This window comes from Leisingera sp. CC-HEC093, assembly GCF_059429195.1.
This window is the reverse complement of the sequence record NZ_JCAIJR010000001.1, coordinates 1,697,501-2,557,500: the sequence shown is the minus strand read 5'-3', so window position 1 is coordinate 2,557,500 and position 860,000 is coordinate 1,697,501. Positions and strand designations below refer to the sequence as shown.

The following is an 860,000-nucleotide window of genomic DNA, read 5'->3' as shown; positions in this document are numbered from 1 at the left end:
GCCCTGTTCTTCCAAAACCCTGCGGGCGGCACGGAAGCATTCCAGCGCCTGGGGAACACCGCAATAGATGCCGATCACATGAATAATCGCGCGGATCTCCTCTTTGGTGACGCCGTTGTTCACGGCACCGCGACAGTGCAATTCCCATTCGTGCATCTTGCCTAAGGCGCCAATCATCGAAAGGTTCATCATCGACCGGGTCTTGGCATCGATCACATCGTCACCCCAGCCAAAGCCCCAGCACCACGCGGTCATCGCCTCCTGGAAGGGCCGGGTGAAGTCATCTGCTGCGGCCAGATTGTTTTCGACATATTCCGCGCCAAGGGTTGCCTTGCGCTGCTCCAAGCCTTTCATAAACAGGTCTTCGTCAAATGCGCTCATCTCAGCCTCTCAATTTCATGGCAATGCTCTTGGTCTGTACGTAGGTCCGCAAGGCCTCCGGGCACGTTGCACGGCCATAGCCGGAAATGCTGCAGCCACCGAAAAGAGTTCCAACCCCGTCTACGCACCATTCCGCCACGAAGACCAGGCCGACGCGGATTTGGGACGCGCTCCGGGTGACGCAGTCCTGCCCGCCCGTGACAATGCCACCGGCCAGCCTGCAATCAGTGCTGTTGGCGGTCTCGATTGTTTCCACGTCAGACTGGAACTTGAGGACGGAAAGCACGGAACCGGGTAAAAAGAATAATCGGTGCTGCTGAGGAGTCCAGATTGGCATCAGTTGGGGGGGGGCGGGCCTCACTCGCGGGCTGGATTGCACATGACATCTTTAGCATCTTCATGCGATAACACGATCCGCACCGCAATGGCGTCCGTATCAAGCTGAAAGCACCGGCCAAAGGCTGATGCAAATGACCGGTGCAGCGCTGGAGTAAGCCAGCATGCCGTTCCAGATTGCGGGCGAGGCTGCGCTGTTCGAAGTGGTGTTCACCGATACAAGAATGCGTATTCACCGCGACACTCAGTTCTGGATGCAAACGTACAACCCAGTTCGACCTGCAGCGGGCATCTTTAAATCTCCGGGCAAGATTCACCCAAGCCTTACGCTGCCGGAAGAGGATCTGGAACAAACCGAAGCCGCCTAATAAAATGGCTTCAGCGTCACTGGATTAGCTCACAAGGAAAGGAGGACCACTGGCCTGCCTTTCTTTACTTTGTCAAAAGCGTGTCAGGCCCTTGCCGCCGTCACGATGAGCTCCACGAGAAAATCCTCACGCGCCAGCTTGGCTTCGCCGCAGGCCCGCGCCGGGGCGTGACCTTCAGGCACCCAAGCATCCCAGACAGCGTTCATCTCGGCGAAATCCTTCATGTCTGCAAGCCAGATCACAGTTTGCAGAATTCGGGTCTTGTCGCTGCCGGCCTCAGCCAGCAGCGCGTCGATCTTGTCCAGGCAATCCTGGGTCTGCTGCGCGACACTGGCACCGGCGGTGCCGACCTGGCCCGCCAAGTAAATGGTATGGCCATGGGTCACGATCTGACTCATGCGCTGGCCGATGTGGCTGCGGGTGATTTCGGACATTTCGTGTTCCTTGAAACAACTTCAGAATAGGTTGCGGCGCTGCGGCTTACTGGGACAGCAGCCACTTGCCTTTGGAGGGGCAGAATTTGCGGCGGACCTGCTTGGAGGTCTGATCATCCTTGACGAAAGCCTGATGCTGCAAAACCACGCAATCGCCTTCTTTACCCGCTACTTTCACTTCACCGCGCGCACCACTGTCCGGGTTTGACCATTTGGCCCGGTTGCCATTGCCGCCTTGCGCTTGATCCAGCAGGGCCTGCTCAGCCTGGCGCATGAAGTTGGTGTCCTGCGGCGTCAGCCCGGATTTGGCCAGAATACGGCTCAGCGGGTTGGCCCCTGCGGGTACTGCAGCCAAAGCGGCCACAGCGACCGCTGCCAAAATACTGGAAAATCTCATGTTGACACTCCCACCTGAAAGGAACCGGCTTGAACACCAGTAAGGCGCAACCGTGCGGCAATGTCCATGCGGCGGATCAAGAGAACTTGCGGAAGAGCCGCGTCATGTCGAACAGCTCATCCAGACGGTCGTAGCGCTCTTTGGTCTTGTCCCAGCTCTCCTCCTGAGTGGCGGCAATCATTGCCTCCAGCAGCATCATTGTGGAGATGTTGGAATCCCAGGCCGAAGGGATTTCAACCCAGCAATTAAATGTATGCTCAGCGACCGAAGCAATTGGGCTTGCCCATTGGTCCGTTATCAGAACAATCTTCACCCCGCGTTCTGAGGCAAGCTCTGCCAGCCGCTGCAGGTTGGTTTCATAGCGCCGCACGTCGAACATCAGAAGCGTGTCGCCCTCCACCATATCCAACACGTAATGCGGCCAAGTGGCGGAAGAGGACGTCATATGGGTCACACGCTGCCGGATGGCCTGAAAGTGGGTAAAGGCATAGTCCGCCAGCGCTCTGGTGATGCGCCCGCCCACCACGTAAAGCCGCCCCTCGGTATTGGCGAGTTGATGCACCGCAACGTCGAACTGCGCGGAATCGATATTGGAGAACGTCTGCTGCAGGTTGTCGGTCACGGCCTGGGCAAATCTGTTCAGCAGGTGGCCTTCAGGCGCCTCAGAGGCCCAGTTATCGCGCCGCTTTGTTGGACCGGAGACCTTGGCCTCCAGCTCCTTCAGCAAGGCCTGGTGGAACTGCGGGTAGCCCTTGAACCCCAGCTTCTGAACCATCCGGGCCACCGTTGGCGTGGAAACCTCGGCATTGCCGGCCACGATAGTAATCGAGGCCAGCCCCGCTGCAGGGTAATTTTCCAGCAGCAAGTTGGCGAACTTTCGTTCGGATTGGGTAAGCGAGGAATAGTTCTCGCGGATTAACTCGCGAACGGTAGCGGGCGGTTTTGACAACGGCGCATTCCTGTTTTGAACAGACACTTTCTAACCCGGAACCGGCCTGAAAAGAAAGTTTCAGGAATCCCTGTCCGGAACCGATCATGAAAAGATATTGACACAAATATCTCTTCATGGAAACATTTTTCCAAATCGCAGGGAGGCGGCAAATGCACGAGAGTGATTCTCACGCTCAGGGGGATGCAGTGGAGGTGGTGAACCGCGATGGCACCAGCCCGGTCCTGCTGCTGTGCGAGCACGCCTCCAGCAATATTCCGGCCAGGTATGACGGGCTAGGTCTGCAAGAGACGGACCGGCTAAGCCACGCTGCCTGGGACCCGGGTGCACGGGCAGTGGCTCTCTATTTGTCCAAGGCGCTGGATGCTCCGCTGGTCGCCAGCACCGTGTCGAGGCTGGTCTACGACTGCAACCGCCCGCCTGAGGCTGCCAGCGCCATGCCGGAAAAGTCCGAACTGGTGGAGGTCCCCGGCAATAAGGGGCTGACAGCAGAGCAGCGGCGGGAACGTGTGAACGCGGTTTACGCACCTTTCTGCAACACCGTTTCCAACGTGATCCAAGCCCGCAAGAAAGCCGGGCTGCAAACCGTTTTGGTCACGATGCACAGTTTCACTCCAGTCTATTTCGGCGAACAGCGCGCGGTGGAGATCGGCATCCTGCACGACGATGACGCCCGCCTGGCTGACGCGATGCTAGCAGAGGCCCCTGCCCTGCCGCACCGGCGGATCGAACGCAACGAGCCTTATGGCCCGGCAGACGGCGTCACCCACTCATTAAAGATCCACGGGCTGGCCAATGGGCTGGCGAATGTGATGATCGAAATCCGAAATGACTTGGTGGCAACACCAGAACAAGAAGAGGCCATGGCAGAAGAAATGCTTACATTGCTGCGCCCAGCCCTTGCCGCGCTGGCAGCGGAGGGAGGCTTAGATGCCTAGAATAATTCGGGCTTATGTCCGGGGCATCGATGAGATGAACCGCGTTATCGGCCGCTTTGCCATGTATTTAATCTTTGCGCTCATCGGCGTACTGCTGTGGTCCTCAATCTCCAAGACTTTCTTCAACCCTTCACACTGGACGCTGGAGACCGCGCAGTTCGTGATGGTCGCCTATTACGTTCTGGGCGGCCCCTACTCCATGCAGCTCGGATCAAATGTGCGGATGGACCTGTTCTACGGGGCCTGGTCCACGAAGACCAAGGCGATGGTCGATGCTTTCACCGTGCTGTTCCTGATCACTTATCTGGTGATCCTGATGTACGGTGCCCTCAGCTCAACCGCCTATTCACTGGGCTATTTCGGGCTGGAGCCGCTGCAGTTCTTCTGGGACTTGCTGAAGACGCTGCTGAGCGAAGGCCCTGCCGCTGCAGCCGAAAAGCTCGGCTACCTGGAGCGCAGCTCCACTGCATGGCGGCCATTCCTGTGGCCCGTCAAAACCATCCTCTGCTTCGGCGTCTTCCTGATGCTGCTGCAATGCCTTGCCGAACTGTTCCGGGATATCGGACGCCTGCGCGGAGTTGAAATCTGATGTCCTACGAATGGATTGCCATCGTGATGTTTGCCGGCATGATGCTTATGCTGATGACCGGTCAGCGGGTGTTTGGCGCAATAGGCTTTGTCGGTGCAGTTGCGGGTATGCTCCTGTGGGGGACAGGCGGGGTGGAGATCCCCTTTGCCGCAGCCATGAAACTGATGAAGTGGTACCCGCTGCTGACCCTGCCGATGTTCATCTTCATGGGCTACGTTCTGTCGGAATCAAAGATCGCGGACGATCTCTACCGGATGTTCCATGTCTGGATGGGGCCGGTGAAGGGCGGACTCGCCATCGGCACCATCGGCCTGATGGTCCTTATTTCTGCGATGAATGGCCTTTCGGTAGCGGGCATGGCCATTGGCGCCACAATCGCGCTGCCGGAACTCTTGCGCCGCGGCTATGATAAGATCCTGGTGACCGGCACCATCCAGGCAGGCTCATCGCTTGGCATTCTGGTGCCGCCTTCGGTGGTGCTGGTGCTTTACGCGATGATCGCCCGCCAGCCGGTGGGGCAGCTATGGCTAGCAGGCGTGATCCCCGGCCTGCTGATGGCCACCATGTTCATTATTTACATTTATGTCCGCGCCCGCATGCAACCGGATCTTGGCCCCGCGATGCACCCGGAGGATCTGGCAGAGTATGAACAGATCACCGACCATCCGCTGCGGCTGAACTACATCGTTCTCAGTGCGCTGGTGCTGGTGCCGCTTTTGATTGAGACCGGGCTGATGGAAACCAAATCCGCCCTTGGAGTTGCGCTCGCCCTTGGACTTCTTTCCTTCCTGACCCGCAAGAACCCGATGCTCTACAAAGACGTGTTCATGAAGGAGAAGTACCGTCTGCTGTTCTCCGGCGTGCTGCCCTTGGCAATTTTTGCCGCGATGATGGTGCCCTTCGTGAACGGCTGGACCTCGCTTGTCGAAAGCTCCGCAATCGGTGCCATGACCGCCTTCATCGCCGCGGTGCTGAAGGGGCGGATGACCAAGGAGGTGTTCGAAACATCGGTGCGCTCAACGCTCGGCATCTCCTGCATGTTCATGTGGATCATCCTGGCAGCGCTGGCCTTTGGCGCGATCTTTGATGGTCTTGGCGCGGTCAAGGCGATTGAGGACCTTTTCACCTCCAAGCTGGGCCTGTCGCCATGGATGATCCTCATCCTGATGCAGCTGAGCTTCATCGTGATGGGCACCTTCCTGGATGACACCGCAATGCTGGTGATCGTGGCGCCGCTCTATGTGCCTCTGGTGGGGGCACTTGGCTTTGATCTGATCTGGTACGGCGTGCTTTACACCATCACCACCCAGATCGCCTATATGACGCCGCCGTTCGGCTACAACCTCTTTCTGATGCGTGCGATGGCACCCCCGGAAATCGGGCTGAAGGATATCTATGTCTCGATCATCCCCTTTGCCGCGGTGATGGTGCTGGCGCTGGCCTTGATCATGATGTTCCCGCAAATCGCCCTGTGGCTGCCGGAGTATGTCTATGGAAAATAAGACCAAGCTGCAGGCCCTGGGGCAGGATATTTGGATCGTCGACGGGCCAAATATCCAGTTCTACGGGATCCCTTTCGCAACCCGGATGACCGTGGTTCGTCTGGCAAACGGCGATCTGTTCCTGCACTCACCGATTCAGTACAGCGAGCAGCTGGCCAAGGAGCTGGAAGCGCTGGGACGTATCCGCCACCTAGTGTCCCCGAACTGGATTCACTACGCCTATATCGCGGAGTGGGCGCAGGCCTATCCGCAAGCCGTGGCATGGGCCTCGCCTAATGTGCGCGAACGGGCCAAAAAGCAGGGCGCGGAAATCAGTTTTGACCGCGACCTGCAGGACAGAGCAGAGCCGGAATGGGCAGACGACCTGGAACAGCTGATCGTCCACGGCAGCAAAGTGCACACAGAGGTAGTCTTCTTTCACAAGCCGTCGAAAGTGCTGGTTCTCACAGACCTGATCGAAAATATGCCCAGCAAGACTCTGCCGCTCTGGGTGCGGCCGTTAGCCTGGGCGGCAGGTATACTGGCGCCCGATGGCAAGATGCCAATCGACATTTGGTTCTCCTTTTCAGGCAACCGGGACAAGCTGCGCAAAGCCTTGTCCCAAATGCTCGGCTGGAAACCGGAAACCGTCGTGCTCGCGCATGGCGACATCCTTCGCGAGAATGCACCTCAACGGCTCCGCGAAGGCTTCAGAAACCTGGCGCCCTGCGGGCACGGGCATTGATCTAAATTCAACAGAGGAGAGGAAGACATGACAACAAGACGTAAGTTTTTGCAGTCCGCCGGTGTAGGTGCCATGGCGGCACCGCTGGCCACCCCGGCGCTGGCACAATCCACCATCAAATGGCGGATGCAAACCTATGCTGGTGCGGCACTGGGTGAACATGTGATCAAACCCGCCATCGACATGTTCAACAAGATCGCTGGCGACCGGATGCAGATTGAGCTTTTTTACGCCGATCAGCTGGTCCCCACAGGCGAGCTTTTCCGTGCTATGCAGCGCGGCACAATTGACGCGGTTCAGTCCGATGACGACTCGATGGCCTCGCCCACCGAGGTCACCGTGTTCGGCGGCTACTTCCCCTTTGCCTCCCGCTACTCGTTGGACGTGCCGGTTCTTTTCAACCAGTACGGCCTGAACGAGATCTGGGACGCAGAATACTCCAAAGTTGGCGTCAAGCACATCTCTGCCGGCGCCTGGGACCCCTGCCACTTTGCCACCAAGGACCCGATCAATTCGCTGGCGGATCTGAAAGGTAAGCGCGTCTTCACCTTCCCGACTGCAGGCCGCTTCCTGAGCCAGTTCGGCGTTGTGCCGGTCACCCTGCCTTGGGAAGACATCGAAGTCGCAGTGCAGACCGGCGAGCTGGACGGCATTGCCTGGTCCGGCATCACCGAAGACTACACCGTCGGCTGGGCTGACGTGACCGACTATTTCCTGACCAACAATATCTCAGGCGCCTGGGCGGGGTCGTTCTTTGCCAACCAGGGCCGCTGGGACGAACTGCCGGAAGACCTGCAGACCCTGTTCCGCGTTTGCTGCGACCAGTCGCATTATTACCGCCAGTGGTGGTACTGGGGCGGTGAAGCCTCCCTGCGCGTCAACGGCGACAAGATGAAGCTGACCACCATTCCCGACAGCGAATGGCAGCAGGTCGAAGACGCGGCCGTGAAATTCTGGGATGAAATCGCAGCCGAGTCTGAGACCAAGGCGAAAGTTGTGGAGATCTTCAAGAAGTATAACGCTGACATGCAGAAGGCCGGCCGCCCCTACCGCTACGGCTGAGGCACCGGTTGAAACATAGGATTTGGCCTGCACCGCAGCGGGCCAAATTCCTTCCCCAAGGAATTTGCCAAAACTTTTGAGGAAAAGTTTTGCGCGTAACAGACAAAGGGCCGCTCATGCTCTCCTTCGACACTCTTAAGGACCAGGTTGCCGATGGCACCGTTGACACCGTTCTGGTCTGCCTTGTGGACATGCAGGGCCGCCTGATGGGCAAGCGTTTCCACGCCAAACACTTCGTGAACGGCGCCTGGGAGGAAACCCATTGCTGCAACTACCTGCTGGCGACTGACCTGGCGATGGCGACGCCGGACGGCTATGCCTCGACCAGCTGGGAACGGGGTTACGGCGATTATGTAATGAAGCCGGACCTCTCCACACTGCGCCCGGTGCCGTGGCTGGAGGGCACGGTGATGGTGCTGTGCGACGTGCTGGATCACCACACCCACGAGGAAGTTTCCCACTCCCCCCGCGCGATCCTGAAGAAACAGGTGAACCGCCTGAAGGCGATGGGCTATGACGCCATGTGCGCCACCGAATTGGAGTTTTTCCTGTTCGCCAAAAGCTTTGACGAGATCCGCCGCTCCGGCTTCCGCGACCTCGAGCCGATCTCCGGCTACAACGAGGATTACAACATCCTGCAGACCACCCGCGAGGAGCATGTGATGCGCCCGATCCGCAACCATCTGTGGGATGCGGGGCTGCCGATCGAGAACTCCAAGGGTGAGGCGGAGACCGGTCAGGAAGAGCTGAACATCAAATACGCTGCGGCAATGGACACGGCGGAGTTCCACACCATCGCCAAGCACGCGATCAAGGAAATCGCGGAGCAACAGGGCCACGCGGTGACCTTCCTGCCGAAGTGGAGCCACGACAAGGTCGGCTCCTCCTCCCATGTGCATCAGTCGCTATGGCAGGACGGCAAGCCCGCGTTCTATGACGAAACGGACGAGCTGGGCATGTCCGCGCTGATGAAGAATTACATGGCCGGATTGCTGAAATACGCCCCCGACTACACCGCCTTCATGGCGCCCTATATCAACAGCTACAAACGTTTCATGAAGGGCACCTTTGCCCCCACACGCATCATCTGGTCGGTGGACAACCGCACCGCAGGCTACCGCCTGTGCGGAGACGGCACCAAGGCGATCCGCGTCGAATGCCGCATCCCGGGCTCCGACATGAACCCCTATCTGGCGATGGCGGGCATGCTGGCTGCCGGTATTGCGGGCATCGAAGAAGGACTGGAGCTGCAGGCGCCCACCAGGGGTGATGTCTACCAGGGCGACACCGGCATGATCCCGGGCACATTGCGCGATGCCGCGGCAGCGCTGAAAGGCTCGGAAATGCTGCGTGCCGCCATGGGCGATGATGTAGTGGACCACTACGTCCGCGCAGCCGAGGTGGAAATCGAGGATTTCGACCGGGTGGTCACCGACTACGAGATTGCCCGCGGCTTCGAACGAGCCTGAGGCGCGCAGCCGAATTGGGGCTCTGCCCCAAACCCCGGAGTATTTTCGGAAAGATGAAGAGGGCTTTGCCCTTTCTGAATGGAGTGAATGGCAATGGGCCAGGTATTGAAATGTATTTCACCGATCGACGGATCGGTCTTCGCGGAGCGCGAAGTGCTATCGCGCGAGGACGCCTTTGCGGCAGCAGATCGGGCGCGGGCGGCGCAAGCCGCATGGGCCGGCCGGCCGCTGCAGGAACGCATTGATCTGGTGATGGCGGGCGTGGCCGCTGTCGGCGCAATGAATGACGAGATCGTGCCGGAGCTGGCCCACATGATGGGCCGCCCGGTGCGCCATGGCGGCGAGTTCGGCGGCTTCAACGAGCGTGCGGGCCACATGGCAAAAATCGCCGAAGAGTCGCTTGCTGACATCGAGGTTGGCGAGGACGAAACCTTCAAGCGCTACATCAAGCGTATTCCGCACGGTGTGGTCTTTGTCGTGGCTCCCTGGAACTACCCCTACATGACCGCGATCAACACCGTGGCTCCGGCGCTGATTGCCGGTAATACGGTGGTGCTGAAGCACGCAACGCAGACGCTGTTGGTGGGCGAACGGATGGCGCAGGCCTTCCATTCCGCCGGCATTCCCGAGGACGTTTTCCAGAATGTGTTCCTGGACCACGGCACAACGTCGGAGCTGATTGCCAGCAAAGCCTTCAACTTCGTGAACTTCACCGGCTCAGTCGGCGGCGGCCAAGCAATGGAACGCGCAGCGGCAGGCACATTCACCGGTGTTGGCACCGAGCTCGGCGGCAAGGACCCGGGCTATGTGATGGAAGACGCCGACCTGGATGCGGCTGTGGACACGCTGATTGACGGCGCCATGTTCAACTCCGGCCAGTGCTGCTGCGGCATTGAGCGGATCTACGTGCATGAGAGCCTTTACGACGCCTTCCTGAAGAAGGCCGCGGCTATCGTGAAAGGCTACAAACTGGGCAACCCGCTGGACGCAGAGACCACCATTGGCCCGATGGCCAATGTCCGCTTTGCCAGCGAGGTCCGCGGCCAGATCGCCGAGGCGATAGAGGCCGGCGCGGTGGCCCATATTGAAACCTTTGCTGAGGATGACGGCGGCGCGTACCTCACGCCGCAAATACTGACGGGTGTCACCCACGACATGCGGGTGATGCGCGAGGAAAGCTTTGGCCCGGTTGTCGGCATCATGAAGGTCTCCTCGGATGAAGAAGCCATCCGGCTGATGAACGACAGCGATTTCGGCCTCACCGCCTCGCTGTGGACCAAGGATGTGGAGCGGGCGCAAGCCGTGGGGAACCGGATCGAGACCGGCACTGTCTTCATGAACCGCGCCGACTACCTGGATCCCGGCCTCTGCTGGACCGGCTGCAAGGACACCGGCCGCGGCGGCGGCTTGTCGGTCATCGGCTATCACAATCTGACCCGTCCGAAGTCTTATCACCTGAAAAAGGTAACCGGCTGACGGACGGCCCTGTCCGCCCCGGCGTCTCCTCCCCGGGGCGGGCTTTAGTATTAAAGGAAAACGACATGTCTCTCGTTGGAAACTGGTCCTACCCGACCGCAATCAAGTTCGGCGCAGGCCGGATCAAAGAACTGGCCGACGCCTGTGCCGCTGCCGGCATCAAGAAGCCGCTGCTGGTCACTGACAAGGGTCTGGCAGATCTGCCTGTCACCAAATCGACCCTGGACATCATGGAAGCCGCCGGCCTCGGCCGCGGCATGTTCTCGGACGTTGATCCGAACCCGAATGAGAAGAACTTGGACGCTGGTGTTGCGGCCTATAATGCGGGCGGCCATGACGGGGTGATTGCCTTTGGCGGCGGCTCCGGCCTGGACCTGGGCAAGATGGTGGCCTTCATGGCGGGCCAGACCCGGCCGGTCTGGGACTTTGAGGACATCGGCGACTGGTGGACCCGCGCCGATGCGGATGCCATCGCACCGATCATCGCGGTGCCGACCACTGCCGGCACCGGTTCAGAGGTGGGCCGCGCTTCGGTGATCACCGACAGCGCCACCCATCAAAAGAAGATCATCTTCCACCCCAAGGTGCTGCCTGCCGTGGTGATCTGCGATCCCGAGCTGACTGTCGGCATGCCCCAATTCATCACCGCGGGCACCGGGCTCGATGCCTTTGCCCATTGCGTCGAGGCCTTCTCCTCGCCCCATTACCACCCGATGTCTCAAGGCATCGCGCTCGAGGGCATGCGCCTGGTCAAGGACTACCTGCCACGTGCCTACAATGACGGCACTGATATCGAAGCCCGCGCACAGATGATGTCTGCGGCTGCTATGGGCGCGACCGCCTTCCAGAAGGGTCTTGGAGCGATTCATGCTATGAGCCACCCGGTCGGCGCGCATTTCAACACCCACCACGGCACCACCAACGCGGTCTGCATGCCCAGCGTTCTGGAGTTCAACGCGTCCGAGATTGCGGACCGCTTCAACATGGCGGCGGCGTATCTGGGCATCAAGGGCGGCTTTGACGGCTTCCGCAGCTTTGTGCAGGAGCTGAACGATTCCCTGGGCATCCCGCGCGGGCTGTCGGATCTGGGCGTCACAGAGGCAGCAATTCCCGATCTAGTCAAAGGCGCCATCATCGACCCCTCCTGCGGCGGCAACCCGATTGAGCTGACTGAGGAAAACCTAGCCCAGCTGTTCAAGGCTGCGATGTAGGCTGAAGCCGAAATGCAAACTACAGCTCTCTCCGCCATGCGGGGAGAGCATATTAGTTAGGGCACAGCGTCAGCCGCTGACGTAGACTTGGTCCTTGGGGTAATAGAATATCTTCTGATTGTGCAGCCGCCCCAGAAGAGCATGAACGCGGCGCAGGGTCTCCGCGTCTGCACTGCCCGAGGCGGGATGGGCTTCCGACAAAGCATCTCTTGTGTGCTGCAATGAGGTTTCAATCAGGTCCATGTCTTCAACAGAAAGCTCGAACATGTCATTGTACTTGGGCATCTGCACTCCTTTTCCGGGCCGACCCGCGCTGAACTGGAACCATGCCCACAGGTTGCCCCGGCGCACCTGCCAAAGCTAGGAAAATCTCCGACTGGCATGTTTACGGCGGTGACGACTGTTTCGCGGCAGCAAGCCGGGGCGGCGAATTATAGAGTCCCGCCCAAGCTGATCGCCGGCGTCAAGCAGTCGAAAACCATCCCCTCTGCCCCGCCCGTTTCCCGCGACTTCAGAATGATCTGCGCCGCGCGCTCACCGATTTCATGGCGGCAGGCATCCGTGGTCGCAAGTTGCAGCGGTAAGCCCTGCAGGATCTGCAGATTGTTGAAGCCGGCCAAGGCGACATCGCCAGGCACCGACAGGCCCGCCGCCAGGCAATGCATCAGACCGCCCACACTCATCACGTCGCTGGAATAATAGATGCAATCAAGCTCCCGGCTGCGCGCCAGCATCTGTGCCGTCAACTGGCGGCCGGTCAGGATCGAACTTTCGCCGGAATAATGCTCCAAGTCTGCAAGTGTCACGCTCTGCGCCGCCAGTCCATCCGTAAATCCGTCAAAGCGTTTGCGGGCGCGGAAATCCTGCGGCATCTTGGTGCCGATGAACCCGATCCTGCGGTAGCCGCGGGCCAGGATCTGCTCTGCCATTTCGCGGCCTGCCTGCAGATGTGATATGCCGACACAGTGGCGCACCGGATCGCCGTCCACATCCATCACCTCGACCACCGGGCAATCGGCTTGCTGCAGCATCCGGCGGGTGGCTTCGGTATGCTCCAGCCCCGCAGCGATCAGCCCTGAAGGCCGCCAGCTCAGCATTTCACGGATGACGCTTTCCTCTTCCGCCAGATCATAACCGGAAATCCCGACCACCGGCTTCAGCGGGCTGTCCTTCAAGACGGCGGAAATGCCCGAAAGCACCTCCGGGAAGACAAAGCTATTCAGCGACGGCACCACCACCGCCACCAGGTTGACCGATTGCGAGGACAAGGAGCCGGCAATCCGGTTCGGCACATATCCATGGGTGCGGGCAATTTCTTCGATCTTCGCCTTGGTTTTGGCGGACACGTCCGGGGCACCACGCAACGCGCGAGAAGCCGTCATTTCACTGACACCGGCCAGTTTGGCCACGTCTCTCAGGAGCAGTTTCTTGGTCATGCTCCCATGCTCTTGCAGATCGCGGGCAGCCGCAAGGGCAGCTCCGTAAACAGAGGGGTTGATTTTTTACACTGTTATCGATATCGGTATCGCAACCGTTATCGATACCGGCAAAATCCGGTACACCAGCCGGAGATCAGAGATGACACTGAAGATTGCAATCAACGGGTTCGGGCGGATTGGCCGCGGGGTGCTGCGGGCGCTGCTGGAAAGCGGCGAAAAGGATATTGAGGTGGTGGCCATAAACGACCTGTCGCCGCCGGAAACCTTGGTGCATCTGCTGAAATACGACAGCGTGCACGGGCGCCTGAAGACGCCGGTGTTCCTGGCCGATGACCTGATCCGCGCGGGCCATCACAGCATCCGCCTGACCGCGGTGCGCAACCCAGAGGACCTGCCCTGGCAGGATGTGGACATTGCCTATGAATGCACAGGCCTGTTTACCGCCCGCGAGGATGCTGCGCGGCATTTGAAGAACGGCTCCAAGCGGGTGCTGATCTCCGCCCCCGGCAAGGATCCCGACCGCACTGTGGTCTATGGTGTCAACCACATGGATTTGACGGCGGAGGATGTGGTTGTCTCCAACGCCTCCTGCACCACAAACTGCCTGGCGCCGCTGGCCAAGGTGCTGGATGAGTCCTTTGGTATCAAAACCGGCTACATGACCACCATCCACGCCTACACCGGCGACCAGCCGACCCATGACACCAGCCACAAAGACCTTTACCGCGCCCGTGCCGCCTCACTGTCGATGATCCCCACATCCACAGGCGCGGCACGGGCAATCTCCGAGGTGCTGCCGCATCTGAAAGGCCGACTGGAAGGCTCCGCCATCCGGGTGCCAACCGCCAATGTCTCTGTGGTGGACCTGAGCTTTGTGCCGGAACGGCCTGCCACGGTTGAGGCGATCAATGCCGCGGTCAAAACAGCTGCCGGAACCGGGCTGGAGGGCATTTTGTCCTACGAAGAAGACCCGCTGGTCTCTGTAGACTTCAACCACGACCCGCATTCCAGCTGCTTTGCCGCTGCCCAGACATCCGTCACCGCCGAGGGGCTGGTGCGGGTGGTCAGCTGGTATGACAACGAATGGGGCTTTTCCAACCGGATGGTGGACACCGGCCGCCGCATCGGCGCGGTGATGAATTCCGCCGAGGTGGCACTGGCCAGCTGACAGGATCCTCCCGCCCGTCGTCTGCCAACGGGCCTCCTCCCGTTGGATCCAGCGCCGCGCTCACGCGCGGCGCTGCTGCGATTGCCACAAGATCGCAAGGCTTCAGACAGGGCCAGGTGGCAAAAAAGCTGACTCCTGGATGCGCTAAATCAAACTCCGGGCCGTGTACGGCTGGCATGACCTGCGGAATTGCGCCAGAACAGGTGCAAGACATGACCAGAAGCAGGAGACCGGCGTGACCGTCACCCGTGAAACCGTCCTTGAGACGCTCAAATCCATCACCGACCCCGTCAGCGGCAGCGACATCGTCAGCGCAGGCATTGCCCGTGCCGTTACCGTCGAGGGCGGCACCGTCCGTTTTGTACTGGAAATCGATCCCGGCAAGTCCGAAGCCTACGGCCCGGTGCGCGACAGGGCGGACGCGGCCGTGGCGGCGCTGCCGGGGGTGGAAAAGGTGTCAGCTATGCTGACCGCCCATTCGGAGAAAGCGCCACCGGATCTTAAGCCCAAGACAGCCGCGCAGCCTCAGCAACAGGCGCCGCAGAAAGTGCCCGGTGTTGCGCGGATCCTGGCCGTGGCCTCGGGCAAGGGCGGCGTTGGAAAATCCACCGTCTCGGCCAACATCGCCTGCGCGCTGGCAATGCAGGGACGCAAGGTGGGCCTGCTGGATGCCGACGTCTATGGCCCCTCGCAGCCAAAGATGCTGGGGGTCAGCGGCCGTCCTGCCAGCCCTGACGGCAAGACCATTCTGCCCCTGCGCAATCACGGCGTCACCATGATGTCGATGGGGCTGATGACCGGCGAGGATCAGGCGGTGATCTGGCGCGGACCGATGCTGATGGGCGCGCTGCAGCAGATGCTGCTGCAGGTGCAATGGGGGGAGCTGGACGTGCTGATCGTTGATCTTCCGCCCGGCACCGGCGACGTGCAAATGACGCTGGCGCAGAAGACCCATGTGGACGGCGCCATCGTGGTCTCCACCCCGCAGGACGTGGCACTGATCGACGCGCGCAAGGGCATCGACATGTTCCGCAAGATGAACGTGCCGGTACTGGGTATGGTCGAGAACATGTCGACCCACATCTGCTCCAACTGCGGCCATGAAGAGCACGTGTTCGGCCACGGCGGTGTGGCGCAGGAGGCGCAAAAACTGGACGTGCCGCTGCTGGGCGAGGTCCCGCTGCATCTGGACGTGCGCCTGGCCGGCGACAACGGCACGCCAATCGTAGCGGCCAATCCCGGCAGCGCCCAGGCCAAGGTCTTCCTCGACATCGCCACCCAGCTTGTGGACGCGGGCGCCGCCTGACCCCCCGACAGCCCCGGGTCAAGGGCCGCAGAGAGGCGGCATGCTGCGCCGTTTGCCCTTGAGGCGGGGATGGCAGCCAACACAATGGAACCGCGCTTGAAGGGCAGAATTGCCCCTCAAGCGCTTCTCTGCAGCCCACCTGCGCCGCGCAGCGGCGCCACGCCCAACTGTGACGTGCATTCTTCAAATGCGCTGGAACAGGCGGGAGCAACCGCCTGCCGGCTCAGGAGTACCTCTCCAGGAACTCCTCCGCCCGCATGCTGTGGAAGTCCGGCAGCGCGGTCCGCAGAGTCTCATGGCCCCAGTTTCGCTAGGTCAGTTCCACAATTTGCTCTGCGACCGCCTCAGGACAGCGGCGGCGGATCACTTTGACGGTGTTGCCGCCAATGATGGTGTAAGGTGCAACACCCTTGGTCACGATCGCGCCTGACGCGACGAGAGCGCCATGCCAACAGCAACCTCGGGCTTGTCATCGCGCCATGGCCGATCCAGGTTTCATGGCCGATGCGTACCGTGTGCCTGGCCCGGGGGTAAAACCACCCCGCGTCATCCTCCGCATCTTCCCAGTAGCTTGCGGAACGGTACAAGAATTGATGCAGAGACGCTTTCTCCATCGGATGGTCCGTGGCACCGATCCGCACGAAACTAGCGATATTGACAAACTTGCCGATCTCCGGATTGGCGATATCGCAGCTTTGGCCGCAATAGCTGTAGTCCCCGAACACCGCGTACGCCACCCGGCTGCCGGCGCCGATTTTCACATAGGCACTAAAACTGCTGCCTTTGATTGTGCAATCCGGGTGGATGAATGGCGCCTCCGCCTGCAATCGAGCCAGTGGCCGTCCATTTCTTATATCCGAATCCAGGTCAGGGCAGCAGCAACGCCCCGCCCTCTGATTTCCGCGGCCTGCACTTGGCTTTGCCGCCTTCCCCCTTGATCAGGCGGCGGCGCAGCCAGCCGGAGAACCAGTCCATCAGCATCACCATCAGGATGATCAGGGTGATGTAGTAGGCCACCTCCTCCCAATCCTTCTGAGTGATGATCGCTTGGGTCAGCAACAGGCCGATGCCGCCGCCGGTGATCGCGCCGATGATGGTGGCAGACCGCGTGTTGGCTTCCAGAAAATAGAGCAGCTGGCTCAGCAGAACCGGCGTGATCTGCGGGATAACCCCGAAGCGGTAGCGCTGCACCGGCTTGGCGCCGGTAGAGGAGACTCCTTCAATCTGCTTCTGATCGACATTCTCCAGCGCCTCTGAAAATATCTTGCCAAATGTGCCGGTATCCGTGACCAGGATCGCCAGCGCACCGGTCAGCGGCCCGGGGCCAAAGGCACGCGCCAGCACCACTGTCCAGATCAGCGAGTCGACGCCGCGCGCAAAGTCGAACAGGCGGCGCATGGCAAAGCGGATACTGCGAAAAGGCATGAAGTTGCGGGTCGCTGCAAAGGCCAGCGGCAGCGCTATAAGCCCGGCCCCGATAGTCCCGAGGAAGGCCATCAGCAGAGTTTCGGCAATCGCCCAGGCCACGTCGTGATGGCGCCACATCTTGTTGGTCCAGAACTCCTGAAAGATCGCACCGGCCTCGCCGGTGGCGGCCTGCTGCAGCAGTTCCCCTGCCCCCATGCCATAATACGGGCTGTCGAGAGTAAAAAAGAAAAGCTCCCACCCCGCGAAATAGCGGAACACCTCAGCCCGGTTGCGGGTCACGGTCAGGCGGCCGGCCTCTGTTGTGACGGCGAGACGGTTTTTTGAGACATTGATCCACTCGGGCACATCGCCTGCCGGCAGCTCAGCCTGAACCCCTGCGTTGCGGCCCGGGGTGGCGCGCACCTTGCCATAGCCGGGGATCATGTATTCGATGGTTTCCGGCCCGAACCTAACAACGTGGCCATCCTCCAGATCAATCACCGTAGTTTCGCCTAGTTCTACCCAGTCCGGCGAAGTACCATCGGGATAGGCGCCCTTGCGCTCCCCTTCGATAGCCACCGAAACCTTACCGCTGCGGTTGTCTAGGGCGACATGGGTCTTGTAGCTATAGCTGTCGCCGACCAGCGTCCTGGCGTTTTCCAGGCTGGCACGCTCCCACAGCGCCGGCATGTCGAAGACAACAAACACATAAGCGAGATAGGCCAGTACCGCAGCGGGCAGGGCAAAATTCATCAGCCTCTTCTTTAGAAACAGCCTTGAGATGTCCGCCTTCAGGTCTGCCGGCGTCAATGTGGTATTAAATGTGGTCATGCCTTCGCTCCATGGGTCAGGCAGTCGCGCAGCAGGCCGGACAGCTGGTCAACGGCGACGATGGTGACAAAGAGAAGGAGGAAAATTGCAGCGGCCTCGTCGTAACGCCCCTGCCCCCACGCCATGGCGTTCTTCAGTTCATAGCCAATGCCGCCCGCACCGACAAAGCCGAGGATGGCAGATGCGCGAATGTTGACCTCAAACCGCAACAGCGCATAGCTGACGTAATTCGGACCGACCTGCGGGATCACCCCCAGCATCATTCGTTGTGCCCAAGCGGCGCCGACAGAGGTGAGGCCCTCCACCGGCTTCAGGGAGGCGTTTTCGTTCACCTCAGAGAACAGCTTGCCCAGCGCCCCGGCCGTATGGATGGCAATAGCTATCATCGCGGCCACCGGCCCGCCGCCCAGCACAAAAATCAGCACCAACGCGATGACAATCTCGGGGACTGCGCGGCAGATATCGCTGATGCGGCGAAACAGCGGTATCAGCACGGGCCAAGGCGCCATGCCGCGGGTCGCCAGCAATGACAGCAGCGTGCCGAACATTGCACCCGCAAGTGTCGAAGCGGCGGCAATGTTCAGGGTCTCCACCAGCGCCGGCAGAAACTGCACCAAATGCCCCGGCAGCTGTTCCGCCTTTTCGGCGGCTTCGGACAGGACTTCGGCAGGATAGTCGAAGATGCGGGTGAACCCGTCGGTAAAAGAGCCAGCGTTGCGGGCATCCGCGGTGCGAAAACCGGCTGCCATCAGAGCCACAAAAACCGCCAGAAGGATACCGCCATACAACCGCTTGCGCTGGGTATGGGCAGTGTACTGCTGCCGGATGTCCTCGATGCCCGGCCGGGCGGCTATCAAATCTGCCATTTGGGATCCTGGTCTTTTCGGGATGGCCGTTGCAGAGGCCATCGGGAAATTGCGGGGTTCCAAGACAAGCCCGGAACCCCGCAGAGCAAAGTTCAAAAGGTACTGGGCTGAAATTACTGGGACTTCAGTTTGCGGGCTTCGATGATCACCTCATAGGCATCGTGGCTGATCGGGTCGAAACTTTTGGCCTCACCGGCCACGACACCATAAAAGCAGTCACGGTCGATTTCGCTGAGATTGTCCATCAGCGCGGTCATCTTTGCTTTGACCTCTTCCGGCAGAGCCTTGCGCAAAACCACGGGACCTTCCGGGATCGGGGCGGATTTCCAGACCTCGACCATGTCGTTCATGTCGACGAGGCCCGCGTCCACTGCGCGGCGCAGTGCCCCCGACTGATAACCGTCTTCCCATTCGCCCAGTCCGTCGGCCCAGGTCACACCTCCATCGACATCGCCATTGGCAACCGCAACAATGGTCTGCTCATGGCCGCCGGTAAATTTCACTTCGCCGAAATAATCCCCGGACTCCATGCTGGCATTAATCTTGTTTGGGATCTCGATCGACGGGATCAGGTAGCCTGAGGTTGAGTTCGGGTCGCCGAAGCCGAAAGTCTTGCCCTTCAGGTCTTCCAACGAGGTAATGCCGCTGTCCTTGCGGGCAAAGCCGACTGAGTAATAGCCATAGCCGCCGTCAATGTTCACCTTGACCAGTACCGGCTCAACCGCTTGGGGGTCGGACAGATAGGTCTTGGCATAGCCGGACGCGCCCAGCCAAGCCATGTCGATGGTGCCGCCCAGCAGGCCCTGGATCACGCCGTTGTAGTCAGCAGGCGCAAACAGCTTGGTTTCAATACCCAGTTCTTTCTCGGTGTATTCGCGCAGGCATTCATTGTTGTTCAGACGGTCCTGCGCATTCTCACCACCCAGGATGCCGATGCGGAATTCGGTGATTTCCTCTGCCGCAACAGGGGCAGTCAGCGCGGTGGTTGCCATAACAGCAGCAATCAGTTTTTTCATCTTATGTCTCTCCGGTTGGTCTTTCCCGGGGAGCAGCCCCCGGATCGATGAAATCAGGTCAGGGGTTATTCGGCGGGAATGACGGCGCGCGTGGCGTTCATCTTTTCCAGGGTTTCAATTTCGGTTGATGTCGCGGCCTCAGAGAATTCCTCCCCGGCACCATAGATTTCGCGGGCCACGCCCGTGGTCAGCTGTTCCGGCAGCCCGTCAAACACGATGCGCCCGTCGCGCATGCCAACTACCCGGTCGCAATAGCGGCGCGCAGTATCCAGCGTGTGAAGGTTGGCAATCACAGTACGCCCGTCTTCCTCATGGATGCGGCGCAACGCCTCCATCACGGTCTGGGCGTTCATCGGGTCGAGCGAAGCAATCGGCTCATCCGCCAAAATGATCCTAGGATCCTGCATCAGCGCCCGGGCAATCGCCACCCGCTGCTGCTGGCCGCCCGACAACGCCTCGGCGCGCTTGGCTGCATGTTCGGCAATGCCCAGCCGCTCAAGAATGTCGACAGCCTTATGAATGTCCTCCATCGGATAGAGGTTGAACAGCGTTGCCATCGCATTGCGCCGGTTCAGCGTGCCATGCAGCGCGTTGGAAACCACGTCCATCCGCGGCACCAGGTTGAACTGCTGGAAAATCATCGCACAGTCGGACTGCCAGGCGCGCTTGTCCTTGCCCCTCAGACCGGTGATCTCGCGCCCCTCGAACAGGATGCGGCCGCCGCTGGCGTCCTCCAGCCGGTTCAGCATCCGCAGCAGGGTCGATTTGCCTGCGCCAGAGCGGCCGATGATGCCAATCATGCAGGGTTTGTCGATATCCAGCGTGGCGGTATCCACCGCAATCTTGCCGCCGAACCGTTTGGTCAGTTTATCAATGCGCAGCACCGGGGCGCTCCCTTCTAGTTCGGGGAACGCCTATCGGCCCTGCTCAAAGCTCATGTGTCACTGCCGTGAAAGTTTTGTAACGCGACCCATTGCAACCCGCGGAGGTTCTACCCCGTCAAACGTTGCCACCATGCAATCTGCCTCTGTGCACAGCGGGCTGGACAGTCTATACGGCCTGCGACTCCTCATTTCCCTTTTGCAAAAGGAAGCTGCCAGATGTCCTTTGACCGCAAGATCAAGATCGCACCCTCCATCCTTTCTGCCGATTTCGCCAACTTCGGCCAGGAAATCCAAGCGATCGAGGCCCAGGGCGCCGACTGGGTGCATGTGGACGTGATGGACGGGCATTTCGTGCCGAACCTCACCTTCGGCCCGCAGGCGGTGAAGGCGTTTCGCCCGCATGTGAAGACAGTGATGGACGTGCACCTGATGATCGCGCCGGTTGACCCCTACATCGACGCCTACGCTGACGCCGGCGCCGATGTGCTGACCGCCCATATCGAGGCGGGCCCGCACATCCACCGCACCTTGCAGGCAATCCGCGGGGCAGGCATGAAGGCGGGCGTCGCGCTGAACCCCGGCACCCCGGCCGAGGCCGTGGAGAACCTGCTTGACCTGACTGACCTGGTCTGCGTGATGACCGTAAACCCGGGCTTTGGCGGCCAGAAGTTCATCGACATGACCGCCAAGATCCGCCGCCTGCGCTCAATGATCGGCGACCGTCCGGTGCACATCGAGATCGACGGAGGCGTTGACCCCACCACCGCGCCGCTGGTGGCTGAGGCTGGCGCCGACGTGCTGGTCGCAGGTTCCGCCGTGTTCAAGGGCGGCTCGGTCAGCAACCCGGATGTTTACGGTGAGAACATCCGCAAGATCCGCGCCGCCACTGAAGGCACCTGGGCCTGAGCCGCAAAAACTCCCTCCAATCGCCAGGCGCATCAAAGATGCGCCGCTCTTGTTGGGCCAGGCGCCGCGCATTCCGCGCGGCGCTTTTTCGCTATGCGGCCAGCGTTTGCGCACCCAGCCTGGCACCGCCAGGCCGCGCCGTGATGGCCCTCGGCGGGCCGGAGGGGCGCCAGCCGCTTGCCTAGGCGCCTTTGTTCAGGTCGCCGAAGGTTCTGCCCTCTGCCACCAGTTGCTCCAGCAGCGGCGCGGGCTGCCAGAAGAAACCGTCCTCTGCCGCATAGTTCCGGATATCGGCCAGGATGCCTTCCAGCCCCTGCAGGTCGGCCCATTTCAGCGGACCGCCCCAGAACCGCGGGAAGCCGTAGCCGAAGAGCATCACCATATCCACGTCCAGCGGGCGCCGGGCGATCCCTTCGCCGACCACCTTCGCGGCCTCATTGACCATGGCGCACATGTAGCGGCGCAACACTTCCGCGTCGGAAAACTCTCGCGGGGAAACGCCCTGCTGTTCCTGATCCCGGGCAATCAGCTCCGCAACCTGGGGGTTCGGTACACCGCCGCGCTTGCCTGCCTCATAGACATAAAACCCCTTGCCGGTCTTCTGGCCGAAATCGCCACCCTCGCAGAGCATCTCGTAGAACCGCGGCACCCTCTCGCGCGGATCCCGCGTCGGCGCGCGGCGCTTGCGGGCGGCCCAGTTGATGTCCAGCCCCGCCAGATCCCCCATGGCAAAGGGCCCCATCGGGAAACCGAAAGTGGTCACCGCCTTGTCCACCTGATAGGGCGAAGCCCCATCCAGCACCACATATTCCGCCGCCTTGCGGTAGGCATTCATGATCCGGTTGCCAATAAACCCATCGCAGATGCCGGACCGCACCGCCACTTTCTTCAGCCGCTTGCCCAGGGCAAAGCCAGTGGCCAGAACCTCCGGCGCTGTTTTCTCCGCCACAACAACTTCCAAAAGCTTCATCACATGCGCGGGCGAGAAAAAATGCAGCCCGATCACATCCTGCGGGCGGGACGTGGCCGCAGCAATCTCGTCCACATTCAGGTAGGAAGTATTGGTCGCAAGCACCGCACCGACCTTGCAGTGGGCGTCGAGTTTGCCGAAGACCTCGCGCTTGACGTCCATGTCTTCGAACACGGCCTCAACCACCAGATCCACTTGGCCCAGCGCTGCATAATCCGTGGCCACAGTCAGCGCCTCGCCGGTCAGCTGATCATATTGCGCCTGGGTGATCTTGCCCCGCTTCAGGGCGCCTTGCAGATTGCCCTCGATCCGGCCGCGCGCTGCAGCGACACCCTCATCCGTCATTTCGATCAGCACCACAGGCAGCCCGGCCAGCAACGCTGCAGTGGCGATGCCCGCGCCCATGGTGCCGCCGCCGATTACCCCCATCGCGGCAATTTCGCGGGGTTCGACGCCTTCCAGCTCCGGCAGCTTGCTGACCGCACGCTCGGAGAAGAAGGCATGAATCAAACCCTGGCGCTGATCCGACTCCATCAGCTCAGTGAACAGCGCGCGCTCGCGCTTGAGACCCGCCTCGAAGCTTTCCGCCTCGACCGCCGCCCGCACAGCCAGCACCGCGGTAGCCGGAGACAGCTGTCCGCGGCCTTTCTTCAATGTGGCCTCATAGGCGGCATCGAAATCCACCGCTTCCGGCGCAGGCATTTCCCCGACAGCCCGGCGCAGTGCGCCCTGCTCCAGCAGTTCCCGCGCAAAGGCGAGACCAATCTCACGCGGCTCGCCCTCCTCGATACGGTCGATGATGCCCTTGTCCAGCGCCTCCGCCGCGCCGAGATGGCGGCCGGTGGTGATCATCTCCAGCGCCGCTTCGGTTCCAGCCAGCCGCGGCAGCCGCTGGGTGCCGCCCGCCCCAGGCAGGATGCCCAAGTTGACTTCCGGCAGCCCCATCTTGGCCGAGGGCACCGCAATCCGGTAATGCGAGGACAAGGCCACCTCCAGCCCGCCGCCCAGTGCCGTGCCATGCATGGCGGAGACCACGATCAGCGAAGAGGCCTCGATCCGGCTGCACAGGCCCGGCAGATAGGGCTCCTGCGGCGGTTTGCCGAATTCGCGGATATCGGCACCGGCAAAATAGGTCTTGCCCTCGCCGTAGATCAGGACCGCCTTGGCCCCTTCGCCTTCGGCGCGTTCGATCCCGGCCAGCAGGCCCTTGCGCACATCAATGCCTAGGGCGTTCACAGGCGGGTTCTGCGCCTTCAGAACGGCAATATCACCCACGCGCTCATATGCAATGGCTTCACTCATCCGGTTATCCTCTCACTTCCGCGGCGGCAGTAGCTGCGCCCGGCTCCCAACAGATTAGGCACGGCAGCCGGACCGGCGCCAAGCCCCAATGGCAGCCGTAGGGCCGCAAACCCCGCGTCACGGCGCTCACGGCCTCCGGCGGCCTGTCATGCTGGCAGTTACGTAACAGAGACCGAGGGAAATGGAAACTTTTTGAAACACTTCAACCGGCGGCACCGCGGCCAAGCATATCAGCCGGTTTTCACCACCCCGCTGGCAATCCAGCCGTCCAGAATTTCCAGAGCCTTGGTGGCAAATTCAGCGTCATTGATATGGCAGCCCAGCTCATGCAGCTCTGCGTTCTCCGGGCAGCATTCTCGCATTTCCTCGCAAAAGGCTGCCAACCCCTCCGCATTATGCAGCGGCGCGCCGGGCCGGTCCCATTCGTTGCACCCGGCCACTGGCAGCAGCACCGCCACCGGCGCCTGAGCGGAGGAAAGCTTACTGCAGATTGCCTGCGCCACTTGGCGGCGCTCATCTGCTTCCAGCATGGCAGAGGTCAAAAGCCGGTTATGGGCATGCGTTTCCCGCCCCTGAAGCTGCGCAGGCGTCTCCTGCCAGCCAACGAAATCAACTAGGTCATAACAGCCCGGCGCCACCAGCTGCGGCGTGCCGGATTTCCCTGCATTGGTCAACCGGTCCGCCCCTGCCGACAACCCGCCGAACAGGTGGTTCGACACTTCTTGCGGCGCAAAGTCCATCACTGCGGCAAAGGCACCCTCTGCCGCCAGGCTTTCAAACGCCCGCCCGCCCATGCCAGTGGCATGGAAAACGGCCACGTCGAATCCCCGGTCCTCCAAGGCCGGCTTCAGCGCCACCATGTAACGCAGCACCGTCTTGCCGAACGATGTCATGCCGATCAGCGGCCGGTCGCGCTTCGGCGGCTCCACCGCCCGCGCAGCCCCCAGCACCGCGCCAGCCGCCTGGCTGAGCGACGCCTTGCAGATCGAGTTCAGGCCATACAACCCGCCAGCCCACAGGATCATCTGCACATCCGCCGGGATCCGCTCCGGCGGCATAAGCGGTGAGAACGCGACGGTGGAGACGATGTATTTTGGCACCCCGGCCGGCAATGCCGCACACATATCCAGCGCCAGGTCGGTGCCCATGGTGCCGCCCAGCACAATCACCCCGTCAATGCGGCCCGCCCGGAATAGCTCCAGAACCTTGGCCGCCGCGCCTGCACCCATGATCTGCATGGCGATGTTCTCATCACCTGCGGCAACCGCCGCCTCGATTGAGCTGCCGCCGGCCTCGGCCACCGCATGCTTGCTGACGTCTGCAGGCTGGCTGGGATCGCCCAGCACGCTCACGTCCATCGTCAGCACCTTGCCGCCCTGCCCGCGGATCACCTCCGCCAGATACCCCAGCTCATCATCCTTGGTGTCATAGGTTCCGGCAACCAGAATGGTCTTGTCTGCCACAGGCTTTACCTCCCGTCTGTTCAGCTTCGCGGCGGCTATCGGCCTGACCCCGGCTCTTCATCTTTCTCCAAATACTCCCGCCGGAGGCCGCAGGTTTTGCCGCGCAAAACCCGCATCACAACTGGATCCATGCGGTTTTCAAGTCGGTGTATTTGTCCAGCGCGTGCAGCGATTTATCATGCCCGTTGCCGGACTGGCCGACACCGCCCAGAGGCACGGTGTTGTCCGAGCCCCCATAGGTATTCACATGCACCACCCCCGCCCGGACCCCCGCAACCATCCGGTGCGCCCGGGACAGGTTCCCAGTCCAAACTGCGGCCGCCAGGCCGAAATCGGTTCCATTGGCCAGGCTCAGTGCCTCGTCTTCGGTTTCGAATTTGGTCACTGCCAGCACCGGCCCGAATACTTCGCGCTGGAACAGCGCATGACCGCGGTCAACACGGGTGACAATTGCAGGCGACATATAGGTACCGCCTGTGCCTTCCAGAATGCGCTCCCCGCCGGTCACGACCTGCGCACCCTCGGCCCGTGCGATGTCCATAAAGGAGAGGTTGCGGCGCAGCTGCTCCTCGGAGTTCACTGCGCCGATCTGCGTATTCAAGTCCAGCGGGTCACCCACCCGCATCGCCTCCGTCTCAACCTTCAGCATTTCGACAAACTCATCATGGATCGAGGCCTCAACCAGCAGGCGGGAACCGGCGATGCAAACTTGCCCGGAGTTGCGGAAGATACCCGCAGCAGAGACCTTCGCCGCCTTGGCCAGATCAGGCGCATCCGCAAAAACGGTATTGGGCGACTTGCCGCCCAACTCAAGATAGCAGCGCTTGAGGTTGGAACGCGCCGAGGCTTCCAGCAGCTTGCGGCCCGTCGCTCCCGAGCCTGTGAAAGCCAGCACATCCACATCGTTTGACGCAGCCAGCGCAGCACCGGTTTCCGCGCCTGAGCCTGTGACCACGTTCAGAACCCCGTCAGGCAGCCCGCATTCGGAGCAGATTTCCGCCAGCCGAAGCAGGGCAAGTGAGGCGGTCTCTGCCGGCTTCAGCACCACAGAATTGCCCATCGCCAGCGCCGGCGCCAGCTTCCAGGCGCCGATCATCAGCGGAAAATTCCAGGGCACGATGGCACCCACCACGCCCACCGGCATCCGATGCACCAACCCCAGCACATCCGGCGCGGTTGGTGCGACCTCGCCCGCCACCTTGTCCAGCGCCTCTGCATAGTAGCGGAAGGTGCCCGCCGCAGATCCAGGCTCGGCTTTCAGCGCCATATTGAACTCGGTGCCGTTGTCTCGCACGCCCAATACAGCTAACTCAACTGCCTCGGCTGCGATCCTGTCCGCGATCCTGTGCAGCACCTGCTTGCGTGCGGCGGGGCTCTGCCCCGCCCAGCGGCGGTCGTCAAAGGCCCGCCGCGCCGAAGCCACAGCGTTTTCGACATCTGTTGCAGAAGCGCCCGCCAGCGTCGTCAGAACAGATCCGTCAACCGGCGAAGCAACTTCGAGTGCCTGGCCCGAACCTTCTTTCCATGATCCTTCAAGAAAGAGTTTCTGCGGCGCCACATCAAGCTTGCGAAGCTCGTCGATGCGCGATTGGTCTGCCATTCGGCCTCCTTCAGTTCCTTCCGGTCCTTCAGCATCCGCAGGATGTGGACCGCCAGAACGATGATAATGATGCAAAACAGGATGAACGCCACCGGGCGGTCAATGAAATCAAGAGGTTCCTTCACCCGCGCCATACCCGCGCGCAGCTTCACCTCCATGATGCCACCCAGCACCATGCCCAGAATGATCGGCACCGAGGGCAGCGACAGGCGTTTCAGGATATAGCCGAGGATGCCAAAGCCTGCCGCCATCACACAGTCGGTAGCGGAGTTGCGCAAGGAATAGACCCCTACAAAGCTGAGCGTCAGGATGCAGACGCCCAGAAAACGGTTGGGAATACGCACCACCTGGATGAGCGACCGGGTGGCAAACAGCAGGAACAGCAGCACCAGAACGTTCAAGACCAGCAGCGCGAGATACAGCGCGACGACAAAATCCATGTCGTTCTGGAACAGACCCGGCCCCGGCACCACGTTGTGCACGTAGAACACCGACAGCATCATCGCCGTCAGCGCCTCGCCCGGAATGCCCAGCGCCAAAAGCGGCACCATCGCAGCGGCAGGCACAGCGTTGTTGGCGGTCTCCGCCGCGATCAGCCCCTCAGAGGAGCCATTGCCGAAGTCCTGCGGCCGTTTCGAGGTCTTCTGCGCATAGGTGTAGGACATGAACTGTGCGGTGAATTCGCCGACCCCGGGGATCATCCCCATTAGAACGCCGAAAGTGGCAGAGACACCAGCCACCCGCGGATGGCGCACCAGCTCCCGCAAGCCCTGGAACATTCCGCCGCGCAGGCGGGTTATTCGGACCTTCTCATCTTCGTCAGTCAGCAGCACAAAGGCCTGCGAAATCGCAAACAGCCCCAACACCACAACAATCAGATTTATGCCGCCGCCCAGGAAATCCTGCCCGAAAGTGTAGCGTTGGGTGTATTTCACCGGCTCCAGCCCGATGGTCTGCAGAAAGATACCGAAGCAGGCCAGCGTCCCAGCTATCAGCGCCTGGCCGCGGTGGGCGACCACAACGAGGATCAGGCCCAGCAGAGCAGCCATGAAGATCTCCCGCGAGCCGAACATCGGCGCGATCTTTGCCAGCACGGGGGCAAACAGGATCAGGCAGATTACCGAAAAGATGCCGCCAAAGAAGCTGGCGGAATAGGCGAGGCTCAAGGCCCGGCGCGGCTCGCCCCGCGCGGTCATCGGATAACCGTCGTAGGTGGTCAGCGCATTGACCGCGGTGCCGGGCGTATTGATCAGAATTGCCGGGATCGCGCCGCCGTACATGGAGGAGCCATATATCCCCAAGAGCACGGTCAGCCCGACAATCGGATCCATGGAGAACGTCGCGGGCAGCAGGATCGCAATTGCCACCGCCGGACCTACGCCGGGAATGGCACCGATCAGCACGCCGCCGACCGACCCCGCCAGCAGCGCCAGCGCCACATCCCAGCGCATCAAGATGTCTATTGCAGAAAGGATCAGGTCCATAGCGCGCGCTCAGAGATAGAGGATGAAGAAGGAGCGGAGAGAACCGGGCAGATACTCATAAATGAGCGCGCCCGGGATCTTGACTGACAACAAGGCCTTGAACAGCACCACCACGGCCACGGCAAAGACAGCGCTGGTCCACAGCATGAAGGGGCTGCGGTAACCCATCCGCCAGCTCAACAGCGGCACGAACACCAGCGTCACAGGCAGGTAGCCGATGATGGGAACCAGCAGTACATAGCCCATGAACCAGCCGGCAAATTCAAACACCTGCCCCCAGCGCTTGACCTCCCACAGGTCATAGCGGCTGACCCGCCGCCAAGGCAGCCTGTACAGGTGCAGCCCGCCTAACAGCACCATGCCGCCGATGGCGGTGGCCGGCCAGAACCGGGGCTGGGCAAACAGCTTGGTCTTCTGCACCCAGGCGGTCTGCTCTGTGATCAGGACCAGCAGCAGCAGCGCCGCGCCCACCATGGCAAGGGCAAAGACGAGCTGGCCGCGCCGCGGCCCGGCAAAACGGCGTTCACGTTCCGAAGGCATCTGAGGGGTTCATTGTCCGCGCGATTGAAAAGGCACCGGGACCGTTAGCAGCCCCGGCACAGTGGGGGAGGATTACTCAGACAGCAAGCCGCCGATGCGGGCCATGGTGTCGATGTCATTGGCGACCCGGGCCGCACTGTCGCCGGCGCTCTGCCAGTAGACCAGCGCGCCGGTTTCCTTGGCGATGTTCTGGGCACGCTCGCTCATCACCGTCTTCTCGGCAACCGCAATGATCTTGTCGCGCACGTCCTGCGGGGTGTCCTTGGTCACGAAAAGCCCGTTCCACAGGGCAATGTTCAGGCTCTCATCCAACTCGCCGATGGTCGGGGCATCAGGGGCCAGGGGGATGCGCTCGTCAGTGATCGAGACCAGCACTTTGACCTGATCCAGGCAGGGCAGCACCAGCTGCAGCGTGGTATTGATCACATCCGCATCACCGGAGGCCAGCGTGTTGCAGTCCAAGGCGTCGAACGCCGCATCAGACCCCCACTCGAAGCCGGCGTTCTTGGCATAGGCCTTGGTCACCTGCGTCGGGGTCAGCACATCGCCGAAATGGCCGAGCGCCACGTCGTTTTCCTTGGCATAGGCTGCCAGCTCTTCCATCGTGCTGTAGGGCGCATCACCGGAGGCGGCGATCACAAAGGGATAGGTCAGGAAGATCCCCAGCGGATCGAACTTCTCAGGCGTCAGCGGCGGAATGTCGATCTGGTGGCCCATCACCGGCACGCCAATCACAAAGGAGCCGATGGTGTAGCCGTCGCTCGGCGCATTGGCGACCTCGATCGCGCCAGGGAACGGCCCGCCGCCGCCGCCCGGCTTGTTCACCACGGCTGCCGCGACGCCGTATTCGTTCTGGAAGTCTTCGGCGATCATCCGGGTCAGGACATCCTCCAGATCACCCGGTGGCCACGGCACGATAAAGTTCACCGGTTTCTCCGGATACTCGGCCTGCGCCGCTGCCGCGCTCAGCCCCAGCGCCGCCGCCGCGGCAGCCCCTTTCATGAGGGTTTTGAGTTTCATGGCTTTCCTCCCAGTTTTGCCATTTGGTTCATTATTTGAACCATTGGTTTGAATTTAGATTGACAGCCCGCCCCGTTATCTGTCAACAAAATTGCATCGCGGGTGCGCCTTTTTCCAAAGACACTGCCCGTCAGGATCAAGAAGGGAGCACGGGCAAGCGCATGGGAACGGTATCCAAAGCCTTGTCATTACTGACACATTTCAACCACGGCCGGACCGAGATCGGGCTCAGCGACCTCACGCGCCTGTCCGGTATGAACAAGGCAACAGTCTACCGGCTGATGAGTGAACTGCAGGAATCAGGCTATGTCGAACAGGCCGGTGCCGACCGCTCCTACCGGTTGGGCCCCCAGGTTTTGCGCCTCGCAGCGCTGCGCGAGGCGGCTGTTCCGATCCTCTCCGTCTCCCGCCGGGTGCTGCGCGACCTCAGCGATGAAACGGGCGAAACGACCCACCTGTCGCTCTTGCAGGGCAGCCAACTCAACTCGCTGTCGCACGCCTACTCCCCCCGCAATGCCACCAAGGTGATGATGGAGGACGCCGAGGTGCTGACCTTCCACGGCACCAGCTCGGGTATGGCGGTGCTGGCCTTTGCCGATCCAGTATTCACCGAGGAAGTGCTGTCCCAACCGCTTGCGGCCCGCACCCCTGCAACGATCACCGACCCGCAGGAAATCCGCACCCAATTGGCAGAGATCCGCGGCACCGGCGTTGCCCAGTCCATAGGCGGGTTTGAGGCGGACGTGCATTCCCACGCGGTCCCCGTCTTTGGCCCCGACCGCAAGGTTATCGGCGCGCTTGCTGTTGCCGCGCCGGTCTCCCGCATGAGCGCGGAACAAAAACAGCTGATCCCGGCAGCCCTGCGCCGCGCGGGCGCCACCTTAACCCATCGCATTGGCGGCTCTGCCCCCGCGGACTACCCGCAGGGCGAAACCGCCTGACCACTTCACCGGCCCGAACCGGGCCGCATCCAGGAGCTGCCCCCATGAAAGACTCCAACTTTCTCAAAGAACACAACGCCAAGTCCCTCTGGCACCCGATGGCGCATCCCGGCGACAGCCTGGCCAACCCGCCCGCCATCATCACCTCGGCCCAGGGGTTGAAGATCACCGATATCGACGGGCATGAGGTGGTCGACGCGGTCGGCGGCCTGTGGAACGTGAACCTCGGCTTTTCCTGCCAGGTGGTGAAGGAGGCAATTGCCGCGCAGCTCGATGTGCTGCCCTACTACTCCACCTTCCGCGGCACCACCAACGACCAAGTGATCCAGCTGGCCGAGGAACTGCGCAAGTTCTTTGCGCCCGACGGGCTCACCCGCGCCTTCTTCACCTCGGGCGGTTCGGATTCAGTAGAGACCGCTCTGCGGCTGGCCCGCCAGTACCACAAGATCCGCGGTGAAGAAGGGCGCACCAAATTCCTGAGCCTCAAGAAGGGCTATCACGGCACCCACATGGGCGGCGCCTCTGTCAATGGCAACGCAAACTTCCGCACCCAGTACGAACCGCTCCTGCCCGGCTGCCACCACATCCCGGCGCCCTACACCTACCGCAACCCGTTCAACGAGACTGATCCGGAACGGCTGGCCCAGCTCTGCCTGCAGGCGCTGGAGGCCGAAATCGCCTTTCAGGGCGCAGGCACAATTGCCGCCTTCATCATGGAGCCGGTCCTGGGCGCAGGCGGGGTGATCCCGCCGCACAAAAGCTTCATGCCCGGCGTGCGCGAGATTTGCACCAAACACGGCATTCTGCTGATCGCTGACGAGGTGATCACCGCTTTCGGCCGCACCGGATCCTGGAGCGGCTCGCGCCACTGGGGCGTGCAGCCCGACATGATGGCCACCGCCAAGGCGATCACCAACGGCTACTTCCCGTTCGGCGCAGTGATGATCGCGGATCATATGACAGAGACCTTCGAGAAGGACACCACCGGCAAGGCCGCCATCGGCCACGGCTACACCTACTCCGGCCACCCGGTCGGCGCGGCGGCGGCTCTGGCCTGCCTCGAAGAAACCCTGCGCCTGAACGTGCCGGAAAACGCCGCCGCCCGCGGCACGCAGATCCACCAGGGCCTGCTGGCCCTGCAGCAGAAATACGAGCTGATCGGCGATGTACGCGGCGGCCACGGGCTGATGTGCGCGCTGGAACTGGTGTCCGACCGCGCTACCAAGGCCGCAGTTGACAAGAAGGTAATCGGCAAACTGCAAGAGGCGGCCTATGAGTCCGGTGCCATGGTGCGGGTTTCCGGCCCCAACATCATTCTATCCCCGCCTCTAGTGCTGAACGAGGCAGAGGCGGACACCATCCTCTCTGCCCTCGACGCAGGTTTCGCGGCGGTGAGCTGACGCTGACAGCAGACGCACCCGCGCCCGGGCCGCCAGGACCGGGCGCCACCAGGTGCCATGGCGGGCCCGAAGCACATACTTCGGGCCCGCGCTTTCGGTGGCGCCGCTGACGCGGCGCGGTTGCGCAATACGGAAACCGGCGCAGTTATTGCAGCCGCTCCTATTGAACTGCCTGCGCGCCGCCAGAAGCCTCAGCTCTTCGGTATCTCCAAAACCAGCCCGTCCAGACCCGGATGCGCCTCGATCTGGCAGCTGAGGCGGCTGGTCTCCCGGCGCCCCTCCGCCAGGTCCAGCATGGCGTCTTCGAACCCCCCAGCCTCGCTGCACTTTGGAGCCAATTCAGGATCTATATAAACGTGGCAGGCTGCACAGGCGAGACTGCCACCGCACTCCCCCACCACACGCGGCACATCATTTGCCAGTGCAGCCTCCATCAGGCTCTGACCATAGTCCGCAGTCGCCGTGACGGCCTCGCCGCCCGGCGGCTTCCAGATTACCTGCATGCGTTTTTCCTGCAGGTGATCAGAGGAAATGGACGTAGAAATCGCGCATGCCGTCACCTTCCAGATCCCGGGTCTTACGCACTTCCTTGCGTTTCATGAAAACATGATTGGCAACCAGCTCCGACCCAACCGCCTCCGCCAGCACAGTATCCCGCTCCAGGTCGGCCACCGCCCCTTTCAGGTCCACAGCCGTGCCCTCGCGCGCATCGGTCCGGTCGAACCCGTCGCCGGTCTCCATCGGCGGCAACTGGTGGCCGCTCTCCACCCCCAGCCGCGCCGCCTGCAGCACTGCCGCCACCGCCGTATAGGGGTTGGCTGATGCATCGGCCATCCGATGCTCCAGCCGCGCCTTGGCACCGCCTTCGGAGCTGATCCGCGTAGTCACATTGCGATGGTCGCCCCCCCAGTTCTGCCAATACCCGGACAAAGAGCCCGGCTGCAGCCGCATGTAGCTGTTGGCGGTCGGCGCAATCAGACCCGCAAGCCCCTTGTGGTGATGCAGCAAGCCAGCCAGGCAGCCGCGGGCCAGATCGTTCATGTGCTCCGGCCCGCCGCGCGGACCCGATGAGAGCGCATTGCCGCCCGCTCCATCCAAAAAGGAGAAGTTGATATGCATCCCCGAGCCGCCCGCCTCGGCAATGGGTTTCGGCATGAACGTCAGGACAATGCCGTATTCCAGCGCCACTTCCCGCGCCATAAGGCGGAACAGCACGATATCATCCACCGCTGTCACCGCATCATCAAAGGTCAGCGTGTATTCGAACTGCGGGCTGTCGAATTCAGCAGTGATCATGTCGAGCGAGAAGCCCATGTCGTCCGCCATCGCCCAGATCCGGTCATTGAACCGCAGCGGGTCGGCAAACGGCCCGGTGCCATAGACAACTCCCCCCGGTGCGTCATAAGGCATCAGCCGCCCGTGGTCGTCCGCCTGCAGGGCAAAGGCCTCCAGCTCGATCCCGATCTTGGGCGTCAGCCCGTGCTTCTGCCAATCCGCGACCGCCCGCTTCAACGCCCAGCGCGGACACAACGCCAGCGGCTGGCCCGCGTCATCGTATAGATCACCCAGCACAACCTTGGTCGAAGCATGCCAGCTGTCCCGGATATCGTCATGCAGCCATTTCAGCTCCATATCCGGCAAGCCCTGCTTGACCATCGACCCGGGCGCGTCCAGCAGGTCCTTGTCGTAATGGGTGCCAAAGACCGACCGGCAGAACCGGGTGCTGCCATCACCAATCTTGGAATTCGGCAGGTACTTCCCCCGCATGATGCTGAGGTGGTCGCAGAACATCGCGCGCAGGCGGGTTTTCATGGCTCAAGCCCTTCCCAGTTGAACAGTCGTCGGCATCGTGCACCGCATCTTATTGCTTAACATATTTAGCGGTTTTCCCAGAGTCTTTCCTGCAGAAAGCCTGGCCGCTAAGCAGCCTCAACCCGCACCGGTAGCTCTTTGATACCGCCAACGAAATTCGAGCGCAGGAATTTGTGCGGCCCAGCGGCCTCAATGTGCCGGATGCGTTTTGCCAGCTCCTGAAACAGCACCGTGACCTCCAGCCGCGCCAGCCACATGCCCAGGCAGACATGCGGGCCGAACTGGCCGAACGACAGATGCCGGTTCGGGCTGCGGTGCAGATTCACGTGAAATGGATCGTCGAACTGCGCCTCGTCCCGGTTGGCCGAGACAAACCAGTAAAGCACCTTGTCGCCCTCGCGGATGGTCTTGCCATGCATTTCCACATCCCGCGTTGCGGTCCGGCGGAAGTAAAGCGCGGGCGTCGCCCAGCGGATAATCTCATCCGCTGCCGTCTCCCAGACTGCTCCGCCCTCCTGCATCTGCGCCAGCAGCTCCGGCTGATGGCACATCGCCTGGATGCCCGCTGCAATCGAATAGCGCGTGGTGTCATTGCCCGCCGCCACCAACAGACAGAAAAAGTTCCGGAACTCGGTCTCGGTGATCACCGAGCCATCCTTGGCCGGTTCCAGGATCAGGTTCAGCACTCCCGAAGTATCACCCTTGCGCGCCTTCTCCTCCATCAGCTCCTTGGCGTAGATGTACAGTTCCGCCCCCGCAGGCGAATTGAACGGCATCATCCGGAACTCATCTGTCTGCATCTTGTCCAGAACGTGGGAGGTGAAGTCCGGATCGGTATTGGCAATCAGCGCATCGCCCTTCTCGACCAGCCAGGGCAGGTCCGCCTCCGGCAGACCCACCACCCGGCCCAGCATCCGCATCGGCAGCTGGCGGGCGATTTCCTTGGTGGCATCGAACGCCCCCTTGGCCAGCGCCTGATCCAGAATATCGGCGCACAGGTCCCGGATGTCCTGCTCATACTGCGCCATGGTGGTCTTGGAGAACGCCTTCAAGAGTTTCATCCGCACCGTGGAATGCTCCGGCGGATCGGTCTCCTGAAAGGTGCGCCGCGCCAGGTATTCCTCATAGGACTGATCCTCCATCCGGATGCCGCGGGCAGAGGAAAACACCTCGGTGTTCTTGTTCATCACCGTGATGTCCTCGTAGCGGGTCACCGACCAGAAGTTCTTGCCGCCTTCGTATTCGGTCCAATGCAGCGGGTCCTCCCGACGCAGCCGCGCAAACGTGTTGTGCGGCGCACCATTGGCAAAGGCGTCATGGCTGCTCAGATCCGCATAGCCGTCGTCCGTGGGGGTCCAAACTGTCATTGCGGGCTTTCCTAACTTGCTTGCTCAATGTATATTAATAGAGATCATAAATATGTAAATGAAAATCTAGCGAGCGTTCCCATGCACTTGGCCATTCTGATGACCAACACCGATGACAGCGACTTTGCCCGGGCTCACCCCGGGGATGGCGTAAAGTTCACCGATCTGGTCCGGATGGCCCGGCCAGGGTGGCGGACCACGGTGTTCTCAGTGAAAGACGGTACCTTCCCGCAGGATCTGCTGGAATTCGACGGCGCAATGATCACTGGCAGCCCGGCCTCGGCCCGCTCCGGCGCCGCTTGGGTTGCGCAGCTGCTGGAACTGATCCGCGCTGCCCACACCCGGCAATTCCCGCTGTTTGGCGCCTGCTTCGGCCACCAGGCCATTGCACTGGCTCTCGGCGGCAGCTTGGACCGCAACCCCGACGGTTGGGTCCACGGGCTGACCCGCAACCAACTGCTCCACCGCCCGGATTGGGCCGCCCCCTTGCCGAAAGAAGTCAAACTCTACGGCTCACATTGCGAATGCGTCAGCACCCTGCCGGACGGTGCCATCCCGTTCAGCGAAAGGGATGGCATGAACACAGGCTTCACCCTGGGCCGGCACGTTTTCACCACCCAGCACCACCCGGAGATGACCCGCAATTTCATCACCGCGCTAAGCGAGGAAATGCGGAACGAACTTGGCCCGGTTGTCCATGCCCGGGCCCTGGGCAGCTTGGCGGAACAGTCCGATCAGCAAGCCTTTGCGGAATGCCTTGCCCGTTTCTTCGAACAGGCCACCCGCTAAAGCTTCATCTTTCCCATAAGACTCGCGCCCCGCTGCCCGGCAGGCGGCCCTGCCGCCGGGAGGGAAGGCACGGGGCCGTCAGGCCCCGCTCATCCCGGATTCAGCCCAGCGCGGCCAGCAAATCCATCACTGTAACCTGATCGAACTGCACATGCGCGGTCATGGCCGCTTCCGCGCCCTCCCGGTCATGGGCAAGGATCAGCGCCGCAATCTCCCGGTGCTCCTTGGCTGACTGCGCGATGACGCCGGGATAACGGTAGCGCGCCCGGTAATAGGCCATCAGCTTGCGCGCATTGGTCTTGATCATCTCGACCAGGAATGGGTTGCCGGAACCTTCCGCCACACAGGCATGAAAGCGCAGGTTCAACTGGTAATAGCCAGCCGGATCGCCGCCCCCCTTCTCCGCCGCGTGCGCTTCACAAGCGGCCACCGCCGCCTCCAGCTCCCTTGCCTGCGCCGGCGACAGCCGCCGCGCCGCCAGTGCCGCCGCCTGCCCCTCCAGCCGCGCATGCACTTCCAGGATCGCCAGGAATTCCTCCAGCGTCGGCTTGAACAGCACCGCCCCTTTGCGCGGCAGCCGCTTGATCAGCCCTATTGCTTCCAGCTGGATAAAGGCCTCCCGCACCGGGGTGCGCGACACCCCGTGGCGCTCCACCAGCTCGCTTTCCTCCAGCGGCGCGCCGGGAACCAGCCGCCCGGCCTCGATATCCTCAAGAATTGCGTTCAGAACCTGTTCCGTCTGCCCTGCCATAGCGCCGCCTTTGATGCGTTTCCGGTCAATTTATGCGCCCCTCCGCTGCTTGGCAACGCGGGCTGGGGGCGCTGCCCCCGCCCTGCGGGCTCCCCCGGAGTATTTTCGCAAAGGTGATAACGCGGAGCGGCTACTCAGGCACCGGCCCGCGGTATTTCTCCGCCAGTTCGGGCGCCGCTTCGTCCGCTTCATACACCCCCAGCAAAATCCCCTTGCGCCCTGACCTGCCGCGGCGCGCCTTGATCTGCGTATCGGACAGGGTGATCCGTTGCGACATCCTGAGCCCCCATTCCAGCAGCCTGTCATACATCAGGTCTATGACCTCCTGATGTGTATCGCCCTTGGCCAGGTCCACCAGCTCCTCCGGGTCGTTTTCCATATCAAACAGCATCGGCCGCAGGCCGCCCTCGGCGTGCATGAACTTCCAGCGCTTGTCCGTCACCATAAACAGCCGCGCGTCCTTCGGTTCCAGTCCAAGCGTTTCGCAGAGCGGCATGGTGGAATAATCGAACTCGGCAACCGCATAGTCCCGCCACTCCGGCATTTCGCCGCGCAGGAACGGCATCAGCGAGCGCCCCTCCAGGATATGCGGTGCCGGTTCACCGCCTGCCGCCTCCAGGAAGGTGGGCAGCAGGTCAATCGCCTCCACCAGTTCATCGCAGGTGGAGCCGCGGGTGGTATCAGCCTCTGCGCGCGGGTCATAGAAAATCAGCGGCACCTTGATCGACGGTTCATGAAACAGGTTCTTTTCCCCCAGCCAATGATCGCCAAGGTAATCGCCATGATCCGAAGTCACGACGATCATCGTGTCCTGCATCCGGCCGGTTTTCTCCAGCCATGAAAACAGCCGCCCCATCTGGTCATCGGCCTGTTTGATCAGCCCCATGTAAGCTGGGATCACTTTTTGCCGCACCTCATCGCGGCTGAAGGTCTTGCCGATCTGGTTGTTCATCATGCCATCAAAGACCGGGTGCGCCTCCTCGCGCTCGCTTTCCGAGCGCACCACCGGCAGAACATGCTCAGGGCCGTACATGCTGTGATAGGGTGCCGGCACGATATAGGGCCAATGCGGCTTGATGTAGCTGAGATGCGCACACCAAGGGCCCTCAGCCTGTTCGATGAACTCTATCGCCTGAGTGGTCAGCCAGGGCGTTTCACTGTCTTCTTCGGCGATGTTGGCAGGCTTGTCCGCATTGACCATGAACCAGCCGGAAGCAATGTCATCCCCCTCGACCCCGGCATTGGCAAAGTCGCTCCACGGGTTTTCTCCCGGATAGCCCTTTTCCTTCAGGTATTCATTATAGGGGCTGCGCTTGCTGTCATAAAATCCGTCCGGCCCCTCTGCCCACAGCCCGTCATCGCGCACCCAGGGGTCAAAGCCGCATTCTGACTGGCGCACGCCAATCACACTGTCCGGCGCCAGCCCCAGCCGCTGCATCCCTTCGGCATCCGCGACCATATGGGTCTTACCGATCAGGTGGCAGCTCATCCCCGCCTTGCGCAGATGGTCGCCCATGGTCCATTCGCCGATCCGCAAAGGGTAGCTGTTGAACTGCACCCCGTGGCTGGAGGGGTAGCGCCCGGTATAGCTCGACATCCGCGAAGAGCCGCAGGTCGGCGATTGCACATAGGCGCGGGTGAAGCGCACGCCCTTTTCCGCCAGCCCGTCGATGTGCGGCGTGTGCAGATGCGGGTGGCCCGCGCAGCTCAGATAGTCGAACCGCAGCTGGTCGAACATGATAAAGAGGATGTTCATCGGCGCCTCCCGCTCAGTGCTGCGACATTATTAAACAAGTGAAGCATTGTTGCGAAGGGTTATTCTTGACTGCGGCGCTTCACCGCCAGAAGTATGGCGATTATTCTGTTTCCCCCAAAGGTTCACATGAGCGGAAACCCCCACCAGAACACGATCCGTCCCGCCGCCGCAGAGGACTGCTCCAGCCTCGCGGCCCTGTCGATCGAGGTGTGGACCGGCACATACTTGCGCAACGGGATCAGTGGGCATTTTGCGGATTATGTGCTCAGCCAGTATACCCCGGCGCATTTTGCGGAGGCCTTGAAAAACCCAGCCGAGCGCCTGCTGGTCTCTCAGAACCGGGATGGCATTGATGGCTACATCCGGCTCGCGCACGGCCGCCTGAACCCGGCAGGCGGGGTGTCCCGCACCGAAATATCCACCCTCTATGTCCAGCAACGGCACCACGGGCAAGGCACCGGCCTCCGCCTGCTGCAGGCTGGGCTGCAACTGTATCAGTCAAATGGTTGGGACGCGCCCTGGCTTACCAGCAATTCGGACAATACGCGCGCAATCTCGTTTTATCTGCGAAACGGTTTTGAGCTGGCAGGCCAAACCTGTTTCAAGATCGGGCAAGCCCAGTACCCCAACGCGGTTCTGCAATACCAGGGCTGACAGAGGTCACCGGGGCCCGGGCCAGCCAATTTTACGAAAGACTTCTTCCGGTTGAGCATTTCCAGTGCACCAGCGGGACGCAGGACGACCTGACGCAGCCGCAAGAGCCGGCGAGTGAATCGCTGTGTCCGGTGGGGCCGGCTCACGCGCATCTGCTCCGATTAGTTACATATTTTTCATCCATGCAAATTTCATGTTACATTTTACTTGCTGCGAATCACCTCCCGTCGTAATACCGACCCAACGGTCGGCTTATCTTGCCGCCGCCACAGGAGACGCGAACACCCATGGATGCCTTCATCTGCGATGCCACCCGCACCCCGATCGGCCGCTACGGCGGCGCGCTGAGCCAGGTGCGTACCGATGACCTTGCCGCCCTGCCAATCGCCGCCCTGGCGGCGCGCAATCCGGACGTGGATTGGGGTGCTCTCGACGATGTGATCCTGGGCGATGCCAACCAGGCCGGCGAAAGCAACCGCAACGTGGCCCGCATGGCGGCGCTGCTGGCGGGTCTCCCGACCTCTGTGCCCGGCACTACCATCAACCGCCTTTGCGCCTCCGGCATGGATGCGGCCGGCATGGCGTCGCGCGGCATCAAGGCAGGCGACTACGACATGGCCATCGCCGGCGGCGTCGAAAGCATGTCCCGTGCACCCTTCGTGATGCCCAAGGCCACCTCCGCTTTCACCCGCGCCAATGCGGTCTATGACACCACCATCGGCTGGCGCTTCGTTAACAAGAAGATGCACGAAATGTACGGCACCGACTCGATGCCGCAGACAGCCGACAACGTGGCGCAGGACTATGGCGTTTCCCGGGAAGACCAGGACGCCTTTGCCGCCCGCAGCCAAGCACGCTGGGCTGCCGCGCATGAGGCTGGCATCTTCAATGACGAGATCACCCCGGTCTTCATCCCCCAGCGCAAGGGCGATCCGCTGGTGGTGGACACCGACGAACACCCCCGCCCCGGCACCTCGGCCGAGAAGCTGTCGGGCCTCAAGGGCGTCAATGGCCCGGACAAGAGCGTGACCGCTGGCAATGCTTCCGGCGTCAACGACGGCGCAGCGGCGATCCTGCTGGCGAATGAAGCCGCGGCCGCAAAGAACGGCCTGAAACCGATGGCCCGCATCGTCGGCATGGCCGCCGCAGGGGTTGAACCGCGCATCATGGGCATCGGCCCGGTGCCCGCCACCCGCAAGGTTTTGGCCCGCACCGGCCTGACCATCGAACAGATGGATGTGATCGAGCTGAACGAGGCGTTTGCCTCGCAAGGCCTCGCCACCCTGCGCGAACTTGGTCTTCCGGACGATGCGCCCCATGTTAATCCCAACGGCGGTGCGATTGCACTGGGCCACCCGCTCGGCATGTCCGGGGCGCGGCTGGTGCTGACCGCTGCCTACCAACTACAGCGCACTGGCGGGCGTCATGCGCTCTGCACCATGTGCGTCGGCGTCGGACAGGGCACCGCCCTGATCCTGGAACGCGTGTAAGAACACACTGAGGAGGTCCCAGACATGTATGCTCAGATGATCAAATCCGAAGCGACCCAGGACGATCCGGAACAGCTGGCCGCCTTTCAGGCGCGCATCGACGCCGGCGAGAAGATCGAGCCCAAGGACTGGATGCCCGAAGGCTACCGCAAGACGCTGATCCGCCAGATTGGCCAGCACGCCCATTCGGAAATCGTCGGCCAGCTGCCCGAGGGCAACTGGATCACCCGCGCGCCCACGCTGGAGCGCAAGGCGATCCTGCTCGCCAAGGTACAGGATGAGGCCGGCCATGGCCTCTACCTCTACTGCGCGGCGGAAACCCTGGGCGTGTCGCGCGACGAGATGACCGAGATGCTGCTCGACGGGCGCATGAAGTATTCGTCGATCTTCAACTACCCGACGCTGAACTGGGCCGACATCGGCGCGGTCGGCTGGCTGGTGGATGGTGCTGCGATCATGAATCAGGTGCCGCTGCAGCGTACCTCCTTCGGCCCCTACTCCCGCGCGATGATCCGCGTCTGCAAGGAAGAAAGCTTCCACCAGCGCCAGGGCTATGATGCCATCCGCCAGATGGCCGAGGGCACGCCTGAGCAGAAGAAGATGGCCCAGGACGCGCTGAACCGCCTGTGGTACCCGTCGCTGATGATGTTCGGACCGTCCGACAAGGACTCGGTTCATTCCGCCCAGTCGATGGCCTGGAAGATCAAGATGAACACCAACGACGAGCTGCGCCAGAAGTTCGTCGACCAGACCGTGCCGCAGGCCGAATACCTCGGCCTGACCATCCCCGATCCGGACCTGAAATGGAACGAGGAACGCGGCCACTATGACTACACCGATCCGGACTGGAGCGAGTTCTTTGACGTGATCAAAGGCAACGGCCCCTGCAACGTGGACCGCCTCGCGGCACGCAACAAGGCCTGGGATGATGGCGCCTGGGTCCGTGACGGCCTCTTGGCCCACGCCAGGAAGAAAGCCGCGCGCCAGCACGCCGCCGAGTAACCCCAAGCATTCCGGCGCCCGCTACAGCGACGGCGCCCCCTCAGCCAGGAGGATTTGAGACATGAAAAACGAATGGCCCCTCTGGGAAATCTTCATCCGCGGTCAGCACGGGATGAGCCACCGCCACGTCGGCTCGCTGCACGCGCCGGACGCTGAAATGGCGATCAAGAACGCCCGCGACGTCTATACCCGCCGCAACGAAGGCGTGTCGATCTGGGTGGTGGAGGCAAACCACATCGCCGCCTCCTCGCCCAGCGACAAGGGCCCGCTGTATGAGCCGTCCGAGTCGAAGGTCTACCGCCACCCGACCTTCTTCGACATTCCCGAAGAAGTGGGGGCCATGTAATGACCCGCGAAGACGCATTTGCCCAATTCCTGCTGCGGATGGGGGACAATACCCTGATCCTGGGGCACCGGGTCAGCGAATGGTGCGGCCACGCGCCGGTGCTGGAAGAGGACATCGCGCTGGCCAACACTGCACTGGACATGATCGGCCAGACCCAGATGTGGCTCGGCCTCGCGGCTGAGGTGCAGGGCGACGGCAAATCCGCCGACGACCTCGCCTTCCTGCGCGACGCCTGGGATTTCCGCAACGTGCTGCTGTGCGAGATGCCGAACGGCGATTTTGGCCGCACCCTGATGCGCCAGTTCCTGTTCGACGCCTGGCATTCCATCCAGCTGGGCCGACTGATGAAATCCTCGGACGAGCGCGTCGCCGCGATTGCCGAGAAGGCTTCGAAAGAAGTGGCCTATCATCTGGAGCGTTCCGCCGACACGGTGGTGGGCCTGGGCGACGGCACCGAGGAAAGCCACCGCCGGATGCAGGAGGCACTGGACTATCTCTGGCCCTATGTGGGCGAGATGTTCCAGACTGACGAGGTCGACGCCGAGATGGTGAAGGCAGGTATTGCCCCCGACCCCGCGGCCCTGCGCGAAGAGTATGACGCGCTTGTTTCCCGCATCCTGGGCGACGCGACGCTGACCATTCCGGAAAGCCGCTTTGCCCACAAGGGCGGGCGCACCGGTGCGATGCATACCGAACACCTGGGCCACCTGCTGACCCAGATGCAATGGCTGCAGCGCGCCTATCCCGGCGCCAAGTGGTAACGGAATTGAAGAAGAGTTAAGGGCAACGCCCGCCCTGCCGGGACGGGACGGACGTTGCCCGGTGTTCCGCCGGGCGGAACAGCCAATGAGGGTAACCGCATGAGCCAAGTGACAACTCAGCCAGGCATTGAGCAGATCTGGGACTGGCTCGACGCCGTGCCGGACCCGGAAATCCCGGTGATCTCGCTGGTGGACCTGGGCATCATCCGCGATGTCGCCTGGGAGGGCGGCGCTCTGGTGGTTACCGTCACCCCGACCTATTCAGGCTGTCCGGCCACGTCTGTGATCGCTATGGACATCGAAACCGCCCTGCGGGACCGCGGCATCAGGGATCTGAAACTCAAGACCCAGATCTCCCCCGCCTGGACCACCGATTGGCTGTCCGAAAAAGGCCGCGCCAAGCTGGAGGCTTACGGCATCGCCCCGCCCCAAGCCGCAGGCGGTCCGGAGAAATGCCCCAACTGCGGCAGCCCGCAAGTCACCAAGGTCAGCCAGTTCGGCTCGACCCCCTGCAAGGCCCACTGGCGCTGCCAGGACTGCCTCGAACCCTTTGATTATTTCAAGTGCATCTGAGGAGACCCTGATGGCGCGCTTTCACGACCTTGAAGTCACCGACGTCCGCAAGACCATCCGCGATGCGGTGGTTGTTACCCTCAAGCCCGCGGGTGGTGCGGCTGAGGAGTTCAATTTTACCCAGGGCCAGTACCTGACTTTCCGCCGCGACTTCGACGGCGAGGAGCTGCGCCGCAGCTACTCGATCTGCGCGGGGCGCGGCGAAGGCATCCTGCAGGTCGGTATTAAGCGCGTCGACGGCGGTGCCTTCTCCACCTGGGCCAACACCGAGCTGAAAGCCGGCGATACCCTGCAGGCGATGGCGCCGATGGGCACCTTCTTCACCCCGCTCGAAGGCACTGCCGAAAAGCACTATCTGGGCTTTGCCGGCGGCTCCGGCATCACCCCTGTGCTGTCGATCCTGAAGACCACGCTGAACGCCGAACCCAAGTCCTCCTTCACGCTGGTCTATGCCAACAAGGGCGTGAACACGATCATGTTCCGCGAGGAGCTGGAGGATCTCAAGAACCTCTACATGGGCCGTTTCAACGTGATCCATGTGCTGGAGAGCGACGCGCAGGAAATCGACCTGTTCACCGGCCTGGTGACAGAGGAGAAGTGCGCCCAGCTGTTTGAGCATTGGATTGACATCAATTCGGTCGACACCGCCTTCATCTGCGGACCGGAGCCGATGATGCTGGGTATCGCCAGCGCCCTGCGCACTGCAGGTCTTGATGACAGCCAGATCAAGTTCGAACTCTTTGCCTCCGCTCAGCCGGGCCGCGCCAAGCGCAAGGCTGCCGCAAGTGATGCAGCCAGCAGCGCCAACCAGACCAAGGCGGCCATCACATTGGACGGTGCCACCCAGACCATCGAGATGGGGAAGGACATGACCCTTCTCGATGCGGCGCTGGAAAACGCGATGGACGCACCCTATGCCTGCAAGGCCGGCGTCTGCTCCACCTGCCGCTGCAAAGTGCTGGAGGGTGAGGTCGAGATGGTCGCGAACCACGCGCTTGAAGACTACGAGGTCGAAAAAGGCTATGTGCTCTCCTGCCAGGCCTATCCGGTGACCGATAACGTCGTGGTCGATTACGACCAGTAACGCCTGCCCGTGGGAGGAAAGATCATGACTGACGAGATGAGCATCGCAAGCTATCTGGCCCAGGGAGGCGTGCTGAGCAACCCGTCCAACGTGCCGCCGCGCTACCGCGCCGAACTGATGAAGATGATGGCGACCTTTGTCGACAGCGAGCTGGCGGGTGCCGCGGGCTTTGCCGACATCATCAACGAGGGTCCCGGCATCAAGGCGCGCATCGCCGCCGCCAGGATCGTGCTTGAAAAATCCGACAGCGCCGAAAAGGTGCTGCACATCATGGGGGATTTCGGCGCCGACACAGAGCGCTATGCCGATCACCACCCCTGGACTGCCCGGCTGGAGCGGGACGCTGACATCGGCCAGACCCGCACCAAGCACGACATGCGGCTGGCCGTGTTCAACTACCCGCTGGAAGGCTGGGCCGACGCGGTGGCGATGAACCTCCTGATGGGGGCGGCCGTCACCGTGCAGCTGGAGGAACTGAGCCATGTGTCCTACCAGCCGCTTGCCGAGGCTTTCCGCGCCATCCAGCCGATTGAGGCGCATCACGCGGAACTGGCAGAAGAAGGCCTGATGGTGCTGGTGGAAGCGCGGGGTGCCGATGCTTTGCAAGAGCTGGCGGACTACTGGTGGCCGCGGGTCGCGGCAAGCTTCGGCTCTGAGACCTCGCAGAAATTCGAGGGCCTCAAATCCATGGGCCTGCGCCGCACTCCGAATGCGGAACTAAAGGCGCAATGGCAGGTCAAGGCCGCCGCAGTGCTGGCCAAGGCCGGCCTGAAACCCGGCGCCTGATATCAAGCAGACGGCTCCCGCCCAGGCACCTGCGCATCACAGATGCGCAGGCCCGCGTGGGCCGGGCACGCCCGACGGCGCGCGGGCCGGACGGCAGCCTGCAGATGGCTTCAGAGCCGCTGAAACCACACAAATTACCCGCAAGGATTGAGTAGGTCAGCGCTGCTGCCCGAATGTTTCGCGCGCGAAACAATTAGTCAATCATGCTGACCCAATAGACGCGACGTCAGTTTCCGGCCATCATCTGAACAGGCCATTGTAAGTACACGGAAAACAACCGCCGCCCGCATCGGCGCACTGGCACCGGCGGCCGATGTTAGGTCTGGACCTCTGACCTTTCTCTGCCTACCCTTGCGGCAAGCACAGGGAGGCAAAGCCATGGCTGTTGGCCGCACAATCCGGACGTTTTTCAACGGCAGCTGGCAGGAAGGCAACCCTGCGGTAATGCGCGCCGCTGACCATGCGATGTGGCTGGGGTCCTCGGTGTTTGACGGCGCGCGGTTCTTTGACGGGATGTGCCCGGACCTGGACTTGCACTGCGCCCGCACCAATGCGTCCGCCGAGGCGCTGATGATGACGCCCACACACACGGTTGAGCAGATGGTGGAGATCATCCGCGAGGGGCTGAAAGGCTTCGCGCTCGGAGCCGCGGTCTATATCCGGCCGATGTACTGGGCCGCGGATGGTGACGAAACGCTGATCGCCCCCAAGGCGGAGAGCACTGAATTCGCCGTCTGCCTGGAGGAAATCCCGATGGCGGCTCCGGATGCCTCGGCCACCCTCACCCGCACCCGCTTCCGCCGCCCGGTGCTGGAGAGCGCAGTGGTGAATGCCAAGGCCGGCTGCCTGTATCCCAACAACGCCCGGATGCTGCGGGAGGCGCGCAGCAAGGGATTCAGCAATGCGCTGGTGCTGGATGCCATGGGCAATGCCGCCGAAACCGCCACCTCCAATGTCTTCATGGTCCGCGACGGAGAAGTGTTCACCCCGATCCCCAACGGCACCTTCCTGGCCGGGATCACCCGCGCCCGCCACATCAGCAACATGCGGGCCGACGGGATCACCGTGCATGAATGCGTGCTGGGCTATCAGGATTTTGAGGAGGCCGACGAGATCTTCCTCTCCGGCAACATGAGCAAGGTAACCCCGGTCACTGCCTTTGACAGCTGCCGCTACCAGGCGGGTCCGGTCGCCAAGCGGGTGCGGGACCTCTACTGGGACTGGGCTGCCAGCCAGGCATAACACCAGCCTTGCAGTTCTTCCCGCAATTGCCCCCGCCCGCGCCGGCTGCGCGCCAAGTCTAGCGCCAGAAATACGCAGCGTTGACGCTGCTTTGGCTCTATTGCCTGATCGCCCCGCTTGCGCCATGATCCGCGGTGCAACAACGAGAGAGCGAAGATGCGCAAATTCCTTGTGGTCCTGGACGACAGCCGCGAATGCCTGAACGCCATGCGCTTTGCCGCGATGCGGGCGGCGCATACCGGCGCGGGCGTCACCATCCTGTCGGTCATTCCGCCGGATGAGTTCAACCACTGGATCGGCGTCGGCGAAGTGATGCGGGAGGAAGCGCGTGAGCGCATCCACGCCCATTTCGAGGTATTCGCCAAATGGATGCGCGACCGCCAGAACGTGGATCCGGAGCTGGTTATCCGCGAAGGCGAACCGGTGCCGGAAATCCTCGACTACATCGAGGGTGATGCGGAAATCGGTGTTCTGGTTCTGGGCGCGGGCACGGGGCGTAAAGGTCCGGGACCGCTTGTCACCCAGCTGACCAAGAATTCCGGCACGCTGCCAGTACCGATCACCATCGTGCCAGGCGATCTGTCGAAAGAGAAGCTGGAAGCGATCACCTGATCAGCAGGGCAAGAGCAATGGCAGGCAGGGTCACATTCTGGTTCGAACTCGCCTCCACCTATTCCTATCTCAGCGTGATGCGGATTGGCGGAATGGCTGCCGCGCGCGGTGTCGGCGTCACCTGGAAGCCGTTTCTGCTGGGCCCCATCTTTGCCGCCCAGGGCTGGGACACCTCCCCTTTCAACCTCTACCCGGCCAAAGGCCGCTACATGTGGCGCGACATGGAACGGACCTGCACTGCCCGCGGCCTGCCCTTTTGCCGCCCGGAAGTGTTCCCGCAGAATGGCCTGAAGGCGGCGCGGCTGGCCTTGGCCGCAGCAGAAACGGGTCGCATCGAGGCTTTGGCAAAGTCGGTGTTTCAGGCGCAATTCGGCGATGGTGCGGATATTGCAGATGAAGCAGTCTTGCGGGATTGCTTGCGCCAAAGCGGCTTGGACGCGGCACTGATGCAGCGCGCGCAGTCGCCCGAAATCAAATCGGCACTCCGGGCGCAAACCGATAAGGCCATCGCCGCGGGTATTTTCGGCGCGCCCAGCTTTATCAGCGGGGCGGACCTCTTCTGGGGAGATGACCGGCTGGAGCAGGCGCTGGAGCACGCGCAGGGCGCACCAATTTAGAATAGTTCCAAATCTTGACTTGGCGCGCCACAGGGCGCATATCGGGGGCACGCTTAACGGAGACCCGACATGTTCATTCAGACTGAATCCACGCCTAACCCGGCGACGCTGAAATTCTTGCCGGGCCAGACCGTTCTGGAGGCGGGCACCGCCGACTTCCCCAGCGCAGATGCCGCCGGCAAATCGCCGCTGGCCTCCCGCATCTTTGCGGTCGAAGGCGTGACCGGCGTGTTCTTCGGCAACGACTTCGTGACCGTCACCAAGGCCGACGCCGTCGAATGGGACCACATCAAGCCCGCCATCCTGGGTGCGGTGATGGAGCATTACCAGTCCGGCCAGCCGGTGATGGCGGACGGCTCTGCCGATCCGGCTTCGGGTCATGCCGAGCATACCGGCGAGGACGCGGAGATCGTCAACCAGATCAAGGAACTGCTGGACAGCCGGGTGCGCCCGGCGGTGGCTCAGGACGGCGGCGACATCACCTTCCACGGCTTTGACCGCGGCGTCGTTTACCTGCACATGCAGGGCGCCTGCGCCGGCTGCCCGTCCTCGACCCTGACCCTGAAGATGGGCATCGAGAACCTGCTGCGCCATTATATCCCGGAAGTCACTGAGGTGCGCCCGGTTGCCGTCTGACCGCTCGCGAAAGGACATTTGATGGCTTCCGAACCGCTGGTTCTGGGATTTGACACATCGGCCGCGCATTGCGCGGCCGCTTTGCTGCGCGGGGAAACCGTGCTGGCCTCCCGGCTGGAGGAAATGTCCCGCGGCCAGGCCGAACGGCTGATGCCGCTGCTGGAAGAGGTGCTGGCAGACGGCGGTGCCGCCTGGGCTGATCTTGCCGCGATCGGCGTTGGCGTCGGCCCAGGCAATTTCACCGGCATCCGCATTGCCGTGTCCGCCGCCCGCGGGCTGGCGCTGGGGCTGGAGGTTCCGGCCGTTGGCGTCGACGGGTTCGAGGCCCGCGCAGCCGTGGGCACCCTGCCCGCCGTGCCTGCGCCGCGCGATCAGATTTATTCCGCCCTCCCTGGCGAAGCACCGCGTCTGATGCCGCGCCAGGAGGCTGAGGACGCCGCCCGCGGTGCCGGGCTTGCGTTTGCGCCCGAGGCAAGCCCGGCAGGGATTGCCGAAGCCATTGCCCGCATCACAGCCGCCCGGTTCCGAACGGTGACTGAGCCGCCCGCGCCCCTGTACCTGCGCGCGGCGGATGCGGCCCCTTCCAGAGACGTGCCACCGGCGCTGATTGATGACTGACCCGCTGACACCGGTTGCGATGGCTGCCACCCATGCCGCGGCCTTCACCCAGTCACGGCCCTGGTCGGCGGCGGAATTTGCCGGCCTCCTGGACAGTCCGCTGGTTTTTGCCGCTGGCGATGCCCGCTGTTTCGCCCTGGTGCGGGTGATCGCGGATGAGGCCGAGCTGCTGACCATTGCTACCGGTCCTGCCCATCAGCGGCAGGGTCTGGCCCGCGCCTGCATGGCGGACTGGGAATCAGCCGCCCGCGCGCGCGGTGCTGCAGAGGTGTTTCTGGAGGTGGCCGAAGACAATGCGTCCGCGCAGGCGCTGTACCACGTCTGCGGATTCGCGGAATGCGGGCGCCGGGCGGGTTATTACCGCCGCGAAGGCGCAAAACCCGCGGACGCAATCCTGATGAGAAAAGCTTTACGCTAGGCCAGTTGCGCGGATTTCGCACCATTTGGTCAAAAAGCGGTTGACCCCCTCCCTGCCCTGCAGGCTAAATTGCCGCACCCTCTAAGGCCTGAACGGGGCCGGGCAGCGGAAAAACCCCGCTGCATCCAACAAAAATGACAGTGGGAGTTAACCTGATGACCCTGATGAAACCGCTGATGGGCGCAGCCGCGTCGCTGGCCCTGACCGCAGGCGCCGCGCTGGCGGAACCGGCGCTGATCTTCGATCTGGGCGGCAAGTTCGACAAGAGCTTCAACGAGGCCGCGCACGGCGGTGCACTGCGTTGGGCCGAAGAGACCGGCGAAAGCTACCGCGAGATCGAACTGCAGTCCGAAGCCCAGCGCGAGCAGGCCCTGCGCCGCTTTGCCGAGGCAGGCGCCAACCCGATCGTGATGGTCGGCTTTGCCTTTGCCGATGCCCTCGGCCAGGTGGCGGCCGACTACCCGGACACCAAATTCACCATCATCGACATGGTGGTTGAGGGCGACAACGTGCGCTCTGTTGTCTTCAACGAGCACGAAGGCTCCTATCTTGTCGGCATGATGGCGGCAATGGCCTCCAAGTCGAACACCGTCGGCTTCATCGGCGGCATGGACATCCCGCTGATCCGCAAATTCGCCTGCGGCTATGCACAGGGCGTCAAGGCCGCCAATGGCGACGCCACCGTGATTTCCAACATGACCGGCACCACCCCGGCGGCCTGGAACGACCCGGTCAAAGGGTCTGAGCTGACCAAGGCGCAGATCAGCCAGGGTGCTGACGTGGTCTATGCCGCGGCCGGCGGCACCGGTGTGGGCGTTCTGCAAACCGCAGCTGACGAGGGTATCCTGTCGATCGGCGTGGACAGCAACCAGAACCACCTGCATTCGGGCCAAGTGCTCACCTCGATGACCAAGAACGTCGGCAACGCCGTGTTCGAGGCCTTCTCGGACGGCGCGGACATGGAAACCGGCTTCTCTGTCATGGGCCTGTCCAACGGCGGCGTCGGCTATGCAATGGATGAGCACAACGCGGAGCTGGTCTCTGCTGAGATGCAGTCTGCTGTTGACGACGCAGCAGCCAAGATCGCTTCCGGCGAGATCAAGGTGCATGACTACATGTCCGACGACAGCTGCCCTGCGCTGAGCTTCTAAGAGAAAGCCCCGGGCCATGACGGATTCACTTCATATTCTGTTTGCGGCCTGGGGCGACACATCGCCCGAAGCCCGCGCCGAAAAGACGGTCGCGGCTATCGGGCCAGATTTCTACTATTCCGATCCCAACACTCCTGCCCCTGTCACCGGACGCAGCGCCTATCTGGACTATATCGCGCAGTTCAGCGCGATGATGCCGGGCGCCGCCGCCAGGGTCGTTGCCGTCTCTGAACACCATGGCCATGCGCGCGCCACGGTGGATTTTGAGAAGGACGGCAAACGCATGGTGCGCGGCCAGTATTTTGCCGATTTGAAAGACGGCAAGGTGGTGCGGCTGATCGGATTCACAGGCATGGGAGAGCCCGATTGACCGCCCCCGCCATCGAACTCAAAGGCATTTCCAAGGCCTTTGGCCCGGTCCAGGCAAACAAGGACATTTCCATCAGCGTCGCCCCCGGCACCATTCACGGAATCATCGGTGAAAACGGTGCGGGCAAGTCGACGCTGATGTCGATCCTCTATGGATTTTACAAGGCCGACAAAGGCGAGGTCTGGATCAAGGGCACGCGCACCGCGATCCCGGACAGCCAGGCAGCCATTGCTGCGGGCATTGGCATGGTGTTCCAGCATTTCAAGCTGGTGGAGAATTTCACCGTGCTGGAAAACATCGTCCTGGGGGCGGAGGACAGCGGCATGCTGATGCCCTCGCTGCGCCGCGCCCGCAAGGAGCTGAAGGCGCTGGAGGAGGAATACGAGCTGTTCGTGGACCCTGACGCCCGCATCGACGAGATCGGGGTCGGCATGCAACAGCGGGTGGAGATCCTTAAGGCACTTTACCGCAAGGCCGAGATCCTGATTCTGGACGAACCCACCGGCGTGCTGACCCCGTCGGAGGCCGACCAGCTGTTCCGCATTCTCGACCGCCTGCGCGCCGAAGGAAAGACCATCATCCTGATCACCCACAAGCTGCGGGAGATCATGGAATACACCGACACGGTGTCTGTCATGCGGCGCGGACAGATGACCGCCACCGTCAAGACGGCGGAAACCAGCCCGGAGCATCTGGCAGAGCTGATGGTGGGCCGCAAGGTGCTGCTGCGCGTCGACAAGGTACCCGCCCAGCCCGGTGCCCCGATCCTGGAGATCGAGAACCTGCGGGTGGTGGACAGCGCCGGTGTCGAGCGCGTCAAGGGCATCGACCTGACCGTGCGCGCTGGCGAGATCGTCGGCATTGCCGGCGTCGCCGGCAACGGCCAGTCGGAGCTTCTCGAGGTTCTGGGCGGCATGCGCCCCGGCACTGGCAGTATCAAACTGCATGGCACCGCTCTGCCGCTGCACGGCCAGGGGTCCGATGCCGCCGCACGCCGTGCCGCGCATATCGGTCATGTGCCGGAGGACCGCCAGCGCGAAGGCCTGATCATGGATTTCCACGCCTGGGAGAACGTGGCCTTCGGCTACCACCGCGACCCGGCCTATCAGAACGGCGTTCTGATGAACAACGCCGCCCTGCGTGCCGATACCGAGGCCAAGATGGAGAAATTCGACGTCCGTCCCCCCGATCCCTGGCTGGCGGCCAAAAACTTCTCTGGCGGCAACCAGCAGAAAATCGTCGTGGCGCGCGAAATTGAGCGCAACCCCGACTTGTTGCTGGTCGGCCAGCCGACCCGCGGCGTCGACATCGGCGCCATCGAATTCATTCACAAGCAAATCGTCGAACTACGCGACCAGGGCAAGGCAATCCTGCTGGTTTCGGTCGAGCTGGAAGAGATACTTTCGCTCGCCGACCGGGTTGCCGTGATGTTTGACGGTCAGATCATGGGTGAGCGCCCGGCCGATCAGACCGATGAGAAAGAACTGGGCCTCTTGATGGCCGGTGTCGCGGGGGAGGCCGCGTAAATGGACAAGATGCCGAAATGGGCCGATGTGGTCCTGATCCCAGTGATCAGTTTGATCCTGGCCGCGATCCTATCAGCCCTGGTGATCCTCGGGATCGGTGAGGACCCGGTCGCCGCGGTCAAACTGATGGTCGAGGGCGCTCTGGGCTCCACCTATGGCTGGGGCTACACGCTCTATTATGCCACCAACTTCATGTTTACCGGCCTTGCGGTGGCGATTGCCGCCCATGCCGGCCTTTTCAACATCGGCGGCGAGGGTCAGGCGATGCTGGGCGGGCTTGGCGTGGCGCTGGTCTGCCTGCTGATCCCCTGGCCGCACTGGACGCTGGCGCTGGTCTTTGCCGCACTTGGCGCTGGTATCTTCGGCGCTGCCTGGGCGGCGATCCCCGCCTACCTGCAGGCCAAGCGCGGCAGCCACATCGTGATCACCACAATCATGTTCAACTTCATCGCTGCAGCGGTGCTGAACTATGTGCTGGTCAACCTGTTGCGCCCCGTGGGGTCCATGGACCCGGCCACCGAACGCTTCCCCCAGGCCGTGCACCTGCCGTCCCTGCATGAACTGCTCGCACCGATCGGGATCGAGTTTTCGAAATCCGCACCCGCCAACGTCAGCCTGCTGGTGGCCGTCGGCGCCTGCCTGTTTGTCTGGCTGCTGATCTGGCGCACGCCGCTGGGCTATGAAATCCGCTCCCTGGGCAAATCTGAGCCGGGCGCGCGCTATGCCGGCATCTCCTCGGTCCGCACCATCATGATCGCGATGCTGATCTCCGGCGCGCTGGCCGGCATGATGGCCGTCAACAACGTGATGGGCGAGGCCGAGCGGCTGGTGCTGAATGCCACCGAAGGCGCCGGTTTCATCGGCATTGCGGTGGCGCTGATGGGCCGCAACCACCCGTTTGGCGTGTTTCTGGCGGCGATCCTGTTCGGCTTCCTTTATCAGGGCGGCGCCGAGCTGGCGCTTTGGACTTCGATCCCGCGCGAGCTGATCGTGGTGATCCAGGCCCTGGTGATCCTGTTCACCGGCGCGCTCGACCACATGGTGCGGATGCCGCTTGAAAAGATCTTTCTGGCCGTGCGGAAGGGGCAGAACTGATGGATTTTCTGACGATCATCCAGCTCTTGGATTCCACCGTCCGTCTGGCCACGCCCTTGCTGCTGGCCTGCCTGGCCGGTCTGTTCTCGGAACGCGCGGGCATTTTCGACATCGGGCTTGAGGGCAAGATGCTGATGGCTGCCTTCTTTTCCGCCGCCGTAGCGGCCGCCACCGGCAATGTCTGGCTGGGGCTGCTGGCGGGCATCGGTTCGTCGCTCTTGCTGGCGGCACTGCATGGGGTGGCCTCGATCACCTTCCGCGGCAACCAGCTGATCTCCGGCGTGGCGATCAACTTTCTGGCGGCGGGCATGACCGTGCTGATCGCCCAGGACTGGTTCCAGCAGGGCGGCCGCACCCCCTCGCTGATCGGCGGCGGACGGTTCACCCCGTTCGACCTGCCCTTTGCCGGCAGCCTGTCGGGCGTGCCGGTACTGGGTCCGATTTATTCTGAGCTGCTCTCGGGCCACTCGATCCTGGTCTACATCGCCTTTCTGGCGGTGCCTGCCACCTGGTGGGTGCTGTTCCGCACCCGCTTTGGCCTGCGCCTGCGCGCGGTGGGGGAAAACCCGGCCGCAGTCGATACCGCCGGCGTTTCGGTTGTCGGCCTGCGTTACGCGGCGGTGCTGATCTGCGGCCTTTTGTGCGGCATTGCGGGCGCCTATCTGGCCACCGCGCTGCAGGCCGGTTTCGTCAAGGACATGACCGCCGGGCGCGGCTTCATCGCCCTGGCGGCGCTGATCTTTGCCAAGTGGCGGCCTTGGCACGCGATGGGCGCCTGCCTGCTGTTCGGACTGCTGCAGGCCGTCGCACTGCGGTTCCAGAACATCGAACTGGGCGGCATCACCATCCCGGTGCAGGCAATGGACGCGCTGCCCTACGTGCTGACGGTGGTTATCCTGGCCGGTTTCGTCGGCAAGGCGATCCCGCCCCGGGCCGGCGGCGAGCCTTACGTCAAGGAGCGCTAGGTTCCTCAGCAGAAACCCTGAAACGCCCGGCACCGCGCCGGGCATTTCTTTTCCGATCCTTCGTCTTTTCCGGGTCAAGGGCCGCAAAGCGGCGGCGCGCAAGCGCCGTTCACCCTTGACGCGGCAACGGCGGATTTACACTCGATTAGGCCACTGAGGGGCAGCCCTGCCCCCTCAGTGGCCTCTCAGCAGAACCACTTCGCGCCGCGCGCAGAGCGGCGCCCGGCCCAAATCTACCAAGGCGAAGGACTCCGCCCTTCACCTGCAGGCGCGGGAGCCTCTGTCTTTAAGTCCAGTTCGCCGCCCTCTGTCGGTCCTGCCACCCGCGGTGCCGCCTGGCCTGTTGACCACGCGTGCTCAGATTGCTGTATGGTCCCATGCACGTCTTCCTTCCTATCGCCGAGGTCTCGGTCAACTTTCTGCTGCTGCTGGGCATCGGCGGCGCCGTCGGCGTGCTGTCGGGCATGTTCGGCGTCGGCGGCGGCTTTCTGATCACGCCGCTCCTGTTCCTGATCGGCATTCCGCCAGGGGTCGCGGTTGCCACCTCTGCCAACCAGGTGGTCGCCTCGTCGGTGTCCGGCCTGATGGCGCATTTCCGGCGCCGCTCGGTGGACTTGAAGATGGGCTATGTGCTGCTGGGCGGCGGTCTGATGGGCGCCGCGCTGGGAATGGCGGTCTTCAATTGGCTCAAGCGGCTCGGCCAGGTCGATCTGGCGGTGCAGCTCTGCTATGTGCTGTTCCTCGGCGTGATCGGCGCGCTGATGTTCGTCGAGAGCGTCAATGCGATCCGCAAGGCGCGGCAGGCTGGCGGTGCCCCCGCTTATAAGCGGCGCCAGCGGTCCTGGGTGCATGCCCTGCCCTACAAGATGCGGTTCAAGGCCTCCGGCCTCTATATCTCGGTGATTCCGCCAGCTCTGGTCGGGTTTGGCGTTGGCATCCTGTCTGCAATCATGGGCGTCGGCGGCGGATTCATCATGGTGCCTGCGATGATCTACATCCTCGGCATGCCGACCAAGGTGGTGATCGGCACCTCGCTGTTCCAGATCATCTTTGTCGCCGGGTTCACCACGGTGATGCACGCAACCACCAATTTCACCGTGGATGTGGTGCTGGCGCTGTTCCTGCTGATCGGCGGCGTGGCCGGTGCCCAGCTGGGCACCCTGATCGGCGCCAGGCTCAAGGCCGAGCAGCTGCGGGTGCTGCTGGCACTGCTGGTTCTGTCAGTCTCAATCAAGATTGGCTTCGAGCTGCTGCTGGAGCCGGCCGACCTGTTTTCCCTGACCGTGCAGAACCTGCCCTGACTGCGGTTCCGGCAGCACTGCTGCGATCGGCATAAGTCCAGTTTGCCACGGCAAATCAGTCCTGCACGCTGCAGAGCGGCATAGATCATTGATTTTTGATATGACTGCGGTTTAACAAAGAACATGCAGATCTACCTTCCCATAGCTGAGGTCTCAGTGAATGCCTTCCTTCTCCTGGGACTTGGGGGAATGGTGGGGGTTCTCTCAGGCATGTTCGGAGTTGGCGGCGGCTTCCTGATGACGCCGCTTCTGTTTTTCATCGGCATCCCGCCCGCAGTGGCGGTGGCCACCGAAGCGAACCAAATTGTCGCCTCTTCCTTCTCCGGCGTGCTGGCGCATTTCCGAAGGCGCACGGTCGATATCAAGATGGGGCTGGTGCTGCAGGCCGGCGGCCTGATGGGCGCGGCGCTGGGGGTTGTGGTGTTCAACTACCTCAAGGCGCTTGGCCAGGTCGATCTGCTGGTCAAGCTCTGCTACGTCGTCTTTCTGGGCGTGGTCGGCGGGCTGATGTTCATCGAAAGCCTGAACGCGATCCGCAAGTCCAAGAAGGCAGGCGGTTCCGCCCCCGCCCCGCGCCGCCAGCGCGGCTGGGTGCATGCGCTGCCGTTCAAGATGCGGTTCCGCACCTCCGGCCTTTATATCTCGGTGATCCCGCCCATTCTGGTCGGGGTTGCGGTGGGTATTCTGGCGGCGATCATGGGTGTTGGCGGCGGTTTCATCATGGTGCCTGCAATGATCTATATCCTCGGCATGCCGACCAAAGTGGTTGTCGGCACCTCGCTGTTCCAGATCATCCTGGTCACCGCCTTCACCACCATGCTGCACGCCACGACCAACTATACCGTGGACATCGTGCTGGCCGTACTGCTGCTGATCGGCGGCGTCGTTGGTGCCCAGATCGGCACCCGTATCGGTGTCTACCTCAAGGCGGAACAGCTGCGCATCCTGCTTGCGCTGATGGTCATTGCAGTCTGCGTCAAACTGGGGCTCGACCTTTTGTTGCAACCGTCCGAGCTGTTCTCGCTCGGCGAAGCGGGAGGGCATTGATCATGCGTACGCTGCTGCTCTCCGCCGTGGCCGCCGCCGCGCTGGCGCTGCTGCCGCAATCCGCGGCCCAGGCTGCCAAGGAAGAGGTCGTTCTGGGCCTCAGCCAGGACCGCGTGGCGATCACCGCCACCTTCGACGGCTCCGAGATCCTGATCTTCGGCGCGGTCAAGCGCGAGACCCCGATCCCCACCGACGAACCGCTGCAAGTGATTGTCGCGGTTTCCGGCCCGGCCCCGTCCGTCATGGTGCGGCGCAAGGAAAAGAAGCTGGGAATATGGATCAACGTAGACAGTGTGCTGGTTGATTCCGCGCCTGCTTTCTATGCGGTGGCCACCAGTGCCCCCTTTAAACAGGTGCTGAGCGATACCGAGGACCTGCGATACCGGGTGTCGATCCGCCGCGCGATCCGATCCGTTGGCGCGGCGATGCATATTCGCGGCGCACAAGCCTTTGCCGATGCGGTGATGCGCATCCGCGAGAAGAACGGCCTGTACTCCTTGCGCGAAAACACCGTGGCGGTGGATGAGCAGACCCTGTTCCGCACCGCTATCGACATGCCGGCCGACTTGACCGAGGGGGAATACCACACCAGGATCTTCCTGACACGCGGCGGCGAGGTGGTGTCGAACTATGAAACCACCATTGACGTGCGCAAAGTCGGGCTGGAGCGGTTTCTGTTCTCCCTCTCGCGCGAGCAGCCGTTCCTTTACGGACTGATGTCTCTGGCGATTGCCATCGCGGCCGGCTGGGGTGCCTCTGCCGCCTTCAGCCTGCTCCGAAACCGCTAAGAGGGGCCAGCCCTCTTGGCCTTGCTGCCAATTCACCCCGGAGTATTTGCAGCAAAGAAGAAGCCACGGTTTCTCCTTGCTGAAAGCTCCCCGTCCCGCTGCGCGCCAGCGCAGCGCCACGCCCAACGGGAGCGGCGCATCTCTGATGCGTTTGCGACGGGCGGGAGAGGCTAGCCGCGGCCGATATAGGGCATCTTGGTCGCCATCACCGTCATGAACTGCACGTTGGCCTCCAGCGGCAGATTGGCCATGTGCAGCACGGATTTCGCCGCGTCCTCCACCGCAAATGTGTGCATCGGCTCAGCATCGGGATCGGCTTCGGCATGGCGCTGGCTCAGATCCTCGACCATCGGGGTGCGGGTGTTGCCGATGTCGATCTGGCCGCAGGCGATATCAAAAGGGCGGCCGTCCAGCGACAGGCTTTTGGTGAGGCCGGTGATTGCCGCCTTAGTCGCCGCATAAGGCGCCGACTGCGGGCGCGGCACATGAGCGGCGATGGACCCGTTATTGATGATCCGCCCGCCCTGCGGCGCTTGCTGCCGCATCTGGCGGAAGGCGGCACGCGCGGCCAGATACATGCCGGTGAGGTTCACATTGACGGAGGCGAACCAGTCCTCCAGCGGGATCTCGTCAATTGTGCCCGGCGGGGTGAAGATGCCCGCGTTGTTGAACAGCACATCCAGCCGCCCCGCCGCCATCACAAAGCTGTTCACTGCATGATCCACTGCCGCGGGGTCGGTCACATCGGCGGGCAGCACATGGGCGTTCTTGCGGCCCTGCGCCACCTGTTCGAGCTTTTCTGCCCGGCGGGCGGCCAAACCGACCTGCCAGCCCTCTGCCAGAAACAGCTCCGCTACGGCGCGGCCGATGCCGGAGCTGGCACCGGTGATCAGGATGGTTTTGCTCATGCCGAGGTTTCTTCCTGTGCTTCCAGCGTCAGAGCCGCGGCCGGCACCGCCTTCAGATCGTCCACCTGCAGCGGGCCTGCAGGTTTGGCCAGCCGGTTCCTGACCACCCAGATCAGCCGATCCTGGGCGCGGGTGATCGCCACATAGGCCAGCCGCTTCCACAGGGGCTGGCCTGCCTCCACCCGGCCCATGCGGGCGGCGGCATAGATATCGGGCGCAAAAACCTGAGTGGTCCCCCATTGCGAACCCTGCGCTTTGTGGATGGTCACTGCGGCACCGTGCAGAAATGTCGCCCCCATGCGGGCGGCGTAGGGGATAAAAGGTTCTTCCTCATCCGGCTTCTCGATCTTCACGATGGAGGCGGCAGAGACCTGCGGGTCCTCTGCCCCCATCACATGCAGGCGCGAAAATCCGGGCTTGCGGCCGGAACCGAGAAAGATCACCTGGGCCCCCTTGATCAGCCCGCGGGCCTCCAGGTCCAGGCGTTTCTTGCGGTGCTTCATTGGCAGTTCGATGCCGTCGCAAATCAGCGGCTCGCCCGCGATCAGCTCATCTTCCGGCGCGCCGTAAACAGTGCGGAAAGCATTGATCAGCCGGATACGGGTGTTGTTGCGCCAGACCAGCACCGGAGAGCGCGCCATCAGGTCGACCTCAACCCGCTGGCCCCAGACCACGCGGTCGTCGCGGCGGGCCGTGTCTTCCACCATGCGTTCAAAATCCTCGAACCCCAGCTGCGGGTCGGCCAGCGCATGGGCGAGATCCAGAATCGGGTTGCCCGCTTCCTGCCGGTGGATGCGGTTCAGAACCAGCTGCCGCGGTTCCGGCAGGGTTTCGAACACCATGGAGCCGGACTGATTCACCGGCGCCAGCTGCGCCGGGTCGCCAAACAGGATAAGGTTCGGGAAAATCTCCTTCAGATCCTCAAACTGGCGGTCGTCCAGCATCGAGGCTTCATCGACAAAACCGATGTCCAAAGGTTCCTCGCGCCGTTTCCAGCCGGTTATGAAGTCGGAGCCGCGCAGGCCTGCGGCGGCCAAGGCGCCGGGAATGGACTTGTTTTTTTCATAGAACGCCGCGGCGCGGGCCAGCGCCTCCTCGGTCAGGCCTTCGATGTCGGGCCGATCGCCCTGCCCCGCCAGCCATTCGGCAATCTTCTCGAACTCCGGGTCATAGACCGGGGTGTAAAGAATACGGTGGATGGTCGTGGCCGGCACGCCGCGCAGGCGCAACACGCTGGCAGCCTTGTTGGTCGGCGCCAGGATCGCCAGGGTGCGGCGGTCCTCGCCTTTCTTGCGGCTTTCGTAATCGCCGGAGACGACCTCCACTCCCGCCTGCTCCAGCGCCTTGTAAAGCTCGGCCAGCAGCAGCGTCTTGCCCGATCCCGCCTTGCCGATCACCGCCATCACCCCGGCGTCGCCGCGGGGCGGCTGCAGCAGCCCGTCATCAAGGTCCACCCCTGCCTGGCGCAGGAGTTCGGTCACGCTGTCAAAAGCGGTTGCCTGGTCATCGGAGAATTGTACGGGCGGTGTTGTCATGGCGCGACCCTACAGCCGCAAAGCCGGCTCCGCCAGAGGAACCGGCCCCGGAAAACGCGTCTGTCAGGCTGTAAGCGCCAAGGGTTCCGCAGCATGCACCCCGCCAAAGGAGCGGTCGAACCAAAGCTGCGACAGGTCCGGTGCGATACCGGCCCTGGCCGCCACATTCTGATAGATTTCCGGCGCATATTCCCACAACCCCAGGCAAATGCGGTCCCGCCCCTCTCCTTGGGTGCCAACCACTTCCGGGCTGAAGCCCAGGCTGCGGTAGATCCGTATCATGCGGCGGTCAAAGACACCTGCAAAGTGCCGGACGCAAAAATTGCGCATGATCTCAACCCCGCCCAGGGTCAGTGCTCCGGCGACACTGCTGCCAGCCCCCTGCGACAGGCAGAAGCGGGTGCACTCCCAGATCAGCGGGCTGCAGATCGGCACGCCGCCCGCGAGGTCTAGAAACACATCGTTGATCATCACCCGCCCGGTGGTCGGCAGGAAGCGCATGGAGCCGCCATGGCTGCCGTCGGGCATTTCCCAGATTACATACAGCGGGTCCAGCGCGTCATACCGGTCGCGCTCCTCGCCCTTGCAGTCAACCTGCACCTCCCAGCCGAGCCGGGTCTTGAACTGGTCCGCCCGGTCGCGGAACATAGAATGTGCCAGAAAAGCGTGGTTGCGGAGGTCGCGGCCATAGATAAAGCGAAGCATGATTCAGTCCCCTTCTGGTTGAACATTAGGGACAGATTACGGCCAGAAAAAACAATCTCAGAGTGTATTTATGATAGCTTTCGCAACTTCTCGTTAAATTACAATTAAACCAAGCGACATCGCCCGGGCAATCGCGTGAGTGGTATTGATCGCCCCTAATTTGAAGCGGGCGCTCTCAATGTAAACGCGCAGCGTGTGTTCCGAGATCGACAGGGTTTTGGCCACCTGCGCACGGCTGTAGCCAATTGCCAGCAGGGTCAGCGCATCCACCTCCCGCGGCGACAGCGGCTGGGGCTGCTCCGGGCTGCGGTCGGGCTCGAACTCCAGCGCCTTGCGGTTAAAGTAATGCGCAATCAGGATCATGTCGCGGCTGTAGCGCTCGGTCAGCTTTTCCCAGGTCTCGTCATCACAATTGTGGCTGACGGTGAACACCGCAAACTGCCCGCTCGGCCCGCGGATCGGGATCGAATAGCCCTGGTTTCCGACCCCGTGCTCAAGCGCGTCCTTGAGAAACTCCCTGGCAGGTTTGGGCGACCAATCCAGCCGCTTCCAGTCCACCGGATGAAACCGCTGGTAGCAGCCGGCCACAACCGGATCGACCCGGACATAGGATTTCTTCTGGTAGCGTTCGACCCAGCCCTGCGGGTAGGTGCCGAAGTAGTAATGATCGCCGGCGCTGTCGACCCAATGATACATGGCGTGATCAACGCCGAAGACGGTGCAAACCTGCTCAATAATCTGCTGAAGACCGTCCAGGGTGCCGGTCGCATCAAGCGCCTCTAGAATGCGGTCCAATTCTGCTTTGCCTGCCATTTCCGTCCGCCGCCGTAACTTGCTGCTGTCAAATTGATTGCGCCATGTTTGCTGCGCTACGCATGGCATATCCTGCGGGTTACTGCAGTGCCTGTTTCCGCTAGGTCAATGGCAGTTCCGGGTTTTGGGTCATTTTCCCGTGCCGTTCTGTACCGATGGGGCAACAAAATACGAGATTGGCAGAAATAGCACCAGTTTTTTACAGCCGGAGGCATCCCTCCGTTGATTAGCGGGGCAGCTGTGGCCGATCGGCTGAATAACTTAAAATTATAAATAAAATTTCCCGCAAAACGCCTTGGCGGCTCGCGGGAAATCTTGTTTCGTTTCAGCTTTTGCGCTTATCCGCCTTCAGGCGTCGAGCACATCCTGCAGTGTGCGCAGGCCGGTTTTTGGCGCCTGCACCAGTACCGACATGTTGCCCGGCAGGTGCTCATTGCGCAGCATCTTCATGTGCGCTTCCGGCAGATCCGCCCAGGTGAAGACTTCGGACATGCAGGGGTCGAGACGGCGCTCCACCATCAGCTTGTTGGCAGCTGCGGCCTGCTTCAGGTGAGCAAAGTGGGAGCCCTGAAGGCGCTTCTGGTGCATCCACATGTAACGCACGTCGAAGGTCAGGTTATAGCCGGTGGTGCCGGCGCAGATCACAACCATGCCGCCCTTCTTGACCACGAAGGTGGACACGGGGAAGGTCGCCTCGCCCGGGTGCTCGAAGACCATATCGACGTTATTGCCCTTACCGGTGATATCCCAGATTGCCTTGCCGAACTTGCGGGCTTCCTTGAACCACTCAGCATACTCCGGGGTGTTGACTGTCGGCAGCTGGCCCCAGCAGTTGAAATCCTTGCGGTTCAGAACACCCTTGGCACCCAGTCCCATGACAAAATCGCGCTTGCTCTCGTCCGAGATCACGCCGATGGCATTGGCGCCAGCAGTGTTGATCAGCTGGATCGCATAAGAGCCAAGGCCGCCCGAGGCCCCCCAGACCAGCACGTTCTGGCCCGGCTTCAGGTCGTGCGGTTCATGGCCGAACAGCATCCGGTAGGCGGTGGCCAGCGTCAGCGTGTAGCAGGCGCTTTCTTCCCAAGTCAGATGCTTGGGGCGCGGCATCAGCTGCTGGGCCTGCACATTGGTGAACTGGGCAAAGGAGCCATCCGGGGTTTCGTAGCCCCAGATCCGCTGGCTGGGGGAATACATCGGGTCGCCGCCGTTGCACTCCTCGTCGTCGCCGTCATCCTGGTTGCAATGGATGACCACCTCGTCGCCGACTTTCCAGCGGGTCACCTTGGAACCTACGGCCCAGACGATGCCCGAGGCATCGGAGCCGGCAATGTGATACGGCGCCTTGTGACCGTCGAAGGGAGAGATCGGCTTGCCAAGCGAGGCCCAGACACCATTGTAGTTGACGCCTGCCGCCATCACCAGCACCAGCACCTCGTTGCTGTCCAGCTCTGGCACATCGACCACTTCCTGCTGCATGGCGGTGTTCGGTTCGCCATGGCGTTCCTTGCGAATGGCCCATGCGTACATTTTTTTTGGCACATAGCCCATCGGGGGGATTTCCCCCAGCTCATAGAGATCCTTCTCCGGCGCCTCGTACGACATGACGTCAGTCTGGGTATCCAATGCCATGATGGCCTCCTTTGCATCCTGTTCTTTGCCGCGGTGCAGAATCGCAGCGGTTACCTGAGGGATAGGATTGGAAAAGTAATATTGCAACCACTTTTGAGGCATTTGGGTAATTTTATGACCCTGCGGACGCAGCATCACCGTTAGCAGGTGCAGAAAAATCACCTTTTCCATCAGGCTGTCCGCTGCCCTCTGGCAGCAGGTGGCGGATCGAATTGGCATAAAACGCCAGCAGGTCCCGGCACTCCCCGGCCGCCGCTATCCGCCCTCCTGTTTCCAGGATCAGCCCGCGCTTGAGCAACTGGTTCAGGCCTGTCTCTGTGTCAAAGGACAGGCTGTCCCGCGGAATATGGACAGGCGCCAGCGGCATTGCCGAGATCAGCTCTTCCAGCCGGCGCTCGATCTCCGCCCTGCTGAGCGGCCCGTTCCGCAGCAGAACCGCGGCGATCAGCGGCACGGGAAGAACCGGGACAATGGCGCTGATCCGCTGCATCAACTCCCGCGCCAGCGGTCTGGTGATGTCCCCCTCGCGTCCGGCACCAAATCCGGCAAGGCTAAGGGGCCGGCCAAAATTCACCGCCGCATAGCCCGCACGGCGGTAGCGGCCGGTCATCCACAGCCACAGCTGCCGCAAGAGCCGCAGTGCCACCAGCCCGATCCGGGCGCGGAAGCGGCGGTCACCCGCCTTGGCGGCAGAGGTCAGGATCTTGTCTTCCAGCACCCGGTCATAGTTCAGCGCCACCGGTACAAAGACCACATCGCGCCGGCCCGGGTCGTAGCCCTCGACGATATATTTCAGCAGCCCCAGCCTAGGCGCTGCCAGAGCGCCATCGAGGCTGAGGCCCCCCTCCGGGAACATCGCCTGGGTGGAACCGCCGCGGGTGGCCAGGCGAACATAGGCCGCCAGCACCTTGCGATAGAGGTCATTGCGCGAGCGGCGGCGGATGAAATAAGCGCCCATCGCCCGGATCAGACGGCTGAGCGGCCAGACCCGCGCCCACTCCCCCACCGCGTAAGACAGCGCCGAGCGTTCCGCCGCCAGATAGGTGACCAGCACGTAATCCATGTTGGAGCGGTGGTTCATCACAAAGACCACTGTGGCATTAGGGTCGATGGCGCGTAGCGCCTCCTCGTCCTGATGGCCCAGCCGCACCCGGTAGACTGCATTGGACAGAAACCGCGCCGCCCGGATTGCCAGGCCGAAGTAGGCGAAAGCCGAAAAGCCCGGCACGATCTCCCGCGCATAGCGGCGCACCAGCTCGAATGCCACATTTTCCGGGATGCCTTCTGCCGCTGCATGATCTGCAGCGGCCTGCGCAACCTGCGGATCATGGATCAGCCTCTGAATCATGTCGTGGCGGCGGGCCAGCTTGAACGGCTCAATCGGCCGCTCCAGCCGCTGATTGAGACGCGCCACCGCGCGTTCCAGCCGCCGCCGGAAAAACCAGCGCACCGAGGGGAACAGGAAATGCGACGCAAAGGTCACCGCGGCAAAACCGACGGTAAGCACAAAAAGCCACAGCGGAAGTTCCACGGTTTGCGTCATAGTTGAACAGTTGCCCATGGCCTCCGCCTTTACAAGCGCCAAGCCATCCGGGTGTCCTGCCTAGAAAGGGAATTGCCGCAACGCAGCGAATTGACATGGGTTTAAAATTGCAGTCTACATCAATCCGACGAAATAAAATTACCGGAACACTGACTCGCGAGGCCCGACATGCCGCAGATGCAAAAAGACCGCCCCTGGCTGATCCGCACCTATGCCGGCCATTCCACGGCATCGGCATCCAACGCGCTTTACCGCGCCAACCTGGCGAAGGGGCAGACCGGCCTGTCCGTGGCCTTCGACCTGCCGACCCAGACCGGCTACGACAGCGACCATGTGCTGGCCCGCGGCGAAGTGGGCAAGGTTGGCGTGCCCGTCTGCCACCTGGGCGATATGCGGACCCTGTTTGACGAAATCCCGCTGGAACAGATGAACACCTCGATGACGATCAACGCCACGGCCCCGTGGCTGCTGGCGCTGTACATCGCGGTGGCTGAGGAACAGGGGGCGGATGTGTCCAAGCTGCAGGGCACCGTTCAAAACGACCTGATCAAGGAATACCTCTCGCGCGGCACTTATGTCTGCCCGCCCAAGCCCAGCCTCAAGATGATCGCGGATGTGGCAGAGTACTGCTACACCAACGTGCCCAAGTGGAACCCGATGAATGTCTGCTCCTACCACTTGCAGGAGGCCGGCGCGACGCCGGAGCAGGAACTGGCCTTTGCTCTCGCGACCGCGCAGGCGGTGCTGGACGAGCTGAAACCACGGATCGCGCCGGAGGACTTCCCGGCGATGGTCGGCCGCATCTCCTTCTTCGTGAACGCGGGCATCCGGTTTGTCACCGAGATGTGCAAGATGCGCGCCTTTGTCGACCTATGGGATGAGATCTGCGAGAAACGCTATGGCGTCGCTGACCCCAAATTCCGCCGCTTCCGCTATGGCGTGCAGGTGAACTCTCTGGGCCTGACCGAGCAGCAGCCGGAAAACAATGTCTACCGTATCCTGATCGAGATGCTGGCGGTAACGCTATCCAAGAAGGCCCGTGCCCGCGCGGTGCAGCTGCCGGCCTGGAACGAAGCCCTCGGCCTGCCCCGCCCCTGGGACCAGCAGTGGTCAATGCGGATGCAGCAGATCCTGGCTTATGAGACCGACCTCCTGGAATACGGCGACCTGTTCGACGGCAACCCGGCGGTCGACGCCAAGGTGGAGGAGCTGAAGGAGGGCGCCCGGGCCGAGCTTGCCAACCTGGAATCGATGGGCGGCGCTGTGGCCTCCATTGAATACATGAAGGGCCGACTGGTCGACTCCAACGCTGAACGGCTGAACCGGATCGAACAGAACGAAACCGTCGTGGTCGGCGTCAACAAATGGACCGAAGGCGAGCCGTCGCCGCTGCAGACCGAGGACGGCGGCATTATGGTGGTAGACCCGGCGGTGGAGCAGGAGCAAATCGGCCGTCTGAACACCTGGCGCGGCGAGCGTGACAACGACGCGGTGCAATCGGCACTGGCGTCCCTGCGCGCTGCCGCGCAAAGTGGTGCAAATATCATGGAACCCTCCATCGCAGCTGCCAAGGCCGGCGTCACCACCGGCGAATGGGCTGAGGAGATGCGCAAGGTCCACGGCACCTACCGCGGACCGACCGGTGTCTCGGCATCGGTGTCGAACAAGACCGAAGGGCTGGACGACCTGCGCGATGCTGTAAATGCGGTCAGCGACGTGCTGGGCCGGCGGATCAAGTTCGTGGTCGGCAAGCCGGGACTGGATGGCCATTCCAACGGTGCCGAGCAGATCGCTTTCCGCGCCCGCGACTGCGGTATGGACATCACCTATGACGGCATCCGCATGACCCCCGCCGAGCTGGTGGATGCCGCGCAAAAGGACGATGCCCATGTGGTCGGACTGTCGATCCTGTCAGGCAGCCACCTGCCGCTGGTGGAGGAAATGATGCAGCGCATGCGTGACGCCGGGCTGGATCATATTCCGGTGATCGTCGGCGGCATCATTCCGGATGAGGACGCCCAAAAGCTGAAATCAATGGGAGTCGCTCGCGTATACACTCCAAAGGATTTCGAGCTCAACTCAATTATGAGCGACATTGTCGACCTGGCAAAGCCACCTCAAATTGCATCGCTTTGACCCATAACAGGCAAATTCCCGCAAATCGCTGAAAAAGATGCTGAAACGCGTCTGGTAATTGGCTCATAAAGAATGACATACCGTTTTTCCGGTATGTCATTCTTTATATGGAGTTCCAAATGACCGTCGATCTTTCAAAAATGAGCAGAAAAGAACTACTTCAGCTGCAAACCGATGTTGCTGAGGCGCTGCGCGATGCAGAATTGCGTGAACGTCAGGAAGCATTGAAAGCAGCCGAGGAAGCGGCCGCAAAATATGGTTTTTCGCTGGATGAAATTGCCGGCGCGTCGCGCCAGACTGCCAAGAAAACCAAGGCCGCCCCGAAATACCGTAACCCGAACAACCCCGAGGAAACCTGGACCGGCCGCGGCCGCAAGCCGCATTGGGTGCATGCGGCGCTGACCGCGGGAATGGATATTTCCGACTTGGAAATCTGAAACCGCAGCGGAGCGAAGCCATGACCATTCATATCGGCGCCGCACAGGGCGACATTGCAGAAACCGTTCTGATGCCCGGCGACCCCTACCGCGCGAAATGGGCGGCCGAAACCTTTTTGCAGGACGCCCGGCTGGTCAACGAAGTGCGCGGGATGCTCGGCTATACGGGCACTTGGAACGGGCATCGTGTCACCATTCAGGGCAGCGGCATGGGCATGCCCTCGCTGTCGATCTACGTCAATGAGCTGATCCGGGACTACGGGGCAAAAACCCTGATCCGCATCGGCTCCTGCGGCGGTATGCAGGACAAGGTGAAGGTCCGCGACGTGATCCTGGCAATGACTGCCACCACCCTGAACAGCCCCTCCAGCGGCATTTTCCGCGAGCTCAACTTTGCGCCCTGCGCCGATTGGGGCCTGCTGCATGCGGCTGCGCAGGCTGCGGCCAAGCGCGGATCAGCCACCCACATCGGCGGCATCTACTCTTCGGATGTGTTCTATGACGAACGCCCCGACCTGAACGAGCAGATGGTCCGCCACGGCATCCTCGGCGTCGAGATGGAGGCAGCGGAATTATACACGCTGGCCGCCCGCCACGGCTGCCGCGCATTGGCGGTACTGACCGTGTCTGACCACCTGGGCACCGGCGAGGCCCTGCCCTCAGATCAGCGTGAACGCAGCTTTGGCGACATGGTCGAAATTGCGCTGGAAGCCGCATTCAGCTGAACGCCACAGCTCCTTAAAGAAAACGGGCAGCAGATTTTCTGCTGCCCGTTTTCTTTAAGGAGCTGCTGTTTCAGGTGACTTGGTTAAACACTTTAAAATTCCCATTTTGAAAAGTTTGAGACCATTCTATCCAGCAGCAATATTTGCTCTTGTCCTGAATATGACCTGGCTTGCCCGGCTACCCGCACCCGTGACTGCGGTCATATCCATTTGGCGGCGGGCTGTGCCAATCCCCCAGCGCGCCTTCTGGCGGGGCAAATATCTCGACCAGCAGCGGATAGCAGGCCGCCGCATCGCTTGAATGTTCTGCCGAACAATCGCCTCCCGGACAGGCGCTGAGACTGCCCAGCAAGTCGATCTCAGCAAAAAACTCCAGATAATCGTCAGGCCGCACCGGGCTGGCCTTCATGAAATACTGGCCGGTGTCGCGGGTGAAGCCGGTGCACATGAAGACATTCAGCACATCATGCACATGCGGTTCCGCCTCAGCCGGGGAAACGCCCTGATGATCCGCCAGTGCCCTAGTCAGGTTGGAGTGGCAGCAATGATGGTATTGGCTGCCCGCCAGCAGGTTGCCAGTGTAAGGGTCGCAGCGGGTGCCGATCACGTCATGCACCGAGCCGCCGAATTCATCAATGCCGTACCAGCCCAGCGTATCCGCCACCACAGTCGCCATCGGGCGCAGATGCGGAAAGCTGGTCCACATCCGTTCACCGGTGGTGATATGGGTGCCATGCAGGGCGCGGGTCTTGCCGGAATAGAACCGCTCGCTCAGGTCGTTCCTGTTCCACAGGTTCAGATCCCCCACCTGCGGCCCCTCAACTGAGGTGATGCGGAAGAAATGCCCGGCCGGCACTTCGAAACAGGCAGCGTCACGGGGCGGCACCAGCACCTCTCCGGTCTTCACCGCGCTCTCGCGTACTTGGCGGTACAGCGCCAGATCCGGCACCGGCAGGGTGTCATTGGGATAGCAGATCACCGGTTTGACAGCGCGGCGGGCCGCCGCATCGGCGGGAGCTGCGGGAGTGCTGGGCATGGACGCAAACCTTCCTGTTTGTTCGCTCCATCAAGACCGCTTCGCTGGCCCTGTGCAAGCCCTTCCCCGCACGGGCAGGGTCTCAGATCTTTCGAGCCGGGAAACAAAGCCCGGGACACGGCATTCCCGCCTGCAGCCGCAGGAGCACCGTATCAGGGGGCACTGCGCTGCGAGTTGCGGCAAATACGCGGAGGACTCTCTCCAATATCTTCAGCACCGCAATAGCTGCAGCGCCATCGCCCTTCGGATTTCACCTGCCGCCAGCGGCAGTTGCGGGTCAGATCCAGTGCGCGGTGGCGCCACAAAAAGTAGCAGAAGACGCCGGCCGCCAGGACAGCAATGAGTATCATGCGGCCTGTCTAACCCTGCCCCGCCTATCGTTCAAATGGAAACCCGGAAACGGCAGCCCCTGCTCAGGCCGCCTGATAATACTCAAACAGCTGCTCTTGGCACGGCTCCTGCGCAGGCATCACCGGTGTTTCAGGAGTGTAGTAGGCATAGGCCTGCTCCAGCGCCTCAAGTGCGGCGCGGGCGTGCCGATCACGCAGATCTTGCTGGGTTTCAAAAGATTTCATCGGGCGGTCTCCTGACTTTCGACACCATCCTCCCATGCGCTGCAGAATAGTTCCCGCCGCGGGCCTGCGCAAAGCATGATTTTGCAGGCTTGCCATGCAGCAGCTGCAAGCCCCCGCCTCAGCCTCAGCTGATCAGCATGTGCCCGGCCAGCCCCAGGGCAAATCCTGCAACCGCCCCCAGCGCAGGCGCATTGCTGCGGTTGCTGTGCGCCTTGGGCGCGATGTCCTGGAACAGCAAATAGAGAATGCCGCCGGCTGCAAAGATCATGATCGCCCCCAGCGCCGCCTCGGCCTCAGCCAGCCAGACCAGCCCGGCCAGCGCGCAGGCCGGCCCAAGCGCGGCCAGCCCGAGAAACACCAGCAGCACATGCCAGCCCGGGCTGCCGCCGCTCCAGACCTCACGGAAGGCGGCAAAGCCCTCAGGTACATTCTGCAGGAAGATCATCAGCGCCAGCAGCTTGGCGGTGGCAGCGTCCGCCACCAGCATCGCGCCTAGCGCCATTGCCTCCGGCAGGTAATCGAGCAGCATCGCCAGCAGCAGGGCACCGCTGCCACCGCGGCGCTGCAGCAGCGTATCCACCGCAAAGAACGCCGCGCCACCCGTGGAAAACAGGCCCACCGCCCAGGCCGGCGGCAGCGCCTCTGCCGCCTCCGGCACCAGCACCAGCGCGACCGCCGATGTCAGCGCCCCGCCGCCAAAAGCCGAGATTGTGTGCAAGACCCGATCGCGCAGCACCGGGTTGGTGATATGCTCGCACCAGGCTAGCAGCCCGCCCAGCGGCATTGACAGCCCGGCAAAACCGGCGAGGAGTATGGCATAAACGTGCGGTTGCATTCCGGCAGGTTAGAACCGCGGCCCTACTGCCTCAACAGCAAAAATCATACGTTGATGCAGGAGGTTGCCTGGGCCGCCTGCGCCTCTGTCACATTTGGCCCTGGCTGCACGTTGCGCAGCACAGTGGCTCCGGCGCCGTGGCCCAGGAACTCAGTAGTGATACGAACCTGGCCGGTGATCCCGGCCTCCGCGATGCAGCCCGGAACCCTGGCATCCGTCGCCGCCAACTGGCCGCCGATACGGTCGTGATCCGTCGCCGTCATGCAGCCTGACATAAGGGTCAGCACGCCCGCGGCGCATCCCAAAAGCTTCATGCCCGAATTCCATTGCCTGTCAAAAACATACCCTCCGGTTTCGCAGGAAACCGGAGGGTATGCAATTTTCATCCATTCGAGCGGCGGATCTTTGCGAACCGGTTGCGGACCTCAGACCGCGCGCTCAACCATCATCTTCTTGATATGCGCAATTGCCTTGGCCGGGTTCAGGCCCTTGGGGCAGGTCTTGGCGCAGTTCATGATGGTGTGGCAGCGGTAAAGCTTGAACGGATCTTCCAACTGATCCAAACGTTCGGGCGTGGCTTCATCGCGGCTGTCGATGATCCAGCGGTAGGCGTGCAGAAGTGCTGCCGGCCCCAGGTACCGGTCGCCGTTCCACCAGTAGGATGGGCAGGAGGTCGAGCAGCTGGCGCACATCACGCATTCATAAAGCCCGTCCAGCTTCTTGCGGTCTTCAATCGACTGCTTCCACTCTTTCGCGGGGCGGTTGGTCTTGGTTTCCAGCCAGGGCATGATTGAGGCATGCTGGGCATAAAAATGGGTCAGATCGGGGATCAGGTCCTTGACCACCGGCATATGCGGCAGCGGGTAGATCGCCACATCGCCCTTGATCTCATCCATGCCATAGATGCAGGCCAGCGTGTTGATGCCGTCGATGTTCATAGCGCAGGAGCCGCAAATCCCCTCGCGGCAGGAACGGCGGAAGGTCAGGGTCGGGTCGATCTCATTCTTGATCTTGATCAGCGCGTCCAGCACCATCGGGCCGCAGCTGTCCATGTCGACGAAATAGGTGTCGACGCGCGGGTTCTGGCCGTCATCCGGGTTCCAGCGGTAGATCTTGAACTTGCGCACATTGCTGGCGCCGTCCGGCTTGGGCCATGTCTTGCCCGTGGTGATCTTGGAGTTCTTCGGGAGGGTCAGTTGAACCATTTCGGGTTTCCTTCTGTTGCCCGGCCGGCAAGCAGCCAAGTGTCACACATTTGCTTAGAACGGCGGCAAGATTTCGGGTGCGGGTTCATGTCAGGACTTCTCCAACTCTCGGAGACTTCCCTGCAAACTTCAGTATCTCCCGGTTGACGTGCTTTGGATTTTTTTCTGTAAAGTCGCCAAAAATGGTCTCTTCATAGCGGACAGGGCGCAACCATTCATTAGCTCTGGAAAGCACAACACTGGTCAACCCGCGTTCAAAAGCCCATCGTGCCATTCTCACATCGACGAATTTTTGGCTATCGCGCATATAGTCATAGGACGGCATATCCTCGCCTCTGAAAATTGCGGCACCTGACGCGATCTGATCAACTATTACGGGGTTCTCCAGTCCTTGAAAGAATGCAAATACCTCTCTGAAATCGGCCATACGTTTTTTGTATGTCACAAGCTCAAGCAGATACTCCAGCCCCCGCTTACCGCCCTTACTACGTTTTAGGCCCTTTTTCCTTCGATCCAACCTCAAGTGGAACTCTGGCCGTTTATAAATTGAACCGTGATAAGAGGCTGCGAATCCGCGCTCTCCCAAGGCTTCAAATTTCTCGATGGTTTGGCTCACGTAGTCAGAGGGATATACGATATCATCATCGAGCATCAGCACATATTTTGCACCTGACACATCCGGATAGAACTTACCGACATCCTTGGTATCTTCTTCAGGAAGGATCTGACGAACGTTTTTCAACGCAGCGAATTCAGGAATCTCGCGATCATATTCGTTCAAAACTACATTCATCTGGTCAAACTGAGGTGCGAGGCACTTAACCGCTTGCAACAGGCTTTCACGTCTCAGCGGGTATGATGCGAGATTTCCCACAATCATTCTGCTTCACCCCTCGATATAACGGTCTATTTCATCCCGCATTCCGTGTTGAAAATAATAATACTCGTCGCCATATGGTATTGGTCGTCCCCGGCCTGACCCAACGGGAAGAAACTCAAAGAACCGTGCTTCCGCGAATTTGCGCGCCTTTTCCCTGACCTTTTTCTTCTGGAACAGCCCCAGGTTGGCCGCGATTACAAAGGGCTGCCAAGTCGCGCACAGAAACTTCCATTCTGGAGACAACTCACTGTCACGCATCTGAAGCGCGCAGAGATTACTGATGAACCCCGGCAGACGCTCCGCGCTGATCACGAAAAACGACTGCTGCAAAGGTTGCGGCGTTCCGGCCCCCGATCCAAACGCCAATCCAGTACGCATATGCTTGATGCAATGCTCGACAATGCCCGCCCCCTTAAGCAGGCAGTCCTGCTCAATGTAGACGAAATACTCACAATCCGCCGCCATCGCATATGTTGCCGATACGATCACAGATCTCATCCATCCGCTCCACATCCCGATGTGGTCGGTTGAGTGTTTTGCATTAAATGGAAGTGATACCCATTGCACACGCGCCCTCTTTTCCGGCAAGGGCTTACTAGGCGCATTCGAGTCGACCACAATAATTTCGTACGGTGAGGTATTCCTCTGAACACTCGAATACCAAACGTCAAAAAAGTCTACAGATCTAATAAATGAGTCGCCAAGCTCTTTTCGCTTTGGGTTTTCGATCCGAAAATCAGTTTCGGATGACCACCAGCCGCTTCCAATGACGTATCTCGGCCGTTTCAATTCCTGCGCACTATTAGCCATGCCTACATCCACCGCGCTTTACCCCAACCCCGAGGTAGCTTTCAGAAAGGGGCCGATCTCGTCAGTTTCGGAATGATAGTGAACATTGCTGTAAAATGGCTTGAGCGAACATTCATATATCGACTGCAGCTTCGCCGTGCGGCTTGAAAACAGATGCACCTCCCTTCCTAGAAGCGCACCCGCGATGCCCACATGCAACCGATTTGTGCAAATGACCTGCCATTCTCCCACACGATCCAGAAATCCCTCTGCATCGGTTAAATGTGTACCTTCATTGCTGATATCCAAGTTCCCTTCCGGCAACCGGAATTCAGCTTTTTCGACGTCTTCCCGAAAAAGCATTCCGACCTGCTTTGTCGCGGTTCGTGGACGCGGGTTAAGGTAGAATGCCATATCGTGGCAGAACCTAGCCTCCGGTGCTCCGGCCAGGCTTTCCAGCTTATCCCTCCGCCAAATTTTTGTGCGGGAAACGTTCATATCCGGCCGGAAGGGGAGAGATGACGGCATTATTAGGACGTTGGCAAACTGCTTAGCCGCAGTGGAAAGCTCAGCTGGACGGTTATAGAAATCCCGGAAAGCACCAGACCCTGTAATAATTGCCCTGCGCTTCGTAAAGAGTGAGTGAAGGTATGACCGGAAACTACGCTTTTTCGGATTCCTTAACTTTGAAATCGGAACTTGCTCGACCTCGACTCCAATGTCGCGCAGGAATTCAGCTTGGCCAGCATGGATCAGCGCATCTCCCCAGTTACCAGAGTTAACAATCTCAACAACTTTCCGGCCGCCCGTAAAGGCCTTAACCTCACGGGCAAGCTCTTGATAACAGACGTGATCACGCAACGTCATGTGCTTTTCCTCTCCGCAACGAACACCGAGCCCCCCGCATATGGACGGCGGCAAGCCGAAAAGGCACCCCGCATCAGAACGTCCGTGCCTTGGGCGCGATTTTTTTGAGGCTGATACCGCCTTCGGCTTCGGTGGACAGCGGGTCGGTGATGACCGGGCGGTAGGAAAGGTCAACCTTGTTGCCCTCCACGCGGGAGACGGTGTGGACGCGCCAGTTGTCGTCGTCACGGTCGGTGAAGTCCTCATGCGCGTGGGCGCCGCGGCTTTCCTTGCGGGCTTCGGCGCCAACGATGGTGGCCAGCGCGTTCGGCATCAGGTTGGTCAGCTCCAGCGTCTCCATCAGGTCGGAGTTCCAGACCAGCGAGCGGTCGGTCACTTGCAGGTCATCGAGCTTGGCCGCGATCGCGGTCATCTTCCCGACGCCTTCCGCCATGGTCTTGGAGGTTCGAAACACCGCCGCGTCGGCCTGCATGCATTTCTGCATCTCCAGCCTCAGATCCGCGGTCGAAATGGAGCCTTTGGCGTTGCGCAGGCTGTCGAACCGGTCGAACGCCTTGTCGACGGAGGCCTGGTTCAGCAACGGGTTCGCCGCGTCCGCGTCCACAACCTTGCCCGCTCGGATGGCAGAGGCGCGGCCAAAGACCACCAGGTCAATCAGCGAGTTGGATCCAAGCCGGTTGGCGCCGTGCACCGAGGCGCAGCCCGCCTCGCCCACGGCCATCAGGCCCGGCACCACGGCGGTCGGATCCTCGGCGGACGGGTTCAGCACCTCACCCCAGTAGTTCGTGGGAATGCCGCCCATATTGTAATGCACGGTAGGCAGAACCGGGATCGGCTCCTTGGTGACATCCACGCCGGCAAAGATCTTCGCGCTTTCCGAAATGCCCGGCAGCCGCTCCGCCAGCGCCTCGGCCGGCAGGTGGCTGAGGTTCAGGTGGATATGGTCGCCCTCAGCCCCCACACCGCGGCCTTCGCGGATCTCCATGGTCATCGAGCGGCTGACATAGTCGCGTGGCGCCAGGTCCTTGTACTGGGGCGCATAGCGCTCCATGAACCGTTCGCCTTCGGAGTTGGTGAGGTAGCCGCCCTCGCCCCGCGCGCCTTCGGTGATCAGGCAGCCGGAGCCGTAGATGCCGGTCGGGTGGAACTGCACAAACTCCATGTCCTGCAGCGCCAGGCCAGCACGTGCCACCATGCCGCCGCCGTCGCCGGTGCAGGTATGCGCCGAAGTGGCAGAGAAATAGGCGCGGCCATAGCCGCCGGTCGCCAGCACCACCATCTTGGCGTTGAAGACATGCATGGTGCCGTCGTCCAGCTTCCAGCACACAACACCCTGACACTGCCCGTCCTCGGACATGATCAGGTCGATGGCGAAATACTCAACGTAGAACTCGGCGTTGTTCTTCAGCGATTGGCCATACAGCGTGTGCAGGATCGCGTGGCCGGTCCGGTCGGCGGCAGCGCAGGTGCGCTGCACCGCGGGGCCTTCGCCGAACTCGGTGGTGTGGCCGCCGAAGGGGCGCTGGTAGATCTTGCCTTCTTCGGTGCGCGAGAACGGCACGCCATAATGCTCCAGCTCATAAACCGCCTTGGGCGCTTCACGGGCCAGGTATTCCATCGCGTCGGTGTCGCCCAGCCAGTCAGAGCCCTTGACGGTATCATACATATGCCACTGCCAGCTGTCCGGGCCCATATTGCCCAAGCTGGCGGCAATGCCGCCCTGCGCCGCCACGGTGTGGGAGCGGGTCGGGAACACCTTGGTCACACAGGCCGTGCGCAGCCCCTGTTCCGCCATGCCCAGCGTCGCACGGAGGCCAGCCCCGCCGGCGCCAACCACGACCACGTCATATTCATGTGTTTCGTATTCGTAAGCAGCCATTGATGAAAACCTCGGGGAGTTACAGGGCCAGACGCATCAGCGCATACACACTGGTCGCGGCCACGGCATAAGACAGGCAAGTGACCAGGATGATCGTCAGGCGGCCCTTGAAGCCGTGCACGTAGTCCTCGATCATGATCTGGGCGCCGGATTTGAAGTGCATCATGCCGACCACCAGCGTCAGGGCGGCCACGATGGCCGGGAACGGGCGGGAGTAATAGGCGGTGATCTCCTCATAGGAGCCGCCCAGGGCGCTGCCGAAGGTGAAAACAAACAGCGGCACTAGGATCAGCAGAGCGATTGAGCTCACCTGCATGGACCAGTGATGGGCGGTGCCCGATTTGGCAGCGCCCATGCCAACGGCGCGTTTGCGGTCGGTTAGATAACGCATGGCGGAACTCTCCCTTGGCTCAGACGATGACGATGGTGATGAGGGTCAGGACAACCGAACCGGCCACCACGGCCCAGCCCAGCTTCTCGGCCTGCTCAAGGTCCAGCAAATAGCCGTTGTCCCAGATCAGATGCCGGACGCCCGCCAGCGTGTGGTACCACAGGCCCAGCGCCGACAGCGTCATCACCAGATCGCCGAACCAACTGGTCAGCAGGCCGTTGGCAGTGGCAAAATAGTCAGGCGAAGTGGCGGCGGCCAGGAACCACCAGGCGATCAGCAGCGCGGAAACAATCAGCGCGTTGCCGGTGATCCGCGTCAGGATCGACGTCACGGAGGTCAGCTGCGGCCGGTAGACCTGCAAATGCGGCGAAAGCGGGCGGTTGCCCCGATTGACATCGGCCATGTTGGCTCCTTTTCAGGTTGGCTGACGACGTTTTAGCCGATTTTTACGTCGTGTCACCCGACCGAAGGGTTAAAAGCGGCAGGTTTCTGGCCTGTTGGCGCTAAAACGCCACGGCTTGTGATCACAGCAAATAATTAGTGATCACAAATGCCGCGATTGGAAATTTTTTGCAGAATCACAAGGCAATCTGCAAATCACTGCAAAGCCGCGCCGCCCCGGCGCCCCCCGGGCAGCAGCGCCGCGGTCTGCCGCGCCACCTCCCGCACCAGCTTCTTGCGGATGCGCGACGGGTAGTCTGCAAAGCTCGCGGCAGAGACCACAAAGGCCCCCTCGCCGCGGATCACGTTTTCGAAGAAATAGGCGGTCAGCTCCGGCTCGCTCTGCTCAATGGCAATGGCATTCACGGTCACATTGGCAGCCGCCAGCGCTGAATGCGCCGCCCGTGGCTCAACCCCTTCATTAGAGAACCCGTCGCCGGACACATCGACCACCCGGCGCTTGCAATGCGCCACTGCCGGAAACTGCTCCAGCGCCAGAAACAGCGCTTCCCCCACCGCAGTGGAATAATTGCGCCAGGGCCGCGGCGCCTGCTCGATCCGCTGCGCCAGCGCCTCGACATCAGCAAAACTCCGCATCTCGGTCCAGGCCAGCGTCACTTCCTGCCGCGACTGGCCGGACCATTGCAGCAGCAGCACCTGGGCGCGGGCCTTGACCAGCGCCTCAGAGACCACCCCGTCCCGCAGTCCGGCCGCCAGCCCGTCCATCTGAATACGGTATTCCTCGGCATCGACAGAGCCGGAGACATCCACCGCCAGCACCAATGCCAGATCGCAGGCCGCCGTGCGCAGCGGCCAGAGGGAGAGCATGGAGAAAACCAGAAGCTGCAAAACCCGCATGCTGCCAGCTTAAGCTGATTGCAGCATCCTGGGCTATCATTTTCGCGCGGGGAAGCTCCCCGCGCTCAGCTCAATGTACCTGCTGCGGCTGCCAAACCACAGAGGCCACGCCTTAGCGGCGCAGCGGCAAACCGTCCCGGTCGCCCATCGAACCGATAATCAGGCGGACAAAGTCAATGATTGTCCAGATCCCCAGGCCGCCAAGCGTGATCAGCATGAGGATGCCGGTGCCGATTTTGCCAAGATAGAAGCGGTGCGCGCCCAGCGATCCCAGAAAGAAGCACAGCAGCACAGCGGGAACGAACCCCTTTTCGCTAACGTCGCCGGCAACTGCATGATCCATATTTGCCATGTTGTTCTTAACCTTATTTCAGTTTGACCAATCGGCCCGATCCGTCGCGGGCCTTTTCCGCAATCAACAGATAAAAAACGATTATTGAGTGCACGATATCAACGAGCAGCACCAGGTAACCCAGCAAGGGCTGGTTGCCGGCCAGAAGAGCGACAAACAGAATGAACAGCCCTAGGTCAATCATTCCATGCACGTAATTCCGCAAGTAGAAATGATGCACGCCAAGCACACCGAACAGACCGCACAATATGACGGCTGTCCCGTAGCTGGCCGATGACTTTTCTTCGTCAATCATTAAGTTTCCACCCTGAGTAGCGCAGGCAGGTTTACCGGCGCACCCCAGGATTGCAAGACGGGAATTTCTGCGGCCCGCCTTTCTGACAGGGAGAGCGTGGGGCGTAAGCAACGGTCCCGAAAAGACCACCGCGCCAGCCCGGTCACTTCGGCATCAAGGCCCAGTAATCCAGATCCAGCAGCACATCGGGCAGGTATTTGCCGTCCTCGCCCTTCAGCTCAAACGGAGCACCGCCCTTGGTCGCCACCAGCCGCAACCGGATCGCGCCAACACCCGGCGCCGCGGTGTCGGCCTTGTCCAGAACTTCCGACCAGGCCCGCACTGTCGAACCGGACAGGCAAGGGTTCGCATGCGCGCCGCCATTCAGGCCCACAATGATCTGCGCGTTGGCCAGCCCGTTGAAGCTCAGCGTGCGCGCCATTGAGATCACGTGGCCGCCATAGATCAGCCTTGTGCCATCCGGGCGCGCGGTATTATCGAAATGCACCTTGGCGGTGTTCTGCCACAGCCGGGTCGCCATCATGTGCTCGGCTTCCTCGATGGTGACGCCGTCCACATGATCGATGGTCTCGCCCACCTCGTAGTCGCCCCAGCGGTGCGGCTCACCCGCCAAGGTAAAATCGTAATTTGAGAAATCCAGCCCCGCCGGGATCACCAGCTGCTCTGCCGGGATCACCTTGTTCAGCTCGGGGATCACCGTCTCAGGCGCCGGAGCCTCCAGGTCGCGTTTGCGCACCATCACCCAGCGCACGTATTCCATCACGCATTCATCGCGCTGGTTCAGCCCGCGGGTGCGCACATAGACTACGCCTGACTTGCCGTTCGAGTTCTGCTTGAGGCCGATCACCTCGGATTCAGAGCGCAGCGTGTCGCCGGGATAGACCGGCAGCAGCCAGCGCCCCTCGGCATAGCCGAGGTTCGCCAGCGCGTTGAGGGAGATGTCCGGCACCGTCTTGCCGAACACCACATGGAAGGCCGCCAGATCATCCAGCGGCGCCGCGGGCAGACCACAGGACCGGGCAAATTCATCCGAAGAATAAAGCGCATGGCGCGCCGGGTAGAGCGCGTGGTACAGCGCCCGCTCGCCGCCCGACACCGTGCGGGGCACCGCATGGGCAATCACCTCGCCCACGGTGTAATCTTCGAAAAACCGGCCCGGATTGGTCTTGGCCATCAGTGTTCTCCCAGTTTGGTCTCAGGGGTGTAGGTTCCGTCCGCCTCCTTCACCACCGCCTGGCCGCAGCGCATGACCCCTTTAACGGGGTCAAAGGCTTGCGTCGGACTGCCGTGCAGTTCCCAGCCCTTGTTCAGCGCATCGGTCACCTTGTGGCAGAAGGCAGAGGTGTCGTCCTCGGACAAAAATCGGTAGAGTTTCATGGCTTCCTATCCTGCAAAAGGCTTACCCGCCAAACGGCGACGGGCCGACCAGGCCATGGACGTAACCGATCACCGCCAACAGAACAATTGAGGCGGCAAGGAACATCCCGTCCTTGGCGATGGCGCCCTTGGGGCCAGGCTGCCAGCCCGGCTCGGCGCGGTTGATCACGACCTTCTCGGCGATGGACCAGGCCCACAGACCGCCGAACAGCACAAAGGACGCCGGATCCCAGTTGACCAGCAGATGCGCCAGCGCCCACAGGCCGAATCCCGTCAGCATCGGGTGGCGCATCTTGTAGAACAGCGCCCCCTTATGCGGGCCAGGGCTCATGAAATAGATCGCAACCAGCACCAACAGGTTGTTGATATGTGTCAGAAACGGCGGAACAAGCGCCAGATCGAAACTTTCGGCGGAGCGGTAGCCGATCACCATCAGCACCACGCCAGCCACAAGCACCAGCGCCACCGCGCCGCGCCCGCCATTGCCCATGGAGGCGCGTGCCTCCGGCGCCAGCCGTTTGAACAGGTGGCCGCCCCACCACAGCAAAAGTCCCAGGATCAACAGCGCCATATCAGCCCCTCTCAGATGTTAAACTGGTTAACACCTACGCAGAAAGCGCGGCGATTGCATCCGATTTCGCCAGGATCTCACGCGCCGTTACAACGTGCAGGTTCTCAACGATCTTGCCGTCGACGACGGCAACACCCTGCCCTGCGGCCTGCGCCTCTTCGAATGCAGCAATCTGGCGGCGGGCGGTCTCGGTCTCACGCTCTGTCGGGGCAAAGGCGCTATTGGCCACCTCCACCTGCGCCGGGTGGATCAGGGTCTTGCCGTCAAAACCCATGTCGCGGCCTTGCGCGCATTCTGCGGCAAGCCCTTCGACGTCCTTGAATGCGTTATAGACGCCATCGACGATCACCAGCCCCTCAGCTTTGGCAGCCAACAGGCAAAGACCCAGACCCGCCATCATCGGCATCCGGTCTGGGCGGTAGCGTGTCTGCAATTCCTTCGCCAGATCATTGGTGCCCATCACCATGCCCTGCAGCTTGGGGTGCGCTGCAATCGCCGCCGCGTTCAGCATGCCGCGCGGGGTTTCCATCATCGCCCATAGCGGGATGTCCCCGGTGATTTCCGCCAGAGCGTCGAGATCCGCCGGGGCATTCACCTTGGGCAGCAGAATCGCATCGCAGTTCATTCGGGCCGCGGCCATCGCATCGTCGCGGCCCCAGGGGGTATCCAGCCCGTTGATCCGCACAATCTTCATCCGCGCGCCATAGCCGCCGGCCACCAGCCCCTGTGCCAAGGTTGCGCGGGCATTGGTTTTTTCATCCACTGACACTGCGTCTTCCAGATCAAAGATCACCGCGTCCACCGGCAGGGTCTTGGCCTTCTCCAGCGCACGCGCGTTGGAGCCAGGGATGTACAAAACCGAGCGGTAGGGGCGCGTGCGCGGGTCCATGAAGCCTCTCCTAAAGTTATTTTGTTGCGTAAAGCGGTACAGATTCGATTGTATACTTTCAAGTGCAATTCCGCCGCAGCGCAGCGTAAGCTTTCGCGCGTTCGCAGCAAGCGTCTGATAACAGGTGTGAATTTTCACCGCACGCCCGGTTAACCACTTATCAGCACCTGAGCGGCACACTGATGGGTACCAAGGCACAGGATCACCGCCGCCCGACCAGGCCGCACCTGCTGCCCGCAGGCATGGGGCCTGCATTCCGCACCGCGTCAAACACCGGCCCGCTCAGGGACACCGGGGGCCGCCATCCGGCACCCTGCCCTGTAAGGCCGTTCCGGAAAGGGTGAAAAGAGATGAAAAAGGCACTTCTTGCATTCCCGCTTGCCCTGGCCGCATCGGCCATGGCCGCCGCCCCCGCCGCCGCGCAAAGCCGCAACTGCGCTCCGCGCGACATGGTGGTGAAACGGCTGGCGGAAAAATACGGCGAAAGCCGCCAAAGCATCGGCGTGGGCCAGCAGGGCATGGTGATGGAAACCTTCGCCTCTGCCGACACCGGCAGCTGGACCATCACCGTCACCACCGCCAACGGCATGACCTGCCTGGTGGCCTCCGGCCAATCCTATGAAGTGCTCGCAGAAGCGCTGCCAAATACAGACAGCGACGCCTGAGCAGGTCGAGCAGTTCGAGCAGTCTTTGAGGCAGGTTTCCCGACCGCTCATGCAGAGGCCGGGGACACTACGGCGGGCTATGCCTGGAAGTACAGGTCAGACCAGCCCGTCCCAAATCAGTTTGGTGCCAGTCACCGTGAGCAGAACATAGGTGAGCGCAAAGAACCAGCGCTCCGGTATCGAATGGTGCAGCTTCACACCCAGCCAGGCCCCCAGCAGGGCAAAGGGTGCCAGCACAAGGTCCAGCATCAGGGTTTCACGTGTGAACATTCCCAGCCCTGCATATGGCACCGCCTTGGCGATGTTGATGGCCCAGAAGATCAGCACCGTGCTGGCCTGGTATTCGGTCTTCCGCAACTTCAGGCTGAGGAGATAAACCGCAGCCGGCGGCCCGCCTGCGTGGCTGACGAAACTGGTAAACCCCACCGCCAGCCCGGCCAGCGCCCCCGCCCCGGTTGACAGCGGCGCACTTGCAGACGCCTGCAGCCCCAGCCGCCCGCGCAGCTGCCACAGCACAAAGCCAACGGAAACGGCGCCGATCAGAACCCGCATCGCGTCGGCATCCACTGCCGTATAGAGCCAGGCGCCGAGCGCCACGCCGGGCAAGCCGCCGCCAATCAGCAGCAGCGACGCCCGTAGATTCCAGCGCCCCCAATAGGGTTTCAGATTGGCCACGTCGATCAGCATCAGCAGCGGCAGCATCAGCGCCAGAGCGGTGCCCGGCTCCAGCACCAGCGCCAGAATCGACGCAGAGGCAAAAGCCGCGCCGGACCCGAAACCACCCTTTGACACGCCCGCAAAAACGACCGCCGGGATGGCAAAAACGAAAAACATCGCATCAAATGCTGCCATCACCTGCCCTCCGAAATGCCCAGATTACAGACGGTTTAGCGGTATCAGAACGGTATACACAAGCATACAGAACCGAATGCCGCAGCGCGGAACCCTTGCACGGCCCGGTTTTACGCCGTAGGCATCAGGAAATTTCAACCGGACCGGAGACATTTTCCAATGGCACGACCCAAAATCGCCCTCATCGGCGCAGGTCAGATCGGCGGCACCCTCGCACATCTCGCAGCCCTCAAGGAACTGGGCGACGTCGTTCTCTTCGACATCGCCGAAGGCATCCCCGAAGGCAAGGCGCTGGACATCGCTGAGTCCGGTCCTTCAGAGGGCTTTGACGCGTCGCTGAAAGGCACCCAGTCTTACGAGGACATTGCAGGCGCAGACGTCTGCATCGTCACCGCCGGCGTGCCGCGCAAGCCCGGCATGAGCCGCGATGACCTCCTGGGCATCAACCTCAAGGTGATGAAATCCGTGGGTGAAGGCATCCGCGACCACGCGCCCAACGCCTTCGTGATCTGCATCACCAACCCGCTGGACGCGATGGTCTGGGCGCTGCGTGAATTCTCCGGCCTGCCCCACAACAAGGTCTGCGGCATGGCCGGTGTGCTGGATTCGGCCCGCTTCCGCCACTTCCTGGCCGAAGAATTCGGCGTCTCCATGAAGGACGTCACCGCATTTGTGCTGGGCGGCCACGGCGACACCATGGTGCCGTCGGTGCGTTACTCCACCGTGGCAGGCATCCCGCTGCCCGATCTGGTCAAGATGGGCTGGACCACCCAGGAGCGGCTGGACGCGATCCTGCAGCGCACCCGTGACGGCGGTGCCGAGATCGTTGGCCTGCTGAAAACCGGCTCCGCGTTCTACGCGCCGGCCACCTCGGCAATCGAGATGGCCGAGGCATTCCTGAAAGACCAGAAGCGCGTGCTGCCCTGCGCCGCCTATTGCGACGGCGAACTGGGCGTCAAGGACATGTATGTGGGCGTGCCCACCGTGATCGGCGCCGGCGGCATCGAGAAGGTGGTGAACATCCAGCTGAACGAGGAAGAACAGACCATGTTCGACAACTCGGTCAACGCCGTGAAAGGCCTGGTCGAAGCCTGCAAGGGCATCGACGGCTCGCTGGCCTAAAGCCCGCAGCCATCGGAATTCAGAGAGGCCCGCTTCTGGCGGGCCTTTTCTTTTGCCTCGGCACCCGGCGGTCCAAGTGCTGACGCTTTTGGCCGCTGAAGCAGCGGCTTCAGCCTTTGGCTGCTGGCTCGAATCACCTCTATCGAACCCCTGTCAATTTGTGATCACACCCCCGAAACCCGTGATCACAAAACCTGCAAATTTTTGCCATTTCCTCGCACCGCGTCAAAAAAGCCTTTAACACTTGGCGTTATGACGGCCTATTAACAGCAGACAATTGCAGCCAGACGGGACAGTTTCAGATGAACATCCACGAATATCAGGCAAAAGCCCTCCTTCGCAGCTACGGTGCCCCGGTGTCCGACGGACGCGTGGTGCTGCGGGCAGAAGAAGCCAAAACCGCCGCCGGTGAACTCGACGGACCGCTGTGGGTCGTAAAGGCTCAGATCCACGCAGGCGGCCGCGGCAAAGGCTCCTTTAAAGAAGCGGATGCCGGCGAAAAGGGCGGCGTGCGCCTGACCAAATCGGTGGAGGAAGCGGCCGAGGAAGCCAAGAAGATGCTGGGCCGCACCCTGGTCACCCATCAGACCGGCCCGGCCGGCAAGCAGGTGAACCGCATCTACATCGAGGCAGGCTCCGGCATCCAGACCGAACTGTACCTGGCGCTGCTGGTCGACCGCCAGACCTCGCGCATCTCCTTTGTCTGCTCCACCGAGGGCGGCATGGATATCGAGGAAGTGGCCGCCGCCACCCCCGAGAAGATCCTGTCCTTTTCCGTGGACCCGGCCACCGGTTACCAAGCTTATCACGGCCGCCGCATCGCCTTTTCGCTGGGCCTTGAGGGCGCACAGATCAAGCAGTGCGTCAAGCTGATGGGCCAGCTCTACAAAGCCTTCGTCGAGAAGGACATGGAGATGCTGGAGATCAACCCGCTGATCGTCGGCGACGACGGCAGCCTCAAGGTGCTGGACGCCAAGGTCGGCTTTGACGGCAACGCGGTCTACCGCCACGCCGACGTGGCAGAGCTGCGCGACACCACCGAGGAGGACCCGAAAGAGCTGGAAGCCTCCAAGTACGACCTGAACTACATCGCGCTGGATGGCGAGATCGGCTGCATGGTGAACGGCGCGGGCCTGGCGATGGCTACCATGGACATCATCAAGCTCTACGGCGCCGAGCCTGCCAACTTCCTCGACGTCGGCGGCGGCGCCACCAAGGAAAAGGTGACCGAGGCGTTCAAGATCATCACCTCCGACCCGCAGGTCAAAGGCATCCTGGTGAACATCTTCGGCGGCATCATGCGCTGCGATGTGATCGCCGAGGGCGTGGTTGCCGCGGTCAAGGAAGTCGGCCTGAAGGTTCCGCTGGTTGTCCGCCTTGAGGGCACCAACGTCGAAAAAGGCAAGGAGATCATCAACACCTCCGGCCTCGACGTGATCGCCGCGGACGACCTGAAAGACGGCGCCGAGAAAATCGTGAAAGCGGTTAAGGGCTGAAAATCGTGATCTGGCGACGCATATCTTGTATTGCTATCTTTGCTGTTATGGCAGCATCTGCACAAGCAGAAAGCACGCCAGACAAAGTGATCGAGCACTACCTCGACCTATGCGTGGAAACGTTTCCCGAGGAAAGGCTGACCTCAGAAACCTTTGGTCGGAACGGCTTTGACGTTCCGACCAAAGGGTCCGAGTTGTGGAGCAAAAGCGTTCCAAGTGACCAAGGCTTCTCTGATCCACGCATCATCGTGAGCTTTCTAGACGAGATTACATTGTGCACGCTTTCAAACTTTCAAGTGCCCATAAAAGAGGCTCTCGAGTTGTTTCATGCAGAAGTCAAGCGAATGGATTGGATAGCTTCAGAGATGCAAACTGAAGCAGCATACCTGAAGAAATTTCTGATCGCTCTGATCGACAGAATAGTGATTGCTGAATTGCTTGACGCAAGAGGTCAAGGCACAACTTTCACCATCTATTTCGGCAAGATTTAAGAATGGGAACTCTCAACAATAAAAGCGTAGAGACCCATGGCCGCATACGGCCGGTTCAAATGGAACTCCCCGTAAAATTGCAGGAACAGATGTTGTGAAACCCGCCGTCTACCTCATAGGATTGCCACAGGCCACAGGCCGGGCCGCGCTGATGCAGCGGGAGCTGGATCAGGCCGGGCTTTCGGCCCAGCGTATCGATGCGGTGGACAGCACGACGGTCAGCCGCGAGGAGATGCTCAAGCAGTGCAGCTCCGAAGGCAACTGGGGCTATTTCCAGACCAAGGACATGGCCTGCACTCTCAGCCATGCCAAGGCCTGGGAGGCGCTGCTGGCCTCTGATGCCGATGTGGCGCTGATCCTGGAGGACGACGTTTTCCTGTCGCCCGACACTAGTGCCTGGCTGGACGATCTGTCCTGGTGGCCCGCAGATGCCGGCATCGTCAAGTTCGAGCGCTGGCGGGCCAAAAAGCTGCAGGTGGCGCTTGGCAAGGGCGGCTTCTCCCATCTGGGCCGCGAGGTGCGCCAGCTGATGTCCCGCCATTCAGGCGGCGCGGCTTACGTGATCTCGCGCCAGGCGGCGCAGCATTTCCTCGACAGCCGCCCGTTCGACATCACCCTGGACAACCTGCTGTTCAACTTCGATGCCTCAAAGCCTGCGCGCGGCATCAAGATCTATCAGGTGCAGCCGGCGCTGGCCGAACAGGGCAATGATGTGCGCGGCGAAAGAGGCATCGGCCCCAAACGCCACCGGCCCAAGGGCTGGCCGCTGATCCGCCAGAAACTCCGGCGCGGGATTTTCGAATTCCGCGGCGGCTTCCGAATACTTCCCAGTGTGGTCCTGGGGCGGGCCACCCTCGAAAAAATCCGCTTCGACGGCCGATCCCTGGCCACCCCGCAGACCCAACACACACATACCGCTTGAAGGAACCAAAACATGGCAGTCCTCATCGACGAAAACACCAAGGTCATCTGTCAGGGCTTTACCGGCTCGCAAGGCACTTTCCACTCCGAACAGGCCATCGCCTACGGCACCAAGATGGTCGGCGGCGTGACCCCCGGCAAGGGCGGCCAGACCCACCTGAACCTGCCGGTGTTCAACTCCGTGCATGAAGCCAAGGCCAAGACCGAGGCGAATGCCTCCGTGATCTACGTGCCGCCGCCGTTTGCCGCGGATTCCATCCTCGAAGCCATCGACGCCGAGATGGAAGTGATCGTCGCGATCACTGAAGGCATCCCGGTGCTCGACATGATGAAGGTGAAGCGCGCGCTGGAGAACTCCTCCTCGATCCTGATCGGCCCCAACTGCCCCGGCGTGATCACGCCCGACGCCTGCAAGATCGGCATCATGCCCGGCCACATCCACAAGCGCGGCACCGTCGGCGTTGTGTCCCGCTCCGGCACCCTGACCTATGAGGCGGTGAAGCAGACCACCGATGTGGGCCTGGGCCAGTCGACCTGCGTCGGCATCGGCGGCGACCCGATCAAGGGCACCGAGCATATCGACGTGCTGGAATGGTTCCTGGCCGATGACGAGACCGAGAGCATCATCATGATCGGCGAAATCGGCGGCTCCGCCGAGGAAGAAGCGGCGCAGTTCCTGGCCGATGAGGCCAAGAAGGGCCGCAAGAAGCCGGTTGCGGGCTTCATCGCAGGCCGCACCGCCCCTCCGGGCCGCCGCATGGGCCACGCGGGCGCGATTGTCGCCGGCGGCAAGGGCGGCGCCGAGGACAAGATCGAAGCGATGAAATCCGCAGGCATCGTGGTCGCCGAAAGCCCGGCCGGCCTGGGTGAAGCGGTGCTGAAAGCGATCGGCAAGTAAGCATGGCCTTTTGGCAAGCCATCGGACGCACATTAACAACCGCAGCCCTAACTGGCTGCGGTGCATCTATTGCTTTGGCTGCCAATGACGAAAAGCACCCGCAAACTGCTGAAACCATTTGCGCGGACCCGGCGCTTAGCCTTTCCGAGAAATCAGATCGCTTCTCTGAAAAGGGCTTCCAGGAACTTCAGCACCCATTTGACATTCAGACATGGAACACATTCGTCTGGTTATGGATTCTGCATACTTCACCCGGCGGCGATGCAAGTGAATATTCGTTACCGTTGGAGAAGTTATACGACAACCCAGACGCAGCTGACCGGATTTTAGTCAACAACAAATCGGGTTTCTCCCGTGTCAAGATGTTAGGATTAAACCGATCGCTTCCGCCTTATGAGAGAATTTTCCTGACTGAAAAAACAACCACATACGGGGAACTGATCAGCAAGTGTTTCATTACATTTGGCGATACGGCTCATATTGAAGAGCAGTTTGCCCATATGGATGAGAGGTTCAAACACTCCTTTACCTATGTTGATGGATATTGGTTTCAGGCAGAGAATGACCTTTTGCCGAAGCATAATTTGATGAACTGGGAATATGTTGTTGTCCGGCCTGAGCTCTACGTTGAATACCCGGACAATCCGCCTGAATTCAAAGGTTCGCTCACTATCCGTTACGCAATTGCGCAGGAGGAAGAAAAATGACGTCGTTTTGTTCAGCATCAACGCTAACAACAGCCTCCCGCACAAACAAACAATGCCAAACAAAAACGGGCATCATTTCTGCCGTCAAGAAAGCTGGCGCATTTGGACTGTTTCTCCTCACCGCCACTTCCGCCGCGGCCATCACTCAGCCGATGCAGGGCGTGTTGAACTTCGAGCCCGGCACCAGCATCGAGGACGCCCAATCCCGTATCGAAACCGAAATCTGCAAGGGCGCCAGTTCCGTGACCATCACCTCCGGCCCGGAACAGTCGCTCGACCCGACCAAGGAACAGGTCACGTTCCAGTGCGAACCCTGACCTGCCCACCACAAACCGCATACCGACTCTTCGGGAGCTTAAGATGACCGACCAATCGCCCAACGACCTCTTCCACGCCTCGTCCTTCATGCAGGGGCACAATGCGGAGTATCTGGAGCAGCTTTATGCCCGTTACGCCAATGACCCCAATGCGGTGGATGCCGCCTGGGCCGAGTTCTTCCGCCAGATGGGCGACGCCGAACTGGACGTGAAGGCAGAGGCCAAGGGCCCCTCCTGGGCGCGCGGCGACTGGCCGCCGGCCCCCAATGACGATCTGACCGGCGCGCTGACCGGCGAATGGCCGGCCCCGGCAGAGGCCAAGGGCGCGGGCAAGAAGATCAAGGATAAGGCCGCCGCCAAGGGCGTGGAGGTCACAGACGATCAGGTGCAGCGCGCGGTGCTGGATTCAATCCGCGCCCTGATGCTGATCCGTGCCTACCGGATCCGCGGCCACCTGGCGGCGGAACTCGATCCGCTGGGCATGCGCGCGGCCACCCCGCATCCGGAGCTGGACCCCAAGACCTACGGCTTCACCGACGGCGACATGGACCGCCCGATCTTCATCGACAACGTGCTGGGTCTGCAGGTCGCGACCATGCGCCAGATCGTCGACATCGTGAAACGCACCTATTGCGGCACCTTTGCGCTGCAGTACATGCATATTTCCAACCCCGAGCAATCCGCCTGGCTGAAGGAGCGGATCGAGGGCTACAACAAGGAAATCCGTTTCACCCGCGAGGGCCGCAAGGCGATCCTCAACAAGATGGTCGAGGCCGAGGGCTTCGAGAAATTCCTGCACGTCAAATACACCGGCACCAAACGGTTCGGCCTGGATGGCGGCGAAAGCCTGATCCCGGCGATGGAGCAGATCATCAAGCGCGGCGGCGCGCTGGGGGTGCAGGATATCGTGATCGGCATGCCGCACCGCGGCCGCCTCAACATCCTTGCCAATGTGATGCAAAAGCCCTACCGGGCGATCTTCAACGAGTTTCAGGGCGGCAGCTTCAAGCCTGAGGACGTGGATGGCTCCGGCGACGTGAAATACCACCTCGGCGCGTCCTCTGACCGGGAGTTTGACGGCAACACCGTTCACCTCAGCCTGACCGCCAACCCGTCCCACCTGGAGGCGGTGAACCCGGTGGTTCTCGGCAAGGTCCGCGCCAAGCAGGACCAGCTGGGCGACCGCGAACGCAGCCAGGTGCTGCCGATCCTGCTGCACGGCGACGCGGCCTTTGCCGGCCAGGGCGTAGTAGCGGAATGCTTTGCCCTCTCCGGCCTGCGCGGCCACAAGGCCGGCGGCACCATGCATATCGTGGTGAATAACCAGATCGGCTTCACCACCGCACCGCATTTCTCGCGCTCCTCCCCCTACCCCACGGACAACGCGCTGGTGGTTGAGGCGCCGATTTTCCATGTGAACGGCGACGACCCGGAGGCGGTGGTGCATGCCGCCAAGGTCGCCACCGAGTTCCGCCAGAAATTCCACAAGGACGTGGTCATCGACATCTTCTGCTACCGCCGCTTCGGTCACAACGAAGGCGACGAGCCGATGTTCACCAACCCCCTGATGTACAAGAAGATCAAGGGCCACAAAACCACGCTCACCCTCTACACCGACCGGCTGGTCAAGGACGGGCTGATCCCCGAGGGCGAGATTGAGGACATGAAGGCCGCCTTCCAGGCGCATCTGAACGAAGAGTTCGAGACCGGCAAGGACTACAAGCCGAACAAGGCCGACTGGCTGGACGGCCGCTGGTCCCACCTCAACAAGAAAGACGCCGACTACCAGCGCGGCAGCACCGCCATCGCGCCGGAAACCATGGCCGAAATCGGCACCGCCCTCAGCCGGGTGCCGGACGGCTTCCCGCTGCACCGCACGGTGGGCCGCTTCCTGGACGCCCGCGGCAAGATGTTCGAAGCCGGCGAAGGCTTCGATTGGGCCACCGGTGAGGCGCTGGCCTTCGGCTCGCTGATGCTGGAAGGCTACCCGGTGCGCCTGTCAGGCCAGGATGCCACCCGCGGCACCTTCTCGCAGCGCCATTCCGGCATCGTCAACCAAGAGACCGAGGAGCGCTACTACCCGCTCAACAACATCCGCGCGGGCCAGTCCCAGTACGATGTGATTGACTCGGCCCTGTCTGAATACGCAGTGCTCGGCTTTGAATACGGCTACTCGCTGGCCGAACCCAACGCACTGACCCTGTGGGAGGCCCAGTTCGGCGACTTCGCCAACGGCGCCCAGATCATGTTCGACCAGTTCATCTCTTCCGGCGAAAGCAAATGGCTCAGGATGTCGGGCCTCGTCTGCCTGCTGCCGCACGGGTTTGAGGGCCAGGGGCCGGAGCACTCCTCCGCCCGCCTGGAGCGTTTCCTGCAGATGTGCGGTCAGGACAACTGGATCGTCGCCAACTGCACCACACCGGCGAACTATTTCCACATCCTGCGCCGCCAGCTGCACCGCACCTTCCGTAAGCCGCTGATCATGATGACCCCGAAATCGCTGCTGCGCCACAAAATGGCGGTCTCAAAGGCCGAGGAATTCACCACCGGCTCCAGCTTCCACCGGGTGCTGTGGGATGATGCCCAGCACGGCAATTCCGACACCCAACTGGTGCCGGACGACAAGATCAAGCGCGTGGTGATGTGCTCGGGCAAGGTCTACTACGACCTGCTGGAGGAACGCGACGCCCGCGGCATCGACGACGTCTATCTGATGCGGGTGGAGCAGTTTTACCCGTTCCCCGCCATCTCGATGGTCAAGGAACTGGAGCGCTTCAAGCAGGCGGAAATGGTCTGGTGCCAGGAAGAACCCAAGAACCAGGGTGCCTGGACCTTCATCGAGCCCAACATCGAATGGGTGCTGAGCCGCATCGGCGCCAAGCACACCCGGCCTGTCTATGCGGGCCGCGCCACTTCGGCCTCGCCGGCAACCGGCCTGGCCAGCGAACACAAAGCCCAACAAGCAGCCCTCGTGAACGAAGCGCTGAGCATCTGAGGATAAAGAGACATGACAACCGAAGTCCGCGTACCCACCCTGGGCGAATCCGTGACCGAGGCCACCGTGGCCACCTGGTTCAAGAAACCCGGCGACGCCGTCAGTGCCGATGAAATGCTCTGCGAGCTGGAAACCGACAAGGTGACGGTCGAGGTGCCCTCGCCCGCGTCGGGCAAGCTGGCCGATATCGTTGCTGCCGAGGGCGATACCGTCGGCGTTGACGCACTGCTCGCCAACATCGCAGAAGCCGGCAGCGCCGGCCCGGAAACCGTGAAGCCCAAGGCCAACGCCCCGCAAACCGCCGAGGTCTCCGAAGGCGGCGATTCCAGCACCGACATCACCGTGCCTGCCCTGGGCGAATCCGTTTCCGAGGCCACCGTCTCCACCTGGTTCAAGAAGGTCGGCGACAGCGTTGCGCAGGACGAAATGCTGTGCGAGCTGGAAACCGACAAGGTTTCTGTCGAGGTGCCCGCCCCGGCCGCCGGCGTGCTGGCTGAGATCACCGCAGAGGAAGGCGAAACCGTGGCTGCGTCCGCCAAGCTCGGCGTGATTTCCGGCTCCGCTTCCCGCGCCGCCGCTGCACCGGCGGCCAAAGAAGCTCCAGCAGCAGCCGCAGCCCCGGCCAAGGACGTGGCCAACGCGCCGTCCGCTGAAAAAGCAATGGCAGAGGCCGGCATCGACGGAGCGCAGGTCACCGGCACCGGCCGCGACGGCCGCATCATGAAGGAAGACGTCGCCGCTGCCGTCGCCGCCGCCAAATCCGCGCCCGCCGCGGCCCCGGCACCCGCCCAGGTGCGCGGCCCGGTCACCGCCGATGACGCCGCCCGCGAAGAACGGGTGAAGATGACCCGCCTGCGCCAGACCATCGCCAAGCGCCTGAAAGACAGTCAGAACACCGCCGCCATGCTCACCACCTATAACGAGGTGGATATGACCGAGGTGATGGCCCTGCGCAATGAGTACAAGGATCTGTTCCTGAAGAAACACGGTGTGAAACTGGGCTTCATGTCCTTCTTCACCAAGGCCTGCTGCCACGCGCTGAAGGAAGTGCCGGAAGTCAACGCTGAGATCGACGGCACCGACATCGTCTACAAGAACTTTGTCCATATGGGCATCGCCGCAGGCACACCCACGGGCCTGGTTGTGCCGGTGATCCGCGATGCGGACTCCATGTCCTTTGCCGCAATCGAAAAAGCCATCGCCGAAAAAGGCGCCCGCGCCCGCGACGGCAAGCTGTCGATGGCCGAGATGCAGGGCGGCACCTTCACCATCTCCAACGGCGGCGTCTACGGCTCGCTGATGTCCTCGCCGATCCTGAACCCGCCGCAGTCCGGCATCCTTGGCATGCACAAAATCCAGGACCGCCCGATGGCGATCAACGGCCAGGTGGTGATCCGCCCGATGATGTATCTGGCGCTGAGCTATGACCACCGCATCGTCGACGGCAAAGGCGCCGTGACCTTCCTGGTCCGCGTCAAGGAAGCCCTCGAGGATCCGCGGCGTTTGCTGATGGATCTGTAAGGTCGGCACACATCGCCCCGGGCCCGAAACCGGCCCGGGGTTACAGAAACCACAAGTAATTTCCTGCCCGAGATTTAAATGAGCTATCAGCCTGAGCCAGATGCGGAACAGGAATTCCCAAAGCTATTCGCTTTCAAGCACCGGCTTGTCTCATTCAGGAAACAGCACCCGACTGCATTCTGGTTCCGTGCCTGGTTAATAGCCTCGGTCATAGTACTGCCGGGATTACTGATGTCCGGTCTCGAAGGCTTCACGAAACCCAGTCACAAAGCTCTCCTGGCGTTTTCCATTGCGGGTTGGGTCTATCCCTTTGCCCTTTGGATCAAGCAGCGCAAAGGAAAATCCCAATGACCCTCCCGCTCTGGGGCCTTGTTTGCCTTTCGATCCTCGGCCTGATCCACGTGAGCTTCGACAGCTTCCTCTTGAAGCTCTCGGTGGGCAACGCCTGGACCGCAGGCCCGCGCGACACTGCCGTCAGCCGCGGCGCGCTGGCGGGCCGGGCGCGGCGCGCCTTCACCAATCTCCTGGAAACCGCCCCGATCTTCATCAGCCTGGCGCTGGTCGCGGAACTGGCCAGCCTGCAAGGCGCCCTGATCACCGGCGGGATATACACCTATCTCGGGGGCCGCGCCCTCTACCTGCCCGCCTACCTCAGCGGCGTGCCCTATCTGCGCACCGCAATCTGGCTCATCGCCACCAGCGGCTTGGCCGCGATGCTCGCGGGGGTGCTCCTCGCATGAGCTTTCACCTTTGCAAAAATACTCCGGGGGAGGCCCGCATGGGCCGGGGGCAGCGCCCCCACTTGGAAAGTATTGCCCCCCGCCCCCCGTTAATTGAGTGGAATCAAAGCGCTCCCCGCCCCATCCGGTGCATCCTGCTTTTAATACGGACAAAGGAGTAACACCGATGGCAACCCACGTACTTTGGCAGGCCGATGTGGCCGATTTCAACGCCTGGCTGACCGTGTTCCGGCAGGACAAGCGCAACCGTCAGGCCGCGGGCATCACCGATTTGAACGTCTGGAGCGATCCGGACCGAAGGAACCACGCCGTGGCGCTGTTTGCGATCACCGACCTGAACAAGGCCCGCGCCTTCTTCGGCTCGGAAGAACTCGCCATGCACCTTGAACGCGACGGGGTCACCAATATCTCGATCAAGATGTTGACCCCCGTCTGATCCTAAGACCACTATCCCCAGATGCGTGTTCCGCCAAACGGAACCGGGGAGAACAGAGGAAAACCGACCCATGTCCCAATATGACGTCATCGTAATCGGCGCCGGCCCCGGCGGCTATGTCTGCGCCATCCGCTGCGCCCAGCTGGGACTGAAGACAGCTGTTGTCGAGGGCCGCGAGACCCTCGGCGGCACCTGCCTCAATGTGGGCTGCATCCCGTCCAAGGCGCTCTTGCACTCAACCCACCTGCTGCATGAGGCAGAGCACAACTTTGCCCATATGGGCCTCAAGGGCAAAAGCCCCTCGGTCGACTGGGACCAGATGAAGGCCTACAAGGAAGAGGTGATCGGCCAGAACACCGGCGGCATCGAATTCCTGTTCAAGAAGAACAAGATCGACTGGATCAAGGGCTGGGCCTCGATCCCCGCGGCCGGCAAGGTGCAGGTCGGTGACGAGGTGCATGAGGCCAAGAACATCGTGATCGCCTCCGGCTCGGTGCCTGCCTCCATTCCGGGTGTCGAGATCGACGAGAAAGTCGTGGTCTCCTCCACCGGCGCGCTGGAGCTGCCGAAGATCCCGAAGAAACTGGCAGTGATCGGTGCCGGCGTGATCGGACTGGAACTGGGCTCTGTCTATGCCCGTCTCGGCTCCGAGGTGACCGTGGTGGAATACATGGACGCGGTCTGCCCCGGCATGGACAAGGATGTGCAGCGCTCCTTCAAGCGGATCCTGGAAAAGCAGGGCCTCAACATCATCCTGGGCGCCGCGGTGCAGGGGGTGGAAACCTCCAAAACCAAGGCCAAGGTCAAGTACCAGCCCAAGAAAGGCGGTGATGAGGCCACGCTGGACGCCGATGTGGTGCTGGTTGCGACGGGCCGCAAGCCCTACTCCGAGGGGCTGGGGCTGGATGCGCTCGGCATCAAGATGACAGAGCGCGGCCAGATCGCCACTGACAACCACTGGGCCACCAATATCAAGGGCATCTATGCCATCGGCGACGTGATCGAAGGCCCGATGCTGGCGCACAAGGCCGAAGATGAAGGCATGGCGGTGGCCGAGGTGATCGCGGGCAAACACGGCCATGTGAACTACGGCGTCATTCCGGGCGTCGTATACACCACGCCTGAAGTCGCCACGGTCGGTGCGACCGAAGACGCGCTGAAAGCAGAGGGCAAGAAGGTCAAGGTGGGCAAGTTCATGTTCATGGGCAATGCGCGCGCCAAGGCCGTGGGCCAGGCCGAGGGCGGCTTTGTCAAGATCATCACCGACGCTGAAACCGACCGCATCCTGGGGGCCGCAATCATCGGTCCGGCGGCCGGCGACATGATCCACGAGCTGTGCGTGGCGATGGAATTCGGCGCCTCGGCGGAGGACGTGGCGCTGACCTGCCACGCGCACCCGACCTACTCCGAAGCCGTGCGCGAGGCCGCTCTGGCCTGCGGCGACGGGCCGATCCACAGCTGAGCCGCGCCGAACGGCAGTCAGTTCAGGGCAGCCCGTTGCGGCTGCCCTTTTTCTATTTGGCGCGGAAGGAAATCCGCATATGACTGGGGCAGCTTTTCAACCCGCAGGAGACACAACCATGGCCGCTTCATTGCAAGTCATCTACCCGGCTGCCGAAGGCAAGGCCTTCGACCACGCCTATTACGCAGACACCCATATGAAAATCGTGGACCAGCACATGGGTCCGCATGTGCAATCGATTGTGGTGACCAAGGGGCTGGCAGGCGGGCCGCATGTCCCGGCGCCGTTCTTTGCCATCGCCACGCTGGTCTTTGCCGATCAGGCTGCGATGGATGCAGCGATGCAGGCCGCGGGGCCTGCGCTGGATGACATCCCGAACTTCACCGATGTGCAGCCGCAGATCCTTATCGGCGAAGTGATCCGCTGATGCTCCCGCCCGGCGCCAGCCGGGCAGAATTCTTCGCAGGGAGTTTCCTCGCCTCCCCGCCGCAGCGGCGGCAAATCAGGCTTGAACCGTTGCCTGCTCAGGGTCGAACCCGGCTTCCCGCATCAGGTCGTCGGAACGGCTCTCCACCCGCGCTTCCAGCTGCGCCATGAATTCCTCGCGGGTGATCCCCGGCTGCATCGGCTCAAGGAACTCCACCACCGCCAGCCCCGGCTTGCGGTAGATGCCGGTGCGGGGCCAGAACACGCCGACATTGGTGGCGGCAGGAATGCAGGGCTGCTTCAGCCCGTCATACAGAACCGCGGTGCCGACCTTGTAGGGTTTCCTGGCCCCCGGCGCCACACGGGTGCCTTGCGAATAGATGATCAGCTGGCCGGGCTCTTTGCTCTCTTTCGCAACGTCCTTCACCATCTTGGCAATCGCCGCGCCGCGCTTGCCGCGGTTCACCGGCACGCAGCCCAGCCGCTTGGCATAAACGCCGATCACCGGCGTCCACATCAACTCGCGCTTCATGATAAACCGCGCCGAAGGCACCGCGTTGAAGATGATCAGGATATCCAGAAAGCTCTGGTGCTTGGCGGCGACGATCACTTCGCCAGAAGGCACCTGTCCACGCACCTCGGCGCGGATGCCGACCATCCAGCGGGCGGTCCACAGCGCCCAGCGGGCAAAGCTTTTGCAGGCGGTCCGGGCCCCCTTGGGAGAGGCCATCGCCCAAGGGGCAAAGACGATCCCCAGCACCAGCATCGCCAGATACATCTGCACGATGAACACCAAGGAACGCAGCCATTGGATGGGATTTTTCACGAAAGGACCCCCAGACGTTTGGTGGCCGCACGGGTGGTGGCGGCAAAGGCCACCAGCGCGCCCAGCGGCGGTATCAGAAGCGGCACCAGCCAGCCCCAGCCCTGAAAGCCCAGCCCGGTGAGGAAACCGCCCTCATCGGAGGCTTCCGGCATCAGCCAGACCCCGATCATGCCCAGCACGACGCCTGCAGCGGCTCCGGTCAGCGCCCGCAGGGTAAAGCGGCGAATGAAGGCCTGGGCGATATAGCTGTCCAGCGCCCCGACCAGCCGCAGCACCTCAATCACCTGGGCGTTGGCCGCCAGGGCCGCATTGGCGGCCAGGGTGATCATGGCGGCAGTGGCGCCGCCGATCAGCAGAATGGACACCCAGGCCAGGCGGCGCAGGGCACGGGCCGCATCCACCAGCGGCGCCCGCCAGCGGGTGTGGTCATCCAGCACCGCGCCCGGCACCTCCGCCTGCAGCCGCAGCCGCAGGCCCTGGGCGTCATAGCCCGCATCATTGCCTGTCACCTCAATCAGCTGCGGCAGCGGCAGATCGCCCACCGGCACGCCGGCACCGAACCAGGGCGCCAGCAGCGCCGCCTGTTCCTCGCCCGTCAGCGCCCGCGCGGTGGCGACGCCGGGCGTCTGGCGCAGAATTTCCAGCGCCGCCTCTGTCTGGGCCGCACGCTGCTCTGCCGGGGCGTTGATGCGCAGGGTGGCAGCGCGCGCCAGCTCCTCGGCCCATTGGTCGGCCAGCCGCCCGGACGCCATCGACAACGCCAGCGCAAAAACCGCCAGAAACGCCATGGCACCAGAGACAAACAGGGTCAGCTGGGCGGTGAAGCCGCTGGGCGGGACCACCCGGTCGGCCTGCGTGTCACCCAGGATCAGCTTGCGCAGCCTGCCTTCGCTCATAGGTCCGCCCCCGCCAGTTGCAGCTGCCGGTTGGAAATCCGCAGCACCCGTGCCTGCACCTGTTTCTTGGCGGCGCGGATCAGCGAAAGGTCATGAGTGGCAACCAGGATGGTCTTGCCCATCCGGTTCAGCTCCACCAGCAGCTGCAATAGACGCTGCGACATTTCCCAATCAACGTTGCCGGTGGGTTCATCAGCGATGATCACGTCCGGCGACAGGATCACCGAGCGCGCCAGCGCGGCCCGCTGGCGCTCGCCGCCCGACAGCTCCGGCGGCAGTGCATGGGCGCGCTCGCTGAGGCCAACCCAGTTCAGCAGCTCCTGAAGATTGGCCTCCTCATGGCTCAGCTCGCGCCCCGACACCAACAGCGGCAGCGCGATATTCTCAATCACCGGCAGGTGATCCAGGAACCGGCAGTCCTGGTGCACAACGCCAACCCGGCGGCGCAGATAGGCCATCTGATCGCGGTCCAGCCCATGCACATCCATGTTAAAAGCGCGCACTCGGCCCGCGGTTGGGTTCAAGGCGCCGTAACACAGTTTTAGAAGCGTGGTCTTGCCCGCCCCGGACGGGCCGGTCAGGAAATGGAAGGAGCCCGGCGCCAGCTGCACCGACACCGCATTCAGCAGCTCGCCGCCGCCGTAATTGTAGCCCACATTTTCCAGCTCGATCACTGCTGCCCCCTGAACGCGCGCATTTATGGCGCCCGGCTGTTTTGCCCGAAGGGGCCGGCAGTTTCAATGGGGGCTCTGTTGCCGGGAAACCCGGTGCCCGGGCACCGCCGCAAATGGCACTTTCACCGGCTGCGGCGGATGCCTATAGTTGCCTTAAAAACAACCTGCCGCCAGCAAGGCGGCGGAATGGTGCCGAGGAGAGCATGATGCGCCTGACCTGCCCGAATTGCGCGGCCCAGTACGAAGTGCCGGAGGATGTGATCCCTGCCGAAGGGCGGGACGTGCAATGCTCCAATTGCGGCCAGACATGGTTTCAGCAGGCCGCCGGCGAAGCAGAGGATGCGGCAGCGCTGGAGGCGCCCGCTGGCACCGCTCTCGAGGACAGCGCCCCCCCGGCACCAGAAGAGGCGCGCGAACGGCCGCCGGAGGCGGAAGGAAGCGCGGCTGAACCGGAGCCGGAGCCGGAGCCCGAAATCGGCACGCCGGAGAGGGTTTTGCAAGAGGCAGCACCCGCTCAGCAGGAAGCCGAGGACCCCGCCCCGCAGAACGAGGCGGAAGACGCCAGCGTGGCTCTGGACAACGCCGAAGAGAATACCCGCGCGCCGTCCGGCAGCGATGCTGATGAGGGTGGCACGGCCCCTGCCCCTGCGGCAGTCCCGCAGCGGGCGCGGGCGATGGATCCGGCGATGGCCGATATCTTGCGCGAGGAAGCCGCGCGGGAGGTTTCGCTGCGGGCCGCAGAGAGCCAAAGCCTGGAAACCCAGCCTGACCTGGGGCTGGATACCGCCGCCGCTGAGGACGAGGCTGCCCAGCGCAACCGGCAGGCCCGGGACCGGATGGCTCGGATCCGCGGCGAAGACCCGCACCAGATCGCCGCCGCCGAAAGCGGCTCGCGCAAGGAACTGCTGCCTGACATCGAAGAAATCAATTCTACCCTGCGCTCAGGCACCGCTGCCGCCCCTGCCCCGCAGGCGCCCACCTATGCCTCGAAGGTACCGCGCAAAAGCAATTTCGCCCGCGGGTTTACCCTGTCGCTGATCGCGGCCCTGCTGCTGGTCGTTGTCTATGACAACGCGGGGCTGATTGCCGAAAATCTGCCGTCAGCGGATCCTGCACTCCAAAGCTATGTCGTCTGGGTTGATCAGGCGCGGCTTTGGCTGGACGGGCAGGTGAAATCCCTGATCAGCGTGCAGTAGCACCCGCTGTTCCGCGGCCGACGGTGAACATCCAGCTGCTAGGGCGGGCCGCCGCCGGGCTTCAGAACCGGTCCAGCAGCCGCTGCAGGTAACTGCGCTCCCGCTCGCTGCGTTCGCGCTCTCCGGCGCGGCGGCGGATATCCTCCAGAAGGTCCCAGGCGCGGCGGTAAGCATTGCCTTCGCCCACCTTGCCGCCGTCATCCACGGTGCCATTGCCGCGGCCCAGCGGGTCCAGACGTTCGCCCTGTGCGGTGGCCGAAGGCTGTCCCTGGCCGTTGCGCTGCCCATCGTCACGCTGCGCCAGCGCTTCGCCCAGACTGCGCATGCCCTCGCGCAGCGCCTCCATCGCGTCGGACTGCCGGTCGATGGCTTCGGCGTTGTCGCCGCCGCGCAGTGCGTCCTCAGCCCCTTCCATGGCGCGGCCTGCGCGGTCCAGCGCCTCGCGCGCGCCATCCCCGGCTTCGCCGCCCAGATAGGGCAGCCCGTCGCGCTGCTGCTGCAGCTGCTGGCGCAGGGCCTGCTGGCGGTCAGCCAGTGAACCGCCCTGCCCCGGTTGTTCGCGGCCGTTGCCGCCCTGGCCATCCGGATTGCGGCTGTCCGCCCCGTCGCCGCCCTGGCCATCCTGGCCGCTGTCGCCGCCCTGGCCGCCCTGGTGGCTCTGGCCGCGGCCCAGCCCGCCGTCGCGGCCTTCATTGCCCTGGCTCTCACCGCTGCGGGCACCGGGGTTGAACTGTTCCTGCAGATCACGGAAAGCCTGATCCGAAAGCCCCTGCTGCTCGCGCAAGGTTTCCGCCAGCCCCTCCATCGCCTCGCGGCCCTCATTGCCCTGGCCCTGCCCCTGCTGCGAGCGGGTCATCCGCATGTTTTCCATCATTTCCTGGAACTCGCGCAGGGCCTGTTCGGCCTCGGCCATGCGGCCCTGCTCCATCAGCTCCTGAATGCGGTCCATCATGGCCTGCAGATCATCCTGGCTGAGGGTCATCATATCCTCAGGCATTTCGCCCGGATCCATCATCTCGCCATTGGCTTCTGCCTGCCGGCTCAGCTGGCGCAGGTAGTCCTGGGTCGCCTCGCGCAGCTCCTGCATCAGGCGGGCGATCTCCTGCTCGCTGGCACCGTCGCGCATCGCCTGGCTCAGCCGCTCCTGTGCCCGCTGCATCCGCTCCAGCGCGTCGCCCACGTCGCCTTCTTCCAGCTGGATCGCCAGATCCCATAGCGCGGCGGCGATCTCCTCCTGCTGCGGTTCGGGGATAGATCCCGCAACAGTGTAGCTTTCCAGCCGACGCAAAATGGTGCGCAGCCGCAGATAATCACCATAATCGCGGAACAGCCCTTCGGGCCGATGCGTCAGGGTGCGGATCACCTGCGCCACCCGCACCGAATTGGCGCGCGCCCACAACAGGTCGCGGCGCTGTTCGATCACTGCTGCTGCCAGCGGATCGAAGAACCGGCGGGTCAAGAGTTCGGCGCCAAATCCGGCGGCTGCTGACGACTGGCCTGCCTCATCCACCGCAGAAAAGGTGAAGACCACCGGCAGGTTGGCCCAGGGATGCTGGGAAAAATCCTCGATCAGCTTTTCGGTGAAGTCCTTGCGCGAGCCGGACAAGGGCAGCGGCAGGTCCAGCACCAGCGCCGCGCGCGGATCGGGGTCGGCGGCCAGCCCGTGGCGCCGTTCAACCGCCGCAAGATCCAGCGCGACCCGCACCTGCCCGGCCGCCACGCCGTAATCGTCCTGTGCCGCAAAGGCCAGGCTGGTGTAGCCGTCGTTTTCCAGTTCGGGCTGGCCCGCTACCGCCACCTTGGGCGGGATGTCGGGGATCACCTCCACCTGCCAGCTGCGCCCGCCGTTGCCCTCAATGGCAAAGCTGCCGCTGCGGGCGACTTCAAACTCTAGTGCGGTTTGCGGTGTTTCCGTTGCGCCGCCGCCTTGCCCGGAAACAGTCTCAGCCAGCTCCAGCGCGCCCGCCTCCCCGTAAAACCGCAGGGTGACGCGGCTGCCCTCGGGCAGCTGCAGCACGCCGGCGTCCTGGTCGTTCAGATAAAGCACCGGCAGCCGGGTGTAGGCTGGCGGCTCCGCCCAGCCCTCCCACGCCGGACCGTTCAGAGCAGCACCGCTGCCTGCCCCCAGATCCCGGACCGAGGCCACCTGCCAGATCGAACCGAACAGCACCGCCACCGCCAGCAGCAGCCCGGCCATATAGCGCAGGCCATAGGGGTCGGAGGATGCAATGTTGAGATCCGGGGCTGGCGCCCTGGCCTGGGCCGCCGCCGCAGCCATCCGCCGCTGATGCGCCTGCCACAGCGCGGCTGAGGCGGCATCCTCTGCCCCGATGGCCTGGGTGTCGAGCAATGCGGTGACCGGCCGGCCCGGCAAAGTTTGGTCGAGGCGTTCAAGCGCCAGAGCCCGGCCCGGCCAGCGGAACCGCCACACGCCCCGGCCCAGCGCCGCCGCGGCGGCAATCAGCACCGCCATCGCACCGGTCCAGACCAACCGCTCCGGCAGCATCTGGTGCAGCCCCAGCATCAAGGCCGCCAGCGCCGCCATCAGCACCGAGGCCAGCGGCCAGAAACTGCGCAGGGCGCGTTCCGCCACCAGTCCGGCCTGCGTCACGCGCAGCGGCCAGCACAGCTGTTTCAGGACCGGATCGGCCTGCCGGCCGGCCCGGCGGTCAGTTCGGCGAACAAAGGGCATTCGGGCCTCATCCTCAGATGGCCCGCGCCGGATCGCGTCCGGATCGCTTCAGAGCCACTCCGGGATGGTATCGCGGTTTATCATCTCTTCATAGTCCGGCCGCCGGCGAATAACCGCGAATTGATCCCCATGCACAAGCACTTCGGGGATCAGCGGGCGGGAATTGTACTCGCTCGCCATCACCGCGCCATAGGCCCCGGCGCTGCGGAAGGAGACCAGATCACCCGCAGCCAGCGGCGGCAGATCGCGCTGCTTGGCAAAGGTATCGCCTGTTTCGCACACCGGGCCGACGATGTCATAGGGCTGGCTTTCCACACCCGCTGCGGCTTCCTTGACCGGGATGATGTCGTGATGCGCCTCATACATCGCCGGGCGGATCAGGTCGTTCATCGCCGCATCGAGGATCAGGAAATCACGCCCCTCGCCCGATTTCACATAGATCACTTTCGACACCAGCTGGCCTGCGTTGCCCGCAATCAGCCGGCCTGGTTCGATTTCGATCTCGCAGCCCAAGTGGCCGAGGATCTCCTTGACCATCTGGCCGTATTCCACTGGCAAGGGCGGCGCGGAATTGGAGCGCACATATGGAATGCCGAGTCCGCCGCCCAGGTCGAGACGGCGGATGTTGTGGCCGTCGGCGCGCAAGGTTTCGGTCAGCTCCGCCACCTTTTGGTAAGCCAGCCGGAACGGCTCCAGATCGGTCAGCTGCGAACCGATATGGACATCGATCCCCACGACATCCAGCCCCGGCAGAGCAGCGGCGCGGGCATAAACCTCGCGGGCGCGGGCAATCGGGATGCCGAACTTGTTCTCGGATTTTCCAGTGGCGATCTTGGCGTGGGTCTTGGCGTCCACATCCGGATTGACCCGGATAGTAATCGGGGCTTTCACGCCCAGCTCCTCCGCCACAACGCTCATCACGTCCATCTCCGGTTCGGATTCCACGTTGAACTGGCGGATGCCGCCGGTCAAAGCTGTGCGGATTTCCTCTGCCGTCTTGCCGACACCGGAAAAGACGATCCGGTCCCCCGGCACCCCGGCCGCCTTGGCGCGCAAATATTCGCCCTGGCTGACCACATCCATGCCCGCGCCAGCCTGCGCCAGGGTCTTCAGGATCGCCTGGTTTGAGGCCGCCTTCATCGCAAAGCAGACCAGATGGTCGGTGCCGTCCAGCGCCTCGTCGAACAGACGGAAATGGCGCAAGAGGGTGGCTGTGGAATAGACATAGAACGGGGTCCCCACCGCCGCGGCGATCTCGGAGATGGGAACGTCTTCGGCACAGAGCGCGCCGTCACGGTAGAGAAAATGATCCATGCTTCCGCGTTTAGGGCAAAAGGGGCAGATGGATCAAATGATTCCGCCCCGTGCCGCACAGCTGAAACAAAGCAGCGCTCCCGCCCGCCTCAGACGCATCAAAGATGCGCCTGCGCCCGTTGGGCCCGGCGCCGCGCGGGCGCGCGGCGGGCTGCGTCTAACCCGAAAGCGTTCCGCTGCAGGCTGATGCCGGGATTGAGTATTTTGGGAAAGATGAAGCCGCCGAACCTGCGCTTTCATCTTTCCAGAAATACTCGCTGCGCAAACGCGGCCTCAAAGCGCACGGCTTCGGGTGTTGCACAGCCAGCGAACGCTGGCCTCACGTGATCTTAAGCTGCTGATGCCATGCTGCTTCCTGATCGCGGTCACCGCCGGGCCTGACACCCCCGGCACTCAGGAACAGGGCCCTTTGGCAGGGGCACGCACAGACGACGTTTCGCGTGCGGGAGACCTCTCCCGTCCCGCCTCCGCCCCTTGGCGGCGCCGCCACTCCTTAACCGCTGGCAGACAGCACATCAGATACGGCACGCACCAAAGCAAACAGCATCCGGAAGGGAGACCTGCCCTGTCCGGCCATTGCCCGTGCACGCTAGAACGAGCTGGACACCCCAACCCGGGCAGAACCGGAGACCGTCACCCCGGCTGCAGCGGGTTCATCTTTGCGCGGCGGATTTGCCGCCGGTGCGCCGGTTTCGCAGGCCGCGAGCCCGAGCAGGGCCAAAAGGGCAACCGCTGCTTTCATTGCAATATCCCTAAAGCAAAACCGCCCCGGCATTGATGCGGGGCGGCTTCAAAGTGGTTGCTCAGCTGCACCGCATCAAGGGCGCGGGGGCTAGAAGCCCAGAAAGACGCTGAGCGGCCCCTTGTGCAGGCCCACTGCGCCGCCGACGTGGACGCCGCCGCTGCCGACGCCGACCCCTGCATTCAGGGTCGGCTGCACCGGTTCGCCGTCCGCCCCGCAGGCCGACAGCACCGCCATCCCCAGCAAAGCAAAGATCATGTTGCGCATTGTCTGCCTCCTTGCCGCGGCTTGCCCTTGCGGGCTCAGCCTGCCAGCACCTCTGTCCAGCGGGCAATCTGCGCGCGCACCTGGGCGGGCGCGGTGCCGCCGTATGACATCCGCGAGTTTACCGAGTTTTCGACACCAAGCACAGAGAAGATGTCCTCTGTGATGCCTTCGTGAACGCCTTGCATGTCCGCCAGCGACAGGTCCGGCAGATCGCAGCCGCGCTTTTCGGCCATGGCAACAAGGGTGCCGGTCACGTGGTGGGCATCGCGGAACGGAACCTTCAGCACCCGCACCAGCCAGTCCGCCAGGTCGGTGGCGGTAGAGAAGCCGGAGCCAGCCGCGGCAGCCAGGCTTTCGCGGTTGCCGGTCATGTCTTTCACCATGCCTTCCATCGCCGCCAGCGCCAGCATCCAGTTATCGGCGGCGTCAAAGACCTGTTCCTTGTCTTCCTGCATGTCCTTGGAATAGGTCAGCGGCAGCCCCTTCATCACCATCATCAGCGCGGTGTTGGCGCCATAAATCCGGCCCACCTTGGCGCGGATCAGCTCAGCCGCATCCGGGTTCTTCTTCTGCGGCATAATCGACGAGCCGGTCGAGAACCGGTCGCTGAGCGTTACGAAGCGGAACTGCGCGGAGGACCAGATTACCAACTCCTCGGCAAAGCGGCTGAGATGCACGGCGCTGATCGACGCGGTGCTCAGGAATTCCAGCGCGAAGTCACGGTCGGACACCGCATCCAGCGAGTTTGCCGCCGGGCGGTCGAAGCCCAGCGCCTTCGCTGTCATCTCCCGGTCGATCGGGAAGGAAGTGCCGGCCAGCGCCGCCGCACCCAAGGGCGATTCGTTCATCCGCGCGCGGGCGTCGCGCACGCGGCTGAGGTCGCGGCCGAACATCTCGACATAGGCCATCATGTGGTGGCCCCAGGTCACCGGCTGCGCGGTCTGCAGGTGGGTGAAGCCCGGCATCACCCAATCGGCGCCGGCATCAGCCTGCGACAGAAGCGCGCGGATCAGCGCCAAGAGGCCGCTTTCTGCTGCGTCCAGCTGGTCGCGCACCCAGAGTTTGAAATCGGTCGCGACCTGGTCATTGCGGCTCCGGCCCGTGTGCAGACGGCCTGCAGGCTCGCCGATGATTTCTTTCAGGCGGGCCTCCACGTTCATGTGGATGTCTTCCAGTGCGGTGGAAAATTGGAAGGTTCCGCCCTCAATCTCTGACAAAACGGTGAGCAGCCCTTCCCGAATGGCCTCCGCATCATTATCCGTAATGACACCTGTGGCGGCGAGCATCGCCGCATGGGCCCTGGAGCCGGCAATGTCCTGCGCTGCCATCCGCTTGTCGAACCCGATCGAGGCATTGATTGCCTCCATGATCGCGTCCGGGCCAGCGGCAAAGCGGCCGCCCCACATCTGGTTCGAGGATTGATCTGTCATGGTGTGGAACCCCGGAGATAATATGCGTCTGTTTCGTCAGCTTTCCCTTTATATGGCCCTGACCTTGGGTGCAAATGCCGCCTTTGCGGCGGACCCCGCGCAGCTGGAAGGCTTGCGCGACGGCTCGATGAAGAAGCTGGTCGTGCATGCCGAGCCGCGCGACGTGTCCAACGCCGCCTTTGATCTGGCCGACAGCGCGGGCACTGCATCCCTGGGGGATTACCAGGGCAAGATTGTGCTCTTGAACTTCTGGGCCACCTGGTGCGCCCCCTGCCGCAAGGAAATGCCGCAGCTGGAAGAGCTGCAGCAGGAGTTCGGCGGCGAGGATTTCCAGGTGCTGACCATCGCCACCGGGCGCAACTCCCCCGCCGGCATCCAGAAGTTCTTTGACGAGAACGGCATCAACAGCCTGCCCCGCCACCAGGACCCGAAACAGGCGCTGGCCCGCGAGATGGCGGTGATCGGGCTGCCGATCACGGTGCTGCTGGACCGCGACGGTAAGGAGGTCGCGCGGCTTCTGGGCGATGCGGAGTGGAACTCTGACAGCGCCAAGGCGATCGTGAAGGCGATGATCGGGGCTGAGGCTGAAGGATAATTGCTCCGGCGGTCTGCGGACCCTCAAAGACCTTAGGTTCCGCAGACGGCATATCAAAGCAAATCAACAGTCCGAAACCAAATCTTCCCTGTCCTAACTTCGACCGTGCTAGGGGTCTTTGCCGATGACGGCGTCTAGTTCGTCTCCGGAAAAGCTACAGAATGCACGTGTTGATCGCCGAATATCATTTGGGTCTTTCTCTTTTCGGACTTCTTTACAGCTTCAGTGGCTTCGCTGAACAATACTAATGCCCAACTTGATTTTGCTGTTGGAAAGCTAGTCCATTCAGCGACTTCACCGCCGAATTTGCAACTGATCTTGTCAATTGCCCACCCCTCGCTGCTTACGGGAATTGCCAATGTTGCGGGCGTCTGAAAGCGAGCCCGGAACTGTTCCCCTTTGACCGAACACGCTGCCGCAACGGGTCTATGCGGACCAGACGTCATCTCTGAAGCCCGGAACTCAATTTGTTTCGTTAGTGTTCCTCTGAGCGCGGGACGTTCAGCTTTAACAAATGGAGCTGGCGCCGGCGGCTCAGGATCTGGCACCGGCGCGCAAGCCGCTAAGGCTGCTGAGGTCACTACACAGGCAGATTTGACCGTCTGTTTGAAACTGAAATATGAAAGGCTCAACAATCCATCCTTCAACTCAGGTTTGCATTTCGCATACAAAGCATCCGTCGGCATTGAATGTCCATCTCAATTCGATTTTAGCTACTCCCGGCCCAGCAGCCATAGTTCCAACGCTGCAGCTCGTCTTGGCGTGATCCCCGCTCATTTCGCACTACCTGTAAACCGAGGGACGTCCCGAAATGGCGCCCTGGCATAGGGTGGAGAGTGCAATGAAACCTGTTGTGTTACTGATCGGAAAGCTGCCGCATGTGATCGGCAATGTGGCTGAGGAGCTGGACCATCTGCCGATCCACTGGCTGGGCGCGCATGACCAGCCAGAAGTGGTGCGCCAGCTGGAGACCGAGCCGCGTATCGAATGCGTGATCATGGGCGCGGGCCTGGATGACCAGATCCGCGGCGACCTGATTGGCATCATCGCCGCGCTGCGGCCGGATGTCTGCATCCACCTCAAGGACCGCGCGTCCGGCTCCGAAGGGCTGGTGCCCTTTGTCGAGCGGGTTGTGCAGATGCAGGTTCTGGCCCGTCCGCGCGGCGCCGCCATGGCGGGATAGCGGTTGCCGGGCTTGACCCCACGCCACCTTTGACAGGCTTCCGGCGGGCCGCCAGTCTGCCCGCGGGAGGACATGATGCCGCTGGAACTGCTGCTGGCCCTGGTTGCGGGCGGAATATCCGGAATAGCCGTGCTGCTGCATCTGACCGGGCGCTCCCGGCAGCCGGTGCTGGGCACCGAAACCGCCCGCGCTGGCTGGCTGCGCCATTTCCCCGGGGACATTGTTATTGAGGTGCTGCCTGCCGCCAGCGGACGGGCGGCGCTGGTATTGACAGAAGGCGGGCCTGGCCTGCTCTGGGCCTTTGGCGCCGACACCGTGGGCCGCCATCTGGCTGGCAGCAAGATCCGCGAAGAGGCCGCCGGGCTGCGCTTTGAGTTCAGTGACTTCGCCGCCCCCGGCCTCTCCCTAGCGCTGTCCGACAGCGAACGCCGGCAGTGGCTGGCGCTGATCAACACCCCAGCGGAGGCCGCATGACCGGACAGATATCCTACCCCGACGTGACCCAGCTGGCGGTGCCGTTCTTCATCGCGGCGATCCTGGCCGAGTTCCTGTGGATCGCCTTAAAAAGGCGCGGCGGACGGTATGAGACCCGCGATGCGGTAACCTCTTTGATCATGGGCGCGGGCAGTGTGGCGGAGGCGCTCTTGCTGGGCTTCATCGCCTGGGCGCTGCTCATGTTCCTGTGGGAGCTGACGCCCGTGGACATGGGAACGTCTGTTTGGGCGGTGCTGGCCTGTTTTGTGCTGGACGACCTGCGCTATTACTGGGTGCACCGGTTCGGCCACAGGGTGCGCTGGGTCTGGGCGTCGCACGTGAATCATCACTCCAGCCAGCATTACAACCTGACCACCGCGCTCAGGCAGACCTGGACCGGCACCTTCACGTTTATGATGATCGTGAAGGCGCCGATGGTGCTGCTGGGGTTCCATCCGGCGCTGGTGCTGTTTTGCGGCGGGCTGAACCTGATCTACCAGTTCTGGATCCATACTGAGGCCGTGGGCCGTCTGCCGCGCTGGTTTGAGGCGGTGATGAACACCCCCAGCCACCACCGCGCCCACCATGGCAGGAACCCGCGTTATCTGGACTGCAACTATGCCGGCGTGTTCATCATCTGGGATAAGATGTTTGGCACCTTTGTGCCGGAACAAGACCACGACCGCCCCGATTACGGGCTGGTCCACAACATCGCCACCTTTAATCCTCTGCGGGTTGCTTTTCATGAATGGGCGGGCATTTTCAAAGACATGGCCCAGCCCGGTCTCACCTGGAAGCAGCGGCTGCTCTATGCTTTTGCGCCGCCCGGCTACAGCCACGACGGCAGCCGCGACACCTCTGCCGGGATCAAGGCCGCGCATCTGGCACGCCACCCCGAGGATGCAGGCACCCCCGGCTTCGGCGGCTGACCGCCGGCAGCGCCCGGAGGCAAATCGTTAAAATCCTCCCTTTAATCCCGCCTCAACCCTTTTGCGGCAGACTGCAGAGAGCATCATACTGCCCTCAATCTTGCCGCAATCAGGGTCCCGGAAACAGATGAACAGACGAAATGCCATGGCCGATCTTCCCGAAGGGGCCGAAAGCCCGCTGACCGCTGCGGTTGTGGGCCGCGACCGGTCGACCCTGGACATGGTCGCCGAGGCGGTGCGGCACGATCAGACAGTGCTGGCTTATCAGCCCATCATGCAGGCAATGCCGCCGCACGGTGTCGCCTTTTATGAGGGCTACATCAGGGTGCTGGACCCGACCGGCCGGGTGATCCCCGCACGCGAATTCATGCATGTCGTCGAGGACAAGGGAATCGGCCGCGAAATGGACTGCCTGGCGCTGCAGCACGGGCTGAAGGCATTGGAGAAGTATCCGCAGATCCGCCTGTCCGTGAACATGTCCGCGCGTTCCATCGGTTATCAGCGCTGGAACAAGGTGCTGGACCGCTTTCTGAAACGCGACGCCGCGCTCGGCGAACGGCTGGTGCTGGAAATCACCGAGGCCTCAGCCATGGCGGCGCCAGAGCTGGTCACCGATTTCATGGGCCGGATGCAGCAGCACGGGATCTCCTTTGCGCTCGACAACTTCGGCGCCAGCACCACCGCGATCAGGCATTTTCGCCAGTTCTTCTTTGACGCGGTCAAGATCGACGGCCAGTTCGTGCGCGGCATTCATGCGAACCACGACAACCGGGCGGTTGTCCGCGCCCTGATCGGAATTGCCAAACAGTTCGACATGTTCACCGTCGCGGAATCGGTTGAAAGCCGCGAGGACGCAGAATTCCTGGTGGAAAACGGTGTCGATTGCCTGCAGGGCTACCTGTTCGGCGCCCCCTCTGTCTCGCCGCCCTGGATTGAGGACATGAAGCAGGGCCAAAAAGCCGGCTAGGCGCCGCCCGGGCCTGCCGCGCACAGCGGCGCCAGCCCTCCGTGCGGCCCGGCTCCCTTCGCCCGGCGCCCGCATCCCCAGCGCTTACCCCCGGCCCGCAGCGCGGGCCGGCTGAGCGGGTGTCAGCGTTTGGGAAAGCCCTGCCAGCTGCAGCTTGCGGCTGGCAACACCCGTCCCGGACCCTGTCACCACGATGTTTTCCCACGGGCTCTCAGGCATCGCGTCCGGCTGCCGGCGGCGGCACCGGCTGTTTCGCCGCCCGCCCTGCCCGGCTGACGGAAATCCTGCAAGCCGCGGCGTATCTCGCGGTTGACTCTGCAGCCCCGCCTGAGACAGGCTGACAATTGCTGCAGGTGCAGCAATAGAATATGTCGGTACCCGGAAGGTCCGGGCAAGATTATTGCGCAAATCCCCACGTTGATTGCGCAGCGCTCACCGTGAGACCTGAATTGATGGCAGAGGACCAGAAATCAATGACCAATGTTGTAATCGCATCCGCCGCGCGCACCGCTGTCGGCTCCTTTGGCGGCTCGTTCGCCAACACCCCTGCCCATGATCTGGGCGCTGCGGTGCTGGAAGCCGTGGTGGAACGCGCCGGTGTGGACAAATCCGAGGTGTCCGAGACCATCCTCGGCCAGGTGCTGACCGCGGCCCAGGGCCAGAACCCGGCCCGCCAGGCGCATATCAATGCGGGCCTGCCCAAGGAAAGCGCGGCCTGGAGCATCAACCAGGTTTGCGGCTCCGGCCTGCGCGCCGTGGCTCTGGGGGCGCAGCACATCCAGCTGGGCGATGCCTCCATCGTGGCGGCCGGCGGCCAGGAGAACATGACCCTGTCCCCCCATGCCGCGCATCTGCGTGCCGGCCACAAGATGGGCGACATGAAATACATCGATACGATGATCCGCGACGGGTTGTGGGATGCCTTCAACGGCTATCACATGGGCCAGACCGCCGAAAACGTGGCCGAGCAGTGGCAGATCTCCCGCGACATGCAGGACGAATTCGCGGTTGCTTCGCAGAACAAGGCGGAAGCAGCGCAGAAAGCGGGCAAGTTTGCTGATGAGATCGCTGCCTTCACTGTCAAGCACCGCAAGGGCGAAACCGTTGTGGATCAGGACGAGTACATCCGCCACGGCGCCACCATGGAAGCAATGCAGAAGCTGCGCCCCGCCTTCACCAAGGACGGCTCGGTCACCGCCGCCAACGCATCCGGCCTCAATGACGGCGCTGCCGCCACCCTCTTGATGAGCGCCGATGAGGCCGAGCGCCGCGGCATCGAGCCGCTGGCCCGCATCGCCTCTTACGCCACTGCGGGCCTGGACCCGGCGATCATGGGCGTCGGCCCGGTCTATGCCTCGCGCAAGGCGCTGGAGAAAGCCGGCTGGTCGGTAAATGACCTGGATCTGGTTGAAGCCAACGAAGCCTTTGCCGCCCAGGCCTGCGCGGTGAACAAGGACATGGGCTGGGATCCGTCGATCGTGAACGTGAACGGCGGCGCAATTGCCATCGGCCACCCGATCGGCGCCTCCGGCTGCCGGGTGCTGAACACCCTGCTGTTCGAAATGAAACGCCGCGGCGCCAAAAAAGGCCTTGCCACCCTTTGCATCGGTGGCGGCATGGGGGTCGCTATGTGCGTCGAGCGCCCGTAACCGGCGCAAAACCGCAAAAAGTGAAGGACGCCCCCGCGGCGTCCTTTTTCTTTTACAATCCAGAGCTATAATGCAACCACAGCAAGACCTGTGCGGCGGGTGCGACAATTTTTACGCGGCACCGCAGAAATTCGTCGCGCAATATTGTTGCTCCCGCACAGCTAAAACTGTAGCAAGATTACCAAGTGACCAATACTGGAGGATTCTCGAATGGCACGTACTGCACTCGTCACCGGCGGTTCCCGCGGCATCGGCGCAGCAATTTCCCAGGCGCTGAAGGCGCAGGGCTGCAACGTCGCTGCGACCTATGCCGGCAATGACGAAGCCGCGGCAAAATTCACCGAGGAAACCGGCATCAAGACCTACAAATGGAACGTCGGCAGCTATGAGGACAGCGCTGCAGGCATTGCCAAGGTCGAAGAGGAAGTAGGCCCGATCGATATTGTTGTGGCCAATGCCGGCATCACCCGCGACGCGCCGTTCCACAAGATGACGCCGCAGCAGTGGCAGGAGGTGATCGACACCAACCTGACCGGCGTGTTCAACACCGTGCACCCGGTTTGGCCCGGCATGCGCGAGCGCAAGTTCGGCCGCGTCATCGTGATCTCCTCGATCAACGGCCAGAAGGGCCAGTTCGCACAGGTGAACTATGCCGCCACCAAGGCAGGCGACCTGGGCATCGTGAAATCGCTGGCCCAGGAAGGCGCGCGCGCAGGCATCACCGCCAACGCCGTTTGCCCGGGCTACATCGCGACCGAGATGGTCATGGCGGTGCCGGAGAAGGTGCGCGAGTCGATCATCGGCCAGATCCCGGCAGGCCGTCTGGGTGAGCCGGAAGAGATTGCCCGCTGCGTGGCCTTCCTGGCCTCCGATGACTCGGGCTTCATCAACGGCTCGACCATCTCTGCCAACGGCGCGCAGTTCTTCGTGTAAACTGTTCCGGCAGTTGAAACGGCAAGGGCCGGTCCAGATGGACCGGCCCTTTTCCTATCCCGTAAGTGCCTTTTTCAGAAACCAGAGCGCGCTCAGGCCCAGCGGGAAACCTTGGGGCGAAGGGCGGGTACCGGGCGCTTGCCGAACAGCCAGGTCCAGGCCTGTTTCAGCATCTCGCCGCGCTCAGCATGGGCGCGGGCCATCGCGGCTTTGACGGCGGCATCAGCAGAGTATTCCAGCATCTTCGGCCTCCTTTCGGATCAGTATCCTTTACCTGGACCCAATATGAGGACGTTCCGTCAAAAGCACAAACGAGACTTTGCAGAGCATCAGTTAAGGTATACTTGTGTGAAATGTCTGACCGCCTGCCCCCTCTAACCGCCTTGCGCGCCTTTGACGCCGCTGCCCGCCACATGTCCTTTGCCAAGGCGGCAGAGGAGCTGAACGTGACCCCCGCGGCGCTGTCGTTTCAGATCAAATCGCTGGAGGAGCATCTGGGCCAGCCGCTGTTCCGCCGCCTGAACCGCGCGGTGGAGCTGACGGAGGCTGGCCGGACGCTGGCGCCCGGCGCGGAAGAGGGCTTCCGCCTGCTGAGCCAGGCTTGGCAGGATACGCGGCGGCTGCAGGATGAGACCACACTGACGGTGACGGCAGGGCCTGCACTGACCGCGAAATGGCTGGCGCCACGGCTGTTCGAATTTGCCCGCAGCCACCCGGAGATCGAGCTGCGGCTGTCAGCCTCGCTCAAGGTGGTGGACCTGCGCCGCGGCGATGTGGATGTGGCGATCCGCTTTGGCGTCTCGGACGACGTGGGCCTTGCATCCTATGGCACCCGGCCCGACTGGCTGACACCGGTGATGACGCCTGAGCTGCACGAACAGTTCCCCACCCCGGAATCGCTGATGAACGCGCCGCTGATTTTCGACGACTCAATAGGCAGAGTGGCACCGGGCTGCGACTGGCCGACGTGGTTCCAGGCCGCTGGAATGGGCTTTACCCCCGGCAGCGGCACCCATTTTTCCGCCCCTGATCATGCCATTGATGCGGCCTGCGCGGGGCTGGGCGTGGCGCTGGGGCGGCGGCCGCTGATCATCAAGGACGTGCGAGAGGGACGGCTGGTGGCCCCCTTCAAGATCGCAATCCAGTCAGAGGCGCGATTCCGCTTTCTGTGCCTGCCTGAAGCCAAGGACCGGCCGCAGATTGCGGCCTTCCGCGACTGGTACTTTGCGGAGATCGAGAAAACCGCGCATATGTGGGGCGACATCAAAATTATCCCGATCCAGGATCTGCACTCCCAATGACCAAGACCCGCGCGACCGCCATTGGCTTCATCGCCGTTTTGCTGTGGGCGCTGCTGGCGCTGCTGACAGTTGGATCAGAGCCCACCCCGCCGCTGCTGTTGAACGCGCTGTGTTTTACCATCGGCGGCACCCTGGGGATGATCTGGACCGCTGCGTCGGGCAAGCTGAGGCAACTGCGCCATGTGCCGGTGCGAGTCTATATCTTCGGCACGCTGGGGCTGTTTGGCTATCACGCGCTCTATTTCTCGGCGCTGCGGCTGGCCCCGGCGGCAGAGGCCGGGCTGATCGCCTATCTGTGGCCGCTGCTGATCGTGCTGTTCTCTGGCCTTTTACCCAGCGAGCAGCTGAAAGCGGGGCATCTGATCGGGGCTGGCTTAGGATTTGCCGGGGCGGCCACCATCATTTCCGGGGGCGGTGAAGGCTTTCAGGCGCAGTATCTGCCGGGTTACGGGCTGGCGCTGCTGTGCGCGCTGACCTGGTCCGGCTATTCGGTGCTGTCGCGGCTGGTGGGCGGAGCCCCGACCAGCTCGGTTGCGGTGTTCTGCCTGGCGACCGCTGTGGCCTCGTGGGGGCTGCATTTTGCGCTGGAGGAAACCGTCTGGCCTGCAGGCACCCTGGGCTGGATCTCAACCCTGCTTCTGGGACTCGGGCCTGTCGGGCTGGCGTTTTATGTCTGGGACATCGGCGTCAAGCAGGGGGACATTCAGATGCTTGGCACCAGCTCTTATGCGGCGCCCCTGCTGTCGACGCTGATCCTGGTGCTGGCGGGCATTGCCGCGGCCTCATGGAGCCTGGCGCTGGCGGCGGCGCTGATCACCGGCGGGGCGCTGATTGCCGCCCGGGCCAGTGCAAGAAAGTAACCTTTGAAACGAAAGGAGGGCCGCCGCGCTGGCAGGCCCTCCGGTTGATTGTACCGGGCTAAGTCCCGGCGGGAACTCTTCAGACGGCTTCAGCTGTCAGGCGCGTAATCTCTTCCTTCAGCTTCAGCTTCTGCTTTTTCATTGCTGCGATCTCCAGATCGTCGGTACTGGGCGATCGTTGGGCCTGTTCCACTTCCATGCTCAGATGCTCGTGCTTCTTCTTAAGTTCGGTCAGATGCGAGCTGAGGCTCATGGTAACCCTCCTTCTTTGAGCTAGATGTGTGTACAGAAAGAGTGGAACACATGTTTCTGCGTCTGTCACGCTGCAGCCGCACTATTTTTGTCATGAAATTTTCATATCGGCTATGCGCCGCGCATTTTGCCGCAGATGAAGGAGCGTTCAGGCAGAATACGGCTGATTAGGATTCGCCAAAGGTTGAAATAGGCAGTACCCGCGCCTAACTTTGCGCAGCCGGAAAACTGCCCCTCACAGGGGCCAGGGCATGGGGGCCGCATCGCGCAGAACAGCACGGATTTCGGGCCGGTAGCTGTCCCCGTCGCGTTTATGCCGGGTCCCTTCATGCAGAATCAGCGGCGCATGCAGACGGAAGTCCGCCCGCCCGCCTTTGCGGGCGCGCAGGATCACCAGCTCCGCCGCGCGGGTCTGGCGCGGGGCCAGCGGCAGCACCTCCACTGAGCCAAGCACACCACTGCAGCCCGCCAGCATGTCCGGCAGCCGGTCGGCGCGCTGGATCATGTGCAAATAGCCCTTAGGCGCAAGACGGCGGGCGGCCGTGCCGATCCAGTCCGCCAGCGGGGTGCCCTCCCCCAATGCAACCTTGCGGCCGTCGTCGCGGGCCTGGCTGTGAGTGCCAGCCTTGTAGTAGGGCGGATTGGCGATGACGTGATCAAACTGGCGCTGCTTCAGCGCCTCCGGCAGGGCAGTAAGGTCGGCCTCATAGACGCCGATGGTCTGACCGTTGACCTGGGCGTTGCGCCGGGCAAGGTCCGCATAAGGCGCCTGCAGCTCCACCCCGGCCAGCGTCAGCCCGTGCACCCGCGCACCAAGGCACAAGAGTGCCTGTCCGGCGCCGCAGCCCAGCTCCAGCACCGCCTGCCCTGCCCGCGCAGGCACTGCCGCCGCGAGCAGTACCGGGTCCACGCCGGCGCGGTAGCCCTTGACCGGCTGCCACAGCTGCACCCTGCCGCCGAGGAAACCATTGCGGGTCAGCTCGCTGTCAGCAAAGCCAGTCATCGTCCCAGCGGAATTTCATTGTCGCGCATCACCACCAGGGCGGCGGCGTAGTCATCCTCGTGAACCATCAGACGGCGCGGGAAAATTCCGATCCCGCCTTCCAGGATGCTCATATTTACGTCCATTTGAAAGCAGTCTATATCCTCACCCTCAAGGAGTGCGGAGGCAAAGGCCATGATCGTCGGATCGGTGCTGCGCAGAAGCTCTTTCATGAGGATGGATCTAAGGGCAAGGCGTCCCCCTTGTCGAGACTTGCGAGCGGGAAAGTGATGGACCAAGTGATGACCAGGAAACCGCATGATATGCTGGCCGCAACGCTGAGCCAGGAGCTGGACGCGGTGAATGCGCTGATCCAGACCCGGATGGCCTCCAGACACGCGCCGCGCATTCCCGAAGTGACTGCGCATTTGGTAGAGGCTGGCGGCAAGCGGCTGCGGCCGATGCTGACCCTGGCCGCAGCACGGCTTTGCGGTTATGAGGGCGATCATCACCTGAAGCTGGCCGCGACAGTGGAGTTCATCCACACCGCCACCCTGCTGCATGACGATGTGGTCGATGAAAGCGCCCAGCGGCGCGGGCGGCCAACCGCAAACCTGCTCTGGGACAACAAAAGCTCAGTGCTGGTGGGCGATTACCTGTTCGCCCGCAGTTTCCAGTTGATGGTGGAGACAGAAAGCCTGCGGGTGCTGGATATCCTCGCCAATGCCTCAGCCACCATTGCCGAGGGTGAAGTGCTGCAGATGACCGCAGCGTCGAACCTGAAAACAGATGAGGAGGTCTATCTGCAAGTTGTGCGCGGCAAGACGGCGGCGCTGTTCTCCGCTGCAACCGAGGTGGGCGGGGTGATTGCCGGCGCGCCTGAAGCGCAGGTGAAGGCGCTGTTTGAGTATGGCGATGCGCTGGGGATTGCCTTTCAGATTGCCGATGACCTGCTGGATTACCAGGGCGACAGCAAGGCCACCGGCAAGAACGTCGGCGACGACTTCCGCGAGCGCAAGCTGACCCTGCCGGTAATCAAGGCGGTGGCGCAGGCAACGGATGAGGAGCGTGCCTTTTGGACCCGCACCATCGAGAAGGGCAGGCAGGAAGACGGCGACCTGGAGCAGGCGCTGGCGCTGATGGCGAAATACGGCACCTTGGAGGCCACGCGGCAGGATGCGCTGGGTTGGGCGGCCAAAGCACGGGCGGCGCTGGACGTGCTGCCCGATCACGAGATCCGCACCATGCTGAGCGATCTGGCCGATTACGTGGTGTCGCGTCTTAACTAAGCCGCGAGAGGGGGCGCTGCCCCCTCGGCCTAGCGGCCTCACCCCCGGAGTATTTTTACAAAGGTGAATGTGGGCAAGCCGGTGGCGCGCCGTGCGTAAGCGCGGCGCCGGGCCCAACGGCGGGCAAGCATCTTTGATGCGTGAGCCCGCGGGCGGGAGAGCCGTGTTTGCGGCCCGGCACGGCCGGTCAGGTCAAGGTAACCGCGGCACACCACCACTGGGGATGTTCTGCCCCGATTTCATAGGCCGCCAAATGGGCGCTCTTTTTCGTGGGATAGAGCGCAAAGCACGTGGCACCGGATCCGGACATGCGCGCGAGCAAGACCTGGCGGGTGCTGCGCAGGTCCGACAACACCCGGTCAATCACCGGAGCGAGCCTGAGCGCCGGGGCTTCCAAGTCGTTGCGCTGTTCAGCCAGCCAGGCGGCGCAGTCTTCGGCGGAAGTGAAAGAAGGGCACTCGTCCGGCATCGGAGGGTTGTCGCGGGAAGCAAGTGCTGAAAACACCGGGCCGGTGGGCACATGCACGCCAGGATTGACCAGGAGTGCGTGCAGTTTCGGCAGTTCCACCGGCTTCACCTGTTCGCCGATGCCTTGCATCCGGGAGGCACGGGCGGCCCTGCAGACCGGCACATCAGCACCAAGACTCAGCGCAAGACCTTCAGGGATGCTGCCGCCCTGCCCGGCAATCGCCCGCAGAACAGCAGATGCGTCCGATGACCCGCCGCCGATCCCAGCGCCATGGGGCAGTTGCTTGTTGAGGCTGATATGCCCGGTCCAGCCCGCGCCCTCAGCCGCCTTCCAGACCAGATTTCTGTGATCTGCCGGCACTCCTTCTGCAAACAGGCCTGAGACTTTCAGCGACAGTTCCGGTCCCGGCTCTAGCTGCAGCAGGTCGCCGGTATCGGCAAAGACCACCAGCGAATCCAGCAAGTGATAGCCACCCTGGCGGCGGCCGGTTACATGCAGGGTCAGGTTGATCTTGGCGGGTGCAAAGACCTCAGCCGCCATTGGCGACCTTCAGCGGCTGCGCGCCTTCCTCGGCCAGCACGGCGTCGAGCCCCACTTCCAGCTTGCGGCGGATGCGCTCGGGGTCAGCTTCGCCGTCAGTGTCCTCCGGGTCGATGAAGGAGAGCGCCCGCTTCCACTGGAATTCCGCTTCACGCTCCCGGCCCACCGCCCAGTAAACATCGCCAAGGTGGTCATTGACCACAGGGTCCACCGGCATCAGCTCCACCGCGCGCTCCATATGGGCGACGGCGTCGTCAAACTTGCCCATGCGGTAGAGCACCCAGCCCAAGCTGTCGACGATGAAGCCGGAATCGGGGCGTGCGGCGACGGCACGCTCGATCATGTCCAGCGCCTCGTCCAGCTTGCTGCTTTTCTCGACCAGCGAATAGCCGAGATAATTCAGCACCTGCGGCCGGTTCGGATCGAGCGCCAGGGAGGCGCGGAAGTCGGCCTCGGCCTGCTCCCACTGGTCCAGGCGTTCATGGCAGATACCGCGGGCGTAAAGCAGAAACCAGCGGCTGCCGGAATCCTCCGGCGTATTGGCGAGCGCCTTGTCATAGGCGCGGGTGGCGGCAGCGTAATCCTCCTGCTGGCGCAGCAAGTCGCCTAGGCTGATGTAAACGCTGGGCTGCGCCGGGAAGTCGCGCGCCAGTTTTTCCAGCACCTCAATAGCGGCGTCCGGTTTGGCGGCGCGGCGCAGCGCTTCGGCGCGGCCCATTTCGGCAGCGTGGTAATCCGGATGTCCGCTGGGCACCTGCTTGTAGGTGGCAACCGACAGTTCATAACGGCCCAGCTGGTCCAAGAGGCCGGCGCTGAGCAGGATGGCATCCACATGGTCCGGGCGCAGAGCGGCGGCCATACGGGCATACATCAGCACATAGTCGTTGGCGGTATCGCCGTTCAGCGCCGCACCGAGGGTGAAAAACACCTCAGCAATGCCGTCCTGCGGGCTGGGAGCGATGGTAAAGGCCAAGGTTTCGCCGGCGGCGAGCTGTTCATCCATGGCCTCAAGCCCGGGGTCGAAGCCGCTGCCGAAGGCGGCCTTGAGCGCGGCGCGGGCGTCCTCATTCCGGCCAAGCTGCGACAGGATCTGCACCCGTGCCACTGCGGCGCGGCGGCTGAGGGTGGCCAGGCGGCCGTCCTCGGCGGCAAAGAGTTCCTCTGCCCCGCCGTAGTCGCCGGCCGAGGCCAGCGCCAGGGCACGGTGGTAGAGCACGAAAGGTTTCAGGCTGCCGTCCTTGGCGAGCCGGTCAAAGGCCGTCAGCGCATTGGAGACGGAGCCCGCGCCGATATGCGCCCAGCCTTCCAGCAGGCCGTCGACCAGCGGGTGAATCGATTCCTGTTCCAGGTCCCGGTCCAGGATCGCCTGATAGTTGCGGTCCGCAGCATGGCCGCCGGCAATGACGATATTGGCCACCTGGCTGCGGGCGCCGGTATGGCGCAGCCGTTCGGCCACCGGCACCGCCAGCTCAGCCTTGCCCATCGCCAGCTGGGCAAACACCACGTTCTCCATCAGCAGCGGGTTCTGCGGGTCGCGCGCCAGCGCCTGGGTGTAATAGAGCGCCGCGGCGGCGAAGTCGCTGTCGTAGGTTGCGGCCCGTCCGGCCAGGTAGGACCCTGCCAGCCCCCCGGCCTGCACTGCGGGTGCGGCGGCGGCGGCCATCAGGGCCGCACAGGACAGGGTGCGAAGAATGGATACGGGCACTGGGGACCCCCTTACGGTTTACTGCTCGTTGCCTTCTAAGAAAGCGTAGTGCGGCGCCCGTCAACACGCAATGGGGCGGCCCAAGGACCGCCCCATAAAATCCGGCGAAAGCCCGCCGGAATCCTAACGTTCCCGTTACATGTTCGGGTAGTTCGGGCCGTCGCCGCCCTGCGGCGTGGTCCAGGTGATGTTCTGGGACGGGTCCTTGATGTCGCAGGTCTTGCAGTGGACGCAGTTCTGGAAGTTCACCACGAACTCCGGCTTGCCGTCCTTTTCGACCACCTCGTAGACGCCGGCCGGGCAATAACGCTGCGCCGGTTCCGCGAATTTCGGCAGGTTGACCGAGATCGGGGTGTCCTCGTTGCCCAGGCGCAAGTGGCAGGGCTGGCTTTCCTCGTGGTTGGTCATCGCGAAGCTGACGTTGGTCAGGCGGTCGAAGGACAGCACGCCATCGGGCTTGGGATAATCGATGGGCTTGTGCTTGGAGGCTTCCTCGGTCGCCTCGGCGTCGTTCTTGCCGTGGCCCAGGGTGCCGAAAAGGGAGAAACCCAGGAGGTTGTTGGTCCACATGTCCAGACCGCCCAGCATCAGGGATGCGGTGAGGCCCCACTTGGACCACATCGGCTTGACGTTGCGAACCATCTTGAGGTCCTTGCCGATGGCGCCGTCGCGCACGTCGGCCTCATAGGCGGACAGTTCATCGCCCGAACGCTCTGCCTTGATCGCGTCATAGGCGGCTTCAGCCGCGGCCTTGCCCGACAGCATCGCGTTGTGGTTGCCCTTGATGCGCGGCACGTTGACCATGCCCGCGGAGCAGCCCAGCAGCGCCACGCCGGGTGCGACCAGCTTCGGCATCGACTGCCAGCCGCCTTCGGTGATGGCACGGGCGCCATAGGCCACGCGCTTGCCGCCTTTCAGCAGGTCGGCCACCACCGGGTGATGCTTGAAGCGCTGGAATTCCATGTAGGGGAACAGGTGCGGGTTCTTGTAGTTCAGGTGCACCACGAAGCCGACATAAACCTGATTGTTGTCCAGGTGGTAGATGAACGAGCCGCCGCCCGCGTTGGCGCCCAGCGGCCAGCCCATGGTGTGGGTGACGGTGCCTTCCTTGTGCTTGGCCGGGTCGATCTCCCAGATCTCTTTCATGCCGACGCCGTATTTCTGCGGCTCCTTACCGTCCGACAGGCCGTATTTGGCAATCACTTCCTTGGAGAGCGAACCGCGCACGCCTTCGCCCAGAAAGACGTATTTGCCGTGCAGTTCCATGCCGGGCTCATAGGACGGGCCGGGGGTGCCATCGGGGTTCCTGCCGAATTCGCCGGCCACCACGCCCTTTACTTCGCCGTTGTCGCCATAGACCAGCTCGGAGCAAGCCATGCCAGGAAAGATCTCGACGCCCATTTCCTCGGCCTGCTCTGCCATCCAGCGGCAAACGTTGCCCATGGAGACGATGTAGTTGCCGTGGTTGTTCATCAGCGGCGGCATCGGGAAGTTGGGGATGCGGACCTTGCCGGCCTCGCCGAGCATGAAGAAGTTGTCTTCTTTGACCTCCACGTTCAGCGGCGCGCCCTTTTCCTTCCAGTCAGGGATCAGCGCATTGAGACCGCAGGGGTCCAGCACCGCACCGGACAGGATATGCGCGCCCACCTCAGAGCCTTTTTCCAGAACCACGACCTGCAGGTCGGCGTCCAGTTGCTTCAGACGGATGGCCGCAGACAGACCAGCAGGGCCGGCCCCGACGATCACCACGTCGTATTCCATCGCTTCGCGTTCAATCTCGGCCATTTGCGGCGCTCCTTGGCTTTCTTTTCGCTACCGGCCCCGCAACAGTCTGCGGGCGCAATTTTCTTTCGCGGTGCTTAGCGTTTGGCGCCCCTATGGGTCAATCCAAACTCCGCGTCAAACACCTGTAAAACAGGCAACTGAGACAAAAAGTGCGTCCATTTTCGTCACTCAAGGTGCGTTTTCCGCCGCAGTCTCTGTCTCAGGCTGGTCTCCCATCAGGTATCGGGGGAAGCTGCCTGCACGTCTATCCATCTAACTGGCTTTATGTCTGCACTCGTAGCAGCCCCGACTCTCAGCGAAGCAAACCCTGCAAATCGACATAGGCTTCGGACAAACGAGCAAGATTTGCAGCATTCACAATCCGGACGAAGGCCCACTGCCCTCCCTCCCGAACCCCGAAGATAGGGAAACTCATTCTCCCTTCTCCCTCTGCGCTAACAACAGTAAACCCGTTATCCAGAGCAACAAAGAGCGTTTCATCGCGCCCTTCGCCTGACGCGTATATTTTAGCCGCAAATTCAACGTCTTTGATCTCAACCGAATTGAACCACAGTTGTCGCGCGTACGCGAAAGTGTTTCTGAAAGTGACTGGCTGGCTGTCACGATTTGCAGCAGACACACGCACGTATTCCTTAGGCAGCATTCCCCCAAGGACAGCGCTGTTTTCGTCTTCGAATGCCTGCATAAACACGTCCAAAGCGTCCTGCAGTTTTTCCTGCTCCTGCGTAGTCAGTTCACGTGCTGTGAACCGGACGATCTGTTGCCAGAAGTCATGGCCAATCCGAACAACCGACATAGCAAGAAGCACTATGAAAATGCCCGCATAAATTTTCATCGGGCGCGATTTAAGTATCAAAGTCAAAGTATTCATTAGCTACTTTCCAAAATGCCACCTGCAATCAAGCAGGCCTTAGGTAGAAAATCTCCCCTCAAATACATGCAGAAATTGACAGCGGCAATCACACTCTCAACCGGATTAATCGCACAGAATACCACCATGCACAGAGAGGCCAGCCGGGCAAGGAACGTCAGACCTCAGGCCGGTCTCCCATCAGGTATCGGGGTCCCTGCCCCTTCTGTGCCGCCCGGTCTTCGGGGTTGTAGAGTTTGCAATTCGGAAGCGAAAGACAGCCGCAGCCTATGCAGCCGTCCAGATTGTCGCGCAGTTTGACCAGGGTTTCGATTCGCTGATCCAGGTGGCTGCGGAAGTTTTCTGAAATGCAGGCCCAGTCCTCCTTGGTCGGCGTCCGCCCTCCTGGCAGGCTGCGCAGGAAACTGCGGATTTCCGGCAGCGAAAAGCCGAACTGCTGGGCAATCATGATGAAGCTCATCCGCCGGATGTCGGCCCGGTGAAACCGCCGCTGGCCGCCTGCGTTGCGCCAGGGCTCCACCAGGCCCTGCGCCTCATAGTAGCGGATGGCGGACACGGCGAGGCCGGTGCGTTCGGCCAGATAGCCAATGGAAATGCCGGCGGATTGGGGCATGTCAAACTCCCTGAAAAAATCTCTTGAGCTAAAGTTAGGTTTAGGAATTACGGTGAGTCGTATCAACAGATTTGCTCAACCCGAAAAGGAGATTTGAGAATGAGCGCAGTTTTAGAGCACGCAAATGTCACCGTCGCCGACCCCAATGGCACGGCTGCCTGGATGGAAAAGATTCTCGGCTGGCATGTGCGCTGGGAGGGTGAGGCCAAGAACGGCGGATACACCGTGCATGTGGGCGGGGAAAACAGCTATTTGGCGCTTTACACGCCGCGCACCTCCGCCGGCAAAGCGCCGGACAGCTATGGTATCATCGGCGGGCTGAACCATCTGGCGGTGATCGTCGAGGATCTGGACGCTACGGAGGCCGCGGTGAAGGCCGCTGGCTTTACGCCGATGAACCACGGCGATTACGAGCCGGGCCGCCGGTTCTACTTCCATGACGAAAACGGCATTGAGTACGAGATGGTGCAATATGATTGATCTGCTGTGGCTGGCCGCGGGGTCCGCTGTCCCCGACCGCGGCATTTTTCCGCGCAAACCTGTGGAAAACCCGCATAATCAGCACGGTTAGGCGGAATTGCGTCCGGCGGGCCTCTGCGGCCACTTGAAATCAGGTGCCGGATTGGGTCAGGTGGTTGTCAACCGGACCGGAGGCCCCGCGGCTCATGCTGCGGGGCTCCGGTTTTCATACTGACAAGAAAAACAGCGACCTGGACCAATCACATGGAAAAGATCCCGATGACCCCCGCGGGTCACGCCGCCCTGGAAAGCGAACTGAAGAACCTGAAATCCGTCGAGCGCCCGGCCATCATCCAGGCGATTGCCGAAGCGCGTGAGCTGGGCGATCTGTCGGAAAACGCCGAATACCACTCGGCCCGCGAAAAGCAGTCCTTTATCGAAGGACGTATCAAGGAGCTGGAAGGCATCCTGTCGCTGGCCGACGTGATCAACCCGGCCAAACTGTCCGGCGCCATCAAGTTCGGCGCCAAGGTGACCGTGGTGGACGAGGACACCGACGAGGAAAAGACCTGGCAGATCGTGGGCGAGCATGAAGCCAACATCGAAGCGGGCCTTCTGAACATCAAATCGCCGATCGCGCGCGCCTTGATCGGCAAGGACGAAGGCGACAGTGTGGAAGTGCGCACGCCCGGCGGCGAGCGCGCCTATGAGATTCTCAAGATCGTCTACTCCTGATCCGAGAGGCCGAGTGGTGATGACAGGCCCTAGCAACAGTTCCGGCTCCGGTTCCCGTGCCGCAGGCAGCAGCCCGCTGCGGCGGCTTGAGGGGCCTGCGGGCAATGGGCTGGGCGGGGCCGAGATGTCCGCCATTGCCTTAGGGGCGCTGTGGCTGCTGACCGTCGTCGGCTTTTATGTCCTGGCCCCCGAGGACGCCGGCCTGGCACAATGGGCGGATCTGATCATCAGCGTGCTGGCGGTGGTGCTGCCGCTGGCGATGCTGTGGGTCGCGGCATCCGCAGCGCGCTCGGCCCGGGTGATGCGGGAGGAGAGCGAGCAGCTGCAGGCCGCCATTGACGGGCTGCGCCAAAGCTACCTGGCCCAGGCCCAGCAGCATGCGGCGGTAGCGGAGACCTCAGTCGCCAAGCGGCTTGAGGAAATCGCCGAAGCGACCCGCAAGACCGAAACCGCGCTGGCAACCTTCCACACCATCCGCCGCGCCAACCCGCTGCGCCCGGCCATCCCGGCCGAAGCGGCAGAGATGACCGCAGCTGAACAAGGCTCGTTGGCGCTGGGTACCCAAGCGGCAGACACCGTGCCGCCGCTGCCCGCAGAACAGTTCATCCGGGCGCTGAATTTTCCGGAGACCGCAGAGGACCAGGAAGGCTTTTCCGCCTTGCGCGCGGCGCTGCGCGACCGCAAGGCGGCGCAGGTGATCCAGGCGGCACAGGACGTGCTGACGCTGCTGAGCCAAGACGGTATCTACATGGACGACCTGCGCCCCGACATGGCCCGGCCCGAGGTCTGGCGCCAGTTCGGCCAGGGCGCCCGCGGCCGCGCAGTGGCGGCGCTTGGCGGCGTGCGCGACCGCACCTCCCTGGCGCTGACGGCGGCGCGGATGAAGCAGGATCCGATCTTCCGCGACGCCGCGCATCACTTCCTGCGCCGGTTCGACCAGATGTTTGCCGATTTCGAGACCGAAGCCACCGATGGTGAGATTTCCGCGCTCGGCAACACCCGCACAGCGCGCGCCTTCATGCTGCTGGGCCGGGTAGCGGGGACGTTCGACTAGAACAGAAGCGCCTTTCAGGCGCTGCCTGCGGCGCGAGTATTTTTGGCAAGATGAAAGAGCCGGGGGCCGCGCCGTGCGCAAGCGCGGCGCCTGGCCCAACGGCGGGCAAGCATCTGTGATGCGCCGGGCCGCGGGCGGGAGCGCCGCGCCTACATCGCGAAGCTGCCGTAGGGGATGAAGCGGACCGGGTCGCCGGGCTTGATATCCGCAGCACCGTCGGCAAGTTCCACCAGGCCTTCGGCCCAGCTGAGGCCGCTGATACGGCCGGAGCCTTCGGATTTGAACACCTCCGCCCTGCCGTCGCGCACCCGCGCCCGCAGGTATTCGCGGCGTCCCGGTTTCTTGCGCTTTTCAAAACCTGCCGCAACCTCAAACGCCTGCGGTTCCTGCCAGCCTGCGCCGGCCATCAGCCCCATGGCGGGGCGGGCAAAGATCAGCGTGCAAATCAGCGCCGCCACCGGGTTTCCGGGCAGCCCGAAAACCGGTGTGCCCCGCCACATGCCCAGAGCCAGCGGGCGGCCCGGTTTCAGCGCAATGCGCCATTCCTGCATCGCGCCCGCTTCGCGCAGAAGCGCCGACATGTGGTCCTCATCCCCCGCCGAGGCGCCGCCGGAGGTCAGGATCACATCTGTTTGTGCAGCGGCGCCGTCCAGATGCGTGCGAAGGGCTTCGCGGTCATCCACCGCCTTGCCCAGGTCCACCGGCACGAAACCCAGCTGGCGGATCAATGCCAGCAGCATCGGCCGGTTGGCGTCGAAGATCTGCCCCTTGCCAGCGGTCGCCCCGGCCTCGACCAGTTCGTCGCCGGTGGAAAGCACTCCCACCCGCAACGGTAGCCGAACCGTGAGTTCTGCCAGCCCCGTGGCAGAGGCAAGAGCCAGGTCGGCAGGGGTGATGACCCGGCCCGCCGGCAGGATGACCTCATCTGCGCAGACATCCTCGCCTGCTTTGCGGGTGTTGGCGCCCTGTTTCAGCGGGCCGTTGAAAGCGATCTGCGCCCCATCGGTGTTGACGTCTTCCTCCAGGATCACCGTGTCCACGCCCTCGGGCAGCGCGGCGCCGGTCAGCACCCGGATGGCGCTGCCTTCGGGCACCGCGCCGTCATAAGGGACTCCTGCCGCTGCGCGGCCCTGCACCAGCGGCAGCATATGCGGGCCTTCCGCCCGGCCGCCGGCAAACCCGTAGCCATCCACTGCTGTGTTCGGCAGCGGCGGGTTGGAGCGTTTTGCCACCGCATCCGCTGCCAGAACCCGGCCAAGCGCATCTGCCAGCGGCACCGTTTCCGCGCCGGTGACCGGACTCAGCCTGTCCCTGAGCAACGCCAGCGCATCGTCTACCGGGGTCCAATCGACGCCCGTAGGCAAGGCAAAACAGTCATTGCTGAGCGGTGGCGGTGTCAGCCCGCCCGTCGCTTCCGAAGCCAGTGCATTCAAACGGTTCTCAAACCCCGTGCCCAATATCCAGGCCTCCTCTTGTGCTTCGTCAGGCGCTGCGGCCAGCATTGCGGCAAGTTCCTCTGCCGGCAGACGGCTGAGCACCTGCGACAAAAGCCGCATCTGCACCCGGTCGCGTATTTCGCCCTCACCTGCAACAGCCATTGCGGCTTTGACTGCGGGTTCGATCAATCCTGGCCAAATTTCCGCAAACACAATTTGCGCCTTCGCAACCTTTTCGAAAGGCCAGACTGCAGCCTGGTGCCGGAGCCGCAACCGCTGCAGCACCGGCAGCCCCATCAGGGTCTGGCTGCCAACCGTCGGGTTGAAGAACAGCTGAAAACAGGAGGAAGCTGCCTTGGCCGCCAGGTCCGCACTGCGCCGTTCTGCTACGTCCGCATAGACTATCCCGGACTTGCGGAAGGGAATGTCCGGCCAGTGCCTCTGGTCCGGCTTGCCCCAAAACGGGCCGGCGCCGGGAAACTGGCGGTTCATTTCGGAGGCCACGTCAAACCGGTTGTTGCTCCCATCCTCAGTGTCTTCGATCCGCTGTTCCAGCCATTGCCACAGGGCAAAGGGACTATCCGATCCGGTGATCCGGCGGGCAAACCCGCACGGGTAGCCGAACGGAAAGTCAAACGCCGCCAGCACCCGCCGCCCTGCTGTCTGCTCCTCTGTCAGAAAGCGGCTGATCCAGGCTTCTGCCTCCTGCCGGCTGCGGCAGTAGACCTGCTGCTCCGCAATTCCGCCGCGCGCCACACCGAGCCAGATCGCGTCCTTGCTGGGGCGCTGCGGTTTGCGCTTGGCAGCGGACCAGTCGACGGCCAGCACGGTGTCAAAAGGGGTCACAGTCCCAATTCCGCCTGTATAAAGTCCGCTATGGCCGCTGTGCTGTTCAGATTGAACACCGGACGGTCCAGATCAAGCGGGGTATCGCTGGCGACAGCCCGGATGCTGGGGTCCTGCGGGGCGATCAGTTCGGTGCCAGCGTCCGCACGGAACGCCTCGATCTTGGGGTGCGGTTCGCGTTTGTAGCCCTCCACCAGCACCAGATCGACCGGGTTCAGACGGACCAGAATCTCCGCCAGCGGCGGCTCTGCCGCGCCGCGCAGTTCCTGCATGATGGCGATGCGGCCTGCGGAGGCCAGCACCACCTCAGACGCGCCGGCCTGGCGGTGGCGATAGCTATCGGTGCCCGGCTGGTCCACGTCGGTTGCGTGATGGGCGTGCTTAATGGTGGAGACGGTGAAGCCGCGGGTGAAGAACTCCGCCACCAGACGCTCCATCAGCCCGGTCTTGCCGTTGTTCTTCCAGCCGGTGACGCCGTAAATCTTCATTTCAAGAGCGCCTCTGCCTTGGCCAGATCCTCGGGCGTGTTGATGTTGAAGAACGGATCGAAGGGGTCGGCCTGAAACAGAGCCTCGCGGCCGCCGTGCCGGTCGGTCCAGAGCACCACCTTGCGCAGGCCGTCCTGCAGCGCCGCCCGCAGGTCATCGCGCAGGGCGACGGGCCAGAGGCCGAAAGCCGGGTGCCGGTTGACGCGCTTGCCGCCGCCCGACTTCAGCGCCTCGTCGCCGGTGCGCGGGGTGGTGGCAAGGACCAGCGGGTGTTCCATGCCATTTGCAGCGGCAATCAGCCGGGCCACTAAATCCTGCGGGAAAAACGGCGTGTCGGCGGCGGCGGTCACGATGGCGTCCGCCCCCTGCTCCGCCGCCCAGTCGAGGCCTGCGAGCACACCTGCCAGAGGGCCTGCAAAGCCTTCGATCGAGTCGGCAATCACCGGCAGGCCCAGATCATTGAACCGCTCCGGGTCGCCGTTGGCATTGAGGGCCAGGCCCGCGACCTGCGGCGCCAGCCGTTCCACCACGCGGGACAAGAGGCTCTGGCCGCCGACCTGCAGCCGCCCCTTGTCACCGCCGCCCATCCGGGTGGCGAGGCCGCCTGCGAGGATTACCCCCAATGGCTTCTGTACAGTCATGTCTTCTCCTGACGCGCGGAAAACACGTGTTTTCCGGGCCGGATTTTGCGTAAAATCCGGTTACCCTTCCGCGCTTTTCCTGCGATGCTTTTTCTCTTCTACCGGCGCGTCCTTGGGGTCCATGTCGCGCAGCAGCCTTTCCTCGCCCGAGAGGCAGATAAACCGCTGGCCGCGCATCCGGCCGATCAGGGTGAGGCCGACTTCGCGGGCGATCTCGACACCCCAAGCGGTGAAGCCGGAGCGCGAAGCCAGCACCGGAATGCCCATCATCGCGGTCTTGATCACCATCTCGGAGGTCAGCCGCCCGGTGGTATAAAGGATCTTGTCCGCGGCCCCGGCCTGCTCCGACAGCATCCAGCCCGCGATCTTGTCCACTGCGTTGTGGCGGCCGACGTCCTCCATATAGACCAGCGGGCGGTCCTGGCGGCAAAGCACTGTGCCGTGGATGGCGCCGGCCTCGAGGTACAGCGAGGGCGTTCGGTTGATCTTATGCGCCAGCGCATAGAGCCAGGAAGTGCGGACCTCGGCCTCGGGCAGGCGCACGTCCTCCAGCCCCTCCATCATGTCGCCGAAGACGGTGCCGACTGCGCAGCCGGAAGTGCGGGTCTTCTTTTTCAGCTTCTCCTCGTGGCTGGTTTCCACCGCGGTACGGACCACCACGGTTTCCAGGTCCTCATCATAGTCGACGCGCGTCACCTCGTCCTCGTCGCGCAGCATCCGCTGGTTCCGCAAGAAGCCAAGCGCCAAGTATTCCGGGTAGTCGCCGATGGTCATCGCGGTGACAATTTCCTGGGAATTCAGGAAGATGGTCAGCGGGCGTTCCTCGACCACTGCAATCTCGCTTGCCTCGCCGTTCTGGTCGACACCGGTGACGGCGCGCGTCAGCCGCGGGTCCGCGACACCGGGGGCAATCAGATATTCTGACGTGATATCCATACTCACCAATTGCATTCCTTCTGCGTCCGCCGTAGGGCGGGTCAAGGCAATCTAGGACGCGCAGATGGCAATCACCACCACCAAATCGGCCTTCTGGAAGGGGTTTCGCGACAGCGCGCCCTTCCTGTTCATGGCCTCGCCCTTCGGGTTTCTGTTCGGGGTGCTGGCGGCAGAGGCCGGGCTTTTCGTGCCGGAGGCCTTTGCGTTTTCGCTGGCGGTCTTTGCCGGCGCCGCACAATTCACCGCACTGCAGCTGATGCAGGAGTACGCGCCGCTGATCATCATCCTGATTTCCGCACTGGCGGTGAACCTGCGGATGGCGATGTATTCGGCTTCGCTGACGCCCTACTTGGGCGATGCGCCGATGTGGCAGCGGGCGATTGCGGCCTACTTCATCGTCGACCAGTCCTATGCGCTGTCGATTGTGCAGTTTGAGACAGAGCCGGAGATGCCGCTGAACCAGCGGGTGGCGTATTTCTTTGGCACCAATTCAATCATCACCCCGGCCTGGGTGATAGCAACTGCGCTGGGGGCGCTGGTCGGCACCCGGATTCCGGAAAGCTGGGGGGTGGATTTCGTGCTGCCGCTGGCGTTTCTGGCGATGATCGGGCCGATGCTGCGCACGCCTGCGCATGTCGCGGCGTGCTTCGTGGCCGTGGCGGCCTCACTGCCGGCGTCCGCCCTGCCTTATAATCTGGGGCTGATCGTGGCAGGCATTGCCGGCATGATCGCAGGCGCCCAGGCAGAGCTGTGGCTGGCACGGCAGCAGGCCAAGAAGGAGGCCGCGGAATGAGCAGTATTCCTGCATCGGTCCTGTGGACAGTGATCATCGGGCTGGCGGCCGGCAGCTATGCCCTGCGGTTTGCCTTCATCGGCTTCATGGGCGGGAGAGCGATCCCCGAATGGCTGATGCGGCATTTACGCTATACTGCCGTTGCGATCATCCCCGCGCTTGTGGCGCCGCTGGTGGTCTGGCCCGCACCGGCTGGCGGCGATCCCAGTCTGATGCATTTTGCTGCCGCTGCCGCCACCTTTGCGGCCGGCTATCTGACCCGCAATGTGCTGATCGGTCTTGGCACCGGCGGGCTGTCCCTGCTGCTTCTGTATCTCGCGGCCTAGCACTTTCTACCGGGTCAAGGGACGCGCGAGCGTCCGCGCCCACAGGTGCGGCTTGCCCTTGAGGCGGCGGGAAGTGCGGTACGATCGGATACGGCGTTGAGGGCAAACCTGTCCCCCCCCCCTCAAGGCCTTCTCAGCAAAATTCAGCCATGCGCAGCATGGCCCGCGCCGGGCAAGTGCCTGCCCGGCGCCTGCTGGCAATTGCGGGCGGGTGGCTTACTCGGCGGCTTTCAGTGCCGCATCGCTCTTGGTTATGCCTGCCTGCAGGTCTGCGCTGTCGTTCTCATAGTAGCGTTCCGTCACCACACCGGGCAGCTGGCCGAACTGGGCAGACAGTTTTTCAGGATAAAAGGTGCGGTCGAGGCTTTCAAAGCCGGGGATCTGCTGCAGGATTCCGATGGTGGCCTGGGCACAATAGGCACCGGGCACACGGCCATTGGTGACGGCCAGCTGATAGGCTTTCTGCGCCTGTTCCGGTGTCACCTCGACCCGCTGCACCACGACATGGAAGGTGCTGCGCGCATGGGCGCCCCGGTAGGCTTTCTCCACCGCCGGGGTGATACCGTGGAGAACGTCGTTCCGTTCCGGCACGGCAGCGGCGTAGAAGGAACCAGCGGGGTCGAAAACCACCCGCTCGGACGCGTTGATCATAAGCGACGTATGGCCGCCCCGCCCAGTGCGGTTGTTGATCATCGTGTAAAGGGTGAGCGCTGCAGGACCTGGGTGGCGGTACGCCACCCGGGCCAGGGTTTCAGCATCCGCATTGGGCTGCTGCGGCGCCGCGCAACCCGCAAGCGCCAGCATCACTGCGCCGAGGCAGAGCAGGTTGCGCATCAATTAGATCCCGGGATCAGGTTGCGAATACGGCCAGGAACAGCGCCAGAAAAACCATCGCGACGCAGAAGCGGGTCACGAAAGTCATGAAGCTCTCGAACATCTTCTCCTGAACAGTGGTATCCATGGTGCCGTGCTGATGTTCAGCCATGTGAGTTATCCCTCAAATTCACGTGCGTTTTCCCGGTGATTACCGGATTTGCCGCGCCCTGTCACCACGTCATTCAGGCGCATCTCAGGGAAATCCCGCCCGAAATCCACAGAAAACCGACGGGCACCGGCAGCTAAGGCCCGCGCGGCGAATCGTGCGGGCCATCCGGCTTCAGGCCTTTTCCAAATCCGAGGCAAGGCGGAAGCCGATGCGGTTGGCGGGCTCTTCCTGGCGGGGCTTGGGCACCGCGCGCAGCATTACGTTGAGCTGGCTCACGTGCTGCACCAGCTGGGTGCGGGAGCCGTTCGGCTCGCTGCCGTAGAAAGTGATGATATCAGGGTCGAAATATCCCATGCCTTCGATCCTGAGCACGCCGGTATTGCCGCCGGTGAACCCCATCGCGACCTCATGTTCGGCGTCCAGCTGCTGCTCAAAATTCTGGATATAGAGGATCAGCCGCTCGTAGGCCCAGCGGGCCGGGCTTTTGGCTGCGTCCGGCTTCTGCAGCTTTTCCGGCACTTTGGTGAGGCCGGCGCAGGCCTCCGGGTCGGCATGGACTTCATGCACGCAGGGCAGCACCGCCGCCTCTGCCGCCTCGGCGCTGGTGGAAATTTCGTCGCTCATGGTGCCTCCCCTTCTGCGGGGCGCGCGCGTCACCCCTTGCTCTGGTACAGCCAGGCGCCGTCGTTGCGCTTCCAGCGGTCTACCTGACCAGTATGGTACAGATGATTTACATGGGCCACAGCCTCGACCAGTGCAAGCCCGTACTCACCCTCACCGATTGTGCGCTTGAACAGCGGCGCAAAGCAATCGGCAGCGGTGCGGGGCTCGGAAAGGTGATCCATCAGCCGCTCCAGCGCGCCGTGGTGGTTGCCGATGAGCTGCTGCATCCTGAGCGGCAGGCGCGAAAACGGCAGCTTGTGGCCGCCCAGGGCGAGATGATCGGGGCGCGCCAGTTTTGCCAGCCGCTCGCAGGCCTCCAGCCATTCGCCCAGCGGGTCTGCCATGGGTTCAGTCGCATAGACGCCGATATTGGGGCTGATGGTCGACAGGATCTGGTCACCGGTGATGACCAGATTGTCGTCCCGGCTCCAGAAGGTTGCATGTTCCGGCGCGTGGCCGTTGCCGGTGTGCACATCCCAGTGACGCCCGCCCATGCGGATCACGTCGCCCTGTTTGATCCGCGTGAAACCCAGCGGCATCGGATGCACGGTATCGGCGAAATTGAAGGGCCGGTCATTGACGCGCTTGTCATAGACCTCCGGCGCCATACCCGCGCTTCGATAATAGGCCAGGGTCTCCTCCGGCCAGATCTCCTGCACGTCCAGCGTCAGCATACGGGCAAACAGCCAGGCGGTGCGGGTGGTGACCAGCTCGGCACCGTGTTCGCTTTGAAACCAGCCGGCAAGGCCGATGTGATCGGGGTGGTGATGGGTGACAACAACCCGCGTCACCGGCTTGCCCTGCAGCGGGCCGGCCATCAGGCTTTCCCAGATCCCACGGCTTTTGCGGGAGTTGAAGCCGGTGTCGATCACCGTCCAGCCGTCGCCCTCGTCCAGGGCGTAGATGTTGACATGATCAAGCTTCATCGGCAGCGGCTGGCGCATCCAGAGGACGCCCTCGGCCACCTCAATCGCTTCGCCCGGCGCGGGTGGTTCTTCCCAGGGGGTGCGGGGGGAGACGTCGGGGATATCGGTCACGGGTTCAGCCCGCCAGTTCGTCGAGGCTGAGGGCGAAGGTGCCCTCTGCTCCGGCCTGCGCATGTGCCAGCAGCGCGCTGTGCTCCGGCAACATCCGGGTGATGTAAAAGCGGGCCAGCTTCTCGCGCGCACCGCCCTTGTCCGCCATGGCAGCAGCCAGGTGGTAATGGCCGCCCAGCACCCGGGCAAAGGCGCGCAGGTAGGGCACCGAGCCCGCAAACCGGTCCTGCATATCCTGCTGGGAGACCAGCCATTCGGTTGCTTCGCGCAAGGATTCGCAGGCCTGCCAGACGGCCTCGGCCATGTTCGGATGGGTAGCACGGGCGCGCTCGGCCTGCTCCTCGATCTCGTCGATCAGCGCAGAGGCCATCTCACCGCCATCCATCATCTTGCGCGCCACCAGATCCATCGACTGAATACCGTTGGTGCCCTCGTAAATCGCTGTCACCCGCACGTCCCGGTAATACTGCGCGGCCCCCGATTCCTCGATGAAGCCCATGCCGCCATAGACCTGCACCCCGGTTTCCGAAACCCGCATGCCGGTGTCGGTGCCAAAGGCCTTGGCTATCGGTGTCAGGAAGGCCGCCCGAACGGCCCAGTCGCCGCCGCCGGTAGCAGTGTGCATGTCTATGGCACGGGCGCAGGCCATCAGGATCGCGCGCGAGGCAAACAGGTCCGCCTTCATCTCCATCAGCATCCGGCGCACGTCGGCGTGGTCGGCGATGAACCCGCTGGCAGTCTTGCCCTGTTTACGCTCCAGCGCATAGGCCAGCGCGTGCTGATAGGCGCCTTCGCCCGCGCCGACACCCTGCCCGCCCACGCCGAGGCGGGCGTTGTTCATCATGGTGAACATCGCCGCCATGCCACCGTGTTCCTGCCCGACCAGCCAGCCAGTGGCGCCGTCAAACTGCATCACGCAGGTGGGGGAGCCGTGCAGGCCCATCTTGTGTTCGAGGCTCACGACCTTGAGATCGTTCGCCTTGCCCGGATTGCCGTCCGCATCCGGCAAGTACTTCGGCACCAGGAACAGCGATATCCCCTTGGTTCCCTGCACCCCGTCGGGCAGCCGCGCCAGCACCAGGTGGCAAACATTGCCGCAAAAATCGGTGTCGCCCCAGGAAATGAAGATCTTCTGACCCGTGACGGAATAGGTGCCGTCGCCGTTGGGCTCTGCCTTGGAGCTGAGCGCGCCGACATCGGAGCCGGCCTGCGGTTCGGTCAGGTTCATGGTGCCGGACCACTCACCAGAGATCAGCTTGGGGAGGTACAGTTCCTTGATAGCGTCTGAGGCATGATGCTCCAGCGCCTCAATCTGGCCCTGGCTCAGCAGCGGGGCCAGCTGCAGCGACAGGCAGGCGCCGGCCATCATCTCATAGACCGCAACAGCGACCGTTTGCGGCAGCCCCATGCCGCCGAACTCCTCCGCCGCGCTGATGCCGACCCAGCCGCCATCGCGGATGGCCTGGTAGCCCTCGGCAAACCCGGGCGAGGTGCGCAGAACACCGTTTTCCAGATGCGCGGGATGCAGGTCGCCATTGCGCTGCAGGGGCGCCATCACCTCGTCGCACAGTTTGCCCGCCTCGCTCAGGATCGCGCTTACCGTTTCAGGCGTTGCCTCGGCAAAACGGTCTGTGGCCGGGATACTGTCGTAGCCCACTACGTGGTTCAGCAGAAATTCATACTCGGAAACGGGGGCGCGGAAGGTCATGGGCGTCCTTTGAGGGGCTTTAGCGGCATGTCGGCACGGGCAGTCTTGGCTTCCCGGCGCGGGCCTATTATTGTCTGTGGCTTGTCCGATTACCTAACCGGGCGCTTCTTTCAATCAACCAAAACGCCGCGTCACCCGGAATGCCCCAGCAGAGCACTGAAATCCTTGCCGCCACCGCAGGCGGCATTGCCCGCGCCGCGCAGCTTTTGCAGGCGGGGCGGCTGGTATCCTTCCCGACTGAGACGGTTTATGGCCTGGGCGCTGATGCCCGGCAGGGCGAAGCGGTTGCCGCGATCTACGAGGCCAAGGGGCGGCCGTCGTTCAACCCGCTGATTGCCCATGTGCATTCGGCCGAGGCCGCGCGGCGTTACGTGCATTGGAATGACGTTGCGGAACAGCTGGCAGCGGCCTTCTGGCCCGGCCCGCTGACCCTGGTGCTGCCGCTGCGGAAGGGCCACGGGATCTCGCCGCTGGTCACGGCGGGTCTGGAGACGCTGGGCGTACGGGTGCCTGCGCATCCTTCAGCGCAAGCGCTGCTGCGGGAACTGGACGGGCCGGTGGCGGCGCCGTCGGCCAACCCCTCCGGCAAGATCAGCCCTACCACGGCAGCCCATGTGCAGGCGGGGCTGGACGGCCGCATTGCCGCGATCCTGAATGACGGCGCCTGCGGCGTCGGCCTGGAATCCACCATCATCGGGGTGACAGGGCCGGACCCTATGCTGCTCCGCCCCGGCGGATTGGCGGCAGAGAAGATCGAAGCAGTTCTGGGCTGCAAGCTGGCAGAACGGGATGTGCACGACCCGCTGACCGCACCCGGCCAGCTGCTGTCCCACTATGCACCCGGCGCACCGGTGCGTCTGAACGCGGAGGCACCTGGCGAGGGCGAGCTGTACCTCGGCTTTGGACCCGGCGCCTGCAATCTGAACCTGTCCGAGCGCGGCGATCTGGCGGAGGCCGCGGCCAATCTCTTTGGCCATCTCCACCAGCTTGATGCGCTTGGAAAACCGATTGCTGTCGCCCCGGTGCCGGAGCACGGGCTGGGCGAAGCCATCAACGACCGGCTGCGCCGCGCCGCCGCGCCGCGGGATTGACCGCCGCGGCGGCCCCGCCCATTGCAGGCGGGTGCCCGGCCCAAGGGTTTTGGGAATATCTCTGAAAGGCTGAAAACACGGGAGCGGCCCCTGCGCAGCCCCGGTCCTGTATAGTCAGGCGTGGCCTGCGCTGGCCGAGAGTGTCAGCGGATCGACGCCCAGGGTCTTCAAGGCTGCTTCCCATTTGCTGTCATCTGCGACCCCAAACACCAGCCCCGGGCTGGCCTCTGCAGTCAGCCAGCCGTTCATGGCGATCTCCGATTCCAGCTGCCCGGGCCCCCAGCCGGCATAGCCCAGCAGAACCAGCAGGTCCTGAGGCCCCTCGCCGCGGGCGATGTCCTCCAGAATATCCAGCGTTGCCGTCATCGAAAAACCGCCCGGCACTTTCAAGGAACTGACATCTGATTCGTAATCCGGCGTGTGCAGCACAAAGCCGCGCTGCGTCTCCACCGGACCGCCGAACCGCACCGGCAGCACGGATGCGGCATTGCCTTCACCGCCCATGTCCAGTTGCTCCAGCAAATCCCCCAGAGCCACACCGTCCGCGGGCTTGTTGACAATCAGGCCCATCGCGCCCTCCTCGCCGTGCGAGCACAGGAAGATCACCGAATGTTCAAACCTCGGGTCGCCGATTCCGGGCATTGCTATCAAGAGCTTGCCAGTCAGATCCATGAAGTTCCGTCTTTCTGCTGCCTCCCACCACCATGACGCGCGCCCGCTTCGCGCGCAAGGGGCGCATCGGCGCAACCCCGCGCAGGCTCCGGCAAATTTGCCGCAAACACAGGGGGATGATCGGATCTTAACCGGATCGTGACTTGGCAAACCGGGCTAGCGGGCGCATTTAATCGGGCATGAGACAAATGCTGATCAAACCGGCCGCCGTCGCGGCAGCCCTGCTTGCCGCCGCAGCCGCACCCCCTGCCGTTTCCGGCAGCGTGGATGGCGATATAGTGCGGATAGAGGTTCTGGACGGCGGCATGACACCGCGCGGCACCCACATGGGTGCGCTGAAGATTACCCTTCAGCCCGGATGGAAGACCTATTGGCGCGCACCCGGCGATGCCGGCATCCCGCCCAGCTTCTCCTGGCGCGGTGCCCGCAATGTCGGCGCGCTGTCGATCACCTGGCCCTCGCCAGAGGTGTTCATGACCTCCGGCTACCGTACCATCGGGTACCATGATCAGCTGGTGCTGCCGGTGGAGATCACGCCTGAGAGCCCGGGCAAGCCGGTACGCCTGAAGGGGCGGATGCAGCTGGGGGTATGCAAGGATGTCTGCGTGCCGGCAGAGCTGAAATTCGATCATCATCTGGACAGCAGTGCAGACCGCAATCCGGCGATTGCCGCCGCGATGGCCAGCCGCCCCTGGTCGGCCAAGGAGGCCGGCGTGCGCAAGGCGTCCTGCAGCCTGCGCCCGTCCCAGTACGGAATGAAAGTGACCGCCCGCATCTCGATGCCTTCTGCCGGCGGCGAGGAGGTTGCGGTGATCGAACCGGGCAACCCCAAACTATATGCCGGTGAAACCACCACCCGCCGCGAGGGCGGGCAGCTGGTGGCTGAGACCGAATTCTTGCCAGCGGATGGCAGCGCCTATGCGATTGACCGTTCGCAGGTGCGGATCACGGTACTGGGCAAGAGCCACGCGGTTGATATTCAAGGTTGCAGCGCCGGATGAGCGCATCTGACAGCCCTGCGCGCCCGGTACTGGGCACCATTGCCGTGGTCTGCCGCCATTTTGACGGTCAGGATCAAGTGATCCTGGTACAGCGCGGCAAGGAGCCGAATGCGGGCTGGTGGGGCTTTCCCGGCGGCCATGTCGAGATGGGCGAGACCGCCCTGCAGGCCGCGGCGCGCGAGTTGATGGAAGAGACCGGCGTTACCGCACGCCCGCTGGAGTATCTCACCAACGTCGACGTTATCTCCCGCGCTGCAGCGGGCGCGGCGCAGCGGCAATATCTGCTGACCGTGGTGCTGTGCGAGCACCTGAGCGGCGAACCATGGCCTGATGATGACGCCGAACAGGCCGAATGGATACCAATCGCAGAGATTGAGGCCCGCGGCCTGCAACTGCTGGACCAGGTGGGGGACGTGGCGCGGCTGGCTCAGGCGCGCTGGCGGGTGTTGAGCCGGTAGGCGATCCCCCCCGCGGCATAGGCCAGCAGAGCCAGAACAAAGGCACCTGCAATAAAGGCAAGCAGTCCAGCCCGCACCGGCTCCATCGCCGCCAGAGCAGGAAACGCCCGCAGCGCCGGATGCAGCGCACCGGTCGCCATTGCCCAGCCCAGCGTCAAAACCAGCCAGCCCAGTTGCGCCAGCGCGGTGCCCAGAACCAGCCAGCGCAGGCGCCCCGCCCCCTGCCGCAGGGCGCGGCGCAGGGAGGTGAGCGGCCGGGACAGGTCGCGTTGCATGGCCACCAGCGCAGGCACGACCAACAGCACCAGAAACATGCCAAAGCCCAAGCCGTAGACCAGCGTGATCACCGTCGGTTTCAGGAACTGTGCTTGCTGCGAACGTTCGAACAGCAAGGGGGCGAGGCCGAGCACTGTCGTCATGGTGGTCAGCATAACCGGGCGCAGCCGGTCTGCCGCCGCGTCGATGATCGAGGGGATCAGTCCGCGGTCCTGCGCGTATTGGTCGATAGTCGTCACCAGCACGATGGAATCGTTAATGATGATCCCGGTCATTCCCAACAAGCCCACCACGGTGAACATGCTCAGCGGCACCTCCCAAACGTAGTGCCCCCATATGGTGCCGACGAGACCGAAAGGAATGATTGCCATTACCACCAGCGGCCGGGTCCAGCTGCCAAAGATCCAAGACAGCACCAGGTAGATGCCGGTGAGGCAGAGGATCAGCCCCGTGCCTGCCTCCTGCAGGAAGGTCTGCTCCTGCTCTGCCAGACCGGACAGGCGCCATTCCACCTGCCGCTCGCTGGCGACCTTGGGCAGGATCTCGTTCTGCAGCGCCTGAGTAACAGCCTCGGCGCGGGCCGGGTCGTCCTCGGAGATGTCGCCGGTTACGCTGATCACCCGGATGCCGTTCTCGCGGCGCACGGTGGAAAAACCAGTGCGTTGGGTGACCGAAACGATATCAGCCAGCGGCACATAGATGCCGCTGGGTGCCCGCATCAGGGTGCGCTCCAGGAAATCGGCGGTCAGCTCGTTTTCGGGCAGCTCCACCCGGATCGTGGCGCTGCGCGGCCCGTCGGGGTAGGTCGCGGCCTCGATCCCGTTCAGACGTGCCCTGAGCGCCTGACCCAGGCTGCCGGTGGTAAAGTTCAGCGCCTGCCCCTGCGGAGTGAGATCGAGGATCACTTCCTCTTTGTCGTAGGCCAGATTGTCCTCGACCGCAGAGACCTCGGGGAAACGCAGCAAAGCGGTTTTCAGATCCTCGGAGGCGTCTTTCAGCACCTGCACGCTGGGACCTGAGAATTGCACGTCCAGCGCATCGCCGCCCGGCCCGGACCGCCAGCTGCGGAAGGAGATCGTCTCCACCATCGGATGGCGCACCACCCGCTCTTGCAGTTCTGCCACAAAGGCAAAGCTGGAATAGGGGCGCAGATCGGCGTCGATCAGTTCGATGGAGATCCCGCCCAAAAGATCCTTGTCCTTGGCATCCACTCCGCTGAGGCCGCGGCCGGCATTGCCGCCGGTTTCCGCCATCACAAAATCCAGCGGGTTGCGGCCATAGCGCTCCTCGTACTCAGTGCCCAGCGCCTCAGTCGCCCGCTGCATTTCCTGCATCATCACCAGTGTATCGGCGCGGCTGGCGCCCTCCACCATGGCGAAATTTCCAGTGACCGAACCGCGCTCCGGCGCGTTGAAGAAGCGCCATTGCACATCGCCGTTGATGAACAGCGCCAGCTGGCTGGCCAGGATTACCAGCGCCCCGGCCAGCACCGCGTAGCGGGCGGTGACAATCTTCCCCATCAGCGGGCGGAAGGCATGGTCGCGCAGCCAGCGGAAGCCGCGGTTCACCATCCGGTTCGGCCAGTCGTACCAGTGGCGCGCCTGGGCGTGGGTCAGCGCATGGGCCAGGTGGTTGGGCAGGATCAGGAAGCATTCCACCAAGGACGCCGCCAGCACCGCGATCACGGTAAAGGGGATGTCGCGGATCAGCTCTCCGAACCGGCCGCCGACCAGGGTCAGCCCGAAGAAGGCGATGATAGTGGTAAGCGTCGCGGCAAAGACCGGCATCGCCATGCGCCGGGCAGCATTCTCCGCTGCCTGGATGGGGCTTTCGCCCAGCCGCCGGACCCGGAAATCGGCGTGTTCACCCACCACGATGGCGTCATCGACCACGATGCCAAGGGTGATGATCAGGCCGAACAGGCTGACCATGTTGATGGTGATCCCGGCGGCATACATCAGCGCCACGGCGGCGAACATCGAGGCCGGAATGCCCATTGCCACCCAAAAGGCAATGCGGGTGTTTAGGAACAGGAACAGGAGGCACAGCACCAGGCCAAGCCCCATCAGGCCATTGTCGACCAGGATATCCAAGCGGTCGGTGATGGACTGGGCCCGGGTCCGGATCAGTTCCGCCGTCACGCCCTGCGGCAGACTGGCCTGCATCTCATCCACAACCTCCTGCACCTTTGCTTGCAAGCGGATGGCGTTGCCCTGGTCGGAGCGGTCAACCCGGATCGACATCGCCGGGTTGTCATTGACGAAATAGGACCGGTTGCGGTCGACGCCCTCAACCCTGACCTGTGCCACATCGGCAATAGTCAGCACCGAGCCGTCGGCATTGGTGCGCAGGACGATGGCCTTCAGCTCATCCGGTCTGCGTTTCTCGCTGCCGGTGCGCACGCGGGCGTTGGCGCCGGCCACATCGCCCGCGGGATCGGCATCGACCTCTGCCGCGATGGCTTCTGCAATCTCGCGCATGGTGATGTCGTGAGTGATCAGCTTGGCCGTCGGCACCTCGACGATGGTTTCCGGCGCCGCCACACCGCGGATTGTGGTACGTGTGACGCCGGCTTCGAACAGCCGCACCACCAGCTCATCAGAAAAAAGACCCAGTTGCCCCGCGCCCACCGGCCCGGTGATAACCACGTCGGTCACACGGTCCCGCCAGGCACCGCGCCGCACTTCCGGCTCCTCGGCCTCATCCGGTAAGGTGGTGATACCGTCGACCGCAGTCTGCACGTCGTCGGTGGCCTGCCCCATGTCGGAGCCGGGCTCAAACTCCAGCGTCAGCGTCGCCCGCCCCTCGCGGGAGGTGGAGGATGTTTCCTCTACCCCGTCAACGGCCAGCAGCGCGGGTTCCAGCACCTGCACGATGGCGCTGTCCACGTCCTCAGGACCGGCTCCTTCCCATTCAACGGTGACTGTGACGCGTTCGACGATCACATCGGGAAAGAACTGGGCGCGCATATTGGGCATCGCCGCGGCGCCCAGTACCAGCATGATCACCAGCAGGAGGTTGGCTGCGGTGCGATGCCGGGTAAAATAGCTGAACAGCCCGCGAGCCTGACGAGGAAGCCGGCGCGCCATTGGCCTCAGCCTCCCATCCGGGTTTCAATCCGGCTGACCAGTTGTGCGGGCACTTTGACCTCGGCAAGCTGCTGCAGCATCTTCGCCTTCATCTCCGAGGGCATCCGGCTGTTGCCCTCAACCAGCGCCACCAGCCGGGCGCGGCGCTCGTCCGTGAGTTCGATCAGCTCCGGCAGAGCCTGCGCTTCTGCCCCCTGCCGCAAGGGGCGCACCTTGATGCCAGCCCCCAGCAAAGGCGTGCGCCCGGTGACAACTTCGCGGCCTTCCAGGCCGGAGCCGCGGATCAGCACATCATCGCCCTGACGGCGCACCAGCTCGACCGCCAGCGCCTCCAGCCGGTCCTCCGCGCCCAGAACCAGGACCGAACCATCGGCCCCCAGCGCAGAGGCCGGGACGCGCGCGACAGCCCGGACCTCGGACTCTGTCACATGCACGGTCACGAAGTCCCCGGGCTTGAACCCAGGTGCTGCGTCGAGGCTGGCATAGACCAGCCGTCCGGTTTGCCCGTCGCCAGCGGCGCCGCTGGCGCGGGATATCCGCCCGGTCGCGCTGAGGCCGGCCCCCGCGGCATCAAGGCTCACCCGCACTGGGGCCTTCAGCAGGTGGCCATCGCCGTCCAGCAGCCGGGCGTATTGCGCGGTGGAAACCCGGAAAGCCACCTCCAGCAGGTCTGGATCGATCAGGTCCGCAAGTTTCTCATTTGCCGAGACAAGCCGCCCCTGCACCAGGCTCACCGCTTGCAGGGTGCCGTCGAAGCCTGCGATGATGGTGGTGTCCTCCAAGTCCCGGCGCGCCTCGTCCAGCGCAATTTGCGCCCGGGCCACGCGCGTTGCTGCCTGATCCGCCCGCGCCTCCGCCTGGCTGACCGCCTGGCGGCGCGAGATCACCGTTTGGCGGGCCTGCACAGCGGCCAGTTCCGCGGTTTCCACCGTGGCTGCGGTGCCGACACCGCGTTCCTGCAAATCCACCTGCCGCTGGAACGCACGCTCGCGCAGCTGTGCCTGGTCCTGGGTCGCCTGCAGCTCGTCCTGTGCGAGGATCAGCGCCCGGCCCGCATCGCGCTCCTCGGCGCGGGCGTCCATCATGTCGGCCTCAGCGCGGTCCAGCGCCGATTGCGCATCCGCCGGGTCGATTTGCACCAGCACCTCGCCCGCCCGGACTGCGCCGCCTTCCTCAAAATCCTCAGCAAGCTGAACCACCCGGCCGCCGGCGGCTGTCCGCAATTCCAAAGTGCGGCGGCTTTCAACCCGGCCAAAGGCGGTCAGCTCCGGTGCCACTGTCTGCAGGTCCGCGGTCACCAGATTGACCGCAAACACCCGCTCTCGCACCGGCGGCGCCTTGCGTTCGGCATTGAGCTGCGCCTCGATGGCGCCGAAAATCAGCTGCCCGGCATAAAGCAGCAGAGCCGCCGTCAGCGACGCCAGGAAAAGCCCCATCAAACTCTGACGCAAAAAGCGCATGTCTCTCCCTTCTGGTGGCCGCAGCTGCCGGGGCCGCGCACGGGCAGCCAAGGCGCAAATGCCTAGGCGCGCATATGATTGACCCGCTTGGAAATATACGATTTTCCGCGCGGGTTTGCGAGCTTACACGCCGTGCACGGTTACTTCCGCCGCAGATGCTCCTCCAATCTGGGCATGATTTCCACGAAATTGCAGGGGCGGTGGCGGTAATCGAGCTGATTTGACAGGATTTCATCCCAGCCGTCCTTGCAGGCGCCGGGGCTGCCGGGCAGTGCAAACAGGTAGGTTCCGCCCGCAACGCCGCCGGTGGCCCGCGACTGCACCGCGCTGGTGCCGATCTTCTGCATCGAGACCATAGTGAAGACAGTGCCGAAAGCCTCTATCTCCTTCTCATAGACGTCGCGGTGCGCCTCTACCGTCACATCGCGGCCGGTGAGGCCAGTGCCGCCCGTGGAAATCACCACGTCAACCTTGGGATCGGCAATCCAGGCCCGCAGCTGGGCGGCAATATCGGCCCGTTCGTCAGGGATGATCTTGCGGTCGGCCAGCGTATGGCCTGCCTCCCGCAACCGGTCGACCAGCACCTGGCCGGAGCGGTCGTCCTCCATCTTACGGCTGTCCGAAACCGTCAGCACCGCGATGCGGACCGGGATGAATTCCATGCTTTCGTCGATACGGGACATCTACGCCCTCTCCATGATTGCCAGCCGCACGGCCAGCCCTGCAAAAATACCGGCCGAAACCCGGCCAAGCCAGCGCCCAATGACCGGCGAGCCTGTCAGCTGGCGCCCGGCCTGGTCTGCAAAGATCCCGACGAGGCCGTTGACGATGAACCCGCCCGCGGCCAGGATCAGCCCGAAGATCAGGAACTGCATCAGCACCGGCCCGGCCTCAGGCGACACAAATTGCGGCACGAAAGCCAGCACGAACAGGATCACCTTGGGATTGGTCAGATTGACGAGAAAGCCGGAGCGGAACGCCCGCCGGGCCGGAACCGCAGGCGCATCGGCCTGGACCGGCCCGCTGCGCAAGGCGACCCAGGCCAGGAACAAAAGATAGCCCACGCCGGCCCAGCGGATCACGTCAAAAAGCGCAGGCATGGCTGAGACCACAGCCCCCAGCCCCAACCCGGCCAGCGTCACATGCACCATGCTGCCTGCCGAGATGCCGGCACTGGCCGCCAGCGCCGCGGCGCGGCCGGAACGCAGCCCCTGTCCAAGGCAGAACATCATGTCCGCGCCCGGCGTCAGGTTCAGCGCCAGTGCCGCCGGGATGAAGGCCAGAAGGGTTACGGGATCAATCATGGTTCCACCTCGAACCAGTTCACACCGGGGCCGAGGTTTGCCACCACTGTCTTGCCGAGATGCCCGCGAAACCCCCAGCAATCATGCACATGGCCGCATAGCAACAGCTGCGGCTGGATCCGCTCTGCTGCGGCCCTAACCGAAGTGGAGCCGACAGGCTGCCCGCGGGAGGTCACATCGCCCAATCCTCTGGGCGGCGAATGGGAGATCAGGATATCCGCATGGTCGCAGGCGGCCAGCATTGTCCCTGCCTGCACCTCGCTCAGATCGCAGGACCAGCCGCCGAACGGCGTTTCCGGCACGCCATACCCCAGCCCGAAAAGGCGCAGCCCATCGACGTCCGTGCCTTCACCATGCAGCACAGTGGTGTTCGCAAATCCTGCCGCACGCAGTTCATCCGCGCTTTCACCATTGCCCGGAACCGCCACCATCGGCGCCTTCAACCCCGCGAGCATGGCCACCGCGCTGTCCAGCCCCATCCGCATGTTGCAGAAATCACCGGCGCCGATCACCAGATCCGCGCCCGCGCTTGCTGCTACGATGTCCGCAGCATGGGAGGCTGAAAGATGCAGGTCGGAGAATGCCAGAATTTTCATGGGCTACCTCAGGACAAGCTCCCCAGCCGCGCCTTCAGCTCCAAGAGGTCGGCCCAGGCCAGCCGCTTCCGCTGCGGCTGGCGCAGCAGGTAGGCGGGATGGAACATCGGAATGACCGGCTTGCCCCAAGCCTGATCCCACTGCCCGCGCAGCCGGGTGATGCCGCGTTTACCCATCACCGCCTGGCAGCTGATGTTGCCCATCAGGACAAGGATATCCGGCTCTGCCAGCGCGACATGCCGTTCCAGAAAAGGGGTCAGCATGGCAATTTCGCCAGGCAGCGGGTCGCGGTTCTGCGGCGGCCGCCAGGGCAGCACATTGGTGATATAGACACTTTCCGCGCGGCTGAGGCCGATCGCCTCCAGCATCTTGTCTAGAAGCTGCCCGGCGCGGCCCACAAACGGTTTGCCCTGCAGGTCTTCGTCGCGGCCCGGCGCCTCGCCGATGATCATCACCCGCGCGCCGGCCTGTCCGTCGGAAAACACCAGATTGCGGGCCCCGCGCTTCAGGTCGCAGTGGCTGAACCCGTCCATCGCTTCGCGCAAGGCAGGCAGCGAGGCCGCGCTCTTGGCCGCCTTCTGAGCGACTTCGGCGGGATCCACTTCCCTGGGCTTCGGCGGCGGCGCGGCGGCCGCGCCCGGTTTCGGCTTGGGGGCGGCCTGCTCAAGCGCATAGCGGTCTACGGGCGCGTCGCACAGCGCCTCGGTGGCGCCAAGCTCCGCCTGCCACTCCAACAGCGCCCGCGCGCTCCAGTAATCCAGTGCCGATTCCATGCGCCCAAGCTACTCCGCCCGGTGCCCAAGCGGAACACCTCCCCATCATCTTACTGCAAATACTCAAAATACCCAGGCACGCGTCCACGCAGCCGTTGCCCGCTCCGCGCACGCCGCCTATAAGAACCGGCAAATCAAGCGGAGCCGCCCCATATGTCCTTCGAACACCGCCACCTGCTTGGCATCGAACCGCTGAAGCCGCATGAGATCACCGCGATCCTGGATCTGGCCGACGACTATGTGGCGCTGAACCGCCGCCCTGAGAAGCATTCGGACGTGCTGGCAGGGCTTACCCAGATCAACATGTTCTTTGAGAACTCCACCCGCACCCAGGCCTCGTTTGAGCTGGCAGGCAAGCGGCTGGGCGCAGACGTTATGAACATGGCGATGCAGGCGTCCTCGATCAAAAAAGGCGAGACCCTGATCGACACCGCGATGACGCTGAATGCGATGCACCCGGACTTGCTGGTCGTGCGCCACCCGCACTCCGGCGCGGTGGACCTCCTGGCGCAAAAGGTGAACTGCGCAGTTCTGAACGCTGGCGACGGCAAGCATGAGCATCCGACCCAGGCGCTGCTGGATGCGCTGACCATCCGCCGTTCCAAGGGCCGCCTGCACAGGCTGAACATCGCGATCTGCGGCGACATCGCGCACAGCCGCGTCGCGCGGTCGAACCTGATCCTGCTGGGCAAGATGGAAAACCGCATCCGCCTGATCGGCCCGCCGACGCTGGTGCCCGGCCAGTTCGCCGAGTTCGGCGCCGAGGTTTACGACGACATGCGCGAAGGGTTGAAGGACGTGGACGTTGTCATGATGCTGCGGCTTCAGAAGGAACGCATGGACGGCGGCTTCATCCCGTCGGAGCGCGAATATTACCACCGCTACGGCCTTGACGCCGAGAAACTGGCGCTGGCCAAGCCCGACGCTATTGTTATGCACCCCGGCCCGATGAACCGCGGAGTTGAGATTGACGGAACACTCGCCGATGACATCAACCGCTCTGTCATTCAGGAGCAAGTAGAAATGGGTGTCGCGGTGCGGATGGCGGCGATGGATCTCCTGGCCCGCAACCTGCGCGCAGAGCGCCAGGAAGAAGCAGGCTGAGCCGCTTGGAGGGCGTCATTCATATCCCAGCAGGCGAGCGCGGTGTGATCCGGCTGTTTACTCTGGACATGCGGCCGGAGCAGGCAGCGTTCCTGAAGGAGCCTGGCGCGCTGGCGCAGGTGCTGGGCATTGATGCCTTGGACATGGATCAGGTGGAGATCTTCCCGGTCTCCGATTTGGAGGATATCGGCCTAACCGGCTACCTGGCCGAAGGCTGCGGCGTGCCGCGAGCGCAGGTCGATGAGGACCGGGACATGCTGCAGGCGCTGGAAGGCCACGTTCTGCTGATCCGCTCCCGCGCCTTCGACGGCGAAGAGACACGGCTGACCCCGGCGGATCAGATCGTGCTCAAAGGCACCTATGGCGAGCGGCAGACCAATTGGAGTGCGCCGCCGGTGACCGCCGAGAGCGCCAAGCCCTACTCCGCGCCCAAGCTGTCCCCGCGCGAGGCCCGCAGCAAGGCGCGCCGCATCGGTGCCGCCCTGTTTGCCATTGTCATGACCCTGATTGCCTTGGTTGTCTGGGCCTTGGTGTTCTGATGGCAACGGCTGAATTCAAGCCCGACCGCGGCGCCTATGTCCGCGCCCACGCCTGGATGGCGGCAATTGGCATGGGTGGCGCTATGGCGGTTCTGTGGTTTCTGGAAAGCCCCCACATCTGGACCGGCGCTGTGGGCGGGCTGGCCGCCATTGCCTTGCGCGGCTGGTACATGGCCAGCGAGGAACTGGCGGTGATCTGGACCCTGACCAGCGGCGCCCTGTCCGGCCCGGCCGGCCGCAGCATACCGCTTCAACAAATTGAAACTGTCCGCGCCATGGGCAGCTATGTGCAGGTGGTCACCAAGACCGGCGACAAGCACCTGATCAAATACCAGGCCGACTCGGCCGCGACCCTCAATGCAATTGAAAGAGCCAAGGCATGACCACTCTCTTCATCAACGCACGCCTGATCGATCCAGAGGCAGGCACCGACTCGCCCGGCGCAGTTCTGGTGCGGAACGGGCGGATCGCAGCGGTCGAAAAGGATGCCACCGATCCCGACCAGCTGCTGCGTGCGCATGGCATCGCACCGGATGATGTGACCGCAGTGGACTGCGGCGGCAAATGCCTGGCGCCGGGGATCGTCGATATTGGTGTCAAGATTTGCGAGCCGGGTGAGCGGCACAAGGAAAGCTTTAAGTCTGCAGGTCTTGCGGCGGCGGCAGGCGGGGTCACCACCATCGTCACCCGCCCCGACACCGCACCGGCAATCGACAGCCCGGAGACCTTGGAATTCGTGACCCGCCGCGCCCAAGCCGACACTCCGGTCAATGTGCTGCCGATGGCGGCGCTGACCAAGGGGCGCGAGGGCCGCGAGATGACAGAGATCGGCTTCCTGATGGATGCCGGCGCTGTGGCCTTTTCCGACTGCGACCATGTGGTCAGCAACACCAAGGTGTTCCAGCGGGCGCTGACCTATGCGCGATCCTGCGGCGCATTGGTCATTGCCCATCCGCAGGAGCCGGTTCTGAGCAAGGGCGCAGCTGCCACCAGTGGCAAGTTCGCAGCATTGTACGGTCTGCCTGCGGTGTCGCCAATGGCGGAACGGATGGGTCTGGACCGCGATATTGCACTTTTGGAAATGACTGGAGCGAAATACCACGCCGACCAGATCACAACGGCGCGCGCCCTGCCCGCGCTGGACCGGGCCAAGAAGAACGGGCTCGATATCACCGCAGGCACCTCTGTTCACCATCTGACGCTCAATGAGCTGGACGTGGCGGGGTACCGCAGCTTCTTCAAGGTGAAGCCGCCGTTGCGCTCCGAAGACGACCGGCTGGCGGTCGTTGAGGCGGTCCGGACCGGGCTCATTGACATCATCTCCTCGATGCACACGCCGCAGGATGAGGAAAGCAAGCGGCTGCCGTTCGAGGAAGCCGCGGCCGGCGCGGTGGCGCTGGAGACGCTGCTGCCTGCGGCGCTGCGCCTTTATCATGCCGAACTGCTGGACCTGCCGACCCTGTTCCGCGCTATGGCGCTGAACCCGGCCAGGCGGCTGGGGCTGGAGAGCGGCAGGCTGGCGGCGGGCGCGCCTGCGGATCTGGTGCTGTTCGATGCGGATGTGCCGTTTGTGCTGGACCGCTTCAAACTGCGCTCGAAGTCGCAGAACACACCCTATGACGGTCACCGGATGCAGGGCCGGATCGAAGCAACCTATGTGGCGGGTGAAGCCGTCTTCCGGAGGGACTGATGCCAGTACTGGAAAGCTCTGCGGCGGCTTTGATTCTGTGGGCTGCGATCGGCTACGGCCTCGGCTCCGTACCCTTCGGGCTGGTGGTAACCAAGGCATTCCGGCTTGGCAACCTGCGGGAAATCGGGTCGGGCAATATCGGCACCACCAACGTGCTGCGCACTGGCAGCAAAGCTGCCGCGGCACTGACGCTGTTTCTGGATGGCGGCAAGGGCGCGGCGGCGGTGCTGCTGGCCCGCTTTCTGGCTGGCGAGGACGCGGCGCAGGCAGCGGGGCTGATGGCGTTCCTCGGCCATTGTTTTCCAATCTGGCTGGGGTTCAGGGGCGGCAAGGGGGTTGCGACCTTTCTCGGCCTGATGCTGGCGCTGGCCTGGCCGGTGGGAATTGCCTGCTGCCTGACGTGGCTGGCGGCGGCTGCAGCCAGCCGGATCTCCTCACTGGGAGCACTGGTCTCCGCGGCCTCCGGTGCGGTCTGGGCCTTGCTGCTGGGATACCAGCCGGTGGCGCTGCTGGCAGTGCTTCTGGCAGCGGTGGTGTTCGCCCGCCACTCGGCCAATATCACCCGCCTGCGCGCGGGCACGGAGCCGCGGATCGGGCAAAAGTGAGCAAGGGCGGGCTGGATGCGTTTCTGGCCGCCTTTGATGCGCTGCCGTCGGGCGGCTTCACTGGCATTGCCGATGGGCGGCGTTATGCGGCGGTCCGGCAGGATATGGCTGGCGGTAAAGCACAGAAGCTTCTCGCACACGAACTGGGAGGACCGGATACATCAGCCTAAACCTCTACCGGCTTTCCACCGGCGCACGGCTGAAACCTTGCGAAATGCCCGAGGAGAAAGTGGTTCGCTTTGTGCTGGCGCTGCAGGTCACGGAATGAGCCGCTCCAGCCCGCGGCCGTTCGACCAAGTGCCGTGCAGCTCACCGCTGGGCATACGCACGTAGACCACCGGATAGGTATCACCCCAGTTTACCCAGACCACATCACCGCTGCGGGTGCCTGTCCCGGCATAGGCCTGGGTACCGACCTGCCAGTTCATCTCTATCGCACCATCTGCATCGCGAACCTGCACCGTGCCGGTATAAGCACTGCCATCAGGGTTGCGCCCCTCGGCGCGGTAGCTGCCGCTGATATTTTGGGCAGCTGCCGCCCCTGCAAGGACTGAAGCCGCCAGAAGGCCGCCCAGCACGGCGCGGCGGGGGGGTAATGCACCTGTCATTCTGTTCTCCAATTTGCCTGAGCCCACTCTGCCCGCAACCGTGCAGCCTGTCACGCGTTCTGCGCAGAATTGCACAGCCTGCTGCCGCCCCGCGCACAGTCAAATTGAGTTGTTTTGAATGTGATCATCCGGCCCTCCACATCGGTGCCGTGACCCGCAGCATACCGCGGCACACATGGTGAAACGCCGGCCGGGCAAGCATTTGGGAACGCCGCGGCCGGGATTTGAAAGGACGGGACCATGAACAAAGTAAAAGCACTGATCAGCGGTGTGGCTCTGTCGGTTGCGATGGCAACCTCGGCACTGGCGGCGGGCGTTGAGATTAACGCATCCTCCACCGGTCTGGCCATGCAGGGCTATGACCCGGTCGCATATTTCACGGACGGTGCCCCTACCAAAGGCAGCTACAAAATCACTTCCATTTACAATGACGCAACCTACCGTTTTGCCTCGGAAGAGCACAAAGCAGCCTTTGAAAAAAATCCCGAAGCCTATGTGCCGGCCTACGGCGGCTACTGCGCCTTTGGCACCGCGATGGGCTTCAAGTTCGACGGTGACCCGAACCACTGGAAGATCGTCGACAACACTCTTTACCTCAATCTGTCGCAGGACATTCAGGAGCGCTGGAAAGGCGACATTCCGGGTTTTGTGCAGAACGCCAATGCCAACTGGACCGATATTGCGGACAAAGACCCGGCGGAGCTGCAAGCGCAGTAAGGCCTAAAGCCTCCACTCAGGTGAAAACAGCCGGCGGCAGGATGAGACTTGCCGCCGGTTTTCTTTATAGAGGTGCCAGCTCTAAGCTTGGCGGCCCACAGCCTCAGCCGTGCGCTTGGTGTTGTGGTAGATGCCAAGGAACAAGTACAGCATTCCGCCCAGCATGATCACATAGAGAAGCCCGCCCATTAGTACCAACAGGGCAGGAATAGCGCCGCCTTTGAAGGGGTCGGAGTAAATCGCAACGGCACCGCCGAGCACACCGACAACCATCAGAATGACAATCAGGCCAACGAGTTTTTCGAAGGCCGAGATGAAAAAATCACGCATAGTTCAAACCTTTGCTTCAATGAACAGCAGTTCAATATCGGTGCGCAATTTTACTGGCAAGCCGCAAAGCAATCCTGATCAAACACCGCCCTGTCCAGAAAACCATCAAGCCTTTCTGCCAGGCAGCAGAGCTGAAAACCGCACGCTGTGCCAGAGCTGCAAAACAAAAAACCCAGCCCTTACCTAGCGGAAAAGCTGGGTTTTGCAGGCGCAAGGTTGCAGACTGTCAGTAGGCAAACTCGCCGTAGATACGGGAAAGATCCCCTTCCCAAGCGCCATTGTAACGCTCCAGCAGCTCGTCCGCAGGCACCTTGCCGGTTTCAAGGCTGTCCTTCAGCGCATTGAGGAAGTGGGTTTCATCCGGCACCAGCCCGCCTGCGCCGGGGCGCGCGCGCGCCTTCAAGCCGCTTTCGGAGATTGCCACCGCCTCGCGGGCAAGCTCGTGCATGCTGATGCCGTTCACCTTGGCCTGCAGCCCCTGCTCAGAGGCGGCAACGCGCAGCGCGTCGCGGGTTTCGGCATCCCAGTCCTTGACCAGATCCCAGGCCGCATTGAGCGCGCCTTGATCATAGGTGAGGCCGACCCAGAAGGCAGGCAGCGCGCAAAGGCGGCGCCAGGGGCCACCGTCGGCACCCCGCATCTCAATGAATTTCTTAACGCGGGCCTCAGGAAAGATGGTGGTCAGGTGGTCGGCCCAGTCGCTGAGTGTCGGGGTTTCACCCGGCAGCGCGGGCAGCTCGCCCTTCAGGAAATCGCGAAAGGACATGCCGAGCGCGTTGATGTACTCCCCTCTCCGGTAGACGAAATACATCGGCACATCGAGCGCATATTGCACCCAAGCCTCAAACCCGAAGCCGTTCTCGAACACAAACGGCAGCATGCCGGTGCGGTCGGCGTCCAGATCGCGCCAGACACGGGCGCGCCAGGATTTATGGCCGTTGGGCTGTCCGTCCAGAAACGGGGAATTGGCGAACAGCGCGGTTGCAACCGGCTGCAAAGCCAGCGCCACCCGCATCTTCTGCACCATGTCGGCCTCAGACGAGAAGTCCAGGTTCACCTGCACGGTGCAAGTGCGCCGCATCATGGTGGTGCCCATGGTGCCGACCTTTTGCATGTAGCCGTCCATCAGCTTGTAGCGGCCCTTAGGCATCAGCGGCATGTCTTCATGCTTCCAGACCGGGGCAGCACCCAGCCCGATGAAGCCGACACCGATCTTGTCGGCGATGTCCTTCACGTCGCGCAGGTGGGCGTTCACCTCGTCGCAAGTCTCGTGGATGGTTTCCAGCGGCGCCCCGGAGAGCTCCAATTGGCCGCCCGGTTCCAGGCTGATGTTGGCACCATCCTTGGTCAGGCCGATAAGGTTGCCGCCTTCGGTCAGCGGCGCCCAGCCGTGGCCGTCGCGCAGGCCTTCGAGAACCGCCAGGATGGAGCGTTCACCGGCATAGGGCAGCGGCTTCAGCGTGTCCTTGCAGAAGCCGAACTTCTCGTGCTCGGTGCCGATACGCCAGTCTTCCTTGGGCTTGCAGCCATCGGCAAGATATTCGGCAAGCTGTTCATGACGTTCGATCGGTCCGCCGCCGGACTGGGGAATGGACATGCCTGGCACTCCGTCCTGTTAGGTCTGTCTTGAGCGGTCAGTCGTGGGCGGAATCGCCGCCGGTGTCAATGCAGGCGCTGATGTTCCGGGCGGGTGGCGGCGCGCTCCCAGATCACGACCTGGTGAGAGCCGCGGCGGCGCAACTCTGCCAGCATCCGCTCAGTCTTGAGGCCCGGGAGGGCGGCAAAGACGTCAAACAGCGCTTCATAACCCTCAGCATTCACCGGGATCGCCAGCGGCGGCTGCCCTGGCTGTTCCAACAGCCAATGCGGTGGTTTGGAGGTGTGGTCCAGCGCCAGCCGCTCCAGCTCCGAAGCCGCCACGGCACCGCCGGTGAGCGGCCCGAAATAGGCGATCTGCCCCTCGTCCACCTGCACGACACCCGGCCCGCTGGTGCCGCGCCGGAACCGCATCCGCTGCGCGCCGATGACGGCTGCCACCAAACCAGTGGCAACCAGCGCCCAACCGGTGATCGCGGTAAAGCCTGACGCGAAAAACGCCCACTTCAGCCCTAACAGGAACATCAGCGCCGCCGCCAGGACCTCGCGCCACTGCCACAATGCCTCTCGGGCTTCGGGGCGGATGAAGCTCATCTCAATATCCTTTTGCCTTGCCGCAGGTGGGCCAGGTACACCCGGATTCTTCGGCGCCTGACCCGCATCTTCCATGGCTTGCCCGGATTTCTAGCGTACATGGTAAAGTATGTAAGCCCGATGAAGAAAATCAGCAGGGAGTTGACTTCTTCGGCGGGAACAGTGCCGTGGGCCAGGAACTGGCGCAGCTCCTGCCGGTCCAACCCGAACAGCAACGGCCGGGGAATTTCCATCTCCCGATAATCCTTTGACACCAAAAACATAGCGGATTCGCGGGTTTTCATAACTCTTCCCGCGCGGTGAATGTCTACAGCGGACAGGACACCGTCATTGCGCAGAATAAAGTTGCGCGGGGCGAAATCGGGGTGACCCGGCGCTTTCTGCACAGGCCTTCCTGCCAGCCCGCCCAGCATGTCAAGCAAAACGCTGCCCAGTTCTGCCAGCAACCCGGCGTCGCGGTGCCGAACCCGGTGTTGCAGAACCTGGTTGATCTCAGCAGCCAAATTGTCCGCGTTCAACCCGGTTTGAGCGTAGTCCCCTTGCTCCGCCCAATGCTGCCAATCGCAACAGCGCTTGATCAGCTGCCTGCGGTTGACGCCGGGATCTTCCAGCAGCTTGTCAACCGGTGTGCCGTCCTCAAAGCTCACGACCACCAGCCCAAGATGCCCGGAACTGGCCAAAAGTTCATTGAAGGAAAACGCCTGATGCGGTTCAAGCGAGGCAAGTCTGTCCAGTGCCACCCTGGTCTGACCGACAAAACCGCGCCGGCTTCTCAGGCCCCAAAACTTTTTGATGACAACAGGACGAGCCTCCCGCTCGCCCTGAAAAACAGATGCTTCGGGAGAGGTTCTTAGGGCTGAAGCCAAAAACGCCTGCTGGCGGGGCCACCTCAAGTTTGCCTGGCGCTGCACCCGCGTCATCTGCCGCTCTGCGCCTTTCGGCCGCTTTGGTGTAATAAACCGCGCGACGTCATTCATTTACCAGTCTCCCAGCGTATGCTGCCACAGGGTCATTGCGGCCACAGCAGCGGTATCTGCGCGCAGAATGCGCGGACCGAGGCTGACCACATGGGATTGCGGCAGCGCGTGCAGGCGTTTCCGTTCAGCATCAGAAAAGCCTCCTTCCGGTCCGATCAGAATGGCCCAGGGCGCGTCTCTTTGTGTCTCTGCGGCCAATTCCAGCGCATTGCCCACCTCGGCCTCGTCGCAGAACATCAGCTGCCGTTCCTGCGGCCATTGGTCCAGGCGGCGCGAAAGTTTCTGCAAATCCGCCACCTCCGGCACATAGGTGCCGCCGCATTGCTCTGCCGCCTCGACCGCATGGGCCTGCAGGCGGTCCTGGCGGATGCGTTCGGAATTGGTGAACTCCGTCTGCACCGGAAGAATGCGGGCCGCGCCCATCTCCGCAGCCTTCTCGACGATGAAATCCGTGCGCGCCTTTTTGATTGGGGCAAACATCAGCCACAGGTCCGGCGGCAGCTGCAACGGCTTCGTCTGATCCTGACAGATCAGCGTGCCGCCGCGCTTCCCAGCCTCGGCGACCTCAGCCAGCCACTCGCCGTCCGTGCCGTTGAACAGCGCTACATGGGCGCCTGCCGCCTGCCGCATTACCCCGAACAGGTAATGCGCCTGATCACGATCCAAGGGAACCGATTGCCCTGCCCCCAAAGGGTGCTCTACATACAGTCTGATTTTTGCACTCATGGGGTCCTACATATGCAAGGCCAAAAGCCAGCGCCAGAGGGTCAGGTCGCAGATGCGGTCAGGGGAAACTGGGTTGACACAAATGCTCCGGAATGGGTGCGCCCCTATCTGCGGCTGTCCCGCGCCGACCGGCCGATCGGCACATGGCTGCTGCTGATCCCCTGCTGGTGGGGGCTGGCACTGGCGATCCTGGCAGACCAGAACCCGCGCTGGGGCGACCTGTGGATTGCGGTTGGCTGTGCCGCCGGGGCCTGGCTGATGCGCGGGGCGGGCTGCACCTGGAACGATATCACCGACCGTAACTTCGACGGCCAGGTGGAACGCACCCGCTCGCGGCCCATTCCCTCGGGCCAGGTCACTGTTAAGGGCGCGCTGGCCTGGATGGGGCTGCAATGCTTGGCCGGCCTTGCGATCCTGCTGACCTTCAATCAGGCGGCCATCGCCATGGGCATCCTGTCACTTCTGCCAGTGACGGTTTATCCTTTTGCCAAACGTTTCACGTGGTGGCCGCAGGTGTTTCTGGGCCTCGCTTTCAACTGGGGCGCCATGCTGGCCTGGGTGGCGCACACCGGCTCCATGGGCTGGCCGCCGGTTCTGCTGTATCTGGCCGGCATCGCCTGGACGCTGTTTTATGACACCATCTACGCCCATCAAGACACTGAGGACGACGCGCTGATCGGGGTGAAATCCACGGCCCGGCTGTTCGGTTCTGACACTCCGGTGTGGCTTCGCCGCTTCATCGTGGCCTTTGTCAGCCTCATGGCACTGGCCGTGATTACGGCGATGCTGGACAGCGCTTCGGTGCTGGCACTGGTTCTGGCGCTGGCCGCCCCCTGGGCGATGGGCTGGCATATGACCTGGCAGCTGCGTGCCTTTGACGCGGAAAACAGCGGCAGGCTTCTGCAACTGTTCCGGCTGAACCGCGATACCGGCCTGATCCCGCTCATCTTCTTTGTGCCGGCCATGTTCGTTTGATTGAACCACAGCCCCGTGCAGGGTAAGAGCCACTAACTGACCAAGGGAAATTGCCGCCATATGCGCTTGTCTTCTCTGCTGATTCCAGGCCTGGCATTCACCGCCGCCGCAGGGCTGAGCCTTGTCACCGCCGGTTTTGCAGTCACCGCTGTGGAGCACAGCTCCGAATCCGGGGTCCGGCAGGCCCTGGACCGCGCAGGGTTTACCTGGGCCGAGGTGACAGCTGACGGGCTGCAGGTTCTGCTTGAGGGCACCGCCCCGGATGAGGCAACGCGGTTTTCGGTGATTTCGCTGGTCGGCAGCGTTGTCGACGCTGCCCGGATCATTGACGGAATGGAGGTCCCCGCCGCCGAAGGGCTGGCACCGCCGCGGTTCTCCGCAGAAATCCTGCGCAATGACAGCGGCATTTCAATCATCGGGCTGATACCGTCGGGCTCCGGACGGGCGGCAATGGTGAAACAGCTCAACGCATTGGCCGGCGAAGGCAATGTGGCGGACCTGCTGGAAACCGCCCGGTATGACAAGCCCGGCGGCTGGCAGGAGTCGCTGGACTTTGCCATCGAGGCGCTGAAGCTGCTGCCGCGTGCCAAGATTTCGGTGGAGGCTGGCGAGGTCTCCATCACCGCGATCTCAGGCAGCGAAGACGCTAAGCACCAGCTGGAAGAGCAATTGGGCAGGCTGGCACCGCCGGGGCTTCGGCTGGCTATGGACATTGCCGCACCGCGCCCGGTGATCACGCCTTTCACCCTGCGGTTTCTGCTGGATAAAGACGGTGCCCAATTCGACGCCTGTTCCGCCGAAAGCGAGGAAAGCCGCAAGCGCATCCTTGCCGCGGCCCGCAAGGCCGGGCTGGAGGGCGCCGCCGATTGCGTGATCGGCATGGGTGTGCCCTCTCCCAACTGGGTCCGCGCGGCGGAGCTGAGCATCGCCAGTGTTGGTGAACTGGGTGGGGGTTCTGTCACCATTGCCAATGCCGACATCACCCTGGTCGCAGCGGAAGGCACTGCCAGCGGCAGTTTCGATCATGTGGTGGGCGAGCTGGAAAATGCCCTGCCCCGGGTCTTTGCCCTGCATGCGGTGCTGCCTGTTCCCGAAGCCAGCGCCACCGCCGGACCGCCGGAATTCACTGCCACGCTCAGCCCTGAAGGCCAAGTGCAGCTGCGCGGCCGGCTGAGCGACATGGCACTGCGGACCGTCGCGGACAGCTATGCCAAGGCGCGTTTCGGCTCCGGCAATGTGCACACAGCCACCCGGGTTGTCGCCGATCTGCCCGCCGACTGGCCGGTGCGGGTGCTGGCCGGGCTAGAGGCGCTCTCCTATCTGCAGCGCGGCGCGGTCACCGTGACGCCGGAGAACCTGGAACTGCGCGGCATGAGCTACCGCAAGAATGCACCGTCCGAAATTGCCCGCTTTCTGGCCGCCAAGCTGGGCGAGGCAGAGACCTACGGTCTCGACATCAGTTACGAGGAACCGCCCGCCCCCGCGGACCAGCCGATCCCGCCGGAACTTTGCGAGGCACAGCTGGACAGCGCCCAGAGCGAAACCAAGATTGCCTTTGAACCCGGCTCTGCCACCATCGCCGCGGAAAGCGCCGGCACGATGGACAGGATCGCGGACATCCTGAGCAATTGCGGCCCGGTGCGGCTGGAAATCCAGGGCCACACCGACAGCCAGGGCCGCGAGACGATGAATCAGACCCTCAGCCAGTCCCGGGCGCAATCCGTGCTGAACGAGCTGCGGGCGCGCCGGGTGGTGACCTCTACCTTTGCCGCCAAGGGTTACGGCGAGAGCGAACCGATTGCCGACAACGGCACCGAAGAGGGCCGCGAGGCCAACCGCCGCATCGAATTCAAGCTGGTCCGCCCGGCAGACCAGGCAGCGGCAGAAGGCCAGGAAAACGGCGAGCTCGCCGATAGCGCAGATGACGCACAGGAGACCACAGAGTAATGAACAGGACCGAGTTCATCATCACCACCGCGATCATCCTGTTTGCGGCCTTTGCCATGGGCTGGTTTGCCAACTGGCTGGTGCACCGTTTCACCCGGGTGCGGCAAAGCGACGTGGCCGACCTCGACAGGATGAGCCAGGAGCTGCATGAGGCTGAGGAAACCCGCGACCAGGCAATCACCTATTTGCAACAGCGCGAGGCGGAGCTGACCAACCAGCTGACCCAAACCGAAGCAGAGCTGCGCGCTGCGATGGACGGCCTGCGCGAGGCCCGCCGCGAGGCCGAGGAACTGCGCAGCCATATCCCGCACTGACGCGCGGCGCGGGCCTTTTTAAGACTCCGGCGGGCCGGAAAGGCCGCAGGCCCTGCAAAGCGGCTTGTCCTTTGCGCGCAAACCTTCAAGTGAATTAGCGTTTGCCCCGGATCGGCAGGCCTGCCCAATCAGGCCTTCTTAGCGCAATGAAAACGCCGCGCAATGCGCGGCGCCCGGCCCAACAGGCGGATATCATCTATTGATGATTGAATGTCTGGCGGGAGCACCCTGCTCCGCCCAGACCTCACCAGCGCTTCAGGGCATCCTCGTCGGCGTCCTTGGCCTCGACCCAGTCCGCGTTTCCTCCCGCCAGGATTTCCTTCTTCCAGAACGGGGCGCGGGATTTCAGATAGTCCATCAGATATTCCGCCGCTTCAAAGGCATCCTTGCGGTGGCGCGCCGCAGTGGCGACCATCATGATGCGCTCGCCCGGGACCAGACGGCCATGGCGGTGGACCACCAGCGCATCGGCCAGCGACCAGCGGCTCATGGCCTCCTCCGCAATGGCGGTCAGCGCCTTTTCCGTCATGCCCGGGTAATGCTCGATCTCCATCGCCTGAAGCCCGCCTTGATCAGCATCGCGCACCACGCCGGTGAAGGTCACAACGGCGCCTGCGTTTTCAACCCCTGCAGCAAAGGCGTCGCTCTCTGCCCCCAGCTCGAACGGAGCATCCTGCACGGAAATCCGCATCGCCTCACCCCCCGGTCATCGGCGGAAAGAAGGCCACCTCGCGCACCCCATCAAGCGGCGCATCGAATTCCGAGAGCTCCTGGTCCAAAGCCACGCGCAGCGCCGACAAGTCGGCAAAGGCAGCGGCATAGCGCTCCTCGCGGGCACGCAGTTCTTCGACCAGGTCCGCGACCGTAGCGGCAGTGGTCTCCACCCGCTCGCGCGGCAGTCCGATACGTTCACGCACCCAGGCAAAATACAGAACATCCATCAGTGCGCCTCCTTCAGATGCGGCATCGCCTTTCGCAAGTAATCGAATCCGGTGATGGCAGTAAGGGCGGCGGCAATCCACAGCAGCCACAGGCCGATACGGCCAGTCCATACCATACCTTGGAATTTCCAGCGCAAACCCACTTCATCGGATACCTGCCCTGTCATGATCTGTTCGATCAGCGCCTGATCCATTCCAAAGGAGGACATCACCAGATAATGCTCAAAGATGCCTTGCGAAAACAGCGTTGCGATGGCGATCATCTGGGCGGTGGTTTTCCACTTGGCGAGTTTTGTCACCTTCAGCGTACCGGCTGTGTCACCCAGGAATTCGCGCAGGCCGGACACAAACACCTCGCGGAACAGAATCACCGTGGCGGGCAGCACCAGCCAGGGTGTCCAGTGTTCGGCGGAATAGCCCACGAGGATCATCAGCGCGATCACCACCATCGCCTTATCGGCTATCGGGTCCAGCATCGCGCCCATTTTGGTTTCCTGCTTCCAGGCGCGTGCCAGGTAGCCGTCGAACCAGTCGGTCACTGCTGCTGTCACAAACAGCAGCAATGCAAACCAGTCTGCATAAGGCCGGGTGAAGTACAAAAACATCACGGCGAGGCCGGGTGCCGCGATCAGCCGCAGCAGGGTGAGGATATTCGGCAAGGTCCACTTCATGCGGCGCACATTATCCGGCTGTTTCCCAAGTGGAAAGCGGGCTTGATCAAAATTCGGCAATCGCTGGCATTAGCAAACCGCAGCAACTGGCGGCATCCCCGCGAAGCTGCACTCCTGACGTGTGCTGCTGTTCCGGCGGACATGCCCTGCCGGAACGGCAAGCTACCCTTGCGCATGAAAGTGGTCGTAAATCCGCTCTGCCAGGGCTTCGGATATCCCATCCACTGCCTTGAGGTCGGCCAGATTGGCACGGCTTACGGCCTTGGCGCTGCCAAAATGCGCCAGCAGCGCCCGCTTGCGCGAGGCCCCGACCCCAGGCACCTCATCCAGCGGGGTTGCACTGACCGCCTTGGCGCGTTTGGCACGGTGTGTGCCGATTGCAAAGCGGTGCGCCTCGTCGCGCATTCGCTGGATGAAATAGAGCACCGGGTCATTGCGCTGCAGGGCAAAGGCGCTTTCGCCCGGACGGTAGAATTCTTCCTTGCCATGGTCGCGGTCCACGCCCTTGGCAACGCCCACCATCGGGATGTCCTGCACACCGTGCGCCTCCATGATCTCTGCCACCGCAGAGACCTGCCCGGCACCGCCGTCGATCAGCAGCAGATCAGGCCAAAGCCCCTTCTCCCTGCCGGGATCTTCCTTCAGAAGGCGTGAGAAGCGGCGGTTCAGCACTTCTTTCATCATGCCAAAGTCATCGCCCGGCACCAGATCATCGCCCCGGATGTTGAACTTGCGGTAGGCGTTTTTCAGGAAGCCCTCCGGCCCCATCACAATCATGCCGCCAACCGCATTGGTGCCCTGGATATGGGAGTTGTCGTAGACCTCGATCCGCTGCGGCGGGCCCTCCAACCCAAAGGCCTCGGCCAGTCCGCGCAGCAGTTTGGCCTGCGTTGCACTTTCCGCCATTCGGCGAGCCAGGCTTTCGCGGGCATTGCGCACAGCAAAGGCCACCAGCTCTGTCTTTTCGCCGCGCTGAGGGACCAGCAGCTCAACCTTGCGCTCTGCCTTCTCGCTCAGCGCCGCCTCCATCAGGTCGGCGTTTTCGATGGCATCGGACAGGATCAGCTGGCGGGGCGGCTCCTTGTTGCTGTAGAACTGGCCCAGGAAGGCTTCCATAATCTCTGCCGGGCTGTTGTCTGCGTCTACACGGGGATAAAAGTCCTGGTTGCCCCAGTTCTGGTTCGCACGGATGAAAAAGACCTGCACGCAGGCCTGACCGCCGTCCATATGCAGGCCGATCACATCCGCCTCTGCCACCCCGCGCGGGTTGATGCCTTGGGAGGTCTGCACCTGGGTCAGCGCCTTGATCCGGTCACGCAGCGCGGCGGCGCGCTCAAATTCCATCGCCTCGGAGGCGGCCATCATCTGCTCGGCCAGCTCCTCCTGGATCTTGGTGGAGCGGCCGGACAGGAAGCGTTCGGCATCGCGCACGCTTGCAGCATATTCCACCTCGCTGATCAGCCCCGTGCAGGGGGCAGTGCAGCGTTTGATTTGATACTGCAGGCAAGGCCGGGTGCGGGTCTCGAACATGGAATCCGAACAATTGCGCAGGAGGAATGCCTTTTGCAGCTGGTTCAAAGTCCGGTTCACCGCGCCAGCGCTGGCGAAGGGGCCAAAATAGCTGCCCTTCTGCTTGCGGGCGCCGCGGTGCTTCTTGATCTGCGGAAAGGCGTGATCCTTAGCGACCAGAATATTCGGGAAGCTTTTATCGTCGCGCAAAAGCACATTGTACTTGGGCTTCAGCTGCTTGATCAGGTTCTGTTCCAGCAGCAGTGCCTCGGTTTCCGTCCGCGTGGTCAGGAACATCATTGAAGCCGTGAGCGCGATCATCCGCTCAATCCGCGGGCTGTTTCCGGGCCTGGTGTAGTTCGACACCCGCGCCTTGAGATTGCGCGCCTTGCCCACATAGAGAACCCGGCTGTCGGCATCCAGCATCCGGTAAACGCCGGGCGATGCGTCCAGCGTTTTTACGTAATCCTGGATCACCGGATAACCGGTGCGGGCGGGCGAATCCGGAGCGGTTCCGGCATGCTGTTCAGTCATGCGCCCAGACATATGATTCCCTGCCCTTGGCTGCAACGTTTGCCTGCCTGGATCAAGAGCGGGGAAATCCACGGAAGCTGTGGATAACTACGGAGATATCTTTGGGCTATCCCGCCTTTTCTCTTATTTTGGGGCGGTTTCGGACGAATGCTTAAAATTTAGGCGCTTCTATAAGACGCTGAGTTAACAGAACATTTTATCCAACGCCTGACAAGGTTTTGAAAATAAAGGCACTTTTGTAACGCTTCCGTGACGGCGCGTGAACCAGTGCAAAACTTGCAGGGAAAGCGACAGTTTTTGCCCCTGTTGGCGTCACTCAAGACCGTCGCTGTCGGGGGTCTGCCAGGCAAGATGCTGGCCGCCGTCTACGCAGATCATCTGGCCCGTCACCGCCTTTGCCTGCAGCAAATAGGACAGCGCCGCGGTGACGTCGCCGGCATCCGCGCCGCGCTGCAAAATCGTGGCCTTGCGCTGGCGGGTGAACTGATCGGCGCTTTGCCGCGGCCCCCGCAGGGTCGGCCCTGGCCCAATAGCGTTGACGCGGATTCGCGGCGCCAGCGCCTGAGCTGCAGTCTGTGTCAGCGTCCAGAGCGCCGATTTGGCCAGTGTGTAACACATGAAATCGGGTGTCAGCTTGCGCACGCGCTGGTCGACCATGTTGACCGCCAGCCCCCAGGCGCGCGGCTCTCCGCCCGCATCCTGTTCCAGAGGCACATCTTGCTCTGCCATAGCTTGCAGCAGCACAAACGGCGTGCGCAAATTGCTATTCAGATGCCGGTCCCAGCTTTCCCGGGTGGCCGAGGCCAGCGTGTCATGCTCAAAAATCGAGGCGTTGTTGACCAGGCAGGCAACCGGGCCGCCAAGCGCCCCAGCCGCGCGGGGCAGCAGCGCCGCGGCCTCCTCCTCACTCAGAAGATCCGCCTGCAGTGCCGCAGACCGGCGGCCCATTTTTCGGATTTGCGCAGCCACATCCTCCGCCGCCTGAGCCGAGGACGCATAGTGCACAGCAACATCATAGCCTTGCGCTGCAAGCTCCAGCGCCATGGCCCGGCCCAGCCGTCTGCCCGCCCCGGTCACCAATGCCCGCATCTGCGCCTCCCTGCTGCTAGCACTGACAGAGTTAGAACAGGACGAAGAGATACGCCAGATAGAGCGTGGTCAGGACGACACCCCAGATGCGGGTGATGTCCTGCTTGAAGAAGACAAAAGGGATCAGCAGAAGCGAGGCGGCCAGCATTACCCACAAATCAAACTGCAGGAACTCCGGGTCCACGCTGATTGGACCGATGAAAGTGGCGATACCGATAATGGCCAGCAGGTTGAACATGTTGGACCCGATCACATTGCCCAGCGCCACATCCGCCTGGCGGCGCAGCGCCGCCGTCACTGTCGTTGCCAATTCCGGCAGCGAAGTTCCAATCGCCACTAGCGTCAGGCCGATAACGGTCTCGCTGACGCCGTAAAGGCGCGCAATGATGGTGGCATTATCCACGAGCAGATCAGCCCCCAGAGGCAGACCAATCAGGCCCAGCAGCAGGTAGACGCCGACACGCCAGTACGGCATGTCCGGATCGGCTTCTTCGATCTCTTCCAGGTTTGGTTCCGTGGCGCAGCCGTTGCCTTTGCCATTGCGCCGGTGGTTGCGGGCATCGCGGAAGGCCACTCCAAGCACACCAGACAGCGCTGCCAGCAGGATTAGGCCGGACCAAAGCGTGAAGGTGCCGCTGAAGGCCAGGCCAATGAACAACACCGAGGCACCCAGCATAAAAACATAGTTTCTGCGGGTGCTGCATTCACTGGTGTGCAAGGCCCGCATCAGGGCCGGTATGCCCAGCACCAGCAGGATATTGGCGGTGTTCGACCCAACGACATTGCCCAGCGCAATACCATCGGCGCCTTCTTGCACAGCGCTGATGGCAATCAGCAGTTCCGGTGCCGAGGTGCCAAAGGCGACGATGGTCAGGCTGACAATCAGCGCAGGCACCCCCAGCCGCAGGCTGAGGTTCACCGCGCCGCGCACCAGTGCGTCGCCCGCCAGCAGCAGGATAACCAGACCAAGCGCCGAGTACAGCCATGGCATCATTTGCCACGATCTCCTTTTTTACAGGCACACGGCCCCTTGCCGATCTTGAAGCGGCCGCAGGACGGGCAGCGCCTGGAATTGATTTGCTTCTGGCCGGGAAACCGCAACTTGCCGAACATCGCAAGAACAGCCATCACCACCAGAAAGATTGCAACGATCTTGAACAGCACGTCAGAGACCGAAACGCGCGTATTCGGCGCGTTCCTCAATCCCGGCCAGCGCATCCTGCGCGACCTGCATGCCAAAGCGGCTCAAGAACGGTTTCTTCAGGCCGTAGCGGCGAAAGCGGACCTTCTCGCCGTAACGTTCCTGCATCTTGGGTTTCAGATGGCCGATGCCATCGATCAGCCCCAGTTCTTCGGCCCGTCGCGCCAGCCAGATCTCACCTGTGAACAGGTTTTCATCACTGTGCAGCTTGGACCCGCGGCGTTCGGTAACATGGTCGATAAAATTGGCATGGATATCGTTCAAGACCACCTTGAGACGCTTCACGTCCTCCGGGTTCTCCGGGCGGAACGGGTCCAGCATGGATTTGCTCTCACCCGCGGTATAAACCCGCCGCTCCACCCCCTGGCGGGCCAGCAGCACGTGGGCGCCAAAACCCGCCGAGATCACCCCGACCGAACCCAGCACGGAACTGGCGTCAGCCCAGATCTCATCCGCGGCTGCAGCCAGCCAGTAACCGCCCGATGCCGCAACATCCTCGACAAAGGCATAGACCGGGATGTCCATCTCCTCGGCCAGGCGGCGGATGCGGGCACCGATCAGCGAGCTTTGAACTGGTGAGCCGCCCGGAGAGTTGATCTCCAACGCCACAGCTGCGGGTTTCCCCTTGCGGAAAGCACGCTCCAGCACCGGCGCCAGTGCAGTGTCGCTCAAGGAACCGCGGCCAGGCATTCCGATGGCACCATTCAGGCGCACCACTGCCACCAGCGGCTGTCTTTTCAGGAAAGGCAGGCGAAATCTCATGGCGCCGATGTAGAGGGCCGCCCGGGGTGAAACAAGGTGCGCCGCCTGGGGAATTGACCTGATATGCAAAAACCACACAGCCGCGGGCATATATGCAACGCTGCCTTGCACCCGGCAAATGGCTTGGATGTTCTCGCGCCCGTCAGGCCAGCAGCGTGCCGCTGCCCCATTCTGAGCGGCGGCAAGCCCTTCCGCATACCCATAGCCCTGGATCAAGCCCGGATGCGCCAACCGGTTTTGAAGATCCACCAGATCACCCCCATGCAAGCCAGCGTAAAACCGCCAATGGCGCAAAGGCTCAGCAGCACAGGCACGTCTGCCTGGCCGAAAAATGCCCAGCGGAAGCCGGAGACCAGATAGACCACCGGGTTGAACAGAGTAATCGTCTGCCAGACCGGCGGCAGCATCGAAATCGAGTAGAACGACCCGCCCAGGAACACCAGCGGCGTCACCACCAGCAATGGCACCAGCTGCAGCTGTTCGAAATTGCCCGCCCAGATGCCGATGATGAACCCCATCAAGGAGAAGCTGAGGCAGGTCAGAACCAGAAACGCTACCATCGCCAGCGGATGCTGGACTGAAAGATCCACAAACAGCGAGGCAGTGCACAGGATCACTGTGCCGATGAACAGGGATTTGGTCGCCGCCGCGCCGACAAACCCCGCCACCACTTCCAGAAAATTGATCGGTGCCGACAGGATTTCGTAGATGTTGCCGATAAACTTGGGAAAGTAGATCCCAAAGGATGCGTTCGAGATGCTCTGGGTAATGACCGACAGCATCACCAGCCCCGGCACGATGAATGCACCGTAGTCGACACCATCAACTTCTTGAATGCGGCTGCCGATGGCGCTGCCGAACACCACGAAGTAAAGCGACGTGGACAGGACAGGCGAGATGAAGCTTTGCAGAAAAGTGCGCCAGAACCGCGCCATTTCCGCCTTGTAGATGGTGGCAACTGCGGTCCAGTTCATGCTGCATCTCCTGCGGCTGCGCCATTCGAGGCCGTCCCGCCGGAGACCAGGCCCACAAAGATGTCTTCCAAGCTGGATTCCCGGGTCTGCACATCCGCCAGCATCAGCCCGGCCTGGGCCACATCGTTCAGCAAGGTGGTGATACCAGTCCGCTCAGCCCGCGCGTCATAGGTGTAAAGCAGCGCCCCACCGCCGTTGACAAGCTGCAGATTGTGCTGAACCAGCGCCGCGGGGATCGTCTCGACTGGTGCAGTCAGCTGCACCTCGAGCTGCTTCTGCCCCATCCGGGCCATCAGCTGCTCCTTTTCCTCGACCAGCAGGAGCTCACCGCCGGTGATCACACCAATCCGATCTGCAATCGCTTCCGCTTCCTCGATGTAGTGCGTTGTCAGAATGATGGTGACCCCGTCCGCCTTCAGCTCGCGGACGATCTCCCACATGTCCTTGCGCAGCTCGACGTCCACGCCGGCGGTCGGCTCATCCAGAAACAGGATGCGCGGCTCATGCGCCAGCGCCTTGGCGATCAGCACCCGCCGTTTCATGCCGCCTGACAGATCCATGATCCGGCTGTCCCGCTTTTCCCACAGCGACAGCTTGCTCAGCACCTCCTCCACCAGCGCCGGATCAGCGGGCTTACCGAACAGGCCGCGGGAGAATGTGACCGTGTCCAGCACCTTGGTGAAGGGTTCCAGCGTGATTTCCTGCGGCACCAGGCCGATCAGCGCACGAGCGTGCCGGAATTGCGAGACATTGTCGAAGCCGCCGACGCTGACACTGCCGGATGTCGCGGTGGTAATCCCGCAAATGGTGGAAATCAGCGTAGTCTTACCTGCGCCATTGGGACCGAGCAGCGCCAGTATTTCGCCTTCGTAAATATCCAGCGAGACGCCTTTCAGCGCCTGAAAACCGCCATCGTATGTTTTGCGCAGATCGCGGATCGACAGGATCGCCGCCATGATGCCTCCGGGATGGTCTCAAATCCCGGCCACCCTAGCGGCGGTTCGCCGCATCTGCCAGCCCTGCGCTGCGGTGAGGTCCGCAGAAAGACCTGTGCGCCAGCGCAGGGATCAGCTGCGGCCTGTGATCTTGCTGAACCAGCCCTGTTGCTCATCCTTGCCTTCTGCCTCCGTCGCATCGGCGTCTCCGCCAGGGTCTTGCGGCCCCAGATGCGCCTGCAGATTAGCAAAGAACTGGTCCGCCATCTTCTTGGCAAAACCATCAATGATCCGGCTGCCAAGCTGCGCTAGCTTGCCGCCGACCTTGGCCTCCACATCATAGGACAGCAGCGTGCCGCCCTCCGACGGCGCCAAAGTCACGACAGCGCCGCCTTTGGCAAAACCGGCTGCGCCGCCCTTGCCCTCCCCGGAAATCGTCAGCTTTTCGTTTTCGGCCAGGTCCGACAGTGCTACCTGCCCTTTGAACGTCGCTTTGACCGGTCCGACCTTTTGGGTGACCGTCGCGTCAAAGCCGTCTTCCGGTGTGCCGGTCACTTCCTGCGCGCCGGGCACGCAGGCCTTCAGCACCTCTGGGGACAGCAGCGCCGCATAAACAGTTGCCGGATCGGCGGCGATCTCTTTTTGGTCACTCATCTGCATGGGCCGGGCCTCCCTGGCGCTATGTTGCGGTTCCTTTCAGACCTAGCCGCCCCGCCCCGCCCTGCCAAGCCCGCGGCTGTCTAGCTGGCATGCTTAGTCCTCCTGCCGTTCAATTTTACCTTGACGTCAAGATTTAATTTCTAATATCTCGATATCGAGACAAATGGAGCAAGCTATGAAGATCATTCTTTTTGGTGCCACCGGCGACGTTGGCGGCGCAGCATTGCAGGCCGCAGTTTCCCGCGGCCATCACGTCACCGCCGTGGCACGCAATCCGCAGGCCCTGGGGGCCATCAGCCCGAACGTGACGCCGCTGGCGCTGGACCTGCTGGACCAACCGCACGCCGCGGCGGAAGCTGCCAGGGGGCACGATCTGGTGATCAGCGCCCTGCGCCCTCCGGCTGGGCGGGAGGCGGATCTGGTGCCGCTGACCCGCACTGCGCTGGCGGCTGCGCGGCGGGCAGGCGTTCCCGTGCTGGTAACAGGCGGTGCTGCAACGCTGAAACTGGCAGATGGCAGCGGCCATACAGTGCTGAGCGCACCGGGCTTCCTGCCCGATGGCGTCCGCCCGATTGCCGAGGCCTGCGCCGCGCAAGACGCGCTGCTGCATGCGGAAACAGAAGCGCAATGGACCTGCCTGCGCCCACCCGCGATGCTGTCAGAAGGGCCGCACACCGGCAGTTACCGCTTTGGCACCGACACGCTGGTCACGGATGTAATGGGCAATTCTCAGATCTCCTTTGCAGATTTTGGCGCAGCGCTGCTGGACCTGGCCGAAGCACCGCGCGGCGGCTGCCGGAAACTGACGGTTGCCTGGGGCGCTCCCGCCCCCGCCCTGGCGGCCGGCTGACGCCGGACCTTGGGCAGCGTTGGGCCGGGCAGCGCGCATTGCGCGCTGCAGCGCCGCGCTTCTGCGCGGCGCCGGCCCCAAGGCTTTGCCGGGTATCTGCGATGCACAGCAAAGACGCGGGAGCTTCCCGGTAAGCAGCCGTTTGACGCAGCCGCGAGGCAACACGCTCAGTACGCAACACGCTCAGTACGGCAGCCCAACATAATTCTCTGCCAGCGAGACCTGCGCCGCTTCCGAGGAAAACAGGTAGTCCAGTTCTGCTCTTTGCAGTCTCAGGTCTGTCTCAGATCCCTCCGGTGCGCGGTGCAGCAGGTTGGTCATCCACCAGCTGAACCGCTCCGCTTTCCAGACCCGCGCCAGCGCCTTTTCCGAGTAGGCCTCCAGCCCAGCACTATCCCCCTTCAGGTAGTGGTCCAGGAAGCCATGGTAGAGGTAGTGGATATCTGAGGCCGCCAGATTCAGCCCCTTGGCACCGGTGGGCGGCACAATATGGGCAGCGTCGCCCGCCAGGAACAGGTTGCCGTAGCGCATTGGCTCAGCAACAAAACTGCGAAGGGGCGCGATGGATTTCTCGATCGACGGGCCGGTCTGCAAGCCTGCGGCCACATCCTGCGGCAGCCTCCGTTTCAGCTCCTCCCAGAAGGCTGCATCGCTCCAATCCTCCAGGCGGTCAGTCTGCGGCACCTGGATGTAGTAACGGCTTAGAATCCGGCTGCGCAGAGAGCAAAGGGCAAAGCCGCGCTCGTGCCGGGCATAGATCAGCTCTTCTGACACCGGCGGCGTCTCTGACAGAACGCCAAGCCAGCCAAAAGGATAGACCTTCTCATACTCCTTCAGCACATCGGCGGGAATGGACTTGCGGCTGACCCCATGGAACCCATCAGCGCCGACAATGAAATCGCACTCGGCCCGCTGGGCTTCTCCATCCTGGTCCCAAGTCACGAAGGGGCGCGCATCGGTCAGCGCCTGCGGCTGTACATTCTGTGCCTCATGAATGACCAAGCCGCCCATCGCGTCCCGTGCCGCGTAGAGATCACGGGTCACCTCGGTCTGCCCATAGACCATCACCGTCTCGCCACCAGTGCGGCCAGCCAAATCGATGCGGTCCAGCCGCCCCTGATGGGCGATGTGAAACCCCTCGTGGATTTCCCCCTCGCGGTCCATGCGTCCGCCGCAGCCCGCCTCGTGCATCAGATTGACGAATCCATGCTCCAGCACGCCTGCACGGATGCGGCCCAGAACATGTGCTCGCGAGTGCTTTTCCAGCACGATTGAGCTAATCCCCTTGCGGTGCAACAGCTGCGACAACAACAGCCCCGAAGGCCCGCCTCCGATGATGACAACCTGCGTCTGATGCGTGGACATGCGCGTTCCCCTGATCGGTTGCTGAACTCGTGCACTAAGGATTATGCGCTGGCCTCAGGTTTTTGCGAATGGACCAAGCGCTCTGAAACTTATAGATTTCGTACATGCCTTCTTCTTTCCCCATCGACAGCTACAACCTGTTCGGCGAAACAGCTGAGCTGGCCGATGCGCTGCATGTAGAGACGATACGTGCCCGCTCAGAGCTTTATGACTGGGAATTGAGGCCGCACCGGCACGCCCGGTTGCATCAGCTGCTGATCCTGAGCGGCGGTACCGGTGCCGCGGAAATTGACGGAAACAAACATACGCTTGCCCCGCCGTGCCTGGTCAATGTGCCGCGCGGGGTGGTGCACGGGTTCCGCTTTGGGAAGGGCACAAGCGGCTGGGTCATTACCCTTGCCTCCGATTTCCTGGACCAGAATCTGGTACCAGGCGAAGGGGTGCGCGGCGTTCTGGATCTGCCCGCCGTTCTGCCGCTGCCGCAAGGACTTCAGGGTTTGGCGGAGCAGCTTTTCAGCGAATACGGGCGCCGGGATTTTGGCCGTGCGCAGATGCTGCGCGGACTGGTGCTGTCTGTAGCTGCAGCTGCCGCGCGTGCCATCAGCTCAGATCGGGTTGACAGTTCACGGCCTTCCGCCAGCCCGCTGTTTGCGCGCTTTGAGGCGCTGGTAGAGCGGGATTTCCGCCAGCGCCGCCCGCTGGCAGCGTATGCGAAAGAACTAGCAGTCTCCCCGACTCATCTGAACCGCATCGCCCATCAGGCGACCGGGCAGCCTGCCTCGGCGCTGGTCAACGCCCGCGTCCTGCGCGAGGCGCGGCGGCTGCTGATCTACACCAATCTGACCGCGGCGCAGATCGCCTATGAGCTGGGTTTCAATGAACCCTCCCATTTCAGCCGGTTCTTTGCCAAGGGGACCGGAATGCCGCCACGGAAATTCCGCCAGCAGCTTGCCGGAACCGCCTGACCTGCCGCAGACTGGCTCCGGCCGAACACCGCATTAAGGGGCGCACATGCTGCAGGGGATCCGCATTCTGGAGGTTGAAGGGCTGGGTCCCGGCCCCTTTGCCGCGATGACACTGGCCGACCTCGGGGCGGAGGTGATCTGTGTGCACCGGCCGTGCACCACCCGTACACCGGGCGATGCACCGGGGATGCCGGAACATTCGCTTTTGGACCGCGGGAAGCGGTCAATCACACTGGACCTAAAGGACCCAGGCGGCACCGAAACGTTCCTGAAACTTGCCAAAACCGCACATGGGCTGATCGAGGGCTTCCGCCCCGGCGTGATGGAACGGCTGGGCCTGGGACCGGAGCAATGCCATGCGGTGAACCCTGGCTTGGTTTATGGCCGGATGACCGGCTGGGGGCAGGACAGCCCGCTGGCCCATGCGGCGGGACATGACCTCAATTACATCTCGCTGTCGGGCGCGCTGTGGTATGCGTCACACCCCGGCGATGCGCCGCTGACGCCGGCCACGCTGGTGGGCGATATCGGCGGCGGCGCGATGTATCTGGTGGCGGGGATGCTGGCTGGCATCCTCAAGGCCCGGACCACAGGCGCAGGCTGTGTGGTGGATGCCGCGATCTATGACGGATCGGCCCATATGATGAACCTTTTGATGTGCATCCGGCAGGCAGGCAATTTTGGCGTCACACGTGGAGCAAGCCTGCTCGACGGGCCGCATTGGAGCCGCACTTATGCTTGCGCAGACGGCGGCTATGTTTCGGTCCAATGCCTGGAGCTGAAATTCTATGCGCTGTTCCTGGAGAAACTGGGGCTGGCGCAGGACGCAGAGTTTGCGCAGCAGTTCGACAAGGCGCGTTGGCCCGCGCTCACCGGCCGTCTTGCCGGGATCTTTGCCAGCCAGCCGCGCGATCACTGGGCGGCGCTGTTCGCGGGGTCTGATGCCTGTGTGGCCCCGGTGCTGAACCCGGAGGAAGCGCTGTCGCATGAGATGAACGCCCGGGGCACTTGGGTTGAAGACCAAGGCGTGCTGCAAGCCGCCCCTGCCCCGCGGTTTTCCGGCCAGCCTGATTGGACACCGCCGGAAATCCCGCATCGCGGCCAGCACACACAGGAAATCCTGACGGAGCTGGACCGGCAGCAGCCTTAGTCTTCTTTCTTGGCCTTCTCAGCCGCGGCTTTCATCCGCTTGAGCAGATCGCTTTTGTCCGCTTGCTTGCCAAAAGGGTTCTTCTTGGTGCCCTTGGCATTATGTTCGGCATGACGTGGTTTATTCTTGCCCATCTTGGGTGCTCCAGATTTACCGTAATCCACCGTTATGTCCTCATTCGCGGCGCGTATTGCTGCGCTGATGCCCGAAACCGCCGCCCGGCACAAGGGCCGGGCGGCGAGTAACAGGTCAGCTGCCCCTGACCGTGTCGATCATCAGCTGCACGTTGTCCGGGTTGGCGTCGGGAGTGATGCCGTGGCCCAGATTGAAGATATGCGGGCCGTTCTTGAACGCCTCAACGATGCGGCGGGTCTCATCCACCAGCTCTTGCCCGCCGGTCACCATGTGGCGGGAGGCCAGGTTGCCCTGCACGCAGCCGTCAACTTGCACATTGGCGGCGGCCCAGACCGGGTCAACGGAGTTGTCCAGCGCCACGCAGTCCACACCGGTTGCCTTGGCAAAGCCCACGTATTTCTCGCCCGCCTCGCGCGGGAAACCGATGACGGGGATGCCAGGGTGGCGCTCCTTCAGCGCCGCGGTGATCTGGCGGCAGGGTTCCAGCGCATATTTCTGGAACGCCTCGCCCTTCAGCGAGCCTGCCCAGCTGTCAAAGATCTTGACCACTTCGGCACCGGCCTCGATCTGCTTGGAGAGGTAATCAATGGTCGCCTCAGTGATCCGTGCCAGCAGCGCCTCAAACAGCGCGGTGTTTTCCTCGCGCAGGGCATGGGCCGGCCCCTGGTCCGGGGTGCCGCGGCCTGCGATCATGTAGGTCGCCACGGTCCAGGGCGCGCCGGCAAAACCGATCAGCGTGGTTTCGGACGGCAATTCACGCGACAGGATGCGAACGGTTTCATAGATCGGGTTCAGCGTCTCGTGGATATCGGAGGCCGGGCCCAGCTTGGCAAAATCCGCTTCCGTCGAGATGGTCGACAGCCGAGGGCCTTCGCCGGTCACGAACCACAGGTCTGCGCCCAGTGCCTGCGGGATCAGCAGGATGTCGGCAAACAGGATCGCCGCGTCAAAACCGTAACGGCGGATTGGCTGCAGCGTCACCTCAGCAGCAAGGTCGGAGTTGTAGCAGAGCGACAGGAAATCCCCGGCCTCAGCGCGGGTGGCGCGGTATTCCGGCAGATAGCGGCCCGCCTGGCGCATCATCCAGATCGGCGGCACATCCTGTTTTTCACCCGCCAATGCGCGCAGCAGCTTCTTTTGTCCGGCCATTGTCTTCCTCGCTCTTTTTCGCCCACATGGATCCTGCTCTGAGGTCACGCCTGAGGGGCGGAATGTCAAGAGCAGGGGCGATCTGCCGCGGTCCTGCATTTTGCGCCTTGTTCTATATCAAAGCCCGCGCGCGCGGCCCGTGGGAGATGCGCAAAAACCGGTTTCCACCTAGGCGCAAACTGATTTAAGGCTTCCTGCATGACACTGACCCTGCCCTCCCCCGCTTCGCCCCTGAAAATCGGCACCCGCGGATCGCCGCTGGCGCTGGCACAGGCGTATGAGACCCGTGAGCGTCTTGCTGCTGCCTTCGATCTGCCGTTAGAGGCGTTTGAGATCGTGGTGATCAAGACCACCGGCGACAATCAGGCGCTGATCGCGGCGGACAAGCCGCTGAAGGAACTGGGCGGCAAGGGGCTGTTCACCAAGGAGATCGAAGAGGACCTTTTGTCCGGTGCCATCGACATCGCGGTGCATTCGATGAAGGACATGCCAGTTCTGCAGCCGGAGGGTCTGGCTCTGGACACCTATCTGCCGCGCGAGGACGTGCGGGATGCGTTTATCTCCCCCGCCTTGAAGTCGCTGCACGATCTGGCAGAGGGCGCGGTGGTTGGCACCTCCTCCCTGCGCCGCCGGGCGCAGCTGCTCAATCGCCGCTCCGACCTCAATGTGGTGGAGTTCCGCGGCAATGTGCAGACCCGGCTGCGCAAGCTGTCTGAAGGCGTGGCGGAGTGCACCTTCCTGGCGATGGCAGGGCTGAACCGGCTGGCAATGGATGAGGTGCCCGCCACGGCGATTGAGACCAGCGACATGCTGCCCGCCGTGGCGCAGGGCGCGATCGGGATCGAGCGGCGCGCCGGTGACAGCCGTGCGGGCGACATGCTGGCGGCGATCCATGACCATGAGACCGGTTTGCGGCTGGCGGCGGAACGCGCCTTTCTGGCGGCCCTTGACGGCTCCTGCGAGACGCCGATTGCCGGTCTGGCGGAACTGGACGGCGCCACCCTGCGGCTGCGCGGCGAGGTGCTGCGCCCGGACGGCTCGGAGGCGATCAATGACAGCGGGACGTGCCCGGTGGAAGATGGCGCGGAGCTGGGCCGGGAGATGGCGGCCAGGCTTTTGCAACAGGCCGGCAAGGGCTTTTTCGACTGGAAAGCCTAAGCTAGGCCCCGCCCCGCGCTACGGGATATTTACGGCCAGGCGAACACTGGATCCGCTGTTCTTCTGGCTGGAAGTATCCTGGGGGTGAGCGCCCGCGGCGCGAGGGGGCAAAGCCCCCTTCTGTCCGGCTTCAAATCTGCCCGGACCACCGCAGCCAGCTTTCGGGGCTGCCGCGGAAAGTGTTGAGATCCACGTCGCCCGCCACACCCGGAACCTGGCCGGTGCCGGAATACTGCCAGAAGCTCCAGCTTTTGCCCGGGTAGACCTTCTGCGGGTGGCCCGCGACGGAGCGCAGCCAGAATTCGGTGCCGCTGAGGCGCCCGATGCCGGTGTCGCGGTAGAAATCCACTGTAGTGTAGACCATCGGGCGCTTGCCGTAGTGGCGTTCCAGGATGTCGAGGAATTTGCGTGCCTCGGCCCGCACCGTGGCGCCGTCGGGCCGCGTGCGGCAGGTGCGGGAGCGGTGGTTCCACTCCATGTCCAGCACCGGCGGCAGCGCGTTTGCGTCCTTTGGCACGTTGCGGATGAACCAGCGCGCTTGCTCTGCGGCGGGGCGGCAGAAGTAATAATAGTGATAGGCGCCGCGTTTCATGCCCGCCGCGCGGGCGCCGCGCCAGTTGTCGCGGAATTTGGCGTCGGTGTGATCCCCGCCCTCGGTCGCCTTGATGTAGGCGAAGGATACGCCGGAGCGGCGCACGTTGCGCCAATCAATATCCCCCTGGTACCGCGAGACGTCGATGCCGTGGACCGGGTAGGACCAGGGTTTGCGCCCCTCCCAGTCATGCGGGTCGCGGTCACCAAAGCGCGGATAGGTAGAAAGCCCGGCCAGCCGCCCTTTGGCGGGTTCGGTGCGGGTGACCGCCGGTGCGCCGGCGTCCCTTTCCGGCGGCCTGCCGCAACCCGCTGCCAATGCCAGTGCCAATACCCCAAGAACCAGTCTGCGCATGTGATGTGCTCCCTGCCTCGCTTTGTGAAAACCGCTCTTTATCTTTGCCTGTTGGTTTTCACCTTAGCGCAGGGTGGCGCAAAGTCGCGCCCCTGAGACCGCAGATCAGCGTAAATCCGCCGCAAGGAAAACGTGCCCCTGGGCGGCACGCTGCGATGTCAGCGGTGCGGTTGGGTCAGACCCACTTGGCCAGGGGCGGCAAGCTCATCAGCACCGCGTTGGCATCGTGGCCGGTTTCCAGCCCGAACTTGGTGCCGCGGTCGTAAACCAGGTTGTATTCCGCATAGAGGCCGCGGTGGATCAGCTGCGCGTCCTTGTCCGCCTCGTCGAAGCTCTGCGCCCGGCGCTTTTCAACAAGCGGCACAAAGGCCGGCAGAAAGGCCCGGCCGATGTCCTGGGTCATGGCGAAATCCGCCGCCCAATCGCCAGAGTTCTGATCATCCATGAAGATACCGCCCACCCCGCGGGCGCGCTTGCGGTGGGGGATGTAGAAGTATTCATCCGCCCATTCTTTCAGCCGCGGGTACTGTTCCGGTCCGTGCGGGTCCAGGTGCTGTTTCTGCACTGCGTGGAAATGCGCGGTATCCTCTGCGTATTCGATGCAAGGATTGAGGTCCGACCCGCCGCCGAACCACCAGGCATGCGGGGTCCAGAACATGCGGGTGTTCATATGCACGGCGGGCACATGCGGATTGCGCATGTGGGCGACCAGCGAGATGCCCGAAGCCCAGAACCTAGGGTCCTCCTTCATGCCGGGGATACCCTTGCGCGCTGCCATCGCGGCCTGTGCGCGTTCGCCCAGAGTGCCATAGACCTCTGAGATGTTAACGCCGACCTTCTCGAACACCCGGCCGCCGCGCATCACGCTCATCAGCCCGCCGCCTGCGTCAGATCCGTCCTCCGAGGTGCGCCTGGTTTCAGTCACTTCGAAGCGGCCCGGCTCCATGTCCGAAAACGGGCCTTTGCTGTGGCTGTCCTCCAGCCCTTCGAAGGACGCAACGATCTGATCGCGCAGTTCCCGAAACCAGGCAGCCGCCCGGGTCTTTTCTTCTTTCATTTCAGCAGTCAATGGTCTTTCCAATCAGTGCATCGGCGCGGACACCGGGTCCAGCAGGGTGCGGCCGCCATCCAGCGTCACTACCTGCCCGGTCATGAAACCGGAGGCGTCGGAGGCCAGGTACTGGGCGGTTTCCGTCAGCTCGGTAGGAGACGCGACGCGGCCCAGCGGGGTGTGCGCCTCGATATCATTGCGGAAGCTGCGGTTTTCCTTCAGCGTGTCCCGCATTGACGCGCTCATCACCGAGCCGAAGGCGATGGAATTGACCCGGATGCGGTGCGGGGCAAGCGCCACCGCCAGCGAGCGGGTCGCCTGATCCAATGCGGCAGAGGCCACAGAATAGGCCATCAGGTCCGGATGGGTGCGGCGGGCCGCGATCGAGGACAGGTTGATGATGCTGCCAAGGGGGCCGCTATCCTCGCGGTCCTCGCCCTGCTTGATCATTCGCTTGGCCACCTGCTGGGACAGGCGCACGGTTGGCAGCAGGCTTTGGTTCAAGAGCTGGTCGAGGGTGTCGTCCCGCGGATCCAGCGCATTGGTGGCGACCACCTGCCGGGCGCCGTTGACCAGGATATCGATGTCATCAAAGGCGTCGATGGTGGCTGACAGCAGGTTGGCAATGGTCAGCCGCTCGCGCAGGTCGCCAGCGAAATAGCGGATGTTGCTTTCGTCGGCCTGTTCGCCCAGTTCATCGACCAGCTGCGCCTCAACCTGGTCGGCAAACATCACATTGGCGCCGGCATCGGCAAACTGCTTGCCGATCGCAAGGCCGATGCCGCTGGCGGCACCGGTCACGATGGCAGTCTTTCCGGAAATGGAAAAGGACATGAAAAGGGTGCTCCCCTAGGGCAATCTGGACCGCACGTTAGACCGCACAGGCTGGTTTGGAAACCGCCATTGCGGTCCCTCCACGGTTACTTGCGCCCGCGTTTCGGTTTGGCCGCGTGCAGGATTTTGAAGCGGTTATCGCCACCCTCTTCGCGCACCTGGGCAAAGCGTTCCGCCAGCGCGGTTTCATAAGGCAAGTGCCGGTTCGCCACCATCCACAGGCTGCCGTTTGCCGCCAGCATAGAGGCCGCTGCCCCGATAAACGCTTGACCCAAGGACGGTTCCGCCGCGCGGCCGGTGTGGAACGGCGGGTTCATCACCACAGTGTTCACCGGGCCTGGTGCCTTCCAGCTGCGGGCATCGGCCCAATGGAAATGGGACCGCGGGTCCGCTGCATTCAGCCGGGCGCAGGCCAGCGCGGCATGGTCTGCCTCTATCAGGTGCAGCTCTTCGACGCCCTCGTGCTTCAGCACTTGCGCCGAGAGGTAGCCCCAGCCGCCGCCCAGATCGGCCACGCAGCGGCCCAGTTTCTGCGGCAATGCTGCCGCCAGCATGCGGGACGCAGGATCAATGCCGTCCGCCGAAAACACGCCGGGGGCCGTGATAAAGCCCTCGACCTGCTGCGGCCCTTCGGGCAGCCAATCGGACAGACCGGTGCCACCCTCGATCCAGAACACCTTGCCATGCGCCTTGGAAACCGGTGCCGAAGGCGCGCAGCGCTTGCGCAGGTCCTTCAGAACCGAATCAATGCCCTCGGTCTTGGCGCCGTCGATCAGCACCTGGCCGGTGGTCGCGGCAGCGGCCTGCGCCACCAGCATCCGGGCCAGCGCCTTGGCCCGCGGCAGAAAGACGACGGCGGCGGCATACCCCGCTCCGGCCTCAGGCGACGGGGTGCAGGCATAGCCCTGAGCGGTAAAGTCATCGTGGTCGGGACGGAACGGCTGGATGACCAGAACCTGTTCCTTGGGCAGCGCCGACAGGTCGTGTTCGCTGCGCGGATGGAACACGGCGATGCGGCCCTCCGACGGAACAGCAAAGCCGCCCGATTGGGCGGCCAGGGACAAGCGTACAGACATCTAAGGCCCTCTTTATTCTTCTTTTTCCATGGTGCACTGCAGCGGGTGCTGATGGCGCCGGGCGAAATCCATCACCTGGCCGACCTTGGTTTCCGCCACCTCATGGCTGAACACGCCGACCACGGCAACGCCCTTTTTGTGCACCGTCAGCATGATCTCAAACGCTTGTGCATGGGTCATGCCAAAGAAGCGCTCCAGCACCATGACCACGAATTCCATCGGTGTGTAGTCGTCATTCAGCAGCAGCACCTTGTAGCGCGGCGGGCGCTTGGTCTTGGGCCGCGTCTTGGTCAGGACGCCGGATTCCGTATCGTCGTCTGAATGATCGGTCATCATGATGTGCTGCAGCGGCATAAGCAATTTGATCCAGTGGTGCATGGAATTTCCTGTGAGGCTTATATAGCCTCTTAGCTGTTCAGGAAAAGAGACTGAGACCCGCAGATTGATACGTAATTTGACAACAATCGGCTTTGATGCCGATGATACCCTCTGGCACAATGAACGGTTCTTCCGCGTCACGCAGGAACGGTTTGCCGAATTGCTGCAGGATCACACACCTGCGGACGTAGGCCCGAACCAGCTGGAACGGCAGCTGCTGGATGCGGAAAAGCGCAACCTGGGGCGCTATGGCTACGGCGTGAAAGGGTTCACGCTGTCGATGATCGAAACCGCGATTGAGGTGACCGGCGAGCGCGTGCCCGCCGCCGTAATCAAGGAGCTGATCACGGCGGGCCAGATGATGCTGTCCTACCCGATCGAACTGCTGCCCCATGCGCGGGAGGCGGTGGAGGCAGTTGCGGACCGCTATAAGGTGGTGCTGATCACCAAGGGCGATCTGCTGGACCAGGAGCGCAAGCTGGCGCAATCCGGACTGGGAGAGCTGTTTGACGGGGTGGAGGTGGTCTCGGAAAAGACACCGGAAGTCTACATCGACATTTTCAACCGCCATGGCGACGGCCCGGACCGCGCGATGATGGTGGGCAATTCCATGCGGTCGGACGTGGTGCCGGTGATCGAAGCCGGCGGCTGGGGCACCTATGTGCCGCACGGGCTGGTCTGGGAGGTCGAGCACGCCGAGGCGCCGGAGCACAGCCCGCGCTACACGGAAATCCCCGATCTGAGCGGGCTGGCAGCGCTGGTGGGCAGTCTGGAGTAAGCGGCGCTGGACGGGATGAGCCTGCGCCGCTATCCCTTTGACAGACGTGAAGGGAGCGCTGGAAGATGCCGCATGCCGAACTGAAATTCTCCAGCGATCTGGATGTCGATGCCGAGGCCATCCTGGCCGAAATCGAAACGGTGATACTGAAGCATGATGACGGCGCCGGCGCTTGCAAGGGGCGGGCCTATCCTGCGGACCGTTTCCACCACAGCCACATCACCATCAGCGTTGCTTTGCTGAGCAAGCCGCACCGGGATGAGGCGTTTTCAAAGGCGCTGCTGGCGGATCTCGAATCCCGCATCAAGGCCCGGCTGCATCAGCCCTGCGAATTCTCTCTTGGGCTCGTCTACTCCACCCCCCTTTACGTGACCAATTTTCACGCGCCATAGCGGCAAAACAGGCCGCAAGGCCATTGCGAGCCGGAAAATCGGCTTAGAGCCCGCTGGAAAATGCAACTTTTTTCGGTAACCTTCTGTTAGCACTTGCTGCATTTAGCGACACCGCTAGGCCTCCCCACAATATGCCGGCAAAGTGGCGCGCATCGGGCTGCCAGCCTATTCCCGGGCCTGTTTATTCCTTGGCAACCTTGTGTTAGGCTTTTCGTAACAGGCAAAAACGTCAGCCGGAAAACCGGCGGCACGAGGCAAACATGGCAGTGATCACGCAGGTCAGTCCGGCGTCCAGCCGGTATTCCCGTACCCGGTTCCTATGGGCAGCCGCGGTTTTTTTCATAGCAGCAACGGTGCTGGCGCTTTCATCGCAGCGGGCCGCGGCGGCCCCCTACGCGGCGATGGTGATTGATGCGCGCACCGGTGAAGTGCTGCATTCGCGCAATGCCGATACCCGGCTCCATCCTGCCTCGCTGACCAAGATGATGACGCTCTACATCGCTTTTGAAGCTGTGCGGAATGGCGAGATCACGCTGGAAACCAAGGTCAGGATCAGCCGCAACGCTGCCGCCGAGCAGCCGTCTAAACTGGGGCTTAAGTCAGGCCAGAAGATCGCCTTCCGCTACCTGATCCGCGCCGCTGCGGTGAAGTCTGCCAATGACGCTGCAACAGCCATCGGCGAGACCCTGTCGGGATCCGAGGCTGCATTCGCCCGCCGGATGACCCGCACTGCCAAGGCGTTGGGGATGACCCGCACGACCTTCAAGAACGCGCATGGGCTGACGGCCAGCGGGCATCTGTCAACCGCCAGCGATATGACCACGCTGGGGCGGCATCTGCTGTATGATTATCCGGAATACTACAACCTGTTCTCGCGCCGCTCGACCCACGCGGGCATACGGGAGGTGCCCAATACCAACCGCCGCCTGCTGGCCGCCTACCGCGGCGCCGACGGCATCAAAACCGGTTACACCCGTGCGGCCGGCTTCAATCTGGTGGCCTCGGCCAAGCGCGGCAATGAACGGATCATCGCCACCGTATTTGGCGGCAAGTCCACAACTTCGCGCAATGCCAAGGTAGCAGAGCTGCTGGACCTCGGCTTCCGCCGGGCACCGTCACGCGCCGCGCTGCGCAAACCGCAGCGGCCCGCCTACCAAGGGGCTGGCAATGTTGTGGTTGCCGATGCGGACGACGGCGCGCCGCATGGCGTGGCCGGTAAAACCATCCGGGTCAGCGGCCAGGTGAATACCAGCCTGCGGCCCAAGAAACGCCCGGGCAGCAGCGAGTCGCCAGTGCTGGTAGCGGTGCTTGAGGAAGCGCTGCAGACGCCGCCCGCGGGGCAGGCAGCAACAGAGGCAGCCGCGCCTCAGGCAGAAACCGCACAGGCAGACACCGCCACCACGGAAGGTGAGATCGAAAACGTTCAAACCGTCAGCGCGGACGCTGCTGTTCAGAGCGATGCGCTGCGCGACAGCATCGCGGTTGCGTTGGCCGAAGCTGAGGCGGAACCGCAGCCGGCCGCCGAAGCAGCTGCCCCCGCGGTCATCGCAGCCGTGCAAAAGGTGCCGTTCACCGGATTGCGCCCAGTTGCCCGCCCGGCCAGCCTGGCAGCGGACACACCAATGCCGGAGCCGGTGGTGGTGACCCGTCTGTCCACCTCCGGCGGCCGCTACTGGGGCGTCAACGTCGGGCTCTACACCAGCCGTTACCAGGCCGAAAAAGTGCTGCTGCGCACCGCGTTGTCTGAGTTGGAAACACTGGACGGCACGTTGCGCAAGGTCGCAAAAACCCGCCGCGGTTTTGAAGCCAATTTCCTGGGCATGAGCCAGCAGCAGGCGGAACTGGCCTGCCGCCGCCTGAACGCCCGCAACGTGACCTGCAATCCGATCGGGCCCTCCTGACGGGGACACCACTAGCTGCAAGCAAAGAAGGCGCCCATGCGGCGCCTTTTTCTATGCCGGATAGCACCAGCCCGCGCCGCCGCAAGCCGCAACGCCCAGAACCAGCCAGTCAATACGCAGAAGCCGGAGCTGTTGCCCCTGCAGCGGTTCAGGGCTTGGGCTTATCGTCCCATTCGTCGCTGAGAATGCGGCGGGCATCGCCTTCGGGGTCGTCATACTGATTGCTGCGCACCGTGTAGAAGAAGGCCGCAAGTCCGACCGAGCCGAGGATCAGCGAAATCGGGATCAGATAGGCAAGGACACTCATGGATTCGGAACCGGTATTGTCAGCGCGGCCTTAGCGCAGCCGCAGCGCATTGAGGGAAACAGTTATGGAAGAGGTAGACATCGCCAGCGCCGCAATCAAGGGTGTGGCCAGCCCGGCAATCGCCAGCGGCACCGCAACCACATTGTAGAGAGTGGCAATGCGGAAGTTCTCGCGGATGCGGCGGGTGGCTTTCTGCGCCACGCCACAGGCCTCGGCAATCGGGCTGAGATCCTGGCCCAAAAGCACGATGTCAGAGGCGACCCGGGCCGCATCCAAGGCAGAGGCCGGAGAGATGGAGACATGCGCAGCCGCCAGCGCCGCGGTATCATTGAGGCCATCGCCCACCATCAGCACCTTCTTGCCCTGACCGGCCAGCAACTGCACCCGGGCGGATTTGTCCGCGGGCAGCGCCTCGGCCACCCATTTGGTGATGCCGAGCCGCTGAGCCAGATCCTCCACCGCACCGGTGGTGTCGCCGGAGATCAGCAGCACATCCTTGTTTGCGTCTTTCAAGGCCCTGACCGCTTCGGCCGCACCCGGGCGCAGAGCATCGGTGTAATGGAAGGGGCTGGCCTCCCCTGCTCCGGTATCAAGCCAGGCTGCCGTCTGGCTGCCCTGCCGGGCGCCTACCCAGGCTGCGCGGCCCAGGCGGACACGCCGGCCGCGGAACATACCTTCGGTGCCATAGCCCGGCACCTCTGCGATGTTCTGAACGCTGGCGGGTCTGGTCCCGGCCTCCCGCGCGGCGCGGGACAGCGCCACTGACAGCGGATGCGAAGAACCTTCGGCCAGCGCCAGGGCAATCGCCAGATCGGCGCGGGCATGATCGCCCAGGTTGGTGACTTCCGGCGTGCCGGCAGTCAGCGTGCCGGTCTTGTCGAACACCACGGTATCCACCTCTGCCAGCCGTTCCAGCGCGGTGGCGTGTTTGATCAGCATGCCCTTTTTGAACAGCCGGCCCGAGGCGGCGGTGGTCACGGCAGGTACCGCGAGGCCCAGTGCGCAGGGGCAGGTGATGATCAGTACCGCGGCGGCGATGTTCAGCGCGGTGCGGATGTCGAAGGTGTAGAGATACCAGCCGGCGAAGGCGAGCGCCGACAGAATATGCACGCCGGGGGCATAAAGTTTCGCAGCGCTGTCGGCCAGGGATGTGTAGCGGGAGCGGCCCGATTCCGCTATTGCGACGAGATCGGTCATGCGATGCAGGGAGGTATCCTCGCCCACTGCCGATGCACGGATGGTCAGCGGGCCGGTGAGGTTCACCTCGCCGGCGGAAACCGCCAGGCCCGGCTCCGCAAAGACCGGAAGCGTTTCCCCGGTCAGAAGCGAACGGTCGAGTTCCGATTGACCGGAAACGATTTCGCCATCCACCGGCATCCGCCCGCCGGGCCGCACCAGGATCAGGTCTCCGATTGCCAGATCGGCGACCGGCACCTCGTATTCATCACCGTCGAGCAGGCGGATGGCGCGGGGCACCTCCAGCGCCGCAAGCTCCTCGGCCGCAGAGCGCGCCACCGCGCGGGTGCGGTAATCCAGATAGCGGCCCGCCAGCAGGAAAAACGTCAGCGTCAGCGCGGCATCGAAATAGGCGTGTTCGCCGGATAGAAAGGTCTCCCACAGCGAAGTTGCCAGTGCCAGCACCAGGGCCAGCACAATCGGCACATCCATGTTGAGGCGCCTGACGCGCAGCGCGCTCCAGGCGTTGGCGAAGAATGGCTGCGCGGAGAAGATGATTGCCGGAAAGGTGATGGCGGCGGAAATCCAATGGAACATGTCGCGTGTTGCGTCCGAGGCCCCGGACCAGACCGAAATGGACAGCAGCATCACGTTCATCGAGGCAAAGAAGGCCACCGCCAGCCGCATCAGCAGGTCCCGGCCCATTTTGTCGTTCTGAGTCGCAGCCAGGGCTGCCAGATCCAGTTCATGCGCCTCGTAGCCGATGCTTTGCAGCAGCGGGATCAGATCCGCTGCGCGCATTTCCGGCTCTGCCTCGATCAGCGCCCGCTTGAGTGTCAGGTTCACCCGCGCCGAATGGATGCCGGGATGGGCGTTTAGTTCGCGCTCCACCGCCGAGATGCAGGCCTGGCAGTGAATCCCCGGCAAGGACAACGCCAGCCGGGCCTCGGCTGGCGCCTGATCAGCGCTGTCATGGGGGGCAGCGACGCAGGCGGGACAGGCGGCTAGCGAGGGACGAAGCTGCGCGGTCATGGCGGTCAGCCTTTCACGTGCAGGATCACCCGCTGGGTGAATTCTGTGCCGTCCTTGGCCCGCGCCACCATGCGGATGTTCCAGTTGCCTGGCCCCAGATCGGCCGGCGCCACATAGGCACTGCCGTCAAAGGCGAACTCCGGCTGCTGGTCATCCTGCACATGGGTCGCACGGCCCAGTGTCGCGCTCAGCTTGGCGACCTCCACCGGATTGCCATTGGCATCGGTGATCTCCAGCTTGACCTGATCGCCCTGCGAGGAGGCATAGACCGACCAGCCCAGCGCCTCCTGCGCGGAACGGCGCTGATCGAACTCCTGGCTGGCGACGTAAGAGTTTTTCACCTCCAGCCCCGGAAAGGTTTTCACCGCGTTGACGGCTAGGGCGATATTCACCCCGATAATCACCGCAAATGCGCCGCCGAACAGCATCAATGCGTGCTTGCCGGTAAATTCCCGTTCGCGCTTGGCCATGGCTCAGTTCCCCTTGCCGTTAAAGCTGGTGTCCTTGTGAGCACGTTCCCCGTTTATCAGATCCTCGACCCAGATGCGAACCGGGGTGCTGGAGGCCTGTGAGGGTGCCGCGCCTTTGGCGGAAACAATATAGACCCGCTGCAGCAACGCCGTATCGGCGGGCACATTGACCGCGTGGTACATTGTGCCCTCAAGCTGCAGCCGCAGGGTCGGATCCCCCTTGATCGACAGTTTGAACACCCGGCCTTCGCCGTGCTTGTTGCGCAGGCGCACGTCGTAGGTGTTTCGGATAGAGCCGTCCGAAAGCGTGACGTAGGTCGGGTTGCGTTCCGGCGCCACTGTCAGTTCAATGTCAGAGCGAATGAAGAGCGCAAACAGCAGCCCGACTCCAACCAGAGACCAGAGGCTGGTGTACATGATGGTGCGCGGACGCAGAATGTGTTTCCAGACGTTCTTGGGCGGCTGGCCGCCGCGCTCCAGCACTTCGTCGGACAGCGCCATATAGTCGATCAGACCGCGCGGTTTGCCAATCTTGGCCATCACGTCATCGCAGGCGTCGATACAAAGCGCGCAGGTGATGCATTCCATTTGCTGGCCGTCGCGGATGTCGATCCCCACCGGGCAGACGTTGACGCAGGCCATGCAGTCGATGCAGTCGCCCTGCCCTTCGGCCACCTGGCCCTTCTTCAGCTTGCCGCGCGGTTCGCCCCGCCATTCACGGTAGCCGACGGTCAGCGTGTCCTCGTCCATCATTGCGGCCTGGATGCGCGGCCAGGGGCAGGCGTAGATGCAGATCTGCTCGCGCGCGAAACCGCCGAACAGGAAAGTGGTCGCGGTCAGGACCAGCATTGTCGAATAGGCGATCGGGTGCGCGTTCAGCGTCACCAGGTCATAGGCCAGCGTCGGGGCATCCGCAAAATAGAACACCCAAGCGCCGCCGGTGGCGAGACCGATCAGGAACCAGGCGGTCCATTTGGTGACCCGCAGGCGGGCCTTGCGGAAGTCCATTTTCTTCTGCCGGTGCAGGCGCAGGCGGGCATTGCGGTCGCCCTCGATCCAGCGTTCCACCAAGATGAACAGGTCGGTCCAGACCGTCTGCGGGCAGGCATAGCCGCACCAGACCCGGCCCAGCGCCGAGGTGAACAGGAACAGCCCAAGCCCCGCCATGATGAGGAGGCCCGCCACGAAGTAGAATTCATGCGGCCAGATTTCGATCCAGAAGAAATAGAACCGGCGGTTTGCCAGATCCAGCAGCACCGCCTGATCCGGCAGCGACGGCCCGCGGTCCCAGCGGATCCACGGGGTCAGGTAGTAGATCCCCAGCGTCACCGCCATTATGTACCATTTCAGGTTCCTGAAGGGGCCGGACACGCGCCGCGGGAAGATTGGCTCTCTGGCGGCGTAGAGGCTGGGGGCCGGGTTGGAATCGCTCACGGACTTTCTCCGTCTTGTGGCTGTCTCGCGCCCTTGTCACAGATGCACAGTGCCAGAACTTTGACGTGGATCAAAAAGCACATCACACAATCATGTTTTGAGGCCGGTTCCGCACCGCAAGGGGCAAACCGCCACCTATGCCTGCGCTGCCGGTCCCGCCAGAGGCAAGTTGCCGCAGAAGCCGCGAAGAGCTGCCGGAAATCCGGCACGGGCATCTGCGCGGCACCGGACTGAAACAGATCTGCAGCGCGGCTCTGCGATGCCAGCCTTGGGTATTTTCTGCACCTTTAGTGAACGCCGGCTGATCCTGCGGTGCTGGTGGACCGTCCGTGCTTCCTCACCAGCACAGGAACTTTATCACCGGCAGCGGGTTGAATGGCTGTGCCAAGGGCACAATGATTTTGAACTGGCAGGAGACCAACCAATGAAACACCTCATGCTCTCAACCTCGCTGATCATTGCAGCCGCTGTGCCATCCGTTGCTGGCGCTGACACAGAAGGTTCCGGCAGCGCAGGCGCTGGTGTCCAGCTGGAAACCCCGGCAGCAGATGCAACCGCCGGCGCGGGTGCCATGGGGGAAGCAAAAGCAGAAAGCACGCCGCTTCAGCCGGCCACCGAAGCCGCTGATCAAGCCGCCGGAACCGTTGAGAGCCCGCTGAGCGCCGGCACTGCCGCTGACGGCGGTTTCTCAGCACTCCTTCCGGATGCGGACGCGCCTGCGATGGAACCGCTGGATATGAACGAGGTAACAGCTGAGGCGCTGACAGGTGCCCCGGCCTATGATGCCAAGGATGAGCATATCGGGGAGCTGTCGCAGATTATCGTGAACACCAGCGGCGGCATTGAAGCGGTGATCATCGACGTGGGCGGCTTCCTGGGTATCGGTGAAAAACCGGTTGAGCTGACTATGGGCGACATCCAGATCATGGAAGCGGAAGATGACGTGCGGGTCATTACTCATCTGACCCGCGAGCAGCTGGAGGCGCTGCCGGATTACCAGCCCTAGTCTCGGGCTCGATTTCCGGAAGCTTGACGGCGCCGCCTCTGCCGTCTGAATTCTGTGCCCCCCGGCGACCCGGGCGGGCGCTCCGGGCAAAAATCAAAGGACCGGGTTCCTGATGGAGCCCGGTCTTTTGTTACTGCAGCAATGAAACAAGGCGCTGCGCCGGTCTGCTAGACCAGGCCGGCGGCCAGCGCCGCAGCGGCGGTGCCGAGACTGCCGAGCGTCAACAGCGCTATCACCCCGTCACGGGTCAGCATCGCAATGGCTAAAAGACCGACGACCGCGCCCAGCAGCGACGAGGTGAACGGCACAATTTCCAAGAGCGGCATGACCGCGCCGCAGAGCAGGCAGACCAGGCGGATCGCGGACAGAAACGGCTGGCGGAAAAGGATGGGCAACCGCTTCTTTGAGTGCCGGTCGAGCCAGCGCACGGCGCGCCGCAATGCGGCGGCTGCTTTGCGCACCGCTCTGGCCTTGATCCTTCGCCGGCCCAGCCAGCGCGGAAGCCAGACATGCGACCGGCCAATCAGCATCTGCCCGGAGATCAGGCAAATCATGATACCGCAAGCGGAAGAGAACAGCGGAATGCCGCTGAGCGGTGTTACCACTGCCAGCGCCGGCAGGGCGAGCAGAGCCGACAGTGAACTTTGCCCGATCTCTTCTACCATCTTGCTGACGGTTATGCCGTTACGGTTACGGCGGGCAATGGCACTGGTTTCATTCAGCACATGTACGACGGGCTGTTCGACGGAGTTCATTTTGTCCCTTGGCCGGCTGCATTCCTACTGTGTGCCAACGCCCGGCACCGCGGCAGGTTCCCGCCGGCGTTCAGGGATACTCAGGCGTTTTCCGCCGAGAATACGCAGCCAGGCCGATTTACCCGACGGCACAGGAACCTTTTACAAGCACGCGCGTTCTTACCGTGCATCTCAACGAGGGGCAACAAAGGAAAGGAGCATCGATAATGACTTATCTGATCCGCACTACCGCACTTGCAGCGGCCATGGCCACAGCAGCCGCAGCAGGCCCGATGGTGTCTGAAATCGACGTGACGGCGGACCTGAGCGCCATTGAAAACTACCAGGCGGCCAATGTCTGGACGAGCCTTGAAACTGACCTTGAAACGGCTCTTGCGCAGCAGCTGATCGGCCAGATTGCCGAGGCGGGCGCCGCGGAGACTGCTGAAGTCAAAGTCGAGATCGACTCCGTCGCCTTGGCCAGCAATTTCGAGCAGGCGCTAGGTGTTGGCGAGTGGGTGCTGAAAGGCGACGTCGACATCGACATGCCCGATGCCTCCAAGGATATGCGCTATGACCTGACCGTTTCTGCGGATCAGCTGAATGCCTACTACCCCCAAGGCACCGACCCTGCGCTTGTGACCGTGGACAGCGAACTGTTCTACAGCGCTATCATCAATGCCTTTGCGGGCAATGTTGCATCGAAATTGAAATAAGGGGGCGGAAATGCGTATCTTTTTTGCAGTATTGGCCATGGCCGGTTTGACGGCGGCCTGTGAAACGGCAGAAGGTTTCGGCAGAGACGTGTCGAACCTCGGCGATGAAATCACAGAAGAATCCCAGGAAGCGCAGTAAAAAGCTGCGATGCCCGAAGAAACAATGGCCCGGCGGCAGCTCGCTCCGGGCCATTGTTTTTTGTTGGGAGCGTCTTGGAAAACCACATGGCCCGGCCGTCCACCCCAGCGGAGGCAGCGCCTGCAGCTTGCCACCGGGGGGATGCAAGTCAGACGATGTCTTCAGTCGCCCCGGGAAGAGGCTGCTGCAGATCTGACATCAACTCCGGGTCATGCCGCACCAGAAATCCGCGGCGGGCCTCAGGGCGGCGCACCTGGTTGCGCTGGATTTCCTGCTGCCACCAGGCGGCTGCGGTCTCCGGGGCCAATGCTTCCGCAGGAAGGTCCTCCTGCCACCAATGCCGTGCCAGCGCCTGCCACAATTGTGAAATCCGGTCCCGCCGGGTGATCCGCAGGGCTGCTTCGGTATCCCAGCGCATCGACCGGCCGTTCAGATTGGCCGAACCGACCATAGCAAAGTCCCGGTCCGTGATCAGTGCTTTGCTGTGCAGGTAGATAATCGGTGAGCCAGCCAGCGTCGAAAGCGTATCCCGGGCCGCCATGCGCCGCTGTACCGGGCTGGCGATGCAGGCGCGGGAGCCGAAGGCCGCGTTCACAGTCTCCAGCGCTTCCGCCTGCAGCGCCATGCCGTAGCGGGCATCAAGGTCCTGATTGCCGTCAAAGGCAACGTCTTCGGGCAAGGCAGGCAGGATCAGGATCAGCGACAAGTCCGGATTGCTCCGGGCTGCATCGGCCAGGCCGCGGGCGATAACGCTGGAGCGCAGAAATTGCGTTTCCAGGTAAATCAGGCGCTTGGCCCGTGCGAAGGCAGACAGGTGATCCTCTTCGATCTCGCGCAATACCGTTTTGGGCGACAACGACCAGAAACCGGCACGGCGCGGGACAGACAGGGTGCGGCGGATATGCTTGCCAGCAGGCGGCGTTCTGCGCTGCGCGACATCGTCCAGAAAGCTATCCAGGTGCGCCGCGGCTTCCTCGGCCTCAGGGCCGCGCAGCAGCAACTGCACGTCCGCCCATGTCTTGAACGCCAGCTGATCATGTTCCTGGGTGTCATACCGGCGGCGGTTCTGATCCAAGCCGCCGATATACAGGGTTTCACGGTCAATCACCGCGATCTTTTGGTGATGCGACACGGGGAAAAGCTGGGGTAGCCCAGTTTCCGCCGCTGAGGGCCGCATGCTGCGCGGCAGCTTCCGCAGCTTGCGCAACACAAAAGGCGAAAACGCCAGCCGCGGCAGGAGGCCAGCCTGGGCCGGGTGAAGCGCGGCGGTTACAGAGAGCCGCGCGGCAGCTTCGGGCGCGAGCCCGTCGCGAATTTCCTGAGCGTGCCTCACAGTTCTTTGCGCCGCGGCATGAAGCGGCGCGGCCATCACCGGGTCGAAGTCGCTTACCACCAGGCGGACGTTGACTCCGCGGCGCAGGGCCGCGGCAATCAGATCAGCCCAGGTTTCACCGGTTTCGCGTGCTTCAGCGCTCAGCAGTGCCGTGGACAAATCGAAGAGGCGGAAGCTCGCTGTAATTTCTTTCTTGGCCTGCAATACCGCACGTTCGAAAGCAGGCCAGGCCTGTCCGGCCGTGACCAGCACTGCAAACTCCGGGCAGCCTTGGCCTTCATGCTGCGGGTTCTGCTGCATCCTTGCCCTGTTCTTTCTGTATTTCTGCCGGCGGGACAGCTCCTGCAACGGCGGGGAAGCCCAACCGGTAGATAAAGCTGTCGCCGGTGTCCAGCGTCTTGGCGTCGCCCTCGAGCTGTGCTGCAAACGCCATTAGCAGCCGCGCGCCGATCCCGCCGCCCGGGAGATGCTCTTCCGGGGGCTGCAGCGGCCGCCCCTTGGTGTTCATGATTTCGAGTTCAAGCCAGTTTGCAGCTGTCTCGCGCAGATTGACTTCAATCATCGGGCGGCCGCCCTCGGGGATGCCCAGGTACTTGACTGCATTTGTCATCGCCTCGGATACAAGCATCGACAGCGTAACACCTTGATCCTGAGTTAACGGAACTGCCGCCAGGTTGGTCTGGATTGCCACATCCTGTGCCGCGCCAACGTTCAATGCGCCGATTTCGGCAATAAGTTCGCGGATAAGCTCCCGGCTGTCCACGGTGGTGATATCCGGGTTGGTGTTCAAGTGACGGTGGATAGTGGCCAGGCCGCGCACCCGCCGCTGCAGCTGCGACAGCATCCGCCGGGCTTCGGGGGTGTGGGCGCTGCGGGCCTGCATGTTCATGATCGAGGCCACAAGCTGCAGATTGTTTTTGACCCGGTGGTGAACCTCGCGCAGCAAAATGGTCTTTTCTTCCAGATCCAGCTCGCGGCGCCGTTCCGCCTCGCTGAGGATCGCGACCATCCGGTTGAACGACTGCTGCGCCTCTACGAATTCGCGCGGCGGGTTCTTCAGTTCCAGATTGGCGTCCTCGCGTTCCCCCAGCGCGTAACGCCGCATGGCTCTGCGCAGCGCGCTGAGTGGCCGGATCACCAGTTGCTGCAGTCCGAGGATGGCAACACATACGCCTGCCAGCCACATCAGGACGGGAAATGCCACGGTCATCAGGGAGGCCGGATTTCTGGCTGCAAGAATGGCATCCTCCACCGGCCAGCTGCCGACGACAGCCACCTGGCCCGGGAGGATTTGGGTCACCGCGAAGAAACGCTCGCTGCCGGACTGGGCGTCTTCAAAAAACGTATCGCCCAAGCGGTTCACCAGTTCCCGCCGGGGCACCGATACCGGCAGCACCTTCGCCGCTTCCAGACTAGGCAATGTGGCGGAGAGGATTTCACCCTGCGCATCCACGGTGACGAATTCTATCCCCTCGCCTCTGACCCCCTTGCCGGGTTGTACCGGCGAGACCTTGTGCGGAATTGCCAGGGTAATATACCCCAGAAGTATGCCATCGCGCTGGACCGGACTGGCCGCCATCAGATGGGAGCGCCCCTCGCTCAGGAGATCACGCTCTAAAGCGAACGACAGCTGCGACGCCTGCAGGACCTTGAGGTACAGCCGGTTTCCGGACAGATCCCGCGGCTGGCCGTCTGATGCGCAATTCACCTGGCCATTCGTTGCCACGAAGGCGGCAAAGGTGAAGGGGTTTTGGCCTTCTGTGAAGGCTTTGAGCAGCGCGCTGCAGGCAATCGCGTCGCCAGCCACCGGCAGAATGGCCGCAGCCAGCCCCTCAGTCGCCCCGCCTGCCCGCTGCAGAAGAATCCGTTCCTTTGCCGCCGCCCGTTCTGTCCGGTCCAGAAGAGCAGCATGCGACAGCCGCGTCGCCTCGTCGACCACGGCATTCGTCTGGTATAGGGCGATCAGGCCAAGCGGCAGCAGGGCAAAGGTCATCAGCACCGCGAGGCGCAGAAACAGCCCGCCTGCCAGCCCCCGCGGCATTGGAATCATGCGGCGCCTTGCTGGGCAACGATCCCAGCAGTCACACTGTCGGTCAATTCCATCTGACTGCTTTCATCCAGATCCATCAGCTCCGCCAAACGGGCGCGGGCACGGTTGACGCGGCTTTTGATCGTGCCGGTCTTCACGCCGCACATCTCTGCCGCCTCCTCATAGGAGAAGCCGCTTGCGCCGACCAGTACCAGTGCTTCGCGCTGTTCATCGTTCAGTTGCGCAAAGGCTACGTTGAAGTCCCGCATGTGCAAACGTCCGTCATGGTCTGGCTTCTGCGCCATTTTTTCAGACAGCACACCGTCTGCATCCTCAACCTCGCGTTTACGCTTGCGGCGCAGCGAATAGAAGGTGTTGCGCAAGATGGTGAACAGCCAGGCGCGCATATTCGAGCCAGGTTCGAACTTTTCGATATTGGTCCATGCCTTGACCAGGGTGTCTTGCACCAAGTCGTCCGCTGTGGCGCTGTTGCGTGTCAGGCTGACCGCGAAAGCCCGCAGAGCGCCAAGGTGATTGACCAAGTCGTCTCTTGGGTCGGACTGAATATCAGTCATCAGAGTTTGCCCCCTGCGTCTCGTCCGAAGAGACCTGCGTTTCCTGTTTTTTCAGTTGCTCAAGCAGCTCGGCAAACCGGTCCGGCACCTGTTGACTGGCGACCTCATCAAACGCCCGCTTGAGATTATCGTCGATTTCGCGGTCGGCCTGTTCATTGCGTGGCCGGGCACGTGGGGGCTGTGTCATGCAATCCATCATTTTTTTGCGCAGTTTCTGGAACCAAACGTCCCGAAGCGCGTATAGTTCCATGTATATTGCAAAAAAAAGGAATGTCGCAAAATGAGCTCTCAACCGGGAGAAAAGATCGCCAGCCAGATTGGAGCCAACCTGCCCTATCTGCGCCGGTACGCGCGGGCGCTTACGGGCAGCCAAAGCAGCGGCGACAAATATGCACTGGCTGCGCTGGAGGCGATCCTGGCCGGCGAAGCAGAATACAACAGCACCCTGTCATCCAAAGTGGCGCTGTTCCGGGTCTTCCATGCGATCTGGGCCTCCTCGGGCGGTCCCGCCGGTGAATATGAGGCGGACACCGGCCTTGCCGGCAAGGCGCAAAAGCACCTGCAGCAACTGACGCCGAATACCCGCGAAGCATTGCTTTTGCACACCATCGAAGATTTCAGCGCCGCCGAAACCGGCATCATCATGCAAGTGAGCGATGACGAGGCTTCTGAGCTGATTTCGATTGCCTATGACGAGATGTCCCGCTCGACCGCCGGCAAGATCATGATCATTGAAGACGAGGCTATCATAGCAATGGACCTGGAGGCGATTGTTACCGGGATGGGCCACAGCGTGACGGGCATTGCCCGTACCGAAGCCCGCGCGAAAGATCTTGCCGCTGAGGCGGAAGCTGATCTGATACTGTCGGACATCCAGCTGGCTGACAATTCCAGCGGCATCGATGCAGTTAACGGCATCCTATCCGAGCACGGCGACCGGCCGGTTATCTTTATTACCGCATATCCGGAACGTCTTCTGACCGGTGAAGGGCCGGAGCCTGCCTTTCTGATCTCAAAGCCCTATACCGAAGAACAGGTGCGTTCTGCAGTTAGCCAGGCGATGTTCTTCTCCTCGACTGAAACGCTGAAAGTCTGAACGCCGATCGCGTAATATCTGAAAAATCAGCCCGGGGTGTCTTGACAGCCCGGGCTTTTCTATTTTGGCAGGCAACAGCTTTGGCCTATGAGAGAGGGGCTCCGCAGGGCGTCAGTCATCCTGCCCGGCCGCGGTGATCGCAGCCCGGTCAGGCGGCCAGGCTGAGCCGTCAGGACTTTGAGATTGCCCGCAGCATCCATGCTGCTTGCTCGTGGAAAGCCGACCGCGCGGTTGCCAAATCTTCGGTCACGATATCGCGGCGGCGGCCCGCCACCTCTGCAAGCGCATGCAGCCTGTGAGCGATCCGCTCGTGACTGGCAGCCAGGTCCTGCGCCATCTCTCCCGCGCTGAGATCACCTTCCGGGTCCTCAATCCTGGAGCGGTTCAGCACCTCGTCGATCCGAGACGGAGCCAGATGACCCAATGCGCGGATACGTTCGGCCAAAAGGTCGGCCGCCGTGAACATGTTCTCATACTGCTCTTCAGTCAGCTTATGCATCGAATAGAAAGCCGGCCCTTCCACATTCCAGTGGCAGGCATGGGTTTTGAAAACCAGCCGGTAGGTATCAGCAAGCACATCCGCCAAGCCGTCGGCGATTGCGCCGGTGTCTTTCACACCGGTGTCAACTTTGTCGGGGCTTGGAACGGCGGAAAGCGCGCCAGTCATGGGAAACTCCTTTTCTGGTTCGTGATTTGGTCACTGGGAATAAACTCGCGGGGGAAACAAAAGTTCCGCGCTGGTCTGCGCGTGCCCCTTGGCAGGACAGCGATTGCACCCCGCCGCCTAGGCCATCAGGACGAGCTGCCGCGCAGAAGGTGCGCAACAAGAACTGCAGCAAACAGCAGCAGAAAGATGAAGAACAGGACTTGTGCGATTCCTGCCGAGGCCGAGGCGATGCCGCCGAACCCGAAGGTGCCGGCGACGGCTGCAACGGCCAGGAAAACGAGTGCCCAGTAAAGCATGGCGTATCCTTTCAGTTGCTTGGTTCACCGGCTCAACCCCCAACCCCGGAAAAATGTTCCATGAGTACGAGCAGCCGCGGCTGAGACGCCCCGCGGCCAGGCGCAGGCGGGCGGCATGAGGCAGCTGTTCAATTGCACCAGCTCCTGCATCCTCTGGCCGCAACCCCGGGTTACGCGAACATCAGATCAGCGGACGCAGTTCCGGGGCCTCCAGGTCGATCAGCGCGATTTCGGCCAGCGCTGGCAGGTTCCTGATTTTCAGCATGCCATCGGTCCATTCTGCAAGCTTGCTGCTGCGAAGGGTTTTCAGCATCTTGTTGGTGTGCACCAGCGACAGGCCCAGAGCATCTGCCAGATCCTGCTGGCGGTACGGCAGCGGCACCGCGTTTTTCACCTCCATGCCCACGGCCTCCAGCCGCTGATACATCCGCACCAAGGCCCAGGCGATGCGCTGCCGGGCATCACGCTGCCCCAGGGATGCAATGGTTTCACCAAGAAAATGTTCCTCGACGGCTGCAATCCAGGTCAGGTCGTATGCACGCTCCGGGTGCCCCTGAAACAGATCAAACAGGGCCGTTCTGCGGAACACGCATAAAGTCATGCTGGTGGTCGCCTCGACGGAGTGTTTCATTTCGCCCATCAACCCGGCCTGGAGACCGGCAAAGTCGCCCGGGAACAGGAAATTGATCACCTGCCGCCGCCCGTTTTCAAGGGTTTTGTAACGTGTCCCCAAACCCTTCAGAACCGTAAAGAGCTGCGGGCTGTTCGACCCCTCAAGAAGGATCGTGGTGCCTGCATCCACGACCATTTCTCCTGTTTTGAACTCTTGGGTAAAGCCGACTTCTTCGCGCGACATTGGCGTGAATATGGCCCGGTTTCGCAGCGGGCAATTCTGGCAGGCAGTGGCAGACATGACCTTCCCCCTCTTCGGCTATGTCGCAGTTTAATGCACTCGGCCCGTAAAAGTTCCAAAATATCGCGTGTAGGGGGAACTTGATCAATGGATACGCCCAGCAGTCACTGTACGCATATCTACCTTATCGCCTCCAGGAACTATCTGGTCACTTGCGATATCTGCGACGCAGTAATGGACTACGACCCGTCTGCTGAGATCAGCGTGCAGAAGGGGCATGATGACGCGCTGTCCGTTCTTGACGGCTACCAGCGTATCAGCGTGGCCTTTGTGGAGGCGGGTTCGGAACTGGTGTCCCGCCTGAAGATCGACAAGAGCGTTCAAAGCCGCGGCGGGCGGCTCGTTCTGATGGGGGGGACAGCGGAGAATGAACTGGACGCGCGGTCGCCGCGGCTGCGGTGGCCAGTGCTTGCCAGGCCGGTTTCAACCCAAATGATTCTGGCCCAACTGACTTCCCGGAGTAAAGGCGAAGGGAACCAAACCGGTTTTTCCGAGTTGGTTCCCTGACTGCTGTTTCCGGCAGCCCTTTAAAAGGAGAAAGACATGCTTGGTTGGGCACTGACGTTTCTGGTAATCGCCCTGGTCGCAGCGCTGCTCGGTTTCGGCGGCATCGCTGGCGCCTCTGCCGGGATAGCGAAGATCCTTTTTGTTATCTTCCTTATCCTGTTTGTCGTCGCAATGATCGCACGCGCGATGAAAGGCAAGCCGCCGGTCTAAAGCGGCACCTGAACCGCATTTGGCCGGCTCTTTGCCTGCGAATGCGGGCCGGATGGCGGGCTATCCGGGGGGCTGGCCGCCATCCGGCGTTTGCAGCCACCGGACGTTACTGCTTTTTGCCGCAACAGAATGCGCTCTTTGCGGTCTCCTGAGGCTTTGGGCCGCAAAGACTATCAATCCCCCGTCATGCCGCAGGCTGGCGGCGCTGGTTGAGGAAGTTGCGCAAGCGGGGCTGACCTTTGCGGGCGCCGCACAAGGGGAGGCCAGCGGCAAAAACGAGCCAGCAGCCAGCCTGTGCCGTTTGCCGGTACGCACTGGGCGGGCAGCCATCACGCAATACTAATGGCTCGTGACCAGTCCAATGCTTGCTAGTCAGCCGCCAGCCACTATGGTTGACAAAGCAAGCACCAGACGGAGACAGCCAAATGCAGGACCTTGCCCCAGTCCCTGACTTAAAACCGGACTCAGCGCAGCCTGATCTGCCCGCCAAGCCTCCTGGCCTGCATGAACGGGCGCTGCATCTGCTGGCGCGGCTGCTGCCGCTGTCCTTCTTCCGGCGCCCGCCCAAAATTATCATCATCGACGCCACCAACAGCTGCAACCTGCGCTGCCCTGTCTGCCCGGTGACTTTTGCGATGCAGCGCAAACGCGGCATGATGAAGCCCCCGGTGTTCCGCAAAATCATTGATGATTTCAAAGACCAGCCGGAAAAGCCGGCCATCTACTTCAGTTTTTCGGGTGAGCCGACCCTGCACAAGGATCTCCCTGATTTCATTGCCTATGCGCATGAAAACGGGCATGACACCTATCTTTCGACCAACGCGACCCGTCTGACCCCGGAGATGAGCGAGCGGCTTATCCGTTCGGGACTGGCGCGGGTCAACCTCTGCATGGACGGGTTTTCCAAGGAGGCGCAGGAGGTTTACCGCGTCAATTCCGACTTCGCCAAGGTCAAGGCCAGCATCGAGGAATTCCTGGCGATCAAGAAAAACCTGGGGTTCAAGACGCCTGTCACGGTGCTGCAAACGCTGCTGACCAGCTATTCCGAGCCGCAGATGGACGAGATGGAAACCTGGGCGCGCGAGGCGGGTTTCGACAGGGTGCGGTTCAAGACCTTTTCGATCGGTTCCTACACTTCTGCCGATCAGAAACGCGAGTTTGCCCATTTCCTGCCGCGCCAGAAAAAGCTCCGCCGCCACCCGCGCCATACCAGCCATGCGATGTGCACGGTGCCGCTGTTTCAGTCGGTGGTGTTCTGGAACGGGGATCTGGGCCTGTGCTGCATTGACTACGACCAGGTGATCCAATTGCCGAATGTGGAGAAGGACGGTTTCCTTGCCGCTTACCGCTCGGACGAGGCTGCCCGCGCCCGCAAGCGCGGGTTTCTCAAGCAGTTTGGCATTTGCAAAACCTGTTCTTTTTCCAACGCCGAAAACATGGGCATCCGCCGTGACCTGAAGACATAGCCACCCGGCGGCCCTTTCATCTTTCCCTAAATACTCGGGGGTGAAGGCCGCTAGGCCGAGGGGGCAAAGCCCCCTCCCCTTAGCGCTGCAGCAAAATGGGAAACCAATCCTCCCGCAGGCGCTGGCCCGGTTGCATGCCGTGGCCAGGGAACGGCGGCGAGGTGCGGCCGGGACGTTCGGCATAGCGGGCATCGTCGCCCACCAAGCGCAGCGAAAAGGCGCGGCGGCGCGATGCAGAGGTATTGCCGCGGGCGCCATGCAGGGTCTTGTAGTTAAAGGCCACGGCGTCGCCGGGCTGCATCGGGTACTCAATTACGGTCATTCCTTCTGCATCCGGGTCCGGGACAGCCATGTACTGGCCTTCATCCGGAAAGAAATCCTCTTCCGACACCCAGCGGGTCGGCAGCACTTCCTTTTCCCACTTGTGCGACCCCGCCACACAGCGCAGCGCTGCGTCTCTCACCGCGTCCAGCGGCGACCAGAAACTGATGGTCTGCTGACCTTCGACAAAGTAATAGGGTCCATCCTGGTGCCATGGGGTCGGCATCGAGGTGCCTGGCTCTTTGACCAGGACATGGTCATGGAACATTTGCACAGAGGTCGACTTCATCAAGTCCGCGGCCACTTCGGCAGCCGGCGATTCTTTGATTGCCCTCTCGAACTCGGGAATGCGGGACCAATTGCAGTAATCGTCGAAAAAGCGTCCGGTCTGGCCCGCCTTCTCGTTGTTCGACGCATATGGCCCGGGATCTTCCATATTTGCCGCCACACCTTCGCGGAGAAGCTCAACCTGGCCGGCAAACAAACCCCGGATTAGAACAACACCGTCGCGCTGAAACTGTTCGACGTGTTCAGGTGTAATGAGGGGGTGGACCATTGCTGCCTCCGCTGCTGAATGATGCAATTCTGATGCGGTATTCCTGCCGCGGCGAGGGCATAGTTTCAAATCATATCTTTCTAATATACCCTTAGATTCATGTTATATCTCACCTTGCGCCATTACGAGTATATCTGTGCCGTGGCCCGCCATGGCAGCCTGTCAGCTGCGGCTGATGCGGTGCATGTGAGCCAGCCTGCACTCTCTGCTGCTCTCAGCCGGATCGAGGACCGTCTGGGCCACCCCCTGTTCCTGCGCCGCCGTGGAGCGGCGCTGGCGATGACGCCTCAGGGCAGGCTTTTTGCTGAAAAAGCCCAGGCGCTGCTGGAGCAGGCCGCACTGCTGGAAGACCCCAAGGGAGCAAGCGCCGGGCAACAGCGGCTGGTGCTGGTCTGCTTCTCCGATCTGGCCCCATTCTTGCTGGCCCCGGCGCTAAAGGCGTTACGCGAGGCCTTTCCGGAAGTGGGAATCAGCCACAGGGCCTGCGGGTTTGAACCGCTGATAACTGCCCTGTCTGAAGGAGAAGCGGATCTGGCGATCACCTATGACCTGGGACTGGACGCATGCTTTAGCCGGGCGGAGCTGCACCGGTTGTCACCGCATGCACTGGTGCCGCCGGGCCACCCGCTAGCAATCCGCAGCAGCATATCCCTGGCTGAGTTGGCGGGACACCCGCTGGTTCTATCGCAGGAGGGGCTGTCGGTGCATCATATGCTGGGGTTGTTCAAAGCGCATAGGCTGGTGCCGCAGATTGCGCACCGGGCGGATTCGCTGGAACTTCTGCGCAGTCTGGCGGCCAATGGTGAGGGCGTAGGCATCAGCTACAGCCTGCCGCCTGGCAGGAAGAGCTATGACGGCAAAGCCTTATGCGCGGTACGGGTCACGGATGTCGGCGCTGAAGAGCCGGTGATTCTGGCCGCACACGCGGATCTGCCGAAGACTTCCGTGGCATTTCAGGCGCACGGCGTTCTGAGAGACGTGCTCAGCGCCGTCCGGTCAGACCTTTCGCAGGCGGATCACCACATCGACTGAGGCGATCTCCATACCTTCCGGTGCCTCAGGCAGCTTGTGAATCACCAATTCCTGCGCCGGTGCATCGCTGACGCGGCCCTCATCCTCCCAGAAGAAGTGAGGATGGTCATGGGTGTTGGTGTCGAAATAACTTTTGGACCCGTCAAGCGGGATCTCCTGCAGCACGCCTGCATCGCAAAAGGCGCGCAGCGTGTTGTAGACCGTAGCCAGCGAAACCGCAGCCCCATTTTTCTTAGCCGACTCGAACAGGCTTTCCGCGGTAATGTGGCGGTGTTTGCCATCGCCCACCAGCAATTCGGCAAGCGCAACCCTCTGCCGGGTGGGCCGCAGCCCGGCATCTGTCAGCCAGCGCGTGGCCACTTCTTCGCTGTTTGGCGTCATGAGCAGGTCCTGCGTCGCGTTGCTGACCGTATATATAGGAGCAACACCCAGGGTTTTTCAAATGAAATTCATTCGCAGCTGGCTGGCCCTTTCCAGTGCTTCTTTGGCACAATCAGCGGAGGAAGTGACGCGGGGTACCCTTGCAGGACCCTTTGGCCGGGTGCTACAGGGAGCCAGATATACATTCACGAACCTCAGGCAGGAGATGCGCCCGAATGGCCGATTACCCCAGCAGCTTTGACAAGGACGATTTGCTGAAATGCGCGCGGGGCGAGCTGTTCGGTCCCGGCAATGCCCAGCTGCCGGCGCCGCCGATGCTGATGATGGACCGCATCACCGAAATTTCCGGTGATGGCGGCGAACACGGCAAGGGCCATGTGATTGCTGAATTCGACATCACCCCGGACCTGTGGTTCTTTGACTGCCATTTCCCCGGCAACCCGATCATGCCCGGCTGCTTGGGCCTGGATGGCCTGTGGCAGCTGACCGGCTTCAACCTGGGCTGGCGCGGCTGGCAGGGCCGCGGTTATGCGCTGGGGGTGGGTGAAGTGAAGCTCACCGGCATGGTGCGCCCGGACCGCAAGATGCTGACGTACCGGATCAACTTCACCAAGGCCATTCAGACCCGCCGCCTGACCATGGGTGTCGCTGACGGCATCGTCGAGGCGGACGGTGACGTGATTTATCAGGTCAAGGATATGAAAGTGGCCCTGTCCGAAAGCTGATACGCTTTCCGGCAGGACAAAAGTCACAGAAACAGGAGTACGCACATGCGCCGTGTCGTCGTCACCGGTTTGGGGATTGTCTCCTCTATCGGGAACAATGCCGAAGAGGTCACCGCCTCGTTGAAGGCCGGAAAATCCGGCATCGTTGCCAGTCCGGAAATGGCCGAGCACGGCTTTCGCAGCCAAGTGGCCGGCACGCTGAAGATCGATGTGGCCGAGCATGTGGACAAGCGCACCCTGCGCTTCATGGGCCCGGGCGCGGCCTATGCCCATATCGCGATGAGCCAGGCAATTGCCGATGCGGGCCTGTCCGAGGATCATGTGGTGAATGAGCGCACCGGTCTTGTCGCGGGTTCCGGCGGCCCGTCAACCTCCGCCATGCTGACTGCGCATCAGACTGTGCTGAAGTCTGGCGCCACCAAGCGCATCGGCCCGTTTGCGGTGCCGAAATGTATGTCCTCGACCATTTCCGCGAACCTAGCGACCGCATTCAAGATCAAAGGCATCAACTACTCGATCACGTCTGCCTGCTCGACTTCGCTGCACTGCATTGGCAACGCGGCGGAGCAGATTATGATGGGTAAGCAGGACGTGATGTTCGCCGGCGGCGGCGAGGAGCTGGACTGGACCCTCAGCTGCCTGTTCGACGCCATGGGCGCAATGTCCTCCAAGCGAAACGACGAGCCGGAAAAAGCCTCGCGCGCCTTTGATCAGGACCGCGACGGTTTCGTGATCTCCGGCGGCGGCGGCATTGTCGTGCTGGAAGACCTCGAGCACGCGCTGGCCCGCGGTGCCAGGATCTATGCCGAGGTGACCGGTTTTGCTGCCACCTCTGACGGCCACGACATGGTTGCGCCGTCCGGCGAAGGCGGAGAGCGGGCAATGCGTCTGGCGCTCTCCACCCTGCCCGAAGGCCGCAAGGTGGATTACATCAATGCGCATGGCACCTCGACTCCGGTTGGCGACGTCGGCGAAGTTGAAGCCGCCCGCCGGGTGTTCGGCGAGGGCAACGTGCCGCCGATCTCTTCGACCAAGTCGATGACCGGCCACGCTCAGGGTGCTGCCGGCGCGCTAGAGGCAATCTTCTGCCTTTTGATGCTGGACAACGACTTTATCACCCCGTCGATCAATGTCGACACCCTCGCCGAAGGCATTCAGCCGGGCGAGATTGCCACCAGCCTGGTGGAGAACGCCGGCCTCGACTCAGTGATGACCAACAGCTTCGGCTTTGGCGGCACAAACGGCTCGATGGTTCTGAGCAGATACAAGGGATAAGTGAACGATGGCGGGATTGCTGACAGGCAAACGCGGCCTGATTATGGGCGTTGCCAATGACCGCTCCATCGCCTGGGGCATTGCCAAGGCCATGGCAGAGTCCGGGGCCGAACTGGCCTTTACCTACCAGGGCGAAGCTTTTGGCAAGCGGCTGGAGCCGCTGGCGCAGAGCGTCGGCTCGGATTTCATGGTCGATGTGGATGTAACCGACGATGCCTCGCTGGACGCAGCTTTTGAGGAGCTGTCAGGCCGCTGGCCTTCACTCGATTTTGTGGTCCACGCAATTGCCTATTCGGACAAGTCTGAGCTGACCGGGCGCTTCCTGGATACCAGCCGGGCGAACTTCAAGAACTCCCTGGACATCTCCGCGTATTCCTTCATCGAAATAGCGCGGCGCGCCTATCCGCTGATGAAAGACAACGGCGGCACCCTGCTGACCCTGACCTATCAGGGGTCGAACCAAGTGGTTCCGAATTACAACGTGATGGGCGTGGCCAAGGCAGCGCTTGAATCGGCTACCCGCTATCTGGCCAACGATCTGGGTCCGGAAGGCATCCGGGTGAACGCGATCTCCCCTGGCCCGATGAAGACCCTGGCCGGGGCCGCAATCGGCGGCGCGCGCAAAACCTTCAAACACACCGCCCAGAATGCACCGATGCGCGATAACGCGACGCTGGAAGCTGTCGGCGGCACCGCGGTTTACCTGGCTTCGAACGCAGGCGCCTGCACCACCGGGGAGATCATCCGGGTCGATGGCGGGTTCCACGTCCTGGGAATGCCGCAGCCGGATCACCTGTGACTACTTCCGCATAAATTCAAAGTGTTGAGGCGCCCCTGTGGCGCCTTTTCTTTTGCCTGCACTATTGCGTTCTTTATTTATGTACCGAATCGAATATTATTGGTCAGCAATGCAGTTTCAGGAAGAATCGGATGCCACTGTCAAACATCGTTCGCGCGCCGGATACCTCACTTTGCGCAGCTGCCGCAGAGATGGCCCGCATGGCCAGCGCGCCTTTCCTCTACAATCATGTGAGCCGCTCCCATGTTTTCGGCGCGCTGATGGCTCAGAAGCTGGAAATGAAGTACGATCCGGAGCTGTTCTATATCGCCGCCATGCTGCATGATCTGGGCCTGACAGAGGCCTACAAAGGTGACGACAGGTTCGAGGTGGACGCCGCGGACGCCGCCGCGCGTTTTCTTGCGGCGCGGAATGTGGAGCAATCCCGCATCGACCGGGTCTGGGACGCCATCGCGCTGCACACCACGTTTTCGATCCCGCAAAAGAAATCGCCGGAAGCGGCCCTGGTGCAAATCGGAGCCGGCATCGACGTGGGCGTGATCCCGCATGACAAGATCACTCCGGAGATGATGGAACAGGTGCTTGACGCTCACCCCCGCCTTGGCTTCAAACAGGCCATGGAACAGGCCCTGACCCGGATCTATGCGGAGAAACCAATGACAGCGATGCACAACTTTGGGGCAGATGTGGCCCGCCGGAATGTCCCGGGTTTCCACCAGCCGCATTTTTGCGACATGCTGCATGGCGCGGGTTTCACGGAATGAGCCGTGGCCGCGGGCGCCCGCGCAAGTTCGACGAGGGTGAAGTCCGGCAGGCCATCATGCGCTGCTTCTGGGCCAAGGGCTATGCCGCGACCTCACTTGACGACCTATCCAAGGCGACCGGGCTGGTACGGCCCAGTCTTTATGCGGCCTTCGGCGGCAAGCAGGATATGTTTTTGGCAGCGATGGACGATTTTGCTGCCAGAACACGAGCCTATCTGACTGACAAAGTGAGGCCCGATGCATCCCCGGACGCAGCCTTGCAGGCCGTTTTTCTGGCAATGCTGGACCTTTATCATACGGACGAAGGCGGTTGGGGTTGCCTTGTTTTTTCGACCGCAACGGCAGAGGCGCCTGCGCATCCGGGAATCCGGGACAAGCTGCAGGAACAGCTTGCCCGCAGCGATGATCAGTTCCGCCGCCTGCTGCAGCGCCATGCCCCATCGGCGGCACCGCGAAACCTGGACACGGCCGCGGCACTTGCCGCCGCCGTGCTGCACTCCATCGGCCTGCGCGCCCGTTCCGGCGTTCCCCGGCCAGCCCTTGAGGAGTTTGCCGCAAAGTCCGCCGGCAGCATCGCGTCATTTATTGAGGGTTCTTCTGGAGAACACAGTCCCGGTTGACATCAGGCAGGGTCCCCGGCCTGAGCATGCGGCCCAGCGCCGCCGCGGCGCCGGGCCCAACCGGTGAGGATGCAATCTTCAGATTGCACCGCAATTGGCGGGAGCCCCCCGCCCTCAGCTTGGTTCAGTTAGGTGACGGAAACCAGTTCGATATCAAACACCAGATCCTTGCCCGCGAGGAAATGGTTGGCGTCCAGAGTCACGGATTCATCGCTGACTTCCACGACGGTCACCGGCAGCACCTGGCCATCGGGGCTTTGCATCTGCAACTGGGTGCCAAGGTCCAGCGGGATGTCCGCGGGGATACCCTCACGCGGGATTTCTTGCCGTGCGGCGGGGTTGACCGGGCCGTAGGCCTCGGCGCAGGGGATTTCGAGGATTTTCTTGTCGCCCTCTGCCATGCCTTCAAGCCCTGCATCCATACCCGCAATCACTTGGCCTGCGCCCACGGTGAATTCCAGCGGATCCCGGCCTTCAGAGCTGTCAAAGACGGTGCCGTCTGCCAGCTTGCCTGTGTAGTGGATGCGCACTGTGTCGCCGTTCTTTACCCCGGTCATGAGACCTCCAATCGGTTGCGGGTTGATAAAGGGGAGCAGCCTATCGTCCGCAGACGTGATGTAAACCCGTATGGGTACAATTTCCTGCTTTGCCCGCTCTTTGCCTTCGTGCAACTCTCGGCACTTGGGAGGATAGAATGCCAATCAACACCTGTATCTTTGACGCCTACGGAACCTTGTTCGATGTCTCCGCGGCAGCGCGCCAGGCGGCCAGCGAACCGGAGTTTCCGCATCTGCGCGACAGCTGGTCAGAACTGGCTGTTCACTGGCGGCTGAAGCAGCTGCAATACACTTGGCTGCGCGCGATCACCAATGCCCACGCTGATTTCTGGGACGTGACGCAGGACGGGCTTGACTGGGCGATGGAAGCCGCCGGTCTGGCCGGGGATGCGGCGCTGCGCCAGCGGCTGCTGGATCTCTATTGGCAGCTGCAAGCCTACCCGGAGGTGCCGGCGATGCTGCAAGCGCTGAAGGACGCAGGCATGAATACCGCGATCCTTTCAAACGGCTCGCCCGCGATGCTGGAAGGTGCGGTGCGGTCGGCTGGGCTGCACGATGTGCTGGATGATGTACTTTCGGTCGAAAGCGCCGGCATCTTCAAACCCGACGCCCGCGTCTATGATCTGGTTGGCAAACGGTTCGCCTGCGCCAAGGAAGGCGTGCTGTTTGTCTCCTCAAACGGCTGGGATGCCGCAGGCGCTGCCGGTTACGGGTTTACCGCTGCCTGGGTCAACCGCGCTGGAGAGCCGATCGACCGCCTGCCCTGGAAACCGGCACACATCCTGACGGATTTGACTGCCATTCCCGACCTTGCCAAGGGATGAACCGCAGATGCCAATCTTTGACACTACGGACGGGCTGCGCCTGCACTACACAGATACCGGTGAAGGCCTGCCGCTTTTGTGCCTGGCGGGTCTGACCCGGGACAGCCGGGATTTCCGTTATTTTGCGCCGCATGCCACGCGGTACCGGATGATTACCCTGGATGCCCGCGGGCGCGGACAATCGGATCATGACCCGGAATTCCTGAACTACAACGTCCTGCGTGAGGCACAGGATGTGCTGGAGCTGCTGGATCATCTCCAGATCGGTCAGGCCGCCATGCTCGGCACATCGCGCGGAGGGCTGGTCGCGATGACATTGGCAGCGATGGCCAAGGACAGGCTGTCGGCGGTGATCTTGAACGACGTCGGCCCAGAGCTTCCCGCAGGCGGCATTTCCCGGATCATGGAGTATGTAGGCCGCCGCCCTGCAGCCAAATCTCATGCGCAGGCCGCGGAAACGCTGGCCGCGCTGATGGCCCGGGATTTTCCGGACGTACCCGCGGCACGCTGGCGCGAGGAAGCGGAGGCTTTCTACGATCAAATCCCGGACGGGCTTTCCCTGCGCTATGACCCGCACCTGCGCGACGCGCTGCTGGCGCAAGCCGAAGCAGGCCCGCCGCCGGACCTGTGGCCCATTTTCATGGCGCTGGACGGCTTGCACTGTGGAGTGATCCGCGGGGCAAATTCCGACATCTTAAGCGCAGGGACATTCTCAGAGATGCAACGGCGTCTGCCCGCCTTGCATGCCGTGGAAATCGCCAACCGCGGCCATGTGCCCTTTCTGGACGAGCCGGAGGCGCTCGCCCTCATCCATTCAGTTCTGGATCAGATCAAATGACCTCAATCGCCATGATTGAAGCCGCCGCAGAACGGCTGAAAGGCCAGGCCCGCGTGACCCCGCTCCTGTCCTCGCCATTCCTGGATGAGATCGCGGGGCGGCGGCTTCTGGTCAAGGCGGAATGCCTTCAGCATACCGGATCCTTCAAGTTCCGCGGCGGCTGGTCAGCAGTTTCGGCACTGCCGGAAAAAGACCGAATGCGCGGTGTGATCGCCTATTCCAGCGGCAACCATGCGCAGGGTGTGGCGGCAGCAGCCAAGGCGCATGGCGCGCCTGCAGTGATCGTGATGCCGGCAGATGCCCCGCAGCTGAAAATTCAGAACACCCGTAATCTGGGGGCTGAGGTGGTGCTCTATGACCGTGCCGGGGGCGAAAGCCGCGAAGCGGTCGGCGCACAATATGCGGAAAACCGCGGGCTGACCCTGATCAAACCCTACGATGAGCCGCTGGTGATTGCCGGTCAGGGCACCTGCGGGCTGGAGATTGCCGAGCAGGCCGCAACCGAAGGTGTCAATACTGCGGAGGTGCTGGTCAACTGTGGCGGAGGCGGGCTGTCGTCCGGTATTGCCCTAGCGCTGGAAGCCCGCGCCCCGGGTTTGAGAGTGCGGCCTGTTGAACCTGAGGGCTTCGACGACGTGACCCGGTCGCTTGTGGCAGGTGAAATCCGGCAGAACCCCAGTTTGTCCGGTTCAATCTGCGACGCCATTCTGACACCGCAGCCGGGGGATATCACCTTTCCGATCCTCAGGCGCCTGTGCGGCCCGGGGCTGGTGATTACCGGGGAACAGGCGATGCAAGCCATGGCGCTGGCCTTCTTGCGGCTGAAAATCGTGCTGGAGCCCGGAGGCGCGGCCTCGCTGGCGGCAGCCCTTTTCCACGCGGATCAGATCGAAGGCGATGCGGTGATTGCAGTCGCGACCGGCGGCAATGTGGATGCAGAGCTGTTCCGGGAGGCTCTCTCGCGTTATGCTTGAGACCTGACCGCGCGATGGTCCGTGCGGCAGCCAGGGGGGCACGTCATGACACGTTTCACCATCGCCTCGTTCAATGTCAAAAACCTGATCGGCCCGGAGCGGGAATACTACCGCTTCCAAAGCTACACGCCTGAGGAATACGCTTGGAAGGCCGACTGGATGGCCGACCAGCTGCTGACACTGAATGCGGACATTGTCGGCTTCCAGGAGATTTTCGAGGAAGCGCCGCTGCGTCAAGTGATCGCCGAAACCGACCGGCGCGGGACGCTGGCCAACGCCGCCAGCATCCCCGATCCTGCCAAACGCTATCACCGCAAGGCCATATTCCAGAAACTGGCCTATGGCTCCTACGCCGAGGCAGAGGTGGCTTTTGCTCCCAACATCAATGACACCGGCGAGCCCGGCAAGCGGCGGCCCGGGCTGGCGGTTCTCTCCCGCTTTGGCTTTCAAGGCGAACCGGAGGTGATACAGGACCTTGGCCAGCCATTGGATATCCCGATGGCGTGCCTCGGTGAGGAAGAGGACGCAGGCTTTTATACTCTGCGCCGGCTGTCGCGTCCGATTCTCAGGGTGCAGGTGCCTGTCGGTAATCAGGTGATCAGCGTGTTCAATTGCCATCTGAAGTCGAAGCTAGGTGAATTCATAAAACCACAGGGTGCGCCTTACCCGCCTGAGACGGTTCTGACGGCCTATGATGCGGCAGGCCGGGCTATGGGGTCGCTGCGTGCCGCGCTCAGGCGGATGGGCGAGGCCTGGGTGCTGCGCCGCGCGGTGCTTGACGAGCTGGAACAGGGCCGCCCGGTGATGGTTCTGGGGGATTTCAACGACGGCGAACATGCCGTCAGCAGCGAGATCATCGCTGGCGAGATGCCGTTCAAGAACTATGCCTGGATGCTGCGCCACGATGCTGAGCACGCAGGCGACCGCTACAGCGAAGCCGAGAACGCGCAAATACGTGAAGCCATTGACCGGGTAAGACTGCGCTCTGCCGAAAAGATGTTCCTGAAAAGATCCTTGCGCGATGTGGTCTATACCACCGCCTTTGGCGGCGTGCATGAAAGCATCGACCAGATCTACATGTCCCGCCACTTCGATCCGGACTGGCCAGGGGCATTGGGAAAGATGCATTATTACAGTGTCTTCAACGACCACCTGACCGATGGCAGCCACCCGGAGGCGCCGTACAACAAGCTTGCTTCGGACCACGGGCAGATCATGGCCCATATGGAACTGCACGGCTAAGCTTGGCCGATTGCTTTACCTCCCGTCCCCGGCACAGGTAGACTGCGGCGGAGAAAAAACGAGGTACCCGATGCAGATTGCAGATCTGGGCGATGTCCAGCTTCACTACCGCATTGACGGCGACGCGGGCGGCGCCCCCGTAGTGTTTGCCAATTCGCTGGGCACTGACCTGAGGGTCTGGGATGCTGTTGTGGAACGGCTGCCCGCAGGCCTGCGTATCATCCGCTATGACATGCGCGGCCATGGGCTGTCCTCTTGCCCCCCTGCCCCCTATTCGATGGGTGCGCTTGTACGGGATGCGGAGCGTCTGCTGGACCATCTGGAAGTGCGCGACTGCATGTTCGTGGGGCTCTCGATCGGCGGCATGATCGCGCAGGGGCTGGCAGTAAAGCGGCTGGACCAGGTGCGGGCGCTGGTGTTGTCGAACACAGCCGCAAAGATCGGCACCGCAGAGATATGGAAGGATCGGGTCAGGACTGTTCAAAGCAACGGCATCGAGGCGCTGGCAGATGCCGTTATGGAGCGCTGGTTTGCCCGCGGCTTCCGGTCAACACCGGAGCTGCAGCTGTGGCGCAACATGCTGGTTCAACAGTCGCGCAGTGGCTACGCAGGGTGCTGCGCGGCAATTGCGGGCACGGATTTTTATACACCCACCAGCGGGCTGCGGCTGCCGTGCCTCGGCATTGCGGGGTCCGAAGACGGCTCCACCCCGCCTGACGTGGTGCGCGAGACGGTGGACCTGATCCCAGGCAGCCAATTCCACCTGATCCGGCGCGCGGGCCACATTCCCTGTGTCGAACAGCCAGATGAATACGCTGAACGCCTGACGGCCTTTCTGAGGGAGACCGGGCACATTGGCTGAATTTCTTCTTGTTCACGGTTCCTGCCACGGCCCGTGGTGCTGGCGCGATGCGGTCCCGGCGCTGGAGACCCGCGGCCACACTGTTCGCACCATCAGCCTGCCTGGCCATGCAGACGGACGCGATCCCGCAAAGGTGACACTCTCAGAAACGGCTGAGGCGGTTGCTGCCGCTTCTGCCCCGGATACCTTGATCGTCGGGCATTCCTGGGGCGGCTTTCCCATTTCGGCAGCGGCGGAGGCGTATCCAGATCGCTTGCGCGGGCTGATTTACCTGTGCGCCTACCTGCCGGTCACCGGCATGTCCCTGATCGACATGCGCAAGGCGGGACCGCGGCAAACATTGGAAGGTGCCACTCAGAAGAACGCAGCAGGCACCGCATACAGCCTGAACCCGGAGACTGCGCCGGACCTGTTCTATCATGATTGCCCGGCTGAGGCGGTGCGCTTTGCTATGGAAAACCTCTGCCCGCAGCCGATCCTTCCGCAGGATACGCCGGTCCGCCTGAGCCAGAGGTTCGATGCCGTGACTAAGGCCTACATCCGCTGCACCGGTGACCGAGTCATTCCGCCGGAGTACCAGGCGCAGATGGCCGCCCGCCTGCCGCGTGGGCGGGCACATGACATGAACACATCCCACTCGCCCTTTTTCGCAGACCCTGAAGGTCTGGCAGAGCTGATCGGGCAGATTGCAAAGGACTTCTGATGGCAGGCTCTGTCTTTGACAGCCAAATCTATGGCGAACTCTTCGGCAGCGGCGAGGCCAGCCGCCTCTTCTCAGACAGCGCCGAATTGCGCGCCATGATGCTGGTAGAAGGCGCACTGGCCAAGGCGCAAGGCGCAGCAGGCGTGATCCCGCAGGAGAGCGCGGCTGCGATCGGGCGTGCTGTGGTCGAGATCGCAGTTGATCCGGGCGTTTTAAAACGGGCCACCGGACAGAACGGCGTGCCGGTACCCGGGTTGGTAGCCGCGTTCCGCGAAGAAATGAAAGCGCCAGAGCATGCGCAATATGTGCATTGGGGCGCGACCTCGCAGGACATCATGGACAGCGCGCTGATGCTTCGGCTGCGCCAGGCGCTGGCGCTGGTGGAGACCGATGTAAAGGCGGCTGTCCTGTCGCTTGGCAAGCTGGCCAAGGAGCATGCGGAGCTGCCGATGGCCGCCCGCACCTACGGGCAGCACGCGACCCCCACCAGTTTCGGCGCAGTGGCCGCCGCTTGGGGAATGCCGCTGATGAACCTTTTGGACGAACTGCCCGGCTTGCGGCAATCCTGCCTGCAGGTCTCCCTGTCCGGCGCGGCGGGGACGTCCGGCGCGCTGGGAGCGAAATCGGCAGAGGTGCGCGCTGCTATGGCCAAAGGGCTGGCGCTGCAGGACCCAGGGCGCAGTTGGCACACCGACCGTACCCCGGTGCTGCGCATTGCGGATTGGCTGGTCCGCATGACCTTGGCCTTTGGCAAAATCGGCGAGGACTGCACTGCGCTGGTGCAAAGCGGCATTCAGGAGATTTCGCTGAGCGGCGCCGGTGCCTCCTCCACCATGCCGCAGAAACAGAACCCGGTGACCGCCTCAGTCCTGGTAGCGTTGGCACAGCAGAGCAGCGGTTTGTTCTCTGTCCTACAGGGCGCCTCAATGCAGCAGCATCAGCGCGACGGAGCGGCCTGGTTCACCGAATGGATGTGCCTGCCGCAGATCGTTCTGGGGGCGGCGGCTGCCGCAAATACGGGCAAGGAACTGTGCGCAAGTATTGCGCCGCGCGCGGAGGCAATGGCAAAGGTGCTGTCGTCTGGGCTGGGCCTGATCCACTCCGAAGCGCTGAGCTTTGCCCTGGCTGCGCAAATGCCGCGGCCCGATGCCCAGGGGGCGGTCAAAGCCTTGTGCCAGGAGGCTCAGGCCTCGCAAACGCCGTTGCGGAGGCTGGTGGCGCGTGACTTTCCGGACCTGGATACGGATGCATTGTTTGATCCCGCCAGGCAGATGGGCCATGCGCCCTGGGAAGCGCTCCAATTCAGCAAGAAAACGGACAGCCTGCGCAATGCTTGACTGGGTTGCGCCCGGCAGCGCGCAGAGGCGTCTTCCGTGACGTTACAACGCGTCCCATCCTGCGCCTTGACGCTTGATGCAAGCCCCCCGGCGCGTCACCCTGACTGTAAACGGGGAGGAAGATCATGCAAATCATCAAAGCCGCTGTCTGCCATAATTTCGGCGCCCCGCTGGTCATAGAGGACGTGCAGCTGGCACCGCCCGGAACGGGTGAAGTCGAGGTCACGCTGGACGCGGTCGCCATCTGCCACAGCGATATTTCCTTTGCCGAAGGCGCCTGGGGCGGACATCTGCCTGCGGTTTACGGCCACGAGGCCGCCGGGGTGATCACCGGCATCGGCACGGGCGTGCAGGGTTTCAGCGCTGGCGACTCCGTTGTCGTCACATTGATCCGCAGCTGCGGCACCTGCCCATCCTGCGCAGGTGGCAGGCCAGTGATTTGCGAAACGCCCTATGACACAGTGAACGGACCGTTGAAGACGGCCAGCGGCGAACCGCTGGACCAGGCAATGGCTTGCGGCGCCTTTGCCGAGAAAGTGGTGGTGGACCAGCGTCAGATCGTGAAGGTTCCCGCAGAAATCGGCAAGGACGCGGCAGCACTGATTTCCTGCGGGGTGATCACGGGTGTCGGTGCGGCAGTCAACGCCGCCGGATTGCGTGCAGGCCAGGACGTGGTGGTCATCGGCGCAGGCGGCGTAGGCCTCAACGCCATTCAGGGCGCCCGTATTGCTGGCGCCCGCCGCATCGTCGCCGTCGACATGAACCCTGACAAACTGGAAACCGCCAAGGAGTTCGGCGCCACCCACGGGGTGCTTGCCACCGAAGACAGGCCGTGGAAAGCCGCCCATAAGGCACTTGGAGGACGCGGCGCAGATGCGGTGCTGGTGACCGTCGGAGCCATTCCCGCCTATGACCAGGCGCCGCGGTATTTAGCCCGCGGCGGCAAGGCGGTGCTGATCGGCATGCCGCATTCCGGCGCCAAGGCCGCCTACGAACCCGTTGTTCTGGCCGCAGTTGGTCAGGGATTGATCGGTTCCAAGATGGGGGATGCGGTGATCCAGCGCGACATTCCATGGATGGTAGACCTGTATCAGCAAGGCCGCCTGAAACTGGATGAACTGATCTCCGGCCGCTGGTCTCTGGAGCAGATCAACGAAGCGATTGCCGACACCAAGACCGGCAGCGCCAAGCGGAACGTGATTGTCTTCAACCGTGCCAGCACAGTGGAATAACCACGCTTAGGGAAAGCGGAGCACCTCCAACCCAGGAAGTTCCCATCACCGATTCACCTGGGCTTTGCCGCCAAGCCCGGCTCACGGCAAACGCCAGGCCACTGGTGCGGGCGGCAGCCGCCCCTGTTTTCTCCGGATGGCCAAGGCAGTTAAACCTTTCTGTAACCTGCGTCGGATCTTGCTGGGAACCCCTTCAGCTGCGTATTTGGCTACAGCCACCGGTGGCTCTCCGCCGATTCAATGGCGCATTGCAACTGCGAGGTGACTTGGATGCAGGAAGCAGGCAAGCTGCAGAAAAAACGAAACCAGGACATTGAGCAGTGCCCCCGCCAAGAAGTGACGACAGCCCGCCGGAAGCGGACATGCAGGAGAGCGCCGCCGCGGCCGCCGCATTCCTGAAAACTCTTGCGCATCAAGGTCGCCTGATGATCCTCTGCCATCTGTGCGCGGGGGAACGGTCAGTCGGAGAACTGGAAGCCCTGCTAAACACGCGCCAAGCAGCGGTAAGCCAGATGCTGGCCCGGTTGCGGGAAGAGGAATTGGTTGCAACCCGGCGGGACGGCAAGACGGTTTTCTATTCTCTCAAGGACAGCAACACGGAAGAGATGATTGCCCTGCTCTACAAGCAGTTTTGCGGTGTCAGCTGAGTTCCCGCTTCTGTGACCAACGCCTGCTGGCGGCGACCTGACAACCGTTCTGATGACAATGCAGGCAGGGACACTGGGCTAGCCGGTTATTCCTCGTCCGCCCGCACTCTTTGGGTCTGCACCCCCAGTCCCTCGATCTCCAGCCGCATCACATCGCCGGATTTCAGATACAAAGGCTCCGGCTTGGCGCCCATCCCGACCCCTGGCGGCGTTCCAGTTGCAATCACATCACCGGGGTGCAACGTCATCAGCTGGCTCAGATGCGAAATGATCTGTGCCACGGTAAACACCATCCGGCTGGTATTGCCCGTCTGGCGCCGCACACCGTTCACATCGCACGTCAGCCACAGGTTCTGCGGATCCGGCACCTCATCCCGGGTCACCAGCCAGGGGCCAAGCGGACCGAAGGTGTCGCAGCTTTTGCCCTTGGTCCATTGCCCGGTCAGCTTGGTCTGAAAATCACGCTCCGACACATCATTGATCACGCAATAGCCTGCCACATGGTTCAGCGCTTCGGCCTCTGACACGTATTTGGCTGCCGTGCCGATAACTGCACCAAGCTCGACTTCCCAGTCAGCGGCAACAGAGCCGCGAGGCAGGATAACGTCGTCCTCCGGCCCGCAGATGGACGATGCGGCCTTGAGAAAGAGGATTGGATGTTCAGGCAGCGCCATCCCCATTTCCTCAGCATGGTCGGTATAGTTCAGGCCGATACCAAGGAACTTGCCCGATTGCCCGACACAGGGGGCCAAATCCAGCTCTCCCGTCACCAACGGCAGCGCTGTTGGGTCCATGGCAGCAAGCCAGGCCAGGGTCTTATCGTTCAAGACCGCTCCGGTGATATCGGGCACATGGGCCGACAAATCCCTGACCGCGCCAGTGCTGTCCAGCATACCCGGGCGCACTTCTGTGCCCGTGCGGTACCGCAGCAGTTTCATGATGCTTTCTCCCCTTCGGATCTCTGATCAGTTGGAAACGTAGCCTGCCACCACCTGCAGCAGCTTAAATGCGGTCGAAGCGTCGTTCTCGACAACTGCCAGAAATTCTTCCTCGCCGATCCGCAGGCAGCGCAGATCGCTCGCGGCGACCATGCTGAGCGCGCGCGGCTCCTGCCGGATCAATCCTAGCTCTCCGACAAGCCGGCCCGGGCCGACCTGGGCAATCAACCGGTCCTCCGCCCCGTCCTGCGGCAGCAGAAGATCCGCCTCGCCCGACAGGATCATGTAGGCACCATCCGTAGCTTCATCGTCCTTGAGGAAAACTACATCGCCTGCCTTGGCCTCGTACCAGCGTGCGCCAAATGCCAAGAGACGCAGTTGGCGGCGGTTCAGGCCGGAAAACAGTTCAGTCTGTTCCAGCGCCCGAAGCTTGCGGGCCAGGTCCTGGCTGGCTGCGCCATCTTCCGCAGTCACAGTCTGCACCTCATCACTGACCAGCCTGCCCTGGCGCAACTCGAAAAACACGTCGAAAACGTCCGGACTCTGAAAGCCAGGCGCCAGATAGATCAGCGTCGTGTCAGGCAGAAGCTTGCGCAGGTTCTTGTGCACCGCAACGCGGGTTTCCAAGTCATAGCTCGCCATTGCGGAATCAAGGATCAGGATATCCGGACGCTTGATCGTGGCCCGGCAGAACGCCAGCGGTTCCGCAAAACTGGCCGCCAGCCCCTGCCCGCCCACGGCAATCGGCATGTCAAAGATCAGCTCCACCACCTGATCGCGCAGGCCTTCGCGCACCATTAGGTCGGAGACCAGCTTGCGCACCTCATCACCCTTGGCACCCGCAGCATCGGATATCTTGCCGAAAAGGGCGTTTTCCAAAACCGTAAGACTGGGGGTAATCGCGTCCTCCTCAAAGGGCGCGAAACCTGCGCCCAGTGCCTTCAACAGCTTATCGCCATGGCTGCGCCGGAAGCGGAGGATACGCTCTTTCATGTCATCCTCAAACGCAGGCCCGATCTGTTCTGCTGAGATGGTAAAGGGCACGATCAAAAGCTGTGCCAACTCTTCCCGGCTGAGAGCTGAAGCAATCGTTGTGCCGGAACGGTCCATTAGTGCCAGCGCGGCCTCATAGGCCCCAACATCCAGGCCCAGCTTGCGGAAAAGCGGGTGGCCGGTTCCATCCATGCCAAAGATCTGCCGCAGCATCTCCACCACATCGCGGGTCAGCGCAACAAGGCTTTCGTCGAGGCCAAGTTGCTTCAGCTGGTCAAGGAAGTCCTTTTGCTGATGCAGCATCTCACCGGTCAGGGCCTCCTGAGAAGCCGCAAACAAGAGGTTCTCGGCAACTGGGAGGGCCGGGTTGTAGCTCTCTGGGTCCAGGAAATGCACATGGACATCCAACCCCGCATTTTCGATCGCCTCCCGTACGATTGGACGCAATCTGACCAGTTGCTCAGCCAGTTCCTGATGCGCGGCCTCCTCGAACCGCTGCTCAATGCCGCGCCGGAACAGGGCAGTGTCCGAGCCGATACCCTCCACTAATTTCAGCCACCAGCCCCGCAATTCTGCTTCGCTGGAAAACCCGGCCAGTTTCGGGTCCAGCCAAGGTGCATCGAACGGGTCTGGGCTGTTTCCGGCCTGAATGGCGATTTCCAGCTGCTCCAGATCCCGCGGATCGCCCTGCGGACGTATCCGCATCGGCATCATCACGTTGTCGCCAAAGGACCCCTGAAACAGAACAGGCCGCGAGGTGGCATAGCCAACCCGCGCAGCCACAATTGCCTGGTGCATTCCGCTCAGGTCCTGCTCGGCCACGGTCACCGTGCCCGAGGACGGCAGGATTTCCCTCGTCAGAAGCTCTGCCAGCGCCCTGCGGTCCTCTTCGGACGGCGCTGCGATCCCGATCACCTGACCGGCCGGGAAAGTCGCGCTGAGCTCCTCCAGCACCAAATTGCCATCAGAGTCCCGCACCGTTACGGAGTCGAGAACCACGTCGCCGGTGAGATGCTGCAGCTCCTCCGGCTCACCGCTGAGCAGATTTTCATCCACCATCCCCTGAGGGGCAAAGCGCTCCAGGATCACATCCCAGCGCAAGCTCATGTCCTGAGTCTGGTTGTAGTAGGTCAGCAGTTCCTTCCATGGCGAGGCCAGATCCTTGTAGGCTGCCAGGGCCGCCACCAGGGCGCCAAGAGAGACCTTGCCCTGCAGCACCAGATAGCCGCCGATCGCATAGAAGAAGAAAGGGGTTAGCTGGGTAATGAAGTTGTTGAGAAACTTCATGAAGAATTTTTTCTGGTAGATCTGGAACCGGATCTCGTAAAGCCGCCCCAGCCGGGCGGTGATGATCGCCATCCGGTAACGCCAGCCGCCATTGATCCGCAGCGTCGAAGCGCCGGCGGCACTTTCCCCGATCTCCGTTGCCAGTGCCCGTACTTGCTTGATGCGTTTCTTGTTCAAGAGGTTGATCTGCCGCTGCAGCATCGGAATTAGCCAGCCCTGCAGCGGAATCAGGGCAATCGCCGCCATCCCAAACCAGAAATTCTGCAAAAACAGAAAAAACAGAATAGTCAGCATCTGTCCGGCCTGCAGCACCGGCTGGCTGACAGCGTCACCCATCAGCCCGCCCATTGGCTCTGATTCCGAAGTGACCATTGAGACCAGCTCACCCTGGCTGACCCGCTCAAAGTAGGGTTGAGGAAACCGCAGGACACGGGCAATCAGCTGGTAGCGGAAGCGGCGCAGCATCCGTTCCGCTAGCACCCCCTTCATGGTGTTGATCCGCATCTTCAGCAGGCCGTGGCACAGTACCGACAGCAAGAAAGCCCCGCAGAGGATCCATAGAAATGTCAGCTGATCGAAACTCTGCCCCAGCACAGTGATTGAAGAGCTTTTGGCACCAATTGCATCGTTGATGATCCGCTTGGGAATCTCCAGCGTCAGGTAAAGCAATGGAAACAGGCAGGCAGTAACAACCAGCAGCACCAGCTGATCGCGTTTCGAGTATTTCCAGATGAAACGGAACAGAGAGCGTTCTATGGAAATGCTCCATAAATGGCGGCCAAGGACAAGACTGTCCTTATGGGTAGCGCGGTTTAGCCGCCACAGGCAATGGGCAGAAACCTGCCCCGTCCCGTTGCGGCATCTTGCCGTCACAGCATTTGCCAGGCGGCAAAAAATCCGTAAGGTTCCAGCCAAGTATACTTTGAGGAGACTTATTGGTTTGCCGGAATACGTCGGATCCGTTCTGCTGTTGCTTTGCGCTTTGCAGGTTAAGCACTTGTTTGCCGACTTCTTCCTGCAAACGCCAAAGATGCTGTCGGGCCGCTGCGCCTATGCGCACATGGGCCGGGCCCAGCACGCCGGCGTCCATATTGCCGGTTCGGCCCTGATCTTCCTTCTGTTCGGCGCGCCGCTAATCTTCATACTGGTTCTCGCCGTGCTGGAATGGGTGGTGCATTTCCACATCGATTTCGGCAAAGCCCGCTTTTCCGAACGCAAAAAACTCAACCCGCAGCAGCCGATGTTCTGGCAGGCAATGGGGTCGGACCAGGCGCTGCACCAGCTAACCTATATTGCTATGGCCTGGGCCTGGGTTAAATACGCGGCGATGTAAGTTAAGCGCATTCGCTCCAACCTTGCTGTCAGGCGGTTCGAGCAGCCGCCGCATTCTCATGGCACCACAGGCTTGTCCCGCTTGATCGTACGCAGAACCACATTGGTCTGCGCACTGGCTACCGCAGGCAGGCGGAACAGGAAGCTTTCCAGAAACCGGTTGTATGCCTCAAGATCCGGGGCCAGCACCCGCAAGTGGTAGTCGGCCTGCCCGGTTGTGGCATAGCATTCCTGCACCAGCGGGCTGGATTCCACCGCCCGGATAAATTCCACCAGCTTGTCAGGATCATGGCGCGTCAGATGCACATGCACGATGGCCTGAAACCCCAGCCCCATGGCCGGGGCACTCACCACGGCACCGTAGCGTTCGATGATACCGGCTTCCTCAATAGCACGCACCCGGCGCCAGAGAGCAGATGGCGACATGCCGACAGCCTCTGCCAGATCGGCATTAGAGATCCGGGAATCTTCCTGCAACAGCGTCAGGATCCGGCGGTCGCGTTCGTCAATCTTCATTTTCCGGTCATTTTTTCCGCGACAAGTAAGCTTATTGGGTATCACAGCCACATATAGCTTCAAAACCAGTAAATCAGGCAAATCTTTTCAGTCTTTGTGGATTACTTTTCCGAAAACCACATATTCCGCGCAAGGATTCCGCCGCGATGACCAAGCTGAGCCACGATTTCCGCAGCTACAAGCTGGACGACCGTTACGACATGACCGACGGCCGGGTGTTCCTGACCGGCACTCAGGCACTGGCCCGGGTAATGCTGGACCAGGCCCGCCGCGACCGGGGGGCGGGCCTGAACACCGCGGGTTTCGTCTCCGGCTACCGCGGCTCGCCGCTGGGCGGGGTCGATCTGGAGTTTTGGCGTGCCAAGGAACGGATGAAGGAAAACCGCATCAAGTTCATGCCGGCCGTGAACGAAGACCTGGGTGCAACCGCCGTTCTGGGAGCCCAGCAAGCCATTCTGGACCCGTACTGCGAGGTCGAGGGCGTGTTCTCCATGTGGTATGGCAAGGGCCCGGGCGTGGACCGTTCCGGCGATGCTTTGAAACATGGCAACGCCTACGGATCATCAGCGAAGGGAGGTGTCCTGGTTGTTGCCGGGGACGACCACGGTTGCGTCAGTTCGTCGATGCCACACCAGTCGGACGTGGCCTTCATGTCCTGGTTCATGCCGGTTCTGAATCCGGCTGATGTGTCCGAATACCTTACCTTTGGCGAGTACGGCTTTGCCCTGTCCCGCTACTCAGGCACTTGGGTCGGCTTCAAGGCTGTGTCAGAAACCGTGGAAAGTGCACGCTCGGTGGAGCTGCAGCCGGACCGCAAATTCATCTACCCGGAACTGCCTGAATACCCTGGCGGGCTGCATATCCGCCGCGCCGACCTGCCCTCGCCCGAGATCGAAACCCGCATCCACGCCAAGCTGGACGCGGTTCGTGCCTTCGCTGAGGCAAACCCTATCGACAAGCGAATCTATGACATCAAGGACGCCCGCTTCGGTTTTGTCTCCACCGGCAAGGGGCATCTGGACTTGATGGAGGCCCTGCGGCTGCTGGGGCTCGACGAGGCCGCCTGCCGCCGCCTGGGCATCGACATCTACAAGGTCGGCATGGTCTGGCCGCTGGACCGCACCGATGCGCTGAAGTTCGTGAAGGGCAAGCAAGAAGTGCTGGTTGTCGAAGAAAAGCGGGGCATCATCGAAAGCCAGTTCAAAGAGAACTTCTATGACTGGCCGGGCAGCAAGCCAGAGAAGATGGTCGGCAAATACGACAGCCAGGGCGAGCCGCTGATTCCCTGGACCGGTGAGCTGAGCCCGATGTTGCTGGCGCCGATTGTGGCGGCACGGCTGGACAAGTTTTTCCCGGACGAGAACCTGCCGGCCAAAGCCGCTGCGCTGACTGCCGAGCCGCCGAAAGTGTTGAACGTGCCCGGCGCCACCCGCACGCCCTACTTCTGCTCCGGCTGTCCGCACAACACCTCTACCAAGCTGCCGGAAGGCTCCAAGGCGTTTTCCGGCATCGGCTGCCATGTGATGGCCAGCTGGATGGACCGGGAAACCGCCGGCTATGCCCAGATGGGCGGCGAAGGCGTGCCCTGGACGGTAGCCTCGCAGTTCAACGGCAATAAGCATGTATTCCAGAACCTGGGCGAAGGCACCTGGTATCACTCGGGTTCGCTGGCGATCCGCCAAGCTGTCGCGGCCGGCACCAACATCACCTACAAGATCCTTTACAACGATGCCGTGGCAATGACCGGCGGCCAGCCGGTGGACGGGCCGGTATCGGTGCATGGCATTGCCCAGACCTGCCGCGCAGAAGGTGTGCAGCGGATTGCCCTGATTTCGGACGACGCCGGTAAGTTCAGCCATGGGGATTTCCCGAGCGGTACCACCTTCCATGACCGTTCCGAACTGGACACGGTGCAGCGTGAGCTGCGCGAGATCCCCGGCGTTACGGTGCTGATCTACGAGCAAACTTGCGCGACCGAGAAGCGCCGCCGCCGCAAACGTGGCAAGATGGAGGATCCCAAGCGGTTTGCCTTCATCAACGATCTGGTCTGTGAGGGCTGCGGCGATTGCTCTGTTGAATCCAACTGCCTGAGCGTGGAACCGAAGGAAACGCCGTTCGGGCGCAAACGCAAGATCAACCTCTCTACCTGCAACAAGGACTTCTCTTGCCTGAACGGCTTCTGTCCCAGCTTTGTCACCGTTGAGGGGGCAACCCGGCGCAAGAAGAAACCCACCGGGCTGGACGCCGCCAAACTGGCAGCCAAACTGCCCGCCCCGGTGCTTCCGTCCCTGGCAGAACCGTTTGATCTGCTCGTCACCGGAGTGGGCGGCACTGGCGTTGTCACGGTCGGGGCTCTGATCACTATGGCGGCGCATCTGGAGGGCAAGGGATCAAGTGTCCTGGACTTCACCGGTTTTGCCCAGAAGTTCGGCACAGTGCTGAGTTACATCAGGCTATCCAAGTCTCCGGACACGCTGAACCAGGTGCGGATCGACCAGGGCGGTGCAGATGCGGTCATAGGCTGCGATGTTGTCGTAAGCTCGGCGCCCAAGGCATCGGTCCACTACCGCCCCGGCACCAAGGTAGTGCTGAACCAGGCGGAAATGCCCACCGGCGATTTGGTTCTGCGCCGCGATGCCGACCTGATGGCGGGGGTGCGTGAACGGACCATCGCTGAAGCTGTTGGCCCGGCCAATCTGTCGGGCTTCAACGCAAACGAGGCCGCGGAAACGATGCTCGGCGACGCGGTTCTGGCAAATGTCATGATGCTGGGCTTTGCCTGGCAAAAAGGGCTGGTGCCGGTCAGTGCCGGCGCATTGGATCAAGCGATCGAGCTGAACGGCGTTGCGATCGAAAAGAACCGCCTCGCCTTTGCAATCGGCCGCGCCATGGCAACAGACCCGAAACTGGTCGAGGACATCTACAAGGAAACTCCGGACAAGGGCGAAACGCTGGCAGAGCTGATTGAACGGCGTGCCACCTTCCTGACCGGCTATCAGGATACCGAATATGCATCGCGGTACCAGGAAACGCTGGCACGGTTCCGCGATGCCCTGCCTGCTGAGGCACAGGAGCAGTTGACCACCGCCGCAGCCCGGTCGCTGTTCAAGCTGATGGCCTATAAGGATGAGTTCGAAGTTGCGCGGCTGCTGACCAGCGAAAAATTCCGCCACCAGATTGAGGACGAATTCGAGGGTGATTTCACAGTCAACTACCACCTTGCGCCGCCGCTTCTGAGCCGTAGGAAGGATACCCGCGGCCGGCCGATGAAGCGCTCCTTTGGCCCCTGGCTGCGCCCGGCGCTGAACCTTCTGGTCAAGGCACGCCGCCTGCGCGGCACCGCCTTTAACGTCTTCGGCTACCACGAAGAAGCCCGCCTGCACCGTGATCTGCTGGCGTGGTACGAGGATGCACTCCGTACCGTTTCCCAGCGCTACAAACTGGACACGTACGGTGCCTGTCTTGAAGTTCTGCAAGCGCCTATGGAAATCCGCGGTTACGGACCTGTGCGCCTGGAGGCCGCCAGGAAGACGCGCTCAGCAGCGGACGAGGCGCTGCGCAGCCTTTAAGGCATGCCCTTGCAAACTGGCACTGGGATATCAGATATCCCAGTGCTGGCGCGTGAACTCGGTGAAGGCCTCTATCTCTTCAGCCAGCGGTTCCCGGCCTGTGAACACTTTGAGATACTCCGGCGTGACTTCCAGCCGGTGGGCGTGGCTTTCGTTCGGGTCCGCCATATCATAGCCCAGCTGCATGTAATACAATACCTTGGCGCGGGTCATGGCCTCGCGCTCAGGGTATCTGTAACGGGCAAACATCGCTGTCAGCGCCTCAACCCGCCGCCGGTCGGACCCGTCCAAAAGGCTGCGAACCTTACCTGAGCGGCGCGACCAATCACGGACGGCAAAATCCAGAGCGGTGTTAAACAAGCTGGGGTTGGTGATGCAGTGGAAAACGTTCAAAACCGCTTCGGTGATGGTTTCGGCCGGGGCCTCGGCCTGGCGCACCATACCCGCGGTGTTTGTCTGATCCCAGGTTTTCAGAAGCGCGTCCAAAAGATCCTGACGCGATTTGAAGTACCAGTAGAAAGACGACCGCGACACCTGCATACGCTCTGCCAGCGCAAGAACCTTGACCTGTTCCACCCCGTCAGAGACCAACACGTCCATCGCCACATTCAGCCAGTCTTTTCGGGTGACCTTGATATTACCGACCAGCGGCTTGGCTTCCGGGTCATCCCGGTGCAGGACAGGTTTTTGCGCCATTTGCGGCCTTTCGGAAAATTCTCGTTTCGGGACATCTTATGCGGCGGCTGCGGCGCACGCCAACCTGTCATTCCTGCCCGCCTTAAATTGCGGCAAGATCTGAGTGGCGTTAGCGACACACGGTAAGGGCCGCCTTTCACTCAGATCCAGCGAGCATCGGGCACATCGCCGCGCGCCTTTGCGCATCTTCGCAAACCGACCAACGGACGCCCCGGGGGCCGACGCATCCCAACGATCAAACGCTGGCTGTGCAGCATTTCACCCCAACGCCGCTTTCAGCGGCTTGGCCAATTTTCCTTTGCTAAGCCGGCATCTGGACAAATGGGGTTTGACTAATCGGCCCCTGGCGCGCGAAGGTGATGAAAAAAACAGGGGAAAACACAATCTCATGAGCGCCATGAACCAGCTTGGCCGGCAAATCTGAATGCGCCCTCTGCTGTCTGTCGAAAACCTCAGCATCGGTTTTGGCAAAGGAGACTCCGTTGTTAAGGACGTGAGCTTTGCCGTCAGCCCAGGGGAAACGCTCGCCCTGGTCGGGGAAAGCGGTTCGGGTAAAACTGTGTCGTGCCGGGCAATTCTGCGCATACTGCCAAAAGTGGCGCAGCTGCGGTCTGGACGCATTTTTTTGGACACCCGCGGTAAAAGGCTGGACCTGGCAACGCTGGACGAGCGCATAATGCGGGATGTGCGCGGGAACACCATCTCAATGATTTTCCAGGAACCGATGCGCTCGCTATCGCCGCTGCACCGGATCGGCAATCAGGTGTCCGAGGTGCTATGGCTGCATGGGCGCAAATCCGAGCGCGAGGCGCGCGATGTGGTTCTGGAATGCTTTGAACGGGTTGGCTTTCCAGAACCGGAGCGCACCTATCGCTCCTACCCGTTTGAATTATCCGGCGGGATGCGCCAGCGGGCAATGATCGCCATGGCGATGGTGGCCAAGCCGGACCTGCTGATTGCCGATGAACCGACAACGGCGCTGGACGTGACCACTCAGGCGCAGGTGCTGGGGCTGATGAAGGATCTTCAGCGCGAAACAGGAATGGCAATGATCCTGGTGACCCACGACCTGGGTGTGGTTGCCAATATGGCCGAGCAGGTGGTCGTAATGCACAAGGGCCGGGTCATGGAGGCCGGGCGCGCCGAACCGATGCTGCGCGCCCCGGCCCACCCGTATACCAAGGCGCTGTTCGACGCCGCTCCGGAAATCCCGGATGAGGCAGTGGTTGCGATTCCGCCTTCGCGCGAAGATCTGATTATGGAGATGAAATCTGTCTCCAAAACTTACACGCTGCGGGCCGGCAAGGGCTGGCAAGCCCCCACGCTGATCCACGCCTGCCGCGAGATCGACCTGCGGGTGACTCGCGGGGAGACACTGGCAATTGTCGGCGAAAGCGGTTCGGGCAAGACCACCGCGGCCCGCATCGCACTGGGGGCAGAACCGCCCGATCCCGGCGGCGAGGTTTTGTTCCGGCCCGAGGCCAGCCAGCCCCCGGTCACAGTCCATGATATGGATAGGGAAACGCGGACAGCCTTTCAGCGGCAGGCCCAGATGGTGTTTCAGGACCCGTACTCTTCGCTGTCGCCGCGAATGCGCATTCAGGACACGCTGATGGAACCGCTGGATATCCATCACATCGGCACCCGCGCGGAGCGCCGCGATAAGGCCGCGGAAATGTTGCGTCTGGTGGGCTTGTCGCCTGATATGCTGAAGCGTTACCCGCACGCTTTTTCCGGCGGCCAGCGGCAGCGCCTGTCGATAGCACGAGCTCTGATGCTGGACCCGGCATTGATCGTCTGCGACGAACCGACTTCAGCGCTGGATGTCTCTGTTCAGGAGCAAATCCTCCGCCTTCTCGAAGAGATCCGCGATCAGCACAACCTGTCCTATCTGTTCATCAGCCATGACCTCGCCGTGGTGGCGCGGATCGCCGATGAGGTTGCGGTAATGCGGCGCGGGCTGATTGTCGAGCAGGCACCGCCGGAAACACTATTCTATAATCCCCAGCACCCCTACACCAAGGCTCTGATTGCCGCTCAACCGGAACCAGACATTGACCGCCCCATCGATCTGAAACTGGTGGCCCAAGGCGCGGGTGCGCCGGAACGTTGGCCCGAGGCGTTCCGATTCAACGGAGTTGATGCGCCGCCCCTGGTAAATTTAAAGCACCTGGAACCCGGCCACAAGGTACGCTGCCATGCTTGATGCTATGAAGCCAATACTGGCTGCCGCTTTTTGCCTTGCCCCCTTGCCTGCGCTTGCAGAGATAACGGTGCAGGAAAGCGGGTTCTGGAAGGCCGAGGTTAAGGCAGGATACCTGCCGCCAGCTGCCAAACGCCTGCCTGAAGTGCCCCTGGTGGTCGATCTTGCCGACAAGGGCCGGGCGTTTGGCATTCAGGGCGGAACGCTGAACACCATGGTCACGCGCTCCAAGGATATCCGGCAGATGGTGGTTTATGGATATGCGCGGCTGGCAGGGTACGACGAGAGGTACCAACTCAAACCTGACATTCTACTAGGATACGACAATGAGGCGAACCGCCGGTATACGCTGAAACTGCGGCCCGGGCATCGATGGTCCAGCGGCGATCCGTTCACGTCTGACGACTTCCGGTATTGGTGGGAGGATGTTGCCAACAACGAACTGCTGAGCCCGGCCGGACCACCGGATTTTCTGCGTGTGATGGGCAAGCTGCCGCGGGTCAGCTTTCCAGACGAAACCACAGTGATTTATGAATGGGATGACCCGAACCCCAGCTTCCTGCACACGCTGGCCCAGGCCCGCCCGCCCTTTATCTACCGGCCTGCCAAGTATCTGAAGCAGTTTCACGCGGATTATGCCGACTCTGAGGCTCTGGATGAGGAAGTCGACTATGCCCGTGTCAAAAGCTGGGCTGCGCTGCACAACAAGTACGACAACATGTACAAGTTCGACAATCACGAGCTTCCGACGTTGCAACCCTGGATAAACGCCTCTCCCGGCAAGAAAATCCGCCACCAGTTCGTGCGCAACCCCTATTACCACCGGATCGACAGCCGTGGTGTCCAGTTGCCCTATATTGACACTGTCGAAATGGAGATCGTGACTGCAGGGCTGGTGGCTGCCAAGTCGAACGCAGGAGAGGCGGATCTGCAGGCCCGCGGGTTGGACTTCCGCGACATTCCAATCCTGCGCAAAGGCGAAAAGGACAACTCCGGCTACAAGACCTTCCTATGGGGCAATGGTGCCGCCTCGCAGATTGCCATTTACCCGAACCTGAACACGCAGGATCCGGTCTGGAGGAACATTCTGCGCGATGTGCGGGTGCGGCGCGCCCTGTCTCTGGCCATCAACCGCCGCGCCATCAACCGGGCGCTCTATTTCAACCTCGCAAAACCCGGCGCCATGACGGTGTTGGAGCAGAGCGAGCTGTTCAATCCAGCCCTGCGCGACGCCTGGGCACAGTTTGATCCGGAGCAGGCTAACCGGTTGCTCGACGAAGCCGGGCTGACCGAAAAGGACGGCTATGGCATCCGCTACCTGCCCGACGGTCGGCTGATGGAACTGATTGTGGAAACCGCCGGCGAACGGCAGGAAGTGGAAAACGCCCTGCAGATCATTTCTGATGACTGGCGCGATGTCGGCGTCAAGCTGATCATGCGCCCGCTTGACCGCGACATCCTGAGGAACCGTGTGTTCTCCGGCAGTACCATGGCGTCGGCCTGGTTCGGCTGGGACAATGGCTTGCCCCAGTCTTATACTTCCCCGGTGTATCTGGCCCCGACGGACCAGGTCTTTTTGTCATGGCCGAAGTGGGGTCAGTATTATCAGACCGGCGGCAATGCAGGCGAGCCGCCGGATATGGCATCGGCTCAGCAGCTGCTGACACTGTTGCAGGACTGGGACATGGCCACAACAAAGGCCGAGCGCATCGCAGCCTGGCGCGCCATGCTGGAAATCCATGCCGAGCAAGTCTATGCCATTGGCGTGGTGGCCGCCGCGCCGCAGCCGGTCGTCGTCAGCACCCGGCTGCGCAACGTGCCGAAGCAGGCCATCTGGGCCTGGGACCCTGGCGCACATTTTGGCGTCCATCGCCCGGATGAATTTTTCTTTGAGGATGGCCTGGACTGATGGAGATACTGCGATACGCTATCTATCGCTTCGGCACCATGCTGATGACGCTCCTGATGGTGTCGGTGCTGATCTTTGTCATCATCAACCTACCGCCTGGCGACTACCTTTCGAACCAGATCGCCGAACTCCAGGCGACCGGGCAGTCCGCAGGCGTTGCTAAGGCTGAATTCCTGCGCAAAGAATATGCGCTCGATAAGCCACTGTGGCAGCAGTACATGATCTGGATGGGCTTCATGCCGGGTCCGCACGGATTTTCCGGCATGATCCAGGGCAATTTCGGCTGGTCCTTTGAATTCGACAGCCCGGTGGCCGATATCGTGGGTGACAGCCTGTGGCTGACGGTGCTGGTGAACCTGGCCGCTGTGATTTTTGTCTATGCCGTCGCCCTGCCTCTGGGTGTTTTGGCCGCTGCGCGCGCCCGCACCTGGGTCGATTACACTACCGCCTTTGTTGGCTATCTGGGGCTTGCCACTCCAAACTTCCTGCTGGCGCTGATCCTGTTTTACTACGGCCACCGCTGGTTTGATCTGCCGATCGGCGGGCTGATGGCACCTGAATTCGAAGGTGTGCCGATGAACTGGGACAAGGTGAAATCCATCTTGGTACATTTGATTGTTCCAACCTTCGTGATCGGTACCGCCGGCGCCTCGGCGATGATGCAGCGGCTGCGGGCCAACATGCTGGACGAACTGGGTAAACCCTATGTGGAGACCGCCATCGCCAAAGGCATGGCCCCTGCCCGCATGCTGGCAAAGTACCCGCTGCGGGTGGCCTTCAACCCCTTTGTTGCAGACATCGGCAACCTGCTACCCTCGATGATCTCCGGCTCGGTGCTGGTATCGGTGGTGCTGGGCCTGCAGACCATCGGTCCGACCCTGCTGACAGCGCTCAAGACACAAGACATGTTCCTCTCGGGGTTCGTACTCATGTTCGTTGCCCTGCTCACTCTGATCGGCACCATGATCTCGGATGTGCTGCTGGTGCTTCTTGACCCCAGAATCCGCTATGAGGGGCGTGACGCATGACCCACCTGCCCGACGGACGCTATGTCGATGATGAACCATTTGATCCGCAGGCCTCGCTGCTGGAGTTGGAACGCAAGGACTTGGACGCCCCGAACTGGCTGCTGGTCTGGCGCAAGTTCAAGACCCACAGACTGGGCCTTGTCTCAGGCATTTTTCTTCTGGTTGCCTACGGCCTGATCCCCTTTGCCGGGTTCATCGCACCGTATGGGCCCAACCAGCGGTTTTCAGAGCATCTCTACTCGCCGCCTCAGTCGATCAAGCTGTTTCACGAAGGCGAGTTCGTCGGCCCCTTCGTCTATCCCATGACCTCCGAAGCCAACTTGGAGACTTTTCAGTGGGAGTTCAAACCGGACACCTCACGCCCGCTTGCGCTCAAATTCTTCTGTGAAGGCAGCACCTACCACCTCGCAGGTTTCATCGAGAGCAATCGGCACCTGTTCTGCGCCAGCGAGGAGGCCACGATCTTTATTTTGGGCTCCGACCGTTTGGGCCGCGATATCTTCAGCCGTGTTTCTTATGGCGCACAGCTGTCTTTGACTGTTGGCCTGATCGGTATAACGGTCTCATTTGTGCTCGGAATTTTCTTTGGCAGTGTCGCCGGCTATTTCGGCGGCCGGGTCGACTGGTTGGTGAACCGGGTGATCGAAATCCTGCGCTCGCTGCCTGAGCTGCCTTTGTGGCTCGCCCTGTCTGCCGCGGTGCCCTCAAATTGGTCGCCGGTTGCGGTATTTTTCATCATCTCGATCATCCTTGGCATTCTTGACTGGCCCGGACTGGCCCGATCCGTGCGCGCCAAGTTTCTGTCCTTGCGGGAGGAGGAATATGTCCGTGCCGCAGAAATGATGGGCGCGACGTCCGGGCGGGTGATCCGCAAGCATCTCCTGCCAAACTTCATGTCGCATTTAATTGCATCAGCCACCCTATCGATCCCGGCCATGATACTTGGGGAAACCGCACTGTCCTTCCTCGGCCTCGGCCTGCGCGCGCCTGCGGTCAGCTGGGGGGTAATGCTGAATGACGCGCAGAACCTGACATCTGTGGAGATCTACCCCTGGCTGGCCGTCCCGATGCTGCCGATTGTCATCGTTGTGCTCGCCTTCAACTTCCTTGGCGACGGGCTGCGCGACAGTCTGGATCCCTATCAGCAATGACTCTACTCGCATCCCTGCCCGCCGCGGATCAATTCCGCCTGACCGGCAGCGGACAGTGGCGCAGTGCCTTTGCTGTCACTGAACTGGCCAATGCTTCAATTGCAGCAGTCGGGCTGGAGCTGGCACGGCTGATCAAAGCGCTGAACCTCGCGTCAGCCATGCCTCACGTCACCGTGGATCAACGCCTCGCCTCGCTCTGGTTCGGTTACAGTTTCCGGCCCAAGGGCTGGGAGATTCCCAGCCTGTGGGACGAAATTGCAGGCGTCTATGAAACAATGGACGGCTGGATCCGTCTGCATACCAATTTGCCGCACCACCGCCGGGCTGCACTGCAAGTGCTTGGCTGCACCGCCACACGGAAGGCCGTGGCCGCCGCAGCAAGCCACTGGCAGGCCGATAACCTGGAACGCGAGACCGTGGCCGCTGGCGGCGTGGCTGCTGCCATGCGAAGCCGCGCAGACTGGCTGGCGCACCCGCAGGGGCGGGCGGTGGCGGCGGAACCGCTGATCCACTGGTCCGATCCGGTACCGCTCCGGCTGCGGGAGAGGCCTGAAGCGACGGCAGAGCGCCCGCTGGCTGGTTTGCGGGTGCTTGATCTGACCCGCGTTCTTGCCGGGCCGGTCTCTACTCGCACTCTGGCCGGCTTCGGTGCCAACGTGCTGCGGATCGACCCGCCAGGCTGGGATGAGCCGGGAGTGATCACCGACATCTCTCTGGGCAAGCGCATGGCCACGCTTGACTTGACCAAGGGCGAAGACCGGTTGGTCTTCGAAACCTTGCTGACCCAGGCCGATGTGCTGGTGCATGGCTATCGGCCCGGCGCACTGGACGGGCTGGGTTATGACGCAACCGCCCGGCGGCAGTTTGCGCCAAACGCCGTTGAGGTGACACTGAACGCCTATGGCTGGACCGGTCCTTGGGCCAAACGGCGCGGGTTCGACAGTCTCGTGCAGATGAGCGCTGGCATAGCAGATGCAGGCCGGGGCTGGGCCGGAGCGAATGAGCCGCACCCGCTGCCAGTTCAGGCGCTGGATCATGCAACCGGATATCTGATGGCCGCCGCGGTGCTGTCGGCATTGACGGTTGCGGTGCAAGCTAAGTCAGTGCCACGGGCCCAGCTATCCTTGGCCCGCACAGCGGAGCTGCTTGCTGGGATGGACAAGCCCGGCAAAGAACAGGGCATCACCGGGCCAGAAGACCGCGACTACTCTCCGCAGATAGAGACGAGCGGCTGGGGGCCCGGCCGCCGGCTAGCAGCACCGCTCCGTCTGAACGGTACCGCAATGCACTGGGATACGGCAGCCTCCCGCTGCGGCAGTGCCCTGGCTGCTTGGCTTGATTGACCGGAGGCAAAAACGCCGACCCGGGCCATGGCCACCGTCGGCAAGGAAGCCGGACTCAGAATAATCTACTTTAGGTAACCGGCATCTCGCCGGCCCTGTAGTTTTCAAGGCCACGCTGCACGTCAGCGCGGCGACAAGCCCAAAACCAAGCTGACCCCTCAGCGGTCGTCGCCGCCAGGCCCGCCCATGTCCTCCAGCATGTCCTCGTCAATCGCCGCCTGCACGGCCCCCAGTGCGGCCTCCTTCTGTTTCGGCGTCACCTCATCCTCATGGTCCGGAGCCAAGCGCACCGTCACTTCTCGATGGGCGAATTTGACACCTTCGCGCGCGAACAGTTCGCGGATCTCCTGGTACACACGCTTGCGGACGATCCATTGGTCACCTGGCTTGGTCATGAATTTCACCCGGATGATCATTGCGGAATCCTGCATCTCAATCACCCCCTGCGACTTCAGCGGCTGGATGAAGGTATGGCCGACAACCGGATCGTCCATCAGCTTTTGGCCCAGCTTTTTAATGAGCTTCCTGACCTTCTCTACATCGGTATCGTAGGTGACCCGCAGTGGCAGTTTCATCATCACCCAATCACGGGAGTAATTGGTCAGCACCTTGATCTCGCCAAAAGGAATGGTGTGCAGCGCACCCAAGTGATGGCGCAGTTGGAAGGAGCGGACTGATATTTTCTCCACCGTGCCTTTGACATCGCCAATGTCGATGTATTCGCCTTTGCGGAAGGCGTCATCAATCAGGAAGAAGGCGCCCGAAAAAATATCCCGCACCAGAGTCTGCGAGCCGAAGCCCACGGCAAGGCCAACCACACCGGCACCGGCAAAAAGCGGGCTGACATTGATCCCAAGCTCCAGCAGCAGGATGAGAACGATCGACACAAGCACTACCGCCAAAATCGCACCGCGGAACAGAGGCAGCAGAGTGGCCAGCCGGCTGGCCCCGCCAGCACCGCCTTCATCGCCCAGTTCGGCCTCCGGAACCTCCCCCACTTCTTCGTCAATTTTACTGTCGATCCAAATCCGGAACAGGTGATAGACGATGTAGCCGATGAACAGGATCACAGTAACATCTACCATCCGCTCGGCAGCAGTGGTCTCGAGCCAGCTGGCATCCGGGTTCCAGACTATGACCAGAGAATAAGCGCCGACAATAAACGCCAGAATGCCCGCACCCCTGCGGGCGAGGTCCTCGTATGTGCCTATCGGGTGTTTTGTCTTGGGGAGAGCAGCTTCCTCCCCCTCGTCGTCTTCCCCTTCCAAAGCAGAACCGTCAGGCAGCGCTGCCTCAGTGTCAGCGCCCGCCCTGCCTGCTTCCAGCAATGCATTTTCCGCGCCTGACGGCGCCGCTGCCGCGGTCTGGACAGCCAGACTGCGGCGGAAATACCTTTCGATCGCGTAATTGATTGCACCATAGACCACCAGGATCGTGGTCAGAACAAAGTAGCTGCCCGCCATCAGCGGGATCGACACCTCGTGCTCGAGCACCAGATCGAAGGCCAGCTTGAGCCAGCCGAAAACCATATAAACCATCAGCACCGGCGCCCAAGCCACCGCCAGAAAACGCACCAGCCATGAACAGTCATCCGGCAAGCGGCCTGCGCGGATGGCCTTGGAAATCGCCCGGCCATTGACCAGCACCATCAGCAGGTTACCCAGCGCGCCCACCAGTGCCAGCACGCCATAGACCAGCGCATAGACATTGTAGTTGAGGCCGAAATCCCCAACCCAGGTCGCAAACAGCGTCGAAGAAATGTCGTATGTTGCCAGCAAGGAGGCCCAGATATACAGCCGCTTGGCTTCCCGGTCGGAGAACACCGGGATACGGTATTGGGCTAAGAATGGCGACAGCACCATCCGCCACAGGTCAGATACTGTCCGTGCCAGAAAGTAGGCGGTGTAGATCGCAGTGACGGTAAATTCGATAGACGGATCGCCGGACGCGCCGAACACCAGATATGAAATTAACGCCGCAAAAATCATAGCGAATATTGTAGCTCCGATCCCCATCAGGAAGCGGAAAACCAGGAAAGGCATCTTTTCCTGATAACCTTCGGGAGTTTCCCGGATGCGCGCGACCACAAACCTTTTCGCAAAACGCTTGCCGTAGATTTCCACTGACAGCCAGCGTCCGATCAGCAGAAACAGCACACTCCAGCCCAGCACCTCGACATAGGTCATGATGCGTCCGTCCGGGCTGGTTTGGCGCAGGATGTATTGCATCTCGAAAACTGAATACGGCAGTGCCTCCAGCCGGCTGTTCAGCTCGGCTCGGAAAGCGGCAACCCTGGACTGGGCCTTCATCAACGCTGACGGCTGCTCCATTGCGGCCGCAGATGAAGGGTCATCCTGCCGCTCGGGTTTGGCCGGTTCATTCAGCAGCCGGCCACTGCTGTCGACAACCAGCACGCTGACACCGCTTTCTGCAGCCTGCTCAATGGCCCGAGAGATCGCCTCCGCGCCGCCAGCTTCACTTTCCTGCGCGCTGGCGTGAGCCCCCAGCCCGAAGGTCAGCAACAGGCAAAACAGAAACCGGAACAGTGATTGCAGCATGGCGGGCTATCCTTCTGGAAACTGGAGCCAAATTAAACATCTGCCGGGACGTTGCGCAAATGGCGCGCGTGCAATTTACTGTGCACAGTGCAGCAGGGCCGCATGATTGCATGCGCACGGCCTCCAAGTTATACAAACACAGATATCTGCTTTCGGGCAGAGAGCCGTGAAGCCGCGGTCTGACTGCAACCAGTCAGGACCGGACGCGGAAAAAGCAAATGTACTGACTGTGCCCCTGCCGAATGCGGATGATGGGCGCGCAAACTGAGGCAGAAGATGGCGGAGCATTTCAGCACGCGCCCGGAAACGAGCGGCAGCGCAGGCTGGCCTGTTTCTTGCGCCGCCGTTAGCCGTGTGCAGCCAGGCAAATGCCAGAACCCCAACCAGGCGACCCCATGACCGACACAGGCATCACCCACCGCACTGCGGACTCCGCCAGACGCGGTCCCCGGATCATGTTCTACAGCCACGACACGTTCGGTTTGGGACATTTGCGCCGGTCGCGGGCGCTGGCCGGGGCAATTACAGCTGACAATCCCGACGCCTCAGCGCTGATCCTTACCGGCTCTCCCGTGGCTGGCCGTTTTTCCTTCCCGTCCCGGGTTGACCATGTGCGCCTGCCCGGTGTTATCAAACGCTCGGACGGCTCTTACGCCTCGCGCACGATGGGTATGAGCATTGAAGAGACCGCTGAGCTGCGCGCGGCATTGATCCGCTCAACCGTGGAGCAATACAACCCCGACGTTTTGGTTGCGGACAAGGAACCCACTGGCTTTCGTGGCGAGCTGATGCCGGCGCTTGACCTTCTAAAATCGCGCGGGAACTGCAAGACGGTACTTGGATTGCGCGACGTGCTGGACGAGCCAGAAGTGCTGGCGGCGGAATGGGAGCGAAAGCACGCGGTTGAAGCCACCCGGGACTTCTATGATGAAATCTGGGTTTATGGCCCGAGGTCCGTGTACGATCCCACAGCCGGGCTTCCCTTCACCTCTGAGATGCAGGCCCGGATGCATTGGACCGGCTACCTGCGCCGCGACCTTGGCAAAGTGGGTGAGCCGCCTGACCAACCTTATCTGCTGGTCACGCCTGGCGGCGGCGGCGATGGCGAAATGATGGTGGACCTGGTGCTGTCCGCATATGAGGCCGACCCAGACCTCTCCCCGCGTGCAATGCTGGTCTACGGGCCTTTCCTTTCCGGCGAAACCCGCGAGGATTTCGAAGAGCGCGTGTCTCGCCTGAACGGCCGCGTTACTGCCGTTGGTTTCGAGTCGCAGATTGAAACCTTGTTTGCCGGCGCTCAGGGCGTTGTTTGCATGGGTGGCTACAACACATTTTGCGAGGTTCTGTCCTTTGACAAACCGGCAGTGATCGTGCCCCGCACTACCCCGCGGCTGGAGCAGTGGATTCGCGCCAGCCGGGCTGAAGAAATCGGCCTGACGTCCATGCTTGATGAAACCCGTGACGGGTGGACAGCTATGGCATTGGCAAAGGCAATCCGTGCTTTGGCGACCCAGCCGCCGCCCTCTGCGGCGGGCTCCGAAGGGCTGCTTGATGGGCTCGATTACGTCACCCGCCGGGTAGCGGCGCTGCTTCAAGACATTCACGCGGACGCCGCCGAATGACCTATGCCCGCCCGCCTCTGGCAGTTGTGGTCAAGGGCTGGCCGCGGCTATCTGAAACCTTCATCGCTCAGGAACTGGTAGCGTTGGAGGCTGCAGGGCATACTTTTGAAATCTGGTCATTGAGGCACCCCACTGACGTCAAACGGCATCCATTGCACGCGCAGCTTCAGGCCAAGGTGAACTATCTGCCCGAATACCTGTATCAAGAACCTGAGCGGGTTTGGCGAGCGCGTGCGCTGGTACAGCAGCTTCCCGGTTACACCGAGGCCTACCGCGTCTGGCGCGCCGACCTCTGCCGGGATCCAACCCCCAACCGCATTCGCCGTTTTGGTCAGGCCTGTGTGCTGGCCGCTGAAATGCCGGCAGAGGTGCTGGGGCTTTATGCGCATTTTCTGCACACTCCCTCCTCCGTTGCCCGCTATGCTGCGATCATGCGCGGCTTGCCATGGAGCTTTTCGGCACACGCCAAGGATATCTGGACCTCACCCGACTGGGAAATTCAGGAAAAGCTATCCGCAGACCACCACGGTGCGGCCTTCGGCGCCACCTGCACCGGGTTTGGGGCAAAACACCTCCAACAGCTGGCCGACACGCCGGAGAGAGTGGATCTGGTCTACCACGGCCTGGACCTGTCCCGTTTTCCCGCCCCGCCGGAACGGAAGCCGCGCCTCCCGCAGGATCCGGTTCAGTTCATGTCGGTTGGCCGCTTGGTCGAGAAAAAGGGCTTTGACCGGCTAATTGCGGCCTTTGCCCTCCTGCCTGCGGGTCTTGACTGGCATTGGACCCATATTGGAGGCGGCGGTCTGGGAGACCTTCTGCAAGGCATGGCCGAAGATGCGGGTATCGCCCGCTGTATCACCTGGCGCGGGGCCTGCGACCAGCCTGAAGTGATCGAGGCAATGCGGACTTCTGATCTGTTTGTGCTACCCAGCCGAGTGGCAGCGGATGGCGACCGCGACGGGCTGCCCAATGTTCTAATGGAGGCGGCATCCCAGCGTCTGCCCATCCTTTCGACACCAGTTTCAGCAATTCCGGAATTCATAACACACGACACCCATGGCCTGCTCAGCGAGGACAGCCCCGAGGCGCTGGCTGAATCTCTGCTTTTCGCGGCCCGCCATCCCCAGAGACTGGCCCGAATGGCCGAGGCTGCCCTTGCCCGCCTGCGCGCGGAGTTTGGTATGGACCCCGGGATTGCCCGCCTCTCGAAGCGGCTGACCGCAATGCTGCACGGCGGCTGATTGTTATGCCGCCGGGAACCGGAAAGCGGATTGCCTTCTACGCACCGATGAAGCCGCCGCACCACCCTGTGCCCTCCGGCGACCGCGAAATTGCCCGCAACTTGATGGGGTTGCTGCATACAAGCGGCGCCAGAGTTCAACTGGTTTCCGATCTCAAGATTTATGACAAACACGGCGACGCGGCCTTGCAAACCGATCTATATCGGGCTGCTGAAGCAGAGAGCGCCCGGCTGATCTCAGAGATGCCGGACGCGGACATTTGGGTCACCTATCACAACTACTACAAGGCCCCGGATCTGGTTGGCCCGACCGTAGCGCGCGCCCGCGGCATCCCCTATGTGCAAATCGAATCCACCCGCGCCAAGAAACGCTTGGATGGCCCTTGGGCGGAGTTCGCCGACGCCGCTCACACAGCAGCCGATTACGCGGCGGCGATATTCTATTTCACTCAGCATGATCGCTTCGCACTGGAGCGAGACCGCGCCGGCAATCAGGCCGTCGCCCACCTGCCGCCCTTCTTGCCTCTTGAGGGTTTGCCTGTTGCATCCACCCTGAACGGCCCGATGCTGACGGCAGGCATGATGCGCGCAGGCGACAAGTTTAAATCTTACAGCATCATCGCGGACACTCTTGCCCTGCTGCCCGGCAACTGGTGCCTGGACATTGCCGGCGACGGCCCGGCCCGCGCCGGGATTGAGGCGCTGATGGCGCCCTTCGGGGACAAGGTTCGTTTTCTTGGCCAGCTAGGGCGCCAGGAATTGGCCGCGGCCTACGCCAAAGCCAGCCTGTTTCTGTGGCCCGGTGTGAATGAGGCCTTTGGCATGGTCTATCTGGAAGCTCAGGCCCACGGCTTGCCGATTGCCGCTCAGGACCGCCCGGGCGTGAGAGACGTTCTGCTGCCCCGGCCGTATCCGGTGCCAGAGCAGGGCGCGCAGGGCCTTGCATCCTTTACAAATCAGTTGCTTGCAAACCAGCCGCTTCGCACCGAAACTGCCCGGGATGCCCGGGAGTTCATATCAAACAATCATCTCGCGCCTCCTGCTGCCAGGCGGTTCTGGGAAACTGTTTTGCCGCTGATGGAGCCATTCGCATGATCCGCCTTGCTCTTTTACGCCACGGACATACGGCCTGGAACCGCTCCGGCCGCATACAAGGGCGCAGCGACATTCCTTTGGACGACCAAGCCCGCAGAGAGCTCGGCGGATGCAAGCTGCCCGCAGTCTGGGCCCAAGCGGAACTCTGGTCCAGCCCGCTTGTGCGCGCTGCGGAAACTGCTGAGCTGATCGCCGGCCGCGCGCCGCGCACAGCACCCGAACTAACTGAAATGAACTGGGGAGACTGGGAAGGTTTGCACGGATTGGACCTGAAAGCAGACCCCGAAAGCGGTTTCCGCGATATCGAAGATTGGGGCTGGGACTACCGCCCGCCCGGCGGTGAGACTCCTGCAGAGGTCTGGTCCCGTATAGAACCCTGGCTGGCACGCCTGACACAGGATGCGGTCGCGGTATGCCATATCGGCATCATGCGGATGATTTTGGCCCGCGCCTATGGCTGGAACTTCAACAGTCCGGCGCCCTTCCGCATCAAACGCAACCGTCTGCTTGTTGTGGAAGTTGATGGTCCAAACTTGACCTCAAAATCGGAGCCGGTCCGGTTGCTTCGCGAGAATGCCTCATGAAGGTTATGATCGCCGTTACCCACCTGCTTGGCACTGGGCACCTGTCCCGTGCGCTTACGTTGGCGCGGAGCTTCATCGAAGCTGGTCACACTGTGCAGGTTGCATCCGGTGGTTTTCCAGCGCCGCAGCTCCACGCAGAGGGGATCAGTCTGCTGCAGTTGCTGCCTCTGCGTTCCGATGGGGTAAACTTCAGCCGGCTGCTGGCAGAGAACGGCTCCCTAGCGGATGAAGCCTATCTGGCTCGCCGCAAGTCCGCCTTGTGCAAAGCTCTTAAGCGCTTGCAACCAGACGTGCTGATCACCGAGCTCTACCCCTTTGGCCGCCGCTCCCTGCGCAAGGAGTTCCTAGCACTGTTGGAGGCAGCCCATGCGCTGCCCCGGCGACCGGTGATCCTGTCCTCCATCCGCGACATCCTCGCGCCGCCGTCCAAACCAGAGAAGGCTGAGAAAGCGGATGCAGTCATCGCCGGGTACTATGACGCGGTGCTGGTGCACTCCGACCCCGCCGCCACCCGGCTTAAGGCCAGTTGGCCGGTCTCAGAATTGCTTGCGACAAAGCTGCGCTACACCGGCTATGTCGCTCCGCCCGCCGCAGGGCCTCACCCGCATCAGGCAGGCAGCGGAGAAATCCTAGTCAGCGCAGGCGGCGGCAGCGTTGGCACACCGCTTTATCGCTGCGCTCTGGAAGCCGCCAGGCTGATGCCTGATATCCCGTGGCGGATTTTGGTCGGCGGTACGGACGCCGAGGCCCGGATTGCAGAGCTTTCTAAATCAGACTCCCCCGCGGTGCTGGAGCCTGCCCGAAAGGACTTCCGCCAGATGCTCTCGCACGCCTCCGCATCCGTCAGCATGTGCGGCTACAATACTGCACTGGACCTGTTGCAGGCGGGAACACCCTCTGTTCTGATCCCGTTTGATGCGGGAAACGAGAAGGAACAGGGGCTGCGCGCAGCCAGTCTCGCGCCCCTGAACGGTATTGAGGTGGTGAGAACTGCCGCCCTAACCCCCGAAACGCTATGCGCTGCGGTCAAAGCGGTTTTGCACGCACCGCCGCGGGTTGCAGGCGGTTTCAGGTTTGACGGCGCCGCCCGTTGTGTGGAGATTGCCGCAGAACTTGCGGGAGGACGGGGATGACGCCAGACTGGAGCGAGCTGGACAGGGAATTGACCCACTGGCAGAGGGAAAATCTGACCCTGCCGTTGTGGTGGCGGGACGACGACGCGATGTCCCAGTCTGCCGAATTGGAGCAGTTGGCAGCCCTCTCAGCAAGGCTTGACCTACCGGTGCATCTGGCCGTGATACCGCAGGGGGCAACTGCTGATCTGGCCCGCTTTACCGCTGACAATCCGCATCTGATCCCCGTTGTTCATGGCTGGGCACATCAGAACCATGCTCCCGCAGGGGAGAAAAAGGCGGAATTTGGTGCGCACCGGCCGTTGCAGGACCTTTTGGAAGACGCCGAACACGGCCTGTCCGCTTTGCAGAAGTTGTTCGGCAGCAGCCTGCGGCCGATGTTCGTGCCGCCTTGGAACCGGGTTGCACCAGAAATGCTGACCTGGCTGGCTGGCGCCGGCTTCACCGCCGTCTCAACCTTCACTCCGCGCAAGTCGGCCAAACCTGCATCCGGCCTGCTGCGCGTGAACACTCATCTGGATCCGGTCGACTGGAAGGGCTGCCGCAGCCTGCTGCCGCCGGAACAGCTAATCGCACAGGTGGCGCGGCAATTGCACGACCGCCGCCTGGGTGAAGCAGATAACGCTGAACCCTACGGGCTCCTGACCCACCACCTGGTGCATGACCAAAGAACCTGGTCCTTCATTGGCAAACTGGCCGAGCGTCTGCTGGATGGCCCAGGCGAAGCTTGGATTTATGATGAAAGGATGTCCTGAATGAGCCGCCTCGACTCCATGCTGCGCCGGCTGACTGCCCAGCGCGACGGTCTGAACTGGGCCGCGGAACAGATCAGCACGCTGGAAGGCGATGTTCTGGACATGGGGCTTGGCAATGGGCGCACCTACGACCACCTGCGCGAAATCCTGGATGCCCGCCGTATCTGGGTGATCGACCGGGTGCTGCAGTGCCACCCTTCTTGCGTGCCACCCGAGCAGGACTTCCTGCAAGGTGAAGCCAAACCAATGATTGAAAGACTAACTTCAGAAGGCCGCCGGATTGCCCTCGCCCATTACGATTTCGGGTTCGGGATTAAGGAAAAGGACGTCGCCGAGGCCGCTGCTCTCTCCCCGGCCATTGCCCAGGTTATGACTCCTGGCGGCATTATTGTGTCTGGACAACCGCTGTCAGGCTTCGAGGAACTGACCGGCCCTGCAGGCATCCCGCCGGGACGCTACATGTTCTACCGGGCTGGCTGATCCCAGACCCAGCTGCAAGAGAGCGGACGTCTGCACTGCAAGGCAGCAGACGCCTTTCGCCATTATCGGACTTTCAAGCCACCCGCACGCCGCGTGACCAGACCCCATGCAGAGCGGGTGTGCCTCCCTTGATATCAAGGCGGATCAGGGATGCGCGTTTGTCGGTTGCCAGCCGGCCCCAGCAAAGCAGCCCGACCGCATCAGCCGGGGCATGGGTCACGGTCCTAGCCCGCAAACGTGCCGGAACTACGCTGCCATCTGATATATCTGCAAACTTGCCACCCGCGACCTATGCACTGCCGGTCAGGGTCTCGCCTGGCAGCACGAACGTGGCATTGGCAAGGATCAATTCATCTGTCATCTGGGCTTAACATCTTTCGAGCGACGGAAGGCCACACCTAGGAGGCCAATGTGACATTCACGCGATACGCGATCTATTACGCCCCCCCCGCCGATGCTGCCTGGAGCCGGTTCGGCGCCAGCTGGCTGGGCTGGGACCTGGAGGAAGGTCGCAGCTTGCCCCATCCAGATATTGCGGCGCTGGATGTCGCGGCGGTCACCGCGGTACCGCGTAAATACGGGCTGCATGCAACGATGAAGCCGCCGATGCGTCTTGCCGAAGGTCAGACCCAGGCCGCGCTTGAAGCAGCCTGCGCGAAGCTGGCTGCGATGCAGAAGCCCGTTATTCTGGAAGGCTTTCACCTAGCCCGCCTCGGCCGTTTCCTGGCCTTGCGCCCCACTGGAGACGAAACCGCCCTGAACATGCTTGCTGCAACCTGCGTGAAAGAGCTCGACAGGTTCCGCGCATCCGCATCCGGAGCTGAGCTGGATCGCCGCCGGACCGTAGGGCTGACGCCACAGCAGGGCGATCACCTCACGCAATGGGGCTACCCATACGTTCTGGACCAGTTTCGCTTCCACATTACGCTCAGCGGCAAGTTGCCCAAGCCGGAAGTGCCCGTGGTTGAAGACGCGCTCTGCACGCATCTGATCCCGCTGCTTCCCGCGCCTCTGGTGATCCGGGACCTGGCATTGGCAGGAGAAGCACCCGATGGAAACTTCCACCTGATTCACCGCTACGCCCTCTCTGGCTGAAGGGCGGTCACCGCGTCTTTCACCGCCGCGCTAAGCACCCCGCTGCTAGTCAATCTCCTGAACGCAGGCCAGCCCGTCCGGCAGCGGGTTTTCGGCCTGTTCGAGACGGCGCCGGACATTATTCGCGTCCTCCCGGCCGTGGGCCGCTAGCCTTTCCGGCAAACCGTTTCGGCGGCATTCTCGATGCTCTTGAGGAAAAGCGCTCTGCAATACCCACTGCACAGCAGCAGTTCGGAGTCGATGATTACACCCGGATCGGGACCCGGATTACCGCCAAACTTGCCACGGCCGCCCAGGCGCTTCATCTCAGGAACGCCGACGGCAGCCCGATCCCGCACACAACTGGCATCAATGCGGATCCGCAGGGGTGGCCTGTTGAATTCGGCCTGACCTGGTTTGCCGGCCACAGGTTGACGCTAACGGTAGGCGGTGATTGAAGCCCCTCAAATGCGACCCCAAACGAAAGCCCCCGCCAACGGCAGGGGCTCCGGCCCGCGGTTTCAGATCAAGTCACTGCTGGGCGTTGAAGACGAACAGCGTTTCGCCATTGATCTGATAGCCGTTGATCAGCTCCTTTGCCTTGTCCGAGACCAGCCATTCCTCTAACTGCAAAGCCAAACCGTTTTTCACATGGTCATGTTTTTCCGGGTTCACAGGAATGAAGGCGTACTGGTTGAACAGCACCGGATCACCCGAAAACAGCAGAACTAGCCTTCCCTTGTTCCCGAAGTTCAACCAGCTGGCGCGGTCCGACATGATATAGGCATCCATACCCGCAGCCGTGTTCAACGCGGCGCCCATGCCCGCGCCAACGGAGCGGTACCAATCTCCAAAGCCTGCCGGGTCCAAGTCTGCGGACTTCCAGAGGCTCAGTTCCTTTTTGTGGGTGCCGCTGTCGTCCCCACGGCTGACAAAGACGGCCTCCGCCGAGGCGATCTTCTGCAACGCAGCTACTGCGTCTTCAGCACCTGCACACCCTGCAGTATCGCCCTCCGGTCCGATGAGGACAAAGTCATTGTACATGATCTCACGGCGGTGGGTGCCGTTGCCGCCTTCCAGGAATTTCTCCTCAGCCTTCTTCGAATGCACTAGGATCGCGTCTACATCGCCTGCCTCCCCCAAGCGGATCGCCTGGCCGGTGCCAACGACCAGCAACTGCACGTCCAGTCCCAGATCTTTCTTGATCTCCGGCAGCAGTATCTCTGCCAGTCCGGAATTATGAAATGAAGTGGTCACCGCCATTTTCACCTCATCCGCCAGCGCAGCGGTAGTCCAGGCTAGAGAGGCAAGAGCACCCAAAATCAAACGTTTCATTCTACAATATCTCCATTCAGAAATGCACGCGCTTGCGCGGTTTCAGGCCCGGCGAAAAACTCTGCTGCCGGGCTGAATTCGTGGATGCGGCCCTGCAGGACGAAAATTACTTCATCCGCCAACCGCCGGGCCTGTCCCATGTTATGGGTGGACATGATCAGCCGGGTGCCGCTGCCGGCGGCACGGGCCAGGATTTCCTCTATCTCGCGGGTGGCACGACCGTCCAACGCCGCACAAGGCTCATCTAGAAACAGCACCTGTGGCTCGCGCACCAGCGCGCGGGCCAGCGCCAGCTTCTGCCGCTCGCCGCCTGACAGCATGGTCGCCTGACGCTCCAGTATTTTGCCCAACCCAACCTGGGCCGCCCAATCCGCTGCCTGTAAGCGGGCCTCCCTGCGGCTCAAACCTGTCAACCGCAGCGGATAAGCGATGTTTTCGATCACCGAACGCCGCATCATCACAGGGGTCTGGAACACAAAGGCCTGATGCTTCTGCGCGTCCTCCAGCGGGCAGGCCCAGTCCAAACTGCCGTCATTCATCCGCACGATGCCATGCAGCATTTTCAGCAGCGTGGTCTTGCCCGCGCCATTCGGGCCAATGATGATCGACGTGCCCAGCCCGCCCAGCGTCAGATCAACCGGGCCGACCAGTACCTTGCCGCGGCGGCGCACCTGGGCGCCCTTGGCCACAAGCGGGAACATCTGCATCACCAGCGCCCTTCGCTCTCAGTACGGCCCAGCCAGTGGATCGTCAGATTGACCGCAATCGCCAAGGCAATCAGCACAAACCCCAGACCCAGGGCCATCGCAAAGTCACCCTTGCCGGTTTCCAGTGCAATCGCCGTGGTCAGCACCCGCGTTGCGTGGTCAATATTGCCGCCGACCACCATGATCGCCCCCACTTCGCCAATCGCGCGGCCAAAGCCTGCCAAAGCCGCGGTCAGCAGCGCCCTCCGCCCGTCCCACAAAAGTGCCTTAATGCGCTGGAACTGGGTTGCGTTCATCGAAATCAGCAGATCGTGGTAGTCACTCCACAGTTCGCGCAAGCTTTGATGCGCAACCGAGGCCACCAGCGGCACCACGATAATCACCTGCGCGATGATCATTGCCGTCGGCGTAAACAGCAGGCCAAACACGCCGAAGGGGCCGGCCCGGGAAAGGAACACATAGACAACCAGCCCGACCACAACAGGAGGCAGCCCCATCAGTGCATTCAGCACCGCGATCGTGGCCCGCCGCATCCTGAACCGGCGCACCGCTAGAAAAGCTGCCAGCGGCAGCGCGATAGAACAGGCAATGGCCAGCGCGGACAGCGTCACCCGCAGCGAGCGCAGAGTGATCTCCACCAGATCTGCGTCCAGCGTCACCAGCAGCCAAAAGGCCTGGCTCAGTCCTGCCCACAGATCATTCATCGCGTCCGTTCACTCTCCCAAGGGCCAAATACTGGCCCGGTCTAACACGGCTTTGCCCGGCTCCAAATCACAGGAGAGGACACCGGGACAGCCAAAAACGGCAATCCGGCTGGAAAATTACACTGCCAATACCCATCTGAGAAACAACGGCTTCCCCGAGATGCCGCCTGTTAGCGCCAAATCACCGCTTTTGGCTTCGTTTCCGCTCACACGCGCTTGCGCGGATGATATGAACATGAAACAACCTCCGCCCAAAGTGTCACCCCAGACGCAACCTTGAGGATACGCCATGTTCGACCTGCAATCTATGCGGGATCAGCTCGCCAACCACTATGATCTGGCCCCCAATCCGGCCCTGGCCGAACAGATGGCAGATATCTACGCCCGCATGGACCGCGTGGTAAATCCCATCGAATGGGCCACCCACGCGCCTTATGTTGCGGCGATCCTGGAGTTGAAGAAGCAGCGCAATGCGGTGATTCTGGCGCATAACTACATGACACCCGAAATTTATCACGGCATCTCGGACGTGGTCGGCGACAGCCTGCAGCTGGCGATCGAGGCCACCCGGGTCGAAGCAGACGTGATCGTGCAATGCGGTGTGCATTTCATGGCCGAAACCTCCAAGATCCTCAGCCCGGACAAAACCGTGCTGATCCCGGATATGGAGGCAGGCTGCTCGCTGGCAGAAAGCATCACTGCCGAAGGTGTCGCGGAAATGCGCCGCCGTTACCCGGGCGCGCCGGTGGTCACTTATGTGAACACCACGGCTGAGGTGAAAGCCGCATCGGACATCTGCTGCACCTCCTCCAATGCCGCGCAGATCGTCGCCGCGATGGAGGAAGACACCATCATCATGACGCCGGACCAGTATCTGGCCCAGAACATTGCCCAGCAGGTTCCTGAAAAGAACATCGTCTGGTGGGAAGGTTCCTGCATCGTGCACGAGCAGTACACCGCAAAAGACCTGCGCGAATTCCGGGAATGGAACCCGGGCACGCGGCTGATTGCCCATCCGGAATGCCCGCCGGACGTGGTGGCCGAGGCCGACTTCTCCGGCTCCACCAGCGGCATCGTAAAATATGTGACCGACGAGAAGCCGGAAAAGGCTCTGCTAATCACCGAATGCTCGATGGCCTCGAACATTGCGGACCAGCTGCCGGAAGTTGAATTTGTCGGCCCCTGCAACATGTGCCCTTACATGAAGAAGATTACCCTGGAGAAAATCCTGTGGTCGCTGCACACCATGACAGAGCCGGTCGAGGTAGACCCCGAAGTCGCCCAAAAAGCCCGTGTCGCAGTTCAGCGGATGATCGATCTTTCGCAAAAGCTGGGCGTCTGATCCGTGATCGAAACCGGCCGTATCGTCATTGCCGGAGCTGGCCTTGGCGCGCTCTACGCCGCGCTTGAGCTGTCACCGCGGCCGGTTCTTGTGATCTCTCCAGAACTGCTAGGCGAAGGCGCAAGCTCTGCCTGGGCGCAAGGTGGCGTGGCAGCAGCCATGGCCTGCCATGACACGCCGGAGGCCCACGCCGCCGACACACTGCAGGCAGGGGCCGGCACAGTCGACCCGGAGGTTGCCGCCATGGTGACCCGAGTTGCGCGTGAGCATATCATCGACCTCACCGAACTCGGCACGCCCTTCGACCGCGACGCGGACGGCAACTACGTGATGAGCCGCGAGGCCGCTCATTCCGCTGCCCGCGTGGTGCGGGTAAAGGGGGACCAGGCCGGCGATCAGATCATGCAGACTCTGATTGCAGCCGTGCGTGCCACCCCGTCCGTGCAAGTTCTGGAAAACACCCAGGCCGTGCGGCTCGAGACTGAGGGAGATACCGCAACCGGCATCTGGATCACCCGCGCCGACGCGCCGTCTGCCCCCGTGATGATCAAGACGCCGGGCGTGCTTCTGGCGGGCGGTGGCTCTGGCGGGCTTTATGCCCACACCACTAATCCGCCCCGCATCCGCGGCCAGGTGATCGGCTTCGCCGCCCGCGCTGGCGCTTGCATTGCAGATCCGGAATTCGTTCAATTCCACCCCACCGCCTTCGACATCGGAGAGGATCCGGCACCGCTGGCGACTGAAGCCCTGCGCGGTGAAGGGGCGGTGCTGATCAACGCCGCTGGTGAACGCTTCATGCTTGAGGCTCACCCGGATGCCGAACTGGCCCCGCGCGATATCGTTGCCCGCGCAATCTTTGCTGAAACGCAAGCAGGCCGCCGTCCGATGCTGGACACCCGAAAGGCTCTCGGCGCGGAAGTGCTGACCCGCTTCCCGACGGTGGCCGAAACCTGCGCCCGCGCTGGCATTAACCCGGTGCAAGAGCCAATCCCTGTGGCTGTCGCCGCCCACTACCACATGGGTGGCGTTGACGCCGGCCTGCAAGGACGCACCAGCCTCGCAAACCTCTGGGTCTGCGGCGAGGCTTCGTCGACCGGTCTGCATGGCGCCAACCGGCTGGCGTCCAACGGATTGCTTGAGGCGCTGGTCTACGCCCGCAACGCAGCGCAGGACATGTCTGTGCTGAAAATCTCCAAAGGCGCGGAAGAGGTCCGCCCAAGTTTCCCTGCCGGCGGACGGGAACTGGATCTCGCAGCAGTAAACTCCCTGCGGGAGACCATGACCGCCCATGCCGGCGTCCGCCGCACGGCCGGGGGACTTAGCCAGGCGCTTGCGGCCATTGCCCGGCTCGAAGCCGAACAAATTAATGACGAGAACTTCGTCAATATGTGCGCCACCGCAACACTGATAGCAGCAGCAGCCCTAAAACGCGAGGAAAGCCGCGGCGGCCATTTCCGCGATGACTTCCCAGAGGCTGATCCTGCAAAGGCCCACCGCACCCGCATCACCCTGGATGAGGCCCTGGCCATTCGCGCCAAGGCCGTGAAGGAACTGATATGAGCACCCAATTCGCCACCCTGCCCGACCTGATCCTGGAACCGATGGTCCGCGCTGCGCTGATGGAGGACCTGGGCCAGAACGGCGATATCACCACCCGTGCGGTGATCCCCGCTTCTACCACCTATTCCGCCCGGCTGAACGCGCGGGAGGACGGCGTAGTCTCGGGTATGCAGATCGCCCGCATAGCCTTTCACCTGGTGGATGCCGGGCTGAAGGTGGACACCCTCCTGCCGGATGGCAGCCCTTGCAAGAAGGGCGACACTCTGATGACGATCGAAGGCTCCGCCGCCTCGATCCTGTCGGGCGAACGTGTGGCGCTGAACTTTGCCGGCCGCCTGACGGGCATCGCAACGCTCACAGCAGCCTTTGCCGCGGAAACCAAGGGCACCAGCACGCGCATCACCTGTACCCGAAAGACCACCCCGGGCCTGCGCATTGCCGAAAAGCAGGCGGTGCTGCACGGCGGCGGCTACAATCACCGCTTCGGCCTGTCGGACGCGATCTTGATCAAAGACAACCACATTGCCGCTGCTGGCGGCGTGAAAGCAGTGCTAGAAGCCGCCAAGTCCAGCGTCAGCCACATGATGAAAGTCGAGATCGAGGTCGATACGCTGGACCAGCTCTCAGAAGTGATCGCCACTGGCGGTGCCGATGTAGTCCTGCTCGACAACATGGACACCCCGACGCTTATGAATGCAGTGAAGATGGCTAAGGGCCATGTAGTGACCGAAGCCTCCGGCAACATGCGGCTGGAACGCATTGCCGAAGTCGCGGCTACAGGTGTGGATTACATATCCTCAGGTGCGCTCACTCATTCTGCGCGCACGCTGGATCTTGGCCTCGATTTCTGACCGCAACAGCGCGTTTCAATTTCCCTCCCGCCGTTTGCGCGCTGCCTCCAGTTTTTCCTCACGCAGCGCTACGGGCGAAAGCATCAGCACCGTGCCACCCTCTATTTGGCGCACTGCAAAGCCGGTGCTTTGCAACCCGGCACGCAGCTCGGCCGGAAGCCCTGCACAGGCTGCAGGCTTGTTTTCACACATTACAATGTCCCGGCCTGTCAGATGCTTCAGGCGGAATTCCACGGATTGCCATTTCTGCAGATCCGATTTGCGAGCGGCCTCCAGGGAAAGGTAGGTTCCGGTGACGTAAATCGGCCCCTGGCCTACGGTCAATTCCGAAGAAATGATCCGGCTCAGCCGGTGCCATTCCGTGTAGTAGTAGTGTGTCATCCCGGCAAAAACCACATACATGGCCGTGACGATGAACAGCAGATTCCGGCTTAACCGGATCCGGCCGGCGTCACGCAGGGACAGCACAAACAGACCAAAAAAGACTGCTCCGTAGATCCAGAGAAACCCGCCTGACCGCACGGGCATGTCAATGCCGCTGCGGATTACCTGAAGGCAGATCAGCGCCACACCCACCCCGGCACCGGACAACATGTAGATCGCCCGCCATTTATCCTGCCGCAGCACTGACCAGACAGAAACGGCGAGCAGTACGCCTTGCAGCAGCGCCAAACCAGTTACGTTGTAGCCCCCCTTAAGCCCCAGGTTCACCAGGAAAGCCGCGGCCAGCTTGGCATTCTCCAGCGCGGTCGCTAGATCGGTTGCCGGATTGGGATTGCGCCATTCCGCCATCGGCACACCAAAGACACCATGTGCAGCATAGTTGAGCGAGTATATCGTCAGCATCCCAATTCCAAAACTGGTGACGAAAAGCCCAAGCAGGCCTGCCAGATCGCGTGCCGAGCGCTTGGTGTCGGCTCGTGTCAGGCACATTGCCAGAATCAAAAACGGGTAGGTCGTATAGGCCATCAAAGAGGTCGGGACAAACACCACCATCAGCCAGCGGCTCGCGCGCTCGCTCAACCGTGTGGCAAGCCAGGCGTGAAACGCGACTATTGCCAACCCGGGAATAAGGGTATTGAACCATAGCGAAATCAGCACCCACGGCAGGCACAGCCCCGCGATCAGCGCCACCATCACCTGCTGCCAGACATCAGCTTCGCGGCCAAGGGCGTTACGCACCATACACCCCAGATAAACCGCCCATAGAAGCTGATAGATAGCGAAATTGAGCCACGCAGGCGTTACTACACCGCGCAGGTGCCACAAGTAGTTAACCCACCGCCCCTCCGTCAGAGTCTTAGAGTAAAACAGTGCAGGATCTGACAGCAGTGCGGGGTAGTCGTCATGCCGCACCATCGGGTCCGGCAATTGGAAGAGCGCCGTCAGCATCAGCATTGCAAAGACGGCGGCAATCAGCCGCCACAGACGGGAATAGGGGACCGAGGCTGGAACGGCACTTCGAATGCTGGCCATGGTCATCTCCTTTTCTCCCCTGAGGGAGCGGATGGAAGCAGGGTTTCCTGCTGGACCAAGGGGACAAACATTTGCGCCATTTCACCTCCAATAACGGCTCTAGCAGGCCGTTGCGTATACCCAAACGCGGAAGACAATGTAGTTTTGTACCGGCAGCCAAACGGTGACAACGGCGCCAGAGCACCAATCCGGCCATCCAAGCGCAGGTCCTAGGCCCGCGGTAATCAGTGCCGACATGGCAAATCCGGCCGCAATCGCACAGGCAAAACGCAGTGCCTGCTCTGGCAGGCCCAGCGGACGGCGGAATGTCCACCAAGTTTGCAGCACATATTGCACCACCACGGCACACGAAAATGCCACCGCATTGGCGGCGGCGTGCGTAAGCCCCGCTGCGAGGAACACCAAATAGCCCGAGAAGTAAATACCCGCAACCAGCGTGCCGACGATGCAGAAACGGGTTATCAGTGCCCAGTCTCGCATGCTCACGAAGCTTCTTTTTGCAACACTTCAGGTTGGTCAACCGCAATACTTGCCTGCCCGGCCAGGCTGCATTGGGTTTCCTCTGACAGGAAATACATCGGCCGCTGCTTGCTCTCCATATACAGCCGCCCGATGTATTCCCCCATGATCCCCAGCGTCAGCAGTTGAATCCCTGAAAAGAAGGAAATCGCCAGCAGCATCGAGGCCCAGCCGGGTGCAGTACTGTGAAGGATCAGCGACAGGAACACGTAGACCGCCATCAGGAAAGTCACATATAGGCTCAGGAAGGCCAGCCGCGTCGCCATTTTCAGTGGCTTGGTGGAGAACCCGGTCAGCGCATCAGCCGCAAAACGCAGCATTGCCCGTAGCGGGTATTTGGTGACTCCAGCCACCCGGGCGTCACGCACATACTCCAGCCCGATTTGCTTGAAACCCGCCCAGGCGAACATACCGCGGATGAAACGCGCCCGCTCCGGCATCGCCAGCACAGCATCCAGCGAGCGCCGGCTGACCAGTCGGAAATCGCCGGTGTCCTTTGGAATGTCGACATCCGACAGTGCATTCAAAAACCGGTAGAACATAAAGGCGGTCGCCTTCTTGAAGAGGGTTTCTCCCTGCCGAACTGCCCGCCGCCCATAAATCACGTCGTAACCGCGGTCCATCATCAGCATCATATCCGGAAGAATCTCCGGCGGGTCCTGCAGATCGGCGTCCAGCATAAAGATGCGGTCACCCCGGGCAGCTTCCAGCCCAGCGGTCAGCGCCACTTGATGGCCGCGGTTGGCCGACAGGCGTATGCCCCGCACAACCGCGTGTTTTTGATGCGCGGCTTGGATCGCGGCCCAGGTATTATCGCTGGATCCGTCATCCGCCAGGATGATCTCGGCGTCTTGCGCCCATGGTTCAATGGCCTGCACCAGCCGCTCCACCAGAAGGGGGACCGTCTCTTCTTCATTGTAGCAGGGCACAACAACGGAAAGCTGCACTCTCTCGCCCTCAAGTCTGTTTCTTAACTGCTCGTTAACCATGATGCTGACCGATCCGGCACGGCCAAGGCAACTGCAGCCCGCTGAGAGCTCAGTTTGCAATCAAATGGTTAAGGTCCTGTGTGCTTTCGGTAACGCACTATGGCAAAACCAAGGCAGATGCGGACGATTTGCCGAAAATCCACCCGCACGCCGCCACGATTTACAAGACCCCCCTGGGAATCGTCTGCTGCCACTCCTTAGTCAGGACAATCTCCTTGTTGTCGCCTTCATAGGCCGTCACCTTGCGCCAGAGGTAAAAGTTCTCCCGGTCGCATGTCATCTTGTTTGCGGTATCAACCGCAACCTGCCAGCCGTCGCGCTCAAACTCAAAGGTCCAGTCGCTGGCAAAGGCTGCCGTGGCCGGATCATCTGGATGCACCTCGTAGTGCATGGAAACATGACTGCCCACGCACATGCCGTGATAGGGATCCACCGACTTACCGTAGTCATCGAAAGTATCCAGCACCAGCACGCCGCCCTCTCGCGTCCAGGTTTTGGAAGCGCCGCCCGCTGCCCGCAGCTGCTTTGACTGGAGCACCGGATAATCCCTTGGCTTACCTGGAGGCTGAGGCGTAGCCTCTTTCGTCACCTTGCGCTCGGGCAAAACCAAAGCACAGTCTTCCAAGTGGAGGGTTATTTCCGCGGCCTCGGGCGCGGGCCAGACAATCGGCCAGTAAGACGCTGACATCGCCAGCCGCAAAATATGCTCCCTTCTCAGATGATGCGCGCACTCATTAAGCTCGATTTCCGCTTCATAGCGCTTCCCAGGAACCAGTGTTTCCGGCACCTCGAACCCATTGCGGCAGGTGAGGTTCAGCGGCCGGAAGGTAATTCTCTGCGACACCCCCTCAGGCGAAACATCACAAAGCCTCGCTACCAGCTGCGCCACCGGCTTATCCACGCTGAAGGCCACCCTCACCCGTGGCCTTCCCAGCAGTTCCAGCGGCTCTTGCAGCGGCTGGGTGTCGAAACAGACCGACAGCGTATCATCAACTGCCTGATTGCCTGCAAGTTCATTGTCAAACCGCATCCCGGGGCAGAAATAGCCGGAGGCCTGGCCCACGGTGGCGGGGTTGCTAACTGCTAGCACCCCGTGCCCGGGCGCATCCGCCAGCTCCCCTTGTCTCAGATAAAGCTCTCGCTCCTGAACATTGGGCGAGGGCCACTCCGGCTCCGCCACCCAGCGGCCTTGGCGCGGTTTGTTCTGCATGGTGGGATTGAAATGCTCCTGCATGAACACGCGGTAATCCGGCAAGTCTTCTGCACCGGTTTCCTCCCCTTTCAGCCACCTGCCAAACCAGCGCAGAACCTCACCGTGAAAATCCGCCGGGTCCAGTTTGGCAATGTGGGCGTAGCGGTGCTCCCATGGGCCAATCATCGCCTTCGCAGGCACTGTGAGATTGGCGGCAAGCGCAGGCGGCGCATTCACATAGGCATCGGCCCAACCAGTGATTGCCAACACCGGCGCCTGGATTGCAGACCAGTCTTCGCAAACAGAGCCATGCTTCCAGAACGCACCGCGCTGCTGCTGCTGCAACCATTCGGCTGCCATAAAGGGCATTTCCTCAATCCGCTTGATCCAGTCTTCGCGCCAATCCGCGCGCAGTTCAGGATCTGCAGGACGCGACTGATAGGCAAACATCTGGCTGCCCCAATTGATATTATCGCTAAGCAGGCAGCCGCCCATGTAGTGGATATCATCGGCATAGCGATCCACGGTGGAGGCCACAGAAACCACGGCCTTCAGCGCCGGTGGGCGGCGGACGGCCAACTGCAGCCCGTTAAAACCGCCCCAGCTGATGCCGATCATACCGATATTGCCGTTGCACCAGCGCCTCGAAGCAATCCAGTCTAGCACCGCCTCTCCGTCGCTCAGCTCCTGCTCGGAGTACTCGTCATCAAATTCGCCTTCGCTATCGCCCGTGCCTGCAATGTCGACCCGCAAGCAAGCATAGCCTTCAGCGGCAAAAACCGAATGCGTGGTTTCATCCCGCGGCGCTGTGCCGTCGCGCTTTCGGTAGGGTAGATACTCCAAAATCGCCGGAACCGGCCCCTCTCCCTCAGGCAGCCACATCCGCGCGGCCAGTCTGCGCCCGTCCGGCAGCGGTACCCAAGTATTTTCGATAATGCTGTAAGAGCCGGGCATTGAGGGTTTCCTCTTATTTGTTGAGTGTTGCCTTGCCCCATACATCTCTCAAATCGGCCTCTGCGGAAAGTATGCGAATTTGCGCGAATGTAAGCAGATATACGCGGGTTATTAGTCAAATCACGAAGGCCTGTCTTTAAGCGGGCGGATTTCTTGGCAAACAAACAACCAGCACTGTGTCCCTCCTTAGTCCCGCAAATTCAGGATGCTTGATTGCTGTAGCTTCCCGATGAGCCCGGACTTCATCCTTGCTTTCGGCATCTAGCTCACCTTTTTACCCTCACGGAGTAAAAAGGATGAACTTTCTGTAGCCCTTTGTGCGACCTCATGTTATCGATAACGAAACCTTCACCGGCCATGTGCCAACAGGGGGAATTGAATTCCTCAGCCTCAGGCGGCACAATAGCCTGGCTCTGCGGCCCCAAGGAACAGCGATGTAAAATCAATGGTTTCCCGCGTCATTCCTGTCGACCCATTTGATCTCGTGCTGTTCGGCGCGACCGGCGACTTGGCTCGCCGCAAGATCCTGCCCGCATTGTTCCACCGGTTTCAGATCGGCCAGTTCAGTAGTGATTGCCGGATTATCGGCAGCTCGCGCAGCGAACTGACGGCAGAAGAGTTCCGCAGCCAGACCGCAGAAGCCATCCGCGACTTCGGTCAGGACGTGGAAACCACGCCCAAGGAAATCTCTGCCTTCACGGCACTTCTGGACTATGCCGCGGTGGATGCCCGCGGCGACGCCGGCTGGGATGAAATCCGCGCTAAACTGCGTGATGATGCCGTGCGTGCCTTTTATCTGTCGGTTGGTCCGTCGCTGTTCACAGACATTGCCCGCCGCCTGAGTGAAACCGGCATCGCGACACCCGACAGCCGCATCGTTCTGGAAAAGCCGTTCGGTCACGACCTCGCCTCAGCCAAGGCACTAAACGCGGCGCTGCGGGAGCACTTCGAGGAACAGCAAATCTACCGGATCGACCATTACTTGGGCAAGGAAACGGTACAGAACCTGATGGCACTGCGCTTTGCCAATTCGCTGTTCGAACCGCTCTGGAACTCCTCACACATCGACCATGTGCAGATCACTGTGGCCGAAAGCATCGGCGTAGAGGGGCGCGGCGAATACTATGACAAATCCGGGGCTATGCGGGATATGGTGCAGAACCATCTTATGCAGCTTCTTTGCCTTACCGCGATGGAGCCGCCCGCCCAATTCACCCCTAACGCGGTGCGCGACGAGAAGGTCAAGGTAATCGAGGCACTGCGCCCGGTGCCCCAGGCCAGCATTGCCCGCGGCCAGTACAGGGGCGCGACCGGCGACGGTTACCGCGATCACGCCGACAATGCCGCCAGCCGCACAGAAAGTTACATCGCGCTTAAGGTAGAGGTGGCGAATTGGCGCTGGGCTGGCACGCCGTTCTATCTGCGCACTGGTAAACGCCTGCGCGAGCGGGTGAGCGAGATCGCCGTTTACTTCCGCGACCCGCCGCACAACATTTTTGAGGGCTCGGGACCGGTGCATGGCAATGTGCTGATAATCCGCCTTCAGCCCGACGAGGGCATCACCCTGAAAACCACCATCAAGGACCCCGGCCCTGGCGGCATGCGGCTCACTGGCGCCAACCTGGACATGACCTTTGCGGATGAACTGCCGGAATCGGGGCGCCCTCAAGACGCTTATGAGCGCCTGATAATGGATGTCATCCGCGGCAACCAAACCCTGTTTATGCGCGGCGATGAGGTCGAGGCTGCCTGGGCCTGGGCCGACCCGATTATCGCCGGCTGGCTGGACGCAAGCGACACTCCGCAGCCCTATGACAGCGGCAGTTCCGGCCCCGACGATTCACTCCTGTTGATCCACCGCGACGGCCGCCGCTGGCGCAGCATCGGAGCCTAGGCTGGCCGCTCTCCCCTCCGCCCCCGCAGTTTGCAGCAAAGGCACAACATGACTCTGAATTCCACACTGGCCGCCGTCACGGAGCGTATTGTCCTCCGCAGCGAGGCGCCTCGCGCTGCCTACCTGGAACGGATGGGTGCTGCGCAGGGCAAAGGCCCGGCCCGGGCGCATCTCAGCTGCTCTGGTCAGGCCCATGCCTATGCGGCTACCGGCACAGACCAGCAAACGCTAGCCGAAGGCAGCAAGGGTCACTTGGGGATTGTCACAGCCTACAATGACATGCTGTCGGCGCATCAGCCGTTTGAGACCTATCCGGCGCTGATCCGCGATGCGGTGCGGGCGGCGGGCGGCACCGCGCAGGTGGCCGGCGGGGTGCCTGCGATGTGCGACGGCGTCACCCAGGGCGAGGCCGGCATGGAGCTGAGCCTGTTTTCCCGCGATACCATCGCCATGGCGTCAGGCATCGCGCTCAGCCACAACGTGTTCGACGCCGCGGTTTTCCTCGGCGTCTGCGACAAAATCGTACCCGGGCTGGTAATCGGCGCCCAAGCCTTTGGCCATATCCCGGCCGTGTTCCTGCCAGCAGGCCCAATGACCAGCGGCCTGGCGAATGATGAAAAGGCACAAATACGCCAGAAATTCGCCGCCGGTGAAATCACCCGCGAGGAGCTTCTGAAAGCGGAAATGGCCGCCTACCACGGCCCCGGCACCTGCACCTTTTACGGCACGGCCAACACCAACCAGATGCTGATGGAGTTCATGGGGCTGCATCTGCCGGGATCCTCTTTCGTCAATCCTGGCACGCCCCTGCGCGAGGCGCTGACGGTAGAGGGTGCCAAGCGGGCGCTGTCGCTCAGCGCACTCGGCAACAACTACACCCCGGTCTGCGACGTTCTGGACGAGAAAGCCTATGCCAATGGCATTGTCGGGCTGATGGCCACCGGCGGCTCCACCAACCTGCTGATTCACCTGATCGCCATGGCGCGGGCGGGCGGCATCATCCTTGACTGGCAAGACTTTGCAGACCTTTCAGAAGCAGTGCCGCTTTTGGCCAAAGTCTACCCCAACGGCCTGGCCGACGTGAATCATTTCCATGCGGCCGGCGGCCTTGGCTACATGATCGGCGAACTGTTGAAGGTCGGCCTTCTGCACCCGGACACCCGGACGGTCGCGGGCGAAGGCCTGGAGAATTACACACAGGAACCATTCCTGTCGGAGGACGGCCTGACCTTCCGCCCGGGCCCGGGACAAAGCCTGAATGACGCGGTTCTGCGCCCAGGTGATGCCCCGTTCCAGAAAACCGGCGGGCTGAAACGGCTGACTGGCAACCTGGGCACCGCCGTCATCAAGGTCTCAGCGGTCGCGAAAGAACATCAGGTGGTTGAGGCGCCGGCCCGGGTCTTTCATGACCAGGAAGAGGCCAAGGCCGCCTTCAAAGCAGGTGAACTGACCAGCGACGTGATTGTGGTGGTGCGCTTCCAAGGCCCCAAGGCCAACGGCATGCCGGAATTGCACAGCCTCACACCGTTCCTCGGCATCCTGCAGGGCCGCGGCCAGAAAGTGGCGCTGGTGACCGACGGGCGGATGTCCGGCGCCTCCGGCAAGATCCCGGCGGCGATCCATGTGGTGCCCGAGGCGCTCGACGGCGGCCCGATTGCCCGGATCCGGGACGGCGACCTTCTGCGGCTCGATGCAGCTCGCGGCACGCTGGAGGTCCTGACAGAAGGCGCAATGGAGCGCGAACCGGCCACTGCCGATCTCAGTGCCTATCAGCACGGTACCGGCCGTGAACTGTTTTCCCTGTTCCGCCGCTCGGTTGCCTCAGCCGATCAGGGCGCCAGCGTATTTGGAGATTGAATGATGCGGATTTCCCCTCAGGACGCCAGCCTGCGCACCTGCGAGATTTGCGCCCTGGCGCCGGTGATGCCGGTGCTGGTGGTAGAGGACACAGCCCATGCCCGCCCCCTGGCCGAGGCACTGGTGGCGGGCGGGCTGCCCGCCTTGGAAGTCACTCTGCGCACCGGCGCCGCGCTCGACGTGATCCGCGAGATGGCAGAGGTGAAGGGCGGCGTTGTCGGGGCCGGGACGCTGATCACCCCCAAGGACGCCGAGGCGGCCAAGGAGGCCGGCGCCAAGTTCGGCGTTTCGCCGGGCGCCACCGACTACCTGCTGGACGCCTGCGAATCCATCGGTCTGCCATTATTGCCAGGAGCGGCGACCGCCACCGAAGCGATGCGGCTGTTGGCGCGCGGCTACGGTATGCTGAAATTCTTCCCGGCTGAAGCCTCTGGCGGCGCCCCGGCGCTCAAGGCCATCGGCGCGCCCTTACCGCAGATCTCTTTCTGCCCGACCGGCGGTATCACCCCCGCCAATGCAGAAAGCTACCTGAGCCTGGGCAATGTAGTCTGCGCTGGCGGCAGCTGGGTCGCGCCCAAGGATCTGGTCCAGGCCGGCAACTGGCGCGCAATAGAAGACTTGGCACGGGAAGCGAGTGAATTGGGCAAAGGCTGAATTTCAAGTTTTCCAGCCTTGCAATAGACGTCCCAGCGCAGCGTCAGGAGGCACCTTCACTGCCTCCGAAGCCCAGTTCGTTCTGATAAGCAAACAGGGCCGGCAGCCCGCCGGTATGCAGCAGCAGCACCTTCTGCCCTTTGCTGATGACACCCTCAGCCAGAAGGCCCAGGAGACCGGCAAAGGTCTTAGCCGAATAAACCGGATCCAGAAGGATTCCCTCTGCGCCTGCCATGTGCTGGAGCGCCGTCCGGGACGCTGCACCTGTGCGCCCGTACCCGGGCGCCAATACCCCATCCCAAGTGAGGATGTCCGCGTTCCCAAAGGGCCTTGGGCACCCCATTAAATCGGCCAGATCTGCTGTCACCCGATCCAGACGCGTTTTTTGCTGCCGCGCATCCCGGCGGACGCAGATTCCATAGACCGGTGCGGTGATGCCCGCGCGGCGAATACCAGTTAGGAAGCCGCCGTGAGTAGCCCCGCTGCCAGAAGGCACCACGGCCGCGTCGAAGCTGCCGATTTGCGCTGCCAGCTCTGATGCGCCCAGTACGTAACCCAGCGCCCCCAATGGCGGGTGCCCCAGGCCAAGCGGAATAATATAGGGGGTTCGCCCAGCCGCGCGCAGTTCCTCCGCCCGCACCTCCAGCGCGGCGTCAGCCCCCGCCTCATCCTCGCCGTCCGGGTAGCTCATGCCTTCTGCACCCAGAATGCCGGACAAAAAGATATTGCCCGAGCTGTAGTAAAGCGGGTCCATCCCAGGTACCCGCTCTTCACGCTGGAGAATGGCCTGCATCCCGAGCTTCGAGGCGGCCGCAGCGGCGGTGCGAGCGAAATTCGATTGCACCGCACCGGTGATCAGAATGGTATCCGCCTTTTCCGCGACTGCTGCTCCCAAGTAGAATTCCAGCTGCCGGGTCTTGTTGCCGCCAAAACTGAGACCCGTCAGATCGTCCCGTTTGATCCAAAGATCGATATCCAACTGCTGTGACAACCGGTCCAGCCGTTCCAGCGGGGTGGGCTGCATCAGCAGTCTGGCACGCGGAAAGTCTGACAGGCAGTCGGTGAACGCAGTCATGCCGGTTTTCTCCATTTCAGCCAAAGTGAATGTTTTCAACTGTGTGGCCGTTGCGCGCGCCGTCAATGCCAAATGCCTCTTCCGCTGGAGCTAGGCGGCACGCCGCGGCTGGCCGTTTTGCTGCCCCGGCGGTTGCATAACCGCGCTGCGGCCCCCATCTGTCCACAATCCACCCGAACACTGAGGTCTAGCCGCATGCCAGCCAATGAACCCCTCCCTGCCCTCCGGGTCGATATTATCTCAGACGTTGTCTGTCCGTGGTGTGCGGTTGGCTACAGTCAGCTTGCCTTCGCCGCTCGCCACGCCGGGGTGGATCTGGACATTCACTGGCAGCCGTTTGAGCTGAACCCCGATATGGCCTCCGAAGGCGAGGACCTGCGGGAGCATCTGGCGGCGAAATACGGCAGCACGGCGGAGCAGTCAGCGCAGGTACGGGCGCAACTGACCGAACTGGGGGAGGCCCTGGGGTTCACCTTCCGCTTTTTTGACGGCATGCGGATCTACAATACGTTCCAGGCGCACCAGTTGATCGAATGGGCAGAGGTGCGCCGCAAGGGCCATGAGATGAAGCAGGCGCTGCTGAAAGCCTATTTCACCGAACGCAAGAATGTCTCGGATCTAGATGTGCTGGTTGAAGCCGCAGATGGCCTTGGTCTGGATGGCCCAGAAGCCCGCGCAGCGCTGGAAAGCGGCAAGCATGCTGACAGCGTGCGCCAGCGCGAGACGTTCTGGGCAAGCCAGGGCATCCGCGGCGTGCCAGCGATGGTGTTCAGCGGCCGCCATCTGGTCACCGGTGCGCAAGGTGTCGAGAATTACGCCAGTATACTTAAACAGCTCGGATATACCGGAACCACCTTCGCCTGATGTCAGCAGCCGGGCGGCGGCCGGGCGGCGTTCTCGTTCGAAGAGGTTACTACTGCGGCAAACATTGGATGATTGCTGTTTCCAGCTTGTCCACCAATTCCGCGATCTGTTCCTCGGTGATGATGAACGGCGGCGCCAGCAGGATATGGTCGCCGTTCCGGCCATCGCGGGTGCCCGCCATCGGATAGCAGATCAGCCCGGCCTGAAACGCTGCTTTCTTGATCTTGGCAGCCAGCCCAAGCGCCGGGTCGAACGGAGCCTTGGTCTCACGGTCGGTGACCAGCTCAATCCCGCGGAACAGCCCGCGGCCACGGATGTCGCCGACGTTGGAATGCTGGCCGAAACGGTCCTCCAGCGCAGCCTGCAGCTTCTCTCCCATTTCCGCACAGCGCTGCACCAGCCCCCGGTCCAGCATCGCCTTAACCACGGCAAGGCCCGCAGCGGTCGCCACCGGGTGGCCGATATAGGTGTGGCCGTGCTGGAAGAAGCCGGAGCCATTCTTGATGGCTTCATAAATCTGCCTGGTGCAAAGCATTGCGCCAATCGGCTGGTAACCCGCACCCAGCCCCTTGGCGATGCAGAGGATATCCGGCGCGACACCATCTGCCTGGCAGGCAAACAGATGCCCGGTCCGGCCCATACCGCACATCACTTCGTCCAGGATCAGCAGCACGCCGTATGTGTCGCAGATCTCGCGGATACGCTTAAAATAGCCCTCCACCGCCGGCACTGCGCCGGAGGTGGCGCCAACCACCGGTTCCGCCATGAAAGCCATAACGGTATCAGGCCCAAGGCGCAGGATCTCCGCCTCCAGCTCATTGGCAACACGCTGGCCGTAGTCATAGCTGCTCTCACCCTCGGCCCGGCCCACGTATTCATAACAGGGCGAGATGTGGGAGATGCCGATCAGCAGCGGTGCAAACTGGGTCCGGCGCCATTCATTGCCGCCCGCCGCCAGCGCGCCGAGGGTATTGCCATGGTAGCTCTGTTTACGGGCGATGATGTGGCGGCGCTGCGGCTCGCCCCGCTCCAGGTGGTACTGGCGGGCCAGCTTGATCGCCGCCTCGGTGGCCTCCGACCCGCCGGATACGAAATAGACCCGGTCGATGTCACCCGGCGCATTAGCCACCAGCAGGTCTGCCAGTTCCTCAGCCGGTTGCGAGGTCAGGAAGCCGGTGTGGGCAAAGGCCAGTTTTCCAACCTGATCCTGCACAGCCTTGATGACATCTGCATCGGAATGGCCAAGGCAAGACACCGCTGCACCGCCGGAGCCGTCGAAATAGCGCTTGCCGTCCCCGTCGATCAGATAGCAGCCGTCGCCGGAAACTGCAGTCGGCAGATCAGCCTTAGTGTGGCGGGGAAAGACGTGACTCATTATCAGCACTCCCTGAGGCTATGGCCCGCATCCCGTGCGGCCTGAACAAAAGCGGCAACCGAGGCTGCGTTGTCGGGCAGTAGCCCGCCTGCTGGTGTTTCGATGTTATTCTCAAATCCGATTCGCGCGCCCCCGCCCGCCGCAACAGCCGCCAGCAGGCAGGCAAGCTCATGCCGGCCAAAAGCGCAGACAGTCCAATTGAGGCGCAGGTCTGCGGTTTCGTCACGAAAAGGGATTAGCCCCTCAGGGCGGGCGAGAACCGGCGGGCTGTACTTGCCCAGCACGAAGATCGCGTCGCGCATGGTTTCCGGAACTACTCCGCCCTGATACCAGCGGCGCAGCTGTACGATACAGCTGGAGCCATAGAGGATGTGCTGCACTTGGGTGCCTGCTTCCTGGCACACCGCATAGGCGCGGGCGGCCAGCCCTGGATCCCGCGCCATTTCACGCACAGAGACAGAGGCCGCCACCGGGCGGAGCGCCTCCAAACAGCCAAGCTGGGCCGCTACATCATAAATCCCGGCGCTTTCGGTGGTAATCTGCACCACCATCCCTGGCGCATGCTCCCGCACCGCTTCAAGGGCTTCGGTGTAGCGGCCGGCGTCCAGTGAATGGCGCCCTTCGTCGTCACGCACGTGCAGATGCAACGCCTCGGCCCCGGCTGCAAAACAGGCGGCAGCCGTCTCCGCTGTCTTTTGCGGCGTCAGAGGCAGCGCCGGATGGTCCCTGCGTCCACGCCGGGCACCATTGGGCGCCACCATCAAACTGTAACTTGCCACTGGCGTTCTCCTGTACCGGAATCCTATCCCGGCTCGCACCCGGGCTGCCCGTGCAGTCTGCATGCGCGGCACACCCGCTCTCAATACAGAAACTCCAGAACATGTGTTCTGCCACCAATGGTCTAAGCAGGGTTGCGCCGCCGGCCGCTTCTGGACTTAGGTCAGCAGCTGATTTGGCCCTAACGAATTCCGCAAATCTGACGTTTCTGGTACATAATGCGCCTCATAGCCCGTGTAGGGTTCCGGGCAGCCTGATTCACTCTAACGCCGAAAGGACATGTCATGGACGGCACGTTCAACGAAAACGATCTTTCCCGTGTTGTCGAGGCCGACAAGGCCCACTTGTGGCACCACCTGTTCCAGCACAAAGCGCTGGAAAGCGCCGACCCGCGCATCATCGTCGAGGGCAAGGGCATGCGCGTCTGGGATCAGAACGGCAAGGAATTTCTGGATGCTGTTTCCGGCGGCGTCTGGACCGTCAACGTCGGCTATGGCCGCGAGAACATCTGCAAGGCGGTCTACGACCAGCTGATGAAGGTCTGCTATTTCGCCAACTCCGCAGGCTCCATCCCCGGCGCGCTGTTCGCCGAAAAGCTGATCTCCAAGATGCCGGGCATGACCCGCGTCTATTACACCAACTCCGGATCCGAGGCCAACGAGAAGGCCTTCAAGATGATCCGTCAGATTGCCCACAAGAAATACGGCGGCAAGAAGACCAAGATCCTGTACCGCGACCGCGACTACCACGGCTCTACACTGGCCACCATGTCGGCAGGTGGCCAGGACGAGCGCAACGCGCAGTATGGCCCGTTTGCACCGGATTTCGTCCGCGTTCCGCACTGCATGGAGTACCGCAAGCATGAATTGGGCCTGGAACATCTGTCCGGCCGCGAGTTCGGCATCGCCGCGGCCGACAAGATCGAGGAAGTGATCCTGCAAGAAGGCCCGGAAACCGTTGGCGCGCTGTGCCTAGAGCCTGTGACCGCAGGCGGCGGCGTGATCGAAGCGCCGGAAGGCTATTGGGAACGCGTGCAGGAAATCTGCAAGAAGTACGACATTCTGCTGCACATCGACGAGGTCGTCTGCGGCGTCGGCCGCACAGGCAAATGGTTCGGCTACCAGCAGTACGGCATCAAACCGGACTTCGTGACCATGGCCAAGGGTGTTGCCTCCGGCTACGCGGCGATTGCCTGCATGGTAACCACCGAAGAAGTCTTTGAGATGTTCAAGGACGACAGCGCAGACCCGCTGAACTATTTCCGCGACATCTCCACCTTCGGCGGCTGCACCGCAGGCCCCGCTGCTGCGCTGGAAAACATGCGCATCATCGAAGACGAGAACCTGCTCGACAACTGCGCCGCTATGGGTGAACGGATGCTGAACAACCTGTGCGCGCTGCAGGAGAAGCACACCGTGATCGGCGATGTGCGCGGCAAGGGCCTGTTCCTGGGCGCCGAACTGGTTCAGGACCGCGAGACCAAGGAGCCGGTGGACGAGAAACTGGCGCAACAGGTTGTCGCCGAATGCGGCGCGCAGGGCGTGATCATCGGCGTGACCAACCGCTCGCTGCCTGGCCGCAACAACACCCTGTGCTTCAGCCCGGCGCTGATCGCCACCGCGGATGACATCGACCAGATCTGCGATGCGGTCGACAAAGCTCTGACCAAAATTTTCGGCTGACACCTCTCCCTGTTGGACGACCAAACTGCGCCCCGGTTGCACCGGGGCGCTTTTTCGTTTCGCGGCAACACGGAATCTAAACCAACCGCACTCCAATGCCGCCATCAACCGCCATTGGCGCTCCAGTCACGAAGCTGGCGCGGTCTGACAGGAGAAACAACGCAGCTTGTGCTATCTCGGCCGGCGCAGCCATCCGCTTCATCGGGTGCAGCCCAGCGATAAAGCTGTGGATCTCCGGATCATCGCCAGCCATCGCAGTCCTGGTCCCACCAGGCAGCAATGCATTTACCCGTATGCCCTCCGCCGCAAGATCAGAGGCCAGTGATTGGACCAGCCCGGCCAGTCCAGCCTTTGACGCTGCATAAGCACCCATGCCTGGCATGCCGCCATTACTGACCCCGACAAAGGATCCGGTAAAGACCAGCGCCCCGCCTCCCCGCGCCTTCAGCGCCGGGACCTGTGCCTTGGCCGAGAAGAACGCACTTGTGAGGTTGGCTGCAATCACGGCGTTCCAGTTGCTGGCATCCATTTCGTCCACAGGCCCTATTTCCCCCATCACACCGGCGTTGTTGAAGGCACCGTCCAGACCTCCAAAACTCTCATGCGCAAGCGCGGTCAGAGTGAATGCGTAAGCTTCATCGGTGACATCTCCCGCAAGAAAGGCTGCCTTGCCGCCGCTTCTGGTCACTTGGGTTGCAACCCGCTGAAGCTCCCCCTCCCTTCGGGCACCCAGCACCACATTTGCTCCTTCGGCTGCAAACAGCAAAGCTGCCGCTTCGCCAATTCCGCTGCTTGCGCCGGTGATAATGACTGTCTTGTTTCTCAGCTCCATATCCATCTCCTTGTTGGCTGTGCTTACATGCCTAAGGAGCTAACCCCGGCATCGGCGACCCGATACTTGCGGCTACCTTCACCACCCCTTTGAAACCGCAAGAAACGGGTCAGCATTGGGCCGGATACGGCTCACGCGCCAGAGCGGACCGAAGTTTCCTGCTAACTGGCCCTAAGTCCAAATTGCACCGCGCTTAAGTCCACCTTAAGGTGACGCGCATGGCCATCTCCGTTGACACCTTCTTCCTGAACCCGGACGCCCAAGGCACCCTGCAGGCGCAGATCCAGGAAATGATTGCAGAGGGTATTCTGTCTGGCCGGTTCCGGGTTGGAGAAAAATTGCCTTCCTCGCGCAAACTGGCGGCCCATCTGGGCATCAGCCGGATTACCGTCACGCTGGCCTATACTGAGCTGCTGGCAAATGACTACCTGACGTCGCGTGGACGGTCAGGGTATTTTGTCTCTGAAAACGCGCCGGTGCCGCCCTCCTACACACCGCAACAGAAATCCGGCGATGCCGTTGACTGGAGCAAGATGCTGGCACGCAGCTTTACCGGCGGCGATACCCCGCGAAAACCGCAGGACTGGCGTGACTACCGCTATCCATTCATTTACGGACAGGCGGATGCCTCGCTGTTCGACCACGCCAACTGGCGCCTGTGCGCGCTGCGGGCCCTGGGGCAAAAGGACTTCTCAGCGTTAGCTAATGACTATTTCGATCAGGACGACCCGCTGTTGATCGAATACATTGCCCGGCACACGCTGCCACGGCGCGGCATCACCGCACGGCCGCAGGAGATCCTGATAACGCTGGGCGCACAAAACGCCCTTTGGATCACTTGCCAATTGCTGTTGAACCGCGGGCGCAGGGCGGCGGTTGAGGATCCCGCCTATTACACTTTGCGCGATCAGGTGATACAGACGCGCTGCCAGGTTGATTGCATTCCGGTTGATGAGCGCGGCCTGCCGCCCGGGGACATTCCCGATGACACCAACGTCATCTTCTGCACCCCCAGCCACCAAAGTCCGACCACATTCACGATGCCGATGGAGCGGCGCAAGGAGCTGCTGAGGCGCGCCAACGAGATCGACGCGGTAATTGTCGAAGACGACTACGAATTCGAGATGTCCTTTCTAGGCGCACCATCTCCTTCGCTCAAATCCTTGGATTCCGAAGGCCGGGTGATCTACGCCGGCAGCTTTTCTAAGTCTCTTTTTCCCGGTTTGCGGCTGGGCTATCTGGTCGGATCGGAGCCATTTATCCGCCAGGCCCGGGCGCTGCGCGCCAGTGTGCTGCGGCATCCGCCCGGACATGTGCAGCGGACTGTGGCCTACTTCTTGTCGCTCGGCCACTACGACGCTCAAATCCGGCGGATCGCAAAAGTCCTGCACGACCGGCGCGCGGTGATCGAGGATGCCATCCGAAGACACGGGCTGAACATTGCGGGAGTCGGCAGCTTCGGCGGCTCCGCCTTGTGGATGGAAGCACCGGAGAACGTTGACGCCACCGCGGTCGCCGAACGCCTCCGGGAGAAGAGCGTTATCATCGAACCCGGTGCGCCTTTTTTTGCCGCCGAGAACCGCAGGCAAAATTTCTACCGCCTGGGATATTCCTCCATCTCCGCTACCCGGATCGAACCAGGCCTTGCCCTGCTGGCCGAAGCGCTAAAACAGCGCTGATCAGACTTTCCAGTTCAAAGCTGGACACGCTGAGGCCATTAACCCACAGCCTGTAGTTACCTGGCCTTTGGCCTCGCGCGCCGCGACCAGCTGACACATAAGCGAAAAACTAATCTGCTGCCGCCCAAGGGAGAAGTTGGACTTATTCCAGCAGAGCAACTGGCCCTAACCCAGTCTCCTTCCGCCCCCTAAACCTGTGTCAACTCCCGGCATCCAAGCCCGGGCAGAATATGCGTCTCACTCAGGAGCAAGACCCATGAAAATGACCACCGAAGAAGCCTTTGTCAAAGTGCTTCAGATGCACGGCATCGAGCATGCCTTTGGCATCATCGGCTCTGCTATGATGCCGATTTCCGACATCTTCGAGCCGGCGGGCATCACCTTCTGGGACTGCGCCCACGAAGGCTCTGGCGGCTTCATGGCAGACGGCTACACCCGCGCCACCGGCAAGATGTCGATGATGATCGCTCAGAACGGTCCCGGCATCACCAACTTTGTTACCGCTGTGAAAACCGCGTATTGGAACCACACTCCGCTGCTGCTGGTGACCCCGCAGGCTGCGAACAAGACCATGGGCCAGGGCGGTTTTCAGGAAATGGAACAGATGCGCGCCTTCGCCGATTGCGTCTGCTACCAGGAAGAGGTCCGCGACGCCTCCCGCATGGCCGAAGTCCTGAACCGCGTTATCATGCAGGCAAAGCGCAACTCTGCTCCGGCACAGATCAACGTGCCGCGCGACTACTTTACCCAAGTCGTCGACATTGAACTGCCGAAGATCGTAGACTTCGAGCGCCCCGCTGGCGGCGCCGAGGCGCTGGATCAGGCGGCTGAGCTTCTGTCGAACGCCAAATTCCCGGTCATCCTGAATGGTGCTGGCGTCGTCATCGGCGGCGCCATCGAACAGTCCAGGGCCTTGGCTGAACGGCTCGACGCCCCGGTCTGCTGCGGTTACCAGCACAATGACGCCTTCCCGGGCTCTCACCCCCTGCACGCAGGCCCGCTCGGCTACAATGGCTCCAAGGCCGCTATGGAACTGATCTCCAAGGCAGACGTGGTTCTGGCTCTGGGCACCCGCCTGAACCCGTTCTCTACCCTTCCTGGCTATGGCATCGACTACTGGCCGGCCGACGCCAAGATTATCCAGGTCGACATCAACCCGGACCGCATTGGCCTGACCAAGAAAGTCACCGTCGGAATAGTCGGCGACGCCAAGCAGGTTGCAACCACCATTCTGGGCAAACTGGCCGATACCGCAGGCGACGAAGGCCGCGACGAGCGCAAAGCTCTGATCGCTCACACCAAGTCGGCCTGGGCGCAAGAGTTGAGTTCGATGGACCACGAGCAGGACGATCCAGGCACCACCTGGAACGAGCGCGCCCGTGCCGCCAAGCCGGACTGGCTCAGCCCTCGCAAAGCATGGCGTGCGATCCAGCAGGCACTGCCGAAAGAGGCGATCATTTCCTCCGACATCGGCAACAACTGCGCCATCGGCAACGCCTACCCGTCATTCGAGGAAGGCCGCAAATACCTGGCACCCGGCCTGTTCGGGCCCTGCGGTTATGGTCTTCCGTCGGTTGTCGGCGCCAAGATCGGCTGCCCGGACGTTCCGGTTGTCGGCTTCTCCGGTGACGGCGCCTTTGGCATTGCTGTGACCGAGCTGACCGCCATCGGCCGCGAAGAATGGCCTGCCGTAACCCAGATCGTCTTCCGCAACTACCAGTGGGGCGCCGAAAAACGGAACTCCACCCTGTGGTTCGACGACAACTTTGTCGGCACTGAGCTGGACACCCAGGTGTCTTACGCCGGCATCGCCAATGCCTGCGGCCTGAAGGGCGTAATTGCCCGCACCCAGGAGGAACTGACCACAGCCCTGGATCAGGCAATCAAGGACCAGAAAAACGGCATCACCACGCTGATCGAAGCCATGATCAACCAGGAACTGGGTGAGCCCTTCCGCCGCGACGCGATGAAGAACCCGGTTCGTGTGGCTGGCATCGACAAGGCGGACATGCGCCCGCAGCAGGTCTGAGGTGGATGCCCCTGCCCTTTGACCTCTCTACGGGCCAGGGGCTCTATCTGGCCGCCGCGTTATTCGCGGCGGCCTTGATCCGGGGCTTTTCCGGCTTCGGTTTCTCCGCCATTTTCATCATCCTAGCAGCGCTGACCACCAATCCGCTGCCGCTGATCCCGGTAGTGTTTTCCTGCGAAATCGCCATGACCGCCTTTCAGGCACGCGGCATCCGCCCGCATATCGACTGGCGCCGGGCTATTGCCCTGCTGGCAGGTGCAGCCGTTGCCACGGTTCCCGCCATCGCCATCATGGCGCGGCTGGGCGAGCAGGAGGCGCGGCTGGCGATCTCCAGCCTGATCCTGGTCTTGAGCTTGGTTCTGCTAAGCGGCTGGCAGCTGGAGCGCCCGGTGGGGCGCAATGGGAATGTGGGCGTGGGTGCCATTGCGGGCATCGCCAACAGCGCTGGCGTCGGCGGGCTGCCGGTGGCGGCCTTCCTGACCGCGCAGCCGGTGCCGCCTGCGGTGTTCCGTGCCACGATGATCGTGTTCCTGACCGGCATCGACGTGATGGCCTTGCCGGTAATGGCCGCAAACGGGCTGGTCGGGCCGCAAACCCTGACCGGCATCCTGCTGGCCTTTCCCATTCTGGGTCTCGGCATTCTCGCCGGGTCCCGTGGCTTTCGCGCAGTTTCGCAACCGCTGTTCCGCCGCGCGGTTGTGCTGATGCTGACTGCGCTTTCGCTGATCAATATCGCCAAGCTTGCAGCCTGAAGGGACCAGACATGAACAACATCCTTGTCGTCAACGCCGGGTCATCCTCGATCAAGCTCGCGGTTTTCGATCAAACGCTGAACGCGCTGCTCACGGCAGAAGCCTCCGGTATTGGCGGCACCGGTGTGCTGCGGCTGGGTCCGGACAAAGCCGCGGCCGAGCTGCCGGATCATGCCGGCGCCTTCCGCCTGCTGCTGGACCGGCTGGAGGAACAGGGGCATCCCAGTGCCAGCTTTGCCGCCGCCGGGCACCGGGTGGTGCATGGCGGCCCCCAGCTGACCCGGCCGGAAATTGTAACCCCTGCGGTGCTCGACCAGATTGATCAGTGCAGCCGCCTGGCGCCGCTCCACAACCCGCATAACACCGGCGCAATCCGCACCTTGATGGACCTGATGCCCGGCCTGCCGCAGGTCGCGTGTTTCGACACCGCGTTTCACGCCACCAACCATGAAGCCGCAGTCCGCTATGCGGTTCCCGATGACTGGCTGCACGGCGGCATCCGCCGCTACGGGTTCCACGGGCTGAGCTACGAGGCGCTGGTGCGCAACTTGCAGAAAACTGCGGACACGCCGCTCCCCCGCCGCCTGCTCGCCTGCCACCTTGGCAACGGCGCCAGCCTCTGCGCCATTGCCGAAGGCCGCAGCGTGGCCACCACCATGGGTTATTCGCCGCTGGAAGGTCTGACGATGGGAACCCGCGCAGGCAGCATCGACGCGGGGGCGGTGCTGGACCGGGCCGAACAGACCAGCATCAGCGAGGTGCGCCGCGACCTGCTGCACCGGTCGGGCCTGCTCGGCCTGTCCGGCCTCAGCCACGACATGCGGGAGCTGCAGGGCGCCGGAACCGGCGCCGCCCGCTTTGCTGTGGAGCACTTCTGTTACTGGGCAGCACGCCACGCAGGATCGATGATCGCGGCAATGGAGGGGATCGACGCCATCGCCTTTACCGGCGGGATCGGTGAAAATTCGGCCGCCATCCGCGAGGCCATTCTGAAAAATCTGGCCTGGACCGGGCTGGCAGACAGCGCTGTCCATGTCATTCCAGCGGACGAGGAACGCCAGATCGCAGTGCACACACGCGCAACGCTGCATGTGCAGTGAAATTAGTGTTTTGTTTTTCGAGTGAATTCAGGAAAAAGTTCCAAAACAGAAACTGCGGAGTAAAACTTCCGCCCGGCCCGAACCAGAGGTGCCCATGACCCATCAGCAGCCAATCCTGAACACCTCGCCCAAGGTTTCGGACGAGATCCGCAAGACCACCTGCTACATGTGCGCCTGCCGCTGCGGCATCAACGTGCACATGAAGGACGGCAAGGTTGCCTATATCGAGGGCAACCGCGACCACCCCGTGAACAAGGGCGTGCTTTGCGCCAAGGGCTCGGCGGGCATCATGCAGGTGAACGCACCTTCGCGGCTGAAGGCGCCGATGATCCGCACCGGCCCGCGCGGTTCCGGCCAGTTCAAGGAAATCTCCTGGGACGAGGCATTGGCGATTGCGGTGGGCTGGCTGGAGCCGGTCCGGCACGAAGCGCCGGAACAGCTGGCCTTCTTCACCGGCCGCGACCAAAGCCAAAGCTTCACCAGCTTCTGGGCGCAAAGCTTTGGCACTCCGAACTATGCGGCACACGGCGGTTTCTGCTCGGTCAACATGGCGACCGCGGGCATCTACACCATGGGCGGCGCTTTTTGGGAGTTCGGCCAGCCAGACTGGGACCACACCAAGCTGTTCATGCTGTTCGGCGTGGCAGAGGACCACGATTCAAACCCCATCAAGATGGGCATCGGCAAAATCAAGAAGCGCGGCGCCCGGGTGATCGGCGTCAACCCGATCCGCTCAGGCTATAACGCTGTGGCGGACGACTGGGTCGGCATCACCCCCGGCACCGACGGGCTGTTCATCCTTTCTCTGGTCCATGTGCTGATGAAGGCGGGCAAGATCGACCTCGACTATCTCAGCCGCTACACCAACGCGCCGGTGCTGGTGAACGCCAGCGAAGGGCCGGAAAAAGGCCTGTTCCTGCGAGATGATGACGGCAAGATGCTGGTGATCGACCGCACCACCGGCAAGCTGACCCCCTTCGACCAGCCCGGCGTGCGGCCTGACCTGTCGGCGGTGTACGAGAAAGACGGTGTCACCCACCGCCCGGTCTTCCACCAGATGGCCGAACGCTATCTGGCCGGTGAATACGCCCCCGAAGCCATTGCAGAAAAATGCGGTATTCCGGCCAAACGCATCCGGGCAATCGCAGGGGAACTCGCACGTGTCGCCTTTGACGAGGCGTTTGAGCTGGACGTCGAGTGGACCGACTTCCGCGGCGAGAAGCACACCAAAATGACCGGCCGCCCAGTCTCGATGCACTCGATGCGCGGGGTATCAGCGCATGCAAACGGCTTCCAGACCTGCCGCGCACTGCACGTGCTGCAGATCCTTTTGGGCACCGTCGAGGTTCCCGGCGGCTTCCGCTTCAAACCGCCCTACCCCAAGCCGGTTGAGGCGCATCCGACGCCGCACTGCAAATCCACACCCGACACCCCGCTGGACGGCCCGCATCTGGGCTTTGTCCGCGGCCCGGAGCATCTAGCCTTGAAGGAAGACGGCAGCCCGGCACGGATCGACAAGGCCTTCACCTGGGAAAACCCGATGTCGGCGCATGGTCTCATGCATATGGTGATCTCCAACGCCTATGCCGGGGATCCCTACAAGATCGACACGCTGTTCATGTACATGGCCAACATGTCGTGGAACTCCTCCATGAACACCAAGGGTGTGATGGAGATGCTGACCGGCAAGGATGAAAGCGGCGACTACAAGATCCCGCATATCATCTACTCGGATGCCTATTCCTCTGAGATGGTGGCCTTTGCCGACCTGATCCTGCCCGACACAACTTACCTGGAGCGCCACGACTGCATCTCGCTCCTGGACCGCCCGATCTGCGAGGCGGATGCGGCCGCCGATGCGATCCGCTGGCCGGTGATCGAGCCGGACCGCAACGTGCGCGGCTTCCAGACGGTGCTGATCCAGCTGGCCAACCGAATGAAGCTGCCGAATTTCACCAATGAAGACCGCACACCCAAGTGGAAGGACTACGCCGACTACATCGTCAATCACGAGCGCAAGCCGGGCATCGGTCCGCTAGCGGGCTTCCGCGGTGAAAACGGCGACAAGGAAGGAAGGGGCGAGGTGAACCCCGAGCAGCTGGATAAATATATCGAGAACGGAGGCTTCTACGTCGCCCACATCCCGGACGGCGCAGACTATTACAAACCCTGGAATGCGGCCTATCAGGACTGGGCAGTCGGCATGGGCATCTATGACAGCCCGCAGCCCTATCTGTTCCAGCTTTATGTCGAGCCGATGCGCAAATTCCAACTGGCTGCCGAAGGCCATGGCGAGCGCCAGCCGCCCGAACACCTGCGCCAGCGGGTGAAGGATGTGATGGACCCGCTGCCGATCTGGTACGAAACCGACCAGCAGGGGAACGAGGGTTTTACCGTTAACGCGCTGACCCAGCGCCCGATGGCAATGTACCATTCCTGGGGCACGCAGAACGCCTGGCTGCGACAGCTGCACGGCCGCAACCCGCTGTATGTCCCAACCAAGCTGATGCGCGAGCACGGGCTGCAGGACGGTGACTGGGCCAAAGTCACCTCGCCGCACGGCGAGATCACCGTGCCGGTGATGGAGATGGCGGCGCTCAATGACAACACCGTCTGGACCTGGAATGCCATCGGCAAGCGCAAGGGCGCCTGGGCGCTGGAAGAAGATGCGCCGGAGGCCACCAAGGGCTTCCTGCTCAACCACCTGATCCACGAGCTGCTGCCTGCGAAGGGCGATGGCATGCGGTGGGCCAACTCGGACCCGATCACCGGTCAGGCAGCCTGGTTCGACCTGAAAGTAAAAATCGAAAAGGCCGCAGTCCCCGCGGATCTGCAAGAAAGCCAGCCGGCCTTTCCGGCGCAGGAATCTCCGGTTGGCACCGGCCCGAAAGAACTGAAGTGGAAAGTAGGCAAATGACCGAGCTCCCCAACTCCACAGAGCGCAAGATGGGCTTGGTCATCGACCTGGACACCTGCGTCGGCTGCCATGCCTGCGTGATATCCTGCAAAGGCTGGAACACGGAAAACTACGGCGCGCCGCTGTCGGACCAGAACCCCTATGGCGGTGATCCATCGGGCACCTTCCTGAACCGGGTGCACTCCTATGAGGTGCAGCCCGCGGACGGCCACGCGCAGCTGGTCCATTTCCCCAAGTCTTGCTTGCACTGCGAGGACGCGCCTTGCGTCACAGTCTGCCCCACCGGCGCCAGCTACAAGCGTACCGAGGACGGCATCGTGCTGGTGAACGAGGACCACTGCATCGGCTGTGGCCTCTGCGCCTGGTCCTGCCCCTACGGCGCGCGGGAACTGGACCTGGCCGAAGGCGTGATGAAGAAATGCACCCTCTGCGTTGACCGGATCTATAATGAAAACCTGCCGGAAGTGGATCGCATCCCGTCCTGCGTGCGGACCTGCCCGGCCGGTGCGCGGCACTTTGGCGATCTGGGCGACCCGGACAGCGATGTTTCCAAACTGGTGGCAGAGCGCGGCGGCATGGATCTGATGCCGGAAATGGGCACCAAACCGGTAAACAAATACCTGCCGCCCCGTCCCAAGGACACTATCGAAGAGGAAATTGACATCCTCGCCCCGCTGCTGGCACCCGTCGCCGAAGAGCCGCAGGGCTTCATGGGCTGGTTGGACAAGGCGCTCGACAAACTTCCCGGCAACTCTTCAGGGGGGGCGAACTGATGCATCCCGCACCATCCGTCATCGTCTTCACCACCCTCTCGGGTTTGGGCTTTGGCCTGTTGTTCTTCCTCGGCCTCGGCCAACCCGCGGTGACAGGGACAGTCGCCTTCGTGTTCTACGCCATCGCCTTTGGGCTGGCCTGCGGCGGCCTATTGGCCTCCACCTTTCACCTGGGCCGCCCAGAGCGCGCTTGGCGCGCCTTGACCCAGTGGAAAACCAGCTGGCTCAGCCGCGAGGGCGTCTGCGCGGTTGGAGCGCTGATCGTGATGGGCCTCTACGCGCTTGGCGCGGTGTTCATGGACAGTCATTGGACCCTGCTGGGCTGGATCGGAGCGGCACTCAGCCTCGCCACCGTCTTCACCACCTCGATGATTTATACCCAGCTCAAGACCATCCCACGCTGGAACATGGAGCTGACGCCTGCATTGTTCCTCTCCTTCAGCCTTGCAGGCGGAGCGCTGCTGGCCGGTGCCGAGTCGCTGGCTCCCTGGCTGCTGGCCATCGCCGGTGCGGTGCAGCTGGCCTATTGGGCCAAAGGCGACAAGGCGCTGGAAAACTCCGGCACCAGTCTGGGCACCGCCACCGGCCTTGGCGACCGCGGCGCGGTCCGTGCCTTTGAACCGCCCCACACCGGCTCCAACTACCTGCTGCGCGAATTCGTGCATGTGGTAGGCCGCAGGCACGCGCAGAAGCTGCGGATGATCGCATTTGTTCTCGGCTTTGCTTTGCCGCTGCTGCTGATTCTGACCCCGGTTCAGGGCGTGGTGATCAAACATGTGTTTGCCGCCCTCGCGGTTCTGTCGCACCTGGCAGGCGTTGCCACTTCGCGCTGGCTGTTCTTTGCCCAAGCCGAACATGTAGTCGGCCTCTACTACGGCAAACGCTGACAGTGTACAGGGCGCCTATTGCGGCGCCCTGATTTTTCTTGCAGCAATTTCCGCCGGCGATGTCACAAATGGCCTGGCTGCCTCGTCCTGTTCCTGAGACCACCAGAAAGGAACAGAACCATGACACTACGCCTCGACTATTTCACCATCGCCCCTGAGCTGTTTCAGCCGATGCTGGAGCAGGAAAACCTGTTCAAGGACAGCACCCTGGAGCACAATCTGGTGGAACTGGTAAAACTGCGGGCCTCGCAGATCAACGGCTGTGCCTATTGCATTCACATGCACAGCCACGACCTGCGCGCCCATGGCGAAAGCGAGGACCGGTTGCAGCTGCTGAACGCCTGGCGCGAATCCTCTTTGTACTCGAAGCGCGAGCGGGCTGCGTTGGCCTGGTGCGAGGCGCTGACGCGCGTGGAAACAACCGGCGCGCCGGATGCGGATTACGAGGCAGTCAGCCAGCTGTTCTCCCCGCGTGAGCAGGTGGTGCTGACGCTTCTGATCAGTGCCATCAACGCCTGGAACCGTATTGCAATCGGTTTCCGCACCCCGCATCCTGCCGCGCAGGAGGCCAACGCCGCGTGACAGCCCAGATAAAAAACGACGGAACCAATGCGTTCCTGACAGCGCGGCCGCGATTGTTTGCGGCCGCCTACCGTATGCTAGGCACGGTCAGCGACGCCGAAGACATTCTGCAAGATGCATTCCTGCGCTGGCAGGCTGCGCCTCAGGCGGATGTTCAAGACCCTGCGGGTTACCTGATGCGGGTGACCACCCGGCTATGTCTGGACCAGCTGAAATCCGCCCGCGTCCGGCGTGAAACCTACCCGGGCGAATGGCTGCCGGAGCCCCTGCCGACCGAGGACGCCACCGAACAGCTGGACCACGACGTCTCAGTAGCCCTGCTGCTGGCTCTGGAAAACCTGTCGCCGCTGGAGCGCGCCGCCTTTCTGCTGCATGACATCTTCGACGGCTCTTACGGCGACATCTCCATCGCACTGAGCCGATCCCCCGAGGCCTGCCGCCAATTGGCCGCACGCGCCAGGCGCAAGGTCCAAAAACTGCGGCCACAGGCTCCGGCCAACCCGGATCAGGGGCGGGATTTGACCGAAGCCTTCTTCCGCGCATCAAGGACTGGCGACACCGCAGCGCTAACGCAGCTTCTGGCGCAGGACGTGCAGCTGATTTCGGACGGCGGCGGCAAGGCAATGGCAGCCCTTAACCCGATCTACGGGCGGGACAAGGTGCTGCGGCTGCTGGAAGGCATTGCACGCAAGTTTGGAAAATCAGCTCCGGTCCGCTGGCGTTTTTGCCAGCTGAACGGCCTGCCGGCAGTTTTGAACCTGGCTGACGATGGCATCCTGCAGGCGACGTCGTTGGAGATCGAGCACAGCAGGGTTTCAAAGATCTACGTAACCCGCAATCCGGACAAGACACGGCATCTGGCCGGCCTTCTGGATTGAAGCGGCCAGCCCCTCCTGCACCTTAGGGACGATGCCTCCCGGGTACTTTCAAACCGGAAAGAAGCAACAGGGCGGTGCTCCGGTGGAGACCGCCCTTGCCGGTTCAAACTGCAAGCGGAGGGTTACATAAGACCCGCGTGAACCATTGCAGCATCAATGGCCGCCTTGGTGCTGTCTTCCAGCGTGGTCAGCGGCGAGCGGACCTCCTCGCTGCACATGCCGAGTTTCGACAGGCCGTATTTTGCGCCTGCGAGGCCGGGCTCGATGAAAATCGCCTCATGCAAGGGCATCAGCTTGTCCTGATATTCCAGCGCCTTGGCATAATCGCCTGCCAGGGTGGCAGCCTGGAACTCTGCGCAGAGTTTCGGCGCAACGTTCGCGGTCACCGAAATACAGCCAACGCCGCCGTGGGCATTGAAGCCCAGCGCGGTTGCGTCCTCTCCGGACAGCTGCACGAAATCTTTGCCGCAGGCAGCGCGCTGCTGACTGACCCGGGCCAGATCGCCCGTGGCGTCCTTCACCCCGATGATACGCGGCAGTTTGGCCAGCTCCCCCATGGTCGCGGGCGTCATGTCGACGACCGAGCGGCCAGGGATGTTGTAGATGATGATCGGGATCTCGGCGCAGTCATGGGCGGCCTGGAAATGCTGCACCATGCCGCGCTGGGTCGGCTTGTTGTAATACGGGGTCACAACCAGCGCCGCATCGGCCCCGGCATTCGCGGCAAACTCGACAAACCGAATCATCTCGATGGTGTTGTTGGAACCAGCCCCCGCAATCACCGGTACGCGCCCCGCTGCAGCCTTGACTGTCTCTGCGATGACGAGCTCATGCTCCTCGTGAGTCAGGGTCGGGCTTTCACCGGTTGTTCCAACAGGCACCAGGCCGGCCGAACCTTCGGCAATTTGCCACTCTACCAGGCGTTTGAGCGCATCCAAATCCAGCTCGCCGTTCGTGAACGGGGTAACGAGTGCTGGCATAGAGCCGTTGAACATGGGCACGCTCCCTTTGCTGCAGGTGCAGGCGGAAATCCGCCGCAGTCAAGATCCGGAATGCCAGTGATTTGAGTTGATACCGGCACGCCAATGAGTAACGTTCAAGCCTCTATCCCCGGACCGTTGGAAAATGCAAGAGATGACACGCATCCTGGCCCTTATTCTGCTGATTGCGGCGGCTCTGCCCGAAGCGCCTGCTCACGCCCGCGACCTGAGCAGGGCACTCGATCTGATGCGAGCCGAGAAATGGGACCGGGCCGTACGCGAAGCGGGCAAGCAGCAAAGCGTGGCTCACGATATCATCGAATGGCACCGGTTGCGCGCCGGGCTGGGCTCTGCTGGAGATGTAATGGCGTTTTTGGAACGTCGCGCGGACTGGCCCGGACTGGATTACCTGCGCCGCCAGAACGAGGACGCCATTGCGGCCACTGGCCGCGAGACGATTTTGGCCTTTTATGCAAGTGATCGCCCGCAAACCGCAGAAGGCGCATTAAGCCTGGGCAAGGCTCTGATAGCTGCCGGGCGCCGCGGTGACGGCGAGGCAGAGATCGTGCTGGCCTGGCGCACCATGGCAATGGGCAGCGCCATCCAGAAACTCTATCTGCGGGACTTCGGCAAGCTGCTGAAGCCGCATCACACCGCACGGCTGGACCGGCTCCTGTGGGAGAATCATCTGGTCAGCTCCAAGCGCATGCTGCCGCTGGTGCCGGAGGAGAAACGCAAACTGGCCGAAGCCCGGATTGCCTTGCAGGATCGTGCCGCCGGCGTGGACGCAAAAATCGAGGCCGTGCCTGCCAGCCTGCAAGGGTCTGCCGGCCTCGCCTATGATCGCTTTGCCTGGCGCGACCGCAAGCGGCTGCAGGACAGCGCCATCAACATGATGATGGACCGCAGCACCAGCGCTGACAAGCTGGGTGAGCCGGGAAAATGGCTGCGCCGCCGCCGCGATCTGTCCCGGCAGCTGATGCGCGATGGCGATCACGAACGCGCCTACCAGCTTGCCGCCTATCACTTCTCCACGCCAGAGGACGGTTACGGCTATTCCGACTGTGAATGGCTGGCTGGCTACATCGCGTTGCAAAAGCTGCGTGACCCCGAACTTGCTGCGGTGCATTTTCAACGGTTTCTTTCCTCCGTCGAGACCCCGATTTCTATTGGCCGCGGCGGTTACTGGCTGGGCCGGGCCTTTGCCGCAATGGGCGAAGCCGACAAGGCGCACGAGGCCTATGCTAAGGGCGCGGAATACCAGACGTCTTTCTACGGGCTGCTGGCTGCTGAAAAACTGGGACGCCCTTTTGATCCGGCACTGGTGAAACCTGCCCCCATGCCGGACTGGCGCGAGGCGGCTTTCATGCAATCCTCAGTGACTGAAGCCGGGCTGATGCTGTTGAAAGCCGGCGATGTGGCGCTGGCAGAGCGCTTTCTTACTCATCTGGTGGAGACCCTGCCGCCGGTCCAAGCGCGCCAGCTCGGGCAGATGGCAGTGGACATGGACCAGCCGCATCTGGCTGTGATGATTTCCAAACGCGCAGCCCGCGGCGGGGTGGAGCTGGAGGGCGCCTATTATCCGCTGCATCCCGTTGCCAAGCGGCGGCTGCCGATGGCCGAAGAAATGACCCTGGCCATTGCCCGGCGGGAAAGCGAATTCGACCCCGCAGTCATTAGCCACGCCGGTGCACGCGGGCTGATGCAAGTGATGCCGGCAACTGCCAAACTGGTGGCAACGGAACTGGGCATTCTCGCCAGCCACAAAACCTCCCGCCTGACAGCAGAATGGGACTACAACGCCAAGCTGGGAGCCAATTACCTTGCTGGCCTGGCGGGCAAGTTCCGCGGCAACGTGGTGATGATGGCTGCCGGCTACAATGCCGGCCCGCACCGCCCTGTTGCCTGGATGGAGCGGTATGGCGACCCGCGGAACGGCGACCCGGACATTGTCGACTGGATTGAGCACATCCCCTTTAATGAGACCCGCAACTACGTGATGCGGGTCACCGAAAGCTTGCCGGTCTACCGGGCGCGGCTGGGTAAGGCACCGCTGCCGGTGCCGTTTTCCAAGGAACTGAAGGGCTCAACCCTTCACGCGTTCGCGCCATAGGGTGAACAGGCCAGCGGCGATGATGATGCCCGCGCCGATTGCCACATTGGTGCGGATCACTTCACCGAATAGCGCCATACCCAGCATCGCCGCCCAAATCAGGTGGAAATAGGCGAAAGGCTGCACTGCGCTGGCTTCGGCCATCTCGTAGCATTTTATCAGCAGCCAGTGTCCGGTCACCCCAGTCACACACAATAGGGCCATCCACATCCAGTCGCCTTGGCTCATCGGTTCCCAGTGCCAGATGCCGACCGAAGTCATAAAAACCATGCCGGAAACTCCGGTCCAGAAGAAGCTGGTGGCGGTGCTGTCCTTGCGCGCCGCATAGCGGGTCACCAGCCCGTATACCGCAAACATCAAAGCAGAGATAAAAGGGATCACTGCAGCCGGATCGAATACGCCCATGCCCGGCTGCAGGATGATCAGGACGCCGATCAGTCCGACGCCAATTGCCGCCCAGCGCCGCCAGCCGACGCTTTCACCCAGCACCGGACCGCTCAGCGCCGCGACCAGCAGCGGGTAGCAGATAAACACTGCCTGACTCTCGATCAGACCCAGCACGGTAAACCCATAGACTGCAACACATACTTCAGCGGCCAGAAGCACGCCGCGGAAGACTTGCAGCCACAGCTGATCCGTTTTTGCAGCGGCACGGATGCCGCCGGGTGCACGCGCGGCCAGGAACACGACAAAGGCGGCAAAAAACCAGTAGCGTACCATCACAACCATGTAAGTGTTGTAGGTTCCCGCCAGATGGCGCGAGATACCGTCCTGCAGGGCAAAGACAATGGTTGCCCCGATCATAAGCAGGATGCCCAGCGGCACGTTGTTCTGCTGCACCCGGGGCTGGGGCACGCTTTTGGGTTGGGGAACCGTGCTCATCGCAGTACCGCCCTTGTCATATGCCGCTTGCGCCCGTAGCCAGGGATGCGGGTCACTTCAAATCCTGCCGCCTCCAGCCCGCGGCGGACAAAGCCAGCCGCTGTGTAGGTCGCTGCCGAGCCGCCAGGCGCGGTATGCGCCGCCACCTGTGCCATCAGCGCCTCCTCCCACAGTTCGGGGTTCTTGGCCGGAGAGAACCCGTCCAGAAACCAGGCATCTGCCTGCCCTGTCCACTCCCGAAGCGACACCCGCGCGTCGCCCTGGATCACCTCCAGCTGCATGCTTCCCAGATCACAGGCTCCTGTGCCTTGCCACTTGGCAAGGAACCGCTCCGCCCAAGGGGCAACGGCCGGGAAAGCTTCCAGCGCCTTGGCCATATCGGCGGGCACCATCGGGAAGGCTTCGAAACTGGTGAAGCATAACGGCCCCTGCTGCCCCGCCTGTTCCCAGGCACGCCAGACCGCCAGCATATTGAGACCGGTGCCAAAGCCCAGCTCGGCAATATGAAAACCCGGAGCAAACCGCTCCGGCAGGCTGTTTCCGGCCAGAAACACATGCTCCGTCTCCGCCAGGCCGTCCTGGATCGAGAAATAGGGATCATCGAACTGATCCGACACCGGTACAGTGCCATCGCGCCAGCTGAGGCGGGCCTGCTGGTCTGCCATGCTATAATCCCCTAAGTGAGTGTCTGGAACGGCGCGACACTGGCGAAAGGATACCGAAATGGCAATGGCAGATGTAACGGTGCGCGGGGCGGGTATTTTCGGCCTGTCGATCGCCTGGCTCTGCGCCCGCCGCGGCGCGCATGTTCAGGTGGTGGACCCGTTCGGCGCAGGTGCAGGCTCCAGCGGCGGGCTGGTCGGCGCCCTGGCCCCGCATGTGCCGGAGAACTGGAATCCCAAGAAACAGTTCCAGCTTGAAAGCCTGCTGATGGCAGAAGGCTTCTGGGAAGAGGTTGAAGCCACCGGCGGTGTGTCCCCCGGCTACGGCCGCACCGGACGCCTGCAGCCCATCGGCGATGAACGCTCCCTGGCGCTCGCCCGCAGCCGCGAAATCTCCGCCCAAGAGCTGTGGAAGAATGAGGCTGAGTGGACCGTCTGCCAGGCAGACAGCCTCGGTCCCTGGGTGCCGCCGAGCGCCACCGGCTATGTCATTCACGACACCCTTAGCGCCCGCATGCATCCCCGCCGCGCCTGCGCCGCGCTGGTGTCCGCCTTGGCGGTTATGGGCGTAGAGGTGCAGCAAGACGCCGCCGATCAGGGCAAGGTGGTGCATGCCAAGGGCTACGCGGGTCTCTTGGAGCTGAACGAAGCCTTCGGCAAGACCATCGGCGGCGGCGTTAAGGGCCAGGCGGCGCTCTTGCGCTTTCACGAAGGCGAAGTGCCGCAGCTTTACGCCGATGGCCTGCACATCATCCCGCACGCGGACGGCACCCTGGCCATCGGCTCCACCAGCGAGCGGGAATTCGGCGACGGCAGAGCCACCGATGGCCAGCTTGACGACGTGATCGAGCGCGCCCGCGCGGCGGTGCCGGTGCTGCACGGGGCCGAGGTGATCGAACGCTGGGCAGGCGTGCGCCCCCGGGCCAAGTCCCGTGCCCCGGTGCTTGGTGCCTGGCCGGGCCGCGATAGCCATTACATCGCCAATGGCGGTTTCAAGATCGGCTTCGGCATGGCCCCCAAGGCAGCCCATGTGATGGCGGACCTGCTGCTGGAAGACAAGGATAGCATCCCCCAGGGGTTCCGGGTGGAGGACAACCTCTGAACTTGCCGCCTTGCCCGTCAAAGAGTTTCTTATTTGCCCTTCTCAGCGGCGCCACACGAAAGCCACCCATATGCCCGCCTCAAAGCAGCTTGGGGTACAGAAGGGTTCCGGTTCACCGCCTGGGGACTGCCGCCGCGCTCATGCACTGCCGCCCGTCCGGCCCGCGCACCCAAAGGTCCCGGCCGTTGCGGCACAAGGCGGCATCTTCGAAATGCATCAGCGGCGAGGACGCCCGGAACGAAAACTCCGCTAGCGGCCCCATCAATTCCTCCGCCAGCAGCATCAGATGCTGCGCCAGCAGCGGTCCGTGCACAACCAGTCCGTCGTACCCCTCCACATCGCGGGCGTAGTCCAGATCATAGTGGATCCGGTGCCCGTTGAAGGTCAGCGCTGAGTATCGGAACAGCAGGGTCGGGCTGAACGACGCCTCCCGCGCGTCCGTCTCGTCGGACCGCGCCTTCGGCGGCACAGGTTTCGGCGCTGCCGGATCAGGGTCCTCTCGATAGACCAGATCATGCCATTCGGTCAGGCACAGCGCGCCTTCCTGGCGGATCTCATGGCGCAATGCCACCAGTCCTAAGGGCCCGGTTCTGCCGGTTTTCCGCTCCGCCCTTTCCAGCACTGAGGTTTTTTCTGCCGTGACACCAGCCCGTAAAGGCGTGTGGAGCTGCAACCGCCCGCCAGCCCACATCCGCCGAGGCAGGCCCATGTCCGGGATCAGCCCGGCTCCGCCGACTTTGGGGTGACCGTCGCGGCCCAATTCTCCCGGCGGCAGCGGCGTCCAAAAGTAAAGCTGGTGAAAGAACGGCGGCAGGGGACTGCCTGCCGTAATCTGCGGCGTCAGGCCCAGCGCAGCCTGAAAAGCGGCGGCGCGGGCCGGGTCCATCTGATCCTTTACTCGCTGCGCAGGGGCGGAGGTTGCGTCGCTATCCATGCGGCCACCTTAACTGCGCCCTGCTCAGTGGCAAGTTCAGCGGCCGATGTCTTCCCGCAGTTTCTGCATCAGTTTGGTCAGCGTGGCCTCATACTGTTCGCTCGTCAGCCGTCCGCCCTCGTCGAATTCCTTGCTGGAACCGGCCAGATGCACCTCCGGGCCGGTAATCAGCCGCGGCTGGAAGGGCACCAGGAAGCCGCGCAGGATCATCTGCGCGCGTTCGCCCCCTGCCCGGCCTGCAGCCGCCGACATCACCGCCACCGGTTTGTCCGCCCAAGGGCTGCCTTCGGTGCGGCTGACCCAGTCGAGCGCATTCTTCAGAACGCCTGACGGCCCCTTGTTGTATTCCGGGGTGGAGATCGCCACCGCATCCGCAGCCGCGATCTGATCCGCCAGCACTTGCGCGGCAGGCGGGATCCCCTCTGCCGCTTCCGCATCGCCATCATACAGCGGCAGGTTCAGATCGGCTTCGACGACAGCGGCCGGGCCAAACACCCGTGCGGCCTCGGCCAGCAGCTTGCGATTGGTGGCCTCACGGCGCAGCGAGCCGGAAATCGTCAGCAGGATGGGGTCAGCCATGGAAGGTTCCTTCTGTTCGCGTCTGTGTTGCCCCATCATGTAAGAGGCCGCCCCCAGCATGAAACAGACATGCCCGCGCAAGCAATGTGCAGCGTTGCGTAAAACTGCTGCACCGGAACGAAAACAGCCCGCCCCCTTGCGGGACGGGCTGCAAATACTGCCGTCTTATTAGGATCAGGCGGCCTGCGGGATCACCACCACCTCGACGCGGCGGTTGCGGGCCTTGCCCTCCGGCGTCAGGTTCGAGGCCACCGGCTGCTCCTCGCCGCGGCCGATGATGCGCATGCGGTGGTACGGCACACCGCCGGATCCAATTTCGCTGGCCACTGCATTGGCGCGGCGCTCGGACAGGCCCTGGTTGTAGCCCGCATCGCCATCGCTGTCGGTGTGGCCGATCACCTGGATGGTGCTGTTGGGGTAGCGCACCAGGCTGTTTGCCACACGGCGCAAATCGCCCTGCACCGCCGGCGAGACAGCTGCACTGTCGGTGGCAAAGGTCAGGTCGTTCGGGAAGGACAGGATCAGCCGGTCGCCGGTGTTGACGATGGTGATATCGTCGTTCGAAAGGTTCTGGCGCAACTCGCGCTCCTGCGCGTCCAGCTGGTTGCCGATCACGCCGCCTGCAGCGGCACCGACCAGCGCACCGGTGGCGGCCCCCAGGCCACGGTCGGAGTCATTGGCAATCGCACCAACGCCTGCGCCGATGATACCGCCCAGAACCGCGCCCTTTTGGGTGTTGCTGCCCTGGGTGCCGATGGTTGCGGGGTCGGTACAGGCGCTCAGGCCCAGTGCTGCGGCGACAATACCAGCCGTGGTGAGTTTCATCTGCATTTTCAAATTGCCTTCTGCTTTCTATGGTCCGGACGGCGCCCGGCAGTCGGCACGAATATCGTGATGCTGCGCCGCGTTCTCAAGGCAAGGGGTTCCCGGTTCGGCGGAATACCGCGCAAAATTTGCACAAATCCGCAATTTCAGGGGGAAAAAGCGAAATTCCAGCCTTCCTGCTCCATCCAAAGCCTGCGGAGCGTCCTTGCCTCGGCAGCGAAACAGTCCTCCCGGATCTCCGCCGCCAGCATCCGGTCGGTGCGGAAATGCCGGAAACCGCCGCGCAATTCGCACCAGGCAGCCAGCATCGTGCATTCTATGTGGTAAATCAGCGCCAGCGGCCGCAGGGTCCGGCAGCTTTCTCCGTTCTCGGGACTCAGATAGGTCAGCTGCAGTTTGCGGCATTCCCGCACAGCCTGGCGCAGCAGCGCCTTGGACACGCAGCCCTGTTCCGGATCATCCAGCGGCGCCCCCCAGGGCGCCACCTGCAGCCATTCCGCTGAGGCATGCACATCACAGATCTTGCGGCTGACCCGGGCGGCGGCCTGCTGCATGGCGCCATCACCGGTACGCATTAGCATTGCCAGCCCCACGTGCAGCGCCTCCAGCTCTTCCTCGTCGAAATTAAGCGGCGGCAGGTCATAGCCCTTACGCAGCATGTAACCGATACCCGCCTCCCCCTCCACCGGCGTGCGCATTGCCTGCAGGGCGGCGATGTCCCGGTAGATCGTGCGTTTTGAGACCTCGAGCTTCTCCGCGAGGTCTTCCGCCCGCACAGGGGCCGGGGCAGAACGAAGGATCTGGATGATTTCGAACAGGCGTCCGGTACGGGGCATGGGCGGGGCTCCAGTGACAATCTGCTGCCACAATAGCAGATGCCGCTGACAACAGGTTGTCAGCAGGGATCTGATTTTTCTGTTTTCAGGAAAAGGAGAAACCTATGCTGAGTTACGACTGGATCATTTTGATCACTTTGGGCCTCGACCGCTGGGAAAGCCAGCGCCGCCCCCTGCTCCCGCATGAAATAGAGCGCGAGGAAGCGCGAAAGCGGCACGAGGTGCGCAAATCAGCCCGCCCTGCCCGTCCCGGCCTGGTTCAACGCTTGTTTAGCCGGCGGCCCGTAGCTCTGCGGCCCTCCCCTCATCCTCCCGCGCGGCCTCGAAAGCAAGCATCGCGCGTTTGACCGGCAGCCCCCAGTGGTAACCGCCCAGGGCGCCTGACTTGCGCAGGGCGCGATGGCAGGGGATCAGCCAGCTGACCGGGTTGCGCCCAACCGCGGTGCCCACCGCCCGCACGGCTTTTGGTGCGCCGATCACCTGGGCCAGCTCCGAATAAGTGGTCACATGGCCAGAGGGGATGCGCAGCAACGCCTCCCACACCTTGATCTGCAGCGGTGCGCCTATCATGTGCAACGCGGTTTCGCCCTTCTGGGCGAAGGCCGCCTCTGCCAGCGGCCGCAGGGCCATGGGATCCTCAATGAACTCTGCTTGCGGCCAGCGGGCGCGCATGTCGGCCATGGCAGGCTCTGCGCCGGTTTCCGCTGCAAAGGCCAGCCCGCAGATGCCTTTTTCCGTACCCATCACCAATGCCAGCCCAAAGGGGCTGTCGAACCAGCCCCAGAAGATCCGCAGGCCGTGCCCCTTGCGCGCATATTCCCCCGGGCTCATCGCTTCCCATCTAAGAAAAAGATCGTGCAGGCGGCCCGACCCGGACAGCCCCACCGCATGCGAGGCCTCCAGCGTGGTGAACCGGTCGCGCAGCAACGCCTTGGCATGACCCAGCCTCAGATACTGCTGGTAGCGTTTTGGAGACACCCCGACCCAAGCTGAAAACAGCCGCTGAAAATGCCCTGGGCTCATGTCCATGCGCGCCGCCAGCTGCTCCAGCGTCAAATCCTCGCCACCATCGTCGATCACCTCGATCGCCCGGCGCATGACGCCGTAGTGGTACGAATTTTCCCGCGCTTCGATTTTCATCGGCCCAACCTATTCTGACTTGCACCCAAGGTAATACGCCCGCCCCAGGCACGCGACCCGGAACTTGCGCTATTGCTCACCGCCCCGCTTTATCCGATGAAGCGCAACCTCCCGCCCCAATTTCAATTGCGCTTTAAGGATTGCTCTGTACATATGGCGCGCGATGGCAAAGCAACTCGATTATCATACGCTCCGCGAGATCTTCACGCGGTTCCAGGCAGCTGAGCCCGAACCCAAGGGTGAGCTGGAACATGTCAACGCCTACACACTAGTGGTCGCCGTGGCGCTGTCGGCGCAGGCAACCGACGCCGGTGTGAACAAGGCGACACGCGAGCTTTTCAAGATCGCCGACACCCCGCAAAAGATGTTGGACCTGGGCGAGGAACGCCTGATTGAGCATATCAAGACGATCGGCCTGTTCCGCAACAAGGCCAAAAACGTGATCAAGCTGTCGAAGATCCTGGTAGAGGATTACGGCGGCAATGTTCCGAACTCCCGCGCCGCCTTGCAATCCCTGCCGGGCGTGGGCCGCAAGACCGCCAATGTGGTCCTGAACATGTGGTGGAAACAGCCCGCCCAGGCGGTGGACACCCACATCTTCCGCGTTGGCAACCGGTCCGGAATCGCGCCGGGCAAGGATGTGGATGCAGTGGAGCGCGCGATTGAGGACAACATTCCTGCGGATTTCCAGCAGCACGCCCATCACTGGCTGATCCTGCACGGGCGCTATCACTGCAAGGCGCGCAAACCTATGTGCGGCAGCTGCATCATCCGCGACCTCTGCATGTATGAGGACAAAAACCTGTGAGCAGCAGGCTCATGTTTCCAGGGTATTTCCGCCCGATCTGCAACCCGGCGGAACCCCATTGTTCCAATTCTCAAGATACATCCGCCGGAACCGCATCCGGCGCAACACTCCCCGAGGAGGGCAGCCCATGACCAAATCCTACCAGCTCGTCGGAATCGGCAATGCCGTTGTCGATGTGATCGCCCAGTGCGACGACAGTTTCCTGGCCGAGCAAGGCATCGAAAAAGGCATCATGCAGCTCATTGAACGCGACCGGTGCGAGGATCTGTATGCAGCAATGGGAAACCGGGTCATGACGCCAGGCGGCTCAGTCGCCAACACCATCGCCGGTGCCGGTGCATTGGGGCTGGAGGCCGCCTTCATCGGCCGGGTCCGTGACGACTCGCTTGGGAAGTTCTACGCCGATGCGATGAACAATGAGGGCGTCAGCTTCGCGAACCCGCCGGCTGCGGATGGCGAGCTGCCGACCTCGCGGTCGATGATCTTTGTCTCGCCGGACGGTGAGCGTTCAATGAACACTTATCTTGGCATTTCGTCCGAATTGGGTTCCGCGGACGTGCCCCAAGATGTGGCTGGAAATGCGCAGATCATGTTCCTTGAGGGCTATTTGTTCGACAAGGACAAAGGCAAGACTGCATTTCTGGAGGCTGCCCGCAACTGCCGCGAAGGTGGCGGCAAGGCAGGCATTTCAATCTCCGACCCGTTCTGCGTTGAGCGCCACCGGGCCGGTTTCCTGAACCTGATCAGCAATGAGCTGGATTTCGTGATCGGCAACCAGGACGAAATCTGCGCCCTGTTTGAAACCGATGATCTGGAAGCGGCGATGGCCAAAACCGCCGCAATCTGCCCGCTGGTGGTCTGCACCCGCTCAGGCGACGGCGTGACCGTGCTGAACGACGGGGTGCGCATCGACGTGCCGGTCGAGACCATCGTGCCGGTCGATGCAACCGGGGCCGGCGACCAGTTCGCTGCCGGTTTCCTGTTTGGCATGGCGACAGGCCGCAGCATGGAAGTGTGCGCCCGCATGGGCTGCATCTGTGCCGGCGAAGTCATCCGGCATATCGGCCCGCGTCCTGAAACCAACGTCCGGCACCTGCTGGAAGAAGCCGGCCTGGTCTAACCCAGCCGGGCATTCCCGCCCGCCGGACCTGCACCTCGCGGTGCATTTCCGGCCGTTGGGCGCGGCGCGGCTTTGCCGCCCCGCGCAGCGTGCTTGCAGCAGGCCAGGGATTTTCCGATTCCAGCCTTAGCTGTCAGCCGACAGCTGCGCCTTGCTCAGAAGCGCCTTAAAGGCCTCGAGTTCCTGGCCGTTCATTCCGCCCAGCAGCCGCGTCTGGGTCTCGACATGCGCTGAAACGGCCCGGTCGGTCAGGGCAAATCCCTCTTCTGTCAGCCCGACCAGAAAACTGCGGCTGTCCTCCGGGTTTACCTCACGCTTGACCAGGCCGTCCGCCTCCAGCCTATCGATGCGGTTGGTCATCGTGCCGGACGCCACCATTGTCGCCTTCAGCAGATCGCCCGGCGACAGCGTGTAAGGCGCCCCGGACCGGCGCAGCGTGGCCAGCACATCGAATTTGGCCGCATTCAGCCCGAACTCCGCGAAGGTCTTATGCATCTCGCGCTGATACGCCAGATACAGCCGCGCGACCCGGCCAATGATACCCATGGCCGTTACATCCAGGTCCGGCCGCTCCTGCCCCCATTGCTGGGTGATAAAATCCACATGATCCATGCCGCCGGTTTAGAGTTTTACATCTTGACGTCAAGATAAAATTCATTATCTCGACATCAAGACAAGGAGAAACACATGCCGATCCGGACCCTTCTGCTGACCGCGCTGGCCCCTGCCATCTGGGGCAGCAGCTACATCGTTACGACGACTTTCCTGCCCGGCCACTCACCGCTGGTGGTGGCCCTGCTCAGGGCGCTGCCTGCCGGGCTGTTGCTGCTGCTGCTGGTGCGCCAGCTGCCGCCGCTCAGCTGGCTGCCGCGGCTGATGGTTCTCGGCGCGCTGAACTTCTCGCTGTTCTGGGTTCTGCTGTTCCTGTCCGCCTACCGCCTGCCGGGCGGGGTTGCCGCAACGCTTGGCGCAGTGCAGCCGCTGATCGTGGTGTTCCTGTCCGCTCTGCTGCTGCAGACGCAGATCCGCGCCGCTGCCGTTGCCGCCGCGCTTCTGAGCATGGCAGGTGTTGCCCTTCTGGTGCTGACCCCCGCCGCCAAACTGGACACGCTGGGTGTTCTGGCGGGCCTTGGCGGCGCCCTGTCGATGGCCGCTGGCGTTGTTCTGACCCGCAAGTGGCAGCCGCCGGTACCGCCCCTCACCTTCACCGCCTGGCAACTGACCGCCGGCGGGCTGCTGCTGGTGCCGGTTGCGTTCTGCGCGGTGCCAGAGATGCCGGTCTTCACTGCCGCAAATATCCTGGGCCTTGCCTACATGAGCCTCATCGGCGGCGCGCTGACCTATATCCTGTGGTTCCGCGGCCTCGCCCGGATCGACCCGTCGCAAATCTCGCTGCTCGGCGTCCTCAGCCCGCTGTCCGCCGTGATCCTGGGCTGGCTGCTGCTGGGGGAAACCCTGACGCCCAACCAGATGCTGGGCGCCACTCTCGCCTTGTTCAGCCTCTGGCTCGGCCAAGTGCGGCTGCGGCCCCGGCGCCCCGCAACCGCAGCTGAATAACCTGCATCACCGCGGCGCGGCCGGTTCACAGGCCTTGCCGCGGTGGCAATCCAGCACCTTCCGCCGCACTTCGGACGTGTCATCAAAGGCAAACCCGCCGCAGGCATTGGCCCGGACCACCAGCTCCTGCCCGCGCTGCTCCGCAAAGACCACATAGTCTGCACCGGACTTCATTCCGCCGCACCAGGGCCCAAGGCACTCCACTTCAATCACCGTGTGCACACTGACCCGGGTTGAGAAATACTTTCCGTCCAGAAGCTTACCTGAGAGTTGCGCCGGAATGCGGGCCAGCGGCGGGGTATCATTGGGATTGTCCGAATGGGGCTGCGGCAGCAGGTTTTCGTCAAATCTCAGTTCACCCGCAATGACGTTATAGACGCTGTCCGAGCTCGCGGCATGCAGGTAGGCATCCGCAGGTCCCCAGGGCAGACAGCTGAGGGCAGCTGCAGGGCCGGCAGCACTCGCCAGAATACACGCAGTCAGGGCAGCACCGGCTCTGGCGGGTCGGAACAAGGCTCGCAAATCCATCTCACAAATACTCCCGGAACTCTGCCACCACCCGCGCGTAGACCTCGCGTTTGAACGGTACGATCTTTTCCACCAGACTCTCCACCGGCTGCCAGCACCAGGCCGAGAACTCCGGATCATCAGTCTCGATATTCACTTGATCATCCGTGCCGAGAAACCGCATCAGGTACCATTTCTGCTCTTGCCCGCGGTACTTGCCACCCCAGAAGCTGGACACTACGTCATGCGGTAGGTCATAGGGCAGCCAGCCGTCGCTTTCGGCGATGATCTCCACCAGCTCCGGTGCCACACCGGTTTCTTCCTCCAGTTCGCGCAGCGCCGCGATCCGTGGCTCCTCGCCCGCGTCGATCCCGCCCTGCGGCATCTGCCAGGCGTCCTTGTATCGGTCCTTGCGCTGACCGACAAACACCGCACCCTCGGCATTGATCAGCATCACGCCGACATTGGGGCGATAGGGCAGCTTGGCAATCTCTTCCGGCGTCATCAGGCTCTCCTCGGCATGGGTTTTCCCGACCTTAGACCGCTTGCCGCCGGGGCACGCAAGGGGGTGACGCGGCGTTTGCCCGTGACAAGCAGCCCCCGCCCCCTGATCCTAGGGGCAACTGCCAGGGAGAGTTTCAAGATGACTGCGTACCCCAATCTGCTTGCCCCGCTGGATCTGGGCTTTACCACACTCAAGAACCGGGTGCTCATGGGCTCGATGCACACCGGGCTGGAGGAAACCGGCGACTGGAACCGCGTTGCTGAATTCTATGCCGCGCGCGCCCGTGGTGGTGTGGCGCTGATGGTGACCGGCGGGATCGGCCCGAACCTGGAAGGCTCGGTGCTGCCGGGCGCCTCCATGATGACCACGGCCAAGGACGTGGAAAACCACCGCGTGGTGACAAACCGGGTGCATGAGGCCGGAGGCAGGATCGCCATGCAGATCCTGCACGCGGGCCGCTATGCCTATGGCCCAAAATGCGTTGCCCCCAGCCCGGTGAAATCGCCGATCTCTCCTTTCCCGCCGCATGAACTGGACGAGGACGGTATCGAAAAGCAGATCGCCGACATCGTGAACGCCGCCCGGCTGGCGCAGGAGGCAGGCTATGACGGCGTCGAAATCATGGGGAGCGAGGGCTACTTTCTCAACCAGTTCCTGGTCACCCACACCAACAAGCGCACCGACCGCTGGGGCGGCTCCTATGAGAACCGGATGCGGCTGCCGATTGAGGTCGTGCGCCGCACCCGCGAGGCCGTAGGCCGCGATTTCATCATCATCTACCGTCTGTCGATGATCGATCTGGTGCCCAATGGCTCCACCCACGAAGAAGTCGTGCAGCTGGCACAGGAAATTGAAAAGGCCGGCGCCAGCATCCTCAACACCGGCATCGGCTGGCACGAAGCGCGCATTCCCACTATCGCCACCTCGGTTCCCCGCGCGGCCTTTGCCTGGGTCACCAAGAAGCTGATGGGCAAGGTCGGCATTCCGGTGATCACCTCGAACCGCATCAACACGCCGGAAGTGGCCGAAGAGGTGCTGTCGGATGGATGCGCCGACATGGTGTCTATGGCGCGCCCGATGCTGGCTGACGCGGATTTCGTATCCAAGGCCGCAGCCGGGCAGGCTGAGCAAATCGCCCCCTGCATCGCCTGCAACCAGGCCTGCCTGGACCACACATTCAGCGGCAAGCTGACATCCTGCCTGGTCAATCCGCGCGCCTGTCACGAGACCGAGCTGGTGATCAAACCCGCAGAGACGCCTAAGTCCGTGGCCATCGTCGGCGCTGGCCCTGCGGGCCTTGCCACCGCGCTCACCGCCGCCCAGCGCGGCCATAAGGTGACGCTGTTCGACCGCGCGGACGAAATCGGCGGCCAGCTCAACATGGCCAAGCAGGTACCGGGCAAGGAGGAATTCTGGGGCCTGGTTGATTGGTACCGGGTCATGGTGGCAGACGCCGGCATTACCCTGGAACTGGGCCGTGAGGCCGCGGCGGAGGATCTGACCGCCTTCGACGAGGTGATAATCGCCACGGGCGTCACGCCCCGCGATCCAGCTATCCCAGGCCAGGACCGCGACAACGTGCTCAGCTACATCGACGTGCTGCGCCACAAGAAACCAGTGGGCCAAAAAGTAGCCGTGATCGGCGCAGGCGGTATCGGCTTTGACGTCTCCGAATACCTGCTGGAAGAGGGGCATAGCCCGGCAACCGACCTGCCCGCCTGGATGAAGGAATGGGGCGTGGCTGACCCGGCAGAGCACCGCGCGGGGCTCGCCCCCGAGGGCCCGCAGCCCGCAGCCCCGGCCCGCCAGGTGACCCTGCTGCAGCGCAAGGCCGAACGCCATGGCAAGCGGCTGGGCAAGACCACCGGCTGGATTCACCGGGCAACGCTCAAGATGAAGGACGTGGAATTCGTCGGCGGCGTAAACTACGAGCGGATCGACGATGAAGGCCTGCATGTGAGCTTTGGCGAAGCCCGTGAAAACCCGAAGGTGATCCAGGCGGACACCATCGTGCTCTGCTCAGGCCAGGTCTCCGAACGGTCTCTGGCTGATGATCTGGCCGGGCGCGGTATCACTGCCCATGTGATCGGCGGCGCTGATGTGGCCGCGGAACTGGATGCCAAACGCGCCATCAACCAGGGCACCCGCCTCGCCGCCAGCCTCTAAAGAGACACAGGCCCTCCCGCCTGCAGTTGAAAGTTCTGACGGGCCCGGTCCGCAATTGGACCGGGTGCCGCGCTTTGCGCGGGACTTCAGCCATGCGCCGCCGCGCTGTCCGCCGGGGCCTCCGCCCGCGCTTCCATGCCATAGTCGCGGATCACACCGGCCACGCGCAGCCTGTAGTCCGCAAAGATGCCCGCCCGGCCCTTTGCCTGCGCCACGCGGTGTTCCGCCAACTGGCGCCAGCGTTGTACCGCCGCCTCGTCCCGCCAAAAGGACAGAGACAGCAGCTTGTCCGGAGCGCTCAGGCTCTGGAACCGCTCGACGGAAATAAAGCCATCCACCTGCTCCAGCAGCTCGCGCAGCTCCGCCGCGATTTCCAGATAGGCATCCTTCTGCCCCTCAGCGATCTCAACTTCAAAGATAACGGCAATCATGCGGGAGGTCTCCTATCTGCCGCCATGCGGGGCTGAGGCCAGCTTCAGCCAGGTCCGGTCTTCACGCAGTAAAAACCGTTCCTTCTGGGCAAATTCATAGTTCTCGCGCCCCAGCGGATCTGCCGCCAGCCGGCCGCGGTAGGCCTCATACTCCGCCAGGCTGTCCACGTTATAGATCCCGTATGCCAAAGTTGAGGACCCCTCATGCGGCGCGAAGTAACCGACCAGATCAGCCCCGCAGCGCGGGATCGCCTCACCCCAGTTGCGGGCATATTGTTCGAACTGCGCCTTCTTGGCGGGATCGATATGATAGCGGATGATGCAGGTCAGCATATGAGGTCCTTTGATTGTTCAGGACCTCCTGCCTAGCCTGCGTCAGCCAACGGACGCTTCGCCGTGGACCGAAGTGTCACTCCACGTTGATGGTAATCACCTCGGACACCACAGGCGATTCATGCGGCACGTGGCCGGCGTCGCCCAGCACCAGCTGAAGCGTGTGCCGTCCTGGCGCCAGCTCAATGGTGGTCTCGGTCTGACCGCCGCCGAAATGCACATGGTGTTCATCCGCAGGCAAACCATACAGCAGCTCGTCCGCACCGTCCTCACCCTCGCCGATGGCCGGCCGGTCGATCAGCAGGTGGTGATGCCCGGTTAGTTCCTTTTCTGTGCCTGCCGGGGCCACCCCCATGCCGGACAGGCCGAAGACAACAGTCACCGGTGAGCTGACGGTGTCGCCATCCTCAAGATTGACGAAGTACACCCGCGCATCAGGGTTCGACGGGGTGCGTTCCTGCGCCCCAAGCGGCGCGGTCAAGGACAAGACAGCAGCGGCGGCGGCAAGCAAAAGCTTCATAACGATTTCTCCAGCAATCTGTTCAGCTATCAGAGTAAAGCTAGGCGTTGGTCCAGCGGCAGCAATCCCTGCGGCTGCGGAACTTGCACACTTTTGCGTAACCTTCACAGAATGCCAAGACGGCGAGCCGCGTTCCGCTTGCTTGCAACAGCCCCTGGCGGCAGTGTTGTTCCCGAACCGCGAGGCGAGGGCACCAGTGGTATTTGCAGTCATCCTTATGGGTTTAACCCCCAGCTTTCTGATGGTGGCCCTTGGCGGCCTCGTGCGCGGGCGGCTCTCACCGCAAGCGTGGCAGGGCCTCGACAAGCTGAACTTCGAAGTTTTATTCCCAGCGCTGCTGTTCTTTGCCGCCAGCGGCCGCCCCATTGCCATCTCCGACTTGGGGCGCATTGGCCCCGCGGTTTGCAGCATTCTGGCCTTGGCGCTTGGTCTCGGGTTGCTGGCACGCCGGTTCGGACCGGAGAAGTTCCTCGATTTTGCCGGTGCCTGGCAAACTGCCTGGCGCTTTAATACCGCCATAGCTTTTGTCGCGCTGCCGTCGGCCGGCGCAGAGCTGACCGGTCAAATGGCCGTTGCCATAGGCATGGCGGTGCCGGTGGCCAATGTAATGGCAGTTACGGCCCTGTCCCGTGGCGGCAGCCTTTCGCTGCACGAGACTTTTGTGAAAATCGCGCTCAACCCTTTTCTACTGGCCTCAGTTGCCGGTGTCGCGGTTGGTCTGTCGGGTTACACGATCCCCGCCCCGATCCTGGCACCGGCCGAAATGCTGGCCCATGCCGCGATCCCGATTGCTTTGCTGTCGATCGGCGCCACCATGAACTGGCAGGCGCTGGCCCGGCTCGACCTGTTCAACGGCTATCTCTGCCTGGTCCGGCTGGTGCTGGTGCCGGCCATCGTGCTGGCCGCCTGCCTGCTGATGGGGACTGATTCCGGCTTTGCAGCGGTGCTGGTCCTGTTCGCGGCATTGCCCACCGCGTCCGCGGCGCATGTGCTGGCTTCGGCCTTTGGTGCAGACCGGGCACTCGCTGCCACACTTATTGCGCAATCCACACTGCTCAGCGCGGTAACCCTGCCCCTGTGGATACTCGCAATCAAGTTTGCGCTTTAAGGATTCATTAACCCCCTCGCACTGCCCGGCCCCGATTCCGGCCCGCCGTTTCCACAGTGCAAACGATCGCCGCAAAACCTCGCAATTATCCCACCTCCGCCCCGATCTTGCCCGATTTCCCAGCCACCTTCAGGGCAACAGGATATGCGAGGACGGGTGCACATGGATCGACTGATGGAAATGGAGGCCTTCGCCAATGTGGTGGACCAGGGCGGCTTCACCGATGCGGCGCGGAAGATGGGAATCTCAAAATCCGCCGTCTCCAAACATGTCTCCAGTCTGGAGACCCGCCTCGGCGCACGGCTGCTGAACCGCACCACGCGCCGCGTGTCCCCGACTGAGATCGGCCTGGCCTATTACGACCGTGCCCGCCGGGTGCTGAATGACGCAGGTGAGGCGGATGCGCTGGTCACCTCGATGCAATCGGCCCCCTCGGGCCTGTTGCGGATATCTGTTGCCACAGATTTCGGCGTCAATCACCTGTCACCGGTATTGTCGGACTTCCTGCGCGACTTCCCGGACATCACTGTCAACATGGTGCTGAACAACCGTTATGTGGAACTGATTTCCGAAGGTTTCGACATGGCGGTCCGTATCGGCGAGCTGGAGGACAGCAGCTTGCGCGCCCGCAAACTGACGGAGACCACCAAGCGGATGATCGCCTCGCCGGAGTATCTGGAGAAATTCGGCCGCCCGCAGAAGATCGACGAGCTGAACACCCACAAGCTGCTGCATTATTCCAACCAGTCCAGCGGCAATGTCTGGAAGATCACGGCGCCCTCGGGTGAAAAGCGCCAGGTGCGCACCTCCGGCTGGCTGTCCGTCAATGACGGGCAATCGCTTCTGAACGCGGCGATCTCCGGCCTCGGCATCGCCTACCTGCCCAGCTACCTGTATTCCGCCGCGATGGAGGAAGGGCTGGTCGAGGACGTGATGCCCAGCCTGCCGGTAGAAACCCAAGGCATCTATGCCGTCTATCCGCCCGGCAAGTTCACTCAGCCCAAGGTGCGGGCCTTTATCGACTTTCTGGTTGCGGCCTTTGCCGACCGCGACCCGTCCGATTGGATCACCTGAGCCGGTTCATCGGTGATCCGGAACAAGACCTCCCTCGAAGACCTGCCCCCGCACTACTCGCGGGGGCTTTTTTTTGCAGAGACTGCAGCAGTGAATAAGACTGGGCGGACAGAACAGCTCCCGCCCGTCCCGCGCCAATCACAGATTGACCCGTTCCCGTTGGGCCGGGCGCCGCTTCGCGGCGCGTGCCCGGCATCAGCAGGGGCAGGCATGTTTCACCCAAGGATGCCCGCCCAGGATCAGTTGCTGAGCAGCACCGCCTCTACCCGCCGGTTGGCCTCGCGGCCCTCAGGAAGCTGGTTGCTGGCAATCGGGGCCAAGTAACCGGCCCCGGCCACATCAATCCGGGCCTCCTCGGCACCATAGGCCCCGGCCAGCCGTTCCATCACCGATTGCGCCCGGCGTTCGGAAATGGCGGCGTTCTGCTCCTGTGAGCCAACCGTGTCGGTGTGGCCGACCAGCAGCAGCCTGTATTTCGGGTTTGCCGCCAGGAAAGCGGCAAGCTCGCGCAGGCTGGCATAGCTGCCGTCCTGAAGCCGCGTGGAACCGCTGTCAAACACCAGGTCGGTCAGCACCGCGTGGCCGCGCACCTCCAGCACCTTGGCCAATTCCACCGGCCGCTCCAGATCAGCCGCGTGCTGCACAGCAGGTTTCGCAACCATTGGCGCGCGCTCCGGCGGCTGAACGCTGATTACTTGCACATAGGCAGCACCACCCGCCCGCGACACCAAGACAGAAACCGCCGCCTCGCCCTTGGCCGCTGACAGGAAGTGATAGCGGGAGATGTCCACCATCATGTCCGGCGACGGCACCACCTCGATCCCGAAACGGAAGCCGAAACCGCCGCAGTCCCGCGCCGCGCAGTCCAGCAGCACTTTATAGCCCTGACCGGTCAGCTGCTCCCGCAAGGGCGCCAGGATCTGCAGCACTGTGCTGTTCCCTTCGACACGCCAGGTGCGGCGCGAAATCAGCCCCTCGAAACGCTTGGAGGGCACGGTGTCCTCTGCTTCGGGTCCCGTAGGCAGCTGATAAACCCCCAGCGCCGTTGCGCGCTCGGAAATGTCCGCCGCATCCGGCGGCAGAGTGATCTCCGCCGCAGCCAGCCCCCCTGGCAGCAAAGCTGCGGCAGCACATGCGATGAAGCGTCTTAGCGGCACTGGCTGTGGTATTCCGGATTGGGCACCATCGCGGTTGCGCTGGCCACCCGGTTCGACATGTTGAAGAAGCCCGCGACATTGGCAATATCCCAGATATCCCGGTCGCTGAAACCCGCATCCCGCAGGGCCTGGCGGTCCGCCTCCCCGATCTCCGCGCTGGCGGTGGTCATCTTGGCGGCAAAATCCAGCATCGCACGCTGACGCGCGTCCAGCGGTGCCACCCGGTAGTTCATCACCAGCATTTCCCCCAGCTGCGGATCCCCCGACAGCTGCCGCACCGCCGCACCATGCGCCACCAGGCAATAGAAGCAGCGGTTGATCGCAGAGACCACCACCGCGATCATCTCCCGCTCCAGCTTGCTGAGGCCGCTGTCCGCCAGCATCAGATCGTTGTACATGGCGGTAAATGCGTTGAGCTTGGCGATGTCAAAGGCATTGGCCTTGAGCACATTCGGCACGAAACCCAGTTTTTCGACACAGATATCAAAGTACTTCTGCGTCTCCGGCGGCAGCGGGTCCACCATAGGCAGGTCAAGGGCTGTGGGCTGGGTCTGGTCACTCATCGCGTTCAATCGCCTTATTGCAAAATCCGGTAGTGGTACTGTCCAACACAGTCCATGCCGAGGGAAGCATAAAGCCCGTTGGCCCCCTCGTTACGTTTCGTGCACAGCACTGCCAGTTCGCTGGCGCCGTTCTCCAGCGCCCAGAATGCCGCCTGGCGCATCATCCAGGCGGCCATGCCGGCCCGGCGCTGATGCGGCAGGATCTCCAGCGCATGCACCATCGCCACCCCGTCATGCACCGCCACGAAACCAGCACCAGCCGGTTTGTCCCTGTGGCGGGCCAGCAGCCCCGTCTTGGGCCCCTGCACCCGGCTCATCACCGCCAGCCGCTCCGGCCCGATACCGCCCTGCGCCCAGATCTCGCGCTGGATCGCCAGCGGCTCCCAAACGCAAAAGGCGGTGACGCGGGGCACTGGAATGTCCGTCAGCCGCGCCGCCGGGCAGGTCCAGAGATTGACCGGGTCCTTCACCGCATAACCGCGCGCCTCTAGCCGGGCGTCCAGTTCCGTCTCGCCGTCACGGATCATGAACAGGCAGTCCTGACCCATGGCCCGCATCGCCTCCTCAGCCGCCGCAATTTCCGCCTCTGTGGCGGCGCCAATCACCGTCGCCGCCGACACCCGGCTGCCGCCGCCCTGCCCGTCGCGCAGGGTGACAGGCCCAAGTTCGCGCAGCGACGCCGGCGGCCATGTCGCCTCGGTCACGGCAAAGTAACGGAAATCGGTGGTCACTGCTCCAGCTCCCTTGCCAATTCTGTCATCGCCGCATCAATGCGCGCGCCATCGGTGCCGCGGATCACGATATTGGCGCCGAACGCACCGTCTTTCTGAAACGGGTAGCAGCCCACCGACAGATCCTCATAAGCCTCTGCCAAAGCGCGCAGCGGAGCCGCGATTTCCCCTTCGCCGCGCTGCACGCGCAGGGTCTGCGACAGCATCGGGCGGCCGCCGGTCAGGGTCGGCATCACGCTCGCCACCATCGCCTGGAAAATCATCGGCACCCCCGCCATCACATGCACATTGCCGATGGTGAACCCCGGCGCCGCCGAAACCGGATTGTCAATCAGCACCGCACCTTCCGGTATGCGCGCCATCCGCAGCCGCGCCTCGTTCATCTCAAGGCCCTGGGTGTCGTAATGCGCCTGCAGGATCGCCCGTGCATCGTCCCGAACGTCCAGATGCGCCTCAAACGCCTTAGCGATGCAATCGGCGGTGATGTCGTCATGGGTCGGGCCGATGCCGCCGCTGGTGAACACATGGTCATAAGCGCCGGACAGCGCCCGCACCGCGGCGATGATCGCGGCCTCGTCGTCGCTCACCACCCGCACTTCCTTCAGGTCGATGCCGTGTTTGGTCAGCTCCCCCGCCAGATAGTGCATATTGGCATCCCGGGTGCGGCCCGACAGGATTTCATCCCCGATGACCAGCATGGCAGCCGTTGGATTGGCCATGATCTTCCTCCCTTGATACCTCACCCCGGCAGATATAGGCCTAAGCCCATGCGCTTTGAAACCCCTCTGATCCCCGCCGTGCTAATCCGCCGCTACAAACGCTTTCTCGCCGATTGCCTGCTGCAGGACGGGCGGGAAATCACCGCCCATTGCGCTAACCCCGGCAGCATGATGGGGCTGGCGGACCCCGGCATGAAGGTCTGGCTGGAGCCGAACGACGATCCGAGGAAAAAGCTGAAATACGGCTGGCGGCTGGTGGAACATGCGGATGGCCATTTCACCGGCGTTGACACCTCGGTGCCAAACCGCGCCCTGCGCGCAGCCCTCGAGAGCGGAGAGGTGGCGGAACTGCGGTCCTACAAAACCGTGCGGGCCGAGGTGAAATACGGCACAAACAGCCGCATCGATTTCCTGCTGCAACAGGATGGCCTGCCGGACTGCTATGTGGAGGTGAAAAGCGTGACGCTATCGCGCGAGCCCGGGCTGGCCGAATTTCCCGACAGCGTTACCGCCCGGGGCACCAAACACTTGGGAGAACTGGCGAACATGGTGGCGCAGGGCCACCGCGCCGTCATGCTCTACCTGGTGCAGCGCACCGATTGCCAACGCTTCCAGCTGGCCGCGGATATCGACCCGGCCTATGCCGGCGCCTTTGCCAGCGCCCAGGCCGCCGGGGTGGAGCGGCTGGTGCTTGGAACGCGGATCACACCGCGGGGTGTTCAGGTTGCCGGGCCGCTCGCGGCAGGCTGACGGCCCGGACCGGGCAGCGGATCAGGCCGCCTGTTCCACTTGCCCGCGTGCATCCTTTTCCTCGCCCTCCGGCTCGGCCTGGATCAGCGTGCGGGTCGGGAACGGAATGTCGACCCCGGCAGCATCCAGCGCCTCCTTCACCTTGCGCTTCATGTCGGCCTGGTACTGGAAGTAGTCCGCGGCATCGACCCAGACACGCACCAGGAAGTCGACCGAGCTGCTGTTCAGCTCATTCACCTGGATGAACGGCTCCGGATCGCTATGCGAACGGCTGTCGCCCATGATCGTGTCGCGGATCACCTTTTCGGCGGTGGCGAGGTTGGCGCCGTAACCAACGCCAAACGTCCATTCGGCCCGGCGTGTGTCAAAGGACGAGTAGTTGGTGATCGTGTTGCCCCAGACCTCGGAATTCGGGACGATGACCTTGAGGTTGGACAGGCTGGCAATCACCGTGTTGTTCAGCGTGATCTCGTGCACTGTGCCCATTTCGCCGTCCACCTCGATGAAATCGCCAAGTTTGAACGGCCGGAACAATATGATCATCACGCCGGCCGCAACATTGGACAGCGCCCCCTGCATGGCAAGGCCGATGGCCAGGCCCGCCGCACCGATGGCCGCCACAATAGATGTTGTCTTCACGCCGAAGGTGTTCAGTACAAACAGCACCGCAAAGGCCAGAATGACATAGCGCGCCAGGTTGCCCAGGAAATGAAACAACGTGTCGTCCAGTTTGGCGTGCGTATCACCCAGACGAACGATGCGGCGCTTGGCCCAGCTTGCAACGATGAACCCGGCCAGCAGGATGACAACCGCAGCAACGACATTCCCCAGCACCTGCGCCAGAAACTCAAGCGTGACAAGATCCGCCAAGGATTTTCCATCGTAGATTTCGGTCCTCATCAGGTCGCTTAAGCTGTCCATGCCGCTATGCCTTTCTGTGTTGCCGCAGTATTCCTTCAGCGGGCCTAACGCAAAGCAGCGGCAAAAGTTCCCGCCTGCGGCGCCAGCTGCCTCTGGCCCTTTCAGCCTGAACCCCTTACATAGCTACGCAAAGATACGCGATGGAGCTCCGCCTTATGAGATCGAAAGACGGCCGCACAACCAAGGACGGCATCCGCATTCATGAAGCCGGCGACTATGCCGGCATGCACAAGGCGGGGGCGCTTGCCGCGCGCATTCTGGACGATACCGCAGCACATGTGTTTCCCGGCCAGACCACCGGTGAGATCGACCGCCTCATCACCCGGATGGTCGAAGACGCTGGCGCCAAGTCCGCCACCATCGGCTACAAGGGCTATCAACACGCCAGCTGCATCTCGGTGAACCACGTTGTCTGCCACGGCATCCCCGGCGACAAGAAGCTGAAAGACGGCGATATCCTGAACATCGATGTCACCGTGATCGTCGACGGCTGGTTCGGCGACACCTCGCGCATGTTCGTGGCGGGAAAGCTCAGCCGCAAGGCAGAGCGGCTGATCCAGGTCACCCATGATTCGCTGATGGTGGGGATCGAGGCCGCGAAACCCGGCAACACCTTTGGCGATATCGGCCACGCGATCCAGACCTATGCCGAAAGCCAGCGGATGAGCGTGGTGCGCGACTTCTGCGGCCACGGCCTGGGCCAGGTCTTCCACGCGCCGCCCAACGTGCTGCACTACGGCCGCCCCGGCACTGGCCCCAAGCTGGAGGAAGGCATGTTCTTTACCATCGAACCCATGATCAACCTGGGCCGTCCAGAGACCAAGATCCTGGCCGATGAGTGGACCGCCGTCACCCGCGACAAGTCGCTGTCGGCGCAGTTCGAGCATTCGATCGGGGTCACTGCAGACGGGGCGGAGATTTTCACCCTGTCGCCGACCGGGAAGTTCCACCCGACTTACGGATAGGCAGCCAGCAAGGAAGCGGGGGCCGGCCCCCGCACCCCCGGGATATTTTCAGCCAGAAGAAGGCCGGTTTCCGTCAGGATTTTGCGTCGTCATGGCCCTCTGCCTCCTGCAGCCGCCAAAGGGCCAGAAACAAGGTTTCATCGCCCCAAGGTGTCACCGCATCCTGAATGAACAGCGGTGCCCGCACCGGTTTTGGTTTGGGCCGGGTTCCGGTGTCTGCATCTTGCGGAGGCTGCAGGAACGGTCTGCGCAGGATCTGTTCCATGCCCAAAACAGTACCACAGACGCCTCAGATCGACAAAAGCGCGGGCACTTCCGCCATATCGCTGAACACTTCCGCCCCCAGAGCGGCAAGCTTTTTGCCGCCGCCTTGCGGCGCATAGGCAAGACAGCGCATGCCCGCGCGCACGGCAGCGGTGACACCGCTGCCGCTGTCCTCAATCACCAGGCAGTCCCGGGCCTGCACGCCGAAATGGCTGGCCGCTGCCAGAAACAGCCCCGGTTCCGGCTTGGCAACACCCAGCGAAGGGGCCGAAAATACCGCGTTCGGGTGAAACCGCTGCCATAGCCCGTGCTGGCCCAGGGTGATCCGCATCTTGTCCTCGCTGCCGTTGGAGGCAACGCAGACCGAAATGCCATGTGCATCCAGCCGCGCCAGCAAGTCAGGAATACCAGGCGTCAGCGGCACGCCCAGCTTCAGCCGGGAAAACGTTTCGGTACAGATTTCATCGATCCAGTTTTCCGGCAGTTGCGCCCCCAGGCCGCGGGCCTTTTCCATTACGCCGTCCATGGTGCTGCCCATAAAATACTGCATCGACTGCCCCGTTGTCAGGGGCAACCCATAGCGGGCCAGGTTATCTGTCATCGCCTGATTCGAAGCCGGCTCGCTGTCCACCAGCACGCCGTCGCAGTCGAAAATCACCAGTTTCGGGGTCGGGAATGTCTTGGGCATGTGCGGCGGCCAATCGAGGGAATATTCCAGTCGTCCCCACAAGGCTTAGAGCGCTTTTTCCCCTGCCGCAATTCCGCCCTGCGCATAGCCGCGGCACGAAGCCGGACCGTAAAACCAAAGATGCAGGAGAGACCCCCTGCATCTTTGGTGAAAGCAATGCCGTTTTGTTCAGAACTTGCGGCGTTTCTTCTTTGCCAAGCCAACCAGCACTTCGTGACGCTTGTTTGCAGCTTCCAGGGCAGTGGTTGATCTTGCAAATGGAAATTCAAACAAATGGAGAGTGACGCTGCGCCTACGGCTGACTGTCCTCTTGGCGCCACATCAGGGCAATATGCGTATCTCCGTACTTGCGGCTGTCGTGCAATTCAAACCCGTCCGGCGCGGCCATCGGGGTGTTTTCCTCCCAGACCACCAGCGCGTCATCCGCCACCCAGCCGCCTGCCGCGGCTGTGGCCAGCGCCTTCTCTCCCAGCCCTTTGCCATAAGGCGGATCCAGAAAGATCAGATCATAGGGCGCATCCGGGTTCTGCCCCAGCTTCAGCGCGTCGCGGCGCGCGATTGTGCAACGCTCCTCTGCCCGGCAGATGGCGATGTTCTTGCGGATCAGGCCAGTGGACACCCGGCCATCATCGACGAACACCGCCTCCGCCGCACCGCGCGACAGCGCCTCCAGCCCCAGCGCGCCGGTGCCGGCAAACAGATCCAGCACCCGGGCACCAGGAATGGCGCCGGTATGCATCAGAACGTTGAACAGGCTTTCGCGCACCCGGTCTGTGGTGGGCCGCAGGTGGGCGCCCGCGTCCCCCTTGCCCACCGCGGCCAAAGCCCGGCCGCGGAAGTCTCCGGCGATGATCCTCACGCTTTCAGCAGCGGCTTCAGATCGGCAGCAGGATCGCCGGCAACCGCCTTGTCGGCGGTCTTGCCCGCATCGATCAGCCGTTTTGCCACCATATAGGCGCGCGGGTCGTTCATCGCGTCCACCGCCACCAGCTGGTCGCCCTTGTAGTACCAGAATGAGACCTGGCTGCCCTCGCCCTGGCGGGTGACGACATTGTCGTAACCGGTGTTCAGACCCGCGATCTGCAGCTTGACGTCATACTGATCCGACCAGAACCAGGGTGTTGCGATGTAATCCTTTTCCGCGCCCAGCATGTTTTGCGCCACCACCTCGGCCTGATCGATGGCATTGGGCACGCTTTCCAGACGGATCCGATTGCCCTGGAACGGGAAGGACGCGCAGTCGCCCGCCGACCAGATCGAGGCATCCGAAGTGCGCCCCTTGGCATCGACCTTGATGCCGTTGTCCAGCTCCAGCTCGGCCATCTCCGCCAGTTGCGAGGACGGCGTGATACCGACGCCGACCACGACGAAATCCACGTCCAGCACTTCGCCGCCGCTCAGCACAGCGCGTGTCACTGTGCCGCCTTCGCCTTCCAGCCGCTCCAGGCCGACACCTTCGCGGATGTCCACCCCGTGGCCAGTGTGCAGACGGCGGAAGAAATCAGAAGTCTCCGGCGCTGCAACACGCTGCAGAATGCGGTCTGCCATCTCAACCAGCGTCACCTGCACACCGCGTTTGGCGCAGACAGCTGCCGCCTCCAGCCCGATATAGCCGCCACCGACGATCAGCGCGCGCTTGCCTTCGGTCACATTGGGCGCCATTGCATCCACGTCACGCAGCCCGCGCACCACGTGAACGCCATCCAGATCGCCGCCGATCGCGGCTGGCAGCCGGCGCGGGTCAGAGCCGGTGGTCAGCGCCAGCTGATCGTAGGAGATCACCTCATCGCCCAGAGACACCGTTTTGGCCGCCGGGTCGATCGCGGTAACGCGCTGGCCCAGTTTCAGGGTGATATTGTTTTCCGCATAGAATCTCTCGGGCCGCAGGAACAGCCGCTCCAGCTCCATCTCGCCCAGCAGGTAGGCCTTGGACAAAGGCGGGCGCTGGTAGGGCAGCACCTCTTCTGCGCCGATCAGGGTGACCTCCCCGTCAAACCCGTCCTTGCGCAGCTTTGCCACCAGCGAGGATCCTGCCTGCCCCGCTCCAATCACGACGATATGGGACATATCCCCTTGCCTCCCGCAATAGTTCCCGTCACGCTTTCACCGGACCCTATATACCCGGGGCCCCAAAACGCAATCAGGAGAAAGAGGAACGTGCAATGATTTCTGTTGGAGACCAGCTGCCGGACGCGACACTGACACGGATTGGGGAGAATGGCCCTGAACAGGTGCAACTGGCAGACAAGCTGAAGGGGCGGAAAGTTGTGCTGTTCGCGGTGCCCGGCGCCTTTACCAGCACCTGCCATTCCGCCCATGTGCCCAGCTTTATCCGAACCAAGGATCAGTTCGCCGCCAAGGGGGTCGATGAAATCATCTGCCTGGCTGGCAACGATCCCTTTGTCATGTCGATCTGGGGCGACAACACCGGCGCCACCGAGGCCGGGATCACAATGCTGTCGGACGCCGAATGCACCTTTACCGAAGCCCTTGGGATGCGCCTGGACGCCCCTGCCGCGGGCCTGATCGGCCGTTCGCTGCGCTACGCGATGCTGGTGGAAGACGGCGAGGTCAAGGTTCTCAACAAAGAAGAAAACCCCGGCCAGTGCGAACTGTCAGCCGGCGAGGGCCTGCTGGACTCGATGGGCTGAACCAAAGCCCTGCTTGCGCCTGCCATACCAGGCGGGCGCAGGCGCAACTCCCTAATATTTCGTAAAAAATCAGGTCAGCAAGGCTGCCGGAATGTTTCGCGCGCGAAACATTTGGACAGTTTTGCTGACCTATCCTTCAGGCCGCTCCGATCAGTCCTGCGGCTCGCCGAACAGCCCGTCCATCTTGCGCGCCAGCTTGGCGTCCTGGGCGCTGATCCCGTCGACATCATGGGTTGTCAGAACCACCGTCACCCGGTTGTAGACGTTGCTCCACTCCGGGTGGTGGTTCCACTTTTCGGCCCAGATTGCAGCGCGGGTCATCCAGCCGAACGCATCAGCGAAATTACCGAACTTGAAGGTCTTGGTGATAGCATCGCGGCCTTCCACCATCTCCCAGCCGGTGGCAAACAGCGGCTCCAGCAGCGGGCCGCGGGTGGCGTCGGACAGTTTTTCCGTCATTCTTGTTCCTCCACATGGGCTTTGCGGAACGGGCCGTAATCGGTCAGGATTTCAATCTCTTCCTCGGTGGCGGCCCGCTCAGCCTCGAGGTAGCGTCCGACGGCCCCGGCAAACCCGGGATCGCCGATCCAGTGCAAGCTGTGTGTCTGGCACGGCATGTAGCCGCGTGCAAGCTTGTGTTCACCCTGTGCGCCGGCTTCCGCCCGGTCAAGGCCCAGGGCAATCGTCAGCTCTATGGCCTGATAGTAACACAGCTCGAAATGCAGGCAGGGGTGCTGTTCGGCGCAACCCCAGTAGCGGCCATAAAGCGTTTGCCGGCCAATGAAATTCAGCGCGCCTGCAACATAGCTCCCGTTGCGCTCCGCCAGAATCAGCGCGATGTCGTCCGCCATCGTGCGGTGCGCGATGTCAAAGAACTGCCGGGTCAGATACGGCGATCCCCATTTGCGCGCACCGGTGTCCTGATAGAACTCCCAGAAGGCATCCCAATGCTCCGGGAGCAGATCATCACCCCGGTACACACGGATGTCACCGCCAAAGCACTGCGCCTGCATCCGCTCCTTGCGGATGTTCTTGCGCTTGCGCGAGGACAGCGCCCGCATGAAGGCTTCGAAATCTGAATAGCCATCGTTCAGCCAATGGAACTGCTGGGTGGCACGGGGCATCAGCCCCATCTCCTCGCCCATCCGGGCCTCGTCCTGGCTGCAAAAGGTTACATGCAGCGACGACAGATTGTTATCCGCCGCCAGCTGCACCGCGCCCTGCAACAGCGCCGAATGGCCGATACCGTCGTACCCGGGGCGCACCAGGAACCGGCGGCCGGTGGCAGGGGTGAACGGCACTGCGATCTGCAGCTTGGGGTAATAATGCCCCCCCGCCTGCTCATACGCGTGCGCCCAATTGTGGTCAAAGATGTATTCGCCTTGGCTGTGCCCCTTGGCATAGAGCGGGGCACAGGCGATCAGGCGGCTATCCTGATAGGCGGTCAGATACTGCGGCTGCCAGCCGGTGCCTGGTCCGACTGATCCGCTGTTCTCCAATGCGCTTAGAAACCGGTAAGTGGTGAACGGATCCAGCGGGCGCCCGCCATCCGCTGCTTCCGGGCAGGCACAAGCATCCCACTCCTCTGCCGTGATCTGCGACAGCGACGCCAGCACCCGGACTTCGATTTGCGCCTGAGACATGCAATTCCTCCGCACCGCTTCAAAGATGTGGGGTGTGGTCCAGCGCGATCAAGATGTTAGCGGCGAAAGGTAGCGTTCAAATGTAACATTGGCGGCAAGAGCCCGCGCCGCGGCTTCCTCAGCTGCCGATCTGACGGTCCAGCACAGCACCGGCACGCCTGCGCTGCGCAATGCCTGCACCCGCGGCCGGGCCAGATCGCTCACCTCGTGGCTGATGAAGCTGGAACCGGTGCGTTCGAAATCCGGAATACCGCGCAGATCATCGCAAACCGCCTTGGGCAGCTCCGGCCAGTCCGACGGCTCATAGGCGCTGGTGGTGATGCCGCGGGCCGTGTCCGGCACCAGCCGCCCCAGTTCCGCCACCGAATTCGGGTTAAAGGACATCAGCGCCACCGGGCCGTTGTAGCCCTTCAGCGCCTCTGCCGTTGCCCGTTCCAGTACGCCGCCGGTAATGCCCATTTCGCCCTGCTGATCCTTTAGCTCAATCAGCAGCGGCACCTGGCCCGCCACCAGCTCCAGCACCTCCGCCAGGTCCGGGATGCCCTCGCCGTCGCCGCCCTTCAGCGGGATGGCGCCCAGCTCTGCCCGTGTCTGCGCCCTGACCGGACCAGAGCCCTCGGCGAGCCGGTCGAGGTCATAATCGTGAAAAACCATAGCGCAGCCGTCCTGGGACAGCTGCAGGTCGATCTCGATCCCATACCCCGCCGCCAAGGCCGCCCTGATGGCAGCACGGCTGTTTTCCGGACGCCCATCCGTAATGTCGTGCAGCGCACGATGGGCCAGCGGAACGGTCAGAAAGGCGGCAGGCAGAGACGGCTTCATTTGATCTGGAACACGCCGTCGATTTCAACTGCAACGCCCAGCGGCAGCGAGGGCGAGCTGACAGCAGAGCGCGCATGGCGCCCGATGCCGCCCAGCGCTTCAACCAGGAAGTCGGAGGCACCGTTCACCACCTGCGGCTGCTGGGTGAAATCAGCGGTCGAATTGACAAAGGCACCCAGTTTCACAACACGGACCAGACGCTCCAGATCACCGCCGCAGGCGGCCTTCAGCTGTGCCAGCAGCGCAATTGCGCAGCGCTTGGCAGCCGCTTGGCCCGCGTCGACATCCATGTCAGCGCCCAAAGTGCCGGTGATGAGGCCGTTTTCATCCGCCGAAATCTGGCCGGAGATGTAAACCATGTCGCCTGCGACAACATAAGGCACATAATTCGCCGCCGGTGCCGGCGCGTCGGGCAGGGCTACCCCCAGCTCTTTCAGTTTTGCTTCGATGCTCATGGCGCATTCCTCCGAGTCTTTGCTGGCCGGGACGCTACCCGCAGCAGCAGATTTCGGAAAGAGAAAATACGAAGCCTGCGCACGCCTTTCCGGCCTTCGGTCCTGCACTGTGCGCAAATCCGGTTTCCGGCAAGGGAATCGGCCCCGTCAGCTTTCGCGGAAGGCCTTGTTGAAATAATCCGCCAGCGGCTTGACCAGATAGGCCAGCGGCGAGCGGTCGGCGGTGCGGATATAGCTTTCCACCGGCATCCCCGGAATCAGCACCGTGCCTGCAGGCAGCCGGTCCTGCTCTCCCGGGTCGAGCTCGATCTCCGCCCGGTAATAAGAGACCCCGCTGCCCTCATCCTCGAACGCATCCGCCGAGACCTGGGTCACATGGCCAAACAATTCCGGGGTGCTGCGCTGATCCAGCGCCGAAAACCGCAGGGTCACTTCCTGCCCCGTGTAAAGCTGGTCGATATCCGTCGGCGCCACCTGCGCGGCAATCACCAGCGGCCGGTCTTGCGGCACCAGGTACAGCACCGGATCGGCCGGCCGGATCACCGAACGCGGGGTTTGCACCTGCAGGCCGTAGACAATGCCCGAGACCGGCGCGGTAATATCCAGACGTTCAAGCCGCTGCCGCAGCGAGCGGCGGGTCTCAGCCAGCTCCAGCTCCTGATAGCGCAGGTCGCGCAACTGCGTGATCGCCTCCTCACGCTGGCCGGTGCCAAGTTTCAGGATCTCGATTTCAATCTCTGTTATGCGGCCCTCAGCCTGCGCTTCTGCGGCCACCAGTTCCCCAAGCTGGCCATCCAGGCTGGCCTGCGTGCGGCGCAGGTTCAGCACCGTCGCCGCCTGCGCCAGACCGCGGTCCAGGAGCGACTGCTGGTTGCCCAGTTCCTCGCCGATCAGGTCCAGCTGCACTTTCAGAGAGTTCTGCTGCGCCTGGATGCCGCGGATCTGCTCTTCGATCTGCACCCGGCGCTTCTCCAGCTGCTCAATCTCGCGCGCGGTGGTTTCCCTGCGGGCCTTGAACAGGCGCCGCTGCCCCTCGACCAGATCCTTGACGTCCGGCTGGGTTTCCCCCGCGGTCAGCAATTCCGGGTCGAAAGAGATTTCTGCCGCCTCGTCCCGTTCCGCCTCCAGCCGGCCGCGCCGCGCCATCAGCTCAAACAGCTGGCCTTCGGTGATCACCAGCTGCGAGGTCAGCTCGTTCGCATCCAACCGGATCAGCGTCGCGCCTTCAGCCACCGTATCGCCCTCATCCACTAGGATTTCGTCAACGATGCCGCCGTCCAAATGCTGCACCACCTGACGGTTGCGGTCGACTTCGATCCGCCCCGTTGCGACCACCGCGCCGGAAATCGACGACATCACCGACCAGGTGCCAAAACCGCCCACCAGCACCAAGAGCGCAATCAGGCCGAGGGTCAGCTGCCGCCGTGCAGGCCAGTTGTCTTGCACCGTCATCTCACACCTCCTGTGCCAGTGGCCTGGCGGATGTTCTGATGGTTGGCGACCATTTCCTGCAACACCTTATCCTTGGGGCCAAAGGCCGTCTGGGTGCCCTTGTCGATCACCAGCAGCATGTCGCATTCCTGGATCGCCGCCGGACGGTGCGCCATGATCAGCACGGAACGGCCTTCCGCCTTGATCTGCTTGATCGCCGTGTTCAGCGCAATCGACCCTTCGTTGTCGAGGTTGGAATTCGGCTCATCCAGGATCACGATCACCGGATCGTCAAACAGCGCCCGGGCCAGCCCGACCCGCTGCATCTGGCCGCCCGACAGCCGCCCGCCGGTGGCATTGACGCGGGTGTCATAGCCTTCGGGCAGTTTCAGGATCATCTCATGCGCGGCGGCTTTGCGGGCAGAGTCCACCACTTTTTCCGCATCCGGCATCTGATTGAGCCGGGCGATGTTCTGGGCGATGGTGCCATCGAACACCTGCACCCGCTGCGGCAGATACCCGATATGGCCGCCCAGCACATCCGGCGCGTACTGGTCCAGCGTCGCACCATCCAGCCGGACAGTACCGGCCGTCGGCCGCCAAACGCCGGTCAGCGCCCGCGCCAAAGTTGACTTGCCGGACCCGGAAGGCCCGATCACCCCGATCGCCTGGCCCGGCTGAACCCGGAAATTCACATTGCGCAGCAGCGGCGTGCTGCTGCCCGGCGGCACAATGGCCAGCCCCTGCACCTCCAAGAGCGCCTTCGGTTTGGGCAGCTCTGTGCGCGCGGCTTCTTCCGGCACCTTGTCCAGCAGCTCGGCCAGGCTGTGCCAGCCCTTCAGCGCCCGCTGCACCACCACCCATTGGCCCAGCCCCAGTTCGATCGGCGCCAGCGCCCGCCCCATCAGGATGGACCCCGCAATCATCGCCCCCGGCGTCACTTCACCCTGCAGAACAAGATAAGCGCCCAGACCCAGCATTGCCGATTGCAGGAACAGCCGCAGCGTCTTGGTCAGCGTGGTGAAGCCGCCGCCGGTGTCGTTGGCCGTGACATTTTCGGTCAGCGCCTCATCGCGGGCCCGTTTCCAGCGCGCGAACGAGGCCCCGCGCATGCCCATAGACTGGATCATCTCCGCCTCATTGCGGATCTCTTCGGACATCAGACCGGCCTTGTGGCTGGTCATGTTGGCCCTTTGCACCGGCACCCGCGTGAACACTTGGTTCAGCACGGCAATCAGCACCAGTACCGCACCGCCGCCAAGCGCCAGCAGGCCGAGCCAGGGATGAAACAGCGCGATGCCTGCCAGAAACACCGGCGTCCATGGCAGGTCAAAAGCAGCTGTCAGCACCGGCGAGGCAATCAGCCTCTGCACCGCTTCCAGGTCGGAAAGACCGGTCTGCGCCACCGGGTCCTGCGCCACTGCGGATCGGCGGATTGCCGCGTCAAACACCCGTTTATCGAGGGCTGACTGAAACCGCGCCCCCACCCGCGCCATGATCCGGCCGCGGGCATAGTCCAGAATCCCCATCATGCCATAGAGAAACACCACCAGCAGCGACAGTGCCAGCAGCGTCGCCTCTGACCGGCTGCCCAGCACACGGTCATAGACCTGCATCATATACAACGGCCCGGTCAGCATCAGCAGATTGACGAAGAAACTGAAAATCCCCGTAAACCAGTACAGGCCGCGGCTCTGCTGCCGCACCTGGCGCAGTTCCTCATAGCCGTTCTTATAAAAGCTTTTATTCATTGTCAGACTGCAATAATGGTTCGTTGGCTTCAGGTCAGGGCGGGAATTTTACCAGCTGTGGCACAAGCAGGTAGAAAAATGTAATCAGACTGGAAATCGGCGTGAGAATCCATATCTGCTCTCGGACGCGCCTGATTCAGTACCAATTGGACTATTACCCGAATGCCCTTCATGTTGCGACCGTTTAAATTTGTACCCGCACTGCTGCTGGCGGTTTTCGCCGCAGGCTGCGCCACACAGGATCCGGTTGCGCGCGCTACTGGTGAGGTTTTTGATCCTTATGAAGGGACCAACCGCTCCATTCACGCCTTCAACCGCGGCGTCGACCGTATCGCATTCCGCCCGGCCTCCAAAAGCTATGTAGCGATCGTGCCGGCGCCGATGGTGACCAGCTTCTCTTATTTTGCAGAAAACCTGTCTATGCCGGGACAGATGGTCAACGCGCTGCTGCAGGGCGACCTGAAAACAGCAGGCAACGCGTTTTCGCGCTTCGTGATCAACTCAACCGTGGGCTTTGCAGGTCTCGCCGACCCGGCGAGCGAATTTAAGGTCCCCGCGGTCGATACCGATTTCGGGGAAACGCTGCACAAATGGGGCGTTGGCGAAGGTGCCTATGTGGAACTGCCCCTGCTCGGCCCGTCCACCAGCCGCGATGCGGTGGGTGTGGCCGTCGACTTTTTCACCAACCCGCTGGGATATGCCCAGCAGAATACAGCCGATAACATCACCATCTACGCCGAGATCGTGCGCCGCATGGGCGATCGTGGCAACTATTCCGACACGATCGACTCGATTCTTTACGAGAGCGCCGACAGCTACGCGCAATCGCGGCTGATCTACCTGCAGAACCGCCGGTTCGAGCTGGGGGACGGCGCCGAAATCCAGGAAATCGACCCGTTCGAACTGAACACGGAAGGATTCTAAACATGAACCGCCGCAAATTTCTGACCGGGCTTGCCGCTGGCGCTGCAGCACTGGCCGCAGTTCCCCAGGCTCTGTGGGCGCTGACCGAGAGCAGCGCCAGCACGCTGATCAACAGGCTGATCGGCGACATCAACCGGGTGATCGCATCCGGCAAGGGCGAAAGCGCGATGTTCCGCGACTTCGAGCGGATCTTCCAGCGCTACAGCGACACCTCTTACATCGCGGCCTACGCGCTTGGTGCAGACGGACGCCGGGCGTCTTCAGCCCAGAAAAAGGCCTTCTCCAAGGCGTTTCAGGGCTACATTTCGCGCAAGTACGGCAAACGCTTCCGCGAATTCATCGGCGGAAAGCTGGAGGTGACCGGCGTCAAAAGGGTGAAGAAGTGGTACGAGGTGAGCACGATTGCCTATCTCAAGGGCCAATCGCCGTTTGAAGTCACGTTCCTGGTCTCCGACCGCTCCGGCCGGGACCTGTTCTTCAACATGTTCATTGAGGGTGTGAACCTGCTGCTGACAGAACGCACCGAGATCGGCGCGATCCTGGACCGCAACAAGGGCGACATCGACGTGCTGATCGCTGAGCTGAAACGGCTGAGCTGAACCATCCGTATCCGGGTTTAGAGACAGGCTCCCTTCGGGGGGCCTTTTCTTTTGAGCCTCGCAGGCTGGTCCCAGGCGGACAACGGGCTCTCGCCCGTCGCAGCAGCATCCAGGATGCCGTGCTCCCGTTGGGGACGGCGCCCGGCCCGGCGGACCGGGCGCGCGCCCTTTGAATTCAGACCAATCAGTTGCCCAGAATATCCCGCAGGATGTTATCGACTGCGCGGCCCAGCTCCTTGCCAAGCTGCGGCCCCTGGCGGCGGCGGCGTTCGCGGCGGGTCTGCTGCGGCGGCGGCGCGATCGGTGCAGGCTCCAGCATCGGCAGCGGCTTCGGTTCCAGCCCGTCGTGCACCCGCACCATGGTCTCGCGCCAGATCTCGGCAGGCAGGCCGCCGCCGGTCACGCCGGAAAGCGGCGTGTTGTCGTCATAGCCCATCCAGACACCTGCCACGTAATCAGCGGTGAAGCCGATGAACCAGGCATCCTTGGCCGCCGACGTGGTGCCGGACTTGCCTGCAGCCTGCCAGCCCGGGATTTGCGCCCGCTGGCCGGTGCCGCCGGCAATCACCTTTTCCATCATCCAGACCAGCTGCTGCGCCGCCTCGGTGCGGATCACCCGTTCGCCGATGCCGCCGCTGGCCCCCATCAACGCCTCGTTGTCCTCGACCAGCTTCAGCTCTGTCACGCCATAAGGCGTCACCGACGAGCCGCCGTTCAGAATGCCTGCATAGGCGCCGGTCATTTCCAGCAGCGAGCTTTCGGACGCACCCAGAGCCAGCGCCGGACCGGCAGCCAGGTCGCTGTCGATGCCGAAGTCCTTGGCCACCCGGCTCACCTTGTCGCGCCCGACTGCCTCCGAAATCTTCACTGCCGGCACGTTCAGCGAATCCTTGAGCGCCCGCGCCAAAGTCACTTCGCCATAGAACTTGCGGGTGTAGTTGTCGGGGCACCACTGGCCGGAGCCGGGAATGTTCAGGCAGTATTTCGCATCCAGCACCCGGTCATAGGGCGAGTAGCCCAGCTCCAGCGCAGTCGCATAGACAAAGGGCTTGAAGGCCGACCCGGTCTGCCGTTTGGCCTGCGTCGCGCGGTTGAACACGCCCGAGACGCGGGTCTTGCGCCCGCCCACCATGGCGCGCACGGCGCCGTCTGCGCTCATCACCACAATTGCCGCCTGTGCCTTGGACCCTTCGCGGACCTTGTTCTCGAACACGTATTTCAGCGCGTCTTCCGCCGCGGCCTGCAGGCGCTGATCCATGGTGGAGCGGATCACCACATCTTCGGTGGTCTGGTCGCCCAAAAAGTCCGGGATGCTGTCCATCACCCAATCGGCGAAATAGCCGCCCGCCCGCGCCGCTGCAGCCTCGCTCAGCTCTGCCGGATTGTCCTGGTACTTCTGCATCTCCGCCGTGGTCAGGTAGCCCTGCTCCTGCATCAGCCGCAGCACGGTGGCCGCCCGGTCCTGCGAACGCTGCAGATTGTTGGTCGGCGCAAGCGTCGACGGGGCGGTCAGCAGCCCTGCCAGCATCGCGCCCTCTGCCGGGTTCAGCTGGTTAGCAGACTTGCCGAAATAGCGCTGCGCTGCGGCTTCCGCACCATATGCGCCCCCGCCCATGTAGGCGCGGTTCATATAGATCGAAAGGATTTCGTCCTTGGTGTATTTGGTTTCCATCGCCAGGGCAAAGATCGCCTCGGTCCCCTTGCGCCAGAGCGAACCCTTGCGGCAGTCGGCTTCATAGGCGCTTTCGCTCTTCCACTCAGCCGGGTCATAGACCTTGCCGAGGCACAGAAGTTTCGCCGCCTGCTGGGTGATGGTGGAACCGCCATGGCCTGACAGCGGCCCGCGGCCTTCGCTCAGGTTGATGCGCACGGCGCTGGCGATACCGCGCGGCGACAGGCCGAAGTGGCGGTGGAACCGTTTGTCCTCGGTCGCCACAATCGCGTTCTTCAGATGCGGCGAGACCGTGTCCGCCGTGACCACCCCGCCGAACTGGTCACCGCGCCAGGCAAAAACCTCTCCCTCGCGGTCCAGTATGGTGACAGAACCGCGCGCGCGGCCGTCCAGATAGGCGGAAACTTCTGGCAATCGGGCGTATTGGAAAGCCACGGCCAGCCCCACCAGCGCACAGGCGACCATGCCGACACGCCAGGCAAAGCCCCAGACCAGCCGGAAGGCAAAGGCAAACGGCGCCAGCAGCCAGCCGATAGGCCCGCGCTTTTTCGGTGCCGACCTGGCGCGCGTCTTCTTGCGGGTGAACAGCCTTCCCAGCAGTCCTGGCTTCTTTGCCTTGCGCGCGGGCTTCTTGCGCACAGGCTTCTTTGCCGCAGAGGCCTTGCCTCTGCCGCCCGCGGAGTAGCGTTTCTCTGCCACCAAAGGCTTGCGCCCGGATCCTTTTGCCATCGTCTGTTCCTGCCCGGTTTGCCCGTTGTCCGGCGACAATACCCTGCCCGCGCCAGATTGTAGAGGGGCAGAATCCGGAGCTTTCCCCCTTTGCCAGATGGCCGGTTTTTAAGCGAACCGCGCAAAAGGCGCAAAATTATTGTGCGCACGCAGAAAGACGCGCGGAAATTTGCTGGCGTTAGCTTTGCACGGACCGGGGCGGCGGCTTTGCTGCAGGTGCACAATGCATCGGCACAGGGCCGGGCAGCGCAAAACCAAAGGGATGCAGAGATGAAAATGATCATAGCCGCCATCAAGCCCTTCAAGCTGGACGAGGTCCGCGAGGCGCTGACCGGTCTTGGCGTAAGCGGGCTGATGGTCACTGAAATCAAGGGCTTTGGCGCCCAGGCGGGCCATACCGAAATCTACCGCGGCGCGGAATACGAAGTGAATTTCGTGCCGAAGCTGAAACTGGAGCTGGTGGTGCCTGCGGATCAGGCCGAGCAGGCCGTCAGCGCGATTTCCGAGACCGCCCGCACCGGCAAGATCGGCGACGGCAAGATCTTTGTTCTGGATGTGGAACAGGCCCTGCGGGTGCGCACCGGCGAAACCAATCTCGAGGCGCTGTAAGCGCGCCCGGCATGGAGGAAAGATTAATGAAGACCCTGAAACTCCCCCTTGCGGCCCTGGCACTGAGCGCACTGCCGGGCCTCGCGCTGGCACAGGAAGGCCCCGCCGCGGGCGTGAACCCCGCGACCGATACCGTGTTCATCCTGAACTCGCTCCTGTTCCTGATCGGCGGCTGCCTGGTGTTCTGGATGGCGGCGGGCTTTGCGATGCTGGAGGCCGGCCTGGTGCGGTCCAAGAACGTGACCATGCAGCTGACCAAGAACATGGCCCTGTTCTCATTGGCCGCGCTGTTCTACTGGCTGATCGGCTATAACCTGATGTACCCGCTAGGCAACTGGGCCGTCGACGGCGTCCTGTCCGGCGTCTTTGGCCCCGGCGTGCTGGAGGCGGTGGGGATCACCGCGGAAGGTGCCGATGATTACTCCTATGCCTCTACCGGGTCGGATTTCTTCTTTCAGCTGATGTTCTGCGCCGCCACTGCCTCGATCGTGTCAGGCACCCTGGCTGAGCGCATCAAGCTGTGGCCGTTCCTGATTTTCACCATCATACTGACCGCTGTGATCTACCCGTTCCAGGCCAGCTGGAAATGGGGCGGCGGCTTCCTGGAGCAGATGGGTTTCCTGGATTTCGCAGGCTCCACCGTGGTGCATTCAGTGGGCGGCTGGGCGGCGCTGACCGGCGCGCTGATCCTTGGGCCCCGTATCGGCAAGTACAAAGACGGCAAGACCATTCCGATGCCCGGCTCCAACCTTGCGCTGGCGACCCTTGGCACCTTCATCCTGTGGATGGGCTGGTTCGGCTTCAACGGCGGCTCGCAGCTGGCGATGGGCTCGATCGGCGATGTTGCCGACATCAGCCGTATCTTCGCCAACACCAATGCCGCTGCGGCCGGCGGTGCGGTGGCTGCGCTGGTGCTGACCCAGCTTCTGTTCAAGAAACCGGACCTGACCATGATCCTGAACGGCGCGCTGGCCGGCCTGGTGGCGATCACCGCTGAACCGCTGACCCCGGGCCTGGGCCTGTCCACACTGATCGGTGCCATTGGCGGCGTGATTGTCGTGTTTGCGGTGCCTATGCTGGACAAGCTGCGCATCGACGACGTGGTCGGCGCCATCCCGGTGCACCTTCTCTGCGGGATCTGGGGCACCGTTGCGGTGGTGCTGTCGAACCCCGATGCCACGCTGCTAAAGCAGCTGACCGGCATCGCCGTGGTGGGTGTGTTCACCGTTGCAGCCTCTGCCGTGGTTTGGATGGTGCTGCGCGCCACCACCGGCATCCGGGTCGAGGAAGAGGACGAGGTCAACGGCTTGGACATGGCGGAATTGGGCATGGAAGCCTATCCCGAGTTCTCGCTGAGCTGACTTTCACACCTTGAACCAAAAAAGCGCGGCGCCTGTTTCAGGCGCCGCGCTTGCGGTCCGGCGGGGCTCCCGCCAGGTGCAGGATCATCAAGAGATGATCCCTACCTGTTGGGCCGGGCGCCGCTACCGCGGCGCAGTCCAAGACTTACCCCTGAGGGACAACAATTACCTTGGGCGCCTTCTGGTCGCGGTAGTCGCGGCGGTCCTCGGCGCGGTCCAGATGATCTTCCACCACGTCCCAGACGCCGGTATCGACCGCTTCATCCCGGCGGTTTTCGCGGCGGTCGGCGCGGTTTTCCACGCGGTCAATAACCTCGCCGTTTGCAGCAAAGGCCGGGGCGGCCAGAGGCAGGGCAACCGCGGCGGACAAGATCACGGCGAGGGCGGATTTTGCGAGGGTCATTTCAGGTTTCCTAGGCTGTGTTACTGGTGACTTCCGCAAGCACAAACGCAAGGCCGTGACGCTTCCGTCGCCCAATGCCGCCTGACCTTGCGTCAAGCCCCCCCCCTGCACCGCGCCAGCGGTGCCGCGCCCAAGCCTGCAAGGGGCTTGGCACAGCCAAGGCACACAGCTAGGCGCGGGAGCCCCTCCTACCCCTTTCGCTTTCTCCAGAAACAAAAAACGCGCACCGCAAAGGGCGCGCGTTTCCAAACTCCAAAATGCCTGAAGCTCAGACGCCGGCGTCGACAATTGCCTTGGCCAGCACCGGCACGGTCTGCGCGTTGAGGCCCGCAATGTTCAGGCGGCTGTCGCCGACCATGTAGATGCCGTTGTCCACCCGCATCTTCTCAACCAGCTCCGGCGTGGTGCCCAGGAGCGAGAACATGCCGCGGTGCTGCGCGATGAAGCTGAACCGGTCAGAGCCGGTCAGGCGCTGCAGCTCGTCCGCAAGGCTTTGGCGCAGGCCCAGCATGCCGAGGCGCACCTCTTCCAGCTCTGCCGCCCAGTCGGCGCGCAAGGCTTCGTCGTTCAGGATCATGGTCACCAGCCGGGCGCCATGATCCGGCGGGAAGGAGTAGTTCTGCCGGTTCAGGAACGCCAGGGTGCCCTGGTTCAGCGCCTGCGCGCCTGCATCATTGGACACGGCCATCAACAGGCCGGTGCGCTCGCGGTAGATGCCGAAGTTCTTGGAGCAGCTGGCCGCGATCAGCGTCTCGGGGCAGCTGGAGGCCACCAGGCGCACGCCCAACGCGTCCTCTTCCAGACCATCGCCAAATCCCTGGTAAGCAATGTCGATCATCGGGATCAGGCCGCGCTCGTTCAAGAGCGCGATGACCTCTTTCCACTGCACCTCATTGAGGTTGGCGCCGGTCGGGTTGTGGCAGCAGCCGTGCAGCAGCACCACGTCGCCCTTCTGCGCGCCCTTCAGATCTTCCATCATGCCGTCGAAGTTCACGCCGCGGGTGTCGCGGTCGAAATAACGGTAGACGACGGTTTCGATGCCAACGTAGTTCAGGATTGAAACATGGTTCGGCCAGGTCGGATCCGACACGAAGACGCGCGCCTTGGGGTTGGCCATCTGGATCAGCTCAAACGCCTGGCGCACCGCGCCGGTGCCGCCGGGAGTCGCCGCCGCTGCAATGTTTTCACGTGCAACAGCATCGCCCAGGATCAGCTTGATCATCGCATCCGCATAAGCCGGATCGCCGGCCAGGCCGACATAGGACTTGCTGGTCTGCTCTTCCCACAGCTTATGCTCAGCCGCCTTGATGGCGCGCATCACCGGGGTGACGCCCTCGGCGTTCTTGTAGACACCGACACCAAGGTCGATCTTGTCCGCGCGCGGGTCGTCGCGGTACATCTGCATCAGCGCCAGGATCTTGTCGGCAGGCTGGGGTTTCAGGGTCTCGAACATCAGTTCTCTCCGGTAGCAACGGGAAGGGTCGGGAAGGCACCCCACTCCACCCAGGACCCGTCATAAAGCGAATGATCGGTCTTGCCGAGACGCTCCAGGGCGAGGCTGAGGATGGCGGCGGTAACGCCCGATCCGCAGGAAGTAATCGCAGGTTTGCTCAGGTCGACGCCGGCGGCTTCAAAGGCCGCGCGGATGCCATCGGCGTCCTTCATGGTGCCGTCTTCATTCAGCACCTGGCCAAAGGGCACATTGCGCGAGCCGGGAATGTGACCCGCGCGCAGGCCCTCGCGCGGTTCCGGCGCGTCGCCGCGGTACCGTTCGGCAGAGCGGGCGTCGATAATCTCGTGGTCGCCCAGTTTGGCGGCGGCAGAGACCTGGGTCACGTCGCGTACCATGTGGTTCTGCACCCGCACGGTCATATGCCGGTCGCGGATCACCGGCGGCAGATCCTCGACTGGTTGGCCTTCGGCCTGCCATTTCGGAAAGCCGCCGTCCAGCACTGCAACATTGGTCTGTCCCATCAGCCGGAACAGCCACCATACGCGGGCCGCCGAGAACAGCCCGGAGCCGTCATAGACCACCACCTGGTGGCCGTCGCCGACACCCATGGCGCGCAGTTTGGACATGAATTTCTCGACCGGCGGCACCATATGCGGCAGGTCGGAGCGGTTGTCGGAAATCTCTTCGATATCAAAGAACCGCGCGCCGGGGATATGGGCGGCTTCATATTCGGCCTTGGCGTCCCGCCCCTGCTGCGGCAAGTACCATGATGCATCCAGCACCCGCAAATCCGGATCCTTCAGATGGGCCGCAAGCCAATCGGTTGAAACAAGGGTTTTTGGGTCGTCGAGCATCGAAGCCTCTCCCTGTGTGCGCCTGCGCCATGCCTACAACCGCCCTGCGGGAGTCGCAAGGGAAGGCGGTGTATCGACGCAATTATCTGTCGCAAAGCTGCACTCTGCTGCAGGCAGCAGGGCGCGGTCAGCCGACCGCACGCAGGGCTGGCCGGGTGCGGGGTGCGGCCTGCGCCCCTCCGCAGGGAAACCGGCGGGCAAAGGCAAGGCCGGCGTGGATCACCTGCGGGTCCATCCGGCCCAGGGTCACGGCGGCTACGGCCTCCCGTGCGGCCGGGGTCTGGTCCCTGCGCATGTGGTGGATCATCTTCAGAAACGCCGCCTCATCCGCAGTCAGGCAGCCGCGGGTCTCAAGGCACAGGGCGTCATGGCTTTCCGGCGGCTCCGGACGCACACTCTTCTGCGCGTCTATGATCCTGAACAGGGCAAATGCCACTGCCAGGCCGTAACTCTCGCCCCAGCGTTCCGCCGCGGTGTGAAAGGCATGCTGCCAGGCCTGCGAGCCAGGCGCGCACAGGCTGGCCAGAAAGTGGCGCAGAAGCGGCAACAGCCCGGCTTCAAAGTCATCAAGACCCAAGGCGGCAAGCGGTTCCGCCGTGCCGGTTGCCATGGGGCTGCCGCCTGCCTGCTCCGCAATTTCTGCCTGAATATCCGCCATCTGATGTCATCCTTTGTGGTCCGGGGGCTGTCCTGCCGGGCCTGACTCGAATGGCGAATCTGCTGGGCTGCGCCTTTTCTTACTGAAATAGTCAATTATTGCAAGCACGCGCAAAAAAGCCGCCTGGCCAGCGGCCAAACGGCTGTCTTCACTCCAACGGCAACAAGGCCCTCAGCGTGCGTCCTTCAGCAACCGCTGCTTCTGGCGTCCCCAATCGCGCTTGGCCTGGGTTTCGCGCTTGTCGTGCAGCTTCTTGCCCTTGGCGATGCCCAGTTTGATCTTGGCGCGGCCCTTGTGGTTAAAGTAAATCACCAGCGGCACCAGGGTCATCCCCTTGCGCTGGGTCAGGTTCCACAGGTCCGCCAGTTCCTTGCGTGCCACCAGCAGCTTACGGCGGCGGCGCTCCTCATGCTTGAAGACCTTGGCTTGCGCATAGGGAGGAATATAGGAGTTCACCAGCCACAGCTCGCCCTCCTCTACTGCGGCGTAACTATCCGCAATATTGGTTCCGTTGCCGCGCAGTGCTTTGACCTCGGACCCTTCCAGCACGATGCCGCACTCGATATCGCTTTCGATCGCGTAATCGAAGCGTGCCCGCCGGTTCTCGGCGATCACTTTGTAATTCGGGTCTGATGTCTGCTTCTTCTTGGCCATGGGCGGCAGATGTAAGGCCGGGCGGCGGCGGGCGCAAGACGGGGTTCACGCTTTGCGGCTGCGCAGCAGCGTGAAAACACCACTGCCGACGATCACCGCGCTGCCGATGAGGGTCAGCATATCGGGGCGTTCGCCGAACACCAGCACCCCCAGCACCATGGCAAACACCAGCCGGGTATAGCGGAACGGCGCAATGACAGAGATCTCGCCTGCCCGCATCGCGCCTGAGAGCGCGTTATAGGCAACCACCCCGATCACCGTGGCGGCCCCAATGTTCAGCCAGGTGCGCGGGGCCGGCCAGATCGCGCCGCCGGTCCAGGCCAGCGCAATGATCCCGGCGGCCACCAGCATGGCAAACCCCAGGAACCCCAGCTGGTTGTTGCTCATGTCCTTGGGCGCCGCGCGGGTGGCCAGATCACGCCCCGCAAATCCCAGCGTGCCCGCCACCGCAAACAGCGAGGCAGATTCGAACCCGCTGAGACCCGGACGCAGGATCAGCAGCACCCCGGCAAAGCCCAGACCGATCGCCAGCCAGCGCCGCCAGCCCACCGTCTCGCCAAAGAACACCACTGCGCCGGCAGCCACCACCAGCGGCGTCGCCTGCAGGATGGCTGAGGCCGACGACAAAGGTGTCAGCGCAATCGCCAGCGTGAAACACAGCCGCCCCACGATCTCTGCCAAAGAACGCCACAGCATCGGACGCGTGCCAAAACCCGGGTGCCAGGGGGCGTGACCTTGCGCACGCGCCATCGCGGCAAAGATGGCCATGCCGCCAAGCCCGAACAGGATCAGGATCTGTCCCACCGGCAGGCTGGCAGCGGCGGATTTGATGAACATGTCCTCCAGCGCAAAGGCCGCCATGGCCAGCACCATCAGAAGGCTTCCGCGCAGCGTGTCCATCCCCGGCTCCAAATCCCGTAAACTCAATCACTTGCCCAAGTGGTAAGCAGCCTTGGGGAATTACACAAGTGAAGCATATCACTCCCGCTGCGTCAGAACCGCCTGCCGGTAATGGTGCATATTGAGGAACGCCGCGCCGGTCTCCCGGCTGCGGTAGCCATGCGGCTGATCGGCAGCAAAGCGCAGGCCCTGGCCCGGCTCCAACGCCACCCATTCGCCATCGCGCAACACCTCCAGGGAACCCTGCAGCACATAGACCTCCTCGGTCACGCCGGTGTCATGCGGCTGCGATTGGTGGCTCTGGCCGGGTTTCAGCGTCACCTGAAAGGTCTCGGCGCCCAGAAGCGGATCAAAGGGAAAGACGATCTTCACCCCGATGCTGCCGGGAAACTGCACCGTCTCATAGACGCCGGTGGCTGCGCTCACTGGCCGCGCGGCCTCGCCCAAAAGGGCCGTCAGCGGCAGGTGGAATCCCTTGGCGATCTTCCACAGCGTGGCAATCGTCGGGCTTGATTCGCCGCGCTCGATCTGCCCCAGCATCGCCTTGCTGACACCTGTGGCTTCCGCCGCTTTGCTCAGGCTAAGCCCCGCCGCCGCGCGGATTTCCCGCAGGTTCAGGGTGATGCCTTCATCGCTCATTGTCTCTGCCCGCCCAAAAAACACTTGTGCGTTATAACGCACGGATTGTAGTGTGCGCTATAACGCACGCCACCCTACCCCGCCCGGCCGCCAAGGAAAACCCGCATGCTCAAGGATCTGAAGCTTTCGCATCTCGTCTCCGGCGCAGTTGCCGTGCTGGTCGGCTACACAGGCTCGGTCGCGATCATTTTTCAGGCGATTGAGGCCGTCGGCGCCACCCAGGCCCAGGCCAACAGCTGGATGCTGGTACTGGGGCTGGGCATGGGGATTACCTGCCTGATCCTGTCGCTGATGTACCGGATGCCGATCCTGACCGCCTGGTCGACGCCGGGCGCTGCACTGCTCGCGGTCAGCCTCAATGGCGTGCCGCTGGCAGAGGCGGTGGGCGCTTTCCTCCTGTGTGCGGTGCTCTTGACCCTCACCGGCATAACCGGCTGGTTCGCCGCCCTCTCCCGTCTGATCCCGGACAGCCTCGCCAGTGCCATGCTGGCGGGCATTCTGTTCCAGTTCGGGCTGTCCGCCTTCACCTCGCTGGAGACCGACACCACGCTGGTGGCGGTGATGGGCCTGACCTTCCTGGCAGGGCGCAAGCTGTTCCCCCGTTACTGTATCCCCGCGGTGCTGGCGGCCGGCGTGGCCTGGTGTGCAGGCACCGGCGCATTCGGCAGCCTGGAGGCGCTGGACCTGACGCTGGCAGCCCCCGAGTTCGTGATGCCCGCTTTCTCGCTGCCGGTGCTGATCGGCATCGGCCTGCCGCTTTATGTCGTCACCATGTCCTCGCAGAACATGCCCGGCGTGGTGGCGCTGCGGGCCTGCGGCTACGAACCGCCAGTTTCCGCCAGCCTGACTGTCACCGGCCTGGCCTCGCTGATCCTCGCCCCCTTCGGCGGCTTTGCCTTCAATCTTGCTGCGATCACCGCCGCCATCTGCGCAGGCCCCGAAGCGGACGAAAACCCGGACACCCGCTATCTGGCAGGCGTGATGACAGGTCTGGTCTACATCCTGGTGGGGCTGGGCGGCGCGACCGTGATCAGCCTGTTCCTGATCGCCCCCAAGGCGCTGGTTGCTACCATCGCGGGCCTGGCGCTGCTGGCGACCATCGGCAACAGCCTCTCCGCCGCACTGGCAGAACCGCAGGGGCGCGAGGCCGCCTTAATCACCTTCATGACCACGGTCTCCGGCATCAGCTTTTATGGAATCGGCGCGCCGTTCTGGGCGCTGGTGCTGGGCCTTGCGGTGAATCACTGGCTGAACAGCCCCGAACCGCCCCCCGCCCGCGCCCAAGAGAAAGCCCAAGAGACATTTCACCACTGAAATCCGGCGCGATCTGCGCCAAAATTACCGAACAACCCCCTGGCCGGTTGCCTTTATTGCGCAAATCGTGTCCCTGAGGGCAAAGACTAAGGGAACCAGCCTGATGCCAAAGTACCGATCCAGAACCTCCACCCATGGCCGCAACATGGCGGGCGCGCGCGGATTGTGGCGCGCCACCGGCATGAAGGACGATGATTTCGGCAAGCCGATCATCGCCATCGTCAACTCCTTCACCCAGTTTGTGCCCGGCCACGTTCACCTCAAGGACCTGGGCCAGATGGTCGCCCGCGAGGTCGAGGCGGCCGGCGGCGTCGCCAAGGAGTTCAACACCATCGCGGTGGATGACGGCATCGCCATGGGCCATGACGGCATGCTCTACTCGCTGCCCTCGCGCGAAGTGATTGCCGACAGCGTCGAATACATGGTCAACGCACACTGTGCGGACGCCATGGTCTGCATTTCCAATTGCGACAAGATCACTCCGGGGATGCTGATGGCCGCCATGCGCCTCAACATCCCGGCGATCTTCGTGTCCGGCGGCCCGATGGAAGCGGGCAAGATCGACATCGCCGATCTGGACATGAAAAAGATCGACCTGGTGGACGCCATGGTGGCCGCGGCGGATGACAAGTTCACCGACGACCAGGTGAAGCACATCGAGGAAAACGCCTGCCCGACCTGCGGCTCCTGCTCCGGCATGTTCACCGCCAACTCGATGAACTGCCTGGCCGAGGCCCTGGGCCTGGCGCTGCCGGGCAACGGCTCGACGCTGGCGACGCATGCTGACCGCAAGGGCCTGTTCCTGGAGGCTGGGCGCAAGATCGTCGAAATCACCAAACGCCACTATCAGGATGAGGAAAAGGGCCTGCTGCCGCGCGAGATCGCCACCTTCGAGGCCTTTGAGAACGCGATGAGCCTCGACATCGCCATGGGCGGCTCCACCAACACCGTGCTGCACCTCTTGGCCATCGCCAACGAGGGCGAGGTGGATTTCAACATGTCCCACATGGACCAGTTGAGCCGCAAAGTGCCCTGCCTGTGCAAGGTCGCGCCGAACATCCACAACGTCCACATGGAAGACGTGCACCGCGCCGGCGGCATCTTCTCAATCCTCGGCGAACTCAGCCGCGCAGGCCTTTTGCACAACGACTGCCACACAGTGCATTCCTCGACCATGGGCGAGGCGATTGCCAAATGGGATATCAAAATCGCCAACAACCCGGAGGCTGAGGCGCTGTTCAAGGCGGCACCGGGCGGTGTCCGCACCACCCAGGCGTTTTCGCAAGCCAACCGCTACAAGGAGCTGGACACCGACCGCGAAGGCGGCGTGATCCGCGCCAAGGCGCACGCCTTCAGCCAGGACGGCGGATTGGCGGTGCTGTTCGGCAATATCGCGCGGGACGGCTGCATTGTGAAAACCGCGGGCGTCGATGAACACATCCTCAAGTTCACCGGCTCGGCCTACGTCTGCGAAAGCCAGGACGCGGCGGTGAACGACATCCTGACCGGCAAGGTCAAGGAAGGCGACGTGGTGGTGATCCGCTATGAGGGACCGCGCGGCGGTCCGGGGATGCAGGAAATGCTCTACCCGACCTCCTACCTCAAGTCGAAAGGCCTGGGCAAAGCCTGCGCCCTGCTGACCGACGGGCGCTTCTCCGGCGGCACGTCCGGCCTGTCGATCGGCCATGTCTCGCCCGAAGCGGCTGAAGGCGGGACCATCGGCCTGGTGCGCCAGGGCGACAAGATCGAGATCGACATCCCCAACCGCACGATCCATCTGGCGGTCTCCGACGAGGACCTGGCGGCGCGCCGCGAGGAGCAGGACGCCAAGGGCTGGAAACCGGCAGAGCCGCGCAAGCGCAAGGTCTCCAAGGCGTTGAAGGCCTATGCGCTGCTGGCCACTTCGGCGGCTAAAGGCGCCGTGCGTGCGCTGCCGGACGAGGACTAAGACAGCAAAGGTCTGGCCTTCATTTAACATCCGCCGCACTAATTGCGGCGGGTGTTTCAACTGAAAGGTAGATTTCATCGATTGCTCCAGACGCATACCATTCCAAAAAACAAGACCGAGAAGACCTAGTCCATTTCCCGCCCTGCCGAGTGGCCGAATTTTTGAGAAATTAGGTGTTTAAAAAAATCGCCTTGATGCTTGCACTGATTTATCCAGCGACAGCATCCGCCAAGCCCGAAAAGTCTCTCTGCACCTTTGGGAATGGCCGGAGCTATGCTTCTGATTTCAAAAAGTTCCTATCCAACCACGCAGTATTCGTGATGGATGCGGAAAATGGTACGGCAACTGCTTACGATTCATATGTCCAACTGATGCATCAGTCGCCAATTCCCGCGCGTTTCAAAAAGAAGGGCGACGGAAAATACCAGCTTCGCTGGAAACTCGCTGGTGTGCCGGTTGAAGTTACACGGTCCGATCGCGACGGTTCGACCCGGATATATGATAGAAAAGTCACCTTTCGTTACTCATTTCTATTTGATCCGGCCACGAAACGCGGCCTTCTCTCCGCACGAGGTGGAGGCAAAAGCTTCAAAACGACGGCTAGGATGAGCTGCGAGGAAACAAACCGGAACATTGTCTTTCAGACACTGCAACCAGCCTGACGGATTGCTTCACGCTTTGCAGAGCCCGGGAGCCGGTTACCTCTGCTGCCAGCCCGCTTTAACTTCGCCCCTTTACTCCCCCAGCTTGGCGTGCACCTCATCAAGGTCGATCTCGCCAACTGGCATCTTGTTGCCCGGGTTCTCGAAATCGTATTTGAACAGCTCGAAGTCGCGCTTGTAGATCTCGTAAACCAGATGCATCGACAGGTCGTCGAAATAATCCTCGACCGGATGCGCGCGCTTGGGGCCGTGGCCCTCGCTCTCGTTGAAGCGCGGGATCGCCGCCAGATCCACCTGATGCGGCGTCTCGATCGCGTCCAGCACTTGCTGCATCCCGTCATTAAACGCCTCGGTCCAGAAGATCCGGTTGTAGCGTCCGCCGTTCAGGATGAAGGTCGACACATGCCCCGACATCGCCGACCAGTGGATGTCGGGGTCCATCGGGCGGCGCCAGCGGATGGTGTCGCGGGCGAACAGCAAAAACCGGCGGAAGCTGGCGATCTGATCGAACTCCTGCTTGCCGTCGTCGCCGCCGACCTCGATCCCGTATTCATAGGCCAGCTTGGGCACCAGATTGCCGCGGTAGCGCTTGCCGTTGCGCTGAATGCCGCAGATCTTGTCGAAGAAAGACGACAGGATGCGGGTGTAGGGGTTGCGCACGCAAGTGAAGGCATAGGTCTGCTGGCCCTGCACGTTCCGGGTGATCGGCCCCTGGCTGTGCTCCAGCGCCCATTTGTGCAAACCGTCCCTGGCGTCGTGGATATCGCCGTCAAAAAACCGCCCGTGGTCCGAGTAATAGAGAATTTGCCCGATCGTCGAGCAGGCGCATTTCGGCACCACCCGGTAGACCACACTTTCACTTTCCGTCATCCAGGTGCCGGGAAACCCCATCTGCCGCCCTCTTCTTATCCGTCTTCGCCTGTTCCCAGCAGTAATCGCATATGTTTACCGAAACGGGAACTATCTGGTTTATTCGTGTCCCCAGCGCGCTTATCAAGGTAAACAATCAGGCAGAACAAGGCAGTCCGTCCTTCTCATGGCAAAAATCGCATATATCTTGCTGTGCCATAAAGACCCCGAGGCGATCATCCAGCAGGCAGAGCAGCTGACTGCGGCGGGCGACTGCATGGCGATCCACTTTGACGCCCGGGCGCCTGACGCGGACTACCGGACGATCCGGGAAGAACTGGCAGGCAACCCGAATGTGGCATTTGCCAATAGGCGGATCAAATGCGGCTGGGGCGAGTGGTCCCTGGTGCAGGCGACGCTGCAGGCGCTGCAGTGCGCGGTGCAGGAGTTTCCCCGCGCCACTCATTTCTACATGCTGTCGGGCGACTGCATGGCGGTGAAGACGGCTGAATACACCCACCAGTTCCTGGACCGGCACGACAAGGATTTCATTGAAAGCTTCGATTTTTTCGAAAGCGACTGGATTAAGACCGGCATGAAGGAGGACCGGCTGATCTACCGGCACTTCTTCAACGAGCGCAAGCATAAGCAGCTGTTTTACTGGAGCCATGGCCTGCAAAAGCGGCTGGGACTGCAACGGGCTATGCCGTCAGACATCCAGGTGCAGATCGGCAGCCAATGGTGGTGCCTGCGCCGCCGCACAGTGGAGTGGATCCTGGACTTCACTGCCAGGCGCCGCGACGTTGTGCGCTTTTTCCGCACCACCTGGATCCCCGATGAAACCTTCTTTCAGACCCTTGTGCGCCACCTGATCCCGGAGGCCGAGATCGAGGCCCGGACCCTCACCTTTCTGATGTTCACCGACTACGGGATGCCGGTGAATTTCTACAACGACCATTATGACCTGCTGCTCAGCCAGGATTTTCTGTTCGCCCGCAAGATCAGCCCCGGCGCCAAGGAGCTGAAGGCGCGGCTCGGGCGGCTCTACGCAGCCACCGGCGTGGACTTCCAGATCTCCAATGAGGGGCGCAGCCTGTATCAGTTCCTGTCTCAGCGCGGCCGCAACGGGCGGCGTTTCGCGCCGCGGTTCTGGGAGACCGAAAGCACCCTGGGCCGCGAGCGCGAGCTGCTGATCGTGATCTGCAAAAAATGGCATGTTGCCAAACGGCTGCTGGAACAGATCCGGCACACAACCAATATCCCGGCCATCGAATACCTGTTCAACGAAGAAGACACGCCGCTGCCGGATCTCGGCGGCATTCAGGCTGCGCTGATGAAACGCACCCGCCACCGCCGCGCGCTGGTGCGGATGCTGTTTGAATACTACGGATCAGATCAGCTGATCATCTGCCTGGACCCGGCCGACATCGATCTGATGAACGACTTCCATTCGGACCGGTCTTCCACCCGTTTTCTGCTGATCGAATGCGAGTTCAGCGAGGATTACCTGACCGGGCACGCGCACCGGGTCGGACTGGCAGGGGAGCGCACGCCGCAATTGGCGCTGGAACGGCTGCTGCCTGCCATCCGCAATGATATCCACCATGAGACAGACCGCATCCGGGACGCCGGGTTCAACCAGCTCTGCATTATGCGCGAAAGCAGCAGCCCGGAGGACAACGCCGGCCAGCTCAGCGGTTTTCTGGGCCTGTCACCGGAACAGGCCCGGCAGATTGCCGGGACCAGTTACTTGTTCGCTGACTGACCGGGGGCTTGCCCCCGGCACAGCCGGATCCGCACGTATCAGTCTTCCAGCGCCTTGATCATATCGACGCGGGTGCCGTGGCGGCCGCCTTCGAAACCGGTGCCCAGGAAGGCATCCACGATTTCCAGCGCCAGACCTTCGCCCACCACGCGGGCGCCAATCGACAGCATGTTGGCGTCATTGTGGGCGCGGATCATCTTGGCAGAAAACGTGTCGGCGCAGACACCGCAGCGGATGCCTTTCACCTTGTTTGCCGCCATCATGATGCCTTGACCGGTGCCGCACAGGACAATGCCCAGCGCGCACTCGCCAGAGGCCACCAGCTCTGCCGCGGCGGCGCCGTGCTTGGGGTAGTGAGTGCTCTCAGGGGTCTGCGGGCCGATGTCCTGCACCTCCCAGCCCTGTGCTTCGATATGGGCGGCAACGGCCTTGCGCAGCTCAATGGCGGCGTGGTCGCTGGAAAGGGCAATGCGTTTGCTGGCAGTCATGGTCTCGTGGTCCTGTGTCGCAACGGGGGGTATGGGGCTTGGCCCCGTGTTGACCAAGGGAAGGCCGCGGCGTCAATCACTTTGTTGCCGCAGGCCCGGACCGGCAGGACGGGAGGGAGGGCCCGGAACAGGCCCCCCCCAAGGATCAGATTTCCACTTCGACCCGGCCAATCGGGTTGGAACAGCAGGCCAGGATATACCCCGCCTCAATGTCCTCTTCCGAAATGCCGCCGTTGTGGACCATATGCACATCGCCTGCGGTCTTCTTGACCTTGCAGGTGCCGCAGATGCCAAAGGTGCAGCCCGACGGGATGTTGAGGCCCGAAGCCTTGGCCACCGCCAGCACCGTATCGGTCTCGGTGCAGGCGGACGTCACGCCCGACGCGGCAAAGCTGATCTCGGCGGCAGCGGTCTCTTCCGGCACCACGTCGTCCAGCTCCGGCGCATCCGCCTCGGTCTCCACCGGCGCGCCAAAGCTTTCCTGATTGTAGTTCTCCATGTCGAAGCCCAGGCCGTTCAGCATGTCGCGCACTGCCTGCATGAACGGCTCAGGGCCGCAGCAGTAGACCTCGCGCTCCAGGTAATCACCGGCAATCAGGCCCAGCATGATCTGGTTCAGCTGCCCGCGGTAGCCGGTCCAGACCTGATAGGGATCATCCTCTTCCACCACAAAGTTCAGCTTGATCCCCGGCACCCGCGACGCCATGCTTTCCAGCTGCTGGCGGGCAATAATCTCGCTGGGCCGCTTGGCGCAGTTGATAAAGCAGACGTCCGGCGACTGGCCGCGGTCGAACAGGTATTGGGTCATCGACAGGCTGGGCGTGATGCCGGAGCCTGCGGAGATGAACAGGAACTTGCCATTCGGACGCTTGGGCAGGGTGAACACGCCCGCCGGGCCCGACGCTCTGATATGCCTGCCCGGGCGCAGGTGGTCCAGCATCCAGCGGGTGCCGATGCTGTCTCCCTGCGCCTTCACCGTGACGGAGATCGACAGCGGCCGCGACGGCGAGGAGCTGATGGTGTAAGTGCGCCAGACGGTTTCGCCGGGCACCGGCAGCTCCAGTGTCAGGAACTGGCCCGGCTGGTACTTGAACCACGCGCCGGACGGCGCGCGGAAGCTGAAGGTGGCGGTATTCGGTGCTTCCGGCACGACAGAGACGCATTCCAGCATCTCGTCGTCCTTCCACGCCAGGGTCTCGTCCAGCGTTTCGAAATTGGCCTGCAGTCCCATAGCACTACTCCGCCGCGATCAGATGGCGGCCGGTCAGCGCGCGGGTCAGGTGCTCAGCATACCAGTTGGAGAACTGGATTACGCCGCTCTCCTGCACTTCCGAATAGGGGCCGGGTTCATAAGCGGGCGAGTTGATGCCGCGCTGGTTGTCCTCCACCACGATGCGGTCCTCGTCATTGGTGGCCATCCAGACCTCGGTCAGACGCTTGATGTCATAATCCTGACCCTCAACCGCATCCTTGTGCACCAGCCACTTGGTGGTGACTTCGGTCTCGGTCGGGCTGATCGGGGTCACAAGGAACACCAGCGAATGATCCGGCAGGAAGTGGTTCCAGGTTGTCGGGTAATGGAATTTCAGCAGCGTGCCCGCATCGGCGAACGGCACCCGGCCCAGCTGTTTGGCAACGGCCGCTTTGCCATCCATGGTATAGCTTTCCGCGCCCTCGTTCAGCGGCATCCGCGCCAGACGGTGCTGGCCGCGCCCGTCGATGGTGAAGGCCGACGGAATGCCCGCCGCTTCGATCCGGTCGAAATGCTTCTGCAGATGAGCCGGGGTCTCACCGCCTTCGATACCAGTGACCGAGGGGTCTTCCGGGAAAGTCCGGCACAGCGACGGGTGGTTGCCGCCGCAGTGATAGCACTCGCGGTTGTTCTCCCAGACCAGCTTCCAGTTGCCGTTCTCGATGATCGAGCTTTCATAGGCGATCTTGGCGTTGCCCAGGTCATGCGGCTCCAGATAGGGGCGGGCCACATCGGCAAAGGCATCGAAATCCGGTGCCTCATCGGCCAGACAGATATAGATCAGACCGGCCAGATCGCGGCAATGCACCGGCTTCAGCCCGTGCTTGGAGGCATCGAAATCCGGCCCCATGTCACGTGCCCACAACAGCGAGCCGTCCAGCTCATAGGTCCACTGGTGGTAGGGGCAGACCAGCTTGGGCGAATTGCCCTTCTTGGCCTTGCACACAACCGAACCGCGGTGGCGGCAGGCGTTGTGGAAGGCACGCACTTCGCCATCGGTGCCGCGCACGATGATGACGTTGTAGGACCCCACCTGATGGGTCACGTAATTGCCCGGTTTCGGCACTTCGCAGGCGGGAATGGCAAACAGCCACTCGCGGTAGAAAATCTGGCGCATGTCCAGATCCAGCACGCCCGGATCGGTATAAAACGCCTGCTCCAGGGAATAGTTTTTCTGCCGGGCCACCAGCTTGGCCAGAATTTCGCTGTCGTGAAGCATCTGCTTCTCTCCTTTGCCGCAACCCCGCGGCGTGTTGGCTTGGGTGCAGGCAGGACTGGAGAGACTGCAGGCCACGCGCCTGCAACCGCCCCGCCGCCGCCCGCGGTTGACGTTTTCCTGGCAAGGCTGGTTTCCGGACTGTCCCGGGGCCGTTAGGCGGCGGGGCCTGGCACCTTCCCGAAGGATTTCCCTCAGTGGTTTTTGCCATGCCTTGCCCGGGGTCACCGTTGCGGGGTCAGTGCCGGAGTTTCACCAGCTTCCCAATTCTCCGCCCCAAAAGGCGGCACCTTGCTGAGGCGCAAATTGCCCTAATCCCGGCCATGGGGCGGAGACAAATCCGACCCGCAAAAACCGGAAAAAGACATGCATGTTTGCTGCGCCCGAAGGGACAGGGATGTCCAGAATCTCAAACCGGCATTCGCCAGTCTGTTTGCGGCAAGCGCTTATCTTTCATGCGCTTACGCGCCGCCGGCCACCGCGAATCGATTCGCAGGCCGCAAGTCCGGCACTGGCCTCTTGGAACGCAGTGCACAATAAACTGTATATCGTATAATTAAGCGAAGCACAGGAGACACCGATGACCACCGGCCACGTATTTATTGCCACCAGCCTCGACGGTTATGTGGCCCGCCAGGACCATTCGCTGGACTGGCTATCCAAACAGCCCGCAGCCAAGGACGACGATGGCGGTTTTGCCGCCTTCATGGACAGCATCGACGGGCTGGTCATGGGAACGGGATCATTCCGCACTTTGCTGGGGTTCGGCCAATGGCCCTACGCCAAGCCGGTTGTGGTGCTCAGCCGCAGCATGACCGAACAGGACATCCCCGAGCACCTGAAGGACAAGGTGCGCCTCAGCACCGCCGCGCCCGCAGACCTCATGCAGGACTTGCAACAACAGGGCTGGACCCGCGCCTATATCGACGGCGGCCGTCTCGTGCAGTCTTTCCTGCGCCAGGGGCTGATCGCCGACCTGACCATCACAACGGTTCCGATCCTGATCGGCAGCGGCATCCCCCTGTTCGGCAGCGTGGACCGGGACATCGACCTCAAGGTGGCAAGCTCCCGCATCCTTCCTGCCGGTATGGTTCAAACCACCTTCCAGGTGGTCTGACCAATGCCCCCGCGCATGGGACGCCCACCCAAGGGCAGCCGCACCCTCAGTAAGGGCGATGTGCTGAAAAAGGCCCTGCACCTGCTCGACCAGGGCGGCAGCAAGGCTCTGACCTTCAAGGCACTGGCAGAGGCGCTTGGCGTCACCCCGATGGCAGTGGCCCATCATGCCGGCACTAGAGACGAGATGATCGCGGGCCTTGTGGCCATAGCGTTCGAAGGTTCAGACACCCCGTCAGAAGCAGCAACGCCCAAGCTGCGGCTGCGCGACCTGATGACCCGCTACTGCGCCCAGGTGACCCGCCATCCGGAACTGGCAAAGTGCATCTTGGAAAACCCCTCGCTGATCGGCCCTTCCCTGACCGGGCTGACGCAGCTCATCGAAGCGGAAATCACCGCCGCAGGCGTAACCGGCGCAGAGGCCCGCACCCTCCTGTGCCTGATCGTGGATTACACCCACGGCTTTGCCTTTGCCGCCGCCGCGGCACCGGGCGGGGCGCTTTCGGTTGACGATTTCACCCCGGCACTGAACTGGGTGCTGGACCGCATCGGATAAAAAACGCGGCCCCCTCAGGGCCCGCGCTTCAACTCAGGCCGGCACCGCCCTGCCAGCGGCCCTTCCTCACTTCGATTTCCAGGTATCCAGCCAGCGGCGGAACCGGCCCTTGCGCTCGGCGATTGCATCGCCCGCCGCATACAAACTGTCCTCGGCGCTTTCGATCATCGGGTCGATCCGCGCCCGCCGGAACCGGCGCCAGCGCACATAGACCGCCCACAAAACCGCCGCCAGCAGCACCAGGAAGATGATGGAGAACCAGTTCGTTGGCTTGTCCTCCGGTCCTGCCACCGGATTGATCGTCACCGCATTCGGGAAGATCGACAGGAACTCATTCCGCCAGCCGTAATGCAGCACCGCCACCCATTCAGGGTTCGCCTTGGTCGAGATGCTGTCATTGGCATCTGTATAAAGGTTCGCGGTGTCGAATTTGAAATAGGGCGGCCAGTTCCAGCCGGTGTCCTCGTTCCGGTAGACCATATTGCGGCCGTTTGCGCGCACCGCCTGGATGAACTGCACATCGCGGTTGATCAGCTGCGCCGACTGGTCGTCCGGCTTGGACCAGAAAATCCGGGTCCAGTCGTTCAGCTCCTGCCGTTCCTCATAGGTATTGACGATCCGCACCACGTCATACTGCGGCAGCGTGTAATGCAGGAAGGCGCCGAACAGCACCCAAAAAGTAATCAGGAAAGCCCATTTGATGAAACGCATGGGGCGCACCTCACATGAAGTTAATGACGTAGATCAGGAGCGCCAGCGCCCCCAGAGGGATAACATAGACCAAGAGGATCAACTTGCGCCGGAACGAACTGTCGTATTGTTTCAGCCCCCGCTGGATGAAGGCCGCGCGGTCGCCGGTCAACCCCTTCTCTTTCCAGCGCCGCTTAAGCTTCAGCCGCCGCACCTCGCGCGAGTACAGCGACACTGCGGCATAGACCACGGTCAGCACCACCAGGAGGATCAGGATCAGGCGGATGAAGCCGAACATCTCAACGCCCCCTCACCCGGTTCACAGCACCCCAGGGGCCAACCCGGTCAACCATCCCCTTGCGCCGGTTCCGCGGCAGCCGGGGCATCCGCCCCTCCATATCCGGCTCATGCCCGAACAGCGCCTCGCGTGCGCCGGCCTTGTCCACCGCATACTCCCGCGCCAGGAATTCAACCGCATAGGCCTTCTTGGTCTCCGGCCAGCCGCGGTACTGGCGGTAGAATTCCTCCTTGTGGCAGATGAACATCTGCCGGAAGTCATGCGGGCACAGCTCCGCCAGCAGCATGTTGACCAGATCCCGCTGGGCCGTGTCCGACGCCCGCAGGGAATAGAAATAGGCCGGATGATCTGAGCGGATCTTCGGCCACTTGCCGCCGCCCTCGGCCCAGCGCACCAGCGCTGCCAGCCCTTCGAACTCTGCCGGCAGCTCATCCGCATGGCGCGCTGCCATCCGCCGCAGGTCCGACCGCGACAGCCCGGTCAGATCCCGGCCCTTCTCCGTCAGCACCGAAACCGCCAGGAACCCCATCTTCTGCCGAAGGATCGCCGCGCCATCAACGCCGCGCGCCCGGATCACCGGCTCCGCCAGCCCGTTCAGCTCCAGGAACCTGGCAATCGCATTGCGCTCCCCCAGATCGAACACATGTTTCAGCGGCACGCCTTCGGGCTTTGCGCTGCTGGCGATCACCGCCGGATGCTCGACATCCTGAAACACGTAAAGCCCGCCGAAATGCGCAGTCCAGAAGTTCGACTGCTCAAAGACCTCATGCGCCAGGTGCACCGGATTGCGGGTCACATCGCCGGTCTTCTCTGCCGTCGCAATCATCTCGCCGATCAGATCATCATCAAACCAGGCATCCTCCCCGGTTTTAAACTGCTCCACCAGCTCCGCCAGACGGTCCGCATGGCGCAGCGTGCCGCGGGTGGTATCCGCCTCGATCCGCACCTGGCGGATATCGAACAGCCTGGCGGGCGAGGACACCTCGAACACCGAATTCACCAGTTCGCCCGCAACCGCATCCGTCGCGGTCAGCGCAAACAGCTGGCGTTCATTCACCTCGATGAACCGGCGCAGGATGTCCCGGCTGGTGGAGAATTTCACGTGAAGCAGCGGGCAGCGCTTCTGCTCGGTCGACAGCAGAATGAACTGCCGGTTCACACCCGCATGGTTCAGATAGTGATCATCCCCCAGCTCATCCCCGATCTCCGGCGAAAAACCCGAGATATCGACATGGAAATCCGTCAGAGCCGTGGTCTTGCCGGTCAGATGCTTCAGCGCGCGATTGTACCGCTCCACCAGCGCGGGCGAGGCCACATGGAAGAGATTGCCGAACATCAGGCCATGCTGGATGAGGCGTTTCATGTTAATCCCCTTCATCCCAAACAGATAATCCCATGAAGTTGACATAAGCCTCGTAGGTTTCTCTAAGGCGGTAGAAACGAACTATTTCCTTATCAGAGAGGGACAGATCCCGTTCACACTCAATCATCAGTGTAAGAAAATAAGCCATATCGTGAAGCGCATCCGGTGTCTGCGGTTTCTGCAATTTCGGATCGTCTTCAATACGCCTGAAAACTCTAGTGCCATTTCTAAACATTCCACCCATTGCTTGGATCAATTCGAGTGCTGGGATACTTGGGGAGAAATTGTGCTCAAGAAGTCTTTCCGGTGTACCTTTTTCCCCACAATACCATTTCAACACCCGAACATCTGCAGCAAAGAAAAACTTCTTTAGTTCGCTTGCAAATTTTTCGAACTTCTTCAAAGCAAGCTCATGACGGCGCTGAACTTGCTCTTCCTCAAATATCTCACCTTGAAGCCGAAGCAACTTTACTTGTTCGGCTTGAGCGATTGCCATTTCTTGAGTCGCTTGTCGCTGCTCACGCAATTCTTCGCGTTGAGCGGCTAACTCTTGGCTCTGCAACCAAACCGTTACGATAATCCAAAGAAAAGCAAGAACTCCGGCAATACCTGCAAAAGTGTCTCCAATCTCATTGGGTGGCGACATGATCAAAGCCCAACCGCGAAGTTGCCAACCACCGTCACTCGTGTACTGCGGCAGCATGGCCAACACGACTACAATCACAAGGAAGGTCTTTGTAATCGCCTTTCCCACGTCCATCGGACGGTCACTTTTCAAACCGCTTCGAATAGAGCGCCAGTGCTTCCCAGCCCAATCAATCACTCAATAACCTCCAGACAACGCTGGAAAACCTCACCGCCCGAGGCGCTTGCGGCTCGGGCAGCGCCCGTCCGTCCCCCTGGGCAGGCGCTCCGCTTCCGCCCGAGGACAGGCTCTGCCCTCATGTTGTGCGAAACACTTGCCCCAATTCCGCTTGGCACGGGATCCCAATTTATGGTGCAAGACACAATCATCGCTGAAACCTGAACAGAGCCCGGAACCCTACCGCAACCAGCACCAGCGGAACACCAATCAAGACACCGGCAACCGTTTTGCGAAGCGCAATTTCGTTGTACGGAAACTCCAGCAGATACCCCTTGGGCAGAACCGCCGAGTAAAACAGAACCGCATAGATACCCAGCAGGAGAACATAGGTAAGACAGGCACTCCCCGCCTGCTTGCCCAAGCTTCCCCAGCTCCGCTGCGCCATGCTGCCAAAGAAAACACCTGTGCCAATTGAGAGGGCGAGAACTACCCCGACATAGAGAAAACCGCCCATCAGCTTTTCCCCTCCAGATACCGCCGCTTGGCCTCTTCCTGACGGCCGAAATCGCGCACCATGTTTTCAATCGCCACCTCATCCGATTTGTCAGCATAGCGGAACTCGCTGTCGGCGTAGCGGTTGATCTCCTGCACCACCATGTCGACGGTGATCGGCACCCGCAGCTCGGCAATCATCGCGGATTTGGTTTCGTAATCCTTGAACAGGAACAGCTTCGGATTCTCCATCCATTCATCCGGCAGCTCGAAATCCATCGCGCGGACCTTGACCGCATCGGTGATATTCTTGATGGCACGGCCGGTGAACCGTTCATCCGCGGCTTGGATCGCCTTCAGATAGGTGCCCAGCTTGGCCAGATCATCCAACTCACCAATCTGGTCATGCACCCGGCCGAATACCTCCGCCAGCCCCGGCTCCTGCGGGCGGTTGTGCGCCTCGAATGAGCGCGCCACCGCCTTCTTGATCTCCTGCGCGCCATACAGATCGTGTTCGCCCTGCGGGATCGCATGGTTCTTGCCCATCAGAAGGGTCAGGATGTCGATGTAATCCTCCCGCGTCTGCGGCCCGTCCACCAGGAACCGCGCGCCCGCCCGCTGGCGCAGGGCGTCGTCCACATTCTCCGGGTAGTTGGAGAACATGCCAAAGGTGCAGTTGCCGCGCACCACGGTATTGGCGCCGGCAAAGGCCTCCATGAACACCGCCGTCACCTCCTGCTGGCCCGCGCTGGACTGCCGGTCGCCGCGTTTCCCTGCAATCTGGTCGATGTCGTCGATGGTGCCAAAGCCGATGACGCCCGGGTCGATCACGTTCTGGATAAACGATTTGGCGTTCTGCCCCGACTTGCCCTGATAGCTGTCGATATTGTCGATGCCGAAATTCTGGTAGCGGAAGGCATAGCCTGCATTCTGGCAATAATCATGGATCAGCCCGGCCATCATCTGGATCAGGGTCGTCTTGCCCGTTCCCGGCTTGCCGTCGCCCATGAAGGTGAAGATAAAGCCGCCCATCTCGGCAAACGGGTTCAGACGCCGGTCGAAATCATAGGCCATCAGCATCTTGGAGAGCCTTAAGGCCTGGTATTTGGCGATATGGTTGCCCACCACCTCATGCGGCTTCTTGAACGCCATGGTGAGCGTTGTGGACTTTGCCTTCGCTGCCGGTTCAAAGCCGCTGATGGTCAGGTCATCCGCCTCCACCCGCCAGGCAGCAGCCGTGAACGCCTCCAGCCGCGGCGCGTTCTGGGCGCGCAAGGCCGCCTTCTCCATCAGTTGCTCGGCATAACCCGCCGTGGCCGCAATCAGATGCGCATCATCGGGGGCATGCAGCGCCAGCTTCTGGTCCAGCTCCCACAGCGCCCCGTGCAGAGCCAGCGGCGCGTTATCGGTCAGCAGCTCCTCCGCCTCGCCCACCTCGGCCTGCGCCTCGCTCCCGTGCGGCGCCAGCAGGAAGGCCGCGGCATTGGCAAACACATGCGCCGCAATCAGCGCCTCCGCCGCCAGCAGCTCGGTGAACTCCCCTTTGCGCGCGCCGTCCAGCGATCCCGCCAGATTGGCGCGTTTCAGGTCGCCAAGGCCAGAAACATCCGCATAAGCCTCCCCCATCGCCAATGAGATCGCCAGCGCCCGGCGCAAGGCATGCTGCAAGGTCGCCTGCAAGGGTGAGGTCAGCGGATCATCCTCATCCGCCGCCTCGATGCGGGCAATCAGATGCACCCCATCGGGACGCGCGGTGGAGCGCGTGACCAGCCCTGGCGTAGTGGAGCGGAACCGCCGCCGCGTGCCGATCCCTGCGGACCGCTCCGGCGCCTTGCCCTCTGCCTGCGGCTTGGCAATGCGCGGGGTGTGGTCAAACCCCTCCAGCAGCGCCGCAGCCGCTGCGTAATGTTTGCGGATATCCTCTTCCCGCAGCTCCATCTGATTGCCTGAAATGCTCATCTCACCCTCTCAATCCGTACCATGCAGGCCAAAATAAGGCCCGCTCTTCTTCTGGCGAAAAATATCCCCGCCGGAGGCTCCCGCCCCAGCAACAGGCGCAGGCGTCAATACCGCAGCACCTGCCCCGCCTCGCTCACCACAAACTTCTGCACATCCCCGAACCCCGGCGGGTCCAGCTCTGCCAAAACCTGGAACGGGCGCTGCGGCAGGATGATGGCGCGCTGTGTCCGCGTTGCTCCGGTATCGGCGCCGCGCCCGCCAAAGGGATCGAGCGCAAAGATCTCCCGCTCCACAGTGCCGAACCAGCCCGAGCGCTCCTCGCGCACATCCTCGCTTTCCAGCTCCTCCAGCGTCCAGGCCAGCGCCCAGTCCTGGCCCGCGGGCGCCTCCGCCTCCTCCAGCACTTGGTGCAGCGGCCCGGACTGCTCGGTATAGGCAGAGGAATACATCGGCCCAACGTGGTAGCGGCGCAGATGCTTGGGATGGAGGTCGTCGAAATCCTCGTCAAACCCCTTGGCAATGGTCACCAGCTTCAGCCCCGCTAGCGCCTGCGCCATCAGATGCGCCTGCACCTCAGGCCAGCGGCGCTCGTCCTTGGGCAGCGCCACCTTGCCGCTGTCCTCCAGTTCCATCAGGTAGATCACCGGCAGGTTCACCTGGCTGTCATAGGCGGCCCAATGCAGCAGGAAGCGACGGCGGCGCGGGCCAAGGTTTTCCAGCCATTCGCAAACCGGATCGTTCTGGGTCCAGAACAGCTGCCCCTTCAGCAACTCCTGATAGTAGAGGCGTTGCGACAAGGCGAACTGCAGCTTTGATGGCGTTGTACGCTCCGAGATGATGGCGCGCACCATATCATCCTTCAGCTGCGTCTCACTGGCCATATTAGCCAGATGCCGCTCCGCCTGCTGGGCGTCATTGGCCATGGTCATGAGTTCCGCCGCCACCGGAAAGCCGCTGTCGCGCTTGTCCATCGCCAGGCTGCCGAAAAACCGCCCCGTGTCGCGCCCCGCCATCAGGTATTTCATGCTCAGCGCGCGGAAGGTGAAGTTGAGCCGCATCAGGTAGGCGGTCAGCACCTTCACATCGGATTTCGACAGCCGCCCCTCCGCCTGCATCGCTGCCGCCACCCGGGTGAGATGCCGGATGATGGTCTCGAACTTCTTGAAATACCGGCGCGAGGCGAAGGTATCGCTGAGGCCTGCGTGGTCGTGGGAGGGATCGGTCATGCCGGCCCCCTTTCCGGACGTGCCGCTTGCGGCGCGGACAGCGCCCGGCCGCCCCCGTCAAACCGCAGGTTTGCCTCCGGCAAAACGGTGGGCGCTACGCGCCCACCCGCGGCCGGGAGCCGTCCTCTGTTGGTCTTCAAATTCAGTGGCGACATATTGCTCCGGCTTTCCCAGTTATTTCTCGGCGCGGAAAACTCAGCCAGCCCCCTCAACGGGATTCTCACTTTGAGCTTTCTTCAAACGCGATCGCAAATGAAGTGCCGTGCCGATCATGCTACCCGCGGCGGCAGAGAATAATATGGCTTTTGAAAGCTCGGTATAAACCGCAAGCAACAACACGCATAATCCGGCGCCGCAGAGATCTAACCACCAATCACGCCAGTTTTTGGGGTTTTGAAGTAATGGAATCCGCACCTTCACCCCCCATACAGGTTCTTGTCGTGCTTCTCGACAATCGCCGCGAACCGGCGGGCAAAGCGTTCGTCGGCCTTGGCCTTCTTCTCCAGCACGTCGCGGGCGAACACCATGTTACCCTCATGCGCTTCCAGCATGTCGGCCATTTTCTGGTTGGTCGCGGTGCCGATCGCTGCCATTGCAGTCTGGGCTTCCTTGTCGGTCTGCACGCCGATCTCGTTGATCCTATGCGCCACATCCTGCTGCTGTGCGGTCTTCAGCGATTTGGTCAGCGCATCATACAGCACCACCCGCTGCTGGGTGTCCGTCTTCAGCTTATTGATCAGCACCATCTGCGTCGCCGCCTGGTTCTGCAAACTGTCGACCCAGGTCTTGCCCTTCTCGATGTACCGCTCCAGCGTCTGGGACTTCGCAAGCTTCACCTGCTCCTCCTGCACCAACGCGTTGTACTTGGCGTTGGTGTCCGCCAGCTCGGTCTCCAGCTTGGTGCGCGCGGCGGCGTCCTGCTCGACTGAGATTTTGTTCTCCAGCTCGATGATCTGCGGATCCAGCGCCACGATCTCAGCCCGCACGCCCTCCAGCTCCTGCACGGTGAACTCCCGGTCATCCAGCGTGGCGGCCAGATTGGTCTGCACCTTCTCGCGCTGGTCTTCCAGCGTCGCCAGCTGGCCCTCCAGCAGCTTCACAATCACGTCCGACTTGGCGATCAAGTCCTGCAGCTTGTCGTCGATGCTGGCCGTGCGCATCCGCTCTTGGCGCATCGAGTCCGACTTCCCCTTGGAAAAGAAGCCGACAAAGCTCTCCCAGCCTGTCTTCGACCGCATCTCGTCGAAATCTTTGGAGAATGCCGCCGTCACATCATCAAGCCCCATGATCAGCTCGGCAATATTGGCGTTCATCACGTCGGTATGCGCATGCACGTCTTCCAGCGTCGCGTTTTCAATGTCGATGCTGGCATCCTCGCCCGCTTCGATCTTGCTGCGCGCGGTCTCGATGCGTGCCGTCATCGCCTCGATCTTGGACTGCGACTCGCGCACCTTCTCCTGGCTGTCCGCCACCATTTTCTCAAATTGGGATACACTCATCGCATCCGCTCCTTCCCTGTCAAATACCTGATCCTGATATGGGAATGTAAATGGAATTTACATCCCCTGGGGCGCTGCAATTCCACCCGTTTCAGACGCACTGTTGCAGACAGGCCGCACAAAGAAAAGCCCCGGAGGACACCCCCGGGGCCGCTTCGCGGAAACAGGCCGTTTCACATGGTCTGCTGCTTGCTCAGCACCAGGAATGTCATCATGCCGAAGGGCGGAATGCTCTCTTGAACCTCGACCTGCAGCCGGTCCTCCTGCAGCACCGTTTCCAGGGCAAAATCCGAATGCCAGCCGATCACGTTGGCCAGCGGGGCCGAAAGCTTCTCCAAGGAAGCCCGGACCCCCTTGCCGCTTTTGAAATGATTGGTGACCACCAGCTTGCCGCCGGGTTTCAGCACCCGCGCAATCTCATGCATCACCTTGTCCGGGTCCGGCACCACCGACAGCACATGCATCGCGGCAACCGTGTCGAATGAATTGTCCGGGAAATCCAGCTGCCGGGCATCCATCTGCCGCAGCGCCTCGACCTGTGTCAGACCCAGCTCCTGCACCTTGGCCTTGGCCTTTTTCAGCATCTCGTGGCTGAAATCGATGCCGGTCACCTGCAGGTGCGGCGCGTAATGCTGCAGCGACAGACCGGTGCCGATCCCGACCTCCAGCACACTGCCCTCGCGGGAATTGATGTAACGGGTCGCCCTGCGGCGGCCAGAGCGCGTCACCGCGCCGAATGTCTTGTCATAAACCGGCGCCCAGCGCGCATAGGATTCTTCAACTGCCTTGATATCCAATTCGTCCCTCCCCGGACGTCTTGGGCTAGTTTTTTGGCTTTGAAACCAGCCCCCAAATCACCATAGCAACGTAAGTAAGGCATAGCACAACCAGCACCGTCCATGCATAGGTCAGTAATGCCGCAGCCATGAAGGCAAAGCCCACAAGCAGGTACTTAACATTCTCGCGCGAGATTTTAACCGCTTTCGGCGACCAGGTCGGAATGTGGCTGATCATTGCCAGCCCGACCACCACCATGGTGAGACAGATCAGCAGCTCATGCAGCACCGGTTCGCGGCTGCCATAGGCAAAGGAGGCGAACATCGGCAGCAACGCCAGCAGCGCCCCGGCGGGCGACGGGATGCCCTCGAAATAGCCTTTGCGCAGCTTCGGCGCCTCCTCCTCCGACTTGCTGCTGACATTGAACCGCGCCAGCCGCACCACGCAGCAGACCGAGAACACCAGCACCGAAATCCAGCCGATCCCGCGCATGTCCTGCAGCGCCCACAGATAGATCACCATTGGAGTCGCCACGCCGAAGTTCAGGAAATCAGCCAGCGAATCCAGCTCAGCCCCCATCTTGCTGACACTGCGCAGCGCCCGCGCCAGCCGCCCGTCCAGCCCGTCCAGCACCGCCGCCAGCAGGATCAGCATCACCGCCAGCGCGTAATTGCCGTAAACCGCAGACCGGATCGCCGACAGGCCGGCACAGATCGCTCCGATCGTCATCAGGTTCGGCATCAGCTGGATCAGCGCAAATTCCGATTTCTTCTTTTCCGGTGCTTCATACATGGCGGTGGTTCTTTCTTCCTCGCGGGGGGCGCGTGCGTGCGTCCTCTGCAAGAGGGTAACATATCGGCTGGCTATTCGGCGGGCTATGCCGTGGCGCACATATGCCCCAAGACCATTCCCGGCGCAACGCTTGTACCCGACGGCACGGAATTGTCCCTGTTCAGCCAGCAGATTAGCGGACCAGACCTTCCGGCCGCCCTGGCACCGCCCCCTGAGAAGCGCTTACGGATCATTCTCGCAGCCCGTGCCTACCCTTCATCATTTGTTAGATGCGCATGCCGATTATGCAGCTCAGTGGCATTTGCTTCAAATGAGGAAAAATAAAAGTTGCTTGAAAAACAAACACCCGTTCCGGCACAAAAATTCGGCCATGCGGGACCGCAGAAGGCGGAAGACCTCGTCCAAACCGCTAAATCCGCCCCCTTGAGTGATGGCGGCATCCGAACCGCGCAGCTGCTTTCCGAGGCTCTCAGCCTGGATCCCAGTCACCACGAAGCGCAGATCCTGCAGGAGCGCCTGCACCAGGCATTTGTGCCCCGCTGGCATTTTCCGATGCTGTCGGACACAGCCCGCAATAAGGCCTATGCCAAGGCCATCGCCGCCAAGGTGCGGCCCGGCGACGTGGTGCTTGATATCGGCTGCGGCGCCGGACTGACCGCCATGCTGGCCGCACGCGCCGGCGCGAAACACGTCTACACCTGCGAACAGCAGCCGCTGATCGCCCAGGCCGCCGCGCACGTCATCGCGGCAAACGGCCTGAGCGACCGCATCACCGTCATCCCGAAATGGTCGCATGAGATCGTCGTCGGCGCGGATATTCCGGAGCAGGCCGATGTGGTGATCTCGGAAATCGTCGATACAGTCCTGCTTGGCGAAGGTGCTCTTGCGACCCTCACCCACGCCATGTCAGCACTGGCCAAGCCGGATGCGCGTGCGATCCCGGAACGCGGAACTCTAATGGCCCAGCCGGTGGAAAGCCCCGGCCTCCTGAACCTCTGGCGCCCGCATGAGGCAGAGGGTTTCGACCTCAGCGCCTTTCACCATTTTGCCCGCGTGGCACAGCTCACCCCGAACGACTTCGAAGCTTGCAAGCTTCGCCCCTTGGGTCCGGCAACAAAGCTGTTCGAATTCGACTTCACCCGCCCAAACATCAATCCGGCGCGCACCACAGCGGATCTCGCCTGCACCGCGGCAGGCAGCATCCATGCTGTGCTTGTCAGTTTCGAAATGGACCTGGCCCCCGGCATTCAGGTGTCGAACGGATTGAATTCCGGCGGCCATTGGGGGCGGACCGCCTTTCTGCTGGACCATTCCGCAACGGCAACGGCCGGGGACCGCCTGACAGTTACCGCCCAGCACGACGCCGCCCAGCTAAGCCTGTCGGCGCACGAACTGCTGCACGCCGCAGAAGAGCCTGCCGCCGCAGCCCTGTGGATGACGCGGGGGTGGAACACGAACCGCCAATTCCTGGCCGGTCGCGGTGCCGCGGCTCCGCAAGCCCCGGTTTACCCGCCGTCAGAGACCGCGAATACCCAGCCTATTGACCAAGCCATTCACTAGGCTCAGCCCCGCAGGCGCCTGCCCGGTGCGCAGGGGGTGTACAGGGGGTGCACGCATGGCACCCCCCTGCTTTTTCGTTTTCAGCCCGCCTTCAGCCGACGACGTTGAACTCTGGCCCATAGGGGTACTTGGTGATGTTCTCGTTGCCGTCTTCGTGGATGATCAGAATGTCATGCTCACGGTATCCGCCAGCCCCCGGCTGACCGTCCGCAATGGTCAGCATCGGCTCCATCGAGATCACCATGCCCGGCTCAAGCACCGTGTCGATGTCCTCGCGCAGCTCAAGGCCCGCCTCGCGGCCATAGTAGTGGGACAGCACGCCAAACGAATGGCCGTAGCCAAAGGTGCGGTACTGCAGCAGATCCTGCTCTTCAAAGAAGGCGTTGATCTTGTGCGTGATTTCCGCGCAGCTCGCACCCGGCTGCAGCAGCGAGATACCCAGCTCATGGGCCGCCACATTGGCCTCCCAGATGCGCAGGCTCTCGGCATCCACTTCCTTAACGAACATGGTCCGCTCCAGAGCGGTGTAATAGCCTGAAATCATGGGGAAAGTGTTCAAGGACAGGATGTCGCCGCGCTGCAAGCGGCGGCCTGTCACCGGGTTGTGCGCGCCGTCGGTATTGATCCCGGACTGGAACCAGACCCAGCTGTCGCGATACTCCGCATCCGGAAAGCGCTTGGCGATCTCCAGCTCCATCGCATCACGGCCGGCCATCGCCACGTCGATTTCCCGCGCGCCCTCCTTGACCGCATCACGGATCGCAAAGCCGCCGACGTCGGCGACAGCCGCGCCGGCCCGGATCATATCCAGCTCAGCCGCGGATTTGCCCATCCGCTGGCGCATGGTCGGCTCATAAAGGTCAACCAGTTGCGACGGCTTCAGAAAGCCCTCCAGCTTGGCCTTTTGCAGCAGGGTCAGGTGGTCGCTTTCATAGCCGACCACTGCACCCTCACCGCTTACCGACTTGATTGCACGCCAGAAGTTGTCGCGTTGCCAGTCGGTATAGGTGATGTTGTCGCAGAACGAGCGGCGCCAGGGCTGGCCCGCGTCGATGCCGGCTGAGATGGTCACCGCCTCAGACGCAGTCACCACCAGCCCATAGGGGCGGCCAAAGGCGCAGTAGGTGAAGCCCGAGTAGTAGGAGATGTTGTGCATCGAGGTGAAGACCGCGGCGCTCACCCCGGTGTCAGCCATGATCTTGCGCAGGCCCCCAATCCGCGCCTCGTACTCGGAGACAGCAAATTGCAGCGGCGCCTTCTCACCATTGTGAAAACGGTACATTTCAGGACGTGCAGTCATATCAGACCCTTCCTTCTTACAAGAAAGGTCCCGGCGTTCAGGACAGTTTTGGAATGTGGGGGCTGGCATGTATTCCATGCGGCGACGCCATCGCCCGGCCCTTAAGCCGGAAGATGCGGCGGATTTCGGATTCTGGCAAGAAATATTTTGACTGCCGCAAGCAATCTTCCAAAGAGAGCCGCGCCCGCCCCGCGGCGGCGGTTCGGGCGCTGCCCGGCGGTGCAGCCAAGCGGGTTCTCACTTCACAAACGCCATACAGAGCAGGCTTTTCTACCCACCAGTTTGCGCTCAATTCACGATCAGCGCCACGAGATCACTTTCGGGATCGGCCAGCGGATCGATCACGTTGAAATGGTGCTTGCCAAAGGCAATCACATGATCCGCACCCCAGGCCTCCACCAGCCAGACCGCTTGATCCAGAAACGCCGGGCGCTCCTCGCCGCCGACCCAGACGGTGACCTCCGCCTCGTAGCGGTCCTGCATCTCAACCGGGCTTTCGGCCACGGCAGCAGCGGAATCCATCTTGAACTTCTGGTTCATCGTGGTGCGCAGCAGCGGCAGCAGATCCGCCAGCGGCGAGATCGGAATCACCGTCCTGATCCGCTCACCCACTTCTGCGGGCAGCAGCGCCCGGTCCAGCATCCGCGCCACCAGATGGCCGCCCGCGGAATGCCCCGCCAGCGCAATCGGGCCTTCCACTTCCTCCGCAACCCGCGTTACCGCGGCCGCAATCTGCCGGGTGATGTCGGCAATCCGCACGTCCGGGCACAGGTCATACGACGGCATCGCCACGGCCCAGCCGTGCGCCATCGCCCCGCGCGCCAGATGCGACCAGGAGCTTTTGTCGAAGGCCAGCCAGTAACCGCCGTGGACAAACACAAACACCCCTTTGGGCGTGCCTTCCGGCAGGAACAGGTCAAAACACTGCCGCGCGCCGTCGCCATAGGGTATGTCCAGCCGGGCGCGCTCATGCAGGCTGTTGCGGAAATCCTCCGCCGAGGCCGCCCAGCGCGGCGGGTATTTTCCGGCATCCTCGATATAGGCCCCGTTGGCATAGGCATCATCCAATTCCATGCCCAGTCTCCCCTGTTTTTTGTTCTTTGCGGCTACCAGACAGTCTGGCACAGCACATGTCAAATTGCTCGGCCCAAAAAATCTTTGCCGTGAATTTGATCAAATTCTGGACTCATGGATGTTACTGGACATATCAATGTGCAGCTGATTTCCATTCCAGCAACAAATACCGGGAGGCCCGCAATGCTCGACGCAACCACAGACCTGAAATCCCTGCTCAATGATCCCAGCCTGCTGGAAACCCGCGCCTATATCGGCGGCAAGTTTACGGATGGCGAAAGCACCTTTGACGTATCCAATCCGGCCCGCGGCGACGTGATCGCCCAGGCGGCCGATACCAGCCGCGCGCAGGTTGCGGGTGCCATCGCCCAGGCCGAAGCCGCGCAAAAGGACTGGGCCAAATGGACCGGCAAGGAACGCGCCAACGTGCTGCGCAAATGGTACGACCTGATGATGGAGAACCAGGAAGACCTGGCGGTGATCCTAACGGCTGAAATGGGCAAACCGCTGGCTGAGTCCCGGGGCGAGATCGCCTATGGCGCCTCCTTCATCGAGTTCTTTGCGGAAGAGGCCAAGCGGATTTACGGCGAAACCATCCCCGGCCACCAGCGCGACAAGCGCATCACTGTGATGAAACAGCCGATCGGCGTTGCCGCCTCGATCACGCCGTGGAACTTCCCCAACGCGATGATCACCCGCAAGGCCGGCCCGGCGCTGGCCGCCGGCTGTTCCTTCATCGCCCGCCCCGCAGCCGAAACCCCGCTGTCGGCCATTGTGCTGGCGGTTCTGGCAGACCGCGCAGGCATTCCGGCAGGCGTCTTTAACGTGGTGCCGTCCTCGCGCGCTTCCGACATCGGCAAGGAGTTCTGCGAGAACGGCGCAGTGCGCAAGCTGACCTTCACCGGCTCCACCGAAGTGGGCCGCATCCTGCTGCGCCAGGCGGCTGACACGGTGATGAAATGCTCAATGGAGCTGGGCGGCAACGCGCCCTTCATCGTGTTTGACGATGCCGACCTGGATGCCGCCGTCGAAGGCGCCATCATGTGCAAGTTCCGCAACAACGGCCAGACCTGTGTCTGCGCCAACCGGATCTATGTGCAGGCCGGTGTTTACGACGCCTTTGCGGAGAAGCTGAAGGCCGCGGTCGAGAAGATGAACGTCGGCGACGGCCTCAAGGAAGACATCCATTTCGGCCCGCTTATCAACACGGAAGCGCTGGAAAAGGTGCAGGAGCACATTGCCGATGCCAAGTCCAAGGGCGGCGAGGTGATCCTGGGCGGCAATCCGTCGGAACTGGGCGGCAGCTTCTTCCAGCCGACCATCGTCACTGGCGCGACCCAGGACATGGCCTTTGCCACCGACGAGACCTTTGGCCCGCTGGCGCCGCTGTTCAAGTTCGAGAACGAGGACGAAGTGATCGCCATGGCCAACGACACGATCTTCGGGCTGGCGTCCTATTTCTACGCCAAGGACCTCAGCCGGGTGTACAAGGTGGCCGAAGCGCTGGAATACGGGATTGTCGGCGTCAACACCGGCATCATCTCCACCGAGGTCGCACCGTTCGGCGGCGTCAAGCAATCGGGTCTGGGCCGCGAAGGCAGCCACCACGGCATCGAGGACTACCTGGAGATGAAATACATCTGCATGTCGGTCTGATCCGGTTTCAATGCCGCGCCATCGCTGCCGTTACACGGCTGATGGCGCGGTTCCAGGCGGCTTCGGATTCAAGATCCAGGTCTGCCCCCAGAACATCCCGCAATGCGGCCAGCAGCGCCCGCCTTGCCGCGTCGGTCTCCCGCGCCCCCAGATCCAGATGGGCGTGGGCCTGAAGCAGCTGGCCGCTGAGTGCTGCAAGTGCCTGCGGATCGTCCAGCTTGCGCACGCAGGCCGCAATCATGCCCATCAACATCGCCTTCTGCTTCACGAAATTGCCGCGGAACATCGCACGGGCTTCCGGCAGCCGCGTGAACAGATGCACATAAAACCGCTCCGCCAGGTCCGCCTTTCGGGCAAAGATCGCCGCCAGGTCTTTCTGGACATGCTGAATTTCCTGAGGTTGCATGAAGCCGCCTTTGCACTGCACTCATCCCCTACGACCCTGCGCCTGAATTCCTAAGATTTCATTGCCTGCCGGGCAGACCCGCCCCGCTGCATCCGCGCAATCCCGCCCACGAACAGAAAAAGCCCCCCGGCAATGCCGGGGGGCGGGTACGCGCGAACCGGGATCCGAAGGATCAGTTGACCGCTTTGGCCTCGATCTCCGGGCGGTTCGGGCGGGAGGAGGAGATTTCGATCCGGCGCGGTTTCAGCGCCTCTGGCACCTCGCGGTGCAGATCGATATGCAGCATGCCGTTTTCGTGGCTGGCACCGGTCACATGGACATGGTCGGCCAGGGTGAAACGGCGTTCGAAGGCGCGGGTGGCAATGCCGCGGTGCAGGAAGGTGCGGTCTTCGCCGTCCTCTGCCTTTTTGGCGGACACCACCAGCGCGTTTTCCTTCACCTCAACACTGAGGTCTTCGTCTGAGAAACCGGCAACCGCTATGGAGATGCGGTAGCTGTCGGCATCGGTTTTCTCGATATTGTAGGGCGGGTAGCTGGACTGGGCGGCATCGGCGCTCAGGGCGCGGTCCATCAGGCTGGCGATCTGATCAAAGCCAACGGTGGCGCGGTGCAGCGGTGCAAAGTCAAAAGTACGCATTTTCCATCCTCATTCATGAGCGATTTCACAGTGCCTTCCCCGCAGGGACAGGCTGGTTTTGCCCGGGCCCCAATCAGCGGCTGCCCGGATAATCCTGAGATAGGAAGGGAAAATGCGGCTTCAAGAGGGGTGTCAGTCGCCAACGCTGACAAATTTCGCACCACCCGCAGAACCGCCTCCGCCAACCCGGATACGCTTGATCCGCCGGTCCGGTGTCGCCACAGGGTTGCTGCGCAGCTGCGCCTTCAGCTCGGCGACCCGCTGCGGCAGTTTCATGCCGAACGCGACGTGTTTCCCCCGGTAATTGCCGCCGCCTGAAACCAGCGCCAGAATGCGTCCGCGACCATCAACCTGGGAAAACACCGGCGCCCCGGAGGACCCGAAGGTGACGTTGCAGTCGATCATCAGCACGTCCTGATGCTCTGCCATCAGGTTGCATTCGCGCTGGCGCGACAGCGCCTCGGCCCGGCCCATGCCATAAGAGGTAACAGAGATGCCGCTGCCGTAATCCCGGCCTGAGTGCAGTGCAAAGGCATTAGCCTGGCCGCTATGCACCGGCTCTGACAGCCGGATCAGCGCCACATCATGGCGGATGTTTTCGACCCCCAGCCGCTGCCGCGGGCGGTAGCCGGGATGCGCCGCGATCTGCAGTGCCTGGCGTTCGGCAATTGCAACCCCGTCGCGCAGTCCGGCGCGGAATTTGATCTGTTCAGCAGGGCGCGCCGCCCCGGCCTGATCATAAACACAATGCGCCGCGGTCAGCACCAGGTCCGGCGCAATCAGCGTGCCGGTGCAGAACCCCTGCCCGTTCAGCTCCAGCCGCCCCACGGCCTCCCAGCCCAGGAGGTCATCGCGGTCGGTCAGACGGCGCAGGCCGGTGCCCTGGGCCATTGCGCCGGCAGCATAGGCCAGGGTCGCGGCCCCCAGTATCATCGCACGCCAGATCATTGTTTCAAAAACTTGGCACCAGAGGCGCCCCGCCCTTCACCCACCTTGACCCGGCCGACACCGGGCGGCAGCCGCCCTCCGGTGGCAACGCCGGTCAGCTGCGCCTGCAGCAGGGTCAGTTCCTCCGCCAGCGCGGACCCCAGCGAAACCCGCTCACCGCTGACTTCCGCCTTGGCGGAAATAACCGAGACAATGCGCGGGGTGCCGCCCTCAAAGGAAAACACCGGCGCTCCGGAAGATCCGAAGTCCACATCGCAGGACATCACCAGCACCCCCCGCTGCCGCGCCATGACTGCGCAGACTTCCTGCAGCGAGGGCGCTTCAGAGCGGTCATGCGCATAGGAAACAACCCCGATCTTGGCGCCTTTGCGGGGACGCTCGTCGGTCTCAAAGGGGGTGACAGTGGTGTTGCGGATCGGACGCTGCAGCTGCAGCAGCGCAATGTCATTGCGCACCCGGTCGGTCGACAGCTCGCCATCATAGACATAGGACGGATGCTGCACCGCCCGGCGCACACTGCGGTAAGCCGAAGCACGCCCGTTGCGCCAGCCGGCCAGGAATTCGATGGTGGCGGGGTCGATCGGCGCCTTGGTGCGGCTGTCATAGAGGCAATGGGCCGCAGTCAGCACAAGGTCGGGGGCAATCAGCGCACCGGTGCAGAAGCCCTCACCGTTCACGTCGAGCCGCCCGACTGCCTCCCATTTCCGTCCTGCATCCAGGGTATCCATCCGCTGCAGACGGCTGTCCTGCGCCATCGCCGCGGCCGGCAGCAGCGCTGCCAGAGCCACCAGTATCCACTGCCTCACATGCGTCTCCTCTTATCCACCGGCTGGGAGATTAACTGTCTGTTCAGGCAAAATTACGGCAAGCCTGCGGATTATGCAGCCCGATTCTTTGCGGCCGGATATCAGCGCAGGACAGGAACCTCCGGAACCCGCTTGCCCGGGGCGGTCAGCGCGGGCGGCTGCGGGCCGCCAGAGGCCCAATCCAGCAGCTCCACCGTGTGCACAACCGGCAGCCCGGTGCCAGAGCCGATCTGCATCATGCAGCCGATATTCCCCGCCGCGATCAGGTCCGGTTTTTTGGCCTCCAGCGTCTTAACCTTGCGCCCCTTCAGCTCGGCAGAGATTTCCGGCTGCATCAGGTTGTAGGTGCCGGCCGATCCGCAGCACAAATGACTGTCAGCGGGTTCCACAACCTTAAAGCCCGCGCGTTTCAGCAGTGTCTTTGGATGGGTCTTGACCTGCTGCCCGTGCTGCAAGGAGCAGGCGGCGTGATAGGCGACCGTCAGCCCCCTGTCCGCGCCCTCTGGCACATCCAGCTGCATCAGCAGCTCAGACACGTCCATCGCAATCCCTGAAACCCGCGCGGCATCCGCCGCCAGCGCATCAGTGCGGAACATATACCCGTAGTCCTTGACGGTGGTGCCGCAGCCGGAGGTGTTGATGACAATCGCGTCCAGCCCCTGCCCGTCCATTTCCGCCGCCCAGGCACGTATGTTCCTGGCCGCGGCTGCGTGGCTGTCCGCCTCGCGGCCCATATGATGGGTCAGCGCCCCGCAGCAACCGGCGCCTTTGGCCACCACGACCTCACAGCCAAGCCGGGTCAGCAGCCGGATGGTGGCGTCATTGATATCGGTGTTCAGCGCCTTTTGGGCACAGCCAGTCATCAGTGCCACACGTTTTTTCCGCGGCACAGCAGCGGCAAAGCTCTGCGGATCGTCATTGCGGCTCACGGGCGGGATGGTCTTTGGCGCCATCTCAAGCATGGCCCGCAGCCGTGCGTCCGGCAGCAGGCCCTTGAACGGTTTCGCCAGCTTCGCCCCGATCAGCGCCAGCCGGAACCGGGCCGGATAAGGCAAAATCCGCGCCAGCAGCCAGCGCAGGGCCCGGTCGCTCCAGGGGCGGTCGTAGTGTTTCTCGATATAGGCGCGTGCATGGTCCACCAGATGCATGTAATGCACACCCGACGGGCAGGTGGTCATGCAGGCAAGGCAGCTGAGGCAGCGGTCGATGTGCTTCACCGTCTTTTCGTCCGGCACCCGCTCGTTTTCCAGCATGTCCTTGATCAGGTAGATCCGGCCGCGGGGGCTGTCGAGTTCATCGCCCAGCACCTGATAGGTCGGGCAGGTGGCGGTGCAGAACCCGCAGTGGACGCAAGAGCGCAGGATCTCATTGGCGCGTTTGGTGCCCGGGTCTTGCAGCTGTTTTTCGGTGAATGTGGTCTGCATGTTCTACCCCATCAGTCCCGGATTGAGGATGCCCCGCGGATCAAACTGCCGCCGCAGCCCCTCGCCGATTGCGGCCAAAGGCGCGGGCTGCGGCTGGAACACGCCCAGCCGGCTCCGGGCCTCTGCACTGGCCCGCACCAGCGTGGCATGGCCTGGCACATTGATCCGTGCGCGCAGATCCGTGCCCTCGGGCACCAGCGCCCAGATCAGCCCGCCGCCCCAGTCGAACTGCAGGGCCGCTGCTTCCAGGTGCGGCACCAGTTCCACCGCATCCGTGGGCTTCACCGAGATCCGCCAGACATCGCCACCCCGCCCGTGGAAGGCTGCGGCATCGCGGATACACTGCCACAAGCTTTCAGCATCCTCCTGCACCTCAGCCCTGGCAAAGGGCGACAGCAGCTCCACCAGCGCTGCGCTGCGGTAAGCGGCAGAGTGCCGGAACCCCTCCACCCGGATATGCACCTGATAGGTTTCCGCATCATAGGCCGCGCCGGTCACATCAAAAGGCGAGCCCAGCGCCGCCGACATTGCCCGCACCGCGCCGGGCAGGTCAACGCCGGTCAGGGTCACCGTTGCGGCGGCTTCGGCCCGCGGCAGGACCTTCAGCGACACTTCCGTCAGCACCCCCAGGGTGCCATGGGCGCCGCACATCAGCTTCACCAGGTCATAGCCGGTCACATTTTTCATCACCCGGCCGCCGTTCTTCACCGCCTGGCCGCTGCCATCCACCAGCCGCACCCCCAGAAGGTGGTCCCGCGCTGCCCCCGCCTGAATGCGGCGCGGGCCGGATATGTTTGCTGCAATGACACCGCCGATGGTTGGCTCTCCGTCCATGCCCAGCAGCCCGCGGTGGTCCATCGGCTCAAACGCCAAACGCTGGTTTTCCGCGGCCAGCAATGCCTCCACCTCCGCCACCGGGGTGCCCGCCTTGACCACCAGCGTCAGCGCGCCGGGTTCATACAGTTCAACCCCAGACAGCGCGCGCGTGCTCAGAACCTCACCCTCCACACCCAGCCCGCGGCTGCCGCCGCCCTGAATGCACAGCGGCCCGCTTGCGCCTGCAATGGCCTCGGCCAGTTCTGCTTCGCTCCCTGGTGTCATCATTTTCATCTTTCCGGAAATACTCTGGGGGTTTGGGGGCCAGCCCCCAATCATTCAGCTGCCAGTGCCGCCATCCGGCGGCTTTCGGTCACCGCCAAAGGAAACACTTTGGCCGGATTGAGCAGCCACTTCGGATCAAACACATCCTTGACCCGCAACTGCGCCTGCAGATCCGCCTCGCTGTACTGATGCAGCATCAGGTCGCGTTTCTCGATCCCCACCCCGTGCTCGCCAGTCAAACAGCCGCCTGCCTCGACGCATAGTTTCAGGATCTCGGCACCAAAAGCCTCGCAGGTTTCCAAATCACCCGGTTTGTTGGCATCGAACAGGATCAACGGATGCATATTGCCGTCGCCCGCGTGGAACACATTGGCCACATCCAGCCCGAATTCCCGGCTCATCTCACCAATGCGGCGAAGCACATAAGGCAGCGAGGACACCGGGATCGTCCCGTCCAGGCACATGTAATCGTTGATCTGCCCCATCGCGCCAAAGGCTGACTTGCGGCCCAGCCAGATACGGGCGGCCTCATCGGCATCGCCTGCCTCGCGCAGCTCCACCGGATTGTGGGAGCGGGCGATCTCCGTGATCAGCCCCAGCTGGTGTTCGATCTCGGCCTCACTGCCCTCGACCTCGATGATCAGAAGCGCCTCGCACACCGGATAGTCCGCCTTGGCAAAAGCTTCGCAGGCCTCAATGCAGGGGCGGTCCATGAATTCAATAGCCACCGGCAGCACACCCGCCTTGATGATGTCGGAAACACAAGCGCCGGCCACTTCGTTGCTGCCATAGCCGATCAAAACGGGCCGCGCGCCTTCGGGCTTGCGCAAGATACGCAAGGTGGCTTCGGTCACCACCCCCAGCTGCCCTTCGCTGCCGCAAATCACCCCCAGCAGGTCCAGCCCCCCTGCGTCCAGATGCGCGCCGCCGATTTCAACCACGGTGCCATCCATCATCACCATAGTGACGCCCAGCAGGTTGTTGGTGGTCACCCCGTATTTCAGGCAATGCGCGCCGCCGGAGTTCATCGCGATATTGCCGGCAATGGCGCAGGCGAGCTGCGAAGAGGGATCGGGCGCGTAGAAAAACTCTTCCTCCTCCACAGCGCCTGAGACGCTGAGGTTGGTGCGCCCCGCCTGCACCCGGATGATGCGGTTCTCGTAGTCCGTCTCAAGCACCTCATTCATCCGCGCTACGCCCAGGATCACGCAATCCGCAGTCGGCAGCGCCCCGCCCGCCAGCGAGGTGCCGGCACCGCGCGGCACCACCGGCACGCTTTCCTCAAAGCAGATCCGCAGCACATCGGAAACCTCCTGCGTGCTCCGCGGCAGCACCGCCAAAAGCGGCGGACACTTGTACGCAGTGAGCGCATCGCACTCATAAGCGCGGGTTTCCGCCGCGTCCTGGATCACCGCATCTGCAGGCAGCACAGCCAAAAGCCGCTCGGCAAGCCGGGCTTTGCGCGCCAGAATGGCGGGGTTCGGGGATGGCATTTCCATTTGAGCCTCCTCTTTGGTAAGATAATATTACCAATTCAATGCATCTGGCAAGTGCCGGATTGCCGCGCTAGGGTCGGGCCATGATCTGGACCACCCGCCTTGCGCAGTTTTCCCTCCTTGACCTTGCAGCGCTGACCCTGCTGATCGCAGGCTGGCTGTGGATCGGCTGGCGGATCGAGAACCCGCCTGCGGGGCGGCTCTCCGTCTCCCTGCTGATGGAGGATTTCCGGCGCGACTGGATGAAGAGGATGGTGGAACGCGACCCGCGGATCTTTGACGCCCAGCTGGCCGGCAACCTGCGGCAGGCCACTGCCTTCTTTGCCTCTGCCGCGATGATTGCCATCGGCGGCGGGCTGGCGCTGATCGGCAATACCGAGCAGCTGGCCGGCGTTGCCGAAGACCTGATCCAGGACAGCGCCCCCGCCTTTGTCTGGGAGGTCAAGATCCTGGTGCTGCTGCTGCTTCTGTCGAATGCATTTCTGAAATTTGTCTGGTCGCACCGGCTGTTCGGCTATTGCGCGGTGCTGATGGCTGCGGTGCCGAATGATCCCGCCCATGATCTCGCCTATGCCCGCGCTGCGCAAGCGGCCGAAATCAGCATCACCGCCGCGCGCAGTTTCAACCGCGGCATGCGCTCGACTTACTTCGCGCTGGCCGCGGCGGCCTGGCTGGCGGGCGCCCTGCCGCTAGGCGGGGCGGCGCTGATCACGGTTGCCGTGCTGTACCGGCGCGAGTTCGCCTCCACCTCCCGCCGGATCCTGCTGCGCATCCCGCCCGAAAGCAAAGGGGACACGGTTTCGTGACTGCATTGCCGGTTCGGCAAAGCTATGGTGCAGGCATGAAACGCTTGCTTCTGACCTGCGCGCTCAGCGCCGCGGCCCTGCCCGCCCTTGCAGATGAACCGGTGATCGAAAACGCCACCGCCCGCGCGTCTGGCGGCAGCTGGTCCTTCAGCGTCACCCTGTCCCACCCGGACACCGGATGGGAACATTACGCAGACGGCTGGCGGGTGCTGGACATGGACGGCAAAGAACTGGGATTGCGGGTGCTGGCGCACCCGCATGAGCAGGAACAGCCCTTCACCCGGTCCCTGAGCGGCGTGCAGATCCCAAAGGGCACAACCCGGGTGCAGATCCAGGCCCGCTGCCTGGTCGACGGCTGGGGGCAGGATACATACGTCCTCACCCTGCCGTGACTTCATCTTTCTGAAAATACTCGCGCCGCAGGCATGCGCCTCAAGGCGCATTCAACCCCGGTGAGACGGCTCACACCCGGTGATACGGACTGCCTGCCAGAATGGTCGCGGCGCGGTACATCTGCTCCGCCAGCATCACCCGCACCAGCATATGCGGCCAGACCATCTTACCAAAAGAGATCGAGAAATCGGCCTCTGCCCGCAGGGAGGGGTCAATCCCGTCGGCACCGCCGATGATCAGCGCCAGATCCTGGCGGCCGCTGTCGCGCCAGCCTGCCAGCTTGTCCGCGAAATCGGGGGAGGACATCACCTTGCCGCGCTCATCCAGGGTGCAGATCACCGCACCCTTGGGCAGCGCCTTGCGCAGGAGCGCAGCCTCCGCCGCCATGCCCGCATTCTTCTTGTCCTCAATCTCCACCACCCGCGCAGGCCCCAGGCCCAGCGCCCGGCCGGTCCGGTCGAACCGGGTCAGATAGTCATCGATGATGGATTTTTCCGGGCCAGAGCGCAGGCGCCCGGCCGCACAAATATGCAGACGCATGAAATTCCTGAAGCAATCCGGCCCGCACCCATCGCGCGGGCCTGCATCAAATCAGCCTTGGCTCAGCCTTCGGCCGCCGGAGCCGCCGCGGTGCCTGCGGGCATCCACATCTTCTCGAGCTGGTAGAACTCGCGCACTTCCGGACGAAAGATATGGACAATCACATCACCGGTGTCGATCAGCACCCAGTCGCCGGTATCCTTGCCTTCGACCTTACAGCTGATCCGGTACTCTTGCTTGAGCCGGTCTGTCAGCTTTTCAGCCATGGCGGCAACCTGGCGGGTGGACCGGCCGGAGGCCAGCACCATATAGTCGCCAATCGCCGTCTTACCGCGCAGGTCGATCTGCACAACATCTTCGGCTTTGTCATCGCTGAGTGAGGAGAGAATCCGCTCCAGCAGCTGTTCGCTGGTGGGCTGGGACTGGGCGGCCATCACGGCTGCCCCATTAACAGCGGCATCTGCCGCTTGAGGTACGGGTGACAGGACATAGTCCTCCTTGCAACGCGCCGCCAAGCCCCGGCGCCGGGCCTGTTAATAATGTAGCAACCGGATAGTGACTTTTCAATAAAACCCCGCCCCGGCAACGCAAGCCATGTGCTTTATCCGTCATTGCCGCCAGGTGCAACCCTGACCGGCAGCGGGTCGTTCAGCATCCGCACTTCGCGCTGCGGGAACGGGATCGAGATGTCCTGTTCCTGGAACGCATCCCACAGCGCCAGATAGACATTGCCGCGGATGTTGGTGAGGCCGCCGGTGGGATCGTCGATCCAAAACCGCAGCACATAATCGACGCTGCTGTCGCCAAAGCCAGTGATGTGGCAGACTGGTTTCTTGCTGCCGTATTGCAGCACCCGCTTGACGCCGCAGGCGGCCTCAACAGCGATCTTGCGGACCTTGTGGGGGTCATCGCCATAGCCGGTGCCAAAGGTCAGGTCCAGCCGGACGTATTTGTCGGAATGCGACCAGTTGACCACCTGAGTGGTGATCAGATCCTCGTTCGGGATCAGGTATTCCCGCCCGTCGCGGGTCACGACGGAGACATAGCGCGCGCCCAGCGCGTTGATCCAGCCAAAGGTGTCGCCCAGCGAAATCACGTCGCCCGGCTTGATCGACTTGTCCAAGAGGATGATCAGGCCCGACACAAGGTTCGACACCACCTTCTGCAAGCCGAAACCGAGGCCGACACCGATGGCACCGGACAGCACCGCCAGGCCGGTCAGGTCGATGCCGATGGCCCTGAGCCCGATAAAGAAGGCACCGCCAAAGAGCAGGATCTGCGCCAGTTTTGCCGCCAGCACCTGCATCGACGGCGAGATATCGGAATTGGCGCGGATCCGGTTTGCCGTCACTTGCGATATCACCCGCGCCAAAGTCAGCATCACGCCCAGGATCACAATCGCCTGCACCACCAGATACAGCGAGATCCTCAGATCCCCGAAATCAATGGCAACACCGTCCAGCAGATGTATCGCGTCCTCGGTGATGCCAAGAATGCGCAGAGTGATCCAGGCCCAGGCGCCGTATTTCACCAGGTTGCGCAGCAGCGGATTGCCCACCAGCCTGGTGGCAAAAGAAACAATCAGCCAGGCCAGCGACAGGTTGGCAATCACCGTCAGCAGCCGCGACCGGCTGGGCCATGTCACCTCTTGCATCACCAGAATGACGCTCCAGATCAGCAGCACGAACAGGATGCCGCGGATCCGCTTGTGCAGCACCAGCCCGGCCCGCATCCGCCAGCGCGGCCAGCCTTCCCGCGACCGCAGCCAGTCATGGAACGTGCCCTTCAGCGGCCGGGCTATCAACGTGGCCAGAACAAAGACCGCAAGCACGATACCGGCCTGATAGGCATTCCAGGGCCTGAGCAGAAGCTCAAGCCCGTCGGCCGCCAGCTCCCATAGCTGCTGGCCAAGCTCCAGCGCCTCAGCGGTGCTTTCCGCAATCGCGTCCCTGGGTGGTGTCTGCTCTTCCGGCTCCATCGCGCGCCCCTTTTTTTCGCAGTCTGCCGCCGGGCGGCGCCGGGATCAAGGAAAGAGCCTGGCTGCCAGGAAGCCCAGCCGGCTGAAAATGCGCCAGCCGGTGCACTGGGGGTGTACAGGGGGTGCCCCCCCTGTGCCGCGCAGGCTGGGCGGGCTGGCGCATTCCTTCCACCCTTAGAACGAATCTTGATTGCCGGCCCGCCGGGATGTATCTGACAGCCATGACCCTCGTATTGGCGCAAAAGATCGAACTGCAAGACCGCGCGCGGCTGCGCGAGCGGTTCTTTGGCGCCGCCCGCACGGTCCTGGCGCGCCTATAAGGCCGTTGCCCAGCCCAAAGCCAGCACACCCAATACATCACGGGAGAGGACCCATGTCCCCCAAGACACTCTATGACAAGATCTGGGATGCGCATGTCGCGCATGAAGCAGAGGACGGCACCTGCCTGCTTTATATCGACCGCCACCTGGTCCACGAAGTAACCAGCCCGCAGGCGTTCGAAGGCCTGCGCATGGCCGGCCGCAAGGTGCACGCGCCCGATAAGACCATCGCGGTACCGGACCACAACGTGCCGACCACGCTCGACCGCGCCAAAGGCATCGAGAACGAGGAAAGCCGCATCCAGGTCGAGGCGCTCGACAAAAACGCCAAGGAATTCGGCGTGCATTACTACCCGGTGGATGACGTCCGCCAGGGCATCGTGCACATTGTCGGTCCGGAACAGGGCTGGACCCTGCCCGGCATGACCGTGGTTTGCGGCGACAGCCACACCGCCACCCATGGCGCCTTCGGCGCGCTGGCGCATGGGATCGGCACCTCCGAGGTGGAGCACGTGCTGGCCACCCAGACGCTGATCCAGAAGAAGTCCAAGAACATGAAGGTGGAGATCACCGGCCAGCTGAAGCCGGGTGTGACCGCCAAGGACATCACCCTGGCTGTGATCGGCGAGACCGGCACCGCCGGCGGCACCGGCTATGTCATCGAGTATTGCGGCGAAGCGATCCGCAACCTGTCGATGGAAGGCCGAATGACCGTCTGCAACATGGCGATCGAAGGCGGCGCCCGTGCCGGCCTCATCGCACCGGACGAAACCACTTTTGAGTATGTCAAAGGCCGCCCGCACGCCCCGAAAGGCGCCCAGTGGGAAGCCGCTCTGAACTGGTGGAAAACCCTCTACACCGACGAAGGCGCCCAATTCGACAAGGTGATCACCCTCAAAGGCGAAGACATTCAGCCGGTCGTAACCTGGGGCACCTCGCCCGAGGACGTTCTGCCGATCACCGGCGTAGTTCCGAATCCCGAGGACTTCACCGGCGGTAAGGTCGAGGCGGCCCGCCGCTCGATCGAATACATGGGCCTCACCCCCGGGCAGAAGCTGACCGATATCGAGATCGACACCGTCTTCATCGGCTCCTGCACCAACGGCCGCATTGAGGACCTGCGCGCCGTGGCAGAAGTGGTCAAGGGCAAGAAGATCAAGGATGGAATGCGCGCCATGATCGTTCCGGGCTCCGGCCTGGTCCGCGCCCAGGCTGAGGAAGAAGGCCTGGCCGAGATCTTTGAGGCTGCCGGTTTCGAATGGCGGCTTGCAGGCTGCTCCATGTGCCTGGCGATGAACCCTGACCAGCTTGCCCCCGAAGAACGTTGCGCCGCAACTTCGAACCGCAACTTCGAAGGCCGCCAAGGCTACAAGGGCCGCACGCACCTGGTGTCGCCTGCCATGGCAGCCGCTGCGGCGCTGACCGGCCGGCTGACGGATGTGCGCGAGCTGATCTGAACCTGAGGGGCCGCCGATGCCATCCAGCCCTTCCCTGCCCGCAGTCGCAAGCCTGTGGATCGGTGACAGCCTGAACTGGCTGCACGAACTGTCGTTGGCCAGTTTCGTGCAGCGCGGCCACGAGGTTGTGCTGTTCCACACCGGGCCTGCGGCGCCGCCGGTTCCGGCAGGTGTCCGCACCTGCCCGGCGGCGGAAATCTGGGACCCTGCCGCGGCAGGGCATGGGGAGGCGCCGGCCTCGATGCTGTCTGATCTGTTCCGCCTCTACCTGCTGAAACAGACGGACATGATCTGGATCGACACCGATATTCTCTGCTGCCGGCCGCTGCCGGCCGCAGACTATCACATCGGCTATGAGCCGACACGGTCGATCAATGGCGCGGTGCTGCGGCTGCCGAAAAGCTCTGCAACGCTGAACCACCTGCTGGACTGGTTCGAGGACCCCGAGTTCGTGCCGCCCTGGCTCGGCCGCAAGATCCGTAAGGAGGTGGAGGCCGCGCCGCCCGGCAAGCGGCTGCTGGCAGCCTTTGAGCTGCAGCGCCCGTCGCTTGGCCCCAGGGCGCTGGATTACACGCTGAACCTGACCGGCGAGGTCGAACATGTCCGCGAACCGGAGGTGTTCTACCCGATCCGCGGCGTTCTGACCGACGTGCTGTTCAGCGGCAGCTGCCAGGAAGACGGCTGGCTGACCGAAAACACGCTGGCCGTTCATCTCTATGCATCCATGGTGCGCCGTTATCACAAGGCGCACCGGCCCGAAAAACACAGCTTCATCGCACGCCACGCGCAAGAGATCGGCTTTGATCTCAGCGGTTTGAAGCACCAGAAACAAGGAAACGAGTAATGGAAAAGTTCCAGAAACTGCAGGGCATCGCAGCCCCGATGCCGCTGGTGAACATCGACACCGACATGATCATTCCCAAGGTGTTCCTGAAGTCCATCCAGCGCACCGGCTTCGGCAAGAACCTGTTCGACGAGATGCGCTATAACCGCGACGGCACCGAGATCGAGGATTTCGTGCTGAACAAGCCGCAGTACCGCAACGCCGAGATCCTGGTGGCGGGCGACAACTTCGGCTGCGGCTCCTCGCGTGAGCACGCGCCTTGGGCCATTGCTGACTTTGGCATCAAATGCATCATTTCGACCTCATTCGCTGACATCTTCTTCAACAACAGCTTCAAGAACGGCATCCTGCCGATCGTGCTGCCGCAGGAGCAGGTCGATGTGCTGATGGCCGACGCTGAAAAGGGCGAGAACGCCCGCATGACCATTGACTTGGAAGCGCAGGAGATCACCACCTCCGATGGCGAAGTCATCACGTTCGAAGTGGACGCGTTCAAGAAGCATTGCCTGCTGAACGGCCTCGACGACATTGGCCTGACCATGGAGAAGGCCGGCTCGATCCAGTCCTTCGAGGAAAAGGCCACGCAGGAACGCCCCTGGGTCTGACCTCTGCCGGACCATTGAAACATCTGGAAACCGCCCCCGCTCTGGGGCGGTTTTTCTTTTGGGTGCCAGATTCGCGCCGCATTTCCGCCGCAATTGCACCGGCGCGGCGGCCTTGTGCATCCGGTGCGACAGCATACAGTATCTGGTATCACCACTGCCAACGCTCTCAATTTCAACCAAATCGCTGATGCAATCCGGCACCAGTCCAGCGGCGAAAGTGGGTCTGCAACTGCTGCCCCCTCTTGAGCGGAAAGCCGCCTGCCGGCCACAATGGGGCAAAAATGAGGCAGAGCACCCCGCACCGTTTCCCGGGGGGCTTCAAATCCGGACCCCGAGGTAAAAATGCCCGCGCCGGTTTGAAGGGAAAAAAACGTGTTTGCACGTATCACAGGCGCGGCGTTCCGCGGCATACTGGTGGCCATGCTGTTTGCGATGCCGACGCTGATGCTGCCGGCATCGGCCACCGAGTCGCCGGAGGTCATCCTGTTTATCGCGCTCTTGGGCTCTGCCTTGGCCTTCGTTGAATACTATTCACATTTCCCCAGCTTCGTGGAATTCCGTAATGCGCCGCCGATCAACCGGATGCGCTTTGGCGCTGCTGCCGTTAGCGTCGGCGCGCTGAGCCTGCTGGCGGCGCATCCGCTGGCGCCGACCGGGCTGACCGCGCTGGTGCAGCGCCTGGGCGGTTGGCTGGGCGGCCAGCTCGACTTTGCCTATTCGCCGGTACAGCTGACGGTACTGATGATGCCGCCGCAGGTGCCGGAGGCGGTGGTTCTGATGGTGCGCGATGCCGCAGGCCTGGCCTGTGCGGTTGCCGGAATCGCCATCTTCGTCTTTGCCCTTGTGATCCGGGTTGGCCATTGGCCAGTGGGCAGCGGAGCGTTCAATGTTTGGGTCAACCTGCCCCTGTTCGACCCCACCACCGGCGGCGACGTGGTGCAGCGGCTGCAGCGCGACGGGCGCGTCAACATCACCGCCGGTGCGCTCTTGCCCTTCGCCTTGCCTGCCGCGGTCACGCTGGCCTCCGGACTGGTGGATCCTGGCATGCTGGCAGCCCCGCATGTGCTGATCTGGGTGATCAGCGCCTGGGCGCTGGTGCCGGCTTCGATGATCATGCGCGGCATGGCGATGCTGCGCATCGCCGGGCTGATCGCACAGAAACGGCGCGCGGCCATCGCCGACCCGGACGAGGCCCTGCAGACCGCATGAGGCGGCTGGCGGCAGGTCTCCTCCTTTTCATCCTTGCCGCCGGAACGGGCTGGGCAAACACCCTCCGCGTCGCAACTTTCAACACGGAACTGTCGCGCGACGGGCCCGGATTGCTGCTGCGGGACATCACCCGGGGCAACGACCCGCAGGTGGCGGCAGTTGTGGATGTGATAGCCGCCGCGCAGCCCGACGTTCTGGCGCTGCAGGGGATCGACTGGGACTTTGAAGGCCGGGCACTGTCGGCGCTGGCCGCACGGCTGGCGGATCGGGGGCTGGACTACCCGTATCAAATCGCATTGCAGCCGAATTCCGGCCTGCCGCCGCCGTCTCCGCTGGATCTGGACGGCGACGGCAAGGCCAGCGGGCCGCGCGACAACCAGGGCTACGGCCGGTTCCGCGGCCACGGCGGCATTGCTCTGATGTCCCGGCTGCCGGTAGACCGCGATGGCATCCGGGACCTCTCCGCCCTCCTGTGGCAGGATCTGCCCGGCGCCCTGCTGCCGCAGCATCCGGACGGCAGCCCCTTTCCCTCTCCCGAAGCCCAGACTGTGCAGCGCCTCTCTGCAACCGGCCATTGGCTGGTACCGCTGCAACTACAAAGCGGCGGATATCTGAACCTCCTCACCTTCCACGCCGCCCCGCCGCTGTTCGACGGGCCGGAAGACCGCAATGGCAGACGCAACCATGATGAAATCCGCCTGTGGCAACTGCTGCTGGACGGCCGCCTGGGACCCGCGCCCAAAGGTTCCTTTGTGATCGCTGGCGACGCCAATCTCGATTCAAACCGCGGCGAGGGGCGCCGGGAAGCAATCCGCAGCCTGCTGGCAGACTCGCGCCTGCAGGACCCCCGCCCCCAGAGCGCGGAAGGCGGCACCGCCACCGTGGAGTGGCAAAGCGCCGGGCGGATGCGGGTAGACTATGTGCTGCCCTCTGCCGGGCTGACTGTTGCTGGCAGCGGCGTGGCCTGGCCGGACGGACCGGACGCCCCCGCCGCGGCTGCCAGCCGCCACAGGCTGGTCTGGGTGGATTTGCTGCTGGACTGACGCCGCCTTCACAATTTCGTTGCGCGGGCGAAGTCCCATCTTCCCCCTTTATTTCCTAGGGCCGTTATTGACCCTGCCCCACTGTCCCGCTACGCCCTTGCCAGCTGATTTTTGGAGGATCCCCATGCCCAACCCATCGATTCTGATTCTGCCCGGCGACGGGATCGGCCCCGAAGTCATGACCGAGGTGCGCAAAATCATCACCTGGTTCGGTGACAAGCGCGGCCTGCAGTTCGATGTAGACGAGGATCTTGTCGGCGGCGCGGCCTATGACAAGCACGGCAAGCCGCTGGCGGATGAGACCATGGCCAAGGCACAAGAGGTTGACGCGGTGCTGCTGGGCGCCGTTGGCGGCCCGGCCTACGATAACCTGGATTTCTCGGTGAAGCCCGAGCGCGGCCTTTTGCGCCTGCGTAAGGAAATGGACCTCTATTCCAACCTGCGCCCGGCGCAGTGCTTTGACGCACTGGCAGATTTCTCCTCGCTGAAAAAGGACATCGTCGCGGGCCTCGACATCATGATTGTGCGCGAGCTGACCTCTGGCGTTTACTTCGGCGAGCCGCGCGGCATCTTCGAAGAAGGCAACGAGCGCGTCGGCATCAACACCCAGCGCTACACCGAGAGCGAGATTGAGCGTGCCGCCCGTTCCGCGTTCGAGCTGGCGATGCGCCGGAACAAGAAGGTCTGCTCCATGGAGAAGGCCAACGTGATGGAATCCGGCATCCTGTGGCGTGAGGTGGTGACCCGCGTGGCGGCCGACTACCCCGAAGTCGAACTGAGCCATATGTACGCCGACAACGGCGCCATGCAGCTGGTGCGCGCACCCAAGCAGTTCGACGTCATCCTGACCGACAACTTGTTTGGCGATATCCTGTCCGACTGCGCTGCGATGCTGACCGGCTCGCTTGGCATGCTGCCCTCCGCCTCGCTTGGCGCGCCGATGGAAAACGGCCGCCCCAAGGCGCTTTATGAGCCGGTGCACGGATCTGCGCCGGACATCGCGGGCCAGGGCAAGGCCAACCCGATTGCCTGCATCCTGAGCTTTGCCATGGCGCTGCGCTATAGCTTCGATCAGGGTGCCGAAGCGCAACGCCTGGAAGCCGCTGTCGAGAAGGTTCTGGCTGACGGTGTACGCACAGCCGATCTGCTGGCGAGCGAAGGCGTGCAGCCGGTATCCACCAGCCAGATGGGCGACGCGGTGATCGCCGCTCTCGACGCAAGCCTCTGATTATAAGCAGCTAATCTGCGCGACCACCAAGCCCCGCCCGGTTAACGGCGCGGGGCTTTTGCGTGGATCCGCGGCCTTGGCCAGCCGCGCAAAAAGATTCCCTGAAAACCGCATCTTTCTGTGGAATCGCCCTTGTCAAACTCCGCGCCCTGAGCTATCCCGCCCCCACGGTCGGAGTGTAGCTCAGCCTGGTAGAGCACTGTCTTCGGGAGGCAGGGGTCGGAGGTTCGAATCCTCTCACTCCGACCAATAAAACAAGGCGCCTTAGGGCGTCTTTTTTATTGGCCGGCATATGTTTTCGCCACCGGTGCTGTCCGAACAGGGAGAATGTGCCGCGCATTCGGCGCCCCCCCCCGCAGTCACCCTTTCCCGTCATTGCCCGGTTCCGGCAGTTGCAGGCTAATGCCCAGATGGAACCCTTCGGGCGGATGGTCCAGAATGATCAGACGCCCCCCCATCAGCTCTGCCAATTCATGGCAGATCGACAGACCCAAACCAGAGCCGCCCTTGTGCTCGGACACGGCATTTTCAAGCTGGGTGAACCGTTCGAACGCCCGGTCCCTGTCCCTATCTGCAATACCCGGCCCCGTATCCAGAACGGTGATGCTGACAGGACAGGCCGCCGCTTCGTCGTGTTCCAGTGCCAGACAGACGCTGCCTTCTGCTGTGAACTTTACCGCATTGTCGATCAGGTTGTTCACGACCTGCGTAACCTTCGGCAGATCTATCACCAGTTCCTCCGGCAGGTCCTCTGCAGCCGCAACCCAAGTGCGCAGCGGCTTGCCATAACGGGTCGCACTGGCTTCCAAAGCTTCCTGCCACTGGGGAACAAGGGCGGCGGTCTCAACCGGCTTAGGATCGAATTCCAGCGCATCGGAATCAAGCCTCGCCGTCTCCAGAACGTTGATCAGCTGGGTCAGCAGAAGCTCCGCCGCGCGGTGCCCCACATCGGCTCGCTCGCGGGTTTTCTCCGATGCTGTTTCGTCGCTCTTGATCAGATGGAACAACCCCAGGATCACATTTAGCGGCGTGCGGATCTCGTGGCTCATCGTAGCCAGGAAGGCGGTCCGGGCCTCAACGGCAGAGTTGGCGCGCGTCACCTCCGCAGCCAGGCCGGTAATTGCCGCTGCCAGCTCTGCTTCCCGCGTCTTCAGCTCTGTCAGATCGTTATGCGCCCCCAGCATCCGCACCGGTTTGCCTGCCTCATTCCGGATTGCCAAACCACGGCAGCGCACGGTGACCATATGGCCGTCGGCATGGCGGTAGCGCACGATCTGGTCATAGGGGTGGGCCGGATCCTCCAGGTGCTTGTGGAAGTTCTCCAGCGCCAAAGCCAAATCGTCTGGATGAATCAGGTCCTGCCATTCGGAGGCAAAATGCCCCTTGGTCGCCGGATCCACTCCGAACAGGCGCCAAAGCTCCGGGCTCATCCATTCGTGTTCGGGGTTTTCCAGATCCCAGTACCAGAGACCGTCCAGCGAGCCGATCTGCAGAAAGTCGAAAATGGCATCATCGCTTTTGACCAGATCGTACAGCTCGCGTTTGAGGTAGTGCATATCCGCCCGTCCTTCCGGTCATGAAGCATCGCGGCGCCGAAACACGCCTGCCCCCAAGAAATGGCAGATATACAAATAGCGCGCCAGTTCAATCAACGGGCGACTTCTGGCAGCCCGGCTGCCCCCTCAGGCCGCTTTCATTGCAGAGCGTTTCAGCTGTTTCCAGAGCACGTCCAGCGTCTGCTTGGTGCTGCGCGGGTCCCGGTAAAGGCGGATTTCGAGGTCTGTGCCAAGCCGTTCGTCCACAATGGCAAACCGGCCAGAGGCGATTTCATGGCGGCACAGGCTCAGCGGCAGCCAGCCCATCCCGAAACCTTCCTGGATCATGGCTTTGACGCTATTGGCCAGCGCGTTCTGGTTGACGACGAACACCTTTTGCCCTGGCAGCAATTGTGTCAGCGCAAACTCCTGCACGGAGCGCAGTGCCGACACCGCGCCATAGGACAAAAGCGGCACCGCCTCCTTGCTGCTTGCCTTGAAGCCGAACTCAGCCCCGCCTTCCGGGGCGGCGCGGGACACTGGCACGTAACGATCGGTGGACAGCGTCAGGTATTCAAAATTGGCGACTTCCAGCGGTCCCAGGAAGTCCATCGACGGGTGCCAGTAGGTCAGAATCACATCGCAATAGCCCTGCTGCAGCGCGCTGACGAACTGGTCGGCGGCCCAGGAGGTGGAGTTGAGATCGGTATCTACCCCGCCCTCGCTGGCGAGCGGCGCAATCAGGGTCTTGTAGTGGGTCATGTAGAGCGACTGCGATGCGGCGAAGCGGATCACGTTTTCGCCCGCCGCGTCGATGGTCTGGCAGCGCTCGATCGTTTCTTCATAGGTGCGCAGCATGATGCGCGACTGCGACAGAAACACCTCCCCTGCCGGGGTCAATGTCAGCGGCAGCGTTTCGCGGTTGATCAGCCGCACGCCGATCTCATTCTCCAGCGCCCGTATCCGGCGCGAAAAGGCCGGCTGGCTGACATTACGTTCTTCGGCCGCGCGCGAGAAATTCTTGCACGCGACCAAAGCCTCGAAATCCTTAAGCCAGATGATATCCAACTAGCGTCCCGTCCTAGCCGGCAGCCACCGCATCCAGCCTGTCTTCCTCAACGGCGTGGCACGCTACCGTGCTGCCGTCTGGCTGGTGAATGGCTTTGGGCTTTTCACTTTTGCATCTTGTGTCCGCAAAGGCGCAGCGGCTTTGGAACGGGCAGCCTGTCGGCAGGTTGATCGGCGTCGGAATCTCGCCCTTGAGACGGATATGGTTCGGCCGGTCGTCCTTCAGCTGCGGCACCGCGGACAGCAAGGCCCGAGTATAGGGGTGTTTAGGGCTGGAGAACAATGTCCGGGTGTCCGCAACCTCGCAAACCGACCCAAGGTAAAGAACCGCAACACGGGTGCCGAAGTGCTCCACCACGCTCAGATCATGGGTGATGAACAGATAGGTGAGGCCGCGGCTTTCCTTGGCTTCCAGCATCAGGTTCAGCACCTGCGCCTGGATCGAAACGTCCAGCGCGCTGATCGGTTCATCCGCGATGATGAACTCCGGGTCCACGGTCAAGGCGCGGGCAATGGCGATCCGCTGGCGCTGGCCGCCGGAAAACTCATGCGGGTAGCGTTTGGCCCAGCTTGGATCAACACCCACCGACAGCATGACCTCAGTCACCTTGTCGCGCACCTCTGCCGCCGAGGAATTCGGGTAGTGATGACGCACCGGCTCCTCCAGCGCCTGCCGGATGGTCATGCGCGGGTTGAGCGAGGCATAGGGGTTTTGGAAGATCATCTGGATCTTCTTGCGCAAGGGCTGCATTGCGCCGCGCGACAGGTTGTCGATGCGCTTGCAATCGTAGTGGATTTCACCCGCGGTCGGTGTCAGCAGGCCAGCTACCAGGCGGGCAACAGTTGATTTGCCACAGCCAGACTCGCCTACAACGCACAGCGCCTCGCCCCGGCCAACATCCAGAGAGACGTTGTTCACCGCATGGACAGAGCGGCTTTCGCGCACCATCTTGCCTTGCTTGAATTTAAGCGTTTCCAGGAAGCCCTGATCGAGATCGAACCGTTTCTCGAGGTTCTTGATCTCCAAGAGCGGGCGGTCTGTATTCACGTCACTCATGCCCTTGCCTCCTGACGGTCTTCATCACTGTTCAGGCGCTGCACCTCGTGGCAAGCCACCTCAACCTCTCCGTAATGCACAATCTCCGGCACCCGGCTGCGGCACAGGTCGGTGGCGTATTTGCAGCGCGGATTGAAGGCGCAGCCGGTGGGGATGCTGGCCAGCCCCGGCATGTTGCCCGGGATCTGTTTCAGCCGCTGGCCCGGCACCGTCTGCTGCGGCAGCGCGTTGATCAGGCCCTGGGTATAGGGGTGCTGCGGATCGTTGATGATCTCCCGCGTGCGCCCCGCTTCGATGATCCGGCCGGCATACATCACCAGCGTGCGCTCGGTCATCTGGCTGACCACGCCCAGATCGTGGGTGATCAGGATCAGTCCCACCTGGTTGGACTGGCACAGCTCCAGCATCAGTTCCATAATGTCGGCCTGGATGGTCACATCCAGCGCAGTGGTCGGCTCATCCGCGATGATCAGCTGCGGGTCCAGCAGCAGCGCAATCGCGATGATGATCCGCTGGCGCATGCCGCCCGACAGCTCGTGCGGGTACTGTTCCAGCCGCTCTTCCGGCGACGGGATATAGACCTCGCGCAGCTTTACGATGGCGATCTGGCGCGCCTCTTCGCGGCTCAGCTTGCGGTGCGCCATCAGCGTCTCGATCATCTGCTGGCCGATGGTCAGCACCGGGTTCAGCGTCACCATCGGATCCTGAAAGATCATTGCCATCCGGTTGCCGCGCAGATTGCGCAGGAGCTTGTCGTTCATCTGAACGACATCCTCGCCGTCGAACAGAATCTGACCGCTGTCGATATAGCCCGGGCGGCTCAGCAGGTTCATCAGCGAGAACCCCGTGATCGACTTGCCGGCGCCGCTTTCGCCGACGATGCCAAGGCGCTCGCCCTTGGCCAGGTCAAAGGAAATGCCGTTGAGGGCGGTAACCGTCTGGTCGCGCATGGCAAATTTGACGGTGAGGTCGCGAACGGAAAGAAGGCTCATCGCGTTACCCCTTGTAGAGTTTCGGGTTCAGGACGTCGCGCATCCAGTCGCCCAGCAGGTTGATGACAAGGACCAGCACCACCAGCACCACGCCGGGAATGGCGGTGATCCACCAGCTGCCGGAAAAGATGTAGTCGAAGCCGGAAGAGATCAGCGAGCCCAGCGACGGCTGGCTCGGCGGCATGCCCAGCCCCAGGAAGCTGAGCGAGGCCTCGGAGATGATCGCATTGGCGACCTGCACAGTGGAGATCACGAAAATCGGCGACAGCGAGTTCGGCAGGATGTGCCGCACCATAATCCGCATTGGCCCGAAACCCAGCACCCGGGCGCTGTCGACGTATTCTTTCTTCTTCTCCGCCAGAACGGTGGCGCGGACGGTCCGGGCATACTGCGGCCATTCCGCCACCCCGATCACCGCGATCAGAAAGACGACGGCATAGCGGTTGAAGGTATCGGTTCCGAACATTGCCTGCGTAACAGCCAGGAAGATGATCGCGACCATCAGGGTGGAAAACGACAGCTGAATATCCGCGAGCCGCATCAGCAGGCTGTCAAGGCGGCCGCCGATGTAACCGGCCAGCAGGCCGATAGAAATGCCAAGGAAGGCCTGCAGCGCCACCGCGCAGATGCCGATCAGCAGCGACAGGCGGGTACCATAGAGAATGGTGGACCACAGGTCGCGGCCCTGATCGTCGGTGCCCAGCATGAACTCCGGCAGCGATCCGCTGACCCAGGCCGGCGGGTATTCCGAGTTCATGATGTCGATGGAGGCCGGATCATAGGGATCATAGGGAGCAATCACCGGCGCCAGGAAGGACGCCACTGCAATTACCAGAAAGACAATCATGCTGACCACCGCTACCGGGTTGCGGCGGAAGCTGTAGCCCATGTTGGAATTCCAGATCTTGGACCAGCGCGAGGGTTCGGATTTCGGGTTCAGCGTTTCGGTGCTCATGCGCCCATCCTCGCAATATTCACGGTCGGGTTCACCAGCCCATAGATCAGGTCGACGATGGTGTTGGTGACCACGAAGATGAAGCCGACAACAATCAGGTAGGCCACGATAAGCGGAGTGTCGACGCGGTTCACTGCTTCAAGGAACATGAAGCCCATGCCCGGCCACTGGAACACCGTCTCTGTCAGGATGGTGTAGGCCACCATGGTGCCGATCTGCACACCGCCCACAGTGATCACCGGCAAAAGCGTGTTCTTCAATGCGTGGACAAAGTAGATGCGCCACGGGTTGATGCCCTTGGCCTTGGCGTATTTCACGTATTCGGATTGCAGCACTTCCATCATCTCGGCCCGGATCAGGCGGACGAACAGCGGCAGCATGATTGAGGCCAGCGCGATCGAGGGGAGGATGATGTGCATCCAGCCGTCAGCCGTGGCAAAGTTGGTCTGCCAATATCCCCAGACCTGCACGGTGTCGCCGCGCCCGTAGGAGGGGAACCAGCCGTATTCCACCGAGAACACGAAGATCATCAGGATTGCAGTCAAGAACACCGGGATAGAGATGCCGACAATCGACAGCCCCATGATAATGCGGCTCAGAATGCTGTCCGGCTTGATCGCAGTGTAGACGCCCAGCGGCACCGAGAGGCCGACGATGATCAGCGTGGCGCCGAACACCAGCTCCAGCGTCGCAGGCAGCTTTTTCAGGATTACGTCCAGTGCTGGCTCCTTGAAGAAATAGGAGGTGCCCAGGTCGCCCTGCAGCGCATTGCCGGCAAACCGCAAGTACTGCGTCAAGAAGCTGTCATTCAGCCCCAGCTCATCGCGCAGCTGCTGGCGTACTTCTTCTGAAACCGACTGCCCGACCAGCTCGCGCAGCGGATCGCCCAGGTTGCCCTGGATGGCAAAGGCAATCAGCGAGATGACGAACATCACGGCAACCGCCTGAATTACTCGCTTCGCGAGATAGGCAAACATTGTCCTGACCTTTGTAGAGTTGGAATATGGCGCAGACACAAGCTTCCGGACGGGAAGCGGACCTGCGGCAACCTTGACGGCTGCTCGTTTTTTGAGGTCCCGGGCCGGCCGGAGGAGGCCGGCCCGGGGTTTTCAGCGCTTAGCTGCCGGTTTCGACAACCAGGTCACCGAAGTAGGGGAAGTTCAGCGCGTTCACGATCTCCGCCGCGTTCATGCCGGACTTGGCACCCCAGGCCAGGTTCTGCCAGTGCAGCGGGATAAAGGCTGCTTCTTCGTACAGGATGCCTTCCAGCTTCTGCAGCAGGTCCGCACGCTTGGCCGGATCGGTTTCCGCATTGGCCTGGTTCATCAGCTTGTCGGCTTCCTCGTTGCAGTAGTTGCCGGAGTTGTACTGGCCGTTGCCGGTTGCTTCATCCGGGCAGGCGGTCAGGAACTGGTGGAAGTTGGCGGAATCCTCAGTATCCGCGTGCCAGCCGATCATCATCATGTCCGCTGCGCGTTCATCGAAGGTCGGCCAGTATTGCGCCTTGGGCATGGTCTGCAGGTCAACCTTGATGTTGATCTGAGCCAGCATCGAAGCTACCGCCTGGGCGATCTTGTCGTCGTTCACATAACGGTTGTTCGGCGCCATCATGGTGATCGAGAAACCATCGGCATAGCCCGCTTCGGCCATCAGCGCCTTGGCTTTTTCCAGATCGAAGCGCGGCGCCAGATCTTCGGTGTAACCCAGGTAGCCGGCCGGGCTGGCCTGGCCGCCCACGGTGCCGAAGCCGCGCATGATGCGGTCAACGATGCCTGCGTTGTTCACGGCATAGTCGATTGCCTGGCGGACACGGGCGTCCTTGAAGGCCTCGACGCGGTTCTGATTCATCTGGAATGTGATGATGCGGGTGCCGGGCATGGTGATCAGGTCAACGCCTGCAGCCTCCTCCACGCGCTTCAGGTCGGTCGGCGGAACCGGCGCGATGAAGTCCACGTCACCGGACAGCAGCGCCGCGACGCGAGTCGGATCTTCCTTGATCGGGGTCAGCACGATCTTGTCGACGTTGCCTGCATCTGCATCCCAGTAGCCGTCGAAACGGTCGAACACGACACGCACGCCCTGCTCACGCTCGGAGACGATGAAGGGGCCCGTGCCGGAGACGTTGCGGGATGCAAAGCTATCGCCGTGCTTGACAATCTCGGACTTGTCTTTGCCATCGTCAGTGGTGCCGGTGTAGTATTCGCTGTCCATCGGGAAGATGTAGGTCGCGGTGTGCAGAACCAGCGGATAGGGCTCCGAGGTCTTCAGGTCGAAGGTCATATCGTCAACGACTTCAACATCTGTGAAGGGTGCGAAAATCGCCTTGAAGTCGTCGCTTTCCTTCAGCCGGTCAAAGGTCCAGTCCACGTCCTTGGCGGTCAGCGGGTTGCCGCTGTGAAAGGTGACCCCGCTGCGCAGCTTGAAGCGCATGGTAGTGCCATCGATCTGTTCCCAGCTTTCGGCCAAGCGCGGTTCGAACTGCAGGTCCTGGGTCCAGCGCACCAGCGGATCAAAGACCATGTGCGACAGCTGCAATGTGCCGCCGGACAGCTGCTCGTGCGGATCCAGCGAGACCGGGTCAGCGTCATAGGCAACGCGCACGGTGGTTTCGGCATAGGCAACCGGTGCCATCGCCACCACTGCAGCAGCCGCCAGGCTTCTGACAAATTTCGTCATTAGGCATACTCCCCTGTGATTATGGCGCAAACGCTAGCCTGCGGTGCCAGATCTGTGAAATGCCGATATCGCATAGGGTATGCAGCTTGAACATCAGAGCTATGCGCTGATGTAATATCACATATTTTTCATATACTTATCCCCTCACGCCGAGCTTCACCACCGGCCTGCCCTTGTATTGCGGTGATCAAGCACGCCCCTCGTGTGGGCTTTGGACGGCTAAGGAATCGCTTAAAAACGGGCCCTTCCCCCCAACCGACAGCGCCAACGCTGCGATTTCAGCAAACAAACAGTCCCGGCCACGGCTCAGAAGCACAGTCTCCAGGCCAAAATACCAAGAGGGAATTCTATGCTGTTCACTCCAGGCAGATTGCATGTCTCAAATGCAGCCCGTGGCACTGCGGCGGCCGTTGCACGGTTTGTTGCCGGTCAGGACCGGGCCAAGGGCTGTTCACCAAAGCCCGTTGTCTTTATAGGCCTGCCAAAGGGAATCCACACGGACATTCCTCAACCGGAACATTGCGCCTCAGGCAACATTTTCGAAGCGGGCGTCACGAAAGGGTAAATCAGTGGCAGGCATGCGATTGGCGGAAACCGAAAAGCATATCACACAAGTTGAGCGCCGCCGCCGGCGGAAAGTCTGGCGCCAACGAATTTTGATCCTGCTGTCTCCACTGCTGCTGCTGCTGTCTCCCGTCCTGTTACCGGTTTACTTCATCTGGCGCAAACGCCGCAACAAAGTGAAGTTCAAACCGGGTCCATCTCTTGGTTCGATTTCGGGTTCGCTGTCAGCGGTACCCAAGCCGCAGACCGATGCTGCCTCCGAGGCGGAAATGGATGCCACGCCCGACAGCTTTGCCCTCTGCCGGATCATCGGCAACGACCTTGTTCCGCGCCACCGGGCCGGGCAGTCCCTTGAGAACGTGAAGTTCATTCTGGAAAACGAGCCGGAGCTTGAGGGCTGCAAGAAACTTTGGCTGCTCAACCGGATCTTTGATCCGGACAACGAAGCGCAGTTGATCGCGCTGCTCGAAAGCCATGGTCAGGAGTACGAGCGCCTGCCTTTCGATCACGATACCTACATGCGCACTGGCTACGACTTCGAAACTTTTGACGCGCCGATGGCGTTTGCCGATGGCAGCATTGAAACGTTGGACGACGTACAGCGCATGCGTGCGACAGTTCAGGCATACCGGGCAAAGAACAACTATGTCATGCACAATAACGGCGCCCGCAACGCAGCGCTTGAGATGTGTATCCGCAGCGGAGATAAGTGGGCGCTGCCCTTTGACGGTAATTGCTACTTCACTCAATCGGCTTTTGATGCGTTGAAGAGCGATATCCTGAAAAACCGTGATAAGCGGTATTTCATCGTTCCGATGGCGCGGATGACAGACAATGCCGACTTGCTGGATCCGGATCACGTTCCGAACCCGGTGGAAGAGCCTCAGATTGCCTTTCGCTGTGATGCGCCGCTGCGGTTTGATGAGGCGCATCCCTACGGCCGTCGCCCAAAAGTTGAAATGCTTCTGCACTTAGGGGTCACCGGACCTTGGCAGAGTTGGCCTCTTGAAGCTTATGATACACCGCCCCGCCCGGTTCACCCCGAAGGGCATAGGGCTAGTCAGGCCGGATGGGTAGCAAGGTTGTTTTCCGGGCAAGCAAGCTTGGAAAAAGAAGGCTGGAAGAGCCTGAAGACCCGCGGGCTGGCCCGGTCGGATGCCATCCAGGCGACGCTGGATATGCTTGAGGCCCGGACGGTCACCCAGCAGCTCTCATCCGGCAGGCCGGTTTTTTTCGACGCCGGCCAGATTGAAGCGCTTGCCGGCACAGCCTCGGACCCGCTGCATACCGCGCTCACCTCTGCTGCGGAAGAGGCGCTGACACGCGGACCGTTTTCAGTCATTGACAAGCCCGCGCCAGGCCCTAGCGGCGACCCGCAGGATTATTTCCATCCGGCGCCCTACTGGTGGCCGGACCCCAGAAAGAAGGACGGGCTGCCTTACATCAAGCGCGACGGCGAACGGGTGCCCGGCACTCTGCTTTATGAAACTGAAAGCGACCGTTATGACCGGACCAGGTTGCAACGTCTGTTCGATGACACAACCGCACTGGTGCTGGCCGGACGCATCACTGGCGAGGAACGATACCTGAAGCACGCAGAACGTTTGGTGCAAACCTGGTTTGTCGACCCAGGCACGAAAATGAACCCCAATCTGACTTATGCCCAGGTATGCCTCGGCAGAAACGGCAACAAGGGTCAGACGCACGGCTTGATCGAAACTAAGGATTTCTATTTCTTCCTCGATGCACTGCGCCTACTGGACAATCCGGAGCTTGCTGACGCCGTGGAGCCTTGGTTCCAAGAATTCCATCAGTGGTTCGCAAGCAGCGAGCAAGGTGTTGGTGAACGGCAGGCCGCCAATAATCACGGCACCTGCTATGACCTGCAGGACGCTGCGCTGTCCGCCTTCCTGGGTGACGCTGCAAGTTTGCAGGAGATCAATCTGCGGGCGCAGGCCAGGCTGCTTGGCTCCATCTCGCCGGACGGGTTCCAGCCGCATGAGATGGAGCGCACGCTTACCCAGCACTATTGCGCCTTCAACCTGCAAAGCTGGGTAAACCTGTTCACACTGCTTGAAGGGGCCGGATTGCGGCCGTGGGACAGTGCTGCCGGAGACCGTCTGATTGCCGGCCTGCGCCGCACGCTCAAGGATTCCCTCGACGGCTGGAGCGCGCCGCAAATCAAACCGTTTGAGGCTGAACGCCTTGTTCCGCTTGCCGCTGCCTTGAAACGGCAAACCGGAGAGAGCATGTTACCGGAGGACACAGCACCCGCATGCTTCTTCCCGCATGACGGCATTTCCCCCTTCTGGCGCTTGGCCGAAAAAGACTGAAGCATGCATTCAGAGGAGTGCTATGAAGACGATCCTTCACATCGGCATGCCGAAAGCTGGCAGCCCAGCAAAGGCTGCATGGGCCAAGCGCGCAAACAGTTCACGAAAGCGACGCGGAAAGTAGCCTTGCAACAAGTGTCCCCCATTGGCCGCGGTGTTTGAATTGCCAAGGTCGATGCCCATATGCTGGCACTGGATAGGCGCCGCACCCCCATGCAACCGCAGGCCGGTTCCAGCGCAAGGAAGATACCGGGCAAGCAGGCGCAATCACGCCGCACAACAGGCAAGCTGACGGCAGCCCGCCCGCTGTACTTGCCCATTGAAGAGCCGGAGACTATCAAGCGAGCAAGGGTGCATCGCGGCTTGAAATCGAGCACGGCATGTCACAGCGCCAAAAAATGTAGGAATTTGCTTTGCAAAAACTGAAGAATAACTTTGCCGCAAATCTGGACGAGTCCATCCTTTGGCGTCTGATCAGGGAAAACCTTCGGTCCCAGGCCATGCCGTATATGGTTGCGATCGTTGCAATGGTCTTTGTCGCGGGCACCACCGCGGCCATAGCCTGGATAATGCGGGACGTTGTGGATTCGTTGTTCGAGGCCGAAAACTCCGCTCAGGTCATGAGTGTTTCCATCGCGGTGTTTGTCATCTTCCTGGTCAAGGGAATAGCCACCTATGTTCAGGTCGTGGCGTTGACCCGTGCCGGAAACCGGATTGTCTCGCACCAGCAGATCAAGCTCTACGACAAACTTCTGCGGCAGGGGGTCTCCTTCTTCAACTTTACGGAAAGCTCTGACCTGCTGATGAAGGTCACGCAATCGGCGCAGGCGGCCCGTACCGTGATCGAACTTATCGTGACCACCGCCGTCCGGGACACACTGTCCCTGATCGGCTTGCTGGCAGTGATGTTTTATCAGCAGCCAATGCTGTCGCTTTTCACGCTGGTAATCGGACCGCTTGCCATTTTGGGCATCAGGGCGCTTCTGCGGAAAGTCCGCCAAATCGCAGATATGGAGACGAAGTCTCTTGGCGCGATCATGCAGGTCATTCAGGAAACCTCCGCCGGGATCCGGGTCATCAAGTCGTTCGGTCTGGAGGAACGGATGGCTGAACGCATGTCGGACTCCGTGAAAGCTGTCGAAAAGCGGCGCAACAAGCTGGAACGCCTCAAGGCCGCAACCAGCCCGCTGATGGATATCCTGGCCGGATTTGCCATTGCGTCCGTCATCGGGCTGAGCGCTGCAAACCTGTTCGGCTCCGATGGATCGACTCCAGGTGAACTGATGTCATTCGTGACCGCGATGATGATGGCTTATGAACCGGCCAAACGCCTGTCCCGCGTGCGGGTTGGCCTTGAAATCGGCCTGCGCCGCGTCAGGATGTTGTTCCGGCTTCTGGACCAGCCCGAAGTTCTGGTCGAAGGTGAAAACCCGCAAAGCCTGCCCTACGGCCCTGCAAGCGTCACTTTCGAGAATGTTACCTTCGGATACCGCCGTAAGGAGCCGATCCTGAGGGATTTGTCGCTAACCTTCGAATCCGGCAAGACAACGGCACTCGTCGGCCAGTCGGGCGGTGGCAAATCCACCATTCTCAACCTGGCTTTGCGGTTGTATGATCCGCAGTCCGGCAAGGTGATGATTGGCGATCAGGACATCAAATACGCCTCTTTCGAAACCTTGCGCAAGAACATGTCCTTTGTCGGGCAGGAGACCTTCCTGTTCTCCGCTTCTATTGCCCAGAATATTCAGCTGGGCCGGGAAGGCGCGTCGCGGGAAGAGGTTATCGAAGCGGCCAGGGCTGCCAATGCCTATGACTTCATCATGAACCTTGAAAACGGCTTCGACACGATGGTGGGGGAAAACGGCGCCTTCCTGTCGGGCGGCCAGAAGCAGCGGCTGGCGATTGCGCGCGCGCTTCTGCGGGACAGCCCGATTCTGCTGCTTGATGAACCGACCAGCGCCCTCGATTCCAATTCCGAACATCTGGTTCAGGAAGCGCTGCGGCGGCTGACTGCGGGGCGGACCACCATCATCGTTGCGCACCGGCTGTCTACCATCCTTCATGCAGAGCAAATCGTCGTGATCGAGAATGGCCAGGTTACGGAAAAGGGCAGCGCGAGTCAGCTTCTTGAGAACAACGGCCCATTTAAAGCTCTGTACGATCACCAGTTCGCAAATGCCGAGAAACCGTTTGAGGCCCGCGCAGAGAATTGACGCAAAGCGAAGAACCGGACCGGGGGCCTGCCCCCCCCGGCTTTGGGCAGGCCATTTCGAAAACGAGCTTTTGGCGCCCACGGGCATGCTGCGGGGGGACGCCAGGCACCTGTCTGCGCAAGTTCGATCATCCGCCACAGGAACAGCGCCAGAGTCGGTACCGGCAGGGCGGCAATCACCCGCAGGGCGGGGCCGCCGCGGGCCATGAGATCGAGGAGAGGGGCACCAAAATCAAACGTGACCTGCCCCCCGCAAAATCCCTCACCATGAAGTAGAGTCTGCCCAACCTATGTAGGAGCAGACGAATGCGTAAGAGCCGTTTCACTGAGGCGCAAATCATCGGGATGATCAAAGAGCAGGAAGCCGGGATGCCGACAGCGGAGGTGTGCCGTCGGCACGGCCTGAGCCCGGCGACCTTTTACAAACTGAAGTCCAAATATGGCGGCATGGAGGTGTCGGAGGCCGCGCGGCTGAAGGCCCTGGAAGATGAGAACGCCAAGCTGAAGCGGCTGCTGGCGGACACGATGCTCGACAACGTGGTTTTGAAAGACCTGCTGGGAAAAAGCTGACGACACCGAAAGAGCGGCGAGAGGCAGCGCTCAATGCAATGCGGGATCATGACATCTCGCAGCGCAGGGCCTGTCGGCTTGTCGGTGTCGACCCCAAGACGGTCCGGCGCGAACGCCCGCTCGACCATCCCGAGATCCGCCAGGAGATGAAGGAGATCGCTGGCAAACGCCGCCGGTTCGGCTACCGGCGGATCGGCGTGCTGCTTGAGCGAAAAGGCATGATCATGAACCACAAAAAACTCTACCGCCTCTACCGGGAAGAAGGCCTTGCGGTGAAACGGCGGCGGGGCCGCAAGCGTGCCCGGGGCTCGCGAACGCCGATGCCCGAAGCCACACAGCCCAACCAGCGCTGGTCCCTGGATTTCCTGGCAGACAGCTTCGGCGCGTCGCGGAAGTTCCGCATCCTGGCCGTAAACGATGACTGCTGCCGGGAAAACCTGTGCCTGGCCGCGGACACCAGCATTTCGGGTGAGCGCGTTGCCCGGGAGCTGGACGCGCTCGTCCGGATCTACGGAAAACCTGTTTGCGTTGTCAGTGATAACGGCACGGAATTCACCAGCCGGGCAATCCTGAGATGGGCCGACAGGAACGGCGTGGATTGGCATTACATCGATCCCGGAAAACCGCAGCAGAATGCCTTCATCGAGTCATTCAACGGAAGCCTGCGGGACGAGCTTCTCAATGAAGAGCTGTTCGATACCCTGGACGATGCCCGCCGCAAGCTGGCGCTGTGGCGCTACGATTACAACAACGTCAGGCCGCACTCTTCGTTGGGGAACAGAACGCCAAAGCAAGCGCGGCAGGCGCTTGAGCAATTTGAGGGCTCCGCGCCTGCCGCGCTTGCCAAGCCCGAAACCGACGACTACCAAAATCAAACCCGCAGACTCTCGTCATGAGCGAGGGACCCGCGGGGGGCAGGTCACGCTCGATCAATTTCACGAGCAGGCACCCAACGCCTGTTGTTTCGAAGCAACCAGTTGAATAGAGCTCCCAGGCATTCAGTTGTAATTTTCCTTATTTCTGTGGCGCTCAGACCTCCGGCCGCGGAAAAGGCAAGAACCAAGTTCCGCAAATCACATAGTGAAGATAGCGAATGACTTCGGGAATCCCCCTGTGTGGTAGGAAGATGATGAAAGCAAGGAGCAAGACAGGATCCTCACGCAATGATGGAGGAACATTTGGAGTCTCGATGTCGGCCGCTTCTTCTTGGAGGGCGTGCCATGATCGCCGGTGCTCGAAAAACTTGCTTTGGTTGTTCCCGTTTTCACTCCTCCAAAGACAATATTCCCATTGGTTCTCAGGCAAAAAGCTATTGTGAATTAGCTTCGTCATGCCCGGCCAAATAGATTTTGCAAAAGATTTTAGGTTGCACCGAACATAGCAGTGGAAGAGCGCCTCAGCGAAGTAAGATGAACGCTTTTGCGTATCCTTCTCAACAGTTCCGCGATCAAACCCGAATGCACCGCCAAGGGCGTCACGGAGCGCGACGTCCGCAGAATGATACGGAGTGGCAATATAACCTTTCTCATCACCCATGTTGTCATTAAGTATTACCCTCAGAACATCATAGTGGCCTTGGTTTGGCAGCATTGTCGGCTCGGAAATGCGTCGATTCCAAAGGTGAGCCAAAATTTGCGGGATGGCACCTTCACCCCAGATCTGAAATTTTGTCCTGCCTTGTTCTGTCAGGATACCGATGGTCCTCTGAATATCCCCGGGCAATTCAAAACTTGGATCGAACTTGCGCGCCTCAATATTCAGGAGGCTCAAAAGCGAAACAGTCTTTAGAGCTCGAGCTCGCCAAAGGAAATGATCTGCTACAGCACCTCCACCAAGATACAAAATATTGTAGTCTCGGTCCTTCTCATCCGGCCTGGCAGCTTCAAGCTTGGTAATCTCTTCAGAGAGCTCTGACGCCAGATCCAAGCACGCACCAAAGAAGCTCTCGCGCGCCGATCGGCGAACTTTACCATCCTCCTCGGAAACGCTCTTTTCGTGCTTCACTTCAGCTGCAGTAAGAGAAGCGAACAAGACGGAAAAGATTCCAGCCACGGCGACGTGGTTTTGAGCTCGGCTATAATTTCGTGTAGCAAGAGAAGCAAACAAAGAGGCAGATATTTGCCGACGCTTGAAGTCAGCGTTGCTCAGTTTTTTGTCCTCAGATGTGATTTTCAGGATCTCATCGAGCCCTTCGGAAACTATGTCCAGCCTGGGGCTGGTGTCACCTTCCACATTGAAAAGTCGGATTAGCTTTTCGTGAATGGAGAAACCATCGGCCCAAAATGTTGACGCATGTTTGGCCGCCCAATCCAACAGCACTCCGCGCGAGATGAGATGCAGTCTGGTTTCTTCCTGAAATCCGCGGCGCTCGTAGCCCTGATTCAGATCATCAACTGCTCGCTGAACTTCCTCGTCTATCTCGCCGTTGGTCACAAGGTAACATCTATGTGCGACATCAGGAATGCCAGGAAATCTGATAGGCTGCTCAACCATTTCAGTTATCTGGGGCTGCATTTCCCTGAACTGAGAAAGCGTTAGACGTGCCCCAGGATTTCCTTTCAACTGAAAAGCACAAGGCACTCAATCTTCACCTATGGAGATTACGTCTTTGCCAAACTCAATGGGCATGTGTCGCGTCGAATGAACAACCTGGTGACCTTCACCTGCAAGCATTTGCAGAAATGCAGGCTGGTATGTTCTTTCATTGACGCTATCCAACCAATACTCGATCAGCCTCTCTTGCACGCCATTCTACCTTTTTTCTTTCGAGGAGCTTTTTTATAGCCTTCCGATCCTCGTCTTTTTCAAATTCATCAATAAGATCCTGGACATCACGCATGTCCCGAGGCGATCCAACAAAGTATTGAAGCTTTGGATTTCCATCCTCGTCAAAATTAATCGGCATCTCCTCCAGAAGGCGCAAAACCATTGGGGGCGAGAATGGCTCCCCTTTCGCTTCTATGACATTCCCTGTTTTCGCAGTGGCTTCTTGCAATACGTCGAGCATGAGTTGTTCCTTGCTGACCATCATTTCGATGCCCACTGGAGCAAAAGCATCAAAAATCTCATTTAGAGGCCCATACAAAACCGTCTGATGCTTGATCTCCGACTCTGATGAGAACGTCCGGATATTCGTTTCATCTTCCTCACCACTTTCTCGAAGCATAACTGACTTCTCACCTTCGAAAACATTGTGAGACTCAATCTCTGACATGAAAGGTGAATTCACGCTCTCGATACGTGAGATGTAGTCGATTACCACCTTCTCGAGCTCAGCTTCCAGATCTGGGTATCTTTCCTGCATGCGTGAAACCTACCTTCGTCGCCAAATTTCATTGACAGGAAGGAACGACATACCAGGCTGCCATTGTGTTTCCAAAGACAGCCCTGGGAAATTGAAATCGAACCTTCTCGCTTTGAGGTTGTGAATGTCTTTGATCCAGTAGGCAAGCCTCCAATCGACCTTTTTCGAGCCGGCCGTTCGAGTTAGTCCGACTTAGAGGACCAAGCGCCAAACTTCTCCAACGCAGCCCCCCATTCCTCCATGAGTTTCATGCGTTCGTCAAAGTAGTCACCGCGGTTATAGGCTCGTTCTGTCTTGCTTCCGACAGTATGCGCCAAAGAATACTCTTTGACCTCCCACGCCGCGTCAGTGTGCTCTTCAGCAAATTGGCGAAAGGATGTTCTGAAGCCATGAACGGTCAAACCAGAGTAAGAAGCCTGCAACAACTTTCGCATCGTGTTTTCCGACAGCATCTTGTCCTTCCCGGTCGGCGACGGGAAAATGAGACTGTTAGGACCAGTCTTGAATTTCTCAGCCCTTGTGAGCAGCTTCCTCGCTTGAGGGCTTAGCGGCACCGAGAAAGACTCTCTGGCCTTCATGTGCCCTTCTGGAATGTCCCAAACGAATTTGCATTCGTCGACCTCACCCCAACGGGCCCTTCGAACCGCGCCCGAACGAGAGGCGGTCGCGATTGTGAAGCAAAGAGCAAGTGCGCCGATCTCGTCCTTCTGTTGAAAAAACCAGAAAATATTCGCAGCTTGATCCCAGCTCGCGGCGCGAAAATGTTCTACCTTTGGCGCATCTCGCTTCCGACCTTTCATGACGTCCTGAACCGGGTTCCCGTCCCTCCTGATCTCGGCTTCAAGGGCATAATCAAACACAACTCCCATGCGTTGCCGCACCCTACGCGCCGTTTCGTGTTTCGTCTTCCAGATGGGGTTGAGAATTTCAAAAATGTCGGAACGCGAGATGAGGTGCACCGGTTTCTTGCCGATCACCGGAGACGCATAGGTGTTCAGGGTGTTGATCCATTGCTGGACATGCTTACCATTGCTGCTCCTGGGGACAATCCATTCTCGATGCACTCGCTCTGCAAGTTCATCAAATGTAATGAAGAGTTTGGTTGACGCTTCATTCTCAGCAACAGGATCCCCACCGCTGCGAGCCACTCTTCGAAGCTCGTCTGACTTCTTCCGTGCCTCATCAAGACTGACGACTGACGTCGAGCCAAGACCGAAGTCTCGACGTCTGCCCTGCACTGTTATCCTGAGCAACCAACGACTTGCGCCAGAAGGATCGACGACCAAATATAGCCCTCCCCCATCAGTATGACGTCCTGGCGCTGCTTTTTTGATCATCGACGCTTTGAGTCGTCGCTCGAAATGGCGGCCCTTGGCTTTCCCACCCTTTGAAACACCAACTTTTCCAGGAATGCTCATTTCCTACCCCACAAACCACCCCACAAATTATGCATCCAAACTGAACAGGGGAAAATTGAAAAATCAAGTATTTTCAATGCCTAGAGAGGTGTCCAGGCAAAAATAAACGCCAGAAAATGGGGCAATGGCGGAGACGAAGGGATTCGAACCCTCGAGACGGTTTCCCGCCTACTCCCTTAGCAGGGGAGCGCCTTCGACCACTCGGCCACGTCTCCGCTGACCCGTATATGTGCCGCAACCCAGAGAAACAAGGCGTTTTTTCAATTTTTTTCCGCGCCAGCAAAACAGGGAGTTTCCCCGGTTTTCAGGGAACCTTTGCGGAACTGCACGTGATTCACGTGCAAAATCCGTGCAGCCGTGTTCGCGCAATGTTCACGGCAATCGATCTAAATTTGATTCCCTCCCCTGCTCCGGTCGCAATGAGAGTCGCCAAATCACCAAACCGCATTCCAAAGGCCGCACATGGAGACGAAAGACTATCCCCTGGCGATAGTGGAAACCGCAGGCCATCGCTGCAAGCGCTTCGGCAGATAGGTACTTGCGCCTGGACCATGTAATGCACGCCTATTGCGCTTCGCTGACGCCATTGCAGCCGACAGCATCAAAGTATGCTGTACCGCCTCACCGGGCCTCCGCTTCCGGGAAGGCGACCCGGGAATGCCGCGTCTGCAGCAGTGTGCGCTTGGTACGGATGACAGAAGAACTGCCTTCCGTCGTCTTGGGAAACATCCGCAATCCCCTCTGTGCATGAAGGGCGGTGATTTGGTCGCCACGGTACAGCGGGAAGCTACCCCCGCGTTACATATCAGGGGTTACGTTCATGTTTATCGAGCTGGAGCGTTACGGACCGCCTCAATAATTTCAATGGCTTAGACAAAGCGTAACGCCGTAACGCCTGTAACGGCGGGGGAGAGTGTATACCTCTTACTCTCTCCGGCAGGATATCTCTTTCTCTCTTTATATATATAACTATTTATTTGTTACATACATAGACATACATACAAACTTCCAGTATTTTCAATAACTTAACCCCGTAACAGGCGTGTAACGCTCAGCGTAACACCGTTACATCGTTGATTTTAAATGACTTTTTTCAGAGCCACTGCCCCCGCCTGCGGTAGGAACATCGCATTTTCAAGCTCCTCGGTGTATGGCGGCCAATGAAATAAAGACAATCACCAAATGTTTTCAAAGATGTAACGGAACCTGCATGCTAATCGAGCCCTGATGCCTGTGTTGAACAGAAGGGAAAGCGCCATCTGGGGGCAATGGCCGGCTTGAAAGGCAGCCTGCCCTGGTCTTGCCGCAACAGCAGCAGGTCTCGGCGCGGGATCCTCGAAGGTTAACGGGGGCTGCGGTTCATGTCTCCCGTGACTTGTGGAGAACTGACAAATGCCTCTTTGGATTTTCGACCTCATCGCCCACATTACTCCCAAGTCTAAATTCAGGATGAAAGGTGAACCACCAGATGAACGAAAACCTTGTCCGCATCATGCGCGCGGAAAATCTTCTCCACCTGGTCTGCGAGGAAGCACTCTCTGAATACGTATGGGAGTGCGGTAGCCGTGAATCTGCCATCGCCAGGCTGTCCACCCAGTTCCTGTTTGTCGATAAAATCGTACAAGCAGACAGCGATGGTGATATGGAGGTGAACTGGGGTGTCTCGATTTCTTCAGACATTGCCGAAAATGACCAGCATTATTTGACCCGTTACAATGCCGCCGAGAGCCCTGAAGCTTTTGAGATACTCTTGGACGCAGTGCAGGATCCCGACAACCTGAGCTCGTTGGTGCAATTTGTTGCAGACGATTGGGACGATGAAGAGCACTTTCGGGTTTTCTGCGAAACCCAGACCGAAGCGGAACTCTGAAAAGCGGAATGGGAAGTAGACAGTGCCACGTTGTGAACGGTGGCTGAACCAGCGCAATACTTGGAGCCGCATCAACGCGCAACAGGTCATGGGGGAGAAAGCAGCGGTGCGAAAGCCTGCCAGGGCAGCGAATCCATGGCCTTGCTGCGGGCGGCGTACAAACTGGCGAGTTTTGGCCCGATCTGGTTCGAAGGAGAGCGGAAACATGGTCGTCGCAGCCGCGAGGTGTTTGCGCAGCTCCAGCATGCACCGAGAGTGTCCACAGAGCGAAATCAAACCCGAAACACCTGTACCACGAGCGGATAGATCCATACGAGGAGATTACACCCCGTTCCACCCACACATCGTTAAGGCCACGTAGTCTCAGCACGAAACGACGGCAAACCCAAAAGGCATAGAAAATCACGGATCGCGCAAACCGAAATCCTAAAAGCGGGCACCCGATGCTTTGTTCGTAACAATGAAAGGACTCTTGCCTCGACGCCCAGCTTCCAAAATCTGACCGAGCTTCCCGGTACGTTCCTTGCGCGGCCTCTTCTCACTCTAACTCACGCCAGGTTCCCCAGCAGCTCCAACTCACGAAACACATCCCATTGGAAGAGCGCGAAGTGAACTGCCGCTCGGTTTGTGACAGCGGTCGGCACTCTGGGAGACAGGATCCTTAGCGGGACAGCTTGGCAACCAGACAAAGCGCAGCTATATGCAGACAGTGGGCAGAAGATTCTTGATATGTCTGGCACGGCGCGTGACCATCATTCTCGTCGCACTGGCTTTCTCCTTTGCGGCGAATTTTACGTCAGCGATGGCCATGCACATGCCGCACCAGGAAAGCCTCGCGGAAGAAGCCAGTCCCTCATCACATTCCGGGTCCGGTCATTCCCTGCACCTGGCGGCTCCATCGCAAAGTCTTGACCTTGCATGCTGTGCAAACGATCAGGTTTCTTCCCGTTGCATCGGCAGCTCATGCTTCAGCTCCGACTTGCCGTCCGCGGCCATCCCGTCTGCAGCCCAGACAGCCTCCTCGCTCCACCTGAAAGCTGGTGCGGGTAATTTCGGTGTTCACCTGGAAACACCGCCGCCGGTCCGGCCTCCAAAGCACGTTTGACAAATTTCGCTTCCGGCGGAGCTCATGAGACGCGCCGGTAATTTGTCAACTATGTAGGCTGCTTCGGGAAGATCAGCCTGGAGGATATCATGCGCGGACGTTACACAGCGCTCAGCATCCTTGCCCTTGCCGCAGGAACGGTGGGCGGGGTTCTTCTGGAACGGACATATCTCAACCTCACTGAAAGCCCGACCTCGGGCGACCCGGAGATCCTGTACTGGGTTGCTCCGATGGATCCGAACTACCGGCGCGACGAGCCCGGGAAATCGCCGATGGGCATGGACCTGATCCCTGTCTATGCCGGCCATGAGCCCGCAGGTGATCCCGCTGAAGTGTCGCTCTCACCGGCCGAGGTCAACGCAATCGGTGTACGCACCGCTGTTTCACGGATGTCGGACATATCGTCGAGGATAGAGACCGTCGGCTTCGTGCGGTACGACGAGCATCGCACGAGCCATGTCCATACCCGTGCAGACGGGTGGATTGAGAAACTAAAAACCCGAGCCATCGGCGATCGCGTGCTCAAAGGCGATGTCCTGTTCGAGATGTTCTCGCCAGTGATCAGCGCGGCGACCGGAGATTTGGTCCGCGCGGTCAAGGCCGGAGACGCCAGGATCCTCGACGCCGCCCGGAACAAGCTTCTTAGCCACGGCATGTCGGAGGCTCAGATTGCGGAGATCGAAGCTAGCGGCGAGCTTGCACGGACTATCAGGATCGAAGCTCCGCAAGACGGCGTCGTGATCTCGCTTTCGGCTGCCGATGGCATGTACCTTCAGCCGGGAACGCTTGCAGTTTCACTTAGCGACTTGAAAACTGTCTGGCTGATCGTTGACGTATTCGAGCGGGACATCGCGCGGCTCAGCGAAGACATGCGCGCGGTCGCCCGCTTCGAGCATCTGGCCGGGCGCACGTTCGAAGGCGAAATCGATTATATCTATCCCGAACTCGACCCCAAAACCCGCACGCTGCCGGTTCGGCTAAAGTTCGACAACTCTGCGGGGCTTTTGCGGCCCAACATGTTTGGAACCGTCAGTCTTGTTCCGTCCCGGACACGAACAGCGCTGACCGTGCCGTCCGAGGCGGTCATCCGGACCGGTTCGGCCGAGCGCGTGATTCTGAAGACCGGTGAAGGAACCTTCAAACCGCGGCTGGTTACATCCGGCCTGCGCGACAGTTTCGGTGAGGGCGGCCGGACTGAAATCGTACAAGGGCTCGCGCCGGGTGAGGAAGTCGTCGCGTCGGCGCAGTTCCTGATTGACAGCGAAAGCGCGCTCAGCGCCGGTCTAATGCGCATGGCGCCAACAGACGAAGAGCCCGCGCACGGCGCTGGCAGGCTTGTCACGCTGGACCACGAAACCCGGCTGGCGACGATCAAGCACGGCCCCCTCGACAGCCTCGACTGGCCGGCAATGACCTCCGTTTTCCCAGTGCGGGCAGATGTGCCGCTTGATCATCTGGCCGAAGATTCCGGGATCGCTTTCACGGTTGCCCGGGGCGCGGATAACCTTCTTGCACTGATAGAGATCGGTGCCGATGACGGGATTGCCGCCACGGGGACTGGCACGATCCACGAGGTGAACCCGGACGGCACACTGACCGTGTCGCACGATCCGATTCCGGCGCTTGGCTGGCCCGAAATGGAAATGGAGTTCGAGGTGGCCGGGCTGGATCCCGAGGCGGTCGTTCTGGACAGACCAGTCGAGTTCGATCTGGCCAAGAACGACGCGGGCATGTTCAGCATTATCGCGGTCCGGGAAAAAGCTGCCACTGCGGCGCCGGCGTCCGGGAAAACCGAGATGGCGGCAGCGGCACCAATCGTCGTCAGCGGCACCATCGACGCCGTCGACCCCGCTGAACGCACGGCGACGATAAGCCATGCCCCGATGACCGAACTCGGGATGCCCGGCATGACGATGGACTTTCCCATCTCCGAGGAGCTGGAACCGGCGGCATTGGCCACTGGGACCGAGATGACCCTAACCTTTGCCCGACCCGACGGGATGACGCTGGTGCTGGCGAATGCCGAACCTGTCATCGCCCCGATGAAAGTCGCAGGCACCATCAACTCGGCGGATCCGGAGCGGGGCATGGTGAACATCACCCATGACGCCATGACCGAGATCGGGATGCCGGGAATGACCATGGATTTCGCGGTGGATGAGACCCTGGATCAGGCAACCCTGCCGATCGGCGAGAGAGTAGGCCTTCTGTTCCGCCGTAACCCCGATTTCTCGCTGACGCTGGTCGGCATCACAGCTGTGCCGGAGGTGAGCTAATGATACCCGCTATCATCCGTCTTTCCCTGGTCAACCGGTTCATGATCCTTGCGCTTGCTGTGATGATCGGAATTGCCGGGGTATGGGCGATCCGCGAAACCCCGGTGGATGCCATCCCCGACCTTTCGGACGTCCAAGTGATCATCCGCACCCCATACCCTGGGCAAGCGCCGCAGGTTGTCGAGGACCAGATCACCTACCCGCTTGCCACCGCGATGCTTGCCGTCCCTGGCGCTAGCGATGTGCGCGGCTTCTCGTTCTTCGGCGACAGCTATGTCTACATTGTCTTCGAGGACGGCACCGACCTTTACTGGGCGCGGACCCGCGTCCTGGAATACCTCGGGCAAATCGCATCCCGCCTGCCTGAAGAAGTGTCTCCGCAGCTGGGCCCCGACGCGACCGGCGTTGGCTGGATCTACCAGTACGCACTGATCGACCGGAGCGGAAACCACGATCTGGCACAGCTCCGGACCTTGCAAGATTGGTTTTTGAAGTACGAACTGCAGACCGTCGATGGCGTGTCAGAAGTCGCCACCATCGGCGGTATGGTCCGTCAGTACCAAGTCGTGGTCGACCCGGACAAGCTGCGTGCCTACGACATCACACTTCCGCAACTGCGGGGCGCCATTCAGGCAGCGAACCGGGAAACCGGCGGCAGTGTCATTGAAATGGGCGAAGCCGAGTTCATGGTGCGCTCGACCGGTTATGTCGATGAACTGGCGGATCTCGCTCGCGCACCTCTAATGGTGAACGAGCGAGGCGCGGCAGTCACACTTGGAGATGTCGCCGATATCCGCTTTGGCCCAGAGCTTCGCCGCGGCGTTGGCGAATTCGGCGGAGAAGGCGACGCCGTGGGGGGCGTCGTGATCCTGCGCTGGGGCGGCAACGCGCTTGCCACGATCAAAAACGTCGAGGAGCGGATTGAGCAGATCCGCCCGAACCTGCCTGAAGGCGTCGAGTTGGTGACTACCTACAGCCGCGCTGGCGTCATCGAGCGCGCTATTGACAACCTGCAGGACAAGCTGACCGAGGAGTTCATCGTCGTCGTGCTCGTTTGTGCGGCGTTCCTGCTGCACTTGCGCTCGGCGCTGGTGATCCTGCTGTCTCTGCCTCTCGGGATCTTCGCGGCCTTCATTGTCATGAAACTGCAGGGCGTTAATGCCAACATCATGTCTCTGGGCGGCATAGCCATTGCCATCGGCGCCATGGTGGACGCAGCGATCGTGATGATCGAGGCAATGCACCGCAGGCTGGAACGGGAAAAGCTGACCGATCAGAACCGATGGCGAATCGTCGGCGAATGCGCGTCCGAAGTGGGGCCTGCACTGTTCTATTCTCTGGCGATCATCACTGTAAGCTTCCTCCCGGTCTTCGTGCTGGAAAGCCAGGAAGGCAGGCTTTTCAAACCGCTGGCCTTTACCAAGACCTACGCTATGGCCGCGGCGGCGATCCTGTCGATTACTCTGGTTCCGGTCCTGATGGGGTACTTCGTGCGCGGGCGGATTATGCCGGAACACAAAAACCCGCTTAACCGCATGGTGATCTGGGCCTATCGCCCGTTTCTCGACGCCGCGGTTGCCTGGCCCTGGGCAACAACGCTGCTGTCGGTGGCGCTGGTCGCCTCGATGTGGTGGCCGCTTCAGCGGATAGGCACCGAATTCATGCCGGAACTCAACGAGGGCGACTTCCTCTATATGCCGTCTCTGTATCCGGGCGTGTCCATCGGCAAGGCGCGCGAGATCCTGCAGCAGACAGACCGGCTGATCGCAACGGTGCCCGAGGTGAAGACGGTCCACGGCAAGCTGGGCCGCGCCGAGTCGGCGACCGATCCCGCGCCCCTGACAATGATCGAGACAACAATCCAGTTGAAGCCGGAGTCCGAATGGCGGCCGGGAATGACGATGGAACGGATCCGCGAGGAACTCGACCGCACGGTTCAGGTGCCGGGGGTGACAAACGTTTGGATTCAGCCGATCAAGAACCGGATCGACATGCTGGCGACCGGTATCAAGACCCCTGTGGGGGTGAAGATATCGGGTGCGGATCTCTCTGTCATCGAAGGGATCGGGGTTGAAATCGAACGTGCCGTGACCGGGATCGAGGGCACGGCATCGGCCTATGCCGAACGGCCCGTGGGCGGGCGTTTCATCGAAATCGATGTCAACCGCGAAGCCGCCGCGCGTTACCTGATGAGCGTGCGTGACGTTCAGGATGTCGTGCAGACAGCGATCGGGGGCATGCAGGTCTCGGAAACGGTCGAGGGCCTCGAACGCTTCCCGATCAACCTGCGCTATCCGCAGGAATGGCGAAACAGCCCTGAACGCCTTCAGGGTCTGCCGGTTGTGACTCCCTCGGGGGCGCACATCCCCCTTGGTGCCCTTGCCGAGGTCCGCATCGTTGACGGCCCGGGCATGATCCGGTCCGAAAACGCCCGGCGCACCGGCTTCGTCTTCATCGACATCGCTGGCCGAGACCTTGGCAGCTACGTGACTGAGGCACGCGCCCGCGTCGCGGATGAGGTAGCGCTCCCGCCAGGTTACTCTATCACCTGGTCGGGCCAGTACGAATACATTCAGCGGATGCAAGAGCGGTTGACACTGGTGGCACCTGCCACACTTCTGCTCATCACGCTGATGCTGTTCCTGGCATTCAACCGCGTGATCGAGGTGGGCATCATCCTTGCCGCGCTGCCAGTGGCTCTGGCAGGCGGGGTCTGGTTCCTGTGGTACCTCAGCTTCGACATTTCAGTCGCCGTGCTGGTGGGTTTCATTGCGCTGGCCGGTGTCGCCGTCGAAACTGCGATCGTGATGCTCCTGTATCTCAACCTGGCTTGGGAAAAGAGGAAGAAACTTGCGATCTCGGAAAACCGAAGCCTGACGCCATTCGACATCGAGGAGTCCGTGTTCGAAGGGGCACTGCTGCGCGTCCGTCCCAAGGTGATGACGGTTGCGACGATTTTCGCCGGCCTGATCCCGATCATGTACGGCCACGGCACCGGATCGGAAATCATGCAGCGCATTGCGGCGCCGATGGTCGGAGGCATGGTCACGGCGACGCTGCTGACGCTCTTCGTCATCCCCGCAATCTTCGTCATCTGGAAGCGGTTGGCCTTGCGGCGCGTCAATCGTGAGATCAGCGCCCCTCCAGCAGCAGACGAAGCGGCCGTTCCGGCCGAATGAAACGCACCAAATTCTGACCCATGAGAGGAAAACCAATGAAGAACCTCACCTTCTCCAGCATTGTCCTGGCCTTCTGCGCCAGCGGTGCTTTCGCGCAAACAACCCACGGCATGGATCACTCCGGCATGCACATGAGCGAGAGCCAGATCGAGGGTGCAGTACACGCCACCGCCGTCCTCAACGCGATCAGCGAGGGTTCCGCAAATGTCAGCCACGACCCGATTCCCGAAATCGGCTGGCCCGGCATGACGATGGACCTGCCACTGCAGGCCGGCGCGCAGATCATGGGAGACGTCGCACCCGGCGACAAAGTCACCCTTATGCTGTTCAAGGGCGCTGACGGAATGTACGCAATCGGTGCCATCATGCCGAATTGACCGGCGCGGCATTGAAGCCGCGCCAGAAGCCCCGAAATTCCGGTTTCGGGGCATGAACGCCGCGCCGCTGATCCGCTGCCACAGGCAAACTCGGGGCGGGTCACTCATCAAGCGCGGCGTTCACATTTGCGGCGGCGCTGCCAGCCGTTGCAGTATTGCCCGCCACCGCCCGGGCCCGCCCCGCCCGCCATAGCGCCACGGGTCTCATCCGCTGCAGATCCAAACCGATTGCAGATTCATGATCACCGCTGCGGCACCCGTCAAAGCAAGCGTGAATATTGCGAAGAAAACCAGCGCAAGCAGGATCGGCCCGAGCTTGCCCGGCAGCTTGCATACCAAGCCGCGCAGCCATTCCCATCGCCTGGAGCACCTTTCAAGACTGCTGTCGATCACTGTTGCGTATAGGGGCAAGGCGCTGACCAGCGTCGCGTAAAGGTAAACACCGGAAATGTTCTCAAAGAAGGCGGACCGGACAAGTGTGGGCCCAACCACCTGCAACGCCTGCCAGTGATCCCCTCCGAACGAGCCGAACCAGTCAGCCGAAATGAAATATATTACTCCATGCAACAGGACGAAAATGACGACCCTTGCAGGCAGGTCGATCAGGAGGATACGGGCCTGCATGGCTGCTTCACGCTGCTTGGCGGTACTTACGGCAAAAAGAAAGAAGCTCACGTAGTTGACGGCAAATACAACAGGTACACCATTTGTCACGACCTGCCGCAGAAACCGGCTGAACGCGGGCCCACTTTCCAAAAGCAATGCCCCGAAGCCCGGCGTGAGGGCGATATAGAGCAGCAGTAGCGGAAACAGGCCTGCACAACTGACAACCAATGTGTTGCGGACAAATTTCCAGGCAGGCATATTGATGCTGAAGTATGTATTCATTGCACAGCGCATTGCCACCCATTCCGGCACGAAGCCGATGGGCGGCGCTCATAGTCCTCAAAACGTTTTGTTCTACCAGTTAGGTTATCCGTCAACATATTCAGGAAAGGGCGGGCAGAGAACGGCATTGACGAAAGCACTCATCCGCTGCGGCAGCGAAGCTGCTTCCGTCCCTGACAGCCAGTTATCATACCATCGTCATCAACTTGTACTCTTGTCAGGAAGTGCCTCCTGAGTTCTCAGCACTCTCAATCGCCTCGAGGATCGCGCAGTCCGCAAGACTTCCCTTTCCAGGGCAAGCACCAAGGAGGCGGTCAAGCGAATCCCGGATGCGGATTAAACCTTCGATTTTGGCCTGAACTTCGCCGCGCTTGGCTTTTGCCTGCGCCTGCACGTCCTTACAGCTCGCGCCGGGCGCTTCCAGAAGCGCGAGCAGGCCGGCGGTCTCTGCCAGCGAAAAGCCGAGCCGCTTGGCCCCCGCAATGAACCTGAGCCGCTGCAGCGTTCCGCCGCCATAGTCCCGCGGACCGCCAGCGGTTGGCCGCGGCGGCTGGCGGATCAACCCCTTGCGCTCATAGAAACGGATAGTTTCCACTCCGATCCCCGCCGAACGAGCGGCTTTTCCAATCGTCAGAGTTGCCATGGCAGCCTCCTCTCAGGATCAACCATTGACTCCGTACCATGATACAGAGGGTAGCATATCCGGCAAGCGGGATTTGCATGGGACCTTTCATCAAACGCTGGCTTCTTCCTGTCTTGGGTGCAGCACTGGCGCTCTGGCTGATCTTCCGGCTGTACGGGAGCCTTGACTTCGCACGCTTCCTTGACGGGCTGCGCCAGGCCAACCCGGTTTGGCTATCTGTGCTGGCGGCCACGATCCTGCTTGAACAGGTATTAAGCGGCTGGAAGTGGCGGCAAATCCTCTTTGATGTGAAACCGGTCGGTTCGTTGCCACTGACAGGTGCGCTGCTCGCTGGGTACGGCGTGAACGTGCTTGTACCGCTGGGCGTCAGCCCGCTGGTGCGGGCCTGGCTGGTCGCGCGCCTGCACGGGTTAAAAATGGCCACGGTGCTTTCGACAGCAGTCATCGCCAGGTTTCTCGACGGAGTCGTGTTCGCGCTTTTTGCCGGAGCGGTGGCTGCCGCAGGGCGCATTCCGCAGATTGAGGGGGATCTGCGCCTCGGTCTTAGCGTTGCGGGTGCCTTGAATCTGCTGCTCTTCGGCGGGCTGCTCTGGGTGCTCTTTCGTTTCCGTGACCTCTTCAACCGCGAGGAACCGCTGATCTGCCGTCTCTTCGACTGGATCACCGAACGCATGGGCGCGAGCGGTCCGGGGCTGCGGGCATCGCTAGGCGCGGGCATCGTCTGGCCAAGGGCGCGCGCGCGGCGCATCGCGGCTATCATCGCGGCCGTCGCGGGCAAGCTGGTGGCGGCGACGCATTTCCTTTGGGCGGGACTTGCGGTGGGAGTGCTCCTGAGGCCCTGGGACTACCTCTTTCTGATGGTATTCTCAGGCTTTGCCATGGTCCTCGGGCGGTTCGTGCGGATCCCGGCGGGCTTTGTGTTCGGTGCGGGCTTTGCGCTCAAGGCGCTTGGGGTTGCTGACGAGCCTGCGCTTCTGATGATCCTTTTCAGCTATATCCTCACGATTATTCTTGTGGTCGGCATCGGGCTTGTTGTGCTTTGGCAATCGGGTCTCGACATCCGCCATGCCCGTGTAAAGGCGGAGACAGGCAATGCCGGGCCATGAAGCGCAAGAAGCCGTACGCCGGCGGGGGTTCTGGCGGATTGCCGGTGCGGGCGCGGCTTTTCAGGGCGGATCCGCGGCAGTGGACAGCGCAACAGTTGTAGCCAGCCTGACCCACATGCTGACAGGCAGCGCGCTGGCCGTCGGCTATGCCAGCGCCGTGCTGCGGCTGGGATGGCTTCTGCCGCAGCTGCCGGTGGGATACCTCGCCGAACGCGCCAAGCGCAGGATGCCGTTCTATGTTTTTGGTGCTTTTGGCCGGGCTGCAGCAGCCGGAGCCATCGCGCTTCTGCTCTGGCGTGGAGCGGATTGGCCGCAAGTTGACTGGCCGCCGGAGCCGCTCGCCGCTGGCTTTCTTGCGCTCTGGACGGCCTATGCTTTTGTCAGCGGCGTCGTTGCGGTTCCGTACAACGATATCGTAGGGCGTGCGATCCCCTCCAACCGCCGCAGCCGGATGCTGGCGTGGCGGTTTTTCGGTGGCGGGCTGCTCGCCATCGCCGCCGCGGGGGCGCTGCGTCTGGCCCTCGAAGTGATGCCCCCGTTGCAGGCCTATGCGTTCATGTTTGCGCTGGGTTCGGCGCTGATGTTCCTATCCTCAGCACTGTTTGTCTCGGCCGGAGAGCCGCCTTCATCGCCCGGCAGGCGTCCCGCCGTCCGGAGCGCGGGAGCGGCTGACTTTCTGCGCGAGGGGCTGGTCACCTTCCGGCAGAACCGCGCGTTCCGCCTGTTTCTGATCTTTCACTGGCTTGGCTCCGCCACGCTGATGGCGCTGCCCTTCTACATCGTAGCTGCACGTGAAAGCGGGATCGGGCTGGCCGGGGTTGGCACGCTCCTGGCCGCGCAGACCGCAGGAGCACTGGTCTCGAACCCGCTTTGGGGCCGCATCGGCGACGGCATGGGCAAACTGCCATTATTGTGGTGCGTGACGTTCCTCCGCCTCATGGCGCCCGCCCTCATGCTTGCCCTGCTCGCCGCCGGAGCGGGAATTTTGGGCTTTGCGGCGCTTTATCTTGTCATCGGCGCAATGATGAATGGCGTGACCATCAGCTACCTGAGCTTTCTCATGGAAATCTCGCCCGATGACCGGCGTCCCGCCTATTCAGCGTGGTTCAACACCTTCGCTGCACCTGCCGCCCTCTCACCCCTGCTGGGCGCCATCCTCGCCAGCCTGATCGCCACGCCCGCGGTTTTTGCGGCGGCCATCACCGCCGCTCTTGCGCAGTTTGCGGTGCTTAAACAACTTGACCGGCTGGCCGGGGAGGCCGCACCTTGATCCCACATCCACATTGCCTCTGACCTGGCCATCCGGCGAATTAATTTATGCCGTTGGCACGCTGCAGCTCCCGCACGTACTGGGTGATGCCTTTGACGTCGCCATCGGTCAGCCCCTGCTGAGCAGGCATGCTTCCGAAATCCCAGTGATGCGCGCGCACGCCGTTGCGGACTGCGAGCAAGAAGGCGGCGTCGCCATGGTGCGAAGGTTCATAGATCTTGTGGACCAGCGGCGGCCCCATGCCGTTGCGGCCCGCGGCATTGTCACCGTGGCAGTCGGCGCAGACCGCGTCAAAGGCGCGCTTGCCGATCTTTGCGGCCTCACTCAGGTCCGGCGGCAGCTGAACCTCGGCGAGCGGGGCGCCGGGCTCCGGAACGGCGCGCTGCGCAGTTGCATCGTTGCCGCCGGCGCTGCTGTAGACGAAATAGGCCGCCGCCGCTGCCACGGCTGCGGCCGCGAGGATGGCGAGAATCTTATTCATGAGGGTCTCTTTCTTTCATAGGTGAATGAATTGCCGTGAGCCGGGTTCGGGCCATACTGATGCTGGCTGGCCTCCGCCGGTCCGGGCTCCCCGCGGGAGCCGGATGCGAAGGCGCGGATCTCTTGGTAGCGGATCCGCACATCCTCGCTTTGCTGATAGAAACGGAAAAGATCCTTTAGCGGCGAAGAAAACTCCTTGTGTGCCGACAGCATCGCCACAAGCGCGCCCAGCGAAACCCGCTCCTGCAGCACGAAATAGCCGCCCAAGGAGTAGAACAGGAACGGGGTCAGGGCGGTCAGGAAGTTGTTGATCGCCTTGGCCAGGAACTTCAGCCGGTGGATTTGCAGCCGCAGGTCCTGCAGCTGCCGGAAACTGCGCGCAACCGGCAGCGCGCCCTGCCCCGAAGCCCGCATGTCCCGGTCCAGATTCTCACCCAGCAGGCGCATCTCGCGGATCCGTTTGCGGGACACCGCATTCACCCGCCGCTGCAGCTGCGGCACGATGATCAGCTGCAGCGGAAGCACCGTCAGGGCGGCCGCCGCAAGGATCGGGTCCTGCACAAACATGAACAGAAGGATCGTCGCCAGCGTCCCGCCCTGCAGCAGCGGGACGGTCAGCAGTTCAGAGGCAAAGCCGCCGACAGGTTCAACCTCGGGTCCAAGAACCGGCATGATGGCAGGCTGGCGCTGCGCGGGCTGATCCTGCCTCCACTGGCGGTAGACAGCAAGCCGCAGCCGGCGCACGAAGCTTTCAGCCACCCGGCCCTTGCGGATGTTCAGCCAGTATTTGTTGAGCCCGTTGAGCGAAATCGCGACCAGATAGCCGCCGCAGAGCAGAAACAGCAGCGAGACCTGCGAGACCTCGAAGCTCAGGACCGGAATCGCGGCGTCTCCGCTTTCGAAGACCCGGTTCACGATCTGCTTTGGCAATTCCAGGGTCAGGTAAAGGATCGGCATCGCGCTGAGGCTGAGCAGAACTAGGACCGTCTGCTGCTTACCGGTCGTGCGCAGGATATGGCGTGGCAGTCCCGGCTCCAGACCGCCTGCCGGTAACTGGGGTGGCGTAAACGGTGCCGCCCGCCGCAGAAAACGCTGGCGCAGCAGCCAGGCGGCCTGACCTGCCAGGGTCAGCACAAGCAGCGCGGGCGCCAGCACCAGAACCAGATGCATCACCGGGTGCAGCCATCCGGGCGCGGTATCATCATACCAGAACCCGAAAGCGCCCGCGGCGTCGTGTGTGAGAGAATGCAGATCCAGCATCGCGGGAATGATTGCCTGTTGTCTGATGTTCACCAGCGGCGCCGAAAAGTAAGTGTTTTTCTGCTCCTGGGCGCTGGCTGGGACCGCTGGGGTTTGAAAAAGGCGGAGGCCGGCGGGCGGCCTCCGCCACCGGTTATTTCAGGGCGGTCAGGGTCAGTTTGCCTTTGACCCGTTCGGCGACGAATTCGATGGCGTCGCCGGCTTTCAGCTGCTCCAGCATCGTGTCATCGGCGACCCGGAACACCATGGTCATCGCCGGCATGTCCAGATCCACAAGCTCCTCATGGATGATGGTGACCTTGCCGGACTTGGGATCGACCTTCTTGACCGTTCCCGCGGTGAAGGTGCCGCCGCTGCCTTCGAGCACGGCAACCGGGCCGTGCATGCCGGATTCGTAGTGGCCGGGGATCAGGCAGGCGAACTCGAAGGTGCCGGCGTTGGAGAAGGTCCAGACCACTTCGCCGCTGGCGCCCGGGTCCAGACGCACCGAGTTCGGGTCGTCATGCTCCATCTCCATCTTGGCCATCAGCTCCTTGTGGTGGACATTGCGCTCTGCCGTGTCCAGCACGAACTCATGCTCCAGCTCGCCGGCGTTGGTGATCACGAATTTCACCGTCTCGCCCTTGGCAAAGGAAAAGCTCGACGGCTCAAACAGCATCTCGCCGTCATCGGTTTCCTTCATGGTCACGGCGACTTCCCGGTCCGCATGGGCGGCATCGCCGGGCTTGCCCACTTCCATGCCGCCATGGCCGCCGCCGTGGGTGCCGCCAGCAAGGGCCGGCGCAGCGGATAGAGCTCCAATCAGGGCTGCGGAAAGGATCTTGTTCATGTCTGTCTCCTCGTGAGGTTTGGGTGGGTGCCTGAGGCCGTTCAGCCTTTGGCGGTTGGTTTTGGGGTAATGCGGGTCTGCGCGTCTTCGGCGCGGGCAAAGTCCGGCAGTTCGCCGGTCCACTCATAGGCCTGGGTGCCGGGCGGGTTCTCGTACCAGCCGGGGTCGCTGTAGTCGTTTGCATCGATGCCTTCGCGCACCTTCACGACCGAGAACATGCCGCCCATCTCCAGCGGCCCGTACGGGCCCCAGCCAGCCATCATCGGCACGGTATTGTCGGGCAGCGGCATCGACATCTCGCCCATGTCGGCCATGCCGGCGGTGCCCATCGGCATGTATTCGGGCTGCAGATTGCGGATCTGGCCCGTCAGCTTGCGCTTGTCGGTGCCGATGAAGGTCGGGACGTCATGGCCCATCGCGTTCATCGTGTGGTGCGACTTGTGGCAGTGGATCGCCCAGTCGCCCGGATGCACCGCGTCGAACTCATAGGCGCGCATGGCGCCGACGGGAATGTCGATCGACACCTCCGGCCAGCGTGCGCTTTCGGGCACCCAGCCGCCATCAGTGCAGGTGACTTCGAAATCATAACCATGCATGTGGATCGGGTGGTTGGTCATGGTCAGGTTGCCGGTCCTGACCCGTACCCGGTCGCCCTGGTTCACAACCAGCGGGTCGATGTCCGGGAAGATCCGGCTATTCCAGCACCACAGGTTGAAGTCCGTCATCTCCATCACCCGCGGCACATAGGAGCCTGGGTCGATGTCGAAGGCGTTGAGCATGATCAGGAAGTCCCGGTCCACCCGCATGAAATCCGGGTCCTTGGGATGCACGATGAACATGCCCATCATCCCCATCGCCATCTGCACCATCTCATCCGCGTGCGGGTGGTACATGAAGGTGCCGGATTTGATCAGGTCGAACTCGTAGACAAAGGTCTTGCCCGGCGGGATGCCTGGGTGGCTGAGGCCGCCGACCCCGTCCATGCCCGAGGGCAGGATCATCCCGTGCCAATGCACCGAGGTATGTTCGGGCAGCTTGTTGGTCACGAAGATCCGCACCCGGTCGCCCTCCACCGCCTCGATGGTGGGGCCGGTGGACTGGCCGTTATAGCCCCACAGATGCGCGATCATGCCGTCGGCCAGCTCCCGCTCGACCGGTTCGGCGACCAAGTGGAATTCCTTCACCCCGTTGTTCATCCGGAACGGCAGCGTCCAGCCGTTCAGGGTGACCACGGGGTTGTAGTCCGGCCCGGTGGAGGGCGACAGCGGCGGCTGGGTTGCCGCGCTGTCCATGCTGGCGGCTTCGGGCAGGCCCATGTTCACGGTCTTGCCCCAGGCCTGGCTGGACACCAGCGCAGCACCCGCGGCGCCGGCCCCAAGCAGTTGACGTCTGTTCATCATGTCATGTGATCCTTTCAATGGCCTGCGCCGCCGCCCGCGGCGATTTCCACGCTTCCGCCCTGCGGGGCTGAGCCGGAACCGCCGCCGTAAATCGCGGCGCTGACATTTGCCTGAGCCAGCCAGAAGTCGCGCTTGGCGTTGGCCGCTTCCAGCGAGCTTGCCAGTTTTTCACGCACATCGGTCAGCAGTTCGAAGGTATTGGTGATCATGCCATTATAGCTGAGAAGCCCTTCTTCCTCGATCGACTTGCGCAGGGGCACCAGCACGTCCCGGTAGTGGCGCGCGATCTCATAGGAGGAGTGATATGCTAGCTCAGCACTGCGGGCCTCCGAGCGGACATTCACCGCCCGTTCCGCCAACGTATTGGCCGCCTGCATGTAGGAGAGTTCAGCCTTGCGCATCCGCGCCTTGCCGGTGTCGAATACTGGAATTGCGAACTCCAGCTCCAGTTGCGGCAGGGTTTCGGTGTGGGTTTCCCCGTCCTCGCGCTCGCGCTCTGCCTCGGCACCGGCAATCAGCTCCAGGTCGGTGACAAGCCGGGTCCGGTCGGTCAGGCCAAAAGCGCGGGCCTGCGCTTCCAGCCCGAGCTTGGCGACTTTCAGGTCAACCCGGTTCCGCAATGCCGCCGTCTCGATCGACGAAACCCGCGGCAGGGACTTTGGCAGCGGCGGCAGCGCATCCGGCACATAGTAATTGGCATCGCTGCCCCACAGGCCCATCAGCCGGGTCAGCTCCTCCTTGGCGAGCTTTGCCTCCAGCCGGGCGCGGGCTACTTGCCCCGCAAGCTCTGCATTAAAGGCAAACTCCCGCGCCTGTCCCGCCTTGTTCAGCGCACCTGTCTTGCCCAGCTGGCTGGCCAGCTCCGCCCCCGCTGCCGCTGTTCCGCTGGCCTGGCGCAGATAGCTCAGCCGCTCAAAGGCGGCCACCGCATTGATCCAAGCCTGCCGGGTCTGCCCCGCCAGCGCCAGAGTATCGTTCACCGCGTTCAGCTGGGCCTGCTGAAACTGCGCCTCAGCCACGGCGATGCGCTGCTTGCGGGTCTTCACGTCCAGCAGGTTCACAGCGATGGTGGATTCCAGCGCCCGGTACAGGCCCAGCTCCGGTGCGCCGATCCCCATCAGGCCGATCGAAACCACCGGGTTTTCCGGTGTCATCTGCTGCCAGGCCTCTGCTGCTGAAAGGCCAACCGCAGCGTAAGACGCCTGCAGCCCCTTGTTGTTCAAGAGCGCAGCCTGCACCGCGGTATCGGCAGAGATCGTCTTGCCCTGCACCAGCTGCCGGACCTCTTTGGCCAGCGCCTCATTCTGGGCCTGTGTCTGGGCGAAGGCCGTGCGCTTGCCAATGGCGGCAGAGGTCTGGCGGGCGACTTCCTGAAACCCGGCCTGCGGGCTGGTGTATTTCTCCGGCACCGCAGCCGAGCAGGCGGCCAGCACCAGGGGCGGCGCCAGAAGGACGCGCCAAGTTTTTGCCGTCATCAGTGGTTCTCCTGCTGCTGCTCGTTGACACCACGCCAGGAGGCGGGGCCGCTAGGCTCGTAGTTTTCAAACCCCTTGAGGGGAGACTGGTACTTTAAGGAACGGTATGGACCGGAAGGTGCGGCGGCAGTTTGCAAGGCTGCGGTATCGGGCAGTGCCGCCGGTGTCCTGGCGCACGCCCCCAGCAGCAGGGCGCCCGCCCCGGCCAGAAAAAGAGACTTCATGTGGTTTTCCTGAGAAAAATCTGTAGAAATTCTGTGCTAGAGCACAGAACAGATTCAATGACCGCTGTGGCGGTTCAGGATCTCAGGTTCTTGGAGGACGCAAGACCTTGACCTGGTCCTGTGAGGGAAGCTGGGCGGAAGCCATTACCCAGCGGATAGGCTGCTGAACAAAGGTTGAATCCGGCTGCAGAGAAATCACCGCAACGGCCATACAGGCGCCTGCGCAGCAGTTTCCGGTATCAGCAGCGTTCCAGGGAGCGACCGGTCCATCGTGTGCGCTGGTATGGGAAGCGTCGTATGCCGCGCCTGAGATGGCCGCATCGGCGTGGCTGCCCCCACTATGAGAAACTACCGCACTACCGTGATGGCCAGCGAGGGAATGCGCGGCGGACGGAAGCGCAAATCCCAGCGAAAGGATCACTGCAAATGCAGCAGCCACCCTGATCAGCCGGAAGATATGTGCCAGAAACGCCATTCCGGTATTTCTCCTGACAGGACCGGCCCGCGTCAAGACGGCAATGATGCATGCAGCGCACAAATTTGCGTGCCCCTAAGGAAATTCTGGATTTTGCGCAACATTCCGCCAATGCATGCATTGCTTCCAGCAAACCTTCCCGCGCGGGAGGGGTGGCCGAAACCGGAAACACTTGAGAACCAAAAGTTGAGTGAAAGGCGCGAATCATACCGCAGAAATCTGTCAGCTTTCGGAGACTGTGCATGCCTCGACGACACACACATAAGATCATGCAAAATGTGGCCTAACCGGCTTGCTTTCAAGCTAGCTTCAAGGTGGTAAGCCCTGTCTGCCAGCGGCTGGAGACAAGGCCGGCTTCGATCACTACTCTACAGAAAATTTAGCTGGAGTGAGCTGCGCAGCAAATTTGACATGCATTTCGAGGACTAATGCCGGGTGTACCCTAAGTTGGCTTGATTGCTGCTGCATGACTGAAGTAATTTCCGCACTGATCACAGGCCTAAGACCGGTAGGCAGTAGTCTGGCGCATGACAGGCTTTATAACCCTTGCGGTCCTGTGGGCCCATCACTAGTGCCCGCGTTTTAGCGCGGGACGCCATTTGATTTTGTTCATAAGTTGTGAGCGGGGCCGTTGCTGAGCGTTTTCAGGATCGGGCAATCGGGCCGATGGTCGCCAGAGCATTGCTCAACAAGGTACCTGAGCGTGTCTCGCATGGCTTTCAGACCTGATATTTTTGCGTCGATCTCTTGCAGATTTTGTTCCGCAACGCGTTTTACTTCGGCGCTGGTGCGGGACTCGTCATCATAAAGCGCCAGTAGGTCACGGCAGTCCTCAATCGTGAACCCAAGTGATCGGGCCCGACCGATAAATTCAAGACGGTGCAGTTCTCTCTCTTCGAATTCGCGATATCCATTGCGACCGCGCGTGGGTTTGACTAATCCGATATCCTCATAATATCGGATGGTTTTGGCCGGCACACCTGACCGTTCTGCAACATCCCCGATATTCATGCTGTTTCTCCCTTCGGTCGGCCTTATTCAGCTGGCGCGGACTGCAATGCGGCTTTCGGTCCTCTGATTTCCACATGGTGCTTTCCTGCCGCTGGCTTAATCCAGCGCAGGCGCAACGCATTGGTCAGAACAAATACGCTGGACAGCGCCATAGCGCCTGCTGCTAGCACCGGTGACAACAACGGCCCGCCGAAAGGGTATAGCACCCCCGCCGCGACCGGGATCAGCAGCGTATTGTAGCCGAACGCCCAGAACAGGTTTTCCCGGATGTTGCGCATGGTGCCCTGGCTGACCGCAAAGGCGTTGACAACTCCATTGAGGTCACCGGACATCAACACGACATCGGCGGTCTCAATAGCCACATCGGTTCCAGTGCCGATAGCGATACCTACGTCCGCAGCAGCAAGGGCCGGTGCATCATTGATACCGTCCCCGACAAAGGCCAGCTTGCCGCCATCCGCACGCAGGTTGTTGAGCGCAGCAACTTTGCCTTCTGGCAGCACTTCGGCAACCACATGGTCAATCCCGAGATCGTCGGCGATCGCTTGGGCCGTCACGGCGTTGTCGCCGGTGATCATAGCAACCTTGAGGCCCATCCTGTGCAGCACCTCAATGGCACCAGGCGTTGTCGGCTTGACCGGATCGGCCACGGCAATCACCGCGGCAATCTGTCCGTCAACAGCAGCGTAAAGCGGTGTCTTGCCCTTGCTGGCCAGCGAACCGCTTTTCCCGGCCAGCGCACCAAGATCCACGCCTTCGCGTTCCATAAACCGGTCCGCGCCGATCAGCACCTGACGGCCTCCAACCGATGCCTGGACGCCAAAGCCGGTGATCGAGTCAAAGCTGTCGGCGTCCGGCAGCTTGATCTCCCGCGCTTCCGCTGCTGCAACGATAGCCTTGGCAATTGGATGCTCCGAACTTTGTTCCACGGCGGCGACCAGCCGCAGCACCTCATCTTCGGTCTGGCCCCCGGCCAGGATCAGGTCAGTCAATTCCGGCCGGCCAGCGGTAAGCGTGCCGGTCTTGTCGAGCGCAACCACCGTGCTTTCCTGCAGCAGCTGCAGCGCATCTCCCTTGCGGAACAGCACGCCCATTTCGGCGGCACGGCCGGTTCCAACCATGATTGAGGTCGGTGTCGCAAGGCCCATTGCACAGGGGCAGGCGATAATCAGTACCGCCACCCCTGCGACCAAAGCGAGGCTGAGCGCGGGCTCGGGGCCAAACAGAAACCAGACAGCGACGGTCAATGTCGCAACCGCTATTACGGCGGGCACGAACCAGGTGGTAATCCGGTCCACCAGCCCCTGGATCGGAAGCTTCGCGCCCTGCGCCTGCTCGACCATCCGAATAATCTGAGCCAGCATCGTATCACTGCCCACCTTCGCCGCCTGGAAGGTCAAAGCGCCGGTCCCGTTCACAGTGGCACCTACGAGCTCGGAGCCTTCGGTTTTCTGCACTGGAATGGGCTCACCTGTGATCATGCTTTCATCGACATAGGAGGAGCCGCTCAAAACCACCCCATCGACCGCGATCTTTTCGCCCGGTCGCACGTGGATGATATCGCCCACAGCAATGTCTTCGACCGCGCGCTCCTCAATTTCGCCGCCACGCTCAACCCGTGCGGTTTTCGCCTGCAGCCCGACAAGTTTACGGATCGCCTCGCCCGTGCGGCCCTTGGCCCGGGCTTCCAGCAGCCGACCCAGCAGGATCAGCACGACGATCACTGCGGCGGCCTCGTAATAGACATTGGCCGTCCCCGAAGGCAGCCATGAGGGCGCGAAAGTCGACACCAGCGAGAACCCGTAGGCCGCCGATGTGCCCAGCGCCACCAGCGAATTCATGTCAGGCGCGCCTTTGAGGAGGGCCGGAAAGCCCTTGGTGTAGAATTGCAGGCCCGGCCCGAACAGGACGATTGTGGTCAACAGGAATTGCAGGAAATAGCTGGTCTGCATTCCGATTGCGCCCGCTACGAATTCATGCATGCCTGGAATCACATGGCTGCCCATCTCGATCAGGAACACCGGCAGGGCAAGAACGGCCGCAAAGAGCGTCCGCCGGGCCAGTTGCCGGGTTTCCTCAGCTTTGCGCTTTTCTGCGTTGTTCTGCACACTTGATTTCGGCTGCGCGGGATACCCAGCTGCCGTAGCCAGCGCTGCAAGTTCGGCAGGTGTCGTGGCGCCTGCTGCAAACCGCACCGTCGCGGTTTCAGTGGCCAGGTTGACGGCGGCGTCCAAAACCCCCGCTCCCTCCTTCAGTGCCCGTTCCACGCGGCCGACACAGGAGGCGCAGGTCATGTTTTGGACTTCCAGTGTGGCTTCATCGGTCACGGCGGGATATCCGGCCTCCTTCAGCACTGCAGCCAGGCCAGCGGCAGAGAGCGACCCGTCGTGGCTGACCTGCGCAGTCTCGTTCGCGAGATTGACCGTGGCACCAGTGACTTCGGGCAAGGCCTGCAGCGCGCGTTCCACGCGTCCCACGCAGGATGCGCAGCTCATGCCTTCAACTTGGAACCGGACTGTTTCGTTCTGTGTCATTTCATCACCAAAGCTGGTTGTTTGCAGCAACATGGGACTTCCAGTTACTGGAAGGTCAAGGGTCATTCCCCTTTCCTGCTTGAAAATAGTTTCATCAGGCGATTGACAGTGCATTGCCCGCTTGACCTTCCCGTGCGGTAACCCGGTAACACCAGGCATGGAACCAAGGAGAACCAAGCATGATCACATTTAAGGTCAACGACATGAGCTGCGGCCATTGCAAATCGGCAATTGAGAAGGCAGTCACCAACCTGGACAGCAGCGCGACGCTGGAGTTTGATATGGAGGCGCGGAAAGTCCGGATCGAAAGCAAAGCTGCTCGTGAGAGCATCCAGGCAGCGCTCAAAGAGGAAGGCTACGCGTCCGAAGTTTGCTGACACTGTTCAAGGGTGCCGCTAATGGCGGCACCCTTGTTTCTGGCTCGGGACACCTTTTTCCCGCGTTCCCGCTGCCGGGCAAGCCATGGTTTCGCCAGCGGCTTCCGGGCAGCCATCAGTCCTTCGACAGTTCCGTTGCCCTTCGCGCAGCAGGCAAAGGCACCACAGCAGAATTCCGCGGCATCAGCCGATCTTCACCAGCGTGTCGGTAACAAATTCGTAGGTCGGCACATCCAGGTTGCGCGGAGCCGGGCCCTTTCGGATACGGCCGGAAGTATCATAGTGCGAGCCGTGACAGGGGCAAAACCATCCCCCGTATCCGCCAGTCGGATCGCCACCTCCCTGGCCTAACGGGATACAGCCCAAGTGGGTACACACGCCAACCACTATCAGCCACTCGGGCTTCTGAACCCGATCGGCGTCCAGTTCCGGATCTATCAGCGTTTCTGCATCATCCGCGCGGGCCTGAGCAATCCGGGCTTCGGTCCGGTGATCGATGAAAACGGGTTTGCCTTTCCATTTCAACGTGATCCGGCTGCCAGGCTCGACACCCTCAAGATCGACCTGCACAACCGAAAGCGCCGAGACATCGGCACTCGGGTTCATGCTGTCGATCAGTGGCCAAATGGCGGCTCCAGCGGCCACGGCTGCGGTACCTCCTGTAGCATAGTAGAGGATGTCGCGCCGGGTGCCAGGGCCGGAATGTTCCGGATGGTCATTGTCCTGTACCATTGTCAATCTCCCTTCCCTTTGAGTGACAGCCGGGCGATCCTCAGCGGCCGTGTCCAACTGCCATAGTGCCCCCCTCTCCAGTCCCTTTTGTGCTTCGATTGGCTTCGCCTTGGTGACGCATCGTGCTCATCCTTGGTTTGGGTATGGCAATTTTCGAAAGAACTTCCGCTTACCTACAAGATGCCGTGAGACGGCACCCATCCAGCCGCCCTTCCATCCCAGGCGGAAGCTCAAGACAGTCCGGCACACCGCCCCCGTTGGCCCGGAAGCAAAGGAGCGCTTCAAAAAATTGCCCCGATACAGCGCCCCGAGATGGCCATTAGGATGTATCGCCGGGCCCAACTGTGCCCTCTTCTTCCTTTTCGCGCCTTCCGGAGCTGTGTGTCCCAACGTGGCCACGGTGCCCCCGGTGCATCAAGAAATGCATTACCAGGCAGGCAACTAAAAGTGAGGCCGGCGACAATATAAGCGGCAATACGAATTCACGGTATTCCCATCCCATTACAATTGCGCCAAGGGCAAGTGACCCAGCCAATGGCCCCCATTTGCGCCAGATGGATGGCTTCCGGGTGTTTCGAACGATGCTATCCTGTCCGGTTTCTCTACTCATTGCAGTCTCCTTTCATCTACCTATTCAGTTGGCTGCCGGTGCTGGCTGTGTACGCCAGACGTGTTGTCCCGTTGCCCTTCCCGGGCAAGAAACAGCCGCTCAGCCAGCAGCACCGCGATGATCACGGCTAGAGCAATCAGCACAATCATTGGATCCGACTGCCACTTGATCACTGAAAATGCCGCCAGAACCGCCGCGTCGAGAGCCAATGCTGTCAGCAGGATCCAGCCGCGCACTTCGATCTTGCGCCGCAAGTTCCGCCAGACGCCCCAATGCACTGCCATATCCATGACCAGATAGAAGAACGCCCCCAGCGAGGCGATGCGCCCAAGGTCAAACAGCACGGTCAATGCACCGGCAACAAACACGGTATAAATCAGCATGTGCGACCGGATGGAGCCGGACATGCCGAAATGGCTGTGCGGGATCATCTCCATGTCGGTCAGCATGGTGAGCATGCGGGAAACGGCGAAGATGCTGGCTATCAGCCCCGACGCAGTTGCCACCATAGCCAGTGCCACGGTCAGGTAGAATCCAACCTGCCCGAGCACCGGGCCCGCGGCCTCGGCAAGGGCGTAATCCTGCGCTGCGCGGATCTCCTCTGTGCTGAGGCTGGCGCCGACAGCCAAAGCCACCAGCAGATACACTGCGGTACAAATGGCGATTGAGATCAGGATGGTCCTGCCGACATTGCGGTGCGGATCGGTGATTTCAGCACCGCTGTTGGTTATCGTGGTGAAACCCTTGAACGCCAGGATGGACAGGGCCACCGAGGCTGCGAAGCCCAGTCCGCTGGTTTCTGCACCGCCGTTCCCTGATTGCCATTCACCGCCGCTGGCCCAGAGTGCCGCAATGCCGAACAACGCGATCCCTGCGATCTTTATGGCGGACATCACGATTGACCAGCGCCCGACAGAACGGTTTCCGGAAACATTGACCATATACGCGAAGATGATCAGCGCCACGCCGATCAACGGCACCAACGGTCCGCCATCGATACCGAAAGGCCGAAGCGCGTAAGTCGCAAAGGTGCGCGCCACCAGGCTTTCGTTGATCACCATCGACAGCGCCATGAGAACCGAGGCCGCAGCCGCCACCGTACCCGGACCATATGCCTTGGTCAGGATCATCGCGATTCCGCCGGCGGAGGGCCAGGCGTTGGACATCGCAATATAGCTGTAGGCGCTGAACATCGTGACCAGCGCACCTGCGGCGAACGACAGAGGGAACCAGGACCCGGCCAACCCCGCAATCTGTCCCGTCAACGCAAAGATACCGGCCCCGATCATCACGCCGGTGCCCATGGCGACAGCCCCGGTCAGAGAAATCGAGCCGGACCTGTAGTCCGCGGCCTGGGCATGTCCTTCACTTTCCTCGCTCATCGCGGACTCCTATGAACTAATTGCCTGGTTTCTTTGCTGTTTGCTGTTGCGTCTGCGATCCGGCGCGGGCCTCCCCGACCTCCTGCACCATCACGCTCTCCGCTCACGGCCCGGCCCCGGTTGTTCACTCGCCTAGTGTCGAAACAGCGGCCTGCAGCCGTCTGGCTCTGAACGCGGCGACCACGCCTGACTGCGCTTGCAACACCGGACAGAGAGGCGAGGAAAAGGAAAGTTTGCCCGGTCATATCTTTACCCCGCGTAGGCGCAGGGAATTGAGCACCACGGAAACAGATGACGCGCTCATTGCAAAAGCGGCAAACATCGGACTGATCAGAATGCCGAAGAACGGAAACAGTACTCCCGCCGCGACCGGCACCCCGGAGGCATTGTAGATCAACGCAAAGAACAGGTTCTGCCGGATGTTGCGCATGGTCGCGCGCGCCAGGCGCCGGGCACGCACGATGCCATCCAGGTTGCCCTTGACCAGAGTGAAACCCGCACTTTCGATGGCCACGTCGGCGCCGGTGCCCATGGCGATACCGACATCCGCCTGTGCCAGCGCGGGCGCGTCATTCACGCCGTCCCCGGCCATGGCGACGCTGCGCCCCTGTTCCTGCAACTCGCGGATAATTCGGGCTTTGTCCTGCGGCAGCACATCCGCGCGGATCTCGTCGATACCCAGCTTCCCGGCAACGGCGCGGGCCGTGCGCTCATTGTCGCCGGTGGCCATGATGATGCGGAAGCCCAGATCATGTAGCGCCTTCAGCGCGGAAGGGGTCGCTTCCTTCACCGGATCGGCAACGGCCACCAGGCCGGCCACGGCGCCATTCAGTACCACGAACATTACGGTTTCACCCTGATCCCGACGGGCATCGGCCGTAGAAGCAAGACCGGCAGCCTCCAGCCCCAGGTCCGCTATCAGGCGGAGGTTGCCAAGCGCCACCGCATGGCCGTCCACACGCCCCTTCACCCCCTTCCCGGTGACTGCATCAAATTCCGTGGCCTCACCGAGTTTGATGCCCCGTTCCAGCGCTCCGGTCACGATGGCCTCGGCCAAAGGGTGCTCCGAGCCTTTCTCCAACGTCGCCGCCAGCCGGAGCACTTCTGCTTCGTCATGGCCCGGCTCGGGCACAACCGCGATCAGCCGCGGCTTGCCCTCGGTCAGGGTGCCTGTCTTGTCGACAATCAGCGTGTCCACCTTTTCGAACCGCTCAAGCGCCTCGGCGTTCTTGATGAGCACACCGGCCTGCGCACCCCGGCCGGTCGCGGTCATGATCGACATCGGCGTCGCCAAGCCAAGCGCGCAGGGACAGGCGATGATCAATACGGCGACCGCCGCGACCAGGCCATAGCTCAGCGCAGGAGCCGGACCCCAGATCGCCCATCCGGCAAAAGCCAGAACCGCAACAGCAATCACGGCCGGCACAAACCAGCCTGCCACCTTGTCGGCATACTTCTGGATTGGTGCGCGGCTTTTCTGCGCCTTAGCCACCATATCGACGATCTGGGACAACATCGTGTCGGCCCCGACTCTCGTGGCTTCAATCACCAATGACCCGGTGCCATTGATCGTCGCACCTGTAACACTGGAACCCTCGACCTTCTCGACCGGGACAGGCTCTCCGGAAATCATGCTTTCGTCGACCGAGGAGCGTCCCTCCAACACCGTGCCGTCCACCGGCACCTTGTCTCCCGGCCTTACCCTCAGCCGGTCTCCCACCTGCACCTCATCTAGGGGGATCTCTTCTTCCTGTCCACCGATGCGGATCACCCGTGCGGTCTTGGGCGCCATATCCAGCAGGGCACGGATCGCCCGCCCGGTCCCTTCCCGGGCCCGCAATTCCATCACCTGCCCCAACAGAACAAGCGTGACAATCACTGCCGCAGCCTCAAAATAGACGCCGACATGCCCTTCGGCGTCACGGAAGCCGTCAGGGAACATGCCCGGTGCAAGTACTGCCGCAACGCTGAATAGCCAGGCCGCCGCCACTCCCATGCTGATCAAGCTGAACATATTGAGGTTCATGGTGCGGAACGAGTTCCAGCCGCGAACAAGAAACGGCCAGCCGCTCCACCAGACAACCGGCGAGCCAAGAAGCAGTTCAATCCAGAGTGTGTTACGTTCCCCGAAAATATCCCGGACACCTGCCAGGCCGGCATAGGGCCCCATGGTAAGAACCAACAATGGAACTGTTAGTATCGCACCGGCCCAGAGCCGCCGGGTGAAATCGGTGAGTTCTGGGTTTGGCCCCTCCTCCGCAACAGAACCTGCTTCTCGCTCCAGCCCCATCCCGCAAAGAGGGCACGCGCCCGGTTCGGTTTGCCGAACTTCCGGGTGCATTGGGCAAGTATACACAGGGCCTTCCCAGCCAATGGGAACCTTGTCATAACCTCCACTCAGAGCAGTTTTTCCATGCCCGAAAGCTGCGTGCCCATGGTGGTGAGCATGACCGGCCGTTTCCTTGCCAGCTTCTGGGACAAGGTGCATGCCGCAAATCGGGCAGTTTTCAGCTTCAGCGCTCCGAATGTGCGGGTGCATCGGACAAACAAATTTGTCTTCGTCTGCTACACTGGAGCTTTTATTGTTGGGAAGTTCGTTCATGTTATTGCCCTTCCGGTTGGGGAATGCCGCCATCGTGAGTTTTCAAGTCACTGTAAGGTCAACGCAGCCAGCGTATGATTTGCCGCCTCGGCTAGAAGCGGGGCGATGCCGATAGCATTGCTTTCATGAGGAATCGTATCGGTGGTCACGACTTGGCTTGCCCCGGCGGCCAGAATCTCGGCGTGAGCTTGCCCGGCAAAGACTGCATGGATTACCGCACACAGAGGCGGCTTGGCTCCGGCTTCCGCCAGCCGTTCGATTGCCCCCACCAATGTTCTCCCCGAGGACGCAATATCATCGACTAGAACTGGTGTGCCGGAACATCTCCACTGGCGGCCGGATTTGCTAACCTCAACTCTGCGGTCGCCGGAACGCACCTTGCGCAAAACCTCGTATGGACAGCCAACGAGCGAAGCGACCTCCGCAACCCATTGCCGGCTTTCGCTATCGGGGCCAACCAGCACCGGATTTTCAACACTCTCCGCGATCCACTGTGCCAGCAGTGGCGCAGCAGAAACCCGGCCAGCGGGAATGGCAAACAACTCATCAAGGGCCTGGATCCGATGCAGATGCGGATCCACCGTCACAAGCCAGTCAAAGCTTTCCTCGAGGAAACGGGCGAACAATCTGGCGCTAACCGCCTCTCCAGAGTGGAACCTCCGGTCCTGGCGCATGTACCCCAGATAGGGCGCAATTAGACCGGCGTGTACAGCGCCCATCTCGCGCGCCGTATCAGCGGCAAAGCGCAGCGGCATCGCATGCCGGTCCGGGTCACACAAAGAACACAGGATCACCGACTCGCGGCCTTCGAGATCACCATGCAGGGTTATCCGGCTCTCGCCATCCGGAAACCGGTGCCAGTCCACTGGCGCCACTTCTGCCCCGATCAGCGCCGCCAGTTGATCTGCCAGTGGACGCATATTGTGAAATGGGATCAGAACGGGTCTCATTTTGGCACCTCAATGCGGAAAATCTCTTTCTGCGCGCTGGAAAAATCGCTGGCATAGGCCAATTCGCCCGGCGTCTCAGCCCAGATTTCGAACAGGGGTTGTCCGAGCTGGACCAGTGTCCCGGGCCGCGCCATAAGCAACACCCCTGCGCGGGCCTGCTGCGGGGCCCCGGCCAGTTTTGCCACCCGGGCAATAAGGCGGTTGTCGATAGCTGTGATCACTCCATCGCAAGGGGCTACAAAAGGTATCCGGTAGGGGGCTTTAGCCGGCTCGGCAAACCCGCCCTGAGCCGCGCATATCGCCATGAACCGATGCTCCGCCGCGCCGCTGTCGAGCAAAACCCTCGCCCGCTCAACGCCTGCGGTTTCTCCGCTCATTTCCAGCAGGAGCCCAGCCAGTACCAGCGCCCGTTCTCTCAGATCGCCCGGCGCATCTGGTGTACGGCGCAGCACCTTCAGCACATCCATTGCCTCGAGTGCCGGACCGATCCCGCACCCTACTGGCTGGCTGCCGTCGCTGACATGAATCGCCAGGTCCAATCCAATCGCCCGGGCTGTGGCGCGCAGCCGCGCCGACAGGGCTTCGGCCGCATTTTCCGAACGCACTTTCGCGGTGGGCCCCACAGGGATGTCGATCACGACACGGTCCGATCCGGCCGCCGCCTTTTTGGAGAGAATGCTGGCAACCAATTGCCCGTCGCTGTCAAAGTCGAGAGGCCGCTCAATGCGGATCAGAATGTCGTCGGCCGGGCTAAGCCCCAAGGCTCCGCCCCAAACGATGCAGCCACCCTGCGCTTCGACAACCTTGCTCATGGCAGCAGTATCGAGCGCCACCGGAGCCATTACCTCCATTGTGTCAGCGGTCCCTGAAGGCGAAGTAATGGCACGGCTGGATGTCTTGGGGATCACAAGCCCTGCTGCCGCGACGATGGCCACTACGATCGGTGTGGTGCGGTTCCCGGGCAATCCGCCAACGCAATGCTTGTCCAGCACAGGCCCTTCGCCCCATTCCAGTGATCTGCCAGCCTCCTGCATGGCACGGGTCAAAGCGATGGTTTCACAGGTACTCAGATGCTCTCCTGCACAAGCCGTTACGAAGGCAGCCAGATCCAAATCCGACAGCCGGTGTGCCATCGCATCTTTTATGATCGTGGCGAATTGCGCTTGGTGCAGCCGCTCACCATAGACCTTGGCGCGGATTAGCGAAGCCGCCTCTGGCAGTTCGGGGTGGGAGAACTGACCCATATCACCCAGCCTCGGCCGCAATGCAGCCCAAGCTGCGTCGGATAGCGCTGCCGCTTCCGGACCCAGCCATCCTGCCCCGGTGACAACGTTCAGCGATGCGATCACCGACCGTCCGCCGCAGTCGATCCGCACCCGGGTCAGCGCACGAAATCCTTCGGCGCGGCAAACATGGCAGTCCAGATGCATGAAGACGACAGGCTGGCTGTAAGTGTCTATTTCCGCCCGTACTAGCGGAAGGCAATGTCTATCACGCGTCATCGCGGCGTCTCCAAACTGATTGTTTCAAGGTGCTCTGGCACCCTCGCTTTCCAGCCCAGTTCATGGTTGATGCGAAAACGCAGCGCGTCGGCCGCTTCTGGCTCACCGTGAGTTACATAGGTCATCCGGGGAGGGACCGGCGCAGCGCCCAGCCATTCAAGCAGCTCGTTGGCATCGGCATGGCCGGACAAGCTGCCCAGAGAGATCACCTCGGCCTCGATCGGGATGTCACGCCCAAAGATGCGCAAGTGATCTGCTCCGGCGGCAAGCGCAGCACCGCGCGTTCCGCTGGCTTGAAACCCCGACAACAGGATCGCGTTACGGCGATCCCCTCCATATGAAAGAACGTGATGCAAAATACGTCCTCCAGTCAGCATGCCGCTGGCTGAAATGATGATTTTGGGGAAAGGCATGGTGTTGATCTGCTTGGATTCCTCAACAGAACGCACACGCTTGGCGAGTTCAAACATATCCGAGCATTCGGCCCAACTGACCTTATGCTCCTTGTGATGGCGGTGATAAATTTCGGTGGCATTTGTTGCCATCGGGCTGTTTAGAAAGACCGGCACTTCGGGAATATCACCGCGTCTGCAAAGCCGCGCGATGTGATACATCAGCCCCTGTGCCCGCCCTACCGCAAAGGCCGGGATGAGGATTGTTCCGCCCCGCCCGATAACTCGGCGGATAACACGGGAGAGCTGCGCTTCGGCATCGACAGGCTCATGCTGGCGGTTGCCATAGGTGGATTCACACACGAGGACGTCCGCCCCCGCAAACGGGGTTGGAGAGCGCATCAGAGGGTCGCTTTGACGGCCGAGGTCACCGCTGAAATGCAATGCCGTGCTACCAAGGCATAATCGTATTTGCGCCGCTCCAAGCAAATGCCCTGCCGGGATGAAGTTGGCCGTGATCCCGTCGCCTAAATCGACTGGCGTGTCGAATGGTACAGTTTCCAGCTTGCTCAGCGCCTTCTGCGCATCCTTTTGCGTGTAAAGGGGGGTCGGGCGGGCATGGACCGAAAACTTCTTTCGGCGGGCAAAGGACGCCTCTTCCTCCTGCAGATGTCCACTGTCGGGCAGGATCAAGCCGCACAATTCCTTGGTCGATTGTGTGCAAATGACCTTGCCCGCGAACCCTGCCTTAACCAGCGCAGGGATATAGCCGGAATGATCGAGATGTGCATGTGTCAGGAGAACAGTATCGATAGATCGAGGCCGGACCGGAAAAGGCTTCCGATTGCGCAAGCGGAGCTGCTTGAACCCTTGAAACAGTCCGCAATCGATCAGGATCCTGCGACCGCGCCATTCAACGAGGTAGCGGGATCCAGTGACGGTCCCGGTGGCCCCGAGGAAGCGCAGGGTCGGTTGCTGCGACTTGCTCATTGCGCTTCTCCTCTTCTATTGCTCCGAACGCTTTAGGGTAGCAAGGTGACCTGTTGCACCTCATCCACGCGCGGCGATCACGTTGAAAATTGGCCCAAATACGAGTGCCACGAACCAACCGTAGGCAAAGGCTTCTGCTAGACCGATCAGGAAGGAAGTTGCTGTGAGCCACGTCATGCCAGGCATCAGCGAGATCCAAGCGCGGTACATCGCATACTGCGGAAAGATCAGATCGAAGCCGACACACAGCATATAAGTCACGGCCAGGAAAATGCTCAGCGCCCAGCCCAGCTTGACGACAGGGATACGCGGGGGCGCCATCACGTTTTCGGGGCCGACCTCAGAAACATGACCCGTTGCGCAAGGGCCGCATCCAAGCCGCAGCACAGCAAAGACTAGCAGAGCTGCAGTCGCAAAATAGAGTATGGCAAACACTTCTCGAACTCCTGAACACACCACACAGCATGTGAACCGGGCCGCTTGGCTGGACGCTCAACTGGACCGGGTGGTTGGTTCAAGAAAAATTCGGAGGGTGAGGAGACGGTGAAAGGGCTATTCCGTCCGCAAGCAGCCGGATATTGAATACGGCAACCGACATTTCCGGCTTCCATTCAGGCATCAGGACAAGTGGGAGTAGAGCCAAAGCGTGACACATTGCATGCAGTCCACAGTCACCCAAAGACGCAGGCACGCTATAGAGGCTTCGATCGTGCTGAATAGACTCTTGCTGCCCATAATCCGCAGCTAAGGCCTGAACATGGCTATAGCCAGATACTGAATGCTCTGCACCTACCGTTCGGTCCGCCCCCGCAGACGCCATCAGAATTGCAGACAACAGCAGGACCAGTGTCAGGTGAAGCGCCGAGCGAAGCCGCCGCAGTCCAATTCTCCTGTACGTTACTCCTGCAACTCCCACGATCCGCTTCTCCAAATGACTACTCAAGTCTACATGTTATTTGCCCGGAGGCCTTGATTTGCCTCAACCGCCTTGCTCTCGCTTCCAGGTTGCCCAAAGAAGAGGCGCTCCGGTCAGCAGCCCTAGCCCCAGCACTGCCCAGATGGCACCAGGTCCATCAGGCCCGGCCAGCTCACTGCCAAGATGCGCCAGGATGAAGCTCGCTGGCAAAATGCCAGCCGCGGTTGCGAGTGCGAAGCGCCAGAACCGCAATGCAGTCAGCCCTGCTGCATAGCTGATCAAGTCAAATGAGACGAAGGGCAAAAGGCGGCTGCCAAACACCGTCAGCATCAGTGCATTCTGCGATCCCATGAGACCTGTCTCAAGCTTAGCGCCCAGATAGCGCTGGATAGCCGAGCGCCCCAATCGCCGGGCAATCAGAAAGGCGATGATCGCTCCCAACTCGGCCCCCAGTGCAACGAGACCGGTGCCCAGCAAATGCCCGTAGGCCGCCCCGGCTGCCACCGCTACAGGAGCTGAAGGCAAAGGGCTGGCAACGATCGCCATAGTCATCAGCCCTACGATCACCAGCGGCCCCAAGATGCCAGCCGCATCGACCCAAGCTGTAATGTCTGCACGCGTCATTGCAGGCGGCAAAGCATCAGCCTTCCAAAGAACAAGCACCATCAACAAAGCGACGGCCATAACCGCTAGCACCGACCTGTGGCGGCGACGGAAATCCGGTAATCGTCCTGTGCGCAGCATGTGCCTTCCTCGTCGAAATCGTTGGCGCGTTTTTTGATGTACCGCCATCTTCCACAGACTAGGACATTTAGGATTGGCCGATCCACCTTGCCCGGATGGGCAAATGTATCGCTCAGTCGTAGCAAAGCGCTTTGCGACAGCTCGATACAAAATAGGCGAGTTTTCCAAGCAATATTGCACCGGCCCTGATTGATGTTGCCCGCAATAGAGCAATCGTTATTAATCCGCAGCTTCGCGTGCCTGTTTTACCAATTCTTGCAGTTGCGGTTGCTCAACAAAACCGGGAATCAAGTTTTCGCCAATTACGAAAGAGGGCGTGCCGTTGAAGCCCAACTTGCGCGACAGCGCCATAGAAGTGGCAATATGCTCCTCCACCTCCGGCGCGTCCATGTCCCGGCGCAGCTGTTCCACGTCCAGCCCGGTTTCACGTGCGATACGGATGACCGAAGCCTCTGTGGCCCTGCCCTCCATTCCCATCAGCGCCCAATGGAATTCTTCGTACTTGCCTTGTTTGCGCGACGCCAGAGCGGCACGTGCAGCAAAGACAGAACCCTCGCCCAGGATGGGCCACTCGCGGTAGACCAGCCGGACATTGTCATCATCTTTCAGCAGCCCCTGCACCGGAGCCATCGCACGGCGGCAATAGGGGCAGTTGTAGTCGAAGAACTCGACAACTGTTACATCCCCTTCGGGATTGCCCAGAACCGGGGCGTTGGGATCGCGTTCCAGCGTGGCACGGTTGTTGTCAAGAACCACCCGAGCAGCTTCAGCTTTGGCGGCGTCCTGGTCAAGCTGCAGCATTTCGACCGCCTGCATGATGATTTCGGGCCGCTCCAGGATTGCCTCATAGACCAGTTGCTTGATCTCCGCCTCTGTCAATTCTTTGGCCAAGCCGGGCAAAGGCAAAAAGGTAAGACAGAGTAACGGCAAAATACGTTTAGGACGGATCATTGGTTTCTTCCTTCTTGCTGGGCTTCTACTTCTGTTCTTTCTGCTTGGTACCGCTGCTCGCGCTCGGGCCAAGCTGATTTTATGAAATTCAGGATACCGCGAATTTGCGCATCACTCAGCTGGCTGCCAAAGCCTGGCATGCCGCTGTCCAAGGCGACTCCGCTGTTTGCTAGCGCAGCCTGCCCCCCCAATTTGGTATATTCGAACAGCATTCGGTCAGAATGGTGCCAAGTGTGGCCCGTCTCATCATGCGGAGGCGCCGGCAGGCGGCCATCCTCCCCTGGGCCGCGCCAATTCGGCTGGCCCTCAAGATTTGCCCCGTGGCAAGACGCACAGTACTCCGCATAGAGCACCTTTCCCTGTGCAACTGACACCGCATCAGCCATTGGCGCGACCGGGAAAGAAGGCCGGAAAACCCACGCCGCTGCAACTCCGGCGACCGCCAGCACCGCCGCCGCACTGATGACCGCCCGCGTCATGCCTGCACCCGGATCCAGGTCATCATGCCAGAGGCCGCATGCGAAAGCATGTGACAGTGGAATGCCCAATCGCCGGGATTATCGGCAACAAAAGCAATCTCGTGGCTTTCGCCGGCAAAGCTGAGAAGCGTGTCGCGCAGGTGGCCCATCGAGCCATCGGCATTTACGGTGCGGAAATGCATCCCGTGCAGATGCATAGCGTGCGGGAATGCTGTGTCGTTGGACACTGTGACCCGGACAGTCTCGCCCCGCGCCACCGTGGCCAGCGGAGTCTGCGTCATGCCAACAGTACCGTTGAAGGCCCAGAACTGGTTCGCCTCCACCATTTGCCGGAACCCGGTGTTCTGCCCGTTAAGAACAGCACTGCGCAGCGAACCCATTGCTCCGCCAGCCATGTCAAGCCGCAGCTCCCTCGCAGCATCCAACCCCGTCACCTCCATCGCCGGGTTCGGCGGAAGCGGCGCCGGGGAACCGCGCCGGGCGCTACTGGACACGCCGCGCACCGGGAAGGCAGCCTGGGCATAGCCTTGATTGTCCTCGATCCGCGCGAGAAACGCCTCTTCGCCGTCTCCGGCTGTGACATCTACAAGGAGATCAGCACGCTGGCCGGGACCGAGCAGCAAATCTCCCGAAACGGTCTTGGGTGCTGGCAGCGGCATCCCGTCCAGCGCCATCACCCAGCCCTCGAAGTTGACCAGCGCCAGCATGAAGATCCTAGCGTTGGAGGCATTGATCAGCCGAAGCCGGAGCCGCTCATGCCGCTTGACCGATTGGGTCCAGGCTGACTGTCCGTTGGTCGAAATGAAATTGCCCAACCGGCCAGCATGTGACCGGTCATGGCGCGTCTCGAAGTCTGGATTTAGCTGCCCGCCATCAGGTTCCAGCAGCCAGTCATCGAGTACCAGTGTGATATCCCGGTCAATATCCGGAGGTGCCTTTTCGTCAACAATGAGCGGGCCGTGCAGTCCGCGCGCCACCTGTTCGACGGACCGGTTGTGCGCGTGATACCAATAGGTGCCTGCATCCCGAACGGTGAAATCATAGTCGAAGCTGCCCCGTGGCTGAACCGGTGCCTGGGTAAGCCCAGCAACCCCATCCATCGAATTCGCCGCGCGGATGCCGTGCCAATGGACCGTGCTTGCCTGCGGCAGATCGTTGACAAAACGCCGTCGCACCCGGCCGCCTTGGGGCACCCGGATTTCCGGTCCCGGCGTGCCGCCTGAATAACCCCAAATCTCAGTTTTTGGGTAGTCTGACGGCAGTAGCTGCACCGCTTTGACGGTGGCGCGCAACTCCATCATGTCCGGCACCAGGGCATCCCCCCGGACCGGCAATTCCGCCAACACGCCAGCGGCACCCGCCGCTGTCAGAAACCCTCGTCTTGAAAACATTTCTCTTTCCTCTCAGACAAGCGAACCGCGAGGGACGGTTCACTGATGTTCTGATTATCTCAATAATCAGAACATTCACTCAGTTTGGCGGAGGGCGGTATGCCTCTACTGCTTCCAAACCGCGTCTCCCTTGGCTTTGCACTGCCGCCTTCCAGCATGGGAACGTCAATGCCGCCTCATCACCATTTTTGTATCCGAGAGTATCCCAGACACATTCGCCCAAGTTCTTAGGACGGGCCCGAGCGCCTGCTTTTCCATGACAGGCTTCTAGAGCTCCCACACCGCGCCCCTGCCAAGGCCGTGGTGCGGTTAGTGAACGTTTGGGGACGCATCTCTCTGCATCTCGGACCGAACTCTGCCTATCCGACAACCGGCAAGTCCTATGCGCAACCTCAGGCTGGCAAGTTCACCACGGGGTGAAGCACAACCCGGGTATCCAACGGCACCCTGTCGTAGAGGTTGATCATCTGATCGTTTACCAGCCTTGCACAACCATTCGACACGCGCCGTCCGATTGTGTCCGGTTCATTGGTGCCGTGAATACGCAGAAACGTATCCCCGCGCCCGGGCTGAAACAGATAAAGCGCGCGTGAGCCAAGTGGATTACCGAGACCACCGGGCATGCCATCGGCAAACCTGGCATAGCGGTGCGGTTCGCGCTGTATCATGTCCGGTGTCGGCTTCCAACTGGGCCACACCTTTTTCGCGCCGACATAGAATTCGCCCGCCTCGTACAGGCCAGGCCGGCCAATCCCGACCGCATAACGGATCGCGCGGCCCTCAGGCAGCGTCCAGTACAGTGCGAACTGCTCTGGATCCACATGCACCTCATATGGCGTAAGGTCGTTCTGGATGCGCACCTCGCGCGGCAAAAGCTCTTCGGGCATATCGTAGACCGGAAGCGTTGGCGTATGCGCGCTGCCCTTTGAACCCAGCACCGTCAACGCCCCTGCCCCGACAATGAAATCCCGTCTCAGCATAATTCCTCCTTCTGACTGTTTCACCGGTACCGTATAGTCTTCTGAGCCCCTGCCAAAGATTAACACCCGCTGCGCCCTCGATAATCAGCACGTCTGCTTGCCTGCCATTTCTTTCACGAGCCCCTGCCTCCGGCTCAGCCTCTGACACGCGCCGCAATACGCGGAGCATGAGATGTCATTCGTCGAGTGCGGCCTTGCGGCGCCTGAACTCTTCTTCGTCGATTTCACCTTGGGCAAACCTGCTGCGCAGCACCTTCAGCGCGTCACTAGAGGTGTCCGGGCCTGCGCTACGCTTGTCAGTCAGCCATCGCACCGCCACTACGATGAGAGCAATAAACGCTCCCCAGAACAGCAGCATCATCAGGGCGCCGAGCATACCGAAGCCGCCTGCCCACATCATGTGGCCATATCCCCGGTCCCAGTCACCCGAAGTATCCGCCCAAGCCACAGCAGAAGCCAAGGGCAGAAGCACAATTGCCAGAGTTGCAACCTGTCGTTTCATCTTTGTCTCCGGTTCACGTTTCAATTTCGGTTTGATCCTTCGCCAGAGGGATTGCGAGCGTCGCCAACAGCCCGCCATCCGGACGGTTAGCCAGGGTTATGTCACCGCCATGAGCCCGCGCAATCGTACGAGCGATGGATAAGCCGAGCCCGTAGCCGCCGGTTTCGAGCGACCGCGACGCCTCCAGCCGCAGAAACGGATCAAACACCCGCTCCAAATCTTCCTCAGGGATACCTGGGCCGGAGTCTACCACCGTGATCAAAGCGTTTTTGCCATCGATCCCGTATCCAACCCGCGCCCAGCCACCATAGCGCAGCGCGTTCTCGATCACGTTGCGCAAAGCCCGCCGCATCGCGTTTGGCCGCAGGCCAACTTCTGTCGTCACCCCTGGATGTAAATCGAAGCGATCAAGCATATCAGCGCGCAGCTGTTCCAGGAACTTACCCAGTTCACACACCTCTAGCGGCTCGGACACCGCCAGCCCCCGGGCGAAAGCCAATACCGAGTCTACCATGCTCTGCATTTCCTCGATCGAAGATATGAGGCTGTCCCGGGTTTCCTCCTCGTCGACAAATTCTGCCCTGACCCGCATAGCTGTCAAAGGCGATCGAAGGTCATGGCCCAACGCCGCCAGCAGCCGGGTGCGATCTGCAACAAAACGTTTCAGGCGTTCTTGCATCCGGTTAAACGCATCGGTCAGATCTTGCACTTCGCATGGCCCTACCGCAGGCAGTGCGTCCACGTCTTCTCCCCTCCCCAACCGGTCAGCAGCAACGGAAAGCCTGCGCAGCGGTCCCGTTACCCGGCTCATCAAGAACCAGAACACAACAATTAGAATGAAGCCCGCTGTAAGCGCAAAAGTCAGTGTCGAAAAAAGCGGCCATTGCAAAGGCGGCCGTTCAAACCGGGTATCAACATTCAGCCATTGGCTGCCAGACAACGCAATGGACAGCTTCAATTCAATCGCCGACATGTGTCCGCGCATCATTTCCCGGTGCATAGCGGCCATTTCCTGATCGAGGTGGGGCAGCGGCAGATCCGCGCCATCAACCTCATGCAGCTCAACCCGGATCTCGCGGCTGAAGTTACCATCCAGAAGTGCCCGCACTCGCTCTTCGACAATCCCATTGCCGTTATGCGTCATATGTTCGACTTCGGGCTCCGGTGCGATACCGAACCGTACCAGCGGCGAATTCGCAGCCCGTAGAATCGAGGCGTGTAGACTTGCAGGCGCTTCTTCGATCAGTCGGGCCACATTGGCGGCACGTCCAGCAGTTTCCGCTCCAAGAGCCGCGCGTACCGCCAAACTGCGCTCGTCGACAAATAGCCAAAGGCTGACCGCCTGAGCGGCGGCCAGCGCCAGGATCACCAATAGCACCAGTTGGCCGCGCAGACTGTTGAGGACACGCCTCATCCGTCCATCACCTCTACATCTGCCGCCAAGCTATAGCCGCCGTTGCGCACGGTGATGATCAGGCGCGGCTGCATGGGGTCCTGCTCAATCTTGCGGCGCAAGCGGCTGATCTGGTTGTCTATTGTCCGATCCAGCGGCGGCGCCCGCCGGCCCGCAGTTAAATCCATAAGCTGATCCCGGCTCAGGACCAAACGCGCCCGCTCCAGCAAAACCGTCAACAGCTTGAAGTCGGCACCGGTCAGGGCAGTTTCCTGCCCGGTGCCGTCAATGAGGACACGACGGTCGCTGTCCAGCACCCACTGGGCAAACCGAACGTTTTTCCCGGCCAAGCGGCCTGCCAATGGTTCGGAACGATCGGTGCGGCGCAAGATCGCTTTGATGCGTGCCAATAGCTCGCGCGGATTGAATGGCTTGGGCAAATAGTCGTCGGCACCGATCTCCAGGCCGACTATCCGGTCTGTTTCCTGCCCAAGGGCCGTCAGCATAAGGATTGGGATACCGCCTTCCCCAGACAGTCTCCGGCAGACCGAAAGCCCGTCTTCACCCGGCATCATCACGTCCAGAACAATCAGATCGAAATGCCCGGTTGCCAGTTTCGCATCCATCTCTGCCGCGTCTTGCGCTGCAGTTGCGCGCATGCCGTTCTTTTCCAGGTATCGTGTTACCGCAGCCCGGATTTCACGGTGATCGTCAACGACGAGAATATGTGGCATTTCATTCATTTGCATCGATTATAGGTTATTGCTGCAAGTGGTCCTGCAGAGTTTTGTCGCAGAATGTATCAACTGCTTCGGCTGTGACAGGGCGATACAATTCCCCGACCCGGCGCTCTGGCAAGCTCACGCCTGACATCCCAAATTGGATGTATCCAAACACCCTGGGAAAGGTCTGGACATGACGAATTTGAAACTTATTGCGCTTACTCTCGCGGTATCCGGCACATTGGCGGGCGCAGCACTGGCAGAGGCCAGCCACGGCCACAGCGGCAAACCCGGTGCCAATACATCAGGCATGATGCAACAAAATGCAGATTCGCAGATGATGGGCCGAGGTATGATGTCTGACATGAAGCGAATGCATAACATGATGATGCAGATGCACGGGCGGCACGCCATGGGCAGCGCCATGATGGACCGCCAGATGTTGGGCATGGGCAAACCCGGCATGTTGGCGGAAAAACTTCAATCCGCTCTGAAGGAGTACGACGCGGACAGCAATGGCACGCTTTCGATCGATGAGTTCGAATCCTTCCACAGCGCTATAATCCGCGAACAAATGGTAGACCGTTTTCAACATCTCGATGCAGACGGCAACGGCGCGGTGACTGAGGAAGAGATCTCAGCCCAGACGGCACGCATGAAGCAGATGATGGCAGGATCCGGCATGGCCCATAGCGGTCAGCAATCCAAAAGCAATCAGCCCGGCAATGGTATGATGGACCAGCCAAAGGATAACTGATCCTCAAGACACTTTACTGGATGCCACCTGGCACTGCCTGATGGCATCCTTTCTAGGGGCAAGTATCTCAACGTATCCCTTAAAAGCTGGGCATTTTTGCTGTACTACTAAGCAGCGGCAAGCTTGTGGCGGGTGATCGAACAATTACTCGCTTGCCGATTGCTAATGCAAAGTAGATCCCTTTTCTCGCCCCATAGCCGTACCCAGGTCATTTCCGCAAATGATGCACTCCCATCGTTTCCGAGACACGGAAACACGCAGCTGCTGGACGCGTTCGCGGTGGACCGTGGAGCAGGTTACCGGCCGTCACGTCTTTCCCGACGGCTCAGCCGATCTGCCGGCGCGAAAGCTCTAAAGTTCTATATTTGTTAAACATTTTGACACCGGCCTGCGGCATCTGGGTCCAGCGCGGGGCGCACCGAAGATTGGAACAGCTCATTACGTTTCAAATTTTCGAGTCGTGCGCAGCGGCAATTTGTGCTATTTTTGTCACGAGGCGAGCGCTGCGGGAGTTGGGATATGTATATCCTTCCAATAGTGTTTGGTCTTCTTCTTTTTGCCACGCCTAGCGCGGGTCAACAGACAGTCTTTCACACAGCCAGTTTCCCGGACGCCACCACGGTTCAATTGAGCGTGACCCAATACCAGGTCACCAGCGAGGAAGACTTCGACTTTGAAGTCGCCATCAAACTGGTTCAAACAGATGCAAACGGCACAGTTCTCTACGACGACACTAGGAAACACCCGGTTCGGGTCAAATGCGGAGAACCGGCATATGTCGACACTGGTCTCAAAAGATTCATGATCAACACAGCCACCCCCAGCGGCGATTGGCAGCACGACCTTTGGGCTATGCTCTGCACAACAGCAATATCCTGAATGCCAGCAAAGCGTCATACCAACCCTGAAGTTGGCTCAGAAACCCTGTCTCCAGCCATACTGAGAACAGCGGTAAGGGTTAGTCCGGCCGAAGGCGCTCACCGAGACCATTTCGAGCTTCGGCGTCAGACACCAATTCGACAACCAGGCGACCGTATCACTTTCGTAACCCTCGTCCACAGATCTGACAGCTTTTTCGATGATACCTAGCACGACCTGAACGTCGCCTGGCACTTCTGAAACCACCAGGGGACCGTATCCAAAAAATGGACAACACTTGATAGTGCCTTCTGAGCCGGCTGGACTTCTGAATACCCTCGCGTTTTTTGTTCCTGACGAGGCACTTAAATAAGTCTCTGGTTCCGCATGTTGAGCGGATCGTCTCAGAGGTCATTTTAGCATGTATTTAGCACTGTTGCCTACACTGGCCCATTCCCCGGCTCCCCACGCGAGATCCCTGACAGCCGCGCATCATCTTCCGGCGCCCATTTCTGACGCAGGCCGCGCACATAATCCGCGTCCTGCTTCAGCTTTTGCCGTTCCTTGGCGAGGACGCGTTTCACGGTCCGGGCCACCAGTTGAGCAATACGCGTGACTATCCGCATTGCTGGACGGATTTCTTTCAGCGTTTCGGCCCGCGCACCCTTGGTATCCGGAGCGGCCACGCCCCAGGTCAAGCCTGCCTGCTGATCCGCAGACGCCTCCCGCCAGCAAATCGCCCCTTCAGCAACCAAATCCAACCCGGACTCGATGGCATCCGTGATGACCTCTGCCACCGTTGCCTTCAACCGGACCTTTTCTTCTGCCTCCTGCAGCCTCTTCTCCTCAGCCAGCCGGGCAGCCCGGGCCTCAGCAGCCGCTTTCTCTGCCTGACGGCGGTGCTGAACCATCTGCTGCAGCTGAGCGGCCAGATCAGATTTCTCCGCCTTCGTGGCGTTCAGCACCTGCTCGGCCTGTTGCCTTTCTTGGATAACCCGCGCGCGTTTTTCCTCTTCGGCCTTCCGCGCTGCCGTTTCGGCCCGGTACTTTTCTGCAGCTTCTTCCGCCCTTGCCTCATACCCTTTCACTCTCGGCTCCAATACCCCGACCTCAGCCACAATTTTCTTTTTCAGAGCATTCGCGGCGTCAGCCGCTTTTTTATTCTGCACAGCCTCTGCCTCCGCTGTATCGCGGCGGCGGATCATCTTTGCAGCTTCCCGCGCGGCCCGCTGTTTGCGGGCCCGCGCCTCTTTTACCGCGCGCTTACGCGATTTCTTGACCGTGGCCTTGGCCAGGTCCCGGCCGGTTTCAACGGCCGCCTTTGCCTCGTCCTGGGCATCGCCCAGGATGCGCTTCTTCTCCGCTTGCGCCTTGAGGCGCTCCTCGGCACGCCACTTTGACGGCGGCACATGCTGCCGCCGCTCGGGCAGAGGTTTTCCCTCTGCCCGAGCCTGGCGCCGGGCCTCGGCACGGCGCTCCCCCCGAGTGATCCCAATTGTCTCGAAGGCTTCTCCGGCAAGATCCTGGGCATGCTCATAGCTTTTGATGAGCGGGTTCTCAGATGCCTGCAGCAGGATCTGATGCCCGCGGTTGGCGGATGGTTTCTCGGTCCAAACGGCCACGACAAAGTGGATGTGATAAGCCTCCTCATCGACGTGGGCACTGGCATAGCGCAGTTGACCGTTTGGAAAGTTTTCACGGAGGAACGACATGGCGGTTTTGCGGAAAGCAGAGACACGTTCCGGATCCCATTCAGAGAGCCCTGCGCCGCCGAACCAGTCTTTGTTGACAGTGAATATGCCTTCACGAAGCGGGCCTCTGCTGCAGGATCGCCAGGGGTCTGCAGGCCCTTCCGCCTCCAGCTTCCTGGCGTCCTTCATGCGTGACTTGGCCTTCAGAGCGCGCAAATGCTCCTCGTGATTGTGACGGCGCATCTCAGCAATTTCGCCGCGTATCTGCTGCTGCCAGCCCGGCTCGCCGGCCAGCACCTGGTTCAGCCGCGACAACTCCTGGTCGACATGATCCAGGTCGCCGCCGCCGCGCTCGTCATGCATCTTGAACTTGCCAAGGTCCCGCGGAAACAAGCCTGCAAATCGCAGCACGACCGGTGCTTCATTAAGAATTACGGGCTTTGAGTTGGTAAACTTGGGCTGTACTGTCATCTTGCTGCTCGGATCTGCTTCTCTGATCCGAGTCTCCGCGAAGACGAAGAAAATCCCGATAGGCTTATTTTTGTTTTTGTGAGGCTTGTAACTCACTAGGCAAGTTGCAATCCCGGGCTGGACCCCGGAATTTCAACTTGCCAGTTCGCGAGGGGGATACCCCCTTCGATCCCCTCCTCGGTCGCAGTCCGGGCTCCGCCCAAACATGCTTCCTGCGGCCAGCAGCCTGCTGGACTCGCCCTGCCGGGGGCCTGGGATGACTTATTGTTTTTCGATAATCTGGAAGGGCAGCAAGCCGATCATGCGAAGTTGGAACCAGACACCTGGGTCATTTCCTCCAGGCGCCCGCACTTACTTTTGCAGATACCCTTGTTCTTTAAGGTGCGCGATCAGAAGCCGTTCAACAAAAGAGGCTACAGACCGGTCATCCTCCGCCGCTGCCTTTTCTACGGCTTTCTTGGTTTCTTCAGTCACTCGTACAGATATCGCTGATGTTCTGGCCATGTGTTCACTTGTGTGCAGTTGACATTCAGATTCAATGGGTGCATATTGCATTTAGTTGCACACATTTGCAACGGACCGAGGGGAAGGTGGAAGCTCCCCGCCCGGCCCTAACCAAACCGATCTCGCGGAAGGAGACCGACTATGGCTGATACTTTCCGTATCATGCGCGAGTGCGCGCTGAAAGACCCGTGGCCCGCATCTGTCGCAGATGGCAGCCCCACCTTCATCAACCACACCTTCGGCGCACTAACCAAGGCAGTGGACGAAGCCCTGAATTTGGAGCGTGATCTGTCTCACTCCCTCGCCTGGGATCCCGCTTGCACCAACTTTCAAGAGGCCGCAGAAGCCAAATGGCAGGATTGCCTTAAACTCAGCGGCGACATCCTGACCGCGCAGGTGGTCCGGGCCAGCGACTTGCCTTTGCAGCGCATGAGCATGCTGCTGCACTTCCTCATCGAGTCCACGGGGCCGGAAGAGGCTCTCAGATTTCAGCAGCTGTTCCATGAGAACCAGGAGCTGTTCACCGTCGAAGATGGTGATTGCCAAGCCCTGCTGCAGACAGGCGCGCGACAGATGAACGCTCTCATCGAACTCTCTGTGGCGGCTGAAGCGCAGAACTTTCTGCCCAACTAGGCCCACCATCCCAGCATTCTTCTGACCCGGCCCGCGGCGGACACGCCGCTGCGCCCGGCTCAGCCATGCCATGTCTGAAGTTTCAGCAAGCGCCAGTTCCGGCGCCTGCCCAGCCCAATTTTGCCTATGCGGAGGCTGCTATGCCCCACTCAACCTGCGAACATTTCCCGCAAACGGTCCATCCCCACTGGCGCGCCGCCGCCAACGCAAAAGGATTCAAAATCGTCCAGCGCATCAAAGACCGGTATCATCTGCTTCTAGCCTGCCAAAGCTGCGGCTTGGCACATGCCAGCAAGATCTTTGTTCTAATGAACAGCCAGCCGCAGTGCCCGCATTGCATCGAAGCGCGCTGGCAGGCCGACGCCGCGGCCGCAGGTTTAAAGTGGGCAGGCCGCGATCCGGAAGACCGTCACTATGGCCACTATATCGCCCCCTGCGGCCATAACTTGCGCCGGCAATTTGAGATGGTGAAGCGGGCAGCCGAAGGCCTGTGCAGTGTACGGTGCGAGATTTGCCACGCTGACAAAGAACAGGCTGAAGCAGAAGAACGGGGGTGGCACCTGATCGGAGAAGACACAGGTGGCAACCAGAACTACCGTCTGTACCGGCATGCGTCCTGCGGCCACGAACAAAGGATCGCCCGTGCCAACATGCAAACCAGCCGGTTTGCCTGCGGGCAATGCGGTGAGGACTGGCCTGCCGCACCAAGCTACCTCTACGCGATGCAATTCCGGCTGGCCTCCGGGTTGCGCCTCGTCAAGCTTGGCTTTTCACGGAACCCGGATTCCCGCCTGCGCCACCAGTTGCTGAAGCACCGTGACCTGGACGCGAAGATCCTGAAGACCGTTCCGATGGCAACCGGGCAGCTGGCCTTGCAGGCCGAGAAGCGGCTGCACGCGAAGCTGCAGGCGGGGTTTTCCGATCAAGTCGCACCGCCAGAGCTCTACAGTGACGCCCTGCGGGTCCGCAGCGAGGTCTATTTCGCCGATGCGGCCCAGGTGATCTTCGCGATGCTCGACGCCATCGAGGCAGAAGAAGACAGCTAAGCGCCCCCTCCCCTTCAATTTCCAACATCTCCCGCCCGGTTTCACCGGGCGCCCGATCCCTTTTGCCTGTTCACAGGAGGCTTGCCATGAGCCAGCTCGATCTCTCCAAATCCGCACGCCCCGATTGGTGGCAGTTCGCCGAAGGCTGCGCCCGCCGCTATCATCTCTATTACCATGAGCTGCAGCAGGCGCGCCGCAAGACACTCAAAGAAGACGCGCCAGACGACAGTGCTGGCGCCGAGGAGCCCCTTGTGCCCCCTGCACCGGATCACCCCCATTCTTTGCTGCAACATCTGAGCGAGCAGCCGGACGCGCGGCATCTGCCGCCGGAACTCTGGGAAGCGCTGGAGCAGGAAGGTGCCGACCCATATGCCTGTGACAACACGGGCCGCTGGCTGCCGGACCCAGACCTGCCGGCAGACAAGCTGCTTCTGCTGCTGCGGATCGCCGCGGCCTTCGGCTCCCCGGCTGCAGTGGACGCGCAGCTTGCCCGTGGCGCCGTGCTGATCCTTCGCAACGTTCCTGCTTCCGGTTTTTCAAGCGTGGAAAACCTCCTTAACCACGCCCTGCTGCCGCCGGGCTGGCAGGCCTATGACGCCCGGCGCCAGGTGCAGCTGCCTCAGCGCGTGACCCTTGCTGTCCCCAGTGCCCGCGATGGTGCGATTGAACAGCAACACATTGATGAGCTGCGCGACCAAATCATCAAAGGCCTGGCGCACAGCCAGCCTTTGTGGATCTGCCTGCCGGATGAGATGGCCCTGCCGGCGCCGCTGGTGGCGGAGCACTGTCATCAGCTGGCATTGCCACAGGTGGACGCAGATTTTCTGATCGCCCTGTTGCGTCGGACCCACAGCCGCACGGGCCGCATTGATGAAGCCGCCGCCCGCGCCGCGCTGCCCCCGAGCGGCCAGCTGCAAGAACTCTCCACCCCCACACTCTCTTTCGCCCTGCGTGCGCCCACTGCCAAAAGGGTCGCGCAGCGCATCACACAAGCGCTTGCTGCCGCTGCGGCTTCACCGCCCGAAGCCCACGCCCCGAGGGAAGAGATCACAGGCATTGGCCCAGCATATGACACCGCCCGGCAACTGGTTGCTGACCTGCGCCTGTGGGCCGAAGGCGGCGTGGCCTGGAATGAGATCCCGCACTCCTTGCTGCTTTTTGGCAAGCCAGGCACCGGCAAAAGTTATCTGGCCAGGGCAATGGGAGGGAGCGCCGAGGTTAATTGCATCGAGACCAGCTGCGCTGAATGGCAGGCCAACGGTCACTTGGGTAACCTCCTGCTTGCGATGCGCAAAAGCTTCGATGAAGCGAAGAAGAATGTTCCCTGTATCCTTTTTTTGGATGAAATTGACGCGATCGGTTCCCGCGACAGCGTCGGCGACAACAGTGCCAGCTACAGGCGCCAGGTGGTCGCCGGGTTCCTTGAGCAGATGGACCGCGTCAGCCGGGAGGAAGGGATCATGGTCGTCGGTGCCTGCAACCACCCGGAGCACCTAGACCCCGCGGTGCTGAGAGCCGGGCGGTTTGACATCAAGATCGAGATGCCGCTGCCAAGCAAGGCGATGCTGCAGCACCTCATTGCTGAGCGGCTGCAGGACGCAGTCCAAGAGGGGGATCTGCAGCTGCTGGCGCGGGACAGCATCGGCAAGACCGCCGCCGACATCGACGCCGCGGTGCGCTCTGCCCGCAGTGAAGCCCGGCACAGCGGCTGCCCGCTCGATCTCCAGCTTCTACGCCGCCATCTGCAAGTCATGGAACTGAAGGAGAGCCATGACTTACTTTACCGCATCTGCGTCCATGAATGCGGCCATGCCATCGTCGCCTGGATCTTCGGCGAGGCGATCACACAGGTCCGGGTGGCTGCCGCAGGCGGAACAATCGAACGGGATGTTCCTCCGAATGCAGGTCTGCCGTCGGATTTCGACCGTCAGTTGTACGTCCACTTGTCCGGTCGGGCAGCGGAGCGGCTCATCTTTAATACTGTGTCCGCGGGCGCTGGCGGCAGTGCCACGTCCGACCTCGGGAAAGCAGCGCGGATGGTCCTGGCAATGGATTTTGAACTGGGTTTAGGCGCCTTCGGCAACAGCTGGTTTGGACCGCAGGATCACGCGCAATTGGCTGAACCCGACCGCAAACGCCTCCGTGAGAAACTCGACTACGCCGAGGACCACGCGCGCGCGCTGCTGTACCCCCATCAGCAGCTGCTGCAGGACATGGCTGCAGACTTGGTGCAGAAACGAGAGTTCGATGCCAAAGCGGTCCGGTCCTGGCTGCGCGACGTGCCGCGCAAAAATGGTCCGGAGCCGGTCCAGGACCAGTAGATGCGCCCGCCAACCAAGCCGCGCCGCCACCGGATTTGCACAAAGCTTATGCGCAAACTTCCGCGGTGCAGGCACCGGTTGACCCAAAATCCGGATAATTCCCTCCTGGAAAAACTTTGCCCAAAACCCCTGCCGGACAGTTCTTTGCCCAACGTCCCTGCCCGGCGCCCTCTGCAGAGGGAAAGTTCCGTATTTCTAGGCACTTATCCACATCTCTCGCCTCTACAGGTTCATAGCGCGGGTCGATCCAACCCAATCGAGCGCCGTAAACTGTCTCCATCAACGCACGCGGGCGGCCGCCGCCCGCCGGAGACAGGAGACCTCGGTCAATGGCACGGGACCGGAGAAGACATGCCAAAAGCCAGCAGGCGCCGGAAACACCCGGTCGCCCGGCCACAATCAACTGCCTGCTTGAGGATCATCCGATGCATGCACTGTCCGAGGAGCGTCTGCTGACCACAGAGGAAGCTATAGCCTATCTCGCCCGCTTCAAAATCTTCACCAGTCGCAGCGGGCTGGACTCCAAATTCAAAAGCGGCAGCCTCGCACGGGTTGAGGTGAGCGGACGAGTTCGCATCCTCTACCGTCCGCCGGATCTGCTAAACGCATTCTTTAAGGGGGAGGTTCAGAGATGCCCCTCATTCTCTTTCGGCGCAAAAACAGCCAAGGCAAACCCACCGGAAATTTCGTCATCCGGGGTACCCTCGCAGGACAAAGCATTTATGAGAGCACTGGAGTTAGCGACAAAAAAGCCGCAGAAATCATCCGTGTAAGACGGTCAGCCGAAATCATCGAGCGTGCGACACTTGGTAAGTCGGCAACCCTGACTTTTGCCGAGGCTGCGCTGACCTACATGGAAAGTGGTGGGGAAACCCGGTTCATCGGACCGCTGCTGATTCACTTCGGGGAAAAGACACGGCTGGCCGACGTCGACAATGACGCGGCGAACAAAGCGGCACGGGCGATCCTGATGCCCGACGCTGCACCCGCCACCATCAACCGGCAGATCATCACCCCCATCAGCGCCATCTACAATCTAGCCGCTGACGATGGCCATGTGACTCCGCGCCGCTTCCGCCGTCGCAAGGAGCCCCAGTCCAAAATCCGCTGGCTGACACCTGGCGAGGCCGAGGATCTACTGGAAGCAAGCGAGCCACACCTGCTCCCGATCGTGACATTCCTGCTTGGAACCGGCTGCCGCACCAGCGAGGCGCTGGGACTGCAATGTGAAAACCTTCACCTAGAAACCCGTCAAGCGCTCATTCCGACATCCAAGAATGGCGAGCTGAAAATGGCCGAATTTCCGGCGCGTGTGATGCGTCTGCTTGCTGCTTCAGGACTGCCGGAAACCGGGGCTGTTTTCCGCACGCCGAAGGGAAAGGCATACAAGCTCAGCACCGGCAGCGGCGGTCAGATTGAAGCTGCCTTCACCAAGGCGCGTGTTGCGGCCAAACTAGGCGGCGATGTGACACCGCACACGCTGCGGCATACCTTTGCCACATGGCACTATGCGATGAACAAGGACTTGCTTCTGCTGATGACGCGTGGCGGCTGGAAGAAACCAGATATGGCGCTCAAGTATGCCAAGCTGGCCCCCGCCGATCTGCCAGAAAAGCTTCTGGCGCACGGCTGGGACTTCCGTACACAGTTGCAGGCCGATCAGGGGCAGAAAGCCATTTTCGGGGCAAAGATCAGGGTGATAAAGTAGGTAGGATGCCGGGGTGAAAAAGTTGATTTGGTTAGCCTAGGCTCCGCATATACGCCATTTTTTAGCCATGAGCGCATTCACTTTCGCAGGCGGGGTGCGGCAAGCTGACCCCGCGCTCATCCGTCAGATTGCGTCAATTAGTGAAGGGTGACACATAGTTTTTTCACTAAGGCGCCACTAACCCCTCAATCTTTTTTTCAGCAGACTCCCCTCTCTCGCACCAGTCTTCATTATTAACTCATTGGTTTGCCATCGGAGCAAGCAGACGTTTATGCTGCGTGCGGCGAAATCGAGTTTCGAGCCCCTAACCTGCTGGTGCTGCGGCTTACAGGAATGTCTGTTTCCGTGTTTCCTACCAGAATGCCGCCTTGTCAGACTTTTATCTGCTGGAACTATCGTCACAGTATCGACAGCAAAAAATCTCTTCGAAGACCAGCAGATTGACGACAGATCAAGGGAAACCTGAGCGCATGTAGGCGATGATCTTCCAGATGTCTTCTTCACTCAGCGTTTGTTTAAAAGCTGGCATGTCTGTTCCGAAGCGTTCTCCACCCTCGGAGATAGCCCAAAGAAGATACTCATCTCCCGACATCGGCATCTGGATCAACCATCTCAGGAGGGCCGGAGAGGGAACGAGCGAGCGTCCGGCTTTACCATCTCCCAAACCCTTGGCGCCATGACACCTCGCGCAGTTTTCCGTGTAAAGTGCCTGACCCTCCGTAAGATTTCCGGGTGTCGCGCGAATGGTGCTTCGAGCCCCCCGATAGGCTGAAGGCACGCCCTCGTTCATGTATGTCCAGTGTCGCTGCATGCGCTGCTGCTGGCCAGGTCCCATGTTGCCATGCCCCCAACCAGGCATGCGTTCAGACCTCATGTGGCCCGGTCCCATTGGCCCATGACCCCACCAGTCTCCTGCTTGCTGTTGGGCACCGGCCACACCGGCAATAGCGATAGACAAAACGCCAAGGGCAAGAATGCGTAATCCACGCCGTGTCATCTTCTCCTCCTTACTGATTCCGCTCGATGAATGTCGCCTCAGGCCGCTTCGTAACTCGTGAACACCTCGGTGCTGCCGTCCTTAAGGATCAAGAATACGTCGTAGGCCTCACGACGATCTTCCGGCCCCATCCCAGGCGAACCGTAGGGCATCCCAGGAACAGCAAGTCCAATGGCGCTAGGTCGCTCCTCCAATAGACGACGAATGTCGGCAACCGGTACGTGCCCCTCGATCATGTAGCCATCGATCTCGCCTGTGTGGCAGGAGATCATTTTTTCGGGAATGCCGTTGTCCAATTTGTGGCGGACGAGCAGTGTTCCAAAGCTGCGCTCCTCGGTAACGCGAAAGCCTTCCTGCCGAAGGATATCGATCCAAGCACTGCAACAGCCGCAATTCGGATCCTTGAGAACATGGATGGAAGGTGTGTTTTGCGCAAACGTGGCAAATGGTGCTGTGCTGGCGAAGCCTGCGGCGTAAGTCAGTATTTGGCGGCGTTTCAGGTGCATAGTGAGAGTCCTCTGTACTTGCGACTCAGTTGAGCAAATTTCGCATCATTCGAGATAGGTTGTCTTGATCCTCGTCAAACATGCTGATGTTCTCCAACTTCCCGGCGCTCGGCGAGCGCTTGGCGCACGATCTGGAAAGCAGGGGAAAGAAACAACGTTGCCATGACCGCAGCAACAATCAGGTCAGGCCAACCGCTTGCCGTGCCCCAGACCCCCAAGGCCGCAAACATAACTGCCACGTTCTGGCGCCAAGCCCTGTCGCTACGGCAATCAAGCAAAACGAACTCGGGCTATGCTACCACCAAACCGGCGAGAAGCAGCAGACCGACCGTGATAAGCGACAGGCTGTCAATGTCTTGCAGGAGAGCTTCAATACCGGTCATCCGATGTGCTCCCAATTCACCCTGCGCAGCAGGAGAGCTGACCTACATCCATGTCAAAGGTCTGCGCTGCGAGTTTCAGCCCTTCTACGGTAGTGAGATAGGGAAATATCGTAGTTCCAAGTGACTTAGCGGTCATTCCGAATTTCAAGGCCATGGCCAGAGTCTGGACGCTGTCGGAGCCTTCCGGCGCCATGATAACACCTCCCAGAAGCTGGTCTGTCCTGGCATCGGCCACCAGTTTAATCAGGCCGCGCGTGTCCCGAGCCGCAAGCGCGCGCGGCACGTTGTCGAGCGTGAGAACGCTGGTTCTCACCTCATGGCCCGCCGCTTGCGCCTGCGCTTCGGTCAGGCCGGCGCCCGCCACCTGCGGGTCGGTGAATACAACCCAGGGCATCGCCGCATTATCGTAGGTCTCTTGACCGCCCAGAACTGCATTGCGGGCTGCCAGTTTCGCGCCATAGGCTGCCATGTAGACAAACTGATCGCGGTCCGTCACATCCCCGGCCGCATAGACGCCGGGGCGGCTGGATTGCATATCCACGCCGACAGCAATGGCCCCTCGCGCATCCGTTTCAACCCCCAGCTCCGCAAGGCCAAGTCCCTCGGTATTCGGGGTGCGCCCGGTTGTCAGGACGAGATAATCTGCCTCCAGATCCTGCACCGCACCGTCCTTTTGCACGTGCAGAACTGCTTCGCTGCCTTCACGGTGGCTACCCTCGTAGCTAACGCCTTCCAAAATCGTAATGCCTTCGTCGCGCAGGATTTCCGCCAGCGCTTCGGAGACCTCTGGCTCAGCCTGCGGCAGCAGGCGAGAGCGGCAGACAAGAGACACACTGACGCCCATCCGGGACATCATCTGCGCCAATTCAACGCCGATGAATCCGCCGCCCAGAAAAATCAAGCGTTCAGGCAAATGCTCCAATTCCAGCAGAGACGTGCTGTCCAGGGACGGCACAGTTTCAATTCCCGCGATGTCTGGCTGTGCTGGCCTCCCGCCGGTTGCGATGATCACCTTCGGCACCTGGATAAACCGGCCTCCTGCCTCGACACCGCCCGCAACCAGCCGCGCGGGGCCTTCTTCGATATAGGTGACACCCTCGTATCCTGGGAGCAAATCGGCATACTTCTTCTGCCTCAGCATAGCGACCAGATCATCCTTGGCCCCGGTTATCGCAGCCCAGTCTGTGACTTCTGCGCTGGCTTTCAGACCGCGAAAGCGATGCGCAGCCATCGCGCCATGCACCGCCTCGGCGGCACGGATCATCGTTTTCGAAGGCACACAACCCACATTCACACAGGTGCCGCCGATGGTGCCGTGCCCGATCAGCGCCACGCGTTTGCCGCCTTTGGCCGCAGTAATCGCGGCCGAGAAACCCGCCGATCCGGCCCCAATGACAGCAAGGTCATATTCTCCATTCGGCGTGCAGCAGTCGCTGTTCATTTTTTGATCCTTTTCAGGGCGCGCGCGGGCGCCGTTGTTTTGTGATTGGTTCATGCTCCGGCGAACTTTGCCGGGATCAGATTCAGCCCCAAAGGAGCACCATCCTAGTGGGGGCAGAAACAGCCGCAGCGCATCGAACGCCAGACCAATGCAAGAGCCGCAGCCGCCAGCCCAATGGCAATCATGCCGTACCCGGTCAGCCACCCGCCAACCGTTCCGACAAGCGCAGACAAAAGGACACGGCCGCCACAGCAGATTATCACCAGCGGTGCCGCCAGGATTGTCGCGGCGAGGCCTCCCATCAGACTGTCGCGCACAGGATCAGCCCTTCTCCATCGCCGGATAACCAGCATTTGCGGAGGCTGCCGAAATAGCTTCAGCGCTTGTTGCCGCGCTGTCAAAAACAACCGTGGCAGTCTTTGCTTCAAAATCCACGTCTACAGAGCGCACGCCACCCACCCCCGCCATGGCGTGCTTCACAGTCACCGGGCAGAGCGCGCAGGTCATATTTTCAACTGCGAAGGTTACAGTCTCCTCCGCTGCAACGCTTTGGGCGGCAGCGGGCAGCGCAAAGGAGGCGATGGACGCCATTCCGAGAAGGCCAAAGCCGAGAACCGCGGCGAGCATTTTTTTCATGAGATATTCCTTTCAATAGAAGAGCGGCGCCCACCAGGTGATGGTCAGAGCTGCCACAACAAGAACCAGCGAGATCCAGAGTGCGGTTTTGGTGATGCGTGCCGAAGAAGGCTTGGCGCAGTAGGAGCCAGGTTCGCAGGTGGCTGGCCTGCGGAAATAGACTTGCCGGAAGCCGGCGCCGATGAAGCCAAGCGCGATCAGAGCGAATACCGGCTTGTAGGGCTCAAGTGCGGTCAGGTTACCAATCCAGGCCCCCGAGATACCGAGCGTGAGCAAAACCAGCGGTCCGACGCAACAGGCGGACGCAAAAACCGCGCCAAGCAGACCGCCCGCGGCAAGCCAGCCTTTGCTGTTTCGGTTCACACCCGTGTCCGCTTCTCCGGTTTGCTTTTCAGCAATCCTCATATTTTTCTCCTCACGAATAGGGCTAGCACCTTGTGTAGGGCCTGTAGTAGCTACAGGGGCAAGGAGGTTATTTACGATGCCAGATCACAAAAACGCGACATCTCTCACTCGGGGGGAGCTGGCCAAGGCAACGGGCTGCAACCTTGAAACCATCCGATATTACGAGAAGACCGGCATGATGCCGGACCCGCCGCGCACGGCTGCGGGCCACCGCATCTACGGGCAGAGCCACATTCAGCGTCTGCGTTTCATCCTGCGGGCCCGCGAGCTCGGCTTTGCCATTGACGAAATTAAAGGGCTGCTTGGCCTCGTGGATGGCGGCACCCAGACTTGCGGCGAAGTGAAAGCCCTGACTGAACGCCATCTCAGCGATGTGCGCCGGAAAATTGAAGACCTTCGCAGGATCGAAAAAGTATTGGCCGCAACAGCAGGCCAATGTTCCGGCGAGGATGTCCCGGAGTGCCCGGTGCTGGAGGCGCTGGCATCTTGACCGGGACGTTTCTGATCTTTGCCCTGGCAGCCCTGGCGGAAATCGCCGGGTGCTTTGCCTTCTGGGCGTGGCTGCGCCTCGACCGTTCGCCGCTCTGGCTCGTGCCCGGCATCGCAAGCCTTGTGCTGTTCGCGTATCTTCTGACGCGCGCAGACAGCGCATTTGCCGGGCGGGCCTACGCCGCCTATGGCGGCGTCTATATCGCCAGTTCTATGTTCTGGATGTGGCTGGCCGAAGGCAATCGCCCCGACCGCTGGGATATAGCAGGAATGATGATATGCCTGATCGGTAGCGCTCTCATTTTGATGCCGTTGCGTAGTTAACGTCCGCCGGCAAGCAATCTTAGAAGAAGGCTGGAGCCCTTCTGTTTCCCTTGGCTCCAGCCTTCAGTTCGGAATCCCTTGCTACGCGCTGTGGAGGGGCGCCGGCCACTCAGCATTTCAGCCGCCTATAACCGTAGTCATAAACTGTAAGGATCCGCTCAGGAAAACCGCTTGTGCAGGGCGGAGTTGACCGCCTCCGACGCAAGCACAAGCACAACAATGGCCATGGTTACCGTCGCGGCCTTGTCATATTGGAACGAGCGCACGTAGGTCTGGACATAAAGCCCGATGCCGCCCGCACCGACAATGCCGAGGATTAGGCTTTCGCGCAGGTTCAGTTCGAAACGGAACACGGTGTCCCGCAGGATGACCGGCGCCATCTGAGGCCAAATCGCCCATCGCAGCTGCTGCGTGCGGCTGGCGCCAGCACTTTCCAGTGCTACCACCGGGGCGGCGGCCACATTGTCGATCGCTTCGGCATAGAATTTCGCCAGCATCCCCGTTGCATGGAAGGTGATGGCGAGGATCCCGGGCAAGGGCCCAAGCCCCACCGCACCAACCATGAGCATCGCCACCAGGATCAGCGGAATGGAGCGGATCATCGCCAGAAGGCCGCGCACCGGGCGCCAAACGGATGACGGCACTAGGGTCTCGGCTGCGAGAACTGCCAGCCCAGCGGACAGGATGACCGCAAAGAAAGTACCGAGGATGGCAATCCGCAGGGTTTCTGCCAGACCCCGCATGACTTCGCGCCAGATCGACAGGTCCGGCGGCATCATCCGCCCGAGGAATTCGCCCAGGCGAGGCCCTGCACCGGGAAGCTTGTCCAGCCCCATTTCTGCGCTTGTGGCGGACCAAAGGACGGCCGCCGCCAGCACGATCCAAGTCAGCACCTGGCTCATCAACTGACCACGCGCAGCCCGGCGCCGGGAACCGTGCCGTGGTAAAGTTCGGCGATGTCGTCGCTGGTCACCTGAGCGGAGGGTTTGTCGAACTGCACTGCGCCGGCTCGCAGCCCCACAATCCGGTCGGCAAAGCGGCGCGCCAGTTCTGGCTGGTGCGAACTGAAGACGACTCCGATGCCGCGTTTGTCAGCTGCGCCTGTGATCAGGCCGAGGATCCGTTCCGCATGGGCGGGGTCAAGGTTGCTCACCGGTTCGTCGGCAAGGATCAGCCTGGGATCCTGCGCCAGGCAACGGGCAATTGCCACCCGCTGCCGCTGACCGCCTGAAAGCTGGTCCGCCCTACGCCGGGCCAGATCGGAGAGACCGGTATCTTCGAGCGCGGCAGCTGTTTTGAGGTGGTCCTGCTCGCCAAACCGCCCCCAAAGGGAGGGCCAGATGCGCATCCGGGAAAGCCGCCCGTTCATCACATTCTGATAGACAGTCAGCCGGTCAACCAGTGCAAATTCCTGAAAGATGAACCCGGCACCGGTGCGCAGCTCACGCGGCGGAGCCTGCGTTGCCGAAAGCGGCACCCCCAGAACCTCGGCCTCGCCGCGCCAGCCGCGCAGGCGGCCGTCGAGCAGTGCGAGCAGGGTGGATTTCCCGGCGCCCGACGGGCCAAGCAGGGCCACCCGTTCACCCGGTGCGGCGCTGAGCGACACTTCGCACAGCGCCGCGGCGCCGCCGAAGTGGTGCGACACTGCATTCAGGGTGAAAGCTGCTGTCATTTCAGGTACCCGTAGCGCCGTGCCGTCTCGCGCACGCCTTCGTAAACGTCCCGGTCCACCGCGATGTAGCCGTCCGGCCCATAGAGATACGCCAGCAGGTGGCGGTTGCCTGGCTCATTGAGCTGCAACATGGTTTCGATGAACTTGGCCTGCACGCCCTTGTCCAGGCCGGGCCGTGCAACAACCGCATGGCTTGGGATCTGTTCGCTTTCGGCCAGGACTTTGACTTCTGCCTGCTGATCCGGCGTCAGCAGAAGATCGGCATACTGGCTGGCGCCGGCGGCATCCACAAGCCCATTCGCCATGGCCTGCATCGCCTGCTGATAGCCCCCGGCAAAGAACTTCCGGCCAAAGAAATTGTCCGCATCGGCGGCATCGGCGATAAGCCCCTCGCGCACGAACAGATCAAGCGGGTATAGATAGCCGGACTCCGATACCGGATCGGCAAAGGCAATGTCACGCCCTTTGAGGTCGGCCAGCGTCTCGATGCCGCTGTCCTTGCGGACAAACACGCGACCCGCATAGCTCGGCTGCCCGCGGTAGACCTCGGACAGCAGTGGCACGGCACCAATCTGATCCTCGGCCAGAACATAAGGCAGAGCGCCCATGAAAGATATGTCTGCATCGCCGTTGCGCAGCGCCTCGACGGCGGCGGCATGGTCGAAGGTCACAAACCCTGTCACCGGCATTCCCATGCGTTCGGACAGCCAGCCGGTGACCGCCTTTATGTCGCCCAGCAGCTTTTCGGGGTTTTCTTGCGGAATGAAGGCCAGTTTCAGCTCCTCACCCGCTGCCAAGGCTGGCGCGGCGAGGAATGCGGCCGATACGGCCAGAAAATTGCGGCGCGACAGCATCAGAACATCCTCTCGTCAATATCGGCTTGCATCGCTTTGAACAGGTCCCACTGGCGGCCTGCCTCCTCCCAATCGCCTTTGGCGCTTGCATCGCCGACAGCCCGCAGGATGGCCGCGAACTCATAGATCTCCGGCTTGGAGTTTTGATTAACCATGACACTCGCATCTGCCGCCAGATCAGGGGCGACCGTATCCACCAGAAGGGCGATGTTTTCGGCATCGCGCATCGGCAGCAGCGTATCCAGGGTGCTTGCGAAAGTGGTCAGTTCTTCCCAGGACAAGCGGAACACGCTGTCGCGGCCTTCAAACGCCTGATAGGGTTCCTCACCATCTCCGACAGCCTCGAGATAGGCGGTCAGATCGGCACGCTGTGCCTCATCCAGCCCCAGAACTTTGCTTTCGTCGAACCAGTCCACAACGCTGGCCAGCGTTGGCAGCGACCCGTCGTGCATATAGGGCGCGGTGAAGTTGATATTGCGCAAGGTGGGCGTTTCAAAGTGGATTGGCGTACCGCCCGGGAAGGGGGGCTCGGCAGTGCCGATGTCGTATGTGAGACCATCGCGGAAGTTACGCTCGGGCGTGTGGCACGAGGCGCAGGAGCGGTCTCCCAGTCCGGCGAAATCGGTGTTGAACAGCTTCTCCCCGCGCTTGGCAGCTTCCGAGGCCAAATTCGTCAGCCTGCCCGCCCTGTCGATTTTCGGATTCGGAAGAAAGTCGAACTGCTTGACATAGGCCTCCAGCGCGTCCAGCTGGAAGGGTGTCGGCTCATCGCCTGCGAACTCGGTCACGATCACATTGCGGATGAACCGCCGCAGGCTGGGCTCGCGCCCATCGCGCCCGTAAGGCGCAGTAAAGCGGATGCCCCGCATTGAAGGCGTGTCCAGATGGTCGTCTACCCGGTCATTGAACATCGGGTTGAAGAAGGAGCCGTCCACATCCATGCCGCCCGCGTATTTTGACAGTCCGGGGATGAAGAAGTCCCGGTTCACATCCGAACGGTTGTGGCAGGTGGAACAGGCAATACCCAGTTCGCGAGCCGGGCCGCCAAAAATTTCCGGGCTGTCGAACAGCATGTCGCCATAGGCAACCAGCGGCAGGTTCGCCTCATCCTCGCCAGCTTCTTCAAATTGCAGCACCAGCCGGGGCAATTCCTGCTGATCGGCGATATTCGACCCCGGCGGCAAGGTTGCAGGCAGCGACACCGGCGTTCCCGAGCGCACTGCGCTTTCGGGGACCGGGGTCAGCGTTTCGCGTTCCGCATAGGCGGCAGGCAAATAATTTTCTGTCAGATAGGTTTCGAGCGTTGCACGTGCTGCGGCAAAGCTCTCTGCATCGGTCTCTTGCGCTCCATGGCCAAGCACGCCAGCAGTGCCAAGCGAGGAGTTCAGGGCGAGCCATGCCCGCCCCAGATCGCGCGCGGCATTCGCATCCGCCGCCTTGATGCCGTCCTCGAACGCCCGGAACAGCGCTTCGGCATTGGCAACCTCATGTGCTGCGTAGGGCTGTCCAAGCGCAGTCTCTGCCGCTGCCAAGTGACGCAGGATACCCTGGGCCACGGCTGCCGTGGCCGCCTCGAACAGCGCCTGGCGGTCATGCGATGCAAGAGCCGCGCTGATTGCGCGGGCCTCATCCGGGCTCACCCGCGACATGGCATCTTCAGACAATGCGCTGCCCGGTGCCGGTGCGGTCCAGCTGTTTTCGATTTTTTCCCAGGGAACCGGGGTCAGGTTCCCCATGAACAGTGTCAGGCGGTAAGCGGCAGAGCGCGGCGCCCATGGGGCTTGCTCAATCGCTGTGGCCCCGGCGGCCACCGGCAAAAGGCCGACTAATGCCGCTGAAATGAGGTTTTTCATGGTCGAACCTACAAAAGTTAGCTTTGGCTAAATTGTGTAGTTTCTTCTATGCCGTTGTCAACCCGCCTTGTTGCAGGCATACAGGGAGGCCAAAATGACATGCGATCTTATGAGCGACATGACCGAAACAGATGAAAACGCCCTCAATCGAAGCCCAGATGAACAGGCAAGCGGTTTTGAGGCCGTACGCACGGCTCATCAAAGCGAGATGGTCGAAGATTATGTCGAGCTGATTGCCGAGTTGATTCACATGAACGGCGCAGCGCGGCCTGTTGAAATCGCCGAGCGTCTAGGCGTGACCCAGCCCACGGTCTCCAAGAACCTGAACCGCCTGAAACGGGAAGGGCTGATTCTGCAGGAGCCCTACCGTTCGATCCGCCTGACGGAAGAAGGCCGCCAGCTGGCCGAAGCCTGCCGCAAACGGCACAGAATCGTTGTGGATTTCCTTGTGGCTCTTGGCGTGTCGCAAGAGGTGGCCGAATATGATGCCGAAGGGATCGAGCACCACGTCAGCGAAGAAACCTTATCTGTATTCCACGCGTTTACCAGTGAACGGACAAAAAGCTGAGCTATTTTTGGCGCTATTGACTGGGGCGGCTAGAAAGCCCACAAAATTCCCGATGAGATCGTGCTGCCCATGACGAGTGCGGCTAATTTAGGCGGGCTTTCAGCACAGCAATACAGCTGCCCGCGCGATTGCCTTCCGGTTTTACCCCTATCAATCTGCAGGCTGGAAGCATCCGTGAGTGATTTATTGCCGGGAGACGAGGAGATCTATTGTCTACCGGCAAGAGGCATCCAATCTTCCTCGGCATGAGACGCTTTCCAAGGCTTCCGCTGGAACCGGTGTGCCTTGCATCGACTGTCATGAACCATGTCCAAACAACTCCGCGCCGGTGTGCATGTTGGCGGATGCCTCAAACTCCAGAACGGAATAGCGGATGCCATAGTGTTTTGCGAGAGACGATTTGATATCCGACTTGATCTGCTCAGCATTGGCAAGGCATCCCTCTTCGACTACCACATGGCAATCGAGCGCGACCTCGTGTTCCTGCATTTGCCAAAGATGCACGTGATGAACATCGGCAACACCGTCCACGCTCCGGATCACTTCCACGACCCCCTTGCCGTCTATGTCCGGCGGGCTGCCCAGCATCAGCGTCCGGATTGGGCGGCCGATCTCGGTCACAGCGAGGTAGAGAATGTAAAGCGCGATACCAATTGTGATCGCAGGATCAACCCACTTCATGTCATAGAGAATGATGAGCGAGCCACCGATAATCACGGCGACTGAAGCCAGCGCATCAGAAAGGTTGTGCAGGAAGAGTGCTCGAATGTTAACACTGCCTTTCTGCATCGAGTAAGTGAGAAATGCGGTTAACGTGTCCACCACCAGCGCAATGCCGCCGAGGATTACGACAGTCCAGCCCGCAACCTCGGGGGGGTCGATCATCCGCATGCCCCCCTCGTAGATGAGATAGACACCAACCAGTATGAGCGTTGTGTAGTTGACCAGCGCAGCGACAATCTCGATCCGGCCGTAGCCGAAAGTCATACGCTCGTCGGCGGGCCGCCGGGCGATCTTGCGCGCGGCAAACGCGATGAGGAGAGATGCCATATCTGAAAAGTTGTGCAGCGCGTCCGCGATCAAAGCGAGGCTGCCCGCGAAAATTCCGCCGACGACTTGAGCGATGGTCAGAAGGGCATTCGCCCAGATCGCGATGGAAATCCGACGGTCTCCAGAAGCAGGATCGATATGAGCATGGCCATGATCATGCGGCATCTTGGTTTTTCTCGTGGCGGTGGTTCACTAGGCCCAGTCCCGGGATGTGCGGCACGTGCCCGGACCGTATTGCGCGGACACGAGCATTCATCCAGTGGCGGATAACTTTGCGATAGAGCCAGTCACGCAAAATTCCGAACGCCTGCCGGTGGTCCCGGTAGAATTCGTCCGGTGTGCCGAAAGTTCCAAAATCCCGGACAATACCAGTTTTCTGAATGTAAGTGTCTCCACCTGTCCAATCGACTGGTGGCGCGCTCAAACAATTGGTTCCGGCACCATAGCCGCATAGGCTTTCGGTACCGGAAAAGGCGGCCTGGAGCGTCCCTAAGAATGCCTCGTCAAGGATGAAACCCTCGAGATTGACCCAGCCTTCCTCTGTCTCGGCCTCCACCCATGAATGCAAGATCTCGTCTGGAGCAATTGGATAAACGATCTCTGGTACCACGCCCCGCTGCAGCGCCTTGTGGATCGTGAAGCCATGCAGCCGGCACCGCACACCCACTCCGCGTAAAAGCGCCATGAGCAGTGTGCCCTTGGTGTTGCACTGGCCGTAGCCGTCGGTGAGAACCCTGGAGGCTGGGATGTCATCCGCGTGGTTGTAACCAAAGGCAATCTCGTTGCGGACGAAGCCGTACACCGCGCCGATTTGCTCATGCTGGGCCAGTTCCTTCCACCCGCGGTTCGTTATTAGCCTGGCAATTGACGGATGGTCAAAGTCCAATAGCCTCGTAGGCTTAAGAAGCGGATCTGCCGGATACACTGCATTTCTCCTCGAATCTTGCAAGAAGGGGTGTAACCGCTACAGTAACTGTAGCTTCAAGCCCTAATCCTGCAATCGCTATCCAGGATTGTCAGGATCACTTGCCTTTAAGCTGTTATGTGGTCCACTCCTTTTGCAGGCTGTGAGCCTCCAGACTTCGTGCTCGCAGCGGCTGCCTTCGAAAGAAGGCATGTCAGTGCTTAAATGCACAACGCCCCGGATAGTTGAGAGCTGCACTCATGCGCCGATTTCGTCGTGCTCCGTCAGACATTCGGCATGATCACGGAGCACCTCAAGGACCCGGCAATCAGATGTCTTGCCGCCACTGCATTCATGCACCATTCGTTCAAGCTCAGTGCGCAGCGCCTCAAGTCTGGCGATCCGCTGATACACCTGCTTCAACTGCCGCCGTGCTATAGCATCGGCTTCGTCGCAGGACCGTTCCGGATGGTCGCTCAGATCGAGTAGTTCCCGGATTGCATCCAGAGAAAAGCCGAGCTGGCGCGCGTGACGGATGAAGGATAGGCGATCAAGCTCGGCTTCACCATAGCGCCGCTGACCGCCTTCGGTCCTGCCTGGTTCGGGCATCAGGCCAATCTGTTCATAGTAGCGGATGGTCTGGACTTTGGTGCCAGTCTTCTTTCCCAAACTGCCAATCGTGAGCATACGCACCCCCAGGACGCTACAGTTCTGGTAGGTTTAATTGGGTCTGGCACTGGCCACAACTCAATTCACAGACACGCGACAAAGTCCCTCTCCTGAAAAAAACGGTTGAACCTCTAGTAGCTGCAGGGTGTAGACGCGCAAAAAATACGTGGAATCAGAAACGGGCTGCTTGCTTTGAAGCTTAAACTCCTTCGGAAAATTCTTTGGGCGCTGGCGGCTGTTGCGCTAATTTGGCTTTTGCTTTGGGCGGATTATCGTGCGGATCAGGCACGTGAGACGCAGTCGGCTTTCCGTGCGGCCTTCGAACTCACGGACCATCAAGGAATAACACGGACGCAGGAAGACTTCGCCGGGCGGTGGATGCTAGTCTTTTTTGGCTTCGCGAACTGCCCCGATGTCTGCCCGACGACTCTCGCTGAGGTCGCCGCTGTGATGGAAGGTCTAGGTCCGGACGCCGGGCGGATTCAGCCGCTCTTCATCTCGATCGATCCCGAGCGCGATACACCAATGACGCTTGCAGATTTCGTACCGCGCTTCGAGGCCGGCATCATCGGTCTCACGGGGACCCCGGACCAGATCGACCGGACAGCGAAGAGCTTTCACATCTTTTACGAAAAAATCGAGGAGGCTGCGGCCCCCGGCGGTTACACTATGGGGCATTCCTCGCAGCTGTTCCTTTTCGATCCTGAAGGTGGCTATGTCACGGCGTGGCCCTATGGCACGCCAGCAGAAGAGATCGTATCCAGTCTGAGAGAGCAGATTTCCTTATGACATTCAGGCTATCATCCGACACGTCGCTCGCAGCCGCATGGATCGTTGCACTAGTTTCCTCACTGTCTGTTTTGTTCATTGGCGAGGTTCTGGGGCAGACGCCTTGTGTCCTCTGCTGGTTTCAACGGGCATTCATGTTCCCGCTGGCGGTTGTGCTGGGTTGCGGGCTCTGGTGGCGGGACAGGAGGGCCGGCCGCTACGGTGTCGCGCTTTCTCTCGCCGGCGGAGCCATCGCATTGTGGCATCTCGGCCTTTTCTGGGGGCTCATTCCCGAACGCATCCAGCCCTGTACTGCGGCAGGTCCGTCCTGCACTGACCAAGGCCAGCTTGTCCTCAGCGTGCCAATCCCGCTGCTCTCGTTCCTGGCCTTTGCCCTCACCGCTGCCCTGTCAGCCGCTTCTTTGAAGGAAAATACCGAATGAACCGCCGCTCATTGATCCTTTCCGTTTCTGCTCTCGCAGTTGCGGCCTTTTCTGGCGCCTCTTGGTATGCAACGCGATCAGAGCCCATTGGGGAGGCCTCTTCAGTCACCCCGGAGATTGCCGACGCTTTGATCCGGCCCTATTCGCCGGTTCTCGGCCCCGAGGGTGCGACCGTGACGATCGTGGAGTTCTTCGATCCTGCGTGCGAAGCCTGCCGCGCATTTTACCCGGTCGTGAAGGATATTATGGCCGAGCATGGCGATACAGTGCGTGTGGTGATCCGCTACACACCGTTTCACGGGGAAGCTTCGGAAGAAGCGATCCAGGTCCTCGAAGCTGCGCGCATGCAGGGGGTCTTTGAGGAAGTTCTGGAAGCGATACTGCGGGATCAGCCCCGCTGGGCGTCCCACGGTGCGCCCGAGCCCGGCCTCATCCTCAATATCGCTGCGGTCGCAGGTCTCGACGCAGAAGCCGCGCGGACGCAAATGCGCCTGCCGGATATTGTAGGCATCCTCAATCAGGACCGTGCCGATGTCGAAGCCGTGGGTGTGCGCCAGACGCCGACCTTCTTTGTGAACGGCAAGCCGCTCGCTACTTTCGGCGAGGCAGAATTGCGCGCGCTGGTCGCAGCCGAAGTCGCGGCAACCAATAGCTGAGTGACAATCTGAAAGGAAACTGGCGAAATGAAACCGGTACTTCATGCTGCCCTTGCAGCACTTGTGCTGCCACTCGGCGCCGCCTCCGCCGCGCTGGCCGGTTCCGGCCAAGTGAGCATCGAGAATGCCTGGTCGCGGGCATCTATCGGCACCAGCCGTCCCGGAGCTGCCTACATGGAGATAGTGAACGAAGGCGATGAGCCGGTCACACTGACAGGTATCAAGACTGATATTGCCATGATGCCTGAAATTCATCGGAGTTCGACGAACGAACAAGGCGTCAGTTCAATGGCTCCCGCGGGTGACGTGTCTATTGCGGCAGGAGAGACCGTCGCGCTGGAGCCCGGCGGTCTGCATGCCATGCTGATGAAACTTCAGCGCCCGATGAAGGAAGGGGAGACTTTTCCGCTTTCGCTTGTTTTTTCGGACGGTGGCTGGGTAACGGTCAACGTGCCGGTTCTTGGCATCGCAGCGCGCGGCCCGGGAAACTGATGCGGCGGCGTTCAGCTCTCGGATATGGCGCGGCGGCATTTGGTGCGATTGGCCTGACACTCTTGCTGGGCTGGTGGCGTGTAGACGGCCCCGGCGCACCAGAGCCCATGGACCAGCGGCCCTTGCCGCTTACGGCGATGGACTTCCGCCTGACTGACCACAAAGGGCAGCCAGTCGGCCCTGATACGCTTGTCGGGCGCCCGTCGATGATATTCTTCGGCTTCACCTACTGTCCTGACGTCTGCCCCACGACGCTCTCGGACATCTCAAGCTGGCTGGACATGATGGGCGAGGACGCCGAGCGGCTGAACACCATCTTTATCACGGTAGATCCCGAGCGCGACACTGTCGACGCTATGGCAGAGTATGTCGGCTACTTCCATTCGGCGATCCGCGGCTGGACCGGTCCAGAAGCGCAGATCAAGCGTGCAATCGAGGGCCTTCGCGCGACCTATGAGAAGGTTACTGGCGAAGATGGGAGATACACGATGAACCATACGGCGAAGGTCTTTCTGTTCGATGCCGAGGGACGCTTCGTCAGCACTATCGACTACCACGAACCGAGAGAATTCGCAGTTCCGAAAATCCGACGCGCGATGAAAGTTAGACTGGAGGGAGCAACATGAGGTTGAGGTGCCTGATGGCCGGGCTGGCGGTAACGAGCGGGATTTCGGCGGCGGTCGCAATGGTCGCCACATCCTACTCAACTACGCCTGTTCAGCCGACCCTAGCCGAGGCTGGCGTTTGGGAACCTGCGCCTCTCACACCGCCTCGGTTTGTGGAAGGCCCCTCTTACAGGCTTGCCCGCACGCGGCCTGGAAGTGCGCCGGACTTTCGTCCGCCGTTCCTTCCGGCCGTGGTAAGGAACGATGCTCCGCTGACTGCCATAGAACCGCCACTCATCACATGGTCACGCGAAATAGCTCCGGGCGAGACGCTTGATGCGGTTCTGGCCGAGGCCGGGCTTGCCGCCACAGACCGCGCAGAGATCGCCCTTGCGATTGACGCAGAATACGATCTCCGCCGACTGCGCCCCGGTCACGCAATCACTGTCATATCCACGACAGATGGAAGCCCTCGCAATGTGACCCTTGTTGTCGAAGAGGGCATACGGATCGAGGCATTATTTGGAGAGCAGCTCGCCACCCGGGTTGTGGCCCCTGAACCCGAAATCGTGACCCTTGCTGGCGAGACCAGGATCGAAACCTCGATCTTCGGGGCACTGGACGATGCCGGGATACCAGCCCGGTTCGCCGTCGATCTGGCGCAAATGCTGGGCGGCACAGTGGATTTCCGGCGCGAACTGAGCGGCGGCGAGACGCTGCGCCTTCTCTGGCGCGAGGCGCGGGTTGCGAACAAGGCTGTCCGCCAGCCCGAAATTTCGTTCGCTGCATTGGACCTTGGAGACGCTCTCTATGAAATCGCCTGGCCAGAGGATGGAACCGGCAAGGCTACAATCTATCTCGACGGCGAAGTGCTGCGTGTCTTTTCCCAGCCAGTAGAGGGCGCGCGGCTAACTTCCGTCTTCGGCCGCCGCAAGCACCCGGTCTTTGGCAATGTCCGCATGCACACTGGTGTGGACTTTGCTGCAGCGCGTGGAACGCCTGTCCGCGCCACTGCGCCCGGAAGTATTGCGTTTATTGGATGGCGCGGTGGCTATGGCCGTGTTGTCGAGATTGCCCATGGTGCGGACACACTGACCCGATATGCTCATCTCAGCGCCGTGCCCGAAGGCCTTGCTGAGGGTCAACGCGTGTCGGCCGGGGATACCATTGGCCGGATCGGCGCGACGGGCACTGCGACCGGCCCCAATCTGCATTACGAGGTGCGCGTAGACGGCCGGCCCACTGACCCGCTCTCCGATGACCGGCTCGCCGAGGCCACCAGGCGTGCAACACCGGACACAGCGGCGCTTACACGCCTGAGGGCGGCACGCGCCAGGCTGGAGGAGCAGCTTGCCAGCGTGATCGCCGAGAACCCCAATGAAAGGCTTTGACCATGAAACGACCGATCGCCGCCCTGGCATGTGCTCTTGCCCTGCTCCCCGCCGCACAGGTGCTGGCCCAATCGACGCCCATTGAGGTTAAAAAGACCAATGGCTGCGGTTGCTGCCTCGCTTGGATGGAACATCTGGGGGAAAGCGTGTTTGTTCCAAGCGGAAAAAACATGTTCGCAGGGCTGCTCGTGCGGTTCAAACTCGACAACGGTGTGCCGCAGCGCATGGTTTCTTGCCACACAGGTCTCACCGAGGGTTACGTAATTGAGGGGCATGTGCCCGCGGCCGACATTCGCAGGCTCCTTGCCGAGCGTCCCGACGCAGTGGGTCTTGCCGTACCCGGCATGCCGCTCGGATCGCCTGGTATGGATCAGGGCAGCTGGCGAGAGGCTTACGATGTGTTCCTTATCAACAATGACGGCTCGACCGAAGTCTACGCCAGTTACCCCGGCAACTGATCAGCACGATTGCACGCGGGCTGAGAACGGAGCTGTATTCCTCTGTTCGCCTGGCCGTTCAGGCTACCTTGCAACCAAATCACTTGATGATCACAGACCGGTTTCGTTTCTACGGACGGAGTATACCGATGCCTGCGAGGTGATCGTGATGGTGTTTGCAATCTCGGCCTTCAATGCCGCAATTCAAGCACCATTTGCGTGACTGCCCGCCGTCGAGCGCGGTCTATGCATATATTTCGATGGGCGTCCCGTCCCGCACCATTGCATAGACCTCTTCGATCTGGCGGTCGGACACAGAGATACAGCCTGCGGTCCAGTCGCGTTTGTTCATTGGGTCAATGCCCCGTCGCGGCCCGCCATGGATGAAGATGTCACCACCCGGAGATTTGTCTTGCGCCGCTGCAAATGCGATGTCCGCCTCGTTTGGATAAGAGATGCCGATGGAGAGGTGGAACAGACTGTCAGGATTGCGCCGGTCAATGAGGTAGGCGCCTTCGGGTGTTCGTCCATCCCCCTCAAATTGCTTATGACCTTCCGGTGCAAACCCCAGCCCGACCGGGTAGGTGCGCAAAACACCCTCAGCGCCATCCAGAACAAGCAAACGTTCTGATTTGTAGAGCCGCAAACGGGTAACTTCGGGCCCGGTATAACTACGGAACTTGCTTGCACAGCCGGATAGGAGGACGGCAATGCCGCCCAGTAGAATTCTGCGTCTCGGGATTCTGTTGATCATCGCTGCTCGGTGCCATTATTGACGGCTTGTTACCACAACCCTAGTTGAAGGGCCGGCACCAAATCAATGACCATGTGCCAAAGCGCCCTTCGCCATTTGTTCACCTGCTGGCTCGCCGCCTTCCGGCGGCGACTTGTGGCGGCCGTCCGCGTTCAGAAGCCGCAGCGCATTGGCCACCACCAGCAACGACACACCCGCGTCCGCAGCAATGGCCCCCCACATCGAGGCCATTCCGAATGCAGTCGCCACGACAAAGGCGGTTTTCGTCGCTAACGAAAGGCCGATATTCTGGCGGATGATGCTCATCGTGCGGCGCGAATGGGCAATCAGCCACGGCACCTTGGCGATGTCATCTGTCATCAGCGCGATGTCCGCCGTCTCGATGGCCGCGTCCGAGCCTACGGCGCCCATGGCGATGCCGTAATGCGCCCGCGCCATGGCGGGGGCATCGTTTACGCCGTCCCCAATCATGGCAACAACCGAATGGCTGTCCACCAGTTCCTCGATGGCGGTTACCTTGTCTTCTGGCAGCAGTTCAGCGCGAACCTCGTCGATACCGACTTCGGCTGCTACCGCGCGCGCCGTGCGCTCGTTGTCGCCAGTTAGCATGACAACGGTGTTGACACCCTGTGCGTGCAATCGAGAGACGATGCCTTTGGCGTCAGGCCTGATCCGGTCGCGCAGTTCAAGAACGCCCAACACGCCCGTCTCGTCGCCCAACGCGACCAGCGTCGCCCCCGCCCCTTCGATCCGGTCCCGCAACTCATCAGGAATGGCATCCCCAAAACCTTTCTCCGCGGCGAACCGGTCAGAACCAAGCCAGACGGGCCGGTCACCCATGCGACCTTCGAGCCCTCGCCCCGGCACCGTGCGGGTATCCTCCGCAGCGGCTACTGAAACGGCGTCCCGCCCGGCGCGCTCGAGGATAGCGCGCGCTAGCGGGTGCGAGGAGCGCATCTCCAGCGAAGACGCCAGCGCAAGCAGGTCCCGCGCCTCCACCATTCCAAGCGGATGGATTGCCGCAACCTCCGGTCGGCCCTCGGTGATCGTTCCGGTCTTGTCCAAGGCCAGCGCCGTCGTGCGGCCAGGTGCCTCGACATAGGCGCCGCCCTTGATCAGCACGCCCGCCCGCGCCGAAGAGGCCAGCGCCGCAACGATCGAGACAGGCGTCGAAATCACCAGCGCACAGGGGCAGGCGATGACCAGGAGCACCAGAGCATTGTAGAACCAGAAGCCCCATGCGCCGCCAGCAAGTGGCGGAAGAACCGCGAGAGCGATTGCCAGTGCCATGACTACCGGCGTGTATATCCGCGCGAACTTCGCCACCCACTGTTCCACAGGAGCGCGGCGGGAATGCGCGTCGCCAACCATGCGTATGATTTTCGAAAGCACTGTGTCCGATGCCTTCTTCGTTGCCCGCACAGTAAGAGTGCCTTCACCGTTGATGGTGCCGGCATAGACTTCGTCGCCCGGTTCCTTTGGCACCAGAGCGCTTTCACCGGTAATGGGGGCCTGATCAACAGCACCCGCTCCCCCTACGACTTCACCGTCAAGCGGAATGCGGTCGCCGCCGCGCACAATGAATTTTGCATTTACAGCTACCGCGGACGCTGGAACCTCCGCTTCCGATCCATCGTCATAAAGCACCCTTGCCGTGGGGGGCGCGAGGTCCAGCAGCGCCGAAACTGCGTTCCTCGCCCGGCCGACACTCCAGTTTTCGAGATAAAGCGAAAGCGAGAAGAAAAAGGCGACCGTCGCGGCCTCGAAGAATTCGCCAAGGCCGATGGCGCCGGCCACGGCGACGACCATCAGGAGGTTCATGTCGGGCGAGAACCGCCGCGCTGAGGACCACGCCTTGGGAGCGACGAGCCAGACGCCAAAGAGGATCGCAACCGCGAAGAGTCCGGCTTCGGCCATCGGCATCGGTCCCTCCCCATGACCAGCGAACAGCCCTATAGCCCCGCTCATACCGGTCTCGACGATGTGGTAGAGGAAACCTGCTGCCCAAAATCCGCCACTCAACGCGGTGAAGCGCCATTGACGTGCCAGATGCGCTGCCTGATCCTTCGCTGCGTTCTTGACGTCCCAGGGCTTCGCACTCATCCCGGTACTAGCGACCAACTTGGTGACCTCGGAGTCGGATAGTGCTATTGCGGTATCAAGGATCGTCATGCGTCCGTTGATCACGTCAAACGCCAGGTGCTCGGTTCCGCCCACACTCGGACCCACGGCCCGGTTCAGAATTGCCACCTCTTCGGCGCAATCGAGTCCGGAGACCTGGAAACTGCGCCCGTTAGCAGGGGGCGGGCCTGCCGGACCAATGTCCCCGCAGGTTGAAGCACCGCCGCAGCAGGCAGATTCATGATCCTGCGTGCAGGTGCTATTGTCATCGTTACGGCGGGTTTCGAGCGGCATAGGCGGACCTTCAGATTCGACGAGATCCTTCGAACCTAATTCCTACAGCACCTAGAGCTTCAAGTGGTCAAACGCGTTTTTTCGCTAGACGCTCAAATGCGCCGTAAATGCGAGGGTCCGACCTCTGGCTTGTGGCGAAACATACCGTATGCCAGATTGCCGACGGGAAACAAAAAAGCAAACGGCAGAGGTTCAGATGCAGAAACGAAATGCGGCAATCGTGGCCACAATGCTAATTCTGGCAGGATGTTCTTCCTCTACTAGTGTCTCCGGCAACGCCGCAACGCGGGTCGGAAACGTGCCTGACGCCGTCGTTGATCTCGCGGCTCCGGGACAAAATCTTGCGTCTGCACGGCTTCTGCCTGAAGACGGCTGCTACTGGTATGAGCATAGCGGGCCAGTTGAAACCACGTTGCTGCCGCTTAGAACAACGGCGGGAAACCCGATCTGTTCGAAACCAAACGCATAGATTAGGTCACCAACCTCCCCCTCAACTCCGTGAAGTGATGCCGTCTTCGGCCTCATACAGATAGGCCGTCGAGCCGGTTTCCACGTTTGGGTAGAGATCGTTGATATGCGCCATAACCATGCGGACGCATCCTGAACTCGCCCTGCCACCGATCGAACGCGGCCAAGGCGTTCCATGAATACGCAGGTAGGTATCGCGGTTTCCAACAAACAAATAGAGAGCGCGGGAACCTAGCGCGTTCTTGGGGCCTGGTTCCTGCCCGTCTGCATACTGGGAATAGGCCTCCGGGTCGCGTTCGATCATGGATTGAGTAGGCGTCCAATGCGGCCACTCAACTTTTCGCCGGATGGTGTAAGTGCCAGGTTCGTACAAATTGCCACGGGCTATGGCCACACCATAGCGCATGGCAGTTCCCCCCTCTTCAATGTGGTAAAGGTATCTCGCAATGGCATCGACATGGATGTCCCCCGGCACCAACCCGTCGTTTGCAACGACCCGGGTGGGAAGGAAACGTTGGTGCAGCCCCCATGGATTAGACGTTGCCGGATCATAGTTTGGCGGTGTGATTTGAGCGTCCCAATTTGCCTTCTGTGTGGCAGTCGGCCAAGATCCGGCCCACACCGGTTCTGCGATTGCAGTAGAGAACAGTGCTGACGAACTTGCGACAAAATGGCGTCTCGTAATCATATCTGAGATTTTCTCCTGTGCCCTTTGATTGCTTCAAATTACCCCACTCCGATAAGAGCTACAGCTACTAAAGGGTCAAGGGGTTTCTGAGGCCAGCGTAGATTTCTGGACCGAGCTATTTTTGCTTACTGTCCCAACCTGGCAAGGCCTCCGTGGGTAGGGAAAACTGATCAGTTCATCACATGGAGGTTTCTGACAGAGAAGTTGAATGGCAGATTTCGGCCCATTGCGCCACGCGGTGGCTTCGATGGCAGGGCGAATATCGGCGTGTTCAAGTCACGGCTCGTTCAAGTATTCTGACCTTAGAGACGGGGTAGTTGTGCCAAAATCGATTCAGAGCCATTTTGAATGCCTATGACGCGTCCCGACATCATGCCGATTGACACGCAGACCGTTGTAATAGACGTGGCGCAGCTCTTGTACCGTACCGGATAAGTCTTGACACTCCAGCGCCGGAAAGCTGCATTGTGTCTGTCAATGAACCGGAAGCTGATCATTGATGTCCCTTTTTATACGGGCGAGGCGGACTACGGCCAACTCGCCCGGAACGTTCATGCGCTGGATCCAACCGCGAGGATCGACTGGGCGGCCGACTGCCGGCTCGTGCAGATAGAATCCAACTCTAGTGCCGGCCTTGTACTCGCGGTGGTGGAACAGACAGGTTTGATCCCAGGATCGGTGCTAGGAGTTTGACAATCATTTGGCTGCTAGCCGATCCGCCCGAGGACCGGAAAGACATCGAGCAGCCAGTAGGACAGCGCGGTGAGCTGCCCGGTCATCATCGCAAGCCCCATCACGACCATGACCGCGCTCGCGGCCTGATGCAGGCGGCACCCGACCCGTCTGGCGCCTTGCAACCGGCCGACAAGCCGATCGGTGAAACCCGCAACAATCAGGAACGGCACGCCAAGGCCTGCAGAATAAATCGCCAGTAGCAAGACCCCTTGCCCAACCATGGCGCTCGCCGCACTGGCGGTGAGGATCGCACCGAGAATTGGGCCAATGCAGGGGGTCCAGCCGAAGCCGAACGCGAGGCCCAGAACATAGGACGCGGCCGGCCTGCCGCCGGGGACGTCGAGATGGAACCGAAGATCCCGTTCCATGGCGCCGATCCGCGCCGCGCCGATCATGAACAGCCCGAACAGAATCACGATGCCACCGCCAACGAGGTTGAGTTCATAACGCCACCGCAACAGTGCCTGACCCAGGGCCGTTGCCGAAGCCCTGAGTGCCATGAATATCGTTGAGAACCCGAGCACGAAGCAGAGGTTGAGCCAAAGGGTCTGAGCCCGGCTGACCTCTTCGACATCACCAGCAGTGGCTGGAAAGCTGCGATGAGCGTGCCGCGGTTGCGAGCGAATGCTGCGTCAGCAAACACCCGAAAAGGCAACGGCTGCAAAGTTCCGCACTGTGATGGAGTGGATGCCCCTCCCGACGGCATCGTGATGTGCCATGCTGGTACTGTCTTAACAGACCAGAAACAGAGGAGGCGACAATGGAAATGGTTGCGATCATAGGAGTAGATTTAGCAAAGCGTAGTTTTCAGGTGCATGGGGCAGCGGCTGACGGCAGTGTTCTGTTCCGCAAAAAGCTGTCTCGGGCGCAAGTTTTGGCATTTTTTGTACAACAACCGAATTGCACAGTTGCTATGGAAGCTTGTGCAACCGCGCATGACTGGGGGCGTCAGATCGAGGCACTTGGCCATGATGTGAAATTGATACCGCCCATCTATGTGAAACCTTTCGTCAAACGGCATAAGAATGATGCGGCTGATGCAGAAGCGATTGCCGAGGCTGCGTCACGTCCAACGATGCGAACAGTCGCCGTGAAAACACATGAGCAGCAAAGTCGGGCGGTTTTGTTCCGGACACGTGACCTGCTTTTGAGGCAACGCACGCAGCTGATCAACGCCCTGCGGGCTCATCTCGCCGAGTTTGGCCGGGTGGCACCAAAAACGACGACAAATATCAAAAGTCTGAGGGAAATCTTGGAAGATCCCGAGAACGGTCTGCCAAAAGTGGTGACAGATGTTGGATCAATCTACCTTGGTCAGATCGCTACACTAACAGAACAAATAGGCAGGCTTGAAAAGCAGGTACGCATCGAAGCGACAAGAGACGATAACGCACGCCGTCTCCAGACCATGCCAGGCATCGGTCCGATAACTGCAATGGCTGTCTCGGCCTTCGCCCCACCTATGGAAATCTTTCGTCGGGGTCGGGATTTTTCTGCGTGGGTAGGGCTGGTACCGAAGCAACACTCGACCGGGGGAAAGCAGAAATTGGGCCGAACGTCGAAGATGGGGCAGAGAGATATCCGCAGGCTCTTGGTCATCGGTGCCATGTCCGTAGTGAGGATGGCGATTCACAAGGGTGCCCCTGAAGCATCTTGGCTCCAAAGGATGCTCGCAAGAAAACCACGTATGGTCGTCGCAATTGCACTCGCAAATAAGATGGCGCGCAGGTTATGGGCCATGTTGGTGAAACACGAAGATTACAGAGACCCGGCTATCGCCGCCGCGTAAGCGTTGCGATGGCCGGTACGTCGGGAATGTGAGGAGGTCTTTGAGTGTAAGGGCAAATGATCGGAAAGATCGGGTTCAGTAAAACCAGGAACTCACACCGGGATAATCAACCCGCCACTGTGATGTGGAACTGAACCGCGTATCTCCATACCGGCCAGCGGCGTCTGAAACGCCGCATAAACAGGCCTGACAGATGACCGCATCCGTTCACATTCCCAAACGCTCAAAAAACAACTTGCATTAAAGGGGGCCTCCACAGATGTGAGTTGTGGCAGGGATGGTGAAAGTTAGTTTCTGATCTCCCCGGCAGCTTCCATCCGACGGGTCGGCACGTTCCTGCAGTCTGCCCGCATCAAAAAATGCCGGATCCTGGTTCCGCATTGAGCATCGCCGCGCCAATGGTTCAGAAAATCACCCGCTTCGGAAAAACACACCCCAGTACTAATTTTTTGCTCTTCCACGTCCTTCAAAAGAAGCTCCGTCGCACGCCTATCCGGCGTCCCCCGTCCCCAATGCACGTGCCGGTCAAGCCAGCTATTTCGGGCCCGGCCACCTTCAGCCCGGTCATTGGATTAAGTAAGAGAACTCAACAAGTACCGCCCTTTCCCCTTCATGGAGTGAATGCCGTACTGCCAACGTGATGATGAATGAGGTCAGCCAGTGCAGCTCCGCATGCTCAAATGAGAAGATCAGGACAGACTGATGGGCTTTCCAGCAGGGAACATCCGCTGACCGGGTGCGGTAGGCCTACTGCGAGCAAACCTGTGCAAAATCCGTGCAAAGGGGTACGTGTAGTCTGGTTTTTCCGATTGTTTTAGAGGTGTTATCTGTTGGGTGCATGCCCCTTAGCAGGGGAGCGCCTTCGACCACTCGGCCACGTCTCCGCTGACCCGTATATTTGCCGCAACCCAGAGAAACAAGGCGTTTTTTCATTTTTTTTCCGCGCCAGAAAAACAGGGAGCTTCCCCGGTTTTCCGGGAGCTTTTGCGGAACTGCACGTTATTCACGTGCAAAGTCCGTGCAGCCGTGTTCGCGCAATGTTCTCGGCAACCGACCTTAAATTGTTTCCCTCCCCTGCTCCGGCAGCAATGAGAGCCGCCAAATCAACATGCGGCATTCTGACGACCGCACATGAAGGATAAAAATACCCCCTGCCGATAGTGGAAACCGCATGCCATCACTGCGATTGCTTCGGCAGATATTCGACGGCCTGGAAGCCTGGCTGCACGCGCAACTGCCCAAAATCTGAGGTAAGTCACCACTGGCCCAGGCCATCCGCTATGCCTTGGGCCGGATGCCGAAGGCCCGGCCGTATCTCGAAAACGGCCATTTAGAATTGGACAACAACAGTGCTGAACGCGCTGTCAAGCCAGTGGCCATCTGCCGCAAAAACGGACATTCGCAGGTTCCGAGGGCGGTAGCAAAGCCATGGCCATCGCCTTTACCTTGATCGAAACCGCCAAGATGAACGGCGTAGATCCCCTAGCCTGGCTCACCTGGGTTTTGGCACCGATCGCAGATCATAAGATCACACGTCTGAACGAACTCATGCCATGGCGCTACGCTGCTATCGCGGCGTAGCAGGGACTGCCGGAGCTGTGCTAGAGCACCTTCACCGGACGGTGACGTCTGAAGTGATAGGTGAGGACCTATACTCAGAGAAGAGTTGCACAGACAGAACGAGAGCATTCATCCAAATCGCAAAGCATGGCATTTTTAATGGCTTTTTGGTTCAGCACTTGCCCTCTCCGGCGAGGGCTTTGCCCTGCGAGGCAAATCCATTCTGTGCGCGTCAGCCGGCCGACTCTGAATGTCGCCCGTGTGCAGCGCAACGCACTACACAAACTTTCTACCATTGATTGATTTTAACGACCAGAGCTCGGCAGTGTGTCAACCATTCTGATTGCGGGGCGGCCCAGCGCCCGGGGTGGCTAGCGCAAGTCCGCTCATGCCCTCGCGTCAATGGGCCGGGAGTTGCCGAGCAACCGAGACGTTTAAAAACTTTATTAAATATAAATAGTTGCCGGCTGATTTTTTTTGGCAAAGATCGAAACACCGAACAAACACGTCAAAATTCACCGAGTCAGGCGCAGGACTGACCAGGCACCTCGCGTACTCATGCGGGGGGGGGCCGGGACTATTTTTCAGCCTTCGCCTATCTACTCGGAGTTGATTTACAGGGAGACAAAGAATGCCGTCATCGACCGACACCAGCAACGAATGGTGGATCAATGACCAGACACCGGACAACCCTTTCGGCAAAAGCGAGGACTACGAAGCGTTTCTCGATCACCTGGGCGCGCTTGACCGTGAGCTAAGCCCGGAAACCGCCGCCGAACCGCTGGTGATCAATCTGACCGGGCTGAACGACCACCCCGATTACAAGGAAGCCGCCATCGGCGCCCTGCATATGTGGTCCGCGGTCACACCGCTGGAATTCGAGATCGTCGACGACGCCCCCTATGACCCCGACAGCCACTGGATGGAAGTCGTCAGCCCCGAGATCGGCGAACAGAGCGACGGCAGCGCCTTTTCCAGCGACCGTTATGTCAGCGTCGGCCAGCGCTTCCACGATACCGAGCCGGACCTCACGGACATTGGCGGCTATGTCTTTGACACCTTCATTCACGAATTCGGCCATGAGTTCGGCCTCAATCACCCCGGCCTTTATAATTACAGCGGCCCGGGCGGCGTCCAGATCAACTATCTGAACAACGCGACCTGGACCTACGACCGCCAGCAGTACAGCGTCATGTCCTATTTCGACGGCATTGACGTGGGCGAAGACACCCGCTGGTCTGCCTCAACGCCCTTGATGGCAGATATCGAAGCCACGATCCGCACCTATTTCTCCACTGTGGACGACGAGGGTGTGCGGACCTATGAGGCCATTGACCTTAACACCGGCGACAACACTTACGGGTTCAACAGCACCGAATACGGTTACCTGCTGACGGCAGACGGCCCGCAGCATGACATCGGTTTTGTGATCCATGACACCGGCGGTGACGACACCATCGACTTTTCCGGCTCCACCGCGGGCACCATACTGGATCTGCGCGCCGGCCATTTCTCCAGCGTCAACGGGCACAGCAACAACGTGTCTATCTTCGCGGGCCATAATGAGGATCAAACCGAATATTATGTCGAGACCGGCATTGGCAGCAGCTATGACGATATCCTGATCGGCAACGATGGCGACAACGTGCTGGACGGGCGCGCGGGCGCCGACCGTATGGCGGGCAACGGCGGCGATGATGTCTATTTTGTCGATTCCGCCGATGACATCGTGCATGAGGAAGAAAACGGCGGCAATGACACCGTGTTCGTGGTGGCCGATGGGCTGGACCTCGGTGAAATCGACAATGTCGAGAACATCATCTACGTAGGCGGCACGCCCGCTGAGCCGGGAGAGGAGACCGTCAACGGACCGGGCGAAGGCCCGCCGGATGCGCTGGACAGCATCATTGTCGGTGATGACAGCAGCGAAACGCTCGACGGCGGCGCCGGCAGCAACACCATTTTCGGCCTTGGCGGCGATGATCTGATTATCGGCGGACGCGACTCGCTGGCGAGCCGCGACATAAACAATACGATCGACATCGAGGATCTGGATGACCAGACCGAAAGCGACGATGGAGACGATGCGCTTTATGGCGGTGCCGGCAATGACACCATCAACGGCGGCGCCGGCGACGACCTGCTGGACGGCGGCGATGGCGACGACTTGCTGCGCGGCCAGGACGGGGCGGATGTGTTCCGCGGCGGCGCGGGAATCGACACCGTGGATTTCAGCCAGGAAAGCCCGTTCCAGCTGCTGGTGAACCTGGAAACCAATGTGGCCAGCGGCGGCACCGCTTCCGGCGACACCTTCTACAGCATTGAAAACCTGATCGGCTCCGACGACCGGATCGACCGCTTTATCGGCACCAGCGACGACAACCACTTCTGGGGCCAGGGCGGCGGCGACGTCTTCAGCGGCGGCGGCGGGAATGACACGCTGGACGGTGGCCGCGACGGCGACCTGCTGTACGGCGAGGACGGCGACGATGTGCTGATCGGCGGCAGCGGCCAGGATTATCTCGACGGCGGCGACGGTGTGGATACGGTGGATTACAGCGGCAGCTCGTCCGGCGTGACCGTGGATCTTGCCGATGGCACCGCGCAGGGCGGCGACGCCGACGGGCCTGTGCAGATCGTCGGGCGCGGCACAGTGATCCGCCACGACATTATCGTTGATGTGGAAAACGCTGTCGGCTCCCTTCACGACGACCACCTGATTGGTACCGAAGGCGCCAATGAGCTGTCCGGCGGCGCGGGCGACGACATGCTGACCGGCGGCGCAGGACAGGACCTGCTGAACGGCGGGGCAGGCAGCGATACCGCCGATTACTCGGATGCTACCCGCGGGGTAAGACTGAGCCTCGCCAAGGGCAAATCCGAAGGCGACACCTATGTCTCCATTGAGAATCTCTCCGGTTCCGGTTTTGACGACCGCATCAAGGGCGACCGCGCGGCAAACATTCTGACTGGCCAGGGCGGCGATGACAAGCTCAAGGGCGGCGGCGGCGACGATACCCTCCTCGGCGACTTCGCTGACCCTGCCGATGTGCCGCCTCAGCCGGGTCTCGGCACCGGCTACGCGACGCTGGGGCCGGATGCGGATAACAACTCGATCGAAACCGCGTTCGATATCTCCAACAACTTCTCGCTGACGGAAGATCCGGACATTTTTGACTCCACCAGCGTGCTGCATACCACGGTGAATGCGACCGGTAACGGACAGGGCGGCTATTACAAAATCGACCTTGCAGCGGGCACTGTACTGACCATTGACATCGACGGCATCGCCGACCCGAACGTGCATGACAGCTGGGTGCGGCTCTTGGACGCCGAGGGCAATATCGTCACCCAAAACGACGATGGCGGCGGCGATCCGGGATCCAGCAGCAACCGTGATTCCAGCACCGTGTTCGTGGTTGAGGAAACCGGCAGCTACTATATCCTCGAAGGCAGCTGGTCGCCGGACACGCCCGATGGCTGGTCGGAAAGCGTACCGGAGGGCTCCAGCTACAGACTGAACGTGTCAGTGGAAGTCCCCCCTGCCCCGGCCCAGCCTGGTGAAGCAGGCTCCGACAGGCTGACGGGCGGCCGCGGCAGCGACCTGCTGGATGGCGGGCTGATGGCAGATACGCTGATTGGCGGCGAAGGTGAGGATTACTTCCGCTTCTCCACCGAACTCGGCGCGGACAACGTGGACCGGATCAGAGATTTCGACGCGGGTGACGACACGATCCTGCTCGACAGTGCGATTTTTACCGGCGCGGGCGATGCCGGGGTGCTGGATTTCCACGCATTCCACAGCAGCGCGTCCGGTACCGCACAGGATGCAGACGACCGCATTCTCTATGACACCAGCAGCGGCGCCTTGTCCTACGATGCCGACGGCCTCGGCGGGGAGGATGCGATCCAGTTCGCCCAGCTGCGGTCCGGTCTTCAGATGACGGCGGATGATTTCGTGATCATCTGATCCCTGCCAAACATGCAGGGGGCGGCTAGCGCCCCCTGCGCTGGCGCCGATGGCGCACCGGAACGAACGGAAAGGACACACCATGCCTCTGCTGACCAATCGCCGCAGCCTGATCCTCGCTGGTGCTGCCGCGGCCTTCGCGGGTATTGCACACCATGGGATGGCCCAGCAAGAGGATGTGCAGGGCTCTGTGACCTATGCCGATGGCGGCAAGATCCCGGAGGGCCAGCTTTCGCTGTTCTTGGAAGCCCCTGCCCTGGACCGCGCAAAGGAGCACCAGGCCGCCCAAACCGTCCTCAAAAGCAACGGCGCAACCCAGCGGATAGATTTCGCATTTGAATTTCCAGAAACGCTGCCCCGCCCCGCGGCCCGGCAGATCGTAGCGCGGCTTGAACGCGCAGATGGGTGGCTGATCGCACGCGGCAGCGCCAAATGGAGGGATGGCGCGCCGGTTCTCATCACGCTCAAGACCGTAATGTACTGACACTGCGGCAACCTTTTTTGCCATCCTCCTCCGACTAGGGGTCAGATTTCATAACCAGAAGATGACGGTTGCGGCGAGGGCGAAAGCTCAAAGGAAGACCTTTGAACAGCAGTCATATCGGGTGGCCGCACGCCTCCGATCCTTGAGCCTGCCAAACATGTTCTTGATACGGACTGGCCGCTTGTACCGGCGCTTGTCGTTTTCAACCGGCATCTTGCGTTGCTTCTACTAGGGATGCACGCTCGTACGCCTTTGTCTTTCAGCGCGTCCCGGAAACAGTCAGCGCCATAGCCACGGCTTGTTGGAATTGGCGCAAGGAGGGGATTTTCGAAGCCGCCGCTCATGCCTTGAGCGACGATCGCCTGTACAGAGCCCAGAGTGCTCTTTTGTCAGGATGCAGCGAACGTGTGGTTCACGTTTCGGCGTAGCGCTTTAGTCGTTCTTCCAGAGTGCCGCTGTGCAGTTCAAACATATGGTTGTCGTGGTCATAAAAATAGATCGAATGGCCCTCGCCTTCGACACGTGAGCGACCCTCTCGCACCTCAAGGCCGAGCGCGTTTATGCGCCGAAGTCTGTCGTCGTAGTCGTCTGGTGCCATCTTGAAGGCAACATGGTTGTAGGTCTTCTCTGGAAGAGGCTCGCCCTCCATCGTGGCGACCCAAATGCCTCCAATATCGAAGAATCGCTCTTTGGAGAGCGAGAATGTCTTGTCGCCACTGTCATAGATTTTCTTGGCATCCAAGACTGTCGTAAGCATCTCTTCCATCTTGTCGAGATTGCTCACGATGAACGTCATATGGCTTAAACCCTGAACCACTGCATTGCCTCCGAAGTACCTTTTCTCGGCACATTAGCAGACGTTCGCGCAATGTCAGCAAGGTCCCGCACTGTGATGGAGTGGATGCCCCTCCCGACGGCATCGTGATGTGCCATGCTGGTACTGTCTTAACAGACCAGAAACAGAGGAGGCGACAATGGAAATGGTTGCGATCATAGGAGTAGATTTAGCAAAGCGTAGTTTTCAGGTGCATGGGGCAGCGGCTGACGGCAGTGTTCTGTTCCGCAAAAAGCTGTCTCGGGCGCAAGTTTTGGCATTTTTTGTACAACAACCGAATTGCACAGTTGCTATGGAAGCTTGTGCAACCGCGCATGACTGGGGGCGTCAGATCGAGGCACTTGGCCATGATGTGAAATTGATACCGCCCATCTATGTGAAACCTTTCGTCAAACGGCATAAGAATGATGCGGCTGATGCAGAAGCGATTGCCGAGGCTGCGTCACGTCCAACGATGCGAACAGTCGCCGTGAAAACACATGAGCAGCAAAGTCGGGCGGTTTTGTTCCGGACACGTGACCTGCTTTTGAGGCAACGCACGCAGCTGATCAACGCCCTGCGGGCTCATCTCGCCGAGTTTGGCCGGGTGGCACCAAAAACGACGACAAATATCAAAAGTCTGAGGGAAATCTTGGAAGATCCCGAGAACGGTCTGCCAAAAGTGGTGACAGATGTTGGATCAATCTACCTTGGTCAGATCGCTACACTAACAGAACAAATAGGCAGGCTTGAAAAGCAGGTACGCATCGAAGCGACAAGAGACGATAACGCACGCCGTCTCCAGACCATGCCAGGCATCGGTCCGATAACTGCAATGGCTGTCTCGGCCTTCGCCCCACCTATGGAAATCTTTCGTCGGGGTCGGGATTTTTCTGCGTGGGTAGGGCTGGTACCGAAGCAACACTCGACCGGGGGAAAGCAGAAATTGGGCCGAACGTCGAAGATGGGGCAGAGAGATATCCGCAGGCTCTTGGTCATCGGTGCCATGTCCGTAGTGAGGATGGCGATTCACAAGGGTGCCCCTGAAGCATCTTGGCTCCAAAGGATGCTCGCAAGAAAACCACGTATGGTCGTCGCAATTGCACTCGCAAATAAGATGGCGCGCAGGTTATGGGCCATGTTGGTGAAACACGAAGATTACAGAGACCCGGCTATCGCCGCCGCGTAAGCGTTGCGATGGCCGGTACGTCGGGAATGTGAGGAGGTCTTTGAGTGTAAGGGCAAATGATCGGAAAGATCGGGTTCAGTAAAACCAGGAACTCACACCGGGATAATCAACCCGCCACTGTGATGTGGAACTGAACCGCGTATCTCCATACCGGCCAGCGGCGTCTGAAACGCCGCATAAACAGGCCTGACAGATGACCGCATCCGTTCACATTCCCAAACGCTCAAAAAACAACTTGCATTAAAGGGGGCCTCCACAGATGTAAGTTCGTGACCGCCGCCGCGAATGTCAGCTAGCTGCAGTTACAACCTCACTCCACCTTCTGCTGATCGTCCAGCAGGTTTTCACCGCCATCCAGCCCTTCGCGTTCCCGCTCTGCCGCCTCTGCTATGGCAGGCTCTGCCCGCGCGGGGTCGGCGGCCTCCGGCAGGTCCGCAACTGCGGCTCTTGGAGTGCGGCCGCCTTCAACAGCGTCTGTGGAGGACGGCAGCGCAGCCTGCGCCCCGTCCAGCCGCACCCGGTAGATCGGCTCAGGCAGGCCAAAGCCTGCATCCTCCAGCGCCAGCTTGGCCGCCCGGATCGCCTCGCCGCGCGCTTTGGCGAAATCCACTTTGGTCTGGTCTACCCAGCCGGTGAAGGTCAGGATGACGTTGGAATCCCCAACCTCGCTGATCCAGGCGCCGACCTCCGGCTCGTGCAGCACAAACTGCTGTGCCTCCAGTGCATCAACGGCTGTGGTCAGCGCCGCTGCCAGGTCCGCGTCCGCATCCACTCCCAAATCAAATCCGAAACGGCGCCGGGGATCGCGGGTGAAATTCACGATACGCCCCTTGTATACGGTCGCATTCGGAATACGGATATGGTTGCCCTCAGGCGAAATCAGGATGGTCGCCCTCGAGGTCAGGCGCGCCACCGTCCCCTGGTCGCCCTGAATATCGACAAAGTCATTGGGCCGGAACGGCTGCCGCAAGCTAAGAAGGATAGAAGCGATAAAATTCTCCACCGTATCGCGCACCGCAAAGCCAAGCGCCAGACCGACCACACCTGCGGCACCCAGGACGGCACCGATCAGCGCGGTTGCATTCAGGATGTCCAGTGCCAGAACCAGCCCCGTCAGGATAAAGAGGATCCTTGCAACGGCGCGGTAGACATCCGCGATAAAGGCATTGGGGGCCAGCCGGGTCCAGATGCCGATCCGCGTGGTCAGCAGCCAGCCCCCCGCTGCGACCATCAGAAAGGCGGTCAGAGCGACCAGAAAAATCGGCCCGTTTGCCAGAATATTCCGTGTCCGCCCGGCGATCCTTTCCATCGCCGGGGCCAGCCTTTCCTCCAGCGTGCCGCTGATCTCTGTTTCGTTTTCGATCGCAACCACGCCGGCGACACGGTTGATGATCTGGTTCAGACGATCCTGCGCCGCGTTGTCGATCACCTCCCCGGTGATCTGGACGACACCTTCGGAAACCGACACATCGACGCTGCTGAAGCCGTCGATCTGGGCCAGCAGCTTTTCGATCCGGCTGAGGATCTCGCTGTCGCGCACGGCCGCGGCGCCGACTTCGATCTGTCCGTCTGTCTGGACCGGACCGTCTGGCGATTGCGACAGCCCGGCAGCCGCGCTCAAGGCCAGCAGAGCCGCCGCTGCCAAAGCCAGAACCAGCCGCGGCAGGACGCAGCTGGACCTCAATGTTACCCCCGTTCCCAATTCACGGCTCAATTCTGGTTCCTCCACCGCACATCTTCAGGCGGCCCTTTGCACACCCTGCCCCGCCGCCGGATGCCTGGCGGCTGCACTTTACTTAAAGCAGAACGCCAGGCTTGAACACGCTGGAAACACCTGCCTCGGACACAGAAAACCACACCATCAAGCTTCGCCTGAGGGACAGAAAACACCATCAATTTGAACGGATCATGCTACGGAAAGCCTGAAAAAGGCGGCCTGGCACCTGATCTCCCGGGCGACTGTGACCCGGCCCGCCAGCGATCCCTTGGCAAAGGAAACACGCCCCCTCTGCGCCTGCCCCAGCCGCGAGTTATTGAACGAAAAAAGGCGGATTCGATTCCGCCAGCAATAGCTGCACCTCGCTCGATTGCATCCGAACTTGCCCGAAATACCGGGAATCAGTTTGCGAACTGTCTTAAAAAAGAAGGCCATACGCCAGGTGCTCCCCCCCCCTGCGGCCTTCTTTCAGGAGCGCCAAAGCTCCCTCAGGAGGCCACTTTCGCCAATATTCCCTGTTTGCGCCTTATTGTCGCCGGTTTCTCAACAGATCAGCTTAACAAAGAATTAACGCATAAGGCGGGCAACAGCCGCATAAACGTTGAGAGGGGAGCAACAGAATGGCACTCAATTCGCTTGTGGAGACGTCAGTTGAAGCGGATCAGCAGGATGATCTGCAGCCGGGCACGTCGCTGCTCCACGGCCAGTACACCATCACCCGGTTCCTGAACAATGGCGGCTTCGGCATTACGTATCTTGCCAAGGACAGCCTGGACCGAACCGTTGTGATCAAGGAGTGCTTTGCCGATGCATTCTGCCGCCGGACCAACGCTCTCGTCAGTGCCCGGTCGCGGGCCCATCAGGGTGAACTGAAATCGATCATCCGCCACTTCATCCGCGAAGCCCAAAGCCTGTCCAAACTGGAGCATCCGAACATCGTCGGCGTGCATCAGGTGTTTGAGGACAACGACACCGCTTACATGGCCATCGACTATGTTGACGGCCGCGACTTGCAGGACATCCTGGAAGATCAGGAGACCGTCCTGACGCCGGAGCAGATCACCGGTATGACCCGCAAGCTGCTGTCCGCAATTGGCTACGTGCACGACGCCAAGCTGCTGCACCGTGACATTTCTCCCGACAACATCCTGCTGACCAAATCAGGTGAACCGGTTCTGATTGATTTCGGCGCTGCCCGGGAGGAAACCGGCTCGGATGGCCGCAAGTATTCTGCGCTGCGGGTGGTTAAGGACGGCTACTCGCCGCAGGAATTTTACATTGCCGGCAGCGAGCAAGGCCCCTGGAGCGACCTCTATGCGCTGGCCGCCTCTCTCTACCATGTGATTCGGCGTGAGGCGCCGGTAAACGGCCAAGCACGGCTGGTGGCCATCGCTGAGCAGCGCCCAGACCCCTATGAGCCCTTGGCCGGTGCCATAGAGGGCTATCCCGCGGGCTTTCTTGAAGCCATCGACAAGGCAATGAACACAAAGCCTGCAATGCGCCTGCAGTCCGCCGCGGAATGGCTCGCGATGCTGGATGGAGAGCCAACAGCGCCTGCGGCGCAAGAAGCCGCCAACAGTACCGCGGCCCCGGCCCCGGAAAAGAAGCACCGCAGCCTTCTCCCGGCGGTCTCAGCGCTGGCGCTCATGGCCGGGGTGGCGGCAGCGGGCTATGCCTTCTACGGCACCTCCGGCGCCGCTCCCGATGAAACCGCCGCTGCGGCAACCGGAAGTTCTGCAGCGGACGTGCAAGCCGCGGCAGCAGAGAACACTTCCGAAACCGCACAGCCCGCGACTGAAAGTGAAGCGAATTCCGCCGCCGTCAGCCTGACTGCGGATGCCCCCGCAGCCCCCCTTCAAAGGGCCCCGGAGACCGTAGAAGCGCCGGCGGCAGCATCGGAAGGCGCTATTACTGGCGGAGCGGAGCAAGAAAGCGCGGCTGCAACGGCTGAGGCTGCAGCAGAACCGGATCAAAATGCCACTGGAGCCGAACTGCAAGCGGCCAATGACACAGAACGGGCAAGTGCAGCAAAGAATGAGATTGCGGCCGACGCGGATGCAGCCATTGCGGAAACCGCTGCTGCGCAACCCGCGCCGGAACCGGTATCCGGGCAGGAGGTCACCTTTGCCCTTTGGGACGTGTCGATCCCCTTCGAGTATGAAGAAACGGCCATTCGCAAAGCCCAGGTGGTTTCCATTACCGGCGTCGCTGAGGATATCGACCTGAACAAGGCCGGGTCCTGGATCGCACCCGGTGTTGAAATCCTCACGGTCAATAATCAGCCTCTTGCAGCGGATTCCCGGTTTGCCACGCAACTCCTGAATGCGCTGCAGATCGATCCGGACGGCTACACCCGTGCCTCCATCCGGTTCAAGGATGCCGAAACCAAGCGTTTCGAACTGGGGCTGCTGGCAGTTCCGGTGGTGCGGCGGACCGGTATGAATAGCGGCCTCCAATTCGAAGCCAGACAGCTGGACGGCGAATGGATCACGGCTGTCAGCCAAGCGGCTGCCGACGGATCCGCCGATCTTCTGCCCGGGGATGTGCTGCTGCGCGAAACCACAACCGGCACCAGTTTGACCCAAGCAAATTCAATGTCTGAAATTATGCAGGCCCTCAAGGATCGGAATGCCCCGGCGGCAAGCTTCGACATTCTGCGTGACGGGGCCGCGGCCTCGGTCAGCCTGAAACTGGCCGGAAGCAGCTAACGCCCCTCCGGCCTCTCACTCAAAAACAAGCATCAGGCGGTCAGCCTTACCAGCGGCCGTTCCCAGGAGAGCTTTGCCTCTCTGACCCACAAGGACAGTTTATATGCGGAATACTGCAAGATTCATGGGTGCCTCTCTGATCGCCATCGCGGCCGCCGGGCAGTCTGCTCAAGCTCAAGAAGCCTGTCAGGTGTACGACGTCCAAGCCGGCGACAACCTGCGGGAAATTACCGAAAAGGTCTATGGGCATTCCAAGTTCAGGGTGATCTACAACGCCAACAAGGCAGTCATCGGCCGCAACCCGAACATCATCGAAATCGGCATGCAGCTGGTCCTGCCCTGCGCCGACGGCAGCCTGCCGGCAGAGGTGCTTGCAACTGAGACAGCTGAGGACCAGGCGGCTGACGCACAGACTGCTGAAGCACAGGCAACTGCAGAGGAACCCGCCGCAGCTGAGGCGCCGGCCGCCGAATCCGCAGCAGCGGAAACCCCGGCTGCTATTGCCGCACCCGAACCGATTGTCCTGCTCACCGGCAATGATTTCCCGCCCTTCACAGGCGAGGATTTGCCCGGACGCGGTATGTTCACGCAGCTGATCGAAACCGCCGCCCTGCGCGCCGCCCCGGACGCCGCAGTCTCTGTAACCTTTGTGAACGACTGGGAATCGCATCTGGAAACCCTGCTGCCCGCCATGGCCTTCGAGGGGTCCTTTCCCTGGCTGAAACCCGACTGCGGCGACTATGAGCTGCTGTCCGCCGGCGACAAGTTCCGCTGCGACAGCTACCGCTTCTCCGATCCCTTCTATGAGGTCGTCGATGGTTTCTTTGCCAGTACCGGCAGCGCCTACGCCACAGCCTTTGACTACGGCGACCTGAAGGGAACCCGCATCTGCCGCCCCGAGGGGTATTCCATGGCCCATTTGGACACCGCGGGCCTCACCGCGGACACGGTGAAGTTCTACCGTCCGGTCCAAATAGCAGAGTGCTTCACCGCACTGGCCGCAGGCGCCGTCGATGTGGTGGCCCTCGATACCCTGGTTGCCAGCGACACACTCGCCACCATGGGTCTGGCCGGCCAGATCCAGGAAAACCCGAACCTCGGCGAGGTGAAATCCCTCCACGCCATCGTTCACAAGGATCACCCCCGGGCCCAGGAAACCCTGGACCTTCTCAATCGCGGACTGAAGGACATGTCCGTTTCCGGCGAATGGTACGCCATCGTTTCCAAGGCCCTGCAGCGCGAAATCAGACATCTCACCAACTGACCTCCCCCCCTCAAACCTCACAACACTGCCTGCGTCATCTGCGCACGGACGGCGGTGCCCCATTGAAAAGGAACTAACTCTCATGACGATGATCAAATCCCTGGTTCAATACGGTGCAACCACCGTAACCGCCGCCCTGCTTGCCGCCTCTTCGGCAGCCGCCCAAGAGGCCTGTGCGCCCTACACTGTTCAGGATGGCGACAGCCTCGGCTCCATCGCCCAGGCCGCCTATGGTTCCTTTGACTATCAGATGATTTTCAATGCCAACCGCAACGCCATTTCAAACCCCAACAGCCTGGACCCGGGCACAGTCCTGCAGATCCCTTGTGAGGACGGCCGCCTGACTGCCGACAGCGAAGTAACCGACATCATTGCCCAGGAAGAGGAAAAACAGTCCAAACGGGCCAAGTCCAGCATCTATGAGCCGCCGATCAAGATGGTGTCCGGCAACGGCTGGGAGCCCTTCACCGGCGAAAGCCTCAAGGGCGGCGGCATGCTGGTGCGCCTGGCCACCACTGCGCTCAACCGCGGCGGCAACGACCGCGAATACAACCTCAGCTTCGTTGATGACTGGAAGGCCCATTTCGACACCCTGCTGCCGCTTGGCGCCTTCGACGTCTCGATCGCTTGGTACAAACCGGCAGATTGCTCCAACCTCGAAAACACAGACGCGGACACCAAGTACCGCTGCACCCAGCTGAATTTCTCGCTGCCGATCTATGAATCCGTGTCCGCCCACTGGACCATGGCCGACAACGCCTATGCCAACGTCAAGGACTATGCAGATTACGCCGGCGCCAAGATCTGCCGCCCGGAAGGCTGGTCCCTGGCCGAGCTGTCCGGCGAAGGCCTGGTGGAGCCGGTGATCTCACTCGTGCATCCGACCTCTGCGGTTGAATGCATCCGCAAACTGGTGACCGGCGAGGCCGACATGGCGCTGCTGGACCTCGAAGCGGGCGATGCCGCAGTCCGCGAAGTGGCTGAAGCAGAAGGCAAGGTGCAGCTGAACTCCAACCTGTCTCAGCTGCAGGCGATCCACTTTGTGACCCACAAGACCAACCCGCGCGGCCGAGTCTACCTGACCCTGCTCAACAAGGGCCTGAACGAGATGCGCGAAAGCGGCGAATGGTACGCGATCATCGCTGACAGCCTCGCAGAGTTCAACAAGATCGGCAGCTAAGCCAGCCTCCCGGCCATGCCCTGCCGCGGGCATGGCCGGCGGCCGCCTCCGCTCTGTTTCATGACACAAACACAAAGGCTGACATTATGGGATTTTTCGGAAAACTAATCGGACGGCAGGATCAACAGCCAGAAATTGAACCGCTGGACCGGCTGCGGGACAGCGACGACGCCATGCAGCAGGACGTGCTGCAGGCCGTTGCCCGGCGCACCAGAACCGTGGAACTGGACCTGGGTCCGGACACTGCCGAAGACAGCCAGCAGAAAGCCGGTTCCGTGGCGGCGCCCACCGATGCGCCGGAAACCGCCGCGGGCATTTGGGATCTTGAACCTGCAGCAACACCCGCACCAGCCCCGTCTGCCTCTGCCCCGCAAATGCCCCAGCCGGGCGGCGAGCTGCCGGATCTGACTGCGCATGTCAGCGCTGCCCCCGCCCGCAAACGCCGCGCCAAAACCCGCCTCTTGGGTTTTGATACGTCCGACGGGCAGGTTGTCGATCTGTTCAATGCGTCCGCGACCGCCAGCCCGGCCCGCGATACCCGTTTTCCGGTTGGCTGGATTGTGGTCGCCGACGGCCCGGGTTACGGCGAATGCTTCACGCTGAAGGCCGGCATGTCCGCCATCGGCCGCGGTGAAAATCAGGCGATTTCGCTGGATTTCGGCGACACCGCAATTTCCCGCAGCAATCATGCCGCGATCGTCTTTGACCCCGAAACTTCGCAATTCTTCCTGGGCCACGGCGGCAAAAGCAACATCGTGCGGCTGAACGGCCAGCCGGTCATCAGCAACGAGGTTCTGAAAAGCGGCGACCTTATCCGCCTGGGCGAAACCACGCTGCGCTTCATGGCGTTGTGCGGCGAAGACTTCAACTGGACCGGCACCGGCACGCAGGAGGCGGAACATGTGGAAATCGCCTGAACCGCGCTTTGACGTCGCCGCAGCGATCTGCCAGGGCGCGCGCGACTATCAGGAAGATGCCATCGTCACCGACTTTCCGGCAGGAACCGACATCGGCATGGCGATCCTGGCGGACGGCATGGGCGGCCATGCCGCAGGGGACGTCGCCTCCAAGATGGTGGTGACCGAAGCCTTCAGCAAACTGAAGTTCGAAAGCGTCAACTTCGCAGAGTACGAAAACCAGATCCCCTATCACCTGACCTATGCGGCCTCCGAAGCGAACAGCTGCGTGCAGGAATACGTCCAGGACAACCCCAGTGTCCGCGGCATGGGCGCAACGCTGGTGTCGCTGGTGATGATCGAGGACCGGCTGTACTGGCTGTCAATCGGAGATTCACCGCTGTATCTGATGCGCGGCGGCAAGCTGAAGCAGCTGAACGAGGACCACTCGATGGCGCCGCAGATTGATATGATGGTTAAGGCAGGCCTGCTGGACGAGGCCGCCGCGCGCGATCATCCGGACCGCAACTGCCTCACCTCCGTCATTCTGGGCGACCGGGTGACGCGCACGGACTGCCCCAAGACCCCCTTCCGTATGGAAGTCGGCGACATCGTCGTCGTGTCCAGCGACGGGCTGCAGTTTCTGGAAGATGCACGGATCGAAAAGATCCTGCACAAGTACCGCCGCCGCAAGAGCGCGGAAATCGTCGAACGCCTGCTGGCCGCATTGGATGACCTGGCGGACCCGGACCAGGACAATATTTCCTTTGCGGTGATCAAGCTTAACCACAACAAACCGGTAACACGGCAGATCCGCCGCAAGCCGGTGGACCTGGCCGCCGACAACTCGGTCCATGCAACCCGCGTGGTGGCGATGAACAGCAATTCCTACGATCCGCCGCAACTTCCGGAACAGGATGGCAAGGTGGTCAAGCTGGCCGCGAAAGGGCGTTAGGCATGACGCAAGCGGAGAAGACCGGACCCGCCGGCGAACTGCAGCGCGCGCTGGCAGAGGGGCAGCTCCCTGCCCGCCTGCAAGCCGCAGCGCAAACGCTGCTGGAAAGGCTCGAACGGCCGGTACGTCTGACGCTCTTCGGTCTGCCGGGCGCGGGCAAGTCAAGCGTTCTAAACCTTCTGCTCGGCAGGCAGGTTATCCCGGCCGGCACGGCGCTGCCGGCCTTGCAGATCAGTGGCGGGAGCACTGCAAGCACCCGCTGCACCCTGCCCGACGGCAGCCGCATCAGTCTGCCGGATTTCGACCCTGCAGCCATTGCGGCCAGGGCACCGGTCTTTGTGGAAGCCGAACTGCCTCTGCCAGCCTTGAACCAGATCAGCATCCTTGAGGTTGTTGCCCCCGACGCCGCGGCTCTGGATCGGGCAATCCCCTGGGCCGCAGACAAGACGGATATCGCCCTGTGGTGCACGCAGGAATTTTCCGCAGCCGAGCAGGCAGCCTGGACCAGGGCATCCGAGCAAATGAAGGACAGCGCCTTCCTGCTGCTGACCAAGGCCGACGCCCTGGCTGCGCAAGGTCGGCTGGAACCAGTGCTGACGGGCCTGCAAGACACCGCTTCTGAGCAGTTCAACCGGATATTGCCGCTGGCCACCCTCGACGCCCAGGCCGCGCGGCAGGCGGACGGGTCCGTCGACCGTGACAGGCTGCGCCGGTCCGGCGGTCAGGCGCTCATCTCCGCGGTAATGCACGAAGTGAAACTTGGGCGGCAGGCAGCACAGGACCAGGCCAAGAGCCTGCTCCTGCAATACGCCCCTTCCCTAGCTGAAAATCCAGCAGCTCCAGAGGCAGTTCAGCCTACTGCCGCCCCCCGCCCCGCAACCCCGGAACCACTGCTGGCGAACCTCAAGGCACCTGCAGCGCCCGCCCCTGCCCCCGCCGCCGCGGCACCGGCTGGACGCCCGCTCAGCCCGGAAACCCGGCAAGCTTACACCCAGGCACTGGAGTTTCTTAGCGAACAGGGCCGCAGTTTAAGCCAAGCCCTGCAGGATGGCGCAGCCGCAGACAGCAGCGCACTGATCCGGGAAACTCTGCGTTCAGTGCAATGGCTGGACAACCACCTGGACGCTCACGGCGGCGCTGACAGAGCGCTGACAGGGATGCGCAGCGCGGTATCTGAGGCCGAAGACCTGATCCATCTGATCCAGGTTGAGCAGGATGACACCTCGCTGAGCGATGCCACCAGCGTCCTGCTGCAGCTCAAACGGGACATGCAGGCGCAGCTCGCCGCCTGATGCCAAGCCACGGCCGGGTTTTCACCTTACAGGGTGAAAACCCGCTGCCAGATCTCGTGAAGGCCCGCCAGTTCGGCCTCGCCATGGGCAAACAAGGCGATTTCGCCATCGGCCCACACAACAGAGACGCACAGGCCGCCAACCAGGCTCGGCCCGAGGGAGACCAGGCGCGGCGCCTCAGACTGTTCCGCATGCTTGGCATAAGACGCCTGGAACCGTTCCCACTGAACGTCCGCCACTTTCTGCAGGCTAGCCAATACCGCCTCGTCTTCCGCGGTGCCCAGCCAGGCACCAGCGGAGTGAAGCAGGCAAGCGGCGTACAATTCGGCACTGGCATCGATGAAGAACGCCATGGGCCGTTCCTGTTCAACCAGGTCCAGATCCAGCATTTCTTCCAGCATCCGCAGCGGCAGTCCCAGGCTGCCCTGCCCCCCATTCACTTCGGCAAATCCGGTTTCCACCAGAACCGGGGCTTCGCCCTGCACCAGCCGGACCAATGCCCCGGCGATGGCTTCCAAAGCCTCCGGCTGATCATACGACAAGCCGGAGCCAGCTGTCGGCAGCCCCTCCTGCAGGTCGCTGCTGGCAGAGACCAGCGTCATCAGCCGCCGTTCGGACACAATGAAACAAAGATGGCTCGCGCCCGCCTGGAACCTCACTTGCCGCGGCAGAATGGTGGTACCGATCTCTCCCATAATGGCCGGAAGGGGCGGCGGGAAAAGACCATTGGAGATGACCCGTTTGCCATCCCGGAATTCGGTCTGCCGGGCCCCAAGGGCCGCGAGGTTTCCGGCAACTGCGTCTTCTTGTGTCACAATGAATTTCCCGTTCGAAGGTCTTGGCGCGCAGGTCCGTCAGTTATCTGCACAGATCCGGGCCAGGCAATCCTGCGCTTCTCTCTGAAACGCGGCCACCTCCAGCTCCGGCTTGGCGAGGCACAAAAGCGCATCCGTTGGCTGATCAAGCGACCTGAAGGCCAGCAGCACTCTGTCGGCCTCGCGCACCAGTGCAAAAACCGCAGGCCGGCCGCCCAGCGGCGGCGCCGCGGCGTCGCCCAGCAGGCACCCGGCTTCAGCACAAAGCGCGTCAAGCGCGTGGCGGTCCAGCTTTGACCGGCTGTTGGCCACTAAAACCATGCCAGCAGCCAGGTCAGCATAGGCCAGCGTCCCGCAGGAGGGGAACCTGCCGTGCAGAATGTCCAGTTCTTCCGGTACTGTCATAAAAGAGGCCCTGCCTGATGGGCCGACTCCAGCCGGCCCGCAGGTAGATTCACAAGCGCAATAAGCACCGGATTACAAGCCTCTTTTTCAGGTGTCTGCCAATTCCTTTCGCAGCGAGCTCAGATCCAGCACCGGCCCCTCCTGGCGTCCGCTCGGGCGGGGAGTCCGTTTTTGCCCCTGCGGTCGCACCCGGCGCGGAACAACACGGCCCGGCGGTTGCAGGTCTGCAGCGGCCGCAGCGGGTTCGGGCACAGCCGGATCAGGAGGCACGGCGGCCTGGGGCAGCGAGGGGATGGTTTCCGGCACTCCGCCTGTTTCAGCAGCACGAATGATGGCATCCAGCGCTGCAGCAAAGGCTTTTGCCCCGGCAGCCTCCCATTCCGGGCTGTCCGGAACCGCGGCCAGCGCCTGGGTCAGCGATACCGGGAGAACGCCGGCGAACTGCCCTTCTGTCTCCCGCTCCACCCGGGTCTGCACCCGCAGCTTGTCGAGCGGCCGCGTCAGCTTGTCAAACCTTGTGATCAGCAGCAGGCTGCGCCGCCGCACTTCCTCTGGAATAAGCCCCCAGGCCGCCGCCTCGGACTGCCGCCAGGCCTGGGTGGCGTGGGTACACCACAGAACGCAGTCCACTTCGGCCAGCATCCGCTCCCAGACCTCCGGCGGCATATTGGGGTCGGAGATGCCCGGGAAATCGATCAGGTCGCAGGTTTCCAGCACCGGCGCATCAAAGCTGATCTTCACATTGAGCGTGTCTTCCAGAGGCACCGCCTCAAGATTGCTGAGCGAGACGGGATGCAGGCTGCCATCCAGCGCAGCCCGCCTTGGCGGCGTTTCGCCGGCAGTGATCCACACCGGCGGCAGCCGGGTCGCAATCACCTTCTCGGGCAGAATGCGCCGCCCCAGCAGCAGGTTCGACAGCGTGCTCTTGCCAGCGCTGAACTCCCCCATGATGGCAATTCTGGGTTTGCGCCCCACTCCCTGCAGCTCCGTCATGCTGCTGCTCCTTTTTGCGCCGGCTGCAGCGGTTCAGCTGCCTCAACTGGATCGTTTATGGTCAGTTCCCGGTGCAGAAGGTCCAGCAGCTCTGCCTGCTCCTGCTGCGCCTTGATCCCGAAAAGCGTATTCAGATCGGCCATGCTGATCCTCGTCTTCTCCGCCACATCCATCAGCAGGGCACGCTGTTCCCCGAAGAACTCCAACAGCCGCGTCCTGGCTTCCTGGCGGATCTCAGCAGCCTGCTGCTCTTTCAGCTCATGAATGATCGGCGCCGTTTCCGCCTTGATGAGATCGTGGAAGCTGCTGGCATAGGCCCGGTATCCGCGGCGGCGCTGCCACCAGCCTTTCCACCAGGATGTCTGCAGGTCCAAGGCAATCGTTGCCCCGATCGCAACTGGCGGCGGAACTTCAGGCAGCGCCGCAGGGGCAATGCGGAAATCGCTGACTTCGATGGTAACCGCCTGTTGATAGGCCTCCTCGATTTTCGCGGCCGCGTCGCTGTAGATTTGCGAGCAGGACGCCAGGAGATTTTTGCGCATCACCTGGTGGCCGGACCGGAGCAGCAGCCTCAGGCCGTCCGGCGGATACTGCCAGGTTTCGTTTTCCCCGTAGTTTTCAAGATGCTGGAGCAAGGACGTCAGAGCGCGTTCCAGAAACTTGTTGTGCGCCTGATCAACCCTGGCGGCGAAGACAGAAAACACTTTGTCCAAAGCGGCATCCAGCTGCGCCATGCTGTCGGTTTCCAGACGCCGCAGCAATTGGTTGAGGGCCGCAGGCTCGATCACGGAAATGCGGTTCCCGTCAATCCGCATCGACGCCACCGTGCAGGCGGCCCGCATGCTGGACACAAGGTTTGCCGCCCGCTGACGGGCCTCGGACAGCAACCGGGCACCTGCGCCTTCGGCAATGCGTTCGCCGATGGTCGCGAACAATTCCGGCACCCCCGACAATTGCCACATCAGCTCCGGGTCCGGCAGCACATCCCGCCCGGCATCCTTCAGAACCGGCTGCGCATACTCCCGCAACACGGCGGCACTGTCCGCGCCTAACGGGCATGTGTCCGGAGCCAGCGCAGCATTGGCCCAATGGGCACTGCCAAAGACAATTTTCGGGTTTACCGGCCCGTTCAGCTTTTCCAGCGTCGCCAGAATGCTGTCCCGGATATCGGGGATCTGGCGCAGCGGATCGGACAGCTCGTCAATCCGGTTGACGAAGATCACGATACCTTCCGAGCGGACATTGGAGATCATCCGGATCAGGCCCATATCGACCGAACTCAGCGCCTGCGAAGCGGACAGGACAACCACACACAGGCGGCTGTTGCGCAGGGACTTGATGGTGATCTGCTCGCGCATCAGGAAGGTGTCGTTCACCCCCGGCGTATCGCGCAGGCACAGCGCCAGCGGCAGTGACGGCAGCGGCAGAAACAAGTCGGCGGACTTGGTGATATCCGCGAACCGGCCTTGCTGGTCATTGCTGCCTGCCATCTCGAAGTCGTCACCCAGGCAGACATAGCGCTGCACGAGGTCGTCATCCAGGTGACGGTAATCATGCTTCTGGCCGAGCAGAAGCTCGAACCGCCGCCCCAGGCGCTTGCGGGTCTTCTCCCGCATGTCCGAGATCTGGGCTTGAATCTTCTGAAGCTCCTCATCGGCGCCGGCACGCATGGAAAGCTCGCCGATGCGCCCGCCGTTAGAAACCAGGTGGTCCCATTCGTCGCCGTTGAAGAACTGGAACGAAGCGACGGGGTCTTCAGCCCGCAACCGGACATTGAGATGCAGCGACGTAACCACTGATGTCCAGGGATTCACATCCGCAGGCAGCAGTCCCGGACGGCCCACCATCGCATTGACCAAGGAAGTCTTGCCGGATTTGATCTGCCCGATCATGGTGACACTGGGTTTGAAATCCTCAAGCTCTTTCAACGGCCGGCTGATCTGGCTTGGGCGGCCGCCGGCTTCCAGCGCCTGAATGTCCAGCAAGAGGTCCTTGAGCTCTTCTATCTCGTCAGCAAGGCCTGCGAGCCGGTCATGGCCATGACGCAAAAAGGGAAAGGCGCCAGCGCCTGCTCCAGCGCACGGGCTTTCGGAAATCTCATCCATAAAATCTTCCTTGTCGGTCTGAACGGGCAGCGAATGAAATGGGTTCAAAGATGCCTTCTTTTGTTTTCTGAAATCGGATCAAGCAGCCGCAGAAGGCAAAATTTGGGCAATCCGCGGATGTTTATTTGTCTTCACGGGGAATTTTCATTTTTTCTTAATAAATTCTCAGGTCAGGCACTGCTGCCTGTTTCAGGGCCGTTTCCAAAGGCCAGGAGTGCAGCGGCAGCCGCTTTCTCTCCGCACCATCCATGATCCGGATGCCGGCACTTGTTCCTCCAGTAATGAACCCGCCCCGGCTGGCAAGCACTTCAGCAGCGGAGCCGCAGAAGGCCGGAATTTCCCGTACCCGTCCACCGGCCCCGCCGTTGCCGCCCCTGCATGTCTAAAATGGACCGGGGCGGGAAAGGGCCTTCTTCCGGCCCTGAAATTTTACTTTGGCAGGACAGCAGCTGGCCGCCTTTGATTGCGCTCAGCGCCCCCTGCCTGCCAGCCGCCTTAAATGCGCCGTTACAAATTCGGCCGCCGGGATGCCTGATCCAGCCAAGGCATCTCGCCTTGCAGGACCGAGGCGACATGAAGCGCCCTGGGGTCGTCAAAGGCCCGCGCCACGATCTGCACGCCGACCGGCCGCCCGTTGGCACCGATCCCGGCGGTCACGGCCAGTGCCGGCAATCGTATTGTTCAGCCCTTCCCAGTTCCAGACGCCCACCTGGTCAGAGGTGAAATACTGCATCGTGCAGATACCGTCGGGATTGCCGGTCCAGGACTTCACATACAGCTGCAGATCCGCCGCACGAGCTTCATCAACGCTCCAAAAAGTGCCCTCATCCTGTCCGTTCAGCGATACGATCAGACCAATTTCCGAGAGATGGGCCTGGACGATCTGGGCAATCGCGGCCCGGTTGGCCGTGTTCACGAAATCCAGCCGCACACCCGTGCCTTCTGTTCCGGCATCCGCGATCAATGCACGGGCCGCCTCAGCATCGCGCTGAAGGGGGCTGTGTCGCGGTCCAGAACGCAGGGGACGGTGCGCTCAGGTGGAAAACATCATCCGGCGCGACCGGTGCAACGCCGCCCTGCTGGAGCGCCACGCGGGCTACTACCATATCTACATGAGCCCGGATCCGTCCAAGAACTACCTGTTCAAAAGCATGGGCCGTATCTTTGGCAGCGGGCGGCAATGGTTCTCCAAGGAAATCGAGCGCTACGAAAACGATGAGTTCGCGGCCCCCTCGACGCTGAAACACGCAGGCCTGGTGTTCGAGACGCACCGGCGGATATTCATCACCAGCCGGGAACAGGGCCAGGGCTGCGGCATGTGGACAACAGCCTTGATTGCCTTGGACTATGATGAGCCGTCGTTTCTGCCCGGGCTGCTCCAGGGGATCGAGCCGGAAGGCGGGCATATGCTCTATGGCACCCGCGTCGTTTGGGAGTATCTGGGCAAATCGCCGAACCTGCGGGACGTGTTGCAGCGTTGCGGCGTCTTCAAGAACGGCCATTCCGAGGTGCCCGAATTCGTGCGCAATTCCATCTTCCCGGCAGCCCCTGCTGAAACGGCCACTTCGACAGCCGGATTCTAGCCGAACGCCTGCTCCCCCTCACCCACCATACCGGCGATGATACGCCCTAGGCGGGCGCGGGCACCTGCGTGTCCGTCTGCGTCATTTCCTTGCGGCATCCAGGGCCTGTCAGGCAGCCGGCGCCCTAATCTGGGCCTTGAAACTATGCACTGTACTGCTCCAATCGCCGGTACAGTTTTGTAAAACTGTACTGCCCTGTATCTGTCTCGTCTCCCCCCTCAGCCTTAAAAAAACCCAAGACAGGGGAGAAAGAGCATGCAGACTTCATTTTCAGGCTGGGGCAGCGGGCTGCTGGGTGTCGTGATCTTCAGCGGATCGCTGCCTGCAACCCGCGTCGCTGTCGGCATGCTGGATCCGGTGTTCCTGACCTCGGTCCGTGCCGTCCTTGCCGCCCTCCTCGGCACTGCGCTGCTGCTTCTGCTGCGCCAGCCCTGGCCGCGGCGGCAGGATCTGCCCTCGATTGCAGTAGTTGCAGCTGGGGTAGTGATTGGCTTCCCGCTGCTCACCGCAACGGCGCTGCAGCACATTACTGCTGCGCATTCGACCGTGTTCATCGGCCTGCTGCCGCTGGCCACCGCAATCTTTGGCGTGCTGCGCGGCGGCGAGCGGCCAAGCCCGCTGTTCTGGCTGTTTTCCATCCTCGGCAGTCTGGCGGTGGCGGGGTTCGCCCTGTCACAGAATGCGGATGTGTCGCTGACCGGCGACGCGCTGATGCTGGCGGCCATCATCCTTTGCGGGCTGGGCTATGCCGAGGGCGCACAGCTGTCGCGGCGGCTGGGAGGCTGGCAGGTGATCTCCTGGGCGCTGGCGCTGGCGTTGCCGGTTACGGCGCTCACTGCGCTGGCCGCCCGGCCCGAAACCCTTGCCGGCCTCAGCCTGCCAGTCTGGATCAGCCTGGGCTATGTCTCGATGTTCTCGATGCTGATCGGCTTTGTGTTCTGGTACCGCGGCCTGGCGCTTGGCGGCACCGCGGGGGTCGGGCAGCTGCAGCTGCTGCAGCCGTTCCTGGGCCTGATGCTCGCAGCATGGCTGCTCTCAGAACCGGTTGCCCCCGCCATGCTGGCCGCCACGGCGTTTGTGGTGCTCTGCGTGGCCGGGGCCAAACGGTATGCCTGACGGCCCGCAGGCCGCGATGCGGATCAGGGCAGCACCGCCAGCCGCTTCAGGAACAGCGATTTCACTGCCTCCGCCTCCACTGTCATGCAGACCTTGACCGGCTCCCGCCCGCTGTCCGGCGCGGCCAGCGTGGCACCAGAGGTTTCACCCTCGCAGGACACCTCAAGCGCCACGTCGCGCATCCCGAACAGTTCCGGGTTGGTGCAGGCAATCACCGCCGCCGGGTCATGCAGCGAACAGCCATTGAGGCCGGCGACCTCCCTGTAGAACTTGATGTAGAAATGCGACATCTCCTGCAGCATGCCGCCCAGCTCCGGCGACCTGGCAGCGATGGCCTCAAAATCCTCAGGCCGGCACAGGATGCGGTGAGTGACGTCCAGCCCAGCAAACACGACCTTGGCGCCGCCCTGGCAGACCACATCCGCCGCATGCGGGTCGTGGTAGATATTGGCCTCCGCGTGCGGCGTGATATTGCCGCCCTCCTCCAAGGAGCCGCCCATCACCACGATGGATTTCACATTGCTGATAAACTCCGGATCGCGCTGCATCGCCAGCGCGATGTTGGTCAGCGGGCCGATCGGGCAGACCACCAGCTCTCCCTTGTGCTCCCGCGCCATGCGGCACAGGAAATCGGCAGCGTCCTCGTCCAGCGGTTTCCCCTTGGGCTCTGCCGCCGGAATGTCGCCAAAACCCTCCTCGCCATGCACATAGGCCGAGGGTTTGAACGGCGGCAGAACCAGCGGTGTTGTGGCACCTGAAGCCACCGGCACCTCCAGATCCGCGGCTTCCAGCAGGCGCAGCGCATTGCGGGTGGCCGTCGCGGTGGTCACATTGCCGAAAATCGTGGTCAGACCCAGCAGATCAATGTCCGGGGCCGCGGCGGCATAGAAGATCGCCATTGCATCGTCGATGCCCGGATCAGTGTCGATAATCAGTTTCACCATCTGCCTGTCTCCCGGCTCACTTGAACTTGTCCATCAGTTTTTCCAGCGGCGAGCGGGTGTCCGGCGCCACCTCCTCCCTGTCGGGCTGTTTTGCCTCCGCCTTAGGCTTGGTGGTGGAGCTGCGCGGCGGTGCGACCCGCAGGGCAACAGCATTCATGAACTTGCCGCCGTCCCCCTTAGCCAGTTCCGCCGCGCCGTCCGAGATGCCGCGCATCAGATCGTCCAGCCAGCCCTCATCCGCCTTGGGGAAATCGCGCAGAACGTACCCCGCCACCGCGTCCTTGTGGCCCGGATGGCCGATCCCCAGCCGCACCCGCGCATAGTCCGCGCCGATATGCGAATGGATTGAGCGCAAGCCGTTGTGGCCGGCATGGCCGCCGCCTTGTTTCATGCGCGCCTTGCCTGGCGCCAGGTCCAGCTCGTCATGCAGCACCACCACGTCGGCCGGTGTCAGCTTGTAGAACCGCATCGCCTCCCCTACCGACTGGCCGGAGAGGTTCATGAAGGTTTGCGGCTTCAGCAGCAGAACCTTTTCGCCACCCAGATTGCCCTCGCAGATCAGCGCCTGGAACTTGGACTTCCAGGGGCTGAACCCGTGATCGCCAGCAATCTGGTCCAGCGCCATGAAGCCGATGTTATGGCGGTTGCGCTCATATTTCGGGCCGGGATTGCCAAGGCCGACGAAGAGTTTCATGGGGGTTCTGCCCGATCTGCGTTTCAAGGAAATCGAGTGATGCCCTATTTGGCGCGTGGAATCCAGTGCCGCGCGGCGTCAGGCAAAGCTGCGGTCCGCCGCGAATGGCGCCAGATCGACATTGGGCTGACGGCCTTCTGCCAGATCCGCAATCAGCCGCCCGGTGATGCCGCCCAGGGTCAGCCCGATGTGCTGATGGCCAAAGGCATACAGCACCCGGTCCGACTGCGGGCTGCGGCCGATGACCGGCAGCGAATCGGGCATGGTCGGGCGGTAGCCCAGCCATTCGCTGTCTGGTTCCGGCAGCACCCCCAGCATCTCCGCCCCCTTGCGGGCAATATAGGCCAGCCTGCGCTTGTTCATGGGCGCATCCAGCGCTGCAATCTCCACCGTTCCGGTTAGCCGCAGGCCCTTGGCATGGGGCACAGCATAAAATCCGGCCTCGCCCCAGCCCACCGGCCGCGTCACCCGATGCGCCTCGCCTTCATACATCACGTGATAGCCGCGCTCGGTGCCCAAGGGCAGCTTTTGCGTCCCGGCCCCCTCAATCCGCTTGGAAAATGCGCCGCTGGCGATCACCGTATGGCCCGCAGTGAGGCACTGCCCATCGGCCTGCAGTTCAACGCTCGCGCCCGAGGTGCTGACAGCCTCAGCCTTGGCGCGCAATGTAGTGCCGCCCCTTTCAGTGAAGGCTTGGTGCATCCGGGTGATGAACTCCAGCGGATCGCGCAAGTGCCGCGCAGCATGGAAATGCACCGCACGTTTGACCGGCAACTGCAGCCCCGGTTCCATCTCCAGCGCCTCTTCCGGCGCCACCTCCCGCCACGGGACACCCAAGACGCGGCGGCGTTCCAGATCGGCTGTGGCAGCCTTTGCTGCTTTCGCCGTTGACCAGACCGACAGCTGGCCGCGCTCCACCACCAGATCCTGCGCGCCGGCGGCTTCGATCAGCGGGTTGATCCCGGCATCGGCGTGCGAAAGCAGATCCGCCAAATGGCCCGCGATCCGTTGCGACGGGCCGGGGCGGCAATTGGCCAGGAAGGACAGCATCCAGCGCGGGTTGCGCAGCGCATGGGCATAGGACAGCGACAGCGGGCTGTCCTTGGAAAACATCAGACTGGGCAGCGAGGTCAGCACCGACGGATCATTCACCGGCAGGCAGGCATAGGTCGCCAGCGTGCAGGCATTGCCATAGCTGGTGCCAGAGCCCGGATCCTCCGGATCGATCAGCAGCACCTTGTGGCCGCGCATCTGCGCCCACAGGGCGCAGCTCATCCCCACAATGCCCGCGCCTGCAACGGCAATATCGTAGTCCGCCATGCCTGTCCCTCTCCGGCCTCAGGCGGAAATGGGCCAGCGGCGGGACCGAAAGTCAATCACCGGCAGAGGCCCAGCACACAAAAGAAAACGGGCCCCCGGATGGGAGCCCGTGAAACCGTTGCCCGATGGGCGCGGGTCTTATGCTTCAGCAGCTGCTTCCACTGCTTCGCCTTCTTCGCCTTCGCCTTCTTCGTCATCGGAAGAGGTCAGGCCGCCGGGCGATGCGATGTTTGCAATCACGAAGTCGCGGTCGATGGTCGGCTTGGAACCTTTCGGCAGCTCGATCGACGAGATGGTGACAACGTCGCCGATGTTCAGGCCGGCCATGTCGACAACCAGCTTCTCGGGGATGTCGCCGGCAGTCACAACCAGCTCAACCTCGGGACGGGTCACGTTCAGCATGCCGCCCTTCTTGATGCCGGGGGCCGCATCTTCGTTGATGAACTCAACCGGGATGTACAGGTTGATCTTCGAGGTGCGGCGCAGGCGCATCAGGTCGAGGTGGGTCGGCAGGTCCTTCACCACATCGCGCTGAACGTCGCGGCAGATCACGCGCACATCGTCGTGGCCTTCCACTTTCAGGTTCCACAGGGTGGACTTGAACTGGCCGGCTTTCAGCTTTTTCAGCAGTTCGTTGAACGGGATCTGGATCGCAACCGGATCCGTGTCGCCGCCATAAACCACACCCGGAACCATGCCTGCGCGGCGCGCAGCGCGAGCGGCGCCCTTGCCCGTCCCCGCACGTTCCTGGGCTACGAGATCAGGAATCTCTTTTGCCATCTTAATTCTCCAATATGTCTGCCGGGGTGCCTCCAAGGCTGTCACCCCGCGTGAAGCCGTGCCTATAGACCCGTTCTGCCATTTTGGAAAGAGGATTCCTGCCGCCGCAGCCCTTGCAAGCAGGGCTGCGGCCGTTTTTGCCGGGATCAGATCGACTTCAGATACTCCAGCAGCGCCGTTTTGTCCGCCTCGGACAGGGCAGTGCCGTAATCGTGGCCGCAGCGGCTGTTGCCCGAATCAAGCTGATCGCAGCCGGTGGTCTCGATCACCTGATCAAATGCGCTCTGCTCTGCCGCCATGCCCACCGCCTCAATATCATAGTTCGGACCGGGCTTGAACGACACGGGCCGGTCAGCGGGCGCGGTCAGCAGATCGCGCAGCGTCGGCACTGAGCCGTTGTGCAGATAGGGCGCCGCGGCCCAGATCCCGTCCAGCACCCGCGCTTCGTATTTGCAGCCCGGTGCTGCCGCGGATTTCAGCCTGCCGTCATTGTCGCCGGTGGGGAAAGCCTTGCGCAGGTCCTCAAACTGAGACAACGCATCGCGGTCGTCCTCATTCCCCGGCGTCGCCTCCGCAGCCCTGGCGGTTTTGACAAAATCCTCCCCGAAGGCGCCCAGCGAATGCTGCACAATGGCGCCGATTACCGACACCGCCAGCACGTCGAACGCCTTGGCCTCGGCGCCCAGCGTGGTGCCGGTCAACGGGATGGATGCCCCCTCCAGCACGCCGGTCTTGACCGTTCGGGTCAACACGCCGCATTCCCGCGTGTCGGTGCCCGCATCCAGGATCGGCGTCTCCCAGGTGGTGTGGAAGATCGAGCGGAACTTGCCCTTCTTCTTGCCGTGGCAGGACACGCAGCCGCCCTCAGCCGCCGTGCGGTTGAACACCGCCTCACCCTGCGTGGCCAGATCATGGTCCAGCTCCCACGGCCACTGCGGCGCGCCGATGTCCCAGATCCACTCCTCCAGCTCCTTCAGCCCGTTCCAATTGGCAGAGTTCTGCGAGATGTAATCACGGTTGAACAGCAGCCCGGACTGCGGCTGCGGGTGGAACTCGGCAAAGACGCCATAGACCTCGCCCAGGTTGCGCGACAGCCCCAGCAGGTCATTTCCATTGGCAGAGAACCCGGGCCATTGGGTGAAATCCTGACGCGCCGCGTTCCACAAGAACGGGTAGCGGGTGGGCGCATCGGCCACCGCGATGTTTTCCGGAATCAGATGGTCGTCCGCCGGATCGCCGATATCCAGCCCTGTCAGCCGATTGAAGATCATCGAAACCGCATCCAGCCGCGCAGGCCCCCAGGCCGGATCCGGCAGCGAGCGGTCAATCAGGGTGTGGAACCGGTTGCTCCAGACCTCAACCTCCGCCTTCAGCGCGCTGCGTTCTGAGACAGAGCCGCCGCTGCCCAGCACCTTGTCGGCAAAAGCGTCGAATGTGTCCGCGTCCGCCAGCACCGCCAGCACTGCATCGTCCAGATCCTTCAGGAAGCTCTGGAAATCAACAATGCCGGGGCCGCCGTCGATCCTGTAAGCGGTGCCGCTGACCTCAATCTGGCGGGTGTGGCAGGCGGAGCAGGTCATCCCCACCGCCATCTCCGCACCGCTGCCATTGGTGGTAAAGCCCGCGGGCAGGTCCACCTCCTGCCGCCCGGCCATTGGCAGGTAGCCATAGCGCGCCAGCGCATCGTGCAGGAACATTTCGCCGCCCGGCAGGGTCAGCGCCCGCATCCAGCTGATCGGCATGATCCGCGCGCCCTGATCCTGGGTATAAAACTGCTGGCGCAGGCTGGGCGTCCAATCACTGCCCTGATTGACGTAAACCGTCTGCGCCGCCGCCGGCGCCGCCATCGCTGCCGCACCAATTGCGCAGGTTGCTATCAAGCTCCTCATCAAATCCTCCCGATGTAAAATATCACAACCCAAAGTTGCGCACATGCAGGAGGATTGAACAGCAAAAACTCCGTTCGTTTGTCGTTATTTCGCTGGTTTCACGCTTGCCAGCGGCCGCCGAAATCCTCCGGGATCAGCAGGTTGTGGCGGCCCAGCGCCTCGACCGAGCGTTCGCCGCACAGCGCCATGGTGGTGTCCAGCTCCTTCTGGATCACCTCCAGCGCTGCAGTCACACCTTTCTGTCCCATGGCCCCCAGCCCATAGACAAAGGCGCGCCCGATCATGGTGCCCTTGGCCCCCAGCGCCAGCGCCTTCAGCACGTCCTGACCGGAGCGGATGCCGCTGTCCAGATGCACCTCCACATCGTTGCCCACAGCATCCATGATCTCCGGCAGCATCCGGATCGAACTCAGCGCGCCGTCCAGCTGCCGCCCGCCGTGGTTCGACACCACGATGGCATCAGCACCCAGCTTGGCAGCCATCCTGGCGTCCTCGGCGTCCAGAATGCCCTTCAGGATCACCTTGCCGCCCCACATCTCCATCAGCTTTTCGACTTTGCCCCAGTCCAGCGCCGGGTCGAACTGCTCCGCCGTCCAAACCCCCAGCTGCGAGGTGTCGGAGACGCCGTGCACATGGCCCACAATGTTGCCAAAGTTGCGGCGCTTTGCACCCAGCATTCCGATGCCCCAGGCCCATTTGGTCATCAGATTGGCAATGGTTGCAGGCGTCAGCTTGGGTGGCGCGGACAGCCCGTTCTTCAGGTCCTTATGCCGCTGGCCCAGGATCTGCAGATCCAGCGTGATCACCAGTGCCGAGCATTTGGCATCCTTGGCGCGCTGGATCAGGCGGCGGATATAGTCCTCGTCCTTCATCGTATAAAGCTGGAACCAGAACGGCTTGGTGGTCGCTTCCGCCACTTCCTCGATTGAGTTGATCGACATGGTCGACAGGGTGAACGGCACCCCGAATTCCTCCGCCGCGCGGGCTGCCTTGATTTCTCCATCAGCGTGCTGCATCCCCGTCAGCCCCACCGGCGCCAGCGCCACCGGCATCGCCACGTCCTGGCCAATCATCCGGGTCGCAGTTGTGCGCCCGGTCATGTCCACCGCCACCCGCTGGCGCAGGCGGATCTGCTCAAAATCCGAGGTGTTCTCGCGGAAGGTCTGTTCGGTCCAGCTGCCGCTTTCGGCATAATCATAGAACATCCGCGGCACACGGCGTTCATAGATGCGCTTCAGGTCGTTGATATTGGTGATCACCGGCACCGGACACTCTCCCGCTTTCATTTGGTAAAGTTTCCTTACCAATCCGACCCGCCAAAATCAACGTTCCCTTTGCCGCACCCTTGAAAACGCAAAAACCGCGCCCGAAGGCGCGGTTTTTCAATCCTGATCGGGCCAGAGCGTCACCCCTTGTGGGCGCCATCCGCGAGGGATTTCACAAACGCCAGCACCTCTGCCGGGGATTTGCCTGCGCCGATCTGGCTGACGATGGCGCTGCCCACAACCGCGCCGTCAGAGATTGAGGCAATGTTCTGCGCCTTCTCCGGCGTGTTGATGCCAAAACCCACGATAATCGGCAGATCGGTGGCTGCCTTGATGCGGGCGACCTCGGGGCCCACATCGCCAGCCTCAGCCTCAGCCGCGCCGGTGATGCCGGTGATCGAGACGTAATAGACAAAGCCCGAGGTGTTCTGCAGCACCTTGGGCAGGCGCGCGTCGTCGGTGGTGGGGGTCGCCAGGCGGATGAAGTTCAGCCCCGCCTTCTGCGCCGGGATGCACAGCTCGTCATCCTCTTCCGGCGGCAGGTCCACCACGATCAGACCGTCGATGCCTGCAGCCTTGGCATCCTCCAGGAAGGTGTCCACGCCGCGGCTGTAGATCGGGTTGTAATAGCCCATCAGCACGATCGGGGTGGTGTCGTCTTCCTTGCGGAAATCGGCGGCCAGCTGCAGCGTCTTTTCCAGCGTCATACCGGCGTCGAGCGCGCGCTGGCCGGCCAGCTGGATAGTCGGCCCATCAGCCATCGGATCGGTGAACGGCAGGCCCAGCTCGATGATGTCAACACCGGCACCCGGAAGCCCCTTCACAACCTCCAGCGAGGTGTCGTAGTCCGGGTCGCCCGCCATCACATAGGTGACAAAGGCTTTCTTGCCGGCGGCATTCAGTTCGGCGAATTTGGCATCAATACGGGTCATGGGCGGGCCTTTTGAAATCTGTCCGCCCCGGTGTGCCGAATGTTGCGCGGGAAATCAATCCCGCGCAGTCCGGCCGCCGTTTGCAGCCCGGCTCAGCTGCCCAGCGGAATATGCCAGCGCAGGGTCAGTGTGTTCACGCCCGGGTTTTCATCCGCGGTGGAGGCGTTGGACTTGTGGCTGAATGCCAGCGACACTGCCTTGCCGTTCCGGAACCGCTTGCCCACCGCCAGCAGGCTGCGGATTTCAAAGGCGGAGCCAAGGTCGTTGGCCGGCTCGCTGTCGTGATAGGCACCGGGCATCACGCTGGTTTCCAGGAACCAATCGTTGTTCAGATCCAGCACGCCGCTGATGCCGACGCCGGCAAATATGTCGCCGGTCTCCTGCACCTCCAGCGTGGCGCCGAACCGCGCCGACAGCCTGCCGCGCTCGTGAAACGGCGCATGCAGGTAGTCCACGGCAAACATGGCACCGTCTTCGGCGCCTTCGCGGTGATAATCGGAATACCCCAGCCCCAGGGTAACTTCTTGCGCAGCTGCAGGCAGCGCCATGGCCGCCGTGAATGCCGCCGCCAGTATTGTTGTCTTTTTCATTTCCAGCCCCTCGGAAAATAATGACTTTTGGCCAAGCTTTTTTGCAGCACTCTTCTAAAACTCCCTAAACTTTTTCCAAGGGCCTTATGAAAAATCAGTGTGCATACTGTCAGTGAAGCAGCACACAGATGGCGACTGTGGCAGTTCTGCCAGCCATACATGGCTTGCGCGGGGCACCAATGCTGCCTAGAAGCGGCTCCCAAATAGCATCAGGAGGCCGCAATGGGCTTTAAAATGGGAATCGTCGGCCTGCCCAACGTGGGTAAATCGACGCTGTTCAACGCACTGACCAAAACCGCCTCGGCGCAGGCGGCCAACTTTCCGTTCTGCACCATCGAACCCAATGTGGGTGAGGTCGGCGTGCCGGACGCGCGGCTGGACAAGCTGGCGGCGATTGCCGGCTCTAGGCAGATCATCCCGACCCGGATGACATTCGTCGACATCGCGGGCCTGGTCAAAGGCGCCTCCAAGGGCGAGGGCCTGGGCAACCAGTTCCTGGCCAACATCCGCGAAACAGACGCCATCGCCCATGTGCTGCGCTGCTTTGAAGACGGCGACGTGACCCATGTGGACGGCCGTGTCGATCCGGTCACGGACGCCGAGGTGATCGAGACCGAGCTGATGCTGGCGGACCTTGAAAGCATCGAAAAGCGCCGCGCCAACCTGGTGCGCAAGCTGAAAGGCAACGACAAGGAAGCCCAGCAGCAGGACCGTCTGCTGGCCGCCGCCCAGGCGATGCTGGAAGACGGCAAGCCTGCCCGCCTGGTCGAGGTCGACGCAGAGGACGCCAAGGCCTGGAAGATGCTGCAACTCTTAACCACCAAGCCGGTTCTCTATGTCTGCAACGTGGGCGAGTCGGAATCGGTTGAAGGCAATGAGCATTCCGCCAAGGTCGCGGAAATGGCCGCGGCGCAGGGCAACAGCCATGTGATCATCTCTGCCCAGATCGAGGAAGAGATCAGCCAGCTGGAAGCCGAAGAGGCCCAGATGTTCCTGGAGGAAATGGGTCTGGAAGAGGCCGGACTCGACCGTCTGATCCGCGCGGGCTATGAGCTGCTGCACTTGGAAACATACTTTACCGTCGGCCCCAAGGAAGCCCGTGCCTGGACCATCCGCACAGGCACCGCCGCTCCGCAGGCGGCAGGTGTAATCCACGGTGATTTCGAGAAAGGCTTCATCCGGGCCGAAACCATCGCCTATGACGACTTCATCGCCCAGGGCGGCGAACAGGGCGCCAAGGAAGCCGGCAAGATGCGCGCCGAAGGCAAGAGCTACATCGTTAAAGACGGTGATGTGCTGCATTTCCTGTTCAACACGTAAGCCGCAATTCAGAACAGATCCAAACCGCCCGCCCGCCCCGCCGCTGGCGGGCGGATTTGTTTCCGCGACGGCGTGATTGACCGGCAGTTTTCCCTGGTGATGATCGCAACCCAGAGCAGAATTCCGGGACGGGCCGCGAATTCGCGCTACTCTTACCCGGGCACGCACACAGAGCAGGGCTTTCATGGAAAAAGACGACAGCATCAATGTATTGGGCGGGCCGCTGGAGTCCTGCTCGAACGCGCCGGTCACCGGTTTTTTCCGGGACGGGCACTGCAACACCTGCGATCAGGACCATGGAAGCCATACCGTCTGCGTGGTGACCACGGCCGAGTTCCTGGCCTTTTCCAAATATGTCGGCAACGACCTGTCAACGCCGTTGCCCGGCCTCAACTTCCCCGGTCTCAAACCCGGCGACCGCTGGTGCCTGTGCGCCGCCCGTTTCCTGCAGGCCGCCGACGAGGGCTGCGCCCCCAAGGTGCAATTGGAGGCGACCCACATCCGGGCGCTGGATGTGGTCCCGCTGAGCGTGCTGCAAAGCTATGCAGCCGACCCGGCCTGATGCCGCTGCGCGGACAGAGATCAGCCGCGCTGCGGATTATCCTGTTGCTGGCGGCGCTCAGCCCTGCAGCGGCGACCGCGCAATCTTCCTGCAGCGGTCAGACCCAGATTGACGCCAATTTCTGCGCCAAGGAGAAATGGCAGCTTGCCGACGATGAGTTGAACCGCCTGTGGCAGCAGGCAAAACCTGCCGCGGATGCCCGCGGCACCGGCCAAGCCCTGCTGGCAGAGCAGCGTGCCTGGCTGAAACGGCGCGATGCTACCTGCCTGCCGGAACAATCCTCAGGCGGCAGCGCGGCGGCGATGTTCTACTGGGCCTGCATGGAGCGGGAGACCCTGCAGCGAAACCAGGTGCTGCGCGCGCTGCAATAGCCTTGTCTGAAAAGAGCAAGGCCCCGGAATTTCCGGGGCCTTTTGATTGATGCAGAGGCTCTGCGGCGCCTGCGTTATTCCTCGAAGGTACGGCCTTCCTCAGTGTCGGACATGTCGAACCCCAGGTGCTTGGCGACGGTGAACACGTCCTTGTCGCCACGGCCGCACATGTTCATCACGATGATGTGGTCCTTGGGCAGATCAGGCGCGATCTTGGTCACATGGGCCAGCGCGTGGCTGGGCTCCAGCGCAGGGATGATACCCTCGGTGCGGCAGCTAAGCTGGAAGGCCTCCAGTGCTTCCTTGTCGGTGATTGAGACATACTGGGCGCGGCCCGACTCATGCAGCCAGGAATGCTCCGGGCCGATGCCCGGGTAATCGAGGCCCGCGGAAATGGAATAGCCTTCCTGGATCTGTCCGTCGGCGTCCTGCAAGAGATAAGTGCGGTTGCCGTGCAGCACGCCGGGGCGGCCGCCGGTCAGCGAGGCGCAGTGCTGGATCCGGTCGTCAACGCCCTTGCCGCCGGCCTCCACCCCGATGATGTTGACCGAGGGGTCGTCCAGGAACGGGTAGAACAGGCCGATGGCGTTGGAACCGCCGCCGATCGCTGCAATCACGGTGTCCGGCAGGCGGCCTTCGCCCTCCTGCTCGGCCAGCTGCCAGCGGACTTCCTTGCCGATGACCGACTGGAAGTCGCGCACCATCGCCGGATAGGGGTGCGGGCCGGCTGCGGTGCCGATGCAATAGAAGGTGTCGCGCACGTTGGTGACCCAGTCGCGCAGCGCGTCGTTCATCGCGTCTTTCAGGGTGCCGCGGCCGGAAGTGACCGGGATCACCTCGGCCCCCAAAAGGCGCATGCGGAACACGTTCGGCGCCTGCCGTTTCACGTCATGGGCGCCCATGTAGACGATGCACTTAAGGCCGAACTTGGCGCAGACGGTGGCGGTGGCCACGCCATGCTGGCCGGCACCGGTTTCGGCGATGATGCGGGTCTTGCCCATGCGCCGCGCCAGCAGGATCTGGCCCAGCACGTTGTTCACCTTATGCGCGCCGGTATGGTTCAGCTCGTCGCGCTTCATATAGATCTTGGCGCCGCCCAGTTCAGCGCTCAGGCGCTCTGCGTGGTACAGCGGGCTGGGACGGCCGACATAGTGTTTCCACAGGTCGTCCATTTCGGCCCAAAAGGAGGGATCGTCCTTGGCTTTGTTGTATTCTTCCTCAAGGCTCAGGATCAGCGGCATCAGGGTTTCCGAGACGAAACGCCCGCCGAAAATGCCAAAGCGGCCCTGTTCATCCGGACCGTTCATGAAGCTGTTGAAAAGATCGTCGGCCATGGTTCTTCCCTCACTGTCGCAGCGCCCGCCATGACTATAGCGCAGCAGCGCCGTGGTAAAGGGAGATTGCGCAACCGGCTGCGCCCGGCCAGGGCCCCTGCCCTGCCGGTGTCTGCCTGTTTTGCTGTGGCCTGCTGCCTGTTCTAAAGGCGAGAAGGATGAGGATGGCGGCGCCGCCAAAGGGCGGAGGCGGGACGGGAGGTTCCTCCCGCACGCTAAACGTTGTCTCTGCGTGCCCTTGTTAAAGGGCCCTGTTCCAAATTGCCGGGGGTGTCAGGCCCGGCGGGTGACCGCGATCATCAAAGAGTTTGGCATATGCGGTTTAAGATGCGGTGATAGAGGCGTACGCAGGGTACGCAACACCTCAGGCGGTGCGCCTGGGGACAACCGCGCTGCAATGAGTATTTTTGGAAAGATGAAGGCGCAAGCCCGGTATTTTCATCTTTCCCCAAATACTCAAATCCCGCCCTTTGCAGCAAAGGCACAAGGCCGCGGCGGCGAGGATCGTCAGCCGCGGGCGGCGTGGGCCGCCTTGGTGAAGGCTTCGATCAGTCCTGCGTGTTTTTCACCCGGTGCGCTTTCGACGCCGGAGGAAACATCGACCTGGCGGGCGCCGGTCATACGGATGGCCTCTGCGACGTTTTCCGGCGTCAGCCCGCCTGCCAGCATCCAGGGTTTCTGCCAGTATTTGCGCCCCGCCAGCAGCCGCCAGTCAAAGGCCAGGCCGTTGCCGCCCGGCAGCTCTGCCTCTTTGGGCGGCTTGGCGTCGATCAGCAGCTGGTCGGCCACCTGTTCATACAGCGCGATCTGGGGGATGTCGGCGGCATCGGCAATGCCAACCGCTTTCATTACCGGAAGGCCGTAGCGGGTGCGCACTTCTGCCACCCGTTCCGGTGTTTCCTTCCCGTGGAGCTGCAGCATGTCGAGCGGTACCGCGCCGGTGATGGCGTCCAGTTCCGCGTCCGAGGCATTCACCGTCAGCGCCACTTTGCACAGGCCAATGGGGGCCTCAATTGCCAGCGCGGCCGCCTGAGCGATGGAGACGTTGCGCGGCGATTTCGGGAAGAACACAAAACCCGCATAAGCCGCGCCGGCAGCAGCAACGACTGCCACATCCTGCGGGGTGCTGAGCCCGCAGATTTTGACCCGGATGTCCGTCATAGCTGGTTCAGTTCGCGTCTTCGAGAAGCGCCAGGACTTCGTCCTTGCCTTCGTTCTTCTGCTTCTTGAGCCGGGTCACTTCGCGGTTCAGCTTGCGCGCCTCGCGGGCTTTCTGCGCGGCTTCGCTGCGGTGCTTGTGCTCGCGGATCCATTCCCACAGGAAACCGATTACCAGCCCCGTGCCAACCCCGCCCAGCACCACCACAAACACCGGCAGCGCAACGCTGTAGTTGAAGCCGAACAGCTCTGCCAGGGCAGAGGGCATCAGTTTCAGCTCGACCACAGTGCTGTTGGCCAGACAGACTGACACCAGCACGATGGCCAGTGCCCCAAGAACCGCGTAGCGAATATAACGCATCAGGCTTTCCCGTTCAGGCGGTCCCTCAAGAGCTTACCTGTCTTGAAGAACGGCACATGTTTTTCCTCGACTTCGACCGTCTCGCCGGTGCGGGGATTGCGGCCGGTGCGCGCGTCCCGTTTCTTGACCGAAAAGGCGCCGAAGCCGCGCAGTTCGACCCGGTCGCCGCGGGCCATGGCATCGGTCACTTCCTCGAACACCGTGTTCACGATCCTCTCTACATCCCGCTGATACAGGTGCGGGTTTTCATCTGCAATCTTCTGAATCAACTCAGAGCGGATCATGTTCTTTTTCCTCCCAGGATGCCGGTATGTTCTGGCTATTATTCTGAGAGTATAGGAAAAATCCGCGCATGGGGGAACAAAATGCCGCGGGTTTCACGGGCAAATCGGCAGCAGATTACCCGCTTTTGCCGCCCCAGAGCCCCAATCCTGGGCGGCAAAGCGCCGCCGCGGTGCGGCATCCGCCCCCGTCCGCAGCCGGGCGGGATTTTTGATTCGGGAGCCGCGGGCCGCCGGCGGCCGCGCCTGTGATGCGGCACGTCGCCTGCTGCGCTGCGCGAGATGCGTCATCTGCCGGCTCCATATGCCGCATGTGAAACTTTATTTCCGTAAAGTAAAATTTTTTATTGTAAAGCGCCCCGCATCGCCCATGCTTTTCTGACCAGGCGCGCCGCATTTGCTGACCGCTCCTGGAATCTGCCGAACCGGCACGCCCCGCCCTATGGCGGCAGCGCAAGCCGGCCTGTCAAAGCTGGTGGCCAACAACCGGCGAAATGACAAACCAACATGGAGAAAACCGGAAATGCCATTGGACATGAGCGCGATACATGTAGAGCAAGTCACCCTGAACTCCCTAGTGCAGAACATTCTGTACGCATCGGGAATCGTCGGGGCCATCCTGGTCGTCGTCGGCCTTCTGCTGATCGACGCAGGCACCGCGCGGCGGCGGAACCTGTTCAACTCGACCATTGAAAAGACGCTGGGGTTCTTCCTTGGCTTTGCCACCTACTACGTCATCGGCTTTGGCCTGTGGGCCGGGCAGTATTACATCATGGAGGGCGCGACCATGATGGATTCCATCAACGACTGGTGGCTGGGCGGCGCCATGACCAACGCGGTGGCGCATCACACAGATCCGGCGACATTTCCGGGGCTGAACACCTTCCAGATCTTCATCTTCTTCCTGGCGGTGTTTGCCGGGATTATCAACATCCTGCTGCATTTCGCAGTGTCCGAGCGGATGAAGGCCGCGGCCTATTTCATCACCTGCATTGTGGCTGCGGTGGTGTCCTCGGGCCTGAGCTGGGCGACCTGGGGCTCTGTCGGGCCACTGACCAATGCGGGCTTTCACGACTTCTTTGGCGTAGGCTTTGTCTATCTGTTCCCGGCGGGCATGGCGCTGGTGTTCACGCCTAAGCTGGGCGCACGCCCCGGCATGATGGCGCCGCACCCGCGGATCTCGGCCTATCTGGCTCCAAGCATCGGCCTCTGTGCGCCGGGCCTCTTGCTGATTTTTGCAGGCCTGCCGATGGTGATCCTGTCCTGCCTGTTCTTCTTTGACCCCGAAGCGCTGGCGGTGAGCGTCACCATGGCTGACACCAGCGTCGGCATCGCCATCAATAACTACGCAATGGTCTGGGCCGGCGGCGCCATCACCGGACTGCTGATCGCCTATGGCACCGGCAAATACGCCTATACCCTTTTGGGACCGCTGGCGGGTTATGTCGCGGGCGCGTCCGGCTTTGATGTCTACCTGCCCTGGCAGGCCTTCATCGTGGGCCTTGCAGCACCCTTTGCCGCCTATGCGGTCTATGAGTTCACGCTGAAGCGCGGCATTGACGAACACAAGCTGTTCCCGCTGTTCCTGGGCTGCGGCACCCTGGGAATGGTCCTGCTGGGCCTGTTTAAGGCCGGCACCCCGCGCGGCGGCTATTTCGGCATCGAAGAAGGCGCCTATGCATTCCAGCACGGTGAGATATCGCTGGTGATGCAGCTGATCGGCACCGCCGTCTGCATCGGCACCGGGGTGGTCACGGCACTGATTCTGTCGTTCATCCTGGAGCGTACCGTGGGCCTGAAAGTGTCCGATGACGACCAGATCGACGGGCTCGACGGCAAGGTCTGGGACCTGGAGCCGGATGTGGTCACCCACGCGGACAGCACGCAACACGCCTGATCCCGGCTGGGTTGCAATAAGGCCCCGGCAGCTGCCGGGGCCTTTTTTGTGCCGCGCAGCTTTGGACAGGACAGAATCAGCTATAGTCGCACTTACCAACTGAGAGGAGACGATCATGCTGTACCCGCTTGCCTCGCTTGAGGCTGACAAACTGGACGCGATCAAAAGCCTGGAGAAGGACATCGGCAGCCCGGTTGTGGCACTGGCAGGTGTTGAGACGACCACCGCCGCCCTGCCCGAGGACCAGCTGAAGAAGCTGCAGGAACTGGAAGAGGAATTGGGCGTGGTGCTGGTGGCGGTGCGGCCGAACTAGGAGCATCCGGGGGACCGCGGCAACCTGATCATGCCGCGGAGCATTTAGCGGGAACGCCGGAGCCGCCCGGTCATTTTCAGACCATCGCGAAAATTCAAGCCCATCATGATCAGGTTTCCCGCGCCGGCGATCAGCTCGACGGTTTGGACCGCATAAAAAGTGCCGTCAAATTCGCCGGCCGCAGCCTTCCCGGCCAGGAACCAGGCGGCAGGGACGAGAACCAGCAAGCCATTCACCGCGATTACCGGCATGCGCTTCTTCTTGGCCCTGGCCGGCGCGTCTTTGCGCCGACGGCCCATCGCCATCCCGGACCCGCCAACAATGATCATGGCCGGGATAAGGACAAACATGCCTTTCAGGATTGACGCTTTCACGGCCGCGATCGTCTCGTGGCCCGCAAACAATTCACTTATGGCCGTTGATGTCCAAAAGGTCAGGATCATCAGAAAGCCAATGGCGCCTGCAATGGCGTGAATCTTCGTTTTCATTTCACTTCCCAATTAGTTGATCTGCCGGGCAGGCATCAGGACGTGCAGCAGTTCGCCACGGCAATCTTTTCGAACAAGTGGGGAGCCGTTACAGCGCTGGAGGGATAGTGGCCGAGCTGCTGCTGGAACTCCGGATTGGAAAACGCCGCACGGAAATCCGCAACGGAATCCCAGACCGCATAATTCAGATACATGCTGCCATCGCCGATGGCCTTGTGAAGCTGGGTGCTGATGTAGCCCGGCTGCTTCTTCATCCACAGGGCATCATTTCTCCACGCTTCGACCAAGGCATCCTGCTCAGCAGGATCAACCGTGAAGAGGTTAACCAGAACGACCGGCCCTGCCTCGACCGCCAGCTGCTGATCAATGGGAAACTCAGGATCCAGGGGTTTGACATTGACCATCGCAGGGAGCTCCTTGTATGCCGCTTCAACTTGGTGTCATGTTGTCATATGAGGATCACAAAGCACAATGACAACACATTGTCAAATTTTTAAGGAGTATCATGCCTGAAGAGCGGCGAAGCGAAACGGGAGAAGCGGTAACGGAGCTGATACTGGATGTGTTCCGGCTGAACGGCCGATTGCAGATTGCCGGTGACCGTCTGGTTTCCGGGCTTGGACTGACAAGTGCGCGATGGCAGATACTGGGCGCCATTGCATATGCGGGAAAGGCGGAATCTGTCGCGTGGCATGCCCGTACTATGGGTGTTCACAGGCAGGGCGTTCAAAGGATCGTCAATGAGCTGAAGCGCGAGGGGATTGTAGAGTTTCAGCCGAACCCGCACCACAAGCGCGCTCAGCTTGTTGTCATGACGCCAAAGGGACGGGACCTGTATGATGCCGCCATTGCGAGGCAGATCCCCTGGGTGAACGCGCTTGCCGCAGATCTGTCACCAGAGGAAATCGCGGCGGCGCAAAAGGTTATTGGCCAGCTCAAGGCGCGCCTGGAAGAGGCGCCGGCGCCCCAGGACGACAGCAGCTCCCGAAGCTGACGCCGGGGGCGAACACCACCTTTCCCAAATAAAAAGCCCCGCAGAAATCTGCGGGGCTTTCCGTTTTCTAAGCCGTGAGGCCGGGGAGATTAGTCGCCCGACTTCAGTGCGGCGCCCAGGATGTCGCCCAGCGATGCGCCGGAGTCCGAGGAGCCATACTGTTCCACTGCTTCTTTCTCTTCCGCGATCTCGCGCGCCTTGATGGACAGGCCCAGGCGGCGGGTCTTGGAGTCGACGTTGGTGACGCGCACGTCGACCTTGTCGCCAACCGAGAAACGCTCAGGACGCTGGTCGGCACGGTCGCGGGACAGGTCGGAGCGGCGGATGAAGGACTTCATGCCTTCATATTCCACTTCGATACCGCCGTCTTCGATAGCGGTCACTTCGACGGTCACGATCGAGCCGCGCTTCACGCCGCCCACGGCTTCGGCGAATTTGTCGCCGCCCAGAGCTTTGATCGACAGCGAGATACGCTCTTTGTCGACGTCCACTTCGGAGACAACGGCCTGAACCACGTCGCCTTTGCGGTAGTTCTGGATCGCGTCTTCGCCGCGCTCGTCCCAGGACAGGTCGGACAGGTGAACCATGCCGTCGATGTCGCCGTCGAGGCCGATGAACAGACCGAATTCGGTGATGTTCTTGACTTCGCCTTCGACCTGAGTGCCTTCCGGGTGGGTCTCAGCAAAGACTTCCCACGGGTTGCGCATGGTCTGCTTGAGGCCCAGGGAAACGCGGCGCTTGGCACCGTCGATTTCCAGAACCATGACGTCGACTTCCTGGGAAGTGGAGACGATTTTGCCCGGGTGGACGTTTTTCTTGGTCCAGGACATCTCGGAGACGTGGACCAGACCTTCGACGCCCGGCTCCAGCTCAACAAATGCACCGTAATCGGTGATGTTGGTGACGCGGCCCTTGTGCACGGAGGACAGCGGGTACTTGGCGCCAACCAGATCCCACGGATCTTCCTGCAGCTGCTTCATGCCCAGGGAGATGCGGTGGGTCTCTTTGTTGATCTTGATGACCTGAACCTTGACGGTTTCGCCGATCGACAGGATCTCGGAGGGGTGGTTCACACGGCGCCATGCCATGTCGGTGACGTGCAGCAGGCCGTCAACGCCGCCCAGGTCAACAAACGCACCGTATTCGGTGATGTTCTTGACGACACCGTCGACTGCCTGGCCTTCGGACAGGTTGCCGATGACTTCGGCGCGCTGCTCGGCGCGGGACTCTTCGAGGATCGCGCGGCGGGAGACAACGATGTTGCCGCGGCGGCGGTCCATTTTCAGGATCTGGAACGGCTGCTTCAGACCCATGAGCGGGCCGGCGTCGCGCACGGGGCGCACGTCAACCTGCGAGCCGGGCAGGAACGCAACAGCGCCGCCCAGGTCGACGGTGAAGCCGCCCTTGACGCGGCCGAAGATCGCGCCTTCGACGCGCTGATCGTCTGCGTATGCTTTTTCCAGGCGGTCCCAGGCTTCTTCGCGGCGGGCCATCTCGCGGGAGATGACGGCTTCGCCGCGGGCGTTTTCAGCGGCGCGCAGGAACACTTCCACTTCGTCGCCGACTGCGATTTCAGCCGCTTCGCCGGGGTTTGCGAATTCTTTCAGATCAACGCGGCCTTCCATTTTGTAGCCGACGTCGATGATGGCCTGGCCGGCTTCGATTGCCAGCACTTTGCCTTTGACAACCGAACCTTCGTCCGGAGTGTCCATTTCGAAGCTTTCGTTCAGGAGGGCTTCGAATTCCTCCATCGATGCGTTTTGAGCCATGAGGTCTCAGGTTTCCTTTACTAGTGTTTCTGGCCGGGCGGTTGTCTCCGCCGGTCTTGGTTAAGCCAGTCCAGAACGTGGCCCGGAGCACATCTGATCAAACAAACACAAAGGGCCGAGGTATTCCCCAGCCCTGCTCAGATATGCCGCCCGGACGTTTGCCGCCCTTGTTCTGACAGCGCGCGTATAGGCGGATTCCCGGGTGTGCGCAAGGGGAAAGCCCTGTCTGCCAAGGGCAAACGGTTTCGTGCCGCCGGAGGCCCGGCGCCTATTCCGCGCCGGAGTCTGCCCCTGGCTGATCCGGCTAAGCGTAACCCGCTTTGAGAAGAACCACGGCGGTTAGCAGGAAGTCGACCGACTTGCCTTCGCCAAGCAACGGCAGGTAGATTTCCGAGGTGCTCCGGTAAGCCGGCAAGGGGCCGACATAGGGCAGCGACACGAGCAGCGGCCGGGCAGTGGCGGCTGCTTCGGTAAAGCAAGCCCAGATCAAGGAGCCGGGGCCGAAGCCGGGATGCTCTGACAGCCTGGTGCCCACGAATTTGTCACGCAGCGTGTTGCTGCTTCTGGTGCGTGCATAAAGCGCCTTGAAGTCAAAGAGGCCGCCAGCGGCGGACCGCTCGATTTCATAGATGGACAGGATGTCCAGCCCGTTCGGAGCGTTTGGCAGCCCAAACTCCGTGAGCCTTGGATAGGCGCCGTCCTCCATTGCGTTTGTCCAGGAGAAAAAAATGCTCTTCAGCTCCGGCTGCAATTCGCTTGCGGAAAAGTCGGACGTAAACATCGCTTAGGCTGTCCCCGGCAAAAAACACTCCAATTTGCGGCGCTTTGAAGGCGGCAAAAGCCGCTCCTTAATAAAGCGTCCTTCCGATAAGATAGCCTGAAATCAGCGTATTAAAGGTTTTCCTTTAAAATGGCTTCACCAGTCAGCGGGCCAGGGAGCGAAGGCGGGCGGCATAAACTACCGTCCGCCTCTTTTCCTGACAGGTGTCAGGCGATCTCAGTCACGATGGTTTCACGTGCCTTGCGCACCTTTTTCATTGGCAGCAGCCAGTCGCCTTCATCGGCGCGGTAGCCAAGCGGCAGCAGCAGAACCGAGCGCAGGCCCTTGTCCTTGAGGCCCAGGATCTCGTCGATCTTTTCGGGGGTGAACCCCTCCATCGGGGTGCTGTCCACTTCCAGCTCCGCCGCGGCGGCCAGAGCAAATCCCAGCGCAATATAGGCCTGGCGGGCGGCGTGGTCGTGGTTGGTGCGCGCTTCACGCGGCAGGTAGGTGGCTTTCAGATTGTCGTAGTACTGGTTCAGCATCGGTATTTCGCCGCGTTCCTCAGTCATCTGGCGGGTCACTGCGTCGATGCGGTCCTCAGAGTAGTTGTCCCAGGCGGCGAAGACGATCAGGTGCGAGCCGTCAGTAATCTGGGCCTGGTCCCAGGCATGCGGGCGGATCTGCGCGCGGATCTCCGGGTTGGTGATCACGAAAACCTCAAACGGCTGTGTGCCGGAAGAGGTCGGTGCCATGCGGATCGCCTCGATGATCTGGTCGACCTTCTCCTGCGGGACCGCCTTGGAGGGATCCATCTTCTTGGTGGCGTAGCGCCAGTTCAGCTTCTCGATCAGGGTGCTCTTGCTCATGTTTCCGGTCCTTTCGGGGCTTTGTCTGAAGAGTGGTATAAATTTGTAACCGGCTATATAAGAGGTACTGAAAAGGGCGCAAGAAGGCACATTCTTTAGCCCCGGTTACACGGAAGGAACCACTATGGCGGATGGGCAATGCCCGGAATGCGGCCGCATCAACGAAGTGCTGTCGCGGGTCGGCGACCGTTGGAGCGTGCTGATTGTAATCTCGCTGGCGCAATACGGCGTGCTGCGGTTCAATGAACTGAAGCGGCATCTGGGGATTTCCCAGCGTATGCTGAGCCTGACCTTACGCGAGCTGGAGCGCGACGGGCTGGTGAGCCGCACCTATCACCCGACGATCCCGCCCAAGGTGGAATACGCGCTGACGCCGCTGGGTGACTCGTTCCGCGAGCCGGTGAGGGCTCTGGGGCTGTGGGCCCTGGAGCATCTGTCGGCGATTGATGCCGCGCGGGCGGAGTTTGATGCCGCTGCGGAAGCGGAGAAGAAATCCGCCTGAAGGACAGTGCCGCAGGAGCCCCGCGCCTTTTTCCGGTCGCGGTAATGCCGCTACCGGCACGGATCCCAGACGCCTGCATCGCGCCGCAGCATGGCCTGTTCGGCGGCGTCCAGCCGGGCTGATGCCGCGACAGGATCGCGGCGGCCCCCGGCCTTGTTCCAGATCTTCAGGGCTGAGGCCGGACTCCAGGGCAGGCAGGCGGACGCCAGCCACTGCCGCAGGCCCGGCGGCAGCGCGTCATAGGCCTGCATCGGGTTCCCTGCCCTGCGCCGGCGTTTCAGGCGGGAATTCAGATTGCGGCGCCCCCGGCGGTCAGCCATTTCGCCGCCAGTCCGGGAAGGGATCGTACAGGCCAGCCCAGGCGGGGTCGAAACCAACGGCTGCCTCCGGCATCAAACAGGCGTCCAGCCGGGCGGTGATCGCGTCCCTGTCCAGACCCGCGCCGATGAACACCAGTTCCTGGCGCCGGTCGCCCCAGACCTCATCCCAGTTCTGCAGGAATTCGCGCCGGGCCTCGGCGTGGCTGGGCCACCGCTCTGTTGGCACCGCGGCCCACCAAAGACCCAGCGGACGAACCGAAGAGATCGCCCCCGCCAGCGAAAACTCCGCGGCCCATTCCGGACGGCTTGCCAGCCAGAAATGCCCCTTGGCCCGGATCACCCCGGGCAGATCGCCATTGAGTGCCGCGTGTATCCTGGCGGGGTCAAACGGGCGGCGGGCGCGGTAGACAAAGGATGATATGCCGTATTCCTCGGTTTCCGGCACATGGTGCTCGAAACCATAAAGCTCCTTAGCCCAAAGCGGATGCTCGTGCGCGCGGTCGAAATCGAACCGGCCGGTGTCGAAAATCCGGCCACCGTCCACCTGCGAAAAATCGGCGTGGATCACCTCGGCATCCGGGTTCAGCGCCTTGATGACCGCCATCGCGGCTTCAGTCTGGGCCGGACCCGCGTCCGACACTTTGTTCAGGATAATCACGTCTGCGAATTCGATCTGGTCGGTCAGCAGGTTGACCAGGGTGCGATCGTCCCCCTCGCCCAGGCTTTCGCCGCGGTCGCTGAGGAAATCATGGCTGGCGAAGTCGCGCAGCAGGTTCACCGCATCGACCACGGTCACCATAGTGTCCAGACGGGCCACGTCGGAGAGACTCTGGCCTTCGGCATCGCGGAAATCGAAGGTCGCCGCTACTGGCAGCGGTTCGGCAATGCCAGTGCTTTCGATCAGGAGGTAGTCGAACCGGCCCTCACCCGCCAGGCGGCGCACTTCCTGCAGCAGGTCGTCGCGCAGAGTGCAGCAGATGCAGCCGTTGGTCATCTCCACCAGCTGCTCGTCCTGCCGCGACAGTTCTGTCTCGCCGCGCACCAGGTCCGCGTCGATGTTCGCCTCGCTCATGTCGTTGACGATCACCGCAACCCGGCGGCCAGCGCGATTGTTCAGCACGTGGTTTTTCCGGCTCCGAGAAAGCCCGAGAGCACGGTTACCGGCAGCCTGTCATCAAGCATGATCAACACCCATTATGTTATATCGTAACATATATTCAATGCAGAGTTAGCAGCCCAAGGCGCAGCTTGCAATCCCCGGATACCGCCAAGGCCCGGCGCCGCTGGCGCGGCCGGCGGCTAGAGGTCGATTTCCAGAGTTCCGCCGGGCGTCTGCGCGCGGGACTGGCAGAGGATGATAGCCTCTTCGCGCTGCTTGTTCGACAGCACGAAATCACGGTGTTCAACTGCTCCTGAGACCAGCCCGCATTTGCAAACGCCGCAGATGCCGTCAGCGCATTTCACATCCACATGGATTCCGATGTCCGCCAGCGCCTCAGTTGCGGTTTTCTCTGCTGGCACCAGAATTTCGCGGCCTGACTTCGCCAGCTTCAGGGTGAAGGGGTGGTTTTCGTATTCGGGTTGTTCAGGAACCGAGAAGTACTCCATGTGGCGGGCCTCTTCAGGGAAGCCGTTTGCTGCAGCCGCGTCCAGCACCGCCCGCATGTAGACCTCCGGCCCGCAGGTGTAGACATGGCCGCCCGGGGCGTATTCCAGCACTTGGGACAGGTCTGCGCGGGTGCCCTGGTCCGAAAAATGCAGATGCACTTTATCAGCCCAAGGAACGCGCTGGAGGTCATCCAGGAACCCCGCATTAGACTTTTTCGAACAGGAATACCGGAACTCAAAATCCCGGCCCAGGGCGTGCAGCCGGTGGGCCATGGCGATCATTGGCGTCACTCCGATACCGCCACCCATCAAGTAGGATTTGGCGCCGTCCTCCACCAGCGGGAAATGGTTGATGGGTCTGGAGATGAACACCATCCGGCCTTCTTCAAATATTCGGTGCAAGAGCCTTGAGCCGCCGCGGCCTTCCTCCTCGCGCAGTACCGCGATCTGATACTTTGACCGATCCGCCGGGTCGCCCGACAGCGAGTATTGGCGGAAAAATTCCGGCGCGACGACCACGTCGATGTGGGCGCCAGCAGTGGCCTCGGGCAACGGACCGCCATCCGGCAGACAGAATTCATACTTGGTCACGCTGTCTGTCATGTGCTCCGCCTTTGACAGGCGCACCCGCATCACCGGCGCGTTGCCCTGATCGGCGGTGTAGACGTGCTCTGGCGGCAGGCCTGTCGCGCGGCGGCGCTTGTGCTCCGCTGCCGGGATCATGGCCTGATAGGCGGCGATCCCGGCCTCACGGTCCATCGGCGCGGGCCAGGCATAGGGCGGCGGCGCCAGCGGTGCGGGGTAGACCGCAAGGGTCTGGTCCTCAAACTTCAGGTCCAGATCCTTGGACAGTTTGCGGGCGTTCACCGGATGCGGCGAGGGTGCATACGGCCCCTCCTCCGCCATCTCCAGATCCCACCACCATTTCTTGGTGCGGTTCACCTCGCCATTGCCCAGCGCGTCGTCGAGTTTTGCCAAAAGCGGCGCACTGCCCGGCAGGTTCATTGCGGCCCAGCGGAACGGTGCCTCGGCAAACAGCCCTTCGAGGTTCCAGGGGCAGGTCTTCATGCAGCGGCCGCACATGGCGCCGCCGGGGACGGTGACCCGGTAGGTGGTGCATTTCTGGCTGTCGGACTTCCAGATCTCGTAGCCGTTGAACATCAGCTTAGGGCCCGCAGTGATGGCGCCGGAGGGGCATTCGCGGGCGCATTTGTTGCAGGCTTCGCAAAACCGCTGCAGGCCGAAATCAACCGGCTTGTCGTGGGTCATCGGCAGGTTGGTGGTGACCGCACCGGATTTCAGGCGGGGGCCGAGGAAGGGATTCAGGATCACCTCGCCGATGCGGGAGACCTCGCCGAGGCCAGAGAGCAGCAGCAGCGGCGGCTGCAAAACCTCGCCGTCCATCACAGAATGCACTCGGGCGGTATAGCCGAGGTTGCGGATCTGCTGCGCGATCACCCCGCCCAGCAGCGAAAACCGCAAGTAGGCGCGCATCGACTGGGCGCAGGCGATCCAGTCGTCGCCGGAAGCGCCCTCCATCGTTTCGTGGCCCTGGTCGATGATGATGCTGATGGCGTTTTCGTGGTAGGGCGCCAGCGGTTCACCTGCTGCATCGTGGGAGTAGTAGGCCCAGTCCGGGCAGCGCGAGATGCCCACCGCGTCGCAACCGAGGAAATAGGCTGCGGCCTTGATATTGGCGGCGTTGCGGGCCGTGTCCGCAGCGCTGGCCTCCGCCTGCGGTGCAGCCTCTCCGTCCTGCAGCAGCACAAAGGCCGCGAGGGAGGAGCGGAAGGCAAAGGCAGAGGAGGATTTGCGGACGTAATTGCCGTTCTTCGCCGCCTCCTGCGGGCCTTTGCCAAGGTCGCCGAACAAGGAACGCGCAAACATATCGGCGCGTTTCGGGACGCGCGCGACGTTCACCTCGTCGATATAGGTGGTGGGGTCTGCCACCCGCTTCAGGGTCTCGAACGGGTGCGGGCCATCCATGAAGCGGCGCTTGACGTACGGGTCGCGGCTGGCGGCGCTTTTGGCGTGGCTGCCAAGGCCAAGCCGGTATTTGAGGCCCGGTGCCTGCCCCGGCATCAGCGGCAGATCGGCGGCCAGCTCCAGCGTGGTCGTGACGGCGGCGATACCGAAACGGCTGCCAAGAAACGGGTTGGTGAGAGTGCCATTCTCATAGGCGGCAAGACCCGCTTGCACCGCTAGCTTGCCCAGATGCACGTCACTGGCGGCACCTGTGTGGGCACGGGCTTCCCACCCCAGGAGGCGGATGTAATTGGCCAGCGTCACCACAGTTTCTGCCGCCCGCAGGCAGGCGCGCTGGTCCTGCGCGTCAGCGAGCCAATCAGTACCGTCCTCGCCCGCCTCGGGGTCGCGCGGGAACTCATAGACATAGACCAGCGCGCAAGTGTGGTGGCGGCAATCCGCGGGCGGGGCCTCCATCGCCTCGCGCAAGGATGCCATTACCACGTCGATGCCGGAGGCAAAGGTCTGCGTCTGCTTGCTGCGCAGGGTGTCCGCCAGCGCCGCCACATCCGGGTTCACCAGCGGTGCATCCAGCCAGGCGCCAGAAGAAGGCACCGCGCAGGCGCCCGCCAGCGAGGCGTCGCAGAAGTAGCCGAAGGCCTTAAGGTGATCGGTGCGCTCCTGCACGCTGGCGGGGATCTCAGCGCGCTCCTTCTTCACCAGCCCATCGCGGGTGGCGTCCAGCATTGCCTGGTAGTCCCGCATCGCATTGACGATGGACAGCGGCGCATCGGGGCGGCGGAAACTGACTTGCGTCAGTGGCGGCAGCGCGTCCAGCCCTTCGGGGGCCGCTTGCCGTGCCAGGGTTTCCATCGGATAGGGCCCCAGGTGCACAGGCCGATTGCGGTAGGAAAACAGTTTACCCATGGTTGCCCCCCGGAGATTTACAGTTTGGCGACGATGCGTGGTTCATCCTGCAGAAGTTTGGCGGCGGACTGGCGCAATTCAGCCAGTTCGCCATTCGTCAGCTTGGCCTCGAAATAGGCGGCGTTCTCCTGTGCAATGGGCAGCACCGCTTGCAATGCCGCCTGCCCCGCGGTCGTCAGCGCCACCCGGATCGAACGGCCATCGCCATCGCCGCTGCGGCGGGTGATCAGCCCGCGCGCCTCCATCTGCCGCAGAGCGCGGGAGGTGGCGGTGCGGTCGATGCCGATAAAGTCCGCGATCTCCGAGGGGGTGGCCAGACCCTCCTCCCCCGCGGCCAGCAGCACGCACCACGTTACCCGCGTCAGCCCGTATTCGGCGATGCGCTGTTCAAAGCGGCGTTCGATCACACGCGCTAGCATGGTGATCTGGTAGCCAAGGGATTGATGAAGGTGAAAGCGATGCTGAGTCATAGTAATTGACAATGTCAATTATATGCCCAGCAAAAGCCAGCGAATTCTTCACATGCCCTCTTGGCAGCGGACTTGGGTGGACCTAACGCGATCTGCGCCCTGCGAGGCGTTGCATCATCGCAGGCAGCCTGTATCGTCAAATCAGGCATGCTGTCAGGAGAACAGCATGAAATTCCGCTTTCCCATTGTCATCATTGACGAAGATTTCCGCTCCGAGAACTCCTCAGGCTCCAGCATCCGGGCGTTGGCCCAGGCCATCGAGGACGAAGGATTCGAGGTGCAGGGTGTCACCGGCTACGGTGACTTGTCGCAATATGCGCAGCAGCAGTCCCGTGCCAGCGCCTTTGTGCTGCCGATCGACGACGAGGAATTTACGCCCGGCCCAGACCTGGACCCGGCGATGGTCGCCCTGCGCACCTTCATCGAGGAAGTGCGCTGAAAGAACGCCGATGTGCCGATCTATATCTACGGCGAGACCAAGACCAGCCGCCACCTGCCCAATGACATCCTGCGCGAGCTGCACGGCTTCATCCATATGTTCGAGGACACGCCGGAATTTGTCGCGCGCCACATCATCCGCGAGGCGAAGGGCTATCTGGAGAGCATCCAGCCCCCGTTCTTCAAGAAGCTCTTGGATTACGCCGAAGACGGCTCCTATTCTTGGCACTGCCCGGGGCATTCGGGCGGCGTCGCCTTTCTGAACAGCCCGGTCGGGCAGATGTGCCATCAGTTTTATGGCGAGAACATGCTGCGGGCGGACGTCTGCAACGCGGTGGAGGAGCTGGGGCAGCTCTTGGACCACAACGGCGCGATTGAGGCGTCGGGACGCAACGCGGCGCGGATCTTCAACGCCGATCACTGCTATTTTGTGACCAATGGAACCTCGACCTCCAGCAAGATGGTCTGGCATCACACGGTCGCGCCGGGCGACGTGGTCGTGGTGGACCGAAACTGCCACAAGTCGATCCACAAGCTGCTGGCAGGCATCAGCCAGGCCAGCCATGTGCTGGTGCAGGACAGCGAGGAGACCAAGCTGGACCGGCATATATTCAACGAGGCGTACCTGATGCACACCTCCACCAGCCCGCAGTATTCGATCATCGCCAGCTGCGACGTGGCGGCAGCGATGATGGAGCCGCCGGGCGGCACCGCGCTGGTCGAGGAAAGCATCATAGAGGCGCTGGATTTCCGCCGCGCTATGCGCAAGGTCGATGAAGAGTACCGCGCCGACGACTGGTGGTTCCAGGTTTGGGGGCCCGAGGATCTGGCCGAGGACGGCATCGGCAGCACCAACGACTGGGTTCTGAGGAAAACCGATGCCGACGGCGTGCAGGCGGGCGGCGAGGACAGCTGGCACGGGTTTGGCGACATGGCGCCGGGCTTCAACATGCTGGACCCGATCAAGGCCACCATCATCACCCCGGGCCTCAACCTGGACGGCCGGTTCGAGGACTGGGGCATCCCGGCCTCGATCGTGACCAAATACCTGGCCGAGCATGGCGTGGTGGTGGAGAAGACCGGGCTTTATTCCTTCTTCATCATGTTCACCATCGGCATCACCAAGGGCCGCTGGAATTCGCTGCTGAGTGCGCTGCAGCAGTTCAAGGACGACTTTGCCCGCAACCTGGCCGTGCCGCGCGCGATGCCGGAGTTCTGCACCAGTCAGCCGCGGTATGAGCAGATGGGCCTGCGCGACCTGTGCGAGCATGTGCATGCGCTGTATTCCAGAAACAACGTGGCGCGGCTTTCGACCGAGATGTATCTGAGCGACCTGACCCCGGCGATGAAGCCAAGCGACGCCTTCAGCCATATCGCCCGGCGCACCACCCAGCGGGTGCCCATTGATGATCTGGAGGGGCGCATCACCACCAGCCTGGTGACCCCCTACCCGCCTGGCATTCCGCTGCTGATCCCCGGTGAGGTATTCAACAAAAAGATCGTCGAATACCTGAAGTTCAACCGCGCCTTCGGGCGGGAATGCCCGGGATTCGAGACCGACATTCACGGGTTGGTGCAGGAGACCGGCCCCGACGGGCTGACCCACTACTTCGCCGACTGCGTGGCGGAATAACGCAGCAGGCGGCCGCGTTTCCGCGCGGCCGCCTCTGAATGCTTTTGGGCAGCAACAGCCCGCGGCGCCTTTACCCGGCCGGCACCGCGTTGCTGACCCGTTTGCCGGCGGTCAGCCCGTTCACCTTAGCCACGATGGCCGCGGCATCCAGCCCATGGTGGCGGTAGAGATCGCCGATGGTGCCGGTCTGGCCGAAATGCTCGACACCCAAGGGCACGGTCTGGTGGCCGGCAACCCCACCCAGCCAGGCCAGCGTCGCCGGGTGGCCGTCGATCACGGTGATCACCTTGCAATGCGGCGGCAAGCCGCCCATCAGCGTCTCGATATGGGACTTGGCGGCGTCATTGCCGCGCGAACGCGCCCGCTGCGCCGCGGTCCAGCCTGCGTTCAACCGGTCGGCGGAGGTCACCGCCAGCACCCCCACGTCGCGGCGGCTTTCGCCGATGATGCCCGCGGCCTTGATCGCCTCCGGCGCCACCGCGCCCTGGTAGGCGATCACCACATCGCAGTTCGGCCCCGGCTTGCGCAGCCAGTAGCCGCCGTCGATGGCCCCCTGGCGGAAGTCCTCATCGGCGCGCCTGCCGGGCTGCTCCATCGGGCTGGTGGTGAGGCGCAGATAGACCGATCCGCCGGTCTCATCGCGCAGCCAGGTGCGCTCATCCGGGTCGCCCTCTCCGTCGCGCTGCATATAGTCGAAGGCCCATCCCATGATCACCGCCAGCTCATCGGCAAAGGCAGGCTCAAACGCCGCCAGCCCGTCCTGTGACATGCCGATGAGGGGCGTGCCGATGGACTGATGCGCGCCGCCTTCGGGTGCCAGGGTGACGCCCGACGGCGTGCCGACGATCATGAAGCGCGCATCCTGGTAGCAGGCGTAGTTCAGCGCATCGAGGCCGCGGCAGACAAAGGGGTCGTAAACCGTGCCGATGGGGATCACCCGCTTGCCGAACAGCGAATGCGACAGGCCTGCGGCGCCCAGCAGCAAGAACAGGTTCATCTCTGCGATGCCCAATTCCAAATGCTGGCCCTCGGGGGCAAAATTCCATTTCGCGGTGGAGGGGATGTGGTGCTCGATGAAGGCATCCTGCTGCACTTCGCGGGCAAACAGCTTGCGCCGGTTGACCCAGGGGCCAAGGCCGGTGGTTCCGGTCACATCGGGCGAGGTGGTCAGAATCCGTGCTGCCAGTTCGCTGTCGCCCTTGGACAGATCGTCGAGGATCTTGCCGAACGCCATCTGGGTGGAGATTTCGCGGGTTGTGCCGATGGCAATTTCAGGCACCGGCAGCGGCGCGTCGAAATGGCGGCGGGGGCCTTCGGCAAAGAACGGCACCTGGCGCAGGAAGCCCTGCAGCGCGGCAGGGTCGGGAACGGTGGCGAAGGGGTCCCACTCCTCGCCTTCTGCAACACTCATATGGGCCTGCCACTCCGCCATCTGGGCCTTGGTCATCAATCCGCCGTGGTTGTCCTTGTGGCCGGCAATCGGGGTGCCCCAGCCCTTGACCGTATAGGCCAGGAAGCAGACCGGACGGTCATGGTCGATGGCAGCGAACACATCCGCCATCGTCTCGACGCAGTTGCCACCGAGGTTTTCCATCAGCTCCGCCAGTTCATCATCGCTGCGCTTCTCAATCAGCGCGCTGACATCGCCCTGGTCGCCCAGATCATCCAGCAAGTGCTGCCGCCAGACCGCGCCGCCCATGTAGGTGAGTGCGGAATACTGCTGGTTCGGGCAGGCGTCGATCCAGGCGCGCAAGCGCTCGCCGCCCGGCTCCTTGAACGCGGCGCGCTGCAGCGCGCCGTATTTCACCCGCACCACGTCCCAGCCGAAGGCGTCAAAGACCTTCTCGATCCGCTCGAACAGCCCCTCGCGGACGATGCCGTCCAGCGACTGGCGATTGTAGTCGATGATCCACCAGGTGTTGCGCAGACCGTTCTTCCAGCCCTCCTGCAGCACCTCGTAGATGTTGCCTTCGTCCAGTTCGGCGTCGCCCGCCAGCGCCACCATGCGGCCGGTGCGGGCGTCCTGGCCCCAGTCCTTGGCGGTTATGAAATCCTGCACCATCGAGGCCAGCGCCGTGATCCCGACGCCAAGGCCGACAGAGCCGGTGGAGAAGTCCACGTCATCCACATCCTTGGTGCGGCTGGGGTAGCTTTGCACCCCGCCGAAGCCGCGGAAGTTTTCCATCTTCTCGCGCGTCTGGTTGCCCATCAGGTACTGCATCGCGTGAAAGACGGGTGAGGCATGCGGCTTCACCGCTACCCGGTCACCCGGTTTCAGCGCCGAGAAATACAGTGCCGTCATGATCGACACCATCGACGCCGAAGACGCCTGATGCCCCCCGATCTTGATCCCGTCCGCCTTGGGGCGGATGTGATTCGCGTTGTGGATCATCCAATGCGACAGCCACAAGAGCCGCTGTTCGATGGTCTTCAAGTGGGTCAGATCGGGGCGCATGGCTTTCTCCTTACTCGGCGGCGTGCTGCACGGGGGCGGGCAAGGCCTGTTCCAGATCGGCCAGGATGTCGGCCACATCCTCCAGCCCCACCGACAGGCGGATCAGCCCGTCGCTGATGCCGTGCTCGGCGCGTTCTTCCGGGGTGTAGGTCGAATGGGTCATCGAGGCGGGATGCTGGATCAGAGTTTCCGCGTCACCCAGCGACACCGCCCGCTGGATCATCTGCAAACCGTTCATAAAGGCGATGCCGCCCTGCAGGCCGCCCTCAACCTCAAAGGCGATCATGGCGCCGGACTGCGCCATCTGGCGCTTGGCCACATCGGCCTGGGCAAAGCTCTCGTGCCCCGGGAAGGACACTGTTTTCACCGCCGGGTGGGCGGCCAGATAATCCGCCACGGTGACGGCAGAAGCGCAGTGGCGGTCCATCCGCAGCGCGAGTGTCTTGAGGCCGCGCAGGATCAGCATGGCGTTAAAGGGTGCCATCACTGCGCCGGTCATGTCCTTCATGCCGACCAGACGGATTTCACCGATCTGTTCGGCGGTGCCCACGACAAGGCCCGCCACCACATCGCCGTGGCCGCCCAGGTATTTGGTGGCGGAATGCAGCACGATATCGGCGCCCAGCTCAATCGGGCGGGTCAGATAGGGGGTGGCATAGGTGTTGTCGACCACCACCTGCGCGCCTGCGGCATGGGCGATCTCCGCCGCCGCGGCGATGTCCACCAGCCGCATGTTCGGGTTGGCGGGGGTCTCGAAATAGACCACGCGGGTCTTTTCTGATACTGCCGCGCGCAGATTGTCCATGTCGGTCATGTCCACATGCGTGATGGTGACACCCCATTTCGCCAGCCCGTGGCGCATGAAGGCGAAGGTGCAGCCATACAGCGTCTTGTCCACGATCACCTCGTCACCGGGGCTGAGCAGCGTCCACAGAACTGCGGTGATGGCACCCATGCCGCTGCTGAGAGCCAGGCCTGCCTCGGCGCCTTCCAGCGTGGCGATGCGCTGCTCCAGCAGATCGCAAGTCGGGTTGGAGATCCGGCTGTAGATGTGGCCCTGGCGTTCGCCCGCGAACATTTCGCCGCCGGCCTCAGCAGTGGCAAATGTGAATGTCGAAGTCAGGTGCAGCGGCGGCGTCAGCGCGCCTTCGTTGTCCTGCGGGTCGTAAGCGTAGTGAATGGCACGTGTGGCAAAGCCGCCGGAGGTTTTCATGGGATTCTCCTGTCTGATGTTACAGGCATCATCCGACTGTTTCACCGGCAATGGATTGCGAAGTATTTCCCGATGGTTATTGATGTTGGCAGATTCTGCCAAAAAGGGGCGCAAAAATGGATAGTAAGGACCGCCAGATCATCCGCGCCCTTCAGCGTGACGGCCGGATGACCAACCAGGATCTGGCTGAGACTGTGAACCTCTCCCCCTCCCCCTGCCTGCGGCGGGTGCGCAATCTGGAGGCGCAGGGGGTGATCCAGGGCTACAGCGCGGTGGTCGATGCCAAGGCTTACGGGCTGCCGATCACCGTCTTTGTCCGCATCAAGCTGGAGCGGCACGGAGAGGCGGATGTGAAGAATTTCGAGCGCAAGATGCAGCTGATCGAAGAGGTGTTGGAGTGCCACGTGCTGACCGGCGCGATGGATTACCAGTTGCGGGTGCTGGTGCCGGATCTGGAGGCCTATGAGGAATTCATCCGCAACCGCATCCACCCGGTTGGCGGCATAGCCTCCATCGACACCAGTTTTGTCTATGGAACGGTCAAGCGGACGGCGGTGTTTCCGCCCGCCCGCTGAGGCCGGACGCCAGCAGGCGCAGCCCGGTTTCGGACAGCGGCTCAGCTGGGCCGGGTTCCCCCATGCTCAGAAGATGGGCCTCAGGCTCGGCCTAGCGACTGCCTTACTTGGCAGACGGTGTGCTGCGCGGCACCATCAGCTGCTCCTGCAGGCTCATCGGTGCGGCGGGCGGCTCGTCGAAATTCAGCCCGGCCTCCAAGTGGCGAAGATGCTCGTCGGCCAGTTGGACGAGTGTTTCGGTATCGCCTGCCTCCAGCGCATCGACGATACGGTCATGCTCATCCTCGGCGCAGGAGGAACTGCCGGTAGGGGAATAAAGCCCCAGGATCAGCGTGCTGCGCATGGTCAGTTCCGACAGGAACCGCTCCAGCACCAGGTTGCCGGCGATCTGCGCAATCCGCATATGGAACTGGCGCGAGGCGCGCAGCTCTGCCGGTTTGTCGCCCGCTTTGCGCGCCGCGGCTTCCTCCAGGATGTTGCCGCGCAGAAAGGCAATGTCGACTGCCGCGGCCTGCCCGGAGGCATGGCGCGCAATGGTCCGCTCGATGGCGCGGCGGGCCTGGAAAATGTCGCGTGCCTCCTTGGGTGACGGCGTCATCACAAAGGCGCCGCGGTTCGGGCGCAGCTCCACCACCTGCTGTGCCGCCAGCGAGGCCAAAGCCCGGCGCACATTGGCGCGGTTGCAGGAAAACAGATCGCTCAGCGCCTGCTCGCCCAGCTTGGTGCCCGCTGGCAGCCGCTGTTCGGCAATCGCGTCGAGAATCGCATTCACGATCAGATCTTCGGGAGAATCCCTCATGGAGCCTCAAAAAAGTTTTCCTGCGCCGCCGCAACTTAAGGGCCGTGAGGGTGCTTTGCAATGCCGCCGCAGCCCGTCCGGCTTGACGTGTTACCAAATATTGTTAACAATAAATGACAACAAAGGAGGAGCGCATGAAAATCCTGGTCGTCAATCCCAACTCGACCGAGTCGATGACGCGGAAGATTGTTGAGGCTGCTGAGGCCGCCGCCAGCCCCGGCGTCACCATCATGGGGGCCACAGCGGCAGGCGCGCCCGCCAGCATCGAGGGCCATTTCGACGAAGCGATGTCGCTGCCCGGCCTGTTGGCGCAGGTCGCCGCAGGCGAGGAACAGGGCGTGGACGGCATTGTCGTCGCCTGTTTCGACGACCCCGGCATCGGTGCCTGCCGCGAACTAGCAACCGGCCCGGTGCTCGGCATCTGCGAAGCGGCGGTGAAGGCGGCCAGCATGCTGGCAACCTCCTTCACCGTGGTCACCACCCTGCCCCGCGCAGTGCCGGTGATCGAACACCTGATCCATGGCTACGGTCTCAGCCACCAGTGCCGCCGGGTGCGCTCCGCCGCGATCCCGGTGCTGGCGCTGGAGGAAGAAGGATCTGACGCGCGGCAGAAGATCCGCACCGAGATCCTGCGCGCCATCGAGGAGGACCATTGCGAAGCGGTGGTGCTGGGCTGTGCCGGCATGGCCGATCTCACCCAATGGCTCAGCCAGGAGACAGGCATTCCCGTCATCGACGGGGTCAGCGCCGCAACGCGGATGATCGAGGCGCTGGCAGGCTGCGGCCTGAAGACCAGCAAGATCAACGCCTATGCGCGCCCCAACCGGAAATAATGGTATCGTCAGGGAGGACAACATGACCATGAACGCAGAACTGGAAGCCGCGGCAACCGGCGGCATCATAGAGGACCACAGCAGCAAGGGGATCGGGGAGGAAAGCCTTGCACCGCAGCAAACCCGGATCATGGATCCGTGGTCCTATCTCTTTGCCTGGCTCGGCGGCTGCGTGTCGATCGGCACTTTCACCATCGGCTCCGGACTGGTGGGCACGCTGAACCTTTTGCAGACCTTCGTGGCCATCGCCATCGGCTGCGGCGTGATCGGCGCGGCGCTGATGATCAATGGCCAGGCCGGCCATAAATACGGCATCCCCTTCATGGTGCAGGCGCGCTCCGCCTTCGGCTTTGCCGGCACCCGCCTGCCCGCGCTCGTGCGTTCGGTTCCGGCCATCGTCTGGTTCGGCTTCCAAAGCTGGATCGGCGCAGGCGCGCTAAATCTCGTCTCCGACACGATGTTCGGCTATGACAATATCGTGGTGTTCTTCATCGGCTTCCAGCTGTTGCAGATCGGCCTGTCAGTGCTGGGCTTTCACGGCATCAAATGGCTGGAAAACATCGGCTCGGTCTTCATCATCGGCTCGCTCGTCTACATGTTCTTCAGCGTGATCAGCAAATACGGCGAGGAGATCTCTGCCAATCTGGTCAATGTCGAAGGCACCTGGGGCGCGCCGTTCTGGGGAGCCACCATGCTGTTCCTGGGCATCTACAGCACCATGATGCTGAATGTGTCGGACTATTCCCGCGAGCTGCGCCGCAACGTCGGCCCGTTCCGCCAGGTGGCGATATATGCCAATTCGATCCTGCCCGCGACGCTGTTCATGGGGCTGATCGGCCTGATGGTTTCCGGCGCCACTGGCGAGGTGGACCCGATCAAGGTGTTCTCCAGCGCTGTCGACAACAAGCCGCTGCTGGTCATCACCCTATTGTTCATCGCCTTTGCCCAGGTCACCACCAACATCCTGAACAACGTGGTGCCGCCGGCCTATGCGCTGATGGATATCTTCAAGATCAAGTTCAAGACCTCTGCGGTGATCGTCGGCCTGCTGGCCTTCGCCACCTTTCCTTGGGAGCTGGTCAAGGACGAATCCGCCGCTGGCCTCAGCCTGTTCATTCAGACCTATTCCGCCTTCCTGGGCCCGATCTTTGCGATCCTGGTGGTGGACTACTTCGTGCTGCGCAAGCAGGAGCTGGACCTGGATAAGCTCTATGATGAGACCGGACCTTATCAGGGTGTGAACTGGGCCGCGGTGATTGCCATGGGCATCGGGGTTGCGGCGGCGCTGATCTTCTCCGGCATCTCCTGGTACGCCAGCCTGCTGCCTGCCGGTGTGTCATACTACCTGCTGATGCAACATCTTCCGGCCGCCAAGCGGTTCCTGGACTGACTGCAAAACACCAGACAAATGGAAAACCCCGCCAATGGCGGGGCTTTTTCATGCGCCGGGCAAGGAAGCGTCAGCCAGCCGCCTTGACCTCGGCAATCACGATGTCCAGCGCCCGGTCCAGATCTTCGCGGGAAATGGTCAGCGGCGGCGACAGCGTCAGCACGCTGCCCTGGCTGATCTTGTAGCTGAGACCCGCCTCAAGACAGGCGTAATAGATCTGTTCTGCCACGGCGATGCCGGGCGCCATAGTCTGGCGGTCCTCGACGATTTCCACCCCGAACATCAGCCCGCGGCCTCGGATGTCGCCCACAACCGGTACCTGGCTGAGCGCGTCGCGCAGCCGTTCCAGCGCGTGGCGGCCCAGTTCAGCGGCGCGTTCCACCAGCCCTTCCTCCTCAATGATCTGGAGCGTGGTCAGGGCGGCGCGGGCGGTGACCGGGTTTTTCTCATGCGTGTAATGGCCGATGGCAAAATCACCGCACACATCCAGATCACCCCGCGCCACGCAGGCGGCAATGGGCAGAATGCCACCGCCCAGCGCTTTGCCCAGCGTCACGATGTCCGGCACGATCCCGTCGTGCTGAAAGGAAAACATCTGCCCGGTTTTGCCCAGCCCGGTGGGGATCTCATCCAGGATCAGCAGCACACCGTGGCGGTCGCAGATCTCGCGCACTGATTTCCAGAACCCCGGCGGCGGCACGTTGGGGACCGCGCGCATCGCCTCGGCAATAAAGGCGCAATAGTCGCCGTCGCGGCCCAGCACATAGTCGATCATCCGGGCACAGGCTTCGGCGCTGGCTTCCAGTGACTTGTGGCCATAGGCGCAGTTCGACGGGCTGAAGGGGGCCACATGCTCTGTTCCCGGCAGCAAGGGGCCTGCGATATGGCTGCGGAATGTCGCCTCGCCCCCGACCGATGCAGCGCCGAAGCCCGCGCCGTGGAAGGCATCCCAGAAGCTGAGGGTCTTGAACCGCCCGGTTGCGGCGCGGGCGATTTTCAGCGCCACCTCATTGGCGTCGGATCCGCCGGTGGTAAACAGGGTCTTGCCCAGGTCTCCGGGGGTGATTGCCGCCAGCTTCTCCGCCAGTTCAACCGCAGGCTCATTGGTAAAACGGCGCGGCGCGAAGGGCAGGTCGTCCAGCTGCTGCTTGATCGCGGCGACCAGCTTGGGGTGGCCATAGCCCAGATGGTGCACAGAGTTGCCGTGGAAATCCATGTAGCGGCGGCCGTCCATGTCCTCGATCCAGATACCCTCGGCCTTGGCGATGGTGCTGACGCAGGGGCTGGACAGGCTCTGGTGCAGGAAGGCATCCGCATCCCGCTCCAGCAGCGGTGCGGAATTGGGGCCGATGGATGTTTTCAGCCAGGCCTTGCGGGCCTCGGACGTGTTGGATTCACCTTCCGTATGGACGAGCATGTGGTGCCTCCGTGCAGGGGGTCAAAAGAGAAAGCTAAAAAGGCCGGGGCCAGGTGGAGCCAGCCCCGGCGGGCCGGCGTTATTCCGGCCAGGGGAGTGAGTAGGTCTTCACGTTGGTGAAGAATTTCATCGCCTCAATAACGCCTTCCTTGACCCCGTTGCCGGAATCCTTGATGCCGCCGAAAGGGGACATCTCGATCCGGTAGCCGGGCTGCTCCCAGATGTTGCAGGTGCCCACGTCCAGACCGTTGATATAGGCAATCGCCCGGTTCAGATCATTGGTGCAGACACCCGACGACAGCCCGAACTCGGTGGAGTTGGAGATCCGCATCACCTCAGCGTCGTCATCCGGCACACGGACGATGGGCACGATGGGGCCAAAGGTCTCCTCCATCACCAACTCGCTGTTGTGCGGCACCTTGTCGACCACGATGGGCGGCAGCAGCGCCCCCTGGCGGCCAGGGTGATAGAGAATCTCCGCGCCCTCGGCCTCGGCCATGTAGACGCGTTTCTCGAACAGCTCCGCCGCCTTGTCGTGAATGACACAGCCCAATTCCGTTTCCGGATCCTGCGGATCGCCGAATTTGATCTTCTGCGCTTTTGCCAGGACCATCGGCACAAAGCGGTCGGCGACGCTTTCCTGCACCAGGATGCGCTTAATCGCGGTACAGCGCTGGCCGGAGTTACCAGTGGCACCCGCCACGGCAATGGCCGCTGCCTTTTCCAGATCGGCGTCCGAGAGGTCATTCAGCACGATCAGCGGGTCGTTGCCGCCCAGTTCCAGCGCCTGGCGCTTGTAAACGCCCTTCTGGGCAATCATCTTGCCCACCGGCACGCCGCCGGTGAAAGTGATGATGTCGATGTTTTCATTGGTGATCATCTCATCGCCAATGTCCTTGGGCCAGCCTGTGACCACCTGGAACATCTCCGGCGGCAGGCCCGCTTCGTACAGGATGTCAGCCAGCGCGATGCATGTGAGCGGCGTCAGCTCGGTCGGCTTGCAGACCATGCAGTTGTTGGTGGCAATCGCAGGTGCGATCTTGTGGCTGACCATATTCAGCGGGTGGTTGAACGGGGTGATCGCCGAAATCGCCTTGACCGGTTCGCGCTTGGTGAAGATCTTGCGCGCCTTGCCGTTGTGCGTCAGATCGCAGGAAAAGATCTCGCCATCGTCCTTCAGCGCCTCGGCAGCGGCAAACTGATAGACGTCCTGGGCGCGCTTGGTCTCATAGATCGCGTGCTGATGGCTGATGCCCAGCTCCAGCGTCAGCCATTTGGCCAGCCACTCGCGCTTCTCGCCGATCAGCTCCCCTGCCCGTTGCAGGATCTGGCTGCGTTCATAACGGGTGAGCTTGGGTTTGTAGTTCGCGGCAATCTCAAACGCCGTGCGGGCATGTTCGGCCTGGCCAGCTGGCACATGGCCCACCACCTCGTTGGTATATGGGTAGAGGACCGGCACGGTTTCCTCGGTAAAAACCACCTCGCCGCCGATGCGCATGCCCTCATTCCGGATGTCGATATCGCTCATCACCTGATCCTTCATGGTTACAGCGCCGCCGCCTGCGCGGCATAGAAAAACGCATCAAAGTTGCGCAGCACCGGACGTTCCGGCAGCGGCAGGACGCGGTTGCAGATGAACGGTACCTCCTGTTCGGTCAGCCCGCCATGGCTGCGCAGCGGCTCGTTCAGCGCCGCCAGGTCGTGGCGGTGCTCCGAGGTGCCGATGCAGATGTTTTCGCCGGACACCAGGATAATGTCGCCGATCCGATCGGCAGGCAGTTCGAACCGCGCCACCGCCTCCTCGCGGGTCAGCACGTCGGTGATCGCGTCATAGCCCGCGAGCCGCTCCATGATCTCTGCCCGGTCCGCACCCTCCGGCAAATAGCAGGTGGCAAAGGAGCCGAGCGCGCCGTGGTGCACCACATAGGGATCAGTGATCGGCAGGATCACCCGCGCCTGGCCCTCGCCCAGCCAGTCGTCCATCAGATCCTGCACATAGATCACGCTGGGGGAGCCGTCGGCGTGGTGCTTGGGCTTCATGCCGTGGTCGGCAGTAACCACGATGGCGGCGCCCAGCGCGTCCAGCTCCGTCAGGTACTTGTCGAACATCTCGTAGAAGGCCTTGGCCTCGGCCTGGTCCGGGCTGTACTTGTGCTGAACATAGTCGGTGGTGGTCAGATACATCACGTCCGGCGCCCATTCCTTCAGCAGCTTCACACCGGCGGCAAAGACAAATTCGCTCAGCTCTGCCGAATAGACCTCCGGTTGCGGCATGCCCAGCCATTCGCTGGCCTTCTCCTGGCCATGCTCCGCGGCGGTCGAGGTGTCTGATTTCTCCGCCGAGAAGCACTTGGCGCGGTCGCCGCCGAACTCCAGCCCCGCCCCCAGCAGTGCGCGCAGCTTGTCCTTGGCGGTAACCACAGCCACCCGCGCGCCCGCATCATAGAACGCTTTGAACACCGTGGGCGCCCGCAAAAAACGCACGTCGTTCATCATCACTTCTTCACCGGTGTCCGGGTCAATCAGGTAGTTGCCGCAGATCCCGTGCACCACCGGCGGGCGGCCCGTCGCGATCGACAGGTTGTTGGGGTTGGTGAAAGACGGCACCACCGAATGCGCCAGCCGGTCGGTGCCTTCTGCGCGCATCCGCTTGAGCGTCGGCATCAGCCCGTCGGCAATCGCCTTGTCCAGATACTCCGGCTCGCAGCCGTCCAGGCAAATGGCAATCGCGCAGGTCTTGGGCACATCATAGGCGCGGCCGTTTGCCACCACGGGGGATTGAATGGTCATGTTTCGAAGTCCTTTGTGTCTCAAGCAGCCAGTTTGGCGCGTTCTTCCAGCGCCGCGGCGGGCGGCGCGGCATTGGCGACGCCCATTTCAGCGAGTGTTTCCTTGGCGGCATCAACAACCTGCCGCATCACATGTTCATCCATCTGCCCAATGCAGCCGACGCGGAAACTGTCCACAACCGTCAGCTTGCCCGGGTAGATGATAAAGCCCTTTTCCTTCATCAGGTCGTAGAAGCGATCAAAGACGAAATTCGCATCTGCAGGGCAAAAGAATGTGACGATGATGGGTGACAGCCAGCGGTTCTGCAGCAGCGTCTCGAACCCCAGATCGCGCATGCCTGCAACCATCACGTCGCGGTTGCGTGTGTACCGGCCGCCGCGCCCTGCGACGCCGCCTTCGGCTTCATGCGCCTTCAGCGCCTCAAGGAACGCCGCCACCACATGGGTTGGCGGGGTGAACCGCCACTGGCCGGTCTTTTCCATATGCGCCCATTGCGCATGCACATCCAGGGACAGTGAATGGCTGTTGCCCTTGGCGGCCTCCAGCTCTTCCTTGCGGGCGATGACAAAGCCGAAGCCTGGCACGCCCTCAATGCATTTGTTAGCCGAGGACACCATCGCCTCGTAGCGGATCTGCGAAGGCTGCAGATCGATGGCGCCAAATGCCGACATAGAGTCGATCAGCAGTTTGCGGCCCGCGGCATAGACGGCTTCTGAAATTTCCTCTACCGGGTTCAGGATGCCCGAAGAGGTCTCGCAGTGGATTGCCACCACATGGGTGATTGAGGGGTCATTCGCCAGAATTTGCGCCACTTCATCCCCGCGCGGCGGCAGATAATCGCCCTTGTCCAGCAGCTGGTATGCGCGACCCAGGTACTGCAGCGTCTGCGCAGAGCGCAGCCCGTAGGCGCCATTAGCCAGCACCAGCGCCTTGCCCTCGCGCGGTACGAAGGACGCCAGCATCGCCTCGACCGCAAAGCTGCCAGACCCCTGTATCGGCACGCAATCAAAATCCCCGGCGCCCTCGCCTAAGAGCGCCAGCAAGCGGCTGCGCATGTCGCGGGTCATGGCGCGAAAGTCGTCGTCCCAGCTGCCCCAGTCCCGCAGCATCGCCTGCTTCACCTCATATGAGGTGGTCAGCGGCCCCGGGGTCAGAAGATATGGTTCACCCAGAAAGGGCGGGTCGATCTGCGGCGCGGAAGCGGTCATTGCCTGTCTCCAATGCATGGTTCGAGAGCATGATTGCGCCAGCCCGGTTCATATGTAAAATTGCAAAAAACAATTCAATAATAGGCCGCGCCTATATAATATTGCAGGGACCTGACATGCGCCATTCACAGCTCAAGGCCTTTCACCATGTGGCCCTTCTGGGCGGCTTTTCCCGCGCAGCCGAAGCGCTGCATCTGACCCAGCCCGCAATTTCGGAACAGGTGCGCAAGCTGGAACAGGACCACGACGTGCTGCTGTTCCGGCGCGAAAAGAAACGGGTTTTCCTGACCAAAGCGGGCGAGGATCTGCTGCATTTCACCAAGCAGTATTTCGAGGTGGAGTTGCAGATCGAGGACTATCTGTCGGCAACGCGCGCTGCGGTCGAAGGCGAATTGCGGATTATCGCGGATTCGGCCCAGCACATGACCGGCTTCCTGGGGCCGTTCCAGAAACGCTACCCGAATGTCGTCATTTCACTGCGTGCCGGGAACACCGGCGAAATTATTGATGAGCTGCGCGCCTACAATGCCGAAATCGGCGTGGCGGGCAGCCTGTCCCCGGGCAAGGACATGAGCGTTCTGAATCTGGGCGCCACCGGAATCGTCGCCTTTGCGGCCCGCGGCCTGCTGATGGCCTCTCAGAAAAACCTCTCTTTCCAGGAACTGGCGCAGCTTCCTCTGGTGTTTCGCGAGGAAGGCTCCAAGACCCGCGAAAAGGTGGAGACAGCCGCCCGCGCACAGGGCGTTCGGCTGAAGCCCGCGATTGTCGCGGAAGGCCGGGAAGCGGTGCGCGAACTTGTCGCCTCAGGCGCGGGTATCGGCTTTGTGTCGCAGGCTGAGTTCGGTCACGACGACCGGCTGGTCAAATACAGCTTGCGCGATGCCAGCCTGACGATGAGCGAGAGCATCATCTACCTCACCCAGCGGCGCGACGTCCGGGTGATCCGTTCCTTCATGGAGTTTGCCAAGGACATTCAGGCGCAAAAAGACACCGCCGGGGGGGCCGCGCAGGCGGGTGAGTAATCCCGGTTGCACGCCCCCTATTGCAGCGGTCAGGGCGTTCAGCAGCACCAATGGCAAAAGATCGCGGCCCCCGCAGGGCCGCATTCGTATGCGCGGCCGACAGCCGGCAAACAGACCGTAAGACCAGCTTTCTGCCTGTCACAGTCTTTTTAACGTGCGCCAAGGACCGGTAGAAACGGAATTTTGACGTTTGCCCCCAAACATACCACCTGAACATGCATTGTTGCAATTTATGAGTGAAAGATATGTCTCAGATAGATGCTGCCTGGGTGCTCCTATCCGCGCTTCTGGTCCTTGTGCTTCAGTCCGGTTTTCTCTGCCTGGAATCCGGCACGGTGCGCGCCAAGAACGCAGCGAATGTCGCACTGAAAAACCTGTCTGATGTCTGCGTCGTCAGCACCGCCTTCTGGCTGACCGGTTTCGGCCTGATGTTCGGGCCAAGCACGGGCGGGCTGTTCGGCTCAGCCGGCTTCTTTCCTCAGCTTGGCAATTCCGCGGGCCACTCGGCGGCCATTTTCCTGTTTCAAATGGCCTTCGCCTCCACCGCGGCAACCATCGTCTCCGGCGCCGTTGCGGAGCGGGAGAGATTTCTGGGTTATATGGCCATGTCTGTCATGCTCGGCGCATTCATTTACCCGGTTGCCGGCCACTGGATCTGGAACGATGCCGGATGGCTGCGGCAGCTGGGCTTTATCGACTTTGCCGGCGCAACCGTGGTGCACAGCGTCGGTGGCTGGACCGCGCTTGTGGCGGTTCTGTTTCTCGGTCCCCGGCTTGGCCGCTACGGGCCTAAAAAACGGTTCTTCGAAGAAAACTCCATCTCTCTGTCGGCACTTGGCGGCTTGTTGCTGTGGGTCGGCTGGGGTGCCTTCAACGGCGGCTCGGCGCTTGCCTTCAATGCGGAGGCCGGCCCGATCATTGCCCGCACCATGCTGTCGGCAGCCGGTGCCGGGATCACCAGCATTTCCATTGGCCTGCTGGTGTTCGGCCACGTCCGGGCGGAGATTCTGATCAACGGCTTCCTGGGCGGGCTGGTCGCCGGAACGGCCGGGATCCACCTGGTGACCGGTCCGGCTGCATTTCTGATCGGCGTTGCCGGCTCGCTCATCGTCATAATCTCGCGCGATATCCTGGATGCGCTGAAGATCGACGATGTTGTCGGGGCTATTCCTGTCCATCTGGCGGCTGGCCTGTTTGGCACGCTCGCCGTGGCCTTCAGCGTGCCGTTTGAAGCGCTGCCTGCCGGAGGCCGCCTAGCGCAGCTGGGTATTCAGGCGCTTGGCGCAGCCGCGGTCGGGGGCTGGGTGATCGCCTGTACTGTGCCCCTGGCCTTCATCCTCAAAGCCCTCGGGCTGCTGCGCGCACGCCCCCGGGATGAGGTGCGAGGGCTGAACCTCGCGGAAAACAATCAGCGCAACGCGCTCCTGGAGTTGCTTGAGGAAATGAAACGGCATCAGAAGTCAGGCCTGTTCAGCAACCGGGTGCGTGTGGAACGGTCATCTGACCTGGGCGCCCTTGCCTTTCGCTACAACCGCGTTCTCGACCGGGTGGAGGATGAAATTGCTCTGCGCATGGACGCAATCCGCAAGGAGCGCATGAGCCGAGAACTGGCGGAAGAGGCCATTGACGCCATGCGCGAGGCGCAGGCCGAAAGCGCCTGGTCAGCCCGGCACGATAAGCTCACCGGCATTGGCAACCGGAAGTATCTGGAGGAAATCGCCGCTGCCCCAGTGGAAGGAATGCGGCCCTGCACGCTGGTGATCGCGCTGGACCTGGACCGGTTTAAAGACGTCAACGATACCTATGGCCACGAGGCCGGGGACCTCATACTGGTCGCAACCGCACAGCGCCTGGAGGAAAGGATCCGTGCGGGACGGGACTTTGCGTTCCGGATTGGCGGCGATGAGTTCATTGTCCTGCTGGAGTTCCTGGAAAATGAAGGCGCAGCGCAGGAATACTGCTCAGATCTGCTGTTCCACCTGCTTCAGCCGGTCAGCTACAAGAATGCCGAATTGCAGGTCGGCGCTTCCATCGGCTTTGCCCTTGCTGAAGAGGATGAACCGCTCGCCGCCACTCTGCGCCGGGCTGACTTGGCGCTTTACGCGTCCAAGGCCGACGGGCGTTCCTGTGTCAGCGCCTATTCTCCCTCGATCGGATCTGCGCATGACGAAAAAATGGACCTGATCCGCGACTTCAAATCTGCCATCAAGAACGATCAGATCGAAGTTCTGTTCCAGCCGCAGATCGACGGCCGGACAGGCGCGCTGGCAGGCTGCGAGGCGCTGGCCCGATGGAACCATCCAGACCGCGGCATTCTCAGCCCGGAACTGTTTCTGCCGATCGCAATCGAAGTGAATCTGCTGGCAGATCTCGACCGGAGAGTGCTGGACCTGGCGCTGGCGGCTTTTTGGGAGTTTGCCCGCAACGGAATCGACCTGCCCAGCATCTCGGTCAATGTATCGGCGGCGCGGCTGTCCCACCCCAGCCTGATCAAGGAGCTGAAACGGCGCCGGGACATCCCGCCCAAGGGCCTGGCTTTCGAGCTTTTGGAAACGGTGTTTCTGGACCATGTGAGCGAGGATTACGGCAGGCAGATCCAGGCGCTCAAGGAACTGGGGATCAGTATTGAAATTGATGACTTCGGCACCGGCCATGCCAGCATTGCCGGTGTTCTTGCCCTGAAACCCGACCGGTTGAAGATCGACCGCATGTTCACATCGAAAATCGATCAGAAGCCGGCCCGCCGGGATCTTATGCGCGGACTCATCGACATGGCGGCGAGCGCGGGCGCCAAGTCGGTTGTGGAAGGCGTGGAAACCGCTGCCGAGGCAGAGGTGCTGGCGGAGCTCGGTGCTGATTTCATGCAAGGATACGCCTTTGGCTACCCGATGGATCAGCAGGCGTTTACGGCTTGGGCGCTGGCCCGGCAGCAGGAGCCCCGGACGCTTCAGACCGGGTAGCGCGGACGGCCCGGCCGCTTTGGCACAGCCTCCAATTAAATTCCCGATTTTACGGCGGTTTATTGAACCTGTACGGAACACTTAATAGTTCATTAAGCGCCCCGGCAGACACTTTTTGCATTATTCTCCAGGCAAGAGGGCAGCATGAACGAGGTCATTTCTTCGACGATCCAGTCGCCAGGCGAGGGTTTGCGTGAGGTCTGGGGCTGGTTTGACGTCAGCCAGGATGACCGGGCGCGAGTGTCTGACCTTTCCGCGCTGGTTGAGCAGAACATCGATGGCATTCTGCAGGACTTTTACAACCGCGACGGCGGCTACGATCAACCCAGCAACGAACAATCCTTGGGCAGCACCCAGGAGGTTCGCGCACAACAGCGGCGCCACCTCCTGGAGCTGTTCGATGCCGGCCTTGATCAAAAGTACTTTGAAAGCCGCGAGGCAGCAGGCATCTTCAACGAGAGCTATGGGGTCTCGCCAAGCTTCTATCTGGGCTTTTATACCTATGCCATAAACCGGGTCTGCGGACTGGTCCAGGACACAGCAGAGGCACAGACGGTGCAACGGTCGCTTCGCAAGGCGGCGGCCTGCCATCAAGCCCTGACGCTTGAGGCGTTCTCCTCCGCCCGCACCGAAGCTATCGAGCAGCGCGAGCGGCAGCTGAGCGAACTGCCGACCCCCGTGCTGCGCCTGGAGGAGGGCTTGCTGCTGGTGCCTGTTGTCGGCACTCTCGACAGCCACCGCTCCCGGCTTCTGACCATTCAGATCCTCGATGCCATCCGGGATCAGAGTGCACGGGCTGTTGTGCTTGATATCACCGGCGTTGCTGCGGTGGACAGCATGGTGGCGAACCACCTGATCCAGACGATGACCGCAACCCGGCTGATGGGGGCCTATCCGGTGCTGACCGGCATCAGTTCCGAAGTGGCCCAGGCCCTGGTCAAAATCGGCGTCACCGGTGAGACGCTGAACCCGGCGGGCGATCTGGAACGCGGTGTCGCCACCGCGCGCAAGTTGCTGGACTCCTGAGGTGGGCCGCCGTGTGCCCATCGTCAGCCAGGGCGATCTGCTGATTGCATCTGTGCAGGAGGAGCTGTCGGACAGCGACATTCTGGACATGCAGACCCGCATCCTGGATGAAGTGTCCCGGCTGTCAGCTACAAGGGTCATCCTGGATGTCAGCCTGCTTGACGTTATTGACAGTTTCGGCACCCGGATGCTCTGCGATATCGCAGAATCTGTGTCCCTGCGCGGCGCCAGGATGGCGATTGTCGGCATTCAGCCCGAAATTGCCATGGCCATGGTGCTTCTTGGATTGACGCTGGACAACATCCCCACCGCCCAGAACCTCGACCATGGCATCGCCCTGCTGCGGGAAGGCGCATGAATCATCTGGGTGCCCACCCCGCCGCTCTGCTCCATCGCGTGAAGCTGGACAGCGACGTTGTCGCAGCACGCCAGATGGCCCGCCAACTGGCTGTCGAGCTGGAATTTTCCAGGCCGGATCAGGCGCTGGTGGCAACGGCGGTCTCCGAACTGGCCCGCAACATCGTCAAATACGCACAGGACGGGGACGTCGAGATCTGCGCAGTGACTGCCGGAACACGGGTCGGGATCAGGGTCACCGCGCGCGATCAGGGGCCCGGCCTGGAGGACATCGATCTGGCGATGCAGGACGGGTACTCCACCGGCAGCAGCCTCGGTCTGGGGCTGCCGGGCACACGGCGGATTGTGGATGATTTTGATATCAGCTCAGTCCCTGGCAAGGGTCTGACTGTGACGGTGACGAAATGGCGTTGAAAACAGACTGCGGCAGCATATCACTTGGCACGGACGGGGCCTGGCTGGATTGGAGCGCCGCGCAGGCCGCCAAGACGGCCGGCGCCAAATGCGGCGACGGTTATCTGCTTCGGACTATTGAGGGCAAGCTGCTGGTGGCGCTGGCAGACGGCACCGGCAGCGGGGCGGAAGCGCATGAAACCGCAAACGCCTGCCTGCACACGCTGTCGGTGGCGCGCGCTGTTACCCTTGCAGAACTTTTCGCGGCCGCGGGCGAACGCCTGCGCGGCACCCGCGGCGCCGCTCTGGCGCTGGCGCTCATCGATCCGCGCCAAGGCACAGCAGACTGGGCTGCGCTTGGTGATGTCGACGGCGTAATCAGCTCGCTGCCGCCGTATCACGGTCAAAGCACCGGCATTTTGCAAACCGGCGGCATGCTCGGAACGAAGGCGCCACGCATTTATACGCAGCGGCAGGCATTTCCACCCGGCCACCTGATGGTGCTGGCATCCGATGGTGTCTCACGCCGGTTCCGGGAGATGCCGGTCCCCGCGCAGATACCGCTGCAGGATTATCTTTGCGCCTGTATGGAGAGCTACGGCAAGTCCCATGACGACCGCACGTTGCTGGCTGTCGCACACCGGCGGAGGAACCAGTGACCGGCATGGCCCGCATTACCCTGAGAGACGAAATGGTGCAGGCGGCACAGCGGTACCAGCAGGCACTGCTGACCTACATAAACAGCGGCGATACCGGCCAGGACAGCGAGGCCTATGATGTGACCCGTCTGCAGGCTGCGCTGGCAGCCTATGTCACCAGCGGCAGCGCGGCTCATCTGAGCGAGGGTTACGAAGTTGCGCGCCAGGCCCTGCAAGCCAGAGTGCCGCTGGCGGATTTCGGGCTGTTTCATTTTGCCGTGCTGCGCGACTGCCTGAAAGCGGATGGCGCGGACGCCGTCAGCCTGGACAGGGTTGAGGATTTCTTCCTGCAAGGCATGGCCGTCTATGACATGGCGCTGCGCGGCTATGTCAGCAGCATGAGTAATCTGACCAAGGAAATCACCGAACGCCGCCGGGTTGAACAAGAGCTGCGCGACATCACCTTTGAGCTGGCGCGCCAGCGTGATGAGCTGGACCAGCAGGTGAAGAACCGCACCGCTGAGATCCGCACCCGCGCCGAAGAACTGGAACTCAAGAACCGCCAGCTGACACAGACCAACCAGGAGCAGTCTGACTTTAGCTACGCGCTGTCCCATGACCTGAAGACACCCATAAACACCATTCACTGTTTTCTGGGGGTCTTGCTGGAAGATCACGGAACCTGTCTGCAACCGGAGGCCCGGGAGCTGATCAGCGATCTGATCGGCACCGCCGGGCGGATGCGCCAGCTTGTCGACGATGTCGTGGACTATTCCAAACTGGTCAGGCACCATTTCACCCCGGAACCGGTCGATCTGAACGACATGGTCCACCGGATCCTTAAGGATATGGGGCCGCTCGCCACCAGCAGCGGTGCCAAGATCACCGCGGACCCTCTGCCTGTCATCCGGGGCAGCCCGTTCCAGATGCGGGTGCTGCTGACAAACCTGCTGTCCAATGCAGTGAAATACACCTCCGAAGGCAAGCCTGCGCAAGTGCGTGTCTCCTGCGGCCCCGCCGCCCAGCCAGGTAAGGTGCGCGTTTCGGTGACCGACAACGGGCCCGGCATATCTGAGGCAATGCAAACGAAAGTCTTCGAACTGTTCAAACGCCTGCACCGCCATGATGAATACCCGGGCTCCGGCATCGGGCTGGCGCTGTGCAAGCGGGTGGCGGAAAACCACGGTGCCGCGATCATCCTTGCGTCCGCGCCCGGCACGGGATCGGTGTTCAGCGTCGATCTTGAAGAGCAGGAGACCTAATATGCCGCCCATGAAGACCGTCTACGTCATTGATGACGAACGGATGGACCGGAAGTATGCCAAGCGCATCATCGACAAGTCGCAGCTGTTCGGCGGGGTGGAGCTGTTCGAAGGCCCCGAAGCCGCGCTGTCGCACATCCAGGGCGGTGGTGCGCGGCCGGACCTGATCTTTCTCGACATCAACATGCCGCCGATCACCGGGTTCGAATTCCTCGAGATGTACGGCAGCAGGATCCAGGAACTGGAGCCGGTGCCTGCGGTGGTGATCGTCAGCACCACGGTCAATCCAGCCGACCTGGAACGCGCAGCAAGGTTCCCGCTGGTACGAAGTTTCCTCTGCAAGCCGCTGACGCTGGAACATGTTGCAAACTCGGCGGCGTTGCTCAGCGGGCAGACCGGCTGAGGCTGAATCCCTGATTACCTCTGACACTGGCTCTGACATGGACGGCACCCAGCACAAAAAAGCAGTGCCGCCTACCGGCCTTCGTCGCGCTCAGCAGGCGGTGTAAAACAGCGCCCTACCCGGCTGGCAGTCCAGCGCCGCCTTTTCTACCTCTTGCGGGCCGCCAGAACCCCGGACTCCCTTATAATCTCAGAGACTTCATGCTCCTTGCGGTAGGCCATCACATGAACCCCGGAAACGCCAGCAATTCCCCGCATCTGCTGGATCAGCTCCACACAGATTTTCTTGCCTTCCTGCCCGGGTTTGTCCGCTTTCTCCATTCGGTCGATGACCGCGTCGGGTATATGGATCCCGGGCACATTCGAACGCATCCACTTCGCCGCCCGCGCCGAGGCCAGCGGGCCGACACCGGCCAGGATGTAAACTTTCTTGTCCAGCCCCATGTCCCGTACTCGCGCCATGAATTTTTCGAACAGGGGAACGTCGTAGATGTAATTGGTCTGGATGTATTCCGCCCCTGCCTCCACTTTCTTGGCCAGCCGTTCCGGGCGCCAGTCATAAGGCGGAATGCAGGGGTTCTCAGCCGCCCCCAGAAACAGCAGCGGCGGTTTTTTGATGGTACGTCCGGACAGGAACTTGCGCTCATCCCGCATTGTTCTGATGGTGCGCAGCAGCGACAGGGAATCGAAGTCGAATACCGGCTTTGCCCCCGGCTGGTCCCCCACTCCGACACCATCCCCCGTCAGGCACAAAACATTGCTGACACCCATGGCCGCCGCCCCCAGCACATCGCCCTGAATGGCGATGCGGTTCCGGTCCCGGCAGGAGATCTGATAAACAGGGGAATAGCCCGCACGGGTCAGCAGCGCGCTGATCCCGATCGAGGACATATGGCAATTCGCACCCGAGGCATCGGTGGCATTGATGGCGTCAGCAACCTCCCCAAGCGGGCGCGCGGCTTCATACACATCCGCCGGGTCCGCGCTGTCCGGCGGGTTCAGTTCCGCCGTGATCGCAAACCGGCCGGAGCGCAACACCCGTTCCAGCCGGCTGTGTGACACATGGCCTTCGGGCGGTGCAGAGTAAGGCTGAGGCAAGGCGTGATCCATCATTTCTTCCCCTGCTGAGCCTGTTCCGGTTCCTCCGCCAGCGGCGCCGCGGAAGGTTCATTTTCCCGGGCATCGGGAAAGGCACTCGCAATAGCCGTGCGGCGTTTCTCCCGGGCTTCACGCAGATGAGCGGCTTTCTCCCTGCTCACGCGCAGCCATGACGAAGACCCTTCGAGGTTGCGTTCGACCGGTGGCAGCACCGCCGCAATCTGCGCCCCGCCCTTCATCCGCGACGCGCCGTCCCAGGCCAGCACCCACACGCATTTCATCTCTGGCTTGACTTCACAATATCCGCCTGGCCTCACTCCGCCGCAGGGGCCGTTGCGCAGCTGCTTGGGGCAATTCATCGGGCAAGACATGCCGGTCGATGACAGCACGCATTGCCCGCACATCTTGCAATCGAACAGCACGGTCTTGACGCATTTCTCCACAAAGGCGATGGGGCGCTCGACCCGGTTGTATCCGATTGTCGCGAGCAGCGGATCCAGAGCGATCATAACCTTTTCCACGCGCTTGTAGATCCACTCAAAGCTGCGCGAATGGCGAATAGCAAACAGACGAATTCTGTACACCGTGCTCCCCCTTTTGCCGGCCCGCTTACAAGCTCTTGTTCGTTACCGGAGGCCGCATTTGAACTTTAACTGGTCTTTGCGCCTTTAGTCTTCATGTTTCTGCTGTCTGCAAACTGACCGAACCCGCCGGACATTTCCATTTCCTCCAGGGGGGCCGCGAACGTGCAGCGGGTCTGCTGCTGGACGAGTACAACATCAAGGCGCCGTTGCTTCGGGCGCACAGGCGAACGGCCAGCACAGCTCCGCCTAAGGTGATCCCCTCACTGAAGCGGCCCGTCGGTTAGTGTCCACGCACGTGGTGTAATTTCCGCGCCTTCACCCGATACTATGGCCGGGCCTTCTGGAAGCGCTGGACGGGCTATTACGCCCGAAGTCGGATCGAAGCGAAGATGCGCTGCCTGGAAGCCTTCGGAGAACGCATCGCCGCCAGAGACCCCGACCGCCAGACCGCCGATATCCACATCCGCATAGCCCTCATGAACCGTTTCTCGGCCCTCGGCACCGCCGAGATCCAACGCGTGTCATGACGTCAACGGGGGAAGGGGAAGTCACCTCTCACGCGTGGGTAATGCAACAGCGCTCTTCCGAAGTGAAAATCAGGGAAGGCTTCGCCACTGGCGGAACAGGAGGCGCGAGCGGGGATGTTGGAGACACGAAAAAGGAAAGGTTTTGCCTTGCAGGTTCCGCTAAGCCTTTGATTTTAAGCCAGTGGAAAGATCGTGATCGCACCAATCTTTCCTTTTGCGACTCATAGACTTGCCATCGGCTGAAGCGGACCTTTTCGGCCAGCGCCGTTCAAACATGGTCAGGAGCATATTTTGCAATGCAGCCGCCAGGCGCGAGCGTCAGTTCAGCGCAGGAAGCGCCCTTTGCAAAGTCTTGGGGTCTGCAAGCCGGGCGGCGATCCCATGCTGCACGAGCAATGAAAGGAGCAGACCTTCTCCGCGAGCGCAGCCACCAATCATCATCGAACGGGCGGGATGCCGGACAAAGCCGCCTTTTGCTCACGCGGCTATTGCTGGCGCAGCATATGCTCGCAAGTGCGGCAGGTTGGTCGCTGCGATGCAGCCGATGTCGCCAGAACGGTCATTGAAAGCCAATCTGAGGGCGAAAATCCAAGCCGTCCTTTCGCTGCGCAGCTGATCGACAAGCGAGACGCGGACAAACCAGGCTTTTGCCTATGCCGCTATTGCTGACGCAGAAAACACTCGCGGTTGCGGCGCCACACCTTTGACATTGCTGCGCGTTTCCAAACACCAGTCATTCAACTCAACGACTCCTGGCAAAATCCAAGCCGATCCTATACTGCGCCGAAGTCTGATAAGCAGGCCCTTGCGTGGTATGTTGCCTGATCTTAGGTCTTGAAGGAAATATTAAGACGAGAGTTTAGCAAGGGATTGGGATTTGAAGACTTTTCTTCCAGTCGAAATTTCAGGCACAGGGAGTTTTCTGCCCGGCGCGCCGGTGCTGTCTGAGCAGCTTGACAGTGAGTGGGGCCAGGGCCGAGGGGCGCTGTTTGCTCGTACCGCGGTACGGGCGCGGCACTACGCCAGGGACGCAAGCCAGATCGACATGGCGGTTGCGGCGGCAGAGGCGGCGCTGTCGAATGCAGGGATCGTGGCGGGGGATGTGGAGCTGATAATCTCGGCGGCGGCGGTACCTTATCAGACTTTGCCCTCCACCGCGCCGCTTGTGATGCAACGGCTTGGTATTGCCGATGGCGCCGCGGCGGCTTTTGACGTGAACAGCTCATGTACAAGTTTCCTGACTGCGGTGGAGCTTGCGAGTCGTCAGATCGCAGCCGGAGCGGCTGCATGCGCACTGGTGGTTTCGTCCGAGATTGCCTCGCGCGGCCTGCCTTGGCAGGCGCAGCCGGATGTGGCGGCGCTGTTCGGGGATGGCGCTGCAGCAGCTGTTTTGCGGGCGTCACCAGAAGGAAATCGCGGTGTTCAAGCGAGTCTGATGAAGAGCTTCCCCTCACAATATGACGCCTGCGAGATTGGCGCGGGGGGCACCCGGTTTGACTTTCACACCGAGGCAGAGTCTTTTGCCGCGCACAGCCGGTTTCGAATGAACGGCAAGGCGCTCTATGGCGTAACCCTTCGCTATTTTCCCAATTTCGTGACCGAGCTGCTGGAGCGCGCGGGCTGGACGCATAGCGATGTGGATTTAGTTGTGCCTCATCAGGCGAGCCCCCACGCACTTGCGCATATGGCGGCGCAGACGGGTTTCGCGGCAGAGAAGATTGTCGACATGGCGGCTGATCTAGGCAATCAGATCGCGGCCTCGCTGCCGACGGTGCTTGATATCGCGCTGCGTGCAGGGCGTGCGGAACGGGGCAGCAAGGTCCTGATGCTGGGTACCTCAGCCGGGGTGTCGTTCAGCGGGCTAGCGGTTCAGCTGTGATGCGGGTTCTGGTAACTGGTGCGACCGGCTTTCTGGGCGGGCACCTTTGCACTTATCTGCAGGCGTGGGGCTTTGAAGTGCTGGCCACCGGCCGGTCCCGGGCGGGGTGCGATGCACTGCGGGCGCGAGGCCTGCCTGTGGTGGAGGCGGATCTGAGCGCGCCTTTGGATAGGTCTCCGTTTCCCAATCTGGACGCTGTGGTGCATGCGGCGGCGTTGTCGGCGCCTGCAGGTCGGGCCGCGGTTTTTGACGCGGCCAATGTGGGGGCCACCCGAAATGTAGTCGCTCTGGCACAGAAGATTGGGGTGCGGCGGTTCGTGAATATCTCATCACCCTCGGTCGCTTTTGCGTTGCGTGACCAGGTCTGCCAGCGCGAGGACGCACCGCTGCCGCGCCCTTTCAACCATTACGCCCGTACCAAGGCAGAGGCCGAGAGTATTGTACTTGCCTCAAAAGATGTCGGCCCGCTGAGTCTGCGGCCACGGGGGATTTATGGTCCTGGCGATAAGCACCTGCTGCCACGTCTGCTTGAAGCCGCCGGACGCCATCCCTTGCCACTTTTTCGCGGGGGGCGCGGAGCGATTGATCTAACGCATGTCGATGACGTGTGTCGCGCGATTGGGGCGGGGTTGCTTGCGGGACCTGAGGTCGAGGGCGAGGTTTTCAATATTTCAGGTGGGGAGGTCCTGCCAGTGCGCGAAATAATTGATCAAGCCTGCGCGCGGGCCGGGATCACACCACGCTGGCGCAAGATGCCACTACGGCTGATGCTGATGCTCGCACGAGGGTTTGAAGGTGCGCATCTGCTGCTGCACCGCCCCGGAGAGCCGAGCGTGACTGCCTATGGTCTGGCGCTCCTGGCCTTTGAACAGAGCCTTGATTTGCGGAAAGCGGCGCGCATGCTAAATTGGCGGCCCAAGGTTGATTTTGCAGCAGGGCTTGAGAGTGTTTTCTCATGGAGAGGGCCGGATGCGGTTGGTCTTTGCCAATAGCGCCTGGGTCCGCGGGCCAGAGTGGGCGGTGCGTCCTGGCGGGGGCCTGCGCCGGCTGGCGATGCCGGTGCGCTATGGGCTAGTGTTGCACCCGGATTGGGGGCCAGTGCTGATTGACACTGGCTACAGCGAGGCAGTCACAGTGGGGCCGCGCAGTTTTGGTCTGCGGTTCTATGCCGGGCTGCTACGACCCCGTTTAAACCGGGAACAATCGATTGAGAGGGTTCTGGCGCGTTTTGGTTACCAGCCTTCGGAGGTGCGACGGATTGTGTTGACGCATTTTCATGCGGATCATGTCTCGGCGCTGCGGGCGTTTCCTGACGCAGACGTTGTGGGAGACCTGACGGCGTTACAGGCGGTTCGGGCGCGTGGGGCGTTTGGCAACCTCCGTCATGGGGTGTTCGCCGAACTTTTGCCTGACGATCTGGAGGCCCGATTTGTAGATGTCAAAGCCTTGCCGCGCATTGAGGCACCGTATTGTCTTGGGCCCGGGCATGATCTCTTTGGCGACGGGCAGCTGATTGCCGTGCCGCTGCCCGGTCATGCAGAGGGGCATTTTGGCTTGTGTTTCCCCGCACTTGATCCCTGTCTGCTCTATGCTTGTGATGTGCAGTGGAACCTGGGCGCGCTGGATACTCCAGAACGCCGCGCACCGCTAGCACACGTCGTGCCCGAGGACGCGCAGGCTGCCCGGGCTAGCACTCGGCGATTGGCAGCGTTTCGCGCCTCAGGTGGCCAGGTGTTGTTATGCCATGACCCGCAGGTGCAGTGGCTGGATTGGGGTGCGGTTGATGCATGACCTCTGGCATCTGGGGCGGGCCTTTGCTCTGACGCGCCGGCGCAACCGCCTGCCGCGTTCGCGGTTCAATACGTGGCAAACCCGCTCTTTGCAGCGTTGGCTGAGGCGCGACGTGCCGCAGGTTGATTTCTATGGCCGCGTGGCGCGGCTTGAGAGTCTGCCAGTCATCGATAAATCTCTGATGATGGCGAATTTCGCCGCCTTCAACCGGGATCGGATCTCGGCTGTAGAGGGATGGCAAGCCTTTGATGCGGCCGGCGGCCCCTGTGATTATCGCGGCCTGGGATTGGGGGCGAGCACTGGGACCAGTGGCAACCGGGCACTCTATCTCGTGAGCCGTGCCGAGCGGCTGCGTTGGCTGGGAGTGATGCTTGCAAAAGCGTTGCCGAGATTCCCTTTTGAGGTTGAGCGGGTTGCGGTGATTTTGCCGCAGTCCTCAGGCCTTTATGAGACTGCAGCACAGGCGCGTCGTCTGAAGCTCGCGTTCTTTGATCTGCGAGAGGGACTCGAGAGCTGGGGCGCGGAGCTGGCTGCGTTTAAACCGAGCTGTATCGTTGCGCCGCCGCGTGTGCTGCGTGCCCTGGCAGATGCTGATCTAGAGTTGGTGCCGAGTAGGATTTTTTCCAGCGCCGAGACGCTTGACCCTGTGGACCGCGCCGTGGTCGAGGCTCGATACGGTCTGCAACTGGGGCAGATCTATATGGCGACTGAGGGGCTTTTTGCGGTGACCTGCGAACACGGACACCTGCATCTGGCCGAGGATACGGTGTATTTTGAGTTCGAGTCGGCAGGTGAAGGCCTCGTGAATCCGGTCGTCTCGTGTTTCCAGCGACAGTTCCAGATCATGGCGCGCTATCGGATGAATGATCTGCTGCGGCTCTCGGATGCGCCCTGCGTCTGTGGTTCCCCCCTGCGGGTGATCGAAGAGATTGTGGGGCGCTGCGATGATACGTTTGATTTTCAGGGCGTGCTGCTGACGCCGGATGTGCTGCGAAATGCTGTGCTCGGGACGGATCGTGCGATCACGGATTTTCGCATCCGTCGGGTGGGCGTGCGTGCGGTGGAGCTGTTGCTGCCGCCTGCCCATCACGACGCACTTTCGCCCGCCCGTCACGCACTGGCGGCATATATCGCAGGGCGTGTGCCAGGGATTACTGTGACGGCACGGCTTGAGCCGCTCAGCCCCGACCCCCTGCACAAGTTGCGCAGGGTCGAAAACCTTTTGCACGGAGAGATCGCATGAAGGGCGCGTTTCTGGTGAATGCTTCGCGCAGCGGCTCGACCATGATGTCGGCCATGTTGAAACACCATCCCGGGGTGCTGAGCCTGTCCGAGCTTATGACCACCCAAGGGGCACGCGCGTTGTTGCCGGGAGAGCTCTCGGGCGCGGCCTTTTGGCGGCAGATGGCACGGCCCAGCTGGCTGATGCGGAACCTCGCAAACCCCGAGGCTGCCCCGCGCGAGTTCCTGTATCACCATGTCAAAGGGCGGTTTGATCCCTTCATGTGTCCGCCGCTCTTGGCCGTGACCCTGCCACATCTGTTTGAACACCCCGATGGGGTGTTTGATGGCCTGCGCGGGCAGGTTTCGGTGCTGCCCCGTCAAAGCCGCGCGGATCACTACCGGGCGCTGGCGGGTATGCTGGCACATGAGGTCGGCGGACGCGAGATTTGGCTTGAGCGCTCAGGCGGGACACTGATGGCCACGGGCGCGCTCGCGCGCTCCTTTCCCGAGGCTAAATTCGTGCTACTCCTGCGCGATGGGCGCGATGTCGTTCTGTCGATGCAAAAATACAAACCGGCACGATTTGTGGTCTGGATCTGGAAACAGGCGCAGCGGTTTGGTGTCGATCTGTTTAGAGAGGGATCGCAGATCGGTTCGGCGGCCTGGATCGCTTGGTTGGAGGCCTTGAGCGCGCGTGCTCTACCGGTGCAGCGGATTTTGAACACGACGCCCGCAGTCAAAGATGTGGCGACCTGTTGGTCAGCTTTGATGCACAGCGGGCTACAACAGTTCGGAACACTTGCTCCTGAACGCCGGCTGGTCCTCCGTTACGAGAATGTTGTCTCTGCACCGCGAGGGGAACTCACTCGGCTTTGCGACTTTCTGGGGCTTCAAAAGGATGCACCCTGGCTGGAGACCGTGGTTCAGTTGCCAAAGAACTTCCCGCCGCGTTATTTGTCGTTGTCGCAAGCTGAGCAGGACGAATTGTGCCGGTTGACGCAAAAAGGACGTCAGTTAGAAGCAGCGTGTATCCCGACCGAATTTGGTTAGGACGTGCTGCCCACGGTCACCCCGCTATGGCTGAGCTTGGGCGCTACTCGTAGCGCGCCGAAGGCAACATTCCCTAGACACGACATTTAACTGATTGACGTCATTGTCCTTGCCAACGCGAGCGGCAGGTTCGTGCGCAACCCTGCACCTTGATCCTTTCATCCGCGCCACGAGGTGCCTGGAAGTCCGGTTTGATCTCTGCGTCGCAGAAAAGACAATCGCGCATCCGCAGAAGAAATTGTTCAGCGAGCACGCATAGCGAGAAAGTCCAAGATGCAAGTTGGGCTGAGCAGCCTCATCTGACTGGTCCAAATTGATTGTTAGTGCATGATTGGTCTGTGTTCCATCGGGATAATGGTTTCCGGGGCTGGTGGGCGATAGCCCAACGCACTGTGGGGTCTCTTCGTGTTGTAGTGCTTTCTCCATTTTTCGATCAGGATCTGTGCTTCGCGCAGGCTATAGAAGATTTCGCCATTAAGCAGTTCATCTCGCATCCGCCCGTTGAAGCTTTCGCAATATCCATTTTCCCAAGGTGACCCTGGCTCGATGTAGGCGGTCTTGGCGCCGACGGCAGTGATCCAGTCCCGAACCGCCTGTGCAACGAACTCAGGGCCATTGTCCGAGCGGATGAAGGCGGGAGCGCCACGCAGGATGAACAGGTCTGTCAGAACATCAATCACGTCTGTCGAGTTCAGCTTGCGCTTCACCTTGATCGCCAGACATTCCCGGCTGTGCTCATCAATGATGTTCAGCGTCCGGAAGACCTTTCCGTCATCTGTCCGACAATGCACGAAGTCGTAGCTCCAGACATGGTTCCGATACGCGGGCCTCAGCCGGACACATGATCCGTCATTCAGCCAGAGCCGCCCTTTCTTCGGTTGTTTTGCTGGAACCTTCAGCCCCTCTCGCCGCCAGAGCCGTTCGACACGGCCATCACTGACCGACCAACCTGCCTCTCTGAGCAAAGCAGCGATCCGACGATAGCCGTAGCGGCCAAACTGTCTGGCCAGTTCGATCATGTCGGCAACCAAACGACCCTCATCTGCAGGGCCTTTCGGGATATGCCTTTGTGTGGAGCGATGCTGCCCAAGAACCCGACAGGCCCTGCGTTCCGATACCTTGAGCTGGCTTCGAACGTGATCGATGCAAGCGCGACGGCGCACGGGGCTTAGAAGTTTCCCCGAGCAGCTTCCTTCAGGATCAATTTATCCAAAGTCAGATCAGATACAGCTCTTCTCAGTTGCTCGTTTTCCTTCTGCAGCCGCTTCAGTTCCTTCAATTGATCTACGCCCATTCCGCCATACTGCTTGCGCCAGCGGTAATAGGTCTGTTCAACAACGCCGATCTGGGTGGCCTGATCGCATCAAGACGGGGCATTCCTTGACCCATCAGAACTTCAACCTGCCGTAACTTCGAGACAATCTCTTCCGGCTTGGGTCGCTTGTTTGCCATTCTCGGTCCTCCGTTTCCTAAACATAGCGCTGGACCAGTTCAGTTGGGGAGGCTCAGTCCTCTCTGGCCGGTTGGTCGACGACAATTTGGCGCTGGAAAATATTCGCTTCACTCATTGCGGCATCCGTATTTGAATCGCTCTAACTAGGATTGTACGGCTAGCCTACTCGACCACGAGAACGAGGACAAAACATATCGACGCTCACGCAGCATATAGGTGGTCCATGTCAGCGCCACGCAACATACTGATTTCAGCGTTGGAGATCGAAGCAATTACTTTCTGAACGGCTGCCTTCCGATGCTTTGTCTGCTGCATCACTACAGCGAACGACAGCTATGTGGGCTGCGACCGCAGAATTTTGTCTTCCGTGTAAGCGGCAGGTTTGTCCGCTCGCGACGTGCTGCACACGCGAAGACCTGGCATGTGATCAAAGAACGCTAAGGGCTCTTTTGGCACCTTCGCTGCCTACCGCATGAACGTTCGTTTTCTGGGTTTGGGTCAGAAATCTGACAAGAAGGTCAGCTTTGCTTGGCATTCGACATTTGTGTCGGGCGACACATAGTTTTTCCTTTTTGGGGAACTTGGGCGTTTGATTTTAAAGGGAAATATTTTCATCCGACGCAGCAAAGTTACCTTTAGCGACTCATAGATTTTCCTTCGGATGAAGCAGACATTCATGCCGCGCGCGGCGAAATCGGGCTTCGAGCCCACACCGGACCTGTCAGAATTGTGCTGCACGTGCAAAGTGGAAGAATTTTTCTGCGCTGGCATGGTAAACCGGCCTGCGGTGCAGCGGAGATCTCGGCCATTCACGCCGGGTGCAGCGAAGTTGAAACCGTGAAACTGCACAACGCGCGCAAAGCTGCCATTGGCCGAAGCAAGTCCGGAGCAAAGCCGCCGTTCGCCCCGCCTATAGCCGCCGCGGTGCAGCTTGGTCAGACAGCTGTTCCTGTGCCACGCAGCATCTGGAGTTCGTCCCGCTTTCCGGACAGATTGATTCTTGACCCTATGCTGCGCTTTTCCAAGTCATGGTTTTGTATGCTTGCGCTGGGGTTTGGTAGCCTATGGCGGAGTGCCGGCGCTGGCGATTGTAGAAGACCTCAATGTATTCGAAGATCGCCGCCTTTGCCTGGGCGCGCGTTTTGAAGCGCTCCCGATGAACCAGTTCTTTTTTCAGTGATGCGAAGAAACTTTCCACTGGAGCGTTGTCCAGGCATTCGCCGGTTCGGCTCATGGATTGTGTGATGCGTGCCGCCCCGAGCAATTTGCGGTATTCTCCGCCTGCGTATTGCACGCCGCGATCTGAATGATGAATGAGCCCTGGAACCGGTCCACGGCGCCCCAGAGCCATGTTCAGGGTATCACCGCACAGTTCGGATCGCAGATGATCGTCCATTGCCCAGCCCACGATTTCACGCGTGGCCATGTCTTTGATGGCGGCGGCATAGAGCCATCCTTCGTCCGTATCGACGTAAGTAATGTCAGCCAGCCAAACCTGGTTCGGGGTTGTACAATCGAACCGTTGTTCCAGCAGATTTGGCGACGGTTTGAGGCTGTGATTGCTGTCTGTGGTGCGCGGCTTTCGGTGCTTGCACAGGCGCGGCGTGACATTGTTTTCCCGCATTATTCTGGCCACGCGCCGCTCCGAAACGTCCTCGCCATCGGCTTTCAGATCCTGATGGACCCGCTTTGAACCATACCGTTTTTTGCTTTGAGAAAACGCCTCTTTAATCTTTGGAAGCAACTCGGCGTCCCGGCCGGTACGCAGCTTTTGCCGCTGATCCCGGGCAGGTTGTGACTGGACAAAGCCGTAAAACCAGCTGCGCGCAACACCAACAAGGCGACAGAGCTGAGCGATCGGGTAAACAGTCTTGTGGGCAGCGACGAAAGCACGTTTCGCGTTCATGTCTTCGCTGCCCTTGAGGCAAAAAAGCGGAAGCTTTCTCGAGGATCTCATTTTCCAGCTTCAAGCGTTTGTTTTCCTTCCGCAGACGATCCAGTTCCGCCGCATCCGCCTGTTGCCTGCGCAGTGCCGCCATCGATCCTGCCGCTTCGATCTCCAAGCGCCAGGTCTTCAGCTGGGAAATCGTCACACCCAGTTCCCTGGCCACGCCGGTTTGTGTGGCACCAGGCTTATAAAGCCGGCCAACGGCTGCGGCTTTGAACTCATCCGTGAACGTCCGTCTCGATTGTCCCATTCCATGCTCCTTTCCTGGACAGGGGTAAATTACCCCGATGTCCGGGAACAGGGACGAAGTTCAATCCTCAGAGAACCGGGGCCCAGGCTACGTGACATAGTTAACATTCGGCACAATTCTATGAACTGCCTGAAACCAAAGGTTTGGATACAGGGGCCGGAACCACCTGAAAAAATCATCTTGGAACATCGTTGCCCCGGACACTCGCCCCGGCCTAGAACGATGAAGGCGTACACGCGCTGATGACTTTGCACACCTTGTCCCCGGCGTTGCGGAACCGGTGTGGCAGGATGCTGGAAAAGTAATAAGCGTCTCCTGGGCCAAGAATTCGGGATTGTCCATCTACCGTTACTTCCAGACGCCCCTCAATTACGACCGCACATTCTTCGCCCTCATGCGACAGGGCTCCACGGCCTGAGTCTGCACCGACACCGTACTCTTCAATCAGCATCTGCAGCTTTCGATTCCGACGCTCACCCGCGACCAGCAGGTAGGACACGCCCGGCGACCCCAGGTCCCGCATGCCGCTGTGAGGAAAGAAAAAGTTGTCCTCGTTCTTCAGTTCGAAGCTGAAGAAAAAGCCCAGGTTAACATCAACACCTGCGAGAATTTTCTTGAGCAGAGCCACTGAAGGCTGGGTTGATCCGCTCTCGATCTGGGAAATCGTACCGCTTCCCACCCCCGCGCGCTTGGCCATCTCGCGTTGGCTGAGACCTTTTGAGGTTCGAATCAATCGCAGGCGCCTTGCGGTTTCCAGATCGGGTGCCGAAGAGTCGCCCATTGTGATTTCCTGCTTCTGATCGAAAGCACCTTAGGCTGGCCCGATCAGTTTTTCAATGACTTACACATTCCTACAAAGCCGGGTGTGCGAAAAGCTGAAACTTTGCAAGTATCTCTCATCAAATAATAATCTGCCTTGTGAGGAATGGACATGCCCGTTCAGTCAAATACCATGTCGTCTTTCTGGATGCCGTTTTCGGCCAATCGTGATTTCCTTCGCGAGCCCCGCATGGTCCAGTCTGCCGAAGGGATGTATTACACCAGCTCGGACGGCCGCCGGATTATGGACGGCACCGCGGGGTTGTGGTGCGTTAATGCAGGCCATCGTGATCCGCTGATTGTAGAGGCAGTGCAGAAGCAGGTTCACGAGCTGGACTACGCTCCGAATTTCCAGTTTGCCCACCCACAGGCGTTCGAGCTGGCGGGTAAGCTGACGGCGATGATGCCCGAGGGGATGAGCCATGCGTTCTTTACCAACTCGGGGTCCGAGTCGGTCGACACCGCGCTCAAGATTGCGCTGCATTACCACCGGATGCGCGGCGACAGCGCCCGCACACGTCTGATCGGGCGCGAACGCGGTTACCATGGCACCGGCTTCGGCGGCATCTCGGTCGGGGGCATCGTGAAAAACCGCATGCATTTCGGCACTCTCCTGACCGGTACCGATCACCTTCGTCATACTCATGATCTGGAAAAGAACGCATTCACCCGCGGCTGCCCCGCGCATGGCGCCGAACTGGCCGATGATCTGGAGCGCATCGTTGCGCTGCACGATGCCTCGACCATCGCGGCCGTCATCGTCGAGCCGATGGCAGGGTCCACCGGAGTGCTGCTGCCGCCCAAGGGGTATCTGCAACGGCTGCGCGAGATCTGTGACCGGCATGGCATCCTGCTTATCTTTGACGAGGTCATCACCGCCTTCGGCCGGCTGGGTGCATCGACCGCGTCGGAATACTTCGGCGTTACTCCGGACATCATCACCACCGCCAAAGGGCTAACAAACGGCGTCATCCCGATGGGCGCGGTCATCGTGTCCGACGCGATCTACAATTCCGCCATGGAAAATGCAGACGCGTCGATCGAATTGTTCCACGGCTACACCTACTCGGCCAACCCGGTGTCCTGCGCAGCCGCACTGGCGGCGCTGGAAAGCTACGAACAGAACGACCTGTTCCGCCGCGCCGCTCTGCTGTCGCAACCGTGGGAGGATCAGCTCCACAGCCTGAGGGATCTGCCCAATGTCATCGACATCCGGAACCTGGGGCTGGTCGGCGCCATCGAACTGGCGCCGCGCGAAGGCGCGCCGGGCGAGCGGGCCTATGAGGCGATGAAACGCGCCTGGGACGCTGGGATCATGATCCGGGTAACCGGCGACATCATCGCACTTTCTCCGCCGCTGATCATCTCGGAACCTGAAATCAACACGCTTGTTCAGACACTTGGCAAAGTTCTGGCTGAGCTTCCGTGACCTCTCCCCTCTAAATCCAAAGGACTGCAATCATGAAAGATGCTGCCCCGATCGCTTCGATCGGCCACTATATCTGTGGCCAAAACACAGCTCCCGACGGCGAAAACACCCAGGCTGTCTACAACCCTGCAACCGGCGAACACACCGGCGATGTGTCCCTGGCAACCGTCGAAACCGTGAACGCTGCGGTCGCCGCGGCCAAGGCGGCCTTTCCTGCGTGGTCGAACACGCCGCCGATCCGCCGGGCCCGGCTGATGAACAATTTCCTGGCGCTGGTGCGTCAGCACAAGGACGACCTGGCCCGCGCCATCACTGTCGAGCACGGCAAGGTCTTCACCGATGCTCAGGGCGAGGTCGAGCGCGGCATTGATATCATCGAGTTTGCCTGCGGCATCCCGCAGCTCCTTAAGGGTGATTACACGGAGCAGGTGTCCACCGGCATGGACAACTGGACCACACGCCAGGCCCTGGGCGTCGTGGCCGGGATCACGCCCTTCAATTTCCCGGTCATGGTGCCGATGTGGATGTTCCCGATCGCCATCGCCGCAGGCAATACCTTCATTCTGAAACCGTCGCCGACCGATCCTTCGGCTTCGCTGCTCTATGCCGACCTGATGAAACAGGCAGGCTTCCCCGATGGCGTGTTCAACGTCGTTCAGGGCGACAAGGTGGCCGTGGATGCGCTGCTTGAAAATGACGATGTCAAGGCTGTGTCCTTTGTCGGCTCGACCCCGATTGCCAACTACATCTACGAAGTCGGCGCCCGCCACGGCAAGCGCGTCCAGGCCCTGGGCGGGGCCAAGAACCACATGCTGGTGATGCCTGATGCCGACATGAACAAGGCCGCCGACGCGTTGATCGGTGCAGCCTATGGCTCGGCCGGAGAGCGCTGCATGGCCATCTCGGTTGCTCTGCTGGTTGGCGATGCCGCGGACAAGCTGATGCCGGTGCTGAAAGAACGCGCCGAGACCCTGAAGATCAAGAACGGTCTCGAACTGGACGCAGAAATGGGCCCGATCGTCACCGCCGCCGCGCGCGACCGGATCAAGGGCTACATTGATAGCGGCGTCGAAGAAGGCGCCGACCTTCTGGTCGATGGCCGCGGCTACACCGTCGAAGGGCACGAAGGCGGCTATTTCCTGGGCGGCACCCTGTTCGACCACGTCACCCCGGACATGAAGATTTACCGCGAAGAGATCTTTGGCCCGGTTCTGGCCTGTGTCCGCGTGCCGAACTTTGCCGAAGGCCTGCAGCTGATCAACGACCACGAGTTCGGCAACGGCGTGTCGCTGTTCACCCGGGACGGCAACGTCGCGCGTGAGTTCGGCAAACAGGTTCAGGTCGGCATGGTCGGCGTCAACGTTCCGATCCCGGTGCCGATGGCGTGGCATGGCTTTGGCGGCTGGAAAAAGAGCCTGTTCGGCGACATGCACGCCTATGGCGAAGAGGGCGTCCGTTTCTACACCAAGCAGAAATCCATCATGCAGCGCTGGCCTGAAAGCATCTCGGAAGGTGCTGAATTCGTCATGCCAACGGCCAAGTGAGCCTCTTTTTCCTGGAGTGAAGACAATGTACATCGGTGTACCCAAGGAAATCAAAAACCACGAATACCGCGTCGGGCTGACGCCCGAGAGCGTGGCTGAGCTGATCACGAACGGTCATGCGGTGCTGGTCGAAACCGGTGCGGGCCTGGGCATTGGCGCGGATGACGATGCTTATCGTGCTGCTGGTGCGGAGATCGCAACAAACGCAGCCGAGGTGTTTGCCCACGCCGAAATGATCGTAAAGGTGAAGGAGCCGCAAGCAGCGGAGCGTGCGATGCTGCGCGAGGGGCAGATCCTCTATACCTATCTGCACCTGGCTCCAGATCCGGAGCAGACCAAAGATCTGGTGAACTCTGGCGCGGTCTGCATCGCCTATGAAACAGTAACGGACGACAATGGCGGTCTGCCGCTCCTGAAGCCGATGAGCCAGGTTGCAGGCCGGATGTCGATCCAGGCCGGTGCCGGTGCCCTGGAAAAGGCCCAGGGCGGGCGCGGGGTTCTCCTGGGCGGTGTGCCTGGGGTGAAGCCCGGCAAGGTTGTTGTCATCGGCGGCGGTGTTGTCGGTTTCAACGCGGCGCAGATGGCCGTTGGCCTGCACGCTGACGTCACCATTCTGGACCGTAACCCGGCCGTTCTGGAAAAGCTCGAAAACCATTTTGAGGCATCCGCCAAGGTGGTTTACTCAACCCAGGCCGCGCTGGAGGAAGAGGTTTCCAATGCCGACCTCGTGATCGGGGCGGTTCTGATTCCCGGCGCCGCCGCACCCAAGCTTGTTTCGCGTGATTTGATTGCGAAAATGAAACCCGGTGCAGTGGTCGTGGATGTTGCCATTGACCAGGGCGGCTGCTTTGCGACCTCCAAGGCAACGACACACGCAGACCCGACCTATGCCGTTGATGATGTTGTGCATTACTGCGTCGCCAATATGCCCGGCGCGGTGGCCCGGACTTCGACCTATGCGCTGAACAACGTGACCCTGCCGCATGCCATCGCCATTGCGAACAAGGGCTGGCAGCAAGCGCTGGCCGACAACCATCACCTGCTGAATGGCCTGAACGTGGCCTACGGCGAGGTGACCTGCAAGGCTGTGGCCGATGACCTCGGATACGGCTTCGAGGATCCCAGAAATTTGCTGACTTAAGCAAATCCGCGCCCGCAACAGCATACCGCTGTGCGGGCGTTATTCGTCAAACAGGAGGAGAACTACCCGATGAGTTTCAACAAGATTACCAAAGGTCTGGCCGCTGGCGCGCTGAGCACTCTGATGTCGACCGCGGCTTTCGCCGAAGACATGACCCTGCGTTTTGCAGGCGTGTTCCCGATCGACCACCAGGGCACAAAAATGATGGAACAGGTTGCCGCAGATGTTGCAGCAGCCAATGTTGGCCTGAAGATCGACGTGTTCCCTGCAAACCAGCTCGGTTCCGGTGAAGCCTTGTTCGAAGATGTCGCCCGCGGCAACATCGATCTGGCTTCCGCTTTTATCTACGCCGACACCGATCCGCGCCTTGAGTTCCTGTCCATGCCGTTCCTGCTTGGAGGATGGGATGACATGGAAAATACGCTGCTCAACATGGATTCCGAGTTCAACACCATCCTGCAGGAGATCACCGACGAATATGGCGTCCGGGTGATGGCTCAGAACCCTGAAGGGTTCATCGGCATCGTTGCTTCGCAAGAGCCTCAGAACTGGAGCAGCTTTGAAGACAAAGGCATGAACATTCGTGTCTGGTCGTCCAGCGTTGTGAAGTCGATGGTTGAAGAACTGGGCTACCAGGCAACAACCATGGCATGGGGGGACATCTTCCCCGCGCTTCAAGCCGGTATCGTCGATGGTGCGATCTGCTGCACCAAAACCGCGACCTACTCCATCTTCGCCAAGTCGGATGTCGGCACCCACTTCGTCGAGTACAACTCGATCTCCGAACTGACAACGTTCTATGCATCGCAGCGGACGCTGGACAAGCTGAATGACGCACAGCGTGACGCGCTGCAGGCAGCCCTGACCAAAGCGTCGAATGATTTCTTCAGCTACAACCGCGAAAACGACGAGGTTTTCGGTCAGAAGCTGCTTGATAAGGGCTACACCATCCTTCGCCTGAACGATGAAGAACAGGCTGCGATGGCCGCGCATGTTCAGGAAACGGTCTGGCCGCAGATGGCAAAAAGCGTTGGTCAGGACATCATCGACCGCCTGCTGGCAGCCAAGAACAACTGATCAGGAAAAGGGCCGGCAGACCAGCTGGCCCTTTTTTGTTCTTGAGCGAAACAATGGGAGGGAGAAAGATGTCCGTTTCGGTAAGCGAACAACCACCAGCCGCCGGGAACGAAGTTCACGGCATTCGGAACAAAATAACCGACGAATTGCCGGTCATCATTGGCTACCCGATGAAGGCGATCGCATTTGTTATGAGACAGATTGTAATGGTGTCAGGGTTCCTGATGGCATTCACCTTCGGCGCGGTTGTTGTCATCAGATACGGCTTTGGCGGCGATCTTTTCGCGTACGAAGAATGGCTGTTGGGCATTAGCATCGTGGGCTTCTTTGCAGGCGCTGTTCTGGCCTCTGCGCGCAATCTGCATATCAACGCGGATATTCTGGGCATCGTCATCCAAAACCCGCGGATGATCTGGTGGCGCGGGTTCATCGTGCTGACGGTCGAGCTGCTGGTGATCCTGTTTCTCATGTACGCGTGCTATGTCTCGCTGCTTGACGACTTCTCGTTCCCGCGGCTGCGCGCAACCCCTGTGCTGCGCATCCCCTTTGTCACCTGGCGGATCGGAATCATGATCGCCTTTGGCTTCATGGCGATGTTCACCACCGCGTATCTGTACGTGCATATCCGTCAGGGTCTCGGTCTCCCGCTCAAATCAGCTGCTGCCAAGGAGGCTGCAAAATGATCATCACCGGTAGTCTTCTTATCGTCTGCGCCATGCTGCTTCTTGGGGTCAGCGTTTTTGTGGCCTTCGGAGCCGTCCTGATTTTCATTGCCATGGTCGGTGATCAGTCGATCACAGGGTACTTGCCGACGGGTTCCACGGGAATCCGGTCACTGGTTCTGCTGGCCATCCCGCTCTTCATGATTGCGGGTGGCATCATGGAAAAAGGGCGGATCGCGGCGCCCCTGGTTTCACTCGCCGAAATGTTCATCGGCCATATCAAGGGCGGGCTGAGCGCTGCGGGCGTCCTGGCTTGCGGGGTCTTTGGCTCCATTTCCGGCAGCGCCAACGCCACCCTGACCTGCATCGGCGGCATCATGATGCCGCACCTGAAAAAGGCCAACTATCCCGGCGGGCAGTCGGCCGCTCTGATCGTGGCAGCAAGCCCTCTGGGCCTCCTGATCCCGCCAAGCTCGTCGCATATCCTGTATGGCTGGGTGGCACAGCAGCACGTGCTGAAATGCTTTCTGTCCACCGTGATCCCCGCGTTCATCCTGATCACCCTGCTGATCGTCGTGAACCAGTTCATGCTGCGGAAATACGATGGCATTAACCTGACAGAACGCCCCAGGCCTTTTCTGCCCACCTTTGGCCGCCAGGCGCGCCTGGCGGGACCTGCCCTGATGATGCCGCTGATCATTCTGGGGGGGATCTACGGCGGTATCATGACCCCGACCGAAGCCGCCGGTATCGCCGTGGTCTATTCGATCCCGATTGCGATCTACTTCTACCGCGGCCTGACCTGGAAAACGCTGGCTCAGACCATCCAGAATTCCGGCGTCACAATCGGTGTGGTGATGGTCATGATCTTCATGGTGCTGATCGTGTCGGACAACCTGATCTCGCAGGGCGCACCGCAATTGGCCAAAGATCTGGTTTACTCCGTATCTGACAACCCGATTGTGATCCTGCTGATGATCAACATCGTGATGATCCTGATCGGGATGCTGATGGATGATATCTCGGGCCTGCTTCTGGCGACCCCGATCCTGTTGCCCATCGCGCAGAGCACCGGAATGGACCCGATCCATTTTGCTGCCGTGATCGGCGTGAATCTGGGCATGGCTAACATCACACCACCCACGGCGCCGCTTCTCTATCTTGGTGCCCAGGTCTGTGACGAACCGGTCTCGCGCATGCTGTGGCCGACGCTGATCTTCATCATCTTTGCCTGGCTGCCGACGCTGATGCTGACGACCTTTGTCCCGGAACTCGCGCTCTTCCTGCCCGACCTCCTGCTCAGCAAATAAGGGGGCCACCTATTCCTGCGCCCCCCGGACCGGGGGCGCTCCCCTGCCGGCGGCGGATGCCGGACAGGCAGCCGCGAACCTTCAGCCCCAGAAACTGAACACAAGAGGAACACCATGTATAGCAACATACTCGTAGCGCTGTCCCTGGAACATGGCATCAGCGAACAGGCACTCTCCACAGCACGTGCCCTCCTGTCCGAGGGTGGAAAGATCACCGCAGCCCATATTCACGAGCCGCCGAACAAGCAGATCATGTATTATATGGAGCAAAATGTTGTCGAAAAATCCTACCAGAAAGCCCAGGCAAGCCTGGCTGACCGGTTGCAGGGTGAAGCGGATGTGAACTCCGTCATTCTGGAAAGCCAGTCAGCGGGCCGCGCGATAACGGAATATGCCAACAAACACAAAATCGACTGTATCGTCCTTGCCTCGCACAAACCGGGGATGAAGGAGTTCTTTTTGGGCTCGACCGCCGCACTGGTCGTCCGCCACGCTCATTGTTCGGTTCATGTCCTCCGCCTGTAACGGCTTATAACGGCCGCAGATCGAACAGCCAGCCCTGTGCAAATGGTTTGCAGTCAAAGCAGGGTTGGAGCTTACTTAGGAGCGCCGGTTGGACCATTTTGCTGCCACCTGATTTGGGGCAACTAGAAAATGAGTGTGCCTGCGATGCTCACCGGAGCGCTGTCCGCAACTGTCGCATGGTCGTGTCGCGATATTCTGCCCGGTCTTTTGGGGTTGGCCTGAATGAGGACGCTCATGGAAGCGGTCGTTGGAAAAAGCTTGGCCGCCAGAGATACTGTTCGCAGCAATCGCGAAGCGCCTAAACCGGCCATAGGCGCACGAGCAGCTATTTCACACTTCTTCCCGCTCTTTGACGGTCGAGCCCGGTCGCGGCGAAAAGGCGGTTTGGATTTGGCCGAAATTCACACCGATGAAAGACCGCAACTGGGAAATCCGCTGCGTCGCCGCAGACACCCGGCCGCAGGGGCGAAGGCTTTCTGCATCAGCAGTAGCGGCGTGAGCGAAAGGCTGGTTTGTCCCGCGATGTGTGAGTCCGTGACTGGCGTGGCGAACGGCAGCTGACCTTCATCCGATCCCCTCGTTTGATCCTGTAATCCTTCCAGCGGAATGCCACGGTATCTGCATCAGCGCTGACGAGGCGATGGTTCGAGATCGCCACGCGGTGGGTGTATCGGCTGAGATAGGCCAACACAGCTTCGGGCCCGCCGAAGGGCGGTTTCGCATACACCACCCATTCGGTTTTTCGGAACGGGGCCAGCCAGGCAGCAAACGCCTTCACGTCTGTCAGATCGGTGAGATCACCATAGAAGGTGAGTTCTCCCGCTCGATGCAGCGCCATCAGCCCTTCGAGAAACAGGCGCCGAAACAGCCGCGACAATACCCGCACATGCAAAAAGAACCCCGGCTTGCACGCGATCCACCGGGTGCCGTCCGGTGACAGGCCTCCGCCGGGCACGATCATGTGGATGTGGGGATGATGGGTCATCGCCGATCCCCAGGTGTGCAATACGCTGGTCATGCCGACCTGAGCCCCCATGCGTTTTGGGTCGGTCGCGATGGTCATCACCGTTTCAGCCGAGGCGCGGAACAGCAGTCCGTAGACCGCCCGCTTGTTCCAATAGGCGATGTGGGCAATCTCGGCTGGCAGGGTGAAGACCAGATGGAAGTACTCCACGGGTAGCAGGTCCTCGGCCCGCGCCGCCATCCAATCCCTTGCTGCCGGGCCCTGGCACTTCGGACAATGCCGGTTCTTGCAGCTGTTGTACGCGATGTGATGGTGGCCACACTTGGAGCAGGCTGCCACATGCCCGCCAAGCGCCTCGGTTCGGCAGGCTTCAATTGAAGACATGACCTTGAGCTGCGCGAGACTCAGACGCCCTGCATTTGCCCGCCGGTAGACAGGTCCATGAACTCGAAAGATGTCAGCAATCTCCAGCGCGTGCGGGGGCACTGCGCAGCGGGCAAACCGGTCATTTATGTTTGTCGCGGCGAAGATGAACCAGGCAGTTTACAGTTCGCGGACAAAGCCGACTTTCTCTGCGACTGCGCGATTGTCCTTTGTGGACTTCGCCGGTTCACCAGCACCACACCGCTCAGCAGTAACAGCATTGGCCCATCGGGCAAGAACTGTAGTCACACCGCGGCCTGAGATTTCGTTTCATCCCGTGACGTTTCCTTTGAATCATCTGAAATCCTCCACTAACTGCATCTGAGTGTGGCGTGCGCGCTGCCAACTTATTGAAGGCAGCTTTGATCAGCTTCAGGATCGCTATGCAAACGCCCGTAAACGCAGGGGATTGATGTGCAACTACCCAGGGCAGAAACGCAATACGCGCAGTTCCCTGCCATTGCTATTACTTGCCTAGGCATACCTCCAGCGCGCGCAGTACGGTTTCCTTGCCGTAGGGCTTGCTGATCAGGAGCACATTTTGGAAGGCCGCCGGGATATCGGCGTGGTCGCCGTAGCCGCTGGCAAAGGCGATTGCATGCCCGCACTCATGCAGCTCTTGCGCCAGGTCGAAACTGGTATGGTCGCCGAGGTTGATGTCCAGAAGCACGAAGTCGAAGTCCTGACTGTTCACTTCCATCTTGGCTTGGTCCGCGGTAGAGGCAAGCACGATGCGGCTGACGCCAAGTTCTTCGAAAATGGCTTCTGCCCCCATGGCGATGACCAGGTTGTCTTCTAAGATCAGTACCGAGTGTGGAAGGTTGGGACAGGACACATCAGCCCTTCTCTCTTCCGTCTGTATGGCATCGTCAGAGCGGGCTGCTGTCACATAGGCAGCAGGGATTTCAAACTCGGCTTGGACACCGGATAGCTTGTAGCTGATCTGTGCAGACCCGTTCAGCTCGTGAGGGATCGACCGCTCAACGATGGTCGAGCCGAACCCCCGCCGCTTTGGTGCCTGAACCGGGGGGCCGCCGTGTTCAACCCAAGCAATTTTCCGGCCGCCGGATGGCGTGGGAGAGATTGTAACACCAACACTGCCGCGGTTGTCAGAGAGAGCGCCGTATTTCGCCGCGTTGGTCACCATTTCATGCATAACCAAGGCCACTGCGGTAAATGCAGCGGGGGCGAGCATGAAGTCGTCACCCTCAAATTTCACCCGGTCCATTTTCTGCAGCAGGTAACTTTCCATTTCCGTCTTCATCAGGCGAATGAAGGAGGAAGCAGACCAGTTATCGCTGGTGATTTGATCGTGGGCTCGCGCGAGAGCATGAACCCGGCTGTCCAGCACTTCCATGTATTCGGCAGCCGAACGCTCGCCAGACTTTGACTGCGCGATCAGCCCCTTCACAAGGCCGAGGATATTCCGCACCCGGTGGTTCAGTTCAGCGATAAGCAGTTCCTGGTGTTCCTGAGAAGCGGCCCGTTCCTTTTCCGCCTCACCTGTCAGCCGAAGGACAATTTCCAGAAGGGTCAGCCGCAGTTGGCCGACGGCGACAAGGGTGGCAGGCTGCCAGTGCTCGCTCTCCCCCTCAACCAGTGACTGCCAGGCTGCGAAGCTGCCGCGAGGCGTCAGACGGATGCCATTTGTCCCTGTTGTGACCGGTTTGTCAGGATCTCCTGCCCAGGATACGGACTTCACCACTTCCCGGCGAAAAAAAACGATATAGTCGCGCGGTGAGCGTGAGATGGGAACGGCAAGGATGCCCGCGGCCCGGTCCGCGAATTGCGCAGCCTCCGGCAGAGATGCGGAGAGATTGTGGGCCGCGAAAATGGTATTGGCGCTGGTCCGGTTCAGAAGCTTGACGATTTGACCGAATTCATCCGGCGTCGGCGTGCTGCCCTCAAGATGCACGGCCCCGTTCAGCATCACTCCAAACCCGTCGGCAGCAATAAACTCTGAAAACTCCTGCAGCATCGGAACCATCTGCGGCAACGGGGCATCAGTCGTCGACATCGTACTGGTGAAGCGGGATGTCAGCGCCTGCACCTTCCGTTCGGTCGTGCTGTCCTCTTCGCTGAGCTTGCTCGTAAGAAGCAACGAGAATATCTGTCCGAAAAGTTCGGCCGCGCCCCGTTTGGAATGGGACAGTGCCATCGGCGTCTGGTGATGGCAGGCAAACAGCCCCCAAAGCTTGCCGTTCACGATGATCGAGATCGACATGGAGGCTGCGACCCCCATGTTGCGCAGATATTCCAGATGGATCGGCGACACGCTCCTCAGCACGCTTTGCGATAGATCCAGGATATTGCCTTCGGGTGAGACCGCCGGAAAAACCGGGACGCCTTCGTCGGCCGAGTCGGTGATCGTCCGGATCGGGTTGCGCAGGTAGAGGGCGCGCGCTTGTTTGGGAATGTCAGATGCCGGATAGCGGAGGTTAAGAAATGCTTCCAGCCCGGCCGTCTTTGCCTCGGCGATCACCTCGCCGCACCCGTCCGGCAGAAACCGGTAGACCATGACCCGGTCCATCTCGGTCAGGGCGCGCAAATATCTGGCGGCATCTTTGCAGAGCTTGTCCACCCCTTCCGTTTGCGCCAGCCGGGCCATCAGAGAACGCACTGTCGTTATGTCGCTGTCAAAATCTTCCGCCTCCGCGGCGGGCTCAAGTTCCAGGACGATCTGCTCTCCGGATATATGAACCGTAGCGCCCAGAGCCGCGTCTGCATCGCGGAATGTTACCTTCCGGACGCGCTCGGTGCCCTCCCCCCCTTGCAGGAAGGCCAGACGGTTTCGGATATCGTGAACCGACTGGATGTCGAGAAGGGTCTCCAGCGGCTCGCCCACGGCCTCTCTGGCGGAAACGCCTGCGAAGGTCTCCAGATTTTCCGAGGCATGAGAGATCAGCCAGTCGCGGCTCACCGCAATCAGGCAACCCAAGGACTGAATTCTTCCAAGCAGGTGGATGGGTTCCCGGTCGCATGTTGTCAGATCGGCTTGCACCGGCTGCGGCGCACTGTCACCCGGAGTAGAGTGAGCGTTGGTCATTCCGCAATCTCTTTCAGTAGAAATCCGGCGGTTGCCGTATAAAGGTCAAAAACCGAACGGGCAGAGGTGACAGCCTCGCGGCGGCTGGCAGGGCCAAAAGACTGACTGTCGAGCCAGTTTAGATAGGACGGCCAGAGCTGGCTGCCGGATCCGTGCTCCAGGAACGCTGCGGGCACGGCCTCGCTGACAGAAACAACCCGGCGGACAAGGAGTTTGCCGCCAAGCCGGGACCCTTCCAGGACATACAGCACGCCGGCCACTGAAGGCAGGGATGGGCGCAGTTCTATCCCGACAGGGGCGAGCGGCTGGACGGACAGCGCCGCGAGATCACTTTGCAGTGCGCCCCGGCGCTGGCGCACGAGCCAATCCGGCAGCAACGATTCAACACCGCTTCGCTCCAGCCACTGTTCCAGCGGCGGGATCAGGGCAGAATGCAGGCGCAGGAATTCGGCATAGCTGTCCCGGTGCGAAAGATCCCAGCGGGAGACCAGCCGGTCCAACTTCTCATGATCGGCCTGCGTGGCTGCCTTCAATTCTGCTCTAAGCCCCATTCGCCCTCTCTTCTGCAGCGGTTGCCGCGTCATAAGATGGATTAAAGGAAGATTTTTCAAGCTGGTAGGATGATAAAAGGGGTTTTATTGGCTGTTCGCGCAACTGATGGTGTGCCCAAAGACATCGCGGCCGCGTTTTCCTGCTGTGAATTTCTTGGATAGGCCGCGCGTTATGAGGCTGCTGGATAAACATGGTAAGGCCAGTTAGGCCTCCGGAAGTTGCCATACCTTCCGGTTGTGCCAATGGCGTGCAAGGAAGTCATTTGCTCAAATCCGCAGTGCTGGCCGCTTCCGGAGATCTCAACCCGTTGGATGGCGCGGGGCTGGCCGCTTCACCTTCTAAGTCCAGCTAGCGGAAGCTCAAGCCTTCGGGTATGGTTTTCAGCAGTCCAAGGATCCTATCTTTCTCTCTGGCCTTCATTGGTTGTTCATCCAGGATCTGAAGCATCCATTCTTGATGGACCGGGCTTCTATTAATCACACTCGCCGCCGCATCCCGAGCTACAGTCAAGCGCTTTTCGCGGTCCAATGCTAGTTTCAAGCCAAAGAGCACGCCTGCGCGATGGCTGAATTTTTTACATGAGGCCTCTGTTAAGGCATCCCGGTAATCTGCGAGCGCTTTTCTGGTTTGCTGCTCAGCCGAGTGGATAAAGCTCTTCAGTTCGATCATAACACGCACCTCAGGGCAGCTTGAGAAGTTGAACGTGATTGACGGTGAACTGTTAATCTACATGAGTCGCTATGTGCGGCAAAGAAGTTTCGGTTATCTGCAGGCTAGGCAGTTGCCGCTTCCAAACGGTCATTTTGGGGGGGTACCTTTACGGGTCGTGACGGTTGTTCGAGTGTTCGCCTGTGGTCCTTTTCTGAAAATTTCTTCCGCGGGAGCGTAAAGGGCCGCGATTTTGCGGGTTAACCAGCGCCACTTTTTGGGAAGCGGCATGTCGCGTGGCTGCCGCTTCCTTCCATGGCAAGAAATCATCTTACCGCCGACGCCAACATCCGTTCGTCCCCAGCATTTTTACGAGCCTCGTCGGCTATCGTCATGTTTTGCTGCATTGCTATTTCCCGGGGCCCGATAAAAACTCCCCGAATGGCTTCAACGTATCAATATGGCTGCACAGAACCCTAAACGTCACCAAAAGCGGGACAGCCATAATCATCCCCATGACCGACCAGAGCCACGCCCAGAAGGCCACCGAGATCAGGATAACAACCGTATTGAGACTGAGGTGCCGCCCAACAAGCCATGGCGTTATAAGCTGTCCTTCGACAGCGGTAAGGGCAAAGTAGGCGACGGCAACAATCAGCGCGTCGGAAAGTGTAGGGAGCGTGATCAGCGCAACTCCAAACGACACAACCACACCAATGATAGCCCCGACAAACGGCACGAAATTCAAAACGAACGCCAGCAAGCCAAAGGCCAGAGGATTGGGCATTCCCAGCATCGCAAGCGAGATACCAACGGCCAACCCAAGGCCGGCGTTGACGCAAGTGATGGCCAGAAGGTACCGGGAAACCTCTTGTTCGACGTCGTACGCTATCTGAATAGCACGTTTCTTGTCTGCAAAACTGGGCATCACGTTCACCAATCGTTCGTAGAACAAACTCCCGGAAGCCAATATGAAGAACATGAGTATAAGAACGAAAACCGTCTGGGCCACGATCAATGGAGCACCAACTGCCACTGTGGTGAGTGGGCCGCTGCTATCATCAATCACGACTTCGACCGGCTGATCTTCGCTGGATGCGGCACCAGCAGCAGCCTCTTCAATCCGCCTGTCAGCTTCGGCAACGGCCGCCGCCACACCAGATATGTCTTTGAGCTTCCGCTCCACCTCCAGCGCCATATGTGGCGCCTCCTCGACCCATTTCGACACTGGAATTGCCAGTATTGCTGTTGTCGTGAGCAAGCCGACCACTAACCCCAGCATTATGCCTGCTGCGGTGACGGGCTCAGGAACACCCCGGCGCCTCATCCAGCGGCAAGGGCCGGTGAAAACAAGTGCTAAAAGGAAGGCCAGGATTACAGGGACCACAAATGCCCGCGCGATCGCGAGCGCCGAAACTACCGCAACCAAGGCAATTACGACAATTGCGGCACCAACAACACGGTTGCTGGCATTGCCGGTTGCGGCAACTACGGGGGACTCCGGCGCGTTCACCGGAACGCCCTCCGCCTCATTCATTTCAAAGCACGAAACTTACGATCGCTACAACTATGACAACTAATCCGACTAAGTAGATGATGCGGTGCATGTTCGCCTCCCCTTACTATTTTACTGTTTCTGTATCCAACGCAGGATAGGCGTCCTGCAAATCTCGCTCGCAAAGCGCTTTCAGATATTGCGCTCTTCAAGAAGACGGTAGATCACCATCCCATTTTTGCAAGAAAACAACCTCCAGCTGCCGTCTCCCTGCAGCTCACGCCCTTTTCGCAACAGCGGTGGCGTCCTTCGCGACTTCTAGCCGACCGCCGTGAAGCGTTTGCTCCCATTCTTCACGCCCGGGTGGGAAGCCGAGCGGTGAACTATGAGGCCAGCCGTATCGATCATTTGGCCGTTGCCTCGCGATGGGCATCTCAAACCTCATTTGTCTCTTGGCAAAGGCGCCACAGTCATCGTTCCGCCGTTTCCGGCGGTTGCTCTGAATTATTAGCTGCCTTGGTTCTAATGAGCCGAATTCTTCCGTAAGCGCAGCGCTTCAAAACGCGCCATTGTTTTCAAGTGAGATAGTCCGGTGGAGGGGACGTCCGGCATGGGCGGAAGTATGGCCAGTGGGCTTTGCAACCAAGCTGTGAGGATTACAATGAATGCATCTCTATGCACGGAAAGGTCTGACATGTTCACCTGTCAGCATGCGTGCCGAGAAATTCGCTGCAATACGAGGTTTAATTGCTTCAGAGCCTATTTCGCAGAGTGCAAGGAGCGCTGCAGGCTCACTTTTGCTTCTCGCCTTTCTCGACGGTATTTTCTTCTTTCTCGGTGTGGTCTGCGGCGGCGTGATCAGGTTCGCCCTTCTCGCCTGGGCGGTTTTTCAGCGGATGGTGCTGGTCAGATCCCTTCAGACCGTCGATCACCTTGTAGCTCGGCTGCTGCTTTGTCATGGCACTAACCTTTCAAGTTATGTTTGAGATCGTGGCGGGCAGCGTGTGTCTTGCCAGCAGATCACATAATATCAACGCCGCATGTCAGTCTGGGTTCCATTTCAGGCTGGAAGTTTTCAGCAGAAGCAGCCAGTGCTGTCTTTTTCCGGCTACGGCAGGGCTAAGACGGACGTCCTGCTGCCGGTGAGGCGGTTGCCGTCCTTGCTTGTGATGCGGATGGTTTCGGCGCTGCCGCTGAAATCGAACCGCGGGTAGTTACTGAGAATGCGGAAGAGTGTCATTTCCTGCACCGCGATATCTTCACCGCAATGCTGTTCGGTTGCTTCCACACTCGATTCCGCTGTCGGCTGGCGGGCGTCGATGGTGCTGCTGAAGGTGTTGCAGCCGCCGAAACCGTGCAGCGCGATGGAGCCGGTTCCGTCCTGCCGGATGACGAGAAAGGGAGCAGGAAGATGGGAGAATGCAGCCGAGTAGCGCAGCACTGGCTGGCCGCCGATGCTGGTCAGCTGCCAGGCGCTGGTGTCGACAGAAGGGTTCTCTTGTCCGCTGGTGCAGGCGGCATTAGTGAAGGCGGCAGCCACGGCGGCCGTCCATAGCAGCGGTTTAAGCATCGAAGTCCCTCCTGGCAGGTTCGGCGGCCGCCATAAGCACTGAGAGCGGCAAAGACAGGCTATCACGACGCTGCGGCTGCCGTCAGCGGGTTTGCGAGACCCGCGCGGCAGGAAATATTTCTCTGATCCCAGAAGCTTTGCCTTGGACTGCAGGATGCAGCGGAACGCTGGTGGCGGCATGCGAGTTGAGTTGTCACGGTCGCGAACCTGTATCTGAACTCAGCCACAGTAAGGAGCAATCCATGAAAACCCTGAGTGACGTTTTCCTGCACACGTTGCAGGACATCTACTATGCAGAAAACAAGCTGGTAAAATCGCTGCCCGATGTGCAGGAGGCGGCTAACGGCAAACCGTTGAAGGACGCCATCGGCGAGCACCTGGAAGAGACCAAGGGTCAAGTGAAAACCCTGGAAAAGGTATTCGAGTCGATCGGCGAGAAGCCCTCGGGCGAGAAGTGCGATGCCATCGAAGGGCTGATCAAGGAAACTGAGGGGGTGATGAAAGAAGCCACCGGCGACGGAAAAAACGCGGCGCTGGTCGCTGCCTGCCAGGCGGTGGAGCATTACGAGATCGCCCGCTACGGCACTCTGCGGGAATGGGCCAAGGAATTGGGCCATGCCGAAGCGCATGACCTTCTGACCTCAATCCTCGATCAGGAGAAGGCGGCAAACAGCAAGCTGACCCATCTGGCGATTTCCAAAATCAACTGACGCCGGGGGCTTTCGCAGTACGACATGCCGCCGCGGGCCAGCCTCAGGCCGCGGCGGCGTATCTCTGTTATACCGGGGCCTGGCTGCCCGAGCCGCAAGGTCAACCTCTTACGAACATGACGTGACTCCGCCGCGGGAAATGCCAAATTCGAGCTCAGTTTCCCTACCCTTGAAATTCGGGGTGGCAATAACTGTCACTCCCGTGGCTTCCAGGAGTTTCAGATCACGCTTGTCGTCTTCGTTTAAACCATCTTCAGGAATTCTCAGAAGCACTGCCCGGATACGGCCTGGATGCCGCCTGACCGCGGCGCGGTAGATGGCAGCATCCTTTTGCCCGGTGTCGCCGACCAGCACCGCGGGCAGCCGCGGATGCGCATTGAGCAGCAGGTCGATGCTCTGACCCTTGTGGCTGCCGTGTCCTGCTGAAATGAACTGGGTCTCGCTCAGTCCAAGGTCTCGCAGGAACATCGGCCCGCGCACGAGATCTGCTTGGTTGAACACCTGTGCGAGGAAGGCATGCATATTCCACGGAGATGAGCTGACATAAAAAACTGGATTCCGGCCCTGTTCCGACAGCCGCCGCAGCAAGACGGCGGAGTCCGGGTAGATGCGCCGGGTCAGCACATTGCCGCTGAAGGTTGTCCATAGGTTGCGTAGCAGGGAATAGGCGGAAGTGTGCAGCACTGTGTCATCGATATCGGAAACCACCAGCAACCTCGCATCCGGCCGGGGCACGAAAACCGGGCAGGCAGCCGGTGCGCCGCCGTCCGCAACCGACACCTCTATGTCATGCCAGCCTGGTGCGCGGCCGACCGGGAGAGGCAGTTGAAAATAGCCCTCCTCGTCAGTCACGGCCTTAGTCTCGCCATGGGTTACCGTGACACCGGCAGCCTCGTCCGTGAGAAACAGTGAGACCATCTGCCAGATGTTGCGTAGCACCCCCTGGCCCTCGCGCGCAGTGGAACTCCGGAGCGCAGCCAGGACACGCCCCCGCACGATCAGGTGCTCCGGTGTGGAGTATCCATAGTAGGGATCAATCACCAGAGGTGCGCTTTTCCTGCGGATGCCCGGTTGCAGCCTGTCCAGCAGGCGCTCGGCGCTCAGAGCGGTCCGGTGGAGGACTTTTTTGATCATGTGCAACCTCTCTGCTGTATCATGACATCAACACGCGGTGCGTGCCAAATTGCCTCCCGCGCTCGGCTGCCCCGTCGCGGTGCCGGGGTTGGCTCCCGGTTTCGCAAGGCCGGGCGGCGGAAGGAGACTAGGCGGCTTCGGCCGGGCGGGCTTCAGGGAAAATTTCGGTATTGCGCTCTTCGGCAATCCGGTTGCCAGCTGCAATGATCATTTCGCGGGCTTTGCATGCAACATCCCATGACGTGTTAGGGTCAGCACAGGGCAAGGCGAACCATACGTCCTTTCCGAACACATCATGGCCCGCAACCCGCACTTTGACATCTTCGAGATCACCCAGTTCGTCGGCATCCAGCTCGGACACGATCCGGTTGAAGGCTTCACGCAGCGCGTCCACATCTGCATTGTGCGCGCATTTTAGCTTGATAATGCGCAGCATCTTCGCCTCTTTCATCGTCCAATTCTCAAATGGCGTGGAGATGAACTCCTCCACCGGGACAATGAGGCGGGTGCCGTCCCAGTCGCGCAACTGCACATAAGTGAAGTTGATCCGCTCGACGTGGCAAAGGTAATCGTTGTAGACGATCCGGTCTCCGATCTTGGCGGACTGGTTCAACGCGATCTGCAGCGATGCGATGATGTTGCCCAGCACCCGGCGTGCGGCGAAACCGAGAATGAGCGTCAGCGCTCCGGCAGTGCCCAGAAGGGTAAACCCAAGGTTTTGGAAAATATTGCTTTGCGAGAGGAATGTGCCGCCTCCAATCAGCACGGCGGCAACCACAAATGCGCGCCGTGCGGCGGCGATCCGCGTCGCCATTGTGCGTTCGTGAACTTCCTGGCGCTGGGTCAGGTCCGTTTCCTCGAACGAGGTGAGCCGGTCCAGAACTGCTTCGGCGCTGTTGATGGCCAGCCACAGGGCGGACCCCGCCAGGCCCAGCCAGGCCGCCGGCGTCAGAATGGTTGATATCTGACCGGAAAAGACGAAGGCATTCGAGCCAGCAGCAAGGGCGAACAGAGTTGCAGCACCCATGCAGGCCGGTCCTCTTACAGACAGTAAACTGTCCTTGATGACCTGATGAGACGCCCCATGCGCTGTCCGGCTCAGCGCCTTCCAGACCAGCCAGCCGACCAGCACTGTCAGCGAAAGAAGCACCGGCAGCCCGACCACCTCCCACCATTTGAGGCCAAAGGCAGCGTCTTTCTTCAGTGCGCCGGGCAATTGCTGCTCGAAATGGCCGGGACCATGATGTGCGTGCAGCGCTGGGATATTGGTCACCGACTGCCGGGAGAATACCCACACCGCAGGGCCTTCTTGCGGTTTGATGCGGTTCAGCCGGACCGCAGCAGGGTGATCTTCGAGTTCCAGCGTCCAAAGCAGCAGTGACTTGCGGGGCTCGCCGGCCATTGCGTGGTCGGAGGACGCACCCGCATCTAGCGCGTCAGGACGGTCGAGAATTTTATCCCAGTCAATGACCGTTTTACGGCTTATTATTGTCTCCAGTTGCCGTGCTAGGTTCGCGCCTTCGGTTAACTGCAGATCCTCAGGAATGCCGGAGAGGTCCAGCAGATGCGCTGCATCCTCCCAAGCGCCCACTCGCGCCGCGGTGATCAAGCTTTCGATGGTGGCGCGGGGGGTGTCGCGATTGATCAGCGTTGAGGGTTGCGGCAGGCCGACATTGAAAGCACTCGCGCAAAACCAGCGATTGCTTTCACAGGGCGGCTCTTCCTGCCCCGCCAACGGCGAAGCAAAGAGGAACAACGGAAACAGCAGCCGAAAAAGGTACCTAAACATAGAAAAGAAACGCTGCCGACCGGTTTGAGTTCCCGGCTGCTTAGAAAGTGACTGCAGCGACTCGCGTTGCTGACCGATAGCCTGAGCCGCCGAAAACAGCGGCGACAAGGCAGTATCGGCGGTTCTGTCATACACTCGGCTATGTTTCCGGCGCGGGTCGAAAGCGGTGGTGGCGAAATGGAAGACACGACCAAACCGCAGGCCGCCAGAGGGCTGCCGCCTGCAATCTCACGCTCTGAGGTTCCAACGTGCCAAGGACGCGGCATTGAACCGAAATTCCGTTGCCAGCGTTGCTGGCTGCAGCCCGGCGGAGCCGGTAATCCTGCTGAGGAGGCTGGGCAGGGAGCTTAATTGGTCCGGCACGGGAAAGCGGCAGCATGGTCCGTCGCCCCTTCATCGCGGCTGGGAGACTACTGTGGACACCCGGTTTACCTGAGCGGGCGGGTCAAGCGCGTGTAGTTAGAGGCGGTGGTACGTCCGTAGGGTGCCATTACCCCGGCAAAGACAGACTGCGCCGGCTTGCCTGCCGCCGCCAGCTGCACTGCCGCACACGTGCCAGACTGGAACGCCCTTACTTTTTCCAGAACCATGCGCGTGGTTTCATTCGGAGCGGCGGGCAGAACACCTATTATGCCAAGGGTGCGGATAGAAATGATCACCTGCGCTTCAAATGCCATGCGCGCTAAGCTGGCGGCAAACCGGATCTGTGAAGGAAGATTCAAGAACATAAGCAGGCTCCTCAGTCATGGCCGGGGCGGCGGTTCTGCAGGATCAACGCCTGCATAGGCTAATCCGTTCCCGTCTGTGCGGTTCAGCGGCAGAAATCCGGTGAGCCATTCGGCTGGTGCGCCGGGTGGCGGTGCCGAGTGTTGCCTTAGTGGAATTACGGCTGTGCCGTTGACAGCCGCGGCGGGTGCCCGGGAGCGCCTTGTTTTTCCGGCGGCAGGGCTCATGTTCTGGGGGGAGGAGCCAATATGAAACGTGATATCAAGGGCCTTCGCTACGCGCGCGAAGTGGAAGGGCACCTGCAATGGCTGGAAAGCTTCACCTCGGCGGCGCTCGGCGTGCTGGCGGTGGCCTCTGGCATCTACACCTATCTCGGGGTGCGCGGCCTGCTGGATGATGACGGCGCGCTGTCGCTGTTTGCCGCCGTGTCCTACAGCGCGGCCGTGTCGACCGGGATCTATGTGTTCTGGTCCTATCTGCTGCGGCTGCTTCCGGCGATGCGGACCGCGGCGGCCCGGATGTGGCTTTGCTTGTCCATGGCGCTGGGGTCGGCGGCGATTGTGGCGATGTCGTCCTGGCTGAACGCTGCCGCGCTGGCTGGGTCGGCAGCGGTGGAGCAGCATCTGGCGCGCACGGTTCAGGAATACCAAACCTCGCTGGAGCGCGCCAATGCGTTTGCGCTGCAGGGGCAGGCCTTGCGCTTGGACGTCGGCAGGGCCCGGCAAGGGTTCGAGGACCTGTCGCAGCAGGAGGCTGGCGGCGGACTGTCCGGCCTGGCCGGGCGCGGCGCGGTGTTCCGGGTGCTGATGCAGAAATCCGATGAGCTGGCAGCGCTGGAAGGGCTGATTGCAGAACAGGAGGCGCCGGTCGCCGCGGCATTTGCCGAAGGCAACGCGATCCTCAGCCGGATGCGCGCGCTGACTGTAGCACCGGGGCCTGTCACCGCCCGTGGTGTCGAATTCTCAGAAGAATCCGTGCGCCTGGCCGGTATCATTGCAGAGCTGCGGCAACTGTCGGTGGCGCCATTGGTAGACCGTGCGGCGCGGGATCTCGCTGAGTCCGTCGTGCTCCCAAGGCTGGACGCAGGGGATGCGGGCGGCCAGGCCGCACAGCAAGCAACCATTACCTCGCTGTTGCAGGTTCTGGCGCAACGGGCCGAGACTTTGCGTGCCGCGGCGGCCGAGGTTCTGGCGCTGGAGCCCGCTGCAGAAGTTGTCTACACGCCGATTTCCAAGGCCGACGCGGTGATCCGCTATGCGGCGAATTTCGCCCCGTCCTGGGCGGGCGCCATTGCCATCGACCTGTTGCCCGCGGTTCTGGTGCTGATCGTTGCGGTGGCGCAGGGAGCCATCCGCGCCGGGCGGGAGCCGGCCGGGGCGGAGGATTCAATGACTGTGGCAGAGCTGCGCGCCGCGGTTCTGGCGCTGCGCGAGGTCGAGGCCGCTGCCCCTGGCCCGGGCGGGGATACGGAGGATGAGGCGGCTGTCGGCGAGGCGGAGGACGGCAGCGGCGCGCCTGGCGCAGCCGGGCCGCGTCCCGGGCCGAGAGCGGTCGAATGAGCTGGAGCAGACGGATTTCCGGACGCGGGCCAGGGGCACCTTTCCGGTGGCTTCTGGGGGCGCAGATCGGCTTGGCGCTGCTGCTGGTGCTGCTTGATCTTGGCCCGGCGCTGCCGCGGCTGCTGTCGCCGGTGTCGGTGCCGGAGATGGATTAGCCCACCCGGCCCGGCGATCAGACCCGGCATTACAGGCCTGACCGCCCGGCCAACCCCGGCCCCGGTATCGACCGCGACATGCCGCGCCGGATGCTGGCCGAGGAGACAGCACTGGACGGTCGGCATGCCCTGCTGCTGCAGGGCGCGATCTCGCCCGGCGACGGCGAGCGGATCGTTGCGGAGCTGCGGCGTGCAAAGCCCGAAATCGTGCTGCTTGACAGCTCCGGGGGCAGCGTTGCCGATGCGCTGGAGATTGGCCGGGCGGTTCGGGAGGGCGGGGCGGATACACGCCTGGCGGAGGCAGCGGTCTGCCTGTCGGCTTGCCCCTATGTCTTTGCGGGCGGAACCGGGCGGCAGGTTGCGGGCACAGCGCGCTTGGGGGTCCATCAGCACCGGTTCGGAGAGTCCGCCATTCTGCCCGCATTCCTGGCGGTCGAGGATATCCAGCGCGGCCAAGCGCGCGTGCTGGAGCATCTGGATGTCATGGGGATCGATCTGCGGATCATGGGGCCGGCGATGGCCACGCCGGCCGACGAGATCTATATTCTGACCGCCGAAGAGCTGGCGGAGTGGAACTTGGTGACGGACTGACCAGGTGGCGGGACGGCGCTGCGGTAATTCATGGCGCCGCCGCGCCCCGCTTGCGCAGCCGCCCTTCTCGTCGCCGGAGATGCTGCGCGCAAAGTCAAGGTCGTGGGCTTGCGTTGTGCCGGCTGGTTTGATGCGTATCCTGACCCTGGTACGACTACCAGTCTCCTCTCCGATTTTACGCAACCAGCGCAAAGCGCAGCAGCGCCGTCTGGCTAACGCCGCCGCTCATGTGAAGCCTGAGTGACGCGCATCGGCAGAGTGGAACCATCACTTTACCACAGCGTTTATTATATGCCTGCAGATACAGTCGCGGCGACCGGCACGGGCTTCTGCGCAAATTGAGAACCGACGGAGGTTGCGATGCTCAAAGATTACTCAGATGGAGATCGGATAGTCAGGCGTTCTCCTTCAAGCGGCCCCGGCAGTCCTGACGTCTGGGGGATATATGAACCTGACACGGGTTCGGTGCAATATATCTGCGCTGACCCCGAAACCCGCAAAGCTGCAGTAATTGATGTGGTGTGGAATTTCAGCCCTCAGAATGCTGCGACATCGGAAGTTAGCTTGGAGCAGGTACTGCAAGTAGCTGATGGTGAAGGGCTGGAGATAAATTGGATTCTCGACACGCATCCTCATGCCGATCATTTGATGGCTTCAGCGCGTTTGAAGGAGCGCACAGGAGCGGTAACGGCTATTGGGGAAAAACTGCATGAGATCGGTGATCTCTGGCGGGAAATATACCACATGCCGGATGCACTTGAGCCTGAACAGCATTTTGACCGCTTGCTCACTGATGGAGAGACCCTCCAACTCGGTAGCCTGCAAATCCGAGCCATGCTTTCACGCGGGCACACGCTCGCTTCGCTTTCATATGTCTGCGGCGATGCAGCCTTTGTGCATGATACATTGATGCACTGCGATGTGGGTACTTCCCGCGCCGACTTTCCCGGTGGATCAGCCAGCCAGTTGTGGGACTCTATTCAGGATATTCTGTCACTGCCTGAAGATACCCGTCTGTTTGTCGGCCACGATTACGGAACGGCAAGCCGCGATGCGCCGGCATGGGAAGCGACGGTCGCGGAGCATTTGGCCAGGAACCCGCATGTGAAGGCAGGCACCCGGCGCGAAGACTGGATTGAGCTGCGCGAGGAACGCGACCGAGAATTGGCACTACCGGATCGCATGCTTGCAGCCTTGCAAATAAACCTTCGGGGCGGACGCCTTGGCGAGGCCGAAAGTGACGGCAGGCACTACCTGAAAATTCCTGTGAACCGATTGTGAGGAAAAGATGAAAGCCGAAAGCATGAAGGAAATGGTTATCGCCGCCCGGGCAGAGATATTTGCTGCCAAGCCCCATGATGCCTATGAGGGGCTACAGAACGGTGGATTGCTTCTCGATGTCCGCGAGGCCGAAGAAGTCGCCGAGGCGCAGGTGCCCGGAGCGCTGTGCGTGCCGCGCGGCCTGCTTGAGGCGAAGGCCGACCCGGAAAGCGGCAGCAGCCGGCCGGAACTAGTGCGTCAGCGCGGCAATGGGAGAGTCTACGTGATGTGCGCATCCGGAGCGCGCGCGACCTTAGCTGCGCATACGCTGACCCGCATGGGGTATGACGCCAGCGTGATTGAGGGAGGCTTGAAAGCCTGGACCGACGCCGGACTGCCGGTCGGTCACTAAACCTGTCCGGCAGGGGTTAAGCTCCGCTGCCAGCGAGGACGCCAAGCGCACAGCTTCACCGCGGCATGCATAACGCTTGAAATCCGTGACTAAAACCACCGGCTCCTGACCCTGGGCAGCAGCCAGCCGCGTATTGCCCATATTTCATGATGTTCCAAAGGAAAGGAGACTAAGATGAAGTTGTTCTTTACTGGCGGCGCCGTGGCGTTCGCTCTGACTGCGACATCCCTGTCCGCTGCTCCACTCTTTACCAAGGACCGTATCGCTGGCTTAGGCCCAGTGAATGGCGAACAGATTTGGCTGGTCAAGGGCGGCAATGGCAAGAGCAACGGGCACGGGGGCGGCAAAGGAAAGCTGCGCCAGAAGGGCAATGGCAATGGCGGCAGCGGGAACGCGCACGCAGGCAGCGGCAAACCCGAGCATGCAGGCGGACCGAAGCCCAGGGCGAACAGCAACGATGCCCGGCACGCGCCGGATGGAAACGGTCATGGCGCCAACGGCCGCCGGGCCTTCACCATGGAAGAACGCGCAGAAGAGGTCAGCCGCATCATCTCGGCGCGGGCACCTGCTGGCCGCGACATGACGCGCGTCCTGGGCGCGGCGGCCCTCGCCTTGGCGACTCCGCAGCTGGTCGTGTCCGACATCCCAGAGGATGAGCTGATCACCTTCATCAATTGCCCGCCTGGCCTTGCAAAAAAGGATCCGCCCTGTGTGCCGCCTGGCTTGGCTAAGAAGGGCGTGACCTACGGCGATTGGGCGTCTTACTACCGGGAAGGTTACGACGCTATCTGGGTCGAGCGCCGCGACAAATTGCTCAGTTCTTTGGGCGATGTCGATCCGGCACCTGAGTTACTGCTGCTGCAATCAAACCAGATTGCAACGCTCTTCAATCTCGGCTCTGCACCCGATGGCCACCGGTATGCCCTGATCGACGGTATGCCCGTCCTGCTTGACCAAGACGACTATACCTCGCTGCTTATGGTGAACCAGATCGCACAGGTGCCTGACGTGATGGACGGTGTGCCAATCGCCCCGACCGCGGCCCTGACGCAGGATGAACTGATCAACCTGTACCGCTTGCCGCAGCCGGGCGCTGGTGAACACTACGCCGTTCTGAACGGTCAAGTCGTGAAGCTTAACGACTCGGAATTTGAACTCCTGCAGATGCTCCGCATAGCGCGGGCCGTTCTCTAATCTATCGGACCGAAGAGGAAGGGCAGACAAATGTCTCCCGGCCTTTTTCAACGGGTGGGGCCGGGCGACCCATAGTTTTGCCATGTGCGGCAACAGCTTCCCACTTTTTGCTGCCCCCGGCACCCCCGCAAGCGCCGCCTGTACCGCCAGCAGCGCAGCCTGGGCTACGCGTTCACTGCGCCCTCTTCTTTACGGCGCGTTTCGGCTGAACAGCGAGAGAGATACAGCTCCTTATGCTGGCTCATTGTGGTCATTTGGCCGGGCTTCCCCCCAGTTTATCGGCCTTGACAGCGCCTCGTTCGCCCATGGGCTCGTCCGGCCCGACTGTCGTATCCCGCGCTGTCTGCGCTTCGATCTCGGCGTTCAGCTCTGCGCCAAGCAGAATGATAAATGCAGAGATCCATAGCCACATCAGCAGAACAATCGCGCCTGCAAGCGTTCCAAAACTCTCGTTGTAAGAACCGAAGTTCCCAACGTAAAAAGCAAACCCCGCCGATCCAGCAAGCCACAGAATGCAGGCCGTCACGGCGCCTGGCGAGACCCACTGAAACTCAGGCTTGTCCCGTGACGGGCCGTAGCGGTAGAGCACCGCCAGCCCGGCCAGCGTCATTATCAGAAGCAAGCCCCAAACCGTCACTGTGCCCAGTATTTCGGCCACGGGACCGGCCTCCAGAATAGCCACAGCCGACGGCACAGCCAGCGTGGCGGTCAAGCCCACGAGAAGACCAATGATCAAGCATACTGTTAATGCGATGGTGACCAAGGTCTTAACGAAAAAGCCGCGCTTTTCCGTTTCGTCATAAGCGACATTCATTCCTTCAATCAGGCTGCTCATGCCCTTCGACGCCGAGTAGATGGAAATCAGAATGCCTGCTACTGCGGTAAGACCCAGCCCCCCCTCGCGCGACCCTGCTACCTCGGCGGCCTGTGCGGTGATGATGTCCATAGCTTCCTCGGGCACGACACCGGAGAGGCTGGAAATCTGATCGACGATTTCCTTTGGCTCAATCATCAAGCCGCCGATCGCTAGAAGCGCAGTGATGGCGGGAAACAGAGCCATCAACCCGTAGAACGCCACGCCGGCAGCAATCAGGCCGATGTGGTCTTCGGCTATTTCATCTTTCATTCTAAAAGCGATATCCTTCCAGCCTCTCGGCGGAATTTCCATCGGTGTTTCGGCGTCACGGCCTCGGCTCATAGCGGTTCCCTCCTGGATAAACGGACACAGAGGCCCAGCATGGCGCCAGCCGCCTAGCGCGGCTGATCTCCGCCAGCGATATCGCGCGTCCGGATGAGCTTTCCGGTCTCCATGCCGCCTTCAGCGAGCGACGGCCGCAGCAAGCACTGGTGCAGAAAAACGACACACTTGAATTTGCTTTGGTATCGTCACTGAAAGTGCAACGTTTGTCCCGAACGAATGTTCCGAGCCATCTGCTACCGACGTAAGGTGGTGCCTGCGCTGCATAGTTTGTCATCCGCGCTTCATTACCGCTCGTGGCTGACGCATCATCCGTCGCGTTGGGTTCTGACGGGACAATCGCCGCCTCAGGCACGAGCGGTGGTTCGCGGGACGGCTGCCTTTTCAACGAAAACATGCTGCCCTGACGGCCCACCGCAATCTGCGCTGCGGCACGAAGGAACTCTGCAGCCGCTGCCGCGTTCTCGTTTTGACGCCGCACGGGGGCGCATCTCCGTAATCCCGCACTTTGAACCTCAAGGAGGACAAGACATGGACAACGACCGAATCTCCGGAAAATGGACCGAACTCAAAGGCCGCCTGCGCGAAACTTATGGCGAACTGACAGACGATGAGTTGGAGCAGACCCGTGGCGAGCGTGAGCAGCTTGAAGGCCTGCTGCAGCAGCGTCTAGGCAAGACCAAGGACGAGGTTCGCAAAGCCATTGACCGCATTCTGGATGCGATTTGACTAGGCGCGCAGACCGAACAGCGACACAGACGCCGCCGCGCAGCTGCAGAAACTGCTCAAAGTGGCGAATCAACGCTTTTCCCCGCGTCTCGATGATTGACCAGCAACGGAACGAAAGGACGGTTTGAGCTTCGTCCCCAACCTCGTTTTCTTTGCCGATTTGGGCGGCAACACAATAATGATTATACCGCAACAGCAAATAGATGCTGCGTCAGCAAACCCCTGGAAAGGAAACGACAGATAAGTCCAGCCTCTTTCCTATCCAGGCACCATGCAGCGCAGTTGCGGTTTGGATGAGGTCACCGAAACCGTTTGGCAATGACCGCTTCGGTGATTTGGGTTGCAACGCAGCAAAAAGCCCACCGCGAGCGCGAAGCGATGCTACGTCAGCGAACACGGCAAGTGCAAAAGGCTGGTTTGTCCGGCTCCTCGTTGGTCGATCCACGTTGCGGTGAAAGGGTGGATTGTATTTGTCCCCTCGGGCTGACTTTCAACGGCCGGTTCGGCGACACATGCCGCGTCACAGTGAAAATCACGCCGCACCCGCGAGCGAATGCTGCGTCAGCAAACACCAGGAAGGGCAATGGCCGCAAAGTCCCGCTCAGCCGTCTCTACCAGGCAGACCTTGCAACGGCCGCTTAGTACCGGTTCGCGACGTGCCGCGCGCTTAAAAAACCCGGGAAGCGATCAAGGCCCGCATAGGGCTCATGCCGTCGGCGGTTTGGGGGGGTGAAACACTATGGGAGTACAGTTGATTGCGCACAGATTCGGTGTCTACCGTTTGACCTGCCCCCCGCAAAATCCCTCACCATGAAGTAGAGTCTGCCCAACCTATGTAGGAGCAGACGAATGCGTAAGAGCCGTTTCACTGAGGCGCAAATCATCGGGATGATCAAAGAGCAGGAAGCCGGGATGCCGACAGCGGAGGTGTGCCGTCGGCACGGCCTGAGCCCGGCGACCTTTTACAAACTGAAGTCCAAATATGGCGGCATGGAGGTGTCGGAGGCCGCGCGGCTGAAGGCCCTGGAAGATGAGAACGCCAAGCTGAAGCGGCTGCTGGCGGACACGATGCTCGACAACGTGGTTTTGAAAGACCTGCTGGGAAAAAGCTGACGACACCGAAAGAGCGGCGAGAGGCAGCGCTCAATGCAATGCGGGATCATGACATCTCGCAGCGCAGGGCCTGTCGGCTTGTCGGTGTCGACCCCAAGACGGTCCGGCGCGAACGCCCGCTCGACCATCCCGAGATCCGCCAGGAGATGAAGGAGATCGCTGGCAAACGCCGCCGGTTCGGCTACCGGCGGATCGGCGTGCTGCTTGAGCGAAAAGGCATGATCATGAACCACAAAAAACTCTACCGCCTCTACCGGGAAGAAGGCCTTGCGGTGAAACGGCGGCGGGGCCGCAAGCGTGCCCGGGGCTCGCGAACGCCGATGCCCGAAGCCACACAGCCCAACCAGCGCTGGTCCCTGGATTTCCTGGCAGACAGCTTCGGCGCGTCGCGGAAGTTCCGCATCCTGGCCGTAAACGATGACTGCTGCCGGGAAAACCTGTGCCTGGCCGCGGACACCAGCATTTCGGGTGAGCGCGTTGCCCGGGAGCTGGACGCGCTCGTCCGGATCTACGGAAAACCTGTTTGCGTTGTCAGTGATAACGGCACGGAATTCACCAGCCGGGCAATCCTGAGATGGGCCGACAGGAACGGCGTGGATTGGCATTACATCGATCCCGGAAAACCGCAGCAGAATGCCTTCATCGAGTCATTCAACGGAAGCCTGCGGGACGAGCTTCTCAATGAAGAGCTGTTCGATACCCTGGACGATGCCCGCCGCAAGCTGGCGCTGTGGCGCTACGATTACAACAACGTCAGGCCGCACTCTTCGTTGGGGAACAGAACGCCAAAGCAAGCGCGGCAGGCGCTTGAGCAATTTGAGGGCTCCGCGCCTGCCGCGCTTGCCAAGCCCGAAACCGACGACTACCAAAATCAAACCCGCAGACTCTCGTCATGAGCGAGGGACCCGCGGGGGGCAGGTCATAGGCTTCGAACGCGCCTGATGCGCAGGAAGATCCGGTCTATGCGCGTCGATATGATCTCGGACTTTGTTGAGACATTCGAGGCCCAGTTTTCTCCCCTCGGTGATGGGAAACGAAAACAGATTCTCGACGATCAATTGCTGAAGCATATACTGCTCTCTCCCTTGGTCACGGACTATCCTTCGGATAAACCGCTCGATGAACGTTACACACAGCGTGTTCTCGTAAGATTGACGCCTTTTGCCGTTAAGGCGAACTTAGAATTCTTTAAAGAACTGTTCCGCCTCCTGGGGGACTGGGTGGCCTGATCTGACTGGTCCAGTTTGATTGTTAGTGCATCATTGGCCTCGGTTCCATCGGGATGATGGCTTCTGGAGCCGGGGGCCTGTAGCCCAATGCACTGTGGGGTCTCTTTGTGTTGTAGTGTTTCCTCCAGCCTTCGATGATGATTTGAGCCTCCCTCACCGAATAGAATATCTCACGGTTGAGCAGTTCGTCCCGCATCCGGGCGTTGAAGCTCTCGACGTAGCCGTTCTCCCAGGGGCTTCCGGGTTCGATGAAAGCGGTCTTAGCCCCGACAGCCTCAATCCAGGCCCGCACGTCATTGGCAACAAACTCCGGCCCGTTGTCGCTTCGAACGTAAGCTGGCGGCCCCCGCAGGATGAACAAGTCCGTCAGGGCATCAATCACGTCGGTCGAGTTGAGTTTCCGCTTCACTCGGATCGCCAGGCATTCACGGCTGAACTCATCCAAGATGTTCAGTGTGCGGAACGCTTTCCCATCGTCGGTTCGGCAATGCACGAAGTCATACGACCAGACATGGTTGCGATACTCGGGGCGCAACCGGATGCATGACCCATCGTTCAGCCAAAGCCTTCCTTTCTTCGGTTGCTTCGGTGGCACCTTCAGCCCCTCTCGTCGCCACAGCCGCTCAATCCGGCCATCACTGACCTGCCAGCCTGAATCCCTCAGCAGCACAGCAACGCGCCGGTAGCCGTAGCTGCCGTATTGCCTGGCCAATCCGGTCATGTCGGCAACCAGCCGTTCCTCGTCTTCCCGGCCCCTTGGATGATGCCGCTGTGTCGAGCGATGTTGCCCGAGCACGCGGCAGATCCGACGCTCCGATACCTTCATCCCGCTACGGATCAGCTGGATGCAGGCTCGGCGACGAGCGGGGCTCAGAAGTTTCCCCGTGCGGCTTCCTTCAGGATGAGCTTGTCCAGTGTCAGATCCGACACGGCCTTTCTCAGCCGCTCGTTCTCCTTCTGGAGACGCTTGAGTTCCTTCAGTTGGTCGGTTCCCATCCCACCATACTGCTTGCGCCAGCGGTAGTAGGTCTGCTCCGTGATGCGAACCTCCCGGACTGCATCAACCCGCGCCATTCCTTGCCCGACAAGCACATCAACCTGCCGCAGCTTCTGAACTATTTCCTCTGGCTTGTGCCGCTTGTTCGCCATTCTCTGTCCTCCGTTTCCTAAACATAACGGTGGACCAGTTCAGATGGGGCACTCCAGTGGGCCAAATGCTGCGGAAAATTGGGCCATGCCGCAAGTTCGCCGCGCGGAGCGTGAATGACTGAGGTTGAAACAGGGGCCGTTTACCTGGTTGGGTTTGGACTGGCAGGGAGTGGGACACAGAGGTCGTTGCCCCTCCGGGAGTTCGCTGACGCAGCATTATCTTGCAAGCGCGGCGCACCCATCGCTGCATTGCAGCCAAAAACACCAGACCGGTCATCCAAAACAGCCTGAAGTGCAAACTCAATTCGCCCTTTTCGCAGCGGTTGATCCAGGTGTTCAGTCCCGGCATCTGGTGGATCGGATTTAGGATGAATCGATCTGGCTCGGATGTCCAGGTTCGCCAGATGTATTCGTAAGGCGTGAGGCCGCTGAGTGTCTTGTCCCTGCGCGCAAGGTTGTAAGTCGCGGTGATGTCGCCGAGGTACGTGCGAAGCTGCTCGTGGTTGTCTTAGTGGAAGCACTTAACGGTGGCCTGCTTGATCGTACTGTTCATGCGCTCAACCTGGCCATTGGTCCAAGGATGGTTAGGCTTAGTCAGGCGGAGGTCGATTTCATTTTCCTCACAGATCATGCCGAAACGCATCTGCCGGGAATAGGCCGTATTCCGGTTCCTGGGCCGGTCGGCGAGCTGGATCCCGCTCGCCATTGGGCTAGATCCGATGGCGCTCTCAATGGCTCGCTCAGTCAAGGTGGTGTGGACCCGGCAAACTCGTCGTCATCGCAATTGCACGAAGACTGGTGAAAATAGCTAACGCGATCATCAAAACTGGCACACCTTGGAAGCTCTGCCCCGCGAATAGACACAATTGCTAATTTCTACTGGATTCCACACTCGGAAAACAGTTTCTGCACATCTCCAGGCTGCCCGAAATAATCACATCAATTTCAGTCAATTGCCGCAAGCAATAGCGATGTCAGGCTGTTCTATTCCCCTCGAAGAAGAACAGCCGGCATTTCGCCCCGAGCAAGCCCGCACGTCATGGCCGCTGCAGCATGGGAGCGGTCAACCTGATGACCGCTCCAAGCATACTCTTTCACCTCGCCCTTTCCGTATCAGGAGATCGGCAGGTCATAGTTGGCCGGGTTTTCAGCCAAGAGGGCCAGTTCGATGCTGCCATCGCGGGTTCCGTCGGCATAATCGAAACGATGCAGAAGATCGGGGCCACCGTATATGAGGTAGGTTTCGCCTGCGTCACGCACTCCGTTTGGATCGGCACCATACGCCCCGATCAGGATGTCAACGATGCCATCGCCGTTCACATCCCCCGCCTGGGAGACGGAAAACCCGTTTTGGTCGCCAAAAGCGGCGCCGTTCAAGACAAACCCGTTGCTGCCATCGAGCGCAGCCAGGTCCAGGCTGGCGCCAAAGCCGCCCGCTGAGCCGAAGACCACATAGCTCTCCCCGGCAAGACCCACTCCGTTCGGATCGGCACCATGCGCCCCGATCAGGATGTCACCGATGCCATCGCCGTTCACATCCCCCGCCTGGGAGACGGAGTTTCCGCTAAAGTCGCCAGCAGCGGCGCCGTTCAGGACAAACCCGTTGCTGCCATCGAGCGCAGCCAGGTCCAGGCTGGCGCCAAAACCGCCCGCGGCGCCGAAGACCACATAGCTCTCCCCGGCACGCTCCATTCCGTTCGGATCGGCACCATGAGCCCCGATCAGGATGTCACCGATGCCATCGCCGTTCACATCCCCGGCCTGGGAGACGGAATAGCCGCTAAAGTCGCCAGCAACGGCGCCGTTCAGAACAAACCCGTTGCTGCCGTCGAGCGCAGCCAGGTCCAGGCTGGCGCCAAAGCCGCCTGCGGAGCCGAAGACCACATAGCTCTCCCCGGCATTACCCTGTCCGTTCGGGTCAGCACTATGCGCGCCGATCAGGATGTCATCGATGCCATCGCCGTTCACATCCCCCGCCTGGGAGACGGAAATTCCGCTAAAGTCGCCAGCAGCGGCGCCGTTCAGGACAAACCCGTTGCTGCCGTCGAGCGCGGCCAGGTCCAGGTTGGCACTAAAGCCGCCCGCGGCGCCGAAGACCACATAGCTTTCACCGGCATCTGCCAATCCGTTCGGATCGGCACGAATTGCGCCGATTAGTATGTCATCGATGCCATCGCCGTTCACATCCCCTGCACCGGAGACGGAATACCCGCTCTGGTCGGATGCAGCGATGCCGTTCAGGACAAACCCATTGCTGCCGTCGAGCGCGGCCAGGTCCAGGCTGCCGCCAAAGCCGCCCGCGGCGCCGAAGACAATGTAGCTTTCACCGACTATTACCAATCCGTTCGGAGAGGCAGATCTAGCCCCGATCAGGATGTCATCGATGCCATCGCCGTTCACATCACCGGCCGAAGAGACTGAAAAGCCGCTTTGATCGCCTGTAGCGATGCCGTTCAGAACAAACCCGTTGCTGCCGTCAAGCGCGGCCAGGTCCAGGCTGGCACTAAAGCCGCCCGCGGCGCCGAAGACCACATAGCTTTCACCGGCATCTGCCAATCCGTTCGGATCGGCACGAATTGCGCCGATTAGTATGTCATCGATGCCATCGCCGTTCACATCACCGGCCTGGGAGACTGATCTGCCGCTAAGATCAGTCGGATTGATCCCATTAATCGCGGCGCCAAAAGACCCAGGAAGAGTTTGCCCTAGCAGCGGCCCGAGACTGCCCACACCATTCACAGACAGCAGATTCACTGTCAGCCCATTGTCCATCTGCAGAACAGTATCCAAAACGCCATCGCTATTGTCGTCTGTCTCGCTCAGCGATGATAGCGAAATGCCGGGTCCAAAGCGCAGGCTGTCCGTTCCGACAGAGAAATCAAGTACGGTTGTATTCCCAGCATTATGGAAAACAAACTCATCTGCTCCGTTGCCGCCGAAGAAGAAATTGTCGCCTCCATTTGAAACTATGGTGTCATCCCCATCGCCACCGATCACCGTGTCATTGCCGGCCTGGCCGGTGAGGAGGTCATCGCCAGCCCCGCCGTCTATCCGGTCGTCTCCCGCACCTCCATAAATCTGGTCGTTTCCATTGCCGCCCCCAAGACGATTGTCCAGCAGATTGCCCTGGATGTAGTCGGAAGATCCGGTTCCCTCGATGCCGGTAACCCAGCTGCTCAAAACATCGCGGTCTCCGAACCCGTCGATCGCGTAGTTCCCGTCGAGCCGGACCGTGACCCCGGCATTGCCGCCATAGTTTGCATCATTCCGGTATGTCACTGTGACATTGGAGCCCTGGGCAGCGTTGATCGTGTCCGCTCCTGCCAGTGGCTGAAGTTCGATATCACCGGCACCACCGGTGAACAGGTCCGCAAATTCCGTCGCCCGTATCCGCTCGATCCCGGTGAACGTGTCGGTGAACCCGAATGGATCAGAGGTGACCACCCCCGCCCCAGCGACAGCTGTGCTCAGCGCCACTGTGATACCGGAACTTCCGCCGTAAGTGCGCTCGGTGAGGTGGTAGGCGAGAGTGTCGCGGCCGCCGCCTCCGTGAATGGTATCGTCGCCCCCGTGCGGATCAAAGAATTCCGACCCGCTCGTCTGGTCGGCGCCTTGAATGAAATCGCCGTGGCTTGTCCCAAATACTCTTTCGATTCCGATCAAGGTGTCGGAGTTCCCGTAAGTGTCGGTGGCAGTGCCCGCCCCGAGGTCCACGACGACGCCCTGAAATCCTCCGCCAGCCTCTTCTGACGCGTAGTCAACAGTTTCCAGTATGAAATTTGCATCGTCGTTAGCGTTTGCGCCATCCATGGTGTCGTTGCCCGCGCCCCCGATGAAGATGTCCTCACCCTCGTTACCGATCAGCACGTTGTCCCGGGCATCTCCATGCAGTATTTCCCGGGCGGGTGTTCCTATGAGCGGAGAATTAGCTGCATCCACATACCTGTGTATGTAGCTCGTGTAGGTCCATAACGGTCGCTCGGCGTTTGAAAACACAAGTACTTCCACATCCTTTATTCGGACATCGCTCGCACCGGAACCGGATATGTCTGTGACGATGAATGTGCCGTCATCGCTCACACTGTCGTAGGTGACTTGGTAATCGCCTGGTGCGCCCGGGAGCAGTAGGCGGTCATAACCGCCGTGACCAAATATCACATCGCTGCCACCACCCCCGCCGAGGACATTATCCAGCGCATTGCCGTGAATGGTATCAGCACCGCTGCCACCAATCGCATTTTCAATGTTCAGCAGAATATCAGTGTCGATCTGAGCCCCGCTCGCAATTCCCACGGGTGTTGTGGGAGCATATCCTTGGGCCGCAAGGGCCGCCCCAACAGTCGTAGTCCCGAAGGCGGCGCCGGACCGGTCTGCAGGCCGCAGGTCGATGGTCAGGCCGGTTGTACAGGATGGATACTCAACATAGTCATTGCCTGCTCCGCCATCGATGAAATCAAAGCCTGCCCCCTGTCCGGCGATGATCCGGTCATCTCCTGCTCCGGCAAATACGGTGTCATCTCCTGCGCCAAGGTATACGTAATCGTTTCCATCTCCCGAGCGGATGGAGTCGTCTCCAGCACTGCCCGTAATAGTATCGTTGCCCGCGCCAGTTTCCACTGTCCCTTGAACATAGCCGGACAGATCTACAGTTTCACTCGACGTCGAATTCGAAAGATCAACTGTCCTAGCGTAGCCGAAGTCGTCGAAAGCCAGCAGAAGGTTTCTTGCTACGTCCCCTTTGAACAGGAGAATGTCCGAGGCTTTGCGGCCGTCCACGACGACCTCGAGGAAGGGACCGTCAGAACCGGAAAGGTTGAAATTCCCGGTCCGGAGATTGATATCCGCGCTCGAGCCGCTGGCACCGCCCTGTAACGCAATTTCGACCAGCTTCAAAAGTTCGACGGACGGATTTCCATCTTGATCCTTGACATCAAGTATCTTGCGGTTGATGCCTTTGCGCCCATCGGCAAGGGTTGCGGTATGCAATCCGTAACCCGCATCTGCCTGCTGATGATCTGTCCAGTTCTTAAAGGGGGCTTTCCACCACTTTGTGAGGTTCCCCGCGATAAAGACTGAGTGCGTGCCATCATCGACAACGATAGTGCTGGCCCGGTTGCCAAGTACCAACGTTGCAACACCCAAGAAGTCGTTTACCACGTGTGACCGGGGATCGAAGCGCTTGCTTCTTCCGAATCCCTGAAAAAGCTCACTGTCTGAAAAAGTCACTGTTTACCCTCCCAACTACGCGCGCACGGAATCCGCTGATGCTACTGCGGGGACTGAAACGCCCCATCCCCCAAATGGGGGAAGACGGTGCTTAGCAACTGTATTTCTCAGGCGCTGTGAGCAATCCATACCTGACGGGATTTGACGGGCGCGTTGGCGAGTGTGACGAGTTTGCGAGCGACGGCCGTGATGATGACTTTGTGAGGTTTGCCTGCATCGCGAAGTCGGTCGGCTAAGATTTTCAGAACCGCATTGTGATGGCGGGCAACGATAGCGGCCTGGAACATCACATGCCGCAGAATTCGTCGTCCCCCGCCTATTGTTCGCTTGCCTCTCAGTGCGCCGCAGTCGTGTCCAATGGAAGCGAGGCTAGTCAGAGCTGAGGCCTGTTTTCCTCGCTGTGTTCAGCAGCCAACCCGGTCATCATCCGCGCGAAAACACCTTTCTCGCTCCAAAGACTCCACCAGTTGTAGAGCGTTTTGTGCGGGCCATATTCAGAAAGCGCGTCTCGCCATGGTAACCCATTGCGATGGATGAACATAATCCCGCTAAAGACCCGTTTATCATCAACCCGAGGCTTGCCGTGCGACTTTGGGAAAAAAGGGGTGAGCCTGGCCATCTGTTCGTCGGCCAGCCAATAGAGGTCGCTCATGTCACGGTTCCGTTTTTCAAACCGTGAATCACGTAGCGCAGCGAAAATCAATGCATCCTGACCCTAGGGAAAAAGGTCTGGGTGGCGCCGTTTATTTGACCGGTGGGGCTAGTTGAAATACTCTCCAGATAAACGCCACTCGCGTCCTGCACCCGCACTTTGCGAGAATTGAGCTGATCTGTGTTTTGATTGTCTCGGGACTGACACCAATCCTCACACCTATTTCCGAATTTGTCAGTCCTTGAAGAAGAAACCCTGCAACGCGACCCTCTGCCTGAGTTAAACCATATGCCAAGGACACAAAGTTGGCATGCACTTCAACTGGTCTCAGGGGATCTATTAGCGTGACCAGCGCTCCGGCGAACCCTCTTTCGATTTCCATCTCAGCATCTCTGAGAGGAGAGATAACTGCGACTAGAGATATGCCAGACCGTTCGCGTGGAATTTGTACCACACTGCCGGCGTCATTGATTTCACCCTTTGCCGAGGCACTTGCGTTGAAAATTCCCGACTGCAAAGCGGCACAGACCGACTCGTCTTTGGCTGCCAACACACCTTTACCAGACGTAAAAACGCCATCCTTCGCATCAAGCACTTCCGAGGCAACATTGTTTGCAACTATTACATTTGCGTTTTCCGATACAACAAATACACCAGTGCCAATCCTATCAAGCACAGACAAGACGGCGCGATATTTAGTGCGGAGACTGTGAGTAAAACGATGCACCTCCAAGGATTTCGCAATATGAGGTGTAAATAGTTTTTGGACGCCATTGAGTGTAGAGAGCTTATTTTCTTTGAAACTGTCGTTGTACAAGAAAATTATTCCCGTGAGATTGGATGGATCATCGGCCAAGCTGATTGCGCACCGCCGAACAAGGCCAGCTCGCTCCGCCATGAATTTTACTTCCGGCCGCTCATAATACCCGTTGTCCATTTCAAATATCTGGCTATCGAGCCGTACATCGAATGCTCGACGAGAATGCACGAATCTCATACCCTCCCGATCAAAACCAGACCCATCGCCTCTCTCAATCATGCAATTGTAATCGTGCAAAATGTTAGGAAGGTTTCTAAAATGTGAACTGGCCGCTTCCAATCTGTAGTCAACGTCCCCATAAGAAGAAACCTGATAAATTAGAGAGGCCGTCGCGCCCATCAATTTCGAGCATTCATTTAATGCGTGCACCCAGTATTTATCAGTGAGGGACGCACTGTAAATTGATATCAAGGCATTTTTAATGTCTGGCATGGGATTTTTTCAGCCGCTTTTCACTCGTACAATTTTGCGGCGCCTCGCCACTAGGTGAAGATTTTCGATCCGCGAACACTATTTAAGAGATGGTCATTCGGACTCTCGCAGGCAACTATCTTGCGAAACACAAATAGCGCACCCCCAATACCCCACTAGCCAAGCTAATTTCTGATCCATGAAGCAGTCTCAAGGACAGATGCTTAGCCACCATCAGTTGGAGCAGTCTAGCAGAAAAATGAGAAACTCGCACGAATTTAATGCCTCCCCAATTTGGCTTGCTTCTGTTTGTAAATCTTCCACTAGTTTCCATCGTTTCGGTACGTGCTTTCACCGGGATCGTAAGCGTCCGGTCTCCCCGCACTGACGACCGCCGCTAGTGATGGAATGTGCCCATTAGCGAATAAGTGGACACTATCAGGGATGAGCATGGCGAGGCCGCGCAGGCGGCGGAGTTGGTCTGCGGATGAGTAACGGATGATCTGCGCACAGACGCGGGTTCCCGGTGTTTCTGTGGCCCACCCGACTTGCTTTTGCGACTACAACCACCTGCTAGCACAACCGTCAAGTATTGAGTAGGAAAACCGCAAAGAGGCTTATATTAGAAGTATTTTGTTTCCCTACAAATTTTTCTGGCTTCAGTACGGTGCAGAGCCAAATTAGATTGAAGAATTCAGCCGTCGGCTAGCGGAAAGAAAACCAAACTGCACACATCAGGCATCGTTCCTGGATGACTGTCGACATCGCCTCCAGCAGACGGGAGTGGTGGCGTTGTCCCGCGTCCAGTAAATTCAGGTAAAATCGCACTGCGGAACGCACGAACGGCTGGTTTTCCCGCCGCGCTGCGACGCCAGAACTTGCGTGTGTGCAGAGAAATCCGTGCTGTGTGCGCACGCAGCAAAAAAAATCCAAGTTACAGGTTGGGCTCTTCGGTAGCTTTCGCTGCATTTCTGAAGAACGGCTGAAACAGTGGCAGGATGAACCTGCCGCCTTTTTTTGTTGGGCCAGCGGGATTTGGACAAGCCAAACGCCCCTGGCCGTCAGGGTGAGGGCGCCGCCCTCCCCCTCGGGCAATCCTATTAGACAGGGCCGTGTCCTCGGCTGCGCCTGATCGTGCACCACTTGTCAATTTCCTAGACAAGACGGTCGACGCCCTGAAGCTTAGAGACGAATTAAACCCATCGACTATCAGGTGTCTTGATGGCGCAATCAGCGTTGACGCACCTGTCGCTCGTCTAGCTGCGGCGCTGCTCGCATTCTTTTTTGCAGAGATTCACGATCCGGCAGTGAGGGAAGCCCTGCAGGCTCGCAGGGTCAGCTAAGCGATCGTGAAGCCTGCCAGCGGACCACAAGTTTATCGGCAGAGATAGCGGCCATATGGTCCTTGGTTCTAAATTATCGCTATTAGCGATATAGTACTTGAAGGAAGGCGCCCGACAACCTATGTTGGTTGGCGTTATGAACCTTGCATACGCAGAACCCGACAAGACCTGGGGCCAGAGGCCCTGTGAAGGCTTAGAGCCTTCGTCACACACCTGCGTCTCGGGGACGGGAGTGGCCGCGCGCCGCACCCATCCGGGGTTGGGTGCGGCATGTAAGGGGTCAAACGCCGCTGATCGCTATCCTCTTTCCTACGGGGGCCAATTCCGGCCGGAACTGAGGAGCAGTAAACATGTGCAAGAAAGACGTTCAGAACCAGCGGCGGCATCGCAAGAAACCTTCGAAGTGGCGGCACCTTTTTTCCGCCATTGTGATCCTGTTTCGCCTTTGGAATCTCCTAACAGAGTTCTGGGAGTGAAACTCGTCCTTTTCGCGGGCAGCGGCGGTGACCCCTTCACAGCCCATGGATACAATCATGGCAAAAACTGAAAAGCCGATGATAAACGAGGCGCTGACAATAGCGCGACTCTATTGGGGGTATTCTCAGACCGAGTTGGCCGAAGCTCTAGGCATGTCTCAAGCCATGGTATCGGAGATTGAGAGAGGAACAAAATCTGTCACTCTGGATACATTAGAAAAATACAGCACTGTCCTCGGGGTCAGAAAGTCACAATTAATGTTTTTTGCAGAAGAAATTGAAGGTGATGCGCCAATCCGAAAAGGCCGCCTTATCGTAGCTAGGAAAGCGTTAAATTTGCTGGACAAGCTGAAGCCTTCGGAATCCTTTGATGCAGAAACAACGAGCTCGTAGAAACCAGGAACGGTATGAGCTAAACCGCTCTCCGTTTGCTCAAAACCCCACTCAACGTGATGTCGCGGATTTAGTCCGCGAAAAACGCGACGACCTGGAAAGGTTAGGCACGCCACGGTTTAAAGAGCACTTCTTGGTTCGACGGACAATCACCTCCGGAGGCAAAGAGCGACAACTGGTCTACCCGGTCGGCCGACTGCGGGCAGCGCATGAGCGTTTGAGATTCCATTTCTCGAAGATTGTTCAGCGCAGCTACTTAATGAGCCCCCGAAAGGGAAAGGCTCAACGCGATAACGCGGCGGCACATATGTCCGCTGCGCAGTATCTCACATTAGATCTGAAGCAGTTTTACCCTTCTACTTCGAGAAGCATGATCCGGAAGTCCCTTGTTGACCAGTTCGGAATGCATCCGGATGTTGCTGGATTGATTGCGCATGTCGGCACGGCTGACGACAGGGCGTGTTTTGGTTCTCCGCTAACCCCTGTCCTTGCATCTTTGGTGCATCGGCCAATGTTTGACGCCATTGCTGACCTCTGTATAGCCCATGATTTGAGCTTTACAGTTTGGGTGGACGATCTGACCATCTCCGGTTCAAAAATACCAGGCGGGCTTGTTAAGAAAATCCGCGAGACGGTGTCCTCGTTTGGCCTCAAAACGCATAAGCTCAAAGTTCGAACCGGAAATAAGCCTGTTTTCATAACAGGGGTCGGTGTTGTTGGCTCAAATTTGATTGTGCCACGAAAACTGGAAATGAAATCCAAGACACTGTGGGCGGAACTCAAAAATGCAGAAACTTTAGACGAACTCGACGTCGCTTCGACACGCCTTCTGGCGCACTTGGGTGGAATCCGACACGTTGTGGGTAGTGCTTCAAAACGAGGTCAAAAAATTGCTAGCGAGATGAACTCGATACGCCAGAAGCGAGAGAAAGCAATCCGCATCAACAACGACAGGCTTGCATCACTTAGCTCTAATAAGCGTTACCTGACCCCTGAAGAACTAGAAGCGAGAAAGGACGAGATCGACACCATAGCCTTTTGAATTCCGCACCGGCTAGTCAAAACGTCCCTCACTGCGCGAGCTCTTGTGACCTGCCCCCCGCGGGTCCCTCGCTCATGACGAGAGTCTGCGGGTTTGATTTTGGTAGTCGTCGGTTTCGGGCTTGGCAAGCGCGGCAGGCGCGGAGCCCTCAAATTGCTCAAGCGCCTGCCGCGCTTGCTTTGGCGTTCTGTTCCCCAACGAAGAGTGCGGCCTGACGTTGTTGTAATCGTAGCGCCACAGCGCCAGCTTGCGGCGGGCATCGTCCAGGGTATCGAACAGCTCTTCATTGAGAAGCTCGTCCCGCAGGCTTCCGTTGAATGACTCGATGAAGGCATTCTGCTGCGGTTTTCCGGGATCGATGTAATGCCAATCCACGCCGTTCCTGTCGGCCCATCTCAGGATTGCCCGGCTGGTGAATTCCGTGCCGTTATCACTGACAACGCAAACAGGTTTTCCGTAGATCCGGACGAGCGCGTCCAGCTCCCGGGCAACGCGCTCACCCGAAATGCTGGTGTCCGCGGCCAGGCACAGGTTTTCCCGGCAGCAGTCATCGTTTACGGCCAGGATGCGGAACTTCCGCGACGCGCCGAAGCTGTCTGCCAGGAAATCCAGGGACCAGCGCTGGTTGGGCTGTGTGGCTTCGGGCATCGGCGTTCGCGAGCCCCGGGCACGCTTGCGGCCCCGCCGCCGTTTCACCGCAAGGCCTTCTTCCCGGTAGAGGCGGTAGAGTTTTTTGTGGTTCATGATCATGCCTTTTCGCTCAAGCAGCACGCCGATCCGCCGGTAGCCGAACCGGCGGCGTTTGCCAGCGATCTCCTTCATCTCCTGGCGGATCTCGGGATGGTCGAGCGGGCGTTCGCGCCGGACCGTCTTGGGGTCGACACCGACAAGCCGACAGGCCCTGCGCTGCGAGATGTCATGATCCCGCATTGCATTGAGCGCTGCCTCTCGCCGCTCTTTCGGTGTCGTCAGCTTTTTCCCAGCAGGTCTTTCAAAACCACGTTGTCGAGCATCGTGTCCGCCAGCAGCCGCTTCAGCTTGGCGTTCTCATCTTCCAGGGCCTTCAGCCGCGCGGCCTCCGACACCTCCATGCCGCCATATTTGGACTTCAGTTTGTAAAAGGTCGCCGGGCTCAGGCCGTGCCGACGGCACACCTCCGCTGTCGGCATCCCGGCTTCCTGCTCTTTGATCATCCCGATGATTTGCGCCTCAGTGAAACGGCTCTTACGCATTCGTCTGCTCCTACATAGGTTGGGCAGACTCTACTTCATGGTGAGGGATTTTGCGGGGGGCAGGTCATTCTCCTTGAAGCGTCGGTCAGGCGAGCCGTCCTTGTTCGTCTTCGCCCAAGTATGCCCAACCACTTCGGCATCGCTTGGCACGACCTCCGTTTCGTGGAATCGCACCCCTTCAATGTCGATCTTCAATTCGCGAATGTCGATGAGGGCGAACACGCCGTCCGCACGAGGTATAACCGCGACACCGGGGTAGATCAGTATGTCGTCGCCATTGATGTTCTCGAAACGCATTGCCCGTCCCGAGAACTGGATCAAGTCGGTTGAACTAAACTCGAAGATGACCGGATGCCTGTCGACAGTGCGATTGGCTAGCGATCGCTCGACAAACTGGTTCGTGGACCTGTCGGCAGTCACGTCCCATTTCTTGCTGCTCAGTTTGAGGCTGTCGAATGCCCGAACCATAGATGAGTAAGCGCGCTGAGCAGCGTCCCCGGCCTCGAACGTCACGGCGATCTTGGTGTTGTCTTCCCAGTTCGCCAGCCTCTCGACCTCGGCCTGGGTGACTGGAAGTGCCGCTTCCAGCTCTGCAATTCGCTTCTTGTAGAACCAACGGAACAAGCTCGTTTTGCGGCGGTTCAGTTCACCTTGCTGCTTGGCCTCCTCATCGCGTGCCTCCTTCAAGTCAGACTTGACCTGCGACTTCTGTTCGCGCGCTTTCGCTATCAGGTCGCGCAAAGGGATCAGCGAAGTGCTGGTCAGCATTTCGACCGAAGCGCTGGCAATTTCGTTCATCCCTGCTTGGGGCATGTAGACCTTTGCCGATGCCGGGTTATTACCAGCCGCAGGACTTCCCGCAGGTGGAGGGGTAAACTTCTCTGGCTCAGGGGCGGGCTGCGGGGCTGGAACGCGAGGTGTCTTCCCGGCAGGAACCACGAGAGTGCTGTAGGACAGGCCAGTTCCCGGCGCTCCGACCGTAGCGCGGACGCCTTGCCGACCGATGTTGACGGAGGCACCCGGAACGCCAATGCTCGTGCTGATGCCACGCTTGCCGATGTTTATCCGAACGCCGGGGAAAAGTGTAAATGTCTGCCTGAAACGAAGTGTCATACTACCAACCTAGAGATTCTCGCTCAACTTAGCCGCGATCGCTGCTTGGCGCGACAACCTGTTCTACATACCAGAATAATTGGTCATGAAGGTAAGAAGCGGAAATCTGACTGGAGTGCAGCGAAAATCAGCTCCGTCCCGCTCCTCGTTGGTCGATCCACGTTGCGGCGAAAGGGTGGATTTTATTTGCCCCTCGGGCTGACTTTCAACGGCCGGTTTGGCGACACATGCCGCTTCACAGCGAAAATCACGCCGCACCCGCGAGCGAATGCTGCGTCAGCAAACACCAGGAAGGGCAATGGCCGCAAAGTCCGCGTTGCGTGAGTTCGCGATCCGCGTGGCAAATGGCAGCTAAAGATCTCGCCGGCTGCTTTCCTCCTGCCCCTCCAGTCTAATTTAGAATGTGATCGCGGAGAGACCGCGATCGCTTGCACAGAAGTCAGCCGCGCCTCCGCTCCGCTCTAGCGCGCCTGGCATTTTCCGTTTGATTGGTCCGCCTGCCATCCGGCCGGCAATCTGAACACGGGTTCTGATGCCGCTACGCGTCAGCCTCCACGGAGAAATCCGGTTCCTCCCGCGCTAGGCGCGGGCCCCTCCCAATTTCACCGCTCCGGCCCCGTGTGTCAGATCACCGTCCGGCCGCAGTCCGGGCTGCGCCCACCCTGCTTTGCCCTCCGGAAGACACGAGGTCTTCCGAAGTGAAAATCAGGGAAGGCTTCGCCACTGGCGGAACAGGAGGCGCGAGCGGGAATGTTGGAGACACGAAAAAGGAAAGGTTCTGTCGCTAATGGCAAAACTATGTGTCGCCCGACAATTTGGGAAGTGGCGGACCGAGGAGGATTCGAACCCCCGACCCCTTGATTCGTAGTCAAGTACTCTATCCAGCTGAGCTATCGGTCCACTGCGGCGGGGTTTAATCATAGCACCGCACGGGCGCAACCCCAAAAAAGATTGTTAAAGTAATTCTTGCCGCCTCATTTTGCAGAATTCCGCAGGGGGCAGAGAAGTTCTCCGCCCTTAGCGCTCTTGCCTGCCATCAAGAGAGAAGCCCGAAGAACCGCTGCCGGAAGTCAAAGACTCCGAACGGGTCGCATTTATGGTATTGTTGGCAAGCCACTCTACTTCCGGCCGTATAGGTTCCGGAACGCCTCGCATAAAAAAACGGAAGGAGACAGTATATGCCAGAGCGGCCGACAACAGCTTTCCGGCTCAGGCCGCTGGAATCCGGCGACCTTTCCCACATGGCCAGTTGGTTCCAAAACATCGCCGACCTCGCCCGCTTTGACCGGTCAGTGCGGGCACCGTTCAATGCGGCCGACCTGCAGCGGTCATGGGGGCCTGCGGCGGATGCTGTAAATTTCAGCGAGAAATGCTGGTTCGCCATCACCACAGAAAAAGGCGAGCTTTGCGGCATCACCGGGCTCGAAAACATCTCTCCCGTGAACCGCGATGCCGTCATCGCGCTGTTCATTGAAGAAGCTTGGCGCAGGCAAGGTATCGGCATCCGGTCAATGGCCCTGCTTCTGGACTTTGCCTTCCTCCAGATCGGGCTAAATCGCGTTACATCGTATTACCGGTCCGACAACAAGCGCAGCCAGCAAATGACCACGCGTGCCGGGTTCACAACGGAGGGCACGATGCGGGAAGCCTGGTTTGCCGAAGGCCGGCACTTTGACATGATCACTATCGGGCTGCTGCGCCGGGACTGGGCCGCCAGCCGCAAAACACTGGCTCAGGGCCTTGACGCCGGTTGCAGTGCCAGCTTCCGCGGCGCTGCGGCCTCCGGCTGGTCGTGGCCGCCTGGCCCGCAGGACACTCAAGGGGGCTGAAGTCACAGCCCGCCCAGAACACCGGTCCAGAATGGAAGCCGGTCTCGGCCCATACTCACGGGAGGAGGACAGCTTGTGAGCGGCAAGAACAAGTCAACGACAGTCCGGCGCCAGCTGGGGGCGGTGCTGTTTGCCGATGTTGTTGGTTATGCCCGGTTGATGGGAAATGATGAAATTGATACCTACAGCGCCCTGAAGTCGCTTCTGGAACAGCTGGAATCAGCTTGCCAGGCGCATGACGGGCGGGTTGTGGCGGTCCGCGGAGACGGGGTGCTGGCACTGTTCGAGACAGCAACAAACGCGGTGGAGTTCGGAGTCGAATTGCACCGCATTGCGGAACAGAACAACAGCTCCCGGCCTGAGGATCAGCAGCTGCGCTTTCGGGCCGGCGTGCATATGGGCGAAATCCTGATCGATGACCGCGGAATTCACGGCGACAACGTCAACATCGCCGCTCGGCTGCAAGAAATTGCCGAACCGGGCAGGGTCTTCGTCAGCGCTTCAGTCTATGAGCAGATCCGCAACCGGTTGCGCCTCGGGTTTGAGTTTCTTGGCCCGCAGCGGCTCAAGAATATCACCGAGCCAATCCCAGCTTATTGCGTCCGCAGCGAGATCGAAGGCGCGGCTATGGCCGCGACCCTGCGCCCGGCAATCCAGCCCGAGCACCCGCAGAAACCGGACGTTCCCTCGGTTGCTGTTCTGCCTTTTACCAGCATGGGCGGGGATCAGTCGGACAGCTGGTTTGCGGACGGGCTGACTGAAGACATCATCCTGAACCTGTCCAAATTTAAGAACCTTTTCGTCATTGCGCGCAATTCCGCATTTTTTTTCAAGGCGCGCTCCATGCCGCCGCAGGAGGCCGCACGCGAGCTGGGTGTGCGTTATGTCGCCCGTGGCAGCGTCCGCCGGGCGGCCGCACGGGTGCGGATTGCTATTGAACTAATTGACGCCGATTCCGGACGAACGATCTGGGGAGAGCGTTACGACCGCAACATCGATGACATTTTTGCTATCCAGGATGAGGTCACTGACGCCATTGTCGCAGCGACAGCCGTCCTGATCGAGGCCCAGGAACGCAAGAGGATGGCACATGCCGCTCCTTCTGACCTCGCGGCATATGGGTATGTCCTGCGCGGCCAGCAGTATATCTTCCGCTATACACGGCAGGACAACCGCGAGGCCCAATCGCTTTACGAAAGGGCCTTGGCCCGTGATCAGGACTATGCCCGGGCCTCAGCGGCGATATCGCGCACCATGAACATTGACTGGCGCTATTCCTGGGCGAGCGACGCTGACCACGCGCTGGACACTGCGCTGGCCTTCGCACAGCGGGCGGTGGAGCTGGATCCGACCGATGCCCGCGGCTTTGGCGAGCTGGGGTTCGTGCATCTTTACCGCAAGGAGCATGATGCGGCGATCGGGGCCTACCGGCGCGCTCTGGCGCTCAACCCGAATGACGCTGATCTATTATCCGACTACGCCGACGCGCTGGCCCATTCCGGCGACAACGAAACAGCGATCGCAAACCTGAAGCAGGCAATGCGGCTGAACCCGTACTTCCCGGACCAGTACCTTTGGCACTTGGGCGGTGCCTATTACAATCTCAAGGAATATGATTCGGTGATCGACACGCTGACCCGGATGAACAATCCGACGGAGGGCCAGCGCATGCTGGCTGCCAGTTACGCTCAGCTGGGTAAGATGGAGATGGCGCGGGAGATGGCAGCCCGCCACCATGAGGCGCACCCGAATTTCTCGCTGGACCGCTGGGCCAAGGTGCAGCCTGACCGGCTGCAAGAAGACACTTTGCATTTTGTCGAAGGGCTGAAGAAGGCGGGGTTCTAAACCGGGGCAGCGCAGCCGGGGTTGCCCGCCACGCCGCCCAATGCCTCCGAAATCCGGCTGGCTTCCTTAATCTCCTGAGCCGCGCGCTTTTGCACCGCTGACTTTTGCACCGCTCACCTTGGCGCCACTCACCTTAGCGCCGCTGACTTTTGCACCGCTGACCTTTGCGCCGCTCACCTTGGCGCCGCTGATGTCTGGGCCGCAACCAAAATAGACATCCAGAAGAATTTGTTCCAGCATACCGGTCATCACGTCCATCCGGATCGAAAAGTCGGCTCTGTCATAGTCCCAGACCCGGATATCGTTTGCAATTTGGTACTCAGCCGAAGCAACCCCGGTCACGGAGGGGTCCAAGGGCGCCCGGGACACCTGAACGTTCCCGTCTCCCGGCACAGGGCCAGTCGCACATTCGCCTTTACCATGAACCAGGAAAATCACTGGCTCCGGCAACTCAAAGTATGTGCCTTCATAGGAAAACCCGTAAATCCGGGCCAGCTTCGCATCATCACTCAGCTGATCGCCAAGAAAGTTGTTACGGCCGTTTCCTTTTGCTTTACCCCTGCGCTGCTGTTTCCCTGCTTGAACATAGTCCTGTTCGCCCAAGTCGCATTTCCCGTCTTGCTTCCACACCCCCTGACGCTTGCCGCGAGCAATATCAATGATCGTTCCTTTGGGAAATTGCTGCTGATGGACCCAAGGACTGCCTGACCCTTTCGCAACAGTATAAAGGCCATTCTGGCACTTATTAGTCTGGGCCATAACCAATATCTTGTCGCCGGCTTCGACGGTTTCGCCGTTTACAGAGGTGCCTTCCAACTTGGCTAAGTTATCGACCGTGCCGACAGCAGCCCCAACGTATTTTGGGATCACCTTGATGTCATCGATCAAACGCCCAAATATCAACACTTCGGAAAAACTCAGTAAGGACTCGGCCACCGTTCACACTCCCGTGGCTATGGAAACAACACCAGAAGATCTTTTTGCATTCCCGTGGGAGCGATTGACGCCGCCCCGATTTCCGGAAAAATCCCCCTGAGTATAAAAGTATCACAAAACGGTGAAAGTTTACAGCCAATAGGTCAGTCAGTTTTCCGGCACTCTTGTCCGCACCGAATGTGCATGACTGTCCTCGTCCGGGTCATCCAGCCGGGGGCCTGCCTGGACCAGGCCGATGCCGCGCATCCGGAAGTTGCCTTCAATGATCGTTTGAAACGCCCCCCCCGTCGATTTCCGGTCTACCAGAAGCAGCGCCTGTTCTACAGCTGCATAGGTAAGGGTTTCAGCATCAAGCATGCTCCAGGCTGCGGCGAGATAAGAGCCCAGGATGTCCCGCGCTTGCAGCAATGCCAGGCGAAAGCCTTCTGGATCAGCGGCATAGCGTTCATCGAACAGGACCTGCATGACGTCTCCGTAATGGGGGCTTTCCTCCAGCTGGTCAGACAGGTCCTCCATTTCCGGGGTGATCAGATCAAGCACCAGGAGACGTTCGTGAAATACATCCACCAAAATATCGAACATCGCACCGGTCAAGGGTTCGGACAGCGCGTGCTCGCTGCTCCAGCCGCGGACAAAGTCTTGCAGCGTCCGTGTATTCGCGGCCATCCGGATCTGCTCATTCCCGGCAAGTTCCGCAAAACGGTTTAGCTGATTGAAAGTGTAAAGGTTGCCGCTTGTGCTTTCGAGCAGCTCCTCAACCACTGATCCGAAGTGCAAGGAAGCAATCAATGCCACCATGTCTGCAGCAGATTCGTGAAAGCCGTAGTACTCACCCGGGACATCCTCGGAGACCGGCATCCCGGCCACGCTGTAGATGATCGCGTGACCGATTTCATGGGCGACGACATCAAAATTCAGACTGTATGCGCGGTACTCCCCGCCATGTTCCCAAGTGCCGCCGGTTTCCAAGAAACCCCACCCGATGTGGGCATTGTCCAGGCTTGGCAGCAGAGACAGCTCCAACCGGTCGTAATCCCGCGCAAAATGCCAGGCGATATCATGGCCGAAATATTCTTCCCATACATCCAGGGTGAAATGTGCGGCGGCGAATAGATGCGCCGCCTCAAATCGCGGATCAGAAGGTGCGATATGATAGAAATGCCCGTCCTCATCCGGTTCTGGCGGCGCCTGCAGCTCTCCATGCCAGGGGGGGAGATACATGCCGGGACCGGCAGGACCCGGAACAATTGCACCATATGGGATCGTCTTGCCCAATGCGTTGACTGCGTACATACGGGGGCCGGACGGCCCTGGACCGATCGAGCCGGGCGGCGCAGAAATCTCGACTAACTCCAGCACCGGCTCCTCCTTGCGGAAGGGGGATTGCGGGAACAGCAGAAAACGCGTTCCCGGCGCTTCTCTTGCTGTTTCGTGCGGATCTTCCATGCCGTCCTCCAACCCAGCGGAGGTTTCGCCCGTCTCGCCCTGCCTAGCCCCTGCTTTCCCCAGCAGATTGTGTCTTGTTTGGCTGATGATACATGAATTCACGGCGGATCAGTTCAAAGAATTCTGACGTGTTTTGCAGGCCGATGGTCTCTGCATACGCGCCGAGGTCTTCAGGGACATTTTGATCAAGGCGCGTTTCAAAATACCAGCCCGCCAGCTGCAAACTGTCCGCATCCGGCCCTAGCATGTCTGCCTGGCTCAGAGCGGCGAATTGCAACTCTTTCTCTGATGCACGCGCTTTCAATCCGGCAAATGCACCAGCCTGCCGCAGTTCTGCCAGCATGTGCTGCTCCAGATCTTCCTGCTGTGCGCGGATGACAGACCCGGCAAGTACTGCCTCCTCCAGCTGGGCTTGGTATTCCTCTGCCGTCAGCCCGTTCTCCTTCAGCCAGTTTTGCAGATCCTTGCTGCGAAACAGACTATGTGCCTGGCGGTGGCTGTTCATCTGCGTCAGGGTGTCCTGCCTTGCTGCACGCCCCCCCGCCTTGCGGGCTTTCTTCAGTGCCAGCAGGCGCAACGCAGCCCGGGTCCGAAACAGGCCAAAGCGCTCAGGCTCCAGACGCAGTTCATCCAGTACCCGCCGGTCAGAAGTCTTCAAACGGCGCTCATGCGCCTCAACACGCCGCACCAGCCCTCTCCAGGCAAGTGTACGCGCCATCGGCTCAGCCGCTGGGCCTGCCGCTTGTTCTTTGCCGTGCAGGAAGGCCGCCATCCGCGCAAGCATCTCCTGCGCGTCTTCGCGCTTGGCGTCTACCTGCCCGGTCTTTAGCCAATCCGAAAACCGGTCCAGCCATGGAGCTGCAGGAATGTCGGCAAAAATCTTCTGCCAGGTCCTTTGCTGATAGAAACGCATCTTGGCAGCTTCCAGCACGGCCGCCGCCTGTTCTTCATCAAGAACAGCGCAGCCGGCCGCATGTTCCACAGTCGCGCGAATAGAAACCATCGGCTCGCTCAATTGTGCAAACCCCAGTTCCGCCGGACTGTGCAGAACTGCGACCTCATCATCGTCGCAGATCGCGCCTGAGGCATAGGCCTCGTATATCCTGCCAACACCGACCATCCCGAAGGCCGATAGTTCCGCCGCCCGCAGCGCCCCCATACTGGCGCTTCCAAACACGGCAATCCCCTGCCCCAAAGCCCAGAGGATTTCCTTGTGCCAGACCGAGGGCACGCCCTCGAAATACCCGTCTATCAGACCGATGACCGTTGCTCCCTGACGGGCGGCGCGGAGGATATCGCCCTGGCCGGCTGGAGGCAGCACGGTGGCATCCAGCACCGCCCGCACCTCCTTGGCCCTGATGGTCGGGCCTGCAAAGACAACCGCACTCATTCGCGCGCCTCCGCTGTCTTCATCGCCCGTTCGCCGGCGACAAAGTCCGGATCGTCATGCGGAGCTTCCAAGCCAGGAATAACCGCCCGCACTACCGGGATTCCCAACTCTTTGCGAGACAGGTCCACGATCAGAACCTGCGCCATACCCGCGGCGGCAAGGCGGTTTAAAAGCCAGGCCTGATCCTCTTCGAAGGAAGATGATGAAAATGTCGGACAGTCCTGAAACCGCTCCGAAGCCTGGTTGCTTGAAATCAGGCTGCGGACATAGTGCGCCCTCTCCGCCGTGGCTGTCGGAGTAAACTCCTCCGGGTTCAGATCATCGCGCGAACCGGAGATATAGGTCAGCCGGGTCTGCGCGGCCTCTGTCAGAGCCCGCAACAGAGCAATGGAGCGGTCTGGATGGCAACCGCTCCCGATGCCGATGTGGCCGGGCCTACTGCCGGTCTCGCAAATCATGCAATGGAAGGCGGCAGCGCCTATGTCCGACGTAATGTTCCACACCCCAGCCAGCAATCCCGCCTGCGAAAACCGGTCCAGCGCCTCCTGACAGCGCCGGTCATCTATAGTTGCCTGGTCAAGCCGCGGGCCTGGCGGCGCGTGATGCCACAGGGTGATCGCATCCCTTTCTATCAGCTCGCAAATGGCATGGCAGGCCGCCTCCTCCAGGCTGTTCCCGGACGCAAGCCCGTTGGTCGTGCGCGGAAATGCCCCCTGCCCGCCACAGGGCCGGGCGGTATAGTCGGTGTCCACCATTTCATATGGCAGCCAGTGCGCCAGACCTGTTGCAAGATCGGAGCCTTCGATCCAAAGCATCCGGCACTGCGGATCAAAGCTGCAGCCGGTCACACGCGGCAGCCGCCAAACATCGGCGACACGCGCCTCCTGCCGCAAGTCGTGATAGCTGGCTGCACGCAATGGCAGCGTGACCCGTTCCGCATGCCAAGTCTCAATAGCCTCCATAACCCCTGAAGCTCTGGCAGCATCCAGCGACAGCCCCTTGCCCAGCGCGACAGCAACAGAGCGGGAGTTTGGCCGTGTTACCATCACCGCCGGAAGTCCAACCCGGTCCAACCCGGTCAGGTTGGCAATCCGCGTTATGCCCATGTCAGTCAGGTGCGGGCGAACTTTGGCCAGCGTCTGCGCCGGATCACACAGACGGTGGGTGTCGTGCAGGTATCCTTTCTGCTGTGCCTTCGGCATCAGGCTGGCCTCACTGATATGACCGCCGCATAACATCCGCCCCGGGCCAAGCCGCTATTGGCGAACCTTCTAGAAGGATGCTGGATCGTTCGCCACCGGTCAACCAGGTGACTGCCTGCAGTTTTTTCTACCGTCAACAGATCCTTGTGCCAGCATGGAAAATCAGCCCCGCGCCGGACAGATCCAAAGAAGGCATCTGCACTTCAACCTGAACAAACGACTGCCGGCTGGCGGGGCATCGCGCGCAGATCTCGGGAATTGGCCTTTGCGTCCGGTAAGACGAACGACCCCTTACTTGAGCACCAGATTTTTGATCGCCCGTTTGGGCGGCGCTGAGACGAACATATTCACATGGCCTCTCGACAGCACCCCGTGCAAGATGGCGGCACTAGCCTCCACGCTGACTTGGCTGCCGATGCCGCGCGCTAGATGCAATACCGCGCGCAACACCTGTTAACTTCACCTGGCGGGAGGCACGATGCAGTAGCAATGGCAGGAAACAAATTGCACACCGGATTCAAATGCATACACATACACTCCCCGGAACAATTTTTGGTATGACACAACGGACTACCTCCACCTTTCCCACCCGCTAGAAAGCGCTGGCCACGTTAGAGATTGCTCCGTCTGCCATTTCCGGTGCGCAGGATGCCGTATTCCACTGACGGTGCCGCATTCCGTAATTTTCGCCGGGCGCTGCCGTCAGCACAGGATTTGTTCCAGAGCCTTCTGATCAAACGGCTTAGCCAGCACCTGAAAATCCCCCAGCAGAGTATTTAGCCGCGCTTTGTCTGCAGCCGTCAACCGAACAGACAGCATGGGAACGACGCGGCATGCAACGGAAGATCCAAACTGTGCCGCACAGGTTTCCAGGAACTCGATCCCGCTCATTCCCGGCAGGTTCATGTCCAGGAAAAGAATGTCGAACTGGTGCGAGGAGGCGGCAGCCAGGTGTGACAGCGCATCATCGGCGGTAGCGAAGACCTTGCAGTGTGCAGGCACGCTGGACCTGGTCAGCAAGCGCAGAAAGTGGCGCACGTCGAAACCGTCGTCTTCTACCAGCAGGACCTGCAGATCGGCCTCGCGCGTTTCTAGCATACAGCTCTCCTCTAACTCACGCACCCGCTCAAGTCCCCGGTCATTTCCGCAACGATCAGGCAGAAAGCAGGAAGTCGCGGACGGGTGTCAGAGCAGCCGGGAGCTCTCTGCTGATCGCAGGTTTCACAATGTATCCTTCAACTCCAAAATTCCGCGCGGCGGCTTGGTCTTCTTCGCTTTCAGAGGTCGTAAAGGTAAACACGTGCATAGCCTCCATTGAAGCATCGTCCCGCATCTGTTCGAGCAGCTCAAACCCGCTCATTTTCGGCAGGTTGAGATCAAGCAGCAAAACGGTTCTGCGGATGGCTTCGCTGTCCATCCCGCGCAGAATTTCAAGTGCTTCGGCGCCATCAGGCGCGCGGGCCACCGGAATGTCTATGCCAAGCTTGCGGAACGTTCGCAGCACCGCCTCAGCATCCAAGTCGTGGTCCTCAACATGCAGGATTTGCAAGAACTCTTGTACAGTCATCTAAGCAGCCTTTTGAATGCTGGTTTCAGTCTGATGCCGGAGAGGCCAAAGGATTGTGAAGGTCGCTCCCAACCCTTCTTCGGAGGTCAGTTCCACGGTCCCGCCATAGCGCTCGACCGTTTTTTGAACGATCGCCAACCCGATACCGGTGCTGCCGTTGTCATCCTTTGCTTGCAGCGTCTGGAACATCTCAAAGACCTTCCTGTGGTACCGGGGAGCAATGCCTGGGCCGTTGTCTGAAACAGTGATCGTCAGCCAGCCGTCCCGCCCTTGGGCTGAAACTGTGATAAGTGCGCTCTCGGGCTGATGATGATACTTCACCGCATTGGACAACAGGTTTGATAGGACCTGTTCAAAGCCGGTCTCATCGGTTTCAATTTCCGGGAAGTTGCCAGACATGCGGGTTTGATCGGCGCGCAACCCTAGCTGCTGAAGCAGCTTGCCAACCAGTTCGCGCGTATCGACGAGCTTGACCGGTCTCTCTTCCAACTGCAGGGCGGAATATGAGAGGATGCCGGATATCAGCCCCTCCATCCGCTGAACCTGCTGTTCCAAACGGTCTAAGTGTGTCTCTACCTCCTCCGCACCGCCTGCAGCCTGGAGAACCGGCTCCAGATCCTCACGCAGATAGCCTGCCAGATAGGCGATACCGCGCAGAGGCGTTTTAAGATCATGCGAGGCGACGTAGGCGAAGCGTTCCAAATCTTCGTTGGATCTCTGGAGAGACAACGCCCGGCTGTTGGCCTCGGCCGACATCCGGCCTGCAAAGGCAATAGCGCGCCGGTTCGACCTGGTCAGTATAACGAACAGTCCAAAGAGCAGTGAGTCGATGACAAGACCACCTATCAGGATCAGCAGCGGCTCGCTGCTGCCGTTAAGAGCCCTGAACGACGGGCTTTCCCATATCTCGAACTCCCAGCGCCGGCCGTACATGCCCAGGCTGATGTTCTGGCGGAACTCGGCCTCTTCGTGCGGGTGGCTGCCATCGGCTTCGTCATACAGGATGTCCTGGCCATCGCGCACGGAAAACCGCACCATCCGGCTTTCCTTCTCCAGCACTCCATCAATCAGTTTTCTGAACACAAACGGGGCATAGACCAGGCCGCGGAATTGTTGCTGCCGTTCTTCCACACCCGTCAGATTTTCCTCGCCATAATAAGGCATGTAGAACAGAAAGCCCGGCGTTCTGTTTTCATCTTGCACCAGGGTGATAGGTCCCGTAATTTGCGCTATCCCGGTATCCCGTGCTTTCAATGCCGCAGTCAGACGGTTCTCCTCGTGAGCCATATCCAGGCCTATGGCAGCTGAATTGATACCAGCCGGCTCGATAAAAGTAATCGGCAAGTGCAGACTTGCTGAGTTCTGCGGATGGACCTTGAAATCCGGCCGCTCCTCCTGCTGGCGCGCGGCGAAGGCATCCAGTCTGCTTGGTTCAACAGGAAAAATAACACCGATGCCATTGATGCCGGGGTGGCGGCGTTCGATTTCCAGGCTGCGTGAGAACCGCGCCCATTGGGCAAGCGAGACTTCCCCGCCTGACGCATGAAACAAAGCTACTCCGCTTCGCAGCGCATCTTCATACTGCCCCATCCCTTCGCGGACCAGGCTGGTTAGCTGGGCCGCTGCACGCTGGAACCGCTCCTGGGTCCGGGTTTGAATCTCTGTCCGCGTGACATGCCAGGCCGTCACCGTCAGAAACAGCGACAACAAAACGATCAGCCAATGCACCCAATGCAGGTGGGACATCTTCGCCAAAGCTGCGCGCTCTCTTGCTAGACTTTTACCGCCGGGCATATTTGCGCCTCCGTGTATTTCACCCGCACCGAAAATTGAAGTCGCCATGCCCCTTATGATTTCAACACAAACCATTATTCGGCCAATTGAGATTAAATAACAATTTATGCGGGCAATAATACATCGCAAAATAGAAGCGGTTATGAGTAGCCCCACTTAAGTGGTCCGAATGGCCTTGTTGCACAAATCGGGGGCTGAACGCAGCTCCCCTTTCCCCGGATAGACTTATTCCACGGGTCGCGTAATAGGCATGCCAAGCGCCGTGTAGCCGTTCAGCACGGCGATACGAACCTGCAGCTCGGCGACCTGGCGCTCGAAGTCTCGGGCCATCAGGGATTGGCCGAGCAGCTTGATGCAGTTCATCTTGCTTTCGACACGGCTCCGACGGTGGTAGCCGCTCCACCGTCGCCAGATGGCGCGGCCCAAGTACTTCGAGGCTCGCAGCGCTTCGTTGCGGGCGACGGCGCCGGGACTCGTTGGTTTCCAGGGCTTTGCGTTCTTGCGTGGCGGTATGACAGCGGCGGCATTTCGGGCAGCGATTGCCTCGTGGCACGTTCGGGTATCGCAAGCACCGCCGGCGGTGACCGATGCGATGCCCTGATCCGCTTCGATCTGGTCCAGCAGTTCCGGGAGTATGGGCGCGTCACCGATATTGCTGCCGGTGATCTCCAGGGCTCTGACCTCCAGCGTTTCCTCGTCAATTCCCTTCTCGGGATCATGCTGTGCATGACCCTGACGGGCAAGGGATGTGTATCTTGCGCCATAGACGTTCGACACGTTTGTCATTCACCTGCCAGCCAGCGTCCCGCAGAGGCTCACGCTGATTTCGGAGGTGCGGCTGGTTCCGGACGCTGATGCGCCGGGCGGGCCATCAGGTTGAACTTGTTGGGGAACTGGCGGGGATCATGGCGTTGGATCAGCCTGAATCGAAGAAGCCCCCGCTTTTTGCAGGGGCTTGGTCGGAAACGCTGGTTGCGGGAGCAGGCAACCAACGCCTCTCACTTGTCGCAGATTACGACATCCCCTACCCACTAAACACCTGATATTATAAGGTTTTAAAGCACAAGATGGGGGTGTCTGGAATGCAGACATGTACCGAAATGATAGCGATCTAGCGGCAAAACCCGCCAAAGTAGCCAAAAAACGCGAAGCGCCGTTTTCTCTGCGTTTGACCTTTGAGGAACGAGCGCAGCTCGAAGAAGCGGCGAACGGCGTGCCTCTGGGTGCGTATATCAAGGCCGTTTTGTTCGACCAAGATCTCCAGAAGGTGCGCCGTAGGAATACCAACCCTATGGCAGATCATGAGGCTCTGGGGCGCGTTCTGGCGGCTTTGGGACAATCACACCTCTCCAGCAACCTCAACCAGCTCGCCCGCGCCGTAAATACGGGCACGCTGCCTGTTCACCCGGAAATCGAATCCGAACTGCGTGAGGCCTGCGCTGACATTGCCAAAATGCGCGCGGCGCTGATCGAAGCGCTTGGCCTCAATGGAGGCGTGTCATGATCCTCAAAGGCAATCAGCGGGCACATGGCAAGGAACTGGCGCGGCATTTACTGAATGCGCGCGACAATGACCATGTGGAACTGTTCGATCTGCGCGGCTTTGCCGCCGATGATCTGACGGGAGCGATGCAAGAATGTGAAGCGGTGGCGCGCGGTACGCGCTGCCAAAAGCACTTGTTCTCTCTCAGCCTCAACCCGCCGGAACATGAAGATGTGTCAGTGGAGGTATTCGAGACAGCCATTGCCCGCGCAGAAACCCGCCTTGGGCTGGAAAACCAGCCCCGTGCCATCGTCTTCCATGAAAAGGAAGGGCGCAGGCACTCCCATGCCGTCTGGTCGCGGATCGATGGGCAGCGGATGAAAGCGATTGAGCTTCCCTACTACAAGACCCGCCTGAAAGAAGTCTCACGGGATCTGTATCTGGAATATGGCTGGCGCATGCCGAACGGGTTCAAGGACAAGAAAAACCGGGATCCTCTATCCTTCACGCTAGCCGAATGGCAGCAAGCGGGACGCACCAAGCAAGACCCGAGAGAGGTTAAATCCCTGATCCGGGAATGCTGGAGCGGGTCGGATGATCGCAAGGCCTTTGAGGCGGCGCTCAAGGAGAATGGCTATTGGCTTGCCCGTGGTGACAAGCGCGGCTTTGTGGCGATGGATTGGCGCGGAGAGGTGTATTCGCTCGCCCGTTGCACAGGGGCAAAGACCAAAGAGCTCAAAACCCGTCTTGGTGATCCGAAAGAATTGCTGTCAACGGATATGGCGAAAGCGCATGTTGCGGCGCAGCTTACGCCCAAACTCAAGGTCTGGGCGAAGGAAGAGCGCGCCAGGGCCGAAAAAGCCAACCTCGCGGCCAAGTTCCAGCGCGATCAGATGGTGCAGCGCCAGCGTAAAATCCGCGATGATCTCAAACGCAAGCAGCAGGAACGCTGGCTTACTGAAGAAAAAGCGCGCGCGGCCAGAACGCCCACAGGCATTCGCGGGCTCTGGGCCTGTGACCTGCCCCCCGCAAAATCCCTCACCATGAAGTAGAGTCTGCCCAACCTATGTAGGAGCAGACGAATGCGTAAGAGCCGTTTCACTGAGGCGCAAATCATCGGGATGATCAAAGAGCAGGAAGCCGGGATGCCGACAGCGGAGGTGTGCCGTCGGCACGGCCTGAGCCCGGCGACCTTTTACAAACTGAAGTCCAAATATGGCGGCATGGAGGTGTCGGAGGCCGCGCGGCTGAAGGCCCTGGAAGATGAGAACGCCAAGCTGAAGCGGCTGCTGGCGGACACGATGCTCGACAACGTGGTTTTGAAAGACCTGCTGGGAAAAAGCTGACGACACCGAAAGAGCGGCGAGAGGCAGCGCTCAATGCAATGCGGGATCATGACATCTCGCAGCGCAGGGCCTGTCGGCTTGTCGGTGTCGACCCCAAGACGGTCCGGCGCGAACGCCCGCTCGACCATCCCGAGATCCGCCAGGAGATGAAGGAGATCGCTGGCAAACGCCGCCGGTTCGGCTACCGGCGGATCGGCGTGCTGCTTGAGCGAAAAGGCATGATCATGAACCACAAAAAACTCTACCGCCTCTACCGGGAAGAAGGCCTTGCGGTGAAACGGCGGCGGGGCCGCAAGCGTGCCCGGGGCTCGCGAACGCCGATGCCCGAAGCCACACAGCCCAACCAGCGCTGGTCCCTGGATTTCCTGGCAGACAGCTTCGGCGCGTCGCGGAAGTTCCGCATCCTGGCCGTAAACGATGACTGCTGCCGGGAAAACCTGTGCCTGGCCGCGGACACCAGCATTTCGGGTGAGCGCGTTGCCCGGGAGCTGGACGCGCTCGTCCGGATCTACGGAAAACCTGTTTGCGTTGTCAGTGATAACGGCACGGAATTCACCAGCCGGGCAATCCTGAGATGGGCCGACAGGAACGGCGTGGATTGGCATTACATCGATCCCGGAAAACCGCAGCAGAATGCCTTCATCGAGTCATTCAACGGAAGCCTGCGGGACGAGCTTCTCAATGAAGAGCTGTTCGATACCCTGGACGATGCCCGCCGCAAGCTGGCGCTGTGGCGCTACGATTACAACAACGTCAGGCCGCACTCTTCGTTGGGGAACAGAACGCCAAAGCAAGCGCGGCAGGCGCTTGAGCAATTTGAGGGCTCCGCGCCTGCCGCGCTTGCCAAGCCCGAAACCGACGACTACCAAAATCAAACCCGCAGACTCTCGTCATGAGCGAGGGACCCGCGGGGGGCAGGTCATCCCGAACACGAAGAAGGCCCCGGATGTCTTACCCGAAGCCTTTGATATGTCAGGTGAATTAGTGTTGGTTGCGGGAGCATGCAACCAGCGTTGCAGAACACAGATAAGTTGCCGAATTTAACTGTCGGAGGGATATTGTAAGTGCTCGCAGTTGCCCTGCGGCTGTGCAGCGCGCAAACTGCTGCCATAATTCTCCGCCTCTCGACTGTGGAGTTCGGGCGATGACAAATAGCCACCCTGAGCTATGTTATTTAGGTACGCGCAGGAACGAAAAGCGGGTATTTACTGAGACACAGCGCGGGGCGAATGTGTGGGACCGCGAAGACCATGCGCCATCAGAAATATCGTCCAGTTGTAAACCACTATGCTCTCTGGCTGGCCCGCGTTATAAGACTGACTAGTCGCTCGACATTTTCAGTTTCAGTCTGTGCGAATGGAATACTGACTAAATCAGCCATGAGCCCGACACCAACGCTGCTCGCGGAAACTAGAGGCAAAATCTTCACACCTCGATCCTTCGCAAGTTTTACCTCATGTTCGACGAAATCAGACGGTTTTTCAGATGCGATGAGGACAAAATAGTCAGCGTCCGAAATTCCGCGCTCAACCGCCTTTAGAATATCCCCACCCGATCCGATACGATCTACGTCGATCCAAACTTCCATACCGCCCTTGCGCAATGCAGCTGCCAAACTCTTTGCGAGATTGGCATCAGTACGAGCGTAGGAAACAAAGACTCGCTTAGTTCCCGTCAGGTTCTTGATGAACGAAGCAATATTCGAACTGAATGCGCCAGCAACAGTTGCCGCAATCACCGAGGCGATTGCGCCTACCGCAGCTGTACTTACCCCAAGTGATGCGAACAACGCCAATACTGCTGCAATAGCTGATACTAGTGCGACTACTACTGAAATTACGCCTAGGGTCATCGAAATCGTGGAAGCTCTTAGTTTCATGCAGCTGCTCCCACCATGACGAATATTAGAGCCAGAATCCCGGCACCTAGTGGCATAGCAATTCCGACTACCGGCTTCATTTCTGTCTCAGAAACCCACCCCCACTTACGCACAATGGTAGAAACGCTCCAAAGAGCCAAAATCATAGCCAGAACTACCCACCCAGATAGGTCAATCTTCGCTGAAAGCGATACAGCTGCGCTTTGGAGCTCAGTCGTCCTCGACTGATCAACCGACCCAGAGTTCAGAATCTCATTCAATCGCTCGTTAACTTTTGAGAGTTCGATAGCACGATCTGTCGTGACAACAACATACATCAGGCAAGCAGTAAGTATGAGCTCTAGCCCAATAAACATGTCCTCCTTTTGAAATTTCGCGTATTGGTCATTTCGAGTGACGTACTTCACGGCAACTCCAAGCGCTGCGCTAACCAAAGGAAACGCAACGTAGCGAAACCAAGTACTTGTAAGCACCTCTTCCATACGGGCATGTTCTTCGACAGCGCTTACAAAAACAAGTGGAATCCCATTCTTGCGGTAAGATCGCATTTAGTGTCCGTTTCCCGCTGCGTCAGACAGTCGGACTGGTCGAGAGCCTAATCCGGATGGCGGCGCTCGACTGGCCGGTACTGTTTTTTTCGTCGTTGCGTCGGCACAAACGCGCGGGCTATCTAGCAACCATCCTCGTCGATCACGGCAGTGAGTTCGCCTCGAAAGACACAATCCTCAGGGCTTAGAGTATGTTTGGTAAAACGAGCGTCGGCTCTGTACAGACCAACCACAACTTTCTCTAATCTAGCCCTGTACTTCCAAAGCCACCGTCATCTCGAGCTGTTGCCTTCATTTGCAGGGTCTCAATGAACTCGACCTTTGGAAGGGCTGCAAAAACAAGTTGGGCGACTCGATCACCATGAGAGATTTCAACCGGGTCGTTTCCAAAATTTGCCAGTAGAACAGACACTTCGCCTCGATAGTCACTGTCGATGGTACCTGGAGAGTTCAGCACAAATGCACCGAGATTCATGGAAAGACCTGAACGAGAACGAACTTGGCATTCAAATCCATTCGGAATTTCTAGAACAAGCCCCGTAGGAATCGCAGCGATCCCACCTGGTTTGATGAGAGTACCAGTACTTCTTTGTTCAGCCTTGAAGTTTGCCCTCACATCCCAACCAGCAGCTCCTTGGCTGCCACGGGTCGGTACACCCAGAGCTCGGTCGGAGCCTTCAGTGAATGCAAATCCAATCTTGATCATCTCAGCGAAGGCCCTTTGTATTCCGGTTTTGCCACGTGGATCATTGCTTGCTCCACATATGCCGATAGCTTGCCTTGCGTGGTGTAAGGTGCACCAGTTCCCGCATATATGTCTAGAAAGTTAGAAAAATCACTTTGGATAAACTCTACGAGTTGCCCAGTAAGGCACCGATCTTCAAAGGTAATTCCCAGCAAACAGTCGGAAAGAATTTCACGGCGTGTGGTTATCACCAAGTGACCCGGTTGCACTTTTCCGACCCTAGGTACAACAAGTGATCCCTTAGGCAAAAAACTCTGATTACGCGCATGTACAGACTCAGGCAGTTTATAGCGCTCAACGATTTTCGAGGTCCTTATGCTCGTCGTATGAATCCAACCATGCAATCCCTGTTGGATCTCTCGATCCCTACGTTTCACTGAGATTTGCCCGCGCAACACCTTGCATTTACTAATCGATTCCTGCTGGAAAGGCAGGCTAGAAACAGCTTGTTGCGTCCTCTTTTTGCGCCGGACACTTAGCATATAGGTTGAAACATCCAGTCCCGGGAACCTATCGTACTTAGGAGCCGAAATTACCTTACAGATGTGTGTTTCTCTCAGCTTTTGTCGAGAAACTGCATCACGGTCACTTCGGAGACTTGACGTCGGCATAATGGCAAGCAATTCCCCGTCTTGGTCAAGATATTCGAGTGCTGTAAAAAGAAATGCAAATGCAACACTACATCTTTGATTAGAGTATGAGCCTCTTGCAGTACGAAGCTGAGACCGATCGAAAGAGAACGGCGGATTTAGGAGAATTAGATCGAATTTCTTTGGAAACTGCCCTCCCAAACGTTGGTCGAAGGAGTGGTCTAGGAAGTCTGCTCGAAACCACGATGCGGACGGGACCGCTCCCACCACTTTAGGATCGACATCAACGCCAAAAAGGTTTGCGGAGGGCCACACTCGTTTTGCCGCTTCCAGCAAGCTGCCTTGACCAGCGCAGAAATCCACTATGGTCTTGGGGGCAGTAACGTTTGCTGCCAATATGAGTTTATCAGAAATTTCAGAAGGCGTGTACTCCAGCATCAATCTTAACAATCCCGTCCACCGAGAAAATCAGAGACTTTATACAGATGGCACTTCGCCATGCCTTTGGTTCTCCCTTTCCGCCTAACTGGATGATCATAAAGCAGCTCAACATTTGAGTTTGTCATTGCGAACATCATTGCACCTAGAGCATGTGGCTTCGTGCCGATTGTAGCAATTTGAAGGTGCTTTTCCGGCGAACTCCGCTTAATTCGCTCAAGATGCGAATATAAGGAAAATGGGCATGAAGCATCGACGTACCCCACTCGCTGCCAAGACCGAGTAACGCTTAACACTGTGGCGTTGCCCTCAAACGTATGAAATGGGTAATCAATCTCGAAACCCGGCACTCCGACTACCGGTGAAATGTCTCTCTCGCTAGGTTCGATACGTTCGACAAGATGCCTGAACCGAATACCTTCAAATCCCAATAGTGGAACCAGTGTGGATTCCTCCGCCCGCCTTGTAGCCAGGCGAGCAAAAGTTGGTATAGGCCTAAAGCCATGCGACCTTTCGCTCAAATCAAAGAACTCACCAGGTTTAGGGGTTGGGTTGTAAGTGTATGATTTCGGTTCAACATAGATACAGTTCGTATCTGAACCGCTCTCCACACAAACACGAACTATCGGCATCCAAACGTGATGAGGCAAACCTGTGATATCTATGTAAATAGCACTGGCGTTCAAAGAATGCACAAACTCAACCAGGTTGTTTTGGTTTCGCATGGAAATCCACCCTTCCCTGAATCTTGGAATATTGACGTTGTGCAGATCCTCCGACGGTAAGATTTCGTAAGTATTGTCATCCCCAAAGACTGTAAGCCAGTCTCTGTCAATTTCGCTTCTCTGTTCAAAAACGCCAAACAGCAGAACCGACCTATCGGTAACGTTAATACCGGTACGGTCATTAAAAATCTGGCGCAGGGGCAAACAGAGCCGCAAGTTATTTGAAGAACTCATCAAACATACTCATTTGAGAAGGCAGATCTGTTTCTGCAAGATGTTGTCGATTCTGGCCAAGCAGCTTTTTAATAGTTGATTGAGGTGATTTTGACATTGCAATCAAGTCAGCATCAGTAATTTCTGTTTTTCGCTTTCTCCGCGAACTGTAGTTGAAGTACGGAGAGAAGATCGGATGCGGTGAATAATCCCAGGCACGAGTATCTGTTTCAGCAGCCAGCTTTGTACCTGGGGATCTAATCAGAGCGAGATGCATGATTGCTTCTGTAAGCAATTTTGCGGCCTCCGTTTGCTGATCTCTGGAAGAAACTTCACCTGCGTCCTTTAGGAAAAATTGGTTCTTCTCGGGAGCGCCCCCCACGGGATTAGAGGCAAGTATCTGAAAAAACCTGCCGAACCCCAGAATAAGCTTGGAAAGGTGGCTACCACGAGCAGTAGCGCCTTCCAACTCCCTAAGGTAGTTTAGACCCACTCTCCTTGCTGCAAGAGTTTGATCCTTACAATCGATTGCACACCCAAGATCTTTTTCAGATGAAATTTGTTGAACAATACTTTCGTGAACGAGCTGCATGTAGAATCGAATATTTCTATTCGCAAGACGAGCAAAAGTTTCGTGCCCACAGTAGTGCTTTGTGATCGAAGTCCCTCTATCGGCAATTGAAAAAAGCAATGCATGCGAGTGGTTATGATATCGCTCGACCGCTTTCTTCTGCTTGTTCGCATAAGCTTTTAGTTCAGCTATTGTAGGTTCAAGCTCTCCTTTATTCAGCTCATTGAACACGTAGAGAACAAAATCATGCTGAGAACAGACTGCCGAGGAAGCGGCAGGGTGTTTTTTAAGATCAGCTCGAAGCTGGGAAACCCTTTTCGACACTCCCAGTCTCTCGGCTTCTTCGAGTGTAGTTAAAGTTGGAAGTAGGGAGTCCAAATTAAGATAGTTACCAACAGATGCCTGGTTGCTCTTCAGTCGAGATTCACATACCGTTCGCGCAAAATTAGCGAAATCACCTTTAAGCCGTTCTTCAATGTGGATCAATTCATAATCCGCAGGACTTATAAGAGATTCATTTTCATTAAGGGTGGTATGGATCCTCCAACCCAACTCTCGGACGCCGATTTTAAAGTAGCAATTATCACCGCTATGCTTGATCAGCGTGTTTACTATCATTTGCTGGTAATCCAGCAAGTTTTCATACTCATCGAGGACAATGTGGAATCCGACATCGTCGTGGCCAGGGAGCTTTTTCAGAAGCTTTAAAAATTGAGTTATGGGAGACTGGAGCTGAGAAACCTTAGGGCGAGAGCCACCTAGGTTGTTGATATAAATTTCCAGCTGCGCAGAAGCCTCCGACATTCCCTCCAAGAGCTCCTGCACAGTCTCTGTCCTTTCAATACCCAAGGCAATACCAATTGCTCGAAAGGAAATACCTACAGACTCAACACCATTCTTCTCACAGTACCACTGCACATATTTTGCAAATTCTTCACATATCGTAAGATTCAGAAAGTGTCCAAATAGACGACGCCACTCTTCATTACTAAGCTCGGGGCCTTCAAATGCGGTTACAATATTTGTGTTTACACGGTAGTAAATACCCACGTGGCTAGGCGATTTCCAATCTTGTCGCCCCAAGGCACTTTGGCCTTGGTAAGAAAGACAACGCAAGACAGTTGTTTTCCCTGAGCCACGCCCCCCCATGAGCACGCAAGACTTATTTCCAAGCAAATGGGCAAAATATGCCGGCTCACTGAAAAGCTTGAAAATGTCGTCCCTCAGCCATTCAGCTCTAAAGCTGCCAAATAAATCGTGGATCACATTTGTATCAGTCATGGTCTGGCCTCAATATGAGCGGCTTCCAGTTATTTCTTTGTGAGAAAAATATTGGAAGACTTGCATCTGGAATTCCGTGATTAAAGGCAAGCACCAAGCCCAAACAATGAAAACCACGCCAGTCGTCTTGTCCACCATTTTCCGCCGCATAGCCTGCACGCGCAGACACATCCTTAATTACCTTGATAGCAGTTGCAGCGTCTACACCTTCCCAAATCCGAGAGCTAGGTAGAATAGCGTTGCTTTCCGCTGTGAGTTGGTGCGCTGGTCGCAATGCAACTCTCGGCGCGTTCTGCTCAACAGCTTCACGTGCCTTAGCGGTCGCAATGCAGCAGCAGTAAGCAAATGATAGATCCGGTACATTTACAAGATCGCTGAACGACAAAGCGGCACCATTAACCGTGTGCTTGGCATGCCAGGTCTCAATAAATTGATTGCCGCTCCCGGTGAAGTCATCCACGAAAACGAAGCGCTTGAACCGCGACACGTACGACAAAGCTGACGCAGGCCAAAATATTTGTTCTTCCGGTATGCCAAGCTTATCGCGCAGTTTCCGTGCAAAAATATGCCCACTGTCCGTCGGACTTGGGTTTTCACCCTCGCAGATTACAAATGCGGTTTCCTGAATATAGTCGAACACTCCCCTATTTTTCGGCTGGCTATCTTCTGAATACGCGGAAAAACAATTCTGCACTGAAGACCTAAGCAAAGCATCAGTCATCTGCTCATTAAAATAGGTGAAGTTTGTAAGCAGGCGTTCAGCGACCCACTTTTCTTTATCTCGAAAATTTGACAGCCAACCATCAGAGTCCAATTCAGAGAAGAGTGGCCAAACTGAGAATTCACGGAAGTAGCGCTCTTTCTCAGAAAGTCTACTACTCTCAAAATCTATTTGCATGCCTTGGCGGTCCAAAATATATTAACTAGTCGGGTTTGATCATATCAGTGCGTAGAGGAGAAACTACTCAAAACTTGTCCTTCTCAGTAAACGAAAGGCTTCCCTGGAGTTCTGAGGCGAGGCTTTCGTGTGGCTGTGAAGGGCTGTATCACACCTTACCCGCGCACTTGGCAGAACAAACTACAGTATGCGCATCTCTCTACGTGACACAACTTCCCATTTCAACAGTAGTGCCCTTGCCCGGACTAAGCGTTGCCTTTAGTGGGATAGTAGGCAGTTTTCACACACGGCATATATGGCGACTACCTCATGCTCGCATCAAATGTGGGCTGCAAGCATGCTACCGGGTCAGTCAGTTGAATACTGCAGGACTGCATCTGCACGGGTCTTTATTCGAAAGCTAACCCTTTGCCTGAACAGAAAAAGCCTTTGCCTTGCCCTGGTCGAAAAGCTCCGACACATCCACCCCAAGTGCTTCGGATATCCGTTCCAATACCAACGCCGACGGATTTCGGACTCCACGCTCGACTCCGCTGATGTAGCCTCGGTCGAAGCCACTGTCCGTCGCAAAATCCTCTTGGGTAACGCCACGCTCTTTGCGTAGTCGCCTCAAGTTCCAACCTATGCGTTCACGAACATCCATCAAAGTGATGGATTGCTCAATGAGACCAATCAGCCCACGACTTATAAGTCTCATTTTTCTCTGGACTGCCATGTCTGGCTATGTAACGTGCTTATATTCGGGCGTCTGAATGTACCATACCCATGATTTTTATACACTTTCCTAAGGAAAGAGCAGACAGGGAGACTGACCATGATCATCCGGACCAGGGACCGTAAACCCCTTATCGACCGAGCTGAACTGTACGGGGAATTCGCCTCAGAAATGGTTTCCGGCACCAAACTGCATGCCGATATTTCCGACCGGGCGGCCTATATGTACATCACCGGCAGCTATCCGTCCCACCTGCGCGGGAAGGCAACGGCTATCCTCAGGCAGATCAGCCGCAACTTCCGCAAGCCAATCAGTTTAGATCGCCGCACAGGGAACCGTCGCATTGAGGATGGCGCCGTCCGCGACCTGCGCCTGAACTCACACGCCATGGTGCAGGCCGTCCGCGACAAGATCCGGCTGGGATACTTGATCGAGCCATCCCGAGGCTTCGGTACGCGGCGGGGCTACAGCAGGATATTCATGTTCAAGCTGCAGCCCGACAACACGATCTGCGACAGAATAACGGTGACGGTGCAAGGTGCCGTAAAGTCGGGCTGGGACTGAGTTCCCTTTGCATTCATCACACGCTTGGGCCGGGGTTTCCCGGCCCTCGTTGGGAATATTCAAGCGGCAACTGTGAATGCCGCTGGACCAACTAGAAAACCTGAACGACCGCGCCCAACGGTCGGAGAAAGGTATCCAAATGGTAACCATTTTCCCTTCTTGAACAATTACTTAACGCGCATTAAGGTTGCAGCACTGTTAACCCGCCAGCCTTGATGGCTGGGCCGCAGGGAGCATTTTGGGCGGCTCGCGTCCATGGAGCACTCGATGGCAATGATCCTGACCTCGCTTGAGGTCTGTGGTCTGCTGTCTGGAGTGCGCTCCAATGCCAGACCACCGTGATCATTGCCACGTGCGGTTCCTGAAGAAGGAACTGACCGATGCCGTGTGCGTCTTCTGCTCACGGGCAAGATTTGCCCTCGACTGCCATTCCTGAACCTTTGCTTGCGCTGACACGCCTCCTCGCCCGCGAGGCTGCCCGTGCCGATTTTGCAACCCGTTGCAAATCGGGAAACAGGGAGGCTGGTAATGGCTGACCTCCCCTTCCCCGCCGACACCACCTTCCTGACCGTGAAAGAGGTTTCGGACACCTTCCGCGTTTGCCCCAAGACCGTGCGGCGCTGGATCTCTTCCGGACATCTGCCTGCACTGCGCCTCGGCCGTGACTGGCGGATCGCCCGGGCCGACCTCAAGACCTTCGCAGCCGCCCGCGGCAACCCGGTCCTGGCACATGTCCTCTAATGTCCTCAATTGGCTTGATTTTTCCAAGGCTCGGGAAAACGGGGGCACGGATTTTGGATACAAATTTGTTCCCTTGTTTTCCCGAATGTCCCCTCGTGGGCCGCCCTGCCCTCCCTGTCCCCCAATGTCCTCAAAATTCACAAATCAGGAGATAACCATGCAATCCGATAACCCAAGGTTCCAGTCGCTCGCCGACGTCCTCCATTGCCTGCTGGAGAACCCAACCGGAGACAACCGCCGCCATCAGGCGCGCCTCGCCGCCGTCCGCCGTATTTCGGACTTCCTGCACCGGCCGCCGTGCGACATCCCAGCGGATGTCCGTACCCTGCGCCGTCAGCTTGGAGGACTGCACCCGGCGCAATGCGGCATGTCGGCCAAAAGCCTCAGCAATATCAAAAGCAACCTCGCGGACGCACTGCGTTCGGTTGGCGCCCTCCCCGTCGATGAAGAGGTGAAAAAACGCAGCCCGGCTTGGAAGGGCTTCCTTGATACTGCTGCCGCCAAACACCAGGTCTGGGGTCTCAGCCGTTTTACCGGTTATTGCTGCAACCGCGGTATTGAACCCCAAGATGTGACCCAGGAAACCGTCCTTGCCTATCGCAATATTCTGGACAGCCGCCTGTTGACCAAAGAGCCTGAAGACCATTGCAAGTCGATGATCCAGACATGGAACCACCTCGTCAAACGCAACGGCCTGGATCTTCCTGTCTTGGAAACAGAACGGAGTGACCGCTACCTCGCCCGGCCGATGAGCGACTATCCCCACAGCCTGCAGAAGGAGATCGACGCCTACATCGACCGCCTGTCCCACGCGGATATCTTCGCCGAAGTGGGGCCTGACAAGGCGTTGCGGCCGACCTCCCTGCGCAACATCCGCGCCCACCTGCGGCAATTCCTGGATGCGCTGGTACAGGCAGGCGCCCAGCCGGAAGATTTCAAATGCCTGGCAGAGGTGATTACCGGGGAGAACATGAAGGCGGCCTTCCGTGCCATCGTGCACCGCAAAGGCAGCAATTCGATGCCCAGCGGGCTCGGCAATATTGCCGCAACCCTGACCGCTATCGCGCGGCACCATTTGCAGATGCCCAAGAACGAATTGGACAGGCTGGCTGCCATCAAGAAGAAGGTTTCCGCCGATCCCAAGGGTATGAGCAGCAAGAACGCGGAGCGCCTGATGCAGTTCGACGACTGGAACAATGTCGTGCTTCTCGTGACTCTCAGCGAGGCTTTGATGGAAAACGCTGACAAAGCCCCGCTTTCCCGTGCCAGTGCCTTGGCGGCAATGCGCGCCACGGCCATTGCGATACTGCTGAGCTGCCCGATGCGGATCAAGAACCTCGCAGGGCTCGATCTGAACGGACACCTCCGCCCGCGGCTGAACGGCACCCGCACGCTTTACTCGGTGCGCATCGAGGGCACCGAAGTGAAAAACGGCGAGCCGATCGAGGTCGATCTCAACGCCAAAACTTCGCGGCTTCTGCACCGTTACATCACCCAGTACCGCCCGGTGATTTCTGAAGCAAAGGGAACTGCGCTGTTCCCCGCTAAGAGTACTGGCCAGCCCCGGGGCCCTGACAACTTCGGATCCGAACTCAAACGGACGGTGTACCGTGAAACGGGGCTCGAAGTGCATCCGCATTTGTTCCGCCATATCGCCGCTAAGTTGTACCTCAAGGAACGGCCGGGCGATTTCGAAACCGTGCGCCGCTTGCTCAAGCACAAGAAACTCCAGACGACGATGGACTTCTATGCCGGTGTCTCCAACCAGTGGGCTCATGACCACTACGATGATGTGGTCCTCGGCAAATGGGGAGGCAGTAATGGCTGATCCTATTCCTCTCGTTCTCAAGTTCGAAGACTGGCCCCAGGCGGATAAAGCCGCCTGGGACAGCCTTTTCAGCCCTGGTGACATCTTTGACGGTCAAGGCCCTTGCGCAAACTGGTCGGACGGCACCCGCACCAAGCGTCGCCAGTCTTACGGGCAGTGGCTGTCGTTTGTTGTGCGCACCGATCCGGCGGGGCTGGATGAACTCCCCTCTGAACGCATCACGCCCAACCGCGTGCGCGCCTACCTGGAGGAATGCGAGGCACGCCTGCAACCGAGTTCCACAGCTGGACTTGTGACCGACCTCTACGTCGTCGCCAACAGTATTGCACCGGATTGGAACTGGGCTTGGCTGGAAACTGCCTCAAGGCGCCTTTCCGCGCAAGCTGACCGATGCGCCCTGCCCGCCCCTCATCCAGTTTCGGCCGGAAAAATCTTCAGTTGGGCACTTGCGCGCATGGAAAACGCCGAGGCAGATGAGAGCCTTACCGCCATGCGCCGTGCGATCTGGTTCCGTCAGGCTTTGCTGATTGGGTTTCTGATCTCGCGTCCGGTCCGCCGCCGCGCTTTGCTCGCGATGTGCATCGGCCGCCATATTCAGCCGGTTTCCTCTGGCTTTGCCCTCCGCTTTGAGGCTGAGGACATGAAAGACAAGAAGGCCCGGAGTTTCAGCCTTCCCCAAAAGCTGAATGAACCGATGCAGCGATATTTGGTGGAACACCGCCCTGTTCTGCTGAGAGGGAAAAGTTCAGATGCCCTTCGGATCAATCAATACGGCAATGCACTGACTGCTGACGGGCTGTCCCGGGAACTGCCCAAGATCACCGCTCGTCATCTCGGCGTGGAACTGCGCCCCCATGCTTTCCGATCCATCGCTGCAACATCCATCGCCGAAATCGACCCGGAGCACGTCAACATCATCCGTGACCTGCTTGGCCACGCGACCCTCGACATGGCCGAGCGGCACTACAACCGCGCAACCGGGATCTCAAGTTGCAACGGGTTGCAATCGATAGTGGAAGACATCCAGCGAACCGTGCCTATAATGGGGCGGGCCAAACGCGTTCTGAAGCCTCCCAAAGGCGCAACGAACGATCCCTCCTAAAGGAAAGGCCCGCCTTATGCGCGCAGCGATCTATGCCCGTTATTCCTCCGATCTGCAGAGCGACGCTTCAATCGAAGATCAGCTCCGGCTGTGTCAGCGCCTGATCGGACAGAATGGCTGGAGCTGCGTGCAAACCTATGCAGATGCGGGGCTTTCTGGAGCCTCGCATCTGCGCCCAGCCTATCAAAGGCTGCTGGAAGACGCCCGCCGCAGCTCCTTCGATGCCGTCGTTGCAGAGGGGCTTGACCGGATCAGCCGGGACCAGGAGCATATTGCTGCCTTCTTCAAGCAAATGCGGTTCCAGGGGATTCCAGTTGTCACAGTTGCCGAAGGCGAGATTTCCGAGCTGCACATCGGCCTCAAAGGCACCATGAGCAGCCTTTTCCTCAAGGATCTGGCCCAAAAGACCCACCGCGGGCTGGAAGGCCGCGTTCGCCAGGGAAAATCCGCCGGGGGAATTACCTACGGCTATGACGCCGTTCGCAATTTCAATAGAGATGGCAGTGTTTCCACTGGCGACCGCGCCATCAATGTCAGCCAAGCAGCAGTCGTCCGCCGCATTTTCGAAGAGTTTGCTGCCGGAAACAGCCCGCGCGCCATAGCCGGGCGCCTGAACAAAGAGGGAATCGAAGGCCCCCGCGGCAAAGGCTGGGGCATGTCCACCATCTATGGCAACTGGCGGCGCGGCACCGGCATTCTCAACAATGAACTTTACGCTGGCCGCCTTGTCTGGAACCGGCAGCGGTTCATCAAGGACCCAGCGACAGGCAAACGCCAGGCCCGGTTGAACCCGCCTGAGGAATGGATCATCGAAGAAGTTCCGGATTTGCGCATCGTCGGGGAGGACCTGTGGCGGAGTGTCAAGGCACGCCAGCAAGCTAGCCGCAGTGATGTCATCAGCCAGGGTGTCATGCGGCCGGAACGGGCACGCCGGGCCAGGCACCTGCTCTCCGGCCTGCTCAAATGCGGCGCCTGCGGCGGCGGATACAGCATCGTTGGCAAGGCGCACTTTGGCTGCGCAAGCGCCCGCAACAAAGGCACCTGCAGCAACCGCTTGACCATCCGGCGTGACCGCCTGGAAGACCGCGTGCTGAACGGCCTCAAGGACCAGTTGCTACACCCGAACCTGATTGCGGAGTTCACCCGCGCCTACCAGACGGAATACAACCGGCTTGCGGGAGCGATCCAGCAGGACCGCGCCAAGGCGGAGCGCGAGCTGGCACAAGTTACCGGCAAGATCAGCAACATCATCGAAGCCATCAGCGATGGCATGTTCCATCCGAGCATGAAAGACAAGATGACAGCGCTGGAGGTCCGTAAAGAAGAGCTGGAAGCTGAACTGCAGGAGGCGCCGTCCGAGCCGCCGGTCCTGCTGCACCCGAGCCTGGCCGGTCTCTACCGGGAGCAGGTTGCAGGTCTTACCAACGCACTGAACGACCCTGCCACCAAAAGCGAAGCTGGCACGATCATCCGCAGCCTCCTGTCCGAGGTGCGCCTGATCCCGGAAGATGGTTCCCTGGCCATTGAGCTGGTTGGAGAGCTGGCAGGTCTGATGGCTTTGGGGCAAACAAAAGCGGCCCTTGAAGCAGGTGCTTCGGGCCGTTCTGTATCGCTGGTTGCGGGAGCAGGATTTGAACCTGCGACCTTCAGGTTATGAGCCTGACGAGCTACCTGGCTGCTCCATCCCGCGTCAGGTTTGTTTGATATCGTATTGAGAGATTTTGGATTTTACTAGGTTTGGCGGTGACCTACTCTCCCAGGGCTTGAGCCCAAGTACCATCGGCGCGACAGTGCTTAACTTCCGGGTTCGGGATGGGACCGGGTGTTTCACTTGTGCTGTAGCCACCAAACCGAGAAAAATCCACTCCGGCGCGCCTTTATTGGGAGCGCCGGTACAATCACGTTGTCCAAGTCAGTTAGGGATGTTTGCTTTGATTGGTTTTGTAACACTGTCTGTTACTGGATCAAATCAAGCCTATCGGGCGATTAGTACCGGTCAGCTGAACGCATTGCTGCGCTTACACCTCCGGCCTATCGGCGTGGTGGTCTTCCACGGCCCTCAGGGATACCTTGTTTTGAGGGGGGCTTCCCGCTTAGATGCCTTCAGCGGTTATCCTGTCCGATCATAGCTACCCAGCACTGCTATTGGCATAACAACTGGTCCACCAGTGGATCGTTCACCCCGGTCCTCTCGTACTAGGGGCAACTCCTCTCAAGTATCCTACACCCACGGCAGATAGGGACCGAACTGTCTCACGACGTTCTAAACCCAGCTCACGTACCTCTTTAAACGGCGAACAGCCGTACCCTTGGGACCTGCTCCAGCCCCAGGATGAGATGAGCCGACATCGAGGTGCCAAACACTGCCGTCGATATGGACTCTTGGGCAGTATCAGCCTGTTATCCCCGGCGTACCTTTTATCCGTTGAGCGATGGCCCTTCCACGCGGGACCACCGGATCACTATGGCCGACTTTCGTCTCTGCTCGACTTGTCAGTCTTGCAGTCAGGCTGGCTTCTGCCATTGCACTCAACGAGCGATTTCCGACCGCTCTGAGCCAACCTTCGCGCGCCTCCGTTACTCTTTAGGAGGCGACCGCCCCAGTCAAACTACCCGCCACGCAGGGTCCCGGATCCGGATAACGGACCGCGGTTAGACATCAAGAGTGCGAAGGGTGGTATCTCAAGGGAGGCTCCACCGGAACTTGCGTTCCGGTTTCGATGCCTACCACCTATCCTGCACATCACAATCCTGATGCCAGTGCGAAGCTGTAGTAAAGGTGCACGGGGTCTTTCCGTCTAACCGCGGGAAGCCTGCATCTTGACAGGCAATTCAATTTCGCTGAGTCGATGTTGGAGACAGCGGGGAAGTCGTTACGCCATTCGTGCAGGTCGGAACTTACCCGACAAGGAATTTCGCTACCTTAGGACCGTTATAGTTACGGCCGCCGTTTACCTGGGCTTCAATTCGGAGCTCTCACCCCTCCTTTTAACCTTCAGGCACCGGGCAGGCGTCAGACCCTATACGTCGCCTTGCGGCTTCGCAGAGCCCTGTGTTTTTAATAAACAGTCGCCACCCCCTGGTTTGTGCCCCCGGATCCAAGTTGCCTTGAACCCGGGCCTCCTTCTCGCGAACTTACGGAGGTATTTTGCCGAGTTCCTTCAACATCGTTCTCTCAAGCGCCTTGGTATTCTCTACCAGTCCACCTGTGTCGGTTTAGGGTACGGTCTGATGGAGGGCTATTTCCAGGGACTGATCAGCAGCCCATTCAATCCGATAAGGATGAACTACCTTCACAATCCGTCACATCCTCCTGGCCCACGAATATTAACGTGGTTCCCATCGCCTACGCCTTTCGGCCTCGGCTTAGGGGCCGGCTTACCCTGCTCAGATTAGCTTTAAGCAGGAACCCTTGGACTTTCGGCGAGAGTGTCTCTCACACTCTTTGTCGCTACTCATGTCATCATTCTCGCTAGTGATCTCTCCACCGGATGGCTCACGCCCCGGCTTCATCGAAAGCTCCTTGCGTCCAATCTTTCCCGCAGGAAAGTAAGGACGCATGGAACTATGTCACACTACGCTCTGCTACCATGCACTATGTGCATCCTCGGCTTCGGCTCATGGCTTGAGCCCCGTTACATCTTCGCCGCAAGACATCTTGATTAGACCAGTGAGCTGTTACGCTATCTTTAAAGGATGGCTGCTTCTAAGCCAACCTCCTGGTTGTTTTGGACGTCTCACCTGCTTTCCCACTTAGCCATGAATTGGGGGCCTTAGCCGGAGGTCAGGGTTGTTTCCCTCTCCACGACGGACGTTAGCATCCGCCGTGTGTCTGCCATCTAGTACTCCCGGGTATTCGGAGTTTGGTTAGGATCAGTAAGCCTGTGGGGCCCCATTACCCATCCAGTGCTCTACCCCCCGGGGTATTCGGATGACGCTCTACCTAAATAGATTTCGCAGAGAACCAGCTATCTCCGAGTTTGATTGGCCTTTCACCCCTAGGCACAGCTCATCCCGATCCTTTTCAACGGATGTGGGTTCGGTCCTCCAGTGCGTGTTACCGCACCTTCAACCTGGCCATGCCTAGATCACTCGGTTTCGGGTCTGATCCCACGAACTCATGCGCCCTATTAAGACTCGCTTTCGCTGCGCCTCCGCCTAACGGCTTAAGCTTGCTCGTGAGACCAAGTCGATGACCCATTATACAAAAGGTACGCTGTCAGCCCTCAAGGGGCCTCCAACTGATTGTAGGCGTTCGGTTTCAGGTACTGTTTCACTCCCCTCGCCGGGGTGCTTTTCACCTTTCCCTCACGGTACTGGTTCGCTATCGGTCAGTAAGGAGTACTTAGCCTTCGGAGGTGGTCCTCCGATCTTCGAACAGGATTTCACGTGTCCCGCCCTACTTAATACGTCCCTCAGAGCTTAGAATACGGGGCTGTCACCCGCTATGGCCATGTTTCCCAACATGTTCTTCTCACTCATCAGGCTCGGCTGGTCCGCGTTCGCTCGCCACTACTAACGGAGTCTCTATTGATGTCCTTTCCTCCGGGTACTTAGATGTTTCAGTTCCCCGGGTTTGCTCTTAAAGACCTATGTATTCAGTCCTTAAGTACCTGGTTAAACCCATTATTGATTACCAAGGGTAACAATAACGGACTTTCAGGTGGGTTCCCCCATTCAGAGATCTTGGGATCAAAGCCTATTCCCGGCTCCCCCAAGCTTATCGCAGGGTATCACGTCTTTCATCGCCTCTTACTGCCAAGGCATCCACCAAACGCCCTTCTCGCGCTTGATTTGATCCAGAAAAAGACAGTGTTTCATGCCACGGTGCGGAAGCTGGTAAGAAACCGCACCCTTATTCTGAACCAAAAAGCAAACTATCCCGCTCCCGGTCATGTCGGTGACCAGGAACTTGTTGCGCAGTCTTGCGACCGCGCGGGTTAGTGTACTTGACTTGGACAACACTGTCGTTTCAACCAGGCATACTCCAGGACGTCTGAGGAAACATGACGTGTTCTGAAGCTCGCCTCACTTCCGAAGAAGATCAGCACCTGACTGAGGTCTGTCCCACACTCGGGCGACCAACAGTATTGTTGATTGTATCTCTCTTAACGATGTCAATTTTCGTCTGAAGAACAGACGTTCAAACAGTCTCAAACTGCTTGAAGATATGTTCTTCCATACGGCCACCCCTGCGAGGGGTGGTGGGTCGAGGAGGACTTGAACCTCCGACCTCACGCTTATCAGGCGTGCGCTCTAACCACCTGAGCTACCGACCCGTATTGTTGCGGGCCGTTTGCATAAGTGGTGGAGCCTAGGAGGATCGAACTCCTGACCTCCTGAATGCAAATCAGGCGCTCTCCCAGCTGAGCTAAGGCCCCTTGCTGAACCCCGGCAAATGCCAGGATCCGATATGTTCTGAAGAGATATGAGGACGGTCCGGGTCCGATATGGACAGCTTTGTTTGCTGTCCGTTGCTAAGTATTCCACGATCAGGAGCAAGCTCTTGATGCTAGGAATATCCTTAGAAAGGAGGTGATCCAGCCGCAGGTTCCCCTACGGCTACCTTGTTACGACTTCACCCCAGTCGCTGAGCTCACCGTGGTCCGCTGCCCCCACCGAAGTGGTTGGCGCACGGCCTTCGGGTAAACCCAACTCCCATGGTGTGACGGGCGGTGTGTACAAGGCCCGGGAACGTATTCACCGCGTCATGCTGTTACGCGATTACTAGCGATTCCGACTTCATGCCGCCGAGTTGCAGACGACAATCCGAACTGAGACAGTTTTTTGGGATTAACCCATTGTCACTGCCATTGTAGCACGTGTGTAGCCCAACCCGTAAGGGCCATGAGGACTTGACGTCATCCACACCTTCCTCCCGCTTATCACGGGCAGTTTCCCTAGAGTGCCCAGCCGAACTGCTGGCAACTAAGGATGTGGGTTGCGCTCGTTGCCGGACTTAACCGAACATCTCACGACACGAGCTGACGACAGCCATGCAGCACCTGTCACTGAGCCACCGAAGTGGAAACCAGATCTCTCTGGCGGTCCCAGGATGTCAAGGGTTGGTAAGGTTCTGCGCGTTGCTTCGAATTAAACCACATGCTCCACCGCTTGTGCGGGCCCCCGTCAATTCCTTTGAGTTTTAACCTTGCGGCCGTACTCCCCAGGCGGAATGCTTAATCCGTTAGGTGTGACACCGACTAGCATGCTAGCCGACGTCTGGCATTCATCGTTTACGGTGTGGACTACCAGGGTATCTAATCCTGTTTGCTCCCCACACTTTCGCACCTCAGCGTCAGTATCGAGCCAGTGAGCCGCCTTCGCCACTGGTGTTCCTCCGAATATCTACGAATTTCACCTCTACACTCGGAATTCCACTCACCTCTCTCGAACTCAAGACTGGGAGTTTTGGAGGCAGTTCCGGGGTTGAGCCCCGGGATTTCACCCCCAACTTCCCAATCCGCCTACGCGCGCTTTACGCCCAGTAATTCCGAACAACGCTAACCCCCTCCGTATTACCGCGGCTGCTGGCACGGAGTTAGCCGGGGTTTCTTTACCAGATACTGTCATTATCATCTCTGGCGAAAGAGCTTTACGACCCTAGGGCCTTCATCACTCACGCGGCATGGCTGGATCAGGCTTGCGCCCATTGTCCAAGATTCCCCACTGCTGCCTCCCGTAGGAGTCTGGGCCGTGTCTCAGTCCCAGTGTTGCTGATCATCCTCTAAAACCAGCTATAGATCGTAGACTTGGTAGGCCGTTACCCCACCAACTATCTAATCTAACGCGGGCCGATCCTTCTCCGATAAATCTTTCCCCCGAAGGGCGTATAAGGTATTACTCACCGTTTCCAGTGGCTATTCCTTAGAGAAGGGCACGTTCCCACGCGTTACTAACCCGTCCGCCGCTCACCCCGAAGGGCGCGCTCGACTTGCATGTGTTAGGCCTGCCGCCAGCGTTCGTTCTGAGCCAGGATCAAACTCTCAAGTTGAAACGCTCGCTAAAGCGTATCCTTGACGTTCGAACCTCTGCACATCTTCACAGGGAGGCTAATCCCCGTGAAAGTCTCTGTCTGTCTGTGCTTCAGTTTCAAAAGAAACCAAAGAACCGAACAAACAGTGAAGCTGACACTCAATCATCGGAGCGAACCCCTATGAGCGCGATATACAGTAGGCTGATCCATCGAAATGAACCCAAACCGCCCGCATATCTCTTCAGTTATCCATCAATGTCAAAGAGCAAAACTGCCACCCGAAGGCCAAAAACCAGACCGATGCGCCAATCTCCCGGCGCGCCCGCCTCGCTTAATCCTCAGATGCCGCCGTCTCTCCAGCGTGTCCCACCGTCTCTCCAGTGTGTTTCCCGTCCGATCCTGCGTCGCCGCCGCCCCGTCCAGTGTGTCCCCGGTGCGCCTCAGCGCCGCCGGTGAGGGGTGTTCTATGGTTAGTGCCGGAGAGTCGCAACCCCTTTTTTGAAGTTTCCATGACTTTTTGGGAGCGATCATTAAAAAATGTTTACATTCAAAAACTTAGCCGCAAGAAAACAGGCCTTCGGGGGGGCGCGGGCAGGCTGAAACACGGCGGGTGAAAGGGCGGCGGCAATGGGAAAGCGGGCTGCCATACTATATGTAGGTGTCCCCCTCTGCACCCATACAAGACGAATTTGCCTGAGCGACTCGCAGCATGGCGGTATTGCTGCCGATTCCCCGGATTCCCATACATCCGCAGTGCCCTCGCCTGCCCCTGAGGCCGGTCCCGGTCCGCTCAGCGTGGCGCTGTCAGCCTCTGCGTCCAGGAAACTGCCGGATGGAGATGCCGCCTGCCGTCAAGCTGGCGCGCACCGACCGGGCCAGCTGCACCGCTTCAGCTGTGTCCCCGTGCAGGCATATGGTGTCGATCGCCGCCGGGATGCGCTTGCCGCTTTCAGTGATGATCGCTCCCTCCTCTACCATCTGCAGGATGCGGGGGCCTGCCAGCGCCGGGTCGTGGATGACCGCCCCCGGCAGCGAGCGGTCAACCAGGGTGCCGTCGTCATTATATGCGCGGTCGGCAAAGATCTCGCCGCACCAGTTGCAGCCAAGCTCGCGCACCACCTCCTCCATGGCGGTGGCGGCCAGCACCATGATGATGATGTCAGGGTCTACGTCCAGCGCCGCCTCGTAGCAGGCGCGCGCCAGCGCGTGATCGGTGCAGGCCATGTTGGACAACGCCCCGTGCAGCTTCAGGTGCCGCACCTCAGTTCCAGCCGCCTGCGCCATTCCCCGGGCAGCCCCCAGCTGGTAACGGATCATGTTGCCAAGCGCGTTATGCGGCACATGCATTTTGCGCCTCCCGAAGCCCTGCATATCCATAAAACCGGGGTGGGCACCGATACCGACGCCGTTCTCGCGCGCCAGCCCCATGGTCCGTGCCATCACATCCGGGTCGCCCGCGTGGAAACCGCAGGCGACATTGGCAGAGGAGACGATGCCCAGAAGCGCCGCATCATCGCCCATGCTCCAGGGGCCGAAGCTCTCCCCCATATCGGCGTTCAGGTCGACAGTCTTGGTCATGCGCATTCTCCCGCGGTAAACGGATCCGCCTCTGCCGAAACGGCGCCGCTGATCAGTTGATAGGACAGAAGGTTCCGGACTGCCGCCGGATCCCGCACCAGCGGACGGCAGGCTGCAGGCAAGCCCTTCAATGTTTTCTCGAATTCGGCCATGGCCGCCAGGCCCTCCTCCAGGCTGATCCAGCGAAAGCGCAGCGCCGAACCCGCCGGGGCTTGTGCCACCTTGGGAAGGTCGCAGGGCAGCACGGTGCCGATCCGGGGATAACCGCCGGTGGTCTGGCATTCGCGCAGCAGCACAAACGGCTTGCCGTCACCGGTCATCTGCACGTCGCCCGGCAGGATCACCTCGGACAGGATGTTGAGCTGGCCTTCGGCGGCGAAGCCCTCGCCGTCCGAGACCATCTCCACCCCCATCCGGTTGGCGCGGCTGCCGCGGCTGAAGACTGTTGCGGCAAAACGGGAGCGGGCCGCCTCGGCAAACAGATGGCTTTGGAAGCTCTCGACGATGCGCAGCTCGCCGCCCTTGAAGCGCTCTCCGGCATCCAGAACCAGGCCGGTTTCGCCGTTCTGGTCCAGCCCGGCTGGCAGCAGGTCCCCGGCCTCAGCCGCCCGGCCCAGCCCGGCCATCAGATGCACGGCGCGCGCGCCCAGCAGCGGCGTGGTGGCAATGCCGCCGCCCAGATGCAGATAGCCGTATACACCTGCGCGGGCAGCACCGATGGTCAGGCGCTGCCCGCTCTCCATCCGGTGGGAGGCATTCCAGGCCAGCGCCTCGCCATCCAGCGCGGCCGCCATCGGTGCGCCGGTCAATGCGATGCGCAAGGGGCCAGTGGCTTCGAACTCGCCGCCCATACCGGCCATTTCCAGCGCCGCCAGGCCCGGATCCTGCCGCAAAAGCGCTGCGCCTTCGGCCAGCGCCGGGGTGTCTGCGGCACCGCCCTGGGATATCCCCTGCCCCAGCAGCCCGGGGCGGCCCATGTCCTGCACCGATGCGGCCGGCCCGATGCGGAGAATCTTCAGGCCGCTCATGCGCCGATCTCCTGATGTTCCGCTCCGCCGCGCAGCGGATCGTCTTCGCAAATTTTCAAGAAGTCCGGCTTGGAGACAGGTTCAAACTGCACCTCGTCCCCCGGGCGCAAGGCAAAGGGCTGTGCGGCGTCCGGCCGGAACAGCATCATCCCGGTCTGGCCGACATGGCGCCAGCCGGTCGGGGCGGGGTTGGAAAACAGCACAAACTGGCTGATCGCCTGCACCAGCGCGCCGCGCGGCACCATCGGTGTAAGCTCGGTCTGCCGCGGCAGGTTCCACTCCGGCCCCAGCGAACCGAGATAGGGCTGGCCGGGGGCAAAGCCGATGGTCAGCACCCGCACCCGGGCGGCGCCCAGGCTATCGATGGCCTCCGCCTCGCTCATGCCCGCGGCATCGGCGACCTCTGCCAGCTGCGGCGCCAGATCGGTGCCATAGACGGTGGGCACACGCCAGAACCGGCGCCCGGACGGCAGCGGTGCCTGCAGCCAGTCCTGCGCCGCCAGCAACTCCCGCAGCGCATCCTCCAGACGGGCGTGCGGCAGCACTGAGGGCTCGAAGCGGACAAAGACCGAGGCCAGCGAAGCCATGGTCTCAACCACGCCTTCCAGCGTTTGCGCCTCCACCGCGGTGCGGAACGACAGCGCCGCCCGGTTGGCGGCCTCGCTCAGGCTGCCGCCAAAGCTGACCAGCACGCCGCTCAGCCCGGCCCGTCGGACAAGCGGGTATGAAGCCGTATCCTGGCTGTCCATGTATTCACCCCGTCCTTTTTGCGGCCAGCGTTGCGGCACAGGCGGGGAGTGTCAACACGTCAATTCAGACAAGCACGCGGGGACGCCGGCGGCAGCCTGCTTCAGAAATCTTTCCAGCCCTGCGCCGCGGGCAGCGCGCCCATCGCAGGATCTACCGCGGGCTGCCGGAAAGCGATCACCTCCGCCCCCGGCGCTGCCAAGGGCGCCGCGCCGCCGCAGCCGCTGAACTTGGATACCTCGCCCGTCAGCTGGCCTGCATCAGACGACAACTGCTGGCTAGCGGCTGAGGTCTCTTCCACCATCGCAGCATTTTGCTGGGTCACCTGATCCAGCTGAGATACGCCCTGGTTGATTTCGCTCAGCGATGTGGCCTGTTCCTTGGCGCCGGTGGCAATGCCGCTGATATGGGTGGAGATGGTGCCGACGCTTTCGATGATCTGCTTCAGTTCCGAGCCGGTGCGGCCCACCAGATCGACGCCGCTGGCCACCTGCTGTTTGCTCTCGCTGATCAGTTGCTTGATCTCCCCCGCCGCTCCCGCTGAGCGCTGCGCCAAGGCCCGCACCTCGGAGGCCACAACCGCAAAGCCGCGCCCAGCATCGCCGGCGCGCGCCGCCTCAACCCCGGCATTCAGTGCCAGAAGATTTGTCTGAAAGGCGATGTCATCGATCATGCCGATAATCTTGGCGATCTCCTCTGAGGAGCTCTCAATCTGCGACATCGCTTCCACCGCATCCTCGACAACCCGCCCGCTGCGCTCCGCCGCGGTCTTGGCCTCGCTGACGATGCTCTCCACTTTCCCGGCACCTTCCGCCGCGGAATGGACCGTAGAGGTCAGCTCCTCAATTGCCGCCGCCGTTTCCTCCAGCGTTGCAGCCTGGCTTTCGGTGCGCTGAGACAGGTCGCTGGCCGATCTTGAAATCTCATCCGCCGTGCGCCCCACCGCGCCCGAAACCTGGGTGACTGCGCCAATGGCCGTCTGCAACTGCTCGGCGGAGCGGTTGAAGGCCGCGCCCAGCGCCGCGATATCCGGCTGTTCAGACAATTCCACACGGACTGCCAGGTCTCCCTGGCTCATCGCCTCCAGGCCCCTGGCGATTTCCTGCAGGCCAAGGCGGCGCACTGTAACGTCGGTGGCCACCTTCACCACTTGAACCACGGTGCCGTCCGGCCCCATGACCGGCGCATAGGTCGCCTGGATCCAGATCGTTGCCCCGTCCTTGGTCACCCGCGGGAATTGATTGCTGCGCACCCGGCCCGCCGCCAGATCCTTCCAGAAGTTTTGGTACTCGGGACTGGCTGCATAATCAGGCGCCACAAACATCTCATGATGCCGGCCCGCAATTTCTTCCAGGCTGTAGCCCAGGGCCGCCAGGAAATTGCCATTGGCCCCAAGGATTGTGCCATCTGGCTTGAACCGGATCACAGCCTGGGTGCTGTCGACCACCCCGGCAATGATTTTGGCGCTGTCATCCTGTGAATCGGCGTTGGCCGCCTTGGATCTGAAAAACAATGAACTTCTCCGCACGTTCCTGATTCTGAATGGCTCGCGCAAGTCTACCGTTAAATAGACAGAAAAATCTTAACTCCACGGCGCTGCGCCTGCCCGGTCCGCGGGAAACCCGCCTGCGGTTTGTGCCAGCGCAGGTGGCCCCTGGCAGGTGCTGCAGCCGCACAGCAACTTCCCGCCAGACGCAACTTTTGGTTGCATTTTTCTTGATGGGATAAGCAAAGGATGTACCCTGCCAGAACGGCCAGCAGCTGATTGCGGCACGCACCGGCACATTGGTGCCAAGCAATTTATGCCGCCCAGCTCACAGAAAGGGGACACAACAGAAATGACATTTGCCAGGCAAGTTGACACGCAGCGGCAGCCCTTGCTGCCGGTCAGTTCCGGCCAGCGCGCCCATATCGCGGCGGCCCTTCTGGTCGCGGCCGGTTTCTTGTTCGACTACCTGACCCCGCTGGGCGTGGCCGGCGGCATAATCTATACCGCCGTTGTGATGTGCGCCATTTGGGCAGACAAACCTGCCACCGCTTACACCTATGCCGCGGCCGGGTCGGTGATGACAGTTTTGGGCTATCTGCTGTTTAACCGCATCGGGATCAACGAATGGATTGTTCTGACCAACAGGATCCTGACGATACTGGCGCTGTGGGCTTTTGCCTTCATCGTCAGCCGTCAGAAGGCCATCCAGATTTCCCTGGAACGCAAACAGAATGAATTGACGGCCATCCGTGACAACAGCATCGAAGGGATGATCACCATCGACACCCAAGGCAGGATCCTGAGCTACAACCGTGCCTGCCGCAAGATTTTCGGCTACAGCGCCGACGAGGCCATCGGCGAGAATATCAGCATCCTGATGCCTGCCCCCTACCGCGCTGAGCACGACGGCTACCTCAGCACCTACTTCGAATCCTGGCAGCAGAAGTTCATTGGCGCCAGCCGCGAGGTGCAGGCGCAGCGCAAGGATGGCAGCATCTTCCCTTTGAACGTCTCTGTCAGCGAGATCCGGGTCGGCGGCCATATCCTGTTCAGCGGCATTGTCCGCGACATCTCGGAGCAGAAGCGCGCCGAGGCAGAGCGTGAAAAATTCGTCGAGGACCTGTCGCGGTCAAACCGGGACCTGGATGAATTCGCCTATATCGCCTCGCACGACCTGCGGGCGCCGCTGCGGGTGATCGACAATGCCTCCAGCTGGCTGGAGGAGGACCTGGCGGACACGCTGGATGAGGACAACCGCGAAAACCTGCAGCTGCTGCGCTCGAGGGTGCAGCGGATGGACCGGCTGCTGGACGATCTGCTGGAATACTCGCGCGCCGGGCGCAAAACCGATCACCGGTACCAGCAGCTGATGCCCGGCTCCGAGCTCCTCAAAGAGGCGCTGCTGCTGATTGACCAGCCGGACGGTTTCACGATCCGCATCGACCCAGGCTTCGCAGGTATTGAGCTGGCGAACATGCCGCTGAAACAGATTTTTGCCAATCTTGTCTCTAATGCGATCAAGCACAGCGAGAAAGACACTGGCACGGTTGCGGTAACGATGCAGGACCAAGGCGGCCACTGGGCGTTTTCAGTGGCTGATGACGGCCCCGGGATCGAGCCGAAGTATCACGAGAAGATCTTCAAGATGTTCCAGACGCTGAAATCGCGCGATCAGGTGGAAGGCAGCGGAATGGGGCTATCGATCGTTCAGAAACATGTGCAGCAGGCCGGCGGCGAGATCTCAGTGCAGTCTGCGCCGGGCAAAGGTTGCGACATCTGCTTCACCTGGCCGAAAACGCTGCCGCCGCTTGCCGGGGACGCCAGCTGACACAGCAGGCCGTCCCGGCGCTGCCGCCTGTTCGCCGGGCGGTTGTCACTGCAGCCCCGCGGCCCAGTCTGCCGCCGCAGCGCAGGCGCTGTCCAGGTTATGCCCATGGCCAAAGCCGGTCACTTTCTTGCGCGGCTTCATATCGTGGTCGCCGTCCTCCAGCCAATGCAGACGGACCGCGCCGGACAGCGCATATCCCGGGACTTCCTCCCGCGTGCCGAAGGGATCGCGGGTGCCCTGGCAGATCAGGGCGGGGGTATTCAGCGTCTCCAGATGCCCGGTCCGAAGGCGCTCTGGTTTGCCCGGCGGATGAAACGGGTATCCCAGGCACAGCAGCCCGCTGATGCGCCCCGCGTCAAAAAGCGCGTCAGCGATCAGGCTTGCCACCCTGCCGCCCATGGATTTGCCGCCAATGATCAGCGGCCCGGCGCAGGCAAGCTGGTCAATCGCTGCAAGGAACTCCGCCTGCAGTTTTTCGGCCTTTGGCGGCGGCCGCTTTGGCCCGCCGGCGCGGCGCGCGGACATATAAGCAAACTCGAACCGCGCCACCCGCAGCCCCCGTTCCGCAAGCCCAGAGGCAACTGACGTCATGAAAGGGGTGTCCATGGCCGCCCCGGCACCATGCGCCAGCAGAGCCGTTGTGCGGCCCGTGCCGCTGCCGTCCAAAAGAAAAGGAATGTCTGTCACTGCACTGCCCTGGAATAAGCCCGCCTGCCGGCTTTCTAACAGATACCGGTTCACACTTCAGCCCCGCGGGCAGGCACTGTCCCGCCATCAGGACCGGGGCGCAGGCGGCATGGTCTCACCCCGTCTGCACAGCGGTGCTATGCGGAACGCTTCTTGCTGCTGCCTTTCGCGCAAGCAATCTGCCGCATTTCCTCTTGGGTCATTGGAGTTCCGAAGTAGAACCCCTGCACAGAGGCGCATTTCTCTGCCTGCAGGAAATTCAATTCATCCTGGTCTTCCACCCCTTCCGCCAGCACCGGGATATTCAGGGCCGACCCCAAATGCAGCGTCGAGCGGACAATCGCTGCGCTTTGCTCATTCCTGTGCACACCCCGCACAAAGCTCTGGTCGATCTTGATTTTATCAAACGGGAACGTCTGCAAGGTGGCGAGGGAGGAGTAGCCGGTGCCGAAATCATCCATGGCAATCCGCACACCGTGCTCCTTCAGTTGATGCATGACTTTCAGGGTATGGGCTTGGTCGTCGATGATACTGGATTCGGTGATCTCAAGTTCCAGGCGGTCCGCCGCCAGTCCGGTTTCCAGCAGAATGTCCATAACATCCTCGACAAAGGAAGGCTGCACCAGCTGCTGGGGTGCCACATTGACCGCCACCTGGAATCTCTGATCCCAGCCGGCCGCCTCCTTGCAGGCGGCGCGCAGAACCCAATGGCCGATCTCCCGGATCAAACCGGTTTCCTCGGCAACCGGGATGAAGTCGTCCGGCCGCACCCGCCCGCGGACCGGATGATTCCAGCGCAGCAGCACTTCAAAGCCAACCGGCTCCAGCGTGCTGAGGTCATTCTGCAGCTGATAGGCCAGCTCGAACTGCCCCTCGGCGCAGGCCTGGCGCAAGTCCTGGACCAGCTGCAGCCTTTCCCGGCTCTGGTGGTCCATTTCCGCGCTGAACTGACAGATGGCGCCGCCGGAGCCGGCTTTGGCCCGGTACATCGCGAGATCGGACTTATGCAGCAGGTCCCGCGGGTCCCGGCCTTCCTCGAGGCTGGTTGCCACCCCGATGGCGGCCCCGACCCGGACTGAGAGGGTCTCCATGTCGATCGGCTCAATGATCGCGGCGTGCAGCCGCTCTGCAAACTCCAGTACATGCTCAATCCGCTGAAACCCCTGCTTGACGGCCACGAATTCATCGCCGCCAACACGTGCAATGTCTTCATCCTGGCCCAACTGGCGCATCAGCCGCTGGGCAACAGCCTGCAGCACCTTGTCGCCGGCTGCATGGCCATGCAGGTCGTTCACTTCCTTGAACAGGTTCAGGTCGATGGTCAAAACCGCCGCCTGCCCGGTTTCGCCGTTCTGCAGCCGCTGCTGCAACGCCGTCAGGAACCCGGTCAGCCACATGCGGTTCGGCAACGCAGTAAGCGGGTCGTGCATCGCTGCATGCGCCAGCTGATCGCGCGTTTCATTTTCGACATTGTTCTCGAATACAACAGAGGCAAACCCCGTCAGCAGGATCACCCCCATAACCCCCAGGTTCAGAAGTCCCATCGCAGTGTCCGAAATCACCTGCTCGGGCACCTCGACCAGCGGGCTCAGCCGAACCTTGATAGCCCCCATTCCGGTGAAATGCATCCCGCAAATGGCGGCCGTCAGCAGCGCCGAGGCAACCGCCCAGTTGCGCACGCGCAGCCCGCGCCGGGCCGCAATGGTGTAACCCCAGGCACCGAAACCGGCTGCAATACCCAAGGACAGTGCGCGGTAACCCGGCTCCCACTCCATCCGTCCGGGGATCAGATAGGCCTGCATGCCGGTATAATGCATGACGGACACCGCAAGCCCGAACACTGCCCCAGCCAGCATCGCAGTATGCCGCAGCGTGCCATAGGCAAGAATGACATTGGAAGCCAGCACCCCGGCCACCGCAACAATCAGCGACAGGGCCGTGACCAGCGGCTCGAATCCATGCTCAAAGCCTGGATCATAGGCCAGCATCGCGATGAAATGCGTCGACCAGATTGTTGACCCCGCTATCATGCTGGACAGGCCAAGCTGGACCAGCCGCCGCCGCCCCCCGGCCCCTGGCAGGCGGTTGATAAGCCGCACCATCAAACTGACCCCTGTAACACAGACAAGAGCAGCCACGGCCACCAGCCCGAAACTGTGCTGCTGGGTTATGCAATCCAGGATGCGAAACATCAGAATCTCCGGGCCTTAATACACTCCAGCACCCAGAATCCGGTCGAAATATTAATGAAAGGCGAAATGCGATAGCGCCGCGCCTCCGGTAACATTTTCATTTTTTGCAATATTTTAGACAGGCTGCCGGTGGCTATGCGCCCTATGCCCTGCCCCACAGGCCGCCCATTCATGCCCCCAGCCTGATTGGGCAAACCTAAACTGACGCCAAAGCGGGTTAAGCAGGCCTCAAAAACATGCAATTTCGATATACTTTTTGACTGCTCCACGATTGAAACAGAGTTTCAGTGTAAAGTCGTGGCTGGATCTTCCGAACCTCTCCCTGGGAAACCGCGGCAACGTTGCCGGCAGATAACCCGCCAGAAGCCTGCCGCCCTTGTTTAGACAGAAAGCTCCTGCTCCCGCAGCAGCCAGTCCTAACATGGAAAACTACTGCTAAATCCATTTGTTCAGCGCTGGTCCTGCACCGTGAAACTGCTCCGGGGTGGGTGCGAAATTTTGGGTGCATTTCTGGCACGAGAGAAAGTGTGTACCGATGCCGAAGACGCGATTCAGCGCTGAACAGATTGTCTTTGCGCTGAGGCAAGCAATCGAGAAGAGCGGCTTAAACTCCGGCATGTTGATACGGATCGAAGCGGCCCTTGAAACCGACAAGGGCGACGAGGCCCTTCGCGGCTGATGGAGCTGACGCCGCGCCCGACTGTGTTCATGCGCGGCAACGATGTGCTGGCGGCCCGCGCTCTGCGCGAAGCGCGCAGACTGGGCATTAAAGTGCCTGAACTGGTTCCGGTGACGGGGTTCGATGACATCGAACCGGCAGAGATCGCCAGCCCGCCCTGATTTCTGTGCATGTTCCCTTTCGTGAAATGGGACGCAAGGCGGCGTGCCACCTGACAGCAATGGTGGAAGGCAAGCCGGAAGGCCGGTCAATCTGCATAAATACGAGACTTGCCGCAGGCAACTCCCCGGAAGCGCCGCCGTACCGGCCACGCAGCCCTCGGCGGCGAACTGTCCGGGGGACGCCCGCCGCAAGCCGGCAATTGGCCTTCAGGTCCGCCACGTCACACCGGCCTGCCAAGACGGCCCTATGGACTTGACGTCAGCCGCCCAGCAGCACTGCGGCATGAGCTGAGATCGCCACGGATGCTCAAAAAAGGAATCAATTGGCGCAATGTCCTTAACCATGCTAACCTTATGACACTGTGATGTAATGAGTGGGGAAAGCTATGGCAATTGATAGGGAAAGTCGTGCCTCGGACGTCAGTGAGGGGCTCGACAATGCGGAACGCAGAGAAGTACTTGCGTCCCTCGCCAAATATACAGCAACAGTGGCAGGGGCATCTGCTGTTGTTCTGTCGGCGTCGACATCGGTATCCTTGGCAAGTGTGAGCGGCTCAGGCGGCTCAGGATCGAAGGGCCGCAAACGCCGTCGGGGCCGCCGAGGCCGTCGGGGCCGCAGGGGCCGCGGAAGATCCTGATAATGTAGGCCCGCTTGCAGGGAATGATCATTATTTTCAGAGCATTATGACTCATTTGATTAGTACCCGCTGCGTGGAGAGCATTATTAAACTTGACCGGGACTTGAAGATGCTGCGCGGTCCAGCGCGTTCGATTGAGTGCGCGGGATTGGGTTGCGGGTTCGTATTGTTCGCACCGGTGTCCGGGGCAATTATCCGCACAGACCGGCTTGGGCGTGAGCTCCTGGCCGGTCTTTTGGCCTTCGAGGATGCGAAAGCAATCGCAAGCCGCCTTTCGAACGTGTCTGCGGAACCTGAACCATTCGGCATCCACGAAGCGTCTGAAATCGCATCAGCCATCCTGACGGTCTGGCGGGAAGCCGGGCTGTTCGCGGAAGAGCAACTGCCGTTTCCTGATCCCGCAACCGACCATGGCGGCGACGCGCCCTACAAGAGGGGCTATGCGTCAGAATTCGGGCGGCTCCTGGTTGAAAGCGACGATCTGACACTGGCAGAACAGCTGGACGAGATACTTGGGCGCTACGCGTTCGCAGATACCGGCGCAGAGCAGGAATGGGTTCAGTCACGGTGCGTCTACAGCGAAGGCGGCGGGCGCGGCGTTTTTCTAGGAGATACGCCCCTTTGGGGCCGGTCAACGCGGGATGAGGCGCGGTATTTCCTGATCCGCGAGGCCGCCGAGATTTTATGCGGTGACAGCCAAGTGGGCGCCGTCCTGCATGGATCGGCAGTGCTTGGCAGCTCTGGCGCATTGCTCATGGTTGGCGACAGCGGACGCGGTAAGTCGACACTCGCCCAAGGGCTAGTCGAAGCCGGGTGCGGTTTCCTGGCCGACGATCACCTGCCTTTGCATATGGACGGCCGCCACTTGCTTGCTTTTCCGGCCGGCAGTGCCGTCAAGCACGGCGCGCGCGGCTTGGACGAGGTTCAAAAGCTGGCCGAACGCCATGGCCAGCTCGCAAGCTCGCGAAACGGCGTGAATTATCTCACCCTGCCGCCCGCTGCCACTGTCGGCACACGTGTTCCCATAAGGGCGATTATTCTGCCCGGGTACAATGCAGGAAGCGGCCTCGCAGTCGAACAAATCGCACCAGAAGAAGCTTTCACCGAATGCGTCGTCTCTGGTGCCAGACCATCGCGAAAAAACCGGCAAATCGCTCCTCTGGCAGTGATGTGTGATACCTTCCCCGCATACCGGCTCACCTATGGAGAGTCTGAGCAGTCCGTTTCGGCCTGCTTGGACTTGCTGAACTCTTGCAGCTCTTAGAAGAATGCCCATCAGCGCCGATGCGCGCACTGCTTGGACTTGCGGCAGCGGCGATCACCGCCGCGCCCCCGCGCAGGCTGGCGGAAATGCTCGCAGAGCCGTCTCCAGAAGACCTTGCGCGGGCGGCCCAGCTGAACCAGGTCCACACAATGATTGCTCCGGTGCTGAAAGCGCATCCGGATGCTGCCCGCGCCTTGCCGCGCGACCTGCTGCTGTTTTTCGAGACGATCCATCAAGCCAATAAAGAGCGCCTTGAATCCGGCATCGCTCAATTGAGCGAAATTGGCCGCGCGTTGATGGAGATTGACGTGCCTGCTGTCGTCCTCAAGGGCGGGGCAGATATTCTTGATCCCTTGCACAAAGATCAATCCATCCGCTTTGTCGGTGATCTGGATATCCTCGTGCCCGGCAGCCGCGCAATAGAGGTCGAAAAATGCTTGCACGGCATCGGGGCGATTGCACCTTTTGAGCGTCTGGAATCGAAACCGGATCTCAACTGGAGAGGCCAGCGGGTTCCGGAACATCACTTGCCAAAACTCACACGCCCGGACTGGCACTTTCCGGTCGAGTTGCACACACGAACCGGCCCCGGCCTGACGGATCGCATGCTGACCGCCGGGCATGTGATGGCCCGGCGTGTGCCGGCAGGGCTTCCAGGCCTCTCCCTGCCGAACCCGGAAGACCGCGCCTGCCACCTTGTCGTCCATGCAGGCCGCCACGCAGGGACCGTCTCGTTGCGTGCATGGGTTGACTGGGTGGCAATGCGGAAACGCTGCAATCTGCCGGAGGTACGGTCAAGGCTGGAAGCCCACGGCCTTCAGAGCGCCTGCGCAGAATTTGATCATCTGGCAGACTTCTTGGAGAGCGGCCTGACGCTCCCTGAAAAATCTTCAGAGAAGTATTCAGCCGTAAGTGCTGCGCTGAAAGCCGTTTCCACTGAGCGCAAACGCGGCCATCTAGATTTGTTCTGGCAACTCTTCCGGCGGATAAAAATGCTGGCCAAATCAGAAGAGTACCGCCGATACATTGCAAGACATGCTCTTGATCCACGGTGGTGGGCGCAAGTTTGGTCTTCGCACATTGCGCCGGGACGGCGCTCCCACTGACCGCGCGCTTTCAGTGTGCGCAGCTGCAGCTGATAGTTTCCGGGCTATTGCCGGCCCCGCATGATCCATCAGTCTGAAAGATGCGGAAATGTGCCGTGAGCTCAGATAAGTGCAGGCACTTGGGGTGGTCACGGACTGGCCTGATGAATGCGGCGCGTGGCTTCGGCCATCCGGTCAGCGACAACGTCCTATGCCGGGAAATTCCGGCTGCTTAGGTCAGCAGGTCATGGAGCATCCGGAGCCCTGGACGCCCTGACAGGTTTGCCCAGACGGGTTCTGCCGTCAAGAAATGATCTCTTCCATAGCAAACACAGGGTACGCGCTCTGGCAGCCCTCGCCGCCCTTAATACGAGATCCCAAATCCCAAGCAGAGTAAGGAAGGTAAGGAATTGATCCGGTGGATCAATTCCCCGACGAACGCGAACACTATCTACGAGGTCAGCGAACTGCCTCCACGGCCCTTGTCAGAGAGAGGTCTTTCCGCCTGGGTTCACCCCTCGATGAGCCGCGCTGGATCTTTGAAGGGAGGCAATTCAAAGAGGTGAAATGACAGGAGGGGCAGCGTTCTGCTGCCCCTCCATCCGCTGAATGCACAACTCTTCCAGCCCATTTCCAGCCTTGGTAACAGAATCCTGATGCTGCGGTTGCAGCCCGCGATCCGGTCATTCGCTGCGAGCGCAAAATCAAGAGCAACTTGAGCTCACACTTCGCCTGACGAAGCGTGAATTCGCTGCGGTTGCGCCAATGGCCGCTCCGGAGAAATGTCATCACTGCTGCCTGTGCGCATTTTCCATCAGCCAGCCAACAAACACATCCGCATCGCGCCCCGCATCTTCCGGGGTCAGCGCCACATAGGTCTGACCGGACGGCCGGAAACCAAACGGAGCGACCAGACGACCAGCATGCAGGTCATCCTGCACGAGCACTTCCGGTGCGATAGCCATACCCAGACCTGCTGTCGCAGCTTCGAGCAGAAAGTAGAAATGTTCGAACTCCCGCCCCCCTTCCGGCAGGGGCAAATTGCATTGTCTGCACCACTCTTGCCAAGCTGACCGCCGGGTCCGGGTGTGAAGCAGAGGAGTATCGGCGAGGTTTTCCCATTCGACGGGTTTGGTATCCCCCAGAAACCTTGGGCTGAAAACAGGTCCAACGTGATCCGGGAAAAGCTCGGCGACCTTTGCTGCGCCCCACGGCCCTGCGCCCACGCGGATCGCGACATCGAGCCGCTGGCGGGCGAAATCCACCGGGCCATCATCGGCCGTCATCCTGACCTCGATCTCGGGGTGACGCTCCTGAAAGTCGAACAGTCTCGGGATCAGCCACCGCATAGCAAACGTGCTCAGACAGGAAACATCCAGCGTCCGTCGATCCTTATGCATTACGCGAGACACAGCTGCTTCGATGCCGTCGAACGCATCTTGCAGTGCGGGCTGCATTTCCAGCGCCGCCTGCGAAGGCACCAGTTTGTTGCGTGGCCCTTCGAACAGAGCAACACCCAGAGTATCTTCCAGACCCCGCACCTGACGGCTCACCGCCCCGTAGGTCACACCTAACTCTTCGGAAGCGCGTTTCATTTGCCCGTGCCGCATGGTTGCCTCGAAGGCGCGCAGGGCATTGAGAGGTAGCAGACCGCGTTTCATGAGTATTTATCTCACATGAAATACGAGAAACAATCGTTTTTAATGGTGTTTGAAATCCGCAATAAAATGATATGACACATGAAATTCCATTCCGCTTCGCCGATGCGACTGTTCCGCAAACGATCACGTTCGATGTGCTGTCGATCTGGTATCGCAACTTCACTACTCGCCGGATCCTCGCGCGCATAGAGTCCGAACGTCTGTCGGACCTTGGCTTGACGGAGACACAGCGAGCGTCCGAGATTGCCAAGCCCTTCTGGCGATAGAGCATGGAAAACCACGTCTTCGCCGCGGTCCTGATCGCCGCCTTTCTTCATGCCGGATGGAACTCCGTGGTGAAGGCCGGTCTGGATCGGGTTTCGACTGTTCTGCTCCTCGCCCTTGTCCAAGCCGCCATCGCTCTGCCGATCCTGCCGTTCGTGAACCAACCGGCGACAAAGGCATGGCCCTGGATCATCGCGGCTGCGTCCCTGCACACCGGCTACAAGCTATTTCTCGTCCAAGCCTATGCGCACGCTGATCTGAGCCAAGCCTACCCGTTAGCTCGTGGCACTGCGCCACTCATCGTGACCCTGTTCTCGGTCGCGTTTCTCGGCGTGTCTTTCGATTTCGCATCCCTCGCTGCCATTCTCGCCATCTCGCTCGGTGTCCTCCTGATGGCAGCGAAGGGATCATCAGCAGGCCGGATGCGGGGCAAAGCACTGTTCTACGCCATCGGGACGGCAGGCTTTACGGCCAGCTATACTCTTGTCGATGGGGTCGGGGCGCGGATCGCAGGCACCTCGTCGGGTTTCATCCTTTGGATGGTTCTTGGCGATGCTGTCGGCATGGTCGCTTATGCGGCGTGGAGCCGTGGGGCTGCCGCGTTTTCCGGACTACTGCCTGCCTGGAAAACCGGGATCGCGGCGGGTGCGATGTCGCTTGGCTCCTACTGGATCGCGGTATGGGCGTTCACCCAGGCACCGATTGCGCTCGTCGCCGCGCTGCGCGAATCCAGCATCCTGTTCGCAGTGCTGATCGCAGCTTTCATTTTGCGCGAGCCGGTCAGCGGATGGCGATGGGCATCAGCCTGTGCAATCGCCTATGGTGTGGCGATTATGAAGCTCTGATGCAGCCTTCTTCGAAACGCCGCTCGCGCTCGCGTTTCTACTCGATGGAACAGGTAAGCGGCCATCCAGCCGCCGCGCAGCTTTTGAACGGTTGGGAAGCCCGCTGAGCCGGCGTTACCCACGGTAGAATAGACGCAATTCCTTTTTTTGCCGCCTACCTGCAACCCTGAGTGTGACCTGGCGATGCTCTAGTTTGTTTAAGGCAACCGGCTGGCGAATACCCCCTGCGGGGGACTGTGAGGGGAAGGCGGGCTGGGGGAAGCTAGGGCAGACGAATAGAAAACTCGCCACTATCAGGAGAGCCCCGATGACCGCCCCCGGCAAGCAGACAGCATGGGCACAGGACCGCGCCCACCTATTGCACCCCTACACGGATTTCGCCTCGTTTGCCAAAGAAGGCAGCCATGTGATCGAACGTGCTGAGGGCATGCATGTTACCGGCACGGACGGCAAACAGCTGCTGGACGGTATCGCCGGTCTGTGGTGCGTGAACATCGGCCATGGCCGCGAGGAGATGGCCGAAACCATCGCCAAGCAGGTGATGGACATGCAGTATTACAACCCGTTCGGGCACAGCACCAACGTGCCCGCGGCACAGCTGGGCGCCAAGCTGGCAGAACTGGCCCCCGGCGACCTGAACCGCGTCTATTACACCTGCGGCGGCTCAACCGCCAATGATGCCGCGGTGCGGCTGGTCCACTATTACTTTGACATGAGGGGCAAGCCCCGGAAGAAAAAGATCATCTCGCGGCTGAACGGGTACCATGGCGCAACCTATGTGGCGGCTTCGCTCACAGGCATCCATGGGACCAAATACGGGTTCGACCGGATTGGCGAGGATTTCATCAGCCATGTCTCGGAAGCCAATCTCTATGCCAAGCCGGATGGCTGGAGCGACGGGGACTATTGCGACCACCTGGTGCACGAATTTGAAGCGCGCATTCAGCAGCTCGGGCCCGACAACGTGGCCGCCTTCATAGCCGAACCAATCATGGGCGCTGGCGGCGTGCTGGTTGCACCGGAAGGCTACCACAAACGCATGTATGACATCTGCAAGGCCCACGGGATGCTCTATATCGCTGATGAGGTGGTTACCGGTTTTGGCCGTCTTGGGGAATGGTTCGCCTCGAAAGCGCTGTACGGCTATACGCCGGACATTCTGGTCTGCGCCAAGGGGCTGACCTCCGGCTATATCCCGCTGGGGGCGACGCTGATCTCGGATGAAATCTACGACACCATCGCCAAGCCGCAATGCGAGGGCGGCGTGTTCTCAATGGGGTTCACCTATTTCGGCCATCCCGTGGCTTGTGCCGCGGCGCTGAAGAACATCGAGATCATCGAGCGCGAAGGCATCCTGGATCATGTGCAGACGGTTGGCGCCTATTTTCAGGAAAGCGCGCAGTCCCTGCTCAACCTGCCAAATGTTGGAGATGTGCGAGGCAGCCATTTGATGATGGGCATCGATCTGGTCGCCGACAAAGCCAGCAAAGCCCCTATCGAACTGTCCGAACAGGCCGCAAGCAAGGTATTCAAAGGTTGCCTTGACCGCGGTGTCATCGTGCGCCCGGTCGGCGACCGGATTGTCCTGTCGCCGCCGCTGATCATCAGCACGGACCAATGCGATGAATTGATAGGGGCCGTTGCCGGCTCGATCCGGGATTTCATCGCCAGTCAGGAGTGACCCCATGCGCCAGATAACGCTTGCCGCAACCCAGATGGCCTGCAGCTGGGACATTGACGAAAACATCGCCAAGGCCGAAGCGCTCGTGACCGCTGCCGCCGAGGCCGGAGCGCAGATCATCCTGCTGCAGGAACTGTTCGAAACGCCCTATTTCTGTCTTGAACAGTCGATTGACCACCTGCCACTCGCCCGGCCGCTGGATCAAAGCCGGGTGGCGTCGCATTTCTCATCGCTGGCCCGCAAGCTCGGGGTGGTACTGCCAATCTCCTACTATGAGAAAGCCGGGCTGGCGCGCTTCAATTCGCTGGCCATCGCCGATGCAGACGGCACCATACTGGCCAACTACCGCAAGACCCACATCCCGCAGGCGCCGGGCTACGAGGAGAAGTTCTATTTCTCTCCCGGCGACAGCGGATTTCAAGTGGTCGAAACCCGGTATGGCCGCGTCGGCTGCGGAATTTGCTGGGACCAGTGGTTTCCGGAAACGGCCCGCTGCCTGGCCCTGAAGGGGGCCGAAGTGCTGCTGTTTCCGACCGCCATCGGCACCGAGCCGAAAAACCCGGAGCTGGACAGCAGCGGCCACTGGCGGCGCACGATGCAGGGCCACGCTGCGGCAAACATGATCCCGGTGGTAGCGTCAAACCGCGTGGGCACCGAGCAGGACGGTGGTACGGCTGGCGTCTTCTATGGCACCTCTTTCATTGCAGGCCACACCGGGGAGATCCTCGCGGAAGCGAACCGCACCGACGAAACCTTCATTACCGCAACAGCCGATCTGGAGGCCGCTGCGCGCTACCGCAGCTCCTGGGGCGTGTTCCGGGACCGCAGGCCGCATATGTACGGCGCGCTGCGCACTTTGGACGGCGCAACAGGGAGCCCGGCATGACAAATTTGCTGACGATACGGCCGGTCGAACAAAGCGACCGGGCAAGCTGGGACCGCCTGTGGAGCGGCTATCTCACCTTCTACAAGGCAACGCTGGCGGCACGCGTCTACGACAGCAGCTTCGCAAGGCTGCTGTCAGCGGATGAACGGGAGTACCGCGGCCTGATTGCAGAACTGAATGGCGAAGCCGTCGGCCTCGCCCATTATCTGCTGCACCGCGACATGTGGTCGGTCGAGGACACCTGCTACCTTCAAGACCTGTTTGTCCACCCGCAGGCGCGTGGTGCCGGTACCGGGCGCGCTTTGATTGTCGAAGTGGCAAGGCGGGCTGAAGCGGAAGGTGCTTCCGGCCTCTATTGGCACACACAGGAGTTCAACCACACGGCACGCAGGCTCTACGATCAAGTTGCCACGCTGGTGCCATTTGTGAAGTACGATAAACCCCTCTCCCCCAGCTGAAAAGGGGCCAGAAAATTGGCCCCTTCTTTTTTGTTCCGGCTGCAGTCAGGCCGCGGGCACTTGCTGGGTGATGCAATGCACCCCGCCGCCGCCGCCGCCGATCATGCGGCCTGAAACACCAACAACCCGGCGGCCCGGGAAAGCATCACGCAGGATGGCGAGAGGCTGATCATCCTCCGCCTTCCGGCCTGAGACGGGGACGATAACAGCGCCGTTGCAGACGTAGAAGTTCATATGAACGACGTCATAGCTGGTTAGCGGGATTTCGATGATCTCAAAGCGCCGCCCGCGGGAGTCCGTTGCCTCCTGCAGGATGCGCTTGGCATTCTGGGTGATTTCGTAGTTTGGATCGGAACGGTCACCGGTGGTATGCAGCAACACCACGCCCGGCGCGGCGAAAGCTGCCATACCGTCGACATGCCCGTCGGTGATCGGATCAGGTGTAAGACCGCGGGGCAGCCAAATCACCTTTTGCACGCCCAGACCGGCCTTCAGCTCAGCTTCAACCTGGGCTTTGCTCCAGCCGGGATTGCGGTTCTGGTGCAGCAGGCATTCCTCGGTGGTCAGCAAGGTGCCTAGTCCATCCACTGCCACAGCGCCGCCCTCCAGTACCAAGTCAGATGTGTACATCGGCAGGTCCAGATGGGCAGCGAACCGCCCCTTGGCCAGTGTATCGTGCTTGTAGGGCGGAAACTTGCGGCCCCAGCCGTTGAAGGTGAAGCTGGCGATCCGGCGCGCGCCTTGTGAATTCTGCACAATCATCGGCCCGCTGTCACGCGACCAAGCATCGTTCAGCGGCATTTCAATCAGGGTGATTTCGGAGGACAGCAGCCGTTTTGCCGCGGTCATGTCGCGCCGCCGCACCGCCATGGTGACAGGTTCGTACTCCGCTACGGTATTGGCCGCATCCGCCCACTCCTTGCGCGCGGCGTTCAACTGGTTCGGGTACCAGTTCTGCGGCGGTGGAAACTGCATCAGCGTTTGCTCGTGTTTCTCCCATTCGGCGGGGAAGGCAAAACCCTCCGCGGCCGCGCTGCCGGGGATGACGTCAGCCCCGGTTTTTGCGTAGTTCACGGACCGGGCTGTAGCGGCAGGACTTGCTGCCAGCGCGCCAGACAGCGCCGCCGATGCGGAGGCGAGAAAATTTCGTCGGTTCATATCGGGGTTCCTTATTCAGATACCAGCTTCGGAAGCGCCAAGCGAGGGATCAAGATGATCGCGCAGGCTGTCGCCCAGCAGGTTGAAACCGATCGCAACCAGGGCAATCGCACCGCCGGGGAACACCGCCAGCCACCAGGAGGCGGGCTGATGGGTGAGACTGTCAAAGATCATCGCGCCCCACTCCGGCGTTGGCGGCTGTGCTCCAAGCCCAAGGAACGACAGTCCGGATGCGGCGAGGATCACAAAGCCCACGTCGGTAGTTGCCTGGACGATCACCAAGGGCCAGACCATCGGCAACAGGTCCGAGAAAATCAGCCGCAGGTGCGAGGCGCCCATGCAGCGGGCGGCGGCGATGAACTCCTGCTCCTTCAGCGACAGGATGCGGCTGCGGATCAGGCGGGCGTACCAAGGCCAGAATACGGCAGCCAGTGCAATCGTTGTCGACAGCATCCCGCCGCCAAAGCTGGCAGCGATGGCGGCGGCCAGGATCAGCGCCGGGAAGGCCAGGAACAGATCGGTAATGCGCATCAGAATCTCATCCGCCAGCCCGCCGGCGTACCCCGCTATCAGCCCGAAGCTGGTGCCGATTACTGCGGCAACGGCCAGTACCGCGAATGACACCGACAGCGAAATCCAGGACCCGGCCACCACCCGCGCCAGCATGTCCCGGCCGATCTTGTCGGTGCCCATCCAATGCTCCGCCGTGGGTGGATCAAGCCGCGTCCGGATGTTCATCTTGAGAGGATCAAAAGCGGTGATATGCGTGTCCATCACATAAGCCCCGAAGGCTAGGACAGAGACCATAACCGCAAAGGTGACAATAGCCGCCGCCAGCGCGGCCTGACCCGAAGAGCCGACAAAACCGGCCACCGGGCGGATGATGCTGCCTATAAGTTTGGGCAGGCGGCTGCGGGGCGTGGGCACAGACGTCTCGGCACTCATGTCAGGTTCACCCGCGGATCGAGAAAGGAATAGCTCAGATCAACCAGGAAGTTGATCAGCGTGTAGGCCACAGACACCACCAGCGTGATGGCCATGATGGCGTTGTAGTCGGAGGCCGAAATTGCATTGGCAGTGTAACGGCCCAGCCCCGGCCAATCGAAGATCAGCTCAATAAACACCGCGCCGGAGATCAGCAGGCCGGTGTTCAGCCCGAAAATGGTGACGATCGGCAGCAGGGCATTGCCAAGTGCGTGTTTGAAGTAGATCCGCGCTGGGGAAATCCCCTTGGAGCGCGCGGTGCGGATGAAATCCTGCGACAGCACCTCCAGCAGCGAGGTCCGCACCACGCGGATGGTGATCGCCATAGATGGGATCGCCAGCACCGCCACCGGCAGGATCATATGGTGCAGCGCATCGGTGAACAGATCGAACCGGCCTGCAATCAGGCTGTCGATAGTCATGAAACCGGTCACGAAATCGGGTGCTGCAACCCCGGTGCCCAGCCGCCCGCCGAATGGCACCAGCCCCAAGGTGGCAAAGAAGATCAGCTGGAAGACAAGCGCAATCCAGAAATCGGGCACCGACAGGCCCAGAACCGCAACGCTGCGCACGCCAGCATCTGCGGGCCGGCCGCTTTTGACCGCTGCCAAGGTGCCCAGCAGCACCCCCAGCAGCAGCGAGATCAGCCCCGCCGCAATGACCAGTTCTAACGTTGCCGGGAAAAAGGCCAGGATGTCCTCGGAAATTGGCCGGCGGGTAACGACGGAGCGCCCGAAATCACCCTGCAGAACGTTGCCCAAATAGGCCGTAAATTGCGTGATCACCGGATCATCCAGGCCAAGCCGCTCGCGCACTGCCGCGACCGCCTCGGCGTTGGCACGGGCGCCGGCGATCAGGCGCGCGGGATCGCCCGGCAGCAGCCGGGCAAGCGCAAAGGTCATCAGAACCACGCCAGCTAGCAGCACCAGGGTGGCCGCCGTGCGTCTGAGAATGAAGCGCAGCATACCGGCAGCCCTCAGGAGGTGCGTGACAGGTTGTACATGTCGAGCGTCGCCACATAGATCGGGTTGTTCGCCACTCCCGCAATGTCACTGCGGGCCACAAACTGCGACCGCTCCTGCTGTATTGGCAGCCAGGCCGGGTCTTCATTTGTCAGGACCTCTGCAAGGCGCTGGAACTTGGCGGTCATCTCCTCATCCATCACCTGGTTGCGCAGTTCATCGATCAACGCCGTCGCCTCGTCATTGGCATAGCGCCCGGTGTTGCCGTCAAAAGTCGCCGCATCGCCGCTGAACAGCCCCCAGGCAAAGCTGTACGGATGATCCACATTGGGCCACCAGGAGAAATAGAACAGATCGGGGCGCTCCTCGGCGGTGCCTTCGCCAAAGAACACGTCGAGATAGGCGGAGAAGGACATTTCCTGAAGTTTAAGGCTGATTCCAATCTCCGACAGCCAGGCCTGCAGCAACTGGCCTTCGATGTCGCCAAAGCCTGAGTAATAGGCCATCGTCAGCTCGGTGCCTTCTGCGACCCCGGCCTCAGCCAGCAAGTCGCGGGCCTTGTCCAGATCGAAGGGCAACAGACGGTTCTTGCCGTCCATACCCTGCATCAGCGAGGGGAAGACCGAGGTGGGCTTGTCCGCCGTGCCAAGTGCCACTTCTTCAATGTAGGTGTCATGGTCAAAGGCATGGCAGAGCGCCTGCCGCGCGAGCGGGTCGGCCAGTTTCCCGTCTGTGGCAAAGGCTACATATTGCACGGTGAAAGTCGGCGTGTCGCTTAACGCAAACCGTGGATCATCGCGCAGAACCACCATATCCTCCGGCTCCATCGCCAGGGTCATGTCGGCTTCGCCGGTTTCCAGCAGTTGACGGCGGGTAGCGGAGACCGGAATGGTCTTTGTGATCACCCGGTTGAAATGCGGCTGGTCCCAGCCGCCGCGGAAATCTGGATTGGCGGCGAAGGTTGCGTCCTGGCCGGGGTTGAGGCTGTCCAGCGTGTAAGGTCCGGTGCCCACCGGATTGGTCTGCAGGTATTCCGACCCCATGTCATCATCGCCCTTGGAATGCTTCTCGGCCGCGGTTGGGCTGGCAATCCAGAAGCCGTATTGCGAGGACACCTGACGGTCGAAGAACGGGCGCGGCTCGCCCAGGTCAAAGCGGATGGTCTTTGCATCCAGAACCACGATCTGGCTGTCCGGGTCTTCCAGCTGCCAGGTTCCGGCCAATCCGGCAGGGTGCAGCACCAGGCGGGTAACCGCCTTTTTTACCGCTTCGGCGTCACAGGGGGTGCCATCGTGGAACAGAACACCCTCCGCCAAGGTAAAGGTCCAGCTGCTGGCGTCTTCACTGGCTTCCCAGGATGTGGCAAGCGCAGGCGCCGCGCTCAGCGTGCCGGTGCCATCCAGCACGGTCAGCGTCTCATAAACCGGGCGCAGGCCATAGGCCCATTCGATATTGGTGGCCGGATCAAGGTTTTCGACCGTTGCATCCACCAGCACCACCAGGGCTTTCGGGTCGCGGGCGCCAATGCTGGGCGCCGCCGCAGCACCCGCCGCCCAAGCCACAGAGCCTGGCGCGGCTGCCATCGCGGCAGCAGCGCAGCTGCCGGCCAGGAAAGACCGGCGCGGCAGTTGGAGTTGCGGAGTGTTTGGTCGGTTTCGCGGATCGGTCATGGTCAGCTCCCTAAATTGGCAGGAAATCTGCGCCTCTGCCGTCAGGGAGCCGCTTGCTGTTTCCTTGCCCTAAACTCCCAAAATAGCGCGGCTCCTGTCGATACCACCTAAGGGGCACAGCCATTTCAGGGTGTTGGGCTATAGTTATCCGCAACGGCTCCGGCTTTCTCTATGCGCCAGGAGCCCCCCATGCAGAAAGGATGTTGCGCGCGCCATGGCACTCTTGGAGGTCACCGACCTGACAGTAAGCATCAAAACAGGCGCCCGGGCGGCAGCGATAGTCGAGCAGCTTTCGCTGCGCCTTGAACGCGGCAAATGCCTGGGCATCGTCGGCGAAAGCGGCTCAGGGAAAAGCACCGCGGCGATGGCCATCATGGGGCTGCTGTCTGATGGCCCCTTGCAGGTCTTCGGGCAGATCCTGTTCGATGGCACTGACCTGGCACAACTGCCGCCTGCTGAATTTCGCAAGCTGCAGGGCACCGGCATCGCCATGATCTTCCAAGACCCGATGAGCAGCCTGAATCCGGTGATGCGGATCGGCGATCAGATTGTGGAATGCCTGCAGGCGCACCGGCGCCTTGCCAAGGCTGAGGCGCGGAGCAAGGCAGTTCAGGCGCTGGCGCGGGTCGGCATGCCGGATCCCGATCGCATGATGGCCCGCTATCCACACCAGCTGAGCGGCGGCCAGCGCCAGCGGGTCATGATTGCCATGGCCATTGTGTTCGAACCCAAGCTGCTGATTGCAGACGAGCCCACCACCGCGCTTGACCTGACGATTCAGGCGCAAATCCTGCAGCTCCTGAATAATCTTTCACGCGATCTGAACATGGCGCTGGTGCTGATCACCCATGATCTGGGTGTCGTCGCCGGGATGAGCGATGAGGTGATTGTGCTTTATTCCGGCCGGGATGTGGAGCACGGGCCCACTCAAGAGGTGCTGGAAAATCCGCAGCATCCCTATACCCAAGGGCTCCTCGGGGCGCATCCGTCAATGGATGGGGACTGCGGCCGGCTGACGCCCATCCCCGGCGCCCCGCCCGCGGTGTGGCAGCGGCCGTCGGGCTGTGCGTTCCGCGACCGCTGCCCGGCAGCATTTGACAGCTGTGCCCTGGAACAACCGCAACCCGTTGCAATGCCGCAGCAACAGCATAAGGTCGCCTGTCTGCTGCACGCCACCCCCTCGCAGGCAAAGGAAACCGCATGAGGCCGGCACCCAACCCCGCGCTTCGCATTGATGGCCTGTCAGTCGAATTCAGCACATCCGGAAACCGGAATCTGTTTGAAAAACCCGCAACCTTCAAGGCACTCAGCGGTGTCTCCCTGACCATCCGGCATGGCGAGGTGCTGGGCCTGATCGGCGAGTCCGGCAGCGGCAAAACCACACTGGGCAAGGCCATCGTCGGGCTCACCGGAACCTCTGCAGGCAGTATTCAATTCGACGGGCAGAATATTGATCCATCCTGCGCGCCGGAGCGGCTCAATCTCGCGCGGCGGGTTCAGATGGTGTTCCAGGATCCCTATTCATCGCTGCATCCCAGAAAGACCATCGGGCGGATCCTGTCAGAACCATTCAGGATCCAGAAAACGGCCTCAGGCCCCGAGCTGAGGGACCGCGTGGGCGCGCTGCTGCGGCGCGTCGGGCTGAGCCCGGACCATGCCGCGCGCTATCCGCAGCAGTTCAGCGGCGGCCAGCGTCAGCGCATTGCGATTGCGCGTGCTATTGCCAGTGCCCCATCAGTGATCATTGCCGACGAGCCGGTTAGTGCTTTGGATGTCTCGGTACAGGCCCAAATCCTGAACCTGTTGGATGATCTGCGCACCGAACAGAATATGGCAATGCTCTTTATCAGCCATGACCTGTCGGTGGTACGGCACCTTTGCCAGCGTATCGCGGTCATGTACCTGGGCCGGATCGTAGAGATCGGCCCATCAAAGGAGATGACTGCCGCACCTGCGCACCCTTATACAACGGCCCTGATGTCGGCGGCACCGCGGGTCAAGGCCAGAAACCGGGCGCAGACCGCGCCGATTGTGCTGTCGGGCGACGTTCCCTCACACGCCGCCATTCCCAGCGGCTGCCCGTTTCACACCCGCTGCTGGCTCTACGAGCGGAAGGGCTGCCCGGCACGCTGCCGGACCGAAGTGCCCAAGCTTGCAACACTGACTGACGGCCGCCAGTCGGCCTGTTTCTTTCCGGACGAGGCTGCCAGACCGGCCCGCTCCTCAGCAGCAGCCTGCCGCTAACTGCTGCTGGTTTCCGCAAGCATCCAATCCCACGACACCCGGACCGCGGTGCGCTGAAGATTGCGCTCCAGCGTTACGAGATGGTATTGGGCGCCGCTGCGCAGACTAACAGGGCTCAGCACTTCCAGCTTGCCGTTGCTGACAAGCGGCTGGGCCAGCCCTTTGTCGCAAAGGCACATCCCCAACCCGCGCGCAGCGGCATCAACCGCCAGCGCGGTATCGGAAAAATTCAGCCCCTTCGAATAGTCCGCCCGCTCCACCCCGGCGGCCAGGAACCAGCTCTGCCAGTCATCGGGGTGTTCGTCATGGATCAGGGGCGCTTCATCGGGGCGCTTCTGAAATTCTGCGGCCAGACCGGGGCTGGCAAGCGCGATGCGCTCCTCCGTCAGGAAAGATGCTGTGACAAATTCCTCACCTACCTGCGGTTCGGTTGTCAGAGTGATGTCGATCTCCGTTTCGGTCAGGTCGATGATGCGGTTGCTGGTGTAAAGCCAGGGATCAACATCCGGATAGCTGCCCCGGAACCCTGCAAGCCTGGGCGCGAACCACAGCGCAGCAAAGGCAGGCGGCATGTGAAGGACAACCGAACCGGGCTTGGAATAGGCGTCCAGCCGGCGCACGCCAAGCCGCACCGTCTCCAGCGCGTCCTGGGCCGAGACCAGCAAGTCGCGCCCGGCGTCAGTCAGCTCCACCCGCCGGTTGATGCGCAGGAATAGCGGCTGCTGCAAATGGGTTTCCAGCGTCCGGATCTGATGCGACACCGCCGACTGCGTCATGTTCAGCTCTTCAGCAGCTTGTGAAAAACTGCCAAGCCGGGCTGCAGCTTCGAACCCGATCAAGGCGCCCAGTGGTGGCAGAGGTCGATAAGGGTTATTCATTAAATATTCTCATCGTTTGCCGCCAGATTCCGCGTTTGTTCATAACATATGCTCACATCTAAACTGCAGGAACAATAATTCTTGCACGATGGAGCCCTTCATGTCCGACCAGCAAACCCCGAAATCCGCAGGCTGCCGGATGCCCGCCGAATGGGCGCCGCATCTGCGCACCTGGATGATGTGGCCCACACGGGAAGGGTTCTGGCCAGATATTGAGGAGACCCGCCGGAATTATGCAGCGGTGGCCCATGCCATCCGCGAATTCGAGCCGCTGACCATGCTGGCCCGTCCCGAAGATGCAGCGGCGGCGAAGTCGCTGCTGGGGCCGGATATCGATATCCTCACCAGCCCGATCGACGACAGCTGGGCGCGCGATGCCGGCCCCTGCTTTCTGACTGACGGCAAGGGCGGCCGCGCCGGTGTGTCCTTTGGTTTCAACGCCTGGGGCGGTAAGTACCAGCCGTTTGATGGCGACGATGCTGCTGCGGATGCGATCCTGAACGCCGCCGGTGTGCCAATCTACACTTCCAGTCTTATCGCCGAAGGCGGCGGGATCTCCGTCGACGGCGAGGGCACCATCCTGACCACGGACAGCTGCTTTCCCAATGCTAACCGCAATCCCGGCTGGAGCCGCGCGCGCATTGAGGAGGAACTGAAAGCCATGCTGGGCGGCGACAAGGTGATCTGGCTGCCCGGCAATGCAGAGGAGACCGAAACCGACGGCCATGTCGACGGCATCGCAACCTTCGTTGCGCCGGGCGTTGTGCTGATCGAAGCGGAAGGCCCCGCCGACCATGACTGGCACAGCATCAATGCGGCCAACATCACGGCGATGGAAGGCCAGGCCGATGCGCAGGGCCGCGGTATCAAGCTGGTCAAGATCCCGGACGCGGCCAGTGCCGACTCGGACGATCCGCGGTTCTGCCGTTCCTACGTCAACTCCTACATCTGCAACGGCGGCGTTGTGATGCCTGAATACGGGATCCGCGAGGACGGGCTGGTACGCGAAACCTTCGAAGAACTCTTCCCCGGCCGCCGCGTGTCGCAGGTGCCAATCCCTGCTATCGCCGTTGGCGGCGGCGGCATCCATTGCATCACCCAGCAGGAGCCAGCAGCATGAACACCCACGCCTCAACAGACCTGATTGCGGCCCTTTCCAGCGGCAAGAGCCCCGGTGAACTGGGCTTTGTCATGCCGATCGAAACCGCCCCTCATGCAGCCTGCTGGATGGCTTGGCCCTGGGACGGCCATGAAGACCACTGGGGCGCGGGACTGGCAGCCGCACAGGAGAACTTCGTGCGGATTGCCGCTGCGATCTCTTGTTTCGAGCCCGTGCGGGTGGCCGCGCATCCCGATCATGCAGCACATGCCCGCAGCCTGCTGCCGCCTCAGGTTGATGCCGTACGGTTGAAGCAGAACGATCACTGGTTCCGCGACACCGGCCCGCTGTTCGTGACGAATGGCGACGGACAGACCATCGGTTCCAACCTGATTTTCAATTGCTGGGGCGGGAAGTTTCCCGACTTCGAACTTGATGCAGGCATCGGTGCCACGCTTGTGCGCCACCTCAACCTGCCGCTGTTTCAGTCTCCGCTCACCGGGGAAGGAGGCGGCCTGCATACGGACGGCCGCGGCACCGTCATCACCACCGAGACCTGCTTTCTCAACCCCAACCGCAATCCGGGCATGACCAAGGCGGATGTGGAGGCTGAGCTGTTCCGCGCCATGGGCGCCCGCAAGGTCATCTGGCTGCCGGGCGACGAGCAGGAATGGATCACCGACGGCCACATCGACGGCATGCTGACCTTCACCGCGCCGGGCAAACTGCTGTTCGAGCGCAACCCGGACCCCGCCAGCCCGCGTCAAAAGGTCTGCGAGGAGAACCTCAAGGCCCTGCGCGGGCAGACCGATGCCGATGGCCGGGAAATCGAGATCGGGCTGATCGACGAAGCCTATATGATCGAGCCTGAGACGGACACTACGGCACTGTCTTATGTGAATGCCTATATCGCAAATGGTGGCGTGGTGATCCCCTCGTTCGGCACGCCCACAGATGGAGCCGCGCGGGAAACCTTTGCCAAGGCATTCCCCGGTCACGAAGTCCTGCAAGTTGACGTGAAGGGGATCCGCCACGCCGGCGGCGGTATCCATTGCATGACACAGCAGCAGCCGGCCTAGGCACAAAAGGCGGCCAGAGCGATTTTCCATGGAAAAGGGGGAGACTCAATGTTTGACGCAGTAAACATACGCGACATCAGCAAAACGGGGGCATCAGACGGCCTGGACGGCCTCGCCCGGGCCATAGAGCTTGTCGGGCAAGAGGGGTTCGTGCCCGCCCTTGCAGACCTGTGCCAATCGGCATCGGGATATGACAGCACCTTTGCCGCGGCCTTTTTCCCGGACCATCCGCCTGTGGAGCTGTTCGACAACCTGTCAGATGAATACAGCGCAGCGACAATCAAGCCTTACCTGGATTTTGCCTGCTTCCTCGACCCCTTCTACAATCTTTTTCAGCAGGGGACCGGGGACCAAGTGGTCACGCTTGGCGAGTGCGCACCCGACGATTTCATGGCGTCCGAGTACTACCAGACCTTTTATGCAAGCACCGGCCTGTTTGACGAAACCAGCGTGTTCGTCGCATTTGAGAATGGTGCCGCCGTGGTGATCTCTCTGGGCAGCAGGGAAGAAAGCTTTCAGCTTGGTACGGATCAAAGGGCTGCACTTGCCGCGCTGCTGCCCTGTATCGCAGCACTCTGCCGCCGCCATTGGCCCGCACTGGACCCGGATTCGCTGGCTGGCAGCGGGCGCATGGGGCTGCATCTGAAAAAATCCTTTGAGCGCTTTGCCAGCTCAGTGCTGAGTGGGCGCGAGGCTGAGATCGTGCAGCTGATCCTGAAAGGGCATTCCTCGAAGTCTATCGCCCGCGAGCTGGGCAACAGCCCGGAAACCGTCAAGGTCCACCGCAAGCGTATCCACAACAAACTGGGCATCACCTCGCAGGGGGAGCTGTTCTCGCTGTTCCTTGAGGCGTTGACCCGGGCACCAGCCAATGCGACTGGCGACCCGCTCACCTACCTCGACAGGCCAGTGAACGGGCAGCTCTAATTTCACTCTGAAAACAGCCCTGCGTCATCAAAAACCGCATCGCCCTGCAGCAGGGTCGCCTCAATGGAAACGCCGCTGATGCTTTCCAGCGGGATCTCCAGGATGTTTTCGCTCAGCACCACAAGATCCGCGAATTTGCCCGCCTCCAGGGACCCGGTCCGGTCCGCGTGGCGCAGAGCCATAGCCGGATTGATGGTCATCGCCTCTATGGCGGCGGCGACGTCCGGCAGGCCATTGCGCTTCCGGCTGACCGCGGTTTCGATCTTGATCAGCGGGTTCAGCTCATCCGCATCCCAATCGCTCGACAGCGTTACGATCGCCCCCGCCTCCAACAGCGCTCCTGCAGGCAGCAGAAAATCAGTGCGATCGCCAATGAACTCCGCCATGAAGGCCTCATAATCCTTGCTGACCGCACTTGGCGCCAGCTGCAGGTCGGCAATGGCGCCAAGCTCGGCAAACCGGGGGTAATCCGCGGGATCGACAAGATAGAGATGGGTCAGACGGTGCGGCCCGGCCTCCGGCGCGGCCTGGGCAATCGCATCCAGCGCCAGCCGTGCGCCGTAGTCCCCGGTGACATGAAAATGCAGTTGAAACCCCGCCGCCGACAACTCCCGCGCGGCATGCATCAGCGCCTCTTCTTCGAAATACAGATAGCCGTATTCCTCACCTTTCAGCAAATTCAGCCCTGCTTCATAGGGTTCCAGCAAGGCACCTGTCGCCTGGCTCAGGATGCCATCGACATAGATCTTGGCCACGTTGAAACGCACCAGTCGGCCGGGGTCGTTGTGGAAGAGTGTTTTGAGTTCAGAAAGCTGATCGTCCAAGGGGCGGTCAGGTAGATGTAAAATGCGTTCGAGGCCCGCAGCGTCAGCGTGCCCGCCTCTTCAGCCTTATCCCACACCTTATGATGCCCCTGGGGCCAATAGCCGCCCGCATCGCTGACTGAGGTGATCCCGTTGGCATTCAGCTCCGCCGCGGCATCAAGCAGGCTGTCATAGGCAAAGTCCAGATTTTCCCGGGTTGGGGGAAAGGCAAGGGAGCGCAGGTTGTGCGGTGCATTTTCCAGCACCACCCCGTTCGGCCGCCCATCGGGTCCGCGCAGGATGATATTGCCATTGGCAGCGTCCTCTGCCGGGCCGTATCCCGCCGCCTGCAGCGCCAGCGAATTGGCCCAGGCGCCATGGCCGATGTCATCAAGGATCATCACCGGTCGGTCCGGCGAGATTTCATCAAGCACCTCAACCGGATTTCCGTGCAAGTCTAGCAGGTTGACCATATTCACACCGGCCCCTAGCACCCACGCGCCAGTATCCCCGTCTTCAGCGCAATGCCGCACCGCGGCCTTGTAACCAGCAAGTGTATCGAAGGCTTCGAACGGGCAGAGAACCGCATTCACCCCGGCTTCCACCGCATGCAAGTGAATGTCCTGAAAGCCTGGCAGCACCATACGCCCGCCCAGGTCCACGATCTCCGCATCGTCACCTGCCGCTGCCAGCACTTCGGCCTCGCTGCCAACGGCGGCAATGACGCCGGTTTCATCGATGGCAAGCGCCTCAGACCAGTTGCGCTCCTCATCCACCGTGTAGATGGCGGCATTGGTCAGCACCAGGGTCTCCGCCCATGCCGCACCACCTGCAAAGCCGGCCAATCCGGCCGCAACCGCACAAAGATGTTTCATGGCGCACCTTCCTGTTTTTTCATTTTGTCAAATACATACCGGGGATAGGTGGCCTTGGCATTCCGCGCCGTACTGGCGCTGACAGAGACCGTGGCAAATGGCTGCTCCTCGCTGGTTACTGCGAGAACCTCCCCGTCCGGGTCCACCGCCACGGAAGCCCCCTCAAAGGCAAAACCGTCGACTGCCGAATAGGCGAAATTCGAAGACAGGATATAACAGCCGCTCCGCACCGCCAAGGTACGGGCGCCGGAGATCCAGATATCGCTGCCCAAATCCGGCGTCGCGCGCGGAACCAGAAGCACTTCTGTCCCCGCCTGTGACAGGCGGCAGGCATGCGCCCAGTCCCACAGCTCGGTGCAGATGGCAAATCCAATTCGGACCCCGTTCCAGTCCAGCGGCGCCGTTTGCTGCTCACCCGCCCCATACCATCGGCTCTCCCAATAGCCGTCTTCCTCCGGCAGCGCCGCTTTCTCGTGCGGCTCCGCAGCAATCTGGTTTTCCTGCCATAGGAAGGCACGGTTTCTGGGCTGGCCTGTTGCATTCAGAACCGGGCGCGATCCCGCTAATGCCGTTCCCAGTTGCTTTCCAAGCTCATCCAGGCCCCGCTCGTGGTCAAAGACAGACTGCTGCCACAACACTGCGTCACGTTCCGGGCTGATAGCCAGCCAGCGGCTCAGCGGCATTTCCGGCAGCAGCACAAGATCGCTCTGCGCCGCCGCCGCATGGGCAGCCAGCGCGTCCGTTTGCGCCGCCCTTGCCTGTGGCCGCGGGTCCCAATCGGCAACGGTGATCCTCATGCCGTTGCCCCCGCCGGTGCCTGCACACCCGCTGCCTGCAATGCTACATCCAGCAGCACGTTCGCACCGGCGCGGACATGCTCCGGCGCCGTGTATTCCCGTTCGTTGTGGCTGATACCTTTGCGGCAGGGCACAAAAACCAATGTTGCGGGCACCACCTTGGCAAGATGGAATGCGTCATGTGCGGCGCCGGAGACCATGTCCCGGGCGGCATAACCCCGCGCCGCGGCACTGGTCCGCACCGCCTCAATCAGTTGCGGATCAAATGTGACAACAGGTGAGTGCCAAGTCTGTTCAAGGTTAACGTCCACACCCTCGGCTTCGGCTTTCAACTGAGCAATACCCTCGGCCAGGGTGCCATGCATATGCCCCAGCATGGCCTCATCGGGGTGGCGCATATCAACCGATAAGCGGACCTGCCCCGGCATCACATTGATGGCGCCGGGCCGCGTTTCGATCACCCCGATAGTCGCGCGGGCATCAGGATCCGTCAGGCCAACCCGGTAAACCAGGTTCGTCACCGCCGCCAGCTGTCGCACCGGGTCACGCCGCATCGCCATGGGCATCGGCCCGGCGTGGGTCTCTTCGCCGGACATTGTCAGGGTATACCAGCGGATCGCCTGCCCGCCAGTGACCACCCCGATAGTCTTTTTCTCCTGCTCAAGGACCGGCCCCTGTTCGATGTGCAGTTCCAGATAGCTGCCGATTGCGCGGCTGCCCGGCTCCACACCGCTATCGTAGCCAAATCTCTCGAGTTCCCGCGCAACCGGGATGCCCGATGCGTCGGTAAGCGCCAGTGTTTCAGCGAGTGAATGCACGCCGCAATGAACGCCCGAGCCCATCATGGCGGGCTGAAACCGGGAACCCTCCTCATTGGTCCACACGGCGACATCCACCGGTGCCTCTGTCGCAAGCCCCAGATCTTCAAGCGTTTCCAGAACTTCCAGTCCGGCCAGCACCCCCAGCACGCCGTCGAACCGGCCGCCCATGGGCTGCGTGTCCAGATGGCTGCCGATGACAACCGGCGGCGCAGCCGGATCCCGGCCCGCACGGCGGACGAACAGATTGCCGATCCTGTCGAAGATCGCTGTGAAGCCGCGGTTCCCGCACCATGCCAGAAACAGCTCGCGGCCGTCCTCGTCATCCTGACTGAGCGCAAGCCGGTGCGAGCCGCCGTTCGCGGTTGCTCCGATTTCGGCCATATCCATCAAACGGGACCAAAGCCGTGTTCCGTCCACCGAATAACCTGTCATCAAACGCTCCTGCAGAACTTCGCGAAATACCCGCATGATCCCCGTCAGGGCAGCTTTCCGGTAGTCCCCCATCTGTGGGACTGGCAGCCTGCCAAGAGAGGGAGCTGGCAGAGGCGACGCATCCGGGAGGGATACCGTTCGCGCCCTGTCTGCCGGGCGGCAGTTGCAGTCCGGAGCCATACGGCCCCTGCTGTGTTCATTATGCTGAGGCTACCCCTAATGGGTTAGCTGCCTTGCCGGGCGGCCTGGATTAGCAGGTCACGTCCGTCAAGCTGGTGTAATTTCCCAGATGGCCTGGGGTCATGGTCAGGCGGGAACCGGAAGTTCGCCGCGGGTGCGAACGCGCCCCAAACTCACTGTAGAAGCGGACGCGCAGCGAGCGCCCTCCTCAACATTCCGGTAGGAAACAAGCTGCCTTGCACAAGAGCACTACTCCTGAAGTTACTGCTTGATCAAAAAGATAGCTCATTCGTCAGCCGCGCCACGGCGCACTTGCTGCCCCAATCTTAAGTTCGCGCCTTTTCGAACGCGGCCCAAGCTTCTTCGAAACTGGCAAAGCCGAAACCTTCGCGGCGCGCCGGTTCGAGGATCAGTTTCTCCGTCTCCAGGAGCTTCTGGATGGCACGTCCCAATAGCGGCACGACGTCCGCCGGAATAACAAGCGCGCCATGGCGGTCGGCGTGGATCAGGTTCCCGTCCTGCACTTCCATCCCGAAGACAGTGACTGGAGTGCCAATTTCACGCACATGCACGAAACCGTGGCTGGGACCGATCGAACCGGCAACCACCGGAAAGCCCTCCGGCAGATCTCCCAGATCGCGCATGACGCCGTTGGTCAGCGCACCGGAAAGACCGAACCCCTTGTGGACCGTGGTGTTGATCTCTCCCCAGTAGGCGCCGATGCAGTCCGGGTAGTCGAGATCTTCCACCACTGCCACGCCGGGGCGCGGACCCTCGGACATATGCTTGTAGTAGGCCATGCGCCGTTCTCGGATTATCTCTGGCGGTTCAGCGGGCGGATTGACGGCCGCTATTTTGGCAGTGCGGGCATAGCCCACGATCGCGCCTGCTTCTGGCGCAGAGCATAGCATGGTGCCGCGGGTGAAATTGGCAAACCCGCGCTTGCCTTGTGCAACTTCGATTGCATTGCAGACAGTGGGGGTGTCGACCGATTTCAGCAGGTCCAGAAGAGAGTTGTCCATTAGGCCTCCAGCCAGCGGGCCAGCGCCGCTGTGGTTTCTTCAGGTTGTTCCAGTGTGGGCAGATGCCCAGCGTTTTCAATCACTTCCAGCCGGTCAGCGGGAATGAGACCGGCCATCAGCTCATGCCGCTCCAGCGGGCACAGAACATCCTGGCGGCCGCAGAGAACCAGCGCAGGCAAATCCGCTTCAGCCAGTGTTTTGCGCTGATCCGAACGCTCCATCAGGGCGCGGGATTGGGACAGAAACACATGAGGACCCAACCCGATCGCCATCTCCATGCAGAGGTCCAGCACGTCTTGCTGCTGGGGGCCGGGCGCCAGATAGTTCGGTTTCATTTCGTCACGCATGACCTCTGCCAAGCGGCCATTGCGTACCGCCTGCATTTGCGGCAGGCGGCGATGTTTGACCTCTTCCCGCTCGGCCAGCGGGTTGGTGTCCAGAAGCGCGATCCGGTCGACCCTCTGCGGTGCTTGGCGCAGGATTTCCATCGCCACGATGCCGCCCATTGACAGACCGGCCAGGGCAAATCGCGGCGGCGCTGTCTCCAACATGGCCTGCGCCATGGCTTCAATGCTGCTGTGGCGGGCCAGCGAGACCAAATGCAGATTGCGCTGGCCGGACAAGGCGGCGACTTGCGGGGTGAACAGCCGCGCGTCGCACATCATGCCGGGGATCAGGACAAGCGGTGTCATTTGGCCATCCGCGCCCCTTCGGAAAGAGCCGCGAGCTTGGCATAGGCGATATCCGGATCCACCGCGCCAAAGCCTGCAAAAGTGCCGAAACCGCAATCCGAGCCTGCGACCACCCGGTCAGAGCCGACGATTTCCGTAAATCTTGCAATGCGCTGCGCGACCAGTTCCGGGTGTTCTACAAAATTGGTGGTCGTGTCGACCACGCCGGGCACCAGCACCTTGTCGTCCGGGATCTCTGCCTTGCGGTCGCGAAACACGGTCCATTCATGGGCGTGGCGCGGGTTGGAGGTTTCAAACAGAACATAGCGCGATTTGGTGTTCATCAGAGTAGTGAACACTGTGTCCATCGGAATGTCGCAGCAATGCGGGCCTTCGTAGTTGCCCCAGCAGATATGCACCCGGACGCGCTCCTGCGGCACGTTTTGCAGCGCGTGGTTCAACGCCTCCACATGCATGTCCGCGATTTTGATGAACTCCGCGTCGGACAAGTCATTGAACAGCATGTGCCGCGACAGTGCCAAGTCGGGGCAGTCCAGCTGCAGGTCCAGCCCGGCGGCCACGATGGTCTCATATTCAGCCTTCATCGCATCGGCCAGCGCGGCCAGGTACGACTCGCGTGTGGGGTAGAAATCGTTCTGCAAAAACAGCGAGATGACCCCGGGCGAGGCCGCGTTCATAAAGCCGTGCTTCGCGCCGTGCTCTGCCATGGCAGTTTTGAGGTTGGCGATGTCCTTTTTCAGCTCAGCCTGGCCTTTGGAGCGCACCTCGCTGGTACACATGGGGCGGGCATATTGCGGCGTGCCGCCGTCGTCTGCCAGCCGTTGCAGGAAGCCCGGAAACATCTTCAGATCGGCAGGCGCATTGCGCGGGCTGTCGCCGGAAAAGCCGGTGTAGCGGTCCTTGACGTAGGTAGCATAGGAGATCTTGGAGGTCTCGCCGTCGCTGACGATATCCACCCCCGCGGCAACCTGTTTGCGGACAGTTTCAGAAAAGGCAGCCGCCATGCAGGCGTCGAATTCCGCTTGGTCAAAAGGTTCCTTCCGCTCGCGGGCGAAGATGAAGTCCACCACCTCCTGGGTCCGGGGCAGCGAGCCAACATGGGTTGTCTTGACCATCATCCAATCTCCCTAATTTCAGGGCGGTGCCATGCGTACACCCCCTGTACACCCCCTGTGCAGCGGACGGCGCCGCACAGGAGGAAACTGCGGTCAGCCTTGCCAGGTGGCGCCGGCAGGATCGTCGGTGGCAGTGATGCGGTAGAGGCCCGCGTTCCCGGTCATCGACGGTTCGGCGCTGTAGCTTTCGCCGGGCAGCACCAGCGCGGTGTCGCCGTTGGACAGGGTGGTCTCAACCTCGTTGATGGTGATCCGCCAATGGCCGCTGGCGGGCATCAGAACCACCGGCTTTTCCGCCTTGACCTGATCCGCCACGGCAGAGCCGCGGGCCAGGAAATCGACCTCAAAGCCCGGCTTGTCCTTGATCAGGCCGTTCTCGCCGATAACCACAGCCGGTTTGCCAGCCGCCAGGGCCATCAGATCCCAGTAACGGGCGACATATCTGCCAATTACATCTTCGACCGGCACCTCGGGGTAGGCCTTCAGCTGCTCCTCGGTCAGCACCGGCATCGGTTGCACGTTGTGCGGCAGTTCCTGGCCCTTCTTGCTGTCATACAGCACGCCGTTGTTGCCCAGCATCAGGCCGTGGGCCTGCGCGTCCTCGATCACCTGCGGCGCCCAGGTGACGCCGCCGCCGGCATCGTCACCGCCAAGGATCGACATGATCATGCCGTAGTCCTGGCCGACGTTTTCAAAGCCGCGGAAGATGCCAGTGGGGATGTTGAAGATATCGCCTTCCTCGGCGATGAACTCACCCGCGGTGCCATAACGGCCCCAAAAGAAGCGCCAGCGTCCCTTTGCCACAAAAAACACCTCGGCCGTGGTGTGGGAATGCAGGCTGTTGCGGCATTTCGGCGGCTGACCCGCCGCGCCGATGTTGAAGCCGATCTTGTCGGTGATGTGGACATGCTGGTCCGGGCTTTCGCTGACGCCGCCGCCGATGATCGTGAAGTTCTCCTTCTGGTCGGAGCCCGGGGTGTGGGCGTCGATGAAGGCGGTCTTGCAGGGTTTCAGCTCGCCGTAGCGGACGATGCGGGATTGAATGGTGCTCATGGCTGGTATCCTTTTGTGCCGGGATGAAGAGGGAGGGAGGAGAATGCCCCCATCATCCCGGCGGCCGCAGGTTCAGCCGGCGTGCGCGCAGCGAGGCGCGGTGCCGGTGAAAGCGGCGTGTCGCTTGCCGGTTGTCCAGCTGGTATGTGCCAAAGGCGATCACTTAGACTGCGCCCGTATGCAGCAGAATCTGCTTTTGAACGGCGATTTCATCAAACAGCGTCCATTCGCGGCGCAGCTTGATGTCACCGCCGATCAGCTCGCCCCATTCGGCGTGGCTGATGCCCAGCACATACAGCTCGGCGCCTGATGGCGAACCCAGACTGCCCCAGCCGTCATGCTGGCCATGCAGGCTCCAGCGGATGGCAGAGCGCGGAGGCATATTGGGATCGTCGCGGCCGATCTGGTGATGGATGGTAAAGATCGCGGAGGGCAGCGAGGCCCGCAGCCCCATCCAAAAGCGTTCCACCGGATCATAGCTGTGGCCGGTGGCGCCGCCAGGGTACTCCGACTGCACCGCCCGGTCGTATTCGGTTTTGATGACAGTCATATCCGCATTCATGATGCGGGTCAGCAGATCTGCATGGCGCTGTCCCCAGGCATTATCATTGCCGCGCCCCTTGTAGGGGCCCTCCAGATCATTGGCCGGGGTCAGCGGTTTGACACAGGCCTCGGCGCCGCCTTCGCGGGCGATCTGATCGCGGGAGAACTCCACCGGATCCCAGCCCATCTGGCGGACCACCGCGCCGTTGTCGCGGATTAGCCATTCGTCGTCGATGGCATTGTTGCGGGCGTGGCAGTCGGCCAGGATGCGGTAGACCAGCGGCTTGCCGGTCGCCTTGCCAAAGGCGCCGTCGCCCAGATGGGTTGCGGTCGACAGGATGCGGTGGCTGGACAGCATCCCCTCTTCCGGCGTGCCGGACCAGATCACATCCTCGCCCAGCAGCGTACGGTCGGGGAATTCCGCCAGGGTGGCCATGGTCGCGGCAATCACGCCCTGGTTGCCGGTGGACACCGAACCGGGCATGCGCACCACGATATCCGGTGCGTAATAGTCATGCAAAGTTGCAAAGCCGCGGCTTTCCCAGATTTCGTGGGTGATCCCGATGATGTAGCCGGGGAAGTCGCGGAATTTCGGGTCAAAACCCTTCATGAGTTCCATCCTTCGGGTATGCGTGCCGAGCCGCGCACGATCAGCGGTCCGTCGATGGCAACCCGTCTTGGGCTAGCGGTTTCAGGGGCGGCGATATGCTCCAGCAGCGCGGCGACGGTTTCCTCCACCATCAAATTGGCACGCTGGCGTACGGTTGTGAGGTTGTAGGCCGGCCATGCAGCCGGCGGCACGTCATCGTAGCCTATGACAGAGACATCCCCGGGCACTGAGAGGCCGAGTTCGAAGCGGATCACATCCATCACCGCCAGGGCCATGTGGTCATTGGCGACAAACACGGCGTCAGGGCGTTCCGGTGCCGGTCGGGAAAACATCTTGCGGGCCGCCTCGCGCGCGGTCCCGGTATGGAATTCGCCGGTCTCACGGGCAAAAAGGCCCGCGCCTTCGTCCTGCAGGGCGGCCAGAAACCCAGCCTCGCGGTCGCGCTGGGTCGAGGCCCCCTCCCAGCCGGCGATATAGCCGATCCGCTGGTGGCCGCCGGCCAGCAGAAATTCCGCTGCCTTGCGCCCGCCGGCAAAGTTGTCGGAGGTGACAGAGGTGATGCCTTCGATGTCCTGGGAGCGGTTGAAAAGCACCATTGGCACCCCCGCGTCCTGGCAGCGCCGCGCGATGTCGGAGGACATGGCGACCGAAGCGGTGACGATGCCGTCGACCTGGTAATCCAGGATCTCTTCCATCACGTCCTCGACATTGCCCGAGGTTTGCGAGGCGAGAAAGACCAGCACATGATAACCGTGTTCCTGCAGAGCGTTGGACAGCTTCTCAATTGCCTCGGGGTAGAACTGGTTTTCCAGGTAAGCGACGACCAGCCCGATGATGCGCGAGCGCCCGGACACCATCGCGCGGGCCAGGACATTGGGGCGGTAGCCCAGTTCGGCGGCGGCTTTTTTCACCTTGTCAGCGGTCTTCTTGCTGACCGAGGCGCCGGGGGTGAACACCCGGGAGACCGCAGACTGGCTGACACCGGCACGCTGTGCGACTTGGAGAGAGGTGACTTTTTCAACCATCAGTCTGCCGTCCACCCGCCGTCGATCAGCATCGAGGTGCCGGTGACCATGCCCGAGGCAGGCGAGGCCAGATAGAGCACGGCACCCATGATGTCCTCGACCTCGCCGATGCGGTCCAGCTTGATCTTGTCCATGATCCAGGCCGCACGCTCCGGGCTGGAGAAAGTCTGTTCGGTCAGCGGTGTCCTGATGAAAGTGGGGCAGATGGTGTTGATGCGCACGCCCGATTTGCCCCATTCGATGGCCATGGATTTCACCATGCCCTCGATTGCGTGCTTGGAGGCGCAATAGACCGCCCGGTCGATGCCGCCGACATGGCCCATCTGGCTGGAGATGTGGATGATCGAGCCGCGTTTGCCTGCAGCCATCATGCTCTGCGCCGCCCAGGCGGACAGGAAATAAGCCGAGCGCAGATTGATGCCCATCACATCGTCGAAGTCTTCGGGTGTTGTTTCAACCGCCGGGCCGTGGCGGGCCAGGCCAGCGGAATTCACCACTACGTCAAAAGCGCGGCCGTGCAACGCCTCCTGCAGGGCGGAGAGGTCCGCCTGATCCAGCACCAGCGCCTCTGCGGAGCCGCCGTCCCCCTGCAACGCTGCCACAGTCCCCTGCAGCCGGTCCGCGCCGCGGGCGGCGCAGACCACATGGGCCCCCGCCTGTGCCAGCGCCGCAGCGCAGGCCTGGCCGATGCCGGAGGAGGCACCGGTAACCAGCGCTGTTTTGCCGGTCAGATCAAAGGAAGGGGTGCGGGGCAGCTCTGGCATCAGGTCATTCCATCCGGGATTGCTATTGGACCCATGTTGCGGGCCTTATTGAACTCGCGCAGCCGGGCCAGGACGTCAACGCCCAGCTGGCGGTAGACATCCAGAAGATCCACCAGCACCCAGTTCTCGCGGATCAGCCCGTTCTCCAGCCGCCAGAAATCAAGCGAACGCAGTTCGATCTGTTTGCCTGCAGGCGCAATGCCCAGCCAGCCATCGGCGGTGACGGTCTGGCGCATGTTGGGCCAGCCTGTGACTGCTGCATACTCCCCGTCACCGAAAAAATGGAATGTCAGATCGCCAGAGTGCTGGCCGCGGTCCGGCATGGCGTTCAGGAACGGGATCTGGTGCCAGTTGCGAAACCCCGCAATGCCCCGGGCGGTGCCGATGCCGGCAGGCCCGTACCAGTTCATGCGGGGATGCCAGAACCGCTCCATCTGCATCACGTCAGGCCCGCCCTGGCTGGGGTAGCGCTGCAGATGCTCCAGCATATTCAGGATATGGCGGCAGCTGGCTTCGCTCCGGTCCGCATCACGCGGGCCGGGCACCAGCCCGTCCTGCGAAGCTGGACCCGGAACCTGCCATTCCCGCCCCAGCGACGGGGCCATCGGCCAGGCGCCGGCCTGCATCATCACTTCGGGAATATCCCAAAGCGCCTGCACCTCAACCACTTTGCCGCCATCGAAACGGTAGAATTCGTGGAACCGCATCGCGGCCTGATGACCGGTCGGCGGGATATCCAGCCAGGGCGCAAGAAAGGTACCGGTATAATACCCGCCGCAACCGGCCCAGTCAAAGCCGTGCCCGTCGCGGCCGGCCATAACGATGTAGTCGCGCCGCTCCAAATCCGGCCAAGCGGCGAAGAGCGGCGCAAAGGCGGTTTTATACAGGTCACCGGGGCCAATCAGATCGCCAAAGGGATGGCACAGGTGCAGGCGAGCATCCGCAGCAATGACACGCTCCATCTCGGCCCGCACCGGGCCCTCGGCAAAGTCGCGCATCGCCGCGCGGAGCGGCGTCAGAACCGCTTTGTTACCGCTATGTACATCTGTTTCCATCACTTGAGGTACTGCTTCTTTCTGGTCCCAAATACTCCCGGGGGGGAAGCCGCAGGCCTGGGGGCAGAGCCCCCTGCGCCGCGTTACCCGCCCGTCTCTCGGTAGGGTGCGGCCTCGCCGTAGGGCACATTGATGCCGCCATAGCGGCGCACCCGGACGTTGCATTGCTCGGCATGGCCGACAAACCCCTCCAGCATGCACAGCCGCGAGCCGTATTCACCGATCAGGGTTGCCGCCTCATCGGTCAGAACCCTCTGATAGCTGTGGGTTTTCAGATATTTGCCGACCCAAAGCCCGCCGGTATAACGGCCCGCCTTCTTGGTCGGCAGCGTGTGGTTGGTGCCAATCACCTTGTCGCCGTTGGAGACATTGGTGCGGGCGCCCAGGAACAATGCGCCGTAGCAGGTCATGTTCTCCAGGAACCAGTCGTCGCGGTCCGTCATCACCTGCACGTGCTCAGAGGCGATATCGTCGGCAACCTGCAGCATCTCGTCATAAGTGTCGCAAACGATAACTTCGCCGTATTCCTCCCAGGAGACCTTGGCGGTGCCGGCCGTCGGCAGCACGCCCAGCAGGCGTTCGACTTCGGAGAGGGTCTCTTCCGCCAGCTTGCGGGAGTTTGTGAGCAAAACGCAGGGGCTGTTATAGCCATGCTCGGCCTGGCCCAGGAGGTCGGTTGCACACAACTCCGCGTCTGCCGCGGTTTCATCAGCGATCACCATCGTTTCGGTGGGGCCTGCAAAGAGATCAATGCCGACGCGGCCGAACAGCTGGCGCTTGGCCTCGGCCACAAAGGCGTTGCCGGGGCCGACGAGCATGTGAACGGGATCGATGGTCTCGGTGCCGATCGCCATCGCACCGATCGCCTGGATCCCGCCCATCACATAAATCTCATGGGCGCCGCCCAGGTGCATGGCGGCAATCACTGCCGGGTTGGGCTTGCCGTTGAACGGCGGGGTGCAGGCGATGATGCGGGGCACTCCGGCCACGGAGGCCGTGGCCACCGACATGTGGGCCGAAGCCACCATCGGGAACTTGCCGCCGGGCACGTAGCAGCCGACAGATTGCACCGGGATGTTCTTGTGACCCAGGATCACGCCGGGCAGGGTCTCCACCTCGATGTCCAGCATCGAGTCGCGCTGTGCCTGGGCGAAGTTGCGGACCTGCTCCTGGGCGAATTTGATGTCCGCCAGCTCGCGGTCGCTCAGCTGGGCGATCAGAGCGTCGATCTCCTGCTGGCTGAGGCGGAAGGACGCAGGCGAGTAGTTGTCAAATCTCTCCGACAGGTCCCGAACCGCGGCGTCGCCGCGGGTCTCGATGTCTTTCAGGGTGGCTTCCACCACGGCGCGGGTCTTGGCGTCGTCTTCGGCCCGGTCGGATTCCGGTTTGCCGCGTTTCAGGTATTCGATGGTCATGGAGTATCCTCAGGCTGGAGGGGCGGGCAGCCAGTGGCTGCCTGCAAGCAGGTCATTATTCCGGGCGGGGAGCGGTTTTTTCGCCGCGGTCAAAGGCTTCCCAGCCTTCACCGTTGAACAAATCTACGCCCAGCTGGGCCGCGACATGGGCGAAGTCCACGTTCACCCAGTTGTCCACGATTTTGCCGTCCACGACTTTCCAGAAGTCCATGTAGCGGATCTCGACCCGCTTGCCGGTGGGCGCGATGCCCAGGAAAGTGCCGGAGTGGGTCGCCTCCTGGCGGCCAAAGGCGGCTGCCCATTCACCCATGTAGAGGCGGGCCTCGTCGATGCAGACTTTGTCTGAAAACGCCGCCTGAAACGGGCGCTGCCAGTTGTCCTGGAATTCCTTCAGCCCGGTCTTGGTGCCGCAGCCCTGGTTGCCCATCCAGCGGAATCCTTCGGAGAAGAATTCGCCGATGTCGCTGATCCTGTGGTCGTTCAGCCCGTCGACCATGTTTTCGATCACGCGGCGGGTGTCTTCGGTCTTGCTCATATCCGTGTCTTTGGTCAGCACGGCCTGCTCGGGGCGGGAGCCTTTCATGTGTCTTGTCCTTTGTTAGGTGCCAGTCAGGTTGTTGCGGAGTGCAAAAACTGTCGGGCGGGCAGAAAATCCCTGGGCATCCGGTTGAGCGCCGGGTGGCGCGCAACCGCAGTGTGGCGGGCGGAGGCGCTCATCAGCCTTTCACCGCGCCAGCTGTCAGGCCGCTGACGATCTGGCGCTGGAAGAACATCACCAGCACGAACAGCGGGGCGGTGGCGGAGACCACGGCGGCAACCGCGAACATCACGTTGCCTTCTTCCAGGGTGGAGCCAAGGAAGCCGGCAATAGCGGGGACCATGGTGCGGTTTTCCTCGCTCAGCAGCATCGCAGTGACGGCAAAGTCGTTATACGCCAGCAGGAAGGAGAACAGGCCGGTGGTAATCACGCCGGGCCACATCACCGGGATGATCACGTGGCGGAAGGCCTGGAATTGGGTGCAGCCGTCGACCTTGGCGCTTTCGTCCAGGTCCTTGGGGATGTTGAGGAAGAAAGAATGCAGCATCCAAAGGGTGAAGGGCTGGTTGATCGCCACCAGGACGATGATGGCCGTCGGCAGGTGGCCCCAGAGGTTCCACTCAAAGAACGGCAGCAGGTAGCCGGAGACCAGGGTAATGTGCGGCATGGCGCGGAACACCAGGGCAATCATCAGCAGCCAGAAGGCATAGTTGTGGCCGGAGCGCGCCAGTGCATAGCCGCCGAGGGTCCCGAAAGTCAGCGAGATGATGACGGTGAAGAACACAACAATCATTGTGTTGAGTGCGGCGCGCCAGAACTCTTCCTGGATCCACGCCCCGTCATAGCCTGCACCGGTGAAAGTGCCGCCGGTTTCAATCAGGGTGCGGGTACCCCATAGGGCATTGCGCCAGTCCGCCTTGGAGAAGAAATCGGCCTGAACCTTGAACGATCCCCAGAGCGTCCAAAGGAACGGAAAGGAGGCAACAATGACCCACAGGAGGACGAAGGCCGATGAGAAGATGATGACGGACCGGGAGGAGCGGTTTGCAACGCTGGACATCAGGCAGCCTTTCCTTTGAAGTCGCGCCAGGTGCGGACGAGAACGGGGGCGAGAAGGATCGCAACGCCGATCACGGTCAGCACGGAGGTCGCCGCGGCGGAGTTGAAGCGGGTGAGGTCGCTGCGCATGTCCGCAAAGATGATGTAGGACAGCGAGGTTGCATTGGCCTGGGCAGAGAAGCCGACGATCGGCTCGAACACCCGGAAATTATCCATCAGCTGGATCAGCGAGATAAACACCACGAGCGGTGTCAGATGCGGGATCACCACATAGCGGATCCGCTGCCAGCGGGTGGCCCCGTCGATCATCGCGGCCTCGAGCGAGTCAGAATTCACCGTCTGCAGCCCGGCATAGAAGACCACAAAGGCAAAGGGGGCGGAGCTCCAGACGCCGTAGACCAGCAGGGTGATCCAGGTCAGCGCAGGCGATGCCTTGAGCGACAGATCCGGATCGTCAAAAAGCCACTGCAGCGTCTTGCCGATCACCCCCTGGGCATCAATCATCCAGAACAGGATCAAGGAACCGATCAGCGGGGTGATGATCATCGGCAGCAGGGAGACAAAGATGGTTGGCCCCTTCAGCACCGGCGTCAGCCGGTTTACCCCCAGGGCGATCATCAGCCCCAGCACGATGACCAGCGGAGTCACCAGGAAGGTATATGTCAGCGTGAAGGCCAGCGCCTTGTAGAACGGCAGGTTGTAAAGCTCGGAGAAGAAGCCGCCCCATGTGTCCTGGCTTCGCCAGGCCTGGGCAATTTCCGCAGTCGCCAGGTGGCCGCGGTCGAAATAAGTGCTGAGACCCGCAAACCGGCCAAGCGGCTGTTCGGCGCGGAGCTGTGCGGTTGCTTCGGTGTCGACGGAGCTGGATTCGGTGCAGCCGAACGGACCGCAATTCTCGGAGGTCACGATCACCTGTTCATGCTCGATGTGAAGGGATTGGATCACAACCGATACCAGCGGCAATGCAATGAAAAGGAACATCGCTGCCAGACTGGGCAGAATGAACCAAAGGAAGGTTTTATGGCGCATCGCAGGTCGTCCCGTTCGCTTGCGTGAGGGGCAGAGCCGGAGCGGCCGGCTCTGCCAAAGGGGGCGGGTTTAGTTCAGGAAGCCTTTTTCCCGGGCAGCCGCGACGTAGGAGGCCTCGGCATCTGCCAGCGCTTGCTCTGCGGTTTCGGAGCCTTGCAAAAATTCGGTCAACTCCGCACCAAGTGCTGAGTGCATCAGCCCCATGAACGGCAGCATCGGGTAGGGTTTGGCCTTGCCTTCTGCGGTTGCGAACACGCCAGCAGAGGCCGGTGTCGGCTCATACCCTTCAACCAGCCAAACTGCGGCGTCATTGTTGGCCTGCACGACTTCGGTGCTGATGCCGTTGAGCATGGCTATGAAGCTCGCCTCGGCGTCCTCGTCGCTGATGTTGCTGGCAATCGCGAAGCCGTCCCACCACAGGGTTGACGCAGGGACATCGCCGCCCGCAACGGTCGGCGAAGAGATCAGTGCGGTGTTGCTGACGATTTCTTCGGTGGAGCCTTCATTGTCCAGCATGCCGGTGCCGCGGGAGCCCCAGAGATGGGCAATTGCGACGTCGCCTGCTTCCCAGGATGCCTGCACCGCGTTTGAATCAAAGGTCAGGTAATCCGGGTTGGACAGTTCGGTCAGCGCCTTCAGCGTGTTCAGGGCAGCAACGCCGGCCTCGTTGTTGATGCTTGGCTCGGCGGTGCCCGGCTTGAAGAATTCACCGCCGTGGCCGAGGTACATGTTCACGAATTCCTCGCCCAGATCCCAGCCCGTCTTGCTGGTGGTGGCAAAGGGGTAATCCAGCAGCCCTGCATCCTTGATCGCCTTGCCGGCCGCAATGACCTCCTCATAGGTCTTGGGGGCTTCGACGCCGGCTTCCTTGAGGATGTCCTCGCGGATGAACAGGTGCTGGGCGTTGGCCATGAAGGCAACCGCCATGACCTTGCCGTCGATGGTGATCAACTGGTTCTTGCCAAGGCGCTGGCCGTGTTTGGCGATCAGGTCGTCCAGCGGCCGGATCAGATTGCCGCTGAGCAAGGGCACGATGGCCGCGTTGGTCGTGGTGACAGTCGTATATTGCGCCGGGTTCGCGGTCAGCGCCGCGACCTGCAGTTCGCGGTAGTCCTTGTTCAGGTTGCTCTCGACCGTCACGCCATCGCCAGCGCATTGCTTGGCACCAGCGGCAACCGCCTGGATTGCTGCAAACTCATTGCCGAGAATGCTGACGCTGCCGCTGCTGAGGCCGCAGCCAGCATAGGCTGCGGATCCCAAGAGCACAGCTGCGGCGCTGAACACGGTTAGCTTCTTAACTGACATTATTTCCTCCCATTTACGGGCCGCAGACATGAAATCGGCCCCTTGAACCCTGTGCGCGCACAAGGGCAGAATGCTGGCTTACCTTTCCAGCCGCGCACCGCTTCCTGCTTCGAAGAGGTGGCAGATTTCAGAGGGCACGGAGAGCGACACCCTGTCGCCGATTTCCGCCCGGAAACTCTTGTCTGTTTTCACCGAAACCAGAGCGCCTCCGACGCGCACGGAGATCATGGTGGCATCGCCCAGCAGTTCGAGCGTGTAGATCGGCGCATTGATCTGGCCGTTGCCATCCACTGCCAGCCCCGCATCTTCTGCGCGGAACCCCAGCGTCAGCGGGCCGTCCGGCGCGGCCACGCCGGCGATTTCCACATTTTCGGCGCGAAACACCCCGCCCGAAACCTCACCCTCCATCAGGTTCATTGCCGGGGAGCCGATGAAGCTTGCCACAAAGGTATTGGCAGGACGGTCGTAGATCTCAGTCGGGGCGCCGACCTGCTGCACCACGCCTTTCTTCATCACCACCACCCGGTCAGCGAGCGTCATCGCCTCGATCTGGTCATGGGTCACATAGATGGTGGTAGCCTGCAGGTCGTGGCTCAGGTTCTTGATCTGGGCGCGGGTGGAGACCCGCAGCTTGGCGTCGAGGTTGCTGAGCGGCTCATCCATCAGGAAGACCTTGGGCTTGCGCACGATGGCGCGCGCCAGGGCGACGCGCTGGCGCTGGCCGCCGGACAGTTCGGCCGGTTTGCGGTGCAGGAAGTCGCGCAGCTCGACCCGGTCGGCCGCCTGCATGACACGCTCGTCATGGCTGGCCGGGTCAATGCCGCGCACCTTCAGAGGGAAGCGGATGTTTTCGTAGACGTTCATATTAGGATAGAGCGCGTAGGACTGGAACACCATCGCCACGTCCCGGTCTTTGGGTTCTCGGTCGTTGACCATTTCGCCGCCAATCAGGATTTCACCGTCGGTCACATCCTCCAGCCCCGCAATCATCCGCATAGTGGTGGTCTTGCCGCAGCCCGACGGCCCCAGGAGCACCAGAAACTCCTTGTCGGCAATGGTCAGGTCGAAGTTTTCAACGCCAACGAAGCTGCCCCAGCGCTTGCCGACATTGCGAAGCTGTATCTCTGCCATACCGCGGCTCCCTCCCCAGGAGAATCAACATTTGCATACGTTTGCAAAACTGTATTCCTGTCGTATCAAATCTGGCAAGACTTTTTTGCATACGTATGCAATATTGCCAAAGGAGCGGTGATTCAAATGCTGTCGATGTTCCATGAAGCCGCTGAACCAAAAGGGAAATCAAGAATGAGCTTTCAGGGTGAAAAGCAAGTGGTCCGGGCATTTTATGCCGCGCTGGATCAGGCGGAGGTGCCGGATATCCCCGGAATCATGGCGCAGCATTGCAGCCCGGACCTGTTATGGAGAGGGTTTCATCCCTTTGGTGAGATCCGCGGGCCGGAGGAAGCCGGACGGCGGTTCTGGATGCCGCTGCGACAGGCACTGACCCGGGCACAGCGCCGCGTCGATGTCTTCTTTGCCGGGGCAAACCGCTTTGACGATCCCGGCGGCGTCTGGGTTTGCTCGATGGGGCATCTGATGGGGTTGCATGACGGTGCCTGGCTGGGCATCCGCCCGACCCGCAAGATGGCGTTCCTGCGCTACTGCGCATTTCACCGGGTCGCGGGCGGCAGGATCGTTGAAACCGCGATGTACTTCGACATCCCGCATCTGATGCTGCAGGCCGGGCTGCAGCCGTTTCCGGTCCAGACCGGCGCGCAGCTGGTGCAGCCGGGGCCGGTCACGCATGGCGGCCTGCTGCTCGACCCGCAGCCGCCGGAGGAAGGGACAAAGACCCTTGCCGCGATTGAGGCGATGATTTCCGACCTGGGCCAATGGGACAGCAACATGACACTGGAAGAGGAACTGGCCCGCACCTGGCACGACGACATGATCTGGTGGGGGCCCTCAGGCATTGGCGCCACCTACACGATCGAGCGCTATGCCAAACAGCACTCCGGCCCGTTCCGCGCCGCCTTCACTGAGCGCTCCAAGACCGGCCACATCTGCCGGATGGCCGAGGGGCACTACGGCGGCTTCTTCGGCTGGCCGAATTTCACCGCCCGACACACCGGCGGGTTCATGGGGATGCCGGCCACCGGCAAAACCGGCGAGTTCCGGGTGATCGACATCTACCGGCGCGACGGGGACAAGCTGGCGGAGAACTGGATATTCATCGACCTGCTTCACTTCTGGAACCAGCAGGGCGTGGATATTCTGGCGCGGACAACCGGGATTGAGAAGCCATGATCGTCGACGCGCATCATCACCTCTGGGATTTGCAGGCGGTTCATTATCCCTGGCTGATGGAAACAGGTGCCCGCCGGTTCTTTGGCGATCCTGCGCCAATCCAGCGGGACTATCTGATCGGCGAGTTCCGCCGGGATGCGGAAGCGCAGGGCGTTTGCGCGTCTGTGCATATACAGGTTGGCGCTGCCGACGGCTGGCAGGAGGCACAATGGGTCGACGGCGCCGCCCGTGCCAATCCGGACTGGCCGATGGTGCAGGTGGTGTTCTGCGATCTGGCCGCACCGGACTGGAACGCGCAATTGGACCGGTTCCAAAGCCTGTCCACGGTGCGCGGCGTGCGTCAGATCGTCGGCCGGGCACCGGGCGAGGACGCTTTGACCGGCACCAACACGCTGCTGGATGATCCCCGGTTTCAGGACGGGCTGAGGGAGCTGGGCCGGCGCGGGCTGTCCTTTGACCTGCAGCTGCTGCCGGAGCTGATGGAAAAAACCGCCGCGGTTCTGGCGCAGGCGCCGGACACGAAGGTGGCGCTGTGCCATGCAGGCTCGCCGCATGACAGGAGCCCGGCAGGCATCGCCGCCTGGGCGGGTGCGCTGAGGCAGCTGTCAGCGCTGCCCAATGTGACCTGCAAATTGTCCGGTTTGGGAATGTTCGAACACAACTGAACCCAGGACAGCATCCGCCCGCTGGTCGACACCTGCCTGGAACAGTTCGGGCCGGAGCGCTGCATGTTCGGATCGAACTTCCCGGTCGACAGCCTGTATTCCGGCTACGCTGCCCTCGCCGAGGCCTACCGCGCGCTTGTGACGGCAGAGCAGCACGCCGCGGTTTTGGGCGAAACAGCGGCGCGGTTCTACGGCTTGGCACAACCTGCGCAGAAGAGGCACTGATGGTCTACAGCTTTGAAACGGATATCCTGCCCGAGTGGATCGACTACAACGGCCATATGCGGGACAGCTATTATGGGCTAGTCTTTAGTCTGGCGGTAGATGCCTTTCAGGACGAAGTCGGGTTTGACGCGGCCTACCGCAAGCGCACCGGCTGCACCATTTACCTGCTGGAGGATCACAAGTTCTTTCTGTGCGAGGTGAAGGAGGCTGCCCGGGTCCGGGTGGAAACCCGCGTCATTGGATGCGACAGCAAGCGGTTTCATCTGCATATGCAGATGCTCAGCGGCACTGATTTGGCCAGTGTAGGCGAGTTCATGGAGCTGCACGTTTGCCAGCACCCCCAACCGCATGCGATGCCCATGCCGGAAGAGATCTTTCAGAAGCTTGAGGCCGCCCGGTTGCCCGAAGGAGAGACTGCAGAACTGCCCAGACGATCGCGCCGCCTGTCACTTTAGGCAGTGATTTAATGATCCAGGGCTGAAACCTCAGTTGGCCCCCAGGTTGGGCTTTGCCATTTCAATCAGGTGGGAATGTCCTCTGTGGATGGCGCCTGCATTGCAAGACATTTTTTGGTGGTTTCAGCGGCGTTTTGGTCAGTGCAGTCGTCTGTCCGGCCTGTTTTCGTGGCGGTCTGCCACTGGCCCTGATGATTTCCGCAAGCAAGGTTCCAATCGGCTCTACGGCCTCATAGGGCCACGGACATTCCCGGAGTTTCCTGGCTCTTGGTTGACTTGATTCCGCATCATCACGTCATTCGTCTTGCATATCTAGCAGGTTATCCGGTCAAGCAGCCGACTGCCGACAGTCTTCCAGTCGCGTCAGCATTAGCCGATAGAAACCTTGCTTGCGGAAATCACCAAGGCCAGCAGCCCTCAACACTGACTGCGTAAACAGGCCGAACACACGACCGTACTGACGGACCGCCGCGATCACTGCAGAAAACGCTTGCAATGCAGGCGCCACCCACACAGGACATTCAACCTTCTTCTCCTTGCTGCGGTGCAGCTTCCTGTTAGCCGTCATTCGCTTTAGTTGTTTGCTATACAACTTGCGCCACTTTGATCACGGCACTCCTTCACGCTCATATTTCGGCGGGGAGCGACTGGCCTTGGCCCTGCTGGATCTGTGCTTCGAGAGTCTCGCGACGGCGCGCCAGCGTCTCTTGGTACTCCTGCGCCTCGCGGGCGGTGAAGAAGCTCGCGTCCGGCGCCAAACGGCCAACCGCTTCCTCGACCTCCTTGAGGCTAACCCGGAAAAACTCTTTCCGCATATTCGACATGTTGATGCGGCGTTCGGCAAACTCTCGATGGAGAGCGTTCTCGAGCGCGGGCGCTTCCTCGGAATAGATCATGTCCGGCGCCAGCGAGAAACAGCTGGCAAGCTCCCGCGCGGCGGGGCCGTTCAGCTCTGCCAGGTACAGCGGCTTTCCTTGATCCATCCAAACGTCAAACCCGGCGGCGCAGCGGGCGGAACGCAGAGTCACTTGGCGGTCTCCCAAGGCAAAGGCGGTCTCAGCCGTTTCTGCGGGCTGCTCCAGGTGATGCAGCACGGCCGCGGCGCCCAGCAAAGGGTGGCCGGCAAACGGCAGCTCCTCTTCCAGATCGAAAACCCGCAGGGGGCGGCTGCCGTTTACGAGGACGGGCCCGGTCAGAAAGACGGATTCAAATTGCTTGAGCTCCCGGGTCAGTTGCAGCATCTGCCGGCCGTCCAGTGCCAGGGCCTCGGGGAAAACCGCCAGGCTGTTGCCGGAGAACGGGCCGTCCGAGAAAACATCGCATAAGACATAGTGCATGCCGCACCCCCGCTGAACTGAGCATCTGCCTGCTGGCTAGCTCAGAAACAGGGCGCGGGGCGAACCATATGTACATGAGCCCGCCTCATGAACATGGGGATCAGCCCGTACTGAACAGCTTTGATTGCTGCGAGCGGATTACTGAAATCTCTTCATGAACCCACTGGCGCAACGCCTGATACCCATCGGTGGCAGCATTGGCGGGGGTGGTGACCAGCCAGTAGCGGGCGCGGGATTTCACCGGCTTGCCAACAACTTCCAGGAATCCAGCCTCAAGATCATTTTCCACCAGCAGGCTGCGCCCGAGCGCAATGCCCATGCCGCCAATGGCAGCCTGGATGGCAAGATCGGCACGGGCAAAGGCGTTGATGGAGCGTTCGAACTCAATATCCCAGCCGCGGCCGGCAAAATATTCCTGCCAGCTGAAGCCGGTGCCGTCGCTTTCGCCGAAGCGATCCACCAGAAGCCGGGCGCCGGGCTGGCGGCAATAGTCCTGCAGTGGCACTGGCCCAAGATAGCCGGGCCGGCTGACGGGCAGCAGAACCGCCTGCAGCAGAGGCTCGGAATGCAGCCCGGGATAGGGGCCCAAGCCATAGCGAATTGCCGCCTTGGCCTCGCCTGCGTGCAGGTCGACCAGCCGATCATCCACGTCGACCAGAAGATCCAGCCCGCTATCCTGAGCGCGCTGCAGGGCGGGCACAACCCATTTCATCGCCACCGAAGAAGACACTGAGAGGCGCAGGCTGCGGCTGGTCTTGAGGTCATGCAGCCGGGTGAGGGCTGCGCGCCAGGCGCTGCCGCTGTGCTGTGCGGCGTCACACAGGATACGGCCGGCGTCTGTCGGCGTGATCCGGCGGGTTGTGCGGTCGAACAGCGGCACTCCGATCGCTTCCTCCAGCGCCTTGATCCTGTGGCTGACCGCCGATTGCTCAATGCCGAGACGCTCCGCGGCGCGGGTAAAGTTCTGCTCCTCGGCTATTGCCTCCAGTAAGGGCGAGCTTTGGATCAGCTTGGGCAGCAGGATGTCGGTCTGTTTCATGAATCGGGATCATAGTTATATCAATGTATTCCTGGCAAGGGATGGATCATGCTGACGGCAATTCATGAAAAGGAGCCGAAAGCATGACCCGCATTGAAGCCACAGTCACCGCCCGTATCGTCAATGGCTTTGTCACGCTCAAGGATTGTGGTGATCCTGAACTGCTGGAGGCCGGGCGCGACGGATTAAGCGAAAAGGACCTTAAGCGCCTTGGCGATGGCGGCGGCGCCCGGTCGCAGGCAATCGGCGGCAATCCTGCTGGCGTTGTGCTGGATGCGGACGGCCTCAGCGACGCGCAAATTCTTGAAATTGCGCAGAAGGTCGGCCTGTCTGAAACCGCCTTCGTGTCCCGTTCCGAAACCGAAGGGTTCAAGCTGGATTTCTTCACTCCGACGCGCCGCATTGCCCATTGCGGCCATGCAACCATCGCCACCTTCAGCTATCTTGCCGAGCTCGGGAGGGTGAGTGAGGGGGAGACTTCGAAAGAGACCGTAGACGGCCCGCGCAAGATTATCATCCGGGATGGCGCCGCCTATATGGAGCAGCTGGCACCGCGCTACGAAGACCCGTCTGAGTGGGCGGACCGGGGTGTTCAGGAACAGGATGTGCTGAACGCACTGGGACTGGTGCCGGAGGATCTGGATCCGCGCTTCTCTCCCAAGCTGGCCAATACCGGAAACAGTTTTGTGCTGGTTGCAGTCAAAGACGGTGCCGCGCTCAAGGCGGTGAAACCTGACTTTGCATCGCTCGAGGCCATCAGCGACGCCTTGGATCTGATCGGCTTTTACGTGTTCACGACGGATCCCGGAGCTACCACTGCTGACGCCACTGTTCGCATGTTCGCGCCGCGTTATGGCATCAGCGAGGAATCGGCCACCGGCATGGCAGCGGGCCCGTTGGCCTGCGCGCTCTATGACCACCTGGGTGCGCGCAAGCCAAGGCTGCAGATTGAGCAGGGCCACTTCATGGAGCCCGTTTCCCCAAGCGAAATCACCGTTGAGCTGGAGCTCAGGGCCGGCCGGATCACCGGCCTGATGGCAGGCGGCTACGGCGCGGTGATGAAGGAACTGCAGATCAAGCTGGATCACAGCCCGGTACCGGCAGCGGGAGGGGGAAATGATTGATCTTTACGGATGGACCACCGGCAACACCTACAGGGTGCTGATCGCTCAGGAGGAAACCGGGCTGCCTTACCGGGCCGTGCCTGTGAACCTGCGCGAGCGGGATCAGGACAGGCCCGGGTTCCTTGCCCTCAACCCGATGGGCCAGGTACCCCTGATCATCGACAGCGAAGGCCCTTGCGGCGCCCAGATCACCCTAAGCCAATCCATGGCGATCCTGCTGTATTTGGCCGAAAAGTCTGGCGAGCTGCTGCCAGCCGCCCGGACAGAGCGCGCCCACGCGCTTGAAGCTCTGAGCCTAGTAATGACCGACCTGGTGGCACCCGTCAATTTCGGGCTCAGCCTGGAGCGCGAAGAGGGCAGCAGTGCTGGTCTGGCCTTTGGCGAGGCGCGGGCAGCGCGCGCACTTGTGGCCATTGAGCAGCGGCTCGGTATCTGCAGTTTCCTCAGCGGCAGCCGTTTCGGGGCGGCAGACTGTGCCGCTTTTCCCATGATCCACCTACTGGGTGCTGGCCGCCTTGAAGAGCTGCCGGCCGCCCGGCGCTGGTACCGCGAGGCGCAGGACCACGCATCGGTGCAGCGTGCGCTTGCAGCCGTTTCTGACCTGATGAAAGGAGATCAACATGTGTGGAAATCATCAGAACTTCGGCGCTTTTGCCTTTTCCAAGCAGCCCGGCTTTGACGAAGCGGCGGTGCGAAAGGAATTTGCCAAGGCAGTGTCGCTGAAAACCGTGGTCGTCTATTGCTATGACCCGCGCATCGCCCAAGTGCCGCGGCTGGTTGCCGAAGAGTTCGGCCAGACACACCCCGGGAACATCGTCACCGACGGCAGCGGCAACAAGATCGCTTCGACCACGAATGTCTTCGAGGTTTGCGTGGCCGGCGGCCGGGCCTATGACGCCCTGCGGTCCGTCACAGTGGCGCCCCTATTTTGCAATGTCCGGAAACGACATCCTCAATGACGGGTCCAAGCCGCCTCCATCACTCCACCCCGGGTCAGCATCCGGATGACATGCCGAAGGTTCAGCTCCGCACCGCTTCCGGCAATTTCCAACGCTTCGGCCACAGCCTCGACAGAGTCTTGCGTCAATCCACGCCGGCAGCCCTCACGGCGAGCAAAAACGGCTAGTTCGGTTACTGAAACTGGCGGGAGGTGAACAACCTTCAGGCGGCTTAGCAGAGGGGTTGGCAGAGTGACCAAGGTGTTGGAGGTCAGCACCCAGCTGATCCAGGACATGTCGAAACCCACCTGGTAGTATGGGCATTGCCAGGAAGCCGCGGAAGATGGCTCCAGGAGGGACAGCAGCCCCTCGGTCAGGCCGAAGCTGTTTCCTTTGGTGGAAGTTGCAACCCCGGCCTTTTCCACTTCATCCACAACGACAACCGGGTTCGCTATCAGGTGCTTCAGGATCGTCATCAAAGGACGCCCCGGCTGCGCGTTGGACCAGCCGCGTTGAGAGCCCACGATACCGAACGACGCCTGCTCTGCCGTCGCCTCCACACCACAGCGGGGCACGCCAAGTGCGGTGCTCAGCTGACGGGCCCACATGCTCTTTCCAATCCCCGGAGGACCGTCCAGCAGCACCGGAGGCAGGCGGAAGCCTGCATCTCCATTGCGGACTGAGCGCCGCATCGACTTCCAAAGGAGATCGGTCGCAGGCGCCATCCAGGGCATGCCGGTATGAATCCCGGCGGCGATTTCATCCGCCTGGTGCTCTGTCCGGATCCGGATCAGCTCCACACCGTTGCGCAGAACCTCCAAGGCTCTCCGGTCGTCGAGTTTGAGGTGGGAGAGGCCTGCGGCCGCAGCCCGCCGTTCCACCAGCCTGCTTACCCGGCGGTCCACGCGGTCCTGACCTTCGCGCCCGAGACCAACCTGCATCAATTCGTTTTCCCACCGAAGGCGGTCATCACGATCCTCAGGGTCCGGAGGCACGATGCCGCGCTCGAGGGCGCGGCGCGTTTTCAGGAATCGTTCCAGGCGCTGCCGTATGGCCCGCCGGTCTTTGTCGGCATTGTGGAACTCTGCTTCGATGAACTTGATCTTGGACATAGCTGGCCCTTTCCCGGCACACCGCGCCGTCTGGCCCCCGATTGCACACTGTGCGGTCGGGGAATTGAAAGAAAGAACCTGGCCAGGTTTGAGCTTCAGTCCTGCTCAATACGGCCATTTCAGTCAACAGGTGGCGCTGATCTTCAGGGGGGAAACGGATCCCTTCAGCACGCAGAAGGCAGGGATCACATAAGTCATTGTTTTAGAACAAAACCACCGGCCGAATTTTGGCCGGTGGCAATTAACCTTGTGTCAGAATGGCAGAAAACCCCCATCAATGGCAGTTATTTCATGGGTTCGACATCTGGCACCGGGACCACCCGGAATTTTTCGGCTGGCACCTTGCGCAATCCATGTCTTGTATCCATTATCCCAAATTAGGACTCACCTGCTACCCCGCAGCACCAGACAAAGGCCCGCAAATGTTCACACCGCACGGAAACCACCTGATTGCAGGCGCCTGGACCGCCGGCGAAACCCGCTTTCCCTCCACCCCCGCAACCGGCCAGAGCCACGAATTCTCCGTCGGCCGTATCAGCGACGTCGACGCCGCGGTGGAGGCGACAGAGGACGCCTTTGCCAGCTACAGCGCCAGCAGCCGGGCCGACCGCGCCGCCTTCCTCAACGCCATCGCCGATGAGATCGAGGCCCGCGCTGAGGACATCACCGCCATCGGCTCTCAGGAAACCGGCCTCCCGGAGGCGCGCCTGCAGGGCGAGCGCGGGCGGACAACGGGCCAGCTGCGGACCTTCGCCGAGCATATCCTAAAGGGGGACTACCTCGACCGCCGTTTTGACGAAGCGCTGCCGGACCGCACGCCCCTGCCCCGCCCCGAGCTGCGCATGATGCAGCGCCCGGTGGGACCGGTAGCGGTCTTCGGCGCTTCCAACTTCCCGCTCGCCTTCTCCACCGCCGGCGGCGACACCGCAGCGGCGCTGGCGGCGGGTTGCCCGGTGGTGGTCAAGGGCCACAGCGCCCATCCCGGCACCGGCGAAATCGTCGCCGAAGCCGTCCTCGCCGCGATCACAAAGTGCGGCATCCACCCAGGCGTGTTCAGCATGATCCAAGGCGGCAACCGGGACGTCGGCGCGGCGCTGGTGCAACACCCCCTGATCAAGGCTGTGGGCTTCACCGGCTCGCTGGCGGGGGGCCGCGCCCTGTTCGACCTCTGCGCCGCACGCCCCGAACCGATCCCCTTCTTCGGTGAGCTTGGCTCCGTGAACCCGATGTTCATCCTGGACGCCGCCCTCACCAGCCGCGGCCCGGAGATCGCCGCCGGCTGGGCCGCCTCGCTGACCATGGGCGCGGGCCAGTTCTGCACCAACCCCGGCATCGCCGTGCTGCGCGCAGGTGCCGAGGCGGACCGTTTCATCGACACCGCCACCGCCGCCCTGTCAGAGGTCGCCCCCCAGACCATGCTGACCGAAGGCATTGCCATCGCCTACCGCGAGGGCCAGCGCGGGGTTGCCGCCACCGCCGGCGTGCGCGAGCTGCTGACCGCCACCTGCAACACCCGCTCTGCCGCACCATACCTTTATGTGACGGAGGCGCGCACCTGGCTGGAAAATAAGATCCTGGCGGAGGAGGTCTTTGGCCCGCTGGGGCTGGTGATCACCGCTGACAGCGACTCCGAGATGCTGGAAATCGGCCGCGCATTGCAGGGCCAGCTGACCTGCACCCTGCATCTGGACGAGGGTGACACCGCCCAGGGCCAGGCATTGCTGCCGGTGCTGGAGCGTAAGGCCGGCCGGGTGCTCGCCAACGGCTTCCCCACTGGCGTCGAAGTGTCGGACACCATGGTGCATGGTGGCCCCTACCCGGCCTCGACCAATTTCGGCGCGACCTCTGTCGGCACGCTGTCCATCCGTCGCTTCCTGCGCCCGGTCTGCTACCAGAACATCCCCGACGCGCTGCTGCCAGAGGATCTGCGTAGCGTCAGCTGATTGCGGCGGGCTGCTGTCCGGCAAGCTTGTGCTTTTGCCGGGCGGCGGAGCGCAGCAGACACAGGGATCAGACTTTCATCGGGGAATCTGCTCTGCCAGGTGGCGGCGTTTTCGGCAATCATGGTCTTGGTACTGCCTGCTCCAAGGCGGTGGTTTCTGGCCGCCTGGTTTTCCGGCAAATTGTGGCAGGCGAGTACCGCATCCAGCGTGTCGAGTTCGATCACCACATTGCGCAGGTGACCATCTCCCTAAAGCTGCTCCCACTTTCCGCAGCGGGTCAGCACCCCTGCATTGAATTTGCGGAAGGATTCGGTCGCACCTGCGGCGTAAAGGCCCCAAGGCTCAGGGCCCTTCACCGTCCAAGTGCGACCAAGTGGGCTTTGGGCATCCGGACAATCTTCAGTTCGGTTTCTGAAAAATGCCCCGGAGCGGGTTTTCGCTCCGGGGGCTGGGCTCACTTGTGCAGGATCTTCGACAGCACCAGATAGGCGGCACCGGCCACGAACAGCCCAACGAACCAAGCGTAGGTATAGATTGTGGCGAAGAAGTCCGAGGTGCCCGCGGTGATGCCGACACCGGCCAGGAAGCCCGGCAGGTTCGGCAGGATGCCGATCACCAGCGCCCAGACACCGGCCCAGTTGGTGCCGTTGCTGCCGGAGTAGATGCCGTTCAACTTGAACAGGTCTGCCACTTCCAGCTTGGTCTTGCGCAGCAGGTAGTAGTCCGCCAGCATCACCCCGGCAATCGGCCCCAACAGCGCCGAGTATGCGATCAGCCAGCCGATGATGTGATTGACCAGAATCCAGGGAAACATGGCAATGCCGATGCCCGCGGTGATATAGCCGCCGCGCTTAAGGTTGATCTTGCTGGGTGCCAGGTTCGAAAACCCGTGCGCCGGCGCCACAACGTTGGCCGCCAGATTGGTGGTTAGCGTCGCCACGATCAGCGCAAACAGTGCGATGATCACGGAAAACCCGCCCATCTTCTCGGATAGCTGGATCGGATCCCAGATCGCCTCGCCATAGATCACCACGGTGGCCGAGGTCACGGCCGAGGCGATGAAGGCAAACAGCGCCATCGGGATCGGCAGGCCGACCAACTGGCCCAGCAGCTGGTCCTTCTGGCTTTTGGCGTGGCGGGTGAAGTCGGGGATGTTCAGCGCCAGCGTCGCCCAGAAACCGATCATGCCGGTGAGGCTCGGCCAGAACACAACCCAGAACTGGCCTTCCTGCGGCTGGCCCGGATCAAAGGCGCTGGGGGTCGACAGCATCTCGCCGAAACCGCCCGCGTTCACATAGGCCCATGCCAAGAGCGCCAGCCCCATCGCCAGCAGGAACGGGGCCGCATAGGTCTCAAGCCAGCGGATCGACTCGGTGCCGTTGGCGATGAAGTAGAGATGCAGCGCCCAGAAGGCGAGGAAGCAGACGAACTCGCCCGCGCTGATGCCCAGCACCGGCAGCGCTTCGCCGGCCAGCGCACCGCCGGTCAGCGTGTTCAGGATCACGAAAATCGCAGAGCCGCCGACCCAGGTCTGGATACCGAACCAGCCGCAGGCGACGATGCCGCGGGCCACAGCCGGGATCTTGGCGCCGCTGGGTCCGAAGGACGAACGCAGAAGCACCGGAAAGGGAATGCCGTATTTGGCGCCGGCATGGCCCACCAAAACCATCGGGATCAGCACAATGGCATTGGCCGCCAGAATGGTCAGGACCGCCTGATCCCAGCTCATGCCTGCCCCGATAAGGTAAGACGCCAGCAAATAAGTCGGGATACAGACCACCATGCCGACCCAAAGCGCGGCAATCGCCAGCCAGTCCCAGGTGCGTTCCGCCGCCGTAGTCGGCAGTTGGTCCTCGTTGTAAAGCTCCGGGTCGATCCCGGTCAGATCCATCCGCGGCGGCGCCTCGGCGCCGGATGCGGAAAATCCGCTGGTTATATCAGCCATTTTCAGTTTCCTCCCTGTTATTGGCTTGCTGCCGCCCCGTCCTCCACAGGGCAGCAGATGCGAAAGCCCCCGGCGCGTGCCGGGGGCATGATCAGACGCAGGCCGGCATGTTTTCAGCCGAGCGCACAACCTGCCGCGGCGCGGTCACCTCTTTCCACTTGGACAGCGCCTTGTTCACTTCGGGGAAGGCAGGCCGGTCCACAAACCGCCCGTGGCCCGGAGTGGCGCAGACGGTGCCGTCGTCCACCGCCACTTCGCCGCGGCTGAGCGTGTAGCGCGGCAGGCCGGTCACCTCACGGCCCGAGAAAACGTTGTATTCCACCACCGACTGCTGAGTTTCGGGTGAGATCACCTTGGATTTCTTCGGATCCCACACCACCAGGTCGGCATCGGCCCCCTCCAGGATGGCCCCTTTGCGCGGATAGATGTTGAGAATCCGCGCGATGTTGGTGGAGGTCACGGCGACAAACTCGTTCGGGGTCAGCCGCCCGGTGTTCACCCCCTCGGTCCACAGCACCGGCATCCGGTCTTCCAGCCCACCGGTGCCGTTCGGGATCTTGGTGAAATCGCCGATGCCAAATCGTTTCTGATCGACGGTGAAGGCGCAGTGGTCGGTCGCCACCACCTGCAGCGAGCCAGCCTGCAGACCGGCCCACAAGCTGTCTTGATGCGCCTTGTCCCGAAACGGCGGCGACATCACCCGCTGCGCAGCGTGGTCCCAGTTGGGGCTGCGATATTCGCGTTCGTCCAGCACCAGATGCTGGATCAGCGGCTCGCCATAGACGCGCATGCCCTTCTGCCGCGCCCGGCGGATCGCCTCATGCGCCTGTTCGCAGGAGGTATGCACGACGTACAGCGGCACGCCCGCCATGTCGGCGATCATGATGGCGCGGTTGGTGGCCTCGCCCTCAACCTCGGGCGGTCGCGACAGCCCGTGGCCCTCCGGCCCGCGGATGCCGTCAGCCAGCAGCTTCTGCTGCATGGTGGCCACCACATCGCCGTTTTCCGCGTGCACCATCGGCAGCGCACCAAGCGCGGCGCAGCGGCGGAACGAGTCGAACAGCTCATCATCGTCCACCATCAGCGCGCCCTTGTAGGCCATGAAGTGTTTGAAGGAGTTGATGCCCAAGTCGACGACCTGCTGCATTTCGTTGAAGACCTGCTCGCTCCACCAGGTCACCGCCATGTGGAAAGAGTAGTCGGCGCAGGCGCGTTTCGATTTCGCGTGCCAGGCCTCCAGCGCCTCCAGCATCGACTGACCGGGGCTGGGCAGGCAGAAATCCACCACCATGGTGGTGCCGCCCGCCAAGCCGGCGCGGGTGCCGCTTTCAAAGTCATCGGCCGAATGGGTGCCCATGAAGGGCATCTCCAGATGCACATGCGGGTCGATGCCGCCGGGCATGACATAGCATCCCGCAGCGTCCAGCATCTTGTCGCCAGTCAGGCCCGCGCCAATCTGCACGATTTTGCCGTTTTCGATCGCCACATCGGCGGCGTAACTGCGGTCGGCGGCAACAATCGTGCCGCCCTTGATCACGGTTCTCTGGCTCATGTCCTTCACTCCACGATCTCTGCGGTTTCCAGCACGGCGTGCAACAGCACATCCGTCCCCGCCGCGGCCCACTCACGTGTGATTTCCTCGTCCTCGTTGTGGCTGAGGCCATCGAAGCAGGGACACATCACCATGGCTGTCGGCGCCACTTTGCTGATCCAGCAGGCGTCGTGCCCCGCGCCGGAAATGATGTCGCGGTGCGAATAGCCCAGCTTCTCTGCCGCCCGGCGCACCGCATCGACGCAACCCTCGTCAAAGGTGACCGGGTCGAAATGGCCCGCGCGCTCGATCTCCAGCCCCAGCTCCAGCTCCTCGGCGATCTTCGCCGCGCCTTCGCGCAGGCGCTGCTCCATGTCGGTCTGGGTGTCAAAGCTGGGCGAGCGGAAGTCGATGGTGAACACCACCTTACCCGGCACGATGTTGCGGCTGTTGGGGTAGTAATCGCAATGGCCGACAGCGCCCACGGCGTCGGGCTGATGGCTCATGGCGATCTCGTGCACCAGATCGGTGATCCGCGCCGCACCCAGCCCGGCATTGCGGCGCATCGGCATCGGGGTGGAGCCGGTATGCGCCTCCTGCCCTGTCAGCGTCACCTGCAGCCAGTTCAGGCCCTGACCATGGGTCACAACGCCAATGTCTTTATCCTCGGCTTCCAGAATAGGGCCCTGTTCGATATGCAGTTCAAACATCGCATGCATCCTGCGGCTACCCACCGGCTCATCGCCCTTGTAGCCTATCCGGGCCAGCTCCTCGCCGAACCTTTTGCCCTCCGCATCCTCGCGGGCATAGGCCCAGTCCTGGGTATGAACGCCAGCAAAAACGCCGGAGGACAGCATTGCCGGCGCAAACCGCGTGCCTTCCTCGTTGGTCCAGTTCACCACCACGATGGGGCGGCGCGGGGTGATACCCTGATCGCGGATCGAGCGCACCACCTCCAGCCCCGCCAGCACACCCAGCACGCCGTCGTATTTGCCGCCCGTCGGCTGGGTGTCCAGATGGCTGCCCATCATCACCGGATCAAGATCCGGCTCGGCGCCTTCAAGCCGGGCAAACATGTTGCCCATGCTGTCAACCCCCACCGTCATGCCAGCCTCTTCGCACCAGCGCCTGAACAGATCGCGGCCTTCCTTGTCGGCATCGGTCAGCGTCTGGCGATTATTGCCGCCGCGCACCCCCGGACCCTTGGTTGCCATCTCCATCAGCGAATCCCAAAGGCGGCTTCCATTGATGCGGGCGTTGCTTTGAACGTCTTTCATGTTGTCTCTCCCTTAGCGGCCGCCGGCCCCGCACGCTCCTCCGCGACGGGCCGGCCGCCGGTTGGTTACGCGATAAGCGACTCAGCCAGGATGCCAATCAGCTCGTCGATTTCGGATTTCTCGATGATCAGCGGCGGCGACATGGCGATGATGTCACCGGTGGTACGCAGATGCGCCCCCTTGTCCCAAGCCCTGAGGTACGTGTCGAACGCGCGCTTGGTCGGCTGGCCCGCGACCGGCTCCAGCTCCACCGCGCCCACCAGGCCGGAGCAGCGGATGTCCGTCACATGCGGCAGCCCCTTCAGGCTGAACAGCGCCTCTGTCCAATAGTCCTCCAGCGCCGCCGCGCGCTCGAACAACTCCTCCTCGCGGTAGGTATCCAGCGCCGCGAGCGCCGCCGCGCAGGCCACTGGGTTGCCGGAGTAGGTATAGCCGTGGAACAGCTCGATCATATGCTCCGGCCCGGTCATCAAAGCGTCGTGGATTTCGCTGCTGATCATCACGGCGCCCATCGGAATGCCCCCGTTGGTGAGCCCCTTGGCGGTAGTGATCATATCCGGCTCCACGCCGTAGTAGTCGGCGCCAAAGGCGCGGCCCAGGCGGCCATAGGCGGTGATCACCTCATCAAAGATCAACAGGATGCCATGTTCGCGGGTGATCTCGCGCAGCCGCTGCAGATAACCCATGGGTGGCAGGATCACCCCGGCGGAGCCGGCCATCGGCTCGACAATCACCGCGGCGATAGTTTCGGCCCCATGCAGGTCGATCAGCCGCTGCAGGTCCTCGGCCAGTTCCGCGCCATGCTCCGGCTGCCCCTTGGTATAGGCGTTGCGCTCCGGGTCATGGGTATGGCGCAGGTGGTCCACCCCGGTCAGCAGGCTGCCGAAGTGGCGGCGGTTGTTGACCATGCCGCCCACAGAAATGCCTCCGAAATTGACCCCGTGATAGCCCTTCTCGCGCCCGATCAGGCGCGTGCGGCCGGGCTCGCCCTTCGCGTTGTGGTAGGCCAGAGCAATCTTCAGCGCAGTCTCCACCGATTCCGAACCGGAGTTGGTGAAAAACACGTGGTTCAGATCGCCCGGTGCCAGCTCAGCCAGCCGGTTCGCCAGTTCAAAGGCTTTCGGGTGCCCCATCTGGAAGGCCGGGGCATAGTCCAGCTCCACCACTTGTTTCTGCACCGCTTCAGTGATGCGCGGCGCAGCGTGGCCCGCATTGACACACCACAGGCCCGCGGTGCCGTCCATCACTTTCCGTCCGTCGGTGGTGGTGTAATACATCCCCTCCGCAGCGGCGATCATCCGCGGGCTGTCCTTGAAATGCCGGTTGGCGGTGAAGGGCATCCAATAGGCGCCAAGGTCATTCTTGGGGGCCAGGGCAGCAGTCATGACATGAGTTCCTTCTTGATTGATCTGCGGGGGGTCAGGCAGCAGCAAGGCTAAGCAATTGGTCCAGACTTGCCTTAGCGTCGCCGTAGAACATGCGGGTGTTTTCCTTGAAGAACAGGGGGTTCTCGATGCCGGAGTAGCCGGTGCCCTGGCCGCGTTTGGAGACGAAGACCTGTTTCGCCTTCCAGCACTCCAGCACCGGCATGCCGGCGATGGGCGAGTTGGGGTCCTCCTGGGCGGCCGGGTTGACGATGTCGTTGGAGCCGATGACGATGGCCACATCGGTGTCCGGGAAATCCTCGTTGATCTCATCCATCTCCATGACGATGTCGTAAGGCACCTTGGCCTCGGCCAAGAGCACGTTCATGTGGCCCGGCAGGCGGCCTGCGACCGGGTGGATGGCGAAGCGCACGTCTTTGCCTTTCGCCCGCAGGCGGCGGGTGAGTTCCGCGACATTCTGCTGCGCCTGGGCCACTGCCATGCCGTAGCCGGGGATGATGATGACGCTGTCAGCTTCTTCCAGGGCGGTGGCAACGCCGTCGGCATCGATGGCGATCTGCTCGCCCTCGACTTCCATCGCCGGGCCTGTGGTGGTGCCAAAGCCGCCCAGGATCACGCTGACGAACGACCGGTTCATCGCCTTGCACATGATGTAGCTGAGAATCGCACCCGAGGAGCCGACCAGCGCGCCGACCACGATCAAGAGGTCATTGCCGAGGCTGAAACCGATGGCGGCGGCGGCCCAGCCCGAGTAGCTGTTCAGCATCGAGACCACCACCGGCATGTCGGCGCCGCCAATGCCCATGATCAGGTGGTAGCCGATGAACAGTGCGGCCAGCGTCATCAGCGCCAGCGGCAGGAAGCCGCCGGAGTTGAAGTACCAGATCAGGCAGAGAAAGGAGAGGCCCGCCGCGCCCGCGTTCAGCATGTGGCCGCCCGGCAGCTTGGTTGCGGCCGAGGTCACCTTGCCCGCCAGCTTGCCGAAGGCAATCACCGAGCCGGTGAAGGTGATGGCGCCGATGAAGATGCCGAGGAACAGCTCCACCCGCAGGAAGGAGATCTCTGCCGGGGTCTTCTTGGCGATCAGCTTGGCGAAGGTGCCGAGGTCCTCGGTGCTGCCCGCAGCCACGGCGGCTGCCACATTGCCGATCTCGAAATGGGCGATGAAACCGACAAAGACCGCGGCCAGGCCGACCAGCGAGTGCATCGCGGCGACCAGCTGCGGCATCTCGGTCATCTGCACCTTCTTGGCGACATAGGTGCCGATGAGGCCGCCGCCCGCAATCAGCAGCAGCGACAAGAGCCACAGGCCCGAGCCGGGGCCGATGATTGTGGCAAAGACCGCCAGCCCCATGCCTGCGATGCCGTACCAGACCGCGCGTTTGGCGCTTTCCTGATTGGAGAGCCCGCCAAGCGACAGGATGAAAAGAACAGCCGCAACGACATAGGCGGCGGTGGTGAAACCGTAATCCATGTGCCCGGCCTCCTTAAGATTTCTGGAACATGGCGAGCATGCGCCGGGTAACGAGGAAGCCGCCGAAGATGTTGATCCCGGCCATGAAGACGCTGAGCGCCGCCAAGAGGATCACCAGGAAGCTGCCCGATCCGATCTGCATCAGCGCGCCCAGGATAATGATCGAGGAGATCGCGTTGGTCACCGCCATCAGCGGCGTATGCAGGCTGTGCGCAACGCCCCAGATCACCTGGAAGCCCACGAAACAGGCCAGCGCAAAGACGATAAAATGCTGCATGAAGCTGACCGGCGCAAACAGCCCGACCAGCAGCAGCAGCGCGCCGCCGCCTGCCAGCAGGGTGACCTGGCTCTTGGTCTGCGCCTTGAAGGCTTCGATTTCCTGGGCGCGTTTTTCCTCCGGCGTCAGCTCCGGCACGGTTTCCTTGGGCTTGGCGGCAATCGCCTGCACCTTGGGCGGCGGCGGCGGGAAGGTGATCTCGCCTTCATAGGCGACCGTCGCGCCGCGGATCACGTCGTCCTCCATGTCGTGGTTGACCTGGCCGTCTTTTTCCGGCGTGAGGTCAGCCATCATGTGGCGGATGTTGGTGGCATAAAGCGACGACGACTGCGCCGCCATCCGGGACGGGAAATCCGTATAGCCGATGATGGTGACGCCGTTGTCCGTCACGATCTTCTCATCCGCCACGGTCAGCTTGCAGTTGCCGCCCTTTTCCGCGGCCAGGTCGACGATGACCGAGCCCGGCTTCATCGCCGCGACCATGTCTTCGGTCCACAGCTCCGGCGCTTCGCGGTTGGGGATCAGCGCGGTGGTGATGACGATGTCCATCTCCGGCGCCAGCTCGCGGAACTTGGCAAGCTGGGCTTCGCGGAACTCGGGGCTGGACACAGCCGCATAGCCGCCGGTGGCCGCACCATCCTGCTGCGTCTCCTCGAAATCGAGATAGACGAACTCGGCGCCCATCGATTCCACCTGCTCGGCCACTTCGGGGCGCACGTCAAAGGCATAGGTCACGGCGCCCAGGGAGGTCGAGGTGCCGATGGCGGCAAGCCCTGCCACCCCGGCACCGACCACCAGCACCTTGGCGGGCGGCACCTTGCCTGCGGCGGTGATCTGGCCGGTGAAGAAGCGGCCGAAGTTGTTGCCCGCCTCGATCACGGCGCGGTAGCCCGCGATGTTCGCCATTGACGACAGCGCGTCCATCTTCTGGGCGCGGCTGATCCGCGGCACCATTTCCATGGCGATGACATTGGCCTTCTTCGACCTGGCCAGCTCCATCCCCTCTTCATTCCCGGCCGGGTTGAAGAAGGAGATCAGCGTCTTGCCCTTGGTCAGCCGCTTCAGCTCGGTCGCGTCCGGCTGGCGCACCTTGGCGACGATATCGCACGCCTTCCACAGCGCTGCCGGGGTCTTGATGATCTCAACCCCCGCGGCCTCATAAGCGGCATCGGAAAACCCCGCAGCCGCCCCCGCCCCGGTCTCAACCGCGCAGTCATACCCCAGCTTCTGCAGCTGAACCGCAGACTCCGGCGTCATCGCAACACGGTGCTCGCCTGCCGCCTGCTCCCTTGGCGTTCCTATCAGCACAGCCGTTCTCCTCCCATTGCGCCAAGCCCGCCTCACACTCGAGTCGGGCAGCGCCTTTCTGTATGCTTCTTGCTTTTTACCAATTAGTCAATTTTTTATTTTCAAGTCAATAATTCCCCACCTCAAAACCACCACTAGCCATTTTATATGTTTTATTTCATATGCTTATCTAGCATCTCGATCTCATATTTTATCTAATAGTCAAAAAAATATTGACAGAACACGATACTCCCACAAACCTAGATGCAGGAGGAGCCCATGAACATTCAATTAGTCAAACCGAGTGAATCCTGGGCGGCGACGGGGGATCTGCACGCATTGATGGCCCGCGCCCGCCGGATCCGCGACACCCATTGGGGACGTACTGTCACCTACTCCCGGAAAGCCTTTGTGCCGCTGACAAACATGTGCCGGGACACCTGCGGATACTGCACCTTCGTCAAGCATCCCGATTCCCCCGAAGCAAACATCATGACACCGGAGCAGGTGCTGGCCACCGCCCGCCGCGGCGAGCGCGAAGGCTGCAAGGAGCTTTTGTTCAGCCTCGGCGAAAAGCCGGAACTTCGCTATGAGAAGGCGCGCAGGGCGCTGGAACGGCTCGGCTATAACAGCCTGACTGCCTACCTGGCCGAAATGTGCGCCTTGGTGCTGCGGGAAACCTCGCTGCTGCCGCACGTCAACGCCGGCACGCTGACCAGCGAAGAGATCGATCTGCTGCGGCCGGTGTCAGCATCTATGGGCATGATGCTGGAAACCGTGAGCCGCCGCCTGACCCGCAAGGGCCAGCCGCACCATGCCTGCCCCGACAAGGTGCCGGTGCAGCGGCTGCGCACGCTGGAGCGGGCGGGGGAGAAAAAAGTGCCCTTCACCACCGGACTGCTGATCGGCATCGGAGAAACCTTCGAAGAGCGGATTGAGGCGCTGCATGCAATCAACGAAGCCCACACCCGCCACGGCCACATTCAGGAAGTGATCATCCAGAACTTCCAGCGCAAGCCGGATATCGCCATGGCGAACCACCCCGAGCCTTCGCTGGAAGACATGCTGCGCACGATTGCAGCCGCACGCATTATCCTGTCCCCAGACATCAGCCTGCAGGCGCCGCCCAATCTCAGCGCCCGTCATCTGGCCTATCTGGAGGCTGGCATCAACGACTGGGGCGGCATCTCGCCGGTCACCATCGACTTTATCAACCCGCAGCATGAATGGCCGGAAATCCGGACACTGGCCCAATCCTGCAGCCAGGCCGGGTTCGGATTGCGCGAACGGCTGACCGTGTACCCCCGCTATCTGGCAGAGGGGACCGGTTTCATTAATCCGGAAATTCTGGCCCGCGCTTCCGGAATGGCCCAGGCCAACGGACTGGCACGCGATCAGCAGCACATGGGAGAAACAGCATGACCATTCAGCACCCCGCAGAAAACTTTGCCGCGGTCCCGGCTGCGATCAGCGCCGCCTCGGCTCCAGTCCGCGCCATCCTGGAGATGGCCCTGGAAGGCGGCGAAGTTTCCGAAGCCGAGGGCGTAGAGCTGTTTCGCACAACCGGCGCCGATGCCGAAGCGGTCTATGCCGCCGCCGATGAGTTGCGCCGCCGCGCCAACGGCGACCGGGTCTCTTTTGTGGTCAACCGCAACATCAACTTCACCAACATCTGCTACATGGGTTGCCGCTTCTGCGGCTTTGCCAAGCGCAGCGAGGACACGGACGCCGAATGGCTGGAGCCCGCACAGATCGTGGAGCGCGCGCAGGAGGCCTGGGACCGCGGCGCCACCGAGGTCTGTATCCAGGGCGGCCTGCACCCCAAGATGGAAGGCAGCTACTACCGCGACATCGTCCGCGCCATCAAGGCGGCGCTGCCGGACATGCACATCCACGCCTTCTCACCGTTTGAGATCTGGTACGGCGCATCCAAGACCAAGATGTCCTACCATGACTTCCTTGCGGATCTGAAAGCGGCGGGCCTCGGCTCAATGCCCGGCACCGCGGCGGAGATCCTGGATACCGAAGTGCGGATTCAGCTGACCAAGAACAAGCTGAGTGCCGAAAAATGGGTGGAAATCATCCGCGCCGCGCATGAGGTCGGCATCCCGACAACAGCCACCATCATGTACGGCCACATCGACGGACCGGAACATTGGGCCGCGCACATCCGCTTGCTGCGCGACATCCAGAAGGACACCGGTGGATTCACCGAGCTGGTGCCGCTCTCCTTCGTGCATACGGAATCGCCGCTATGGGCGCAGAACCCGGACACGGTGCGCCCCGGTCCCACCGCGCTGGAGGTGGACCTGATGCATGCGGTCGCGCGCATCATGCTGCATGGCTGGATCGACAATATCCAGGTGAGCTGGACCAAGCTGGGCGCGGCGCGGGCGCAAGAAATGCTGGCGCGCGGGGTGAACGACCTCGGCGGCACGCTGATGAACGAAAGCATCTCCCGCGCAGCCGGGTCGGACCACGGGCAGGAAATCACCGCCCGTGAACTGGCACAGATCATTCGTGCCGCCGGCCGGGTGCCGGTGCGCCGCAGCACCATCTACGAGACCCGCGAGGTCTATGAGCTTTACGACCCCGAAGTTATCGCACCGCTGGTGGACCGTCAGGGCCGCGACCCGCTTGCCTTCCTGGAAATGTTCCCGGAACGCACCGTGCCGGAGGTCGCGGAATGAGCGGCGCGAAGAAGCATAAGGTCACCCTGCTGGCCGGCGGTGTCGGCGGCGCCAAGATGGCTGAGGGCCTGACGGCGCTGCCGGATGTGGAGCTGTCGATTATCGGCAACGTGGCAGATGACGACGATTTTCACGGGCTTTGGGTCTCCCCCGATATTGACACGCTGACCTACAGCCTAGGGGATGTAATCGACCGCAACCAAGGCTGGGGCGTGGCGGATGAAGGCCGCCGGGCGCTGGAGACGCTGAACAGGCTCGGCGCGGACACATGGATGTCGCTGGGCGACCGCGACTTCGGCCTGCACATCTACCGTACCATGCGGCGCCGGCGCGGCGACCGGCCCAGCGACATCGCTCGCGACGTCGCCCGCGCCTTTGGCGTCACGGCGGAAATCCTGCTGCCCACCGATGACACCATGCAGACCCGGGTGCGCACCGATGCGGGCTGGCTGAGTTTTCAGGAGTTCTTTGTGCGCGAACGCTGTGCGCCTGAGGTCCGGGAACTGGCCTTCGACGGCCTCGAGCAGGCCCATCCGACGCCCGAGGCGCTGAACGCGATCCACGCGGCAGAACTGATCGTGATCGCGCCCTCGAACCCGCTGGTCAGCATTGCGCCGATTTTAGGCGTGCCCGGAATTTCCCAAGCCGTGCAGGCCTCAGCCGCCCGTAAGGTTGCTGTCAGCCCTTTCATCGCCGGCAAGGTGGTTAAGGGACCGGCCGACCGGATGATGCAGTCGCTGGGGGAACGGGCAGACGCAATTGGCGTAGCCCGCCGCTACCGCAGTCTTGCCGATACATTGCTCATCGACAACGCCGACGCGATGCTGGGCGGCGCAGTCCGCGCCGAGGGGATGGAACCGGTCTGCAGCCGCATCCTAATGAAAACCCAACAGGACAAGGCCCGCCTGGCCCACGATATCACGGACCTGGTCTTTGCGCCGGCCCAGCTGGAGGCAAGCGCATGACCCGCAAAGCAAACAGCGGCAAGCGGCTCGCCGTGATCCCGATGAAAGATCCGTCAAAAGCCAAGACCCGGCTGGCCGTCACCCTGCCCCCGCAGGAACGCAAGGTGCTGGCGGAGGGGCTGTTTCGAGCCACCGTCTCAAAACTGCAGGAGGCTCTGGCCCGGCTCCCCGGCGGCACAGTGGATATTGCCGTGGTCTGCCACAGCCCGGCGATTGCCCGAATTGCCCGGCAGACCGGTCTCATCTGCATTGACGATCAGAACCCCGGCTCGCTGTCGCTGGCGGTTGAAGTTGCGGCCGGATGGGCTTCTCTTCGTGGCTATGAAGCGCTTTGCGTTCTGCCGGGCGATTTGGCCGCCCCCTCGGTAGAAGACCTCGTGCGGCTGCTGTCGCACCCGCTGGACGACGCCAGTGCGGTATTCTGCCCGGCCAAGGATCTGGGCACCAACGCTCTGCTTGCTCCCCTGCCCTGCCCGTTTCCGTTCCGTTACGGACCGAAATCCCTGATCGCGCACTTGCAGGCGGCTGAGGCTGCCGGGCTGTGCCCCCGGGTGCTGCCGCTCGCCAGTCTGCGAATCGACGTCGACACGGCAGAGGACCTTGATCACCTGCTGGCCCATAACCCGCGGGCACTGGTGCGGGAGGGCGCGCAATGAACCTCTCTGTCTCCCTCACCGCCATTCCCGGCGTGCCGGATATCCAGAACGGCGACGATCTGGCCGCGGTCCTGGGCAATTGCCTGGATCAAGCCGGCCTGCCGCTCAAACGCGGTGACATCCTATGCGTGGCGCAAAAGGTCTTTTCCAAGGCAGAGGGCTGCATCATCCCGCTGGCCTCAGTGACGCCATCCGCGGAAGCACTGAAATACGCCGAAGAGCTGAACAAGGACCCCCGCAAGGTCGAGATTGTCCTGCGCGAAAGCACCCGCGTGGTGCGCGCCTTCCGCCGCCCGGACCAGAACGAGGGCACGATGATCTGCGAGCACCGGCTCGGCTTCATCTCTGCCAATGCGGCGGTGGATGAATCGAACTTCAGCGAGGAGGACGCGGCGATGGTGCTGCCGCCCGATCCGGATGCCAGCTGCGCCCGGCTGCAGCAGGATCTATCGCACCGTTTTGACGCCGAGATCGGCGTGGTGATGACCGACACCTTCGGCCGCCCCTGGCGGTTGGGCCAGGTCAATGTGGCGATTGGCCTGGCCAAGGTGCCCGCAACCATCCGCGAACAGGGCAATACCGACGCCTGGGGCAGGCCGCTACAGGTGACCGAACCCGCACTGGCGGATGAAATCGCCGCCGCCTCAGGCCTGGTGGTCCGCAAGAACGGAAAGACACCGGCGGTGCTTCTGCGCGGGCTCGACTGGCAGCCCGCCGACAGCCGCGGCGCCGACATACTCAGGAAAAAACAGGAGGATATGTTCCGATGAGGATCGCAATCATTGGCGGCACCGGGCCGCAGGGACAGGGGCTTGCATTGCGCTTTGCCCGTGCAGGGATCAATGTGGCGCTCGGCTCACGCGATGGCGAACGCAGCGCCGGCATCGCGGCAGAGCTGATGGCGAAACTGCCCGCAGGGGCCGCGGAAATCACCGGCCTCGACAACGAAAGCGCCACCGCGGCAGCGAATGAAATGGTGATCCTGGCGGTGCCGTTCTCGGCCCACAACGCCACATTGGAGGCGCTGAAACCGGGCCTTGCAGGCAAGATCCTGGTCGACATCGTGGTGCCACTGGCCGAAGGAGACCCCAAGAAGGTGGACATGCCGCCCGAAGGCTCCGCCACCGAGGCCGCGCAGGCGCTGCTGGGGGACGACATCCCAGTGATCGGTGCGCTGCATAACGTGTCCGCCACCACGCTGAACAACCTGGACTGGCCGATCAACTGCGACATCCTGGTTTGCGGCAACAGCCTGCCCGCCCGCAAGAAGGTGATCGAGCTGGTCGGCGCGCTGGACGTTCAGGCCTACAACGCCGGCGACGCCCAGTCCGCCCGCTGCATCGAGGCGATCACCCCGATCCTGATCCGCCAGAACATTTCAAAGGCGGTGCCCTTCACTCATGCGGGCATCCGCATCTGGGCCCCCGATCACTGACATTCCAACGAGGAGGAAACACACATGGAATTCGGCATTTGCTTTAAGGGCTTCGTTGAGCCCGAACGCGCCCGCGCCTTGGTCCGTCAGGCGGAAAACGCAGGCTTCACTTACTGCTGGTTCTACGACAGTCACATCCTGTGGCGCGAAAGCTTCGTGGCGATGGCGATGTGCATGGAACACACCACAAACATGCGCTTCGGCCCGCTGGTGACAAACCCGAACTCGCGCGAGTGGTCGGTCGCAGCCTCGCTGTTCGGTTCGCTGGCAAAACAGTCCGGCGGCCGCTTCGACATTGGCCTCGGCCGCGGCGACAGCGCCGTGCGGGTGATGGGCAAGAAGCCCTCGACCATCAAGCGGATGGAAGAATTCACCCACGTGGTCAAGAATCTGATCCGCGGCGAAGAGGTGCAGTACGGCGAATGCCCTGCGCCAGTGAAATTCCCCTGGGCCAACGGCTATGAGCTGCCGGTCTGGATCGGCGCCTACGGGCCCAAGGCGCTGGCCTCCGCCGGCAAGGTCGGTGACGGTGTGGTGCTGCAGATCGCAGAGCCCAAAATCATCAAATGGCTGGCGGATCAGGCCAAGGCCGGCGGCGAGGCCGAAGGCCGCGATATGTCGAACTACCGGGTCATGGCCGCTGCCCCGGCCCATACCGGTCCGATCGAGGAAGGTATCGAGAAGACTAAATGGTTCCCCGCCATGGTTGGCAACCACGTCGCCGACATCGTCGAGAAATACGGTGCCAACACCGACCAGGTGCCTTCCAGCCTGACCTCTTACATCGAGAACCGCAAAGGCTACGACTATTCCAAGCACGGCCAGAGCGACAATCCGTATCTCGATTTCTTTACCGAGGACATCGTCAAGAGCTTCTGCGTGCTCGGCACCCCGGATGAGCATATCGCAAAGATCCGCGATCTGGAGGCGGCCGGCACCACCCAGTTCAACATCTATCTGGACAGCGGTGACGAGGAGAAGATTATCGCCGATTACGGCGACACGATCATCCCGGCCTTCCGGGACGGCAGCACGGTGACCTCCCCGATGCTGGCTGCGTCGTAACCATCTCCCCTGGCGGCACAGCCATCCGGCGGGCAGCCTCCCCTGCCTGCCGGTCCTGCCGCCCGCGGCGCCTTCCGAACCGGACCGCACGCCCCGCCCGCTGGCCTTCCCCCACGAGTTGTGCCAAGACAGCGCCGATTCAGATTGATATGAAATGGCGGATTCCGCATGGCGCGCATGGCATCAGAGAAACCGAAGACCAAGATACAGCGTCAGAAAACGGAACAGATCATGGCCGCCGCGTTGGAGGTTTTTGCCCGGCACGGCTCGTCCGGTGCATCGATCAACATGATCGCCAAGACCGCCGGACTGACCACACCCAACCTGCTTTATTACTTCGAGAGCAAGGATGCGATCCGGCGGGAGCTTTTGAGCCGCACGCTGCAGCTGTGGATGGCCCCCCTAAGTATGCTCAGCCCGCATGGCGAACCCATTGACGAAATCTGCGAGTACATCCGGCGCAAGCTGGAGGTTTCGCGGAGTTTTTCCAAGGAAAGCAAGTTCTTCGCCAATGAACTTCTGAGCGGTTTACCACAGAACCGCAGTGAGATCTTCGGTCCGCTGAAAGACCTGTACAATGCCAAGATCATGATGCTTGAAGACTGGATGCGCGACGGAAAGATCGCGCCTGTTGACCCGCATCACCTTCTCTTTTCGATCTGGGCCACCACACAGCACTATGCCGACTTCGATGTTCAGATTGAGGAAATTGCTCCAGCCAAGGCAGAGGACCGCTATGCAGAAGCTGAAGTATTCCTGATGGAGATGTATAAGAAGCTGCTTAAGGTTTAACAGGCCGCTGAAGAAGTCGGGGCTCGACGCGGCCTGTTAAGAGAACCAGCACAGTTAAAGTTCCGGCATGGCGCCCTTAGTCCGTACGAGACATAACACAGTTTAGTTAGCCCTTGCGCCTTTCGAAGCCAAAAGCACGCCCAACACGCCCAAGGAACCGTCAGCCACTAGTTCAGTGACAAGATCTGCAACCCGCGCTTGCACTCTTCCCACAGAATCCGCGATTTCATCGAGTTCATCCGTGCAGTGGCCCGGGATAGTCAAGTTCTGGCGGCGCGACCGCTCCAGGCGCTTTGAGGCAACTGCGAATGCCTCGCGCGCTTCGGCGTAGTCTTTGGCAGCGGCGATCACGGCTTGTATCCGCGCTAACTGCGTATTTCGGAGGCTATCGGTATTGGCACTCATTAAAAGAACACTCCTGTCAAATTACAAGTTGGCTGGGTTGCCACGATGACCCCCTGTTGTGCTGACACCGATGCAGCGGCACGGCGTGATCGGCGCAAAGCTCTCCTGCTAGTGAACATGAGGTCGCAGCCTATAGACATATACATCTACCCCACTTAGAGCAGTTCGGAACAGTCGGCAAATTTAGAATTATAATTCGAATTGCTGAACTGATAATTCCTTGTATTATGCATTCATGACTGAACAAGATCCAAACCCGCATTCCCCGAATAAAGTGATGACTGAGCGTTGGAGGCAGCGGTTGCGCCAGGCGCTGGACATTCGCAGCCTCGACTATGGCGAGGTCTCTGAAGCCGCAGGCAACAACGCAGAATACGTCAGTAAAGTGCTGAACGGGCGCTTCAACCCTACCGTGGTTCGCATCATGCGGATTTGTGAAGTTGCCAGCATCGACATGGCATATCTTTTCTCCGAAGAGCCAGACACAGTTGATCCTAGTATTCTAACCAAGGCAGTGGATCTTGCAGAGGACGACGCAAAGCTAGTTAGCCGGCTTATCAACAGCGCCCGCGCGCGCTAGCTCTATCCTCTCAACGATTACGTTAAACAAGCGAGTTCCCTGGCTCGGCCTTTCCCGATTGGCTGTGACGACAGTATATAAGAGCGCCTCAAGAGTAGAGGCCGTAATTTCCCCCCTCATCATTTCCCCCTCCCGTTGAAAATTATCATTTGTGACATTCACGCATAACGGTATATTCAAGACAACTTGCATACTATGCGTGTGGTTCACAATATGAGAAGTGATATTCGTGGCGTTCTTTTAAGGTCATTGGATCAATTGTCGGAAAGCGGCTATTCCATTGGGATAGGCTTCGATGGCGTGGAGCCTGTCTTTGTTCACAGCACTTACAGCCAGCAGTGGATAGACCGATATGTCGATCAGGGGTACCTCCTGATAGATCCCACAATCCAGTTCGGACTGAGCAGCACGGGGCACGCAACTTGGAAGGAACTTGAACGCCTCTTCCCATCGTCGAGAGTATTTTTCGACGATGCCGTGAACTTTGGGCTGCACCAGGGGAATACTCTGGCGATCAGCGCTGACGGGCTCGTCTCGGTTTTGAGCTGCTCCGGCCCTGAGTGGAGCAGCGAGGACCTGCGGATCGCCCGGACCGCCCTGCACGCGCTCCACGCGCTGGAGTACGAGCCGTCGAATCCAATTACGCTGACAGAGCCGGTAAAAGATGTCCTTCGCCTGATGTGCGGCGGGTGCAAGGATCAGGAAATCGCGGACCGCTTGGGAGTTAAGCTGGAAACAGTACGGGCAAGACGAAGAACTGCCTTGCAAGCGCTTGAAGCGAAAACTAGTGCACAACTTATATCACAAGTGATAAAATTCCAACTAATCTGAAGGTTGAAGATTCCCAACGGCCTATGCCGTTTCAACATGGCGCTGCAACAAGGAGAGCGCCATGCAATTACATATCTTTTCATTCGAACAGCGGTCCGCCTTCAAAGCGGAGTACCAGGGCTTCCTCGCGCTTCGCAAACAAAAGCTGGTGGACGAACTCGGCTGGGGGTTGCATCACGATGGAACCTTCGAGCGGGATCAATACGACCGGCCGGGAGCAGTATATTCCATTGTCACAAGAGGCAGCCGGATCATTGCCGGAGCCCGCGCTGCGTCTTGCGGCGACAGCGACGGATACTGGAGCTACATGCTTAAGGACGCCAGGGACGGCAAAATCCAGGGTATTCCGGGAGGCTTGCTCAGCGAGTATCCTGAGACAAACCGGACCTGGGAGTGCACGCGGTTTGTAATGGACGAAACCCGTGCGGATGCAGCACAGCCCTCGATCGAAACCAAGCTTGTCGTCGCAGGCTTATGCATGGCAGCTTACGACTTCGGAGCATCTGAATTGATGTCCCTGTCGCCTCGCGGCCTTGGGCTCTTATTGAAACGGTTCGGCTACAAAGTCCGTAAAGAAGCCGCCCGCTACATTTGCGAGGACGATGGACGTGAGTACCGGCCTTTTCTGATGACCTGCAATCCCGAGGTGAACCAGGATCTGGCTGCTCACTATACATCACCTCAGTCAATTCCTGTTTCGCCGGTTCAACTTCAAGGGGCTGCGTAGAGAACGGAGCTGCCTCAGAGGCTTGTGCAGTTTCTCAGTGCTTGGCTTGGTCAGGTGGTTCCGCCACCTGACTTGGCCCACCGCTATTGATAATGTGATCCAGGGGAATGCCCCCGATCTTGGTTAGAGTTCCCCGCAGAGTATCCCCGGCTGGGAAAGGAGCGGAAACGTATAGAGGCATCAAATTTCACGGACACGCAGAAGGGATTCATCATCAAGCAGGCGGAGGACGTCACATCCGTGGCCAAGGTTTGCCGCAAAGCCGGGATCAGCGCGAAAAGCTGAGGCGTCCGTCAGATCAAGTCTGAAGTTTTACATGATACTTCAGCTGTGCGCAGAAAATTCCCTTTTGCAAACCCATTCCTGTCATCAGGCGAGGCTACGACTTTCGCCGCGCCACCGCGACCAAAAGCTGCCGCTCGTCGCGGGCGCAGCATGAAACTGGCATCTATTAACCAGGTTTCGAGACCTTGCGGATATTGATCGCACTTACAGCGCAGCTAACCAAGACTGGCGGCATAGTAGCGCAGGAAGCGGACGCACTAAAGACCTGTCCAGCCCCCCCCTATACCCTTGTGAGTGTCCGCTCCATCAGGTGATACCCTGCCGGAGCAATCTGTTCACGGAACTCAGGATCATGGCTGACCAATAAAACCGCCTGGTCAAGCTCTTTCAAAATCTCCGCCAAACGTGCGTAATTTTCAGGGTCCAGCGCGTTGGTCGGCTCATCAAGTATGAGCACTTCCGGTTCCATTGCCAGAACCGTGGCCAGCGTAACCAGCCGCTTCTCACCGCCCGATAGTTTGTGTGTAACCCGGTCACGCAGATGGGCCAGCCTCAGGCGGTCCAGCACGCTATCGACAATGGCGAGGGCCTCCTGTTTCGTCTTTCCAAGGTTGAGAGGTCCGAAAGCCACGTCCTCGGCAACTGTCGGACAAAAGAGCTGATCGTCGGCATCCTGAAAGACAAAGCCGATGCGACGGCGCACCTCGTGAAAGTCCGCTTCCTCGGTGCAGAGCTGACCAAAGGCGGTGACGGTGCCGCTGGTGGGGGCAAGTAACCCCATGATGATTTTCAGAAGCGTCGATTTCCCGGCGCCGTTGGGGCCGACGATCGACAAACGTTCTCCCGCGTTGAGCTGCATCGACGCCCCTTCAAGCACTGGCTCAAGCCCTGGATAGGCAAAGTGGATGTTGTTCAGGTCAAGAAGCTGCATAGATGGCCTCAGCCCAGATCAGGGCGGCAAGGGCGGCGGTAAGGGCCGCGGCAAACAGCAGGTCGGCCCTGCCTAAGCGGAAGTCTTCCAGCAGGATGATGCGGCCAGAGAACCCCCGGCATTTCATCGCCGCCAGAATGCGTTCCGACCGTTCAATGGCGCGCACTAGCATCATGCCAACCAGATAGCCGTAGCTGCGGTAGGTATGCCAGTTGGTGCCGGGACGGAAACCGCGCAGCTTCATCGAAGTGCTCAGGCGCTGGTATTCCTCACGCAAGACGTCGATGTACCGGATAGTGAACATCATCAGATGCACCAGCCGTTCCGGCGTCTTGAGGGCAAACAGTGCGTGCCCCATCGTCACCGGTTCCATGGACCCGACCAGCGTCATGACCGCAAGAATGACAGCATTTGCAGTCAGGGCGATCTCGGCCGCGCGCCGAAGGCCTTCCCAGCTCGCCTCCAACCCCCAGACGGAGAAGACTGGAGTGCCGGGTATTGTAAACGGCAGCAGCACCAGCATGAAGATGATGAAGCTGTCCATCATCGCCATCCGTTTCAGAGTCTTACGGGGCGGCAGGCCGGAGAAAGCCAAAAGCCACGCCGACAGGCCAAGCGCGCCCGTCAGAACCCACAGATTGCTGAGGGAAACCACCACTACGGCATAGACCGCGGTCATCACGATGCGCATACGCGGATCCAGCGTGGTAACCTTGGTGCGGAATGCGCCGAACCCGCTGAACGGTTTTTCATCGCCAGTCAGGACATAGGTCATGCGCTGCCGCCGATCCTGCGCCGCGCGGCGATGTAAAAACCCAACCCGAAAAGGCCGCAGATATACCCGATGCCGCCAAGGACAGACTGAAAGTCCGACTTGTTCTTAAACGCTGACAGCTCCTGCCGGAGCGGACGCAGTTCATTTCGCATCATGGTAGCAAGTTCCGCGCGGGTTTGATCAGAAATACCCGCAGTGCCTGCCGGAAAGGCCGGTGCAGTCCCCGTCGCGGCTGCTGCCTCGCCGGGGCTTTGCCCAAGGATCCGCGCGACATCCGCTGCTTCCATGACCACTTCGGCGACGTGGCCTGCACCCAGATCACCGCGGAAAATATGTTTCACAGGCTCTGACGGTGTGAACAGAAAGAATCCGTCAGCGTCGGTTACGGTCTCACCCAGCTTGCTGCCGTTTTCATCAAAAACTACGATCGGCAGATCCACAGCCATTTCCCCGTTGGAGAACCCAACTTCGCCTTCAATGTCTGTACCAGACGGGAACACGGAGGAAATCACATTGTGGGCCAGCGCCGGCAGCGGAGCAAGAAGCGCAAGGATCAGAATACAGGACCGGATCATGCCAGGCTTCCCTTTGTGTCAATGAACAGCTCAGGTTTCACCCGCCGGGCCAGGAAAATGGCCGCGCCGGACAACAGCGCTTCGATTACCATCACTGGGATATGGGAGAAAAACACCAGCTTGGCAGCCAGAAGGAACTCATCGCCGGACAGCATTAGCGAAGCGGCAACGGCCAATGTTGTGGTCGCAATTGCAGCGCCGCCTCCGATACCGCCCCAGATCGCTCCTTGCAGCGGCGAGCCGCGCGCCACAAGCGGGCGGAAGGCCAACCCGACAAGAACCGCAGGCAAAGCAATATTCACCGCGTTCACACCCAAAACGGTCAGCCCGCCGAAGCCAAAGAAGACCGCCTGCAGCAGCAGCCCGACAAACAGCGCCGGGAAGGCAGCCCATCCCAGCACCAGCCCCGCCAGCCCGTTCAGAATCAGGTGAACCGAGCTGGGCCCGATCGGGACATGGATCAGCGAGGCCACAAAGAAACTGGCCGAAAGAACCCCCGCCGCCGGAATACGCTCCAACGGCAGGTTGCGCAGACCCATGGCAATACCGCCGGCGGCGGCAACCGCGCCGCCGATCACAACCGGGTTTGACAGTGCGCCGTCTACGATATGCATCGGTCTACTTTCACTTCAGCTCTGCAGCGTGAATCCAAAGCACGGCATCCTGGCTGAGTTCCTTGCCGTCGTGCTCGGTCACCGGGCCGGACCCCAGAGCGGCAAAACCCCAGTAGCCTGCTTTCGGAATGCCGAAGGAGAACACGCCGTTCTGGTCAGCGATGGCCACAATCGCACCGCCAGGCATCTCGCCCACGGTTGGGCTGGTGGTGGAGAATTTCTCGAGATCGGGCTCCGCCGCCATGAACTCGATTTCAATCTCGGCACCGGGAACCGGCTTGCCATCTGCCAGAACCTGGCCGGAGAAGGTGGAGCCGACGATGACGTTGTAGGGCTTGTTCAACGGCAGGATCTCGGTGGCCAGGCCAACGGGCTGATCCCAATCGGTGGGCAGTGTGTTGCGGTTCAGCACGACCTTGGAGATTTGCTGGATGTAGATATCTTCGCTTTCCTCGTAGTACGGCGAAGGCACAGTCACGACGACATAGTCGCCGGAGCGTTTGACCGGAACGGACGCCTTATAGGCCGAAGCTTCGTTCTCAGCGCCTTTGAAGGTTGCGGGCTCCAGGCGGTCCGTCAGATCGGTCTTCTCGCCCTTGTGAACCATGAAGAATTCTTCCGGCTTGCCCATGTCCATCGCATGACCATTTGCCATCGGGTGCCAGAACACCAGGCCAATCGGCACATCGCCGGGCTTCTCAATCAGCGCTTTCTCGGTGTAGTTCAGCTGGAAGTGCGCCGACGCGGCGGCCGGCAGGGAAACGGCCAGAGCTGCGGCCAGATAGTTCAGTTTCATATCGTCCTCATTCGACGATGCAGGCTCACCTGCAATCAGGAATGAACAACGGGGAGTAATGGCACGGGATAGCCTGAACGGCACACGCGCCAGACGCGCACCCCGGCGTCCGGTGGAAAAGAGTTGAAACACCGCAAGCGGTTCCTCAGCCCTTGTGTCCGGCAGGTCTCCTGACTCGCGGGTCCTGGTTCGGCTGGCCTTCCCGGGGGTGTCCCAGTGGCGTTTTCAGCGTCACTCACCGCTCACAGTTGCGGGGGCAGTCACGGATTTGGTCCCTTTTGGGTACGCCGCACCGTGTTCCCTATTTCTTCCGCTGCGCATTGAAACACTCGCGGAACCGGTCACTGCTGCTGAATGGCAAAGCGGATTTTCTGTGTCAAGCGTTTCTCCTTCTGTTTGCTCGCCCGCAAGGAGGCTGTCAACGGCCTGCTGCTTTGGGTTTTCCTGTTTTTGCCAGCTTACATCTTCCTGCGCTCAAAGCGGACAGGCCTGGGTGGGGGCCCTTTGTTTGCCTGGATCGGAACGGTGGCGCTGAGTGGGTTCATTGCGGTTGCTTGGCCAGGGGGCAAGTATTTGGTCTCCGGCCTTTCGAAGTGCGACAGCAATACATCCCTGAGCATGGTCGAAGACCTCTACCCCGAAACCCCAATCAATTTCGGCAAGGCCAAAGCGATCAGCATCACTGACGTCGATGAGGTCACGCACTCGGAATCGCTTGGGCAGCGAAAGTACCGTGTTAAGCAGGGCGATGGAGCGGTCTGCCCTGTTCATCGTGCCGACGATATGCAGGTTTGACGGAACACCGAATTCGTCCCCAGAATAGGGCAGGCGCACCTTGAGCTGGTTCGGCCGTCCAAGCCGCTTGTCTGTTTCCAAGAGCGTGATCAGCTCGCCGAAAACCTTGGAAATGTTCGCGCGGTTGATCTCGTCGATGATTAGTACGAACGACTCAGGTTCCGACGAACCCTCATTTTGTTGGCTGTTCATGTAGCGTTCGAGGGCCGGCACGTTCAGTTCTGCACCATAGAGCAGGTAGATCGATTTCATCGAGAAACGACGGGAGTAAATTTCGCCGCCAGGAACCCCTTCGCGGTCGATCCAAAGCCAACGGACGGCGCAGCGATGGGCATATCCGCCTTCGGGGCGAGGGGCAAATTCGTAGCCACCTGTAAACACCCCGATTGCCCGAAACAGGCCATTGCCTTTCCACACGATGACAATGTCACCTTCTCGAACCCAATTCCGGAAAATGAACGGATTTTGTACCATGCCCGACCGAGCATCTGCTTTTGCGTTTTGGTCGCCCTGGACCTTGCAGGCTCCGATGATGGCCTCGCGGCTCGTGAATTTCTCGTCAGACCAGTCAATATCGTCGAAGCCAAGAAGCGTATAACCGCCCTTTACGGCTTCTTCGAAAAGATGCGCGTCTTCGGGGTTGTTCGCCCCGCCAATCGACATCTTGAAAACTTGGCGGCCTTCTATGCGTATTGAGGCCTCGGCAGATGAATGCCCACGGCTGGTCTCCGCGCGTTTCGCGATCCGGCGGAAATCCCCGGCACGGTTTCCAACCGGAAGCCGCTCGTGGATGCGTCCTCGTCATCGTCCGAGCCGGTCATCGGCTGTCGTCCCTCGACGAACTCTTCATAAGCCGTCGACTGGTGAAACGTGACGAACTCGATCCGTCCCGCGGCGAGCAGTCCTTGGTAGACGGCCATCAGATCGTCGCGATCCTCTGGCACCGGCTCGCCGCACCTGCGGGAGACACCCCTCCGACATGCGAAAGCGGACCTTTCGCCTGCAAGACAAGACTTGTTAAACCACAGTCTGTAGTGAGGCCGGCAATGCCTAATATGCACCTGACACAACGTTTGCGGCACTTCCCGGGAACTGAGCGCCGGGTATAAATTGACGGTGCCAGATGAACAGTTTGAACGGATACAGCAGGAAGCCGTCCTGGTCAGATTGCCTGCACCGGACTGAATGCCGTCTGGTGCAGGCTGTGGTTCAGGCAAAGCTGACGCCGTTCAGGTTCATCGGCAGCGCCGTCACCCGCTGGCCGTTGACTGCGATGGCATTGGCCAGCGCCGGGGCCGAGGGCGGGGTGCCGGGCTCGCCCACCCCCGTGGGCATCTCGGCGGAGGGCACGATATGAACCTCGATGGCCCCGATATCACCGATCCGCAGCGGCTCGTAGTCAGGGAAGTTGAACTGGTCCACTTCGCCTCCGGTCAGGGTGATCTCGTTGCGCATCACATGGCCCAGGCCATAGCCGATGCCGCCCTCCATCTGCGCCTTGATCACATCCGGGTTGACCGCGATGCCGCAGTCCACCGCGCAGGTGACCTTCTCGATTTTCACCCCGTCATCGGCATTTCCGGAGATCTCCACCAGCTCGGCCACATAGCTGCCAAAGCTCTTGTGGACGGCAATGCCCTGGCTGCGGCCCTCCGGCGCGCTGCCCCAGTTGCCCTTCTCGGCGGCCAGTTTCAGCACGCCCGCCAGACGCTGCTGATCGCCGCGGCCGCCCTCCAGCAGGGCCAGGCGGAACTCGACCGGGTCGCGGCCTGCGGCACGGGCGGCCTCATCCATCATCACCTCCATCACATAGGCCGTGTGGGTGTGCCCGACCGAGCGCCACCACAGGACGGAGGTCGCCTTGGCCACGTCGCTGAGGCCGACGAACTGCCCCGGGATCCGGTAGGGGCTGTCCGCCACCCCCTCGACCGAGCTGTGGTCGACGCCGTCATGCACCGAAAACGCTTCAAACGCGGTGCCCTTCATAATCGACTGCGCGGCGATGCGGTGGTCCCAGCCGGTGATGTTGCCATCCGCGTCCAGACCCACGCGCACCCGGTGCGCCACAGCAGGGCGGTAATAGCCGCCGGTGATGTCATCCTCGCGCGACCAAACCAGTTTTACCGGGCGGCTGCGGTCGGTCAGGGCAAAGGCGAGCGCTGCTTCCACCTGGTAATCCGCTGTTGGCGTGGCGCGGCGGCCGAAGGAACCGCCGGCAAACATCGTGCTGATGCGGATCTTCTCCATCGGCAGCTGGAAGATCTGCGCCAGTGCCATGTGCGGGCCGGTGGGGAACTGGCAGCCGTCGTGCAGGGTGACGCCGCCGTCCTCATCGGCCTCGATGGTGCAGGTCAGCGGCTCCATCGGCGCATGCGCCAGCAGCGGGAAGTAGAAGGTCTGCTCCACCACCTTCGCGGCCCCCTCGATCTGCGCCGCGGTGGCGGCCTGGTCGGTGCCGGTCACGTTGTACTCCGGGTCACTGTTCACCGCGGCCAGCAGCTCCTCGCGAATCTGGTCAGAGCTGCGGCTTTCGGCGCCCGAGAAATCCCAGTCCACGGTGATCGCTTCGCGGGCCTGGAACGCGCCCCAGGTGTCCTCGGCGTAGACCGCAACACCCGCCTTGTTGGGCAGCACGGCCGCGCGGATGTAGCCTTTGCCCCCCTTGGCGGCGGTGTCGTCAAACCCATTGGCCAGCCCGCCCATCCGCGGACTGCGGATGATGACGGCGACCATCTGGTTCGGCAGATGCAGGTCCATCGCATACATCGCGGTGCCATTGGTCTTGGGCAGGGAGTCCTTGCGCTTGACCGACGCGTTGCCGATCAAACGGAACTCTCTGGGATCCTTCAGCCGCGGCTCTGCCGGGGCTTCCATCTGGGCGGCGGCACCCACGAACTCCGCAATCGGCACCTCCTGGCCTGCGCCCTTGATGAGGCCGTCTTCAAGGGTCAGCGCACCGGCGTCTGCGCCCCAGGCCTCGGCCGCGGCCTTGATCAGCATCTCGCGGGCGGCCGCCCCGGCCTGGCGGTACTGCATGAAGGAATTGGCCATCGCGGTGGAGCCGCCGGTGCCCTGCATCTGGCCGAACGCCAAGTTGGCATAGCGCGCGGGATCAGAAGGGGCGAATTCATACCGGATGTCCTGCATCGAAACACCCAATTCCTCGGCGATCAGGGTGGTGAGGCCGGTGGCAGGCCCTTGGCCCTTTTCGAAATGCTTGACGATGGCGGTGACGGTGCCGTCTGCGCTGATCTTCACAAAGGGGTTCAGCTGCGCCGGTGCGGGGCCGGCCGCCAGAGCGCCGTTCGGGCGGACGCCGATGTAAAGGACGGCAGCAGCGGCGGCAGCGGATTTCAGAAACCCGCGGCGGGAGGTGTTCAGGGTCATATCAGGCCTCCATCATTTCAGATGCGCGCTGGATCGCGGCGCGGATGCGCTGGTAGGTGGCGCAGCGGCAGGCGTTGCCGTTCATGTAATCGTCGATCTCTTCCACCGTCGGCTTCGGGTTTTCGCTCAAGAGGCCCACGGCGGACATGATCTGGCCCGACTGGCAGTAGCCGCACTGCACCACGTCCAGTTCGATCCAGGCGCCCTGCACAGCTTTGGAAACCTTGGAGTTCAAGCCCTCGATGGTTCTGATCTCGGCGCCTTCCGCGTCCTCGACATAGGTCTGGCAGGCGCGCACCGGCTGACCGTCCAGATGCACGGTGCAAGCGCCGCAGGCGGCCACGCCGCAGCCGAACTTGGTGCCGGTCAGTTTGAGTTCATCCCGGATCACCCACAGGAGCGGGGTTCCGGGTTCGGCCTCGATCTGATGCGTCTGGCCGTTGAGTTTCAGTGATAGTGCCATGGCTATGGGGCCTCCCCTTGGCTGTAATGTCAGGTTCAGGATTTTTCGAAGTCTGCAAAGGCATCGGCGTAATCGGGATGCCAGCGCGACAGGGCCGGGCGGTTTTCCAGGATATCGCCCAGGGCCCAGGCAACCCGGCGCCGGTCACGGGCCGGCGTCACTTCGTTGTCCGGGCAAATAATGTAGAAATCGCCCGCCGCCATGCGCGTCAGCAGATGATCCACGGTCTGCTCGGAGGTCCAGGCAGAGGCGGGCTTCTCCGGAAGGTGGCGGGCGACCATGCCGGTATAGGTGAAGCCGGGGACAAACAGATGCGCGCTGACCGGCGCCTCTGCCTGGCGCAGGTCATGGGCCAGCATCTCTGTCAGCACCTTCACGCCGGCCTTGGAGACGTTGTAGCCCGGGTTGCCCGGTGGCGTGGTGATGCCCTGTTTCGAGCCGGTGTTAATGACAACCGCCGGGCGGGCGGCGGCGATCATCCGGGGCAGGAAGGCCTGCACGCCGTTCAGTACGCCAAACAGGTTCGCCCCGATCATCGCGCGCCAGGCTTCGGGCGCTTCCCAGCTGCCAGTCGGGAGGGCAATGCCTGCGTTGTTCATCAGCACCGCCACCTCGCCGGTGGCAAAGGCCGCATCGGCCAAGGCCGCGAGGTCCTCGGCCTTGCTGACGTCTGTAGGAATCGCCAGCACCGGCGCGCTGGTATTCAATTGGCTGCGCAACTGTTCCTCTGCCTGGTCCAGCGCCTCCCCCGGCAGGTCGGCCAGCACCACCCCCAGTCCGGCCTGGGCAAAGCGTTCGGCTGCCGCGAAACCAACCCCGCTGGCACCGCCGGTCACCACCGCCAGGCCGCCTGCTGCAACTGCGTCCTTGTACATATGCTGTCCTCCCTGAATTGCCGCGCCGCGAGAGTTCGTTGCGGCTTTGGCCGTATTGATTGCAGCAAAGGTAGGACGAGGCGGGCGAATTGCCTTGCCCGATCCTCCGGATGATCTGCCTGATCCTCCGGGATGCCGGGATTTCCGGTTCTGCCGCCGCGGCTGCCCGCCTATAGTCAGGGCAAAGAGGAGGAGCGCCCATGGTGCCGCAGGATCTGATTGAGGACGTTGCAGCCTTTGTCCGTGAAAGGGGCGGTTCCGCGACCGGCTGTGAAACCGGTGTCGGCGGGCTGTATGCGTTCTGCCGCGAAGACCGGACCCAGTTTGAAGCGATGTTCTTTGAGCCGATCATGTGCCTAGTGCTGCAGGGCGCCAAGGAGGCGCATCTGGAGGACAGGGTGATCCGCTATGGCGCGGGCATGTCGCTGATTGTCAGCCATGCGCTGCCTGCAAACGCCGGGGTGATCGACGCCACGCCAGGAAAACCCTATGTGTCGCTGGCGCTGCGGCTGGATTTGGCCACCGCGCGCAGCCTCTATGACGAGATCGGCGCGGCGGAGGAGCAGCAGCACGGTGTCCACTCGATGAGCGTGGCCGACAGCGATGCGGCGCTTATTGATGCGGTGGCGCGGCTGTTCCGGCTGTCGCAGGACCCTGTCGAGGTGCAGGCGCTGGCGCCGCTGGTTCTGAAAGAGATCCACTTCCGGCTGCTGCGGGCCCAGCATGGCGGCATGCTGCGGCAACTGCTGCTGCACGAAAGCCCGGCCAGCCGGATTTCCAAGTCGATTGCGCTGATCCGCGAAGGCTACAAGGTGCCGATTGCCGTGGCGGAGCTGGCCGCGGCGGCGGGGATGAGCCAGTCGACCTTCCACGAGCATTTCAAGTCGCTCACCTCCACCACGCCGCTGCAATACCAGAAGGAACTGCGCCTGCTGGAGGCGCGGCGCCTGTTATTGGGCGGCGGCAAATCGGTGGCCTCGGCGGCCTATGACGTCGGCTATGAAAGCCCGACCCAGTTCAGCCGTGAATATGCACGGAAATTCGGGGTTCCGCCGCGGCACGAGAAATCGCCCTCATTGTCGGCAGCCGACTAGGCCGTGTTGACAAAAGGGATTCACATCGGGTGCTGGGCGTGATTCATATGTGGACGCCCCCTGTGGCAAGGGCTGATTTCGTCGTGTTGCGTTGATCGGTTGCTTTCATATGTCCGGCCTGTTTGTGCGGTGTGCTGTTCCGCTGGCCTTGATGGAAATCCGCCGGTGAGGTCCCTGATCAAGCTGGCGCGTTTGCGAAGCGCATTGAATCAGACGTGTTTTCCTCGCCATTGGCTCGGTCGCTGCGCATCATCGACTGCCATTGCCAATTCGGGTTTGGGCTGCATGCCTTTCAGGCGGGCAACCCGTATGGCCGGCAGGTGTCTCCTCTCGTCAGGATCGCCCAGGCCATGCGGGCGAGCTTGTTGGCCAACGCGACAGAGACAAGCCGGAATGGCTTTTTCTCCAGCAGGCTATTGACCCGATCAGTCATCGGTGGCGGTGTCCTCTTCGCATGGCGCATCACGGCAGTTGCGCCGACCACCAGCAATCTTGGTAGATATCGGCCGCCCTGCTTCGAGATGCCGCCGAGCCGGGTTTTGCCGCCGGTCGAGTGCTGCTGAGGTGTGGGACCGAGCCAGGCAGCGAACTGTCACCAAAACCGTCTTGCTGTTCTCATCTATGCTATGCGCCTGGAAAACGCTCTTGGCCAGGTCAAGCCCTATCGTTGTGATCTTCATAATGGCCGCTCCTTTTCTGCCGCGAATTGTCGACCTGAGCGTATCTGTCTCAAGTCTCTGTGGCAGGGGCGTCCACATCATCAAGCTGGGGTCTGCGATGGAGACCAGCTTGGCACGAGACCTGATGTCGGACGAGGAGTGGGCGTTCTTTGAACGGTTCATCCTTTCGGTCCGTGCCGCGAACGGGCGCAAACCGACCAACCACCGCCTTGTTCTTCACGGCGTTTTCTGGATTGCACGCACAGGCGCCCCTTGGCGAGACCTACCTGAGGAGTTCGGGAAATGGTCGAGTGTCTATCGACAGTTCCGGCGTTGGACCTTGGCAAGGCTCTGGGAACAGATCCTGGAGGCTCTGACCGGGGGCAGGATGGTTCCTGACGCCCTTCAAATGGCCGACAGCACTGTGGTTCGTGCCCATCATCAGGCATCGGGCGCAAAAGGGGGACTCCGCGACAGGGTTTTGGCCGCTCAAAAGGCGGCTTCACGACCAAGATCCACCTCCTCGTCAATGCCGCCGGTCTGCCGATGAGAACTGACATCACGCCCGGCCAGACATCGGACTATCTCGGCTTTGATCTCGTCATGGACGACAACCTGCCGGAACCATTCGTGCTGCTGGCCGGCAAGGTTACGATGCCGACAGCATTCGCACCGAAATGCACAGCCGGAGCATTCAACCAGTGATCCCCATGCGAAAGTCCCGAAAAAAGCGCATTGGCGTGGATCGGCCTCTCTATCGGCTGAGAAACCTAGTCGAGATATGCTTCAACAAATTGAAGAATGCCCGGCGTGTGGCGACCCGCTATGACAAGACAGCCGAAAGCTTCCTCGGCTTCATAGATATCACTTCGATCCGCCTCTGGATCCGCCATTTGTCAACATGACCTAAGCTCGGGCTGCAGCTTGCCAGGCATTGCAAAGCTCTTGTGGACAGAGGGATGTCGACACGGGGAGTAATCCCATGGAATAAGGGGAGCATCTGTATACGCCCCCTCCGGACCTTGGTATCGCCTCTCGACTGCGATGTGGTTATGGTCATAGCGAGGCACAAGCAGTTTTCTGCTCCACCGCTCCCCTCACTCATCCATTCCGTTGGCCTTGCGGCGCAGGGCTTCGCGTTCGGCGGCGTCGCGGTCAAGGAAGGCCTGGATCAGCCGCTCTGTGCGCCGCGGCCACCAGGTGGGCAGCAATGACAGGTTGAAGGCCCCCATTAAAAACCGGTCGAACCAGCTGTAGGGTGGCTGCTGTTCCAGAGCATCGCACCAGTCAGGCCGGTTGTGGCTGGTCAGGAAATCGCTGATCGCATAGGCGATCTGGCTGTTCTGACCCTCGTGGCTGGGCGGGAAGACGCCAAGCGCCCAGCGTTCCTTCCAGCTTTGGCGGCGGTGGTGGCGCAGGCGGATCACCAGCGGGCCAAAGCCCATCAGTTGCGGGTTGCGCATGTTTTCAAATGGGTCGATGGAGGTGCCGCGCAGGGCCATGTCCAGGTCGCGGGTGTCGTAACCGATCTTGGTCAGGAAAAAACGGCCCCAGGACCAAGTATAGGCGATGCCATGCTTGCGGTTGAACCGCAGCGGCCGGTAGCGCGGCCAGACGAAGGCGCAATAGAAGAAGAAGGTCGGCAGGGAGAGGAAGATCAGGCCGCCTATCCAGCGGCTGCCGTGCATTTCCATCATGCCAGCATACCACTGGTGAAATGGGGGCCTTTGTAATCCTCTTTCCAATGCTCGATCATATTGAGCTCTCAGCAGCCCTTCGGAATCGAAAAGAAAGCGCACATTGTCCCACAGCGGATTCTGCTCCCACCAGGACTGCACCACAAAATACGCCGTCAGCCAGAACATCCCCCACATGATGGCGCGGATGATACCATCATCCATGCGGGTGACTTCCAATGTGTCCTCATCCACCATGCGCAGAGAATAGCGCAGGCCGGGCAGATACAGCCCCTGCATGGAGGTTGGAGCATCCTGCTCCCCTAGTGTTTCGAGACGGCGGAAAAGAGACATTAGAGCTTCCAGGCCTTGATAGTGAGGCGGTCGGAGAACTCCCCGCCGGTAAGTTTAGGATAAGTTGCGTCCACACGCAGATCAGACATTCTATCCAGTTCGGAAACAGGGGGAGCATTTAGCACCAGATGCACAAGCCCCGGGTTGATGAAATGTTTGGTTGCCGGGACAATAGGGCCGCTGAAGCCCCCGCCGCCCATGCCAAACCCCGGGGTGATTTTGCGCACCGTTGCATGCAGGCGGTTCAGATCCGCAACGCTGTCCACCGCTGGGCAGATGATTTCAAAGCGTAAATCACCTTCGGTTTCATTCTTGATTTTCAGGGTGCCGGTGAGGTCTTTGTAGTCTTTAAGTTCTTGTTCAAAGGCAGTTCTTTGAGGTTCTGCCCCATCAGCTAGGCGCTTTGCATCACTGAGTCTCTCATCAATTTGTTCGCGTTGTTCTCCCCAGTAGTTCTTCGATCTCCCCCAGAACCCATGCCGCACCCAGTAATCCACATCACTGTCGGTAAAGAAGGTGGAAACCGTGCCGGCGATGATCATCAGCCCGCCGATGATGGCGCCGGGGGCAGCCAATGCGACGCTGCCGCCGGTTATCAGAATGACCAGCCCGCCCGCAGCCACCAGCGAGTTGCCGATGCTCGCGGCCATGTCATCGGCCTTGTAGCCTTCAAACGCCTGAAAGCCTGCAAGGACGACGCCAACTGCGCCAGCGAAGTTGGCGATTGTGGCATATTGCGATAGTCCGCCGGAGACGGCGTTGATCCCGTTCCGGGTCTGGGCCGCGGCGGAGTAAGGGGTGAAGAACCTGTCGGCGCCGGAGGCAAACATACGGGAAAAGACCTGAGAGCTGACCCCTTGTGTAAACTGCGCAGCGCCAGGTACTCCTTGCAGCCCCCTGATGGCTGATGCCGAATCCAGCAAAGCAGAGGCAATCTGCACCCGCGGGTCGCGTGCGACCGCCCCTACGGTGGTAAAGCTGTGGCGTATATTGTCCCAGTTCTTCAGTGTCTGGAAGGCAGCGTAGAAGGACAGCAGAAGCGCCCCGCCATTTGCGGCCTGCTCGCCCATCCGGTAGAATTCGCTCATCGCCTGGCCCTGTGCGGTCAGGGTGCCGGTGCCGGTGATTTCATAATAGGGCACCCCGATCACTTGGGCCGGACGCGGCGTGCCGCCATCCATTGCTGCAGACAGCGTGTCAGGGTCAAATGATGCCGATTGCGGCCGCTGCCCCGTCAACCCTGCCCGGTCAAAGGTTTCCCGCAGTGCATCGTCGATGTTGTTCGGCGAGACCGGAACCGTGATTTCCTGCACGCCCAGAATTTTTTCGATCTGTGCCTTATGGATCAGCCCGGCCGGGCTTTGCACCCAGGCCATCGCCAGCTCCTTGGAGGTGACGGCAAAGGTGATGTTCATATGGGTGCGGTACTTCTGCAAAAGATCCGGAGCGCTCTTTGCAGCGGTCTCTATGGCCGTTTTGAAGATCGCAAACCACTCCTTGGACTTATCCGATGCGGTACCACCCAGCATCGCGGCCATCGACGCGGAGCCATAGGCGGATGTTCCGATTGTCTGAAACGCCTTGCTGAGCAGAAAGAACACATAGTCCACCCGCCGCGCCTCAGCCTCGCCGCTGACTTTCTCCAGCCCGTCCATGCTGGCTTTGATCTCTGCCAGAACCGTTCCGGGGCCGGTGCGCGTGCTGACGGACCAGTAGCTGCGGACCAAGGCACTGATTTCAGCATTTAGGACCTGCTGCCGCACCTCGATCGCGTCATAAGCGCCCAGGTAATCCTCGCTGAGCGGGGTGCCGTTAAAGTCGAGAAAGTCCCAGGTGCCGCCGGCGTGGTCGATGTGCTCCCAAAGGTTCTTGACCCCTTTGCCGATCATCAGGGGGTACTGGTATTCCGCGCTGAAGGTTTTCAGGCTGTGCGACTTGGCCAGATGCGCGGCCTGAATATCCATCAGCTCGCCCAGGTGGTCTTGAACGGCCAGCAGGCGCCCGTTTTCCCGGCTGTTCTGGCAAAAAACAACCTGGCTTTCGGCTTCTGGCTGAAAGGCGGTGTAGCGTATCGCGTTTCCTGGCGGATTTGCCTCGGCTGCGGAATTGAACTCCGCAACCTTGGCAGAAATCTGTGCCAGCGGGGCTGAGTGCTCCGTGCTTTCCTGGATCACGTTCACAGGTGTCATCAACTGGCTGCGCACGGAAGAATCCAGCTGCGCCATCAGGAACAGATGTCCCGGCCACCGCTCCTCGCTATAGGCGATTTCGATCTCTGAGACCTGCTTGTTCACAAAGGCGTAGGGATAGCGGCGGGTGTCTTTGACTTCCCATTGCCCGTCGGCTCCGCCGCCCGTCCATTCAAGCTTGTAGAACTGATAGCGTCCGTTTGGGCTGCTGACGTCCGTGCGGGTATGGCTGGAACTGTCATCCAGATCCGGGCGGCTGACATAGCGAAAAACCAGCCAGGTGCCGTCACTGTCCGAACTAAGATTGTCGGGATGCCCGTTGCGCGCATAGATGTATATGTAACCTTGCCGGATCCGGCGCAATTCATGGTCGGGCGAGGCGCCGATGCTCTTCGGGTTGCCCGGGGTGTAACCATCCCGTGTGATATTGAAGAGAGCGCCTTCCGTCAGTGCATGGCGTACAGGAAAAATCGGTCTGATGTTCTCATCGCAGGGGCTCTCAATTTCATCAGCGTTGCGTGTCTCAGAAAGCGGGGCAGGTGAGGTGCTCATTCAGGTGCCTCGGGCGTTAATTCTAGTGTTTTCAAAAGCTCACGCGATCGGTCCAGTTCGCTCAGCACGGACCATTTCGGAATTTTGCTTATTAAGTCTCGGATGCCGTCTGCCCGCCCGCCGCAGTGCATCCTGGCCACGACAAAATTGAAGTTGGCTTTTTCGATCCGGAATCCCATTGACCGGCCCTCGTCGCTCCAACCTGAAAGCAGTTCGTTGCCTGCCTCTTGAGCTTTCTTGGGGTAGGCTTGGCACAAATGCAAAATGAGGTTTTCCTGAAACTTTCTCCAGCGGACAGATGCAATGGCTGCCCGATCTGCATTGGAGAACACGCTTGCCGGCAGAGCGGGGTCTGCGGCAGGTATTCTCGGTGCCGTCACACGTTTGGTAACGCCCCTCTCAACACATAGAATTGAGAGCGGAGCATCCGAAATTGTCATGAACCTGCCAAGCACGTGGGCATCCGACGTATTTGCCTGCAGGTATCCCAGCAATGCCATTGGTTCCCAGAACCTGAAGAGGAACCATTTTCCGTTTTCGTCGCGGATGCGGGTGAACTTCCTGAAGTGTTTCCAAACCGCGTCAAAATCCGCGCTGGAGCGGAGGAAGATGCCGGGGTTCCTGTGCCACAGGTGCAGGGTGGACAGATGGGCCGGGGCGTCGGGGATATGGGTGAACAGGGCACGGGTGAAGCGGGCATCGGGGGCAAGTTCGACCAGATAAGGGGCGGCGTCTTTCAGCTCCTCCGCGGCCTCGCCCTGGAACAGGCAGCGGAACGGCAGCCCGCAGGTCTGGATCTCGTCGAACCCGGCGTGCAGTTTGGCGGCGTCGATCAGAGCATAGGTCTTCAACAGCGCCGGTTCATCGGCGTCGCCGCTGCCGCCGGCCCCGGCTGGACCGGCTTCCGGCTGGCCGAACAGCGGTTCAAGCAGGGCATCCGGCACGGTTTTGAGAGGCCAGGCTCCAAATTGAGCATCCAGAGGCGCGACCCCCGGGATGCCCTCGATATGGAGGTAAGGCCTTTGATCCGCGGAGGCTGTGCCCGCGGCATCGATGCCCAGCCAGTAGTCGTCTTCTGCCGGAAGGTCCGGGTGCTTTAGCGGTTCGTTCATCGCGGGTTTCCAAGTCTGATCATCGAGGCATCAGCTGCAGTGCGGAGAGCGGGCCCCTTCACGGCATGACCTTGTGGTTTGGCGACCCGCTGGTGATGGTGCCGCCGATGGAGGTCGGGGAGCCCACGTAGGCGATGGGACGGCCGTCGTCCGTCGACATGGACGACCCGGCGGTGATCACCGCGCCGCAGCTGGTCTTGTCGCCCACGCGGGCGACGGGGCGGCCGTCGACGGCGGCGCTGCCGCCGCTGACGATCTTGCAGCTGCGGCATCTGGGGCAGGCGTGGGTGTCTCCGATGCGGGCTACCGGCTGCATCGGGCTGCCTCCTGGGGCAAGCGGGGGATCCGGCGCGCCATCCGCATCACTCCTTTTGCTGAACGCATTCTTCGACCAGCGGCAGGGCCTCGCGGGCGGCGTTCTGCAGCGTGGGCACCTGGGCGCCGCCGCTGCCGCCCATGCTGACCGCGCCTTTCAGGTTGATGCTGGCGGCCTCCAGCGTGATCCCGCCCGCATCGATGGTGATCTTGCCGCCTGGCCCCTTGATGGTGAACTTCTCAAACGCCATCAGCGTGTGGCTGCGGGTGTTGTTGGTGATCGCCTCGGTCACGTTGAGGATGGATTTGCCGAACACCGTTTCCTCGCGGTTGCGGCCGATCTGCACCAGATGGTCGGCATAGATGTCCTGCTTGTGGATATTGCCCACCACATGCACATGGTCCTTGCCGTATTCCTCCTGCTGGTTGCGGCCGACCTTATAGAGCACGTCCTGACCCACGGTTTCTCTCTGGTCGCGGCCCACCGACAGGGTTTCGTCCTGGCCGACGCTTTGGGTGCGGTCGCGGCCAATGGCGTTGTTCTCGTCGCGGCCGATGGTCTTGGAGCGGTCATTCTCGATGACAATCTCCTGGTCCTTCTGGCCGTGCATATAGATCTTTTCCTTATCGCGCTCGTCCTCGAAGGTCAGCTCGTTGAAGCCGCTGCCCTGGTGGGTGTCGGTCTTGAACACCGATTTGGTCTTATGCTGCGGCAGCGGATAAGGCGGCTTGTTGCGGCCGTTGTAGACGCAGCCGGTGACCAGCGGTTTGTCGGGGTCGCCTTCCAGGAACTCGACCACCACTTCCATGCCGATGCGCGGGATCACCATGCCGCCCCAGCCCTGGCTGGCCCAGTTCTGGCTGACCCGGCAGCGCATCGAATAGGCCTTCTCCAGGTCCCAGTGGAAATGCACCAGAATGCGGCCGTGCTCATCGCAGTCGATCTCGCCCTCGCCGACCACCACCGCGGTCTGCGGGCCCTGTACCACCGGCACCGGCGTCGCCCGCGGCGGCACCATCGGGGCGGTCACCGGCATCAGGCGGTAATCGGCGGTGAAGGGACGGTCCGCCGAAACGCCCTCGCGGTTGGAGCCGTAGCTTTGGCTGACGAAAGAATAGCGCGCCCAGAGGCAGAGATGTTTGGCGCCGTCGCCGGGCACCGCATCGCCGCCCTGCAAGGGCACCACGCCGCCCGGCCGCAAGCCGGTGATGTCGCCGCTGGCGAACTGGCGCGCGTCATGGCCGCGCTCCTCTTCGCAGCGCAGCTGCGCCACCGTCTTGCCGCGTCCCAGGTCCAGGTAACCGCCGGGATAATCATAGGCCTCCAGCTGCCCCTCGGCATAAGCCGCATCGCCGATGCGGTCGCTTTCCATCGCCGCCGTCGGCGTCTTGAAGTTGTAATCGGTGAGCCGGGTTGCGCCCGTCGTCAGCCGCCGCTCCGGCCCCCAGGCCCAGAAATGCTCGCCCTGCGCGCCCTGGTTCTGGGCGGTGCCGTAATAGGGGCGGGGCGGGATTTCCGCATGGTTCAGCACGTCGTCCGTCAGCACCAGCGTGTGGCTGGCCTCCTGGTGGCGGATGTGAAAGCAGATCCCGAACCGCTCCATCAGGCGGCGCGCGAAATCCAGGTCGCTTTCACGGTACTGCACTGTGTATTCCAGCTCCGGGTAGTCGTTGCTGAGGGCAATCTCCAGATGCGGGTTGCCCAGATGGCCGTAGTCCGCCAGCAGTTCCTGCAGGATCTCCACCACGGTTTTATGGTGAAAGATCCGCTGGTTGCGCCGCTTGCCCGCAAGCCAGAACCAGGGCCGGAGGCGCAGGTCGTAGCGCCAGCCATTCTCGCCCGGGCCTTTCCAGCGCGCCTCGGTGATGATGCCGTCGAACTGCGCAGGCCCTTCGGCGCCTGCAATCGTGACCGTGGCGTGGGTGCCCAGCAGTGCATCGAAATCAATGTCGTCGCGGGTGGCCAGCGCCTCGACCGAGTAGTCAAACAGCCCGTTCAGCGCCTCGGTGCCGTCAAAGCGCATCAGCGCCAGCGCCTCCGGCCCCAGCACGGTGGAAAGCCGCCCCAGCCGGGCGTCCTGCACAAATGCGTTCATCAAACAAAACCCTTAAAAGTTGTGCCGGACACTAAGGGTTTCCGCACAAGGGTCAAGCGGCCGGCGGACAGCAGCGAGGGGGAATTCCGGAGTGTTTGACGCAGGAAGGTAATGATGCTGCAACTGCGTCAGGATCAGACCTTGGGAGGTCTAAATTCAGCCCGTGCCGCCCGCAACGGCTGACGCCGCAAGGTCACTCCCTCAGCCATTGTGCGAGCTGCAGCTAGAATTATTCGGCTATGAGACACAAAAGGTATCCTGCGCTGATCTGGAGCAGGCAGAACCACTGCTGCCCTGTGGCGAAGCGGCTATTGGTACCCCTAAGTATCCTGCCTTGGTGTGCTGTATTCCACCAAGGCAGGATACTTCTCCATCTTTGGGTGTGCTTGATGTGCGCGAAACACCCAGAAGGAGTAGCATAGCCCCTGCTCAGGAATTTAGGGAACCGTGAATGAGCGTTGTTGCATTACCCGCGCGTGAGAGGTGACTTCCCCTTCCCCCGTTGACGTCATGACACGCGTTGGATCTCGTCGGTGCCGAGGGCCGAGAAACGGTTCATGAGGGCTATGCGGATGTGGATATCGGCGGGCTGACGGTCGGGGTCTCTGGCGGCGATGCGTTCTCCGAAGGCTTCCAGGCAGCGCATCTTCGCTTCGATCCGGCTTCGGGCGTGATAGCCCGTCCAGCGTGAGCCTCCCCAACTGAACTGGTCCAGCGCTATGTTTAGGAAACGGAGGACCGAGAATGGCAAACAAGCGACCCAAGCCGGAAGAGATTGTCTCGAAGTTACGGCAGGTTGAAGTTCTGATGGGTCAAGGAATGCCCCGTCTTGATGCGATCAGGCCACCCAGATCGGCGTTGTTGAACAGACCTATTACCGCTGGCGCAAGCAGTATGGCGGAATGGGCGTAGATCAATTGAAGGAACTGAAGCGGCTGCAGAAGGAAAACGAGCAACTGAGAAGAGCTGTATCTGATCTGACTTTGGATAAATTGATCCTGAAGGAAGCTGCTCGGGGAAACTTCTAAGCCCCGTGCGCCGTCGCGCTTGCATCGATCACGTTCGAAGCCAGCTCAAGGTATCGGAACGCAGGGCCTGTCGCGCCGCTCTTCAAGTTCGACACCGAGGAAGAAGCGCTTGCTGCGGCCAACGCGACCCCCTACGGGCTGGCGGCCTACTTCTACACCAATGATCTGACCCGAACGTTCCGCGTCAGCGAAGAACTGGAAACCGGTATGATCGGCATCAATGTCGGCGGCTTTGCCACTGAGGTCGCGCCCTTCGGCGGTATCAAGGAAAGCGGCCTGGGCCGTGAGGGCGCGCATCAGGGTATCGACGAATACCTGGAAGTCAAAACCCTGCATATCGGCGGCATCGCGTAAGGAAATCTGGCTATGACAAAAACATATCGTATCGCTGCCATCCCAGGAGACGGGATCGGCAAAGAGGTTCTGCCGGTCGGTCAGCGCGTCATTGACCTTGTGGCGCAAAAGCACAACTTCACTGTGGACTGGACCGAATTCGACTGGTCCTGCGAACGCTATCACGAAACGGGCCGGATGATGCCCGAAGATGGCATCGAGCAGATGAAGGCGTTTGACAGCATCTTCCTTGGTGCGGTCGGCTTTCCCGGTGTTCCGGATCATGTGTCGCTTTGGGGGCTGCTGATCCCGCTGCGCCGCGAATTGGATCAATATGCCAATGTCCGGCCTGTGCGCCTGCTGAAGGGCATTACCACGCCCTTGGCCGGGCGTGGTTCCGATGATATCGACATGATCATCGTGCGCGAAAACGTCGAGGGGGAATACTCCGAGATCGGCGGGCGCGTCTATCAAGGCACGGAAAACGAGGCCGCTATTCAGGAAAGCATCCTGACCCGCCGCGGCACGGACCGGATCATGGACTATGCGTTCAACGTGGCCAAAACCCGCAAACGCAAACATGTGTCTTCGGCCACCAAGTCGAATGGCATCATTCACACAATGCCGTTCTGGGACGAACGTTTTGCCGCCGCGGCCGAGCGCCATCCGGGCATTGATACGGCTCAGTTCCATATTGACATCATGACCGCGAACTTTGTCCTGCATCCGGATTGGTTCGACGTGGTTGTGGCCTCGAACCTCTTTGGCGACATCCTGTCCGACCTGGGTCCGGCCGTCGCTGGCTCTATCGGTATCGCGCCCTCGGCCAACATCAACCCGGAGGGAAAATACCCTTCAATGTTTGAACCGGTCCATGGCTCGGCGCCTGACATCGCAGGCAAAGGTGTCGCTAACCCGGTTGCCGCAGTCTGGACTGCTGCCATGATGCTAGAGCATCTGGGCGAAGCAAACGCCGCAGCTGAGATCGAACAAGCCATTGAAACTTCTTTGGCAAGCCCTGATACCAAGACACGCGATTTGGGCGGCACTGCCGACACTGCAGGATCGGAAGCCGCCATTCTGGCCGCACTGTCGTAAGGAACAAAGACATGAAAAAAGCAGAGATCGTCTATGATGATTTTGCCAAGGTGGAAATGCGCCTGGGCAAGATCGTCGAGGTCAAGGATTTCACCCGCGCGCGCAATCCCTCCTACAAGGTCTGCGTAGATTTTGGTGAGCTGGGCCAACGCTGGTCCAGCGCTCAGATCAAAAACTACTCCGAAGAAGAACTGCTTGGACGGCACGTTGTCTGCGTGGTGAATATGCCTCCACGCAACATTGCCGGTTTCAAATCTGAAGTCCTGGTTATGGGTGTCCCGAACGAAGCTGGTGAGACTATCCTGCTGCAGCCCTCGCAGGATGCGGTTCTGGGAAGCGAAGTCTTCTGATGTCGGCCCGGCATACAGGATTGGGTTCGCTGGCGGTTCTCTCATGGGGCACATTGGGGGTTCTTGGCGCCTTTTCAGCCTCCCTGCCGCCCTATCTGGTCCTGACGTTCTGCTTTGCGATCGCGGCGGGCATGGGGCTTGCTATATGCGCCGCCACGGGCCGCAAGCCAGTGCGTCTGCTGGACCGCAGCACCCTCTTGTTTGCCGGGCTTTTGGCCGCCTACCATTTGGCCTATCTGGAAGCTTTCCATCACGCAGATCCCATCCCAGTGTCGCTGATCAATTACCTATGGCCTGCTTGCCTGATCATCCTTGGCAACCTGTTCTTCCAACTGCGCAGCGGGTTCTCGGGTTACCTTGGAGCCGCGCTTGGTTTTGCCGGGGTGTTAATCCTGATCGGCAAAGATGGATTTGCACTCCAGCTATCTGAGACACTCGGCTACGGCCTTGCCTTTGTTGGCGCCATTCTCTGGGCGTTGTTCTCAAACCTGCGCCGCCATGATCAGTCAGATGCTATCTCTGCAATGACGACAATCTGCTTTGCCTCCTCATTGCTTTGCGGTCTCTGGTGGATTGCAAAAGGGGCGGACCTGCCTGCGCTGAGCGCCTCGGATGTTTGGGTCATTGCAGCGCTTGGTCTGGGGCCTGCCGGGGGAGCGTTTTTTCTCTGGGATCTGGGTATGCGTCAGGGTCATGCTGCTCTGCTTGGCGTCCTAGGGTACTCAGCTCCGGTATTCTCCACCATACTCATGCTCGCGCTCGGGTTGGGTCAGCCAGGCTGGGAAATCTTCGCTGCGATAGCCTTCATCACTGCAGGTGGGATCGTGGTTCACACCGGATCAAAAGGCTCGGCGAAGGGCGCTGTTGAAGCTGAAATCAGGTGAAAGGGAAATGGAACGACGTCCGCTCTTGCCTCAGAACAAGCAGATCGTTTCACGTAGATCAAAAATGCTGCTTTGCTGGGGCTTTTGTGTTTTCGTTCTGATCTCTGTGGGGGCCGCAATCCTGCTTGTCTGAGTTTAGGTGCAGTTTCCTTTTCGTTTTCCTGCGGTTTGCTGAACGTTCACAATTTTGCAGTGTGGTGAGACGAAGCTGCCGATAATGCTCAAAGTAGCGAGCGCCCGCCTCCGGCTCTTACATTGGGTTTCCACAGGCGAATTGCGTAGATTGACGCCAATGGAACAGCTGCAGTGCTTTTTCACTTTGTCCCAAGCTCCAGTCGCGTAGAACCGGCCCAATGAAGGCCCCCTTCTTTTTGCACCTTCACAAACGCGATGACTTTCGTGGATCTGCGAAGCTGTTCGACCGCTCAGACCCTGGAGCATCCCTCTCAATTGTTCTGCCTGCGGCTACCACACGGACTCGCACCCTTTCTATGCGCGAAGGTCACCCAAGGGTCGGCAGCAACCAAATGCGCTGGCGTCAAGAACGTATACGATGATCACTGCTGACACCTCAGAGTGGCCTTAAGGCGAGGCGACATTGCGATCACCGCCTTGGTTGGCTGTCGGCGTAGTAGCTGATTGTCGAAAACAGCCCTGTACGCTTTAATCTGAGGTCGCGAAGCGTCGCAAGCAGTCATTGATTTGGCCGCGGCGAATTCACTCTTTGTCCGGCACTGTGTGAATTCACCGGGTTCAGAAGCTCGCTGTCGCAGCGAACGGCAGAAACGGCGGGCTGCGCCGCAGCAAAAATCCTCGGTCGGTTGCGTCAAACGGCCGAGTTTGCAAAGGGCGCTTCCTGCGCTTTGCTGACCCTGTTCCAGCTGGCGGTATCAGAACAAGTGCTTGCGCCATGCTGAAGGTCCGCTTGCGCTGGAAGGCTTGAAAAAGCTCGCACATGCAGCGATCGGCGCCAAGCGTGTCAACTTAACGGCAAGTTTGGACTGACTGCTGTCTTGGAGCAGGCTGATGTGAAACTCTATCTTTTCACTGTTGCAGAAAGCAGCGGCTGCCCCCATCGCCGTGCATGAAGCTACCTGGCCCCCGAATATGCAGGCACAGCAAAACGAAAGAGCCTGTGCTCTGTTTCCGCAATGCATTCAGCCTCGGCCACAATGCTCCAACCCAGATATAGAAAAGGCGCCCGCCGAGCGCCCTATATGTAGATCCTGGTGAGAACTCGTGCCGAAACGGTGGGAACTCGATCAAGATTTACATACAATCTCAGTGGGTCCAGGGGCTGCGGCGGCTGGTGGCGAAGTTGTCGCCATAACCGCCCGGGCGGATGTTGGCCTTGCGCTCCTTCGGCTCGACAACAACCGCGTCGATGCCGTGGTCCTCCGCATATTCCACCGCCGCTTCCTTGCTCTCAAAGCGCAGTTTGACCTGCGCCTGGGTGTCGGTGGAGGAGGTCCAGCCCATCAGCGGGTCCACTTCGCGGGCCGAGGCAGGCGCAAACTCCAGCACCCATTTCCGCGTCTTGGCCATGCCAGAGGTCATGGCGTTGCGTGCCGGCCGGTAAATCCGCGCTTGCATGGGCTGTCTCCCGCTCCTGAGTCTCAAATCCAGCGCTTTTATGCGCTGGATGCGGGCCTGCGGCAAGGTGGCATTTTGAACAGGGTTATCCAGGTTTTGCAGCGCCGCCACAGGCCTTGCGCGCCAGCCCGCCCAGATGCGATTGCCGCGCGTGCAGAAAATCCATCAGCCGTGCCGGGTATCCCTCCGGCGGCGCCTCCTGCACCGACGGGCGCGCCATCACCGCAGCCCGCCACTCTGCCATCCTCCCCTGCGCAGGCATCAGCCCAAAGTCCCCGATGGCATCTAATGTTTCAAAGTAGCGGAAGATGGTGCCCCAGACCCCGTCCACCATGTGGAACCGTTCGCCGGCAAAGAACGGCCCCGCCACCTCCGGCGCGGTCCGCTCCAGCCGTTCGCGCAGGGTTGCGGCCGCCGCAGCAAACGCCGTCTCATCCGGCGCATTGTACAGCTTGCCGATGGCGGCCAGCGTCTCCGAGCCGAACTCGATCCAGGCCCGGTGCCGCGCCCGCTCCAGCGCATCCGCGGGATGCAGGCTGCCGGGTGTGGTCTCATCCAGGTATTCCGCAATCACCTGGCTTTCAAACAGCACCCGCCCGCTGGTCTCCAGCACCGGCACCCGGCCGGTCGGTGACAGCGCCCGGAACCAGTCCGGTTTGTCCGCCAGGTCGATATAGGTGCGACGGTGCGGGATGGATTTCTCGCTCAGCACAATTACCGCCCGCTGCACATAGGGGCACAGGTGGTGGCTGATCAGATGCAGGCCGGTCATGGGACTCTCCAATTAGATGCATATGCATGTATATCAAATGGGCAGGCGCGCTTGAATGTCAATGCATATGCATCTAAATTCCCGCCATGACCAATTCTGCCCATGATCCCTTTGCCGTCTGGCTGCCACTGGCGCGCGCGCACAAGACCATCCTCACCGCGGTGGAGGCCGCGCTGAAACAGGCTGGCCTGCCCGGCCTCGACTGGTACGACTTGCTGTGGGAGCTGGAATGCGCAGGCGACGCGGGCCTGCGCCCCTATGAGCTGCAGGAAAAACTGCTGCTGCCGCAATACGGCGTTTCGCGGCTGGCAGACCGGCTGGCCAAGGCAGGATACCTCACCCGGCACGAATGCAGCGGCGATGGCCGCGGCCAGACCCTGCTGCTCTCACCCGAGGGTGCCAGCATCCGCGCGCAGATGTGGGAGGTCTATGCCGCCGCCATGGAACCACCTATCACCAGCCACCTCAGCGCCGGCGAGGCGCGGCGGCTGGCAGAGCTGCTGGGAAAGCTGCTGCGCCCCGCGCCTGCTGACAAAATCTGACACCATTTCCCGGATTACCTGCCTGCCCCCCTTGCACCGGAACAAAAACAGACCAAAATCGACCCCAGCCGCCAACGGAGTCGCCCGATGCCCTATGCCCATTCCGACAAAACCATGCCGATGATGACCCAGCGCGCGCCGCAGCAGCGGCCCAAGCTGGAGGGCGGCAAGCGCTTTGTCATGCACACCGCCTTTGATCCGGCCGGCGACCAGCCCACCGCGATCAAGGAACTGTCCGAGGGCGTGCTGGAGGGCGAGCGCAATCAGGTGCTGTTGGGCGCCACCGGCACCGGCAAGACCTTCACCATGGCCAAGGTGATCGAGGAAACCCAGCGCCCGGCAATCATCCTCGCCCCCAACAAGACGCTGGCGGCGCAATTGTACGGTGAATTCAAGGGCTTCTTCCCGGAAAACTCGGTCGAATACTTCGTCTCTTTCTACGACTATTATCAGCCGGAGGCCTATGTGCCGCGCTCCGACACCTATATCGAGAAGGAAAGCCAGATCAACGAACAGATCGACCGGATGCGCCACTCGGCCACCCGGGCGCTGCTCGAACGCGACGACGTGATCATCATCGCGTCTGTCAGCTGCATCTACGGCATCGGCTCGGTTGAGACCTACTCCGCCATGACCCAGGACTTGAAAGCGGGCGAAATGTACGACCAGCGCCAGATCATGGCCGATCTGGTCGCCCAGCAGTACAAACGCAACGATCAGGCCTTCCAGCGCGGCTCCTTCCGGGTCCGCGGCGACACGCTGGAAATCTTCCCCGCCCACCTGGAAGACCGCGCCTGGAAGCTCTCCTTCTTCGGCGAGGAACTGGAGCAGATCACCGAATTCGACCCGCTGACCGGCGAAAAGACCGGCAGCTTCGACCAGATCCGCGTTTATGCGAACTCCCACTACGTGACGCCGAAACCGACCCTTAACCAGGCCATCATCTCCATTAAACAAGAGCTGAAGATGCGCCTCGACCAGCTGACCGGCGACGGCAAGCTGCTGGAGGCGCAGCGGCTGGAACAGCGCTGCAACTTCGACATTGAAATGCTGGAGGCGACAGGCCACTGCAACGGCATCGAAAACTACTCCCGCTACCTGACAGGCCGCGCGCCCGGTGAGCCGCCCCCGACCCTCTTTGAATTCATCCCCGACAACGCCATCGTGTTCGCGGACGAAAGCCACGTCTCCGTCCCGCAGATCGGCGGCATGTACAAGGGCGACCACCGGCGCAAGTTCACCCTCGCGGAACACGGCTTCCGCCTGCCGTCCTGCATGGACAACCGCCCCCTGAAGTTTGAGGAATGGGATGCCATGCGCCCGCAGTCGGTGTTTGTCTCCGCCACCCCCTCGGCTTGGGAGATCGAGCAATCCGGCGGCGTCTTTGCCGAACAGGTGATCCGCCCCACCGGCCTTCTGGATCCGCAGGTCGAAATCCGCCCCGTCGGTATGCAGGTGGACGACCTCCTGGACGAGATCCGCAAAATCACCGCAAACGGCTTCCGCACCCTGGTCACCACGCTGACCAAACGCATGGCCGAGGACCTCACCGAATACCTGCACGAACAGGGCATCAAGGTCCGCTACATGCACTCCGACATCGACACGCTGGAGCGGATCGAGATCCTGCGCGACCTGCGCCTTGGCGCCTTCGACGTGCTGATCGGCATCAACCTCCTGCGCGAGGGGCTGGATATCCCCGAATGCGGCCTCGTCGCCATTCTCGACGCCGACAAGGAGGGCTTCCTGCGCTCCGAGACCTCGCTGATCCAGACCATCGGCCGCGCCGCCCGGAACGCCGACGGCCGCGTCATCATGTATGCCGACCGCATCACCGGCTCGATGGAGCGCGCGTTGGGCGAAACCAACCGCCGCCGCGACAAGCAGATCGCCTACAACGTTGAGCACGGCATCACGCCCGAGACGGTCAAGAAAAACGTCGAGGATGTCCTGGCCGGCCTTTACGAAGGCGATGTCGACATGAACCGCGTCACCGCCCAGATCGGCAAGCCGATGCACGGCGCCAACCTGGAGGCGCATCTGAACGGGCTGCGCGACCAAATGCGCAAGGCGGCGGAGAACCTGGAGTTCGAAGAAGCCGCGCGTCTTCGCGACGAGGTCAAACGGCTGGAAGCGGTGGACCTCGCCATCTCCGACGACCCGCTGGCGCGGCAATCGGCGGTGGAGGCAGCGTCGGAAGCGGCGGTCAAATCGCGGGGGCGGTCAACGGCCGGCAAGGCCGGGACGCGGGCGTACAGGGGAAAATCGCAGAAGAAGTTTCTGTGAGGAGGACAATTTGCCCGCCTGCCTCGGCAGATAACGCAGCTTGCCTGCAGGTACCTGACAAACAAAGGACAATTAGCCCCCCCTGTAGGGTGGGCAATTTGCCCACCACAACCCGGTTGCGGCAAAACCACGGCTGGGCGGTATCGCCCAGCCTACTCGCCAAACGCCCCGTCCGGGCTGCGCTCGGCCCATTCCGCCGCAACCCGCCCGGCGCGGATGTCGCGGTGAATCGACGAAAACGCCCAGTCCGCAGGGCGCTCAGCCAACCCATGTTTCACCGGGTTGGCCCAGCAATAGGCGACATGCCTGCGGTAGTCCTCCTCATCCCGGATCAAATGCTCCCAGTACCGCCGTTGCCAGATCCCTTTCTCCCGTTTGGCCTGTTTGCTGGCCGACCGCCTGAAGCTGCCGTCAACCGCGTGTGAAAACCTGGATTTAATCAGCCGCCAGCGCTCCGGGAAGCCGCTGTCGCCTGCCGGCAATGTCCAGACCGCATGCAGGTGATCGGGCAGAACAACTATGGCATCGCAGCGGAATGGCGCCTGCTTCAATGTCTCTGCAAACGCCGCCCTCAGGGCCGCAATCTCCCCGACGAGCAGCGAACTGTTCCGCTGCGCCAGATTGACGGTGAAAAAATAGCAGCCGCCCTCGCGTTTGAACCGGCGGTAATTTGGCATGGGCAATTTGAACCCGGCACAAGTTAACACCTCGTTAACCAGCTCTCGGACGGTGGGCAAATTGCCCACCCTACGCCGGGAGAGCGCACCCGTAAAATCACCGCAAATCCATTAACCAATCGTCAACAAACAAGGTTTCGCAGCGCAACCCCTTTTCATTTACACCCTGCCACCCACACTCCCCCGCCCCTCTTGCCCGACTCACCTCTCCTGCCCCACACTGGAGGGCACCAGAAACTCCAGGGCGCCCCGGCTTGCCGCTTGCTGCGCCCAGACCTGAAGCCGCCGCCCGATCAGTGAGCCAGGATGCTCCCGCGGCGCCCAAGACCTGAGCCAACAGCGGCACGGGGCCTCTGCCAGCACAGGAGGACCCTTTGATGATTGCCTCACGCCTGAAACATCATCTGGAGGCACAGGGCTTGCCCTTTGCCACCGTCCGCCACCCCTATACCGCCACCGCGTCGGAATGCGCCGAAGCCGCGCATGTGCCGGGCGGCCATCTGGCCAAATCGGTGCTCATCCACATGGAGGAAGGCCCCTTTCTGGCGGTGATCCCGTCCGACCAGAAGGTTGATCTGCACAAGCTGCAGTCAATGATCGACCGCCGGCTTGGCCTCGCGCCGGAGATCGAGCTGGACCAGGTCTTTGACGATTGCGACCCGGGCGCGGCGCCTTGCGTCGGTGCCGCCTATATGGTGCCCACGGTGATCGACGACAGCCTGCGCGGCCTGGACAAAGTCTGGTTCGAGGCCGGCGACCACAAGACGCTGGTGGAGATGAAGGGCGCTGATTTCGACACCCTGATGAAAGACGCCAAACACGGCTCTTTCTGCACGATGCATTAACCGGGCAGTGAGGCCCGCAGCCAGCCGCCCCCGCCGGGCCGGGGCGGCGCCACAGGCCCTCAGGTTCGGGCCCTCAGATCCGGGCCTTCAAACACGGCCTGCAGCTATGGGCGGTCAGAAGTCGAACAGATCTTCCAGGAAGTTCTTCTTTTTCTTCTTGTAGTACTTCTTTTCGTAGCGCGGCTCATGATCCCGGCCGCGCTCCTCGTATCGTTGCGGCTGCGGCTGCAGCGCCGGTTGCGCGGGCTGTCCCGACCGTTCAATGATCTTGTCCAGCTCGCCCCGGTCCAGCCACACCCCGCGGCAGTTCGGGCAGTAATCGATCTCGACGCCTGCGCGATCCGTCATGCGCAGTTCGGTTCCGTCGATCGGGCATTTCATTTCCGCTCTCCTTTGTTCTGTGTCTCCCTCTGGGAGGTGGGCACCCGCCGGTGCGGCTGCAAGGCAACCCTGCCGCATTCACGCCGAATTTGCAGGACTCCGCCGGTTTCCAGAAAGCTGACCCATGGTAAGCTGCCTGAAAATCACGGAGGCGCATATGAGCAGCAAAACCATCTTCGCCGGGCTTTTGGCCCTGATCTTCGCCTGTCCCCCGGTGCTGGCCGGCAGCGGCGGCGGGGGCGGCGGTGACGGCATGGGCATGGACAGCGGCGGCGGCCAGCGCAGCGGCCTCAGCTCCCGCGCCACCAGGGCGGTGGTCACAACCCTCACCCGCGGGTTTGACCGCTGCGGCGAGCTGCCTCAGGTCTACAAGTTCGACTGCTTCCGCCACACCTACAAGCTGGCGGCGCAAAAACTGGACGGAAACCAGGCCTATGCCGAAGCCCGCGAGGCGCTGGTGCTGGTAGAGGAAACGCTGACCCGGTCGGTCAAGCAGAACCTGGACCCGGCCCAGCCGGTCAAGCGCAAGGGGCTGAACCTGTACCGCCCGGTGAAACCCGCCGCCGTGCCGCAGATCAAACGGCAGGCCGAAAGCGCGATGAAACAGGCCGAAACCGTTCTCTTGCGCTCCCCCGCCAGCAAGCAGGTGCATTACGCCCGCATCGCCGAGGCGGTGAACTCCAACAAGGTGCTCTTGCGCTCAGCCCTGCTGCCCGGCGCGATGATCCGGCTGGCCTGGCAGGTTCTGAAGGCGGCGGTTCCCGCCTAGGCCGGACCGCCGGCCGGGAGGCAGCCCGGCTCAGCGCACCACATGCACGGCACAGGCCGCGTGGCGCACCACGTGGCCTGAGGTCGATCCCCACAGCAGGTCCTGCATCGACGGCCGGTGCGAGGCCAGGATGATCAGATCCGGACCGTTCTGCTCTGCCCAGTCCAGAATGGTGCGGCCGGAATGGCCTTCGACCAGCACCCCTTCTGCGTCGGGCAGGGTCTTGGCCAGCCCGTCCAGCTCAGCCTGCAGCGCGGCACGGGTGCCTTCCATGAAATCCGCCGGCACATAGGAGATCGCATAGGCCGGCACCTGTTCGATCACATGCAGCAGCGTCACCTTGGCCCCGGGCGCAGACAGCAGGCGCGCCACCTTCAGCGGCCCGGTCACGTCGCGCTCCGGATCGAATGAGATCGGCACCAGAATATTATGATACATGGCAGTTCTCCCTTCGCTGCAAGTCTATACCGGTCTGCGGCGGTTCGGTTTGACCGGGATCATACCGGCGGGGCGGACGGTCAGGCGCGCAAGCGCCTCAGCCCGCGAACACCTCCGCCACGTCATACATCACCGGCTCGAAGCTGCGGCACAGCTCGTTGATCTTGCGGTTGCGTTCTCGCATCTCGGAGGAGCGCAGCATCGCCATGAAATCTTCGCGGCGGCGCCATTGCGAATAATTGGCAATCCGGGTCTGCGCGTCATTCACATGCAGGCCCGCAGCGATGAATCCGGGCTGCTTGGAAATGAACTCCGCATAGGCGTCCTCAAGCGCCTCCAGCAGGTCCTGGCAGGTGCCCGGCGTCATCTCGAATGTGGTGATAACGGTCTGGATGTCCGCGGTTTTTGCTATTTTGGGCATGGGCTTCTCCGTTGACTCTGTTCCAGCCTACGCCCGTTCGCGCATAAAGCGCACGACATTTTTTCCGGAACACGCCCAAGCAGCGCGCGCAGCGGTTAACACAACCTTAACCATAAACCCGAAACCTTGCTTCAATCGCACGGGGGTTTCAGAATGAAATCTGCCTTTACCGCCACACTTGCCGTGATGCTGGCCCAGCCGGCGGCGGCGGGCGCCTGGCTGGAGCAGCCGGGCCAGGGGTTTGCCGCAGCCAGCGCCACATACCGCCAAACCGGCACCCGCACCGGATATGAACTGAGTTACTACGGCGCCTACGGGGCCACCCCCAAGCTGACCCTTGGCGTGGATCTGAACCGGTCCGGCGACTTGTCCGGCCATGCGCTGGTCTTTGCCCGGCTGCCGCTGCGGGCGGGCACCCGCTACCGGCTGGCGGCAGAAACCGCCTTTGGCGGCCATCGCGATAACGGCCTGTGGATGATGATGCAGCGCGCCACCCTGTCTTACGGACGCGGGTTCGGCACCGGCAGGGCCAGCGGCTGGCTGGCCATCGACGCCGCCTATGAGCTGCGCAGCAACGGCCTGCAGACGGTCTGGAAACTGGACGCCACGCTGGGGCTGAACCGGCCCGGCAAAATCGCCCCGATGCTGCAAATCGAAACCGCCAAGCCGCAGGGCGGGCAGCTCTCGTATACGCTGACACCGTCGCTGCGCTATCCCCTGAAATCCGGGCGCGAGCTGATCCTGGGGCTGGAGCACCGCAAGGCAGGCACCCGCGGCCTTGGCCTGAAACTGGGCCTGTGGCAAAAGTTCTGATGTGATCCCCGCCCGCAGGAGGCCCCCATGGCGACACCGGTCCGCCCCACCGATGACGAGGCCCGCGCCCTGGCCCGCAGCCTGATGGCCGAGGCCCGCTTTGCAGCACTTGGCGTCCTGCTGGAGGCTGGCCAGCCGCTGGTCACGCGGGTGGCCTTCGGGCTGGATCCGCAGGGCACCCCGCTGAGCCTGGTCTCGGATCTGGCGCAGCACACCCAGGCGCTGCGCCAGCACCCTGCCTGTTCGCTCATGGTGGGGGAGCCGGGGGCCAAGGGCGATGCGCTGACCCATCCGCGGCTCAGCCTGATAGCAGCGGCAGAGTTTGTGCCGCGCCAGGATCCGGCGCATGCGGCGCTGGCGGCAAGTTATCTGCGCCATCAGCCCAAGGCCAAATTGTACCTGCAGTTCGCCGATTTCAGCTTTGTCCGGTTCCATGTCACGTCGGCGCATCTGAACGGCGGGTTCGGCAAGGCTTTCCGCCTTGCCGCTGCCGACCTGCTGCCGCAGAGCTAAGGCCCGGGTGGCAGGCATCAGCTGTCCATCCGCATCAGCACCTGCACCTCGCCCTTGACCGCCTCCTGCCAGCGCAGGCGGATTTGGTCATTATCCGCCCCCTGCAAAACCTCTGCGTAAGGCGTGAGGTAACGGGTGCTGTTGCCACCGGTGCGCAGCGGACCCTGCGCCACCACGCTGTCGACAAAGCGTGCATGGCCCTGGAACGGCAGCTCCCCCCCGGCCGGGACCGTCCAGGTGGAAGACGCCGAGGATTGATCATGCACCAGCCGCAGCGGGTTGGCCGATTGGGTGGAGATGTTGTGGAACATGTTGCCGCTGAAATCGACGTGTTTGGTGCGGCTGAAATCCAGATTGGCAAAGCTGGTATCGACCCGTTCCGCCCGGTCGATGCTGCCGTTCAGCGAGCGGAACTTGTTGCCGGTGACCGAGAGGCCGTTCAGGTAGTGGCCGCTGCCGTAGGGTTTGATCACGATATAGCTGAACCAGGGCGCAACGGCGCCGGACAGGAACACATTGGCAGTGACCGACAGCGCGCTGAAGGAAAATCCGCCGGTGAAATCCGGCGTCGGGTCCCGCTCGTTGGTCCATTCGATGAAGCAATTGTCGATGTAGTTGTCCGACACGGTAGAGGTGCAGTTGTTGGAGGTCAGCACCAGCCCGGCAGTGCGCACCCCGTTCGCCACGCTGTCGCCCTGAAAGAAATGGTTGCCGGTCACTGTGTTGTTGCCGCCGCCCAGCACTGCGAAATGGCGGAAGCGGGTCGCCCGGTTGCTGCGCAGCTTGGCGTCGTTGTTGTTGACGTTCAGGCCGATGCTGACACGGTCGGATACGTTCAGCGGATCCTCGTGCGACAGGAACTGGCAGTTGTCGATCAGGATGCCCTGGCAGCCGGTGCCGATAGAGGTGATGCCGCGGTCCTTGGGCCGCGAGATAAAGCAGCTGCCGATGGAGAACACCGATCCCGACGGCGCCAGGCGCAGGGCGCTGCAGCGGCCGTTGCACTGAAACTCGATACCCTCGACACAGAACTTGCTGAGCGAGCTGAAGCCGCTGAAATCCACCAGATACTTGAAGTCGGTAAAGGTGAAGGTCTGGGTGCCCTCGGCGTCATAGAGCGGTGCGCTGAGGGTCAGCTCGCCCGCGCCGGTGTTCTTGGAGCGCACATAGACCTCGCGCCCGACCCCGGCGCCCTCCACCAGCGCGCCCACTGCGATGTTGGCGATATTGGCAACATTGGTCAGCTTGCGGGAGTTTGAGGCGCTGTAGGTCGCCTGCGAGGTCACCGCCTCGCTGTCCCAGGCGGCGCTGCTGGAGGCCTCGATCTGGCCGTTGCGGATGACCCGGCGGGTGGCATAGGAGGATTTGTTGGGCACCGCCGCGGCCATGTCGATGGGACCGGTTACGCTGATCTTGCGGCCCATCAGGTCGAGCGATTCATGGTCCGAGTTGTTGATCAGCGCCTGGAACGCTTTCCTAAAGCCCAAACCCTCATCCCCGAACGCGGCGGCGTAAGACGGAAAGTCGAAATTCTTGGTCAGGAGCAGCATGGCGCTGTCCGGCATATCGACGGTGCCCTCAAACACTGCCTCGTGGTTCAGCGACACAGTGCTGGCCAGATAGAACTCGCCCGCGGGAACCAGGATGCGGCGCCCGTCCGCGGCGGCATCGGCGGCCTCGAACGCCGCCGAACAGTCGGTGCTGCCGTTGCCCACTGCGCCATAGTCGGTGACATCCACCACGCTCAGCATTTTGCGGTGGAAGGCGCTGGTGATGTCGGTGATCTCAATATCATCGATCCGCACCACACCGCCGTTGGCACCGGTCAGGTCCAGCCCGAAATGGCCAAAAGCCGCCGTACGGCCCCAAACCATATCCACCCCGCCGCGTTCGCCGCTGCCAACGATGCCCGTCACCTCCAGCACCTTGCCGTATTCGGTGAGCGCATATTGCATGCCGGTTTCGGAGACGCCGCCGATGTGGCTGCCGCCGCTGGCCCCGGCCCAGCCCGCCACGCGGACCCCGGGCAGCGCGCCGCTCACGGCCTTGATGCGGACTTTGATCTGCAGATAACAGCCCGGCGTGATGGGCGTCTGGCCCATGAAACGCAGTTTCTGGGTGTTCTCGGTCTTCTGCATCTCCAGGCAGCCGCCGAAATCCGCGTCCGCCGCGACAAAGACCGCATTGGCGGCACCGTCGTAGGTGTCCGACCCCGGCGTGCCGTCGCCGCTGGACCAGACATCAAGCCCGTCCGCAAAGGCGGGGGGCATCAGTTGCAGACCGTCGGTGATTGCCTTGTTCATGGAAGTACCCTTTCCTGCTGCGCATCTCGCGTTCGGGAAAAGGGTTTACAGTTCCGGCCTTAAAATCCGCCCAGCGGTGCGTACGCTGCCCTGGGTTCAGGCGCTTTCCCCCTGCCCGTCCAGCAGGTGTACAGCGTTGATTTTCCATCCGGTTTCCATCTTAACCATTTGGTAATCCAACAGGTGCACAGCGCCTGTTTCATCGGTGATCATCACCCGCTGCCACAGGCTTCCGGCAACTTCGCGCAGGTCCAGATACCGCACCTCAGCCGGGCGCCAGACCATCGGGTAGCCCTCGCGCACCATCCCGGCAAACCGCTCCGGGGTGCCGAACAGGCGCCGGATATTCGGCGAGGCAAAGGAGAACGCCGTCTCGCTATCATTGTTCAGGAAGGCCTCAAACTGAGAGCCGATCACCGCAGTGACCGGCTCCCGTTGTGCTAAACCCGGAATGGCCAGAAGAAAAAAACCAACCCCCGCAAACAGAACACTGCGCATCTGTCCCTCCCGGTCCGTTTCTTAATGTTAGACCAGAGTGACGCTGCGTCAAAGAATTTTTTGCGATATGGTAATTTTATTGCGCGGGCGCAGGACCCGGACTGCTGCGCGCGCCAGGGCAGAAAACAAAAAAGGGCGCGGATAACCGCGCCCTTGCTGAATGCTGCTCAGTCCCGGTTCAGGCCAGCTCGCCCGCCAGCGCCTTGTCGATCAGCGCGATGGTGTCATCAACGCCGTACAGCGCGATAAAGCCGCCGAAACGCGGGCCTTGGGAGGCGCCCAGCAGCACCTCGTAGATCGCGGAGAACCAGGCGCGCAGCGGCTCGAACCCGTGGATCTTGCCGATGGCAAAGACCACCGACTGCAGGAACTCCTCATCCGCGAAATCCGCCTCCGGCAGCGGGTCGGTGTTGCCTGCGATTTCGTTCTTCTTGGCAATCGCGGCCAATGCGGCATCTGCCGATTTCAGCGCATCCGCCAGATCCTGCAGCGCCGCGCGCTCCTGATCGGTGGGCAGGCGGAATTCCTTGGCGGGTTTCACGAAGTCATTGAAATAGGCCACGGCAAAGCCCGCCGCCTGATCCATGCCCGGATGGGTGTCCGGGGTGGCGTTGGGCGCGTATTTGTTGATGAAGCCCCACATGGTCGCCTTGTCCTCGGCGCTGGAGGCAGAGGCGAGGTTCAACAGCATCGAGAACGGCACCACCATATCCGACTGCGGAACCTCGCCGCCGTGGATGTGCCACACCGGGTTGTTCAGCTGCGCCTTCAGGTCCTGGCCATGATAGGCGCGCAGCTGCTGGTGGTATTCATCCACCGCTTTGGGGATCACGTCGAAATGCATCCGCTTGGCGGTCTTGGGCTTCTGGTACATGAAATACGCCAGGCTCTCGGTCGAGGCGTAGGTCAGCCATTCGTCGATCGAGATGCCATTGCCGGAGGTTTTCGAGATCTTCTGGCCGTTGGCGTCCAGGAACAGTTCATAGGTGAAATGCTCCGGCGCGCGGTGGCCCAGAATACGGCAGATGCTGTCGTAGATCGGCGTATTGGTGGAGTGGTCCTTGCCGTACATCTCGAAATCGACTTCCAGCGCCGCCCAGCGGGCGCCGAAGTCCGGCTTCCACTGCAGCTTGACGTTGCCGCCAGTGACCGGAAGGGTCCATTCCTTGCCGTCCTCATCGTCGAAGGTGACGGTGTAGGTCTCGGCGCAGACCTTCTTCATCGGCACGTACAGGACGCGGCCGGTTTCCGGGTGGATCGGCAGGAAGATCGAATAGGTCTGGCGGCGCTCTTCGCGCAAGCTTTTCAGCATCACGGCCATGACCTCGTCGTATTTGTCGACGGCGCGTTTCAGCACTTCGTCAAACTGGCCGGACTGATAAAACTCCTGCGCTGAGATGAACTCGTATTGAAACCCGAAGGTGTCCAGGAACCGGCGCAGCATGGCGTTGTTGTGGTGGCCAAAGCTTTCGTGCGTGCCGAACGGGTCCGGCACCGAGGTCAGCGGCTTTTGCAGGTGTTCCCCCAGCGCTTCCTGATTGGGCACGTTGCCGGGCACCTTGCGCATGCCGTCCAGATCGTCGGAGAAGCAGACCAGCTTGGCCGGGATGTCCGAGATGGTCTCGAACGCCTTCTTGATCATGGTGGTGCGGGCGACCTCGCCGAAGGTGCCGATATGCGGCAGGCCAGAGGGGCCATAGCCGGTTTCGAACAGCACATATCCTTTCTCCGGCGCGCCCTTGGCATAACGTTTGAGAACCCGGCGGGCTTCTTCAAACGGCCAGGCTTTGCTCTTGAGAGCTTCTTCGCGCACATCAGACATTTGTGTTCTCCATCGGCGGCAGTTCTGTCAGCTATCGGGGTGCCGCGTGATCAGCCCGGATGCCCCATGCACCCGGCCCTTCCCTCTATTGTGCCTGCGCAGCATGAGTCAACAATGGCCGCCCTGCCAGCGCAGGGAATTGCAGGCCTGCGTTCTGCAAAATTCGCCGCGGCGGCACCGTGTCCCGTTGAACCCGGCTGCACAGGTACCTATCCTGATTGCATCGTAATTTTCGCAAACAAGGAATTCGTCCATGAGTGAGCAAACCCCGCACCCGATGTCCCCGCAGGACTGTCTGGTGGCGCTGATGGTGGCGGTGTCTGCCTCGGACGAGAACATCCGCACCGCGGAACTGGTCAAGATCCAGTCGGCAGTCAATATGCTGCCGGTGTTTGCCAATTATGACATCGACCGGGTGTCCCGCATTTCCCGCACCGTTTTCGACCTGTTTGAGCAGGAGGACGGTTTGGCGGCACTGTTCGGGATCATCCGCGGCGACCTGCCGGAACGGCTGTTTGAAACCGCTTATGCGCTGTCCTGCGACGTGGCGGCGGCCGACGGCGTGCTGGGCGAGACCGAATTGGAGTTCCTGGCCGAGGTCCGCTATGAGCTGAACATCGACCGGCTGCACGCCGCCGCAATCGAACGCGGCGCCCGGGCGCGGCACATGGTCTGACGCACCCGCTTGACGCAGCTTCCCTTGCCCGCCGCGCATGGCAGCTTTGCACAACGCCGGCTTGTGGCAAGCTTGGCCCGTTCCCATTTGGCGCTAATTCGTGCCGTATCGGGAGCCGGGTCATGGTCAGGTGGCAAAGAGACATCAGTGAAATCCGCAGGCTGCTGCTTGAGATAGAAAGCGGCCGGGACACCTTCTGCGCCCTGCCGCGCTCATCCGCCGAGGCGATGATGCTGCCGGTGGAGGATTGCCTGCCCGACGCAGAGGCGCGTAAGCTGGCGTATCACCTGAGCCTTTTGGAGAGCGCCGGGCTGGCCCGGTTCAGCCGGCTGTCGAACGGCAACTGGCATGTGCGCGGGCTGACCTGGAGCGGCCATGAGCTGCTGGACAACATCCGCCGCGACGACATCTGGGCCGCGGTGCAGGAGCGCCACCGCCAGCTGGGCGGGTTCAGCATGGAAATCCTCAGCGAGCTGGCCGGGGAGATGATGCGCCGCGAAGCCGGCAGGATGGAACCCTCCGGCGTCTGAGCGATACATTCCGGGGACCCGGCCGGCGCATGCCCCGCGCCGGCCGGGTGATTTCAAGACACCGCCAGAATGCGGGCCGGCCCGCCGGAGCCGCCGCGGTGCGCAGGCGCGCCGACAAACAGCCGGGCGCCGCTGGCGGGCACCTGATCCAGATTGGCCAGATTCTCAATCCCGTAACGGTTCTGCGGCAGCCAGGCGTAATGGGTGGCGAAATCCGCAGACGGCCCGTGGTCCAGCGACAGCGTGTCCACCGCCAGCGCCACCGCGCCGGTCTCCAAGAGCATCTGGGCCGCCTCGACGTGGAAGCCGGGGAAGTGCATCACACCCTCGCCGTCGGCATTGCGGAAACCGTCGCCGCCGGTCTTGCCGCCCCAGCCGGAATGCATCGCCACACAGGCGCCGTCCGGGATATCGCCGTGCTCGGCAGTCCAGGCGGCAATGTCATCCGGTGTCACTTGGGCATCCGCATCCTCTGCCGCGCGGGCGGCGATGTCGATCACACACAGCGGGCAAATCAGGTTCTGCACCGGAATTTCGTTCACAGCCTGCCCGTCGGCCGAGAAATGCAGCGGCGCGTCGATATGGGTGCCGGTGTGCTCGTTCACGGTCAGATTGAACAGGTTGAACCCGTTGTCCTTGAAATTGAAGGCCTGCGTCATCTCCACCCCCGGCTGGCCGAAATAGGTCGGGAACTCCGCGTCATAGGCATGGGTCATATCCACCACCCCGCCATGGGCCATGGCTGCGGCAGGGGCCGCGGTGCCCGCACCCAACGCCGCGCCCGCGGCTGCGGCGGCACTGGCCTTGATCAGCGACCGGCGCGACAGCATCCGGTCCTTGACGGCATTCATTACGCAAACGTCACACATGGGCTTCTCCCTGGGCTGATGCCGCCTTTCTGGCGGCTGCATTGGCAGGAAACTAGCCTGAGTTGTGCAATGTCAAACCTCTGCGCGCTCCCCTGGCTTCACGTCTTTGCCACTCCGGTCAGCGGTACAGCGCAGAGTTCAGGTAACGCAGCCCGGTGTCGATCACCACGGTGACCACCCGTTTGCCCGGCCCCAGTTCGCGCGCCCGCTGCAGCGCCGCCCAGATGTTGGCGCCGGAGGTGATGCCGCCCAGCAGCCCCTCCTGCTGTGCCAGCATTCGGGCGCCAGCAAAGGCGTCTTCATCCCGGACCGGCACCACATCGTCAATCAGGTCGCGGCGCAGGATCTTGGGCAGGAAGGAGAGGCCGATCCCCTCCAGCTGGTGGGTGCCGCTGGTGTCGCCGCCCGACAGATTGCGCACGTGGTAGGGCTCGATGGCAATGATGCGGGTGGCGGGATTGGCCACCTTCAGCACCTCGGCATTGCCGGAAATGCAGCCGCCGCCGCCGGCGGCCATCACAAACTCATCCACCGGCCCGTCCAGTTGCGACAGGATCTCCCGCGCCATGCCGTGATAGCCCCGCTTGTTGTCCATGTTGTTGACCTGGTCGGTCCAGAACACGCCCGGTTCCGCCGCCAGTTCCCTGGCCCGCGCGATGGTGCGGTCGATCACGCTGGCAGTCAGGATGCCGCCCTCGGCGTGGATGATCTCCACCTCAGCGCCGTAGGCTCGCATGGTCTGCAGCTTCTCCTCCGAGAACGCGTTGGAGGAGACGAAATGCGCCTGATAGCCGCGGGCGGCGCAGACCATCGCCAGCGAGCTGCCGGTGCTGCCGCCGGTGTATTCCACCACCTTGCCGCCGGGCTTCAGATCGCCGCGCCGCTCAGCCCCTTCGATCATCGACAGCGCCATCCGGTCCTTCATGCTGCCGGTCGGGTTGGCGCCCTCCCATTTCACCCAGACCTCGGCCATGTCTGGTGCGGTCAGATGCTTCAACTGCACAAGCGGCGTGTTTCCGATGGCGTTCATGTGGCGGGTCTCCCTTGCTGCGCGACTCACTTTCAAAATTAAAGTGACTATGCGTCAGTGGCTTTCATTTTGAAAGTCTCTTAGTGTGGGGGAGTGCCAGAACCGCAGGAGCCGCGCCATGACCCAGCCGCAGACCAAGTACCGCTCGCGCTGTTCGATTGCCCGCACGCTGGACGTGCTGGGGGACAAGTGGACCCTGCTGGTGGTGCGCGACCTGATGTGGCACGGCAAGCATACGTTTCAGGACCTGCAGGCGAGCGAGGAGCATATCGCCGCCAACCTGCTGTCAGAGCGGCTGAAGCGGCTGATGGCGCTGGGGCTGGTGGCGCGGGAGGCCTATCAGGACCGGCCCGTGCGCTACCGCTATGCGCTGACGGAGGCGGGCCGCAGCCTGGAGCCCGTGATGCTGCAGATCATGGGCTGGGGCCACGCGCATCTGGGCGGCGGGCTGTATGATCCGCAAACCGGGCGGACGGTGGCGGAACCTACGCCCGATGGGCCTCAATAAGCCTCTTCAGGCTCTGTTTCTGCTGCCCCTCAGCGTCGAAATTGCCGGGATCGAGCCATTCGGCATAAGCCGCCTCCAGCCGCGGCCACTCGCTGTCCAGCACCGCATACCAGGCGGTGTCGCGGTTGCGGCCCTTATAGACGACGGCCTGGCGGAACAGGCCCTCGTGAGCAAAGCCCAGCCGCTCTGCCGCCTGGCAGGAGGCCGCGTTCAGGGCGTCGCATTTCCATTCATAGCGGCGGTAGCCGAGGTCGTTGAACACCCGCGCCATCATCAGGAACATTGCCTCTGTCGCGGCGGGTGTCCGCTGCAGGGCGGGCGCATAGGTGATGCCGCCGACCTCGATCACGCCGTGTTCGGGCTTGATCCGCATGTAGCTGGCAACCCCTTCGGCCCGGCCGCTGGCACCGTTGACGATGGCGAAATACGGCTGCGCATCAACGCCGCTGGCCCCTTCAATCCAATTGCGCAGCGCCGCTTCCGTGCCAAACGGCCCCCAGGGGATATAGGTCCAGATCGCGCCGCTGGGGTCCTGGCTGAAGGCGCCAAACAGATCCGCGGCGTGGCGGGCGGCATCCAGCGGCTCCACCCGGCAGTATCGCCCTGCCAGCCCCGTGTGGCCGGGCAGGCGCGCGCCCTGCCAATCCGGCAGCGCAGCACCGATAGGCTGGCCGTGTTCGTTGAAACGCTCGGTCATGATCTGGTCCTTTGCAATCCGGGCAGGCAGGTGCCGCCCGCCGGTCTGCCTGCAAACTGGCCCGCAAGAAACGTCCAGTAACGGAAAAAACTGCCAGACCAGTCAGACACTAACGGCCGTAGACCGCGCCCCAGCGTTCGATCAACTGCTGCTGCAGGTTCTTGGCGCGGCGGTTCCAGCTGCGGGCGCCGGGCGGGCGTTCGCGCTGCGCACGCGGAATACGGCCGCGGGTTTTCATGTCGGCGGTAAAGATGGCAAAGGCCAGCTCTGTGCCGTCGGCCGCGGTCAGAAACCCGCCCAGGCCCGAAACAAAGTTGAGCGTGCCGGTCTTGGCAGCAACCTTGATCGGGTGGCCCTTCGCCGTGCGGCCCTTGGCATCGCGCAACTGGAAGGGCTTCAGAAGCGGCTTCAGCTGACCGGATTTATAGGCCGCCACCAGCGCACGGGTCAGGTCAGCGGGCGTCATCCGGGAGGCTTCGCCAAGACCGGAATGATCCACCAGCCGGGTGCCGGCCATGCCGTATTTGCCGGCCGCCCAAGCGCTCATCTGATCCGCCGAGGCCCGGAGCGAGGCCGGGCGGCCCGCACGCGCAGCAGAGGCGGACATGCCGATCATCTCTGCCATCAGGTTGTTGGAGTATTTCAGCATCGCCTTCAGCATCACATCCAGCGGCGGGCTGTGATGCTGCGCCAGCAGCGTCGCGGAGGGCAGCGCGCGGGTCTCCTTGGGCTTCGGCAGCTTGATGCCATTGGCCCGCGCCAGGGTGCGGAACACATCACCCGCATAGGCGGCGGGGTTGCGCACCGGCAGCCAGCGCGCGCCGCCCTTGCCCAGCGCCTTGGAGGCGACGGTCCAGTGATCCACCCCGCCTTTTTCGGCATAGGTGTAAACCGGCACCGCGCGGGACTGGATCGCCATCCGGGCGCTGGCGACCTCGGGCCGGTATTTCTGTGTCCGGGCATCCATGGTGATCGCCCAGCTGCCGCTGGCGGCGCGTTTCCATTCGAAATGCACCCGGTTGAAATTCAGCGCGATGCCCGACACTGCCGGGGAATAGCCGACATGATCAGGCTGATCCGGGTCGATGGTTTTAACGCTGGGCAGCGCGCCGTCCCAGACCAGGAACTTGCCGCGCACCTCGCGCACGCCGGCGGTCTTGAGCGATTTCGCCAGCAATGCCAGGTGGTCGGTGTTCAGCATCGGATCGCCGCCGCCCGCCAGGATCAGGTCGCCGTTCACCACGCCGCCGGAAACGCCGCCGGTGGCGAGAATGCGGGTCTCAAACCGGTGGTCCGCCCCCAGCACATCCAGCGCATAAAGCGCGGTCAGCGCCTTGGCGACGCTGGCCGGCGGCAGCGCCTCGCCCCCGCCGGAGGCTTCCAGCAGCTTGCCGGATTGCACATCCGCCACCGCGCAGACCGCCTCGCCCCGCAGGCCCGCGCGTTCAATCAGCGCCCTGAGGCCATCGACGCCGGCAGCCAGCGAGCTGACCTTGCGGGCAACAGGCCGCAATGAGACGGCCGGCGCATTGGCCAGCGCGGAGGTGCCCGCCAAAGCGGCAAGCCCGGAAAGGAGGAATGTCCGGCGTGAAGTCATCTTGTTCATTTTTGGATCAGGTGCTGCTCTTCTTCAATCCCCGATCCGCAGCTTTGCGCCTTTCGGACCGGGCTTTTCCGCCATGGCAAGCCCTGCGACCGCGGGCAGCCATGTTTCAGGCACTCATCCTCATGTTTGCAGCCATGTCAATGATCCCCGCAAGCGGCCTGTGCGGGAAACTGCTGACCGGCGCCGGGCTGGCGGTGGTGCCGCCGGCCGGTCTGGCCGCAGCCGCCCTAGGCCGCTGACCAGCCGCCGCGGGCGCGGATTTCCGTTGAGCTGGCCTCCACCATCGGCAGGTTCACAAAGCACCAGGCGGGGCTTTCCGCCCGCGCCAGCAGATGGCTTTCACTGCCTTTCAGCATGGCATGGCGGTAAATCCGGGCTGCGGGCGAAACCCGCGCCGAGATCCGGTCGCCCGGCCGCGCCAGCACCCCCACCGGCACCGTGTCCAGGATCTGCTGCCAGTCCTTCCAGCGGTGGAAATGGGTCAGGTTGTCAGCCCCCATCAGCCAGACAAAGCGCACGCCGGGATGGCGGTGGCGCAGGTGGCGCAGGGTCTGGGCGGTGTAGCGGGTGCCCAGCGCAGCCTCGATACCGGTGATGTGAATGCGCGGGTGCCCGATCAGGTCTTCCGCGGCGGCGATCCTGCGCTCCAGCGGCGCCGGCTGGCGCGCCTTCAGCGGGTTGCCCGGCGACACCAGCCAGAACAGGTGATCAAGGCCGAAGCGTTTCAGCGCTGCATGGGAAATCGCCGCATGGCCGCGGTGCGGCGGATCAAAGGACCCCCCCAAGAGCCCGACGCTGTGGCCCGGGCGGATATGCGGCAGCTTGCAAACCATGAACGCCTTGATGCGCATAGTTTCCGGGCGAGATCAATCACCCCCCGCAGCGGCGGCGCACAACCGCGCGCAGATTGCCTGAAACGCGGGCCGGGTGTAAAATTCCCTGGCACGGGCATTGTTCCTGCCCCGCTGTTAGCCAAGTTGCGAGTTCACCATGGTTGCCAAGCTTTCCGCCTCCGTCGGGCGCAAGGGCAAGAACCTGCCCGAAGACGTCAAAGCCGTCCAAGTATTGCTGAATGCCTTTGCGGGCCAGTCCGGGATCAAGAAGATCAAGACCGACGGCACCCCGTCGCCGGTGCTGGAAAAGATGATCGGCCAGTTCCAGCAGGAGGTCTGCGGCTTCAAGCCCGACTGCCGCATCGACCCCGGCAAGACCACCATCAAGAAGCTGAACGCAGGCCCCGGCAAGGCCAAAGCAGAGAAGAAAGCCAAGGAAAAGCAGGACGAAAAGGCCAAGGAGGAGGCCAAGGCCAAGGCGGTGAAGGCCGCCAAGGACGCACTGGTGAAGGAGGCCAAGGCCAAATCCCTGGACAAGGGCGGCTGGGCCGCGCTGCTGGATGAGATCGAGGATTATGCCACCTCGCTATACGATAGCTATTTCTCAAAGGGCGAGAAGAAGGGTGAGGACGCGCAGAAAGCCGCCAAGCAGGCAGCGGAAAAGGCCGCCAAAGAAGCCAAGAAAAAGGCGGCGGAGACTGTCATCAAGACCGTGGACACCGGCGGCCTGTGCAAGCCGGGGCGGCTGACAGGAAAGACGCAAGGGGTGAAGAAGAAGATCCTCGATGTGCTCTACGAGGTCTCCTCCCACTATGGCGAAACCATCCATGTGGTTTCCGGCCTGCGCGACAAGAAGGGCCAGGCCAGCGCCATGTACGGCGGCTGGAACAGCCATCTGAAGCGCGGCAAGATCTATTCCTACCTGAAGAAGAACGAGGATCTGCGGCTGGAGCTGGACGGGTTCGTGCAGGCAAAAGACAAGAAGGGCTTCATCGCCTGCATGTTCAAGAAGGCAAACTGGAAGTACATCTCGCGCCATCTGTCGGGCCAGGCGGTGGACGTGACCACCCGCACCGACCCCAAGATCATCAACGCGCTGTCCACCTGCCTGCGCTACCTGGCGGAGCGCAACAGCGAGGGCATCAAGTGCCATCACTTCGACAACCGCAAACTGATCTACCCGGTGCCGGACAATGTGAAGAAGAAGTGGAAGATGTGAGGGGAGAGGAGCGGGGCTGCCGCGCTTGCCGGCAGCGCGGCCTGCAGATGGTGCAGCCGCCATGGGACGGGCAGCTGCACCGCGAAACACCAAGGGGCCAGAGCCGCCAGCCCCTGCCGGTGTTCCGCAAACCGGTCTGTCGGCGGGGCCGCGTCAGTGGGTATGCGCGGCGGGGGCGGCCAGATGCAGCCCCGGGGCCGGATATTTCAGATCATGCGGGTCCTGGCCTGCTGCCGGGATGTCGCTCCAACTGTTTTCACCAGTGGCGCATTCCTGAACGGTGGGGAAGAACAGCATCTGTTCCGGTTCCAGCGAGCCGTCCAGCTTGGCGCGGAAGGTGAACTCGTCATAGAAGGCGTCCTGCAGTTCGCCGGTCCAGATGATCTCCTTGACGCCGGAGGTGAGCGTCTTGCCGTAGTAGTCGTAGCTGTTTGCATAGTCGCCAGAGACAGTTTCCAGCGTCCAGCCGGCCTTTGGCATCGGTTTCACCGAGATCACGCCCTCTGGGATGGCGATCCGCAGTTTCAGGGTGGCCTCGCCGCTGCAGCCATGTCCGATCCGCATCACGCCCTTATAGAAGCTGCCGGTTGCAGCCTCCTGCTGTTCCAGCGTGGCATGGGCCTGGGCCGCGGTTCCAAGGGCAGCCGCCAGCAGCGCCGCCGAAGCGATGTTCATCAGTTTCATCAGTCAGTTCCGTATTTCACATGTCAGGTATGCCGGGGTCCCGGCGGTTAGCCGTCATGTGAAGGCTGGCGGGGCCCGGGCCTGATAGGTCGAGACAGGGCCGGGGGCAGCCGTCCAGCCGCCGCGCCCGGCGTTTGCGGAACGGCGGAACAGGCAGGGATGCTCTGGTGCAGCCGTCTGGGGCAGCATCGCGCCCGCCGCCAAGGTGCAATTGGGGCAGCTGCCGGTCTCGCCGTTCCCGCCAAAACCGCAGATGTCAGAGGCGGCAAAGCCAAAAGCCGCAAAGCCCGGATCCGCCGCAACGGGCCGCGCCGCATGCAATCCCGCCAGCAGCGCAAAACAGAGCGCCGCCGCCAGCGCCAGCCCTGTCCTGTATCTGTTCCACTGCGTCACGGCGGTTCTGCCCGTATGTGCCTTGTTCCTGGTCCCTGTCTAGGGCACGGGCGCGGGGCATTTGTTGCGCTTGATCAATATGCGGGAGAGAAATCGCGCGCCACGTCCTGAGGAGGCAAGTTGCAGCCAATCCGGAAGCTACCTCACGGCACCGCCCGGTGCACAGGGGGTGTACAGGAGGTGCACGCATGCCCCCCCTCGCACAGGCCTGCATCCCGCATTGCCCCGCCGCCGCCCATCCGCTATCACTCCCGCCAGCGAATTTTCCCCCTTAACGGAGCGAGCACATGGCCTCCTACCAGTACGTCTACCACATGCAGGGTGTCTCCAAGACCTACCCGGGTGGCAAGAAATGCTTTGAAAACATCCACCTCTCCTTCCTGCCCGGCGTGAAGATCGGTGTGGTCGGCGTCAACGGCGCCGGTAAGTCCACGCTGATGAAGATCATGGCCGGCCTCGACAAGGATTTCACCGGCGAGGCCTGGGCGGCCGAGGGCGCCAAGGTCGGCTACCTGCCGCAGGAGCCGCAGCTGGATGAGAGCCTCAGCGTGCGCGAGAACGTCATGCTGGGCGTCAAGGAGAAGAAAGAGAAGGTCGACCGCTTCAACCAGATCGCGGTGGAGATGGCCGAGAATTACACCGATGAGCTGATGGCCGAGATGACCGAGCTGCAGGACGCCATCGATGCGGAAAACCTGTGGGATCTGGACAGCCAGGTCGACGTGTCGATGGAAGCGCTGCGCTGCCCGCCGGATGATGCGCCGATCAAGGATCTGTCGGGCGGTGAACGCCGCCGCGTGGCGCTGTGCAAGCTGCTGCTCGAAGCCCCCGACATGCTGCTTTTGGACGAACCGACCAACCACCTGGACGCCGAGACCATCGCCTGGCTGCAGCAGCACCTGATCGACTACAAGGGCACCATCCTTTGCGTCACCCACGACCGCTACTTCCTGGATGACATCACCGGCTGGATTCTGGAGCTCGACCGCGGCCGCGGCATTCCCTACGAGGGCAACTATTCCGCCTGGCTGGAGCAGAAGGCGAAACGCCTGGCGCAGGAAGCCCGCGAGGACAAGGCCAAGCAGAAGACGCTGGAGCGCGAGCTGGAATGGATGCAGCAGGGCCAGAAAGCCCGGCAGGCGAAATCCAAGGCGCGTATCCAAGCCTATAACGAGATGGCGAGCCAGTCCGAACGCGAGAAGGTCGGCCGTGCCCAGATCGTCATCCCGAACGGCCCGCGCCTCGGCTCCAAGGTGATCGAGGTCAATGGCCTGGCGAAACACTATGGCGACAAGCAGCTGATCGAGGGCCTGGAGTTCTCGCTGCCGCCGGGCGGCATTGTCGGCGTGATCGGCCCCAACGGCGCCGGTAAATCGACCCTGTTCAAGATGCTGACCGGCCAGGAGCAGCCCGATTCCGGCACTGTGGAATACGGCGACACGGTGAAGCTGTCCTATGTCGACCAGTCGCGCGACGACCTGAAGGACAATGAAACAGTCTGGGAGGCGATTTCCGGCGGTGCCGAGATCATCGAGCTGGGCGACGCGCAGGTGAACTCCCGCGCCTATTGCTCCTCCTTCAACTTCAAGGGCGGCGACCAGCAAAAACCGCTGAGCCTGCTGTCCGGCGGTGAGCGCAACCGGGTCCACATGGCGCGGCTGTTGAAAGAGGGCGGCAACGTGCTGCTGCTGGATGAGCCGACCAACGACCTGGATGTGGAGACCCTGCGGGCGCTGGAAGACGCGCTGGTCGATTTCGCCGGCTGCGCGGTGGTGATCTCCCACGACCGTTTCTTCCTCGACCGGATCTGCACCCACATCCTGGCCTTTGAGGGCGACGCCCATGTGGAGTGGTTCGAGGGCAACTTCGAGGACTACGAAGAGGACAAGAAGCGCCGCCTGGGTCCCGACGCGCTGGAGCCCAAGCGCTTGAAGCACAAGAAGTTTGTGCGGTAGCCACAACCCAAACTTGCGCAAGCAGTAAATGACTAATACTAACCCCGCATAACATTTTGCGGGGTTTTTTCATGCCTAAAAGCCTATTAGTTTTCGGCAACGGGCTCGGCCGAGCCGTAAATAATGACTTCTTTTCTCTGCAGCGAGCACTACAGTCCGCTTGGGATGACAACGACGTGCTGGATGACGAACAACGCCAACTGATCAGGCGTTGTTTACCGGAAGAAGTAGTTGAAGAAGAAGGTGCACCTACTTCAGAAGATGATCTAGACAAACTCCAGCAAATTCTTGCAGCCTGCGACGTAATCAATGAGCTTGAAACTGAAACGGATGAAGGTTGGCTCTCTCAAAGAGGCAAGAGTTTTCCTGCTGCAATTCGGAGCTATGTGCACAGAGCAGCGTGTGAGTTTCATGCCGGCGGGCCGGAGCTGCCAGAGAGTTTTGCCCGACCACTGAGAGAGTTTATCGTTCGCACCAAATCTCACGTCGCGACGTTAAACTACGACAAGCTGCTATACTACAACTTCATTGGAACCCGCGTTTTTAAAGGCTATTCTTGCCTGATTGATGGCTTTACAAACGGCGGCTTCTCCAAAGAAAATTTACATAGGCAAAGCAAAGCTCGCACATCTTACTATCTACACCTTCATGGTTCACCCCTATTTCACGACGACGAAGCAGGAATTCCACGAAAAGCACATATTGCAGAAGTCGATTTGCTGGCAGGCGATCGGAGCGGACACATCGTCCTAACCAATGTCAAACACAAGAGGAGTGTGATCGCTGCTTCCCCTGTCTTGAGCGCCTACTGGATCATGCTAAGTCGAGCGCTAAAGGAGACAAATAGCATCACAGTCTTTGGGTATTCAGGTTTCGATGATCATCTCAATCGTAGAATCCAGAAGAAACTTGAGGATCACCCCGATACACAACTGAGAATCGTAGAACGTAAAGGTGAAGGCTCTAGAAAAAAAAGACAAAAATTTTGGGCGGACACATTAGGTGAGTGTGAATTAGTTCGTCCAAACAGTATTCTGGAATTTACGGATTGGTAGAAACCAACCTGTAACACACGGCCCGCGTCTGACCTTGGGAGTGCGCGAATGCGCCTTCCCGGGGGGAAGGTCAGGCGCAGGCCGTGCGGCTGGCGCCTCACGTCCCAAGAAGGCAAAACACTCGCCGCCCCTCTCCGTTTCGCCTTTTCCCCGCTCTGCGCTATCATCCCCTCAGGCGCCCGGCGCGCCTGGTATTGATTGAAGCATTGCAAAGGATCTCCCCATGGCCGTGAAACCGGAAGACGTGAAGGCGCAGGTCGAGGCGCTGAATGGCAAAAAAGCCAAGCGCAAGCAGCTGAAGACGGAACCGGCAGGCACCAAGGGCAAGAAACTGCCCGGCGATGTGCGCAAAGCTCTGGAGGCGCATTTCTCCAAGGCAAAGCTCGCCAAGGTGCAGGTGCATACGGGCGGTAATGCCAAAGACGTCTGCAAGGAGCTGAAGGCCAAGGCGTTTACGGTGGGCAATGACATCTACTTCATGAAACCGGGCGACGCCAAGAAACCCGATCTCTTGGTGCATGAGCTGGCGCATGTGCTGCAGCAGGGCAAAGGCCGGATGCCCAAGGCCAAGGACGGCCAGGCGCTCACCTCCAAATAGGCCTAGTGTATTTTAAGGAATACGCGCACCGCCGCCACAATCTTAACGCTTTCCCAACACATTTCGCCGGAGAATGGTCCATATCGCAGGTGAGCACGCACGCCGCCTTGCACGTAAAGGTGTTGGAGGCATCATGGCTTGGGCCGGTATTTTCCTGGGAATGATAGCGGGCCTGGCCGCGGCAGTGCTGGCCTATGCAGCCGGCGGCCTGCCGCTATGGGCAAGCCTGCTGATGTACCCGGCTGCCGGCACCGCAGTGGCGCTGGCAGTAACGGCCATCCTGCTTTTCCGCAGCCTGTTTGACGGAACCGGCGGGCCGGGGCATCCGGGCAGAGGGTCTGAAACCGCCGCCCGCACAGCCTGACCGCCCGGCGCCTTACTGCGCGGCCTACCACCTTTGGGATGCAGACCTTGGCGCATTCCCCCGAATGGAGCGCCGCACCTAGCCCTTCGCATAATTGTTCCGCCCTGCCCCGCCCTTTATCCTGACAAAGGAGGGGGACCGGCAGTATGGCCTGGGTCTGTGTTGTATTGGCGATGCTGGCCAGCCTGGCGCTGACCATCGCCGCGGCCTTGGCCGGCGGCTGGCCGCTGTGGGTGCTGCTGGCGCTGTACGCGTTTCTGGGGGGCATGCTGACGCTGGCGGGACTGGCTTGGCTGCTGCGGCGCAGCGGCGGATCCGGCACGCGGGGCGCGCGTGCGGAACCGGGCTGCGGCAAGACCCCCTGACCCCCGCTTTCCAACCCTTGCAGAAAACGCCGGCGTTCAGCCGCGCAGCCAGGCCACGATCTGCCCGGAGCGCATGGCGCCGGCCTGGCGTTTGCGTTCGCGGCCGCGCTCAAAAGCGATCAGCGCAGGGATACCGCGGATCCGGTAGCGGGCGCCAGTGGACGGGTGGTCCTGCGTGTTCAGCTTTACCAGCCGCGCGGTGCCGCCGAGCGCCTTGGCGGCTTTGGCAAATTCCGGTGCCATCATCCGGCAGGGGCCGCACCAGGGCGCCCAGAAATCCGCGACCAGCGGCAGGTCGTCGTTCTGCAGCGCCTTCTGCAGGGTGGCCGGGTCCACATCCACGGGCTTACCCGGCATCAGCGCCGCACCGCAGCTGCCGCATTTCGGCTTCTGGCCGAGCTTTTCCTCCGCCACCCGGTTCAGCTGGGCGCAGGCGAGGCAGGTAAGGGTCTTGGCGCCCATGGCGGCTCCTTTGGCTGTTCCCCCCGGTATAGCCGCCAATCGGGCCGGGGCAAGCCTCCGGCGGCCGCCTGCGCAACAGTTTACTTTGCATCTGCCAAAACCCGTTGACCGCCTGCCGCTGCCGCCGGAAGATGAGGGAGAGTTGCAATTGACGTTCGGAGGTTTGGCTATGTTTTCACGCCGGAAAATTCTGACCACGGGCACCGCAGCGGCAGCAGCGGCGCTGCTTCCGCTGCCCGCGCTGGCCCGCAAGAAGGACCCCGCCCCCTTTGACCCCACCCCGCAGGAGGTGCGCATCCGCAAGGAATTTGCGCCTGGCCAGATCCTGGTGCTGCCGCGCTCCTATTACCTCTATTTCGTGACCGACAAGCGCAAGGCGGTCCGCTATGGCGTCGGCGTTGGCAAGGCCGGGCTGGAATTCACCGGCCGCGCAGTGATCGAGCGCAAGAAGGAATGGCCGACCTGGCGCCCCACCGACGAGATGATCGAACGCGACCCGCGGTCCTATGCCAAATTCATCGACAATGAGTACATTCAGCCGGGCGGGCCGGACAATCCGCTGGGCGCGCGGGCGCTGTATCTGTTCCAGAACGGCATCGACACCTATTTCCGCATCCACGGCACAAACCAGCCGCAGACCATCGGCCATTCGGTGTCAAACGGCTGCATCCGGATGATGAATGAGCATGTGGTGGACCTGTATGAACGGGTGCCGCTGGGCACCGTTGTGACGGTTTTGTAGGCGCCGCGGCGGCATCCAAATCGGCGCGGTTCTGCCTGATCTGGCTCCGAAACCCCGCGTCACAGCGCATTTTTCTTGCACGAGAAGGGATTCGCACCCAATTCTGTCACGGCGATGTTACGCGAATGCCATCACTGTCCCCATTACGGCGCGGCGATGACCATCTGCAAACCTTGCCGGACTGCCGCATGAGCGGGCAGAAAACTGTGACGACTTAGGAGAAGACGACGATGGCCACTGGCACCGTCAAATGGTTCAACACCACCAAAGGCTACGGCTTTATTGCACCCGAAGACGGCGGCAAGGACGTTTTTGTCCATATTTCCGCTGTTGAGCGTTCCGGCCTGACCGGCCTGGCGGACAATCAGAAAGTGACCTATGAGCTGCGCGCAGGCCGCGACGGCCGTGAATCCGCAGTGGATATCGCGCTGGTCTCCTGATCCTCTGATCTGCATTGAGATATAAAACAGCCCTGACGGACAGGGCTGTTTTCACGGGCGTATTGCCGCCGCCAGCTGCAGGGCAGCCGGGCCGATCGCGGCCACGTTCAGCGCAACGCCGCGGGCGTTGGGGTGGATACCGTCGTCCTGCATAAAGGCCTGCGCCGCCGCCGGGTCGTTGCCCGCCGCTGCTACGATGCCGGCAAAGGCGTCCGGATGCAGAACTGCACCGAATTCTGCCGCAAGCTCCGGGTAAATCGCGTCAAAAGCCTGCTTGTAGTCCGGGCCGTAGTTGCGCGGCGCCTTCATGCCGATCAGCAGGACCTTGATCCCCTTGGCTTCAGCGGTTTCCAGGATGCGGGTCAGGTTGGCGCGCGCCTCCTGCGGCGCAAGCCCGCGCAGCATGTCATTGCCGCCCAGGAGCACGATCAGCCCGTCAGGGTTGTCTGACAGCGTCCACTCCGCGCGCTCTGCCCCGCCTGCGGTGGTGTCGCCGGAGACACCTGCATTCTGCAGCGTGACGCCGGCACCGTTTTCATTCATCCAGCGCTCCAGCTGCGGCACCAGCCCCTGCCCCTGCGGCAGCCCGTAGCCCTGCACCAGGCTGTCGCCCAAGGCGGTAATCCGCAGTGGTTCCGCCCAGGCGGGGGTCGTGAAAAGCAGCAAACTCAGCAGTGCCAATGTCTTGCGCATCGCCGCAAACACTCCATATCCGTTAGGTGCATCCAACAGGCAGGCCCGATGACCGATCAAAACAGCCCCGTTCTGCATCTCTTAGATGCGAGTTTGACACTGAATAGCAATACCGGCCCGGTGGAGATTTTGCACGGCATCTCGTTGGACGTGCGGCCAGGGGAGACCTTGGGGCTGGTGGGGCCGTCCGGGTCTGGCAAGTCGTCGCTGCTGATGCTGATGGGCGGGCTGGAGCAGGCCACCGGCGGCACGGTGAGCGCCCTGGGCCAGGACCTGACCGCGATGGACGAGGACGCGCTGGCGCGGTTCCGCCGCAATAACATGGGTGTGGTGTTCCAAAGCTTTCACCTGATCCCGACCATGACAGCGCTGGAAAACGTGGCGACGCCTTTGGAGCTGGCGGGCGTCAAGGATGCTTTCCCCCGTGCCCAGGCAGAGCTGGAGGCGGTGGGCCTCGGCCATCGGGCGGGCCATTTTCCGGCACAGATGTCGGGCGGTGAACAGCAGCGGGTGGCGCTGGCGCGCGCGCTGGCGCCGCGGCCTGCGATCCTCTTGGCGGATGAACCGACCGGCAACCTGGATGAGGCCAATGGCGCCGCGGTGATGGATCTGCTGTTTGGTTTGCGCGACCGCTATGGCGCGACGCTGGTGATGGTCACCCACGCGCCGGAACTGGCGGCGCGTTGCGACCAGGTGGTCCGGCTGCGCGACGGGCGGGTGGATGAGGGGGCGGCCCGCGAGGCGGCAGAATGAGTGCCGCGTCTTTCCGCCTCGCCTGGCGTTTTGCCCTGCGGGAGCTGCGCGGCGGCCTGAAGGGGTTCCGCATCTTCCTGGCCTGCCTGGCGCTGGGGGTTGGGGTGATTGCCGCCATCGGCTCTATCCGCGCATCAATCGAGGCCGGGCTGGAGCGTGAAGGCGCAACGATCCTGGGCGGCGATGCTGAGCTGAATTTCACCTACCGCTTTGCCACTGAAGACGAGCGCGCCTGGCTGGACCGGACCGCGCTGCGCCATTCAGAAATTGCCGAGTTCCGCTCTATGGCCACCGTGGGTGACGAGCGCGGGCTGACCCAGGTGAAGGCGGTGGACGGCCTCTATCCCCTGAAGGGCAAGATGAAGCTGGCGCCGGAGATGCCGCTGGAAACAGCGCTGGCGGGTGCGGATGGGCTGCCCGGCGGTGTGATGGACCGGGTGCTGGCGGACCGGCTGGGGCTGCAGCCTGGGGATGTTTTCCGGCTGGGCACGCAGGATTTCCGCCTGACGGCTATGATCGCGCTGGAGCCGGACGCCGCGGCCTCCGGCTTTGAATTGGGGCCGCGCACCATGGTTCGAACGGCAGATCTGGGGGAGTCCGGCCTGCTGGAGCCCGGCACGCTGTTTGATACCAAGTACCGGATGGAGCTGCCTGCGGGCAGTGATCTGACCGCCCTGCAGGCGGAGGCAGAGGGGCTGTTCGCGACCACCGGCATGCGCTGGCGCGATGCCCGGAACGGCGCGCCCGGGATCACCACCTTTGTCGAGCGGCTGGGCGGGTTTCTGGTTCTCGTGGGCCTGTCCGGTCTGGCAGTGGGCGGGGTTGGCGTTTCTGCTGCCGTGCGCGCCTATCTGGCGACCAAGACCGCGACCATCGCCACCCTGCGCACGCTGGGGGCGGAGCGGCAGACGATATTCCTGACCTACTTCCTGCAGATCGGCGCACTGACGCTGGTGGGCGTGGGGATCGGGCTGGTGCTGGGCGGGCTGGGGCCCGTGCTGCTGGGGCCGCTGATTGCGGCGCAGCTGCCGTTTCCGGCGGTGTTTTCGCTGTACCCGTCCGCATTGGCGGAGGCAGCGATCTATGGCGTGCTGACCGCCTTCATCTTTGCCCTATGGCCGCTGGCGCGGGCGGAGCGGATCCGCGCGGCATCATTGTTCCGGGATGCCTTTGCCAGCCGCACCCGGTTGCCTGCCCCGCGCTATTTGCTGGCGACCGGGGTGGCGCTCGCGGCGCTGGTGGGGCTGGCAGCCTGGTTCAGCGGTTCGGCGCAGCTGACGCTGTGGACCGCAGGCGGGCTGATGGGGGCGCTTATGGTGCTGCTGGTTGCGGCGCTGGCAATCGGTTTCCTGGCACGCCGCGGCACAGCGGCATCGCGCGGGCGCCCTGCTCTGCGATGGGCGCTGTCCTCCATCGGCAGCGCCCGCGATGGTGCCGTACCTGCGGTGCTGGCGCTGGGTCTGGGCCTGACGGTGCTGGCTGCCATCGGCCAGATCGACGGCAACATGCGCCGGGCGATTGCCGGCAACCTGCCGGATGTGGCGCCGAGCTATTTCTTTGTCGATATCCAGCGCAGCCAGATGCCCGCCTTTCTGGAGCGGGTGGAGAATGACCCTGCCGTCACGCGGGTGGAAAACGCCCCGATGCTGCGCGGGGTGCTGACCCGCATCAACGGCCAGCCCGCGGCTGAGGTTGCGGGCGACCACTGGGTGGTGCGCGGCGACCGCGGCATCACCTATGCCGCTGCCCAGCCAGAGGCGACGGAAGTTACGGCGGGTGAATGGTGGCCTGAGGAGTATTCAGGCGACCCGCAGATCAGCTTTGCCGCCGAGGAAGCCGAGGAACTGGGCCTGTCGCTCGGTGACACGCTGACGCTGAACATCCTGGGCCGCGACATCACCGGCACCATCACCAGCTTCCGCAATGTGGATTTCTCCACCGCCGGAATGGGATTTGTGATGGTGCTGAACGAGGCCGCACTGGCGGGCGCGCCGCACAGTTTCATCGCCACTGTCTATGCCGAGGAGCAGGCGGAGGCGGCGATCCTGCGCGATCTGGCCCGCGAGATGCCAAATATTACCGCAATCCGGATGCGCGACGCCATCGACCGGGTGTCAGACATCCTGCGGCAGCTGGCGGCGGCCACCGCCTATGGCGCGGCGGCAACGCTGCTGACCGGGTTCCTGGTACTGCTGGGTACTGCAGCGGCGGGGGAGCCCGCGCGGCGGTATGAGGCGGCGCTCTTGAAAACGCTGGGGGCTCCGCGCAGTCAAATCCTGGCAAGCTTTGCCCTGCGCTCTGCCCTCTTGGGTGCGGCTGCGGGAATGGTTGCGCTGGCGGCGGGCATTGCCGGGGCCTGGGCGATCAATGCCTATGTGTTCGAGACCAGCTATGCGGTGATCTGGCCCAATGCGCTGATGGTCATCTCAGGCGGGGTGCTGACGACGCTGCTCGCGGGGCTTGCCTTTGCGCTGCGGCCGCTGGCCGCCAAGCCCGCCCGCATCCTGCGCGCGCGCGAATGACCGGACCTGCGGTGCGGACCTAGCGGGCGCCGCAGGAAACCGGTTGCAAGAGGCGCATCAGATCGTGGTTGCCGCAGACCAGGGATTCCAGCGAGATATCGTCCAGCGACATGTAAAAAGCCTGCGCTGCATCTGCCAGTGCCACCTTGAGACGGCAGGCGCTGGACAGCGGGCAGGTGTTGTCCGCGTCGGCAAAGCACTCCACCATCGGCAGGTTGCCTTCGACATCGCGGAACACGTCGCCGATGCGAATCTCTGATGCGGGCCTGCCCAGGTTCATGCCGCCGTTGCGGCCGCGCTGGGTGGCGAGATAGCCGAGCTGGCTAAGCTGGTTGATCACCTGCGCCAGGTGGTTTTCCGAGATATTACAGCACTCTGCGATCTCGGCCTTGGTCACCAGGCGGTCTTCATGCGCGGCGCAGTACATCAGCAGCCGCACGGCAATGTTGGTCCTTTTGGTAATGCGCATGGGTCATGCTCCCGCAGCTATGGTGCATCGCTTATTGCATGAACCGGGAAAAAGCGGTTTGACATACATCAATAAGCGGAAATGCGGTGGAAGGGCCGACGGCATGACAGCTCCTTACTTCTTTGGCTACGGCAGCCTGGTGAACACCGCGACCCATGCCTATGGCGGCGCGGCGCCTGCCCGCCTGCGGGGCTGGCGGCGGGCCTGGGTGCACACATCCCTGCGCGAGGTGGCGTTTCTGTCAGCGATGCCATGCGAAGGCAGTGAAATCGACGGGCTGATCGCCGAGGTGCCGGGCGGTGACTGGGCGGCGCTGGACGAACGCGAGTTTGCCTATGAGCGGCTGCCGGCCTCTGACAGGGTGCAGCACGGGCTGGAGGGCAGCCCGGAGATTTCCGTCTATGCGGTGGCGGTGGACAGGCAGAACGGCGTCACCGAGCGGCACCCGATCCTGCTCAGCTATCTGGATGTGGTGCTGCAGGGCTACCTGCGGGTGTTCGGCGAGGCCGGGCTGCAGGGGTTCGTAGAGACCACTGACGGCTGGGGTGCCCCTATCCTTGACGACCGTGCCGCGCCGCGCTACCCGCGGCATCAAACGGTCGCGGCTGCGGAACGCAAAATGTTCGATGAACTGATCGACAGCACCGGCGCGCGCCGCATAGTCTGGGGACCATGATCGAAAAGTTATTACTGCATCTGGGCCGGATAGCGCGGCAACTCTGGTTCAGGGTTGTTCTGATATCCATTGTTTCCCTAATGGCGCTGCTGCTGGCGCCGCTTGCGAAACCGCTGCTGCCGGATGAGCTGAGCGAGGACTTCGGGCGCGAGGCGGTGCTGCCGGTGCTGACGATCCTGGCGTCGGGCATGCTGGCGGTCACCACCTTCTCGCTGAACGTCATGGTCAGCGCCTACCGCACGGCTGCCTCGATGGCGACGCCGCGGGTCTACAGGCTGCTGCTGGAGGATGCGGTCACCCACCGGGTGCTTGCGACCTTTGTCGGCGGCTTCATCTATTCGCTGAGCGCGGTGATCCTGTTCCGCGCCCGCTATTTCACTCCGGAAGGGGCGCTGGTGGTGTTTGGCCTGACCATCATCGTGGTGGTGCTGATCGTCGGTGCGATCCTGCGCTGGATCGACCATTTGTCGAGCCTGGGCAGCATGGACCACACCCTGCGGCTGATCGAGGACCGCACCCGCGCCAGCCTGCGCGCACGGATGGACAAACCCTGTCTCGGGGGCCTGTGCGCGTACGAAGAGGCCAAACCCGCGAACGCCGTGGATATCCCCGCCGCCAAGAGCGGCTTTGTCCGCTTTGCCGGGTTGACCCGGCTGAACGAACTGGCGGATGAGGCCGGCACGCAGATCACCCTGGCGCGGGCGCCGGGTGAATACATCCTGCGCGGCCAGCCAGTGGCCTGGGCCACGGGTGGGGACGATGATTTCTGCAAGGCGGCCTCTGCCGCGATCGACATCGGCGACGTGCGCAGTTTTGACCAGGACCCGTCCTTTGGCCTGACCCTGCTGGCAGAGACCGCGCAACGGGCGCTGTCGCCCGGCGTCAACGATCCCGGCACTGCGGTGGAGGTCATGGGCCGGCTGGAGCGGCTGCTGTGGGAAAACATGCCGCCGGACGAGACCAGCGAAACACGCGAGGCGGCCTATCCCAATGTCAGCATCCCGCCGGTTACTGCCAAGCACCTGTTGCATTGCGCCTTTCCGCCGATTGCCCGCTGCGGCAGCGACTCGCCGTCGGTGATGCGCTGGATGGAAAAATCGCTGGACGCGCTTGGCGGACATCCGAACCCGGACATGGCCGAGGCCGCCAAAGAAATGTGCCAGGAAGTAAAGGACGGCCGCTGGGGCTGAGCTGTTTGTTTTCCTGTCTGTTTTTACGGCGGGCCAGGTTACTCCCGCCTAATACGGCGCATGTACCATGCGCCCAACCGCAGCGGCGGCAATCTGGATGCAACCCTTGCGGTAGGGAGCCTTTCCGGATGCAAAAAAGGCGGCGCCATGACGCACCGCCTTTTTTCAGGACCTGTCAGGCGTTAGCCGCGGGCGCGAACTTTCTCCATCAGCGCCAGCAGGGCGGACATGTCCGGGCCTCGCTCCTTGCCGGTCACGGCCTTGCGGAGCGGCATGAACAGGCCCTTGCCCTTGCGCCCGGTCGCTTCCTTGACCGCGGCGGTCCATTTGCCCCAGCTTTCGCTGTCATAGGGGCCTTCGGGCAGCAGCGCTATGGCCTCACCGATGAAGTCCTTGTCCTCATCCGCCACCAGCGGCTCAGCGCCGTCGCGGCACAGCTCCCACCAGCCGGCGAGATCCTTGAGCGTGGTGATATTTTCCTTGGCCATGTCCCAGAAGGCGGCCTGCTTTTCAGCCGGAACCCCAAGCGCGTCCACGTGGGCTTGCACAGCCTCCAGCGGCAGCGACTGCAGATGGCGCGCGGTCAGCGGATAGAGATCCTCGACATCGAATTTGGTCGGGGCAGCGCCGAAGCGGTTGATGTCGAAACCGTCGATCAGCTCTGCCAGTTCCGTGCGCAGCTCGACCGGATCGGAGGAGCCGAGGCGTGCCATCAGGCTGAGCAGCGCCATCGGCTGCACGCCGGCCTCGCGCAGGTCGCGCAACGCCAGGGTGCCGAGGCGTTTGGACAGCGCCTCGCCCTGCGGGCCGGTCAGCAGTGAATGGTGCGCGAAGGAGGGAACGGAGCCGCCCAGCGCCTCGATGATCTGGATCTGAGTGGCGGTGTTGGTCACGTGGTCGGAACCGCGCACCACATGGGTCACGCCCATTTCAGTGTCATCGACCACAGAAGCGAGCGTGTAGAGGAACTGGCCGTCGCCGCGGATCAGAACCGGGTCAGAGACAGAGGCCGCGTCAATGGAGATGTCGCCCAGGATGCCGTCGGTCCATTCGATGCGCTGGTGGTCCAGCTTAAAGCGCCAGACGCCGTCGCCGCGCTCAGCGCGCAGGGCGGCCTTCTCGTCGTCGGACAGGGCCAGCGCGGCACGGTCATAGACCGGCGGCTTGCCCATGTTCAGCTGCTTCTTGCGCTTCAGGTCCAGTTCGGTCGGGGTTTCGAAAGCCTCGTAGAAGCGGCCGATCTCGCGCAGCTTGTCTGCCGCAGCGACATAGCGGTCGAGGCGTTCAGACTGGCGCTCCACCTTGTCCCACGTGAGGCCCAGCCATTCCAGGTCCTGCTTGATCGCATCGACATATTCTTCCTTGGACCGCTCCGGGTCGGTGTCGTCGATACGCAGGATGAAGGTGCCGCCGGCCTTGCGGGCGATCAGATAGTTCATCAGCGCGGTGCGCAGGTTGCCGACATGGATATAGCCGGTTGGCGACGGGGCAAAACGGGTGGTGGTCATACGAGTCTCCTGTTGCCCTGCCCCTTGTCATATAGGCGGCGGATTGTCCAGTTTCAGCGGGGTTAACGCGCCTTTGGCGCGTGCCTGCGGCGCGAGTATTTTTGGAAAGATGAAGGCACGGGCTTTATTCAGGCTGCACCGGCCAGATCGCGTCCAGATCCTTGATGCCCGCGCGGATCAGTTCGCCCAGCACATCCAGGTCAATATCGGCGAGCTTATTCACATAAAGGCAGCTTTTTCCCAGCTTATGCTTGCCCAGGCGGGAAAGGATGCTGCCGTAATCCTGATACCCCGGCATGATATAGATCGAGTGGCGCGCCTTGCGCGGGGAAAACCCGGTGGCCAGAAAGTCGCCCTCCCGCCCGCTGGTGTAGCGGTAGTGGTAGCGGCCGTAGCCGACGATGGACGGGCCCCACATCTGCGGCCGGTATCCGGTTGTATTGCGAAACAGCCGGTCCAGTTCCTGTGCTTCGACCGATTTTCGCTCCGGCTCCACCGCTTGCAGAAACTCTTCGACGCTTGCCCCTGTCGGAGCTGTTTTGTTCCGGCTCATCTGCCAGCCCTCCTGCGGTAATGATAGCACGGCACAAGCGGCCTGACAGTCCAGGCCGCTTGCTGGCCGGGCTGCTCAATAGCCGGTTTGCGGGCCGTATTTGCTGCCATCAGCGAACCGGGACAAGCGAAAAGCGTGCGGATCCACAACCGGAGGGCTGCCGGTGACCAGATCCGCAGTGAGCCGCCCGGCGGCCGGGCCGATGCCGAAACCGTGGCCCGAGAACCCGGTGGACACGAACAGTCCGGGCACGCGGTCGACCTGCGAAATGACCGGGATCGCATCCGGGGTCACATCCATCAGCCCGGCCCAGCTTTGCACCACATCGGCGCCTTGCAGCACCGGAAACGCCTTTTGCGCGGCAGCCCATCCGCTGCGCAGCGCTTTTTGCGAGGGCGCCGGGTCCAGAACGCGGCAATGTTCGAAAGGGGTGGTATCCTGCGGGTCCCAGCGGTGCGCCTGGGCGGCCTCCTCTGCCCAGCGGCCGGAGATGCGGAACTGCAGCGCCCGCCATTCCTGGCGCAGGCTGGGCAGGTATTTCCACCCCAACCGGAGACTGTCGGGGACGATGTCGACCACATTCGCCATCGCGTCCGACACCGTGTAGCCCCCATCGGCCCGCTTGCGCAGGCCGAGGTTGCCGCTGCGCACCGCGGTTTCCGGGCCGCCCTGCACCGGCGAGGTGCGCAGCACCGAGTTCAGCACCTTGAGCTGCGGCAGGTTCACGCCCGCATTGCCCAAGAACAGACGCGACCACGCGCCGCCCGCGGCGACAACAGCAGAACAAGCCACCCGGCCGCGTTCCGTCATCACACCGCTGATACGGCCTGCGGATGTTTCCACACTGCGCACCGCGCATTCGCTCATCACCTTGGCGCCCGCGGCCTGCGCGGCAGAGGCGATGGCATGAGTCGCCAGCTGCGGCTCTGCGCGCCCGTCCAGAGGCGTATACAGCGCGGTGCGGGCTGCGGTCTGATGCCCCGGCATCAGCTGCGCCAGACGCTCGCCGCGGATCATGCGGGCATCCTGCCCCCAGCCGTCGAGATTACGCAGCCAGCGCTCCAGCTGGGCCTCGCGCTTGGCGGTTTCAGCGGTATAAAGGATGCCGGAGCGGGTGAAGCCGGTCTCCTGCCCGGTGCGTTCCGAAAGCCCCTCCCACAAGCGCAGGGATGCTGTCATCAGCGGGATTTCCCGCGGGTCGCGGCAGGCGATGCGCACCCACCCCCAGTTGCGCGAGCTTTGCTCGCCCGCAATCTGGCCCTTTTCACACAGCAGCACGGAATAGCCGCGTTCAGCCAGCTCCAGCGCGGTGCTGGCGCCAATGATACCGCCACCGATAACCACAGCGTCGACGGCCTTGGGCAAGGCCAGATCAGGTTGGAAATGAGGCAGTCTGGGTCCAGGCATGAGGGCATCTATGCCCGGTGCGAAACCGCCGGTCCAGCGTGCATGCGACACGGGTTGCGCCGCATGCCGCTATTGTGATTTATCCGCCGCATATCAGGCCGTTACCGCCAAGGAAAACGCACAACCCACCCCACTGAGGGCGCAGAAAAACTTGCGATCACAAGGAGTTATCACGCTCCCTCAGGACGGATCGCGCCAGCGGTTCACGATCGGGTAGCGGCGGTCCAGCCAGAACGCGCGCCGCGTCAGGCGGGCACCGGGGGCGGATTGGAAGCGCTTGTATTCGCTGATGTAAACCAGATGCTCAACCCGCTTGGCCACGTCCCGGTCAAAACCGGCCGCGACACAATCCGCGATTGAACCGTCATTATCCACCAGGATCTCGAGGATCGCATCGAGCTCTGGATAATCCGGCAGGCTGTCGCTGTCCTTCTGATCCTCGCGCAGTTCGGCTGAGGGCGGTTTGTCGATAACGTTTGGACGGATCACCTCGCCTGCCGGTCCCTTCATCCAGGGGCGGTGGTTGGCGTTGCGCCAGCGGCAGGTCTCAAAGACGCGGGTCTTGTACAGATCCTTGATCGGGTTGTAGCCGCCGTTCATGTCGCCATAGATGGTGGCATAGCCGACCGCGACCTCGGACTTGTTGCCGGTGGTCAGCAGCATTTCCCCGAACTTGTTGGACATCGCCATCAGCAAGAGGCCGCGCAGGCGGGACTGGATGTTTTCTTCGGTGAGGCCAGGCTCCATCCCCTCGAACAGCGGCGCCAGTGTATTGGTGATAGCGGCGCGGCCTTCGGAGATCGGGACATAATCGTAATGCACGCCCAGCGCCTTGGCGACGGCTTCGGCATCGTCGAGCGATTCCCGGCTGGTGTATTCCGACGGGAGCATCACGCAGCGAACGTTTTCAGCGCCGATGGCATCGACGGCGATGGCGGCGACGATGGCCGAGTCGACGCCGCCGGACAGGCCCAGCAGCACCTTCTTGAATCCGGTCTTGCCCATGTAATCGCGCAAGGATTCCACCATCACCCGGTAGTCCTGCTCCCACTCATCCGGCAGATGCGCCTTCTCGCCCTCAACCGCGTGCCAGCCCTCGTCAGTGCGCTCCAGGTCGAGATGGGCAAAGGCCTCATCGAACACCGGCATTTGCAGCGCCAAGGCACCGCCCGGGTTCAGCACGAAAGAGCCGCCGTCAAACACCTGGTCATCCTGGCCGCCCACCATGTTGAGGTAGATCACCGGCAGGTGGGTTTCGACCGCGCGCGCCACCATGTGGTTAAAGCGCACCTCCATCTTGTTACGGAAATAGGGTGAGCCGTTGGGTATCAGCAGGAACTCGGCGCCGGTCTCGGCGAGGGTTTCCGCGACATCCTCGTGCCAGCCGTCCTCGCAGATGGGAGAGCCGATGCGGGTGTTGCCGACCGCATAGGGGCCGCCCAGCGGGCCGGCATTGAAAATCCGCACCTCGTCGAACACGGTTTCATTGGGCAGGTGGTGCTTGAGGCTGCGCGAGACGATCTTGCCGCCTTTCAGGATCAGGTAGGCGTTATAAAGCTGAGCGCCTTCGACCCAGGGGCTGCCGATGGCCAGCGCCGGGCCATCGGCGCATTCCGCTGCCAGCTTCTCCACCTCGGCAATGGCCGCGGTGTGAAAGGCTGGTTTCATCACCAGGTCCTGGGTGTTGTAGCCAGTGATGAACATTTCCGGCAGCGCCACCAGATCGGCGCCGGCCTTGCGGCCTTCCTCCCAGGCGGCGCGGGCCTTGGCAGCATTGCCTGCCAGATCGCCCACTGTCGGGTTCAGCTGCGCCAGTGTCACGCGGAAACGGTCTGCCATGCTGCTTGGGCCCTTTGTGAAATACCTCTCCCAGCCATTTACCAGATTGACGGCCAAGGAAAAGGGCAAGGGGGGCAAGCCAGGGAAAAGACATTGCGGCCCCGCGTGCGGTAGCTTAGTTTCCGGGCGAGCAACCCTAAATGGCAGCAGCACCGTAATTCCTGGGCAGGCAGAGGTTTTGAATGACCCGTTTCGGCACCGCATTCGCGCTTTCCACACTCTTGGCACTGGCCGCACCGGCCTTTGCCCAGGACGGCGAGGTCATCACCACCCAGGACGAGATCGGCGGCGTCTATGAGGGCACCTTCCGTAACGGGCTGCAGCATGGCACCGGCACCTACAAGCTGCCGAATGGATATGAATACAGCGGCGAGTGGGTCGAAGGTGAAGTGCGCGGCCAGGGCGTGGCGCGGTTCCCGGACGGTTCGGTCTATGAAGGCGAGTTTGCGCAAGGCAAACCGCACGGGCTGGGCAAGCTGACCCGTGCCGACGGCAGCACCTATGAGGGCGGCTGGCAGGACGGGCAGATCCATGGCGACGGCACCTCGGTCTACGCCAGCGGCGTGCGCTATGAGGGCAGCTTTGCCAATGGAAAGCGGCACGGACAGGGTGTTATGACCTCGCCCGACGGCTATATCTATGACGGCGAATGGGCCGAGGGCCGCCAGGAAGGCCAGGCCAGGATCACCTATGCCGAAGGCACCGTCTATGAGGGCTCCGTCGTGGATGGCCAGCTGCAGGGCCAGGGTAAGCTGGAGACATCTGACGGACTGGTCTACGAGGGCGAATGGGCCGCCAGCCAGATGCACGGCACCGGCAAGCTGTTGCAGCCCAATGGCGATGTCTATGAGGGCGAGCTGCAAAACGGCCGCCGCCACGGAACGGGCAAGGTGGCTTATGCCAGTGGCGACATCTACGCCGGCGATTTTCTGAATGATCAGCGCCACGGCACCGGCACCATCACCGAGAAAGACGGATACAGCTATACCGGAGCCTGGGCAAAAGGGCAGATCGAAGGCAAAGGCAAGATGATCTACCCCGACGGCTCTGTCTATGAGGGGGATTTCCGCGATGACCTGGCTGAGGGCAAGGGCAAAATCACCTATCCCGATGGCTCCACCTACGAAGGCGGCTGGGTGGCCGGAGTGATCGAGGGCGAAGGCACCGCCACCTACCCCAGCGGCATCATCTACACGGGCGGCTTCAAGAACGCCAAGAACCACGGCCAGGGGGTGATGACCTATGCGGACGGCTACCGCTATGATGGCGGCTGGCAGGACGGGCAGCGCCACGGCGAGGCCACGGTGACCTACGCCGACGGATCGGTCTATACCGGCGCATTTGCCAACAGCCAGCGCCACGGCCAGGGCAAGATCGTAATGCCCGACGGCTTCATCTATGAGGGCGAGTGGCGCGAAGGCAAGATTTATGGCCAGGGCGTGGCGACCTATGCCAATGGCGATGTCTACGAGGGCAGCTTTGTCAACGGCAAGCGGCAGGGGCCCGGTACGATGAAATACGCCAGCGGCCAGCAGGCGGACGGCACCTGGGAAAACGGCGCGCTGGTCACCAGCGGGACCGGGGACGCCGCCCAGACAGAGTAAAGCGGAATGATCAAAAAAAGGCGCGCCAGGACGGCGCGCCTTTTTTGCTTCAGCCGATGCGGATACGGCTCAGGTGGTCGGGCATTGCCACCCCTTCCAGATTGGCCGGATCGGGTTGCGGCGGTTTCAGCTCCATCGCCATCGGCAGCACCCCGGCCCAGATCGGCAGGGCATAATCCTCCTCATCATCCTTGGGCGGGCCGGATCGGATCTTGGCAGCGCCTTCCTCAATCGGCATGCGCAGAAGCGCGGTTGCTTTCAGTTCCTTCGGGGTCATTGGGCGCAGGGCATCCCAGCGGCCGGGGAAGATATGATCCACCATCACCTTGAGGCTGGCAGCCTTGGCGTCTTCATCGGTGACCTGCTCTGCCACGCCGAACAGCATCGCTGAGCGGAAGTTGACGGAATGGTGGAAGGCCGAGCGCGCCAGCACGTAGCCATCCATGCAGGTAACCGTCATGCAGACCTCGCCCCCCGACATTGCCCGGATGGCGCGGCTGGCCGCGGAGCCATGCCAGTAGACATGATTGCCCTCGCGCCATTGCAGGGTCGGCAGCACAGAAACAGCGCCATCGATCTGGTAGCCAATGTGGGCCAGCGGCATGGCATCCAGCACCTGGTACACGCTCTCGCGGTCATAAAGCCCGCGTTCATGGGCGCGGCGCAGGCGGCTGCGGCCGGATTTCAGTGCGGTTGCTTTGTCTTCGGGTTGGCGCATTGCCTGACCTCATGTTTCTTGTTGTTGCCGGAGACAGTTATGCGCAAACTGGATTGTGATTAACGTCCAGTTTTTGACAAAATGAGCAGTCCAGCATGATTGACCTGTCCGACATGGTTTCCGGCACCAGCGGGGAGCCCCTGTACCAGCAGATCGTCACAGCACTGCGCCGAAGGATCAGCGAGGGGAGCTTGGGTCTTGGCACCCGGCTGCCTTCATCGCGGGCGCTGGCGCAGGACCTCGGGATTGCGCGCTCCACCGTGGTGACGGCCTATGACCAGCTGGTCGCCGAAGGCTTTGCCGAGACCCGGCAGGGCGCAGGTATCTTTGTCTGCGATGTGACCCCGATCCGCCCGCCTGAAGTACAGGCTCAGCCGGTCGCAGCCCTTCCGCCGCCGGCACCTGGCCTGCTGCTGCCCGGCGCGCCGGACCCGGCGGTGTTTCCGGCCCGCCCCTGGGCGCGCTGTGTTTCACGTGTGGCAAGAATGGCCCCGCTAAGCCTGAGCCACCAGGAGGATGCTTTTGGAGACCCGGAACTGCGGCGCGAAATCGCCGCCTATGCGGCGCGCTGGCGGGGCATAGACTGCAGCGCGGAACAGGTGCTGGTCACCAGCGGCGCGCGGGAGGCGCTGGAGCTTGCGATGGAGTTTCTGGTGGAGGGCGAGGACATCGCGCTGGAGGCCCCCGGGTTCACCCCCACCCAGCGGTTTGCGCAGGCTCGCGGCTGGCAGGTGCGCTGGCTGCAGGCAGGGCTGCGCGGTGCGGACCTGCCGCGGCAGATGGCCAGGGTCACACTGCTGACCCCGTCGCATCAGTTTCCGCTGGGTGGCACCCTGCCGGTGCCGCAGCGGCAGATGTTCCTGCAGGCCGCCAAGGCGCGGAACGGCTGGATCATCGAGGACGATTTCGACAGCGAGTTCCGCTATGGCGGCCAGCCGGTGCCAGCGATGGCCGCGCTCGACCGCGAGGGGCGCTGCATTTACGTCGGCACGTTTTCCAAGACGTTCTCCCATGCACTGCGCCTGGGCTATGCCATTTTGCCGCCGGCACTGGTGCCGCGTTTCCGGGCGCAGTTCATCCATCCCAGCGCAGGTGCTGCCATCACCGCACAGCGGCCGCTGGCGGAGTTCATGGCGTCGGGCCAGTACGACCGCCACATCCGCCGCGCCCGCAGGCTGTATGCCGACCGCTATGCCGCGGCCGCGGATGCGCTGGCGGACTGGCCCGAGCCCCTGGGACATTTCCATCGCCACAACGCCGGGATGCAGATTGCCTTTCACCTGAACGGAACGCAGGACGACGCCGAGATCTGCCGCCGCGCGGCTGCGGCGGGCTATGGCGTGCGGCCGCTGTCGCCGCATGACCCGGAAGGCACCGCACAGGGGCTGCTGATCGGCTTTTGCCAGTCGCAGGCCGATGCCCTGCCCGCCCAGATTGCCGGACTGCGCCGGATCGTGGAGGAAGGCTGCCAGGGGCTGAAAGACAAAAGACCTCCCCGGACGTCCGGGAAGGCCTAGCTTTTCCGAGTTGATCAGGCCGGAGCCGGTCAGCTGTACTTTTTGATCTCACCCGACTTGAGGCGCGCCAGATAGCTGTTCAGCTCCTTCTTGACGATCGGCATCAGGAAGTAGAGCGCGATGATGTTGACCACCGCCATGGCAAAGATTGCCGCGTCGGAGAAATCGATCACCGGGCCGAGGTTTGCGGCTGCGCCGATCACCACGAAGATGCAGAAGATCACCTTGAACACCAGTTCGGTGGTCTGGCCTTCGCCGAACAGGAAGGTCCAGGCCTTAAGACCGTAGTAGGACCAGCTGATCATGGTGGAGAAAGCAAACAGGATCACCGCCAGCGCCAGCACGTACTGGAACCAGCCGAAGGCCGAGGAGAAGGCTGCCGAGGTCAGCGCCACGCCTTTATTGCCGTCAACGGTCTGGATGGTGCTTGCGCCCTCGTCCAGCAGGTAGAGGCCGGTGGTCGGGTCCTGGATCAACTGACCGGTGATGATGATCACCAGCGCGGTCATGGTGCAGATCACCACGGTGTCGATGAAGGGTTCCAGCAGCGACACGAAGCCTTCGGTGATCGGTTCCTTGGTTTTCACCGCGGAGTGCGCAATCGCAGCCGAACCAACGCCCGCCTCATTCGAGAAGGCAGCGCGTTTGAAGCCCTGGATCAGCGCGCCGACCATGCCGCCAGCGACGCCTGCACCGGTGAAGGCGCCGTCAAAGATCTGGCCAAAGGCCCAGCCGATCTTGTCGGCGTTCATCGCCAGAATGACCAGCGCAGCCGCCACATACATGACGCCCATGAACGGCACGACTTTTTCGGTCACGCGGGCAATCGACTTGAGGCCGCCAACGATCACGGCAAACACCACCGCAGCAAAGACAACGCCGGTGATCCAGCCCGGATAATCGCCGACAACGCCGGAGATCTGGGCGTGTGCCTGGTTGGCCTGGAACATGTTACCGCCGCCAAAGGCGCCAAGAATACAGAACACCGAGAACAGCACCGCCAGGAACTTGCCCATCGGCAGGCCGCGCTCGGCAAAGCCCTTGGTCATGTAATACATCGGGCCGCCGGAGACGTGGCCATCTTCGAACTCGTTACGGTATTTCACGCCCAAGGTGCATTCGGTGAACTTGGAGGCCATGCCCATCAGGCCGGCCAGGATCATCCAGAAGGTTGCACCGGGGCCGCCGATGCCGACGGCCACCGCGACGCCCGCGATATTGCCAAGGCCGACGGTACCCGACAGCGCAGTTGCCAGCGCCTGGAAGTGGCTGACCTCACCCGCGTCGTTGGGGTCGGAGTAGTCGCCTTTGACCAGCGAAATCGAGTGCGGGAAGGCGCGGAACTGGATCAGGCCGAAGTAAAGTGTGAACACGGTGGCCGCGACCACCAGCCAAGCCACGATCCACGGGAAACTGGTGCCGGGGAACGGGCTGAAGATCAGGTTGACAAACCAGCCGGTGGAGCTGGCAAACAGCTCATTGACGCGTTCATCGACGGATTGTGCCATCGCCGGTGCGGTTGCCGCCAGCAGCAGCGGCGCAGACAGGGCTGCCGCCTTAATTGATTTCCTCATGACTGTCCTCTGAGTTTATCTTTAGGGAACGATGGTGACCGGAACCGGTGCCGCTTGGGCGAGGCTGCCCGCGACAGAGCCGAACAGCCGCGACGACAAAGCCGAATGGCCGGTGCGGCCGATGATCAGATGGCTGGCGCCATGTTTCTTGATCACATCGATCAGGGTTTCAGCGATATGGCCGTATTTCAGCTCGGTCGAGACGGTGACACCGTCGTCTTCTAGGCCCTTGCGCACGGGTGCCAGCAAGGCATCTTCTGCACGCTTCAGTTCTTCCTCGCGGCGCTTGTGGCGCTGCTCGATCTCCTCCGGGGTGAGGAAAGAATAGGGCGACCATTCCAGCACATGCGCGATCACCAGCTCTGCCCCTTGCGCTTTGGCAAGACCGGCGGCAAAAGCAAGCGCCGATTTGGCGGCCTCGCTGTCGTCATATCCAAGGACAATTTTGTTTGACACTGTTTCCTCCTATCGATGGCGCTTTCTTCCTCAAGAGCGCCGGATCCGGGCCGTCAACGCCATCATCTCTGCCAGCGCAAGCCCCAATAGCCGTTTCCACGCAAAATTTTATCGCGGTGCGGACAAACTGCCGCATTGAAACTGCCTGCGGCTGTTCCTTATATTATATGCTTTTTTCAACATTGTCTTGAACTTACCGCAAGCTGCCGCATACAGAAGCGGGACAGCCGTCCATGCGCGTGCAGCAGGGCCAGAATCCTCTTTCCATTCGGCGGCACCTCTGTATAAATCCCTGCCATGACCATTTGCGCAGATATCCCCCTTGCCGCCGCCGCGTCCCGCGGTGCAGCTCTGCGCGCCCTACTGATCCTAGCCCGCCTCTGAGCGTGCCCTTCCGGCGCGCCCGCTCAGAGGATTGCCGCACGCGCGCCACCGAAGGCTTTTAATGCCCTGGAAGGGCCTAGGACAGAGACAAGAGATACCATCATGACCAGCACATCCCCGATTTCCGGCGACAATTCCCGTGTATTGATTTTCGATACCACCCTGCGCGACGGCGAGCAGAGCCCCGGCGCCACCATGACCCACAACGAGAAGCTGGAGATTGCCGAGCTTCTGGACGAAATGGGCGTTGACATCATCGAGGCCGGCTTCCCGATTGCCTCCGAAGGCGACTTTGCCGCCGTGTCCGAGATTGCAGAACGGTCGAAAAATTCGATGATCTGCGGCCTGGCGCGTGCCAATTTCAAGGATATCGACCGCTGCGCCGAAGCCGTGCGCAAGGCCGCGCAGCCGCGCATCCACACCTTCATCGGCACCTCGCCGCTGCACCGCGCCATCCCGAACCTGACGATGGACGAGATGGCCGACAAGATCCACGAGACCGTGACCCACGCCCGCAACCTGGTGGACAACGTGCAGTGGTCGCCGATGGATGCGACCCGGACCGAGTGGGACTATCTGTGCCGGGTGATCGAGATCGCCATCAAGGCCGGCGCCACCACCATCAACATCCCCGACACCGTAGGCTACACCGCGCCTGCGGAAAGCGCCGATCTGATCAAGCGCCTGATTGAAACCGTACCGGGCGCGGATGAGGTGGTCTTTGCCACCCATTGCCACAACGACCTCGGGATGGCGACCGCCAACGCGCTGGCAGCCGTGGCCGGCGGTGCGCGACAGATCGAATGCACCATCAACGGGCTGGGCGAGCGGGCGGGCAACACCGCGCTTGAGGAAGTGGTGATGGCGCTGAAGACGCGCAATGACATCATGCCCTGGCACACCGGCATCGACACCACCAAGATCATGCATATCTCGCGCCGGGTCTCGACCGTGTCCGGCTTTGTGGTGCAGCCGAACAAGGCGATTGTCGGCAAGAACGCCTTTGCCCATGAAAGCGGTATTCACCAGGACGGCATGCTGAAGAACCGCGAGAACTTTGAGATCATGCGGCCCGAAGACATCGGCCTTTCGGGCACTTCGCTGCCCTTGGGCAAACACTCTGGCCGCGCCGCGCTGCGCGACAAGCTGGAACACTTGGGCTATGACGTGGGCGACAACCAGTTGAAGGACGTCTTTGTCCGCTTCAAAGAGCTGGCCGACCGCAAGAAAGAAGTGTTCGACGACGACCTTATCGCACTGATGCGCACCGGCACTGACGCTGAGAACGATCACCTCAAGATCGTCTCGATGAAAGTGGTCTGTGGCACCGGCGGCCCGGCGGAATCCACCGTCGAGATGGAGATCGACGGCAAGGACGTCACCGAGACCGCCGAGGGCGACGGCCCGGTCGACGCGACCTTCAAGGCGATCCGCAAGATCTATCCGAACACTGCCCGCCTGCAGCTCTATCAGGTGCATGCGGTGACCGAGGGCACCGACGCGCAGGCAACCGTCTCTGTGCGGCTGGAGGAAGACGGCAATATCGCTACCGGTGAAAGCGCCAACACTGATACGGTTGTGGCGTCGGCCAAGGCCTATGTGAACGCGCTGAACCGCCTGATCGTGCGCCGCGGCCGGGTTGGCGAAGGCGCCGACACCAAGGAGATTTCCTATAAGGACCTCGCCTGAGGCAGGCTCCATTGAAAGAGAAAGGCGCCCGTTGCGGCGCCTTTTTTATTGACGCCCAAAGCACCCCTCTTCCGCGCGGCGCCGCAGCTTCTGACCGCCAGGGATGCGGCACCCGTTGAACACTCTGGCTGGCGGCAGAGGCAGAATAGGCCAAACAGCCATTGCAACTGGCACCGGTAACCGCGTCGTTACGGGTGAAACACCCGATCCGGGGTTACTTGCGGGAGACCGCGTTGAACAGTGCCGAAATCCGCGCCGCTTCCGCAGCCGCGCCATAGGGCGCGTTGACCACAAACATGCCGCTTCCCACCATCCGGTGGCCCTCACGCACCGGCGGAAAGGACACTTCGTGGCGCAGTGCATCAGGCAGCCCCTGCGCCTCCAGCGCCTTCAGCATCTGCTTGTGGCTGCCGTCTTTCAGAATCGGATACCACAGGGCGATAACACCGACGTTCCACTTCTTGTGCAACTGGCCGATGATGCCGGGAAGGCGGGCATAATCGGACTTGATCTCATAACTGGGGTCGATCAGCAAAAGGCCCCGGCGCGGCGCAGGCGGTGCCAGCGACATCGCCAGCTCAAATCCGTCCTGCTGGTGCACCTTGGCCTTCCATGGTCTCAGCGCCGCGCGCAGACCAGCATTTTCCTGCGGATGCAGCTCGGCAAAATGCAGCGAGTCGCCAGCGCGCAGCAGCGAGGCCGCAATCAGCGGTGAACCGGGATAGGCGGAATCGCCATGCGCCTTGCGGGTCTCCGACAGGGCGCGGTGCAGCGGGTGATCCGCCGCCAGCCCCTGATCTGCCAGAACCTTGGTGATGCCCTGCGCAGCCTCGCCGGTTTTGACCGCCTCGGGCGCGTCCAGGTGGTACAGACCGCGGCCCGCGTGGGTCTCGACATAGCTGAGCGGTTTGTCCTTGCGGGTGAGATAGGCCAGCATCCAGGCAAGCAGCGCGTGCTTCTGGACATCGGCCAGGTTCCCGGCGTGGTAGATGTGCTGATAAGAGAGCATGCGCCCCCTCTAGCGGCTATTTCCAAAGGGCGGAAGGGGCAGCGTACGCAGGATAAACGGAATCTCAACCCCGCTGCGGCAGACTGCCCCCAACGAGATACCGCAGAATGCAGGTTCCCATGCCCCTCAGAATGAGCGCCCTTGCCCTGGCCCTGACGTTTTTGGCTTTGCTGCTGTGCACCGCAGCCGCCGTCAGTGCGCAAGGCTATTCGCTGGTGGGCAACCAGTTCTTCCTGCAAAAGGCCTCTGCCCCGATGCCTGGCCCGGCGCCCTCCGCCGCCCCGGCACCGCAGGCAATTGCCAGCCTGCTGCCCGACACCCTGCCCGGCGCCGACCAGGGCCGCGGCGCGGTATCGCTCAATCCCGGTGCGGCCAGCCTGTTCCGCGGCCGCAGCGGCAGCGGGCTGTTTGCCCCGGTCCTGAGGGCGCCGCCCAGCGTCAAACGCCTGCTGGACCTGATCGCCAGCGCCGAGGCCGGCAAAGCCCAGTACGATGCGGTGCAATATGGTGCCAAGCGTAAGCCACCAAGGAAGCCGACAAGCATGACCATCGCTGAAATCACCGCCTGGATCGATGCCACCCCCGGCCAGCCCCATGCCATCGGGCGGTATCAGATGATCCCGGCAACGCTGCGGCGGCTGGTGCGGCACCAGGGCGTGAAACCGCAGGCCCGCTTCACGCCGGAACTGCAGGACCAGCTGGCACACCAGCTGATCGAGGAGGCCGGCTACAGCGCTTTCCTGGCGTCGGAGTTGCCGCGCAAGACCTTCATGCTGAACCTGGCCAAGATCTGGGCCGGGCTGCCGGTCTCCAGCGGCAAGTCCTACTACGAAGGCTACGCCGGCAACAGCGCCAGCCTGACATGGGCCCATTTCAAGGCGGAGATGCAGCGGATATTCCCGGGCTGACTGCTGAATCTCCGGCAATGCCGGCTGCCCGGTCGGGCGTGCGGCCCGGACGCTGCCGGAACAGCGCGTGAACGCGGCAGCGTGACGCCACTGAATACTGGGCGGAAAGGCGCTGTTTCACCATAATACGCCCTTTCGCGGCTCTTCCGGGCTGCTTATAAGGTTTGGAAGGCGGCCCCACCGGGAGTCGCCTAAGGTATAATGGCAGCACTCACAGGATCCCTTCTATATGGCGTTTTTCGGAAACTTGGGCGGTCTGTTCTCCTCGGACATGGCCATCGACCTCGGCACAGCCAACACTCTGGTCTATGTCAAGGGCCGCGGCGTCATCCTGTCCGAACCATCCGTGGTCGCCTACCACGTCAAGGACGGCGTCAAGAAAGTGCTGGCCGTGGGCGAGGACGCCAAGCTGATGCTGGGCCGCACCCCCGGCTCGATCGAGGCGATCCGGCCGATGCGCGAAGGCGTGATTGCCGACTTTGATACCGCCGAGGAGATGATCAAGCACTTCATCCGCAAGGTGCACAAGCGCTCGACCTTCTCCAAGCCCAAGATCATCGTCTGCGTGCCGCATGGTGCCACCCCGGTTGAAAAACGCGCGATCCGCCAGTCGGTGCTGTCTGCAGGCGCCCGCCGCGCCGGCCTGATTGCCGAACCGATTGCCGCCGCCATTGGCGCGGGCATGCCGATCACCGATCCGACCGGAAACATGGTTGTCGACATCGGCGGCGGCACCACCGAGGTGGCAGTCCTGTCGCTGGGCGACATCGTTTATGCCCGCTCTGTCCGCGTCGGAGGCGACCGCATGGACGAGGCGATCATCAGCTACCTGCGCCGCCAGCAGAACCTTCTGGTCGGTGAATCCACGGCGGAGCGCATCAAGACCTCCATCGGAACTGCCCGGATGCCCGACGACGGCCGCGGCCAGTCGATGCAAATCCGCGGCCGCGACCTGCTGAACGGGGTGCCCAAGGAAATCGAGATTTCCCAGGCCCAGGTGGCTGAGGCGCTGGCCGAGCCGGTGCAGCAGATCTGCGAGGCGGTGATGACCGCGCTGGAAACCACCCCGCCGGATCTAGCGGCCGATATCGTCGACCGCGGCGTGATGCTGACCGGCGGCGGCGCGCTGCTGGGCGATCTGGACCTTGCCCTGCGCGAGCAGACCGGCCTGGCCGTGTCAATTGCGGACGAGAGCCTCAACTGCGTGGCCCTAGGAACCGGCAAGGCGCTGGAATACGAAAAGCAGCTGGCCCACGCCATCGACTACGACAGCTAACAGCCCCGGCCCGCCGGAACGGCGCCAGCTGATTTCAGGCTGAAGTGGCGGCTGGAAGGAGAGACGTGGCAAAGGACAAGTCACAGCGCGACGATTACGCAACCCCGCTGCGGCGTCTGCTGACAGCGGTGCTGTGCCTGTGCCTGGCCGCGGTGTTCATTGTCTGGCGGATCGACAGCCCGCGGGTGGAGCGGTTCCGCGCCCAGGTGGTGGATGCGGTGGTGCCCAATATGGAATGGGCGATGGTGCCGGTCACCGCCACTATCAACCTGATCCGCGATTTCCAAAGCTACCAGCGGCTGGCAGAGCAAAACCGCGAGCTGCGCAGCGAATTGCGGCAGATGCGGGCCTGGAAAGAAGCGGCACTGCAGCTGGAGCAGGAAAACGCCCGGCTTCTGGACCTCAACAACGTGCGGCTGGACCCGCAGCTGACCTATATCACCGGGGTGGTGATGGCTGACAGCGGCTCGCCCTTCCGCCAGTCGGTGCTGCTGAACGTGGGCAGCCGCGACGGCGTGCATGACGGCTGGGCCGCCATGGACGGGATCGGGCTGGTGGGCCGGATCTCCGGCACCGGGCGCAACACCGCCAGGGTGATCCTGCTGACCGATGCCGCAAGCGCCGTCCCCGCCATTATCCAACCCTCTGGCCAGACCGCGCTGGTCACCGGCGACAACAGCGCCGCACCAGTGCTGAGCTTTCTGGAAAACCCCGACCTGGTGCGCCCCGGCGACCGGGTGATCTCCTCTGGCGACGGCGCCGTCTTCCCGGCGGGCCTGCTGATCGGCCAGGTGGCCAAGGACCGGTCCGGGCGGATGCGGGTGCGGCTGTCCGCCGACTATGGCCGCTTGGAATTCCTGCGGGTGCTGCGCCATCACGGCACACAGGTGATCCAAGACCCCGGCGGTCTGGTCGGCGCTGCCCCCGGCGACCCGCTGCCGCAGCCGCGGCCTGAAACCCTGGGGGAGGACAGCGCCGAAGACACAGCTGAGGCCGGCAATGGCTAAAACCTCACCCGCCCGGATCTGGACCATGCGCGCGGCCTTTCCTGCAATGGCGCTGTTGGTCATGTTTTTTCACCTGCTCCCGCTGGAGACCGAGCCGCGTTTCTGGGCCCCCCCGGATCTGCTGATGGCGCTGGCCATGGCCTGGAGCCTGCGCCGTCCCGATTATGTGCCTGCGCTGTCGATCGGCCTGGTGATGCTGCTGGCCGACCTGCTGTTTCACCGCCCGCCGGGGCTGCTGGCGCTGCTGACGGTGCTGGGCTGCGGCTTTCTCAAGGGCCGCGCCGCGCCGCACCGCGAGAGCACCTTTGCCAGTGAATGGCTGGCCGTCGCCCTGGTTTTAACCGGGATTGCCACGCTGAACCGGCTGATCCTGAGCCTGTTCGGGGTTGCACAGGCGCAGCTGAGCCTGACCGTGATCCAGGTTGTGATGACCATCGCCGCCTATCCGCTGGCGGTCTGGGCCAGCCAATCTATTCTGAACGTGCGCAAACTGTCCCCTGCTGAGGCTGAAACCCTGGTGAACCGCCGATGAAACGCAATACCAAGGATCTGGATGCCGCGCATGGCAAGATGACCCGGCGGGCACTGTTTCTAGGCGGGCTGCAACTGGCTTTTGCCGGCGGGCTGGCAGCCCGGATGCGCCATCTGCAGGTGGATCAAGCCGATGAATTCCGCCTGCTTGCCGAGGAAAACCGGATCAACATCCGCCTGCTGCCGCCGGCCCGCGGGCAGATATTCGACCGCAACGGCCTGATCATCGCGCAAAACTCACCCTCTTACCGGATCACCGTGGTGCCGGAGGATGCGGGCGACGTGGAGGAGGTGATCGCCAAACTCTCCAACCTGGTTCCGCTGGATCCGGAGGACTTGGAGCGCGCCCGCACCGAGATGCGCCGCTCACCGCCGTTCCTGCCGATCACCCTCGCGGACCGGATCGGGTGGGACGATATCTCCAAGGTGGCTGTGAACGCCCCGGCCCTGCCTGGCGTCACCCCGGAGGTGGGCCTGACGCGGGTCTACCCGCAACTCAGCGATTTCGCCCATGTGGTGGGTTATGTAGGCCCGGTCTCCGACTATGACCTGAGCAAGATGGAAGACCCGGAGCCGGTGCTGATGATTCCGCGCTTCCAGATCGGCAAAGTCGGCTTTGAGGCCAAGCGCGAGGATGTGCTGCGCGGCAAGGCCGGCGCCAAGCGGGTCGAGGTCAACGCCACCGGCCGGGTAATGCGCGAGCTGGACCGCCGCGAGGGTATCTCCGGCGCCGACATGCAGCTGACCATCGACGCCGGGCTGCAGAACTATGTGCAGGCGCGGCTGGGCCGGGAAAGCGCCGCCGCGGTGGTGATCGACTGCGAAGATGGGGACATCCGCGCGATCTGCTCCTCGCCCAGCTTTGACCCCAACCTGTTCGTGCGCGGCATCTCGGTGGCAGACTACCGGATGCTGACAGAGGACAATTACCGCCCCCTGTCCAACAAGACGGTGCAAGGCACCTACCCGCCCGGCTCCACCTTCAAGATGATCACGGCGCTGGCGGCGCTGGAAAATGGTGTCGTCGGGCCGGAGGAAACCGTCTGGTGCCCCGGCCACCTGAAGGTTGCGGGCCGCCGGTTCCACTGCTGGAAACGGGCTGGTCATGGGCATGTGGATTTGAACACCTCGCTGAAGCGCTCCTGCGACGTCTACTACTATGACGTGGCCATCAAAACCGGCATCGACAACATATCCGAGATGGCCAACAAGTTCGGTCTGGGCATCAAGCATGAGCTGCCGATGTCCGCTGTGGCGCAGGGGATCACCCCGACCAAGGCGTGGAAGGCCAGTTCCTATGGCAAGGACTGGCTGATCGGCGATACCGCAAATGCCTCGATCGGGCAGGGCTACATGCTGGCCTCGCCCCTGCAGCTGGCTGTGATGTCAGCGCGGATTGCCACCGGCCGCAGCGTGACGCCGCGGCTGCTGAAATCGCTGGACGGCATCGAGCAGCCGAGCGGCGCAGGCGAGCCCCTTGGGGTCAGCGAGAACAGCCTGCGCATGGTGCGGCGCGGCATGCATTCGGTCAGCAATGACCGCCGCGGCACCGCCTACCGCTCCCGTATTATCGGCGATGGCCTGCAGATGGCCGGCAAGACCGGCACCAGCCAGGTCCGCAACATCACAGCCGCCGAACGCGCAGCCGGGGTGATCCGCAACGAAGACCTGCCGTGGGAGCGGCGGGACCATGCGCTGTTTGTCTGCTTTGCGCCCTATGACAAACCGAAATACGCGGTGGCCGTGGTGGTCGAACATGGCGGCGGCGGCTCCAAGGCGGCTGCGCCGGTGGCCCGCGACGTGCTGCTGCAGGCGCTTTATGACGGCACCCCGCCGCTGGAGGCCTACCCCAAGGCCGACCGCAGCCGCATCAAGGCGCAGCAGGAGCGGCTGGAGCGCGAACGCGTCAAGCGCCCGCTGGGCAGCAGGAGCAGCCGGGCATGAGCTATCTCGAGTACCACGCCAAATCGACTCCCACCGGCCTGCGCAAGATCCTGCATCTGAACTGGGGGCTGACGCTGCTCTTGATCACCGTTTCCAGCGTCGGCTTCCTGATGCTCTATTCGGTGGCGGGCGGATCGTTCAGCCCCTGGGTGGAACCGCAGGTCAAACGCTTTGCCCTGGGGCTGGGCGTGATGTTCGTGGTGGCGATGATCCCGATCTGGTTCTGGCGCAACATTTCGGTGGTGGCCTACCTGGGGTCGCTGGCGCTGCTGGTCGCGGTGGAGCTGTTCGGCACAGTCGGTATGGGTGCGCAGCGCTGGATCGACATCGGCTTCATGCGGCTGCAGCCCTCAGAAGTGACCAAGATCGCGCTGGTGATGCTGCTGGCCGCCTATTACGACTGGCTGCCAGCCGAGAAAACCTCCCGCCCCTTATGGGTGCTGCTGCCGGTCGCGCTGATCCTCATCCCCACCGCACTGGTTCTGAAACAGCCGGATCTCGGCACCTCAATCCTGCTGATGGCCGCAGGCGGCGGCGTGATGTTCCTGGCGGGCGTACACTGGGCCTATTTCGTGGCAGTGATTGCCGCCGGCGTGGGGCTGGTGAGCACAGTTTTCCAAAGCCGCGGCACCGAGTGGCAGTTGCTCAAGGACTATCAGTTCCGCCGCATCGACACCTTCCTGGACCCCTCGCAGGATCCCTTGGGCGCGGGCTATCACATCACCCAGTCCAAGATCGCGCTGGGGTCCGGCGGCTGGTCCGGGCGGGGGTTCATGCAAGGCACGCAATCGAGGCTGAACTTTCTGCCGGAAAAACACACCGACTTCATCTTCACCACCCTGGCAGAGGAATTCGGGTTTATCGGCGGTGTAACCCTGTTGTCCATCTACATGCTGATCATAGTGTTCTGCATCGCCTCCGCCATTGCCGCCAAGGACCGGTTTTCCTCGCTTGTGATAATGGGTATTGCCATCACCTTCTTCCTGTTCTTTGCAGTAAACATGTCGATGGTGATGGGGCTGGCCCCGGTGGTGGGCGTGCCGTTGCCGATGGTCTCTTACGGCGGCTCGGCGATGCTGGTGCTGCTGGGCGCCTTCGGCATCGTGCAAAGCGCCCATATCCACCGCCCGCGCCAAGCCGCACGCTGACATTTGAGGGAGTATCCATGACCGCCAATGTCCTGTTTGCAGGCCGCGCCGATAGCTGGCCCGTCTATGAGCCGCTGTTGAAGGCAGAACTTGACCGGCTGAACGTGGATGCCGATTTGCGTTCTGAATTTCCGCCGGAAGGAGTGGATTACATTGTCTACGCCCCTAGCGGACCGGTCAGCGATTTCACCCCCTTCACCCGCCTGAAGGCAGTGCTGAGCCTGTGGGCAGGTGTCGAAAAAATCGTGCCTGTCGTGCCCGCCGGATTGCCGCTCACCCGGATGGTGGACAGCGGTCTGGAACAGGGCATGACCGAATGGGTTGCTGGCCACACCCTGCGCTATCACCTGGGGATGGATGCGCATATCCTCGGTCAGAATGGGCGCTGGGAGCCCAAGGCTCCGCCGCTGGCGAAGGACCGCTGCGTGACTGTGCTGGGGCTAGGTGCGCTGGGAACCGCCTCAGCCAAAGCCTTGGCAGCACTCGGGTTCCAAGTCTCCGGTTGGAGCAGGATCCAAAAGGACGTTGCGGGTATAACCTGCCTGTCCGGAGCGGATGGGTTGAGGGCGGCGCTGCGACAGGCGGAGATCGTCGTTCTGCTGCTGCCGGATACGCCCGCCACTGAAAACACCCTGAACGCGGATACCCTGGCGCTGCTGCCCAGGGGGGCCAAGATCATCAACCCGGGCCGCGGACCGCTGATTGATGACGCGGCACTGCTGGCCGCGCTGGATAGCGGCCAGGTGGGCCATGCGACGCTGGATGTGTTCCGCATTGAGCCGCTGCCGCCGGCGCACCCCTATTGGGCGCATCCCAATGTGACGGTGACGCCGCATATCGCTTCGGAAACCCGTGAAAGCACCGCAGCAGAAGTTATCGCCGAAAACATCCGCCGCGCCGAGGCAGGCGAGCCGCTCTTGCATCTGGTCGACCGCGGCCTAGGCTACTGAACGGAAAAGAGCGGACTGACGCCCGCTCTTTCATCTTTCCCCAAATACTCATGCCCCACTTCCCAGCAAGCAGCTCTGCCGCCGGAAGGAGACGAAGTGCCCGCGAGGACGCTTTGCTTACTCCGCGGCCAGACCGCGCCCTTTCAGCAGAGCATCCACGCCCGGAAGCCGCCCGCGGAAAGCAGTATAAAGCTCTGCAGGATCTGCAGATCCGCCAGTAGAAAGAATATGCTCCTCCAGTGCCTTGGCGCGTTCGGCGTCAAAAGCCCCGCCCGCTTCCTCAAATGCGGCAAAGGCATCGGCATCCATCACTTCCGACCACATGTAGCTGTAGTAACCCGAGGAATAACCGTTGCCCGAAAACACATGCGCGAAATGCGGCGTGGCGTGGCGCATGATGATCGCCCGCGGCATACCGATTTCCTCAAGCACCTTGGCCTGCATGGCCATCGGGTCGGAGGGCGCGGCCCCATCATGGAAAGCGAGGTCGACAAGCGCTGACGCAACATATTCCACCGTTTGGAAGCCCATGTCGAAGTTGGCCGCGCCCAGCACCTTCTTCAGCATCTCCTGCGGCATCGGCGCACCGGTTTCGGCATGGGTGGCAAATTCCTGCAGCACCTCCGGCACTTCCAGCCAGTGTTCATACAGTTGGCTGGGCAGTTCCACGAAATCGCGCGCCACCGAGGTGCCCGAGATGCTCTCGTAGGTCACATTGGACAGCATCTGGTGCAGCGCGTGGCCGAACTCATGGAACAGGGTGCGGGCGTCGTCCCAGGACAGAAGTGCCGGATCGCCCTTGGCAAAGTTGCACACATTGATCACCACCGGCGCCTGCACGTCCGGGAACTTGGCCTGCTGCCGCATGGCAGAGCACCAAGCGCCGGAGCGTTTGGAGCCGCGCGCAAAATAGTCGCCGATGAAGACCGCCACATGCTGCCCATTCCGGGTCACCTCCCACGCGCGGCAGTCAGGGTGGTAAAGCGGCACGTCCAGCGGCGCAAACTCCAGCCCGAACAGGCGGTTGGCGCAGGCAAAGGATGCCTCGATCATCCGGTCCAGCTGCAGATAGGGCTTCAGCGCAGCCTCATCCAGGTCATGCTCGGCCTTGCGGCGCTTTTCGGCGTAGTAGCGCCAGTCCCAGGGTTCCAGATCGCCGTTGATGCCGTCCGCCTGCATCATCGCGGTCAGCACCTGCGTGTCCTGATCGGCGCGGGATTTGGCCGCATCCCAGACCTCCATCAGCAGCCCGCGCACGGCCTCCGGCGTTTTGGCCATTTCGGTTTCCAGCTTGTAGGCGGCGAAGTTTTCATAACCCAGGAGCTGCGCGCGTTCTTCGCGCAGTTTCAGGATCTCAGCGGCGATGGCGCGGTTATCGGTCTCACCGCCATTGGCGCCGCGGGCGGCCCAGGCGTTGAAGGCTTTTTCGCGCAGGTCGCGGCGCGGCGAGAATTGCAGGAACGGCGTGATCAGCGAACGGGACAGGGTAACAACCGGGCCATCCGTGCCTTTCTCTTCGCCAGCCGCACGGGCCGCCTTGACCACAAAATCCGGCAGCCCCTCCAGATCGTCCTCCGACAGCTCCAGGAACCAGCTGCGCTCATCCGCCAGCAGGTTTTGGGTGAACTGGGTGCCCAAGGTGGCCAGCCGCCCCTTGATCTCTTGCATCCGGGTATCGGCTTCGCCTTCCAGCGCTGCCCCGCCGCGAACAAAGCCGCGGTGGGTCAGCATCAGCACCCGCTGCTGTTCATCCGTCAGATCCAGTTTTTCCCGCTGATCCCACACCGCCTTGATGCGCGCATACAGCGCCTTGTTGGCAGTGATGGCTGAGAAATGCGCGGCAAGTTTCGGGGAAAACTCGCGCTGCAGCTCCTCCCGCTTGGGATTGCTGTCGGCCCCCGCAACAGTGAAGAACACACCCAGCACCTGCTCCAACTCGCGGCAAGGGGTTTCCAGCGCCTCAATCACATTGGCAAAGGCGGGCGGCTCGGAACTGGTTGCGATGGCGTTGATCTGTTCCTTGTGCGCCGCCAGCGCCTGCTCTAGCGCGGGGGCAAAATCGTCATCGGAAATGCTGTGGAACGGGGCAATTTCAAACGGCGTGTCCCAGCGGGACAGAAGCGGATTGGGCATATGAGGGGTCTCCTTTGCAGGCGACGCTAGCGGGAAAGCCGGGGAGCCGCAATTGACCTTTCCATGCACCGAGCCCACGGCTCAGCCGCCTGCCCCGTCTCCCTCGGTCAGTTCTGCCGGGACGATGCGCACCGGCACATCCGCGACATTCGCCGCCCGGGCAATGCGCCACTCGAACCGGCCCATTTTGCCATCGGTGTCGATCAGCACCACAACAGGCTCTTTGCCGGTGACCTCTGCCGCGAACAGCGCCTGCTGGATGCTGTCGAGGCTGCTGCGCTTGTCGAGCCCGAACTCGATGACCCTGTTCCCGTTCTCGCAATCGGTGCGGATCGACGCGGCACCGCCGGGATAGGTGAAATCATGCACCCGTTCCGGCTGGCCGCCGAACAGGGCACCGCACAGCAGGGCAATGTAATAGGCTTCATTCACTGGCCGGGGTCAGCTTTGCGCTTTGCCGCCGCAGGCCGGGCAATCTGCCCGCCGGGACAGGCGGATCTTGCGGGTTTCACCGTACAGCCCGTCATAGATCAGCATCTCACCCCGCAGCACCGCACCGGCACCGGTGATCTGCTTGACCGCCTCCACCGCCATCATCGATCCGACCACGCCGGGCAGCGGGCCGACCACCCCGGCCTCGGAACAGCTGGGCGCAAGGCCAGCAGCCGGGGCCTCGGGAAAGATGCACTGATAGCAAGGGCCGCCTTGGGCCGGGTGGAACACACTCAGCTGGCCCTCCCACTGCGACAGCGCGCCGGAAATCAGCGGCTTGCCCAGCGCCACCGCGGCGCGGTTGGCCAGATAGCGGGTTTCGAAATTGTCCGTTCCGTCGAGGATCAGGTCATATTCGGCAAACAGCTCCGCCGCGACTTCCGCTGTCAGGCGGCGGTTGTAGGGGCGCACCGCCACATTGGGGTTCTGCGCCTGCATCGCGGCCTGGGCTGAGAACACCTTGGGCTTGCCGATGTCCTTATCCTGGTGGATCACCTGGCGCTGCAGGTTGGCATTGTCGACCACGTCGTCGTCAATCACCCCGATTGTGCCAACACCGGCGGCAGCCAGATACTGCAGCGCGGGCGCACCCAGCCCGCCGGCACCGATCACCAGCACCTTGGCCTGCTTCAGCTTCTTCTGCCCCGGCCCGCCCAGTTCCCGCAGAACAATATGGCGGGCATAGCGGTCAAGCTCGCTTTCGGTGAAGGTGCTGGCGGGCTGGTTCATTTCTGGTTCCTGGGGCTGGGCGCGGGTTTTCAGGGCGGCCACGATACGCGCATAGAAACCAGCCACAAGGGCAAAGCCGCCCAGCAGCAGCCAGGGGGCTGCCGAGCCGCCAGTGCCCTCGCGCAGGGGATGCCCGTCCGGCAGGGTCAGCTGCACTGCCAGCACAGCGGTGAACAGAACGGCCAGCAGGCCAATACGCAGATTGCGCGGCAGGCCCAGGAACCGCCCGCCCCACCAGATCAGCGCTGCAAGAATGAGAATGCGCAGCATCAGCCGCGCCCGGTGGAGCCGAAGCCGCCTGCGCCGCGCTCAGTCCCGGCAAGCGTATCCGCAACTTCCATTCCTGCTTCTTCAACCATGTATACAAGATGATCGAAAGCTATGCCCACCTCTCCATGTTCAAGACAGTCATAAACAATCTTGTCGCCGTCCTTCAGATTTACCTGGTCCAAAGCGCTGCCCGGTTCCGGCTCACCCAAGAGCTTGGCAAACTCCAAATCCACCAACGATTGGATGTCAGGGGTCATCATTCTGATCATCGATACGAGTTCATTCATCGTGCGTCTTTACTCGGATCACTGCCGCAGTGATAGACCCACAACGCACTCAAGCCGACCAATCCGCGATTTCTGCCTGATGATCCCGCAAGGCTTATCACCCCTACGATATTTGAGGTCTCCGGGCTGCTAAGTCTTGCTCTTGTTGTGTCATGCAGTGACGTTTCTGCTTTGCAAACCGAGTGACATTTCTGAATGGCGTTAACAATTGCACCTGCCGTATTGCGTCTTAGGGTCAGGACCCATTGATTTCCGGTGGGTGGCGTGATTCACAGTTCGAAAAATGAGCGGTGATATGTCTGATCTTTTCTGGCTGACGGACGCGCAGATGGCCCGTCTTGAGCCTTATTTTCCGAAGTCCCACGGTAAGCCGCGTGTTGATGACCGGCGTGTTCTGAGCGGAATTATCTTCATCAATCGCAATGGTTTGCGCTGGCGTGATGCGCCCAAAAATTACGGCCCGCACAAGACCTTGTACAATCGTTGGAAGCGGTGGAGCGACAAAGGCATCTTTGCCCAGATGATGGCCGGTCTGGCTGCTGATCACGGTGAGGAAAAGACTGTGATGATCGACGCAACTTACCTGAAAGCACACCGTACGGCCTCCAGTCTTGGGGTTAAAAAGGGGGGCGTGGGCGCCTGATCGGGCGCACTAAGGGCGGCATGAACACTAAGCTGCACGCAATCTGTGACAGCCAGGGGCGTCCACTGAACCTGTTCGTGACTGCCGGACAGGTCAGTGATTACACCGGTGCAAAGGCGCTGCTGAGTGGCCTGCCTGACGTCCAATGGCTTCTCGGAGATCGCGGGTATGATGCCGATTGGTTTAGAGAAGCTTTGAAAGACAAAGGGATACGCGCCTGCATCCCCGGTCGAAAGCAGCGCAAGAAAGCCATCAGATACGACAAACGCCGATATAAGCGGCGCAACCCGATATGATCGCTGCCCCAAGGTCTTCCGCCCGGCCATCGTTCTTGCCGCACTCGTCATCTACTGGCTTTGAAACTCAATGTGTCCTGGGCCTAGGCGCCACTAGGCCCATTGACCTCACCTGTTATGTCGATCTGGCAGTTCGGTGGGGGGGAACCGAGGTAAAATAAGTTGGCCTGCTGGCATGGCAGACCATAATCGCCAGTACCTTGGGTCTCGGAAAATACGTTTATTGCGGTCTGCCCTTTTCCTATCGGTGCGTTCGCGCCCGTGTCTCATCCAGCACCAGCCGCGCACGATCCAGCTGATGCCGCGGGGTTTGCAAGATCTTCAACATGGCGGGGTCTTCTGCTGGCGAGCGGCCCAGAAACACGCTTGCCAAAGAAATATCCGCGACAGCTTTTTCCAATTTGATATCAAAATTATTGGCCGTATTGATCAGGCGTATCAGCAAGTCGCTTCTCTGCACTTCCGACAACTCTTGAAACGATTTCTCTTGTTCGCCCAAGTAAGCACCGAGACGGCGCAAGAACTGGCGCTTTTTCTCGACTGCGAAGATCTCACGCTCAAAAGAGCCCAGTTCGAAAGGAGCGTTGGGCCCTCTGGCTCTGTCCTCGGGGCCGGGCTTGCAGATCGTCAGTGCCCTGTCTTCGAGGCTCGGCATCAGGATTGAAAGCTGATGCTGCGTGTTGATATGAAACCAGCGCTGGCGCCGTTCGTGATTTTGCAGAACCGACAGGAAACATGGTTTGGCATAAGTCGCCTCCCAAAAACGGAAGTAGTACCATCTTCCCTGATCATCCCGTAGCCTGCTCCAGCGCATCCGCTGCCCGGCAGGCGCATGCGCAGCATGCTGCCGTGAGGGGAGAACGAACCCGGCATGGGCCGAAGTGCCGACAAACCAGCCGGCGATCTTGCGGGCATGTGTCCTGTGTGATGCCGCGTGCTATCAGGATGTTCCGGTCGACCCGAACCCGCCCGAGCCGCGCCCGGTGCTGGAAAGCTCCTCGACAATCACAGTGGCGTAACGCCGGACGTCTGCAATCACCGCTTGGGCAATCCGGTCGCCGTGGTTGATGGTGTAGGGCTTCTGTCCGAGATAATAGAGTCCCACCATCACGCAGCCGCGGAAGTCCTCGTCCACCGTGCCCGGGCTGTTCGGGATGATGAAGCCGTTCTTGAGGGCGAGGCCCGAACGAGGCCGGACCTGCATCTCCGTACCGGGCGGCAGTTCGACGCAAAAGCCGGTGGAGATCATCTTCAGATCTCCATGCCCGAAGGTGATCGGACCGTCCGGAAGAAAGGCACGAAAATCCATTCCCGCAGCACCATCCGTGGCATAGGCAGGCACAGGCAAGTCGTGGTTACCGTCGACGCGTTTGAATTTGATTTCAGTCATCCGTGTTCTTCCTTTTGTTGATCCCGGCGACGGTCGGGTCGACGCTGGACATGGCGGCGATTTGCCTGCAGACCCCAACCATGTTCACCACCCCGTTGTTATGAGGGCAGGTGCCATGTTTCAGCGCCAGCCCGGAGCGCGGCCGGGTCTGCAACTTATAGCCCGCTGGGATCCCGATCCGCAGCCCGGCCGGCACCAGCGCCCGCTCGCCGGCTGCAGCACCAAGCAGCCGCGGTCCGGCAGGTTGGCACGCGCGCCGCCCCCCGCCGCGCCGGCGGTTTCATAGGACGGCAGCGGCACATCCCGGTCCGCACCCTCGTCATGGATCACACGGATCGCGCCCCCCGCTCCACCTTCATCTTTCCAAAAATACTCAATTTCACCCGGCCAGCGCCGCGGCAATCCGCTCTGCCAGCTTGCGCGCGACCTCATCCTTGCCCATCCGCGGCCATTCCTCAGCGCCGTCATCGGAGATCAGGATAACCGCGTTTTCGCTGCCGCCCATGATGCCGGTTGCAGGAGAGACGTCATTGGCCACGATCCAATCGCAGCCTTTGCGCTTGCGCTTGGCGGTGGCGTTGTCCACCACGTCGTTGGTTTCCGCCGCAAAGCCGACCACCAATCCAGGGCGGCCATTCTTCATCTGCGAGACGGTCTTCAGGATGTCGGGGTTTTCAGCGAATTCCAGCACCGGCAATCCGTCCTTGGATTTCTTCAGCTTGCGGTCCGAAGCACTTGCCACCCGCCAGTCCGCCACTGCGGCGGCAAAGACGCCGGCATCCACGGGCAAAGCTGCCTGCACCGCTGCCTCCATCTCGCGGGCGCTTTCCACCGGCACCACCTGCACGCCCTCAGGCGGCCGCACCGCTGCCGGGCCCGTGATGAACACCACTTCCGCACCAGAATCGCGCAGAGCACGGGCCACCGCCGCCCCTTGCGCCCCGGAGGAACGGTTGGCGATATAACGCACCGGGTCGATCGGCTCATGCGTCGGACCGGACGTCACCAGGATGCGCTTGCCCTTCAAAGGGCCATCCGAGAGCTTGGCCGTAATGGCCGCCAGAATCTCGTTTGGCTCCGCCATCCGGCCCGGTCCGAATTCACCGCAGGCCATGCTGCCCTCGTTGGGGCCAACCAAGGACACGCCGTCCGCTTTCAGGGTTTGCAGATTGCGCTGCGTTGCAGGGTGCTCCCACATGCGGACGTTCATCGCGGGTGCCAGCAGCACCGGCGTGTCGGTCGCCAGCAGCAAGGTCGAGGCGAGATCGTTGGCAAAGCCTTGCGCCATCTTGGCCATCAGGTCGGCGGTGGCCGGCGCCACCACCAGCAGATCGGCGCTGCGCGACAGCTGGATGTGGCCCATCTCAGCCTCGGCTGTCAGGTCGAACAACTCCTGATGCACCGCTGCCCCGGCCAGCGCCGAAACAGACAGCGGCGTCACGAACTCAGCCCCAGCCCTGGTCAGCACCGGCGTCACCCGTGCGCCCTGATCCTGCAGGCGGCGGATCAGCTCCAGCGATTTATAGGCCGCAATGCCGCCGCCAATGATCAATAGAATGTGTTTGCCAGCCAGCATCTGCGCATCCTCGCCCGGTTTCCCGCGACCTTACTGCGCCGCGGCAAAAGTGTGAAGCAGTCAGCCGTCCGTGCGGAAGGCCAGACAAGGATCAGGGCGTTCGGCCGCCTCTGCATCCCAAACGAGGTCAAAAGTTCCGCTGATCTGCCCGTCCTCAGACTGTCCCAGGCTGCGGACCACTGCCCCGGGACGGGCCTTCACCAGATAGACGGACAGCCCCCGGTCGGTGCGGGCGTGGCCGTTGCCGGTGATGACAGCCACCGGGCCGCCTGTCTCTGCCAGCGCCCGATCGGTCGCGGCTGCCAAGCTTGCATCCCGCAAACGCTGAAAGTCCACCAGTACCGGCAGCATCTCCGGCGGCATCGCGTTGCAATGGTTAACCTGCTGGTCCGCTTCCCGCGCCGCCTGGTCCGCCTCCGGCAAGGGCTGATCCAGCCCAAAGCGCGCGGACGCTTCCGCCCCGAAATAGGCCACCGCCCCCTCTGCCAATATTTTGACAGCCGCACTGCGCGGCACCAGCGCGCCGTACTGACGCGCGCCCTTGGCCGCCGCAAAAACCGGTGCATAAAGGCCAAACTCCGGCCAGCCGCTGTCCGCCCAGTTCAATTCATTGGCTGTCTGCTCTGCATCGGTGAGCATATCCGGATCCAGCCCGGCCGCCTGATCCGCCGTGATCATCTCCCAGACCACGGCCTTGGGCTGCAGTTCTGACAGTAACTGCGCCTGCCGCTGGTGATGCACTGGATTGTCATGCACTTCGCCGAGGATCACCACATCGGCGCCGCGCAGCTCGGCCGCTGCGGCAGACACTGTACCGGCACCGGCGCCAGACACGCAAAGCGCCGCCAGAGCGGCGGCGCTTGCAATCATTTTCAGGCCATGGAAACGCTTTCTCATGAAAGCAGTTTGTGCACCTCGCGCGATTGGCCTTCAAGGCATTTGCGCATTTTCTGGAAGGCACCGGCCTCCAGCTGGCGCACGCGCTCCTTGGACAGCCCCAGCTCTGTGCCCAGGCTTTCCAGCGTGCGCGGCCGCTCGCGCAGTTTGCGCTCAGTGATAATGAAACGCTCCCTGTCATTCAGCGACTGCAGCGCCGAAACCAGCCATTTGCGCAGCTGGCGGCGGTCATGCTGCTCCTGCACCAGCTCTTCGGCCTGAGACGCTTCATCCTCCAGCGCATCAATCCACTCGCGGCCCTCTTCATCCGCGGACTGGATCGCATTGAGAGAGAAGTCAGCGCCGGACAGGCGCCCCTCCATCATTTCGACATCCCGCAGCGGCACACCGATTTCGGTGGCAATTTTCTGATGCAGCTGATGCCGGTCAAGCCTGCTCCCCGACACGCGCGCCTCGCGCTCGAACTGCGCCTGAACCCGGCGCATGTTGAAGAACAGCGATTTCTGCGACGAAGTGGAGCCGGTGCGCACCATCGACCAGTTGCGCATCACGTAGTCCTGGATCGATGCCTTGATCCACCAGACCGCATAGGTCGAGAACCGCACACCGCGGTCCGGATCGAATTTGTCCGCCGCCTTCATGAGGCCCAGCCCCGCCTCCTGGATCAGATCGTTCATCGGCGCGCCGTAGCGCTTGAACTTGGCCGCCATGGAAATGGCCAGGCGCATATAGGCGTTGATGAGCCTGTGAAGCGATTCAACATCGCGGTCGTCCCGCCAGGCATAGGCCAAGCGCCGCTCGGTCTCTGCATCCAGCAGTTCTGCCTTCATTGCCTGTCTCGGCAATGGGTTTTCCACTGTTTGATCAAGTGCCATGTGATTTCCCCCCGGAAACTAATTAACAAACTGCCGCCTGGGGGCGTGCTTGGAACAATCGGGGGCCCGGTTATAATCAGACCGGCAGCAATAACGCAGGATGTGTCTCGCGGCTCATCCAAAGGCCAAAACGGAAAAGTAAAATAGTATCTTGGCCCCTGCGCAGTTTCTCCCGGCCTTAAAAAGCGGAACCCCGGGATGCTGCGATCTCTTGTGTTCACCGGGCCCTGCAGTTACCCACAGGAACGGCTTCGGACTCACAGGTTAGCAAAAAATGCCGTCAAATGTAACTTTTATTCTGGGGGGCGCCGCCTCGGGGAAGTCGGCATTTGCCGAGCAGCTGTGCGTAAACACCGGAAAAGATAAAGTTTACTGGGCAACTGCACAAATTTTTGACACCGAAATGCGCGAAAAAGTGTCCAGGCATCTCAAACAAAGAGGGGCTGGATGGACCACTATTGAAGAACCGGAAACAGCTGCGCGTGTTCTGGACCCGCTGTCGCCGGCTCAGGTCTGCCTGATGGATTGCGCCACCATGTGGCTGACCAACCATCTGCTGGCAGAGCATGATCTGGACGCCGCACAGGAGGAGCTTTTGTCAGCAATTGCCCGCAGCCAGGCGGACCTGGTGATAGTTTCCAATGAAACCGGGCTTGGCATTGTGCCGGAAAACACGCTGGCCCGCCGCTTCCGCGAAGCCCAGGGGCGGCTGAACATCGCCCTGGCCGCACAGGCCGGCACCGTGGTTCAGGTGACGGCGGGGCTGCCGCTGGTTCTGAAGGGGGAACTGTGATTACCCGGCTGTTTCTGGTGCGGCATGGGCCGACCCATGCCAAATGCATGGTCGGCTGGTCCGATCTGCCAGCAGATCTGTCCGACACTGCCGCCCTGTCCCGCCTGTCGGAATATCTGCCCGCCGGGGCGCTGGTGGTGTCCTCCGACCTGTCCCGGGCGGTGAAAACCGCCAGTGCGATTCAGGGGCGCCGGGAACGCCTGCCCCACACCGGGGCGCTGCGCGAAATTCATTTCGGCACCTGGGAGCTGCGCACCTGGGCCGAGGTGGACGCCGAGGACCCGGACCGCATCCGCGCCTATTGGGAAACGCCGGGGGATGTGACCCCGCCGGGCGGTGAAAGCTGGCACCAGGTCTGCAACCGGGTGAACGCAGCCATTGACGGGCTGATCGCCGCGCACCGGGGCCGCGACCTGGTCGTGGTCGGCCATTTCGGCCAGATCCTGACCCAGATCCAACGGGCTGAGATGCTGACGGCTGAAGAGGCCTTTGCCCACCGGATCGACAACCTGTCGGTCAGCGAAATCTCTCTTGGCCCGGATGGCTGGCAGGCCGGAGTGATCAATCACCTGCCGTGACGGGGGGTATCACAAACATTCCATTTTGAAATGTGCCGCTCCGCGTTAGCCTCCTGTCATGGCTTACGAAATCTATATTGGCGACCGCATGTATTCCAGCTGGTCATTGCGCGGCTGGCTCATGCTCGAAAAATTCTCCCTGCCCCATACGGTGCATATGGCGGGGCTCTATTCCGGAACCATGGCGCAGGACATGGCGCATCTGGCACCGGCACGGCTGGTGCCCGCGCTGCGCACGCCCGAGGGTGTGGTTATCGGTGAAAGCCTGGCCATTGCCGAAACCCTGGCCGAACGCCACCCGGAGGCCGGGCTGTGGCCCGCGGATCCGGCGCAGCGTGCTGCAGCGCGCTGGCTGGCGGCGGAAATGGTGGCAGGCTTCTCCGCCTTGCGCGGCGAATGCCCAATGCAGCTGGCCCATATCTATGAAGGGTTCGAGGTATCGCGCGGCGTGAAGGCCGACCTGGACCGGATCGAGGCTCTGTTTGCCCATGCCCGCAATGTTTCCGGCCACAGTAGCGGTTGCCTGTTCGGTGACTACACGCTAGCAGATGTGTTCTACTCGCCGGTTGCGGCCCGGATCATAGGGTACGGCCTGCCGGTTTCCGAGGCGACCCGGGCCTATTGCAAAGTGCTGCTGTCGGACCCCGCTTTCCTGCAGTGGCAGGAGAAAGCGCATGAGATCAGCTATGACCCGGAACCTTATGCGATGGACCTGACAAAGCGGCCCTGGTCCCTGGGCTGAACCGGTGTCCAGCGCGAATTTTGCGTGAATTCGCGGCTGGCCCCTGCATCCGTTAACCAATCAGAAACCACGATTGCCAAGCATCTCTCCCTGACCTTTCAGACGGCGGGGAGAGATGACAGCACGTTCCTATACGGTGGCCTTTCAAGGCGTCGAGGCCCGCCAGGTCGAGGTGCAATGCGCCGTCGCCCCCGGCCTTCCGGCGTTCTCGGTGGTCGGCCTGCCGGACAAGGCGGTCCAGGAAGCGCGCGAACGGGTCCGGGCCGCCTTTGCGGCGATGTCCATTGCCCTGCCCTCGCGCCGGATAACCGTGAACCTGTCGCCCGCGGACCTGCCCAAGGAAGGCAGCCATTTCGACCTGCCGATTGCGCTCGCCCTGCTGGCCGCAATTGGCATTATCCCGGCCGAAAAGGCCGAGGAGACCATTGCCTTGGGGGAACTCTCGCTGGATGGCCAGCTGATGCCGGTGGCCGGCGCCCTGCCCGCCGCGGTCACAGCGGCGGAGGAAGGCAGGATGCTGCTCTGCCCGAAACTGTCAGCGCCGGAGGCCGCCTGGGTCGACGCGGCGCAGGTCATCGGCGCCGCCACCCTGACAGAGGCGGTGCAGCATTTTACCGGCCAGCGGCGGATAGAGCCCGCAACCCCCGGCGAAGCCGCCCTTGGGCCGGGCGGCAAGGACCTGCGCGACGTGAAGGGGCAGGAGACCGCCAAGCGGGCGCTGGAAATCGCCGCCGCCGGGCGGCATCACATGCTGATGGTCGGCCCGCCGGGTTCAGGAAAGTCGATGCTGGCGGCACGGCTGCCTTCGATCCTGCCGCCGCTGTCCCCAACTGAGGCGCTGGAAACCTCGATGATCCATTCCCTGTGCGGGCTGATCGACGACGGCGGCATCAGCCGCGCCCGCCCCTTCCGGGAGCCGCACCACACCGCATCCATGGCCGCGATTGCGGGCGGCGGGCGGCGGGCCCAGCCGGGGGAGATCAGCCTGGCCCACAACGGGGTGCTGTTCCTGGACGAGCTGTCGGAGTTCGGCCGCCCGGTGCTGGAAACCCTGCGCCAGCCGCTGGAAACCGGCGAGGTGATGGTGGCGCGGGCCAATGCCCATGTGAAATACCCCAGCCGCTTCATGCTGGTGGCCGCCGCCAACCCTTGCAAATGCGGCTATCTGGCTGACGCGAACAAGGCCTGTTCCCGCGCCCCCCTTTGCGGTGCGGATTACCTGGGCCGTATATCCGGCCCGCTGCTGGACCGTTTTGACCTGCATCTCGACGTGCCGCCAGTGGATGTGGCCGACCTAGAGCTGCCGCCCAGCGCCGACGGCTCTGCCGAGGTCGCGCAGCGGGTGGCAGCCGCCCGCGAAATGCAAACGGCCCGGTTCCGCCCCCATCCCGGCCTGCGCCAGAACGCCGATGCCGAAGGCGCACTGCTGGAAGACATCGCCGCTCCGGATACCGAAAGCCGCGACTTGCTGATCCGTGCCGCCGAACGCTTCGGCCTCAGCGCGCGCGGTTACCACCGTGTTCTGCGGGTCGCGCGCACGATTGCGGATCTGGCCTGCGAGGAGCAGGTGCAGCGGCCGCATTTTGCCGAAGCGCTGAGCTTCCGGCTGCCGCCGTCACGCTGAACCGCTGCCAAGCACGTCCTTGGCAAAGGCCGCGGCCTCCTCCAAGGCGGCCTGGCCCTCGGGCAAGTGGCCGGCCATGAATTGCCACACATGGGGAACATCGTGCCACAAGCTCAGGCGCACATCGCCGCCGGAGGCTTCCAGCAGCTCTGCCATGCGCTGCGCATCTGACAGCAAAACTTCGCTGTCCCCCGCCTGGATCAGCACCGGCGGCGGATCGGCAAAGCGGGCAAACAGCGGCGATGCCCGCACATCTGCCGGGTCGGCACCCGCAAGGTACTGATCCACGACCTCCTCCATCCGGCGGGCCGGGATGATCACATCCCTGTTCCGGTTGGCTTGAATGCTGGCCCCGCTCAGGGTCAGGTCGCACCAAGGGGAAAAGGCAGCAAGGCCCGCAGGGCGTTCGCCTTGCGCCAGAAGACCGGCAAGCAGCGCCAGCGCCAGCCCGCCGCCGGCACTGTCACCGGCCAGAAGGATATCCCGCGCGGCATAGCCGGTCCGGCGCAGGTATGCCCAAGCCGCCCAGGCGTCCTCGTAGGCTGCGGGAAAGGGGGCCTGCTGCAGCAGCCGGTAATCCGGCACCGCAACCTCCAGCCCGGACGTCCGTGACAGGCGCGACAGCATCCCCTGATAGGCGCGCGCACTTCCCGCCAGATAGGCGCCGCCATGCAGAAAAAGAATGATCTGGCCCTGCCTGACCGGCCCGCAGGACACCAGTTTCAGCGGCACAGGCGCAGGCCGCCGCTGCAGCCTGGTAAAGGGCAGCGCCGGATAGAGCCGGGGCGCCATGGCTTCAAAAACTTTGCGCGCCAGTTCCGGGTTCCTGGTCAGCTGCAGCGCCGGTTTCATGCCATAGCGCATCCATGCGTTTAAGGCGCGGCGCTGCCAGCTCATCAGCGGATCTTGGCTTCGATCGCCTGCCAGACCTTTTCGGCAATGTTCACCCCGTCAAACCGCTCCAGTTCCTGGATGCCAGTGGGGGAGGTCACGTTGATCTCAGTCAGGTAGTCGCCGATCACGTCGATACCGACAAAGACCTGGCCTTTTTCGCGCAGCAGCGGGCCGATGGCAGTGCAGATTTCCAGATCGCGCTCGCTCAGCCCGATCTTTTCCGGCCGCCCGCCCACATGCATGTTCGACCGGGTTTCGCCCGCCGCGGGCACCCGGTTGATCGCGCCCACCGGCTCGCCGTCGACCAGGATCACCCGTTTGTCGCCATTGCTGACGTCGGGCAGGAATTTCTGCACAATCAGCGGCTCGCGGCTGAAGCCAGTGAACAGCTCATGCAAGGAGGTCAGGTTGCGGTCGTTGGCATCCAGCCGGAACACGCCGGCGCCGCCGTTGCCATACAGCGGCTTCAGGATCACATCGCCGTGCTTTTCCTTGAACGCCTTGATGGTCTGCAAATCCCGGGCGATGGTGGTTGGCGGCGTCAGTTCGGGAAAGTTCAGAACCAGCAGTTTTTCCGGGTAATTGCGCACCCAGAAGGGATCATTCACCACCAGCGCCTTGCCTTTCAGCATGTCCAAGAGGTGGGTCGAGGTGATGTAATGCATGTCGAACGGCGGGTCCTGGCGCAGCCAGACCACGTCGAATTCCGCCAGATCCGCCTCGCGCTCTTCGCCCAGAACCGCAGGCGTGCCCGCCACCCGCTGCACGGTCATGCCATGCCCGCGCGCCGTGATGCGGCCTTCCTGATAGGCCAGGTGGTCCGGGGTGTAGAAAAACAGCTCATGGCCACGCGCCTGGGCTTCCTCGGCCAGGCGGAAGCTGCTGTCGGCATTGATGTCCACGCCCATGACCGGGTCCATCTGAAAGGCGATCTTCATGGCAGTATCCCTTGTAAGCTGGCCAAATACATGGCCCAGCCCAGCCCCGGGTTCAATGGGTCAGGCGCAGTTCAATCCATCCCAAAGGCGTTTTCGATGATCTCCACCGCGCCAGTGCCGTCCACAAGTGCTGCATCAAACCTGACCGGCGTCAGCTGGCCCTGCGGTTCGCTCTCAAGATACTGACCGGCGCTGGCATAGATCCGTTCCGCCTGCCGCGGCGTGATCCGCAGGGCCGCAGCGGCGCTGGTGGCGCTGTGCTTCACCTCGACGAACACCAGTTCCCCGTCGCTGCGCAGGATCAGATCGATCTCGCCGCCCGGCCCGCGCCAGCGCCGTTCGGCCACGGTGTAACCGCGGTTTTCATAGTGGCGCGCAACGATCTCCTCCGCGGCCTCGCCCGCCAGATGGGCACGGGCGCCGCGGTGCTGGCGGGCGCGGGTCATGCCTCAGCTGTCCTTCGTCATCTGCAGCGCCAGCTGATAGACCTTGCGCCGGGGCAGCCCGTGCATCTCCGCGACAATCCCGGCGGCGTCCTTGACTGAGTTGCCCTGCAATGCAGCCTGCAGATCGTTCTCCAGATCTCCCTCGCTCACCTCTGCCTCCTGTGCGCGGTCGACCAGCAGCACGATCTCGCCCTTGACCGGGCTTTCCTCCAGGCCGGCGGCGAGCTCTGCCAGCGATGCCCGGCGCACCTCCTCGAATTTCTTGGTCAGTTCCCGGCACAGCGCGGCGGGGCGGTTGCCCAGCACTGCGGCCATATCAGCCACCGAGGCCGCGACCCGTTTCGGCGATTCATAGAAAATCAGGGTGCCGGGGATTTCCCGCAGGTCTTCCAGCCGCTTGCGCCGGGCGCCAGAGGCATTGGGCAGGAAACCCGCAAAGAAAAACGCATCAGTCGGCAGCCCCGCCAGCGTCAGCGCAGTGGCTGCGGCCGAGGCGCCGGGGGCGCACGTGACAGTGTACCCTGCCTCCGCCGCCTCCCGGCTGAGATGATAGCCCGGATCAGCAATCAGCGGCATGCCAGCTTCAGACGCATAGGCAACCGACTTCCCTGCGCCCAGCGCCTCCAGCAGTTTCGCCCGCGCGCCGGTGCCGCTGTGGTCATGGTAAGCAATGATCCGCCGCCCGCCCAGCGGCACGCCGTGAATCTCCATCAGCTTGCGCAGCGAGCGTGTATCCTCAGCCGCAAGCACATCGGCAGAGGCCAGCACGTCCAGCGCCCGCAGGGTAATGTCGCGGGCGGTGCCGATCGGCGTGGCAACAAAGTACAGCCCGGGGGGCAATATGACATTCTGGTGATTCAACGCTGGACCCGCCTTCTTGGTCGTTTATGATCCGCCCTTAAACCCACACGGCGCTGCCGCGCCGGGAGAACGGAGTTTCAAGCCATTATGTTTGCTGTTTTCAAACGCGCCCGCAAGGCGGCTCTGACAGCCGCCGCAGCAGTTTCCGCCATCGCCCTTACCGCCTGTGACCCGATTGCCGTTGGCACTGGCCCGACCATTAACACCTCCAAACCCGTTCCCGTGGCCCTGCTGGTGCCGCGCGGCTCTGCGCAGCAGGGCGACAGCGTACTGGCAAAAAGCCTGGAAAATGCCGCCCGTATGGCGATCGCCGATCTGGACGGCGTGCAGATCGACCTGCGGGTGTATGACACCGCGGGCAGCCCCGAGGTGGCCTCTGGCGCGGCGCAGCAGGCGCTGAAAGACGGGGCCCGTGTGATCCTCGGCCCGGTTTACGCCGAAGCTGCCAATGCCGCAGGCATTGCGGCCCGCCAGCGCGGCGTGAACGTGCTGGCCTTTTCGAACAACCCGGCCATTGCCGGCGGCAACGTCTTTATTCTGGGGCCGACATTTGACAACACCGCGCGGCGGCTGACCCGCTTTGCCGCCCGCAACGGCAAGCGCAGCATCCTCATTGTCGGCGGCAACGATGCTGCGGGCGTGGCTGGCCGCAACGCGATCCAGCGCGCAGCCAGCGAAACCGGCGCCAGCATCGCGGGCAGCGTCGGCTATGAGCTGTCTCAACAGGGCGTGATCAACGCCATCCCCGCCATCCGCAATGAATCCGCAGACGCAGACGCCGTTTTCCTGACCTCAACAACCGCCGGCGCGCTGCCGCTGCTGGCGCAGCTGATGCCCGAAGCCGGGGTCAATCCGGCGGAGAAACAGTATATCGGCCTGACCCGCTGGGACATCCCGCCGCAGACCCTGGCGCTGCCCGGCGTGCAGGGCGGCTGGTTCGCCATGCCTGACCAAGGCAAGGTGCAGCAGTTCAGCGCCCGCTACCAGGCCAGCTACGGCGCAGCACCGCATTCCATCGGCAGCCTTGCCTATGACGGCATCGCCGCCATCGGCGCCTTGGTTGCAGCCGGCAAATCCGACGCGCTGACCGCGGGCGCTCTGACCCAGGGCGCAGGTTTCCGGGGCGCCGGCGGCATCTTCCGGCTTCGGCCGGACGGCACCAATGAACGCGGCCTGGCGGTTGCCTCCATCCAAGAACAGAAAGTCGTGATCATTGACCCAGCCCCAAGCAGCTTCGCAGGCGCCGGCTTCTGACGCCGCCGCCCGCCCTGCAAAAGCCTCTGCCAATGGCCTGCCGGAACCGCTGGGAGCGCTGATCTGCAACCCGCTGGACATCTTTGATGCCGGCAGTGTCCGGGCGCAGATCCGGGCGCTGGCACAGGACACGCCCGCTGCCGCCCTGCGCAGCGGGACAGTGAAGATCCTGAAGGCCGCCAACAAAGCAGGCCGCGCAGCAATCGCCGAGGCCTTTGCCGCGCAGCCCTTTGCCGCGCGGGAAATGGCCCGCTCCTACACCTTCCTGACCGACGGGCTGGTGACCACCGCGCTGTTCGTGGCCGGCGAATTGCTGCACCCGCTGGCCACCCCGACCCAGGGCGAGCGCATCGCGGTGATGGCGGTGGGCGGCTACGGCCGCGGGGAAATGGCGCCGGCCTCGGACGTGGACCTGTTGTTTCTGACCCCCTACAAGATCACCGCCTGGGCGGAGAGCGTGATTGAATCCATGCTCTACATCCTGTGGGACCTGCGGCTGAAGGTGGGCCATGCCAGCCGCACCATCAAGGACTGCATCCGCCTGGGCAGCGAAGACTACACTATCCGCACAGCAATGCTGGAGCACCGTTTCCTGGCAGGCCACGCACCCCTGGCCAAGGAGCTGGACAAGCGCCTTAAGAAGGAGCTGTTTTCCCAGGACGCGCCAGAGTTCGTCGAGGCCAAGCTGGCCGAGCGCGATGCGCGCCATTTGAAACAGGGCCAGCGCTATATGGTCGAACCCAACGTGAAGGAGGGCAAAGGCGGTCTGCGCGACCTGCAGTCGCTGTTCTGGATCGCCAAGTATCTTTACCAGGTGAAAGATGCGGAGGAACTGGTGCCGCTGGGCCTGTTCCGCGCCGAAGAGATGGCGCTGTTTGCCGAGGCCGCCACCTTTCTGTGGGCGGTGCGCGCGCATCTGCACCTGGCCACCGGGCGCGCCACCGAACAGCTGACCTTCGACCTGCAGGTCGAGGTGGCCAGCCGCATGGGCTACGAGGACAAGGCCGGCCGCCGCGGAGTGGAAGTGTTCATGCAGGAATACTTCCGCCACGCCACAAGGGTCGGCGACCTGACCCGCATTTTCCTGACCAAGCTGGAGGCCAGCCAGCAGAAAAACGCGCCGCTTCTGGAACGGATCTTCCGCCGCCGCCCGCGCATCAAACCCGGCTACAAAGTGGTGCACAACCGGCTGGATGTGATCGACCCCAAAGCGTTCCTCGAAGACCGGGTCAATCTGCTGCGGCTGTTCGAGGAAGCCCTGCGCACCGGCATGCTGATCCACCCGGACGCGATGCGGCTGGTGACCGCCAACCTGCATCTGATCGACGAGGAGATGCGCAACGACAAGGAAGCGCGGAAGCTCTTTCTGGATCTGCTGCTGAAACACGGCAACTCCGAACGCGCCCTGCGGCGGATGAACGAACTCGGCGTGCTGTCCGCCTTTCTGCCGGAATTCGAACCCATCGTGGCAATGATGCAGTTCAACATGTACCACTCCTACACAGTGGATGAGCACACCATCCAAGTCATCGCCAACTTTGCCGCAATCGAGCGTGGCGAGCTGGAGGACGAGCTGCCGCTCTCCTCCGAAATCCTGCGCAAGGGCCTCAACCGCAAGGTGCTGATGGTGGCCATGCTGCTGCACGACATCGGCAAGGGCCGTGTGCAGGATCATTCGATCCTGGGCGCGCAGATCGCCCGCAAGGTGGCACCGCGGCTGGGGCTGAAGCCTTCGGAATGCGAAACTGTCGAATGGCTGGTGCGCTATCACCTGCTGATGTCGGACATGGCGCAAAAGCGCGACATTGCCGACCCCCGCACAGTGCGCGACTTTGCCAAAGCCGTGCAGACAGTAAAACGGCTGGATCTCCTGCTGCTGCTGACCGTCTGCGACATCCGCGGCGTCGGCCCGGACACCTGGAACAACTGGAAGGCCGCGCTGCTGCGGGCGCTTTACGGCCAGACCCGCGCGGCGCTGGAGGGCGGCATGGAGGCCTTGAACCGCGAACACCGTGGCGCCTCAGCCAAAAAGGCCCTGCGCGAGGCGCTGCCGGGCTGGTCCAAGGCGGAGCTCAAGACCGAAACCGCCCGCCACTACCCGCCTTACTGGCACGGGCTGCATATCACCGCGCATGTGGATTTTGCCGAAATGCTGCGCGACTTCACCGCCAAGGGGGACGCAGGTGAGGTGATGATCCGGCTCTACCCGGATGTGGACCGCGACGCGACCCGCGCCTGTTTCGTGATGGAGGACCACCCGGGCATCTTTGCCCGCATCGCCGGCGCCTTGGCCCTTGTCGGCGCCAACGTGGTTGATGCGCGCTCCTACACCACCAAGGACGGCTATGTGACCGATGCCTTCTGGATTCAGGACAGCGAGGGCCACCCCTTTGATCCGGTCCGCCTGCACCGGCTCAAACAGATGATCGAAAAGACCCTGAAGGGCGAGGTGATCACCCGCGACGCCCTGAAATCCCGCGACAAGATCAAGAAGCGGGAGCGCGCCTTCAAGGTGCCGACGCACATCACCTTCGACAACGAGGGGTCGGAGATTTACACCATCATCGAGGTGGATACCCGCGACCGGCCCGGGCTGCTGTACGATCTGGCCCGCACCTTGGCAGCTGCCAATGTCTATATTGCCAACGCGGTGATTGCGACCTATGGCGAACAGGTTGTCGATGCCTTCTATGTCAAGGACATGTTCGGCTTGAAATACTACTCGGAGTCCAAGCAGCGGGCGCTTGAGAAGAAACTGCGGGCAGCCATTGCCGAAGGCGCAAAACGGGCGGATACATGAAACCAATCAGACTGCTGTCCGGGTTCCTGACGGTCGGGTTCTGGACGCTGGCAAGCCGTCTTCTGGGCTTCGTCCGCGAGATCCTGATTGCCGCCTTCATCGGGCCGGGACCAGTGCTGGACGCCTTCATCGTGGCCTTCCGCCTGCCCAATATGTTCCGCCGGTTCTTTGCCGAAGGCGCCTTTAACGCAGCCTTTGTCCCGGCCTTTTCCAAACGCTACGAAGCAGGCGAAGATCCCGGAAACTACGCCCAGCAGGCCTTCAACCTGCTGGCCGCAGCCGTGCTGGCGCTGGTCGGCCTGGGCATGGTGTTCATGCCGGGCCTGGTCTGGCTGACGGCGGGCGGGTTCGTGGGCGATGCGCGCTTCGATATGGCTGTGGGATACGGCCACATCGTCTTTCCCTACATCCTGTTCATGTCGCTGGCCGCCCTCTTCTCCGGCGTTCTGAACGCCACCGGACGATTTGCCGCCGCCGCGGCGGCACCGGTGCTGCTCAACATTTTCACCTGCGCGGCAATGACGGCCGGGGCGGTGCTGGGCGGCGATGTGGTGGTCTGGCTGGTCTGGACCATCCCTGTGGCGGGCGTGGCCCAGCTCGCGCTGGTCTGGGCCGCAGCTGAAAGGGCAGGCATCTCCCTGCGCCCCGGCCTGCCGCGGTGGAACCGTGAAATGAGCGATCTGGTGCGGGTGGCGGTGCCCGCTGCCCTGGCCATGGGCGTCACCCAGATCAACCTGGTTGTCGGCCAGTATGTGGCCTCCGACATCGAAAAAGCCGCCAGCTGGCTGTTCATTGCCGACCGGCTCTACCAGCTGCCGCTGGGGGTGGTGGGCATTGCCATCGGCATCGTGCTCTTGCCCGCCTTGTCCCGGCGCCTGCGCGCAGGCGACAGCACCGGCTCCCAGGACGCCCTGTCGCGCGCAGGCGAATTCTCGCTGCTTCTGGCAGTGCCTTCGGCCGTGGCCTTCATCACCATTCCAGTGCCGCTGGTCTCGGTCCTCTATGAACGCGGTGCCACCGGCCCGGAGGATGTGGCCGCCATCGCCCTGGCCGTTGCCATCTACGGCGCAGGCCTGCCCGCCTTCATGCTGCAAAAGGTGCTGCAGCCCCTGTATTTCGCGCGCGAGGACACCAGGACCCCGTTCCGCTACGCGCTGGTGGCCATGGTGGTGAACGCGGCGCTGGCCTTTGGGCTGAAACCCGTGCTGGGCTGGATCGCCCCCGCCATCGCCGCCTCTGCTGCGGGCTGGGCGATGGTGGCGCTGCTCGCGCTCGGTGCCCGCAGCATGGGAGAGGAAGCCCGGTTCGACGCCCGCTTCCGCCGCCGCGCCTGGCGCATCCTCGCGGCCTCCGCCATCATGGGCGCGGTGCTCTACACGGTGGCCGCCACCGCAGGCTGGCTATTCACGCTGGACTACTGGCGCTACCTGTCCCTGCTTGGCCTGGTGGTGCTCAGCGGCGCGGTCTACTTTGCCGCCGGCCATGCCCTGGGCGCCTTCCGCCTGTCAGAATTCCGCAGCGCCCTCAGCCGCCGGAAACAGGCCTGATCCCCCCTTTGGCAAATCCCGGGTCAAGGGCGGCGCAGCCGCTGCGCCGCAGGCGCGGTTTACCCTTGAGGCGGGATTGGCCGGTCCGATAATGAGAATGGCGCCTTCAGGGCAGATCTGCCCTGACGCGCCTCTCAGCAGATCCTTCGCAGCGCGCAATGCGCGCTGCCCGGCCCAACGGCTGGTCACGCCCCGGCAGGGGCATTGGCAGCGGGCGGGAGCGCCCCGCCTCAATCGTGGCGGATGCGGTTCCGGATCCGCGCCCAGCCGCCCGGCGCCAGGAAAAACGACAGGCCAAAGCCTGTGGCAAAGCCCGCCAGGTCCGCCACCCAATCCTTCTGGCCGCCAAACAGCAGCCCGAACAGCAGCTGCGCCCCCATCAGAAACGCAATCAGCGTGAACGCCCGGCCCTGCTGCGCCCCGACAGAGGCCAGCGAGCGCCACAGCAGGAACGTGAACGCGCCGATCAGACCGTAAACGGCCGGAAAACCGCCCACCAGCGGTACCGGCGAGCTGACCAGAAGCGCATAGCCCAGCGCCCCGCCCGCACCGGACAGCAAGAAGATCAGCACCATCGCCAGATCGCCCATCACCTCGCCCACCATCTTGCCCATCGCCAGCACAAAGACGCAGACGAACAACGCATGGGTAAAGGCGCCATGCACAAAGATGTAGGACACAAAGCGCATCAGATGCTCCGGCAGCCAGCGCCCGCTTTCCTGCATCCACCAGAAAACATCGCTGGAAAACGCATAGGACTGCACCGCCTCCAGCCGCCAGCCGATCGCCTCCGGCCCGCCCGCGATACCGCGCGCGCCCAGCGAGAACACGGCCTCGATGCCGATGATGACCAGCACCAGCGCCACCACGGCGGCGGGCAGCGGATTGATGGGGGCGTTATGCGGCTGGGTGTTCATCCGGGCTCCTTGCGGCACGGAATCCCCCGCGCCTGTTGACCTATCCTGGCCCCATGGGTAAGCGACGATGGTGCATAATTCCAGACGGGAGTTTCCGCGATGAGCGAAACCAGCTTCACCCCGCGCGTGTTTTCGGGGATCCAGCCTTCGGGCAACCTGCACTTGGGGAATTACCTCGGTGCTCTGAAGCGCTTCGTCGACTGGCAGGCCAAGGACGTTGAGACCATCTACTGCATGGTCGACCTGCATGCGATCACCGTCTGGCAGGACCCCGCGGACCTCAAGAAATCCACCCGCGAGCTTTGCGCCGGCTTCATCGCTGCCGGTATCGACCCCGAGGATTCGATCCTGATCAACCAGTCCCAGGTGCCGGAGCACGCGCAGCTGGCCTGGGTGTTCAACTGCGTTGCCCGCATGGGTTGGATGCAGCGGATGACCCAGTGGAAGGACAAGGCCGGCAAGAACCAGCAGAACGCCTCGCTGGGCCTGTTTGCCTATCCGGCGCTGATGGCCGCCGACATTCTGGTTTACCACGCCACCCATGTGCCGGTGGGCGAGGACCAGAAACAGCACCTGGAGCTGACCCGCGACATCGCAATCAAGTTCAACCACGACTACGGCGTGAACTTCTTCCCGGAGACGGAGCCGGTGATCGAGGGCGCGGCCACCCGGGTGATGTCCCTGCGCGACGGCTCCAAGAAGATGTCGAAATCCGACCCCTCGGATGCCAGCCGCATCAACCTGACCGATGACGCGGATGGCATCGCCAAGAAGATCCGCAAGGCCAAGACCGATCCAGAGGCACTGCCCTCCGAAACCGAAGGCCTGGAAGACCGCCCCGAGGCGCGCAACCTCGTGAATATCTACGCTGCCCTGAACGAGCAGACCGTGGAACAGGTTCTGGCAGATGTTGGCGGCCGCCAGTTCTCGGAATTCAAACCGATGCTGGCAGATCTGGCCGTATCCAAACTGGCGCCGATCTCCACCGAGATGGCGCGGCTGATGCAGCATCAGGACGAAATCGACAAGATCCTGGCCCGCGGTGCCGAACGCGCCCGCGCGATCACCGCGCCGATCCTGCGCCAGACGTATGACATCATCGGGATGGTGCCGCCGCCGGCAGTCTGACGCTCAGCCGCCAGCGAAAATCAGCCTGACCCAAGCCGCTCCCATCGGGGGCGGCTTTAATTTTGGCCGCGCAATTCGCAACCTTTCCCGAGTTCGTCAGTTATCCTTGTGCGGCCAAGTGCCGGAACAGGAAAGGAACCGAAATGAAACCGGGAATTTTCAAATCATCCACGGCGCTGGCAGTGATGATCTCGCTGGCGGCCCCGCTGCCCGCCCTGTCGCAGGGCAAGGGCAACAAGCGGTTTGACCTCACCCAGATGTCCGCCGCTGAAATCGGCGATCTGGTGGACCGCTGCCGCAAGCGTGCTGAGCGGCGGCAGAAAAAGCTGGAGGCCGGCCAGAACATCGAGGAGAAGACCGGAAAAGTCGCGAAATTCTGCAAGGCCTATGGCGAAGGTGAATTTGACGCGACCCTGCCTGCAGACCTGCAGTCTGCCAGCGTGCTGGCAGGCATCGGCGAAGTGGACCCCGGCGCCGAACAGATAGCGGAGGCGCAGGCAGAGACTGCCGCGGAAGCCTTGACCGCAACCGGAGGCGAAGAACAGCCGCAGGCTGAGGCCGCTGCGGAAGCCGATGCGCAGGCTGAAGCGGAAGCGCAGGTGGAAGCGGATGCTCAGGCTGAAGCCGAAGCGCAGGCTTTGGCTGAGGCGCTGGCCCAGGAGGAAGCGGAAGCACAGGCTGCGGCCGAAGAACAGGCCCAGGCCGAAGCTGAAGCTCAGGCGGCCGCTGAAGAACAAGCTGCAGCAGCAGAACAAGCGGAAGCCGACGCGCAGGCTGAAGCGGAAAACCAAGCCCAGGCTGAGGCGGAGGCAGCAGCAGAAGCTGAGGTTCAAGCCGAAGCTGACGCACAGGCTGACGGCAGCACCGAAGCAAGCTCTGGCACCAGTGCCGGGGAAATTGCAGCGGACCTTGCCCAGTCAGAGGACACAGCGGGCGGAGAAACAGACAACCCGGAACTGGCCGAACAGGACAGTCAGGCCCAGGCTGATGCCCTCGCCGAGGAAAGCAGCGAACCCGCAGCTGCTGCAGCGGCGGCCGCGGACGGCACTGCTGCTGAGGGCGAGGCCGAAGTGACCGAGGAAGTAGTCACCGAGGAAACCGCCCGCAGCTCGGATGAGGAATTCGAAACCGAGGCCGGCGCCACCGCCCAAGCAGATTCGCAGGCTCAGGCGTCCGAAACGCAGTCCAAATCAGACAGCGATGACGATGACAGCGGCCTCTCCACCCGCGAGCGCAACGCGCTGCTCGGCCTTGGCGCCCTGGCGATCGGGACGCTGCTCAACAATGGCGGCAAGGTTGTTTCCAACTCCGGCGACCGCGCCATCGTGGAGCAGGACGGCCAGTACCGCGTCCTGAAGGACGACGATGCGCTGCTGCGCCAGCCAGGCTCCAACGTGACCACCTACCGCTTCCAGGACGGCTCCACCCGTACTGTGGTGGTGCGTGAAAACGGCGTTGAGGTGGAGACCATCCGCTCTGCCGAGGGCCGGGTGCTGCGCCGCACCAAACTGATGCCCGACGGCCGCAGCGTGGTGTTGTTCGACGACACCCAAAAGGCCGAGCGCGTGGTGGTCAACGAGCTGCCGCAGGTGCAGGACAACCGCCGCGCCTTCTCCAGCACCGGCGCGGTCTCAGCTGAGGACCTGGCCGCGGCGCTGGCCGCACAGGACGTCAGGAGCGTGGACCGCCGCTTCTCGCTGGCGCAGATCCGCAACATCGACGCGGTGCGCCGACTGACGCCGGTGATCAATCTGGACTCGGTGAACTTCGACACCGGCTCCTCGGTGATCCGCCCGCAAGAGGCGGAGGAGCTGGCAACCCTGGGCAACGCGCTGCGCAACCTGATCGACCGCAACCCGGGCGAGGTGTTCCTGATCGAGGGCCACACCGATGCGGTGGGTGCTGCGACCTACAATCTGGCCCTGTCGGACCGGCGAGCGGAGACCGTGGCGCTGGCGCTGACGGAATACTTTGGCGTGGCTCCGGAAAACATGGTGGTTCAGGGCTATGGCGAAAGCGACCTGGCCGTCAGCACCCTGACAGCCGAGCGCGCAAACCGCCGCGTCGCGGTGCGCCGCATCACCCAGCTGCTGGGCAGCCCGGGCTGACAGGTCCGAATCACGAAACAGGCCTGAGCAAAAACAGCATCCGGCGGGACACATCCCGCCGGGTGTTTCGCTGTCAGCCCGCCGGTGTCCTCTGCCGCGACATCAGCCCGTATTTCAGCGCAAAACGCTTCCAGGAAAAGCGGCGCCTTCCGGGCGCCTGCTGCGCCCGGCCTGCCGTCCGGTCGAACTCATACATGTCGATAGCCCGCTCAGCGCAGCCGCAGGCCTCGCACAGGCCGACCTTCTTATAGTAGAAATTTTCGAAGCTATCAGGTTTCCGCATGGCATCCTCCGATACCGATGCAGGGTAGCCCGGAATCCCGCGAACGCAAAACCGCGCCGCTGTCAGAGCCCCTTGACCCCGTTCAGCGTCAGATCCGCCACCAGCCCGGCGTAATCCTCGCGCGCCTGTGACCCGGCGCCGGAATTCCACATGTAATACCAGTTCAGCATGCCAAAGACGGACATGGTGGCACCGCGCAGCTTGGCGGCGTCGCCGTTGAAAATCTCCGGTGCCACATCCTTCAGCGCATCGCTCATGAACTGGACCATCTCGCGCTGGTAGCCGCGCAGGTGCTTCTGCTGCTCTTCCGGCAGCGCCCCCATCGCGCCCAGCTGCACCTGATGCTCATGATCGGCGCCCTGATAGGCCAGCATGATCTCCGACACGATGCGGCGCAGCCGGTCCTCGGCGCCAAGCCCCGCCAGATCCGCCCCGCAGACCCGGTCGCGCAGCTCGCACAGATAGGTATCAAGGAGGCCGTAGAGCACGGCATCCTTGCTGTCATAATAGTGGTAGATGTTCGCCTTGGAGATCCCGCACTCCCGCGCCAGCTGGGTCATCGACGCACGGTCGTAACCGGAATCGGCAAACACCTTGGCCGCCGATTTCAGGATCTGCGCGCGTTTCTCATCGTGGTCTTTTGCGATCGTGCGGGCCAAGGCTCACTCTCCCGGGTCAGGACTTGCTGCGGTTGTCGACAACGCGCTTGGCCTTGCCCTGGCTGCGCTCGACGGACCCCGGGTCGCCTACAATGATCTCGCTGGAAACGCCAACCATATCCTTGATCCGCTTGGTCAGCATCCGCGCCGCGGCGGTCTTGCTCAGCTCATCGGCGGCATCCGGATTGGCCTCCACAAACACCCGCATCGCATCCATGCGGCCGGATTTGTACAGCTCGATCTGGTAATAGGGCGCGAGACCCCCGGTCGCCAGCAGCTGCTCCTCCACCTGGCTGGGGAACACGTTGACGCCGCGCAGGATGATCATGTCGTCGCTGCGGCCGGTGATCTTTTCCATCCGCCGCATCGACCGCGCGGTGCCCGGCAGCAACCGCGTCAGGTCGCGGGTGCGGTAGCGCACCATCGGCAGGCCTTCCTTGGTTAGCGTGGTGAACACCAGCTCGCCCAGCTCCCCGTCCGGCAGCACCTCGCCGGTCTGAGGATCAATGATCTCAGGCAGGAAGTGATCCTCCCAGATCACCGGGCCGTCCTTGGTCTCGACGCATTCGTTGGCAACACCCGGCCCCATGATTTCGCTCAGGCCGTAGATATCAACCGCGTGCATGTCAAAGGCCTCCTCGACCTCCTTGCGCATCGCATCGGTCCAGGGTTCGGCCCCGAAAACGCCAACCTTCAGCGAGCACTCGCGCGGGTCCATGCCGACCTTGTGGTACTGCTCTAGGATATTGAGCATGTAGGACGGCGTCACCATGATCCCATCGGGTTTGAAATCGGTGATCAGGCCGACCTGCTTCTCGGTCTGCCCGCCCGACATCGGAACGACAGTCGCCCCAAGCCGTTCGATACCGTAGTGCGCGCCAAGGCCGCCGGTGAACAGGCCATAGCCATAGGCGTTATGCACCATGTCGCCCTTGCGCAGGCCAGACGCCCGCAGGGACCGCGCCACCAGATCCGCCCAGTTCGAAATATCATTGGCAGTGTAACCCACCACCGTCGGCTTGCCGGTGGTGCCGGAGGACGCATGTAGGCGGATGATTTCACTGCGCGGCACGGCAAACAGGCCGAACGGGTAATTGTCCCGCAGGTCGTTCTTGTAGGTGAAAGGGAACTTGGCCAGGTCGGACAGCTCCTGCAGGTCGTGCGGATGCACGCCTGCCTCGTCAAACCGCTGCTTGTACATCGGCACGTTGTCATAGGCGTGGCGCACCGACCACTTCAGCCGCTCCAGCTGCAGGCTGCGGATTTCGTCGATCGAGGCGATCTCGATCGGGTCCAATTCACCCTTCTTGGGGCTCAGGTCTTCCATGGCGTCCTCCACACCTATTCGTCAAACAACTGGCCTTTGACCGCCCGGGAGAAACCCCGGAACTCGGCGATCTGCTGGCCGTCCTGATTGGTCACTGTCACGTCATAAATACCGCTGCGCCCGGTCAGGGAAATCTCGCGCGCCTTGGCAATCAGCCTGTCACCCAGCCGTCCGGGCGCGGTGAAGCTGATCACGTTGTGCTGCGCCACGGTCGACTGGTTGCGGCTGTTGCAGGCAAAGGCAAAGGCGCTGTCGGCCAGCATGAACGTGACGCCGCCGTGGCAGATGCCGTGGCCGTTGCAGTGGTGCTGCGCTATTGTCAGCTCCAGCGTGGCCTCGCCCTCGTCCACATGGGTGATCTCCATCCCCGCCCATTTGGACGCATGGTCATCCGCCCACATGGCCGCGGCGGATTTTTCGGCGCGCTCTTTCGGGGTCATGGTCACTTGCCCTTGAACGCAGGCGCGCGTTTTTCCAGGAAGCTGGCGACGCCCTCGGCATAATCCGCGCTCTCGCCGCAGGTCTTCATCGCGTCTGCCTCAATCTCTAGCTGGTCCGACAGCGTGTTGACCGCAGCCCCCTGAATGCATTGCTTGGTCAGCCCCAGGCCCAGCGTCGGCCCGCTTGCAAACTTCTCTGCCATCGCGCGCGCCTCAGCCATCAGCGCGTCATCCGGCAGTGCCTTCCAGATCAGGCCCCAGTCCTCAGCTTTCTTCGCGGGCAGCGGTTCGGCAGTCAGCGCCAGCCCCTTGGCGCGCGCCTCACCCAGCAGCCGCGGCAGATGCCAGCTGCCGCCGGTATCCGGGATCAGGCCGACCTTGGAAAACGACTGGATGAACTTGGCGCTGTCCGCCGCCAGCACCATATCGCAGGCCAGCGCCAGATTGGCGCCTGCCCCGGCGGCCACGCCGTTCACTGCACAGACCACCGGGAAGTTCAATTCGCGGATCAGCCGCACCAGCGGCGCGTAGAATTTGCGCACGGTCTGGCTCAGGTCCGGCGGGCCGTCCATCTTGCGCGGGTCGCGGTCGCCCAGATCCTGGCCGGCGCAGAAACCGCGCCCGGCGCCGGTCAGCAGCACCGCGCGGGCACCGCCGTCGCGGGCACCTTCCAGCGCTGCGCGCAAGGCGTTGTGCATGTCCTCGTTGAAACTGTTCAGCCGGTCCGGGCGGTTCAGGGTGATCTCTACCCAGGTTCCGTGGTCCTCAACCAGAATCGTATCGCTCATCGCTCCCTCACCCTCATCAGCGGCACATTTGACAAACTTCTTGCATAAACCGACCGGACGGTCAATATATCTGAGCATCGGATTCCAGCCAGCCGGCCCCGCGCCGGCCTGATGAAAAGGACGACATGATGAGCCTTCTAGAGATTTCCAGCTTTGCAGCGGGTCAATGGGTCGCACCAGACGCAGGCGCCCGCAACATCGCCAGCGCCATCACCGGCGAGGTGATCGCCAGCGCCGGCAATGACGCGCTCGACGTGCAAGGGATGCTCGACTACGCCCGCACGGTGGGCGGCGCCAACCTGCGCAAGCTGACCTTCCACGACCGCGCCCGGATGCTGAAGGCTCTGGCAGGCCACCTGAACCAGCACAAGCAGGCGCTCTATGACCTGTCGTTCAACACCGGCGCCACCCAGTCCGACCACATGATCGACATCGACGGCGGCATCGGCACCATGTTCGTCTTCGCCTCCAAGGGCCGCCGCGAAATGCCGGACGCCCATGTCTATCTGGATGGCGACGTGGAGCAGCTCTCCCGCAACGGCACCTTCCTGGGCCAGCACATTTGCACCCCGCTGCGCGGCGTTGCGGTGCATATCAACGCCTTCAACTTCCCGGTCTGGGGCATGCTGGAAAAACTGGCCCCCACCCTGCTGGCAGGCGTCCCCGCCATCGTGAAACCCGCCACCAACAGCTGCTATGTGACAGAGCTGGCAGTGAAACTGATGCTCGACAGCGGCATCCTGCCCGAAGGCGCGCTGCAGCTGGTCTCCGGCGGGCTGGGCAACATGCTGGACCACCTGACCATGCAGGACGTGGTCAGCTTCACCGGCTCCGCCAATACCGCGCTGAAACTGCGCGCCAACCCGGTCATTCTGGAAAACTCGGTCCGTTTCGTCGCCGAACAGGACAGCCTCAACGCATCGATCCTTGGCCCCGACGCGCAGCCCGGCACGCCGGAGTTTGACCTGTTCGTCAAGGAGGTCAGCCGCGAGATGACCACCAAGGCGGGCCAGAAATGCACCGCCATCCGCCGCATCATCGCGCCGCAGGCGCAAGTGGATGCGGTGATCGAAGCGCTCTCCGGCCGCCTGGCCAAAACCGTGATCGGCGACCCGCGCCTGGAAACCACCCGCATGGGCGCGCTGGTCTCAAACAACCAGAAACTGGACGTGCTGGAGAAGGCCGCGATCATCGGCCAAGAAGCAGAGCGTGTCTTTGGCGACCCGGCAAACTTCACCGTCGATGGCGCCGACGCCGAAAAAGGCGCCTTTGTGCCGCCGATGCTGTTCCACTGCGCCGACCCGGACAACGCTAGCCGCGTGCACGACACAGAGGCCTTCGGCCCCGTCTCCACCATCATGGGCTACCGTGATCTGGACCACGCCATTGATCTGGCAAACCGTGGCCAGGGCTCGCTGGTGGCCTCGGTCATCACTCATGACACTGCCGTTGCCCGCGAGGTCGCCATCGGTGCCGGCGCCTACCACGGCCGTCTCTATTTCAACAACCGCGACTCAATGAAGGAATCGACCGGTCACGGCTCCCCCCTGCCCCACATGGTGCATGGCGGCCCGGGCCGTGCCGGCGGCGGCGAGGAGATGGGCGGCGTGCGCGGCGTCAAACACTACATGCAGCGCACCGCCATCCAGGGTTCGCCAGAAATCCTGTCCGCGATTGGCGAAAAATGGGTCCCCGGCGGCACTGAGGTCAAAGGCCCGGCGCACCCCTTTACCCGCAAATTCGGCGAACTTGCGATTGGCGAAACCCTGCACACCGCCCCGCGCACCGTGACGCTGGAGGACATCGAAACTTTCGCCCATTTCACCGGCGATACCTTCTATGCCCACATGGACGACGAAGCCGCCAAGCGGAACCCGTTCTTCCCGGGCCGCGTCGCCCATGGCTATCTGCTGCTGTCCTTTGCTGCCGGAATGTTTGTGCAGCCCGATGAGGGCCCGGTTCTGGCCAACACCGGTCTCGACAACCTGCGCTTCATGAAACCGATTTCGGCGGGCGAAAGCATCAAGGTCCGCCTCACGGTCAAGAAAAAGACCCCCCGCAACGAGGAATACGGCGAGGTGCGCTGGCACGTCACCCTGACCAATCAGGATGATGAGATTGCGGCGGAGTATGAACTGCTGACCATGAACGCCTTCTGACATGGTGCAGAGGTGGTAGGCAGCGGTAACGCTGCCGTGCGCCCGGACTGGTCTAACCGGTCCGGGCGACCTATGTATATCCCCATGAACGAACAGCATAACCTCTGGTTTGACGCCGCTGTGCAACAGCTGAACGACCCGCAGAACCAGCGGGTCTGGTCGGTGATCGTTTCCCTGTTCGGCGATCTGGCCCAGGACAAGGGCGCCCGGATCAGCGGCAGTGCCCTGACCCGCATCATCACCCCGATGGGAATCAAGCCCGAAGCAATCCGTGTGGCGCTGCACCGCCTGCGCAAGGATGGCTGGATCGAAAGCGCCCGCGCAGGCCGCGCTTCGGTGCATTATTTAACCGAATACGGGCGCAGCCAGTCCGCCGCGGTCACCCCGCGGATCTATGAGCGCTGCGCTGCCGCCCCAAGCAACTGGCACCTGCTGATCGCCGAAGACGGCGCAGGCCAGGCGACCCTCGACGAGGTTCTGCTTCTGCCAAGCTATGTTGCCGTGAACCGCACCACCGCGCTTGGCCACGGGCCGATGCCGCGCAGCCTGGATGACCTGATGGCAGCAGAAGTCAGCTCTATTGCCGTGCCGGACTGGCTGAAGTCGCGGCTGTTCCCGGATCATCTGCGGGAGGCCTGCGCGGCTCTTCAGCAGGATCTGGAGCAGATTTCCGCCCCGCCCGCAGGACTGACACCGGCTCAGACGGGCACCCTTCGGACCCTGATCGTGCACCGCTGGCGCCGCGTGGTGCTGCGCCACCCGGACCTGCCACCGGGTTTCCACCCTGACGACTGGTCAGGCGAGACTTGCCGCACGCAGGTATTTGCCCTGCTGGACCAGCTGCCGCGGCCCGGTCTTGCGGCCCTTGATACCCTGCTGGAGTAACCGGCGCCTTCCCCGCATTCCTGCGTGCGCCGCATGACTGCCGTACCGCGGCCCTCAACACCGCCCCAGGTGTAACCCTATGATTTAAAACTGCTTACCTGATCTCTTGGAAAAACTTCAGCAGAAACGGCGATTCTTCCGCTTTTCTGCTTGACCCGGCTGGCGGCATTCCGTAAATCGCCCCCACCAGAGCGGCGGAGTAGCTCAGTTGGTTAGAGCAGCGGAATCATAATCCGCGTGTCGGGGGTTCAAGTCCCTCCTCCGCTACCACCCTTCCCGAAATGACAGAATGCACGGCAGCACAGATTGCGCTGATGCGGACGCGTTTCGCTTGCCGCTCCACGGTTTTGCAGGACATTCAACCGCCGCGCCTCCCGCACGGCTGACACGCATGGCGGATGCCCATCAGAACGGCCGTTCCTGATGCGGCGACTTGCCGAAATAGCGCCGGTAGACCTTGGCGAAATGGGTCTGGCTGTTGAAGCCCGCAGCCAGCGCCACGTCGATGATCCGCATATGGGTCTGCAGCAGCAGGCTGCGGGCATAATCCAGCCGCAACCGGGTGTAATAGACCTTGGGCGTGGTGTGCAGGTATTTCGAAAACAGCCGTTCCAGCTGGCGCACCGACAGGCCGACCAGATCGGAAATCGCAGCGGGGGTCAGCGGCTCTTCCAGATTGCTGCGCATCAGGCCCAGCGCTGCGGCCAGCTTTTCATGCCGCACACCGGCGCGCCCGAACTCGGACACCGTCTGGTCCTGGCTGCCTTTGCGGGCTGAGGAACACACCATCAGATCCGCCGCTGCCGTTGCCACATCACCCCCGTGATGATCCGAAATCAGGGTCAGCATCATGTCGACCGTGGCCGTGCCGCCGGCGCAGGTGATCACCTTCCCGTCCATGGTGAACAGCGAGCTTTTCACCTCCACGTCCGGGTGCATCTCAGCCAGCGTGGCGCGCTGCGCCCAATGCGCCGAGGCCTGACGCCCGGACAGCAAGCCTGCCCGCGCCAGCGCCATGATGCCGCCCCCCAGGGCGGCCATCGGCAACCCCATGCGCTGCGCGTTGCGCAGCCAGCCCAGCACTTTCAGCGAGACCCCCGGCTCCGGTCCGCAGCCGCCGCAGACAAAGATCATGCTGCCGCGGGCCAGCTCCGGCAAACCGCCGTCCACAGCCACACTCAGACCGTTGGGTGCCGTGACAGCCAGCCCGTCCTCGCTGACCACGCGCCAGTCATAGCGCGCGGTCCCGTCGTGTGTGTTCGCAGCCTCCAGCGCCGCCACCGCGCTGGACAGATCCAGCGGCGAAAAGGTCGGCAGCAGCAGGAAAATGCAGCGGCAGGCCGGTCCGGTCTGCACCGCTTCGGGGAGCGTCCGCAGGGGTTTGCTCATGGCTGCCGCTCCCCTGCCCGGATCAGGCGCGCATATTGGCGCCGTTGGCGTCATAGATCGGCGCTCCCAGCACCTCAGCGTCATACATTTCGCCCAGGATCTCGACCTGCAGCCGGGTGCCCGCCGCGGCGTGCTCTGCCGAGACATAGCCCATCGCCATCGACTTCTGCGCGTGATGCGCATAGCCGCCGGAGGAGATATACCCAACGGCCTCGCCATCCTTCAGGATCGCCTCGTCGTTCGACACATCAATGCCGTCCACATCAAGGGTCATGGTGACCAGCTTGCGGCTTGCACCAGCCTCGCGGGCCTGCAGCGCGGCCTCCTTGCCCACGAAATCCTTCTTCCAATTGATGAAGACATCCATGCCGCTTTCCACCGCGTCAAAGTCAGGGCGGAAGTCCAGCGTCCACACGCCCCAGCCCTTCTCCAGCCGCATCGACATCAGCGCCCGCGCCCCGTACCAGCGGTAGCCCAGATCGGCCCCGGCCTCTTCAATCGCCTCCGCCAGGCGCAGCAGGTACTGCGGTTTGCAGTAGATCTCATAGCCCAGCTCGCCGGAGAAGCTGATCCGGTTCAGGATCACCGGCACGCCGCCCACAAAGATCTGGCGCAGGTCGCGGAACTTGAACGCCTCGCCCGACACATCTTCGCGGGTGATCCGCTGCAAGAGTTCCCGCGACTTCGGTCCCGACAGCGCGATACCGTGCCAGTCGTCTGAGACGTTCTGGTACGACACGTCCTCCGGCAGATCCTTCTCAAACCAGCGGCGGTGCGCCTCCTGCATGGCGCCGGAACCGAACAGCATGAAATGATCCTCGCCCAGGCAGGCCACGGTCAGGTCACCGTACAGCTTGCCCTTGGGCGTCAGCATCGGCGTCAGGGTCAGGCGGCTCGGTTTGGGCACATACCCCGCCAGCACACGGTCCAGATAGGCCCGCGCGCCCGCGCCCTTGAACTCATGCTTGGCAAAGTTGGCGATCTCAATGCCGCCCACCGCTTCGCGCACCGCTTTGACCTCGCGCGCCACATAATCGTGGCTGCGGTTGCGCTCAAACGTCGGCTCCTCATGCGCGTCCTCCGGCCCGTCGGCAAACCACAGCGCGTTCTCCAGGCCAAAGCCCTGGCCCATCCGCGCCCCCTTGGCGACCAGCCGGTCATAGAGCGCTGTGGTCTTCTGCATCCGGCCCCTCGGCAGCGTCTCGTTCGGGAAAGTCATCACAAACCGGCGCTCATAGTTCTCGGTCGATTTCACGGTGCCCCAGTCGGGCGTCGCGAACTCGCCGAACCGCGCCACATCCATCGCCCAGACGTCGATGGACGGCTCGCCGTCGATCATCCACTCGGCCATGGTCAGGCCAACGCCGCCGCCCTGGCAGAAGCCCGCCATCACGCCCACCGCGCACCAGTAGTTCTTCATGCCCGGCACCGGGCCGATCATCGGGTTGCCGTCGGGGCCGAATGTGAACGGCCCGTTGATCATGTCCTTGATGCCCGCCTCGCCAATCGCCGGGATGCGTTCAAACGACATCTCCAGGCGGTCGGCAATCCGGTCCAGATCCGGTTGCAGCAGCTCATGCCCGAAATCCCACGGGGTGCCGCCCACCTTCCAGGGCGTCCCTTTCGGCTCATAGGTGCCCAGCAGCATCCCCTGCCGTTCCTGCCGGAAATAGATGTTCGCCTCATAGTCGATCCCGGCCGGCAGGCGGGTCGGGTGGTTCGCCACCGCGTCGATCTTGTCGGTGATCAGGTAATGATGCTCCATCGGCTGCACCGGCAGGTTGATCCCCTGCATGTGGCCGACCTCACGCGCCCACAATCCGCCGCAGTTCACGATATGCTCGGCGTTGATCACCCCGCGCGGGGTCACCACGTCCCAGCTGCCATCGGCGCGCTGGGTGGTGCCGGTCACCGGCGTGTGGGTGAAATACTGCGCGCCATGCACCTTGGCGGATTTGGCAAAGGCATAGGTTGCGCCCGACGGGTCCAGATCGCCGTCCTGATCATCCCACAGTGCTGCATAGTAATGTTTCGGGTCGATCAATGGATGGCGGTCGGCCAGCTCCTGAGGGCTGATGAATTCCTGATGCAGCCCCATATAGCGCGCTTTGGAGCGTTCGCGCTTCAGGTAGTCATACCATTCTTTGGTCGATGCAGCGTAGAAGCCGCCGGTGATATGCAGGCCCACACTGTGGCCGGAGGTTTCCTCGATCTCTTTGTACAGGTCGATGGTGTAGGACTGCAGCCGTGAAATGTTCGGGTCTGACGAAATCGTGTGGATCTGCCCCGCCGCGTGCCAGGAGGAGCCGGAGGTCAGCTCGTCCCGCTCCAGCAGCACCACGTCCTTCCAGCCGAACTTGGCCAGGTGAAACAGGATCGAGCAGCCGACCACACCGCCGCCGATAACCACCGCCTTGGCGTGGCTCGGCAGCTTCTTGTCGCCAGTGCTCTCCTCCTTGTGGATGTTGAGCGTCGATTGGGCAAAATTGTCTGACATGGGTTTGTCCTCAGATCCGGGTCAAGGCGCGGGAATTGCGGCAAATGGCACCCAGGGGGTGCACAGGGGGTGTACGGGGGGTGTACGGGGGGTGCACAGGGGGTGCCGGGGCAATCCGGCACATCCTGCATAAGCTGAAGAAATGGGTGAGGAATTCCTCACCTCAGTACCAAGCATCCGGGATCTCCTCTTTGCGGCGGGCGACGTATGCGGCCAGCTCCTCTTTCACCGCCTCATCCATCGGCGGTGCCACATACTCGTTCAGCATCTGGTTCCAGCGCTCATAGGCACGCTGCCGCATGTCTTTGGAGCCGCCCTCCTCCCAGCTTTCGACATTCTCGCTGTCGCTGAGTTTGGGTTCGTAAAACGCGGTCTGATAGTTGCGCATGGTATGGCCGGAGCCAAGGAAATGCCCGCCCGGCTCCACCTCCGCGTAGGCATCGCGGGCAAAGGCTTCGTCGCGGGTATCCAGCCCCTGGCTCAGCACTTTCTGATAAGATCCCAGCCGGTCCGCATCCATGATCAGTTTCTCGAACCCGGTGCACAGCCCGCCTTCCAGCCAGCCCGCCGAATGCAGCACATAATTGGCCCCGGCCAGCATGGTGGAATGCATCGAATCCGCGCTCTCATAGGCCGCCTGCGCATCCTCGATCTTGGACGCAGTCAGCGATCCGCCGCAGCGCAAGGGCAGCCCGGCGCGGCGGGCCAGTTGGCCGATGGCATAGTTGGAGATCACCGGCTCCGGCATCCCGAATGTCGGCGCGCCGGATTTCAGCGACATGGACGACAGGAAGTTGCCCAGCACAAAGGGCGCACCGGGGCGGACGATCTGGGTGAAGGCACAAACCATCATCGCCTCCGCCATCGCTTGCGCCACCGAGGCGGCGGTGGAGACCGGCCCCATCGCGCCCGTAAGGATAAACGGTACAACGATAATTCCCTGCCCGCGGGCGGAGTAGGTCCGCACTGCTTCTGTGACCACCTTATCCACCAGCAGCGGTGAGTTGGTGTTCACATTGCCCATGATCACGCAGTTCTTGTCCATGACGTCCTTGCCAAAAACGATCTCGGCCATGTCCACACTATCCTGCGCGCGGGACATCTCTGTGATCGCGCCCAGATGCGGTTTGTCGCTGAGCGTCATATGGGCAAGCAGCATGTCGAAATGGCGCTTAGAGACCGGCACATCGCAGGGCTCGCAGATCACAAACCCGCCGTGATGCAGGTTCGGATGCATGTAGGTGAGCTTCACCAGCTTTTCAAAGCTCTCCATATCGCCATAGCGCCGTCCGCCCTCCAGGTCGCGCACAAACGGCGCGCCATAGATCGGGGCAAACACCTGGTTGTTGCCGCCAATGGTGACCGACCGCGCCGGGTTGCGGGCCAGTTGGGTAAACTCCCGCGGTGCCTTGGCGCAAAGGGAGCGGATCCATTGCGCGTCAGCCCGGATCGTATCGCCGTCGATCTTTGCACCGGCCTCCTTCCAGATCCTCAGCGCCTCCGGATCGTCGCGAAAGGCGATGCCGACCTCCTCGAAAATCCAATCGACCTGGGCCTCCAGTTTAACCAGTTTTTCCTCATCCAGCACATCAAAGAATGGCAGCGAGCGCCGGACCCAGGGCGAAGCCGGGGCGCCGGCGGGGGCAGTGTTTCTGTCACGGGATGCGCGGGCACGTCGGGCCATGGGGCTCTCCATCTTCAGGCGTTGCGGAACAATAAGACCCGGCGCGGACGTTGTGACGGTTGAAAATTCTGATGATTTGGATAAATCACATTTATGCAAGAACTGTGGAAACTCCTCACCAGCCCCCGCCACCTGATCGTCTTCGAAGCCGCCGCACGGCATGGCTCCTTTACCCGTGCGTCGGAGGAGCTGAACGTTCAGCAGCCTGCCGTCAGCGCGGCGATCAAGCAGATGGAAGCGTCTTTGGGCGTTATTTTATTCCGCCGCGGCCACCGTAAGGTGGAATTGACCGGGGCCGGAATGCGGCTTTACACCGATGTATCCAAGGCGCTTGGGGATATCCTGTCGTCAGCCAAGGCAGTGCGGCAATTCGGGCGAAATGACCATGTGACGCTTAACTGCTCCTCCGCTTTTGCATACTACTGGGTGATGCCAAGACTGGCCCAGCTGCACGAAGTGCACCCGGATATCGACCTGCGTCTGCAAAGTTCCGACCGGGAGCCGGACATCAACACCGAAGGTATTTCGCTGGCGGTGCGGCGCGGAGACGGCAATTGGCCGGATTGTCATTCAGCGCTGATTGCACCGGAGGTGATCTTTCCGGTGGCCAGCCCGCGGGTGATGGCCTCGGCGGTCAATCTGGCGACGGTGCCAAACCTGTTGCACGAGCGGCTGATCCATCTGGAAGAACCGATCAGAGAGCGCCCCAGCTGGCAGCAATGGTTTGAGCACTTTGGTGTCACTGGCCGCCCGCCCGCCGCGGGGATGCGCCTTAACGATTATGCGCTGGTGCTGCAGGCGGCGATTGCGGGCGAAGGTTTTGCCTTTGGCTGGCAGCATGTGACCGAGCCGCTGATCAAACAAGGGCTTCTGGCTGCGCGCAAGGAATGGTCCTGGACCACCGGATCGGGATTCTACCTGGTGTGGTCCAAGACACAGGATCTGGTCCCCAACGCGGAACTGGTACGGCAGTGGCTGCTGGAGATGGCCGGACCCGGAACCGCGTGACTTACGCGGCCCCGGCAGTCTCCTTGGCGCGTTGCATTGAGGTCTTGCGCGTCAGGTACATCCGCCGCGCGAAAGCGGCGATGAACAGCACGGTCAGGATCAGCACGATGGTCGGCGCGGGGGCGCTGTCCAGGAAGAAACTGGCATAAGTGCCCGCCAGCATCGAGAACATGCAGACCAGAACCGAGACCCACAGCATGGTGCTGAACTTGCGCACCACCAGAAAGGCAATCGCCCCTGGCGCAATCAACAGGCCGATGGCCAGGATCAGCCCGGCTGCAGAAAGGGTCGCCACGATGGTCAGCGACAAAGCCGCAAGCAGCCCGTAGTGCAGTACCGTGACCGGCAGGCCCGAGGCCTGCGCCTGCGCCGGATCAAAGCTGTGCAGCAGCAGATCCTTCCATTTCAGGACCAGCGCGGCAGCGACCGCCAGCGAGATAATCCCCGCGGTCCACAGCTCGTGCTGCTCAACCCCCAGCATGTTACCGAACAGGATGTGGTCGAGGTGGGCGTTGGTTTCAATAGAGACATAGAGCACGATGCCAAGCCCGAACATGCCGGAGAAGACAACGCCCATCACCGTGTCCTGCTTAACCCGGCTGTTGCCGGACAGAAAGCCGGTGGCGACGGCGCACAGCATACCTGCGGCAAAGGCCCCGAGGATCAGCGGCAGCCCCACGATATAGGCCAGCACGATCCCCGGCAGCACCGCATGGCTGACCGCATCGCCCATCAGCGCCCAGCCCTTCATGACCAGGAAACAGGACAGGAGCGCTGTGGGGACAGAGACGATCAGCGAGATCAGAAAGGCGTTCTGCATGAACGCAAATTGGAACGGCATCAGCAGCATATCAAAATCCATCACGCAGCCCCTCCTTGCTCAACGGGACCGCGCTTCAGCGTCTCACGCGCCTTGCGCTTGGCGGCCAGCAGCCCGTGTTTCGGTGCAAAGACAAAGACCAGCAGGAAGATCAGCGTCTGCAGTGTCACAATGATGCCGCCGGTGGCGCCGTCCAGAAAGTAGCTGGCATAAGCGCCGAAGAAACTGGTGAAGGCACCGATCAGCACGGACACCAGGATCAGCCGCGGGAAGCGGTCGCACAGCAAATACGCCGTCGCGCCTGGCGTCACCACCATGGCGATCACCAGAAACGCCCCCACAGTCTGCATCGCCGCCACGACAGAGGCTGACAGCAGCACAAAGAACACCGCCTTGAGCAGCCCGGGCCGCAGCCCGATGGTGCGGGCATGGTTTTCATCGAAGAAGGTGACCATCAGGTCCTTCCACTTGGCCAGCAGCACCGCCAGCGAGACAAAGCCGATGATCGCCAGTTGCAGCGTATCCTCCGGCGTGATCGCCAGGATGTTGCCCATGGTAATGGTTTGCACAGAAACGGACATCGGACTGATAGACACGATGAACAGGCCGAGGCCAAAGAAGGAAGTGAAGATCAGGCCGATGATCACATCGACCTTGAGGCCGGAGCGTTCCGACAGGAACAGCATCGCCCCTGCCGCCAGCCCGCCCGCGATGAAGGCGCCGAGCGCAAAGGGCAGGCCGAGGATGTAGGCGCCCGCAACGCCGGGCACAACCGAGTGAGAGAGCGCATCGCCAATGAGCGACCAGCCTTTGAGCATCAGATAAGCCGATAGGAAAGCACAAACGCCCCCTACCAGCGCAGAGACCCACATGGCGTTTGTCATATAGCCGTAGGTGAAAGGCTCCAGCAGGTAGTCCATCACGGTTCGCCCCCGCCCTCGCCGCGCTTTTCTCTCGTCTGAGTCTTTTCGCCGTATTGGACAAAGGGGCGCTCATCATCGGTCAGGATGGTGACTTCGCGGGTGTCGCCATCGTCATGCAGCGCCTGACCGCCGAGGGTGAAATGCCGCAGCACACCGCCAAAGGCATGTTCCAGGTTTTCACGGGTAAAGGTGGTCTCTGTCGGGCCGAAGCCCAGCACCGTGCCCTTGACCAGCACGGTGCGGTCGCAGAATTCCGGCACGCTGCCGAGATTGTGGGTGGAAACCAGCATCACCCGGCCCTCCTCGCGCAATTCGCGCAGCAGGGCGATGATCTGCTCTTCGGTCTTCACATCGACACCGGTGAACGGTTCGTCCAGGAGGATCACCTGCCCGTCCTGGGCCAGAGCGCGGGCCAGGAACACACGCTTGCGCTGGCCGCCGGACAGCTCGCCAATTTGGCGGTGGCGGAAGTCTTGCATGTTGACCCGGCGCAGCGCCTGATCGACGGCCTCGTGATCGGCAGCCTTTGGACGGCGCAAGAAACCCATGTGGCCGTAGCGGCCCATCATCACCACATCCTCAACCAGCACCGGGAAGGCCCAGTCGACTTCCTCTGACTGCGGAACATAGGCGACGAGGTTCTTGCGCAGCGCGTCCTTGACCGTCATTCCAAGAATGCGGATCTCACCCTGTGCCGCCGGGACAAACCCCATGATCGCCTTGAACAGGGTCGATTTGCCGGCGCCATTCACCCCGACCAGCGCCGTCACCGTGCCGCGGGGAATGCCAAAGCTGGCATCCCACAGCGCGGTGTGTCCGTTGCGGTAGGTCACCGTGACATTTTTTGCGGCGATCCCGCTGCCTGTAGGCATTGCGCTGGTGTTCATGATGTGGGTCTCGCTGGCATCAAGCATGGGCTGTCCTGCAGAGTTACACACAGAAATTGTGCTTTGTGAAATGAAACGCCCCGCAACATCTGCTGCGGGGCATTGGGATATGAAACTATCGCAAGGTCAGTTGGTAACTTCAGTCAATCCGCGGGCCACCGTCTGCGAGGTGATCTTGAGCAAGTCCAGATAAGTCGGCACCGGCCCGTCCGCCGCGCTGAGCGAGTCGACATAAAGCTCCCCGCCATAGGCGACACCGGTTTCACGGGCGACCTGTTCGGCCGGTGCGGTGTTCACGGTGCTTTCGCAGAACACCACCGGGATATCATTGGCGCGCACGCCGTCGATGACGCTGCGCACCTGTTGCGGAGTGCCGACCTGGTCGGCGTTCATCGGCCACAGGTAAAGCTCCTTCATGCCGAAATCACGGGCCAGGTAGCTGAAGGCGCCCTCGCAGGTCACCAGCCAGCGCTTGTCCTCGGGGATTTCCGCAATCGCCTGGCGCAGCGGCTCGATTGTGGCGCGCAAGCGGTCTTTGTATTCACCCGCGTTTTTGACGTAAACGGCGGCGTTTTCCGGGTCATGCTCAGCAAAGGCCTCAACGATGTTGTCGATATAGATCAGCGCGTTATCCAGCCCCATCCAGGCGTGCGGGTTCGGCTTGCCTTCGTACGAGCCGGCGGCGATCGGGATCGGGTCGATGCCGTCGGTGAGAGTGACGGAGGGCACATCCTCCATGTTCGACAGGAACTGTTCGAACCACAACTCCAGGTTCATGCCATTCCACAGGATCAGGTCGGCATCGGACGCCCGGACGATGTCGCGCGGGGTCGGCTCATAGCCGTGGATTTCTGCCCCGGGCTTGGTGACAGAGACGACCTCAGCCGCGTCGCCTGCCACATTGGCGGCCATATCGGCCAGAACGGTGAAGGTGGTCACGACCTTCATCTTGTCTTCAGCCATGGCGGCGCTGGCGGCAACGGCTGCGATGGCAGCTGCGGATACAGTCTTGAGCAACTTCGGATACATCCGATTCTCCCATTAGAGGCGTGTCTGAAAAATTGTTATTGCAAATCATTCTCAACTGTCAACAGAATTGAGAATGATTTGCAAAAGCAGATCTTTCGCGCGTGTACCGCGAACGTCCCTGCTGCCGGTCCCGAAAGCGGGATTTGTCTATTCCGGCAGCGTGCTCGTCTTGCTGTAGAAGCCTGGACCTTACTGCGGATACCGTGGCTTGCTTCTTGGGCCGTTACTGGTGATTGCCGTCATGGACAGCGTATGGTCCATGTTCTTCATCCGGTGCCGCAGCATCAGCCGGGTCAGCCGGTGCAAATCGCTGGCATATTCGGCCCGCGCCGCTACATTTTCCAATTCGCCGCGCCCATGGCTGTCAAACAGCATCGGCGGCAGATCGGCAGCGAATTCGACCAGCGTGAACCGCCCATCCCGCAGGATGCCCAGGCAGGAATCGCTGGCCGTGGTGCCGAGCGCCTGCTGCCACAGCGTCGGTTCCAGAGGTTCCGAGAAATCCAGCTCCGAGAAGGAATACTGCCGCCAGTCCTGCGGCGCCTCCCCCCGCAGAAGCGGCAGCAGCGAGCGCCCGTCCATGGCATTCGGCACCTCCTGCCCCACCCACTCCAGGACGGTTGGCGTCACATCAATAGACTCGGTGATCTGAGACAGGCTGACGCCCGCGTTATTCTCATTTCCCGGCATGCGGATGATCAGCGGCGTGTGGTAAGCGGCATCATAGACAGTCATCTTGCCCCAAGAATGCCGGTCGCCCAGCATCTCACCATGGTCAGCGGTGATCACCACCATGGTGTTGTCATACTGCCCGCTGTCTTTCAGGAACTTGATTACCCGCCCGACATGATGATCCACTTCCGTCGCCAGCCCCAGGTAGACCGCGCGCAGGGACTGGATGTTCTCATCCGAGGGCTCCAGGTCCGGGAACCCCTCGACAAAGCTGGCGGCGGTGCTTTTGCGCAGCAGCGGGCCAAAGAAGGGGTGCTGTGCGCCTTCCTCTTCCGGAGTTGCCAGCCGCTGCGGCAGCGGCAGGCTGGCGGGGTCGTACATGCTGTTATAGGGCGCCGGGGCCACCAGCGGCGGGTGCGGGCGGATGTAAGTCAGATGCGCAAACCAGCTTTCCTTTTGGTAAGCCGCCATCTTGCCCAGGAAGGAGTTGGTGAGGAACGCGGTATCGCTGTCCTCAGCCGCATATAGCGCTGGATCGTTCAGCCTGGGCACACCGCCCTCGGGAGAGATTGGCTTGTAAACGTCCCAGTAGTTCTCGAACTCATAGCCGCGGCTCATCAAATGCGACTGCCACGGATAAGACATCTCCAGCCGCATCTCGGTCATCTCGTGAAACCCGTTCATCGGATATTCATAAGTCCGAAGCGCCGGGTCGTTGGCGTGATAGGCCCGCGGGTCCTGCGAGGTGTCGGTGTAGCCGAACAGCATCGGCAGATAGCCGGCCTTGCGCATCTCCGTGGCGATGTTCGGTGTGTCGTGGCGCAGCGGCGTGCCGTTGCGGACAGAGCGGTGGTTCATCGCATACTGCCCGGTCAGGATCGACGCGCGCGATGGCCCGCAGGGGTTGGTCACCGAAAAATGCCGGTTGAACGACACCGCCTCCTGCATGAAGGCGCGGATGTTTGGCAGTTCCACATGTTCCGCCATCGCGCCGGACACGCAGTCCGCGCGAAGCTGGTCGATGATGATGAACAGGACATTCCGGTTTTCGGGGCGTGCGGCAGACATCCGGGCTTCCTCGCTGGAACAAGTCAGGTTTCGGGTGCCAATCTGTGGCAGTCTGCGCGCGGATTACAAGCGCAGACTGTGCCGTTCCCGTGGGGCAGCCTGCCGCAGGTTTTCAGCTGGCAAATCCCGGACAATTTTAGCGGTCAGGCTGCCAGCGGCAGAGTAAACAGCTTACCGAACTGCGGCTGCGGATCTGTCACACCTGCCAGCCGCAGCATGTGCCAGGCCAGTGCCTGGTTGCTGGAAATCACCGGCACCCCGGATTGCGCCTCAATCTCAGGTATAATCCGCAAGCAGCGCAGGTTGGTGCAGGAAATCACGATGGCATCGCTCGCCGCCTGGTCAGCAACCCGCTGAGCAGCCTCCGCGATCGTTTTTTCAGAAATCCGCGCCACGATGCGGTCGTCTTTCTGTTCAAACGAGCCGAAGCCGGCAATTTTGAAACCGCCTTCCTCCAGTTTTTGCCGCATCCGGGCCGAAACTTCCGGCAGGTACGGTGTCAGAAACCCCAGCCGTTCAGCGCCCAACGCTTTGCCTGCGGCGGCAATCGCAGCCAGCGGGTCAGTCACCTGGGCCTTTGGCAAGACTGTCTGCACTGCCTGCGCCACCTTTTGCGAGCCAATCACCGACGAGGCCGAGGTGCAGCCGTACCCGATCACATCGAACTCCGGCATGGACGGCAGCAGCCGCGCCGCGGCCGGCAGATCCGCCTGCATCTTCGCCAGCGTTTCAGGCCGCACCTCCGGCACCATCGGGATGCGGCTGTGATAGAGCGCCACCCCTGGCTGCGCCATCATCCGGGAGAACTCCGGCTCCAGCGTTTCGTCGGTTTCCAGCACGATCACACCCAGCGTGGCGCGGGTACCGATGCCTGCGTCGGTGTCATAGGGGAGCTTCATGGCCCGGGGCCTCCTTCATATCACCGGCAGTTCCGGGGCGGCACGGGCGGTCAGAAGTTCGGCCCCACCCGCACGCACCACGATGTTTTCTTCATGCACCATGATACGGCCCTCACCGTACCCCAGCGAAGGTTCCAGCGTCAGCACCATGTTTTCTTCGATTACCGTTTCATCGAATCCCGCGTGCGAGGGCCATTCGGTGAGCTGCATCCCCAGCCCATGCCCAAGCCGGCCCACATCGCCGCCCTGATCATCCAATTCAGCAATTACCGACTGCATCGCCTGGAACAGCTCGCGGCAAGTCGCGCCAGGTTTGGCGGCACCGATGCCAGCCTCAGTCGCCCGCCACAGCACATCGTAGGCGCGGCGCGACAGATCGTCAGCACGGCCAATGGCAAAGTTGCGGTCGAAATCGCAGAAATAGCCATCCCAGGTAGACCCGGTATCCAGCATAACGATGTCACCGGCCTGCAGCGGCCGCCCGGTCGGCGGCGAGATCACGTCGCTATAGCCGCCCTGATCGGCGCCACCGACCAGATAGGGCACATCATCGGCGCCTTGCGCCAGTGCTTCGCGCCGGAAGGCCCGGAACAGATCCTCAAACGGCTGGCCCTCATGGGCGATCTGCGGCACCTGCGCGAATGTGCGCGAACCGATTTCGCAGATATGCGTCAGCTTTTCAATCTCCGCCGCGGACTTGACCATCCGCAGACTGCGCACCAGCGGCGTGGCATCGGCAACCTTCAGCCCCGGCAGCCTTGCCATCAGGCGTTCGTAATCACCCAGCGGCATCCGCAGCGAAGTTTCGTGCCCCTTCATCAACCCGATGGAGCCTCCGCGTCCGGCAATCGGCGACAACAGCTCCGTCAGCAGGCTGATACCATCGTCCTGCGGCGCTGGTGCGCTCCAGGTGCGGATGTCCTCAATCCAGGTGCGGCGCATCAGGTCGGCGCCGATCTCCGGGATGATGGCAATCGGCTTGCCCGCAGGCGGCACGAACAGAAACCAGGGCCTGGTCGGGCTTTGCCAGAACAGCGTGTGAAAGCCGCTAAAATAGCGCACTTCCGGCTCTGTCAGCAGCAGCAGACCGTCCAAGCCCTGCGCCGCCATCAGCGCCTGGGCCTTTTCAGTACGGGCAACGAATTCCGCCTCTGGGAAGCCACGCGCGGGCGCTTCAGACATGGTCTTTGCCTGCCATGATCGCGGCGAAAATCGCCGGATCTGTGACACCCTCGGAGCCGATCAGCAGAACGCGGGAGTCCGCATCGAGGCCCAGCGTTTCCGTCATGTCCGGTGACTGGCAAGCCGCGATCATCGCGGACAGGCCCGCGACCGCGCTTTCACCCGCCTCCACCACCGGATCGCCGGTTTCACCATTGGCCAGCAGCCGTACGGCGGGGGCCACGATGCTGTCAGGGATGGTCACAAAGTCCGTGGCCTCCTCTGCCAGGATTTCCCAGGCCATTTCCGACGGCTCGCCGCAGGAAAGACCGGCCATGATGGTTTCTTCCTGAATGGCGAAATTGGTCGCCTTGCCCGCCCTGGCGCTGTCGAACAGGCAGGCCGCCAGTTCCGGCTCTACGATGACCACACGCGGGGACGCCGCGCCATAATACTGCCGCAGCGCCGCAGCAACCGACGCCGCCAGCCCGCCGACGCCGCCCTGCAGGAACACGTGGGTCGGCGCCTGCGCCAGTGCCTCGCAAGCCTCGCGTGTCATCACGCTGTAGCCTGCCATCACGTCGCGCGGCGGCTCCGTGTAGCCTTCCCAGGAGGTGTCAGAGACCACGAACCAGCCGTTTTCCTCCGCCTCTTTCTTGGCCAGCAGAACGGAGTCGTCATAGTCGCCCGTGATGCGGATCACGTCGGCGCCCAGCTCACGCATCGCCACGGCCCGGCCCTCGCTGACCTCGGCATGGATATAGATCCGGCAAGGTGCGCCGAACCGCTGGCAGCCCCAGGCCAGCGAGCGGCCATGGTTGCCGTCAGTGGCAGAGACCAGGGTGATCCCGGCGCAGGCCTCCTTGTGGGTGCCCTTGCGGATTTCCTCCAGGCTGACGTCCTTGCCCAACTGGCGGCTCAGCTCGCGCTGCAACACCCGCAGCGCAGCATAGGACCCGCCCAGCGCCTTAAAGCTGCCAAGGCCGAACCGCGGGCCTTCGTCCTTGTAGTCGATACGCGCCACGCCGATCTGCTTGGCCAGGCCCGCCAAGGACACCAGCGGGGTCGCGTCATAACCTTCCCAGGCCGTGATTTCCGCCTGTGCGTTTGCAAAATCCTGCTCGGACAGGACCGAATAGGCCGCTTCGCCTGTGTTCGGATTTCCCGCCGTATGGCGGATCACGACGTCAAAGTTTTCAAGCATGGTCAGTCCTTTCCCACGGGCAACCGGTCACACACCAGCTGCACCCAGAACTCTGCGCCAATGGGCAGCAGAGCGTCGTTGAAATCATAGTCCGCCGAATGCAGCGGCTGGCCGCATGGCCCCTCTTCGCCATTGCCCAGGAGCAGGAAGCAGCCCGGCACGGCAGCTGCGAAATGGGCAAAATCCTCGGAGAAGCTCATCGGCGGGCGGTTGCGGATCACTTCGCAGCCCGCGGCCTCACCCGCGCGGCAGGCAGCCTCTGCCGGTTCTGCCGCGTTGATGGTCTCGACAAACTCGGTTTTAAAGCTCACTTCGGCCTTCACACCGTGGGTGGCTGCGACACCCGCTGCGATCTGGCGCATATAGCGCTCAACCGCTTTGCGGTCCTCAGGCACCCGCGCGCGTACGTCACCCTTGAGCACCGCTTGGCCCGGCAGCACGTTGCGCTGACCGTCGGTCAGGAATTCGGTGACAGAGACCACCGCCCCCGCCCCCGGTGCCAGCTTGCGCGACACGATGGTCTGCAGCGCCAGTACCAGTTCAGCACCTACGGTGATTGCATCCACCCCGGCCTGCGGCATTGACGCATGACCGCCCTGACCCTTGATTGCAATTTCGAACAGGCTTTCACTGCTGCAGATCTGGCCCGGGCGGGTTGAGACCTGCCCCGCCGGTGCACCCGGCAGGTTGTGGATGGCATAAACCTCTTCGATCGGGAACCGCTCCAGCAGACCCTCGGCAATCATTGCCTGCGCACCCAGCCCGTGTTCCTCATTTGGCTGGAAGATGAACACCACGCTACCGTCGAACCCCTTCTCCTGCACCAGCCGTTCAGCGGCACCCAGCAGCATCGCCATATGGCCATCATGGCCGCAGGCGTGCATTTTGCCTGGTGTTTCAGAGACATAATCATGCGCAGAAGTTTCAGTTATCGGCAGCGCATCCATGTCGGCCCGCAGCCCGATGGCACGGTTGCCGGAGCCTGCACGCAAAAGGCCGATCACGCCCGCACCTTCGTGCACTTCCAGCCCGAGACTGCGCAGATGCTCCGCCACCTTTGCCTTGGTGCGGGCCTCCTGAAAGCCGAGTTCAGGGTGCCGGTGGAAATCCTGGCGCAATGAAGTCAGGCGATCCTGGCATGTGGTCATGAGCGCTCTCCCAGCCGTTTGCAGCGACATTAGGCTGCGGGATGCGATTTGGCGCATAGATTTAAGGCTGGCAGGTGACGAATTTCATCATTGTTTCGCCTCTTCGGGCGGAAACGCGTACCGCGCCTGCGGTACCAGCCCTTAGATGTCCTCGCCCTTTTCAAGCAGCTCTTCTATCAGCTGCCGCTGAATTCCCGGACTGTCCCCGCCGCCGAATTGCAGGGCGCCGCCGGTGTAAAGCGTGCCATAAGTGCGCGCGATATTGACCGTCTGGCCCAACGAGGAAATCAGCTGATCCTTTTGCAGCGAGGACAGCGGGTGAATGAACACCGCCCACAGCTGCCCCTTGGCCACCGCATAGCGCGCATCCAGAGCGGTGTCGAAATTGGCCTGCATCATCCGCATCATCTCTTCCGCCGTCAGCCCTTTGGCCGGGCGCAGCGGCACCATCGCCCGCATCCGGTCCGCAGCTAGGTCAGTGACCACCAGAATCGGCACCCCGGAAATATTCAGCTGAAAGCCACGCCCGACTGGCTGCGCATCGCTGTCCAATGCAAACAGGATCCGCCCCAGCCGTTCGTAGGTCATCGGCGGTTCAAAAGCCCCGGGCGCATCCTGAGCCCAAGCCGGCGCCGCCAATAAACAAGCAATCAAAATCATCCGCAGCCAAGCCATGAAAGCGTCTCCCTTCGGCACGTTTCCTCAGGCTAGTCCGGCGTCTCAGAAGTCGCCATGCAAAGATTGGTGAGCGGCGGCGGCAGACAAGAGGAAGGCCATCCGGAACGATCTGCAAAACAACCCGGACGAACAAGGATTAATCGTCCGCCCTTTCGGATCTAGCTTCAGGGCACCGGGTAGCACGACCCGATGCGAACACCTGAATATGCTACTGAACCTGATGAGGACAATCATGAAAACGCTTCTGACAACCGCCCTGATTTCGCTTTCCTCAGCGCTGGCTGCCCCGGCCTTTGCCGCCGATGAGATCAATGTTTCCAACGGCATTTCGGCTGGCGGCGCGCCGCTGGCGGCCCATGGCGTCGACCTGGTGGCGCTGCTGGACAGCCGCAACCCGGTCGAAGGTGTGGCCACCCTTTCGGCCACCGTCGACGGCGCCTCCTATTACTTTGCGTCAGAGGAAAACAAGACCGCGTTTGAGGCCAATCCGTCGAAATACCTGCCCCAGCATGGCGGCTTCTGCTCTTACGGCGTATCGGTGGGCAAGAAATTCGATGGCGATCCGGATCAGTACCTGGTGCATGACGGCAAGCTGTTCCTGTTCCTGAACGCTGCCACCCGCGCTGCCTTCTTGGAAGACGTGGCCGGAACCGCCAAGACCGCGGACAGCCAATGGGCTGAAATCAAGAACACCGCCGTCGGCGCGCTCTGATCCCGCCCGAGAGGGCTGGCAGCCTCGCGTGCCGTCCTGCCTGCCTTCCGCCCCGCAGCTGGTGCGTCAGCTGCGGGTTTTGCTAACAGGCTGACGTTTACGGCAACTCTTCGCCGGCCTCGCGGCGGGCCTCAATGACTGCCAACGCCTTGGCAAGGGCGTCCTCGATGCTCAGGTCGCTGGTGTCGATCAGAATGGCATCCGCAGCCGGGCGCAACGGGGCCTCGGCCCGGTTCATGTCGCGCTCGTCACGGGCCTTCACATCGCCCAGCACCTCTTCCAGCGTGATCACCTTGCCAGCCGCCGCCAGTTCCAGAAAGCGGCGGCGGGCGCGCACTTCAGCGCTGGCGGTGACAAAAAACTTCACTTGCGCATAGGGGCAGATCACAGTGCCGATGTCGCGCCCGTCCAGCACCGCGCCGCCTGCCCGGCGGGCAAAGGCGCGCTGAAAATCCACCAGCGCTGCGCGCACGTCGGCAATCACAGCCACCTTGGAAGCCGCCTGCGCCACCTCCGGCCCGCGCAGGTCGTCGCGGGCCAAATCCGCAGGCGTCAGGTTTTGCGCTGCTTCAACCGGCGCTGCGCCATCCAGCATCTTCGCGCCAACGGCCCGGTACAAAAGACCGGTGTCCAGATGACCGAATCCATAGTGCGCGGCCAGCGCTTTGGATAGCGTTCCCTTGCCGGCTGCGGCGGGGCCGTCGACTGCGATGGTAAAGCTGCTGCTCATGTGCGCTCCAGCTTGGCGCCGAGGTCCCCCATCAGGCTCTCGAAGATCGGGAAAGAGGTCGCGATCGGGCTGCCATCATCAACGGAGACCGCGTTCTGCGCGCCCATACCCATTACCATGAAGGACATAGCGATGCGGTGGTCCAGGAAGCTTTCGCAGGTACCGCCACCCGGCACACCGTTAATGCCCAGGCCGGTGACTTCCCACCAGTCCTCGCCCTCCTCGACTGTGACGCCATTGGCGCGCAGGCCCTTGGCCATCGCATCAATGCGGTCGCTTTCCTTGACGCGCAGCTCCTTAACGCCGGCCATCATGGTCTTGCCCTCGGCAAAGGAAGCCACCACCGACAGCACCGGGTATTCGTCGATCATCGAGGCGGCGCGCTCTGGCGGCACCTCGATACCCTTCATGTCAGGCGAGAATTTGGCGCGCAGATCAGCCACCGGCTCGCCGCCCTCCTCGCGCATGTTCTCGAACGTCAGGTCCGCACCCATGTCCTGCAGGGTGTAGTAAAGGCCCGCGCGGGTTGGGTTGAGGCCGATGTTCGGCACCAGCACATCGGAGCCGGGGGTGATCAGTGCCGCACAAACCGGGAACGCGGCGGAGGACGGATCCCGCGGCACCGCGATCACTTGCGGTTTTAGCTCCGGCCGGCCGGTCAGGGTGATGACGCGGCCCTCTTCGGTCTCCTCAGTAGTGATCTCGGCGCCGAAACCGGCCAGCATCCGCTCTGTATGGTCGCGGGTGGCTTCCTTCTCGATCACAACGGTTTTTCCCGGCGCATTGAGGCCGGCAAACAGCACCGCCGATTTCACCTGCGCAGACGGCACCGGCACTTCATAACGGACTGGCACCGGGTCGGCGGCACCAACAATGGTCATCGGCAGCCGTCCGCCGGAGCGGCCCACGGATTGCGTGCCGAACAGCGCCAGAGGATCGGTCACGCGTGCCATAGGGCGCTTGTTCAGCGACGCATCGCCGGTGAAGGTTGCGGTGACCGGTGAGGTCGCCATCACCCCCATGATCAACCGCACCCCGGTGCCGGAGTTGCCGCAGTCGATCACGTTGCCCGGCTCGGCAAAGCCGCCGACACCAACACCGAACACTGACCAATTGCCGCCGCCGTGGTTCACCACCTCTGCGCCGAAGGCCCCCATCGCCTTGGCAGTGTCCAGCACGTCCTCGCCTTCCAGCAGGCCGGAGATTTTGGTTTCCCCCACCGACAGTGCGCCCAGGATAAGAGAGCGGTGCGAGATCGACTTGTCGCCGGGCACCTCTGCCACGCCCTTAAGCGGGTCAGCACGGTGAGAAGTCATCGGGATGGGCGTGCCGTGTCCGGACATGGGGCTTCCTTCGTCTGTCGGTCGTTCGTCAGTTCGTTTGCGCTATCGGTAACGGATTGAATTGGACCGGTCCAGCGCAATTGCCCTCAGCCCAGGCGGCGGAAGGTCAGGTAATGCGGGGTGCGGCCTTCACGCAGGGCCTTCTGCTCGTAACGGGTGGAGATCCAGTCACCCCAGGGTTGGCGCCAATCGGCTGGACCTTCGGCCAGCCATTCGAAACCGGCCCTTGGCACCTCTTCCAGGGTTTGGCGCACATAGTCGGGAATGTCGGTTGCCACGCGGAAGATTGCGCCTGGCTTCAGGCAGCGGGCCAGCGGCTCCAGATGCTCTTGCGTTACAAAGCGGCGGCGGTGGTGGCGGGCTTTGGGCCAGGGGTCGGGATAAAGCAGAAAGGCGCGCGAAATGGACGCCTCCGGCAGCACATCCATAAGGTCGCGCGCATCGCCGGGATGAACGGCAATATTGTCTGAGCCCGCGTTGCGGATCTTGCCCAGCAGCATCGCCACGCCGTTGATGAAAGGTTCGGCGCCAATGATGCCAATTTCCGGGTTGCTGACCGCCTGATGCACCAGATGCTCGCCGCCGCCAAAACCGATTTCCAGCCAGGTATCTTTGCCGCCGAACAAGGCGTTCAGGTCCAGCGGTGTGCGGTCAGGGTTTTCATCCCAGCCAACAGCGCCGGGGCTGAGGCTCGCCAGGTCCTCGTCCAGGTAACGCTTCTGACTGTCCTTCAGCGTCTTCCCCTTGAAGCGGCCATAGAAGTTGCGCCAAGGCGCGCCGCTGGCGTGTTTGTCGGCAGCATTGTTTGCTGCGGGCTGGGCATCCTTGGACTGATCGTCGCGGGGCTTCTGGTCGCCGGACATGCGTCGGGGCTCCTGTTCAGGCGTCGTTTGAAAGGCTGGCCGCCCCTGTGCCGCAAGCGGGCCCGCGGGTCAAGCCGTCTAGGGGGTTTGCCCCGGCCGCAGTTCACGCAGGACACCCGCAGCGATCAGCCGCAGGCGGCTGGGATACCATTCCCCGTTCGGGTCGGTGCGCAGTGTATCAATGGCAAAACCGGGATCGACCCCGCGCTCCACCATGTAACTGAGGTGGTCGTAAACCTCCCTCTGAGTATCCTCGTAGATCCACGCCCCGAACTCGAACGGCGTCGCCCAGCGGCGGCTCTTGCGTTCGCTTCGGTAATATTTGTGTACTGCATCGGCCGGCCAATTGCGCTGGTGAAATCCAATGCTGGACCCGATTGTCATCCTCCTGCGGGCGCCCGCCAGGAACACATCCACGCAGGCGCTGATACAGGTGCCGTCAACCAGAGTATCGAGCCCGTATTCCAGCACCAGCCCGGCAATTTCTTGTCCGGCATAGACGCTGCCGCCCACGCTGTTAAGCTGCAGCTCCTTGATTTCCGGGCTTGTCCGCAGAATACCGCGCAGCCTTGCGGCGTCCTCATCGGTGATTTCCGCAGGCTCCCCTTCGACATCCGTCTCTGTGTCATAGACCAGCGTCTGGCCTTGCAGGCTGAATTTCTGCGGCAAAGGGCCCTTGGCGGCTGCGCCGGACGCTAGAACCAATCCAAGAAACACAGAGAAAACGCGCAGCATCACAATCCCAAAAGCGGATACACCCTCCTGCACTATGGCGCAGGCAGCAGCTGCACTCCAGTCCCAAGGAGAGAGGCACCTTCGACGGATGCACCAAGCCGGACGGCATCCTCTTTACAGAATTAGAGCGGGCATTGCGGCCCGCTCTTTAATCACTTGTTCTGATCTCAGACCGCTCTTTTCAGAGCCTCTGCCAGATCTGTGCGCTCCCAGCTGAAACCGCCGTCGGCTTCCGGGTCGCGGCCGAAATGGCCATAGGCCGCGGTCCGCTGGTAGATCGGCTTATTGAGGCCCAGGTGCGAGCGGATGCCGCGCGGCGTCAGGTCCATGACCTGATCGATAGCGCGCTCAATCGCCGCCGGATCGACTTCGCCGGTGCCATGGGTTTCCGCATAGATCGACAACGGCTTGGAGACGCCGATGGCGTAGGAGAGCTGAATGGTGCATTTCTCTGCCATGCCCGCGGCCACCACGTTTTTGGCCAGATAACGCGCGGCATAGGCGGCCGAGCGGTCCACCTTGGTCGGGTCCTTGCCGGAGAAGGCACCGCCGCCGTGCGGGGCTGCGCCGCCATAAGTGTCAACGATGATCTTGCGGCCAGTGAGACCCGCGTCGCCATCAGGGCCGCCAATCACGAATTTGCCGGTCGGGTTCACATGCCAATGGGTAGCCTCGGTCAGCCAGCCCTCAGGAAGGGTTTCCCGGATGTAGGGTTCGACAATGGCGCGAATGTCGCTAGAGGTCAGGCTTTCATCCAGGTGCTGAGTGGACAGCACAAGCGAGCTGACGCCAACAGGCTTGCCATTCTCATAGATCACCGACAGCTGCGATTTCGCATCCGGGCCAAGCACCGGTTCCGTGCCGTTCTTGCGCACTTCGGCAAGACGGCGCAGGATCGCGTGGCTGAACTGGATCGGTGCCGGCATCAGCGCGTCGGTTTCGTTGGTGGCAAAACCAAACATGATGCCCTGGTCGCCGGCGCCTTCCTCCTTGTCACCCGAAGCATTGACGCCCTGTGCGATATGGGCGGACTGTTCGTGCAGCAGGTTGGTCACTTCCACGGTTTCGTGGTGGAATTTGTCCTGCTCGTAGCCGATGTCTTTGATGCAGGCACGGGCGATCTCATCGATTTTGCCCATGTAGTCGTGCAGCTTATCCTGATCGGACAGGCCGACTTCACCGCCGATGACGACACGGTTCGTTGTGGCAAAGGTTTCAGCTGCCACACGTGCTTCGGGTTCCTCCGCCAGGAAAGCGTCCAGCACCGCATCCGAAATGCGGTCACAGACCTTGTCCGGGTGGCCCTCCGAAACGGATTCGGAAGTAAAGGTATAGTTCGTACGGGTCATGAAAAGTGCTCCATTGGGTTATCCTTGCCACGCCAGGAAGCCGTTGTGGAAGGTGTCTAGCCGCATTACGCGGCTCATCCGCGTGGGTCAATCTATAATCCGATACAGTTAAGCAGCTATGACCGCGGCGTAAAAGCACGGGGTAGAAACATTGCCGCCCCTGCGATGCAAAAACACAGCAGCAGAACCGGCCAGTCCCCGGCCCGGCTGTAGAGAGTCGGCGGCAGCGGCGCGGGCAAGGCAGCGTCGATGAATCCCGCCTCCCCCAGAGGCAGGCTGTCCAGCAGCTGGCCACCCGGACCGATCATTGCCGAAACGCCGGTATTGGCCGCGCGGATCATCGGCAGCCCCTGTTCCAGCGCCCGCATCCGGGCCTGCACCAGATGCTGATAAGGGCCGGAACGGGTGCCGAACCAGGCGTCGTTGGTGATCTGCACCAGCATATCCGGACGGCTAGGGGCAGCGTTCACATCCTGCGGAAAAACGGCCTCATAGCAGATCAGCGGCAAGGCACTGCCAATTGGCAGGTCCATGACCCGGGCACCGGGGCCGGCAGCATACCCTGCCCCAGCCTGGGAGGCAAAGCCGCGGATGCCGAAGCGGGCCAGAAAATTTCCAAACGGCACGTATTCGCCAAACGGCACCAGATGCGCCTTGTCGTAGGTGGCAGCAGGCAGGCCGTCTGCGTCCAGCAGAACCGCCGAATTGTAGTAGGTACCCTCCGCCTCGCGCTGAATGCCGAGCAGAACCGGTACGCCGCCCGCCCTTTCAGAAATCGCCTGCAGCGTGCCTCCGGCAAAGTTCAGCAGTTGCGGTACCGCGGTTTCCGGCCAGACCACCAGGTCCGGCCGCGGGTCTCCGGCGGAAAATTCCAGAGAGCGGCGGACGAACTCCCACCGGTGGTCAGGGTGCCATTTCAGATCCTGCGGCGCATTGGGCTGGATAATGCGCACGGTCTTGCCGGCCGGCTCCGTCCCGGGCGGCGCGGGTGCGGCCAATGCTGCGGTTGCGGCCGCCGCTAAAGGAACCAAGGCAGCGGCAGGGTTTACTCGCAGCAAGGCAAGCGGCAGGAACGCCGCAAGCGTCAGCAATGCGAGCCCTTGCGGACCAGCCCATGGCAACAAATTTGCAGCGGGCGTGTCGATCCAGAACTGGCCGAAGGCGGCCCAGGGAAAACCGGTGAGCAGGTAAGCCCGGGCAAATTCCGCCAGGGACCACAGCGCCACCAGCATCGGGATCCGCATGCCCCCTTGGCAGAACCGGGCAGTGAGGCCGAAGGCCGCCCCCCAGAACATGGCGAGACCGGCCGCCAGGAACACAAGTGCAAATGGCGCCATCCAGGCGTGGCGGTCGGGGTCGACCTGAAACGGCTCAATGATCCAGGAGAGGCCAAAGGCGAAATAGCCCAGTCCGAACAGCCAGCCCGCAAGCACGGCAGCCCGCGCGGATGCCGCCTGCAGCACCAGCCAGCCGGCAGCGGCGAGCGCGAGCGGCAGCCCGAACAACACATGCCATGGCGCCAGCGATAGCGACAAAAGCGCGCCGCTGCCAACGGCCAGACCTGCCGGTGCCAGCCGAAGCTGGCGCGCAGCCTGCCGCAGGCCAATTGACATCATGCAGCGGCGTCCGGCAGCCGCACCCGCAGCCGCTTGATCCGGCGCGGGTCAGCGTCCATGACTTCGAACTCGGCGCCTTCTGGGTGTTCAATCACCTCGCCGCGCGCCGGCACCCGTCCGGACAGCATGAAGACCAGACCGCCAAGCGTGTCGATCTCTTCCTCATCCACGTCGTCGTGGCTGGTCAGCGAATGACCGGTCTCCGCCTCGAACTCCGGCAGCGAGGTGCGGGCCAGCGCGATGTAGCAGCCAGGCTTTTCCTCGAACCAGGTCTGCAGTTCGTCGGCGTCGTGCTCATCCTCGATCTCGCCCACCACCTGTTCGATCAGGTCCTCGATGGTGACGAGCCCGTCGACACCGCCGTATTCATCGATCACCAGCGCCATGTGGCGGCGCTCGGCCTGCATCTTGGTCAGCAGTACCCCTATCGGCATAGACGGCGGCACGAACAGCAGCGGGCGCAGCATCTTCGACAGGTCGAATTCAGAGGTGCCGCCATTGAAACCATGGGTCAGCGAGAAATCCTTGAGGTGGACAAAGCCCAGCGGCGTGTCCAGCGTGCCCTCGTAAACGGGGATGCGGGTAAAGCCGCTTTGCCGGAAGATGCCGACCAGATCATCCTTGGCGACAGTGACCGGCACAGCGGCAATTTCAGCAGATGGGATGGCAACATCCTCAACCCGCATCCGGCGCAGGTTGATCATGCCCCGCGGACCAGATCCCGGCGCAGGCTGTTCGCTGCCGGTGTCCGGTTCATCCTGCGGATCGGGGCTGAATACGCTGCGCAGCCGCGTCCACAATCCGGTGCTTTCTGAGGCCGGCGCATCCGCTGCCGTGCCGTTGATGTCCTGCAGCGCGCCTTGCGCCGCGTTAGAACTGCCTTCTATGTCGCCCATCTTTCCATTCCAAAAACCCCGCTTACGGGGCGTCCTCAGTCATATATGGGTTCGCGATACCCAGTTTGCCAAGTAGCACGGCCTCAATCCCCTCCATCAATGCGGCATCGCCGTCACGGATGTGATCATAGCCCAGAAGATGCAACATTCCGTGAACAATCAGATGGCGGGTATGATCAGCCAGGGGCTTACCCGCCTCCGCAGCTTCCCGCGCGCAGGTGCCGTATGCGACAGCAATATCGCCAAGCGGGATTTCTCCTGTAAAATCAACCTCTGGAAGCCGCGGCGTGCCGCCATCCTCTTCTGCCGAAAGCTCCTCAGCCGGCCAGCTGAGAACGTTGGTCGGGGCGGGTTTCTCGCGGAATTCGGCATTGAGATCCGCAATGCGCGGATCATCACAGGCCAAGAGCGAAATTTCGCACAATCTGGACGCCAGGCCGAAATGATCCAGAACAATGGCAATGGACTGTTCGGCCAGCGCTTCAAGCCCTGCTTCCTGCCAGCGGCTGTCTTCGATGGTGATGTCGAGCGTCATGATACGGCTGCACATGCGGGGGCCGGCCCCCGCACCCCCGGAGTATTTTCACAAAGATGAAGCCCGGCGGTGTCTATACGTCAGGCAGGTTTCGAATCTGCGTCATACGCCTCGATGATCGCCGCCACAAGCGGGTGGCGCACCACATCGCGGGCGGTGAAGTAATTGAAGCTGACTTTGGGGATCGACTTGAGCAGCCTTTCAGCATCGGCCAGCCCCGACTGCACCCCGCGCGGCAGATCCACCTGCGAACGGTCGCCAGTGATCACCATGCGCGAACCCTCGCCCAGGCGGGTCAGGAACATTTTCATCTGCATAGTGGTGGCATTCTGCGCCTCGTCCAGCACAACGAAGGCGTTGGAGAGCGTGCGGCCGCGCATAAAGGCCAGCGGCGCGATCTCAATCCGCTTGTCCTCAATCAGCTTGGCGAGCTGCTTGCCAGGCAGAAAGTCGTTCAGCGCGTCGTATAGCGGCTGCATGTACGGATCGACCTTGTCCTTCATGTCGCCAGGCAGATAGCCAAGCTTTTCCCCAGCCTCCACTGCCGGCCGGGACAGGATGATGCGGTCGACATGGCCAGTGATGAACATGGAGACCCCCACCGCCACGGCAAGGTAGGTCTTGCCGGTGCCCGCCGGGCCGATGCCAAAGGCCAGTTCGTGCTCGAACAGAGACTGCACATAAGCCTTCTGCGCTTCTGTGCGCGGTTCCACCAGTTTCTTGCGGGTCTTGATTTCCACCCGGCCGCCGCGGAACATCTGCAGCTGGCCATCGGGTTCGGTGTCATCGGTGTCCGGCCCCATCCGCAGTTCCCGGTCGATGTCGCCGCTTTCGACGCTGCGGCCGGTTTCCAGCCGGTCATATAGCGCTGTCAGAACGCCCGCTGCCTGTTCGCGCGCAGAATCCTCGCCCATTACGGACAGCTGATTGCCCCTTCGGACGATTTGCACGCCCAGTTTCTGTTCGATATCAGCGAGGTTACGGTCATATTCGCCGCAAAGGTCGATCAGCAATCGGTTGTCAGGAAATTCCAGCAGCACTTCGTGGGTTGCGGTCTGGGTCTGCGGGTCATTCAGGGCGCTGATGGCCAAGCTGATCTCCTCAATCTGGCGTTGCTCTTTCAGTCTGCCTCCGCCGTGCCGTTTGCGCAAGCAGGTGCTTCATAAAATCACTTAATTGAAACAAAACAGCCGCCCCTGAAGGCGGCTGAATTGCAAACTGATCACTGTTGTCAAAGCGGATCACCAAAGGTGGAGCCGGCTTTGAACGGGCCGGTTGCCAGTGTGGGAGGCAGGTCGCTGTTGCAGACCGGCAATCCATCCGGCGTGCGGCGCAGGTCGGCGTAACCTTCCAGGCCGTCGTCGATAATCCAATGTTCACAGCCGTTCGGGTCAATCCAGATGCCCGCTGTCAGGTTCGACAGGTCCAACGATTTGCCGTCGCCAATATGCTGGTCGGTGGTTTTATCGGCAGTCGGCGCACAGGCCGAAACGGCTGCGGCGGCAGCCAGGCCGGCAACGGCGTGTAAAAAACGTGTCATGTTTCCCCCTCAGCGCAGGCAGTAGATTTCGACGCGGCGGTTCTGCGCCATATTGCCGGCGCTGGTGTTTGGCACGCGCGGGTCACGTTCACCATAGGCACGGACGCCTGCGATGCGCGCGCCAGCCGAACGGCCAACCGTGGCCACTGCATTCGCCCGGCGCTTGGACAGGCGGATGTTGTATTCATCCGGCGCCCGGCTGTCGGTGTGGCCGGCGACAATAAAGGAGCGCGCGCCGTTGCTCTTCGCCTGCTGAAAAAACTCGCGCAGGCGCTGTTTGCCGGCGGCATTGATGAAATGCTTGTCAGTGGCAAAGAACTGGTCAGTCGGCATCACCCCGCAGATATTGCCGCGGCGGCAGACCGGCTTGCCGTCCGGTTTGACGTGCGGGGTCATGTAACCTTCGGCCCCGTCATCCATCACCCAATGCTCGCAGCCATCCGGGTCAACCCAGATGGTGGGCACGTAGCGTTCCCCTGCAACAGCCCGCTGCTGGGTTTGCGCACTTGCAGGTGCAGCAGCGATGCCGAACGCCGCCGTGGCAGCGGCAGCCAGCGCAATCGCCTTGTTCAGTTTGAGTATCGGCACAGCCAGAAATCCTTCACCTAAGTTCCCCCGGGGTGTACGCCGCCGGCAAGCAGCCACCGCTAAGTCCATAAAAGCCAATTTACCTGAAAGAGGTTAAGCGTACCCGGGAAATTTGCCGATTTTCCGCACGGATTAACCGCCCTGCCCAAACACTCTGGGCATTTGACGTAAATTGTCCTGAAAAATGATGCAATAGAGACTCACTTGCGCCCCGCTCAGACGGGAGGCCCGCTTGCGGCCGGACCGCGGTGCCTGCGGCCCAGCCACTCAATCAGGCGATCAATTCACCCGCAAGGGAGTTTGCGCCGGAAGACACGATACGCACCCGCGACAGATCGCCCGCCTGGCGGCTGCAATCGGCAACATGCACAGCGTGCAGATAATCAGATTTGCCCACCATCTGGCCCGGCAAGCGGCCTGCCTTCTCAAAAAGCACGCCCACTTCGCGGCCCACCATGCTGTCCTGCACTTCGCGCTGCTGGCGGGACAGCAGCGCCTGCAGGCGCTGGAGCCGTTCATCTGCTGCTGCGGCATCCACCTGGGGCCGTTCCGCCGCCGGGGTGCCAGGGCGCGTGGAGTACTTAAAGGAATAAGCGGTGCCGTATTTCACCTCTTCCACCAGATCCATGGTGGCCTGGAAATCTTCTTCTGTCTCTTCCGGGAAGCCGACGATGAAGTCGCCGGAGATCAGAATATCCGGACGCGCGGCGCGGATGCGCTCAATCAGGCGAATGTAGCTTTCAGCGGTATGCGAGCGGTTCATCCGCTTCAGGATCTTGTCGGAGCCTGCCTGCACCGGAAGATGCAGATAGGGCATCAGCTTGGCGCAAGTGCCATGCGCCTCGATCAGGTCATCCTGCATGTCGTTGGGGTGGCTGGTGGTGAAGCGGATACGCTCCAGCCCGTCAATCTTGTCCAGTTCCCAGATTAGCTGCGCCAGGGTCAGGTCGCCATTGGGGCCGGCGCCATGGTAAGCGTTCACGTTCTGGCCCAGCAGGGTGATTTCGCGCACACCGCGCTCCACCAGCTCCTGCGCCTCGCGAAGGATGCGGTCGGCTGGGCGCGACACCTCGGCACCGCGGGTATAAGGCACAACGCAAAAGGCGCAGAACTTGTCGCACCCTTCCTGAACGGTCAGGAAAGCACTGGGGCCGCGCTTGGCCTTGGGGCGGTTTTTCAGCTTTTCGAATTTATCTTCTTCCGGAAAATCAGTGTCCAGCACCTTCTCCCCTTCGCGCGCCTTGGCTTCCATCTCCGGCAGGCGGTGATAGCTCTGCGGGCCGACCACCAGATCTACCAGCGGCTGGCGGCGCATGATCTCCTCGCCCTCGGCCTGGGCCACGCAGCCTGCGACACCGATCTTGAGGTCCGGCTTCTCTGCCTTCAGCCCCTTGAAGCGGCCCAGCTCGGAATAGACCTTTTCCGCCGCCTTCTCCCGGATGTGGCAGGTGTTGAGCAGGATCATGTCGGCGTCATCAGGCGACTTCGTCTCGACATAGCCCTCTCCGCCCAGCGCTTCAGCCATGCGTTCGCTGTCGTAGACATTCATCTGACAGCCATAGGTCTTGATAAACAGCTTCTTCGGGGCGCTCATACGGGTCAGCCTTCCAGCCTGGGTGGGTAAACAGCGGCTTGCAATACAGGCAATCGCCGCGGCTTGCAATGAGGCTGGATTTACCCGATTTTGGCTGCAAAGGCCAGAAAGGCGGAGGCAGCCGGGCATGATGTACTCTTCGCTTCAGAATTTTCTGAAGGACGCAAAACCGCTGCTGGCCAAGGGGCCGGTGGCCCTGATCTTTATCGAAGACGAAGTGGAAATAGCCACTACCCTGCGCCACCACCTTCAAAGCGGCTTCAAGACGGTTGCCGCCCTGATGCCGGATGCCTTTGACCTGCCGCAGGATGTGCGTGCCAAAGTGCACCGGGTGCCGTTTGACTGCGGCCCGCAAGAGGCGGTAACCGGCGCCGTCAATGCCGTGGCCGCGGCGGCAGAGCCGGGATGCTGGCTCTATTATTGCTACAACGCCGAGTATCTGTTCTACCCGTTCTGCGAAGCCCGCGGCGTTGGCGAGATGCTGGCATTTCACACAGAAGAGCGCCGCGATGCGATGCTCACTTATGTGATTGACCTTTATGCTGGCGATCTGGCGGCCTGTCCCGGCGCCGTCTCGCTGGAGGACGCCTTTCTCGACAAATCGGGATACTATGCCCAGTCGCGCCGGGATCCCGCAACAGGACACCCGCGGGAGCGGCAGCTGGATTTCTTCGGCGGCGTGCGATGGCGGTTTGAGGAGCACATCCCGGCCAGCAGCCGCAAAATTGACCGCATTTCGATGTTCCGTGCCAAGCCGAGGCTTGAGTTGCAAACGGACCACACTTTCAACGATCAGGAATACAATACCTACGCCTGCCCCTGGCATCACAACCTGACTGCCGCGGTCTGCTCCTTCCGCACCGCCAAAGCGCTCAAACGCAATCCCGGCTCCACCTTTGATATCGACACCTTCCGCTGGCACAATTCGGCACCGTTCGAATGGCATTCGCGCCAGCTTCTCGACTTGGGGCTGATGGAGCCTGGGCAGTGGTTCTAGGCTCAGGACCCATAGCCAGTAGATGACAGTTGCGGCGAGGGCGATGGCTGAGAGGAAGACCTTCGGGCATCCATTGCCGGCAGGCGATGCAATGCATCGCTGAGAGCGGGCATATCGGGTTGCCGCACGCCGCCAATCCTTGAGCCTGCCGAACATGATCTCGCATCACTGTCCGGCAGTGCATTGCGCAGCAAGGTCACGAGAGGGGCGGTTGCGCCGTTTGTATCGGCGCTTGTCGTGCTTGACGGTTTTCTTGCGCTGCTTCCGGCCAGGGATGCAGGCGCGTACCCCTTTGTCTTTCAACGCTTCTCTGGACCAGTTGGCATCATATCCGCGGTCCCCGAGCAGCCAACCGGCATCCGGCAGGCTGCTCAGCAATGAGCTGAGGTTGCTGTGCAACTTGTGCAGCGGTGGATATCGTGGCCCAACTTGCCAATCTCACAGCCCCAGAAGTGAGCGCCGCCACAGGCTTCCATCGCGACAACGCAGGGCTGCAACGCACTGAAGAAAGCCAGCACCCGATCCTCCCCCGCAATTTCTTGCGCAGAACAGGCTGCCCCGCTCCATTTGCCCCGTGGACCTGAAACACATTCTTAGCCAGATCGAGCCCGGCCGTGATAATCTCCGACATGAGCGCTCTCCTTTATGGATCGTTGCAGACCCACCTTGGCATATTGATGCCGTCGGCGGGCGGTCACATCATCAAAACCGAATAGATCAATTCACAGGGTGCGGGACTTTCCCAATTTTCGCACGGTGTCTGCTTTGCAGAAACTGACGACTAGCAAACCTCACGACACCGGCCTGAGAAATGTTCTCTACTAGCTCAGGATGCAGCCTGTTTCTTGTGATATCTGAAAGGCGGCGACGCCTTCGGGATCGTCCGCGCTGCCCAGCCGGTATGCCTCATACTCTGACAGACTACCGAATGTGAACAGTGCATAGGCTATGTTGTTGGCCCCTTCTGATGGCAGAAAATATCCAAGGTGGTTTCCGCCAAACCGCTCGACCAGAGGTATCCAGGCTCTCGCATAACGCTCGAGTGCTTCTATCTGATTTGAGTCGATCACATAGCGGATAGGCCTCCGCCATCGACGGGTGAAACACCACCGTGTCCGGGGCAGGGGTGTGTTCAGCGCATCGACTTCCCAGCCCCTGAACCGCAATCCCCATAGAAACGAAATCCGCCCGCGCTTTCCTCCTTGTCAGATTTATCGCCGCTGCAGCTCACGCTGACTGCAGCCACAAACCTTTGGACCGTGCTGCCGTTCGCCATAACAAATTCAATGTCCGGTATTGTGTGGCGCATGTGCTTCCCGATACATTCTCTTTGTGCAATATTCGGAAGTCCCATTCTTTCCACCTGCTAAGTTGCGCACGCATGAGGTGTGTGGGGCGGGGGCGATTTTGTTTGCCCTTTCGCTTGCGGTTCAGTTGCGGGGTTCCGTGATGTGGATTCGCGAAAATTGGGACACCATGCAGATAAACCCGGCTGGGTTTGCAGATATCACCAACCCAGAAAACCTGTCCATTTGCCTCACAAAGAACCAGACAGAGACACTTGCGGTTGCTGAAGAGGCCCTGCGATCAGGCGCGGTTTCGTTGGTTGTGATGCAAATGAGCCAACCCTCGGGTTTGACTGAAGGGCGGCGGCTTCAGCTTGCGGCGCGGGATGGAAAATCCACCGGACTAGCGATTATTCCTGAGGGGATGGGAAGCACCGCCGCCGAAACAAGATGGCGCTGCACGCCAGCTTTTGATGCAGGCCAAACTGCGCAGGACTCGACTCTGCAAAAATGGGAACTTATAAAGAACAAATCAGGAACATTGGGTGTCTGGCATGTTCGATGGGATAGAGCGCCGCGTCGTCTCGTTATGGTTCCCCCGCCTCGCAAGTGACCGGGTTCTACGGCGATGTCCGGTGGATGGGCCGTTTGTACTGACGCTCAAACAGAAAAACGCCAACCGCATTTACTGTCTCAATATGGCCGCGTTTCAACAGGGGCTGAAGCAGGGCATGTTTTATGCAGATGCCCGTGCCTTTTGTCCGGGCCTGCAAAGTCGTGTGGCGGAGCCTGAACAGGACCAAAGGTTTCTTTGCCTGCTGTGCCGATGGGCCACACGTTACTGCCCTTGGGTCGGTCTAGAAGGAGAAGATGGGCTGGTGATGGATATCACCGGGTCCGCCCATCTTTTCGGGGGGGAAGACATCATGCTAGCGGATCTGCAGAGCCGCCTGATGCAGGCCGGGCTGTCCGTGCAGATTGGTTGTGCTGATACACGTGGAGCGGCCTGGGCCTTAGCCCGTTACGGCGAAGGCATTGCCCAATCTGGCGACATGCTTGCTGCACTAAAGACCCTGCCGGTTGCCGCCTTGCGGATTGATGAAAAGATATCGATCACATTGCAACGTTTGGGATTGCGCCGCATTGGGGACCTGGCACAGGCCGCGCGTGCGCCGCTAAATCGACGCTTTGGGCCAGTCCTGTTGCGGCGGTTGGATCAGGCATTAGGGAAACAACCCGAAGATATTTCTCCCCGTATTGCTCCACCGCACTATGCGGTACGGATGACCCTACCAGAACCAATCGGCCTGCTATCGGATGTTATGGCCGGCACAGGACGGCTTCTTGATCAGCTTTGCAGCAAACTCAAAGCGCAGGAAGCAGGCGGGCGGCAACTCTGTCTGACCCTGCGCCGCGTAGATCAGGACCACCAGAAGGTCGAGTTGCGTCTGGCCCGTCCGCTACGTGATCCGCGTCGCATTCTCCCTCTCTTTGAGCGCGGTTTGGCAGAAATTGATGCGGGCTTTGGTATTGATATGCTGAGGCTTGAGGCAACACAGGTGGAACCACTGCCTGTGCAACAGCTCAGTCATGTTTCCGATCGTGGGAAGGATAAGCTGGATGATCTGATCTCTCGGTTGGGCACACGGATTGGGTTGGAGAATATCCAGCGATTTCTACCAGCTGATAGCCATATACCGGAACGCAGTTTCATCATGACCCCAACGGCATACTCTGAGCCCGCAAGCGGATGGAGCAGCCAGCAGCCACGCCCGATCTGCCTGTTCCCACCAGAACCGATTGCAGCCAGCGGAACACAGCCGCCGAGCCGGTTTAGATGGCGGAGGATGTTTCTGACCACTGGTCGCGCCACGGGGCCTGAACGCATTACCCCGGAATGGTGGCTGGAGGATGACAACTGGCGCTCAGGCATGCGCGATTACTGGAGGGTGGAGACCATCCAAGGGCGCAGGCTTTGGCTGTTTTACACGCCGCAAAACCCGGGCTGGTTCGTGCAGGGGGAATTCGCATGATCGAGGTTAACCGCACCCATCGCCCGGTCGAGGCCTTCCAGCGTGAGCTTCTGGAAACCCAAATATACAGCAAGGGCTATGCTGAACTTTGCGTCACTACGAATTTCACTTTCCTGACCGGTGCCTCTCATCCCGAAGAACTGGTGGTGCGCGCAGCAGAATTGGGGCTGCCCGCGCTGGCCATTACTGATCAGAATTCCTTGGCAGGGGTGGTGCGCGCCTGGAGCGCCTTAAAGCAACTCAAGAAAGAAACGCAGGAAAGCTTAGCAATTCGCTCTCACAAACGAGTGGATTCATCCTCACGCCAAGAGGCCACCCAGCACATGCCGCTAGAAAAACCTATCGCGGCAAGGCTGCCTAAGTTGATCGTGGGCTGCCGTTTAGTGTTGCAGGATAGCTTGGTGGATTGGGTTGCTTTGCCACGAGACCGGGCCGCTTACAAACGGCTGACGCGGCTACTGACACTTGGCAAGCGGCGTGCAGAAAAAGGGCAATGCACTCTTTATACCAAGGATATGATTGTGGCTTGCAAAGGCATGATCCTGATGGCCTTGCCACGGAGAGGATTAAACGAGGCCACTGCGGATATTCGAATGCTTGCCCGCCATTTTCCGGGGCATGTTTTTCTCGGGGCGGCCCCACGGTATGATGGCAGTGATCAAGGCTATTTGGCAGCCTGTGCCCAACTGGCGCAAAGAACCTCTGCCCCAATGGTGGCCGTTGGGGATGTGTTAATGCACCGCGCCAATCGCCGCCAACTGGCCGATGTTCTGACCTGCATGCGCGAACATATCACGATTGATGAAATCGGGACACGTGCTTTGCCCAATGGCGAGCGCCGCCTGAAAGCTGGAACAGATATGGCACGTGTCTTTCGGAATCATCCCGCTGCACTAAGGCGAACATTAGAGATTGCCAGCAAATGCAGCTTTGACCTTAGCGAACTGTCCTATGAATACCCGCATGAGGACAGCGAAGGGGAAACACCACAGGAACGTTTGGAACGCCTGGCAAAAGAAGGGCTAAAGCGTCGCTATCCTGAAGGTCCACCGGATCGGGCGCTTGAGTTGATGGAGAAAGAGCTGGCCGTGGTTAAGGAGCTGAACTTTCCTGCCTACTTCCTGACCGTGCATGACATTGTGCAGTTCGCCAAGTCAAAGGGCATCCTGTGTCAGGGGCGCGGTTCTGCCGCCAATTCCATTCTTTGTTACCTGCTGGGTATCACAGATGTCAGCCCTGACATGATCGCTATGGTTTTTGAACGGTTCGTATCCAAGCACCGTGGCGAGCCGCCAGATATTGACGTGGATTTTGAACATGAACGGCGCGAAGAGGTGATCCAGTGGATTTATGAAAAATACGGCCGGGAACGCGCAGGTCTGTGCGCCACTGTGATTCACTTTCGCTCCCGCGCCGCAATACGGGAGGTGGGTAAAGTCATGGGCCTTAGCCAAGATGTAACCGCAGGGCTGTCTGGGCAAATCTGGGGCATGTCGAATGGCGGTGTGGATCTGGACCGTATTCGGGAGCTTGGCCTTGATCCAGGCGACCGCCGTTTGATGCAAACTATTCACCTGATCAGCGAAATCATCGGCTTTCCTCGTCATCTTTCTCAGCATGTTGGCGGCTTTGTCATTACGCACGGGAGGCTAGATGAACTTGCCCCAATTGAAAATGCGGCGATGGAAGACCGGACCGTGATCTGCTGGGATAAGGACGACATCGATGCGTTGCGTATCTTGAAAGTGGATGTGCTGGGCTTGGGAATGCTGAGCTGTCTAAGCAAAAGCTTTGAGCTGATGCAGCGACATAATAATATCACCCACAGCATTGCTTCTATCCCCCAAGGGGATGAAGCTACCTATGATATGCTTTGCCGTGCCGATGCAGTTGGCGTCTTTCAGGTGGAAAGCCGGGCACAGATGAACTTTCTGCCCCGAATGCGGCCGCGCGAGTTTTATGATCTAGTGATTGAGGTCGCCATTGTCCGTCCCGGTCCCATTCAAGGCGATATGGTGAAACCCTATATCCGGCGGCGCAATGGGTTTGAAAAACCTGAACCTTTTGGACCAGCGTTGGAAGAAGTGACCAAACGCACGTTAGGGGTGCCGCTTTTTCAGGAACAAGCGTTGCAAATCGCTGTGGTCGGTGCAGGCTTTACCCCGGAAGAAGCAGATCACCTGCGCCGCTCTCTGGCATCGTTCCGGCGTATGGGTACGATTGGAACCTATCGGGAAAAATTCATCACCGGTATGTTGAACAATGGCTATTCGCAGGAGGTCGCGGAACGTTGCTTTGGTCAAATCGAAGGGTTTGCTGATTACGGCTTCCCTGAAAGCCACGCTGCTGCCTTTGCCATGCTGGCATATGTCTCGGCTTGGTTGAAATGCCATCACCCGGCGATCTTTGCCTGCGCTTTGTTGAACTCCCAGCCGATGGGCTTTTATGCCCCAGCTCAGATTGTGCGGGACGTGCGCGAACATGGTGTGGAAACCCGCCCGGTCTGCGTGAACCATTCGGAATGGGACAATACACTGGAACGCCGTCCAGATGGTGACCTAGCGCTTCGCCTTGGTTTCCGTCAGATCAGGGGCTTTAAAGAAGAAGATGCAGACTGGATCGTGGCTGCCCGGAACAATGGGTATCCTGACCCAGAGGCATTATGGCTGCGATCTGGCGTGCATCCTGATGTTCTTACACGATTGGCAGAAGCGGATGCATTTTCTGAGACAGGGCTGAACCGCCGCGATGCGCTTTGGAAAGTCAAAGCCATTCAAAGCCCCAAGCCCTTGCCGCTTTTTAATGATCCGATTGATGGCGAGAAGACCCACGAGCCAAATGTTCGGCTGCCCAATATGCACTTAAGCGAAGAGGTCGTGGAAGACTATGTTTCGACCCGTTTATCCCTGCGCGCGCATCCGATGGAATTATTGCGCCCTGCACTTCCAGGCCTCGTCACCCATGCGGCATTGTCAGATATCGCCTTGGGCCGCTACAGTGTCTGCGGTCTTGTGATCACTCGGCAACGCCCGGGGACAGCTTCTGGAGTAATCTTCCTAACGTTGGAAGATGAAACCGGCGTTAGCAATGTCGTGGTCTGGCCGAAGGTTTATGAACGCTTCCGGCGGATTATCATGGGGGGGCGGTTGCTGCGCGTCACAGGCTATTTACAACGCGAAGGCAGTGTTGTGCATCTGATCGGGCAGGATGTGCAGGACCTGTCCTATGCGCTCTCCGAATTGGGCCATCCACAACCGGAATCTCTGACCACAGAAGGGGCACGTACGGACGACACACCGAAAAATGCTCGCTATCCGGCACAGGCCATGCATCCCCGCGATCAAGCGAAACACCTGTTTCCAAGTCGAGATTTTCATTAAACTACACATTAGCCGCAATGCAGAAAGTCGGCGAATGGGGCTCACTGCTAGGTTTCGCCGCTTGCGGCCAAAGGTCGGTTCCTGAAACGCGAACGACCGCACATAGAACGAGACGGTGGAAAATCAGGGGCATGACCAATTCTGCCGATGACTGGTTCTGTTCCGCCCGCACCAAAGAGCTTGCCGCATTGGCATCGGGCAGCTCTGAGCCCTTAGAAGAAGTGCCATAATCTTGCTGCGTGCGCTTGCAGCGCTAAGATTCGCGGCGCTGCCGAAAAGCACCCGCCGCATGGCTGTGCATTCCGGGCATGTCGGACAGTCATTCCAACGGATCGCGGACAGCGATTCCGGGTTGCGCGGATAAAGTCGAGCAGGATGCTGAGTGTCTGATCTGACATCTCAGGTGTTTGTGTCCCGGTCAGGCCCCAAAATGGGGGCAGATGCAACGCTTACCGTATTTTTTCTTCCAGCGGAAACTGTCCAACGATTGGGGAGTAGCTCAGAGGTGCGGCTGGTTCCGGACGCGGATGCGCCGGGCGGGCCATCCGCTCGGACAATGGCCCTGAGTTCGTTGCACAGGCGGTTCGGGACCGCAAACGGGTCACCCAGCTGATCAAGGGCCTTGGCTCCGCCGGAGGCATGGAAGAGGCCAAGGAAGCGCTGCGCGCATTGGTGGAGCGGATCGTGCTGACGCCTGCGGCGGAGGGCACCGGCCTGGATTTGACGCTGGAGGGGATCTGGCCGGGCTGTTGCAACTGGCGGCGGGTGCGGAAGTCCCGAACACGAAGAAGGCCCCGGATGTCTTACCCGAAGCCTTTGATATGTCAGGTGAATTAGTGTTGGTTGCGGGAGCAGGATTTGAACCTGCGACCTTCAGGTTATGAGCCTGACGAGCTACCTGGCTGCTCCATCCCGCGTCAGGTTTGTTTGATATCGTATTGAGAGATTTTGGATTTTACTAGGTTTGGCGGTGACCTACTCTCCCAGGGCTTGAGCCCAAGTACCATCGGCGCGACAGTGCTTAACTTCCGGGTTCGGGATGGGACCGGGTGTTTCACTTGTGCTGTAGCCACCAAACCGAGAAAAATCCACTCCGGCGCGCCTTTATTGGGAGCGCCGGTACAATCACGTTGTCCAAGTCAGTTAGGGATGTTTGCTTTGATTGGTTTTGTAACACTGTCTGTTACTGGATCAAATCAAGCCTATCGGGCGATTAGTACCGGTCAGCTGAACGCATTGCTGCGCTTACACCTCCGGCCTATCGGCGTGGTGGTCTTCCACGGCCCTCAGGGATACCTTGTTTTGAGGGGGGCTTCCCGCTTAGATGCCTTCAGCGGTTATCCTGTCCGATCATAGCTACCCAGCACTGCTATTGGCATAACAACTGGTCCACCAGTGGATCGTTCACCCCGGTCCTCTCGTACTAGGGGCAACTCCTCTCAAGTATCCTACACCCACGGCAGATAGGGACCGAACTGTCTCACGACGTTCTAAACCCAGCTCACGTACCTCTTTAAACGGCGAACAGCCGTACCCTTGGGACCTGCTCCAGCCCCAGGATGAGATGAGCCGACATCGAGGTGCCAAACACTGCCGTCGATATGGACTCTTGGGCAGTATCAGCCTGTTATCCCCGGCGTACCTTTTATCCGTTGAGCGATGGCCCTTCCACGCGGGACCACCGGATCACTATGGCCGACTTTCGTCTCTGCTCGACTTGTCAGTCTTGCAGTCAGGCTGGCTTCTGCCATTGCACTCAACGAGCGATTTCCGACCGCTCTGAGCCAACCTTCGCGCGCCTCCGTTACTCTTTAGGAGGCGACCGCCCCAGTCAAACTACCCGCCACGCAGGGTCCCGGATCCGGATAACGGACCGCGGTTAGACATCAAGAGTGCGAAGGGTGGTATCTCAAGGGAGGCTCCACCGGAACTTGCGTTCCGGTTTCGATGCCTACCACCTATCCTGCACATCACAATCCTGATGCCAGTGCGAAGCTGTAGTAAAGGTGCACGGGGTCTTTCCGTCTAACCGCGGGAAGCCTGCATCTTGACAGGCAATTCAATTTCGCTGAGTCGATGTTGGAGACAGCGGGGAAGTCGTTACGCCATTCGTGCAGGTCGGAACTTACCCGACAAGGAATTTCGCTACCTTAGGACCGTTATAGTTACGGCCGCCGTTTACCTGGGCTTCAATTCGGAGCTCTCACCCCTCCTTTTAACCTTCAGGCACCGGGCAGGCGTCAGACCCTATACGTCGCCTTGCGGCTTCGCAGAGCCCTGTGTTTTTAATAAACAGTCGCCACCCCCTGGTTTGTGCCCCCGGATCCAAGTTGCCTTGAACCCGGGCCTCCTTCTCGCGAACTTACGGAGGTATTTTGCCGAGTTCCTTCAACATCGTTCTCTCAAGCGCCTTGGTATTCTCTACCAGTCCACCTGTGTCGGTTTAGGGTACGGTCTGATGGAGGGCTATTTCCAGGGACTGATCAGCAGCCCATTCAATCCGATAAGGATGAACTACCTTCACAATCCGTCACATCCTCCTGGCCCACGAATATTAACGTGGTTCCCATCGCCTACGCCTTTCGGCCTCGGCTTAGGGGCCGGCTTACCCTGCTCAGATTAGCTTTAAGCAGGAACCCTTGGACTTTCGGCGAGAGTGTCTCTCACACTCTTTGTCGCTACTCATGTCATCATTCTCGCTAGTGATCTCTCCACCGGATGGCTCACGCCCCGGCTTCATCGAAAGCTCCTTGCGTCCAATCTTTCCCGCAGGAAAGTAAGGACGCATGGAACTATGTCACACTACGCTCTGCTACCATGCACTATGTGCATCCTCGGCTTCGGCTCATGGCTTGAGCCCCGTTACATCTTCGCCGCAAGACATCTTGATTAGACCAGTGAGCTGTTACGCTATCTTTAAAGGATGGCTGCTTCTAAGCCAACCTCCTGGTTGTTTTGGACGTCTCACCTGCTTTCCCACTTAGCCATGAATTGGGGGCCTTAGCCGGAGGTCAGGGTTGTTTCCCTCTCCACGACGGACGTTAGCATCCGCCGTGTGTCTGCCATCTAGTACTCCCGGGTATTCGGAGTTTGGTTAGGATCAGTAAGCCTGTGGGGCCCCATTACCCATCCAGTGCTCTACCCCCCGGGGTATTCGGATGACGCTCTACCTAAATAGATTTCGCAGAGAACCAGCTATCTCCGAGTTTGATTGGCCTTTCACCCCTAGGCACAGCTCATCCCGATCCTTTTCAACGGATGTGGGTTCGGTCCTCCAGTGCGTGTTACCGCACCTTCAACCTGGCCATGCCTAGATCACTCGGTTTCGGGTCTGATCCCACGAACTCATGCGCCCTATTAAGACTCGCTTTCGCTGCGCCTCCGCCTAACGGCTTAAGCTTGCTCGTGAGACCAAGTCGATGACCCATTATACAAAAGGTACGCTGTCAGCCCTCAAGGGGCCTCCAACTGATTGTAGGCGTTCGGTTTCAGGTACTGTTTCACTCCCCTCGCCGGGGTGCTTTTCACCTTTCCCTCACGGTACTGGTTCGCTATCGGTCAGTAAGGAGTACTTAGCCTTCGGAGGTGGTCCTCCGATCTTCGAACAGGATTTCACGTGTCCCGCCCTACTTAATACGTCCCTCAGAGCTTAGAATACGGGGCTGTCACCCGCTATGGCCATGTTTCCCAACATGTTCTTCTCACTCATCAGGCTCGGCTGGTCCGCGTTCGCTCGCCACTACTAACGGAGTCTCTATTGATGTCCTTTCCTCCGGGTACTTAGATGTTTCAGTTCCCCGGGTTTGCTCTTAAAGACCTATGTATTCAGTCCTTAAGTACCTGGTTAAACCCATTATTGATTACCAAGGGTAACAATAACGGACTTTCAGGTGGGTTCCCCCATTCAGAGATCTTGGGATCAAAGCCTATTCCCGGCTCCCCCAAGCTTATCGCAGGGTATCACGTCTTTCATCGCCTCTTACTGCCAAGGCATCCACCAAACGCCCTTCTCGCGCTTGATTTGATCCAGAAAAAGACAGTGTTTCATGCCACGGTGCGGAAGCTGGTAAGAAACCGCACCCTTATTCTGAACCAAAAAGCAAACTATCCCGCTCCCGGTCATGTCGGTGACCAGGAACTTGTTGCGCAGTCTTGCGACCGCGCGGGTTAGTGTACTTGACTTGGACAACACTGTCGTTTCAACCAGGCATACTCCAGGACGTCTGAGGAAACATGACGTGTTCTGAAGCTCGCCTCACTTCCGAAGAAGATCAGCACCTGACTGAGGTCTGTCCCACACTCGGGCGACCAACAGTATTGTTGATTGTATCTCTCTTAACGATGTCAATTTTCGTCTGAAGAACAGACGTTCAAACAGTC

General features: G+C 61.5%; 809 protein-coding genes, 8 tRNA genes, 5 rRNA genes, 27 pseudogenes and 3 riboswitches (1 of these 852 cut by a window edge). Of the genes and pseudogenes, 368 read left to right on the top strand and 481 right to left on the bottom strand.

The features are described from left to right. Nucleotides 1–381, bottom strand: partial view of a carboxymuconolactone decarboxylase family protein gene (locus AC5STB_RS12415; protein ID WP_495443141.1) — the 5' portion only. It extends 3 nt beyond the left edge of the window; only the first 381 of its 384 coding nucleotides appear in the window; it begins with the start codon at nucleotides 379–381; its stop codon lies off the left edge, out of view. A gap of 1 nt (nucleotide 382) precedes the next feature. Further along, entirely contained in the window at nucleotides 383–718 is a 336-nt protein-coding gene (locus AC5STB_RS12410) for an aldehyde dehydrogenase family protein (protein WP_495443140.1), read from the bottom strand. A 163-nt stretch (nucleotides 719–881) separates the two neighbouring features. Between AC5STB_RS12410 and AC5STB_RS12405 the strand changes: the two genes are divergently transcribed. Further along, nucleotides 882–1,085: a hypothetical protein gene (locus AC5STB_RS12405; protein WP_495443139.1), complete on the top strand. Its 204-nt coding sequence runs from the start codon at nucleotides 882–884 to the stop codon at nucleotides 1,083–1,085. Between the two features lie 83 nt (nucleotides 1,086–1,168). Here AC5STB_RS12405 and AC5STB_RS12400 read toward each other — a convergent pair whose 3' ends face one another. From AC5STB_RS12400 to AC5STB_RS12390, 3 genes are all read right to left on the bottom strand, one after another. Next, nucleotides 1,169–1,519 (bottom strand): RidA family protein, encoded by a 351-nt coding sequence (locus tag AC5STB_RS12400; protein WP_495443138.1) that lies wholly within the window; start codon nucleotides 1,517–1,519, stop codon nucleotides 1,169–1,171. A gap of 46 nt (nucleotides 1,520–1,565) precedes the next feature. Next, complete coding sequence (locus tag AC5STB_RS12395) at nucleotides 1,566–1,916, bottom strand: hypothetical protein (protein WP_495443137.1); 351 nt, start codon at nucleotides 1,914–1,916, stop codon at nucleotides 1,566–1,568. 76 nt (nucleotides 1,917–1,992) lie between these two features. Then, nucleotides 1,993–2,865 carry a MurR/RpiR family transcriptional regulator gene (locus tag AC5STB_RS12390; protein ID WP_495443136.1) on the bottom strand — a complete coding sequence of 291 codons (873 nt, stop codon included), beginning with the start codon at nucleotides 2,863–2,865 and terminating at the stop codon, nucleotides 1,993–1,995. 152 nt (nucleotides 2,866–3,017) lie between these two features. On the opposite strand from AC5STB_RS12390, the gene AC5STB_RS12385 reads away from it, so the two are divergent. From AC5STB_RS12385 to AC5STB_RS12350, 8 genes are all read left to right on the top strand, one after another. Continuing rightward, the gene (locus tag AC5STB_RS12385; RefSeq protein ID WP_495443135.1) at nucleotides 3,018–3,803 is read left to right on the top strand and encodes an N-formylglutamate amidohydrolase; all 786 of its coding nucleotides are present in this window, start codon (nucleotides 3,018–3,020) and stop codon (nucleotides 3,801–3,803) included. Further along, nucleotides 3,796–4,392: a TRAP transporter small permease subunit gene (locus AC5STB_RS12380; RefSeq protein WP_495443134.1), complete on the top strand. Its 597-nt coding sequence runs from the start codon at nucleotides 3,796–3,798 to the stop codon at nucleotides 4,390–4,392. Before AC5STB_RS12385 ends, AC5STB_RS12380 begins: the two co-directional genes overlap by 8 nt. Then, complete coding sequence (locus tag AC5STB_RS12375) at nucleotides 4,392–5,894, top strand: TRAP transporter large permease (protein ID WP_495443133.1); 1,503 nt, start codon at nucleotides 4,392–4,394, stop codon at nucleotides 5,892–5,894. The genes AC5STB_RS12380 and AC5STB_RS12375 overlap by 1 nt, the downstream gene beginning before the upstream one ends. Continuing rightward, nucleotides 5,884–6,618: a DUF4336 domain-containing protein gene (locus tag AC5STB_RS12370; protein WP_495443132.1), complete on the top strand. Its 735-nt coding sequence runs from the start codon at nucleotides 5,884–5,886 to the stop codon at nucleotides 6,616–6,618. Before AC5STB_RS12375 ends, AC5STB_RS12370 begins: the two co-directional genes overlap by 11 nt. 27 nt (nucleotides 6,619–6,645) lie before the next feature. Beyond that, a complete protein-coding gene (locus tag AC5STB_RS12365) occupies nucleotides 6,646–7,680 on the top strand; it encodes a TRAP transporter substrate-binding protein (protein WP_495443131.1) in 1,035 nt (344 codons plus the stop codon). A gap of 116 nt (nucleotides 7,681–7,796) precedes the next feature. Further along, nucleotides 7,797–9,149, top strand: coding sequence for a glutamine synthetase family protein (locus AC5STB_RS12360; RefSeq protein WP_495444597.1), 1,353 nt, complete (start codon nucleotides 7,797–7,799; stop codon nucleotides 9,147–9,149). A gap of 93 nt (nucleotides 9,150–9,242) precedes the next feature. Continuing rightward, a complete protein-coding gene (locus AC5STB_RS12355) occupies nucleotides 9,243–10,625 on the top strand; it encodes an aldehyde dehydrogenase family protein (RefSeq protein ID WP_495443130.1) in 1,383 nt (460 codons plus the stop codon). A 65-nt stretch (nucleotides 10,626–10,690) separates the two neighbouring features. Then, on the top strand, nucleotides 10,691–11,836 hold the full coding sequence (locus tag AC5STB_RS12350) for an iron-containing alcohol dehydrogenase (RefSeq protein ID WP_495443129.1): 1,146 nt from the start codon (nucleotides 10,691–10,693) through the stop codon (nucleotides 11,834–11,836). A gap of 69 nt (nucleotides 11,837–11,905) precedes the next feature. On the opposite strand, the gene AC5STB_RS12345 is transcribed toward AC5STB_RS12350, so the two are convergent. Next, the gene (locus tag AC5STB_RS12345) at nucleotides 11,906–12,121 is read right to left on the bottom strand and encodes a hypothetical protein (protein ID WP_495443128.1); all 216 of its coding nucleotides are present in this window, start codon (nucleotides 12,119–12,121) and stop codon (nucleotides 11,906–11,908) included. Nucleotides 12,122–12,267: 146 nt separating this feature from the next. Beyond that, entirely contained in the window at nucleotides 12,268–13,272 is a 1,005-nt protein-coding gene (locus tag AC5STB_RS12340) for a LacI family DNA-binding transcriptional regulator (protein WP_495443127.1), read from the bottom strand. Nucleotides 13,273–13,414: 142 nt separating this feature from the next. On the opposite strand from AC5STB_RS12340, the gene gap reads away from it, so the two are divergent. Next, nucleotides 13,415–14,443: a type I glyceraldehyde-3-phosphate dehydrogenase gene (gene gap, locus AC5STB_RS12335; RefSeq protein WP_495443126.1), complete on the top strand. Its 1,029-nt coding sequence runs from the start codon at nucleotides 13,415–13,417 to the stop codon at nucleotides 14,441–14,443. A gap of 235 nt (nucleotides 14,444–14,678) precedes the next feature. Further along, nucleotides 14,679–15,749 (top strand): Mrp/NBP35 family ATP-binding protein, encoded by a 1,071-nt coding sequence (locus AC5STB_RS12330; protein ID WP_495443125.1) that lies wholly within the window; start codon nucleotides 14,679–14,681, stop codon nucleotides 15,747–15,749. 223 nt (nucleotides 15,750–15,972) lie between these two features. Here AC5STB_RS12330 and AC5STB_RS12325 read toward each other — a convergent pair. The 5 genes and pseudogenes from AC5STB_RS12325 to phnC form a co-directional block, all read right to left on the bottom strand. Then, a pseudogene (locus tag AC5STB_RS12325) lies at nucleotides 15,973–16,585 on the bottom strand (LbetaH domain-containing protein). Nucleotides 16,586–16,616: 31 nt separating this feature from the next. Then, nucleotides 16,617–17,987 (bottom strand): phosphonate ABC transporter, permease protein PhnE, encoded by a 1,371-nt coding sequence (phnE, locus tag AC5STB_RS12320; protein WP_495443124.1) that lies wholly within the window; start codon nucleotides 17,985–17,987, stop codon nucleotides 16,617–16,619. Further along, nucleotides 17,984–18,853, bottom strand: a complete 870-nt coding sequence (phnE, locus tag AC5STB_RS12315; RefSeq protein WP_495443123.1) for a phosphonate ABC transporter, permease protein PhnE — start codon at nucleotides 18,851–18,853, stop codon at nucleotides 17,984–17,986. The genes phnE (AC5STB_RS12320) and phnE (AC5STB_RS12315) overlap by 4 nt, the downstream gene beginning before the upstream one ends. A gap of 113 nt (nucleotides 18,854–18,966) precedes the next feature. After that, a complete protein-coding gene (phnD, locus tag AC5STB_RS12310; RefSeq protein ID WP_495443122.1) occupies nucleotides 18,967–19,869 on the bottom strand; it encodes a phosphonate ABC transporter substrate-binding protein in 903 nt (300 codons plus the stop codon). Nucleotides 19,870–19,934: 65 nt separating this feature from the next. Further along, nucleotides 19,935–20,753, bottom strand: a complete 819-nt coding sequence (phnC, locus tag AC5STB_RS12305) for a phosphonate ABC transporter ATP-binding protein (protein WP_495443121.1) — start codon at nucleotides 20,751–20,753, stop codon at nucleotides 19,935–19,937. A 216-nt stretch (nucleotides 20,754–20,969) separates the two neighbouring features. Here phnC and rpe point away from each other — a divergent pair, with 216 nt between their 5' ends. Beyond that, nucleotides 20,970–21,659, top strand: a complete 690-nt coding sequence (rpe, locus tag AC5STB_RS12300) for a ribulose-phosphate 3-epimerase (RefSeq protein WP_495443120.1) — start codon at nucleotides 20,970–20,972, stop codon at nucleotides 21,657–21,659. Nucleotides 21,660–21,840: 181 nt separating this feature from the next. Here rpe and AC5STB_RS12295 read toward each other — a convergent pair whose 3' ends face one another. From AC5STB_RS12295 to AC5STB_RS12270, 6 genes are all read right to left on the bottom strand, one after another. After that, nucleotides 21,841–23,931, bottom strand: coding sequence for a 3-hydroxyacyl-CoA dehydrogenase NAD-binding domain-containing protein (locus tag AC5STB_RS12295; RefSeq protein WP_495443119.1), 2,091 nt, complete (start codon nucleotides 23,929–23,931; stop codon nucleotides 21,841–21,843). 230 nt (nucleotides 23,932–24,161) lie between these two features. Further along, complete coding sequence (locus AC5STB_RS12290) at nucleotides 24,162–25,394, bottom strand: Tm-1-like ATP-binding domain-containing protein (RefSeq protein ID WP_495443118.1); 1,233 nt, start codon at nucleotides 25,392–25,394, stop codon at nucleotides 24,162–24,164. A 115-nt stretch (nucleotides 25,395–25,509) separates the two neighbouring features. After that, nucleotides 25,510–26,952 (bottom strand): aldehyde dehydrogenase family protein, encoded by a 1,443-nt coding sequence (locus tag AC5STB_RS12285; RefSeq protein ID WP_495444596.1) that lies wholly within the window; start codon nucleotides 26,950–26,952, stop codon nucleotides 25,510–25,512. Continuing rightward, nucleotides 26,859–28,478 carry a tripartite tricarboxylate transporter permease gene (locus tag AC5STB_RS12280; protein WP_495443117.1) on the bottom strand — a complete coding sequence of 540 codons (1,620 nt, stop codon included), beginning with the start codon at nucleotides 28,476–28,478 and terminating at the stop codon, nucleotides 26,859–26,861. Before AC5STB_RS12280 ends, AC5STB_RS12285 begins: the two co-directional genes overlap by 94 nt. Before the next feature lie 9 nt (nucleotides 28,479–28,487). After that, nucleotides 28,488–29,018, bottom strand: coding sequence for a tripartite tricarboxylate transporter TctB family protein (locus tag AC5STB_RS12275; RefSeq protein WP_495443116.1), 531 nt, complete (start codon nucleotides 29,016–29,018; stop codon nucleotides 28,488–28,490). A 72-nt stretch (nucleotides 29,019–29,090) separates the two neighbouring features. After that, nucleotides 29,091–30,038 (bottom strand): tripartite tricarboxylate transporter substrate binding protein, encoded by a 948-nt coding sequence (locus tag AC5STB_RS12270; RefSeq protein ID WP_495443115.1) that lies wholly within the window; start codon nucleotides 30,036–30,038, stop codon nucleotides 29,091–29,093. A 161-nt stretch (nucleotides 30,039–30,199) separates the two neighbouring features. Here AC5STB_RS12270 and AC5STB_RS12265 point away from each other — a divergent pair, with 161 nt between their 5' ends. Together AC5STB_RS12265 and AC5STB_RS12260 are read left to right on the top strand one after the other, a co-directional pair. Next, a complete protein-coding gene (locus AC5STB_RS12265) occupies nucleotides 30,200–30,979 on the top strand; it encodes an IclR family transcriptional regulator (protein ID WP_495443114.1) in 780 nt (259 codons plus the stop codon). Nucleotides 30,980–31,023: 44 nt separating this feature from the next. After that, the gene (locus AC5STB_RS12260; protein ID WP_495443113.1) at nucleotides 31,024–32,379 is read left to right on the top strand and encodes an aspartate aminotransferase family protein; all 1,356 of its coding nucleotides are present in this window, start codon (nucleotides 31,024–31,026) and stop codon (nucleotides 32,377–32,379) included. 191 nt (nucleotides 32,380–32,570) lie between these two features. Here the strand turns inward: AC5STB_RS12260 and AC5STB_RS12255 are convergent, their stop codons facing one another. The 3 genes from AC5STB_RS12255 to AC5STB_RS12245 form a co-directional block, all read right to left on the bottom strand. Further along, a complete protein-coding gene (locus AC5STB_RS12255; RefSeq protein ID WP_495443112.1) occupies nucleotides 32,571–32,882 on the bottom strand; it encodes a 2Fe-2S iron-sulfur cluster-binding protein in 312 nt (103 codons plus the stop codon). Nucleotides 32,883–32,901: 19 nt separating this feature from the next. Then, nucleotides 32,902–34,191 carry a type I glutamate--ammonia ligase gene (locus tag AC5STB_RS12250; RefSeq protein WP_495443111.1) on the bottom strand — a complete coding sequence of 430 codons (1,290 nt, stop codon included), beginning with the start codon at nucleotides 34,189–34,191 and terminating at the stop codon, nucleotides 32,902–32,904. 107 nt (nucleotides 34,192–34,298) lie between these two features. Continuing rightward, nucleotides 34,299–35,558, bottom strand: coding sequence for a cytochrome P450 (locus AC5STB_RS12245; RefSeq protein WP_495443110.1), 1,260 nt, complete (start codon nucleotides 35,556–35,558; stop codon nucleotides 34,299–34,301). Nucleotides 35,559–35,639: 81 nt separating this feature from the next. Between AC5STB_RS12245 and AC5STB_RS12240 the strand changes: the two genes are divergently transcribed. Then, the gene (locus AC5STB_RS12240) at nucleotides 35,640–36,347 is read left to right on the top strand and encodes a type 1 glutamine amidotransferase (RefSeq protein ID WP_495443109.1); all 708 of its coding nucleotides are present in this window, start codon (nucleotides 35,640–35,642) and stop codon (nucleotides 36,345–36,347) included. A 100-nt stretch (nucleotides 36,348–36,447) separates the two neighbouring features. Here AC5STB_RS12240 and AC5STB_RS12235 read toward each other — a convergent pair whose 3' ends face one another. Continuing rightward, a complete protein-coding gene (locus tag AC5STB_RS12235) occupies nucleotides 36,448–37,098 on the bottom strand; it encodes a GntR family transcriptional regulator (RefSeq protein WP_495443108.1) in 651 nt (216 codons plus the stop codon). Between the two features lie 130 nt (nucleotides 37,099–37,228). Beyond that, nucleotides 37,229–38,854, bottom strand: a complete 1,626-nt coding sequence (locus AC5STB_RS12230) for a sulfatase-like hydrolase/transferase (RefSeq protein ID WP_495443107.1) — start codon at nucleotides 38,852–38,854, stop codon at nucleotides 37,229–37,231. A gap of 126 nt (nucleotides 38,855–38,980) precedes the next feature. Between AC5STB_RS12230 and AC5STB_RS12225 the strand changes: the two genes are divergently transcribed. The 22 genes from AC5STB_RS12225 (at nucleotide 38,981) to AC5STB_RS12120 (ending at nucleotide 57,936) form a co-directional block, all read left to right on the top strand. Beyond that, nucleotides 38,981–39,508: a GNAT family N-acetyltransferase gene (locus AC5STB_RS12225; protein WP_495443106.1), complete on the top strand. Its 528-nt coding sequence runs from the start codon at nucleotides 38,981–38,983 to the stop codon at nucleotides 39,506–39,508. Nucleotides 39,509–39,795: 287 nt separating this feature from the next. After that, a complete protein-coding gene (gene pcaF, locus AC5STB_RS12220; protein WP_495443105.1) occupies nucleotides 39,796–40,998 on the top strand; it encodes a 3-oxoadipyl-CoA thiolase in 1,203 nt (400 codons plus the stop codon). Between the two features lie 24 nt (nucleotides 40,999–41,022). Next, nucleotides 41,023–42,000 (top strand): 1,2-phenylacetyl-CoA epoxidase subunit PaaA, encoded by a 978-nt coding sequence (gene paaA / locus AC5STB_RS12215; RefSeq protein WP_495443104.1) that lies wholly within the window; start codon nucleotides 41,023–41,025, stop codon nucleotides 41,998–42,000. Nucleotides 42,001–42,061: 61 nt separating this feature from the next. Then, entirely contained in the window at nucleotides 42,062–42,346 is a 285-nt protein-coding gene (paaB, locus tag AC5STB_RS12210; RefSeq protein WP_008557866.1) for a 1,2-phenylacetyl-CoA epoxidase subunit PaaB, read from the top strand. After that, entirely contained in the window at nucleotides 42,346–43,107 is a 762-nt protein-coding gene (gene paaC, locus AC5STB_RS12205) for a 1,2-phenylacetyl-CoA epoxidase subunit PaaC (RefSeq protein WP_495443103.1), read from the top strand. Before paaB ends, paaC begins: the two co-directional genes overlap by 1 nt. A 99-nt stretch (nucleotides 43,108–43,206) precedes the next feature. After that, nucleotides 43,207–43,680 (top strand): 1,2-phenylacetyl-CoA epoxidase subunit PaaD, encoded by a 474-nt coding sequence (gene paaD / locus AC5STB_RS12200; protein ID WP_495443102.1) that lies wholly within the window; start codon nucleotides 43,207–43,209, stop codon nucleotides 43,678–43,680. Between the two features lie 10 nt (nucleotides 43,681–43,690). Continuing rightward, entirely contained in the window at nucleotides 43,691–44,764 is a 1,074-nt protein-coding gene (gene paaE, locus AC5STB_RS12195; protein WP_495443101.1) for a 1,2-phenylacetyl-CoA epoxidase subunit PaaE, read from the top strand. 24 nt (nucleotides 44,765–44,788) lie between these two features. Further along, entirely contained in the window at nucleotides 44,789–45,550 is a 762-nt protein-coding gene (locus tag AC5STB_RS12190) for a Phenylacetic acid catabolic protein (protein ID WP_495443100.1), read from the top strand. 378 nt (nucleotides 45,551–45,928) lie between these two features. Next, nucleotides 45,929–46,792 (top strand): branched-chain amino acid aminotransferase, encoded by an 864-nt coding sequence (locus AC5STB_RS12185; RefSeq protein ID WP_495443099.1) that lies wholly within the window; start codon nucleotides 45,929–45,931, stop codon nucleotides 46,790–46,792. Between the two features lie 156 nt (nucleotides 46,793–46,948). Next, nucleotides 46,949–47,404: a universal stress protein gene (locus AC5STB_RS12180; RefSeq protein ID WP_222503528.1), complete on the top strand. Its 456-nt coding sequence runs from the start codon at nucleotides 46,949–46,951 to the stop codon at nucleotides 47,402–47,404. 17 nt (nucleotides 47,405–47,421) lie between these two features. After that, nucleotides 47,422–48,021 (top strand): 2-hydroxychromene-2-carboxylate isomerase, encoded by a 600-nt coding sequence (locus AC5STB_RS12175; protein ID WP_495443098.1) that lies wholly within the window; start codon nucleotides 47,422–47,424, stop codon nucleotides 48,019–48,021. Nucleotides 48,022–48,090: 69 nt separating this feature from the next. After that, nucleotides 48,091–48,657 (top strand): NifU family protein, encoded by a 567-nt coding sequence (locus tag AC5STB_RS12170; protein ID WP_495443097.1) that lies wholly within the window; start codon nucleotides 48,091–48,093, stop codon nucleotides 48,655–48,657. A gap of 21 nt (nucleotides 48,658–48,678) precedes the next feature. Then, complete coding sequence (gene tsaB, locus AC5STB_RS12165; protein ID WP_495443096.1) at nucleotides 48,679–49,275, top strand: tRNA (adenosine(37)-N6)-threonylcarbamoyltransferase complex dimerization subunit type 1 TsaB; 597 nt, start codon at nucleotides 48,679–48,681, stop codon at nucleotides 49,273–49,275. Beyond that, nucleotides 49,268–49,693, top strand: coding sequence for a GNAT family N-acetyltransferase (locus AC5STB_RS12160; protein ID WP_495443095.1), 426 nt, complete (start codon nucleotides 49,268–49,270; stop codon nucleotides 49,691–49,693). The genes tsaB and AC5STB_RS12160 overlap by 8 nt, the downstream gene beginning before the upstream one ends. Nucleotides 49,694–49,848: 155 nt before the next feature. Then, the gene (locus AC5STB_RS12155) at nucleotides 49,849–50,844 is read left to right on the top strand and encodes a BMP family lipoprotein (protein ID WP_495443094.1); all 996 of its coding nucleotides are present in this window, start codon (nucleotides 49,849–49,851) and stop codon (nucleotides 50,842–50,844) included. Between the two features lie 16 nt (nucleotides 50,845–50,860). Further along, nucleotides 50,861–51,214: a nuclear transport factor 2 family protein gene (locus AC5STB_RS12150; RefSeq protein ID WP_495443093.1), complete on the top strand. Its 354-nt coding sequence runs from the start codon at nucleotides 50,861–50,863 to the stop codon at nucleotides 51,212–51,214. After that, a complete protein-coding gene (locus AC5STB_RS12145; protein WP_495443092.1) occupies nucleotides 51,211–52,740 on the top strand; it encodes an ABC transporter ATP-binding protein in 1,530 nt (509 codons plus the stop codon). Before AC5STB_RS12150 ends, AC5STB_RS12145 begins: the two co-directional genes overlap by 4 nt. Next, nucleotides 52,741–53,835 (top strand): ABC transporter permease, encoded by a 1,095-nt coding sequence (locus AC5STB_RS12140; RefSeq protein WP_495443091.1) that lies wholly within the window; start codon nucleotides 52,741–52,743, stop codon nucleotides 53,833–53,835. Next, nucleotides 53,835–54,800 (top strand): ABC transporter permease, encoded by a 966-nt coding sequence (locus tag AC5STB_RS12135; protein WP_495443090.1) that lies wholly within the window; start codon nucleotides 53,835–53,837, stop codon nucleotides 54,798–54,800. Before AC5STB_RS12140 ends, AC5STB_RS12135 begins: the two co-directional genes overlap by 1 nt. A 377-nt stretch (nucleotides 54,801–55,177) precedes the next feature. After that, nucleotides 55,178–56,101: a sulfite exporter TauE/SafE family protein gene (locus AC5STB_RS12130; RefSeq protein WP_495443089.1), complete on the top strand. Its 924-nt coding sequence runs from the start codon at nucleotides 55,178–55,180 to the stop codon at nucleotides 56,099–56,101. A 123-nt stretch (nucleotides 56,102–56,224) separates the two neighbouring features. After that, nucleotides 56,225–57,148, top strand: coding sequence for a sulfite exporter TauE/SafE family protein (locus tag AC5STB_RS12125; RefSeq protein ID WP_495443088.1), 924 nt, complete (start codon nucleotides 56,225–56,227; stop codon nucleotides 57,146–57,148). 2 nt (nucleotides 57,149–57,150) lie between these two features. Beyond that, a complete protein-coding gene (locus AC5STB_RS12120; RefSeq protein ID WP_495443087.1) occupies nucleotides 57,151–57,936 on the top strand; it encodes a TIGR02186 family protein in 786 nt (261 codons plus the stop codon). A 170-nt stretch (nucleotides 57,937–58,106) separates the two neighbouring features. On the opposite strand, the gene AC5STB_RS12115 is transcribed toward AC5STB_RS12120, so the two are convergent. From AC5STB_RS12115 to AC5STB_RS12090, 6 genes are all read right to left on the bottom strand, one after another. After that, on the bottom strand, nucleotides 58,107–58,844 hold the full coding sequence (locus AC5STB_RS12115; protein ID WP_495443086.1) for an SDR family oxidoreductase: 738 nt from the start codon (nucleotides 58,842–58,844) through the stop codon (nucleotides 58,107–58,109). Further along, nucleotides 58,841–60,379, bottom strand: a complete 1,539-nt coding sequence (locus tag AC5STB_RS12110) for an ATP-dependent DNA helicase (RefSeq protein ID WP_495443085.1) — start codon at nucleotides 60,377–60,379, stop codon at nucleotides 58,841–58,843. Before AC5STB_RS12110 ends, AC5STB_RS12115 begins: the two co-directional genes overlap by 4 nt. 63 nt (nucleotides 60,380–60,442) lie before the next feature. Then, the gene (locus tag AC5STB_RS12105; protein WP_495443084.1) at nucleotides 60,443–61,084 is read right to left on the bottom strand and encodes an acyl-homoserine-lactone synthase; all 642 of its coding nucleotides are present in this window, start codon (nucleotides 61,082–61,084) and stop codon (nucleotides 60,443–60,445) included. 93 nt (nucleotides 61,085–61,177) lie between these two features. Continuing rightward, complete coding sequence (locus AC5STB_RS12100) at nucleotides 61,178–61,897, bottom strand: helix-turn-helix transcriptional regulator (protein ID WP_495443083.1); 720 nt, start codon at nucleotides 61,895–61,897, stop codon at nucleotides 61,178–61,180. Between the two features lie 348 nt (nucleotides 61,898–62,245). Further along, nucleotides 62,246–63,526, bottom strand: coding sequence for a crotonyl-CoA carboxylase/reductase (gene ccrA, locus AC5STB_RS12095; protein WP_495443082.1), 1,281 nt, complete (start codon nucleotides 63,524–63,526; stop codon nucleotides 62,246–62,248). A gap of 112 nt (nucleotides 63,527–63,638) precedes the next feature. Next, the gene (locus AC5STB_RS12090; protein WP_495443081.1) at nucleotides 63,639–65,069 is read right to left on the bottom strand and encodes a 1-acyl-sn-glycerol-3-phosphate acyltransferase; all 1,431 of its coding nucleotides are present in this window, start codon (nucleotides 65,067–65,069) and stop codon (nucleotides 63,639–63,641) included. Nucleotides 65,070–65,237: 168 nt separating this feature from the next. Here AC5STB_RS12090 and AC5STB_RS12085 point away from each other — a divergent pair, with 168 nt between their 5' ends. The 3 genes from AC5STB_RS12085 (at nucleotide 65,238) to deoD (ending at nucleotide 68,367) form a co-directional block, all read left to right on the top strand. After that, entirely contained in the window at nucleotides 65,238–67,205 is a 1,968-nt protein-coding gene (locus tag AC5STB_RS12085; protein WP_495443080.1) for a methylmalonyl-CoA mutase family protein, read from the top strand. 119 nt (nucleotides 67,206–67,324) lie between these two features. Continuing rightward, entirely contained in the window at nucleotides 67,325–67,642 is a 318-nt protein-coding gene (locus tag AC5STB_RS12080) for an H-NS histone family protein (RefSeq protein WP_495443079.1), read from the top strand. A gap of 20 nt (nucleotides 67,643–67,662) precedes the next feature. Further along, a complete protein-coding gene (deoD, locus tag AC5STB_RS12075) occupies nucleotides 67,663–68,367 on the top strand; it encodes a purine-nucleoside phosphorylase (protein ID WP_495443078.1) in 705 nt (234 codons plus the stop codon). Between the two features lie 178 nt (nucleotides 68,368–68,545). On the opposite strand, the gene AC5STB_RS12070 is transcribed toward deoD, so the two are convergent. The 18 genes from AC5STB_RS12070 to AC5STB_RS11985 form a co-directional block, all read right to left on the bottom strand. After that, complete coding sequence (locus AC5STB_RS12070) at nucleotides 68,546–69,403, bottom strand: urea carboxylase-associated family protein (RefSeq protein ID WP_495443077.1); 858 nt, start codon at nucleotides 69,401–69,403, stop codon at nucleotides 68,546–68,548. A gap of 413 nt (nucleotides 69,404–69,816) precedes the next feature. Beyond that, nucleotides 69,817–69,978: a hypothetical protein gene (locus AC5STB_RS12065; RefSeq protein WP_495443076.1), complete on the bottom strand. Its 162-nt coding sequence runs from the start codon at nucleotides 69,976–69,978 to the stop codon at nucleotides 69,817–69,819. A 124-nt stretch (nucleotides 69,979–70,102) separates the two neighbouring features. Beyond that, nucleotides 70,103–70,813 (bottom strand): ZIP family metal transporter, encoded by a 711-nt coding sequence (locus AC5STB_RS12060; protein ID WP_495443075.1) that lies wholly within the window; start codon nucleotides 70,811–70,813, stop codon nucleotides 70,103–70,105. A gap of 44 nt (nucleotides 70,814–70,857) precedes the next feature. Further along, nucleotides 70,858–71,127, bottom strand: a complete 270-nt coding sequence (locus AC5STB_RS12055; RefSeq protein WP_495443074.1) for a hypothetical protein — start codon at nucleotides 71,125–71,127, stop codon at nucleotides 70,858–70,860. A gap of 111 nt (nucleotides 71,128–71,238) precedes the next feature. Further along, a complete protein-coding gene (locus tag AC5STB_RS12050; protein WP_495443073.1) occupies nucleotides 71,239–72,018 on the bottom strand; it encodes a succinate dehydrogenase iron-sulfur subunit in 780 nt (259 codons plus the stop codon). 85 nt (nucleotides 72,019–72,103) lie between these two features. Beyond that, nucleotides 72,104–72,898 carry a hypothetical protein gene (locus AC5STB_RS12045; RefSeq protein WP_495443072.1) on the bottom strand — a complete coding sequence of 265 codons (795 nt, stop codon included), beginning with the start codon at nucleotides 72,896–72,898 and terminating at the stop codon, nucleotides 72,104–72,106. Nucleotides 72,899–72,904: 6 nt separating this feature from the next. After that, nucleotides 72,905–73,708 carry a hypothetical protein gene (locus AC5STB_RS12040; protein ID WP_495443071.1) on the bottom strand — a complete coding sequence of 268 codons (804 nt, stop codon included), beginning with the start codon at nucleotides 73,706–73,708 and terminating at the stop codon, nucleotides 72,905–72,907. Nucleotides 73,709–73,726: 18 nt separating this feature from the next. After that, the gene (locus AC5STB_RS12035; protein ID WP_495443070.1) at nucleotides 73,727–74,554 is read right to left on the bottom strand and encodes a polysaccharide pyruvyl transferase family protein; all 828 of its coding nucleotides are present in this window, start codon (nucleotides 74,552–74,554) and stop codon (nucleotides 73,727–73,729) included. A gap of 73 nt (nucleotides 74,555–74,627) precedes the next feature. After that, nucleotides 74,628–76,433, bottom strand: coding sequence for a succinate dehydrogenase flavoprotein subunit (gene sdhA, locus AC5STB_RS12030; RefSeq protein ID WP_495443069.1), 1,806 nt, complete (start codon nucleotides 76,431–76,433; stop codon nucleotides 74,628–74,630). Between the two features lie 19 nt (nucleotides 76,434–76,452). Beyond that, nucleotides 76,453–76,824, bottom strand: coding sequence for a succinate dehydrogenase, hydrophobic membrane anchor protein (gene sdhD, locus AC5STB_RS12025; protein ID WP_495443068.1), 372 nt, complete (start codon nucleotides 76,822–76,824; stop codon nucleotides 76,453–76,455). Between the two features lie 19 nt (nucleotides 76,825–76,843). Beyond that, a complete protein-coding gene (sdhC, locus tag AC5STB_RS12020; protein WP_495443067.1) occupies nucleotides 76,844–77,227 on the bottom strand; it encodes a succinate dehydrogenase, cytochrome b556 subunit in 384 nt (127 codons plus the stop codon). A 194-nt stretch (nucleotides 77,228–77,421) separates the two neighbouring features. Then, nucleotides 77,422–78,123: a DUF1194 domain-containing protein gene (locus AC5STB_RS12015; protein ID WP_495443066.1), complete on the bottom strand. Its 702-nt coding sequence runs from the start codon at nucleotides 78,121–78,123 to the stop codon at nucleotides 77,422–77,424. A gap of 112 nt (nucleotides 78,124–78,235) precedes the next feature. Then, entirely contained in the window at nucleotides 78,236–78,466 is a 231-nt protein-coding gene (locus AC5STB_RS12010; protein WP_039182104.1) for a TM2 domain-containing protein, read from the bottom strand. 22 nt (nucleotides 78,467–78,488) lie between these two features. Beyond that, on the bottom strand, nucleotides 78,489–78,770 hold the full coding sequence (locus AC5STB_RS12005) for a TM2 domain-containing protein (protein ID WP_495443065.1): 282 nt from the start codon (nucleotides 78,768–78,770) through the stop codon (nucleotides 78,489–78,491). Nucleotides 78,771–78,912: 142 nt separating this feature from the next. Continuing rightward, nucleotides 78,913–79,944, bottom strand: coding sequence for a MaoC family dehydratase (locus AC5STB_RS12000; RefSeq protein WP_495443064.1), 1,032 nt, complete (start codon nucleotides 79,942–79,944; stop codon nucleotides 78,913–78,915). Then, on the bottom strand, nucleotides 79,944–80,147 hold the full coding sequence (locus AC5STB_RS11995) for a DUF1737 domain-containing protein (RefSeq protein ID WP_495443063.1): 204 nt from the start codon (nucleotides 80,145–80,147) through the stop codon (nucleotides 79,944–79,946). The genes AC5STB_RS12000 and AC5STB_RS11995 overlap by 1 nt, the downstream gene beginning before the upstream one ends. A gap of 22 nt (nucleotides 80,148–80,169) precedes the next feature. Beyond that, a complete protein-coding gene (locus tag AC5STB_RS11990) occupies nucleotides 80,170–80,718 on the bottom strand; it encodes an NnrU family protein (RefSeq protein WP_495443062.1) in 549 nt (182 codons plus the stop codon). Between the two features lie 34 nt (nucleotides 80,719–80,752). Next, nucleotides 80,753–81,607, bottom strand: coding sequence for an HpcH/HpaI aldolase/citrate lyase family protein (locus tag AC5STB_RS11985; protein ID WP_495443061.1), 855 nt, complete (start codon nucleotides 81,605–81,607; stop codon nucleotides 80,753–80,755). Between the two features lie 350 nt (nucleotides 81,608–81,957). On the opposite strand from AC5STB_RS11985, the gene AC5STB_RS11980 reads away from it, so the two are divergent. After that, complete coding sequence (locus AC5STB_RS11980; RefSeq protein ID WP_495443060.1) at nucleotides 81,958–82,272, top strand: hypothetical protein; 315 nt, start codon at nucleotides 81,958–81,960, stop codon at nucleotides 82,270–82,272. A 96-nt stretch (nucleotides 82,273–82,368) separates the two neighbouring features. Here AC5STB_RS11980 and AC5STB_RS11975 read toward each other — a convergent pair whose 3' ends face one another. Next, a complete protein-coding gene (locus AC5STB_RS11975) occupies nucleotides 82,369–83,124 on the bottom strand; it encodes a sulfite exporter TauE/SafE family protein (RefSeq protein ID WP_495443059.1) in 756 nt (251 codons plus the stop codon). A gap of 159 nt (nucleotides 83,125–83,283) precedes the next feature. On the opposite strand from AC5STB_RS11975, the gene mdh reads away from it, so the two are divergent. The 14 genes from mdh to AC5STB_RS11905 all read left to right on the top strand — a co-directional run bounded on the left by mdh (nucleotide 83,284) and on the right by AC5STB_RS11905 (nucleotide 96,657). Then, complete coding sequence (mdh, locus tag AC5STB_RS11970) at nucleotides 83,284–84,246, top strand: malate dehydrogenase (RefSeq protein ID WP_495443058.1); 963 nt, start codon at nucleotides 83,284–83,286, stop codon at nucleotides 84,244–84,246. A gap of 302 nt (nucleotides 84,247–84,548) precedes the next feature. After that, entirely contained in the window at nucleotides 84,549–85,742 is a 1,194-nt protein-coding gene (sucC, locus tag AC5STB_RS11965) for an ADP-forming succinate--CoA ligase subunit beta (RefSeq protein WP_495443057.1), read from the top strand. Between the two features lie 47 nt (nucleotides 85,743–85,789). Continuing rightward, nucleotides 85,790–86,233, top strand: coding sequence for a hypothetical protein (locus AC5STB_RS11960; RefSeq protein WP_495443056.1), 444 nt, complete (start codon nucleotides 85,790–85,792; stop codon nucleotides 86,231–86,233). Nucleotides 86,234–86,327: 94 nt separating this feature from the next. Further along, the gene (locus AC5STB_RS11955; RefSeq protein ID WP_495443055.1) at nucleotides 86,328–87,155 is read left to right on the top strand and encodes a glycosyltransferase family 25 protein; all 828 of its coding nucleotides are present in this window, start codon (nucleotides 86,328–86,330) and stop codon (nucleotides 87,153–87,155) included. A gap of 12 nt (nucleotides 87,156–87,167) precedes the next feature. Continuing rightward, nucleotides 87,168–88,052, top strand: coding sequence for a succinate--CoA ligase subunit alpha (gene sucD, locus AC5STB_RS11950; RefSeq protein WP_495443054.1), 885 nt, complete (start codon nucleotides 87,168–87,170; stop codon nucleotides 88,050–88,052). 2 nt (nucleotides 88,053–88,054) lie between these two features. After that, nucleotides 88,055–88,759: a hypothetical protein gene (locus tag AC5STB_RS11945; protein WP_495443053.1), complete on the top strand. Its 705-nt coding sequence runs from the start codon at nucleotides 88,055–88,057 to the stop codon at nucleotides 88,757–88,759. Further along, nucleotides 88,756–89,076, top strand: a complete 321-nt coding sequence (locus tag AC5STB_RS11940; protein WP_495443052.1) for a hypothetical protein — start codon at nucleotides 88,756–88,758, stop codon at nucleotides 89,074–89,076. Before AC5STB_RS11945 ends, AC5STB_RS11940 begins: the two co-directional genes overlap by 4 nt. A 43-nt stretch (nucleotides 89,077–89,119) precedes the next feature. Next, a complete protein-coding gene (locus AC5STB_RS11935) occupies nucleotides 89,120–92,071 on the top strand; it encodes a 2-oxoglutarate dehydrogenase E1 component (protein ID WP_495443051.1) in 2,952 nt (983 codons plus the stop codon). A 12-nt stretch (nucleotides 92,072–92,083) separates the two neighbouring features. After that, nucleotides 92,084–93,592: a 2-oxoglutarate dehydrogenase complex dihydrolipoyllysine-residue succinyltransferase gene (odhB, locus tag AC5STB_RS11930; protein ID WP_495443050.1), complete on the top strand. Its 1,509-nt coding sequence runs from the start codon at nucleotides 92,084–92,086 to the stop codon at nucleotides 93,590–93,592. Between the two features lie 78 nt (nucleotides 93,593–93,670). After that, a complete protein-coding gene (locus tag AC5STB_RS11925) occupies nucleotides 93,671–93,943 on the top strand; it encodes a hypothetical protein (RefSeq protein WP_495443049.1) in 273 nt (90 codons plus the stop codon). Continuing rightward, nucleotides 93,940–94,332 (top strand): MAPEG family protein, encoded by a 393-nt coding sequence (locus tag AC5STB_RS11920; RefSeq protein ID WP_495443048.1) that lies wholly within the window; start codon nucleotides 93,940–93,942, stop codon nucleotides 94,330–94,332. The genes AC5STB_RS11925 and AC5STB_RS11920 overlap by 4 nt, the downstream gene beginning before the upstream one ends. A gap of 166 nt (nucleotides 94,333–94,498) precedes the next feature. Next, the gene (locus AC5STB_RS11915; protein ID WP_495443047.1) at nucleotides 94,499–94,768 is read left to right on the top strand and encodes a hypothetical protein; all 270 of its coding nucleotides are present in this window, start codon (nucleotides 94,499–94,501) and stop codon (nucleotides 94,766–94,768) included. Nucleotides 94,769–94,838: 70 nt separating this feature from the next. Further along, a complete protein-coding gene (gene lpdA, locus AC5STB_RS11910) occupies nucleotides 94,839–96,230 on the top strand; it encodes a dihydrolipoyl dehydrogenase (RefSeq protein ID WP_495443046.1) in 1,392 nt (463 codons plus the stop codon). A gap of 118 nt (nucleotides 96,231–96,348) precedes the next feature. Further along, nucleotides 96,349–96,657, top strand: coding sequence for an EthD family reductase (locus tag AC5STB_RS11905; RefSeq protein WP_495443045.1), 309 nt, complete (start codon nucleotides 96,349–96,351; stop codon nucleotides 96,655–96,657). 75 nt (nucleotides 96,658–96,732) lie between these two features. Here AC5STB_RS11905 and AC5STB_RS11900 read toward each other — a convergent pair whose 3' ends face one another. The 3 genes from AC5STB_RS11900 to AC5STB_RS11890 are packed head-to-tail and all read right to left on the bottom strand — an operon-like array spanning nucleotide 96,733 to nucleotide 99,052. Beyond that, nucleotides 96,733–97,482 carry a lysophospholipid acyltransferase family protein gene (locus tag AC5STB_RS11900; protein ID WP_495443044.1) on the bottom strand — a complete coding sequence of 250 codons (750 nt, stop codon included), beginning with the start codon at nucleotides 97,480–97,482 and terminating at the stop codon, nucleotides 96,733–96,735. Then, a complete protein-coding gene (locus AC5STB_RS11895; protein WP_495443043.1) occupies nucleotides 97,479–98,378 on the bottom strand; it encodes a cell division protein FtsX in 900 nt (299 codons plus the stop codon). The genes AC5STB_RS11900 and AC5STB_RS11895 overlap by 4 nt, the downstream gene beginning before the upstream one ends. Further along, entirely contained in the window at nucleotides 98,375–99,052 is a 678-nt protein-coding gene (locus AC5STB_RS11890) for a cell division ATP-binding protein FtsE (RefSeq protein ID WP_495443042.1), read from the bottom strand. The genes AC5STB_RS11895 and AC5STB_RS11890 overlap by 4 nt, the downstream gene beginning before the upstream one ends. A 206-nt stretch (nucleotides 99,053–99,258) precedes the next feature. Between AC5STB_RS11890 and AC5STB_RS11885 the strand changes: the two genes are divergently transcribed. After that, on the top strand, nucleotides 99,259–100,248 hold the full coding sequence (locus tag AC5STB_RS11885; RefSeq protein WP_495443041.1) for a zinc-ribbon domain-containing protein: 990 nt from the start codon (nucleotides 99,259–99,261) through the stop codon (nucleotides 100,246–100,248). Between the two features lie 61 nt (nucleotides 100,249–100,309). On the opposite strand, the gene AC5STB_RS11880 is transcribed toward AC5STB_RS11885, so the two are convergent. The 4 genes from AC5STB_RS11880 to argH all read right to left on the bottom strand — a co-directional run bounded on the left by AC5STB_RS11880 (nucleotide 100,310) and on the right by argH (nucleotide 106,693). Continuing rightward, nucleotides 100,310–102,940, bottom strand: a complete 2,631-nt coding sequence (locus AC5STB_RS11880; protein WP_495443040.1) for a TIGR02302 family protein — start codon at nucleotides 102,938–102,940, stop codon at nucleotides 100,310–100,312. A gap of 48 nt (nucleotides 102,941–102,988) precedes the next feature. Then, complete coding sequence (lysA, locus tag AC5STB_RS11875; RefSeq protein WP_495443039.1) at nucleotides 102,989–104,254, bottom strand: diaminopimelate decarboxylase; 1,266 nt, start codon at nucleotides 104,252–104,254, stop codon at nucleotides 102,989–102,991. 832 nt (nucleotides 104,255–105,086) lie between these two features. After that, nucleotides 105,087–105,263 carry a hypothetical protein gene (locus AC5STB_RS11870; RefSeq protein ID WP_495443038.1) on the bottom strand — a complete coding sequence of 59 codons (177 nt, stop codon included), beginning with the start codon at nucleotides 105,261–105,263 and terminating at the stop codon, nucleotides 105,087–105,089. Between the two features lie 35 nt (nucleotides 105,264–105,298). Beyond that, the gene (gene argH / locus AC5STB_RS11865; RefSeq protein ID WP_495443037.1) at nucleotides 105,299–106,693 is read right to left on the bottom strand and encodes an argininosuccinate lyase; all 1,395 of its coding nucleotides are present in this window, start codon (nucleotides 106,691–106,693) and stop codon (nucleotides 105,299–105,301) included. A 22-nt stretch (nucleotides 106,694–106,715) separates the two neighbouring features. Between argH and AC5STB_RS11860 the strand changes: the two genes are divergently transcribed. Beyond that, nucleotides 106,716–107,288, top strand: coding sequence for a TlpA disulfide reductase family protein (locus tag AC5STB_RS11860; protein ID WP_495443036.1), 573 nt, complete (start codon nucleotides 106,716–106,718; stop codon nucleotides 107,286–107,288). 134 nt (nucleotides 107,289–107,422) lie between these two features. Here the strand turns inward: AC5STB_RS11860 and AC5STB_RS11855 are convergent, their stop codons facing one another. Beyond that, nucleotides 107,423–107,974: a hypothetical protein gene (locus AC5STB_RS11855; RefSeq protein ID WP_495443035.1), complete on the bottom strand. Its 552-nt coding sequence runs from the start codon at nucleotides 107,972–107,974 to the stop codon at nucleotides 107,423–107,425. A gap of 155 nt (nucleotides 107,975–108,129) precedes the next feature. Between AC5STB_RS11855 and AC5STB_RS11850 the strand changes: the two genes are divergently transcribed. The 6 genes from AC5STB_RS11850 to phbB all read left to right on the top strand — a co-directional run bounded on the left by AC5STB_RS11850 (nucleotide 108,130) and on the right by phbB (nucleotide 113,423). Continuing rightward, entirely contained in the window at nucleotides 108,130–108,471 is a 342-nt protein-coding gene (locus AC5STB_RS11850) for a hypothetical protein (RefSeq protein ID WP_495443034.1), read from the top strand. 75 nt (nucleotides 108,472–108,546) lie between these two features. Next, complete coding sequence (locus tag AC5STB_RS11845; protein ID WP_495443033.1) at nucleotides 108,547–108,945, top strand: hypothetical protein; 399 nt, start codon at nucleotides 108,547–108,549, stop codon at nucleotides 108,943–108,945. Further along, complete coding sequence (locus AC5STB_RS11840) at nucleotides 108,942–109,874, top strand: sterol desaturase family protein (protein WP_495443032.1); 933 nt, start codon at nucleotides 108,942–108,944, stop codon at nucleotides 109,872–109,874. Before AC5STB_RS11845 ends, AC5STB_RS11840 begins: the two co-directional genes overlap by 4 nt. Before the next feature lie 145 nt (nucleotides 109,875–110,019). Next, on the top strand, nucleotides 110,020–110,841 hold the full coding sequence (locus AC5STB_RS11835; RefSeq protein WP_495443031.1) for an EAL domain-containing protein: 822 nt from the start codon (nucleotides 110,020–110,022) through the stop codon (nucleotides 110,839–110,841). Nucleotides 110,842–111,314: 473 nt separating this feature from the next. Then, a complete protein-coding gene (locus AC5STB_RS11830; RefSeq protein WP_495443030.1) occupies nucleotides 111,315–112,490 on the top strand; it encodes an acetyl-CoA C-acetyltransferase in 1,176 nt (391 codons plus the stop codon). Between the two features lie 210 nt (nucleotides 112,491–112,700). Continuing rightward, nucleotides 112,701–113,423, top strand: coding sequence for an acetoacetyl-CoA reductase (gene phbB, locus AC5STB_RS11825; protein ID WP_495443029.1), 723 nt, complete (start codon nucleotides 112,701–112,703; stop codon nucleotides 113,421–113,423). Between the two features lie 92 nt (nucleotides 113,424–113,515). Here phbB and AC5STB_RS11820 read toward each other — a convergent pair whose 3' ends face one another. After that, nucleotides 113,516–113,665, bottom strand: a complete 150-nt coding sequence (locus tag AC5STB_RS11820) for a hypothetical protein (RefSeq protein ID WP_495443028.1) — start codon at nucleotides 113,663–113,665, stop codon at nucleotides 113,516–113,518. Nucleotides 113,666–113,776: 111 nt separating this feature from the next. Between AC5STB_RS11820 and AC5STB_RS11815 the strand changes: the two genes are divergently transcribed. After that, entirely contained in the window at nucleotides 113,777–114,724 is a 948-nt protein-coding gene (locus AC5STB_RS11815; protein ID WP_495443027.1) for a transcriptional regulator GcvA, read from the top strand. Continuing rightward, nucleotides 114,721–115,584, top strand: coding sequence for an aromatic amino acid exporter YddG (yddG, locus tag AC5STB_RS11810; RefSeq protein ID WP_495443026.1), 864 nt, complete (start codon nucleotides 114,721–114,723; stop codon nucleotides 115,582–115,584). Before AC5STB_RS11815 ends, yddG begins: the two co-directional genes overlap by 4 nt. A gap of 79 nt (nucleotides 115,585–115,663) precedes the next feature. On the opposite strand, the gene AC5STB_RS11805 is transcribed toward yddG, so the two are convergent. The 3 genes from AC5STB_RS11805 to AC5STB_RS11795 form a co-directional block, all read right to left on the bottom strand. Continuing rightward, the gene (locus AC5STB_RS11805) at nucleotides 115,664–115,837 is read right to left on the bottom strand and encodes a YdcH family protein (RefSeq protein WP_019297104.1); all 174 of its coding nucleotides are present in this window, start codon (nucleotides 115,835–115,837) and stop codon (nucleotides 115,664–115,666) included. A gap of 234 nt (nucleotides 115,838–116,071) precedes the next feature. Continuing rightward, nucleotides 116,072–116,839 carry a tRNA1(Val) (adenine(37)-N6)-methyltransferase gene (locus tag AC5STB_RS11800; protein WP_495443025.1) on the bottom strand — a complete coding sequence of 256 codons (768 nt, stop codon included), beginning with the start codon at nucleotides 116,837–116,839 and terminating at the stop codon, nucleotides 116,072–116,074. Then, the gene (locus AC5STB_RS11795) at nucleotides 116,836–117,051 is read right to left on the bottom strand and encodes a putative signal transducing protein (RefSeq protein ID WP_495443024.1); all 216 of its coding nucleotides are present in this window, start codon (nucleotides 117,049–117,051) and stop codon (nucleotides 116,836–116,838) included. Before AC5STB_RS11795 ends, AC5STB_RS11800 begins: the two co-directional genes overlap by 4 nt. Nucleotides 117,052–117,108: 57 nt before the next feature. Here AC5STB_RS11795 and AC5STB_RS11790 point away from each other — a divergent pair, with 57 nt between their 5' ends. Further along, nucleotides 117,109–118,107 (top strand): polyprenyl synthetase family protein, encoded by a 999-nt coding sequence (locus tag AC5STB_RS11790; RefSeq protein ID WP_495443023.1) that lies wholly within the window; start codon nucleotides 117,109–117,111, stop codon nucleotides 118,105–118,107. A 187-nt stretch (nucleotides 118,108–118,294) separates the two neighbouring features. Here the strand turns inward: AC5STB_RS11790 and AC5STB_RS11785 are convergent, their stop codons facing one another. The 5 genes from AC5STB_RS11785 to soxR all read right to left on the bottom strand — a co-directional run bounded on the left by AC5STB_RS11785 (nucleotide 118,295) and on the right by soxR (nucleotide 124,090). Continuing rightward, complete coding sequence (locus tag AC5STB_RS11785) at nucleotides 118,295–119,116, bottom strand: 4-(cytidine 5'-diphospho)-2-C-methyl-D-erythritol kinase (protein WP_495443022.1); 822 nt, start codon at nucleotides 119,114–119,116, stop codon at nucleotides 118,295–118,297. Further along, a complete protein-coding gene (locus AC5STB_RS11780) occupies nucleotides 119,106–120,821 on the bottom strand; it encodes a tetratricopeptide repeat protein (protein ID WP_495443021.1) in 1,716 nt (571 codons plus the stop codon). The genes AC5STB_RS11785 and AC5STB_RS11780 overlap by 11 nt, the downstream gene beginning before the upstream one ends. Nucleotides 120,822–120,956: 135 nt before the next feature. Next, a complete protein-coding gene (locus AC5STB_RS11775) occupies nucleotides 120,957–122,606 on the bottom strand; it encodes an electron transfer flavoprotein-ubiquinone oxidoreductase (protein ID WP_495443020.1) in 1,650 nt (549 codons plus the stop codon). 292 nt (nucleotides 122,607–122,898) lie between these two features. Further along, on the bottom strand, nucleotides 122,899–123,477 hold the full coding sequence (locus AC5STB_RS11770) for a hypothetical protein (protein WP_495443019.1): 579 nt from the start codon (nucleotides 123,475–123,477) through the stop codon (nucleotides 122,899–122,901). A gap of 157 nt (nucleotides 123,478–123,634) precedes the next feature. After that, nucleotides 123,635–124,090: a redox-sensitive transcriptional activator SoxR gene (gene soxR / locus AC5STB_RS11765; protein ID WP_495443018.1), complete on the bottom strand. Its 456-nt coding sequence runs from the start codon at nucleotides 124,088–124,090 to the stop codon at nucleotides 123,635–123,637. A 99-nt stretch (nucleotides 124,091–124,189) separates the two neighbouring features. On the opposite strand from soxR, the gene AC5STB_RS11760 reads away from it, so the two are divergent. The 3 genes from AC5STB_RS11760 (at nucleotide 124,190) to AC5STB_RS11750 (ending at nucleotide 126,338) form a co-directional block, all read left to right on the top strand. Beyond that, the gene (locus AC5STB_RS11760; protein ID WP_495443017.1) at nucleotides 124,190–124,570 is read left to right on the top strand and encodes a VOC family protein; all 381 of its coding nucleotides are present in this window, start codon (nucleotides 124,190–124,192) and stop codon (nucleotides 124,568–124,570) included. 243 nt (nucleotides 124,571–124,813) lie between these two features. Further along, complete coding sequence (greA, locus tag AC5STB_RS11755; RefSeq protein ID WP_495443016.1) at nucleotides 124,814–125,284, top strand: transcription elongation factor GreA; 471 nt, start codon at nucleotides 124,814–124,816, stop codon at nucleotides 125,282–125,284. 19 nt (nucleotides 125,285–125,303) lie between these two features. Further along, entirely contained in the window at nucleotides 125,304–126,338 is a 1,035-nt protein-coding gene (locus AC5STB_RS11750) for a hypothetical protein (RefSeq protein ID WP_495443015.1), read from the top strand. Nucleotides 126,339–126,487: 149 nt separating this feature from the next. Here the strand turns inward: AC5STB_RS11750 and AC5STB_RS11745 are convergent, their stop codons facing one another. The 4 genes from AC5STB_RS11745 to AC5STB_RS11730 are packed head-to-tail and all read right to left on the bottom strand — an operon-like array spanning nucleotide 126,488 to nucleotide 130,685. Further along, entirely contained in the window at nucleotides 126,488–128,620 is a 2,133-nt protein-coding gene (locus AC5STB_RS11745; protein WP_495443014.1) for a molybdenum cofactor synthesis domain-containing protein, read from the bottom strand. Further along, a complete protein-coding gene (gene mobB, locus AC5STB_RS11740) occupies nucleotides 128,617–129,108 on the bottom strand; it encodes a molybdopterin-guanine dinucleotide biosynthesis protein B (protein ID WP_495443013.1) in 492 nt (163 codons plus the stop codon). Before mobB ends, AC5STB_RS11745 begins: the two co-directional genes overlap by 4 nt. Continuing rightward, nucleotides 129,105–129,749: a molybdenum cofactor guanylyltransferase MobA gene (gene mobA / locus AC5STB_RS11735; protein WP_495443012.1), complete on the bottom strand. Its 645-nt coding sequence runs from the start codon at nucleotides 129,747–129,749 to the stop codon at nucleotides 129,105–129,107. Before mobA ends, mobB begins: the two co-directional genes overlap by 4 nt. A 60-nt stretch (nucleotides 129,750–129,809) precedes the next feature. After that, nucleotides 129,810–130,685: a formate dehydrogenase accessory sulfurtransferase FdhD gene (locus AC5STB_RS11730; RefSeq protein WP_495444595.1), complete on the bottom strand. Its 876-nt coding sequence runs from the start codon at nucleotides 130,683–130,685 to the stop codon at nucleotides 129,810–129,812. Nucleotides 130,686–130,749: 64 nt separating this feature from the next. On the opposite strand from AC5STB_RS11730, the gene AC5STB_RS11725 reads away from it, so the two are divergent. Beyond that, nucleotides 130,750–131,478, top strand: a complete 729-nt coding sequence (locus AC5STB_RS11725) for an AzlC family ABC transporter permease (RefSeq protein ID WP_495443011.1) — start codon at nucleotides 130,750–130,752, stop codon at nucleotides 131,476–131,478. Next, nucleotides 131,475–131,804: an AzlD domain-containing protein gene (locus tag AC5STB_RS11720; RefSeq protein WP_495443010.1), complete on the top strand. Its 330-nt coding sequence runs from the start codon at nucleotides 131,475–131,477 to the stop codon at nucleotides 131,802–131,804. The genes AC5STB_RS11725 and AC5STB_RS11720 overlap by 4 nt, the downstream gene beginning before the upstream one ends. A gap of 216 nt (nucleotides 131,805–132,020) precedes the next feature. On the opposite strand, the gene AC5STB_RS11715 is transcribed toward AC5STB_RS11720, so the two are convergent. The 5 genes from AC5STB_RS11715 to AC5STB_RS11695 form a co-directional block, all read right to left on the bottom strand. After that, nucleotides 132,021–132,638, bottom strand: a complete 618-nt coding sequence (locus AC5STB_RS11715) for a hypothetical protein (protein WP_495443009.1) — start codon at nucleotides 132,636–132,638, stop codon at nucleotides 132,021–132,023. Between the two features lie 16 nt (nucleotides 132,639–132,654). Beyond that, nucleotides 132,655–132,789 carry an aa3-type cytochrome c oxidase subunit IV gene (locus AC5STB_RS11710; protein ID WP_495443008.1) on the bottom strand — a complete coding sequence of 45 codons (135 nt, stop codon included), beginning with the start codon at nucleotides 132,787–132,789 and terminating at the stop codon, nucleotides 132,655–132,657. A 171-nt stretch (nucleotides 132,790–132,960) separates the two neighbouring features. Further along, nucleotides 132,961–133,413: a DUF6173 family protein gene (locus AC5STB_RS11705; RefSeq protein ID WP_495443007.1), complete on the bottom strand. Its 453-nt coding sequence runs from the start codon at nucleotides 133,411–133,413 to the stop codon at nucleotides 132,961–132,963. A 29-nt stretch (nucleotides 133,414–133,442) separates the two neighbouring features. Then, nucleotides 133,443–134,489: an MBL fold metallo-hydrolase gene (locus tag AC5STB_RS11700; protein WP_495443006.1), complete on the bottom strand. Its 1,047-nt coding sequence runs from the start codon at nucleotides 134,487–134,489 to the stop codon at nucleotides 133,443–133,445. Between the two features lie 4 nt (nucleotides 134,490–134,493). Beyond that, entirely contained in the window at nucleotides 134,494–136,197 is a 1,704-nt protein-coding gene (locus AC5STB_RS11695; protein WP_495443005.1) for an acyl-CoA dehydrogenase, read from the bottom strand. A 140-nt stretch (nucleotides 136,198–136,337) separates the two neighbouring features. Between AC5STB_RS11695 and AC5STB_RS11690 the strand changes: the two genes are divergently transcribed. Further along, nucleotides 136,338–137,288 (top strand): L-threonylcarbamoyladenylate synthase, encoded by a 951-nt coding sequence (locus tag AC5STB_RS11690; RefSeq protein ID WP_495443004.1) that lies wholly within the window; start codon nucleotides 136,338–136,340, stop codon nucleotides 137,286–137,288. A 114-nt stretch (nucleotides 137,289–137,402) separates the two neighbouring features. Here AC5STB_RS11690 and AC5STB_RS11685 read toward each other — a convergent pair whose 3' ends face one another. Beyond that, nucleotides 137,403–137,960, bottom strand: coding sequence for a YqgE/AlgH family protein (locus tag AC5STB_RS11685; protein WP_495443003.1), 558 nt, complete (start codon nucleotides 137,958–137,960; stop codon nucleotides 137,403–137,405). 179 nt (nucleotides 137,961–138,139) lie between these two features. On the opposite strand from AC5STB_RS11685, the gene AC5STB_RS11680 reads away from it, so the two are divergent. Together AC5STB_RS11680 and AC5STB_RS11675 are read left to right on the top strand one after the other, a co-directional pair. Further along, on the top strand, nucleotides 138,140–138,961 hold the full coding sequence (locus AC5STB_RS11680; protein ID WP_495443002.1) for a protein-disulfide reductase DsbD domain-containing protein: 822 nt from the start codon (nucleotides 138,140–138,142) through the stop codon (nucleotides 138,959–138,961). Then, complete coding sequence (locus AC5STB_RS11675; RefSeq protein WP_495443001.1) at nucleotides 138,958–139,419, top strand: NUDIX hydrolase; 462 nt, start codon at nucleotides 138,958–138,960, stop codon at nucleotides 139,417–139,419. Before AC5STB_RS11680 ends, AC5STB_RS11675 begins: the two co-directional genes overlap by 4 nt. On the opposite strand, the gene AC5STB_RS11670 is transcribed toward AC5STB_RS11675, so the two are convergent. The 6 genes from AC5STB_RS11670 to AC5STB_RS11645 form a co-directional block, all read right to left on the bottom strand. Then, nucleotides 139,389–142,784, bottom strand: a complete 3,396-nt coding sequence (locus AC5STB_RS11670) for an efflux RND transporter permease subunit (RefSeq protein ID WP_495443000.1) — start codon at nucleotides 142,782–142,784, stop codon at nucleotides 139,389–139,391. The genes AC5STB_RS11675 and AC5STB_RS11670 overlap by 31 nt on opposite strands. Before the next feature lie 5 nt (nucleotides 142,785–142,789). Next, nucleotides 142,790–144,244, bottom strand: a complete 1,455-nt coding sequence (locus AC5STB_RS11665; RefSeq protein ID WP_495442999.1) for an efflux RND transporter periplasmic adaptor subunit — start codon at nucleotides 144,242–144,244, stop codon at nucleotides 142,790–142,792. 140 nt (nucleotides 144,245–144,384) lie between these two features. Then, complete coding sequence (gene moaB, locus AC5STB_RS11660) at nucleotides 144,385–144,927, bottom strand: molybdenum cofactor biosynthesis protein B (protein WP_495442998.1); 543 nt, start codon at nucleotides 144,925–144,927, stop codon at nucleotides 144,385–144,387. Then, nucleotides 144,928–145,548 (bottom strand): LysE family translocator, encoded by a 621-nt coding sequence (locus AC5STB_RS11655; protein ID WP_495442997.1) that lies wholly within the window; start codon nucleotides 145,546–145,548, stop codon nucleotides 144,928–144,930. Continuing rightward, entirely contained in the window at nucleotides 145,545–146,144 is a 600-nt protein-coding gene (locus AC5STB_RS11650; RefSeq protein WP_495442996.1) for a metallophosphoesterase family protein, read from the bottom strand. Before AC5STB_RS11650 ends, AC5STB_RS11655 begins: the two co-directional genes overlap by 4 nt. A gap of 8 nt (nucleotides 146,145–146,152) precedes the next feature. Further along, nucleotides 146,153–146,917 (bottom strand): uracil-DNA glycosylase, encoded by a 765-nt coding sequence (locus AC5STB_RS11645; RefSeq protein WP_495442995.1) that lies wholly within the window; start codon nucleotides 146,915–146,917, stop codon nucleotides 146,153–146,155. A 153-nt stretch (nucleotides 146,918–147,070) separates the two neighbouring features. Here AC5STB_RS11645 and AC5STB_RS11640 point away from each other — a divergent pair, with 153 nt between their 5' ends. Genes AC5STB_RS11640 through AC5STB_RS11615 form a run of 6 tightly spaced genes read left to right on the top strand, consistent with a single transcriptional unit; the run spans nucleotide 147,071 to nucleotide 151,025 of the window. After that, nucleotides 147,071–148,021 (top strand): aspartate carbamoyltransferase catalytic subunit, encoded by a 951-nt coding sequence (locus AC5STB_RS11640; protein ID WP_495442994.1) that lies wholly within the window; start codon nucleotides 147,071–147,073, stop codon nucleotides 148,019–148,021. Between the two features lie 5 nt (nucleotides 148,022–148,026). After that, nucleotides 148,027–148,560 carry a hypothetical protein gene (locus tag AC5STB_RS11635; RefSeq protein WP_495442993.1) on the top strand — a complete coding sequence of 178 codons (534 nt, stop codon included), beginning with the start codon at nucleotides 148,027–148,029 and terminating at the stop codon, nucleotides 148,558–148,560. After that, entirely contained in the window at nucleotides 148,560–148,943 is a 384-nt protein-coding gene (locus tag AC5STB_RS11630) for a hypothetical protein (RefSeq protein WP_495442992.1), read from the top strand. Before AC5STB_RS11635 ends, AC5STB_RS11630 begins: the two co-directional genes overlap by 1 nt. Next, the gene (gene pyrC / locus AC5STB_RS11625) at nucleotides 148,940–150,250 is read left to right on the top strand and encodes a dihydroorotase (RefSeq protein WP_495442991.1); all 1,311 of its coding nucleotides are present in this window, start codon (nucleotides 148,940–148,942) and stop codon (nucleotides 150,248–150,250) included. Before AC5STB_RS11630 ends, pyrC begins: the two co-directional genes overlap by 4 nt. Continuing rightward, nucleotides 150,250–150,855, top strand: a complete 606-nt coding sequence (gene plsY, locus AC5STB_RS11620) for a glycerol-3-phosphate 1-O-acyltransferase PlsY (RefSeq protein WP_495442990.1) — start codon at nucleotides 150,250–150,252, stop codon at nucleotides 150,853–150,855. Before pyrC ends, plsY begins: the two co-directional genes overlap by 1 nt. Then, a complete protein-coding gene (locus AC5STB_RS11615; RefSeq protein WP_495442989.1) occupies nucleotides 150,852–151,025 on the top strand; it encodes a hypothetical protein in 174 nt (57 codons plus the stop codon). Before plsY ends, AC5STB_RS11615 begins: the two co-directional genes overlap by 4 nt. Before the next feature lie 87 nt (nucleotides 151,026–151,112). Here AC5STB_RS11615 and lfb1 read toward each other — a convergent pair whose 3' ends face one another. Next, the gene (gene lfb1 / locus AC5STB_RS11610) at nucleotides 151,113–151,463 is read right to left on the bottom strand and encodes an LIC10280 family protein (RefSeq protein ID WP_495442988.1); all 351 of its coding nucleotides are present in this window, start codon (nucleotides 151,461–151,463) and stop codon (nucleotides 151,113–151,115) included. A gap of 240 nt (nucleotides 151,464–151,703) precedes the next feature. On the opposite strand from lfb1, the gene AC5STB_RS11605 reads away from it, so the two are divergent. Then, nucleotides 151,704–152,180: a YHS domain-containing (seleno)protein gene (locus tag AC5STB_RS11605; RefSeq protein WP_495442987.1), complete on the top strand. Its 477-nt coding sequence runs from the start codon at nucleotides 151,704–151,706 to the stop codon at nucleotides 152,178–152,180. Nucleotides 152,181–152,261: 81 nt separating this feature from the next. Here AC5STB_RS11605 and AC5STB_RS11600 read toward each other — a convergent pair whose 3' ends face one another. Continuing rightward, nucleotides 152,262–152,510, bottom strand: a complete 249-nt coding sequence (locus AC5STB_RS11600; RefSeq protein ID WP_495442986.1) for a hypothetical protein — start codon at nucleotides 152,508–152,510, stop codon at nucleotides 152,262–152,264. Nucleotides 152,511–152,529: 19 nt separating this feature from the next. Here AC5STB_RS11600 and AC5STB_RS11595 point away from each other — a divergent pair, with 19 nt between their 5' ends. Then, nucleotides 152,530–152,697 (top strand): hypothetical protein, encoded by a 168-nt coding sequence (locus AC5STB_RS11595; protein ID WP_495442985.1) that lies wholly within the window; start codon nucleotides 152,530–152,532, stop codon nucleotides 152,695–152,697. Nucleotides 152,698–152,736: 39 nt separating this feature from the next. Here the strand turns inward: AC5STB_RS11595 and AC5STB_RS11590 are convergent, their stop codons facing one another. From AC5STB_RS11590 to AC5STB_RS11575, 4 genes are all read right to left on the bottom strand, one after another. Next, complete coding sequence (locus AC5STB_RS11590; RefSeq protein WP_495442984.1) at nucleotides 152,737–154,107, bottom strand: glutamate--cysteine ligase; 1,371 nt, start codon at nucleotides 154,105–154,107, stop codon at nucleotides 152,737–152,739. A 65-nt stretch (nucleotides 154,108–154,172) separates the two neighbouring features. Further along, entirely contained in the window at nucleotides 154,173–154,700 is a 528-nt protein-coding gene (locus tag AC5STB_RS11585) for a hypothetical protein (RefSeq protein WP_495442983.1), read from the bottom strand. Beyond that, nucleotides 154,697–155,677, bottom strand: coding sequence for a hypothetical protein (locus tag AC5STB_RS11580; protein ID WP_495442982.1), 981 nt, complete (start codon nucleotides 155,675–155,677; stop codon nucleotides 154,697–154,699). The genes AC5STB_RS11585 and AC5STB_RS11580 overlap by 4 nt, the downstream gene beginning before the upstream one ends. Then, a complete protein-coding gene (locus tag AC5STB_RS11575) occupies nucleotides 155,678–156,403 on the bottom strand; it encodes a 16S rRNA (uracil(1498)-N(3))-methyltransferase (RefSeq protein ID WP_495442981.1) in 726 nt (241 codons plus the stop codon). A 12-nt stretch (nucleotides 156,404–156,415) separates the two neighbouring features. Here AC5STB_RS11575 and ubiA point away from each other — a divergent pair, with 12 nt between their 5' ends. Genes ubiA through AC5STB_RS11560 form a run of 3 tightly spaced genes read left to right on the top strand, consistent with a single transcriptional unit; the run spans nucleotide 156,416 to nucleotide 159,639 of the window. Next, complete coding sequence (gene ubiA, locus AC5STB_RS11570) at nucleotides 156,416–157,378, top strand: 4-hydroxybenzoate octaprenyltransferase (protein ID WP_495442980.1); 963 nt, start codon at nucleotides 156,416–156,418, stop codon at nucleotides 157,376–157,378. Nucleotides 157,379–157,438: 60 nt separating this feature from the next. Then, complete coding sequence (locus tag AC5STB_RS11565) at nucleotides 157,439–159,325, top strand: OmpA family protein (RefSeq protein ID WP_495442979.1); 1,887 nt, start codon at nucleotides 157,439–157,441, stop codon at nucleotides 159,323–159,325. Further along, nucleotides 159,325–159,639, top strand: coding sequence for a hypothetical protein (locus tag AC5STB_RS11560; protein ID WP_495442978.1), 315 nt, complete (start codon nucleotides 159,325–159,327; stop codon nucleotides 159,637–159,639). The genes AC5STB_RS11565 and AC5STB_RS11560 overlap by 1 nt, the downstream gene beginning before the upstream one ends. A gap of 244 nt (nucleotides 159,640–159,883) precedes the next feature. On the opposite strand, the gene AC5STB_RS11555 is transcribed toward AC5STB_RS11560, so the two are convergent. The 11 genes from AC5STB_RS11555 to AC5STB_RS11505 all read right to left on the bottom strand — a co-directional run bounded on the left by AC5STB_RS11555 (nucleotide 159,884) and on the right by AC5STB_RS11505 (nucleotide 168,915). Next, nucleotides 159,884–160,330, bottom strand: coding sequence for a molybdenum cofactor biosynthesis protein MoaE (locus tag AC5STB_RS11555; protein WP_495442977.1), 447 nt, complete (start codon nucleotides 160,328–160,330; stop codon nucleotides 159,884–159,886). Between the two features lie 4 nt (nucleotides 160,331–160,334). Beyond that, nucleotides 160,335–160,580, bottom strand: coding sequence for a molybdopterin converting factor subunit 1 (gene moaD / locus AC5STB_RS11550; protein ID WP_495442976.1), 246 nt, complete (start codon nucleotides 160,578–160,580; stop codon nucleotides 160,335–160,337). Beyond that, a complete protein-coding gene (gene pgsA / locus AC5STB_RS11545; RefSeq protein ID WP_495442975.1) occupies nucleotides 160,580–161,251 on the bottom strand; it encodes a CDP-diacylglycerol--glycerol-3-phosphate 3-phosphatidyltransferase in 672 nt (223 codons plus the stop codon). The genes moaD and pgsA overlap by 1 nt, the downstream gene beginning before the upstream one ends. A gap of 162 nt (nucleotides 161,252–161,413) precedes the next feature. After that, nucleotides 161,414–163,294: an excinuclease ABC subunit UvrC gene (gene uvrC / locus AC5STB_RS11540; protein ID WP_495442974.1), complete on the bottom strand. Its 1,881-nt coding sequence runs from the start codon at nucleotides 163,292–163,294 to the stop codon at nucleotides 161,414–161,416. Between the two features lie 312 nt (nucleotides 163,295–163,606). Then, nucleotides 163,607–164,434: an SDR family oxidoreductase gene (locus AC5STB_RS11535; RefSeq protein WP_495444594.1), complete on the bottom strand. Its 828-nt coding sequence runs from the start codon at nucleotides 164,432–164,434 to the stop codon at nucleotides 163,607–163,609. Next, nucleotides 164,415–165,377 carry a calcium/sodium antiporter gene (locus AC5STB_RS11530; protein ID WP_495442973.1) on the bottom strand — a complete coding sequence of 321 codons (963 nt, stop codon included), beginning with the start codon at nucleotides 165,375–165,377 and terminating at the stop codon, nucleotides 164,415–164,417. Before AC5STB_RS11530 ends, AC5STB_RS11535 begins: the two co-directional genes overlap by 20 nt. Beyond that, the gene (locus tag AC5STB_RS11525; protein ID WP_019297160.1) at nucleotides 165,374–165,547 is read right to left on the bottom strand and encodes a hypothetical protein; all 174 of its coding nucleotides are present in this window, start codon (nucleotides 165,545–165,547) and stop codon (nucleotides 165,374–165,376) included. Before AC5STB_RS11525 ends, AC5STB_RS11530 begins: the two co-directional genes overlap by 4 nt. Before the next feature lies 1 nt (nucleotide 165,548). Further along, nucleotides 165,549–166,346, bottom strand: coding sequence for a S49 family peptidase (locus AC5STB_RS11520; RefSeq protein WP_495442972.1), 798 nt, complete (start codon nucleotides 166,344–166,346; stop codon nucleotides 165,549–165,551). 212 nt (nucleotides 166,347–166,558) lie between these two features. Further along, the gene (locus AC5STB_RS11515) at nucleotides 166,559–167,320 is read right to left on the bottom strand and encodes an ABC transporter permease (protein ID WP_495442971.1); all 762 of its coding nucleotides are present in this window, start codon (nucleotides 167,318–167,320) and stop codon (nucleotides 166,559–166,561) included. Then, nucleotides 167,317–168,276, bottom strand: a complete 960-nt coding sequence (locus tag AC5STB_RS11510; protein ID WP_495442970.1) for an ABC transporter ATP-binding protein — start codon at nucleotides 168,274–168,276, stop codon at nucleotides 167,317–167,319. The genes AC5STB_RS11515 and AC5STB_RS11510 overlap by 4 nt, the downstream gene beginning before the upstream one ends. 111 nt (nucleotides 168,277–168,387) lie before the next feature. Beyond that, nucleotides 168,388–168,915: an SRPBCC family protein gene (locus tag AC5STB_RS11505; RefSeq protein WP_495442969.1), complete on the bottom strand. Its 528-nt coding sequence runs from the start codon at nucleotides 168,913–168,915 to the stop codon at nucleotides 168,388–168,390. Nucleotides 168,916–169,090: 175 nt separating this feature from the next. On the opposite strand from AC5STB_RS11505, the gene AC5STB_RS11500 reads away from it, so the two are divergent. Beyond that, complete coding sequence (locus AC5STB_RS11500) at nucleotides 169,091–169,765, top strand: NAD(P)-dependent oxidoreductase (RefSeq protein ID WP_495442968.1); 675 nt, start codon at nucleotides 169,091–169,093, stop codon at nucleotides 169,763–169,765. A 183-nt stretch (nucleotides 169,766–169,948) separates the two neighbouring features. Here the strand turns inward: AC5STB_RS11500 and pobA are convergent, their stop codons facing one another. After that, the gene (gene pobA, locus AC5STB_RS11495) at nucleotides 169,949–171,130 is read right to left on the bottom strand and encodes a 4-hydroxybenzoate 3-monooxygenase (RefSeq protein WP_495442967.1); all 1,182 of its coding nucleotides are present in this window, start codon (nucleotides 171,128–171,130) and stop codon (nucleotides 169,949–169,951) included. A gap of 104 nt (nucleotides 171,131–171,234) precedes the next feature. On the opposite strand from pobA, the gene AC5STB_RS11490 reads away from it, so the two are divergent. Both AC5STB_RS11490 and AC5STB_RS11485 read left to right on the top strand, forming a co-directional pair. Beyond that, nucleotides 171,235–172,095 carry a helix-turn-helix domain-containing protein gene (locus AC5STB_RS11490; RefSeq protein ID WP_495442966.1) on the top strand — a complete coding sequence of 287 codons (861 nt, stop codon included), beginning with the start codon at nucleotides 171,235–171,237 and terminating at the stop codon, nucleotides 172,093–172,095. 46 nt (nucleotides 172,096–172,141) lie between these two features. Then, nucleotides 172,142–173,245: a CaiB/BaiF CoA transferase family protein gene (locus tag AC5STB_RS11485; RefSeq protein WP_495442965.1), complete on the top strand. Its 1,104-nt coding sequence runs from the start codon at nucleotides 172,142–172,144 to the stop codon at nucleotides 173,243–173,245. Here the strand turns inward: AC5STB_RS11485 and AC5STB_RS11480 are convergent. Next, nucleotides 173,242–173,409 (bottom strand): hypothetical protein, encoded by a 168-nt coding sequence (locus tag AC5STB_RS11480; protein WP_495442964.1) that lies wholly within the window; start codon nucleotides 173,407–173,409, stop codon nucleotides 173,242–173,244. The two genes, AC5STB_RS11485 and AC5STB_RS11480, sit on opposite strands and share 4 nt — an antisense overlap. Before the next feature lie 85 nt (nucleotides 173,410–173,494). Continuing rightward, nucleotides 173,495–174,529, bottom strand: a complete 1,035-nt coding sequence (hemE, locus tag AC5STB_RS11475) for a uroporphyrinogen decarboxylase (protein WP_495442963.1) — start codon at nucleotides 174,527–174,529, stop codon at nucleotides 173,495–173,497. Between the two features lie 198 nt (nucleotides 174,530–174,727). Here hemE and hemC point away from each other — a divergent pair, with 198 nt between their 5' ends. Continuing rightward, nucleotides 174,728–175,687: a hydroxymethylbilane synthase gene (gene hemC, locus AC5STB_RS11470; RefSeq protein ID WP_495442962.1), complete on the top strand. Its 960-nt coding sequence runs from the start codon at nucleotides 174,728–174,730 to the stop codon at nucleotides 175,685–175,687. Between the two features lie 130 nt (nucleotides 175,688–175,817). Here the strand turns inward: hemC and AC5STB_RS11465 are convergent, their stop codons facing one another. From AC5STB_RS11465 to clpS, 5 genes are all read right to left on the bottom strand, one after another. After that, entirely contained in the window at nucleotides 175,818–176,633 is an 816-nt protein-coding gene (locus AC5STB_RS11465) for a glycoside hydrolase family 25 protein (RefSeq protein WP_495442961.1), read from the bottom strand. Between the two features lie 175 nt (nucleotides 176,634–176,808). Further along, nucleotides 176,809–177,690 carry an oxygen-dependent coproporphyrinogen oxidase gene (hemF, locus tag AC5STB_RS11460; RefSeq protein ID WP_495442960.1) on the bottom strand — a complete coding sequence of 294 codons (882 nt, stop codon included), beginning with the start codon at nucleotides 177,688–177,690 and terminating at the stop codon, nucleotides 176,809–176,811. Between the two features lie 24 nt (nucleotides 177,691–177,714). Beyond that, nucleotides 177,715–178,518 (bottom strand): SDR family NAD(P)-dependent oxidoreductase, encoded by an 804-nt coding sequence (locus AC5STB_RS11455; protein ID WP_495442959.1) that lies wholly within the window; start codon nucleotides 178,516–178,518, stop codon nucleotides 177,715–177,717. An 86-nt stretch (nucleotides 178,519–178,604) separates the two neighbouring features. Beyond that, nucleotides 178,605–179,594 carry a class I SAM-dependent methyltransferase gene (locus tag AC5STB_RS11450; RefSeq protein WP_495442958.1) on the bottom strand — a complete coding sequence of 330 codons (990 nt, stop codon included), beginning with the start codon at nucleotides 179,592–179,594 and terminating at the stop codon, nucleotides 178,605–178,607. Between the two features lie 12 nt (nucleotides 179,595–179,606). Next, entirely contained in the window at nucleotides 179,607–179,930 is a 324-nt protein-coding gene (gene clpS, locus AC5STB_RS11445) for an ATP-dependent Clp protease adapter ClpS (RefSeq protein WP_036762377.1), read from the bottom strand. Between the two features lie 118 nt (nucleotides 179,931–180,048). On the opposite strand from clpS, the gene AC5STB_RS11440 reads away from it, so the two are divergent. The 3 genes from AC5STB_RS11440 (at nucleotide 180,049) to AC5STB_RS11430 (ending at nucleotide 183,043) form a co-directional block, all read left to right on the top strand. Continuing rightward, complete coding sequence (locus AC5STB_RS11440) at nucleotides 180,049–180,750, top strand: HAD family hydrolase (protein WP_495442957.1); 702 nt, start codon at nucleotides 180,049–180,051, stop codon at nucleotides 180,748–180,750. 65 nt (nucleotides 180,751–180,815) lie between these two features. Beyond that, complete coding sequence (locus AC5STB_RS11435; RefSeq protein ID WP_495442956.1) at nucleotides 180,816–181,142, top strand: hypothetical protein; 327 nt, start codon at nucleotides 180,816–180,818, stop codon at nucleotides 181,140–181,142. A 260-nt stretch (nucleotides 181,143–181,402) separates the two neighbouring features. Then, nucleotides 181,403–183,043, top strand: a complete 1,641-nt coding sequence (locus tag AC5STB_RS11430) for a D-alanyl-D-alanine carboxypeptidase family protein (RefSeq protein WP_495442955.1) — start codon at nucleotides 181,403–181,405, stop codon at nucleotides 183,041–183,043. Between the two features lie 148 nt (nucleotides 183,044–183,191). On the opposite strand, the gene ccoS is transcribed toward AC5STB_RS11430, so the two are convergent. From ccoS to ccoG, 4 genes are read right to left on the bottom strand one after another with little or no spacing between them, the layout of a single operon-like run. Beyond that, entirely contained in the window at nucleotides 183,192–183,350 is a 159-nt protein-coding gene (ccoS, locus tag AC5STB_RS11425) for a cbb3-type cytochrome oxidase assembly protein CcoS (protein WP_495442954.1), read from the bottom strand. 30 nt (nucleotides 183,351–183,380) lie between these two features. After that, nucleotides 183,381–185,558, bottom strand: coding sequence for a heavy metal translocating P-type ATPase (locus AC5STB_RS11420; protein WP_495442953.1), 2,178 nt, complete (start codon nucleotides 185,556–185,558; stop codon nucleotides 183,381–183,383). A 5-nt stretch (nucleotides 185,559–185,563) separates the two neighbouring features. Beyond that, a complete protein-coding gene (locus AC5STB_RS11415) occupies nucleotides 185,564–186,028 on the bottom strand; it encodes a FixH family protein (protein ID WP_495442952.1) in 465 nt (154 codons plus the stop codon). Nucleotides 186,029–186,031: 3 nt separating this feature from the next. Next, nucleotides 186,032–187,462, bottom strand: a complete 1,431-nt coding sequence (gene ccoG, locus AC5STB_RS11410) for a cytochrome c oxidase accessory protein CcoG (RefSeq protein ID WP_495442951.1) — start codon at nucleotides 187,460–187,462, stop codon at nucleotides 186,032–186,034. Nucleotides 187,463–187,886: 424 nt separating this feature from the next. Between ccoG and AC5STB_RS11405 the strand changes: the two genes are divergently transcribed. Further along, the gene (locus tag AC5STB_RS11405; RefSeq protein ID WP_495442950.1) at nucleotides 187,887–188,468 is read left to right on the top strand and encodes a PRC-barrel domain-containing protein; all 582 of its coding nucleotides are present in this window, start codon (nucleotides 187,887–187,889) and stop codon (nucleotides 188,466–188,468) included. 167 nt (nucleotides 188,469–188,635) lie between these two features. Here the strand turns inward: AC5STB_RS11405 and AC5STB_RS11400 are convergent, their stop codons facing one another. After that, nucleotides 188,636–189,223 (bottom strand): exopolysaccharide biosynthesis protein, encoded by a 588-nt coding sequence (locus AC5STB_RS11400; RefSeq protein WP_495442949.1) that lies wholly within the window; start codon nucleotides 189,221–189,223, stop codon nucleotides 188,636–188,638. Between the two features lie 206 nt (nucleotides 189,224–189,429). Between AC5STB_RS11400 and AC5STB_RS11395 the strand changes: the two genes are divergently transcribed. Together AC5STB_RS11395 and AC5STB_RS11390 are read left to right on the top strand one after the other, a co-directional pair. Further along, the gene (locus AC5STB_RS11395) at nucleotides 189,430–189,918 is read left to right on the top strand and encodes a hypothetical protein (RefSeq protein WP_495442948.1); all 489 of its coding nucleotides are present in this window, start codon (nucleotides 189,430–189,432) and stop codon (nucleotides 189,916–189,918) included. Between the two features lie 10 nt (nucleotides 189,919–189,928). Further along, a complete protein-coding gene (locus AC5STB_RS11390; protein ID WP_495442947.1) occupies nucleotides 189,929–190,057 on the top strand; it encodes an entericidin A/B family lipoprotein in 129 nt (42 codons plus the stop codon). Nucleotides 190,058–190,205: 148 nt separating this feature from the next. On the opposite strand, the gene AC5STB_RS11385 is transcribed toward AC5STB_RS11390, so the two are convergent. From AC5STB_RS11385 to AC5STB_RS11370, 4 genes are read right to left on the bottom strand one after another with little or no spacing between them, the layout of a single operon-like run. Next, a complete protein-coding gene (locus AC5STB_RS11385) occupies nucleotides 190,206–191,690 on the bottom strand; it encodes a phospholipase D family protein (RefSeq protein WP_495442946.1) in 1,485 nt (494 codons plus the stop codon). Next, entirely contained in the window at nucleotides 191,668–193,440 is a 1,773-nt protein-coding gene (locus AC5STB_RS11380) for a sensor histidine kinase (protein WP_495442945.1), read from the bottom strand. Before AC5STB_RS11380 ends, AC5STB_RS11385 begins: the two co-directional genes overlap by 23 nt. Continuing rightward, entirely contained in the window at nucleotides 193,437–193,994 is a 558-nt protein-coding gene (locus tag AC5STB_RS11375) for an RNA polymerase sigma factor (RefSeq protein WP_495442944.1), read from the bottom strand. Before AC5STB_RS11375 ends, AC5STB_RS11380 begins: the two co-directional genes overlap by 4 nt. Then, entirely contained in the window at nucleotides 193,987–194,244 is a 258-nt protein-coding gene (locus tag AC5STB_RS11370; RefSeq protein ID WP_495442943.1) for a NepR family anti-sigma factor, read from the bottom strand. Before AC5STB_RS11370 ends, AC5STB_RS11375 begins: the two co-directional genes overlap by 8 nt. Before the next feature lie 30 nt (nucleotides 194,245–194,274). Between AC5STB_RS11370 and AC5STB_RS11365 the strand changes: the two genes are divergently transcribed. Beyond that, nucleotides 194,275–195,090: a response regulator gene (locus AC5STB_RS11365; protein ID WP_495442942.1), complete on the top strand. Its 816-nt coding sequence runs from the start codon at nucleotides 194,275–194,277 to the stop codon at nucleotides 195,088–195,090. Between the two features lie 169 nt (nucleotides 195,091–195,259). On the opposite strand, the gene AC5STB_RS11360 is transcribed toward AC5STB_RS11365, so the two are convergent. The 3 genes from AC5STB_RS11360 to AC5STB_RS11350 all read right to left on the bottom strand — a co-directional run bounded on the left by AC5STB_RS11360 (nucleotide 195,260) and on the right by AC5STB_RS11350 (nucleotide 196,966). Further along, nucleotides 195,260–195,757 carry a Dps family protein gene (locus AC5STB_RS11360; protein ID WP_495442941.1) on the bottom strand — a complete coding sequence of 166 codons (498 nt, stop codon included), beginning with the start codon at nucleotides 195,755–195,757 and terminating at the stop codon, nucleotides 195,260–195,262. 125 nt (nucleotides 195,758–195,882) lie between these two features. Then, a complete protein-coding gene (locus tag AC5STB_RS11355) occupies nucleotides 195,883–196,053 on the bottom strand; it encodes a DUF1328 domain-containing protein (RefSeq protein WP_495442940.1) in 171 nt (56 codons plus the stop codon). A 181-nt stretch (nucleotides 196,054–196,234) separates the two neighbouring features. Then, entirely contained in the window at nucleotides 196,235–196,966 is a 732-nt protein-coding gene (locus AC5STB_RS11350) for a Crp/Fnr family transcriptional regulator (protein WP_495442939.1), read from the bottom strand. Nucleotides 196,967–197,053: 87 nt separating this feature from the next. Here AC5STB_RS11350 and AC5STB_RS11345 point away from each other — a divergent pair, with 87 nt between their 5' ends. The 3 genes from AC5STB_RS11345 (at nucleotide 197,054) to AC5STB_RS11335 (ending at nucleotide 199,149) form a co-directional block, all read left to right on the top strand. Then, the gene (locus AC5STB_RS11345; protein WP_495442938.1) at nucleotides 197,054–197,473 is read left to right on the top strand and encodes a hypothetical protein; all 420 of its coding nucleotides are present in this window, start codon (nucleotides 197,054–197,056) and stop codon (nucleotides 197,471–197,473) included. Nucleotides 197,474–197,509: 36 nt separating this feature from the next. Further along, the gene (locus AC5STB_RS11340) at nucleotides 197,510–197,683 is read left to right on the top strand and encodes a DUF1328 domain-containing protein (protein WP_495442937.1); all 174 of its coding nucleotides are present in this window, start codon (nucleotides 197,510–197,512) and stop codon (nucleotides 197,681–197,683) included. A 425-nt stretch (nucleotides 197,684–198,108) separates the two neighbouring features. After that, complete coding sequence (locus AC5STB_RS11335) at nucleotides 198,109–199,149, top strand: radical SAM/SPASM domain-containing protein (protein ID WP_495442936.1); 1,041 nt, start codon at nucleotides 198,109–198,111, stop codon at nucleotides 199,147–199,149. Between the two features lie 79 nt (nucleotides 199,150–199,228). Here AC5STB_RS11335 and AC5STB_RS11330 read toward each other — a convergent pair whose 3' ends face one another. Next, a complete protein-coding gene (locus tag AC5STB_RS11330) occupies nucleotides 199,229–200,026 on the bottom strand; it encodes a phytanoyl-CoA dioxygenase family protein (protein ID WP_495442935.1) in 798 nt (265 codons plus the stop codon). A 99-nt stretch (nucleotides 200,027–200,125) separates the two neighbouring features. On the opposite strand from AC5STB_RS11330, the gene AC5STB_RS11325 reads away from it, so the two are divergent. Next, on the top strand, nucleotides 200,126–201,058 hold the full coding sequence (locus AC5STB_RS11325) for a LysR family transcriptional regulator (protein ID WP_495442934.1): 933 nt from the start codon (nucleotides 200,126–200,128) through the stop codon (nucleotides 201,056–201,058). Here the strand turns inward: AC5STB_RS11325 and irrA are convergent. Continuing rightward, on the bottom strand, nucleotides 201,023–201,439 hold the full coding sequence (gene irrA / locus AC5STB_RS11320; protein WP_065265869.1) for an iron response transcriptional regulator IrrA: 417 nt from the start codon (nucleotides 201,437–201,439) through the stop codon (nucleotides 201,023–201,025). The genes AC5STB_RS11325 and irrA overlap by 36 nt on opposite strands. 215 nt (nucleotides 201,440–201,654) lie before the next feature. Between irrA and fabA the strand changes: the two genes are divergently transcribed. The 5 genes from fabA to AC5STB_RS11295 all read left to right on the top strand — a co-directional run bounded on the left by fabA (nucleotide 201,655) and on the right by AC5STB_RS11295 (nucleotide 205,622). Further along, complete coding sequence (gene fabA, locus AC5STB_RS11315; RefSeq protein ID WP_495442933.1) at nucleotides 201,655–202,164, top strand: bifunctional 3-hydroxydecanoyl-ACP dehydratase/trans-2-decenoyl-ACP isomerase; 510 nt, start codon at nucleotides 201,655–201,657, stop codon at nucleotides 202,162–202,164. A 45-nt stretch (nucleotides 202,165–202,209) separates the two neighbouring features. Further along, nucleotides 202,210–203,439: a beta-ketoacyl-ACP synthase I gene (gene fabB, locus AC5STB_RS11310; RefSeq protein ID WP_495442932.1), complete on the top strand. Its 1,230-nt coding sequence runs from the start codon at nucleotides 202,210–202,212 to the stop codon at nucleotides 203,437–203,439. Between the two features lie 7 nt (nucleotides 203,440–203,446). After that, nucleotides 203,447–204,238 carry an enoyl-ACP reductase FabI gene (locus tag AC5STB_RS11305; protein WP_495442931.1) on the top strand — a complete coding sequence of 264 codons (792 nt, stop codon included), beginning with the start codon at nucleotides 203,447–203,449 and terminating at the stop codon, nucleotides 204,236–204,238. A gap of 131 nt (nucleotides 204,239–204,369) precedes the next feature. After that, nucleotides 204,370–205,002, top strand: coding sequence for an HD domain-containing protein (locus AC5STB_RS11300; RefSeq protein ID WP_495442930.1), 633 nt, complete (start codon nucleotides 204,370–204,372; stop codon nucleotides 205,000–205,002). Next, nucleotides 204,999–205,622 carry a TetR/AcrR family transcriptional regulator gene (locus tag AC5STB_RS11295; RefSeq protein WP_495442929.1) on the top strand — a complete coding sequence of 208 codons (624 nt, stop codon included), beginning with the start codon at nucleotides 204,999–205,001 and terminating at the stop codon, nucleotides 205,620–205,622. The genes AC5STB_RS11300 and AC5STB_RS11295 overlap by 4 nt, the downstream gene beginning before the upstream one ends. Nucleotides 205,623–205,750: 128 nt before the next feature. Here AC5STB_RS11295 and AC5STB_RS11290 read toward each other — a convergent pair whose 3' ends face one another. Beyond that, nucleotides 205,751–206,179 (bottom strand): FKBP-type peptidyl-prolyl cis-trans isomerase, encoded by a 429-nt coding sequence (locus AC5STB_RS11290; RefSeq protein ID WP_495442928.1) that lies wholly within the window; start codon nucleotides 206,177–206,179, stop codon nucleotides 205,751–205,753. Between the two features lie 137 nt (nucleotides 206,180–206,316). Here AC5STB_RS11290 and AC5STB_RS11285 point away from each other — a divergent pair, with 137 nt between their 5' ends. The 9 genes from AC5STB_RS11285 to AC5STB_RS11245 all read left to right on the top strand — a co-directional run bounded on the left by AC5STB_RS11285 (nucleotide 206,317) and on the right by AC5STB_RS11245 (nucleotide 214,838). Further along, nucleotides 206,317–207,003 (top strand): haloacid dehalogenase type II, encoded by a 687-nt coding sequence (locus AC5STB_RS11285; RefSeq protein WP_495442927.1) that lies wholly within the window; start codon nucleotides 206,317–206,319, stop codon nucleotides 207,001–207,003. Between the two features lie 7 nt (nucleotides 207,004–207,010). Next, entirely contained in the window at nucleotides 207,011–207,841 is an 831-nt protein-coding gene (locus AC5STB_RS11280; protein ID WP_495442926.1) for an alpha/beta fold hydrolase, read from the top strand. Then, the gene (locus AC5STB_RS11275; RefSeq protein WP_495442925.1) at nucleotides 207,838–208,815 is read left to right on the top strand and encodes a threonine ammonia-lyase; all 978 of its coding nucleotides are present in this window, start codon (nucleotides 207,838–207,840) and stop codon (nucleotides 208,813–208,815) included. Before AC5STB_RS11280 ends, AC5STB_RS11275 begins: the two co-directional genes overlap by 4 nt. A 45-nt stretch (nucleotides 208,816–208,860) precedes the next feature. Beyond that, nucleotides 208,861–210,057, top strand: coding sequence for an endonuclease/exonuclease/phosphatase family protein (locus AC5STB_RS11270; RefSeq protein WP_495442924.1), 1,197 nt, complete (start codon nucleotides 208,861–208,863; stop codon nucleotides 210,055–210,057). Between the two features lie 70 nt (nucleotides 210,058–210,127). Then, nucleotides 210,128–210,919: a 3-oxoadipate enol-lactonase gene (gene pcaD / locus AC5STB_RS11265; protein ID WP_495442923.1), complete on the top strand. Its 792-nt coding sequence runs from the start codon at nucleotides 210,128–210,130 to the stop codon at nucleotides 210,917–210,919. Next, nucleotides 210,912–211,622, top strand: coding sequence for an alpha/beta fold hydrolase (locus AC5STB_RS11260; protein WP_495442922.1), 711 nt, complete (start codon nucleotides 210,912–210,914; stop codon nucleotides 211,620–211,622). Before pcaD ends, AC5STB_RS11260 begins: the two co-directional genes overlap by 8 nt. Beyond that, entirely contained in the window at nucleotides 211,622–212,959 is a 1,338-nt protein-coding gene (locus tag AC5STB_RS11255) for a class-II fumarase/aspartase family protein (protein WP_495442921.1), read from the top strand. The genes AC5STB_RS11260 and AC5STB_RS11255 overlap by 1 nt, the downstream gene beginning before the upstream one ends. Before the next feature lie 125 nt (nucleotides 212,960–213,084). Further along, nucleotides 213,085–214,191, top strand: coding sequence for a Zn-dependent alcohol dehydrogenase (locus AC5STB_RS11250; protein WP_495442920.1), 1,107 nt, complete (start codon nucleotides 213,085–213,087; stop codon nucleotides 214,189–214,191). Between the two features lie 362 nt (nucleotides 214,192–214,553). After that, nucleotides 214,554–214,838, top strand: coding sequence for an ArsR/SmtB family transcription factor (locus tag AC5STB_RS11245; RefSeq protein ID WP_495442919.1), 285 nt, complete (start codon nucleotides 214,554–214,556; stop codon nucleotides 214,836–214,838). 86 nt (nucleotides 214,839–214,924) lie between these two features. Here the strand turns inward: AC5STB_RS11245 and AC5STB_RS11240 are convergent, their stop codons facing one another. Continuing rightward, on the bottom strand, nucleotides 214,925–215,776 hold the full coding sequence (locus AC5STB_RS11240) for a fumarylacetoacetate hydrolase family protein (RefSeq protein WP_495442918.1): 852 nt from the start codon (nucleotides 215,774–215,776) through the stop codon (nucleotides 214,925–214,927). Between the two features lie 27 nt (nucleotides 215,777–215,803). After that, nucleotides 215,804–218,761: an ABC transporter transmembrane domain-containing protein gene (locus AC5STB_RS11235; protein ID WP_495444593.1), complete on the bottom strand. Its 2,958-nt coding sequence runs from the start codon at nucleotides 218,759–218,761 to the stop codon at nucleotides 215,804–215,806. A gap of 235 nt (nucleotides 218,762–218,996) precedes the next feature. Here AC5STB_RS11235 and AC5STB_RS11230 point away from each other — a divergent pair, with 235 nt between their 5' ends. Beyond that, a complete protein-coding gene (locus AC5STB_RS11230) occupies nucleotides 218,997–219,389 on the top strand; it encodes a DUF3307 domain-containing protein (RefSeq protein ID WP_495444592.1) in 393 nt (130 codons plus the stop codon). 56 nt (nucleotides 219,390–219,445) lie between these two features. Here the strand turns inward: AC5STB_RS11230 and AC5STB_RS11225 are convergent, their stop codons facing one another. Then, on the bottom strand, nucleotides 219,446–219,904 hold the full coding sequence (locus tag AC5STB_RS11225) for an Lrp/AsnC family transcriptional regulator (protein ID WP_495442917.1): 459 nt from the start codon (nucleotides 219,902–219,904) through the stop codon (nucleotides 219,446–219,448). A gap of 146 nt (nucleotides 219,905–220,050) precedes the next feature. On the opposite strand from AC5STB_RS11225, the gene AC5STB_RS11220 reads away from it, so the two are divergent. Beyond that, entirely contained in the window at nucleotides 220,051–223,473 is a 3,423-nt protein-coding gene (locus tag AC5STB_RS11220) for an indolepyruvate ferredoxin oxidoreductase family protein (RefSeq protein WP_495442916.1), read from the top strand. Nucleotides 223,474–223,503: 30 nt separating this feature from the next. Here the strand turns inward: AC5STB_RS11220 and AC5STB_RS11215 are convergent, their stop codons facing one another. Beyond that, nucleotides 223,504–224,169, bottom strand: a complete 666-nt coding sequence (locus tag AC5STB_RS11215; protein ID WP_495442915.1) for a TetR/AcrR family transcriptional regulator — start codon at nucleotides 224,167–224,169, stop codon at nucleotides 223,504–223,506. A gap of 424 nt (nucleotides 224,170–224,593) precedes the next feature. Here AC5STB_RS11215 and AC5STB_RS11210 point away from each other — a divergent pair, with 424 nt between their 5' ends. From AC5STB_RS11210 to AC5STB_RS11190, 5 genes are read left to right on the top strand one after another with little or no spacing between them, the layout of a single operon-like run. After that, nucleotides 224,594–226,375, top strand: coding sequence for an ABC transporter ATP-binding protein (locus AC5STB_RS11210; protein ID WP_495442914.1), 1,782 nt, complete (start codon nucleotides 224,594–224,596; stop codon nucleotides 226,373–226,375). After that, nucleotides 226,368–228,281 (top strand): ABC transporter substrate-binding protein, encoded by a 1,914-nt coding sequence (locus tag AC5STB_RS11205; RefSeq protein ID WP_495442913.1) that lies wholly within the window; start codon nucleotides 226,368–226,370, stop codon nucleotides 228,279–228,281. The genes AC5STB_RS11210 and AC5STB_RS11205 overlap by 8 nt, the downstream gene beginning before the upstream one ends. Beyond that, a complete protein-coding gene (locus AC5STB_RS11200; RefSeq protein WP_495442912.1) occupies nucleotides 228,281–229,309 on the top strand; it encodes an ABC transporter permease in 1,029 nt (342 codons plus the stop codon). Before AC5STB_RS11205 ends, AC5STB_RS11200 begins: the two co-directional genes overlap by 1 nt. Further along, nucleotides 229,306–230,460, top strand: coding sequence for an ABC transporter permease (locus AC5STB_RS11195; RefSeq protein WP_495442911.1), 1,155 nt, complete (start codon nucleotides 229,306–229,308; stop codon nucleotides 230,458–230,460). Before AC5STB_RS11200 ends, AC5STB_RS11195 begins: the two co-directional genes overlap by 4 nt. Next, nucleotides 230,457–231,803, top strand: coding sequence for a CoA transferase (locus AC5STB_RS11190; RefSeq protein WP_495442910.1), 1,347 nt, complete (start codon nucleotides 230,457–230,459; stop codon nucleotides 231,801–231,803). The genes AC5STB_RS11195 and AC5STB_RS11190 overlap by 4 nt, the downstream gene beginning before the upstream one ends. A gap of 158 nt (nucleotides 231,804–231,961) precedes the next feature. Here AC5STB_RS11190 and AC5STB_RS11185 read toward each other — a convergent pair whose 3' ends face one another. After that, nucleotides 231,962–234,361 carry a mechanosensitive ion channel family protein gene (locus tag AC5STB_RS11185; RefSeq protein WP_495442909.1) on the bottom strand — a complete coding sequence of 800 codons (2,400 nt, stop codon included), beginning with the start codon at nucleotides 234,359–234,361 and terminating at the stop codon, nucleotides 231,962–231,964. Between the two features lie 395 nt (nucleotides 234,362–234,756). On the opposite strand from AC5STB_RS11185, the gene AC5STB_RS11180 reads away from it, so the two are divergent. The 9 genes from AC5STB_RS11180 to AC5STB_RS11140 all read left to right on the top strand — a co-directional run bounded on the left by AC5STB_RS11180 (nucleotide 234,757) and on the right by AC5STB_RS11140 (nucleotide 242,802). Further along, nucleotides 234,757–235,983 (top strand): glycosyltransferase family protein, encoded by a 1,227-nt coding sequence (locus AC5STB_RS11180; protein WP_495442908.1) that lies wholly within the window; start codon nucleotides 234,757–234,759, stop codon nucleotides 235,981–235,983. Next, nucleotides 235,980–237,224, top strand: a complete 1,245-nt coding sequence (locus tag AC5STB_RS11175) for a glycosyltransferase family 4 protein (protein WP_495442907.1) — start codon at nucleotides 235,980–235,982, stop codon at nucleotides 237,222–237,224. The genes AC5STB_RS11180 and AC5STB_RS11175 overlap by 4 nt, the downstream gene beginning before the upstream one ends. 5 nt (nucleotides 237,225–237,229) lie before the next feature. Next, nucleotides 237,230–238,318, top strand: coding sequence for a glycosyltransferase family 4 protein (locus AC5STB_RS11170; RefSeq protein ID WP_495442906.1), 1,089 nt, complete (start codon nucleotides 237,230–237,232; stop codon nucleotides 238,316–238,318). Then, nucleotides 238,315–238,902: a histidine phosphatase family protein gene (locus tag AC5STB_RS11165; RefSeq protein ID WP_495442905.1), complete on the top strand. Its 588-nt coding sequence runs from the start codon at nucleotides 238,315–238,317 to the stop codon at nucleotides 238,900–238,902. Before AC5STB_RS11170 ends, AC5STB_RS11165 begins: the two co-directional genes overlap by 4 nt. Then, the gene (locus tag AC5STB_RS11160; RefSeq protein ID WP_495442904.1) at nucleotides 238,899–240,035 is read left to right on the top strand and encodes a glycosyltransferase family protein; all 1,137 of its coding nucleotides are present in this window, start codon (nucleotides 238,899–238,901) and stop codon (nucleotides 240,033–240,035) included. Before AC5STB_RS11165 ends, AC5STB_RS11160 begins: the two co-directional genes overlap by 4 nt. Further along, complete coding sequence (locus AC5STB_RS11155; protein WP_495442903.1) at nucleotides 240,032–240,790, top strand: polysaccharide deacetylase family protein; 759 nt, start codon at nucleotides 240,032–240,034, stop codon at nucleotides 240,788–240,790. Before AC5STB_RS11160 ends, AC5STB_RS11155 begins: the two co-directional genes overlap by 4 nt. Continuing rightward, on the top strand, nucleotides 240,791–241,270 hold the full coding sequence (locus AC5STB_RS11150) for a class I SAM-dependent methyltransferase (RefSeq protein ID WP_495442902.1): 480 nt from the start codon (nucleotides 240,791–240,793) through the stop codon (nucleotides 241,268–241,270). 411 nt (nucleotides 241,271–241,681) lie between these two features. Further along, on the top strand, nucleotides 241,682–242,365 hold the full coding sequence (locus tag AC5STB_RS11145; protein ID WP_495442901.1) for a DUF1045 domain-containing protein: 684 nt from the start codon (nucleotides 241,682–241,684) through the stop codon (nucleotides 242,363–242,365). Then, nucleotides 242,248–242,802, top strand: coding sequence for a UTRA domain-containing protein (locus tag AC5STB_RS11140; RefSeq protein WP_495444591.1), 555 nt, complete (start codon nucleotides 242,248–242,250; stop codon nucleotides 242,800–242,802). The genes AC5STB_RS11145 and AC5STB_RS11140 overlap by 118 nt, the downstream gene beginning before the upstream one ends. A 73-nt stretch (nucleotides 242,803–242,875) precedes the next feature. On the opposite strand, the gene AC5STB_RS11135 is transcribed toward AC5STB_RS11140, so the two are convergent. From AC5STB_RS11135 to AC5STB_RS11125, 3 genes are read right to left on the bottom strand one after another with little or no spacing between them, the layout of a single operon-like run. Beyond that, complete coding sequence (locus tag AC5STB_RS11135) at nucleotides 242,876–243,679, bottom strand: ABC transporter substrate-binding protein (RefSeq protein ID WP_495442900.1); 804 nt, start codon at nucleotides 243,677–243,679, stop codon at nucleotides 242,876–242,878. After that, complete coding sequence (locus AC5STB_RS11130) at nucleotides 243,676–244,386, bottom strand: ATP-binding cassette domain-containing protein (protein WP_495442899.1); 711 nt, start codon at nucleotides 244,384–244,386, stop codon at nucleotides 243,676–243,678. The genes AC5STB_RS11135 and AC5STB_RS11130 overlap by 4 nt, the downstream gene beginning before the upstream one ends. Further along, the gene (locus AC5STB_RS11125) at nucleotides 244,386–245,090 is read right to left on the bottom strand and encodes an ABC transporter permease (protein ID WP_495442898.1); all 705 of its coding nucleotides are present in this window, start codon (nucleotides 245,088–245,090) and stop codon (nucleotides 244,386–244,388) included. The genes AC5STB_RS11130 and AC5STB_RS11125 overlap by 1 nt, the downstream gene beginning before the upstream one ends. Before the next feature lie 289 nt (nucleotides 245,091–245,379). Here AC5STB_RS11125 and nadA point away from each other — a divergent pair, with 289 nt between their 5' ends. Genes nadA through nadC form a run of 3 tightly spaced genes read left to right on the top strand, consistent with a single transcriptional unit; the run spans nucleotide 245,380 to nucleotide 248,843 of the window. Then, nucleotides 245,380–246,432: a quinolinate synthase NadA gene (gene nadA, locus AC5STB_RS11120; RefSeq protein WP_495442897.1), complete on the top strand. Its 1,053-nt coding sequence runs from the start codon at nucleotides 245,380–245,382 to the stop codon at nucleotides 246,430–246,432. A gap of 3 nt (nucleotides 246,433–246,435) precedes the next feature. Further along, a complete protein-coding gene (locus tag AC5STB_RS11115; protein ID WP_495442896.1) occupies nucleotides 246,436–247,992 on the top strand; it encodes an L-aspartate oxidase in 1,557 nt (518 codons plus the stop codon). After that, nucleotides 247,989–248,843 carry a carboxylating nicotinate-nucleotide diphosphorylase gene (nadC, locus tag AC5STB_RS11110; RefSeq protein ID WP_495442895.1) on the top strand — a complete coding sequence of 285 codons (855 nt, stop codon included), beginning with the start codon at nucleotides 247,989–247,991 and terminating at the stop codon, nucleotides 248,841–248,843. The genes AC5STB_RS11115 and nadC overlap by 4 nt, the downstream gene beginning before the upstream one ends. A 15-nt stretch (nucleotides 248,844–248,858) precedes the next feature. Here nadC and AC5STB_RS11105 read toward each other — a convergent pair whose 3' ends face one another. From AC5STB_RS11105 to AC5STB_RS11090, 4 genes are all read right to left on the bottom strand, one after another. Further along, nucleotides 248,859–250,325 (bottom strand): hypothetical protein, encoded by a 1,467-nt coding sequence (locus AC5STB_RS11105; RefSeq protein ID WP_495442894.1) that lies wholly within the window; start codon nucleotides 250,323–250,325, stop codon nucleotides 248,859–248,861. A 93-nt stretch (nucleotides 250,326–250,418) separates the two neighbouring features. After that, entirely contained in the window at nucleotides 250,419–250,799 is a 381-nt protein-coding gene (locus tag AC5STB_RS11100) for a GtrA family protein (RefSeq protein ID WP_495442893.1), read from the bottom strand. 2 nt (nucleotides 250,800–250,801) lie between these two features. Further along, nucleotides 250,802–251,785: a glycosyltransferase family 2 protein gene (locus tag AC5STB_RS11095; RefSeq protein WP_495442892.1), complete on the bottom strand. Its 984-nt coding sequence runs from the start codon at nucleotides 251,783–251,785 to the stop codon at nucleotides 250,802–250,804. Between the two features lie 202 nt (nucleotides 251,786–251,987). Then, the gene (locus AC5STB_RS11090; RefSeq protein WP_495442891.1) at nucleotides 251,988–253,973 is read right to left on the bottom strand and encodes a CocE/NonD family hydrolase; all 1,986 of its coding nucleotides are present in this window, start codon (nucleotides 253,971–253,973) and stop codon (nucleotides 251,988–251,990) included. A gap of 445 nt (nucleotides 253,974–254,418) precedes the next feature. Between AC5STB_RS11090 and zwf the strand changes: the two genes are divergently transcribed. The 3 genes from zwf to eda are packed head-to-tail and all read left to right on the top strand — an operon-like array spanning nucleotide 254,419 to nucleotide 258,378. Continuing rightward, entirely contained in the window at nucleotides 254,419–255,867 is a 1,449-nt protein-coding gene (gene zwf / locus AC5STB_RS11085; protein WP_495442890.1) for a glucose-6-phosphate dehydrogenase, read from the top strand. 48 nt (nucleotides 255,868–255,915) lie between these two features. Beyond that, a complete protein-coding gene (gene edd / locus AC5STB_RS11080) occupies nucleotides 255,916–257,724 on the top strand; it encodes a phosphogluconate dehydratase (RefSeq protein WP_495442889.1) in 1,809 nt (602 codons plus the stop codon). Nucleotides 257,725–257,727: 3 nt separating this feature from the next. After that, nucleotides 257,728–258,378, top strand: coding sequence for a bifunctional 4-hydroxy-2-oxoglutarate aldolase/2-dehydro-3-deoxy-phosphogluconate aldolase (gene eda / locus AC5STB_RS11075; protein WP_495442888.1), 651 nt, complete (start codon nucleotides 257,728–257,730; stop codon nucleotides 258,376–258,378). A gap of 43 nt (nucleotides 258,379–258,421) precedes the next feature. Here eda and AC5STB_RS11070 read toward each other — a convergent pair whose 3' ends face one another. Continuing rightward, nucleotides 258,422–259,453, bottom strand: a complete 1,032-nt coding sequence (locus AC5STB_RS11070; protein WP_495442887.1) for a D-cysteine desulfhydrase family protein — start codon at nucleotides 259,451–259,453, stop codon at nucleotides 258,422–258,424. A gap of 195 nt (nucleotides 259,454–259,648) precedes the next feature. On the opposite strand from AC5STB_RS11070, the gene AC5STB_RS11065 reads away from it, so the two are divergent. Then, nucleotides 259,649–260,317 carry a DsbA family oxidoreductase gene (locus AC5STB_RS11065; RefSeq protein ID WP_495442886.1) on the top strand — a complete coding sequence of 223 codons (669 nt, stop codon included), beginning with the start codon at nucleotides 259,649–259,651 and terminating at the stop codon, nucleotides 260,315–260,317. A gap of 49 nt (nucleotides 260,318–260,366) precedes the next feature. On the opposite strand, the gene AC5STB_RS11060 is transcribed toward AC5STB_RS11065, so the two are convergent. Together AC5STB_RS11060 and AC5STB_RS11055 are read right to left on the bottom strand one after the other, a co-directional pair. Further along, complete coding sequence (locus AC5STB_RS11060) at nucleotides 260,367–261,692, bottom strand: aspartate aminotransferase family protein (protein ID WP_495442885.1); 1,326 nt, start codon at nucleotides 261,690–261,692, stop codon at nucleotides 260,367–260,369. 2 nt (nucleotides 261,693–261,694) lie between these two features. Further along, on the bottom strand, nucleotides 261,695–262,471 hold the full coding sequence (locus AC5STB_RS11055; protein WP_495442884.1) for a beta-keto acid cleavage family enzyme: 777 nt from the start codon (nucleotides 262,469–262,471) through the stop codon (nucleotides 261,695–261,697). Between the two features lie 282 nt (nucleotides 262,472–262,753). Between AC5STB_RS11055 and AC5STB_RS11050 the strand changes: the two genes are divergently transcribed. Further along, nucleotides 262,754–264,151 (top strand): aminotransferase family protein, encoded by a 1,398-nt coding sequence (locus AC5STB_RS11050; RefSeq protein WP_495442883.1) that lies wholly within the window; start codon nucleotides 262,754–262,756, stop codon nucleotides 264,149–264,151. 76 nt (nucleotides 264,152–264,227) lie between these two features. On the opposite strand, the gene AC5STB_RS11045 is transcribed toward AC5STB_RS11050, so the two are convergent. Beyond that, on the bottom strand, nucleotides 264,228–264,983 hold the full coding sequence (locus AC5STB_RS11045; protein ID WP_495442882.1) for an SDR family oxidoreductase: 756 nt from the start codon (nucleotides 264,981–264,983) through the stop codon (nucleotides 264,228–264,230). Between the two features lie 218 nt (nucleotides 264,984–265,201). On the opposite strand from AC5STB_RS11045, the gene pdxR (AC5STB_RS11040) reads away from it, so the two are divergent. The 9 genes from pdxR (AC5STB_RS11040) (at nucleotide 265,202) to AC5STB_RS11000 (ending at nucleotide 276,580) form a co-directional block, all read left to right on the top strand. Then, nucleotides 265,202–266,662 (top strand): MocR-like pyridoxine biosynthesis transcription factor PdxR, encoded by a 1,461-nt coding sequence (pdxR, locus tag AC5STB_RS11040; RefSeq protein WP_495442881.1) that lies wholly within the window; start codon nucleotides 265,202–265,204, stop codon nucleotides 266,660–266,662. A gap of 256 nt (nucleotides 266,663–266,918) precedes the next feature. After that, nucleotides 266,919–268,691 (top strand): sulfoacetaldehyde acetyltransferase, encoded by a 1,773-nt coding sequence (gene xsc, locus AC5STB_RS11035; protein ID WP_495442880.1) that lies wholly within the window; start codon nucleotides 266,919–266,921, stop codon nucleotides 268,689–268,691. Nucleotides 268,692–268,696: 5 nt separating this feature from the next. Then, nucleotides 268,697–269,443 carry a sulfite exporter TauE/SafE family protein gene (locus AC5STB_RS11030; RefSeq protein ID WP_495442879.1) on the top strand — a complete coding sequence of 249 codons (747 nt, stop codon included), beginning with the start codon at nucleotides 268,697–268,699 and terminating at the stop codon, nucleotides 269,441–269,443. An 11-nt stretch (nucleotides 269,444–269,454) separates the two neighbouring features. After that, nucleotides 269,455–270,543: an acetate/propionate family kinase gene (locus AC5STB_RS11025; RefSeq protein WP_495442878.1), complete on the top strand. Its 1,089-nt coding sequence runs from the start codon at nucleotides 269,455–269,457 to the stop codon at nucleotides 270,541–270,543. Nucleotides 270,544–270,637: 94 nt separating this feature from the next. After that, complete coding sequence (locus tag AC5STB_RS11020; RefSeq protein WP_495442877.1) at nucleotides 270,638–273,460, top strand: molybdopterin oxidoreductase family protein; 2,823 nt, start codon at nucleotides 270,638–270,640, stop codon at nucleotides 273,458–273,460. Continuing rightward, nucleotides 273,457–274,233: a 4Fe-4S dicluster domain-containing protein gene (locus tag AC5STB_RS11015; protein ID WP_495442876.1), complete on the top strand. Its 777-nt coding sequence runs from the start codon at nucleotides 273,457–273,459 to the stop codon at nucleotides 274,231–274,233. The genes AC5STB_RS11020 and AC5STB_RS11015 overlap by 4 nt, the downstream gene beginning before the upstream one ends. Beyond that, the gene (locus tag AC5STB_RS11010) at nucleotides 274,233–275,120 is read left to right on the top strand and encodes a dimethyl sulfoxide reductase anchor subunit family protein (protein WP_495442875.1); all 888 of its coding nucleotides are present in this window, start codon (nucleotides 274,233–274,235) and stop codon (nucleotides 275,118–275,120) included. Before AC5STB_RS11015 ends, AC5STB_RS11010 begins: the two co-directional genes overlap by 1 nt. Nucleotides 275,121–275,240: 120 nt before the next feature. Further along, nucleotides 275,241–275,702: a carboxymuconolactone decarboxylase family protein gene (locus tag AC5STB_RS11005; RefSeq protein ID WP_495442874.1), complete on the top strand. Its 462-nt coding sequence runs from the start codon at nucleotides 275,241–275,243 to the stop codon at nucleotides 275,700–275,702. Further along, nucleotides 275,699–276,580: a sigma-70 family RNA polymerase sigma factor gene (locus tag AC5STB_RS11000; RefSeq protein ID WP_495442873.1), complete on the top strand. Its 882-nt coding sequence runs from the start codon at nucleotides 275,699–275,701 to the stop codon at nucleotides 276,578–276,580. Before AC5STB_RS11005 ends, AC5STB_RS11000 begins: the two co-directional genes overlap by 4 nt. Nucleotides 276,581–276,702: 122 nt before the next feature. On the opposite strand, the gene dapA is transcribed toward AC5STB_RS11000, so the two are convergent. Continuing rightward, a complete protein-coding gene (gene dapA, locus AC5STB_RS10995) occupies nucleotides 276,703–277,575 on the bottom strand; it encodes a 4-hydroxy-tetrahydrodipicolinate synthase (protein ID WP_495442872.1) in 873 nt (290 codons plus the stop codon). A 139-nt stretch (nucleotides 277,576–277,714) separates the two neighbouring features. On the opposite strand from dapA, the gene AC5STB_RS10990 reads away from it, so the two are divergent. Beyond that, complete coding sequence (locus AC5STB_RS10990; RefSeq protein WP_495442871.1) at nucleotides 277,715–279,673, top strand: lytic transglycosylase domain-containing protein; 1,959 nt, start codon at nucleotides 277,715–277,717, stop codon at nucleotides 279,671–279,673. On the opposite strand, the gene AC5STB_RS10985 is transcribed toward AC5STB_RS10990, so the two are convergent. Continuing rightward, nucleotides 279,647–280,555: a DMT family transporter gene (locus AC5STB_RS10985; RefSeq protein WP_495442870.1), complete on the bottom strand. Its 909-nt coding sequence runs from the start codon at nucleotides 280,553–280,555 to the stop codon at nucleotides 279,647–279,649. The genes AC5STB_RS10990 and AC5STB_RS10985 overlap by 27 nt on opposite strands. Next, nucleotides 280,552–281,220, bottom strand: coding sequence for a tRNA (5-methylaminomethyl-2-thiouridine)(34)-methyltransferase MnmC2 (gene mnmC2, locus AC5STB_RS10980; protein ID WP_495442869.1), 669 nt, complete (start codon nucleotides 281,218–281,220; stop codon nucleotides 280,552–280,554). Before mnmC2 ends, AC5STB_RS10985 begins: the two co-directional genes overlap by 4 nt. A 58-nt stretch (nucleotides 281,221–281,278) precedes the next feature. On the opposite strand from mnmC2, the gene AC5STB_RS10975 reads away from it, so the two are divergent. Continuing rightward, complete coding sequence (locus AC5STB_RS10975; protein WP_495442868.1) at nucleotides 281,279–282,319, top strand: NAD(P)/FAD-dependent oxidoreductase; 1,041 nt, start codon at nucleotides 281,279–281,281, stop codon at nucleotides 282,317–282,319. A gap of 112 nt (nucleotides 282,320–282,431) precedes the next feature. Here AC5STB_RS10975 and AC5STB_RS10970 read toward each other — a convergent pair whose 3' ends face one another. From AC5STB_RS10970 to AC5STB_RS10950, 5 genes are all read right to left on the bottom strand, one after another. Continuing rightward, complete coding sequence (locus tag AC5STB_RS10970; protein WP_495442867.1) at nucleotides 282,432–283,253, bottom strand: HTD2 family dehydratase; 822 nt, start codon at nucleotides 283,251–283,253, stop codon at nucleotides 282,432–282,434. Nucleotides 283,254–283,289: 36 nt separating this feature from the next. Continuing rightward, complete coding sequence (locus AC5STB_RS10965; RefSeq protein ID WP_495442866.1) at nucleotides 283,290–283,832, bottom strand: NADPH-dependent FMN reductase; 543 nt, start codon at nucleotides 283,830–283,832, stop codon at nucleotides 283,290–283,292. A gap of 174 nt (nucleotides 283,833–284,006) precedes the next feature. Further along, nucleotides 284,007–284,663, bottom strand: a complete 657-nt coding sequence (locus tag AC5STB_RS10960; protein WP_495442865.1) for a YiaD family glycine zipper/OmpA-like lipoprotein — start codon at nucleotides 284,661–284,663, stop codon at nucleotides 284,007–284,009. 140 nt (nucleotides 284,664–284,803) lie between these two features. Then, a complete protein-coding gene (locus AC5STB_RS10955; protein WP_495442864.1) occupies nucleotides 284,804–285,493 on the bottom strand; it encodes a helix-turn-helix transcriptional regulator in 690 nt (229 codons plus the stop codon). A gap of 270 nt (nucleotides 285,494–285,763) precedes the next feature. Next, nucleotides 285,764–286,633: a methylated-DNA--[protein]-cysteine S-methyltransferase gene (locus tag AC5STB_RS10950; protein WP_495442863.1), complete on the bottom strand. Its 870-nt coding sequence runs from the start codon at nucleotides 286,631–286,633 to the stop codon at nucleotides 285,764–285,766. Nucleotides 286,634–286,796: 163 nt separating this feature from the next. On the opposite strand from AC5STB_RS10950, the gene nth reads away from it, so the two are divergent. Both nth and AC5STB_RS10940 read left to right on the top strand, forming a co-directional pair. Continuing rightward, nucleotides 286,797–287,441: an endonuclease III gene (gene nth / locus AC5STB_RS10945; protein WP_495442862.1), complete on the top strand. Its 645-nt coding sequence runs from the start codon at nucleotides 286,797–286,799 to the stop codon at nucleotides 287,439–287,441. A 127-nt stretch (nucleotides 287,442–287,568) separates the two neighbouring features. Further along, nucleotides 287,569–288,561 (top strand): adenosine kinase, encoded by a 993-nt coding sequence (locus AC5STB_RS10940; protein WP_495442861.1) that lies wholly within the window; start codon nucleotides 287,569–287,571, stop codon nucleotides 288,559–288,561. Between the two features lie 126 nt (nucleotides 288,562–288,687). Here the strand turns inward: AC5STB_RS10940 and AC5STB_RS10935 are convergent, their stop codons facing one another. Further along, a complete protein-coding gene (locus AC5STB_RS10935; RefSeq protein ID WP_495442860.1) occupies nucleotides 288,688–289,173 on the bottom strand; it encodes a MarR family winged helix-turn-helix transcriptional regulator in 486 nt (161 codons plus the stop codon). A gap of 75 nt (nucleotides 289,174–289,248) precedes the next feature. Between AC5STB_RS10935 and AC5STB_RS10930 the strand changes: the two genes are divergently transcribed. Then, entirely contained in the window at nucleotides 289,249–290,118 is an 870-nt protein-coding gene (locus tag AC5STB_RS10930) for an EamA family transporter (protein WP_495442859.1), read from the top strand. A 6-nt stretch (nucleotides 290,119–290,124) separates the two neighbouring features. On the opposite strand, the gene AC5STB_RS10925 is transcribed toward AC5STB_RS10930, so the two are convergent. Both AC5STB_RS10925 and AC5STB_RS10920 read right to left on the bottom strand, forming a co-directional pair. After that, on the bottom strand, nucleotides 290,125–290,631 hold the full coding sequence (locus AC5STB_RS10925; protein ID WP_495442858.1) for a hypothetical protein: 507 nt from the start codon (nucleotides 290,629–290,631) through the stop codon (nucleotides 290,125–290,127). Nucleotides 290,632–290,647: 16 nt separating this feature from the next. Then, the gene (locus AC5STB_RS10920; protein WP_495442857.1) at nucleotides 290,648–291,130 is read right to left on the bottom strand and encodes an RNA pyrophosphohydrolase; all 483 of its coding nucleotides are present in this window, start codon (nucleotides 291,128–291,130) and stop codon (nucleotides 290,648–290,650) included. Between the two features lie 138 nt (nucleotides 291,131–291,268). Here AC5STB_RS10920 and AC5STB_RS10915 point away from each other — a divergent pair, with 138 nt between their 5' ends. Continuing rightward, entirely contained in the window at nucleotides 291,269–293,296 is a 2,028-nt protein-coding gene (locus AC5STB_RS10915) for an FAD-dependent oxidoreductase (RefSeq protein ID WP_495442856.1), read from the top strand. Nucleotides 293,297–293,382: 86 nt separating this feature from the next. Here AC5STB_RS10915 and AC5STB_RS10910 read toward each other — a convergent pair whose 3' ends face one another. From AC5STB_RS10910 to AC5STB_RS10900, 3 genes are all read right to left on the bottom strand, one after another. Continuing rightward, on the bottom strand, nucleotides 293,383–293,727 hold the full coding sequence (locus AC5STB_RS10910) for an antibiotic biosynthesis monooxygenase family protein (RefSeq protein WP_495442855.1): 345 nt from the start codon (nucleotides 293,725–293,727) through the stop codon (nucleotides 293,383–293,385). 12 nt (nucleotides 293,728–293,739) lie between these two features. Then, on the bottom strand, nucleotides 293,740–294,060 hold the full coding sequence (locus AC5STB_RS10905; RefSeq protein ID WP_495442854.1) for an NIPSNAP family protein: 321 nt from the start codon (nucleotides 294,058–294,060) through the stop codon (nucleotides 293,740–293,742). Nucleotides 294,061–294,136: 76 nt separating this feature from the next. Then, nucleotides 294,137–294,580: a DUF4399 domain-containing protein gene (locus AC5STB_RS10900; RefSeq protein WP_495442853.1), complete on the bottom strand. Its 444-nt coding sequence runs from the start codon at nucleotides 294,578–294,580 to the stop codon at nucleotides 294,137–294,139. Between the two features lie 217 nt (nucleotides 294,581–294,797). Here AC5STB_RS10900 and AC5STB_RS10895 point away from each other — a divergent pair, with 217 nt between their 5' ends. After that, a complete protein-coding gene (locus tag AC5STB_RS10895; RefSeq protein WP_495442852.1) occupies nucleotides 294,798–295,688 on the top strand; it encodes an AEC family transporter in 891 nt (296 codons plus the stop codon). Between the two features lie 162 nt (nucleotides 295,689–295,850). Further along, a complete protein-coding gene (locus tag AC5STB_RS10890; protein WP_495442851.1) occupies nucleotides 295,851–296,762 on the top strand; it encodes a LysR family transcriptional regulator in 912 nt (303 codons plus the stop codon). A gap of 239 nt (nucleotides 296,763–297,001) precedes the next feature. On the opposite strand, the gene AC5STB_RS10885 is transcribed toward AC5STB_RS10890, so the two are convergent. The 4 genes from AC5STB_RS10885 to AC5STB_RS10870 are packed head-to-tail and all read right to left on the bottom strand — an operon-like array spanning nucleotide 297,002 to nucleotide 299,932. Further along, nucleotides 297,002–297,919, bottom strand: coding sequence for an OmpA family protein (locus AC5STB_RS10885; protein WP_495442850.1), 918 nt, complete (start codon nucleotides 297,917–297,919; stop codon nucleotides 297,002–297,004). Continuing rightward, entirely contained in the window at nucleotides 297,910–298,482 is a 573-nt protein-coding gene (locus tag AC5STB_RS10880; protein WP_495442849.1) for a peroxidase-related enzyme, read from the bottom strand. Before AC5STB_RS10880 ends, AC5STB_RS10885 begins: the two co-directional genes overlap by 10 nt. Nucleotides 298,483–298,496: 14 nt before the next feature. Further along, nucleotides 298,497–299,213 (bottom strand): GNAT family N-acetyltransferase, encoded by a 717-nt coding sequence (locus tag AC5STB_RS10875; protein WP_495442848.1) that lies wholly within the window; start codon nucleotides 299,211–299,213, stop codon nucleotides 298,497–298,499. Further along, complete coding sequence (locus AC5STB_RS10870; protein ID WP_495442847.1) at nucleotides 299,210–299,932, bottom strand: competence/damage-inducible protein A; 723 nt, start codon at nucleotides 299,930–299,932, stop codon at nucleotides 299,210–299,212. The genes AC5STB_RS10875 and AC5STB_RS10870 overlap by 4 nt, the downstream gene beginning before the upstream one ends. Nucleotides 299,933–299,980: 48 nt before the next feature. Between AC5STB_RS10870 and sfsA the strand changes: the two genes are divergently transcribed. After that, the gene (gene sfsA / locus AC5STB_RS10865) at nucleotides 299,981–300,682 is read left to right on the top strand and encodes a DNA/RNA nuclease SfsA (RefSeq protein ID WP_495442846.1); all 702 of its coding nucleotides are present in this window, start codon (nucleotides 299,981–299,983) and stop codon (nucleotides 300,680–300,682) included. 21 nt (nucleotides 300,683–300,703) lie between these two features. Here the strand turns inward: sfsA and AC5STB_RS10860 are convergent, their stop codons facing one another. Next, complete coding sequence (locus tag AC5STB_RS10860; protein WP_495442845.1) at nucleotides 300,704–301,603, bottom strand: mechanosensitive ion channel family protein; 900 nt, start codon at nucleotides 301,601–301,603, stop codon at nucleotides 300,704–300,706. Nucleotides 301,604–301,758: 155 nt separating this feature from the next. Between AC5STB_RS10860 and map the strand changes: the two genes are divergently transcribed. Next, entirely contained in the window at nucleotides 301,759–302,568 is an 810-nt protein-coding gene (gene map, locus AC5STB_RS10855; RefSeq protein WP_495442844.1) for a type I methionyl aminopeptidase, read from the top strand. 73 nt (nucleotides 302,569–302,641) lie between these two features. Here map and AC5STB_RS10850 read toward each other — a convergent pair whose 3' ends face one another. The 4 genes from AC5STB_RS10850 to AC5STB_RS10835 all read right to left on the bottom strand — a co-directional run bounded on the left by AC5STB_RS10850 (nucleotide 302,642) and on the right by AC5STB_RS10835 (nucleotide 305,587). Next, on the bottom strand, nucleotides 302,642–302,833 hold the full coding sequence (locus AC5STB_RS10850; RefSeq protein WP_495442843.1) for a hypothetical protein: 192 nt from the start codon (nucleotides 302,831–302,833) through the stop codon (nucleotides 302,642–302,644). Nucleotides 302,834–302,857: 24 nt separating this feature from the next. Further along, on the bottom strand, nucleotides 302,858–303,520 hold the full coding sequence (locus AC5STB_RS10845; protein WP_495442842.1) for an HAD family hydrolase: 663 nt from the start codon (nucleotides 303,518–303,520) through the stop codon (nucleotides 302,858–302,860). Between the two features lie 292 nt (nucleotides 303,521–303,812). Next, complete coding sequence (gene rsmD / locus AC5STB_RS10840; RefSeq protein WP_495442841.1) at nucleotides 303,813–304,379, bottom strand: 16S rRNA (guanine(966)-N(2))-methyltransferase RsmD; 567 nt, start codon at nucleotides 304,377–304,379, stop codon at nucleotides 303,813–303,815. Beyond that, on the bottom strand, nucleotides 304,376–305,587 hold the full coding sequence (locus AC5STB_RS10835; protein WP_495442840.1) for an NAD(P)/FAD-dependent oxidoreductase: 1,212 nt from the start codon (nucleotides 305,585–305,587) through the stop codon (nucleotides 304,376–304,378). The genes rsmD and AC5STB_RS10835 overlap by 4 nt, the downstream gene beginning before the upstream one ends. A gap of 95 nt (nucleotides 305,588–305,682) precedes the next feature. Between AC5STB_RS10835 and AC5STB_RS10830 the strand changes: the two genes are divergently transcribed. Next, nucleotides 305,683–306,171 (top strand): peroxiredoxin, encoded by a 489-nt coding sequence (locus AC5STB_RS10830; protein WP_495442839.1) that lies wholly within the window; start codon nucleotides 305,683–305,685, stop codon nucleotides 306,169–306,171. Nucleotides 306,172–306,321: 150 nt separating this feature from the next. Here the strand turns inward: AC5STB_RS10830 and AC5STB_RS10825 are convergent, their stop codons facing one another. The 6 genes from AC5STB_RS10825 to AC5STB_RS10800 form a co-directional block, all read right to left on the bottom strand. Then, nucleotides 306,322–306,630, bottom strand: coding sequence for a 4a-hydroxytetrahydrobiopterin dehydratase (locus AC5STB_RS10825; protein WP_495442838.1), 309 nt, complete (start codon nucleotides 306,628–306,630; stop codon nucleotides 306,322–306,324). Next, nucleotides 306,627–307,814 (bottom strand): GNAT family N-acetyltransferase, encoded by a 1,188-nt coding sequence (locus AC5STB_RS10820; protein WP_495442837.1) that lies wholly within the window; start codon nucleotides 307,812–307,814, stop codon nucleotides 306,627–306,629. The genes AC5STB_RS10825 and AC5STB_RS10820 overlap by 4 nt, the downstream gene beginning before the upstream one ends. Before the next feature lie 48 nt (nucleotides 307,815–307,862). After that, nucleotides 307,863–308,636, bottom strand: a complete 774-nt coding sequence (locus AC5STB_RS10815) for a glycerophosphodiester phosphodiesterase family protein (RefSeq protein WP_495442836.1) — start codon at nucleotides 308,634–308,636, stop codon at nucleotides 307,863–307,865. Beyond that, nucleotides 308,633–309,091 carry a RidA family protein gene (locus AC5STB_RS10810; protein ID WP_495442835.1) on the bottom strand — a complete coding sequence of 153 codons (459 nt, stop codon included), beginning with the start codon at nucleotides 309,089–309,091 and terminating at the stop codon, nucleotides 308,633–308,635. The genes AC5STB_RS10815 and AC5STB_RS10810 overlap by 4 nt, the downstream gene beginning before the upstream one ends. A 147-nt stretch (nucleotides 309,092–309,238) precedes the next feature. Continuing rightward, nucleotides 309,239–310,543: an HlyD family type I secretion periplasmic adaptor subunit gene (locus AC5STB_RS10805; protein ID WP_495442834.1), complete on the bottom strand. Its 1,305-nt coding sequence runs from the start codon at nucleotides 310,541–310,543 to the stop codon at nucleotides 309,239–309,241. Further along, nucleotides 310,540–312,273: a type I secretion system permease/ATPase gene (locus AC5STB_RS10800; protein ID WP_495442833.1), complete on the bottom strand. Its 1,734-nt coding sequence runs from the start codon at nucleotides 312,271–312,273 to the stop codon at nucleotides 310,540–310,542. Before AC5STB_RS10800 ends, AC5STB_RS10805 begins: the two co-directional genes overlap by 4 nt. A 162-nt stretch (nucleotides 312,274–312,435) precedes the next feature. Between AC5STB_RS10800 and AC5STB_RS10795 the strand changes: the two genes are divergently transcribed. Together AC5STB_RS10795 and AC5STB_RS10790 are read left to right on the top strand one after the other, a co-directional pair. Beyond that, nucleotides 312,436–313,197: an MlaA family lipoprotein gene (locus tag AC5STB_RS10795; RefSeq protein ID WP_495442832.1), complete on the top strand. Its 762-nt coding sequence runs from the start codon at nucleotides 312,436–312,438 to the stop codon at nucleotides 313,195–313,197. Between the two features lie 2 nt (nucleotides 313,198–313,199). Continuing rightward, complete coding sequence (locus AC5STB_RS10790) at nucleotides 313,200–313,796, top strand: MlaC/ttg2D family ABC transporter substrate-binding protein (RefSeq protein WP_495442831.1); 597 nt, start codon at nucleotides 313,200–313,202, stop codon at nucleotides 313,794–313,796. A gap of 184 nt (nucleotides 313,797–313,980) precedes the next feature. Here the strand turns inward: AC5STB_RS10790 and AC5STB_RS10785 are convergent, their stop codons facing one another. Further along, nucleotides 313,981–316,197 (bottom strand): transglycosylase domain-containing protein, encoded by a 2,217-nt coding sequence (locus AC5STB_RS10785; RefSeq protein ID WP_495442830.1) that lies wholly within the window; start codon nucleotides 316,195–316,197, stop codon nucleotides 313,981–313,983. Nucleotides 316,198–316,467: 270 nt separating this feature from the next. Here AC5STB_RS10785 and AC5STB_RS10780 point away from each other — a divergent pair, with 270 nt between their 5' ends. Both AC5STB_RS10780 and AC5STB_RS10775 read left to right on the top strand, forming a co-directional pair. Beyond that, nucleotides 316,468–316,806, top strand: coding sequence for a P-II family nitrogen regulator (locus tag AC5STB_RS10780; RefSeq protein ID WP_027257453.1), 339 nt, complete (start codon nucleotides 316,468–316,470; stop codon nucleotides 316,804–316,806). A gap of 26 nt (nucleotides 316,807–316,832) precedes the next feature. After that, nucleotides 316,833–318,167 (top strand): ammonium transporter, encoded by a 1,335-nt coding sequence (locus AC5STB_RS10775; protein WP_495442829.1) that lies wholly within the window; start codon nucleotides 316,833–316,835, stop codon nucleotides 318,165–318,167. Nucleotides 318,168–318,312: 145 nt separating this feature from the next. Here AC5STB_RS10775 and AC5STB_RS10770 read toward each other — a convergent pair whose 3' ends face one another. From AC5STB_RS10770 to AC5STB_RS10740, 7 genes are all read right to left on the bottom strand, one after another. Beyond that, nucleotides 318,313–318,570, bottom strand: a complete 258-nt coding sequence (locus AC5STB_RS10770) for a hypothetical protein (protein ID WP_019297310.1) — start codon at nucleotides 318,568–318,570, stop codon at nucleotides 318,313–318,315. Between the two features lie 268 nt (nucleotides 318,571–318,838). After that, nucleotides 318,839–320,023 carry an amino acid aminotransferase gene (locus AC5STB_RS10765; RefSeq protein ID WP_495442828.1) on the bottom strand — a complete coding sequence of 395 codons (1,185 nt, stop codon included), beginning with the start codon at nucleotides 320,021–320,023 and terminating at the stop codon, nucleotides 318,839–318,841. Then, nucleotides 320,023–320,877: a 3-mercaptopyruvate sulfurtransferase gene (gene sseA, locus AC5STB_RS10760; protein WP_495442827.1), complete on the bottom strand. Its 855-nt coding sequence runs from the start codon at nucleotides 320,875–320,877 to the stop codon at nucleotides 320,023–320,025. The genes AC5STB_RS10765 and sseA overlap by 1 nt, the downstream gene beginning before the upstream one ends. A 127-nt stretch (nucleotides 320,878–321,004) precedes the next feature. Next, nucleotides 321,005–321,535: a hypothetical protein gene (locus AC5STB_RS10755; protein WP_495442826.1), complete on the bottom strand. Its 531-nt coding sequence runs from the start codon at nucleotides 321,533–321,535 to the stop codon at nucleotides 321,005–321,007. A 171-nt stretch (nucleotides 321,536–321,706) separates the two neighbouring features. Beyond that, nucleotides 321,707–322,189 (bottom strand): SsrA-binding protein SmpB, encoded by a 483-nt coding sequence (gene smpB / locus AC5STB_RS10750; protein WP_495442825.1) that lies wholly within the window; start codon nucleotides 322,187–322,189, stop codon nucleotides 321,707–321,709. A gap of 45 nt (nucleotides 322,190–322,234) precedes the next feature. After that, a complete protein-coding gene (locus AC5STB_RS10745) occupies nucleotides 322,235–323,089 on the bottom strand; it encodes a DMT family transporter (RefSeq protein WP_495442824.1) in 855 nt (284 codons plus the stop codon). Between the two features lie 78 nt (nucleotides 323,090–323,167). Further along, nucleotides 323,168–323,728 carry a helix-turn-helix domain-containing protein gene (locus tag AC5STB_RS10740; protein ID WP_495442823.1) on the bottom strand — a complete coding sequence of 187 codons (561 nt, stop codon included), beginning with the start codon at nucleotides 323,726–323,728 and terminating at the stop codon, nucleotides 323,168–323,170. Between the two features lie 105 nt (nucleotides 323,729–323,833). On the opposite strand from AC5STB_RS10740, the gene AC5STB_RS10735 reads away from it, so the two are divergent. The 3 genes from AC5STB_RS10735 to AC5STB_RS10725 all read left to right on the top strand — a co-directional run bounded on the left by AC5STB_RS10735 (nucleotide 323,834) and on the right by AC5STB_RS10725 (nucleotide 327,652). Further along, a complete protein-coding gene (locus AC5STB_RS10735; RefSeq protein WP_495442822.1) occupies nucleotides 323,834–325,042 on the top strand; it encodes a benzoate/H(+) symporter BenE family transporter in 1,209 nt (402 codons plus the stop codon). Nucleotides 325,043–325,145: 103 nt separating this feature from the next. Beyond that, entirely contained in the window at nucleotides 325,146–326,990 is a 1,845-nt protein-coding gene (gene ilvD, locus AC5STB_RS10730) for a dihydroxy-acid dehydratase (protein ID WP_495442821.1), read from the top strand. Nucleotides 326,991–327,163: 173 nt separating this feature from the next. Next, nucleotides 327,164–327,652 carry a hypothetical protein gene (locus AC5STB_RS10725; protein WP_495442820.1) on the top strand — a complete coding sequence of 163 codons (489 nt, stop codon included), beginning with the start codon at nucleotides 327,164–327,166 and terminating at the stop codon, nucleotides 327,650–327,652. 72 nt (nucleotides 327,653–327,724) lie between these two features. On the opposite strand, the gene AC5STB_RS10720 is transcribed toward AC5STB_RS10725, so the two are convergent. Further along, nucleotides 327,725–328,543: a sulfotransferase family protein gene (locus AC5STB_RS10720; protein ID WP_495442819.1), complete on the bottom strand. Its 819-nt coding sequence runs from the start codon at nucleotides 328,541–328,543 to the stop codon at nucleotides 327,725–327,727. 145 nt (nucleotides 328,544–328,688) lie between these two features. Here AC5STB_RS10720 and AC5STB_RS10715 point away from each other — a divergent pair, with 145 nt between their 5' ends. After that, nucleotides 328,689–330,266: a DUF5928 domain-containing protein gene (locus tag AC5STB_RS10715; protein WP_495442818.1), complete on the top strand. Its 1,578-nt coding sequence runs from the start codon at nucleotides 328,689–328,691 to the stop codon at nucleotides 330,264–330,266. Between the two features lie 38 nt (nucleotides 330,267–330,304). Here AC5STB_RS10715 and rpiB read toward each other — a convergent pair whose 3' ends face one another. From rpiB to AC5STB_RS10700, 3 genes are all read right to left on the bottom strand, one after another. Further along, nucleotides 330,305–330,754, bottom strand: coding sequence for a ribose 5-phosphate isomerase B (gene rpiB / locus AC5STB_RS10710; protein WP_495442817.1), 450 nt, complete (start codon nucleotides 330,752–330,754; stop codon nucleotides 330,305–330,307). Between the two features lie 145 nt (nucleotides 330,755–330,899). Continuing rightward, nucleotides 330,900–331,985 (bottom strand): FAD-binding oxidoreductase, encoded by a 1,086-nt coding sequence (locus tag AC5STB_RS10705; protein ID WP_495442816.1) that lies wholly within the window; start codon nucleotides 331,983–331,985, stop codon nucleotides 330,900–330,902. A gap of 4 nt (nucleotides 331,986–331,989) precedes the next feature. Next, nucleotides 331,990–333,225 (bottom strand): aromatic ring-hydroxylating oxygenase subunit alpha, encoded by a 1,236-nt coding sequence (locus AC5STB_RS10700; protein ID WP_495442815.1) that lies wholly within the window; start codon nucleotides 333,223–333,225, stop codon nucleotides 331,990–331,992. A gap of 107 nt (nucleotides 333,226–333,332) precedes the next feature. Continuing rightward, a riboswitch (cobalamin riboswitch) is annotated at nucleotides 333,333–333,531 on the bottom strand. Nucleotides 333,532–333,802: 271 nt separating this feature from the next. Between AC5STB_RS10700 and AC5STB_RS10695 the strand changes: the two genes are divergently transcribed. Together AC5STB_RS10695 and AC5STB_RS10690 are read left to right on the top strand one after the other, a co-directional pair. Next, nucleotides 333,803–334,339: a dihydrofolate reductase family protein gene (locus AC5STB_RS10695; RefSeq protein ID WP_495442814.1), complete on the top strand. Its 537-nt coding sequence runs from the start codon at nucleotides 333,803–333,805 to the stop codon at nucleotides 334,337–334,339. Nucleotides 334,340–334,354: 15 nt separating this feature from the next. Next, nucleotides 334,355–334,894: a TetR/AcrR family transcriptional regulator gene (locus AC5STB_RS10690; RefSeq protein ID WP_495442813.1), complete on the top strand. Its 540-nt coding sequence runs from the start codon at nucleotides 334,355–334,357 to the stop codon at nucleotides 334,892–334,894. 66 nt (nucleotides 334,895–334,960) lie between these two features. Here AC5STB_RS10690 and AC5STB_RS10685 read toward each other — a convergent pair whose 3' ends face one another. The 10 genes from AC5STB_RS10685 to pssA all read right to left on the bottom strand — a co-directional run bounded on the left by AC5STB_RS10685 (nucleotide 334,961) and on the right by pssA (nucleotide 344,795). Beyond that, the gene (locus AC5STB_RS10685; protein ID WP_495442812.1) at nucleotides 334,961–335,605 is read right to left on the bottom strand and encodes a DUF1523 family protein; all 645 of its coding nucleotides are present in this window, start codon (nucleotides 335,603–335,605) and stop codon (nucleotides 334,961–334,963) included. Between the two features lie 10 nt (nucleotides 335,606–335,615). After that, the gene (locus AC5STB_RS10680; RefSeq protein WP_495442811.1) at nucleotides 335,616–335,882 is read right to left on the bottom strand and encodes a hypothetical protein; all 267 of its coding nucleotides are present in this window, start codon (nucleotides 335,880–335,882) and stop codon (nucleotides 335,616–335,618) included. A 1-nt stretch (nucleotide 335,883) separates the two neighbouring features. Beyond that, nucleotides 335,884–337,245, bottom strand: coding sequence for a DUF6638 family protein (locus tag AC5STB_RS10675; RefSeq protein WP_495442810.1), 1,362 nt, complete (start codon nucleotides 337,243–337,245; stop codon nucleotides 335,884–335,886). Nucleotide 337,246: 1 nt separating this feature from the next. Beyond that, the gene (locus AC5STB_RS10670) at nucleotides 337,247–338,068 is read right to left on the bottom strand and encodes a hypothetical protein (RefSeq protein ID WP_495442809.1); all 822 of its coding nucleotides are present in this window, start codon (nucleotides 338,066–338,068) and stop codon (nucleotides 337,247–337,249) included. A 187-nt stretch (nucleotides 338,069–338,255) separates the two neighbouring features. Then, nucleotides 338,256–338,564 (bottom strand): hypothetical protein, encoded by a 309-nt coding sequence (locus tag AC5STB_RS10665; protein WP_495442808.1) that lies wholly within the window; start codon nucleotides 338,562–338,564, stop codon nucleotides 338,256–338,258. Next, entirely contained in the window at nucleotides 338,564–340,501 is a 1,938-nt protein-coding gene (locus AC5STB_RS10660; protein ID WP_495442807.1) for an AAA family ATPase, read from the bottom strand. Before AC5STB_RS10660 ends, AC5STB_RS10665 begins: the two co-directional genes overlap by 1 nt. 104 nt (nucleotides 340,502–340,605) lie before the next feature. Continuing rightward, nucleotides 340,606–341,727, bottom strand: a complete 1,122-nt coding sequence (locus tag AC5STB_RS10655) for a hypothetical protein (RefSeq protein ID WP_495442806.1) — start codon at nucleotides 341,725–341,727, stop codon at nucleotides 340,606–340,608. A gap of 416 nt (nucleotides 341,728–342,143) precedes the next feature. After that, a complete protein-coding gene (locus AC5STB_RS10650; protein ID WP_495442805.1) occupies nucleotides 342,144–343,226 on the bottom strand; it encodes a hypothetical protein in 1,083 nt (360 codons plus the stop codon). Nucleotides 343,227–343,399: 173 nt separating this feature from the next. Beyond that, nucleotides 343,400–344,023 (bottom strand): class I SAM-dependent methyltransferase, encoded by a 624-nt coding sequence (locus tag AC5STB_RS10645; protein ID WP_495442804.1) that lies wholly within the window; start codon nucleotides 344,021–344,023, stop codon nucleotides 343,400–343,402. Between the two features lie 25 nt (nucleotides 344,024–344,048). Then, nucleotides 344,049–344,795: a CDP-diacylglycerol--serine O-phosphatidyltransferase gene (gene pssA, locus AC5STB_RS10640; protein WP_495442803.1), complete on the bottom strand. Its 747-nt coding sequence runs from the start codon at nucleotides 344,793–344,795 to the stop codon at nucleotides 344,049–344,051. A gap of 327 nt (nucleotides 344,796–345,122) precedes the next feature. Between pssA and AC5STB_RS10635 the strand changes: the two genes are divergently transcribed. Further along, nucleotides 345,123–346,355 carry a class I SAM-dependent methyltransferase gene (locus tag AC5STB_RS10635; RefSeq protein WP_495442802.1) on the top strand — a complete coding sequence of 411 codons (1,233 nt, stop codon included), beginning with the start codon at nucleotides 345,123–345,125 and terminating at the stop codon, nucleotides 346,353–346,355. A 91-nt stretch (nucleotides 346,356–346,446) separates the two neighbouring features. Here AC5STB_RS10635 and AC5STB_RS10630 read toward each other — a convergent pair whose 3' ends face one another. Beyond that, nucleotides 346,447–347,655 (bottom strand): aminopeptidase P family protein, encoded by a 1,209-nt coding sequence (locus tag AC5STB_RS10630; protein WP_495442801.1) that lies wholly within the window; start codon nucleotides 347,653–347,655, stop codon nucleotides 346,447–346,449. Nucleotides 347,656–347,943: 288 nt separating this feature from the next. Further along, nucleotides 347,944–348,729, bottom strand: a complete 786-nt coding sequence (locus tag AC5STB_RS10625; RefSeq protein ID WP_495442800.1) for a hormone-sensitive lipase — start codon at nucleotides 348,727–348,729, stop codon at nucleotides 347,944–347,946. A gap of 183 nt (nucleotides 348,730–348,912) precedes the next feature. Here AC5STB_RS10625 and AC5STB_RS10620 point away from each other — a divergent pair, with 183 nt between their 5' ends. Beyond that, the gene (locus AC5STB_RS10620; protein WP_495442799.1) at nucleotides 348,913–350,385 is read left to right on the top strand and encodes an NAD-dependent succinate-semialdehyde dehydrogenase; all 1,473 of its coding nucleotides are present in this window, start codon (nucleotides 348,913–348,915) and stop codon (nucleotides 350,383–350,385) included. 7 nt (nucleotides 350,386–350,392) lie between these two features. On the opposite strand, the gene AC5STB_RS10615 is transcribed toward AC5STB_RS10620, so the two are convergent. The 7 genes from AC5STB_RS10615 to AC5STB_RS10585 all read right to left on the bottom strand — a co-directional run bounded on the left by AC5STB_RS10615 (nucleotide 350,393) and on the right by AC5STB_RS10585 (nucleotide 357,206). Next, nucleotides 350,393–350,791, bottom strand: a complete 399-nt coding sequence (locus tag AC5STB_RS10615; RefSeq protein WP_495442798.1) for a globin domain-containing protein — start codon at nucleotides 350,789–350,791, stop codon at nucleotides 350,393–350,395. Between the two features lie 172 nt (nucleotides 350,792–350,963). Then, nucleotides 350,964–351,428, bottom strand: a complete 465-nt coding sequence (locus AC5STB_RS10610) for an Hsp20 family protein (RefSeq protein WP_495442797.1) — start codon at nucleotides 351,426–351,428, stop codon at nucleotides 350,964–350,966. 132 nt (nucleotides 351,429–351,560) lie between these two features. Beyond that, on the bottom strand, nucleotides 351,561–352,376 hold the full coding sequence (locus AC5STB_RS10605) for a trypsin-like serine peptidase (protein ID WP_495442796.1): 816 nt from the start codon (nucleotides 352,374–352,376) through the stop codon (nucleotides 351,561–351,563). After that, on the bottom strand, nucleotides 352,373–353,131 hold the full coding sequence (locus AC5STB_RS10600) for a trypsin-like serine peptidase (RefSeq protein WP_495444590.1): 759 nt from the start codon (nucleotides 353,129–353,131) through the stop codon (nucleotides 352,373–352,375). The genes AC5STB_RS10605 and AC5STB_RS10600 overlap by 4 nt, the downstream gene beginning before the upstream one ends. A gap of 152 nt (nucleotides 353,132–353,283) precedes the next feature. Then, nucleotides 353,284–354,606, bottom strand: coding sequence for a glycolate oxidase subunit GlcF (glcF, locus tag AC5STB_RS10595; RefSeq protein ID WP_495442795.1), 1,323 nt, complete (start codon nucleotides 354,604–354,606; stop codon nucleotides 353,284–353,286). 3 nt (nucleotides 354,607–354,609) lie between these two features. Further along, nucleotides 354,610–355,707 carry an FAD-binding protein gene (locus tag AC5STB_RS10590; RefSeq protein ID WP_495444589.1) on the bottom strand — a complete coding sequence of 366 codons (1,098 nt, stop codon included), beginning with the start codon at nucleotides 355,705–355,707 and terminating at the stop codon, nucleotides 354,610–354,612. Between the two features lie 50 nt (nucleotides 355,708–355,757). Next, entirely contained in the window at nucleotides 355,758–357,206 is a 1,449-nt protein-coding gene (locus AC5STB_RS10585; RefSeq protein ID WP_495442794.1) for an FAD-linked oxidase C-terminal domain-containing protein, read from the bottom strand. An 80-nt stretch (nucleotides 357,207–357,286) separates the two neighbouring features. Between AC5STB_RS10585 and AC5STB_RS10580 the strand changes: the two genes are divergently transcribed. Continuing rightward, nucleotides 357,287–358,009, top strand: a complete 723-nt coding sequence (locus AC5STB_RS10580) for a DUF599 domain-containing protein (protein WP_495442793.1) — start codon at nucleotides 357,287–357,289, stop codon at nucleotides 358,007–358,009. 35 nt (nucleotides 358,010–358,044) lie between these two features. Beyond that, the gene (locus AC5STB_RS10575) at nucleotides 358,045–358,401 is read left to right on the top strand and encodes a hypothetical protein (RefSeq protein WP_495442792.1); all 357 of its coding nucleotides are present in this window, start codon (nucleotides 358,045–358,047) and stop codon (nucleotides 358,399–358,401) included. Nucleotides 358,402–358,471: 70 nt separating this feature from the next. Here AC5STB_RS10575 and rlmH read toward each other — a convergent pair whose 3' ends face one another. The 3 genes from rlmH to AC5STB_RS10560 all read right to left on the bottom strand — a co-directional run bounded on the left by rlmH (nucleotide 358,472) and on the right by AC5STB_RS10560 (nucleotide 360,920). Then, entirely contained in the window at nucleotides 358,472–358,942 is a 471-nt protein-coding gene (gene rlmH / locus AC5STB_RS10570; protein ID WP_495442791.1) for a 23S rRNA (pseudouridine(1915)-N(3))-methyltransferase RlmH, read from the bottom strand. Between the two features lie 62 nt (nucleotides 358,943–359,004). Next, nucleotides 359,005–359,376 carry a ribosome silencing factor gene (gene rsfS, locus AC5STB_RS10565; protein WP_495442790.1) on the bottom strand — a complete coding sequence of 124 codons (372 nt, stop codon included), beginning with the start codon at nucleotides 359,374–359,376 and terminating at the stop codon, nucleotides 359,005–359,007. A gap of 167 nt (nucleotides 359,377–359,543) precedes the next feature. Next, nucleotides 359,544–360,920 (bottom strand): mechanosensitive ion channel family protein, encoded by a 1,377-nt coding sequence (locus tag AC5STB_RS10560; RefSeq protein WP_495442789.1) that lies wholly within the window; start codon nucleotides 360,918–360,920, stop codon nucleotides 359,544–359,546. A gap of 221 nt (nucleotides 360,921–361,141) precedes the next feature. Here AC5STB_RS10560 and AC5STB_RS10555 point away from each other — a divergent pair, with 221 nt between their 5' ends. The 8 genes from AC5STB_RS10555 to AC5STB_RS10520 all read left to right on the top strand — a co-directional run bounded on the left by AC5STB_RS10555 (nucleotide 361,142) and on the right by AC5STB_RS10520 (nucleotide 367,875). Then, the gene (locus AC5STB_RS10555; RefSeq protein WP_226429013.1) at nucleotides 361,142–361,240 is read left to right on the top strand and encodes an isopropylmalate isomerase; all 99 of its coding nucleotides are present in this window, start codon (nucleotides 361,142–361,144) and stop codon (nucleotides 361,238–361,240) included. A 53-nt stretch (nucleotides 361,241–361,293) separates the two neighbouring features. Next, nucleotides 361,294–362,697: a 3-isopropylmalate dehydratase large subunit gene (leuC, locus tag AC5STB_RS10550; protein WP_495442788.1), complete on the top strand. Its 1,404-nt coding sequence runs from the start codon at nucleotides 361,294–361,296 to the stop codon at nucleotides 362,695–362,697. Between the two features lie 16 nt (nucleotides 362,698–362,713). Beyond that, entirely contained in the window at nucleotides 362,714–363,541 is an 828-nt protein-coding gene (locus AC5STB_RS10545; protein WP_495442787.1) for a glycosyltransferase family 32 protein, read from the top strand. After that, a complete protein-coding gene (leuD, locus tag AC5STB_RS10540) occupies nucleotides 363,541–364,146 on the top strand; it encodes a 3-isopropylmalate dehydratase small subunit (protein WP_495442786.1) in 606 nt (201 codons plus the stop codon). The genes AC5STB_RS10545 and leuD overlap by 1 nt, the downstream gene beginning before the upstream one ends. A 372-nt stretch (nucleotides 364,147–364,518) precedes the next feature. Continuing rightward, nucleotides 364,519–365,355 carry a hypothetical protein gene (locus tag AC5STB_RS10535; protein WP_495442785.1) on the top strand — a complete coding sequence of 279 codons (837 nt, stop codon included), beginning with the start codon at nucleotides 364,519–364,521 and terminating at the stop codon, nucleotides 365,353–365,355. Further along, the gene (locus AC5STB_RS10530) at nucleotides 365,352–366,398 is read left to right on the top strand and encodes an endonuclease/exonuclease/phosphatase family protein (protein ID WP_495442784.1); all 1,047 of its coding nucleotides are present in this window, start codon (nucleotides 365,352–365,354) and stop codon (nucleotides 366,396–366,398) included. The genes AC5STB_RS10535 and AC5STB_RS10530 overlap by 4 nt, the downstream gene beginning before the upstream one ends. A gap of 124 nt (nucleotides 366,399–366,522) precedes the next feature. Further along, nucleotides 366,523–367,626, top strand: a complete 1,104-nt coding sequence (gene leuB / locus AC5STB_RS10525) for a 3-isopropylmalate dehydrogenase (protein ID WP_495442783.1) — start codon at nucleotides 366,523–366,525, stop codon at nucleotides 367,624–367,626. Between the two features lie 172 nt (nucleotides 367,627–367,798). After that, a tRNA-Pro gene (locus tag AC5STB_RS10520) sits at nucleotides 367,799–367,875 on the top strand. A 110-nt stretch (nucleotides 367,876–367,985) separates the two neighbouring features. Here the strand turns inward: AC5STB_RS10520 and AC5STB_RS10515 are convergent. From AC5STB_RS10515 to AC5STB_RS10485, 7 genes are all read right to left on the bottom strand, one after another. After that, nucleotides 367,986–369,182, bottom strand: coding sequence for a PAS domain-containing sensor histidine kinase (locus AC5STB_RS10515; RefSeq protein WP_495442782.1), 1,197 nt, complete (start codon nucleotides 369,180–369,182; stop codon nucleotides 367,986–367,988). Nucleotides 369,183–369,308: 126 nt separating this feature from the next. Next, entirely contained in the window at nucleotides 369,309–370,229 is a 921-nt protein-coding gene (locus AC5STB_RS10510; protein WP_495442781.1) for a LysR family transcriptional regulator, read from the bottom strand. Nucleotides 370,230–370,242: 13 nt separating this feature from the next. Next, complete coding sequence (locus AC5STB_RS10505; protein WP_495442780.1) at nucleotides 370,243–371,286, bottom strand: ABC transporter ATP-binding protein; 1,044 nt, start codon at nucleotides 371,284–371,286, stop codon at nucleotides 370,243–370,245. Beyond that, nucleotides 371,283–372,278 (bottom strand): ABC transporter ATP-binding protein, encoded by a 996-nt coding sequence (locus AC5STB_RS10500; protein ID WP_495442779.1) that lies wholly within the window; start codon nucleotides 372,276–372,278, stop codon nucleotides 371,283–371,285. The genes AC5STB_RS10505 and AC5STB_RS10500 overlap by 4 nt, the downstream gene beginning before the upstream one ends. Nucleotides 372,279–372,282: 4 nt before the next feature. Further along, complete coding sequence (locus AC5STB_RS10495; RefSeq protein WP_495442778.1) at nucleotides 372,283–373,233, bottom strand: ABC transporter permease; 951 nt, start codon at nucleotides 373,231–373,233, stop codon at nucleotides 372,283–372,285. After that, nucleotides 373,230–374,210, bottom strand: coding sequence for an ABC transporter permease (locus AC5STB_RS10490; RefSeq protein WP_495442777.1), 981 nt, complete (start codon nucleotides 374,208–374,210; stop codon nucleotides 373,230–373,232). Before AC5STB_RS10490 ends, AC5STB_RS10495 begins: the two co-directional genes overlap by 4 nt. A 139-nt stretch (nucleotides 374,211–374,349) precedes the next feature. Next, nucleotides 374,350–375,909: an ABC transporter substrate-binding protein gene (locus tag AC5STB_RS10485; protein ID WP_495442776.1), complete on the bottom strand. Its 1,560-nt coding sequence runs from the start codon at nucleotides 375,907–375,909 to the stop codon at nucleotides 374,350–374,352. A gap of 584 nt (nucleotides 375,910–376,493) precedes the next feature. Between AC5STB_RS10485 and AC5STB_RS10480 the strand changes: the two genes are divergently transcribed. Beyond that, a complete protein-coding gene (locus AC5STB_RS10480) occupies nucleotides 376,494–378,806 on the top strand; it encodes an alginate lyase family protein (RefSeq protein ID WP_495442775.1) in 2,313 nt (770 codons plus the stop codon). A gap of 36 nt (nucleotides 378,807–378,842) precedes the next feature. On the opposite strand, the gene AC5STB_RS10475 is transcribed toward AC5STB_RS10480, so the two are convergent. Continuing rightward, a complete protein-coding gene (locus AC5STB_RS10475) occupies nucleotides 378,843–378,989 on the bottom strand; it encodes a hypothetical protein (protein ID WP_495442774.1) in 147 nt (48 codons plus the stop codon). A 317-nt stretch (nucleotides 378,990–379,306) separates the two neighbouring features. On the opposite strand from AC5STB_RS10475, the gene AC5STB_RS10470 reads away from it, so the two are divergent. Both AC5STB_RS10470 and AC5STB_RS10465 read left to right on the top strand, forming a co-directional pair. Beyond that, nucleotides 379,307–381,019, top strand: a complete 1,713-nt coding sequence (locus tag AC5STB_RS10470; protein ID WP_495442773.1) for an ABC transporter ATP-binding protein — start codon at nucleotides 379,307–379,309, stop codon at nucleotides 381,017–381,019. Nucleotides 381,020–381,324: 305 nt separating this feature from the next. Next, a protein-coding gene (locus AC5STB_RS10465; RefSeq protein ID WP_495441156.1) for an IS3 family transposase occupies nucleotides 381,325–382,484 on the top strand; the annotation gives its coding sequence in 2 pieces (ribosomal slippage) (nucleotides 381,325–381,583 and nucleotides 381,583–382,484; 1,161 coding nt in all). A gap of 133 nt (nucleotides 382,485–382,617) precedes the next feature. Here AC5STB_RS10465 and AC5STB_RS10460 read toward each other — a convergent pair. The 4 genes from AC5STB_RS10460 to AC5STB_RS10445 all read right to left on the bottom strand — a co-directional run bounded on the left by AC5STB_RS10460 (nucleotide 382,618) and on the right by AC5STB_RS10445 (nucleotide 386,525). Then, nucleotides 382,618–384,021 (bottom strand): hypothetical protein, encoded by a 1,404-nt coding sequence (locus AC5STB_RS10460; RefSeq protein ID WP_495442772.1) that lies wholly within the window; start codon nucleotides 384,019–384,021, stop codon nucleotides 382,618–382,620. A gap of 277 nt (nucleotides 384,022–384,298) precedes the next feature. Further along, complete coding sequence (locus AC5STB_RS10455) at nucleotides 384,299–384,892, bottom strand: hypothetical protein (RefSeq protein ID WP_495442771.1); 594 nt, start codon at nucleotides 384,890–384,892, stop codon at nucleotides 384,299–384,301. Between the two features lie 182 nt (nucleotides 384,893–385,074). Next, nucleotides 385,075–386,310 carry a tyrosine-type recombinase/integrase gene (locus AC5STB_RS10450; protein ID WP_495442770.1) on the bottom strand — a complete coding sequence of 412 codons (1,236 nt, stop codon included), beginning with the start codon at nucleotides 386,308–386,310 and terminating at the stop codon, nucleotides 385,075–385,077. Nucleotides 386,311–386,435: 125 nt separating this feature from the next. Beyond that, nucleotides 386,436–386,525: transfer RNA gene (locus AC5STB_RS10445), tRNA-Ser, on the bottom strand. Between the two features lie 1,241 nt (nucleotides 386,526–387,766). Between AC5STB_RS10445 and AC5STB_RS10440 the strand changes: the two genes are divergently transcribed. The 5 genes from AC5STB_RS10440 to AC5STB_RS10420 all read left to right on the top strand — a co-directional run bounded on the left by AC5STB_RS10440 (nucleotide 387,767) and on the right by AC5STB_RS10420 (nucleotide 395,117). After that, complete coding sequence (locus AC5STB_RS10440) at nucleotides 387,767–388,180, top strand: hypothetical protein (protein ID WP_259970816.1); 414 nt, start codon at nucleotides 387,767–387,769, stop codon at nucleotides 388,178–388,180. Nucleotides 388,181–388,925: 745 nt separating this feature from the next. Next, nucleotides 388,926–389,285, top strand: coding sequence for a hypothetical protein (locus AC5STB_RS10435; RefSeq protein ID WP_206539696.1), 360 nt, complete (start codon nucleotides 388,926–388,928; stop codon nucleotides 389,283–389,285). A gap of 89 nt (nucleotides 389,286–389,374) precedes the next feature. Next, nucleotides 389,375–391,561 carry an efflux RND transporter periplasmic adaptor subunit gene (locus AC5STB_RS10430; RefSeq protein WP_036797408.1) on the top strand — a complete coding sequence of 729 codons (2,187 nt, stop codon included), beginning with the start codon at nucleotides 389,375–389,377 and terminating at the stop codon, nucleotides 391,559–391,561. Next, complete coding sequence (locus tag AC5STB_RS10425) at nucleotides 391,561–394,740, top strand: efflux RND transporter permease subunit (protein ID WP_027236580.1); 3,180 nt, start codon at nucleotides 391,561–391,563, stop codon at nucleotides 394,738–394,740. Before AC5STB_RS10430 ends, AC5STB_RS10425 begins: the two co-directional genes overlap by 1 nt. A 35-nt stretch (nucleotides 394,741–394,775) precedes the next feature. Further along, entirely contained in the window at nucleotides 394,776–395,117 is a 342-nt protein-coding gene (locus AC5STB_RS10420; protein ID WP_027236579.1) for a copper-binding protein, read from the top strand. A gap of 204 nt (nucleotides 395,118–395,321) precedes the next feature. On the opposite strand, the gene AC5STB_RS10415 is transcribed toward AC5STB_RS10420, so the two are convergent. Both AC5STB_RS10415 and AC5STB_RS10410 read right to left on the bottom strand, forming a co-directional pair. After that, nucleotides 395,322–396,005, bottom strand: coding sequence for a hypothetical protein (locus tag AC5STB_RS10415; RefSeq protein WP_027236578.1), 684 nt, complete (start codon nucleotides 396,003–396,005; stop codon nucleotides 395,322–395,324). Nucleotides 396,006–396,222: 217 nt separating this feature from the next. Next, complete coding sequence (locus AC5STB_RS10410) at nucleotides 396,223–396,648, bottom strand: MerR family DNA-binding protein (protein ID WP_027236577.1); 426 nt, start codon at nucleotides 396,646–396,648, stop codon at nucleotides 396,223–396,225. Nucleotides 396,649–396,725: 77 nt separating this feature from the next. Here AC5STB_RS10410 and AC5STB_RS10405 point away from each other — a divergent pair, with 77 nt between their 5' ends. Further along, complete coding sequence (locus tag AC5STB_RS10405) at nucleotides 396,726–397,754, top strand: lysylphosphatidylglycerol synthase transmembrane domain-containing protein (protein WP_027236576.1); 1,029 nt, start codon at nucleotides 396,726–396,728, stop codon at nucleotides 397,752–397,754. Nucleotides 397,755–397,833: 79 nt separating this feature from the next. Next, complete coding sequence (locus tag AC5STB_RS10400; RefSeq protein ID WP_206539695.1) at nucleotides 397,834–399,024, top strand: MFS transporter; 1,191 nt, start codon at nucleotides 397,834–397,836, stop codon at nucleotides 399,022–399,024. A 40-nt stretch (nucleotides 399,025–399,064) separates the two neighbouring features. Here AC5STB_RS10400 and AC5STB_RS10395 read toward each other — a convergent pair whose 3' ends face one another. The 9 genes from AC5STB_RS10395 to AC5STB_RS10355 all read right to left on the bottom strand — a co-directional run bounded on the left by AC5STB_RS10395 (nucleotide 399,065) and on the right by AC5STB_RS10355 (nucleotide 408,712). After that, the gene (locus AC5STB_RS10395; RefSeq protein ID WP_027236574.1) at nucleotides 399,065–399,505 is read right to left on the bottom strand and encodes a c-type cytochrome; all 441 of its coding nucleotides are present in this window, start codon (nucleotides 399,503–399,505) and stop codon (nucleotides 399,065–399,067) included. Further along, a complete protein-coding gene (locus tag AC5STB_RS10390) occupies nucleotides 399,502–400,797 on the bottom strand; it encodes an ABC transporter ATP-binding protein (protein ID WP_193747987.1) in 1,296 nt (431 codons plus the stop codon). The genes AC5STB_RS10395 and AC5STB_RS10390 overlap by 4 nt, the downstream gene beginning before the upstream one ends. A 100-nt stretch (nucleotides 400,798–400,897) precedes the next feature. Continuing rightward, entirely contained in the window at nucleotides 400,898–401,593 is a 696-nt protein-coding gene (locus AC5STB_RS10385; RefSeq protein ID WP_027236573.1) for a copper-binding protein, read from the bottom strand. A 41-nt stretch (nucleotides 401,594–401,634) separates the two neighbouring features. After that, complete coding sequence (locus tag AC5STB_RS10380; RefSeq protein WP_027236572.1) at nucleotides 401,635–402,993, bottom strand: multicopper oxidase family protein; 1,359 nt, start codon at nucleotides 402,991–402,993, stop codon at nucleotides 401,635–401,637. A gap of 14 nt (nucleotides 402,994–403,007) precedes the next feature. Next, nucleotides 403,008–404,468 carry a TolC family protein gene (locus AC5STB_RS10375; RefSeq protein WP_027236571.1) on the bottom strand — a complete coding sequence of 487 codons (1,461 nt, stop codon included), beginning with the start codon at nucleotides 404,466–404,468 and terminating at the stop codon, nucleotides 403,008–403,010. Continuing rightward, on the bottom strand, nucleotides 404,468–404,692 hold the full coding sequence (locus AC5STB_RS10370) for a hypothetical protein (protein WP_051357810.1): 225 nt from the start codon (nucleotides 404,690–404,692) through the stop codon (nucleotides 404,468–404,470). Before AC5STB_RS10370 ends, AC5STB_RS10375 begins: the two co-directional genes overlap by 1 nt. Before the next feature lie 82 nt (nucleotides 404,693–404,774). Then, nucleotides 404,775–405,167, bottom strand: a complete 393-nt coding sequence (locus AC5STB_RS10365) for a hypothetical protein (RefSeq protein WP_152612217.1) — start codon at nucleotides 405,165–405,167, stop codon at nucleotides 404,775–404,777. 609 nt (nucleotides 405,168–405,776) lie between these two features. Further along, the gene (gene cueR, locus AC5STB_RS10360) at nucleotides 405,777–406,178 is read right to left on the bottom strand and encodes a Cu(I)-responsive transcriptional regulator (protein WP_027236569.1); all 402 of its coding nucleotides are present in this window, start codon (nucleotides 406,176–406,178) and stop codon (nucleotides 405,777–405,779) included. A 23-nt stretch (nucleotides 406,179–406,201) separates the two neighbouring features. Continuing rightward, nucleotides 406,202–408,712, bottom strand: coding sequence for a heavy metal translocating P-type ATPase (locus AC5STB_RS10355; protein ID WP_027236568.1), 2,511 nt, complete (start codon nucleotides 408,710–408,712; stop codon nucleotides 406,202–406,204). A gap of 179 nt (nucleotides 408,713–408,891) precedes the next feature. On the opposite strand from AC5STB_RS10355, the gene AC5STB_RS10350 reads away from it, so the two are divergent. Then, nucleotides 408,892–409,089: a cation transporter gene (locus AC5STB_RS10350; RefSeq protein ID WP_027236567.1), complete on the top strand. Its 198-nt coding sequence runs from the start codon at nucleotides 408,892–408,894 to the stop codon at nucleotides 409,087–409,089. A gap of 183 nt (nucleotides 409,090–409,272) precedes the next feature. Here the strand turns inward: AC5STB_RS10350 and petA are convergent, their stop codons facing one another. The 16 genes from petA to AC5STB_RS10270 form a co-directional block, all read right to left on the bottom strand. Continuing rightward, nucleotides 409,273–409,821 carry a ubiquinol-cytochrome c reductase iron-sulfur subunit gene (gene petA, locus AC5STB_RS10345; RefSeq protein ID WP_036797405.1) on the bottom strand — a complete coding sequence of 183 codons (549 nt, stop codon included), beginning with the start codon at nucleotides 409,819–409,821 and terminating at the stop codon, nucleotides 409,273–409,275. 319 nt (nucleotides 409,822–410,140) lie between these two features. Further along, nucleotides 410,141–410,323: a DUF2933 domain-containing protein gene (locus AC5STB_RS10340; RefSeq protein WP_226429044.1), complete on the bottom strand. Its 183-nt coding sequence runs from the start codon at nucleotides 410,321–410,323 to the stop codon at nucleotides 410,141–410,143. A 128-nt stretch (nucleotides 410,324–410,451) separates the two neighbouring features. Then, nucleotides 410,452–411,813, bottom strand: coding sequence for an APC family permease (locus AC5STB_RS10335; protein WP_051357809.1), 1,362 nt, complete (start codon nucleotides 411,811–411,813; stop codon nucleotides 410,452–410,454). Nucleotides 411,814–412,054: 241 nt separating this feature from the next. Next, a complete protein-coding gene (locus AC5STB_RS10330; RefSeq protein WP_027236565.1) occupies nucleotides 412,055–414,415 on the bottom strand; it encodes a copper-transporting P-type ATPase in 2,361 nt (786 codons plus the stop codon). A gap of 47 nt (nucleotides 414,416–414,462) precedes the next feature. Continuing rightward, entirely contained in the window at nucleotides 414,463–415,365 is a 903-nt protein-coding gene (locus AC5STB_RS10325) for a ribose-phosphate diphosphokinase (RefSeq protein ID WP_027236564.1), read from the bottom strand. Continuing rightward, a complete protein-coding gene (locus AC5STB_RS10320) occupies nucleotides 415,362–416,867 on the bottom strand; it encodes a thymidine phosphorylase family protein (protein WP_027236563.1) in 1,506 nt (501 codons plus the stop codon). The genes AC5STB_RS10325 and AC5STB_RS10320 overlap by 4 nt, the downstream gene beginning before the upstream one ends. Next, nucleotides 416,864–418,249, bottom strand: a complete 1,386-nt coding sequence (locus tag AC5STB_RS10315) for an MBL fold metallo-hydrolase RNA specificity domain-containing protein (protein WP_027236562.1) — start codon at nucleotides 418,247–418,249, stop codon at nucleotides 416,864–416,866. The genes AC5STB_RS10320 and AC5STB_RS10315 overlap by 4 nt, the downstream gene beginning before the upstream one ends. Before the next feature lie 60 nt (nucleotides 418,250–418,309). After that, nucleotides 418,310–418,684 carry a DUF5676 family membrane protein gene (locus tag AC5STB_RS10310; RefSeq protein ID WP_167332325.1) on the bottom strand — a complete coding sequence of 125 codons (375 nt, stop codon included), beginning with the start codon at nucleotides 418,682–418,684 and terminating at the stop codon, nucleotides 418,310–418,312. A gap of 544 nt (nucleotides 418,685–419,228) precedes the next feature. Next, a complete protein-coding gene (locus tag AC5STB_RS10305) occupies nucleotides 419,229–419,909 on the bottom strand; it encodes a TVP38/TMEM64 family protein (protein ID WP_051357808.1) in 681 nt (226 codons plus the stop codon). 219 nt (nucleotides 419,910–420,128) lie between these two features. Continuing rightward, complete coding sequence (locus AC5STB_RS10300; protein ID WP_495442769.1) at nucleotides 420,129–420,800, bottom strand: DsbA family protein; 672 nt, start codon at nucleotides 420,798–420,800, stop codon at nucleotides 420,129–420,131. A 56-nt stretch (nucleotides 420,801–420,856) separates the two neighbouring features. Beyond that, entirely contained in the window at nucleotides 420,857–421,339 is a 483-nt protein-coding gene (locus tag AC5STB_RS10295) for a c-type cytochrome (RefSeq protein WP_027236558.1), read from the bottom strand. Continuing rightward, a complete protein-coding gene (locus AC5STB_RS10290) occupies nucleotides 421,336–422,730 on the bottom strand; it encodes a multicopper oxidase family protein (protein WP_027236557.1) in 1,395 nt (464 codons plus the stop codon). The genes AC5STB_RS10295 and AC5STB_RS10290 overlap by 4 nt, the downstream gene beginning before the upstream one ends. 392 nt (nucleotides 422,731–423,122) lie before the next feature. Then, a complete protein-coding gene (locus AC5STB_RS10285; protein ID WP_036797401.1) occupies nucleotides 423,123–423,710 on the bottom strand; it encodes a L,D-transpeptidase in 588 nt (195 codons plus the stop codon). Nucleotides 423,711–423,885: 175 nt separating this feature from the next. Beyond that, entirely contained in the window at nucleotides 423,886–424,212 is a 327-nt protein-coding gene (locus AC5STB_RS10280) for an SHOCT domain-containing protein (RefSeq protein WP_226429034.1), read from the bottom strand. A 13-nt stretch (nucleotides 424,213–424,225) separates the two neighbouring features. Then, nucleotides 424,226–425,626 (bottom strand): ATP-binding protein, encoded by a 1,401-nt coding sequence (locus AC5STB_RS10275; protein ID WP_027236554.1) that lies wholly within the window; start codon nucleotides 425,624–425,626, stop codon nucleotides 424,226–424,228. After that, on the bottom strand, nucleotides 425,623–426,348 hold the full coding sequence (locus tag AC5STB_RS10270) for a response regulator (protein WP_027236553.1): 726 nt from the start codon (nucleotides 426,346–426,348) through the stop codon (nucleotides 425,623–425,625). Before AC5STB_RS10270 ends, AC5STB_RS10275 begins: the two co-directional genes overlap by 4 nt. Before the next feature lie 172 nt (nucleotides 426,349–426,520). On the opposite strand from AC5STB_RS10270, the gene AC5STB_RS10265 reads away from it, so the two are divergent. Together AC5STB_RS10265 and AC5STB_RS10260 are read left to right on the top strand one after the other, a co-directional pair. Continuing rightward, nucleotides 426,521–427,084 (top strand): EF-hand domain-containing protein, encoded by a 564-nt coding sequence (locus tag AC5STB_RS10265; protein WP_027236552.1) that lies wholly within the window; start codon nucleotides 426,521–426,523, stop codon nucleotides 427,082–427,084. A 519-nt stretch (nucleotides 427,085–427,603) separates the two neighbouring features. Then, nucleotides 427,604–427,963 (top strand): hypothetical protein, encoded by a 360-nt coding sequence (locus tag AC5STB_RS10260; RefSeq protein WP_036797399.1) that lies wholly within the window; start codon nucleotides 427,604–427,606, stop codon nucleotides 427,961–427,963. A 419-nt stretch (nucleotides 427,964–428,382) separates the two neighbouring features. On the opposite strand, the gene AC5STB_RS10255 is transcribed toward AC5STB_RS10260, so the two are convergent. Next, nucleotides 428,383–430,044 carry a plasmid recombination protein gene (locus tag AC5STB_RS10255; RefSeq protein WP_027236550.1) on the bottom strand — a complete coding sequence of 554 codons (1,662 nt, stop codon included), beginning with the start codon at nucleotides 430,042–430,044 and terminating at the stop codon, nucleotides 428,383–428,385. A gap of 411 nt (nucleotides 430,045–430,455) precedes the next feature. After that, entirely contained in the window at nucleotides 430,456–430,608 is a 153-nt protein-coding gene (locus AC5STB_RS10250; RefSeq protein ID WP_134829143.1) for a ribbon-helix-helix protein, CopG family, read from the bottom strand. Between the two features lie 141 nt (nucleotides 430,609–430,749). Between AC5STB_RS10250 and AC5STB_RS10245 the strand changes: the two genes are divergently transcribed. The 4 genes from AC5STB_RS10245 to AC5STB_RS10230 all read left to right on the top strand — a co-directional run bounded on the left by AC5STB_RS10245 (nucleotide 430,750) and on the right by AC5STB_RS10230 (nucleotide 436,316). Continuing rightward, entirely contained in the window at nucleotides 430,750–431,241 is a 492-nt protein-coding gene (locus AC5STB_RS10245; protein WP_027236549.1) for a hypothetical protein, read from the top strand. 308 nt (nucleotides 431,242–431,549) lie between these two features. Beyond that, a complete protein-coding gene (locus AC5STB_RS10240) occupies nucleotides 431,550–432,287 on the top strand; it encodes a GIY-YIG nuclease family protein (protein WP_245597377.1) in 738 nt (245 codons plus the stop codon). An 86-nt stretch (nucleotides 432,288–432,373) separates the two neighbouring features. Further along, nucleotides 432,374–434,608 carry an AAA family ATPase gene (locus tag AC5STB_RS10235; RefSeq protein WP_051357807.1) on the top strand — a complete coding sequence of 745 codons (2,235 nt, stop codon included), beginning with the start codon at nucleotides 432,374–432,376 and terminating at the stop codon, nucleotides 434,606–434,608. 631 nt (nucleotides 434,609–435,239) lie between these two features. Then, nucleotides 435,240–436,316, top strand: coding sequence for a tyrosine-type recombinase/integrase (locus AC5STB_RS10230; protein WP_027236547.1), 1,077 nt, complete (start codon nucleotides 435,240–435,242; stop codon nucleotides 436,314–436,316). A gap of 451 nt (nucleotides 436,317–436,767) precedes the next feature. On the opposite strand, the gene AC5STB_RS10225 is transcribed toward AC5STB_RS10230, so the two are convergent. The 6 genes and pseudogenes from AC5STB_RS10225 to AC5STB_RS10200 form a co-directional block, all read right to left on the bottom strand. Then, nucleotides 436,768–437,313 (bottom strand): c-type cytochrome, encoded by a 546-nt coding sequence (locus AC5STB_RS10225; protein WP_082023082.1) that lies wholly within the window; start codon nucleotides 437,311–437,313, stop codon nucleotides 436,768–436,770. Between the two features lie 38 nt (nucleotides 437,314–437,351). Continuing rightward, a complete protein-coding gene (locus AC5STB_RS10220; RefSeq protein ID WP_027236546.1) occupies nucleotides 437,352–437,819 on the bottom strand; it encodes a DUF411 domain-containing protein in 468 nt (155 codons plus the stop codon). Between the two features lie 74 nt (nucleotides 437,820–437,893). Then, nucleotides 437,894–438,061: pseudogene (locus tag AC5STB_RS10215) on the bottom strand (cation transporter); the annotation flags it as partial. A 157-nt stretch (nucleotides 438,062–438,218) separates the two neighbouring features. Continuing rightward, complete coding sequence (gene merA, locus AC5STB_RS10210) at nucleotides 438,219–439,643, bottom strand: mercury(II) reductase (RefSeq protein ID WP_027236545.1); 1,425 nt, start codon at nucleotides 439,641–439,643, stop codon at nucleotides 438,219–438,221. Between the two features lie 321 nt (nucleotides 439,644–439,964). After that, nucleotides 439,965–440,234 carry a cation transporter gene (locus tag AC5STB_RS10205; protein ID WP_226430215.1) on the bottom strand — a complete coding sequence of 90 codons (270 nt, stop codon included), beginning with the start codon at nucleotides 440,232–440,234 and terminating at the stop codon, nucleotides 439,965–439,967. 57 nt (nucleotides 440,235–440,291) lie between these two features. After that, complete coding sequence (locus AC5STB_RS10200) at nucleotides 440,292–440,684, bottom strand: mercuric transporter MerT family protein (protein WP_027236543.1); 393 nt, start codon at nucleotides 440,682–440,684, stop codon at nucleotides 440,292–440,294. A 76-nt stretch (nucleotides 440,685–440,760) separates the two neighbouring features. Here AC5STB_RS10200 and AC5STB_RS10195 point away from each other — a divergent pair, with 76 nt between their 5' ends. Together AC5STB_RS10195 and AC5STB_RS10190 are read left to right on the top strand one after the other, a co-directional pair. Next, nucleotides 440,761–441,174: a MerR family transcriptional regulator gene (locus AC5STB_RS10195; RefSeq protein WP_027236542.1), complete on the top strand. Its 414-nt coding sequence runs from the start codon at nucleotides 440,761–440,763 to the stop codon at nucleotides 441,172–441,174. Further along, a complete protein-coding gene (locus AC5STB_RS10190; RefSeq protein ID WP_051357805.1) occupies nucleotides 441,120–441,497 on the top strand; it encodes a YnfA family protein in 378 nt (125 codons plus the stop codon). Before AC5STB_RS10195 ends, AC5STB_RS10190 begins: the two co-directional genes overlap by 55 nt. A gap of 158 nt (nucleotides 441,498–441,655) precedes the next feature. Here the strand turns inward: AC5STB_RS10190 and phnE (AC5STB_RS10185) are convergent, their stop codons facing one another. Genes phnE (AC5STB_RS10185) through AC5STB_RS10170 form a run of 4 tightly spaced genes read right to left on the bottom strand, consistent with a single transcriptional unit; the run spans nucleotide 441,656 to nucleotide 445,876 of the window. Next, nucleotides 441,656–442,399 carry a phosphonate ABC transporter, permease protein PhnE gene (gene phnE / locus AC5STB_RS10185; RefSeq protein ID WP_036797393.1) on the bottom strand — a complete coding sequence of 248 codons (744 nt, stop codon included), beginning with the start codon at nucleotides 442,397–442,399 and terminating at the stop codon, nucleotides 441,656–441,658. Then, nucleotides 442,399–443,169, bottom strand: a complete 771-nt coding sequence (locus tag AC5STB_RS10180; RefSeq protein ID WP_027236539.1) for a phosphonate ABC transporter ATP-binding protein — start codon at nucleotides 443,167–443,169, stop codon at nucleotides 442,399–442,401. Before AC5STB_RS10180 ends, phnE (AC5STB_RS10185) begins: the two co-directional genes overlap by 1 nt. Continuing rightward, on the bottom strand, nucleotides 443,166–444,023 hold the full coding sequence (locus tag AC5STB_RS10175) for a phosphate/phosphite/phosphonate ABC transporter substrate-binding protein (protein ID WP_027236538.1): 858 nt from the start codon (nucleotides 444,021–444,023) through the stop codon (nucleotides 443,166–443,168). The genes AC5STB_RS10180 and AC5STB_RS10175 overlap by 4 nt, the downstream gene beginning before the upstream one ends. Next, nucleotides 444,023–445,876, bottom strand: coding sequence for a cytochrome c peroxidase (locus tag AC5STB_RS10170; protein ID WP_036797390.1), 1,854 nt, complete (start codon nucleotides 445,874–445,876; stop codon nucleotides 444,023–444,025). Before AC5STB_RS10170 ends, AC5STB_RS10175 begins: the two co-directional genes overlap by 1 nt. 109 nt (nucleotides 445,877–445,985) lie before the next feature. On the opposite strand from AC5STB_RS10170, the gene mntR reads away from it, so the two are divergent. Next, nucleotides 445,986–446,444 (top strand): manganese-binding transcriptional regulator MntR, encoded by a 459-nt coding sequence (gene mntR / locus AC5STB_RS10165; protein ID WP_152612216.1) that lies wholly within the window; start codon nucleotides 445,986–445,988, stop codon nucleotides 446,442–446,444. Nucleotides 446,445–446,741: 297 nt separating this feature from the next. Here mntR and AC5STB_RS10160 read toward each other — a convergent pair whose 3' ends face one another. The 3 genes from AC5STB_RS10160 to AC5STB_RS10150 form a co-directional block, all read right to left on the bottom strand. Then, the gene (locus AC5STB_RS10160) at nucleotides 446,742–447,659 is read right to left on the bottom strand and encodes a cation diffusion facilitator family transporter (RefSeq protein ID WP_027236536.1); all 918 of its coding nucleotides are present in this window, start codon (nucleotides 447,657–447,659) and stop codon (nucleotides 446,742–446,744) included. Beyond that, entirely contained in the window at nucleotides 447,649–448,419 is a 771-nt protein-coding gene (locus AC5STB_RS10155) for a transglutaminase-like domain-containing protein (protein ID WP_027236535.1), read from the bottom strand. The genes AC5STB_RS10160 and AC5STB_RS10155 overlap by 11 nt, the downstream gene beginning before the upstream one ends. A gap of 237 nt (nucleotides 448,420–448,656) precedes the next feature. Then, the gene (locus AC5STB_RS10150) at nucleotides 448,657–449,085 is read right to left on the bottom strand and encodes a MerR family transcriptional regulator (protein ID WP_027236534.1); all 429 of its coding nucleotides are present in this window, start codon (nucleotides 449,083–449,085) and stop codon (nucleotides 448,657–448,659) included. A gap of 174 nt (nucleotides 449,086–449,259) precedes the next feature. Here AC5STB_RS10150 and AC5STB_RS10145 point away from each other — a divergent pair, with 174 nt between their 5' ends. From AC5STB_RS10145 to AC5STB_RS10115, 7 genes are read left to right on the top strand one after another with little or no spacing between them, the layout of a single operon-like run. Beyond that, nucleotides 449,260–449,856: an SCO family protein gene (locus AC5STB_RS10145; protein ID WP_051357804.1), complete on the top strand. Its 597-nt coding sequence runs from the start codon at nucleotides 449,260–449,262 to the stop codon at nucleotides 449,854–449,856. Continuing rightward, nucleotides 449,853–450,278: a disulfide bond formation protein B gene (locus AC5STB_RS10140; protein WP_027236532.1), complete on the top strand. Its 426-nt coding sequence runs from the start codon at nucleotides 449,853–449,855 to the stop codon at nucleotides 450,276–450,278. The genes AC5STB_RS10145 and AC5STB_RS10140 overlap by 4 nt, the downstream gene beginning before the upstream one ends. Continuing rightward, entirely contained in the window at nucleotides 450,275–450,934 is a 660-nt protein-coding gene (locus AC5STB_RS10135) for a DsbA family protein (RefSeq protein ID WP_027236531.1), read from the top strand. The genes AC5STB_RS10140 and AC5STB_RS10135 overlap by 4 nt, the downstream gene beginning before the upstream one ends. 27 nt (nucleotides 450,935–450,961) lie before the next feature. Then, the gene (locus AC5STB_RS10130) at nucleotides 450,962–451,426 is read left to right on the top strand and encodes a copper chaperone PCu(A)C (protein WP_027236530.1); all 465 of its coding nucleotides are present in this window, start codon (nucleotides 450,962–450,964) and stop codon (nucleotides 451,424–451,426) included. After that, nucleotides 451,426–452,052: an SCO family protein gene (locus AC5STB_RS10125; protein WP_027236529.1), complete on the top strand. Its 627-nt coding sequence runs from the start codon at nucleotides 451,426–451,428 to the stop codon at nucleotides 452,050–452,052. The genes AC5STB_RS10130 and AC5STB_RS10125 overlap by 1 nt, the downstream gene beginning before the upstream one ends. Then, on the top strand, nucleotides 452,049–453,422 hold the full coding sequence (locus AC5STB_RS10120; RefSeq protein ID WP_027236528.1) for a M23 family metallopeptidase: 1,374 nt from the start codon (nucleotides 452,049–452,051) through the stop codon (nucleotides 453,420–453,422). The genes AC5STB_RS10125 and AC5STB_RS10120 overlap by 4 nt, the downstream gene beginning before the upstream one ends. A 2-nt stretch (nucleotides 453,423–453,424) precedes the next feature. Further along, nucleotides 453,425–453,880, top strand: coding sequence for a DUF411 domain-containing protein (locus AC5STB_RS10115; RefSeq protein ID WP_027236527.1), 456 nt, complete (start codon nucleotides 453,425–453,427; stop codon nucleotides 453,878–453,880). Between the two features lie 223 nt (nucleotides 453,881–454,103). Here AC5STB_RS10115 and AC5STB_RS10110 read toward each other — a convergent pair whose 3' ends face one another. From AC5STB_RS10110 to AC5STB_RS10100, 3 genes are all read right to left on the bottom strand, one after another. Continuing rightward, nucleotides 454,104–454,613, bottom strand: coding sequence for a L,D-transpeptidase family protein (locus tag AC5STB_RS10110; RefSeq protein ID WP_035919395.1), 510 nt, complete (start codon nucleotides 454,611–454,613; stop codon nucleotides 454,104–454,106). 63 nt (nucleotides 454,614–454,676) lie between these two features. Next, nucleotides 454,677–457,028, bottom strand: a complete 2,352-nt coding sequence (locus AC5STB_RS10105; RefSeq protein WP_167332324.1) for a heavy metal translocating P-type ATPase — start codon at nucleotides 457,026–457,028, stop codon at nucleotides 454,677–454,679. A 490-nt stretch (nucleotides 457,029–457,518) separates the two neighbouring features. Continuing rightward, nucleotides 457,519–458,184 (bottom strand): L,D-transpeptidase, encoded by a 666-nt coding sequence (locus AC5STB_RS10100; protein WP_036797386.1) that lies wholly within the window; start codon nucleotides 458,182–458,184, stop codon nucleotides 457,519–457,521. A gap of 477 nt (nucleotides 458,185–458,661) precedes the next feature. On the opposite strand from AC5STB_RS10100, the gene AC5STB_RS10095 reads away from it, so the two are divergent. Then, nucleotides 458,662–458,877: a hypothetical protein gene (locus tag AC5STB_RS10095; RefSeq protein ID WP_027236524.1), complete on the top strand. Its 216-nt coding sequence runs from the start codon at nucleotides 458,662–458,664 to the stop codon at nucleotides 458,875–458,877. A 14-nt stretch (nucleotides 458,878–458,891) separates the two neighbouring features. Here the strand turns inward: AC5STB_RS10095 and AC5STB_RS10090 are convergent, their stop codons facing one another. After that, complete coding sequence (locus tag AC5STB_RS10090) at nucleotides 458,892–459,545, bottom strand: cytochrome c biogenesis CcdA family protein (protein ID WP_082023080.1); 654 nt, start codon at nucleotides 459,543–459,545, stop codon at nucleotides 458,892–458,894. A 134-nt stretch (nucleotides 459,546–459,679) separates the two neighbouring features. Here AC5STB_RS10090 and AC5STB_RS10085 point away from each other — a divergent pair, with 134 nt between their 5' ends. The 4 genes and pseudogenes from AC5STB_RS10085 to AC5STB_RS10070 all read left to right on the top strand — a co-directional run bounded on the left by AC5STB_RS10085 (nucleotide 459,680) and on the right by AC5STB_RS10070 (nucleotide 466,722). Continuing rightward, nucleotides 459,680–460,708 (top strand): IS110 family RNA-guided transposase, encoded by a 1,029-nt coding sequence (locus AC5STB_RS10085; protein WP_027236523.1) that lies wholly within the window; start codon nucleotides 459,680–459,682, stop codon nucleotides 460,706–460,708. A gap of 1,204 nt (nucleotides 460,709–461,912) precedes the next feature. After that, nucleotides 461,913–462,289: pseudogene (locus AC5STB_RS10080) on the top strand (IS66 family transposase); the annotation flags it as partial. 610 nt (nucleotides 462,290–462,899) lie between these two features. Then, nucleotides 462,900–466,238, top strand: a complete 3,339-nt coding sequence (locus tag AC5STB_RS10075; protein WP_495442768.1) for a M10 family metallopeptidase C-terminal domain-containing protein — start codon at nucleotides 462,900–462,902, stop codon at nucleotides 466,236–466,238. Nucleotides 466,239–466,320: 82 nt separating this feature from the next. Next, nucleotides 466,321–466,722: a hypothetical protein gene (locus AC5STB_RS10070; protein WP_495442767.1), complete on the top strand. Its 402-nt coding sequence runs from the start codon at nucleotides 466,321–466,323 to the stop codon at nucleotides 466,720–466,722. Nucleotides 466,723–466,809: 87 nt separating this feature from the next. Here AC5STB_RS10070 and AC5STB_RS10065 read toward each other — a convergent pair. After that, nucleotides 466,810–467,018 (bottom strand): annotated as a pseudogene (locus tag AC5STB_RS10065) (transposase); the annotation flags it as partial. Between the two features lie 116 nt (nucleotides 467,019–467,134). Then, nucleotides 467,135–467,539 carry a FosX/FosE/FosI family fosfomycin resistance hydrolase gene (gene fosX / locus AC5STB_RS10060; protein WP_495442766.1) on the bottom strand — a complete coding sequence of 135 codons (405 nt, stop codon included), beginning with the start codon at nucleotides 467,537–467,539 and terminating at the stop codon, nucleotides 467,135–467,137. 157 nt (nucleotides 467,540–467,696) lie between these two features. Between fosX and AC5STB_RS10055 the strand changes: the two genes are divergently transcribed. After that, nucleotides 467,697–468,725, top strand: a complete 1,029-nt coding sequence (locus tag AC5STB_RS10055; RefSeq protein WP_027236523.1) for an IS110 family RNA-guided transposase — start codon at nucleotides 467,697–467,699, stop codon at nucleotides 468,723–468,725. Nucleotides 468,726–469,035: 310 nt separating this feature from the next. Here AC5STB_RS10055 and AC5STB_RS10050 read toward each other — a convergent pair whose 3' ends face one another. Next, nucleotides 469,036–470,409, bottom strand: a complete 1,374-nt coding sequence (locus tag AC5STB_RS10050) for a mechanosensitive ion channel domain-containing protein (RefSeq protein ID WP_495442765.1) — start codon at nucleotides 470,407–470,409, stop codon at nucleotides 469,036–469,038. A gap of 653 nt (nucleotides 470,410–471,062) precedes the next feature. Here AC5STB_RS10050 and AC5STB_RS10045 point away from each other — a divergent pair. From AC5STB_RS10045 to AC5STB_RS10020, 6 genes are all read left to right on the top strand, one after another. After that, nucleotides 471,063–473,150 carry a serine/threonine-protein kinase gene (locus AC5STB_RS10045; RefSeq protein WP_495442764.1) on the top strand — a complete coding sequence of 696 codons (2,088 nt, stop codon included), beginning with the start codon at nucleotides 471,063–471,065 and terminating at the stop codon, nucleotides 473,148–473,150. Nucleotides 473,151–473,274: 124 nt separating this feature from the next. Further along, nucleotides 473,275–474,414: a peptidoglycan-binding protein LysM gene (locus AC5STB_RS10040; RefSeq protein WP_495442763.1), complete on the top strand. Its 1,140-nt coding sequence runs from the start codon at nucleotides 473,275–473,277 to the stop codon at nucleotides 474,412–474,414. An 82-nt stretch (nucleotides 474,415–474,496) separates the two neighbouring features. Then, nucleotides 474,497–475,594 carry a LysM peptidoglycan-binding domain-containing protein gene (locus AC5STB_RS10035; protein WP_495442762.1) on the top strand — a complete coding sequence of 366 codons (1,098 nt, stop codon included), beginning with the start codon at nucleotides 474,497–474,499 and terminating at the stop codon, nucleotides 475,592–475,594. A gap of 86 nt (nucleotides 475,595–475,680) precedes the next feature. Then, complete coding sequence (locus AC5STB_RS10030) at nucleotides 475,681–476,511, top strand: FHA domain-containing protein (RefSeq protein ID WP_495442761.1); 831 nt, start codon at nucleotides 475,681–475,683, stop codon at nucleotides 476,509–476,511. After that, on the top strand, nucleotides 476,495–477,445 hold the full coding sequence (locus tag AC5STB_RS10025; protein WP_495442760.1) for a PP2C family protein-serine/threonine phosphatase: 951 nt from the start codon (nucleotides 476,495–476,497) through the stop codon (nucleotides 477,443–477,445). Before AC5STB_RS10030 ends, AC5STB_RS10025 begins: the two co-directional genes overlap by 17 nt. A gap of 2 nt (nucleotides 477,446–477,447) precedes the next feature. After that, on the top strand, nucleotides 477,448–478,737 hold the full coding sequence (locus AC5STB_RS10020; protein WP_495442759.1) for a hypothetical protein: 1,290 nt from the start codon (nucleotides 477,448–477,450) through the stop codon (nucleotides 478,735–478,737). 26 nt (nucleotides 478,738–478,763) lie between these two features. On the opposite strand, the gene AC5STB_RS10015 is transcribed toward AC5STB_RS10020, so the two are convergent. From AC5STB_RS10015 to AC5STB_RS09995, 5 genes are all read right to left on the bottom strand, one after another. Next, nucleotides 478,764–479,552 (bottom strand): hypothetical protein, encoded by a 789-nt coding sequence (locus AC5STB_RS10015; protein WP_495442758.1) that lies wholly within the window; start codon nucleotides 479,550–479,552, stop codon nucleotides 478,764–478,766. Nucleotides 479,553–479,591: 39 nt separating this feature from the next. After that, the gene (locus AC5STB_RS10010) at nucleotides 479,592–479,957 is read right to left on the bottom strand and encodes a hypothetical protein (RefSeq protein WP_495442757.1); all 366 of its coding nucleotides are present in this window, start codon (nucleotides 479,955–479,957) and stop codon (nucleotides 479,592–479,594) included. 87 nt (nucleotides 479,958–480,044) lie between these two features. After that, entirely contained in the window at nucleotides 480,045–480,950 is a 906-nt protein-coding gene (locus AC5STB_RS10005) for a dynamin family protein (protein WP_495442756.1), read from the bottom strand. Next, complete coding sequence (locus tag AC5STB_RS10000; RefSeq protein WP_495442755.1) at nucleotides 480,947–483,055, bottom strand: dynamin family protein; 2,109 nt, start codon at nucleotides 483,053–483,055, stop codon at nucleotides 480,947–480,949. The genes AC5STB_RS10005 and AC5STB_RS10000 overlap by 4 nt, the downstream gene beginning before the upstream one ends. 592 nt (nucleotides 483,056–483,647) lie before the next feature. Beyond that, the gene (locus tag AC5STB_RS09995; protein WP_495444588.1) at nucleotides 483,648–484,076 is read right to left on the bottom strand and encodes an ABC transporter substrate-binding protein; all 429 of its coding nucleotides are present in this window, start codon (nucleotides 484,074–484,076) and stop codon (nucleotides 483,648–483,650) included. A 16-nt stretch (nucleotides 484,077–484,092) separates the two neighbouring features. Between AC5STB_RS09995 and AC5STB_RS09990 the strand changes: the two genes are divergently transcribed. After that, complete coding sequence (locus tag AC5STB_RS09990) at nucleotides 484,093–484,638, top strand: hypothetical protein (RefSeq protein WP_495442754.1); 546 nt, start codon at nucleotides 484,093–484,095, stop codon at nucleotides 484,636–484,638. Nucleotides 484,639–484,893: 255 nt separating this feature from the next. Next, the gene (locus AC5STB_RS09985) at nucleotides 484,894–485,754 is read left to right on the top strand and encodes a DMT family transporter (protein ID WP_495442753.1); all 861 of its coding nucleotides are present in this window, start codon (nucleotides 484,894–484,896) and stop codon (nucleotides 485,752–485,754) included. Nucleotides 485,755–485,777: 23 nt separating this feature from the next. On the opposite strand, the gene AC5STB_RS09980 is transcribed toward AC5STB_RS09985, so the two are convergent. The 8 genes from AC5STB_RS09980 to AC5STB_RS09945 all read right to left on the bottom strand — a co-directional run bounded on the left by AC5STB_RS09980 (nucleotide 485,778) and on the right by AC5STB_RS09945 (nucleotide 494,168). Then, nucleotides 485,778–486,698, bottom strand: a complete 921-nt coding sequence (locus AC5STB_RS09980; RefSeq protein WP_495442752.1) for a nucleoside hydrolase — start codon at nucleotides 486,696–486,698, stop codon at nucleotides 485,778–485,780. Between the two features lie 16 nt (nucleotides 486,699–486,714). Beyond that, nucleotides 486,715–487,392 (bottom strand): aminoacyl-tRNA hydrolase, encoded by a 678-nt coding sequence (pth, locus tag AC5STB_RS09975; protein ID WP_495442751.1) that lies wholly within the window; start codon nucleotides 487,390–487,392, stop codon nucleotides 486,715–486,717. A 78-nt stretch (nucleotides 487,393–487,470) separates the two neighbouring features. After that, nucleotides 487,471–488,712: an NAD(P)/FAD-dependent oxidoreductase gene (locus AC5STB_RS09970; protein WP_495442750.1), complete on the bottom strand. Its 1,242-nt coding sequence runs from the start codon at nucleotides 488,710–488,712 to the stop codon at nucleotides 487,471–487,473. A 138-nt stretch (nucleotides 488,713–488,850) separates the two neighbouring features. Continuing rightward, the gene (locus AC5STB_RS09965; protein WP_495442749.1) at nucleotides 488,851–489,492 is read right to left on the bottom strand and encodes a 50S ribosomal protein L25/general stress protein Ctc; all 642 of its coding nucleotides are present in this window, start codon (nucleotides 489,490–489,492) and stop codon (nucleotides 488,851–488,853) included. A gap of 146 nt (nucleotides 489,493–489,638) precedes the next feature. Then, nucleotides 489,639–491,381, bottom strand: coding sequence for a di-heme-cytochrome C peroxidase (locus tag AC5STB_RS09960; protein WP_495442748.1), 1,743 nt, complete (start codon nucleotides 491,379–491,381; stop codon nucleotides 489,639–489,641). Nucleotides 491,382–491,479: 98 nt separating this feature from the next. Next, on the bottom strand, nucleotides 491,480–492,646 hold the full coding sequence (locus tag AC5STB_RS09955) for an alpha-hydroxy acid oxidase (protein ID WP_495444587.1): 1,167 nt from the start codon (nucleotides 492,644–492,646) through the stop codon (nucleotides 491,480–491,482). A gap of 140 nt (nucleotides 492,647–492,786) precedes the next feature. After that, nucleotides 492,787–493,578, bottom strand: a complete 792-nt coding sequence (gene trpA / locus AC5STB_RS09950) for a tryptophan synthase subunit alpha (protein ID WP_495442747.1) — start codon at nucleotides 493,576–493,578, stop codon at nucleotides 492,787–492,789. A gap of 92 nt (nucleotides 493,579–493,670) precedes the next feature. Beyond that, complete coding sequence (locus AC5STB_RS09945; protein WP_495442746.1) at nucleotides 493,671–494,168, bottom strand: acyloxyacyl hydrolase; 498 nt, start codon at nucleotides 494,166–494,168, stop codon at nucleotides 493,671–493,673. 222 nt (nucleotides 494,169–494,390) lie between these two features. Here AC5STB_RS09945 and ychF point away from each other — a divergent pair, with 222 nt between their 5' ends. The 3 genes from ychF (at nucleotide 494,391) to AC5STB_RS09930 (ending at nucleotide 496,421) form a co-directional block, all read left to right on the top strand. After that, entirely contained in the window at nucleotides 494,391–495,488 is a 1,098-nt protein-coding gene (ychF, locus tag AC5STB_RS09940; protein ID WP_495442745.1) for a redox-regulated ATPase YchF, read from the top strand. A 184-nt stretch (nucleotides 495,489–495,672) separates the two neighbouring features. Then, the gene (locus AC5STB_RS09935) at nucleotides 495,673–496,050 is read left to right on the top strand and encodes a DUF2237 family protein (RefSeq protein WP_495442744.1); all 378 of its coding nucleotides are present in this window, start codon (nucleotides 495,673–495,675) and stop codon (nucleotides 496,048–496,050) included. Beyond that, nucleotides 496,050–496,421: a lysozyme inhibitor LprI family protein gene (locus AC5STB_RS09930; protein ID WP_495442743.1), complete on the top strand. Its 372-nt coding sequence runs from the start codon at nucleotides 496,050–496,052 to the stop codon at nucleotides 496,419–496,421. The genes AC5STB_RS09935 and AC5STB_RS09930 overlap by 1 nt, the downstream gene beginning before the upstream one ends. Before the next feature lie 74 nt (nucleotides 496,422–496,495). Here AC5STB_RS09930 and trpB read toward each other — a convergent pair whose 3' ends face one another. The 4 genes from trpB to ihfB form a co-directional block, all read right to left on the bottom strand. Then, nucleotides 496,496–497,755 carry a tryptophan synthase subunit beta gene (gene trpB / locus AC5STB_RS09925; RefSeq protein ID WP_495442742.1) on the bottom strand — a complete coding sequence of 420 codons (1,260 nt, stop codon included), beginning with the start codon at nucleotides 497,753–497,755 and terminating at the stop codon, nucleotides 496,496–496,498. Between the two features lie 507 nt (nucleotides 497,756–498,262). Next, nucleotides 498,263–498,916, bottom strand: coding sequence for a phosphoribosylanthranilate isomerase (locus AC5STB_RS09920; protein ID WP_495442741.1), 654 nt, complete (start codon nucleotides 498,914–498,916; stop codon nucleotides 498,263–498,265). Between the two features lie 7 nt (nucleotides 498,917–498,923). After that, nucleotides 498,924–499,274 (bottom strand): lipopolysaccharide assembly protein LapA domain-containing protein, encoded by a 351-nt coding sequence (locus tag AC5STB_RS09915; RefSeq protein WP_495442740.1) that lies wholly within the window; start codon nucleotides 499,272–499,274, stop codon nucleotides 498,924–498,926. Then, nucleotides 499,274–499,597: an integration host factor subunit beta gene (gene ihfB, locus AC5STB_RS09910; protein WP_495444586.1), complete on the bottom strand. Its 324-nt coding sequence runs from the start codon at nucleotides 499,595–499,597 to the stop codon at nucleotides 499,274–499,276. The genes AC5STB_RS09915 and ihfB overlap by 1 nt, the downstream gene beginning before the upstream one ends. A gap of 493 nt (nucleotides 499,598–500,090) precedes the next feature. Here ihfB and AC5STB_RS09905 point away from each other — a divergent pair, with 493 nt between their 5' ends. Together AC5STB_RS09905 and AC5STB_RS09900 are read left to right on the top strand one after the other, a co-directional pair. Then, a complete protein-coding gene (locus AC5STB_RS09905) occupies nucleotides 500,091–501,452 on the top strand; it encodes an ammonium transporter (RefSeq protein ID WP_495442739.1) in 1,362 nt (453 codons plus the stop codon). A gap of 115 nt (nucleotides 501,453–501,567) precedes the next feature. Further along, nucleotides 501,568–501,765: a hypothetical protein gene (locus AC5STB_RS09900; RefSeq protein WP_495442738.1), complete on the top strand. Its 198-nt coding sequence runs from the start codon at nucleotides 501,568–501,570 to the stop codon at nucleotides 501,763–501,765. Nucleotides 501,766–501,809: 44 nt separating this feature from the next. On the opposite strand, the gene AC5STB_RS09895 is transcribed toward AC5STB_RS09900, so the two are convergent. Beyond that, nucleotides 501,810–502,253, bottom strand: a complete 444-nt coding sequence (locus AC5STB_RS09895) for a hypothetical protein (RefSeq protein ID WP_495442737.1) — start codon at nucleotides 502,251–502,253, stop codon at nucleotides 501,810–501,812. A 35-nt stretch (nucleotides 502,254–502,288) separates the two neighbouring features. Next, nucleotides 502,289–502,657 carry an antibiotic biosynthesis monooxygenase family protein gene (locus AC5STB_RS09890; protein WP_495442736.1) on the bottom strand — a complete coding sequence of 123 codons (369 nt, stop codon included), beginning with the start codon at nucleotides 502,655–502,657 and terminating at the stop codon, nucleotides 502,289–502,291. A 101-nt stretch (nucleotides 502,658–502,758) separates the two neighbouring features. On the opposite strand from AC5STB_RS09890, the gene AC5STB_RS09885 reads away from it, so the two are divergent. Then, nucleotides 502,759–503,247 (top strand): MarR family winged helix-turn-helix transcriptional regulator, encoded by a 489-nt coding sequence (locus AC5STB_RS09885; RefSeq protein ID WP_495442735.1) that lies wholly within the window; start codon nucleotides 502,759–502,761, stop codon nucleotides 503,245–503,247. 89 nt (nucleotides 503,248–503,336) lie between these two features. On the opposite strand, the gene rpsA is transcribed toward AC5STB_RS09885, so the two are convergent. The 3 genes from rpsA to AC5STB_RS09870 form a co-directional block, all read right to left on the bottom strand. Continuing rightward, nucleotides 503,337–505,016 (bottom strand): 30S ribosomal protein S1, encoded by a 1,680-nt coding sequence (gene rpsA, locus AC5STB_RS09880; RefSeq protein WP_495442734.1) that lies wholly within the window; start codon nucleotides 505,014–505,016, stop codon nucleotides 503,337–503,339. 304 nt (nucleotides 505,017–505,320) lie between these two features. Then, nucleotides 505,321–505,797: a hypothetical protein gene (locus tag AC5STB_RS09875; RefSeq protein WP_495442733.1), complete on the bottom strand. Its 477-nt coding sequence runs from the start codon at nucleotides 505,795–505,797 to the stop codon at nucleotides 505,321–505,323. Between the two features lie 206 nt (nucleotides 505,798–506,003). After that, nucleotides 506,004–506,645, bottom strand: coding sequence for an NAD(P)H-dependent oxidoreductase (locus tag AC5STB_RS09870; RefSeq protein WP_495442732.1), 642 nt, complete (start codon nucleotides 506,643–506,645; stop codon nucleotides 506,004–506,006). A gap of 124 nt (nucleotides 506,646–506,769) precedes the next feature. Between AC5STB_RS09870 and AC5STB_RS09865 the strand changes: the two genes are divergently transcribed. Next, nucleotides 506,770–507,147 (top strand): winged helix-turn-helix transcriptional regulator, encoded by a 378-nt coding sequence (locus AC5STB_RS09865; protein WP_495442731.1) that lies wholly within the window; start codon nucleotides 506,770–506,772, stop codon nucleotides 507,145–507,147. 50 nt (nucleotides 507,148–507,197) lie between these two features. Here AC5STB_RS09865 and AC5STB_RS09860 read toward each other — a convergent pair whose 3' ends face one another. The 4 genes and pseudogenes from AC5STB_RS09860 to AC5STB_RS09845 all read right to left on the bottom strand — a co-directional run bounded on the left by AC5STB_RS09860 (nucleotide 507,198) and on the right by AC5STB_RS09845 (nucleotide 512,437). Then, on the bottom strand, nucleotides 507,198–507,467 hold the full coding sequence (locus AC5STB_RS09860; RefSeq protein ID WP_495442730.1) for a DUF6525 family protein: 270 nt from the start codon (nucleotides 507,465–507,467) through the stop codon (nucleotides 507,198–507,200). Then, a pseudogene (locus AC5STB_RS09855) lies at nucleotides 507,460–508,649 on the bottom strand (GTP-binding protein). Before AC5STB_RS09855 ends, AC5STB_RS09860 begins: the two are co-directional and overlap by 8 nt. A 117-nt stretch (nucleotides 508,650–508,766) precedes the next feature. Next, on the bottom strand, nucleotides 508,767–511,967 hold the full coding sequence (locus AC5STB_RS09850; protein ID WP_495442729.1) for a 2Fe-2S iron-sulfur cluster-binding protein: 3,201 nt from the start codon (nucleotides 511,965–511,967) through the stop codon (nucleotides 508,767–508,769). A 17-nt stretch (nucleotides 511,968–511,984) separates the two neighbouring features. After that, nucleotides 511,985–512,437: a MarR family winged helix-turn-helix transcriptional regulator gene (locus tag AC5STB_RS09845; RefSeq protein ID WP_495442728.1), complete on the bottom strand. Its 453-nt coding sequence runs from the start codon at nucleotides 512,435–512,437 to the stop codon at nucleotides 511,985–511,987. Nucleotides 512,438–512,603: 166 nt separating this feature from the next. Between AC5STB_RS09845 and AC5STB_RS09840 the strand changes: the two are divergent. Further along, nucleotides 512,604–514,508, top strand: a pseudogene (locus AC5STB_RS09840) (Orn/Lys/Arg family decarboxylase). Nucleotides 514,509–514,578: 70 nt separating this feature from the next. Here the strand turns inward: AC5STB_RS09840 and AC5STB_RS09835 are convergent. Further along, complete coding sequence (locus AC5STB_RS09835; protein WP_495442727.1) at nucleotides 514,579–516,963, bottom strand: thiamine pyrophosphate-binding protein; 2,385 nt, start codon at nucleotides 516,961–516,963, stop codon at nucleotides 514,579–514,581. 10 nt (nucleotides 516,964–516,973) lie between these two features. Continuing rightward, nucleotides 516,974–518,176 (bottom strand): methionine gamma-lyase, encoded by a 1,203-nt coding sequence (locus tag AC5STB_RS09830; protein ID WP_495442726.1) that lies wholly within the window; start codon nucleotides 518,174–518,176, stop codon nucleotides 516,974–516,976. 116 nt (nucleotides 518,177–518,292) lie between these two features. Here AC5STB_RS09830 and AC5STB_RS09825 point away from each other — a divergent pair, with 116 nt between their 5' ends. Next, nucleotides 518,293–518,751 carry an Lrp/AsnC family transcriptional regulator gene (locus tag AC5STB_RS09825; protein WP_495442725.1) on the top strand — a complete coding sequence of 153 codons (459 nt, stop codon included), beginning with the start codon at nucleotides 518,293–518,295 and terminating at the stop codon, nucleotides 518,749–518,751. 103 nt (nucleotides 518,752–518,854) lie between these two features. On the opposite strand, the gene AC5STB_RS09820 is transcribed toward AC5STB_RS09825, so the two are convergent. Beyond that, the gene (locus AC5STB_RS09820; RefSeq protein WP_495442724.1) at nucleotides 518,855–519,550 is read right to left on the bottom strand and encodes a GntR family transcriptional regulator; all 696 of its coding nucleotides are present in this window, start codon (nucleotides 519,548–519,550) and stop codon (nucleotides 518,855–518,857) included. A 134-nt stretch (nucleotides 519,551–519,684) separates the two neighbouring features. Here AC5STB_RS09820 and AC5STB_RS09815 point away from each other — a divergent pair, with 134 nt between their 5' ends. Both AC5STB_RS09815 and AC5STB_RS09810 read left to right on the top strand, forming a co-directional pair. Beyond that, on the top strand, nucleotides 519,685–520,383 hold the full coding sequence (locus AC5STB_RS09815; RefSeq protein ID WP_495442723.1) for an aspartate/glutamate racemase family protein: 699 nt from the start codon (nucleotides 519,685–519,687) through the stop codon (nucleotides 520,381–520,383). A 22-nt stretch (nucleotides 520,384–520,405) separates the two neighbouring features. Next, nucleotides 520,406–521,773, top strand: a complete 1,368-nt coding sequence (locus tag AC5STB_RS09810; RefSeq protein WP_495442722.1) for an NCS1 family transporter — start codon at nucleotides 520,406–520,408, stop codon at nucleotides 521,771–521,773. A 70-nt stretch (nucleotides 521,774–521,843) separates the two neighbouring features. Here AC5STB_RS09810 and pbfA read toward each other — a convergent pair whose 3' ends face one another. The 4 genes from pbfA to AC5STB_RS09790 form a co-directional block, all read right to left on the bottom strand. Beyond that, nucleotides 521,844–523,190, bottom strand: coding sequence for a (R)-1-hydroxy-2-aminoethylphosphonate ammonia-lyase (gene pbfA, locus AC5STB_RS09805; protein ID WP_495442721.1), 1,347 nt, complete (start codon nucleotides 523,188–523,190; stop codon nucleotides 521,844–521,846). A gap of 79 nt (nucleotides 523,191–523,269) precedes the next feature. Beyond that, nucleotides 523,270–524,718, bottom strand: a complete 1,449-nt coding sequence (gene phnY, locus AC5STB_RS09800; protein WP_495442720.1) for a phosphonoacetaldehyde dehydrogenase — start codon at nucleotides 524,716–524,718, stop codon at nucleotides 523,270–523,272. 17 nt (nucleotides 524,719–524,735) lie between these two features. Beyond that, complete coding sequence (gene phnA / locus AC5STB_RS09795; protein ID WP_495442719.1) at nucleotides 524,736–525,980, bottom strand: phosphonoacetate hydrolase; 1,245 nt, start codon at nucleotides 525,978–525,980, stop codon at nucleotides 524,736–524,738. A gap of 20 nt (nucleotides 525,981–526,000) precedes the next feature. Beyond that, nucleotides 526,001–527,188 carry a 2-aminoethylphosphonate--pyruvate transaminase gene (locus tag AC5STB_RS09790; RefSeq protein ID WP_495442718.1) on the bottom strand — a complete coding sequence of 396 codons (1,188 nt, stop codon included), beginning with the start codon at nucleotides 527,186–527,188 and terminating at the stop codon, nucleotides 526,001–526,003. 116 nt (nucleotides 527,189–527,304) lie between these two features. Between AC5STB_RS09790 and AC5STB_RS09785 the strand changes: the two genes are divergently transcribed. The 8 genes from AC5STB_RS09785 to AC5STB_RS09750 all read left to right on the top strand — a co-directional run bounded on the left by AC5STB_RS09785 (nucleotide 527,305) and on the right by AC5STB_RS09750 (nucleotide 535,249). Beyond that, nucleotides 527,305–528,210 (top strand): LysR substrate-binding domain-containing protein, encoded by a 906-nt coding sequence (locus tag AC5STB_RS09785; protein ID WP_495442717.1) that lies wholly within the window; start codon nucleotides 527,305–527,307, stop codon nucleotides 528,208–528,210. A 245-nt stretch (nucleotides 528,211–528,455) separates the two neighbouring features. Next, entirely contained in the window at nucleotides 528,456–531,170 is a 2,715-nt protein-coding gene (locus AC5STB_RS09780; RefSeq protein ID WP_495442716.1) for an EAL domain-containing protein, read from the top strand. 144 nt (nucleotides 531,171–531,314) lie between these two features. Continuing rightward, on the top strand, nucleotides 531,315–532,196 hold the full coding sequence (locus AC5STB_RS09775) for a protoglobin domain-containing protein (protein ID WP_495442715.1): 882 nt from the start codon (nucleotides 531,315–531,317) through the stop codon (nucleotides 532,194–532,196). Between the two features lies 1 nt (nucleotide 532,197). Then, on the top strand, nucleotides 532,198–532,554 hold the full coding sequence (locus tag AC5STB_RS09770) for an STAS domain-containing protein (RefSeq protein WP_495442714.1): 357 nt from the start codon (nucleotides 532,198–532,200) through the stop codon (nucleotides 532,552–532,554). Next, nucleotides 532,551–532,967 carry an anti-sigma regulatory factor gene (locus tag AC5STB_RS09765; RefSeq protein WP_495442713.1) on the top strand — a complete coding sequence of 139 codons (417 nt, stop codon included), beginning with the start codon at nucleotides 532,551–532,553 and terminating at the stop codon, nucleotides 532,965–532,967. Before AC5STB_RS09770 ends, AC5STB_RS09765 begins: the two co-directional genes overlap by 4 nt. Beyond that, on the top strand, nucleotides 532,958–533,605 hold the full coding sequence (locus tag AC5STB_RS09760; protein WP_495442712.1) for a SpoIIE family protein phosphatase: 648 nt from the start codon (nucleotides 532,958–532,960) through the stop codon (nucleotides 533,603–533,605). Before AC5STB_RS09765 ends, AC5STB_RS09760 begins: the two co-directional genes overlap by 10 nt. A gap of 5 nt (nucleotides 533,606–533,610) precedes the next feature. Then, entirely contained in the window at nucleotides 533,611–534,846 is a 1,236-nt protein-coding gene (locus AC5STB_RS09755; RefSeq protein ID WP_495442711.1) for a sensor histidine kinase, read from the top strand. 1 nt (nucleotide 534,847) lies between these two features. Further along, a complete protein-coding gene (locus AC5STB_RS09750; protein WP_495442710.1) occupies nucleotides 534,848–535,249 on the top strand; it encodes a response regulator transcription factor in 402 nt (133 codons plus the stop codon). Nucleotides 535,250–535,395: 146 nt separating this feature from the next. On the opposite strand, the gene AC5STB_RS09745 is transcribed toward AC5STB_RS09750, so the two are convergent. Both AC5STB_RS09745 and AC5STB_RS09740 read right to left on the bottom strand, forming a co-directional pair. Beyond that, on the bottom strand, nucleotides 535,396–536,358 hold the full coding sequence (locus tag AC5STB_RS09745; protein WP_495442709.1) for a methylenetetrahydrofolate reductase: 963 nt from the start codon (nucleotides 536,356–536,358) through the stop codon (nucleotides 535,396–535,398). Then, nucleotides 536,358–536,930: a methylenetetrahydrofolate reductase C-terminal domain-containing protein gene (locus AC5STB_RS09740; RefSeq protein WP_495442708.1), complete on the bottom strand. Its 573-nt coding sequence runs from the start codon at nucleotides 536,928–536,930 to the stop codon at nucleotides 536,358–536,360. Before AC5STB_RS09740 ends, AC5STB_RS09745 begins: the two co-directional genes overlap by 1 nt. A 317-nt stretch (nucleotides 536,931–537,247) precedes the next feature. Between AC5STB_RS09740 and AC5STB_RS09735 the strand changes: the two are divergent. The 6 genes and pseudogenes from AC5STB_RS09735 to AC5STB_RS09710 all read left to right on the top strand — a co-directional run. Next, nucleotides 537,248–537,457: pseudogene (locus AC5STB_RS09735) on the top strand (IS5/IS1182 family transposase); the annotation flags it as partial. Between the two features lie 877 nt (nucleotides 537,458–538,334). Next, nucleotides 538,335–539,336 carry a 3-oxoacyl-ACP synthase III family protein gene (locus AC5STB_RS09730; RefSeq protein WP_495442707.1) on the top strand — a complete coding sequence of 334 codons (1,002 nt, stop codon included), beginning with the start codon at nucleotides 538,335–538,337 and terminating at the stop codon, nucleotides 539,334–539,336. Beyond that, entirely contained in the window at nucleotides 539,336–540,328 is a 993-nt protein-coding gene (locus tag AC5STB_RS09725) for an NAD-dependent epimerase/dehydratase family protein (RefSeq protein WP_495442706.1), read from the top strand. Before AC5STB_RS09730 ends, AC5STB_RS09725 begins: the two co-directional genes overlap by 1 nt. Beyond that, entirely contained in the window at nucleotides 540,306–541,127 is an 822-nt protein-coding gene (locus AC5STB_RS09720; RefSeq protein WP_495442705.1) for an MBL fold metallo-hydrolase, read from the top strand. The genes AC5STB_RS09725 and AC5STB_RS09720 overlap by 23 nt, the downstream gene beginning before the upstream one ends. Next, complete coding sequence (locus AC5STB_RS09715) at nucleotides 541,120–542,370, top strand: CoF synthetase (protein ID WP_495442704.1); 1,251 nt, start codon at nucleotides 541,120–541,122, stop codon at nucleotides 542,368–542,370. Before AC5STB_RS09720 ends, AC5STB_RS09715 begins: the two co-directional genes overlap by 8 nt. Further along, nucleotides 542,367–543,401: a sulfotransferase family protein gene (locus AC5STB_RS09710; protein ID WP_495442703.1), complete on the top strand. Its 1,035-nt coding sequence runs from the start codon at nucleotides 542,367–542,369 to the stop codon at nucleotides 543,399–543,401. Before AC5STB_RS09715 ends, AC5STB_RS09710 begins: the two co-directional genes overlap by 4 nt. A gap of 320 nt (nucleotides 543,402–543,721) precedes the next feature. Here the strand turns inward: AC5STB_RS09710 and AC5STB_RS09705 are convergent. From AC5STB_RS09705 to AC5STB_RS09690, 4 genes and pseudogenes are all read right to left on the bottom strand, one after another. Next, nucleotides 543,722–544,853 (bottom strand): annotated as a pseudogene (locus AC5STB_RS09705) (IS3 family transposase). A gap of 1,007 nt (nucleotides 544,854–545,860) precedes the next feature. Further along, a complete protein-coding gene (locus AC5STB_RS09700; protein ID WP_495442702.1) occupies nucleotides 545,861–546,760 on the bottom strand; it encodes an IS3 family transposase in 900 nt (299 codons plus the stop codon). Between the two features lie 127 nt (nucleotides 546,761–546,887). Beyond that, nucleotides 546,888–547,052, bottom strand: a pseudogene (locus AC5STB_RS09695) (transposase); the annotation flags it as partial. Between the two features lie 214 nt (nucleotides 547,053–547,266). Further along, entirely contained in the window at nucleotides 547,267–547,833 is a 567-nt protein-coding gene (locus AC5STB_RS09690) for a cupin domain-containing protein (RefSeq protein WP_052254122.1), read from the bottom strand. A 144-nt stretch (nucleotides 547,834–547,977) separates the two neighbouring features. Between AC5STB_RS09690 and aptA (AC5STB_RS09685) the strand changes: the two genes are divergently transcribed. The 7 genes from aptA (AC5STB_RS09685) to AC5STB_RS09655 all read left to right on the top strand — a co-directional run bounded on the left by aptA (AC5STB_RS09685) (nucleotide 547,978) and on the right by AC5STB_RS09655 (nucleotide 555,559). After that, complete coding sequence (gene aptA / locus AC5STB_RS09685; protein ID WP_495442701.1) at nucleotides 547,978–549,300, top strand: omega-aminotransferase AptA; 1,323 nt, start codon at nucleotides 547,978–547,980, stop codon at nucleotides 549,298–549,300. Between the two features lie 32 nt (nucleotides 549,301–549,332). Beyond that, nucleotides 549,333–550,844, top strand: coding sequence for a CoA-acylating methylmalonate-semialdehyde dehydrogenase (locus AC5STB_RS09680; protein ID WP_495442700.1), 1,512 nt, complete (start codon nucleotides 549,333–549,335; stop codon nucleotides 550,842–550,844). Nucleotides 550,845–550,869: 25 nt separating this feature from the next. After that, nucleotides 550,870–551,985 (top strand): alanine dehydrogenase, encoded by a 1,116-nt coding sequence (gene ald, locus AC5STB_RS09675; protein ID WP_495442699.1) that lies wholly within the window; start codon nucleotides 550,870–550,872, stop codon nucleotides 551,983–551,985. A gap of 69 nt (nucleotides 551,986–552,054) precedes the next feature. Next, nucleotides 552,055–553,062, top strand: coding sequence for a TRAP transporter substrate-binding protein DctP (gene dctP, locus AC5STB_RS09670; RefSeq protein ID WP_065267967.1), 1,008 nt, complete (start codon nucleotides 552,055–552,057; stop codon nucleotides 553,060–553,062). Nucleotides 553,063–553,130: 68 nt separating this feature from the next. Further along, nucleotides 553,131–553,745, top strand: coding sequence for a TRAP transporter small permease (locus tag AC5STB_RS09665; RefSeq protein WP_175392960.1), 615 nt, complete (start codon nucleotides 553,131–553,133; stop codon nucleotides 553,743–553,745). Beyond that, complete coding sequence (locus AC5STB_RS09660; RefSeq protein ID WP_019296089.1) at nucleotides 553,742–555,034, top strand: TRAP transporter large permease; 1,293 nt, start codon at nucleotides 553,742–553,744, stop codon at nucleotides 555,032–555,034. Before AC5STB_RS09665 ends, AC5STB_RS09660 begins: the two co-directional genes overlap by 4 nt. A 114-nt stretch (nucleotides 555,035–555,148) precedes the next feature. After that, the gene (locus tag AC5STB_RS09655; protein ID WP_065267968.1) at nucleotides 555,149–555,559 is read left to right on the top strand and encodes a universal stress protein; all 411 of its coding nucleotides are present in this window, start codon (nucleotides 555,149–555,151) and stop codon (nucleotides 555,557–555,559) included. Between the two features lie 568 nt (nucleotides 555,560–556,127). On the opposite strand, the pseudogene AC5STB_RS09650 reads toward AC5STB_RS09655, so the two are convergent. From AC5STB_RS09650 to AC5STB_RS09620, 7 genes and pseudogenes are all read right to left on the bottom strand, one after another. Further along, nucleotides 556,128–557,009: pseudogene (locus AC5STB_RS09650) on the bottom strand (IS91 family transposase); the annotation flags it as partial. Between the two features lie 403 nt (nucleotides 557,010–557,412). After that, a complete protein-coding gene (locus tag AC5STB_RS09645; RefSeq protein WP_495442698.1) occupies nucleotides 557,413–559,992 on the bottom strand; it encodes an HWE histidine kinase domain-containing protein in 2,580 nt (859 codons plus the stop codon). After that, a complete protein-coding gene (locus AC5STB_RS09640; RefSeq protein ID WP_495442697.1) occupies nucleotides 559,989–560,543 on the bottom strand; it encodes a biliverdin-producing heme oxygenase in 555 nt (184 codons plus the stop codon). The genes AC5STB_RS09645 and AC5STB_RS09640 overlap by 4 nt, the downstream gene beginning before the upstream one ends. A gap of 349 nt (nucleotides 560,544–560,892) precedes the next feature. Then, nucleotides 560,893–561,213 (bottom strand): hypothetical protein, encoded by a 321-nt coding sequence (locus AC5STB_RS09635; protein ID WP_495442696.1) that lies wholly within the window; start codon nucleotides 561,211–561,213, stop codon nucleotides 560,893–560,895. Nucleotides 561,214–561,601: 388 nt separating this feature from the next. Further along, complete coding sequence (locus tag AC5STB_RS09630; protein ID WP_495442695.1) at nucleotides 561,602–562,705, bottom strand: AI-2E family transporter; 1,104 nt, start codon at nucleotides 562,703–562,705, stop codon at nucleotides 561,602–561,604. A 773-nt stretch (nucleotides 562,706–563,478) separates the two neighbouring features. Then, nucleotides 563,479–563,646, bottom strand: coding sequence for a hypothetical protein (locus tag AC5STB_RS09625; protein WP_495442694.1), 168 nt, complete (start codon nucleotides 563,644–563,646; stop codon nucleotides 563,479–563,481). Between the two features lie 149 nt (nucleotides 563,647–563,795). Then, entirely contained in the window at nucleotides 563,796–564,257 is a 462-nt protein-coding gene (locus AC5STB_RS09620; RefSeq protein ID WP_495442693.1) for an META domain-containing protein, read from the bottom strand. 242 nt (nucleotides 564,258–564,499) lie between these two features. On the opposite strand from AC5STB_RS09620, the gene AC5STB_RS09615 reads away from it, so the two are divergent. Beyond that, on the top strand, nucleotides 564,500–564,967 hold the full coding sequence (locus tag AC5STB_RS09615) for a YciE/YciF ferroxidase family protein (protein ID WP_495442692.1): 468 nt from the start codon (nucleotides 564,500–564,502) through the stop codon (nucleotides 564,965–564,967). A 108-nt stretch (nucleotides 564,968–565,075) separates the two neighbouring features. On the opposite strand, the gene AC5STB_RS09610 is transcribed toward AC5STB_RS09615, so the two are convergent. From AC5STB_RS09610 to AC5STB_RS09600, 3 genes are all read right to left on the bottom strand, one after another. Next, nucleotides 565,076–566,101: an App1 family protein phosphatidate phosphatase gene (locus AC5STB_RS09610; RefSeq protein ID WP_495442691.1), complete on the bottom strand. Its 1,026-nt coding sequence runs from the start codon at nucleotides 566,099–566,101 to the stop codon at nucleotides 565,076–565,078. A gap of 127 nt (nucleotides 566,102–566,228) precedes the next feature. After that, the gene (locus AC5STB_RS09605; RefSeq protein ID WP_495442690.1) at nucleotides 566,229–568,025 is read right to left on the bottom strand and encodes a mechanosensitive ion channel family protein; all 1,797 of its coding nucleotides are present in this window, start codon (nucleotides 568,023–568,025) and stop codon (nucleotides 566,229–566,231) included. A gap of 293 nt (nucleotides 568,026–568,318) precedes the next feature. After that, entirely contained in the window at nucleotides 568,319–568,618 is a 300-nt protein-coding gene (locus AC5STB_RS09600) for a hypothetical protein (protein ID WP_495442689.1), read from the bottom strand. A gap of 246 nt (nucleotides 568,619–568,864) precedes the next feature. On the opposite strand from AC5STB_RS09600, the gene AC5STB_RS09595 reads away from it, so the two are divergent. The 6 genes from AC5STB_RS09595 (at nucleotide 568,865) to AC5STB_RS09570 (ending at nucleotide 573,787) form a co-directional block, all read left to right on the top strand. Then, nucleotides 568,865–570,175 carry a hypothetical protein gene (locus AC5STB_RS09595; RefSeq protein WP_495442688.1) on the top strand — a complete coding sequence of 437 codons (1,311 nt, stop codon included), beginning with the start codon at nucleotides 568,865–568,867 and terminating at the stop codon, nucleotides 570,173–570,175. Then, the gene (locus AC5STB_RS09590) at nucleotides 570,172–570,330 is read left to right on the top strand and encodes a hypothetical protein (RefSeq protein ID WP_495442687.1); all 159 of its coding nucleotides are present in this window, start codon (nucleotides 570,172–570,174) and stop codon (nucleotides 570,328–570,330) included. Before AC5STB_RS09595 ends, AC5STB_RS09590 begins: the two co-directional genes overlap by 4 nt. Nucleotides 570,331–570,408: 78 nt before the next feature. Then, nucleotides 570,409–570,921 carry a COG3904 family protein gene (locus AC5STB_RS09585; RefSeq protein ID WP_495442686.1) on the top strand — a complete coding sequence of 171 codons (513 nt, stop codon included), beginning with the start codon at nucleotides 570,409–570,411 and terminating at the stop codon, nucleotides 570,919–570,921. Nucleotides 570,922–571,281: 360 nt separating this feature from the next. Continuing rightward, entirely contained in the window at nucleotides 571,282–572,202 is a 921-nt protein-coding gene (locus AC5STB_RS09580) for an MBL fold metallo-hydrolase (RefSeq protein WP_495442685.1), read from the top strand. Nucleotides 572,203–572,209: 7 nt separating this feature from the next. Further along, the gene (locus AC5STB_RS09575) at nucleotides 572,210–572,593 is read left to right on the top strand and encodes a rhodanese-like domain-containing protein (protein WP_495442684.1); all 384 of its coding nucleotides are present in this window, start codon (nucleotides 572,210–572,212) and stop codon (nucleotides 572,591–572,593) included. A gap of 174 nt (nucleotides 572,594–572,767) precedes the next feature. Continuing rightward, nucleotides 572,768–573,787 carry a hypothetical protein gene (locus AC5STB_RS09570; RefSeq protein ID WP_495442683.1) on the top strand — a complete coding sequence of 340 codons (1,020 nt, stop codon included), beginning with the start codon at nucleotides 572,768–572,770 and terminating at the stop codon, nucleotides 573,785–573,787. Nucleotides 573,788–574,037: 250 nt separating this feature from the next. On the opposite strand, the gene AC5STB_RS09565 is transcribed toward AC5STB_RS09570, so the two are convergent. Further along, complete coding sequence (locus AC5STB_RS09565) at nucleotides 574,038–574,913, bottom strand: YihY/virulence factor BrkB family protein (protein ID WP_495442682.1); 876 nt, start codon at nucleotides 574,911–574,913, stop codon at nucleotides 574,038–574,040. Between the two features lie 603 nt (nucleotides 574,914–575,516). On the opposite strand from AC5STB_RS09565, the gene AC5STB_RS09560 reads away from it, so the two are divergent. From AC5STB_RS09560 to AC5STB_RS09550, 3 genes are all read left to right on the top strand, one after another. Then, nucleotides 575,517–575,714 carry a CsbD family protein gene (locus AC5STB_RS09560; protein ID WP_495442681.1) on the top strand — a complete coding sequence of 66 codons (198 nt, stop codon included), beginning with the start codon at nucleotides 575,517–575,519 and terminating at the stop codon, nucleotides 575,712–575,714. A gap of 849 nt (nucleotides 575,715–576,563) precedes the next feature. Next, nucleotides 576,564–577,723 (top strand): IS3 family transposase gene (locus AC5STB_RS09555; RefSeq protein ID WP_495441156.1). Its coding sequence is split into 2 segments (ribosomal slippage): nucleotides 576,564–576,822 and nucleotides 576,822–577,723, totalling 1,161 coding nucleotides; the frame shifts between segments, so codons are not numbered across the junction. 66 nt (nucleotides 577,724–577,789) lie between these two features. Then, nucleotides 577,790–578,056 (top strand): hypothetical protein, encoded by a 267-nt coding sequence (locus AC5STB_RS09550; protein ID WP_495442680.1) that lies wholly within the window; start codon nucleotides 577,790–577,792, stop codon nucleotides 578,054–578,056. A 22-nt stretch (nucleotides 578,057–578,078) separates the two neighbouring features. On the opposite strand, the gene AC5STB_RS09545 is transcribed toward AC5STB_RS09550, so the two are convergent. The 5 genes and pseudogenes from AC5STB_RS09545 to AC5STB_RS09525 form a co-directional block, all read right to left on the bottom strand. Next, a protein-coding gene (locus AC5STB_RS09545) for an IS3 family transposase (protein ID WP_495442679.1) occupies nucleotides 578,079–579,205 on the bottom strand; the annotation gives its coding sequence in 2 pieces (ribosomal slippage) (nucleotides 578,079–578,941 and nucleotides 578,941–579,205; 1,128 coding nt in all). A gap of 331 nt (nucleotides 579,206–579,536) precedes the next feature. After that, nucleotides 579,537–579,965: pseudogene (locus tag AC5STB_RS09540) on the bottom strand (integrase core domain-containing protein); the annotation flags it as partial. Nucleotides 579,966–580,318: 353 nt separating this feature from the next. Continuing rightward, nucleotides 580,319–584,431, bottom strand: coding sequence for a beta strand repeat-containing protein (locus tag AC5STB_RS09535; RefSeq protein ID WP_495442678.1), 4,113 nt, complete (start codon nucleotides 584,429–584,431; stop codon nucleotides 580,319–580,321). Nucleotides 584,432–584,822: 391 nt separating this feature from the next. Continuing rightward, nucleotides 584,823–585,083, bottom strand: a pseudogene (locus tag AC5STB_RS09530) (transposase); the annotation flags it as partial. 91 nt (nucleotides 585,084–585,174) lie between these two features. Beyond that, entirely contained in the window at nucleotides 585,175–586,335 is a 1,161-nt protein-coding gene (locus tag AC5STB_RS09525; protein WP_495442677.1) for a helix-turn-helix transcriptional regulator, read from the bottom strand. Nucleotides 586,336–588,190: 1,855 nt separating this feature from the next. Between AC5STB_RS09525 and AC5STB_RS09520 the strand changes: the two genes are divergently transcribed. After that, entirely contained in the window at nucleotides 588,191–588,526 is a 336-nt protein-coding gene (locus tag AC5STB_RS09520; protein ID WP_259972744.1) for a helix-turn-helix domain-containing protein, read from the top strand. Then, the gene (locus tag AC5STB_RS09515) at nucleotides 588,504–589,568 is read left to right on the top strand and encodes a reverse transcriptase family protein (protein ID WP_495442676.1); all 1,065 of its coding nucleotides are present in this window, start codon (nucleotides 588,504–588,506) and stop codon (nucleotides 589,566–589,568) included. Before AC5STB_RS09520 ends, AC5STB_RS09515 begins: the two co-directional genes overlap by 23 nt. A 72-nt stretch (nucleotides 589,569–589,640) precedes the next feature. On the opposite strand, the gene AC5STB_RS09510 is transcribed toward AC5STB_RS09515, so the two are convergent. The 4 genes and pseudogenes from AC5STB_RS09510 to AC5STB_RS09495 form a co-directional block, all read right to left on the bottom strand. Beyond that, a protein-coding gene (locus tag AC5STB_RS09510; protein ID WP_495441156.1) for an IS3 family transposase occupies nucleotides 589,641–590,800 on the bottom strand; the annotation gives its coding sequence in 2 pieces (ribosomal slippage) (nucleotides 589,641–590,542 and nucleotides 590,542–590,800; 1,161 coding nt in all). A 30-nt stretch (nucleotides 590,801–590,830) separates the two neighbouring features. After that, nucleotides 590,831–591,598 carry a hypothetical protein gene (locus tag AC5STB_RS09505; RefSeq protein ID WP_495444640.1) on the bottom strand — a complete coding sequence of 256 codons (768 nt, stop codon included), beginning with the start codon at nucleotides 591,596–591,598 and terminating at the stop codon, nucleotides 590,831–590,833. Nucleotides 591,599–591,757: 159 nt separating this feature from the next. After that, nucleotides 591,758–591,913 (bottom strand): annotated as a pseudogene (locus AC5STB_RS09500) (DUF4236 domain-containing protein); the annotation flags it as partial. 823 nt (nucleotides 591,914–592,736) lie between these two features. Then, nucleotides 592,737–592,813 (bottom strand) — tRNA-Arg (locus tag AC5STB_RS09495). A gap of 278 nt (nucleotides 592,814–593,091) precedes the next feature. On the opposite strand from AC5STB_RS09495, the gene AC5STB_RS09490 reads away from it, so the two are divergent. Both AC5STB_RS09490 and AC5STB_RS09485 read left to right on the top strand, forming a co-directional pair. Beyond that, complete coding sequence (locus tag AC5STB_RS09490) at nucleotides 593,092–593,742, top strand: GNAT family N-acetyltransferase (RefSeq protein ID WP_495442675.1); 651 nt, start codon at nucleotides 593,092–593,094, stop codon at nucleotides 593,740–593,742. Nucleotides 593,743–593,817: 75 nt separating this feature from the next. Next, nucleotides 593,818–595,587, top strand: coding sequence for an adenylate/guanylate cyclase domain-containing protein (locus AC5STB_RS09485; RefSeq protein ID WP_495442674.1), 1,770 nt, complete (start codon nucleotides 593,818–593,820; stop codon nucleotides 595,585–595,587). A gap of 66 nt (nucleotides 595,588–595,653) precedes the next feature. Here the strand turns inward: AC5STB_RS09485 and AC5STB_RS09480 are convergent, their stop codons facing one another. From AC5STB_RS09480 to AC5STB_RS09445, 8 genes and pseudogenes are all read right to left on the bottom strand, one after another. Further along, a complete protein-coding gene (locus AC5STB_RS09480; RefSeq protein ID WP_495442673.1) occupies nucleotides 595,654–596,523 on the bottom strand; it encodes a pentapeptide repeat-containing protein in 870 nt (289 codons plus the stop codon). Nucleotides 596,524–596,670: 147 nt separating this feature from the next. After that, the gene (locus AC5STB_RS09475; protein WP_495442672.1) at nucleotides 596,671–597,969 is read right to left on the bottom strand and encodes a gluzincin family metallopeptidase; all 1,299 of its coding nucleotides are present in this window, start codon (nucleotides 597,967–597,969) and stop codon (nucleotides 596,671–596,673) included. A gap of 43 nt (nucleotides 597,970–598,012) precedes the next feature. Continuing rightward, nucleotides 598,013–599,359, bottom strand: coding sequence for a TfuA-like protein (locus AC5STB_RS09470; RefSeq protein ID WP_495442671.1), 1,347 nt, complete (start codon nucleotides 599,357–599,359; stop codon nucleotides 598,013–598,015). Next, nucleotides 599,356–600,561, bottom strand: a complete 1,206-nt coding sequence (locus AC5STB_RS09465; RefSeq protein ID WP_495442670.1) for a YcaO-like family protein — start codon at nucleotides 600,559–600,561, stop codon at nucleotides 599,356–599,358. Before AC5STB_RS09465 ends, AC5STB_RS09470 begins: the two co-directional genes overlap by 4 nt. A gap of 702 nt (nucleotides 600,562–601,263) precedes the next feature. After that, nucleotides 601,264–601,659 (bottom strand): response regulator, encoded by a 396-nt coding sequence (locus AC5STB_RS09460; protein ID WP_495442669.1) that lies wholly within the window; start codon nucleotides 601,657–601,659, stop codon nucleotides 601,264–601,266. A 55-nt stretch (nucleotides 601,660–601,714) separates the two neighbouring features. Next, on the bottom strand, nucleotides 601,715–602,128 hold the full coding sequence (locus AC5STB_RS09455; RefSeq protein WP_495442668.1) for a response regulator: 414 nt from the start codon (nucleotides 602,126–602,128) through the stop codon (nucleotides 601,715–601,717). Further along, nucleotides 602,129–603,970: a CHASE domain-containing protein gene (locus AC5STB_RS09450; protein ID WP_495442667.1), complete on the bottom strand. Its 1,842-nt coding sequence runs from the start codon at nucleotides 603,968–603,970 to the stop codon at nucleotides 602,129–602,131. 177 nt (nucleotides 603,971–604,147) lie between these two features. After that, a pseudogene (locus AC5STB_RS09445) lies at nucleotides 604,148–604,627 on the bottom strand (IS5 family transposase); the annotation flags it as partial. A 385-nt stretch (nucleotides 604,628–605,012) separates the two neighbouring features. Here AC5STB_RS09445 and AC5STB_RS09440 point away from each other — a divergent pair. The 3 genes from AC5STB_RS09440 to AC5STB_RS09430 all read left to right on the top strand — a co-directional run bounded on the left by AC5STB_RS09440 (nucleotide 605,013) and on the right by AC5STB_RS09430 (nucleotide 607,647). After that, nucleotides 605,013–605,426: a hypothetical protein gene (locus tag AC5STB_RS09440; protein ID WP_495442666.1), complete on the top strand. Its 414-nt coding sequence runs from the start codon at nucleotides 605,013–605,015 to the stop codon at nucleotides 605,424–605,426. Further along, nucleotides 605,423–606,457 (top strand): relaxase/mobilization nuclease domain-containing protein, encoded by a 1,035-nt coding sequence (locus AC5STB_RS09435; protein WP_495442665.1) that lies wholly within the window; start codon nucleotides 605,423–605,425, stop codon nucleotides 606,455–606,457. Before AC5STB_RS09440 ends, AC5STB_RS09435 begins: the two co-directional genes overlap by 4 nt. Nucleotides 606,458–606,487: 30 nt before the next feature. Further along, nucleotides 606,488–607,647, top strand: a protein-coding gene (locus tag AC5STB_RS09430) for an IS3 family transposase (RefSeq protein WP_495441156.1) whose coding sequence is annotated in 2 segments (ribosomal slippage) — nucleotides 606,488–606,746 and nucleotides 606,746–607,647 — 1,161 coding nt in all. Because the reading frame shifts where the segments join, the coding sequence is not laid out codon by codon here. A gap of 389 nt (nucleotides 607,648–608,036) precedes the next feature. Here the strand turns inward: AC5STB_RS09430 and AC5STB_RS09425 are convergent. Next, nucleotides 608,037–608,630 (bottom strand): toll/interleukin-1 receptor domain-containing protein, encoded by a 594-nt coding sequence (locus AC5STB_RS09425; protein WP_495442664.1) that lies wholly within the window; start codon nucleotides 608,628–608,630, stop codon nucleotides 608,037–608,039. Further along, entirely contained in the window at nucleotides 608,627–609,178 is a 552-nt protein-coding gene (locus AC5STB_RS09420; RefSeq protein WP_495444639.1) for a hypothetical protein, read from the bottom strand. Before AC5STB_RS09420 ends, AC5STB_RS09425 begins: the two co-directional genes overlap by 4 nt. Nucleotides 609,179–609,192: 14 nt before the next feature. Between AC5STB_RS09420 and AC5STB_RS09415 the strand changes: the two are divergent. Next, a pseudogene (locus AC5STB_RS09415) lies at nucleotides 609,193–609,291 on the top strand (transposase); the annotation flags it as partial. 128 nt (nucleotides 609,292–609,419) lie between these two features. Here AC5STB_RS09415 and dut (AC5STB_RS09410) read toward each other — a convergent pair. From dut (AC5STB_RS09410) to AC5STB_RS09385, 6 genes are all read right to left on the bottom strand, one after another. Continuing rightward, nucleotides 609,420–609,884 carry a dUTP diphosphatase gene (gene dut / locus AC5STB_RS09410; protein WP_495442663.1) on the bottom strand — a complete coding sequence of 155 codons (465 nt, stop codon included), beginning with the start codon at nucleotides 609,882–609,884 and terminating at the stop codon, nucleotides 609,420–609,422. Then, nucleotides 609,881–610,951, bottom strand: coding sequence for a methyltransferase (locus tag AC5STB_RS09405; protein ID WP_495442662.1), 1,071 nt, complete (start codon nucleotides 610,949–610,951; stop codon nucleotides 609,881–609,883). Before AC5STB_RS09405 ends, dut (AC5STB_RS09410) begins: the two co-directional genes overlap by 4 nt. Before the next feature lie 5 nt (nucleotides 610,952–610,956). After that, complete coding sequence (locus AC5STB_RS09400) at nucleotides 610,957–611,910, bottom strand: hypothetical protein (RefSeq protein ID WP_495442661.1); 954 nt, start codon at nucleotides 611,908–611,910, stop codon at nucleotides 610,957–610,959. Continuing rightward, complete coding sequence (locus AC5STB_RS09395; RefSeq protein WP_495442660.1) at nucleotides 611,894–613,741, bottom strand: ORC-CDC6 family AAA ATPase; 1,848 nt, start codon at nucleotides 613,739–613,741, stop codon at nucleotides 611,894–611,896. Before AC5STB_RS09395 ends, AC5STB_RS09400 begins: the two co-directional genes overlap by 17 nt. Further along, nucleotides 613,734–614,639, bottom strand: a complete 906-nt coding sequence (locus AC5STB_RS09390) for a phosphoribosyltransferase-like protein (protein ID WP_495442659.1) — start codon at nucleotides 614,637–614,639, stop codon at nucleotides 613,734–613,736. The genes AC5STB_RS09395 and AC5STB_RS09390 overlap by 8 nt, the downstream gene beginning before the upstream one ends. Before the next feature lie 400 nt (nucleotides 614,640–615,039). Beyond that, nucleotides 615,040–615,336 carry a helix-turn-helix domain-containing protein gene (locus tag AC5STB_RS09385; RefSeq protein ID WP_495442658.1) on the bottom strand — a complete coding sequence of 99 codons (297 nt, stop codon included), beginning with the start codon at nucleotides 615,334–615,336 and terminating at the stop codon, nucleotides 615,040–615,042. A gap of 117 nt (nucleotides 615,337–615,453) precedes the next feature. Between AC5STB_RS09385 and AC5STB_RS09380 the strand changes: the two genes are divergently transcribed. The 5 genes and pseudogenes from AC5STB_RS09380 to AC5STB_RS09360 all read left to right on the top strand — a co-directional run. Next, entirely contained in the window at nucleotides 615,454–615,918 is a 465-nt protein-coding gene (locus AC5STB_RS09380) for a hypothetical protein (protein ID WP_495442657.1), read from the top strand. A 528-nt stretch (nucleotides 615,919–616,446) separates the two neighbouring features. Continuing rightward, complete coding sequence (locus AC5STB_RS09375) at nucleotides 616,447–616,659, top strand: helix-turn-helix domain-containing protein (protein WP_495442656.1); 213 nt, start codon at nucleotides 616,447–616,449, stop codon at nucleotides 616,657–616,659. 157 nt (nucleotides 616,660–616,816) lie between these two features. Next, nucleotides 616,817–618,487, top strand: a complete 1,671-nt coding sequence (locus tag AC5STB_RS09370; protein ID WP_495442655.1) for a tyrosine-type recombinase/integrase — start codon at nucleotides 616,817–616,819, stop codon at nucleotides 618,485–618,487. After that, nucleotides 618,480–619,589 (top strand): tyrosine-type recombinase/integrase, encoded by a 1,110-nt coding sequence (locus tag AC5STB_RS09365; protein WP_495442654.1) that lies wholly within the window; start codon nucleotides 618,480–618,482, stop codon nucleotides 619,587–619,589. The genes AC5STB_RS09370 and AC5STB_RS09365 overlap by 8 nt, the downstream gene beginning before the upstream one ends. A gap of 16 nt (nucleotides 619,590–619,605) precedes the next feature. Beyond that, a pseudogene (locus AC5STB_RS09360) lies at nucleotides 619,606–620,631 on the top strand (recombinase family protein); the annotation flags it as partial. A 72-nt stretch (nucleotides 620,632–620,703) separates the two neighbouring features. Here AC5STB_RS09360 and AC5STB_RS09355 read toward each other — a convergent pair. The 11 genes from AC5STB_RS09355 to AC5STB_RS09305 form a co-directional block, all read right to left on the bottom strand. Further along, a complete protein-coding gene (locus AC5STB_RS09355) occupies nucleotides 620,704–621,156 on the bottom strand; it encodes a hypothetical protein (RefSeq protein ID WP_495442653.1) in 453 nt (150 codons plus the stop codon). 46 nt (nucleotides 621,157–621,202) lie between these two features. Next, nucleotides 621,203–621,279, bottom strand: a tRNA-Met gene (locus tag AC5STB_RS09350). Between the two features lie 45 nt (nucleotides 621,280–621,324). Further along, nucleotides 621,325–621,439 (bottom strand): 5S ribosomal RNA (rrf, locus tag AC5STB_RS09345). Between the two features lie 115 nt (nucleotides 621,440–621,554). Continuing rightward, nucleotides 621,555–624,384: ribosomal RNA gene (locus tag AC5STB_RS09340) — 23S ribosomal RNA — on the bottom strand. A gap of 407 nt (nucleotides 624,385–624,791) precedes the next feature. Continuing rightward, nucleotides 624,792–624,868, bottom strand: a tRNA-Ile gene (locus AC5STB_RS09335). 26 nt (nucleotides 624,869–624,894) lie between these two features. Beyond that, nucleotides 624,895–624,970: transfer RNA gene (locus AC5STB_RS09330), tRNA-Ala, on the bottom strand. Nucleotides 624,971–625,117: 147 nt separating this feature from the next. Next, nucleotides 625,118–626,583 (bottom strand): 16S ribosomal RNA (locus AC5STB_RS09325). The 16S, 23S and 5S rRNA genes sit together here with 3 tRNA genes alongside, the layout of an rRNA operon. Before the next feature lie 786 nt (nucleotides 626,584–627,369). Further along, nucleotides 627,370–628,143 (bottom strand): LamB/YcsF family protein, encoded by a 774-nt coding sequence (locus tag AC5STB_RS09320; RefSeq protein ID WP_495442652.1) that lies wholly within the window; start codon nucleotides 628,141–628,143, stop codon nucleotides 627,370–627,372. Then, complete coding sequence (locus tag AC5STB_RS09315) at nucleotides 628,140–629,171, bottom strand: 5-oxoprolinase subunit C family protein (protein WP_495442651.1); 1,032 nt, start codon at nucleotides 629,169–629,171, stop codon at nucleotides 628,140–628,142. The genes AC5STB_RS09320 and AC5STB_RS09315 overlap by 4 nt, the downstream gene beginning before the upstream one ends. Further along, nucleotides 629,168–629,920: a 5-oxoprolinase subunit B family protein gene (locus AC5STB_RS09310; RefSeq protein ID WP_495442650.1), complete on the bottom strand. Its 753-nt coding sequence runs from the start codon at nucleotides 629,918–629,920 to the stop codon at nucleotides 629,168–629,170. Before AC5STB_RS09310 ends, AC5STB_RS09315 begins: the two co-directional genes overlap by 4 nt. A 101-nt stretch (nucleotides 629,921–630,021) precedes the next feature. Next, entirely contained in the window at nucleotides 630,022–631,431 is a 1,410-nt protein-coding gene (locus AC5STB_RS09305) for a methyl-accepting chemotaxis protein (protein WP_495442649.1), read from the bottom strand. Between the two features lie 325 nt (nucleotides 631,432–631,756). On the opposite strand from AC5STB_RS09305, the gene AC5STB_RS09300 reads away from it, so the two are divergent. Continuing rightward, complete coding sequence (locus AC5STB_RS09300; RefSeq protein ID WP_495442648.1) at nucleotides 631,757–633,235, top strand: sensor histidine kinase; 1,479 nt, start codon at nucleotides 631,757–631,759, stop codon at nucleotides 633,233–633,235. A 45-nt stretch (nucleotides 633,236–633,280) separates the two neighbouring features. On the opposite strand, the gene AC5STB_RS09295 is transcribed toward AC5STB_RS09300, so the two are convergent. From AC5STB_RS09295 to AC5STB_RS09285, 3 genes are all read right to left on the bottom strand, one after another. Then, on the bottom strand, nucleotides 633,281–633,922 hold the full coding sequence (locus AC5STB_RS09295; RefSeq protein ID WP_495442647.1) for an alpha/beta hydrolase family protein: 642 nt from the start codon (nucleotides 633,920–633,922) through the stop codon (nucleotides 633,281–633,283). A 137-nt stretch (nucleotides 633,923–634,059) separates the two neighbouring features. Beyond that, nucleotides 634,060–636,114 carry a putative bifunctional diguanylate cyclase/phosphodiesterase gene (locus AC5STB_RS09290; RefSeq protein WP_495442646.1) on the bottom strand — a complete coding sequence of 685 codons (2,055 nt, stop codon included), beginning with the start codon at nucleotides 636,112–636,114 and terminating at the stop codon, nucleotides 634,060–634,062. After that, the gene (locus tag AC5STB_RS09285) at nucleotides 636,114–636,383 is read right to left on the bottom strand and encodes a hypothetical protein (RefSeq protein ID WP_495442645.1); all 270 of its coding nucleotides are present in this window, start codon (nucleotides 636,381–636,383) and stop codon (nucleotides 636,114–636,116) included. The genes AC5STB_RS09290 and AC5STB_RS09285 overlap by 1 nt, the downstream gene beginning before the upstream one ends. A gap of 266 nt (nucleotides 636,384–636,649) precedes the next feature. On the opposite strand from AC5STB_RS09285, the gene AC5STB_RS09280 reads away from it, so the two are divergent. The 4 genes from AC5STB_RS09280 to AC5STB_RS09265 all read left to right on the top strand — a co-directional run bounded on the left by AC5STB_RS09280 (nucleotide 636,650) and on the right by AC5STB_RS09265 (nucleotide 639,962). Next, nucleotides 636,650–636,793: a hypothetical protein gene (locus AC5STB_RS09280; protein WP_495442644.1), complete on the top strand. Its 144-nt coding sequence runs from the start codon at nucleotides 636,650–636,652 to the stop codon at nucleotides 636,791–636,793. Continuing rightward, nucleotides 636,793–636,954, top strand: a complete 162-nt coding sequence (locus AC5STB_RS09275; RefSeq protein ID WP_495442643.1) for a substrate-binding domain-containing protein — start codon at nucleotides 636,793–636,795, stop codon at nucleotides 636,952–636,954. Before AC5STB_RS09280 ends, AC5STB_RS09275 begins: the two co-directional genes overlap by 1 nt. A 684-nt stretch (nucleotides 636,955–637,638) precedes the next feature. Beyond that, nucleotides 637,639–638,856 carry a hypothetical protein gene (locus tag AC5STB_RS09270; RefSeq protein ID WP_495442642.1) on the top strand — a complete coding sequence of 406 codons (1,218 nt, stop codon included), beginning with the start codon at nucleotides 637,639–637,641 and terminating at the stop codon, nucleotides 638,854–638,856. Between the two features lie 20 nt (nucleotides 638,857–638,876). Beyond that, the gene (locus tag AC5STB_RS09265) at nucleotides 638,877–639,962 is read left to right on the top strand and encodes a nucleotidyltransferase family protein (RefSeq protein ID WP_495442641.1); all 1,086 of its coding nucleotides are present in this window, start codon (nucleotides 638,877–638,879) and stop codon (nucleotides 639,960–639,962) included. Nucleotides 639,963–640,729: 767 nt separating this feature from the next. On the opposite strand, the gene AC5STB_RS09260 is transcribed toward AC5STB_RS09265, so the two are convergent. Beyond that, the gene (locus AC5STB_RS09260; RefSeq protein ID WP_495442640.1) at nucleotides 640,730–641,602 is read right to left on the bottom strand and encodes a LysR substrate-binding domain-containing protein; all 873 of its coding nucleotides are present in this window, start codon (nucleotides 641,600–641,602) and stop codon (nucleotides 640,730–640,732) included. A gap of 71 nt (nucleotides 641,603–641,673) precedes the next feature. Between AC5STB_RS09260 and AC5STB_RS09255 the strand changes: the two genes are divergently transcribed. The 5 genes from AC5STB_RS09255 (at nucleotide 641,674) to AC5STB_RS09235 (ending at nucleotide 645,736) form a co-directional block, all read left to right on the top strand. Then, the gene (locus AC5STB_RS09255) at nucleotides 641,674–641,868 is read left to right on the top strand and encodes a DUF1127 domain-containing protein (RefSeq protein ID WP_495442639.1); all 195 of its coding nucleotides are present in this window, start codon (nucleotides 641,674–641,676) and stop codon (nucleotides 641,866–641,868) included. Nucleotides 641,869–641,871: 3 nt separating this feature from the next. After that, nucleotides 641,872–642,711 (top strand): EamA family transporter, encoded by an 840-nt coding sequence (locus AC5STB_RS09250; RefSeq protein WP_495442638.1) that lies wholly within the window; start codon nucleotides 641,872–641,874, stop codon nucleotides 642,709–642,711. A 307-nt stretch (nucleotides 642,712–643,018) separates the two neighbouring features. Then, complete coding sequence (locus tag AC5STB_RS09245; RefSeq protein ID WP_495442637.1) at nucleotides 643,019–644,392, top strand: aminotransferase; 1,374 nt, start codon at nucleotides 643,019–643,021, stop codon at nucleotides 644,390–644,392. Between the two features lie 4 nt (nucleotides 644,393–644,396). Next, a complete protein-coding gene (aguB, locus tag AC5STB_RS09240) occupies nucleotides 644,397–645,278 on the top strand; it encodes an N-carbamoylputrescine amidase (protein ID WP_495442636.1) in 882 nt (293 codons plus the stop codon). Then, nucleotides 645,275–645,736 carry a GNAT family N-acetyltransferase gene (locus tag AC5STB_RS09235; RefSeq protein ID WP_495442635.1) on the top strand — a complete coding sequence of 154 codons (462 nt, stop codon included), beginning with the start codon at nucleotides 645,275–645,277 and terminating at the stop codon, nucleotides 645,734–645,736. The genes aguB and AC5STB_RS09235 overlap by 4 nt, the downstream gene beginning before the upstream one ends. Before the next feature lie 45 nt (nucleotides 645,737–645,781). Here AC5STB_RS09235 and AC5STB_RS09230 read toward each other — a convergent pair whose 3' ends face one another. The 4 genes from AC5STB_RS09230 to AC5STB_RS09215 form a co-directional block, all read right to left on the bottom strand. Then, the gene (locus AC5STB_RS09230; protein WP_495442634.1) at nucleotides 645,782–646,810 is read right to left on the bottom strand and encodes an agmatine deiminase family protein; all 1,029 of its coding nucleotides are present in this window, start codon (nucleotides 646,808–646,810) and stop codon (nucleotides 645,782–645,784) included. 99 nt (nucleotides 646,811–646,909) lie between these two features. Next, nucleotides 646,910–647,839: an ABC transporter permease gene (locus AC5STB_RS09225; RefSeq protein ID WP_495442633.1), complete on the bottom strand. Its 930-nt coding sequence runs from the start codon at nucleotides 647,837–647,839 to the stop codon at nucleotides 646,910–646,912. Beyond that, entirely contained in the window at nucleotides 647,836–648,843 is a 1,008-nt protein-coding gene (locus AC5STB_RS09220) for an ABC transporter permease (RefSeq protein ID WP_495442632.1), read from the bottom strand. Before AC5STB_RS09220 ends, AC5STB_RS09225 begins: the two co-directional genes overlap by 4 nt. A gap of 11 nt (nucleotides 648,844–648,854) precedes the next feature. Further along, complete coding sequence (locus AC5STB_RS09215) at nucleotides 648,855–650,510, bottom strand: ABC transporter substrate-binding protein (protein WP_495442631.1); 1,656 nt, start codon at nucleotides 650,508–650,510, stop codon at nucleotides 648,855–648,857. Between the two features lie 214 nt (nucleotides 650,511–650,724). On the opposite strand from AC5STB_RS09215, the gene AC5STB_RS09210 reads away from it, so the two are divergent. Continuing rightward, complete coding sequence (locus tag AC5STB_RS09210; RefSeq protein WP_495442630.1) at nucleotides 650,725–651,714, top strand: ABC transporter ATP-binding protein; 990 nt, start codon at nucleotides 650,725–650,727, stop codon at nucleotides 651,712–651,714. Further along, the gene (locus AC5STB_RS09205; protein ID WP_495442629.1) at nucleotides 651,711–652,754 is read left to right on the top strand and encodes an ABC transporter ATP-binding protein; all 1,044 of its coding nucleotides are present in this window, start codon (nucleotides 651,711–651,713) and stop codon (nucleotides 652,752–652,754) included. Before AC5STB_RS09210 ends, AC5STB_RS09205 begins: the two co-directional genes overlap by 4 nt. Here the strand turns inward: AC5STB_RS09205 and AC5STB_RS09200 are convergent. Further along, nucleotides 652,751–653,632 (bottom strand): LysR substrate-binding domain-containing protein, encoded by an 882-nt coding sequence (locus AC5STB_RS09200; RefSeq protein WP_495442628.1) that lies wholly within the window; start codon nucleotides 653,630–653,632, stop codon nucleotides 652,751–652,753. The two genes, AC5STB_RS09205 and AC5STB_RS09200, sit on opposite strands and share 4 nt — an antisense overlap. A gap of 100 nt (nucleotides 653,633–653,732) precedes the next feature. On the opposite strand from AC5STB_RS09200, the gene AC5STB_RS09195 reads away from it, so the two are divergent. Genes AC5STB_RS09195 through AC5STB_RS09185 form a run of 3 tightly spaced genes read left to right on the top strand, consistent with a single transcriptional unit; the run spans nucleotide 653,733 to nucleotide 656,737 of the window. Further along, on the top strand, nucleotides 653,733–654,752 hold the full coding sequence (locus AC5STB_RS09195; protein ID WP_495442627.1) for an agmatine deiminase family protein: 1,020 nt from the start codon (nucleotides 653,733–653,735) through the stop codon (nucleotides 654,750–654,752). Further along, on the top strand, nucleotides 654,749–655,810 hold the full coding sequence (locus AC5STB_RS09190; RefSeq protein ID WP_495442626.1) for an agmatine deiminase family protein: 1,062 nt from the start codon (nucleotides 654,749–654,751) through the stop codon (nucleotides 655,808–655,810). The genes AC5STB_RS09195 and AC5STB_RS09190 overlap by 4 nt, the downstream gene beginning before the upstream one ends. Nucleotides 655,811–655,858: 48 nt before the next feature. Further along, a complete protein-coding gene (locus AC5STB_RS09185; protein ID WP_495442625.1) occupies nucleotides 655,859–656,737 on the top strand; it encodes a helix-turn-helix transcriptional regulator in 879 nt (292 codons plus the stop codon). A gap of 2 nt (nucleotides 656,738–656,739) precedes the next feature. On the opposite strand, the gene AC5STB_RS09180 is transcribed toward AC5STB_RS09185, so the two are convergent. The 18 genes from AC5STB_RS09180 to AC5STB_RS09095 form a co-directional block, all read right to left on the bottom strand. Next, on the bottom strand, nucleotides 656,740–657,492 hold the full coding sequence (locus AC5STB_RS09180; RefSeq protein WP_495442624.1) for an amidohydrolase family protein: 753 nt from the start codon (nucleotides 657,490–657,492) through the stop codon (nucleotides 656,740–656,742). Further along, entirely contained in the window at nucleotides 657,462–658,415 is a 954-nt protein-coding gene (locus AC5STB_RS09175) for an amidohydrolase family protein (protein ID WP_495442623.1), read from the bottom strand. The genes AC5STB_RS09180 and AC5STB_RS09175 overlap by 31 nt, the downstream gene beginning before the upstream one ends. Further along, nucleotides 658,412–659,212, bottom strand: a complete 801-nt coding sequence (locus tag AC5STB_RS09170) for a carbon-nitrogen hydrolase family protein (RefSeq protein WP_495442622.1) — start codon at nucleotides 659,210–659,212, stop codon at nucleotides 658,412–658,414. The genes AC5STB_RS09175 and AC5STB_RS09170 overlap by 4 nt, the downstream gene beginning before the upstream one ends. Further along, on the bottom strand, nucleotides 659,209–660,465 hold the full coding sequence (locus AC5STB_RS09165) for a Zn-dependent hydrolase (protein WP_495442621.1): 1,257 nt from the start codon (nucleotides 660,463–660,465) through the stop codon (nucleotides 659,209–659,211). The genes AC5STB_RS09170 and AC5STB_RS09165 overlap by 4 nt, the downstream gene beginning before the upstream one ends. 506 nt (nucleotides 660,466–660,971) lie before the next feature. Then, the gene (locus AC5STB_RS09160) at nucleotides 660,972–661,667 is read right to left on the bottom strand and encodes an RraA family protein (RefSeq protein WP_495442620.1); all 696 of its coding nucleotides are present in this window, start codon (nucleotides 661,665–661,667) and stop codon (nucleotides 660,972–660,974) included. Further along, nucleotides 661,667–662,359 (bottom strand): alpha/beta fold hydrolase, encoded by a 693-nt coding sequence (locus AC5STB_RS09155; RefSeq protein WP_495442619.1) that lies wholly within the window; start codon nucleotides 662,357–662,359, stop codon nucleotides 661,667–661,669. Before AC5STB_RS09155 ends, AC5STB_RS09160 begins: the two co-directional genes overlap by 1 nt. Continuing rightward, entirely contained in the window at nucleotides 662,356–663,474 is a 1,119-nt protein-coding gene (locus AC5STB_RS09150; protein ID WP_495444585.1) for a cobalamin-independent methionine synthase II family protein, read from the bottom strand. Before AC5STB_RS09150 ends, AC5STB_RS09155 begins: the two co-directional genes overlap by 4 nt. Nucleotides 663,475–663,567: 93 nt before the next feature. Continuing rightward, entirely contained in the window at nucleotides 663,568–664,527 is a 960-nt protein-coding gene (locus AC5STB_RS09145; protein ID WP_495442618.1) for a cupin domain-containing protein, read from the bottom strand. 163 nt (nucleotides 664,528–664,690) lie between these two features. Next, the gene (locus AC5STB_RS09140) at nucleotides 664,691–665,680 is read right to left on the bottom strand and encodes a nuclear transport factor 2 family protein (RefSeq protein ID WP_495442617.1); all 990 of its coding nucleotides are present in this window, start codon (nucleotides 665,678–665,680) and stop codon (nucleotides 664,691–664,693) included. Continuing rightward, the gene (locus tag AC5STB_RS09135; protein WP_495442616.1) at nucleotides 665,677–666,705 is read right to left on the bottom strand and encodes a LacI family DNA-binding transcriptional regulator; all 1,029 of its coding nucleotides are present in this window, start codon (nucleotides 666,703–666,705) and stop codon (nucleotides 665,677–665,679) included. Before AC5STB_RS09135 ends, AC5STB_RS09140 begins: the two co-directional genes overlap by 4 nt. Beyond that, nucleotides 666,705–667,469 carry an SDR family NAD(P)-dependent oxidoreductase gene (locus AC5STB_RS09130; protein ID WP_495442615.1) on the bottom strand — a complete coding sequence of 255 codons (765 nt, stop codon included), beginning with the start codon at nucleotides 667,467–667,469 and terminating at the stop codon, nucleotides 666,705–666,707. The genes AC5STB_RS09135 and AC5STB_RS09130 overlap by 1 nt, the downstream gene beginning before the upstream one ends. Next, complete coding sequence (locus AC5STB_RS09125; RefSeq protein WP_495442614.1) at nucleotides 667,469–668,524, bottom strand: ester cyclase; 1,056 nt, start codon at nucleotides 668,522–668,524, stop codon at nucleotides 667,469–667,471. Before AC5STB_RS09125 ends, AC5STB_RS09130 begins: the two co-directional genes overlap by 1 nt. 83 nt (nucleotides 668,525–668,607) lie before the next feature. Continuing rightward, nucleotides 668,608–669,939, bottom strand: a complete 1,332-nt coding sequence (hisD, locus tag AC5STB_RS09120; protein WP_495442613.1) for a histidinol dehydrogenase — start codon at nucleotides 669,937–669,939, stop codon at nucleotides 668,608–668,610. Between the two features lie 55 nt (nucleotides 669,940–669,994). Beyond that, a complete protein-coding gene (locus AC5STB_RS09115) occupies nucleotides 669,995–670,522 on the bottom strand; it encodes an ester cyclase (RefSeq protein ID WP_495442612.1) in 528 nt (175 codons plus the stop codon). Between the two features lie 133 nt (nucleotides 670,523–670,655). Further along, nucleotides 670,656–671,537, bottom strand: coding sequence for a carbohydrate ABC transporter permease (locus AC5STB_RS09110; RefSeq protein ID WP_495442611.1), 882 nt, complete (start codon nucleotides 671,535–671,537; stop codon nucleotides 670,656–670,658). Beyond that, nucleotides 671,537–672,565, bottom strand: a complete 1,029-nt coding sequence (locus AC5STB_RS09105; protein WP_495442610.1) for a carbohydrate ABC transporter permease — start codon at nucleotides 672,563–672,565, stop codon at nucleotides 671,537–671,539. Before AC5STB_RS09105 ends, AC5STB_RS09110 begins: the two co-directional genes overlap by 1 nt. 69 nt (nucleotides 672,566–672,634) lie before the next feature. Continuing rightward, a complete protein-coding gene (locus AC5STB_RS09100) occupies nucleotides 672,635–673,870 on the bottom strand; it encodes an ABC transporter substrate-binding protein (protein WP_495442609.1) in 1,236 nt (411 codons plus the stop codon). Between the two features lie 78 nt (nucleotides 673,871–673,948). Then, nucleotides 673,949–675,001, bottom strand: a complete 1,053-nt coding sequence (locus AC5STB_RS09095) for an ABC transporter ATP-binding protein (RefSeq protein ID WP_495442608.1) — start codon at nucleotides 674,999–675,001, stop codon at nucleotides 673,949–673,951. A 174-nt stretch (nucleotides 675,002–675,175) separates the two neighbouring features. Here AC5STB_RS09095 and AC5STB_RS09090 point away from each other — a divergent pair, with 174 nt between their 5' ends. From AC5STB_RS09090 to AC5STB_RS09080, 3 genes and pseudogenes are all read left to right on the top strand, one after another. Further along, complete coding sequence (locus tag AC5STB_RS09090; RefSeq protein ID WP_495442607.1) at nucleotides 675,176–676,177, top strand: ester cyclase; 1,002 nt, start codon at nucleotides 675,176–675,178, stop codon at nucleotides 676,175–676,177. Then, nucleotides 676,174–677,067 (top strand): annotated as a pseudogene (locus AC5STB_RS09085) (amidohydrolase family protein). Before AC5STB_RS09090 ends, AC5STB_RS09085 begins: the two are co-directional and overlap by 4 nt. Beyond that, entirely contained in the window at nucleotides 677,067–677,522 is a 456-nt protein-coding gene (locus AC5STB_RS09080; RefSeq protein WP_495442606.1) for a thioesterase family protein, read from the top strand. The pseudogene AC5STB_RS09085 and the gene AC5STB_RS09080 overlap by 1 nt, the downstream one beginning before the upstream one ends. 328 nt (nucleotides 677,523–677,850) lie before the next feature. On the opposite strand, the gene AC5STB_RS09075 is transcribed toward AC5STB_RS09080, so the two are convergent. The 3 genes from AC5STB_RS09075 to AC5STB_RS09065 all read right to left on the bottom strand — a co-directional run bounded on the left by AC5STB_RS09075 (nucleotide 677,851) and on the right by AC5STB_RS09065 (nucleotide 679,898). After that, nucleotides 677,851–678,090: a hypothetical protein gene (locus tag AC5STB_RS09075; RefSeq protein ID WP_495442605.1), complete on the bottom strand. Its 240-nt coding sequence runs from the start codon at nucleotides 678,088–678,090 to the stop codon at nucleotides 677,851–677,853. A 58-nt stretch (nucleotides 678,091–678,148) separates the two neighbouring features. Then, the gene (locus AC5STB_RS09070) at nucleotides 678,149–678,859 is read right to left on the bottom strand and encodes a PhzF family phenazine biosynthesis protein (RefSeq protein WP_495442604.1); all 711 of its coding nucleotides are present in this window, start codon (nucleotides 678,857–678,859) and stop codon (nucleotides 678,149–678,151) included. 100 nt (nucleotides 678,860–678,959) lie between these two features. Next, nucleotides 678,960–679,898: a LysR family transcriptional regulator gene (locus tag AC5STB_RS09065; RefSeq protein WP_495442603.1), complete on the bottom strand. Its 939-nt coding sequence runs from the start codon at nucleotides 679,896–679,898 to the stop codon at nucleotides 678,960–678,962. An 83-nt stretch (nucleotides 679,899–679,981) separates the two neighbouring features. Between AC5STB_RS09065 and AC5STB_RS09060 the strand changes: the two genes are divergently transcribed. The 3 genes from AC5STB_RS09060 to AC5STB_RS09050 are packed head-to-tail and all read left to right on the top strand — an operon-like array spanning nucleotide 679,982 to nucleotide 681,981. Further along, nucleotides 679,982–681,022 (top strand): PhzF family phenazine biosynthesis protein, encoded by a 1,041-nt coding sequence (locus AC5STB_RS09060; protein WP_495442602.1) that lies wholly within the window; start codon nucleotides 679,982–679,984, stop codon nucleotides 681,020–681,022. Beyond that, a complete protein-coding gene (locus tag AC5STB_RS09055) occupies nucleotides 681,015–681,701 on the top strand; it encodes a glutathione S-transferase family protein (RefSeq protein ID WP_495442601.1) in 687 nt (228 codons plus the stop codon). Before AC5STB_RS09060 ends, AC5STB_RS09055 begins: the two co-directional genes overlap by 8 nt. Beyond that, a complete protein-coding gene (locus tag AC5STB_RS09050; RefSeq protein ID WP_495442600.1) occupies nucleotides 681,643–681,981 on the top strand; it encodes a hypothetical protein in 339 nt (112 codons plus the stop codon). The genes AC5STB_RS09055 and AC5STB_RS09050 overlap by 59 nt, the downstream gene beginning before the upstream one ends. Here the strand turns inward: AC5STB_RS09050 and AC5STB_RS09045 are convergent. Next, on the bottom strand, nucleotides 681,975–683,072 hold the full coding sequence (locus AC5STB_RS09045; protein WP_495442599.1) for an AAA family ATPase: 1,098 nt from the start codon (nucleotides 683,070–683,072) through the stop codon (nucleotides 681,975–681,977). The two genes, AC5STB_RS09050 and AC5STB_RS09045, sit on opposite strands and share 7 nt — an antisense overlap. Nucleotides 683,073–683,494: 422 nt before the next feature. On the opposite strand from AC5STB_RS09045, the gene AC5STB_RS09040 reads away from it, so the two are divergent. Then, nucleotides 683,495–685,015 (top strand): aldehyde dehydrogenase (NADP(+)), encoded by a 1,521-nt coding sequence (locus AC5STB_RS09040; RefSeq protein ID WP_495442598.1) that lies wholly within the window; start codon nucleotides 683,495–683,497, stop codon nucleotides 685,013–685,015. On the opposite strand, the gene AC5STB_RS09035 is transcribed toward AC5STB_RS09040, so the two are convergent. From AC5STB_RS09035 to AC5STB_RS09005, 7 genes are all read right to left on the bottom strand, one after another. Beyond that, nucleotides 684,961–685,239 (bottom strand): DUF1330 domain-containing protein, encoded by a 279-nt coding sequence (locus tag AC5STB_RS09035; protein WP_495442597.1) that lies wholly within the window; start codon nucleotides 685,237–685,239, stop codon nucleotides 684,961–684,963. The two genes, AC5STB_RS09040 and AC5STB_RS09035, sit on opposite strands and share 55 nt — an antisense overlap. A 230-nt stretch (nucleotides 685,240–685,469) precedes the next feature. Next, on the bottom strand, nucleotides 685,470–686,960 hold the full coding sequence (locus tag AC5STB_RS09030; RefSeq protein WP_495442596.1) for an NCS1 family nucleobase:cation symporter-1: 1,491 nt from the start codon (nucleotides 686,958–686,960) through the stop codon (nucleotides 685,470–685,472). A gap of 91 nt (nucleotides 686,961–687,051) precedes the next feature. Continuing rightward, nucleotides 687,052–688,512, bottom strand: a complete 1,461-nt coding sequence (gene hydA / locus AC5STB_RS09025; protein ID WP_495442595.1) for a dihydropyrimidinase — start codon at nucleotides 688,510–688,512, stop codon at nucleotides 687,052–687,054. A 5-nt stretch (nucleotides 688,513–688,517) separates the two neighbouring features. Continuing rightward, complete coding sequence (locus tag AC5STB_RS09020) at nucleotides 688,518–689,768, bottom strand: Zn-dependent hydrolase (RefSeq protein ID WP_495442594.1); 1,251 nt, start codon at nucleotides 689,766–689,768, stop codon at nucleotides 688,518–688,520. A gap of 65 nt (nucleotides 689,769–689,833) precedes the next feature. After that, nucleotides 689,834–691,153: an omega-aminotransferase AptA gene (aptA, locus tag AC5STB_RS09015; RefSeq protein WP_495442593.1), complete on the bottom strand. Its 1,320-nt coding sequence runs from the start codon at nucleotides 691,151–691,153 to the stop codon at nucleotides 689,834–689,836. A gap of 34 nt (nucleotides 691,154–691,187) precedes the next feature. Beyond that, on the bottom strand, nucleotides 691,188–692,627 hold the full coding sequence (locus AC5STB_RS09010; protein ID WP_495442592.1) for an NAD(P)(+) transhydrogenase (Re/Si-specific) subunit beta: 1,440 nt from the start codon (nucleotides 692,625–692,627) through the stop codon (nucleotides 691,188–691,190). Between the two features lie 13 nt (nucleotides 692,628–692,640). Then, nucleotides 692,641–694,212 (bottom strand): Re/Si-specific NAD(P)(+) transhydrogenase subunit alpha, encoded by a 1,572-nt coding sequence (locus AC5STB_RS09005; RefSeq protein ID WP_495442591.1) that lies wholly within the window; start codon nucleotides 694,210–694,212, stop codon nucleotides 692,641–692,643. Nucleotides 694,213–694,470: 258 nt separating this feature from the next. Between AC5STB_RS09005 and cofG the strand changes: the two genes are divergently transcribed. From cofG to AC5STB_RS08965, 8 genes are all read left to right on the top strand, one after another. Beyond that, nucleotides 694,471–695,613: a 7,8-didemethyl-8-hydroxy-5-deazariboflavin synthase CofG gene (gene cofG / locus AC5STB_RS09000; protein ID WP_495442590.1), complete on the top strand. Its 1,143-nt coding sequence runs from the start codon at nucleotides 694,471–694,473 to the stop codon at nucleotides 695,611–695,613. Continuing rightward, entirely contained in the window at nucleotides 695,610–696,881 is a 1,272-nt protein-coding gene (gene cofH / locus AC5STB_RS08995; RefSeq protein ID WP_495442589.1) for a 5-amino-6-(D-ribitylamino)uracil--L-tyrosine 4-hydroxyphenyl transferase CofH, read from the top strand. Before cofG ends, cofH begins: the two co-directional genes overlap by 4 nt. Then, nucleotides 696,878–697,846, top strand: a complete 969-nt coding sequence (cofD, locus tag AC5STB_RS08990) for a 2-phospho-L-lactate transferase (protein WP_495442588.1) — start codon at nucleotides 696,878–696,880, stop codon at nucleotides 697,844–697,846. The genes cofH and cofD overlap by 4 nt, the downstream gene beginning before the upstream one ends. After that, nucleotides 697,843–698,502 carry a 2-phospho-L-lactate guanylyltransferase gene (gene cofC / locus AC5STB_RS08985; protein ID WP_495442587.1) on the top strand — a complete coding sequence of 220 codons (660 nt, stop codon included), beginning with the start codon at nucleotides 697,843–697,845 and terminating at the stop codon, nucleotides 698,500–698,502. Before cofD ends, cofC begins: the two co-directional genes overlap by 4 nt. Continuing rightward, nucleotides 698,499–699,272, top strand: a complete 774-nt coding sequence (gene cofE, locus AC5STB_RS08980) for a coenzyme F420-0:L-glutamate ligase (protein ID WP_495442586.1) — start codon at nucleotides 698,499–698,501, stop codon at nucleotides 699,270–699,272. The genes cofC and cofE overlap by 4 nt, the downstream gene beginning before the upstream one ends. Next, nucleotides 699,269–699,937, top strand: a complete 669-nt coding sequence (gene npdG, locus AC5STB_RS08975; RefSeq protein ID WP_495442585.1) for an NADPH-dependent F420 reductase — start codon at nucleotides 699,269–699,271, stop codon at nucleotides 699,935–699,937. The genes cofE and npdG overlap by 4 nt, the downstream gene beginning before the upstream one ends. Before the next feature lie 24 nt (nucleotides 699,938–699,961). Continuing rightward, entirely contained in the window at nucleotides 699,962–701,002 is a 1,041-nt protein-coding gene (locus AC5STB_RS08970) for a TIGR03842 family LLM class F420-dependent oxidoreductase (RefSeq protein ID WP_495442584.1), read from the top strand. Nucleotides 701,003–701,170: 168 nt separating this feature from the next. Then, nucleotides 701,171–701,794, top strand: coding sequence for a TetR family transcriptional regulator C-terminal domain-containing protein (locus AC5STB_RS08965; RefSeq protein WP_495442583.1), 624 nt, complete (start codon nucleotides 701,171–701,173; stop codon nucleotides 701,792–701,794). Between the two features lie 102 nt (nucleotides 701,795–701,896). On the opposite strand, the gene AC5STB_RS08960 is transcribed toward AC5STB_RS08965, so the two are convergent. Then, nucleotides 701,897–702,199, bottom strand: coding sequence for a hypothetical protein (locus AC5STB_RS08960; RefSeq protein ID WP_495442582.1), 303 nt, complete (start codon nucleotides 702,197–702,199; stop codon nucleotides 701,897–701,899). A gap of 235 nt (nucleotides 702,200–702,434) precedes the next feature. On the opposite strand from AC5STB_RS08960, the gene AC5STB_RS08955 reads away from it, so the two are divergent. The 4 genes and pseudogenes from AC5STB_RS08955 to AC5STB_RS08940 form a co-directional block, all read left to right on the top strand. Beyond that, the gene (locus AC5STB_RS08955) at nucleotides 702,435–702,779 is read left to right on the top strand and encodes a helix-turn-helix domain-containing protein (RefSeq protein WP_495442581.1); all 345 of its coding nucleotides are present in this window, start codon (nucleotides 702,435–702,437) and stop codon (nucleotides 702,777–702,779) included. Nucleotides 702,780–702,992: 213 nt separating this feature from the next. Continuing rightward, nucleotides 702,993–703,610 (top strand): helix-turn-helix transcriptional regulator, encoded by a 618-nt coding sequence (locus AC5STB_RS08950; protein ID WP_495442580.1) that lies wholly within the window; start codon nucleotides 702,993–702,995, stop codon nucleotides 703,608–703,610. A gap of 61 nt (nucleotides 703,611–703,671) precedes the next feature. Continuing rightward, nucleotides 703,672–704,337 carry an acyl-homoserine-lactone synthase gene (locus AC5STB_RS08945; protein ID WP_495442579.1) on the top strand — a complete coding sequence of 222 codons (666 nt, stop codon included), beginning with the start codon at nucleotides 703,672–703,674 and terminating at the stop codon, nucleotides 704,335–704,337. A 171-nt stretch (nucleotides 704,338–704,508) separates the two neighbouring features. Then, nucleotides 704,509–704,610, top strand: a pseudogene (locus tag AC5STB_RS08940) (transposase); the annotation flags it as partial. Between the two features lie 292 nt (nucleotides 704,611–704,902). On the opposite strand, the gene AC5STB_RS08935 reads toward AC5STB_RS08940, so the two are convergent. From AC5STB_RS08935 to AC5STB_RS08890, 10 genes are all read right to left on the bottom strand, one after another. Next, complete coding sequence (locus tag AC5STB_RS08935) at nucleotides 704,903–705,553, bottom strand: energy-coupling factor ABC transporter ATP-binding protein (RefSeq protein ID WP_495442578.1); 651 nt, start codon at nucleotides 705,551–705,553, stop codon at nucleotides 704,903–704,905. Beyond that, complete coding sequence (gene cbiQ / locus AC5STB_RS08930; RefSeq protein ID WP_495442577.1) at nucleotides 705,540–706,328, bottom strand: cobalt ECF transporter T component CbiQ; 789 nt, start codon at nucleotides 706,326–706,328, stop codon at nucleotides 705,540–705,542. The genes AC5STB_RS08935 and cbiQ overlap by 14 nt, the downstream gene beginning before the upstream one ends. Beyond that, nucleotides 706,325–706,903: a NikL family nickel/cobalt ECF transporter subunit gene (locus tag AC5STB_RS08925; RefSeq protein WP_495442576.1), complete on the bottom strand. Its 579-nt coding sequence runs from the start codon at nucleotides 706,901–706,903 to the stop codon at nucleotides 706,325–706,327. Before AC5STB_RS08925 ends, cbiQ begins: the two co-directional genes overlap by 4 nt. After that, nucleotides 706,900–707,517, bottom strand: a complete 618-nt coding sequence (cbiM, locus tag AC5STB_RS08920) for a cobalt transporter CbiM (RefSeq protein ID WP_495442575.1) — start codon at nucleotides 707,515–707,517, stop codon at nucleotides 706,900–706,902. The genes AC5STB_RS08925 and cbiM overlap by 4 nt, the downstream gene beginning before the upstream one ends. Nucleotides 707,518–707,527: 10 nt before the next feature. Beyond that, nucleotides 707,528–708,313 carry a DUF4198 domain-containing protein gene (locus AC5STB_RS08915; RefSeq protein WP_495442574.1) on the bottom strand — a complete coding sequence of 262 codons (786 nt, stop codon included), beginning with the start codon at nucleotides 708,311–708,313 and terminating at the stop codon, nucleotides 707,528–707,530. 143 nt (nucleotides 708,314–708,456) lie between these two features. After that, a riboswitch (cobalamin riboswitch) is annotated at nucleotides 708,457–708,670 on the bottom strand. Between the two features lie 117 nt (nucleotides 708,671–708,787). Then, nucleotides 708,788–709,771, bottom strand: a complete 984-nt coding sequence (locus tag AC5STB_RS08910) for a DUF8426 domain-containing protein (protein ID WP_495442573.1) — start codon at nucleotides 709,769–709,771, stop codon at nucleotides 708,788–708,790. A gap of 20 nt (nucleotides 709,772–709,791) precedes the next feature. Next, the gene (locus AC5STB_RS08905) at nucleotides 709,792–710,028 is read right to left on the bottom strand and encodes a hypothetical protein (protein WP_495442572.1); all 237 of its coding nucleotides are present in this window, start codon (nucleotides 710,026–710,028) and stop codon (nucleotides 709,792–709,794) included. Between the two features lie 289 nt (nucleotides 710,029–710,317). Continuing rightward, on the bottom strand, nucleotides 710,318–712,495 hold the full coding sequence (locus tag AC5STB_RS08900) for a xanthine dehydrogenase family protein molybdopterin-binding subunit (protein ID WP_495442571.1): 2,178 nt from the start codon (nucleotides 712,493–712,495) through the stop codon (nucleotides 710,318–710,320). Nucleotide 712,496: 1 nt separating this feature from the next. Continuing rightward, on the bottom strand, nucleotides 712,497–712,958 hold the full coding sequence (locus AC5STB_RS08895; protein ID WP_495442570.1) for a (2Fe-2S)-binding protein: 462 nt from the start codon (nucleotides 712,956–712,958) through the stop codon (nucleotides 712,497–712,499). Between the two features lie 35 nt (nucleotides 712,959–712,993). Beyond that, entirely contained in the window at nucleotides 712,994–713,833 is an 840-nt protein-coding gene (locus AC5STB_RS08890; protein ID WP_495442569.1) for an SDR family NAD(P)-dependent oxidoreductase, read from the bottom strand. 200 nt (nucleotides 713,834–714,033) lie between these two features. On the opposite strand from AC5STB_RS08890, the gene AC5STB_RS08885 reads away from it, so the two are divergent. Beyond that, nucleotides 714,034–714,927 carry an AraC family transcriptional regulator N-terminal domain-containing protein gene (locus tag AC5STB_RS08885; RefSeq protein ID WP_495442568.1) on the top strand — a complete coding sequence of 298 codons (894 nt, stop codon included), beginning with the start codon at nucleotides 714,034–714,036 and terminating at the stop codon, nucleotides 714,925–714,927. Nucleotides 714,928–715,219: 292 nt separating this feature from the next. Here the strand turns inward: AC5STB_RS08885 and AC5STB_RS08880 are convergent. Continuing rightward, nucleotides 715,220–715,519 (bottom strand): annotated as a pseudogene (locus tag AC5STB_RS08880) (transposase); the annotation flags it as partial. A 185-nt stretch (nucleotides 715,520–715,704) separates the two neighbouring features. Between AC5STB_RS08880 and AC5STB_RS08875 the strand changes: the two are divergent. Further along, a pseudogene (locus tag AC5STB_RS08875) lies at nucleotides 715,705–716,491 on the top strand (IS5 family transposase). A gap of 192 nt (nucleotides 716,492–716,683) precedes the next feature. On the opposite strand, the gene AC5STB_RS08870 reads toward AC5STB_RS08875, so the two are convergent. The 6 genes and pseudogenes from AC5STB_RS08870 to AC5STB_RS08845 form a co-directional block, all read right to left on the bottom strand. Then, nucleotides 716,684–717,616: a hypothetical protein gene (locus tag AC5STB_RS08870; protein ID WP_495442567.1), complete on the bottom strand. Its 933-nt coding sequence runs from the start codon at nucleotides 717,614–717,616 to the stop codon at nucleotides 716,684–716,686. Then, on the bottom strand, nucleotides 717,616–720,357 hold the full coding sequence (locus AC5STB_RS08865; RefSeq protein ID WP_495442566.1) for a toxin VasX: 2,742 nt from the start codon (nucleotides 720,355–720,357) through the stop codon (nucleotides 717,616–717,618). The genes AC5STB_RS08870 and AC5STB_RS08865 overlap by 1 nt, the downstream gene beginning before the upstream one ends. Beyond that, a complete protein-coding gene (locus AC5STB_RS08860; RefSeq protein ID WP_495442565.1) occupies nucleotides 720,354–721,469 on the bottom strand; it encodes a DUF4123 domain-containing protein in 1,116 nt (371 codons plus the stop codon). The genes AC5STB_RS08865 and AC5STB_RS08860 overlap by 4 nt, the downstream gene beginning before the upstream one ends. A 58-nt stretch (nucleotides 721,470–721,527) precedes the next feature. Further along, nucleotides 721,528–721,785 carry a PAAR domain-containing protein gene (locus tag AC5STB_RS08855; RefSeq protein WP_495441455.1) on the bottom strand — a complete coding sequence of 86 codons (258 nt, stop codon included), beginning with the start codon at nucleotides 721,783–721,785 and terminating at the stop codon, nucleotides 721,528–721,530. A 46-nt stretch (nucleotides 721,786–721,831) separates the two neighbouring features. Beyond that, a complete protein-coding gene (locus AC5STB_RS08850; RefSeq protein ID WP_495441456.1) occupies nucleotides 721,832–723,880 on the bottom strand; it encodes a type VI secretion system Vgr family protein in 2,049 nt (682 codons plus the stop codon). 508 nt (nucleotides 723,881–724,388) lie between these two features. Next, nucleotides 724,389–724,568 (bottom strand): annotated as a pseudogene (locus AC5STB_RS08845) (IS5/IS1182 family transposase); the annotation flags it as partial. Nucleotides 724,569–724,624: 56 nt separating this feature from the next. On the opposite strand from AC5STB_RS08845, the pseudogene AC5STB_RS08840 reads away from it, so the two are divergent. The 5 genes and pseudogenes from AC5STB_RS08840 to AC5STB_RS08820 all read left to right on the top strand — a co-directional run. Next, a pseudogene (locus AC5STB_RS08840) lies at nucleotides 724,625–725,036 on the top strand (transposase); the annotation flags it as partial. Then, nucleotides 724,972–725,262, top strand: a pseudogene (locus AC5STB_RS08835) (aldehyde dehydrogenase family protein); the annotation flags it as partial. The pseudogenes AC5STB_RS08840 and AC5STB_RS08835, both read left to right, overlap by 65 nt. 12 nt (nucleotides 725,263–725,274) lie before the next feature. Then, nucleotides 725,275–726,339 carry a tartrate dehydrogenase gene (locus AC5STB_RS08830; RefSeq protein ID WP_495442564.1) on the top strand — a complete coding sequence of 355 codons (1,065 nt, stop codon included), beginning with the start codon at nucleotides 725,275–725,277 and terminating at the stop codon, nucleotides 726,337–726,339. Between the two features lie 11 nt (nucleotides 726,340–726,350). Continuing rightward, nucleotides 726,351–726,689, top strand: a complete 339-nt coding sequence (locus AC5STB_RS08825) for a tRNA-binding protein (RefSeq protein ID WP_129369423.1) — start codon at nucleotides 726,351–726,353, stop codon at nucleotides 726,687–726,689. After that, nucleotides 726,689–727,573 (top strand): DMT family transporter, encoded by an 885-nt coding sequence (locus AC5STB_RS08820; RefSeq protein ID WP_495442563.1) that lies wholly within the window; start codon nucleotides 726,689–726,691, stop codon nucleotides 727,571–727,573. The genes AC5STB_RS08825 and AC5STB_RS08820 overlap by 1 nt, the downstream gene beginning before the upstream one ends. 1,281 nt (nucleotides 727,574–728,854) lie before the next feature. Here AC5STB_RS08820 and AC5STB_RS08815 read toward each other — a convergent pair. Then, nucleotides 728,855–729,166 carry an ETC complex I subunit gene (locus AC5STB_RS08815; protein ID WP_495442562.1) on the bottom strand — a complete coding sequence of 104 codons (312 nt, stop codon included), beginning with the start codon at nucleotides 729,164–729,166 and terminating at the stop codon, nucleotides 728,855–728,857. Nucleotides 729,167–729,251: 85 nt separating this feature from the next. Further along, complete coding sequence (locus AC5STB_RS08810) at nucleotides 729,252–729,938, bottom strand: glutathione S-transferase family protein (protein WP_495442561.1); 687 nt, start codon at nucleotides 729,936–729,938, stop codon at nucleotides 729,252–729,254. Nucleotides 729,939–730,024: 86 nt separating this feature from the next. Between AC5STB_RS08810 and AC5STB_RS08805 the strand changes: the two genes are divergently transcribed. Then, nucleotides 730,025–730,480, top strand: coding sequence for a MarR family winged helix-turn-helix transcriptional regulator (locus tag AC5STB_RS08805; RefSeq protein WP_495442560.1), 456 nt, complete (start codon nucleotides 730,025–730,027; stop codon nucleotides 730,478–730,480). A gap of 87 nt (nucleotides 730,481–730,567) precedes the next feature. Further along, entirely contained in the window at nucleotides 730,568–732,766 is a 2,199-nt protein-coding gene (gene uvrB / locus AC5STB_RS08800; RefSeq protein WP_495442559.1) for an excinuclease ABC subunit UvrB, read from the top strand. Nucleotides 732,767–732,918: 152 nt separating this feature from the next. Here the strand turns inward: uvrB and AC5STB_RS08795 are convergent, their stop codons facing one another. Then, entirely contained in the window at nucleotides 732,919–733,443 is a 525-nt protein-coding gene (locus AC5STB_RS08795; protein ID WP_495442558.1) for an REP-associated tyrosine transposase, read from the bottom strand. Nucleotides 733,444–733,820: 377 nt separating this feature from the next. On the opposite strand from AC5STB_RS08795, the gene AC5STB_RS08790 reads away from it, so the two are divergent. Continuing rightward, the gene (locus tag AC5STB_RS08790) at nucleotides 733,821–734,288 is read left to right on the top strand and encodes an aminoacyl-tRNA deacylase (RefSeq protein WP_495442557.1); all 468 of its coding nucleotides are present in this window, start codon (nucleotides 733,821–733,823) and stop codon (nucleotides 734,286–734,288) included. A 114-nt stretch (nucleotides 734,289–734,402) separates the two neighbouring features. Here the strand turns inward: AC5STB_RS08790 and AC5STB_RS08785 are convergent, their stop codons facing one another. Beyond that, entirely contained in the window at nucleotides 734,403–734,669 is a 267-nt protein-coding gene (locus AC5STB_RS08785) for a TFIIB-type zinc ribbon-containing protein (RefSeq protein ID WP_495442556.1), read from the bottom strand. A gap of 157 nt (nucleotides 734,670–734,826) precedes the next feature. Here AC5STB_RS08785 and AC5STB_RS08780 point away from each other — a divergent pair, with 157 nt between their 5' ends. Further along, the gene (locus tag AC5STB_RS08780) at nucleotides 734,827–735,438 is read left to right on the top strand and encodes a hypothetical protein (protein WP_495442555.1); all 612 of its coding nucleotides are present in this window, start codon (nucleotides 734,827–734,829) and stop codon (nucleotides 735,436–735,438) included. 30 nt (nucleotides 735,439–735,468) lie between these two features. Here the strand turns inward: AC5STB_RS08780 and AC5STB_RS08775 are convergent, their stop codons facing one another. Further along, nucleotides 735,469–735,876, bottom strand: a complete 408-nt coding sequence (locus AC5STB_RS08775; RefSeq protein ID WP_495442554.1) for a universal stress protein — start codon at nucleotides 735,874–735,876, stop codon at nucleotides 735,469–735,471. A gap of 97 nt (nucleotides 735,877–735,973) precedes the next feature. After that, a complete protein-coding gene (locus AC5STB_RS08770; RefSeq protein WP_495442553.1) occupies nucleotides 735,974–736,297 on the bottom strand; it encodes an antibiotic biosynthesis monooxygenase family protein in 324 nt (107 codons plus the stop codon). 153 nt (nucleotides 736,298–736,450) lie between these two features. Between AC5STB_RS08770 and AC5STB_RS08765 the strand changes: the two genes are divergently transcribed. Next, complete coding sequence (locus tag AC5STB_RS08765; RefSeq protein ID WP_495442552.1) at nucleotides 736,451–737,110, top strand: hypothetical protein; 660 nt, start codon at nucleotides 736,451–736,453, stop codon at nucleotides 737,108–737,110. Nucleotides 737,111–737,137: 27 nt separating this feature from the next. After that, entirely contained in the window at nucleotides 737,138–737,623 is a 486-nt protein-coding gene (locus AC5STB_RS08760; protein WP_495442551.1) for a HugZ family pyridoxamine 5'-phosphate oxidase, read from the top strand. Between the two features lie 17 nt (nucleotides 737,624–737,640). Here AC5STB_RS08760 and AC5STB_RS08755 read toward each other — a convergent pair whose 3' ends face one another. From AC5STB_RS08755 to AC5STB_RS08745, 3 genes are all read right to left on the bottom strand, one after another. Beyond that, nucleotides 737,641–739,926, bottom strand: coding sequence for a right-handed parallel beta-helix repeat-containing protein (locus tag AC5STB_RS08755; RefSeq protein WP_495442550.1), 2,286 nt, complete (start codon nucleotides 739,924–739,926; stop codon nucleotides 737,641–737,643). 96 nt (nucleotides 739,927–740,022) lie between these two features. Next, nucleotides 740,023–740,424 carry a DUF4864 domain-containing protein gene (locus tag AC5STB_RS08750; RefSeq protein WP_495442549.1) on the bottom strand — a complete coding sequence of 134 codons (402 nt, stop codon included), beginning with the start codon at nucleotides 740,422–740,424 and terminating at the stop codon, nucleotides 740,023–740,025. Nucleotides 740,425–740,602: 178 nt separating this feature from the next. Continuing rightward, nucleotides 740,603–742,246 (bottom strand): lysine--tRNA ligase, encoded by a 1,644-nt coding sequence (locus AC5STB_RS08745; protein ID WP_495442548.1) that lies wholly within the window; start codon nucleotides 742,244–742,246, stop codon nucleotides 740,603–740,605. A gap of 253 nt (nucleotides 742,247–742,499) precedes the next feature. Between AC5STB_RS08745 and AC5STB_RS08740 the strand changes: the two genes are divergently transcribed. Together AC5STB_RS08740 and AC5STB_RS08735 are read left to right on the top strand one after the other, a co-directional pair. Further along, complete coding sequence (locus tag AC5STB_RS08740; RefSeq protein WP_495442547.1) at nucleotides 742,500–742,922, top strand: tellurite resistance TerB family protein; 423 nt, start codon at nucleotides 742,500–742,502, stop codon at nucleotides 742,920–742,922. Nucleotides 742,923–743,044: 122 nt separating this feature from the next. Continuing rightward, the gene (locus tag AC5STB_RS08735; protein WP_495442546.1) at nucleotides 743,045–743,452 is read left to right on the top strand and encodes a DUF2513 domain-containing protein; all 408 of its coding nucleotides are present in this window, start codon (nucleotides 743,045–743,047) and stop codon (nucleotides 743,450–743,452) included. 53 nt (nucleotides 743,453–743,505) lie between these two features. Here the strand turns inward: AC5STB_RS08735 and AC5STB_RS08730 are convergent, their stop codons facing one another. Continuing rightward, nucleotides 743,506–744,321, bottom strand: a complete 816-nt coding sequence (locus AC5STB_RS08730; RefSeq protein WP_495442545.1) for a cyclase family protein — start codon at nucleotides 744,319–744,321, stop codon at nucleotides 743,506–743,508. 118 nt (nucleotides 744,322–744,439) lie between these two features. Then, on the bottom strand, nucleotides 744,440–745,351 hold the full coding sequence (locus AC5STB_RS08725) for a PLP-dependent cysteine synthase family protein (protein ID WP_495442544.1): 912 nt from the start codon (nucleotides 745,349–745,351) through the stop codon (nucleotides 744,440–744,442). 118 nt (nucleotides 745,352–745,469) lie between these two features. On the opposite strand from AC5STB_RS08725, the gene AC5STB_RS08720 reads away from it, so the two are divergent. Continuing rightward, nucleotides 745,470–745,859, top strand: coding sequence for a winged helix-turn-helix transcriptional regulator (locus tag AC5STB_RS08720; protein ID WP_495442543.1), 390 nt, complete (start codon nucleotides 745,470–745,472; stop codon nucleotides 745,857–745,859). Here AC5STB_RS08720 and AC5STB_RS08715 read toward each other — a convergent pair. Both AC5STB_RS08715 and dacB read right to left on the bottom strand, forming a co-directional pair. Further along, on the bottom strand, nucleotides 745,837–746,556 hold the full coding sequence (locus AC5STB_RS08715; protein WP_495442542.1) for a GNAT family N-acetyltransferase: 720 nt from the start codon (nucleotides 746,554–746,556) through the stop codon (nucleotides 745,837–745,839). The two genes, AC5STB_RS08720 and AC5STB_RS08715, sit on opposite strands and share 23 nt — an antisense overlap. Before the next feature lie 109 nt (nucleotides 746,557–746,665). Continuing rightward, a complete protein-coding gene (gene dacB / locus AC5STB_RS08710) occupies nucleotides 746,666–748,153 on the bottom strand; it encodes a D-alanyl-D-alanine carboxypeptidase/D-alanyl-D-alanine endopeptidase (protein ID WP_495442541.1) in 1,488 nt (495 codons plus the stop codon). On the opposite strand from dacB, the gene AC5STB_RS08705 reads away from it, so the two are divergent. Further along, entirely contained in the window at nucleotides 748,135–748,401 is a 267-nt protein-coding gene (locus tag AC5STB_RS08705; RefSeq protein ID WP_495442540.1) for a hypothetical protein, read from the top strand. The genes dacB and AC5STB_RS08705 overlap by 19 nt on opposite strands. Here the strand turns inward: AC5STB_RS08705 and AC5STB_RS08700 are convergent. Beyond that, the gene (locus tag AC5STB_RS08700; RefSeq protein WP_495442539.1) at nucleotides 748,390–749,013 is read right to left on the bottom strand and encodes a nicotinate-nucleotide adenylyltransferase; all 624 of its coding nucleotides are present in this window, start codon (nucleotides 749,011–749,013) and stop codon (nucleotides 748,390–748,392) included. The genes AC5STB_RS08705 and AC5STB_RS08700 overlap by 12 nt on opposite strands. A gap of 139 nt (nucleotides 749,014–749,152) precedes the next feature. Here AC5STB_RS08700 and AC5STB_RS08695 point away from each other — a divergent pair, with 139 nt between their 5' ends. Then, entirely contained in the window at nucleotides 749,153–750,214 is a 1,062-nt protein-coding gene (locus AC5STB_RS08695) for a hypothetical protein (protein ID WP_495442538.1), read from the top strand. Between the two features lie 153 nt (nucleotides 750,215–750,367). On the opposite strand, the gene AC5STB_RS08690 is transcribed toward AC5STB_RS08695, so the two are convergent. Both AC5STB_RS08690 and AC5STB_RS08685 read right to left on the bottom strand, forming a co-directional pair. Further along, complete coding sequence (locus AC5STB_RS08690; RefSeq protein ID WP_495442537.1) at nucleotides 750,368–750,898, bottom strand: YcnI family copper-binding membrane protein; 531 nt, start codon at nucleotides 750,896–750,898, stop codon at nucleotides 750,368–750,370. Between the two features lie 54 nt (nucleotides 750,899–750,952). Further along, nucleotides 750,953–751,291: a hypothetical protein gene (locus AC5STB_RS08685; RefSeq protein WP_495442536.1), complete on the bottom strand. Its 339-nt coding sequence runs from the start codon at nucleotides 751,289–751,291 to the stop codon at nucleotides 750,953–750,955. A gap of 287 nt (nucleotides 751,292–751,578) precedes the next feature. Here AC5STB_RS08685 and ettA point away from each other — a divergent pair, with 287 nt between their 5' ends. From ettA to AC5STB_RS08660, 5 genes are all read left to right on the top strand, one after another. After that, a complete protein-coding gene (ettA, locus tag AC5STB_RS08680; protein ID WP_495442535.1) occupies nucleotides 751,579–753,246 on the top strand; it encodes an energy-dependent translational throttle protein EttA in 1,668 nt (555 codons plus the stop codon). Nucleotides 753,247–753,422: 176 nt separating this feature from the next. After that, entirely contained in the window at nucleotides 753,423–754,301 is an 879-nt protein-coding gene (locus tag AC5STB_RS08675) for an SIR2 family protein (RefSeq protein ID WP_495442534.1), read from the top strand. A 223-nt stretch (nucleotides 754,302–754,524) separates the two neighbouring features. Continuing rightward, nucleotides 754,525–754,899, top strand: a complete 375-nt coding sequence (locus AC5STB_RS08670) for an eCIS core domain-containing protein (RefSeq protein WP_495442533.1) — start codon at nucleotides 754,525–754,527, stop codon at nucleotides 754,897–754,899. A gap of 73 nt (nucleotides 754,900–754,972) precedes the next feature. Further along, nucleotides 754,973–755,263: a hypothetical protein gene (locus AC5STB_RS08665; RefSeq protein WP_495442532.1), complete on the top strand. Its 291-nt coding sequence runs from the start codon at nucleotides 754,973–754,975 to the stop codon at nucleotides 755,261–755,263. A 146-nt stretch (nucleotides 755,264–755,409) separates the two neighbouring features. Then, complete coding sequence (locus AC5STB_RS08660) at nucleotides 755,410–755,628, top strand: hypothetical protein (RefSeq protein WP_495442531.1); 219 nt, start codon at nucleotides 755,410–755,412, stop codon at nucleotides 755,626–755,628. 36 nt (nucleotides 755,629–755,664) lie between these two features. Here the strand turns inward: AC5STB_RS08660 and trxC are convergent, their stop codons facing one another. Next, nucleotides 755,665–756,090 (bottom strand): thioredoxin TrxC, encoded by a 426-nt coding sequence (gene trxC, locus AC5STB_RS08655; RefSeq protein WP_495442530.1) that lies wholly within the window; start codon nucleotides 756,088–756,090, stop codon nucleotides 755,665–755,667. Nucleotides 756,091–756,259: 169 nt separating this feature from the next. Here trxC and AC5STB_RS08650 point away from each other — a divergent pair, with 169 nt between their 5' ends. After that, nucleotides 756,260–756,832 (top strand): L,D-transpeptidase, encoded by a 573-nt coding sequence (locus AC5STB_RS08650; RefSeq protein ID WP_495442529.1) that lies wholly within the window; start codon nucleotides 756,260–756,262, stop codon nucleotides 756,830–756,832. Nucleotides 756,833–757,062: 230 nt separating this feature from the next. Further along, entirely contained in the window at nucleotides 757,063–757,272 is a 210-nt protein-coding gene (locus AC5STB_RS08645) for a cold-shock protein (protein ID WP_222481805.1), read from the top strand. Nucleotides 757,273–757,323: 51 nt separating this feature from the next. Here AC5STB_RS08645 and AC5STB_RS08640 read toward each other — a convergent pair whose 3' ends face one another. Continuing rightward, nucleotides 757,324–757,965, bottom strand: coding sequence for an arylesterase (locus AC5STB_RS08640; protein ID WP_495442528.1), 642 nt, complete (start codon nucleotides 757,963–757,965; stop codon nucleotides 757,324–757,326). A 48-nt stretch (nucleotides 757,966–758,013) separates the two neighbouring features. Between AC5STB_RS08640 and AC5STB_RS08635 the strand changes: the two genes are divergently transcribed. Further along, nucleotides 758,014–758,718, top strand: a complete 705-nt coding sequence (locus AC5STB_RS08635; protein ID WP_495442527.1) for an ABC transporter ATP-binding protein — start codon at nucleotides 758,014–758,016, stop codon at nucleotides 758,716–758,718. Continuing rightward, nucleotides 758,715–761,240 carry an ABC transporter permease gene (locus AC5STB_RS08630; RefSeq protein ID WP_495442526.1) on the top strand — a complete coding sequence of 842 codons (2,526 nt, stop codon included), beginning with the start codon at nucleotides 758,715–758,717 and terminating at the stop codon, nucleotides 761,238–761,240. Before AC5STB_RS08635 ends, AC5STB_RS08630 begins: the two co-directional genes overlap by 4 nt. A gap of 19 nt (nucleotides 761,241–761,259) precedes the next feature. On the opposite strand, the gene AC5STB_RS08625 is transcribed toward AC5STB_RS08630, so the two are convergent. Then, complete coding sequence (locus AC5STB_RS08625; RefSeq protein WP_495442525.1) at nucleotides 761,260–761,709, bottom strand: RrF2 family transcriptional regulator; 450 nt, start codon at nucleotides 761,707–761,709, stop codon at nucleotides 761,260–761,262. A 103-nt stretch (nucleotides 761,710–761,812) separates the two neighbouring features. On the opposite strand from AC5STB_RS08625, the gene AC5STB_RS08620 reads away from it, so the two are divergent. Together AC5STB_RS08620 and AC5STB_RS08615 are read left to right on the top strand one after the other, a co-directional pair. Continuing rightward, nucleotides 761,813–762,385: a gamma-glutamylcyclotransferase family protein gene (locus AC5STB_RS08620; protein WP_495442524.1), complete on the top strand. Its 573-nt coding sequence runs from the start codon at nucleotides 761,813–761,815 to the stop codon at nucleotides 762,383–762,385. Continuing rightward, the gene (locus tag AC5STB_RS08615; RefSeq protein WP_495442523.1) at nucleotides 762,382–763,575 is read left to right on the top strand and encodes a DUF2254 domain-containing protein; all 1,194 of its coding nucleotides are present in this window, start codon (nucleotides 762,382–762,384) and stop codon (nucleotides 763,573–763,575) included. The genes AC5STB_RS08620 and AC5STB_RS08615 overlap by 4 nt, the downstream gene beginning before the upstream one ends. 182 nt (nucleotides 763,576–763,757) lie before the next feature. Here the strand turns inward: AC5STB_RS08615 and gltX are convergent, their stop codons facing one another. The 4 genes from gltX to AC5STB_RS08595 all read right to left on the bottom strand — a co-directional run bounded on the left by gltX (nucleotide 763,758) and on the right by AC5STB_RS08595 (nucleotide 768,882). Continuing rightward, nucleotides 763,758–765,083 carry a glutamate--tRNA ligase gene (gene gltX / locus AC5STB_RS08610; RefSeq protein ID WP_495442522.1) on the bottom strand — a complete coding sequence of 442 codons (1,326 nt, stop codon included), beginning with the start codon at nucleotides 765,081–765,083 and terminating at the stop codon, nucleotides 763,758–763,760. 124 nt (nucleotides 765,084–765,207) lie between these two features. Then, a complete protein-coding gene (locus AC5STB_RS08605) occupies nucleotides 765,208–765,636 on the bottom strand; it encodes a DUF1801 domain-containing protein (protein WP_495442521.1) in 429 nt (142 codons plus the stop codon). Nucleotides 765,637–765,711: 75 nt separating this feature from the next. Next, nucleotides 765,712–767,043 carry an NAD(P)/FAD-dependent oxidoreductase gene (locus AC5STB_RS08600; protein ID WP_495442520.1) on the bottom strand — a complete coding sequence of 444 codons (1,332 nt, stop codon included), beginning with the start codon at nucleotides 767,041–767,043 and terminating at the stop codon, nucleotides 765,712–765,714. A 180-nt stretch (nucleotides 767,044–767,223) separates the two neighbouring features. Then, nucleotides 767,224–768,882: an NAD+ synthase gene (locus AC5STB_RS08595; RefSeq protein ID WP_495442519.1), complete on the bottom strand. Its 1,659-nt coding sequence runs from the start codon at nucleotides 768,880–768,882 to the stop codon at nucleotides 767,224–767,226. A 182-nt stretch (nucleotides 768,883–769,064) separates the two neighbouring features. On the opposite strand from AC5STB_RS08595, the gene AC5STB_RS08590 reads away from it, so the two are divergent. Continuing rightward, a complete protein-coding gene (locus AC5STB_RS08590; RefSeq protein ID WP_495442518.1) occupies nucleotides 769,065–770,486 on the top strand; it encodes an MORN repeat-containing protein in 1,422 nt (473 codons plus the stop codon). 49 nt (nucleotides 770,487–770,535) lie between these two features. On the opposite strand, the gene AC5STB_RS08585 is transcribed toward AC5STB_RS08590, so the two are convergent. Further along, the gene (locus AC5STB_RS08585; protein WP_495442517.1) at nucleotides 770,536–771,204 is read right to left on the bottom strand and encodes a pyridoxamine 5'-phosphate oxidase family protein; all 669 of its coding nucleotides are present in this window, start codon (nucleotides 771,202–771,204) and stop codon (nucleotides 770,536–770,538) included. 95 nt (nucleotides 771,205–771,299) lie between these two features. Between AC5STB_RS08585 and pdxR (AC5STB_RS08580) the strand changes: the two genes are divergently transcribed. Next, complete coding sequence (gene pdxR / locus AC5STB_RS08580) at nucleotides 771,300–772,721, top strand: MocR-like pyridoxine biosynthesis transcription factor PdxR (RefSeq protein ID WP_495442516.1); 1,422 nt, start codon at nucleotides 771,300–771,302, stop codon at nucleotides 772,719–772,721. A gap of 29 nt (nucleotides 772,722–772,750) precedes the next feature. Here pdxR (AC5STB_RS08580) and AC5STB_RS08575 read toward each other — a convergent pair whose 3' ends face one another. Further along, nucleotides 772,751–774,295, bottom strand: coding sequence for an alanine/glycine:cation symporter family protein (locus AC5STB_RS08575; RefSeq protein WP_495442515.1), 1,545 nt, complete (start codon nucleotides 774,293–774,295; stop codon nucleotides 772,751–772,753). Nucleotides 774,296–774,316: 21 nt separating this feature from the next. Beyond that, nucleotides 774,317–774,751, bottom strand: a complete 435-nt coding sequence (locus tag AC5STB_RS08570; protein ID WP_495442514.1) for a universal stress protein — start codon at nucleotides 774,749–774,751, stop codon at nucleotides 774,317–774,319. A 486-nt stretch (nucleotides 774,752–775,237) separates the two neighbouring features. Here AC5STB_RS08570 and AC5STB_RS08565 point away from each other — a divergent pair, with 486 nt between their 5' ends. Then, nucleotides 775,238–776,824 (top strand): 2-isopropylmalate synthase, encoded by a 1,587-nt coding sequence (locus AC5STB_RS08565; RefSeq protein WP_495442513.1) that lies wholly within the window; start codon nucleotides 775,238–775,240, stop codon nucleotides 776,822–776,824. A 214-nt stretch (nucleotides 776,825–777,038) separates the two neighbouring features. Here the strand turns inward: AC5STB_RS08565 and AC5STB_RS08560 are convergent, their stop codons facing one another. Further along, complete coding sequence (locus tag AC5STB_RS08560) at nucleotides 777,039–777,833, bottom strand: 23S rRNA (adenine(2030)-N(6))-methyltransferase RlmJ (protein ID WP_495442512.1); 795 nt, start codon at nucleotides 777,831–777,833, stop codon at nucleotides 777,039–777,041. Nucleotides 777,834–777,964: 131 nt separating this feature from the next. On the opposite strand from AC5STB_RS08560, the gene AC5STB_RS08555 reads away from it, so the two are divergent. The 7 genes from AC5STB_RS08555 (at nucleotide 777,965) to AC5STB_RS08525 (ending at nucleotide 785,597) form a co-directional block, all read left to right on the top strand. After that, on the top strand, nucleotides 777,965–778,741 hold the full coding sequence (locus AC5STB_RS08555; RefSeq protein WP_495442511.1) for a lysozyme family protein: 777 nt from the start codon (nucleotides 777,965–777,967) through the stop codon (nucleotides 778,739–778,741). 229 nt (nucleotides 778,742–778,970) lie between these two features. Continuing rightward, the gene (locus AC5STB_RS08550; protein ID WP_483554449.1) at nucleotides 778,971–780,017 is read left to right on the top strand and encodes a rod shape-determining protein; all 1,047 of its coding nucleotides are present in this window, start codon (nucleotides 778,971–778,973) and stop codon (nucleotides 780,015–780,017) included. A 65-nt stretch (nucleotides 780,018–780,082) separates the two neighbouring features. Then, complete coding sequence (gene mreC / locus AC5STB_RS08545) at nucleotides 780,083–781,024, top strand: rod shape-determining protein MreC (protein ID WP_495442510.1); 942 nt, start codon at nucleotides 780,083–780,085, stop codon at nucleotides 781,022–781,024. Then, nucleotides 781,017–781,556, top strand: a complete 540-nt coding sequence (locus AC5STB_RS08540) for a rod shape-determining protein MreD (protein WP_495442509.1) — start codon at nucleotides 781,017–781,019, stop codon at nucleotides 781,554–781,556. Before mreC ends, AC5STB_RS08540 begins: the two co-directional genes overlap by 8 nt. After that, nucleotides 781,553–783,499, top strand: a complete 1,947-nt coding sequence (gene mrdA, locus AC5STB_RS08535) for a penicillin-binding protein 2 (protein WP_495442508.1) — start codon at nucleotides 781,553–781,555, stop codon at nucleotides 783,497–783,499. The genes AC5STB_RS08540 and mrdA overlap by 4 nt, the downstream gene beginning before the upstream one ends. Further along, nucleotides 783,496–784,647, top strand: coding sequence for a rod shape-determining protein RodA (gene rodA / locus AC5STB_RS08530; protein ID WP_495442507.1), 1,152 nt, complete (start codon nucleotides 783,496–783,498; stop codon nucleotides 784,645–784,647). The genes mrdA and rodA overlap by 4 nt, the downstream gene beginning before the upstream one ends. Nucleotides 784,648–784,664: 17 nt before the next feature. Continuing rightward, nucleotides 784,665–785,597, top strand: coding sequence for a 2-hydroxyacid dehydrogenase (locus AC5STB_RS08525; RefSeq protein ID WP_495442506.1), 933 nt, complete (start codon nucleotides 784,665–784,667; stop codon nucleotides 785,595–785,597). A gap of 117 nt (nucleotides 785,598–785,714) precedes the next feature. On the opposite strand, the gene AC5STB_RS08520 is transcribed toward AC5STB_RS08525, so the two are convergent. From AC5STB_RS08520 to AC5STB_RS08505, 4 genes are all read right to left on the bottom strand, one after another. After that, nucleotides 785,715–787,730 (bottom strand): M3 family metallopeptidase, encoded by a 2,016-nt coding sequence (locus AC5STB_RS08520; RefSeq protein WP_495442505.1) that lies wholly within the window; start codon nucleotides 787,728–787,730, stop codon nucleotides 785,715–785,717. 81 nt (nucleotides 787,731–787,811) lie between these two features. Then, nucleotides 787,812–788,162, bottom strand: coding sequence for a hypothetical protein (locus AC5STB_RS08515; protein ID WP_495442504.1), 351 nt, complete (start codon nucleotides 788,160–788,162; stop codon nucleotides 787,812–787,814). Nucleotides 788,163–788,171: 9 nt separating this feature from the next. Then, nucleotides 788,172–789,221, bottom strand: coding sequence for a HesA/MoeB/ThiF family protein (locus tag AC5STB_RS08510; protein WP_495442503.1), 1,050 nt, complete (start codon nucleotides 789,219–789,221; stop codon nucleotides 788,172–788,174). Further along, nucleotides 789,221–789,508, bottom strand: a complete 288-nt coding sequence (locus AC5STB_RS08505; RefSeq protein ID WP_495442502.1) for a hypothetical protein — start codon at nucleotides 789,506–789,508, stop codon at nucleotides 789,221–789,223. The genes AC5STB_RS08510 and AC5STB_RS08505 overlap by 1 nt, the downstream gene beginning before the upstream one ends. Nucleotides 789,509–789,803: 295 nt before the next feature. Here AC5STB_RS08505 and AC5STB_RS08500 point away from each other — a divergent pair. Then, nucleotides 789,804–790,511, top strand: a pseudogene (locus tag AC5STB_RS08500) (IS5 family transposase). A gap of 177 nt (nucleotides 790,512–790,688) precedes the next feature. Here AC5STB_RS08500 and AC5STB_RS08495 read toward each other — a convergent pair. The 6 genes and pseudogenes from AC5STB_RS08495 to AC5STB_RS08470 form a co-directional block, all read right to left on the bottom strand. Then, on the bottom strand, nucleotides 790,689–791,261 hold the full coding sequence (locus tag AC5STB_RS08495; RefSeq protein ID WP_495442501.1) for a hypothetical protein: 573 nt from the start codon (nucleotides 791,259–791,261) through the stop codon (nucleotides 790,689–790,691). A 126-nt stretch (nucleotides 791,262–791,387) separates the two neighbouring features. Next, nucleotides 791,388–791,837, bottom strand: coding sequence for a dUTP diphosphatase (gene dut / locus AC5STB_RS08490; protein WP_495442500.1), 450 nt, complete (start codon nucleotides 791,835–791,837; stop codon nucleotides 791,388–791,390). 82 nt (nucleotides 791,838–791,919) lie between these two features. Next, nucleotides 791,920–792,167 (bottom strand): annotated as a pseudogene (locus AC5STB_RS08485) (dCTP deaminase/dUTPase family protein); the annotation flags it as partial. 49 nt (nucleotides 792,168–792,216) lie between these two features. Beyond that, nucleotides 792,217–793,413 carry a bifunctional phosphopantothenoylcysteine decarboxylase/phosphopantothenate--cysteine ligase CoaBC gene (gene coaBC, locus AC5STB_RS08480; RefSeq protein WP_495442499.1) on the bottom strand — a complete coding sequence of 399 codons (1,197 nt, stop codon included), beginning with the start codon at nucleotides 793,411–793,413 and terminating at the stop codon, nucleotides 792,217–792,219. Between the two features lie 60 nt (nucleotides 793,414–793,473). Further along, nucleotides 793,474–794,310, bottom strand: coding sequence for a ChaN family lipoprotein (locus AC5STB_RS08475; RefSeq protein WP_495442498.1), 837 nt, complete (start codon nucleotides 794,308–794,310; stop codon nucleotides 793,474–793,476). Continuing rightward, on the bottom strand, nucleotides 794,307–795,185 hold the full coding sequence (locus AC5STB_RS08470; protein WP_495442497.1) for an RNA polymerase factor sigma-32: 879 nt from the start codon (nucleotides 795,183–795,185) through the stop codon (nucleotides 794,307–794,309). The genes AC5STB_RS08475 and AC5STB_RS08470 overlap by 4 nt, the downstream gene beginning before the upstream one ends. Before the next feature lie 274 nt (nucleotides 795,186–795,459). Between AC5STB_RS08470 and cobU the strand changes: the two genes are divergently transcribed. The 4 genes from cobU to AC5STB_RS08450 all read left to right on the top strand — a co-directional run bounded on the left by cobU (nucleotide 795,460) and on the right by AC5STB_RS08450 (nucleotide 798,922). Then, entirely contained in the window at nucleotides 795,460–795,978 is a 519-nt protein-coding gene (gene cobU / locus AC5STB_RS08465) for a bifunctional adenosylcobinamide kinase/adenosylcobinamide-phosphate guanylyltransferase (protein ID WP_495442496.1), read from the top strand. Then, nucleotides 795,975–796,556, top strand: coding sequence for a histidine phosphatase family protein (locus AC5STB_RS08460; RefSeq protein ID WP_495442495.1), 582 nt, complete (start codon nucleotides 795,975–795,977; stop codon nucleotides 796,554–796,556). The genes cobU and AC5STB_RS08460 overlap by 4 nt, the downstream gene beginning before the upstream one ends. A gap of 58 nt (nucleotides 796,557–796,614) precedes the next feature. Next, entirely contained in the window at nucleotides 796,615–797,298 is a 684-nt protein-coding gene (locus AC5STB_RS08455; RefSeq protein WP_495442494.1) for a glutathione S-transferase, read from the top strand. A 115-nt stretch (nucleotides 797,299–797,413) separates the two neighbouring features. After that, nucleotides 797,414–798,922, top strand: coding sequence for a YifB family Mg chelatase-like AAA ATPase (locus AC5STB_RS08450; protein ID WP_495442493.1), 1,509 nt, complete (start codon nucleotides 797,414–797,416; stop codon nucleotides 798,920–798,922). On the opposite strand, the gene AC5STB_RS08445 is transcribed toward AC5STB_RS08450, so the two are convergent. The 4 genes from AC5STB_RS08445 to rsmI all read right to left on the bottom strand — a co-directional run bounded on the left by AC5STB_RS08445 (nucleotide 798,914) and on the right by rsmI (nucleotide 802,061). Next, the gene (locus AC5STB_RS08445; protein ID WP_495442492.1) at nucleotides 798,914–799,819 is read right to left on the bottom strand and encodes an alpha/beta hydrolase fold domain-containing protein; all 906 of its coding nucleotides are present in this window, start codon (nucleotides 799,817–799,819) and stop codon (nucleotides 798,914–798,916) included. The two genes, AC5STB_RS08450 and AC5STB_RS08445, sit on opposite strands and share 9 nt — an antisense overlap. Further along, nucleotides 799,819–800,754, bottom strand: coding sequence for a glutathione synthase (gene gshB / locus AC5STB_RS08440; protein WP_495442491.1), 936 nt, complete (start codon nucleotides 800,752–800,754; stop codon nucleotides 799,819–799,821). Before gshB ends, AC5STB_RS08445 begins: the two co-directional genes overlap by 1 nt. A 71-nt stretch (nucleotides 800,755–800,825) precedes the next feature. Beyond that, nucleotides 800,826–801,200, bottom strand: coding sequence for a YraN family protein (locus AC5STB_RS08435; RefSeq protein WP_495442490.1), 375 nt, complete (start codon nucleotides 801,198–801,200; stop codon nucleotides 800,826–800,828). A gap of 3 nt (nucleotides 801,201–801,203) precedes the next feature. Beyond that, nucleotides 801,204–802,061 (bottom strand): 16S rRNA (cytidine(1402)-2'-O)-methyltransferase, encoded by an 858-nt coding sequence (rsmI, locus tag AC5STB_RS08430; protein WP_495442489.1) that lies wholly within the window; start codon nucleotides 802,059–802,061, stop codon nucleotides 801,204–801,206. Between the two features lie 87 nt (nucleotides 802,062–802,148). Between rsmI and AC5STB_RS08425 the strand changes: the two genes are divergently transcribed. The 3 genes from AC5STB_RS08425 to murJ are packed head-to-tail and all read left to right on the top strand — an operon-like array spanning nucleotide 802,149 to nucleotide 807,662. Then, nucleotides 802,149–803,315: a penicillin-binding protein activator gene (locus AC5STB_RS08425; protein WP_495442488.1), complete on the top strand. Its 1,167-nt coding sequence runs from the start codon at nucleotides 802,149–802,151 to the stop codon at nucleotides 803,313–803,315. Continuing rightward, on the top strand, nucleotides 803,275–806,115 hold the full coding sequence (locus AC5STB_RS08420) for a [protein-PII] uridylyltransferase (RefSeq protein ID WP_495442487.1): 2,841 nt from the start codon (nucleotides 803,275–803,277) through the stop codon (nucleotides 806,113–806,115). Before AC5STB_RS08425 ends, AC5STB_RS08420 begins: the two co-directional genes overlap by 41 nt. Beyond that, nucleotides 806,112–807,662: a murein biosynthesis integral membrane protein MurJ gene (gene murJ / locus AC5STB_RS08415; RefSeq protein ID WP_495442486.1), complete on the top strand. Its 1,551-nt coding sequence runs from the start codon at nucleotides 806,112–806,114 to the stop codon at nucleotides 807,660–807,662. The genes AC5STB_RS08420 and murJ overlap by 4 nt, the downstream gene beginning before the upstream one ends. A gap of 230 nt (nucleotides 807,663–807,892) precedes the next feature. Here the strand turns inward: murJ and AC5STB_RS08410 are convergent, their stop codons facing one another. Beyond that, nucleotides 807,893–808,579, bottom strand: a complete 687-nt coding sequence (locus tag AC5STB_RS08410; RefSeq protein WP_495442485.1) for a rhomboid family intramembrane serine protease — start codon at nucleotides 808,577–808,579, stop codon at nucleotides 807,893–807,895. A gap of 99 nt (nucleotides 808,580–808,678) precedes the next feature. Between AC5STB_RS08410 and trpS the strand changes: the two genes are divergently transcribed. Beyond that, nucleotides 808,679–809,707 carry a tryptophan--tRNA ligase gene (gene trpS / locus AC5STB_RS08405; protein ID WP_495442484.1) on the top strand — a complete coding sequence of 343 codons (1,029 nt, stop codon included), beginning with the start codon at nucleotides 808,679–808,681 and terminating at the stop codon, nucleotides 809,705–809,707. A 143-nt stretch (nucleotides 809,708–809,850) separates the two neighbouring features. Beyond that, entirely contained in the window at nucleotides 809,851–811,815 is a 1,965-nt protein-coding gene (locus tag AC5STB_RS08400; RefSeq protein ID WP_495442483.1) for an OmpA family protein, read from the top strand. Between the two features lie 73 nt (nucleotides 811,816–811,888). Here AC5STB_RS08400 and AC5STB_RS08395 read toward each other — a convergent pair whose 3' ends face one another. From AC5STB_RS08395 to paaG, 5 genes are all read right to left on the bottom strand, one after another. Further along, nucleotides 811,889–812,098 carry a hypothetical protein gene (locus AC5STB_RS08395; RefSeq protein WP_495442482.1) on the bottom strand — a complete coding sequence of 70 codons (210 nt, stop codon included), beginning with the start codon at nucleotides 812,096–812,098 and terminating at the stop codon, nucleotides 811,889–811,891. Nucleotides 812,099–812,160: 62 nt separating this feature from the next. Further along, nucleotides 812,161–812,757 carry a TetR/AcrR family transcriptional regulator gene (locus AC5STB_RS08390; protein ID WP_495442481.1) on the bottom strand — a complete coding sequence of 199 codons (597 nt, stop codon included), beginning with the start codon at nucleotides 812,755–812,757 and terminating at the stop codon, nucleotides 812,161–812,163. Between the two features lie 16 nt (nucleotides 812,758–812,773). After that, nucleotides 812,774–814,084: a phenylacetate--CoA ligase PaaK gene (paaK, locus tag AC5STB_RS08385; RefSeq protein ID WP_495442480.1), complete on the bottom strand. Its 1,311-nt coding sequence runs from the start codon at nucleotides 814,082–814,084 to the stop codon at nucleotides 812,774–812,776. Nucleotides 814,085–814,098: 14 nt separating this feature from the next. Then, nucleotides 814,099–814,524, bottom strand: a complete 426-nt coding sequence (gene paaI, locus AC5STB_RS08380; RefSeq protein ID WP_495442479.1) for a hydroxyphenylacetyl-CoA thioesterase PaaI — start codon at nucleotides 814,522–814,524, stop codon at nucleotides 814,099–814,101. Nucleotides 814,525–814,526: 2 nt separating this feature from the next. Then, on the bottom strand, nucleotides 814,527–815,312 hold the full coding sequence (gene paaG, locus AC5STB_RS08375; RefSeq protein WP_495442478.1) for a 2-(1,2-epoxy-1,2-dihydrophenyl)acetyl-CoA isomerase PaaG: 786 nt from the start codon (nucleotides 815,310–815,312) through the stop codon (nucleotides 814,527–814,529). 128 nt (nucleotides 815,313–815,440) lie between these two features. Between paaG and paaZ the strand changes: the two genes are divergently transcribed. From paaZ to AC5STB_RS08360, 3 genes are all read left to right on the top strand, one after another. Then, nucleotides 815,441–817,471, top strand: coding sequence for a phenylacetic acid degradation bifunctional protein PaaZ (gene paaZ / locus AC5STB_RS08370; RefSeq protein WP_495442477.1), 2,031 nt, complete (start codon nucleotides 815,441–815,443; stop codon nucleotides 817,469–817,471). 84 nt (nucleotides 817,472–817,555) lie between these two features. After that, nucleotides 817,556–818,356 carry a PaaX family transcriptional regulator C-terminal domain-containing protein gene (locus AC5STB_RS08365; protein ID WP_495442476.1) on the top strand — a complete coding sequence of 267 codons (801 nt, stop codon included), beginning with the start codon at nucleotides 817,556–817,558 and terminating at the stop codon, nucleotides 818,354–818,356. Between the two features lie 193 nt (nucleotides 818,357–818,549). Continuing rightward, nucleotides 818,550–818,626 (top strand) — tRNA-Met (locus tag AC5STB_RS08360). A gap of 135 nt (nucleotides 818,627–818,761) precedes the next feature. On the opposite strand, the gene AC5STB_RS08355 is transcribed toward AC5STB_RS08360, so the two are convergent. From AC5STB_RS08355 to AC5STB_RS08345, 3 genes are all read right to left on the bottom strand, one after another. Continuing rightward, nucleotides 818,762–819,745: a GlxA family transcriptional regulator gene (locus AC5STB_RS08355; RefSeq protein WP_495442475.1), complete on the bottom strand. Its 984-nt coding sequence runs from the start codon at nucleotides 819,743–819,745 to the stop codon at nucleotides 818,762–818,764. Between the two features lie 22 nt (nucleotides 819,746–819,767). Further along, entirely contained in the window at nucleotides 819,768–822,242 is a 2,475-nt protein-coding gene (locus AC5STB_RS08350; protein ID WP_495442474.1) for a GcvT family protein, read from the bottom strand. Nucleotides 822,243–822,405: 163 nt separating this feature from the next. After that, entirely contained in the window at nucleotides 822,406–823,926 is a 1,521-nt protein-coding gene (locus AC5STB_RS08345; protein WP_495442473.1) for a trimethylamine methyltransferase family protein, read from the bottom strand. Between the two features lie 93 nt (nucleotides 823,927–824,019). Here AC5STB_RS08345 and AC5STB_RS08340 point away from each other — a divergent pair, with 93 nt between their 5' ends. After that, nucleotides 824,020–824,934: a LysR substrate-binding domain-containing protein gene (locus tag AC5STB_RS08340; RefSeq protein ID WP_495442472.1), complete on the top strand. Its 915-nt coding sequence runs from the start codon at nucleotides 824,020–824,022 to the stop codon at nucleotides 824,932–824,934. Between the two features lies 1 nt (nucleotide 824,935). On the opposite strand, the gene AC5STB_RS08335 is transcribed toward AC5STB_RS08340, so the two are convergent. The 10 genes from AC5STB_RS08335 to AC5STB_RS08290 all read right to left on the bottom strand — a co-directional run bounded on the left by AC5STB_RS08335 (nucleotide 824,936) and on the right by AC5STB_RS08290 (nucleotide 835,420). Beyond that, nucleotides 824,936–825,796 (bottom strand): metal ABC transporter permease, encoded by an 861-nt coding sequence (locus AC5STB_RS08335; RefSeq protein ID WP_495444584.1) that lies wholly within the window; start codon nucleotides 825,794–825,796, stop codon nucleotides 824,936–824,938. Next, on the bottom strand, nucleotides 825,796–826,674 hold the full coding sequence (locus tag AC5STB_RS08330) for a metal ABC transporter permease (RefSeq protein ID WP_495442471.1): 879 nt from the start codon (nucleotides 826,672–826,674) through the stop codon (nucleotides 825,796–825,798). Before AC5STB_RS08330 ends, AC5STB_RS08335 begins: the two co-directional genes overlap by 1 nt. After that, the gene (locus AC5STB_RS08325) at nucleotides 826,674–827,591 is read right to left on the bottom strand and encodes a manganese/iron ABC transporter ATP-binding protein (RefSeq protein WP_495442470.1); all 918 of its coding nucleotides are present in this window, start codon (nucleotides 827,589–827,591) and stop codon (nucleotides 826,674–826,676) included. The genes AC5STB_RS08330 and AC5STB_RS08325 overlap by 1 nt, the downstream gene beginning before the upstream one ends. Before the next feature lie 99 nt (nucleotides 827,592–827,690). Continuing rightward, complete coding sequence (locus AC5STB_RS08320; protein WP_495442469.1) at nucleotides 827,691–828,593, bottom strand: metal ABC transporter substrate-binding protein; 903 nt, start codon at nucleotides 828,591–828,593, stop codon at nucleotides 827,691–827,693. A gap of 189 nt (nucleotides 828,594–828,782) precedes the next feature. Next, complete coding sequence (locus tag AC5STB_RS08315; protein WP_495442468.1) at nucleotides 828,783–830,333, bottom strand: alkaline phosphatase family protein; 1,551 nt, start codon at nucleotides 830,331–830,333, stop codon at nucleotides 828,783–828,785. Between the two features lie 143 nt (nucleotides 830,334–830,476). After that, complete coding sequence (locus AC5STB_RS08310) at nucleotides 830,477–831,232, bottom strand: maleate cis-trans isomerase family protein (RefSeq protein WP_495442467.1); 756 nt, start codon at nucleotides 831,230–831,232, stop codon at nucleotides 830,477–830,479. A 15-nt stretch (nucleotides 831,233–831,247) separates the two neighbouring features. Then, entirely contained in the window at nucleotides 831,248–832,414 is a 1,167-nt protein-coding gene (locus AC5STB_RS08305; RefSeq protein ID WP_495442466.1) for a M24 family metallopeptidase, read from the bottom strand. After that, nucleotides 832,407–833,597, bottom strand: coding sequence for a diaminopropionate ammonia-lyase (locus AC5STB_RS08300; RefSeq protein ID WP_495442465.1), 1,191 nt, complete (start codon nucleotides 833,595–833,597; stop codon nucleotides 832,407–832,409). The genes AC5STB_RS08305 and AC5STB_RS08300 overlap by 8 nt, the downstream gene beginning before the upstream one ends. Before the next feature lie 2 nt (nucleotides 833,598–833,599). Then, nucleotides 833,600–834,745 carry an amidohydrolase gene (locus AC5STB_RS08295; RefSeq protein ID WP_495442464.1) on the bottom strand — a complete coding sequence of 382 codons (1,146 nt, stop codon included), beginning with the start codon at nucleotides 834,743–834,745 and terminating at the stop codon, nucleotides 833,600–833,602. Between the two features lie 141 nt (nucleotides 834,746–834,886). Beyond that, complete coding sequence (locus AC5STB_RS08290) at nucleotides 834,887–835,420, bottom strand: hypothetical protein (RefSeq protein WP_495442463.1); 534 nt, start codon at nucleotides 835,418–835,420, stop codon at nucleotides 834,887–834,889. Nucleotides 835,421–835,655: 235 nt separating this feature from the next. On the opposite strand from AC5STB_RS08290, the gene AC5STB_RS08285 reads away from it, so the two are divergent. Next, nucleotides 835,656–836,135, top strand: coding sequence for a YHS domain-containing (seleno)protein (locus AC5STB_RS08285; RefSeq protein ID WP_495442462.1), 480 nt, complete (start codon nucleotides 835,656–835,658; stop codon nucleotides 836,133–836,135). Between the two features lie 97 nt (nucleotides 836,136–836,232). Here AC5STB_RS08285 and AC5STB_RS08280 read toward each other — a convergent pair whose 3' ends face one another. The 12 genes from AC5STB_RS08280 to miaB form a co-directional block, all read right to left on the bottom strand. Beyond that, nucleotides 836,233–836,865, bottom strand: coding sequence for a (d)CMP kinase (locus AC5STB_RS08280; protein WP_495442461.1), 633 nt, complete (start codon nucleotides 836,863–836,865; stop codon nucleotides 836,233–836,235). Then, entirely contained in the window at nucleotides 836,862–838,208 is a 1,347-nt protein-coding gene (gene aroA, locus AC5STB_RS08275) for a 3-phosphoshikimate 1-carboxyvinyltransferase (protein WP_495442460.1), read from the bottom strand. The genes AC5STB_RS08280 and aroA overlap by 4 nt, the downstream gene beginning before the upstream one ends. 86 nt (nucleotides 838,209–838,294) lie before the next feature. Beyond that, entirely contained in the window at nucleotides 838,295–839,071 is a 777-nt protein-coding gene (trmB, locus tag AC5STB_RS08270) for a tRNA (guanine(46)-N(7))-methyltransferase TrmB (RefSeq protein ID WP_495442459.1), read from the bottom strand. A gap of 78 nt (nucleotides 839,072–839,149) precedes the next feature. Beyond that, nucleotides 839,150–839,806 carry a COG3904 family protein gene (locus AC5STB_RS08265; protein ID WP_495442458.1) on the bottom strand — a complete coding sequence of 219 codons (657 nt, stop codon included), beginning with the start codon at nucleotides 839,804–839,806 and terminating at the stop codon, nucleotides 839,150–839,152. Between the two features lie 167 nt (nucleotides 839,807–839,973). Then, a complete protein-coding gene (gene metK, locus AC5STB_RS08260; protein WP_495442457.1) occupies nucleotides 839,974–841,155 on the bottom strand; it encodes a methionine adenosyltransferase in 1,182 nt (393 codons plus the stop codon). A gap of 6 nt (nucleotides 841,156–841,161) precedes the next feature. Beyond that, nucleotides 841,162–841,210, bottom strand: a riboswitch (SAM-SAH riboswitch). A 61-nt stretch (nucleotides 841,211–841,271) separates the two neighbouring features. Beyond that, nucleotides 841,272–842,771 carry an apolipoprotein N-acyltransferase gene (gene lnt, locus AC5STB_RS08255; RefSeq protein WP_495442456.1) on the bottom strand — a complete coding sequence of 500 codons (1,500 nt, stop codon included), beginning with the start codon at nucleotides 842,769–842,771 and terminating at the stop codon, nucleotides 841,272–841,274. Continuing rightward, nucleotides 842,768–843,667 (bottom strand): hemolysin family protein, encoded by a 900-nt coding sequence (locus tag AC5STB_RS08250; protein WP_495442455.1) that lies wholly within the window; start codon nucleotides 843,665–843,667, stop codon nucleotides 842,768–842,770. The genes lnt and AC5STB_RS08250 overlap by 4 nt, the downstream gene beginning before the upstream one ends. Nucleotides 843,668–843,689: 22 nt before the next feature. Beyond that, complete coding sequence (ybeY, locus tag AC5STB_RS08245) at nucleotides 843,690–844,202, bottom strand: rRNA maturation RNase YbeY (RefSeq protein WP_495444583.1); 513 nt, start codon at nucleotides 844,200–844,202, stop codon at nucleotides 843,690–843,692. Nucleotides 844,203–844,282: 80 nt separating this feature from the next. Further along, nucleotides 844,283–845,293, bottom strand: a complete 1,011-nt coding sequence (locus tag AC5STB_RS08240) for a PhoH family protein (protein WP_495442454.1) — start codon at nucleotides 845,291–845,293, stop codon at nucleotides 844,283–844,285. A 140-nt stretch (nucleotides 845,294–845,433) separates the two neighbouring features. Further along, nucleotides 845,434–845,742, bottom strand: a complete 309-nt coding sequence (locus tag AC5STB_RS08235; protein ID WP_495442453.1) for a hypothetical protein — start codon at nucleotides 845,740–845,742, stop codon at nucleotides 845,434–845,436. 9 nt (nucleotides 845,743–845,751) lie between these two features. After that, nucleotides 845,752–846,336, bottom strand: a complete 585-nt coding sequence (locus AC5STB_RS08230; protein WP_495444582.1) for an OmpA family protein — start codon at nucleotides 846,334–846,336, stop codon at nucleotides 845,752–845,754. 265 nt (nucleotides 846,337–846,601) lie between these two features. After that, complete coding sequence (miaB, locus tag AC5STB_RS08225; RefSeq protein WP_495442452.1) at nucleotides 846,602–847,924, bottom strand: tRNA (N6-isopentenyl adenosine(37)-C2)-methylthiotransferase MiaB; 1,323 nt, start codon at nucleotides 847,922–847,924, stop codon at nucleotides 846,602–846,604. 127 nt (nucleotides 847,925–848,051) lie between these two features. Between miaB and AC5STB_RS08220 the strand changes: the two genes are divergently transcribed. Next, nucleotides 848,052–848,921 (top strand): hypothetical protein, encoded by an 870-nt coding sequence (locus tag AC5STB_RS08220; protein ID WP_495442451.1) that lies wholly within the window; start codon nucleotides 848,052–848,054, stop codon nucleotides 848,919–848,921. Between the two features lie 12 nt (nucleotides 848,922–848,933). On the opposite strand, the pseudogene AC5STB_RS08215 reads toward AC5STB_RS08220, so the two are convergent. The 3 genes and pseudogenes from AC5STB_RS08215 to AC5STB_RS08205 all read right to left on the bottom strand — a co-directional run. Then, nucleotides 848,934–849,317, bottom strand: a pseudogene (locus AC5STB_RS08215) (hypothetical protein); the annotation flags it as partial. 17 nt (nucleotides 849,318–849,334) lie between these two features. Further along, nucleotides 849,335–849,552 (bottom strand): annotated as a pseudogene (locus AC5STB_RS08210) (IS110 family transposase); the annotation flags it as partial. 190 nt (nucleotides 849,553–849,742) lie between these two features. Beyond that, nucleotides 849,743–849,991: an NIPSNAP family protein gene (locus AC5STB_RS08205; RefSeq protein WP_495442450.1), complete on the bottom strand. Its 249-nt coding sequence runs from the start codon at nucleotides 849,989–849,991 to the stop codon at nucleotides 849,743–849,745. A gap of 301 nt (nucleotides 849,992–850,292) precedes the next feature. Between AC5STB_RS08205 and AC5STB_RS08200 the strand changes: the two genes are divergently transcribed. From AC5STB_RS08200 to AC5STB_RS08190, 3 genes are read left to right on the top strand one after another with little or no spacing between them, the layout of a single operon-like run. Continuing rightward, the gene (locus tag AC5STB_RS08200) at nucleotides 850,293–850,820 is read left to right on the top strand and encodes an ImuA family protein (RefSeq protein ID WP_495442449.1); all 528 of its coding nucleotides are present in this window, start codon (nucleotides 850,293–850,295) and stop codon (nucleotides 850,818–850,820) included. Further along, on the top strand, nucleotides 850,762–852,240 hold the full coding sequence (locus AC5STB_RS08195; RefSeq protein ID WP_495442448.1) for a Y-family DNA polymerase: 1,479 nt from the start codon (nucleotides 850,762–850,764) through the stop codon (nucleotides 852,238–852,240). The genes AC5STB_RS08200 and AC5STB_RS08195 overlap by 59 nt, the downstream gene beginning before the upstream one ends. Continuing rightward, on the top strand, nucleotides 852,237–855,620 hold the full coding sequence (locus AC5STB_RS08190; RefSeq protein ID WP_495442447.1) for an error-prone DNA polymerase: 3,384 nt from the start codon (nucleotides 852,237–852,239) through the stop codon (nucleotides 855,618–855,620). Before AC5STB_RS08195 ends, AC5STB_RS08190 begins: the two co-directional genes overlap by 4 nt. Before the next feature lie 840 nt (nucleotides 855,621–856,460). On the opposite strand, the gene AC5STB_RS08185 is transcribed toward AC5STB_RS08190, so the two are convergent. The 3 genes from AC5STB_RS08185 to AC5STB_RS08175 all read right to left on the bottom strand — a co-directional run bounded on the left by AC5STB_RS08185 (nucleotide 856,461) and on the right by AC5STB_RS08175 (nucleotide 859,642). Further along, nucleotides 856,461–856,537, bottom strand: a tRNA-Met gene (locus tag AC5STB_RS08185). 45 nt (nucleotides 856,538–856,582) lie between these two features. Next, nucleotides 856,583–856,697, bottom strand: a 5S ribosomal RNA gene (rrf, locus tag AC5STB_RS08180). A gap of 115 nt (nucleotides 856,698–856,812) precedes the next feature. After that, nucleotides 856,813–859,642, bottom strand: a 23S ribosomal RNA gene (locus AC5STB_RS08175). Nucleotides 859,643–860,000: the final 358 nt, after the last annotated feature.

What these genes read in the sequence shown, in the direction of transcription:
- AC5STB_RS12410 (WP_495443140.1), bottom strand. Translation starts at nt 718, where the DNA reads ATGCCAATCTGGACTCCTCAGCAGCACCGATTATTCTTTTTACCCGGT.
- AC5STB_RS12405 (WP_495443139.1), top strand. Translation starts at nt 882, where the DNA reads ATGCCGTTCCAGATTGCGGGCGAGGCTGCGCTGTTCGAAGTGGTGTTC.
- AC5STB_RS12400 (WP_495443138.1), bottom strand. Translation starts at nt 1,519, where the DNA reads ATGTCCGAAATCACCCGCAGCCACATCGGCCAGCGCATGAGTCAGATC.
- AC5STB_RS12395 (WP_495443137.1), bottom strand. Translation starts at nt 1,916, where the DNA reads ATGAGATTTTCCAGTATTTTGGCAGCGGTCGCTGTGGCCGCTTTGGCT.
- AC5STB_RS12385 (WP_495443135.1), top strand. Translation starts at nt 3,018, where the DNA reads ATGCACGAGAGTGATTCTCACGCTCAGGGGGATGCAGTGGAGGTGGTG.
- AC5STB_RS12380 (WP_495443134.1), top strand. Translation starts at nt 3,796, where the DNA reads ATGCCTAGAATAATTCGGGCTTATGTCCGGGGCATCGATGAGATGAAC.
- AC5STB_RS12375 (WP_495443133.1), top strand. Translation starts at nt 4,392, where the DNA reads ATGTCCTACGAATGGATTGCCATCGTGATGTTTGCCGGCATGATGCTT.
- AC5STB_RS12370 (WP_495443132.1), top strand. Translation starts at nt 5,884, where the DNA reads ATGGAAAATAAGACCAAGCTGCAGGCCCTGGGGCAGGATATTTGGATC.
- AC5STB_RS12365 (WP_495443131.1), top strand. Translation starts at nt 6,646, where the DNA reads ATGACAACAAGACGTAAGTTTTTGCAGTCCGCCGGTGTAGGTGCCATG.
- AC5STB_RS12360 (WP_495444597.1), top strand. Translation starts at nt 7,797, where the DNA reads ATGCTCTCCTTCGACACTCTTAAGGACCAGGTTGCCGATGGCACCGTT.
- AC5STB_RS12355 (WP_495443130.1), top strand. Translation starts at nt 9,243, where the DNA reads ATGGGCCAGGTATTGAAATGTATTTCACCGATCGACGGATCGGTCTTC.
- AC5STB_RS12350 (WP_495443129.1), top strand. Translation starts at nt 10,691, where the DNA reads ATGTCTCTCGTTGGAAACTGGTCCTACCCGACCGCAATCAAGTTCGGC.
- AC5STB_RS12345 (WP_495443128.1), bottom strand. Translation starts at nt 12,121, where the DNA reads ATGCCCAAGTACAATGACATGTTCGAGCTTTCTGTTGAAGACATGGAC.
- AC5STB_RS12340 (WP_495443127.1), bottom strand. Translation starts at nt 13,272, where the DNA reads ATGACCAAGAAACTGCTCCTGAGAGACGTGGCCAAACTGGCCGGTGTC.
- gap (WP_495443126.1), top strand. Translation starts at nt 13,415, where the DNA reads ATGACACTGAAGATTGCAATCAACGGGTTCGGGCGGATTGGCCGCGGG.
- phnE (WP_495443124.1), bottom strand. Translation starts at nt 17,987, where the DNA reads ATGACCACATTTAATACCACATTGACGCCGGCAGACCTGAAGGCGGAC.
- phnE (WP_495443123.1), bottom strand. Translation starts at nt 18,853, where the DNA reads ATGGCAGATTTGATAGCCGCCCGGCCGGGCATCGAGGACATCCGGCAG.
- phnD (WP_495443122.1), bottom strand. Translation starts at nt 19,869, where the DNA reads ATGAAAAAACTGATTGCTGCTGTTATGGCAACCACCGCGCTGACTGCC.
- rpe (WP_495443120.1), top strand. Translation starts at nt 20,970, where the DNA reads ATGTCCTTTGACCGCAAGATCAAGATCGCACCCTCCATCCTTTCTGCC.
- AC5STB_RS12295 (WP_495443119.1), bottom strand. Translation starts at nt 23,931, where the DNA reads ATGAGTGAAGCCATTGCATATGAGCGCGTGGGTGATATTGCCGTTCTG.
- AC5STB_RS12280 (WP_495443117.1), bottom strand. Translation starts at nt 28,478, where the DNA reads ATGGACCTGATCCTTTCTGCAATAGACATCTTGATGCGCTGGGATGTG.
- AC5STB_RS12275 (WP_495443116.1), bottom strand. Translation starts at nt 29,018, where the DNA reads ATGCCTTCGGAACGTGAACGCCGTTTTGCCGGGCCGCGGCGCGGCCAG.
- AC5STB_RS12270 (WP_495443115.1), bottom strand. Translation starts at nt 30,038, where the DNA reads ATGAAACTCAAAACCCTCATGAAAGGGGCTGCCGCGGCGGCGGCGCTG.
- AC5STB_RS12265 (WP_495443114.1), top strand. Translation starts at nt 30,200, where the DNA reads ATGGGAACGGTATCCAAAGCCTTGTCATTACTGACACATTTCAACCAC.
- AC5STB_RS12260 (WP_495443113.1), top strand. Translation starts at nt 31,024, where the DNA reads ATGAAAGACTCCAACTTTCTCAAAGAACACAACGCCAAGTCCCTCTGG.
- AC5STB_RS12255 (WP_495443112.1), bottom strand. Translation starts at nt 32,882, where the DNA reads ATGCAGGTAATCTGGAAGCCGCCGGGCGGCGAGGCCGTCACGGCGACT.
- AC5STB_RS12250 (WP_495443111.1), bottom strand. Translation starts at nt 34,191, where the DNA reads ATGAAAACCCGCCTGCGCGCGATGTTCTGCGACCACCTCAGCATCATG.
- AC5STB_RS12245 (WP_495443110.1), bottom strand. Translation starts at nt 35,558, where the DNA reads ATGACAGTTTGGACCCCCACGGACGACGGCTATGCGGATCTGAGCAGC.
- AC5STB_RS12240 (WP_495443109.1), top strand. Translation starts at nt 35,640, where the DNA reads ATGCACTTGGCCATTCTGATGACCAACACCGATGACAGCGACTTTGCC.
- AC5STB_RS12235 (WP_495443108.1), bottom strand. Translation starts at nt 37,098, where the DNA reads ATGGCAGGGCAGACGGAACAGGTTCTGAACGCAATTCTTGAGGATATC.
- AC5STB_RS12230 (WP_495443107.1), bottom strand. Translation starts at nt 38,854, where the DNA reads ATGAACATCCTCTTTATCATGTTCGACCAGCTGCGGTTCGACTATCTG.
- AC5STB_RS12225 (WP_495443106.1), top strand. Translation starts at nt 38,981, where the DNA reads ATGAGCGGAAACCCCCACCAGAACACGATCCGTCCCGCCGCCGCAGAG.
- pcaF (WP_495443105.1), top strand. Translation starts at nt 39,796, where the DNA reads ATGGATGCCTTCATCTGCGATGCCACCCGCACCCCGATCGGCCGCTAC.
- paaA (WP_495443104.1), top strand. Translation starts at nt 41,023, where the DNA reads ATGTATGCTCAGATGATCAAATCCGAAGCGACCCAGGACGATCCGGAA.
- paaB (WP_008557866.1), top strand. Translation starts at nt 42,062, where the DNA reads ATGAAAAACGAATGGCCCCTCTGGGAAATCTTCATCCGCGGTCAGCAC.
- paaC (WP_495443103.1), top strand. Translation starts at nt 42,346, where the DNA reads ATGACCCGCGAAGACGCATTTGCCCAATTCCTGCTGCGGATGGGGGAC.
- paaD (WP_495443102.1), top strand. Translation starts at nt 43,207, where the DNA reads ATGAGCCAAGTGACAACTCAGCCAGGCATTGAGCAGATCTGGGACTGG.
- paaE (WP_495443101.1), top strand. Translation starts at nt 43,691, where the DNA reads ATGGCGCGCTTTCACGACCTTGAAGTCACCGACGTCCGCAAGACCATC.
- AC5STB_RS12190 (WP_495443100.1), top strand. Translation starts at nt 44,789, where the DNA reads ATGACTGACGAGATGAGCATCGCAAGCTATCTGGCCCAGGGAGGCGTG.
- AC5STB_RS12185 (WP_495443099.1), top strand. Translation starts at nt 45,929, where the DNA reads ATGGCTGTTGGCCGCACAATCCGGACGTTTTTCAACGGCAGCTGGCAG.
- AC5STB_RS12180 (WP_222503528.1), top strand. Translation starts at nt 46,949, where the DNA reads ATGCGCAAATTCCTTGTGGTCCTGGACGACAGCCGCGAATGCCTGAAC.
- AC5STB_RS12175 (WP_495443098.1), top strand. Translation starts at nt 47,422, where the DNA reads ATGGCAGGCAGGGTCACATTCTGGTTCGAACTCGCCTCCACCTATTCC.
- AC5STB_RS12170 (WP_495443097.1), top strand. Translation starts at nt 48,091, where the DNA reads ATGTTCATTCAGACTGAATCCACGCCTAACCCGGCGACGCTGAAATTC.
- tsaB (WP_495443096.1), top strand. Translation starts at nt 48,679, where the DNA reads ATGGCTTCCGAACCGCTGGTTCTGGGATTTGACACATCGGCCGCGCAT.
- AC5STB_RS12160 (WP_495443095.1), top strand. Translation starts at nt 49,268, where the DNA reads ATGACTGACCCGCTGACACCGGTTGCGATGGCTGCCACCCATGCCGCG.
- AC5STB_RS12155 (WP_495443094.1), top strand. Translation starts at nt 49,849, where the DNA reads ATGACCCTGATGAAACCGCTGATGGGCGCAGCCGCGTCGCTGGCCCTG.
- AC5STB_RS12150 (WP_495443093.1), top strand. Translation starts at nt 50,861, where the DNA reads ATGACGGATTCACTTCATATTCTGTTTGCGGCCTGGGGCGACACATCG.
- AC5STB_RS12140 (WP_495443091.1), top strand. Translation starts at nt 52,741, where the DNA reads ATGGACAAGATGCCGAAATGGGCCGATGTGGTCCTGATCCCAGTGATC.
- AC5STB_RS12135 (WP_495443090.1), top strand. Translation starts at nt 53,835, where the DNA reads ATGGATTTTCTGACGATCATCCAGCTCTTGGATTCCACCGTCCGTCTG.
- AC5STB_RS12130 (WP_495443089.1), top strand. Translation starts at nt 55,178, where the DNA reads ATGCACGTCTTCCTTCCTATCGCCGAGGTCTCGGTCAACTTTCTGCTG.
- AC5STB_RS12125 (WP_495443088.1), top strand. Translation starts at nt 56,225, where the DNA reads ATGCAGATCTACCTTCCCATAGCTGAGGTCTCAGTGAATGCCTTCCTT.
- AC5STB_RS12120 (WP_495443087.1), top strand. Translation starts at nt 57,151, where the DNA reads ATGCGTACGCTGCTGCTCTCCGCCGTGGCCGCCGCCGCGCTGGCGCTG.
- AC5STB_RS12115 (WP_495443086.1), bottom strand. Translation starts at nt 58,844, where the DNA reads ATGAGCAAAACCATCCTGATCACCGGTGCCAGCTCCGGCATCGGCCGC.
- AC5STB_RS12110 (WP_495443085.1), bottom strand. Translation starts at nt 60,379, where the DNA reads ATGACAACACCGCCCGTACAATTCTCCGATGACCAGGCAACCGCTTTT.
- AC5STB_RS12105 (WP_495443084.1), bottom strand. Translation starts at nt 61,084, where the DNA reads ATGCTTCGCTTTATCTATGGCCGCGACCTCCGCAACCACGCTTTTCTG.
- AC5STB_RS12100 (WP_495443083.1), bottom strand. Translation starts at nt 61,897, where the DNA reads ATGGCAGGCAAAGCAGAATTGGACCGCATTCTAGAGGCGCTTGATGCG.
- ccrA (WP_495443082.1), bottom strand. Translation starts at nt 63,526, where the DNA reads ATGGCATTGGATACCCAGACTGACGTCATGTCGTACGAGGCGCCGGAG.
- AC5STB_RS12090 (WP_495443081.1), bottom strand. Translation starts at nt 65,069, where the DNA reads ATGACGCAAACCGTGGAACTTCCGCTGTGGCTTTTTGTGCTTACCGTC.
- AC5STB_RS12085 (WP_495443080.1), top strand. Translation starts at nt 65,238, where the DNA reads ATGCCGCAGATGCAAAAAGACCGCCCCTGGCTGATCCGCACCTATGCC.
- AC5STB_RS12080 (WP_495443079.1), top strand. Translation starts at nt 67,325, where the DNA reads ATGACCGTCGATCTTTCAAAAATGAGCAGAAAAGAACTACTTCAGCTG.
- deoD (WP_495443078.1), top strand. Translation starts at nt 67,663, where the DNA reads ATGACCATTCATATCGGCGCCGCACAGGGCGACATTGCAGAAACCGTT.
- AC5STB_RS12070 (WP_495443077.1), bottom strand. Translation starts at nt 69,403, where the DNA reads ATGCCCAGCACTCCCGCAGCTCCCGCCGATGCGGCGGCCCGCCGCGCT.
- AC5STB_RS12065 (WP_495443076.1), bottom strand. Translation starts at nt 69,978, where the DNA reads ATGAAATCTTTTGAAACCCAGCAAGATCTGCGTGATCGGCACGCCCGC.
- AC5STB_RS12060 (WP_495443075.1), bottom strand. Translation starts at nt 70,813, where the DNA reads ATGCAACCGCACGTTTATGCCATACTCCTCGCCGGTTTTGCCGGGCTG.
- AC5STB_RS12055 (WP_495443074.1), bottom strand. Translation starts at nt 71,127, where the DNA reads ATGAAGCTTTTGGGATGCGCCGCGGGCGTGCTGACCCTTATGTCAGGC.
- AC5STB_RS12050 (WP_495443073.1), bottom strand. Translation starts at nt 72,018, where the DNA reads ATGGTTCAACTGACCCTCCCGAAGAACTCCAAGATCACCACGGGCAAG.
- AC5STB_RS12045 (WP_495443072.1), bottom strand. Translation starts at nt 72,898, where the DNA reads ATGATTGTGGGAAATCTCGCATCATACCCGCTGAGACGTGAAAGCCTG.
- AC5STB_RS12040 (WP_495443071.1), bottom strand. Translation starts at nt 73,708, where the DNA reads ATGGCTAATAGTGCGCAGGAATTGAAACGGCCGAGATACGTCATTGGA.
- AC5STB_RS12035 (WP_495443070.1), bottom strand. Translation starts at nt 74,554, where the DNA reads ATGACGTTGCGTGATCACGTCTGTTATCAAGAGCTTGCCCGTGAGGTT.
- sdhA (WP_495443069.1), bottom strand. Translation starts at nt 76,433, where the DNA reads ATGGCTGCTTACGAATACGAAACACATGAATATGACGTGGTCGTGGTT.
- sdhD (WP_495443068.1), bottom strand. Translation starts at nt 76,824, where the DNA reads ATGCGTTATCTAACCGACCGCAAACGCGCCGTTGGCATGGGCGCTGCC.
- sdhC (WP_495443067.1), bottom strand. Translation starts at nt 77,227, where the DNA reads ATGGCCGATGTCAATCGGGGCAACCGCCCGCTTTCGCCGCATTTGCAG.
- AC5STB_RS12015 (WP_495443066.1), bottom strand. Translation starts at nt 78,123, where the DNA reads ATGCGGGTTTTGCAGCTTCTGGTTTTCTCCATGCTCTCCCTCTGGCCG.
- AC5STB_RS12010 (WP_039182104.1), bottom strand. Translation starts at nt 78,466, where the DNA reads ATGGATCATGCAGTTGCCGGCGACGTTAGCGAAAAGGGGTTCGTTCCC.
- AC5STB_RS12005 (WP_495443065.1), bottom strand. Translation starts at nt 78,770, where the DNA reads ATGATTGACGAAGAAAAGTCATCGGCCAGCTACGGGACAGCCGTCATA.
- AC5STB_RS12000 (WP_495443064.1), bottom strand. Translation starts at nt 79,944, where the DNA reads ATGGCCAAGACCAATCCGGGCCGGTTTTTCGAAGATTACACCGTGGGC.
- AC5STB_RS11995 (WP_495443063.1), bottom strand. Translation starts at nt 80,147, where the DNA reads ATGAAACTCTACCGATTTTTGTCCGAGGACGACACCTCTGCCTTCTGC.
- AC5STB_RS11990 (WP_495443062.1), bottom strand. Translation starts at nt 80,718, where the DNA reads ATGGCGCTGTTGATCCTGGGACTTTTGCTGTGGTGGGGCGGCCACCTG.
- AC5STB_RS11985 (WP_495443061.1), bottom strand. Translation starts at nt 81,607, where the DNA reads ATGGACCCGCGCACGCGCCCCTACCGCTCGGTTTTGTACATCCCTGGC.
- AC5STB_RS11980 (WP_495443060.1), top strand. Translation starts at nt 81,958, where the DNA reads ATGAAAAAGGCACTTCTTGCATTCCCGCTTGCCCTGGCCGCATCGGCC.
- AC5STB_RS11975 (WP_495443059.1), bottom strand. Translation starts at nt 83,124, where the DNA reads ATGGCAGCATTTGATGCGATGTTTTTCGTTTTTGCCATCCCGGCGGTC.
- mdh (WP_495443058.1), top strand. Translation starts at nt 83,284, where the DNA reads ATGGCACGACCCAAAATCGCCCTCATCGGCGCAGGTCAGATCGGCGGC.
- sucC (WP_495443057.1), top strand. Translation starts at nt 84,549, where the DNA reads ATGAACATCCACGAATATCAGGCAAAAGCCCTCCTTCGCAGCTACGGT.
- AC5STB_RS11960 (WP_495443056.1), top strand. Translation starts at nt 85,790, where the DNA reads ATGGCAGCATCTGCACAAGCAGAAAGCACGCCAGACAAAGTGATCGAG.
- sucD (WP_495443054.1), top strand. Translation starts at nt 87,168, where the DNA reads ATGGCAGTCCTCATCGACGAAAACACCAAGGTCATCTGTCAGGGCTTT.
- AC5STB_RS11945 (WP_495443053.1), top strand. Translation starts at nt 88,055, where the DNA reads ATGGCCTTTTGGCAAGCCATCGGACGCACATTAACAACCGCAGCCCTA.
- AC5STB_RS11940 (WP_495443052.1), top strand. Translation starts at nt 88,756, where the DNA reads ATGACGTCGTTTTGTTCAGCATCAACGCTAACAACAGCCTCCCGCACA.
- AC5STB_RS11935 (WP_495443051.1), top strand. Translation starts at nt 89,120, where the DNA reads ATGACCGACCAATCGCCCAACGACCTCTTCCACGCCTCGTCCTTCATG.
- odhB (WP_495443050.1), top strand. Translation starts at nt 92,084, where the DNA reads ATGACAACCGAAGTCCGCGTACCCACCCTGGGCGAATCCGTGACCGAG.
- AC5STB_RS11925 (WP_495443049.1), top strand. Translation starts at nt 93,671, where the DNA reads ATGAGCTATCAGCCTGAGCCAGATGCGGAACAGGAATTCCCAAAGCTA.
- AC5STB_RS11920 (WP_495443048.1), top strand. Translation starts at nt 93,940, where the DNA reads ATGACCCTCCCGCTCTGGGGCCTTGTTTGCCTTTCGATCCTCGGCCTG.
- AC5STB_RS11915 (WP_495443047.1), top strand. Translation starts at nt 94,499, where the DNA reads ATGGCAACCCACGTACTTTGGCAGGCCGATGTGGCCGATTTCAACGCC.
- lpdA (WP_495443046.1), top strand. Translation starts at nt 94,839, where the DNA reads ATGTCCCAATATGACGTCATCGTAATCGGCGCCGGCCCCGGCGGCTAT.
- AC5STB_RS11905 (WP_495443045.1), top strand. Translation starts at nt 96,349, where the DNA reads ATGGCCGCTTCATTGCAAGTCATCTACCCGGCTGCCGAAGGCAAGGCC.
- AC5STB_RS11895 (WP_495443043.1), bottom strand. Translation starts at nt 98,378, where the DNA reads ATGAGCGAAGGCAGGCTGCGCAAGCTGATCCTGGGTGACACGCAGGCC.
- AC5STB_RS11885 (WP_495443041.1), top strand. Translation starts at nt 99,259, where the DNA reads ATGCGCCTGACCTGCCCGAATTGCGCGGCCCAGTACGAAGTGCCGGAG.
- AC5STB_RS11880 (WP_495443040.1), bottom strand. Translation starts at nt 102,940, where the DNA reads ATGCCCTTTGTTCGCCGAACTGACCGCCGGGCCGGCCGGCAGGCCGAT.
- lysA (WP_495443039.1), bottom strand. Translation starts at nt 104,254, where the DNA reads ATGGATCATTTTCTCTACCGTGACGGCGCGCTCTGTGCCGAAGACGTT.
- AC5STB_RS11870 (WP_495443038.1), bottom strand. Translation starts at nt 105,263, where the DNA reads ATGCGCAACATGATCTTTGCTTTGCTGGGGATGGCGGTGCTGTCGGCC.
- argH (WP_495443037.1), bottom strand. Translation starts at nt 106,693, where the DNA reads ATGACAGATCAATCCTCGAACCAGATGTGGGGCGGCCGCTTTGCCGCT.
- AC5STB_RS11860 (WP_495443036.1), top strand. Translation starts at nt 106,716, where the DNA reads ATGCGTCTGTTTCGTCAGCTTTCCCTTTATATGGCCCTGACCTTGGGT.
- AC5STB_RS11855 (WP_495443035.1), bottom strand. Translation starts at nt 107,974, where the DNA reads ATGCCGACGGATGCTTTGTATGCGAAATGCAAACCTGAGTTGAAGGAT.
- AC5STB_RS11850 (WP_495443034.1), top strand. Translation starts at nt 108,130, where the DNA reads ATGAAACCTGTTGTGTTACTGATCGGAAAGCTGCCGCATGTGATCGGC.
- AC5STB_RS11845 (WP_495443033.1), top strand. Translation starts at nt 108,547, where the DNA reads ATGCCGCTGGAACTGCTGCTGGCCCTGGTTGCGGGCGGAATATCCGGA.
- AC5STB_RS11840 (WP_495443032.1), top strand. Translation starts at nt 108,942, where the DNA reads ATGACCGGACAGATATCCTACCCCGACGTGACCCAGCTGGCGGTGCCG.
- AC5STB_RS11835 (WP_495443031.1), top strand. Translation starts at nt 110,020, where the DNA reads ATGGCCGATCTTCCCGAAGGGGCCGAAAGCCCGCTGACCGCTGCGGTT.
- AC5STB_RS11830 (WP_495443030.1), top strand. Translation starts at nt 111,315, where the DNA reads ATGACCAATGTTGTAATCGCATCCGCCGCGCGCACCGCTGTCGGCTCC.
- phbB (WP_495443029.1), top strand. Translation starts at nt 112,701, where the DNA reads ATGGCACGTACTGCACTCGTCACCGGCGGTTCCCGCGGCATCGGCGCA.
- AC5STB_RS11820 (WP_495443028.1), bottom strand. Translation starts at nt 113,665, where the DNA reads ATGCTGGAATACTCTGCTGATGCCGCCGTCAAAGCCGCGATGGCCCGC.
- AC5STB_RS11815 (WP_495443027.1), top strand. Translation starts at nt 113,777, where the DNA reads ATGTCTGACCGCCTGCCCCCTCTAACCGCCTTGCGCGCCTTTGACGCC.
- yddG (WP_495443026.1), top strand. Translation starts at nt 114,721, where the DNA reads ATGACCAAGACCCGCGCGACCGCCATTGGCTTCATCGCCGTTTTGCTG.
- AC5STB_RS11805 (WP_019297104.1), bottom strand. Translation starts at nt 115,837, where the DNA reads ATGAGCCTCAGCTCGCATCTGACCGAACTTAAGAAGAAGCACGAGCAT.
- AC5STB_RS11800 (WP_495443025.1), bottom strand. Translation starts at nt 116,839, where the DNA reads ATGACTGGCTTTGCTGACAGCGAGCTGACCCGCAATGGTTTCCTCGGC.
- AC5STB_RS11795 (WP_495443024.1), bottom strand. Translation starts at nt 117,051, where the DNA reads ATGAAAGAGCTTCTGCGCAGCACCGATCCGACGATCATGGCCTTTGCC.
- AC5STB_RS11790 (WP_495443023.1), top strand. Translation starts at nt 117,109, where the DNA reads ATGGACCAAGTGATGACCAGGAAACCGCATGATATGCTGGCCGCAACG.
- AC5STB_RS11785 (WP_495443022.1), bottom strand. Translation starts at nt 119,116, where the DNA reads ATGGCGGCTGAGGTCTTTGCACCCGCCAAGATCAACCTGACCCTGCAT.
- AC5STB_RS11775 (WP_495443020.1), bottom strand. Translation starts at nt 122,606, where the DNA reads ATGGCCGAGATTGAACGCGAAGCGATGGAATACGACGTGGTGATCGTC.
- AC5STB_RS11770 (WP_495443019.1), bottom strand. Translation starts at nt 123,477, where the DNA reads ATGAATACTTTGACTTTGATACTTAAATCGCGCCCGATGAAAATTTAT.
- soxR (WP_495443018.1), bottom strand. Translation starts at nt 124,090, where the DNA reads ATGCCCCAATCCGCCGGCATTTCCATTGGCTATCTGGCCGAACGCACC.
- AC5STB_RS11760 (WP_495443017.1), top strand. Translation starts at nt 124,190, where the DNA reads ATGAGCGCAGTTTTAGAGCACGCAAATGTCACCGTCGCCGACCCCAAT.
- greA (WP_495443016.1), top strand. Translation starts at nt 124,814, where the DNA reads ATGGAAAAGATCCCGATGACCCCCGCGGGTCACGCCGCCCTGGAAAGC.
- AC5STB_RS11750 (WP_495443015.1), top strand. Translation starts at nt 125,304, where the DNA reads ATGACAGGCCCTAGCAACAGTTCCGGCTCCGGTTCCCGTGCCGCAGGC.
- mobB (WP_495443013.1), bottom strand. Translation starts at nt 129,108, where the DNA reads ATGAAGATTTACGGCGTCACCGGCTGGAAGAACAACGGCAAGACCGGG.
- mobA (WP_495443012.1), bottom strand. Translation starts at nt 129,749, where the DNA reads ATGACTGTACAGAAGCCATTGGGGGTAATCCTCGCAGGCGGCCTCGCC.
- AC5STB_RS11730 (WP_495444595.1), bottom strand. Translation starts at nt 130,685, where the DNA reads ATGGATATCACGTCAGAATATCTGATTGCCCCCGGTGTCGCGGACCCG.
- AC5STB_RS11725 (WP_495443011.1), top strand. Translation starts at nt 130,750, where the DNA reads ATGGCAATCACCACCACCAAATCGGCCTTCTGGAAGGGGTTTCGCGAC.
- AC5STB_RS11720 (WP_495443010.1), top strand. Translation starts at nt 131,475, where the DNA reads ATGAGCAGTATTCCTGCATCGGTCCTGTGGACAGTGATCATCGGGCTG.
- AC5STB_RS11715 (WP_495443009.1), bottom strand. Translation starts at nt 132,638, where the DNA reads ATGCGCAACCTGCTCTGCCTCGGCGCAGTGATGCTGGCGCTTGCGGGT.
- AC5STB_RS11710 (WP_495443008.1), bottom strand. Translation starts at nt 132,789, where the DNA reads ATGGCTGAACATCAGCACGGCACCATGGATACCACTGTTCAGGAGAAG.
- AC5STB_RS11705 (WP_495443007.1), bottom strand. Translation starts at nt 133,413, where the DNA reads ATGAGCGACGAAATTTCCACCAGCGCCGAGGCGGCAGAGGCGGCGGTG.
- AC5STB_RS11695 (WP_495443005.1), bottom strand. Translation starts at nt 136,197, where the DNA reads ATGACCTTCCGCGCCCCCGTTTCCGAGTATGAATTTCTGCTGAACCAC.
- AC5STB_RS11690 (WP_495443004.1), top strand. Translation starts at nt 136,338, where the DNA reads ATGCCCCAGCAGAGCACTGAAATCCTTGCCGCCACCGCAGGCGGCATT.
- AC5STB_RS11685 (WP_495443003.1), bottom strand. Translation starts at nt 137,960, where the DNA reads ATGGATCTGACTGGCAAGCTCTTGATAGCAATGCCCGGAATCGGCGAC.
- AC5STB_RS11680 (WP_495443002.1), top strand. Translation starts at nt 138,140, where the DNA reads ATGAGACAAATGCTGATCAAACCGGCCGCCGTCGCGGCAGCCCTGCTT.
- AC5STB_RS11675 (WP_495443001.1), top strand. Translation starts at nt 138,958, where the DNA reads ATGAGCGCATCTGACAGCCCTGCGCGCCCGGTACTGGGCACCATTGCC.
- AC5STB_RS11670 (WP_495443000.1), bottom strand. Translation starts at nt 142,784, where the DNA reads ATGGCGCGCCGGCTTCCTCGTCAGGCTCGCGGGCTGTTCAGCTATTTT.
- AC5STB_RS11665 (WP_495442999.1), bottom strand. Translation starts at nt 144,244, where the DNA reads ATGCGCTTTTTGCGTCAGAGTTTGATGGGGCTTTTCCTGGCGTCGCTG.
- moaB (WP_495442998.1), bottom strand. Translation starts at nt 144,927, where the DNA reads ATGTCCCGTATCGACGAAAGCATGGAATTCATCCCGGTCCGCATCGCG.
- AC5STB_RS11655 (WP_495442997.1), bottom strand. Translation starts at nt 145,548, where the DNA reads ATGATTGATCCCGTAACCCTTCTGGCCTTCATCCCGGCGGCACTGGCG.
- AC5STB_RS11650 (WP_495442996.1), bottom strand. Translation starts at nt 146,144, where the DNA reads ATGAAAATTCTGGCATTCTCCGACCTGCATCTTTCAGCCTCCCATGCT.
- AC5STB_RS11645 (WP_495442995.1), bottom strand. Translation starts at nt 146,917, where the DNA reads ATGGAATCGGCACTGGATTACTGGAGCGCGCGGGCGCTGTTGGAGTGG.
- AC5STB_RS11640 (WP_495442994.1), top strand. Translation starts at nt 147,071, where the DNA reads ATGTCCTTCGAACACCGCCACCTGCTTGGCATCGAACCGCTGAAGCCG.
- AC5STB_RS11630 (WP_495442992.1), top strand. Translation starts at nt 148,560, where the DNA reads ATGGCAACGGCTGAATTCAAGCCCGACCGCGGCGCCTATGTCCGCGCC.
- pyrC (WP_495442991.1), top strand. Translation starts at nt 148,940, where the DNA reads ATGACCACTCTCTTCATCAACGCACGCCTGATCGATCCAGAGGCAGGC.
- plsY (WP_495442990.1), top strand. Translation starts at nt 150,250, where the DNA reads ATGCCAGTACTGGAAAGCTCTGCGGCGGCTTTGATTCTGTGGGCTGCG.
- lfb1 (WP_495442988.1), bottom strand. Translation starts at nt 151,463, where the DNA reads ATGACAGGTGCATTACCCCCCCGCCGCGCCGTGCTGGGCGGCCTTCTG.
- AC5STB_RS11605 (WP_495442987.1), top strand. Translation starts at nt 151,704, where the DNA reads ATGAACAAAGTAAAAGCACTGATCAGCGGTGTGGCTCTGTCGGTTGCG.
- AC5STB_RS11600 (WP_495442986.1), bottom strand. Translation starts at nt 152,510, where the DNA reads ATGCGTGATTTTTTCATCTCGGCCTTCGAAAAACTCGTTGGCCTGATT.
- AC5STB_RS11595 (WP_495442985.1), top strand. Translation starts at nt 152,530, where the DNA reads ATGAACAGCAGTTCAATATCGGTGCGCAATTTTACTGGCAAGCCGCAA.
- AC5STB_RS11590 (WP_495442984.1), bottom strand. Translation starts at nt 154,107, where the DNA reads ATGTCCATTCCCCAGTCCGGCGGCGGACCGATCGAACGTCATGAACAG.
- AC5STB_RS11585 (WP_495442983.1), bottom strand. Translation starts at nt 154,700, where the DNA reads ATGAGCTTCATCCGCCCCGAAGCCCGAGAGGCATTGTGGCAGTGGCGC.
- AC5STB_RS11580 (WP_495442982.1), bottom strand. Translation starts at nt 155,677, where the DNA reads ATGAATGACGTCGCGCGGTTTATTACACCAAAGCGGCCGAAAGGCGCA.
- AC5STB_RS11575 (WP_495442981.1), bottom strand. Translation starts at nt 156,403, where the DNA reads ATGAGTGCAAAAATCAGACTGTATGTAGAGCACCCTTTGGGGGCAGGG.
- ubiA (WP_495442980.1), top strand. Translation starts at nt 156,416, where the DNA reads ATGCAAGGCCAAAAGCCAGCGCCAGAGGGTCAGGTCGCAGATGCGGTC.
- AC5STB_RS11565 (WP_495442979.1), top strand. Translation starts at nt 157,439, where the DNA reads ATGCGCTTGTCTTCTCTGCTGATTCCAGGCCTGGCATTCACCGCCGCC.
- AC5STB_RS11560 (WP_495442978.1), top strand. Translation starts at nt 159,325, where the DNA reads ATGAACAGGACCGAGTTCATCATCACCACCGCGATCATCCTGTTTGCG.
- AC5STB_RS11555 (WP_495442977.1), bottom strand. Translation starts at nt 160,330, where the DNA reads ATGCGGATTTCCGTGCAGGATGCTCCGTTCGAGCTGGGGGCAGAGAGC.
- moaD (WP_495442976.1), bottom strand. Translation starts at nt 160,580, where the DNA reads ATGGATGTTCTGTATTTTGCCTGGGTGCGTGAACGTATCGGACTGCCG.
- pgsA (WP_495442975.1), bottom strand. Translation starts at nt 161,251, where the DNA reads ATGAAGTGGACCTTGCCGAATATCCTCACCCTGCTGCGGCTGATCGCG.
- uvrC (WP_495442974.1), bottom strand. Translation starts at nt 163,294, where the DNA reads ATGACTGAACAGCATGCCGGAACCGCTCCGGATTCGCCCGCCCGCACC.
- AC5STB_RS11530 (WP_495442973.1), bottom strand. Translation starts at nt 165,377, where the DNA reads ATGATGCCATGGCTGTACTCGGCGCTTGGTCTGGTTATCCTGCTGCTG.
- AC5STB_RS11520 (WP_495442972.1), bottom strand. Translation starts at nt 166,346, where the DNA reads ATGAGATTTCGCCTGCCTTTCCTGAAAAGACAGCCGCTGGTGGCAGTG.
- AC5STB_RS11515 (WP_495442971.1), bottom strand. Translation starts at nt 167,320, where the DNA reads ATGAACTGGACCGCAGTTGCCACCATCTACAAGGCGGAAATGGCGCGG.
- AC5STB_RS11510 (WP_495442970.1), bottom strand. Translation starts at nt 168,276, where the DNA reads ATGGCGGCGATCCTGTCGATCCGCGATCTGCGCAAAACATACGATGGC.
- AC5STB_RS11505 (WP_495442969.1), bottom strand. Translation starts at nt 168,915, where the DNA reads ATGCAGATGAGTGACCAAAAAGAGATCGCCGCCGATCCGGCAACTGTT.
- AC5STB_RS11500 (WP_495442968.1), top strand. Translation starts at nt 169,091, where the DNA reads ATGAAGATCATTCTTTTTGGTGCCACCGGCGACGTTGGCGGCGCAGCA.
- pobA (WP_495442967.1), bottom strand. Translation starts at nt 171,130, where the DNA reads ATGTCCACGCATCAGACGCAGGTTGTCATCATCGGAGGCGGGCCTTCG.
- AC5STB_RS11490 (WP_495442966.1), top strand. Translation starts at nt 171,235, where the DNA reads ATGCCTTCTTCTTTCCCCATCGACAGCTACAACCTGTTCGGCGAAACA.
- AC5STB_RS11485 (WP_495442965.1), top strand. Translation starts at nt 172,142, where the DNA reads ATGCTGCAGGGGATCCGCATTCTGGAGGTTGAAGGGCTGGGTCCCGGC.
- hemE (WP_495442963.1), bottom strand. Translation starts at nt 174,529, where the DNA reads ATGGCCGGACAAAAGAAGCTGCTGCGCGCATTGGCGGGTGAAAAACAG.
- hemC (WP_495442962.1), top strand. Translation starts at nt 174,728, where the DNA reads ATGACACTGACCCTGCCCTCCCCCGCTTCGCCCCTGAAAATCGGCACC.
- AC5STB_RS11465 (WP_495442961.1), bottom strand. Translation starts at nt 176,633, where the DNA reads ATGCGCAGACTGGTTCTTGGGGTATTGGCACTGGCATTGGCAGCGGGT.
- hemF (WP_495442960.1), bottom strand. Translation starts at nt 177,690, where the DNA reads ATGAAAGAAGAAAAGACCCGGGCGGCTGCCTGGTTTCGGGAACTGCGC.
- AC5STB_RS11455 (WP_495442959.1), bottom strand. Translation starts at nt 178,518, where the DNA reads ATGTCCTTTTCCATTTCCGGAAAGACTGCCATCGTGACCGGTGCCGCC.
- AC5STB_RS11450 (WP_495442958.1), bottom strand. Translation starts at nt 179,594, where the DNA reads ATGTCTGTACGCTTGTCCCTGGCCGCCCAATCGGGCGGCTTTGCTGTT.
- clpS (WP_036762377.1), bottom strand. Translation starts at nt 179,930, where the DNA reads ATGATGACCGATCATTCAGACGACGATACGGAATCCGGCGTCCTGACC.
- AC5STB_RS11435 (WP_495442956.1), top strand. Translation starts at nt 180,816, where the DNA reads ATGCCGCATGCCGAACTGAAATTCTCCAGCGATCTGGATGTCGATGCC.
- AC5STB_RS11430 (WP_495442955.1), top strand. Translation starts at nt 181,403, where the DNA reads ATGGCAGTGATCACGCAGGTCAGTCCGGCGTCCAGCCGGTATTCCCGT.
- ccoS (WP_495442954.1), bottom strand. Translation starts at nt 183,350, where the DNA reads ATGAGTGTCCTTGCCTATCTGATCCCGATTTCGCTGATCCTCGGCTCG.
- AC5STB_RS11420 (WP_495442953.1), bottom strand. Translation starts at nt 185,558, where the DNA reads ATGACCGCGCAGCTTCGTCCCTCGCTAGCCGCCTGTCCCGCCTGCGTC.
- AC5STB_RS11415 (WP_495442952.1), bottom strand. Translation starts at nt 186,028, where the DNA reads ATGGCCAAGCGCGAACGGGAATTTACCGGCAAGCACGCATTGATGCTG.
- AC5STB_RS11405 (WP_495442950.1), top strand. Translation starts at nt 187,887, where the DNA reads ATGAAACACCTCATGCTCTCAACCTCGCTGATCATTGCAGCCGCTGTG.
- AC5STB_RS11400 (WP_495442949.1), bottom strand. Translation starts at nt 189,223, where the DNA reads ATGAACTCCGTCGAACAGCCCGTCGTACATGTGCTGAATGAAACCAGT.
- AC5STB_RS11395 (WP_495442948.1), top strand. Translation starts at nt 189,430, where the DNA reads ATGACTTATCTGATCCGCACTACCGCACTTGCAGCGGCCATGGCCACA.
- AC5STB_RS11390 (WP_495442947.1), top strand. Translation starts at nt 189,929, where the DNA reads ATGCGTATCTTTTTTGCAGTATTGGCCATGGCCGGTTTGACGGCGGCC.
- AC5STB_RS11385 (WP_495442946.1), bottom strand. Translation starts at nt 191,690, where the DNA reads ATGCAGCAGAACCCGCAGCATGAAGGCCAAGGCTGCCCGGAGTTTGCA.
- AC5STB_RS11380 (WP_495442945.1), bottom strand. Translation starts at nt 193,440, where the DNA reads ATGATTCCAATGCCGCGGGGGCTGGCAGGCGGGCTGTTTCTGCGCCTC.
- AC5STB_RS11375 (WP_495442944.1), bottom strand. Translation starts at nt 193,994, where the DNA reads ATGACTGATATTCAGTCCGACCCAAGAGACGACTTGGTCAATCACCTT.
- AC5STB_RS11370 (WP_495442943.1), bottom strand. Translation starts at nt 194,244, where the DNA reads ATGGAACTATACGCGCTTCGGGACGTTTGGTTCCAGAAACTGCGCAAA.
- AC5STB_RS11365 (WP_495442942.1), top strand. Translation starts at nt 194,275, where the DNA reads ATGAGCTCTCAACCGGGAGAAAAGATCGCCAGCCAGATTGGAGCCAAC.
- AC5STB_RS11360 (WP_495442941.1), bottom strand. Translation starts at nt 195,757, where the DNA reads ATGACTGGCGCGCTTTCCGCCGTTCCAAGCCCCGACAAAGTTGACACC.
- AC5STB_RS11355 (WP_495442940.1), bottom strand. Translation starts at nt 196,053, where the DNA reads ATGCTTTACTGGGCACTCGTTTTCCTGGCCGTTGCAGCCGTCGCCGGC.
- AC5STB_RS11350 (WP_495442939.1), bottom strand. Translation starts at nt 196,966, where the DNA reads ATGTCTGCCACTGCCTGCCAGAATTGCCCGCTGCGAAACCGGGCCATA.
- AC5STB_RS11345 (WP_495442938.1), top strand. Translation starts at nt 197,054, where the DNA reads ATGGATACGCCCAGCAGTCACTGTACGCATATCTACCTTATCGCCTCC.
- AC5STB_RS11340 (WP_495442937.1), top strand. Translation starts at nt 197,510, where the DNA reads ATGCTTGGTTGGGCACTGACGTTTCTGGTAATCGCCCTGGTCGCAGCG.
- AC5STB_RS11335 (WP_495442936.1), top strand. Translation starts at nt 198,109, where the DNA reads ATGCAGGACCTTGCCCCAGTCCCTGACTTAAAACCGGACTCAGCGCAG.
- AC5STB_RS11330 (WP_495442935.1), bottom strand. Translation starts at nt 200,026, where the DNA reads ATGGTCCACCCCCTCATTACACCTGAACACGTCGAACAGTTTCAGCGC.
- AC5STB_RS11325 (WP_495442934.1), top strand. Translation starts at nt 200,126, where the DNA reads ATGTTATATCTCACCTTGCGCCATTACGAGTATATCTGTGCCGTGGCC.
- irrA (WP_065265869.1), bottom strand. Translation starts at nt 201,439, where the DNA reads ATGACGCCAAACAGCGAAGAAGTGGCCACGCGCTGGCTGACAGATGCC.
- fabA (WP_495442933.1), top strand. Translation starts at nt 201,655, where the DNA reads ATGGCCGATTACCCCAGCAGCTTTGACAAGGACGATTTGCTGAAATGC.
- fabB (WP_495442932.1), top strand. Translation starts at nt 202,210, where the DNA reads ATGCGCCGTGTCGTCGTCACCGGTTTGGGGATTGTCTCCTCTATCGGG.
- AC5STB_RS11305 (WP_495442931.1), top strand. Translation starts at nt 203,447, where the DNA reads ATGGCGGGATTGCTGACAGGCAAACGCGGCCTGATTATGGGCGTTGCC.
- AC5STB_RS11300 (WP_495442930.1), top strand. Translation starts at nt 204,370, where the DNA reads ATGCCACTGTCAAACATCGTTCGCGCGCCGGATACCTCACTTTGCGCA.
- AC5STB_RS11295 (WP_495442929.1), top strand. Translation starts at nt 204,999, where the DNA reads ATGAGCCGTGGCCGCGGGCGCCCGCGCAAGTTCGACGAGGGTGAAGTC.
- AC5STB_RS11290 (WP_495442928.1), bottom strand. Translation starts at nt 206,179, where the DNA reads ATGACCGGGGTAAAGAACGGCGACACAGTGCGCATCCACTACACAGGC.
- AC5STB_RS11285 (WP_495442927.1), top strand. Translation starts at nt 206,317, where the DNA reads ATGCCAATCAACACCTGTATCTTTGACGCCTACGGAACCTTGTTCGAT.
- AC5STB_RS11280 (WP_495442926.1), top strand. Translation starts at nt 207,011, where the DNA reads ATGCCAATCTTTGACACTACGGACGGGCTGCGCCTGCACTACACAGAT.
- AC5STB_RS11275 (WP_495442925.1), top strand. Translation starts at nt 207,838, where the DNA reads ATGACCTCAATCGCCATGATTGAAGCCGCCGCAGAACGGCTGAAAGGC.
- AC5STB_RS11270 (WP_495442924.1), top strand. Translation starts at nt 208,861, where the DNA reads ATGACACGTTTCACCATCGCCTCGTTCAATGTCAAAAACCTGATCGGC.
- pcaD (WP_495442923.1), top strand. Translation starts at nt 210,128, where the DNA reads ATGCAGATTGCAGATCTGGGCGATGTCCAGCTTCACTACCGCATTGAC.
- AC5STB_RS11255 (WP_495442921.1), top strand. Translation starts at nt 211,622, where the DNA reads ATGGCAGGCTCTGTCTTTGACAGCCAAATCTATGGCGAACTCTTCGGC.
- AC5STB_RS11250 (WP_495442920.1), top strand. Translation starts at nt 213,085, where the DNA reads ATGCAAATCATCAAAGCCGCTGTCTGCCATAATTTCGGCGCCCCGCTG.
- AC5STB_RS11245 (WP_495442919.1), top strand. Translation starts at nt 214,554, where the DNA reads ATGCAGGAGAGCGCCGCCGCGGCCGCCGCATTCCTGAAAACTCTTGCG.
- AC5STB_RS11240 (WP_495442918.1), bottom strand. Translation starts at nt 215,776, where the DNA reads ATGAAACTGCTGCGGTACCGCACGGGCACAGAAGTGCGCCCGGGTATG.
- AC5STB_RS11225 (WP_495442917.1), bottom strand. Translation starts at nt 219,904, where the DNA reads ATGAAGATTGACGAACGCGACCGCCGGATCCTGACGCTGTTGCAGGAA.
- AC5STB_RS11220 (WP_495442916.1), top strand. Translation starts at nt 220,051, where the DNA reads ATGACCAAGCTGAGCCACGATTTCCGCAGCTACAAGCTGGACGACCGT.
- AC5STB_RS11215 (WP_495442915.1), bottom strand. Translation starts at nt 224,169, where the DNA reads ATGGCGCAAAAACCTGTCCTGCACCGGGATGACCCGGAAGCCAAGCCG.
- AC5STB_RS11210 (WP_495442914.1), top strand. Translation starts at nt 224,594, where the DNA reads ATGCGCCCTCTGCTGTCTGTCGAAAACCTCAGCATCGGTTTTGGCAAA.
- AC5STB_RS11205 (WP_495442913.1), top strand. Translation starts at nt 226,368, where the DNA reads ATGCTTGATGCTATGAAGCCAATACTGGCTGCCGCTTTTTGCCTTGCC.
- AC5STB_RS11200 (WP_495442912.1), top strand. Translation starts at nt 228,281, where the DNA reads ATGGAGATACTGCGATACGCTATCTATCGCTTCGGCACCATGCTGATG.
- AC5STB_RS11195 (WP_495442911.1), top strand. Translation starts at nt 229,306, where the DNA reads ATGACCCACCTGCCCGACGGACGCTATGTCGATGATGAACCATTTGAT.
- AC5STB_RS11190 (WP_495442910.1), top strand. Translation starts at nt 230,457, where the DNA reads ATGACTCTACTCGCATCCCTGCCCGCCGCGGATCAATTCCGCCTGACC.
- AC5STB_RS11185 (WP_495442909.1), bottom strand. Translation starts at nt 234,361, where the DNA reads ATGCTGCAATCACTGTTCCGGTTTCTGTTTTGCCTGTTGCTGACCTTC.
- AC5STB_RS11180 (WP_495442908.1), top strand. Translation starts at nt 234,757, where the DNA reads ATGACCGACACAGGCATCACCCACCGCACTGCGGACTCCGCCAGACGC.
- AC5STB_RS11175 (WP_495442907.1), top strand. Translation starts at nt 235,980, where the DNA reads ATGACCTATGCCCGCCCGCCTCTGGCAGTTGTGGTCAAGGGCTGGCCG.
- AC5STB_RS11170 (WP_495442906.1), top strand. Translation starts at nt 237,230, where the DNA reads ATGCCGCCGGGAACCGGAAAGCGGATTGCCTTCTACGCACCGATGAAG.
- AC5STB_RS11165 (WP_495442905.1), top strand. Translation starts at nt 238,315, where the DNA reads ATGATCCGCCTTGCTCTTTTACGCCACGGACATACGGCCTGGAACCGC.
- AC5STB_RS11160 (WP_495442904.1), top strand. Translation starts at nt 238,899, where the DNA reads ATGAAGGTTATGATCGCCGTTACCCACCTGCTTGGCACTGGGCACCTG.
- AC5STB_RS11155 (WP_495442903.1), top strand. Translation starts at nt 240,032, where the DNA reads ATGACGCCAGACTGGAGCGAGCTGGACAGGGAATTGACCCACTGGCAG.
- AC5STB_RS11150 (WP_495442902.1), top strand. Translation starts at nt 240,791, where the DNA reads ATGAGCCGCCTCGACTCCATGCTGCGCCGGCTGACTGCCCAGCGCGAC.
- AC5STB_RS11135 (WP_495442900.1), bottom strand. Translation starts at nt 243,679, where the DNA reads ATGAAACGTTTGATTTTGGGTGCTCTTGCCTCTCTAGCCTGGACTACC.
- AC5STB_RS11130 (WP_495442899.1), bottom strand. Translation starts at nt 244,386, where the DNA reads ATGCAGATGTTCCCGCTTGTGGCCAAGGGCGCCCAGGTGCGCCGCCGC.
- AC5STB_RS11125 (WP_495442898.1), bottom strand. Translation starts at nt 245,090, where the DNA reads ATGAATGATCTGTGGGCAGGACTGAGCCAGGCCTTTTGGCTGCTGGTG.
- nadA (WP_495442897.1), top strand. Translation starts at nt 245,380, where the DNA reads ATGTTCGACCTGCAATCTATGCGGGATCAGCTCGCCAACCACTATGAT.
- nadC (WP_495442895.1), top strand. Translation starts at nt 247,989, where the DNA reads ATGAGCACCCAATTCGCCACCCTGCCCGACCTGATCCTGGAACCGATG.
- AC5STB_RS11105 (WP_495442894.1), bottom strand. Translation starts at nt 250,325, where the DNA reads ATGACCATGGCCAGCATTCGAAGTGCCGTTCCAGCCTCGGTCCCCTAT.
- AC5STB_RS11100 (WP_495442893.1), bottom strand. Translation starts at nt 250,799, where the DNA reads ATGCGAGACTGGGCACTGATAACCCGTTTCTGCATCGTCGGCACGCTG.
- AC5STB_RS11090 (WP_495442891.1), bottom strand. Translation starts at nt 253,973, where the DNA reads ATGCCCGGCTCTTACAGCATTATCGAAAATACTTGGGTACCGCTGCCG.
- zwf (WP_495442890.1), top strand. Translation starts at nt 254,419, where the DNA reads ATGGTTTCCCGCGTCATTCCTGTCGACCCATTTGATCTCGTGCTGTTC.
- edd (WP_495442889.1), top strand. Translation starts at nt 255,916, where the DNA reads ATGACTCTGAATTCCACACTGGCCGCCGTCACGGAGCGTATTGTCCTC.
- eda (WP_495442888.1), top strand. Translation starts at nt 257,728, where the DNA reads ATGCGGATTTCCCCTCAGGACGCCAGCCTGCGCACCTGCGAGATTTGC.
- AC5STB_RS11070 (WP_495442887.1), bottom strand. Translation starts at nt 259,453, where the DNA reads ATGACTGCGTTCACCGACTGCCTGTCAGACTTTCCGCGTGCCAGACTG.
- AC5STB_RS11065 (WP_495442886.1), top strand. Translation starts at nt 259,649, where the DNA reads ATGCCAGCCAATGAACCCCTCCCTGCCCTCCGGGTCGATATTATCTCA.
- AC5STB_RS11060 (WP_495442885.1), bottom strand. Translation starts at nt 261,692, where the DNA reads ATGAGTCACGTCTTTCCCCGCCACACTAAGGCTGATCTGCCGACTGCA.
- AC5STB_RS11050 (WP_495442883.1), top strand. Translation starts at nt 262,754, where the DNA reads ATGGACGGCACGTTCAACGAAAACGATCTTTCCCGTGTTGTCGAGGCC.
- AC5STB_RS11045 (WP_495442882.1), bottom strand. Translation starts at nt 264,983, where the DNA reads ATGGAGCTGAGAAACAAGACAGTCATTATCACCGGCGCAAGCAGCGGA.
- pdxR (WP_495442881.1), top strand. Translation starts at nt 265,202, where the DNA reads ATGGCCATCTCCGTTGACACCTTCTTCCTGAACCCGGACGCCCAAGGC.
- xsc (WP_495442880.1), top strand. Translation starts at nt 266,919, where the DNA reads ATGAAAATGACCACCGAAGAAGCCTTTGTCAAAGTGCTTCAGATGCAC.
- AC5STB_RS11030 (WP_495442879.1), top strand. Translation starts at nt 268,697, where the DNA reads ATGCCCCTGCCCTTTGACCTCTCTACGGGCCAGGGGCTCTATCTGGCC.
- AC5STB_RS11025 (WP_495442878.1), top strand. Translation starts at nt 269,455, where the DNA reads ATGAACAACATCCTTGTCGTCAACGCCGGGTCATCCTCGATCAAGCTC.
- AC5STB_RS11020 (WP_495442877.1), top strand. Translation starts at nt 270,638, where the DNA reads ATGACCCATCAGCAGCCAATCCTGAACACCTCGCCCAAGGTTTCGGAC.
- AC5STB_RS11015 (WP_495442876.1), top strand. Translation starts at nt 273,457, where the DNA reads ATGACCGAGCTCCCCAACTCCACAGAGCGCAAGATGGGCTTGGTCATC.
- AC5STB_RS11010 (WP_495442875.1), top strand. Translation starts at nt 274,233, where the DNA reads ATGCATCCCGCACCATCCGTCATCGTCTTCACCACCCTCTCGGGTTTG.
- AC5STB_RS11005 (WP_495442874.1), top strand. Translation starts at nt 275,241, where the DNA reads ATGACACTACGCCTCGACTATTTCACCATCGCCCCTGAGCTGTTTCAG.
- dapA (WP_495442872.1), bottom strand. Translation starts at nt 277,575, where the DNA reads ATGTTCAACGGCTCTATGCCAGCACTCGTTACCCCGTTCACGAACGGC.
- AC5STB_RS10990 (WP_495442871.1), top strand. Translation starts at nt 277,715, where the DNA reads ATGACACGCATCCTGGCCCTTATTCTGCTGATTGCGGCGGCTCTGCCC.
- AC5STB_RS10985 (WP_495442870.1), bottom strand. Translation starts at nt 280,555, where the DNA reads ATGAGCACGGTTCCCCAACCCAAAAGCGTGCCCCAGCCCCGGGTGCAG.
- mnmC2 (WP_495442869.1), bottom strand. Translation starts at nt 281,220, where the DNA reads ATGGCAGACCAGCAGGCCCGCCTCAGCTGGCGCGATGGCACTGTACCG.
- AC5STB_RS10975 (WP_495442868.1), top strand. Translation starts at nt 281,279, where the DNA reads ATGGCAATGGCAGATGTAACGGTGCGCGGGGCGGGTATTTTCGGCCTG.
- AC5STB_RS10970 (WP_495442867.1), bottom strand. Translation starts at nt 283,253, where the DNA reads ATGGATAGCGACGCAACCTCCGCCCCTGCGCAGCGAGTAAAGGATCAG.
- AC5STB_RS10965 (WP_495442866.1), bottom strand. Translation starts at nt 283,832, where the DNA reads ATGGCTGACCCCATCCTGCTGACGATTTCCGGCTCGCTGCGCCGTGAG.
- AC5STB_RS10960 (WP_495442865.1), bottom strand. Translation starts at nt 284,663, where the DNA reads ATGCAGATGAAACTCACCACGGCTGGTATTGTCGCCGCAGCACTGGGC.
- AC5STB_RS10955 (WP_495442864.1), bottom strand. Translation starts at nt 285,493, where the DNA reads ATGCCCCGTACCGGACGCCTGTTCGAAATCATCCAGATCCTTCGTTCT.
- AC5STB_RS10950 (WP_495442863.1), bottom strand. Translation starts at nt 286,633, where the DNA reads ATGAAAATCGAAGCGCGGGAAAATTCGTACCACTACGGCGTCATGCGC.
- nth (WP_495442862.1), top strand. Translation starts at nt 286,797, where the DNA reads ATGGCAAAGCAACTCGATTATCATACGCTCCGCGAGATCTTCACGCGG.
- AC5STB_RS10940 (WP_495442861.1), top strand. Translation starts at nt 287,569, where the DNA reads ATGACCAAATCCTACCAGCTCGTCGGAATCGGCAATGCCGTTGTCGAT.
- AC5STB_RS10935 (WP_495442860.1), bottom strand. Translation starts at nt 289,173, where the DNA reads ATGGATCATGTGGATTTTATCACCCAGCAATGGGGGCAGGAGCGGCCG.
- AC5STB_RS10930 (WP_495442859.1), top strand. Translation starts at nt 289,249, where the DNA reads ATGCCGATCCGGACCCTTCTGCTGACCGCGCTGGCCCCTGCCATCTGG.
- AC5STB_RS10920 (WP_495442857.1), bottom strand. Translation starts at nt 291,130, where the DNA reads ATGACGCCGGAAGAGATTGCCAAGCTGCCCTATCGCCCCAATGTCGGC.
- AC5STB_RS10915 (WP_495442856.1), top strand. Translation starts at nt 291,269, where the DNA reads ATGACTGCGTACCCCAATCTGCTTGCCCCGCTGGATCTGGGCTTTACC.
- AC5STB_RS10910 (WP_495442855.1), bottom strand. Translation starts at nt 293,727, where the DNA reads ATGATTGCCGTTATCTTTGAAGTTGAGATCGCTGAGGGGCAGAAGGAT.
- AC5STB_RS10905 (WP_495442854.1), bottom strand. Translation starts at nt 294,060, where the DNA reads ATGCTGACCTGCATCATCCGCTATCATATCGATCCCGCCAAGAAGGCG.
- AC5STB_RS10900 (WP_495442853.1), bottom strand. Translation starts at nt 294,580, where the DNA reads ATGAAGCTTTTGCTTGCCGCCGCCGCTGCTGTCTTGTCCTTGACCGCG.
- AC5STB_RS10895 (WP_495442852.1), top strand. Translation starts at nt 294,798, where the DNA reads ATGGGTTTAACCCCCAGCTTTCTGATGGTGGCCCTTGGCGGCCTCGTG.
- AC5STB_RS10890 (WP_495442851.1), top strand. Translation starts at nt 295,851, where the DNA reads ATGGATCGACTGATGGAAATGGAGGCCTTCGCCAATGTGGTGGACCAG.
- AC5STB_RS10880 (WP_495442849.1), bottom strand. Translation starts at nt 298,482, where the DNA reads ATGAGTGACCAGACCCAGCCCACAGCCCTTGACCTGCCTATGGTGGAC.
- AC5STB_RS10870 (WP_495442847.1), bottom strand. Translation starts at nt 299,932, where the DNA reads ATGGCCAATCCAACGGCTGCCATGCTGGTCATCGGGGATGAAATCCTG.
- sfsA (WP_495442846.1), top strand. Translation starts at nt 299,981, where the DNA reads ATGCGCTTTGAAACCCCTCTGATCCCCGCCGTGCTAATCCGCCGCTAC.
- AC5STB_RS10860 (WP_495442845.1), bottom strand. Translation starts at nt 301,603, where the DNA reads ATGGACAGCTTAAGCGACCTGATGAGGACCGAAATCTACGATGGAAAA.
- map (WP_495442844.1), top strand. Translation starts at nt 301,759, where the DNA reads ATGAGATCGAAAGACGGCCGCACAACCAAGGACGGCATCCGCATTCAT.
- AC5STB_RS10850 (WP_495442843.1), bottom strand. Translation starts at nt 302,833, where the DNA reads ATGGAACAGATCCTGCGCAGACCGTTCCTGCAGCCTCCGCAAGATGCA.
- AC5STB_RS10845 (WP_495442842.1), bottom strand. Translation starts at nt 303,520, where the DNA reads ATGCCCAAGACATTCCCGACCCCGAAACTGGTGATTTTCGACTGCGAC.
- AC5STB_RS10835 (WP_495442840.1), bottom strand. Translation starts at nt 305,587, where the DNA reads ATGTCCCATATCGTCGTGATTGGAGCGGGGCAGGCAGGATCCTCGCTG.
- AC5STB_RS10830 (WP_495442839.1), top strand. Translation starts at nt 305,683, where the DNA reads ATGATTTCTGTTGGAGACCAGCTGCCGGACGCGACACTGACACGGATT.
- AC5STB_RS10825 (WP_495442838.1), bottom strand. Translation starts at nt 306,630, where the DNA reads ATGACGGAAAAACTGTCCGACGCCACCCGCGGCCCGCTGCTGGAGCCG.
- AC5STB_RS10820 (WP_495442837.1), bottom strand. Translation starts at nt 307,814, where the DNA reads ATGTCTCAGGCGCAAATCGAAGTCCGGGTGCTGGCGTCGCTGTCGCAG.
- AC5STB_RS10815 (WP_495442836.1), bottom strand. Translation starts at nt 308,636, where the DNA reads ATGAAGCCGTCTCTGCCTGCCGCCTTTCTGACCGTTCCGCTGGCCCAT.
- AC5STB_RS10810 (WP_495442835.1), bottom strand. Translation starts at nt 309,091, where the DNA reads ATGAGCATCGAAGCAAAACTGAAAGAGCTGGGGGTAGCCCTGCCCGAC.
- AC5STB_RS10805 (WP_495442834.1), bottom strand. Translation starts at nt 310,543, where the DNA reads ATGACGGTGCAAGACAACTGGCCTGCACGGCGGCAGCTGACCCTCGGC.
- AC5STB_RS10800 (WP_495442833.1), bottom strand. Translation starts at nt 312,273, where the DNA reads ATGAATAAAAGCTTTTATAAGAACGGCTATGAGGAACTGCGCCAGGTG.
- AC5STB_RS10795 (WP_495442832.1), top strand. Translation starts at nt 312,436, where the DNA reads ATGCCCTTCATGTTGCGACCGTTTAAATTTGTACCCGCACTGCTGCTG.
- AC5STB_RS10790 (WP_495442831.1), top strand. Translation starts at nt 313,200, where the DNA reads ATGAACCGCCGCAAATTTCTGACCGGGCTTGCCGCTGGCGCTGCAGCA.
- AC5STB_RS10785 (WP_495442830.1), bottom strand. Translation starts at nt 316,197, where the DNA reads ATGGCAAAAGGATCCGGGCGCAAGCCTTTGGTGGCAGAGAAACGCTAC.
- AC5STB_RS10780 (WP_027257453.1), top strand. Translation starts at nt 316,468, where the DNA reads ATGAAAATGATCATAGCCGCCATCAAGCCCTTCAAGCTGGACGAGGTC.
- AC5STB_RS10775 (WP_495442829.1), top strand. Translation starts at nt 316,833, where the DNA reads ATGAAGACCCTGAAACTCCCCCTTGCGGCCCTGGCACTGAGCGCACTG.
- AC5STB_RS10770 (WP_019297310.1), bottom strand. Translation starts at nt 318,570, where the DNA reads ATGACCCTCGCAAAATCCGCCCTCGCCGTGATCTTGTCCGCCGCGGTT.
- AC5STB_RS10765 (WP_495442828.1), bottom strand. Translation starts at nt 320,023, where the DNA reads ATGTTCGAGACCCTGAAACCCCAGCCTGCCGACAAGATCCTGGCGCTG.
- sseA (WP_495442827.1), bottom strand. Translation starts at nt 320,877, where the DNA reads ATGCTCGACGACCCAAAAACCCTTGTTTCAACCGATTGGCTTGCGGCC.
- AC5STB_RS10755 (WP_495442826.1), bottom strand. Translation starts at nt 321,535, where the DNA reads ATGGCGGATATTCAGGCAGAAATTGCGGAGCAGGCAGGCGGCAGCCCC.
- smpB (WP_495442825.1), bottom strand. Translation starts at nt 322,189, where the DNA reads ATGGCCAAGAAGAAGCAGACATCAGACCCGAATTACAAAGTGATCGCC.
- AC5STB_RS10745 (WP_495442824.1), bottom strand. Translation starts at nt 323,089, where the DNA reads ATGGACACGCTGCGCGGAAGCCTTCTGATGGTGCTGGCCATGGCGGCC.
- AC5STB_RS10740 (WP_495442823.1), bottom strand. Translation starts at nt 323,728, where the DNA reads ATGAGCGATGAAGGCATCACCCTGAACCTGCGGGAAATCCGCGCGGCG.
- AC5STB_RS10735 (WP_495442822.1), top strand. Translation starts at nt 323,834, where the DNA reads ATGCTCAAGGATCTGAAGCTTTCGCATCTCGTCTCCGGCGCAGTTGCC.
- ilvD (WP_495442821.1), top strand. Translation starts at nt 325,146, where the DNA reads ATGCCAAAGTACCGATCCAGAACCTCCACCCATGGCCGCAACATGGCG.
- AC5STB_RS10720 (WP_495442819.1), bottom strand. Translation starts at nt 328,543, where the DNA reads ATGGGGTTTCCCGGCACCTGGATGACGGAAAGTGAAAGTGTGGTCTAC.
- AC5STB_RS10715 (WP_495442818.1), top strand. Translation starts at nt 328,689, where the DNA reads ATGGCAAAAATCGCATATATCTTGCTGTGCCATAAAGACCCCGAGGCG.
- rpiB (WP_495442817.1), bottom strand. Translation starts at nt 330,754, where the DNA reads ATGACTGCCAGCAAACGCATTGCCCTTTCCAGCGACCACGCCGCCATT.
- AC5STB_RS10705 (WP_495442816.1), bottom strand. Translation starts at nt 331,985, where the DNA reads ATGGGACTGCAGGCCAATTTCGAAACGCTGGACGAGACCCTGGCGTGG.
- AC5STB_RS10700 (WP_495442815.1), bottom strand. Translation starts at nt 333,225, where the DNA reads ATGCTTCACGACAGCGAAATTCTGGCCAAGCTGGTGGCCCGGCAGAAA.
- AC5STB_RS10695 (WP_495442814.1), top strand. Translation starts at nt 333,803, where the DNA reads ATGACCACCGGCCACGTATTTATTGCCACCAGCCTCGACGGTTATGTG.
- AC5STB_RS10690 (WP_495442813.1), top strand. Translation starts at nt 334,355, where the DNA reads ATGGGACGCCCACCCAAGGGCAGCCGCACCCTCAGTAAGGGCGATGTG.
- AC5STB_RS10685 (WP_495442812.1), bottom strand. Translation starts at nt 335,605, where the DNA reads ATGCGTTTCATCAAATGGGCTTTCCTGATTACTTTTTGGGTGCTGTTC.
- AC5STB_RS10680 (WP_495442811.1), bottom strand. Translation starts at nt 335,882, where the DNA reads ATGTTCGGCTTCATCCGCCTGATCCTGATCCTCCTGGTGGTGCTGACC.
- AC5STB_RS10675 (WP_495442810.1), bottom strand. Translation starts at nt 337,245, where the DNA reads ATGAAACGCCTCATCCAGCATGGCCTGATGTTCGGCAATCTCTTCCAT.
- AC5STB_RS10665 (WP_495442808.1), bottom strand. Translation starts at nt 338,564, where the DNA reads ATGGGCGGTTTTCTCTATGTCGGGGTAGTTCTCGCCCTCTCAATTGGC.
- AC5STB_RS10660 (WP_495442807.1), bottom strand. Translation starts at nt 340,501, where the DNA reads ATGAGCATTTCAGGCAATCAGATGGAGCTGCGGGAAGAGGATATCCGC.
- AC5STB_RS10655 (WP_495442806.1), bottom strand. Translation starts at nt 341,727, where the DNA reads ATGACCGATCCCTCCCACGACCACGCAGGCCTCAGCGATACCTTCGCC.
- AC5STB_RS10650 (WP_495442805.1), bottom strand. Translation starts at nt 343,226, where the DNA reads ATGAGTGTATCCCAATTTGAGAAAATGGTGGCGGACAGCCAGGAGAAG.
- pssA (WP_495442803.1), bottom strand. Translation starts at nt 344,795, where the DNA reads ATGTATGAAGCACCGGAAAAGAAGAAATCGGAATTTGCGCTGATCCAG.
- AC5STB_RS10630 (WP_495442801.1), bottom strand. Translation starts at nt 347,655, where the DNA reads ATGACTGCACGTCCTGAAATGTACCGTTTTCACAATGGTGAGAAGGCG.
- AC5STB_RS10625 (WP_495442800.1), bottom strand. Translation starts at nt 348,729, where the DNA reads ATGGAATTGGATGATGCCTATGCCAACGGGGCCTATATCGAGGATGCC.
- AC5STB_RS10620 (WP_495442799.1), top strand. Translation starts at nt 348,913, where the DNA reads ATGCTCGACGCAACCACAGACCTGAAATCCCTGCTCAATGATCCCAGC.
- AC5STB_RS10615 (WP_495442798.1), bottom strand. Translation starts at nt 350,791, where the DNA reads ATGCAACCTCAGGAAATTCAGCATGTCCAGAAAGACCTGGCGGCGATC.
- AC5STB_RS10610 (WP_495442797.1), bottom strand. Translation starts at nt 351,428, where the DNA reads ATGCGTACTTTTGACTTTGCACCGCTGCACCGCGCCACCGTTGGCTTT.
- AC5STB_RS10605 (WP_495442796.1), bottom strand. Translation starts at nt 352,376, where the DNA reads ATGATCTGGCGTGCGATGATACTGGGGGCCGCGACCCTGGCCTATGCT.
- AC5STB_RS10600 (WP_495444590.1), bottom strand. Translation starts at nt 353,131, where the DNA reads ATGGCGCAGGACAGCCGTCTGCAGCGGATGGATACCCTGGATGCAGGA.
- glcF (WP_495442795.1), bottom strand. Translation starts at nt 354,606, where the DNA reads ATGCAGACCACATTCACCGAAAAACAGCTGCAAGACCCGGGCACCAAA.
- AC5STB_RS10590 (WP_495444589.1), bottom strand. Translation starts at nt 355,707, where the DNA reads ATGACACCAGGGAGCGAAGCAGAACTGGCCGAGGCCATTGCAGGCGCA.
- AC5STB_RS10585 (WP_495442794.1), bottom strand. Translation starts at nt 357,206, where the DNA reads ATGGAAATGCCATCCCCGAACCCCGCCATTCTGGCGCGCAAAGCCCGG.
- AC5STB_RS10580 (WP_495442793.1), top strand. Translation starts at nt 357,287, where the DNA reads ATGATCTGGACCACCCGCCTTGCGCAGTTTTCCCTCCTTGACCTTGCA.
- AC5STB_RS10575 (WP_495442792.1), top strand. Translation starts at nt 358,045, where the DNA reads ATGAAACGCTTGCTTCTGACCTGCGCGCTCAGCGCCGCGGCCCTGCCC.
- rlmH (WP_495442791.1), bottom strand. Translation starts at nt 358,942, where the DNA reads ATGCGTCTGCATATTTGTGCGGCCGGGCGCCTGCGCTCTGGCCCGGAA.
- rsfS (WP_495442790.1), bottom strand. Translation starts at nt 359,376, where the DNA reads ATGGCCGCCCAGTCCCAGCCCACCAGCGAACAGCTGCTGGAGCGGATT.
- AC5STB_RS10560 (WP_495442789.1), bottom strand. Translation starts at nt 360,920, where the DNA reads ATGGAGCCGGAAGAGCAGACACCACCCAGGGACGCGATTGCGGAAAGC.
- AC5STB_RS10555 (WP_226429013.1), top strand. Translation starts at nt 361,142, where the DNA reads ATGACCCTCGTATTGGCGCAAAAGATCGAACTGCAAGACCGCGCGCGG.
- leuC (WP_495442788.1), top strand. Translation starts at nt 361,294, where the DNA reads ATGTCCCCCAAGACACTCTATGACAAGATCTGGGATGCGCATGTCGCG.
- AC5STB_RS10545 (WP_495442787.1), top strand. Translation starts at nt 362,714, where the DNA reads ATGCCATCCAGCCCTTCCCTGCCCGCAGTCGCAAGCCTGTGGATCGGT.
- leuD (WP_495442786.1), top strand. Translation starts at nt 363,541, where the DNA reads ATGGAAAAGTTCCAGAAACTGCAGGGCATCGCAGCCCCGATGCCGCTG.
- AC5STB_RS10530 (WP_495442784.1), top strand. Translation starts at nt 365,352, where the DNA reads ATGAGGCGGCTGGCGGCAGGTCTCCTCCTTTTCATCCTTGCCGCCGGA.
- leuB (WP_495442783.1), top strand. Translation starts at nt 366,523, where the DNA reads ATGCCCAACCCATCGATTCTGATTCTGCCCGGCGACGGGATCGGCCCC.
- AC5STB_RS10515 (WP_495442782.1), bottom strand. Translation starts at nt 369,182, where the DNA reads ATGCACTACCTCAAACGCGAGCTGTACGATCTGGTCAAAAGCGATGAT.
- AC5STB_RS10505 (WP_495442780.1), bottom strand. Translation starts at nt 371,286, where the DNA reads ATGAGTGACGTGAATACAGACCGCCCGCTCTTGGAGATCAAGAACCTC.
- AC5STB_RS10500 (WP_495442779.1), bottom strand. Translation starts at nt 372,278, where the DNA reads ATGAGCCTTCTTTCCGTTCGCGACCTCACCGTCAAATTTGCCATGCGC.
- AC5STB_RS10495 (WP_495442778.1), bottom strand. Translation starts at nt 373,233, where the DNA reads ATGAGCACCGAAACGCTGAACCCGAAATCCGAACCCTCGCGCTGGTCC.
- AC5STB_RS10490 (WP_495442777.1), bottom strand. Translation starts at nt 374,210, where the DNA reads ATGTTTGCCTATCTCGCGAAGCGAGTAATTCAGGCGGTTGCCGTGATG.
- AC5STB_RS10485 (WP_495442776.1), bottom strand. Translation starts at nt 375,909, where the DNA reads ATGACGAAATTTGTCAGAAGCCTGGCGGCTGCTGCAGTGGTGGCGATG.
- AC5STB_RS10475 (WP_495442774.1), bottom strand. Translation starts at nt 378,989, where the DNA reads ATGGGCATCGACCTTGGCAATTCAAACACCGCGGCCAATGGGGGACAC.
- AC5STB_RS10470 (WP_495442773.1), top strand. Translation starts at nt 379,307, where the DNA reads ATGCCGTATATGGTTGCGATCGTTGCAATGGTCTTTGTCGCGGGCACC.
- AC5STB_RS10455 (WP_495442771.1), bottom strand. Translation starts at nt 384,892, where the DNA reads ATGCAGGAAAGATACCCAGATCTGGAAGCTGAGCTCGAGAAGGTGGTA.
- AC5STB_RS10450 (WP_495442770.1), bottom strand. Translation starts at nt 386,310, where the DNA reads ATGAGCATTCCTGGAAAAGTTGGTGTTTCAAAGGGTGGGAAAGCCAAG.
- AC5STB_RS10430 (WP_036797408.1), top strand. Translation starts at nt 389,375, where the DNA reads ATGCGCGGACGTTACACAGCGCTCAGCATCCTTGCCCTTGCCGCAGGA.
- AC5STB_RS10425 (WP_027236580.1), top strand. Translation starts at nt 391,561, where the DNA reads ATGATACCCGCTATCATCCGTCTTTCCCTGGTCAACCGGTTCATGATC.
- AC5STB_RS10420 (WP_027236579.1), top strand. Translation starts at nt 394,776, where the DNA reads ATGAAGAACCTCACCTTCTCCAGCATTGTCCTGGCCTTCTGCGCCAGC.
- AC5STB_RS10415 (WP_027236578.1), bottom strand. Translation starts at nt 396,005, where the DNA reads ATGAATACATACTTCAGCATCAATATGCCTGCCTGGAAATTTGTCCGC.
- AC5STB_RS10410 (WP_027236577.1), bottom strand. Translation starts at nt 396,648, where the DNA reads ATGGCAACTCTGACGATTGGAAAAGCCGCTCGTTCGGCGGGGATCGGA.
- AC5STB_RS10405 (WP_027236576.1), top strand. Translation starts at nt 396,726, where the DNA reads ATGGGACCTTTCATCAAACGCTGGCTTCTTCCTGTCTTGGGTGCAGCA.
- AC5STB_RS10395 (WP_027236574.1), bottom strand. Translation starts at nt 399,505, where the DNA reads ATGAATAAGATTCTCGCCATCCTCGCGGCCGCAGCCGTGGCAGCGGCG.
- AC5STB_RS10385 (WP_027236573.1), bottom strand. Translation starts at nt 401,593, where the DNA reads ATGAACAAGATCCTTTCCGCAGCCCTGATTGGAGCTCTATCCGCTGCG.
- AC5STB_RS10380 (WP_027236572.1), bottom strand. Translation starts at nt 402,993, where the DNA reads ATGATGAACAGACGTCAACTGCTTGGGGCCGGCGCCGCGGGTGCTGCG.
- AC5STB_RS10375 (WP_027236571.1), bottom strand. Translation starts at nt 404,468, where the DNA reads ATGACGGCAAAAACTTGGCGCGTCCTTCTGGCGCCGCCCCTGGTGCTG.
- AC5STB_RS10370 (WP_051357810.1), bottom strand. Translation starts at nt 404,692, where the DNA reads ATGAAGTCTCTTTTTCTGGCCGGGGCGGGCGCCCTGCTGCTGGGGGCG.
- AC5STB_RS10365 (WP_152612217.1), bottom strand. Translation starts at nt 405,167, where the DNA reads ATGGCGTTTCTGGCACATATCTTCCGGCTGATCAGGGTGGCTGCTGCA.
- cueR (WP_027236569.1), bottom strand. Translation starts at nt 406,178, where the DNA reads ATGAATATCGGGGATGTTGCAGAACGGTCAGGTGTGCCGGCCAAAACC.
- AC5STB_RS10355 (WP_027236568.1), bottom strand. Translation starts at nt 408,712, where the DNA reads ATGACACAGAACGAAACAGTCCGGTTCCAAGTTGAAGGCATGAGCTGC.
- AC5STB_RS10350 (WP_027236567.1), top strand. Translation starts at nt 408,892, where the DNA reads ATGATCACATTTAAGGTCAACGACATGAGCTGCGGCCATTGCAAATCG.
- petA (WP_036797405.1), bottom strand. Translation starts at nt 409,821, where the DNA reads ATGGTACAGGACAATGACCATCCGGAACATTCCGGCCCTGGCACCCGG.
- AC5STB_RS10340 (WP_226429044.1), bottom strand. Translation starts at nt 410,323, where the DNA reads ATGGGATGGGAATACCGTGAATTCGTATTGCCGCTTATATTGTCGCCG.
- AC5STB_RS10335 (WP_051357809.1), bottom strand. Translation starts at nt 411,813, where the DNA reads ATGAGCGAGGAAAGTGAAGGACATGCCCAGGCCGCGGACTACAGGTCC.
- AC5STB_RS10330 (WP_027236565.1), bottom strand. Translation starts at nt 414,415, where the DNA reads ATGAACGAACTTCCCAACAATAAAAGCTCCAGTGTAGCAGACGAAGAC.
- AC5STB_RS10325 (WP_027236564.1), bottom strand. Translation starts at nt 415,365, where the DNA reads ATGAGACCCGTTCTGATCCCATTTCACAATATGCGTCCACTGGCAGAT.
- AC5STB_RS10320 (WP_027236563.1), bottom strand. Translation starts at nt 416,867, where the DNA reads ATGACGCGTGATAGACATTGCCTTCCGCTAGTACGGGCGGAAATAGAC.
- AC5STB_RS10315 (WP_027236562.1), bottom strand. Translation starts at nt 418,249, where the DNA reads ATGAGCAAGTCGCAGCAACCGACCCTGCGCTTCCTCGGGGCCACCGGG.
- AC5STB_RS10305 (WP_051357808.1), bottom strand. Translation starts at nt 419,909, where the DNA reads ATGCTGCGCACAGGACGATTACCGGATTTCCGTCGCCGCCACAGGTCG.
- AC5STB_RS10295 (WP_027236558.1), bottom strand. Translation starts at nt 421,339, where the DNA reads ATGACGCGGGCGGTCATCAGTGCGGCGGCGGTGCTGGCGGTCGCCGGA.
- AC5STB_RS10290 (WP_027236557.1), bottom strand. Translation starts at nt 422,730, where the DNA reads ATGTTTTCAAGACGAGGGTTTCTGACAGCGGCGGGTGCCGCTGGCGTG.
- AC5STB_RS10285 (WP_036797401.1), bottom strand. Translation starts at nt 423,710, where the DNA reads ATGCTGAGACGGGATTTCATTGTCGGGGCAGGGGCGTTGACGGTGCTG.
- AC5STB_RS10280 (WP_226429034.1), bottom strand. Translation starts at nt 424,212, where the DNA reads ATGAAACGACAGGTTGCAACTCTGGCAATTGTGCTTCTGCCCTTGGCT.
- AC5STB_RS10275 (WP_027236554.1), bottom strand. Translation starts at nt 425,626, where the DNA reads ATGAGGCGTGTCCTCAACAGTCTGCGCGGCCAACTGGTGCTATTGGTG.
- AC5STB_RS10270 (WP_027236553.1), bottom strand. Translation starts at nt 426,348, where the DNA reads ATGAATGAAATGCCACATATTCTCGTCGTTGACGATCACCGTGAAATC.
- AC5STB_RS10265 (WP_027236552.1), top strand. Translation starts at nt 426,521, where the DNA reads ATGACGAATTTGAAACTTATTGCGCTTACTCTCGCGGTATCCGGCACA.
- AC5STB_RS10260 (WP_036797399.1), top strand. Translation starts at nt 427,604, where the DNA reads ATGTATATCCTTCCAATAGTGTTTGGTCTTCTTCTTTTTGCCACGCCT.
- AC5STB_RS10250 (WP_134829143.1), bottom strand. Translation starts at nt 430,608, where the DNA reads ATGGCCAGAACATCAGCGATATCTGTACGAGTGACTGAAGAAACCAAG.
- AC5STB_RS10245 (WP_027236549.1), top strand. Translation starts at nt 430,750, where the DNA reads ATGGCTGATACTTTCCGTATCATGCGCGAGTGCGCGCTGAAAGACCCG.
- AC5STB_RS10240 (WP_245597377.1), top strand. Translation starts at nt 431,550, where the DNA reads ATGAACAGCCAGCCGCAGTGCCCGCATTGCATCGAAGCGCGCTGGCAG.
- AC5STB_RS10235 (WP_051357807.1), top strand. Translation starts at nt 432,374, where the DNA reads ATGAGCCAGCTCGATCTCTCCAAATCCGCACGCCCCGATTGGTGGCAG.
- AC5STB_RS10230 (WP_027236547.1), top strand. Translation starts at nt 435,240, where the DNA reads ATGCCCCTCATTCTCTTTCGGCGCAAAAACAGCCAAGGCAAACCCACC.
- AC5STB_RS10225 (WP_082023082.1), bottom strand. Translation starts at nt 437,313, where the DNA reads ATGACACGGCGTGGATTACGCATTCTTGCCCTTGGCGTTTTGTCTATC.
- AC5STB_RS10220 (WP_027236546.1), bottom strand. Translation starts at nt 437,819, where the DNA reads ATGCACCTGAAACGCCGCCAAATACTGACTTACGCCGCAGGCTTCGCC.
- merA (WP_027236545.1), bottom strand. Translation starts at nt 439,643, where the DNA reads ATGAACAGCGACTGCTGCACGCCGAATGGAGAATATGACCTTGCTGTC.
- AC5STB_RS10205 (WP_226430215.1), bottom strand. Translation starts at nt 440,234, where the DNA reads ATGGCGTCCATCGCCTCCTTTGCGCTGCCCGCTGCCGCCCAAAGCGTT.
- AC5STB_RS10200 (WP_027236543.1), bottom strand. Translation starts at nt 440,684, where the DNA reads ATGAGGATTGCTGAAAAGCAAACCGGAGAAGCGGACACGGGTGTGAAC.
- AC5STB_RS10195 (WP_027236542.1), top strand. Translation starts at nt 440,761, where the DNA reads ATGCCAGATCACAAAAACGCGACATCTCTCACTCGGGGGGAGCTGGCC.
- AC5STB_RS10190 (WP_051357805.1), top strand. Translation starts at nt 441,120, where the DNA reads ATGTTCCGGCGAGGATGTCCCGGAGTGCCCGGTGCTGGAGGCGCTGGC.
- phnE (WP_036797393.1), bottom strand. Translation starts at nt 442,399, where the DNA reads ATGAGCCAGGTGCTGACTTGGATCGTGCTGGCGGCGGCCGTCCTTTGG.
- AC5STB_RS10180 (WP_027236539.1), bottom strand. Translation starts at nt 443,169, where the DNA reads ATGACAGCAGCTTTCACCCTGAATGCAGTGTCGCACCACTTCGGCGGC.
- AC5STB_RS10175 (WP_027236538.1), bottom strand. Translation starts at nt 444,023, where the DNA reads ATGCTGTCGCGCCGCAATTTTCTGGCCGTATCGGCCGCATTCCTCGCC.
- AC5STB_RS10170 (WP_036797390.1), bottom strand. Translation starts at nt 445,876, where the DNA reads ATGAAAAACCTCATTTCAGCGGCATTAGTCGGCCTTTTGCCGGTGGCC.
- mntR (WP_152612216.1), top strand. Translation starts at nt 445,986, where the DNA reads ATGAGCGACATGACCGAAACAGATGAAAACGCCCTCAATCGAAGCCCA.
- AC5STB_RS10160 (WP_027236536.1), bottom strand. Translation starts at nt 447,659, where the DNA reads ATGCCGCATGATCATGGCCATGCTCATATCGATCCTGCTTCTGGAGAC.
- AC5STB_RS10150 (WP_027236534.1), bottom strand. Translation starts at nt 449,085, where the DNA reads ATGCTCACGATTGGCAGTTTGGGAAAGAAGACTGGCACCAAAGTCCAG.
- AC5STB_RS10140 (WP_027236532.1), top strand. Translation starts at nt 449,853, where the DNA reads ATGACATTCAGGCTATCATCCGACACGTCGCTCGCAGCCGCATGGATC.
- AC5STB_RS10135 (WP_027236531.1), top strand. Translation starts at nt 450,275, where the DNA reads ATGAACCGCCGCTCATTGATCCTTTCCGTTTCTGCTCTCGCAGTTGCG.
- AC5STB_RS10130 (WP_027236530.1), top strand. Translation starts at nt 450,962, where the DNA reads ATGAAACCGGTACTTCATGCTGCCCTTGCAGCACTTGTGCTGCCACTC.
- AC5STB_RS10125 (WP_027236529.1), top strand. Translation starts at nt 451,426, where the DNA reads ATGCGGCGGCGTTCAGCTCTCGGATATGGCGCGGCGGCATTTGGTGCG.
- AC5STB_RS10120 (WP_027236528.1), top strand. Translation starts at nt 452,049, where the DNA reads ATGAGGTTGAGGTGCCTGATGGCCGGGCTGGCGGTAACGAGCGGGATT.
- AC5STB_RS10115 (WP_027236527.1), top strand. Translation starts at nt 453,425, where the DNA reads ATGAAACGACCGATCGCCGCCCTGGCATGTGCTCTTGCCCTGCTCCCC.
- AC5STB_RS10110 (WP_035919395.1), bottom strand. Translation starts at nt 454,613, where the DNA reads ATGATCAACAGAATCCCGAGACGCAGAATTCTACTGGGCGGCATTGCC.
- AC5STB_RS10105 (WP_167332324.1), bottom strand. Translation starts at nt 457,028, where the DNA reads ATGCCGCTCGAAACCCGCCGTAACGATGACAATAGCACCTGCACGCAG.
- AC5STB_RS10100 (WP_036797386.1), bottom strand. Translation starts at nt 458,184, where the DNA reads ATGATTACGAGACGCCATTTTGTCGCAAGTTCGTCAGCACTGTTCTCT.
- AC5STB_RS10095 (WP_027236524.1), top strand. Translation starts at nt 458,662, where the DNA reads ATGAACCGGAAGCTGATCATTGATGTCCCTTTTTATACGGGCGAGGCG.
- AC5STB_RS10085 (WP_027236523.1), top strand. Translation starts at nt 459,680, where the DNA reads ATGGAAATGGTTGCGATCATAGGAGTAGATTTAGCAAAGCGTAGTTTT.
- AC5STB_RS10075 (WP_495442768.1), top strand. Translation starts at nt 462,900, where the DNA reads ATGCCGTCATCGACCGACACCAGCAACGAATGGTGGATCAATGACCAG.
- AC5STB_RS10070 (WP_495442767.1), top strand. Translation starts at nt 466,321, where the DNA reads ATGCCTCTGCTGACCAATCGCCGCAGCCTGATCCTCGCTGGTGCTGCC.
- AC5STB_RS10055 (WP_027236523.1), top strand. Translation starts at nt 467,697, where the DNA reads ATGGAAATGGTTGCGATCATAGGAGTAGATTTAGCAAAGCGTAGTTTT.
- AC5STB_RS10045 (WP_495442764.1), top strand. Translation starts at nt 471,063, where the DNA reads ATGGCACTCAATTCGCTTGTGGAGACGTCAGTTGAAGCGGATCAGCAG.
- AC5STB_RS10040 (WP_495442763.1), top strand. Translation starts at nt 473,275, where the DNA reads ATGGGTGCCTCTCTGATCGCCATCGCGGCCGCCGGGCAGTCTGCTCAA.
- AC5STB_RS10035 (WP_495442762.1), top strand. Translation starts at nt 474,497, where the DNA reads ATGACGATGATCAAATCCCTGGTTCAATACGGTGCAACCACCGTAACC.
- AC5STB_RS10030 (WP_495442761.1), top strand. Translation starts at nt 475,681, where the DNA reads ATGGGATTTTTCGGAAAACTAATCGGACGGCAGGATCAACAGCCAGAA.
- AC5STB_RS10025 (WP_495442760.1), top strand. Translation starts at nt 476,495, where the DNA reads ATGTGGAAATCGCCTGAACCGCGCTTTGACGTCGCCGCAGCGATCTGC.
- AC5STB_RS10020 (WP_495442759.1), top strand. Translation starts at nt 477,448, where the DNA reads ATGACGCAAGCGGAGAAGACCGGACCCGCCGGCGAACTGCAGCGCGCG.
- AC5STB_RS10010 (WP_495442757.1), bottom strand. Translation starts at nt 479,957, where the DNA reads ATGACAGTACCGGAAGAACTGGACATTCTGCACGGCAGGTTCCCCTCC.
- AC5STB_RS10005 (WP_495442756.1), bottom strand. Translation starts at nt 480,950, where the DNA reads ATGACGGAGCTGCAGGGAGTGGGGCGCAAACCCAGAATTGCCATCATG.
- AC5STB_RS10000 (WP_495442755.1), bottom strand. Translation starts at nt 483,055, where the DNA reads ATGGATGAGATTTCCGAAAGCCCGTGCGCTGGAGCAGGCGCTGGCGCC.
- AC5STB_RS09985 (WP_495442753.1), top strand. Translation starts at nt 484,894, where the DNA reads ATGCAGACTTCATTTTCAGGCTGGGGCAGCGGGCTGCTGGGTGTCGTG.
- AC5STB_RS09980 (WP_495442752.1), bottom strand. Translation starts at nt 486,698, where the DNA reads ATGGTGAAACTGATTATCGACACTGATCCGGGCATCGACGATGCAATG.
- pth (WP_495442751.1), bottom strand. Translation starts at nt 487,392, where the DNA reads ATGAAACTCTTCGTCGGCCTTGGCAATCCCGGCCCGAAATATGAGCGC.
- AC5STB_RS09970 (WP_495442750.1), bottom strand. Translation starts at nt 488,712, where the DNA reads ATGGCGGACTACGATATTGCCGTTGCAGGCGCGGGCATTGTGGGGATG.
- AC5STB_RS09965 (WP_495442749.1), bottom strand. Translation starts at nt 489,492, where the DNA reads ATGGCAAAAGAGATTCCTGATCTCGTAGCCCAGGAACGTGCGGGGACG.
- AC5STB_RS09960 (WP_495442748.1), bottom strand. Translation starts at nt 491,381, where the DNA reads ATGAGGAGCTTGATAGCAACCTGCGCAATTGGTGCGGCAGCGATGGCG.
- trpA (WP_495442747.1), bottom strand. Translation starts at nt 493,578, where the DNA reads ATGACCCGTATTGATGCCAAATTCGCCGAACTGAATGCCGCCGGCAAG.
- AC5STB_RS09945 (WP_495442746.1), bottom strand. Translation starts at nt 494,168, where the DNA reads ATGAAAAAGACAACAATACTGGCGGCGGCATTCACGGCGGCCATGGCG.
- ychF (WP_495442745.1), top strand. Translation starts at nt 494,391, where the DNA reads ATGGGCTTTAAAATGGGAATCGTCGGCCTGCCCAACGTGGGTAAATCG.
- AC5STB_RS09935 (WP_495442744.1), top strand. Translation starts at nt 495,673, where the DNA reads ATGGAAAAAGACGACAGCATCAATGTATTGGGCGGGCCGCTGGAGTCC.
- AC5STB_RS09930 (WP_495442743.1), top strand. Translation starts at nt 496,050, where the DNA reads ATGCCGCTGCGCGGACAGAGATCAGCCGCGCTGCGGATTATCCTGTTG.
- trpB (WP_495442742.1), bottom strand. Translation starts at nt 497,755, where the DNA reads ATGGCCGACGATCTTTTCAACAGCTTCATGAACGGTCCGGATGAACAG.
- AC5STB_RS09920 (WP_495442741.1), bottom strand. Translation starts at nt 498,916, where the DNA reads ATGACGGACATCCGGGTCAAAATCTGCGGGCTCAGCACCCCGCAGGAT.
- AC5STB_RS09915 (WP_495442740.1), bottom strand. Translation starts at nt 499,274, where the DNA reads ATGCGTTATATTCGCTACGCGGTTCTTGGGGCACTGGCCATCGTGCTG.
- AC5STB_RS09905 (WP_495442739.1), top strand. Translation starts at nt 500,091, where the DNA reads ATGAGCGCGATACATGTAGAGCAAGTCACCCTGAACTCCCTAGTGCAG.
- AC5STB_RS09900 (WP_495442738.1), top strand. Translation starts at nt 501,568, where the DNA reads ATGCTGTACCCGCTTGCCTCGCTTGAGGCTGACAAACTGGACGCGATC.
- AC5STB_RS09895 (WP_495442737.1), bottom strand. Translation starts at nt 502,253, where the DNA reads ATGAAAACGAAGATTCACGCCATTGCAGGCGCCATTGGCTTTCTGATG.
- AC5STB_RS09890 (WP_495442736.1), bottom strand. Translation starts at nt 502,657, where the DNA reads ATGGTCAATGTCAAACCCCTGGATCCTGAGTTTCCCATTGATCAGCAG.
- AC5STB_RS09885 (WP_495442735.1), top strand. Translation starts at nt 502,759, where the DNA reads ATGCCTGAAGAGCGGCGAAGCGAAACGGGAGAAGCGGTAACGGAGCTG.
- rpsA (WP_495442734.1), bottom strand. Translation starts at nt 505,016, where the DNA reads ATGGCTCAAAACGCATCGATGGAGGAATTCGAAGCCCTCCTGAACGAA.
- AC5STB_RS09875 (WP_495442733.1), bottom strand. Translation starts at nt 505,797, where the DNA reads ATGTTTACGTCCGACTTTTCCGCAAGCGAATTGCAGCCGGAGCTGAAG.
- AC5STB_RS09870 (WP_495442732.1), bottom strand. Translation starts at nt 506,645, where the DNA reads ATGAGCAAGAGCACCCTGATCGAGAAGCTGAACTGGCGCTACGCCACC.
- AC5STB_RS09865 (WP_495442731.1), top strand. Translation starts at nt 506,770, where the DNA reads ATGGCGGATGGGCAATGCCCGGAATGCGGCCGCATCAACGAAGTGCTG.
- AC5STB_RS09860 (WP_495442730.1), bottom strand. Translation starts at nt 507,467, where the DNA reads ATGGCTGACCGCCGGGGGCGCCGCAATCTGAATTCCCGCCTGAAACGC.
- AC5STB_RS09850 (WP_495442729.1), bottom strand. Translation starts at nt 511,967, where the DNA reads ATGGGTAAACTGTTTTCCTACCGCAATCGGCCTGTGCACCTGGGGCCC.
- AC5STB_RS09845 (WP_495442728.1), bottom strand. Translation starts at nt 512,437, where the DNA reads ATGACTCAGCATCGCTTTCACCTTCATCAATCCCTTGGCTACCAGATC.
- AC5STB_RS09835 (WP_495442727.1), bottom strand. Translation starts at nt 516,963, where the DNA reads ATGCGCCCCGATCTGACCCACTTGAAGACCATCGAACAGCGGCTCTTG.
- AC5STB_RS09830 (WP_495442726.1), bottom strand. Translation starts at nt 518,176, where the DNA reads ATGAAAACCTCCGGCGGCTTTGCCACACGTGCCATTCACTACGCTTAC.
- AC5STB_RS09825 (WP_495442725.1), top strand. Translation starts at nt 518,293, where the DNA reads ATGGATAGTAAGGACCGCCAGATCATCCGCGCCCTTCAGCGTGACGGC.
- AC5STB_RS09820 (WP_495442724.1), bottom strand. Translation starts at nt 519,550, where the DNA reads ATGAGGGATTCTCCCGAAGATCTGATCGTGAATGCGATTCTCGACGCG.
- AC5STB_RS09815 (WP_495442723.1), top strand. Translation starts at nt 519,685, where the DNA reads ATGAAAATCCTGGTCGTCAATCCCAACTCGACCGAGTCGATGACGCGG.
- AC5STB_RS09810 (WP_495442722.1), top strand. Translation starts at nt 520,406, where the DNA reads ATGACCATGAACGCAGAACTGGAAGCCGCGGCAACCGGCGGCATCATA.
- pbfA (WP_495442721.1), bottom strand. Translation starts at nt 523,190, where the DNA reads ATGCTCGTCCATACGGAAGGTGAATCCAACACGTCCGAGGCCCGCAAG.
- phnY (WP_495442720.1), bottom strand. Translation starts at nt 524,718, where the DNA reads ATGAGCGATATCGACATCCGGAATGAGGGCATGCGCATCGGCGGCGAG.
- phnA (WP_495442719.1), bottom strand. Translation starts at nt 525,980, where the DNA reads ATGACCATTCAATCCCCCGTGGTGGCAAACGGCCGCGCCTATGATGTG.
- AC5STB_RS09790 (WP_495442718.1), bottom strand. Translation starts at nt 527,188, where the DNA reads ATGACCGCTTCCGCGCCGCAGATCGACCCGCCCTTTCTGGGTGAACCA.
- AC5STB_RS09785 (WP_495442717.1), top strand. Translation starts at nt 527,305, where the DNA reads ATGCGCCATTCACAGCTCAAGGCCTTTCACCATGTGGCCCTTCTGGGC.
- AC5STB_RS09780 (WP_495442716.1), top strand. Translation starts at nt 528,456, where the DNA reads ATGTCTCAGATAGATGCTGCCTGGGTGCTCCTATCCGCGCTTCTGGTC.
- AC5STB_RS09775 (WP_495442715.1), top strand. Translation starts at nt 531,315, where the DNA reads ATGAACGAGGTCATTTCTTCGACGATCCAGTCGCCAGGCGAGGGTTTG.
- AC5STB_RS09765 (WP_495442713.1), top strand. Translation starts at nt 532,551, where the DNA reads ATGAATCATCTGGGTGCCCACCCCGCCGCTCTGCTCCATCGCGTGAAG.
- AC5STB_RS09760 (WP_495442712.1), top strand. Translation starts at nt 532,958, where the DNA reads ATGGCGTTGAAAACAGACTGCGGCAGCATATCACTTGGCACGGACGGG.
- AC5STB_RS09755 (WP_495442711.1), top strand. Translation starts at nt 533,611, where the DNA reads ATGGCCCGCATTACCCTGAGAGACGAAATGGTGCAGGCGGCACAGCGG.
- AC5STB_RS09750 (WP_495442710.1), top strand. Translation starts at nt 534,848, where the DNA reads ATGCCGCCCATGAAGACCGTCTACGTCATTGATGACGAACGGATGGAC.
- AC5STB_RS09745 (WP_495442709.1), bottom strand. Translation starts at nt 536,358, where the DNA reads ATGGATCACGCCTTGCCTCAGCCTTACTCTGCACCGCCCGAAGGCCAT.
- AC5STB_RS09725 (WP_495442706.1), top strand. Translation starts at nt 539,336, where the DNA reads ATGCGGGTTCTGGTAACTGGTGCGACCGGCTTTCTGGGCGGGCACCTT.
- AC5STB_RS09720 (WP_495442705.1), top strand. Translation starts at nt 540,306, where the DNA reads ATGCGGTTGGTCTTTGCCAATAGCGCCTGGGTCCGCGGGCCAGAGTGG.
- AC5STB_RS09715 (WP_495442704.1), top strand. Translation starts at nt 541,120, where the DNA reads ATGCATGACCTCTGGCATCTGGGGCGGGCCTTTGCTCTGACGCGCCGG.
- AC5STB_RS09710 (WP_495442703.1), top strand. Translation starts at nt 542,367, where the DNA reads ATGAAGGGCGCGTTTCTGGTGAATGCTTCGCGCAGCGGCTCGACCATG.
- AC5STB_RS09700 (WP_495442702.1), bottom strand. Translation starts at nt 546,760, where the DNA reads ATGAACGCGAAACGTGCTTTCGTCGCTGCCCACAAGACTGTTTACCCG.
- AC5STB_RS09690 (WP_052254122.1), bottom strand. Translation starts at nt 547,833, where the DNA reads ATGGGCGACTCTTCGGCACCCGATCTGGAAACCGCAAGGCGCCTGCGA.
- aptA (WP_495442701.1), top strand. Translation starts at nt 547,978, where the DNA reads ATGGACATGCCCGTTCAGTCAAATACCATGTCGTCTTTCTGGATGCCG.
- AC5STB_RS09680 (WP_495442700.1), top strand. Translation starts at nt 549,333, where the DNA reads ATGAAAGATGCTGCCCCGATCGCTTCGATCGGCCACTATATCTGTGGC.
- ald (WP_495442699.1), top strand. Translation starts at nt 550,870, where the DNA reads ATGTACATCGGTGTACCCAAGGAAATCAAAAACCACGAATACCGCGTC.
- dctP (WP_065267967.1), top strand. Translation starts at nt 552,055, where the DNA reads ATGAGTTTCAACAAGATTACCAAAGGTCTGGCCGCTGGCGCGCTGAGC.
- AC5STB_RS09665 (WP_175392960.1), top strand. Translation starts at nt 553,131, where the DNA reads ATGTCCGTTTCGGTAAGCGAACAACCACCAGCCGCCGGGAACGAAGTT.
- AC5STB_RS09660 (WP_019296089.1), top strand. Translation starts at nt 553,742, where the DNA reads ATGATCATCACCGGTAGTCTTCTTATCGTCTGCGCCATGCTGCTTCTT.
- AC5STB_RS09655 (WP_065267968.1), top strand. Translation starts at nt 555,149, where the DNA reads ATGTATAGCAACATACTCGTAGCGCTGTCCCTGGAACATGGCATCAGC.
- AC5STB_RS09645 (WP_495442698.1), bottom strand. Translation starts at nt 559,992, where the DNA reads ATGACCAACGCTCACTCTACTCCGGGTGACAGTGCGCCGCAGCCGGTG.
- AC5STB_RS09640 (WP_495442697.1), bottom strand. Translation starts at nt 560,543, where the DNA reads ATGGGGCTTAGAGCAGAATTGAAGGCAGCCACGCAGGCCGATCATGAG.
- AC5STB_RS09635 (WP_495442696.1), bottom strand. Translation starts at nt 561,213, where the DNA reads ATGATCGAACTGAAGAGCTTTATCCACTCGGCTGAGCAGCAAACCAGA.
- AC5STB_RS09625 (WP_495442694.1), bottom strand. Translation starts at nt 563,646, where the DNA reads ATGACAAAGCAGCAGCCGAGCTACAAGGTGATCGACGGTCTGAAGGGA.
- AC5STB_RS09620 (WP_495442693.1), bottom strand. Translation starts at nt 564,257, where the DNA reads ATGCTTAAACCGCTGCTATGGACGGCCGCCGTGGCTGCCGCCTTCACT.
- AC5STB_RS09615 (WP_495442692.1), top strand. Translation starts at nt 564,500, where the DNA reads ATGAAAACCCTGAGTGACGTTTTCCTGCACACGTTGCAGGACATCTAC.
- AC5STB_RS09610 (WP_495442691.1), bottom strand. Translation starts at nt 566,101, where the DNA reads ATGATCAAAAAAGTCCTCCACCGGACCGCTCTGAGCGCCGAGCGCCTG.
- AC5STB_RS09600 (WP_495442689.1), bottom strand. Translation starts at nt 568,618, where the DNA reads ATGTTCTTGAATCTTCCTTCACAGATCCGGTTTGCCGCCAGCTTAGCG.
- AC5STB_RS09595 (WP_495442688.1), top strand. Translation starts at nt 568,865, where the DNA reads ATGAAACGTGATATCAAGGGCCTTCGCTACGCGCGCGAAGTGGAAGGG.
- AC5STB_RS09590 (WP_495442687.1), top strand. Translation starts at nt 570,172, where the DNA reads ATGAGCTGGAGCAGACGGATTTCCGGACGCGGGCCAGGGGCACCTTTC.
- AC5STB_RS09585 (WP_495442686.1), top strand. Translation starts at nt 570,409, where the DNA reads ATGCCGCGCCGGATGCTGGCCGAGGAGACAGCACTGGACGGTCGGCAT.
- AC5STB_RS09580 (WP_495442685.1), top strand. Translation starts at nt 571,282, where the DNA reads ATGCTCAAAGATTACTCAGATGGAGATCGGATAGTCAGGCGTTCTCCT.
- AC5STB_RS09575 (WP_495442684.1), top strand. Translation starts at nt 572,210, where the DNA reads ATGAAAGCCGAAAGCATGAAGGAAATGGTTATCGCCGCCCGGGCAGAG.
- AC5STB_RS09570 (WP_495442683.1), top strand. Translation starts at nt 572,768, where the DNA reads ATGAAGTTGTTCTTTACTGGCGGCGCCGTGGCGTTCGCTCTGACTGCG.
- AC5STB_RS09565 (WP_495442682.1), bottom strand. Translation starts at nt 574,913, where the DNA reads ATGAAAGATGAAATAGCCGAAGACCACATCGGCCTGATTGCTGCCGGC.
- AC5STB_RS09560 (WP_495442681.1), top strand. Translation starts at nt 575,517, where the DNA reads ATGGACAACGACCGAATCTCCGGAAAATGGACCGAACTCAAAGGCCGC.
- AC5STB_RS09550 (WP_495442680.1), top strand. Translation starts at nt 577,790, where the DNA reads ATGCGCGTCGATATGATCTCGGACTTTGTTGAGACATTCGAGGCCCAG.
- AC5STB_RS09525 (WP_495442677.1), bottom strand. Translation starts at nt 586,335, where the DNA reads ATGCCAGACATTAAAAATGCCTTGATATCAATTTACAGTGCGTCCCTC.
- AC5STB_RS09520 (WP_259972744.1), top strand. Translation starts at nt 588,191, where the DNA reads ATGGCAAAAACTGAAAAGCCGATGATAAACGAGGCGCTGACAATAGCG.
- AC5STB_RS09515 (WP_495442676.1), top strand. Translation starts at nt 588,504, where the DNA reads ATGCAGAAACAACGAGCTCGTAGAAACCAGGAACGGTATGAGCTAAAC.
- AC5STB_RS09505 (WP_495444640.1), bottom strand. Translation starts at nt 591,598, where the DNA reads ATGAACGAAATTGCCAGCGCTTCGGTCGAAATGCTGACCAGCACTTCG.
- AC5STB_RS09490 (WP_495442675.1), top strand. Translation starts at nt 593,092, where the DNA reads ATGCCAGAGCGGCCGACAACAGCTTTCCGGCTCAGGCCGCTGGAATCC.
- AC5STB_RS09475 (WP_495442672.1), bottom strand. Translation starts at nt 597,969, where the DNA reads ATGGAAGATCCGCACGAAACAGCAAGAGAAGCGCCGGGAACGCGTTTT.
- AC5STB_RS09470 (WP_495442671.1), bottom strand. Translation starts at nt 599,359, where the DNA reads ATGAGTGCGGTTGTCTTTGCAGGCCCGACCATCAGGGCCAAGGAGGTG.
- AC5STB_RS09465 (WP_495442670.1), bottom strand. Translation starts at nt 600,561, where the DNA reads ATGCCGAAGGCACAGCAGAAAGGATACCTGCACGACACCCACCGTCTG.
- AC5STB_RS09460 (WP_495442669.1), bottom strand. Translation starts at nt 601,659, where the DNA reads ATGCTAGAAACGCGCGAGGCCGATCTGCAGGTCCTGCTGGTAGAAGAC.
- AC5STB_RS09455 (WP_495442668.1), bottom strand. Translation starts at nt 602,128, where the DNA reads ATGACTGTACAAGAGTTCTTGCAAATCCTGCATGTTGAGGACCACGAC.
- AC5STB_RS09450 (WP_495442667.1), bottom strand. Translation starts at nt 603,970, where the DNA reads ATGGCGACTTCAATTTTCGGTGCGGGTGAAATACACGGAGGCGCAAAT.
- AC5STB_RS09440 (WP_495442666.1), top strand. Translation starts at nt 605,013, where the DNA reads ATGTACCGAAATGATAGCGATCTAGCGGCAAAACCCGCCAAAGTAGCC.
- AC5STB_RS09435 (WP_495442665.1), top strand. Translation starts at nt 605,423, where the DNA reads ATGATCCTCAAAGGCAATCAGCGGGCACATGGCAAGGAACTGGCGCGG.
- AC5STB_RS09425 (WP_495442664.1), bottom strand. Translation starts at nt 608,630, where the DNA reads ATGAAACTAAGAGCTTCCACGATTTCGATGACCCTAGGCGTAATTTCA.
- AC5STB_RS09420 (WP_495444639.1), bottom strand. Translation starts at nt 609,178, where the DNA reads ATGCGATCTTACCGCAAGAATGGGATTCCACTTGTTTTTGTAAGCGCT.
- dut (WP_495442663.1), bottom strand. Translation starts at nt 609,884, where the DNA reads ATGATCAAGATTGGATTTGCATTCACTGAAGGCTCCGACCGAGCTCTG.
- AC5STB_RS09405 (WP_495442662.1), bottom strand. Translation starts at nt 610,951, where the DNA reads ATGCTGGAGTACACGCCTTCTGAAATTTCTGATAAACTCATATTGGCA.
- AC5STB_RS09400 (WP_495442661.1), bottom strand. Translation starts at nt 611,910, where the DNA reads ATGAGTTCTTCAAATAACTTGCGGCTCTGTTTGCCCCTGCGCCAGATT.
- AC5STB_RS09395 (WP_495442660.1), bottom strand. Translation starts at nt 613,741, where the DNA reads ATGACTGATACAAATGTGATCCACGATTTATTTGGCAGCTTTAGAGCT.
- AC5STB_RS09390 (WP_495442659.1), bottom strand. Translation starts at nt 614,639, where the DNA reads ATGCAAATAGATTTTGAGAGTAGTAGACTTTCTGAGAAAGAGCGCTAC.
- AC5STB_RS09385 (WP_495442658.1), bottom strand. Translation starts at nt 615,336, where the DNA reads ATGAGACTTATAAGTCGTGGGCTGATTGGTCTCATTGAGCAATCCATC.
- AC5STB_RS09380 (WP_495442657.1), top strand. Translation starts at nt 615,454, where the DNA reads ATGATCATCCGGACCAGGGACCGTAAACCCCTTATCGACCGAGCTGAA.
- AC5STB_RS09375 (WP_495442656.1), top strand. Translation starts at nt 616,447, where the DNA reads ATGGCTGACCTCCCCTTCCCCGCCGACACCACCTTCCTGACCGTGAAA.
- AC5STB_RS09370 (WP_495442655.1), top strand. Translation starts at nt 616,817, where the DNA reads ATGCAATCCGATAACCCAAGGTTCCAGTCGCTCGCCGACGTCCTCCAT.
- AC5STB_RS09365 (WP_495442654.1), top strand. Translation starts at nt 618,480, where the DNA reads ATGGCTGATCCTATTCCTCTCGTTCTCAAGTTCGAAGACTGGCCCCAG.
- AC5STB_RS09320 (WP_495442652.1), bottom strand. Translation starts at nt 628,143, where the DNA reads ATGACCAAGACTGTCGACCTGAACGCCGATATGGGGGAGAGCTTCGGC.
- AC5STB_RS09315 (WP_495442651.1), bottom strand. Translation starts at nt 629,171, where the DNA reads ATGAGCGGCCTGAAGATTCTCCGCATCGGGCCGGCCGCATCGGTGCAG.
- AC5STB_RS09310 (WP_495442650.1), bottom strand. Translation starts at nt 629,920, where the DNA reads ATGGACAGCCAGGATACGGCTTCATACCCGCTTGTCCGACGGGCCGGG.
- AC5STB_RS09300 (WP_495442648.1), top strand. Translation starts at nt 631,757, where the DNA reads ATGACATTTGCCAGGCAAGTTGACACGCAGCGGCAGCCCTTGCTGCCG.
- AC5STB_RS09290 (WP_495442646.1), bottom strand. Translation starts at nt 636,114, where the DNA reads ATGTTTCGCATCCTGGATTGCATAACCCAGCAGCACAGTTTCGGGCTG.
- AC5STB_RS09280 (WP_495442644.1), top strand. Translation starts at nt 636,650, where the DNA reads ATGCCGAAGACGCGATTCAGCGCTGAACAGATTGTCTTTGCGCTGAGG.
- AC5STB_RS09275 (WP_495442643.1), top strand. Translation starts at nt 636,793, where the DNA reads ATGGAGCTGACGCCGCGCCCGACTGTGTTCATGCGCGGCAACGATGTG.
- AC5STB_RS09270 (WP_495442642.1), top strand. Translation starts at nt 637,639, where the DNA reads ATGACTCATTTGATTAGTACCCGCTGCGTGGAGAGCATTATTAAACTT.
- AC5STB_RS09265 (WP_495442641.1), top strand. Translation starts at nt 638,877, where the DNA reads ATGCGCGCACTGCTTGGACTTGCGGCAGCGGCGATCACCGCCGCGCCC.
- AC5STB_RS09260 (WP_495442640.1), bottom strand. Translation starts at nt 641,602, where the DNA reads ATGAAACGCGGTCTGCTACCTCTCAATGCCCTGCGCGCCTTCGAGGCA.
- AC5STB_RS09255 (WP_495442639.1), top strand. Translation starts at nt 641,674, where the DNA reads ATGACACATGAAATTCCATTCCGCTTCGCCGATGCGACTGTTCCGCAA.
- AC5STB_RS09250 (WP_495442638.1), top strand. Translation starts at nt 641,872, where the DNA reads ATGGAAAACCACGTCTTCGCCGCGGTCCTGATCGCCGCCTTTCTTCAT.
- AC5STB_RS09245 (WP_495442637.1), top strand. Translation starts at nt 643,019, where the DNA reads ATGACCGCCCCCGGCAAGCAGACAGCATGGGCACAGGACCGCGCCCAC.
- aguB (WP_495442636.1), top strand. Translation starts at nt 644,397, where the DNA reads ATGCGCCAGATAACGCTTGCCGCAACCCAGATGGCCTGCAGCTGGGAC.
- AC5STB_RS09235 (WP_495442635.1), top strand. Translation starts at nt 645,275, where the DNA reads ATGACAAATTTGCTGACGATACGGCCGGTCGAACAAAGCGACCGGGCA.
- AC5STB_RS09225 (WP_495442633.1), bottom strand. Translation starts at nt 647,839, where the DNA reads ATGAGTGCCGAGACGTCTGTGCCCACGCCCCGCAGCCGCCTGCCCAAA.
- AC5STB_RS09220 (WP_495442632.1), bottom strand. Translation starts at nt 648,843, where the DNA reads ATGCTGCGCTTCATTCTCAGACGCACGGCGGCCACCCTGGTGCTGCTA.
- AC5STB_RS09215 (WP_495442631.1), bottom strand. Translation starts at nt 650,510, where the DNA reads ATGACCGATCCGCGAAACCGACCAAACACTCCGCAACTCCAACTGCCG.
- AC5STB_RS09210 (WP_495442630.1), top strand. Translation starts at nt 650,725, where the DNA reads ATGGCACTCTTGGAGGTCACCGACCTGACAGTAAGCATCAAAACAGGC.
- AC5STB_RS09205 (WP_495442629.1), top strand. Translation starts at nt 651,711, where the DNA reads ATGAGGCCGGCACCCAACCCCGCGCTTCGCATTGATGGCCTGTCAGTC.
- AC5STB_RS09200 (WP_495442628.1), bottom strand. Translation starts at nt 653,632, where the DNA reads ATGAATAACCCTTATCGACCTCTGCCACCACTGGGCGCCTTGATCGGG.
- AC5STB_RS09195 (WP_495442627.1), top strand. Translation starts at nt 653,733, where the DNA reads ATGTCCGACCAGCAAACCCCGAAATCCGCAGGCTGCCGGATGCCCGCC.
- AC5STB_RS09190 (WP_495442626.1), top strand. Translation starts at nt 654,749, where the DNA reads ATGAACACCCACGCCTCAACAGACCTGATTGCGGCCCTTTCCAGCGGC.
- AC5STB_RS09185 (WP_495442625.1), top strand. Translation starts at nt 655,859, where the DNA reads ATGTTTGACGCAGTAAACATACGCGACATCAGCAAAACGGGGGCATCA.
- AC5STB_RS09175 (WP_495442623.1), bottom strand. Translation starts at nt 658,415, where the DNA reads ATGAAACATCTTTGTGCGGTTGCGGCCGGATTGGCCGGCTTTGCAGGT.
- AC5STB_RS09170 (WP_495442622.1), bottom strand. Translation starts at nt 659,212, where the DNA reads ATGAGGATCACCGTTGCCGATTGGGACCCGCGGCCACAGGCAAGGGCG.
- AC5STB_RS09165 (WP_495442621.1), bottom strand. Translation starts at nt 660,465, where the DNA reads ATGACAGGTTATTCGGTGGACGGAACACGGCTTTGGTCCCGTTTGATG.
- AC5STB_RS09160 (WP_495442620.1), bottom strand. Translation starts at nt 661,667, where the DNA reads ATGGACAACTCTCTTCTGGACCTGCTGAAATCGGTCGACACCCCCACT.
- AC5STB_RS09155 (WP_495442619.1), bottom strand. Translation starts at nt 662,359, where the DNA reads ATGACACCGCTTGTCCTGATCCCCGGCATGATGTGCGACGCGCGGCTG.
- AC5STB_RS09150 (WP_495444585.1), bottom strand. Translation starts at nt 663,474, where the DNA reads ATGGTCAAGACAACCCATGTTGGCTCGCTGCCCCGGACCCAGGAGGTG.
- AC5STB_RS09145 (WP_495442618.1), bottom strand. Translation starts at nt 664,527, where the DNA reads ATGAGCACCATTCAATCCCGCATCGTCCGCTACGGCGAGCTGAAACCC.
- AC5STB_RS09140 (WP_495442617.1), bottom strand. Translation starts at nt 665,680, where the DNA reads ATGAAGGGTTTTGACCCGAAATTCCGCGACTTCCCCGGCTACATCATC.
- AC5STB_RS09135 (WP_495442616.1), bottom strand. Translation starts at nt 666,705, where the DNA reads ATGGTTGAAAAAGTCACCTCTCTCCAAGTCGCACAGCGTGCCGGTGTC.
- AC5STB_RS09130 (WP_495442615.1), bottom strand. Translation starts at nt 667,469, where the DNA reads ATGCCAGAGCTGCCCCGCACCCCTTCCTTTGATCTGACCGGCAAAACA.
- AC5STB_RS09125 (WP_495442614.1), bottom strand. Translation starts at nt 668,524, where the DNA reads ATGGAAACAGATGTACATAGCGGTAACAAAGCGGTTCTGACGCCGCTC.
- hisD (WP_495442613.1), bottom strand. Translation starts at nt 669,939, where the DNA reads ATGACCATCGAATACCTGAAACGCGGCAAACCGGAATCCGACCGGGCC.
- AC5STB_RS09115 (WP_495442612.1), bottom strand. Translation starts at nt 670,522, where the DNA reads ATGAAAGGCTCCCGCCCCGAGCAGGCCGTGCTGACCAAAGACACGGAT.
- AC5STB_RS09110 (WP_495442611.1), bottom strand. Translation starts at nt 671,537, where the DNA reads ATGTCCAGCGTTGCAAACCGCTCCTCCCGGTCCGTCATCATCTTCTCA.
- AC5STB_RS09105 (WP_495442610.1), bottom strand. Translation starts at nt 672,565, where the DNA reads ATGCGCCATAAAACCTTCCTTTGGTTCATTCTGCCCAGTCTGGCAGCG.
- AC5STB_RS09100 (WP_495442609.1), bottom strand. Translation starts at nt 673,870, where the DNA reads ATGTCAGTTAAGAAGCTAACCGTGTTCAGCGCCGCAGCTGTGCTCTTG.
- AC5STB_RS09095 (WP_495442608.1), bottom strand. Translation starts at nt 675,001, where the DNA reads ATGGCAGAGATACAGCTTCGCAATGTCGGCAAGCGCTGGGGCAGCTTC.
- AC5STB_RS09090 (WP_495442607.1), top strand. Translation starts at nt 675,176, where the DNA reads ATGAGCTTTCAGGGTGAAAAGCAAGTGGTCCGGGCATTTTATGCCGCG.
- AC5STB_RS09080 (WP_495442606.1), top strand. Translation starts at nt 677,067, where the DNA reads ATGGTCTACAGCTTTGAAACGGATATCCTGCCCGAGTGGATCGACTAC.
- AC5STB_RS09075 (WP_495442605.1), bottom strand. Translation starts at nt 678,090, where the DNA reads ATGACGGCTAACAGGAAGCTGCACCGCAGCAAGGAGAAGAAGGTTGAA.
- AC5STB_RS09070 (WP_495442604.1), bottom strand. Translation starts at nt 678,859, where the DNA reads ATGCACTATGTCTTATGCGATGTTTTCTCGGACGGCCCGTTCTCCGGC.
- AC5STB_RS09065 (WP_495442603.1), bottom strand. Translation starts at nt 679,898, where the DNA reads ATGAAACAGACCGACATCCTGCTGCCCAAGCTGATCCAAAGCTCGCCC.
- AC5STB_RS09060 (WP_495442602.1), top strand. Translation starts at nt 679,982, where the DNA reads ATGACCCGCATTGAAGCCACAGTCACCGCCCGTATCGTCAATGGCTTT.
- AC5STB_RS09055 (WP_495442601.1), top strand. Translation starts at nt 681,015, where the DNA reads ATGATTGATCTTTACGGATGGACCACCGGCAACACCTACAGGGTGCTG.
- AC5STB_RS09050 (WP_495442600.1), top strand. Translation starts at nt 681,643, where the DNA reads ATGTGTGGAAATCATCAGAACTTCGGCGCTTTTGCCTTTTCCAAGCAG.
- AC5STB_RS09045 (WP_495442599.1), bottom strand. Translation starts at nt 683,072, where the DNA reads ATGTCCAAGATCAAGTTCATCGAAGCAGAGTTCCACAATGCCGACAAA.
- AC5STB_RS09040 (WP_495442598.1), top strand. Translation starts at nt 683,495, where the DNA reads ATGTTCACACCGCACGGAAACCACCTGATTGCAGGCGCCTGGACCGCC.
- AC5STB_RS09030 (WP_495442596.1), bottom strand. Translation starts at nt 686,960, where the DNA reads ATGGCTGATATAACCAGCGGATTTTCCGCATCCGGCGCCGAGGCGCCG.
- hydA (WP_495442595.1), bottom strand. Translation starts at nt 688,512, where the DNA reads ATGAGCCAGAGAACCGTGATCAAGGGCGGCACGATTGTTGCCGCCGAC.
- AC5STB_RS09020 (WP_495442594.1), bottom strand. Translation starts at nt 689,768, where the DNA reads ATGAAAGACGTTCAAAGCAACGCCCGCATCAATGGAAGCCGCCTTTGG.
- aptA (WP_495442593.1), bottom strand. Translation starts at nt 691,153, where the DNA reads ATGACTGCTGCCCTGGCCCCCAAGAATGACCTTGGCGCCTATTGGATG.
- AC5STB_RS09010 (WP_495442592.1), bottom strand. Translation starts at nt 692,627, where the DNA reads ATGGATTACGGTTTCACCACCGCCGCCTATGTCGTTGCGGCTGTTCTT.
- cofG (WP_495442590.1), top strand. Translation starts at nt 694,471, where the DNA reads ATGAACATTCAATTAGTCAAACCGAGTGAATCCTGGGCGGCGACGGGG.
- cofH (WP_495442589.1), top strand. Translation starts at nt 695,610, where the DNA reads ATGACCATTCAGCACCCCGCAGAAAACTTTGCCGCGGTCCCGGCTGCG.
- cofD (WP_495442588.1), top strand. Translation starts at nt 696,878, where the DNA reads ATGAGCGGCGCGAAGAAGCATAAGGTCACCCTGCTGGCCGGCGGTGTC.
- cofC (WP_495442587.1), top strand. Translation starts at nt 697,843, where the DNA reads ATGACCCGCAAAGCAAACAGCGGCAAGCGGCTCGCCGTGATCCCGATG.
- cofE (WP_495442586.1), top strand. Translation starts at nt 698,499, where the DNA reads ATGAACCTCTCTGTCTCCCTCACCGCCATTCCCGGCGTGCCGGATATC.
- npdG (WP_495442585.1), top strand. Translation starts at nt 699,269, where the DNA reads ATGAGGATCGCAATCATTGGCGGCACCGGGCCGCAGGGACAGGGGCTT.
- AC5STB_RS08970 (WP_495442584.1), top strand. Translation starts at nt 699,962, where the DNA reads ATGGAATTCGGCATTTGCTTTAAGGGCTTCGTTGAGCCCGAACGCGCC.
- AC5STB_RS08965 (WP_495442583.1), top strand. Translation starts at nt 701,171, where the DNA reads ATGGCGCGCATGGCATCAGAGAAACCGAAGACCAAGATACAGCGTCAG.
- AC5STB_RS08960 (WP_495442582.1), bottom strand. Translation starts at nt 702,199, where the DNA reads ATGAGTGCCAATACCGATAGCCTCCGAAATACGCAGTTAGCGCGGATA.
- AC5STB_RS08955 (WP_495442581.1), top strand. Translation starts at nt 702,435, where the DNA reads ATGACTGAACAAGATCCAAACCCGCATTCCCCGAATAAAGTGATGACT.
- AC5STB_RS08950 (WP_495442580.1), top strand. Translation starts at nt 702,993, where the DNA reads ATGAGAAGTGATATTCGTGGCGTTCTTTTAAGGTCATTGGATCAATTG.
- AC5STB_RS08945 (WP_495442579.1), top strand. Translation starts at nt 703,672, where the DNA reads ATGCAATTACATATCTTTTCATTCGAACAGCGGTCCGCCTTCAAAGCG.
- AC5STB_RS08935 (WP_495442578.1), bottom strand. Translation starts at nt 705,553, where the DNA reads ATGCAGCTTCTTGACCTGAACAACATCCACTTTGCCTATCCAGGGCTT.
- cbiQ (WP_495442577.1), bottom strand. Translation starts at nt 706,328, where the DNA reads ATGACCTATGTCCTGACTGGCGATGAAAAACCGTTCAGCGGGTTCGGC.
- AC5STB_RS08925 (WP_495442576.1), bottom strand. Translation starts at nt 706,903, where the DNA reads ATGATCCGGTCCTGTATTCTGATCCTTGCGCTTCTTGCTCCGCTGCCG.
- cbiM (WP_495442575.1), bottom strand. Translation starts at nt 707,517, where the DNA reads ATGCATATCGTAGACGGCGCACTGTCAAACCCGGTTGTGATCGGCGGC.
- AC5STB_RS08915 (WP_495442574.1), bottom strand. Translation starts at nt 708,313, where the DNA reads ATGAAACTGAACTATCTGGCCGCAGCTCTGGCCGTTTCCCTGCCGGCC.
- AC5STB_RS08910 (WP_495442573.1), bottom strand. Translation starts at nt 709,771, where the DNA reads ATGTCGATTGGCGGGGCGAACAACCCCGAAGACGCGCATCTTTTCGAA.
- AC5STB_RS08905 (WP_495442572.1), bottom strand. Translation starts at nt 710,028, where the DNA reads ATGGCCGTCTACCAAGGACTGCTCGCCGCGGGACGGATCGAGTTCGTC.
- AC5STB_RS08900 (WP_495442571.1), bottom strand. Translation starts at nt 712,495, where the DNA reads ATGACCCTGAACACCTCCCGCCGCGGGTTTCTGAAATCCGCTGCCGCC.
- AC5STB_RS08895 (WP_495442570.1), bottom strand. Translation starts at nt 712,958, where the DNA reads ATGGCACTATCACTGAAACTCAACGGCCAGACGCATCAGATCGAGGCC.
- AC5STB_RS08890 (WP_495442569.1), bottom strand. Translation starts at nt 713,833, where the DNA reads ATGTACAAGGACGCAGTTGCAGCAGGCGGCCTGGCGGTGGTGACCGGC.
- AC5STB_RS08885 (WP_495442568.1), top strand. Translation starts at nt 714,034, where the DNA reads ATGGTGCCGCAGGATCTGATTGAGGACGTTGCAGCCTTTGTCCGTGAA.
- AC5STB_RS08870 (WP_495442567.1), bottom strand. Translation starts at nt 717,616, where the DNA reads ATGTCTCTTTTCCGCCGTCTCGAAACACTAGGGGAGCAGGATGCTCCA.
- AC5STB_RS08865 (WP_495442566.1), bottom strand. Translation starts at nt 720,357, where the DNA reads ATGAGCACCTCACCTGCCCCGCTTTCTGAGACACGCAACGCTGATGAA.
- AC5STB_RS08860 (WP_495442565.1), bottom strand. Translation starts at nt 721,469, where the DNA reads ATGAACGAACCGCTAAAGCACCCGGACCTTCCGGCAGAAGACGACTAC.
- AC5STB_RS08855 (WP_495441455.1), bottom strand. Translation starts at nt 721,785, where the DNA reads ATGCAGCCGGTAGCCCGCATCGGAGACACCCACGCCTGCCCCAGATGC.
- AC5STB_RS08850 (WP_495441456.1), bottom strand. Translation starts at nt 723,880, where the DNA reads ATGAACGCATTTGTGCAGGACGCCCGGCTGGGGCGGCTTTCCACCGTG.
- AC5STB_RS08830 (WP_495442564.1), top strand. Translation starts at nt 725,275, where the DNA reads ATGACAAAAACATATCGTATCGCTGCCATCCCAGGAGACGGGATCGGC.
- AC5STB_RS08825 (WP_129369423.1), top strand. Translation starts at nt 726,351, where the DNA reads ATGAAAAAAGCAGAGATCGTCTATGATGATTTTGCCAAGGTGGAAATG.
- AC5STB_RS08820 (WP_495442563.1), top strand. Translation starts at nt 726,689, where the DNA reads ATGTCGGCCCGGCATACAGGATTGGGTTCGCTGGCGGTTCTCTCATGG.
- AC5STB_RS08815 (WP_495442562.1), bottom strand. Translation starts at nt 729,166, where the DNA reads ATGCAAGCGCGGATTTACCGGCCGGCACGCAACGCCATGACCTCTGGC.
- AC5STB_RS08810 (WP_495442561.1), bottom strand. Translation starts at nt 729,938, where the DNA reads ATGACCGGCCTGCATCTGATCAGCCACCACCTGTGCCCCTATGTGCAG.
- AC5STB_RS08805 (WP_495442560.1), top strand. Translation starts at nt 730,025, where the DNA reads ATGACCAATTCTGCCCATGATCCCTTTGCCGTCTGGCTGCCACTGGCG.
- uvrB (WP_495442559.1), top strand. Translation starts at nt 730,568, where the DNA reads ATGCCCTATGCCCATTCCGACAAAACCATGCCGATGATGACCCAGCGC.
- AC5STB_RS08795 (WP_495442558.1), bottom strand. Translation starts at nt 733,443, where the DNA reads ATGCCAAATTACCGCCGGTTCAAACGCGAGGGCGGCTGCTATTTTTTC.
- AC5STB_RS08790 (WP_495442557.1), top strand. Translation starts at nt 733,821, where the DNA reads ATGATTGCCTCACGCCTGAAACATCATCTGGAGGCACAGGGCTTGCCC.
- AC5STB_RS08785 (WP_495442556.1), bottom strand. Translation starts at nt 734,669, where the DNA reads ATGAAATGCCCGATCGACGGAACCGAACTGCGCATGACGGATCGCGCA.
- AC5STB_RS08780 (WP_495442555.1), top strand. Translation starts at nt 734,827, where the DNA reads ATGAGCAGCAAAACCATCTTCGCCGGGCTTTTGGCCCTGATCTTCGCC.
- AC5STB_RS08775 (WP_495442554.1), bottom strand. Translation starts at nt 735,876, where the DNA reads ATGTATCATAATATTCTGGTGCCGATCTCATTCGATCCGGAGCGCGAC.
- AC5STB_RS08770 (WP_495442553.1), bottom strand. Translation starts at nt 736,297, where the DNA reads ATGCCCAAAATAGCAAAAACCGCGGACATCCAGACCGTTATCACCACA.
- AC5STB_RS08765 (WP_495442552.1), top strand. Translation starts at nt 736,451, where the DNA reads ATGAAATCTGCCTTTACCGCCACACTTGCCGTGATGCTGGCCCAGCCG.
- AC5STB_RS08760 (WP_495442551.1), top strand. Translation starts at nt 737,138, where the DNA reads ATGGCGACACCGGTCCGCCCCACCGATGACGAGGCCCGCGCCCTGGCC.
- AC5STB_RS08755 (WP_495442550.1), bottom strand. Translation starts at nt 739,926, where the DNA reads ATGAACAAGGCAATCACCGACGGTCTGCAACTGATGCCCCCCGCCTTT.
- AC5STB_RS08750 (WP_495442549.1), bottom strand. Translation starts at nt 740,424, where the DNA reads ATGCGCAGTGTTCTGTTTGCGGGGGTTGGTTTTTTTCTTCTGGCCATT.
- AC5STB_RS08745 (WP_495442548.1), bottom strand. Translation starts at nt 742,246, where the DNA reads ATGTCTGATGTGCGCGAAGAAGCTCTCAAGAGCAAAGCCTGGCCGTTT.
- AC5STB_RS08740 (WP_495442547.1), top strand. Translation starts at nt 742,500, where the DNA reads ATGAGTGAGCAAACCCCGCACCCGATGTCCCCGCAGGACTGTCTGGTG.
- AC5STB_RS08735 (WP_495442546.1), top strand. Translation starts at nt 743,045, where the DNA reads ATGGTCAGGTGGCAAAGAGACATCAGTGAAATCCGCAGGCTGCTGCTT.
- AC5STB_RS08730 (WP_495442545.1), bottom strand. Translation starts at nt 744,321, where the DNA reads ATGTGTGACGTTTGCGTAATGAATGCCGTCAAGGACCGGATGCTGTCG.
- AC5STB_RS08725 (WP_495442544.1), bottom strand. Translation starts at nt 745,351, where the DNA reads ATGAACGCCATCGGAAACACGCCGCTTGTGCAGTTGAAGCATCTGACC.
- AC5STB_RS08720 (WP_495442543.1), top strand. Translation starts at nt 745,470, where the DNA reads ATGACCCAGCCGCAGACCAAGTACCGCTCGCGCTGTTCGATTGCCCGC.
- AC5STB_RS08715 (WP_495442542.1), bottom strand. Translation starts at nt 746,556, where the DNA reads ATGACCGAGCGTTTCAACGAACACGGCCAGCCTATCGGTGCTGCGCTG.
- AC5STB_RS08705 (WP_495442540.1), top strand. Translation starts at nt 748,135, where the DNA reads ATGTCCGGCGTGAAGTCATCTTGTTCATTTTTGGATCAGGTGCTGCTC.
- dacB (WP_495442541.1), bottom strand. Translation starts at nt 748,153, where the DNA reads ATGACTTCACGCCGGACATTCCTCCTTTCCGGGCTTGCCGCTTTGGCG.
- AC5STB_RS08700 (WP_495442539.1), bottom strand. Translation starts at nt 749,013, where the DNA reads ATGCGCATCAAGGCGTTCATGGTTTGCAAGCTGCCGCATATCCGCCCG.
- AC5STB_RS08695 (WP_495442538.1), top strand. Translation starts at nt 749,153, where the DNA reads ATGGTTGCCAAGCTTTCCGCCTCCGTCGGGCGCAAGGGCAAGAACCTG.
- AC5STB_RS08690 (WP_495442537.1), bottom strand. Translation starts at nt 750,898, where the DNA reads ATGAAACTGATGAACATCGCTTCGGCGGCGCTGCTGGCGGCTGCCCTT.
- ettA (WP_495442535.1), top strand. Translation starts at nt 751,579, where the DNA reads ATGGCCTCCTACCAGTACGTCTACCACATGCAGGGTGTCTCCAAGACC.
- AC5STB_RS08670 (WP_495442533.1), top strand. Translation starts at nt 754,525, where the DNA reads ATGGCCGTGAAACCGGAAGACGTGAAGGCGCAGGTCGAGGCGCTGAAT.
- AC5STB_RS08665 (WP_495442532.1), top strand. Translation starts at nt 754,973, where the DNA reads ATGGTCCATATCGCAGGTGAGCACGCACGCCGCCTTGCACGTAAAGGT.
- AC5STB_RS08660 (WP_495442531.1), top strand. Translation starts at nt 755,410, where the DNA reads ATGGCCTGGGTCTGTGTTGTATTGGCGATGCTGGCCAGCCTGGCGCTG.
- trxC (WP_495442530.1), bottom strand. Translation starts at nt 756,090, where the DNA reads ATGGGCGCCAAGACCCTTACCTGCCTCGCCTGCGCCCAGCTGAACCGG.
- AC5STB_RS08650 (WP_495442529.1), top strand. Translation starts at nt 756,260, where the DNA reads ATGTTTTCACGCCGGAAAATTCTGACCACGGGCACCGCAGCGGCAGCA.
- AC5STB_RS08645 (WP_222481805.1), top strand. Translation starts at nt 757,063, where the DNA reads ATGGCCACTGGCACCGTCAAATGGTTCAACACCACCAAAGGCTACGGC.
- AC5STB_RS08640 (WP_495442528.1), bottom strand. Translation starts at nt 757,965, where the DNA reads ATGCGCAAGACATTGGCACTGCTGAGTTTGCTGCTTTTCACGACCCCC.
- AC5STB_RS08635 (WP_495442527.1), top strand. Translation starts at nt 758,014, where the DNA reads ATGACCGATCAAAACAGCCCCGTTCTGCATCTCTTAGATGCGAGTTTG.
- AC5STB_RS08630 (WP_495442526.1), top strand. Translation starts at nt 758,715, where the DNA reads ATGAGTGCCGCGTCTTTCCGCCTCGCCTGGCGTTTTGCCCTGCGGGAG.
- AC5STB_RS08625 (WP_495442525.1), bottom strand. Translation starts at nt 761,709, where the DNA reads ATGCGCATTACCAAAAGGACCAACATTGCCGTGCGGCTGCTGATGTAC.
- AC5STB_RS08620 (WP_495442524.1), top strand. Translation starts at nt 761,813, where the DNA reads ATGACAGCTCCTTACTTCTTTGGCTACGGCAGCCTGGTGAACACCGCG.
- AC5STB_RS08615 (WP_495442523.1), top strand. Translation starts at nt 762,382, where the DNA reads ATGATCGAAAAGTTATTACTGCATCTGGGCCGGATAGCGCGGCAACTC.
- gltX (WP_495442522.1), bottom strand. Translation starts at nt 765,083, where the DNA reads ATGACCACCACCCGTTTTGCCCCGTCGCCAACCGGCTATATCCATGTC.
- AC5STB_RS08605 (WP_495442521.1), bottom strand. Translation starts at nt 765,636, where the DNA reads ATGAGCCGGAACAAAACAGCTCCGACAGGGGCAAGCGTCGAAGAGTTT.
- AC5STB_RS08600 (WP_495442520.1), bottom strand. Translation starts at nt 767,043, where the DNA reads ATGCCTGGACCCAGACTGCCTCATTTCCAACCTGATCTGGCCTTGCCC.
- AC5STB_RS08595 (WP_495442519.1), bottom strand. Translation starts at nt 768,882, where the DNA reads ATGGCAGACCGTTTCCGCGTGACACTGGCGCAGCTGAACCCGACAGTG.
- AC5STB_RS08590 (WP_495442518.1), top strand. Translation starts at nt 769,065, where the DNA reads ATGACCCGTTTCGGCACCGCATTCGCGCTTTCCACACTCTTGGCACTG.
- AC5STB_RS08585 (WP_495442517.1), bottom strand. Translation starts at nt 771,204, where the DNA reads ATGCGCCAACCCGAAGACAAAGCAACCGCACTGAAATCCGGCCGCAGC.
- pdxR (WP_495442516.1), top strand. Translation starts at nt 771,300, where the DNA reads ATGATTGACCTGTCCGACATGGTTTCCGGCACCAGCGGGGAGCCCCTG.
- AC5STB_RS08575 (WP_495442515.1), bottom strand. Translation starts at nt 774,295, where the DNA reads ATGAGGAAATCAATTAAGGCGGCAGCCCTGTCTGCGCCGCTGCTGCTG.
- AC5STB_RS08565 (WP_495442513.1), top strand. Translation starts at nt 775,238, where the DNA reads ATGACCAGCACATCCCCGATTTCCGGCGACAATTCCCGTGTATTGATT.
- AC5STB_RS08560 (WP_495442512.1), bottom strand. Translation starts at nt 777,833, where the DNA reads ATGCTCTCTTATCAGCACATCTACCACGCCGGGAACCTGGCCGATGTC.
- AC5STB_RS08555 (WP_495442511.1), top strand. Translation starts at nt 777,965, where the DNA reads ATGAGCGCCCTTGCCCTGGCCCTGACGTTTTTGGCTTTGCTGCTGTGC.
- AC5STB_RS08550 (WP_483554449.1), top strand. Translation starts at nt 778,971, where the DNA reads ATGGCGTTTTTCGGAAACTTGGGCGGTCTGTTCTCCTCGGACATGGCC.
- AC5STB_RS08540 (WP_495442509.1), top strand. Translation starts at nt 781,017, where the DNA reads ATGGCTAAAACCTCACCCGCCCGGATCTGGACCATGCGCGCGGCCTTT.
- mrdA (WP_495442508.1), top strand. Translation starts at nt 781,553, where the DNA reads ATGAAACGCAATACCAAGGATCTGGATGCCGCGCATGGCAAGATGACC.
- rodA (WP_495442507.1), top strand. Translation starts at nt 783,496, where the DNA reads ATGAGCTATCTCGAGTACCACGCCAAATCGACTCCCACCGGCCTGCGC.
- AC5STB_RS08525 (WP_495442506.1), top strand. Translation starts at nt 784,665, where the DNA reads ATGACCGCCAATGTCCTGTTTGCAGGCCGCGCCGATAGCTGGCCCGTC.
- AC5STB_RS08520 (WP_495442505.1), bottom strand. Translation starts at nt 787,730, where the DNA reads ATGCCCAATCCGCTTCTGTCCCGCTGGGACACGCCGTTTGAAATTGCC.
- AC5STB_RS08510 (WP_495442503.1), bottom strand. Translation starts at nt 789,221, where the DNA reads ATGCTGCGCATTCTCATTCTTGCAGCGCTGATCTGGTGGGGCGGGCGG.
- AC5STB_RS08505 (WP_495442502.1), bottom strand. Translation starts at nt 789,508, where the DNA reads ATGAATGAACTCGTATCGATGATCAGAATGATGACCCCTGACATCCAA.
- AC5STB_RS08495 (WP_495442501.1), bottom strand. Translation starts at nt 791,261, where the DNA reads ATGCGCTGGAGCAGGCTACGGGATGATCAGGGAAGATGGTACTACTTC.
- dut (WP_495442500.1), bottom strand. Translation starts at nt 791,837, where the DNA reads ATGACTGAAATCAAATTCAAACGCGTCGACGGTAACCACGACTTGCCT.
- coaBC (WP_495442499.1), bottom strand. Translation starts at nt 793,413, where the DNA reads ATGCTGGCTGGCAAACACATTCTATTGATCATTGGCGGCGGCATTGCG.
- AC5STB_RS08475 (WP_495442498.1), bottom strand. Translation starts at nt 794,310, where the DNA reads ATGAGAAAGCGTTTCCATGGCCTGAAAATGATTGCAAGCGCCGCCGCT.
- AC5STB_RS08470 (WP_495442497.1), bottom strand. Translation starts at nt 795,185, where the DNA reads ATGGCACTTGATCAAACAGTGGAAAACCCATTGCCGAGACAGGCAATG.
- cobU (WP_495442496.1), top strand. Translation starts at nt 795,460, where the DNA reads ATGCCGTCAAATGTAACTTTTATTCTGGGGGGCGCCGCCTCGGGGAAG.
- AC5STB_RS08455 (WP_495442494.1), top strand. Translation starts at nt 796,615, where the DNA reads ATGGCTTACGAAATCTATATTGGCGACCGCATGTATTCCAGCTGGTCA.
- AC5STB_RS08450 (WP_495442493.1), top strand. Translation starts at nt 797,414, where the DNA reads ATGACAGCACGTTCCTATACGGTGGCCTTTCAAGGCGTCGAGGCCCGC.
- AC5STB_RS08445 (WP_495442492.1), bottom strand. Translation starts at nt 799,819, where the DNA reads ATGAGCTGGCAGCGCCGCGCCTTAAACGCATGGATGCGCTATGGCATG.
- gshB (WP_495442491.1), bottom strand. Translation starts at nt 800,754, where the DNA reads ATGAAGATCGCCTTTCAGATGGACCCGGTCATGGGCGTGGACATCAAT.
- AC5STB_RS08435 (WP_495442490.1), bottom strand. Translation starts at nt 801,200, where the DNA reads ATGACCCGCGCCCGCCAGCACCGCGGCGCCCGTGCCCATCTGGCGGGC.
- AC5STB_RS08425 (WP_495442488.1), top strand. Translation starts at nt 802,149, where the DNA reads ATGTTTGCTGTTTTCAAACGCGCCCGCAAGGCGGCTCTGACAGCCGCC.
- murJ (WP_495442486.1), top strand. Translation starts at nt 806,112, where the DNA reads ATGAAACCAATCAGACTGCTGTCCGGGTTCCTGACGGTCGGGTTCTGG.
- AC5STB_RS08410 (WP_495442485.1), bottom strand. Translation starts at nt 808,579, where the DNA reads ATGAACACCCAGCCGCATAACGCCCCCATCAATCCGCTGCCCGCCGCC.
- trpS (WP_495442484.1), top strand. Translation starts at nt 808,679, where the DNA reads ATGAGCGAAACCAGCTTCACCCCGCGCGTGTTTTCGGGGATCCAGCCT.
- AC5STB_RS08400 (WP_495442483.1), top strand. Translation starts at nt 809,851, where the DNA reads ATGAAACCGGGAATTTTCAAATCATCCACGGCGCTGGCAGTGATGATC.
- AC5STB_RS08395 (WP_495442482.1), bottom strand. Translation starts at nt 812,098, where the DNA reads ATGCGGAAACCTGATAGCTTCGAAAATTTCTACTATAAGAAGGTCGGC.
- paaK (WP_495442480.1), bottom strand. Translation starts at nt 814,084, where the DNA reads ATGGAAGACCTGAGCCCCAAGAAGGGTGAATTGGACCCGATCGAGATC.
- paaI (WP_495442479.1), bottom strand. Translation starts at nt 814,524, where the DNA reads ATGACCCCGAAAGAGCGCGCCGAAAAATCCGCCGCGGCCATGTGGGCG.
- paaG (WP_495442478.1), bottom strand. Translation starts at nt 815,312, where the DNA reads ATGAGCGATACGATTCTGGTTGAGGACCACGGAACCTGGGTAGAGATC.
- paaZ (WP_495442477.1), top strand. Translation starts at nt 815,441, where the DNA reads ATGAGCCTTCTAGAGATTTCCAGCTTTGCAGCGGGTCAATGGGTCGCA.
- AC5STB_RS08365 (WP_495442476.1), top strand. Translation starts at nt 817,556, where the DNA reads ATGAACGAACAGCATAACCTCTGGTTTGACGCCGCTGTGCAACAGCTG.
- AC5STB_RS08355 (WP_495442475.1), bottom strand. Translation starts at nt 819,745, where the DNA reads ATGAGCAAACCCCTGCGGACGCTCCCCGAAGCGGTGCAGACCGGACCG.
- AC5STB_RS08350 (WP_495442474.1), bottom strand. Translation starts at nt 822,242, where the DNA reads ATGTCAGACAATTTTGCCCAATCGACGCTCAACATCCACAAGGAGGAG.
- AC5STB_RS08345 (WP_495442473.1), bottom strand. Translation starts at nt 823,926, where the DNA reads ATGGCCCGACGTGCCCGCGCATCCCGTGACAGAAACACTGCCCCCGCC.
- AC5STB_RS08340 (WP_495442472.1), top strand. Translation starts at nt 824,020, where the DNA reads ATGCAAGAACTGTGGAAACTCCTCACCAGCCCCCGCCACCTGATCGTC.
- AC5STB_RS08335 (WP_495444584.1), bottom strand. Translation starts at nt 825,796, where the DNA reads ATGGATTTTGATATGCTGCTGATGCCGTTCCAATTTGCGTTCATGCAG.
- AC5STB_RS08330 (WP_495442471.1), bottom strand. Translation starts at nt 826,674, where the DNA reads ATGGACTACCTGCTGGAGCCTTTCACCTACGGCTATATGACAAACGCC.
- AC5STB_RS08325 (WP_495442470.1), bottom strand. Translation starts at nt 827,591, where the DNA reads ATGCTTGATGCCAGCGAGACCCACATCATGAACACCAGCGCAATGCCT.
- AC5STB_RS08320 (WP_495442469.1), bottom strand. Translation starts at nt 828,593, where the DNA reads ATGTATCCGAAGTTGCTCAAGACTGTATCCGCAGCTGCCATCGCAGCC.
- AC5STB_RS08315 (WP_495442468.1), bottom strand. Translation starts at nt 830,333, where the DNA reads ATGTCTGCCGCACGCCCCGAAAACCGGAATGTCCTGTTCATCATCATC.
- AC5STB_RS08310 (WP_495442467.1), bottom strand. Translation starts at nt 831,232, where the DNA reads ATGAAGCTCCCCTATGACACCGACGCAGGCATCGGTACCCGCGCCACG.
- AC5STB_RS08305 (WP_495442466.1), bottom strand. Translation starts at nt 832,414, where the DNA reads ATGTCTGAAGCGCCCGCGCGTGGCTTCCCAGAGGCGGAATTCGTTGCC.
- AC5STB_RS08300 (WP_495442465.1), bottom strand. Translation starts at nt 833,597, where the DNA reads ATGCTTGAAAACTTTGACGTCGTGATCCGCCATACGGCGGGAAATCCG.
- AC5STB_RS08295 (WP_495442464.1), bottom strand. Translation starts at nt 834,745, where the DNA reads ATGACCACATGCCAGGATCGCCTGACTTCATTGCGCCAGGATTTCCAC.
- AC5STB_RS08290 (WP_495442463.1), bottom strand. Translation starts at nt 835,420, where the DNA reads ATGGCTTGGCTGCGGATGATTTTGATTGCTTGTTTATTGGCGGCGCCG.
- AC5STB_RS08285 (WP_495442462.1), top strand. Translation starts at nt 835,656, where the DNA reads ATGAAAACGCTTCTGACAACCGCCCTGATTTCGCTTTCCTCAGCGCTG.
- AC5STB_RS08280 (WP_495442461.1), bottom strand. Translation starts at nt 836,865, where the DNA reads ATGAGCAGCAGCTTTACCATCGCAGTCGACGGCCCCGCCGCAGCCGGC.
- aroA (WP_495442460.1), bottom strand. Translation starts at nt 838,208, where the DNA reads ATGTCCGGACACGGCACGCCCATCCCGATGACTTCTCACCGTGCTGAC.
- trmB (WP_495442459.1), bottom strand. Translation starts at nt 839,071, where the DNA reads ATGTCCGGCGACCAGAAGCCCCGCGACGATCAGTCCAAGGATGCCCAG.
- AC5STB_RS08265 (WP_495442458.1), bottom strand. Translation starts at nt 839,806, where the DNA reads ATGCTGCGCGTTTTCTCTGTGTTTCTTGGATTGGTTCTAGCGTCCGGC.
- metK (WP_495442457.1), bottom strand. Translation starts at nt 841,155, where the DNA reads ATGACCCGTACGAACTATACCTTTACTTCCGAATCCGTTTCGGAGGGC.
- lnt (WP_495442456.1), bottom strand. Translation starts at nt 842,771, where the DNA reads ATGATGTCAATTGGCCTGCGGCAGGCTGCGCGCCAGCTTCGGCTGGCA.
- AC5STB_RS08250 (WP_495442455.1), bottom strand. Translation starts at nt 843,667, where the DNA reads ATGGGCGACATAGAAGGCAGTTCTAACGCGGCGCAAGGCGCGCTGCAG.
- ybeY (WP_495444583.1), bottom strand. Translation starts at nt 844,202, where the DNA reads ATGACGCTCGACATCACCATCGAAGACAGCCGCTGGCAGGAAGCAGGG.
- AC5STB_RS08235 (WP_495442453.1), bottom strand. Translation starts at nt 845,742, where the DNA reads ATGACACGTTTTTTACACGCCGTTGCCGGCCTGGCTGCCGCCGCAGCC.
- miaB (WP_495442452.1), bottom strand. Translation starts at nt 847,924, where the DNA reads ATGAGCGCCCCGAAGAAGCTGTTTATCAAGACCTATGGCTGTCAGATG.
- AC5STB_RS08220 (WP_495442451.1), top strand. Translation starts at nt 848,052, where the DNA reads ATGATGTACTCTTCGCTTCAGAATTTTCTGAAGGACGCAAAACCGCTG.
- AC5STB_RS08195 (WP_495442448.1), top strand. Translation starts at nt 850,762, where the DNA reads ATGTTCGATGGGATAGAGCGCCGCGTCGTCTCGTTATGGTTCCCCCGC.
- AC5STB_RS08190 (WP_495442447.1), top strand. Translation starts at nt 852,237, where the DNA reads ATGATCGAGGTTAACCGCACCCATCGCCCGGTCGAGGCCTTCCAGCGT.